Source organism: Shewanella litorisediminis, assembly GCF_016834455.1.
GTDB lineage: Bacteria > Pseudomonadota > Gammaproteobacteria > Enterobacterales > Shewanellaceae > Shewanella > Shewanella litorisediminis.
Map to the genome: position 1 here is coordinate 602,261 of NZ_CP069213.1, position 922,746 is coordinate 1,525,006.

Annotated in this window: 785 protein-coding genes, 16 tRNA genes, 1 other RNA gene, 6 pseudogenes, 4 riboswitches and 1 other annotated feature (1 of these 813 running past the window's edge); of the genes and pseudogenes, 486 read left to right on the forward strand and 322 right to left on the reverse strand. The window is 54.0% G+C overall.

What is annotated here, in order from left to right; translation table 11 throughout:
- The 6 genes from JQC75_RS02680 to JQC75_RS02705 form a co-directional block, all read left to right on the forward strand.
- A protein-coding gene (locus JQC75_RS02680; protein WP_203325964.1) for an ATP-binding protein crosses the window boundary here: on the forward strand, positions 1 to 3,048 show its 3' portion. It extends 1,506 nt beyond the left edge of the window; 3,048 of the gene's 4,554 nt are visible here — the last part of the coding sequence; its start codon lies beyond the left edge, outside the window; its stop codon occupies positions 3,046 to 3,048.
- A 295-nt stretch (positions 3,049 to 3,343) separates the two neighbouring features.
- Positions 3,344 to 4,591 (forward strand): porin family protein, encoded by a 1,248-nt coding sequence (locus tag JQC75_RS02685; RefSeq protein ID WP_203325965.1) that lies wholly within the window; start codon positions 3,344 to 3,346, stop codon positions 4,589 to 4,591.
- A 2-nt stretch (positions 4,592 to 4,593) separates the two neighbouring features.
- The gene (locus JQC75_RS02690) at positions 4,594 to 5,022 is read left to right on the forward strand and encodes a type 2 periplasmic-binding domain-containing protein (protein ID WP_203325966.1); all 429 of its coding nucleotides are present in this window, start codon (positions 4,594 to 4,596) and stop codon (positions 5,020 to 5,022) included.
- Complete coding sequence (locus JQC75_RS02695; RefSeq protein ID WP_203325967.1) at positions 5,012 to 6,610, forward strand: diguanylate cyclase domain-containing protein; 1,599 nt, start codon at positions 5,012 to 5,014, stop codon at positions 6,608 to 6,610. The genes JQC75_RS02690 and JQC75_RS02695 overlap by 11 nt, the downstream gene beginning before the upstream one ends.
- Positions 6,611 to 6,888: 278 nt before the next feature.
- Positions 6,889 to 8,979, forward strand: a complete 2,091-nt coding sequence (gene fusA / locus JQC75_RS02700) for an elongation factor G (RefSeq protein ID WP_203325968.1) — start codon at positions 6,889 to 6,891, stop codon at positions 8,977 to 8,979.
- Positions 8,980 to 9,111: 132 nt separating this feature from the next.
- Positions 9,112 to 9,993: a universal stress protein gene (locus tag JQC75_RS02705; RefSeq protein ID WP_203325969.1), complete on the forward strand. Its 882-nt coding sequence runs from the start codon at positions 9,112 to 9,114 to the stop codon at positions 9,991 to 9,993.
- On the opposite strand, the gene JQC75_RS02710 is transcribed toward JQC75_RS02705, so the two are convergent.
- Positions 9,947 to 10,855: a LysR family transcriptional regulator gene (locus JQC75_RS02710; RefSeq protein WP_203325970.1), complete on the reverse strand. Its 909-nt coding sequence runs from the start codon at positions 10,853 to 10,855 to the stop codon at positions 9,947 to 9,949. The two genes, JQC75_RS02705 and JQC75_RS02710, sit on opposite strands and share 47 nt — an antisense overlap.
- A 94-nt stretch (positions 10,856 to 10,949) precedes the next feature.
- Between JQC75_RS02710 and JQC75_RS18980 the strand changes: the two genes are divergently transcribed.
- A complete protein-coding gene (locus JQC75_RS18980; RefSeq protein ID WP_275403204.1) occupies positions 10,950 to 11,081 on the forward strand; it encodes a hypothetical protein in 132 nt (43 codons plus the stop codon).
- 98 nt (positions 11,082 to 11,179) lie between these two features.
- Here JQC75_RS18980 and JQC75_RS02715 read toward each other — a convergent pair whose 3' ends face one another.
- The 4 genes from JQC75_RS02715 to JQC75_RS02730 all read right to left on the reverse strand — a co-directional run bounded on the left by JQC75_RS02715 (position 11,180) and on the right by JQC75_RS02730 (position 16,112).
- Positions 11,180 to 11,938, reverse strand: coding sequence for a PepSY-associated TM helix domain-containing protein (locus JQC75_RS02715; RefSeq protein WP_203325971.1), 759 nt, complete (start codon positions 11,936 to 11,938; stop codon positions 11,180 to 11,182).
- Positions 11,939 to 11,941: 3 nt separating this feature from the next.
- Positions 11,942 to 12,451, reverse strand: coding sequence for an FMN-binding protein (locus JQC75_RS02720; protein ID WP_203325972.1), 510 nt, complete (start codon positions 12,449 to 12,451; stop codon positions 11,942 to 11,944).
- Between the two features lie 54 nt (positions 12,452 to 12,505).
- The gene (locus JQC75_RS02725) at positions 12,506 to 13,678 is read right to left on the reverse strand and encodes a porin (RefSeq protein ID WP_203325973.1); all 1,173 of its coding nucleotides are present in this window, start codon (positions 13,676 to 13,678) and stop codon (positions 12,506 to 12,508) included.
- A 259-nt stretch (positions 13,679 to 13,937) separates the two neighbouring features.
- Positions 13,938 to 16,112 carry a TonB-dependent receptor family protein gene (locus JQC75_RS02730; protein WP_203325974.1) on the reverse strand — a complete coding sequence of 725 codons (2,175 nt, stop codon included), beginning with the start codon at positions 16,110 to 16,112 and terminating at the stop codon, positions 13,938 to 13,940.
- A gap of 259 nt (positions 16,113 to 16,371) precedes the next feature.
- Between JQC75_RS02730 and JQC75_RS02735 the strand changes: the two genes are divergently transcribed.
- The 5 genes from JQC75_RS02735 to JQC75_RS02755 all read left to right on the forward strand — a co-directional run bounded on the left by JQC75_RS02735 (position 16,372) and on the right by JQC75_RS02755 (position 24,526).
- Complete coding sequence (locus JQC75_RS02735) at positions 16,372 to 17,073, forward strand: DUF3581 domain-containing protein (RefSeq protein ID WP_203325975.1); 702 nt, start codon at positions 16,372 to 16,374, stop codon at positions 17,071 to 17,073.
- A 233-nt stretch (positions 17,074 to 17,306) separates the two neighbouring features.
- Positions 17,307 to 20,987: an ATP-binding protein gene (locus JQC75_RS02740; protein WP_203325976.1), complete on the forward strand. Its 3,681-nt coding sequence runs from the start codon at positions 17,307 to 17,309 to the stop codon at positions 20,985 to 20,987.
- Positions 20,987 to 21,658 (forward strand): hypothetical protein, encoded by a 672-nt coding sequence (locus JQC75_RS02745; protein WP_203325977.1) that lies wholly within the window; start codon positions 20,987 to 20,989, stop codon positions 21,656 to 21,658. Before JQC75_RS02740 ends, JQC75_RS02745 begins: the two co-directional genes overlap by 1 nt.
- Positions 21,655 to 22,875, forward strand: a complete 1,221-nt coding sequence (locus JQC75_RS02750; RefSeq protein ID WP_203325978.1) for a phosphoenolpyruvate carboxylase — start codon at positions 21,655 to 21,657, stop codon at positions 22,873 to 22,875. The genes JQC75_RS02745 and JQC75_RS02750 overlap by 4 nt, the downstream gene beginning before the upstream one ends.
- Before the next feature lie 406 nt (positions 22,876 to 23,281).
- On the forward strand, positions 23,282 to 24,526 hold the full coding sequence (locus tag JQC75_RS02755) for a dicarboxylate/amino acid:cation symporter (RefSeq protein ID WP_203325979.1): 1,245 nt from the start codon (positions 23,282 to 23,284) through the stop codon (positions 24,524 to 24,526).
- Positions 24,527 to 24,989: 463 nt separating this feature from the next.
- On the opposite strand, the gene JQC75_RS02760 is transcribed toward JQC75_RS02755, so the two are convergent.
- The 3 genes from JQC75_RS02760 to JQC75_RS02770 all read right to left on the reverse strand — a co-directional run bounded on the left by JQC75_RS02760 (position 24,990) and on the right by JQC75_RS02770 (position 27,268).
- A complete protein-coding gene (locus JQC75_RS02760) occupies positions 24,990 to 25,421 on the reverse strand; it encodes a hypothetical protein (RefSeq protein ID WP_203325980.1) in 432 nt (143 codons plus the stop codon).
- 227 nt (positions 25,422 to 25,648) lie between these two features.
- Entirely contained in the window at positions 25,649 to 26,182 is a 534-nt protein-coding gene (gene ppa / locus JQC75_RS02765) for an inorganic diphosphatase (RefSeq protein WP_203325981.1), read from the reverse strand.
- Positions 26,183 to 26,299: 117 nt separating this feature from the next.
- Positions 26,300 to 27,268, reverse strand: coding sequence for a class 1 fructose-bisphosphatase (locus JQC75_RS02770; protein ID WP_203325982.1), 969 nt, complete (start codon positions 27,266 to 27,268; stop codon positions 26,300 to 26,302).
- Positions 27,269 to 27,773: 505 nt separating this feature from the next.
- Here JQC75_RS02770 and JQC75_RS02775 point away from each other — a divergent pair.
- On the forward strand, positions 27,774 to 29,981 hold the full coding sequence (locus tag JQC75_RS02775) for a S9 family peptidase (protein ID WP_239002128.1): 2,208 nt from the start codon (positions 27,774 to 27,776) through the stop codon (positions 29,979 to 29,981).
- Between the two features lie 183 nt (positions 29,982 to 30,164).
- Here the strand turns inward: JQC75_RS02775 and arcA are convergent, their stop codons facing one another.
- The gene (gene arcA, locus JQC75_RS02780) at positions 30,165 to 30,881 is read right to left on the reverse strand and encodes a two-component system response regulator ArcA (protein ID WP_203325984.1); all 717 of its coding nucleotides are present in this window, start codon (positions 30,879 to 30,881) and stop codon (positions 30,165 to 30,167) included.
- Positions 30,882 to 31,452: 571 nt separating this feature from the next.
- On the opposite strand from arcA, the gene JQC75_RS02785 reads away from it, so the two are divergent.
- The 3 genes from JQC75_RS02785 to JQC75_RS02795 all read left to right on the forward strand — a co-directional run bounded on the left by JQC75_RS02785 (position 31,453) and on the right by JQC75_RS02795 (position 34,782).
- Positions 31,453 to 31,929, forward strand: coding sequence for a DUF3293 domain-containing protein (locus tag JQC75_RS02785; protein WP_203325985.1), 477 nt, complete (start codon positions 31,453 to 31,455; stop codon positions 31,927 to 31,929).
- A gap of 83 nt (positions 31,930 to 32,012) precedes the next feature.
- A riboswitch (Lysine riboswitch) is annotated at positions 32,013 to 32,188 on the forward strand.
- 132 nt (positions 32,189 to 32,320) lie between these two features.
- The gene (lysC, locus tag JQC75_RS02790) at positions 32,321 to 33,679 is read left to right on the forward strand and encodes a lysine-sensitive aspartokinase 3 (protein ID WP_203325986.1); all 1,359 of its coding nucleotides are present in this window, start codon (positions 32,321 to 32,323) and stop codon (positions 33,677 to 33,679) included.
- Entirely contained in the window at positions 33,679 to 34,782 is a 1,104-nt protein-coding gene (locus tag JQC75_RS02795; protein ID WP_203325987.1) for a succinylglutamate desuccinylase/aspartoacylase family protein, read from the forward strand. The genes lysC and JQC75_RS02795 overlap by 1 nt, the downstream gene beginning before the upstream one ends.
- A gap of 65 nt (positions 34,783 to 34,847) precedes the next feature.
- Here JQC75_RS02795 and asnC read toward each other — a convergent pair whose 3' ends face one another.
- Together asnC and rluA are read right to left on the reverse strand one after the other, a co-directional pair.
- Complete coding sequence (asnC, locus tag JQC75_RS02800) at positions 34,848 to 35,309, reverse strand: transcriptional regulator AsnC (RefSeq protein ID WP_011758723.1); 462 nt, start codon at positions 35,307 to 35,309, stop codon at positions 34,848 to 34,850.
- A 78-nt stretch (positions 35,310 to 35,387) separates the two neighbouring features.
- On the reverse strand, positions 35,388 to 36,062 hold the full coding sequence (gene rluA, locus JQC75_RS02805; RefSeq protein WP_203327101.1) for a bifunctional tRNA pseudouridine(32) synthase/23S rRNA pseudouridine(746) synthase RluA: 675 nt from the start codon (positions 36,060 to 36,062) through the stop codon (positions 35,388 to 35,390).
- Positions 36,063 to 36,319: 257 nt separating this feature from the next.
- Between rluA and JQC75_RS02810 the strand changes: the two genes are divergently transcribed.
- Positions 36,320 to 38,389 (forward strand): winged helix-turn-helix domain-containing protein, encoded by a 2,070-nt coding sequence (locus JQC75_RS02810; protein ID WP_239002129.1) that lies wholly within the window; start codon positions 36,320 to 36,322, stop codon positions 38,387 to 38,389.
- A 231-nt stretch (positions 38,390 to 38,620) separates the two neighbouring features.
- Positions 38,621 to 38,902 carry a hypothetical protein gene (locus JQC75_RS02815; protein WP_203325989.1) on the forward strand — a complete coding sequence of 94 codons (282 nt, stop codon included), beginning with the start codon at positions 38,621 to 38,623 and terminating at the stop codon, positions 38,900 to 38,902.
- 276 nt (positions 38,903 to 39,178) lie between these two features.
- Here JQC75_RS02815 and JQC75_RS02820 read toward each other — a convergent pair whose 3' ends face one another.
- From JQC75_RS02820 to JQC75_RS02830, 3 genes are read right to left on the reverse strand one after another with little or no spacing between them, the layout of a single operon-like run.
- On the reverse strand, positions 39,179 to 39,466 hold the full coding sequence (locus JQC75_RS02820; protein WP_203325990.1) for a hypothetical protein: 288 nt from the start codon (positions 39,464 to 39,466) through the stop codon (positions 39,179 to 39,181).
- 2 nt (positions 39,467 to 39,468) lie between these two features.
- Positions 39,469 to 39,939 carry a class I SAM-dependent methyltransferase gene (locus JQC75_RS02825; protein ID WP_239002069.1) on the reverse strand — a complete coding sequence of 157 codons (471 nt, stop codon included), beginning with the start codon at positions 39,937 to 39,939 and terminating at the stop codon, positions 39,469 to 39,471.
- A 50-nt stretch (positions 39,940 to 39,989) separates the two neighbouring features.
- Positions 39,990 to 40,400, reverse strand: a complete 411-nt coding sequence (locus tag JQC75_RS02830) for a hypothetical protein (protein ID WP_203325992.1) — start codon at positions 40,398 to 40,400, stop codon at positions 39,990 to 39,992.
- Between the two features lie 362 nt (positions 40,401 to 40,762).
- On the opposite strand from JQC75_RS02830, the gene fccA reads away from it, so the two are divergent.
- The 3 genes from fccA (at position 40,763) to JQC75_RS02845 (ending at position 44,506) form a co-directional block, all read left to right on the forward strand.
- Positions 40,763 to 42,544 carry a fumarate reductase flavoprotein subunit FccA gene (gene fccA / locus JQC75_RS02835; protein ID WP_203325993.1) on the forward strand — a complete coding sequence of 594 codons (1,782 nt, stop codon included), beginning with the start codon at positions 40,763 to 40,765 and terminating at the stop codon, positions 42,542 to 42,544.
- A gap of 170 nt (positions 42,545 to 42,714) precedes the next feature.
- Positions 42,715 to 43,704 (forward strand): 2-hydroxyacid dehydrogenase, encoded by a 990-nt coding sequence (locus JQC75_RS02840; RefSeq protein ID WP_203325994.1) that lies wholly within the window; start codon positions 42,715 to 42,717, stop codon positions 43,702 to 43,704.
- Between the two features lie 67 nt (positions 43,705 to 43,771).
- Positions 43,772 to 44,506, forward strand: coding sequence for a dienelactone hydrolase family protein (locus tag JQC75_RS02845; RefSeq protein WP_203325995.1), 735 nt, complete (start codon positions 43,772 to 43,774; stop codon positions 44,504 to 44,506).
- 70 nt (positions 44,507 to 44,576) lie between these two features.
- Here JQC75_RS02845 and JQC75_RS02850 read toward each other — a convergent pair whose 3' ends face one another.
- A complete protein-coding gene (locus JQC75_RS02850) occupies positions 44,577 to 45,200 on the reverse strand; it encodes a mechanosensitive ion channel family protein (protein ID WP_203325996.1) in 624 nt (207 codons plus the stop codon).
- 91 nt (positions 45,201 to 45,291) lie between these two features.
- Here JQC75_RS02850 and JQC75_RS02855 point away from each other — a divergent pair, with 91 nt between their 5' ends.
- The 8 genes from JQC75_RS02855 to JQC75_RS02890 all read left to right on the forward strand — a co-directional run bounded on the left by JQC75_RS02855 (position 45,292) and on the right by JQC75_RS02890 (position 54,657).
- Entirely contained in the window at positions 45,292 to 46,038 is a 747-nt protein-coding gene (locus JQC75_RS02855) for a spermidine synthase (RefSeq protein ID WP_203325997.1), read from the forward strand.
- 120 nt (positions 46,039 to 46,158) lie between these two features.
- On the forward strand, positions 46,159 to 47,685 hold the full coding sequence (locus JQC75_RS02860; protein WP_203325998.1) for a leucyl aminopeptidase: 1,527 nt from the start codon (positions 46,159 to 46,161) through the stop codon (positions 47,683 to 47,685).
- Between the two features lie 204 nt (positions 47,686 to 47,889).
- Positions 47,890 to 48,459: an alkyl hydroperoxide reductase subunit C gene (ahpC, locus tag JQC75_RS02865; RefSeq protein ID WP_011758735.1), complete on the forward strand. Its 570-nt coding sequence runs from the start codon at positions 47,890 to 47,892 to the stop codon at positions 48,457 to 48,459.
- A 96-nt stretch (positions 48,460 to 48,555) separates the two neighbouring features.
- Positions 48,556 to 50,118 (forward strand): alkyl hydroperoxide reductase subunit F, encoded by a 1,563-nt coding sequence (ahpF, locus tag JQC75_RS02870; RefSeq protein WP_203325999.1) that lies wholly within the window; start codon positions 48,556 to 48,558, stop codon positions 50,116 to 50,118.
- Positions 50,119 to 50,246: 128 nt separating this feature from the next.
- Positions 50,247 to 51,371 carry a GGDEF domain-containing protein gene (locus JQC75_RS02875; RefSeq protein WP_203326000.1) on the forward strand — a complete coding sequence of 375 codons (1,125 nt, stop codon included), beginning with the start codon at positions 50,247 to 50,249 and terminating at the stop codon, positions 51,369 to 51,371.
- 118 nt (positions 51,372 to 51,489) lie between these two features.
- Entirely contained in the window at positions 51,490 to 52,575 is a 1,086-nt protein-coding gene (locus tag JQC75_RS02880; RefSeq protein WP_203326001.1) for a porin, read from the forward strand.
- A gap of 9 nt (positions 52,576 to 52,584) precedes the next feature.
- Positions 52,585 to 52,992 carry a type 2 periplasmic-binding domain-containing protein gene (locus JQC75_RS02885; RefSeq protein WP_203326002.1) on the forward strand — a complete coding sequence of 136 codons (408 nt, stop codon included), beginning with the start codon at positions 52,585 to 52,587 and terminating at the stop codon, positions 52,990 to 52,992.
- A gap of 45 nt (positions 52,993 to 53,037) precedes the next feature.
- On the forward strand, positions 53,038 to 54,657 hold the full coding sequence (locus JQC75_RS02890) for a methyl-accepting chemotaxis protein (RefSeq protein WP_203326003.1): 1,620 nt from the start codon (positions 53,038 to 53,040) through the stop codon (positions 54,655 to 54,657).
- A gap of 445 nt (positions 54,658 to 55,102) precedes the next feature.
- Here JQC75_RS02890 and JQC75_RS02895 read toward each other — a convergent pair whose 3' ends face one another.
- The 3 genes from JQC75_RS02895 to JQC75_RS02905 form a co-directional block, all read right to left on the reverse strand.
- Entirely contained in the window at positions 55,103 to 55,291 is a 189-nt protein-coding gene (locus tag JQC75_RS02895) for a hypothetical protein (protein WP_011758743.1), read from the reverse strand.
- 137 nt (positions 55,292 to 55,428) lie between these two features.
- Complete coding sequence (locus JQC75_RS02900; protein WP_203326004.1) at positions 55,429 to 56,811, reverse strand: TlpA family protein disulfide reductase; 1,383 nt, start codon at positions 56,809 to 56,811, stop codon at positions 55,429 to 55,431.
- Between the two features lie 169 nt (positions 56,812 to 56,980).
- On the reverse strand, positions 56,981 to 57,427 hold the full coding sequence (locus JQC75_RS02905; RefSeq protein WP_203326005.1) for an OmpA family protein: 447 nt from the start codon (positions 57,425 to 57,427) through the stop codon (positions 56,981 to 56,983).
- A 303-nt stretch (positions 57,428 to 57,730) separates the two neighbouring features.
- On the opposite strand from JQC75_RS02905, the gene ohrR reads away from it, so the two are divergent.
- Genes ohrR through rlmC form a run of 3 tightly spaced genes read left to right on the forward strand, consistent with a single transcriptional unit; the run spans position 57,731 to position 60,570 of the window.
- Positions 57,731 to 58,171 (forward strand): transcriptional regulator OhrR, encoded by a 441-nt coding sequence (gene ohrR, locus JQC75_RS02910; RefSeq protein ID WP_203326006.1) that lies wholly within the window; start codon positions 57,731 to 57,733, stop codon positions 58,169 to 58,171.
- On the forward strand, positions 58,168 to 59,382 hold the full coding sequence (locus JQC75_RS02915; RefSeq protein ID WP_203326007.1) for a glycerol-3-phosphate dehydrogenase/oxidase: 1,215 nt from the start codon (positions 58,168 to 58,170) through the stop codon (positions 59,380 to 59,382). The genes ohrR and JQC75_RS02915 overlap by 4 nt, the downstream gene beginning before the upstream one ends.
- Positions 59,383 to 59,400: 18 nt before the next feature.
- Entirely contained in the window at positions 59,401 to 60,570 is a 1,170-nt protein-coding gene (rlmC, locus tag JQC75_RS02920; protein ID WP_203327102.1) for a 23S rRNA (uracil(747)-C(5))-methyltransferase RlmC, read from the forward strand.
- On the opposite strand, the gene JQC75_RS02925 is transcribed toward rlmC, so the two are convergent.
- Genes JQC75_RS02925 through JQC75_RS02940 form a run of 4 tightly spaced genes read right to left on the reverse strand, consistent with a single transcriptional unit; the run spans position 60,539 to position 63,652 of the window.
- Positions 60,539 to 61,735: an ATP-binding protein gene (locus JQC75_RS02925; RefSeq protein WP_203326008.1), complete on the reverse strand. Its 1,197-nt coding sequence runs from the start codon at positions 61,733 to 61,735 to the stop codon at positions 60,539 to 60,541. The two genes, rlmC and JQC75_RS02925, sit on opposite strands and share 32 nt — an antisense overlap.
- Positions 61,732 to 62,439 carry a response regulator transcription factor gene (locus tag JQC75_RS02930; RefSeq protein ID WP_203326009.1) on the reverse strand — a complete coding sequence of 236 codons (708 nt, stop codon included), beginning with the start codon at positions 62,437 to 62,439 and terminating at the stop codon, positions 61,732 to 61,734. Before JQC75_RS02930 ends, JQC75_RS02925 begins: the two co-directional genes overlap by 4 nt.
- The gene (locus JQC75_RS02935) at positions 62,424 to 62,807 is read right to left on the reverse strand and encodes a DUF3019 domain-containing protein (protein ID WP_203326010.1); all 384 of its coding nucleotides are present in this window, start codon (positions 62,805 to 62,807) and stop codon (positions 62,424 to 62,426) included. Before JQC75_RS02935 ends, JQC75_RS02930 begins: the two co-directional genes overlap by 16 nt.
- Before the next feature lie 8 nt (positions 62,808 to 62,815).
- Positions 62,816 to 63,652, reverse strand: coding sequence for a MipA/OmpV family protein (locus JQC75_RS02940; protein ID WP_203326011.1), 837 nt, complete (start codon positions 63,650 to 63,652; stop codon positions 62,816 to 62,818).
- 286 nt (positions 63,653 to 63,938) lie between these two features.
- Between JQC75_RS02940 and JQC75_RS02945 the strand changes: the two genes are divergently transcribed.
- Positions 63,939 to 69,050 carry a S8 family serine peptidase gene (locus JQC75_RS02945; protein WP_203326012.1) on the forward strand — a complete coding sequence of 1,704 codons (5,112 nt, stop codon included), beginning with the start codon at positions 63,939 to 63,941 and terminating at the stop codon, positions 69,048 to 69,050.
- Positions 69,051 to 69,224: 174 nt separating this feature from the next.
- The gene (chrA, locus tag JQC75_RS02950) at positions 69,225 to 70,370 is read left to right on the forward strand and encodes a chromate efflux transporter (RefSeq protein ID WP_203326013.1); all 1,146 of its coding nucleotides are present in this window, start codon (positions 69,225 to 69,227) and stop codon (positions 70,368 to 70,370) included.
- 82 nt (positions 70,371 to 70,452) lie between these two features.
- On the opposite strand, the gene lpoB is transcribed toward chrA, so the two are convergent.
- The 5 genes from lpoB to JQC75_RS02975 are packed head-to-tail and all read right to left on the reverse strand — an operon-like array spanning position 70,453 to position 74,181.
- Positions 70,453 to 71,046: a penicillin-binding protein activator LpoB gene (lpoB, locus tag JQC75_RS02955; RefSeq protein WP_198134298.1), complete on the reverse strand. Its 594-nt coding sequence runs from the start codon at positions 71,044 to 71,046 to the stop codon at positions 70,453 to 70,455.
- A gap of 2 nt (positions 71,047 to 71,048) precedes the next feature.
- The gene (locus JQC75_RS02960; RefSeq protein ID WP_239002130.1) at positions 71,049 to 72,374 is read right to left on the reverse strand and encodes a COG3014 family protein; all 1,326 of its coding nucleotides are present in this window, start codon (positions 72,372 to 72,374) and stop codon (positions 71,049 to 71,051) included.
- 50 nt (positions 72,375 to 72,424) lie between these two features.
- Positions 72,425 to 72,949 carry a peptide deformylase gene (def, locus tag JQC75_RS02965; RefSeq protein ID WP_203326015.1) on the reverse strand — a complete coding sequence of 175 codons (525 nt, stop codon included), beginning with the start codon at positions 72,947 to 72,949 and terminating at the stop codon, positions 72,425 to 72,427.
- A 27-nt stretch (positions 72,950 to 72,976) separates the two neighbouring features.
- Positions 72,977 to 73,189 (reverse strand): SlyX family protein, encoded by a 213-nt coding sequence (locus JQC75_RS02970; protein ID WP_203327103.1) that lies wholly within the window; start codon positions 73,187 to 73,189, stop codon positions 72,977 to 72,979.
- Between the two features lie 14 nt (positions 73,190 to 73,203).
- The gene (locus tag JQC75_RS02975) at positions 73,204 to 74,181 is read right to left on the reverse strand and encodes a WD40 repeat domain-containing protein (protein WP_203326016.1); all 978 of its coding nucleotides are present in this window, start codon (positions 74,179 to 74,181) and stop codon (positions 73,204 to 73,206) included.
- 145 nt (positions 74,182 to 74,326) lie between these two features.
- On the opposite strand from JQC75_RS02975, the gene fkpA reads away from it, so the two are divergent.
- Both fkpA and JQC75_RS02985 read left to right on the forward strand, forming a co-directional pair.
- The gene (gene fkpA, locus JQC75_RS02980; protein WP_203326017.1) at positions 74,327 to 75,091 is read left to right on the forward strand and encodes an FKBP-type peptidyl-prolyl cis-trans isomerase; all 765 of its coding nucleotides are present in this window, start codon (positions 74,327 to 74,329) and stop codon (positions 75,089 to 75,091) included.
- 141 nt (positions 75,092 to 75,232) lie between these two features.
- Positions 75,233 to 76,669 carry a methyl-accepting chemotaxis protein gene (locus tag JQC75_RS02985; protein WP_203326018.1) on the forward strand — a complete coding sequence of 479 codons (1,437 nt, stop codon included), beginning with the start codon at positions 75,233 to 75,235 and terminating at the stop codon, positions 76,667 to 76,669.
- A 70-nt stretch (positions 76,670 to 76,739) separates the two neighbouring features.
- On the opposite strand, the gene JQC75_RS02990 is transcribed toward JQC75_RS02985, so the two are convergent.
- On the reverse strand, positions 76,740 to 77,705 hold the full coding sequence (locus JQC75_RS02990; RefSeq protein WP_203326019.1) for a zinc transporter ZntB: 966 nt from the start codon (positions 77,703 to 77,705) through the stop codon (positions 76,740 to 76,742).
- A gap of 150 nt (positions 77,706 to 77,855) precedes the next feature.
- Between JQC75_RS02990 and JQC75_RS02995 the strand changes: the two genes are divergently transcribed.
- A complete protein-coding gene (locus JQC75_RS02995; RefSeq protein ID WP_203326020.1) occupies positions 77,856 to 78,230 on the forward strand; it encodes a YacL family protein in 375 nt (124 codons plus the stop codon).
- 44 nt (positions 78,231 to 78,274) lie between these two features.
- Here JQC75_RS02995 and JQC75_RS03000 read toward each other — a convergent pair whose 3' ends face one another.
- A complete protein-coding gene (locus JQC75_RS03000) occupies positions 78,275 to 78,904 on the reverse strand; it encodes a response regulator (protein ID WP_203326021.1) in 630 nt (209 codons plus the stop codon).
- Positions 78,897 to 80,609, reverse strand: a complete 1,713-nt coding sequence (narQ, locus tag JQC75_RS03005; protein ID WP_203326022.1) for a nitrate/nitrite two-component system sensor histidine kinase NarQ — start codon at positions 80,607 to 80,609, stop codon at positions 78,897 to 78,899. The genes JQC75_RS03000 and narQ overlap by 8 nt, the downstream gene beginning before the upstream one ends.
- 245 nt (positions 80,610 to 80,854) lie before the next feature.
- Here narQ and nrfA point away from each other — a divergent pair, with 245 nt between their 5' ends.
- Complete coding sequence (gene nrfA / locus JQC75_RS03010) at positions 80,855 to 82,258, forward strand: ammonia-forming nitrite reductase cytochrome c552 subunit (protein WP_203326023.1); 1,404 nt, start codon at positions 80,855 to 80,857, stop codon at positions 82,256 to 82,258.
- Between the two features lie 79 nt (positions 82,259 to 82,337).
- Here the strand turns inward: nrfA and JQC75_RS03015 are convergent, their stop codons facing one another.
- Entirely contained in the window at positions 82,338 to 82,877 is a 540-nt protein-coding gene (locus JQC75_RS03015) for a hydrolase (protein WP_203326024.1), read from the reverse strand.
- 240 nt (positions 82,878 to 83,117) lie between these two features.
- Here JQC75_RS03015 and JQC75_RS03020 point away from each other — a divergent pair, with 240 nt between their 5' ends.
- The 7 genes and pseudogenes from JQC75_RS03020 to JQC75_RS19040 all read left to right on the forward strand — a co-directional run.
- Entirely contained in the window at positions 83,118 to 83,456 is a 339-nt protein-coding gene (locus JQC75_RS03020; RefSeq protein ID WP_011758768.1) for a P-II family nitrogen regulator, read from the forward strand.
- Between the two features lie 11 nt (positions 83,457 to 83,467).
- Positions 83,468 to 84,718 (forward strand): ammonium transporter, encoded by a 1,251-nt coding sequence (locus tag JQC75_RS03025; protein ID WP_203326025.1) that lies wholly within the window; start codon positions 83,468 to 83,470, stop codon positions 84,716 to 84,718.
- Between the two features lie 159 nt (positions 84,719 to 84,877).
- Entirely contained in the window at positions 84,878 to 85,213 is a 336-nt protein-coding gene (locus tag JQC75_RS03030; protein ID WP_203326026.1) for a hypothetical protein, read from the forward strand.
- Between the two features lie 95 nt (positions 85,214 to 85,308).
- Entirely contained in the window at positions 85,309 to 86,469 is a 1,161-nt protein-coding gene (locus tag JQC75_RS03035) for a tetratricopeptide repeat protein (RefSeq protein WP_203326027.1), read from the forward strand.
- A gap of 365 nt (positions 86,470 to 86,834) precedes the next feature.
- The gene (locus JQC75_RS19070) at positions 86,835 to 86,942 is read left to right on the forward strand and encodes a PAS domain-containing protein (RefSeq protein ID WP_476707506.1); all 108 of its coding nucleotides are present in this window, start codon (positions 86,835 to 86,837) and stop codon (positions 86,940 to 86,942) included.
- 12 nt (positions 86,943 to 86,954) lie between these two features.
- Positions 86,955 to 87,533: pseudogene (locus tag JQC75_RS19035) on the forward strand (PAS domain-containing protein); the annotation flags it as partial.
- A gap of 99 nt (positions 87,534 to 87,632) precedes the next feature.
- Positions 87,633 to 88,073: pseudogene (locus JQC75_RS19040) on the forward strand (methyl-accepting chemotaxis protein); the annotation flags it as partial.
- A gap of 89 nt (positions 88,074 to 88,162) precedes the next feature.
- On the opposite strand, the gene JQC75_RS03045 reads toward JQC75_RS19040, so the two are convergent.
- Both JQC75_RS03045 and JQC75_RS03050 read right to left on the reverse strand, forming a co-directional pair.
- Entirely contained in the window at positions 88,163 to 89,419 is a 1,257-nt protein-coding gene (locus JQC75_RS03045; protein ID WP_203326029.1) for a DUF4785 domain-containing protein, read from the reverse strand.
- Between the two features lie 10 nt (positions 89,420 to 89,429).
- Positions 89,430 to 90,287: a hypothetical protein gene (locus JQC75_RS03050; RefSeq protein ID WP_203326030.1), complete on the reverse strand. Its 858-nt coding sequence runs from the start codon at positions 90,285 to 90,287 to the stop codon at positions 89,430 to 89,432.
- 523 nt (positions 90,288 to 90,810) lie between these two features.
- Here JQC75_RS03050 and aroG point away from each other — a divergent pair.
- Positions 90,811 to 91,869: a 3-deoxy-7-phosphoheptulonate synthase AroG gene (gene aroG / locus JQC75_RS03055; protein WP_203326031.1), complete on the forward strand. Its 1,059-nt coding sequence runs from the start codon at positions 90,811 to 90,813 to the stop codon at positions 91,867 to 91,869.
- Between the two features lie 44 nt (positions 91,870 to 91,913).
- On the opposite strand, the gene JQC75_RS03060 is transcribed toward aroG, so the two are convergent.
- Entirely contained in the window at positions 91,914 to 92,090 is a 177-nt protein-coding gene (locus JQC75_RS03060) for a hypothetical protein (protein ID WP_011758776.1), read from the reverse strand.
- A gap of 387 nt (positions 92,091 to 92,477) precedes the next feature.
- On the opposite strand from JQC75_RS03060, the gene JQC75_RS03065 reads away from it, so the two are divergent.
- The 5 genes from JQC75_RS03065 to JQC75_RS03085 all read left to right on the forward strand — a co-directional run bounded on the left by JQC75_RS03065 (position 92,478) and on the right by JQC75_RS03085 (position 97,081).
- Positions 92,478 to 94,262, forward strand: coding sequence for an ABCB family ABC transporter ATP-binding protein/permease (locus tag JQC75_RS03065; protein WP_203326032.1), 1,785 nt, complete (start codon positions 92,478 to 92,480; stop codon positions 94,260 to 94,262).
- Between the two features lie 68 nt (positions 94,263 to 94,330).
- Positions 94,331 to 94,591, forward strand: a complete 261-nt coding sequence (locus JQC75_RS03070) for a hypothetical protein (RefSeq protein ID WP_203326033.1) — start codon at positions 94,331 to 94,333, stop codon at positions 94,589 to 94,591.
- Between the two features lie 434 nt (positions 94,592 to 95,025).
- Entirely contained in the window at positions 95,026 to 95,634 is a 609-nt protein-coding gene (locus JQC75_RS03075) for a DUF5610 domain-containing protein (RefSeq protein ID WP_203326034.1), read from the forward strand.
- A gap of 79 nt (positions 95,635 to 95,713) precedes the next feature.
- On the forward strand, positions 95,714 to 96,460 hold the full coding sequence (locus JQC75_RS03080; RefSeq protein WP_203326035.1) for a ferredoxin--NADP reductase: 747 nt from the start codon (positions 95,714 to 95,716) through the stop codon (positions 96,458 to 96,460).
- Between the two features lie 18 nt (positions 96,461 to 96,478).
- Positions 96,479 to 97,081, forward strand: a complete 603-nt coding sequence (locus JQC75_RS03085; protein WP_203326036.1) for a glutathione S-transferase — start codon at positions 96,479 to 96,481, stop codon at positions 97,079 to 97,081.
- On the opposite strand, the gene JQC75_RS03090 is transcribed toward JQC75_RS03085, so the two are convergent.
- Positions 97,078 to 97,581 (reverse strand): hypothetical protein, encoded by a 504-nt coding sequence (locus tag JQC75_RS03090; protein WP_203326037.1) that lies wholly within the window; start codon positions 97,579 to 97,581, stop codon positions 97,078 to 97,080. The two genes, JQC75_RS03085 and JQC75_RS03090, sit on opposite strands and share 4 nt — an antisense overlap.
- A 239-nt stretch (positions 97,582 to 97,820) precedes the next feature.
- Between JQC75_RS03090 and JQC75_RS03095 the strand changes: the two genes are divergently transcribed.
- The 5 genes from JQC75_RS03095 (at position 97,821) to JQC75_RS03115 (ending at position 104,346) form a co-directional block, all read left to right on the forward strand.
- Positions 97,821 to 98,828 (forward strand): Fe(3+) ABC transporter substrate-binding protein, encoded by a 1,008-nt coding sequence (locus JQC75_RS03095; RefSeq protein WP_203326038.1) that lies wholly within the window; start codon positions 97,821 to 97,823, stop codon positions 98,826 to 98,828.
- 59 nt (positions 98,829 to 98,887) lie between these two features.
- Positions 98,888 to 100,516, forward strand: a complete 1,629-nt coding sequence (locus tag JQC75_RS03100) for an ABC transporter permease (RefSeq protein WP_203326039.1) — start codon at positions 98,888 to 98,890, stop codon at positions 100,514 to 100,516.
- A 1-nt stretch (position 100,517) separates the two neighbouring features.
- Positions 100,518 to 101,543, forward strand: a complete 1,026-nt coding sequence (locus JQC75_RS03105; protein WP_203326040.1) for an ABC transporter ATP-binding protein — start codon at positions 100,518 to 100,520, stop codon at positions 101,541 to 101,543.
- Positions 101,544 to 101,596: 53 nt separating this feature from the next.
- A complete protein-coding gene (gene ggt, locus JQC75_RS03110) occupies positions 101,597 to 103,303 on the forward strand; it encodes a gamma-glutamyltransferase (protein ID WP_203326041.1) in 1,707 nt (568 codons plus the stop codon).
- 107 nt (positions 103,304 to 103,410) lie between these two features.
- Positions 103,411 to 104,346, forward strand: a complete 936-nt coding sequence (locus JQC75_RS03115; protein ID WP_203326042.1) for a Dyp-type peroxidase — start codon at positions 103,411 to 103,413, stop codon at positions 104,344 to 104,346.
- A gap of 63 nt (positions 104,347 to 104,409) precedes the next feature.
- Here JQC75_RS03115 and argR read toward each other — a convergent pair whose 3' ends face one another.
- A complete protein-coding gene (argR, locus tag JQC75_RS03120; RefSeq protein ID WP_011758789.1) occupies positions 104,410 to 104,874 on the reverse strand; it encodes a transcriptional regulator ArgR in 465 nt (154 codons plus the stop codon).
- A gap of 286 nt (positions 104,875 to 105,160) precedes the next feature.
- On the opposite strand from argR, the gene mdh reads away from it, so the two are divergent.
- The 8 genes from mdh to JQC75_RS03160 all read left to right on the forward strand — a co-directional run bounded on the left by mdh (position 105,161) and on the right by JQC75_RS03160 (position 118,145).
- Positions 105,161 to 106,096: a malate dehydrogenase gene (gene mdh, locus JQC75_RS03125; RefSeq protein WP_203326043.1), complete on the forward strand. Its 936-nt coding sequence runs from the start codon at positions 105,161 to 105,163 to the stop codon at positions 106,094 to 106,096.
- A gap of 188 nt (positions 106,097 to 106,284) precedes the next feature.
- Positions 106,285 to 107,349, forward strand: a complete 1,065-nt coding sequence (locus tag JQC75_RS03130; protein ID WP_203326044.1) for an efflux RND transporter periplasmic adaptor subunit — start codon at positions 106,285 to 106,287, stop codon at positions 107,347 to 107,349.
- A complete protein-coding gene (locus JQC75_RS03135; protein ID WP_203326045.1) occupies positions 107,349 to 108,431 on the forward strand; it encodes an efflux RND transporter periplasmic adaptor subunit in 1,083 nt (360 codons plus the stop codon). Before JQC75_RS03130 ends, JQC75_RS03135 begins: the two co-directional genes overlap by 1 nt.
- A 9-nt stretch (positions 108,432 to 108,440) precedes the next feature.
- Positions 108,441 to 111,527 (forward strand): efflux RND transporter permease subunit, encoded by a 3,087-nt coding sequence (locus JQC75_RS03140; RefSeq protein WP_203326046.1) that lies wholly within the window; start codon positions 108,441 to 108,443, stop codon positions 111,525 to 111,527.
- Between the two features lie 327 nt (positions 111,528 to 111,854).
- Entirely contained in the window at positions 111,855 to 112,190 is a 336-nt protein-coding gene (locus JQC75_RS03145; protein WP_203326047.1) for a cupin domain-containing protein, read from the forward strand.
- A gap of 112 nt (positions 112,191 to 112,302) precedes the next feature.
- On the forward strand, positions 112,303 to 114,222 hold the full coding sequence (locus JQC75_RS03150) for a peptidase U32 family protein (protein WP_239002070.1): 1,920 nt from the start codon (positions 112,303 to 112,305) through the stop codon (positions 114,220 to 114,222).
- Positions 114,223 to 114,362: 140 nt separating this feature from the next.
- Entirely contained in the window at positions 114,363 to 114,740 is a 378-nt protein-coding gene (locus JQC75_RS03155; protein WP_203326048.1) for a PH domain-containing protein, read from the forward strand.
- Positions 114,741 to 115,115: 375 nt separating this feature from the next.
- Positions 115,116 to 118,145 (forward strand): TonB-dependent receptor plug domain-containing protein, encoded by a 3,030-nt coding sequence (locus JQC75_RS03160; protein WP_203326049.1) that lies wholly within the window; start codon positions 115,116 to 115,118, stop codon positions 118,143 to 118,145.
- Positions 118,146 to 118,214: 69 nt separating this feature from the next.
- Here the strand turns inward: JQC75_RS03160 and JQC75_RS03165 are convergent, their stop codons facing one another.
- Complete coding sequence (locus JQC75_RS03165) at positions 118,215 to 119,390, reverse strand: AAA family ATPase (RefSeq protein ID WP_203327105.1); 1,176 nt, start codon at positions 119,388 to 119,390, stop codon at positions 118,215 to 118,217.
- 60 nt (positions 119,391 to 119,450) lie between these two features.
- Positions 119,451 to 120,971, reverse strand: a complete 1,521-nt coding sequence (locus tag JQC75_RS03170) for a DUF3612 domain-containing protein (protein ID WP_203326050.1) — start codon at positions 120,969 to 120,971, stop codon at positions 119,451 to 119,453.
- A gap of 157 nt (positions 120,972 to 121,128) precedes the next feature.
- Here JQC75_RS03170 and JQC75_RS03175 point away from each other — a divergent pair, with 157 nt between their 5' ends.
- Positions 121,129 to 121,701, forward strand: coding sequence for an aldolase/citrate lyase/malate synthase family protein (locus tag JQC75_RS03175; RefSeq protein ID WP_203326051.1), 573 nt, complete (start codon positions 121,129 to 121,131; stop codon positions 121,699 to 121,701).
- A gap of 126 nt (positions 121,702 to 121,827) precedes the next feature.
- On the opposite strand, the gene JQC75_RS03180 is transcribed toward JQC75_RS03175, so the two are convergent.
- From JQC75_RS03180 to JQC75_RS03190, 3 genes are all read right to left on the reverse strand, one after another.
- Positions 121,828 to 122,502 carry a glutathione S-transferase family protein gene (locus tag JQC75_RS03180; protein WP_203326052.1) on the reverse strand — a complete coding sequence of 225 codons (675 nt, stop codon included), beginning with the start codon at positions 122,500 to 122,502 and terminating at the stop codon, positions 121,828 to 121,830.
- A gap of 56 nt (positions 122,503 to 122,558) precedes the next feature.
- On the reverse strand, positions 122,559 to 122,849 hold the full coding sequence (locus JQC75_RS03185; RefSeq protein WP_203326053.1) for an antibiotic biosynthesis monooxygenase family protein: 291 nt from the start codon (positions 122,847 to 122,849) through the stop codon (positions 122,559 to 122,561).
- 83 nt (positions 122,850 to 122,932) lie between these two features.
- Positions 122,933 to 124,732 carry an aminopeptidase P family protein gene (locus JQC75_RS03190; RefSeq protein WP_203326054.1) on the reverse strand — a complete coding sequence of 600 codons (1,800 nt, stop codon included), beginning with the start codon at positions 124,730 to 124,732 and terminating at the stop codon, positions 122,933 to 122,935.
- Between the two features lie 361 nt (positions 124,733 to 125,093).
- Here JQC75_RS03190 and JQC75_RS03195 point away from each other — a divergent pair, with 361 nt between their 5' ends.
- Together JQC75_RS03195 and JQC75_RS03200 are read left to right on the forward strand one after the other, a co-directional pair.
- Positions 125,094 to 126,275, forward strand: a complete 1,182-nt coding sequence (locus JQC75_RS03195; RefSeq protein ID WP_338055092.1) for an MFS transporter — start codon at positions 125,094 to 125,096, stop codon at positions 126,273 to 126,275.
- An 86-nt stretch (positions 126,276 to 126,361) separates the two neighbouring features.
- A complete protein-coding gene (locus JQC75_RS03200; RefSeq protein ID WP_203326055.1) occupies positions 126,362 to 127,138 on the forward strand; it encodes an ROK family protein in 777 nt (258 codons plus the stop codon).
- A 68-nt stretch (positions 127,139 to 127,206) separates the two neighbouring features.
- Here JQC75_RS03200 and JQC75_RS03205 read toward each other — a convergent pair whose 3' ends face one another.
- The gene (locus JQC75_RS03205; protein ID WP_203326056.1) at positions 127,207 to 129,948 is read right to left on the reverse strand and encodes an ankyrin repeat domain-containing protein; all 2,742 of its coding nucleotides are present in this window, start codon (positions 129,946 to 129,948) and stop codon (positions 127,207 to 127,209) included.
- 471 nt (positions 129,949 to 130,419) lie between these two features.
- Between JQC75_RS03205 and JQC75_RS03210 the strand changes: the two genes are divergently transcribed.
- Together JQC75_RS03210 and JQC75_RS03215 are read left to right on the forward strand one after the other, a co-directional pair.
- Positions 130,420 to 131,637, forward strand: coding sequence for a M24 family metallopeptidase (locus JQC75_RS03210; RefSeq protein WP_203326057.1), 1,218 nt, complete (start codon positions 130,420 to 130,422; stop codon positions 131,635 to 131,637).
- A gap of 219 nt (positions 131,638 to 131,856) precedes the next feature.
- Positions 131,857 to 131,953: riboswitch (cyclic di-GMP riboswitch) on the forward strand.
- A gap of 118 nt (positions 131,954 to 132,071) precedes the next feature.
- Positions 132,072 to 134,675: a glycosyl hydrolase family 18 protein gene (locus JQC75_RS03215; protein ID WP_203326058.1), complete on the forward strand. Its 2,604-nt coding sequence runs from the start codon at positions 132,072 to 132,074 to the stop codon at positions 134,673 to 134,675.
- Positions 134,676 to 134,777: 102 nt separating this feature from the next.
- On the opposite strand, the gene JQC75_RS03220 is transcribed toward JQC75_RS03215, so the two are convergent.
- The 4 genes from JQC75_RS03220 to JQC75_RS03235 all read right to left on the reverse strand — a co-directional run bounded on the left by JQC75_RS03220 (position 134,778) and on the right by JQC75_RS03235 (position 137,895).
- A complete protein-coding gene (locus JQC75_RS03220) occupies positions 134,778 to 135,248 on the reverse strand; it encodes a BamJ family beta-barrel-assembly machinery protein (RefSeq protein WP_203326059.1) in 471 nt (156 codons plus the stop codon).
- Between the two features lie 112 nt (positions 135,249 to 135,360).
- Positions 135,361 to 135,714: a DUF1294 domain-containing protein gene (locus tag JQC75_RS03225; RefSeq protein WP_203326060.1), complete on the reverse strand. Its 354-nt coding sequence runs from the start codon at positions 135,712 to 135,714 to the stop codon at positions 135,361 to 135,363.
- The gene (locus JQC75_RS03230; RefSeq protein ID WP_203326061.1) at positions 135,711 to 136,856 is read right to left on the reverse strand and encodes a DUF418 domain-containing protein; all 1,146 of its coding nucleotides are present in this window, start codon (positions 136,854 to 136,856) and stop codon (positions 135,711 to 135,713) included. The genes JQC75_RS03225 and JQC75_RS03230 overlap by 4 nt, the downstream gene beginning before the upstream one ends.
- A gap of 94 nt (positions 136,857 to 136,950) precedes the next feature.
- The gene (locus JQC75_RS03235) at positions 136,951 to 137,895 is read right to left on the reverse strand and encodes a sodium-dependent bicarbonate transport family permease (RefSeq protein ID WP_203326062.1); all 945 of its coding nucleotides are present in this window, start codon (positions 137,893 to 137,895) and stop codon (positions 136,951 to 136,953) included.
- Positions 137,896 to 138,047: 152 nt separating this feature from the next.
- Between JQC75_RS03235 and JQC75_RS03240 the strand changes: the two genes are divergently transcribed.
- The 3 genes from JQC75_RS03240 (at position 138,048) to JQC75_RS03250 (ending at position 140,833) form a co-directional block, all read left to right on the forward strand.
- Positions 138,048 to 139,025 carry a LysR family transcriptional regulator gene (locus tag JQC75_RS03240; protein ID WP_203326063.1) on the forward strand — a complete coding sequence of 326 codons (978 nt, stop codon included), beginning with the start codon at positions 138,048 to 138,050 and terminating at the stop codon, positions 139,023 to 139,025.
- Positions 139,026 to 139,267: 242 nt separating this feature from the next.
- The gene (locus JQC75_RS03245) at positions 139,268 to 139,819 is read left to right on the forward strand and encodes a hypothetical protein (RefSeq protein WP_203326064.1); all 552 of its coding nucleotides are present in this window, start codon (positions 139,268 to 139,270) and stop codon (positions 139,817 to 139,819) included.
- 411 nt (positions 139,820 to 140,230) lie between these two features.
- Positions 140,231 to 140,833 carry an acetate uptake transporter gene (locus JQC75_RS03250; RefSeq protein WP_203326065.1) on the forward strand — a complete coding sequence of 201 codons (603 nt, stop codon included), beginning with the start codon at positions 140,231 to 140,233 and terminating at the stop codon, positions 140,831 to 140,833.
- An 86-nt stretch (positions 140,834 to 140,919) separates the two neighbouring features.
- Here the strand turns inward: JQC75_RS03250 and JQC75_RS03255 are convergent, their stop codons facing one another.
- From JQC75_RS03255 to JQC75_RS03270, 4 genes are all read right to left on the reverse strand, one after another.
- Complete coding sequence (locus tag JQC75_RS03255; RefSeq protein ID WP_203326066.1) at positions 140,920 to 141,210, reverse strand: hypothetical protein; 291 nt, start codon at positions 141,208 to 141,210, stop codon at positions 140,920 to 140,922.
- Between the two features lie 146 nt (positions 141,211 to 141,356).
- On the reverse strand, positions 141,357 to 141,530 hold the full coding sequence (locus JQC75_RS03260; protein ID WP_203326067.1) for a DUF4124 domain-containing protein: 174 nt from the start codon (positions 141,528 to 141,530) through the stop codon (positions 141,357 to 141,359).
- A gap of 89 nt (positions 141,531 to 141,619) precedes the next feature.
- Complete coding sequence (locus JQC75_RS03265; RefSeq protein WP_203326068.1) at positions 141,620 to 143,074, reverse strand: OmpA family protein; 1,455 nt, start codon at positions 143,072 to 143,074, stop codon at positions 141,620 to 141,622.
- Positions 143,075 to 143,191: 117 nt separating this feature from the next.
- Positions 143,192 to 143,494, reverse strand: a complete 303-nt coding sequence (locus JQC75_RS03270) for a hypothetical protein (protein WP_203326069.1) — start codon at positions 143,492 to 143,494, stop codon at positions 143,192 to 143,194.
- Positions 143,495 to 143,997: 503 nt separating this feature from the next.
- Between JQC75_RS03270 and JQC75_RS03275 the strand changes: the two genes are divergently transcribed.
- From JQC75_RS03275 to JQC75_RS03300, 6 genes are all read left to right on the forward strand, one after another.
- Positions 143,998 to 144,480, forward strand: a complete 483-nt coding sequence (locus JQC75_RS03275) for a hypothetical protein (protein ID WP_203326070.1) — start codon at positions 143,998 to 144,000, stop codon at positions 144,478 to 144,480.
- 106 nt (positions 144,481 to 144,586) lie between these two features.
- On the forward strand, positions 144,587 to 144,772 hold the full coding sequence (locus tag JQC75_RS03280; RefSeq protein ID WP_203326071.1) for a hypothetical protein: 186 nt from the start codon (positions 144,587 to 144,589) through the stop codon (positions 144,770 to 144,772).
- 392 nt (positions 144,773 to 145,164) lie between these two features.
- Positions 145,165 to 146,571: a hypothetical protein gene (locus JQC75_RS03285; protein WP_203326072.1), complete on the forward strand. Its 1,407-nt coding sequence runs from the start codon at positions 145,165 to 145,167 to the stop codon at positions 146,569 to 146,571.
- Positions 146,572 to 146,574: 3 nt separating this feature from the next.
- Positions 146,575 to 147,348 carry a hypothetical protein gene (locus tag JQC75_RS03290; RefSeq protein WP_203326073.1) on the forward strand — a complete coding sequence of 258 codons (774 nt, stop codon included), beginning with the start codon at positions 146,575 to 146,577 and terminating at the stop codon, positions 147,346 to 147,348.
- Between the two features lie 19 nt (positions 147,349 to 147,367).
- Entirely contained in the window at positions 147,368 to 147,823 is a 456-nt protein-coding gene (locus JQC75_RS03295; protein WP_203326074.1) for a hypothetical protein, read from the forward strand.
- A 120-nt stretch (positions 147,824 to 147,943) separates the two neighbouring features.
- Complete coding sequence (locus tag JQC75_RS03300; protein ID WP_203326075.1) at positions 147,944 to 148,789, forward strand: bactofilin family protein; 846 nt, start codon at positions 147,944 to 147,946, stop codon at positions 148,787 to 148,789.
- Between the two features lie 164 nt (positions 148,790 to 148,953).
- Here JQC75_RS03300 and JQC75_RS03305 read toward each other — a convergent pair whose 3' ends face one another.
- The 3 genes from JQC75_RS03305 to JQC75_RS03315 all read right to left on the reverse strand — a co-directional run bounded on the left by JQC75_RS03305 (position 148,954) and on the right by JQC75_RS03315 (position 152,958).
- Entirely contained in the window at positions 148,954 to 149,838 is an 885-nt protein-coding gene (locus tag JQC75_RS03305; protein ID WP_203326076.1) for a universal stress protein, read from the reverse strand.
- A 202-nt stretch (positions 149,839 to 150,040) separates the two neighbouring features.
- The gene (locus tag JQC75_RS03310; RefSeq protein ID WP_203326077.1) at positions 150,041 to 151,531 is read right to left on the reverse strand and encodes an insulinase family protein; all 1,491 of its coding nucleotides are present in this window, start codon (positions 151,529 to 151,531) and stop codon (positions 150,041 to 150,043) included.
- On the reverse strand, positions 151,528 to 152,958 hold the full coding sequence (locus tag JQC75_RS03315) for a M16 family metallopeptidase (RefSeq protein WP_203326078.1): 1,431 nt from the start codon (positions 152,956 to 152,958) through the stop codon (positions 151,528 to 151,530). The genes JQC75_RS03310 and JQC75_RS03315 overlap by 4 nt, the downstream gene beginning before the upstream one ends.
- 104 nt (positions 152,959 to 153,062) lie before the next feature.
- On the opposite strand from JQC75_RS03315, the gene JQC75_RS03320 reads away from it, so the two are divergent.
- Positions 153,063 to 153,887, forward strand: a complete 825-nt coding sequence (locus JQC75_RS03320; protein ID WP_203326079.1) for an N-acetyl-ornithine deacetylase — start codon at positions 153,063 to 153,065, stop codon at positions 153,885 to 153,887.
- Between the two features lie 157 nt (positions 153,888 to 154,044).
- Here the strand turns inward: JQC75_RS03320 and JQC75_RS03325 are convergent, their stop codons facing one another.
- From JQC75_RS03325 to JQC75_RS03335, 3 genes are all read right to left on the reverse strand, one after another.
- A complete protein-coding gene (locus JQC75_RS03325) occupies positions 154,045 to 154,962 on the reverse strand; it encodes a L,D-transpeptidase family protein (RefSeq protein ID WP_203326080.1) in 918 nt (305 codons plus the stop codon).
- A gap of 128 nt (positions 154,963 to 155,090) precedes the next feature.
- The gene (gene norR, locus JQC75_RS03330) at positions 155,091 to 156,611 is read right to left on the reverse strand and encodes a nitric oxide reductase transcriptional regulator NorR (RefSeq protein WP_203326081.1); all 1,521 of its coding nucleotides are present in this window, start codon (positions 156,609 to 156,611) and stop codon (positions 155,091 to 155,093) included.
- A gap of 100 nt (positions 156,612 to 156,711) precedes the next feature.
- Positions 156,712 to 158,988, reverse strand: coding sequence for a nitric-oxide reductase large subunit (locus JQC75_RS03335; protein ID WP_203326082.1), 2,277 nt, complete (start codon positions 158,986 to 158,988; stop codon positions 156,712 to 156,714).
- A 371-nt stretch (positions 158,989 to 159,359) separates the two neighbouring features.
- Between JQC75_RS03335 and JQC75_RS03340 the strand changes: the two genes are divergently transcribed.
- Positions 159,360 to 161,078 (forward strand): potassium/proton antiporter, encoded by a 1,719-nt coding sequence (locus JQC75_RS03340; protein WP_203326083.1) that lies wholly within the window; start codon positions 159,360 to 159,362, stop codon positions 161,076 to 161,078.
- Positions 161,079 to 161,111: 33 nt separating this feature from the next.
- Here the strand turns inward: JQC75_RS03340 and JQC75_RS03345 are convergent, their stop codons facing one another.
- On the reverse strand, positions 161,112 to 162,038 hold the full coding sequence (locus JQC75_RS03345) for an LpxL/LpxP family Kdo(2)-lipid IV(A) lauroyl/palmitoleoyl acyltransferase (protein ID WP_203326084.1): 927 nt from the start codon (positions 162,036 to 162,038) through the stop codon (positions 161,112 to 161,114).
- A gap of 115 nt (positions 162,039 to 162,153) precedes the next feature.
- Here JQC75_RS03345 and hldE point away from each other — a divergent pair, with 115 nt between their 5' ends.
- From hldE to JQC75_RS03365, 4 genes are all read left to right on the forward strand, one after another.
- Positions 162,154 to 163,584 (forward strand): bifunctional D-glycero-beta-D-manno-heptose-7-phosphate kinase/D-glycero-beta-D-manno-heptose 1-phosphate adenylyltransferase HldE, encoded by a 1,431-nt coding sequence (gene hldE / locus JQC75_RS03350; RefSeq protein ID WP_203326085.1) that lies wholly within the window; start codon positions 162,154 to 162,156, stop codon positions 163,582 to 163,584.
- Positions 163,584 to 164,465: a hypothetical protein gene (locus JQC75_RS03355; RefSeq protein ID WP_203326086.1), complete on the forward strand. Its 882-nt coding sequence runs from the start codon at positions 163,584 to 163,586 to the stop codon at positions 164,463 to 164,465. Before hldE ends, JQC75_RS03355 begins: the two co-directional genes overlap by 1 nt.
- 144 nt (positions 164,466 to 164,609) lie before the next feature.
- Positions 164,610 to 165,098 carry a TetR family transcriptional regulator gene (locus JQC75_RS03360; protein WP_203326087.1) on the forward strand — a complete coding sequence of 163 codons (489 nt, stop codon included), beginning with the start codon at positions 164,610 to 164,612 and terminating at the stop codon, positions 165,096 to 165,098.
- Positions 165,099 to 165,726: 628 nt separating this feature from the next.
- Positions 165,727 to 165,882 carry a hypothetical protein gene (locus JQC75_RS03365; RefSeq protein WP_203326088.1) on the forward strand — a complete coding sequence of 52 codons (156 nt, stop codon included), beginning with the start codon at positions 165,727 to 165,729 and terminating at the stop codon, positions 165,880 to 165,882.
- Between the two features lie 141 nt (positions 165,883 to 166,023).
- Here the strand turns inward: JQC75_RS03365 and JQC75_RS03370 are convergent, their stop codons facing one another.
- Positions 166,024 to 167,340 carry an alpha/beta hydrolase-fold protein gene (locus JQC75_RS03370; RefSeq protein ID WP_203326089.1) on the reverse strand — a complete coding sequence of 439 codons (1,317 nt, stop codon included), beginning with the start codon at positions 167,338 to 167,340 and terminating at the stop codon, positions 166,024 to 166,026.
- Between the two features lie 153 nt (positions 167,341 to 167,493).
- Between JQC75_RS03370 and trxC the strand changes: the two genes are divergently transcribed.
- The 3 genes from trxC to mtgA all read left to right on the forward strand — a co-directional run bounded on the left by trxC (position 167,494) and on the right by mtgA (position 169,725).
- Complete coding sequence (trxC, locus tag JQC75_RS03375) at positions 167,494 to 167,919, forward strand: thioredoxin TrxC (protein WP_203326090.1); 426 nt, start codon at positions 167,494 to 167,496, stop codon at positions 167,917 to 167,919.
- A 72-nt stretch (positions 167,920 to 167,991) separates the two neighbouring features.
- Entirely contained in the window at positions 167,992 to 168,867 is an 876-nt protein-coding gene (locus JQC75_RS03380) for a hypothetical protein (protein WP_203326091.1), read from the forward strand.
- A 120-nt stretch (positions 168,868 to 168,987) separates the two neighbouring features.
- Positions 168,988 to 169,725, forward strand: coding sequence for a monofunctional biosynthetic peptidoglycan transglycosylase (gene mtgA, locus JQC75_RS03385; RefSeq protein WP_203326092.1), 738 nt, complete (start codon positions 168,988 to 168,990; stop codon positions 169,723 to 169,725).
- A gap of 76 nt (positions 169,726 to 169,801) precedes the next feature.
- Here the strand turns inward: mtgA and JQC75_RS03390 are convergent, their stop codons facing one another.
- Positions 169,802 to 170,272 carry an Hcp family type VI secretion system effector gene (locus JQC75_RS03390; protein WP_203326093.1) on the reverse strand — a complete coding sequence of 157 codons (471 nt, stop codon included), beginning with the start codon at positions 170,270 to 170,272 and terminating at the stop codon, positions 169,802 to 169,804.
- Positions 170,273 to 170,560: 288 nt separating this feature from the next.
- Here JQC75_RS03390 and JQC75_RS03395 point away from each other — a divergent pair, with 288 nt between their 5' ends.
- The gene (locus tag JQC75_RS03395; RefSeq protein ID WP_203326094.1) at positions 170,561 to 170,902 is read left to right on the forward strand and encodes a hypothetical protein; all 342 of its coding nucleotides are present in this window, start codon (positions 170,561 to 170,563) and stop codon (positions 170,900 to 170,902) included.
- Positions 170,903 to 171,013: 111 nt separating this feature from the next.
- Positions 171,014 to 171,430, forward strand: a complete 417-nt coding sequence (locus JQC75_RS03400) for a GFA family protein (RefSeq protein WP_203326095.1) — start codon at positions 171,014 to 171,016, stop codon at positions 171,428 to 171,430.
- Positions 171,431 to 171,580: 150 nt separating this feature from the next.
- Here the strand turns inward: JQC75_RS03400 and JQC75_RS03405 are convergent, their stop codons facing one another.
- The gene (locus JQC75_RS03405) at positions 171,581 to 173,938 is read right to left on the reverse strand and encodes an Ig-like domain-containing protein (protein ID WP_239002071.1); all 2,358 of its coding nucleotides are present in this window, start codon (positions 173,936 to 173,938) and stop codon (positions 171,581 to 171,583) included.
- 117 nt (positions 173,939 to 174,055) lie between these two features.
- Between JQC75_RS03405 and JQC75_RS03410 the strand changes: the two genes are divergently transcribed.
- Positions 174,056 to 175,150 carry an ISAs1 family transposase gene (locus JQC75_RS03410; RefSeq protein ID WP_203324635.1) on the forward strand — a complete coding sequence of 365 codons (1,095 nt, stop codon included), beginning with the start codon at positions 174,056 to 174,058 and terminating at the stop codon, positions 175,148 to 175,150.
- On the opposite strand, the gene JQC75_RS03415 is transcribed toward JQC75_RS03410, so the two are convergent.
- Positions 175,130 to 176,968: a S8 family serine peptidase gene (locus JQC75_RS03415; protein ID WP_203327107.1), complete on the reverse strand. Its 1,839-nt coding sequence runs from the start codon at positions 176,966 to 176,968 to the stop codon at positions 175,130 to 175,132. The two genes, JQC75_RS03410 and JQC75_RS03415, sit on opposite strands and share 21 nt — an antisense overlap.
- Before the next feature lie 30 nt (positions 176,969 to 176,998).
- Positions 176,999 to 177,973 carry a protease inhibitor I9 family protein gene (locus tag JQC75_RS03420; RefSeq protein ID WP_203326096.1) on the reverse strand — a complete coding sequence of 325 codons (975 nt, stop codon included), beginning with the start codon at positions 177,971 to 177,973 and terminating at the stop codon, positions 176,999 to 177,001.
- Positions 177,974 to 178,199: 226 nt separating this feature from the next.
- Between JQC75_RS03420 and JQC75_RS03425 the strand changes: the two genes are divergently transcribed.
- The 4 genes from JQC75_RS03425 to JQC75_RS03440 all read left to right on the forward strand — a co-directional run bounded on the left by JQC75_RS03425 (position 178,200) and on the right by JQC75_RS03440 (position 184,466).
- Positions 178,200 to 178,661 carry a hypothetical protein gene (locus JQC75_RS03425; protein ID WP_203326097.1) on the forward strand — a complete coding sequence of 154 codons (462 nt, stop codon included), beginning with the start codon at positions 178,200 to 178,202 and terminating at the stop codon, positions 178,659 to 178,661.
- Positions 178,658 to 179,551: a DMT family transporter gene (locus JQC75_RS03430; protein WP_239002072.1), complete on the forward strand. Its 894-nt coding sequence runs from the start codon at positions 178,658 to 178,660 to the stop codon at positions 179,549 to 179,551. Before JQC75_RS03425 ends, JQC75_RS03430 begins: the two co-directional genes overlap by 4 nt.
- Before the next feature lie 113 nt (positions 179,552 to 179,664).
- On the forward strand, positions 179,665 to 183,531 hold the full coding sequence (locus JQC75_RS03435) for a response regulator (RefSeq protein WP_203326098.1): 3,867 nt from the start codon (positions 179,665 to 179,667) through the stop codon (positions 183,529 to 183,531).
- Entirely contained in the window at positions 183,528 to 184,466 is a 939-nt protein-coding gene (locus JQC75_RS03440; protein ID WP_203326099.1) for a GGDEF domain-containing response regulator, read from the forward strand. Before JQC75_RS03435 ends, JQC75_RS03440 begins: the two co-directional genes overlap by 4 nt.
- A gap of 82 nt (positions 184,467 to 184,548) precedes the next feature.
- Here the strand turns inward: JQC75_RS03440 and JQC75_RS03445 are convergent, their stop codons facing one another.
- Positions 184,549 to 184,812, reverse strand: a complete 264-nt coding sequence (locus JQC75_RS03445) for a DUF2999 family protein (RefSeq protein WP_203326100.1) — start codon at positions 184,810 to 184,812, stop codon at positions 184,549 to 184,551.
- A 160-nt stretch (positions 184,813 to 184,972) separates the two neighbouring features.
- Positions 184,973 to 185,971 carry a catalase family peroxidase gene (locus JQC75_RS03450; protein ID WP_203327109.1) on the reverse strand — a complete coding sequence of 333 codons (999 nt, stop codon included), beginning with the start codon at positions 185,969 to 185,971 and terminating at the stop codon, positions 184,973 to 184,975.
- Between the two features lie 349 nt (positions 185,972 to 186,320).
- Here JQC75_RS03450 and hflX point away from each other — a divergent pair, with 349 nt between their 5' ends.
- A complete protein-coding gene (gene hflX, locus JQC75_RS03455; protein ID WP_203326101.1) occupies positions 186,321 to 187,652 on the forward strand; it encodes a GTPase HflX in 1,332 nt (443 codons plus the stop codon).
- Between the two features lie 125 nt (positions 187,653 to 187,777).
- On the opposite strand, the gene dbpA is transcribed toward hflX, so the two are convergent.
- On the reverse strand, positions 187,778 to 189,181 hold the full coding sequence (dbpA, locus tag JQC75_RS03460; protein WP_203326102.1) for an ATP-dependent RNA helicase DbpA: 1,404 nt from the start codon (positions 189,179 to 189,181) through the stop codon (positions 187,778 to 187,780).
- Between the two features lie 297 nt (positions 189,182 to 189,478).
- Here dbpA and JQC75_RS03465 point away from each other — a divergent pair, with 297 nt between their 5' ends.
- Positions 189,479 to 190,573: an ISAs1 family transposase gene (locus tag JQC75_RS03465; protein ID WP_203324635.1), complete on the forward strand. Its 1,095-nt coding sequence runs from the start codon at positions 189,479 to 189,481 to the stop codon at positions 190,571 to 190,573.
- Between the two features lie 340 nt (positions 190,574 to 190,913).
- Here JQC75_RS03465 and JQC75_RS03470 read toward each other — a convergent pair whose 3' ends face one another.
- The 7 genes from JQC75_RS03470 to JQC75_RS18990 all read right to left on the reverse strand — a co-directional run bounded on the left by JQC75_RS03470 (position 190,914) and on the right by JQC75_RS18990 (position 199,564).
- Positions 190,914 to 191,123: a hypothetical protein gene (locus tag JQC75_RS03470; protein ID WP_203326103.1), complete on the reverse strand. Its 210-nt coding sequence runs from the start codon at positions 191,121 to 191,123 to the stop codon at positions 190,914 to 190,916.
- Between the two features lie 433 nt (positions 191,124 to 191,556).
- A complete protein-coding gene (gene cspE, locus JQC75_RS03475; RefSeq protein WP_203326104.1) occupies positions 191,557 to 191,769 on the reverse strand; it encodes a transcription antiterminator/RNA stability regulator CspE in 213 nt (70 codons plus the stop codon).
- A gap of 839 nt (positions 191,770 to 192,608) precedes the next feature.
- Positions 192,609 to 194,336 (reverse strand): SulP family inorganic anion transporter, encoded by a 1,728-nt coding sequence (locus JQC75_RS03480; protein WP_203326105.1) that lies wholly within the window; start codon positions 194,334 to 194,336, stop codon positions 192,609 to 192,611.
- Between the two features lie 182 nt (positions 194,337 to 194,518).
- Positions 194,519 to 196,615, reverse strand: a complete 2,097-nt coding sequence (locus JQC75_RS03485; RefSeq protein ID WP_203326106.1) for a S9 family peptidase — start codon at positions 196,613 to 196,615, stop codon at positions 194,519 to 194,521.
- A 346-nt stretch (positions 196,616 to 196,961) separates the two neighbouring features.
- Positions 196,962 to 197,921 carry a hypothetical protein gene (locus tag JQC75_RS03490; RefSeq protein ID WP_203326107.1) on the reverse strand — a complete coding sequence of 320 codons (960 nt, stop codon included), beginning with the start codon at positions 197,919 to 197,921 and terminating at the stop codon, positions 196,962 to 196,964.
- 533 nt (positions 197,922 to 198,454) lie between these two features.
- Positions 198,455 to 198,973, reverse strand: coding sequence for a malonic semialdehyde reductase (locus tag JQC75_RS03495; RefSeq protein ID WP_239002073.1), 519 nt, complete (start codon positions 198,971 to 198,973; stop codon positions 198,455 to 198,457).
- A gap of 468 nt (positions 198,974 to 199,441) precedes the next feature.
- Positions 199,442 to 199,564 carry a hypothetical protein gene (locus JQC75_RS18990; RefSeq protein WP_275403205.1) on the reverse strand — a complete coding sequence of 41 codons (123 nt, stop codon included), beginning with the start codon at positions 199,562 to 199,564 and terminating at the stop codon, positions 199,442 to 199,444.
- 199 nt (positions 199,565 to 199,763) lie between these two features.
- Here JQC75_RS18990 and JQC75_RS03500 point away from each other — a divergent pair, with 199 nt between their 5' ends.
- The 6 genes from JQC75_RS03500 (at position 199,764) to JQC75_RS03525 (ending at position 206,884) form a co-directional block, all read left to right on the forward strand.
- Complete coding sequence (locus JQC75_RS03500) at positions 199,764 to 200,744, forward strand: IS5 family transposase (RefSeq protein ID WP_203326108.1); 981 nt, start codon at positions 199,764 to 199,766, stop codon at positions 200,742 to 200,744.
- Positions 200,745 to 200,982: 238 nt separating this feature from the next.
- Complete coding sequence (locus JQC75_RS03505; protein ID WP_203324635.1) at positions 200,983 to 202,077, forward strand: ISAs1 family transposase; 1,095 nt, start codon at positions 200,983 to 200,985, stop codon at positions 202,075 to 202,077.
- Between the two features lie 403 nt (positions 202,078 to 202,480).
- Positions 202,481 to 203,521, forward strand: coding sequence for an IS481 family transposase (locus tag JQC75_RS03510; protein ID WP_203324101.1), 1,041 nt, complete (start codon positions 202,481 to 202,483; stop codon positions 203,519 to 203,521).
- Positions 203,522 to 203,578: 57 nt separating this feature from the next.
- Positions 203,579 to 204,157 (forward strand): hypothetical protein, encoded by a 579-nt coding sequence (locus JQC75_RS03515; protein ID WP_203326109.1) that lies wholly within the window; start codon positions 203,579 to 203,581, stop codon positions 204,155 to 204,157.
- A gap of 250 nt (positions 204,158 to 204,407) precedes the next feature.
- A complete protein-coding gene (locus JQC75_RS03520) occupies positions 204,408 to 205,370 on the forward strand; it encodes a hypothetical protein (protein WP_203326110.1) in 963 nt (320 codons plus the stop codon).
- 419 nt (positions 205,371 to 205,789) lie between these two features.
- A complete protein-coding gene (locus JQC75_RS03525; protein ID WP_203324635.1) occupies positions 205,790 to 206,884 on the forward strand; it encodes an ISAs1 family transposase in 1,095 nt (364 codons plus the stop codon).
- On the opposite strand, the gene JQC75_RS03530 is transcribed toward JQC75_RS03525, so the two are convergent.
- Positions 206,881 to 207,534, reverse strand: a complete 654-nt coding sequence (locus tag JQC75_RS03530) for a hypothetical protein (protein ID WP_203326111.1) — start codon at positions 207,532 to 207,534, stop codon at positions 206,881 to 206,883. The genes JQC75_RS03525 and JQC75_RS03530 overlap by 4 nt on opposite strands.
- Positions 207,535 to 207,548: 14 nt before the next feature.
- Between JQC75_RS03530 and JQC75_RS03535 the strand changes: the two genes are divergently transcribed.
- Both JQC75_RS03535 and JQC75_RS03540 read left to right on the forward strand, forming a co-directional pair.
- Positions 207,549 to 208,529, forward strand: a complete 981-nt coding sequence (locus tag JQC75_RS03535) for an IS5 family transposase (protein WP_203326108.1) — start codon at positions 207,549 to 207,551, stop codon at positions 208,527 to 208,529.
- 290 nt (positions 208,530 to 208,819) lie between these two features.
- Entirely contained in the window at positions 208,820 to 209,860 is a 1,041-nt protein-coding gene (locus tag JQC75_RS03540) for an IS481 family transposase (RefSeq protein WP_203324101.1), read from the forward strand.
- A 168-nt stretch (positions 209,861 to 210,028) separates the two neighbouring features.
- On the opposite strand, the gene JQC75_RS03545 is transcribed toward JQC75_RS03540, so the two are convergent.
- Positions 210,029 to 210,316, reverse strand: coding sequence for a hypothetical protein (locus JQC75_RS03545; protein WP_203326112.1), 288 nt, complete (start codon positions 210,314 to 210,316; stop codon positions 210,029 to 210,031).
- 6 nt (positions 210,317 to 210,322) lie between these two features.
- A complete protein-coding gene (locus JQC75_RS03550; RefSeq protein WP_203326113.1) occupies positions 210,323 to 211,243 on the reverse strand; it encodes a hypothetical protein in 921 nt (306 codons plus the stop codon).
- A gap of 173 nt (positions 211,244 to 211,416) precedes the next feature.
- Between JQC75_RS03550 and JQC75_RS03555 the strand changes: the two genes are divergently transcribed.
- Positions 211,417 to 211,842 (forward strand): hypothetical protein, encoded by a 426-nt coding sequence (locus JQC75_RS03555; protein WP_203326114.1) that lies wholly within the window; start codon positions 211,417 to 211,419, stop codon positions 211,840 to 211,842.
- Positions 211,843 to 212,082: 240 nt separating this feature from the next.
- Here JQC75_RS03555 and metH read toward each other — a convergent pair whose 3' ends face one another.
- A complete protein-coding gene (gene metH / locus JQC75_RS03560; protein WP_203326115.1) occupies positions 212,083 to 215,823 on the reverse strand; it encodes a methionine synthase in 3,741 nt (1,246 codons plus the stop codon).
- Between the two features lie 246 nt (positions 215,824 to 216,069).
- Here metH and JQC75_RS03565 point away from each other — a divergent pair, with 246 nt between their 5' ends.
- The 10 genes from JQC75_RS03565 to JQC75_RS03610 all read left to right on the forward strand — a co-directional run bounded on the left by JQC75_RS03565 (position 216,070) and on the right by JQC75_RS03610 (position 225,831).
- A complete protein-coding gene (locus tag JQC75_RS03565) occupies positions 216,070 to 216,744 on the forward strand; it encodes a histidine phosphatase family protein (RefSeq protein WP_203326116.1) in 675 nt (224 codons plus the stop codon).
- Positions 216,745 to 216,825: 81 nt separating this feature from the next.
- Positions 216,826 to 216,978: riboswitch (cobalamin riboswitch) on the forward strand.
- Between the two features lie 99 nt (positions 216,979 to 217,077).
- Entirely contained in the window at positions 217,078 to 217,893 is an 816-nt protein-coding gene (locus JQC75_RS03570) for an ABC transporter ATP-binding protein (protein WP_203326117.1), read from the forward strand.
- Positions 217,894 to 217,937: 44 nt separating this feature from the next.
- The gene (locus JQC75_RS03575; protein ID WP_283165434.1) at positions 217,938 to 218,933 is read left to right on the forward strand and encodes a FecCD family ABC transporter permease; all 996 of its coding nucleotides are present in this window, start codon (positions 217,938 to 217,940) and stop codon (positions 218,931 to 218,933) included.
- Positions 218,934 to 218,942: 9 nt separating this feature from the next.
- On the forward strand, positions 218,943 to 219,977 hold the full coding sequence (gene cobT, locus JQC75_RS03580; protein WP_203326119.1) for a nicotinate-nucleotide--dimethylbenzimidazole phosphoribosyltransferase: 1,035 nt from the start codon (positions 218,943 to 218,945) through the stop codon (positions 219,975 to 219,977).
- Positions 219,978 to 219,990: 13 nt separating this feature from the next.
- Positions 219,991 to 220,773 carry an adenosylcobinamide-GDP ribazoletransferase gene (locus JQC75_RS03585; RefSeq protein WP_203326120.1) on the forward strand — a complete coding sequence of 261 codons (783 nt, stop codon included), beginning with the start codon at positions 219,991 to 219,993 and terminating at the stop codon, positions 220,771 to 220,773.
- Entirely contained in the window at positions 220,770 to 221,102 is a 333-nt protein-coding gene (locus JQC75_RS03590; protein ID WP_203326121.1) for a hypothetical protein, read from the forward strand. Before JQC75_RS03585 ends, JQC75_RS03590 begins: the two co-directional genes overlap by 4 nt.
- Positions 221,099 to 221,644 carry a bifunctional adenosylcobinamide kinase/adenosylcobinamide-phosphate guanylyltransferase gene (gene cobU / locus JQC75_RS03595; protein WP_203326122.1) on the forward strand — a complete coding sequence of 182 codons (546 nt, stop codon included), beginning with the start codon at positions 221,099 to 221,101 and terminating at the stop codon, positions 221,642 to 221,644. Before JQC75_RS03590 ends, cobU begins: the two co-directional genes overlap by 4 nt.
- 3 nt (positions 221,645 to 221,647) lie before the next feature.
- Complete coding sequence (locus JQC75_RS03600) at positions 221,648 to 223,159, forward strand: cobyric acid synthase (RefSeq protein WP_203326123.1); 1,512 nt, start codon at positions 221,648 to 221,650, stop codon at positions 223,157 to 223,159.
- Positions 223,160 to 223,177: 18 nt separating this feature from the next.
- Positions 223,178 to 223,777 carry a cob(I)yrinic acid a,c-diamide adenosyltransferase gene (gene cobO / locus JQC75_RS03605; protein WP_203326124.1) on the forward strand — a complete coding sequence of 200 codons (600 nt, stop codon included), beginning with the start codon at positions 223,178 to 223,180 and terminating at the stop codon, positions 223,775 to 223,777.
- Positions 223,778 to 224,190: 413 nt separating this feature from the next.
- The gene (locus JQC75_RS03610; protein ID WP_203326125.1) at positions 224,191 to 225,831 is read left to right on the forward strand and encodes a methyl-accepting chemotaxis protein; all 1,641 of its coding nucleotides are present in this window, start codon (positions 224,191 to 224,193) and stop codon (positions 225,829 to 225,831) included.
- 62 nt (positions 225,832 to 225,893) lie between these two features.
- Here JQC75_RS03610 and JQC75_RS03615 read toward each other — a convergent pair whose 3' ends face one another.
- Positions 225,894 to 226,550 (reverse strand): hypothetical protein, encoded by a 657-nt coding sequence (locus JQC75_RS03615; protein ID WP_380798340.1) that lies wholly within the window; start codon positions 226,548 to 226,550, stop codon positions 225,894 to 225,896.
- Positions 226,551 to 226,724: 174 nt separating this feature from the next.
- Here JQC75_RS03615 and mpl point away from each other — a divergent pair, with 174 nt between their 5' ends.
- The 5 genes from mpl to JQC75_RS03640 all read left to right on the forward strand — a co-directional run bounded on the left by mpl (position 226,725) and on the right by JQC75_RS03640 (position 231,139).
- Positions 226,725 to 228,092 carry a UDP-N-acetylmuramate:L-alanyl-gamma-D-glutamyl-meso-diaminopimelate ligase gene (gene mpl, locus JQC75_RS03620; RefSeq protein ID WP_203326126.1) on the forward strand — a complete coding sequence of 456 codons (1,368 nt, stop codon included), beginning with the start codon at positions 226,725 to 226,727 and terminating at the stop codon, positions 228,090 to 228,092.
- Positions 228,093 to 228,114: 22 nt separating this feature from the next.
- Entirely contained in the window at positions 228,115 to 228,777 is a 663-nt protein-coding gene (locus JQC75_RS03625) for a flavin prenyltransferase UbiX (protein ID WP_275403206.1), read from the forward strand.
- 7 nt (positions 228,778 to 228,784) lie between these two features.
- Entirely contained in the window at positions 228,785 to 229,315 is a 531-nt protein-coding gene (hpt, locus tag JQC75_RS03630; RefSeq protein ID WP_203326127.1) for a hypoxanthine phosphoribosyltransferase, read from the forward strand.
- A 92-nt stretch (positions 229,316 to 229,407) separates the two neighbouring features.
- Complete coding sequence (locus JQC75_RS03635) at positions 229,408 to 230,367, forward strand: ABC transporter ATP-binding protein (protein WP_203326128.1); 960 nt, start codon at positions 229,408 to 229,410, stop codon at positions 230,365 to 230,367.
- A 1-nt stretch (position 230,368) separates the two neighbouring features.
- On the forward strand, positions 230,369 to 231,139 hold the full coding sequence (locus JQC75_RS03640) for an ABC transporter permease (RefSeq protein WP_203326129.1): 771 nt from the start codon (positions 230,369 to 230,371) through the stop codon (positions 231,137 to 231,139).
- A gap of 24 nt (positions 231,140 to 231,163) precedes the next feature.
- Here JQC75_RS03640 and JQC75_RS03645 read toward each other — a convergent pair whose 3' ends face one another.
- The 8 genes from JQC75_RS03645 to sfsA all read right to left on the reverse strand — a co-directional run bounded on the left by JQC75_RS03645 (position 231,164) and on the right by sfsA (position 237,848).
- Positions 231,164 to 231,664, reverse strand: coding sequence for a DUF4124 domain-containing protein (locus tag JQC75_RS03645; protein WP_203326130.1), 501 nt, complete (start codon positions 231,662 to 231,664; stop codon positions 231,164 to 231,166).
- 192 nt (positions 231,665 to 231,856) lie between these two features.
- Positions 231,857 to 232,702: a pantoate--beta-alanine ligase gene (gene panC / locus JQC75_RS03650; RefSeq protein ID WP_203326131.1), complete on the reverse strand. Its 846-nt coding sequence runs from the start codon at positions 232,700 to 232,702 to the stop codon at positions 231,857 to 231,859.
- Positions 232,703 to 232,709: 7 nt separating this feature from the next.
- Positions 232,710 to 233,504, reverse strand: coding sequence for a 3-methyl-2-oxobutanoate hydroxymethyltransferase (gene panB, locus JQC75_RS03655; protein WP_203326132.1), 795 nt, complete (start codon positions 233,502 to 233,504; stop codon positions 232,710 to 232,712).
- 58 nt (positions 233,505 to 233,562) lie between these two features.
- Complete coding sequence (folK, locus tag JQC75_RS03660) at positions 233,563 to 234,051, reverse strand: 2-amino-4-hydroxy-6-hydroxymethyldihydropteridine diphosphokinase (protein WP_203326133.1); 489 nt, start codon at positions 234,049 to 234,051, stop codon at positions 233,563 to 233,565.
- A gap of 2 nt (positions 234,052 to 234,053) precedes the next feature.
- Positions 234,054 to 235,328 carry a polynucleotide adenylyltransferase PcnB gene (pcnB, locus tag JQC75_RS03665; protein WP_338055097.1) on the reverse strand — a complete coding sequence of 425 codons (1,275 nt, stop codon included), beginning with the start codon at positions 235,326 to 235,328 and terminating at the stop codon, positions 234,054 to 234,056.
- A gap of 260 nt (positions 235,329 to 235,588) precedes the next feature.
- On the reverse strand, positions 235,589 to 236,461 hold the full coding sequence (gene gluQRS, locus JQC75_RS03670; protein ID WP_203326134.1) for a tRNA glutamyl-Q(34) synthetase GluQRS: 873 nt from the start codon (positions 236,459 to 236,461) through the stop codon (positions 235,589 to 235,591).
- 71 nt (positions 236,462 to 236,532) lie between these two features.
- Positions 236,533 to 236,976, reverse strand: a complete 444-nt coding sequence (dksA, locus tag JQC75_RS03675) for an RNA polymerase-binding protein DksA (protein ID WP_203326135.1) — start codon at positions 236,974 to 236,976, stop codon at positions 236,533 to 236,535.
- A 158-nt stretch (positions 236,977 to 237,134) separates the two neighbouring features.
- Complete coding sequence (gene sfsA, locus JQC75_RS03680) at positions 237,135 to 237,848, reverse strand: DNA/RNA nuclease SfsA (RefSeq protein ID WP_203327113.1); 714 nt, start codon at positions 237,846 to 237,848, stop codon at positions 237,135 to 237,137.
- Between the two features lie 300 nt (positions 237,849 to 238,148).
- Here sfsA and pepB point away from each other — a divergent pair, with 300 nt between their 5' ends.
- The gene (gene pepB, locus JQC75_RS03685; RefSeq protein ID WP_203326136.1) at positions 238,149 to 239,432 is read left to right on the forward strand and encodes an aminopeptidase PepB; all 1,284 of its coding nucleotides are present in this window, start codon (positions 238,149 to 238,151) and stop codon (positions 239,430 to 239,432) included.
- 111 nt (positions 239,433 to 239,543) lie between these two features.
- Here the strand turns inward: pepB and JQC75_RS18885 are convergent, their stop codons facing one another.
- The 6 genes from JQC75_RS18885 to JQC75_RS03715 all read right to left on the reverse strand — a co-directional run bounded on the left by JQC75_RS18885 (position 239,544) and on the right by JQC75_RS03715 (position 245,213).
- Positions 239,544 to 240,665, reverse strand: coding sequence for a GGDEF domain-containing protein (locus JQC75_RS18885; RefSeq protein ID WP_239002074.1), 1,122 nt, complete (start codon positions 240,663 to 240,665; stop codon positions 239,544 to 239,546).
- 640 nt (positions 240,666 to 241,305) lie between these two features.
- Positions 241,306 to 241,545 carry a hypothetical protein gene (locus tag JQC75_RS03695; protein ID WP_203326138.1) on the reverse strand — a complete coding sequence of 80 codons (240 nt, stop codon included), beginning with the start codon at positions 241,543 to 241,545 and terminating at the stop codon, positions 241,306 to 241,308.
- A gap of 16 nt (positions 241,546 to 241,561) precedes the next feature.
- Positions 241,562 to 242,401 carry an SAM-dependent methyltransferase gene (locus JQC75_RS03700; protein ID WP_203326139.1) on the reverse strand — a complete coding sequence of 280 codons (840 nt, stop codon included), beginning with the start codon at positions 242,399 to 242,401 and terminating at the stop codon, positions 241,562 to 241,564.
- A 68-nt stretch (positions 242,402 to 242,469) separates the two neighbouring features.
- Positions 242,470 to 242,979, reverse strand: a complete 510-nt coding sequence (locus tag JQC75_RS03705) for a GNAT family N-acetyltransferase (RefSeq protein ID WP_203326140.1) — start codon at positions 242,977 to 242,979, stop codon at positions 242,470 to 242,472.
- A gap of 63 nt (positions 242,980 to 243,042) precedes the next feature.
- On the reverse strand, positions 243,043 to 244,311 hold the full coding sequence (locus JQC75_RS03710) for a pepsin-like aspartic protease (RefSeq protein ID WP_203326141.1): 1,269 nt from the start codon (positions 244,309 to 244,311) through the stop codon (positions 243,043 to 243,045).
- 89 nt (positions 244,312 to 244,400) lie between these two features.
- Entirely contained in the window at positions 244,401 to 245,213 is an 813-nt protein-coding gene (locus tag JQC75_RS03715; protein WP_011758905.1) for a helix-turn-helix domain-containing protein, read from the reverse strand.
- A 257-nt stretch (positions 245,214 to 245,470) separates the two neighbouring features.
- Here JQC75_RS03715 and JQC75_RS03720 point away from each other — a divergent pair, with 257 nt between their 5' ends.
- Entirely contained in the window at positions 245,471 to 246,892 is a 1,422-nt protein-coding gene (locus tag JQC75_RS03720) for an aspartate ammonia-lyase (protein ID WP_203326142.1), read from the forward strand.
- A 122-nt stretch (positions 246,893 to 247,014) separates the two neighbouring features.
- On the opposite strand, the gene JQC75_RS03725 is transcribed toward JQC75_RS03720, so the two are convergent.
- Together JQC75_RS03725 and JQC75_RS03730 are read right to left on the reverse strand one after the other, a co-directional pair.
- Positions 247,015 to 249,930 carry a valine--tRNA ligase gene (locus tag JQC75_RS03725; protein WP_203326143.1) on the reverse strand — a complete coding sequence of 972 codons (2,916 nt, stop codon included), beginning with the start codon at positions 249,928 to 249,930 and terminating at the stop codon, positions 247,015 to 247,017.
- Between the two features lie 15 nt (positions 249,931 to 249,945).
- Complete coding sequence (locus tag JQC75_RS03730; protein WP_203326144.1) at positions 249,946 to 250,401, reverse strand: DNA polymerase III subunit chi; 456 nt, start codon at positions 250,399 to 250,401, stop codon at positions 249,946 to 249,948.
- A 638-nt stretch (positions 250,402 to 251,039) separates the two neighbouring features.
- On the opposite strand from JQC75_RS03730, the gene JQC75_RS03735 reads away from it, so the two are divergent.
- A complete protein-coding gene (locus JQC75_RS03735) occupies positions 251,040 to 251,792 on the forward strand; it encodes a gamma-glutamyl-gamma-aminobutyrate hydrolase family protein (protein ID WP_239002075.1) in 753 nt (250 codons plus the stop codon).
- 76 nt (positions 251,793 to 251,868) lie between these two features.
- On the opposite strand, the gene pepA is transcribed toward JQC75_RS03735, so the two are convergent.
- Positions 251,869 to 253,377 (reverse strand): leucyl aminopeptidase, encoded by a 1,509-nt coding sequence (gene pepA, locus JQC75_RS03740; protein ID WP_203326146.1) that lies wholly within the window; start codon positions 253,375 to 253,377, stop codon positions 251,869 to 251,871.
- A 222-nt stretch (positions 253,378 to 253,599) separates the two neighbouring features.
- Here pepA and lptF point away from each other — a divergent pair, with 222 nt between their 5' ends.
- Together lptF and lptG are read left to right on the forward strand one after the other, a co-directional pair.
- Positions 253,600 to 254,709 (forward strand): LPS export ABC transporter permease LptF, encoded by a 1,110-nt coding sequence (lptF, locus tag JQC75_RS03745; protein WP_203326147.1) that lies wholly within the window; start codon positions 253,600 to 253,602, stop codon positions 254,707 to 254,709.
- Positions 254,706 to 255,764 (forward strand): LPS export ABC transporter permease LptG, encoded by a 1,059-nt coding sequence (lptG, locus tag JQC75_RS03750; RefSeq protein ID WP_203326148.1) that lies wholly within the window; start codon positions 254,706 to 254,708, stop codon positions 255,762 to 255,764. The genes lptF and lptG overlap by 4 nt, the downstream gene beginning before the upstream one ends.
- 123 nt (positions 255,765 to 255,887) lie before the next feature.
- On the opposite strand, the gene JQC75_RS03755 is transcribed toward lptG, so the two are convergent.
- The 5 genes from JQC75_RS03755 to JQC75_RS03775 all read right to left on the reverse strand — a co-directional run bounded on the left by JQC75_RS03755 (position 255,888) and on the right by JQC75_RS03775 (position 259,058).
- A complete protein-coding gene (locus tag JQC75_RS03755) occupies positions 255,888 to 256,400 on the reverse strand; it encodes an RDD family protein (RefSeq protein ID WP_203326149.1) in 513 nt (170 codons plus the stop codon).
- A 3-nt stretch (positions 256,401 to 256,403) separates the two neighbouring features.
- Positions 256,404 to 256,655, reverse strand: coding sequence for a DUF2960 domain-containing protein (locus JQC75_RS03760; protein ID WP_011758916.1), 252 nt, complete (start codon positions 256,653 to 256,655; stop codon positions 256,404 to 256,406).
- 21 nt (positions 256,656 to 256,676) lie between these two features.
- On the reverse strand, positions 256,677 to 257,027 hold the full coding sequence (locus JQC75_RS03765) for a DMT family protein (protein WP_011758917.1): 351 nt from the start codon (positions 257,025 to 257,027) through the stop codon (positions 256,677 to 256,679).
- Between the two features lie 7 nt (positions 257,028 to 257,034).
- Complete coding sequence (locus tag JQC75_RS03770; RefSeq protein ID WP_203326150.1) at positions 257,035 to 257,514, reverse strand: GNAT family N-acetyltransferase; 480 nt, start codon at positions 257,512 to 257,514, stop codon at positions 257,035 to 257,037.
- 62 nt (positions 257,515 to 257,576) lie between these two features.
- Entirely contained in the window at positions 257,577 to 259,058 is a 1,482-nt protein-coding gene (locus JQC75_RS03775) for a carboxypeptidase M32 (protein ID WP_203326151.1), read from the reverse strand.
- 153 nt (positions 259,059 to 259,211) lie between these two features.
- Between JQC75_RS03775 and JQC75_RS03780 the strand changes: the two genes are divergently transcribed.
- Both JQC75_RS03780 and JQC75_RS03785 read left to right on the forward strand, forming a co-directional pair.
- Positions 259,212 to 259,847, forward strand: coding sequence for a YqiJ family protein (locus JQC75_RS03780; RefSeq protein ID WP_203326152.1), 636 nt, complete (start codon positions 259,212 to 259,214; stop codon positions 259,845 to 259,847).
- 26 nt (positions 259,848 to 259,873) lie between these two features.
- Entirely contained in the window at positions 259,874 to 261,631 is a 1,758-nt protein-coding gene (locus tag JQC75_RS03785) for a flotillin family protein (protein WP_203326153.1), read from the forward strand.
- Between the two features lie 109 nt (positions 261,632 to 261,740).
- Here JQC75_RS03785 and JQC75_RS03790 read toward each other — a convergent pair whose 3' ends face one another.
- The 4 genes from JQC75_RS03790 to JQC75_RS03805 form a co-directional block, all read right to left on the reverse strand.
- Positions 261,741 to 262,490 (reverse strand): transporter substrate-binding domain-containing protein, encoded by a 750-nt coding sequence (locus JQC75_RS03790; protein ID WP_203326154.1) that lies wholly within the window; start codon positions 262,488 to 262,490, stop codon positions 261,741 to 261,743.
- Positions 262,491 to 262,531: 41 nt separating this feature from the next.
- Positions 262,532 to 263,167 carry a DUF2913 family protein gene (locus JQC75_RS03795; protein ID WP_203326155.1) on the reverse strand — a complete coding sequence of 212 codons (636 nt, stop codon included), beginning with the start codon at positions 263,165 to 263,167 and terminating at the stop codon, positions 262,532 to 262,534.
- A gap of 64 nt (positions 263,168 to 263,231) precedes the next feature.
- A complete protein-coding gene (locus JQC75_RS03800) occupies positions 263,232 to 263,915 on the reverse strand; it encodes a peroxiredoxin-like family protein (protein WP_203326156.1) in 684 nt (227 codons plus the stop codon).
- Between the two features lie 132 nt (positions 263,916 to 264,047).
- Positions 264,048 to 265,346: a DEAD/DEAH box helicase gene (locus JQC75_RS03805; RefSeq protein WP_203326157.1), complete on the reverse strand. Its 1,299-nt coding sequence runs from the start codon at positions 265,344 to 265,346 to the stop codon at positions 264,048 to 264,050.
- A 285-nt stretch (positions 265,347 to 265,631) separates the two neighbouring features.
- Here JQC75_RS03805 and JQC75_RS03810 point away from each other — a divergent pair, with 285 nt between their 5' ends.
- The 11 genes from JQC75_RS03810 (at position 265,632) to JQC75_RS03860 (ending at position 275,896) form a co-directional block, all read left to right on the forward strand.
- Positions 265,632 to 266,834, forward strand: a complete 1,203-nt coding sequence (locus tag JQC75_RS03810) for an EAL domain-containing response regulator (RefSeq protein ID WP_203326158.1) — start codon at positions 265,632 to 265,634, stop codon at positions 266,832 to 266,834.
- A 428-nt stretch (positions 266,835 to 267,262) separates the two neighbouring features.
- A complete protein-coding gene (locus tag JQC75_RS03815; RefSeq protein ID WP_203326159.1) occupies positions 267,263 to 268,216 on the forward strand; it encodes a YbgA family protein in 954 nt (317 codons plus the stop codon).
- 27 nt (positions 268,217 to 268,243) lie between these two features.
- Positions 268,244 to 269,674 carry a deoxyribodipyrimidine photo-lyase gene (phrB, locus tag JQC75_RS03820; RefSeq protein ID WP_203326160.1) on the forward strand — a complete coding sequence of 477 codons (1,431 nt, stop codon included), beginning with the start codon at positions 268,244 to 268,246 and terminating at the stop codon, positions 269,672 to 269,674.
- A gap of 3 nt (positions 269,675 to 269,677) precedes the next feature.
- Complete coding sequence (locus tag JQC75_RS03825; protein ID WP_239002076.1) at positions 269,678 to 270,199, forward strand: nuclear transport factor 2 family protein; 522 nt, start codon at positions 269,678 to 269,680, stop codon at positions 270,197 to 270,199.
- Positions 270,196 to 270,957 carry an SDR family NAD(P)-dependent oxidoreductase gene (locus JQC75_RS03830; RefSeq protein WP_203326161.1) on the forward strand — a complete coding sequence of 254 codons (762 nt, stop codon included), beginning with the start codon at positions 270,196 to 270,198 and terminating at the stop codon, positions 270,955 to 270,957. The genes JQC75_RS03825 and JQC75_RS03830 overlap by 4 nt, the downstream gene beginning before the upstream one ends.
- A gap of 69 nt (positions 270,958 to 271,026) precedes the next feature.
- A complete protein-coding gene (locus tag JQC75_RS03835) occupies positions 271,027 to 272,289 on the forward strand; it encodes an NAD(P)/FAD-dependent oxidoreductase (protein ID WP_203326162.1) in 1,263 nt (420 codons plus the stop codon).
- Positions 272,286 to 273,080, forward strand: coding sequence for a DUF1365 domain-containing protein (locus JQC75_RS03840; RefSeq protein WP_203326163.1), 795 nt, complete (start codon positions 272,286 to 272,288; stop codon positions 273,078 to 273,080). Before JQC75_RS03835 ends, JQC75_RS03840 begins: the two co-directional genes overlap by 4 nt.
- A gap of 2 nt (positions 273,081 to 273,082) precedes the next feature.
- Complete coding sequence (locus JQC75_RS03845; RefSeq protein WP_203326164.1) at positions 273,083 to 274,312, forward strand: SAM-dependent methyltransferase; 1,230 nt, start codon at positions 273,083 to 273,085, stop codon at positions 274,310 to 274,312.
- 23 nt (positions 274,313 to 274,335) lie between these two features.
- Positions 274,336 to 274,845 (forward strand): DUF2878 domain-containing protein, encoded by a 510-nt coding sequence (locus JQC75_RS03850; RefSeq protein ID WP_203326165.1) that lies wholly within the window; start codon positions 274,336 to 274,338, stop codon positions 274,843 to 274,845.
- On the forward strand, positions 274,836 to 275,387 hold the full coding sequence (locus JQC75_RS03855; RefSeq protein WP_203326166.1) for a chalcone isomerase family protein: 552 nt from the start codon (positions 274,836 to 274,838) through the stop codon (positions 275,385 to 275,387). Before JQC75_RS03850 ends, JQC75_RS03855 begins: the two co-directional genes overlap by 10 nt.
- Entirely contained in the window at positions 275,375 to 275,896 is a 522-nt protein-coding gene (locus JQC75_RS03860; protein WP_203326167.1) for a DUF3833 domain-containing protein, read from the forward strand. The genes JQC75_RS03855 and JQC75_RS03860 overlap by 13 nt, the downstream gene beginning before the upstream one ends.
- Before the next feature lie 88 nt (positions 275,897 to 275,984).
- Here JQC75_RS03860 and JQC75_RS03865 read toward each other — a convergent pair whose 3' ends face one another.
- Complete coding sequence (locus JQC75_RS03865) at positions 275,985 to 276,761, reverse strand: DUF4097 family beta strand repeat-containing protein (RefSeq protein WP_203326168.1); 777 nt, start codon at positions 276,759 to 276,761, stop codon at positions 275,985 to 275,987.
- Positions 276,762 to 277,009: 248 nt separating this feature from the next.
- Here JQC75_RS03865 and JQC75_RS03870 point away from each other — a divergent pair, with 248 nt between their 5' ends.
- Positions 277,010 to 277,348: an FKBP-type peptidyl-prolyl cis-trans isomerase gene (locus tag JQC75_RS03870; RefSeq protein ID WP_203326169.1), complete on the forward strand. Its 339-nt coding sequence runs from the start codon at positions 277,010 to 277,012 to the stop codon at positions 277,346 to 277,348.
- Positions 277,349 to 277,546: 198 nt separating this feature from the next.
- Entirely contained in the window at positions 277,547 to 278,917 is a 1,371-nt protein-coding gene (locus tag JQC75_RS03875) for a class II fumarate hydratase (RefSeq protein WP_203326170.1), read from the forward strand.
- 58 nt (positions 278,918 to 278,975) lie between these two features.
- Here JQC75_RS03875 and JQC75_RS03880 read toward each other — a convergent pair.
- The 5 genes from JQC75_RS03880 to rpsU all read right to left on the reverse strand — a co-directional run bounded on the left by JQC75_RS03880 (position 278,976) and on the right by rpsU (position 283,700).
- Positions 278,976 to 279,052, reverse strand: a tRNA-Ile gene (locus JQC75_RS03880).
- Positions 279,053 to 279,242: 190 nt separating this feature from the next.
- A complete protein-coding gene (gene rpoD / locus JQC75_RS03885) occupies positions 279,243 to 281,096 on the reverse strand; it encodes an RNA polymerase sigma factor RpoD (protein WP_203326171.1) in 1,854 nt (617 codons plus the stop codon).
- A gap of 126 nt (positions 281,097 to 281,222) precedes the next feature.
- On the reverse strand, positions 281,223 to 282,953 hold the full coding sequence (gene dnaG / locus JQC75_RS03890; protein WP_203326172.1) for a DNA primase: 1,731 nt from the start codon (positions 282,951 to 282,953) through the stop codon (positions 281,223 to 281,225).
- An 81-nt stretch (positions 282,954 to 283,034) separates the two neighbouring features.
- On the reverse strand, positions 283,035 to 283,478 hold the full coding sequence (locus tag JQC75_RS03895; RefSeq protein WP_203326173.1) for a GatB/YqeY domain-containing protein: 444 nt from the start codon (positions 283,476 to 283,478) through the stop codon (positions 283,035 to 283,037).
- A 6-nt stretch (positions 283,479 to 283,484) separates the two neighbouring features.
- A complete protein-coding gene (gene rpsU, locus JQC75_RS03900) occupies positions 283,485 to 283,700 on the reverse strand; it encodes a 30S ribosomal protein S21 (protein WP_011758943.1) in 216 nt (71 codons plus the stop codon).
- Positions 283,701 to 283,933: 233 nt separating this feature from the next.
- On the opposite strand from rpsU, the gene tsaD reads away from it, so the two are divergent.
- Complete coding sequence (gene tsaD / locus JQC75_RS03905) at positions 283,934 to 284,947, forward strand: tRNA (adenosine(37)-N6)-threonylcarbamoyltransferase complex transferase subunit TsaD (RefSeq protein WP_203326174.1); 1,014 nt, start codon at positions 283,934 to 283,936, stop codon at positions 284,945 to 284,947.
- 75 nt (positions 284,948 to 285,022) lie between these two features.
- Here the strand turns inward: tsaD and plsY are convergent, their stop codons facing one another.
- Positions 285,023 to 285,610, reverse strand: coding sequence for a glycerol-3-phosphate 1-O-acyltransferase PlsY (plsY, locus tag JQC75_RS03910; protein ID WP_203327115.1), 588 nt, complete (start codon positions 285,608 to 285,610; stop codon positions 285,023 to 285,025).
- A gap of 266 nt (positions 285,611 to 285,876) precedes the next feature.
- Between plsY and folB the strand changes: the two genes are divergently transcribed.
- From folB to JQC75_RS03930, 4 genes are all read left to right on the forward strand, one after another.
- Positions 285,877 to 286,236 (forward strand): dihydroneopterin aldolase, encoded by a 360-nt coding sequence (folB, locus tag JQC75_RS03915; RefSeq protein ID WP_203326175.1) that lies wholly within the window; start codon positions 285,877 to 285,879, stop codon positions 286,234 to 286,236.
- Positions 286,237 to 286,238: 2 nt separating this feature from the next.
- Entirely contained in the window at positions 286,239 to 286,745 is a 507-nt protein-coding gene (gene folK, locus JQC75_RS03920; protein ID WP_203326176.1) for a 2-amino-4-hydroxy-6-hydroxymethyldihydropteridine diphosphokinase, read from the forward strand.
- Between the two features lie 9 nt (positions 286,746 to 286,754).
- Positions 286,755 to 287,555 (forward strand): undecaprenyl-diphosphate phosphatase, encoded by an 801-nt coding sequence (locus tag JQC75_RS03925; RefSeq protein ID WP_203326177.1) that lies wholly within the window; start codon positions 286,755 to 286,757, stop codon positions 287,553 to 287,555.
- Positions 287,556 to 287,620: 65 nt separating this feature from the next.
- Positions 287,621 to 288,436 carry a putative RNA methyltransferase gene (locus tag JQC75_RS03930; protein ID WP_203326178.1) on the forward strand — a complete coding sequence of 272 codons (816 nt, stop codon included), beginning with the start codon at positions 287,621 to 287,623 and terminating at the stop codon, positions 288,434 to 288,436.
- Positions 288,437 to 288,519: 83 nt separating this feature from the next.
- Here JQC75_RS03930 and JQC75_RS03935 read toward each other — a convergent pair whose 3' ends face one another.
- Positions 288,520 to 288,783 (reverse strand): Lpp/OprI family alanine-zipper lipoprotein, encoded by a 264-nt coding sequence (locus JQC75_RS03935; RefSeq protein WP_011758950.1) that lies wholly within the window; start codon positions 288,781 to 288,783, stop codon positions 288,520 to 288,522.
- Positions 288,784 to 288,965: 182 nt separating this feature from the next.
- The gene (locus tag JQC75_RS03940) at positions 288,966 to 290,237 is read right to left on the reverse strand and encodes a multifunctional CCA addition/repair protein (protein ID WP_203326179.1); all 1,272 of its coding nucleotides are present in this window, start codon (positions 290,235 to 290,237) and stop codon (positions 288,966 to 288,968) included.
- 254 nt (positions 290,238 to 290,491) lie between these two features.
- Between JQC75_RS03940 and JQC75_RS03945 the strand changes: the two genes are divergently transcribed.
- Together JQC75_RS03945 and JQC75_RS03950 are read left to right on the forward strand one after the other, a co-directional pair.
- The gene (locus JQC75_RS03945) at positions 290,492 to 292,306 is read left to right on the forward strand and encodes an ExeA family protein (protein WP_203326180.1); all 1,815 of its coding nucleotides are present in this window, start codon (positions 290,492 to 290,494) and stop codon (positions 292,304 to 292,306) included.
- Positions 292,306 to 293,403, forward strand: a complete 1,098-nt coding sequence (locus JQC75_RS03950) for a general secretion pathway protein GspB (RefSeq protein ID WP_203326181.1) — start codon at positions 292,306 to 292,308, stop codon at positions 293,401 to 293,403. Before JQC75_RS03945 ends, JQC75_RS03950 begins: the two co-directional genes overlap by 1 nt.
- Before the next feature lie 80 nt (positions 293,404 to 293,483).
- On the opposite strand, the gene nhaD is transcribed toward JQC75_RS03950, so the two are convergent.
- Positions 293,484 to 294,731 carry a sodium:proton antiporter NhaD gene (gene nhaD / locus JQC75_RS03955; protein WP_203326182.1) on the reverse strand — a complete coding sequence of 416 codons (1,248 nt, stop codon included), beginning with the start codon at positions 294,729 to 294,731 and terminating at the stop codon, positions 293,484 to 293,486.
- Between the two features lie 519 nt (positions 294,732 to 295,250).
- Between nhaD and JQC75_RS03960 the strand changes: the two genes are divergently transcribed.
- Positions 295,251 to 295,436 carry a hypothetical protein gene (locus JQC75_RS03960; protein ID WP_203326183.1) on the forward strand — a complete coding sequence of 62 codons (186 nt, stop codon included), beginning with the start codon at positions 295,251 to 295,253 and terminating at the stop codon, positions 295,434 to 295,436.
- A 163-nt stretch (positions 295,437 to 295,599) separates the two neighbouring features.
- On the opposite strand, the gene hemL is transcribed toward JQC75_RS03960, so the two are convergent.
- The 3 genes from hemL to JQC75_RS03975 all read right to left on the reverse strand — a co-directional run bounded on the left by hemL (position 295,600) and on the right by JQC75_RS03975 (position 299,789).
- Complete coding sequence (hemL, locus tag JQC75_RS03965; protein ID WP_203326184.1) at positions 295,600 to 296,883, reverse strand: glutamate-1-semialdehyde 2,1-aminomutase; 1,284 nt, start codon at positions 296,881 to 296,883, stop codon at positions 295,600 to 295,602.
- Positions 296,884 to 296,913: 30 nt separating this feature from the next.
- Positions 296,914 to 297,933 carry an aspartate carbamoyltransferase gene (locus JQC75_RS03970; RefSeq protein ID WP_203326185.1) on the reverse strand — a complete coding sequence of 340 codons (1,020 nt, stop codon included), beginning with the start codon at positions 297,931 to 297,933 and terminating at the stop codon, positions 296,914 to 296,916.
- 140 nt (positions 297,934 to 298,073) lie between these two features.
- Positions 298,074 to 299,789, reverse strand: a complete 1,716-nt coding sequence (locus JQC75_RS03975) for a chloride channel protein (RefSeq protein ID WP_203326186.1) — start codon at positions 299,787 to 299,789, stop codon at positions 298,074 to 298,076.
- 107 nt (positions 299,790 to 299,896) lie between these two features.
- Between JQC75_RS03975 and JQC75_RS03980 the strand changes: the two genes are divergently transcribed.
- Together JQC75_RS03980 and erpA are read left to right on the forward strand one after the other, a co-directional pair.
- Complete coding sequence (locus JQC75_RS03980) at positions 299,897 to 300,700, forward strand: DUF6776 family protein (RefSeq protein ID WP_203326187.1); 804 nt, start codon at positions 299,897 to 299,899, stop codon at positions 300,698 to 300,700.
- A complete protein-coding gene (gene erpA, locus JQC75_RS03985; protein ID WP_203326188.1) occupies positions 300,693 to 301,043 on the forward strand; it encodes an iron-sulfur cluster insertion protein ErpA in 351 nt (116 codons plus the stop codon). The genes JQC75_RS03980 and erpA overlap by 8 nt, the downstream gene beginning before the upstream one ends.
- Positions 301,044 to 301,132: 89 nt before the next feature.
- Here the strand turns inward: erpA and JQC75_RS03990 are convergent, their stop codons facing one another.
- From JQC75_RS03990 to JQC75_RS04000, 3 genes are all read right to left on the reverse strand, one after another.
- On the reverse strand, positions 301,133 to 301,555 hold the full coding sequence (locus JQC75_RS03990; RefSeq protein WP_203326189.1) for a hypothetical protein: 423 nt from the start codon (positions 301,553 to 301,555) through the stop codon (positions 301,133 to 301,135).
- 12 nt (positions 301,556 to 301,567) lie between these two features.
- A complete protein-coding gene (locus JQC75_RS03995) occupies positions 301,568 to 301,942 on the reverse strand; it encodes a DUF2750 domain-containing protein (protein WP_203326190.1) in 375 nt (124 codons plus the stop codon).
- 140 nt (positions 301,943 to 302,082) lie between these two features.
- Positions 302,083 to 304,614 carry a S9 family peptidase gene (locus JQC75_RS04000; protein ID WP_203326191.1) on the reverse strand — a complete coding sequence of 844 codons (2,532 nt, stop codon included), beginning with the start codon at positions 304,612 to 304,614 and terminating at the stop codon, positions 302,083 to 302,085.
- Positions 304,615 to 304,833: 219 nt separating this feature from the next.
- On the opposite strand from JQC75_RS04000, the gene JQC75_RS04005 reads away from it, so the two are divergent.
- Entirely contained in the window at positions 304,834 to 306,936 is a 2,103-nt protein-coding gene (locus tag JQC75_RS04005) for a winged helix-turn-helix domain-containing protein (RefSeq protein ID WP_203326192.1), read from the forward strand.
- Positions 306,937 to 306,990: 54 nt separating this feature from the next.
- Here the strand turns inward: JQC75_RS04005 and JQC75_RS04010 are convergent, their stop codons facing one another.
- On the reverse strand, positions 306,991 to 308,100 hold the full coding sequence (locus tag JQC75_RS04010; RefSeq protein ID WP_203326193.1) for an anhydro-N-acetylmuramic acid kinase: 1,110 nt from the start codon (positions 308,098 to 308,100) through the stop codon (positions 306,991 to 306,993).
- Positions 308,097 to 309,485, reverse strand: a complete 1,389-nt coding sequence (locus JQC75_RS04015) for a peptidoglycan DD-metalloendopeptidase family protein (RefSeq protein ID WP_203326194.1) — start codon at positions 309,483 to 309,485, stop codon at positions 308,097 to 308,099. The genes JQC75_RS04010 and JQC75_RS04015 overlap by 4 nt, the downstream gene beginning before the upstream one ends.
- Before the next feature lie 128 nt (positions 309,486 to 309,613).
- Between JQC75_RS04015 and tyrS the strand changes: the two genes are divergently transcribed.
- Positions 309,614 to 310,813 carry a tyrosine--tRNA ligase gene (tyrS, locus tag JQC75_RS04020; RefSeq protein WP_203326195.1) on the forward strand — a complete coding sequence of 400 codons (1,200 nt, stop codon included), beginning with the start codon at positions 309,614 to 309,616 and terminating at the stop codon, positions 310,811 to 310,813.
- An 82-nt stretch (positions 310,814 to 310,895) separates the two neighbouring features.
- Here tyrS and JQC75_RS04025 read toward each other — a convergent pair whose 3' ends face one another.
- The 7 genes from JQC75_RS04025 to gltB all read right to left on the reverse strand — a co-directional run bounded on the left by JQC75_RS04025 (position 310,896) and on the right by gltB (position 320,154).
- Complete coding sequence (locus JQC75_RS04025; RefSeq protein WP_239002135.1) at positions 310,896 to 311,306, reverse strand: nuclear transport factor 2 family protein; 411 nt, start codon at positions 311,304 to 311,306, stop codon at positions 310,896 to 310,898.
- A 66-nt stretch (positions 311,307 to 311,372) separates the two neighbouring features.
- Complete coding sequence (locus JQC75_RS04030) at positions 311,373 to 311,996, reverse strand: trimeric intracellular cation channel family protein (protein WP_203326197.1); 624 nt, start codon at positions 311,994 to 311,996, stop codon at positions 311,373 to 311,375.
- Positions 311,993 to 312,370: a DUF2721 domain-containing protein gene (locus JQC75_RS04035; RefSeq protein WP_203327116.1), complete on the reverse strand. Its 378-nt coding sequence runs from the start codon at positions 312,368 to 312,370 to the stop codon at positions 311,993 to 311,995. The genes JQC75_RS04030 and JQC75_RS04035 overlap by 4 nt, the downstream gene beginning before the upstream one ends.
- Before the next feature lie 82 nt (positions 312,371 to 312,452).
- A complete protein-coding gene (locus JQC75_RS04040; protein WP_203326198.1) occupies positions 312,453 to 313,442 on the reverse strand; it encodes a cobalamin biosynthesis protein CobD/CbiB in 990 nt (329 codons plus the stop codon).
- Positions 313,443 to 314,135 (reverse strand): 5'-methylthioadenosine/S-adenosylhomocysteine nucleosidase, encoded by a 693-nt coding sequence (gene mtnN / locus JQC75_RS04045; RefSeq protein ID WP_203326199.1) that lies wholly within the window; start codon positions 314,133 to 314,135, stop codon positions 313,443 to 313,445.
- A 144-nt stretch (positions 314,136 to 314,279) separates the two neighbouring features.
- Positions 314,280 to 315,698 (reverse strand): FAD-dependent oxidoreductase, encoded by a 1,419-nt coding sequence (locus JQC75_RS04050; RefSeq protein ID WP_203326200.1) that lies wholly within the window; start codon positions 315,696 to 315,698, stop codon positions 314,280 to 314,282.
- Positions 315,699 to 315,705: 7 nt separating this feature from the next.
- Positions 315,706 to 320,154, reverse strand: coding sequence for a glutamate synthase large subunit (gene gltB / locus JQC75_RS04055; RefSeq protein WP_203326201.1), 4,449 nt, complete (start codon positions 320,152 to 320,154; stop codon positions 315,706 to 315,708).
- Between the two features lie 505 nt (positions 320,155 to 320,659).
- Between gltB and mnmL the strand changes: the two genes are divergently transcribed.
- The 3 genes from mnmL (at position 320,660) to oxyR (ending at position 323,481) form a co-directional block, all read left to right on the forward strand.
- Entirely contained in the window at positions 320,660 to 321,649 is a 990-nt protein-coding gene (mnmL, locus tag JQC75_RS04060) for a tRNA modification radical SAM protein MnmL/YtqA (RefSeq protein WP_239002077.1), read from the forward strand.
- A 142-nt stretch (positions 321,650 to 321,791) separates the two neighbouring features.
- Positions 321,792 to 322,157 carry an Hpt domain-containing protein gene (locus tag JQC75_RS04065; protein ID WP_203326203.1) on the forward strand — a complete coding sequence of 122 codons (366 nt, stop codon included), beginning with the start codon at positions 321,792 to 321,794 and terminating at the stop codon, positions 322,155 to 322,157.
- Between the two features lie 406 nt (positions 322,158 to 322,563).
- Complete coding sequence (oxyR, locus tag JQC75_RS04070; protein ID WP_203326204.1) at positions 322,564 to 323,481, forward strand: hydrogen peroxide-inducible genes transcriptional activator OxyR; 918 nt, start codon at positions 322,564 to 322,566, stop codon at positions 323,479 to 323,481.
- A 29-nt stretch (positions 323,482 to 323,510) separates the two neighbouring features.
- On the opposite strand, the gene JQC75_RS04075 is transcribed toward oxyR, so the two are convergent.
- Positions 323,511 to 324,587, reverse strand: a complete 1,077-nt coding sequence (locus tag JQC75_RS04075) for an adenylate/guanylate cyclase domain-containing protein (protein WP_203326205.1) — start codon at positions 324,585 to 324,587, stop codon at positions 323,511 to 323,513.
- 121 nt (positions 324,588 to 324,708) lie between these two features.
- A complete protein-coding gene (gene mutH, locus JQC75_RS04080) occupies positions 324,709 to 325,383 on the reverse strand; it encodes a DNA mismatch repair endonuclease MutH (protein ID WP_203326206.1) in 675 nt (224 codons plus the stop codon).
- A 695-nt stretch (positions 325,384 to 326,078) separates the two neighbouring features.
- Here mutH and rppH point away from each other — a divergent pair.
- From rppH to JQC75_RS04130, 10 genes are all read left to right on the forward strand, one after another.
- Positions 326,079 to 326,597: an RNA pyrophosphohydrolase gene (gene rppH, locus JQC75_RS04085; protein WP_203326207.1), complete on the forward strand. Its 519-nt coding sequence runs from the start codon at positions 326,079 to 326,081 to the stop codon at positions 326,595 to 326,597.
- A gap of 39 nt (positions 326,598 to 326,636) precedes the next feature.
- The gene (gene ptsP / locus JQC75_RS04090; RefSeq protein WP_203326208.1) at positions 326,637 to 328,871 is read left to right on the forward strand and encodes a phosphoenolpyruvate--protein phosphotransferase; all 2,235 of its coding nucleotides are present in this window, start codon (positions 326,637 to 326,639) and stop codon (positions 328,869 to 328,871) included.
- Positions 328,872 to 328,936: 65 nt separating this feature from the next.
- Positions 328,937 to 329,737, forward strand: coding sequence for a sulfite exporter TauE/SafE family protein (locus tag JQC75_RS04095; protein ID WP_203326209.1), 801 nt, complete (start codon positions 328,937 to 328,939; stop codon positions 329,735 to 329,737).
- Between the two features lie 43 nt (positions 329,738 to 329,780).
- A complete protein-coding gene (gene lgt / locus JQC75_RS04100) occupies positions 329,781 to 330,587 on the forward strand; it encodes a prolipoprotein diacylglyceryl transferase (RefSeq protein WP_203326210.1) in 807 nt (268 codons plus the stop codon).
- The gene (thyA, locus tag JQC75_RS04105) at positions 330,587 to 331,381 is read left to right on the forward strand and encodes a thymidylate synthase (protein ID WP_203326211.1); all 795 of its coding nucleotides are present in this window, start codon (positions 330,587 to 330,589) and stop codon (positions 331,379 to 331,381) included. The genes lgt and thyA overlap by 1 nt, the downstream gene beginning before the upstream one ends.
- A gap of 122 nt (positions 331,382 to 331,503) precedes the next feature.
- Entirely contained in the window at positions 331,504 to 332,679 is a 1,176-nt protein-coding gene (gene nhaA / locus JQC75_RS04110) for a Na+/H+ antiporter NhaA (RefSeq protein WP_203326212.1), read from the forward strand.
- Positions 332,676 to 333,059, forward strand: coding sequence for a hypothetical protein (locus JQC75_RS04115; RefSeq protein WP_203326213.1), 384 nt, complete (start codon positions 332,676 to 332,678; stop codon positions 333,057 to 333,059). Before nhaA (JQC75_RS04110) ends, JQC75_RS04115 begins: the two co-directional genes overlap by 4 nt.
- A complete protein-coding gene (gene nhaR, locus JQC75_RS04120; RefSeq protein WP_203326214.1) occupies positions 333,059 to 333,967 on the forward strand; it encodes a transcriptional activator NhaR in 909 nt (302 codons plus the stop codon). The genes JQC75_RS04115 and nhaR overlap by 1 nt, the downstream gene beginning before the upstream one ends.
- 108 nt (positions 333,968 to 334,075) lie before the next feature.
- A complete protein-coding gene (locus JQC75_RS04125) occupies positions 334,076 to 334,315 on the forward strand; it encodes an FAD assembly factor SdhE (RefSeq protein WP_203327117.1) in 240 nt (79 codons plus the stop codon).
- Positions 334,296 to 334,721, forward strand: coding sequence for a protein YgfX (locus JQC75_RS04130; RefSeq protein ID WP_203326215.1), 426 nt, complete (start codon positions 334,296 to 334,298; stop codon positions 334,719 to 334,721). Before JQC75_RS04125 ends, JQC75_RS04130 begins: the two co-directional genes overlap by 20 nt.
- On the opposite strand, the gene nadB is transcribed toward JQC75_RS04130, so the two are convergent.
- Positions 334,696 to 336,303, reverse strand: a complete 1,608-nt coding sequence (nadB, locus tag JQC75_RS04135; RefSeq protein WP_203326216.1) for an L-aspartate oxidase — start codon at positions 336,301 to 336,303, stop codon at positions 334,696 to 334,698. The two genes, JQC75_RS04130 and nadB, sit on opposite strands and share 26 nt — an antisense overlap.
- Positions 336,304 to 336,490: 187 nt before the next feature.
- Here nadB and rpoE point away from each other — a divergent pair, with 187 nt between their 5' ends.
- The 12 genes from rpoE to JQC75_RS04195 all read left to right on the forward strand — a co-directional run bounded on the left by rpoE (position 336,491) and on the right by JQC75_RS04195 (position 346,407).
- The gene (gene rpoE, locus JQC75_RS04140; RefSeq protein ID WP_011758991.1) at positions 336,491 to 337,069 is read left to right on the forward strand and encodes an RNA polymerase sigma factor RpoE; all 579 of its coding nucleotides are present in this window, start codon (positions 336,491 to 336,493) and stop codon (positions 337,067 to 337,069) included.
- Positions 337,070 to 337,123: 54 nt separating this feature from the next.
- Positions 337,124 to 337,723: a sigma-E factor negative regulatory protein gene (locus tag JQC75_RS04145; RefSeq protein WP_203326217.1), complete on the forward strand. Its 600-nt coding sequence runs from the start codon at positions 337,124 to 337,126 to the stop codon at positions 337,721 to 337,723.
- Positions 337,724 to 337,733: 10 nt separating this feature from the next.
- Positions 337,734 to 338,672 carry a MucB/RseB C-terminal domain-containing protein gene (locus tag JQC75_RS04150; protein WP_203326218.1) on the forward strand — a complete coding sequence of 313 codons (939 nt, stop codon included), beginning with the start codon at positions 337,734 to 337,736 and terminating at the stop codon, positions 338,670 to 338,672.
- Positions 338,669 to 339,148: a SoxR reducing system RseC family protein gene (locus tag JQC75_RS04155; protein ID WP_203326219.1), complete on the forward strand. Its 480-nt coding sequence runs from the start codon at positions 338,669 to 338,671 to the stop codon at positions 339,146 to 339,148. The genes JQC75_RS04150 and JQC75_RS04155 overlap by 4 nt, the downstream gene beginning before the upstream one ends.
- Before the next feature lie 96 nt (positions 339,149 to 339,244).
- A complete protein-coding gene (lepA, locus tag JQC75_RS04160; RefSeq protein ID WP_203326220.1) occupies positions 339,245 to 341,035 on the forward strand; it encodes a translation elongation factor 4 in 1,791 nt (596 codons plus the stop codon).
- 184 nt (positions 341,036 to 341,219) lie between these two features.
- Positions 341,220 to 342,137: a signal peptidase I gene (gene lepB, locus JQC75_RS04165; protein WP_203326221.1), complete on the forward strand. Its 918-nt coding sequence runs from the start codon at positions 341,220 to 341,222 to the stop codon at positions 342,135 to 342,137.
- Between the two features lie 5 nt (positions 342,138 to 342,142).
- Positions 342,143 to 342,823: a ribonuclease III gene (rnc, locus tag JQC75_RS04170; RefSeq protein ID WP_203326222.1), complete on the forward strand. Its 681-nt coding sequence runs from the start codon at positions 342,143 to 342,145 to the stop codon at positions 342,821 to 342,823.
- On the forward strand, positions 342,820 to 343,818 hold the full coding sequence (gene era, locus JQC75_RS04175; RefSeq protein ID WP_203326223.1) for a GTPase Era: 999 nt from the start codon (positions 342,820 to 342,822) through the stop codon (positions 343,816 to 343,818). The genes rnc and era overlap by 4 nt, the downstream gene beginning before the upstream one ends.
- Before the next feature lie 13 nt (positions 343,819 to 343,831).
- Positions 343,832 to 344,506 carry a DNA repair protein RecO gene (gene recO, locus JQC75_RS04180; RefSeq protein WP_203326224.1) on the forward strand — a complete coding sequence of 225 codons (675 nt, stop codon included), beginning with the start codon at positions 343,832 to 343,834 and terminating at the stop codon, positions 344,504 to 344,506.
- A 114-nt stretch (positions 344,507 to 344,620) separates the two neighbouring features.
- On the forward strand, positions 344,621 to 345,358 hold the full coding sequence (gene pdxJ, locus JQC75_RS04185; RefSeq protein ID WP_203326225.1) for a pyridoxine 5'-phosphate synthase: 738 nt from the start codon (positions 344,621 to 344,623) through the stop codon (positions 345,356 to 345,358).
- Entirely contained in the window at positions 345,358 to 345,741 is a 384-nt protein-coding gene (acpS, locus tag JQC75_RS04190) for a holo-ACP synthase (protein WP_203326226.1), read from the forward strand. Before pdxJ ends, acpS begins: the two co-directional genes overlap by 1 nt.
- 138 nt (positions 345,742 to 345,879) lie before the next feature.
- Entirely contained in the window at positions 345,880 to 346,407 is a 528-nt protein-coding gene (locus JQC75_RS04195) for an Mpo1 family 2-hydroxy fatty acid dioxygenase (RefSeq protein ID WP_203326227.1), read from the forward strand.
- 30 nt (positions 346,408 to 346,437) lie between these two features.
- On the opposite strand, the gene JQC75_RS04200 is transcribed toward JQC75_RS04195, so the two are convergent.
- Complete coding sequence (locus tag JQC75_RS04200) at positions 346,438 to 347,727, reverse strand: HlyC/CorC family transporter (RefSeq protein ID WP_203326228.1); 1,290 nt, start codon at positions 347,725 to 347,727, stop codon at positions 346,438 to 346,440.
- A 95-nt stretch (positions 347,728 to 347,822) separates the two neighbouring features.
- Complete coding sequence (locus JQC75_RS04205) at positions 347,823 to 348,611, reverse strand: cytochrome C assembly family protein (protein ID WP_203326229.1); 789 nt, start codon at positions 348,609 to 348,611, stop codon at positions 347,823 to 347,825.
- Positions 348,612 to 348,863: 252 nt separating this feature from the next.
- Here JQC75_RS04205 and ffh point away from each other — a divergent pair, with 252 nt between their 5' ends.
- From ffh to JQC75_RS04255, 10 genes are all read left to right on the forward strand, one after another.
- On the forward strand, positions 348,864 to 350,237 hold the full coding sequence (gene ffh, locus JQC75_RS04210) for a signal recognition particle protein (RefSeq protein WP_203326230.1): 1,374 nt from the start codon (positions 348,864 to 348,866) through the stop codon (positions 350,235 to 350,237).
- Positions 350,238 to 350,394: 157 nt separating this feature from the next.
- Positions 350,395 to 350,646, forward strand: a complete 252-nt coding sequence (gene rpsP / locus JQC75_RS04215; RefSeq protein ID WP_011759006.1) for a 30S ribosomal protein S16 — start codon at positions 350,395 to 350,397, stop codon at positions 350,644 to 350,646.
- A 20-nt stretch (positions 350,647 to 350,666) separates the two neighbouring features.
- Positions 350,667 to 351,197: a ribosome maturation factor RimM gene (rimM, locus tag JQC75_RS04220; RefSeq protein ID WP_203326231.1), complete on the forward strand. Its 531-nt coding sequence runs from the start codon at positions 350,667 to 350,669 to the stop codon at positions 351,195 to 351,197.
- A gap of 15 nt (positions 351,198 to 351,212) precedes the next feature.
- Positions 351,213 to 351,965 (forward strand): tRNA (guanosine(37)-N1)-methyltransferase TrmD, encoded by a 753-nt coding sequence (gene trmD / locus JQC75_RS04225; protein ID WP_203326232.1) that lies wholly within the window; start codon positions 351,213 to 351,215, stop codon positions 351,963 to 351,965.
- A gap of 27 nt (positions 351,966 to 351,992) precedes the next feature.
- Positions 351,993 to 352,346 carry a 50S ribosomal protein L19 gene (gene rplS / locus JQC75_RS04230; RefSeq protein WP_011759009.1) on the forward strand — a complete coding sequence of 118 codons (354 nt, stop codon included), beginning with the start codon at positions 351,993 to 351,995 and terminating at the stop codon, positions 352,344 to 352,346.
- A gap of 296 nt (positions 352,347 to 352,642) precedes the next feature.
- Positions 352,643 to 353,734, forward strand: a complete 1,092-nt coding sequence (locus JQC75_RS04235) for a 3-deoxy-7-phosphoheptulonate synthase (protein ID WP_203326233.1) — start codon at positions 352,643 to 352,645, stop codon at positions 353,732 to 353,734.
- 13 nt (positions 353,735 to 353,747) lie between these two features.
- Positions 353,748 to 354,887: a bifunctional chorismate mutase/prephenate dehydrogenase gene (tyrA, locus tag JQC75_RS04240; RefSeq protein ID WP_203326234.1), complete on the forward strand. Its 1,140-nt coding sequence runs from the start codon at positions 353,748 to 353,750 to the stop codon at positions 354,885 to 354,887.
- A 178-nt stretch (positions 354,888 to 355,065) separates the two neighbouring features.
- Positions 355,066 to 356,730, forward strand: a complete 1,665-nt coding sequence (gene hcp, locus JQC75_RS04245; protein WP_203326235.1) for a hydroxylamine reductase — start codon at positions 355,066 to 355,068, stop codon at positions 356,728 to 356,730.
- A gap of 57 nt (positions 356,731 to 356,787) precedes the next feature.
- Complete coding sequence (locus JQC75_RS04250; protein WP_203326236.1) at positions 356,788 to 357,858, forward strand: FAD-binding oxidoreductase; 1,071 nt, start codon at positions 356,788 to 356,790, stop codon at positions 357,856 to 357,858.
- Positions 357,859 to 358,005: 147 nt separating this feature from the next.
- The gene (locus JQC75_RS04255) at positions 358,006 to 358,380 is read left to right on the forward strand and encodes a hypothetical protein (RefSeq protein WP_203326237.1); all 375 of its coding nucleotides are present in this window, start codon (positions 358,006 to 358,008) and stop codon (positions 358,378 to 358,380) included.
- Positions 358,381 to 358,450: 70 nt separating this feature from the next.
- Here the strand turns inward: JQC75_RS04255 and JQC75_RS04260 are convergent, their stop codons facing one another.
- Both JQC75_RS04260 and hpf read right to left on the reverse strand, forming a co-directional pair.
- Complete coding sequence (locus tag JQC75_RS04260) at positions 358,451 to 360,430, reverse strand: chorismate mutase (RefSeq protein WP_203326238.1); 1,980 nt, start codon at positions 360,428 to 360,430, stop codon at positions 358,451 to 358,453.
- A gap of 35 nt (positions 360,431 to 360,465) precedes the next feature.
- Positions 360,466 to 360,591, reverse strand: a sequence feature (Phe leader region).
- Between the two features lie 107 nt (positions 360,592 to 360,698).
- On the reverse strand, positions 360,699 to 361,055 hold the full coding sequence (hpf, locus tag JQC75_RS04265; protein WP_203326239.1) for a ribosome hibernation-promoting factor, HPF/YfiA family: 357 nt from the start codon (positions 361,053 to 361,055) through the stop codon (positions 360,699 to 360,701).
- A 290-nt stretch (positions 361,056 to 361,345) separates the two neighbouring features.
- Between hpf and JQC75_RS04270 the strand changes: the two genes are divergently transcribed.
- Positions 361,346 to 362,014 (forward strand): cytochrome b/b6 domain-containing protein, encoded by a 669-nt coding sequence (locus JQC75_RS04270; RefSeq protein WP_203326240.1) that lies wholly within the window; start codon positions 361,346 to 361,348, stop codon positions 362,012 to 362,014.
- Between the two features lie 64 nt (positions 362,015 to 362,078).
- Here JQC75_RS04270 and JQC75_RS04275 read toward each other — a convergent pair whose 3' ends face one another.
- Positions 362,079 to 362,522: a c-type cytochrome gene (locus JQC75_RS04275; RefSeq protein WP_203326241.1), complete on the reverse strand. Its 444-nt coding sequence runs from the start codon at positions 362,520 to 362,522 to the stop codon at positions 362,079 to 362,081.
- A 185-nt stretch (positions 362,523 to 362,707) separates the two neighbouring features.
- Between JQC75_RS04275 and trpR the strand changes: the two genes are divergently transcribed.
- Positions 362,708 to 363,004 carry a trp operon repressor gene (gene trpR, locus JQC75_RS04280; RefSeq protein ID WP_203326242.1) on the forward strand — a complete coding sequence of 99 codons (297 nt, stop codon included), beginning with the start codon at positions 362,708 to 362,710 and terminating at the stop codon, positions 363,002 to 363,004.
- Here trpR and JQC75_RS04285 read toward each other — a convergent pair whose 3' ends face one another.
- Together JQC75_RS04285 and slyD are read right to left on the reverse strand one after the other, a co-directional pair.
- Entirely contained in the window at positions 363,005 to 363,382 is a 378-nt protein-coding gene (locus JQC75_RS04285) for a hypothetical protein (RefSeq protein WP_203326243.1), read from the reverse strand.
- A gap of 117 nt (positions 363,383 to 363,499) precedes the next feature.
- On the reverse strand, positions 363,500 to 364,111 hold the full coding sequence (gene slyD, locus JQC75_RS04290) for a peptidylprolyl isomerase (RefSeq protein ID WP_203326244.1): 612 nt from the start codon (positions 364,109 to 364,111) through the stop codon (positions 363,500 to 363,502).
- A 587-nt stretch (positions 364,112 to 364,698) separates the two neighbouring features.
- Between slyD and thrA the strand changes: the two genes are divergently transcribed.
- The 6 genes from thrA to JQC75_RS04320 all read left to right on the forward strand — a co-directional run bounded on the left by thrA (position 364,699) and on the right by JQC75_RS04320 (position 373,333).
- Entirely contained in the window at positions 364,699 to 367,164 is a 2,466-nt protein-coding gene (thrA, locus tag JQC75_RS04295) for a bifunctional aspartate kinase/homoserine dehydrogenase I (protein WP_203326245.1), read from the forward strand.
- A complete protein-coding gene (thrB, locus tag JQC75_RS04300) occupies positions 367,161 to 368,105 on the forward strand; it encodes a homoserine kinase (protein WP_203326246.1) in 945 nt (314 codons plus the stop codon). Before thrA ends, thrB begins: the two co-directional genes overlap by 4 nt.
- A 9-nt stretch (positions 368,106 to 368,114) precedes the next feature.
- Entirely contained in the window at positions 368,115 to 369,401 is a 1,287-nt protein-coding gene (gene thrC, locus JQC75_RS04305) for a threonine synthase (protein WP_203326247.1), read from the forward strand.
- A gap of 136 nt (positions 369,402 to 369,537) precedes the next feature.
- The gene (locus JQC75_RS04310; protein ID WP_203326248.1) at positions 369,538 to 371,580 is read left to right on the forward strand and encodes a hybrid sensor histidine kinase/response regulator; all 2,043 of its coding nucleotides are present in this window, start codon (positions 369,538 to 369,540) and stop codon (positions 371,578 to 371,580) included.
- A 4-nt stretch (positions 371,581 to 371,584) separates the two neighbouring features.
- Entirely contained in the window at positions 371,585 to 372,679 is a 1,095-nt protein-coding gene (locus tag JQC75_RS04315; protein ID WP_203326249.1) for a response regulator transcription factor, read from the forward strand.
- A 114-nt stretch (positions 372,680 to 372,793) separates the two neighbouring features.
- Positions 372,794 to 373,333 carry a hemerythrin domain-containing protein gene (locus JQC75_RS04320; RefSeq protein WP_203326250.1) on the forward strand — a complete coding sequence of 180 codons (540 nt, stop codon included), beginning with the start codon at positions 372,794 to 372,796 and terminating at the stop codon, positions 373,331 to 373,333.
- A 58-nt stretch (positions 373,334 to 373,391) separates the two neighbouring features.
- Here JQC75_RS04320 and JQC75_RS04325 read toward each other — a convergent pair whose 3' ends face one another.
- From JQC75_RS04325 to tal, 3 genes are all read right to left on the reverse strand, one after another.
- The gene (locus JQC75_RS04325) at positions 373,392 to 373,577 is read right to left on the reverse strand and encodes a DUF3545 family protein (RefSeq protein ID WP_203326251.1); all 186 of its coding nucleotides are present in this window, start codon (positions 373,575 to 373,577) and stop codon (positions 373,392 to 373,394) included.
- 197 nt (positions 373,578 to 373,774) lie between these two features.
- Positions 373,775 to 375,412, reverse strand: a complete 1,638-nt coding sequence (pgi, locus tag JQC75_RS04330) for a glucose-6-phosphate isomerase (protein ID WP_203326252.1) — start codon at positions 375,410 to 375,412, stop codon at positions 373,775 to 373,777.
- A gap of 19 nt (positions 375,413 to 375,431) precedes the next feature.
- Positions 375,432 to 376,385: a transaldolase gene (tal, locus tag JQC75_RS04335; protein WP_203326253.1), complete on the reverse strand. Its 954-nt coding sequence runs from the start codon at positions 376,383 to 376,385 to the stop codon at positions 375,432 to 375,434.
- Here tal and JQC75_RS04340 point away from each other — a divergent pair.
- Positions 376,384 to 376,584, forward strand: coding sequence for a hypothetical protein (locus JQC75_RS04340; RefSeq protein ID WP_203326254.1), 201 nt, complete (start codon positions 376,384 to 376,386; stop codon positions 376,582 to 376,584). The genes tal and JQC75_RS04340 overlap by 2 nt on opposite strands.
- Before the next feature lie 11 nt (positions 376,585 to 376,595).
- Here the strand turns inward: JQC75_RS04340 and JQC75_RS04345 are convergent, their stop codons facing one another.
- Together JQC75_RS04345 and JQC75_RS04350 are read right to left on the reverse strand one after the other, a co-directional pair.
- The gene (locus JQC75_RS04345; RefSeq protein WP_203326255.1) at positions 376,596 to 377,699 is read right to left on the reverse strand and encodes an OmpA family protein; all 1,104 of its coding nucleotides are present in this window, start codon (positions 377,697 to 377,699) and stop codon (positions 376,596 to 376,598) included.
- A gap of 216 nt (positions 377,700 to 377,915) precedes the next feature.
- Positions 377,916 to 380,282 carry a phosphoketolase family protein gene (locus JQC75_RS04350; protein WP_203326256.1) on the reverse strand — a complete coding sequence of 789 codons (2,367 nt, stop codon included), beginning with the start codon at positions 380,280 to 380,282 and terminating at the stop codon, positions 377,916 to 377,918.
- Positions 380,283 to 380,724: 442 nt separating this feature from the next.
- Between JQC75_RS04350 and JQC75_RS04355 the strand changes: the two genes are divergently transcribed.
- Positions 380,725 to 382,167 (forward strand): alanine/glycine:cation symporter family protein, encoded by a 1,443-nt coding sequence (locus JQC75_RS04355; protein WP_203326257.1) that lies wholly within the window; start codon positions 380,725 to 380,727, stop codon positions 382,165 to 382,167.
- Between the two features lie 97 nt (positions 382,168 to 382,264).
- Positions 382,265 to 383,038 (forward strand): peroxide stress protein YaaA, encoded by a 774-nt coding sequence (gene yaaA, locus JQC75_RS04360; RefSeq protein ID WP_203326258.1) that lies wholly within the window; start codon positions 382,265 to 382,267, stop codon positions 383,036 to 383,038.
- A 64-nt stretch (positions 383,039 to 383,102) separates the two neighbouring features.
- On the opposite strand, the gene JQC75_RS04365 is transcribed toward yaaA, so the two are convergent.
- Positions 383,103 to 384,506, reverse strand: coding sequence for a M28 family metallopeptidase (locus JQC75_RS04365; protein ID WP_203326259.1), 1,404 nt, complete (start codon positions 384,504 to 384,506; stop codon positions 383,103 to 383,105).
- A 135-nt stretch (positions 384,507 to 384,641) separates the two neighbouring features.
- Here JQC75_RS04365 and JQC75_RS04370 point away from each other — a divergent pair, with 135 nt between their 5' ends.
- Positions 384,642 to 384,938, forward strand: coding sequence for an ArsR/SmtB family transcription factor (locus JQC75_RS04370; protein WP_203326260.1), 297 nt, complete (start codon positions 384,642 to 384,644; stop codon positions 384,936 to 384,938).
- A 54-nt stretch (positions 384,939 to 384,992) separates the two neighbouring features.
- Here JQC75_RS04370 and rpsT read toward each other — a convergent pair whose 3' ends face one another.
- Positions 384,993 to 385,259, reverse strand: coding sequence for a 30S ribosomal protein S20 (gene rpsT / locus JQC75_RS04375; protein ID WP_011759037.1), 267 nt, complete (start codon positions 385,257 to 385,259; stop codon positions 384,993 to 384,995).
- A gap of 253 nt (positions 385,260 to 385,512) precedes the next feature.
- Here rpsT and murJ point away from each other — a divergent pair, with 253 nt between their 5' ends.
- From murJ to JQC75_RS04435, 12 genes are all read left to right on the forward strand, one after another.
- A complete protein-coding gene (gene murJ, locus JQC75_RS04380; RefSeq protein WP_203326261.1) occupies positions 385,513 to 387,078 on the forward strand; it encodes a murein biosynthesis integral membrane protein MurJ in 1,566 nt (521 codons plus the stop codon).
- Positions 387,079 to 387,136: 58 nt separating this feature from the next.
- Entirely contained in the window at positions 387,137 to 388,072 is a 936-nt protein-coding gene (gene ribF / locus JQC75_RS04385; RefSeq protein WP_203326262.1) for a bifunctional riboflavin kinase/FAD synthetase, read from the forward strand.
- Positions 388,073 to 388,114: 42 nt separating this feature from the next.
- Positions 388,115 to 390,937, forward strand: a complete 2,823-nt coding sequence (gene ileS, locus JQC75_RS04390; RefSeq protein ID WP_203326263.1) for an isoleucine--tRNA ligase — start codon at positions 388,115 to 388,117, stop codon at positions 390,935 to 390,937.
- An 8-nt stretch (positions 390,938 to 390,945) separates the two neighbouring features.
- Complete coding sequence (gene lspA, locus JQC75_RS04395; protein ID WP_203326264.1) at positions 390,946 to 391,452, forward strand: signal peptidase II; 507 nt, start codon at positions 390,946 to 390,948, stop codon at positions 391,450 to 391,452.
- 3 nt (positions 391,453 to 391,455) lie between these two features.
- A complete protein-coding gene (fkpB, locus tag JQC75_RS04400; protein ID WP_203326265.1) occupies positions 391,456 to 391,875 on the forward strand; it encodes an FKBP-type peptidyl-prolyl cis-trans isomerase in 420 nt (139 codons plus the stop codon).
- Positions 391,876 to 391,886: 11 nt separating this feature from the next.
- A complete protein-coding gene (gene ispH, locus JQC75_RS04405; protein WP_203327118.1) occupies positions 391,887 to 392,816 on the forward strand; it encodes a 4-hydroxy-3-methylbut-2-enyl diphosphate reductase in 930 nt (309 codons plus the stop codon).
- A 228-nt stretch (positions 392,817 to 393,044) separates the two neighbouring features.
- Entirely contained in the window at positions 393,045 to 393,563 is a 519-nt protein-coding gene (gene pilV, locus JQC75_RS04410) for a type IV pilus modification protein PilV (RefSeq protein WP_203327119.1), read from the forward strand.
- A gap of 20 nt (positions 393,564 to 393,583) precedes the next feature.
- Positions 393,584 to 394,543, forward strand: coding sequence for a PilW family protein (locus JQC75_RS04415; protein ID WP_239002078.1), 960 nt, complete (start codon positions 393,584 to 393,586; stop codon positions 394,541 to 394,543).
- 12 nt (positions 394,544 to 394,555) lie between these two features.
- The gene (locus tag JQC75_RS04420; protein WP_203326267.1) at positions 394,556 to 395,026 is read left to right on the forward strand and encodes a pilus assembly PilX family protein; all 471 of its coding nucleotides are present in this window, start codon (positions 394,556 to 394,558) and stop codon (positions 395,024 to 395,026) included.
- Positions 395,023 to 398,631 (forward strand): pilus assembly protein, encoded by a 3,609-nt coding sequence (locus JQC75_RS04425; protein WP_203326268.1) that lies wholly within the window; start codon positions 395,023 to 395,025, stop codon positions 398,629 to 398,631. The genes JQC75_RS04420 and JQC75_RS04425 overlap by 4 nt, the downstream gene beginning before the upstream one ends.
- A 7-nt stretch (positions 398,632 to 398,638) precedes the next feature.
- A complete protein-coding gene (locus JQC75_RS04430; protein WP_203326269.1) occupies positions 398,639 to 399,037 on the forward strand; it encodes a type IV pilin protein in 399 nt (132 codons plus the stop codon).
- Complete coding sequence (locus JQC75_RS04435) at positions 399,034 to 399,336, forward strand: TapY2 family type IVa secretion system protein (RefSeq protein ID WP_203326270.1); 303 nt, start codon at positions 399,034 to 399,036, stop codon at positions 399,334 to 399,336. The genes JQC75_RS04430 and JQC75_RS04435 overlap by 4 nt, the downstream gene beginning before the upstream one ends.
- Positions 399,337 to 399,404: 68 nt before the next feature.
- On the opposite strand, the gene JQC75_RS04440 is transcribed toward JQC75_RS04435, so the two are convergent.
- Both JQC75_RS04440 and JQC75_RS04445 read right to left on the reverse strand, forming a co-directional pair.
- Positions 399,405 to 399,896, reverse strand: a complete 492-nt coding sequence (locus tag JQC75_RS04440; RefSeq protein ID WP_203326271.1) for a GspH/FimT family pseudopilin — start codon at positions 399,894 to 399,896, stop codon at positions 399,405 to 399,407.
- A gap of 117 nt (positions 399,897 to 400,013) precedes the next feature.
- Positions 400,014 to 400,526, reverse strand: a complete 513-nt coding sequence (locus JQC75_RS04445; protein WP_203326272.1) for a GspH/FimT family pseudopilin — start codon at positions 400,524 to 400,526, stop codon at positions 400,014 to 400,016.
- Between the two features lie 219 nt (positions 400,527 to 400,745).
- Between JQC75_RS04445 and glnB the strand changes: the two genes are divergently transcribed.
- Both glnB and JQC75_RS04455 read left to right on the forward strand, forming a co-directional pair.
- Positions 400,746 to 401,084, forward strand: a complete 339-nt coding sequence (gene glnB, locus JQC75_RS04450) for a nitrogen regulatory protein P-II (protein ID WP_011759051.1) — start codon at positions 400,746 to 400,748, stop codon at positions 401,082 to 401,084.
- Between the two features lie 219 nt (positions 401,085 to 401,303).
- A complete protein-coding gene (locus JQC75_RS04455) occupies positions 401,304 to 402,593 on the forward strand; it encodes an NAD(P)/FAD-dependent oxidoreductase (RefSeq protein ID WP_203326273.1) in 1,290 nt (429 codons plus the stop codon).
- 10 nt (positions 402,594 to 402,603) lie between these two features.
- Here JQC75_RS04455 and JQC75_RS04460 read toward each other — a convergent pair whose 3' ends face one another.
- Positions 402,604 to 403,617, reverse strand: a complete 1,014-nt coding sequence (locus JQC75_RS04460; protein ID WP_203326274.1) for a LacI family DNA-binding transcriptional regulator — start codon at positions 403,615 to 403,617, stop codon at positions 402,604 to 402,606.
- A gap of 416 nt (positions 403,618 to 404,033) precedes the next feature.
- Between JQC75_RS04460 and JQC75_RS04465 the strand changes: the two genes are divergently transcribed.
- Both JQC75_RS04465 and JQC75_RS04470 read left to right on the forward strand, forming a co-directional pair.
- The gene (locus JQC75_RS04465) at positions 404,034 to 406,679 is read left to right on the forward strand and encodes a TonB-dependent receptor (protein ID WP_203326275.1); all 2,646 of its coding nucleotides are present in this window, start codon (positions 404,034 to 404,036) and stop codon (positions 406,677 to 406,679) included.
- 63 nt (positions 406,680 to 406,742) lie between these two features.
- The gene (locus JQC75_RS04470; protein WP_203326276.1) at positions 406,743 to 408,266 is read left to right on the forward strand and encodes a tryptophan halogenase family protein; all 1,524 of its coding nucleotides are present in this window, start codon (positions 406,743 to 406,745) and stop codon (positions 408,264 to 408,266) included.
- Positions 408,267 to 408,343: 77 nt separating this feature from the next.
- Here JQC75_RS04470 and JQC75_RS04475 read toward each other — a convergent pair whose 3' ends face one another.
- Entirely contained in the window at positions 408,344 to 409,036 is a 693-nt protein-coding gene (locus JQC75_RS04475; protein WP_203326277.1) for a SapC family protein, read from the reverse strand.
- A 1,097-nt stretch (positions 409,037 to 410,133) separates the two neighbouring features.
- Between JQC75_RS04475 and JQC75_RS04480 the strand changes: the two genes are divergently transcribed.
- The 8 genes from JQC75_RS04480 to nagP all read left to right on the forward strand — a co-directional run bounded on the left by JQC75_RS04480 (position 410,134) and on the right by nagP (position 421,217).
- A complete protein-coding gene (locus tag JQC75_RS04480; RefSeq protein ID WP_239002136.1) occupies positions 410,134 to 410,940 on the forward strand; it encodes a substrate-binding periplasmic protein in 807 nt (268 codons plus the stop codon).
- A complete protein-coding gene (locus tag JQC75_RS04485; RefSeq protein ID WP_203326279.1) occupies positions 410,937 to 412,424 on the forward strand; it encodes a methyl-accepting chemotaxis protein in 1,488 nt (495 codons plus the stop codon). The genes JQC75_RS04480 and JQC75_RS04485 overlap by 4 nt, the downstream gene beginning before the upstream one ends.
- 30 nt (positions 412,425 to 412,454) lie before the next feature.
- A complete protein-coding gene (locus JQC75_RS04490; RefSeq protein ID WP_203326280.1) occupies positions 412,455 to 415,109 on the forward strand; it encodes a family 20 glycosylhydrolase in 2,655 nt (884 codons plus the stop codon).
- Positions 415,110 to 415,327: 218 nt separating this feature from the next.
- Positions 415,328 to 416,233 carry an N-acetylglucosamine kinase gene (gene nagK / locus JQC75_RS04495; RefSeq protein ID WP_203326281.1) on the forward strand — a complete coding sequence of 302 codons (906 nt, stop codon included), beginning with the start codon at positions 415,328 to 415,330 and terminating at the stop codon, positions 416,231 to 416,233.
- 44 nt (positions 416,234 to 416,277) lie between these two features.
- On the forward strand, positions 416,278 to 417,276 hold the full coding sequence (gene nagB-II / locus JQC75_RS04500; RefSeq protein ID WP_203326282.1) for a glucosamine-6-phosphate deaminase NagB-II: 999 nt from the start codon (positions 416,278 to 416,280) through the stop codon (positions 417,274 to 417,276).
- A gap of 19 nt (positions 417,277 to 417,295) precedes the next feature.
- Positions 417,296 to 418,429: an N-acetylglucosamine-6-phosphate deacetylase gene (nagA, locus tag JQC75_RS04505; RefSeq protein ID WP_203326283.1), complete on the forward strand. Its 1,134-nt coding sequence runs from the start codon at positions 417,296 to 417,298 to the stop codon at positions 418,427 to 418,429.
- A 108-nt stretch (positions 418,430 to 418,537) separates the two neighbouring features.
- Complete coding sequence (gene nagX / locus JQC75_RS04510; RefSeq protein ID WP_203326284.1) at positions 418,538 to 419,674, forward strand: transmembrane glucosamine N-acetyltransferase NagX; 1,137 nt, start codon at positions 418,538 to 418,540, stop codon at positions 419,672 to 419,674.
- A gap of 235 nt (positions 419,675 to 419,909) precedes the next feature.
- Complete coding sequence (gene nagP / locus JQC75_RS04515; RefSeq protein ID WP_203326285.1) at positions 419,910 to 421,217, forward strand: N-acetylglucosamine MFS transporter NagP; 1,308 nt, start codon at positions 419,910 to 419,912, stop codon at positions 421,215 to 421,217.
- Between the two features lie 161 nt (positions 421,218 to 421,378).
- On the opposite strand, the gene JQC75_RS04520 is transcribed toward nagP, so the two are convergent.
- Positions 421,379 to 421,454 (reverse strand) — tRNA-Thr (locus JQC75_RS04520).
- An 8-nt stretch (positions 421,455 to 421,462) separates the two neighbouring features.
- A tRNA-Phe gene (locus tag JQC75_RS04525) sits at positions 421,463 to 421,538 on the reverse strand.
- A gap of 356 nt (positions 421,539 to 421,894) precedes the next feature.
- Between JQC75_RS04525 and JQC75_RS04530 the strand changes: the two genes are divergently transcribed.
- The 3 genes from JQC75_RS04530 (at position 421,895) to greA (ending at position 423,661) form a co-directional block, all read left to right on the forward strand.
- Positions 421,895 to 422,440, forward strand: a complete 546-nt coding sequence (locus JQC75_RS04530; RefSeq protein WP_203326286.1) for a cytochrome b — start codon at positions 421,895 to 421,897, stop codon at positions 422,438 to 422,440.
- Positions 422,441 to 422,442: 2 nt separating this feature from the next.
- Complete coding sequence (locus tag JQC75_RS04535) at positions 422,443 to 423,015, forward strand: YceI family protein (protein WP_203326287.1); 573 nt, start codon at positions 422,443 to 422,445, stop codon at positions 423,013 to 423,015.
- A gap of 169 nt (positions 423,016 to 423,184) precedes the next feature.
- Positions 423,185 to 423,661: a transcription elongation factor GreA gene (greA, locus tag JQC75_RS04540; RefSeq protein WP_203326288.1), complete on the forward strand. Its 477-nt coding sequence runs from the start codon at positions 423,185 to 423,187 to the stop codon at positions 423,659 to 423,661.
- A gap of 81 nt (positions 423,662 to 423,742) precedes the next feature.
- Here greA and yhbY read toward each other — a convergent pair whose 3' ends face one another.
- Positions 423,743 to 424,042 carry a ribosome assembly RNA-binding protein YhbY gene (yhbY, locus tag JQC75_RS04545; RefSeq protein ID WP_011759068.1) on the reverse strand — a complete coding sequence of 100 codons (300 nt, stop codon included), beginning with the start codon at positions 424,040 to 424,042 and terminating at the stop codon, positions 423,743 to 423,745.
- Between the two features lie 89 nt (positions 424,043 to 424,131).
- Here yhbY and rlmE point away from each other — a divergent pair, with 89 nt between their 5' ends.
- The 14 genes from rlmE (at position 424,132) to rpsO (ending at position 437,222) form a co-directional block, all read left to right on the forward strand.
- A complete protein-coding gene (gene rlmE / locus JQC75_RS04550) occupies positions 424,132 to 424,761 on the forward strand; it encodes a 23S rRNA (uridine(2552)-2'-O)-methyltransferase RlmE (RefSeq protein WP_203326289.1) in 630 nt (209 codons plus the stop codon).
- 45 nt (positions 424,762 to 424,806) lie between these two features.
- Entirely contained in the window at positions 424,807 to 426,759 is a 1,953-nt protein-coding gene (gene ftsH / locus JQC75_RS04555; protein ID WP_203326290.1) for an ATP-dependent zinc metalloprotease FtsH, read from the forward strand.
- A 67-nt stretch (positions 426,760 to 426,826) separates the two neighbouring features.
- Entirely contained in the window at positions 426,827 to 427,666 is an 840-nt protein-coding gene (folP, locus tag JQC75_RS04560) for a dihydropteroate synthase (RefSeq protein ID WP_203326291.1), read from the forward strand.
- Positions 427,667 to 427,729: 63 nt separating this feature from the next.
- Positions 427,730 to 429,067: a phosphoglucosamine mutase gene (gene glmM / locus JQC75_RS04565; protein WP_203326292.1), complete on the forward strand. Its 1,338-nt coding sequence runs from the start codon at positions 427,730 to 427,732 to the stop codon at positions 429,065 to 429,067.
- A 169-nt stretch (positions 429,068 to 429,236) separates the two neighbouring features.
- The gene (tpiA, locus tag JQC75_RS04570) at positions 429,237 to 430,019 is read left to right on the forward strand and encodes a triose-phosphate isomerase (RefSeq protein WP_203326293.1); all 783 of its coding nucleotides are present in this window, start codon (positions 429,237 to 429,239) and stop codon (positions 430,017 to 430,019) included.
- Position 430,020: 1 nt separating this feature from the next.
- Positions 430,021 to 430,347 (forward strand): preprotein translocase subunit SecG, encoded by a 327-nt coding sequence (gene secG / locus JQC75_RS04575; RefSeq protein ID WP_011759074.1) that lies wholly within the window; start codon positions 430,021 to 430,023, stop codon positions 430,345 to 430,347.
- A 12-nt stretch (positions 430,348 to 430,359) separates the two neighbouring features.
- Positions 430,360 to 430,446, forward strand: a tRNA-Leu gene (locus JQC75_RS04580).
- Between the two features lie 80 nt (positions 430,447 to 430,526).
- A tRNA-Met gene (locus JQC75_RS04585) sits at positions 430,527 to 430,603 on the forward strand.
- Positions 430,604 to 430,773: 170 nt separating this feature from the next.
- Positions 430,774 to 431,229 (forward strand): ribosome maturation factor RimP, encoded by a 456-nt coding sequence (gene rimP, locus JQC75_RS04590; protein WP_203326294.1) that lies wholly within the window; start codon positions 430,774 to 430,776, stop codon positions 431,227 to 431,229.
- A gap of 27 nt (positions 431,230 to 431,256) precedes the next feature.
- Positions 431,257 to 432,756 carry a transcription termination factor NusA gene (gene nusA, locus JQC75_RS04595; protein WP_203326295.1) on the forward strand — a complete coding sequence of 500 codons (1,500 nt, stop codon included), beginning with the start codon at positions 431,257 to 431,259 and terminating at the stop codon, positions 432,754 to 432,756.
- 24 nt (positions 432,757 to 432,780) lie between these two features.
- A complete protein-coding gene (infB, locus tag JQC75_RS04600; RefSeq protein WP_203326296.1) occupies positions 432,781 to 435,441 on the forward strand; it encodes a translation initiation factor IF-2 in 2,661 nt (886 codons plus the stop codon).
- Positions 435,442 to 435,493: 52 nt separating this feature from the next.
- Positions 435,494 to 435,907, forward strand: coding sequence for a 30S ribosome-binding factor RbfA (rbfA, locus tag JQC75_RS04605; protein WP_203326297.1), 414 nt, complete (start codon positions 435,494 to 435,496; stop codon positions 435,905 to 435,907).
- A complete protein-coding gene (gene truB / locus JQC75_RS04610; RefSeq protein WP_203326298.1) occupies positions 435,907 to 436,854 on the forward strand; it encodes a tRNA pseudouridine(55) synthase TruB in 948 nt (315 codons plus the stop codon). Before rbfA ends, truB begins: the two co-directional genes overlap by 1 nt.
- A 98-nt stretch (positions 436,855 to 436,952) precedes the next feature.
- Positions 436,953 to 437,222, forward strand: coding sequence for a 30S ribosomal protein S15 (gene rpsO / locus JQC75_RS04615; protein WP_011759080.1), 270 nt, complete (start codon positions 436,953 to 436,955; stop codon positions 437,220 to 437,222).
- A 62-nt stretch (positions 437,223 to 437,284) separates the two neighbouring features.
- On the opposite strand, the gene JQC75_RS04620 is transcribed toward rpsO, so the two are convergent.
- The gene (locus JQC75_RS04620; protein ID WP_203326299.1) at positions 437,285 to 439,327 is read right to left on the reverse strand and encodes a putative bifunctional diguanylate cyclase/phosphodiesterase; all 2,043 of its coding nucleotides are present in this window, start codon (positions 439,325 to 439,327) and stop codon (positions 437,285 to 437,287) included.
- Positions 439,328 to 439,514: 187 nt separating this feature from the next.
- Here JQC75_RS04620 and pnp point away from each other — a divergent pair, with 187 nt between their 5' ends.
- The 10 genes from pnp to deoD all read left to right on the forward strand — a co-directional run bounded on the left by pnp (position 439,515) and on the right by deoD (position 452,706).
- A complete protein-coding gene (pnp, locus tag JQC75_RS04625) occupies positions 439,515 to 441,614 on the forward strand; it encodes a polyribonucleotide nucleotidyltransferase (RefSeq protein ID WP_203326300.1) in 2,100 nt (699 codons plus the stop codon).
- Between the two features lie 176 nt (positions 441,615 to 441,790).
- The gene (gene nlpI, locus JQC75_RS04630) at positions 441,791 to 442,696 is read left to right on the forward strand and encodes a lipoprotein NlpI (protein ID WP_203326301.1); all 906 of its coding nucleotides are present in this window, start codon (positions 441,791 to 441,793) and stop codon (positions 442,694 to 442,696) included.
- A 106-nt stretch (positions 442,697 to 442,802) separates the two neighbouring features.
- Positions 442,803 to 444,389: a peptide chain release factor 3 gene (prfC, locus tag JQC75_RS04635; RefSeq protein WP_203326302.1), complete on the forward strand. Its 1,587-nt coding sequence runs from the start codon at positions 442,803 to 442,805 to the stop codon at positions 444,387 to 444,389.
- A gap of 371 nt (positions 444,390 to 444,760) precedes the next feature.
- A complete protein-coding gene (locus JQC75_RS04640; RefSeq protein WP_203326303.1) occupies positions 444,761 to 445,543 on the forward strand; it encodes a TatD family hydrolase in 783 nt (260 codons plus the stop codon).
- A gap of 176 nt (positions 445,544 to 445,719) precedes the next feature.
- Positions 445,720 to 446,979, forward strand: coding sequence for a NupC/NupG family nucleoside CNT transporter (locus JQC75_RS04645; RefSeq protein ID WP_203326304.1), 1,260 nt, complete (start codon positions 445,720 to 445,722; stop codon positions 446,977 to 446,979).
- 288 nt (positions 446,980 to 447,267) lie between these two features.
- The gene (locus JQC75_RS04650; protein ID WP_203326305.1) at positions 447,268 to 448,071 is read left to right on the forward strand and encodes an outer membrane protein OmpK; all 804 of its coding nucleotides are present in this window, start codon (positions 447,268 to 447,270) and stop codon (positions 448,069 to 448,071) included.
- Between the two features lie 345 nt (positions 448,072 to 448,416).
- A complete protein-coding gene (gene deoC / locus JQC75_RS04655) occupies positions 448,417 to 449,190 on the forward strand; it encodes a deoxyribose-phosphate aldolase (RefSeq protein ID WP_203326306.1) in 774 nt (257 codons plus the stop codon).
- A gap of 146 nt (positions 449,191 to 449,336) precedes the next feature.
- Positions 449,337 to 450,668 carry a thymidine phosphorylase gene (gene deoA / locus JQC75_RS04660; RefSeq protein WP_203326307.1) on the forward strand — a complete coding sequence of 444 codons (1,332 nt, stop codon included), beginning with the start codon at positions 449,337 to 449,339 and terminating at the stop codon, positions 450,666 to 450,668.
- Positions 450,669 to 450,679: 11 nt separating this feature from the next.
- Positions 450,680 to 451,903, forward strand: a complete 1,224-nt coding sequence (locus JQC75_RS04665) for a phosphopentomutase (RefSeq protein WP_203326308.1) — start codon at positions 450,680 to 450,682, stop codon at positions 451,901 to 451,903.
- Positions 451,904 to 451,995: 92 nt separating this feature from the next.
- Positions 451,996 to 452,706, forward strand: coding sequence for a purine-nucleoside phosphorylase (deoD, locus tag JQC75_RS04670; RefSeq protein ID WP_011759092.1), 711 nt, complete (start codon positions 451,996 to 451,998; stop codon positions 452,704 to 452,706).
- 127 nt (positions 452,707 to 452,833) lie between these two features.
- On the opposite strand, the gene JQC75_RS04675 is transcribed toward deoD, so the two are convergent.
- Positions 452,834 to 453,628, reverse strand: a complete 795-nt coding sequence (locus JQC75_RS04675) for an AhpA/YtjB family protein (RefSeq protein ID WP_203326309.1) — start codon at positions 453,626 to 453,628, stop codon at positions 452,834 to 452,836.
- 78 nt (positions 453,629 to 453,706) lie between these two features.
- Between JQC75_RS04675 and serB the strand changes: the two genes are divergently transcribed.
- Positions 453,707 to 454,657 carry a phosphoserine phosphatase SerB gene (gene serB, locus JQC75_RS04680; RefSeq protein ID WP_203326310.1) on the forward strand — a complete coding sequence of 317 codons (951 nt, stop codon included), beginning with the start codon at positions 453,707 to 453,709 and terminating at the stop codon, positions 454,655 to 454,657.
- A gap of 92 nt (positions 454,658 to 454,749) precedes the next feature.
- Positions 454,750 to 455,727 carry an alpha/beta fold hydrolase gene (locus tag JQC75_RS04685; protein WP_203327120.1) on the forward strand — a complete coding sequence of 326 codons (978 nt, stop codon included), beginning with the start codon at positions 454,750 to 454,752 and terminating at the stop codon, positions 455,725 to 455,727.
- 26 nt (positions 455,728 to 455,753) lie between these two features.
- Here JQC75_RS04685 and JQC75_RS04690 read toward each other — a convergent pair whose 3' ends face one another.
- Entirely contained in the window at positions 455,754 to 458,132 is a 2,379-nt protein-coding gene (locus tag JQC75_RS04690) for a PilZ domain-containing protein (RefSeq protein ID WP_203326311.1), read from the reverse strand.
- A 104-nt stretch (positions 458,133 to 458,236) separates the two neighbouring features.
- On the opposite strand from JQC75_RS04690, the gene radA reads away from it, so the two are divergent.
- A complete protein-coding gene (radA, locus tag JQC75_RS04695; protein WP_203326312.1) occupies positions 458,237 to 459,601 on the forward strand; it encodes a DNA repair protein RadA in 1,365 nt (454 codons plus the stop codon).
- 32 nt (positions 459,602 to 459,633) lie between these two features.
- On the opposite strand, the gene JQC75_RS04700 is transcribed toward radA, so the two are convergent.
- The gene (locus JQC75_RS04700; RefSeq protein ID WP_203326313.1) at positions 459,634 to 460,005 is read right to left on the reverse strand and encodes a PilZ domain-containing protein; all 372 of its coding nucleotides are present in this window, start codon (positions 460,003 to 460,005) and stop codon (positions 459,634 to 459,636) included.
- A gap of 203 nt (positions 460,006 to 460,208) precedes the next feature.
- On the opposite strand from JQC75_RS04700, the gene torR reads away from it, so the two are divergent.
- Complete coding sequence (gene torR, locus JQC75_RS04705; RefSeq protein WP_203326314.1) at positions 460,209 to 460,919, forward strand: two-component system response regulator TorR; 711 nt, start codon at positions 460,209 to 460,211, stop codon at positions 460,917 to 460,919.
- Here torR and torT read toward each other — a convergent pair.
- Positions 460,909 to 461,946, reverse strand: coding sequence for a TMAO reductase system periplasmic protein TorT (torT, locus tag JQC75_RS04710; protein ID WP_239002080.1), 1,038 nt, complete (start codon positions 461,944 to 461,946; stop codon positions 460,909 to 460,911). The two genes, torR and torT, sit on opposite strands and share 11 nt — an antisense overlap.
- 55 nt (positions 461,947 to 462,001) lie before the next feature.
- Between torT and torS the strand changes: the two genes are divergently transcribed.
- Complete coding sequence (gene torS / locus JQC75_RS04715) at positions 462,002 to 464,926, forward strand: TMAO reductase system sensor histidine kinase/response regulator TorS (RefSeq protein WP_203326315.1); 2,925 nt, start codon at positions 462,002 to 462,004, stop codon at positions 464,924 to 464,926.
- A gap of 140 nt (positions 464,927 to 465,066) precedes the next feature.
- Here the strand turns inward: torS and torD are convergent, their stop codons facing one another.
- The 10 genes from torD to JQC75_RS04765 all read right to left on the reverse strand — a co-directional run bounded on the left by torD (position 465,067) and on the right by JQC75_RS04765 (position 480,137).
- On the reverse strand, positions 465,067 to 465,759 hold the full coding sequence (gene torD / locus JQC75_RS04720) for a molecular chaperone TorD (RefSeq protein WP_203326316.1): 693 nt from the start codon (positions 465,757 to 465,759) through the stop codon (positions 465,067 to 465,069).
- 68 nt (positions 465,760 to 465,827) lie between these two features.
- On the reverse strand, positions 465,828 to 468,317 hold the full coding sequence (gene torA / locus JQC75_RS04725; RefSeq protein ID WP_203326317.1) for a trimethylamine-N-oxide reductase TorA: 2,490 nt from the start codon (positions 468,315 to 468,317) through the stop codon (positions 465,828 to 465,830).
- A 14-nt stretch (positions 468,318 to 468,331) separates the two neighbouring features.
- On the reverse strand, positions 468,332 to 469,507 hold the full coding sequence (gene torC / locus JQC75_RS04730) for a pentaheme c-type cytochrome TorC (RefSeq protein ID WP_203326318.1): 1,176 nt from the start codon (positions 469,505 to 469,507) through the stop codon (positions 468,332 to 468,334).
- 18 nt (positions 469,508 to 469,525) lie between these two features.
- On the reverse strand, positions 469,526 to 469,690 hold the full coding sequence (locus tag JQC75_RS04735) for a periplasmic nitrate reductase, NapE protein (RefSeq protein ID WP_203326319.1): 165 nt from the start codon (positions 469,688 to 469,690) through the stop codon (positions 469,526 to 469,528).
- Between the two features lie 111 nt (positions 469,691 to 469,801).
- Positions 469,802 to 470,224 (reverse strand): CBS domain-containing protein, encoded by a 423-nt coding sequence (locus tag JQC75_RS04740; protein WP_203326320.1) that lies wholly within the window; start codon positions 470,222 to 470,224, stop codon positions 469,802 to 469,804.
- A 36-nt stretch (positions 470,225 to 470,260) separates the two neighbouring features.
- Complete coding sequence (gene olsF / locus JQC75_RS04745) at positions 470,261 to 472,021, reverse strand: bifunctional ornithine lipid synthase OlsF (RefSeq protein WP_203326321.1); 1,761 nt, start codon at positions 472,019 to 472,021, stop codon at positions 470,261 to 470,263.
- A gap of 13 nt (positions 472,022 to 472,034) precedes the next feature.
- Positions 472,035 to 472,883 carry a UDP-2,3-diacylglucosamine diphosphatase gene (locus JQC75_RS04750; RefSeq protein ID WP_203326322.1) on the reverse strand — a complete coding sequence of 283 codons (849 nt, stop codon included), beginning with the start codon at positions 472,881 to 472,883 and terminating at the stop codon, positions 472,035 to 472,037.
- Between the two features lie 85 nt (positions 472,884 to 472,968).
- Positions 472,969 to 476,727: a two-component regulator propeller domain-containing protein gene (locus tag JQC75_RS04755; protein WP_203326323.1), complete on the reverse strand. Its 3,759-nt coding sequence runs from the start codon at positions 476,725 to 476,727 to the stop codon at positions 472,969 to 472,971.
- A 116-nt stretch (positions 476,728 to 476,843) separates the two neighbouring features.
- Positions 476,844 to 478,202, reverse strand: coding sequence for a YjiH family protein (locus JQC75_RS04760; RefSeq protein ID WP_203326324.1), 1,359 nt, complete (start codon positions 478,200 to 478,202; stop codon positions 476,844 to 476,846).
- Between the two features lie 381 nt (positions 478,203 to 478,583).
- On the reverse strand, positions 478,584 to 480,137 hold the full coding sequence (locus JQC75_RS04765; protein ID WP_203326325.1) for a methyl-accepting chemotaxis protein: 1,554 nt from the start codon (positions 480,135 to 480,137) through the stop codon (positions 478,584 to 478,586).
- 316 nt (positions 480,138 to 480,453) lie between these two features.
- Here JQC75_RS04765 and JQC75_RS04770 point away from each other — a divergent pair, with 316 nt between their 5' ends.
- The gene (locus JQC75_RS04770; RefSeq protein WP_203326326.1) at positions 480,454 to 481,158 is read left to right on the forward strand and encodes a DUF998 domain-containing protein; all 705 of its coding nucleotides are present in this window, start codon (positions 480,454 to 480,456) and stop codon (positions 481,156 to 481,158) included.
- On the opposite strand, the gene JQC75_RS04775 is transcribed toward JQC75_RS04770, so the two are convergent.
- Positions 481,142 to 481,978, reverse strand: coding sequence for a U32 family peptidase (locus JQC75_RS04775; protein ID WP_203326327.1), 837 nt, complete (start codon positions 481,976 to 481,978; stop codon positions 481,142 to 481,144). The genes JQC75_RS04770 and JQC75_RS04775 overlap by 17 nt on opposite strands.
- Before the next feature lie 11 nt (positions 481,979 to 481,989).
- Complete coding sequence (gene ubiU / locus JQC75_RS04780) at positions 481,990 to 482,991, reverse strand: ubiquinone anaerobic biosynthesis protein UbiU (protein ID WP_203326328.1); 1,002 nt, start codon at positions 482,989 to 482,991, stop codon at positions 481,990 to 481,992.
- Positions 482,992 to 483,133: 142 nt separating this feature from the next.
- On the opposite strand from ubiU, the gene ubiT reads away from it, so the two are divergent.
- The 3 genes from ubiT to JQC75_RS04795 all read left to right on the forward strand — a co-directional run bounded on the left by ubiT (position 483,134) and on the right by JQC75_RS04795 (position 486,021).
- A complete protein-coding gene (gene ubiT, locus JQC75_RS04785) occupies positions 483,134 to 483,646 on the forward strand; it encodes a ubiquinone anaerobic biosynthesis accessory factor UbiT (protein ID WP_203326329.1) in 513 nt (170 codons plus the stop codon).
- A gap of 209 nt (positions 483,647 to 483,855) precedes the next feature.
- The gene (locus tag JQC75_RS04790) at positions 483,856 to 484,920 is read left to right on the forward strand and encodes an HlyD family secretion protein (protein ID WP_203326330.1); all 1,065 of its coding nucleotides are present in this window, start codon (positions 483,856 to 483,858) and stop codon (positions 484,918 to 484,920) included.
- A gap of 36 nt (positions 484,921 to 484,956) precedes the next feature.
- Complete coding sequence (locus tag JQC75_RS04795) at positions 484,957 to 486,021, forward strand: DUF2955 domain-containing protein (RefSeq protein ID WP_203326331.1); 1,065 nt, start codon at positions 484,957 to 484,959, stop codon at positions 486,019 to 486,021.
- A 147-nt stretch (positions 486,022 to 486,168) separates the two neighbouring features.
- Here the strand turns inward: JQC75_RS04795 and JQC75_RS04800 are convergent, their stop codons facing one another.
- Complete coding sequence (locus tag JQC75_RS04800; protein ID WP_203326332.1) at positions 486,169 to 486,420, reverse strand: YfhL family 4Fe-4S dicluster ferredoxin; 252 nt, start codon at positions 486,418 to 486,420, stop codon at positions 486,169 to 486,171.
- A 542-nt stretch (positions 486,421 to 486,962) separates the two neighbouring features.
- Between JQC75_RS04800 and JQC75_RS04805 the strand changes: the two genes are divergently transcribed.
- Complete coding sequence (locus tag JQC75_RS04805) at positions 486,963 to 487,706, forward strand: Crp/Fnr family transcriptional regulator (RefSeq protein ID WP_203326333.1); 744 nt, start codon at positions 486,963 to 486,965, stop codon at positions 487,704 to 487,706.
- 98 nt (positions 487,707 to 487,804) lie between these two features.
- On the opposite strand, the gene JQC75_RS04810 is transcribed toward JQC75_RS04805, so the two are convergent.
- Positions 487,805 to 488,224, reverse strand: coding sequence for a PRC-barrel domain-containing protein (locus JQC75_RS04810; RefSeq protein ID WP_203326334.1), 420 nt, complete (start codon positions 488,222 to 488,224; stop codon positions 487,805 to 487,807).
- A gap of 757 nt (positions 488,225 to 488,981) precedes the next feature.
- On the opposite strand from JQC75_RS04810, the gene JQC75_RS04815 reads away from it, so the two are divergent.
- From JQC75_RS04815 to JQC75_RS04825, 3 genes are all read left to right on the forward strand, one after another.
- Positions 488,982 to 489,248: a hypothetical protein gene (locus tag JQC75_RS04815; RefSeq protein WP_203326335.1), complete on the forward strand. Its 267-nt coding sequence runs from the start codon at positions 488,982 to 488,984 to the stop codon at positions 489,246 to 489,248.
- A gap of 355 nt (positions 489,249 to 489,603) precedes the next feature.
- Entirely contained in the window at positions 489,604 to 490,941 is a 1,338-nt protein-coding gene (gene nhaA, locus JQC75_RS04820; RefSeq protein WP_203326336.1) for a Na+/H+ antiporter NhaA, read from the forward strand.
- A gap of 614 nt (positions 490,942 to 491,555) precedes the next feature.
- Positions 491,556 to 491,798, forward strand: a complete 243-nt coding sequence (locus tag JQC75_RS04825) for a hypothetical protein (protein ID WP_203326337.1) — start codon at positions 491,556 to 491,558, stop codon at positions 491,796 to 491,798.
- A 127-nt stretch (positions 491,799 to 491,925) separates the two neighbouring features.
- Here JQC75_RS04825 and trhP read toward each other — a convergent pair whose 3' ends face one another.
- Complete coding sequence (trhP, locus tag JQC75_RS04830; protein ID WP_203326338.1) at positions 491,926 to 493,323, reverse strand: prephenate-dependent tRNA uridine(34) hydroxylase TrhP; 1,398 nt, start codon at positions 493,321 to 493,323, stop codon at positions 491,926 to 491,928.
- 224 nt (positions 493,324 to 493,547) lie between these two features.
- On the opposite strand from trhP, the gene JQC75_RS04835 reads away from it, so the two are divergent.
- Together JQC75_RS04835 and JQC75_RS04840 are read left to right on the forward strand one after the other, a co-directional pair.
- Positions 493,548 to 494,390, forward strand: a complete 843-nt coding sequence (locus JQC75_RS04835) for an HDOD domain-containing protein (RefSeq protein WP_203326339.1) — start codon at positions 493,548 to 493,550, stop codon at positions 494,388 to 494,390.
- Positions 494,391 to 494,477: 87 nt separating this feature from the next.
- Entirely contained in the window at positions 494,478 to 495,962 is a 1,485-nt protein-coding gene (locus JQC75_RS04840; RefSeq protein WP_203326340.1) for a putative bifunctional diguanylate cyclase/phosphodiesterase, read from the forward strand.
- A 1-nt stretch (position 495,963) separates the two neighbouring features.
- Here JQC75_RS04840 and JQC75_RS04845 read toward each other — a convergent pair whose 3' ends face one another.
- On the reverse strand, positions 495,964 to 496,386 hold the full coding sequence (locus tag JQC75_RS04845; RefSeq protein ID WP_203326341.1) for a thioesterase family protein: 423 nt from the start codon (positions 496,384 to 496,386) through the stop codon (positions 495,964 to 495,966).
- Positions 496,387 to 496,413: 27 nt separating this feature from the next.
- Positions 496,414 to 497,193, reverse strand: coding sequence for a substrate-binding periplasmic protein (locus JQC75_RS04850; protein ID WP_203326342.1), 780 nt, complete (start codon positions 497,191 to 497,193; stop codon positions 496,414 to 496,416).
- Positions 497,194 to 497,595: 402 nt separating this feature from the next.
- On the opposite strand from JQC75_RS04850, the gene JQC75_RS04855 reads away from it, so the two are divergent.
- Positions 497,596 to 501,144, forward strand: coding sequence for a pilus assembly protein (locus JQC75_RS04855; RefSeq protein ID WP_239002081.1), 3,549 nt, complete (start codon positions 497,596 to 497,598; stop codon positions 501,142 to 501,144).
- Positions 501,134 to 501,466 (forward strand): TapY2 family type IVa secretion system protein, encoded by a 333-nt coding sequence (locus JQC75_RS04860; RefSeq protein ID WP_203326343.1) that lies wholly within the window; start codon positions 501,134 to 501,136, stop codon positions 501,464 to 501,466. The genes JQC75_RS04855 and JQC75_RS04860 overlap by 11 nt, the downstream gene beginning before the upstream one ends.
- Before the next feature lie 17 nt (positions 501,467 to 501,483).
- On the opposite strand, the gene JQC75_RS04865 is transcribed toward JQC75_RS04860, so the two are convergent.
- The 3 genes from JQC75_RS04865 to ettA all read right to left on the reverse strand — a co-directional run bounded on the left by JQC75_RS04865 (position 501,484) and on the right by ettA (position 505,406).
- Complete coding sequence (locus tag JQC75_RS04865) at positions 501,484 to 502,230, reverse strand: substrate-binding periplasmic protein (RefSeq protein ID WP_203326344.1); 747 nt, start codon at positions 502,228 to 502,230, stop codon at positions 501,484 to 501,486.
- 105 nt (positions 502,231 to 502,335) lie between these two features.
- Positions 502,336 to 503,487: a metallophosphoesterase gene (locus JQC75_RS04870; protein ID WP_380798566.1), complete on the reverse strand. Its 1,152-nt coding sequence runs from the start codon at positions 503,485 to 503,487 to the stop codon at positions 502,336 to 502,338.
- A gap of 251 nt (positions 503,488 to 503,738) precedes the next feature.
- Positions 503,739 to 505,406 carry an energy-dependent translational throttle protein EttA gene (gene ettA / locus JQC75_RS04875; protein WP_203326346.1) on the reverse strand — a complete coding sequence of 556 codons (1,668 nt, stop codon included), beginning with the start codon at positions 505,404 to 505,406 and terminating at the stop codon, positions 503,739 to 503,741.
- Positions 505,407 to 505,649: 243 nt separating this feature from the next.
- Here ettA and glyA point away from each other — a divergent pair, with 243 nt between their 5' ends.
- The 11 genes from glyA to JQC75_RS04930 all read left to right on the forward strand — a co-directional run bounded on the left by glyA (position 505,650) and on the right by JQC75_RS04930 (position 515,696).
- Positions 505,650 to 506,903: a serine hydroxymethyltransferase gene (gene glyA / locus JQC75_RS04880; RefSeq protein ID WP_203326347.1), complete on the forward strand. Its 1,254-nt coding sequence runs from the start codon at positions 505,650 to 505,652 to the stop codon at positions 506,901 to 506,903.
- Positions 506,904 to 507,007: 104 nt separating this feature from the next.
- Positions 507,008 to 507,457 carry a transcriptional regulator NrdR gene (nrdR, locus tag JQC75_RS04885; RefSeq protein WP_203326348.1) on the forward strand — a complete coding sequence of 150 codons (450 nt, stop codon included), beginning with the start codon at positions 507,008 to 507,010 and terminating at the stop codon, positions 507,455 to 507,457.
- A gap of 111 nt (positions 507,458 to 507,568) precedes the next feature.
- Positions 507,569 to 508,711 (forward strand): bifunctional diaminohydroxyphosphoribosylaminopyrimidine deaminase/5-amino-6-(5-phosphoribosylamino)uracil reductase RibD, encoded by a 1,143-nt coding sequence (gene ribD, locus JQC75_RS04890; protein ID WP_203326349.1) that lies wholly within the window; start codon positions 507,569 to 507,571, stop codon positions 508,709 to 508,711.
- Positions 508,712 to 508,748: 37 nt separating this feature from the next.
- Positions 508,749 to 509,402: a riboflavin synthase gene (locus JQC75_RS04895; protein WP_203326350.1), complete on the forward strand. Its 654-nt coding sequence runs from the start codon at positions 508,749 to 508,751 to the stop codon at positions 509,400 to 509,402.
- Between the two features lie 110 nt (positions 509,403 to 509,512).
- Positions 509,513 to 510,619, forward strand: a complete 1,107-nt coding sequence (ribBA, locus tag JQC75_RS04900) for a bifunctional 3,4-dihydroxy-2-butanone-4-phosphate synthase/GTP cyclohydrolase II (RefSeq protein ID WP_203326351.1) — start codon at positions 509,513 to 509,515, stop codon at positions 510,617 to 510,619.
- A 133-nt stretch (positions 510,620 to 510,752) separates the two neighbouring features.
- On the forward strand, positions 510,753 to 511,229 hold the full coding sequence (gene ribH, locus JQC75_RS04905) for a 6,7-dimethyl-8-ribityllumazine synthase (RefSeq protein ID WP_011759135.1): 477 nt from the start codon (positions 510,753 to 510,755) through the stop codon (positions 511,227 to 511,229).
- A gap of 15 nt (positions 511,230 to 511,244) precedes the next feature.
- Positions 511,245 to 511,649 carry a transcription antitermination factor NusB gene (gene nusB / locus JQC75_RS04910; RefSeq protein ID WP_011759136.1) on the forward strand — a complete coding sequence of 135 codons (405 nt, stop codon included), beginning with the start codon at positions 511,245 to 511,247 and terminating at the stop codon, positions 511,647 to 511,649.
- Positions 511,650 to 511,745: 96 nt separating this feature from the next.
- Complete coding sequence (gene thiL / locus JQC75_RS04915) at positions 511,746 to 512,705, forward strand: thiamine-phosphate kinase (RefSeq protein ID WP_203327123.1); 960 nt, start codon at positions 511,746 to 511,748, stop codon at positions 512,703 to 512,705.
- Positions 512,705 to 513,202 carry a phosphatidylglycerophosphatase A family protein gene (locus tag JQC75_RS04920; protein ID WP_203326352.1) on the forward strand — a complete coding sequence of 166 codons (498 nt, stop codon included), beginning with the start codon at positions 512,705 to 512,707 and terminating at the stop codon, positions 513,200 to 513,202. The genes thiL and JQC75_RS04920 overlap by 1 nt, the downstream gene beginning before the upstream one ends.
- 393 nt (positions 513,203 to 513,595) lie before the next feature.
- Entirely contained in the window at positions 513,596 to 514,921 is a 1,326-nt protein-coding gene (locus JQC75_RS04925; RefSeq protein WP_239002082.1) for an NfeD family protein, read from the forward strand.
- The gene (locus JQC75_RS04930; RefSeq protein WP_203326354.1) at positions 514,914 to 515,696 is read left to right on the forward strand and encodes a slipin family protein; all 783 of its coding nucleotides are present in this window, start codon (positions 514,914 to 514,916) and stop codon (positions 515,694 to 515,696) included. Before JQC75_RS04925 ends, JQC75_RS04930 begins: the two co-directional genes overlap by 8 nt.
- A 13-nt stretch (positions 515,697 to 515,709) precedes the next feature.
- Here JQC75_RS04930 and JQC75_RS04935 read toward each other — a convergent pair whose 3' ends face one another.
- From JQC75_RS04935 to JQC75_RS04945, 3 genes are all read right to left on the reverse strand, one after another.
- Positions 515,710 to 517,521, reverse strand: coding sequence for a thiamine pyrophosphate-binding protein (locus JQC75_RS04935; protein ID WP_203326355.1), 1,812 nt, complete (start codon positions 517,519 to 517,521; stop codon positions 515,710 to 515,712).
- Positions 517,522 to 517,718: 197 nt separating this feature from the next.
- A complete protein-coding gene (recN, locus tag JQC75_RS04940; RefSeq protein ID WP_203326356.1) occupies positions 517,719 to 519,383 on the reverse strand; it encodes a DNA repair protein RecN in 1,665 nt (554 codons plus the stop codon).
- 108 nt (positions 519,384 to 519,491) lie between these two features.
- Complete coding sequence (locus JQC75_RS04945; RefSeq protein WP_203326357.1) at positions 519,492 to 520,439, reverse strand: AEC family transporter; 948 nt, start codon at positions 520,437 to 520,439, stop codon at positions 519,492 to 519,494.
- Between the two features lie 135 nt (positions 520,440 to 520,574).
- On the opposite strand from JQC75_RS04945, the gene JQC75_RS04950 reads away from it, so the two are divergent.
- Positions 520,575 to 521,477 carry a LysR family transcriptional regulator gene (locus JQC75_RS04950; RefSeq protein WP_203326358.1) on the forward strand — a complete coding sequence of 301 codons (903 nt, stop codon included), beginning with the start codon at positions 520,575 to 520,577 and terminating at the stop codon, positions 521,475 to 521,477.
- Here the strand turns inward: JQC75_RS04950 and JQC75_RS04955 are convergent.
- From JQC75_RS04955 to barA, 3 genes are read right to left on the reverse strand one after another with little or no spacing between them, the layout of a single operon-like run.
- Positions 521,474 to 521,716 carry a DUF3319 domain-containing protein gene (locus JQC75_RS04955; protein WP_203327276.1) on the reverse strand — a complete coding sequence of 81 codons (243 nt, stop codon included), beginning with the start codon at positions 521,714 to 521,716 and terminating at the stop codon, positions 521,474 to 521,476. The two genes, JQC75_RS04950 and JQC75_RS04955, sit on opposite strands and share 4 nt — an antisense overlap.
- A 23-nt stretch (positions 521,717 to 521,739) precedes the next feature.
- A complete protein-coding gene (locus JQC75_RS04960; protein ID WP_203326359.1) occupies positions 521,740 to 522,345 on the reverse strand; it encodes a YjaG family protein in 606 nt (201 codons plus the stop codon).
- Positions 522,335 to 525,142, reverse strand: coding sequence for a two-component sensor histidine kinase BarA (barA, locus tag JQC75_RS04965; protein WP_428985247.1), 2,808 nt, complete (start codon positions 525,140 to 525,142; stop codon positions 522,335 to 522,337). Before barA ends, JQC75_RS04960 begins: the two co-directional genes overlap by 11 nt.
- A 112-nt stretch (positions 525,143 to 525,254) precedes the next feature.
- Here barA and rlmD point away from each other — a divergent pair, with 112 nt between their 5' ends.
- The 13 genes from rlmD to rpoS all read left to right on the forward strand — a co-directional run bounded on the left by rlmD (position 525,255) and on the right by rpoS (position 539,316).
- A complete protein-coding gene (gene rlmD / locus JQC75_RS04970; RefSeq protein ID WP_203326361.1) occupies positions 525,255 to 526,586 on the forward strand; it encodes a 23S rRNA (uracil(1939)-C(5))-methyltransferase RlmD in 1,332 nt (443 codons plus the stop codon).
- Positions 526,587 to 526,718: 132 nt separating this feature from the next.
- Positions 526,719 to 528,923, forward strand: coding sequence for a GTP diphosphokinase (gene relA, locus JQC75_RS04975; RefSeq protein WP_203326362.1), 2,205 nt, complete (start codon positions 526,719 to 526,721; stop codon positions 528,921 to 528,923).
- A gap of 116 nt (positions 528,924 to 529,039) precedes the next feature.
- Positions 529,040 to 529,849 (forward strand): nucleoside triphosphate pyrophosphohydrolase, encoded by an 810-nt coding sequence (gene mazG, locus JQC75_RS04980; protein WP_203326363.1) that lies wholly within the window; start codon positions 529,040 to 529,042, stop codon positions 529,847 to 529,849.
- Between the two features lie 97 nt (positions 529,850 to 529,946).
- On the forward strand, positions 529,947 to 531,584 hold the full coding sequence (locus JQC75_RS04985; RefSeq protein WP_203326364.1) for a CTP synthase: 1,638 nt from the start codon (positions 529,947 to 529,949) through the stop codon (positions 531,582 to 531,584).
- 218 nt (positions 531,585 to 531,802) lie between these two features.
- Positions 531,803 to 533,098, forward strand: a complete 1,296-nt coding sequence (eno, locus tag JQC75_RS04990) for a phosphopyruvate hydratase (protein ID WP_203326365.1) — start codon at positions 531,803 to 531,805, stop codon at positions 533,096 to 533,098.
- A 261-nt stretch (positions 533,099 to 533,359) separates the two neighbouring features.
- Complete coding sequence (gene ftsB, locus JQC75_RS04995) at positions 533,360 to 533,677, forward strand: cell division protein FtsB (RefSeq protein WP_203326366.1); 318 nt, start codon at positions 533,360 to 533,362, stop codon at positions 533,675 to 533,677.
- Positions 533,674 to 534,390, forward strand: a complete 717-nt coding sequence (gene ispD, locus JQC75_RS05000) for a 2-C-methyl-D-erythritol 4-phosphate cytidylyltransferase (protein WP_203326367.1) — start codon at positions 533,674 to 533,676, stop codon at positions 534,388 to 534,390. Before ftsB ends, ispD begins: the two co-directional genes overlap by 4 nt.
- 9 nt (positions 534,391 to 534,399) lie before the next feature.
- The gene (gene ispF / locus JQC75_RS05005; RefSeq protein WP_203326368.1) at positions 534,400 to 534,882 is read left to right on the forward strand and encodes a 2-C-methyl-D-erythritol 2,4-cyclodiphosphate synthase; all 483 of its coding nucleotides are present in this window, start codon (positions 534,400 to 534,402) and stop codon (positions 534,880 to 534,882) included.
- Positions 534,879 to 535,970: a tRNA pseudouridine(13) synthase TruD gene (gene truD, locus JQC75_RS05010; RefSeq protein ID WP_203326369.1), complete on the forward strand. Its 1,092-nt coding sequence runs from the start codon at positions 534,879 to 534,881 to the stop codon at positions 535,968 to 535,970. Before ispF ends, truD begins: the two co-directional genes overlap by 4 nt.
- Positions 535,951 to 536,697 (forward strand): 5'/3'-nucleotidase SurE, encoded by a 747-nt coding sequence (gene surE, locus JQC75_RS05015; protein WP_203326370.1) that lies wholly within the window; start codon positions 535,951 to 535,953, stop codon positions 536,695 to 536,697. The genes truD and surE overlap by 20 nt, the downstream gene beginning before the upstream one ends.
- On the forward strand, positions 536,694 to 537,329 hold the full coding sequence (locus JQC75_RS05020) for a protein-L-isoaspartate(D-aspartate) O-methyltransferase (protein ID WP_203326371.1): 636 nt from the start codon (positions 536,694 to 536,696) through the stop codon (positions 537,327 to 537,329). Before surE ends, JQC75_RS05020 begins: the two co-directional genes overlap by 4 nt.
- Before the next feature lie 29 nt (positions 537,330 to 537,358).
- Positions 537,359 to 538,249 carry a peptidoglycan DD-metalloendopeptidase family protein gene (locus JQC75_RS05025; RefSeq protein WP_203326372.1) on the forward strand — a complete coding sequence of 297 codons (891 nt, stop codon included), beginning with the start codon at positions 537,359 to 537,361 and terminating at the stop codon, positions 538,247 to 538,249.
- Positions 538,250 to 538,332: 83 nt separating this feature from the next.
- Positions 538,333 to 539,316: an RNA polymerase sigma factor RpoS gene (rpoS, locus tag JQC75_RS05030; protein ID WP_203326373.1), complete on the forward strand. Its 984-nt coding sequence runs from the start codon at positions 538,333 to 538,335 to the stop codon at positions 539,314 to 539,316.
- A 109-nt stretch (positions 539,317 to 539,425) separates the two neighbouring features.
- On the opposite strand, the gene mutS is transcribed toward rpoS, so the two are convergent.
- Positions 539,426 to 541,990, reverse strand: a complete 2,565-nt coding sequence (gene mutS / locus JQC75_RS05035) for a DNA mismatch repair protein MutS (protein WP_203326374.1) — start codon at positions 541,988 to 541,990, stop codon at positions 539,426 to 539,428.
- 287 nt (positions 541,991 to 542,277) lie between these two features.
- On the opposite strand from mutS, the gene recA reads away from it, so the two are divergent.
- The 16 genes from recA (at position 542,278) to JQC75_RS05115 (ending at position 552,870) form a co-directional block, all read left to right on the forward strand.
- Complete coding sequence (gene recA / locus JQC75_RS05040) at positions 542,278 to 543,345, forward strand: recombinase RecA (RefSeq protein WP_203326375.1); 1,068 nt, start codon at positions 542,278 to 542,280, stop codon at positions 543,343 to 543,345.
- A gap of 11 nt (positions 543,346 to 543,356) precedes the next feature.
- On the forward strand, positions 543,357 to 543,794 hold the full coding sequence (locus JQC75_RS05045; RefSeq protein WP_203326376.1) for a regulatory protein RecX: 438 nt from the start codon (positions 543,357 to 543,359) through the stop codon (positions 543,792 to 543,794).
- Between the two features lie 227 nt (positions 543,795 to 544,021).
- The gene (gene alaS / locus JQC75_RS05050; RefSeq protein WP_203327124.1) at positions 544,022 to 546,643 is read left to right on the forward strand and encodes an alanine--tRNA ligase; all 2,622 of its coding nucleotides are present in this window, start codon (positions 544,022 to 544,024) and stop codon (positions 546,641 to 546,643) included.
- Between the two features lie 33 nt (positions 546,644 to 546,676).
- Positions 546,677 to 547,888 (forward strand): aspartate kinase, encoded by a 1,212-nt coding sequence (locus tag JQC75_RS05055; RefSeq protein WP_203326377.1) that lies wholly within the window; start codon positions 546,677 to 546,679, stop codon positions 547,886 to 547,888.
- A gap of 113 nt (positions 547,889 to 548,001) precedes the next feature.
- A complete protein-coding gene (gene csrA / locus JQC75_RS05060; protein WP_011759166.1) occupies positions 548,002 to 548,196 on the forward strand; it encodes a carbon storage regulator CsrA in 195 nt (64 codons plus the stop codon).
- A 230-nt stretch (positions 548,197 to 548,426) separates the two neighbouring features.
- Positions 548,427 to 548,518: transfer RNA gene (locus JQC75_RS05065), tRNA-Ser, on the forward strand.
- Between the two features lie 23 nt (positions 548,519 to 548,541).
- Positions 548,542 to 548,618: transfer RNA gene (locus JQC75_RS05070), tRNA-Arg, on the forward strand.
- Between the two features lie 35 nt (positions 548,619 to 548,653).
- Positions 548,654 to 548,730 (forward strand) — tRNA-Arg (locus tag JQC75_RS05075).
- Between the two features lie 32 nt (positions 548,731 to 548,762).
- A tRNA-Arg gene (locus JQC75_RS05080) sits at positions 548,763 to 548,839 on the forward strand.
- Positions 548,840 to 548,880: 41 nt separating this feature from the next.
- A tRNA-Arg gene (locus JQC75_RS05085) sits at positions 548,881 to 548,957 on the forward strand.
- A 29-nt stretch (positions 548,958 to 548,986) separates the two neighbouring features.
- Positions 548,987 to 549,063: transfer RNA gene (locus JQC75_RS05090), tRNA-Arg, on the forward strand.
- 7 nt (positions 549,064 to 549,070) lie between these two features.
- Positions 549,071 to 549,162: transfer RNA gene (locus tag JQC75_RS05095), tRNA-Ser, on the forward strand.
- 46 nt (positions 549,163 to 549,208) lie between these two features.
- A tRNA-Arg gene (locus JQC75_RS05100) sits at positions 549,209 to 549,285 on the forward strand.
- A gap of 403 nt (positions 549,286 to 549,688) precedes the next feature.
- Positions 549,689 to 549,946: an OadG family protein gene (locus tag JQC75_RS05105; protein WP_203326378.1), complete on the forward strand. Its 258-nt coding sequence runs from the start codon at positions 549,689 to 549,691 to the stop codon at positions 549,944 to 549,946.
- Complete coding sequence (gene oadA, locus JQC75_RS05110; protein ID WP_203326379.1) at positions 549,943 to 551,730, forward strand: sodium-extruding oxaloacetate decarboxylase subunit alpha; 1,788 nt, start codon at positions 549,943 to 549,945, stop codon at positions 551,728 to 551,730. The genes JQC75_RS05105 and oadA overlap by 4 nt, the downstream gene beginning before the upstream one ends.
- A 9-nt stretch (positions 551,731 to 551,739) precedes the next feature.
- The gene (locus JQC75_RS05115) at positions 551,740 to 552,870 is read left to right on the forward strand and encodes a sodium ion-translocating decarboxylase subunit beta (RefSeq protein ID WP_203326380.1); all 1,131 of its coding nucleotides are present in this window, start codon (positions 551,740 to 551,742) and stop codon (positions 552,868 to 552,870) included.
- A 50-nt stretch (positions 552,871 to 552,920) separates the two neighbouring features.
- Here JQC75_RS05115 and JQC75_RS05120 read toward each other — a convergent pair whose 3' ends face one another.
- Together JQC75_RS05120 and JQC75_RS05125 are read right to left on the reverse strand one after the other, a co-directional pair.
- Positions 552,921 to 553,094 carry a hypothetical protein gene (locus JQC75_RS05120; RefSeq protein ID WP_203326381.1) on the reverse strand — a complete coding sequence of 58 codons (174 nt, stop codon included), beginning with the start codon at positions 553,092 to 553,094 and terminating at the stop codon, positions 552,921 to 552,923.
- A 211-nt stretch (positions 553,095 to 553,305) separates the two neighbouring features.
- Positions 553,306 to 554,559 carry a dicarboxylate/amino acid:cation symporter gene (locus JQC75_RS05125; protein WP_203326382.1) on the reverse strand — a complete coding sequence of 418 codons (1,254 nt, stop codon included), beginning with the start codon at positions 554,557 to 554,559 and terminating at the stop codon, positions 553,306 to 553,308.
- 247 nt (positions 554,560 to 554,806) lie between these two features.
- Here JQC75_RS05125 and JQC75_RS05130 point away from each other — a divergent pair, with 247 nt between their 5' ends.
- From JQC75_RS05130 to JQC75_RS05150, 5 genes are all read left to right on the forward strand, one after another.
- Complete coding sequence (locus tag JQC75_RS05130; protein WP_203326383.1) at positions 554,807 to 555,223, forward strand: YqaA family protein; 417 nt, start codon at positions 554,807 to 554,809, stop codon at positions 555,221 to 555,223.
- 111 nt (positions 555,224 to 555,334) lie between these two features.
- Positions 555,335 to 558,172, forward strand: coding sequence for a M16 family metallopeptidase (locus JQC75_RS05135; protein WP_203326384.1), 2,838 nt, complete (start codon positions 555,335 to 555,337; stop codon positions 558,170 to 558,172).
- Positions 558,173 to 558,357: 185 nt separating this feature from the next.
- A complete protein-coding gene (gene gshA, locus JQC75_RS05140; RefSeq protein WP_203326385.1) occupies positions 558,358 to 559,938 on the forward strand; it encodes a glutamate--cysteine ligase in 1,581 nt (526 codons plus the stop codon).
- Complete coding sequence (locus tag JQC75_RS05145; RefSeq protein WP_203326386.1) at positions 559,923 to 560,339, forward strand: hypothetical protein; 417 nt, start codon at positions 559,923 to 559,925, stop codon at positions 560,337 to 560,339. The genes gshA and JQC75_RS05145 overlap by 16 nt, the downstream gene beginning before the upstream one ends.
- A 106-nt stretch (positions 560,340 to 560,445) precedes the next feature.
- Complete coding sequence (locus JQC75_RS05150; RefSeq protein WP_203326387.1) at positions 560,446 to 561,057, forward strand: transglycosylase SLT domain-containing protein; 612 nt, start codon at positions 560,446 to 560,448, stop codon at positions 561,055 to 561,057.
- A 169-nt stretch (positions 561,058 to 561,226) separates the two neighbouring features.
- Here JQC75_RS05150 and JQC75_RS05155 read toward each other — a convergent pair whose 3' ends face one another.
- The 6 genes from JQC75_RS05155 to dauA form a co-directional block, all read right to left on the reverse strand.
- Positions 561,227 to 562,441: a sensor domain-containing diguanylate cyclase gene (locus JQC75_RS05155; RefSeq protein ID WP_203326388.1), complete on the reverse strand. Its 1,215-nt coding sequence runs from the start codon at positions 562,439 to 562,441 to the stop codon at positions 561,227 to 561,229.
- A gap of 141 nt (positions 562,442 to 562,582) precedes the next feature.
- A complete protein-coding gene (purK, locus tag JQC75_RS05160; RefSeq protein WP_203326389.1) occupies positions 562,583 to 563,668 on the reverse strand; it encodes a 5-(carboxyamino)imidazole ribonucleotide synthase in 1,086 nt (361 codons plus the stop codon).
- Between the two features lie 2 nt (positions 563,669 to 563,670).
- Entirely contained in the window at positions 563,671 to 564,162 is a 492-nt protein-coding gene (gene purE, locus JQC75_RS05165; RefSeq protein ID WP_011759180.1) for a 5-(carboxyamino)imidazole ribonucleotide mutase, read from the reverse strand.
- 151 nt (positions 564,163 to 564,313) lie between these two features.
- Entirely contained in the window at positions 564,314 to 565,489 is a 1,176-nt protein-coding gene (locus tag JQC75_RS05170; RefSeq protein ID WP_239002083.1) for a PQQ-dependent sugar dehydrogenase, read from the reverse strand.
- A 128-nt stretch (positions 565,490 to 565,617) separates the two neighbouring features.
- On the reverse strand, positions 565,618 to 567,000 hold the full coding sequence (locus JQC75_RS05175; RefSeq protein ID WP_203326390.1) for an SPFH domain-containing protein: 1,383 nt from the start codon (positions 566,998 to 567,000) through the stop codon (positions 565,618 to 565,620).
- A 123-nt stretch (positions 567,001 to 567,123) separates the two neighbouring features.
- Positions 567,124 to 568,842, reverse strand: a complete 1,719-nt coding sequence (gene dauA / locus JQC75_RS05180) for a C4-dicarboxylic acid transporter DauA (RefSeq protein ID WP_203326391.1) — start codon at positions 568,840 to 568,842, stop codon at positions 567,124 to 567,126.
- Positions 568,843 to 569,094: 252 nt separating this feature from the next.
- On the opposite strand from dauA, the gene JQC75_RS05185 reads away from it, so the two are divergent.
- The 3 genes from JQC75_RS05185 to JQC75_RS05195 are packed head-to-tail and all read left to right on the forward strand — an operon-like array spanning position 569,095 to position 571,230.
- Positions 569,095 to 569,691: a sigma-70 family RNA polymerase sigma factor gene (locus JQC75_RS05185; protein WP_203326392.1), complete on the forward strand. Its 597-nt coding sequence runs from the start codon at positions 569,095 to 569,097 to the stop codon at positions 569,689 to 569,691.
- Positions 569,681 to 570,349, forward strand: a complete 669-nt coding sequence (locus tag JQC75_RS05190) for a hypothetical protein (protein WP_203326393.1) — start codon at positions 569,681 to 569,683, stop codon at positions 570,347 to 570,349. The genes JQC75_RS05185 and JQC75_RS05190 overlap by 11 nt, the downstream gene beginning before the upstream one ends.
- Before the next feature lie 38 nt (positions 570,350 to 570,387).
- Entirely contained in the window at positions 570,388 to 571,230 is an 843-nt protein-coding gene (locus tag JQC75_RS05195; protein WP_203326394.1) for a substrate-binding periplasmic protein, read from the forward strand.
- 29 nt (positions 571,231 to 571,259) lie between these two features.
- On the opposite strand, the gene JQC75_RS05200 is transcribed toward JQC75_RS05195, so the two are convergent.
- Positions 571,260 to 572,444 carry an HD-GYP domain-containing protein gene (locus tag JQC75_RS05200; RefSeq protein WP_203326395.1) on the reverse strand — a complete coding sequence of 395 codons (1,185 nt, stop codon included), beginning with the start codon at positions 572,442 to 572,444 and terminating at the stop codon, positions 571,260 to 571,262.
- A gap of 464 nt (positions 572,445 to 572,908) precedes the next feature.
- Positions 572,909 to 573,820 (reverse strand): recombination-associated protein RdgC, encoded by a 912-nt coding sequence (gene rdgC, locus JQC75_RS05205; RefSeq protein ID WP_203326396.1) that lies wholly within the window; start codon positions 573,818 to 573,820, stop codon positions 572,909 to 572,911.
- Between the two features lie 293 nt (positions 573,821 to 574,113).
- Here rdgC and JQC75_RS05210 point away from each other — a divergent pair, with 293 nt between their 5' ends.
- The 4 genes from JQC75_RS05210 to JQC75_RS05225 all read left to right on the forward strand — a co-directional run bounded on the left by JQC75_RS05210 (position 574,114) and on the right by JQC75_RS05225 (position 578,449).
- Positions 574,114 to 575,040, forward strand: a complete 927-nt coding sequence (locus JQC75_RS05210; RefSeq protein ID WP_203326397.1) for a porin — start codon at positions 574,114 to 574,116, stop codon at positions 575,038 to 575,040.
- Between the two features lie 186 nt (positions 575,041 to 575,226).
- Entirely contained in the window at positions 575,227 to 575,916 is a 690-nt protein-coding gene (phoB, locus tag JQC75_RS05215; protein ID WP_011759190.1) for a phosphate regulon transcriptional regulator PhoB, read from the forward strand.
- Between the two features lie 71 nt (positions 575,917 to 575,987).
- Complete coding sequence (gene phoR / locus JQC75_RS05220; RefSeq protein ID WP_203326398.1) at positions 575,988 to 577,292, forward strand: phosphate regulon sensor histidine kinase PhoR; 1,305 nt, start codon at positions 575,988 to 575,990, stop codon at positions 577,290 to 577,292.
- A gap of 185 nt (positions 577,293 to 577,477) precedes the next feature.
- On the forward strand, positions 577,478 to 578,449 hold the full coding sequence (locus JQC75_RS05225; RefSeq protein ID WP_203326399.1) for a PstS family phosphate ABC transporter substrate-binding protein: 972 nt from the start codon (positions 577,478 to 577,480) through the stop codon (positions 578,447 to 578,449).
- Positions 578,450 to 578,636: 187 nt separating this feature from the next.
- Here the strand turns inward: JQC75_RS05225 and JQC75_RS05230 are convergent, their stop codons facing one another.
- A complete protein-coding gene (locus JQC75_RS05230) occupies positions 578,637 to 579,539 on the reverse strand; it encodes a collagenase (RefSeq protein WP_203326400.1) in 903 nt (300 codons plus the stop codon).
- A 140-nt stretch (positions 579,540 to 579,679) separates the two neighbouring features.
- On the opposite strand from JQC75_RS05230, the gene JQC75_RS05235 reads away from it, so the two are divergent.
- Positions 579,680 to 581,464, forward strand: a complete 1,785-nt coding sequence (locus JQC75_RS05235) for a M1 family metallopeptidase (RefSeq protein ID WP_239002084.1) — start codon at positions 579,680 to 579,682, stop codon at positions 581,462 to 581,464.
- A gap of 631 nt (positions 581,465 to 582,095) precedes the next feature.
- Here JQC75_RS05235 and JQC75_RS05240 read toward each other — a convergent pair.
- Positions 582,096 to 582,590, reverse strand: a complete 495-nt coding sequence (locus JQC75_RS05240; protein WP_203326402.1) for a glutathione peroxidase — start codon at positions 582,588 to 582,590, stop codon at positions 582,096 to 582,098.
- Positions 582,591 to 582,739: 149 nt separating this feature from the next.
- On the opposite strand from JQC75_RS05240, the gene JQC75_RS05245 reads away from it, so the two are divergent.
- Positions 582,740 to 584,116 carry a magnesium transporter gene (locus JQC75_RS05245; RefSeq protein ID WP_203326403.1) on the forward strand — a complete coding sequence of 459 codons (1,377 nt, stop codon included), beginning with the start codon at positions 582,740 to 582,742 and terminating at the stop codon, positions 584,114 to 584,116.
- The gene (locus JQC75_RS05250) at positions 584,113 to 584,625 is read left to right on the forward strand and encodes a GNAT family N-acetyltransferase (protein WP_203326404.1); all 513 of its coding nucleotides are present in this window, start codon (positions 584,113 to 584,115) and stop codon (positions 584,623 to 584,625) included. The genes JQC75_RS05245 and JQC75_RS05250 overlap by 4 nt, the downstream gene beginning before the upstream one ends.
- On the opposite strand, the gene JQC75_RS05255 is transcribed toward JQC75_RS05250, so the two are convergent.
- Positions 584,609 to 585,469, reverse strand: a complete 861-nt coding sequence (locus JQC75_RS05255; protein WP_203326405.1) for a DMT family transporter — start codon at positions 585,467 to 585,469, stop codon at positions 584,609 to 584,611. The two genes, JQC75_RS05250 and JQC75_RS05255, sit on opposite strands and share 17 nt — an antisense overlap.
- Before the next feature lie 219 nt (positions 585,470 to 585,688).
- Here JQC75_RS05255 and JQC75_RS05260 point away from each other — a divergent pair, with 219 nt between their 5' ends.
- Positions 585,689 to 587,338, forward strand: a complete 1,650-nt coding sequence (locus tag JQC75_RS05260; RefSeq protein ID WP_203326406.1) for a diguanylate cyclase — start codon at positions 585,689 to 585,691, stop codon at positions 587,336 to 587,338.
- 278 nt (positions 587,339 to 587,616) lie between these two features.
- On the opposite strand, the gene JQC75_RS05265 is transcribed toward JQC75_RS05260, so the two are convergent.
- From JQC75_RS05265 to JQC75_RS05280, 4 genes are all read right to left on the reverse strand, one after another.
- On the reverse strand, positions 587,617 to 587,778 hold the full coding sequence (locus JQC75_RS05265; RefSeq protein WP_011759201.1) for a hypothetical protein: 162 nt from the start codon (positions 587,776 to 587,778) through the stop codon (positions 587,617 to 587,619).
- A 251-nt stretch (positions 587,779 to 588,029) separates the two neighbouring features.
- Entirely contained in the window at positions 588,030 to 589,406 is a 1,377-nt protein-coding gene (locus JQC75_RS05270; RefSeq protein WP_203326407.1) for an RsmB/NOP family class I SAM-dependent RNA methyltransferase, read from the reverse strand.
- A 96-nt stretch (positions 589,407 to 589,502) separates the two neighbouring features.
- The gene (locus JQC75_RS05275) at positions 589,503 to 590,171 is read right to left on the reverse strand and encodes a glutathione S-transferase family protein (RefSeq protein ID WP_203326408.1); all 669 of its coding nucleotides are present in this window, start codon (positions 590,169 to 590,171) and stop codon (positions 589,503 to 589,505) included.
- A gap of 11 nt (positions 590,172 to 590,182) precedes the next feature.
- Entirely contained in the window at positions 590,183 to 590,812 is a 630-nt protein-coding gene (locus tag JQC75_RS05280) for a glutathione S-transferase family protein (protein WP_203326409.1), read from the reverse strand.
- 162 nt (positions 590,813 to 590,974) lie between these two features.
- Here JQC75_RS05280 and JQC75_RS05285 point away from each other — a divergent pair, with 162 nt between their 5' ends.
- Positions 590,975 to 591,499 (forward strand): TetR/AcrR family transcriptional regulator, encoded by a 525-nt coding sequence (locus JQC75_RS05285; RefSeq protein WP_338055109.1) that lies wholly within the window; start codon positions 590,975 to 590,977, stop codon positions 591,497 to 591,499.
- Positions 591,500 to 591,530: 31 nt separating this feature from the next.
- Here the strand turns inward: JQC75_RS05285 and JQC75_RS05290 are convergent, their stop codons facing one another.
- Positions 591,531 to 592,202 (reverse strand): DUF2461 domain-containing protein, encoded by a 672-nt coding sequence (locus JQC75_RS05290; RefSeq protein WP_203326411.1) that lies wholly within the window; start codon positions 592,200 to 592,202, stop codon positions 591,531 to 591,533.
- Between the two features lie 100 nt (positions 592,203 to 592,302).
- Between JQC75_RS05290 and JQC75_RS05295 the strand changes: the two genes are divergently transcribed.
- The 4 genes from JQC75_RS05295 to JQC75_RS05310 all read left to right on the forward strand — a co-directional run bounded on the left by JQC75_RS05295 (position 592,303) and on the right by JQC75_RS05310 (position 595,586).
- Positions 592,303 to 592,869, forward strand: coding sequence for a PhnA domain-containing protein (locus JQC75_RS05295; RefSeq protein WP_203326412.1), 567 nt, complete (start codon positions 592,303 to 592,305; stop codon positions 592,867 to 592,869).
- A gap of 260 nt (positions 592,870 to 593,129) precedes the next feature.
- Entirely contained in the window at positions 593,130 to 594,143 is a 1,014-nt protein-coding gene (locus JQC75_RS05300) for a succinylglutamate desuccinylase/aspartoacylase family protein (RefSeq protein ID WP_203326413.1), read from the forward strand.
- Positions 594,144 to 594,152: 9 nt separating this feature from the next.
- Positions 594,153 to 594,761: a fumarylacetoacetate hydrolase family protein gene (locus JQC75_RS05305; RefSeq protein WP_203326414.1), complete on the forward strand. Its 609-nt coding sequence runs from the start codon at positions 594,153 to 594,155 to the stop codon at positions 594,759 to 594,761.
- A 228-nt stretch (positions 594,762 to 594,989) separates the two neighbouring features.
- Entirely contained in the window at positions 594,990 to 595,586 is a 597-nt protein-coding gene (locus JQC75_RS05310) for a substrate-binding periplasmic protein (protein WP_203326415.1), read from the forward strand.
- A gap of 2 nt (positions 595,587 to 595,588) precedes the next feature.
- Here the strand turns inward: JQC75_RS05310 and JQC75_RS05315 are convergent, their stop codons facing one another.
- On the reverse strand, positions 595,589 to 596,131 hold the full coding sequence (locus JQC75_RS05315; RefSeq protein ID WP_203326416.1) for a DUF333 domain-containing protein: 543 nt from the start codon (positions 596,129 to 596,131) through the stop codon (positions 595,589 to 595,591).
- 251 nt (positions 596,132 to 596,382) lie between these two features.
- On the opposite strand from JQC75_RS05315, the gene JQC75_RS05320 reads away from it, so the two are divergent.
- Positions 596,383 to 596,991, forward strand: coding sequence for a hypothetical protein (locus tag JQC75_RS05320; protein ID WP_203326417.1), 609 nt, complete (start codon positions 596,383 to 596,385; stop codon positions 596,989 to 596,991).
- 3 nt (positions 596,992 to 596,994) lie between these two features.
- Here the strand turns inward: JQC75_RS05320 and JQC75_RS05325 are convergent, their stop codons facing one another.
- Entirely contained in the window at positions 596,995 to 597,279 is a 285-nt protein-coding gene (locus JQC75_RS05325) for a hypothetical protein (RefSeq protein ID WP_239002085.1), read from the reverse strand.
- Positions 597,280 to 597,383: 104 nt separating this feature from the next.
- Between JQC75_RS05325 and JQC75_RS05330 the strand changes: the two genes are divergently transcribed.
- The 3 genes from JQC75_RS05330 (at position 597,384) to JQC75_RS05340 (ending at position 599,455) form a co-directional block, all read left to right on the forward strand.
- The gene (locus tag JQC75_RS05330) at positions 597,384 to 598,061 is read left to right on the forward strand and encodes a hypothetical protein (protein WP_203326418.1); all 678 of its coding nucleotides are present in this window, start codon (positions 597,384 to 597,386) and stop codon (positions 598,059 to 598,061) included.
- A 93-nt stretch (positions 598,062 to 598,154) separates the two neighbouring features.
- Complete coding sequence (locus JQC75_RS05335; protein WP_203326419.1) at positions 598,155 to 599,045, forward strand: DMT family transporter; 891 nt, start codon at positions 598,155 to 598,157, stop codon at positions 599,043 to 599,045.
- Positions 599,045 to 599,455 (forward strand): GNAT family N-acetyltransferase, encoded by a 411-nt coding sequence (locus tag JQC75_RS05340; protein ID WP_203326420.1) that lies wholly within the window; start codon positions 599,045 to 599,047, stop codon positions 599,453 to 599,455. Before JQC75_RS05335 ends, JQC75_RS05340 begins: the two co-directional genes overlap by 1 nt.
- A gap of 65 nt (positions 599,456 to 599,520) precedes the next feature.
- Here JQC75_RS05340 and JQC75_RS05345 read toward each other — a convergent pair whose 3' ends face one another.
- On the reverse strand, positions 599,521 to 600,705 hold the full coding sequence (locus tag JQC75_RS05345) for an alginate export family protein (RefSeq protein ID WP_203326421.1): 1,185 nt from the start codon (positions 600,703 to 600,705) through the stop codon (positions 599,521 to 599,523).
- 318 nt (positions 600,706 to 601,023) lie between these two features.
- On the opposite strand from JQC75_RS05345, the gene JQC75_RS05350 reads away from it, so the two are divergent.
- Entirely contained in the window at positions 601,024 to 602,613 is a 1,590-nt protein-coding gene (locus JQC75_RS05350) for a M28 family metallopeptidase (protein ID WP_203326422.1), read from the forward strand.
- A gap of 62 nt (positions 602,614 to 602,675) precedes the next feature.
- Here JQC75_RS05350 and JQC75_RS05355 read toward each other — a convergent pair whose 3' ends face one another.
- Positions 602,676 to 603,131, reverse strand: a complete 456-nt coding sequence (locus JQC75_RS05355; RefSeq protein ID WP_203326423.1) for a GNAT family N-acetyltransferase — start codon at positions 603,129 to 603,131, stop codon at positions 602,676 to 602,678.
- A gap of 348 nt (positions 603,132 to 603,479) precedes the next feature.
- Between JQC75_RS05355 and JQC75_RS05360 the strand changes: the two genes are divergently transcribed.
- Together JQC75_RS05360 and JQC75_RS05365 are read left to right on the forward strand one after the other, a co-directional pair.
- A complete protein-coding gene (locus JQC75_RS05360; protein ID WP_203326424.1) occupies positions 603,480 to 604,115 on the forward strand; it encodes a histidine phosphatase family protein in 636 nt (211 codons plus the stop codon).
- A 275-nt stretch (positions 604,116 to 604,390) separates the two neighbouring features.
- Positions 604,391 to 604,945 (forward strand): YfaZ family outer membrane protein, encoded by a 555-nt coding sequence (locus JQC75_RS05365; protein ID WP_203326425.1) that lies wholly within the window; start codon positions 604,391 to 604,393, stop codon positions 604,943 to 604,945.
- A 143-nt stretch (positions 604,946 to 605,088) separates the two neighbouring features.
- Here JQC75_RS05365 and JQC75_RS05370 read toward each other — a convergent pair whose 3' ends face one another.
- The 5 genes from JQC75_RS05370 to JQC75_RS05390 all read right to left on the reverse strand — a co-directional run bounded on the left by JQC75_RS05370 (position 605,089) and on the right by JQC75_RS05390 (position 614,898).
- Positions 605,089 to 607,119, reverse strand: coding sequence for a glycoside hydrolase family 97 protein (locus JQC75_RS05370; RefSeq protein ID WP_203326426.1), 2,031 nt, complete (start codon positions 607,117 to 607,119; stop codon positions 605,089 to 605,091).
- Positions 607,120 to 607,494: 375 nt separating this feature from the next.
- Positions 607,495 to 609,246 carry an EAL domain-containing protein gene (locus tag JQC75_RS05375; protein WP_203326427.1) on the reverse strand — a complete coding sequence of 584 codons (1,752 nt, stop codon included), beginning with the start codon at positions 609,244 to 609,246 and terminating at the stop codon, positions 607,495 to 607,497.
- Positions 609,243 to 612,860, reverse strand: coding sequence for an ATP-binding protein (locus JQC75_RS05380; protein WP_203326428.1), 3,618 nt, complete (start codon positions 612,858 to 612,860; stop codon positions 609,243 to 609,245). The genes JQC75_RS05375 and JQC75_RS05380 overlap by 4 nt, the downstream gene beginning before the upstream one ends.
- Before the next feature lie 78 nt (positions 612,861 to 612,938).
- Entirely contained in the window at positions 612,939 to 614,552 is a 1,614-nt protein-coding gene (locus JQC75_RS05385) for a response regulator (RefSeq protein WP_203326429.1), read from the reverse strand.
- 19 nt (positions 614,553 to 614,571) lie between these two features.
- The gene (locus tag JQC75_RS05390) at positions 614,572 to 614,898 is read right to left on the reverse strand and encodes an Hpt domain-containing protein (RefSeq protein ID WP_203326430.1); all 327 of its coding nucleotides are present in this window, start codon (positions 614,896 to 614,898) and stop codon (positions 614,572 to 614,574) included.
- A 1,003-nt stretch (positions 614,899 to 615,901) separates the two neighbouring features.
- Between JQC75_RS05390 and JQC75_RS05395 the strand changes: the two genes are divergently transcribed.
- Positions 615,902 to 616,819 (forward strand): IS5 family transposase, encoded by a 918-nt coding sequence (locus JQC75_RS05395; protein WP_203323908.1) that lies wholly within the window; start codon positions 615,902 to 615,904, stop codon positions 616,817 to 616,819.
- A gap of 210 nt (positions 616,820 to 617,029) precedes the next feature.
- On the opposite strand, the gene JQC75_RS05400 is transcribed toward JQC75_RS05395, so the two are convergent.
- A complete protein-coding gene (locus JQC75_RS05400; protein ID WP_203326431.1) occupies positions 617,030 to 617,182 on the reverse strand; it encodes a hypothetical protein in 153 nt (50 codons plus the stop codon).
- Between the two features lie 461 nt (positions 617,183 to 617,643).
- Between JQC75_RS05400 and JQC75_RS05405 the strand changes: the two genes are divergently transcribed.
- Positions 617,644 to 618,012 carry a hypothetical protein gene (locus JQC75_RS05405; protein ID WP_239002086.1) on the forward strand — a complete coding sequence of 123 codons (369 nt, stop codon included), beginning with the start codon at positions 617,644 to 617,646 and terminating at the stop codon, positions 618,010 to 618,012.
- 187 nt (positions 618,013 to 618,199) lie between these two features.
- On the opposite strand, the gene JQC75_RS05410 is transcribed toward JQC75_RS05405, so the two are convergent.
- On the reverse strand, positions 618,200 to 618,571 hold the full coding sequence (locus JQC75_RS05410; RefSeq protein WP_203326432.1) for a VOC family protein: 372 nt from the start codon (positions 618,569 to 618,571) through the stop codon (positions 618,200 to 618,202).
- Positions 618,572 to 619,363: 792 nt separating this feature from the next.
- On the reverse strand, positions 619,364 to 620,749 hold the full coding sequence (locus tag JQC75_RS05415) for an FAD-binding oxidoreductase (RefSeq protein WP_203326433.1): 1,386 nt from the start codon (positions 620,747 to 620,749) through the stop codon (positions 619,364 to 619,366).
- A 460-nt stretch (positions 620,750 to 621,209) separates the two neighbouring features.
- Here JQC75_RS05415 and JQC75_RS05420 point away from each other — a divergent pair, with 460 nt between their 5' ends.
- Positions 621,210 to 621,578 carry a hypothetical protein gene (locus JQC75_RS05420; protein WP_239002087.1) on the forward strand — a complete coding sequence of 123 codons (369 nt, stop codon included), beginning with the start codon at positions 621,210 to 621,212 and terminating at the stop codon, positions 621,576 to 621,578.
- A gap of 288 nt (positions 621,579 to 621,866) precedes the next feature.
- On the opposite strand, the gene JQC75_RS05425 is transcribed toward JQC75_RS05420, so the two are convergent.
- On the reverse strand, positions 621,867 to 622,238 hold the full coding sequence (locus JQC75_RS05425) for a VOC family protein (RefSeq protein WP_203326434.1): 372 nt from the start codon (positions 622,236 to 622,238) through the stop codon (positions 621,867 to 621,869).
- Between the two features lie 721 nt (positions 622,239 to 622,959).
- On the opposite strand from JQC75_RS05425, the gene JQC75_RS05430 reads away from it, so the two are divergent.
- A complete protein-coding gene (locus JQC75_RS05430) occupies positions 622,960 to 624,216 on the forward strand; it encodes a P-loop NTPase fold protein (RefSeq protein ID WP_203326435.1) in 1,257 nt (418 codons plus the stop codon).
- A gap of 446 nt (positions 624,217 to 624,662) precedes the next feature.
- Here JQC75_RS05430 and JQC75_RS05435 read toward each other — a convergent pair.
- The 6 genes and pseudogenes from JQC75_RS05435 to JQC75_RS05455 form a co-directional block, all read right to left on the reverse strand.
- Positions 624,663 to 626,045 (reverse strand): annotated as a pseudogene (locus JQC75_RS05435) (PfaD family polyunsaturated fatty acid/polyketide biosynthesis protein); the annotation flags it as partial.
- A gap of 75 nt (positions 626,046 to 626,120) precedes the next feature.
- A pseudogene (locus JQC75_RS19050) lies at positions 626,121 to 626,261 on the reverse strand (hypothetical protein); the annotation flags it as partial.
- A gap of 123 nt (positions 626,262 to 626,384) precedes the next feature.
- Positions 626,385 to 632,216: a hotdog fold thioesterase gene (locus JQC75_RS05440; RefSeq protein ID WP_203327129.1), complete on the reverse strand. Its 5,832-nt coding sequence runs from the start codon at positions 632,214 to 632,216 to the stop codon at positions 626,385 to 626,387.
- Between the two features lie 77 nt (positions 632,217 to 632,293).
- The gene (locus JQC75_RS05445) at positions 632,294 to 634,417 is read right to left on the reverse strand and encodes a PfaB family protein (RefSeq protein WP_203326437.1); all 2,124 of its coding nucleotides are present in this window, start codon (positions 634,415 to 634,417) and stop codon (positions 632,294 to 632,296) included.
- On the reverse strand, positions 634,417 to 642,150 hold the full coding sequence (locus JQC75_RS05450) for a type I polyketide synthase (RefSeq protein WP_203326438.1): 7,734 nt from the start codon (positions 642,148 to 642,150) through the stop codon (positions 634,417 to 634,419). Before JQC75_RS05450 ends, JQC75_RS05445 begins: the two co-directional genes overlap by 1 nt.
- Complete coding sequence (locus JQC75_RS05455; RefSeq protein WP_203326439.1) at positions 642,147 to 642,965, reverse strand: transcriptional regulator; 819 nt, start codon at positions 642,963 to 642,965, stop codon at positions 642,147 to 642,149. Before JQC75_RS05455 ends, JQC75_RS05450 begins: the two co-directional genes overlap by 4 nt.
- A 350-nt stretch (positions 642,966 to 643,315) precedes the next feature.
- Between JQC75_RS05455 and JQC75_RS05460 the strand changes: the two genes are divergently transcribed.
- The 3 genes from JQC75_RS05460 to JQC75_RS05470 all read left to right on the forward strand — a co-directional run bounded on the left by JQC75_RS05460 (position 643,316) and on the right by JQC75_RS05470 (position 646,807).
- Positions 643,316 to 643,519, forward strand: a complete 204-nt coding sequence (locus JQC75_RS05460) for a hypothetical protein (RefSeq protein WP_203326440.1) — start codon at positions 643,316 to 643,318, stop codon at positions 643,517 to 643,519.
- 137 nt (positions 643,520 to 643,656) lie between these two features.
- Positions 643,657 to 645,705, forward strand: coding sequence for an elongation factor G (gene fusA / locus JQC75_RS05465; RefSeq protein ID WP_203326441.1), 2,049 nt, complete (start codon positions 643,657 to 643,659; stop codon positions 645,703 to 645,705).
- Between the two features lie 262 nt (positions 645,706 to 645,967).
- Positions 645,968 to 646,807, forward strand: a complete 840-nt coding sequence (locus tag JQC75_RS05470; protein ID WP_203326442.1) for a 4'-phosphopantetheinyl transferase family protein — start codon at positions 645,968 to 645,970, stop codon at positions 646,805 to 646,807.
- Between the two features lie 65 nt (positions 646,808 to 646,872).
- On the opposite strand, the gene queF is transcribed toward JQC75_RS05470, so the two are convergent.
- A complete protein-coding gene (gene queF, locus JQC75_RS05475; protein WP_203326443.1) occupies positions 646,873 to 647,730 on the reverse strand; it encodes an NADPH-dependent 7-cyano-7-deazaguanine reductase QueF in 858 nt (285 codons plus the stop codon).
- Between the two features lie 59 nt (positions 647,731 to 647,789).
- Between queF and syd the strand changes: the two genes are divergently transcribed.
- Complete coding sequence (syd, locus tag JQC75_RS05480; RefSeq protein WP_203326444.1) at positions 647,790 to 648,437, forward strand: SecY-interacting protein; 648 nt, start codon at positions 647,790 to 647,792, stop codon at positions 648,435 to 648,437.
- Between the two features lie 83 nt (positions 648,438 to 648,520).
- On the opposite strand, the gene JQC75_RS05485 is transcribed toward syd, so the two are convergent.
- Positions 648,521 to 649,294: a Zn-ribbon-containing protein gene (locus JQC75_RS05485; protein ID WP_203326445.1), complete on the reverse strand. Its 774-nt coding sequence runs from the start codon at positions 649,292 to 649,294 to the stop codon at positions 648,521 to 648,523.
- Positions 649,294 to 649,602, reverse strand: a complete 309-nt coding sequence (locus JQC75_RS05490; RefSeq protein ID WP_203326446.1) for a hypothetical protein — start codon at positions 649,600 to 649,602, stop codon at positions 649,294 to 649,296. The genes JQC75_RS05485 and JQC75_RS05490 overlap by 1 nt, the downstream gene beginning before the upstream one ends.
- Positions 649,603 to 649,746: 144 nt before the next feature.
- Here JQC75_RS05490 and JQC75_RS05495 point away from each other — a divergent pair, with 144 nt between their 5' ends.
- Positions 649,747 to 650,103 (forward strand): DUF3192 domain-containing protein, encoded by a 357-nt coding sequence (locus JQC75_RS05495; RefSeq protein WP_203326447.1) that lies wholly within the window; start codon positions 649,747 to 649,749, stop codon positions 650,101 to 650,103.
- A gap of 1 nt (position 650,104) precedes the next feature.
- Here the strand turns inward: JQC75_RS05495 and JQC75_RS05500 are convergent, their stop codons facing one another.
- Positions 650,105 to 650,335, reverse strand: coding sequence for a DUF2789 domain-containing protein (locus JQC75_RS05500; RefSeq protein WP_203326448.1), 231 nt, complete (start codon positions 650,333 to 650,335; stop codon positions 650,105 to 650,107).
- 134 nt (positions 650,336 to 650,469) lie between these two features.
- Here JQC75_RS05500 and JQC75_RS05505 point away from each other — a divergent pair, with 134 nt between their 5' ends.
- Both JQC75_RS05505 and JQC75_RS05510 read left to right on the forward strand, forming a co-directional pair.
- Entirely contained in the window at positions 650,470 to 651,111 is a 642-nt protein-coding gene (locus JQC75_RS05505) for a GNAT family N-acetyltransferase (RefSeq protein WP_203326449.1), read from the forward strand.
- Positions 651,101 to 651,412 carry an Mpo1-like protein gene (locus JQC75_RS05510; protein WP_203326450.1) on the forward strand — a complete coding sequence of 104 codons (312 nt, stop codon included), beginning with the start codon at positions 651,101 to 651,103 and terminating at the stop codon, positions 651,410 to 651,412. The genes JQC75_RS05505 and JQC75_RS05510 overlap by 11 nt, the downstream gene beginning before the upstream one ends.
- 102 nt (positions 651,413 to 651,514) lie before the next feature.
- Here JQC75_RS05510 and JQC75_RS05515 read toward each other — a convergent pair whose 3' ends face one another.
- The 3 genes from JQC75_RS05515 to JQC75_RS05525 all read right to left on the reverse strand — a co-directional run bounded on the left by JQC75_RS05515 (position 651,515) and on the right by JQC75_RS05525 (position 654,562).
- Positions 651,515 to 651,685, reverse strand: coding sequence for a hypothetical protein (locus JQC75_RS05515; RefSeq protein WP_203326451.1), 171 nt, complete (start codon positions 651,683 to 651,685; stop codon positions 651,515 to 651,517).
- A 1,477-nt stretch (positions 651,686 to 653,162) separates the two neighbouring features.
- A complete protein-coding gene (locus tag JQC75_RS05520) occupies positions 653,163 to 653,552 on the reverse strand; it encodes a DUF3301 domain-containing protein (protein ID WP_203326452.1) in 390 nt (129 codons plus the stop codon).
- Entirely contained in the window at positions 653,549 to 654,562 is a 1,014-nt protein-coding gene (locus JQC75_RS05525) for a DUF3549 family protein (protein WP_203326453.1), read from the reverse strand. Before JQC75_RS05525 ends, JQC75_RS05520 begins: the two co-directional genes overlap by 4 nt.
- 99 nt (positions 654,563 to 654,661) lie before the next feature.
- Between JQC75_RS05525 and JQC75_RS05530 the strand changes: the two genes are divergently transcribed.
- The 6 genes from JQC75_RS05530 (at position 654,662) to purU (ending at position 659,067) form a co-directional block, all read left to right on the forward strand.
- The gene (locus JQC75_RS05530; protein ID WP_239002088.1) at positions 654,662 to 655,000 is read left to right on the forward strand and encodes a YqcC family protein; all 339 of its coding nucleotides are present in this window, start codon (positions 654,662 to 654,664) and stop codon (positions 654,998 to 655,000) included.
- Positions 654,990 to 655,802: a tRNA pseudouridine(65) synthase TruC gene (gene truC / locus JQC75_RS05535; protein WP_239002089.1), complete on the forward strand. Its 813-nt coding sequence runs from the start codon at positions 654,990 to 654,992 to the stop codon at positions 655,800 to 655,802. The genes JQC75_RS05530 and truC overlap by 11 nt, the downstream gene beginning before the upstream one ends.
- Positions 655,803 to 655,811: 9 nt before the next feature.
- Positions 655,812 to 656,129: a hypothetical protein gene (locus JQC75_RS05540; protein ID WP_203326454.1), complete on the forward strand. Its 318-nt coding sequence runs from the start codon at positions 655,812 to 655,814 to the stop codon at positions 656,127 to 656,129.
- Positions 656,130 to 656,176: 47 nt separating this feature from the next.
- On the forward strand, positions 656,177 to 656,641 hold the full coding sequence (locus JQC75_RS05545; RefSeq protein ID WP_203326455.1) for a flavodoxin: 465 nt from the start codon (positions 656,177 to 656,179) through the stop codon (positions 656,639 to 656,641).
- Positions 656,605 to 658,062, forward strand: a complete 1,458-nt coding sequence (locus JQC75_RS05550) for a PTS transporter subunit EIIC (protein ID WP_203326456.1) — start codon at positions 656,605 to 656,607, stop codon at positions 658,060 to 658,062. The genes JQC75_RS05545 and JQC75_RS05550 overlap by 37 nt, the downstream gene beginning before the upstream one ends.
- Positions 658,063 to 658,221: 159 nt before the next feature.
- A complete protein-coding gene (gene purU, locus JQC75_RS05555) occupies positions 658,222 to 659,067 on the forward strand; it encodes a formyltetrahydrofolate deformylase (RefSeq protein WP_203326457.1) in 846 nt (281 codons plus the stop codon).
- A 40-nt stretch (positions 659,068 to 659,107) separates the two neighbouring features.
- On the opposite strand, the gene JQC75_RS05560 is transcribed toward purU, so the two are convergent.
- The 4 genes from JQC75_RS05560 to map form a co-directional block, all read right to left on the reverse strand.
- Entirely contained in the window at positions 659,108 to 659,455 is a 348-nt protein-coding gene (locus tag JQC75_RS05560; protein ID WP_203326458.1) for a DUF3718 domain-containing protein, read from the reverse strand.
- 264 nt (positions 659,456 to 659,719) lie between these two features.
- Positions 659,720 to 660,544 carry a 2,3,4,5-tetrahydropyridine-2,6-dicarboxylate N-succinyltransferase gene (gene dapD / locus JQC75_RS05565; RefSeq protein WP_203326459.1) on the reverse strand — a complete coding sequence of 275 codons (825 nt, stop codon included), beginning with the start codon at positions 660,542 to 660,544 and terminating at the stop codon, positions 659,720 to 659,722.
- Positions 660,545 to 660,570: 26 nt separating this feature from the next.
- On the reverse strand, positions 660,571 to 663,141 hold the full coding sequence (gene glnD, locus JQC75_RS05570) for a bifunctional uridylyltransferase/uridylyl-removing protein GlnD (protein WP_203326460.1): 2,571 nt from the start codon (positions 663,139 to 663,141) through the stop codon (positions 660,571 to 660,573).
- 8 nt (positions 663,142 to 663,149) lie between these two features.
- Entirely contained in the window at positions 663,150 to 663,950 is an 801-nt protein-coding gene (map, locus tag JQC75_RS05575) for a type I methionyl aminopeptidase (protein ID WP_203326461.1), read from the reverse strand.
- A 312-nt stretch (positions 663,951 to 664,262) separates the two neighbouring features.
- On the opposite strand from map, the gene rpsB reads away from it, so the two are divergent.
- From rpsB to rnhB, 15 genes are all read left to right on the forward strand, one after another.
- A complete protein-coding gene (rpsB, locus tag JQC75_RS05580) occupies positions 664,263 to 664,991 on the forward strand; it encodes a 30S ribosomal protein S2 (protein WP_041410171.1) in 729 nt (242 codons plus the stop codon).
- 127 nt (positions 664,992 to 665,118) lie between these two features.
- The gene (gene tsf, locus JQC75_RS05585; protein ID WP_203326462.1) at positions 665,119 to 665,970 is read left to right on the forward strand and encodes a translation elongation factor Ts; all 852 of its coding nucleotides are present in this window, start codon (positions 665,119 to 665,121) and stop codon (positions 665,968 to 665,970) included.
- Positions 665,971 to 666,038: 68 nt separating this feature from the next.
- Positions 666,039 to 666,764 carry a UMP kinase gene (gene pyrH, locus JQC75_RS05590; RefSeq protein WP_203326463.1) on the forward strand — a complete coding sequence of 242 codons (726 nt, stop codon included), beginning with the start codon at positions 666,039 to 666,041 and terminating at the stop codon, positions 666,762 to 666,764.
- Between the two features lie 43 nt (positions 666,765 to 666,807).
- Positions 666,808 to 667,365 carry a ribosome recycling factor gene (frr, locus tag JQC75_RS05595; RefSeq protein ID WP_203326464.1) on the forward strand — a complete coding sequence of 186 codons (558 nt, stop codon included), beginning with the start codon at positions 666,808 to 666,810 and terminating at the stop codon, positions 667,363 to 667,365.
- An 82-nt stretch (positions 667,366 to 667,447) separates the two neighbouring features.
- Positions 667,448 to 668,248 (forward strand): isoprenyl transferase, encoded by an 801-nt coding sequence (locus JQC75_RS05600; RefSeq protein WP_203326465.1) that lies wholly within the window; start codon positions 667,448 to 667,450, stop codon positions 668,246 to 668,248.
- A 24-nt stretch (positions 668,249 to 668,272) separates the two neighbouring features.
- Complete coding sequence (locus JQC75_RS05605) at positions 668,273 to 669,130, forward strand: phosphatidate cytidylyltransferase (protein WP_203326466.1); 858 nt, start codon at positions 668,273 to 668,275, stop codon at positions 669,128 to 669,130.
- A gap of 2 nt (positions 669,131 to 669,132) precedes the next feature.
- Complete coding sequence (ispC, locus tag JQC75_RS05610) at positions 669,133 to 670,323, forward strand: 1-deoxy-D-xylulose-5-phosphate reductoisomerase (RefSeq protein ID WP_203326467.1); 1,191 nt, start codon at positions 669,133 to 669,135, stop codon at positions 670,321 to 670,323.
- 21 nt (positions 670,324 to 670,344) lie between these two features.
- Positions 670,345 to 671,715, forward strand: coding sequence for a sigma E protease regulator RseP (gene rseP, locus JQC75_RS05615; protein ID WP_203326468.1), 1,371 nt, complete (start codon positions 670,345 to 670,347; stop codon positions 671,713 to 671,715).
- Positions 671,716 to 671,746: 31 nt separating this feature from the next.
- Positions 671,747 to 674,230 carry an outer membrane protein assembly factor BamA gene (gene bamA / locus JQC75_RS05620; RefSeq protein ID WP_203326469.1) on the forward strand — a complete coding sequence of 828 codons (2,484 nt, stop codon included), beginning with the start codon at positions 671,747 to 671,749 and terminating at the stop codon, positions 674,228 to 674,230.
- A 62-nt stretch (positions 674,231 to 674,292) separates the two neighbouring features.
- The gene (locus JQC75_RS05625; RefSeq protein WP_203327132.1) at positions 674,293 to 674,790 is read left to right on the forward strand and encodes an OmpH/Skp family outer membrane protein; all 498 of its coding nucleotides are present in this window, start codon (positions 674,293 to 674,295) and stop codon (positions 674,788 to 674,790) included.
- Between the two features lie 3 nt (positions 674,791 to 674,793).
- Positions 674,794 to 675,819, forward strand: coding sequence for a UDP-3-O-(3-hydroxymyristoyl)glucosamine N-acyltransferase (lpxD, locus tag JQC75_RS05630; protein WP_203326470.1), 1,026 nt, complete (start codon positions 674,794 to 674,796; stop codon positions 675,817 to 675,819).
- Positions 675,820 to 675,863: 44 nt separating this feature from the next.
- Positions 675,864 to 676,325: a 3-hydroxyacyl-ACP dehydratase FabZ gene (gene fabZ / locus JQC75_RS05635; protein WP_203326471.1), complete on the forward strand. Its 462-nt coding sequence runs from the start codon at positions 675,864 to 675,866 to the stop codon at positions 676,323 to 676,325.
- Positions 676,322 to 677,092: an acyl-ACP--UDP-N-acetylglucosamine O-acyltransferase gene (lpxA, locus tag JQC75_RS05640; RefSeq protein ID WP_203326472.1), complete on the forward strand. Its 771-nt coding sequence runs from the start codon at positions 676,322 to 676,324 to the stop codon at positions 677,090 to 677,092. Before fabZ ends, lpxA begins: the two co-directional genes overlap by 4 nt.
- 26 nt (positions 677,093 to 677,118) lie before the next feature.
- Positions 677,119 to 678,297, forward strand: coding sequence for a lipid-A-disaccharide synthase (gene lpxB / locus JQC75_RS05645; protein ID WP_203326473.1), 1,179 nt, complete (start codon positions 677,119 to 677,121; stop codon positions 678,295 to 678,297).
- Positions 678,297 to 678,917 (forward strand): ribonuclease HII, encoded by a 621-nt coding sequence (gene rnhB / locus JQC75_RS05650; protein ID WP_203326474.1) that lies wholly within the window; start codon positions 678,297 to 678,299, stop codon positions 678,915 to 678,917. Before lpxB ends, rnhB begins: the two co-directional genes overlap by 1 nt.
- Positions 678,918 to 679,027: 110 nt before the next feature.
- Here the strand turns inward: rnhB and JQC75_RS05655 are convergent, their stop codons facing one another.
- Positions 679,028 to 679,540 carry a DUF1993 domain-containing protein gene (locus JQC75_RS05655; protein WP_203326475.1) on the reverse strand — a complete coding sequence of 171 codons (513 nt, stop codon included), beginning with the start codon at positions 679,538 to 679,540 and terminating at the stop codon, positions 679,028 to 679,030.
- Positions 679,541 to 679,794: 254 nt separating this feature from the next.
- Here JQC75_RS05655 and dnaE point away from each other — a divergent pair, with 254 nt between their 5' ends.
- Positions 679,795 to 683,268, forward strand: a complete 3,474-nt coding sequence (dnaE, locus tag JQC75_RS05660; protein WP_203326476.1) for a DNA polymerase III subunit alpha — start codon at positions 679,795 to 679,797, stop codon at positions 683,266 to 683,268.
- Between the two features lie 10 nt (positions 683,269 to 683,278).
- Entirely contained in the window at positions 683,279 to 684,799 is a 1,521-nt protein-coding gene (gene tilS / locus JQC75_RS05665) for a tRNA lysidine(34) synthetase TilS (protein ID WP_203326477.1), read from the forward strand.
- Positions 684,800 to 684,858: 59 nt separating this feature from the next.
- Here the strand turns inward: tilS and JQC75_RS05670 are convergent, their stop codons facing one another.
- Entirely contained in the window at positions 684,859 to 685,956 is a 1,098-nt protein-coding gene (locus JQC75_RS05670; protein WP_239002090.1) for a GNAT family N-acetyltransferase/peptidase C39 family protein, read from the reverse strand.
- Positions 685,957 to 686,023: 67 nt separating this feature from the next.
- Between JQC75_RS05670 and JQC75_RS05675 the strand changes: the two genes are divergently transcribed.
- Entirely contained in the window at positions 686,024 to 687,475 is a 1,452-nt protein-coding gene (locus tag JQC75_RS05675; protein WP_203326478.1) for a RimK family protein, read from the forward strand.
- A gap of 53 nt (positions 687,476 to 687,528) precedes the next feature.
- On the opposite strand, the gene dgcS is transcribed toward JQC75_RS05675, so the two are convergent.
- Entirely contained in the window at positions 687,529 to 688,440 is a 912-nt protein-coding gene (gene dgcS / locus JQC75_RS05680; protein ID WP_203326479.1) for a diguanylate cyclase DgcS, read from the reverse strand.
- A 157-nt stretch (positions 688,441 to 688,597) separates the two neighbouring features.
- Here dgcS and JQC75_RS05685 point away from each other — a divergent pair, with 157 nt between their 5' ends.
- Positions 688,598 to 690,547 (forward strand): monovalent cation:proton antiporter family protein, encoded by a 1,950-nt coding sequence (locus tag JQC75_RS05685; RefSeq protein WP_203326480.1) that lies wholly within the window; start codon positions 688,598 to 688,600, stop codon positions 690,545 to 690,547.
- A gap of 66 nt (positions 690,548 to 690,613) precedes the next feature.
- Here the strand turns inward: JQC75_RS05685 and JQC75_RS05690 are convergent, their stop codons facing one another.
- The 9 genes from JQC75_RS05690 to JQC75_RS05730 form a co-directional block, all read right to left on the reverse strand.
- A complete protein-coding gene (locus JQC75_RS05690) occupies positions 690,614 to 691,738 on the reverse strand; it encodes a patatin-like phospholipase family protein (RefSeq protein ID WP_203326481.1) in 1,125 nt (374 codons plus the stop codon).
- Positions 691,739 to 691,868: 130 nt separating this feature from the next.
- Positions 691,869 to 693,587, reverse strand: a complete 1,719-nt coding sequence (locus JQC75_RS05695; protein ID WP_203326482.1) for a proline--tRNA ligase — start codon at positions 693,585 to 693,587, stop codon at positions 691,869 to 691,871.
- Between the two features lie 115 nt (positions 693,588 to 693,702).
- Positions 693,703 to 695,016 (reverse strand): GGDEF domain-containing protein, encoded by a 1,314-nt coding sequence (locus tag JQC75_RS05700; RefSeq protein WP_203326483.1) that lies wholly within the window; start codon positions 695,014 to 695,016, stop codon positions 693,703 to 693,705.
- Between the two features lie 19 nt (positions 695,017 to 695,035).
- Positions 695,036 to 695,650, reverse strand: coding sequence for an acyltransferase (locus tag JQC75_RS05705; RefSeq protein ID WP_203326484.1), 615 nt, complete (start codon positions 695,648 to 695,650; stop codon positions 695,036 to 695,038).
- The gene (gene tsaA / locus JQC75_RS05710; protein WP_203326485.1) at positions 695,640 to 696,377 is read right to left on the reverse strand and encodes a tRNA (N6-threonylcarbamoyladenosine(37)-N6)-methyltransferase TrmO; all 738 of its coding nucleotides are present in this window, start codon (positions 696,375 to 696,377) and stop codon (positions 695,640 to 695,642) included. The genes JQC75_RS05705 and tsaA overlap by 11 nt, the downstream gene beginning before the upstream one ends.
- Before the next feature lie 3 nt (positions 696,378 to 696,380).
- A complete protein-coding gene (gene rcsF / locus JQC75_RS05715) occupies positions 696,381 to 696,779 on the reverse strand; it encodes an Rcs stress response system protein RcsF (protein ID WP_380797291.1) in 399 nt (132 codons plus the stop codon).
- Between the two features lie 60 nt (positions 696,780 to 696,839).
- Positions 696,840 to 698,099, reverse strand: coding sequence for an amidohydrolase family protein (locus JQC75_RS05720; RefSeq protein WP_203326486.1), 1,260 nt, complete (start codon positions 698,097 to 698,099; stop codon positions 696,840 to 696,842).
- Positions 698,099 to 701,149 carry an amidohydrolase family protein gene (locus JQC75_RS05725; RefSeq protein WP_203326487.1) on the reverse strand — a complete coding sequence of 1,017 codons (3,051 nt, stop codon included), beginning with the start codon at positions 701,147 to 701,149 and terminating at the stop codon, positions 698,099 to 698,101. The genes JQC75_RS05720 and JQC75_RS05725 overlap by 1 nt, the downstream gene beginning before the upstream one ends.
- A gap of 144 nt (positions 701,150 to 701,293) precedes the next feature.
- Positions 701,294 to 701,686, reverse strand: coding sequence for an H-NS histone family protein (locus JQC75_RS05730; protein ID WP_203326488.1), 393 nt, complete (start codon positions 701,684 to 701,686; stop codon positions 701,294 to 701,296).
- Positions 701,687 to 702,437: 751 nt separating this feature from the next.
- Here JQC75_RS05730 and JQC75_RS05735 point away from each other — a divergent pair.
- The 3 genes from JQC75_RS05735 to JQC75_RS05745 all read left to right on the forward strand — a co-directional run bounded on the left by JQC75_RS05735 (position 702,438) and on the right by JQC75_RS05745 (position 706,038).
- Entirely contained in the window at positions 702,438 to 703,187 is a 750-nt protein-coding gene (locus tag JQC75_RS05735; protein WP_203326489.1) for an electron transfer flavoprotein subunit beta/FixA family protein, read from the forward strand.
- A gap of 1 nt (position 703,188) precedes the next feature.
- The gene (locus JQC75_RS05740; RefSeq protein ID WP_203326490.1) at positions 703,189 to 704,112 is read left to right on the forward strand and encodes an electron transfer flavoprotein subunit alpha/FixB family protein; all 924 of its coding nucleotides are present in this window, start codon (positions 703,189 to 703,191) and stop codon (positions 704,110 to 704,112) included.
- Between the two features lie 87 nt (positions 704,113 to 704,199).
- A riboswitch (Lysine riboswitch) is annotated at positions 704,200 to 704,399 on the forward strand.
- Between the two features lie 76 nt (positions 704,400 to 704,475).
- Entirely contained in the window at positions 704,476 to 706,038 is a 1,563-nt protein-coding gene (locus JQC75_RS05745) for a Na+/H+ antiporter NhaC family protein (RefSeq protein ID WP_203326491.1), read from the forward strand.
- Between the two features lie 166 nt (positions 706,039 to 706,204).
- Here JQC75_RS05745 and JQC75_RS05750 read toward each other — a convergent pair whose 3' ends face one another.
- Positions 706,205 to 708,361, reverse strand: coding sequence for a M3 family metallopeptidase (locus JQC75_RS05750; RefSeq protein WP_203326492.1), 2,157 nt, complete (start codon positions 708,359 to 708,361; stop codon positions 706,205 to 706,207).
- Positions 708,362 to 708,513: 152 nt separating this feature from the next.
- On the opposite strand from JQC75_RS05750, the gene JQC75_RS05755 reads away from it, so the two are divergent.
- On the forward strand, positions 708,514 to 709,092 hold the full coding sequence (locus JQC75_RS05755; protein ID WP_203326493.1) for a thymidine kinase: 579 nt from the start codon (positions 708,514 to 708,516) through the stop codon (positions 709,090 to 709,092).
- Between the two features lie 63 nt (positions 709,093 to 709,155).
- Here JQC75_RS05755 and JQC75_RS05760 read toward each other — a convergent pair whose 3' ends face one another.
- Positions 709,156 to 710,523, reverse strand: coding sequence for a glutamine synthetase family protein (locus tag JQC75_RS05760; protein ID WP_203326494.1), 1,368 nt, complete (start codon positions 710,521 to 710,523; stop codon positions 709,156 to 709,158).
- A gap of 353 nt (positions 710,524 to 710,876) precedes the next feature.
- Here JQC75_RS05760 and JQC75_RS05765 point away from each other — a divergent pair, with 353 nt between their 5' ends.
- The 4 genes from JQC75_RS05765 to bla all read left to right on the forward strand — a co-directional run bounded on the left by JQC75_RS05765 (position 710,877) and on the right by bla (position 715,769).
- The gene (locus JQC75_RS05765) at positions 710,877 to 712,853 is read left to right on the forward strand and encodes a BCCT family transporter (RefSeq protein WP_203326495.1); all 1,977 of its coding nucleotides are present in this window, start codon (positions 710,877 to 710,879) and stop codon (positions 712,851 to 712,853) included.
- Positions 712,854 to 712,921: 68 nt separating this feature from the next.
- On the forward strand, positions 712,922 to 713,278 hold the full coding sequence (locus tag JQC75_RS05770) for a YajD family HNH nuclease (RefSeq protein WP_203326496.1): 357 nt from the start codon (positions 712,922 to 712,924) through the stop codon (positions 713,276 to 713,278).
- A 162-nt stretch (positions 713,279 to 713,440) separates the two neighbouring features.
- Positions 713,441 to 714,946 (forward strand): peptide MFS transporter, encoded by a 1,506-nt coding sequence (locus tag JQC75_RS05775; protein WP_203326497.1) that lies wholly within the window; start codon positions 713,441 to 713,443, stop codon positions 714,944 to 714,946.
- A 106-nt stretch (positions 714,947 to 715,052) separates the two neighbouring features.
- Complete coding sequence (bla, locus tag JQC75_RS05780; RefSeq protein WP_203326498.1) at positions 715,053 to 715,769, forward strand: subclass B1 metallo-beta-lactamase; 717 nt, start codon at positions 715,053 to 715,055, stop codon at positions 715,767 to 715,769.
- A 23-nt stretch (positions 715,770 to 715,792) separates the two neighbouring features.
- On the opposite strand, the gene JQC75_RS05785 is transcribed toward bla, so the two are convergent.
- Complete coding sequence (locus JQC75_RS05785) at positions 715,793 to 716,020, reverse strand: DUF1289 domain-containing protein (protein ID WP_203327135.1); 228 nt, start codon at positions 716,018 to 716,020, stop codon at positions 715,793 to 715,795.
- Between the two features lie 194 nt (positions 716,021 to 716,214).
- Here JQC75_RS05785 and JQC75_RS05790 point away from each other — a divergent pair, with 194 nt between their 5' ends.
- The 5 genes from JQC75_RS05790 to oleD all read left to right on the forward strand — a co-directional run bounded on the left by JQC75_RS05790 (position 716,215) and on the right by oleD (position 722,599).
- On the forward strand, positions 716,215 to 717,597 hold the full coding sequence (locus tag JQC75_RS05790; RefSeq protein ID WP_203326499.1) for a class I SAM-dependent methyltransferase: 1,383 nt from the start codon (positions 716,215 to 716,217) through the stop codon (positions 717,595 to 717,597).
- 277 nt (positions 717,598 to 717,874) lie between these two features.
- Entirely contained in the window at positions 717,875 to 718,924 is a 1,050-nt protein-coding gene (locus JQC75_RS05795) for a 3-oxoacyl-ACP synthase III (protein ID WP_203326500.1), read from the forward strand.
- 14 nt (positions 718,925 to 718,938) lie between these two features.
- Positions 718,939 to 719,856 (forward strand): alpha/beta fold hydrolase, encoded by a 918-nt coding sequence (locus tag JQC75_RS05800; protein WP_203327136.1) that lies wholly within the window; start codon positions 718,939 to 718,941, stop codon positions 719,854 to 719,856.
- Positions 719,853 to 721,547 carry an olefin beta-lactone synthetase gene (oleC, locus tag JQC75_RS05805; RefSeq protein WP_203326501.1) on the forward strand — a complete coding sequence of 565 codons (1,695 nt, stop codon included), beginning with the start codon at positions 719,853 to 719,855 and terminating at the stop codon, positions 721,545 to 721,547. Before JQC75_RS05800 ends, oleC begins: the two co-directional genes overlap by 4 nt.
- Positions 721,544 to 722,599 (forward strand): 2-alkyl-3-oxoalkanoate reductase, encoded by a 1,056-nt coding sequence (gene oleD / locus JQC75_RS05810; RefSeq protein WP_203326502.1) that lies wholly within the window; start codon positions 721,544 to 721,546, stop codon positions 722,597 to 722,599. Before oleC ends, oleD begins: the two co-directional genes overlap by 4 nt.
- Before the next feature lie 152 nt (positions 722,600 to 722,751).
- Here the strand turns inward: oleD and JQC75_RS05815 are convergent, their stop codons facing one another.
- Positions 722,752 to 723,942 carry a transglycosylase SLT domain-containing protein gene (locus JQC75_RS05815; protein WP_203326503.1) on the reverse strand — a complete coding sequence of 397 codons (1,191 nt, stop codon included), beginning with the start codon at positions 723,940 to 723,942 and terminating at the stop codon, positions 722,752 to 722,754.
- Between the two features lie 289 nt (positions 723,943 to 724,231).
- Here JQC75_RS05815 and JQC75_RS05820 point away from each other — a divergent pair, with 289 nt between their 5' ends.
- The 5 genes from JQC75_RS05820 (at position 724,232) to JQC75_RS05840 (ending at position 732,068) form a co-directional block, all read left to right on the forward strand.
- Positions 724,232 to 725,113 carry an ABC transporter ATP-binding protein gene (locus JQC75_RS05820; RefSeq protein WP_203326504.1) on the forward strand — a complete coding sequence of 294 codons (882 nt, stop codon included), beginning with the start codon at positions 724,232 to 724,234 and terminating at the stop codon, positions 725,111 to 725,113.
- A gap of 11 nt (positions 725,114 to 725,124) precedes the next feature.
- Positions 725,125 to 728,685, forward strand: coding sequence for an ABC transporter permease/M1 family aminopeptidase (locus tag JQC75_RS05825; protein WP_203326505.1), 3,561 nt, complete (start codon positions 725,125 to 725,127; stop codon positions 728,683 to 728,685).
- 276 nt (positions 728,686 to 728,961) lie between these two features.
- Entirely contained in the window at positions 728,962 to 730,719 is a 1,758-nt protein-coding gene (locus tag JQC75_RS05830) for a phospho-sugar mutase (protein WP_203326506.1), read from the forward strand.
- A 146-nt stretch (positions 730,720 to 730,865) separates the two neighbouring features.
- Positions 730,866 to 731,249, forward strand: a complete 384-nt coding sequence (locus tag JQC75_RS05835) for a VOC family protein (protein WP_203326507.1) — start codon at positions 730,866 to 730,868, stop codon at positions 731,247 to 731,249.
- 102 nt (positions 731,250 to 731,351) lie between these two features.
- Positions 731,352 to 732,068 (forward strand): helix-turn-helix transcriptional regulator, encoded by a 717-nt coding sequence (locus tag JQC75_RS05840; RefSeq protein ID WP_203326508.1) that lies wholly within the window; start codon positions 731,352 to 731,354, stop codon positions 732,066 to 732,068.
- Positions 732,069 to 732,107: 39 nt separating this feature from the next.
- On the opposite strand, the gene JQC75_RS05845 is transcribed toward JQC75_RS05840, so the two are convergent.
- Positions 732,108 to 734,954, reverse strand: a complete 2,847-nt coding sequence (locus JQC75_RS05845; protein WP_203326509.1) for a TonB-dependent receptor — start codon at positions 734,952 to 734,954, stop codon at positions 732,108 to 732,110.
- Positions 734,955 to 735,282: 328 nt separating this feature from the next.
- On the opposite strand from JQC75_RS05845, the gene agaR reads away from it, so the two are divergent.
- From agaR to JQC75_RS05880, 7 genes are read left to right on the forward strand one after another with little or no spacing between them, the layout of a single operon-like run.
- Positions 735,283 to 736,065, forward strand: a complete 783-nt coding sequence (gene agaR, locus JQC75_RS05850; RefSeq protein ID WP_203326510.1) for a transcriptional repressor AgaR — start codon at positions 735,283 to 735,285, stop codon at positions 736,063 to 736,065.
- 18 nt (positions 736,066 to 736,083) lie between these two features.
- Positions 736,084 to 737,451 (forward strand): Gfo/Idh/MocA family protein, encoded by a 1,368-nt coding sequence (locus tag JQC75_RS05855; RefSeq protein WP_203326511.1) that lies wholly within the window; start codon positions 736,084 to 736,086, stop codon positions 737,449 to 737,451.
- A 4-nt stretch (positions 737,452 to 737,455) separates the two neighbouring features.
- On the forward strand, positions 737,456 to 738,724 hold the full coding sequence (locus tag JQC75_RS05860) for a class II D-tagatose-bisphosphate aldolase, non-catalytic subunit (protein WP_203326512.1): 1,269 nt from the start codon (positions 737,456 to 737,458) through the stop codon (positions 738,722 to 738,724).
- Between the two features lie 5 nt (positions 738,725 to 738,729).
- Positions 738,730 to 739,923, forward strand: a complete 1,194-nt coding sequence (locus JQC75_RS05865; protein WP_203326513.1) for an SIS domain-containing protein — start codon at positions 738,730 to 738,732, stop codon at positions 739,921 to 739,923.
- A 3-nt stretch (positions 739,924 to 739,926) separates the two neighbouring features.
- Positions 739,927 to 740,940 (forward strand): ROK family protein, encoded by a 1,014-nt coding sequence (locus tag JQC75_RS05870; RefSeq protein WP_203326514.1) that lies wholly within the window; start codon positions 739,927 to 739,929, stop codon positions 740,938 to 740,940.
- Entirely contained in the window at positions 740,912 to 742,183 is a 1,272-nt protein-coding gene (nagA, locus tag JQC75_RS05875; RefSeq protein ID WP_239002091.1) for an N-acetylglucosamine-6-phosphate deacetylase, read from the forward strand. Before JQC75_RS05870 ends, nagA (JQC75_RS05875) begins: the two co-directional genes overlap by 29 nt.
- A 50-nt stretch (positions 742,184 to 742,233) precedes the next feature.
- A complete protein-coding gene (locus tag JQC75_RS05880) occupies positions 742,234 to 743,550 on the forward strand; it encodes a sugar MFS transporter (RefSeq protein ID WP_203326515.1) in 1,317 nt (438 codons plus the stop codon).
- Positions 743,551 to 743,654: 104 nt separating this feature from the next.
- Here the strand turns inward: JQC75_RS05880 and panP are convergent, their stop codons facing one another.
- On the reverse strand, positions 743,655 to 745,298 hold the full coding sequence (gene panP, locus JQC75_RS05885) for a pyridoxal-dependent aspartate 1-decarboxylase PanP (RefSeq protein WP_203326516.1): 1,644 nt from the start codon (positions 745,296 to 745,298) through the stop codon (positions 743,655 to 743,657).
- A gap of 87 nt (positions 745,299 to 745,385) precedes the next feature.
- Entirely contained in the window at positions 745,386 to 746,567 is a 1,182-nt protein-coding gene (locus JQC75_RS05890) for a glycerate kinase (RefSeq protein ID WP_203326517.1), read from the reverse strand.
- A gap of 328 nt (positions 746,568 to 746,895) precedes the next feature.
- Here JQC75_RS05890 and JQC75_RS05895 point away from each other — a divergent pair.
- Positions 746,896 to 748,254 (forward strand): annotated as a pseudogene (locus JQC75_RS05895) (M4 family metallopeptidase); the annotation flags it as partial.
- Between the two features lie 48 nt (positions 748,255 to 748,302).
- Here the strand turns inward: JQC75_RS05895 and JQC75_RS05900 are convergent.
- The 13 genes from JQC75_RS05900 to JQC75_RS05960 all read right to left on the reverse strand — a co-directional run bounded on the left by JQC75_RS05900 (position 748,303) and on the right by JQC75_RS05960 (position 770,087).
- Positions 748,303 to 749,277, reverse strand: a complete 975-nt coding sequence (locus JQC75_RS05900) for a GGDEF domain-containing protein (protein ID WP_203326519.1) — start codon at positions 749,275 to 749,277, stop codon at positions 748,303 to 748,305.
- A 35-nt stretch (positions 749,278 to 749,312) separates the two neighbouring features.
- On the reverse strand, positions 749,313 to 749,906 hold the full coding sequence (locus JQC75_RS05905; RefSeq protein WP_203326520.1) for a uracil-DNA glycosylase family protein: 594 nt from the start codon (positions 749,904 to 749,906) through the stop codon (positions 749,313 to 749,315).
- Entirely contained in the window at positions 749,906 to 750,460 is a 555-nt protein-coding gene (locus JQC75_RS05910) for a hypothetical protein (RefSeq protein WP_203326521.1), read from the reverse strand. The genes JQC75_RS05905 and JQC75_RS05910 overlap by 1 nt, the downstream gene beginning before the upstream one ends.
- A gap of 206 nt (positions 750,461 to 750,666) precedes the next feature.
- On the reverse strand, positions 750,667 to 751,755 hold the full coding sequence (locus JQC75_RS05915) for a M35 family metalloendopeptidase (protein ID WP_203326522.1): 1,089 nt from the start codon (positions 751,753 to 751,755) through the stop codon (positions 750,667 to 750,669).
- A 319-nt stretch (positions 751,756 to 752,074) separates the two neighbouring features.
- Positions 752,075 to 754,156 (reverse strand): MtrB/PioB family decaheme-associated outer membrane protein, encoded by a 2,082-nt coding sequence (locus JQC75_RS05920; protein WP_203326523.1) that lies wholly within the window; start codon positions 754,154 to 754,156, stop codon positions 752,075 to 752,077.
- A gap of 12 nt (positions 754,157 to 754,168) precedes the next feature.
- Entirely contained in the window at positions 754,169 to 755,095 is a 927-nt protein-coding gene (locus JQC75_RS05925) for a DmsE family decaheme c-type cytochrome (RefSeq protein WP_239002138.1), read from the reverse strand.
- 122 nt (positions 755,096 to 755,217) lie between these two features.
- Positions 755,218 to 757,215, reverse strand: coding sequence for an OmcA/MtrC family decaheme c-type cytochrome (locus tag JQC75_RS05930; protein ID WP_203326525.1), 1,998 nt, complete (start codon positions 757,213 to 757,215; stop codon positions 755,218 to 755,220).
- 307 nt (positions 757,216 to 757,522) lie between these two features.
- Entirely contained in the window at positions 757,523 to 759,712 is a 2,190-nt protein-coding gene (locus tag JQC75_RS05935; RefSeq protein ID WP_203326526.1) for an OmcA/MtrC family decaheme c-type cytochrome, read from the reverse strand.
- Positions 759,713 to 759,987: 275 nt separating this feature from the next.
- Positions 759,988 to 762,414 (reverse strand): OmcA/MtrC family decaheme c-type cytochrome, encoded by a 2,427-nt coding sequence (locus tag JQC75_RS05940; protein ID WP_203326527.1) that lies wholly within the window; start codon positions 762,412 to 762,414, stop codon positions 759,988 to 759,990.
- A 455-nt stretch (positions 762,415 to 762,869) separates the two neighbouring features.
- Complete coding sequence (locus JQC75_RS05945; protein ID WP_203326528.1) at positions 762,870 to 765,023, reverse strand: OmcA/MtrC family decaheme c-type cytochrome; 2,154 nt, start codon at positions 765,021 to 765,023, stop codon at positions 762,870 to 762,872.
- Positions 765,024 to 765,077: 54 nt separating this feature from the next.
- Positions 765,078 to 766,997, reverse strand: a complete 1,920-nt coding sequence (locus JQC75_RS05950; RefSeq protein ID WP_239002093.1) for an OmcA/MtrC family decaheme c-type cytochrome — start codon at positions 766,995 to 766,997, stop codon at positions 765,078 to 765,080.
- A 26-nt stretch (positions 766,998 to 767,023) separates the two neighbouring features.
- Complete coding sequence (locus JQC75_RS05955) at positions 767,024 to 769,120, reverse strand: MtrB/PioB family decaheme-associated outer membrane protein (RefSeq protein ID WP_203326529.1); 2,097 nt, start codon at positions 769,118 to 769,120, stop codon at positions 767,024 to 767,026.
- A gap of 10 nt (positions 769,121 to 769,130) precedes the next feature.
- The gene (locus JQC75_RS05960) at positions 769,131 to 770,087 is read right to left on the reverse strand and encodes a DmsE family decaheme c-type cytochrome (RefSeq protein ID WP_203326530.1); all 957 of its coding nucleotides are present in this window, start codon (positions 770,085 to 770,087) and stop codon (positions 769,131 to 769,133) included.
- A 395-nt stretch (positions 770,088 to 770,482) separates the two neighbouring features.
- Between JQC75_RS05960 and JQC75_RS05965 the strand changes: the two genes are divergently transcribed.
- The 3 genes from JQC75_RS05965 to glnS all read left to right on the forward strand — a co-directional run bounded on the left by JQC75_RS05965 (position 770,483) and on the right by glnS (position 774,845).
- The gene (locus tag JQC75_RS05965) at positions 770,483 to 770,737 is read left to right on the forward strand and encodes a FeoA family protein (RefSeq protein WP_203326531.1); all 255 of its coding nucleotides are present in this window, start codon (positions 770,483 to 770,485) and stop codon (positions 770,735 to 770,737) included.
- Entirely contained in the window at positions 770,730 to 773,024 is a 2,295-nt protein-coding gene (gene feoB, locus JQC75_RS05970) for a Fe(2+) transporter permease subunit FeoB (protein ID WP_203326532.1), read from the forward strand. Before JQC75_RS05965 ends, feoB begins: the two co-directional genes overlap by 8 nt.
- Positions 773,025 to 773,177: 153 nt before the next feature.
- Positions 773,178 to 774,845, forward strand: coding sequence for a glutamine--tRNA ligase (gene glnS / locus JQC75_RS05975; protein ID WP_203326533.1), 1,668 nt, complete (start codon positions 773,178 to 773,180; stop codon positions 774,843 to 774,845).
- 85 nt (positions 774,846 to 774,930) lie between these two features.
- Here the strand turns inward: glnS and JQC75_RS05980 are convergent, their stop codons facing one another.
- Positions 774,931 to 775,527: a Yip1 family protein gene (locus JQC75_RS05980; RefSeq protein ID WP_203326534.1), complete on the reverse strand. Its 597-nt coding sequence runs from the start codon at positions 775,525 to 775,527 to the stop codon at positions 774,931 to 774,933.
- Positions 775,528 to 775,710: 183 nt separating this feature from the next.
- Here JQC75_RS05980 and miaE point away from each other — a divergent pair, with 183 nt between their 5' ends.
- Entirely contained in the window at positions 775,711 to 776,478 is a 768-nt protein-coding gene (gene miaE, locus JQC75_RS05985) for a tRNA isopentenyl-2-thiomethyl-A-37 hydroxylase MiaE (RefSeq protein WP_203327139.1), read from the forward strand.
- Between the two features lie 6 nt (positions 776,479 to 776,484).
- Here miaE and JQC75_RS05990 read toward each other — a convergent pair whose 3' ends face one another.
- Together JQC75_RS05990 and JQC75_RS05995 are read right to left on the reverse strand one after the other, a co-directional pair.
- Complete coding sequence (locus tag JQC75_RS05990) at positions 776,485 to 777,201, reverse strand: UDP-2,3-diacylglucosamine diphosphatase (protein WP_203326535.1); 717 nt, start codon at positions 777,199 to 777,201, stop codon at positions 776,485 to 776,487.
- 10 nt (positions 777,202 to 777,211) lie between these two features.
- Positions 777,212 to 777,706, reverse strand: a complete 495-nt coding sequence (locus JQC75_RS05995; RefSeq protein WP_041409708.1) for a peptidylprolyl isomerase — start codon at positions 777,704 to 777,706, stop codon at positions 777,212 to 777,214.
- Positions 777,707 to 777,847: 141 nt separating this feature from the next.
- On the opposite strand from JQC75_RS05995, the gene cysS reads away from it, so the two are divergent.
- Positions 777,848 to 779,227, forward strand: a complete 1,380-nt coding sequence (gene cysS / locus JQC75_RS06000; protein ID WP_203326536.1) for a cysteine--tRNA ligase — start codon at positions 777,848 to 777,850, stop codon at positions 779,225 to 779,227.
- A gap of 109 nt (positions 779,228 to 779,336) precedes the next feature.
- Here cysS and folD read toward each other — a convergent pair whose 3' ends face one another.
- Positions 779,337 to 780,191 carry a bifunctional methylenetetrahydrofolate dehydrogenase/methenyltetrahydrofolate cyclohydrolase FolD gene (folD, locus tag JQC75_RS06005; protein WP_203326537.1) on the reverse strand — a complete coding sequence of 285 codons (855 nt, stop codon included), beginning with the start codon at positions 780,189 to 780,191 and terminating at the stop codon, positions 779,337 to 779,339.
- A 237-nt stretch (positions 780,192 to 780,428) separates the two neighbouring features.
- Here folD and JQC75_RS06010 point away from each other — a divergent pair.
- The 9 genes from JQC75_RS06010 to JQC75_RS06050 all read left to right on the forward strand — a co-directional run bounded on the left by JQC75_RS06010 (position 780,429) and on the right by JQC75_RS06050 (position 789,417).
- A tRNA-Pro gene (locus tag JQC75_RS06010) sits at positions 780,429 to 780,505 on the forward strand.
- Between the two features lie 64 nt (positions 780,506 to 780,569).
- Positions 780,570 to 780,646 (forward strand) — tRNA-Arg (locus JQC75_RS06015).
- Between the two features lie 12 nt (positions 780,647 to 780,658).
- Positions 780,659 to 780,734, forward strand: a tRNA-His gene (locus JQC75_RS06020).
- A 252-nt stretch (positions 780,735 to 780,986) separates the two neighbouring features.
- Positions 780,987 to 782,291, forward strand: coding sequence for a trigger factor (gene tig / locus JQC75_RS06025; protein WP_203326538.1), 1,305 nt, complete (start codon positions 780,987 to 780,989; stop codon positions 782,289 to 782,291).
- Between the two features lie 89 nt (positions 782,292 to 782,380).
- Complete coding sequence (gene clpP, locus JQC75_RS06030) at positions 782,381 to 782,989, forward strand: ATP-dependent Clp endopeptidase proteolytic subunit ClpP (protein ID WP_011759340.1); 609 nt, start codon at positions 782,381 to 782,383, stop codon at positions 782,987 to 782,989.
- An 85-nt stretch (positions 782,990 to 783,074) separates the two neighbouring features.
- A complete protein-coding gene (gene clpX / locus JQC75_RS06035; RefSeq protein ID WP_203326539.1) occupies positions 783,075 to 784,352 on the forward strand; it encodes an ATP-dependent protease ATP-binding subunit ClpX in 1,278 nt (425 codons plus the stop codon).
- A 128-nt stretch (positions 784,353 to 784,480) separates the two neighbouring features.
- On the forward strand, positions 784,481 to 786,838 hold the full coding sequence (gene lon / locus JQC75_RS06040) for an endopeptidase La (RefSeq protein WP_203326540.1): 2,358 nt from the start codon (positions 784,481 to 784,483) through the stop codon (positions 786,836 to 786,838).
- 258 nt (positions 786,839 to 787,096) lie between these two features.
- Positions 787,097 to 787,369 (forward strand): nucleoid-associated protein HU-beta, encoded by a 273-nt coding sequence (gene hupB / locus JQC75_RS06045; protein WP_011759343.1) that lies wholly within the window; start codon positions 787,097 to 787,099, stop codon positions 787,367 to 787,369.
- A 200-nt stretch (positions 787,370 to 787,569) separates the two neighbouring features.
- Entirely contained in the window at positions 787,570 to 789,417 is a 1,848-nt protein-coding gene (locus tag JQC75_RS06050; RefSeq protein ID WP_203326541.1) for a SurA N-terminal domain-containing protein, read from the forward strand.
- A 102-nt stretch (positions 789,418 to 789,519) separates the two neighbouring features.
- Here JQC75_RS06050 and ung read toward each other — a convergent pair whose 3' ends face one another.
- The 8 genes from ung to pspF all read right to left on the reverse strand — a co-directional run bounded on the left by ung (position 789,520) and on the right by pspF (position 798,019).
- Entirely contained in the window at positions 789,520 to 790,176 is a 657-nt protein-coding gene (ung, locus tag JQC75_RS06055) for a uracil-DNA glycosylase (protein WP_203326542.1), read from the reverse strand.
- Positions 790,177 to 790,269: 93 nt separating this feature from the next.
- The gene (fabV, locus tag JQC75_RS06060) at positions 790,270 to 791,472 is read right to left on the reverse strand and encodes an enoyl-ACP reductase FabV (protein WP_203326543.1); all 1,203 of its coding nucleotides are present in this window, start codon (positions 791,470 to 791,472) and stop codon (positions 790,270 to 790,272) included.
- Positions 791,473 to 791,568: 96 nt separating this feature from the next.
- Entirely contained in the window at positions 791,569 to 792,354 is a 786-nt protein-coding gene (locus JQC75_RS06065) for a peptide ABC transporter ATP-binding protein (protein ID WP_203326544.1), read from the reverse strand.
- Positions 792,335 to 793,342, reverse strand: coding sequence for a peptide ABC transporter ATP-binding protein (locus JQC75_RS06070; protein WP_203326545.1), 1,008 nt, complete (start codon positions 793,340 to 793,342; stop codon positions 792,335 to 792,337). Before JQC75_RS06070 ends, JQC75_RS06065 begins: the two co-directional genes overlap by 20 nt.
- Positions 793,343 to 793,344: 2 nt before the next feature.
- Positions 793,345 to 794,235 (reverse strand): ABC transporter permease subunit, encoded by an 891-nt coding sequence (locus JQC75_RS06075; protein WP_203326546.1) that lies wholly within the window; start codon positions 794,233 to 794,235, stop codon positions 793,345 to 793,347.
- On the reverse strand, positions 794,222 to 795,253 hold the full coding sequence (locus JQC75_RS06080) for an ABC transporter permease (protein ID WP_203326547.1): 1,032 nt from the start codon (positions 795,251 to 795,253) through the stop codon (positions 794,222 to 794,224). Before JQC75_RS06080 ends, JQC75_RS06075 begins: the two co-directional genes overlap by 14 nt.
- Positions 795,253 to 796,881, reverse strand: coding sequence for an ABC transporter substrate-binding protein (locus tag JQC75_RS06085; protein ID WP_203326548.1), 1,629 nt, complete (start codon positions 796,879 to 796,881; stop codon positions 795,253 to 795,255). The genes JQC75_RS06080 and JQC75_RS06085 overlap by 1 nt, the downstream gene beginning before the upstream one ends.
- Positions 796,882 to 796,951: 70 nt before the next feature.
- Entirely contained in the window at positions 796,952 to 798,019 is a 1,068-nt protein-coding gene (pspF, locus tag JQC75_RS06090; RefSeq protein WP_203326549.1) for a phage shock protein operon transcriptional activator, read from the reverse strand.
- Positions 798,020 to 798,194: 175 nt separating this feature from the next.
- On the opposite strand from pspF, the gene pspA reads away from it, so the two are divergent.
- The 8 genes from pspA to ffs all read left to right on the forward strand — a co-directional run bounded on the left by pspA (position 798,195) and on the right by ffs (position 804,094).
- Positions 798,195 to 798,878, forward strand: coding sequence for a phage shock protein PspA (pspA, locus tag JQC75_RS06095; RefSeq protein ID WP_203326550.1), 684 nt, complete (start codon positions 798,195 to 798,197; stop codon positions 798,876 to 798,878).
- A 24-nt stretch (positions 798,879 to 798,902) separates the two neighbouring features.
- Positions 798,903 to 799,142: an envelope stress response membrane protein PspB gene (gene pspB, locus JQC75_RS06100; RefSeq protein ID WP_203326551.1), complete on the forward strand. Its 240-nt coding sequence runs from the start codon at positions 798,903 to 798,905 to the stop codon at positions 799,140 to 799,142.
- The gene (gene pspC / locus JQC75_RS06105) at positions 799,129 to 799,524 is read left to right on the forward strand and encodes an envelope stress response membrane protein PspC (protein ID WP_203326552.1); all 396 of its coding nucleotides are present in this window, start codon (positions 799,129 to 799,131) and stop codon (positions 799,522 to 799,524) included. Before pspB ends, pspC begins: the two co-directional genes overlap by 14 nt.
- Positions 799,525 to 799,612: 88 nt before the next feature.
- On the forward strand, positions 799,613 to 801,034 hold the full coding sequence (locus JQC75_RS06110; protein WP_203326553.1) for a YcjX family GTP-binding protein: 1,422 nt from the start codon (positions 799,613 to 799,615) through the stop codon (positions 801,032 to 801,034).
- 36 nt (positions 801,035 to 801,070) lie between these two features.
- A complete protein-coding gene (locus JQC75_RS06115; RefSeq protein ID WP_239002094.1) occupies positions 801,071 to 802,147 on the forward strand; it encodes a TIGR01620 family protein in 1,077 nt (358 codons plus the stop codon).
- Between the two features lie 112 nt (positions 802,148 to 802,259).
- Positions 802,260 to 803,438, forward strand: a complete 1,179-nt coding sequence (locus tag JQC75_RS06120) for a trans-sulfuration enzyme family protein (protein WP_203326555.1) — start codon at positions 802,260 to 802,262, stop codon at positions 803,436 to 803,438.
- A 96-nt stretch (positions 803,439 to 803,534) separates the two neighbouring features.
- A complete protein-coding gene (locus JQC75_RS06125) occupies positions 803,535 to 803,846 on the forward strand; it encodes a ComEA family DNA-binding protein (protein WP_203326556.1) in 312 nt (103 codons plus the stop codon).
- 151 nt (positions 803,847 to 803,997) lie between these two features.
- Positions 803,998 to 804,094: signal recognition particle sRNA small type (gene ffs, locus JQC75_RS06130), an RNA gene on the forward strand.
- A 10-nt stretch (positions 804,095 to 804,104) separates the two neighbouring features.
- On the opposite strand, the gene JQC75_RS06135 is transcribed toward ffs, so the two are convergent.
- The 6 genes from JQC75_RS06135 to dinG are packed head-to-tail and all read right to left on the reverse strand — an operon-like array spanning position 804,105 to position 809,571.
- Positions 804,105 to 804,389 (reverse strand): late competence development ComFB family protein, encoded by a 285-nt coding sequence (locus JQC75_RS06135; protein WP_203326557.1) that lies wholly within the window; start codon positions 804,387 to 804,389, stop codon positions 804,105 to 804,107.
- Between the two features lie 13 nt (positions 804,390 to 804,402).
- A complete protein-coding gene (locus tag JQC75_RS06140; protein ID WP_203326558.1) occupies positions 804,403 to 805,320 on the reverse strand; it encodes a histone deacetylase family protein in 918 nt (305 codons plus the stop codon).
- Between the two features lies 1 nt (position 805,321).
- Complete coding sequence (locus JQC75_RS06145) at positions 805,322 to 806,044, reverse strand: DUF2057 domain-containing protein (RefSeq protein WP_203326559.1); 723 nt, start codon at positions 806,042 to 806,044, stop codon at positions 805,322 to 805,324.
- A 9-nt stretch (positions 806,045 to 806,053) separates the two neighbouring features.
- Entirely contained in the window at positions 806,054 to 806,716 is a 663-nt protein-coding gene (locus tag JQC75_RS06150; protein WP_203326560.1) for a primosomal replication protein, read from the reverse strand.
- On the reverse strand, positions 806,713 to 807,486 hold the full coding sequence (locus JQC75_RS06155) for a sulfite exporter TauE/SafE family protein (RefSeq protein WP_203326561.1): 774 nt from the start codon (positions 807,484 to 807,486) through the stop codon (positions 806,713 to 806,715). Before JQC75_RS06155 ends, JQC75_RS06150 begins: the two co-directional genes overlap by 4 nt.
- Positions 807,487 to 807,495: 9 nt before the next feature.
- Positions 807,496 to 809,571 (reverse strand): ATP-dependent DNA helicase DinG, encoded by a 2,076-nt coding sequence (dinG, locus tag JQC75_RS06160; protein ID WP_203326562.1) that lies wholly within the window; start codon positions 809,569 to 809,571, stop codon positions 807,496 to 807,498.
- Positions 809,572 to 809,714: 143 nt separating this feature from the next.
- Between dinG and JQC75_RS06165 the strand changes: the two genes are divergently transcribed.
- From JQC75_RS06165 to JQC75_RS06205, 9 genes are all read left to right on the forward strand, one after another.
- Positions 809,715 to 812,078, forward strand: a complete 2,364-nt coding sequence (locus JQC75_RS06165; protein ID WP_239002095.1) for a DNA polymerase II — start codon at positions 809,715 to 809,717, stop codon at positions 812,076 to 812,078.
- Positions 812,079 to 812,296: 218 nt separating this feature from the next.
- Positions 812,297 to 813,505, forward strand: coding sequence for a porin (locus JQC75_RS06170; protein WP_203326564.1), 1,209 nt, complete (start codon positions 812,297 to 812,299; stop codon positions 813,503 to 813,505).
- A gap of 344 nt (positions 813,506 to 813,849) precedes the next feature.
- Positions 813,850 to 816,804, forward strand: a complete 2,955-nt coding sequence (locus JQC75_RS06175) for a TonB-dependent receptor domain-containing protein (protein ID WP_203326565.1) — start codon at positions 813,850 to 813,852, stop codon at positions 816,802 to 816,804.
- A 452-nt stretch (positions 816,805 to 817,256) separates the two neighbouring features.
- Positions 817,257 to 818,039 carry a DUF3450 domain-containing protein gene (locus tag JQC75_RS06180; RefSeq protein ID WP_203326566.1) on the forward strand — a complete coding sequence of 261 codons (783 nt, stop codon included), beginning with the start codon at positions 817,257 to 817,259 and terminating at the stop codon, positions 818,037 to 818,039.
- The gene (locus tag JQC75_RS06185) at positions 818,039 to 819,394 is read left to right on the forward strand and encodes a MotA/TolQ/ExbB proton channel family protein (protein WP_203326567.1); all 1,356 of its coding nucleotides are present in this window, start codon (positions 818,039 to 818,041) and stop codon (positions 819,392 to 819,394) included. Before JQC75_RS06180 ends, JQC75_RS06185 begins: the two co-directional genes overlap by 1 nt.
- The gene (locus JQC75_RS06190; protein WP_011759372.1) at positions 819,394 to 819,921 is read left to right on the forward strand and encodes a MotA/TolQ/ExbB proton channel family protein; all 528 of its coding nucleotides are present in this window, start codon (positions 819,394 to 819,396) and stop codon (positions 819,919 to 819,921) included. Before JQC75_RS06185 ends, JQC75_RS06190 begins: the two co-directional genes overlap by 1 nt.
- 13 nt (positions 819,922 to 819,934) lie before the next feature.
- Positions 819,935 to 820,339 carry an ExbD/TolR family protein gene (locus JQC75_RS06195; RefSeq protein ID WP_011759373.1) on the forward strand — a complete coding sequence of 135 codons (405 nt, stop codon included), beginning with the start codon at positions 819,935 to 819,937 and terminating at the stop codon, positions 820,337 to 820,339.
- A gap of 2 nt (positions 820,340 to 820,341) precedes the next feature.
- Positions 820,342 to 820,962: an energy transducer TonB gene (locus JQC75_RS06200; RefSeq protein WP_203326568.1), complete on the forward strand. Its 621-nt coding sequence runs from the start codon at positions 820,342 to 820,344 to the stop codon at positions 820,960 to 820,962.
- Positions 820,963 to 820,964: 2 nt separating this feature from the next.
- Positions 820,965 to 822,215, forward strand: coding sequence for a tetratricopeptide repeat protein (locus JQC75_RS06205; RefSeq protein WP_203326569.1), 1,251 nt, complete (start codon positions 820,965 to 820,967; stop codon positions 822,213 to 822,215).
- A 44-nt stretch (positions 822,216 to 822,259) separates the two neighbouring features.
- Here JQC75_RS06205 and JQC75_RS06210 read toward each other — a convergent pair whose 3' ends face one another.
- Positions 822,260 to 822,769 (reverse strand): GGDEF domain-containing protein, encoded by a 510-nt coding sequence (locus JQC75_RS06210; RefSeq protein ID WP_203326570.1) that lies wholly within the window; start codon positions 822,767 to 822,769, stop codon positions 822,260 to 822,262.
- 78 nt (positions 822,770 to 822,847) lie between these two features.
- On the opposite strand from JQC75_RS06210, the gene JQC75_RS06215 reads away from it, so the two are divergent.
- The 9 genes from JQC75_RS06215 (at position 822,848) to JQC75_RS06255 (ending at position 833,251) form a co-directional block, all read left to right on the forward strand.
- Positions 822,848 to 824,677: a DUF885 domain-containing protein gene (locus tag JQC75_RS06215; RefSeq protein ID WP_203326571.1), complete on the forward strand. Its 1,830-nt coding sequence runs from the start codon at positions 822,848 to 822,850 to the stop codon at positions 824,675 to 824,677.
- Positions 824,678 to 824,800: 123 nt separating this feature from the next.
- Positions 824,801 to 825,079 carry a peptidylprolyl isomerase gene (locus JQC75_RS06220; protein WP_203326572.1) on the forward strand — a complete coding sequence of 93 codons (279 nt, stop codon included), beginning with the start codon at positions 824,801 to 824,803 and terminating at the stop codon, positions 825,077 to 825,079.
- Between the two features lie 144 nt (positions 825,080 to 825,223).
- Positions 825,224 to 825,694: a GNAT family N-acetyltransferase gene (locus JQC75_RS06225; RefSeq protein WP_239002096.1), complete on the forward strand. Its 471-nt coding sequence runs from the start codon at positions 825,224 to 825,226 to the stop codon at positions 825,692 to 825,694.
- Between the two features lie 69 nt (positions 825,695 to 825,763).
- Complete coding sequence (locus JQC75_RS06230; RefSeq protein ID WP_011759380.1) at positions 825,764 to 825,994, forward strand: RNA-binding S4 domain-containing protein; 231 nt, start codon at positions 825,764 to 825,766, stop codon at positions 825,992 to 825,994.
- Positions 825,995 to 826,005: 11 nt separating this feature from the next.
- Positions 826,006 to 826,407, forward strand: coding sequence for a ribonuclease E inhibitor RraB (locus JQC75_RS06235; RefSeq protein ID WP_203326574.1), 402 nt, complete (start codon positions 826,006 to 826,008; stop codon positions 826,405 to 826,407).
- Positions 826,408 to 826,660: 253 nt separating this feature from the next.
- Entirely contained in the window at positions 826,661 to 827,431 is a 771-nt protein-coding gene (locus tag JQC75_RS06240; RefSeq protein ID WP_203326575.1) for a TSUP family transporter, read from the forward strand.
- Positions 827,432 to 827,530: 99 nt separating this feature from the next.
- Positions 827,531 to 828,676 carry an exonuclease SbcCD subunit D gene (locus tag JQC75_RS06245; RefSeq protein WP_203326576.1) on the forward strand — a complete coding sequence of 382 codons (1,146 nt, stop codon included), beginning with the start codon at positions 827,531 to 827,533 and terminating at the stop codon, positions 828,674 to 828,676.
- Positions 828,673 to 831,735, forward strand: coding sequence for an AAA family ATPase (locus tag JQC75_RS06250; protein ID WP_203326577.1), 3,063 nt, complete (start codon positions 828,673 to 828,675; stop codon positions 831,733 to 831,735). The genes JQC75_RS06245 and JQC75_RS06250 overlap by 4 nt, the downstream gene beginning before the upstream one ends.
- 256 nt (positions 831,736 to 831,991) lie before the next feature.
- A complete protein-coding gene (locus tag JQC75_RS06255; RefSeq protein ID WP_203326578.1) occupies positions 831,992 to 833,251 on the forward strand; it encodes a peptidoglycan DD-metalloendopeptidase family protein in 1,260 nt (419 codons plus the stop codon).
- A 114-nt stretch (positions 833,252 to 833,365) separates the two neighbouring features.
- On the opposite strand, the gene JQC75_RS06260 is transcribed toward JQC75_RS06255, so the two are convergent.
- From JQC75_RS06260 to JQC75_RS06275, 4 genes are all read right to left on the reverse strand, one after another.
- On the reverse strand, positions 833,366 to 833,794 hold the full coding sequence (locus JQC75_RS06260; protein WP_203326579.1) for a hypothetical protein: 429 nt from the start codon (positions 833,792 to 833,794) through the stop codon (positions 833,366 to 833,368).
- Positions 833,795 to 834,087: 293 nt separating this feature from the next.
- Positions 834,088 to 834,585 (reverse strand): M48 metallopeptidase family protein, encoded by a 498-nt coding sequence (locus JQC75_RS06265; RefSeq protein ID WP_203326580.1) that lies wholly within the window; start codon positions 834,583 to 834,585, stop codon positions 834,088 to 834,090.
- Positions 834,582 to 835,019 carry a DUF3010 family protein gene (locus JQC75_RS06270; protein ID WP_203326581.1) on the reverse strand — a complete coding sequence of 146 codons (438 nt, stop codon included), beginning with the start codon at positions 835,017 to 835,019 and terminating at the stop codon, positions 834,582 to 834,584. Before JQC75_RS06270 ends, JQC75_RS06265 begins: the two co-directional genes overlap by 4 nt.
- Before the next feature lie 87 nt (positions 835,020 to 835,106).
- Positions 835,107 to 836,477: a DEAD/DEAH box helicase gene (locus JQC75_RS06275; protein ID WP_203326582.1), complete on the reverse strand. Its 1,371-nt coding sequence runs from the start codon at positions 836,475 to 836,477 to the stop codon at positions 835,107 to 835,109.
- A 235-nt stretch (positions 836,478 to 836,712) separates the two neighbouring features.
- On the opposite strand from JQC75_RS06275, the gene JQC75_RS06280 reads away from it, so the two are divergent.
- The 6 genes from JQC75_RS06280 to JQC75_RS06305 all read left to right on the forward strand — a co-directional run bounded on the left by JQC75_RS06280 (position 836,713) and on the right by JQC75_RS06305 (position 842,595).
- Positions 836,713 to 836,886: a hypothetical protein gene (locus JQC75_RS06280; protein WP_203326583.1), complete on the forward strand. Its 174-nt coding sequence runs from the start codon at positions 836,713 to 836,715 to the stop codon at positions 836,884 to 836,886.
- A gap of 94 nt (positions 836,887 to 836,980) precedes the next feature.
- Positions 836,981 to 837,916 (forward strand): patatin-like phospholipase RssA, encoded by a 936-nt coding sequence (rssA, locus tag JQC75_RS06285; RefSeq protein ID WP_203326584.1) that lies wholly within the window; start codon positions 836,981 to 836,983, stop codon positions 837,914 to 837,916.
- Positions 837,917 to 838,190: 274 nt separating this feature from the next.
- Entirely contained in the window at positions 838,191 to 840,308 is a 2,118-nt protein-coding gene (gene nrdD, locus JQC75_RS06290) for an anaerobic ribonucleoside-triphosphate reductase (RefSeq protein WP_203326585.1), read from the forward strand.
- 40 nt (positions 840,309 to 840,348) lie between these two features.
- Complete coding sequence (gene nrdG / locus JQC75_RS06295; protein WP_203326586.1) at positions 840,349 to 840,846, forward strand: anaerobic ribonucleoside-triphosphate reductase-activating protein; 498 nt, start codon at positions 840,349 to 840,351, stop codon at positions 840,844 to 840,846.
- Between the two features lie 253 nt (positions 840,847 to 841,099).
- Complete coding sequence (gene ribA, locus JQC75_RS06300; protein ID WP_203326587.1) at positions 841,100 to 841,717, forward strand: GTP cyclohydrolase II; 618 nt, start codon at positions 841,100 to 841,102, stop codon at positions 841,715 to 841,717.
- 53 nt (positions 841,718 to 841,770) lie between these two features.
- Positions 841,771 to 842,595: a hypothetical protein gene (locus tag JQC75_RS06305; protein ID WP_203326588.1), complete on the forward strand. Its 825-nt coding sequence runs from the start codon at positions 841,771 to 841,773 to the stop codon at positions 842,593 to 842,595.
- A gap of 33 nt (positions 842,596 to 842,628) precedes the next feature.
- Here the strand turns inward: JQC75_RS06305 and JQC75_RS19055 are convergent, their stop codons facing one another.
- The 4 genes from JQC75_RS19055 to JQC75_RS06325 form a co-directional block, all read right to left on the reverse strand.
- Complete coding sequence (locus tag JQC75_RS19055) at positions 842,629 to 843,252, reverse strand: VF530 family protein (protein ID WP_203326589.1); 624 nt, start codon at positions 843,250 to 843,252, stop codon at positions 842,629 to 842,631.
- 121 nt (positions 843,253 to 843,373) lie between these two features.
- Positions 843,374 to 844,807 (reverse strand): carbon starvation CstA family protein, encoded by a 1,434-nt coding sequence (locus JQC75_RS06315; RefSeq protein ID WP_203326590.1) that lies wholly within the window; start codon positions 844,805 to 844,807, stop codon positions 843,374 to 843,376.
- Positions 844,808 to 844,927: 120 nt separating this feature from the next.
- On the reverse strand, positions 844,928 to 845,638 hold the full coding sequence (gene btsR, locus JQC75_RS06320; RefSeq protein WP_203326591.1) for a two-component system response regulator BtsR: 711 nt from the start codon (positions 845,636 to 845,638) through the stop codon (positions 844,928 to 844,930).
- Positions 845,635 to 847,344, reverse strand: coding sequence for a sensor histidine kinase (locus JQC75_RS06325; RefSeq protein WP_203326592.1), 1,710 nt, complete (start codon positions 847,342 to 847,344; stop codon positions 845,635 to 845,637). The genes btsR and JQC75_RS06325 overlap by 4 nt, the downstream gene beginning before the upstream one ends.
- Positions 847,345 to 847,472: 128 nt before the next feature.
- Between JQC75_RS06325 and JQC75_RS06330 the strand changes: the two genes are divergently transcribed.
- Positions 847,473 to 847,715, forward strand: a complete 243-nt coding sequence (locus tag JQC75_RS06330) for a YecH family metal-binding protein (protein ID WP_203326593.1) — start codon at positions 847,473 to 847,475, stop codon at positions 847,713 to 847,715.
- Here JQC75_RS06330 and JQC75_RS06335 read toward each other — a convergent pair.
- The 6 genes from JQC75_RS06335 to suhB all read right to left on the reverse strand — a co-directional run bounded on the left by JQC75_RS06335 (position 847,712) and on the right by suhB (position 851,831).
- A complete protein-coding gene (locus JQC75_RS06335) occupies positions 847,712 to 848,059 on the reverse strand; it encodes a ribbon-helix-helix protein, CopG family (RefSeq protein WP_203326594.1) in 348 nt (115 codons plus the stop codon). The genes JQC75_RS06330 and JQC75_RS06335 overlap by 4 nt on opposite strands.
- Positions 848,046 to 848,714, reverse strand: a complete 669-nt coding sequence (locus tag JQC75_RS06340) for a division plane positioning ATPase MipZ (protein WP_203326595.1) — start codon at positions 848,712 to 848,714, stop codon at positions 848,046 to 848,048. Before JQC75_RS06340 ends, JQC75_RS06335 begins: the two co-directional genes overlap by 14 nt.
- Before the next feature lie 75 nt (positions 848,715 to 848,789).
- Positions 848,790 to 849,092 (reverse strand): PilZ domain-containing protein, encoded by a 303-nt coding sequence (locus tag JQC75_RS06345; RefSeq protein ID WP_203326596.1) that lies wholly within the window; start codon positions 849,090 to 849,092, stop codon positions 848,790 to 848,792.
- 132 nt (positions 849,093 to 849,224) lie between these two features.
- Positions 849,225 to 849,629, reverse strand: a complete 405-nt coding sequence (locus JQC75_RS06350) for a phosphate-starvation-inducible protein PsiE (RefSeq protein WP_203326597.1) — start codon at positions 849,627 to 849,629, stop codon at positions 849,225 to 849,227.
- Positions 849,630 to 849,728: 99 nt separating this feature from the next.
- Positions 849,729 to 850,898: an NnrS family protein gene (locus tag JQC75_RS06355; protein ID WP_203326598.1), complete on the reverse strand. Its 1,170-nt coding sequence runs from the start codon at positions 850,896 to 850,898 to the stop codon at positions 849,729 to 849,731.
- Positions 850,899 to 851,027: 129 nt separating this feature from the next.
- Positions 851,028 to 851,831, reverse strand: a complete 804-nt coding sequence (gene suhB, locus JQC75_RS06360; RefSeq protein WP_203326599.1) for an inositol-1-monophosphatase — start codon at positions 851,829 to 851,831, stop codon at positions 851,028 to 851,030.
- Between the two features lie 155 nt (positions 851,832 to 851,986).
- Here suhB and trmJ point away from each other — a divergent pair, with 155 nt between their 5' ends.
- The 12 genes from trmJ to ndk all read left to right on the forward strand — a co-directional run bounded on the left by trmJ (position 851,987) and on the right by ndk (position 861,012).
- Positions 851,987 to 852,709 carry a tRNA (cytosine(32)/uridine(32)-2'-O)-methyltransferase TrmJ gene (trmJ, locus tag JQC75_RS06365; RefSeq protein ID WP_203326600.1) on the forward strand — a complete coding sequence of 241 codons (723 nt, stop codon included), beginning with the start codon at positions 851,987 to 851,989 and terminating at the stop codon, positions 852,707 to 852,709.
- Between the two features lie 32 nt (positions 852,710 to 852,741).
- On the forward strand, positions 852,742 to 853,563 hold the full coding sequence (cysE, locus tag JQC75_RS06370; RefSeq protein WP_203326601.1) for a serine O-acetyltransferase: 822 nt from the start codon (positions 852,742 to 852,744) through the stop codon (positions 853,561 to 853,563).
- A 192-nt stretch (positions 853,564 to 853,755) separates the two neighbouring features.
- Positions 853,756 to 854,217 (forward strand): Fe-S cluster assembly transcriptional regulator IscR, encoded by a 462-nt coding sequence (gene iscR / locus JQC75_RS06375; protein WP_011759408.1) that lies wholly within the window; start codon positions 853,756 to 853,758, stop codon positions 854,215 to 854,217.
- 77 nt (positions 854,218 to 854,294) lie between these two features.
- A complete protein-coding gene (locus JQC75_RS06380) occupies positions 854,295 to 855,509 on the forward strand; it encodes an IscS subfamily cysteine desulfurase (protein WP_203326602.1) in 1,215 nt (404 codons plus the stop codon).
- Between the two features lie 30 nt (positions 855,510 to 855,539).
- Positions 855,540 to 855,923, forward strand: a complete 384-nt coding sequence (gene iscU, locus JQC75_RS06385; protein WP_011759410.1) for a Fe-S cluster assembly scaffold IscU — start codon at positions 855,540 to 855,542, stop codon at positions 855,921 to 855,923.
- A gap of 12 nt (positions 855,924 to 855,935) precedes the next feature.
- Entirely contained in the window at positions 855,936 to 856,259 is a 324-nt protein-coding gene (gene iscA, locus JQC75_RS06390; RefSeq protein WP_011759411.1) for an iron-sulfur cluster assembly protein IscA, read from the forward strand.
- 9 nt (positions 856,260 to 856,268) lie between these two features.
- Positions 856,269 to 856,793, forward strand: a complete 525-nt coding sequence (hscB, locus tag JQC75_RS06395; RefSeq protein ID WP_203326603.1) for a co-chaperone HscB — start codon at positions 856,269 to 856,271, stop codon at positions 856,791 to 856,793.
- Between the two features lie 54 nt (positions 856,794 to 856,847).
- Positions 856,848 to 858,707 (forward strand): Fe-S protein assembly chaperone HscA, encoded by a 1,860-nt coding sequence (hscA, locus tag JQC75_RS06400; protein WP_203326604.1) that lies wholly within the window; start codon positions 856,848 to 856,850, stop codon positions 858,705 to 858,707.
- A gap of 8 nt (positions 858,708 to 858,715) precedes the next feature.
- Positions 858,716 to 859,051, forward strand: a complete 336-nt coding sequence (gene fdx, locus JQC75_RS06405; RefSeq protein ID WP_011759414.1) for an ISC system 2Fe-2S type ferredoxin — start codon at positions 858,716 to 858,718, stop codon at positions 859,049 to 859,051.
- Positions 859,052 to 859,208: 157 nt separating this feature from the next.
- Positions 859,209 to 860,114 (forward strand): 30S ribosomal protein S6--L-glutamate ligase, encoded by a 906-nt coding sequence (rimK, locus tag JQC75_RS06410; RefSeq protein WP_203326605.1) that lies wholly within the window; start codon positions 859,209 to 859,211, stop codon positions 860,112 to 860,114.
- 154 nt (positions 860,115 to 860,268) lie between these two features.
- Positions 860,269 to 860,430, forward strand: coding sequence for a hypothetical protein (locus tag JQC75_RS06415; protein WP_203326606.1), 162 nt, complete (start codon positions 860,269 to 860,271; stop codon positions 860,428 to 860,430).
- Positions 860,431 to 860,580: 150 nt separating this feature from the next.
- Complete coding sequence (gene ndk / locus JQC75_RS06420; RefSeq protein WP_011759417.1) at positions 860,581 to 861,012, forward strand: nucleoside-diphosphate kinase; 432 nt, start codon at positions 860,581 to 860,583, stop codon at positions 861,010 to 861,012.
- A 133-nt stretch (positions 861,013 to 861,145) separates the two neighbouring features.
- Here the strand turns inward: ndk and JQC75_RS06425 are convergent, their stop codons facing one another.
- Complete coding sequence (locus tag JQC75_RS06425) at positions 861,146 to 861,499, reverse strand: TraR/DksA C4-type zinc finger protein (protein ID WP_203326607.1); 354 nt, start codon at positions 861,497 to 861,499, stop codon at positions 861,146 to 861,148.
- 195 nt (positions 861,500 to 861,694) lie between these two features.
- Positions 861,695 to 862,639: a tRNA dihydrouridine(16) synthase DusC gene (gene dusC, locus JQC75_RS06430; RefSeq protein ID WP_203326608.1), complete on the reverse strand. Its 945-nt coding sequence runs from the start codon at positions 862,637 to 862,639 to the stop codon at positions 861,695 to 861,697.
- 280 nt (positions 862,640 to 862,919) lie between these two features.
- On the opposite strand from dusC, the gene JQC75_RS06435 reads away from it, so the two are divergent.
- The 13 genes from JQC75_RS06435 (at position 862,920) to JQC75_RS06495 (ending at position 876,905) form a co-directional block, all read left to right on the forward strand.
- Positions 862,920 to 863,363, forward strand: a complete 444-nt coding sequence (locus JQC75_RS06435; RefSeq protein ID WP_203326609.1) for an HvfA family oxazolone/thioamide-modified RiPP metallophore — start codon at positions 862,920 to 862,922, stop codon at positions 863,361 to 863,363.
- A gap of 60 nt (positions 863,364 to 863,423) precedes the next feature.
- Positions 863,424 to 864,260 carry an HvfB family MNIO-type RiPP peptide maturase gene (locus tag JQC75_RS06440; protein ID WP_203326610.1) on the forward strand — a complete coding sequence of 279 codons (837 nt, stop codon included), beginning with the start codon at positions 863,424 to 863,426 and terminating at the stop codon, positions 864,258 to 864,260.
- Positions 864,257 to 865,015: an HvfC family RiPP maturation protein gene (locus JQC75_RS06445; RefSeq protein WP_203326611.1), complete on the forward strand. Its 759-nt coding sequence runs from the start codon at positions 864,257 to 864,259 to the stop codon at positions 865,013 to 865,015. Before JQC75_RS06440 ends, JQC75_RS06445 begins: the two co-directional genes overlap by 4 nt.
- 312 nt (positions 865,016 to 865,327) lie before the next feature.
- A complete protein-coding gene (locus tag JQC75_RS06450) occupies positions 865,328 to 865,699 on the forward strand; it encodes a YbaN family protein (protein ID WP_203326612.1) in 372 nt (123 codons plus the stop codon).
- Between the two features lie 164 nt (positions 865,700 to 865,863).
- Complete coding sequence (gene apt, locus JQC75_RS06455) at positions 865,864 to 866,409, forward strand: adenine phosphoribosyltransferase (RefSeq protein ID WP_203326613.1); 546 nt, start codon at positions 865,864 to 865,866, stop codon at positions 866,407 to 866,409.
- 125 nt (positions 866,410 to 866,534) lie between these two features.
- On the forward strand, positions 866,535 to 869,336 hold the full coding sequence (dnaX, locus tag JQC75_RS06460) for a DNA polymerase III subunit gamma/tau (protein ID WP_203326614.1): 2,802 nt from the start codon (positions 866,535 to 866,537) through the stop codon (positions 869,334 to 869,336).
- A gap of 141 nt (positions 869,337 to 869,477) precedes the next feature.
- Positions 869,478 to 869,807, forward strand: coding sequence for a YbaB/EbfC family nucleoid-associated protein (locus JQC75_RS06465; protein ID WP_203326615.1), 330 nt, complete (start codon positions 869,478 to 869,480; stop codon positions 869,805 to 869,807).
- 13 nt (positions 869,808 to 869,820) lie between these two features.
- Positions 869,821 to 870,420, forward strand: coding sequence for a recombination mediator RecR (recR, locus tag JQC75_RS06470; protein ID WP_203326616.1), 600 nt, complete (start codon positions 869,821 to 869,823; stop codon positions 870,418 to 870,420).
- Positions 870,421 to 870,600: 180 nt separating this feature from the next.
- A complete protein-coding gene (htpG, locus tag JQC75_RS06475; RefSeq protein ID WP_203326617.1) occupies positions 870,601 to 872,514 on the forward strand; it encodes a molecular chaperone HtpG in 1,914 nt (637 codons plus the stop codon).
- 71 nt (positions 872,515 to 872,585) lie between these two features.
- The gene (locus JQC75_RS06480) at positions 872,586 to 873,461 is read left to right on the forward strand and encodes a tetratricopeptide repeat protein (RefSeq protein WP_380797200.1); all 876 of its coding nucleotides are present in this window, start codon (positions 872,586 to 872,588) and stop codon (positions 873,459 to 873,461) included.
- A gap of 141 nt (positions 873,462 to 873,602) precedes the next feature.
- A complete protein-coding gene (gene adk / locus JQC75_RS06485) occupies positions 873,603 to 874,247 on the forward strand; it encodes an adenylate kinase (protein WP_203326618.1) in 645 nt (214 codons plus the stop codon).
- Between the two features lie 119 nt (positions 874,248 to 874,366).
- Positions 874,367 to 875,350, forward strand: coding sequence for a ferrochelatase (hemH, locus tag JQC75_RS06490; RefSeq protein ID WP_203326619.1), 984 nt, complete (start codon positions 874,367 to 874,369; stop codon positions 875,348 to 875,350).
- A 250-nt stretch (positions 875,351 to 875,600) separates the two neighbouring features.
- Positions 875,601 to 876,905, forward strand: a complete 1,305-nt coding sequence (locus JQC75_RS06495; RefSeq protein ID WP_203326620.1) for an inosine/guanosine kinase — start codon at positions 875,601 to 875,603, stop codon at positions 876,903 to 876,905.
- A 171-nt stretch (positions 876,906 to 877,076) separates the two neighbouring features.
- On the opposite strand, the gene JQC75_RS06500 is transcribed toward JQC75_RS06495, so the two are convergent.
- Positions 877,077 to 878,390, reverse strand: a complete 1,314-nt coding sequence (locus JQC75_RS06500; RefSeq protein ID WP_203326621.1) for a dicarboxylate/amino acid:cation symporter — start codon at positions 878,388 to 878,390, stop codon at positions 877,077 to 877,079.
- A 221-nt stretch (positions 878,391 to 878,611) separates the two neighbouring features.
- On the opposite strand from JQC75_RS06500, the gene JQC75_RS06505 reads away from it, so the two are divergent.
- Positions 878,612 to 881,077: an Ig-like domain-containing protein gene (locus JQC75_RS06505; RefSeq protein WP_203326622.1), complete on the forward strand. Its 2,466-nt coding sequence runs from the start codon at positions 878,612 to 878,614 to the stop codon at positions 881,075 to 881,077.
- Between the two features lie 252 nt (positions 881,078 to 881,329).
- On the opposite strand, the gene astB is transcribed toward JQC75_RS06505, so the two are convergent.
- Positions 881,330 to 882,664 (reverse strand): N-succinylarginine dihydrolase, encoded by a 1,335-nt coding sequence (astB, locus tag JQC75_RS06510; protein ID WP_203326623.1) that lies wholly within the window; start codon positions 882,662 to 882,664, stop codon positions 881,330 to 881,332.
- A gap of 334 nt (positions 882,665 to 882,998) precedes the next feature.
- Here astB and topA point away from each other — a divergent pair, with 334 nt between their 5' ends.
- Positions 882,999 to 885,617 (forward strand): type I DNA topoisomerase, encoded by a 2,619-nt coding sequence (gene topA / locus JQC75_RS06515; protein WP_203326624.1) that lies wholly within the window; start codon positions 882,999 to 883,001, stop codon positions 885,615 to 885,617.
- A gap of 92 nt (positions 885,618 to 885,709) precedes the next feature.
- Here the strand turns inward: topA and JQC75_RS06520 are convergent, their stop codons facing one another.
- Positions 885,710 to 886,483, reverse strand: a complete 774-nt coding sequence (locus JQC75_RS06520) for a hypothetical protein (RefSeq protein ID WP_203326625.1) — start codon at positions 886,481 to 886,483, stop codon at positions 885,710 to 885,712.
- Positions 886,484 to 886,701: 218 nt separating this feature from the next.
- Between JQC75_RS06520 and cysB the strand changes: the two genes are divergently transcribed.
- A complete protein-coding gene (gene cysB, locus JQC75_RS06525; RefSeq protein WP_011759439.1) occupies positions 886,702 to 887,676 on the forward strand; it encodes an HTH-type transcriptional regulator CysB in 975 nt (324 codons plus the stop codon).
- A gap of 57 nt (positions 887,677 to 887,733) precedes the next feature.
- Here the strand turns inward: cysB and JQC75_RS06530 are convergent, their stop codons facing one another.
- A complete protein-coding gene (locus JQC75_RS06530; protein WP_203326626.1) occupies positions 887,734 to 889,110 on the reverse strand; it encodes an L-serine ammonia-lyase in 1,377 nt (458 codons plus the stop codon).
- A 340-nt stretch (positions 889,111 to 889,450) separates the two neighbouring features.
- Here JQC75_RS06530 and nagZ point away from each other — a divergent pair, with 340 nt between their 5' ends.
- The 3 genes from nagZ to JQC75_RS06545 all read left to right on the forward strand — a co-directional run bounded on the left by nagZ (position 889,451) and on the right by JQC75_RS06545 (position 891,863).
- The gene (gene nagZ, locus JQC75_RS06535; protein ID WP_203326627.1) at positions 889,451 to 890,476 is read left to right on the forward strand and encodes a beta-N-acetylhexosaminidase; all 1,026 of its coding nucleotides are present in this window, start codon (positions 889,451 to 889,453) and stop codon (positions 890,474 to 890,476) included.
- Positions 890,477 to 890,584: 108 nt separating this feature from the next.
- Positions 890,585 to 891,127 carry an alpha/beta hydrolase YcfP gene (ycfP, locus tag JQC75_RS06540; RefSeq protein WP_203326628.1) on the forward strand — a complete coding sequence of 181 codons (543 nt, stop codon included), beginning with the start codon at positions 890,585 to 890,587 and terminating at the stop codon, positions 891,125 to 891,127.
- Between the two features lie 460 nt (positions 891,128 to 891,587).
- Complete coding sequence (locus JQC75_RS06545; RefSeq protein ID WP_011759443.1) at positions 891,588 to 891,863, forward strand: acylphosphatase; 276 nt, start codon at positions 891,588 to 891,590, stop codon at positions 891,861 to 891,863.
- On the opposite strand, the gene JQC75_RS06550 is transcribed toward JQC75_RS06545, so the two are convergent.
- From JQC75_RS06550 to JQC75_RS06560, 3 genes are all read right to left on the reverse strand, one after another.
- Entirely contained in the window at positions 891,854 to 893,020 is a 1,167-nt protein-coding gene (locus JQC75_RS06550) for a peptidoglycan binding protein CsiV (RefSeq protein ID WP_203326629.1), read from the reverse strand. The genes JQC75_RS06545 and JQC75_RS06550 overlap by 10 nt on opposite strands.
- On the reverse strand, positions 893,020 to 896,487 hold the full coding sequence (mfd, locus tag JQC75_RS06555) for a transcription-repair coupling factor (RefSeq protein ID WP_203326630.1): 3,468 nt from the start codon (positions 896,485 to 896,487) through the stop codon (positions 893,020 to 893,022). Before mfd ends, JQC75_RS06550 begins: the two co-directional genes overlap by 1 nt.
- A 67-nt stretch (positions 896,488 to 896,554) precedes the next feature.
- The gene (locus JQC75_RS06560; protein WP_203327141.1) at positions 896,555 to 897,130 is read right to left on the reverse strand and encodes a hypothetical protein; all 576 of its coding nucleotides are present in this window, start codon (positions 897,128 to 897,130) and stop codon (positions 896,555 to 896,557) included.
- A gap of 91 nt (positions 897,131 to 897,221) precedes the next feature.
- Here JQC75_RS06560 and JQC75_RS06565 point away from each other — a divergent pair, with 91 nt between their 5' ends.
- From JQC75_RS06565 to lolE, 3 genes are all read left to right on the forward strand, one after another.
- Positions 897,222 to 898,457, forward strand: a complete 1,236-nt coding sequence (locus JQC75_RS06565; RefSeq protein WP_203326631.1) for a lipoprotein-releasing ABC transporter permease subunit — start codon at positions 897,222 to 897,224, stop codon at positions 898,455 to 898,457.
- 64 nt (positions 898,458 to 898,521) lie between these two features.
- On the forward strand, positions 898,522 to 899,211 hold the full coding sequence (gene lolD / locus JQC75_RS06570) for a lipoprotein-releasing ABC transporter ATP-binding protein LolD (RefSeq protein WP_203326632.1): 690 nt from the start codon (positions 898,522 to 898,524) through the stop codon (positions 899,209 to 899,211).
- Entirely contained in the window at positions 899,208 to 900,470 is a 1,263-nt protein-coding gene (gene lolE, locus JQC75_RS06575) for a lipoprotein-releasing ABC transporter permease subunit LolE (RefSeq protein ID WP_203326633.1), read from the forward strand. The genes lolD and lolE overlap by 4 nt, the downstream gene beginning before the upstream one ends.
- Positions 900,471 to 900,677: 207 nt before the next feature.
- On the opposite strand, the gene JQC75_RS06580 is transcribed toward lolE, so the two are convergent.
- Positions 900,678 to 901,187: a DUF2062 domain-containing protein gene (locus JQC75_RS06580; RefSeq protein WP_203326634.1), complete on the reverse strand. Its 510-nt coding sequence runs from the start codon at positions 901,185 to 901,187 to the stop codon at positions 900,678 to 900,680.
- Positions 901,188 to 901,217: 30 nt separating this feature from the next.
- Between JQC75_RS06580 and JQC75_RS06585 the strand changes: the two genes are divergently transcribed.
- The 5 genes from JQC75_RS06585 to JQC75_RS06605 all read left to right on the forward strand — a co-directional run bounded on the left by JQC75_RS06585 (position 901,218) and on the right by JQC75_RS06605 (position 907,653).
- Positions 901,218 to 903,515 (forward strand): DNA internalization-related competence protein ComEC/Rec2, encoded by a 2,298-nt coding sequence (locus JQC75_RS06585; RefSeq protein WP_203326635.1) that lies wholly within the window; start codon positions 901,218 to 901,220, stop codon positions 903,513 to 903,515.
- Positions 903,516 to 903,548: 33 nt separating this feature from the next.
- Positions 903,549 to 905,348: a lipid A export permease/ATP-binding protein MsbA gene (msbA, locus tag JQC75_RS06590; protein WP_203326636.1), complete on the forward strand. Its 1,800-nt coding sequence runs from the start codon at positions 903,549 to 903,551 to the stop codon at positions 905,346 to 905,348.
- 2 nt (positions 905,349 to 905,350) lie between these two features.
- Positions 905,351 to 906,394: a tetraacyldisaccharide 4'-kinase gene (gene lpxK / locus JQC75_RS06595; RefSeq protein WP_203326637.1), complete on the forward strand. Its 1,044-nt coding sequence runs from the start codon at positions 905,351 to 905,353 to the stop codon at positions 906,392 to 906,394.
- Complete coding sequence (locus tag JQC75_RS06600; protein WP_203326638.1) at positions 906,384 to 906,569, forward strand: Trm112 family protein; 186 nt, start codon at positions 906,384 to 906,386, stop codon at positions 906,567 to 906,569. The genes lpxK and JQC75_RS06600 overlap by 11 nt, the downstream gene beginning before the upstream one ends.
- A gap of 334 nt (positions 906,570 to 906,903) precedes the next feature.
- The gene (locus JQC75_RS06605; RefSeq protein ID WP_203326639.1) at positions 906,904 to 907,653 is read left to right on the forward strand and encodes a BUD32 family EKC/KEOPS complex subunit; all 750 of its coding nucleotides are present in this window, start codon (positions 906,904 to 906,906) and stop codon (positions 907,651 to 907,653) included.
- On the opposite strand, the gene JQC75_RS06610 is transcribed toward JQC75_RS06605, so the two are convergent.
- Positions 907,654 to 908,124 (reverse strand): carboxymuconolactone decarboxylase family protein, encoded by a 471-nt coding sequence (locus tag JQC75_RS06610; protein WP_203326640.1) that lies wholly within the window; start codon positions 908,122 to 908,124, stop codon positions 907,654 to 907,656.
- Between the two features lie 130 nt (positions 908,125 to 908,254).
- On the opposite strand from JQC75_RS06610, the gene JQC75_RS06615 reads away from it, so the two are divergent.
- Positions 908,255 to 908,488, forward strand: a complete 234-nt coding sequence (locus JQC75_RS06615; protein WP_203326641.1) for a hypothetical protein — start codon at positions 908,255 to 908,257, stop codon at positions 908,486 to 908,488.
- A 390-nt stretch (positions 908,489 to 908,878) separates the two neighbouring features.
- On the opposite strand, the gene JQC75_RS06620 is transcribed toward JQC75_RS06615, so the two are convergent.
- From JQC75_RS06620 to JQC75_RS06645, 6 genes are all read right to left on the reverse strand, one after another.
- Complete coding sequence (locus JQC75_RS06620) at positions 908,879 to 909,100, reverse strand: hypothetical protein (protein WP_203326642.1); 222 nt, start codon at positions 909,098 to 909,100, stop codon at positions 908,879 to 908,881.
- Positions 909,101 to 909,159: 59 nt separating this feature from the next.
- Positions 909,160 to 909,918 carry an FRG domain-containing protein gene (locus JQC75_RS06625; RefSeq protein ID WP_239002097.1) on the reverse strand — a complete coding sequence of 253 codons (759 nt, stop codon included), beginning with the start codon at positions 909,916 to 909,918 and terminating at the stop codon, positions 909,160 to 909,162.
- Positions 909,896 to 910,582, reverse strand: a complete 687-nt coding sequence (locus tag JQC75_RS06630) for a hypothetical protein (RefSeq protein ID WP_203326643.1) — start codon at positions 910,580 to 910,582, stop codon at positions 909,896 to 909,898. Before JQC75_RS06630 ends, JQC75_RS06625 begins: the two co-directional genes overlap by 23 nt.
- Positions 910,583 to 910,745: 163 nt before the next feature.
- Positions 910,746 to 911,090 carry a hypothetical protein gene (locus JQC75_RS06635; protein WP_032471989.1) on the reverse strand — a complete coding sequence of 115 codons (345 nt, stop codon included), beginning with the start codon at positions 911,088 to 911,090 and terminating at the stop codon, positions 910,746 to 910,748.
- A 162-nt stretch (positions 911,091 to 911,252) separates the two neighbouring features.
- The gene (locus JQC75_RS06640) at positions 911,253 to 911,606 is read right to left on the reverse strand and encodes a DUF4156 domain-containing protein (RefSeq protein WP_203326644.1); all 354 of its coding nucleotides are present in this window, start codon (positions 911,604 to 911,606) and stop codon (positions 911,253 to 911,255) included.
- A 189-nt stretch (positions 911,607 to 911,795) separates the two neighbouring features.
- A complete protein-coding gene (locus JQC75_RS06645; RefSeq protein ID WP_203326645.1) occupies positions 911,796 to 911,993 on the reverse strand; it encodes a hypothetical protein in 198 nt (65 codons plus the stop codon).
- 337 nt (positions 911,994 to 912,330) lie between these two features.
- On the opposite strand from JQC75_RS06645, the pseudogene JQC75_RS06650 reads away from it, so the two are divergent.
- Positions 912,331 to 913,363, forward strand: a pseudogene (locus tag JQC75_RS06650) (integron integrase).
- A 410-nt stretch (positions 913,364 to 913,773) separates the two neighbouring features.
- Here the strand turns inward: JQC75_RS06650 and JQC75_RS06655 are convergent.
- The 8 genes from JQC75_RS06655 to JQC75_RS06690 form a co-directional block, all read right to left on the reverse strand.
- Complete coding sequence (locus JQC75_RS06655) at positions 913,774 to 914,430, reverse strand: CoA transferase subunit B (RefSeq protein ID WP_203326646.1); 657 nt, start codon at positions 914,428 to 914,430, stop codon at positions 913,774 to 913,776.
- An 11-nt stretch (positions 914,431 to 914,441) separates the two neighbouring features.
- Entirely contained in the window at positions 914,442 to 915,143 is a 702-nt protein-coding gene (locus JQC75_RS06660; RefSeq protein WP_203326647.1) for a CoA transferase subunit A, read from the reverse strand.
- A 260-nt stretch (positions 915,144 to 915,403) separates the two neighbouring features.
- A complete protein-coding gene (locus JQC75_RS06665; RefSeq protein ID WP_203326648.1) occupies positions 915,404 to 916,297 on the reverse strand; it encodes a hydroxymethylglutaryl-CoA lyase in 894 nt (297 codons plus the stop codon).
- 1 nt (position 916,298) lies between these two features.
- Positions 916,299 to 918,320: an acetyl/propionyl/methylcrotonyl-CoA carboxylase subunit alpha gene (locus JQC75_RS06670; protein WP_203326649.1), complete on the reverse strand. Its 2,022-nt coding sequence runs from the start codon at positions 918,318 to 918,320 to the stop codon at positions 916,299 to 916,301.
- Positions 918,321 to 918,330: 10 nt separating this feature from the next.
- Complete coding sequence (locus JQC75_RS06675; RefSeq protein WP_380797324.1) at positions 918,331 to 919,152, reverse strand: enoyl-CoA hydratase-related protein; 822 nt, start codon at positions 919,150 to 919,152, stop codon at positions 918,331 to 918,333.
- Between the two features lie 19 nt (positions 919,153 to 919,171).
- Positions 919,172 to 920,779, reverse strand: a complete 1,608-nt coding sequence (locus JQC75_RS06680; RefSeq protein WP_203326651.1) for a carboxyl transferase domain-containing protein — start codon at positions 920,777 to 920,779, stop codon at positions 919,172 to 919,174.
- Between the two features lie 131 nt (positions 920,780 to 920,910).
- A complete protein-coding gene (locus tag JQC75_RS06685) occupies positions 920,911 to 922,080 on the reverse strand; it encodes an isovaleryl-CoA dehydrogenase (protein ID WP_203326652.1) in 1,170 nt (389 codons plus the stop codon).
- An 85-nt stretch (positions 922,081 to 922,165) separates the two neighbouring features.
- On the reverse strand, positions 922,166 to 922,570 hold the full coding sequence (locus JQC75_RS06690; protein ID WP_203326653.1) for a MerR family transcriptional regulator: 405 nt from the start codon (positions 922,568 to 922,570) through the stop codon (positions 922,166 to 922,168).
- Positions 922,571 to 922,746: the final 176 nt, after the last annotated feature.

Below are 922,746 nucleotides of genomic sequence, written 5' to 3' on the forward strand. Positions count from 1 at the left end.
GTGGTGAACAAAGAACTGCGCGAAGACTTTATTTGGCAGTGCTACAACATTCTCATTTTCAATGCCCTGTACGACAACGTGGTTGGCAGCCTGGCCTCTATCGCCAAAGAAGCCATGATGAGCAAGAGCCTGTCCCGGGCCTCGGTTGACAGCCTGCTGCACAAGGCCATTGACCGTGCCCTGTCGACTCAGGACATCGCCAACGACAAGAGCAAGTTCTACAAGTGGCTGAAGTACTTCATGTCTCAGTCAAACCGTGCCGAACTGCTGACCAAGACTGAGCAGTGGAAGAGCGTGGGTTTCCCACAGCTGAACGACTCGCTGTTCGTTATCCTCACTTACTTCTTCGAACGTCTGCTGCCCGAATACTTCGACAGTGAAGACGACACCGGCAAGTACACCGGCGCCATCAACCCTGTGCGTATCGGTCGTCGTAAAGACTTCTGGAACCGCCTGACTATGGGTTACCAGGATCTGCTGATCCAGAAGGTGCTCCGCGACGAGAAGAAAGCCGGCAAGATGACCTGGGAAAACGTCATCAATAAGTTCTTCACCAATTTTGATGAACTGAACGGCGACAAGATGACCGCCAACCTGCTTAACTTCCCCGGCTTCCGTCTGTCGATTGAAGACGCGCTGGACAAGGGCATACGTCCTTGCGGCCTTATTACAGGTACGGCTGACTTTGAGCACAAGGGTGCTTCACTCAAGGTGGGTATCGCCGTTTCCAACACCGCCTTCCAGGCCGGTGCTTTCGATATGGCTTCCGCCGAGAAGTTCTCTGCGCTGCTTATCGAGTGCGCCAAGCGCCATATGCCGGTTATCTGCTTTATCTCTTCCGGTGGTATGCAGACTAAAGAAGGCGCCGCAGCCCTGTTCTCCATGGCCGTGGTAAACGATCGTATCACCCGCTTTATCCGTGACAACGAACTGCCGGTACTGATGTTCGGTTTCGGTGACTGTACCGGTGGTGCCCAGGCATCCTTCGTGACTCACCCACTGGTGCAGACCTACTACCTGTCAGGCACCAACATGCCGTTCGCCGGTCAGATGGTGGTTCCTGCCTATCTGCCGTCCACCTCAACCCTGTCGAATTATCTGTCGAAGGTGCCGGGTGCCATGAATGGTCTGGTATATAACCCCTTCAGCGATACTCTGGACTCCCAGCTGGCCAGCATCGACCCTCTGATGCCAATGCCAACCCAGAAGATCGAAGAAGTCATCAAGGGTGCTCTGTCTACTCTGGTGCCTGAGGCTCAGGTAGTGGATGAAGAAATCCGTCAGGATGACCCCCGTGCCCTGATGAAGCCAATCGACAAGGTACTGGTACATGCCCGTGGCTGTACTGCGGTGAAGCTTATCCGTAAGGCTCACGACAACAACATCAACGTGGTGTTGGTTGCGTCCGACCCGGATATGACAGCCGTTCCGGCCGATATGTTGAAGGAAAACGACAAGCTGGTGTGTCTGGGTGGTAACACCTCAGACGAATCCTACCTGAACGCATACTCTGTGCTGAAAGTGGCTGAATACGAAAACGTAGACGCCCTGCACCCAGGTATCGGCTTCCTGTCTGAGAGTCCACAGTTTGCTGCCCTGTGCGTAAACAATGGCGTTAACTTCGTCGGTCCAAGCGTGCACTCAATGACCACCATGGGTAACAAGTCCAACGCAATCAAGACCTCTCAGGCGCAGAACGTCCCTGTGGTACCGGGTTCACACGGTATTCTGTCCAACGCCGAGCAGGCGGTGAACGTGGCCAGTGAAATCGGTTACCCAGTGCTGCTCAAAGCGGTACAAGGCGGCGGTGGTAAGGGTATCCAGGTGGTAAAACGCCCAGAGGATATGATCCCACTGTTTATGAAGACCTCTACCGAAGCGGCTGCCGCATTCGGTAACGGTGACCTGTACCTCGAGAAGTATGTGACCTCACTGCGTCACATCGAAGTGCAGCTGCTGCGCGACAAGTTTGGTAACGCCAAGGTATTGGGTCTGCGTGACTGCTCGGTACAGCGTAACAACCAGAAGGTAATTGAAGAGTCTGGTTCTACCATGCTGCCCCCTGAGCTGAAGCAGCAGGTGATGGCTTACACCAAGGCGCTGGGTGATGCCGTGGACTACATGGGCGCAGGTACAGTGGAGTTTATCTACAACCTGGATGCCAATGAAGTGTACTTCATGGAAATGAACACCCGTCTGCAGGTAGAACACCCTGTGACTGAGGCTACCTCGGGTATCGACATCGTTTCTGCCCAGTTTGACATTGCCGCGGGTCGTTCCATCGAAGATCTGGAGCCTCAGGAAATCGGTTACGCCATGGAAGTGCGTGTGACTGCCGAGAAGGCCGCTCTGGACAGCAACGGCGTGCTGCAACTGGTACCAAACCCTGGCAAGATCACCGAGTGCGTGATGCCAGAGCGTGACGATGTGGAAATTATCTCCATCGCCGCCGAAGGTAAGGAAGTATCGCCATACTACGACAGCCTGATTGCCCAGATCATCATCCGTGGTGAGTCACGTGAAGACGTGGTCACCAAGATGTACGACTACCTGGACAGCGTAGTGATTAAAGGTATTGCGACCAACATTCCGCTGCTTAAGCGAATCCTCAAGGATGCCACCTTCAACGAAGGTGTGTACGACACCAACTACCTGCCTCGTCTGATGGCGGAGCTGGATATCCCTGAGCTGATTGCCGAGATGGAAGCCGCTGCCGAAACCCAGGGTGTGGATACCGAGTCTCTGCGAGTGGGTGACTCCAACGAGCTGAAAGTACTGGCCCAGGGTGCTGGTATCTTCTATAGCTCGCCTGCTCCGGGTGAACCTGAGTTTGTCCGTGAAGGTGACATTGTGACCACCGACACCACTCTGGCGCTGACCGAAGCGATGAAGATGTTCTCCCAGGTCACTCTGGCGAGCTTCAACCGCAAGGGCGCTGTGCTCTATCCGGAAGATAAGAAGTACCGCATCGAGCGTATTCTGAATACCAACGGTCAACAGGTATCTCAGGGCGATCTGCTGTTTGTGGTCTCTCCGGTAGAAGACTGATAGCAATAATGCTGATACAGCATAGCCAGGATACGGGTACTTAAAGCCCGCCGAAAACCCGCCCCAGTGGCGGGTTTTTTATTTGTCTCCAACAAATAATGGTCACTGGCATGGTGAATACAGAACCCTGTTTCTAGGAATGTGTTACAAGGGTTTTTAATTATGGTTAAATTGGCTTTGGGGCAGGTCTTTCTTCCATCAAACCTGCCACTTTCAATAGGGCAATGATCATAAAAAGATTCTAAGCTGTTGGTAACGCGATAGATAAAACGCGCTATGGCTGGGGAGAGTAATTTTGCACAAATTCGTAACAGCAGGCCTTATCGGGCTGATGTTTGCGGGATGGGCACACGCGGAAACGGGAGTCAGGTTCAGTGGGTTTGGCAGCCTTGGCGCCATCTACAACGACAGTGACAATCTTGGCTTTCACCGCGATTACACTATGGATGCCGTGGGACAAGGTTGGTCCACCGCTGGTGATACCCTGCTTGGGTTACAGCTTAATGCCGAAATGTCGGGCAGCTTTGATGCTGTGGCTCAAATGGTCTTTAAAGACAGAGTCAGCAATAGGGTTTCGGATAACCTTGAGTGGTTGTTCCTGCGTTATCGCCCCAACAACAATTGGGCATTCAGGGCTGGCCGGTTAGGGCTCGATCTGTACATGCTCACCGAGTACAGGGATGTAGGCTATGCCTACTCCTGGGTTCGTCCCATTCCTGAGTTCTATAATCTCATCTCCTCTATCAGTCGCTATGAAGGTGCCGATGTGACATATCGGCGAGATATTGGCGAGCTTAATTTTGAGGCCAAAGCCGCCTTCGGTGAAACCGATATGGATCTGCAGGGGCCAGAACAAGGAGGCCTGTTCGCCCTGGACAATATTATGGCTCTGACACTGTCGCTGTCGGGTAACGACTGGTTGGTGAGGGCTGCTGCTGCGCAGGCTGATACGTCGGGAACCAATGCCGACACTGACATGCTGCTGGATGCCCTGCGCGCTGTACCCACAGCGGTTTGGCCTCAGGCCGGATTGCTGGCCCAGGACATCGCCTTTGACGACAAGCTTTCGCGGTACTACGCCCTTGGTTTCCAATACGATGATGGCCAGTGGATTGTGAAATCAGAGCTGGGTTACACCGAATCCGAATGGCGGTTATTGCAGCCCTATGCGTCGGGGTATCTCAGCATCGGGCGTCGATTCGACGACCTCACTCTTTACGGAGTATTTGCCCGGGTCGAAAACACCAAAGAAGCGCCCAGGATTGAGTTGCCTGAGTCACTTCCCTACTTGCCGGAGCCGGAAAAGGCCGCCTTGTTGGCACTGCATCAGGCTGCTCAATACAGCTATGAGGTATCAACACTGGCACAAAGCACTTATTCGTTGGGCCTTCGCTGGGATTTTTACGAAGACATGGCGTTAAAGCTGCAGTGGGATCACTCTGAGATAGACCCCAAGGGGTCGAGTCTTTGGGTGCGAAGCCATCCCATGGGCCACGACGACAGGGTCAATCTGTTTTCGGTTAACCTGAGCTTTACCTTCTGACTATGAAATTACTGATAATCAGTCTGATAGCTTGGTTACTTGCACACTCTCCAGTCAGAGCGGATGATGCTCTGTACGTGGTGGTGAATGCAACAAACGGCATTGAACGATTAAGTCATCATGAAGTCGTGGATATCTTCATGGGGCGTGACAGTACATTTCCAGATGGTAAAGATGTCACCGTCTTTGATAACAGCAGCGATATTGACACCAGAGCATTGTTTTACCGGCAGCTGGTCAATCGCAGTCTGGCACAGGTAAGCAGTTATTGGGCGCGGCTGCAGTTTTCTGCAAGGGTCACTCAGCCCAGAAAAATCGACCAGAGCTCTACCTTGCTTGAGTTGATGAACCGAACCCCTTCGGGCATTACCTTTGTCAGAAGCGCAGATCTGGATCCGGCATTAAAGGTGGTATACAAATTTGATCCCTAATCGCCAGAATCTATACGTCAAAGTTGCAGTTGCAATCGGGGGCGGCGCTTTTCTCGCAGCGGTCCTTGCCTGCCTGTATTTTTTTTGGGATGCCCGTGAAACCAAGCTCAAGGAAGTGACCAATCAACTTGGGCAAATCGCCTTAACGGTGCAAAAGACCGCGTCGGTGGCGCTGTACGTTAAGGACGTGGAGCTGGGCAAAGAAATCGTTGAAGGGCTTGAGGTCAATGATCTGGTGGCCGGCGCCTTGCTCACAGCAGACAGCGGTGACTGGGTCAGTTCCAGCGGGTATGCCGCTGATGACGTGCTCCAGGTGCTGGAGTTTGACATTCCCCATCCTTTCTTCGCGGGTGAAGTCCTGGGCAAGCTGAAGCTGCTGCCAAACACCCAATACATCCAATCAAGGGCAACCGAAGTCGCACTCAAACAAGCATGGATGCTGGCGCTGCAATCGGCACTTATCGCGCTGCTTGTTTCCCTGTTGGTACATAAAACCCTTACAGCCCCCTTGAATCGCCTGACCTCAAATTTTGAGAATATCAAGCCCGGTGACAATAACCCGCTCAGCGTACCCAAATACCATGCCCAGGATGAGATAGGCAGCCTGGTGCGGGGTATTAATCAACTGGTGGCCAACCTGAATCAGTCCATCGAAAAAGAGCGCAACCTGCGGCAGAAGACAGAATTGCTGGAGCGTAAATTCAGGCTCATTTTTGAGAGAGCAACAGCGGGTATTTGCCTGATTGATAAACAGAATCACGTTTTGGTGGTTAACGAAGCCTTCGAGCGCCTTTGTGGTACAGACTCCATTGATAATCAAACCTCCCTATGCCAGTGGTTTGAAGAAGAAGCTGAGTTGGATCGCTTCTTTAATGAACTGCGGGGCAATCTCAATCTCAATCATGTGGAGATGGAGCTGCAACTGCGAAGTCAGCAAACCGAGCAGTTAAAATGGGTTCATTGTCTGTTTTCCAAAGTGGAAGACAATGTCGGCGCCAGCAGCGAGATGCTTATTGAAGTGATGATGTATGACATCACTGAGCGAACTTATCGGGAGCGGATGATACGGTTTGAGGCTGAGCATGACCCCTTGACGCAGCTTAAAAATCGCCGCGCAGGTGAGCGCCTGTTACTGGAAATGATGCGAAAAACCGATCAAACCCGGGCGCTGATGGGGGTGTTGCTGATTGATCTGGATAAATTCAAACCTGTGAATGACATCTATGGCCACGAAGCCGGGGATGCGGTGCTGAAATCTGTGGCCGAACGTCTGATGAAGCTGGCTGGAAACGGCATTGTCATCCGGTGGGGCGGCGATGAGTTTCTGATTGGCATTTCCAATGTTGATAAGGATTACAACAAGCTGCGTGAACTTGCCCAGGAATTATTGATCCAGATAGCCAGGCCGGTAGCCATTCGCGGCAATCTTTCCTGTCAGGTCGGCGCCAGTGTGGGGATTGCCATTTACCCCCATCACGGCCATACCCTGGAGGCACTGCTGGAGGCGGCAGACGTGGCTATGTACGAGGTTAAAGATCAGGGGCAGGGGAGTTTTCGCTTTGGCAAGATTTCTTCCGGTGCGGCCTGAGTAAAAAAACCACCATAGCAACGGCAGCTTATGCCAGTGCCCGCGCAAAAAAACAGCGAATTTATTTAGCGAAGGCAAAGCGCTTTGAGGTTGATTTTTAACCGTTTTTGGTTGTGGTCACTCTGTAGCTGCTGTTTTGTCAGCTAAAAAATGTCTAAGCAGTTTGCGCCGGGCGCCCTTCCCAATTACAATATGCGCCTCAAATCCTGATGTGTGGTCTGCTGCTTTTTTGTGGCATACTCCGTCTACTTTTATAAACCAAGCAAAAAAGTTGAATCATGACCGATTTATCAAAATACAGAAACATTGGTATTTTCGCTCACGTTGACGCGGGTAAAACCACGACCACCGAGCGTATCCTCAAGCTGACCGGTAAAATCCACAAACTGGGCGAAGTTCACGATGGCGCTTCTACCATGGACTTCATGGATCAGGAAGCAGAGCGTGGTATTACCATTCAGTCTGCTGCCACCACCTGTTTCTGGAAAGGTCACCGCTTTAACGTAATCGACACCCCCGGTCACGTTGACTTCACAGTTGAAGTTTATCGTTCTCTGAAGGTTCTGGACGGCGGTATCGGTGTATTCTGCGGTAGCGGCGGTGTAGAACCACAATCAGAAACCAACTGGCGTTATGCCAACGAGTCTGAAGTAGCTCGTATCATCTTCGTAAACAAGCTGGACCGTATCGGTGCTGACTTCCTGCGCGTTGTTGGCCAGGTTAAGAAAGTTCTGGCTGCCAACCCGCTGGTTATGACTCTGCCTATCGGCCGTGAAGACGAGTTCACTGGTGTTGTAGACGTACTGAACCGTCAAGCTTTCGTGTGGGACGATTCTGGTCTGCCAGAAAACTACACCGTGACCGACGTTCCTGCTGACATGGTTGACCTGGTTGAAGAATACCGTGAAATGCTGGTTGAGACTGCCGTTGAGCAGGACGACGACCTGATGGAAGCTTACATGGAAGGTGAAGAGCCTTCTATCGAAGACCTGAAGCGTTGTATCCGTAAGGGTACCATCAACCTGTCTTTCTTCCCCACCTTCTGCGGCTCTGCGTTCAAGAACAAAGGTATGCAGCTGGTACTGGATGCAGTAGTTGACTACCTGCCTTCTCCAACTGAAGTTGAGCCACAGCCTCTGACTGACCCAGAAACTGGTGAAGACACTGGTAAGGTTGCTACCGTTTCTGTAGACGAGCCTTTCCGTGCTCTGGCGTTCAAGATCATGGATGACCGTTTCGGCGCCCTGACCTTCGTTCGTATCTACTCAGGTAAGCTGAAGAAGGGTGACACCATCCTGAACTCTGCTACCGGTAAAACTGAACGTATCGGCCGTATGGTTGAAATGCACGCCAACGATCGTAACGAAATCGACTCTGCCCAGGCTGGCGACATCATTGCCGTTGTAGGTATGAAGAACGTTCAGACCGGTCACACCCTGTGTGATCCTAAGCACGAGTGTACTCTCGAGCCTATGATCTTCCCAACGCCTGTAATCTCTATCGCCGTGACTCCTAAGGACAAAGGCGCTTCTGAGAAGCTGGGTGTTGCTCTGGGTAAGATGGTTGCTGAAGATCCATCATTCCAGGTTGAAACCGACCAGGAAACCGGTGACACCATCCTGAAAGGTATGGGTGAACTGCACCTGGACATCAAGGTAGACATCCTGAAGCGTACTTTCGGCGTTGAGCTGACTGTAGGTGCTCCACAGGTGGCCTACCGTGAAACCATCACTGCCGCCATCGAAGACAGCTACACTCACAAGAAGCAGTCTGGTGGTTCTGGTCAGTACGGTAAGATTGACTACCGCATCCGTCCTGGTGAGCCAGGTACCGGCTTCACCTTCAAGTCTGCCGTAGTAGGTGGTAACGTTCCTCGTGAATTCTGGCCCGCCGTTGAGTCTGGCTTCGAAGAAATGATGAGCCAAGGTCCTCTGGCTGGCTTCCCAGTACTGGACGTTGAAGTTGAGCTGTTCGACGGTGCTTACCACGCAGTTGACTCCTCTGCCATCGCGTTCGAAATCGCCGCTAAAGGTGCATTCCGTCAGTCTATGCCTAAGGCCAAGCCACAGCTGCTCGAGCCTATCATGAAGGTTGACGTGTTCACTCCAGACGATCACGTAGGTGACGTAATCGGTGACCTGAACCGTCGTCGCGGCATGATCAAGGATCAGGAAGCTGGTCTGACTGGTGTACGCGTTAAGGCAGATGTACCGCTGGCCGAAATGTTCGGTTACATCGGTCACCTGCGTACCATGACCTCTGGTCGTGGTCAGTTCTCCATGGAGTTCTCTCACTACAACCCATGTCCAGCCAACGTAGCTGAGACTGTGATTGCAGAGACCAAGGCCAAGAACGCTGCCAAGAAGTAATTAATACTTCGGTCCATAAAAACCCGCCCAAATGGCGGGTTTTTTTATGCCTGTAATTTGGGTTATTCAGTTTGAATCAAGCATGGCGGCCTAAACTGGTATCTAAAGACCCTATTTAAAGGAGGGATTTCTATGAGCAAGGTCTTTGTGATTGCCGGACAGGACGGCCAATCATCCACTACATTGCAAACGGCGCTGGAAATCGCCGATGCATTGGCGCTTACACCCAAGGTATACGCCTATGGGCATGCCTATTTTTCCGGTGCCGAATACTACAATCCCCGCCTTGCAGGCGCTGCGAGACAAAAGATACTCGCTTGTCTCAACGATGAACTGACCGCAATCCTCTCTGAACTGCAAAGGCCGGATGTGGCCCATGAGGCCGTGTGGAGTAAGCGTTTGCATGAGCATGCGCTTCCCTGCGCTGCCAGCGAAGGCTATTCGATGATGATAAAGGGTATAGAAGGCGCCGAATCACCTGAGCCCGAAGATTGGCAGCTTATAAGGCATACCAAGGTGCCGCTGATGCTGCTCACCGCCAATCCCCTTGCGCGGGGGCGGCTGGTACTGATGGCCGTGGACCTGGATGCGACCAGTGAGGATAAGAAGCTCCTTAACCGGCTGGTGCTGGAGCGAGGACGGCATCTTGCCAATGCGCTGAATCTGCCATTACACCTGGCTTGCGTTGTACGGGTGCCCCAAGTTCTGCGGGAGCTCGACATTACTACCCCCCACGAAATCCTCATTGCTGCCCATGAAAAGCATCGGGATACCCTGTCGCAATTTGATCTGCCAACCGAACAGATCCATTTGGTTACGGGAGACCCTGCCCAGTGCCTCTATCAGCTCAGCAGCAGCTTAAAAGCCAAGTACCTTGTGATAGGGGCGCGGCAACGGGAGGGCATATTCGGCGCCACTATTGGCAGCACCGCAGAGCAGCTGATCCATAAGGTAAGGTGCAATTTGCTTATTTTGCCGCCGGATCCCCAGTGGCTTGGCCCCTGTCACGACTGAGAGCCAAAAAAGCGGCCGCAGCGGGGGTAAGATGCAGATGGCTGCGCCATATGAGCGCCAGATCCCAGGTGTGGCCGCCACTCAATGGCCTGAAACACAATACTTTATCAGTTAACTTTTCACAGATGGGGGCGGGCAATATGGCCAGCCCCATATTGGCTTCCACCATGCTCGCCAAAAAATCCCACTGGCCACTGCGATAGGCCACATTCAGCTCTACTCCGGCGTTTCTTGCCAGGCTGTCGAGCAGCTTTGCCAGCGCAAAATCCTGGTTGTACATGATAAAGGGATGGGAGCCAAAGTCGCGCCAGTCGAGGGCGGCTTTTTCTGCCAGCTTGTGGCCTGCCGGCAGGCATGCCAGCAGCGGATAAGCGGTCAGCGGCTGGGCGGTTAACTCATCGGCGTGGGTTGCGGGCAGAGCGGTAAAGGCAATATCCAGATTGTTTGCCAGCAGTGCCTTTTCACAGCCGAAGCCGCCGTATTCGAACATCTCCAATCTGACTCCGGGATACCTGGCACGAAAGGCGGTAAGGAGTTCAATCACCAGGCTGCTCATCATGGGGCACACACCAAGGCGTAAGTATCCCCGTTGTACCCCGCGAAGGTTTGCTAAATCTTCTTCCAGCAGATGCCATTGCCCGAGGATTTCTCTCGCGTGTTCAAGCAAGAGTTCGCCCGCTTGGGTCAGCGACAGCTTTTGATTGTTGCGGATGATAAGCTGCTGCTGCCAATGGTCTTCCAGTCGTTGCAGCATCTTGCTCAGTGTGGGTTGAGTCAGGTGCAGTTTTTCGGCAGCGCGGGTAAAACTGCCGGTCTCGGCAAGGGTTACAAAACAGTGCAAGTTCTTGATTGGAATGTTCATGCCAATATGGAATGGAAGTGATGGAATAGATTCATTTTACTTATTTATGGCCGGGAGATACCTTGAGCGGCATCTCAGCTTTGGAGGAATTTTGATGAAAGCCTATCGCAGTATGTGGGTCAGCAGTATGTGGATGACAGCAACGCCTGCCCCTGATACGCAGGAAGCCGTTAAGCCTTCACTGTGGCGTCGCTGGTTTGCGCGTCCGGCAAAGGTTGCATCCTGACCCCTCAACCCCATTTCATTGCCTCAATTGGGTTACCGTGCTTTAGCCCAGTTGCTTTACCCGGCTTATGCCGGGTCTTTTTTTATCTGCGGCGGGATTTATTTGCGTTTGGGTTGCTGGCTTATCCAGATGTAGAGGCCGCTCAAAGACAAAAATACAAAGCCAAGGGCGAGCAGATCCCAAAGCCAGACACCCCACTGGCCGAATATCCGGCCGGCATGCAAATCGAGCAATACCCGTTCCCAGTGCAGGTGTGCGCTGCGGGCATCCTCGAGCAATTGGCGCTCAGCGGCCTTGCCTTCAAGCCAATGCAATGGTGCAAATGACGTCGTACTTTGCCATTCAATCAGGTCTTCATCCGCAAGATATTGGCCATTCTGGCCACTCAGCCACAGCTGAGATTCGCCTTCGATGGCCATGGCCTTGAGCGGTACCGGTAGCCCCGTGGCTTTATTCTGGGTTTCTATCAGCTGGCCATCACCATTCAGGAGATACAGGTTTTCGGCATCAATGGCGATGGTTTGATTGCGCCATTGGGTGGCGGCGATGAGGGGGTGCTTGGCCTCCAGCACCATGGTGCCTTGGTGCCACAGCAAATTATCTGTGATGCCATAGTCACCAAATTGGCCACTGTGGGAGGGAAGCGGGATACCGTAATAGTCCAACAGCCAGGGGAGTCGAACCCTGGCTTGGGTAAGCCCTGTGTCGGCTGCGTGATTTATCAGTATGCCGGTGACTGTCAGCAGTAACAGAAACAGGCCACCAACAATACCTATGCGTCTGTGCCAGGGGCGGATTTGTTTACGCAGCCGGTGGCCGAGCTGTTTACCGGCAGTATTCGAAAGGCGTCGAGTCATCCGTTATGGGGTCTTTTGCACGGCAGCATCCAGATACAGGGCTATCCGGGACAACTTGGTCAGGGCTCTCACCGACAGGGTTGCCCCTGTAATGCCATCGATGCTGCGATCCAGTTCAAGGGAGGGCGTCAGTGTCGCCGATTTGAATTGGTTGGTAAAGAAATCATGCCTGACCTCATCACCGCGACTTTCCCGGTATACCAGTACCTTGGTTTTGACTATCTGTTGGTTGGCGATGTGGATACCGACTGTGATGGGAGATTCTTTACCAATTTCATCCAGGATCCACACTGTCTGCGCCCCATCGCGCCAGTAGCGCACCCTGAGTTTGTTGTAAGCATGGGCAAGAATGGATTCGATGTTGGCCTTTTGGACATCATCCAGCCATAACACGCTGGCTTTGGGCACGGCACCCAGCGCATCGGCGATAAAGCCTTCATTACTCTGAAAGCTGGTTTCGGCATGTCCCATCAAGGGCCAACAGGCCAGCAGGGCCAGCAGGTATTTCTTCATGGTTGTCTGTTCACTCAGGTAAAAGGGGGCTAACGCCCCCTCTATCTACTTGCATTAGAACTGGTAGCCAACACCGAGGTTGAAGCCATCGGCATCCAGGGAACCGCTCTGCTTCTCGTAGTCGGCCTTGAATACCACATTCTCATGCAACCAGTAGTTAACCCCAACACTGGTCAGCTTCTTGGTGGTATCGGCATCGTTACCGGCTTCGTTATCCCACTCGTTGTAACGGGCGAAAACACCAAAGCTGTCGTTGAAACGGTAAGACGGCTCTACGTACCAACCTTTTTGGCTATCGCGGCCAAGCAGTTCGGCTTCGATGCCATCAATGTTCCACTGAGCATAAAGCGCCTTGATGGTAAAACCGCCGATGCTGTAGATACCATGGGCTTCGAGCAGGGTAGCAGAGGCTTCGTCTACGCCGTCTTTACCCTGGGTCAGGTCACTTTGGTACTGGGCGCTGGCGGCCAGTTCCAGTCCGGCAATGCCGGTGTATTTCACGCGGCCGGTGTAAGCCAGGGCGTCAGCATTGGCGTTGGACACTTTTTGACGACCACTGCGGATGTTGTAATCATCTTTAACCTTGAGGCCGGAAGTGATAGCAGCATCAAATGCCAGTCCGGGGGCGGCTTTCAGATTGACTGCCAGCCCGCCTTCCCACCAGGTGCTTGGTACAATGTTGGACTCAACAGGGTTACGCTCAACGCCATAGAAGGTGTTGGGTTCGTGGGTTTCGTTGATGATGCCAACTGGCATCAGGAACAAGCCGGCCTTACCTGTGATGGCGTCGGTAAAGTCGTGCTCAATGTAAGCCTGTTCCAGCTCAACTTCGCCTTTTTTACCTTCGCCTGCCAGAGAGTGTTCCAGTTCCAGCTCAGAGAAGAAGCGGGTCTTGTTGGTGAACTCATGGCCAAAGAACAGCACGAAACGGTGGAAGTCCATTTCGGTTTTGTCTTTGCTGTGGTCTAAGTTGTTGTCGATGTTGTTGTAGTGCAGTTCACCGTAGCCGCCGATGGTGGTGGCGCTCTTGGCGCTGGCGTTGGCTTCTGCGGCATCGGCAGTCTGCTCAACACGCTTCTCGGTTTCTTCCAGGCGTTTTTCCAGATCTTTCAGAACCTGCTGTTGCTGTTCAATCACTTTACGCAGTTCGGCGGTTTCGTCAGAAGCAATGGCACCGTGGCTGGCGAACAACCCCAGCAGAGCGCTGGCGATCAGAGTCTTTTTCATCATTTCCCTTTCCCGTTTTATTATCTGAGGGTTAGTAATTGGAGCGGATTCTAACAATTGATTTAATAAATGCAAACGATTCGTATTGGGATTAATGATCCAGATCAAAAAACGTAAAGCTAAAGTAAAGTGGCTTGATTTATAATGATTTTTGTCTTGCCCGCGATTAATAATCAATTAATTGATTTTTAAGGTTTAATTTAGAGGCATGAAAAAGGCGGCCTAATTAAAGCCGCCTTTAGAATATCAAAGAATATATTTAGAACTTATAAGAATATCCTACCGTAATGCTTCTGGGTTTGCCAGAAAACACCGAGCCATGGGCGCGGGTTGTCATATAGGTTTCATCCAGCAGGTTATCCAGGGTCAGGTACACTTCCTGTTGCTTATCAATAAAGTAGCGGCCTGACAGATCAACCAGCGTCCTGGCTGCAATCAGGTCGTCGTCGGCAATCTCGCCCTGACCTGCGGTGGCGCGCATATCAGAGGTGTAGCGGCCAGCCAGTGTCAGCTCCCAATTTTCAGCGTTGATACCAGCGCTCAGGTACAGCTGATGCTTGGGGGTGTAGCTGAACTCATCACCCACCTGCACCGCGCCCCAGGTCTCAAACTCAGATTCGAAGCTGTTTTGGAATTCGGTGCTGGTGTAGGTGTAGGCCAGTTTTACCGGGAAGCTCAGAGAGCCTTCGGTGTTGAACTGGTGGCCAGCTGACAATTCCAGCCCTTTCACAACTACTTCGCCGGCGTTGTACTGATTGTCCAGTTTATCTTCATCACAGCCCTGGGCGGCAGTGCAGTTGCCGTGCATGTTGCTGTAATCGCCGTAAAAAGCGATGGCCTCGGCGTTGAAGTTGCCATTCACAAAGCGCGCGCCTGCCTCGTAGTTCCAGCTTTCTTCTTCCTGGCCTTCGGTGTTACCCGGAGCGGCGGGGGCAAAGCCCTTTTGCACGCCGGCCAGCAGCAGGGTGTTATCGGTCAGCTGCCAGGTGGCAGACAAGGACGGCAGCAGGGCAGAGAAGCTGTTTTCCTTGAAGGCTCCCGCACCATTACGGCCCGGGTTGGTCTTGCCCCAGTCTTCACGCTCTACGGTGACATCTTCATAGCGCACACCGGCGGTGAGGGTGAAGGCGCCAAGAGTTAACCTGTCCTGGATGTATGCTGACAGGGCTTTTGCACTGTCGATACGGTTGGAGTCAGTCCCCGGTACACCGGCCTTGGTCAGGCTCATCTGCTGATTGACATCCAGGCTGTAGGTGTCGGCCCACTGGAATCTGTCCATCTCGTCCTGATGCAGGCGCACACCGATATCCAGCTGGTGATCGCCAAGTAGCAAACCCAGCTCGGTCTGGATTCCCTGCGACAGATAACCACGGTTATTGGCCTTCACACTGACATCAATCGCTCCTGCCGGGTTGGCGTCGAAGGCACTGGCGGCGTCAATGCCACCCTTGGACAGGCTCTTGCCATCCACCTTGTCTGCCTTGTACCAGTTACGTTTAAAGTCATTGTAATAGGCCGTGGTGGCGAGGCTCACCGAACCGCTGAAGTCGATGATATGACTCAGTTGCAGCTGCTTGTGCTCTGTGGTCATTTCATCTTTTTGAGACGCAGAATAACGGCTGAATGGCTTGGCAGCGTAGTCGGCATCGGTCAGACCCATATAGGTCTCGTCAGAGACTTCATCGGCATACTTGAGTTTGAGCTCCAGACGCTGGGCGTATTTGGCATCTTTGGCGCTGTCGATGGCGACCTTGGCCAGCACATCATTTTTCACAAAGCCGGTATCACCGCCCACGCCGTTGATGTCGCGAAAGCCATCGGCCTGATAGCGATAAACCTCGGTAACGGCACCAATGCGCTCACCCTGACCACCGGCGTGGGCGTGTAGCTTGCCATAGCCGTCCTGACCCAGGGCAACGTCCAGGCCGCCTGCTAGCTCTGCATCAGGAATTTGGCGGGACACCATGTTTATCACGCCGCCTGTGGTGCGTGGGCCGTATTTCACGGTAGAAGAGCCTTTGAGTACTTCAATCTGCTGCATGCGGCCCGAGGTCGGGAAGTAATAGGCCGCCGGTGACGCATAGGGCGCCGGTGCTGCCAGCACACCATCTTCCATCACGGTGATTTTTTCTGAGCGGTTCTGACCCGTGCCACGCATACCCAGATTAGGGCGCAGACCATAGCCTTCTTCTTCCTGAATATAGACACCGGGCACCGACGCCAGGGTGCGCATAATGTCGGAATACTTGAAGGTATCCAGCTCTTCCTGACTCAGCTGATGGGCGCTGCCCGGCACCGTGTTAATGGGATTCTTTTTACCGAAGATGCTGATTTGCTCGATGTCGGCATTGGCGGTTGCAGTGGCGGCGAAGCTTGCCAGCAGGGCGCTGGACAGCAGGCTCAGCCTGATGGCTGGTTTGGCGATGGTGGTCATGGTTTCTCCCTGTTGTCGATAATGACAATGGTTATCATTTGCGTCGAGAGGTTAGGGGAAAGTGCTTAAGGCTAACTTAATTTCCATTGTCTTTACTTTTGTAATAAAAAGGTTAATCCGCACGGGCGGAGTGCTTTGGTCATGGCCGTAGGACGCTTATTTTATCGACGCAAGTCATCGGGTGAGTTATTTCAACGATTTGATGTAGACTTCTTGGCCTAAAAAACGACATCACAAGAATTCAGGTTAATTACTGCCTATGTTTCTCGAGCAATTTTTTAATCAAGCAGATGAAACTGTAACGATTTCTCCTTTTCAGGCCAGCGAGTTTGCCAAGCGGGTCGCGGAGGACTTCAACCCCATTCACGACGAAGGTGCCAAGCGTTTTTGTGTACCCGGCGATCTCTTGTTTGCGTTGGTACTCAGTCACTACGGCCTGAGCCAGAAGATGCAGTTCAAGTTCGAGGGCATGGTGGGGGAGGGCGTGAGCCTGAACTTCCCGACCGAGGTGGGCGACAACTTCCCTATCTGCGACAGCCGCGACAAGACCTATCTCAGCGTCAGCCGTCAGGGCGAGGTGAGTCGCTGTGAAACCCAAATCGAGTCCTTCGTGCGCAGCTACGTGTCTTTCTCCGGGCTTAACTTCATCCATGTGCTGGTGCCCATGATGCTTGAGCATGGGGTGATGATTAACCCGGATCGCCCGCTGGTGATTTACGAGAGCATGGCATTCGATTTAACCACCCTCAAGTTTGAAAAAGTCTCGCTGGAACTCAGCGATGCCCGTCTCAGTGTGGATGGCAAGCGCGGTGATGTCACCCTGGAATTTGCCCTTATCAGCGAAGGCAAGCAGGTAGGAACCGGGGTGAAGACCCTGGTAATGAGTGGCCTGCGTGAGCTCGATGAAACAGCCCTCAGTGGCATGGCTCACTTCTATGAAGAGCGCCGCGCAACACTTTAATGTGCCGCTTGGCTCAAATTCCCGCCAAACAGTGCGCAAAGCCTGATATGGCGGCGCTTCAAGGCCCCGTGTGATTGCCATCCACGGGGCTTTCCTTTACCTTAATAATCCTTTCCCATGCGTTTGCTTGGCTCAGGTTTTTACCGCTAACGGCGCGTAATTCATCCATGGGCCCTGGCCGTCATTTCGGCCTCTTGCTGCCAACCGACGGTCGCTTTGCTTTAAGGATAAAGATGTCTAGCTTGCAACGAATCGTGCTTATCGACACCCACCTGCCCGGGGTGGTTGAGCTGGCCCTCGACGGCCATACCAATATCTGTGGTACCAATGCCTCTGGCAAGACCACGCTGCAACGCTTGGTGCCGGTGTTTTACGGCGAATACCCAAGCCGGGTGGTACCTTCCACCCGCGACAGTTTTGAGCGCTGGTACCTGCCCCACGACAGCAGCTTTATCATTTACGAATACCGCCGTGGCGATGGTCTCCTCTATCAGGCGGTATTAAGTTCCAACGGCGATGGCAAAGGTATCAGCTACCGCTTTATCGCCAAGGGCTTCGAGCTTGAAGATTATGTCAAGGCCCGCAACGGTGATACGCTCATTTGCCACACCGCCGCCGAGTTTGGCCGCGAAATGAAGCGTGCCGGCATTGCCCACACCAATCTGCTCAATACCCGCGAATATCGCGCCATTATTCAAAACGATCGCACCTTGCTGTCCAGTGGCACCAACAGGGTTGAGCTCAGAAGCTATGCCCGCCAGTTTGCCCTGTGCGATGCCGAGCACACCTTAAGGCACATCGAAAAACTCGCCAAGGCAGTGCACTCCAAAGAAGGCAAGATGGAAACCGTGAAGTCCATGATTGCCGCTATCCTGGAAGAAGACGGTGTAAATCCGCCTACCTCGCGCATCAATCCACAGCAGGTGGAAAACTGGATCCGTGAGTGTCAACTCATTGCCGGATTTGAAGAAATTCGCCCCGAGTTTGATAAGCTGGAGCAGGAGTTCAATCAATTGCTCTCCGCCGAGCTGCGTCTGGCCGGGCTGCACAAGGGCTACAAGGATGACGAAGTGCTGGAGGCCGAGCGTCTTGAGCGCAGTCAGACCGCCTCCAGGGAATACAATTTCCGCCTGCGTCAGCTCGATGACGAATGGAAGGAAAAGCGCGATGAGCTGAATCAGGAAATCTCTGCCGCCCGTGGCGATGTCAGCAAGTTCGAGCACGAGCTTGAGGTGATTGAAGATCAGCACGGCGCCTTCCTCGATGCCGATATCGAAACCGCTAAGGGCGACCTCGAGCAGCTGCCGCTGTGGCGCACCGACCTTGAAAACCTCACCGAGCGCCATAAGCTTCTCACCGACAAACATCAGGATGTGGAAGCGGCTTATAATGCCCGCCGTTCCAGGATTGTTGAGCAGCTAAACCGCGACCTTGAGGTGCTGGATCAGGAGCTGGATAAGCAGCGCGACGCCCGTGAGCGTCAGGCCGCGGCTGCCCGCAGCGATCTTGAAAAACTCGAGCAGTTCTGGCGCGATCAGCTGGAAGCGGGCAAGAACCGTTTCCGCGAAGAAGAATATGAGCTCAAGCTCGCCGCCTCTGAAGAAAAGCTGCGTCAGGACGCAGTGACCTACACCGAAGAGGAAAAGCTCAATCTGGCAGTGTTCGATGAGCGTATCGAACGTGCCGACGAAGAGCAGGAAGCCAGCAACGCCAACGTGGAGCGTCTGGCGCTGGAAGAGCGTCGTCTGCGCTCCCGCCGCGATCAGGCCAGCGAAGCCCTGCGCCTCGCCAGTATCCGTGTCAGCGAGCGCCAGAATGCCCTGGACGAGCTCAAGACCATGCTCTTTCCTCAGTCGCACACCCTGCTGGAATTTCTGCGTAAAGAAGCCCCCGGCTGGGAAGAGCACCTGGGGAAGGTGATTGCCCCCGAGCTGTTGCACCGCACCGATCTGCATCCTTTTAACGCTAACAGCGGCGCCGATGGCAATAGCCTGTTCGGCATAGGGCTGGACTTAAAGGCGCTGGATATTCCCGAGTATGCCCAGAGTGAGCAGGAGCTAAGAAGCCGTCTTGCCAAGGCCGAAGAAGCCCTCGGCAGTGCCCGCGAAGTGCAGGAGGCCGCCGAAGAGCAGCTGGTGACAATCAACGGAGAGTTGGAAAAGCTCTCCCGCGAACTCACTTTTGCCCGCACCGCCTTTAAAAACGCCCGTGAAGACCTGCGCCGTTTGTTCGATGAAAAACGCGCCGAGCAGGACAGGGTCAACAAGGCACTGGCCGAGCGTAAGCAGTTGGCCGGTAAGCGTTTGGTGAGTATTGAGCATCAGCTTAAACAGCTTGGCCGCGACCATCAGGACTGGCTGGAGGAGACCAAAGAAGAGTCCCTCGAAGCGCGGATGGAAAAGAATGCCTACTGGCAGGAAGTGGTGGGCGCACTGGATGCCCAGATTGCTTCGGTCAAGACGGGTATCGAGAGCCGCCGCGCCAACGCCAAGGCCGAAACCAAGGCCTGTGAACAGTGGTACAAAAACGAGCTTAAGTCCCGCGGTGTGGATGAAGACAAGATTGTGGGCCTCAAGGCCGATATCCGTACCCTCGAGCGCAGGATTGCCGATGCCGAAGGCCGCCGCGCCGACGTACTTCGCTACGAAGACTGGTATCAGCACACCTGGCTTAGCCGCAAGCCACGGCTCGCCGAAGAGCTGGCCAAGGTGCGCCGCGCCCAGTCGGAGCTGGAGCAGCAGCTCGCCCGTTTCTCAAGCGAGGTGAAAACCCAGCGCAGCGAACTGGAGTCGGGCCGCAAGGCCTCCGATGCCGCCCAGGTGGAAGCCTCGGAAAACCTCACCAAGCTGCGCTCATTGCTGCGTAAACTGGCCGACCTTAAGCTTTCGCCCACCGACGATGAGGCCCAGGGCAGCATTGGCGAGCGTTTGCGTCAGGGCGAAGAGTTACTGCTTAAACGCGACTATCTGGTGGGCTCGGTGAAGCAGTATGTAGAGCACTTCGATACCGTGATTGCCGCCAAGTCGGGCTCTGGCCTCGCCGAAACCTGGGAGCGTGCCCGGGAAGAGGCCACCTCCATCAACGACAAGGGCATCCGAATTCTGGATTACCGCAAGCTGGTGCCAAGCCTTGAGCAGCTTTTGAACGTGATGGTGCCCCAGTCGATTATGGCGCTGCGGGAGCAGGGGCGTATTTTCGGGGTGGATCTTACCGCCTTCTACGACGTGCTGGCCGACATCGACCGCCGTATCGCATCCCAGAGTGCCCGCATTACCCGCGAGGTGGGCGAGGAGCTGTTCCTGGATGGGGTGTCTGAATCTGCAGTACGTATTCGCTCGCGCATCAGCGAGCTTGAATTCTGGCCGGAGCTGGAAGTGTTCGTGGCCGCCTTCCGCCGCTGGAAGAGCGATGGCTTCGCTGGTCTGCCGGACGAGCATTACACCAACAGCATGCGCCGGGCGCTGGATATCATCGGCAAGGCGGCGCTCAGCGGCGGTATTTCCAAGCTGCTGGAAATCGAGCTGCGTCTGCGTGAAGGCAACTCGGATCTGATTATCCGCACCGACCGTCAGCTTAATGAATCTTCGAGCCACGGTATGGCGTATCTCATCCTGTGTAAGTTCCTGCTGGCCTTTACCCGCCTGCTGCGTGGCTCGGCACAGGTGACCGTGCACTGGCCCATCGACGAGCTGGGCACCTTGCACCACAACAACGTGAAAAAGATTTTTGATGCCTGCGAGAACAACAATATCTCGGTGCTGGGGGCTTTCCCGAACCCCGAGTCTGAGGTACTGAGCCTGTTTAAGAACCGCTATATCATCAACAAGCAAACCCGCAAGCTGCAGGTGGTGAAGCCCAAGAGCAATCCCATCGCCGATAAGCTGGCCAGCCGTATTTCCAGGGAGGCGGTGTAATGTCTGACGCAAACTTTTCAGGAACTGGTACAGGCACAGGCTTAGTGGGCCATGGTGCCCTGATTGAGCGATTGCTGCGGGGCGAGTTTATCTGCCGCGTCACTGACGAAGACGGCTGGCGTGCGCTTAAGTCGCCTGCCGTGCGTGAGCGTATCGAAACCTACCTCAATCAAATCAACCGCACTGTCGCCAGCGCTGGTGAGGGCGAGGTGTTTTTCTGCGGCTATGCCCAGCTCGGCGAGGCCGAGCGCAAGGTCATTTCCAGCCAGTTTAAGGACATCTGTCAGGCGCTCATTCCGCTGGTGGAGTGGCTGGTGTTGGTGCAGGAGGCCTCAGGCCAGGATGCGCCCCTTACCGAAGGTGCGCCCGTGCGCTTGACCGAACTCCAGGGCCGCATCGAAGAGACCCCGGCGTTTCGCGAGCAGCTTGGTAAACTCAGCCAGTACCGGCTGTTCGGTTCTACCTCAAGTAATGTCGATGCCCAGCTTAAGTTGGTATTCAAGCGTCTGGTGGAGCTTGGCTTCCTGACCCGTCCCAATGTGGAAAAACAAATCTACATCGCCACGGGTAAGCTTGATTATCTCTATGAAGTGATTCGCTTTATTGATGAAACCGAAGGGTTGAACCTGGAAGCGCAGGCCGAAACGGCTACCCAGAGGGAGCTGATATGAGTAGCAACCTGCACCAGTCAGGAGTGCGGCTGCTGAGGATGCTTGGCCGCCACGCCGAGACAGTGATGGATGTGTACCTGAGCGGCGCCGTGGACGAGGCCAACGCCGATGCCGGTGTGCTGAAAAAGCTCACCGAGGCAGGCATCCTGTGGCGCCCCGAGGAAGACGGGGGCTTGAGGCTTACCCGCAGCGTGCGGGCGCTGCTGGAAGAAGGCCTTAAAGATGAGCGCAATCGCCAGATTAACGCCAACGTAGGCTCGGCGCTTGCCACCATCAAGACCCTGGCCGACCACTACAAGGAGGCGCGCAGTCACTCGGACTACAGCGCCGCCGAGGCGTATTTGGCCGACCTCAGTGAGCATGTGTACGCCTTTACCGAAAACCTGCGTTATTCCATTCGTGTGCTCTGGGGGCGGATTAACAACGAGTTCGGTTATGTCGGTACCATCAGCGCCAAAATCCGCGAGAACGAACTGGCCCAGAGCCAGGTGTCTGAGCTCTTAAATGGCCTGGAGCTGTTTCAGTTCAGCGAACTTGGGGAAATCGCCTCAGATATCCGTGAGCTTCGAAAACTGCTGGTGACCACGTTGCAGGAGACCCTGAGTGACTGTACTCAGGAGCTCAGCGTGGTGCAGGCAAGGCTCCTTGAACTGCTTGGCCGCTTCCGGCAAATTCAGGGCCGTACCAGGCTGCTTAAGGGCTGGCTCTTGTACACCGACATGCACCCTGACTACGAGCCCATGGATCATGTGGCTCACCGCAAGGTGCCGATGCTCTTTAACCGCGCCGAGGCCATGCTGGCCGATGCCCATGTGGACGTGCATAACCAGAGCCAGGAGCAGGAGCTCATGGAGATGGTGGCACGCATCAAGTCCATCAGTCGCCTCGACGTTAAGCCTGCGGCCAAGGCGGCAGAAACAAGCGTGGTGCTGAGTGCAGCGGAAGACTTCGATATTCCGGAAAACCCGCTCAAGCAGGATGTGGAAGACTACTTTGTGGCGGTAATAGATTCAGGCAAGCGCCAGTCTGCGCTGGAATACCTGCAGGAAAAAGCCTTGCCCTGGGATTCAGAGAGCTGGATTTATCAGGTGATTGGCGGCTTTGAGGGCTTGAGCGAAGAGCATAAATCCTTCTTCGAACTGGAGCCTTTGGGTGAGCCTCATCCTGTGTATACCGGCAACTTTATTATCCGCGACGTGGAGCTGTGGCTCAGCTAGCCCCCTTGTTTTGCCAAGGCCACCTCAGGGTGGCCTTTTTACTGGCTGTAACATGGCGTGCTGGGCTGGCTGTGGCGGTGGATGCAGATAATTACTTAGTCAGGCAGGCTTCACCTGGCGTGATTAACTGTTTAATTCAGTATTCCTGGTTTTATTCACTGCCTGTTTTTAAGTGGTTGTTTTGGAAGTGTTTGCCTTTGGTAAAATTGGCTGCATCTGTGTAAAGGCGGAAATTTCTGCCTTTGAGTGTTAGCTGTTAAATATCAGTTGGTTATATTCTGCTTGTTACAGGGTTGCAGGATTGTGTCCATACATTTTCGTTGAAATTGCGGCTGGCATGTTTCACTATCCGGGAGCGCACGGGGCAGCAGACCCCAGACACAATAACAACACAGGCATTCAATCTATGTTCAAATCTCTGTCGGCCAGGATTTTCCTCGGCCTCGCTATCGGACTCCTGTCCGGCACTCTGGTGCAGTATGTGCTGCACGATATCGCTTTCTTCTCCGGCACCCTGGTTGAAATCGCCTCAGGCCTTGGCACCATGTTCGTCAATATGATCATGATGCTGGTGGTGCCGCTGGTGTTTGTCAGCATTGTTTGCGGTGTCTGTGAGCTTAAAGATCTCTCGAGTTTCGGCCGTCTCGGTGGCAAGACCTTCGGCTTTTACATCATCAATACCCTGGTCGCGATTTTTGCCGCGCTGACGGTTGCCCTGCTGCTGCAGCCCGGCAAGGGCGTGGACATGACCGGCGGCGGAGAGCTTGCCATTACCGCCACGGAACTACCGAGCCTGATGGCGCTGGTGGTGGACATAGTGCCCCGCAATCCGGTGGCGGCCTTTACGTCCGGCAATATGCTGCAGGTTATCTTTATGGCGCTACTGCTTGGCGGCGTCATCAAGTCGTTGGGTGAGCATGTGGCCGGCGCCGTATCGGCGTTCCAAACCGCCAATAAAATCATGATGAAGCTGATTTCGGTGGTGATGCATCTGGCGCCTATCGGTGTTGGTGCCCTGATGTTCAAACTGGGCGCTACCCTGGAAGCCGGGGTGTTCCTCAGTGTGATGGAATATCTGGTGCTTATTCTTGGCTTGCTGCTGCTGTGGATTTTCGTGGTCTACCCTTATGCGGTGCAGCTGTTCACTCCGGTGAAGGCCAGCGTGTTTCGCGAAAAAACCCAGGAGCAAATCCTGTTTTCTCTCTCTACCGCCAGCTCCAATGCCACCATTCCGGTGACCATGCGCACCCTCACCGAAAAACTCAAGGTGAACCGCGCCGTGGCCGGTTTTGGCGTGCCGCTGGGCGCCACCATGAACATGGGCGGTGTGTCCATTTACATCACAGTGGCGATTTTCTTTATCGCCAACGCCTTTGGCATGCCCATTACCATGGAGCAGTTGCCGGCGCTGGTATTCAGTATCTTCCTGCTTTCTGTTGGCGCCGGTGGCGTGCCCGGCGGCGGTATGGTGATGATTGGCGTGCTTATCCACCAGATGGGCCTGCCGGTGGAAGCCTTTGCGTTGGTGGCCGCGCTGGACCGTCTTATCGATATGGTGCTGACTTCCTGTAACGTGGTGGGCGACACCGCCGTGCTGACGATAGTGGATCAGACTGAGCGCCCCCATCAGGTCGCCAGCGATAATGACTGAGCTTTGCTTTAAGCGATGAGCCGACGTTAAGTCGGCTTTTGGCTCTTCATGCTATTGATCATTGTTAAGGCTGTGATAGCGCTGTTTGGTGTTTAAAATCGGGATTGCTAGCTTATCGCAACCGTCTGTTCACCGCTGTAGTATTAAATCCTGATGATTAATTATCGCTGATAACTAAATCAGCTGTTTCTTATTTCGCCACTCTGACAGGGGCTGAATACCAATAGCAGTTTAAAGCTAATTAAGCAGGCTCACTGCTTAATTAGCTTTTTGGGTTTACGATGAAGTGATTATTCAGTGATGTATGTTAATTGTTTTATTTTAAGCCGATCGCAGTGAAAGGAACCGGCTTATATTAACAATTGATTGGCGTAAATAATAAGTCGCGTTTTATTCATGCGCCCTTATTGCTTAAAGTCGATAGAAAATATACCAACAAAATGCATCAATGAACTGGCGTTGGTTAGAGTTTACAGCTTGCTGAAAAAGCAGTGAGATTGCTCTTGTGCTTATCAAGATTCAATTGTGAGATAGCCGTATTCCCAGTACGAAAAGAAATGGCTTCAAGGGTCAACTCAGCGTGCTCTTGGTTTGTAATTGATTGAATCCAGTCGACATTTGTTTCACTGGTGAATTTCCGAATGCTTGATTCACCGTAGAGTTTCGCCACAACATGTTTCTTATCCTGAATGATAAGACTGCTCTTGTCCTGTGATAGAGCAAATACCTTAGGCAGGGTGAGAGCGACAGATAAAGCTTGAGTTGACTTTATACAGCTCAATTCAAGCTCGAGATCGGTTTGTACCAATCTAATACTGTTGTCCGCAGCAAATACCAGTTGGATTGGCAGAATTACGCCTGCTAGAGCACTGAAACGTCGCAGCACTTGGTACATCCTTATTACCTGATGAAGGGATATTGGCTAAACCTAAGTAGAGGATTTAGTCTAACAGGCGTATTTTATTGATTTTTTGACAGCAGTCAAAAGTTTGACATCGGATTATTGAAAAATGATGCTCGATATTGTGCGGTTTATTTGAATTTCAATTTAATAGTTGATTTCGTGCACAAAAAAAAGCCGATCCCGGAATGCCGGGGTCGGCTTTTTCACAAACAGGCAGATTAGGCTTGCTTGTTGTAGCGCTCGGCGCTGGTGAGGATTTCTTCGCGGGCAGCGGCGGCGTCTTCCCAGCTCTCAACCTTCACCCACTTGCCGGTTTCCAGATCCTTGTAGTGTTCGAAGAACTGCTTAATCTGGGCCTTCAGCAGGGCTGGCAGGTCGTTCACGTCCTGAATGTGGCCGTATTCTTTGGACACTTTCTCGTGCGGAACAGCAACCACTTTGGCGTCTTCACCTGACTCGTCGGTCATTTTCAGCACGCCAACAGGGCGACAACGGATCACGCTGCCAGGCTGCAGTGGGTACTGGGTAGGTACCAGCACGTCAACGGGGTCACCGTCCAGGCTCAGAGTCTGGTTCACATAACCGTAGTTGCAAGGATAGAACATAGGAGCAGTCATGATGCGGTCAACAAACAGGGCGCCGCTGTCCTTGTCCACTTCGTACTTGATAGGATCGTGGTTCTGTGGGATCTCGATGATTACATAGATATCATCTGGCAGGGATTTGCCCGCTGGCACTGCATTCAAGCTCATTTTCATATCCTTTAACGGTATTGAAATCAGATTTCAGAAAATCGGTTGGCGCGTATTATAGCGCGATTTGGCGGCTTGCCAATCAAAGGCCGCCGCCATCGGACTAAAGGCTAAGCCTCATGCCCCGGCGTGGTAACCCAGACAGACGTCCACCTCGTTGGCCGAGCCCAAAATTACCGCCACACGTTGGTGAATTTCGCTTGGTGTTATGTCCAGAATGGTCTCATAGCCGGTGCTGGCTTTGCCGCCCGCCTGTTCAACCAAAAACGCCATAGGGTTGGCTTCGTACATCAGGCGCAGCTTGAATGGCTTTTTGGGATCCTTGGTGTCTGTGGGGTAGGTGAACAGGCCACCGCGGCACAGCACCCGGTGCACATCGCCCACCATGGCTGCAATCCAGCGCATGTTGAAGTTCTTGCCACGTGGTCCTTCTTTGCCCTTGAGCAAATCGGCAATGTAGGCCTGCATGCCCGGCTCCCAGAAGCGCTGGTTGGACATATTGATGGCGAACTCGCCGGTGTCTTTACTTATTTGTACGCCGTCTACGGTCAGCAGATAGTCTCCACTTACCGGGTCGAGGGTAAAGAGCTGCACGCCCTGACCTGTGGTCAGTGCCAACATGGTGGATGGGCCGTAGAGCACGTAACCTGCCGCCAGCTGCTTGCGACCGGATTGCAGGAAGCTTTGCTCTCTCACCTCACCGCTTGGTGCTGGCAGGACCGAGAAAATGGTGCCCACCAGGGAATTGATGTCGATGTTGGATGAACCGTCCAGTGGGTCGAAGCACACCAGAAACTGACCGTCCTGGGCCAGTGGCACTATCTCATCTTCTTCTTCAGAGGCCAGCGCCTTCACCGAGCCCTGGGCAGCCAGTGCGTCTTTCAGCATGTCGTTGGTGATAACGTCGAGCTTTTTCTGATCTTCACCCTGCACGTTTTCGGTGCCGGCCACGCCCAGCACGCCGGCAAGGGCGCCACGGCGCACGGCCTGGCTGATGTCTTTGGAGGTGTTTGCCAACACGGTTAGCAGGCTGGCGAGTTCCTTACTGATAGCGCTTTGTTCGAGGGATTGGGACAGGGTCTGCATCTTGTGTCCTTCTGGTTAGACAAATTTGGGGAGGTCTTTGGAATAATTCTGGCGCTAATGATACCCGAGATTGGTGACATTTTCAGTGGCCTTTGCCATTGGCTATTACTTTGGCAGGGACAAAGTTTTCGGGCAGAATGGTTGGCTTATCTAAGGAAGGTGCGAATAAGTCCCGTGCTTGCTCTGCGTGTGCTTAGAGTGGATAGATGCAAGGCACAGTTCGCAGCGAATGGCCCTAGTCCTTCGCAAGAACTGTAACGCAGCAGATACCTCTGTAAGTCATGCCCTGCGGGGCTTTGATAGCAACACCATTTCGGCGTTATTCAACTTCAGCAGGCCTCGGCATGCCCTCAGTTGAATGCCTTGAACTGTCGCTGCTATCAAAGCCAGAGCTGTGCGACGACTTGTTCGCACCTTCCCTAAACAGCCGACAGCTGTTTAGAAATACACACCTCACGAACCACACATGGAACAAACAATGATTAAAAAAATCGTGGCTTCATTGATGCTGGCGGGCGTGGCCGTCTCCATTCAGGCGGCGCCGGCCTTCCCGGGCGCAGGCACTGAGCCTCTGGCAATCGAACGCATGTATGCATCCCCGGCGCTGGCGGGCAGTAGCCCACGTGGTCTGGCCCTGTCTCCCGATGGCAGCAAGGTTACCTTTTTGAAGGGCCGCGCCGACAATCAGCACTTTTACGATCTCTGGCAGATGGACGTGGCGAGCGGCAAGGTAAGCCTGCTGCTGGATGCCGACAAACTGGCAGGTGGCGAGCTTTCCGATGAAGAAAAGGCTCGCCGCGAGCGTCAGCGCATTTATGGCCAGGGCATTATGGAATACTTCTGGGCCAAAGACGGTGAGGCGCTGCTGATCCCGGCCGCTGGGCAGCTGTATTACTTCACACCCAATAGCGGCGATGTGCGCCTGCTCGCCACCGGCGAAGGCTTTGCCACCGACGCCAAGCTGTCACCCAAGGGCAAGTATGTCTCCTTTATTAAGGAGCAAAACCTCTATGTGTATGAATTGGCGAGCAATAAGCTTACTCAGCTGACCAAGGACGGTGGCGGCGCCATCAAAAACGGCATGGCTGAGTTTGTGGCCCAGGAAGAAATGGACCGCATGACCGGCTACTGGTGGGCGCCTGACGAAGCGCGCATCGCCTTTACCCGTATCGACGAGTCGCCGGTGGAGCTGGTGACCCGCAATGAAATCTATGCCGATGGCATTAAGCTCACCGAGCAGCGCTACCCCTATGCCGGTAAGGCCAACGTGGAAATCGCCCTGGGGATTGTCACCCTGGATGGCGGCAACACCAACTGGGTAGACCTTGGCAAAGAGAAAGACATTTACCTGCCGCGGGTGAAGTGGCTGCCAAACAGCACTGAGCTCAGCTTCCAATGGCAGAGCCGTGACCAGCAGACCCTGGAGCTTCGTAAAGTGGCGGTGGACAAACCCGGCAAGAGTCAGCTGCTGGTGAAGGAAACCAGCAAGGCCTGGGTAAACCTCAATAACGACCTGCGCTTTTTAAAAGAGAGCGGCGATTTTCTTTGGGCCTCAGAACGCGATGGTTACAACCATATTTACCTGTTCGATGCCAAGGGTAAGGTGAAACGTCAGCTTACCAAGGGTGACTGGACCGTAGATGAAATTGCTTACGTTGATGAAACAGCCGGTATTGTTTACTTCAGTGGTCGCAAGGACAAGGTCACCGAGCGTCATCTGTACCGGGTGAGCCTCAAGGGCGGCGAGATTGAACGGCTCTCAACTGCGGCCGGTATGCACGGCACCGTATTTGCCGAAAACAGCCCAGTGTATTTGGATTACTTCAACAGCCTGTCGCAACCGCCGCAGGTGAGTTTGCATGATGCGGCCGGTAAGTATCTGGCCTGGGTAGAAGAAAACGCCGTGAAGGACGGCCATCCACTGTATCCCTTTGCTGGCCTGTGGCAGCTGCCCGAGTTTGGCACGCTGAAGGCTGACGATGGTCAGGCGCTGCATTACCGTTTGTTCAAGCCGGTAAACTTTGATGCCAGCAAAAAATATCCCGTGGTGGTGCGGGTTTACGGTGGTCCCCATGCTCAGCTGGTGACCAACAGCTGGAGCGAGCAGGATTACTTTACCCAATATTTGCTGCAAAACGATTATCTGGTATTTCAGCTGGATAACCGCGGCTCGGCCCATCGCGGTACTAAGTTCGAGTATGTGATCTATCAGAATCTTGGTGATGCTGAGGTGCGTGACCAGATGGCGGGAGTGGATTACCTGCGCACGCTTCCCTTTGTTGCTGGCGACAAAGTGGCGATTTATGGCCACAGCTACGGCGGTTATATGGCGTTGATGAGTCTCTTTAAGGCGCCAGGTCACTTTAAAGCGGCCATTTCCGGTGCCCCTGTAACAGATTGGCGCCTTTACGATACCCATTACACCGAGCGCTACATGGGTCATCCGGAACGCAATAACGAAGGCTACGACAAGGCGAGCGTGTTTCCCCATGTTGGCGGTTATCAGGGCGGGCTCTTGATGTATCACGGTATGGCCGATGATAACGTGCTGTTTGAAAACTCGACCCGGGTTTACAAGGCGCTGCAGGACGAAGGAAAGCTGTTCCGTATGGTGGATTACCCCGGCTCCAAGCATTCGATGCGTGGCGAGAAGGTACGCACCCACCTGTATCGCACCCTGGCGGACTTCCTGGATACTGAGCTCAAGCGTTAACCTGGCTGCAGCTTAAGCACTTAGTTTAGCCCACTGAAAAGGCCTGTCGATGACAGGCCTTTTTTTGATGCTTGTTGGTACTACTCGAGTAAGCTTGTCGCGCTTCAGCCAATGACCGCTTGATAAAATTCAGCCAATAAAAAAGCCAATCCGAAGATTGGCTTTTTTGTTCAGGGTTAACCCTTACTCGTCCAGGTTACCGCAGAAGCGATAGCCTTCACCGTGGATAGTGGCAATGATTTCCGGCGTGTCCGGCTGGCTTTCGAAGTGCTTGCGGATACGACGGATAGTCACGTCTACGGTACGGTCATGTGGTTTGAGTTCACGGCCGGTCATCTTCATCAAAAGATCGGCGCGGCTCAGGATCTTGCCTGGGTTTTCAACGAAGTGCAGCATTGCACGGAATTCGCTGCGTGGCAGTTTATAAGACTCACCGGATGGGCTGACCAGAGAGCGGCTGTTGATTTCCAGGCTCCAGTCATTGAAACGATAAACCTCGACCGCGGCTCTTTCTTCGACTTCGGCGCCAGCGCTATTGACGCGAGTCAGAAGGTTACGGGCACGAATGGTCAGCTCACGTGGGTTGAACGGCTTGGTAATATAATCGTCCGCGCCAATTTCAAGACCCAGGATCTTGTCCACTTCGTTATCACGGCCAGTCAGGAAGATCAGGCCAATGTTGTTGATTTCACGCAGTTCGCGCGCCAACAACAGACCGTTTTTACCCGGCAGGTTGATATCCATCACCACCAGGTTGATCTTGTTTTCCTGCAAGGCTTTATGCATTTCTGCGCCATCGTTGGCCTCAGTCACCACATATCCCTCGGCCTCAAAAATACTTCTTAATGTATTACGGGTAACGGCTTCGTCTTCTACGATCAGAATGTGCGGATTTTGCATAATCAAGTACCTAAATTTAAAACAAATCTGTGCTAATCGGGTGTGTCGGCTGGCTGTCAGCCAGGCCCTGCTTTTTTATTCCGGCAAGACCCAAATAACCTGAGGAGGTAAAGAGACAACGCCTTAGAGGCACACTCTACGACTAGTTCAATAATCTTTCCGCAGGGGAAAGTGCGAACTGTACCCACTTCGATAAAAAACAACTTGCTGAAGTTCCCAAGTCGTTATTTTTTTTCAAAGTATAAATGTTAAATTGAATATGGATCACATTTTGTACAGTTGTTTAGCCAAGTTACTGACATCAGCGGAAAATCTGTAACAGCCTGTATCAAATGAACGGCTGGATGATTTGGATGGCTAACGCTGTCAATTGTACTCGTTTTAGGCATTTGTTAACAATTGAAATGTTAACAAATCCATTGTGGCAGCCGATTAATTATCATTAATATTAATTATGTTTTTGAAAAATATATGAATATACGCTTATTGAAATGAGATCCAGCTCACAAGGCTAGGCAGCGTAACAGAGTCTGCTAAACTAGCTCAGGTTCTTTTGCATGATTATCACGACATGGAAAATCATTCTCACACGCTCTGGAACATCTATCAGTCGGCAAGTTTCTTGTTGACTCAACACCTTTCTCCACACGCACACTTTGCCATTATCACTGCCTACAACCCCTTGGGTGAACTTCTGGATGCCTGCCAAAACCGTTTGCTTGACCGGCAACTGTTAAGGGATATAGAAGCGTTGGGCGTGCCTTATCGCGCCCTTATTGGCACCAATGATCAGCTGTCCCACATGGAAAAAAGCTGGGCTGTGTTTTTGGAGCAAGAGGACAGTATCCGTTTGGCCCATAAATACCGGCAAAATGCGCTCTACTATGTGATGCAGGACGAGCTGATGTTGCTTCCTTGCCGGATGGGCAGCGCACCGCAGACATTGGGGTCGTTCCGCTCCCGGGTGAGACTGGTGCATGAGCTGCCTGAGTTGGTGCCAACCGACGGGGCAGAAGGTCAGGCATCATTGGGATTCCAGTTTCTGTGAACACAGCATTTTTTCAACTTGCATAATTTCGCATTGACTTGAATACCGCTTTATTGCTACTTTTTTCGTCCCTTCCCCGCGGAAGGCACAGAAGAGGAGCGCCAACTAGGTAGCAGGTTTGAGGAGCAATCACTCCAAAGACGGCCTGTGAGGGAGATTGGCGCCGAGGCGAAACCGCTTGCTTGAGTGCGTTTTGTCGGTCGTTCAGGCTGAATCCTGACGATTGTCACCTGTTAATTGGTGGAGAGCTTCTGGTGACGATCGCTTTTCCCTCCTTTTGGGGTGCCGTATCTTTGCACCAGGCTCTTCGAACGAAGTCAGTTCGGAGATTACTCATGAAAACCCGTTTTACCTTGAATGTCGCTGTCTTCCACTCGATGGAGGTGTGCTGATGTCTCTGGTTGTAGCCAAGTTCGGTGGCACCTCGGTCGCCGATTTCAATGCCATGTCACGCTGCGCCGCCATAGTGTTGGCCAATCCTGCTACCCGTTTGGTGGTGGTCAGTGCATCCAGCGGTGTGACCAATCTGCTGGTGGAACTGACCCAGGCCACAGTCACCGATGAGCGTCGGCTGCAGCTGCTAAAGCAGATTGCCCAAATTCAATACGCCATCCTCGATAAGCTGGAGCGCCCTCAGGATGTGGCAGCCGCCCTCGATGCCCTGTTGTCGCGCATTGCCAGCTTGAGCGAGTCATTGGTGCTCAATCGCAGCAAAGCCATCATGGATGAGCTCTTGTCCATGGGAGAGCAATGTTCCGCGCTGCTGTTTTCGGCGGTACTGAGGCAGCAAGGTGCCAAGAGCAGCAGTTTCGATGTGCGTCAGGTTATGCGAACCGACAGCCACTTCGGCCGCGCCGAGCCGCAGATTGAAGACATAGCGATGCTGGCCAGGGATTTCCTGCAGCCATTGCTCGAACGGGACATAGTGGTGACACAGGGCTTTATCGGTGCCGATGCCGAAGGCCGCACTACTACCCTGGGCCGTGGTGGCAGCGATTATTCCGCTGCGCTGTTGGCAGAAGCTCTGCGTGCGGACGCGGTAGAGATTTGGACCGATGTGGCGGGTATTTACACCACAGATCCCCGTTTGGCCCCCAACGCCAGACCCATTGCCGAAATCAGTTTTAACGAAGCGGCCGAAATGGCTACTTTCGGTGCCAAGGTATTGCACCCTGCCACCATTTTGCCGGCCGTACGTCAGCAAATTCAGGTGTTTGTAGGTTCAAGCCGCGAACCTGAAAAGGGCGGCACCTGGATCCGCCATCAGGTGGAGAATCCCCCAATTTACCGCGCCGTGGCCGTGCGCCGCGACCAGACGCTGCTGAACCTGCACAGCCTGCAAATGCTCCATGCCCGTGGTTTTTTGGCTGAGACCTTTGCAACCCTGGCACGTCATAAAATCTCGGTTGACCTTATCACCACCTCAGAAGTAAACGTGTCACTGACGCTGGATAAAACCGGCTCGGACTCCACTGGCAGCGGTTTACTCAGTGAAGCCTTACTGCAGGAACTGTCCCAACATTGCCGGGTGCGGGTTGAGGACAACCTCGCGCTGGTGGCCATTATCGGTAACCGTATCGCCAGCACGCCGGGGATTTGTCGACAGGTGTTTACCGTGCTCGAAAACCATAATGTGCGGATGATTTGCCAGGGCGCGAGCCCCCATAACCTGTGCGTGCTGGTGGCCGAGAGTGAAGCGGCACAGGTCGTGAAGGCACTGCACGAGAATCTGTTTGAAGGTCAGGCATAATGCGGGTCGATAAACACGACGTTCGGGTGGGTGAGCTGGCTGCGGGTCAGCCACTGTCTTTGCCTGTGTATCGCTTTAAAGGCAAGGGTGCAGGACCCAGTGTCTATATTCAGGCCAACGTCCATGGCGCCGAGGTGCAGGGCAATGCGGTGATCTATCAGCTGATGAAACTCCTTGAGCACTATGAGCTTTTTGGGGATATCAGTCTGGTGCCGCTGGCAAACCCACTGGGTATTAACCAAAAAAGCGGCGAGTTTACCCTTGGCCGTTTCGACCCTATTACCGGGGTGAACTGGAACCGCGAGTATCTGGACCATGGGTTTAATATTGAGGTCTGGTATCAGGAGCACGCCCATCTGGATGACGGGTCGCTTATCACTGCGTTTCGCGCCACCCTGGTCGAAGAGTGTGCCCGCAGACTGAATAATCCCTGGGGTGTGACCACAGGGCACAGGCTTGCGGTAACCCTGCAATCCATGGCCCACAAGGCCGACATAGTGCTCGACCTGCATACCGGCCCCAAGTCATGTAAACATCTGTATTGCCCGGAATATGAGCGCAGTGCTGCTCAGTATTTCTCAATCCCCTACACCTTGCTCATACCCAACAGCTTTGGCGGCGCCATGGATGAAGCGGCTTTTGTTCCCTGGTGGACACTGGCTGAGGTGGCCTCCATCCATGGTCGTGAACTGGGGGTTAAGGTCTCGGCGTTAACCCTGGAGCTTGGCAGTCAGGAGCGTATTGACCTCGACGATGCGCTGGAAGACGCAGAAGGTATTCTGGCTTACCTCAGTCATCGCGGTGTTATAGCCGAAACTGTGCCGCCCAAGCCCATGAAACGCTATGGCTGTTTCCTGAAAAACTACCGCAAGTTTCATGCTCCCAAGGCGGGCATGGTGGAATACCTTGGCAAGGTGGGCGTGCCGATGAAGGCCAGTGAACCTCTGGTGAACCTGTTAAGACTGGATCTTTACGGGACAGGTGAAGAGCTGACTGTGCTGCGTCTACCGGAAGATGGGGTCCCCATACTGCATTTTGCCTCGGCTTCGGTGCATCAGGGGACAGAGCTTTATAAGGTGATGACCAAGGTCTTTGAGCTGTAAGCAGATGGTTGGCGATAAAAAAACACCGGACTTAAGTCCGGTGTTTTTTTATCGTGCCATTTCAATCAGGGTTTTACCGCCCGCACTATGGGGTTTTGCAGACTTATCAGGGTCTCAGTGGACTGAATTTCGGCGATGGACTGGATGCGATTAATCAGCACATGTTGCAGGCTGTCGATGGACTGGCACATGACTTTCACGAAGATGCTGTAGTTGCCCGTGGTGTAGTAGGCCTCTACCACTTCTTCCAACGCGTTGAGTTTGGAAATGGCGGCAGGGTAGTCACCGGCACTTTTAAGGTTGATACCAATAAAACAGCAAACGTCGTAACCCAGGGCTTTGGGATTTACAGTGATTTGGGCGCCGGTAATGATGCCGGCCTGCTTCATCTTTTCTACCCGCACATGGATGGTGCCGGCGCTGACCCCAAAGCGCTTTGCCAACTCCGCAAAGGGAGTGCGGGCATCGGCCATCAGGGCCTCGAGGATCTGATTGTCCAACTGATCGCGCTGAAATGATGTATCCACTGCTAACTGCTCTAACTACCGAATGATTGAACAATAATTTACGGGCTTCAGTGTTTTTTTTCCAGTGAAAAGGTGGCTTTACTGGTTAGCCGTTGCTTCAGCGAAGGGAACTTCGGCATTGAAGGTCAGTGCCTCGCCGCTGTAAGGATGGGTGAAGCTTAAACTGGCGGCATGAAGCAGTAAGCGATCGGCAAGTGACTTCGCCAGTGGGTCGGCATAAAAGCCGTCACCGAGAATGGCATGCCCCAAGGCCATCATGTGTACCCTGAGTTGATGACTGCGGCCGGTAACGGGTGTCAGCCTTACCAGAGTCGAGCGTTTACCATAGCTGATGACTTCAACATGGGTGAGGGAGGGTTTACCAATCTCATGGTCCACTTTCTGCTTGGGTCTGTTGGGCCAATCACAAATCAGCGGCAAATCAACGCTGCAATTGGCTTTCACATGGCCTGCCACCCGGGCAAAGTAAATTTTATGGGTTTCGCGGTCGCGAAATTGGCGTTTGAGCTCAACCTCAGCACTCTTTCGCAGGGCATAAACCATGACGCCGGAGGTCGCCATATCGAGGCGGTGAACCACCTGGCTATTGGGATGTTCGGCCTTAATCCGACTCCAGGCGCTGTCATGGTGGATGGGATCCCGGCCGGGTACCGACAATAAGCCGCTGGGCTTATTGATCACTATGATGTCCTTGTCCTGATGCAATATATCCAGCCAGGGGGTGGTGGGTGGATTGTAGCTGAAATCGTCCATCATGGTTCTCGGTACGGCCTTAGGGGCGCTTAAGATACCCAAGGGGGCAAAGGGCGGCAAGCATAAAGCAGGCTTTCTTGGTTCTTTGCTTCCACTCCTTCGCCGATATTGATTAAATAACACAAAAATAAAGACTGAGTAACAAAGCGAACAGCATGTTTAATAATAAAAAATACCGCCTCGGCCCCTACATGGTTATCCCTGAGCGGTGTGTAATAACCAACAATGGTTCCGACACCAAACTCGAATTTCGGGTCATGCAGGTATTGGTGTGCCTGCTTGAGCGAGCCGGTCGCCCCGTCACTCGGGATGAGCTGATTAAGGAAGTGTGGCGCGGTGGCCAGGTGTCAGACAACGCCATCAACAGGATTGTCGCTCAGCTGAGAAATGCGTTGGGCGATGATGCCCGTACCCAGCAAGTCATTCAAACTGTCCCCAAGGTCGGTTATTTGCTGATAGCGGAGGTGGAACCACTCGAGAGTCAACCTGTAACGCTGCCGGTCGCGACACTCCTTCCTGAACCCCACCATGTAAAGGCTCCCGAGGCAGCGATAGAAGCTGAGGGCAGTAAGCAGCTGAATTCGCCGAACACATCGGACAATAAGCCGGTCACTGGTCAGTCAAAGCATAGCTATCTTGTTCTGGCGGCCTATGCGATGGCGGGTGTACTCCTGTCGCTGTTGGCATTTGTGGTCTGGGATAGCGTGAGTCAAAGCCGCGAGGCGAAGTCCGAACCTGTGCAAGACAGCATTGCTTCTTTACTGCCTTTAACTTCACTTGAAGGGCAGGAGGTAGATCCTGTGTTGTCACCTGATGGCAACAAGCTGGCATTCGCCTTTCGGGATCTCAGTGCCAGTGAGTGGCGAATTCTGGTGCAGGATCTTACCACAGGGCAAGTTTCGCTGGCAGACAACGCCCCCACCGCAAATAACCAGCGCCACCCAGCCTGGAGCGATGATGGCGGCCATCTGGCGTACTTGAATTTCGATGGAAAAGGGCGTTGTGAACTCGTGCTGTTGGACTTGCTGACCCGACACGCGAAAGTCGTTTCCGAATGCGATAAAGCGACCCAATCCAGTGCGCTGGCGATAAGAGGGCAGGAGCTGTACTTTGTGGACTCTGATGGCGTTGGCGATTTTAAAAAGATCTATCAGGTTAACCTCAACACCCTCAAGAAAGAGCAGCTAAGCCGTCCCCACAGCATTGGCCGTGGCGATTATGGTCTGAGCTTATCTCCGGATAAGTCTCAAATGGCGGTGCTGAGAAACTTAAGCTGGTTTGATACCCAGTTGATGGTGTTTAACTTCAGCACCGGTGAGTGGCGTCAGGTGCTCAAGGTGGGCTACCCCTTGAAGAGCGTAGCCTGGTCGCAAGATGGTAAGGGACTCATTTATCGCGCCGAAGAAGGGCAGCTGCACCGTTACGATTTGGACACGGGAGAGCGTGTTCGCCTGACCAAGATACTGCAGGAAATCAACTCACCCCGCTCTAACAGCAAGGGCCAAACGGCTGCCGTCGTAGGCGAGCTGATGGAGGAGGAGCTGTGGCATTGGTCAGTACCGGGCAATACCAAACCCGAACCATGGGTGTCATCCAGTCGACGTGATTATCGCGGCGCCATGAGTCCCGATGGGGCATTAACTGCCTTCGTGTCTAATAGAACCGGCCTGCCACAAATATGGCTAAGGCGGATAAATGGTGAAGAAATAAAGCTTACCCATTTCGACAGGTTTTCATTTATAGACGAGTTGACTTTTTCCCCTAACGGTAAATTATTGGCAGGCACCATTAATGGTGCTGCCTTTACTTTGGAACTCGCCAAATCCGAGATTCATTTTATTCCGGGAAGAACATCTGTCAGAAATATTTCATTTGGGATGAGTGCAGATGAATTGGTTATGTTTTCATCAGAGGCCGGTAAGCGGCAAATTCAGCTGGTGGATATGAATACTGGAAAGATGCTGAATCTATTGGCAGAAAATGGTTTTTCCGGAAAGTTCGATAGAGTCTCCGGCGAGTTTTATTATTCGAAAATGAACAGTTCAGGTATATGGAAGTTAACCCAAGGCGTGGAGACGCAAGTAACCGATAAGGTAACCCCACTTTTTTCCGGTGGTTGGCATGTGGCCGATGGCAGAATCTGGTATCTGAAGAGTGAGGAAGGATTAACCAAACTAATAGAGCTGGACGTCAATCATGCCAGGGAGAACGCGCATCCGATACCAATTGCCAATGTGTCTATGAACACATTATCAATGACAAACAATAACCAAGTGCTTTTATCCGTGCTGGCCAATGCCAATACGGATATTTTTATTGTGAAATAAATCAATGGCATATCTGTTAGTCACTTTTTCGTAACCTTTTCCTTGTCGCCAAATCTGAACGCCCGGGCCTACTGTTGAACCCATCAACTGGCCCGGTTGCGCACAACAAAGACGCCTTACCCTGAGTCGCTTTGATTTGCTATTCCGCTGGTCGCAAAAAGCAATGGCGCATCCCCGTGGCCGGGTCGGTTGATAATTAATGTATTAACTGTGGGATATGTGAGTCTCCCCATGTCGTTTATCGATTGGAAAGTGACTCTCGGTATTCTGCAGCCATTTATCAGCCTTGTTTCATTAAGCCCTTTTTTGGCGTGGAGAGTTTTGGTCATGAAAAAGTATATCACTATGTTATCAGCTGCAGCCCTTTCAACTGTCTTTGCTGTGCCATTTTACATGTCGCATGTAGAAAACAAGCAGCAGGAAGAAACTCCCAAGCTTGCTATTTGTGAGCCATTTCCAGATTGCATTATTTATCGTGTAGATGACAACGGCGAATTGACACAAGAGCGTTAATTAAGTTGGCAAACACCGGTTGTGATTTATTCCCTATTTTAATTAGCGAAGTATGTCGTTAATTGAATACCTGCGAAATAAAAGAAGGTAGCTTATGTGGTCTATCAGTCTATATATCGTGGGGGCACTGAGTGGATTATTTATAATCTATTACGTGTTCATCAATGTGGTTCTTGCGTCCGAGGAATCATGTTTGCTCGACCAAAAGGACGACTAAATCTCCCTTTCCGCCAAAGCCGGCACCTTGAGTATTCTTGGTGCCGCTTTTTATTTGGGCTAGAGACCGGCATCTCTTAAGTGCATGATGGCAAAGGTCCACACCACAAATGCCAGGGTGCAGTGTACCAGCGCATAAAATCCCTGGTCGAGACGCCGCATTCCCCGGGAATGCCAAATAAGCCAGCCGTGGGCAATCAGGATGAGAGGGTACATCGCCAGTAAAGGATAATAAAAGATGGGGTTACCCAGCCCTGCGATGGCGCGCCCCAACAGAGCCCACAGCACAATGAAGCCTGTCATCAGGGGCGGGATGGCATTTCGGTATTGATCCGGGTACGGAAACATAGTCAATCCAGAGGTTTGCGGCAGATGATTGTGGCTTTATAGGCGCCGCTGCCACCGGGTGTCTCGGGTGTGTCCTCACCATAATACAGTTGCTCCCAGTCAGTAAAGCGCTCTGTGAGTTCGTTAGTGCCCAGCAGGAATGCCGGATTTCTGGGTCTGCCGATACTGGCCTGTGCTTCGGTGAAGGTTTCATAAACCAGTATTCCACCTGGCAATACAGAATCCCGAATCCATGGCCAGAGCGGCCGGTGCAGGTAATTGAATACCAAAACCACGTCGAACTGTCCCAGAGAAGCTGTGACTCCTTGCTCAAGGTCGAACTGCTGTATGTCGGCTCTGGGATTCTCTTGTATCTGGGACGGAAGCGAGGCGGTTATCCGATCGACAAAACTGACACTGTGTCCACGCTCCAGAAACCACATACCGTTGCGGCCTGTACCACAGGCCAAATCCAGCACACGCAATGGTTGCATCGGAGCAAACCATTGAGGGAATGCATCGAAAAGTGCTGAGGGGGCAAGGGTCATCCTTTGATTTCCTTGCGGCTTTCTATACGGCGTCTGTGCCAGATGGAGTAATGCCTGAGTCCAGCGGGGCCATGGGACACCAGCACAGAAAGCAGCAAAATGACCACAAACAGCAGAGCTTTATGCTCTGGAAAAGGCACGAACAGGCACAGCAGCCCCAGCTTGGCCAGGGTGAGCACCCCTTTCAGTTGGATAAGCCAGCGCCAGTCACGCAGAATTTCCCAGCCCATCAAGAGGCTGCCACTTACAACGGCTAATAGCCAAAAGTCTTGCCACTCGGTCTTGGCAAGATGGAACAGCACGCCACCACCCACACCACAAACCCCGAGCAAGTGCAGTGCCCTGAGGCTGGTTTTACCTATACGCTGGATCCAAAAACTGGATTCGGAGAGCTCTTTGTTGGCCATTTGCTGTATCTGCTGACATTGATAATGGCAGCATACCAGCTGTGTGCATACCGTGGGAGTTCTGCGGCAATAAACCAACAAATCTGATGTCTTTTTATTGATAAAGTGTTGCCCCGTCGACATTTTTACCGTGGCGCCTGTGATCGGCTTCAATCATTGACGGAAAAGCTTGCCTGCACCGGCAATTAGCAATTTGCAAAGGATTTTTGGTGGAAAGACTGTGACTCACCCGAAAAAATACCCCTTTAGATAGTGCTACTATTTTTACGGTGGTTAGTGTTTTGCTCCGAATATTAAGAGTAATTAAGCGTAAAACACGCCATTTAAATACCTCTTTATAAGTAGTTTTTGGAGGAACACTTATGTTCACGGGAGCGATGAAAAAAACGGTACTGGCGGCACTGATCTCCGGGATCATGGCGGGCACTGCATGGGCGGGTGCCGATAACCTGGCCGATTTCCACGGTGACAACGGTTGCGACAGCTGTCACCAAAGCGACAAAGGACCCAGCAACGACAACCTGACCTTTGAAAACGGCCAATGCGTCAGTTGCCATGGCAGCCTTACTGAAGTAGCCGAAGGAGAGCGCGAAGGCATTGTCTCTCCCCACAAATCACACCTGATTGGCGATATTGCCTGTACCAGCTGCCACAAAGGCCACGAAAAGTCTGTTACTTACTGCGATGCTTGCCATAACTTCGGTTATGAGATCCCCTTCGCCGGTAAGTGGGAGCGCAAGTTTGTGCCTGTGGATGCAGATAAAGCCGCCCAGGATAAGGCCATTGCCGCCGGTCCCCGTGAAACCACCGATGTGGTCATCATAGGTTCGGGTGGTGCTGGGCTTGCGGCCGCCGTATCGGCCCGCGATGCCGGGGCCAAGGTCGTGGTACTCGAGAAAGAACCTGTACCGGGTGGTAACACCAAGCTTGCAGCAGGTGGTATGAACGCCGCCGAAACCAAACCTCAGGCCAAGCTGGGCATTGTTGATAAAAAGCAGATCATGATTGACGACACCATGAAAGGTGGTCGCAATATCAACAATCCTGAGCTGGTAAAAGTGCTGGCCAATAACTCTTCCGACTCCATTGATTGGCTGACTGCCCTGGGCGCAGACATGAATGACGTTGGCCGTATGGGTGGTGCAAGCGTTAACCGCAGCCACCGCCCAACCGGTGGTGCCGGTGTGGGCGCGCACGTGGCGCAGGCACTGTGGGATGCCGCAGTTGCACGTGAAGCTGATATTCGCCTCAACAGCCGTGTGGTGCGCATTCTGGAAGACGGCGCCGGTCAGGTTACCGGTGTGCTGGTGCAGGGTGCCTATACAGGTTATTACGTGATCAAGGCCGATGCTGTGGTGGTTGCCACCGGTGGCTTTGCCAAAAACAACGATCGCGTTGCCAAGTACGATGCCAAACTTAAAGGCTTTAAAGCCACCAACCACCCCGGTGCCACAGGTGACGGTTTGGATGTAGCCACCCAGGCCGGTGCTGACACAGTGGATCTGGAATACGTTCAGGCGCACCCAACTTACAGCCCTGTGGGCGGTGTGATGGTGACTGAAGCGGTGCGCGGTAATGGTGCTATTCTGGTTAACCGCGAAGGCAAGCGCTTCGTGAACGAAATCACTACCCGGGATAAGGCGTCTGCTGCGATTTTGGCCCAGAAAGGTGAGAGTGCATATCTGCTGTTTGATGACTCAGTACGTAAGAGCCTGAGCAAAATCGAGGGCTACGTGCACCTTAAGATTGTGAACGAAGGCAAAACCGTAAAAGAACTGGCCGACAAGTTAGGTATGCCAGCGGCCGAGCTCGAAAAGACCATAGGTACCTACAATGGCTTTGTGAAGAGCGGCAAAGACGAGCAGTTTGAACGGGCCGACATGCCACGGGAGCTGGCGAGCGCACCTTACTATGCCATCGAAGTGGCTCCGGCCGTGCACCACACCATGGGCGGTGTGAAGATTGACACCAAGGCCGAGGTTGTAAGCAAAGAAGGCAAGCTCATCAAGGGCATGTATGCCGCCGGTGAAGTGACTGGTGGTGTGCACGGTGCCAACCGTCTGGGCGGTAACGCCATCTCCGATATCGTGACCTTTGGTCGTATCGCAGGTGCCGAAGCGGCCAAGTTTGCGAAAGACAACTGATCTTCCTTAGCACGGAGTGGGCACCTGGGTGCCCAGCCTCAGGCGGCCCTTTGGGCCGCTTTTTTATTGGCCTTGCTCAGCAAAGGTGATCTGCTTCACCTTTCTGGCGACGACAGCCATGCAGAATTGGCTTACACTGCGGCCATTCACGCAATTCTCAGGACATTCCCATGAAAATCGGATTCTTCAGCGCCAAACACTACGATATGCAGCACTTTGACCGTACCAATGCCGGGTTCGGCGCTCATATCGAATACTTCGATTCCAGATTGTGCATGCAAACCGTCAAGCTTGCTTACGGCTTTGAAGTGATTTGTGCCTTTGTGAACGACGAACTATCGGCCGAAGTCCTGAATGAGCTCCATGGCAATGGTACCCGGGTAATCGCCATGCGCTGCGCCGGCTTCAACAATGTGGATCTGGAAGAGGCCAAACGCCTGGGTATGACGGTGGTGAACGTACCCGCTTATTCCCCCGAGTCAGTGGCAGAGCACACGGTTGCCCTGATGCTGACCCTGAACCGCAAAATTCACAAAGCTTATCAGCGTACCCGTGATGCCAATTTCTCACTTGAAGGCTTGGTGGGATTCAACATGCATGGCAAAACCGTTGGCGTGATAGGCACGGGGAAAATTGGTCTGGCGACCATTCGCATCCTGCTGGGTTTTGGTTGCAAGGTAGTGGCCTTTGACCCCTTCCCGAGTCAGGCAGTGGAAGCCCTCGGGGTGCCTTATCTGGGGTTGGATGAATTGCTGCAGCAATGCGACGTGGTGAGCCTGCATTGTCCGCTGACCAAGGAAAACCATCACCTGCTGCGGGCCGAAACCTTCGCCAAAATGAAACCGGGTGTCATGGTCATCAACACCAGTCGTGGTGGTCTGCTCAACGCCTTTGATGCCATGGAGGCCCTGAAGGTCGGTCAAATTGGCGCACTCGGGCTCGATGTGTACGAAAACGAAAAAGAGCTCTTTTTCGAAGACAAGTCCAACGAGGTCATTCAGGACGATGTGTTCCGCCGTCTGTCGGCTTGTCATAACGTGGTCTTCACCGGCCACCAGGCGTTTTTGACCGAAGAGGCCCTGGGCGCCATTGCCACCACTACCCTGACCAATGTGCAAAAGGCCCTTGCAGGTGAGCGCTGTGGCAACGAACTTTTCTGATGATCGGCGCTGACAGCGGCGACGGGGCTTGCTAGATTGAGTGCACTGTTAATTCCAGGAGGTCCCGATGCGCGTCTGTGCAGAACACCATGTTATCAATACCGCTACCGGCCCCATGGGCACCCGGGTTTATCGCCCAGCAGCACCGGGCAGTTTTCCGGCTATTTTGTTTTATTCTGAAATTTTTCAGGAGACAGCGCCCATCAGCCGCATGGCCACAGTGCTTGCCGGGCACGGATTCGTGGTCTTGGTGCCGGAAATCTTTCACGAGCTGAACCCCGCCGGTACTGTGCTCGGATACGATGATGTGGGTAAAGACAAGGGCAACAGTGACAAGGCCACCAAACCCCTTGAAAGCCACGACAGCGATACCGCCGCCATGGTGGACTTTGTGCGCCGTCAGCCCTGGTGCCAGGGCAAAATAGGCGCCATGGGTGTTTGTATCGGCGGCCATCTGGCTTATCGCGCTGCGGTTAACCCGGATGTGGCGGCGGCTTTTTGCCTGTATGCCACCGACATCCACTCGGGTACTATTCCCAGTCAGCTGGGTAACGACTCCCTCAGTCGCACCCGCGACATCCGAGGCGAACTCTATATGGTGTTTGGCAAGCAAGATCCCCATGTGTCAGGTGAGGGGCGCAGGCTTATCCAGCAAAATTTGGAACACCACGGCGTGAATCACAGCTGGCTCGAAGTCAATGCCGAGCATGCCTTTATGCGGGATGGCGATGCCCGCCATGACCCAGCCCTGGCGCTGGAGATGTACCAAAGCGCCATCGCCTTGTTTCAGCGAACCTTATAAGAAAAAGCGGCCTCAGGGCCGCTTTTTCGTTCTGTTCTTTTGTCCGCAGTTTTTGCTTTTTCGTCCGGCGTTACTGCGCCTTGGACGGTGATTTTTGTTCGGCGGCGTCTCTTGGCGCTTCTTCGGTTTTGGCAGGCTCAGGTGTTTTGGTCTCAGGGGCTTTGGCGTCCAGAGTCTTGGCTTCGAGGGCCTTGTTGTCGTAGACCTCGGGATTGAGCAGTTTGATCACCGACTTTTGCAGGATCTGGCTGTTGGGATAGGTGATAAGATTGCCGTCATCACGCTGAATAAGCACATGAAAAAGGGCAATTTCCTGAATAACCCCCCGGATATCTTCGTCCTTGTCCACCACCTTGATGCGATCGCCAATGCGGTACGGAAACACAAAAAATATCAACACGCCCGCAGTCAGGTTACTGAGAATGGACCATTGGGCGACCAGGGCAACCCCGAGCACGGCAAAGGCGGATGAGACAAAGAGTGCGACATCGTGGTAGCCCAGCCCAACCGATACGGCGATTAAAGACAGGGTGATAAAAAACAACACCGCCGTTAAAAAACGGCTGACGAGACTGGTTCTCGCGGCGCTGACCTGCTTCTTTTCGGCGAGGGCATTTATCACCCGCTTGAGATTGCGCTGAATAATGTAGAAAGCCAGCAAATAAAAACAGGCAAGCAGTATTTGGTTTGTCATAATAGCCCTTTGAAAACACCCCGGCAGAGGTCCTATTGTAAAGGGCCACACCGGGACCAGTGAAGGGCCATTCTGCGGCCAGGATGTAAATTTGTCTGATTTTTCGGTTATCTATCAAACTTCCGATGCCCTTGGCCCTATCCGGGTACTCGATAATGGCGAGTCGCGTATTCTCGCGTTTGGCGACAACGATGAGCAAAGCAAGCTCAACAAAAAAACACCCCATGTGCCCAAACACTCCTATGTGCAGGTGATGTTGGAGTCGCTGATGTTTTCCAGCCCCAAGAGTGCCATAGTGCTGGGGTTGGGGGGCGGCGCTCTGGTACATGCCCTGCGACGCTTTGATGGCGCGCTTAAGTTAACCGCCGTTGAGCTTAGAGGTGAGGTGATTGATATTGCGAAGAAATATTTTTATCTCCCCATAGGTAAAAAGCTCAATCTGGTTGAAGCGGATGCCGCTGTCTTTGTGAGTGACGCCGACCATAAAAAGGTCGACATCATTTTTGCCGATCTTTACGGCGCCGAAGGGGTGGACGCTAAGCAACTCACCGACAGCTTTATTCAGGGCTGTGTGAGATTGCTTAAACCCGGCGGTATGTTGGTACTCAATTGCTGGAAAGAACACCGCCAAAGAACCGATGTTCGTGACCAGTTACAACAACACTTTTGTGATGTGTACGCTAGCCTCAGCAGCGGTGGCAACTGGGTGATATTTGCCGCCCTGACCCCGGGTGTGCTCAAAGAAGAAGGATTGAAACAAGCCAGGGCCGAGTTATCGACCAGGTTGGAGTTTAATGTCGGCAAGGCCTCGCTCGGGTTCGGACCCTGGGCTGACTGATAAGGCGGTTAAGCGGACGTTGAAAATTGTAAGCCTCTGTTAACCCGGCGTAAGGTTGGGTTACCCCCCGAATACTCCTTTGTTATTCTTGCCAGTCCCATAATAACAAGGTGTGTTCTCATGCTGAAAACCTCTAAATCCACTCTTGCTGTGCTGTTTGCCTCTTTGCTTTCATTACCCGCAGTGGCCGACAAGGTGCACTTTTCATCTGAACTGACTGCCAGTGGTGAAACCCTGGTGCTGTTTAAAGTACAAAATACCGACTTCCCCGGCGCCCGTGTGCTGAGTGATGGCAGCCTGACTCACCTTGAGCGGGCCATGCAGGTCAATCAATTCGATGGTGGCGAAGGTGAAATGCTGGAGGTGCTGGCGCCTGCCGGCAGTCAGCTTAACCGGATCCTGGTGATGGGGCTGGGTGATGGCAAGCTGACCGACGGCGAACTCAATAACCTGGGGGGCAAGCTGGCCGACAAGCTCTCGGCCCATAAAGATACCCGCATCACCCTGATTGCCGAAGGCACTCCCGATGCAGCCAATCTGGCGGCAGAAGTTGCCCATGGCTTTGATTTGAAGCGCTATCAGTTTGGTCGTTACACCAACAAGTCGCAGGATGAACGTGAACTCAGTTTCGCCCTGTCTGACGCCAAAGCCGCGGCTGCCGAATATGCCCGCCTCGCTGCCGTGGATGCGGGGGTGGTGCTGGCCAGGGATTTGGTGAATACCCCCGCCGGGGATATGACCCCGGAAGACTTTGCCGCCGAGGCCCGTAAGCTCAAGAGTCTGGGCGTCAAGGTGACAGTACTCGATGCCAAAGGCATTGAAAAATTGGGTATGGGCGCCCTGAGCGGGGTCGGTAAGGGCAGCGAGAGCGGCCCGCGTCTTGTGGTTGCGCACTGGGAAGGCACCAAGGGGGCGCCCATCGCCATGGTCGGCAAGGGGATAACCTTTGACTCTGGCGGTTACAACATCAAGGCTTCCGGAGATTCCATCTCCCACATGAAATCGGATATGGCTGGCGCCGCTGCCATTTTGGGTACCGTAAAAGCCATGGCGATGCAAAAGGCCAAAGTGAATCTGGTGGCCGTGTTGCCGCTGGCAGAGAACATGGTTTCCGGTGATGCACTGCGCCCCGGAGATGTGCTGCGGACTGCAGAAGGTCTGACGGTGGAAGTGATGAATACCGATGCCGAGGGCAGGCTCATCCTGGCCGACGGCATGTGGTATGCCAGAACTCACTATCAGCCAAAGGTGCTGATTGATGTGGCAACCCTCACCGGCTCCAAGGTTCGTGCGCTGGGGCGTGAGTATGCGGGTATTTTCAGTGATGAAGAGGCGCTGGTATCCGGCTTGACCGCCTCCGGCGCTGCCATGGGCGAGAAACTCTGGCGTTTGCCGCTGGACAAGGCCTATGGGGATGAACTCAAGTCAAATATCGCCGATTTGAAAAATACCGGTGCCGAAGGCAGCGCAGGCGCTTCCTCTGCGGCCATGTTCCTCAAACGCTTCTCCGGTGATGTGCCCTGGGTACACCTGGATATCGCCGGTAATGCCTTGTCTTCATCGGAAAAACCGCTGAGCCCCGCCGGTGCCACCGGTTTTGGTGTGCGTTTACTGAGCCATTGGCTGACCGAGCAAGGCAGCAACTAAGCCTGCCATGAGTCAAGACGAAAAGGGAAAACGGCGGTTTTCCCTTTTTTTGATTAGTTCAAATAAAAAATCGATTAAGGTGATAGTTTTTATCCGTTATCAATGATTGATGTCCTTAGCTAATATGCTCTCCATCGGCGGGGCATACAGCCACTGCCCTGATAAATTCACTGAACCAAGCGTTTGTTTATTAAGGAGCAAAACATGACTCAATCCATCATCAACAGCACCATCAAGCCATTTAAAGCCACTGCTTTCCACAAGGGCGAATTCGTGCCTGTGACCGAGCAGGATCTGCTGGGCAAGTGGTCTGTGGTGTTCTTCTATCCAGCCGACTTCACCTTCGTATGTCCAACGGAGCTGGGCGACATGGCTGACCACTATGCCAAGCTGCAGTCCATGGGCGTGGAAGTGTACTCAGTGTCTACCGACACCCACTTCACCCACAAGGCGTGGCACGACACTTCTGACACCATCAACAAGATTGAATTCCCGATGGTGGCTGACCCAACCGGTATCATCAGCCGTAACTTTGGCGTGATGATCGAAGAAGAAGGCCTGGCCCTGCGTGGTACCTTCGTTATCAACCCAGAAGGTCAGGTAAAAGTAGCCGAAATCCACGATCTGGGTATTGGTCGCAGCGCCAGCGAGCTGGTTCGTAAAATTCAGGCCGCTCAGTACGTTGCTACTCACGATGGCGAAGTATGTCCAGCCAAGTGGCAGCCAGGTGACGAAACTCTGGCGCCTTCTCTGGACCTGGTTGGCAAAATCTAAGTTTTAGACTGCATCACCCCTTGCTCCGGGCCTCCCCCTGATTTGGCCCGGAGCCTTTCTCAGCGTTATTTATCTTTGCTTGCATCTGGAGCCACCATGTTAAACGCGGATTTGAAACAGCAACTTAAGACCTATCTGCAAAATCTACGGCAAGACGTCAGACTCGTGGTGTCTGCCGATGACAGCAAAAAATCTCAGGAATTGCTCGACCTGGCCAATGACATCTCCTCCTTGTCTCCGTTGGTTTCAGTGACCCAGGCCAGGCTCGAGCGCACCCCTGAGATGCAGGTGACCAATGCGCAGGGCACCGACATTCGCTTTGCCGGCTTACCCATGGGCCACGAATTCACGTCCCTGGTGTTGGCACTGCTGCACACTGGCGGACATCCACTCAAGCTGGACCTGTCTGTCATTGAACAAATCAAGGCGCTGCCACAGACGCTGAAGTTTGAAACCTTCATTTCTCTGAGCTGCCAAAACTGTCCCGATGTGGTGCAGGCTCTGAACATGATGGCTGCGCTGAACCCGAACATCAGCAGCACCATGATTGATGGTGCCCTGTTCCAGGACGAGGTGGAATCAAGGCAGATCATGGCTGTGCCCTCGGTATTCCTCAATGGTGAACTCTTTTCCCAGGGGCGTATCAGCCTCAAGGAAATCCTCGCCAGGGTGGATACCCAGGCCGCGGCGCGAGAAGCCGATGCCCTGAGCGAGAAGGACCCCTACGAGGTGCTTATCGTGGGTGCAGGCCCCGCCGGTGCCTCGGCGGCCATTTATTCGGCCCGTAAAGGCCTGCGCACGGGCCTGGTTGCCGACCGCTTTGGTGGACAGGTGACTGAAACCGTGGGCATTGAGAACTTTATTTCGGTGAAAGCCACCGAAGGCCCCAAGCTGGTGGCAAATCTGGAAGCCCACGTTCGCGATTACGAAGTGGATGTGATGGAAAACCAGAAGGCACTCAAGCTGACCAAAGACGGCCTCTATCAGGTGGAGCTGGCAAATGGTGCCGTGCTGTCCGGGAAGACCGTGCTGATCGCCACCGGTGCCCGCTGGCGTGAAATGAACGTACCCGGTGAGAAAGAATACCGTGGCCGTGGTGTGGCTTATTGTCCTCACTGTGATGGCCCGCTGTTCAAGGGTAAGCGTGTTGCTGTGATTGGTGGTGGTAATTCCGGCATTGAAGCCGCCATCGATTTGGCCAATATCGTGGAACACGTGACTGTGCTTGAGTTTGACAGCAAGCTGCGCGCCGACGAGGTGCTGGTTCGCAAGGCGCGCTCCATGGGGAATATCCATATTATTACCCAGGCACAAACCACCGAGGTGGTGGGCGATGGCAACAAGGTGACCGGGCTTGTGTACACAGACCGCGCCACAGGCGATGTCCACCGTGTTGAGCTTGCCGGTATTTTTGTTCAGATTGGTCTGGTGCCCAATACTGAATGGCTCAAGGGCACCCTGGAGTTGACTCCTCGCGGAGAGATAGTCGTGGATGAGCGCGGCCAAACCTCGCTGCCCGGTGTATTTGCAGCAGGTGATGTGACCAACTCGGCCTACAAGCAAATCATTATTGCCATGGGCAGTGGTGCGGCGGCGAGCCTTGGGGCCTTTGATTACCTTATCCGTCACAGCGAGGCCGATACCTCAGCAGCAGCCTGATAACAACCAACTCAAAAGCCGGCATCTTGCCGGCTTTTTTGTCGCTGCTTGATACGGGTGTACACCTAGAATGGTGCGCAGCACATGCTATAGTCATCCAATCATCTTCGTAAGTATCGGAAATCTTAGTGGATAAAGAATCACTGTCGTTTGATGAAGCGCTCAAGTACGAATCGCGCCAATACCTGTTGGTCAGCTTTCAATGGTTGAGCTTTATCAGCCTGGTGCTGCTGAGCGCCGTCGGTCTTAATATCGCGCTGGATCCCAACCTCGGCTTGGGGCGGGATGCCGTCTTTACCCTGATGCTGCTACCCGGCACCCTCTGCCTGGCGCATTTGGGGCTGAGGTTTGCCAAGGTTTCCTGGTCGAGGAGCCTCGGTTGGAATCTTTTCTTTTTGGCGGCGCTGGTCATCAGTTGGCTGGTGTCTATGTCGTTGCTGCGAGGCATGGGGCTTTTGGTGTTGCCGGGTATAGAGTCCCTCAGTGATGTGCTCAGCCTTGCCATGGCTGTTGCACTCTTTCCCAGCATGAAACTGACTGCCGCAGCGGTGGCGCCTTTTTTACTCTATTCGGCCTTTTATCGCTACGAAGTCTATCCAGAAAGCATTTACTTCAGTGTCATGCGCGCCCTGTTTATGTTTTTGATCATCATGAGTGCCCAGCGGGTGATCTTTAAATGGTTTCAAAAAGCTGTGCGCCGCAATGTGGAAAAGCAGCGGCTGGTAAAGCATTTTCGCCGTATGGCCCTGCTGGATGGCCTCACAGGTCTGAGTAACAGGCGTCATTTTGATGAAATTCTGAATCAGGAAATACGGGCCGCGTCCCGAACCGGGCATCCATTAAGTCTGATACTACTGGATATCGACTTTTTCAAACGGCTCAATGACTCGCTTGGACACCAGGCCGGAGATGATTGTTTGCGGCAGCTTGGGCAGCTCCTATCCGATGTGGCAGCAAGACCAAGGGATCTGGCCGTGCGTTATGGCGGTGAAGAGTTTGCAGTGCTGTTGCCTGAAACCACGGTAACAGGCGCGGCGGAGGTTGCCGATCGCATCGCCAGATTGTTGGCCAAGGCCGCCATGCCGCACCCGGACTCTCAGGTTGCTGCCCATATTACTGTGTCCCAGGGATTGGTGCAGTGGCAGCGGGGAATGGATGCCGCAGCCTTGTTGGAGGCAAGCGATGCGGCCCTTTACCGGGCCAAAGAAGACGGCCGTAACCGCTATGTACAATCAGCATCGCCAGGGGAGTAGATGGCGGTTTAGACCGGCTTTTCTTGATTTTGTTCATTAAAGTTAGTTAAAAAGTTGTCAATTTGTTGCTCGCGCCTAAGCTTAAAGTCGGATACACCTGACAAATAAAGGGTTTTGTATGAAGCACAAATTGGCTGTCTGCCTCGGCTCGCTGCTGCTCTCTGCGCCTGCGTTGGCTGAGATTAATATATCCGGGTTTGCCTCTGTTGTCGGTGGCAAGGTGTTGGAAGGCAGTGGGGTTGAAGAGTTTGGGCTCGAACCTACCTTCCTGGCCGATTATCCACTGGTGGGTGCCTACACGGAGGAGTTCAGCTTTGAACCAGACACCCTGTTTGGCCTGCAAATTTCTGCTGACCTTCTGGACGGACTTTCCGCTACGGCGCAAATCGTCTCCCGGGGCGCAGACGACTTTTCTGCCAACTTTGAGTGGGCTTATTTGTCCTATGAGCTTAACGAACACTGGACATTACAAGCCGGTAAAAAGCGCCTACCGCTTTACTACTACAGCGATTTCTTTGATGTGGGTTACGCCTATCCCTGGATTAGGCCACCCGCAGACAATTACACCTGGCAGATTTTTAACTACACAGGCGTGAGTGCCCTTTATAACTACCTAATAGGGGACTGGACGCTGACAGGTCAGGTGTATTTTGGCCGCGAAGATGATGAACCCAACAAGCTGTTGTCGGAATTCTTTTTTGGCGAGTCCACCCGGGAAATCTGGAAAGACATTGGCGGCGTGGTGGTGCAGCTTAACTATGAATGGCTGGATATACGTCTCACCCATATGCAGTACACCAACGAGCGCTACATTGGTGGTGAACAGGTGGAGTGGGACGGCGAAACCGAACGTGATGGAAAATTTTATGGTTTGTCGGTCAACATCGATTGGAACAATCTGGTGGTGCTGACTGAAATCAATCGCTTGACCCTTCAAGACTCAGATCTCGATACCTATTTGGTGACTCTGGGTTATCGCATTAAAGACTTCATGCCTTTTGTCTCTTATTCCGACTTTGATGATGGCAGTGAAATCCACAACACCACTTCTGTGGGGCTTCGCTGGGATTTCCACCCATCGGCCGCCTTTAAAATTCAATATGACGATGTAAAAGACGACGGAACCGGGGCCGGTACCGACGACTCCTGGCGGGTTGCCGGGGACTCCAAGTCAATCAGCCTGGGTATAGACCTGGTATTTTAGGAGAGAGCCATGAAAACCGTGATTTCTGCCATCCTTTTATGCCTGAGTGCCATGCAGGCCTGGGCCGGGGTAGCCGTGATAGTGCATCCAGGTAATGGCGACACTATTGATAAAAAGGCGATTGAGAATATTTATCTGGGCAAAACAAAGTCCTTCCCCGGCGGCAGTCAGGCCGTGCCGGTGAACATAGAGTCCGGGCCTGTTAGGGAAGCCTTCGATACCAATGTACTGGGTAAGTCATCCAGTCAACTCAAGTCATACTGGTCACAGAAGGTCTTTACAGGAAAGGGCACTCCTCCCAAGGAAGTGGCTACTGCCGAAGAGGTACTGGGGCTGGTGTCCTCCAATCCCAATATTATTGGCTATATTGATAGTAGTCAGGTAAATGGCTCGGTAAAGGTGGTTGCCGAGTTCTAACTGGCGGTGCCGACTCAGGTCGGCACCCCTTTTAAGGGGCTGTCTATGACATGGTTTAATAACCTTCCCATCTTTAAAAAAGTCGGTGTCATCTTCATCATTTCTGTGATCATCTTTGCGGTGAATCTCGCCATTAGCCTGGTCTCTATCAATAAAAATCGTGAAACCCTGGGATTTATGGAAGAGAAGATTTACCAGCGGGTTGAGCTGGCGAACCAAAATCTGATGTTGGTGCAGCGGCTCGAGGAGGTATACACCCAGGCGGTGTCATTTGCCGATGAAGACCTGTTGGAGCAAGCAGGCGGCCTGCATGAAAACCTGGCGGCCAACCTTACGCTGTTGCAGAGCTCAGACACAAAAGAGACCGACACGCTTCGACAGATGCAGTCGCAGCTTGCCAATTACAACCAGATAACCTCTGGCTTGGCAAAGAGCATGTTGGATGGTTCTGCAGATATGGCCAACATAGGTGCCATCAGTCAGAAAAAGTCCGCTGTGTATGAAGCCCTGCTGGGTCATGTGCAGCAATACAAGCAGGCTAAGGTACTGGAATTCAAAAACTCCATCAAAGAAGCTGCAGACAGATCGCAAAACAGTCTCTGGTTGACCATGGTGGTGGGGGTGGTGCTGCTGTTGTTTATGGCCATAGTGACTATGTCTATTGCTCGGGCCATCAGTGCCAGTGCCAAAGGTGTGGCCCATTCTCTTGGTGAGTTGGCCAATGGCAAGGGGGATTTGCGCCACCAGTTGCCCGCCAGTAGTCGCGATGAGCTGGGGCAGGTGTCCGGTAACTTCAATCGCTTCCTAGGGCTCTTGGCGGACTCCATCCAAAGGGTGGTGAATGTGACGGCACCGCTGCTCAACAACGCCCATGATTTGAAAGACAAGATGGAGACGGCAACAGGGGCTACCCAGCGTCAGAGCCACGATGCTCAAACTGTGCAGGCGTCTATGGAAGAGATGCGATTGTCGGTAATTGATATCTCCCATAATGCCAGCCAGGCCGCAGATGCCGCGCAAATAGCCGAGCGGGAGGCCACTGACGGGATGGCCGTGGTACAGCGCACCATGGACATTTCCCTTGAGCTGAATCGCGAAATTGAGCATGCGGCGACCGCTATCAATGAGTTGGCAAGGGATACCGAAAGCGTCAGTTCGATTCTGAATGTTATCACCTCCATCGCTGAGCAAACTAACCTATTGGCACTGAATGCTGCCATTGAGGCGGCCAGGGCTGGAGAGCAGGGGCGCGGTTTTGCGGTGGTCGCAGATGAAGTACGCGCGCTGGCATCTAAAACTGCCGATGCCACCAAGGAAATTCGTGAGGTACTGTCGCGGCTAAAGGGCGCTGCCGAATCGTCGGTAAGCACCATGACTGTGGCTATGTCCAAGTCGAGTGAAAACGAGGAGCATGCACAAAAGACGGGAATGGCACTCAAGACCATTCAGGAGCAAATTGTCAGTATCAATGCAATGAACACCCACATTGCCAGGTCAACCGATGAGCAGTCTCAGGTGGCCTCCAGGGTGGTGGATAATGTGGTTGATATGAATGCGTCCTTCGAACAAACCCTGAATATTCTGGATCAAGTGCATCAGGTTTCGTCTGAGCTATCTGAGTTTGCCGAAGAGCTACAAAGCGCGACGTCCCAATTCAAGCTTTAATGTTGAACCGCAGAAACTCAGGGGGGAGGTGTGCTTTTTAATACTAAGCGTACCCCACCCTCTGTCCTATCAGCCCCTATCTGTGTGTAGGGACAATCCTTGTATCGGTACCTGCTGAGTCTTTCTATGTTTCAGTCCTTCTCTGGTCCAAAGTAATCAAGCCGGAGTTAAGGCCATGAACAAAATGCTGAGCTTGGGAATGCCTTCAAGGGGCGCTGGTCGTTAAACTTAGCAAGACCTTGGGGCAGTTGCTATCCGCGCAATGATTTGATCAACAACGCCCACTGACACTGATCCTTATGACCCCGAGAGTGACAGGCGCCAGTGTGAGGCGCAGGTGGAGCAGTATATGGATGAAAAAGCGGCAGAAAAACAAAAGCGCCTGGCTCGAGAGCAGCAGGCGCTGTTGGATGAGGCCATTGCCTCCCGCATCGAACGTTGAAGGTCAGGCGGTAGTGTCTATATTGTGGCCAATGTTGCCAACGGGTTCGGCTTTTGGCGCTGGCGCAGTGGCGGCAGCAATCAGGTCAACGGCGATTTGCCCTTCCACTTTTTGCTGATCTTTTGCCAATTGTGCCACCTTCACGCCGATAGCGCCGTGGCTCAGATTGGGTTCAATGCTGTTGATGCTCATCGACGGAAGACTCCTCCTGACTGCATGTGGTCGATAACTGTTTATCGGCCACCATGCAGTAAACTTTAGCGCCACAGCCGCTCATTGCAAGGGCTCATTGCAAGGGCTCATTGCAACGGAGCATGGCGCCTTTGGCATTAGCTTTGACGGGCGGTCAGTAACTTTCGCCCAATAATCAACACGCTGGTAATGCCGATAGACCCCAGGATCAGCGCCACCGCCAGCACCACATTTTGCAGTGATGTGGGATCCAGTACCAGCATGCCGCCCAAGCCGACCATCATGATGCCTGACATCAGCTTGAGGGTTTGACCTTCCTTCTCGCTCAGTTTGCGCTTACCCAGTGTCAGGGCAAACACCAGCACTATCAATGCCAGTGGGATCACGTAGACGACGTTGTACATCACCAGATAAAAATAGCGCTCTGTCGCGGGCAGCTCGTGCATGGCCAGCACACTGGTATAAATCATCGGGAAGCCGGCGGTACAGAGCAGCTCGTAGGCGTTGGCGAGAATAGCCAGCACTGTGGTGCCCAATATCATGGCGGTCATGGAGCTGGCACTGGATAACTTGCCCATGCGTTTAATCAGCCCGGTGCGTTTTTCGGCCGACATGGACAGACTGACGTCGCCCTTTTCAAAGAAAAATTCCTTGATGTTGATTGTACCCGCCACCAGCGCCAACAAGCCTGCGGCGAAAATGATGCTGCCGCCATCGCCATCGGCTCCCAGCAGTTCAAACATGTTGAGCCATGCGGTCATAAACAGGAAGTAAATAAAGCCTGAGAAGAACACGAAAATGCCACCCACAATCAGCATGCGACTGCGGCTCTTGGCGTTGACCATGATGGACAGTAAGAACAGGAGGACGAAAAAGGCGCAGGGATTAAAGGCGTCGACTCCGGCCAGCACCAGGGTCAGCAGCGGCAAAGATAGCTGGTCCGGTGTAACAACACCGATAAAGGGTAACTCAACCGGTTGCACATCTGAACTGGCGGCCTCCTCACCGAGATCGCAGGTTCCGGCTTCACCGGCGGAGCTGCAGGTGCCAAACAGTGGCTGCTCTCCTGTGCTGGCCGCGTGTATCACTGACGCATCATCGCCGACCACGCCACCCAGGCTGCGATAGCACTCCTTGAGCCGTCCGAGCAGGTATTGCCCGGTCACATCCGCACTGCTGTATCCCACGCTGGCTTTACCGCAAATGGCGAAATAGGGCACTGAGCGGGCCTCTGTGCCGGTAGCCTTGGCGACGGCCTGCCATTTTTCCCGGGCACCGGGCGCCGTGATCATATAAGACTCGAGGGAAATCCACGGATACTGCTCTGGCAATGCATCGATAAAGGGATGTGCCTCGGCGCAGTGTGGGCAGGTTTTGGACCAGAAAAAGTAGAGTTTTACTACGGGTTTACCGTCGGCATCCACCTGGTGCCAAACCGGCGATGTGGAGAGATCTTCTGTGGCAGAAAACGCCGGAACTGACAGGAGCATCAGCAATGAAAGCAAGAGTGCGCGGACCATATGGCCTCCAGACCCACCTGTGGTGGGAAGCAAAGACAAAACCTCTGACTCTACTTTACTGAAATCCCCATGGCGGGCTAAATCATGCTTTCAAAACTGTAAAACACATCAGAAAAATACCGGAATTGAGATCAAGATGCCCTTCATTCCACTGAAAAAAATCGTGATTTCAAAGGCGATGTACTGCTACTGACGCGTCTGCCAACATTTGGCCTTGCTCTTCATCGGTGGCTTTACACCATTTCAGGGCCAGGGCGCGGCTCTCTGTGTCTACCGCCGTGCGAATACGGCTCACCATGACGGCACCAAAGCCCGCATTGGTTAGATAGCTTTTAACCCGCTCAATGCGGCGCTCGGCGAGCCACATATTGTACTTTTGCAGCGCATCGTCACCGGCATTGCGGTTGAACTCAAATTCAAGCAACAGATACCCATTGCCAGTGTCGGCACTGGTTTGCTGAGTTTCAAGCAGTTGTTTCAGGGTAGCAGTGCCCGTGGCGTCGAAGTAGGAGCTGTTTTTGTCGAAATTCACAGCGCCGAGCTCTGTACTGCCTTCACAGCTGGCGTTGGCGCCAAATACTGCAAGGCCTATCATGATAGTTATATATTTCAGCATCCTTCACCTTTAAAGAACAAAATCCTGTAAAATCTGGGTTCTTTAGGCCTGTCACTGTAAGGGAAAGCCTACCGGAATTCAATTTGTATACAGAGGCAAACACGGTGGTTTTTTACGTGTAAAAAACGTCAGAAAACCAACGCCGCGACCTGGCTGTCTCTGTCTCTCTTTTCGGTGTTTGGGTGTCAGTAATTTGGCTGGGGTAAATTGTCATTTTTCACTGAAATTGGCTCGCCATATGGCCGTTTTTTTTGCTATAACACAACTAATTTGTGTGCAATGTAAATCGATGTGAGGCTTCAGGTGCAAGATACTCTGGCTTTGGACCGACAGGTCTGCTTTTCGCTCTATCGGGCGAGTAATGCGATGATCCGCGCCTATCGTCCCGTTCTGGATGGGCTTGGACTGACGTATCCCCAATATTTGGTGATGTTGGTGCTCTGGGAAGAAGAAGGCCTCAGTGTGAAGTCGCTGGGAGAGCGGTTGCATTTGGATTCGGGCACCTTAACGCCATTGCTTAAGCGCCTGGAGCAAAAAGGCCTGGTTACCCGTGGCCGATCTGCTCAGGATGAAAGGGTCAGGGTGTTGCATTTAACTGACGACGGCAGGCTCCTCAAGCGCGGCGCCCGGGATATTCCCGACAGAATGCGCTGCATGGTGGGGACCGGACTCGATGAACTGGCCGAGCTGAAAAGGTTGTGTGACAAAGCGGCCAAATTGTTGGAGCGGGAATCCATAGGATGAAGCGAGTGGACGTGCTGGTGGTGGGCGGCGGTATTGCCGGCGTGGGCATCGCGCAGTTTGCTGCGGCGGCCGGGTATTCTGTCGCCTTGATTGAACGGCAGCGGATAGGCGAAGCGACTTCCGGCAATTCCAGCAAGCTCATCCATGGAGGGCTGAGATACCTTGAGACGATGCAGGTGGACCTGGTGCGCAAGTCGCTGAAAGAGCGCCGTGCGCTCCTCAGGCTGGCGCCGTCTCTGGTGAAGGCAGTCCCCTTTTATTTTCCCGTATATCGCAATAGTCGCCGTGGCGCACTCACCATCAGGGCCGGTTTGTCCCTTTACGGCTTGCTGAGTGAATTCGATGCCCTCGGACGCTTTAAAACCCTGACCAGGGCTCAGTGGTCCAGGTTGCAGGGGCTAAACGATTGCGGGCTTGAGACAGTGTTCCAATATTGGGATGCGCAAACCGACGACAGGCTCCTGTGTGAAGCGGTGGCGCACAGTGCAACCCTGCTCGGGACTGATGTGTTTGAACAGGCTGAAGTTGGGCATATCCTTCATCGCGGTGAGGGCTGTCAGGTAAGTTTTACCCAGCAGGGGCAGCAACATGAAATACAGGCTGGCGTGGTCATCAACGCCTGCGGCCCCTGGGTGAACCAGTTGCTGGCGCGGGTGACGCCAGCGGTATCGGCGCTGGAGATTGACTGGGTTCAGGGCGCGCATCTTTTGCTGGATATTCCGCCGGTAGAAGGGGTCTTGTATCTGGAATCCCCCATCGACCAACGGGTGGTGTTTGTCATGCCCTGGTATGGTAAAACCCTGGTCGGCACCACTGAGACCCGCTTAACTCAGCTGGATAACAAACCTGCCGTGACCGAAGCTGAAAGGCGCTACCTGTTGGCGCTCTATGCCCACTATTTCCCCAGGGCTGGAGGCGTTGATGAGCTTGATAAAAAAGTGGCAGACACCTTTTGTGGGGTGAGGGTGTTACCCCGCAGCGGCGGTGATGCTTTTCACGCGCCGCGGGACACCCTGATGCACACTTGCCGCTCTCACCCCAGACTGCTCAGCCTCTACGGCGGTAAGCTGACCACCTTTCGCAGCAGTTCTGCAGAGGTGCTTGACTGGGTAAGGGAACAGCTAGGGGAGAGAACCGCGATTGCCGATGTCGATAAATTGCCGCTCAGCTGTCCGGTGAACCGGGATGATTTTATGGCGCAAACAGGCTAAAGTGTGCGCCGTTTTTCGATGTGGGAGCCGAACGTGAGCTGTGACTATTTCAACCGGGGACTTTGTCAGTCTTGCCGTCTGATGCCCAAGCCTGTCAGTGAGCAGTTGCTTGATAAAGAGGCCAGGCTTACCCGACTGCTTGGCAGTCTGGCGGTGGACGAGCGGCTGGCACCGGTATCCGGTCCTGAGTTTGGCTTTCGTAACAAGGCAAAAATGGTGGTCATGGGTGCTGCCCATGCTCCGGTACTGGGGATCCCGGGGCCCGATGGTCAACCCGTCGACCTCAGCCATTGCCCCCTGTATCCACAAGACATGCAGGCCCTGTTGGTTGAGCTGACGGCCTTTGTCCGCCGCGCGGGTATTCCTCCCTATAGAGTCGATAAGGCCAAGGGCGAACTTAAGTTTATTTTGCTGACCCGCAGTGCAGTGCGCGGTGAGTTTATGCTGCGATTTGTGCTCAGAAGCAAGGATGCCATTCCCCGTATCGAGCGAGAATTGCCGAAATTGATGGCGGACTTCCCGGCCATCAAGGTGGTCTCGGTGAACCTGCAGCCTGTGCACATGGCAAGGCTCGAAGGCGAAGAGGAAATCTTTCTTACCCAAGCCACGCGCCTCGATGAAGTCTTTAACGGGGTGCCACTCTTTATCCGCCCCAAAAGCTTTTTTCAAACCAATCCCGAGGTGGCATCGAGCCTTTATGCCACGGCTGCCCGGTGGGTCGATGAGCTAAAGCCTAAAAGCCTGTGGGATCTGTTCTGCGGTGTGGGTGGCTTTGGTTTGCACTGCGCCAGCCATGAGCTGCCGGTGACAGGAATTGAAATTGAAGCCGAAGCCATCGACTGCGCCAAAACCTCGGCAGCGGCTATGGGGCTGGATAATTTGTCGTTTGCGGCACTGGATTCCACCGGCTTTGCCATGGGGCAAGAGGCGCAAGACGTGCCCGAGGTCATCATAGTGAACCCACCGCGCCGGGGGACTGGCAAGGAACTCTGTGAGCGTTTGTCGGCCTTTGGCCCAAAAGCCATCATTTATTCCAGTTGCAACCCAGAGACGCTGGCAGAAGACCTGGCCCTGATTTCAGGCTATCGCATCGCCCGGGTGCAGCTGTTTGATATGTTCCCCCACAGCGACCACTTTGAGGTGCTGTGTCTGCTTATCAAGGAAGTGGCCTGCGCCAACGCAGACTGATGGACGCGCCGCCAAGCTCGGCCGAGTTTTCCACCATCAGTTTGCCCTGATGCCAGATGGCAATTTTACGCACGATATAGAGGCCTAAGCCAAACCCGGCACTCTGCTGCTTACTGCCGCGCTGAAATGCCTGGCGCAAGTCTTTGCCCGGCTCCTGAATACCCGGGCCATCATCTTCTACGGTCAGCCGCCAATGGCGGGTTTCGGCAATCAGCGTCAGCTTGATAGTGCCGCTGGCGAATCGCAATGCGTTGGCAATCAGGTTTTGGCCAGCCAAGTCCATGCTCAGAGGATCCAGCAGCACCTTGTCACCACTTGCAGTGCAGTCCACGTGGCAGTGCACTGTGTATTTGGGGGCATAGACGGCAAAGTTATCTGCCATGGCTTTGATAAACTCAGCGGCATTGACCCACTGGCGATGTTGACTGGGCTGCTGGTGCTCAACCCGCGCAAACGACAGGTAGCTCTTGGTCAGGGCCTCGATTTGATTGATGTCTTCTTCCAGCCGCGCGCTGTGTTTCTCAGACAGTTGCGCCCGGGCCAGCTCGAGTACAAACCGCATCCGTGATAAGGGCGTGCGTATCTCGTGGGACATAATCCGCGACAGATCCCGGTGCAGCTCCAGAAAGTCGACGATTTGCCCTGTCATGGTTTCAAAGCTCTTGGCGAGGGGATAAATTGCAGAGCGGTGCCCTATGCCGGTTTTGATACGCTTGGGGTGCGCACCAAAACTCAGCGCCTGTGACTGAAGCAGGCTTAAATCTTTGAAAACCCTTCCGATCAGCAAAAGTATTGCCAGCGCTAATGAGGCGTAAAGCAGGGGAATGAGGGCGTTGAGCTGGCTATGCTGCGCCTGGGGATTGATGGGGCCCATTTCCCGGATGTGGCCACTATCGAGGCGCAGATAATAAAATTCCTTGCCATCCTGATGGGTGAGGGAAATGACTTCGCCGCTGTCGAGCCGGGTTTGCAGCTCGGGAGCAAAGGCGATGCTGCCCGGTTGCAGCTCCCGAAAACCAAGGCGTCCCTGTTTCAGCAGGGCATCGGCATCCAGGCTGTAACTATAGGCTTCATCGGACGCGCTGTAGATAAGGTTAAAGGACCAAACGATAAAGGCGCAGGAGGCGATGATAAGAACAAACAGCCGGATAAGCTGGGGTTTCATATCTCGGCAGTCGCAAAGCTCAGCAGGTAACCCCGGCCGTGGACGGTGCGAATGGCCAGACCCTGGATACCTATGTTTTCCAGTTTGCGTCTCAGTCGGGAAATTTTTAGATCCATCGCCCTGTCGAGGCCATCGTATTCGCGGCCAATAATTTGCTCGAACAGGTATTCACGGCTCAGCACCTGTTCCAAATGGTGCACAAAGACCCACATCAGCTCTGTTTCCTGGGTCGTTAACGGATAATTCATGTCGGCAAAGCACAGTTGCTGATGTGCCTTGTGCAGAATAAGGCCGTCCTGTTCCCAAATCTGGCTGTTACTTGGGGTCGATGGCGGACGATTGAGCCGGGCGCGGATGCGGGCAAGCAGCAGATTGGGGACGACGGGCTTGCTGATATAGTCTGCAGCGCCAAGCTCCAGGCCAAAGATTTCGTCTTCCGGTGCGGCCAGTGCCGTCATAAAAATAATGGGGGCAGCTACCTTTTTGGACAAGGTTGGAAAGGCGCTGAAGCCATCCTGCCCGGGTAGCATCACGTCACAGAGCACCAGCTCTATTTTCTTCCCCATGCTTTGGGTAAAGGCATCTTCGATGGACTCGGCGTGAATGACACTGAACTCCTCGGCCTCGAGAAAATCCACAATGAGTTCTGCCAGGGGCAAATCATCTTCAATCAGCAACAGTGTGTGTTTTACAGCAGATCCCAATTCAGCCCCCTGCGTTTACGTTTTTGTGGTGGTTGAAACAAGACCACCGACACCTGGGTTGAAAGCAATACGCGGGAATTCATGTCCCGGATTTCGATGGTGGCATCTTTCTCCAGTGCCAACGAGAGTTCTTCACTGAGCTCTTTCATCCCCGTGTAGCAGCGACGGGGTTGTGCTTCATGCTTAAGCCATAGACACAGATTCTGCTCTGTATCTGTTTGGTAATGTACCGAAATATTGAAACGACAGGGAAGTGCTTCGCTGCTGGTGGCACAGGCTTTGGGGGCGACATTCAACTGATCCGCCATGGCCAGTGGAACTATGCTTAGCTGTGACAGCAAGAACAACAGCGAGATAACCTTTCCCATACCCGCTCCTAGAAACTGTAGCTGACGCCGGCAAAACCCGAGAACAGGTCGTCTCTTTCTATCAGAGCGCTCTCTCGTATGGCTTTACCCAGGCGGGTGTGATTGACGGTGAGAACAAAGTTCAGACTGTCGCTCAGGGGAATATTCAGCACGCCTTTAACGTGCCAGTTGGTAGCCGCTTCCAGCGGCGCGGGTGGGCGTCTGGCGCCGGACTCGGCTTGAGTCACGTTATAGTAGTAGTCCACCAAATCGGCATTTTTGTATACGCCGCCAATTTCAATGCCGGCAGCGCCCCAGGACCAGGCGAAGGATTTTCTGGCACTGAGTTGCCACTCATAGCCGTTGTGTACCCCGGTCACATCGTAAAACACCCCTGTGGTCAGGTCGAACACCGGCGTATACCAGGTTGCGCTGAGGCCGCCAAGATATGACAGTTTGCGCTCTACAGGCTCAAGCTTGGGAGGCTCAACCCCCGGACGAACGATGGGGCCATTATTGGGTTTGTAGCCGAGGATATCGGACAGCAATAACTTGCCAAACCCATCGTACTCAAAATAGATACCGTCATCGTTTAACTGCCCCTGTACATCAACACTCAACCAGTCGGTTTCGTAGAGGCTGTAACCCAGGGTGAAATTTTCAACGTAAAAATCTTCGCCGTAGTAATACCAGCTTGGCAGTACATAGGTGGTGATGTCTTCGGTTTTCTTACGGGGGTTTTCCAGTATGCCATAGCCAAGGGCCAGCGAGACTTGCCAGTCTCCCGGTGTCACTGTTTGCAACTCTTCGGCTTTCAGCGGAAAAGCCAGAGACAGCATCAGCATAAACAGTATCAGGGGTTTCATGGGTTCTTTTTGTTAGCGCTTTATAAAGAAGTTTGTGTGTTTTTCGGGCTTTTAACCAGAGATTATCACGATAATCTGTGCTCTCCAGCAAATACTGAGAAAGACTACAAAATGCTACATTCGACCGGAATGTTTTGATTTTGTATCAAATGTGAATTTTGTCTACAAAATGCTACATCAAAGTGTTGAGGTTCTTCCTTTAGACGGTGCTTAGATGATGCCCTCCTGACCGGTTTTTCACCGGCGGACGAGTAAGCAATCCAATAACAACATCGGAGATAGCGTCTTGAAACTGAACCTCGTAACCAGTGCTGTGGTAGCGACCCTTTATGGGGCTGGCAGCATGTATGCGGCGGCCAGCTTGAACGTCAACGAGCAGCACAAACTCGAACCCCTGAAGCTGACTACTGAACAAATCGCCCAATTGCAAAGCCCTTCACCCGTTACCGAGGATAGCCTTGGTCAGGGTGAAGGTCTTAACATCCAGATCACGCCGCAGTCCCGTCGCTTCGAGTTCGAAGAAGGCCTCAGCGGTGAACATGTTTACATTGTTACCCTGCGCGACAAAGCGCTGGCCAACTCCGGTGTTGCTATTCAGGCTCGCAGCGCGAAAGGTGGCAAAGGCAAACTCTTTGTTGCCGGTAAGCCTGCATCAAGAGAAGTGGCCGCTTATCGCTCACAACTGCTGAGCAAACAAAACGAGGTATTGGCAGCGGCTTCTTCGGTGGTGGGCCATCGCGAAGTGCGTGCCCAGTTTACCAATGCGGTAAACGGTTTCTCCATGGCCATGACTCAAGACGAAGCCAAGCGCATGTCAGAGGTTGCCGGTGTTGCCACAGTGCGCCGCGCCAAGACCTATGAGCTGCTGTCTGATACGGGCCCTGAGTTAATCCAGGCCAACAAGATATGGGATGGCAGCGTTACTCAATCCATGCCTTACAAGGGTGAAAAGGTTATTGTCGGTATCGTGGATACCGGTGTGAACACCGACCATGCCTCTTTTGCTGATATCGGTGGTGACGGTTACGATCACACCAACCCATGGGGCGCCGGTAACTACGTGGGTGACTGTGCCAAAGAAGGCTTCGAGAACCTGTGTAACGACAAGCTGATTGGTGTACGTTCTTATCCTGTTATCACCGACAACTTCACCAGTGGTGTATTCGGAGATACCCGTCCAGCCGTGGGTGAAGACTATCAGGGCCATGGCACACACGTGGCTTCGACCGCTGCCGGTAACGTGCTTTACGATGTACCTTTCTCTTCGCCAACGCCCGATGCCGTATCTGACGGCGCCATCATCAAGGAAGGCCTGTTTCCCCGTATCAGTGGCGTAGCACCACACGCCAACATAGTGTCCTATCAGGTTTGTCATCCGTCCAACGATGTGGCTGAGTTCCGTGGTTGCCCGGGTGAAGCGCTGATCGCCGGTATCGAAGATGCCATCAGCGACGGTGTGGATGTGATTAACTTCTCCATCGGTGGTCAGGATTCTCACCCCTGGAGCGATGATGTGGAGCTGGCATTCCTGGCGGCCCGTGAGGCCGGCATTTCTGTTGCCGCCGCAGCCGGTAACTCCGGTCAACCCGTTGGCTATAAAGAATACTTTGGCGCCATCGACCATGCGTCTCCCTGGCTGATGAACGTAGCGGCCACCACCCACGATCGCGAAGTGGTTGTCGAAACCAAGCTGACTGACCCCATGGGTGGCAGCGAAGCGCCACGCTGGAGCGAAATCGTCGGCGGTGCTATCAACGATGCCCCGGTAACCGGTATGGTGGTGCAGGCCAAAAACTTCGGCGACGAATACTGCGGCACCCCCTTCCCTGAAGGGACTTTCGATCTGCAGGACAGCAGTGGCAATCCGGTCGACGTCATTGTGGTCTGTAAGCGCAACAGCCTGACCGACCCCAATGGTATTGCCCGTACTGCCAAGGCCGATAACATCAAGGCCGGTGGCGCCGATGGCATGATCATGTACAACTACGCCAACAACGACCCACTGGTTGCCCTGGCCAAGTATTCTGTGCCATCAATCCATATCACCAAAGAAGAGTGGGATGGCCGTTATGACAACGGCATGAGCGGCTATGGTCTGAGCGATTGGCTGGCCAAGGGTACAGATCATATGCTGACCATTGGCAACACCCGTATTGAGCGTGAGCTGAATCCGGAAAATGCCGATTGGCTGGCGCCTTTCTCTTCCCGCGGCCCAAGCCCATCAACCCCGGAAGCGCTGATCCCAGCGGTTGCCGCCCCCGGCGTTGATATCTACGCCGCCTTCGCCGATGAGCATCCGTTCACCGCAGCCCCAGGCTCAGGTGACTACGCCTTCCTGAGCGGTACCTCCATGGCTTCACCCCATGTGGCCGGTGCCATGGCGCTGCTCAAGCAGGCGCAGCCTTCCTGGAGTGCCACTGAAATCCAGTCTGCGCTGGCCATGACGGCCGAAAACAAGGTCCAGTATCGTCGTCTCAACGAAGCGACCGGTGACATCGAACTTGCGTCCACTTACCGTGCCGGTACTGGCCGTATCAACGTTGCCAATGCCGTGCAGGCGGGCCTCATCATGGATGAAACTGCCGATAACTTCCGCGCGGCCGATCCATTGAATGGCGGCACAGTACACAAGCTGAACATCCCACAGCTGGTAAACTTCAGCTGTAAGCCAAAGTGTCAGTGGATCCGTACTGTAAAAGCGACCAAAGACGGCAGCTGGTCTGTGACCCACGATGACGTGGTGAACTGGGCCTACGACTCCCGCTCTCAGTTCTCTCAGAACGGCGTTAACATCAAGGTCAGCCCAAGTGAGTTCACCCTGGCGGCCGGTGAGACCCAGACCATCATAATTGAGGCGTCCATCATGGACACCCAGGACTGGTTCTCGAATGCCGAAGTGGAACTGCACTCCAATCTTATCTTCACGGAAAGCAGCGGCAAGTCGCCTGAAGCTCACTGGCCCGTAGTGTTCAAGTACGACATGAACGAGATGCCTGCTCGTTTGGCTGCCACCGCGCACCGTAATGAAGGCAACGCCATGCTTAAGGGCATTAATCTGCCCGAGGGTGACAGCATCCATAGCCGCATCTTTACCCCGGTTAAAGCCGATGTGCAGACTCTGGTATTGCCCAAGGACAATGATGGCTTTTTCCCCTGGACCGCGGGTGGCGAAAATGCCGCGCCCATGGAAGAGCGTCTGGACGAAGCCACGGCAACAGTGACGATAGATGTACCTGCCAATGCCCGTCGCCTGATTGTCGAGTCTCTGGGTACCACTGAGTCTCCGCTGGATGGCACCCTGGATAAGGCGAACCTGTTGGTGTATGTGGGTAAGGACTATAACGGTAACGGCCAGGCCGATCCGTTCGAAGAACTGCTGTGCGTCTCCAACCACATCGCTTACAACAACTTCTGTAACATTAACGAGCCGGAAGAGGGCCAGTACTGGGCTGTGTTCTATAACCCCCGCAAGGGCAGTGCACAGAACAATTACCATGATTTCCCTGAGGAAACCTTCCAGTATGCCGCTGTCGTTGTCACCGATGACGTGGCTGGTAACATGAGTGTTGATGTGCCTGCCAGCAATGGTAAGGAGCCGGTAGACATTCAGGTGAACTGGAACATCCCTGAGATGCAGGAAGGGGATCTGTACTACTCCCTGATTGACTTCGGTACCTCCGCAGTCAATGCCGGCAACATAGGTAAAACCGCGTTCAAGCTCAGCCGTGGCAAAGACGACGTCAGCCTGGAAGTACCTCAGACTGCGGCCAAGGAAGGGGATGTGGTTCCGTTTACCTTCACAGTGCTGCCCAACGACTCGGGTGCTGACCGTGCCTTTACCATCAGCGCCGATGTGCCGGCTGAACTGAGCCTGAGCGCCGAAGACGTGTTGGCTTCTTCCAGCGCCATGGTGACCGACATCAGCCTGGAAAATGGCAAGCTGACCATCAGCGGTGTTCAGCCTGACACAAGCGATCTGGCGCCATCTTACAAGATCAGCACCAACATTGAAGATGCCATGTGCCGTACGCCGAACTTTGGCAACAGCAACCCCGGTGGTTACGTGAACCTGGAAGAGTTCCGTCTCTATCCTCAGTTCGGTGGTTTTGCGCCGGTGGAATACGATGCCAATGGCAATGCGATCAGAAACAAGGACAACCAGCTTCTGTACCGCAATGGTATTGAGTTGCCAATGGATGTGATATTCCGTGGCGCTTACGATGCCTTCCACCTGTACAACAACAGTGACAACCTGAACACAGGGCGTGAGAACTACCTGGACATCCGTGCCCATGGCTTTGTGTCTCTGTGGGGTGGACAGCCGCTGTTTTACCCATGGCATGACATCTTCCCATACCAGAGCTTCCCCTATGAAAGTATAGGTATGCTGTGGCGTGGATTTGGATTGGGTGCCGGTGCGACCCAGGCCATCATGGCCGCGCCGTTGGTGAATAGCATCAATGAGCGCTCGGGTATGACCATCGCCAGTACCAACACCGGTTGGGCGATTCTGGAGTACGACAATGCCCGTTCCTACAAGTCAGCCGGCCGTGACGCCAAGCGCGTTTACCAATGGGAGGAGCAGGATGACAGATTCGATTTCGAGCTGATCTTCAACGCCAATACCCGTTTCGGTGACGGTGAGTACGAGATGATGATGGCCTACGACAACATCGACTTCGGTAGTCAGGATGCCCGTGGCTCCATCGGTGTGCAGGGCTTCCGTGGTGGTCTTTATGCCTACGGTCCACTTGAGTCTTACCTGGGCGAGCAATATGCCTTCAACGACCTGGATGAAAAACTCAAGAATGGTCTGGTGATCTGTTACGACTATCAGGGCCCTGAGTCATCTCAGTTTGAAGTGACTGCCTGGACCAAGGTGAAGCCAAGTGCCGCAGGCAAGACCCTGGCCTTCAACGCCGTGAGCCAGGTTGAAGGTATGGCCGATATCGAGATCAACCACGAGCTTAAAGTGCCTGGCAACATCAGCATGGGGGCGATTGCCGACCAGAGTGTGGCCGAAAACACCACCCTGGAAGGTATCGAAGTGCTCTATGCCGACGAGCAGAACAGCGTCAACCAGATTACCGTGACCGGTGAGCACATCACCGCCACAGTATCCGGTAACCGCTCTGGCAGCACCATCAGCATCACCCCGGAAAAAGATTTCCACGGTGAAGTGGAAGTGACTGTGACTGTGAGCGATGTGGAAAACCCAAGCGATGCCGCGTCTACCAGCTTTATGCTGACCGTGGTATCCGATGGTGTTGAGCCTCAGCCACCAGTGACGACTCAGCCTGAAACCCCTGCCAGCACCTCTGGTGGTGGCAGCACAGGTCCTCTGGCACTGATGATGTTGCTTGCTCTGGGTCTGCGCCGTCGCTTCCTGTCCAAGTAATTGGCAATGAAAGACGTCAACTGCCCATAATGCAGTCAAGGTCCGGGATGTGAAAATCATGCCCGGGCCAGCAAAACGAAAAACCACCGCCGCTGCGGTGGTTTTTTTATGTCAACTTGGGGTCACAAAGATGTCATACTCTGATGCCATTGCAATCGGAGAAAACTCAAGGCTATGTGGCAGATTTTCGTGCGTTTTTTCATGTTGGGATTGACCAGCTTCGGTGGGCCGGCAGCCCATATAGGTTATTTCAGACAGACATTCGTCAATGAGCTCAATTGGGTCGATGAAAAGCGTTTTGGCGCCCTGGTGGCCCTGTCGCAGTTTTTGCCGGGGCCAGGTTCCAGCCAGCTGGGATTTGCCATCGGACTCACCCGTGGTGGGCTGGGCGGCGCACTCGCGGCCTTTGTAGGCTTTACCCTGCCATCGGCCGTGCTGATGTATCTGCTGGCCGTCACCAGTGCCAATCTGCTGGGACAGTCCTGGTTCGACGGCCTCATTCATGGGCTCAAACTGCTTGCCGTGGTGGTGGTGATGGATGCCTGCCTGGGTATGTTCCGTCAGTTTTGCCAGCACAGGGCAGCAAGACTGATTATGGCGGCCAGCACCATAGCACTGCTGCTGTTTGGCCTTAGCTGGGTACAGTTTGTGGTACTGGCCCTGGCGGCCGTGGTCGGTGTGGCCTATTTAACGCCCGCGGGCGAGGCTGGGGGCAAGCTTGCCGGTATTGGTTGGGGCTGGCTGCTGGCCTTTACGCTGCTGCTTGGCGGTGCTTTTTACGGCGTTGAATCCTTCAGTGGCGGCAGCGGGGCCTGGTTGGGGGCAGTGAACTTTCAGGCCGGTTCGCTGGTGTTTGGAGGCGGCCATGTGGTGCTGCCTCTGCTGGAAGGGCACTTCGGTGAGCTGATGTCACCAGACAGGTTTTTAACGGGCTATGCGGCCGCCCAGGCTATTCCCGGCCCCATGTTTACCCTGTCGACCTTTTTAGGCGCCGATGTAGCGACCGGGGATGCTGTGCTTGGTGCGCTGATTGCGACCCTGACTATCTTCCTGCCGGGCTTTTTATTGCTGCTGGCGTTTCTTCCTGCATGGGAGGGGCTCAGCCAGCGCCCCAGGGTGGCCGGTGCCGTCGCGGGCGTGAATGCTGCCGTAGTGGGGCTGCTGCTCAGTGCGCTCTATCAGCCGATTTGGCTCTCTGCTGTGGTGGGCCCCATGGACATGGCGCTGGTGGTTGCCGGTTTTGCGGCGCTGAAGGTCCTCAGATTGCCCATTCTGGCGCTGGTGGCAGGCTTTGCCCTGATTGGCGCCCTTTTGCTGTAACGGATGGAGTCATCACAATAAAAAAACCAGCGCCAAAGCGCTGGTTTTTTATTGTCAGATTTTTTTATTACCAGACAGGCAATTACATGCCGAGGAATGACTTGGACTTGGTCTTGCGGATCTCTTTTTCATCGGACCATTCGATAAGGCCGGTTTCCAGATCCATCAGACGCATGGTCATCTTGTAGTAGACATCCTTGGTACTGCCTTCCTGCTTGACTATGCTCGACAGGTTGCCATAGAGCATGTACTGAGCACCGATTTGGCGGCCAAAGCGGATAGCCGTTGATGGGTCAACCATGCCTGAGTTGTTTTGGTAATCCAGCTGCTTACGAACGGCGTCCACCTTGGTCATGTCGATAAAGCGGAACTTGCCGGAGCGCAGCAGCTTGTTGCTGATGGAGTCGGTGACAGACTCGGTATCTATGTGCTCTGAGGTTTTGTTTTTGATTTTGTCCACGAAGATGATGGGGCGCTGTTTGGCTGTCATGGCCACCACAGGCGGGAAGGTCAGCATGCTGTCCACCATCTTGGCGGTAATGGCCTGCAGATCGGTGGAACCGAAGTTCTCATTCACCGTTTCCACTTCGGTGGCGTCTCCGTACTCAACCCTGGATTGACAGGCGCCAAGGCCAAGGGACGCTGCCAGGATGAAAATCAGTTTGAAATGTTTCATAGTCAGTTCCATTTACTTTTGATGTTGATTGAATAAAAGCGGATGTTGCTGCCCGTGTCAATTGCCCATATGAGGGTGGTCTGTCCGGGACGTATCTCTATGTTCTTGCTGACATTGCCAAGGGTAACACTGTAATGGCCCTGTGGCACAAAGCGGCGGCCAATCTGGGCCTGTTTTGGCAAGGTCAGCCAGCTGCGCAAATCGGCCTGTTCGCTTAATACATTGAAAATCTGCATGGCCACGGCGGCGCCGTCAAACTCGTCCCGGCGCTTTTTGCTTTGGCTTTCCACGCTGCGGGTCAGCTCTGATTTGGCATAGACCCGGGCCGCCTGGCGAATGAGCAGCGCGGGCAAGTATTCTTTGAGCGCATTGATGGCAAGGGCATCCAGGTTGGCGATGGTTGCCGGTTGCAAGGGCGTATCCAGCCCGGCCAGGCTCTTTGTTCCACTTGGCGGGCCGCTGTTGCCATAGGTTGGTAAAGACACAGTCTGCCAATTGCCGTTGATGGTAAAGGGAACGGTGAGCGGCTGCTTGGCCAACACGAAATCCCGCTCCAGCAGCAGTATCAGCTGGCCGTCGTCTTTGCCGGGCAGCTTGGCTTCGCCGAATCTGTCTTTGAATTCCTGATACTGGGGCATGGCCAGCTTTTTGGCCAAACGCACCAGATCCTGCTCCAGGTACGGATTGCCGGGGAAGATTTGCGCAGCCTTGCGATAATCGATAAAGGCATCGTTTTCTTCGCCAAGCAGCTCATGGATAAGACCGGTTGTGTAATAGCTGTAGGCGTTCAAAAAAGAGCTGGTGACACTGCCTGCCTGCTGGCCGAGGCGGTTTATTTCACCATCCACGGTGCCATTGGCCATGGCCTTGACCGACTCTTTGGATTTTTCATAGCGCTTTTGTTCCAGCGCCTGCAACTCGTTGGCCCGGCGCACCTCCACCAAAGCCCCTTCAAAATCGTTCTGCATCAGGTAATTGAGCGCCTGATACTGGTGAACCATCACCCGTTCAAATCCGGGGCCCCGGTAGGGGATGACATTGTCATTCAATACCAGACTGCCGGCGTTGGCCCCAAGATTACTCAGGCTGACGGTGGCCTGGTCGTCGAATCTGGCATAGGCCGCAATGGCGCTGCGGTAATAATCCTGGCTTGCCTTAAAGTCGCCGCCCACCTGTGCAACCCTGCCTGCCTCCTGGGCGTACAGCAGCGCATCCTTGCCATTCAGTTCGGTTTCCAGTTGAGTCAGGGGCGTCAGGGGGGCCGGGCCAGAGAGCGCTTGTTTCACCTGTGCAATCTGCGCCGGGTAACTCATGAATAAGCCGCCCATGGCACAGCCGCCAAGGAAGAGGGTTATCACAAGTACCGCAGCCCGCTGACTCACAGTGGTGTCTCTCCCGCAGCCATTGCGTGCTCCTGTGAAGCCATGGTGATGCGCTCGATCAGGGTGATGCCATCGAGATGATCCAGCTCATGCTGAAAAATCCGTGCGACAAAGCCATGCAGGCGACCGGAGTGGGTATTGCCCTGTAAGTCCTGCCACTGGGCATCGATCCACAGGTGACGCGCGATGGAAAGCCGCTTTCCCGGCACCGACAGACAGCCTTCTTCACCCAGCTCCCATTCTGACGAACCCGACAGCAGCACAGGATTGACCATCACCATGGGCTCCATCAGGGGCGCATCGGGATAACGCTCATTGGGGCGGGATGCGACGATGAAAAGCCGCTGACTCACGCCAATCTGCGGCGCAGCAATGCCCACACCCCTGGCCTGTAACATGGTGGCCATCAGGGTTTGTGTAAGATTGTGCAGGGCGACATCAAACGCAATGACAGGTGCTGCTTTTTGGTAAAGCACCGGATCACCTGTGATGGCGATGGGGGCGGTTTGGATGCTGGCCATGAAATTCCCTGTTCCTGTGGCGAATACTCAGTAGTGGGGCGGCGGTGTTTCTTCCGCCTGAGTCGCTATATTGCTCGGCTCCATCGCCTTGAGCTTACTCACCAGCATTTGAATCGCGTGAGTTTGCTTGGCAACAATGTCGTTGAGCTTAATGACTTCCTGATTCAGCTCTTCCACCGTCATCTCGGTGAAGGCGAGCTTGGTTTGCAGCTCTTCGATTTGCTGTTGCATTGCCTGTATATCTGTTTGCATTGTTACCTCGTTGACCAGTATTCCACTCTGCCACTGCTGCTGATACTGGCAACAGGTGTTTGTGGCAGGCCGGTTTCGGCCACTGAGTATACAACGGCACCTTTGATTTGCGGCCGATTGGAGAGGCTCACCTGCCAGCGACCGGTTACTTTTCCATCTTTTGTCTGCCAGCGCAGCACTTCCCGAAAGGGCGAGCCCGTGAGCAAGGCGGCGTTGTTGTTGACGAAGCGGGCGGCTGAAAAGGTCATGCTGCGCTGCTTTATCTGTAATTCGCTGATGATATGGCCGGTTTGGCTGGCAAAAATCCTCGCATCGGCCTTGGCGTCGGCGGCAAAGCCGAGCTCACCGTTGGAGGACAGCGCCACCGCCAGCACCCGGGCGTCAAAATGCAGGGTCTGCAATGGCTGGCCGGTGTTGGCTTGCCAAAGAATGGCCTGATAGTCGTTGCCGCCGCTGAGCGCCAGCTTGCCATCGGCCGACAGCGCCACGCTGTTAACCTTTTCGCTGTGTCCAAGGAAGCGGATAAGTTTGCTTTGCCCGGCGACGAGCGACATCACAGTGCCATCGGCAAGCCCTACCAGGAGCCCACCTCCGTCGGAGAGCGCCAGCGCTTGTCCCGCTGAGGGCAGCGACCACAGCCCCACCTGTGAGCCGTCATCTATCCTCCACAGTGCAACTGAATCCCGGCTTAATGACGCGGCGAAAACGGCATTGTCGGATAGCGCCAGGGCAATCGATTCGTTGCTGGTCTGGCCGTGTTGCCATCTGTGTTTGAGGGTCTTGGGAGAGAGTTGCCACAGCTCGACACCACCGGACTCGGTACTGATGAGGGCCAGGCTGGCATCCTGGCTCAGGGTTGCGCCATAGCTTGGGGCGTCACTGAGCACCAACACCCCGTCGGCTTCCCTGGGGGAGCAGCCCGACAAGAGTACAAAAACCAGTGCCAGCCACAGGTAACTTCCATTGAACTTATTCCACATGCCCAAGTCTCATTGCTGTCTGTATTTTCGGACAGCCCCCGCTTGGTGCTGCCCATGGCATAAGCTTAGTAACTAGTATAAAGTGAGGCGGTTTGATGAATAACAAAGGTTATTGTAACCACTTGAGGACGCTAAGGAAGCTTCAATGAAATCTATTTATAAATACTCACTGGTCGCCCTGGCCGTAGTAGGTTTAACTGCCTGTAATAAAGAAGAAAAAGCAGCAGAAGTTGCACCAGCTGTTTCCCTGACCACTGAGGCCCAGAAAGAAGCATACAGTGTTGGCGCATCCATCGGCAGCTACATGTCAGGCCACATCAAGGAGCAGGAAGCCCTCGGCCTGCCAGCGGATCGCACCCTGATTGTTGAAGGTTTTGCCAATGGCCTGAACGGTGCCCTGAAGCTGACCGAAGAAGAAATGCAGACAGTGCTGCAGAATCTGGATAAGAAGCTTAACGATAAGCGCGTGGCGCAGGCTGAAGCCATGGCTGCCAAAAATCTGGAAGACGGTAAGAAGTACCAGGAAACCAACAAAGCCAAAGAAGGTGTTACCACGACCGAGTCTGGTCTCCAGTACGAAGTCTTGGTTGCCGCTGAAGGCGATAAGCCAGCCGCTGAAGATGTGGTTGAAGTGCACTATGCCGGTACCCTGATCGATGGCACGCCATTTGACAGCTCATACGACCGTGGCCAGACTGCCAAGTTCCCGCTGAACCGTGTAATCGCCGGTTGGACCGAAGGTGTGCAACTGATGTCTGTGGGTTCCAAGTACCGCTTCGTGATCCCGGCTGAGCTGGCCTACGGTGAGCGTGACAATGGCACTATCCCAGCCAACTCTACCCTGGTATTTGAAGTGGAGCTGGTCTCTATCGAAAAAGCCAATACCGAACAGGCCGCCTCAGCACAATAAGCGGGAAAGCCTTGGTAAAAAAGACGCCTCAGGGCGTCTTTTTTTTGCGCAACTCTGCACAAAATATCAGTAAAGTGGCTGAGCAAGATTTTGAATTTGGTGCAATAATAACAACTCGCCGAATCGCGTTCTGGAGTACCAATGAAGCAGGTCGATTTTCGAACTATCGATAAAATTTTCATCCGCATGTCCATCAACGACAAAATGTGGGTCGTGTTTTTGCTGTTTGTATTGGCGCTGGGAACCACGGCCGGTTTGCGCTATTCCCAGAGTATCGATGCCATAGAGGCAAGCTCGCTCAAAGCCGCAGAAGCGCGATTGGTCGGTATGCTGGACACGCTTAATGCCACGGGCCAGTTTGAGAAAGCCGCCAGCCTCGGATTGACTTCGGGCAGCAACAGGAATCGCCACAACGGGGACTCAGTGACCGTCAGCGCCATCGCGGCCAATGGTCAGAGCTATTCCCTGAGTCAGGATGTGCGCAGTCAGGAGAGCAAGGCTCGCTCTGCTGCCAGTGCCAGCCTGCTTTGGACTGGGGTTTGGTTGGTTCCCTTCGGGATATTTTTGTACTGGGTTGCCACCTTCATTGGCGGTGCCCTGTGGGTGCTTTACACCACCACCGAGAAAATCGGCTCAGGGGATTTGACCTCTCGCCTTGGTTTCCACCCCGGCCGTGATGAGTTTGGCACCATCGGCTGTGCGCTTGATAAAGCCATGGATACCCTGACCGAGTTGGTCAAGGTGGTGAAGGCTAATGCGGATACCCTGAGCGATACGTCTGAGTCCTTCGAGCGGGAAATGAAGCAGAGTCTGCAGCAGATTAATCGCCAGTATGTGTCGCTCGACTCGGTTGCCACCGCCATGGAGGAAATGACGGCATCGGCGCAGGAAGTATCCAATATTTCCCGTCAGGCTACCGAAAAAACCGAGCAGGATGCCACTCAGGTGGAAAGCAGTTTCCAACGGGTGCAAAAGGCCATTTCAGACATTGAGCAGCTGTCCGGGCTGATTGAACAGGCTTCAAGTTCGGTGGCGACGCTCAATGTGAACACCACCCAAATCAACGAAGTGATCACCACCATTAATGCGATTTCTGAGCAAACCAACCTGCTCGCACTCAACGCAGCTATCGAGGCGGCCCGGGCCGGCGAACAGGGCAGGGGCTTTGCTGTGGTGGCAGATGAAGTACGTACCCTGGCAAGCCGCACCCAGGCGGCAACCGTGGAAATTCAGGCCATGATTGAAAAGCTGCAGGGCGAGAGCCGTAATATTGCTGCCATCACCGAAAAAACCGTGAGCCAGGCGCAGTCCAGCAGTGGTGTGATTGCCAATATAGGCGCGGATGTGAGGGGAATTGCCGACTCATCCCGCGCCATTACCGACATGAGTATTCAGATATCCACTTCCGCCGAAGAGCAAAGCAGCGTGGCAAACAGCATCGCCGCGGAGCTGAGTGATATCCGTAACCAGTCCAACACCATACGCACAGTGGCAGAACAGTCATCAGAAGGGGTCGCCAGACTCGCCGATGCATCTCGCTCTCTTGGCAAGGTGTTGGCCCGTTATCGCACCAATTGAGGTAGCCTGAGCGACTACCGGTCGCTCAAAGGCTGAGAAATAAAAAAGGACGCAATAGCGTCCTTTTTTGTTACAGCCAGCGTTTGCGATAAAACAGCAACAGCTGCAATACCACCAGAAGCACCAAAATAGCGCAAAAGAGTGCGAAGGCCCAGGGCGTATCCGCGCCGGGGATACCGCCGATATTGACGCCAAGCAGCCCGGTAAGAAAGCCGAGCGGCAGGAAGACAGCGGTCACCAGAGACAGAAAATACAGCCGCTGGTTAAGCTCTTCTGACTGGCGGCTCATCAACTCTTCCTGGGTAACACTGGCCCTGTCCCTCAGGGCATCCAAATCTTCAATGGCGCGGGTGAGGCGGTCACGAATTTCCCGCATCTTAAGCTGCTCGCTCTTTTTAAACAGCTGGCCCGTTTCGGTTTGCAGTATGGTAAAAGCCTCCCGCTGTGGCGCCAGATAGCGGCGCACCATCACAGTTTGCCGTCTTAAATCGGCAATGTCGTTGCGAAGGTCCTTACTTTTACTGCCAACCACCTGTTCCTCAAGCTCATCGAGTTTCTCTTCAAGCTCATGGATAAAGTCGGTTTTTCGGGTGGTTAATTTGTCGCACAGAGACAGAATAAACTCAGCAGGAGTGGTCGGGCCCGTTTTGGCTTCGATGTGAGCGGCCAGCTCTTCGACAGATTGCAGGCTGCGACGACAGGTACTCATGACCCTGTGCTTATCGGCAAAAAGCCGCAGCGCCACCATGTCTTCCGGTGCCTCGTCAGGGTTTAAATTGACCCCGCGCAGCGCCAGCAGCAGGCCACTCTCTGCGGCAATCGCTCTGGGCCTGGTATCCCGTGACAGCAAGGCATCGATTTCAATTTTGGGCAAGTCGGTTCGATGCAGCCATTCCCGCGCCGCCTGGGAGTGATAATTGAGGTGTACCCAGATGTTCCCCTGTTCAGGTGTCCAGGCGTTCAGGGTCTCCTCATCGAGAAGATGTCCGGCCAGCTCGCCGCTCAGCCAGTAGCTGTAGATGAATCCCTGTGACATGTTTGATTCCTTTTCAAAGCTTTTCATGACACTAGCCCAGAGCAGGGAGAGGATTCAAGTACCGCTTTGTCGAGGCGAAGAGGCAATAGCCGTATTGATAGGATAAAATCTCAGTATCGATAACGATGTTTGAATGGCAGTGGATAGACTATGGAGTACGAATTTCGCCGCAACGGCCTGGATGGTTCCGTCATGGCTCGTTTCAGCATGGAACATGAGGTGATGGGGCGCTGGTTTGGCGAAGAGCTGGGAGATAAACCCGCTGCTGCGGCTGAGGTGTTGTCGGCAATTACTGCGATTCAGACCGGCGAACTGCGTGAGTGGCGCCTGACTGGGCGGGAGTTCAGCCTCGAGCTTGATGAAGAGCAGGCCCGGGTTTATGCCAATGTGCTGGGATATGACAACCAGGATGAGCTGGACGATGGTATGTCCCTTTACGATGCCGAACTTGAGGCCAGCTGTGGCCTTGAGGATTTGGAGGCTGCCCTGAAAAGCTGGCAGGCGTTTTTAGTGGAAACCCGCTGAAAGACGCGAATTGAAAAAGGCAGCCCAGGCTGCCTTTTTTGTGCTTAGCGGTTCAGGTATCTCACCGCCATCTCGGTGCGGGATTTGGCGTTGGCCTTTCGCAGCAGGTTTTTCACATGCACTTTCACCGTGCCTTCGCTGATGTGCAGCTGCTCTGAAATCAGTCGGTTGCTCATCCCTTCGGCCAGGTGTTCCAGAATTTGCAGCTCCCGTGGTGTCAGGGCATCTATCCACTCATTTTCATCGGTGGCATTCTTCAGCTCAAACAGGTATTCCTCCACCGCTTCGCTGATCACCCTGTGCCCCAACATGGCGTGCTTGAGCTTTTCAAGCAGCAGATCCGGCTCTGTATCTTTGAGCAGGTAACCGTCGGCACCGGCACGCAGCAGGCGGATCACATCCTGTTTGGCATCGGAAACTGTCAGGATAACGATGCGGGAGGTCACGCCTTCCTGGCGCAGTCCGTTGAGGGTATCGAGGCCCGTCATGCCCTTCATGTTCAGATCCAGCAGTATGATGTCGGGTTCATCATTGGCCACCGCACTCAGGGCATCCAAACCGCTGCCTGCTTCGCCAAACAGTGTGAAATCCTTATCCGATCCAATGAGCTGACAGATACCGCGGCGCAGCAGAGGATGGTCGTCGACCACCAGAACTGAATAGGGTTTACCCATGTTGACTAGGCTCCTGATGTGGGGGAAGCGTGAGTGTAACCGTTGTACCACCTGCTTCATTACTGGAAAAGTGCAGTTGACCATCGAGCTTGCTGGCTCGCTCGTGCATGATGCCAATGCCGAAATGCTGATCCCGCTCTTTGAGGTGTTCAATACCAACACCATCATCGCTGATGCTGATATTTATCATACCTTGGTTATTCTTAGCGCATTGAATCACAATTTCACCGGCGTTGGCATGTTTTATGGCATTTAAGGTGGCTTCGCGGGTCAATTGCAGTATGTGTATATGCTGGTTGGCGCCGAGCAGCTGCTCGCGAATGCCGTAATCCAGCGTGAGTTTGGTTTGAGTTTGGCTGCGAAGCTGTTCCAGCATGGCCTCGAGCGCGTGCTTGAGGTTGGGCTCTTTGATGGTCAGGCGGAAGGTTGAAAGCAGTTCCCTGAGCTGCACATAGGCGGTGCTCACGCCTTCATTGATTTCATTGAGCTGTTGCTCAACTTCCGGGTTGCGGCAGCTGTCGTCCAGGCCTTTTCTGAGCAGAGAGATTTGGATCTTAAGGAACGACAACACCTGTCCCAGCGAGTCGTGCAGCTCGCGGGCAATCACCCCCCGCTCTTCCATCAGGGCCAGTTGCTGACGCTGCTCGGCAGATTGATGGATAAGGATAGAGCGGGCCAGCATGATGGCGAAGTTTTCAAAAAGGGGGCGATTGGGCGCCTTGCCTGACACCATTTCCAGGTAGCCCAAATCCGTTTGTTCAAAGGTGAGCGGGAAGCGGCATGAGGCTTCAAGCGCTGCCGGCCAGCCGCCTTCGGCTTCGATGGCTTCTTCGGTATCCCCTTCGTCCTGAATTATCAGGCGCAAATAATCCAGCTGCTCATATTGTTTGAGCTGATCCAGTGCGGCTTTCAGCGCCCTGTAGTCGAGGGTTTTGCCATGGAGCATCACCAGGTTGTCGTACAAAAAATTGAGTTCCTGATTGGCGCGGGTCAGCGCCAGGGTTTTTTCCTGCACCTGTGACTCGAGATCGCCATAGAGCGCCGATAACTCCTTGGCGGTGGAGTCGAGTGCATCGGCCAGCGCCTGCAATTCAATATATTCACTCTGGGGCATGTCCACATCGAAATTGCCCTTGGAGATGGTGTTGGCGGAAAGCATCAGCTGGTTCAGCGGCTCCACCACCTTGCGCTTGGTGTAGCGTACCGCCACCAGGGCGATGGCAAGCATCATACCCAGGCCAAGCAACTGGCTGGCTGCAAGGAGTTTTAATTTAAAGGCGGCGTGATGTTCTGTCTCCAGCACGAACAGGTCGATGGTATCGACAAAGTCTTTTAACGAAGAGGCATAGAGGCGGGAGTTTTCCTCTTCTATGAAGTACTTCATCACCTTCCACTTATCAATAACCAGCAGATATTGATCTTTAAGGCGTTGTGGGGTGCTCCAGTCGAGGGAGTTTTTGAGTGCCGGTGAATAGAGCGTGGCTTCAAACTCACGGATTTTATCTTCGGCTTCATCACTACCGGAATTGGCGTAGAACATCAGCCGGTAACTCTGCATCCGCAGCGAGCCTGAGGCATTGATGGCACGGGCATCGCCGAGGCTGTATGACAGGTTAGCAAGGGCGAAGATAGATAGCCCACTGGAGAGCAGGATGAGCATCATCATCAGTCCGAGAATTTTGGAGGTGAGACTGCCACGTTTCATGAAAAGTCCTGTCGACAAGGGCGCTGGCGTTTGCAACTAAAGCCTATGTTCTACATTAGCTTTTTCTTTACCACATCTGCGCTCATGCAAAAGTGTGAACAATGACACATCCAGAGTTTGATCTTGTGCAAACTTTAGCTCCGATACCACTTAATAGGTATGTAAAAGGAGGGTTAACAGGACTACTTTTGACCCTGGAGATGTCGTGGGTATTTCAGAAACACAAAAACTAACACGGAGATGAGATGGTGAAAAAGCTAACCGGAAAATCCTTTGCGCTTAGCGCTTTGGTCGCCGCCAGCTTTGTAGCTGCCGGTGCGATGGCCAGTGATAAAACCGAGCCACGCAATGACGTATACAAAGACAAATTCAGCAAACAATATAACACTTGGCATGCGACTGGCGAGAGTGAAGCCATCACAGATGCACTGGAGCAGGATCCTGCACTGGTGATTTTGTGGGCAGGCTACGGTTTTGCAAAAGACTACAACGCTCCACGTGGTCACATGTATGCCCTGACTGACGTGCGCAACACCCTGCGTACCGGTGCCCCAACCTCAGCCGAAGATGGCCCAATGCCTATGGCCTGCTGGAGCTGTAAGAGCCCTGACGTCCCCCGTCTGATTGAAGAACAGGGGGAATCCGGCTATTTCAGCGGTAAGTGGGCTAAGGGCGGTGCGGAAGTTGCCAACACCATTGGTTGCAGTGACTGTCACGAAAAAGGCTCGCCAAAACTGCGCCTGTCACGTCCTTTTGCTGACCGTGCCATGGAAGCCATTGGTACCCCATTCGACAAGGCTTCCAAGCAGGATAAAGAATCCATGGTGTGCGCCCAGTGCCACGTGGAGTACTACTTCGAGAAGACTGACGATCGTAAAGGTTTCGTGAAGTTCCCATGGGACGGCGGTACCACAGTGGAAAATATGGAAGTCTATTATGACGCCATCCAGTTTGCCGACTGGACCCACGCTGTGTCCAAAACCCCTATGCTGAAAGCACAGCACCCAGGTTATGAAACCTGGAAACTGGGTACTCACGGTCAGAACAACGTGTCCTGTGTTGACTGTCACATGCCGAAAGTCACCAACGAACAGGGTAAGAAGTTTACCGATCACAAAGTGGGCAACCCCTTCGATCGTTTCGAAGAAACTTGCGGAACCTGTCACAGCCAGGACAAAGATCACATGTTGACTGTCTACAAGGACAACAAGTCAAAAGTGATGGAACTGAAAGGCAAGGCTGAAACTCAGCTGGTTGCTGCTCACTTCGAGGCCGGTGCCGCCTGGAAAGCCGGTGCTACCGAAGAAGAAATGAAGCCAATCCTGACCAATATCCGTCACGCTCAGTGGCGCTGGGACTACGCCATTGCTTCTCACGGTGTGTCTGCACACGCTCCAGCTGAAGCACTGCGCGTACTGGGTACTGCCGTGGACAAGGCTGCCAATGCTCGCGTTCAACTGGCTCAGTTGCTGGCCACCAAAGGTGTGAAGCAGCCAATCGAGCTGCCGGACATCTCTACCAAGGCCAAGGCTCAGGCTGCTCTGGGTATGGACATGGACAAGATGAACGCCGATAAGGCCAAGTTCAAGCAAGAAATGCTGCCCAAGTGGGAAGCAGAAGCCAAGGCCCGCGAAGCCACTTACAAGTAAGCAGCAAACCCCAAGCCTGCATACACAAAGCCCCCGCATTGCGGGGGCTTTTCTTTGTTTGAGGTGGCAGTAAGCCGGCTTATTTGATGAGTTTCAGCAGTGCCCTGAAACTGTCGCCTACGGCATGGTGTTGCAGTTCAAACAGCAGCGACTCCACGTTGGTGAGTGAGGCGCCGGCCTGCTGCATCATTTGCAGTCCCAATGCTTTATTGTCGGCGGTGCGGGAGCCCATGGCATCGGCCACCAAATGCACATCAAAGCCATTGTCCAGCATGTCACGGCAGCTTTGATACACACAAATATGGGTTTCTATGCCGCACAGCAATACTTGTTTACGTCCTGTGGCCAGCAGCGCTTCCCGAAAGGCATCACAGAACCAGCCACTGAAATGTTCCTTGGCAATAGGGTTTAAACCTTCAAGCACCAGTCTGAGTTCTTCAGAGGTCGGCCCCAGCTTGTCCGGTAATTGCTCCAGCCAGAGAATGGGAATATCAAAAATTCTGGCCCCGCTTATCAGGGTGATCAGTTGCTGGTGCATGGCTTCTGAGTTGTCCATCAGTCGGGCCAGTTTGCCCTGAACATCCACGACTACAAGCACAGTTTCACTTGGCTTAAGCATGTCTAGCCTCCTTGGTTTTACCCAGTTAACCCCTTTTTGATGCCGCTGCCAATACGCCGAAAGTCAAATGCACCACCTTGGTGCGTTGTCTGCATAAGTGCACTTTTTTTGTGCGAATTTATGCGCTCAATTTGTGCGTTAAATGTAATAAATATATTAAAAACATTGGGTTGAAACTTTGGCGCGATGCTTGAAATGTCTTTATCAGGCAAGACATACAACAATCAGCGGAGGCCGGGAATGAAACTGGTGAGTGCAATCATCAAACCCTTCAAACTCGACGATGTGCGTGAAGCCATCGCCGGCATGGGTATCGAAGGTATGACAGTAACCGAGGTCAAAGGTTTTGGCCGTCAGAAGGGGCACACCGAGCTGTATCGGGGCGCCGAATATCAGGTGGATTTTCTGCCCAAGATAAAGCTGGATATCGCTACCAAGGCTGAAAATGTCGAGCTGCTGTTGGAGGCCATAGTGAAAGCGGCCCATACCGGCAAAATCGGTGACGGCAAAATCTTTGTCACCGATTTAGAGCAAGCGGTCCGGATCCGTACCGGCGAAACTGACGACGAAGCACTGTAAGGGGAAGCGAGATGGAAGAAATCAGCAAACTGGGCCTGACGGTGGCCGAACTCAGATTCGCACTGGATACCTTTTACTTTTTGATCTCCGGGGCCTTGGTGATGTGGATGGCGGCAGGTTTCGCCATGTTGGAAGCGGGCCTGGTTCGTTCCAAAAACACCACTGAGATCCTCACCAAAAACGTGTGTCTCTATTCCATTGCCTGTATCACTTACCTGATTGTTGGCTACAACATCATGTATGTGGACAACCCCGAAGGGGGTTGGTTGCCAAGCTTTGGTACCCTGATTGGTTCTCAGGCTGCCGATGCCGACCATTCGCTGGAATCAGACTTCTTCTTCCAGGTGGTGTTTGTGGCAACTTCCATGTCGATTGTGTCCGGCGCCGTGGCTGAACGCATGAAACTCTGGGCCTTCCTGGCATTCTCTGTGGTGATGACTGCGGTTATCTATCCGGTAGAAGGCTTCTGGACCTGGGGTGGCGGTTTTGTCAGCGCGGCCGGATTCGTGGACTTTGCCGGCAGCGGTATTGTGCACATGGCCGGTGCCGCCGCAGCCCTGTCGGGCGTGATTTTACTGGGTGCCCGTAAAGGCAAATATGGTCCATCGGGTCAGGTAAACCCCATCCCCGGCTCCAACCTGCCGATGGCGACTCTTGGTATGTTTATCCTGTGGATGGGCTGGTTTGGCTTCAATGGCGGCTCACAGTTGATGGTGTCCGATGCCGCCAACGCGGCTGCGGTTGGCAAAATCTTTGTTAACACCAACTCCGCCGCTGCCTTCGGTGCGATTTCTGCCCTGATTGTGTGCAAAATGATTTGGGGTAAAGCAGATCTGACCATGATTTTAAACGGCGCGCTGGCGGGCCTGGTGGCCATTACCGCCGACCCACTGTCGCCTTCGCTTGGGTTTGCCGCGGCCATTGGCTTGCTGGCCGGAGCTCTGGTGGTGTTCTCCATCGTGGGCTTTGATCGCATCAAGATTGACGATCCTGTTGGTGCCATTTCGGTACACGGTGTGGCCGGGGTGCTTGGTCTGCTGCTGGTCCCTGTTTCCAACGCCGATGCGACCCTGGGTGCGCAGCTGTTTGGTATCTGTGCCATCTTCGCCTGGACTTTCGGAGCCTCCTTCCTGGTGTGGTTTGTCCTCAAGGTGACCATGGGGATCCGTGTCAGCGAGGAAGAAGAGTACAACGGTATGGATGCCTCAGACTGCGGTATCGATGCCTACCCAGAGTTTGTCACTGTAAAAACGGCCGGATAACGGCAATCAAACTCAGACAAACAGCAGGCTCAGGCCTGCTGTTTTTGTTTTGCTTGTCTTCGGCGAAGAAGGGGAGGGATACTGACCAAAGACGCCAATCCAGGCCTGGGTAATAAATTGGGCTTGGCGGCTGATTTGACGTTTCACGGAGGGATCGGGATGCGATTACAATCTTTGCTCGCGGTAATGGTGCTGACAAGTCTGGGAGCCTCTGCCGGACAGGTGGTGGTGCGAAAGAGTGATGAGGCCTTCGACGCTTTCGCCGTTCGCGACCAACTGGCACGGGAACATCAGTGGCAGGAGGCTTTACGGGCACAGCAACAACTGGAAATCCTGCAATCACTGCCCCTTGGCTGCGTGTTGGTGCCATCCCCTTACCGGCATTTCAGCTGCAAAGGCTTCTTTTACAGGCCTTATCCCTGGCAGGGGCGGGAACTGTACATTTCTGTCCCCAATCCTGAGGCCGAACCACAGCCAGTCAACAAGCCAAAATAGGGAAAAGCGCATTAAACTTTTGTTACTTATTGTGTGGGCTTTTCGCGACAAATTGACGTAGTCTCAAATGAGGCCAATCGATTTTGGGGGCGCCGATGTCTGCAAGAATACTCTGTTGCCTGTTGCTTCCTTTGCTGGTGTCCTGTGCATCCACTTCTGAGCGGGTGAATCAAACCAGTGTCAGCAGCCTATTTCACGATGAAATTTTTAATCCTGTCAGTGGTTTGCCTTCTTCCCAAGAGGTCTTTTCTTTGCCACCCGGCGTGGCGCAGGAATTAAAGCGCGCCTATGACCGCCAACGCACCCTGCCTGGCGGCGACAATGAGCTGGCTCACAGTTGGCTCTCCTCCCAGCTTGCTGCAGCCGATGGTGGTTTCAGTTATCAGGACAACAATACCCGCATCGCAGCCGACACCTATTACGACAGGGCAGGTAACTGCATGTCGCTGGTGGTTTTGGCGACGGCCATGGCTGATGCGCTGGGAGTTGCCGTGGATTTTCAGGACGTGCTGGTACAGCCGGTGTGGGACAGGCAAGGGGATTTCTATCTGGTTAATGGTCACGTGAATCTGCGCCTGTTACCGCCTTCAGAAGCGAATGTGGTGCACTTGCGTGGTCCTATACTGGTGGACTTTCTGCCCGAGCGTGCAGTCCGCGGCTATGACAGGGTTCGCATCAACCGAAGCATGTTATTGGCCATGTTTTACAATAATCTGGCCGCCGAGGCACTGATCGATGGTGACCATGACAAAGCCTACGGCTTAATCCGCCTGTCGTTGGCGCAAAGCAACACCTTTGTTCCCGCCCTGAATACCCTTGCCATTCTGTATCGCTACCATCAGAGGGAAGATCTTGCCGAGGAGGTGTATCGGGAGGCGCTGAAACAAGAGCCGGAAAACATGACAACCCTGTACAACCTGGCGCTGATTCTCTCAGCCCAGGACCGGCTGGATGAGTGGGCCGAGGTGCACAAGGTGCTGGAGCTGGCCCGGATCCGCAACCCCTACTACTACTACGATATGGCCGAGCAGGCGTTGTCTGAGCATGAATACCAGCAGGCAGTGAACTGGTTTTTGCAGGCCGTGGAAAAGGCGGACTACCGTCATGAGTTTTACTTTGGACTGTCCCAGGCCTACTGGGCATCCGGCAATCCCAAGAAAGCCCGCCAAAGTATGGAAAAAGCCCTGGCGCTCAGTGGCGATGATGGAGATAAGCGGCGTTATCAGGCCAAGCTAAACGCCATGGCAAACCGCTGAGTTCGTTTTCTGAGTCATGCACCAAGGTATTTTATCCGGCCTGAGCTTGACCTTGGGCCGGTTTGTTTTGACCTTCCCCTGTGCTTCCTGACGCACGTGATTTTATCTCACGCCTTTAATGAGTGTGCTGGGGTTTCAGCCCGGCCCCGGTGATGTGCCTGACACACTTATTTCCTGCTATCTGAACCGATTAGCTCCTTATGTCGTACACTTTGTGTTGAGCCTGACAAGCGCTGTGATGCGCCGCCTCAGGTGCGTCGCTGATATGGGTTATTGCGGAGAAGCAGATGTTTAATAACAAATTAAAGCAATAATTGGCCTCTTATCGGTCTGAAATACAAAGGTACCAGGCGCGGGCCGCGGCCGTGAGTGCTTCAACGGCGATGATTGAGTTTTTACCGGATGGCACCATAGTCACTGCAAATGAAAACTTTTTGTCTCTTGTGGGTTACCGCCTCGAAGACATCAAGTGAAAGCATCACAGTATCTTTTGTACCTCTGAGTACGCCAAAAGCCATGAGTACAAAGGGTTTTGGCGAAGCCTAGCTGAGGGGAAACACGCCAGTGGCCGCTTTTTAAGGCTTGGCCGGGATGGCAAAAATCTTTGGCTTGGAGCCTCTTACAACCCCATCCGCAACGAAGAAGGCAAGGTGGTCAGCGTCTTGAAGCTGGCTGCGGATGTGACTGACATAGTAGAAATTGAAAACGAACAGCAAAGCATGATGAATGCCATTGACCGTTCGATGGCGGTCATTGAATTTACCACTGGTGGCGAGGTGATCCGGGCCAATGAAAATTTTCTGGCAGTAACGGGTTATCGCCTGGATGAAATCAAGGGTAAACACCACAGGCTTTTTTGTGCGCCAGAGTATGCGGCCTCACAGGAATATAAGCACTTCTGGTCGCGCTTGAATCAGGGGGAGTTTTTTACCGGCCGCTTTCAGCGTCAGGATAAGTTGGGACGGACAATTTGGCTCAGTGCCACCTATAACCCAGTGTACAACGCGCGCGGTGAGCTCTATAAAATCGTGAAGTTTGCCAATGATATTACCGAGCGGGTGAACCAGCAGCAGGCCGAGTCGGCCGCTGCCGTGTTGGCGTACGATATTGCCCTTAATACCGATGCCAATGCACGCAGCGGTGCTCAGGTGGTGCAATCCACCGTGGAGGTGGTGCGAGGCATAGCCGAAGAAATCAATCTGGCTGCCAGGGGCATTGAGGATGTGAGCAACCAGTCGGAGAAGATAGGCAATATAGTGCAAACCATTCGCAGCATCGCCGATCAAACCAACCTGTTGGCGCTCAATGCCGCCATTGAGGCGGCGCGTGCCGGTGAGCAGGGGCGTGGTTTTGCGGTAGTCGCCGATGAGGTTCGCAGCCTGGCGGCTCGAACCGCCAATGCCACCGTCGAAATCGTCGATGTGGTGCGCCAGAATCAGGTGTTATCTCAGGCGGCCGTAGCCAACATGGAACAAAGCAAACATAAGGTCGAGCAAGGTGTTGCTCTGGCCGTGGAAGCCGGCGAAGCCATAGAGCAAATCCGCGAAGGCGCAAAGCAGGTAGTGGCAGCGGTGCAGGAATTTAAATTGCAGCTGGATAAATAGGTCAACCCGTTAACAGCTGAAGTCACTGCCGATATGGCATCAAGCATAAAAGAAAAAGGCTCCCAACGGAGCCTTTTTGGTTTTGAATACTACAATCGTAGAGCCTTATCCTGAAACGACAGTATTGCCATCTGTCCCTGATCTTTAAGCTCCAGCTCCCGTATCTGGAAAGGCGCTTCCAGCCCGGATGCCTCAATCAAATCTCTGGACAGAAGCAGTGTCAGGCTGCCGCTTTCATCGAACCAGCGTGCTGCCGCACTGCTGTGAATTGCCACTTCTCTGCCACTGCTGTCGGTTCCGGTGAGGACGGCCGAGAGAGCAAACCTGCCTGCCTCTGCCAGTTCCAGATTAAAGGTAACAGCCACCGGCGTCTTGCCTTGCCAATGCACCTGGGTCTCGGGCAACACACGGCCGCTGGGGACAAAGTGTTTGAACGCCGTTTTAATGGTGCGCTTTACATTCACCCCATCGACTTGGCTGTGAACATCTATCAGCAATTCACTGAGCTCTGCGGCAGACTCAGGCATAAAGCCATCGGGCATGGCGGCGCTGAATGAGCCATTTTCCAGCGTCAGTTCAAGTGGTAATTCCTTTGCTCCCTGTCTGAGCCGGGCGTTGGCGGCGTTTAACTGGCCCAGCCCATCCAATGCAAGTGAACCTGCCAGGGATTGCCCCAGGCTCAGGCCCATGGGGGCCGAGAGATGCAACAGCAGCGGGCTGCCTTTTTCCTTCACATTCACCAGATACTGACTGCGGGGATCAACGGCAGTTCGCGCCTTAAGGCGGTATTCACCGGCAGGGGCCGCGCTGGACAGCAAGAGCGCACTCGAATCGTCATTCATCCCCGCCGATGCCAGTGCGTCGGCATTGGCCATGGAGCGCATCAGATCAGGCACCTGCGCGCCTTTGGGGGCTGAGAGCTCCAGTGAATTCGGTTCAATGGCCGGGGCATGGAACAAGGCGCCCGAGCTCATGTCAGCCCTCGGCGCCAGGCGAATGACAGCGCCGCCCTGGCTGATGGTCAGGGGAATGCCCTGATTCAGTGCATCGCCCGAGACAGTAAACCAATATTCGTTACTGGCCACCGATTGGGTCTGTTGCAGTTGGCGGGGGTGGTATTCCCCGGACATTGGGGAGACAAATTGGATGTCATCCCGGCTGGTGTTAAGCCCCTGAGTAACAGGCCCCTGAACCTGGCTAAAGCCCATGTCACCTGCGGACAGCGGCGACACTTGCGCCACCTGTACACCCATGGCTTCGGCATTGTCTGAGCTGCTCTCTCCCTGACAGGCACTCAGCATCAATGACATCAATACCGCGGCGGCCAGTTTGTTGTGAGTCATCATGGTCGCGCTCCTAAATACGATTACGGATAAAGACGTCGAGACCGAAACAGGCCCGTCGACTCTGCTGATGGCTTAATGGCTCGCTACCCCAGGTTTTTTGCTTATCCCTGAACCAAACGGTACCCGCGGCACTTTGGGAGCTGCACTCCAGAAAACCGTCTGAGCAATCGTCCAGCCAGTTTTGGGTGGTTTCGAGGGCAACCTGATTTTGGTAACCGCCGCAATAGCTGTCACTGTCCCAAATGGCAGAGTCCACATCTGATCCCACCACCACCTCAAAGGGTTTGCCGAGGGTTGGGCGTCCTGTGGTGCCCTTGAGCCAGTTGGCGTTGTAGTAAGACATCCAACTGACCTGCTGCTGTTTTACGGCATCGCTGCCATAGCCCAGCAGCCAGCCGAGGGTGGTTTCAAATACATTCCCCTCGGTTACGGCGTCGGCCAGCGGTGTTCCGCCGCTGGAGGGCGCCAGCGCGATGACTCGGGTGGTTACGTTGATGACCTTGGGGTAGCGGGCATCCCAGGTGGGATTGGACAATATCCAACGCACAACGTTGCCACCGTTGGAGTGGGTGAGCAGTACCAAATCGTTGATATTTTTACTGTCGATGAAACTGCCCAGCTGGCTGGAAAGGCAGCCGGCGGCGGCCTCATCCCACATATACTGGTCAAAATCGCAGTTGATGACTGCGTAGTTCGCGCTGCTTGGCAGACCCTGGCGGACGGAATTGACAAATTCACTGGTCCAGTAGTCGTTAAGCGCATCGGTTTGATGACCTGTGCCATGAATAAAAGCTATTCCTGACGCGGCCAAACTCAGGGGGCTGACTGCAAACAGACCCAGAAGCATTAGCGTTTTGGCTGTCTTCATTTGTCTGATGTAATTATATGGTCTTGTTGAAACAGGTAGGACGTCCGACCTGCGCAATTAACCTATCGCTAACATTTTTTGGCTTGCAAGTCTTTTAAACGGTACGTCAGTACAGTTTAGGGTAATGGCTCGATACACTGGTTTGGTGCTTTTGCTCTACATTGTTATCATTATGAAAAATAAGAATATCTATTCGGGTTGCTATTCTGCCCTGTTTTAAACTGTTCATAATAAAAACGGAATTTCTTTCAGTATGAAATGCTGTATCTGTGGAGTGGTGCCAGGGAGGGGATGTCGGTGTTTGGTGCCATCATAACGAGGTGAGTCAGGCACGCATTCATCGGCGAGTTCAGTTAATTATGATTTTTTACTTCATAAATTTTTAATAAATTCATACTGATAAGCTTGAATTTATTAAAAAAGTATATCTTGATTGCCACGGGTCCGTTTAGTCGCTAAATTGACAGGGTCATAACAGATAGAGAGACACGTGATTTAACCCTTTCCGGAGCTTGCAAAACCTATGTATTACCAAAATGATGACGTTCGTATTAATGAAGTAAAAGAATTGCTGCCACCTATCGCCATTCTCGAGCGATTTCCTGCAACAGAGAACGCATCTGCCACGGTTTTTAATGCCCGGAGTAATATTCACAACTTGCTGGCAAAAAAAGACGATCGTCTGCTGGTGGTGATTGGCCCCTGTTCTATCCACGATCCGCAAGCGGCCCTGGAATACGGTCAGCGTTTGCTTGCCCTGAGAGAGCAATACCGCGACCAGCTGGAAGTGGTGATGCGCGTGTATTTTGAAAAACCCAGAACCACGGTTGGTTGGAAAGGTCTTATCAACGATCCCTACATGGACAACAGCTTTAAGCTGAATGACGGCCTGCGCACGGCCCGTAAGCTGTTACTGGAACTTAACCATATGGGCATGCCTACTGCGGGTGAGTTTCTCGATATGATCACGCCCCAGTATGTTGCCGATCTGATGTGTTGGGGCGCTATTGGAGCCCGTACCACAGAGTCTCAGGTACATCGCGAGCTGGCATCAGGTCTTTCTTGCCCGGTAGGGTTTAAAAACGGTACCGACGGTACTATCAAAATAGCCATCGATGCCATTGGCGCTGCGGCTGCGCCCCATCATTTTCTGTCAGTAACCAAGTTTGGACATTCGGCTATCGTGTCCACCAAAGGTAATCCGGACTGCCACATTATTCTTCGCGGTGGGCGTGAACCCAATTACAGCAGTGAGCATGTGGCCAGGATCCAGACGCAGTTGTTAAGTGCAGGATTGCCGGACAATGTGATGATTGACTTCAGCCATGCCAACAGCAGCAAAGAGTTTACCCGACAAATGGTGGTGGCCGATGATGTTGCCAGTCAGCTTGCCGAGGGTAACAAAGGGATTTTTGGCGTGATGGTTGAGAGTCATCTGAATGAAGGTCGTCAGGATCATGTGCCCGGCGTGCCGCTGGAATATGGCAAAAGCGTGACTGATGCCTGCCTCGGCTGGGATGATAGCGCTAAACTGCTGGCCACCCTTAATCATGCAGTATTGGCAAGGCGAAATCGCAGCTGATTTAGCGGATATCAAAAAGGCGCCTGAGGCGCCTTTTCTTTTACTTACTTTTTCAGGTTTTGCGCCAAGTACTCATTGGCCTTGGCCAGGCTGCCAAAAGAATTTATCAGATTTCGACGTCCCTTTTCCTGAAGCTCCGGATTGCCTGATTCCATCATCATCCATACCCAGGTTTGGATCAAAGTGAGCGGTGGGTATTGAACTTGTGCAGAATCTAACATAAATCGCCCTTAAGTTATTGTATTTTACAGAAATGAATTCTGAACACTCATGGCCGGCCAAGTAGAACATGCCAGGTCGGACAGTAAGGTGGTCACAGATTAGCAAATTCTTTTTTCTTGTATAACCTCGTAGACGCTTTCAGGCGAAAAAAATCGACTTCGTTAGTAATAAAGCGCTATCAAAATGATATTTTGGTAAGTCTAAAGACTGAGTTAAATGTAGCTTTAATGGAATGAAGTACTATTATTTTGCCATTGTAGATGCAGCCAAAGATGTCGCCTGTCAGCCCTCTGCTCAAGAATTATGGTGAGTTTGCCAACAACAAGACGTTCAAACCCGTTTGGGGATGATAGAATCCCTCTCAAACTCTCACTCGTCTTATTCCTATGCGCCCAACAGCCTATTTTGAAGGCCCCATCGAAAAGCTGAACTGGAAAGTACTTGGCCTTCTATGGCCTTATTTGCTTGAGTTTAAAGGACGTATTTTACTTGCGCTGCTCTGCTTGCTGATTGCCAAGCTGGCGAGCGTAGGCATGCCCTTTTTGTTGAAGGGGTTGGTTGATGGGTTGGATGCAGGCAGGAACCAGGCCTTGGTTGCCGTGCCATTGGGGTTGGTGCTGGCGTACGGTGGAGCCCGATTGCTGATGTCCATCACCGGGGAAATCCGCGACACCCTGTTTGGTCGTGTCACCGAGCGGGCTATCCGGCGATTGGGACTGGCGGTGTTTGATCATTTGCACCGCCTTGATCTGGACTTTCACCTCGAGCGGCGTACCGGCGGCCTGTCCAGAGACATTGAGAGGGGCACCAGTGGCGTCAGTTTTCTGATGCGTTTTATGGTGTTCAACATAGTGCCGACCCTGCTGGAAATCGCCTTGGTGGTGGGCATCTTTTTCGTTAAGTACGGCTGGCAGTTCGCCGGTATCACGCTGGTTTCTGTCATCCTCTATATTGGCTTCAGCGTGGTAGCCACCGAGTGGCGTACCGAATATGTGCGCCAGGCCGCCAAAGCCGATTCAATTTCCAATACCCGCGCCATCGACAGCCTGCTGAACTACGAAACTGTGAAGTATTTTAACAACGAACGCTTCGAGTCGGCTCACTACGATAAGGCGTTGGAGGCATGGGAAACGGCGAAGCGGAATAACCGCCTGTCACTGTTTGCCCTCAACGGGGGGCAGGCATTGATTATTGCCGTTGCCATGACCGCCATGATGGCTCTCGCGGCCAAGCATGTGACTGAAAGCCAGATGACACTGGGCGATTTCGTTTTGATCAATGCCTTTATGATGCAGCTGTTTATGCCGCTGAACTTCTTGGGTTTTGTTTACCGGGAGATCCGCGGCGCACTGGCTAATATCGAGCGGATGTTTGGGCTGCTGGACAAAACCCCGCGCATCGAAGACAAGGCTGATGCCGTGAATTTTGACTGCCAGCGGGGGGAAATCCGTTTTGAGCAGGTTAACTTCAGCTACGATGAGCGCACTATTTTATCGGATGTCAGCTTCACAGTGGCTCCCGGTGAAAAGGTGGCTGTTGTGGGTGACAGCGGTGCCGGCAAATCCACCCTGATAAAGCTGTTGTTTAGGTTTTATGACGTCGATTCAGGGCGGATCTGCATCGATGATACAGACCTTCGGGACATGACCCAGGACAGCCTGAGAAAAGCCATTGCGATAGTGCCCCAGGATACAGTGCTGTTTAACGATTCCTTGCTGGAAAATATCCGCTACGGCCGCCCGGATGCCAGTGATGAAGAAGTGCGCGCTGTCATCCGTCATGCGCATCTTGCAGATTTTGTGGCGGCGCTGCCATCCGGTTGGGACACCAAGGTGGGGGAGCGTGGGCTTAAACTTTCCGGTGGAGAAAAGCAGCGGGTCGCCATTGCCAGAGCCATGCTCAAAGGCTCTCCTATCCTGGTGTTTGATGAAGCAACCTCATCACTGGACAGCCGTGCCGAAAAGGCCATATTGGATGCCCTGAAAGAAGTGGCAACCGGACACACCAGTTTGGTCGTCGCCCATCGGCTTTCGACCATAGTGGATGCCGACCGCATTTTGGTGCTCAGTCATGGGCGCATTGCCGAGCAGGGCACCCACCAACAATTGCTTGCAATGGACGGCCTTTACGCCAGGCTTTGGCACATTCAGCATGAGCAAAAGATGAAGTGAAGTTCAGGTGTGATTCAGCAAAGCGCTCGCATAATCCTAAAAACGATAAAAATTGTCACGGAGTCGCTATGAAAAACATCGCTTTGCTGGTCAATTTGGAAGGTATGAACGAAAAAGTCACCACCGACTGGAACGCAGTTTCGGCGACCTTGAAAAAGCGTCAGGTGACTCATGAAGCGCTGGTGGATATCTATGCGCAGCTCTGTGCGGGGCTTAAGGTGTCGACACGGGGATTGACACTGGCCAAGCTGAACACGGATATGGTGTTGGACAATGTGATCCGCAGCGCCAACGCTGGTAACCAGCCTTCGGCAGGCTTTTACGGTTAGGGCTACTTACTTTGAGGATGGAGGTTTACGCCATCCCTCACACAGCAACGGCAAATGCTTTTCCCCGTCGGCAGGCGCCAATCGAATGATGCGTCCATCCCTGAAACAGAGTTGTTCTCCTTCAATCTCGGTCAATCTGTCGCAGTTCTGACAACTGGTACTGCGAGGTTTGGCCTCGGGTATGTTTGGCTTATTCACTATCCGGATCCTGAGCTTTAAATGGTTGATCCAGTCCCCACTTTACTCCTTAAGTGTTAACTGAATCAATATTTGGGCGGCCATTATACTCAAGGCTGGTTAAGTTTAAATTAAAACTTAAGTCGAGTGTGTACCCCGTTGCTTTCTCGCAACACCAGGGCGACTTTTTATTAAAGTTGTACAAAAATTATCCGATACAGAGGTTAAGTAGGCTTGTGCCAGTATCGAGGTAACCCATGGAAATTCGCCCATCCCAACCCAATCACGGCGCCACAGTGTCTCAAGTGGCAAAAGACAAGAGCCCTGGAACCGGCAAAAATCATGGTGAGAGTGTTGCCGTGGTTGCCAGCCAAAAGACAGCAGCACACTCCAGCCGTGCCTTGATGAACGCAGCGATACTCTCTGCGCAGCAGGAGGTTAACTTAAGTGCTGCCAACGAACCCATGGTGTTACTTTATCGCGCCGCGATTGAGGCTATCAATGAACAGCTGGCGCCTACACAGGGCGAGCAGGCCATTGAGCGCCTCGCCGAGGAAGGCGTTGATACTTCTCCGGAAGCCACAGCGGGCAGAATAGTCGATTTTGCGACCCAGTTCTTCAGCGTCTATCAATCACAAAATAGCAGTCAGTCTTTCGAGCAGCAGTTGGAAGGTTTTATGGGAGTGATAGGCGGTGCTATCGACCAGGGCTTTAAAGAGGCCAGAGATATACTGGATGGCCTGAAGGTTCTGGAAGGCGATATCGCCGCCGGAGTTGATAAGACCTACGACCTGGTACAGCAAGGGTTGAAGGATTTTGCCGAGAGAATGAATCCACAACATCATGAAGAGAGCACAGCAGGATAAACGTCTCCATTAAAAAGGGTTTTTATTTTCTCCTCCCTTGCTTATGCTGGAACTGCAGCCACAAAGTAGGGGAGGCGACATGTGGGTTGAAGGCCGGGTGTTGCAAAGAAGGGATTGGACCGACAAGCTGTTCAGTCTCAAGATTGATGCCAAAATAGCGCCCTTTATCGCGGGCCAGTTTATCAAACTCAGTTTACCCAGCGAGGACAAGCGCATAGCAAGGGCTTACTCGCTGGTTAACCCTCCCGGAACAGACTATATCGAGGTGCTGGCCGTTGCCGTTGAAGAAGGCGAGTTGTCCCCAAGGTTGCAGGACTTAAGCCCTGGTGATGTGCTTCAAGTTTCTGCCAGTGCGACCGGCTTTTTAACCCTGAGTGAATTACCCGACTCTCCCGTCGAAGGGCGTCAGCTGTGGATGCTGGCCACAGGTACCGCCGTCGGCCCCTTTATTTCCATGCTGGGCACAGCAGAGCCTTGGGAAAGGTTCGAACATCTGGTGCTCGTTTATGGAGTTCGCCGGGCTGAGGATTTGGCCTATCTCGATGAGTTGCAAGCCCTGGCAGCGAGCAGGCCAAGGCTTCAGCTTATCTTATCCGTTACCCGCGAAACAGTACCCGGTGCCTTGCACAAAAGGATCCCCGATGCGCTGGCGTCCGGTGAGCTGGAGGCCGTGAGCGGCCTTACATTGTCTGCAGAGCATTCTCAGGTAATGATTTGTGGTAATCCTGAGATGGTTGCAGGTACGCAGGCGTTATTACTCGAACGCGGTCTTTGTAAAAACCTTCGCCGGACGCCAGGGCAAATCACCGTTGAAAAATATTGGTAAATACACAAGGAATTCCCCATGAAGCTTTTATGTTCTGCACCTTCGCCTTATTCCCGCATGGTTCGAATCCTGGTGCGCTATCTGGAATTGGATGTCGAAGAGCTGAACACAAATCCATTGGAAAATGGCGATACCTTGCTTAGTGCCAATCCGTTGGGACAGATCCCCTGCCTGTTTCTGAACGATGGTTCTGCCTTGTACGACAGTGAAGTGATCTGTCGCTACCTTGATGCGACCTATGCCAGGAGCCAGCTGTTTGGTGAGTCCGGTTTGGATTGGCATGCCCAGTGCCAGTTTTCCCTGTTAAAAGGCCTTATCGACAGTGCCGTAAAGCTGCGGCAGGAACAGATGCGGGAAGAAGAGGGGGTGCGCTCTGCGTTTTGGACGTCCCGTTTCGAGCAGGCGTTGCTGAGGGGAATTCGTGAGCTGGAACGTCAGGGAGCCGGGAGTTCAGATCGTATCAATGCCCGGAGTATAGCGTTGGTGTGTTTACTGGATTATATGGATTACCGGCATCCGGCACTGGAGTGGCGCAATCTTGCTCCGGCGCTGGCACTTTGGTTTGAAGAGGTGCGTGAACTGCCAATATTCCGTGAAACCCGCCCGGATAAAGCCTGTTAAACATCGGTAATGCGCCGTCCCCTTGGGAGTTGGCGCTTATTTTTTTCGCCAAAATGACCATACAGTTCTTCAGTCAGTCCATATCTTGCCCGCCTGTCTGAGTGCGGCATCCGGCGATCTTCAAAGTGCTGGTAGTGGCAATGGCACGCCTCAGCGTTACAACCCTTCAGCGGAATTGCCGGGGCTTCACCTGAGAGAAATCTTTGTCCATCAATTGCCTGTCGGGCATCGCAGTCATTCTGGCCTGCAACCACACTGACACAGTGAAATGGATGCAGTCCCTGTGGTCTTGTACCATTAATTCTGGCTTGATGCTCAACCTCTTCGAGTGACTCATACACGCCAAATTCTTTGGGGATTTCCAGCTCATGGGGCACAACAGGATGCTTTTTGTGTCTGCAATGGCGGTGACGTTGATGCCAGTGATCCGATTGATACTTGCTGTAAAGAAACCAGCCAACTGAAACTATCAGAGCCAGCAACAGCAAAAACAAGTCCATAATGCTCGCTCCTTTGCCGGTAAACAATTAAGTTTCAGTTTAGTTTAGTTTGAGATAATCCGCGGTTTTGCTTCTGGCGCAAGTATCTAACATGCTGAACAGTATCGATAAATTTTATTGACTCAGCTAACAATTTGACGAGTTTAAGTTGTCAGCCGCGACCCCTTGGATTACCCTGTTTGAAGTGATAATAATTATCATTAGTTTGTTTTGGTTTAAGCAAATTCTGGGAGTTCGAGATGAAATTGTCCAAAGGGGTATTGTTCGCAGGCCTGGCCTGTTTGACCGGCTCTTCCATGGCGGCTGACAAGCTGACCGTCTATTCCTACCGGCAGGCGTTTTTGATCGAGCCCATACTGGCCGAATTCACCAAAGAAACCGGTATTCAAACCCAATTGGTGTTTGCCAAAGATGGTATTGCAGAGCGTCTGCAACGAGAGGGTCGTCTGTCTCCGGCGGATTTGGTATTGACCTCTGAGTTCTCCAAACTGATGGAACTGGTTGATAAAGATTTGGTGGACAAGGTGCAAAGCCCTGTACTCGAGAGCAACATTCCAGCGCAGTTGCGCTCCGCCGACGGTGACTGGTATGCCCTGACGGTGCGCACCCGCAGCCTTTATTCTTCCAAAGAGAGACTGGGTAAGCTGGATATCGACTACGAAGATCTGGCTGATCCCAAGTACAAGGGTAAAATCTGTACCCGCAGTGGTAAGCATCCGTACAACATTTCGCTGGTGGCCTCGATGATTGCCAATAAAGGCGAGGCCGAAACAAAAGTCTGGCTTGAAGGTTTGAAAGCCAACCTGGCACGTAAACCTCAGGGGAACGACAGGGCACAGGTCAAAGCCGTAAAGGAAGGCTTGTGTGACATTGCCATTGGCAACAGCTATTACTTTGGCGCCATGATGCAGGATCCGGAGCAGAAGAGCTGGGCCGATGCCGTGTACATCAATTTCCCCAATCAGTCTAACCGTGGCACCCATATCAACGTATCCGGCATGGCCATGCCCAAATATGCGCCAAATAAAGAAAAGGCTGTGAAGCTGATGGAGTTCTTGGCATCGGATAAGGCACAACATGCCTATGCGGAAGTCAACATGGAGTATCCGGTTAAAGTTGATGTGAAACCGTCGGACGTGGTGGCGTCATGGGGCGAGTTTAAGGCCGATACTCTGGCCATAGAAAAGCTTGCTGAATATCACGGTGCAGCCGTAAAACTGCTTGATGAAGTGAAATTCGACCTCTGACGATAGCATTCGCCTAAATCGCGCGGCGCCATCGGAGGGCGCCGCCACTGGAATACACTATGGTAGTTGGATTGCCCAGGCGCTGGTCGTTTTTGGGTTTTTTTATTGCATTCTTGTTTTTAACGCCGCTGCTGGCGCTGCTGGCCACCGCCGCCCTGCCCGATGGTGAGGTGTTTGCACATCTGGCCGAGACAGTGCTGCCCACCTATATCCTCAATACCCTGCTGCTGATGCTCGGCGTCAGCCTGTTATCGGCATTGCTGGCGATTCCCGCTGCCTGGTTGGTGGCTCGCTGTCATATGCCGGGTAAGCGCTTTTTTCAATGGGCCTTGTTGCTGCCACTGGCGATGCCTGCCTATGTCGTGGCCTATGTTTACACGGATTTGCTGGACTACCCCGGGCCAATTCAGCGGGCCCTGAGGGCACTGCTTGGCGTTAACAGCGTCAACGATTACTGGTTTCCCGATATCCGCAGCCTCGGCGGCGCCACGCTGATTCTGGCCTTGGTGCTCTTCCCCTATATCTTTTTGCTGGCCCGAACGGCCTTTATGGAACAGTCACTGAGTTTGCTGCAGGCATCCCGACTGATGGGGGCCAGTGAGCGGGAAAGCTTTTGGCGCTTGGCGCTGCCCATGGCAAGACCCGCCATTGCCGCCGGTGTGGCGCTGGTTGCCATGGAAACCGCCGCCGACTTCGCCACCGTCAGTTATTTTGCTGTGCCTACTCTGACCACGGCCGTATACGACACCTGGCTTGGCTATGGCAGTTTAGCCTCGGCTTCCAAGCTATCGATGATCATTCTGGTGGCCGTATTTTTACTTATCTGGCTTGAGCGATTTGCCAGGCGCCGACAGCAGCTGTTTCAGCGTCAGGCGCTCACGGGACAAATCCCCCGCCTGACACTGGGACGCTGGCGCTGGGTGGGCCTGGGTTATTGTACCTTGCTGCTGTTTGCCTCTTTTTTGCTGCCACTTGGCATCTTGCTGGGTTATGCGGTGCGCTACTTCGACCTGAGTTGGCAGGGCGAGTTTTGGCGTTACAGTTGGAACAGCTTTTCACTGTCGGCCATTGCGGCCGTGCTCTGTGTTGTGTTTGCGCTGGCGCTGCTCTTTATCGCCCGAATAAGCCCAAGAGCGCAGGATGCCATGCCCGCGCGGCTCGCTTCAACGGGCTATGCCTTACCGGGTACAGTGCTGGCAATCGGTGTACTTGGCCCCCTGACCTGGCTCGATTTCGGCCTTAATGATTTTTGTACCTGGCTGGGGATTGATGGCCCCGGGTTACTGTTCACCGGCAGCACCCTCGCACTGATTTTTGCCTTTTGCGTGCGTTTTATTGCCATTGCCATAGGTGGTATCGAAAACAGCTGGCGCAGGCTGTCTCCGTCGCTGGACATGGCGGCTTTGTCGATGGGCAAGGGGCCTGTGGCCTTGTTCTTCAGAGTGCATTTACCGCTGCTTCGCACCGGGATATTGGCCTCACTGCTGCTGGTCTTTATTGAGGCCATGAAAGAGTTGCCGGCTGCGCTGCTGTTAAGACCCATTGGGTTTGAAAACCTTGCGACCAAGGTGTTCGAGTATGTGTCGGATGAGCGGCTGGAGCAGGGCGCTCTGGGTGCCATCGTGATTGTGTTGGTGGGATTGGTACCGCTGGTGTTTTTAAACCGTTCCATCGAGAAGGAGAGCTGATATGTCGACCTTAAGCATTCAGGGACTTCACAGCGATTATCGAGGTGAGCAGGTGCTGCGTGGACTCAACCTGACCCTGACTCAGGGCGAAATCACCGCGCTGCTTGGCCCCAGTGGCTGTGGTAAAACCACCTTGCTCAGAACCATTGCCGGGCTTCAGGACATTTCTGCCGGCAGCATTGCCATTAACGGGAAAACCGTCAGCGCTGATGGCTGCTTCGTTGCACCGGAAAAACGCAGCATCGGCATGATATTTCAGGACTATGCCCTGTTTCCTCATCTCACCGTTGCCGACAATATCCTGTTTGGTGTTCGTCAGTTGGATAAGCAAAGCCGCAATGCCAGGCTTGAGGAAATGCTGAGTCTGGTCAAACTGGAAGGCCTGGGAAAACGCTATCCCCACGAGTTGTCGGGTGGCCAGCAGCAACGGGTGTCTATCGCCAGAGCCTTGGCCTATGAGCCGGATCTTCTGCTTCTGGATGAACCTTTTTCCAATATCGATGCCCAGGTGCGCCGGGCTTTGATGCTGGAAATTCGTGCCATTCTCAAGGCTCGCAATGTCAGCGCGGTGTTTGTGACCCACAGCAAGGACGAGGCCTTTGCCTTTGCCGATACCCTGGCGCTGTTTGAAGAGGGCCGCATAGTGCAGCACGGCATTCCGGAAACCTTGTATCAAAGTCCCAATACGCCCTATGTGGCCGACTTTCTCGGCGCCAGCAATTATCTGGATGTGAAGCTTGAAGGCGGGCAACTCATCAGCACCCTGGGGGCTTTCCCTTTGCCACACGACTTTAAGGCTGCGTCAGACGCTGGACGTTGGCTGCTGCGCCCAGAGCAGTTGTTGATTGAAGCCAGGGACGATGGTGCCGGGGAAATTCTTGAGCGCCGCTTTCTCGGAAACGGTTGCCATTATCTGGTACGCCTTGGAGAGCAGGTGCTGGATATTCACAGCCACCTGGGACACCTCGCCTGTGGCAGTCGTGTCAGCTTGTCAGCTACGGCCGATACACCGGTTATCTTTGCTTAAACAGGTGATTATTGAGGTAAACCTGTGTAGTTTGTGTTCTGGGAGGACTCAGCATGAACAGGTTTACAATCACCATTTTTGCCCTGGCCGTTATCGGACTGGGCCGCAGCGAAGGAGTGTTGGCCATGGACAGGATCACAGGTAAGGCGTTTGCCAGTCGTTCGGAGGTCTATGCCACCCAGGGGATGGCGGCGACCAGCCAGCCGCTGGCCACTCAAGTCGCCCTGGATGTATTGAAAGCCGGAGGCAGCGCAGTGGACGCGGCCATTGCCGCCAACGCCATGCTCGGGCTGGTAGAGCCCACAGGCTCTGGCGTGGGTGGTGATCTTTTTGCCATTGTCTGGAGCGCCAGGGACAAGCGCCTTTATGGCTTAAACGCCTCGGGCCGCAGCCCCAAGTCACTCACGCTGGAGATGCTTAAGGCACAGGGGCTTGAGTTTTTGCCACCCTTTGGCCCGCTGCCGGTATCTGTGCCGGGCGCCGTGGATGGCTGGTTCGAGCTGCATGACCGCTTCGGCAAACTGCCGATGTCGCAAATTCTAAATCCGTCCATCGAATACGCCCGTAAGGGCTTCCCCGTTTCCGAACTTATCGCGTTTTATCTGGAAGGCAGCGCCAGACGCCTCGCCAAGTACCCGGGTTTCAGCGAGACCTATATGCCCAATGGCAAAATGCCCGCCAGGGGCGAGATCATGAAAAATCCGGCTTTGGCCAATACCTACGAGCAAATTGCCAAAGGTGGCCGGGATGCCTTCTATAAGGGTGATATTGCCCGCAGTATCGACAGTTACATGAAGGCCAATGGCGGCTACTTAAGTTATGAGGATCTCGCGAGCCACACCAGCGAATGGATAGAGCCGGTGTCAGTCAACTACCGTGGCTATGATGTGTGGGAACTGCCGCCGAATGGTCAGGGTATCGCAGCGCTGCAAATTCTAAAAACCCTCGAACCTTTTGATTTAAAAGCCATGGGGCACGACAGTGTCGACTACGTGCACCATTTTGTTGAAGCGAAAAAGCTCGCCTTCGCTGACAGGGCGCGTTTTTACGCCGACATGGCCTTTGCCGACGTGCCAGTGAGTGAGCTTATCTCAGAGCGCTATAATCGCGAGCGCGCAAAGCTCATTGGTCCAAGAGCCGCCAAGTCGGTGGAGCCGGGTAACCCCAATCTGCAGCAGGGCGATACCGTGTATCTCACCACCGCAGACAGCGAAGGTAACATGGTGTCGCTGATCCAAAGCAATTTCCGCGGTATGGGGTCGGGAATGACACCGCCGGACTTGGGCTTTGTGCTGCAGGATAGGGGGCAGCTGTTTGATTTAACCCCCGGACGCCCCAATTCCTATGCGCCTGGCAAGCGGCCCTTCCACACCATTATCCCTGCGTTTGTGACCAAAGACGGTAAACCCTGGCTCAGTTTTGGGGTGATGGGCGGTGCCACCCAGCCGCAGATGCATGCGCAAATCATGATAAACCTGATTGATTTTGGGATGAATCTGCAAGAAGCGGGCGATGCGCCGCGTATTCTGCACTCTGGGTCGAGCGAGCCAACCGGCGAGGTGATGACGGATGGCGGTTATGTGAGCCTGGAGTCAGGATTCTCCATGGAAACCCGTCGTGAGCTGGTGAAAAAGGGCCATGTTCTGCGGGATGCCCTGGGGGAGTTTGGCGGATATCAGGCCATTGGCATCAATGTGGAAACAGGCGTATATCGCGGAGCCTCCGAGAGCCGAAAAGATGGCCAGGCTGCAGGCTATTAGCGCCAATAACAACCAATCTCGTGTAATGTGCGTCGGTCGGTGATAATTTTTCCTAAAGAACGGGATAATATGACCGACAATGACATACTCAGTAAGGTCTTAATTATATGGATAATCAGGTTATGCCACGTGAACAGTTGGGCGTATGCGCCGAAGGCAATCTTCACGCAGTCTATCTGATGTTTAACGCCAATGAAGGTGTTGAACAGTCGCTGCGTGCGAGCCTGGCCAGTGTTGCCCAGTACCTTTATGACCTCACGGACCAATACGCCGACAGCGCCTTTAATGGTTTTGTGGCTGTGGGTGCCAACTATTGGGACAGCCTGTTTGGTCAGGAGCGCCCTGCAAAGCTGAAGCCTTTTCCGGCGATGCACGAAGGCAACCGGGAGGCGCCGGCGCTGGAGTACGATTTATTTGTGCATCTGCGTTGTGATCGCCTGGACATTCTGCATCTGGTGGCCAATGAGGTAAATCAGATGCTCGACGAGCTGGTGGAGCTGGTGGATGAAGAACGTGGTTTCCGCTTTATGGATAACCGTGATCTGACCGGATTTGTGGACGGCACTGAAAATCCGCGTGGTCGACACCGTCAGGAGGTTGCGCTGGTGGGGGATGAAGATCCTGCGTTCCGGGGCGGGGCCTATGTGCACGTGCAAAAGTTTGCCCACAACCTATCGAAGTGGCACCGCTTGCCGGTGAAAAAGCAGGAAGACATCATCGGCCGTACCAAGGTGGACAATATCGAATATGAGTCTGCCGATAAGCCGCTGACCAGCCACATCAAACGGGTCAACCTGAAAGATGAGCAGGGCAACTCGATGGAGATTTTGCGCCAGAGTATGCCCTATGGTTCGGTGAAAGAGCAGGGGCTGATGTTTATCTCTGTCTGTCGCACCCCGTCGCATTTTGAAAAGATGCTCCACTCTATGGTTCACGGCGATGGCGAAGGGAATCACGACCACCTGATGCATTTCACCCGTGCGTTGACTGGCTCGTCGTTTTTTGCGCCGTCATTGGATTATCTAATCCAGGGGCAGGATTGAAAAAAGCGCCCCTCGGGGCGCTTTTTTAGTTTGAATTATGTGCTTGTCCCAATGTGTGTTAGGTTACTCGCTGTAATTAAACAGGGACTTAACCGTTTCCAGCGTGTCTTCGATGGTCTTGATGCTGGAAGGGCAGATAAAGATGGTATCGTCGCCGGCGATGGTGCCAAGGATCCCTTCGGGTTTACCGATGGAGTCCAGCAGGCGGGCTATTAACTGGGCGGCCCCCGGGCTGGTACGTACTACAATCATGGCCTGGTTATGGTCCACATCCAGCACCAGATTCTTCAGCGGGCTGCCAGCAGTGGGTACGCCGAGTTCGGCAGGCAGACAGTACACCATCTCCTGTTTGGCATTTCGGGTACGCACCGCGCCAAACTTGCTCAGCATGCGGGAGACTTTGGACTGGTTGATATTGCTGAAGCCTTCGGCCTGCAGCGCATTAACTATCTCGCTCTGGGAACCGAAACGCTCTTCCTTTAACAGCGCTTTGAAGGTTTTTACGAGGTCATCCTGATTTTTTTGCATAGTGGGCTGCTTTGTTGTTATTCAAAAATCTAGCGCATTTTGCATATTTTAAAGCCAAAAGTCAACAAATCCCCGCTTGTTGTGAATAAAAATGCATGTCACGGCGGCCGTCCGGACGGCTGGTCAAACACCTGTTTCAATTTGCTGACAATCACAGTGGAAAATGCCGTCAAACCTTGGCCGCAGCCGACTAAGGGATAATTGAAATTTGTGTGACGATGCTTTAATGTGGCGCCATCATTTGAGGATCCACCTCACAAATTCCGAGATATAACGGAGAATACCTATGAAAGTTGCTGTTCTTGGTGCCGCCGGTGGTATCGGCCAAGCCCTCGCCCTACTCCTGAAAACCCAACTGCCTGCTGGTTCTAAACTGTCTCTGTATGACATTGCCCCTGTAACACCAGGTGTTGCGGTGGATCTGAGCCACATCCCAACTGCCGTTGAGGTGAAAGGTTTCTCCGGTGAAGACCCAACGCCTGCGCTGGAAGGTGCCGATGTGGTGCTGATTTCCGCTGGCGTGGCCCGTAAGCCAGGTATGGATCGCTCTGATCTGTTCAACATCAACGCAGGTATCGTTCGTAACCTGATTGAAAAAGTGGCAGTGACCTGTCCAAAAGCTTTGGTTGGTATCATCACCAACCCGGTAAACACCACTGTGGCCATTGCCGCTGAAGTGCTGAAGAAAGCCGGTGTTTACGACAAGAACCGTCTGTTCGGTGTAACCACTCTGGACGTTATCCGCGCCGAGACCTTCGTTGCCGAAGCCAAGGGCGTTGACGTAAGCAGCGTGAAAGTAAATGTGATTGGTGGCCACAGCGGCGTGACCATTCTGCCTCTGCTGTCGCAAATCGAAGGCGTAAGCTTCTCTGATGAAGAAGTTGCTGCCCTGACCAAGCGTATCCAGAACGCCGGTACCGAAGTGGTTGAAGCCAAGGCCGGTGGCGGCAGTGCGACCCTGTCTATGGGGCAGGCAGCTTTCCGCTTTGGTATGTCTCTTATCCGTGGTCTGCAAGGCGAAGCCAACGTGGTTGAATGTGCCTATGTTGACGGCGGCAGCGAACATGCAGTGTTCTTCGCTCAGCCAGTGCTGCTGGGTAAAAACGGCGTAGAAAAAGTACTGCCTTACGGCGAAGTGAGCGCGTTCGAAGCCAACGCCCGCGATGCCATGCTGGATACCCTCAAGGGCGATATCCAGCTGGGTGTGGACTTTGTAAAGTAAGCATTCCGCAATCACAAAAAAACGGAGCCTGGTGCTCCGTTTTTTTATGCCTTAAATCTGTCCTTGATCTGTGACATGGATTTGCCATTAACCCTTGCATTTATGTGGAAAATTATTGATTTTGTTGTCAAACTGTTATCCTCTTAGTGGTTCTTTTTAATACTGTTGCACCTTTACAGGAGTTTCCCATGAGCAAGCTCAGGCCGTTTCCCGGGATAGGTATTGCCGCAGTGCTGGGAGCCCTTTGGTTCCCATCTGCCTCGCAGGCCATGACCGGCGAGGCCCCCCGACCGGTTAAGGTCAGTCAAATTACATTGGCAGACGGCATGAATCAGAGGTTGCTGCCGGCAGAAGTCAGGGCGTCGGAGCGCGCTGGCCTCTCATTTCGGGTTAGCGGTGAGATTCAGCAAATCAATGTCAGACCCGGTGAAGAGGTCAAGGCCGGTCAGGTTTTGGCGCTGCTGGATCCTGCGCTCTATGAGCAGCATCTGGAGGTCGCTAGGGCGCAATACGAGTTGGCCAAGGTGCTGTATGAACGCAACCTCAGCCTGGTGGAACAGGGGGTGGTGTCGCGCAATGACTTTGACAAGTCCAAGAGCAATTTTGATGTGGCCGAGGCTGCCTTTGATAAAGCGCAAGTGGAGTTGGCCTATACCCGCCTTTTGGCACCTTATGATGGCGTGATTTCCAAACGCAACAAACGGCAGTTCGAGTTTGTCAGAGCCCAGGAAACCGTATTGGGCATTCGTACGGAAAATCAGATCGATGTGAGTTTTCAGTTGCCTGAACAGTTTATTGGCGCTATTCAGCGTTATCAGGGAGATACGACAAAGATACTGCCGCCGGAAGTTCGCTTTGATAGCCGCGATGCCTGGTTTACCGCAAAGCTGAAAGAAATGAGCACAGTTGCTGACAGTGCAACCGGCAGTTATACCGTGATATTGACCCTGGCAATGCCGGTGGATTTGAATGTGTTGCCGGGTATGTCTGCATTGGTGAGGGTATCGCTGCCGGCAAAGGAGCTTGATGTTGGTTTTGACGTACCTGAAGGTGCTCTGGTGACAGAAGCCGGGCAGACGTTCGTGTTTCGCTGGTTGGCCGAGGCTGACAAAGTCGAGAAAGTCCCAGTGAGCATCAAAGACGGCAAGTTGGTGTCTGGCCTGAATGACGGTGACTTTTTGGTGATAGCCGGTGCTGATGAACTTAAGGATGGTCAGGCTGCGGTGCGTTGGGTCAAGGAGCGGGGGCTGTAATGAAAAGGTCATTGATCATTATTCTGGTATTGGTGCCTGCACTGTGGTTGTTGGGCTGCCGTCAGGCACCGGAAATTGCAGATAAGCCAGTCAGGGTGTCGGTATATACCATTCCCGCACTCGACCATCAGGTCAACCGTGTTTTTAATGGTGTGGCTCGGGCGCAGGATTTGACGGCGCTGGCCTTTCGAGTCGAGGGCCGCATCGCCCGGATCATGGTGACCAAGGGGCAAGCTGTAAAGGCCGGAGATGTGCTGGCAATTCTGGAGAAAAAGGACTTTCAAATTGTGCTCAATGATCGTAGAGCGCGGTTGGACGTTACCCGTAAACAAGCTGAGCGCTCGAAGGTTCTGGTGGATAAAAAGTTGATGGCGCAAGCCGAATACGACCAAATGAATGCCGAGTATCTGGTCGCGCGTGCTGAGGCACGCCAAGCCGAACTGATGCTGGACTATGCAGAGCTCAGGGCGCCCTTTAACGGGGTGATTGGCGATGTGTTCCTGGAGTCGTTTGAAAACGTACAACCCGGCACGGCTGTGATGAGTATTCATCGAACCGCACAAATCGAAGTGGATGTGCAAGTGCCTGATTTGTTAATTGCGGTTTCTCGAAAAGCCGATCCCAAGCAGCAAAAGCAATCTTTCGATGTTGCTTTTGAAGCCTTTCCGAACGAAACCTTTGTCGGTCGCTTGCTGGAAGTGAGCACTGAAAAAGACCCTGTCTCCCAAACCTACGTAGCAACCATTGCCGTGGACTTACCCCCTGGTGTCAAAGTGCTCGAAGGCATGCCTGCTAAGGTCACGGTGGACTTGGGTAAGGTCACTTATACCTACAGCCGAGAATACCTGATCCCGACGGGCGCGGTCGTGATGCGTGATGGCAGTGATATTGACAAGCAGGATGCAGGGGTGTGGCTATATGAGCCACAGACTGGAACCGTGACATTCAAAAACGTGACCTTGGGCGTGATTGTCGGTCAGCGAATAGAAGTCAGGGCAGGTCTTGCCGATGGCCAGCAAGTGGTAGTGCAGGGGCAGTCACGCTTGGTGGATGGCCAGAAAGTTGAACTAGTTCAGGGATAAGGACAGACCATGAGTGTTGCAGGCTATTTTGTCAAAAACTCTGTCATCAGCTGGATGTTTACCCTTATCCTGCTGGTTGGCGGTAGCTTCGCCTTCTTGGGGTTGGGGCAGCTCGAAGACCCGCCCTTCACCATCAAGGATGCGGTAATTGTAACCCTGTACCCGGGTGCGACCTCCACGGAAGTAGAGGAAGAAGTCACCTATCCGGTGGAAAAAGCCATTCAGGCACTGCCTTATATTGATAAAATCAAGTCTCTGAGTACCTCGGGACTGTCGCAAATCACAGTGACCATGAAGAACAATTATGGTCCTGATGAGTTGCCGCAGATCTGGGATGAGCTCAGACGCAAGGTTAATGATATGGCGGCAAGCCTGCCGCCTGGCGCCCAGCATCCCATGGTTAACGATGACTTTGGCGATGTATATGGCATTATGCTGATGATCTCCGGTAAGGATTATAGTTACCGAGATCTCAAAGACTATGTGGATTACGTCAAGCGTGAACTGGAATTGGTGCCTGGGGTTGGCAAGGTATCCTTGGCCGGTGAGCAAAAAGAGCAAATCTTCGTCGAGATGTCGCTTAATAAGGCAGCCAGTTCCAACCTGGATCCGAACCTTATCTCCGATCTGCTTAATTCGCAGAACATGGTGTCCGATGCCGGTAATATTCAGGTAGCCGGAGATAACCTGCGTATTCGGACCAGTGGTGGTACCCGATCGGTAGAGGAATTGCAGGAACTCATTATCCCCGGTACCGCGGGTGATAAGCTTATTTACCTTAAAGATGTGGCTACGGTGCGCCGTGGCTATCAGGAAATCCCCACCAATGTGCTCAGTTATAACCGAGAGCGTGCCATCAGTCTGGGGATCTCGTTTTCATCGGGCGTCAATGTGGTGGCAGTAGGTAAGGCCGTCGACGACAAATTGGCTCAAATCGACTCAGCCCGTCCTGCAGGCATCAAAATAGAGACCATGTATAACCAGCCGGTGGAGGTGGACAAATCCGTCGGCAGCTTTGTGTGGAATCTGATTGCTGCCGTAGTGATAGTGATAGGTGTGCTGCTGTTCTTTATGGGTGTGAAAAGCGGCATCCTGATTGGCCTTATCCTGTTTTTAACCTGTTTGGGCACCTTTGTGCTGATGTTGCAGGCTGAAATTGAACTGCAGCGTATTTCCCTGGGGGCACTTATCATTGCTTTGGGGATGCTGGTGGATAACGCCATTGTGGTGGTAGAAGGCATTCTGATTGGCCGCCAGCAGGGCAAGAGCACCCTCGAAGCCTCCGAAGCTATCGTGAAGCAAACCATGTGGCCACTGCTTGGCGCCACTGTGATTGCCATTACCGCCTTTGCCCCTATAGGCCTGTCGCCGGACGCTACCGGTGAGTTTGCTGGCTCGCTGTTTTGGGTGCTCTTGTTCTCCCTGTTCCTTTCCTGGATTACGGCTATTACCATCACACCGTTTTTTGCCAGTCTCTTCTTTGGCGAAAAAGGAGAAGCGCAGCTTGAAGGCCAAACCAAAGACCCTTATGCCGGCGCCTTTTTCACGTTTTATAGGGTCATGCTGGATATATGCATGCGCTATCGCTATGTGAGCGTGCTGGCTGTGGTATTGGCTTTCGTAGCGTCTGTGGTCGGGTTTGGCTATGTGAAGCAGTCGTTTTTCCCCCCCTCAACAACCCCCATCTTCCTGGTGGATGTGTGGCTGCCTGAAGGGACAGATATCCGCGAAACCCAGCGCATAGTCACAGCCATGGAAGACAAGGCTGCGCAGCTGGCCGATGTGGAGTTTGTAGCCTCCACCGTAGGCAAGGGTTTCCCCCGATTTATGCTGACCTATGCCCCTGAAAAGAATTATGCCTCTTACGGCCAGATAGCCATTCGCACCAGCGCGTTCGATACCCTCGAGGGGGTTATGACCTTGTTCCGCCGCGAAATGGAGATTGGGTTCCCGCAAACTCAGCTCAAGTTCAAACGGCTTGAGGTTGGTCCCTCGACCGATGCCAAGATTGAGGCCCGGATCTCCGGCCCGGATCCGGATGTGCTCAGAACCCTGGGGGCAAAGGTTCAGGCGGTATTTGCGGCTACGCCGGGCACGGTCAATGTGCGCCATGACTGGCGTGAGCGGGTGAAATACATAGCACCCAAGTTCAATGAAACCCAGGCCCGGCGATTGGGAGTTGTCAAAAGCCAGGTAGATAGGGCACTGAAGTTTTCTTTTGCCGGCACTCAAATTGGGGTGTATCGCGAAGGTACCAATCTGCTGCCGATAGTGGGTCGTTTGCCCGATGATGAGCGGGTCGATATCGAGTCACTGGAGAGTATTCGCATCTGGAGTCCGGTGCTGAAAACCTTGGTACCACTGCAGCAGGTCGTGGATGGCTTTGAGGTGAAATTTGAAGACCCCATTATTCAGCGACGTGACCGCAAGCGCACCCTGACGGTGTTTGCCGATGCCGACTTTGAATACGATATTTTGCCCGCAGAGCTGTTTGCCCAAATGCGTTCCAAAGTCGAGGCCATCGAAATGCCGCCCGGTTATGAACTCGTATGGGGCGGTGAGTTTGAATCGTCACAGGATGCGCAGGAATCGCTGTTTGCCACCTTGCCGATGGGCTTCCTGTTTATGTTTTTGGTGACGGTATTTTTGTTCAATTCTGTTCGTAAGCCCCTGGTGATTTGGGCCTGCGTTCCTCTGGCCATTATCGGTATAACTCTGGGTCTGTTGGTGCTCGATAAACCCTTCAGCTTTATGGCCTTGCTGGGGATGCTGAGCCTCTCTGGGATGCTGCTGAAAAATGGTATTGTGCTGCTGGACCAAATCAACCTGGAAATCAACGAGGGTAAGGAGCCTTTCCAAGCGGTGTTTGAGTCCACCGTTAGCCGCGTCAGACCCGTGTGTATGGCTGCCGTCACCACCATTCTGGGGATGCTGCCCCTGATCACAGACGCCTTCTTTGAGTCCATGGCGGCGGTGGTGATGTTTGGTCTTGGGGTCGCGACAGTGCTCACCTTGCTGATTGTGCCGGTGTTTTACATCATCTTCTTCAAGATACCCTATCGCTCTTTCAGCGAGTTCCAAAAGTCTGCCCAATAATAAAAGGCTTTTTCAACCCTCCTTAAAGCGGCCCATTCGGGTCGCTTTGCTATGTTTGTTCAGGCTTGCTGAGTGCTGTGGGGGTTGCGATTTATCAGCAGCGATGAGCTTGTAAGCTTTGGTTGAAAATTGAGCAGGATTTGGCCCCGTGATAGATTTGGCCACCTATACACCTCAGATGTTGTCGAAGGACGATGGCAAACAACAAACTTTCTCAGGAAGACATGGAAAGCTTCAGAGAGCCTTTTTCTCTGGCGCCGGGGGAGGACTTACCCCTCACGAGGGGATTGATGGCGACTTATACCAAACGCTGGAGTAAAGCTGACCATGGCTAACCTTCTAACTGAGCTTCCAGAAAACCTCTGTGAGGAAGTATTCGAAACCCTGATAAGGTCTCCGTTTTGCCGAATCGAGCGCATTGTCTCCTTTGGTCACAGCACGGCAGAGGGCCAATGGTACGATCAGGATGAAGATGAATGGGTAGTGCTGCTCAGTGGCAGCGCCGTGCTGGCCTATGATGATGGCAGTCGCCTTGCGCTGGCGCCCGGCGACTATGTGAACATTCCCGCCCGTGTGCGTCACAGAGTCGAGGCGACCGACCCTGCCATCCCCAGCGTGTGGTTGGCGGTGTTTTACGGTGCATCCGCCCAGGTTGATGGCTGATTATTTTTTGTTCGCCGCCTCATAAGTCTTTTCTGAAAGATTGGCTCTGCTATACTCTGCGTCCGATTTTTCTACCGGGCTATTCAGTCAGGCCAGCAGACGAGTTTGATTCATGAGTACAGAAGGCGTTGAGATTTTTATTCCCGGCAAACCTCAGGCCCAGGTGACCCCTGAGCCGGTGAAGCTTGCCGATAATAAGCTGGAGTTGTTGGCTCCCGCTAAAAACGCCGATTACGGAATTGAAGCCATTCGCCATGGCGCCGATGCGGTTTACATTGGTGCGCCCGCCTTTGGCGCCCGCCATACCGCCGGTAACAGCATTGCCGATATTGCCCGTCTGTGTGAATTTGCCCACCGCTACCATGCGCAGGTGTTTGTTACAGTAAACACGATTTTATTTGACTCTGAGCTGGAAGACGCCCGCAAACTGATTTGGGATGTGTACGAAGCCGGTGCCGACGCCATTATCGTGCAGGATCTGGGCCTGCTGGAGTTGGACTTGCCGCCGATTGCGCTGCATGCCAGTACCCAGATGGATAATCGGGTGCCGGAAAAGGTGGCCTTTTTGGAGCACGTCGGCTTTTCCCAGGCGGTGCTGGCCCGTGAACTGAGCCTGAGTCAAATCCGCGCCGTGGCCGCCGAAACCAACATGCGGCTCGAGTTTTTTATCCACGGTGCCCTGTGCGTGGCCTTCAGTGGCCAGTGCTACATCAGTGAAGCCTATACCGATAACCGCAGTGCTAACCGTGGTGAGTGCTCACAGCAGTGCCGTATGCCGGGGAATCTCAGCACCCGTAAGGGAGAGGTGATTGCCACCAATGAGCACATGTTATCGCTCAAGGACAATAACCAGACCGAAAACCTCGAAGCCCTGATTGATGCCGGCATTCGCTCATTCAAGATTGAAGGGCGCCTGAAAGACTTAAGTTACGTAAAAAACGTCACTGCCCACTATCGTCAGCAGCTCGATGCCATCATGGCCCGCCGCCCCGAGTTTGAGCCATCATCCCACGGCCGCTGCAGCTACAGCTTTGTGCCGGACCCTGACAAAAGCTTTAACCGCGGCAAGACAGATTATTTCGTGCACGACCGCAAGCCGGGCATTGCCGACTTCCGTACTCCCAAGTATCTCGGGATTGACGTGGGTAAGGTCAGCAAAATCGCCAAAGACCACATAGTGGTGGATTCCAATGCAGAGTTTAATAACGGTGATGGTTTGGGCTTTTTTGCCAAAAACTACGAAAAAGCCCGTTTGTCAGACGACAAACTCACCGGTTTCCGGGTAAACCGTGCCGAGGGCAATGTACTCTATCTCAAGACGGTGCCGGAAGACTTGCGGGTCGATGTCACCCTTTACCGTAACCACGATCAGGCCTTTGAGATGTTGCTGGCCAAAGAGTCGGCCGAGCGTCTGGTGACGATTAACTTTGCCCTGGCCGAGCGGGAACAGGGGCTGGCATTGACTGCCTTTGATAACCATGGCCATTCGGTGACAGTGACCGCTGACTTCGATAAGCAGCAGGCCAATGACATAGCGCGTAATTGCGAAGGGCTGAAAAAGAATCTGGGTAAATTGGGCAATACAGATTTCAGCCTCGGCGAGATTGATCTGGGTGATGCGGCAGGGGTTTTCGCGCCTGCGTCGGTCATTAATAATCTGCGCCGCGACGCGGTGGAGGCGCTGAGTCAGGCCCGTATCCAGGGTTATCAGAGGCCGACTCCCTGGGAGCGGGATGACAGCGTGCGTTACCCCCAGCGCAGCATGACTTACCTCAGTAACGTCTCTAATCAAAAGGCCAAAGACTTTTATACCCGCCATGGCGTGGTTTCTATCCGCGATGCCTACGAAGTGCGTCCGGTGAAGGGCGATGCCCCTTTGATGATCACCAAGCACTGTATCCGCTACAGCTACAACATGTGCCCCAAGGAAGTGCCGGGGATTAAGGCCGACCCGCTGCAGATGGAACTGGGTGGCAAGGAGTTCAAGCTGGTGTTTGACTGCCACAAGTGTGAAATGCTGGTGGTGGGCTAAGCCCCTGTACCATAAAAACGGCGACCCTGGGTCGCCGTTTTTCTTTCTGCGCTTTTTCTTTCGGCGCTTTGTATTTCAGGCGATGGGCCAATGCGTTAATCTTGCATGACCACAAACCGGTAACATAACAGGAGGTATTAATGGGATTTTTGGATGCCCTGATGGGCAACGCCAGTGAGGTGGACCTGGGCAAGTTAACCGCCGAACTCTCGCCTATCCTTGGCGACAATGAAGAGTTGCAACTGGCCTATAAAATGGTGCGTGACTTGTTTGTCTTTACCAGTAAGCGATTGATCTTGATAGATAAGCAAGGGGTAACGGGCAAAAAAGTGAGTTATCACTCCATTCCCTATAAGGCCATAGTGCATTTTCAGGTGGAAACCGCCGGTACCTTCGACATGGATGCCGAGCTGAAGCTGTGGATCTCGGGTCAGCACGAGCCGCTGGTAAAAGAACTCAAGCGTGGCACCGACGTGGTGGGTATTCAGAAGACCATCGCCCGTTACGCACTGGGTTAACTCTTATTCCTCCGCTTAAGGCCACCCTGAGTGGCTTTTTTTGTTGTTATGTGGCCCATCCATCAGCACCCAAATACGCCTCTATTTAATCTCTATCCCCTCAATCCCTCACCATGTGGCACAAGCTTAAATGTATTTAACTATATGAAAAATAGATAATAGATTTTAAATAGAGATAAAAGGGGGATAGAAACGACACCCGCTGAATTGCCCGGACTCCGCTGGCACCGTAAAACCTCAATTGCCGTTAGCGCTTTGTTAACAAGGTTAATAAAGATTGCGGAAGGGAGGGGGCTTTGGCAACTGACCAGAGTCTTTGCGCGTAATAAAAAAGTTCAGCAAAACACTGCAAGAATGCAGGGAAGGGTGAGAAGCATGAAAAAGACCATTCTGACATTGGCCATTCAGGCTGCGGTTTTGGGCGGCATGTCCATGACTGCACTGGCGGCCGACGAGGTTGAAGTTTCCCAGGTTAAGGGAAATCAGCCCCAGCAAAGCGCTGAAACCGAACAGCAAACCATTGAAAAAATTTCCGTCACTGGTTCACGCATCAAGCGTGACAGTTTTTCCGTTGCCACACCTCTGGCAACCCTGGACAAGGGCGCCATTGAAGATGCCGGTATTGGCTCTCTGGCGGCCATTCTGGTGGATGAGCTGCCACAGGTAGCAGAGGGCGTCAGCAACGCCAACTCCCAATCCAGCGTGCAAAACACGGGTCTGTCAACCATCGACCTGCGTAATCTGGGCACCAACCGTACCCTGACTCTCATCGATGGCCGCCGGGTGGTATCAAACAGCTATTCAGGCAACTACGTCAGCCTTTCCACCATTCCCAGCACCTTTGTCGATAAGGTTGAAATTATCACCGGTGGTGCCTCGGCGACCTATGGTTCTGACGCCGTGGCCGGTGTGGTAAACATTATTACCCAGCAAGATCAACAAGGTGCTAAGTTCAACGTCCGTGGCGGCACCACCGAAAAAGGTGGTGAAGAGATGAGCGTCGATGGTGACTTTGGCACCCTGTACGCGGATGGTAAGGGTTATCTGTTTATGGCCGCTTCTTACACCAAGGAGTTCGGTCTGGACTACTGGGACAGAAATCGTGCCCAACAGCAGGAATCCTGGTCTTATGATGACAAACGCATGTGCAACACCATGCTGACCGAGACCTACGATACTGCGCTGAAAACCAACGCCCAGTGTATGCGGGATATCACCCAGGCAGATTGGCGCGATTTGAACGACTCGATTCCCGGTGGCGTATTCAACGAAGCCAGCAGCCTGCGCCCAGATGCCGGCTTCTGGTATGACGGCCAGACCCTCCGTGATGACTGGCACGAAGAAAAGTACGGTATCCACTTTGCACAGTATGATTGGCTGAAAGTACCTGAAGACACGGTCGCAGCGGCAGTGAAAACCGAGTATGACTTCGATTCCGGTGTTCAGGCGTATTTCCAGCTGCAATATAGCCGCAACCACTCAGAAAACCCCAAGTCGCCAGAAAGCTCTGATGAGAATGAATTTGCGCTGGTCCGTAACCCTGCCACCGGTGAGTTTGTTGAAGAGTACGTGGGCCGTATTCCGAAAAATAACCCCTTTGTACCCGAGGCCATTTTTGAAGGCGCCAGCTCCCGTGGTATCACCTGGGACAGAAACTTCGCCGAAGTGGGTGCCATCGTTAACGAAAACACCCGTACCACCTATCGCAGCTGGGCCGGCCTCAGGGGCTTTGTGTGGGATAACTGGGAATGGGATCTGTCGGTGGGCTACGGCAAGTTCAAGCAGGAGCAGGAGCGCCAGAACGAAATCAATGTGCTGAAACTGCGTAATGCGTTGCAGGCCGAGAAACTCGCCGATGGCACCATTCAGTGTATCGATGCCGATGCCCGTGCCGACGGCTGTGTGCCCGTAAACCTGTTCGGTGAAGGCTCAATCAGTGCCGAGGCCGCAGACTATATCCGCGCCAACCCAACCATCACCACTGATATCAGCATGACCAACGTGCTGGGTTATGTCACTGGCGATCTGTTTGAACTGCCTGCGGGCCCGGTGGCATCTGCGTTTGGTTTTGAATATCGCCGCGACACCCAAAGTGTCGACACCAACGTGCCAAACGGTGGTGTAACCTTCAACTATGTCCCTACCTTTGAAGGTGATGTGGATGTCTATGAAGCCTTCGGGGAAGTGTCGCTGCCGCTGCTGCGTGACATGACCGCGGTACGCAATCTGTCGATGGATTTGTCCCTGAGGGTTGCAGATTACAGCTGGTCTACGACCGATCTGATGAAGAGCTACAAGGCCGGTATCGTGTACGAGCCCGCAGAGGGGTATATGGTTCGCGCCAACTGGGCAACAGCCCAGCGTGCCCCCACCATCACCGAACTGCTGTCGCCTCCACGGGGTGACTACGATGGCTTCGATGACATCTGTGATGGCGTAACTGCCACTTCTACCGGCCCGGGCCACGACAATTGCCGCCTTGAGCCTGGCATTGCTGCCGCCATTGCCGCCGATGGCTCCTTCAAGGATGAAAACAACGGTTATTCACCCAACGTTGGTAACCCTGATCTGCAGGAAGAGTCGGCTGAAACCTTCACCGTCGGTGTGTCCATGGCACCTTCTTTCATCGAAGGGCTGCGTGTTGCCATCGACTACTATGACATCTCGATTGAAGATGCCATGACCAGTCTGGGCAATGAAGACATCATCGGCTTCTGTTACGCCTCGTCCTTGCCCTATGGTGGTGACAACCCCTTCTGTAATGATGTGAAGCGCGACGGTGAAGGGCAGATCATTGAGGTGCAGCAGCGGGTTATCAACGCCGATGAAACCAATACCAGTGGCTACGATTTGGCGCTGGATTACCGCTACGATATGGATGGCTGGGGCTCGCTGAAGCTGAAACTCGACTGGAGCCATGTACTGGATTACAGCATCACGGCAACCGGCCCCGATGGCCAGTTTACCGACAGCTACGTGGGCCTGCTGTCTTCTGGCATCTTCGAAGACAAGGCCTCAGCATCCCTGAGCTGGTATCTGGAAGACCTGCGTATTCGCTGGAGCGTCAAGTACAAGAGCAGTGTGCGTCGCAGCCAGTCTGCCCATGAAGATTGGGAAAAAGACATCGCGGCCAATGCGGAGAACTGTGCTTCCGGCAGCGCCAGCTGTGTAGAGAACCCAGAGCCACTGTGGGGTAACGAACTGCCATCGGTAACCACCCATAACCTCTCGGCCTCTTACAGCTTTGACGTGGGGCAGGACACCGAGATCCGTCTGTCAGGTGGCGTCAACAACCTGTTTGACGAAAAAGGACCGTTCGTGATTGGTGGCAGCGGTAACTACGACAGCCTCTACGGCGGTGGCGTGGGCCGTTACTACTACCTGGGTGCCGAGCTGAAGTTTTAAGGTTGGCGATACCCTGGTGATTGCCTGAAGGCAAGGCCGCTTCCCACATCTCCCGGGAGGCGGCCTTTTTTATCTGCTGTCCAGGCGCCAGTTCCAGCCGGGAGTCGTAAGTAAATCCTGGCCGTACAGCGTTGTTTCCCCGAGCGTCTTTTCCAGCATCAAAATCTGGCAGTTTTCATCTTCTGAGAGCGCATTAATCAGCCGCTGGGCATGGGAAACCACCCACAGCTGACTTTTACCCGAGGCGTGGCGAATCAGCCGTGCCAGTGCGGGCAGCAGATCCGGGTGCAGGCTGGTCTCCGGCTCGTTCAGTACCATTAGGGCGGGTGGTCTGGGGGTCAGCAGTGCTGCAGTAAGCAGCAAATACCTTAAGGTGCCGTCGGAGAGCTCGGCGGCTCTCAGAGGCCTTAGCAGCCCCTGCTGATGAAAACGCAGTTCCAGCATGCCACCTTCCAGCGCTGCGATGCTCACCCGGGCGCCGGGAAAGGCGTCGTCCACCGCCCGGTGCAGGGTTTCACCCTGGCCAATCTCAAAAATGGTCTGGATGGCGCTGGCCAAATCGCTGCCATCGTGGGCCAGTACCGGAGTGCGGGTGCCCAGCTGCACTTGGCGGGCTGGCGCCGCAGCATCGGTGCGAAAGTGATCGTAAAAGCGCCAGGCGCGGATATCGTCCCTCAGGCACAACAGCTCAGGTGCCTTATGCGGATCGGCAAGTTCAGTAAAGATGCTGTCGCTCAGGGGCAGGTGCTGACTGAGCACTTCCCAGCGCCCTTGAGCATCGCGACTTTTTACAACATGACCACGACGTTCAATTAAGGCGCTGGAGGGACGGTACTTGGCGCCGTGCCAAATGGCTTCGCGCTTGATTTGTGGGTCGAGGCCAAATAGGGTGGTGCCGTCAGGCTTTGGTAACCCAAGCTCAATTAGATAGCTGTAATCTGTTCCTGCAAAGCCGAGGCGAACCCGTTTGCTGTTTTGCCGCACGGTCGCTTCTATGGGGTATTCCCCTTGCTTTACCGCGCGGCTGAAATGTTCAGGCCCTGCCCAAAAACAGGAGTCTATGCCGCCTTCACGCGCCAGTGCCGAGGTCACGCCGCCCTGTGCGGTCAGAGCAAGTAGTCGTAATGCCTTGTATAGATTGGATTTACCGCTACCGTTTGGACCTGTAACTAAGGTGAGTCTCCCAAGAGGCATTACCAGGTCCCGCAGGCTGCGGTAATGTTGAATGGCTAAGGTGGTCAGCATAAAGGTACCGGCACGGTGAAGAGGGCTCCAGTGTGCCAGAGGTGCCACGCAGGCACCAGTCTACCTGCCCTGACATTGGCCACCATAACAGCTGGGTTTGCGTGGGCACACATTCCCCCGGGAGCAGATCAATCTGGCACCCTTGTCGATACCACGCTCCACCCAATTGATGTTGAGAATCCGGGCAATGCTCATCAGCTGACGTTTGATGGCAGTGGGAATTTCCCCCTGACCGCCAGAGGCCACACAGTGGTCCTTCAGTGCCTCGGCGAGACTTAAGGCATCTGTGCCCTGGGCATCGATGGCAGGGTTCAAATCTATTCCCGCGCAGAGCACATGGTGGTTCCCGGCAAGGTCCACCACCTTGGTGGATTCACAGCAGTAAATGCGTGGGCTGCCACCCACATCCAGAATCGAAATTTGCGCCGAGCTGCCATCGGATGGCTCGCTTATCATGCGAAACACCGCCCAGTGCTGGCAGGGATCCGGCACCTGACGCATATTGCCCCAGGGCAGGGGAATGCCGTTACCCCGGTAAACCGCTTTGAGCTTGCCCGGGGCATAGGCATCGAAGTAATGCCAGTGGGGATAGGGCGATACCACAGTCATACGCCGCATGGCCACCGAGGCAGACACACCGATTTTTTTATGGGTATCAATTTCATAGCCACCCCGCTCCAGTAGCTGACGGAAAGGCACCTTGGGGCAAAGCAGCGCACCGGCAAAGAAGCTGGATTCAAAGTCGCGCCAGGCACTCAAGATATCCTGGGCATTCACGGTGGAGGATATATCTGCATCCTGCTCGCTGGTTCCTATGCCGCGTCCTACTGCCAGCACATTTTTCAGTCCGTCCTTGTTGTGGAGCACACAGTGGCCTATGTGCACCGCCAAATCGTATTTGAGGCGCTCGGGATTTTTCTTCAGGGCCTCATTGATAAAGATGGTGGAGGGCGGCTCGAAAAAAGACGTCACCAACTGATGGGTGGACACACCGTTATCATCAATCTGATCCTGCGGCGGCTCTTTGAAAAAGCGAATCTTCATGCCCATGTGTTTGCAGATGGCAGTCAGGTCGTCGCCACTGAGATTCAGGCGCTTGTCCCCCACTTCTTCTGCGGCACGTTCCAGGTCGGGGAAATGATTCTGGTGATGCTCCTGATGGGCACGGATCAGCAAATGGGCAAACTGACGACCGCTGATCCCGGTCTGCGACAGCATTTCGGGGATAGCAATCTGCAAAATATCCTTTGAAAACAAAAAACCAGGCTCCAGTGCCATGCCAAGGACCCCACCTCTGCGGCCCTTGTTCGGAGTGATGGCATCCTCTTCGGGTGCATCATCCAAAAACCAGTCGGGTGATTTTTCAAATACCTTGGCAATCACCGCCAGCATGGCGGCGCTGGGCACCCGTTTTCCCCGCTCTATCATCGACAAGTAAGACACAGATGGCGCCGACTCAGGATCCACACGTACACACCGTGACGAGAGGTCTTCCATGGTTAAGTGGTTGCGCTTCCTTAAGTTTCTGATCTTAGTGCCTAAGAAGTGGGACTGGCGTATCAGGCTTTTTTCACTGGTCATTTTGTAAAATTCACATTGTAAAATTTTTATTGTGAAATTGTAGTAAAAAATAACATAGACTAAAAATCAAGCGAAATTAACCGGCCGCCCAACACATTCAACCGGCACAGTTTTGCAGTAAAGCCCAGAAGACAGCTAAGTGACCGAGGATAAGGCAATGAACATGACCATGATGAATACTCAAAATCAGCAGCAACTGCATCACTTCATCGGGGAAGCCATTGCCGCTGTGGTGAATGGCGCCAAACGGGGCGTAAGCCTCGAGAGTGCAACCGAGTTTCTTGACCAGCGTTTTCCGCTGGCGCGGGGCAGTCACAAGATGGTGAAGAGCTATGTGGTTTACTACCAGCACCTGCTGGCCTTCTTTGAAGATGGCAGCCACAGTGGTCTGGAAACGCCTTCTCAGTTTGTCGCCCTGTGCGGTCATAAAGAAGAGCCCTGTGCCATCCTGCTCAAGTCAGGTGGTATCCATGTGGAGTTGACCCTGGATAAAAATGGTCGCATGGGCAGTGCCAATCCGGCCCATATCGAGGATATCCAGGTTGAGTCGCCCGGCTTTTGCCTGCGGGACAGTGAAGGCTGCGCCACCGAGGCCATCAGTCAGTGCCGCAATTGGCTGAGCCTGCTGCATTCTGCCCCCTGTGATGAGGATTGCCGTCAGCGCACCGAGCGTCGCTTTACTGCAAAAGATGGTGGAGAGTATCGGTTGGTGTCACTGGGACTCTTTTAACAAAGGTCATGGTGTCGACAAATCCAAAGGCCCGGATTAACCGGGCCTTTGTGTTTGAGTGGGCGGGAGTTGTAAGACCGCGCCTGGTACTGGCCTCGGAGAAGGGTCAGCCGTAACAGGTATCTATCATTGGTCCAGACGCAAATCAGACACTATTTCTCCTGCATCACGCACCTCCTGTTCATGGGCCTCATCACGCCAGGGCTCGGCCAGTGCCGCCTGATACCAGCTCTGCATGCCCGGCAGGGCCAGCAGGGTGGCAACATAAGCTTCAGAGGCCGTCGACAGCTTTGGCCCATAACTCTGCGCCCTGAAGGCAACCGGAGCAAAAAAAGCATCCACGGCACTGAAGTTCTTTCCGCCAAGGAAGGGGCCGCCGAAGCGGGTTAAGCCCTGTTGCCACAGCTCATCCATACGGGCCCATTCGCGCTCGAGTGCATCCGTCACCGCGTGCAGCTTAACCCTGATGCCACAGTTCATGGTGCAGACGGAGCGAATGGTGCCAAATCCTGAGTGCATCTCTGCCGCCGCACAGCGCGCATAGGCGCGAGCCTGTTTGTTCTCGGGCCAGACACCGGCGTGGCTTTCGGCCAGATATTCGAGAATCGCCAGCGAATCCCACACCGGCTCGCCATTGTCCAGCAGGCAGGGCACCTTGGCAGTGGGGGAGAAGTGTTTGAAGTCGCTGTCGCCAAAGGGCACCAGTTTTTCTTCGAAGGGAATGCCCAGCTCGGTCAGCAGCAGCCAGGGGCGCAGCGACCAGGATGAATAGTTTTTATTGGCGATATACAGCGTCAGCATGATGAACTCCTTGTCAAAAAGACTGTTAAGTCATTGGGATATACATAGGGGCTGGTTTAGCCTGCGCGGTAGCTGCGTTTCAGCTCCAGCACTTCCACCTGATAACTTTGATACCAGCGTTTGGCGCCAGTTTGCTGGGCTACCCGATGCAGGGCGTCCTGTTTCCAGGCGAGAATGTCGGCTTCGCTGTCCCAGTAAGAGATGGCGATTTCCTGCGCCCCTTCGGTCACGGCAATAAAGTCGCGGCAGCCATATTTCTCGAAGGCGAGCTGCCTGAGTTCGGCGGCCATGGCGCTGTATTGATTATCGCGCTTGCTGACGGTGGCTTTAAAGATGACGGCGTACATGTTGCTCCTGCTCTGTGTTGGTGACTCAACCCTGCTCGGGACGGATCAGAGGACAATAAAAAAGCGCCCGCAGGCGCTTTTTATCAGATAGCTTGGGTGGCCTTCGTCAGCCAGACCAGCTCGTCACCGGACATCAGGGGCGACAAGGTGCTGTATACCTTGCTGTGGTAACAATTGAGCCAATTCACCTCGGCCTCGGTCAGCAGCGCCTTGTCGATAAGACGGGTGTCGATGGGGATAAGGGTGAGGGCTTCAAACTCATAGGTTTCGCGCTCGGCGCCTTTGAGGGCCTCGCAGTGGCGCACCACAATCAGGTTTTCGATACGAATACCAAAGCCATCGGCGCGGTAATAGCCGGGCTCGTTGGACACCACCATACCGGGCAGCAGCGCCACGGCATTGCTGTTTTTGGCGATACGCTGTGGCCCCTCGTGCACACTCAGGAAGTGGCCAACACCATGGCCTGTACCATGGTCGTAATCAAAGCCGTGTTGCCACAGGTACTGGCGGGCAAAGGCATCCAGCTGTTGGCCCGTGGTGCCCTTGGGGAAACGGGCGCAGTCCAGCGCGATATGGCCCTTGAGTACCAGGGTGACCATTTTCTTTTGCTCGTCGGTGACCTCGCCTATGGCCAGGGTGCGGGTGACATCTGTGGTGCCATCCAGATACTGGGCGCCCGAGTCCACCAGATAGATGCTGTTCATGGTCAGTTTGGCCGGGGTGCCATTGTTGTGGTTGTAATGGCACATGGCGGCGTTGGCGCCGGCAGCGGAGATGGTGTCAAAGCTTGGCTCGCGGTAGCGTGGGTCTTCCAGGCGGAAGCTCTCGAGCTTTTCTGCCAGTTCGGCTTCATCGTACAGACGACCGGCTGCCACTTCAGCATCGAGCCAGGCGAGGAAGCGGCTCACGGCCACGCCGTCGCGCACATGGCATTCACGCATGCCCTTGAGCTCAGATGCATTTTTGGCGGCCTTGGGCAGGGCAACCACGTCCATGGCTGCAACGAGTTTGGCACCGCCTTCGCGGGCGGTGAGCTGGCTTGCTGCATTGGCACTGTTGGGGTCGGCCAGCAGCTTCTTGCCGGCAAGACTCTTAAGCGCCGTATTGAGCTCAGATTCAGCGTGCACTGTTACGCCATCGCCCACGTGGGCGGCGAAACTGTCAGGAACTTTGGCTGTATCCACAAAAAGCTGCATGCGGCCATCCTGCCACAGCAGTGCAGAGCCCAGTACCACAGGCAATCTGGGCACATCAAAACCGCGGATATTGAGCAGCCAGCAGAAGGAGTCCAGCGCCGTGATAAGTGCCACATCACCCCCGGCTTTTTTCACCAGGAGGCCGGTTTCGGCACGTTTTTGCGCACTGGTTTTACCGGCGTCGGCATCACTGAACAGGTGCAGGGGCTTTATCTCGGGCACAGGTCGGTCATGCCAGTGCTTATCAATGGGGTTTTCGCCCACGGCAACGAGCTCGATGCCGGCTTTATCCAGCACCGCCTTGGCTTGTTCAAACCAGGCCAGAGTATGCATACGGGCATCGAATCCCACCCGGGCGCCTTCGCTCAAATTGTCGGCGAGATACTGGGGCTGAGGGGTATCGGTGAGGCTTTCATAGGCATACAGGCGCTCGTCTACCTGATCGCGCACCTGCACCGTGTAGCGGCCATCAACAAAGATGGCGGCGGTCTCTTTCATCACAATCGCCATACCGGCGGAGCCGGTAAAGCCGGTGGCCCAGTGAAGGCGCTCATTATGCTCGGGCACATATTCCCCAAGATATTCGTCGGCGCGGGGGATGATGAAGGCATCGAGTTCATTGGCGGCCATTTCAACGCGAATGGCATCGAGGCGCTTGGAGATTTCACTGCTGGCGACTGCTGACATGGGTGACCTTTTCCTGACGTTTTGCTTGTGAGTGGGTACTTGTTCTGAGTACTTTTGATGCGCCCGGGTAGTGTCCCGTGGCTTATAAATATGCGCCGATTATCGCAACCCACACACGCAGCTGCAAGGCAAGGCAAGATGAAAATGCTTTGAGGCCCCGGAAAGCCCGGGCACAGGTTACTGCTGCGGTTACCCTGTCATCGTCTCTGGGGCATGCCTTGACGCCGGACGTCGGGCAGGGGATATTCGTAGCTTCTTTTTTTATCGGCTTCATTTTGGCAGAAATATCATGGCGTTTTCGGCTTGGTTTCGCACAACTCCCCTTATGCTGATGGGGAAACTACAAGGATGGCCGCGCAATGTGTGGTTATTGACGCTGGCCCAGGCCCTGTCCATGAGTGCAACCCCCATCATGGTGCTGCTCGGTGGTTTGGTGGGCGCAAAGATAGCGCCCTCGGCGCAGCTCGCCACCGCGCCCATCGCTGTGATGATCCTTGGCCTCGCTGCCGCCGTGGTGCCCGTTGGTCTGCTTGGCCGCAAGTATGGCAGGCGCAGGGTGTTTTTATTGGGCAGTATGCTCGGCACCCTGGCAGGATTAACGGCGGCCCTTGGGGTATATCAGAACGACTTTGTGATTTTCTGTGTGGGGGCGCTGCTGCTTGGGGCCGCAGGCGCTGTGGTGCAGCAATACCGCTTTGCAGCCATGGAAGCCGTTGACCCCATCAAGGCGCCAAGGGCCGCCTCCCGGGTGCTGCTGGGCGGTCTGGTGGCGGCCTTGCTCGGCCCTGAACTTGCGGTGCTGGGCAGTGCGCTGATTGATGGCAGCTATGCCGGTGCTTTTTTGCTGCTGTCGGCCATTGCCCTGTGCGGCGGTTTGGTACTCCTGGGATACCGCAATGAGTCCCAATGGCAGGGTGATGCCACCACCATAGAGCCTCAGACCGAGCGCCCCCTGGGTGAGCTTTTGTCCCAGAGCAAACTCTGGGTGGCCATTGGCGGTGCCGCCATCGGCTACGGCATGATGAGCCTGATTATGACGGCGACGCCGCTGCACATGCACCACATGGAACACCACTCACTTGCCGACACCAAGTGGGTTATTCAGAGCCATATCATCGCCATGTATTTGCCTTCATTTGTCAGCGGTGCTTTGGTGGCCCGTTTCGGCCATGGCGCCATGATGATGGCGGGCCTTGGCGCCTATGCTGCGACCATCATTATGGCGCTGTCCGGCAGCGAGCTGTTGAACTACTGGACGGCGCTGGTGCTGCTCGGCGTAGGCTGGAATTTCCTTTTTGTGGCAGGGACTTCGCTCTTGCCTTCCTGCTATCGCGGTGCCGAGAAGTTCCGGATACAGACCTTCAATGACTTTGCGGTATTTGGCTTTCAGGCCATGGCGTCGCTGGGGGCTGGCGCCCTGCTTACCAGCCTTGGCTGGCAGGTATTGCTGGTGGCCTGCTTACCCTTTATCGGAGTGCAGCTGATGCTGCTGGCATGGTGGAAGTTGAGCAAAAGCAGGGTGTTACAAGGTGGCAACAATTGATTTATTCAATTACCAGTTGATGACACTATGATAAACTTCACTATCCCTGCTCGGGGTCAGAGCAGGGCGTATCAGTGGAGTAAATGATGCAAACATTGACACTTGATGTGGGGGGAACCAACGGCCTGTTTGAACTCAGGCACGAAGGTCATACAGAACAATATAAATTCCCCACCGGTGATGGTTTCTCTATCCGGGATTTGAACGAACAGATCCAGGCCTTTGAACAGGACTTTGCGCTGGAGCATTACCGGCTGGCCATTGGCGTTCCGGGCCTGGTGCGGGATAACCGTTTGGTTACCTGCAAATCGCTGCCGGGACTGACGGGGTTGCACCCTTCTCAAATCCACTGCAGCGGCGAACTCGCCTTTATCGTAAACGACATGGATGCAGGCATTCAGGCCATTGCCGAGCCGCGCCATGATTGCGAGGTATTGGTGATGTGCGGTGCCGGCCTTGGTATGGCGATTGCCATGAATGGCCAGGTGTTCAGCGGCGCCAGCGGCTTTGCCGGTGAGTTGGGGCATTGCCGTATCATGACCGAGGGTGGTGAGTTCAGTCTGGAGCAATTGGCCTCAGCCGAAGCACTGCGTGGTCGTAAACAGGTGGTGGGTGACGATCTGAATCGGGCGGGAAGGCATCTGGGGATGGGACTGGCGTGGGTGGTTAACCTTTTCAATCCCAATCGTATTTATCTGGCAGGCAGCATGATGAACAGCGCCGATTTTTACAAGGGCTGTATTGGCGCTCTCAAAAACATGGCATTGGGTGCGCCCATGGCCAACTGTCAGGTGCACAGGGTCGATGACATGGAAACATTGGTGTGCCGCGGGCTGGCCACCATGTTGGATAAAAAGCGCTGATCCAATCTGAGAGTCACATCCTGAGATAAAAAAACGCCGCAACAGCGGCGTTTTTTTATTGGCTGGTTTTATGCTCTTAGCCGGGGCGGTGCCAGCGGGATATCCATGGCTTCATCATCCCAGCTCGCCATAAAGCGCATTTCATCTTCCGCCCGGCTGACATTGCCCTGGGGGGTGAGCAGCTGGGGCAGCGACTCCAGGCTATCCCGGCGCTGCTTAACACTGATAACCAACGCCAGTGCCCACCATGCCGCTATGCCAATGCCCAGCGCCGGTAACCAGTCCCTGGCAAAAGACCAAACCAGCCCCAGCGCCAATGCCGAGGGCAGCAGATACCACATGGTTACCCGGCCCAGTCCCAGGGTGAGCTTGTGCAGCCGATACCAAAAACCACCCGGTTTGAGGGCCGTGAGGTCCAGTCCGGGAGCCGGTATGCCAAGGGCGTGGAAATAGTCGAAGGCGCTCTTGCCTTTTTTATTCAGCACTTCGGCGCTGGCGCCCGCCTTAAGCAATATGGCTGCGCTCTTGTGACTGAGCATGAGAATGGCGCCCATCAGCGGCGTTTGCCCGTGCAGGTTTTGGCTGTCGAGCACACTGCCTGCGGCAATTAATTGCGAGCACAAATCTTCATCGTGCATGGCGCCCATACGCGCGGCCAAATGCAGTGGCGTATCGCCGTCGGCATCGTTGCCATCCTCAAGGGATAACCCAGCCTGCAGCAGGCTGGGGATGAGACGGCCGTGGCCTCGGTAACAGGCGATGTGCAGCAGCGACTCGCCCTTAAACCATTCCTGGGCATCGGCGCCCTGCGCCAGCAAATACTCTGTCAGTTGTCTGTGACCATTGGCGACGGCGAAATACAGCGCGCTACAGCCCTCACGGTCACTGGCTGGCAGGGTTGCGCCCCTTTCCAGCAGCAACTGCGCCATGGCCAGATCACCAAGATAGGCGGCATAGCACAGCAGCGGCGCACGCCCATGGGGAAGCAGGGGTTCACGCAGTGCTTCGGCCTCCTGACGCAGTCGGCTTAAGGTGCCCAAAAGCACTTCGAGGCTGCGATGGCTTGCCCGAGCAGAGCGGCTGGGGATTTTCAGGGTGTCATTGGCTTTGGCGCCAGCATCCAGCAAGCGGCGGGCGATATCCAAATGCCCCCTGGATACTGCAATGGCCAGCGCAGTATTGCCATCATGGTCTTTGTGGTCGAGGGGCTGCTCCCTGTCCAGCAAAAAGGCGACTATGTCGCGGGCACCATGGCGACAGGCGTGCAGCAGCAGGGTGTCGCCCTGATGGTTTTCCGGCTGTTTGTTTCGAAGCCGCAGCCAGGCCTGCTCAAATCCCTGGGTATCCCGGTAGGCAATCAACAACCAGATGTATTCGTTGACCGGCAAGTCGAACAGCGCCCTGTGGAATACCTGATGCAGCGCCACCTCATTGGGTCTTTGGTGCAATAGGGCTTCAAACACCGTTTCGCCATCAACGTTGGTTTCGGCGGGATTCTCACCCGCATCCAGCAGCATACGTGCGGATTCGGGGCTCAAATCCTCCAGATAATCGTGTAGCAGGGGGCTACGATAACGGGTTGGCTTATTAGCCTTTAAAAGTATTTCTAAATTTTTCAGTGCTTTGTGGTGGATTGCCGTGCCAATGGCGCGATTGTGGTCGAATAGCCGTATACGATTGGCCAGAATGGCAATGAGTCTTTGGGCCCGGTCGTCGGCCACCAGATATTCCACCAGATCGGCCACGCAATCATCTATGTCCAGCATCAGGGCTTCGGCCTTGAGCAGCAGATAGGCCACCAGGCGAAAGGCACCGCTGGAAGCGGCACCCTGCAGGAGTTCCACCATATCATCGCTGTTATCTTCAAGCTTCAGTCCCCGGCTTTCCAGTAACTTAAAGCCCAGCAGATTGTCGACCTGGGTACAAAGCCCCGCCAGCACCATCAATTGATCGTAATTGAGGTTTAAGCCCGAGAGCAGCCGTTGCAACACAGGTTGGTCCTGATGGCGGATGGCGACTTTTATGTGCTGCTCAGTGCTTCCCGAGTTGTAAATCCCATGGGGGCGAAGGAAGGGAAACCCCTGACGGTGAAGTCTGGCGGCCAGTTCATAGTCCAGCGCAAACGCATGCCACAAAATGGAGCCACCATCCGGCAACCTGTGGTGGGATGGCCAGCCCTGTTGCAGCAATACCTCAATAAAGGGAGCCAGGCGTTTGTCATTTTCGGCGAACAGGCGCGTCATCAGGTCTTGCCCGTTGCTGTCGATTTCCTCCGGGTTGGCGCCCTGTTCAAGGAGCAGGGTAAACATCGACAGGCTGCGATAATGTACGCTGGCATAGATAAGTGGCTCATCGCCAAGGGGCGCATTGGGGTCCAGGCCGGTACTGAGAAGCCTCGTGAGTTCGGCCACATCCTGGTTTCGCACAAGGGTATCCAGCGTATCTTCGGGCAGGAAACGCGCCAGCAGGCTGTCGAGCTCACCGGGAGTGGGTCTGACACCGCGATAAAAGCAGCTGTCAAAACTGGCATCCAAGGCGCCGCAGCGGGCATGCACCTTGATAAATTCAACGCCGAGGGCTTTGCTGGCACGCATCAGCCGATAATTGATACCGCTGTCGCTGTGGATGTCCAGTCGCAGGTGATTACTGAAGAGTTTGAGGGACGAGATGTGTTCACCAGGGGTTAAACACCCGGAAAGCCCGAGGGATTCAAGCGCCTGCTCCGGTGGCAGGGTCGCCATGGTCTGCCGGATGCGTTCGCTGTCGTTGCTCGACACGCACAGGCAGTACCTGAACCAATTTGCCGACATGGCGCCTTCTGACACTTTGTTCCCCCAGTGACGGTTGCCCTTGGCCCGGCAGAATCTGCGGCCTGTGCAACATTGGCGTCACAATACTCACAAGTGCCCTGAATGGCAACCGAATTTGCCTCTCAAATGCCATGAATACAGCCCTTTTGGGCCCTTGCCTGTGGTGTCTGACACACGCCTCTGACCTGGGCTTTTGCTTGGGAGTAAGGCAGAGTGACGGCGTGGTCCGGATTATCGCCGCTGGGTGTTATGGCAGGCAAACCCTCACTTTTTAAAGCATGACGGCACCGCATTCAACGTCACCGACACCAACAAGATCCGCCAGCCGATAGCCTAAAGCTGACCTCTGTATTCTCAGATTCTCCGCCCTTGAGCAGAATGAGGGTTCATTATTTGTATACTTTATGCTAAAAATGCGCATCTGAACGGGACCCTATTGGCCCGAGGCAACAAATGACGCAAAGGTGAAGTATGACCATAGGTGTAGGTGGGCTCTCGGCCGAAGAGGCCCTGGCCAAGCTCAGTGATATGACAGCCGGTACAGGCCCCATAGAAGTGAGTGAGTTTCAACGGCGTATCCATAAGGCGCAGACATTGATGAAGTCACTGGGTCTGGATGCGGTTTACCTCAACGCCGGCACCAATCTTTACTACTTCACCGGCACCCGCTGGTATGCCAGCGAACGCATGGTGGGGGCCATTCTGCCCGCCGAAGGACAGCTGGAGTATATAGCGCCGGCGTTTGAACTCGACACCCTCAAAGGCTATATGGCCATCGTGGGGGAGGTGAACACCTGGCATGAAGACGAGAGCCCCTATCAGCTGTTTGGCGCTGTGCTTACTCGCCTTGGCCTGGGGCAGGGTCGGGTAGGTATGGATGAATCGGCCGCCTTTTTTATCAGTGAAGGTATTCGTGATGCCAATCCCGAACTTAGGGTGGTGAGCGCCAGGGCCGTGACTGCCGGTTGCCGGATGCAAAAATCTGCCGCCGAACTTGCGTTGATGCAGCGCGCTAAAGATATGACCCTGGAAGTGCACAAGGCCGCTGCCGCCATGCTGCGCCCGGGCATTACCGTCTCTGAGGTGGAGGCTTTTATCGATTCTGCCCATCGCAGAGTGGGGGCGCCAGCCGGTTCCTATTTCTGTATCGTGCTCTTTGGTGAAGATACCGCGTACCCCCACGGCGTGAAAAATCCCAAGGCGCTGGAAGAGGGGGATACGGTGCTGATTGATACCGGTTGTCAGCTTTATGGTTACAACTCAGACATCACCCGTACCTATGTATACGGCACCCCAAGTGCGCGCCAGCGTGAGCTGTGGAACCTGGAAAAGCAGGCGCAGGCAGCGGCTTTTGAGGCAGCAAGATTGGGCGAGCCCTGTGGCAGCGTCGATAAAGCGGCGCGCAGTGTGCTGGAGGCCGCAGGCTTTGGCCCCGGCTATGCTGTGCCCGGTCTGCCGCACCGCACCGGCCATGGCATTGGACTGGATATTCACGAGTGGCCTTATCTGGTTGCGAATGACACCACGCCGCTGGCGCCGGGCATGTGTTTTTCCAACGAGCCCATGCTCTGTGTACCCGGTGAATTTGGGGTGCGCTTGGAAGATCACTTTTACATGACGGCGTCGGGGCCAAAGTGGTTTACCCAGCCTTCTTACTCCATTGATGACCCGTTCGGACTTGAGGTCTGATCAGATATTCAGTGCGGCGCCAATCGGCGCCGTTTGTTTTTAACTTAATGAATAAAATAGATATTGTTTAATTCTTTCACTCCAGCCTATATCCATTTCCCGCTGAATTTCATCAAAACAGATAGCGTTATGTAAATAAGTTGTTGCCGCCTTAAAAATAATTAGCCTATGCTGAATCATGAATGACAACGTTGTCATTTGGTTCTGCCAAATAGTCATTTGTGAAAAAGGCAAACCGGTCGAAAGGCCGGGGCGCAAAGCCACCGGTCTAAGGGCGCTCTGTAAAGACAGAGGCTACGACAGCGGGGATACCACAGGATGATGTCTTAAGCGGGTGTTTGGTCGCACCCCATGCTTGTTGTCGGCATCTGCCGTTCCTGAAGGCGCTTTGCCTTGCCTTATTGAAAAGAATAAAAACCAATAAGGACAAAGACATGTTTTTAACCAAACCCTCAGTAACCGCGCTCGTGGTGGCGTCGGCGCTGGCCGCGCCTGCCATGGCCGCCAAACCTGGAAAACCGGCTCTTGCATGGGGCGAAACCAAGTTTTCCATCATCGAAATCAATCAGGCGGCCACCGCCTACAATCAGCTGGTCACGGTCAAGGATGCCGCCAATGTGTCGGTAAGCTGGAACCTGTGGAGCGGCGATGTGGGGGATACCGCCAAGGTGCTGCTGGACGGCGTGGAATACTGGAGTGGCCCATCGGGCGCGTCCGGTACCGCAACCTTTCCTGTCAGCCAGGGTGGCCGCTATCAGCTCACCGTGGCCCTTTGTAATGCCGATGGCTGCACCGCCAGTGATGCCCGTGAAATTCTGGTTGCCGATACCGATGGCAGCCATCTGGCGCCACTGACTGCGCCGCTCAAAGAAAATAACAAACCCTACGCCAATAAGTCCGGCAAGGTGGTGGGCGCCTACTACGTGGAGTGGGGCGTCTATGGCCGCAAGTTCACCGTGGACGATATTCCGGCGCAAAACCTGACTCACCTGCTGTACGGCTTTACGCCAATCTGTGGCGGCAATGGCATCAACGACAGCCTCAAAGAAATCGAAGGCAGCTTTGAAGCGCTGCAGCGCGCCTGTTCCGGCCGTGAAGATTTCAAAGTGGCGATTCACGACCCCTGGGCGGCAGTGCAGATGCCACAGGGGGATTTGTCGGCCCATGACGAACCCTACAAGGGCAACTTTGGCAACCTGATGGCGCTGAAGCAGGCCTATCCAGACCTGAAAATTCTGCCATCTGTAGGTGGCTGGACCCTGTCCGATCCTTTCTATTTCCTCGGTGACAAGACCAAGCGCGACACCTTTGTCGCCTCGGTGAAGGAGTTCCTGCAAACCTTGAAATTCTTCGACGGCGTGGATATCGACTGGGAATTCCCCGGCGGTCTGGGGGCTAACCCCAACCTTGGCAGCCCCGAAGATGGCGCCACCTACGTGACCCTGATGAAAGAGTTGCGCGCCATGCTCGATGAGCTGGAAGCCGAAACCGGCCGCGAGTTCCAACTGACCTCGGCCATCAGCGCCGGTGACGATAAGATTGCCAAGGTCGATTATGTGCAGGCACAGCAGTACATGGACCACATCTTCGTGATGAGCTATGACTTCAACGGCGCCTGGAGCAACACCGAGCTTGGCCATCAGACCGCGCTTTACGATGCCTCCTGGGATCCCAACACCCGTTACACCACCGACAAGGGCGTGCAGGCGCTGCTGGCCCAGGGGGTGACTCCGGGCAAACTGGTGGTGGGCGCCGCCATGTATGGCCGTGGCTGGACCGGCGTGAGCAACTACAGCAACGACACCCCCTTCACCGGCACCGCCAGCGGACCGGTAAAAGGTACCTGGGAAAATGGCGTGGTGGATTACCGCGACTTAGTCAACAACCGCATGGGCAGTGGTTGGCAGCAAGGTTATGACGAAGCGGCCGAGGCGCCATGGCTGTTTAATCCATCCAGTGGCGACCTTATCACCTTCGATAACGAGCGCTCAGTCAAGGCCAAGGGCCAGTATGTGCTTGCCAATCAGCTGGGTGGTCTGTTTGCCTGGGAAATTGATGCCGATAATGGCGATATCCTCAATGCCATGCACGAAGGACTGGGTCACGGCGGAGGCACCAATCCGCCCGCCAACAAGGCGCCCATTGCCAATGCCGGCGCTGACGTCAGCGTCACCGGCCCTGCCGATGTCACGTTGAATGGTTCAGCATCCCGCGACCCTGAAGGCGGTGCGCTGAGCTACGCCTGGAGCCAAACCTCTGGCCCGGCCGTTGCCATCAGCGGCAGCGCCAGTGCCAATGCCAGTATTTCCCTAGGCTCAACCGAGGCGGACGTCAGCCATGTCTTCAGCCTGACCGTGACAGACCCACAGGGGCTTGCCAGCACTGACTCTGTGACTGTCACCAACAAGGCCGAAACGCCAAACCGTGCCCCTGAAGTGACTGTGGATGCAGCATTCAGCGCCGAGTCCGGCGCCGCCGTGAGCATAGTTGCCAGCGCTTCTGATGCCGATGGCGATGCGCTGACTTATCAGTGGACAGTGCCTGCGGGCCTCGGTGTGTCCGGCCAAAACAGTGCCACCCTGGTGGTGACTGCGCCTGAGGTGACTGCCGATACCCAGTACAACATCAGCGTGCTGGTGTCGGATGGGGCGCTCGATGCCAGTGCAGCCACCTTGCTGACCGTAAAACCCAAGTCCGGCGGTGGCGACAACGGCGGCTGCAATGCCACCGATCCCAATGCCGGTAACTATCCTGCCTGGTCAGCAAGTACCATCTACAACGGCGGTGACAAGGTGAGCCACAGCCAACTGGTATGGCGCGCCAAACACTGGGTACAGAGTGTCGAACCAAGCCGCAGTGCCGATGCCTGGGCACTGGAAAGTGACGTCATGCTCGGTTGGGATGCAGCTGTTGCCTATAGCGGCGGCGCTGTGACTTCCCACAATGGCCGCAACTGGAAGGCGTCCTGGTGGACCAAGGGTGAAGAGCCGGGGGTTGCCAGCGTTTGGGTCGATGTGGGCCCAGCCAGCTGCAACTGAGGCAATCACCTTGAGTGAATCCGCTTAGCTGAAGGCGTCATTTGACAGACGTTAAGCGGCGATAAAAAACGGAGGCCAGAGCCTCCGTTTTTTATGTGGTCATCACTCGATGGCTATCAGTTCCACATCAAAAACCAGCACCGAGCCGCCGGGGATTTTGCCTACGCTGCGGCTGCCATAGCCCAGACTCGCCGGGATAAAAAAGCGCATCTTGTCGCCTTCTTTCATCAGCTGTACCCCTTCGGTCCACCCCTTGATTACCCGGTTCAGTGGGAAGGCGATGGTTTCGCCGCGCTCAACGGATGAGTCGAATACAGTGCCATCGGTCAGGGTGCCGTGGTAATGCACGCGCACAGTGTCGTTGGCACTGGGGCGGCGCTCGCCGCTGCCGGCAATCAGGAGCTCATATTGCAGGCCCGATGCTGTGGTGGTTACGCCGTCGCGCTTGGCGTTTTCGGCGAGGAATACAGCGCCTTTCTCTTCATTGAGTTTGGCGGCCTTTTGGTTATTCATGGTGGTGAAAAAGTAAAAAATGACGCAGGCAATCACAATAACAGCGAGGGCAACTCTCATGGGATGGATTCCGTAATGGCTGACTTTTGACTATCGTATGGAACTCAATATCTTATGGTTAAGCCGCCGCTGGGTAAAGCCGCGTGTATTGGTGAGCTGCCAATCCTGATGCTTATCCCGGGACAGCTGTACCTGTGCTGAAGTAATACAAGGCCCCTCCGGCCAGCAGCAAATGCAGCACGGTAGCCGTGTAAAAAGGCCATAAAAATCCACGCTTACTGGTTTTATGGCGAAACAGTCCCATGGCCAACATGGCGCCGCCGAAACCGCCAATCAGTGCCAGCATCCACAGTTTGAGTTCGGCGGTTCTGGGGTTGTCTTTGACAGCGGCGCGCTTATCAAGGCCAAAGACCACAAAGGCAACCAGCCCAAGCACGCCATAGCCGATAAGCAGCCACAAGGGCAGCCAGTTCAGCGCCACCGCAATAGCCAACACCAAATAAAACACCAGGGCGAAAATAATCATGACTTTACCTCTTGGGCATTGCTTGCACTCTGGGTGCGGCCAAAAGCGAGATAGCGCCACAGTTTTTCCAGTGGCCCCTGTTTGAAATACCTCAAATACCCGCTGGCCAGCAGCAGCTGGCAGCCCGCCCAGGTTAGCGCCGCTATCAGATAATGGATGCGATCAAAACTTTGCAGCCAGTCGGGGAACAGGTAACGGAAGCAGGCAATCCCCAAGAGCGACTGCAAAATGTACAGGGACAATGCCAGCTTGCCCACGTTTTGCAGTGGTTTCAGCAAGGTCTCGCTACCCCGGCATAGCCGGATAATCAGGTCGGCATAGAGCACAGACACAGGAATAGCACTGAAGATTACCGTGATTTCGGCAAGATTAACCAGGACGCGGGAGGCACTGAAATACAGGGTTAAGTCTACTGTGCCCAGCAACAGCGCCAGCAGCAGTAACCTGATGCGGCCTGCTTTGCTGAGCCCCTCACTGAAAAAGTGACTGCGATAGAGGTAGATGCCGAGCAGCATCATGCCAAGGATGTACCACAGCAGCGCGATGGGCAGCATGACCAGTGTCATCATCAGCATCATCGCCAAATGTTGAAACAGCTGACCCAGATAACCGCCAATCCAGGGCGCAAGGGATGCCTGATACTCGGGACTTAACCGCGAAGGCAAGGGGGCTGTGGGCAGGGCAAGGGTCAGGAGCAGCATCACTATGGCCGAAAAGCCAAGAAACTGCAGGGCTCTTTTGTGGATGTGGGTGAGCGGTACATCCAGATAGCGTATGGCAACCATGGCAGAGAGGCCGTAGCTGAGCAGCACATCACCGGGCCAGATAAAGAGACCGTGCAGCACGCCAAACAGCATCAGCACCTTGAGGCGGCGTTTGATGGGGGCCTGTTGGCCAAACCTTTGGTATTGAATCACCAGCCCCACACCAAACAGCATGGTAAAGAGGCCGATAAAGCGTCCTTCCAGAAACAGCCTTGAGAAAACCTCCAGGGGGACATCAGATCCCGCCGCCGGGATTGTGGGGACATACCCTTCGAGGCTGTTGCCCATAAAGAGGATGTTGATAAAAAAGATCCCAAGCACCGCGAGGCCGCGGACGCTGTCGATATTGGGATTACGCATCTGTGAGCTGGCTGACATCCGTTGTCTTCCATCATCTTGTTATCAAAGGTGTTCAGCCTAACACGAAAACAAAAAAGCGGGCCATAGGCCCGCGTGATCCTGTGCGCATTTGTTATGTCATCAGGCCGGCAATCCAGTGCTTGTAGAGTGGCAAACCTATGAGCACGTTCATGGGGAAGGTGATCCCGAGGGATGCCAGCATCGCGAGACCGATATTGGCGTCAGGGATGGCGGCGCGGATAGCAGCCGGGGCCGCTATGTAGGATGCGCTGGCGGTGAGGCCAGCCAGCACCAGCACTGTGCCTGCGGGTAGCCCCAGTGCGATACCTGTGCCTATGCCGACCCAGGCCAGTACAAAGGGGGCGATGGCGGCGAATGCCAGCAAGCGCCATTGCTTCAGCGGCAGTGGAATACATACCTTGGCGGTGACCAGCCCCATTTCCAGCAGGAACAGCGCAAGCAGGGTTTTAAAACCACTGAGCAACATGGGGGCCAGGGGCTCAAGGCCTTGTGGCCCATAAAGCCAACCGATGATGACACCACCCAGCAACAGGACTACGCCCCGGCTGGTCAGGGCCTCATGGAGGATATTGCCGCCGCTGCTTTGGGGCTGGACACCTTGGCTCAAGCGGCGATGCAGCCACAGCATGATCACGATGGCGGGCAGTTCCAGCATGACCAGATACAGGGTGGTTTCAGGTCTCAGCTCCCAGCCGGCGGTTTCGGCCATGGCCATCACCACAGCAAAGGTTCCTGCACTCACCGAACCATAGTGAGCGGCGATGCTGGCCGCATCTGAGGTTGAGAGCCGCACCAGCAGTCGCAGCACCGGAAACAGCGCCAGTGGAATGATAAAACCAAGCCCGACTACGGTCAGCAGCTCCATGGGTTGCAGACTGTCAGTTTGCCCATGGAGGGACATGCCGCCTTTGAGGCCCAGTGTCAGCATCAGCAAAATCGACAGGGTCTCGTAGATGGACTCGGGCACCCTGAGATCCGATTTGATTACTCCGGCCAGCAGGCCCAGGGCAAAAAAGGTAATCACAATATCCGGCATAGTTGACTCCAGCAGCCCGGTTCTCACCGGGGATAAGGCAAGTTTGACGGCTGGAGATTGTGCCAATCATTGGTTATATTGAAAAATAAATTTTATCAGCAACAGATATAGATAATTATCTATGCTCTGGCTTGTTGTCGGAAAGTCGATTGATGGATAACCCCAGACTTAAACAACTTAGCATAAGGCTGCTGCAGGTATTTATTACCGTGGTGCGCCTTGGCAATGTATCGGCCGCCGCCCGGCAACTGCACCTCACCCAGCCCACGGTTTCTCTGCAATTGAAAAAGATTGCTGAGCTGGTGGGGGAGACACTGCTGGAGAGCCGTGATGGCGCCATGAGACCAACCGATGTGGGGGAGGAGGTGTACCGGGCGGCCTGCGACATACTCTCGCGCCTTGACGATTTGGACGACTTTCTCGGCGGTATAAGGGAAGGGGAGAGCGGTCATATTCGCATCGGTCTGGTAACCACGGCCAAGTACGTGATGCCCCGTATACTGGGGCCCTTCTATCGCCGTTTTCCCAGGGTACAGGTGACCCTCAGCATAGGTAACCGCGCCCATGTGCTCAATCGCTTTGCCCATCAGGAAGACGACCTCTATCTTTTCAGCCACCCTCCCGCAGGTGAGTCTGCGCTGGCTTCGCGGATTATCGCCAATCCGCTCAAGCTGATTGCACCGGCCGATCATTGGGCGGTGGGGCAAAAAGGGCTGGCTTTTGATGCGCTCAAGGGCGAGCGTTTTATTATGCGTGAACCCGGCTCGGCCACCCGGATGATGTTTGAGAGCTGGCTCAGTGCCCGTGGTATCGAGCTCAGTGACACCATGCAAATCGAGAGTAACGAAGCTATTCGCCTCAGCGTGGCTTCCGGGCTGGGGTTATCGGTGATTTCCGCCCATACCCTCAGTGAGGGGGATATGGGGCCGGAAAAACCGGCGGTGCTTGAGGTGGCAGACTTTCCCCTTCGCAGTAACTGGTATCTGGTGGCACGGCGAGATAAACGTCTCCCCCAAAGCGCACTGCAGCTTATTCGCTTTATGGCGGAGCACCTGGGGGATTGTATCGATGCCCGTTATGTGGCCGACAACATAGAGGCGCTGCACCGCGTTTTTACTGCGCCCCGTTAACCGCGTCCATCTTTGGTTTTACCCAGTCACGGCAACTATACTTAATGATGAAGTATCCGGGTATGCAGCCGGGCCGCCTTGTCTGTAAAACACAAGCCGACTAACCGATTTGCCTTCGACCTTCATGTCGCCGTTATTTCATGTAACAACACCGGAAAACAGTTACCGGAAGTAGGTATTCTGAGGCAGGGGTTGCCAGGGGCTCATATCCAAGGACGTTTCACTCATCAGAGGATAGTGTTATGACCAAAAAGAACCCCTTGCTGAGGGCCATGCCCTGTGCCCTGGGACTGGCGGTGGCCGGTGCAGTGGCACCGCTTTATGCCTCAGATACCCAGGCTTTGCTGGATGATGCGCTCAGTGCCGCCCCTCCCACATTAAGGGACAAGGTGACAGTCATGGACTGGCAACACAATGTGCTGCAACAGGGCAGCAGTAACTATACCTGTTTCCCCACACCTCCCAGTCTGCAAGGTAAGGCGCCCATGTGCATGGACGGGCCCTGGATGATGTGGGCTGATGCCTGGTCCAATAAAAAGCCGTTTCAGGTCAAGTCGATAGGTATTTCTTATATGTTGGCAGGCGATGGTGGCGCCAGTAATACCGACCCCTTCGCCGAAGGCAAGACAGACGATAATCAGTGGATAGTCGAGGGCCCTCACCTGATGATTATTACGCCCGATGCCGCCCTGTTGGATAGCCTGCCCACCGACCCCTATGAGGGCGGGCCCTATGTGATGTGGAAAGGCACGCCTTACGCCCACATCATGGTGCCGGTGGGCCCGCGAAAGTAATCAGCCAAACGCCCGTTCCGGGCGTTTTTTATGAACAAACCGCCTATTTGGGTGGTTCTTATTGGCCTCTCGTCCATGCCTTTTCACCAACAGAGAATCCAGCTTCATACTGTCAGGCTTGTCAGCTGGGGTCTCTATTTTTAACCCTGATGCAGGCTGTTTGGAAATGTGTGCGATTGATGCCAGGTCAATGATTTTAAAACCATTAACAAGAATGTGTCTAACTTGTTGAATTTGTGTATCTTGCTGTGGCTCACAGCCTGAGATTTATGCCATTGAGTTTTCGAGGTGGCTCCACTAGAATGCGCCGCCCTCACTGATGACCCGGGTGCTTATCCGGTCACGAAGGGCGCAGTATATCCCGGTCGTTGGCACTTGGGCGCCGACGGTTTTACCTTTCAGGAGTTTACTATGTCCACCCCTCTGGCCAACCCCGCCCCACTCGGGCTGATGGGTTTTGGCATGACCACCATTTTGCTCAACATCCATAACGCCGGTTTCTTTCCCATCGATGCCATGATCCTGGCCATGGGGATTTTTTACGGCGGTTTGGGGCAGGTGATAGTCGGTATCATGTGTTTTATGCGCGGCGATACTTTTGGCACCACGGCCTTTACCTCATATGGCCTGTTCTGGCTGACCCTGGTGGGGCTGATTTTGATGCCAAACGCCGGTGTGGCAGCAAGTCCGGCATCCTTTATGGGCTGGTATCTGGCGCTGTGGGGCGTGTTCACCGGCTTTATGTTTATTGGTTCGCTGCGCTACGCCCGCATCAAGCAGTTTATTTTCGGCTCCCTGACGCTGCTGTTTTTCCTGCTGGCGGCACGGGATTTCACCGGCAGTGAGCTCATTGGTACCATCGCTGCCTGGGAGGGCATTATCTGCGGTGCATCCGCCATTTACTTTGCCATGGCGCAGGTGATTAACAATGAATATGGCCGCACTGTGTTGCCCGTTGGTGAGCGCAAGCTCAAGGCGCCAGTAGTTGCCGTGACAGAAGCCAAGGCTGCCTGAAACCTCTAGGCTCATCCGTTGAGAACAACTAAAAATGCCCTGTGATACAGGGCATTTTTGTTTTCCTGGCGAGAGAATCATGTGGCTCAGCCGCCCACTCTTTTATAGGTAAACTCGAGTTCGCCGCCCTTGGTATTGCGCAGCAGCGTCATTTCATTGCCGGAGATGCTGATAAGCTGGCTTCTATTCAGCCGTACATCGGCCTCGGTTTTGGACTGGCCGTTGGGCAGCGACATCGACTTGGTCTTTATCTGTACCTGAAGCTGATTGCCGACCAGCTTCCAGCTGCCGTTGAGGGTTAATTTGGAGCCGAAAAGATTCGCGTCGCGGGTATAGCTGCCATCGGGGGCGTAGGTATCAAAGGCGTCGTTAAGCATGTCGTCCTGCCAGCGCCCCAGCAGCTGCTTGGCGCTGAAAGTGGCTGGGGACTTCTTTGCCCCGGAATCTGCTGTCAGCCTGGCGTCCGGGCCGTCTTCATCGATATCGGCATCTTCATCCTCGTCGTCATAGTGGCTGGACGGGCTTAGGGGAGCTGACTTGTCGGTAACCCTAAGCTCCTGGGCTTCATCCGACGGGGGGGGTCACCGAAATGAACCTTGCCGTCTTTATCCACCCACTTGTAGACGTTGTCTGCCAGCGCGGGCTGGACGAGGCTCAGGCCAACCAGCATCCCGAGCGGGGTAATGTGCAATTTCATGGCATATTTCCTTATATTTCCAGGCGCGCCATCTTCGCTGGTGATGGCGCGCGGGGCAATCACCTGCTGAATGTGGTTTCCCTTAGCTGCTACTTTTTATCTGACCTTAGCACCAACTCTACCCGGCGGTTTTGGCTCTGACCGGCCTCGTTTGCGTTGCTGGCAACAGGGCTGAATTCTCCCATACCGTGGGCTTCAAGCTGCGCCGGTTTGATGTGATAATCCGCTCCCAACGCCCTGACCACGGCTGCGGCGCGGCGCTCAGACAGGCTGAGGTTGTAGGCTTTGTCGCCCTGATCATCCGTATGGCCAACCACGTAAAAATGAAGTGCCGGGTTTTGCTTCAGGTAGCTTGCCAGTACCTCCAGTACCGGTTTCGACTCAGGCAACATGCGGTCGCTGTCGTAGTCGAACAGCAGGCCGTCCAGTGTGGCTTTGCCTGTTTGCGTGATGGCGTCTGTGAGGGTGGTGAGATCGATGCCAACCCGGTTATCGTTCAGGCCGGTTGCCTCTATTATCTTAAGCTCGTTCCACAGTGCGCCCGAGTAGCCCAGGGTGTAGCTCGATACTGTGATGTCGCCCTCGGGGCGGCTTAGTCGGTACAGGCTATAGAACTGGCTTTCATCGTTGCCGTTGGACACTGTGGGCGTGAGGGCATAATAGATGGCATCCTTGCTGATACAACCCTTGGCCTCGCAGCTGAAAACCTCCTGAAATCCCAGCTTTTTCAGGGCTGTTACATAGTTGGCGTTCACTTCATATTCGGAGTAGCTTCGCGGCAGGCTGTAGGCGATTTGTGTGAGTTTACCCTCTTCGATGGCAGTGACTGCTTTTTTACCTGATATGCCAGTCAACACAGGAGATTTTGCATACCCCTGCTGGCTGTACTTGGCAATGAATGCGCCGGGCAGGCGCTGCATCAGCGGATGGTCGGCGCTGCCTCGGGCATCTTTGGAGCTGTTGTCCGTCACCTTGATGTCGGTGGGTTGCGCGGTGAGCAGGGCTGCATTGATCTTGACCAGATCCAGAGGTTCGGGGGTGGCTTCAAGCAAATCCAGTTGCAGATTGGTGCCCCTGTGCCAATTGGCGCTGTACAGGCTGATGTAGATATCACCGCTGGCCCTTGAGAGTTTGGCGGTCAGCATCGATGGCTCACGCTTACTCACGCTGGATAAGGGCGAAACCTGATTGTAGAGCTTTTCTTCGTTACCACAGTCGCTGCCGTGGCATTCAAATAATATGCTTGCCCCTTGCTGCAGCAATTGTGCCTTGTGGTTATTGATGATGTGTTCAGGGGTATAGCTCACAGGCAGTTTGTAATTGACCCGACTGAGTACACCACCCACGTCAGTCATGGCATAGGCGTTAGCGTCCATTCCCGTGATTAAGGGGTAGGGAATATAGTGCCGCTGCTCTTGTTTCTCTTTTTTGGCTTCGGGAAAGACAGAAAAAAGCGTGGGGAAATCGGCCGCAATTGTTTGCGTTGGCAGCAATGAGGCCGGAAGATACATTGCCATGGCACAGGTGAAAATACGTCTTTTCATACTGCTGTAAATCCTTGTCCGTTTAAGTCTTTGATGCTGAGCAAAAAAGCCGGTTAGTCCTTGTCCGAACGCAGCACCAATTCCACTCTGCGGTTGAGTGCCTGTCCTGTCTCGTTTTCATTGCTTGTCACCGAACACTTCGGCATTCAATTTTTTAAATTGAGCCAGATAGTTATTCATCACCAGAGCCAGCGTATAGCTGTCCGGAAGCTCAAATGTGTTGCGGGTCAGTCGCCCTGAAACGATCTGAAGCGTGACGTCTTTGTCATTGGCGGCCGTGATGATGCTGAAAGGCGTGAAATGGATGCATTTTTCTTCGGGATACTTTGCATCAGGGAATGGACCGAACAGCGTATTGGCTTTGACCATAACGGCAGTCGCAGATAAGCATATCGCGAAAGGTAAAGTATAGCGTCCCATAAAATTCCTTTTCTGTGGGTCTTTAATATTTATCGAAATCGTTGTGCTTAAGTTTGAAGTCCGCTAAGGCAATATCAAAAAAATAATGCCAATAGATAGTGCTTATCAAGTGTGTATTTTAGATAGGTTAAACTTGTTGATGCAATAACTGCATATGGATAATTCAGGTTTGGTCTTTTTGAGGGTTGTCTTTCAATATTTAAATTCATATTGATTTCTGATGATATTCAATTGTTTTATTTATATTAAGTGTCAATTCAGAATTTGGCTGAAGTGTTCGGTTATCATTCTTCAGTATTAATTGTTTTGCCATCATTGACGTGCGTGTGGATTTGGTGTTGCTAATCGAGTGATTGCCAATGATTCCTTTGGTGTTATTTTTTCGATTGTTGAGAGGGGGCGTTTTTTATAATAGCCTAGGTGGTTGAACCTGGCCTTGTCATTAATAATACTTTTTTGTCGAGTATTCTGCCTACTTGAACTGGAACATGGAAGTTTGCTAAATGAAATTACGTTTCTCTGGGGGGATATCTTGCCTCCTGTTTATCTCATGGTTTTTTGCAATCCCTACCTCTCTGGCCAGCACCTTCGAATTTCCCGCGCTGCGGGAAAACTGCAAAAAGGCAGTCGACATAGTCACCAACAAAGATCTGGCGCTGATGAAAGAACTCTTTTTGCCCCTGGATATGCCCGACAGCATGTACATGGCGCACATCGAAAAGATCCACCACTGGGCCTTTGTGAAGCCCTATACCGGCATCAACAACTTCAGCATTGATGGGGTGCGTTGGTTTGAAAACTCCCGGCAATCTGAAAACGAGACAGTACAGGGCGAAGCCGTCGAACGGGGGCTTGAGGAGGTGGTGTGGGTCACCTACAGCTTTGACTCCACAGACAGTCGCAGCGGTAAGCCTACCGTCCGTACCAGCCATTGTCAGTTCGGTCTGAAAGAGGGCAAATGGTACATGTACAACCTGCTCAAATAATTCTTTTGACTCGTAAATGGCTGATTATTTGGAGATGAAATGGGCTTTGTCCCAAACAGGAAGTTGCTGAAAATGAAAGTGAAGTATCTTTTGGGTCTACGCATTAGTGGGGCTTGCTACCTGCTCTTCCACCGAACCGCCACGGGCAGCACAGGACAAAAAAGTCGCCGATGAAGGTGTTGAGCTCATCTTCAGTACCATTGCCGGTGTCATCAAACCCTTCAAAAACAGCACCGCACACAAGTGTGAATTGCTGGTGGATGGCAAGTTGGTTGAACAGCGGTATTTCTGATTTGTATAGATAACCACAGTTGAGCGGTTGTGCTGGCGTGGCCGACAGTTGACTCCGTAAGGATACCATCGGTTGCGGCTGGGCGGAGCGAGAAAGCGTTCAAAGCGATGAGATCGCTCTGGCGATGCAATGATAAGAGTGACTCGTGTTAATAAGAGTGCGCTTGAGTATGGCGCTCTGTCTTTTCTGGGAAGCCGTTTTATAGCGGCGTATCTTGACGTGATGACAGGGATTTTGACGATGTTTTTGAAATCATGCCAGAGAGATTGCTAACGCTACTCCTGAGCCTTGGGATGAGAAGGTCTTCTCGGCAACAACGCTTTAAATCCTTCAATTTGCAACGTATCCTGTAAGCTCATGGACGCACATCAGCAAATAACAGGGACGAGATTATGCTCAAGCGCGCTTTTTTTCACGCCCATATTTCCCAGACACATTATCCCCGGCAGGCGTCTTCGCTCCCGGCCGTTTCTTACGCCCTGATGGGACTTATCGCCCTGTCTGCACTCGCTGTTCATCCGGCACTGGCAGCGGACAGAGACAGCCTTATCGCCGAATTTGAAGCCCAAACCAAGCCGCTCCTGCGTAAGGGACGTACCAAAAGCCATGGCTGGGACGATGAGGCATTCCGAAATGGTCTGGAACGGCACAATGGGGATGCCCGGGCGCTGCTCGGCGAAGGCTGGCCCGCGCGATTTTTAGCCGATGCAAAAGGCCAGCGTCTCCTCGCTGGCCAGTACCGTGCAGCCCTGGCAAAACTTATCGGCGATATGCCGGCCAAGAGCCATTGCAAAGACCCGGCACCTCTGGCGCGGGTGGATGAGGCCCTTGAAGAGACTGATGCTTACATCGAGCGCCTAAAGGGCTATGGCGCCATTGCCGACCAGGGCGCGGCTTATCAGGCCGTGATGGACATGAGCATCAGCCACGGCCGGGTGTTATCTGTCATGGAGCTGGGGGAAACCTTCCGCACCTGTGTGCTGGCAGATGATGTGCCGGCAATGTCTCAGGGATTATCCGGTGACAATGGCAATGCCCTTGCCATGGCCCTGATGGCGGCACTGGCCGGTGAAGATGCCGATGCTGATCTGGATACGGATACGACGCTGAATGAAGATCTGAGTGGCATGCACGAAAGCCAGTCGGGCGAGGCTGCTTCAGCCGAAATGGACTCAATCCGGCACGACTCACAGCATGGAGACTCACAGCATGGAGACTCACAGCATGGAGACTCACAGCATGATTACTCACAGCAAGATGAGGCACAGCCACCGGCGAGTCGGCCCATCTCGACTTTGCAGTTTACCGACCCCGTGATAGGCGAGTGTATCAAGGCCGCCGCAAAGCGTTTTGGAGTCAGTCTTACAAACGAGCTTGAACTGCTTTCCTGCCCGCTCAAGGGGGCGAGCGTGAGCCTTGATGACCTCCACTTTTTCAGTCAGCTTGGCACGCTGTCGCTGGAAAATGGCAGCATCACCCACATCAGCACCGGCCTGCCACTGCAGCTCCATTCATTGTTGCTGAGTGAGGTGCAACTGCAGAGTTTTGCAGGCCTGTCGGCGGTGAAAATGCTCCAGCTGAGCCAGGTGTCGGTGGCAGATTGGTCGGCTATCGGTGCACTCAAAAACGCCACCTTGCAGCTGGAGCGCATCGACTGCACCGGGCTTCAATCCCAGGTGGATGCCGGGGCCGTGGTGGTGATATCCAGGGGGCTCTCTCCCACTTTGCAGGCAGAGAAATTTGCCCTGGCCGAACGCACAGGTACGCCCCTTGCCATCACAGATTGCCCGGCAGGCTGATAAATGATGAAACAAGCTCCATCCGATGTGATTGAACCACACACACCAGCCCATGGGCTGGACCCTCGCCAATTGGGGCGGGGCGCGCGCATGCACCTTCACAAAGATGCCCAGGGGCATTGGTATTTTCGCAGCGAGCGCCAAAGCCAGCGGGTGATATACGGCGCCATTGCACTGGTGCCCATGGGGGCGTCGCTGTTTATGTCTTTGGTGCTTAAAGGCAATGAGGCTGTGATTTATGGGGTGTTTGCCGCGCTGTTACTGCCCCTTGCCCTGGTACTGCTTGGATACCGGGAGCATCTGGTGTTTGTGCCCGGCAATCTGATAAGAAGACGCAGCTTTTGGGGGCGCGGCGAGCGAGACGTTGAGCGCTGGCCTGCAGGCTCTGTCTCGCTGGTGGCCGAGCCCCTGGTGCAGCTCGATAAGGGTTGCTGGCTGTCGCTGGAGGCTGGGATTCGTCTGTCCCGTTACAGCATAGGTGAGGAGGCCGAAACCCTGGCGTTGGCACAGCTTCTTGCTGCGCAAACCGGTGCCATGGCCTGTGAGCGGATAAGCGAGTATCCAAAGGTTCGGCCGATACAAGCTGCGGGTGCCTTTGATGGCGAAGTGGCGCCGGACAGACACCCAGGCTCGGCCTTGGGGGCCGATGGCAAAGCAGATTCAAAACCTGCAGTGCAGGCGGCCTTCGCTAGGGTGCGCGGCTCATTTTGGCGTGCCTTACTGCCACTGCCGGTGTTTATCGCACTGGGGACGCTGCTGTTATGGCTGGGCTACTGATGCGGGGGCGACTGAACCGATGAAATGGATCAAGGAGAGCGACGGCCGTGGCAGCCTGGTGCTGGGGAACCGGGTTGCGCTGGTGATTCTGGGGATAATTCCGCTTATCCCCACGCTGATATTTTCGGGCATTGGCTTTAACGGCAATGGCAGGCACATGTTGCTCTGGGCGCTCACGGCCAGTTTCAGCTGGCATTGCCTGTTTGCCAACCACAGGGTGACCATCGACAAGGGACGGGGGCTTCTCAGGCGCCGGATAAGCAGCCTCTATACCCTGCTGCAGGTGCAAATCAAACTTGAGGATATCCAGGCCTTTGTGGTCACCCGCCGTGGCGGCGACCGGAACAAGTACCAGCTGCTGGTCCTGGGTAAACAGGGGCAACGGGAGCGATTGTTGGTGGGCTTTAACAGCCAGATGATGGAGGCGGGTAAACATCTGGCCGATTTCAGTGGCAAGCCACTTGTGGAAGATTAGTTGGTTTCCACCTCCCAAAGTGGCGTTTTATTCTTTGCCCTGACAACAAATTCTGTTTAACATTTGCGCCACATTTTTACCTGGCAGGATAACGCCCCGTCGAGGCTGGAGACAGAACCCATGAGCAAGGAACAAGGGATCACATTTATTGGCGCCGGTACCCGGCTTGAAGGCGAGATGATGCTGGAAAGCGCAGCCCTGGTGTCAGGCCAGTTACACGGTCGGGTGAGCTCCAAAGGCCAAATCAAGATAGAGCAGGGTGGCCTTATCGAGGGGGAGCTGACCTGTCATGAGCTGAATGTCTGCGGCACCTTCAGGGGGAAACTCAGCTGCCAAAAATTAACCATCATCGATGGTGGCGTCGTGGAAGGAGAAGTCGCCAGTAATCAGATGGAAATCTTCGATGGCGGCCAGTTTATCGGCAGTCGAAAGCGTGGCCCCGAGCCTGTAGTGTTGCCGGCGGGCACACAGGCGAGCCTGCCGTCAGAAGGCCGTAAGGGGCATTTAACGCTGGTGCTCGGTATCGCTGCGGCGCTTGGGCTTGGGTATCTTGTTACCCAAACCGGCTTTATTCAGGGGATTAAAGATGGTTATCAGGCTGGCAGTGCAGCGAGCGCAGAGATTAAGACCGATCAGCCCTTGCCTGTGCACCAGAGTCAGGCACTGATGGCGTCAGCGCCTGACGACGGTGTATCAGCCGATCCGTCTGAGCATATCAATGGTCAGATTGGTGACTACTTTGCTGAAGACACAGAGGCCATGGATGCTGGCAATGCCATGCTGCTTGAGAATGGCTTTGGTGGTGAAGGCTCAGAATCCGGTGCAGATGCCGGTGTGGACGACGCTCAGACAGAGGCTGTGGAGCCGGGCGCGCCAAGCCAATCCCTGATCCCCGACAATGGCGCCAGTGCGCTCAGTACTCAGGGGGCGTCAGACCTGCCTGCAACGCCGGTCAATCGTATGTAATTCAATAAAAGACGCGGCTTGGCCGCGTTTTTTATTGCCGTTTGCCCCTTGGCCAAGGCAAGCCTTTGACCTGCAGCGGGCGCCTCGTCGGGCGCCTTTAAGCGTTGTGCATGTTGGTGAGATGATGGCGACGTGATTTGCTATGTCGCGTTAATCAGACATGGTTAATGGAGTTGTAAGTTTTGGGGCTTAAGTGCCAGCACATCGCATTTCAGCTGATTGAGCAGCTGCTCCGATGCCCGGCCTTTCAAGGCGCTCAGCATGCTGGTGTGCTCGCTGGCACCCATCACAACCAGGTTGCTGTGCCACTGGCGCGCGGCTTCCGGGACCATATCATCGGGTAATCCCGCTGCCAGATGCAGGCGTTTGTCTTCCAGTGCCAGGGGTTCGGCAGTTTGGCGCAGGCGCCGCCACTGTTCTGCCACCCAGGTGTGGTGATTCAAGTCTCTGTTATCAAAAGACACACTCATATCGTGAGCCTGATAGCAGGTCAGCAAATGCAGTTCCATTCTCAGCAAGCGTGCCAGCTCATCTGAGACGTCCAACAGTTGCCGGTTAAATTGACGATGGCTTTCGCCTTCATCATCTACTTCCAGCGCTGTCAGCAGTTTACCGTCGTTTTCCCAGGGCTCGTTACTGACAAAAAGCACCGGAATAGGCACCTGCTGCAACAGCTGCCAATCTTCGGTATGGCCAAACTCGCAGCGAAGGGCCGAATACTCATGATGCTCAAGGATCAGCAGATCGTAATCACGCTGGCTGAGCTCATCGAGCACGGCATTGGCGAGTGTTGGGGCATGACAATGTTTGAGCACCAGACGAATGTCTTTGTCTGGGTAGCTGGGGTGTCTTTGGCGTTGATGGCTGATGTTTGGGGCCGTCAGTAACTGCTGTAACCACTGACTAAGCCCTGCCTGCTTTGGGAGCTGAACCCTTAACATGGTGAGATCTGCATGGCTTTGATTCGCTAAGTGAACCGCCTTTCGCAATGCAGGCTTGGCATGTAGCCCATCGTCGGTAGCGACGAGGACCCGTGAAAAATGACCCATGGTACTTTCCTCTGTGGTGGCTGGTACTAAAACTCCCTTTCAAAAAATTTTAGTGTTCAGCTGTCTGGAGGACTAAATACCCTTTTGGACTTGAAACCCTTGCCAATAGCGGCTTTTAATCTGTTTGTCACGGGTGTTTTGGTGCATTTTTTGCCGTCGATGACTCTGTGTTTTAAACGCGGCGGCGTAAATGGATGGAATGTCAGGGTAGTTTATCCAGACGTTGTATCACCCAGTCGGGGAGTTTTTGCTGCAGGTCAGGTAAGAGTAATCTGGCGTCTCCCTTGATAACGACCCAGGGCGAGCTGCGTAAATACTGAGCCGGGAAGTCGCCCATGTCTGCCGCCCGTACCAAGGGGGAAGGCAGGTACTCCGGCAGGCCAGTGTCACCGCCACTTATACGGGCGTGTTCGAGCATAGTGAGCCATTCTCCCAGGGCAGCCCCCTCGGTGTCCGCTTTGACCTTGTGCTGACCGATAAGGTAACTGTCGAGTGCCTGCAATTCGGCCGCGTTTGGCGCTGCGCTGCCAAGTAAACTCAGATGATCCAGTATGCCGCGCACAAAGGCGCCGGTACTTTCGGTGGCGCTTGAACCGTAGAATTTCAGGGTGCGGCTCAGGGGATTATCGATGCAGCTGCCATACACGCCGTAGGTCAGGCCTCGTTGACTGCGCAGATCGTAAAAAAGGCGCCCTGCCTGAGTGCGACCAAGCAGTGCTGCCGTGGCTTTGCAGGGGGTGCTGCTGCCAACGGGGGGGAGTGAGTAGCCAACCCTGACCTGTGATTGCACTTGTCCGGGAGCATCCAGCAGATACAGTATTTTCCCGCTGTTTTGATGCCGCTCAGGCAATGCCTCAATGGCCCCAGAGTTAACCGCAGTGAAAGAAGGCTCGGCTGTGCTCATCAAAGACTCGGGCGCCCTGGCCGCGATTAGGTGCCAGCGCCCCTGGCTTGCCAATCTGCCCACTTCAGCTGAAATGGCCTGTTGCCCTGCTTCAGCGTCATTATAAAGTGATAAATAAGGGTGTGCTTTGCCCAGTACAACCTGAGCCCAGAGCCTGTCGATATCCCGGCCGCTGAACGCCTCTATGTGTTTTGCGAGCCGACTTTCCCGCATCACCCTGTCGCTGTTGTCCTTATTCAGGGTGCCAAAGCCCTCGAACAGGCTTCTTACCCGCATCAGCAGTGCCTCTGGCCCATCGCAGCGACTGGAAAACACCAGGCTGTGCGGCCTTGCGCTGACGCTCAGGGTCTCGGCGCAGCGCTCCCCCGCCAGGGCATCCAGGCGCAGCTGCGCCTGCATTTGCCTCGCTATCATGGGGCCTGAACTGAGAAGGCCTGCCGCAGTGATGACAAGGTGTGTGGCCTCAAGCCGTTCGTCAGGGTGAAAACTCAGTCTGCCATTTTCATCTGCCAGGGAAATACCCTGCGCCGGGCGTGGTGGATTGACGGCAGGCTGCAGCACAGGAAAGGGAATCCCCTGGTGTGGCTCAATGCCAGTCGCAGAGGCATTGTCGCTGGTGACACTATTATCGGAAGCATCACTGGCAAGGGGCACGGTGAGCAGCGCAGGCGTGCTGAAGTCGGCAAGGACCGGCGCCGCAATGGGCTCATATTCAAGCGCCTTATGCTGGCAGCCAGCCAGTATGCCTGCGACAGGCAAGGCCAGCAGCAGGCGTCTTGCGAGGCTCATAATGCAAGCTCCTCAAGGCCTTCGGCCCAGCTTTCGGGGAGCCATTCCAGCAGACCTTTGCCAAGCCGGGTGTGCCATGCCGGTTTCAGGTCGAGCCTGACGCTGTGGCCTGCAAAATAGCGCTGCGCCACCCGCATCAGGTCATGTTCGCTGACATCCCGTACCCTTAGCCAGGGGTTTAGCAGAGGCTGTGCATGGTCAGTGGCAGGGCTTGCGGCGAGCCATTGTGCCAGGGTTTCATCGCTGCTGAGCTGCTCTTGGTAGTCGGCGAGCCAGAGCTGCTTGAGTTGGCAAAGTTCGGTACCTTTCATGGGCTCACTGGCGGCCTGGTTTACCATAGTGTCGATGCCCGCTGCCAGGGTATCCAGGCTCACATTGGCCCGGGGCACCAGTACAAGATTGGTCATGCCGTGCAGCTCCATCTCCAGCGGCAGGGAATAGTGCAGCAGGCTCTGCTTGCCACTGATGCCGGCGCGCTCCAGGCCGCTGGCGATACGCTGAAACAGTGCCAGTTCCAAAAGCTTGATGGCGGCGGCATCCGGGTGATTGCGCCCCACAGTATGCCAGGCCATCAGCAGTCCGGGCCATGGCGCTCTTTCGTCTGTGACTTCCCCGTGCACCGGGGCGCGGGGCTTAACTTCTTGCCGGGTAACGTCAGCTTCATCGGGCTGCGCTGTTTCCCGTGACTGTGCCGGTGCGGGGGCTTGCCAGCCACCAAAATGCGCGTTGAGCCGGGTTTCAATATCTGCCGGCAGGGCGCCGGTGAGCGCCATGCTTAAACGCGTTGGCCGGTAAAAACGCTGATGGAAGGCCTTAAGGCTGCCCGCATCGGCCCCGAGAATGTCGGCGCGACTGCCGATAATGGCGTGACGGTAGGGGGTATCAGTCGCCTGACTCAGCAAAAAGGTCATCGCCGCACGAAAGTAGGGTTGGTTATCTATGGTTTGTGCCATTTCGGCCAGCACGGTTTTTTGCTGATTGGCAATGGCCTCAGCGGCAAACTGCGGATGCTCAAAGCGGTCCCGTTCCAGCGCCAAAGTAAAGTCCAGTCCTTCTGCGGGGATGCGGCTGTAGTAGCGGGTGTCATCGAACAGGGTGCTGGCATTAAAGCTGGCCCCCATGGCGTTCATCAGCTGGCTGTAGCCGTCGCCCGGGGCAAGGCGGCTGCCTTTGAACAGCAGATGCTCAAACAAATGGGCCCAGCCGGTTTGTCCCGGCGCCTCGTGGCGAGAGCCGACGGCAAACCGGCTCGCCAGTGTGATGCTTTGTTTGTTGGCCTTGGGGAGCCAAAACAGGCGGATACCGTTATCAAGCTGCCTTGTCTCAACGGCCTCGTCCAGATGCCTCAGGGGGTTGTCATCGAACTGGCATTCGGACAGGGGCGCGAGTGTCATCATCGACAGGCCAAGTACTGCCAGCAATCCCATGAATATCTTCCCCAAGCCTTTGGAATGGCATTCAGTTTTTCATCATTGCTGATATGATGGCAAGAGCTTTCCACCCTCTTGTTTTTAAGCCAAGGATGCCTGTTATGAGTCGTTCACCCTTCCAAACCTTTGTCTGGCGCAGTGAGATATTTGAATGTCAAAGCACCGACATCCAACGTTTTTACAGTCTGCTTGCCATTGAGACAGAGCGCCTTGGACTTGGCAGCAAAACCCTGGGACAGGCCGGGCACCACCCACTGTATTTGTTGCAATCACCCGGGCAGAAAGCCGGTTTGCCCAATTTGCTCATCAGCGCCGGGTTTCACGGTGAAGAGTCCGCCGGTCCCTGGGGGCTGCTGCACTTTTTATCGCAGCTGGATGGCGAGCTGTTCAAGCGGGTGAACCTGAGCGTGTTGCCGCTGGTTAACCCTACCGGGTTTGCCAAAGGGCACAGGTTCAATGAGTTGGGTGAAAACCCCAATCGCGGCTTTTTTATTGAAAATGGCAAAGCCAAGTCCGGCGACGATACCGCGGCAGAAGGGCGCATACTGCTGGAGCATGCTCACCTGCTGCAGGTGGCAAGTCGCGATGGCATCCTCACCTGCCATGAAGATGTGCTGATGACAGACACCTATGTGTATACCTTTGAGCCCAGTCAGGCTCCCGGCCGTTTCAGCCATGCCCTGAGGGATGCGCTGGGGCAGTACTTCCCCATTGCTGCCGATGGCGATGTTGATGACTGCCCGGTACGCAGTGGCGTGATTTTCAACCACTTCGATACCTCGTTCGAATCCTTTTTGGTACGCAGCGGTGCCCGCGTGGGTTGCTGCAGCGAAACCCCCGGCAAGCAGCCGCTGGATAAACGCATACTGGCCAATGCCGCCGCCATGAGCACCTTTGTGAACATGCTGGCCCCGGAATTGAGCTAAACGCCGAGGGTAAGTTCGCCAAGGGAATGAGAGTGAACGTGCCTGCTCACTGCTGTGATGCAGCATCTCAACGGGCAATCAGGCACTGGGAAGTTTCAGAGCAGAAATAAAAACAGCCACGCAATGTGGCTGTTTTTATTTATCAGGGTATCCCAACTCAGGGATTGATGCGTGTTGGCATGCCCGTGCGGCTTTCCAGCAAACGCTTCAGTACGAAGGAGTCGGTTTCGGCATGGGCCACAAAGCGGCTGATGGCCGTGGGCAGCGTCAGCGGTACCGGCTCGGCAGAGTCAAACTCGGCCTGTGTGCGTGACAGCGGCTGATGGACTTCGAGGTAGCGTGCGCCATCGGGCTCTTCGGTGGCCTTGATGGGCTGATTTACAAACTGCACCCGGGTGCCCACAGGCACACTGTTAAACAGGTGCTCGATGTCGTTGTCACGCAGGCGCACACAGCCCTGGCTGACCCGCAAACCAATACCAAAGGTGGCGTTGGTGCCGTGAATGGCGTAGAGGTTACCGATATAGAGGGCAAAGAGACCCATGGGGTTGTCGGGGCCGGCCGGCCACACGGGTGGCAGGGTTACACCCTTGGCGGCATATTCCTTACGGATACGGGGGGTCGGGGTCCAGGTTGGATTGGCGCGTTTACGCTGCACCGTGGTGACCCAGTTTTCAGGCGTGTCACGTCCTACCTGGCCGATACCTATGGGCAGTACTTCAACGATTTTTTTACCCTTGGGGTAATAATAGAGGCGCATCTCGGCGATGTTGATCACTATGCCTTCCCGCGGCGCATCGGGCAGGATCAGCTGGTGAGGAATGATAAGGGTACTGCCGGGCTTGGGCAGAAAGGGGTCGACCCCCGGATTGGCTTCCATCAGGTTTGACAGACCCAATTGAAACTGTGTGGCTATGTCTTCGAGTGTACGCTTATCGTCCGGCACAACATAATACTGGTTTTCCCCCACCAAACGGCTGTCTTTGGGCGGCAGGGGATAGATCACCGCCAGTGCCGATTGGCAAAAGCTGATGAGGCTGAAAAATAATATGGCGAGGCTAAAAACAGGTTTCATCTGACTCTATTGACTCTCACTGGTGCGGCACTTTCCTGAGCCTGTGGGATACCTTGATGTCTGGCTCCATGGCAGAGCAGGCATCCTCATCGAATTCGCGCAGAATTTCAACTGCTATTTGACAATAATTATTTCAACCCGAGGCGTTTGGCGAGCCGGTGCAGGTTACCGGGATCCAGTCCCAGGGCTCTGGCGGTGGAGGCCCAGTTGCCGCGATTGGCGCTGAGAACCTGGCTTATGTAGGCCGCCTGAAAAGCATCTGTGGCCTCCTTCAGGTTTTTGCCTTCCACCTGCGCAACCGCCGCCGGGCTTTGCACAGGTACAGATGCACTCTGGCCGCCGATGGCGAGCATCTGGGGTTCTATCATCACGGCGCCGTCGTCGCTGGCGGCTCTGGCCAGGGTGGCGGCTCTCTTTATCACATGTTCAAGCTCGCGCACGTTGCCCGGCCAGTCGTGGTTTTTCAGGCGGCTCAGGGCATCGGGCCTTATCCTGAGCACAGACAGTCCGAGGGACTTGCGGCTCTGCTCAAGAAAATGACCGCACAGGGGACCAAGATCCTCCGGCCGCTCCCTAAGTGTCGGCACGTGGAGCGGAAAAACGCTCAGGCGGTGGTACAGGTCGGCCCGGAAGCGGCCGGCCAGCACTTCCTGTTTCAGATCCTTGTTGGTGGCGGCAATGATGCGCACATCCACCTTGAGGCTGCGGTCATCGCCGATACGCTGCACATCGCCGTATTGCAATACCCGAAGCAGCTTCGCCTGCAGTCCCAGCGGCAGTTCGCCGATTTCATCCAAAAACAGGGTGCCCTTGTCGGCAGTCTCAAATTTGCCGCTGCGGTGGCTGATAGCGCCGGTAAAGGCCCCTTTTACGTGGCCAAAGAGTTCGCTCTCGGCCACAGACTCCGGCAGGGCGGCGCAGTTGAGGTACACCAGCGCTTTTCCTGCCCGTGGGCTGGCCTGGTGTACAGCGCGGGCGACCAGTTCTTTGCCTGTGCCGGTTTCCCCAAGGATGAGCACATTCAGGTCAGTGCCTGCGACCGCAAGGATCTCCTGGCGCAGGCTCTCCATCACAGGCGCATTGCCGACCATGGGGGGAGAATCGTTGTTTGCTTCGCGGCTGCCCTGGCCGAGCAGCGACACCCGCTCAAGCTTGTCCAGCAACAGGGCATTTTTCAGGGATGCTGCACTTAAGGCGCCAAGCGCTCTCAGTTCCATGGTGCCCAGATTGTCGAATCGCTGTGGGTCGAAGGCATCCAGGGTCAGTGCGCCAATCAGCTTTTCGTCGTCAAACAGTGGCAGACCAATGCAGGCATGCACGTGGAGCCTGTCTTCCTGATTGGGAATAAGGCCATCATAGGGGTCCGGCAGGGCGCTGTCGGCGGGAAAACGTACCAGATCGCCCGCTCTGGCGATGGCTTCAAGGCGTGGGTGGCTGTCGATGGCAAAGTGGCGTCCGGCCACGTCCTCGGCCAGCCCTGCGGTGGCAAGGGGCACAAAGTGGCGGTCACGGAACTCAAGCAGTGCGGCGGCGTCACAGCCCAGATTGGCTTTGACTGTGTCCACCAGCCTGGCAAAGCGGTCGCGGTGCGACAGGCCGGAGGTGATATCCAGTGCGATGCGGGTGAGCAGGGTTTGGCTGAGTGGCATTGGAGTAAGCTGCCCCGAAATTAATGGCGTCGGGGTCAGCATACTCTGGTTGGGTGAGATTGTCATTTTGACATGGGGGCGCACAGCGCCCCCGTTCAGGTTAGATAGTTGATGTTTGGATAGCGGCCACAGTGCGGCGTGACAGTGCCTTGCGAACCACATCCACCAGGAACATGGCCAGCAGCAGACCGCCGACGCTGAAGATAATGTCGCCGAATACCCGCATCCAAACCAGGGTTTCAACCGTGGACGAGTGGATAACCGCCGGTGAGCGGGCAAACCAGTAGCCGTTTTCAATCACGGCAAAGAACTGGGTGATGCCCATGGGCAGCAGCGACATGAATACCATGGCCGCCAGGCCCAGGTTGAGACTCCAGAACGCGCCCTTGAGCAGCTTCTCATTCCAGGGCATTTCCAGGGTCAGACCGCGCAGACAGGAGAGCATCAAACCTATGCCCAGCATGCCGTACACGCCCATGAAGGCCGCGTGACCATGGGTAGCTGTGGTGTTCAGACCCTGAACAAAGTAGAGCGAGATTGGGGGGTTAATCAGGAAGCCAAGAACCCCGGCGCCCACCAGGTTCCAGAAGGCGGTGGCGACGAAGAACATGATGGCCCAGTGGTAGCGCTGCATCCAGGGCGCGGCGTGGCGCAGACGGTAACTTTCAACGGCTTCAAAGCCAATCAGTGCCAGTGGAACCACTTCCAGTGCCGAGAAGATAGAGCCCCAGGCAATGATGGAGTTGGTGGTACCGGTAAAGTACAGGTGGTGCAGGGTGCCGATAAGGCCACCGGTGAGGAAGATAACGGTGGCAAAAAGCACGGCACCGTTGGCGTTGCGGGCGCGGATAAGGCCAAGGCGAACCAGCAGCAGTGCGATAACTGAGGTCGCGAAGGTTTCAAAGAAGCCTTCTACCCACAGGTGCACCACCCACCAGCGCCAGTATTCGGCCATCGCCAGGTTGGTGTGTTTGCCCATAAAGAGGCCGGCACCGTAGAACAGGCCAATGGCGACACAGGAGGCGTAGAGCACCCAAATGACCGGACGCATTTCACCCTGCTGCTTCAGGGCCGGGCGAATGGCGGCTGTGACCAGCGCCAGCCAGATCATGAGTCCCGCAAGCAGCAGAATTTGCCACACCCGCCCCAGATCCACATATTCATAGCCCTGATGGCCAAAGAGGAAGTTGTTGTCGAGGCTGAAATACTGCTGAACCCCCAGCCATTCACCGGCCATGGAACCCAGTACCACCACAACCAGGGCGGCCCAGAGCACATTCACGCCAAGGCGTTGATATTTGGGTTCATAGCCAGACAGCGCGGGCGCTATATAAAGCCCCGTGCCGAGCCAGGCGGTGGCAATCCAGAACACGGCCAGCTGGGTGTGCCAGGTTCGGGTGACTGAGTAGGGCAGGATCTCGGCCAGTGGCAGACCATAAAACTGCTGACCTTCCACCGCGTAGTGGGCTGTGATGCCCCCCAGCACTATCTGCAGCAGGAACAGGCCAATAGCGGTGATGAAATACTTACCCACGGCCTTTTGTGATGGCGTAGGCTTGAAGCGGAACAGGGGGTCTTCTTTTGCTGGTTCTGGCAGCGGATGGGCTTTACCGGCGGCGTGATACCACACCAGACCGCCAATCCCGGCTATCAGGGTGACGATACTCAAAATCGACCAGACGATATTATCTGAGGTGGGGGTATTGCCAAGCTGGGGATCGTAGGGCCAGTTGGCGGTGTAGGTGTAAGTTTCACCCGGACGCTCGGTAATGGCCGCCCAGGCACTCCAGAACACGAAGGCGTTGAGCTGCTGACGGTTTGCCAGGTCAGGAATGGTGCCCTCTTTCATGGCATACTGCTCACGCAGTGTTTGCATGGAGGCATCGTCACCGAAGAGCGCCACATAGTGCTCAACCACCTGGCCAATGGCCTCAATGCGCGTTGCGCTCAGTGGAACTTCCAGTTTATCGCCGTTATTGAACAGGGTGTTGCGGCGCATATCGTCACGCAGTGACTGTTCAAGTGCGGCCTGCTGCGACTTGTCCAGGTCGGCAAAGGCTTTGCCATACTGGTTGTGGGCGCTGATATTCAGCCAGGCTTCGGCCTCACGGTGTAACCAGTCGGCTGACCAGTCTGGCGCCACATAGGAACCATGGCCCCAGATGGAGCCCAGCTGATGCCCACCCATGGAGCGCCAAACCAGTTGGCCGCGAAGGATGTCGTTTTTGCTGAAAAGCGTTTGACCGCTTTCACTGGTGAAGGCGTCCGGAATGGGAGGCATCTCCCGATAGATTTCACTGCCAAGGCTCAGCAGTACGGTAAAGGAGGCAATCAGCACTATTAGCAGTGCAATTGCCGTTTTGCGAAGTGAACTCATTGTGGCCTCTCTAGCGCTTGTTCTAATGTTATCACTATAAGGCAGAATGCGTGCCACCTTTAAATGTTTAGTAATTACAATTATTTATAATAATTTTGTTTTATTGAATTGTTTATATGACAGTGCGTGAAGGTGTCATAAAGACATTGCAATTGTTTAAATGACATTATTTAGTGTTGATGAATATTGCCAGGATCCTGATTGAAGCTGTCTACCCGGAAGAGTGGGTGGGCTAAACGAATGTTAAGTTGTAAAAACCAATATAAAACAGTAGTTTTACTTTTGGGTTTTCGACATTAAATTTGCTTTAAAATGCCATTTTGTCATGTTTTATCTGTATAATTTTTGTGATTTTTTGATAGGGAGGCGCAATGATTGCAGAAAACATGAATTTGTTGTTTTTAGTCGGCGCCTTGCTGGTGGGGCTCAGTGTGGTGTTAAGCCCCCTGTCTTCACGTCTGGGTGTACCCATATTGTTGGTATTCCTGGGAGTGGGGATCCTCGCCGGTGAAGATGGCCCCGGCGGCATACAATTCAACGATTATTCGACGGCGTATCTGGTGAGTAACCTCGCCCTTGCCGTTATCCTGCTTGACGGCGGCCTCAGAACCAAGATGAGCAGTTTTCGGCTGGCGCTCTGGCCTTCGCTGTCGCTGGCAACGATGGGCGTGGCGGTGACCACCTTGCTCACCGGGCTGCTGGCTGCCTGGCTGTTTGATCTTAATCTTTTGGCGGGATTATTGATTGGCGCCATTGTTGGCAGTACCGATGCGGCCGCGGTGTTTTCGCTGCTCAAGGGCAGGGCGCTTAACGAGCGCGTGGGCTCGACCCTCGAGATTGAGTCAGGCAGTAACGATCCCATGGCCGTGTTTCTCACTGTCAGCCTCATAGCCATGATTGCCGCCGGTGGCGAGTTTGATGCCCCCGGACTGATGCGCGATCTGCTGCTTCAGGCCGGTGTGGGTCTGGCTGCTGGCTTTGGCGGTGGCTACCTGATGTGGCACCTAATCAATCGCAGCGTGCTGGCAGATGGGTTGTATCCCATTCTGGTGCTGGCGGGTGGCCTGCTGCTGTTTGCCCTGTCCAGTTTGCTCGGTGGCAGCGGCATCCTGTCTATCTATCTCTATGGCCTGTTCCTCGGCAATCGCGGCATGCGTGGTAAGCACAGTACGCTCGCAGTGATGGATGGCCTGACCTGGCTGGCACAGATTGGCATGTTCCTGGTGCTGGGACTGCTGCTGACGCCTTCGTCGCTGCTTGATGTCTTGGTACCCGGGTTGGTGCTGGCGCTGGGGATGATAGTTATTGCCCGGCCACTGGCGGTGTGGATAAGCCTGGCACCCTTTAAGCGTTTCGTGGCTCGTGAGCGCTGGTTTATCAGTTGGGTGGGACTCAGGGGCGCTGTGCCCATTATTCTGGCGGTCTTCCCCATGATGGCCGGCCTGCCCAATGCCGAGCTCTACTTCAATCTGGCCTTTTGTGTGGTGCTGGTGTCTTTGCTGTTACAGGGATCCACCTTGCCCTTGGCGATGAAGCTCGCCAGAGTCAGCTTGCCGCCCAAGCCTGAGCCCATCAGCCGCGCGGGCGTCGACATCTTTCCGGGCAGTGAATGGGAAATTTTTGTCTATCGTCTCAAGCCCAATAAGTGGTGTGTGGGCGAGCCGTTGAGGCGCTTGTCGATGCCGGAAGGGACCCGCATTGCCGCGCTGTTCCGGGGACACAATCTGCTGCACCCCTCCGGCAGCACTGAGCTTGCTGCAGATGACGTGCTGTGTGTGCTCGGGCAGGCCAAAGACTTACCCGCTCTCAGCCAGCTCTTCAGTGAAGCGCCGGAAAACCCCGCCATGGCAGGCTTTTTTGGTGACTTTATGCTGGCCACGTCGGTACGCCTTGCCGATTTGGCGCCGCTCTACGGTTTTAACCTGCGTGAAGACGAGGTTGGGCTGACCCTGGAAGACCTGATGCACCAACAGCTTGGCCGTAATCCCGTGGAGGGCGACAGCTTTGAGTGGCAGGGCTGTGATTGGGTGGTTCGCAACATGGAAGGGGATTGTCCAACCTGCCTTGGTTTGAAGCTCAAGGCAGGCTGAGGTGCTGGTACGAGGCGCGAATACGCCTCGCGGTTACTTGTAGAGCGAAGGCGCGTCCGGATCCGGGCGCGTTTTGAAGCGGCGGTGTAGCCACATGTACTGCGGCAGATTGCGGGAAATAAGCGATTCCACTACCTGATTGCCCCGGATGGCATCGGCGGTTTCATCTTCACCGGGAAAGTCCTCCAGAGGCGGCATAATCTCAATGCTGTAGCCCTTGTCGTCAGCATCCCGCTCAACAAAAAACGGCAGCACCCTGGCTTTGCCCAGCTTGGCCAGGGTAGTGGCACCTGTGATGGTGGCAGCATCCGGCACGGCAAAGAGGGGGATAAAGACCGCAGAAGAGCGGCCAAAATCCTGATCGGCCGTGTACCAAATCACATCCGCATTTCTCAGGCAACGCACCATCTGACGCAAGTCGCGCTTGGGGACCAGTCCCTTGTTGGAGCGCAGGCGTCCATTCACTTGCAGGTATTCCATCACCGCATTGTTATGGGGGCGATAAACGCCGACGCCCGGTTGAAACTGACCGAAAATACGCGCGCCCATTTCCAGCGGCAAACAATGCACCGCAAACAGGATGACCCCCTGACCACCTGCGATGGTTTGCTCAACATACTCTGTGCCCTTGATGTGCATATGTTGCTGTACACGCTCATCGCTCCACCACCAGGCACAAATGGTATCGAACACGGCTTTGCCGGTTTCTTCGAAGTTGCGTTTGAACAGGGTATCGCGCTCGGCATCACTCATGTCAGGAAAGCAGAGTTCCAGATTGCGTCTGGCGGTATTACTGCGACTGCCAGCCAATACCCTGACCAGCCGGCCAAGTCCCTTGCCGAGGGACATCTGCCAGTGCAGGGGCAGCAGCGACAAGGCGCGCATCAATCCCACGCCCAGCCAAAGAAGCCAGTACTTGGGGTGATACAGGTGATTGGAAAATTGGGCACTTTCTACCACTTGGGGCTCGCTCTGTTGCAAAAATTCGTGCTTATTCTAACGCAAAACACGCGCAACAGAGGGAGAAAATTGGGTACAATCCGCTTTTAGTTTCGGCAAATTCAATGTGAGTACTATGAAGGTTACGCTGCCAGCTTTTGAGAAGGCCCGGGTTCTGGTTGTAGGGGATGTGATGTTGGACCGCTATTGGGTGGGACCGACGGGACGTATCTCCCCCGAAGCCCCTGTGCCCGTGGTGCGCATCAATCAGATTGAAGACAGACCCGGCGGTGCCGCCAACGTGGCGCTGAACATTGCTGCCCTGGGGGGGCGGGTACAACTGTCCGGCCTGGTGGGGCAGGATGATACCGCAGATGCCCTGACCCGCGGCGTGCAGGCCCTGGGGGTAGAACCCCATTGGCTGGTGGTGGCGGATAAACCCACCATTACCAAACTCAGGGTGCTGTCCCGTAATCAGCAGCTTATCCGACTCGACTTTGAAGAAGCCTTTGACAAGCACAGCAGTGACGAGCTGCTGGCTCGGGCAGAGGCACGCCTCGATGATGTGGATGTGGTTATCCTGTCGGACTATGCCAAGGGCGCCGTGGGTGAGCCGGCCGACTTTATTGCCAGGGCCCGCGCCAAGGGGGTGAAGGTGTTGGTGGACCCCAAGGGCAGCGACTTTGCCCGTTACCGCGGTGCTACCCTGCTGACGCCCAACATGAGCGAATTTGAGGCTGTGGTGGGGACTGTGACCAGCGAAGCGGATTTGGTTGAAAAGGCCCAGAAGCTGCTTCAGGACCTGGCATTGGATGCGCTTTTGGTGACCCGCTCCGAAAAGGGCATGACCCTGATTACGCCCAACGCCCCTGAGCTGCATATTCCCACCGTGGCCCGTGAGGTATACGACGTGACCGGTGCTGGCGATACCGTGATTTCGGCGCTGGCCACGGCCCTTGCTGCCGGTGCTGAGCTGCCGCAGGCCTGTGCCATCGCCAATACCGCTGCCGGCGTGGTGGTGGGCAAGCTGGGCACATCCACGGTAAGCCGTATCGAACTGATTGAAGCCTTGAAATCCCATCAGGGCGAGTCTGGCATTGGCGTCGTGAGTGAAGATCAGCTGGTGTATGCCCTCGAGCAGGCCAAGCTTCGCGGCGAGCGGGTGGTAATGACCAACGGCTGCTTTGACATTTTGCACGCAGGCCATGTGAGTTATCTCGCCCAGGCCAAGGCGCTGGGCGATCGCCTGATTGTGGCGGTGAACGACGATGACTCGGTGCGCCGTTTGAAAGGTGATGGCCGCCCGGTTAACTCCGTCGATAGACGCATGGCCGTGCTCGCCGGGCTGGCCTCGGTGGACTGGGTGGTGCCCTTCAGTGAAGACACCCCACAGCGGGTTATTGCCAGGCTGCTGCCGGACCTTCTGGTGAAGGGCGGCGACTATAAGGTGGAAGACATTGCCGGTGGCGCCGAAGTGATTGCCAACGGCGGTCAGGTCAAGGTGCTGGGGTTTGAAGATGGGGTGTCTACCACGGCTATCATTCAGAACATCATGAGCCGCCACTGATGACGTGGCGACTGGCACTGAATCTGCTGCTGTTGATGGCCTGTTGTGGCCTTAATGCGGCGCAGTTCAGTGGCAGTTTGCATGACCATCCCCCTGTGGTGGTGGCGGGTAAAGAGGTCATCCTCTGTGAGCTTGCCGGGTTAACCCCTTGCCTGACCAGGGTGCCTGAAGGCGTAAAGGCGCAATTGCCTGCGGATATTCCCACGCTGCTGGGGTATCGCGCCGCGCTGGTAACCCCAGTGTCCCATCCCGAGATTGCCGGGGTGATAGTGATGGCCCCGGAGCGAACACAAAGTCGCGAGAGCGCCATCATTGCAGGTTCTCTGCTGGAACTGCCTTTGGCCGAGCAGTTCACCTTAACCCTGTGGCACGAAATTGGGCATCTGGAGGTCAGGGCTTTACAAGGCTCAGTGCTGCCGGATATCCTCAGTGTGCGCGAGCAGGAATGGCTGGCCGATGCATATCTTTACTGGCGAATTGCCAAAGAGAAGGGCAGTCTCACGTTGGCCTGGCAACAGTTCCATCGCCGGAATTTACAGGCTATCAATGACGTCAACCAGCTGTCCCATTGGAGTTCCCTGTATTTACTCCCTTTGCTTAACAGGTATGACGCCAAAGAACTGGCGTTATTCGCTGAATTTGGTGCCTTTTGCCAGGATTTCTACCCAAACATTCCCCAATGGTCTGACGAAGAACTGCGGGAGTTTGCCAGTCTTTTGCATAATCTTTTTCAATCCGGTAACACCCGGATCATGCCCGATTTTATGTACTGGCGAAAACCGCAATTACGTCCTGTTTTGGCGCCCACCCTTGATTTGCTGATGGGGTCAGACAACGCTCAACAGTGGCTCAGCAGACAGCACATGTTAATCAAAGGTTAGCGCTTTGGCATGGCGTTCTGTTTTTAGCTGAACACTGGCTGAACAAAAGTCAGATACTCTTATGAATGCCATTTTTCTGGCAGTAATCCCTCTAATGCTTTGGTAAGCTCTGCGCAACAAATATAACAACGGGGGATACATTTCATGGCGAAACGTTCCAAGGTGCAGACTGAGCAGACCATTAACCAGATCATGGATGAGGCGCTCAAGCAAATCCTCAGTATTGGTTTCGACGCTATGTCATACACGACGCTGTCAGAAGCAACCGGGATAAGCCGGACTGGTATCAGCCACCACTTCCCTAAGAAAACGGATTTTCTGGTACGCCTGGATGCGCGTATTGGCCGCCTGTTTATGGCAGCCCTGGATTTTTCCAGCGTTGAAGCGCTGGAGCGTAGCTGGATGCAAGCGATGCGCGAGTCCCATTATCGGGCAGTGCTGAAGCTCTTCTTCAGTCTTTGCGGTTCTGCAGAGCGTGATGTGACACTGTTCCGCGCCATCAGTGGCGCCCGCGAAAGCGCGATGCTGGAGCTGGGCACTCAGGGCGAGCGGACCATCAATCAACTGCTGGGGCGTGCGGCGGTAATGCTGATTGCTGAATCTGATGCCGGTGTGGCAAGCCAGGCGGCTTGAAAGGTCAATGACCGATAGCAGTATAAGAAAAGGAGCCTCAGGGCTCCTTTTTCGCTATTGACGCAGTCGTATGTCGGGGGCGAAGTCGATATCGCCCCAACTGTTAATGGTTGCAAGTCTCCCATCCTGGCGTGTGATGGCCAAAGGCTGGCTCTGTTGTCCGCGGACAAAGAGTAACTGGTAGCCAAGTTTCGCCAGGGTATAAAATGCAAACCTCTGTGCGGTAGTGAGTTTGTTCCAGTGGTCGAGGTTAGTGGAACTTATCTGCCGCCGGTCCGTTTTCTCCCTGTGGCCTCTATGGTGGGTGCTTTCACGGGTCATTTCACGCCTCCAACGTGTGCCTTTACTGCCTGAGCAGTACTTTAGTTATACGCCAACGCCGGATAATCACAATAGTAGGATTTTCGCATTTATGCATTTTGTGCGTCGTTAATGAGTATGGCATGGCAGCGAAGACGCGGGGGCAAAACAACCGGGGCAGGCGGAATTGTTTGTATTCGACACCGATTTCAGCGCGCCTTGGTGAGTACCCTTGTACTTTTGTGAGTTGGGGTTGAATAGCTTAAGACATTGAAGGATTGGGAGCGCCTTGATATGGATTTTAAAAATCAGCACCCGGCTCGTCGCAATGTTTAGGGTAGGCCAGCCCGACCTTTATGTTGGTGGTGTTTCAAAAGAAACCCTCTTTCCGGATGATTTAGCCACGGGGCTGAGATTCGATATTCTCGGCCGTTATATGGCGGGAGAGGGCCTGTTTTTGAGCCCACATCAGCAGCGTAAATGATAAGGCTTTCTGGTTGCTGGTTGATGTATACCCGGTTGATGGCAGAAAACCCCATGCCGGTACTGAGGAATTCTTCCTGGTTCAGGTAGCGTTAAATCATAAAAAGGCGCCTGCTTTGCGACTCTTTGTGGTTGCCCAATATCAGAAGCGTCTTGGATTGAGCTCCCAATATTCCCAGCTTTCCAAGCCTTGGGCGTCGGCCAGTGCCATGGCACGGCTGTGCAGGGCCTGCGCTTCTGCTATGGCGCCCATGGCCTTTTTGGCTTCACTCATTTGCGCCAGCCAGTCGGCGCTTTGCTCGCCTTCTTTTTCCGCCCGCATCAGCACTTTTAGCGCTTCCTGTGGCTGCTGCTTATTCAAATAGGCTTTGGCCATGGCAACGCACAGTTCTGTGTTGGATTCGGGGAAGCGTTTTTGGGCTTCATCAAGGAAAGTGCTTACTTTATCTTGCTGTTTGGTAATGAAAAAATACTTGGCGAGGTAGTAGGACTGTAACCACTCGAAGCGAAATCCGGCCCATTGGCTGCGCTTGGCCTCGAAGTGGTTTAACACATCTTTGTAGTTATCCATGGGCACCAGCACGTCAAGGTCGGTGTAGTAGGCCGGTGCCAGATACTCCAGGGCATCCAGCAGAGCAGGCATGGCGGTAGTATAGTGGGTTTCATCCGGGTAGCGTTTGAACACTACCCCGGAGTTTGGCAGCGCTTTTTCAATCAGTTCATACAGCGGTTGCACCCCCATACCTTCTTCGTTGGCGACCGATAAAAACAGCGGTGGCAGTACCTTATTCTTTTTGATGTAAGCCGCCACGCGGCCGTTGATGCCGTAATCGTCGTACCAGGTGCTGGGGCTCATGGCCAAAAAGGCAGAAAAGGGCGTGCCATCGACCATCATCGACTCGAGGGTAAAGAGACCTCCGAGAGAATAGCCCGCTATTGCGTTCTTACCACTGGTCCGAAATCTGGCATCAATCAGGGGCACCAGCTCATCTTTCAGGTACGCCATCAGGGTGTCTGCGCCGCCAAACTCATCACCTTCCCGCTCGGAAGCCCAGGTAGTGGATTTGATATAGTCAGCCTGCCCCTGAGTGGCAACCCCCACCACTATCATGGGGGGGATCTTACCCATGCGGGTGAGGTTGTTCACTGCCGCCGATACATGGCGAAACTGAAAGTCGCCATCAATGACATAGATTACTGGATAGTGGCGTTCGTTGGCTTGATAGCGCTCAGGCAGCGCTACCATGTAGCGTCTGTCCTCACCAAAATGGTGGGAAGGAGCCTGATAAGCGGCACCGTAGGTCAGCGCAATGGCGGTGGAAACAGTGTGTGAGGGGGTATCTCCAGTGGCAGTCTGCGAGTGTGCTGACTCTAATGGGGCGGCCATCGCAATTAGCAGGCCAAGGAGCAAGCTGCGAGGCCGACTCTGCTGAAAGCGTGTTTGAATTCCTGATTTCATCTGAAGTCCTTGTTAATTTTGATATCGCTTTTCCGGTGTTTTACCCTGACAGAATTGACAACAAAAGTGAAGAATGCTGGTTTTTTCGCCTTGTAATGGGTGTGCCGTGTCCCCATGTTTGTTTCGTCCAGCCTTTACTTTGGAGCCATTGTTATGATCCTTGCCTGCCCCCAATGCCACGGCCTGAGCCGGGTGCCCGACGACAGACTCAGCGACGCCCCCAGTTGCGGTCGCTGTAAATCGCCCTTGTTTACCGGTGAGCCGATTGAACTGACCGCTGCCAACTTCGAGGCCCATGCTGCCAAGGCGGATTTGCCGCTGGTGGTGGATTTTTGGGCCGGCTGGTGTGGCCCCTGCCAAAGCTTTGCCCCTGTGTTCAGCGCGGCGGCAGCGGAGCTTGAGCCCGGATTCCGCTTCGGCAAGTTGGATACCGAAAACCAGCAGGCCCTGGCGGCGCGGTTTGCTATTCGCTCCATCCCCACTGTGATGGTGATTAAGGGGGGTAAGATACTGGGGCAACAGGCCGGTGCCATGCCCAAACAGGCCTTCGCCCAGTGGCTGAAACAGTTTTCCCCATAAATCAGTCGCTTTGGCTTGCCATTATGCTCCGATAGCCGGAGGATAAACCCGGGTAGGCAAAGGAGTTGAACTATGCTGGATGTGCGCTGCGAAGAGCCGGGCCAAACGCCCCGGGTCTTTTCTGTTTACGGTTTTGCCAAACTGGATGAGGTTACTCAGGAGCAGCTCAGACAATCGCTCTTTTGCCTGGGTTGCGGCGCGCGGGCCTATTTTCGCCGTGCGTCCAGCGATGGCAAGGCTGCCTGCTTTGGCTCCCTCTATCACAGTGATGATTGCCCCGAATATCGCCCGTCCAGTTCCAGCAAGGAGCATGAAGCCGACATCGCAGCTGTGCGCGAGGCCATTGCACATGAAGACGGCCTTAGCATTGATTTTGACGCGCCGGTCAAACTCGGCCGCAGCCTGGCCAGACCCGCTGCAGACTCCTCTATTGGTGAACCACAAACCGCCTATCGCGCCAGCTCACGCCCCAAGCCACAATCTGACTCCGATGCGGCTGAGGAGAAAGAGACAGCGCTGCAGGCCCCAAAACTGGGGCTTAAAAAGCTGCTGCTGAGTTTATTGCGGGGCAGTGAGCTTGCTGGCTCGGACCTTTGGGTCTACACCGATGAGGTACACCGCTGGCGCGCGAAAAACCTGTTTGTGAATTTTGCCGATGCTATTCCTACGGAAAAAGGGGCACCGCGCATGTATTGGGGCACCTTGTCCCATGCTGACAAAGACATGAATTGGCTTAACCCCACCGACAGTCGCGAAGTGGGCATCGCCATCTCCGACATTCGCGATGCCCTGCTGAAGCGATTTGGCATTAAAGAGCGCGGTGACTTTGAGGGGGCGGGCATTATTCTCTTTGGCAAATGCTTCTATACCAAGGATAAACAGCGCAAAATCATTAAACCCTGGAGCCGGGACCCCAAGTGGGTTTATCTGCTGCCCGGGGAGGAGTAGCCTCACAACCCCTGGGTAAAAATCAAGGATAAAGGCGATATACGGAAATGAGTCAGAGTGTTGAAATGAGTCCCCACCAGGTTACCTCAGTATCTCATCTTGCCCACAGGAGTCCTGGCCATGTCTGAATCGGCGCTGGCCGGCGGGAAAAAGCCGGGATTGCTTGCCCGTTGCTGGCGTGCCCTCTGGCGCTGGAGTTTTCGCCTGCTGCTGACATTTCTGATTCTGTCGCTGACGTTGGTGGCGACGGTGAGCTTTATCAATCCCCCCACCTGGGCTTGGCGAATCGACAGGGCACTGTTTCCACCCAAAGACAATATTCAGGTGCGCCACCAGTGGGTGCCATTGGAAAAGATTGCGGCCAATATGCAATTGGCGGTCATTGCCTCTGAAGATCAACGCTTCACCCAGCACTATGGCGTCGATTTTGCGGCCATTAAAACGGCCATCGAAGACAGAGATCCGGGAGAGCCCCTTCGCGGCGCCAGTACCTTAACCCAGCAAACCGCCAAAAACCTGTTTCTCTGGTCATCCCGCAGTTTGGTGCGTAAAGGGCTCGAGGCCTGGTTCGCCCTGCTGCTGGATACTCTCAGCGGTAAGCGCCGTACTCTGGAGCTTTACCTCAATATCGTTGAATTCGGTCCGGGCATTTATGGGGTGGAAGCGGCGTCCCGCTATTACTTCAACAAGGGGGCGGGTCACCTCAGTTCAAGAGAAGCCGCCCTGCTGGCCGCTTTGCTTCCCAACCCCTGGGCATATCGCATCAATCCCCCCACCGCCTACATGAATCAGCGTGCCGATTGGATTGGCCGTCAAATGCGCCAATTGGGGATGGCGACTCTGAAAGCACTCGACTAGCCCAGCGATTTTTGTCGGTGATGGAGGAGGCGACAGGACCAGAGGGCACATCCGTGGATGGACCCACTGTCAGAACTCAGTGGCACTTGTGGCTGCTTGAGCTGATACGGGTTAGCTCGGGGGCGCCGGGTTTGCCATCCGGGCCGGGGCGACGATACTCTATGGTGGCTTCATCGAAGTGCAGACTCACGCTTTCCGACATCCGTTGATCGCCACTGCCGCCTGTTTGATAACTGGACACACTGACATTGCGCATGCGCAGTGTAAAGTAGTCCTCAGCCTGTTCGGTGCCGCTGAGCGTCATGGAAATTTCGGCATCAGGGTACTGGGTGCCCATCATTTGCCCCATTAAAATATCCACGGTGGCGCTGTCGGTATATTTGGCCAGAGACACATCCATAACACAAAGGCTGCCTGAGCCATTCATGCTGTTGCTCGTGCCCCAACTCCATGCGAGCAGCTCGATTTCCTCCAAGTGACCTTCGTCCTGGCTTTCGCCTTTGATATCACCCAGTTTTAAATAGGCTGCCCCTTGAGCTGATCCCATCGTCATTCCCAGGGCCAGGGCCGATACCACACCTAGTCGCTTCCAGTGACTGACTCTCATCAGATTCTCTCCTTAAGATGGTTACTGACTGTGCCGCCCATGCAGGCACAGGACTAAAGTGTAGGTCTCGGCGCTTATTCCTGCTTAGAGGGATAAATCTCATTCCAAGGATTGATGTGCGGCCAATGACGTTTCTTTAAGGTGTGCACAGGCCCATTGGCATAGTGCGGCCATGACAGCAAGGCCAACTCCGGCACTGATATTTACCCGAGTAAAAGGAACTTACCCATGAGACATCCACTGATAATGACGTTGCTGCTTGGCACCTTGCTCCCCCATGTTGTTCATGCCTCGCAAGAGCCTGAGCTATCCGCCGACATGTTTGAACAGGGGGTACAACTGACGCTCCAAACCATGCGCGGCAACGGCGTGTTCGAAGCTGTGTCGGCGTGTGTCGGCATGAGTCAAACTGCCCTGGAGCAGGCGGTGGTCAGCCGACTAAGGCACTGCCACAGCGAATACACCCGAAATCATGATTACGAGGCGCTCGATGTGTGTCTTTCCGCCACCATGGAAAAGGCATCAGGCAAATCAGAAGCCGAGCTGGAAGCCTGTATGATGAGCCAGTAAGACCCAGCATCCTGGGCGCGGGATTAAAGTCCCGGGTTGGCACTGGACAGCCAGCCTGTGGTTGCCAACAATGGAGACATCCTTTTTTGTGCCAGCCCGGGTGAATACGCCATGGATACGCTCCAACACGCCTGCGGCGCTTGCCTGTGCGGCGCCATTCATGTGGAAATTGACTTGCCGCCCAAGTGGGTGGCCCATTGCCACTGCAGCCAGTGTCAGCGTGCCCATGGGGCGGCTTTTGTGACCTGGCTTGGTGTGAATGAACTGGCCGCGCGCATCAGCGACCCGGAGCAACAACTGCAATGGTTTGCCTCATCACAGGCGGCCCGGCGGGGCTTTTGTCGCCGCTGTGGCAGCAGTTTGTTTTTTACCTCCAGCCGCTGGCCTGGAGAGCTGCACATAGTTCGCGCCTGTTTTGGCGATCCCATAGCGCAGTTGCCCATGGCCCATGTGTTCTTCGACACCCACGTGGATTGGTTTGAGGTGCGCGATAGTCTGCCCAAAAAAGCCGCCCCGGAAGTCGATTGACGCCCAGTTTATGCGCCATGGCGCAGCCATGAGGCTTCGTCACAAACGCCCTTAACAATAAAAAGACCGATGGCGTGGCCATCGGTCTTTGGTGTTCACTTCGTTTGGGGAGGGAATGGCGGCCAGACAGCGTCAGGCCGCCGGAGGGGATTAATGGCGACGGCGCAGCGCACCGGCTGCCATCAGCAGCAAGGCCATCCAACCCAGGCTACCGCCCGAGCTGTTGTTGGCAGGAGGAGTGGTTTCTGTCACCGGGGCCGCGGCCACCTTGACTACGACCTCTGCCTCGGCTTCATCCATGCCATCAGACACTGTCACCGTGAAGCTGTGCTCGCCCACTGACAGGCCGGTCACAGTGGTCACGGCTGCACTGTCATCACTGATGGTGCCCGGGCCATCCCAGCTGAATGTCAGGTTGTCACCGTCCATGTCCACTGAGCTGCTGGCATCCAGGGTAATGGTTTGCCCCTCGGTGATGGCAATCTCAGCCTGGGCGGTTTTGGCAACAGGTGCATCCTGCTCTGGCGTAACTGTCAGCATAAAGCTGACGCTTGCCTGATCGCTGGCGTGCTCGTTGTCCTGTACCGTCACTGTCACCAGGGTTTCACCAAAGAAGTCGGCATCGGGCTTCAGGCTGAAGCTGCTGCCATTGATCTCGGCCTGCACGTGCTCACCGGTCACAATCAAATGGTTGCCCACTTTATTGGCGTCCAGATAGAAGACTTCGATGCCACTCAGTTCACCGTCTTCGGCTACCTGCATATCGGGCAGGGCGGCCACTTTCAGATCGCTGTTGACCACCAGAGTGCGGCTGGTGGTTTTTTCCATCTGCCCCTCTACGCTCTGGGTCAGTTGGATCTCCAGCGTCTTGCCAACGGCTTCTGGCTGAACAACGGCCTTCACCTTCATGTCGATGGCACCCTGCTCAGGGCCCTGATAGTCGAAACACATCACCATGTTGTCTTCGAGCACCTCATCCAGGTTGTCAAAGCCAACCATGGTATAGAGATAGCCGTCTTTCGGACCGACATTGGATGAGTAGGGGCTGTCAAAACCTTCCACGTAGATGGTGCCTTTTGCCAGGTTTGCACCCAGATTATCGTAGGCAAAGATCATCTCGAAGCGGTTGTCACGGAAGTCCAGGTTGGGGCGCAATATCACTTCATAGTCGTATTGGTCACCGGTTTGGGTATCAGTAACGTTATCGAACTCCATAAACAGCAGGTCACCCAGATCAGGACGGTCAGCATCGTACTGAGCCGCGATGGTCAAACCCCATGGGTCATCGGGATGACGGCGGTTTTTGGCTTCGAAACTGCCACGCCAGAAGGGATTGACTGACTCATACAGGAAGCCGGGACCACGCACATAGTTCATCATCCAGTAGGCGGTGTTGAACTGCATGGCACCCACGGCGTGCATACGTATAAAACCACCGTTGTCCTGGTTGTAGAGCTTGAACTGCTCCTGGTTCATGCCCCAGAAGAGCCAGTTCATTGGCACATCGTTATAGGCGCGATAGTCACCCACATGCCAGCTCTGGTCGGGCTGTATACCAAACTCACGCAGATCGATGTAGCCACCATCCGAGTACTCATCAATCATCGGAGTACGGCACTGGGCCGACGTCAGGCTGTTGGTCACCACATATTCGCGCTGAATGTTACGGGTGCTTGGCTGGTTGCCGCTCAGACTGAAGCCCTTCTCATCCATTTCCAGGTTGGTCAGCGCCTTATCATTAAGGGTCTTCAGGGTTTCCGGCGCCAGACGCATGCCCTCAGGCAGGGTCAGCTTAAAGCTGAAGTCCCTGTCACGGGATTCCATGTTGGGCAGCATGGCCAGGTCAATCTCAACCACGTCCATATTGCGCGCCTTATCCTGGCTGAGGTTAAAGGACACATTGTCCTTGCCGCGTCTCAGGGTGAGGGAGGTAAAGCCCAGGGCGCCTTCTTCGCCCGGCATGTTACCCATGTCGAAACCACCGTAGAACACGTCCCCTTCCACAGCCTCCGGCAGATCCCAGTTCAGGGTCAGCTCATAGTTGCCGTTACCGTCATGGGATGCCGGTCCTTCAAGGTGGAAGTTGCCAACTGCGCTGTCATTACCCACCAAAGCAACGGCGGTGGTCACATTGTACTTTTGCTCGCCGCGGCCGACATTGGTCAGGGCTATCCAGTAAGTCCCGGGGACCGGGTCCACCAGATCGCAATAGTTCATGGCAGCGCTGGAGGATGACTGACACTCAAGCTCAGCATGGAACTCGCTGGTCAGTGCGCTTGTGTTTTCCGCCATTTCCTCTTCGCTGGGGATGAAGCTGTCGTTGCCGTTGGCATCGCGGCCGATACTCAGGATTGGGATTTGTTTGAAGTAGCGTGGGTTGTCGTTGTTGTCATGGCCGATAAACTCGGAAGACAATACTTCCACCATCAGACGCTTGGTGCCCTCAGGCACCACCACCTTGCTGAGACCCCATTTTTCGACGTTGGCCAGGCTGATAAGAGGGCTCACCAGTCCCAGCTCATGCTGTTCCAGTTGGGGTTTTACCCAGGGCAGGATCCCACTTTGAGTTGAACTTTTACACAGCCTTATGATCAGATCAGCATTAGTCATAACCAGCTGACAGACATGAATCTTTTGGAACACCTTGAAACACTGCCCGATCCTCGTAAGGAAATCAATCTTAAACACAACTTGGTTGACGTAGTCTTCCTGACACTCTCTGCCGTACTCAGCGGTGCAACCGGCTGGAAGTCGATCCAGGAGTTCGGTGAAGAACAACTCGACTGGTTACGGCAGTACCGCCAGTTTGAGTATGGTATCCCCAGACGACACTGTATCGCCAACATTATCAAAGCCTTGGATAGTGAGCTTCTGCTGCAAACGGTGTTCAGCTGGATCAACGAGAAACGGCAGAGCGAAGGTAAGTCGGTCATCGCTCTTGACGGTAAAACGATGCGCGGTGCGTGGAGTGACGACGTTAAAAATGCACTTCATGTCGTCAGTGCGTTCGATGTCAGCAACGGTGTCACGCTTTATCAGGACAGTTCGAATACCAAAGGCAAAGAAGCCGAGATTGCCCGAAACGTGATTGATGCCTTGGCACTGGATAACGCAATTGTCACGCTCGACGCGTTGCACTGCCAGGTCGCCACCATGAGCACAATTACACAGCGCAAAGGCGATTTCGTGATCCAGGTGAAGTCCAATCAAAAAGCGCTGCTTGAGGAAGTGCAGGCGTCATTCCGTAACCTTTATGACTCAAAGGAACTGGAAACGTATGAACAGTCCAACACCGGTCATGGCCGCAAGGAGTGCAGGACCGTGATGCAAACTGAAGCCGAGTTGTCACCAGACCTGAAAAAGAAATGGCCCCATATAAAGTCACTGATAGAGGTCGCCAGCGAGCGGACTGTTAATGGTAGCACATCATGTTCGTCACGTTGGTACGTCAGCTCCCTGCCAGTGGACGCTGAGGAAGCAGCTCGCACAATCCGCGACCACTGGGCCGTTGAGAACCAACTGCACTGGGTGCTGGACGTTGTTTTTCGCGAGGATGCTTTGAAAGTGTCAGATCCAGAGGGTGCTAAACATTTGGCCCTATTCAACCGTGCGGCACTAAGTGCAATAAAACAGCACAATGGCAAGAAAGACAGCCTTGCAGGTAAGCGCCGGCGTGCAGCTTGGAGCCCTGTATTTCGTTCAGAGCTGCTCTTTGGCTAAATTATGCACAAAGTGGAATCCCGCCCTGGGTTTTACCAGACCATAGTATCTGGGGGTGAACTGGCTGTAGTTGTCGGTATTCACGACAAAGGTTTCAGCACCCTGCTCGCGGTTGAACTCGATTTGCTTGGCGAAGGGCAGTTGGTCGTAGTTGGACAGGGCCACCACAGGCATATGCAGCTCAGGTGAGCTGCCCGTGCTCTCAGTCAGCATCAACTGACCATTAAAGAGCGCATAGTTGTTATTGCCGTCCCAGGGTGAGTCGCCGTCGTCAGGGTCAACCGCATAGCTGGTGACGCTGGGCACTGTCATCTTCACCATGATGGTCTGGGTTTCCCCGGCCTTCAGGCTGAACTGGCTGGGGGTGGCAACCAGGGTGGCACCGTCTTCCTTCACCTCAGTGCTGACTGTCCAGCTTCCATCTTTGGTCGCCTTCACAGTGCGCATCCAGCTGCACTCTTTCTCACAGTTCATATCAACCATGGAAGGCAGGTTCAGCCAGTTAACGATACCGCCGTTATTGGGATTGGCCGCCATATAGCCATCGATGGTTTCATCCATGATAAGCCCGGTGGCGTCGGCTTTGGCAACATCAATGGCACCGGCACCGGCCATGAAGTTGTAAGGCAGCGTTGTTGGTGCTGAGCCGGCATAAGGCTGGAACTTCACTTCGTTGGCAGTCAGCATCAGGGCCGATTGGATCTCTGCCGGTGTCCAGTCTGGGTGCAGCTGGGTTAGCAGTGTCATGGCGCCGGCCACATGGGGCGATGCCATGGAGGTACCGCTCATCATGGTCCAGTCGCTGGCCGATGGATTGTTGGTAAAGGGTTGATCGTCGGAATTGGCGGCATAGATGTTGACGCCGGGAGCCGTGACATCGGGCACCAGATTGTCGATATAGCGACTTGGTCCCATGGAGCTGAAATAGGCCAGCAGGTTGCCTTTTTCTTCATCCAGCAGATAGTCGTTCACATGGGCTGTGATGGTGCCACGGGCCGTGCCGTTACTGCGGTTGATCCAGTTTTTCAGGCTAAAACCCACACTGGAGGATACGTTGATGCCGGGAATGACAAAACGGTCAGCCACTAATGGGTCGTTAAAGTTGACGTTTTGCAGTACCAAACCGCCGGCGCCACCGGCCTGTACGTTGATTGCCTTGTCTACACGGGGAATATCGCCTCGCTCACAAACCACGATTTGGTCTGCGGTGAAGGTGCCGACAGGGAAGGGCGCGTTACAGGTTTTGGCTGCATAGCCATCATTGGGGTTAGGATCGGGATAGTGTTCAGCCAGCACAAACTGACCGGAAATTTCATCGGTAAAGCCTTTACCCACGATGTCATTTTTCGGGATGGTGAAGGCAGGCCCGGTCGACTCGAAGGCGGTGATACGGGTTTTGCCCGCATCCAGGGTTCTGTCGTGGGTGGAGGCGCCTACGGTAGTGACCCAGGGCGAGGTGTGGTCAGCACTGTAAAAATAGGGGCCAGAGTTTCCGGCCGCCGCAGCCACTGAGATACCGGCTTCACGGGCAGACAGGAATGCCAGTTCCATGGGGTCTTCCCAGGGGAAGTTTTCACCGCCACCGATGGAGAAGTTAATCACGTCCACGCCATCGCGAATGGCATCTTCAAAGGCGGCGAGAATGGCTTCTTCGGGACAACCGGCATAAGGGTCGCCACCGTTGCCTGGCCAGCACACCTGATACGAGATGATGTGAGCACGGGGAGCAACACCTGAGGTATGGTCAAAATTAAATGGCAGGTCTACGCCGTCGCTGACCTTGTCGCCGTTGGCGGCCTGGAGGGGCGTATTTTCAATGCGGTTACCGGCGGCTGTGCTGGCGGTGTGCTAGCCGTGGCCGTTGTAGTCTTCACCATTGCGGGGACGGATAAGCTTGGTCTGCCAGGCATAATCCTGAAACTCAGGGGCATTGTAGACCTCGGTAATCACATCGTAAGAATAAACGCCAATCAGCTTATCGTTACAAAGGCTGGCATCTGCCTGACAGTCACCCAGATACTGGCCGCCCATTTTTTCATGGCTGGCGGTAAAGGCGGCATCCGAGGCAAATGCCGGATGATCGGTATTTATCCCGGTGTCGATGATACCCACTACCATGCCTTCACCCTGCGCCTTCAGGCCAGAGCTGGTATTGCCGTTCCAGGCGGCATCGGCATGGATAAATTCCGGACCGCGATCGGTACGTAATTTGAATACCCGGGTTGGGGTAATCTTTTTCACGCCGGGCACCTGCGCCATACGCGCGGCGTCTTCCTGGGTCATGCGAACCGTGGCGGCGTTATTGGCCAGGGTAAACTGGTTTTTCAGCTCGAAGCGGGCGCCATGGGCACTGGCCTTGCTCAGCACACTCTGCTGCTTGCTCTTGAGCATGGACTGGTAGTTTACTACCTCAGACGCCTGAGCCTGGCCTGGGTTCATCCCTCCGGACTTCTGCATCATCAACGGCTTGGTAGGGGCGTAACCAGATACCCCCCCTTCATAGGTGGCCACCGGCTTGTCGTCGAACTGTACGATAAAGGTGTGTTCACCCTTGATGGAATCGTCGAATTCGAACACTTTTTGCTGGCGTCGGTTCAGTACGTGATTCACTTTCCCGGGGGCGAGGAGGAGGTCTCCGGCTTGGTTTTCTTTACGCGAAGTATTGAACTCCTTGATATCTTCGCTGGTAAAGGTGGGTACATAGAAGCCGCCCTTGTCGGCTTTCGTCATGCCAATCTCTGCTGCGGCATAGCCCGACATCCCCAGATACAGGACACCGAACACAGCAACTGCGCTGGCTTTCATTGGATGTTTCACTGTCATTAATGACTCCGTTCTTGTCGTTATTATGTTTCCATCCACAATTGTCGGTACCGCTATGCCCTGCCGGTTATCAGGAAGTACCGCATCCCCGCTGCAATACTTTCAATAGGTTATGTATGCCAAACCGGGTGGGCAAAACCCACAATTTGCGGACCTGATCGCAAATAAAGCGCTCTTTTATATCACTGTGAAGTAACGGAAACTGTACGAGTTTGTAGCAAGCTTGTTGCTGCATGGTTTGCTTTTTGAGCGTGATTTTGAGGAGCAAACAGCCGGTTTATTGGTCAGGCCAACCCGGCAGAAGGTGCAGAAAAATTGCGGTCACGGCGCGAAAAAAGCCGTGCACACTCCCCGATTGCGCAGGGCGGTGTGCGCTGCCTTGATGGATACCTGCCAGTGTATAGCCCAGACAATGGCGCCTGATTTAATCGGCAAAGTAGATGCTGCTATTCAGTTTTTCCTAAGGCAGCTATTTCCAAATCGGTACAACTTGAGATTACCGGGCAGGGGCGGCTTGAACACTGACTGGTTCCCCTTCGATACCAGTAATCTGCGTTGCAGCAATACTGATGGTTTGTGCCAAACTGAACCATGGCCGACCGGGCTTGAGAAAGTATGTAATAGATTGTTTTTTATTAAATATGAACTGAGCTGTCCGCGGCGTGAAAACAAGATGGAAATAGGATGACCAATACCCCAAAAACCATGTCTCAGCATTCGAACGTGCGGTTGTGGTGTTTGACCGCGCTGACCATGTCAGCCTTTGCCGCCAACTCTCTGCTCTGCCGTGAGGCGCTGGCCTCAGGCAGCATAGATGCCGCCAGTTTTACCCTGGTGCGTATGGTCAGTGGGGCCGTGGTGTTGGCGACCCTGGTCTTATGGCAGTCCGGGAATAAGCCTTTGCCGGGCAATTGGCGTTCAGCTCTGGCCTTGCTGGGCTATGCGGCGGCTTTTTCGTTTGCCTATCAGAGCCTGAGTGCTGCCACCGGGGCCTTGCTGCTGTTTGGGGCTGTGCAGGGTTCCATGATTGCTTATGGATTTTGGGCCGGAGAGAGATTACGCCCGCTTCAGGTATTTGGTGTCGTGCTTGCCATGGTGGGGCTGGGATGGTTTTTACTCCCGGGTGTCGCTGCGCCGGATCCGCTTGGTGCGGTCTTGATGTTGCTCGCAGGGTGTTGTTGGGGAGTCTATTCACTTTTGGGAAGAGGTGTGGCATCGCCTTTGGCGGCAACGGCGGGAAACTTTGTTCGTGCAGTGCCTCTGGCGCTGCTGCTGTATGTGTTGTTGGTGTTGAGTGGTATGGCAGGCGGCGTAGAGCCGGGATTCACCCTCTCCGGTATTGGCGTGCTGTATGGCATGACCTCGGGCGCCTTGGCGTCGGGGCTTGGCTATGCACTCTGGTACTGGGTATTGCCAAAACTTGAAGCCACCACAGCCGCCACAGTGCAGCTCAGTGTGCCCATCATTGCTGCTTTCGGTGGCTGGCTGCTCCTTGGTGAGGCCATGAGTTTGCGACTGGTTATCAGTGCCTGTGCTGTCCTCGGAGGCATCGCCATGGTGGTCATGCTCAGGCGCTAAGTCACCGAGTACAAAGGGAAAAAAGAGTATGCGGCCGTTAGCATAGTGGTCTATTATTTAAGCCACACCTTTTTTCAGCGCGTTATACACGACCTCATTGAACAGAGGGACTCATGCCGGGGACTCATTTGCTGAAGCCGTCTTTATCACGTCAGTCGTTATTTTCACTCTGGGTGCCAGCGCTGATTTTAGTCCTGGGTTACGTGGTTGGTGCCCAGCTGGCCGAGCGGCAACGCCTTGAAAATGATCAGCGTATTAAAGAGGTCATGGGGCAAAGGTTGGAGCAAATAAGTACCGGTGTGACGGAAAAGGTATCCCTCTACCAATATGGACTCAGGGGATTTCGGGGAGCCATGCTCACCTATGGTGTGGATAGTTTTGACTATAGCCGCATGCAGGTATACACCCAAAGCCGTGATTACGGCCACGAGTTCCCCGGCGCCAGGGGCTTTGGTTTCATTCAGTATGTGCCGGTTCAGGCTTTGGACACGTTTCTGGAAGCCAGTGCCAGAGAGCGGCCGGATGGACGTTTTGCACTTCGACAGCTCAATCCCCATACAGACGATCTCTTTATTATCCGTTTTGTTGAGCCAGAAGCCCATAATAAACAGGCGATTGGCCTGGACATAGGCTCAGAGAACAACCGTCGTCAGGCGGCCCTGAGATCGGCAAGGGAAAACAGCGTTACCCTGACGGGCCCTATTACTCTGGTGCAGGCCAGTCAGAAAAGTTTGCAGGGTTTTTTGATTCTGATGCCGGTGTATCGCACCGCTGACACTGAAGCCATCTCCGGGTCTGGCATGGCTAACCTGGTTGGCTGGAGCTACGCGCCAATCCTCATTGACGAGGTGCTGAGCACCATTTCTGGTCTTGAAGAACATTTGGCACTGTCTATTTATGATGTGACCGATGGCACGGCGCAGCTGTTTTTTCAGCGGGGCGCCCATGAGGTTGCTCAAACCGACTATCAGGTAGACGCCCATATCGGCCTTTACGGCCGGGACTGGCGCTTGAGCCTGTCACCGGACCCCACGTTCATCCAGCGGATGGCCTTGCCGGAACCCACGTCAGTGCTGCTCGATGCCTGGCTCACCAGCCTGTTGATCGCCGTGCTGGTGTACAGTGGCCAACTTGTTTGGATGCGCCGTGCAGTGGTATTGCAACATCGCCGCGAGCTGGCCAGTGCCGAAGAAAAAGCCTTGCTCAGTGCCAAGGCCAAACTTGAGCAACTGGTGCAGGAGCGAACCTCACAGCTTGAAAAAATGGGCACCTTGCAGCGGACCATTCTGAATGCGGCCTCCTACGCCATTATTGCCACCGATCCCAACGGCATTATCACTGTGTTTAATCCGTCGGCCGAACGGCTGCTGGGCTACAGCGCCAGGGAGATGATAGGACTCCAGACGCCTGCCGTTTTTCATCTGGAAGACGAAGTGGTGCGCCGGGCTGCGCAGCTGACTGATGAACTGGGTACGCCAGTTGAGCCCGGGTTCGACGTCTTTGTTGCCAAGGCGAGACTCAGCGAAACAGACACCAATAATTGGACCTATATCAGTAAAACAGGGGCCCGCGTTACGGTAAAACTCAGTGTGACCACCCTCTATGGTGAAGATAAAGACATCATGGGGTATTTGGGGATTGCCTATGACCTGACCGAGCAGTTAAAGCGTGAGCAAGAGCTGGCCGATGCCCGCGAACAAGCGCTGCAGGCAAGCCGAACCAAGTCTGACTTTCTGGCCAATATGAGTCACGAAATCCGCACCCCCATGAATGCGGTTCTCGGGCTTTTGCAAATGACATTACAGACCGAACTGCCACCCCGCCCAAGAGACTATTTGCAAAAGACCCAGCAAGCGGCCAAATCTCTGCTGGCGCTGTTGAATGACATTCTGGACTTTTCCAAAATTGAAGCGGGCCGGATTGAGCTTGAGCAGCAAGACTTTTCGCTGCAACAACTTCTGGGGGAAATGGGCAGTATTCTTTCTTCACAGGTGCAGCAAAAAAACATCGAGCTGGTATACCAGGTTGCGCCTTCTGTGCCGGATCAGCTGATTGGCGACAGTCTCAGGCTGAGGCAAATTCTGCTGAACGTGTTAAGCAACGCCATCAAGTTTACCGAGGCAGGTAATATCATCACCCGTATCGATGCCGACCTGGGAGACAAAGGTGTCTGTCAGTTGCATATTGAAATCCAGGACTCAGGTATCGGCATGACGGATGCCCAGCAAGCAATTATATTCAAAGGTTTTTCACAGGCAGATTCCTCAATTTCACGCCGCTATGGCGGCACGGGGCTTGGCCTTGCCATTACCCGTGAGCTGGTGCACCTGATGCAGGGTGACATCCGCGTTACCAGCAGCCCCGGGGTGGGTAGTACGTTCATCATCGATGTTCAGCTGGGATTTGATGCCGCTAAAAATAGCTTGGGTACCCGCTTCAGTGGCGTGAAGGTATTGCTGGTGGAAGATAACCAGACCTCCCGCCTGGTGTTCAGCGAACTGCTGCGGGATCTGGGGTGTGAGGTCACATCGCTCGATAATGGCCTGACAGCCCTGAAGACGATAGAAACCATGGCGCCTGATTCCTTCGATGTGCTGCTGGCGGATTGGCAGCTACCGGGGCTGGACGGGCTTGAGCTGGCTTCGCGGGTGCGCCATCTTGAGTCCCTCACCAGGCAGCCCGGTATCGTTATTGTCACCGCCTTCAGTCAGGCGATGCTCGAGGCGCAGCTTAAGCACAGGGAAGAGGAATTTGACGCCACTCTGATTAAGCCTGTGACCCGTGACATGTTGAGGCGCTGCCTGCAAAGGGTGTTGGACCGCCACAGCGACGATAGCCTGAACAAGTTGTTTCATCTGCCATCGGCCCCCATTCTGGTCGGCAGGCGACTCCTGCTGGTGGAAGACAATGCCATCAATCGCCTGATTGCCACCAGTCTGTTGGGCCAGCTTGGTGCAGAGGTTACCGAGGCCGTGGATGGATTTCAGGCATTGGAGATTCTCACCCGTCAGCAGTTTGATTTGGTGTTAATGGATATCCAGATGCCGGGGATGGACGGTTACCAAACCACCCGTAAAATTCGCAACGAGCTTATGCTCGCCGATTTGCCCATTATTGCCATGACCGCCAACGCCATGCCGGAAGATAAGCTGGCTTGTCGGGATGCGGGCATGAACGACCACATAGCAAAGCCATTTGAGATAGATGAAGTCGCGGAAAAGTTGCTTCAGCACCTGAGTATGCCTGAGTACGAGAGCATGCCCGGCGTTGCCGCCGCTGATGAAGTTCCCTTCGGTGCGGACTCCTTTACAGGCGCGCCTGTTGAGGCCATATCCGATACGTTATCGCTGCCCATGGATGCCCTGCCAGAGTCGGTCAGACAGTTTTCTCAGGCCAATGGTCTTGATCTGGAGCAAGCCTGCAAACGTTTGGGGGACCGTGAGCTCTATACCAGTGTTATCGATCAGTTTTTGCTGGATGTACGCCAGGCACAAACGGGTCTGTCTGTGCCTGAACTTGCGATGAAAGAAGCGAGAATTCAGTACCATAGCCTTAAAAGTGGCGCAGCCAGTTGCGGCTTTGGTGAGCTGGCACAGCTTCTGAAACAAGCAGAAGCCAGCTGCCGAGAGGAAAGTGAAGCGAATGTCGTCCCCGATGAGAATGTGGTCAGGTTGCTGCCTGAGGCCATTTCGCAGCTTGAGCAGTTACAAACGCTGCTATCGCCACAAGTGCAAAAGTCCGCTGCCACTTCACAAACAGCCCTGTCGCACGCAGAGCTGGCGGCACAACTAACGACACTGCAGCAGCTCCTTGGCAAGTCAGATATGGCGGCGTTGGATTTGCTTACAAGCCTGCGCGAGCCTTTGGCGGAGCAGGATGCCGTGCTCACCGGAAAGTTACTGGAAGCCGCAAATAACTTGGATTTTAATCAATCACTTGTTCTACTATCGGCTTTTCAGGGATTCGAGAAGATAGGATGATAAATCAGGAACCACCATTCACGGGCAGCGAAGATGCCCCGCCCAAGGTGCTGATAGTTGACGATAACCCAGCCAATATTCAGATGGTTTATCACATCATAAAAGGCCAGTATCAGGTGCTGATGGCCACCTCGGGCCGCAGTGCCATTGAAATATGCCTGGAGATGTTGCCGGATCTGGTGTTGATGGATGTGATGATGCCTGACCTCAGTGGCCTGGATACCTGCAAACTGATGAAGCAGCATCCTGAGCTTGCCAATATCCCAGTGATTTTTGTGACAGGCCTGCACAGTCAGGACGATGAAAACGCCTGCTGGGATGCCGGTGGCGTGGATTTTATCCCCAAACCCTTCAACGCCACCACCCTGAAGAATCGCATCAAGGTCCATTTGATGCTTAAGCGCCAGAGTGATTTATTGCGGCGGCTCGCGTTTCTGGATGGCCTGACCGGGGTGAAAAATCGTCATTTCTTCGATCAATATCTTGAGACTCAACTGATGTTGGCCAGGCGCCAGTCCCAGGCGATTTGTGTGCTGATGGTGGATATCGACTATTTCAAGCAGTACAACGACAGCTTTGGGCATCAGATGGGGGACGAGGCGCTGCGCTCTGTGGCAAAGGCGCTGGGGGGAAGTTGCCGCAGACCGGCGGATTTGGTGGCGCGCTATGGCGGCGAAGAGTTTGTAATAGTGCTGCCCAACACACCTCAGACCGGGGTAGAACGGGTTGTCGAACGCATTCAGGCGGCCATAGCCGGGCTTGTTATCGCCCATCCGGCATCGGCAACTGGCTTTCTGACCGTGAGCATTGGAGGCATGATTTGGCTCGCAGGCTACCAAAGCACAGAGGCCCTGCTCGGTGAGGCCGATAAAAGGCTCTACCGTGCCAAAAGCCTGGGGCGGAACCAGGCCTGTCTTGACGTGAATATGGTCTGAGCGCCAATAAAAACGGCAGAACTGGATTCTGCCGTTTGTTCAAGCACGCAAGGCCAGTCTGATTGACCGGCAAATTAAGCGCCTATTGGGCTTTACTCTCATCAAACCGGGCCTTGGCAGCCTCGACTTTGGCAAAATCCAGCCCCAGCTCATCCACCGCCTCTTTGATAAGCCCTGGATTTTGCATCACCAGCATCATCATGCCCTGGAGTTTTTCAGGTGCAATACCAAGCTGGCCCAGCACGCCCATGGCCATCAGCGGGTTTTCGGTCAGGGTTTGGAACAGGCTTTTTACCTGCTCATCACTCACATTGTGCTCTTTGAGCAGCGCAATAATGGGGTTCATCGCGTTTCCTTTAACCTCAGTCAAACATCAGGATGGGCGGATTCTAGCAGACTTGAATGCGGAAGTTGATGCCGTCTCAATACCTGTAGTGTTCAGGGCAAGCGCGTGAGCGGTAATCTGCCCGGCCGGCATGGGAGCCGGGCATTTATCGGGCGCATGCTTATCTGCGACGAATAAAGGACTCAATGTAGGCCGGTGTGCGGGCATTGAGTATCGGGTCGGCAGAAGGGGTAATGCCCTTTGGCAGCAGCACGGGATTGAAGATACCTTCACCGCATTGGGTAACGTCGGGGGCGTTGTCTCTTTGTCCGTCGATGACCAGCTTGCCCGCCAATAACCGGGTACGTGAGTCCGGCCAGGTGACGGTGGGATCGTTGATGATATCGCCTTCTTCTGCCAGCTGAATGTAGAGCTCCCATTGGGCCGGTTGTGTCTGAATACGCGCCAGCAACTCTGGTTTCAGGAAGTTGTCATCCATTGTGGCAAGCTCGTCTTTACTGAGGGCCGCGGTGCCTGCCAGTGGCTCAAAAATCCATTTACCGGCAATGGGCTCTGCTGTTTTGCCCGATTGAGACTGACGGAAATAAAAGCTGTTTACACCAAAGTAGCGGCTGCTCGCGAAGCTGGGGCTCGGTGGCAGCTGCGCCACATAATCGAGAAAGCGTTTGGCATCGGGCTTATTGTCCACAAGCCATTGCTTGCCTTCGGGCCCCTCTTTGATTTTGGTTTGGAAGCTGTAAAAGTCGTCCAGATTACTGGCAAAGAAGATGGGCACATTGGTGGTAACAAAGTTAAGGCTTTCTTTGTCGCCATCGATCTTCAGCGACATAAAGCGTCCCGGGGTTTTATCGGACAGTTTCGCATTGGTGCCACCTAACGAAAAGCGTGCCGTGACCTTGATAGGGCCCTGATTGAAGAAAGGAATGTCCAGATGTTGCTGCAATTCAGGCGCAGGGATAAAGCTGCCCGAGGTACAAAAGCCTTTGGCATGATTTCTGAGTTTAACTTTTTTGCCCGCCTCACGGCTGGCGTCGTCCAGGGTGCCATTAACGGCATCCACCAATTCGGCAATACTTTTGTCGCTCGCCATGGCTGCAGATGAAATAAGACTCAGGCTGGTGATAAGGCAGACTTTGGCGAGGGTTCTGTGTTTTTCCATGTTCACGGCAACTCCATTTGGTAGTTGAAGAATATGTTGTGATGTATCAATAGACACGGCAGCCGGTAAAAATCTTTCAGCCACCGGCAAAAATCAGGGTGTGGCGTTCAAGGCGCGCTATTGCAATAGGGGCCTTTCACCGGAGCAGGCATTACTTTTGCCCCGTCTATGGGCAGCAAAAAATCTGCTATTTCAGTGGCCAAAGTCCGGCAAAAAAATATTTTATCAGGGTGGGCTCCTGAGCTGGATTGTTGCGCCTATCTCTCGTATAAAGGCGGCATCACAGCCTGAGTATTGTGCTGTGAAGCCCCCGTGCCTGAATTCAGGTCTGCCGCTGCTGTGAGCCTCTATGCCAGATATCCAAGAACAAATCGCCCCCCGAGCCCTGCTCATTTCCATCCACACCCCCAACATAGGTGCCCGAGAGGTAGAAAGTTCTCTTGCGGAGCTGGCCCGTTTGGTGAGCACCCTGGGGTTTGCCGTGCATGGGACACAGACCCAAAGGCAACAGTCCACCAAGCGCCTGTCGGTACTGGGCAGCGGCAAGCTGGAGCAGCTCGCCCGGATGACCGGCGCCTTGGATGAGGCCGATGACTCCCTGGCCAACATTGATGAAGCCGGTTTGGAGGCTTTTTTGGCGGGCAGTCAGCGCCAGCATGCCAATGTGGTGGTGTTCGACTGCGACTTAAGCCCGATGCAGCTTAGAAACCTTGAAGATGCGCTCGGCGTCGAGGTGTTTGACCGCACCGGTATCATCATCGAGATTTTCAGCCGCCATGCCAGCAGTAAAACGGCGCGCTTGCAGGTGGAACTGGCGCGGCTCAACTATTTAACTCCCAGAGTACGCCGTGAACACAGCGGTGATAGACAGCGCATCGGGGGCCGCAGTGTGGGGGAGAGTGCTCTGGAGCTTGAACGCCGTGCTATCCGTGACAAGCAGGCCGAGTTGAGGCGCGACCTCAAAAAGGTGCAGGAGGTGATGCAGGAGCAAAAAAGCAGTCGTGCAGATATCCCGGTGGCGGCGCTGGTGGGCTATACCAACGCGGGTAAGTCCTCTCTGATGCGCGCGCTTACCGGCTCAGATGTGCTGGTGGAAAACAAGCTGTTTGCGACCCTGGATACGACGGTAAGAGCACTCTCGCCTCAGACCCAGCCGCGGATTCTGGTTTCTGATACGGTGGGCTTTATCAATAAGTTGCCCCACGATCTTGTGCCTGCGTTCCACTCCACCCTGGAAGAAGCCAGGGACGCCAGCCTGCTTTTGTATGTGGTGGATGCGAGTGACCGGGATTTTCGCACCCAGCTTGAGGTGGTGCGCTCGGTACTGTCGCAAATCAGCTTGGGTGGAAAAGACAAGTTGCTGTTTTTGAACAAGGTTGACTGCTTAAGCTCCGATGAGCGGGCCGCGCTGGCACAGGAGTTCCCCGATGCATTGCAAATCAGTGCCTTGGATCCTGAGGATGTGGCCCGGGTACATCAGGCCATAGTCGATGCCATTGCCAATCAGATGCACAGTGCTTGCTTTAATATCCCCTACGCCGCCAGCGCACTGATGGGGGACATTCACGGCAAGATGCAGGTCATCGACGAGGAATATCACGAGTCGGGTATGCGCATCACGGTGCGTGGCCGCAGCATGGATCTGGACAGGCTCAACAAGCGCCTGCTGACCGGCTACTGACAATGAACCGCATTACAGCCAGCTGAACCTTGCTCTGACTATGCCGCTGAATAACAATCAGGGCCGCATCCAGCGCAATAAAAAAGGGCCGCTACTGCAGCCCTTTTTTACCTTGGATACCCGGTTTACTTCATCAGCCAGGCGCGGTAAGACTTGCCTTTAATGCGGCCAGAGGTGATTTTACCGAGGGCCTTTTTAGCCACCTTACGGTTAACCGCCACATAGGCGCGGTAGTCGGTCACCAGAATCTTGCCCACCTGGGCACCTTCGATGCCGTTGTCGCCGGTGAGGGCTCCCAGGATATCGCCGGGACGCAGCTTATCCTTTTTACCGCCATCAATTTGCAAGGTGATCATGGCAGGCGCCTGGGGCGTGTTGCCAAGCAGGCTTGCTGAAGGCAGCGGCTCGCTTTGAATCTCGCGCGCCAGGTACTCTTCCAGCAGGGCTATCTTGTAGCCATCTTTGTCGTTATAGAAGGTAAAGGCGGCGCCCTTACTGCCCGCGCGGCCGGTGCGGCCAATGCGGTGAATATGCACTTCGGTATCGTGGGCCACATGGTAGTTGAATACCGCATCGAGGGCATCGATATCCAAACCCCGGGCGGCCACGTCGGTGGCCACCAGAACGCAGGCGCTCTTGTTGGCAAACTGCAGCAGGGTCTCGTCCCGGTCGCGCTGCTCCAAATCGCCGTGCAGCGCCAGCACGCTGAACCCCGCATTGGTGAGCTCATCAGCCACCTTTTGGGTTTCTCGCTTGGTGTTACAGAACACCACAGCACTTTCTGGCTTATGTTCAAGCAGCAACAATTGCAGCGCCTGCATGCGGGCTGCATCGTCGTCCAAATGGAAGAAGTGCTGGGCAATGGTGCTTTTTTCGTGGGTTGTGGCCACTTTCACCATCACGGGGTTATACATCACCTGCTGGGCAATGGATTGAATTTCTTCGGGGAAGGTGGCGCTGAACAGCAGGGTCTGACGCTCACGGGGGGCTCTTGCGATAATCGCATCCAGCTGTGGCTGAAAGCCCATTTCAAGCATGCGGTCGGCTTCATCGAGCACCAACATGTTGAGGTTACTTAAATCGAGGCGGTCGCGCTCAAGATGGTCCACAATTCGCCCCGGCGTGCCTACGATAATGTGGGCGCCATGCTCCAGCGAGCCTACCTGTGGCCCCATGGGCACGCCACCACAGAGGGTGAGTACCTTTACGTTGTGGATACCCCGGGCGAGGGTGCGGATTTCCTGGGCCACCTGATCGGCCAGCTCCCGGGTGGGGCACAGCACCAGGGTCTGAATACGAAAACGCTTCACATCCAGCTTGTTCAGTAACCCCAAACCAAAGGCCGCGGTTTTACCCGAGCCTGTCTTGCCCTGACCAATCACATCCTCACCCGCCAGAATAGCTGGCAAACTCTGGGCCTGAATGGGCGTCATCTCGTGGTAGCCCATGGAGGACAGGTTCTCAAGCAGTTCTGTTTTAAGCTTAAGGGTTGAGAATGCCAGTGAAGGCTGGGTATCTGAATTGCTCAAGGAAGGTATCCTGTGGTGGGTAACCAGGCTTAGGCCGGGTCACTGAAATGGCGTTATCACTGTGGTTTTACGAGTTGTCTGACGAGTGGCTCAAAAGCGTTGCGAATCGTCTGTCTGGTACTTCAGGGAGGGACAGATGCCGACTCCGCCCAAAAGCGAGCCTATTGTAGCAATAAAGCGCCGTCTTTGCCTCAAGACCTGAATAAAGGGGCAAACCCAGGGCAGGATCCCACTTTGAGTTGAACTTTTACACAGCCTTATGATCAGATCAGCATTAGTCATAACCAGCTGACAGACATGAATCTTTTGGAACACCTTGAAACACTGCCCGATCCTCGTAAGGAAATCAATCTTAAACACAACTTGGTTGACGTAGTCTTCCTGACACTCTCTGCCGTACTCAGCGGTGCAACCGGCTGGAAGTCGATCCAGGAGTTCGGTGAAGAACAACTCGACTGGTTACGGCAGTACCGCCAGTTTGAGTATGGTATCCCCAGACGACACTGTATCGCCAACATTATCAAAGCCTTGGATAGTGAGCTTCTGCTGCAAACGGTGTTCAGCTGGATCAACGAGAAACGGCAGAGCGAAGGTAAGTCGGTCATCGCTCTTGACGGTAAAACGATGCGCGGTGCGTGGAGTGACGACGTTAAAAATGCACTTCATGTCGTCAGTGCGTTCGATGTCAGCAACGGTGTCACGCTTTATCAGGACAGTTCGAATACCAAAGGCAAAGAAGCCGAGATTGCCCGAAACGTGATTGATGCCTTGGCACTGGATAACGCAATTGTCACGCTCGACGCGTTGCACTGCCAGGTCGCCACCATGAGCACAATTACACAGCGCAAAGGCGATTTCGTGATCCAGGTGAAGTCCAATCAAAAAGCGCTGCTTGAGGAAGTGCAGGCGTCATTCCGTAACCTTTATGACTCAAAGGAACTGGAAACGTATGAACAGTCCAACACCGGTCATGGCCGCAAGGAGTGCAGGACCGTGATGCAAACTGAAGCCGAGTTGTCACCAGACCTGAAAAAGAAATGGCCCCATATAAAGTCACTGATAGAGGTCGCCAGCGAGCGGACTGTTAATGGTAGCACATCATGTTCGTCACGTTGGTACGTCAGCTCCCTGCCAGTGGACGCTGAGGAAGCAGCTCGCACAATCCGCGACCACTGGGCCGTTGAGAACCAACTGCACTGGGTGCTGGACGTTGTTTTTCGCGAGGATGCTTTGAAAGTGTCAGATCCAGAGGGTGCTAAACATTTGGCCCTATTCAACCGTGCGGCACTAAGTGCAATAAAACAGCACAATGGCAAGAAAGACAGCCTTGCAGGTAAGCGCCGGCGTGCAGCTTGGAGCCCTGTATTTCGTTCAGAGCTGCTCTTTGGCTAAATTATGCACAAAGTGGAATCCCGCCCTGGGGGCAAACCAGACGTGGATGAATACAAAAAGCATGGTGTTTTTGCTTCGCGCTGCAAGTCTGCGTGAACAGGTTGAAGCCGAAGTCATGCCATCGCATACTAAACACGCGTCCACCGCAGTGATTCACCAATTGGCAGAAATGTATGGGCGATTAACAAGGAGTGGGTATCTATCCATTGTCTGCGAACCGAGGTCTGAAAGATCTCGAATGGTTTCGCACTGCTGATTTGAAGGCTGGTTCAGGGGCTTAATCAAAAAATTTGGCTGTTCTGACTTTGTCCCTTTGCCTGGCGCAGCTGGGATTTGCAGCTTACTTTTGCCGACTGTGGAAGAAGCGCTCGGCGTTGGCAAAAAGCATATCGCATTGCTTTTTCTGTTGGCCATATTCAACACTATCTTCTTCCAATGTATCAAGAACCGCTTTGGCAGTTTGATACTCACCGACCAGATGCTCGAACTTTTCGTCAAAATTATCTTTACGCACTTTTTTAGCGATTTTACGGTTAGATGGTTTACGCATAGTGTGCTCCTGTTACAATTCCAGCTTCTTTTTATCTTCACGAGCGATAAGAATATCTTCTATTCGCTTTCTGACGTGATGGCTGTTATTCGGCGTTTTGGGTTTTGAATTGTCACTCAGAGGTTTTTTGCCAGGCTTTTTAGTGCTCAAGGTGTGTTTCCTTTTCTGGTTGAATGTCAAAAGCTCCCAGGATTAAATCATGAGAGTTGCCAATTGCGCCTGTGCCTATAGACTCACCAATAGTTTTATTGATTTGTCATGTAATAGCAGGAATCAGTGATGAGTAAATAACGTGTTCTGTTGATATTATCGGTATTGATAACATGTGATGGTGATATTTGCTCTGCGGGGTTGTTGATTCAGCTTTGCAAATATTCAAGTTGTGTAGGTGCCTGCGTTGCCGTGGCAGCAGGCACCTCAGAAGTGCAAGCAGTTACGCCAGGGTGACGTTAGCGGCCTGTGGGCCTTTGCTGCCTTGCTCTACGTTGAACTGAACTTGCTGGCCTTCGGCTAATGTCTTAAAGCCATCTACGGCAATTGCTCTGAAGTGAACAAATACATCAGCACCACCGTTATCAGGGGTGATAAATCCAAAGCCTTTTGTTTCGTTGAACCATTTTACTAAACCAGTTGTTTTAATAGACATAAATATCTCGATATAAATTAAATTGAAGCTACAAATTGGAAATAAAGAAAAAGGAATCGCAGGATAAATATGACAAACTGATTCGTTTGAAACTGAGAAATACTTGAACTAAATATATCAATAGTAACTGTGCTCGTTGAGCTGCGATAACTATACACTTTGTCAGCAGAATAGATAGTTATTTCTCATTTTATTTTCTTGTTGAGCGATTTTTTTCTTGGCATTTTTAAAAGGGAGCGGGCGATAAAACCTTTTAAATCATACTGCTGGGTAGAAAATTTTAACCGTTCAATCTGTCTTTAAACGGTTCAGGCAAGTTGCAGAAAATTGGCGTCTCGAGTGCTCTTTTATGATGAACAGCTAAAATAAGTCGCCGTTAAACAGGGTTCCAACTCAGTCTGGCTCGGTGAAAAACAGGTTGGATTTAATGCAGGGTGAAAGCAGGCAGAAAAATGTGGCTGTTTTTATCTGCACCACGCCAACCTGAGCCTTGAACATCGCATGATGAAGCCACAAGACGGCTCTTTGGGGGCTGAGCCGTTTGGCGCAGTCGGCTGCAGGGGCGGTCAGGGATATTGCGCGCTAGGCTTTGCCACGACACCTTCTGTCTTTCACAGACACCCTCTGTCTGCCTCCATAGGTTCAGTCTCTATACGATTTGTCAGCAGATGGTGGCTTTATGGCGCGCATCGCATCCCAGCAGCAACAGATACCGCTGTATTGACGGGAAAATCCCTAGCGGGGCCAATCCTGGCGTCGTCAATCATGCCGGGCTTCGTGGGTGAGGGTGGGCATCAATCCACTGGCGCAGCCAGCCTCAAAGGAGGATATCCAGCGCCTCAGACTGAGGCACTGCCCGATGTCGTCTTGCCCGCTGACCCACTGCCTGACTTGGAGCTTGCGGCCTTGGCGTTAAGCTCGTCCACTTCAATCCCCAGGGACGCCGCAAGGTTTGAGAGCGCGTCGGCGCGGCTGTGGAAGATGGGCAGGTCGCTGTGGTGGTCAACGAAGTTGGCTTCCCACTTGTATTTGCGCGGCACCACCAGATACACATTACAGCCACAGTCTTTGGCATCCAGCAGCACGTTTTCGATGGCAAGGCCCGTGGTGGAGTCCATGTAGGGCACGCGGCACAAATCCAGCACCAGGGTTTCGGCAGACTTCACCGCAATGGATTCGCGCTGCAAGGTCTTGGCGACGCCGAAAATCATAGGTCCGCTCAGGCTCAAAAGCAGGGTGTTGGATTTCTCGTTGATGGCATCCAGCAGACGCTTTTCGTTGGGGCGCATGTCGGACGCTTCCCCCGAGTCGTTGATGGCGTTGATGTTGCGCTCCTGCAGCTGCGACAGGCGGTCGATGGTGATGAGGTTGGCGATAAACATGCCCACACCCACGGCCACAATCAAATCCACAAACACGGTCAGCACCATCACCACGTACATGGTCATGGCCGCCGAGTGCGACAATTGATGGGCGCGCTTTACAAAGGCCCAGTCGAGGATGTTAAGACCAACCTTGAAGGCAATGGCCGCCAGCACCGCCATCGGGATGTATTCCACTATGCCTGCGGCGAGGGAAAACACGATAAGCAAAGTCAGCACCCGCACCACACCCGCAAAGGCACTGCTGGCACCGGCCTGAATATTGACCACAGTACCCATGGTGGAGCCGGCGCCGGGCAGGCCACCGCACAGGCCCGATGCGATATTGCCAAGGCCCTGACCAATCAGTTCTTTGTTGGAGTCGTGCTCGACCCGGGTGAGGCGATCGGCAATCACCGCTGTGATCAGCGAATCGATACAGCCAAGGGCGCCCAGCATCACGGCGCTGACGAGCATGTGGGTCAGCTCGCCGTAGGTGAAGGTGGGAATGACCAGCGATGGCAGACCGATGTTGATTTCACCGATGCGGCGCACATCCTCTATGTCCAGCAGCAATACCGAGGCGAGGGTACAAAACACCAGCGCCAGCAGCTGGGGTGGCAAGCGCATCTTGATGAGTTTTGGCACAATTTGCATCAGCGCCAGTGCCGAGAGTGCCAGTGCCAGCTCCTGCCATTTGATATTGCTGATCAGTGTGGGCAGGGCTTCTATCACCCCCACGGCGCCGCCGCTGATGCCGGCAACCCCCACCAGATTGGGCAGCTGCAATATGATGAGCAGCACGCCGATGCCCGACATAAAACCCGAGATCACGCTGTAAGGCATCAGGGTGATGTAGCGACCAAATTTGAGCGCGCCGAGGATAATCTGCACCAGCCCCGCCAGCATCACCACGGTAAAGGCCATGGCGAGCCCCTTGTCGGGGTGGGTGGCGGTAAAGCTGGCAATCACGGCCGTGGTGACCACAGTCATGGGGCCTGTGGGTTCGGAAATCAGGGTGCGGGTGCCGCCAAAGAGGGCGGCAAACAGGCCCACCAGCAGGGCACCGTAAATACCGGCCTGGGCGCCGGCGCCGGAGGCCACACCGAAGGCCAGTGCCAGGGGCAGCGACACTATGGCGGCGGTCACTCCGCCCATGATATCGCTGGTGCGGGATTTGCTGTCAAAGGCGTTGAATATCGGCACGCTGGCTGTCCTTCAAAATGCGGCTGTGATCTTGGTCACGGAGTTTATAGGGATAGTCGGGCTTAGCCAAGGCGCAATCTTGCTGGTCGTACTAGGTTGAAAGAACAATCAAATCGCTCAGTCGAACACTCGAAGACCAGCTAAAAAACTGCCCCGCGATGCGGGGCAGTTGGCGGGGATGATCAGCGTGCGCCTGGCTCGGCGAAGCGGGTCATCCAGTCTTTGACCTCGTTGTACCAATAAATGGAATTATTGGGCTTGAGGATCCAGTGGTTCTCGTCGGGGAAGTAAATCATCCGCGATTCGATACCCTTGGTTTGCAGGGTGCGGAACAGCTCAAAGCCCTGGCCCACAGGTACGCGGTAGTCCAGCTGACCGTGAATAACCAGGGTCGGGGTCTTGAACTTGTCGGCGTGATAGTGGGGCGAGATAGTTTTGTAGATCTCGGGGTTTTCCCAAAAGCCGCCGAAGCGGGTGCTGTGCACGGCAAAGTCGGCTGCCATTTGCGAATACATGTTATACACGGCGGCGTGAATGAGCAGCGCCTTGAACGGATGCTCGGTGCCCAACAGTACCGAGGTCAGGTAGCCGCCGTAGCTCGCGCCACCGGCCACCATGCGTTCGGTATCAATCCAGGGCTGGGCTTCAAAGTATTTGGTGGCGGCCTGAATATCCGCCAGCGGCTTGGTGCGCCAGTCCGGGTTGATGGCATCGGCAAATTCCTGGCCAAAACCGCTGGAGCCGTGGAAGTTTGGCCAGGCGGTGACATAACCCCATGAGGAGAAGGTCTGGGCGTTCCAGCGGTAGCTGAACGAGTCGCCAATGGCATTGTGCGGCCCGCCGTGAATAAGCAGAAACAGCGGGTATTTCTTGCTCTTGTCAAAGCCCGGTGGATAGTGCACCCACATCTGGATGTCTTTGCCGTCTGCGCCCTTATAGGTCACGGACTCATAGTGGCCAAGGTCGGTTTGCCTCAGGAGCTCATCGTTGAACGTGTCCAGACGGGTGGTTTTGCCGTTCTTTACATCCACAGTCACCAGGCGAGGGGGATAGAGGAAGCTCTCGTTGGTGGCAACCAGGGTGTTTTTGTCGGCAACGGCCGGGGCGCCAAAGCTGGTGGCCTTGGTGATAGCCCTTGGTTTACCGGTTTTGGCATCGATTTGATACAGGCGCTGGGTGGCGGCGTCATCGATGTTGCTGAACAGGCTCTTGCCATCCTGGCTCCACACGAAACTGCCCAGGGAGCGATCCCAGCCATCGGTAAGGGATTTAAGCTTCTTGCTGTCCATGTCGTACAGCATCAGCCGCGCCGTATCGGCATAAAAGCCCTGAATATGCTGGCGACTGAAGGCGAGGGTATCGCCATCGGGGCTGAAGCTTGGGCTGTCATCCGGCGCCTTGTTGTCCGGCGTCAGGTTCTCGGCCTTGTTGCCGCCGATGCGGGCGAGGAAGAGGTCAATATTGGGGTCAACCTGGTTGTCCCAGCCGTTGGAGGTGAAGGCGATGTACTGCTCGTTGGCATCGATATCGTAGTCACCTGAACTTTGGCTTGAGCGTGGCAGCTCGCGGCCAAGGGGCTGGGTGATGGCTTCGACAGCGCCGCCACTTGCGGCAATGCGGAACACATGGGCCTGACGGTCTTCATCTATCCAGTGGTCGAATTGGGAATAGGGCAGGGCATTCCACTGACGGGCAGACAGCTTCTTGTCTTTGTCGGCCTTGATTTGCTCGGCCATCTCATCCCAGTTCTTTTGCGGCCACACATTGGCAATAAAGTAGAGGTGCTTGCCGACCCACTTGATGCCATACACACCTGTGGGTACCTCGGTCAGACGCTGGGCTTCGCCCGGGCCTGTCATCGGCAGCAGGTAAATCTGACCGGCGTCGTCTTTATCGCGCTTGCTGACAAAGGCGAGGGTGCTGCTGTCGGGGGAGAATACGGGCTCACTGGCACCCAGGCCTTCGGCGGTGATGGGGCGCTGCTTGTTGCCGTCGCGGTCAAACAGCCACAGACGGGTGTACCCCTTGTCTTCTTTGACATCGAAGCGGGTGACCGGCGCTATGATGTACTTGCCGTTGGGTGACACCACAGGCGAGCCGACTCGCTCGAGCTGCCACAGACGCTCGACGCTGAGCAGCCGATCGGATGGGCTAGGCTCACTGTTAGTTGCCTGTACGTTACTTGCCGTGGCGTTGGTTGCTGCTTTGCTTGGGTCGTCAGCCGCGTTTGACAGCAGCGGAAACAGACAAAGCGCTGTTATTAAATGGATCTTGTTCATGCAATGGGCTCCAGGATTGCGCTATCCACAGTCGTTGGGAATTCACCTCCTGCGGAGGTTTTCCTCTCAATGCCCTGCTGTGGCGATATTCCTTGGTGCCACAGAAAGGCATACCTCTTTTATTCGCTACCGGTGTAAGCCGGATAAGAATCAAGGCGATATCAGCTTACGACATCAACCTTTAACTTTCATTAATCCGGCATATGTGCAGCTATTCACAGAAAGCGGCCGGTGGCTCAATGTCTGAGGCGTTTTGGCGGTATTGTGTTTTCCAGTGGGGCAGAACATAAGTGAACAGCAGCTGTTACTCACGTTCTGCCTGATGTTGAGTGGCCCGCGCTATGGCTTAGGGGGTTTTGTTCCATTCTGCGCGGCGCCCACTTGGGGTATTGAGCAGCTGGATTATCTGCTGCTGATTGCTTATCACTGTTTCCAGCATGCCTTTTTGTTCATCAAGCTTTGCGTGGATACGATCTATCTCATTGTTAAGCAATTCAAGCTCATACTTAATGTCACTGTCGTGGTCTGAAAGCTGTGAGAGATGGCCTGCAAGCACGGCATTGACATGGTTTAACCCATCCCAGGTACCCTCTATTTCGGCAGAGTCCACGCCGCTGTCACAGAACTCAAAGTGCTCTACTACCCCTTCGGCTGCACCCACTACCAGTTCGGCTGCAAAAAGCACCACGTCAGCAGGAATGCATGCAAGGGAGGTGTTACCACCGGCTCCGGCAACGACTGCGGTTTGATCGCACGCTCTGGAGAGTCCGGACCAGATGACCTTCGCTGATTCCAGTGCAATTCTGCCCGCCTGAATCGCATCGACTGCAATTTGCAGCGCCAGATCATCGGAACGCTCCGGGCTATAGGGACAGTAGTCAGCGTTGGGATAATCGAGGTCGTCCGGGAAGGCGCCGGCTACCATGGGTTGCACCTGTGCATCCATCTGGGGCACAGCTTGAAAGGCAGCCCGGTTGTCCATGTACTTCTGGACCGACAGATTGCTGTTCAGACTATCAACCACCTCCACCGCCTGCTGAATATCTTTGAGCGTCGATATCATGTTATCGAGTGTTTGCTGTTGATAGATACGCTCCAGATCCTGATCGGACAGGGCGCGGATGGATGCGCGGATTTGCTCTGCTTCAGTTTGTCTGCCCTGAGCAGCGATGAGTTCGGCGATGGTTTGCCAACTCTGTCTCAGCTCATAAGCATTTTGTGCCACTGCATTGGATAGGGGTGCTAATGCCAACAGCATAACCAACATCAACATACGGGTGAGAATCACAGCTCCGTGTTTCAACATAAAAACCTCCTGTTTACTACAACCACTGCCCATGGCTTGTCCATTCAGCCGAGAAAAGCCAAAGGCTTACATAGATGGGCGTTGGCCATTCATCTCTATTCACGGGGTGGGTCTCTGACTACGCGGGTAGGTAACAGCGGTAAATGGCCGTGGTTAAGTGTAGTCTCGCAGTGCATTAGTCATATTTTTTGTATGGTTAATTGGTACTGCCCTTGGTGTCCCGGCGTCTTGACAGCATGGTGAGTTTCTTCTCGTATTAATGTCCGGGTTTTGATGGGGTTAGCCAGTATTTAGCGTCTGAATTTGTTGATTATTATTGCCTGATGGTACGCATCGGTCAGACATTGACCGGCATCAGCCCAACACAAAGCCCCCTCCAGCCACTAGGGTGAATGACACGGGCAAGGGAATAACTGACTTAACAATGAGGGCATCGACCAACTGGTGAAGTGCTGTGATTATGGAAGAGCAAGGCGGCAGGTGACGTAAAGGCTGGCCACATTACCTGCGGCCAGCCTGTCTCCAGAGCGGAATTAAAGTAGCTGACAGGCCTCGTCGAAACTCAGCCTCGGGGCCCTGGGATGCAGCTTGTTGCTGTCGCCATAGCCAAGGTTGCAAAGGAAGTTGCTGCGAGTGCAGCCAGCGGTGAAAAACTCCTGCTCATCGGGGTAGGCCTGCTGACCGGCCGCGAAGAATTCCTGATCCACCTTGGCATTGTCGAAGCCGGACATGGGACCGCAGTCCAGCCCCAGGGCGCGGGCTGCGAGGATGAAATACGCCCCCTGCAGCGAGCTGTTGCGCCGGGCGGTAACCTCGGCAAGCTCAGGCGCCTTGATAAACATCTCTTTCATCGCCGGATTGTGGGGCGCAAGCTTGGGTAAGCGTTCGTAGAAGCGCAGGTCGTAGCCTATGATGGCAGTCACCGGCGCCGCCATGGTCTTTTCTACATTGCCCGAGGCCAGCGCCGGCAGCAGCCGCTGTTTGGCGGCCTCGCTGCGCAGAAAGAGTATCCGCGCCGGGCTGCCATTGACACTGGTGGGCGCCCATTTCATCAGCTAATAAATTTGCTTCAATGTGTTATCGGAAACGGGCTTATCCAGCCAGTGGCCGTGGGTGCGGGCCGTGCGGAACAGGGTGTCCAGGGCTTCATCGGTTAACGGCGTGTTCATCGGGTCCTCCTGCGTGCCGCCTGTGTATGCCCTTAAGGTATAAACCGCGACACAGCCCCTTGCCACGAACGCCAGGCGAATGAAGCACCTGTTTACTGAAACCCACATGATTGCGCTGTGGCGACCCAATCAGTTCCACCTAGAGTTCTTTGGCGGACCACGTGGCTTCGGATTCCCCCCGGTACCCCCCGTCTTCGGCGGTATCGCACTGGTCGTACTCAACTGTTCGGGGAAATAGCCCTTCTGCACAAGCTCAAGTTGGGGGAAAAGCAAGGCTATGCCTGTCTTTTGTTCTGGGGCGCCAGCTTTTACACAAAGTGCACGGTCAAGCCCGACCTTTCTGTTTAAACATCAGGTCAGAGCAACGCCACTTAAGTCAGTCATCAGCAAAAGCACAGACAGGGTCACAGGCAAGGCGTACAGCGGATGACTATCCGAGGGATAAAAGCACCTTGCGTTCAGCGGAGCGTCCATATATGTCCGTTTTCTTCTGCTGGAACTGGCGTACCCGCTTCGGCTTGCTTGACGATCGCCATAATTTGGCTATCGGTTAATTTACGGGGTGATTACAATTTGACAAATATTTAACTTTAACGTTCAATTAAGGAAGGTGCGAATAAGTTCGAGACGTGAGATCTTGGTGTCGTGACCTGAACCATGGATGAGTAACCGGATGAGCCAGCAGCTGACTTTTGCCGACAGTGAGTTTTCCAGTAAACGCCGCCAGACCCGCAAAGAAGTCTTCCTTGGCAGAATGGATGACTTGCTTCCCTGGGACAAATTACTTGGCGTTATTGAGCCTGTGTATCCCAAGGCCGGTAATGGTCGCAGGCCCTATCCACTGGAAACCATGCTGCGCATTCACTGTATGCAGCAATGGTACAACCTGAGCGATGAGGCCATGGAAGATGCGCTCTATGAAATCGCCTCCATGCGCCAATTTGCCCGCCTGTCACTGGATAAAGCCATTCCAGACCGCACCACTATCATGAATTTCAGGCATTTGCTGGAGCAGCATAAACTGGCCCGCAAAATCTTCAGTACCGTTAATCAATGGCTGGCAGAGTGTGGCGTTCTGATGACCCAGGGAACCCTGGTGGATGCCACGATAATTCAAGCCCCCAGTTCCACCAAAAACAAAGACAGCAGCCGCGACGAAGACATGCACCAAGCCAAGAAAGGTAACCAGTGGTACTTCGGCATGAAAGCGCACATCGGGGTGGACGCCAAAAGTGGCCTGACCCACAGCTTGGTGACCACGGCGGCTAACGAGCACGACCTCAATCAGGTTGGTAAGTTACTGCATGGCGATGAAGAATTTATCTCAGCAGATGCTGGCTATCAGGGTGCCGAAAAGCGCGATGAGCTTTGCCATGTCAGCGCGGACTGGCTTATCGCCGAGCGTCCCGGCAAGGTGAATGCATTAAAGAAACACCCGCGCAAGAACAAGCTGACCATACGGTATGAATACCTGAAAGCGAGTATCCGAGCCAAGGTTGAGCATCCATTTCGGATAGTTAAATGTCAGTTTGGTTTCGTCAAAGCCAAGTACAAGGGGCTGGCTAAAAACGACAGTCAGCTGGCGATGTTATTCACCCTGGCGAACCTGGTTCGAGTGGACCAATTGATACGGGCACAGGCGAGATCTACCTAAAATGGGAAAATTGGCCTGAAACAGGGCCAAAATCAGCAACGAAGAGACGATTTTTGGCTGAAAATTGGAAAATTGAGCCACTGGACGTTGATAACGATGAGTTGGGGCGTCATGTAGGGAGAAGCTGACTACTTAATCGCAGCTTCCCTAACGAAGGGCAGGGCAGGATCCCACTTTGAGTTGAACTTTTACACAGCCTTATGATCAGATCAGCATTAGTCATAACCAGCTGACAGACATGAATCTTTTGGAACACCTTGAAACACTGCCCGATCCTCGTAAGGAAATCAATCTTAAACACAACTTGGTTGACGTAGTCTTCCTGACACTCTCTGCCGTACTCAGCGGTGCAACCGGCTGGAAGTCGATCCAGGAGTTCGGTGAAGAACAACTCGACTGGTTACGGCAGTACCGCCAGTTTGAGTATGGTATCCCCAGACGACACTGTATCGCCAACATTATCAAAGCCTTGGATAGTGAGCTTCTGCTGCAAACGGTGTTCAGCTGGATCAACGAGAAACGGCAGAGCGAAGGTAAGTCGGTCATCGCTCTTGACGGTAAAACGATGCGCGGTGCGTGGAGTGACGACGTTAAAAATGCACTTCATGTCGTCAGTGCGTTCGATGTCAGCAACGGTGTCACGCTTTATCAGGACAGTTCGAATACCAAAGGCAAAGAAGCCGAGATTGCCCGAAACGTGATTGATGCCTTGGCACTGGATAACGCAATTGTCACGCTCGACGCGTTGCACTGCCAGGTCGCCACCATGAGCACAATTACACAGCGCAAAGGCGATTTCGTGATCCAGGTGAAGTCCAATCAAAAAGCGCTGCTTGAGGAAGTGCAGGCGTCATTCCGTAACCTTTATGACTCAAAGGAACTGGAAACGTATGAACAGTCCAACACCGGTCATGGCCGCAAGGAGTGCAGGACCGTGATGCAAACTGAAGCCGAGTTGTCACCAGACCTGAAAAAGAAATGGCCCCATATAAAGTCACTGATAGAGGTCGCCAGCGAGCGGACTGTTAATGGTAGCACATCATGTTCGTCACGTTGGTACGTCAGCTCCCTGCCAGTGGACGCTGAGGAAGCAGCTCGCACAATCCGCGACCACTGGGCCGTTGAGAACCAACTGCACTGGGTGCTGGACGTTGTTTTTCGCGAGGATGCTTTGAAAGTGTCAGATCCAGAGGGTGCTAAACATTTGGCCCTATTCAACCGTGCGGCACTAAGTGCAATAAAACAGCACAATGGCAAGAAAGACAGCCTTGCAGGTAAGCGCCGGCGTGCAGCTTGGAGCCCTGTATTTCGTTCAGAGCTGCTCTTTGGCTAAATTATGCACAAAGTGGAATCCCGCCCTGTAACGAAGGGAGGTATCAGGGACGTGCGAACTTAGAGATTTACAGATGGTATGTCTGTGGGAAGAAGGTGAGTTGCAACATTCAGCGCGAAAAAACAGCGCCATTAACGTCAACAAAGTAGTCGCAGCTGGAGTTTTTACCTCAAAATCAATACTCAGCGTTATTAATTCCAAGGCAGGTCTAAATGTACACAGTGCTAAATATCCAGTACCAAGGGTTCAAAAAAAGTGAGTTTGACGACGGATATTCGATACTGAAACTTGGGTTGAAATGTATTAGTCGCGACTTGATCTGACACATCATCTTGAAAAGGTGAGAGTTACCCGTTTTGATAAAGGTGTCGAATCTTCAATCAAAACAAAAGAGGTAACTCTCATGCTGCATACTAACAACCCCATCATTAAACACAAAGCAGGTTTGCTGAATCTCGCTGAGGAGCTCGGCAACGTTTCCAAAGCCTGCAAGGTTATGGGCGTGTCCCGTGACACCTTCTATCGCTATCGTGAACTGGTTGAGGATGGCGGCATTGATGCGCTTATCAACCGCTCCAGACGCACGCCCAATCTGAAAAATCGTGTTGATGACCATATAGAGCAAGCTGTCATTGATTACGCCATTGAGTTTCCCGCCTATGGTCAAACCCGAACCAGCAACGAACTGCGCAAGCAGGGCGTCTTTGTTTCCGGCAGCGGCGTACGTTCAATTTGGCTCAGGCACGGGCTGGAAAACCTCAAGAAGCGCCTGGTCGCATTGGAAGCAAAGATGGAGCGCGATGGCATCATTCTGACAGAAGCGCAGGTGGCAGCCCTGGAAAAGAAAGCCCAGGACGATGAGGCCTGCGGTGAAATTGAAACCCATCATCCTGGCTATCTGGGCTCACAGGACACCTTTTACGTCGGCAACCTCAAAGGTGTGGGGCGGATATACCAGCAGACCTTCGTCGATACCTACAGTAAGGTCGCCTTTGCCAAGCTCTACACCACCAAAACCCCAATCACCTCTGCCGACCTGTTGAACGACAGAGTATTGCCGTTTTTCGAAGCTCAGGCGCTGCCGATGCTGCGTATTCTCACTGACCGGGGCACCGAGTACTGCGGTAAGGTTGAGCAGCACGATTATCAGCTGTATCTGGCCATCAATGATATCGACCACACGAAAACCAAAGCCAGACATCCACAGACAAACGGTATCTGCGAGCGTTTCCACAAGACCATTCTGAATGAGTTCTATCAGGTCACGTTCCGCAAAAAGCTGTATAGCACACTGGAGGAGCTGCAAAAAGACTTGGACGAATGGCTGGCGCTGTACAACAATGAGCGCACCCATCAGGGCAAAATGTGCTGCGGTCGCACACCGATGGCGACATTAATTGATGGAAAACGGGTTTGGGCTGAAAAGAATTTAGCCCAAATCTAATCTGACAACGGCACCCCAAAATCGGGTAACTGTCAGATCAGGTCTGAGCTATTACAGTTGAAAACATACTTACTTATGCTCTGCCTATTTTCGTGCTTAGCGCAAGCGCAAACGAGCCTCGATGATGAAAACCCTCCCGAAAAGGACGAGCTATGGCATCAACTGGCATCCAGCATCGTCAATGCACTCGATGATACACCAACCGGCTTGAGTGTTTCAGCTACCCGAGAAACCCATTTGAAGTTGTTCCCTCTCAAAGAGCCAAAATTGTTTGAAAAGCTATTCGCAAATGCGCAAGGAATGGATGGTTTTTTCATTGAAGAATTCGAATTGCCTGTTGGTCGAGTGATAAATTTAATTTACGATGAATCAACCTGGCGCCGATTTGGGGTCGGGTTGCTTTATCAACAGGGTACTTGGCATCGATTTTATCTTGCGGGCGTCTCCAGCAAAAGTTTTACCCCAATGTTCGATGTAACACAAGTTGGCACGAATACCATTGACGCCGTGGTTTGCATTAAAGACTGCAGCTGGTGGGGTAAAAATATCAGAGTGAGAGTTGATCTTGAACTGCGCAAAGTTCACTTTGTAGAAGAAGCCGAGACGGACTATCTGTCTTGGGTAACGGAACAATAAGTTAATGAATTGGCACGGGCTGAGTGCCAAGTTAGCTAGCGTATGGAACATTTTTGAAAGCTGGCTTGCGACGGTGATCTCCAAAGGGGAGGATGCTCAGCTCACACGTCTTCAAAGGTGAAAAATAAATAGGAAATCACTTCATCAATGGACAACCAATTCTCGAATGGCTGACTCACGTTGAGTTATACTTTGGCGCCGATGCATACGCAAGCGCAGACAATCGGTAGGGAAGAATAAGGAGTCGATCATGGGCAATAGTCAACTGAAAATCATTGCGTTAGCAGTATTGAGTGTATGTTCAAACGTCGCCAAAGCGAATGACACTGTACAACCCACAGAACAAGCCGCTGAAAATGCAAATGTTCCTGTCGCTTCAGATGCTCGCTTTTACGAGGAAAATGGGTTGACTTATTCCTCAGATTTGACAGAACTCAAAAAAGTTGACCGTCGGAAAAAGAAATCTAAATCCTCCCCAGCCTATTTAGATGCGGTCGGCCACATCATTGTCTACCATAATGATGGGCAAAAAAACACCTGCTCAGGAACCCTTATCTCTACCATCCCAGGGCAATCCAGCCGAACCATTCAATCCGCCGGCCATTGTTTTGGTGATACCGAAACAAATAAGAAAAGTGATATAAAAAAAATCACTTGGAATGTCACGACTAAGTCAGGACAGAAAATCAGCAAAACATTGCGGATTGAATATCTGAATCTTAGGGCTGATGATGCCATCCTATCATTTGAAGGAAAAATTCCATTTTCAACGATTCAACCTGCACTTGTAGACGCAGAAGTTGTATTGGAAGTAGGTGATATGCTGCTTTACAACAACGATGCCAATATCGTAGTCGCAGGCCATAGTGCCAATGACTACAAGGGTGATAGGGGATTGACCTTGACCTATGATGATTCGATTCAATTGAGGAATTATCATTATCGACCAGACCTTTTCTTGATTGATTCTTTAGAAACCGTTGTTTTCAGTGGCGCCAGCGGTGGCGCAGTATTGGTCAATACGGACCTATCAGAGGAGGGTGTTCAAAATCCTTATGGGCAGATGTTATACGCCGGGACTATTTTGTCTCTTGCGGGCCACCACGTACTCTATAGGGAGTCAAATGTTAGTAGTACTACAGGTGGCAAATATATGAATTTTCGCAGTTACGAGATGATAGACATTGAGTTGGTCAATAGGCTCAATCAATGATGTTAACCCAAACGCAAACAGCTGTGGATCGATTTGGCGAATGTCAGCTGAGATAATCCTCGCTTTTGGGCAGAAGAATATCGGAAAGATGATTTTTACCTCCATTTCCTCTGGTGTGCCATTATATGGTGAGTACTATTGAAAATATGTGTTTTGATGTAAAACACTTTCAATGAGTGGCCATGCACGGCTATACCGCCACGGCTCTTCCCACCAAGCGCATGTGTCTGAAAGATGTGACGCCAGTGTTTCACAAAAAAGTTGTTTTGCATTTAACGAGCCTGCAGGGATTAAACTTTGATAATAGGGCTCGTTAAATAGGTCTATCAGTGCTTCGTTCAGGGCAGGATCCCACTTTGAGTTGAACTTTTACACAGCCTTATGATCAGATCAGCATTAGTCATAACCAGCTGACAGACATGAATCTTTTGGAACACCTTGAAACACTGCCCGATCCTCGTAAGGAAATCAATCTTAAACACAACTTGGTTGACGTAGTCTTCCTGACACTCTCTGCCGTACTCAGCGGTGCAACCGGCTGGAAGTCGATCCAGGAGTTCGGTGAAGAACAACTCGACTGGTTACGGCAGTACCGCCAGTTTGAGTATGGTATCCCCAGACGACACTGTATCGCCAACATTATCAAAGCCTTGGATAGTGAGCTTCTGCTGCAAACGGTGTTCAGCTGGATCAACGAGAAACGGCAGAGCGAAGGTAAGTCGGTCATCGCTCTTGACGGTAAAACGATGCGCGGTGCGTGGAGTGACGACGTTAAAAATGCACTTCATGTCGTCAGTGCGTTCGATGTCAGCAACGGTGTCACGCTTTATCAGGACAGTTCGAATACCAAAGGCAAAGAAGCCGAGATTGCCCGAAACGTGATTGATGCCTTGGCACTGGATAACGCAATTGTCACGCTCGACGCGTTGCACTGCCAGGTCGCCACCATGAGCACAATTACACAGCGCAAAGGCGATTTCGTGATCCAGGTGAAGTCCAATCAAAAAGCGCTGCTTGAGGAAGTGCAGGCGTCATTCCGTAACCTTTATGACTCAAAGGAACTGGAAACGTATGAACAGTCCAACACCGGTCATGGCCGCAAGGAGTGCAGGACCGTGATGCAAACTGAAGCCGAGTTGTCACCAGACCTGAAAAAGAAATGGCCCCATATAAAGTCACTGATAGAGGTCGCCAGCGAGCGGACTGTTAATGGTAGCACATCATGTTCGTCACGTTGGTACGTCAGCTCCCTGCCAGTGGACGCTGAGGAAGCAGCTCGCACAATCCGCGACCACTGGGCCGTTGAGAACCAACTGCACTGGGTGCTGGACGTTGTTTTTCGCGAGGATGCTTTGAAAGTGTCAGATCCAGAGGGTGCTAAACATTTGGCCCTATTCAACCGTGCGGCACTAAGTGCAATAAAACAGCACAATGGCAAGAAAGACAGCCTTGCAGGTAAGCGCCGGCGTGCAGCTTGGAGCCCTGTATTTCGTTCAGAGCTGCTCTTTGGCTAAATTATGCACAAAGTGGAATCCCGCCCTGGTGCTTCGTTTAGCTCATTATTTTTAACTACTTCATCATTATCGCTTAAAGCAAGCAAAATAATATTATTTAGCTGCTGACGAATTACTTGAGGTGGCAAGCCATCATCAAGCATAGGTGTATTGTAAAATTTATCATCAGGTTGACTCATAGACTGTATTAAAAAACTTGCTTGAACTATCCACTCGTTTATATCGAGCAATATAAAGCAGGCATTCTTAGCTATGTCGATGCGTTTAAAACCAATAGCTAGAGTCGTGTTGTTAGCGTGCAGGGCCAGGCAGCGGGGGCTGCCAAATTCAATAGTTTCTATTATCTCGTCATTTAGCCAATATTTGAGTGAGCCAGTTGCATCCAAGCTCAACCATCCTTTATTTTCTGCAAGATGGCTAATAGCAACAATGCTTAAATTTTGTGTTTTTTTTAAAGTAGATTTTTTACTTGTAGCGCGAAAGATATCACTAGATTCTATCTTATGATAACTCCACTTATCTTGCTTATTCCAGCGGTGAAGTTGACCACTTTTATCCCCGGATATAAAACTACTGGAGTAAGGCTGCTGGTCTAAGGAAGGTGCGAATAAGTTCGAGACGTGAGATCTTGGTGTCGTGACCTGAACCATGGATGAGTAACCGGATGAGCCAGCAGCTGACTTTTGCCGACAGTGAGTTTTCCAGTAAACGCCGCCAGACCCGCAAAGAAGTCTTCCTTGGCAGAATGGATGACTTGCTTCCCTGGGACAAATTACTTGGCGTTATTGAGCCTGTGTATCCCAAGGCCGGTAATGGTCGCAGGCCCTATCCACTGGAAACCATGCTGCGCATTCACTGTATGCAGCAATGGTACAACCTGAGCGATGAGGCCATGGAAGATGCGCTCTATGAAATCGCCTCCATGCGCCAATTTGCCCGCCTGTCACTGGATAAAGCCATTCCAGACCGCACCACTATCATGAATTTCAGGCATTTGCTGGAGCAGCATAAACTGGCCCGCAAAATCTTCAGTACCGTTAATCAATGGCTGGCAGAGTGTGGCGTTCTGATGACCCAGGGAACCCTGGTGGATGCCACGATAATTCAAGCCCCCAGTTCCACCAAAAACAAAGACAGCAGCCGCGACGAAGACATGCACCAAGCCAAGAAAGGTAACCAGTGGTACTTCGGCATGAAAGCGCACATCGGGGTGGACGCCAAAAGTGGCCTGACCCACAGCTTGGTGACCACGGCGGCTAACGAGCACGACCTCAATCAGGTTGGTAAGTTACTGCATGGCGATGAAGAATTTATCTCAGCAGATGCTGGCTATCAGGGTGCCGAAAAGCGCGATGAGCTTTGCCATGTCAGCGCGGACTGGCTTATCGCCGAGCGTCCCGGCAAGGTGAATGCATTAAAGAAACACCCGCGCAAGAACAAGCTGACCATACGGTATGAATACCTGAAAGCGAGTATCCGAGCCAAGGTTGAGCATCCATTTCGGATAGTTAAATGTCAGTTTGGTTTCGTCAAAGCCAAGTACAAGGGGCTGGCTAAAAACGACAGTCAGCTGGCGATGTTATTCACCCTGGCGAACCTGGTTCGAGTGGACCAATTGATACGGGCACAGGCGAGATCTACCTAAAATGGGAAAATTGGCCTGAAACAGGGCCAAAATCAGCAACGAAGAGACGATTTTTGGCTGAAAATTGGAAAATTGAGCCACTGGACGTTGATAACGATGAGTTGGGGCGTCATGTAGGGAGAAGCTGACTACTTAATCGCAGCTTCCTTAGGACAAATGTCATCGTATTTTCCCCCTTGCTTCATGTGTATTAGTCGCGACTTGATCTGACACATCATCTTGAAAAGGTGAGAGTTACCCGTTTTGATAAAGGTGTCGAATCTTCAATCAAAACAAAAGAGGTAACTCTCATGCTGCATACTAACAACCCCATCATTAAACACAAAGCAGGTTTGCTGAATCTCGCTGAGGAGCTCGGCAACGTTTCCAAAGCCTGCAAGGTTATGGGCGTGTCCCGTGACACCTTCTATCGCTATCGTGAACTGGTTGAGGATGGCGGCATTGATGCGCTTATCAACCGCTCCAGACGCACGCCCAATCTGAAAAATCGTGTTGATGACCATATAGAGCAAGCTGTCATTGATTACGCCATTGAGTTTCCCGCCTATGGTCAAACCCGAACCAGCAACGAACTGCGCAAGCAGGGCGTCTTTGTTTCCGGCAGCGGCGTACGTTCAATTTGGCTCAGGCACGGGCTGGAAAACCTCAAGAAGCGCCTGGTCGCATTGGAAGCAAAGATGGAGCGCGATGGCATCATTCTGACAGAAGCGCAGGTGGCAGCCCTGGAAAAGAAAGCCCAGGACGATGAGGCCTGCGGTGAAATTGAAACCCATCATCCTGGCTATCTGGGCTCACAGGACACCTTTTACGTCGGCAACCTCAAAGGTGTGGGGCGGATATACCAGCAGACCTTCGTCGATACCTACAGTAAGGTCGCCTTTGCCAAGCTCTACACCACCAAAACCCCAATCACCTCTGCCGACCTGTTGAACGACAGAGTATTGCCGTTTTTCGAAGCTCAGGCGCTGCCGATGCTGCGTATTCTCACTGACCGGGGCACCGAGTACTGCGGTAAGGTTGAGCAGCACGATTATCAGCTGTATCTGGCCATCAATGATATCGACCACACGAAAACCAAAGCCAGACATCCACAGACAAACGGTATCTGCGAGCGTTTCCACAAGACCATTCTGAATGAGTTCTATCAGGTCACGTTCCGCAAAAAGCTGTATAGCACACTGGAGGAGCTGCAAAAAGACTTGGACGAATGGCTGGCGCTGTACAACAATGAGCGCACCCATCAGGGCAAAATGTGCTGCGGTCGCACACCGATGGCGACATTAATTGATGGAAAACGGGTTTGGGCTGAAAAGAATTTAGCCCAAATCTAATCTGACAACGGCACCCCAAAATCGGGTAACTGTCAGATCAGGTCTGAGCTATTACACTTCATGATACTGGGATCGCTTTAATGATTTGTTCTTCGGTGTGACGTTTCTTCATGTTGAAATTTCCATCGGCAAACGTTCATCCATCCACTTTTAAATCGATTATTTAATTCAGTAGTCTTCCCTAACTGATAAAATTTCCAGGGGATTACAGCTCCCCTGAACTAATCGTTTCCCTCTAATGCTAATTTTTTGTCCAACCTGCGGCGGTTGTGCAAACCAGTGCATGGCAAGCGGGGGCATAATGCGTCCTTCGAATTGAACTTGTTCTTCTTGAATCTTAGCAATCTGAAAGCTGTCTTCAAACTCTTGGTAAACACAGGGACCACCATCTTTTTGACAACCCGAGAGCACGCTCGATAGAGCCAAAGGCAGTAGGGCGCAGCGTAATAGATTCATATTGGATTACCCTTCAGTACAGGGAAGGTTTTCTTGAAAGTTCACCAGCAAAGTTGCCACATAATTGGCGAGTGGGCCAGGTTCCAAATCCTGGGCCCAAGCACAAAATTCTTTCGGATAATTTTGCTGATAAACAAAGTTTTCCAGCATTGCCAACACTTGATAACCCAATTCAGGCTCGGTGGTCTCAGCCATTTCATCTTCGTTCTCAATCGGTTTTGGAGTATCTAATGTCACGAACGGCAGTACATATAAGCTGGCAAAGTCGCCTTGGCTCAAGAGCTGTTGAATTAACGAAATAGCTTCTTGTTCCCGCCCGTCGCGAGCCATTGCAAAGGCAAGCAAACGCTGGTCTTCAACAGCAGGTGAGTCCAACAGGATTCTATCCATATGCTGGTAAAGTAATTGCCAAACTTCACCCACATGAGGAGCGGGGGCTGATGCCATCAGTCTTGCCGTGATATATGGATGTTTTGCAAATGCTCGATGAAGGAAGCTGATCTCTTTCGGATTTTTAGGGTGAATCCATTCTCCCATTAAAGAGTAAGTTCCTTGTTGGATTAAGCGATAAGCTTCCAGTATCCATTGTTCATCTGTGCTGGAAAATAGTTCAGCTGGCAATTGGATAGGCGGTCTTCGGTCTGAAAAGTCAAAAACATTGTCATCACCGCAGCGATACGATTGTTCTGACCACAGAGACTCAGGGGGGGAAAACATAATCAACAGACTTGCCCTGCGATCAAGCTTTTGTGAGCAGGCATAGGTGAGTAATTCGCTTAATGCATCATGGTCGATAATATTGCTGAGTTGATGGCTGGTCGAGGTTTCACTGGGGACAGCACATGCCATAAGGCTTTGAGTGAAAAGTAATAAAATCATGAGTTTTACGGAAACCCATCTCTTTGACATGCTCAAACATGTTTCCATAGAACACTCCTTGCTCTATTGTTAACTATCGGTAAGTTAGCCAGAAATAGTAGTTATCACAAACATATTCGGCTGGGGATGAGGGAAAGTTCGTCGAAATGAATTGAATTGTAGATGAGGCTGACTAAACCGGGAGCGTAATTCTACGCTCGGACCGGCAACAAAAGAGGGCGATGATGGACCAGCTTGCGCTGACATGGGAACTGGAAGAGACCAAACACCGGCAAAAGAGTAAACCCAGGCTCGGTGTGATGATCAATGGCGTTCGGTTAACTGAGATTATTTCTCAATTTGAGCAGCAACAAGGCATTGGCGAGTTTAACGACGTTTTTTTGCATGAATCCGATGTACAAGAATATTCGTTGTTCAACTGGCTTAAGAGTCTCGAAGAAGGGGATGTTCGGATCATTCTTCTTGGCTGTAGTTGTGGGCAAGTCGAATGTTCATTCTTTTATGCCAATGTTTGCAACCGTGATGGTTGGGTATATTGGCAGTTTGATGGTTGGCCTAAACGCGATTATTCTGAATTTCCTTCCTTTTGGTTTAACGCGTCAGAGTATCAGCAGGTTATTGAGGATGCGCTTCTGCACCATCAGTAAATCGTGTAATAAAAGAGTCTGGACACCCAAAATACTTTTGCTGGAGAATATGCCCATCCTGCTCTGAGCGGCCGAGGGCATGGAAGCCGGGGCAGCATCAGTCTAATCAGTCGAGACTGTCGCGCAGCGACTGGCTCACAACCGAGAGCCTGGGATGGCGGAACTGGCCGTTGTGCATGGATGCATTTGCCCCACGACCTTTGCCAAGCGCTGCTTGGTTGCTTCAAAGAGTGCTCTCGATCACTCTGGATCGTAATCAAGCACTGGTGCCAACCACTTCTCCGCCTCGGCCACCGTCATCCCTTTGCGGCGGGCGTAGTCTTCTACCTGATCCTTGCCGATGTTGGTCACGCCAAAGTAACGCGCCTGTGGGTGGGCGAAGTACCAGCCACTTACAGCTGCTGTGGGGTACATGGCGAAGCTTTCGGTGATATTAAGGTCAATGCACTCGTTGGGTTTCAGCAAGTCCCACAACAGCCCCTTCTCTGTGTGATCCGGGCAGGCGGGGTAGCCGGGGGCGGGGCGGATGCCGCGGTATTTCTCGCGGATAAGCGCCTCGTTATCGAGGTTTTCGTCGCTGGCATAACCCCAAAACTCTTTACGCACCCGCTCGTGCATGCGCTCGGCGAAGGCTTCGGCCAGACGGTCTGCCAGCACCTTGAGCATGATGGCGTTGTAGTCGTCGTGGTTGGCTTCAAAACGTGCCAGATGCTCATCGATACCGTGGCCTGCGCATACCGCAAAGCCGCCGGTGTAGTCGGCCACACCGCTGTCTTTGGGGGCAACAAAGTCCGACAGACAGAAGTTATCGTTACCCACCCGCTCGATTTGCATCCGCAAATGATGGGTGGTCATCAGCACTTGGGTGCGGCTCTCGTCGGTGTAAAGCTCGATATCGTCATGGTTCACGGTATTGGCCGGGAACAGGCCAATCACCCCTTTGGCGGTGAGCCACTTTTCATCGATGATGGTTTGCAGCATGGCTTTGGCGTCGGCATACAGCTTACGGGCCTCTTCGCCCACCACCTCATCGTCGAGAATGCGCGGGAAGTGGCCGTGCAGTTCCCAGGCGCGGAAAAACGGCGTCCAGTCGATGCGATCGACCAAATCATCCAGTGGGTAGTCTTCAAACACCTGAATACCAAGCTTGTTCGGCACTTTTGGCTGGTAGTTGGCCCAGTCGAGCTGGCAGCGGTTTTCCCGCGCCTTCTCGATGGAGACAATCTCCTTGCGCTTGGCCTGTGACAGGCGCTTTTCGCGCATCACATCGTATTCATCGTAGGTGGCCTTGATGGTGGCATCGCGGGTCTCGTTGTTGATGAGTTTGCTCACCATGGGCACGGCGCGGGACGCATCCGGAATATAGATGGCGCCGTGGGGGTAGTGGGGCGCAATCTTGACCGCAGTATGGATTTTCGAGCAGGTGGCGCCGCCGATGATGGCGGGAATGGTGAGCCCTTCACGCTCGAAGGTCTTCACGTTATGCACCATTTCATCAAGGCTTGGGGTAATGAGCCCCGACATGCCGATGATATCGACCTGCTCTTTTTTGGCGACTTCGACGATTTTCTCCACCGGTACCATCACGCCTAAGTCAATCACCTCATAGCCGTTACAGGCGAGCACCACGCCAACGATATTCTTGCCGATATCGTGCACGTCGCCTTTTACCGTGACCATCAGCACCTTGCCGTTGCTTTGGCCGGCGACCTTTTCGGCCTCAATAAAGGGGTTTAAGTAGGCCACGGCTTTTTTCATCACCCGGGCGGATTTAACCACCTGGGGCAGGAACATCTTGCCCTCGCCAAAGAGATCGCCCACCACGTTCATGCCGTCCATCAGCGGGCCTTCAATCACATCCAGCGGACGGGTGGCCTGCTGACGGGCCTCTTCGGTGTCGGCATCGATAAATTCGGTAATGCCCTTTACCAGCGCGTGTTCGAGGCGCTTGTTCACCGGCAGGCTGCGCCATTCCAAATCTTCTTTCTTACCTGCACCGCCGCCAGCGCCGCCGCGATACTTCTCGGCGATTTCCAAGAGCTGCTCAGTGTTGCTTGAGTCGGCCACCGGGCAGGGCAGGTTAAGCACCACCGCCTCGACCCGCTCTTTCAGCTCGGCGGGAATATCGTCGTAAATCGCCAGCTGCCCCGCGTTCACAATGCCCATGTCCATGCCTTCTTTAATGGCATGGTAGAGGAAGACGGCGTGGATGGCCTCGCGCACCGGGTTGTTGCCGCGGAACGAGAAGGACACGTTGGACACACCGCCGGAAATCATCGCATGGGGCAGGGTGGCCTTGATGTCGCGCACCGCCTCGATAAAGTCCACCGCGTAGTTGTCGTGCTCTTCGATGCCGGTGGCCACGGCAAAAATATTGGGGTCGAAGATGATGTCTTGTGGCGGGAAGCCGACTTTGTCCACCAGAATGCGATAGGCGCGGGTACAGATTTCAATTTTGCGGGCGCGGGTGTCGGCCTGGCCGGTTTCATCAAAGGCCATGATGATGGCGGCGGCGCCGTAGCGCTTCACCAATGTCGCCTGCTCGATAAACTTGGCTTCGCCTTCTTTGAGGGAGATGGAGTTGACGATGCACTTGCCCTGCACGCACTTAAGGCCCGCCTCGATGACTTCCCACTTGGAGGAGTCAATCATGATGGGCACCTTGCTGATTTCAGGCTCAGAAGCCACCAGATTGAGGAAGGTGGTCATCACCTCTTCGCCGTCCAGCATGCCCTCATCCATGTTGATATCGATGATCTGGGCGCCGTTTTCAACCTGATCCCGGGCTACCTCCAGCGCGGTCTCGTATTGGCCTTCTTTAATCAGCTTCAAAAACTTGGCTGAGCCTGTAACGTTGGTGCGCTCGCCCACGTTCACAAACAGGCTGTCGGCGCTGATGGTGAGCGGTTCAAGCCCGGCCAGACGGCAGGCAACCGGGATCTCCGGCAGTTTGCGTGGGGCATGTTTTTCAACGGCTTCGCGGATAACGCGGATATGATCCGGGGTAGTACCGCAGCAGCCGCCGACTATGTTGAGCATGCCTTCGATGGCCCACTGCACTATGATGTCGGCCATCTCCTGTGGTGTTTCATCATAGCCACCGAACTCGTTCGGCAGGCCCGCGTTGGGATGGGCTGACACATAGCATTCGCTGATGCGGGAAAGTTCCTCGACGTAAGGGCGCAGCTCTTTTGGCCCCAGGGCACAGTTAAGCCCCATGCTGATGGGCTTGATATGGCGCAGCGAGTTATAAAAGGCTTCGGTGGTCTGGCCGGTAAGGGTACGGCCGGAGGCATCGGTAATGGTGCCGGAAATCATCACCGGCAGGCGAAGGCCAATGTCGTCGAAGACGGATTCGATGGCAAACAGCGCCGCCTTGGCGTTGAGGGTATCGAAAATGGTTTCCACCATGATGATATCGGCGCCGCCTTCAATCAGGGCGGCGGTGGACTCGCTGTAGGCGGTCACCAAATCATCGAAGTGGATATTACGGTAGCCGGGGTCATTTACATCCGGGCTGATGGAGCAGGTACGGTTGGTTGGGCCAAGCACCCCGGCCACATAGCGGGGGATGCCGGTCTGGGCTTCCACTTCATCGGCCACTTCGCGGGCGATGCGGGCGCCAACGAGGTTAATCTCGGCCGAGAGCGTTTGCATCTCATAGTCGGCCATGGCCACCGTGGTGGCGTTAAAGGTGTTGGTTTCGATAATGTCGGCACCGGCCAGCAGATACTCGCGGTGGATGCCCTTGATTATCTCAGGCTGAGTGAGCACCAAGAGGTCGTTATTGCCTTTCACGTCGCAGTGCCAGTTAGCAAAACGCTCGCCGCGGTAGTGCTCTTCCTCCAGCTTGTGTCCCTGGATCATGGTTCCCATGGCGCCATCGAGGATAAGAATGCGGTTGGAGAGATCCTCGTTCAGTCGCTGTTGACGGCTCTGGGCAAGCGCCCTGGTCGCTTGGGATAACACTGGAGTTGCCATAAAAAAACACCTGCAAAGTACAAAAAAGTGACTGTCCTGTGTAGCCTAAGCCGGGTTGATGCCGCTGAAAAGGTAAAACCGGTACGGCACCCGCTTAATTTGATTTGGACATTTATACGTATAGACGTCCATAATACGCGAAACTTGGCTTTAGGGGCAAGCAGGGGTTCAGGGGCAAACCAGGGCTCAGGGGCAAGCGAGGTACCCGTCGGCATTGATGTAAAACCGGAATGAGGATAACGCGGTATGCACAGGCAAGCTGACCAGCCGAATGAACGGGAAAAGGACGTGGCGATTTTGCCCCGTGACATTATTTTCTGGCGCCATGGCCAGTGTGAAGATGGCGCTGTGCTGCGGGGCCGGAGTGATGCCCTGCCCAGTGAAAGTGCCCTGAGTGCCATTGCCGGCAAGGCCCGTGACATGGCAGTACCTGCCAAAATCATCTCATCACCCTTGCTGCGCTGCGCGCGGCTTGCGAATGCCTTGCAGGCAGAAATAACAGCCGCTCACCCCGAGGGCAATCCACCAGACATACTTATCGAGCCGCAGCTGACCGAGATGGACTTTGGCGTCTGGGATGGGCAGCCCATAGCACAGCTTTGGCAAACCGCTCCCATGGAGGCCTGGTGGCAAGACCCCTGGGCGATAACGCCCGAGGGCGGCGAGCCCATGGCTGCTTTTGAGGTCAGGGTGGCAGAGGCACTGCAAAGGCTGCTGTCGCACGCACCGCTTAATGATGGCAGGCCACTGTGGGTGGTTACCCACGGCGGTGTTATCCGTTGTCTGATGGCTGCTATTTTGGGGGCAGAAAGGGTCGCCGGCTTTTATCGGGCGCTGGAGCTGGATTACGGCGCCCGGGTTCACACCCGCTGGTACTGGACCGACAGCGGCTGGCAGGGGCGTTTACTTTGGGGGAGCTGAAGGCTTTGCTTACCACCAAGTCCCTTGCCCCTTTACCAAGTAGGTGAAAGGTCTGATAATCTGCGAGCCGGAGTCGTTTCTCCGGCCATTTACGCCAGGGGTGTCGGGGGCCATGCCAACCCGACATGAAAAGGGAACCGGGGACATACCATAAGGTATCAGCCCGGACTGTGCCCGCAACTGTGTGGGGGAATGCCCCCGAGTCAGGATACCTGCCCCTGTGCCTCTTTTATTTTCCCTGTCCGGGCGGGTTACCCGGTGGAGTGATATGAGCCAAATTGCCATGCCCGTTCCCCAGAGGGAACCCGGGCACTTGTTGTATGGGGTAGCACCATGACCCCGGCCATCGACGTCAGCAACCTCTGTTGGCGGGTTGGGGAGCGGCCGCTGCTGGACAGCGTAAGCTTTGCCCTGTCCGGAAACGGCATGTACGGGGTGATTGGCCCCAACGGAGCCGGCAAGTCATCCTTGCTACGTTGTCTGTACCGTTTTATTCGCCCCGACAGCGGCACCATACTGCTCAATGGTCAGGACATTCATCTCTATTCCAGACGCAGCTTTGCCCGCGCGGTGGCCGTGGTGCCCCAGGAATTACCCCCCCTGTTCGATCTCTCCACCGAGGCCGTAGTCGCCATGGGGCTTATCCCCTACAAGGGCTGGCTCGCTGCCGACAGCGCCGCCGACAAGGCCAGCATTGCAGCGGCTCTGGCGGAAGTGGGGCTCGACGGATATGGCCGCCAACCCTTTGGCAAACTGTCCGGCGGCGAAAAGCAGCGGGCACTCATTGCCCGGGCGCTGGTTCAAAAGCCGCAGTTTCTGATCCTGGATGAACCCACAAGCCACCTGGACGTACGCTTCCAGATTGAAGTGCTGGAACTCTTAAAGCGCCTGGATATCTGCGTGATTTGCACCATACACGACCTGAATCTGGCCAGTGCTCTGTGCGATGAGCTGCTGCTGATATCCCGTGGCCGCCTTGAGGCTTCGGGCACGCCCGCTGAGGTGCTTACCGAGGCCATGCTCGCTTCTGTGTTTGGGGTGTGCACTACGGTAGAGCCTCACCCTCAGCATGGTCGTCCCCTCATACATTACTACTACGGTTATGGCGGCCGAACGGCGTCTCAAGGTCCGAAAGAGGTGAGCCTGTGACTGCCATCAGAGCCCTGCTAACCCCCCTTGGACGCCGCGAGCTGATGGTGCTGGCGCTTATTCTGGCCTGTCTGTTGTCGCCTGTGTTTGCCAGCATTTTTGGCGCCGTGGATATAGGTTTTCGCGAGGCCATGTCGGTGTACCTGCATGCGCTGATTGGCGAGCGCCCGGTGGATGTCGCGTATCTCGACAGCCGCATTTTGCTGGAGCTGAGGTTGCCGCGCATACTGCTGGCCTTTGTGTGCGGCGCCGGGCTTGCGCTTTCCGGCTGGGCGCTGCAACTGGTGACCCGCAACCCACTGGCCGACCCTTATCTTTTTGGGATCAGCGCCGGTGCCAGCCTGGGGGCGATTGTGGTGCTGAGTCTTGGCATAACCCATGGGGTATTGCTCGCCATCGGCTTGCCGCTTGGGGCCTTTATCGGTGCCAGTGCCTCGGTATTGGTGGTACTCACCCTCAGTGGCTTTGGGCTGCAAAGTCAGGTGGAGCGCATGCTGCTTTCCGGGGTCGCCACCTCGTTTTTATTCGGCGCCCTCGGCAGTTTGCTTCTATATTTTTCAAGCCCCCAGGTAACGGCATCGGTGATATTCTGGAGCCTTGGCAGTTTTGCCCGTGCGGCCTGGGATATGCTCTGGTTGCCCTGGCTGGTGTTTGGCGCCTTTGTGGGCTTTTTGCTGCTGGTCACGCGACAGCTGTTTGCCCTCAGTGCCGGTGATGAAACCGCCCACGCCCTTGGGGTATCCGTGGCCAAACTGCGCATTATCAGTTTGCTGATGTGCTCTTTGATGACAGCCGTGCTGGTGGCCAGCTGCGGCGGCATTGGCTTTGTGGGACTGATGATCCCCCACATCGCCAGATTGCTGTTTCCCGGCAGTCAGTCGCTGCTGATTGTGGCCATGCTGGGTGGACTCTTTATGGTGTGGGTCGATGTGATGACCCGCAGTTTACTGCCGCCACAGGAGTTGCCTGTGGGGGTAATTACTGCCGTGGTTGGCAGTGTGTTTTTCCTGACGCTGCTCTTTAGCCGCAGGAGTGAATAAGGATATTGGATGTTTGATATAGCTCCCGTCAGCCGCGAGCGGGATGAGCAAATCCAGGCGCGCATCGACGATAAAACCAAGCCACGAGGGGCCCTTGGGGCGCTCGAACCCCTGGCGGCACACCTGGCGCGGCTGCTCGGCGAGTCGCCGGAAATCAAGCGCCCTGCCATGTTGGTGTTTGCCGCCGACCACGGCATAGCCAGTGCCGGTGTATCAATTGCACCGCCTGAGGTGACCGCCCAGATGGTGGCCAACTTTGCCGCCGGGGGCGCGGCCATCAATGTGTTTTGCCGCCAGCTCGGTTGGCAGCTGGAGATTATCGATGCCGGCATGCTCAGCGCGCCGCCAAGGGATATGGGCGTGACCGATTGTCGCCTCGGCGCCGGTACCGGCCCCATTTACAAGCGGGCTGCCATGACACTTGGCCAGGTGGAGCATGGCCTGAATTTTGGCCGTGAGCGGGTGCGCTCTCACCACGCCAAAGGCGCCAATCTCATCGGCCTGGGGGAGATGGGCATTGGCAATACCTCCAGCGCCGCAGCCGTGATGGCTGCACTGATGGGGCTTGAGGCCAAAGACTGTGTCGGCCGGGGAACCGGTGTGGATGCAGCCACCCTCAAGCGCAAGCAGATGCTGGTGGAGCAGGCGCTCTTGCTGCATCTGGATATGCTCACCAGCCCCGAGTCTATCCTTGCCTGTGTGGGCGGCTTTGAAATCGTCGAGATGACCGGCGCCATTTTGGGCGCTGCCGAGCTGGGGATCCCCGTGTTGGTGGACGGTTTTATTGCCACCGTGGCCGCACTTGCTGCCGTGAAGATGTTCCCCCAAAGCCGTGAATACCTTATCTTTGCTCATCGCTCGGCAGAGCGTGCCCATGGGCTGATGCTGGCGCATCTTGAGGCCGAGCCGCTGCTGAACCTTGATATGCGTCTCGGTGAAGGTACAGGGGCGGCATTGGCCCTGCCACTGGTGCAGGCCGCGGCTAATTTTTATCGTGAAATGGCGAGCTTCAGCGACGCCGGAATTACAGATGTAACGCCTTAGGGCGGGAGCAGTTATGTCGACCTTTAAGCGTGAACTTGAGTTGTTTTTGTTGGCGCTCACCTTTTTTACCCGCATTCCTGTGCCGGTAAAGCTAGATTACAGCGGCGAAGGATTAAACCGCGCCAGTCGTTACTTTGGTCTGGTGGGCACCCTGGTGGGGCTCATCGCCGCTCTGGTGTTTTACCTGACCCAGTTTATCTTTCCTGCCTCCGTTGCCGTGGTGCTGGCCATGATTGCCACTGTGCTGCTCACCGGCGGCTTCCACGAAGATGGCCTTGCCGATACCGCCGATGGTTTTGGCGGCGCCTTCGAGCGGGAACGCAAGCTGGAGATCATGAAAGACAGCCGGGTCGGATCCTATGGATCCCTTGCGCTGATGCTGGCACTGCTTTTGAAGTTTCAGCTGTTAAGCGAACTGGCGCTCTATTCGGTTTCCAGCGTTGTTGGCGGCCTGGTACTTGGGCATACCTTAAGCCGCGCCATTGCTGCCAGTATCATTTTTAACCATACCTATGTGCGCGAAGACGCCGAGAGCAAAGCCAAGCCCCTGGCTCAATCGATGCACTGGGATGAAGTACTGTTTTTGCTCATCAGTGCCGGAGTGATTTGTTTGCTGCTTACCGGCGTGGGGGCGACTTTGGTGATACTCGCCACCCTCTTTGTGGCCCGCAGCCTGCTGGCCCGTTGGCAGTCACGCCACATAGGCGGTTATACGGGAGATACTTTGGGCGCTTGCCAGCAAATACTGGAACTGGTGGTCTATTTGGTGCTCTTGCTGCTGTGGAGTCAGTCGTGAGTGAGCCTGTGCTCTCCCGGCCACGTGCTGTTGTGGGCTATTCACTGGGCGTCAAACTCTCCGGGCGGCTACCCATGCCAAGGTGCCTGCCAGCCAATCCCCGAGCTGGTGGTCTGCTTGGTGCCCTTGCTGCTGTGGAGTCAGTCGTGAGTGAGCCCGTGCTCTCCCGGCTACACGCTGTTGTGGGCTATTCACTGGGCATCAACTCTCCGGGCATCAAGTCTCCGGGCATCAACTCTCCGGGCGGCTACTCATACAAAGGTGCCTGCCAGCCAATCCCCGGGCCGGTGGCCTGCTTGGTGCCCTTGCTGCTGTGGAGCCCGTTATGATCCATCTGGTTCTCGGTGGTGCCCGAAGCGGCAAGAGTCGCTTTGCCGAGAACGAACTTGCCCGGGTGTCGCCCCGTGGGATCTATCTGGCCACGGCCACGGCGGGGGATGATGAGATGGCGGCGCGTATCGCCCGCCATCAGCAGGATAGACTGAATGCACCCTGCCAGTGGCAGCTTATCGAAGCGCCGCTGGATTTGGCCGCACACCTCAGGGCCTTGTCCGGCGAGGCGCGGCCGGTACTGGTGGACTGCCTGACGTTATGGCTGACCAATCGCCTGATGGCTGAGCCTCAGAAGATGGCCGAGGCACGCCAGGAGCTCCTCAATGCCATAGGGGATTTTCATGGGCAGCTGTGGCTTGTCAGTAACGAAGTGGGCTCAGGCATAGTGCCCCTCGGGGTGCTCAGTCGCCAGTTTGTGGACGAAGCAGGTTGGCTCAATCAGGCCATTGCCGCCCTTGCAGACAGGGTGACCCTGGTGGTGGCCGGATTGCCGCTTGCTCTGAAGGGCACTGCCGCCAACGCTGAAATGGGAGGATAACCCATGGGCTCTTCTACGCTGATGATCCAGGGCACCGCCTCGGATGCCGGTAAAACCACCCTGGTCGCGGGGCTCTGTCGCCTGCTGGCCAGACAGGGCCTGAAGGTGGCGCCCTTCAAGCCCCAGAATATGGCTCTCAACAGCGCCGTGACCGACGATGGCGGTGAGATAGGCCGCGCCCAGGCGCTGCAGGCCGCTGCCTGTGGACTTAAACCCCATACCGATTTTAATCCCATACTGCTCAAGCCAGGCTCAGACACCCGGGCGCAGGTCATAGTTCACGGCAAGGCGCTCACGTCACTTGAGGCATCGGCCTTTTTCGGCCCCGAGGGCAAGGGATACAAGGCCATGGCCATGGATGCCGTGCTGGCGTCTTTCAATCGTCTCGAGGCGTCCTTCGATTACCTGCTGGTGGAAGGCGCCGGCAGCCCCGCCGAAATCAACCTGCGGGAAAACGATATTGCCAACATGGGCTTTGCAGAGGCGGTGGACTGTCCGGTGATTTTAGTGGCCGACATCGACAAGGGCGGCGTCTTTGCCCAGCTGGTGGGCACCCTGGCGCTGCTGTCTGAATCAGAGCAGGCGCGCATCAAGGGCTTCGTGATTAACCGTTTTCGCGGTGATATCAGCCTGCTGCAGCCGGGGCTGGATTGGCTCGAAGCCCATACCGGCAAACCCGTGCTGGGCGTGGTGCCTTATATGCACAACCTGTTGCTGGACGCCGAAGATGCGCTGGTACCCTATCAGCAAGTCGGCACCGATACCGAGGCCAGGTTTCGGGTGAGGGTGCTGGTGTACCCCCGCACCAGCAATCACACCGACTTTGACCCACTGCGGCTGCATCCGGGGGTGGATTTTGATTATCTGGATATTCAGAGTGCCAGCCCGGATGCGCTTCAGGGGGCTGACCTTATCATTCTCCCCGGTAGCAAGAATGTGCGTGCTGACCTTGAATGCCTTAAGGTCAATGGCTTTGGCAGCGCCCTGCGAAAGCATTTGAGGTACGGTGGCAAGCTGATAGGCATTTGCGGCGGATATCAGATGTTGGGGCTGGAAATCGATGATCCCGACGGCATCGAAGATGTCCCCGGCAGCATTGAGGGGCTGGAGCTATTACCCCTTATCACTGAGCTGGAAGGCACCAAGGTGCTGGCCAATGTCTCGGGTGAGCTTAGCCTCGGTGAGGGATCGGTTGCGGTCAGAGGCTATGAAATTCACTGTGGCCGTACCACAGTGCTTGGCCAGCATATCAGGCCGCTGTTTTTAGTGGATGAGCAGGGCAGCCCCGCCAGTGACAGAGGCTGCATCAGCGACGATGGTGCCATCTTTGGCAGTTATCTTCATGGCATATTCGATACCCCGGCGGCGCTGGATGCGGTGCTTGCCTGGGCAGGTTATCGTGGCGATGCCCGGGGCATGTCGCTGGAGGCTCACAGAGACCAGCAGTTGAATCGTTTGGCCGATACTTTGGCAGAGCACCTGGACATGGCCAGGCTTAATTCTTTCTTTTTATGACGCTATCAGGACATTGGGATGACTGACATCAAGGCCGAGCGCCACAAGGCACGGCAACAAAAGGTAAAGGAAGCCGTGGACGCCAAGGTTGCCGCCGCAACCATAGAGCGCGGCGTACTCATGGTGATAACGGGTAATGGCAAGGGCAAGAGTACCGCCGGTTTTGGCACAGTCACCCGCGCCGTTGGCCATGGCAAAAAGGCGGCAGTGGTGCAGTTTATCAAGGGCGGCTGGGACTGCGGTGAGCGCAATCTGCTCGAAGGGGTTGGCGTGCCCTTTGAAGTCATGGCCACCGGCTTTACCTGGGAAACCCAAAACCGTGAAACCGATACCGCTGCCGCCGAAAAAGCCTGGGCCGTAGCCGAAACCTGGCTAAAGGATGAAAGCCTGGACCTTATCCTGCTGGATGAGCTCACCTATATGCTGAGCTATCACTATCTGGATCTGGAGCGGGTGTTAACGGCCCTGAAAAACCGGCCGCCCCACCAACACGTGATAGTCACCGGGCGTAACTGCCACCGGCAGTTGCTGGAGCTTGCCGACACCGTGAGTGAGATTGAGTGTGTGAGGCATGCGTTTGAGGCGGGAGTCAAAGCCCAGCCCGGCTTCGACTTCTGATTTCAGCTTACTGATTGGCGTTTTGGCGGCATAGCCGTCACAGCGCCATCCCATCACGTAGCGCTGCTACGCTCAGGGCTGTCGCCGTTAGGCGGCTTTGCCAAAAGCACCAATCACTGTGCTGAATGTTTCCCGTTGATCCTGGCCGTGGCGGTTTGGTCAAATCACCCACCACAGTGATGAATCTTTCCTGTGCTCACTACTGAGGCAGCTTGGTCACTGTCGCCATAGCGCCGTCCCGGCAATCGGCTCTGCGTAGCGCGCCGCGCTATCTTATCAAGGCATTAGTGTCAGTTTTGAAGCTGCCGCTTTTTTCTGCTGTGCTACATTTTTGTGAGGGCATTCTGTTCCTGCATGCACAAAGCCTATTCGCTTTTGCAGCCACCTGAGACATCAGCAAAGGAAGATTAACTATGCATCTCAACGAGTTGACTATCAGAACCAAGTTTTCGATTCCGCTGGTTGTCATTGTGATCATGACGGTTGTTATCGCCACAGTCAGTATTATCAACGCCAAGCGGCTGTCGTCAGATGCCCAGAATCTGGCGACCACGTTTCTTGCCGCCGTGGATGCCGGGTTGAATGCCGACCGGGATCTGTATCAGGCGCTCACTGCCAGTCAAAGCTATGTGCAGCGCGGTTTACTGGGCGAGTCCGGTGGAGAGAAATTCCGTCAGGACTTTGATGAAAATGCCAAACAGGCGCTGGACAGGATGGCGCTGGTGATGAGCCTGCTCAAAGATTACCCTGAAGTGCAAGGCAACAAGGCCCAATTCCAGCGCGAATATGATGCCTGGCTGAATGCGGCCACGCAGGTGTTTACCATGGCAGACAAGCAGAGCCCCGTGGCGGCAGCCAATTACAGCAACGAGGTGGTGATGCCGCTCTTTAAGGCATTGCGAGGGCATTACGATAAAACCGGTGAGTGGGTAAAAAACAAAGCGGATGAGGTCACAACTCAGGCGCTTAATGCCAGCCAGAACGAAGTCAATTTAATGTTTTTTATCATTACCTTGGTGGTGCTGGTCAGCATCCTGAGTGTGGTGTTTGGCCCAAGATTGGTCACCTCCCGGGTAGAAGAGCTCGACACCATGATTGCCGCCATCAGTGAAGGAGAAGGGGATCTTCGCGGCAGACTGGATGACAGCGGCCGTGACGAATTGTCGCTGCTGGCCAGAACCTTCAACGGCCTGATGATGAAACTGCAACAGTTGATTTCAACCATCAAAAGTGATGCGGTTTCGCTGGATGCCCGGGTCGTAGGCCTCAATCACTCAGCCAAAGAGAGTGAAAAAATATCCTCTGAACAAAATGCCAACCTCGAACAGATAGCCACGGCGGTGCATCAACTCAGCCATGCAGTGCATGAGGTGGCCGCCAGTTCTCAAAATGCCCTCAGCGATACCGAGCATGCCAACGGCCTTATCAAGGAATCCACTGCCGTGGTGGGCCAATCGGTTGAGCGGGTGCAGCAGCTGGCAGGTGTGGTGTCCCACGCCAGCGAGGTGATTCAGCATCTCGCATCCGAGTCCAAGCAAATCGTCACAGTGCTGGATGTCATTCGCGGTATTGCCGAGCAAACCAACCTGCTGGCACTGAATGCTGCCATTGAAGCCGCGAGGGCCGGTGAGCAGGGACGGGGCTTTGCCGTGGTAGCGGACGAAGTCAGAACCCTGGCAAGCCGTACCCAGCAATCCACCGAGGATATTCAGCGCATGGTGGCCGGACTGGAAGCCGGCGTCAGTGAGGCGGTATCGGCGATAGACTCAGGTACCCGTCAGGTGGATTCTGTGGTTGAGGCGTCGGGCAGCATTACCCGGGCCCTGGCTGGTGTGGATGAGGCGGTGTCCCGTACCAAGGATCTGATTTACCTGATTGCCACCGCCACAGAGGAGCAGAGCAAGGTGGTGGATGAGGTGAATCAGAATATCAGCTCACTGAATCTTCTCTCTCAAGAGAGTATTGGTGTTGTCAGGCGTACCCGGGAAGCGGCTGATGAAATCGCCCAGATTGGCACTGGCCTGTCGGGTAATGTTGGGCGCTTTTTGGTGTAACGCCTGTTTAAGGTGACAGTCAGAATTGGGCCCTCCTGTGAGGGCCCTTTTACTGTTGGCGCTCAGCGCTCAGTTTGAGGAACCTGAATTGCCGTGTCCGCAAGTGGCACAGGCATCACTTTCAGGGCTTCTTTTCCTGCGTCATTCAGGTTCTGGTTCAGTGATGCGGCGCCTTGTGCAAAGGGTTCAAGGGCTGTGGGCCAGGTGGGAACGGCCGAAGCCAGACTGCCCTGCACGGCTTGCTGCAGCGGCTCGGCAAACACCTGGGTCACATCACCCTTTATCAGCATCACCGCCATTTGGTTGGTATCGCTGTTCCAGACGAATCCGGCCTTTTCAGCCATCTCGGGTACCGGTGTGTAGCGGGAGACCAGATAAAACAGCGGGCCTTCCTGCTGCAGTTCATTGGCGGTTTGCAGCAGGCTCACTGCAGTGCCGTAATGCTCACCGAGCAAGGGTTCGAGGCGGCTTTTTATCACGGGCTGCTGAAGCAGGTTTACCTCATTGGGATCCAGTCCCACCAAGGGTTTCATCAGCGCCCACAGCAGTTGGCTCTGGGGCGACAGCAGTAGCATGGGGGCAACACAGGCCTGCAAAAACAGCGTGCACAACAGGGCCGTAGCCCAGGGGCGAAGCGAGACAGACAACATGGAGTAAGGATTCCGATAGGGGTTGGTGGGCTTGGGGCTGCACACCTCGGGTGGCGAGCCGGCGAGCATTCTAGCCTTGCCCGTAAGGCCCCGCTATGGGGGCAAGCGGCGAAATTTTTTTGTACTGAGGGTCAAGGCCACTGACCGACCCAAGCTCGCCTTTGGGGGGAGGCGAAGGTACAATGGCCGCTGATTTTTCAATTCTTTTGGGTATGGTTTTCGTACCTGAATTGGCAGGAGCCTATGCACGTACACATTCTCGGGATTTGCGGCACCTTTATGGGTGGTCTGGCGCTCTTGGCGCGGGCCATGGGACACAAGGTTACAGGATCGGATGCCAACGTGTATCCGCCCATGAGCACTCAGCTCGAAGAGCAGGGCATTGAATTAATCCAGGGCTTTGACCCAGTGCAGCTTGAAAGCGAGCCCGACCTGGTGGTGATTGGCAACGCCATGAGCCGGGGCAACCCCTGTGTGGAAGCTGTACTCAATAAAGGCATGGCCTACACCTCCGGGCCACAATTTTTGCGCGACCATATATTGCCCGGCCGCTGGGTGCTGGCGGTGGCCGGTACCCACGGTAAAACGTCCACTTCCAGCATGCTGGCCTGGGTATTGGAACATTGCGGCTATGAGCCGGGTTTCCTGATAGGCGGCGTGCCGCAAAACTTTGGCGTATCGGCCCGTCTGGGGAACTCCCCCTTCTTTGTGGTCGAGGCCGACGAGTACGACAGTGCCTTTTTCGACAAGCGCTCCAAGTTTATTCACTATCAGCCAAAAACGTTGGTTATCAATAACCTCGAGTTCGATCACGCCGATATCTTTGACTCGCTGGCCGACATTCAGCGCCAGTTTAGCCATGTCATCCGTACAGTGCCCGGCTGCGGTAAGGTGATTTGGCCCAAAGACAGCAAAGCGGTGGCCGAGGTTATCGACAAGGGGTTGTGGAGTGAGCAGGAAACCTTCAGTCATCAGCAGGGGGCCGATTGGTCGGTAAGGCCGCTGGCGGCCGATGGGCATCAATTTGAAGTGCTGTTTGGCGGTGAAGTGCAGGGCGTGCTCGACTGGCAGCTTATCGGCAGCCACAACATGGAAAACGCGGTCATGGCCATTGCCGCTGCACGCCATGTGGGCGTTGCCCCGGCGGCGGCCATCGAGGCCCTCAGCGGCTTTATGCCGCCCAAGCGCAGGCTGGAACTGATTGGTGAGGTTGGCGGTGTCAGCCTCTACGACGACTTTGCCCACCATCCAACGGCCATCGAAACCACCCTTAAGGGGCTCAGGGCCAAGGTGGGGAATGCCCGTATCTTTGTGGTGCTGGAACCTCGCTCAAACACCATGAAGCGCGGTGTTCACAAGGATACCCTGGCCTTGTCCATGGCGCTGGCCGACGAGGCCTTCCTCTATCAGGCCGATAATATCGGCTGGGATATCCGTGATGCCATGGCCCAGGCGCCGCTGCCGGTGGATGTGGACTATGATATCGACAGCATAGTGGCCAAGGTGGCTGCCAGGGTACAGAGCGGTGACCAACTGGTGGTGATGAGCAACGGCGGCTTTGGTGGTATCCATGGCAAGCTGAAGGCGGCCATTGCCGCCAAGCTGGCTTGAGCCGCGCAGAGAAGTGAATCAGATGAATGAACATCAACCCATGACGCCAAAGGTCAACAGCATCAGTCTTGCCTGGACGGGCGCCTCCGGGGCGCCCTATGGCCTTAAGCTACTCCAATGCCTGCTTGAAGCCGATTACCGGGTGTTTTTAATGATTTCCAGCGCTGCCCGGGTGGTGTTTGCCACCGAAGAGGGCCTTAAGCTGTCGGCCGATGGCGCCAAAGCCGAAGCCCAAATCCGTGGCTTTATTGGCTGCGAAGCCGGTGAGCTGGTGGTGCTGGGTAAAGATGAGTGGTTTTCGCCGCCGGCATCAGGCTCGGCCGCGCCAAAACAGATGGTCATTTGCCCCTGTTCCACCGGCACCCTGGCAGCGGTTGCCACCGGCATGAGCAACAATCTACTGGAGCGCGCCGCCGATGTGGTGCTCAAGGAGCGCGGCCAACTTATTCTGGTGCCAAGGGAAACCCCTTTTAATGCCATCCACCTGGAGCATATGCTCAAGCTGACTCAGCTTGGCGCGGTGATAATGCCTGCGGCGCCGGGCTTTTATCACCATCCCAAATCGGTACAGGATCTGGTAGACTTCTTGGTCGCACGAATTCTTGACCATTTGGGCGTAGCCCACAGCCTGACCAGGCGCTGGGGTTATGGTGGCGAAGGCGCCACACAAGCTTCTGATAATTGAGAGTATTATGAAACACACCATCGAAGAGATGATCTCGGCCGCCGAGATTGACCAAAAACTCAATGAACTGGCCGAGCGTATCAACGCCCACTATGAAAACAGCGAACGCCTGCTGATGGTAGGCCTGCTCAAGGGATCTGCGGTCTTTATGGCTGACCTGTGTCGCCGTATCAAGGGCCACGTGGAAATCGACTTTATGTGCGTTTCCAGTTACGGCAATGCCATGTCCAGCTCCCGCGATGTGAAGATCCTCAAAGACGTGCAGTCAGATATCGCCGATCGTGATGTGCTTATCGTTGAAGATCTCATCGACTCGGGCAATACCCTGTCCAAGGTGCGTGAACTCCTGTTGGTGCGTGAGCCAAAGAGTCTGGCCCTGTGTACCCTGCTGGATAAGCCAGAGCGCCGAGAGGTGAATGTACACGTGGATTTCGTTGGCTTTACCATTCCCGACGAGTTTATCGTTGGCTACGGTATCGACTATGCCGAGAAGTATCGTAACCTGCCTTACATCGCCAAGGTGATCCCGCTGGAATAAGCGGGGCCTGAGCTTAAATCGGGGGCTGTGGCCCCCGCTTTTGTTTAAGGCAGGACAGTCAGGTTGTTAATCAGGTTCAGCGAGGGGGAGCAATGACAGAGGCTGCAACTGGGGTAGCACTCAAGATAGAAGGGCTTAAGAAAACCTACAAAGGCGGTGTTGAGGCGGTTAAGGGCATCAGCCTTGAAGTCGCCCGGGGAGACTTTTTTGCCCTGCTCGGCCCCAATGGTGCCGGTAAGTCCACCACCATAGGCATTATCAGTTCGCTGGTGCAAAAGAGCGGCGGCAAGGTGGAAGTCTTTGGCCATGATATCGACAGGCAGCTGGAAGCCGCCAAGCTGTGTATCGGTCTGGTGCCCCAGGAATTCAACTTCAACCAGTTTGAAACCGTACTGCAAATCGTGGTCAATCAGGCCGGTTACTATGGTGTGCCGCGTTCAGAGGCGTTGCAGCGAGCCGAGAAATACCTCACAGCGCTGGACCTTTGGGATAAGCGCAACAGCCCGTCCCGTCAGCTGTCCGGCGGTATGAAGCGCCGTCTGATGATTGCCCGTGCCCTGATGCACGAACCCAAGCTGCTTATTCTGGATGAACCCACGGCCGGGGTGGACATTGAGCTGCGCCGCTCCATGTGGAGTTTTTTAACCGAGCTTAACCGTCAGGGCGTCACCATTATTCTCACCACCCACTACCTCGAAGAAGCCGAAATGCTGTGCCGCAATATCGGCATCATCGACAAAGGGGAACTGGTGGAGTGTACCAGCATGAAAAAGCTGCTGGCCAAGCTCAATATGGAAACCTTTATCCTGGATCTGAAGAGCGATGTGGCCTCACTGCCAACCCTGGACGGTATTCAGTGCCGTCTGGTAGACAATCACACCCTTGAGGTGGATATCGCCAAAGAGCACAGCCTCAATCAACTCTTTGCCCAACTGTCGGAGCAGGGGATAGAGGTGCTGTCGATGCGCAACAAAGCCAACCGTCTGGAAGAGCTATTTGTGGCGCTGGTGGAAGGGGCCAAACAGGCCAAAGCAACGGGGAGCCACAACTGATATGAAGGCCTTGTACCTGACCGCATTCAAAAGCATTCTGATTAAAGAAATCACCCGTTTCACCCGTATCTGGGTGCAAACCCTGGTGCCACCTGCTATTACCATGACCTTGTATTTTATGATTTTTGGTAATTTGGTGGGCGGCCGTATCGGCGAAATGGGCGGCGTCAGTTATATGGAGTTTATTGCCCCCGGTCTCATCATGATGTCGGTTATCACCAACTCCTACTCCAACGTGGCTTCCAGTTTTTTCAGCGCCAAGTTTCAGCGTAACCTCGAAGAGCTTATCGTGGCGCCCGTGCCCCATTACGTGATGATTGCCGGTTACGTGGGCGGCGGCGTGGCCCGGGGGCTCTGTGTGGGTCTGATAGTAACCCTGGTGGCACTGAGCTTTGTGGATCTCAGCATCCATCATCTGGGGCTGGTGGCCGTGACCGTGTTTATCACCTCGGTGCTCTTTTCACTGGGCGGGCTTATCAATGCGGTGTTTGCCAAGAGCTTCGATGACATCAGCATCATCCCGACCTTCGTGCTGACGCCACTGACCTATCTGGGCGGGGTGTTTTATTCGCTCTCCTTGCTGCCCGACTTCTGGCATGCGGTATCCACCTTAAACCCCGTGGTTTATATGATAAACCTGTTCCGCTACGGCTTTCTTGGTGTGGCAGACTTAAGTCTGGGCGTGTCCTTTGCTGTAATGCTGAGCCTGTGTGTGGGGCTGTGGTATCTGGCGTATTACCTGATTTCACGGGGTATTGGGCTTCGCAGCTGATACCGGCCGGGGTGGCCGTCCAGCCTAGTGGGCATTGGCGGCGGCCACTGTGTCACGCCGTGCCTTAAGGGACGAAATGGAGGCGTCGTTGGCGCCTTTCATTTCATCAAATCTCTGATTCATCACCGCCACTTCTTTTAAAAACTCCGGATCGGTTTCCGGGGCGCCGCGCCAAAAGCGTTTTCGATCCAGCTTTTGCATCTCGCTGGCCCGCATCACCTCTATATAGCTGTTTTCCTGATTCAGGCGATAGATTTCACTGTCGATAAGGGAGAGCATTTTTTCGCTGGAAATGGCTTTGCCGCTGAGCAATTCAGTCAGGGGATCGTTGGGATCTGTGTGTTTATCCGAGTCCACTTCCCGGGTCAGGCCAAACTCAAACGCCATCTCCCTTTGGCTGTATTCGCCGGGGCAATTGGTTTGAGAGTACACCACCCTGTCACCCTTGATGCATTTGTAAATGGTGTCGGCGCCGCTCGCCATCGGCGGCAACAGACAAAGCAGCAAAGGAGCAAGGGCTCGCATGGGTGGCACATCCTTTTGATTCTGTGTTAAAAACCTAGCTCCCAAGACCGTCGCGGTCTTCGGGTGCGACTGCCATTAATATGGCGCACGTCAATAAAAAACACCAGTTAAAATATGTACTTGGTAATGAATTTACCGTCTTTGAGACAATAAAAAAGGGAGCCTCGGCTCCCTTCGTGTGTTTGTTTAACCTTAGCGGCTGAACACCAGATTATCAATCAGGCGGGCCTTGCCAAGGTATGCGGCGGCGAGCACCACCAGCTCCTTGTCGGCATCCGTGGGCAGGGCCAGAGTGGCAGCGCTGCGTACTTCCAGGTAATCCGGGCGGAAACCGGCATCCACCAGGGCCGCATTGGCCTCAGTGATGGCGGCAGCTATGGCGGTGCCTGTGCCGATTTGTGTGGCAAGGGCATCCAGGGCGGCCTTGAGCGCGGCGGCGCGGGCCTTTTCATCGGCGGTCAGGTAACCGTTGCGGGAGCTCATGGCAAGGCCACTGGCTTCACGCACAGTTTCTACGCCCACGATTTCCAGCGGCAGTGACAGGTCTTCCACCATGGTGCGAATAACTAAAAGCTGCTGAAAATCCTTGCGGCCAAAGAGGGCCACATCGGGCTGCACTATGTTAAACAGCTTCAGCACTATGGTGGCTACGCCACGGAAATGGCCCGGGCGGCTGGCACCACACAGCTCATCGGAAATGCCCGGCACTTCCACAAAGGTCTGGGCATCCAATCCCTTGGGATAGATTATCTCAGGCGTTGGAGTAAACAGCAGCTCACAACCGGCGGCAGTCAGCGCGGCCTGATCTTCTGCCAGGGTACGAGGATAGGCGTCCAGATCCTCGTTTTTACCAAACTGCATGGGATTGACAAAAATCGAGGCTACCACGTGGTCGGCACGTTGTTTGGCTTCTTTTACCAGGGTAATGTGCCCGGCATGGAGGTTACCCATGGTGGGCACAAAGGCCACGGTCTCGCCATTGGCGCGCCACTGGCGCACCTGACGTCTGATTTCATCGATTACAGCGGTTGTGTACATCTGTGTCTCAATTAAAGGTATGTTCTGGGCCAGGGAAGCTGCCATCGGCCACTTCGTCGATAAAGGCGCGTACCGCAGCGCGGATTTCACCGGTCTGCTTTAAGTAGTTCTTTGAAAAACGTGGAATATAACCACTGGAGATGCCAAGAACATCGTGCATCACCAAAATCTGGCCATCGGTGTCTTTACCGGCGCCGATGCCAATCACGGGAATGGTCAGGGCCTCGGTAATGGCCTTTGCCAGCGACGCCGGAATACATTCAATCACCAGCAGCTGGGCACCTGCGGCTTCCAGTGCCTTGGCTTCATTCAGAATACGCTGGGCGTTGTCAGCATCACGGCCCTGTACCTTAAAGCCACCGAAAACGTGTACCGACTGAGGCGTCAGGCCGATGTGGGCACACACGGGCACGCCACGCTCGGTGAGTTTTTTCACGCTTTCCAGCAGCCACTCACCGCCTTCCAGCTTCACCATGTTGGCACCGGCCTGCATCAGGGCAGTGGCCGTGGTCATGGTCTGCTCCACGGTGGCGTAACTCATAAAGGGCAGGTCGGCTATCAGCAGCGCGCGGGAAATACCGCGACGCACACAGCGGGTGTGGTAGGCAATGTCTTGCACAGTAACCGGCAAGGTATCCTCGTGCCCCTGCAGTACCATGCCCAGCGAGTCGCCCACCAGCAGGACATCAACGCCCTCACTGTCAAAAGCGGCGGCAAAACTGGCATCATAAGCGGTCAGCGCGGTGAACTTTTTCCCTTCCTGTTTAAACTTCATCAGGGTTGAGGTGGTGACTTTGGACATAATGCGTTTCTCTACCAGCGAGTGTGAAGTGGAGTTATAAGCCAACTGAGGCCTGACTTCAATCGCAGGGCGTCAGTTGGTGAAGCTCGTCCCGCATTGCCTGGGTGATAAGGCTCTGGACCGGGGTGCCACAGGGCAACATCAGCCCGGGTGTCAGGCTTTCCAGCGGAATAAGCACAAAACTGCGGTCTTTCATGCCGTAGTGGGGCACTGTGAGTCTGTCGCTGCAAATCACTTGGTTGCCATACAGCAACAAATCCAAATCCAGGGTACGGGGGCCCCAGCGCACCAGGCGCTCACGGCCCTGGTCAAGCTCAATGGCTTGCAGGGCATCCAGCAGCGCCAGAGGCTCAAGTTCGGTATCAAAGCAGGCGACGGCATTGACGTAATCGGGCTGTGCTACCTCACCCATGGGACGACTGCCATAGTAGGGCGATACCCTGAAACTGCCTGGGGCTGCCAAGGACAACAGGGCCTCGCAGGCCCTGTTAAGTTGGCTGATGGGCTCGGCGAGATTGGCGCCGAGAGCCACATAAACCCGGGTCATATTCAGCTGTCGCTGCCGGTGTGAGCCCTGGCACCTTCACCGCTGCCGCCTTCACTGCGTGGGCGACGACGCACCCGGCGCTTGCGGTTACGGGGTGCATCGCTCTTGGCACCGCCACGGGCGATATTGCCACGTTCTTCTTCCGGCGCTTCCACAAAGGACTGCCACCAGTTGGCGGTCTTTTGCAGATTGCCACCCTCAATTTCGGCGCGCATCAGCAGCAAATCGTAACCGGCGCGGAACTTGGGGTTTTCCATCAGTTTAAAGGCTCGGGTGCCCTGGCTGCGCTCGAATCTGAGCTGCATTTGCCAGATATCCCGGGCCGGCACGCTGAAGCGCTTGGGCAACGAAATGGTCTGGCATTGCTGCTCGAGCACATCGCCCATGGCGGCAAAATAGGCATCGTACAGGCTCAGGCCACTCTCGTTGGCAATTTCTTCAGCGCGGCTTTTCAGCGGATACCACAGCAGGGCCGCATAGAAGAAGGCCGGTGTGACTGGCTTGTCTTCCATTACCCGGATGTCGGTATTGCGCATCACCAGATTCACCATGCGGGCACAGTGACCTTTTGGCGATTCGGCGATGGTGTCGGCCAGGAGCGGGAAAATCGGCGCAAACAGCTGATAATCCTGCATCATCTGATAGTTTGCCTGGCCCTTGCCCGCAAAAAACAGCTTGAGCACTTCTTCGTACATACGGGCGGCCGGAATATCGCGCAGCAGCGGCGCCAGCTTGCGGATTGGTGCGGCTGTTACCTCTTCGATACGCATCCCCAGCTTGGTGGCAAAGCGCACGGCGCGGATCATGCGAACCGGGTCTTCACGGTAGCGGGTCTCGGGATCGCCAATCAGGCGCAGTACGCCGTCGTTGAGATCTTCCATGCCGCCGCCATAGCTGCGGATAGAGTAATCGCTGATGTCGTAGTAAAGGGCGTTTACGGTAAAGTCGCGGCGTTCGGCGTCTTCATCGATAGAGCCGTACACGTTATCGCGCAGCAGGCGTCCCTCGGCATTGGCCTTGGAAATCTTGTCGCCGTCATCATTGCCGTGATGGCCACGGAAAGTAGCCACTTCAATCACGTCACGGCCAAATACGATGTGGGCCAAACGGAAACGGCGGCCGACCAAACGGCAGTTGCGGAACAACTTTTTGATGTCTTCCGGCGTGGCGTTGGTCACCACGTCAAAGTCTTTTGGCTCCAGGCCCAGCAGCAGATCGCGTACACCGCCACCCACCAAAAAGGCCTCATAACCCGCCTTGTTCAGGCGATAAAGCACCTTGAGCGCATTTTCACTGATGTTCTTGCGCGAGATGGTGTGGGCATTTCGGGGCGTGATGCTCAGACTCAGGCCCTGTGCATTGTCGGCACCCTGCTGAATCGATTCTGTCGTTGGATGCTGCTCGCCTTCGGCGAACAGTTGCTTACAGAACTGAGTGATACGGCGAAAAATGGTACACCTCTTGAGCTTAACTAGGGGTTAAAAATCTGGCGGCTATGATAACCCCAAACGGGGTGAATTGACAGTGTGCAGGCGCCTTAGGCACCACTGTCAATCAGGATTTCCCGCCGCCTTGGAATGCAGTCCACAGAAAAGTCCGCGACTGCCTGTGCCAGCAGGCTTTCGACGCTGTGCGCATTGGGTATTGGTTGGCCCAAAAACGCCAATGCGGCCTTGAGTGCAGGCAGGGGATTGCCCTTGTCCACCGGCGTGGCATGGTTTTGCTTCGACAGCTTGAATCCCACCTCGGTGCAGGCCAGTGGCAGGTGCATCCAGGCCGGCGCCTGATAGCCGAATTGATTGAACAGACTCAGTTGGCGGCAGCTTGCCTCAATCAGATCGGCGCCGCGCACCACCTCGGTAATGCCGGTTTCGGCATCGTCCATCACCACTGCCAACTGATAGGCATAGAGGCCATCGCTGCGTTTGATGATAAAGTCTTCCGCGGCAAAGCTGTCAGGCATCTTTACCTCACCCATCAGGCCATCGTGAAAATGATTCACCCGGGCACGATTGACGATGCGTATGGCACCGCTTTGATGGCCGAGCTGGCGACAGCGTCCATCGTAAACCCCGCCCATGGTCTGAATTTGCTTGCGACTGCACTGGCAAAAGTAGGCTTCACCGCTTGCCAGCAACGCATCGATTTTGGCCTGATAGGCTTCGGTGCGCTGGCTTTGGTACATCAGCTTGCCATCCCAGTGCAATCCAAAGGCGTCCAGGGTACGCAATATGTCGTCGGCGGCGCGGGGTACTTCCCGTGGCGGGTCTATGTCCTCGATGCGCACCAGCCACTGTCCGTCCTGACTGCGGGCGCGCAGGTAGCTGCCCAGCGCGGCAATCAGCGAGCCAAAGTGCAGAGAGCCAGAGGGAGAGGGGGCAAAACGGCCAATGTAGGGAGGATAAGACATGGCGCTGTTAACAGGTTCCTGAAATGCCAAGCGGGGCCTGAGCCCCGCTTTCGAATTGCAGTGGATGGGGATTACCCGGCCATCTGCCTTTCTTTGATCTCTGCCAGCGTTTTACAGTCGATGCAGAGATCGGCCGTTGGGCGGGCTTCGAGACGGCGAATGCCAATTTCCACGCCGCAAGAGTCGCAGAAACCGAAGTCATCATCTTCGATTCTCTGCAGCGTCTTTTCAATCTTCTTGATGAGTTTACGTTCTCTGTCGCGGGCACGCAGCTCCAGACTGAACTCCTCTTCCTGAGCAGCTCTGTCGACTGGATCGGGGAAATTGGCGGCTTCGTCCTGCATATGCGAAAGGGTGCGATCGACTTCTTCACGCAGCTGGTTGCGCCAGGCTTCAAGTATCTTCTTGAAATGGCCCAACTGCTTGTCGTTCATATACTCCTCACCAGGTTGCTCCTGGTAAGGCGCTACACCTGCGATAGCGAGTACGCCAAGTTTTTTAGTGCCTTCAGGCATAACGCATCTCCTGTATTCTTTGCGTTGTTCGGGCGTCACTTAGAACGGCCGCTATCTATATCAAAATAAAACAAGTGAGGCAAACATTTTACATGAGCGCCTGTTAATTCTTTGATGATGTCCGCTAATCGGCCGATTTTCAAATTTTAAGCGCCGATTTACCCAGCGCACGGGTGGAAAGGTATCGGTATGTTTAACTGCAAGCCGTTGTTATTCATCATACATCCATAAGCCAGCACTTCAACACCCGCCGCCATGGCTTCCCGGAGCAGCGCGGCATATTTGGGGTCTATCGCCTCGGCTGGGGCCACCCTGTGGATCCCCTGATGTTGCACTACAAACAGCAGCACCGCCCGGTAGCCCTGACGTTTCATTTCCATCAGTTCCCGCAGGTGCTTTTGCCCACGGGTGGATACCGCATCGGGAAAGAGCCCCCAGTCCTTATCCAGCAGGGTGCAACTTTTGACTTCTATATAGCAGTCGGGCGTTGGCCCGCCGCTGAGCAGCAGGTCGATACGGCTGTTCTCATTGCCATACTTCACTTCGCGGCGGATTAGCGGGTAGCCCTGAAGCTCAGTTATCTGCCCCAGCCCAATGGCTTCTTCGGCAAGCTGATTGGCCCGCGCCGTGTTAATGCCAATCAGATTGCCCCGGTCATCTTCGGCCAGCTCCCAGGTGAGGGCGTACTTGCGCTTGGGGTTATCCGAGGTGGAAAACCACACCCGCTTGCCCGGATACAGGCAGTTTTTCATCGAGCCGGTATTGGGGCAGTGCAGGGTTATCTGGCTGCCATCATCCAGGGTCACATCGGCTAAAAACCGTTTATAGCGGGTGATGAGCACAGCGCTGGACAGGGGGGCTGCGTATTCCATGGCATCTCCTTTGGCCGGGCAGTGGCTGCTGTAACTGGCGGCACCGTTACGGGCGACACTGCCACAGGCACCGATTGGGGCGCAAAAGCTGGCAGTGTACTGTAAAAGCAACGTCATGTCCCTGTATCGGCGTGCAGAGTCCCGGCACCGTTTTTTACAGCCCGCCGTGTCGAAACCCCGGGGCCACTTTAAGCGCCTTGGCCTTCTGGGGTACACTCGTGGCATATCGCCTGCTTCAAGCGCAATGCTTCGGGCACAGTGTTTCTAGCCGGCGCCAATAACACAGAAAAAGGAAGCAAGATGACACAAGCCATGCGTGTAACCCTCACCCAGGAAGCCCCGGCAGCCCATTGGGGCAAGGCCGACATCACATTCGAAGGCAATCTGGCCCGCATCCATCTGCAGGGCGCCGATGCCCTGCGTCAAATCCAGATGGCCGCCCGCAAACTGCGCAGTCAGGGCATTGCCAGCGCCGCGCTGGAAGGCGAGGGCTGGGATCTTAATCGCCAGTGGGTGTTTGCTCAGGGCTTTGTGACCGCCAAAGCGGGTTGGGACATCAGCTGGACCGGCGATGAGGCCACCCAGAGCGAACTGGCTTCGCGCATGGAAGCTGCCCGCTTTGTGCGCCAGCTCACCAACGAGACCCCGGAAAACCTGTCACCGGTGAAACTGGCCACCCAGGCCGGTCACTGGATTAAAGAACTCGGTGGCGACAAGGTGAGCTTTCGCATCATCGAAGGCGAGCAACTGCTGGAAGAGCAGTGGATTGGTATCCATGCCGTTGGCCGTGGCAGCGAGCGTCCACCGGCGATGCTGGAGCTGGACTATAACCCGCTGGGCGCCGATGCCCCTGTGTCTGTGGCATTGGTTGGCAAGGGCATTACCTTCGACTCAGGCGGCTACAGCCTCAAGGCCAGCGAAGGCATGCTCAATATGAAGTGCGATATGGGCGGCGCTGCCACCATCACCGGCGCGCTGGGGCTGGCCATCAAAAATGGCCTGAGCAAGCGGGTGAAGCTGTTCCTGTGCTGCGCCGAAAACCTGGTCAGCGGCCGTGCCTATAAGCTTGGCGATATCCTCACCTACAAAAACGGCGTGACCGTGGAAGTGGTCAACACAGACGCCGAAGGCCGCCTGGTGCTGGCCGACGGCCTGCAGGCCGCCTCTGCCACAGGCGCACCCCTGATTATCGATGCCGCCACCCTCACAGGCGCCGCCGTGATGGCCGTGGGCGGTAACTACAACGCCATCTTCTCGCCCGACGAAGCCGTGATTGCGCTGACCCGTGAAAAGGCCCGCAGCGTGGCCGAGCGGGTATGGCCACTGCCGCTGGACCCATGGCACAAAGACATGTGCCCATCGGCCTATGCCGATACCGCCAACAGCCGTCCGGTGAAGGGCGGCGGCGCCGGTGGTGCCTCCAATGCTGCGGGCTTCCTGTGGCGCTTTGTACGCGACGATGCCAAGTGGCTGCACATGGACCTTGCCGGCTCCTTTGAAGACAGCGCAGGAGCGCTGTGGGCCGCCGGTGCCACCACCCACGGTGTGCTCACCCTGGCCGCGCTGATTAAAGACGCCGACTAACGGCGGATTTGGCGGTTAAACGCCCACCAAAAAGGCCGCTATGCGGCCTTTTTGCTTGACTCACGTACAGGAGCTGGACGCTCAGGTCGTTTCCTGCGGCCTTGCCGTTACTTATACCGTTTCCTGCGGCGTTGACGGCACGGATTGGCTGGTAGAGTAGCACTGTACCTGATTGCGGCCCTGCTGTTTGGCGCTGTACATGGCCTTGTCGGCCTGGGCCATCAGCTTGTCGAGGGAATAGCCCGCCCTGGTGTTGTCGGTTACCCCAAAGCTGGCGGTCAGCACAAAGGCGTGTCCCGAAGCCGAGGTATCCACGCCTCTCAGAGCCTGACACATGGCATTGGCCAGTTCGGTGGCATGCTTGAGGTCGCACTCGGGCAGCAGCAGGCAAAACTCTTCGCCGCCAATACGGCCAAAAATCTCATATTCCCGCACCTGCTGCTTGCAGATCCTGGCCACTTCTTTCAGTGCCCAGTCGCCGGTGGCATGGCCGAGGCTGTCGTTAATCTGCTTGAATTTGTCCACATCCAGCAGAATACAGCTGATGGGGGCTTTGAGGGTTTTGGCGTATTCCACCGCGCTTAGGGACACCTGGGTAAAGTGGCCACGGCTGAACAGCCCGGTAAGATTGTCAAATTCGGCCAGTTGCCTGAGGCGCTTTTGGCTCTGCCAGGAATGCCAGCCCCAGGTGCCGAGCCCCAGGGCAATACAAAAGAGCACGGCAATCAGCAGGCGGTTATTGAAGGCCTGCGCCTGATCCAGCTGCTGCTGCACTTTCAGGAGTTTATTCTGCTCATCCAGCAGACTTATCTTGTTTTGCTGTTCCAGGCTCTGGTGCTGGGCCAACTGAAACGCCAGTGTCTTGGTCTTCACCTCGTCCAGATAGGCCTTGTCGGCCTCGGCGTACTTGATATAGGCCTCCAGCGCCGCCTCACTGTTGCCGCGGCTACTGTGGTAGTCAAACAGCACCTTGTTGGCACGAATAAGGGCTTCCAGCGCATTGGCCGCCGCCGGGGATTGGCTCACCGCCAATGCCTGTTGATAGGCTTGTTCCTGCTGCCCCAGCTCCCAGTTGGCCCTGGCCTGCAGGCTCTGATAAATGGTTATTACAGGAGCATATTTGGCGGACATTACCAAAGCTTCGTTTTCATCCAACAATGCCTTAGCGGCCAAGGGTTGGTTATCGGTTTCGAGCAAGAATTGGGCGTAAAGGCGGATGATAACGGCCTGCATAACTTTTTCACCGGCAGCTTCACAGGTAGATATCCCTTTCTCAAAAAGTCGCTTTAATACATCAAGACTACTGCCCAAATGAACCAAAGATTCAAATTCCAGTTGTTCTGCAAAGCACTGATTACGAGGTTCTTTATAGCCATTTCGTAATTTTGTACTGTATTCCAAGCCTAAGGAATACTGACCCAATTGATTATAAAATATTGCTGGAATTACAGTAGCACTGAGCTGTATATCGTAATTTTCAATTGATGGAGCCAGCGTCAATACGGAATTAAGTACTTGTAATCCATCATTCCAGCGTCGTTGGATTGCATAGGCATTGATAAGTGTGAGCAATGCGCGGAACTGAATTTCTTGGTTAACAGCGTTTTTGGACAATCTTTCTTGTGTTTCAAGAGCTGTGGGAAAATCACCTTTAAACATGAGCTCATAGGCTTGGAGATATTCCAAATAGTCCAGCTCAGCCTGATTTAACTCTTTTCTATGTAGTTCTAAATTGCTTAATTTCAAACTGAAAGCTTCTGGATCACTGGAACGTATCTGATCTGCAGTTTTAAGCTCAGCTTTCCAGTCCTCGGCACAAGCGAAATTGCAGATTGCCTGGATAAACCAGGCAACTACCAGCAAGCGGTACTTTTTAAGCACAGGCAGAGATTTCTTCTTTGGCTGGGGCGTCGTCCTGCTCATTTTCACTCTGATCGTTGTCATCTTCTGCCGGAAACAATGCACACACAATCTTGGGAGCCACATCAAGCTCGTCCTTCAGGGCTTCGATGTCTTTGGCCTCGAACATGGCGGCGATGTGGGCTGGCAGGGCATCGAGCGAAACGGCAGTGTTGGTGCCAATTTTTGCCAGAATTTCAACAGCTTGATTCATCTTTTCTTCCTTATGGTTATTTCGCTTTTTTGCGTGAAAAAGGCAGCACGGTGGCGCCCTGTTGGGTTCCTTGCGTTTGTGTGTCTGCCAGTGCTTGCAGGCGGGCACGCATCTGGCTGTTGGGCGTGAGCGGCCGGCTTGGGGGCAGCACCAGGGTGGTGTGCAGCTCCAGTTTGGCCTGGGGCAGGGCACTTAATGGCAGGCGCTCGATACGGGTACGGTGCAGCGCAGTGGTGGCGGCCTCGTAGAGGATGCACTGGTGATCAAGCGGGTAGTCCTGGCTTAAGAGTTCAACCAAGAGCTCGCGCTCGGCGCTGCCGGTGGGGCGAATGCCCAGGGTCAGGTCACCGGCCAGTGCAGGTTGCCACAGCACCAGGAGTGCGCCTGGGTCGATTCGGCGCTGATACAGCATCAGCTGGGTGGTTTCAAAGTGTTGGCAGCCGGTCTTGCCGGGGTCCAGCCCTAAATCGGCATAGAGGCAATCTTCGGCAGAAATGCCGGGGATCATCCGCGCATCGAAGCCTTCGGCGCGGGCGGTGGCAATGGCCTCGTGGGGCGCCTTGGCGAAAATACCGGGGTGACCATAAAAGGCGCCTACCACCTTTTTACCCAAACGCACCTCAGTGAGCATGGCATCGACCATCTCCTTGTAGGTGAGGTTGCGGGATTTACCATCGGCGTAGTGCTGTTGCAGGCTGCGGGTATCCTTGGCGAGCCCCTCAATCCAGAGTTCGGTAAAGCCGTCTGACATGCCGCTGAATACCACATCGGCCTGTTCAATCAGGTTTTGGGCGAGGGGGCTTAGGTGTCCGCCCAGCAAGATACCGGTGCCGACACAAACGAGACTTCCGGGCATGGTCACTTTAGTTCGGTGTTCTTAGCGGGCTAAGTTAACAGGATGTGTCTGAATTGGAAACTCCTGATTTACCGAGTTTTGCGTCTGGTGCACTCAAGATAACCGGGAAAATCAGCCGAGGGTTGTGGCTTGCTGAAGTGGGTTTTGCGGGTAATACGCAAGGATGCCTGATGTTCGGCCTGGAACTTTGCGTATATGCCTTTGATTTCGTCACGCTCCAGAGCATCAGCGCAGACGAGCTCCATGGCTTCGGGGATATATCCCTTGCCGTAAAATGCAGGCAGGCTGAGGGCACCGATTTCCAGCCATCCCTGATATTCCCCTTTCATGCGGGTCAGGGATATCACCCCCACAGCGGTTGCCTGCGCCGCCGTGGTGATTTTCCAGCAGTACATTTTCGGCGGCTGCGCCTGGGTTTGACGCAGTATGATATCGAATATCCGGTTGGCCGCCTCGACAGACTGGGGCTCGGCGACAAAGGTCATTACCTGTGCATCGGTATTGAGCGCCACCACAAGCGCTCTGTCGCTGGTGTCTATGGGGATCAGGGTGAGCCTTTCACTCATCAGTTGTTTCATGGCGTTGCTTTACTTTGGTTAATGGGGTTTTGGTTAAGAGGGCTTTGGCTAACAGGGCTTTGGCTAAGAGGGGTGGGGAATAAAACGGATAATACCCTGCTCGCCAAGGTCGCGGCGAAATACTACCCGGTAGGGGTTGAACAGCGGCAAGCCGAGGATGCTCTGGGCGGGCCAATGGGGCAGTTGCCCCATGAGTTTAAATACCGCCTTACTGTGGGCCGGCGCGTTGACCTGCCAGTAGTGGTGGGCATCCACGCCAAGGCAGACGTCTTCGCCATTTTCGGCCTCAAATACCAATTCAAGCCTTGGCCAGCTGTCGAGCTTGAGCTGGCTGCTGTCGATGCCCTGTTTTTGCGCTGCAATTATCTGGCTGATATCGCCCATAAAAGGCGCAGTCAGCTGCTTGCTGTCTGGTAACAGTGCCCACAGCCGCTGCATTAGTGGGGTAAAGGCAATGGCAGGCAGACTGATCAGCGAAGCCCCCGAGTCGACAATGGCATTGCTGGAGCCCCGGCAGAGGTGGGCTGCCTGCGCCGTTGGCAGCGCAATATCAATATCGTTTTGCCAGCGCACCGCCTTTAGATTGACGTTGTAATAGCGGTCGTGCACCACCTTGAGGTCGACCGCGCTGCCATGGTTGGGCGCGGTATCTTCTTCATGGCTGCCCAAAATCAGCAGTCCCTGATTGAGGGGATCGGCAGCGAGGGATTTGGCGCAGGCATCCGGTGCTGTGACGTGGATACTGGAGCGGCGGGTTATCAGGGTAAAGCGGTTGGCGCACAGGCCACGCTCCTCCATCAGGGTAAAGCAGGTGGCCACGTCTTCTTCGGGCAGTTGGGGGATCAGTGCCTTAAAGTCATCCAGCTGCTGTTTAACCAGCGGATGCGCCTCATCGGGAAAGGGCCAGGGGAAGGTGCTGGCCGGGTCTATGCCGTGGCTTGTGAGGTACGTGGTCAGATCGTAGCCGCGATTGAGGGGATGATAGGCCATGCCCCAGATACCATCGGCATCCAAAAAGGTGTGCTCGGCCTCGGCATGGACCAGTGCCAGCGGGGTGTCGGCCATGGCAAGCTCCCCGGCATGTATGCGGGTGTGCACCACGGCGCCAAGCCAGCCGCCGAGGCCGTAATTTACTTCCTGCGCCAGAGTGGTGGCTTTAAGCTCAGTGTCCTTCGCCGCCTGATAGCCGCTTTCGTGCACCACCAGGGTCGAGCTGCCGGTATCTATGATGAGGTTAACGGACTGGGCTTCGCTGCCAAGCCGCAGGCTGGCGGTGTAGCCGCCTTCGGCCAGCAGATTGGTGAGTGTTAGCTCGATGATTCGCTTTGACATTCAAGGCTTTGGTTGCAGGTGACTAGCCAGAAGTGTGCCCTGTGCTCACCGCACAGGTCAAGCGGACTGCGGTGGGGTAGCACTAGGGCTTAAAAGCTGTGGCGGGCGCGAAAGTGACGCTCGCCCGGCGCCATATCGTTCTGAATCGCTTCCAGGATCCGTGGGCTTATCTGGCCGCTGTCGGGGTCTAAGGTGGTGCAAAGTTTAAGGGTTTTGCGGATATCCACCTGATGCCCCAGATACTCGAACACCACCCGGGTGCAGCTGGGGATACGCTCGCCGCTGGCCGAGGCGCCAAGGCGCAGACCGCTTAAGCGGCCGACCCGGCTCTTGAAGGTGGGGATAAGGATGGTCTGCGTCAGCTGGTTGCCGGTAAGTGACTCATAATCCATCAAAAAGATACGGTCGGCCAAGAGGTGCGCCATACCGAAATACTTGCTGTGGTACACCTTTTCACCGGGTGCCTGCTGCAACCGCTCGGTGCGTTGGTAGTAAACCTTGCCGCCTTGTTTCTCCAGGCACACCAGGTTTCGCAAAATCTTGCCGGGGAAGGCCATCGACAGGTGGTATTCGAAGTAATAGCCAAGGTATTTGTCGAGCCCCTGACTCAAGCTTTGCAGCCTTGCCAGATGCTCAAGCTCCGGTGCCTCGCTCACAGGCTCGCTGGGGCGCGGCCGCACCTGAATAAGCAGTTGAAACTGGCTGTGGGGCATGAGGATTTCATGCTCTTCCACCCCGAAGAAGTCACACAGGCGCCGCAGACTGTGGGCCGAGGGGCGATATTTGCCACTTAAATAGCGATTGAACTGCGGCCGGTTGATATCGAGGCGACGACAGACCTCGGCCACCGATCGGTAGTAGCTGCAAAGGAGGCGAAGATTTTTGGCAAATTCCTGATGCATGGCAGACCTGTGATTATTCCCGGCGGCAATTGGTGTTTATACCGGGCGAAACTATCTGCCCAGTGTACCTAAAAGCGGCAAAGTGCGACAGACTGCGCCAGATGCTGATTGTCGCCAAAACCGCGCCAATCAGCGCCAATTTGCATCAGTGCGTCAACTCCCTTATTGCAGTGCAGGCTGCTGTAATAGCGCGAAATAATCAGGCTTGGCCTTAAAACAAGCCCAGCTCAAACAGCGTCCGGGAGCGCACCATAAAGATGGATACACGTATTGAACACGACCTGCTGGGGGATGCCCCGGTTCCTGCCCACGCCTGGTATGGCATTCAAACCCAAAGGGCGCTGGAAAACTTCAGCCTGAGCGGCACTCCCATCAGCGCCTTCCCAGAGCTTATCCGCGCGCTCGCCAGGGTAAAGGCCGCTGCCGCCCGCGCCAACCATGGCTTGGGGCTGCTGTCAGACACCAAGGCCAGCGCCATTGCCGCCGCCTGCGATGACATTATCCAGGGCGCGCTGCACGACCAGTTTGTGGTGGACCTGATTCAGGGCGGCGCCGGTACCTCCACCAACATGAATGCCAACGAAGTGATTGCCAACCTGGCCCTTGCCAAGCTTGGCCACGGCAAGGGCGAGTATCGCCATCTGCACCCCAACAACGATGTGAACTGCTCCCAGTCCACCAACGATGCCTACCCCACGGCGGCGCGTCTGGCCATGGCTGAAGCGGTAGAGCCACTCAAGGCCGCTATTGAGGCCATTTGCTTGAGCCTCGAAGCCAAGGGCCGCGAGTTTGGCCATATCCTCAAGATGGGCCGCACCCAGCTGCAGGATGCGGTGCCCATGACCCTGGGGCAGGAATTTGATGCCTTTGCCGCAAGCCTTAAATCGGACATCGCCCGCATCGATGATGCCTGTAAGGAGCTTTGCGTGGTGAACCTTGGCGGCACGGCGATTGGCACCGGCATTAACACCCATCCAGCCTATGGCGTGCTGGCGGTGAAGGCCCTTGCCGATATCACGGGTCTGCCGGTGACTCAGGCTGACAACCTTATTGATGCCACCACCGACATGGGCGCCTTTGTGACCCTGTCATCTGTGCTTAAGCGCCTGGCGGTGAAGCTGTCGAAGCTCAGTAATGACCTGCGTTTGCTCTCCAGCGGTCCGCGCACCGGCCTTGGGGAAATCCGTTTGCCTGCGATGCAGCCGGGTTCCTCCATCATGCCGGGCAAGGTAAACCCGGTTATTCCGGAGGCGGTGAATCAGGTGGCGTTTCAGGTGATTGGTACCGACATGACCATCACCATGGCCGCCGAGGCCGCGCAGCTGCAGTTGAACGCCATGGAGCCGGTGATTGTTTATAACCTTTTGAATAACTGCGCTTTGCTGACCCGCGCCATCGCCATGCTCGACAGCCGCTGTATTCAGGGTATCGAAGCCAACGAGGCCAAATGCGAGCAGCACCTGAACACCAGCATCGGCATAGTCACGGCGCTGGTGCCGCACATCGGCTATGAGAACGCTAGCCGTATCGCCGGTGAAGCCCTGCTGAGCGGCGCCGGTGTCGCTGAGCTGGTGCGCCGGGATGGGCTATTGAGCGACGACGCCTTAAGCCAAATCTTAAGCCCGGCCGCCATGGTCACGCCGGTGGAGCTGACCGGCCTTGGTGCCAAGGCGCATTGATTGAGCGGTGCACTGATTGACACTTGGGTAATTAATTCAAAAATTTACCGATAAAAAAAGCAGCCTGATGGCTGCTTTTTTACTTTCTTATCTGTAAGTCAGAGGCTTGGCTTTAAGCCGTCTCAGGCTTCCAGCTTGGCAAGCTCGGCTTTCTGCTCGGTCAGCTTGTCCATGTCGCGTTTGATGTCGGCGGCCTTGGCGCGCTCTTTCTCAATCACTTCGGCAGGGGCCTTGGCCACAAAGCCTTCGTTGGACAGCTTGCCTTCGATGCGGGCCACTTCGCCGGTCAGCTTCTCCAGCTGCTTGTCGATACGGGCCATTTCTGCGGCAACGTCAATCAGACCTGCTAGTGGGACATACAGCTCAGTGTCTTTAACTAGTTTCAGTACTGACAGAGGTACGCTGTCAGTACTCGAAAGCATTGTAACTTTTGAAAGATTACAGATTGCTTCGAATTGACCCGAAAAGGTTTCAAGAGTCATTGCATCAAGAGTCCCGCGACGGATCATGACTTCTAGCTGCTTTGACGGTGCAATGTTTTTCTCAGCTCTTACATTACGGATCGCAATAACAGCTTCTTTCAGCACTTCAACCGACTTAAGAGCCTCTTCATCAACTTTTTCTGCATTGAATTCAGGGAATCTACAGTTCATCAGACTGTCTTTTCCATCGTACAAATCTTCAACTGTTGTGCCGTGAATAGTTGCACGAATAGACTTAATGTTCTTCCAAAGCTCCTCGGTAATAAATGGGATCATTGGATGACTCAAGTGCAGTATCCCGTCCAGTACATCCAGCAGCGTACGGAGGGTGGAATAAGTTTGTAGTTTCGCGTCTGCAGAGTTTTCGGTGCTAATTTTGTGCTTGGATAACTCGATATACCAATCACAGAATTCATTCCAAACAAACTCATAGATTACGCCCGACGCAATATCAAATCGATAACTTTCAATTGCTTGGGTGAAATCTTTAACGGCTAGCTCAAACTTAGAGCGGATCCATTGATTGATGTCATCACCGGAGTCGCTGTTTGAATAAACTTCTGCCAGCTGACGAAGATCTACGTCCTCGCACTTCATCAGTACGTAGCGGGAGGCGTTCCACAGCTTGTTGCAAAAGCTGCGGTAGCCGTCGAGGCGCTTCATGTCCCAGTTGATGTCACGGCCAGTAGAGGCCATGGCCGCCAGGGTAAAGCGCAGCGCGTCTGTGCCGTGTGGCTCGATGCCGTTTTCGAACTCCTTGCGGGTGCTCTTTTCAATCTTGGCGGCAAGCTGTGGCTGCATCATGTTGCCGGTACGCTTCTGAACCAGCGACTCAAGGTCGATACCGTCAATCATATCCAAAGGATCGAGGACGTTACCCTTGGACTTGGACATCTTGTTGCCCTGTTCGTCGCGGATAAGACCGGTCACGTAAACTGTCTTGAACGGTACCTGCGGCTTGCCGTCTTCGTCTTTAACGAAGTACATGGTCATCATGATCATCCGGGCAACCCAGAAGAAGATGATGTCAAAGCCGGTCACCAGCACGTCGGTGGGGTGGAAGGTCTTGAGCTCTGGGGTTTCTTCCGGCCAACCCAGGGTGGAGAAGGTCCACAGGGCAGAGGAGAACCAGGTATCGAGCACGTCGTCGTCCTGACGCAGTTTTACGTCGGCGCCGAGGTTATGGTTCTGGCGCACTTCCTCTTCGCTGCGGCCAACGTACACCTTACCGGCTTCGTCGTACCACGCAGGAATGCGGTGACCCCACCACAGCTGGCGGGAGATACACCAGTCCTGAATGTCGCGCATCCAGGAGAAGTACATGTTTTCGTACTGCTGCGGCACAAACTTGATGTCGCCGTTTTCCACCGCTTCGATGGCTGGCTGAGCGAGTTTCTGCACCGCAACGTACCACTGGTCAGTGAGCAGCGGCTCAATGACGACGCCGGAGCGGTCGCCATAAGGCACCTTGAGGGCGTGTGGCTCGATTTTTTCCAGGAGGCCCAGAGTCTCAAACTCAGCAACAATGGCGTCGCGGGCCTTGAAGCGGTCGAGACCGGCATAGCGCTCGGGCAGGCTGGCATCCAGCTCGCTGTTGTGGCTGCCATCGGTGTTCAGTACCTCGGCCAGGGCGCGGATGGTGGCATCCTGGGTGAGGATGTTGAACATCGGCAGGCTGTGGCGCTTGCCCACTTCGTAGTCGTTGAAGTCGTGGGCCGGGGTGATTTTCACGCAGCCGGTACCGAAGTCTTTATCCACGTATTCATCGGCGATGATGGGGATGCGGCGGTTCACGATAGGCAGAATGATTTCTTTGCCAATGAGTGACGCATAACGCTCATCTTCGGGGTGTACCGCAACCGCGCTGTCGCCCAGCATGGTTTCAGGACGGGTGGTGGCTACTACCAGGTAGTCTTTGCCATCGGCGGTCAGCTCGGTGCCGGCCAGCGGATAGCGGAAGTGCCACATATGGCCCGCTTTTTCTTTGTTTTCCACTTCCAGATCGGAAATGGCGGTGTGCAGCTTGGGATCCCAGTTTACCAGGCGCTTGCCGCGATAAATCAGTTTGTCGTCGTACAGGCGCACGAACACTTCCTGCACCGCGTTGGACAGGCCTTCATCCATGGTGAAGCGCTCACGGTCCCAATCCACAGAGGCGCCCATGCGGCGCAGCTGGCTGGTGATGGTGCCGCCGGACTGGGCTTTCCACTCCCAAACCTTTTCCATAAAGGCATCGCGGCCAAGGTCATGGCGGCTCTTGCCCTGTTCGGCTTCCAGCTTGCGCTCAACCAGCATCTGGGTGGCGATACCAGCGTGGTCGGTACCCACTTGCCACAGGGTGTTTTTGCCCTTCATGCGCTGATAGCGGATGAGGGTATCCATGATGGTGTCCTGGAAGGCGTGACCCATGTGCAGGCTGCCGGTGACGTTCGGCGGCGGGATCATGATGCAATAGTTGCCCTGGCTGGCATCACCGTGTGGCTTGAAGTAACCCTTTTCTTCCCAAACGCGGTAGAGGGCCTGTTCGATGGACTGTGGATTGTATGTCTTTTCCATGGGGATCAGATTTTCTCAAACTAGATTAAGGGGTTGTGTCGCCAAATCCTGAGTGGATGGCCCGATGCCAAGGCCGCGAAGCTCGCGAAAGCGCAGCCGTGCCAGTGCCTTGGTGGCCTCGTCACCGGCGACAAAGTCGATAAAGTGGCCAAAGTGTACCGCAAAAGGCGGTACTTTTTCTGCAAGATTTATCAGAATGCCCCGGTTTTTTGACGGCCCGAGGCGATCGTGGCCGATTTCCACCGGCGCGCCGCCCTGAGGCCCTTCGCCCTTGAGGTTGTGGGGCACAAAATCGTTGGGGTCAAATTGCCAGAGCTGCTCGTCGATGGCGAAGCTTTGGGATTCATCGTTGCAGTGAATATACACCCAGGCGCCGCGGCGGTAATGGAACGCCGCCAGACGGCAGGCCAGCAGCTCGGCAGCATCCCTCATTTGGGACGGCGGAAGTACGTAAAAAAGTGCCTGGGTCATGGTGGGCCTGTGCGTAAACAATAAGTCCGGATTCTAACTTAGTTGGGCGCCCGACATAAAGCCGGACCGGCAAATTGGCTTGCTGTTTAAGCATTGGTGTTGAAAACAGAGGGAGTAAGCAACAGACACAGTTGCTTGAGAGTTTGAGCTCGAGAAAAGGCTGGGGGATGAGCGCTCTAGATAACTGCCGCCTTTGATGCTGCGCATCAGGATTTTCAGAAGCAGCCCATACGCGGACAGAGCGCTGCTTTTTATTGGGTGGCGGCAAATCATCTGTTGGGTATCTGGAGGCGTTAGGCCTCGAAGGTCAATCGCTGTTCCCCTCAGTTGGATGCTGCAGTTTGCTTATTCTGTTTCGTTATACCGTCACCGGTTGTAAATAATAAGTTTTCATCTGTTTGACATATCGAACGCCTTTGGGCATGCTGATGCTGTGATTGCCGTCCTGAAAAGGACGTAGCAGGTACGGGTTTTGGGCATGTCCTGAGCTGTTTAAACCAACGCATCATTCTGATTAGCGTCAGGTTTCAACCACACCAGGCTATGCCCAAAGCGCGAACTAAACGCGTTTGAATATCAGGTGATCTATGCCCTTACAACAAGAATCAGCAAGACAAGAACGAAAACCGGTAATTTTGATGTCCATGGGTCAACAAGACAGAAATGGCCACGCCTATCAGGTCATGACCCACAAATATATGCAGCCCGTGGTAGACATTTCCGACTGCATTCCGCTACTTATCCCTACCTGCTTTGGTGTGGCAGATATTGAACAATATCTGGACATGGCAGACGGCGTTTACCTTTCCGGTGCCGCCTCCAATATCGACCCCAGCCTCTATGGTCAGGAAAACCTCACTCCGGAGAAAAAACAGGATTTGGCGCGGGACTTGGTAGATATTGCCATTATCAAGGGCGCCGTTAAGCGGGACTTGCCGATACTGGGCATCTGCCGTGGCATGCAAGAGATGAATATCGCCTTTGGCGGCGATCTCTATCAGAAGGTGCATGATGAGGAACATCTGAACGATCACCGTGAAGATCCGGAAACACCGCCCGAGGTGCAGTATGGTGCCAGTCATTCAATCACCATGGTGAAGGGCTCCTGGCTGCATAAGTTGCTGGGGGACACCATAGACGTTAACTCGCTCCATGGTCAGGGCATTAAAACTCTGGGTAAGGGACTGGAGGCGCTGGCGTTTGCTGAAGATGGCCTGGTGGAAGCTCTGCATGCGCCCTATCTGCCTCAATTCACCCTTGGGGTGCAGTGGCATCCTGAGTGGAAGGCGCTTGAAAATCCTGACTCCATCAAGATTTTCAAAGCATTTGGTGAGGCTTGCCGTCGCCGTGCAGGTTGTGGGCAGGACCTGCGTATCGACAAGGCGTCCTGAAGCTAACGGATTGTGAGCAACAAAAAAGCGAAGCCTGGGCTTCGCTTTTTTTATGTGCTTTAAACAGCAGTTTGGCTTATTCGCCCTGTTCTACACCGGCACGGTTTATCAGGAACTGGGTCAACAGAGGCACCGGACGACCGGTAGAGCCCTTGTTGGCACCGCTGTTCCAGGCGGTACCTGCTACGTCCAGGTGTGCCCAGTTGTATTTCTTGGCAAAGCGCGACAGGAAACAGGCTGCAGTGATGGAGCCCGCCGGACGACCACCGAGGTTGGTCATGTCGGCAAAAGGACTGTCCAGCATGTCCTGATACTCATCCCACAATGGCATGCGCCAGGCGCGGTCACCACTTTGCTCACCGGCGCTCAGCAGCTCGTGTGCCAGCGGGTTGTGAGAAGAGAAGAGGCCTGAAGCATGCTTGCCCAGCGCAATCACACAGGCACCGGTGAGGGTGGCCGTGTCGACAACCAGTTCAGGGTCGAAACGCTCAACGTAGGTCAGCACGTCGCACAGTACCAGACGGCCTTCGGCATCAGTGTTCAGCACTTCCACGGTTTGACCGCTCATGGTGGTGAGTATGTCACCGGGACGGTACGCATTGCCGGAGGGCATGTTTTCACAGCCTGCCAGAATACCCACTACGTTCAGCGGCAGCTTCATCTCACAGATGGCCTTCATGGTGCCGATAACACCGGCGGCGCCACCCATGTCGTATTTCATCTCATCCATGGCTTCGCCCGGCTTGAGTGAGATACCGCCTGAATCAAAGGTCAGTCCTTTACCTATCAATACGATAGGCTTGGCGGTGCTGTCCACGGCGCCCTTATACTCCATCACAGTCATGATGGATTCGTTGGCACTGCCACGGCCCACGGCGAGGTAAGAGTTCATGCCCAGCTTGGCCATTTGCTCTTCACCCACGGTAGACACCTGCAGGTTTTCGTGTACTTCGGCCAACTGGCGAGCCTGAGAGGCAAGGTAAGCTGGATTACAGATATTCGGTGGCATGTTGGCCACGTCGCGGCACAGGTGCATACCCGAGGCAACGGCAACACCGTGCTCGATGGCGCGCTCGCCAACGGTCAGTTCACGGCGTGTAGGCACGTTGAACACCAGTTTGCGCAGCGGACGGCGGGTCTCGCCCTTGCGGCTTTTCAGGGTATCGAAGCTGTAGAGGCTGTTTTGGGTGGTTTCTACGGCCTGACGCACTTTCCAATAGGTATCGCGACCTTTCACGTGCAGTTCGGTCAGGAAACACACGGCTTCCATGGAACCTGTTTCGTTCAGGGTGTTGATGGTCTTGGCGATGATTTGCTTATATTGACGCTCGTCCAGCTCGCGCTCTTTACCGCAACCGACCAAGAGAACGCGCTCACTGAGCACATTGGGCACGTGGTGCAACAGCAGCATCTGGCCTGGTTTACCTTCCAAATCACCACGACGCAGCAGATTGCTGATGTAACCTTCGCTGATTTTGTCCAGTTGCTCTGCGATGCCGGACAAACGGCGGGGTTCATATACACCCACAACAATGCACGCTGAGCGTTGTTTTTCCGGGCTGCCGCTCTTTACGCTAAACTCCATGAGCACTCCTAGATTCTTAAAGACAAATTTTTATATTTATTGGATAATGCCTGCTTGTGCCCGAAATCGGGCCTAAGTTTCTGCGCCAAGGCCTGTTACTCAGCGCTTGATGCCGTGGCGCCTTGTGATGGTATTGGTCAGAAAACTATCAAAAGTAGACAGTTTACATGAATGTTAGGCTGATACCAGCAAAATGATAAGTTTTGATACCGGATCCTGCCTGTGATTGTATTTAGATATCTTTTCAAAGAAGTTTTCAAGGCACAAATCGCGGTACTTTTGGTGCTGTTGACTGTTTTTATCAGCCAGCATTTTGTCCGTGTACTTGCCGACGCGTCGGACGGTGAGTTTCCTGCCTCTTTAGTCGTTACCTTGCTTGGGTTGAACCTACCCTATCTTGCCGTGCTCGTGCTGCCCCTGAGCTTGTTTCTTGGCATTTTGATGGCCCATGGGCGCATGTACTCCGAAAACGAGATGGTGGTGTTTCACGGGGTTGGGGTGAGTGAATGGTATGTCACCCGGGTTACCCTGCTGCTCGCTGCGCTCAATATGCTGTTTACCGGCTATTTGTCTCTGTTTGTGACGCCCTGGGCGGAAGAGCGCCAAAATCAGGTGCTGGAAAAAGCCCAGTCTGAAGCGGGGCTTGCTGCCCTGGTGCAGGGCCGTTTTCAAACCAGTCCCGATGGCCGCGCTGTACTCTTTGTGGAAAAAATCGGTAAAGACAATGAGCTGGAAAAGGTGTTCGTGGCCCAGCTACCGGATCCCGATGATGAGCATGGCCAGATAAATCTGGTTTCTGCTGCCGGCGGTAAGGTGGTGGAGGATGCCAGTGGCGCTCAGCAGCTCAAGCTGAACGACGGCGTGCGCTATCAGGGTTCGCCCAAGGGCCTGGACTATCAGGTGCTGGAATTTGGCGGCTACGGCATGCAAATCAAAGAGCAGGCAGTGGATCAGCGCAGACGTAAGATGTCGGCTCTGCCCCTGAATCAGTTAATGCAGCAGGGCACACCCGAAGCCGTGGCCGAGCTGCACTGGCGTATTGCTATCCCCTTGGCTATCCCCCTGATGACCCTAATTGCCGTTCCCATGGCACGGGTTAATGTGCGTCAGGGCAAGTTTGCCAAAATGCTGCCGGCAATCCTCTTGTACCTTGGTTATTTCGGTTTGATGGTGGCCGGGCGCAAGGCGCTGGAGGATGAAGTGGTTCCCGCGTTTCTGGGGATGTGGTGGATACATCTGTCGGCCCTGGTGATGGGTATTATGCTGCTTGGCAAGGAGCGGCCACTGGGCGCAAAACTCAGTGGAAGGTTCAAACGGAGGGCCGCAGTATGAGCATTCTGGACTGGTATATTGCCCGGGTGCTTATCAGCACCTCATCCCTGTGTTTGCTGGTACTGACCGGCCTGTCCGGCATTATCAAGTGGGTCGATCAGCTGCGCGTGGTGGGTCGTGGCAGCTACACCATGATGGATGCCGGTGTGTATGTGCTGTTTCTTATCCCCCGTGATATCGAGATGTTTTTCCCCATGGCGGTGCTGCTGGGCGCCCTGATTGGCCTTGGCATGATGGCCGCCAACTCTGAGTTGGTGGTGATGCAGGCCTCGGGTCAGTCGCGGCTGCAAATTACCGTATCGGCCATGAAAACCGCGGTACCGCTGATGCTGCTGGTGATGGCGCTTGGTGAGTGGGTTGCACCCGCCGCAGAGCAGCGCGCCAACGAGCTGAAGGCCACCATGATTTCCGGCGGCAGTCTGATTAAGTCCCACAGGGGGATTTGGGCCAAAGACGGCGACCTCTTTGTGAACATCGGCGAAGTCTCGGACATCAATACGCTTGGCAATATCACCCTGTACGAGTTTGACCAGAATGAGCGTCTGAACCATGTGGTCAATGCGCGCCGGGCGATCTTTGATGGTAAGGCCTGGCAGATGCAGGACGTGAGTAAGACCCATATCACCGAAGAAGCCATCGTCAGGGAAGAAGTCGACAGCGAGATTTGGCAGTCGAGCCTGACGCCGGACAAACTCAGTGTGGTATCTGTGAAACCTGAATCCCTGTCTATCCAGGGGCTGATGGGGTATCTGGATTATCTGCGCATTAACAGCCAGGACCCCAGCCGTTACGAGTTAGCCTTGTGGCGTAAGCTGATGCAGCCGGTGACAGTCGCCGTGATGATGCTGGTGGCCCTGTCCTTCGTCTTCGGTCCGCTTCGCAGCGTAACCATGGGCGCCAGGGTACTTTTGGGTGTGGTGGCCGGTTTCAGCTTCTATATCTGCAACGAAATCTTCGGCCCAATGACCATGGTTTATCAGCTGCCGGCCTTTATTGGGGCGGGCGCACCGGCGCTCTTGTTCGCCAGTGCGGCGGTGTTCTATATCCGGCGCTGACCGTGACATAGGAAAGTAAAAAGGGCACCCAGGGTGCCCTTTTTATTTGCTCGTTGTGTGTCAGCGGCTCTGTGGCCTTTGGCTATCACAAAGGGTGACTGCACTAGCGGTACGGCATTAGCCTTACTGCATACCGTGCCAGTTTTTCATCTGGTTGGCTTCCGCCGACAGTACCACCACTTCGGAGCGGGTCATCTTATCCTGCAGCGCCAGCTTGTCGGGATTGATAAGGATAAAAAGATTCCCTAAACCGAACAGTGACCATACCAGACGGGCGGCTGCGGCAATAAAGCTCAAGTTTTGGCCGTTGGGGTGCTGCACCTTCAAACGCCAGGCACGCATGCCGAGGGTTTGGCCACCACGGCTCCAAAACACCACATAAAACATCGCCACACACAGCAGTATCCAGGCAAAGTTTAAATTGCGATACAGGGAGTTGGCATTCATCACATCAATGACATGCTCGTGGCCGCCGCGGTCAATCAGGCCCACATTCACCAGCACGGCAAAGAGGGCAAAGCTGACCACGCCCGCGAGGATCCACACCGCGGCTGCCAGCATAAGGTCGTACACCATGGCCCCCAGGCGGCGGAAAAAACCCGCGCGGGGAAAGTTGGCATGTTCTTGATTTATCATAATTCAGACCTGTTCATCGTCCCGCAGCATACGAATGTCTTTAAAACCCATGCGGGCAAATTCGTTCAAACGGTAGCTTTTGAGGGCGCCCTTGCCTTTGGCGGTCATGGCAACCTGTTGTTCCATTGCCAGAAAACGGGTGAGGTCCACCCCTTCGGCAGCGGCTGCGGCCTCGTACATATCGTGGTACTTGTCGTAGGCAAAGTTAATCACTTTTGCCTGGCCTTTGTAGGTGTATGCAACCTGACGTGCCATGGTAAAACCCTTTCGTTGTTTTTAGCTGAATTCGCTGCGGAAAATAAAGTACACCGCCCCGAGAATGCACAGACCCGCCCAGAGGTAGTCGAGTTTCAATGGCTCTTTGAGATAGAAATAGGCAAAGGGCACAAACAGACTCAGTGTAATCACTTCCTGCAAAATTTTAAGCTGGCCCACGTTCATCACCGTGTAGCCGATGCGATTGGCCGGGACCTGCAACAGATACTCGAACAGGGCGATGCCCCAGCTGACCAACGCCGCAATTATCCATGGTTTATGGTTAAGCGACTTAAGATGCCCATACCAGGCAAATGTCATAAAGATATTCGACAGGCAGAGCAGGGCAACCGTGGTCAGTGCTGGGTGCATTATTGCCTCACAGGGGCAGTATCATATAGCTGGCATCGTCACTGTAGCTGCCAAGGCATTTTAGGCTTTGGCTGTCGGCGAAGCCCTGACGGCGCCAGTAGCTGTCGGCGCCCTGAACCGCCACAAGAGACAGAGAGTTCAGTGACCAGCGCTCGGCCAGTTGCTTGAGTTTGGACAGCGCCTTGCCACCGGCACCCAGGCCCTGGGCACCGGCAGAAATGGCCATGTCGTGCAGATACAGGGTATTGGGCGTGGGCAGTTCGGTCAGGGCGTGATACAGGGGAGGCGGCGTGGTTTCCACCCAGGGGTGTGCCAAACAATACCCCAGCACCTGGCCGTCTTTTTCCATAACAAAACACGAGTCTGGTGAGACTTCCCACTTGCTTTTCAGCACGTGTAACGGCTCTGGTTCCACTGCGTTGTAGCATTCGTCCTGAATGTTGAGAATTGCCGGCCAATCGTTGGCCTGAATCGCCCTGAGTTGCATGGTACGCCCTTTGTTTACTGCCTGTTCAAATCACAAAGGGCGCAATTATACCCGAGACTGGGTTATTCGCCCAGATAGCGCTGACGCAGGTGCTGCTCCAGATAGCGGAAGTTGAGTGCCTCGCCGGTGGCGGCCTTGACGAGGCTGTCGGTATCCATGAGTGAACCCTGTGACCAGATATGCTGCTCAAGCCAGGCAAAAACCTCGGAAAGGCGCCCCTGGCCTATGGCAAGCTCCAGCGGTCCCAATGTTTTTTCCATGGCAAAGCGCAGCTGTGCGGCGTACATGGCACCCAGGGTATAACTTGGGAAATACCCCAGTTCCCCCAGGGTCCAGTGGATGTCCTGCATGCAGCCGTTTCGATAATCGCCATCTGTGTTAATCCCCAGCAGTGCCTGCATGCCCGCTGACCAGAAGTCCGGCAAGTCGGCCACGGCCAGTGAGCCGTCCATCAGTGCCTTTTCGGCATCGAATCGCAGCAGAATATGGCAGGGGTAAGTGACTTCGTCGGCATCGACCCGGATGAGGCCCGGCTTGACCCGGGTATAGAGGTTGACCAGGGTATCCGGGCTGAAATCACGCCCCAGATGACGGTTGATGATGGGGGTGATGAGCTCGATAAAGGGTTTGCTGGCAGCCAGCTGCATTTCAAAAAACAGACTCTGGCTCTCGTGGATACCCATGGAGCGCGCAAGCCCGGCCGGTTGGCCCCGAAGCGCCAACGGCAGGCCCTGCTCATAGCGGGCGTGGCCGGTTTCGTGGATGATGCCAAGCAGGGCGCCGGTAAAGTCATCTTCCCGGTAGCGGGTGGTGAGGCGCACATCCCCCGGCACGCCGCCGCAGAAGGGGTGGCTTGAGACATCAAGTCGCCCCTGATTGAAGTCAAACCCCAGCAGCGCCATGAGTTCACGGCCTATCTTCTCCTGAGCGCCTATGTCGAAAGGCCCATCAAGCTGGATAACCGGATCGCTGGCCTGTTTGTCGAGGATCTGCTGGATAAGGCCTGGAAGCGTGCTGCGAAGCCCGGCAAAGGTGGTTTCAAGGGTGGCGGCTCTCATGCCGGGTTCAAACTTATCCAGCAAGGTATCGTAGGGAGAAAGCCCTGTGACTGCCGCCCGGTGGCCGGCCTCTTCCCGTACCAGTGCCATCACGTTTTCGAGATTGGGTTTAAAGCCAAGCCAGTCATTGTGTTTACGCTGCTCGCGCCAGGCGTTTTCGCACTGATACGCGGCCTTGGTCTTGGCTTCAACCAGCGCCTGGGGTACTGCGATGGCCTGCTGGCACTGGTATTTCATCTCCCGCAGGTTGGCCTGCTCATCAGCTGTAAGGGGCTCAGACTCGGCGTTATTGATTTCGTCCAGTAACCAGGGCGCGGTGCGAAGCCCATGGATATGGCCTGCCAGCGTTGCCATGGCATCGCTGCGGCCTTCGCTGCCGCCCATGGGCATCATGGTGGCCTGATCCCAGTCGCCCAGGGCGCTGAAGTGTTCAAAGTGGGAAATCTGGGCAAAATGGCCCTTGAGCTTAAGGTAACTTGTCGTCATGGGATCGAGAGCTTAATGGGTTTGCGCCTATCTTAGCGGATAAGCCCCGAGAGCGGGTAAAAATGCTTGGCAAAGACTCACGCTTTGATATGCTCGGATTTCTTGCACCAAAAGTCGCAGCCACGGAATAGCATTCTGTACAAGGAGTTGATAATGCTTGGCTTTCTATTTGCTGATGCAAACTTTCCATTCAGTATCGTATTAACTGTCATTCTGCTGCTGGGGATAATCGAAGCCCTGGCACTGGTCACCGGCCTGAGCCTGATGGGGCTGCTCAAAGACTGGGATTTGGCCGATGTCGATATGGACGCAGACATCGCAGGAGGCGGCCTCACCGGTTTGATTGGCTGGCTGTGTCTGAACCGCTTGCCCCTGCTGATTTGGCTGGTGCTGGCCATGACCTGCTTTGTGATTGCCGGCTACAGCCTCAATTTCCTCTTTATTAGCTTACTCGGTCAGCCGCTGGTGCAGTGGATGTCTGTGCCTTTGGCCATTGCGGGCGCGGCGCTGGGTTGTCGTTTCCTCGGCGCGCCGCTGGCTGACATGCTGCCCAAAAATGAAAGCAGTGCCCTGTCCATTGATGAACTCAGTGGCTGCGTGGCAACCATCACCCTTGGCCGGGCGGTAAAGGGCAACCCGTCAGAGGCGCTGGTAAAAGACCAGTTTCAACAAAAACACTATGTGTTGGTGGAGCCCGAAACGGCCGGGGATGAATTTATTCAGGGCACTCAGGTAGTGCTTATTCGCAGGGTGGGCCGGGTGTGGTCCGCCAGTCAATTTACTCAATAAACTGTTGTAGATAACAAGGAAGCTAGATGGACAACTCACAGATTTTTACCGATAGCGGCACCTTTATGCTGATGATAGCCGGCGTGGCGGTATTGGGACTTTTGGTAATCGGGCTGATTTTCGCCAAGCTCTATCGCCGCGCCACCAAAGAAACCGCCTTTGTGCGGACCGGTTTTGGTGGTGAAAAGGTGGTCAAGGATGGGGGCGCCATCGTGCTGCCGGTACTGCATGAAACCATCCACGTGAACATGAACACCCTGCGCATTGAAGTGGAAAAAACCCAGAAAGACGCCCTTATCACCAAAGACCGCATGCGGGTGGACGTGAAAGCGGACTTCTACCTGAGAGTCGCGCCCCACGCCGAGGGCATTTCCATGGCGGCGCAAACCCTGGGTACCCGTACCACCCGGGTGGAAGAGCTGAAAAAGTTGATGGAGTCCAAGTTTGTTGACGTGTTGCGTGCCGTGGCCGCCGAAATGACCATGACCGAAATGCACGAGCAGCGCGCCGATTTCGTGCAGCGGGTACAAAACAACGTGGCCAACGATCTTGAGAAAAACGGTTTGGAGCTGGAGTCTGTGTCTCTGACCGGCTTTGACCAGACCGAACTTGATTTTTTCAATGAAAATAATGCGTTTGACGCGGAAGGTCGCGCGCGTCTGGCCAAAATCATCGAAGAAAAGCGTAAAGAAACCAACGATATCCAGCAGGAAAACCGCATCAAGATAGAGATGCGTAACCTGGAAGCCGAAAAAGAGTCACTGGAAATCAAAAAGTCGGAAGAAGAAGCGCGTCTGGTGCAGCAGCAGGCGCTGGAATTCAAGCGCGCCGAGCAGAAAGCGGAAATTATCAAGCAGCGGGAGCAGAAGGCCCGTGAAGAGCGTGAGGCGGAAATCGCCAAGGAGCGCGCCATCGAAGCGGCCGAAATTGAAAAGACCCGGGAAATCGAAACCCGCGAAATCGAAAAACGCAAAACCATCGAGCAGGCCCGTATTCAGCAGCAGCGTGACATCGAAGTCTCCGAGCAGGAAAAGCAAATTGCCGTTGCCGCCAAGTCGGAAGAAGAGTCGGCCGCCCGTGCCCGTGCCGCCGAAGCTGAAAAGCTGAAAGTGGAGAAAGAAGAAGCGGTTATCACAGTGCGTCAGGTGGCCGAAGCCAATCGTCGTAAAGAGATTGAAGTGATTGATGCCCGTAAAGAAGCCGAACGAGAGGCTGTGGGCGTCACTGTGCAGGCCGAAGCGGAAAAACGCGCAGCAGAAGACCGCTCATCCGCCATCCTCACCGAAGCCCGTGCCAATGCCGATGCCAAGAAGCTCAAGGCCGAAGCCGATGAGAAGGTGTATGCGGTGGAAGCGGCCGGTAAGCAGGCCCTGTACGAGGCCGAAAACGTGCTCCGTGACGAACAGATTGAGCTGCAAAAATCCCTGGCCATTCTGCGCGCCCTGCCGGAGATTGTCGCCAATGCGGTTAAGCCGCTGGAAAACATCGAAGGCATTAAGATTTTGCAGGGTTATGGTGCAAGCGGTGCCACGTTGGCGACGGGTGAAGGCGCCGCGAATGGCGGGATTGCCGAGCAGGTGACCCAGGCGGCGCTCAACTACCGCGCCAACGCCCCGGTGGTGGATGCCATGCTCCGTGAACTCGGGCTGGTGGACAAAGACAAAGGCGGCCTCAATGACCTCCTCAACGGCAACAATGCGCTTACCACCCAGGCGATGAAGGTAGTGGAGCAGGCCAATGTGAAACTGAACGGTTATAGCGTGGGGGAGCAGAGAGCCGACTGAGCGGCAATCTGAACTCCTTATCCTGAAAGCGCCTGCGGGCGCTTTTTTACTGGCTAATTTGTAAGAGTTTAAAGGGGATAGGTAGGCTTGAATGAGCTGTTATCCACTGTCACTGGGTTGTTTCAATGGAGTGGGTGTACTTGTCTATCAGCGCATCTATGGTGCCGTCGGCCTTTAAGGCGGCAATGGCACGATTGATGGCCGGCAGCAGGGCTGCGCGCTCTTTACGTAATCGGAACACCAGGTCGCCCGATGAGTGCTCGGCCGCCAGAGCGATGGGCAAGTCCAACTTGGATGACCAGTAAAGGGCTGTGTAATCACCACTGATAGCGGCACTTATTCTCTGGCGATGCAGGGCTTTTATCAGCTCCTGTTCTGACTTGAAATCGGCGCGGATGAACTCGTGGTCATCATGGTACAGATACCCCATTACGGTACCGATTTCCTTGCCCTTGATACTGCTGATGTCGGCCCATCTTTCCTGATTCTGCGGCAGGGTGATGATGTGCTCGGTGATTTGCATTATGGGGTCGGATTTCACAAACAGGGGACCAAAATCCCCGTGCTCAAACCAGCTGGGGCTGACAATGTCAAAATCCAGGGTGCCTTTTTCCAGCGCCTGATTGGTGCGGTTGGGTGGCAAGGGCACGTTCTGCCCCTGGACGCCGGCGCGTTCCAACAGCAGCGGCAGCAGCTCAGACATGAGTCCGGGCGCCTGCGGACTGTCGGGGATGTAATAGGGGTACCAACTGCTGGACCCGGTGATGCAATACTTGAGCGTGGGAGAATTGGGCGTGCTTTCTGCCGCAGCTATCATTGAAAACAACATCAGAGCAAACAGGGCAACACGTCGCATCATCGGGGCTCCATCTGTGGGTTCCCCCTCACTGTACGCTTTTGTTAATGAAATGTCAGCAGGGCCAAAGAAGGCAGATTGTTTTTGGGAAACAATCTATAGCTCTTGTGATGTTTGATAAGTGACGATTTTTTATCGCCTTGTGTCAGCATGAGTCCATGACTGAATGCAAGGTTGGCAAGGTACTTTTCGTCAGCACGAACAAACAGGCTGATGGGCTTGATGAGCTCGCCATCCTGAATGTGCTGCTGATATTCATCGGCGCAAACGATGATGGACGACTGGCCATCGGCATCGAGCTTAAGCTTGGTTTTGATAGGGGTGTCAGTGTAGACAATGATGTCCTGCTGCCGGGCTTCTTCCAGCATGGCAGCAAGGGCGCTGCCGAGTCCGCTGGTGTGCTCAGCCAGCGTGGAATACTGATGACGAATGGTTTGCAGCAATCGCTTGAGCTGGGCCGATGCACCCAGGCTGCGTCCCTGACGCACCCAGAGGGTGAGTTCTCCGGCAATGGCTTTATCGTAGTGTTTGTCTTTTAATGCCTGAGCCATCCAGTTACACAGGAAGTGGCTTTGCTGCGCTTCGGTGGCGTGGGCCGCTCCGGCATGGGATGCATCCAGAGCGTTCAGGGCGGCGGTGGCCATGGCCAGCAGAGAAGCGTTGTAATTCGGCGTCGACATAAGCATATCCATCATTGAAAGGCTGCTTATTGTAAGGACGCCGAATTGGCGCTGTAAAGCGGCTTTATCCCTGCTGGCGGGCAAGCTCAGCCGCCGTCAGGATAAGCCTGGGGGCAGGCCTGACCCGGAAATTGGGGTTGACGTACTGAAAGTGAATGAGGCCCTGGGTATCCGTGATGTATACAGCGGGAACCGGCAACACCAAACGCTCATCGCCTTCAGGGGTTTTGAACAGCGGGTTTTCAAGTTTCATTCGGCTCAGGTAGGTTTGGGTGGTTTTTTCGCTGGTGAAAAACGCCAGACCAAAGGCCTTGGCTGCTTCCATGTTGGCATCGGACAACAACAGGTATTCGAGCTTACGTTCTCCCGCCGCGGCGGCGAGCTTTTCGGGGCTGTCAGGGCTTATTCCCACCAGCTGATAGCCAAGTTCAATCAACCTGGGTTCAATTTCTTTCAACTGTCCCATCTGGTTGTTGCAAAAGGGGCACCAGCCGCCACGGTAGAAAAAGAACACTGTGGGTTTTTCCGCACTCAGCGCCTTCAGGCTGACCGATTGGCCTTTGCTGTCGGTGAGCTGGATATCGGGAATGGTTTCGCCATTCAGCAGCGGCGCAACAGACACTTCGTCTGCGGCAATGGGATTGGCCAGACCGGGCTGAATAAGACCCAAAGACAGGATACAGGCCAGTAAACTGAATGTAAGCCGGGCAGATAAGAGTTGATGTAAAAACAGGGGGATGGATTTCATGACAAACCTTTGGTGACTGGAGGTATCTCCAAAGACCGGCGGCAGTGGCAATGTCTTACAGGTGAGTGTGTAAAAGGAAAAATAAAAGCGGCCTCACAGCCGCTTTTATGTTGAATCAATGGCACCGGGTGCTTATTTGATTTTTTTGGTGTTTCCGGTTGAGCCGACTTTCACTTTAACGCGACGTCCGGCCATGCTCTTTTCGGCAGCAACCTGGGCGATGGCGTCACTCTCAACCCGGGTCTTTTTGGCGAAGCTGCGACGCTTTTGCAGCTGTTTTAACAGCAGGTCGCGGTTGGATACTTCATAGCCCGGCATTACGATGCGCTTAAGACGCTGACCAATGAGTTTTTCGATGTCGGCGAGGGTACGCTCTTCTTCGCGGCTGACAAAGCTGATGGCAACGCCACTCTTACCGGCACGGCCGGTGCGGCCAACCCGGTGCACATAGTCTTCCGGCAGGAAGGGCAGGTCAAAGTTAACCACATACTCAAGGTCGGGAATGTCCAGCCCCCGGGCAGCCACTTCTGTGGATACCAGCACCCGAATTTTGCCTTCGGTAAAGTCTTTCAGTGCTCTTCTGCGGGTGCCCTGGGCCTTTTCGCTGTGGATCACCGCGCTTGGGATGCCGTCGAGGTTCAGCTCTTCGGTGAGCTTCTCGCAGTCTTCGCGGGTTGCCGAGAACACCAGCACCCGTTGCCAGTTTTTGCGGCCAATAAGTTCAGACAGCAGCTCGCGCTTGCGGCGCTGTTCCACCGGATACACCACCTGGCTCACAGTCGTGGCGGCGGTATTGTGTCTGTCGGCGGTCAGCACAGTGTGCTTTTTCATGATCTCATCGGCAAGCTTGCGCACACCACCGGAGAAGGTGGCAGAGAACATCAGGGTCTGGCGTTCTTTATTGCAGGCCTGGATGAGCTTTTGGATGTCGGCGATAAAGCCCATATCCAGCATACGGTCGGCTTCATCCAACACTAAAAATTCAACGGCGGCCAACGACAGGTTGCCCGCCAGCAAATGCTCGAGCAAGCGTCCCGGTGTGGCCACTATGATATCTGTGCCTTTACGCAGCTTTTGCGCCTGAACATCGGTTTTACCACCACCGAATACCGTGGTGACGGCCATATCAAGATGCTTGGCATAGGCCTTGATATTGTTGGCAATCTGCTCTGTCAGTTCGCGGGTAGGGGCAAGGATCAGCGCGCGGGTCTTGGTCGCTTCCCTGGCCTTGGGCGTGTCCAGCAGCTTTTGCAGGATTGGCAATGCGAAAGCCGCAGTTTTCCCGGTTCCCGTTTGGGCAGAAGCCAATACGTCCTGACCGCGACGGACAGGGGGAATGGCCAGCCGCTGAATGGGTGTCATGGTTTCATAACCACATTCGGCGAGGGCTTGCAGTATTTCGGGGGCAAAACTGTAGGATTCGAATTTCATGATGATTCCTGGCGTAAATAGACGATTCACAAGGGCTTTTTGTAAGTGAGGCACCTTGGTCGGAATATGCCTTTTCACAAAGGGGCGCGAAGTATAGCAGATTTTTTGCCCGTAGCCTCCACTTTTGTCTAACGCCCCGGGGTTTGACTTGGGTCATCGCTGAACTAGGCTTGGAACATAACGTGGGCGTTAGGGCGTTACCCAAAAACTGAATGTCCATCATGGGTTTCACGGATGAAACTGCTCTTCTCGTGGCCCGGGACCCACTCTGTCCGGAGTCATGCCATGTCTTTGAATGTGCTCATCATTGACGATTCACTCAGTTACTGCCAGCTATTGTCGAAATATTTCAGCGAACTGAATGTGACCAGCGTGGACTACTGTCATGATGGCACTGAGGCATTACAGCGCCTTCGGGAGCACAGAAACAGAAACAGATATCAGATTCTGGTGGTTGACCTGCATATGCCGGGTATGGACGGCATTGAGCTGTTGTCACGGTTATCGGGTCTTGAATATCGGGGCGGCGTCATCATCGCCTCTGGCATGGAGAGCCGCATCATAGAAGCAGCCTCTCAGATAGTTTTGGGAGCCCATTTACGGCTGCTGGGTGCCCTGATGAAGCCTGTGTGTCAAGCCCAGCTGCAGATCTGTATCGAGCGCTTGCTTTTGATGGCGCCGGAGCTGAAAACCTCTAGACCTGCCATGACGTTGCAATCGCTGCGGGAGTCCATCATGCAGCGTAAAGTGGTGCCTTACTACCAACCCCAGGTGGAAGTGGGCACAGGCCGCATCGAAGGCTTTGAGGTGCTTTGCCGCATGCAACAGGGGGCGCACTTGCAGCTGATGACGCCGGAAAGCCTTATGGCGGTGGCCGAGCGCCACAACCTGCTAAACGCGGTGTCTGAACAGCTGATTGGGTTCGCCCTGAAGCAGTGGGCAGAAATAAGCCGTCAGCCAGAATGCAGTCACGCCCGTTTGTCTATTAATCTTACTCCAGCCCAGCTTGGACAGAGTTATTGGCCTGGTCGCCTGCTGAGCTTTTGCCACAAATGGCAGGTGGATATCAGCAGGGTGACGGAAGAAATTACTGAAAATCAAGCGCTTGATAAACAGTCACAACATTCAGGTATCTCACGGTTGCGGCTGCACAATTTTGGTGTGGCCATCGATGATTTTGGCACCGGCTATACCAACTTGAGTCAGATATGCCGGCTGCCCATCAGTGAGCTTAAGTTGGATATGAGTCTGGTGCGGGGAATTCACATGGACCCATTGGCGCAGACCATTCTGAAGTCACTTTTGGAAATAGGCCGGCAATTGGGGGTATCTGTGGTCGCCGAAGGCGTGGAAGATCCCAGAGACTATCACTATCTTCAATCGATCCCCAACCTGATAGTTCAGGGCTTTTTGGTATGCCGGCCCAAACCCCTTGGTGAATTGGTTCGTTGGTTGAAAGCTCGTCAACGGGTAGCGTTTGAGGCCTAGGGGCTATTGGCAGACGCGACTGACAGCCGGGTAATAATGGATGAATGCCATGGGATGAAGCAGCGAATGGCATGTCTCTGGTTCAGTGCGCTGGCGCTGCATCCGTTGATCTGAGCCTGCTGGTCGATTCAACCTGTTGGTCTACTCGATGTCTCAACATCGATGATACCTGCCAGAGCGTAAGCTTCGTTAAGTCCGGGACACTTGATGTCCAAGCTACTTTTTGTCCATGTCAGCTGGTGATTGGGTGATTGGGTGATTGGGTGATTGGGGCGTGCAATGATGAGAGGCCACCCGCTGAACCCCAAACGTGTTGGTGCATAGCGATAAAAGCATTGCTCCGGCGCGTTTCAGTGATCTCTTTTTCTTCTTGCCACGTATCTTGAACAAGGCATTGTAAAACCATCAAAACTTTCGGGAGACGCACTATGCACAAATTCAATCCTGACCGGATACAAATTGGGATCAGCGCTTGCTTGCTGGGGGAAAAAGTGCGCTTTGATGGCGGCCACAAAAACTCTGCTTACTGCCAGCAGGAGCTGAAGCCACATTTCGATTTTGTACCCGTGTGCCCCGAGATGGCCATTGGCATGGGCGCGCCGCGCAAAAGCATCCGTCAGGTGCGTATCGACGGGGAAATCCGGGTTCGAAGTGCCGATGGCAGTTTGGATGTCACTGAGCCGCTGCAGGCCTTTTGCGATCAGAAAGCCGATGGACTTGGTTTCCTCAGCGGCTACCTCTTTTGTGCCAAGTCGCCGACCTGCGGGATGGAGCGGGTGCCTGTATACAAGGCAGACGGCAGCGGCGGCTTTAAGGAAGGCGTTGGCGTATTCGCGGCGGCGCTGATGAAGCGTTTCCCCCATTTACCGGTGGAAGAAGAAGGCCGGTTGCATGACCTTGTCATACGGGAAAACTTTTTCACCCGGGTCTATGCCTATCATGATTGGCATTGCATGCGGTTAAAGGGCCTCAGTCGCAAGGCGTTGACCGACTTTCACGCCCGTTACAAGTATCTGCTGTTATCCCACAGCCCTGCTATCTACCGCACCCTTGGCCCCCTGCTTGCTGGTGAGGGGGAGCTCGAGGCCGTGGCCGAGGCTTACTTTAATGGTTTTATGTCGGCGCTTGAGCAAAAGGCGAGCCGTCGCAACCACACCAGTGCGCTGCAGCACATTCAGGGCTATTTCAAAAAGTTTCTCTCCGGCAGCCAGAAAGCAGAGCTCAGCGATGCCATTCTTGCGTATCGCCAGGGGGTACAACCGCTATTGGTGCCTATTACCCTTATCCGTCATTACCTGCGGGAGCACCCCAATGACTACATTGCCTCACAGGTGTACCTGAATCCGCATCCGGATTCCCTGCGGTTGCGATATGCTTACTGACAAGATACTGAAAAACGGTGAAAAAGAATGAATACACTTGTCTGGTTCCGGCAGGACCTGCGCACCATCGATAACCAGGCACTGACGCTGGCGTGTGAGGATGCCAAGGCTCGTGGCGGAAAGCTGTATGCGCTCTTTATTGCCAGCCCGTGTCAGTGGCAATTACACGATATGGGAGTGCGCCAGCAGCGTTTTTTGCTGGCGAACCTGAATGTGCTGGGGAAGGAGCTGGGGCTTCTCGGCATTCAACTCTCCCTGTTGAAGGTAGACTTTTTTAATCAAACTGCCGCCGCCCTCAAGGCCTTTTGTAAAGAAAACAGCATCTCCAGTATCTTTGCCGGGGCTCAAATCGAGATTGATGAGCGCAGGCGCGATCAGGCGCTTCTGGATAAAGGCTTCCCGCTGCATCTGACAGATGAGCACTGCATCTTGCCCCCGGGCAGCGTGGTCACTCAAGCGCAGCGTGACCAGGGCGGCGCCATGTACCGGGTATTTACGCCCTTTGCCCGCCGCTGGCGTGAAATCGCCGCCTCCCGTCCGCTGTGGCCCATTCCTGCGCCCACGTCTGTGGCCGAGCCATTGGAGTTTGCCCCCTTCGACTTTTGGGGGGCCACAACACAGGATGACCCGGCTCTTGATAAATGGCCTGCCGGCCAGGATGCGGCCCTGGAAAAGCTGTCTCGCTTTCGGGAGCTTGCCATGGCCCGCTACGGTGAGAAACGCGACTTTCCCGCCATCGATGGTACCAGCAGTTTATCCCCTTTTCTGGCGCTCGGCGTGATATCACCCCGTCAATGTCTGGCGGCGATTTTGGAAGACTTTCCCGACGTTTTTGTGAATGAATCTTCACCGGCACGCACTTGGCTTAACGAGTTGGTGTGGCGCGAATTCTACCGTCACCTGCTGGTGGCCTTCCCAAGCCTCAGTATGGCAAGGAATTTTAATCCTCTGGGTGACGGCATTCGCTGGCGCAATGATGAAAAAGAGTTCGAGGCATGGAAGAGCGGCCGCACCGGCTATCCGCTGGTGGATGCAGCCATGCGGCAACTGCACCAAACCGGCTGGATGCACAATCGTCTGAGAATGGTAGTTGCCAGCTTTCTGACCAAGCATCTGCTTATCGATTGGCGCTGGGGTGAGCGTTATTTTCGCGATCAGCTAATCGATGGCTGCCTTGCGGCCAACAACGGTGGCTGGCAGTGGGCCGCGGGTACAGGCTGTGATGCCCAGCCTTACTTTCGGATCTTTAACCCTATGAGTCAGTCGGAAAAATTTGATCCCGACGCTCGCTTTATCCGTAAATACTTACCAGAAATCGCGCAGTGGCCAACCAAGTCGCTGCATCAGGCAAGTGGGCCGGGGCTGTTTGATAACAGTGGCTATCCGTCTCCGATAGTTGAGCACAGCAGTGCCCGTTCAAGGGCGCTGGATGTGATGGCCGTGATGAAGAAGGGTTAGGGAATGAATGCAGGTGTGCGCAGTTCGGTTGATAAGGGTTCGTTGGACGAGAGTCTGTTTGATATGCGTAAGCATGAGCAAAGCAGTCTCGCTGAACCGTTGTCGGAGCCCGTTGAAAAGCTGATGGCCCTTTATCAAAAGCTGGGTGCCCATAACCTTGCGCTGCTCGACGAGGTTTACAGCGACGCAGTGGTGTTTTGCGACCCCATGCATCGTATCGAAGGGCTTTCGCTCCTCAAGGGGTATTTTGCCAATCTGTATCAAAACCTCAGCAGCATAGACTTTGTTTTTCATCACGTGATGGATGATGGCGCGCAGGCCACACTGGTGTGGACCATGACCTTTGCCCACCCCAAACTGGCAGGTGGTAAACCCATCAGCGTGGAGGGGGTAAGCCAGATTGGTTACAGCGACAAGGTAGACTTCCACCGCGACTATTTTGATATGGGCGCTATGCTCTATGAACATATTCCCGGCCTTGGCGCTTTGGTGCGGCTGGTTAAAAACAGGGCGGGCAGGTCATGAACATGCTGAGCGGTCGTGTACTGATCACGGGGGCCAGCTCAGGCATAGGGAAGGCGCTGGCGCTGGAATACCTTAAATCAGGATGGCAGGTGGTTGCCTGTGGCCGTGATAAGGCGCGCCTGGATGCGATTCTTGAGGCCCACCCGCGATTTGCCTGTCAACTTTCTACGCTGACCTTTAACGTGTCTGACAGGCTTGCCTGCCTTGAGGCCGCTTCGTCTCTGGATGGCGAACTTGACCTCATTATCCTGAATGCAGGCAGTTGCGAGTACATAGATAACCCCAAGGTCTTCGACGGCAAACTCTTCGCCAGAGTGATAGAAACCAATCTGATTTCAGTGGGGTTCTGCCTGGAGGCCTTCTTGCCTGCATTGGCTGCCAAGGGCAGGCTGGCACTGATGGGCTCAAGTGCAGCGCTCTTGCCGCTGCCCCGGGCCGAAGCGTACGGCGCCTCCAAGGCGGCGCTGGCGTATCTGGCAAGCACGTTACGATTGCATCTGGCACCCGATGATATTGGCGTGTCCCTGATTGAGCCAGGCTTCGTGCGTACGCCTCTGACCGACAAAAACGATTTCCCCATGCCGGGGAGGATTGAAGTGGAAGATGCGGCGCGGCGCATTGTTCATGGGCTTTCCCGCGGTAAAGACCGGATCCAGTTCCCGCGCAGGTTGTTGTGGCCTATGCGGCTGCTTGCCTTGCTGCCGGGTGCTGTGTGGGGCCTTATTGCCAAAAGCAACATCAGGCGCCAGTCCGCCTGACGTGAGGCGGGCAGTATTAATCGATTTAAGTCCTTTTGCGCTTTTTATAAATCACCACTGGAAGATGAGATGAAAAGAATTGCCGTTATCGGCTCGGGAATTTCCGGCCTCACCACAGCCCATTTGCTCTCCGGTCAGCATGAGGTGAGTCTGTTTGAGGCCAATGATTACCTCGGTGGCCACACGGCTACCGTGGATGTCACTGTCGATGGAAAAGACTATGCGATAGACACAGGCTTTATCGTCTTCAACGACAGAACGTATCCCAACTTTCAGAAGCTGTTGTCACGGCTGTCGGTGACAAGCATTCCCACCGAAATGAGTTTTTCGGTTCACAACCTCGACAGTGGCCTTGAGTATAACGGCCATACGCTGGCTACCTTGTTTGCTCAAAAGCGTAACTTGTTCAGCCCAAAATTTTGGGGATTTCTGAAGGAAATCATCAGGTTTAATAAGCTTGGTAAAGCCTGTATTGAGTCCGGGCAATACCCCTGTAATACCCTAGGGGAATTGTTGGCGAAAGAGCAATTTTCAGACTTTTTTGCACGGCACTACATATTGCCCATGGGCGCAGCCATCTGGTCATCGAGCCTGGATGATATGGCGGCCTTCGAGCTTAAGTTTTTCCTGCGCTTTTTCCACAACCACGGCCTGCTGAATGTCAGCGACCGCCCTCAGTGGTATGTGCTCAAGGGCGGCTCACGCAGCTACATTCCGGCGCTGGTGGCACCTTTTGCCGAGCGTATTCATCTCTCTACTCCAGTGACCGCGGTAAAGCGCCATGCTGAAGGGGTGTCCATTCAGACAAACGGCCAGGATTGGCATGAATTTGATGAGCTGGTGCTTGCCTGTCACAGCGATCAGGCGCTGAAGCTGCTCACCGATGCCTCAGATGCCGAGCGGGCGGTGCTTGGCGCCTTGCCCTACAGACGCAACGACGTGGTACTGCACACAGACACAGGGCTGTTACCAAAACGCAAAGCCGCCTGGGCCAGCTGGAACTATCGCCTCGATGAAGATAATCAGCGCCCCGCAGCCGTGACCTATCATATGAACACCCTGCAAAGGCTGCCGGCGGGCTCTCCTGACTTTATGGTGACCCTCAATCAGACCGAGGCCATCGCCAAAGACAAAATTCTGCGCCAGTTCAGTTATGCACATCCGGTATTTTCCTCGGCCGCCATGGCCGCACAGGCACGCAGGATGGATATCTGCGGACAGCAGCATACCCATTTTGCGGGTGCTTACTGGTACAACGGCTTCCATGAAGATGGCGTAAGAAGCGCCCTGGATGTTTGCCAGCGCTTTGGTGTCAGCCTGGAGAGCGCATGAACAGCGGCATCTTTTTTGGCCATGTGAGTCATCAGCGGCTGGGGGCGGTGCGCCACAGCTTCAGTTACCCCATGGCGATGCTGGTGATGGATCTGGACGAGCTGCCAAGACTTGCCAGATTGAGTGCTGTGTTTGGCCTGTCATGGTTTCGGCCGCTGCGATTTCGCGCAGGCGATTATCTGATTTCAAAGGCACCGGCTGCTTTGCAACGGGGCAAAGAAGAAAGCGCCGAACAGGCCGTGCAGTCATTAAAACAGCGGGCGCTCATAAAAGCCCGGGAGCTTGGCGCTGAAGGTGAGCTTAATCGGGTGGTGTTTGCCGGGCAGGTGCGCCACTTTGGTTTTTATTTCAGCCCGGTGAACTTCTTCTTTTTGTGCAGTGGCGATGAGCAGCGTTACCTGCTCGCGGAAGTGAGTAACACCCCCTGGAACGAGCGCCATTGTTATCTGGTTGATGTAACCGAGGCACACGACAAGGGCCAGGCGGTAAACGACAAGGTGTTTCATGTCTCGCCCTTTATGAGCCTGGATATGCGTTACCGCTGGCAGGTCGACGCCAACAATGAACGCTTTCGGCTGCAAATTGATAACGAGCGAGAAGGGGGCGAGCGGCTCTTTCGTGCCGGGTTACAGCTCCGTGGGCAGGCCTTTGATAAGGCAGGTCTAAAACTTTTTATTAAACGTTTTCCTATACTTACAGCTTATATCCTGTATGGCATTTATCGGCAGGCCCTGAGCCTGTTTCGAAAAGGTGTGACTTTTGTGGCCCACCCCGGGCCGGTGGAGAAATAATCATGGACAATACCGCAGTTGCCAATAAGAGCACTTCATCGACGCTGGAATCGTTGGCCCAACGCATTTTGCTGACCGCCCTGAAAGGCTTGTCTTACGGTGGCCTCCGACTGATTTGTGATGGCGAAACCCTGGTATTTGGCAGTCATCAGGGACCACAGGCGGTTATCCACGTGAAGTCGCCCCGATTTTTTCGCGAAGTTTTGCTGTCAGGCTCTGTGGGGGCGGGGGAGTCCTTCATTGATGGCCACTGGGACAGCCCGGATTTGACCGAGGTGGTGCGTCTCTTTGCCGCCAATCTGCCGCTGCTCGACCGTCTCGAGAAACGCTTTGCCTTCCTGTCGGGTGTCACCAATCGCATCAGCCATCTGCTCAGTCGCAACAGCATTGAAGGTTCAAAACGCAACATTCTGGCCCATTATGATTTGGGCAACGCCCTGTATGAATGTTTTCTCGACAAATCCATGCTCTATTCGTCGGCCATCTATCCGGATGTGAACGCAACCCTGGAGGCGGCTCAGCAGCATAAGCTCGCCACGATTTGTGAGCGCTTGAAGCTTGCTCCGGGTATGGAACTCCTGGAGATCGGTACCGGCTGGGGAGCCCTTGCCATCTACGCAGCAACCCATTATGGGGCCAAGGTCACCACGACCACCATCTCCGATGCCCAGCATGACTACGCCCTCGCACGCATTCGCGAGGCTGGGCTTGAGGGGCAAATAACCCTGCTTAAAAAGGACTATCGCCTGCTTGAGGGTAAATACGACCGTCTGGTATCCATTGAGATGATTGAAGCCGTGGGCCATGAATACCTGCCGGGCTTCTTTACCAAGCTCGAGAGCCTGCTCAAAGACGATGGTTTGATGCTGCTGCAGGCCATCACCATTGCCGACCAAAGGTATGAGAGCTACCGCAAAGGCTGTGACTTTATTCAAAAATACATCTTCCCCGGCGGCTGTTTACCTTCTGTAAGCCGCATGGCAAACCTGATTGCCCAGCGCACCGACATGGTGATGCTGAGCCTGGATGATATTGGCGAAGATTACGCCCGTACCCTGAAGCACTGGCACGAGAATGTTGACCAAGAGCTGCCGCAGATTCGTGCTCTGGGTTACGACGAGCGATTTATCCGCTTGTGGAAGTTTTACCTGAGCTACTGCGAGGGTGGCTTTTGGGAGCGTACCACCAGTGCTGTGCATCTGGTGGCTGCAAGACCGGGCTGGCGCCCCTAGGTCACCGACATACTGGAGCCCCTATGTCACAGCGATGGTTTTTGCTCGTCAGCGCAGCCATTTACACCGCAGCCTGGTGGCTTGCGGTTCTTGAACGCGGTCAGGGACTTATTTGGCTGTGTCTGTTGCTGATGGTGCACTTTGTGTTAAGTCCCACAAGACTTAAGGACTTTCAGCTGCTGCCCCTAGCGCTGATTGGCATGACCATGGACACCCTGCTGATGTACGCAGGTGTGTATGAGTTCAGCGCCATGCCAGTGTGGCTGATGCTGCTGTGGCTGCATTTTTTACTGGCCATGGGCCATTGTCTCGCCTGGCTTGGCAAGCAGCCCATGTGGGTGCAGGTGTTTACCGGTGTGTTCGGCGGTGCAGGCAGCTATATTGCCGGGGCTGAGCTTGGCGCCGTGGTGATGCCCCTTGGCAATCTGCTTACCTTCCTGCTCATTGCGCCCCTTTGGGGGGCGATTATTCCCGGATTCTTTTGGCTGCAGCAAAGGCTGCCAGGCAACGGAGACTACCTATCATGGCGATAACATCAGCGAGCAAAGCATTTAAAAGGTTATCAGGTGCGCTACTGCTGGTCGCGCTCAGTTCCTTTTCGGGCGCCTCCGTCAGTGCGGATAACCCCCTTGATGGCATGAGCCGTGTTGGCAAAGGCAAAATGACCTGGCTTTGGCTTGAGCTTTACCATGCCAGCCTCTATTCAGTCGATGGTCGCTATCAGGCTGGCCGTTATCCGCTGGCACTTGAAATCCAATACTCGCGGGAGATAGAGGCGAAAGATTTGCTGGAAGCCACAGGTAGCGAGTGGCAAAAGCAGGGCATGAGCGAGGCTCAGGTGAAGGCGTTTTTGGCTAAACTCGCGCCCCTGTGGGTGGATGTACGGCCCGGTGACACCCTGCTGCTTGTGGCCAGTGACGCGAGCCATGGCGAATTTTTCCATAACGGCCAATCCCTTGGCAGCGTGAATGATAACGGACTCATGCAGGCCTTTTTGGGTATTTGGCTTCGTGACGACACCAGTGAGCCCACGTTAAGGGCACAGCTTTTGGGAGAAACCTCATGCGATTGCTAGCCTTGCTGTTATCGGCCACCTTGCTTTTGGGCTGCGAGAGCGCCGATATCGACGATTATCGCACCATGAACAATGAGCTTAAACTGGACACCTTTTTTGTGGGTGAGCTGGATGCCCATGGCATGGTGCAGGATATGAGTGGCAAGGTGACGCGACGCTTTGTGGTTACCATGCTGGGGCGACTTGAGGGTAATCGCATTATCCTCGAAGAAGACTTTGTGTTTGATGATGGTGAAAAGCAGCGACGGGTGTGGCAGCTCGAACCCCTGGGCGGGGGCCGCTGGCTTGGACGTGCCGATGATATTCTTGGAACTGCCGAAGGGCAGTTAGAAGGCTTTGCCCTGCGCTGGCGTTACGATATGCGCCTCACTGTGGATGGCAGTGAGGTCGATGTTGCCTTCGATGACTGGCTCTATCTGATTGATGAAAACACGCTGCTTAACAAAAGCGATATCAATAAGTTTGGCATCACTGTCGGCGAGGTTACCCTGGTTATCCGCAAGCGCTGAATACATTGAAAGTTGAGGGTGGGCCGAAACGGCCAAGGCAAGCCCTGGACCGCTTCAGCGCCGGGAAGACGATACTGCAAAACGGAGCTTAGCGAAGGATTACATCCCCTTGAATATTGGCGGTATTAACGCTGCCTGAGCCATCTGAGTGGATAATCAGGCCACCGGCGTTTTTGACGTTGATATTGCCCGAGCCGTCGGTGATTTCGACCTTGCCTTTGGTTTGATCAACGAAGATATTGCCAGAACCATCCTGGATTTTGGCATTCCCCATGACTCCCGTTACCCTGATATCTCCGGAACCATCATTGATATCGGCGCTGCCTGAAATGTCGGAGACAGTGATATTGCCAGAGCCATCGTTGATATCGACACCACCAGCGCTGTTGGTGAGGGTAAGATCCCCTGAGCCGTCATTGATGGATACCTGATTGCCTCCCTCGATAACGAGATTGCCAGAGCCATCGTTCACCCGGATATCACTTGTCAGGCCACGGATGTCGATGTCGCCGGAGCCATCTTTGATGTCCAGCATCATGGATTGGGGCACAGTCACAGTGACATTGATGTAGGGTGATTTGCCTGAAAATGAGTAGGACTCGGGAAATTTAGCCACCAGATAAGCGGTTGAACCCCGCACTTCAAGGGTAAATTCGGGCTTTTCACCTTTGGGATGGTAGATGTCGGCTACAGCCAGTACTTCGCTGGTGTCGCTACCGGTGAGCTTAAAACTGCCAGCGCCCGCTTCTACATTAAGGCTTGTCAGCCCATTGGCCGATACCGACAGCTGTTGGCGTTCATCGGCCAGGGCGGCGGCTGAAGCGAATACCAGGGATAAAGCAGTGAGAGACGCGATGATTTTCATGTGAATTCCTTGTTCTTTTATCTACTGTGAACTGAGCGTTATTTTGTTAATTAGCAGGTAACGTGCCAGTTTTTAAGTTATTGATATGATGAGTATTTGATTTTTCGTTCGTGGATGTTTGTCCGGCCGGACACTATCAGTTGGTCGAATTCACCACTTTCGGACACCTTGAGTGTCCGCTGAGGGCTGAGTGTCCGTTATCTGCTGTGGTACACTCAGGCTTTGTTTGCTGTTAAAGAAGAGTCTTTATGTCTGAACTCCTGATAGAAGATGTGATTGAGGGCGAGGGTAAGGCGGCGGTAAAGGGCGCGCTTATTACCACCCATTATCGGGGCTGGCTCGCCGATGGCACCCAGTTTGATTCCTCCCATGACAGAGGCCAGGCGTTTCAGTGTGTGATAGGCACTGGCAGGGTTATCAAGGGATGGGATCAGGGCATCATGGGCATGAAGGTTGGTGGTAAACGTCGGCTACAGGTGCCATCGCATTTGGCCTATGGCGAGCGCCAGATTGGCAACATGATCCCGCCAAACTCGGATTTGACCTTCGAGATTGAACTGCTGGAAGTATTGACCCGGGATGACTGAACCGTCTCACACTATAGAAGCCCATGTTCCCATGGGCTTTTTTGTATCTGCGAATGGGGCGGCCAGGCTCCGGTCCTTGGCGTACACTGATATAACAACGATGTTTTTGTTATCAGCTTGGCAGGATAGTTCTCTGGCCATGTCTTGAGCCTTGCGGTCAGGTAACTGGCACAAGCCCTTCGCAAACAGGACGTTATTATGGATAGCCGGATTGAAAAAGACAGCATGGGCGAGGTTTCGGTACCCGCCGAGGCACTCTATGGCGCCCAAACTCAACGGGCGCTGAACAACTTTGCCATTGGTGGCCAGCCGATGCCAAAGGCGTTTATCGACGCGCTATTGCTGATAAAGGCCGCTGCTGCCCGAGCCAACAGCCAATTGGACGTGCTTGAGGGCGATAGTGGCCTGGCCATCTCTGAGGCGGCCTTATCTTTACGCCAGGATAAATCGCTGATGCAGCACTTCCCTGTGGATGTGTTTCAAACCGGCTCAGGTACCAGCAGCAACATGAATGCCAATGAGGTACTGGCCCGCCTTGCCTCAGAGCGTCTCGGTCGACTTGTCAGCGCCAATGACGAGGTAAACCTTGGGCAGAGCAGCAACGATGTCATTCCAAGCTGTATTCAGGTGGCGTCGGCAAGCTTATTGACCAAGGCCCTGTTGCCAGCCTTGGTGCATCTGAAAGCATGCATCAGAACCAAGGCGGCCAGCGTGCAAGGCATAGTGAAAACCGGGCGTACCCATCTGATGGATGCCATGCCGGTGCGCTTGAGCCAGAGCCTCGAAACCTGGGCGAGCCAGTTGGATGCCAGGGAGCTGCAATTGCAGTCGCAGCTCATTTCACTCTGGCAGCTGCCCCAGGGCGGCACTGCTGTGGGGACGGGCGTTAACGCCGCGCCGGGTTTTCCCCAGGCGTTTTGCCATGAGCTGAATCTGCTCACGGGGCTGGCATTTCAGCCCGCGCCCCATCTTTTTACTGCCATCGCCAGCCAGGATACGGCGGTGGCTCTATCCGGTGAGCTTAAGGCGCTCGCTGTCACATTAATGAAGATAGCCAATGATTTACGGTGGATGAACTCGGGGCCGCTTGCAGGTCTTGGTGAGATTCGTTTACCTGCGCTGCAGCCCGGCTCATCGATTATGCCCGGTAAGGTTAACCCCGTTATCCCGGAAGCCGTTGCCATGGCCGCAGCGCAGGTAATCGGCAATGATGCCTGTATTACCGTGGCGGGGCAGTCGGGTAACTTTGAGCTCAATGTGATGTTGCCAGTGATTGCGCAAAATCTACTCTCATCGCTTGCGCTTTTGACCCATGCAATGACGGATCTCGCTGACAAGGCCATCAATGGGTTTGAGGTGTGCGAAACGCGCATGGCAAAGGAGCTTGGCCGAAACCCGATTTTGGTGACGGCGCTGAATCCCATCGTGGGATATGCCAGTGCGGCCGAAATTGCCAAGAGAGCCTACGCTGAAGGTCGGCCCATATTGGAGGTGGCGCTGGAAATGACCGACATAGACGCTGAAGAGCTGGCGAGGTTGCTTGACCCGGTACGACTGACCGGAGAATGATAAAGGTATGAACCCAAAACAAAAACGCCTGCTGTCGCAGGCGTTTTTGTTTTGAATTTGGTGGCCCCTCACGGACTTGAACCGTGGACCTAACGATTATGAGTCGTGTGCTCTAACCAACTGAGCTAAGGGGCCGGATATTGCCGGGTGGAACCCAAGGCGGCTTGCAGTATACGAACTTTGCTTTGCCTTGTCACGGGGCAAATGGCGCAAAATTCCAGCTTGGTGTTCAATTGGTTATTGGGTAATCAACATCGGCAGCCGGACTAAAAATACCGAGAAAAAACAAAGCCACCCGAGGGTGGCTTTATGGCGTCAGACCGGATTAGTCATCCAGGAATGATTTGAGGATTTCCGAGCGGCTTGGGTGGCGCAATTTGCGCAGTGCCTTGGCCTCAATCTGACGGATACGCTCACGGGTAACATCGAACTGCTTGCCCACTTCCTCGAGGGTGTGGTCGGTGTTCATGTCGATACCGAAACGCATGCGCAGTACCTTGGCTTCACGGGCAGTCAAACCGGCCAGCACCTCATGGGTAGCCTGCTTGAGGCTTTCGCTGGTAGCACTGTCCAGTGGCAACTCGAGGGTGGTGTCCTCGATGAAATCCCCCAGATGCGAATCTTCATCGTCACCGATTGGGGTTTCCATGGAGATAGGCTCTTTGGCGATTTTCAGTACCTTACGGATCTTATCCTCAGGCATGGCCATACGCTCTGCCAGTTCTTCAGGCGACGGTTCACGGCCCATTTCCTGCAGCATCTGGCGACTGATACGGTTGAGCTTGTTGATAGTCTCAATCATATGCACAGGAATACGGATGGTACGGGCCTGATCCGCGATAGAGCGGGTGATCGCCTGACGGATCCACCAGGTCGCATAGGTGGAGAACTTGTAACCACGACGGTATTCAAACTTGTCTACCGCCTTCATCAGGCCGATGTTACCTTCCTGAATGAGGTCAAGGAACTGCAGGCCTCGGTTGGTGTACTTCTTGGCGATAGAAATTACCAGACGCAGGTTGGCCTCAACCATTTCCTTCTTGGCGCGGCGAGCCTTGGCTTCACCAATGCTCATGCGGCGGTTGATATCCTTGATGGATTCAATGGACAAACCGGTTTCCACTTCAATGGCTTCCAGTTTGGCGCGGCAACGCTGAACATCTTCTTCCACCGACTTGAGATCGGCAGAGTAGGGGCGTCCGGCTTCAATTTCCTTGTTGAACCAGGTCAGATCGGTTTCGTTGCCGGTGAAGAGTTTAACGAAATTCTTCTTTGGCATTTTGGCCTGTTCAACGCACAGCTTCATGATCAGACGTTCCTGAACACGAACCTTGTCCATCATCTCGCGCATGCTCTTGACCAGGCGGTCAAACTGCTTGGGCACCAGACGGAATTCTTTGAAGATTTCGCCCAGCTCAAACAGCGCACGGGTAGACTCAGGGTGGGCACGACCTTTAACGTCAATGACTTTCAGGGCGTTGTCATAGGCTGCGCGCAGGGCTGCAAAGCGCTCACGGGCTACTTCAGGGTCCGGGCCTTTGGCGCCGTCGTCATCGCTGCTGTCGCCGTCTTCGTCTTCATCTTCGTCTTCATCAATATCGTCTTCGTCTTCCAGTTCTTCTTCTGAAAGTTCAGAGCCGATATGGGTCGCGGTGGGACCAACGTCTTCTTCGTTGGGATCCACAAAGCCGGAAATGATGTCAGACAGGCGAATGGCGTCTGCTTCGAATTGGTCGAATTGCTCCAGGATCATGGAGATAGCTTGTGGGTATTCGGCCACAGAGCTTTGAACGGTGTTGATGCCTTCTTCGATACGTTTGGCGATAACGATTTCGCCTTCACGGGTAAGCAGCTCAACGGTACCCATTTCACGCATGTACATGCGCACTGGGTCAGTGGTGCGGCCAAGCTCGCTTTCTACTGTGGCCAGCGCAGCCGCGGCTTCTTCGGCGGCATCTTCGTCCGTGTTGTCTTCGGACATCATCATGTCATCGGCATCTGGCGCTTCTTCGAAAACGCGGATACCCATGTCATTGATCATCTGGATAATATCTTCGATCTGGTCAGAGTCGACCATATCTGCAGGCAAGTGATCGTTCACTTCTGCATAGGTTAAGTAACCTTGCTCTTTACCTTTGGCGAGCAACATCTTTAGTTGCGACTGCGGAGTATGATCCATAGATATCATCCAATTTGGGTAAGTGTTACAACGAGCGCACCCGTGGCCGGACCACAAAGTCGCGCAAATCGTCAATTATAGCCATCTGCCTATGGCTGTGCCAGAGGGAAGGGGCGGTTTTTTGCCCTACTTCATGCCCTTCATCACAACGATAAGCTTTTGGAGTTGCAGCTTTTCTTCCCGGGTAAGATCGGGTTTGATGCTGAGCTCCTGGTAGCGCTGCTCTATGTATTGATTATTAAGCCATACCAGCGCTTTGCGAAATTCCTGGGCCACATTATCTTCGGCAATTTGGTGTTCCCATTGGGCCAGCTTGGTCAACGGGCTCCAATGCTCGGTTTCACGATAGGACTCGAGCAGTTGGGCGGTTGACAGCACCTGTCCCCGGGTGAGCTCCAATAATTGGATCAGCAGCTCAATTCCCGCCATGCGAATGTGACCCAAAGCCGGCTGTACCGGCAGCTTGTGTCCCAGTTCGGGGTGTTGCACCAGCAGTGAAATGGCCAGTCGCAGCGGTGTACCCCGTCCTTTGAGTCCCTTTTGCGCCAGCGCCTTGGGACCTGTGGACATACTAGTTAGACCGAGTTTTTTCCTGAGATCTTCACTGGAGTTCATCCCGAGTTTGTGGGCGAGGTTTTCCAGCAGCAGATTGGCAAGAACTGTGTCTTTAATTTTTTCAATCAGAGCAATGGCTTGTTTGGCCAGATTGCCTTTGTCTGTGCCGTATTTCTGTGACAAGGTGTCAAACAGATAATCGGCCAGCGGCAGCGCATTATCGATGCGCGCTTCGAAGGCTTCTTTGCCTTCTTTACGGACTTGCGAGTCCGGATCTTCTCCCTGAGGGAGGAACAAAAATGTTACTTTGTCGCCGGGTTTTAGCAGTGGCAGGGCAGTTTCCATTGCTCTCCAAGCCGCTTCATAACCCGCTCTGTCACCGTCGTAACAACAGATGACTTCTTTGGCACTGCGCAGCAGCAATTGAAATTGCTCTGCGGTTGTAGAGGTACCCAGTGAGGCTACCGCGTAGTCGATGCCAAATTGTGCCAGTGCCACCACATCCATGTAGCCTTCCACAATCATGACCCGCTCCGGGTCGCGATGTTTTTGCTTCAGTTCATAGAGGCCGTAGAGTTCCTGACCTTTATGAAATATGGGCGTTTCCGGCGAATTCAAATATTTTGGTGTTCCGTCACCCAGCACCCGGCCGCCGAAGCCGATTACCCGGCCGCGCCGGTCGCGGATCGGGAACATCAAACGATCGCGGAAGCGGTCATATCGCTTGCCACCATCGTTTTCTATCAGCATACCGCCGGTGAGCAGTTTGTCCTGGGCATCCGGATTGGTCCGATAACGGCCCAGCAAACCATCCCAGCCATCGGGGGCGAAACCGATACCGAAGTCTTCAACGACTTCGTTGCTCAGCCCACGCAGTGCCAGGTACTCGTCGACTTTTTGTTTGTCGGCGTGCTGGCGCAGTTGTGTCTGATAATGCCTTGCGGCCTCTTCCATCAGTTGGTAAAGATCACGGGCCAGCCCTTCGTCACGTCGAGGTCCGGTTCCTTGTTCCCGTGGGACTTCCAACCCCAGCTGTCCAGCCAAGTCTTCAATGGCGTCGACAAAGTTAAGCCGGTCGTACTCCATGACGAAGTCGATGGCATTACCATGGGCGCCACAACCGAAACAGTGATAAAACTGCTTGTCTCTGCTGACGGTAAATGAAGGTGATTTTTCGCTGTGGAAGGGACAACAGGCAGAATAGTTCTTACCTGCTTTTTTGAGCGGCACTTTACGGTCGATAAGCTCGACTATGTCCGTTCTGGCTATCAGATCATTGATGAAATCACGAGGTATCGCCACGTTGCTTACTTCAATTTCCTAAAAGCTCAGTTAAACAAACAAGCCGCGCAATTGCACGGCTTGTTCATACACAAAAGTCGATTATTGCAGTTTGGCGCGGATCTGTTGGCCTATGGCACCCAGATCGGCACGTCCCTGAACTTTCGGCTTCAGTGCTCCCATTACTTTACCCATATCCGCAATGGAGGCAGCACCTACTTCAGCAATGGTGGCCTCAATGAGGGCAGCTATTTCAGCTTCACTCAGTTGGGCCGGCAGGAAAGTTTCGATGACCGAAATTTCTGCGGCTTCTGCGTCGGCAAGTTCGTTGCGACCCGCTGCCTCATACTGGGCAATGGAATCGCGACGTTGCTTCACCATTTTGGTCAGGACAGCAAGCACTTGCTCATCATTCAGCGTCTCGCGTGTGTCCACTTCGATCTGCTTGATGGCGGCCAGAGCAAGACGAATAGTACCAAGGCGAACCTTGTCTTTGGCGACAAGGGCCTTTTTCATTTCGTCTTTAAGCTGTTCTGTCAGGCTCATAAGGAATTAGTATAAACGTACGCGACGTGCGTTTTCGCGAGAAAGCTTCTTGGCCAGACGCTTAACCGCAGCGGCCTTGGCGCGCTTACGGGCAGTAGTTGGCTTCTCGTAGAATTCACGAGCACGCACATCGGCCAGGATACCTGCTTTTTCGCAAGAGCGCTTGAAACGACGCAGAGCTACGTCGAATGGTTCATTTTCACGTACTTTAACGATTGGCATACGCCATCACCCCTTAGGTGTAGATTGTATTGGTTCAGATATGACCCCGCGGCCACACCCTCACCAAGAAGGATTAAAAATGGTGCGGAATTTTAAACCGAACCCGCAATTAATGTAAAGCCCCAGTCCGGTTAAAAAGGATCGTCGGGGGATCTGAGGCGTAGCTTTACTGGAGTAATAGTAGCTTAACGGGTAGAATTGGCCGCCCTTTTAAAGCGGAGTAACGACACAAAATGCGGGTTTTGGGAATAGAAACGTCCTGTGATGAAACAGGCATTGCCATCTATGACGAAGAGAAAGGCCTGATGGCCCACACTCTGTACAGTCAGGTCAAACTGCACGCCGATTATGGCGGCGTTGTGCCTGAGCTGGCCTCCCGTGACCATGTGCGTAAAATCATTCCGCTTATCCGTGAAGCCCTGAAAAATGCCGATACCCGTATCGAAGATCTGGATGGGATCTGCTACACCAAGGGACCCGGCCTGATTGGTGCGCTGCTGGTGGGGGCGTGTGTGGGGCGGTCATTGGCATTTTCCTGGAACCTGCCTGCCGTGGGTGTGCATCATATGGAAGGCCATTTGCTGGCGCCCATGCTGGAAGACGAAGTGCCCGAGTTTCCCTTTGTGGCGCTTTTGGTCTCAGGTGGTCACTCCATGCTGGTGAAGGTAGACGGCATTGGCCAGTATCAAGTATTGGGCGAGTCCATCGACGATGCCGCCGGTGAGGCTTTTGATAAAACAGCCAAACTGATGGGGCTCGATTATCCCGGTGGCCCCCGTCTCGCCAAACTGGCGGCATCGGGTCAGCCGGCCAACTACAAGTTTCCGCGCCCCATGACCGACAGACCCGGACTGGACTTCAGCTTCTCAGGCCTGAAAACCTTTGTGGCCAATACCATAGCCGCGGAGCCTGATGATGAGCAGACCCGCGCCAATATCGCCCGCGCCTTTGAAGAGGCGGTGGTGGATACCCTGTCCATCAAGTGTCGCCGTGCGCTGGAGCAAACCGGCTATAAGCGCCTGGTGATTGCCGGTGGGGTGAGCGCGAACACGCGCCTGCGCGCAGGTCTTGCCGAGCTGATGGAAAAACTGGGGGGTAAGGTGTACTACCCCCGCGGGGAATTCTGTACCGACAACGGCGCCATGATTGCCTATGCCGGCTTGCAGCGCCTGAAGGCCGGACAGATTGAAGATCTGGCGGTAAAAGGTCAGCCACGCTGGCCGCTGGATACCTTGCTACCTGTGTGAGTCACTCAGACTCATCCATAAACACTTCATCTAAAAAATGGCGCCCGGTGCGCCATTTTTTATGGAGATAAGAGGTCAGTCCTGGGATTGTTGGCGCCGTTTGCGCGATACCTTGGACTCTTCGCCCCTCAATAGCCTTTTAATGTTGTCTTTATGACGGATAAGGATAAGGGTGGAGAGCATGGTCACCGGAAGGGTAAATCTGTCGTCCAGCCACCAGGTGTAGACAGGGGCGAGCAGGGCGGTCGCCAGGGCTGCCACAGAGGAGTAGCGGGTGACAAGCAGGGTCACAATCCAGGTGGCTATCAACAAGAGGGTGAGATAGCCGTCGATAGGGGCGATGGCACCGTAGGCCGTGGCAACCCCTTTGCCGCCTTTGAAGCCGAAAAACACCGGGAAGATATGGCCAAGACAGGCCGCGATGGCTATCACGCCGAGCCAAACAGCATCGATGCCGAGTTTGTAGGAAATATAGGCGGGGATTGCACCCTTGAGCATGTCAAACAGCAGCACCATGGCCGCAGCACTGGCACCACCGATACGCAGCACGTTGGTGGCGCCCGGATTACCCGAGCCTTGAGTGCGTGGGTCAGGCAAGCCTCTTAGCTTGCAAACAAGCACAGCACTGGACACCGAACCTGCCAGATAGGCGCAAAGGATCATTACCGCCGTCAGTGCTATTTCGCTGGTCAACTTGGTTTCCTTTCACTTCTTAAGGTATTATCGCCGCCAATCCCGTGACGGCACTCAGTCGCCCATCGTGGGACTCGATTCATTTTTGGGCACGCTTGCCGGTAAATGTTGATTCTTAAGGTGTTATCCTAACGCCCTTGGCGCCAATGAGAAAGCGCAATCCATCGATTGTTGCTATCGGCGAGCGGATTATACCGACAAAGCGGGCCAAAGCTTGTCAGACCTCAGGAACTGCCATGGATAAAGTACTGATCCGTGCCCTGCGTATCGACACCGTGATAGGTGTTTACGACTGGGAAAAAGCCATTCAGCAATCGCTGTTTCTCGATTTGGATATGGCGTGGGATATCAAACCCGCCGCCGCCACCGATGATTACAGCCATGCCCTGTGCTACGAGACTGTCTCTAATCGTCTGACAGCCCTTATCACTGAAAAGCCCATTGAGCTGATTGAAACCGTGGCCGAAATGGCCGCCCGCTGCGTGATGGACGAATTCAAGGTGTCCTGGGTGCGGGTCAAGGTGATGAAGCCCGGCGCTGTAAAAGCGGCCGAGGCCGTGGGCGTTGAAATTGAGCGCCGTGCCGGGGATTGCTGAGCATGACACGGATTTATATCAGTGTGGGCAGTAACATAGAGCCGGAAAAATACTTAAGAAACGCCCGCTCAGCCCTCGCGGCACATCTTGGTGAGTTGCATCTTTCGCCCGTTTACCAGTCCGAGGCCGTTGGGTTTGAAGGGGAGCATTTCCTCAATATGGTGATTGGCGCAGAAACCGAGCTGGATATCGCGGCTCTGGTGGCCTTGTTCAAGCAAATCGAGCTGGACAATGGCCGCAAGCCCGGCGCCAGGAAATTCAGTGCCCGTACCCTGGATTTGGATTTATTGCTGTTTGGTGATGCAGTTTGTCAGGCGCCCATTGAACTGCCCCGGGCAGAAATTCTGCATAACGCCTTTGTGCTATGGCCATTGGCGGATATCGCACCGCAATTGGTGCATCCGCTGTCCGGGCAAAATTATGCAGCGCTTTGGGATCAATTCGATAAACAAAGCCAACGCCTTTGGCCGGTGGCATTTTCCTGGGACAACGCCCCCCTCTTTCAATAAAGGAATATTATGGATACCTTGCAGGTCATTATTCTTGCCCTTATTCAGGGCCTGACCGAATTTTTGCCCATTTCCAGTTCGGCACATTTGATTTTGCCGGCGCAGCTACTTGGCTGGGAAGATCAGGGCCTGTCCTTCGATGTGGCGGTGCATATGGGCTCGCTGGCGGCCGTGGTGATTTATTTTCGCAACGAAATAGTCGCGATGCTTAAGGCCTGGCTTGCCAGTATCTTCAAGGGGCAGCAGAGCGATGACAGCAAGCTCGCCTGGTGGATTATCCTGGCTACCATTCCCGCCATCGGCGTTGGTTTTGCCGCCAAAGACCTGGTGGAAACCCATTTGCGCGGCCCCGGAGTGATTGCCATCACCACGGTTATCTTTGGCTTGTTGCTGTGGTTTGCCGACCGTATCGCCAAAGATGAAATGACGGAGTACCAAACCGGCTGGCGTAAGGCGCTGTTGATTGGTATTGCACAGGCGCTGGCGCTGATTCCGGGAACCTCCCGAAGTGGTATCACCATTACCGCGGCCCTGATGCTGGGACTGAAACGGGAAGCTGCTGCCCGCTTCTCATTTTTGATGTCCATTCCGGTGATTTTGGGCGCCGCCCTGCTGATGACCAAAGACATCATTACAGAAAATCATGTGGTGGACTGGCATGCGATGGCACTGGGGTCGATACTGTCATTTATTGCGGCTTATGCCTGTATTTACTTTTTCCTGAAAATTATCAGTCGCATGGGGATGACTCCCTTCGTAATTTATCGACTCGCGTTGGGGGTATTCCTCTGCGGGTTTATTTATTTGTAATACTGGAGCAATTCAGATTGACCAAAGGGGCGGCATTGGCCGCCTCTTTGATTTAAGGAGTTTTCATGGAGTTTCAGTGTCCACTTTGTCGCCAACCGCTGCACTTTCACGAAGAGTCACGTGGATGGCATTGCGATGGTAAGCACCACTTCGATAGAAAGGAAATCGGTTATTGGGATTTTTACAGGGGTAATAAACCCCGCAATGCCGAAAGCCGTCAGGAACTGCGTGCCAGACAATTTCTGTTGACCTCGGGCTTGTATCAAACGGCAGTCGAAGCCATGGATAAGGTGGTTCAGAACGAGGGGCTCAATACCGAACTCAATTGCGTCAATCTGGGGCCTGGACATGCTTGGATTGGAAAATTGCTGGCGCAGTCTCTGTCTGAACATCAGCTGCAGCTGAAGCTATTCAGCCCTCTGGAGTCGGAAAACGAAGCCTTTGCGGCGGCCAAGGCCGGAATGGAAGCTGTGTGCCTGACACCGCTTAAATCCTTGCCCTTTGCCGATGCTTCTGCCGATATGGTGTGGCTCCTGGATATTCCTGCCAAAGGAAAGGAATGGCAACGAATACTCAAACCCGGTGGATTTTTATTGATGTTGGCTCCCGGGCCAAGGCACCTTTGGCAAATTAAAGAATTTGTCTATGAAGGATTAACCGAAAAGCCGTTTGTATTGGAGCTTTCCAGCCAATTTGAGGTGGTCAGCGAAACCCCTGTTTCCTGGACCCATTCCCTCAGTGTGGCAGACGCCAAAGTATTAATGGGTATGGCGCCTTGGGCCTGGCGGGTAAAAGAAGCCAGTTTAAAGGCAATGGAGAAGGGCGATTTTTCCGGATTGGAAATGGACTATCGGATCATTCTTGCTAAAAAGCGTGAATAACTCGCCAAAAAGTGGGAATAACGCGAAAAACAGGTAAAAAAATACCGGCAACGCCTGAAAGCATTGCCGGTACCAACGTAACATTACTTCTTGTAAGAAGAGGCTACGTTGTCCAGACGGTCGTTAGCACGCTTGGCTTCTGCTTGAGCGTCCATAGCAGCAGCTTTTGCAGCCTTGGCGTCAGCAGCGATCTGGCCTTGCTCAGACTTCAGAGCACTCACGTCAGCAGACAGTTGGTCTACTTTGTTGCTCAGGTTAGCAACGCTTTCTTCCAGAGCGGTAGTGTTGGCACAGCCACCCAGCAGAGCAGTCATGGCAACACCGGCGATCAGCAGTACTTTTTTCATGAAAACATCCCTTAACATAGGTTGGATTTGACATTTCAGCTGCCAGGCAACTGAAGCCGGCTAATTATGTCATAGCCAAAAATTTTTGCTACGAATATCCATCAATTCGCTCAATAACCATATCTAAAATTCAGTGAATTGCAAGTTTCAAGTAGAGAATCCACAAGTTTTAAGCAGAAATTTCACGCTTCTAGGTCAGTTTTTTTCACCGATGAAGCTTTTGATTGATTTTGGGCTGAGTTTTTTATCAATCCTATTTCCGACAGCCGCCGTTTCGCCAATTCATTTTTGATTTCAACCCCGGTAAAACCGGCGTCAATTATTTCCCGAATGTCAATTTTTTGGGTTGCCTGATAACAGTCCAATAAATATTTTTTCTGCGGATACGTTTTATTTTCGAAACCCGTTCGACCTTTAATGTCGGCCTCGCAGGCATCCAACACCAGGGGCAATCGTCCTGGCTTGCGCCAGAGATCCAATTTATCAAACAGCCTGAGAATGGTGTCGGCTCTGAGCTCAAAGGCATTATGAATGTTCTGATGCTCGTCGCTGACCCAAAGTGCCAGCTCTTTATAGTCTCCTGGCACCCGAAATCTGTCACAGAGTGCTTTGATGAGTGGCAATCCCTTTTGCCCGTGGCCATGATGTTTTGGCCAGAGTGCCTTTGGCGTTACCCCTTTGCCAAGGTCATGCACCAGCGCCGCAAACCTGACCTGCTTATTGCTTGTCAGCTTGGCCGCCTGTTCCAGCACCATCAGGGTATGGATCCCGGTATCAATTTCGGGATGCCATTGTTCGGGCTGAGGCACGCCAAACAGCGCGTGTATTTCCGGAAACAGCACCTCCAGAGCACCACATTGCCCGAGCACCTCAAAAAAGACTTGGGGGTGGTCGCAGCCGAGGACTTTTTCAAGTTCCTGCCACACACGCTCAGCAGTGAGATGCAAAAGCTCGCCACTGTGACTCAGCTGACGCATCAATTCCATGGTTTCGGGGGCAACAGTAAACCCCTGAGGCGCGAAACGGGCGGCAAAGCGGGCGACACGAAGCACCCTGAGCGGGTCTTCCACAAAGGCCTCGGACACATGCCGTAACTGACGGGCTTCGATATCTGCCACGCCACCCCAGGGGTCGTGCAGGCTTCCATCTTCCGCCATGGCGATGGCGTTGATGGTCAGATCCCGGCGCTTGAGGTCTTCTTCGAGGGTGACATCGGGGCTCGCATGACAAACAAAGCCGCCATAACCTGTGCCGCTCTTTCGTTCGGTGCGGGCAAGGGCATATTCTTCCTGGGTTTTAGGGTGCAAAAATACCGGGAAGTCTTTACCGACCTGACGATACCCCGCCGCCAGCATCTCCTCCACGGTTGCGCCAACCACCATATAATCCCGGTCTTTTACGTCAAGACCGAGAAGTGAATCCCGAACCGCGCCGCCTACCAGATATGTTTTCAATGTGTTATCCATCAAGCTGTCATACAGTTAGCTTAACACGAGCGCAGGTATAACCGTGACTGGGAGTGGGCAATACCCATATCGGGTTTTTAGCACTGTATAAACTGAACGAGTGGTAAAACCCCGCTCCATGCCTCAAGCCCGGGGAGACTTTTTGACATTGACCGCCACTGGCATTACCTTGGCTCCACTCGCTGTATTCAGGTCGCCAGGGCTGTGCGCAGTTGGCTGTTCCCAAGAAGGATAGATAAGGCATGTACAAGGCGTTTTATGGGTTAAAGGACAACCCATTTTCCATTGCTCCCAATCCAACGTATTTGTTCCTCAGTGACAGACACAGGGAGGCGCTTGCCCACCTGACCTATGGGCTGGGTGAAACCGGAGGCTTTGTGCTGCTGACCGGCGAGGTGGGCACAGGCAAAACCACGGTTTCCCGTTGTTTGCTGCGCCAATTGCCCGATACTACAGACACCGCCTTTATCCTCAACCCGGCCCTGACTGAACTTGAGCTGCTCGCCACCCTCTGTGATGAACTCAAGATCCCCTATGGTGAAGCCCCCAGCCTTAAGATGCTGACAGATCTTATCAGCGGCTTTTTGCTTAAAAATCACAATGCCGGTCGTAATACTGTGCTGATTATCGATGAGGCGCAGCACCTGAAGGCTGAAGTGCTGGAGCAGCTCAGACTGCTCACCAACCTCGAAACAGATACCAAAAAGCTGCTGCAGGTTATTTTGATTGGCCAGCCTGAACTTCAGCAGCTGCTTAAGCGTCAGGAGCTCAGACAGCTCGCTCAGCGCATTACTGCCCGTTATCACCTGTTACCCCTTACCGCAGAAGAAGTCGGCCTCTACGTCCAGCACAGGCTGCAGGTCGCGGGGCGGTTTGAGCCGCTGTTCAACGCCGGTGCCATCAAGGCGCTGCACAAGGCCAGTGGCGGTATTCCCAGAATCATTAATTTGCTGTGCGAAAGGGCGTTGATGGCAGGCTTTGCCCAAAGCCGGGTGCCTATCAATAAACAGATGGTGCGTCAGGCTGCCGTTGAAGTGTTGGGGCTGGAACCCCAAACACCATCCTGGTACGAGCGTCCCCTTCCGTTGACACTGGCCACCGCCCTGACGTTTGGCGTGGCGCTTTATGGCTTTAATTACCTGAATCAGCCCGTGACGGCGGCCACCTCGCTCACGTCTCCAACCGCTGATGTCCCCGTGCTGGTAATGCCATCTGCGCCGCAGCAAAGTGTGTCAGTGAATCAAAACGTGGCTGAACCCTTGCCGCCGGAGCCTATTGAGAGCGCGACCGTTGCACAATCCGATACCGATATGCTGAGTTCGGCGGCCATTGCCCCGGATAACAATTTACAATCTCAGACCTCGGCTGAGGTCACGCCCATCAGCCGGCTCACAGATGCCGGAGCAGAACTTGCCGAGCTTGAAGCCCGCCAGGCAAAAGTGCGTGAGCGGGTGCTGACGGACGCAGTGTCCCAGAGCCGCAGTTTGGATACCGCCTATGCGGCGCTCTTTGGCGCCTGGGGGCTGGCACCGATAAAAGACCTCAGCCCCTGCGAGTCGGCCCGTGAGCAGGGGCTTTCCTGCTTCCAGCAGCAGGGAACCTGGTTTAACCTGGTTAAACTCAACTATCCTGCCGTGGCCTATATGATGGATGACACCGGTGGCGAGTTCTTCGTCACCGTCATTGAGCGGGATGGTGACGAACTCCTGGTGCAACTTGCCGAGCAGCAACTTTGGGTCAATCGGGATTGGTTTAACCGCCACTTCACCGGCACCTTTGAGCTCTTCTGGCAGGCACCCGTCTACAGCCCACGGGAAATCGGCATTGCGTCACCCCAGCCTGAGGTACAGTGGTTGGAAAACGGTTTGGCCAAGGTTGACAAAATCACCCCAAGATTAGTGAATGAATTTGATACAGAGCTTGAGAATCGACTCAAGTTATTCCAGCGTCAGCATGGCCTCAAGGCCGATGGTATCGCCGGCAGCCAAACTCTTCAGCAACTTAACCTCTACCTGAGCAATGATGGTCCGCGCCTGGTTCAGGGAGGACTGTACTGATGTCTATCCTGCTCGATGCCGTAACCCGCAGCAAGCAACAGGAAAACGGCTTTGATCCTGTATCCAGCCCTCGTCCGCAATATCGCCCTGATAAGGCACCAATCAGACCCGGAAAGCTGCTGTTATTGCCCGCGGCGCTATCGCTGGCTGTGGCCGCAGCCTGGGGGGTAAACCAGTGGTGGTTGCAGCCTGCACCGCAAAGCAGCATGCATCTGCCTGTTCAGGCCGGGGCGGCCAGCGCCGCAAACGTGGTTTCAAACCCGGCTCAAACAATTGTACCCAATAAGACTTCCCTGGTTCAGATGCCTGTTACCCAATCCCCGTCCGAGCCGGTTATTTCCACCAACAGTGACACGGGCAATGGCGTGCGTCTTGCGGGCAAGGCGGCGCTGCCAGCTCCGGTAAACCTCAATACTGACTATGGTGTTGTCAATCCGCCCCCCGTTGCCGTTGGCGACCCCAATTCAGATCTCAGCTTTGAGGTGGCAGAAGAAACCGCCGAGGCAAGGGCTGCACGACTGGAGGCTCTGATGGCTGCCGGTGTTACCGATGACCAGCGCCGGGCCTTCGATGAAGTGATGCAAACCGAAGAGTCTCGCCCAAGGCAGGTACTGACGCAAAGCCAGAGCGCCAGAGCCCCGAGCACCCAGGGCATGGCTGCCCTGCAAGCCGAAGTGGATAAAGCGGCAGCCGAATTTGGCTTACAGCGCACTGAACCCAAGCCCGTCTCCCGCAGTGACAGCAATACCCTCAGTGGTGATGCGCTGGTGCAGGCCTTTGAAGCAGCGCTCAAAGAAGTGGAGTTTACCGAGTCGGCAAACCGGGATGTCACACCAGCACCCGTATCGACCATTCCACAAACCTCTGACTACCCCAGATACGGTGATTTACCCGCCGGATTGCAGTTGCAGGTGCCTGAATTCACTATCATGGCCCATGTGTACTCCAATGATCCCAGTCAGCGCTGGCTGAATGTGGATGGTGCTGAGTTGCAGGAGGGCGATAGCATCAAAGGGTCGCTGAGCATTGTTGAAATCCGTCCACGGGACGTGGTGCTCTCCATCGATGGCACGGCCTTTAAAGTGCCGGCTATCTGATGCCGGCGGGCTTGGTGTAAATAGAACCCAATAAAAAAGGCGCCCAAGGCGCCTTTTTTATATCTGCTTACCGGCTGCCATCAGCCATAAAACTGGTAGGCAATCAGCAGTGTCAGACCATAGCCCACCACGTAAGAGAGCAGCAGAGAAGGCACGTACTTAAGGTAGGTGACGAAGGTCAGTTCCTTCACCTTGCTCATGGCGATGATACCGGCAGCTGAACCAATCACCAGCAGCGAACCACCCACACCCACGGCATAGGTAAGGCCCAGCCATTCAGGTGTTGACAGCACTGGCTCTGCTTTGAGCAATGCAGCCGTCAGCGGCACGTTATCGAGAACCGCCGAACCCATGCCCGTCACGAAGTTGGAGATATTGGGGTCATACATGGCGTAAACCTGAGTCAGCAGCTCAAGGGTTCCGATCTCTTTAAGCATGCCAACCAAGAGCAGGATCCCGAGGAAGAACAGCAGGGTGTCGTATTCCACCTGGCGGATGTATTCGAGGATCTTGATTTCTTCTTTGTCGGAGCGAATGGTATGCCCCACGAGGAACATCACCGACAGACCGGTCAGGAACGTCAGCACAGGTGGGATGCCAAAGAGTACGTTCAGCGCCATGGTCATGATGATGGTGATAAAGAAAATTACCGCAATGGCAATGTCCACCGGCTGATACGACCGGTTGATAGGGGTCGTGCTCACTTCACCCTTGGCATTCATGGAGAACAGGATTGCCAGCAGGAACACGCTCACCGCTGCAGGGATAAAGAGGATAAGCAGTTCAGAGATGTGTACGTGGCCGGAGAGGAAGATCATCAGGGTGGTCACGTCACCCGTGATAAGGGCCACACCGCCTGAGTTCACCGCAAAGATAATGAGCACCGCCATCCGGCGGCGCATTTGTTTATCGAGTTTAAAGGTGGTCAGCAGGCCAAGGGATACCAGGGTGGCAGTCACGTTATCACAGAAGGCCGACAGGATAAGGGCGAACAGCGCCACCTGGATCATCAGCATCCGCACAGATACCCGCTGCGGGAATACTTTCTGTACCATTATCTGGATCATGCCCTTGGCGTTGAGGTAGGCCACAAAAGTCATGGTCGACATCAAAAAAAGCCAGAGGGTGGCGATTTCAAGCAGGTTTTCATTGAGCTCATGGGCAACCAGCTGCGAGTGTTCACCACCACCTGAGGCGATAAACAGGGTTACCCAGGAAATACAGCCAAGAAACAGGGTGGTTTTGGCTTTATTGAGGTGAGTCACCTCTTCGAAGATGATACTGAGCAAGGCCAGTATCGCCAAAATGATCAGAAAGGTATGGAGCATAAAGGCACGTCCTACTGCTGACTCGGGATCCGTATCGCCTGTATAAACAGGCCTGAATAACGAGCTGAATCAAGGATTGATTAAGCTGGTTATGGTATCGCCGCCACGGGCGTGCGGATCAGACCATAACCGCCACAAGAACGCAACTGTTAACCACTAGGCAATTTGTCTAAGAATCGTGAACTCTGTCACGTGAAATCGGTGGTTGTCCAGAGTTTATTGCTGGGGTTTGATAATCAATTAGCTGTTCCTGCTGCATCCTGTGTTGCCTCGACTTGATGAGTGGGCAGATATACTGGTTGTTCTTAACTCTAATGCACTGAATGTTATTTTGTTGTAACGGATAAAGCGCTGGTTGATACGGAGGCTCGTACGTTAAAAGCCTTGGCTAATGCTGACATCTATTGCACTTTCAAGTGATTGCAAATTGACCCCGTCTGATATTTGATTGTTGGCTTTTTAAGCTGTACCTTGCGCGCCCATAGAAAGATTGAGGTCATTGATGGGGTGTCGCCGGGAATGCAATTTCTGCTGAAGAGCGTTTTGTTGCTGGGGTCTTTGGCGTGGCTGGCGGTTTGCGCCAAGACGTTGCTGAGTCTTGGCGTGATGGATAACCCTTCGATAGTGAAAGAACACCTTTTTCTGGTGGCGCAAGTCGTGGTGGCACTCGTGATACTGCGCAGCGTCTCTGGCAAACGCAGCTAGCCTGTTACTTCAAACACTTTGCCTGCGACGTTTTGCTCAGGGCCCTCCCGGGTAGCTGAGCATTCATGCCTGAATAGAAAGGCAAGCCCAAATAAAAAAGGACGCCGATGGCGTCCTTTTGTTTTGCAGTGCCGTAATAGAGGCGCGCGTCAGGGCGTCGCTGTTACTTCATGCGGGCCAGCACGCGGTCAGCGGCGGCCAGGGTTTCTTCGATTTCTTTGTCACCGTGGGCCATGGACAGGAAGCCTGCCTCATAGGCACTTGGCGCCAGATACACACCCTCGTCCAGCATGCCGTGATAGAAGGCGCGGAAGTGGTCCATGTTGCAACGGGTCACCTGATCGAAGCGGGTGATGTGCTGCTCGTCGGTGAAGAAGAAGCCGAACATGCCGCCAACGTAGTTGATGGCCATCGGGATCCCATGCTTGTCGGCAGCGGCCTTGAAGCCTTCGGCGATGCGCTTGGTCTTGGCGGCGAGTTCTTCATACAGGCCATCGGCGCACAGGGCGTCGAGCTGAGCCAGGCCCGCAGTCATGGCAATAGGATTACCGGACAGGGTGCCGGCCTGATACACAGGGCCCGCCGGTGCCAAATACTGCATCACGTCTTTCTTGCCGCCAAAGGCGCCAACAGGCATACCGCCGCCAATCACCTTGCCCAGAGTGGTGAGGTCCGGGGTCACGCCATAGTGGCCCTGGGCACCGCTTCTGGATACACGGAAGCCAGTCATCACTTCATCGATGATAAAGAGGGCACCGTACTTGTCACAGATGGCGCGCAGGCCTTCCAGGAAGCCGGGAACCGGTGGAATACAGTTCATGTTGCCGGCAACCGGCTCGATGATGATACAGGCGATATCTTCAGGATACTGGTCGAAGAAAGACTGCACTGACTCCAGGTCGTTATACACGGCGGTCAGGGTGTGCTTGGCGAAGTCTTCCGGGATACCGGGTGAGCTTGGCTGACCCAGGGTCAGGGCGCCTGAGCCTGCTTTTACCAGCAGACAGTCGGCGTGGCCGTGGTAGCAGCCTTCAAACTTAAGGATTTTGTCACGCTTGGTGTAGCCACGGGCCAGACGGATGGCGCTCATGGTGGCTTCAGTGCCTGAACTCACCATACGCACCTGATCCATGGAAGGCACCATTTCGATGACCTTCTCGGCCATGATGACTTCAAGCTCGGTGGGGGCGCCGAAAGACAACCCATTGTGAACGGCTTTGAGTACGGCTTCGCGGATGCTTGGGTGGTTGTGGCCCAGGATCATCGGGCCCCAGGAGCCCACGTAATCGATATAGGCCTTGCCGTCGGCATCATAGATGTATGCGCCATCGGCCTTTTCGATAAAGCGAGGGGTACCGCCCACGCCATTGAAGGCGCGCACCGGTGAGTTAACCCCACCGGGAATGGTTTTTTTAGCCTGTTCAAACAAGGTTTCGGAACGGGTCATGTATCAATCCTTTAAGTCAGTGGCCGACCCTTAGAAGTCAGCCTTACGTGAATACCAGTTAACCGGACACTCGTACTTTTCCAGCTGCTCGTCCACGCCCAAAGTCAGGGCAAACAGTGCCATGCGAATAAGCAGCCCGTTATCGGCCTGGCGGAAGATGGCCAGGTTCGGATGGCTGTTCAAATCGTTGTCCAGCTCGTTGGCCTGGGCACGTGAGTCCCGGGGGAGCGGATGCATGATCACCGTATTGGACTTACAGTGCTGGGTGTAAATGCTGCGGTTGAGACGGAACTTGCCGCGATACTTGTTGGCTTCATCCTGTGAGGGGAATCGCTCTTCCTGAATTCGGGTCAGGTACAGGATGTCGGCCTTGTCCAGATTGCCTTCCAGCTGATCGGTTATTGTGACCTTATGGCCGGCATTTTCAATGTCGGCAATCACATAATCGGGCATTGCCAGCTCTTTGGGAGAAATCAGGGTAAAGCTGACATTCTTGTACAGGCACAGCAGGCGCGACAGCGAGTGTACCGTGCGGCCAAATTTGAGGTCGCCCACCATGGCGATGTGCATGCCATCAATGCTCATACCGGCGTGGCTCAGTTCCTTCTGGATGGTGAACAAATCCAGCAGAGCCTGAGTCGGATGTTCGTTGGGGCCGTCGCCACCGTTTATCACCGGCACCCGGCTACCCTCGGCGAATTCGCGCACCGAGTAAGCATCGGGATGACGCATGGCAATCACATCTGAGTAAGTCGAGAGCACACGGGCTGTGTCGTACAGCGATTCACCCTTGGACAGTGAAGATGAAGCCATGCCCACGGTTTCGGCCACGCGGCCGCCCAGCAGGTTAAAGGCACAGCCAAAGCTCACCCGGGTACGGGTGCTGGGTTCAAAGAACAGGTTCCCCAATATGGCACCATCCAACACCCGGGTACGTTTTTCCCGTAACGCATAGGGCGCCATACGCTCGGCAACATTGAAAATAGTGTGAATGGAGTCCAGATTGAACTGGTTTACGGAGAGGATGTGAGATCCTTTGAACTGAGTCATCAGCCGGCTTTCCAAATGCTGTGGGAGGGAGTGGCGACAAGGCCTTTCCGCCCCTGGTTTATGTAGGGTTTGGCTGAGGCGCAACTATAGCAGAAGGGGCAGCGCTTTGAAATGGCAGCAGCTAAATTACCTGCTGCCCATCACACCTGGCCTGAGCGAATTTCCTGCTGCAACTTACTCCAGCCGATAACGCCCACGAGGTTATCTTTATCTCCCTGATAAATATAAACTTCGCCAGTGCGCTTTGGTGAGAGGATCTCATAGGCTTCGTTCAGGGTAGCGGTATCGGGCAGCCCCTGCATAGGCTGGCGTGACAGTGTTGTGCTGTCTTCAAAGGACTGCATTTCCAGTCGCAGCATCTGGACTTCACCTTCGGCGCTTCGCACCATCACAGGGCGTCCCTCGGCACGCTTCATCACTTCAAGCAGCAACTCATCATCGTTTTTCACCACCACAAAACGCCTGTCCATCAGTGCGCGCACGCCGGTTTTCTGCAGGCCCTGATTCAGCGGGGGCACCTTGTAACCCAGACCCATGATGTCCAGCTGCCGTAAAAATACCGACTCGGTTTGAAACCACTGATAAGCCACCAGGAAGGCAGGAATGGTCACGAACATGGCGGGCAGAATAATGGAGGCGTCATTGGTGAGTTCCAGAAGTGCCACCAGGGCCGCCAGCGGGGCGCTCAGGCACACCCCCATCATGGCTGTCATACCTATGACGGTATAAAGCCCCACGTAGGGTGCAATGGAGGGGAACAGCATGGCGCTGATAAGCGCCAGAATGCCACCCAGCAGGGCGCCAATCCCGTAAAGAGGGCCGATAAGACCTCCGGGGATACCGAGGCCTATGGCGGCAATGGTGGCAATCATTTTGCCAATCAGCACAGCTATCAGTAACAAGAGACCGGGGTTGTCGGCGATTACGGCATTGATGGCCAAATCCCCCGACCCCAGAGCCTGGGGCAGGGCAATGCCGACAACCGTGGTGATGCTGCCAGCCAATAGCAGCCGGACTATCAAGGGCCAGTGCTGGCCAGTGGCCGTTACCTTGAGAAGGGTCCAGTTAAAGGCGGCGGCAGCGCAGCCAAGACCCAGGCCACCCAGGGCCAGTAAGGGATAATGATCCAGTGGGATATGAAACACCTCAATGGCGTCGTATTCGTGGACATTGCCAAATACCAGTTGGCTTGAAAGCGCGCCGCAGATGGCCGAAATCATGATGGGAAAGAAATAGTGAATCTTGTATTCCCGCACCACCACTTCAAACACAAACACCACAGCCGCGAGTGGGGCATTAAAGGTGGCCGCAATCCCGGCGGCGATGCCACTGGCACACATAATCCGGACGCTGTTGTCAGGCAGCTTGAATTTTTCGGCCAGCACACTGGCGCTCACAGCACCCAGGTGAATGGCCGGGCCTTCGCGGCCGACGGAAAAGTTGGTGGCGAGGGCTATCAGGGCCTGAAAGAACTGCCCGGGAGCCGATTGCAGTGGAATTTTGCCATAGTGCAGCTTGAAGCGGTGCAGTACATAGGCGATACCCATGCGCCGGTAACGTTTGGAGCCCAGGGTCGCCACGAGCCAAATCAGCAGTGCACCGAAAAGCGGCAGCAGCGCACGCCAGTCGTACACCAGGGCCTCCATGTCCATACGTTCGATACCGGAGTAATGGTTGGCACCCTCCAGCAGCAAGCGAAACAAGATAATGACCAGCGAGGCGATAAGCGCAAAACACAATGCCAGGCCACACAGCTGCAGACTGATCCGCGCTTCGGACAGCTTGTCTCTGAGTTCGGTGTGAAAATATCTGAGAGCGAGTCGACGCATCGCCTCGAGCCGGGTTTTAATCTTCATGCCTGCCCTGTGCACAGGCCCGGGTGCTGGCCTTTGCCATGCTTATGCTGTTATTCTGCCCCGTCGAAGGTCCGGCGGACCGAAAGTTACTAAGAGGCTGTTATTCAATGGCGAATTATCAACGTTGGCTCGATAGGCTGCAAGTGATGGAGCGCAAATTCCGCCCTTCGAGCTGGTATTTGTTTTTGTTGATGCTGGTCGCGTTTTTACTGGGTGCCCTTAGCTACCATTTAACCCTGTCCATGGAGCAACCCGTGTTGAACCTTGGTGGCGGCAGGGCAAAGCTGTTGGCTGAGGAGCTGAAAACCCAAAATCAGCTGCTGGCGAGTCGCAATTTGGAGCTGGCCGTTGAGAAAGAAGCCAATGTCCAGATGCAGGCCATGTTTACCGAGCAGGCCGCCAAACAGCGGGAGCTTGAACGGGAGCTGGCGTTTTACCGCGCTGTGATGGCGCCCAATGAAAACGCTGAAGGTGTCACCATCCATGGGATGGAGCTCACGGCATCTCCGGTTGAGGGGCAACAAAGGCTCAAGGTGGTACTGACCCAGTTGCAAAAGCGGCGGCAGAATATCAAAGGAAGCCTGGAGCTGACGCTGGTGGGCCTGGTGGATAACAAGCTGACCAGCCTGCAACTGAAAGACGTGGGCGCCAAGCTCGATAATTTCGACTTCCGTTATTTTCAGGTGCTTGAAACCCCTGTGACATTCCCGGCAGAGTTTCAACTGACGACCATTAAGGCCAAGATCCGGGTCACCAAGGGGCGTTATAATCAGGCCGCCCTGGCAGAGCAGGAATTCAGCCTGCCGATGCTGACGGGAGAGACAAAAGAGCCCGGTATAATACTTGAACAAAATAGTCAGGTAACGGATAATTCCGGGCAGCAATCTGAAGTTCGAGGTAGTAATGACTGAACAAGCTGACGTAGCCATGCCCATTTCTTTTACCGATGCGGCCGCTGCCAAAGTTAAGGCTCTGCTTGATGAAGAGCAGAATGATGCACTCAAGCTGCGTGTCTATGTGACCGGCGGTGGCTGTTCTGGATTCCAGTACGGTTTCACCTTCGATGAAAAGGTGAACGACGGCGATTTCACCGTGGAAAAGCAGGGTGTTCAGCTGGTGGTCGACCCAATGAGTCTGCAATATCTGATGGGCGGTGAAGTGGATTACACCTCAGGCCTGGAAGGTTCACGCTTCTTTGTGAAAAACCCCAATGCCACCACCACCTGTGGCTGTGGCGCCAGCTTCTCTGTATAAGCTGTTTTTGCGTTGACACCAAAAAGCCGCCCCAGGGCGGCTTTTTTCATTGGCGATACGGCGTGGTTAAGCCGTCTCAGGCTTGTGTCTCAGCTCATCAGATTGAAGTTTTGGGCGCGATTGAAAAAACGGCCCACCTTTGGCGTAAACACCAGCCAGACCTGCACCATACAGAAAGCAATCAGGGCTGCAAAAATGGCGTAATCCGATGCCTCGAAAGGCATCCCGGCAAGGTTCAGGGTATTGGGACCTGTGGCCACATCATCCCCTTGATCCAGAATGAGAGGCAGCAGACTGACCATGGCCAGTTGCAGCAGGGTATAGCCACGGAGGAACCACAACCCGGCCCGTTGGCGCGCAAATACCCCGAGCACCATCAGCAGGGTTAACAGGCAAAAGAGCACGCCCTGCTTGGCGACAATACCGCTTACGGCCGCTGCAATATAGAGTAACATCAATGCTATCAATCGCTTGGGCATGGGAGCTGGCTTGGGAATACTCTGCTCTGTCATGGCTGCCTCTTATCAGTGGCGTGGCTTGGGCTGAAGGCGGCTTTCGAGCTCCCAAGGTGGAACCACGACACCCAAATCCTCCTGAACAGGGAATACGGCGACCTGCAGATCGTCATCCTGCATGCCTGCCACCCAGCGCTCCAGCCACTCGTTGAGCGGAATAGACAGTGGCTCGCAATCCTGCCACTCGTCCACAGCCCACAGTGCAGCAGCCTCTTCGGAGGGCCACATGGGGATGCAGTCATCCTCATCCGTGGTCAGCATTACGCAACCATCCTGATCCTGCAGCGTCCAGATTTCCTTATGTTCTTTAACTTCGGCAACCAGGTAGTCGTAACGGGCTTCGGGTGTCATGGCGGTGATTTGCGCCAGTGTTTTCTTGGTCATGGGTAGCACTCTCTCGGTGGGGCAAATAGCGTGCAAAAGGCACGGCCCGATTGTGGCCGCATGGTAACATTTGTTCACCCGGGGAAAAAGAGTGCTGTGGCTTGCCCTTCCCCGGGGAACCTGGAGTGTCGGCTCCTTAACTACAGAGGCTGAGTCGACTGCGTGGCCGATGCCTCCTTGGGAGAGAGATGGCTTCGAAGCCATTTCTCCTGTTCCCACAGGACATGAAGCTGAGACTCACGGGCGCGGTAGCTGTGGCCCTCAAAGGGCAGGGTCACCAAGCGGGCCTGACCGCCGAGGGTCGAAACTGCATCAAACAAGCGGCTCGATTGCATGGGGTAGGTGCCGGAATTGGCATCCGCTTCGCCGTGGATAAGCAGCAGGGGCTCGTTAATTTTGTCGGCGACGTTAAAGGGCGACATTTGCTGATACAGCGCCTGGGCCTCCCAATAGTTGCGCCGCTCGTTTTGGAACCCAAAAGGCGTGAGGCTACGATTATAGGCGCCGCTGCGGGCGATACCGGCGGCGAAAAGGTCTGTGTGTGCCAGTAAGTTGGCCACCATAAAGGCGCCATAGGAGTGGCCTCCCACGGCGATGCGACCTGGCTCGGCGATACCTCTGTCGGTAAGCACCCTGACAGCTGCCTCGGCATTGGCAATCAGTTGCTCAAGAAAGGTATCGTTGGGCTTGTTTTTGCCTGCGCAGATAATGGGCATGGATACCTTATCGAACACCGCAAACCCGGCAGCCACCATGGCCGGGGCGCTGAGCGGACTCAGCCAGGGGTAAGACAGTGGGTTAAAGTCCACCTGGGCCGCCACCTCGGCGTTTTTATACTCCCTCGGATAGGCCCAAATGAGCACCGGCAGGGGACCATCACCGCGTTGGTAATTGGCCGGGAGATAGAGGGTGCCGGACAAGGGTTGGCCGTCGGCGCGGGTAAATTGGATATGCTCCTTCTGTATGCCTTCGATGGCAGCTTGCCTTTTTGCCAGTGGCATCAAGGCTTCGCGTTTTCCGTTGTCAGGCCAAACCCGGTAGAGCTGTGGTGGCTGTGTCGGCGATTCGTGGCTTATCAGCAGCCGAAGTGGCGACACAGACTCCAGCGCCACAACACGTTCAAACGCCGATGACGCACTTTGCCACAAGAGGCTTCTGGCTTCTCCTGCCTTGCTGGTGGCCAGAAAGGGGCGCATTCCCTCCTCTGAATGGCCATCGCCATAGTGAAACATGGCGCCGTTCTGGGTCATGACCAACTGAGTCACAGGGTGTCGCACCAGCGTGCCCGGGTCCTGATATTTGTCTTTGCTGCTTATCTGATACCAGTCCTCCCAACACGCCGGCGCACCTTCGCAGGCCGGGGTCAGCAGGCTTACCTTTATGAGTTGCTTACTTCGCCTGCTTTGGCTTACCAGAGCCTTTCCATCATCGCGCCAACTGACAGCGCTGATGGGCCAATGGGTTTGGCCAAGCTCTGTGGGAGGCTGGTCAAAGGGCGGGCTCAGGGTGTACAGGAAATCCCTGAATTTGGGTTCGGCTTGTTGATCATCGTCGCTTTCTTGTTGGGATAGCGCTTTTAACGATGCCTCCGGCTCATGAGTCTTTGACTCTCGCTCTTTGGTGTCGGCCAGCTTTCCCTGGGCCCATATCAGATTTGCGCCCCCTTGCCAGTGGAAGAGTCTTGGCGCTGGGCCAGGGGTATCGGCATCATCCCGCTCAGAGTCCCGGCCTGGAACCTGAAGACTGTAGAGCGTCTCACCGGTTTGCAGGCGCTGAATATCATAGCGTTTGCTAAAGCCGCGATAGGGCACTCTGTTGGAGAAGGGCTCTGTCAGCTGTTCAATCAGCACATACCGGCCATCGGGGGAGGCTTCGGCATCCAGCAGATAACCGGGGCTCCCCAAAAGGCGAAGTGGGCCGTTTCTTGGCTGCAATGCCAGCTGACTCTTCACCTGCCCGGCGAAGGTTTTATGGTCTGCCGGGGTTATCAGCAAGTTTCTGTGGGTGCGTTTGGCAACCTGATTGGGCTGGCTCTCTTTGATGCCGGGCATGCTTTGAGAAGCGCTTTGAGTCGACAGTGAGGCACCTTGCTCGCTCACAACCAGAGGAAGCAGCAGGGCACTGCTGTCCGGCAGCCAGCGGTAATTCACCCCCAAACTGAAGTTGAGCCTTAAGTCGTACTCCAGAGTCTTTCCAGATGACACATCAATCACCCAGAGTCTCGGTTGCTTTTTTGCCAGGCTTATCAACGCCAGGGTTTTGCCATCGGGGGAAAATTTGGGTGCCATCAGCGGCATTAATGCGCTGAGGCCATGGATGGATTGCGGCTGCATGTCACCGGCGCGACGCAGGCTCAGCTTGTCATAGAGGGTGGGCAGTTTGCCAGGCAGGTGATTGAGGCTGTCAATTTCCGTGCCCCCCAATCGCATAATGGGCTCGGCAAGCTGGCTGATGGCTGGTGCTCCCTGAGGACTCAGGCTTAAAAGCCACTGACCATCGGGGGAGAGCAGCACCTTGTCCGGTCTTGATTGGTCCACCAGATCTGTCAGTGGTGATGATGGCAGCCGGTAGCCCGCCTGATAATCGGTAGCTAAAACTGGTTTGACATGGCCTGCACTTAACACGAGCAGACAGCTTATTACGAGGGCCGGTATCGGGCGGCGAAGTTTCATGGAGGATCCCACTGACGGATTGATTAACGGGTTGTAAAAAAAGTTGAGTGAAGCGGCAATCAGGGTTGCCTCGATTATTGCTTGTTTCTATCTCTATTTTTTATCTATTCAATTTAAATACAATCGCTTGGATAAATTTGCATGAGGTGTTTTCGCTTGTCTTGCTGACGGGGCACTTTTAATATGGGCATTACCCCTAAAAGACCCTGATGGCCTGTGATGCTTGAGACCAAACAGAGCGTATTTTACCTCGGCAGTTGCCGCATTGATGTCAGCGACAACAGTCTGCTATTCCCCGCGACCGCAGAGCGCGCGCAAGAACGCATCACCCTGCAGCCGAAGTTTGTCGAAGTGCTCGCTTACCTCGCCCACCAATTTCCCCGGGTGGTGACCCGGGAAGCCCTGATCACCGACATCTGGGAAGGGAACACGTACGTGGGTGAGAAGGCGCTCACCAACGCCATATGGCATCTCCGGCAGCAGCTTGGGCCTCTGGGCGCGGGCGAGGTGATAGAAACCGTTCGTAAGACGGGATACCGGCTCTGTATCGAGCCCAGATTTGAGCTTGCCGCCGAAGACGGACACTTGCGGCTCGAGCGTAAAAGTCGCCTCCTTGGCCGCGCGTTGCTGGGGTGTTCTATTGTGCTGGCGTTAGTCTTGGTGGCTGCGGGCCATCATTGGTATGAGGATACCTTGCACCGTCCTTTCGGGGTTGACAGACTCACGAGCGATGGTGGCTCAGAGCGGTTCCCCGGTGTGTCACCGGATGGCCGCTTTTTGGTGTACGGCGGTCAGCAACCCGGTAAAAACGGCAGCCTGTTTCAGCTGGATTTGGACCATCCCGACGCCAGCCCCAGGCAGCTCACCCCGGACAGTTCGGATGAGCTGCGCGCTGTTTGGTCAAACGATGGCAAGTCGCTGTATTTTCCCAGTGTTTCCGCCGGTAGTTGCAAGATAACCCGCTTGGACTTGAAAGACGGTCAGCTCACGCCTCTTGCCGACTGCAACAGCGTGACCTCGGCCATTGAGCTCAGCGCCGATGGTAATACCCTGGCGTTTATTACCACCAATGCCCCGCAGCGGAATGCGGGCATTTACCTGCTGGATTTATCACAGGAAAATGCGTTGCCGGTGCGGTTGTCCTGCGATACCGACTGCCCCCACCGTGACCGTGATTTCGCCTTCAGTCCCGATGGGCAAACCCTGGCCATTGCCAGACGCTTTGGGGATATCTCGGAAGATATTTTTTTACGCCAACTTGCTGATGGCAGTGAGCGGCGTTTGACCCAGGGTATTGAAGATATCCGCGGCCTTTCCTGGCACAGGGATGGGCGACGGCTGGTGTACAGCACCGAAGAAGCGGGGAACCGTGGCGGCTACCTTATCGACACAGAAAGCGGCGATATCACGGCGCTGGATTTGGAAGGTTTGAGTTACCCCCGCTTTGTACCCGACTCCGACGAGTTGGTGTTCTATCACTACAATAATCATCGCCAGTTGGTGTCCATGCATCCCTTTGCCGAGGTGCCCCAGGCGCCTTTTCCAATGATTTACGGCAACTTCAGCCAGCGTTATGCGGATTATTCGCCGCAGGCCGGCAGGCTGGTATTTGTGTCCAATGAGTCGGGGCACAATGAAATCTGGACCTCGGATGTGGATGGGCAAAGGCGACAAATGCACACATCCCTTAAACGTCAGGCCACCTCGCCCGCCTGGTCACACGATGGCAGTCGCATAGCCTTTGTGGCTGCCGATACCAATCATGAGGGTAACAAGCTGCATATTCTGGACATTCGCGACAACAGTATCCGGATTGTGGCCTCACCCTATATCAACCACGGCCGCCCGGAATGGAGCGGTGATGACAGCTTTTTGCTTGCCAGCACTGTGGATGGTTTGACCCGGTTTCATCTGGACAACAAGCCCCCTGTTCTGGTGTCTCCTATAATGGTCAGGCGGCTACAGGTAGTGGGGGACTGGCTTTACTTCAGTTACAGCACCGGGCCACGCGGGCTTTGGCGCATGCCATGGCAAGGGGGGGAGTCAGAGCTGGTGCTTGGGGGTAAGTTGATGAGTGACGGTTACAACTGGACTCTGGCAGAACGCGGGGTATTTTTCCGGCAGCGCCACAGCAGCTCAGCGCTGCTCAGCTACTATGACTTTGCCCAGGCGCAGGTCAGGCCCCTGATTGAGCTGCCGCCCAACAGTATCAGCCGTCAGGAGAATATGGTGTGGGTCGAGAATGAGCAAAAGTTGGTGCTGGTGTCCTGGAACTATCCAAGGCGCGACGTGATGCGATTAAGGCATCCCGCGCTGCAATGAGTGCACAGCCAGAGACATAAAAAAACGGCCGCCTGGCCGTTTTTTAATGGCTTATTAGGCCGCAGGGAAACGGGCGCCGAGCACGGCTTCCCGTCTTGCTCCAGTTACAGCAGGCAGGTTGGCTGGCAGCCCCTGATGATGCCGCAGGGCAAGCCAGGCAAAAGCAATGGCTTCAACCCATTTGGGGTCGACACCAAGCGCTGAGGTGGTGGTCAGTGTGAATCCGGGTAACAGGGCCTGCAGGCGGTTCATCAGCTCAGTATTGAGGGCGCCACCACCGCAAACAAACAGCTCACCACTGTTAGACAGCTTGAGTATGTCCGCCGCGATACTGTGGCAGCTCAGGTCAAGCAAGGTTGACTGAATGTCGGCCTCATCGAGATAGCCAAACTTTTCCAGTTGCTGTTCCAGCCAGGCGTGATTGAAGAGCTCCCGGCCAGTGCTTTTGGGGTATTGCAGGGCAAAATAAGGATGTGACAACAACTGGGCCAAGAGCGCATTGTCCGTTTTACCACTGGCGGCGAAGGCGCCATCCTGATCGTAAGCCTGCTGCCTGACCTGTTGTATCCAGCCATCTATCAGGGTGTTGCCAGGCCCGGTGTCAAATCCCAGCACCGCTTCGGCATTGCCCGGCAGCCAGGTGATATTGGCGATACCGCCGATATTGAGGATCACCCGGCGCTTGTCTGCTTTTGCAAAAATCTGCTGGTGGAATGCCGGCACCAGCGGTGCACCCTGTCCACCAAGGGCTATATCTTTTCGGCGAAAATCCGCAATCACATCGATACCCGTTTCGGCGGCGATGGTGTTGGGGTCGCCAATCTGCAGGGTAAAGCCAACTTCGAGGTTGGGCATGTGGCGCACGGTTTGGCCGTGGCTGCCGATGGCCACAACCTGGGATTTATCTACACCACTGATGGCAAGCAGGTTGTTGACGGCTTTGGCAAAGAGGCTGCCAACGCTGCGATCGAGCCGCCCAAGCCGGTTCACTTCATCCTGTCCGGGCTGACACAAACGCTGCAGCCCTTTGAACAGGTGTTCCGGTATGGCCTCTGTGTGGGTGGCGATAAGTTTGGGGGATGGAGTGTCGAAATCCACCAGGACGGCGTCCACACCGTCCATACTGGTGCCGGACATGAGTCCGATAAACAGAGATTGGCTCATGGAGTCTGCTTGCCCTCTGGCGCCATGGCCAGTTGCTGTTGCTTGTTAAAGGAAATTTTAGCCATCAAACCCTTGCTGATGCGGCTGAATTTAGCCAACTCTTTTTTACTGATGGACTCTGCTTTTGGCAGGTCAACGGTGCGGGGATTTCTGTGTACGCCGTTGACGATAAATTCGTAATGCAGGTGAGCCCCGGTTACCCTGCCGGTTTTGCCGAGCGTTCCGATAATTTGGCCCTGTTTTACCGAGTCGCCCTTCTTCACCCTGCGTTTGTTCAGGTGCAAATACTTGGTGGTATAGGTGCCGTTATGGCGAATAAAGACGTAGTTGCCGTTGTACTGATTGTAGCCTGCCTCTATCACCTTGCCCGCACCGGCGGCTTTTATCGGTGTGCCAATGGCGGCCACATAGTCCACGCCCCTGTGGGCCTTTACCTGACCTGTTACCGGATGCAGGCGCTTGGGGTTGAAATTGGAGCTGACGTAATTGAAGTCCACCGGCGATCGCAAAAAGGCTTTGCGCATGCTCTGGCCGGATTCGGAATAGTAATTACCGTCTTCATAGCGCACTGCGGTGTAGCGTTTGCCATCGTTGATAAATTCTGCAGCCAGAATGGCGCCATTTCGAACAAACTCGCCGTCGGCATAGTGTTTTTCGTAGAGCAGGGCGAAGGTATCGCCTTTTTGCAAATCCTGGGCAAAGTCGATGTCCCAGCCAAACACGGTGGCCAAATCCATGATCTGGCCGCTGTTAAGGCCCGCATCCACGGCTGCTGTCCAAAAATTGCTGAAAATTTTGCCCTGGGCAAAATCGGTACGGGTTGTCAGCTGTTTGACATCGATGCGCTCACTGTACCCCGACTCGGTGCGCTGCACCGTGAGGGTCGAAATGCCGTCGATACGGTAACTGAGCTCAGCAAACTCACCCTTGTCATCCTTCATGATGACAATTTCTTCCCCGGGCAGGATTTTCAGCAGGTTGCTTTTGGCCTCCGGCAGGCGAGTGATTTCGTAGACATCGCGGCTGGAAAGCCCGGCGCGCTGAAACAGGGCCGCCAGTGTATCGCCCCTGGATACCTCAAAATGCTCTACTTCACGGTTGGAGGGCACAGCGCTTGATTTTGCGCTGGGCAAGGCTTCCTGCTCGCTTTCACCATTTGGGGCGGCAATGTTGATATCGGAGGCCTGGCCCAGCGGTGGCGTGGGGGTGCGCTGCGACAGCGGCAGGGTAAAGTCGATATTGTCGTTGGCTAGCGGAGATTGCCGTGAGGCTTCGGCATCCTCAGAGGGGAAAAACAGGGTGACTGTGGTTAACAATAAAAGAATGCTCAGAATGACCTGATGCTTTTTGGGGAGCAGCTTGAGAAGCGTAATAACCTTTGTCATTTGACCCGGGTACCAAATCCCTATTTCCTGTCGAATGGGCCTAGTGTACACACTTTCATTTGCCCAGGCTAACAAGTAACATAGGTCTCTTTGATTGAAATCGGATAACCACAGAGGTAGCTGCCAACATGGCTGATTTGGACCAGGTATTAGCAGAAATTAAACGGGGCACAGACGAGATCCTGCTTGAAGCAGATCTGATTGAAAAACTGAAAGAGGGCCGTCCACTGCGGGTGAAACTGGGTGCCGATCCTACCGCTCCCGATATCCATCTGGGCCACACGGTTATTTTGAACAAACTGCGCCTGTTCCAGGAGCTGGGACACGAAGTTATCTTCCTTATCGGTGACTTCACCGGCATGGTGGGTGACCCAAGTGGTAAAAACAGCACCCGTCCGCCACTGACCCGCGAGCAGGTATTGGCCAACGCCGAAACCTACAAGGAGCAGGTGTACAAAATCCTCGATCCGGCCAAGACCCGCATCGAATTCAACTCAAGCTGGCTCGAACAGCTTGGCGCCGCCGGGATGATCCGTTTGGCTTCCCACCAAACCGTGGCCCGTATGCTGGAACGTGATGATTTTAAAAAGCGTTATAGCAGCGGTCAGCCCATCGCCATCCATGAGTTTATGTACCCGCTGCTGCAGGGCTGGGACTCGGTTGCATTGAAGGCCGACATCGAACTGGGCGGTACCGATCAGAAGTTCAACCTGCTGATGGGCCGTGAGCTGCAAAAGGCCGAAGGCCAGAAGCCGCAAACCGTGATCATGATGCCGTTGCTGGAAGGCCTCGATGGCGTGAAGAAGATGTCCAAGTCCGCCCACAACTACATAGGTGTGAGCGAAGCGCCGGATGAAATGTTCGGTAAGCTGATGTCTATTTCCGATGATCTGATGTGGCGCTATTTCGACCTGTTGTCGTTCCGCCCACTGGCAGAAGTTGAGCAATTCAAGGCCGATGTGGAAGCCGGAGCCAACCCAAGAGATATCAAGATTGCGCTGGCCAAGGAAATTATCGCCCGTTTCCACGATCAGGCTGCTGCAGATGCCGCTCACCAGAACTTTATCGATCGCTTCCAGAAGGGTGCCATCCCCGATGACATCGAAGAAGTGACCCTGAGTGCCGGTGCTGAAGGCGTGGCCGTTGCCAACCTGCTTAAAGAAGCTGGCCTCGTGGGCTCGACTTCCGATGCCATGCGAATGATTAAGCAGGGCGCGGTGAAGATGGACGGTGAAAAGCTGGAAGATGCCAAGCAGGTATTCAGTGCCGGTCTGACCGCCGTATTCCAGGTGGGCAAGCGCAAGTTTGCCAAGGTGACTCTGAGCTAATCCAGCTCTCACCGAGTCAACAAAACGGGCGCCTTAGGCGCCCGTTTTGTTTTGAAGTAATTGCTGTTGTTCAAGCAGGCGCCTATTGCATGGATAACTGGTCGGCCATGGTCTGATAGTCGATAAGGTCCGTATGCTCAGTCACCCTTTGATTGCGCATATCCAGTCTCAGCGTGGTGACCGCAGGCACTGCCACATCAATGATTTTGCCTGGCTTACCGAACTGTTCACCCGGCCCCTTAAAGCGGTAGTTGCCTATCATGACCACCAGAGAGCCTGCGTTGTACATGTGCTCAATGCTGAAGTTGTATTCCAGCACGCCTGCATGGGCGCGCTCGAAAAATTCGATAATAAAACGCCCACCCTTGTATTTACGCCCGGCGGTCCTGTCCTGAAAAACGCTGTCGCGATTGTAGTATCTGGCGAGGGCAGCATAGTCATGCTCGGTCAGCGCCTGAATGTAGTTTACTGCCATTTGCTGCTCTTCAGGCATCTCACCGCTGCTGGCGGTCGCCCAGGAAGTCAGAAAATAAAGCAGTAACACCAGATATCGCAAAAGTCAGTCTCTCCGGGTTTTCAGGTCGAAGGCCGGCAACGAAAGATGCCAGCGAATGGCCGCGAGCCTCAAGATCAGCGCACTGAGCATGGACAGCCAGAGTGCGGTTTGGCTGTTCATGCCTAATTGCAGGCTGAGGGTATAGGCAATGCCACCCAGAATGGAGGCGGTTGCATAGATTTCGGTTCTGAGCACCATGGGAATTTGGCGACAGAGCACATCCCGGATAATGCCGCCACCCACGCCGGTAATCAAGCCCATGATCACAGCAGACATGCCATTAAGGCCAAGGCTGAGTGCTTTTTGGGCACCTATCACGGTAAAGAGTGCCAATCCCAGCGCATCGGCGATGGGCAAGGTGTACTGGGGCACCTTACGGGGGCGCCGGATAAAAATCAGGGTAAATCCGACTGTCGCAAGGATGACAATCAGGTAATTGGGGTCGCGCAGCCAAAAGACCGGGGTAGCACCGATAATGGCATCCCGAATGGTACCGCCACCCACGGCTGTTACGGCGGCCAGTACGGAGACGCCAAAAGGATCCATTCTGTGCCTGCCGGCCGCGAGGGCACCGGTGAGGGCAAACACGGCGGTACCGCACAGGTCAAAAAAATACAGCCAGCTCATCTGCTCATCTCTTTCAGGTGAATGTTGAGTGCATCCACAGAGATGCGGATTTCAATGACCGAGAGGATGAGCGAATACAGCAGCAACAGCAGGCTACCACCAAAGATGAGTGAGCCGGTTTTGTTCATGCCGACGTAGATAAAAATCATGCACAGTACACACAGGGCAAAGCTGCTGACACCGGCCTCCTGCATGCGCCGGATAATCACAATTCGCTTTTTCAGATTGGTGATTTGGTTCTGATGCACCGGCTCCTTGCCACTGGAGAGGCTTCGTATCAGGGCAGCCAGTGAAAAGAATCGGTTGGTGTAGGCCAGCAGCAGTAATGAAATGGCCGGAAACAGCAGCGCCGGTGTTGTCAGCGATAAGTGCAGTTTTTCTAACACGTTGAGTGCCCGTTATGGAAAGTGGAGAGGTTCCCCTGAGGCGAGCCATTATAGTGTGTCGCTTTACAAATTACAGCGTCTGACTGTATCTGAGCAGGGTCCAGGCGAGGGGCAACAACAGCAGAAAGGCCAACCAGGTAAAGCAGGCGCGGTTGGAAAGTGTAATGGCTTCCCCGATTTTGGCGGCATCGGGTAAGGAGCCTTTGCCTATCTTATCGACAGCAACCCTGTTGCCGCGGTATTTGTGTGGCCCGCCAAGCTCAGTGTGCAGCACGGTCGCGGCAACGAACGCCGCCCGCATGGCGTTCGACAGGGGCTGCCAGCGTCTGGGGGTTAGCAGAGCCTTAAAACCACTGGGTCCGCCAACGATTGCCAGGGTCAGGCTCCAGAGCCAGGCTGGCACATAAAGGAGGGCTGAAACCAACTGATTTACCGGCGCGACAAAGGCACGGAAATCCGGTGACATGGGAGGCCAGACCAACTCCAGCTGCTTAAGCATACGCACCAGCAGCACCATGGGCGCACCGGCCAGGGCATAGAAAAATACCACCCCTGCGGTGCCATAAATGGGTGCCGTGACCAACTTTTCGATGGTGGCCTTGGCAAGTCCGGCTTCAGACAGCTCGGCGGTATCCCGAGACAGATATTGACTCAGCAGCTTTCTGGCCCTGTCTTTATCGCCATGGCTCAGCGCCCGCTGCACCTCTTCGGCGACCTGAGCAAAACTGGCATCCGACAGGCAAAGGTAAAGAATTAAAAACTCAAAAAACCAGGGGAAAGCGGCCAAATCCAGCAGAAAGGCGACAATGAGCCAAAAGGGCAGCACCAGAAGCACTGTGGCCATGATGCCCGCGATAAGCTGCTGACGGGGTCCCCGCGACGGGTGATTCACTTTGCGGGCAAGCTCTCTTGCCAGCACGCCAAACCACACCAGTGGCTGCATTTCCCTCGGCAGGGGGGCCAGTCGTGCCAGAGGCAGCGCGCACAGGATGATAAGGAAGCCCTCAAACAGGGCTCCATCCAGGGCAATCAGCTGGCTGACAAACTGGCTTTCGGTCATTTACAGGCCTTCAATCAGCGCCATTACCATCAAGGCTGAGTGGTGACCGGCTTTCACCAGATATGACTCAAAGTCGACGGGGCTGTCGTTGTTGGCGTTATCAGACAGTGAGCGGATCACCACGAACGGGGTGGCAAACTGGTGACAGACCTGACCGATGGCGGCGCCTTCCATTTCACAGGCGGCCATGGTGGGGAAGTCGGCCTGCATTTTGGCGGTGCGTACCGGGTCGCAAATAAAGCTGTCACCGGTACAGATGAGGCCTTCTACAGTTTTCACTTCACCCAGTTTGGCGACGGCGGCCTTGGCGGCATCTACCAGGCGGGCATCACACAGGAAGGCGGCGGGCTGCTGGGCCATTTGTCCGATTTCATAGCCAAAGGCGGTAACGTCCACATCGTGGTAACGCACTTCACTGCCGATAACCACGTCGCCAATGGTCAGGCTATCAACAAAGCCACCGGCAGAGCCGGTATTAATCACGTAATCGGGGGCAAACTTATCGATAAGCAGGGTGGTGGCGAGTGCCGCAGCGACCTTGCCAATGCCTGAACGGGTCACTATGACCTGCTTGCCATTGAGTTCACCCTGGGTGAATTCGATGCCGGCTATCTGGCTGATGACAGGGGTTTCCAGAGAAGCAATAAGGTGAGCAACTTCCGGCTCCATGGCGCCGATAATACCAATTTTCATAAACTTGCCTTTGAACTGCTTTAGAGAATGGCAGCCAATATACCACAGTCGACGAAGTGGCATACAGGCAAGCTGCAGAGATAAAAAAGCGCATCCTCAGGCAAGCCTTTGGATGCGCAAGACACAAGCAACTTGTTGTTGGGATCAGGCCTTGGCTGACTCCAGATAGTTGAGGATCCCCATGGCCGCATCGCGCCCTTCGGCGATGGCGGTTACCACCAGATCTGAGCCCCTGACCATGTCACCACCGGCAAATACCTTGGGATTGCTGGTTTGGAATGGATTGTCATCGGTTTTGCTGGCCTTGACTCTGCCCTTGTCATCCAGGGCGATATCAAAGTCGGCAAACCAGGGGGCCGGACTTGGCTGAAAGCCAAAGGCGATGATGATGGCGTCGGCTTCGAGGAGCTGCTCACTGCCGGGCACAGGCTCCGCCGAGCGGCGTCCATTGGCATCGGGCTCGCCCATGCGGGTCTCGATACACTCAATTCCCACCACGGCGCCATTTTCGGTCTTGATGGCCACTGGCTGGCGGTTGAACAGGAAGTTCACCCCTTCTTCACGGGCATTTTGCACCTCTCGGCGGGAGCCGGGCATGTTGGCTTCATCGCGGCGATAGGCGCAGGTCACTTCGCTGGCGCCCTGACGCACTGCGGTGCGCACACAGTCCATGGCGGTGTCTCCGCCCCCCAGTACCACTACCTTTTTACCCGCCAGGTCGATATAGGGGTTCTGTTCGCTTTGCTGACCCAGCAACGACATGGTGTTGCCAATCAGATAGGGTAATGCCTGCAGTACACCTTCGGCGTCTTCACCGGGCAGTCCGGCCTTCATGGCACTGTAGGTGCCCATGCCGAGGAATACAGCATCGTAGTCTTTGAGCAGGTCGGCGAAGGCGATGTCCTTGCCAACAGTCACACCGAGACGAAACTCTATTCCCATGCCTTCCAGCACGGTACGGCGGGTTTGCATCACCGACTTATCCAGTTTGAAAGAAGGAATACCGTAGGTGAGCAGGCCACCGATTTGTGGATACTTGTCGAAGACCACTGCCTTGATGCCGTTGCGGGCAAGGATATCGGCGCAGCCAAGACCCGCAGGACCTGCGCCCACAATGGCAACCCGCTCTTTACGGGGCGTGACTTTGCTCATGTCAGGGCGCCATCCCTGGGCGAGCGCCGTATCTGTGATGTATTTCTCGACGTTACCTATGGTCACGGCGCCAAAATCATCATTCAGGGTACAGGCGCCTTCACAGAGCCTGTCCTGGGGGCAAACACGGCCGCAGATCTCCGGCAGGGTGTTGGTCTCGTGCACCAGATCCGCCGCTTCCATGATGCGTCCCTGTTTGGCAAGCTTCAGCCAGTTTGGGATGTAATTGTGCAGCGGGCACTTCCATTCGCAGTATGGATTGCCGCAGTCCAGGCAGCGGTCTGCCTGCTCATTGACCTGTGGCTGAGTAAAAGGCTGATAAATTTCAATAAACTGTGTTGCACGCAGCTTAATGGGCTGCTTGGTCGGATCTTTGCGGCCCACCTGGATAAACTGAAAGTCGTTACTCATCTTGCTGTTACCCCGCCTTTACTGCCAGTTCAGGGCTTGGCTGCTCGAGCTTGAGCAGATCGGCCACCGCTACATTCTTCGGCTTGACCAGCACAAAGCAGTCGAGCCAGTTATCAAAGTCACTCAAAATTGCCCGGGCGTGTTCACTGCCTGTCTCTTTGACGTGTGTCTCAATCAGGCCTTTGAGGTGTTTCTGGTGAATGGCTGACTCGACCTTTTGGGTGTCGACCATTTCGGTGTTAACCCTGCGGCCGAAGCGGCCGAACTGGTCGAACACATAGGCAAAGCCACCTGTCATACCGGCACCAAAGTTCACCCCGGTTTTCCCCAGTACCACCACAATGCCACCGGTCATATATTCGCAGCCGTTATCGCCAAGGCCTTCCACCACGGCCACGGCGCCTGAGTTACGCACGCCAAAGCGCTCACCCGCCTGACCTGCGGCAAAGAACTGACCTCCGGTTGCACCGTAGAGACAGGTATTACCTACAATGGCGGTACGTTCGCTCTGGAAGGCGCTGCCGATTGGTGGATAGATGGACAGCTTGCCGCCGGACATCCCCTTGCCCACGTAGTCGTTGGCATCACCGCACAGGCTCATCTCCAGACCGGGCGCGTTCCACACACCAAAGCTCTGGCCCGCGGTACCGTTAAACGACAGGCTGACCGGTGCCTTGGTGCCCTTAAGACCACAGGTGGCAGCAATGAGGCCACTGAGGGCGGCGCCCACAGAGCGATCGGTGTTATTGATGCTGTAGGCGGCGCTGAAGCCTTCGCCGCGGCTGATGGCATCGGCGGCATCTTTCAGCAGACGCTGGTTCAGTTCACCGGTATCCGTTGGCGGGTTTATCTCTTTCCAGGTTCTGGATGAGCCGGCCCGTACCTGTGGCTGATACAGGATGGGGGACAGGTCCAGACCATGTTGTTTCTCGGTTTGACCTGCCAGTGCGTACAGCCAGTCGCTGCGACCCACCAGATCTTCAAACTTTGCAACACCCAGCTTTGCCATCCACTCGCGCACTTCTTCGGCAACAAATTCGAAGTAAGTCATCACCCGCTCAGGCAAGCCGTGGAAATGCTTGTCACGCAGATTTTTATCCTGGGTTGCCACGCCGGTGGCGCAGTTGTTCAGGTGACAGATCCGCAGATACTTGCAGCCCAGCGCAATCATGGGCACGGTGCCGAAGCCAAAGCTCTCGGCGCCAAGGAGAGCTGCCTTGATAACGTCGGTACCGGTTTTAAGGCCGCCATCCACCTGGAGGCGGATTTTGTGGCGCAGGCCGTTGTCCACCAGAGCCTGATGCACCTCGGCCAGACCCAGCTCCCAGGGAGAGCCGGCATATTTGACCGAGGTGAGGGGGCTTGCCCCTGTACCACCGTCATAGCCGGACACGGTAATCATGTCGGCATAGGCCTTGGCAACGCCGGTGGCTATGGTGCCGATGCCCGGCTCAGATACCAGTTTCACGCTGATAAGGGCCTTGGGATTGATTTGTTTCAAATCGAAAATCAGCTGCGCCAAATCTTCAATGGAATAGATATCGTGGTGCGGCGGCGGTGAAATCAGGGTCACGCCCGGACGGGCATAACGCAGCCCGGCAATTTCCACACTCACCTTATGGCCGGGCAGCTGACCGCCTTCACCGGGTTTGGCACCCTGAGCCACTTTTATCTGCAGTACTTCGGCATTGATAAGGTAATGGGCTGTCACACCAAAGCGGCCAGAAGCAATTTGCTTGATGGCGGAATTCTTTTCCGTACCGAAACGGCGTGGATCTTCACCGCCTTCCCCCGAGTTGGATCGGCCGCCGAGGCGGTTCATGGCGATGGCCAGCGCCTCGTGGGCTTCGGGACTTAAGGCGCCGATACTCATGGCGGCGCTGTCGAAGCGTGGATACAGGCTTGCTGCGGCCTCAACACGCTCTGCAGGGATGGCATCGAGGGTGCCTTTTACGCCCAACAGATCCCGCAGCATTGCCACGGGACGCTCATCGACGTGTTTGGCAAAGACTTTGTACTTGCTGTAGTCACGGCTGATGAGTGAGGCCTGCAGTGTATTGACAACATCGGGGTTGAAGGCATGGTATTCGCCACCTTCGACGTATTTGAGCAAACCACCCTGTGGCAAGGGCACATGGGGACGGAAAGCTGCCTGATGCAGTTTGTGTTGATCTTTGGCGAGGTGCTCAAAGCTCACCCCTTCGATACGGCTCACAACGCCTTTAAAGCAGAGGTCAATCACATCGCGTGCAAGACCTATGGCTTCGAATTGTTGGCTGCAGCGGTAAGAGGCCACAGTGCTGATGCCCATTTTGGACATGATTTTGCGCAGGCCCTTTTCGATGCCGTAACGGAAGTTCAGCATCAATGCCACCATGTCGTCGGCGTTGTTGCGCTTGGCAAGCTCTGCGATGGACTCGTATACCAGATAGGGATAGATGGCGGTGGCACCAAATCCGAGCAACACCGCAAAGTGGTGCGGGTCCCGGGCAGAGGCGGTTTCCACGATAATGTTGGTGTCGCAGCGCAGACTCTTGGACACCAGCATTTGCTGCACTGCGCCCACAGCCATGGCGGCGGGGATCACCTGGCGATTTTTGGCCACGGCGCGGTCAGACAGCACCAGCAGGGTTGTTCCGGTGCGGGCCAGGCGCTCGGCATCATCTGTGATGCGACGAATGGCGCCTTCGAGCCCTTCTGCCGGGTCGTAGTTGAGATCAACGATATTGGCGCGGTAATAGGCCTTATCGAGGGACATCAGCTGATTGAAATCGCTGAACAGCAGGATAGGCGAGTTAAACATTACCCGATAGGCGTGCCCCGTGGTCTCGTTAAAGAGATTCTGCTCACGGCCTACACAGGTCGCCAGGGACATCACGTGTTTCTCACGCAGTGGGTCGATGGGCGGGTTGGTCACCTGGGCGAATTTCTGGCGGAAATAGTCGTACAGGGAGCGCTGTTTATTGGACAGCACTGCCATAGGGGTATCGTCACCCATGGAACCCACGGCTTCTTCACCCTGACTTGCCAATACCCAAATGACCTGCTCAAGCTCCTCGCGGCTGTAGCCAAAGAGCTTTTGGTATTGCAGCAGGGTGTCGCGGCTGAATTCGCTGGCGCCGTGCTGCTCGTTGCTCATCTCTTCAGCGCTCTTGAGGGTGCGGCTGTTTTTCGCCATCCACTCCTTGTAGGGGTGGCGGCGTTTGAGATCGTTATCAATCTCGAATGACTGATACAGACGGCCGTTGAGGGTATCGAGCACCAACAGCTCGCCCGGGCCCACGCGACCCTTTTCCACCACTTCGTCGGGCTGGTAATCCCAGATCCCCACTTCAGAAGCCAGGGTCAGGATGCGGTCTTTGGTAATCACATAACGGGATGGGCGCAGGCCATTACGGTCCACGGCGCAGGCGGCGTGGCGGCCGTTGGTCATCACTATGCCCGCCGGGCCATCCCAGGGCTCCATGTGCATGGAGTTGAAGTCGTAGAAGGCTTTGAGCTCTTCGTCCATTTCAGGGTTACTTTGCCATGCGGGCGGAATAAGCAGTCGCATGGCACGGTACAGGTCCATACCACCGGATAGCAGCATTTCCAGCATGTTATCCAAAGAGGATGAGTCAGAGCCGGTTTCGTTTACGAAGGGTGCGGCTTGCTGCAAATCGGGCAACAGCGGCGAGTTGAACTTGTACGCCCGGGCGCGGGCCCACTGGCGATTGCCGGTAATGGTGTTGATTTCACCATTGTGTGCCAGGTAGCGGAATGGCTGAGCCAGTGGCCACTTGGGCGAGGTATTGGTTGAAAAGCGCTGGTGGAATAAACAGATAGCGCTTTCCAGGCGCAGATCGGCCAGATCGGGGTAAAAAGCGGGCAGATCGGCAGGCATCATCAGGCCTTTATAAACAATCACCTGACCGGAAAGGCTTGCTACGTAAAAGTCAGGATCTGCCGTCATTTGCTGCTCGAGGCGGCGGCGGGCCATATAGAGGCGTCGCTCGAGGTCTTTTTCACGCCAGCCGATGGGCGCGTTGATCAGTACCTGAACGATACGGGGCAGACTGGCCTTGCCGATTTCACCCAGCACATCGGGATTAACCGGCACCTCGCGCCAACCGGCGATGCAGAGAGTTTCTTTTTCAAGCTCGCGCTCAAGCACAAAGCGGACGGCGGCGACTTTTTCTTCGTCCTGGCTTAAAAAGAACATGCCGACGGCAAACTTGCGCGACAGGTGCCAGTCATTTTCGGCGGCAATCGACTCGAAAAACTTGATGGGCAATTGCATCAGGAGGCCGCAGCCGTCACCTGTGCGACCGTCTGCGGCAATGCCGCCGCGGTGCTTCATGCGATCCAGTCCGGTAATGGCGGTACGCACAATACGGTGACTGGCTTCGCCGTCCATCTGGGCAATCAGACCAAATCCACAATTGTCCCGCTCAAAACTGGGATGATACAAGCTCATACTAATTCCCCACCTGAAAACCTGTGACTGATACTGCTCGGGGAATCACGCAAATGACAATGATAGATATGCACCCGAATCTCCCAAATTATCCTGAGAATTTACAAAGGTCAAACTTAAAGATTGCATAAAACATGGGTAAAAAATCATGTTTCATACAGTTTTGATAATTGGGTTACGTTAACGTCAACTGGTGAAAGTGTTGTATAACATTATGAATTATAGCAATTTTAAAATTGCGTTATTTTTTGGTTTACGATTGTGTAACAGGAGTGGCGATTGTTTGGTGTTTGCAAATAGTGATTTTTTTTGCAGGCACAGTTGTTTGTTTTCAAAGAAATGCCATTGATTAACTATTCAAAAACTGTGATTAACCCCCTGTTTTGTTCGGTGCAAAAATGACTGGTGTTGCAAAATGGGGAAAAAGGCCGTCGTTTTGACCTGGATCCGGGCGCGGCTGAGCCCACAAGTCCATACTGGCGCTTTCTTTCTTATGGAGGCGACTGTGTCTCAATCGGTTAGCATCACCCCCACATTGGATGCGCTGGTGAATACCTTTGGCAATGACTGCCGTTTGCGATTTGGCAAGCGTGTGCGAAAGCTGACGCTGGATGCGCATTTTACCTGCCCCAACCGCGATGGCAGCCTCGGCGTTGGCGGTTGTACCTTCTGCCATGTGCCTTCTTTCAATGCCGATGATGGACAGCAGTTTGATATTGCATCGCAGCTTAAACGGCAGATGGCTGGGCGCAGTGATGCGCTTTACTTCATTTATTTTCAGGCCTACACCAGCACCTACGATGAGGTTGCCGTACTGAAGCGCAGATACGATGAGGCCCTGTCGATTGGGAATGTGGCTGGACTTTTTGTGGGAACGCGCCCTGACTGTGTGCCCGATGCTGTGCTGCAATTATTGGCCGACTATCAACAGCAGGGGATTGATGTGTGGCTGGATTTGGGGCTGCAGACTGCCCGGGATGACACCCTGAAACGAATCAATCGAGGCCATGATTTTGCCGTGTATGCCGATGCCGTCACCCGGGCCAGAAGGCTGGGCATCAAGGTGTGTACCCACCTTATTCTGGGTCTGCCGGGGGAGAGGCCGGAGGATTTTGTCGCATCACACCGGCAGGTATTGGCACTTGGGGTTGATGGCCTCAAGTTGCACCCACTGCATATAGTGGAGGGCAGTATCATGGCACGGCAGTGGCGGGCAGGAAGGTTGGATACCTTGAGTTTGGATGATTATGTGAACGCCGCTGTCCAGCTTATTCAACGTACCCCGGCTGACATTATTTTCCACCGGGTTACGGCCCATGCCAGGCCTCCACTGCTATTGGCCCCCGAGTGGTGTGGCCATAAATGGCTGGCGATGGGCGCCATTTGCAGTAGTCTGGCACAAACCGGTGGGCAGGGCAGTCTAACGGAATATCCCTATCTCACTGACAAAAAGAGCAAAGTTTCAGAACCCTATCCAACGGCGATAGGTGGTTAATTATTTGTTAAAATTAGAAAATATCCACATGGCTGAAACGCCATACGGTTGCACCGTGGGGCAGAGAAGGTATTATGTGCAATAGTATTGTCGGCAATTGACTGCCGATGTGGACAATTTTATGACTGTTAAGGGGGCCTTGATGGCAACTGCTGCACTGGACGAGATTTTGGATCTGAACACTCTTGAACAATATTGCAGTGCGATTGGGGCCGGAACTCTGCTCAAGAGTGTGGTGCTGTTTGAGCAGCTGATGCCCGAATACGTTGGCAACCTGGTCAAGGCGCAGGAAGCCGGTGACAAGGACACCCTGTGCTCTGAAGCACATAAGTTTAAAGGGGCGGCGGGCAGCGTTGGTCTGAAGCGCATCCAACAATATGCCCAATTGCTGCAACACGGCAATGACGAAGGTTGGGAAGCCGGCCATGTCGAGTGGCTTGATGTTATTGCCACCCATGCCTTTGACGATCTCGCTGCGCTTAAGTCTTTCCTGCAGGCCAAAGCCTGATTTGTGCTGAAACCGGCGTGGGACATGCTTAGCCTGCGCCGGTACTGTCTACCCGCTATTTCTCTCGTTTTTCCGCGTTATTCTCCCTGTGGTTTGCCAACTTTGGTTTTGTGAAGCCGGATGTGTGAAGCTGGTTTTCTGAGGCAGAATCTCTCACTCGGCGTGACTTGTCTTGCCAGTATGTATCCCCGATGTTGAGGCATGCTTGTTTCATCGGCAGCGCTTCAAGTTAAACCCTGTTTCCCGCGCTTGAAGAAAGCCCCTCCGACTTACCATCGCCCAGTGAGTACTCCACTTGTGCAGATATTGCTCACATATCCGCGTGAGGACCTTATGAACTCAGGTAAAGCCTGTGTTAAAGTGCAACGTGTCCTATCAATCCATCCAAGCGCCGGTAATCGATAAAATGAAACATCTTCCCAGCCTTAAAAATCTCTATTATCTGGTGAATCTTTATCAGGAACAGAATTTTAATCGCGCCGCCAAGGTATGTAATGTCAGCCAGTCGACCCTCTCCAGTGGTATTCAAAACCTGGAGGAGCAATTGGGGCATCAACTGATAGAGCGCGATCACAAGTCATTTATGTTTACGGCCATCGGCGAAGAAGTGGTTGGCCGTTGCCGCAAAATTCTGACCGATGTGGATGACTTGGTGGAGCTGGTGCGCAATCAGGGCGAACCCATGACAGGGGAAATCCGTTTGGGCTGTATTCCAACGATAGCGCCTTTTTTGCTCAGCAGAGTCGTGCGTCACTGTCAGCAGCACTATCCCAAGATGGTGTTACTGCTGAAGGAAGACACCACCGAGCGCCTGCTCGATGCCCTTGGTAAAGGTGAACTGGACTTACTGCTGCTGGCCTTGCCTGTGGATACCTCGGGATTTCTCAGCATGAAAGTGGGGGTCGATCCCTTCAAAATGGTGATGCACAAAGACTTGTCCCATGAAGTGCATCAGCCGGTGGATTATCAGGCATTGCCGGACGAAAGCATCTTTCTGCTGCAGAATGAGCACTGCATCACCGGCCACGCCATCAGCGCCTGTCAGTTGGGTGACTCCAATAAAATCAACCCCTTTGCTGCAACCAGTCTGCACACCCTGGTACAAATGGTGAACAGTAAGCTGGGCACAACCTTCCTGCCACAAATGGCGATTGATGCAGGCATTCTGAAAGACACTGAGTTGGCGGTTATGGATCCCCCGGGCAGTGCCCCATACCGCGACATAGGCTTGGTTTGGCGCCAAACGACCAGCCGGATCCGGACTTTCAGAACGCTCGGATTGGAAATTGAAAAGCTGCTCGGTGGTGAGCCCAAGCAGGGCTGAGCAGTCAGACAGGATGATGGGGCGAAACCTCAGTCGCCCCGCTTTGGTGTTACCCCAAAGACTTCAATGGAATGTTGTTTCCCCTTGAGTTTAACCGGCCCGAGGGAGCTCAGTTGGTAATCACTGTCTTCATTATCGAGCCGGGCCGCCACAGCACCGGAGATCAGCATCCGCTGTCCCAATGGATTGCATTGATCCTGTAGTCTCGCCAGGGTATTGAGTACATCGCTGAAGAAGCTGATTTCCTGCTTTTGCACTCCGACAACGGCCGCCACGACCTGACCGCAATGCGCCGCTGCCTTGAATTTGGGCACAAAGCCGTAGTGCTCTTCAAAATACTGCCGCTGCCAATTGAGCTGCTGACTGAATTCCCAATAGATGTTCATGCAGCGGTCTTTTTGGATACCTTCATTAAGGGGCCAGTGGATCAGCACTGCATCTCCCATATAGCGGTAAATCTCGGCTTCGTTATTGGCCACTGTGTCTGACAGCAGGCTGAAGCTGTCCTGAATGAGGCGGCTGAAGCGATAGTCTCCAAGGGATTCTGCGTGTGTGGTGCTGGCTACCATATCCAGATAGAGGAATAAGCGCTGCTCGTATCTGGGCTTGTGGTATTTACCGAGGCCAATATTGAACAGCACTCTGGGGCCAACCAGGAGTGCCATCTGCTCAATAAAGGCCAGCCCCATGCGAACCACCACCAGATAGACAATCAATGCCTGAAAGGAAGGGCTGTAGAGCACATGGACAGTCAGCATCTGCCTGAGGGTTGTCATGTGGTTTTCGATGGCCCACATATTCAGAAACTGGGTGATATAGGCGAGGGTCGTGGCTCCAAGGAGCAGAAAAAGCCCCTTGAACAGGACAGAAAACAAATAAGGTAAGCGATTAATGGCACTGAAGTCGGCAATGAGATTGGACATCCAGTGCAGGCTGCCGAAGATGATCCCCATATAAATGGCGAGCGTTGCGAGATCGGCAGAACCTACCGCCCATTGGGGCAGATCTTGCGTTTGCGCATAACGAAAGAAGACAAAAGCGGCCATGGCGATGCCCCAGGCCAGGATGGCAAACAACAGCTTTTTTGCCTGACGAATCGCTCTCACTGCAGCTTCAAAACCCGAAAAATTAGCTTTTACGAAGAAGGAGCTAGTGTATAGAAAACCTATGCCTCATTACCAGCCCTTAACGTGATCTGAATCAATTCAGGTGTCGATTCGGTGACGACTAGTAGTCAAAAGCTTGGCGCAGTATTGCCTGAGTGAAAGGGATCTTCAGGTAAAAGCCCCGGGGATTGGTCAGTCCTACTGTGCCATCCTCCATTATGCAGTCGGTTTTGGCGGCGGCATTGGCGGCTTTGGGGCGAAGCTGTAACACTTCACCGTGCCTTGCACTGAGGCGGTGCACCTTGCCCAGGGCGATAAACTCCATGATTTCTTCCCAGTCCTGGCGCAGGGAGGCACTCTGTTGTGGCGTGGGTTGCCACAAAATGGCGGTGCCTATGCGTCTGTCGGCCAGAGGAATGTCTCTTTCGCCCTCCACCGGTACCCAAAGTACCCGTTCGAGTTTGTGCTTTACCAGACTCTGCTCCCAACGTAGTCCTCGGGTATCCATTAATGGCGCCACACAAACATAGGTGGTTTCCAAAGGTTTACCGCTACGGTCGATGGGAATTGTCTTGAGCTCAACCCCCAAATGCAAAAAGTCCTGCTCGGGTCTTGAGCCCGCGGTGGCGCCGAGCTCCTGCTCTATCAGTTGGCCTATCCAGCCCTTGTCCCGTTTCAGATTGGGGGGGACTGGCCAGCCAAGTCCGGCTGCGAGTTGCCCAAGCGAAAGGCCAGCCATCATTTTGGCCCTGGTCAGCAACTCGTCGAGGCTTTGTGGGGGGAGGGGAGCATTCATGGTGCGAATTTTACCCTCTTTGGGGATAAGATCAATATTGATGCTTTTTTGAACGCCTGATTGGCTTGGATAAGTTTTTTAGCAATTGCTTTGCGTAAGTGCATGTATTAAATATTTTTTTTATAAATGAAAATCGATTGCTCGCAACGCTCTTAAAGTTACTCGCGTATTTCCCCATTATTCCCCACACATTTATCCACAGATTTGTGGGATAAGTGTCAAATAAACTCGCCAATACTGGAGAAAAACCTTCGAGTCAACGGAAAATATCGCGAGTTTTACCGATTATTTTCCATCGCCCCTATAGAGGCATGTGCATAAAACTGAGCATTAGTAACTGCCAAAGTCTGTTGCCCGACACTTGGTTTATTTTTGTGCGATCCTATGAGGATAGTGGTCTGTTAATCAGTGATTGATATTTAAATTCAATTAAAACAACAATATAAAATGAGGCTGTTGATTGTTTGATCCGACTCGATCTGAACTATTATTGAACATTTCCAAGGATTCCCATTACTTGCCTACAGAGATATCCACAGTTTTTGTGGATAGAATCGGGTTTGATAGTCAGGGTCTGTTGATAAGGGGTCTTGTCTTGGGAAATTATCCAAAGAAGTCCCTTAAATAGGGGTTTGCTGCGGGCTTGGCTTTGTGAAACAATCCTTCTATTACGATTTGTGTATTTTGGAGTCCATGTGATTGATAGCGACGGCTTTCGCGCAAATGTGGGCATCATCATCTGTAACGCTTATGGCCAGGTCATGTGGGCCAGACGATTTGGACAACATTCATGGCAATTCCCCCAAGGGGGCCTGGATGACGGCGAAACTGCCGAAGATGCCATGTACCGTGAATTATATGAGGAAGTAGGTCTGAGGCCTGAGCATGTACAAATCCTCACGTCGACACGGTCCTGGCTCAGGTATCGTTTGCCAAAACGTTTGGTTCGGCAAGACAGCAAGCCTGTTTGTATTGGGCAAAAACAGAAATGGTTTTTGTTGATGCTCAAAAGTCAGGAAAGTGCCATTAACCTGAACTCTTCCGGTCATCCTGAATTTGATGATTGGCGTTGGGTTAGTTATTGGTATCCTGTACGGCAAGTAGTGTCGTTCAAGCGGGATGTTTACCGAAAGGTGATGAAAGAGTTTGCCCCGGTGGCGTTAGCGCTTCAGGCGCGTGAAATACCAAGGGGTAAACGAAACAGAGGGCGGTAACCTTAACAGCGTGTCTGAAAATCGGGGGAGATAAAGGCAGTGCTCAATACGCTCAGGGATATCACACAATCGGTGGCGTCGGCCCATACCCTGGAGCTGGCGCTGGAGTCCTTGGTCAGTCAGACCAAGGCCGCCATGGAAACAGAGTGTTGTTCCATCTATATCCTCGAGCAACAACAATTGGTGTTATCCGCCACCGATGGGCTCGAAAAAGCCGCTGTGGGTCGGGTTAAGATGCCGCTCAGCGAAGGCCTGGTTGGCCTGGTCGCCCAGCGTGAAGAAGCCATTAACCTTGCCGATGCCCATCTGCACCCCAGATTCAAGCTCTTCCCTGAGGCCAACGAAGACGAATACCGGGCGTTTTTGGCCGCCCCCATCATTTATCAAAAGCAATTGCTTGGCGTCATAGTTGTACAGCAGGCAAAGGCTCGTCAGTTCAACGAGGGCGAAGAAGCTTTCCTGATGACGCTGGCCGCGCAGCTCGCCATGGCGATTCGTGGCCTTAAACGCCGCGCCGAAGTGCATTCGCTGGATCATCAGGTGCTGTTCACTGGCACCAGTGCTTCCACTGGTGTCGCCATTGCCCATGCCCTGGTTATCGGCGGAGAAATCTCCCTCGAACAACCTGAAGCCTGTGCCACCGATCTGGACTTCGAGGTCAATCGTTTACGCCAGGCCATGGCCCGCAGTCGCGATGCCTTGAGCACATTGGCGCAAAAGTTTGAAAATGACCATGACGATGAGCTGAGTTCCATCTTCACCTCGCTGCAGTCTTTGCTGGAAGATGCCAGTCTGGGGGGCGAATATCAGCGGGAGGTCCTCTCAGGTTGGAGCGCTGAAACCGCCGTCAGCAGAGTATCCCTTCGCTATGTGGCTCAATTTGAGACCATGGAAGATACATACCTGCGTGAGCGGGCAAGCGATATCCGGGATTTGGGGCAGAGAGTACTGCGCCAATTGATAGAGCCCGGCCGTATGATGCTGGACCCCGATAAGCCCGTTATCCTTGTGACCCGTGAAGCCGATACCAGCATGCTGGCGGAGTTTCCAAGACAAAAGCTTGCGGGGATAGTGACAGAGGCAGGAGGCGTTAACTCCCACGCGGCGATATTGGCAAGAGCACTTGGGGTACCCGCCATCATGGGGGTTGAGCAGGTGCTGCAGGCCAATCTGGATAAGCAGCTTTTGGTACTTAACGCCAGCCGTGGCATGTTGATGGTATCGCCATCACCCACAGTGGTGGATGAATACCGCAATCTTATCAGCGCCCAAAAGGCGTTGGATCGCCAGTATGCTGAGGAACTCAAAGAGCCGGCAGTCACCCTGGATGGTCATCGCATCCATCTGTACCTCAACGCGGGGCTCATGAGTGGCGTGGCCACTGAAATTGCCGATGGCGCCGATGGGATTGGACTTTACCGCACCGAAATCCCCTTTATGTTGCAGCAGCGTTTCCCCAGCGAGTCTGAGCAGATAAAGGTTTACCGCAGCGTCTTGCAGTCGGCGGCGGGGCGACCCGTAGTCATGCGGACACTGGATGTGGGCGGGGATAAGCCGCTGCCGTATTTTCCTATTTCAGAAGAAAATCCCTTCCTGGGCTGGCGAGGCATTCGTCTGTCACTGGATCATCCCGAGTTGTTTCTGGTGCAGCTCAGAGCCATGTTGCAAGCCGCTGGTGACACCGACAATCTGAAAATTTTGCTGCCCATGGTGAGCAGCCTCGATGAAATTGACGAGGCGCTTTTATATCTGGATCAGGCGTTCAGCGAGCTGCGGGCCGACGTTAACCCATCGCTTGCGCGCCCCCCCGTGGGGGTGATGTTGGAAGTCCCGGCGCTGCTGTATCAGCTCAGAGAGGTCTCTCAGCGGGTCGAGTTTGTCTCTGTAGGCAGTAATGACCTGACCCAATATTTGTTGGCGGTTGACAGAAACAACCCCAGAGTCAGCAGCCTGTACGATTCCTATCACCCGGGCGTGCTGCGGGCATTGCGTCAGGCCTTGCAGGAATGCCGCCAGTACAAGCTGGATGTGAGTGTTTGTGGCGAGCTTGCCGGTGAACCCATGGGGGCGCTGTTGCTGGTGGCTATGGGCTATGACGAGCTTTCCATGAACCAGGGCAGTCTTGCCAAAATAAACTATCTTCTGCGGCGCGTTGAGCGCAGTGAGCTTGAGCAATTGCTCGCATTGGTAATGCAAATGTCCAACGGCCAGGACGTGCGTGAGCTGGTGCGTGAATATCTCGATACGCGGGAGTTGAGCTCAATCCTTGGATAAGGTCGCGTCCCGGGCACGATTGTTTTAAGCTATTGGCCCATCATGGAAATCAGCAAGGTTTAAGTGTGGAACAAATACTTTGGGTGATTGGCTGTTGCGTCGTGCTGGGGGCTTTTGTTGGCTTTATGGCGGGTTTGCTGGGGATTGGCGGTGGGCTCATGATAGTGCCGGCACTGCTTTACTTGCTGCCAGCCATTGGTTTTTCTTCCGAATATCTGCCTCATGTTGCTATTGCGACTTCCCTGTCTGCCATCATTCTGACGTCCATATCCTCGGCCCGTGCACACCATGGCCGAGGGAATATTGATTTTCAACTGCTGAGGATATTGGCTCCTGCCGTATTGGTGGGTGCACTGGTATCGGGTTTTGTCTCTGAGCAAATACCAGCCGAGCAGCTCAGGCAAGCCTTTGCCATCTTTGTGATCCTGATGGCAGTGCAAATGGCGTTTCCCTTCAAAGCGGCGGCCGCCAAGCCTATGCCGCCGACTGTGCTGATTTTTATCGCTGTCTTTTTTGTCGCCTTACTTGCCGGATTAATGGGCATTGGCGGTGGTGTGCTGCTGGTGCCCATGATGATGTATTTTGGGGTGGCCATGCGCAATGCAGTGGGCGTTTCGGCGGCGACGGGCCTGCTTATTGCCGTCTCCGGCAGTGTCAGTTATGTCGTTGCCGGTTGGAACACCCAGGGCATGCCCGAATTTACGTTGGGCTATGTGTATCTCCCGGCCTTGCTCGGTATTGTCTCTACTTCAATGCTGACAGCGCCGCTTGGGGCCAAAGCGGCCAGCACCTGGCCGACAGCCGTACTTAAAAAGATTTTTGCTGTGCTGTTAACCCTGATTGGCCTGCGTCTGGTGATGGGGTGAGTCCCTTCACCGAACCCAATCCCAGTTAATTACCGGAATCAATATGCCGATAAACTTTCCCGACATAGACCCTGTTATCGCCAGGTTCGGGCCTTTCGAGGTGTTTGGCCAGACCTTTGAGCCCGCCCTGCGCTGGTATGGCATGATGTACCTCGTGGGATTTTTGGCTGCCCTGTGGCTGTTAAATCGCAAGGCTGACCAATCGAACGGCGTGTGGAGCCGTGAGCAGGTATCGGATTTATTGTTTTATGGCTTTCTCGGCGTGGTGCTGGGGGGACGCCTCGGTTATGTGCTCTTCTATCACTTCGATCTCTTTCTTACTGATCCCCTCTATCTGTTTCGGATCTCAGAAGGTGGCATGTCATTCCACGGTGGCCTCATTGGGGTGATTACCGCGATGGCTTACATTGCCTGGCGCCAAGAAAGGCGGTTTTTCGCGGTAGCCGATATGGTGGCCCCTGTGGTGCCCATCGGTTTAGGGGCCGGCCGCATTGGTAACTTTATTAACGGCGAGCTGTGGGGGCGGGTATCCGATGTGCCCTGGGCCATGGTATTTCCCACCGGCGGGCCAGAGCCCAGACATCCGTCCCAGCTGTATCAGTTTGCGCTTGAAGGGGTTGCCCTGTATCTGTTGCTCTGGTGGTTTGCCAAACGCACCACCAAGGTAGGCGCCGTATCCGGCATGTTTCTTTTGGGGTATGGCAGCTTCCGGATAATCGTTGAAACTGTGCGCCAGCCCGATGCGCACTTGGGATTTTACTTGGGTTTTATTACCATGGGCCAAATTCTTTCTCTGCCGATGATCCTCTTCGGTCTCTATTTGATTTTGCGTAAACAGGAAACGCGCTGATGAAGCAGTATCTCGATTTAATGCAGCATATCCTCGACAAGGGGACAGATAAAAGCGACAGAACCGGCACAGGTACCCGGTCTGTATTTGGTTACCAGATGCGCTTCGACCTCAACGAGGGCTTTCCGCTGGTGACCACCAAGAAGTGCCATCTGAGATCTATCATCCATGAGCTGCTTTGGTTCCTGAAAGGCGAAACCAATGTGGCCTACCTGCACGAAAACAAGGTATCAATTTGGGATGAGTGGGCCGACGAAGAAGGCAACCTGGGGCCGGTTTATGGCGCTCAGTGGCGCAGCTGGCCAACCCCGGATGGACGCCATATAGACCAGATTTCTCAGGTAATTGAACAGATTAAATCCACCCCTGACTCTCGCCGGTTAATCGTATCGGCCTGGAACGTCGGAGAGCTGGATAAGATGGCGCTGGCTCCCTGCCATGCGTTTTTCCAGTTTTATGTGGCCGATGGCAAACTGAGCTGCCAGCTCTATCAGCGTTCCTGTGACGTCTTCCTTGGTTTACCGTTTAACATTGCCAGCTACGCCTTGCTGACCATGATGGTAGCCCAGCAGTGTAATCTCGGTTTAGGGGATTTTGTCTGGACAGGTGGGGATACTCATCTGTACAGCAACCATATGGAGCAGACACAGTTGCAGCTTTCTCGTGAGCCCCGTCCTCTGCCGACAATGAAGATCCTTCGCCACCCCGAGTCGATATTTGATTACCGCTTTGAGGACTTTGAACTCAGCGGTTATGACCCTCATCCCCACATCAAAGCCCCCGTTGCCATCTAATAATGAGTAAACTTTCGCCTGAAACCTCGGAAATTTCGAGGTTTCAGGGAGAAACTTACGATTATGTTTGGTAATCTGGTTTCGCTACACTCAATGCATTCGCTTTATTTGGGGGTAACGAAATGGAAAAAGCTATTCGTAATTTTTTGAGCCAGGAGTCTGCCGGTGGCATCTTGCTGTTGGTGGCCGTTGCACTGGCCATGTTGCTCGCCAACTCACCTCTTTCCGGCCTATATCAAGGTTTTCTCAATACCGGGATGCAGGTTCGTTTTGGGGCACTGGACATCAACAAGCCTCTGTTGCTGTGGATTAACGATGGCCTGATGGCGCTGTTTTTCCTGTTGATCGGTCTGGAGGTCAAACGAGAGCTGCTGGAGGGGGCGTTGTCGAGCCCATCCAAGGCCTCTTTGCCAACGTTTGCTGCCATAGGCGGTATGTTGGTGCCTGCGGCCATTTATCTGTTTTTCAACTTTGACGATCCTGTTACCAAGGTCGGCTGGGCCATTCCCGCTGCCACAGATATCGCCTTTGCCCTGGGTATTATGGCGCTCTTGGGTAACCGGGTGCCTGTGGCGCTGAAAGTGTTTTTGTTGGCCCTCGCCATTATCGACGATCTCGGCGTGATTGTGATTATCGCGCTCTTTTACAGCACCGATTTGTCTATGCTGAGCCTGGTGATTGCGGCGATTGCCGTTACAGGGTTGGTGGCGCTTAATCGTAAGGGCGTTACGTCACTCGCGCCTTATGGGGTGCTCGGCATCATATTGTGGATAGCCGTGCTCAAGTCCGGGGTTCATGCCACCCTCGCCGGCGTGGTCATCGCCTTCTGTATTCCCCTGAGAGCCAAAGATGGCAGCTCCCCATCAGAGCATTTGGAGCACAGCCTCCACCCCTGGAGCAACTTCCTCATACTGCCGGTGTTTGCCTTTGCCAATGCCGGTGTGCCGCTGGGGAATGTGGGCTTTGACAGCATACTGTCACCCGTGCCCGTGGGTATTGCGCTGGGCCTGCTGCTGGGTAAACCCATAGGTGTGCTGCTGTTCAGTTATCTTGCGGTGAAACTGCGTCTGGCCGAGCTGCCCAAAGGGATTGGCTGGCACCAGATTGCGCCAGTGGCCGTAATGTGTGGTATCGGTTTCACCATGTCGATGTTTATTGCTTCTCTGGCCTTTGAGCATGGCGCAGAACTCTATGGCGATTTGGCCCGTATTGGCATCTTGCTGGGTTCGCTGTTTGCTGCGGTAATTGGCTATTTTTGGTTGTCAAAGGTGTTGCCTAACGCAGGAGAAAAAATATGAGACTCAATATTGTATCTGTCCTGGGGTTGTCTTTGTTGCCGCTGTTTGCCACAGCTTCCGGACTTAAAACCTGTGCCGACGACAGTCGTGCCCCCGCATGTCAGCAGTATCTCGAAGGCGTGGTCGATGGGGCATTGATGTATAAAACCAGTGCTTTGGGGGCCCGGCCTGAATCAGACGGGTTTGAAAGCCGGGCGCTTAAGTATCGCAGCGGCAGCCGTTTCCAGGATGCTAACCGCCGCTATTGCGTGGACAGAATTCCCGACCGCAATGTACTGGTGGAAGGGCTGACCGAAGCTGTGAGCTCCGGTGAAGTGAAGGATCAGGAAAGCCTGGCCCAGGCCATGTACAGCCTGCTCGATTGTCAGCGTCTCAAGTAATGCAGCATCTGAACTACAACCATCTTTATTATTTCTGGATGGTCCAGAGCAAGGGCTCGGTGGTAAAAGCCGCCGAGGCCCTGTGCCTCACGCCGCAAACAGTGACCGGGCAAATCCGCGCACTGGAAGACAGGCTCGGTGGCGCGCTGTTTAAACGGGTGGGTCGACAGCTGGAGCCCACAGATCTGGGTGAATTGGTCTTTCGGTACGCTGACAAGATGTTCAACTTAAGCTATGAGCTTTTGGATATTTTGAACTATCGAAAAGACGCGGCGATGTTGTTTGAGGTTGGCATTGCCGATGCCTTGTCCAAGGCGTTGTCGAGCCGGGTGCTGCTGTCCGTGTTACCCACTGATGGCAGCATGCGTCTGGCCTGCTATGAGGCAACTCACGAAAGCCTGATGACCCGATTACGGGAGCACAAACTGGATATGATCCTGTCAGATTGTGCCGGTGAGTCGCTTAAATACCCGGAGATCTTATCCAAGAAATTGGGTGAATGCGGTGTCAGTTTTTTTTCTTCCAAAACCTACAGCAAATCTTTCCCGGCCTGCCTTGAGCAAGACAAGCTGCTGATCCCGGGTAAGCGAACCAGTCTTGGGCAGCAGCTTCATCGCTGGTTTGCCGAAAAGAATCTCGAAGTGCGTATTCTTGGGGAGTTCGACGACGCTGCCATGATGAAAGCCTTCGGTTATTTCGGGCAAGGCATTTTTGTGGCGCCATCGATTTACAAGCAGGACATATTGGGACATGGCATGCAGGTGCTGGGGGAAACCCTGGACGTACGCGAGGAATATCATGTGATGTTCGCCGAGCGCATGATCCAGCATCCCGCAGTGAAAAGGCTGCTTGAGACACGTTTTGATGACTTGTTTTCAGGGCTCGACAGCCAGGTACAGAGCTTTTAAACAAGCCGCCCCTGTCTTAAATGGCGCCAGGGTGCCCAGTTGCCAAATTCCTGTTAAACTTGGCCGCAAATTTTCAGAGGCTTAAGGAAGCAACAAGTGACTGAGTTGATGAGTATTGCCCGCGTTCGCTGGGCCTGTCGCCGTGGCATGCTGGAGCTGGATGTGTTGTTCCAGCCTTTTGTGGAAAACCATTATGAGGCGTTGAGCGACGAGCAGAAGGCTGTGTTTGTAAGACTGCTGGCCTGTGAAGACCCTGAACTCTTTGCCTGGTTCATGGGGCACGAACAATGCCCTGATCCTGAACTTGCTGACATGGTAGTCACAGTTCGTGGACGTCCGGCGCCTTAATTTTTCTCTCTCTGCATCAAAGGATCAGTACTTCTCGGTGGTGATCCTTTGGGCGCTCTTCCTTACCTCTTTTCTCGCGTGGCCTGCCAATCTGCCCATCCCTGTTTTTGCCTTTCAATTACTGACAGCAGGCGCAGTGAGCGGATTCTTTATCTACTCGCTGTGGCGGCTTAAGGGCTGGCGTTGGCAATTTGGATTATGTGACAACGGTGATTTGGACGACAGCGAAGGCCGCCACCGGGTGCGGCGGGCATGGGTGATGCCACTTGCTTGTGTCCTGCTGATAAAAAAAGAAAGCGGCCAGGGCCGCCTTCTTTTTGTTTTTGCCGATATGCTCGAAGATGGGTCTTATCGGGATTTGTGTCGTTTGCTGCTGTCGATTAACGCTCGGGACTTAGAATCGTAGGACCCGATACCGGCAGTTTCTCGGGATGGTCGAGGTTGCAGTGCAGACCGCGGCTTTCTTTACGTGCCATGGCGCAGCGAATGATAAGCTCGGCCACCTGCACCAGATTACGCAGTTCCAGCAGGTTATTGCTGACCCGGAAGTTGGAGTAATACTCCTGAATTTCCTGTTGCAGCATGGTCACTCTTCGCAGCGCCCGCTCGAGGCGTTTGTCGGTGCGTACAATACCCACGTAGTCCCACATAAAGAGGCGCAGCTCGTGCCAGTTGTGGGCAATGACTACCTCTTCATCTGAGTTGCTTACCCGGCTTTCATCCCAGGCGGGCAGTTGACCCGGCATGGCGATTTTGCCCAACAAACTCTCAATGTCCTGCGCCGCAGCGCGGGCAAACACCAGGCACTCCAGCAGCGAGTTGCTGGCAAGGCGATTGGCGCCATGGAGACCCGTGTAGGCCACTTCACCTATGGCATAGAGACCGTTGAGATCCGTCTGGCCATGCAAATCTGTCATCACACCGCCACAGGTGTAGTGGGCGGCGGGCACTATTGGGATGGGTTCTTTGGTTATGTCCAGGCCCAATTCCAGACAGCGGCTGTGGATGGTGGGGAAGTGCTTTACGATAAAGTCTGCGGGTTTGTGGCTGATGTCCAGATACATGCAGTCCACCCCCAGGCGCTTCATTTCATAGTCGATGGCGCGGGCCACAATATCCCGGGGCGCGAGTTCGGCACGCTCATCGAAGTCAGGCATAAAGCGGCTGCCATCGGGGCGGCGCAAATAGGCGCCTTCACCCCGCAGCGCTTCGGTGAGCAAAAAGTTACGTGCCTCTGCATGGTACAGACAGGTCGGGTGGAATTGGTTGAATTCCATATTGGCCACCCGGCAGCCAGCACGCCATGCCATGGCGATGCCATCGCCGCTGGCCACATCAGGGTTGGATGTGTACTGATACACCTTGGAGCTGCCGCCGGTGGCGAGCGCCACAAAGCGGGCCTTTACTGTCTCCACCTGCTCCAAGCTTCGGTTCCACACGTAGGCGCCGAGCACCCGATTGCCGGTGCGGCCCAGTTTGCGGGTGGTGATAAGGTCGATGGCGTTGTAGCGTTCCAGCACCTGAATATTGGGGTGGTTTGCTGCCAGCTCCTGCAAGGTTGTCTGCACCGCTTTACCGGTGGCGTCTGCGGCGTGCAGAATTCGCCTATGGCTGTGTCCGCCTTCCCGGGTCAGGTGGTAAGGCTGGGCTTCGTTGGTGATGTGCTCTTCTTTATCGAAGGGCACGCCACAGCTGATTAGCCACTGCATGGCCGCCTTGGCATTGGCTGCGGTGTAGGTGACCACTGCCTCATCGCAGATACCCGCCCCGGCCACCAGGGTGTCCTCGACGTGGGACTCAATGGTGTCGCCCTCGTCAAACACTGAGGCGATGCCTCCCTGGGCGTACAGGGTAGACCCCTCACTGAGCGGCCCTTTGGAAATCAGAATTACCTTTGCTTTTTCAGCAAGATGGAGTGCCAAAGTCAGGCCAGCAGCACCGCTGCCGATGACCAGAATGTCTGACTGGTGTTCAACTGCTTGTTTCATCGGGTATCATGACGTATTCAAATGTCCCGCTATGATAAACCTTGTTGGGAATTTAGGGTACTTGCCCCATCCGGGGTTTTTTTAATAAAAATCGCAGAACTTTTTCAATATACGCTGGTCTACATAGGTAGTTATGATTCGAGCGACTGAAAAATCAGTGTGTTAGATTTGGGAGAAGTCGGCTCGAATGAGTGGACAAAAAAGCGATCAAGAGCTCGTAGAGCTGGTGCAGCAGGGAGATAAAAACGCATTCAACCTTCTGGTGCTCCGTTACCAGAGTAGGGTGATTAACCTGATTTCCCGTTACGTGCGCAATCAGGCCGATGTGGCCGATGTGGCACAGGAAGCCTTTATCAAGGCATATCGGGCACTGGCTAATTTCCGAGGCGAAAGTGCGTTTTACACCTGGCTGTACCGCATCGCGGTCAACACGGCAAAAAATTATCTGGTTTCTCAGGGCCGCCGAGCGCCGGCCAACGATGTGGATGCCGATGATGCCGAGTATTATGACGGCAGTGATGCATTAAAAGAGTTTGCCTCGCCGGAGCGGCTGATGTTGTCTGACGAAATCAAGCGTGTGGTGTTTGAAACGTTGGAAGAGTTGCCCGAAGAGTTAAAGATGGCCATTTCCCTGCGTGAGCTGGATGGTATGAGCTACGAGGATATCGCCAACGTGATGGAATGCCCTGTGGGCACAGTACGTTCGCGAATTTTCAGAGCGCGGGAAGTGATAGACAGGAAGCTGCAGCCGCTGCTGGAGTCCTGAGAACCCTCAGGGTACGTCAGCCATGTTTTTGCACCCTTAAGAGAGACTTGAGTAATGGAAAAGACAGGACAGGAATGGGTATCTGCGAGTGTTGATGGCGAAACCGATCGTCAGACTCTTGCCGAGCTTGCCGCAGATACGGATTCTCATGCCAAGTGGCAGCGTTATCACCTGATGGGTGATGCCATGCGCGATGAGTTGCCTCAGGCAATGCCACTCGATTTGTCTGCCCGCATTGCGGCCGCACTCGAGGATGAACCTACTATCCTGGCACCCAAGGTTGAGCGCGAAGCACCTACACAGGCACCTTCCCGTGCTGTGGTTGTGCCCTTCATGCGCCAGCTCGGGCAGTACGGTATAGCCGCAGCCGTTGCGCTGATGGCGGTAGTCGGGGTTCAGAATTATCAGAGTACACAGGATGATGCGCCACTGCCTGTGCTCAACACCCGTCCTTTGGTGGGCACAGCGACGCCTGTTAGCTTGCAAACCGGACCGGTTGCCAATCAAAATCAGGGCAATGCCAACGATCAGTTGCTGGAGCAGCGCCGCCGTATCAATGCGTATCTGCAAGATCATATGTTGCAGCAGAGATTGAACACAGGTGCGGTTGTGGACGACAATAGCGAGGTTACCCCAATTCCAGTCAATCGCTGAAGGAGTTAGCTTGCGATCCATTCTTCTGGCCCTCGTGGTCATGGTCCTGCCGGTATCTGCCCAGGACCTGTCTGCCAAGGCCTGGCTTGAGGAAATGAGCCGGGCTCTCAATCAAGAACAGTTCAAAATGTCGGTCATTCATCTTCAGGCCGACCATATACGTCCTCTGGTTTACCTCCATGGCAAGGTCAATGGTCAGGAGGTCGCTTTCCTTGAGCATCTTAATGGGCCAATTAAAAACGCTGTCCGTATTGATAACAGGGTGACCTTTATCGAGCACGACCAGCCGGCGTTTACGGTAAATGCCGACAGAATTCAGGGGCTGTGGCCAGCGGTGTTCGCCAGTGCGCCCTCCGCCATCGAGGCGGGTTACCAGTTTGTTCTTGGGGGACGCAGTCGCATTGCCGGGCGTCCGGGGCAATTGGTGCGCTTCATTCCCAACGACCCCCACCGTTATCCACTGCAGGTTTGGGTGGATATGGAAACCTATTTGCCACTGCGCTACGAGCTTTTGACCGACGAGAAAGATCTGTTGGAGCAGATCATGGTGGTGGAGCTGTTGGTGCTCGAAGAGCCTGCTCCCCTCCTGGTGGAAGCCGCCAAACAGGACTGGCCACCGGTGATTAATCAACTGGACAGGCACGATGGCCAAAATTGGACTTTCACCTGGTTGCCGGAAGGCTTCAAGGTGGTGGCAAGGGATCATCACAGATTGATGGGCTCACAGGAGCCGGTGGAGTATGTCGCCATCACCGACGGCATCGCCAATATCTCTGTCTATGTTGGCCGCGCCGGTAATGTGCCCATGCCAGACGAGCTCATGACCCGCAACGGCCTTGGGCTTGTCAGCGAAAAAGTGGGTAATGCCGAGGTGGTCGCGGTAGGGCGTGTGCCAATGGCCACCTTAAGCCGTATTATCCGCAGCCTGGCGCTGGATAAATCATCATGATGGAAGAGCTGGCCCGTGTCGTGCGGGTCGAATCCTCAGGCTGGGTGACGGTCGAAGTCGAGGTTAAGACTGCCTGTGGACACTGCGCAGCCAGCGAAAGCTGCGGCACGGGTGCCATCGCCAGCGCCTTTGCCGGTAAGACCCAGCAGTTCTCAATCAAAAGCACTGAGGCGTTTGAAGAGGGTGAGCTTATTCGCCTCGGTCTGCCTGAATCTGCGCTGCTCAAAGCGGCGGCGCTGGTCTACCTGCTGCCACTTGTCGGTTTGCTCCTGGGAGCCTTTGGCGGCAAGATGGCAGGCTCAGCGTTAAGCTTCGGCAGTGAAACTGCCAGTCTGGTGTTTTCGCTGCTGGGGGCCATAGTGGCCTGGCTCTGGGGAAAGCGGCTTGCCAAAAACCTAGAGCGTCAAACTCAACCTGTCATCCTCGCCCGCCTGGGCAAAGCGGTGGAACCCTCTTGCCTGACTAAAGCAGTCTGACTTTCCTGCGGATCAGATTGGTATTACCCCCGTAATCGGGTACAATTTCGCACCTTTGATTTTGTCTTCCATTTTTAGTTTGGTCATTACCGAAGAATGAAACACATTAGAAACTTCTCCATCATTGCCCACATCGACCACGGCAAGTCCACTCTGTCTGATCGCCTTATTCAGGTGTGTGGTGGTCTAACGGACCGTGAGATGGCCGAACAGGTCCTGGACTCCATGGATCTTGAGCGCGAGCGTGGCATTACCATTAAAGCCCAAAGCGTGACCCTGGACTACACCGCCAAAAATGGTGAGACCTATCAGCTGAACTTTATTGATACCCCCGGCCACGTGGACTTCTCCTATGAAGTATCCCGTTCACTCGCTGCCTGTGAAGGCGCACTCCTGGTGGTGGATGCCGGTCAGGGCGTAGAAGCCCAGACATTGGCCAACTGCTATACCGCGCTGGAAATGGATCTGGAAGTGGTACCGGTACTGAACAAAATCGACCTGCCCCAGGCCGAGCCTGAGCGTGTGGCTACCGAGATTGAAGACATCGTTGGCATCGAAGCCCAGAATGCGGTGCGCTGCTCTGCCAAGACCGGTGTCGGCATCGATGAAGTGCTTGAAACCATAGTCGCGCAGATCCCTTCCCCAGAAGGCGACCCTGAGGCGCCGCTGCAGGCACTTATCATCGACTCCTGGTTCGACAGCTACCTCGGCGTGGTGTCACTGGTGCGTATCAAGAACGGCGTGCTCAAGAAGGGTGAAAAGTTCAAGGTGATGAGCACTGGCCAGGCTTACAACGCTGACCGCGTCGGTATCTTCACGCCGAAGATGAAAGACCAGGCTGAGCTGAAAACCGGTCAGGTTGGCTATGTTATCGCCGGTATCAAGGAAATTCACGGCGCGCCCGTGGGTGATACCCTGACCCTGGCCAAGCACGGTGCCGACAAGCCGCTGCCGGGCTTTAAGAAGGCTAAGCCTCAGGTATACGCCGGTGTGTTTACCATTTCCACCGACGACTATGAAAGCTTCCGTGATGCGCTGAATAAGCTCAGCCTGAACGATGCTTCTTTGCAGTTTGAGCCTGAAACCTCTTCGGCACTGGGCTTTGGTTTCCGTATCGGTTACCTCGGCCTGCTGCACATGGAAATCATCCAGGAGCGTCTGGAGCGTGAATACGATCTGGACCTCATCACCACGGCGCCTACCGTGGAATACGAAGTGTTGATGACCAACGGCGAAACCGTGTACGTGGATAACCCGTCCGACCTGCCGGCTATCAACCACATCGAAGAGATGCGTGAGCCTATCGTTCAGGCCAACATCCTGGTGCCAAAAGATTACCTGGGTAACGTGATTACCCTGTGTATCGAGAAGCGTGGCGTACAGAAGAACATGGTTTACCACGGTAACCAGGTGGCACTGACTTACGATATTCCCGCCGCCGAAGTGGTGATGGACTTCTTCGACCGCCTCAAGTCGACCAGCCGTGGTTATGCCTCGCTGGAATATAACTTCATTCGCTTCGAGCCCGCTGACATGGTGCGTCTGGACGTGCTCATCAACGGTGACCGGGTAGACGCGCTGGCGATGATCATTCACCGCTCCAACATCCGTCACAAGGGTATTGCCCTGGTGGAGAAGATGAAAGAGCTGATCCCAAGGCAGATGTTTGATATCGCGATTCAGGCCGCCGTGGGTAACCAGGTTGTTGCCCGTTCTACCGTGAAGGCCTTGCGTAAGGACGTAACGGCCAAGTGTTACGGTGGTGACGTGTCCCGTAAGAAGAAACTGTTGCAGAAGCAGAAAGAAGGTAAGAAGCGGATGAAGCAACTGGGTAACGTGGAAGTACCTCAGGAAGCCTTCCTCGCAGTGCTCAAGCTTAACGAATGATCACACTCTTTTACTTGCTTCCCTAAGCCTTGCTTAGGTAAAACAACGATAAAGGCGCCGCAGTATGCGGCGCTTTGGTTAGCAGATCCTCTGGGTGTGCTCACCAAAGCGACTGGCTCTGAGTCAATTTTCTTTGCCACAGAGTTAAGCCAATCACTTTTAACGCCAAGGAGTTACCCCGTTAATGGCTGCGTATTTTTCACAAATTCTGGTGATAGTTACCCTGGTGTCAGGGTTGATTTGGCTGTTTGATGTGCTGTTTCAGGCCCCCAAGCGCAAGGCGGCCCTGGCAGTGGCCCAGTCGGGCGATGCCAATCTCTCAGACGAAGCCGTCGAGGCCATCACTAAAGAGCCTTACATTGTTGAAACGGCCCACTCTGTGTTTCCGGTCATCGCCTTTGTGCTGGTGCTGCGATCTTTCCTGTATGAGCCATTTCAAATTCCGTCAGGTTCCATGATGCCAACCCTGCTGGTGGGAGACTTTATCCTGGTAGAAAAGTTCAGCTATGGCATTAAAGAACCCATGTGGCGTAAAGAAATTATCGCCACGGGTAAGCCGGAGCGCGGCGACGTGGTGGTCTTCAAATACCCGGAAGAACCCAGAATTGACTATATTAAGCGTGTGGTAGGCCTGCCGGGAGACCGCGTGTTTTATCAAAACAAAGAACTGTACATACAGCGCGCCTGCGTCGAAGGCGAGGTCTGCCAGAGCGTCCCCGCCAAGGTGGACCGCATCCCCCTTGGCGACAGCGAGTTTGTGCAGGATGGTGTCCGCCTCAAGCACTATAAAGAGCAGCTTGGCGAGGTGGAACATGAGATTTTGATCAATCCATCCCGACCAGACATGCGCGGCATGTTCTACCGCAAAGGCACAGTGGCAGCCGGTGAGTTTGTGGTGCCTGAAGGCCAGTACTTTGTGATGGGGGATAACCGTGACAACAGTACCGACAGCCGTTTCTGGGGCTTTGTGCCCGAAGAAAATCTGGTGGGTAAAGCCGTGGCCATTTGGATAAGCTTTGAGTTTGACCGCAAGCCTTCTGATGTGCTGCCAACCTGGGTGCCTACAGGGGTACGTTTTGAGCGTGTGGGCGGTATCCAGTGAGCATGATGGAACCTATTAAAAATCTGCCCAGACTCTGTCGGACTCTGGGTTATGAGTTCAGCGATATCCGCTTGCTTGAGCAGGCCCTGACCCATAGAAGTGCCTCGAATCTGCATAATGAGCGGCTGGAGTTTTTAGGCGACTCCATCCTCTCTATCGTCATTTCCGACGCGCTGTTTCATCAGTTTCCCAAAGCCACCGAAGGTGACTTGAGCCGTATGCGCGCCACCCTGGTGCGCGGCGATACCCTGGCGGTGATTGCCAAGGAGTTCAAGCTGGGGGACTACCTCAATCTGGGGCCCGGTGAACTCAAAAGCGGCGGGTTCAGACGAGAGTCTATCCTTGCTGACGCAGTTGAAGCCATCATAGGCGCTGTGTATTTGGATGCAGACCTGGAAACCTGCCGCAGCTTATTGCTGGGCTGGTATGAAAAGCGGCTTGCCGACATCAAGCCCGGGATTGGCCAAAAGGATGCCAAGACCCTGCTGCAGGAATATTTGCAGGGCATTAAAAAGCCCCTGCCTGAATATCAGGTAACCCAGGTAGAAGGTGAGGCTCACGATCAGACCTTTACCGTGGAATGCCGGGTGACCGACCTTGCCGACGCCGTCGTGGGTGTGGGCAGTTCTCGCCGTAAAGCCGAACAAATGGCGGCGGCACAAGTTTTGGAATTATTGAATCAATGAGCAAGAAACCCGAACCAGGTGTACCGGAAAACGAACCGAGCCTGGAAGATCTGCTGGCACGCATGAACAGCCAGAATCAGCCCGAAGAGCACTACGATGTGACCTATTGCGGTATGGTGGCCATCGTTGGTCGTCCCAACGTAGGTAAATCCACCTTGCTCAACAAGTTGCTAAAGCAAAAAATCAGTATTACTTCCCGTAAGCCGCAGACCACCCGTCACCGCATTATGGGTATTCATACCGAAGGGCCGAATCAAATCGTTTTTATTGATACCCCCGGTCTGCACATCGAAGAAAAGCGTGCCATCAACCGCCTGATGAACCGTGCTGCTGCCAGTTCTCTGGCCGATGTGTCCATGGTGATCTTTGTGGTAGATGGCATGGAATGGACTGCCGACGATGAAATGGTACTCAACAAGCTGCGCCGCGGCGGTGAGCATCGCAAGACGGTGCTTGCCATCAACAAGGTTGATGGTATCAAGGAAAAAGAAGAGCTGTTCCCGTACCTTATCGAAGTATCCAAAAAATACCCCTTCGATGACATAGTGCCGGTATCTGCAAAGCAGGGCACCAACGTGGAGCGACTGTTGGACCTGGCCCGTGAATCGCTGCCCGAGTCTGTGTTCTTCTTCCCCGAAGACTATGTAACTGACCGCAGCCAGCGCTTTATGGCCTCTGAGATTGTCCGTGAAAAGCTGATGCGCTTCCTCGGTGATGAACTGCCCTACGATGCCACCGTGGAAATCGAACAGTTCAAAATGATGGAAAACGGCGTTTACCAAATCAATGCCCTGGTGCTGGTCGAGCGTGATGGCCAGAAGCGTATGGTGATTGGTAAAAAGGGCGAACGTATTCGCACCATCGCCACCGAGGCCCGTAAAGACATGGAGCGCCTGTTTGATAACAAGGTGTTCCTTGAAGTGTGGGTGAAGGTGAAATCCGGCTGGGCCGACGACGAGCGGGCACTTCGCAGCCTGGGTTACGGCGAAGATTAATCCCGGGGCCGCGATGGAAAGGGGTTACCTGCTGCATTCGCGTCCCTATCGGGAAAACAGCGCCATCGTGAACCTGTTGGTGGATGGCGCAGGTCGGGTCGACGCCATTGCGCGGCTCGGCAGCGGCAAGCGCTCAAGCCGGGCGCTGCTGCAACCCTTCCAGCCCTTACTGTTTTCACTGTCGGGCAAGGGGGAGCTCAGAACCCTTATCCAGCCCGAAGCCTATGCCCCCGCCATTCCGCTGCAGGGCGATGCCCTCTACGCCGCCATGTATCTCAATGAGCTCCTGATGCGTTGCCTCAGCCACAGCCACGCCGGTGAAGGGCTGTTTTTCAACTATCACCAGACCTTGATGTCCATGGCCAAGGGCTTTTGTCAAAGCCAGCTGAGATACTTTGAGTTGTCACTGCTTGAAGAACTCGGTGCCTGTCCATCGCTCTCGGATGATACCCTGGGCGCGGCCATCAGTGCCGAATGTGCCTATCGTCCTTGCCCCGAGGGGGGGCTTGCCCCCAGCACTCTTGAGAAAGCCATTTCAGGTCGGGCGATTCTTGCTTTGGCACAGAAGGAACTCTCAGAAGCCGATTTTGCCGCGGCCCGGCAGTTGCTGCGATTTTTGCTGGCGCCCTTTGTGGGCAGTAAGCCCTTGGTCAGCCGTCAACTCTTTGCCAACCGAAACAAAAGCTGAGTTCACACAAGCGCTTGCTTTCAGTGGCAAATGCTTACCCGGCTATATCAAGGCGAAGGGGGATTCAGTACAATGCCAATCAATATTGCCAAGACAATTCTGAAGGAGTACCCGATGAGCCGCATTCTTCTGGGCGTGAACATCGACCACATCGCCACCCTGCGTCAGGCCCGTGGCACCAACTACCCCGATCCCGTGCACGCCGCCGCCGTGGCTGAGCATGCAGGTGCCGATGGCATCACCATTCACCTGCGTGAAGACAGGCGCCATATCATAGACCGCGATGTTTACCTGCTGGCCAAAACCCTGAAGACCCGGATGAACTTCGAGTGTGCCGTTACCGAAGAGATGCTCAATATCGCCTGTGAGGTAAAACCCACTTATGTGTGTTTGGTGCCAGAGAAGCGTGAAGAGCTGACCACGGAAGGTGGCCTGGACGTCGCGGGTCAGAAAGATAAAATCCGCGCAGCCGTGGAGCGTTTGGCTGCCCAGGGGATTCTGGTGTCTCTCTTTATCGATGCCGACAAGACTCAAATCGACGCCGCCCACGAAGTTGGCGCGCCTTATATAGAGATCCACACCGGCTGTTACGCCGATGCCCACACCGAGGCCGAAGCAGAAACCGAGCTTAAGCGTATCGCTTCCATGGCCAAATATGCCCATGGCTTGGGAATTACCGTGAATGCCGGCCACGGCCTGCACTACCATAACGTAAAGCCCATCGCTGCCATTCCTGAGCTGTATGAGCTCAACATCGGTCACGCCATTGTTGCCCGTGCCGCTATCGATGGTCTGGAAAAGGCCGTACGTGACATGAAGCAGCTGATGCTTGAAGGTCGTCGGGGCGAATAATGTCAGTGCTGGGGCTGGGGACTGACATAGTTGAGATTGAGCGTATTCGCAGCCAACTTGAACGTGGCGGCGATCGCCTCGCCAAGCGGGTGCTGACTGAATCCGAGCTGGCGATTTTTGTCGGCAGCGGTCAGCGCGAGCTGTATCTGGCCAAGCGTTTTGCCGCCAAGGAGGCGGTAGCAAAGGCATTGGGTACCGGCATAGGTCGCGGCGTGTCATTTCAACATATCGAAACCTACAGCGATGAGTTTGGCGCTCCCTGTGTGCGCCTTACCGACGGCGCCCTCGACAGGATGCATCAGCTTGGTGCGGATCAGATTAGGCTGTCTATCGCCGACGAGCGACATTATGCAGTGGCAACAGCCATCTTATGTAAAAACTGAAGGGAGCCTGGCTCCCTTTTTTGTGGCTTGTTAAAGGCCAGGTTCTTTGTTTTACTGGTACACACGTACCACTTTGTGCGCCGAGTCTGCGGACAAGACACTAACGCCACAACAATCATCCATGCCAAGGAGAGCAATATGAAGACCGCCGCCGAGCAGCTTGCGCGCTACAAGAGTGTGCACCTGAATCCCACCAATATGAAAACCCACTTTGTCGGTATACCGCTGATAATCTGGTCAGCCTTTGTGTGGCTCGGGCTTATTCGGTTTGAGCTTGGCAGCTTGGGCGAGGCCAGCGCAGCCATGGTGTTTACCCTGATAGTGCTCGCTTACTACGTTAAATTGCATGTACGCCTTGCCGCGGGCATGCTGGTGTTTATCCTGCCGGTGCTGTACACCTCAGACATGATGGCTGCAATGCCACAAGCCACATGGATAGCTGCCGTGGTGTTTGTTATTGGCTGGGTGTTTCAACTCATTGGCCATAAGTACGAAAAGGCAAAACCGGCGTTTGTGGATGATATGAATCAGCTGTTGATAGGGCCTTTCTTTTTGATGGCCGAAGTGTACTTTGCCCTGGGACTTGAAAAGGCGCTTGAGCGAGAGATAACCCCCCAGGCCATAGCCCTGCGCAAGGCCCTTGAAGCGAGTCGCAAGACAGCTTGAGTCGTTGACTCGGGAAAAGAAAAAAGACGCTCAGGGCGTCTTTTTTGCGTTATCGGGGGCCTGATACAGGTCGGGCATTACCCTTACGGTCTTCACCATATTTTCGGCCACCTCCATGACTTCAATCGGATAGCCTTCAAGGCGCAAGCTGGTGTTGGGGGAGGGGATGTCCTCCAGATATTCCAGGATAAGGCCGTTCAGCGTCTTGGGGCCATCGATGGGTAAGTCCCACTTCATCTCTTTGTTCAGCTCACGGATGTTGATACTGGCATCAATAAGCAGGCTGCCATCTTCCTGAGGATGGATTTCCTCGCTGGCGGTGGGCACCATGGAGGTGGTGAAGTCACCCACAATCTCCTCAAGAATGTCTTCAAGCGTTACCAGACCCTGAATATCACCGTATTCATCCACCACCAGACCGATACGTTCCTTGTTTTGCTGGAAGTTGGCCAGCTGCACGTTAAGGGGAGTGCCTTCGGGGATAAAGTAGAGCTCTTTCACTGCCCTGAGCAGGGTCGCTTTGCTGAATTCTTCTTTGGACTGCAGGCGCAGGGCATCCCTTAAGTGAATAAAGCCCACAGCATCGTCTATGGTATCGCGGTATACCAATACCCGGGTGTGTGGACTGGTAACCACCTGGCGATTGATCTGCTTAAAATCATCGTTAACGTTGATGGCGTAGATTTCGGCGCGGGTGATCATAATGTCTTCCACTGTCACCTTCTCGAGGTCGAGGATAGACAGCAGCATGTCCTGGTGGCGTTGGGGAATAAGAGCACCTGCCTCGTGCACCACGGTGCGCAGTTCTTCCTGGCTCAGGGCATCATTGGTCGCTACGTTGCGAATACCGATAAGCCGCAAAATGCCTGATGTGATGATGTTCATCAACTTCACCAGAGGCTGCAATATGACCAGCAACCATCTAAGCAGCAAACTCGAGGGGTAAGCGATACGCTCAGGGTGCAGGGCCGCCACCGTCTTGGGGGTGACTTCAGCAAATACCAACACCACCACAGTGAGTAACCCGGTTGCTATGGCTACACCCACATCCCCCCAAATCCGCATACCAATGATGGTGGCAATGGCTGAAGCAAGAATATTGACCAGGTTGTTACCAATCAGGATAAGGCCTATCAAACGGTCGGGGCGGTCGAGCAGCTTCAGCGCCCGTTTGGCACCCTTGTGACCACTGCCGGCAAGGTGTCTGAGCCGATAGCGGTTCAGTGACATCATGGCAGTTTCAGAGCCAGAGAAATAGGCAGAAATCAGGATTAACACTAACAGGGACAGCAGGAGTGTTCCGGTCGATATCGCGTCCAAGCAAAGGCTCCACTATGGCCAGGAGATGTAAGTAAATACTGGCATTTTAAAGGGGTGTCAAGTTAGCCAAGGGGCTAAGCCCCTTGGCCGGGAACTTAATTGAGTATGAGTTCCTTGACGATTCGGGCGCCAAAATAGGCGAGCGACAACAGGGTGGCGCCGGTCAGGGTGTAGGCTATGGCAGTACGGATGCGGCAACCGACAGAATATTGTTGCCACAGCATGGCGATGTAAACAAACCAGGCCATGATGGAGAGTATGGCTTTATGGCCTTTGCCCTCGGCAAACATGTCATCGAGGAAGATAAAGCCGGTGGCCAGACCAAGGCTCAGCAGAATCATACCGATGATCACCAAGTGATACAGCTGCTTTTCCACCGTCATCAGTGGCGGCATGGCAGGGCTTAACATCAGCTGCTTTTTCTTAAGCTTGTTTTGGATCATCGCCAGCTGAATGGCGTACAGGGCTGCTATCATCAGCGCACTGTAGGCCATGAGTGACAGCACAACGTGGGCCAGCACCTCAGGATTATGTTCGAAGTGGGTTATGTACTTGGGGGGCACCAGCCACAAGAGTGCCACAGATAACACCGAGCAGGCATACACCACAGGCACAACCACTATCACTTTCAAGCGGAAAATAAGAATGCTGAAGGTAAAAGCGATAATCCAGTTCACCAGTGAAATCACATTGGTGAGGCTGAAATTCTGGCCTTCGTCGGTGAAAATGGCTTGCTGCAGGGCGGCGGCGTGCAATACCACAGCGATGGAGGCCACGGCGGCCACGGCACGACGGTTGGGGCCTTCGGCGTGAAACAGTCGACTGGTCACCAGTATCAGGGCGATACAGTAGAAGAACATGGCTGACGCAGAGAAAAGAACCATGGGTTACAACCTGCTTTTAGTTACTCTAGTGCTTCGCGTTGCGAGAGCGGGATTGGCGATTTGGAAATTAGAATAACACGACCCTTTAGCAAATGGGCAGTGATGTGAGTTGCAAATTTTAGCCAATTCTGATTGTTAGCCGCACTATTCCTTATCTGCCATCCATACAGGCAAGCGGACAGGTAGCATAAACCGCAGGCATCGCTATAATACAAGCCCACATTTGACATTATTAAAGGTTTGCACAGGACGATGTTTGAGAACCTGACCGACAGACTGTCGCGTACGCTGAAGACTATCAGTGGTCGCGGTCGCTTAACGGAAGACAACATTAAAGACACCCTGCGGGAAGTCCGTATGGCGCTCCTGGAGGCCGATGTGGCCTTGCCGGTTGTCCGTGAATTTGTGAATGCCGTTAAAGAGCGCGCGGTAGGCCAGGAAGTGGCCAAGAGCCTGACGCCAGGTCAGGTGTTTGTCAAAATCGTTCAAAGTGAGCTTGAAAAGGCGATGGGTGAGGCCAACGAGGCCCTGAATCTCGCCGCCCAGCCTCCTGCGGTGATCATGATGGCGGGTCTGCAGGGGGCGGGTAAAACCACCTCTGTGGCCAAGCTTTCCAAGTTCCTGCGTACCCGCCATAAAAAATCGGTGTTGGTGGTCAGCGCCGACGTTTACCGTCCTGCAGCGATTAAACAGCTCGAAACCCTGGCCAAAGAAGTGGAAGTGGAATTCTTCCCCTCCGATGTCAGCCAAAAGCCCATCGACATTGCCAATGCCGCGATTTCCCATGCTAAGCTGAAATTCATCGATGTAGTCATCCTCGATACTGCGGGTCGCCTGCACGTCGATGAAGCCATGATGGATGAGATCAAGGCGCTGCATGCCGCGGTCAAGCCCATTGAAACCTTGTTCGTGGTAGACGCCATGACGGGTCAGGATGCTGCCAACACGGCCAAGGCCTTTAATGAGGCGCTGCCGCTCACCGGCGTGGTACTGACCAAGGTGGACGGTGATGCCCGCGGTGGTGCGGCGCTGTCTATCCGCCACATCACAGGCAAGCCCATTAAGTTCCTCGGTGTCGGCGAAAAGACCGATGCCCTTGAGCCATTCCACCCCGACCGTGTTGCCTCGCGTATTCTCGGTATGGGTGACGTACTCTCCCTGATTGAGCAGGTTGAGCGCGGCGTCGATAAAGAAAAAGCCATGAAGTTGGCCTCCAAGGTCAAATCGGGTGGTAATTTCGACCTCGAAGACTTCCGCGAGCAGCTGCAGCAGATGAAAAACATGGGCGGCATGATGGGCCTGCTGGAAAAATTGCCCGGCGTTGGTCAGCTGCCACCGGAAGCCATGGCACAAATCCAGGATGGTAAAATGACCCGCCAAATGGAGGCTATTATTAACTCCATGACCCCGGGTGAGCGCCAGAATCCGGATATCATCAAGGGCTCTCGCAAGCGCCGTATCGCTGCGGGTAGTGGCACACAAATTCAAGACGTTAACCGTCTACTTAAACAATTCACCCAGATGCAGAAGATGATGAAGAAGATGTCTTCCAAGGGTGGTATGCAGAAAATGATGCGCGCCATGGGCGGTATGATGCCCGGCGGCATGAAGCTTCCCGGGCGTTAAGCCCGGACGCAGTGCAGCCGTAAAATTGGCCAGTTTCGGTTGCATTCGCCTGAAACTCAGGTAAAATTCTCCGGCTTTCTTGCTGGGACTCTTCTGCGAACACGGGGTTCCAGTTTTTATTTTTGCTTCTGGCAAATCATTAGAGGAAAAAAAACGCATGGTTACCATTCGTTTAGCTCGCGGCGGCGCTAAAAAGCGTCCTTTCTACAACATCGTAGTAACTGACTCTCGTAACGCCCGTGACGGCCGTTTCATCGAGCGCGTTGGTTTCTTCAACCCACTGGCCAAAGGTCAGGAAGAAACTCTGCGTCTGGATCTGGACCGTGTTGATCACTGGGTTGGCAACGGTGCTTCTACTACCGATCGCGTAGCCAAGCTGATCAAAGACGCCCGTAAAGCTGCTGCTTAATGGCGTGAAGGTATAGATTGATGAGCAGTAATCAACAACCTGTAGTAGTAGGCAAAATCGGCTCTACTTACGGCGTAAAGGGTTGGATGAAGATCACCGCCTATACCGATTCCGTTGAAGGTATTTTCGACTATTCACCATGGCTTCTTAAAGAACATGGCGAATGGCGCGAGGTGAAGGTGTCCCAGTGGCGCTTCCACGGCAAGGCGGTTGTCGCCGAGCTGGAGGGAGTCAGCAACCGGGAGCAGGCTCAAATGCTCACCAACTGTGAGATTGGGATCCTGGCCGAACAAATGCCTGAGTTGCCCGAAGACGAGTTCTATTGGCGCGATCTCATTGGCTGTGAGGTACTGAACACCAAGGGTTACAACCTGGGTAAAGTTGATCAGATCCTGGAAACAGGCTCCAACGACGTGCTCATGGTTAAGGCCAACGCCAAAGATGCTTTCGGCAAAACGGAACGTATGATTCCGTATCTGCCTGACCAGTTTGTACTTGAAGTCAAACTGTCAGAAAAACAGATCATTGTGGATTGGGATCCTGACTTCTAAATCGAGGTACCAAACATGTGGTTAGGGGTAGTTACCCTGTTTCCCGAAATGTTTCGTGCCATCACTGATTTTGGGGTCACGGGTCGGGCCATCAAAAATGGCCTGCTGGAGTTGCACACGTGGAATCCCCGTGATTTCACCCATGACAGACACAGAACCGTGGACGACAGGCCTTATGGCGGCGGCCCGGGAATGTTGATGATGGTGCAACCACTGAAGGACGCCATCCAGGCTGCCAGAACGGCGGCGGGTGACGGAGCCAAGGTGATATATCTGTCGCCACAGGGGCGCAAGCTGACACAGCGAGGCGCAACTGAGCTGGCAGAAACGCAGAAGCTGATTCTGGTGTGTGGTCGCTACGAAGGTATCGATGAGCGCATCATTCAGACTGAAGTGGACGAGGAGTGGTCAATCGGTGATTACGTGCTTTCGGGCGGTGAATTACCGGCAATGACCCTGATTGATGCAGTCTCCCGTCTGGTACCCGGCGTGCTGGGTAAACAGGCGTCGGCGGAGCAGGATTCCTTCTCCGATGGCTTGCTCGATTGTCCTCACTACACCCGGCCCGAATCTTTGGATGGACTGGACGTACCGGCAGTGCTGCTCGGTGGCAACCACGAAGACATTAGACGCTGGCGTCTTAAACAAAGTCTCGGAAGAACTTTTTTAAGAAGGCCGGAATTATTTGAAAATCTAGCTCTGACTGACGAACAAACCCGCCTGCTGGCGCAGTTTGTCGACGAAATGGACAGTCCACAGAAGTCGTAGCTCAGTTAATTCTAGTATGGAGTTTACATGAACAACATCATCAAGATGCTCAACGATGAGCAAATGAAAAAAGACGTTCCTGATTTTGGCCCAGGTGATACCGTAGTGGTTCAGGTACGTGTTAAAGAAGGTGACAAAGAGCGTCTGCAGGCGTTCGAAGGCGTTGTAATCGCCAAGCGTAACCGTGGTCTGCACTCTGCTTTCACCGTTCGTAAGATCTCTAACGGTGAAGGTGTGGAACGTGCTTTCCAAACTCACAGCCCTCTGATTTCCAGCATCGAAGTTAAGCGTCGTGGCCGCGTTCGTCGCGCCAAGCTGTACTATCTGCGTGAGCGTTCAGGTAAGTCTGCACGTATCCGTGAGAAGCTGGCGACCAAGTAATCGCCCAAAAAAGACGCAAGTGTTCGCACAGAAAACCGCCCTCGTGGCGGTTTTTTGTTTGTGCTGACAACACAATTTCTCCACCGAAAAGCCTTTCCACTCGCCTCTTGGTGCCATCTTCGCGAATTTTGAGTGAATTTTTATCAACTGCGCTTGCAGGGCGTCGAGTAAACAGGCACACTGTGCTTTCTGTTGTAATGGTGTAGCATTACAAAAATACATTTTTGAATATATAAATCTCAGCTGAGGTTGTCGATGGGGCAGCGCCAGCGCCGTTAAACACAGAAGGTGATCCCATGCAGCAAGATACCATCAACAATGTGCACATTAGCGCCGAGAAGGTGCTTATCACGCCACAGGAGCTGAAACGCGAACTGCCATTGTCTGAGCATGGTTACCAGTATATTTTGCGCTCCCGCCGCACTGTGGCGAACATAGTACACAAGCGCGACCCACGTCTGCTGGTGGTGGCCGGGCCTTGCTCTATCCACGACATTGCCGCGGCCAAGGAATACGCCCTTAAGCTTAAAAAGCTCCATGATGAACTCAAAGATGAGTTCTTTATTCTGATGCGGGTCTACTTCGAAAAGCCACGCACCACAGTGGGCTGGAAAGGGATGATTAACGACCCGGACATGGATGAGTCATTCGATGTGGAAAAGGGATTACGTCTGGCTCGCGAGTTGATGATTTTCCTGGCTGAGCTTGAGCTGCCAGTGGCCACAGAGGCGCTCGACCCCATAAGTCCTCAGTACATTTCTGAGCTTGTCACCTGGTCTGCCATTGGCGCCCGCACCACTGAATCCCAGACCCACAGGGAAATGGCCTCGGGCCTTTCCATGCCGGTGGGCTTTAAAAATGGTACCGACGGTAAGTTGGATGTGGCCATCAATGCAATGAAGTCGGCCGCCAGCGGTCACCGCTTTATGGGCATTAATCAGGAAGGGCAGGTGGCGCTTTTGCAAACCAACGGTAACCCCGATGGCCACATCATACTGCGTGGTGGCAGCAAGCCTAACTATGATGCCGACAGCGTGGCCGAGTGTGAGGCGCAGGTACGCTGGGCCGGGCTCGATCCCAAATTGGTCATAGATTGCAGTCACGGCAACTCCTCAAAAGATCACAACCGTCAGGACCCCGTGTGCCGCGATGTATTTGCCCAGGTTGCCGCCGGCAGTGATGCCATTATCGGCGTGATGCTGGAAAGTCACCTCAATGCCGGTAACCAGCCCTGTGATAAACCCCTGTCAGAGCTCAGGTATGGCGTTTCTGTTACCGATGCCTGTATTGATTGGCAGACGACTGAAACCTTGCTCCGTGAAGGTGCTGAGAGCCTTTCGTCGGTGATCCCTTCAAGATTTGTTATGCTGAAGGCTGCCAATGGCTGACAGGATATTTGATATGACCGAAAAGACCACCGCCGAGCTGGAAAACCTACGGGGCCTGATTGATGGTGTCGACAGCCAGTTGCTGTCACTGCTTCGAAAGCGTCTCGATTTGGTGGCCCAGGTTGGCACAGTCAAGCATGCGGCGGGTCTGCCAATTTATGCGCCCTCCCGGGAGGCGGCCATGCTGGGTAAACGCCGTGCCGAAGCCGAAGCCATGGGTGTAAGCCCGCAGCTGATTGAAGACGTTCTCAGACGCCTGATGCGCGAATCCTACATGAGCGAAAAAGACGTGGGTTTCAAGCAGGTGAACCCGGAACTGGGCCATGTTGTCATTATAGGGGGACTGGGTCAGCTTGGCCGGTTGTTTGCGCAGATGTTTGCCCTGTCCGGCTATGAGGTGAGACTCCTTGACAAGGACGATTGGGATCACGCCGGCGAGCTTTTTAACGGTGCGGGTTTGGTGCTGGTGACGGTGCCCATTGCCGCTACTTGCTCGCTCATTCGCGAGCGCCTCGGCAACTTACCAGAGCACTGTGTGCTTGCCGATCTCACCTCCATCAAGGGGGCTCCGCTTAATGCCATGCTTGAGACCCACAAGGGCCCTGTGGTGGGCTTGCACCCCATGTTCGGCCCGGACGTGGGCAGTCTTGCCAAGCAGGTGGTGGTAGTGTGCCATGGTCGTGGCAGCGAGAAGTATCAGTGGCTGATGGAGCAGATTGGTATTTGGGGAGCGAGACTGGTGGAGGCCGATGCGGGTCGCCACGATAAGGCGATGCAACTGGTGCAGGCCATGCGTCACTTCTCGTCGTTTGTGTACGGCCTGAACCTTTGCCGAGAACAGGCAGATATCGACACACTGCTGGAGTTCAGCTCGCCCATCTACCGTTTGGAACTTGCGATGGTGGGGCGCCTTTTTGCCCAGAGCGGTGAGCTGTACGCTGACATTATCTTTGCTCAGGAAGAGAGCCTGACGGCGATTTCAGACTTCCTCGATAATTACCGCGATGCGCTGGAACTCCTGAAAGCCGGAGACCGCGCTGGCTTTATCGCACGCTTTAATGAGGTGTCAACCTGGTTTGGTAATTACTCACAGCAGTTTCTTACCGAGAGCCGCGCCATGCTGCAATCCGTTAATGATATGCGCTCTGTTTAACTCGCTGTTCCTCATGAAAAAAGCGTCCTTTAAGGCGCTTTTTTCTTTGTAAATCAGTAATGCCTTAAGATGATCTGCTTCAAGGAACCGAGCTTTGCTGCTTTTTAAATGCAGCAATATCCGTATCCTTCGCTCCTAACATGCATAAATAAAGCATGAAATATTAAGGAGCCATGTCGTGTTTTGTATTCAGTGTGAACAGACCATTCGTACCCCTGCCGGCAACGGTTGCAGCTATGCCCAGGGCATGTGCGGCAAGCTGGCGGCAACCTCAGACCTGCAAGATCTGCTGATTTATATGCTTAAAGGCGTTTCTGCCTGGGCAGTGAAAGCCCGTGAGCTTGGCTTGGCTCCGACTGAGGCAGATACCTTTGTCCCCAAAGCTTTTTTCGCAACCCTGACTAACGTGAACTTCGACGATGAGCGCATCATAGACTATGCACGAAAAGCCGAGAGTCTGCGCAACGAACTCAAAACCCAAAGCATTGAGGCCGCTCAAAAGGCTGGTATTCGACTTGATACCTTGCCGGACAGTGCCTCCCTGCTGCTTGGCACCTCCAAGCCAGAGCTTCTGGAGCAGGCCAAGCTGGCACTGCCGAACCTGGGTAAAGAGGCGATACACGAGGATGTGATGGCCTTAAGGCTCTTGTGCCTCTATGGTCTAAAGGGCGCTGCGGCCTATATCGAACATGCACGCGTGCTTGAACAGCAATCAGCGGACATCGCCGCTGAATTTCATCGCATCATGGCTTTCCTTGGCACCGACAGTGCAGATGCCGATGCACTCTTTACCGCCGCCATGGACATAGGCCAGCTTAACTTCAAGGTGATGGCCATGCTCGATGAGGGTGAAACCGCCGCCTTCGGCCACCCTGAACCGACTCAAGTGAATACCAAGCCGGTAAAGGGCAAGGCGATTCTGGTGTCGGGCCATGACATGAAGGACCTTGAGCTGATCCTTCAGCAAACCCAGGGCAAGGGGATAAATGTTTACACCCATGGTGAAATGCTGCCGGCGCTGGCCTATCCCGAGCTGAAAAAATATCCGCATCTGGTGGGTAACTACGGTAGCGCATGGCAAAACCAGCAGAAGGAGTTTGCCAACTTCCCCGGCGCCGTGGTGATGACCTCAAACTGCATTATTGATCCCAACGTTGGTCAATACGCCGACCGTATCTTTACCCGCAGCATTGTGGGCTGGCCGGGCGTAGTGCACCTTGAAGGTGATGACTTTTCTGCCGTGATTGAGAAAGCTCTATCGCTGGAAGGTTTCCAATACGATGAGATCCCTCACGAAATCACTATTGGCTTCGCCCGTAATGCCCTGATGGCTGCGGCCCCGGCTGTGGTCGAAAATGTGAAAAATGGCAGTATCCGCCACTTCTTCCTGGTGGGGGGGTGTGATGGTGACAAGGCCGAACGCAGCTATTTTACCGATTTCGCCAAGGCAACACCGAAAGACAGCCTGATCCTGACACTGGGCTGCGGCAAGTACAAGTTCAACAAGTTGGAGTTTGGTGATATCAACGGTATTCCAAGGCTGCTCGACATTGGCCAGTGCAACGATGCCTACTCAGCTATTCAGCTTGCTATTGCCCTGTCTGAGGTGTTTGAGTGCGATATCAACGCGCTGCCCCTGAGTCTGGTGCTTTCCTGGTTTGAGCAAAAGGCAATCGTGATTTTGCTGACCCTGCTATCCCTTGGGGTGAAGAACATTCGCACCGGTCCTACACCGCCGGCGTTCCTGACTCCAAACCTGCTCAAGGTCCTGGAAGACAAGTTTGGTCTTAAAAATACCACCACGGTCGAGGCCGACTTGAATGCGATTCTGAATGTCGCCTGAGTTAATGCAAGACGGCGCCAAGCGCCGTCTTTTACATTGTTTTGGGGATAACGAGTTATGAGTCAACACCGGGACGCTGCCCTGCTGGCAGCCAAACCCTGGCAGGATTTACCACCAGGCACGCCTTTTCGCCTTTGTTGCATGGAACGGATTGATGAAACCCACGATGTGGTAACGTTTCGATTCGAAGCCGCAGGGCAAGCTGTGCGTTTCAACTATAAGCCGGGCCAGTTTATCAGCCTGTTGCTGGAGATTGCCGGTGAGCCCCACAGCCGGGCCTATACGCTGTCTTCTTCACCGTCCAGGCCCTACAGCATCAGCATCACAGTTAAGCGGGTCGAGGGCGGCCTTGTCTCCAATTATCTGATTGATAATTTAAGACCCGGCCATGCCCTGGATGCGATGGGGCCATCCGGCAGCTTTAATCTGGTGGATATTCCCGCCGACAGGTATTTGTTTTTAAGCGCAGGTTGCGGCATTACGCCTATGTTCAGTATGAGCCGTTGGCTGACCGATACCCGTGTCGGTGCCGATATTGCTTTTGTTCACAGTGCCAAGAGCGCGAATGACCTGATATTTGCCCGTAAGCTTGAGTCCATGGCCAATAACCACAGCGGCTTTCGCCTCGGATACGTTATCGAACAGGGGGATAGCTCGGATCTGCCCTGTGCCCCAGTGCGGCCGGGGCGCTTGACGGTATCAGGGCTGGACACTCTGGTCAGCGACTGGCGCGAGAGAACCTTATTTGTTTGCGGCCCCGAGGCCTATATGGCAGCAGTTGAGGCCATGGTAAGGGAGGCCGGGTTTGCCATGTCGCGTTTTCATCAGGAAAGCTTTGGAAAGCCGGGCGCACCAACCCAAAGTGTGGGACAGGGCTTTATGCTGAAGGTGGGGGAAAAGGCACATCCCCTTGGTGAATCTGGTCTGCTGCTTGAGGGGATAGAGGCGCTTAAGTTACCCATCATCGCAGCCTGTCGCAGTGGTGTGTGTGGTGCGTGCAAGTGTCAGGTGCTGGAGGGGGACATCGAGAGGCTGTCAGAGATGACCCTGACCGAAGAAGAAAAAGCCAATGGTATGGTGCTGGCTTGTTCTACACGGGCGCTCTCGCATATCAGCCTTAAGCTTTAAGTCAGTGTTGCACACTATACTGGGGCTGTTTTTTGGGGCCATGGTTGCGCTTTTGCCGATGGGAAAGTAAGGTTAAATCAGGGCCGTGATCACAGTTTTGAAATCGGTTCGATTTACCGTTTCTCCTCAGCCTTATCGGAGCGCACTATGGCCCAACTGAGCTTGCCCAACGCCACCGCCCAGGACACCAGCCTTATTCATTTGCAATATGGCCTGATGAGTGCCTTCCCCCTGCTGCTGCCTGTGCTCTTCGCCCTGGCGCTGAATCTGTCGCTGCGTAAGAGCGACAGTTGCAGCATTTGTGTGACTCATCTTAAATGGCAACGTAACTCGATGTTCGGCCTGGCCTTGGGTTCTGCTGCCTGGTATTGGCTGCCTGCGGGCTGGATGGCTGCAACGGCGCTGGTGCTGGTGCTTGGCTGGTTTGTACTGCGGGTTGTAAAAGGGTGGGTCAGCCTGATTGATGGGGTTGCCATTCAGCCTGCGCCGCACCGCAAAGAGGCTGCCGGCACCTTTGAATAAGCGTAATTCCGATACCCGAATAACGAAAAGGGGCCTTGTTGGCCCCTTTTGCATTTTTACGCTTTACCGGTCAGACGAAAAACTGCCGTAAAGTTTCACCCAAATGGCTGTCAGCGATGGCGGCATCCAGAGATACCGCCAGCACCAATCCGTCGGCACCGAGGTTTTTAACTGCCTTAGCCTGACGTGGACAGGCTTCTGGCGTCACGGCATAGCTTGGATTGACCAACACAGGAAGGTGGCTTCGTGCTTTCAGCTCCACCAGACCTGCCAAATCCAGGGTGGCCAGTGTGCTGCTCTTAAAGCTGCTGACCCCTGACTCACACAGCATCAGTTGCTGATTGCCTTCGGCCAGAATGGTATCGGCAGCGGCCAAGAGCTCATCGACGTCTGCCATGGTATTGCGCTCCAGAACCACTGGCAGGTGCAGCTTGCCGACCCGCTCCAGCAGGGGCTGATTGAACATCTGTTTGCCCTTTATCAGGATAAGCTCGACCCGGGAGATGGCATGATCCAGTTCTTCTTCTCTGTCTACTGCCGCCGCCGTAATAAGGCCAAACTTTTCTGCAGCCTTGGCACAGGCATCCAGCGCCTTGGCTGGGTAGGGACGCTCTGACAGATTATCCAGCACCAGACCGGCGAAACCAGCGGCTTTAAGTTGCTTGAGGAATGGTTCAAACCCTTCCAGGGTATCCGGCAGTGAAAGCTGGGCGAGGGCACCTGTATGACTATTGCCAATCAGTAAGGCGCCTGCCTGCACTTCGCTGACCGTTTCTTTATATCCTAGACTGTGGCGGGCTGGGGCCAGTTCGCCGTGCTGTACCTGTCGTTTTATAGGACCTGACGCATCGGCACGAAAATGCTCAGGCTCAATCAGCAGCTGGGCATTGGACAGCTGGGTTGGTGCCACGGTCTCGCACGGATAGCAGCCAAGCACCTTGATAAAGCGAGTGATGCGCTCAAGCTCTTTCAGTGCCAGCTGCATGGGAACACTGGCCAGGTTGGCATCGATATCGAGATAAAACATTTCCTCCCAAGGGGTGCCGGGAATCGGCCGGCTCTCCAGCTTACTCATATTGAGGTTATTGGCCTTGAGTACCAGCAAGGCTTCTACCAGTGCGCCGGGCTTTTGGCCTGTTGCCATAATGAGTGTGCACTTGGCGGGCAACTGTTCCGGCACGGCCACGGCTTTACGGGCCACCACGATAAAGCGGCTCTGATTGACCTTTTGATTGGCAAGGCCCTTTTCGATGGCTTCAAGCTGGTAGAGGGCACCACCTTCGGCGCTGCCGATGGCGGCAACCTCACAGCCTTCTGCGGCCTGTACTTTTTCCATGGCCTCCGCGCTGGAGGCGCAATACTCCAGCCTTACCCCGGGATGGCGGGCAAGGTAGCGGCTACATTGGCTTATGGGCTGTGGATGGGCATACAGGGTCTTGATGTCCGAGGCCTTGGTGCCGGGCTTCGCCAGCAGGCAATGTCCCACTTCAATGGTGGTTTCACCCACAATGGCCAGGCTGGTGTGCTGAAGCACGTCGTAGACTTCGTTAATTGAGCCGGAGGAGGTGTTCTCTATTGGCAGGAAACCATAATCGGCATGACCGGATTCCACTGCATGAACGATTTCATCGAAGCTCTGGCAGCCCAAGTCCACCATGTCCACCTGACGGCGCTGACAGTATCGGTTGGCGGCAAGGTATGAATAGGAACCGCGGGCGCCCAGATAAGCAATGCAATACTGCTGTTTTTGGGTTTCCGGGTTGGCGCGGCCATGGAGATAAGCCTGTTGGTTCAGCACCGAGTCCTCGATGATGCTCTGATATAGCTGCATCACAAAGTGCGGGTCCAGCCCTTGCTCGCGCCCTTTTTGCACCAGTCGCGACAACAGTTCGCGCTCGCGCTGGGTATCGCGCACGGGGCGCACATCCACTTCTTTACTGCGAGCCACTTCGAGGCTGAGCTCCCGACGCCGCGCCAGCAATTGCAGCACTGTGTTGTCGATGTCGGTGATCTGCTCCCGGGTTTCACTCAGGGGCTGTGGTTTCTCCATGCTGACCTCTGTTTGTATTAACTGCTTCGCCTGCGAACAAAAAAGCCTCCCGGGGGTGGGAGGCTTTGAATTTTCACTTTCGTTTTTACACAGAAAATCCGCCTCCTCAGGGGAAGTGAATAAAAAAGAAAGTAAAAAATGCGTTCACTGTAGATTTCATGGCATTAAAACTAAAGACTGCGCCCTTGGGTGTCAATCAAAAAATCTGCATATGTTGTACAAAATAAAGCGCACCCGGAGGTGCGCTTTATCATGCTATTAAACGGGGTCAAGCTGCGTATTCCTCCTTATAGTCGTATTCGAAGTCAACTTCTTCGGCGGCTACCCCTTGGGTATCAGCCCGTTTGGCTTCGGGTTTGTGGGTCAGGCGATTGAGCTGTTTCTCCAGCTTTTGTCCCATGGCCGTAATGGCTGCATACAGGTTTTCACTTTTCGCCTGGGCAAATAAGTCTCCTTGTGGCACCCCTACAGAGGCTTCGATTTTAAAGAGGGCTTTCTCCTGGCTGATAATGATATGTGGGTTAATCAGCGGAACATCGTGACGAGCGAGCTTTTCAAAGCGGCTTTCAACACGTTCACGGATAGGAGTAGTGACTTCGAACTGTTTACTGGTGATTTTCAACATATTGTCGAACCTCTTTTTTATTTCCGTGACTTCAGACTACCAAGCTGAATTCTGAAAGTCGTGAGTAAAATCACGTTTTATCAAGGCTAAAATATCGTTCGCTTCTTATTTGAACGCTTGAATCAAAAAGCCCAAAAAAGCCACCGATTTGCTTGAATGTGCCCCAAAAGAGGCGCATATTCGAATGGATAACTCATCCCTGCTTACACTGATTTCCTTCTCTTTCTCCCCCGATTTGATTACCATCCCGATACTTTTTCAGGCTATTTCCTGTGTATGCGGAGGATGTAATGACGCACGCCAAGGTGTGGGATTTGCCCGTCAGGCTTTTTCATTGGTTGATGGTGTCTTTGCTCGGATTGCTCTGGTGGAGCGCCGAGGTGGGCGAGATGCAATGGCATCAGGTATTTGCCTATAGCCTGATGGCGCTGCTGCTGTTCCGGGTCTTGTGGGGCTTTGTTGGCAGTGATACCGCTCGCTTTGCGCACTTTCTGCATCATCCGCTCACCGTAGTGGAATACGCCAAAACGACCGTAAGCAAAGGCGTGAAAGGTCATCATGGCCACAATCCTCTCGGCGGCTACATGGTGTTGGTGCTGCTGTTGTGTTTGGCCCTGCAGTTGATTTCAGGCCTCTTTGCGACCGATGAGGTATTTACCGAGGGACCCTTGGTCAGCATGGTGAGCAGCGATACCGCCTCATGGTTAACCTGGCTGCACAAGCGAAATTTCGACTTGTTGTTAATCCTTGCCGGGGTACATGTGCTCGCCGTGGTGTGGCATCTACTCAAAGGCGATAAATTGCTGGGGGCCATGGTGACGGGTCGGAGGCGCCGAGATGATATCGAGGTAAAATCGGATATCCGCTTTGCTCCACTGTGGAAAGCGGCCATTTTGTTGGTACTGGTAGCCTTACCCGTTGGCTATCTATTGCTGTGGCCTGCTATTCAGGCACTCTAACGGGTGATGCTGACTTAATAAAAAAGCCTGCAGATGCAGGCTTTTTTATCAGACAACCAAGAGCTTAGTCTTTTTTGTAGTTGTCGTGGCAGCCTTTACAGCTCTTGCCGGTATTCATGAATGCTGCCTTGATGGCATCTTTGTCGGTGCCTTTGGCTGCAATTGCCAGCTTGGCCGCGTTTTCCCGGAATTCGCCCATGCGGCTGTCAAAGTCCGCCTGGTTTTCCCAGATTTTCGCCAGGGCTTCGGTGTTGCCTTTATCAGAGCCAGCGATAAAGCCTTCGGCAGGTAACTTGGCGAGGGCTGCTACATTTTCGGCGCGCTGGGCAAACACGTCGGCATTGAATTCTTTCTTACCTTTGAGCATGGCGCTCATGTCACCAAACTGATAAGCAATCAAACCGAATGCAGACTGGCGATAGTGAATGGCGTCATCGGCAGATTCAAAGTTGTTGGCGCTGGCACTAAAAGCCAGCAGGGCGCTCAGGCAAAGCAATGTCTTTTTCATTTTTGTTCTTCCTTGTGGAGTGAATGGGATAGCCTCAAAGGCTGTCATTGTAACCGGAACTTGCACAAACTAAATGACGCATTTTGTTAAATTTTGTTTGGCTAACGCCCCTATGGGCGTTTGTAGAGCAGGCAGGGGCTTGCTACACTGCCGCACATCAATAGATCCCCGGCCGAGAGGATATTATGCGGGCATCCTGGAATTTGGTACTGGACAAAATTCTCGCTCATCCCGAACGGGATGAGCTTATCACCCTGTTTCAGTTACTGCTGACGGAGGAAGAGCGCAGTGCCATCGCCGGGCGTTTGAAGGTGTTTCAACTGTTGCTCGCCGGTGAGCTAAGTCAGCGTCAAATTGCTGCTGAATACCAAATCAGTATCGCCACCATCACCCGCTGCTCCAATTATCTCAAGCATATGAATGAGAGTGAGCGTGCCGTGATAGCCAAACTGATAGTCACAGATCCCGCCGATATTCGCTGATTAAAACCGGCCCTGGGTTGGCAATTGGTGATGTCGATAACTGGAGCGGCTCGCCAGAATATAGAGTCCATACACCAGCAGAATTAATGCTGGAAAGATAAGCCAGGCGTTGCCGGGCTCTGCGAGCAGTAAAACGCTCAGGGCCAGGCAGGCAAATGGCAAGAGCTCATACAGCCCCTTGGGCAACCCGCCTTTTTTTCGCTTGCGCGCCGGATCGGTACGGCGATAGTCAGAGCGAAGGATGTACACCCGCGCCCCCACAAAAAACAGCAGCAGTCCCGCCGCCAGCGATAGCGTGCTTTGTTGCCAGAGCAAGGTGGCTGTTGCGCACAACATGCACAGGTAGGGAAGGCTTTCGTAGAGTGGCTGTTTGAGCATCTAAAGGTCCTTTTCAAATTCCGGCAGTCCTTGCCGAGCTCTATATTAGGCCAAAAGAAAACGCCGACTCAAAAGAGATCGGCGTTTTGCATCAATTTAATAAGAAAGCGTTACAGCTTAGCCGCGACAGCCACAGCCACCGTTACCGTCACAACCGGGTTTGGCTTCTTTCTCTGGGTCCTGTTCGCAGTGACCATGGTCATGATCGTGGCCGCCACAGCATCCACCTTCATCATGATGGTGATGACCACCACCACAGCCACCGTGGGCATGAATATGGCCATGGGCAACTTCTTCGTCGGTTGCCAGACGCACATCTTTCACTTCAACAAAAAAGGTCAGTGACTGGCCTGCCAGCGGGTGGTTACCATCAACCACAACGGTGTTTTCCAGCACTTCAGTTACCTGAACAGGGCGTTGGCCCATTTCGGTTTCTGCAATAAAGCGCATACCGGGCACTATGTCCTGAATATCGCCAAAGGCTTCCAGTGGCACTTCCTGACGCAGGCCATCGTGGTAAGGACCATAGGCTTGTTCACAGTCTACAGTGACTTCGAGGGTATCACCGGCCAGTTTACCTTCCAGGGCATTCTCAAGCCCCGGGATCAGGTTCTCTGCACCGTGCAGGTACACCATGGGATCGGCCTCGAAGGAACTTTCAATCAGCTGGCCCTGGCTGTCGTTCAGGCGATAGTGGATGGTTACCGCACTGTTCTTGGTGATTTTCATACTGCCTCCATATTCGCAATGTGCGCGCATAATACTCTGCTTTTTATGCTCAGGCGATGATTTACATCAGTGATTGTTAACTTAGGCTACTTTTTTCAATCTGGTCCGGATAACGCTGATTAGCCCGTGTAGGGATACGTTTAAATCGAAAGAGACTTAACTAGCTGGAAATTTATGGTAAGTGTTTTTAAATCAATTGATTAGATGGTGATTGGCAAGTTTGACTTACCTTTACGTTAAGTGGTGAAAATTAAGGGGCTAACGGATTTCTATTAGGGTATTTTCATTAACTGGCATCATTGATTGCAGTATCTGAAATATTGTTGCCAATCTGTAAAAAATACTTGATTTTGGGGGTTGACAAGGATTGCCAAAACAAGCAATTCTGTGGGCTCAGTTAAATCAGGAAGTGGATTTTTCCATGCATCAGTCAGGCGCAGTAGTAACCACTATTATTACTACCACCACCATTACCGGAGTGGGGGCGGGCTGATTTTACCCTGAAAAGAATGAACACTAAGGCCCGCTCCCCCAAAAGGAGCGGGTTTTTTGTTTCTGGGGGCGAGCGAGGTAAACGGAGTAGCAAAATGAAAGTCATGAAGTTTGGGGGAACCTCGCTGGCCAACTGGCAGCGATTTGATATGGCGGCGGCCATAGTGGCCAAGGCGGCAAAAACATCGCAAGTCGCAGCTGTGCTTTCTGCACCAGCCACCGTGACCAACGGGTTGTTGGAAATGGTGGATGTCGCCGTAGCAGGTGGTGATTACCATGCCGTGCTTGGCCGAGTTGTCGGTGTGTTTGAGGCGTTGTTTGATGATGCGTGTCATCACCAGGTGCCCCATTGCCGTGAAAACCTCTTTGCCGCGTTGTCCGGCCAGAAGCAGGCTTGGCAAACACGTCTTGAAGGCGTGGCTTTGCTGGGTGAATGCCCCGACGGCGTGCGTGCCGAAATTGTGGTGGCCGGCGAGCGTCTGTCCACCGAGTTGATGGTTGCCTTGATGAGCGCCCACGGGCTAAGCGCCGATAAACTTGACCCCCGGGCGCTGTTTTTAGCCCACGGAACGCCGCTTGAGTCCGTGGTTGACATAGGTGTCAGTAAACCCAGATTCAAACAGCTGCCGCTGGACAGCAAAAGAGTGTGGGTGATGCCGGGCTTTACCGCAGCCGATGACCGGGGCCGTACTGTGACCCTTGGTCGCAACGGCTCGGATTATTCGGCAGCCGTGTTGGCGGCGTGTCTTGACGCCAGTAGCTGTGAGATCTGGACCGATGTGGATGGCGTTTACAATACCGACCCACGGGTGGTGGCCGATGCCAAGTTGCTTTCGCAGTTGTCGTATCAGGAGGCTATGGAACTGTCTTATTTTGGTGCCAAGGTTCTGCACCCGAAGACCATAGCGCCCATCGCCCAGTTTCACATTCCCTGCTACATCAAAAACAGTTTCAATCCCGAGGCGCCGGGTACTTTGGTGTCCAACGCGGCCGATGAAACCGGTCTGCAGGTAAAAGCCATCTCCAGCCTCGACAATCAGACCATGTTTGATGTATCAGGTCCGGGCATGAAAGGCATGGTAGGCATGGCAAGCCGCACCCTGGGAGCCATCGCCCGCGCCGGTGTGTCTGTGTCCCTCATCACCCAGAGCTCCTGCGAATATTCCATCAGCTTTTGCGTTGCAGGCAAAGATGCTTCCAAGGTGCAGTTGGCGCTGGAGCAGGAGTTTGAGCTGGAACTCAAGAGCGAGTTGCTGGAGCCGCTGGAAATGCAATCCGGGCTGGCAATAGTGTCCCTGATTGGCGATGGCATGCGTACCCACAAGGGCGTCGCAGCCAAGTTTTTCTCGGCGCTGGCACAGGCCAGTGTGAATATCCGGGCCATAGCTCAGGGTTCTTCGGAGCGTTCTATCTCCGCCGTGGTGGAGCAGCGCAAGGTGCAAAATGCCATCGGCGCCTGCCATCAGCGCTTCTTCGATGTGCAGCAATATCTGGATGTGTTCCTGATTGGCGCGGGTAACGTGGGGGCAGGGCTGCTTGCCCAGGTGAGAGATCAGGCCGAAGCACTCAAAGAGCAGCACATCAGCATCCGCGTTTGCGGTATCGCCAACTCCCGCAAAATGCTGCTCGATGAACGCGGCATAGACCTGGCCAACTGGCAGGGGCTGCTTAATGACAGCGAAACTGGCTGCGACCTTGGCGCCATGCTGGGCTGGGCTAAAGAAAAGCAGCTGCTTAATCCCGTGCTGGTGGACTGCACCTCGTCGGCAGCCGTTGCCGACCGTTATCTCGAGGTGATGGAAGCCGGTATGCACGTAGTGACCCCAAACAAGAAAGCCAACACCCGCGACCTTGGTTACTACCGTGCCCTGCGTGAGTCTGCCTTGAGGCACAGACGTCAGTTCCTGTACGAGACCAACGTGGGTGCGGGCCTGCCGGTTATCGATAACCTGAAAAAACTGCTGTGTGCCGGTGATAAACTCCATAAGTTCAATGGCATACTCTCAGGCTCTCTGTCGTTTATCTTCGGCAAACTGGATGAGGGTATGAGTCTGTCGGATGCGACCGCCATCGCCCGCGATAAGTGCTTCACTGAACCGGATCCGCGGGATGACCTGTCCGGCATGGACGTGGCCCGCAAGGTGCTGATCCTTGCCCGTGAAGTGGGCATGGAGCTTGAGCTTGACGATGTGGTGGTGGACTCTGTGCTGCCGGCCTCTTTCGACGCCAGTGGCGATGTGAACACCTTTATGGCCAATCTGCCCAAGGCGGATGCTGAGATTGCCGCCATGGTGGAAAACGCCCGCCGTGAGGGCAAGGTGCTGCGCTACGTGGGCCAGATTGATGAGTCTGGCTGCCGGGTGAGTATTCAGGCCGTGGGACCGGATGATCCACTCTTCAGCGTGAAAGGCGGCGAGAACGCGCTTGCCTTCTATAGCCGTTACTATCAGCCTATTCCGTTTGTACTGCGGGGATATGGTGCGGGTACTGATGTGACTGCGGCCGGCGCCTTCGCCGACTTGCTGCGTACCCTGAACTGGACCCGTGAGGTAAGTTTATGAGTTTGACCGTGTATGCCCCGGCTTCCATGGGAAATGTGGGGGTAGGATTCGATTTGCTCGGTGCGGCGCTCGCGCCTGTGGATGGCAGCTTGCTGGGTGACAGAGTCATGATTGCCCCGGCGGACAAGGGCTTAAGTCTCGAAACCACAGGCGTCTGGGCCCACAAGCTGCCTGCCAATCCGGAGGAGAACATCGTTTGGCAGTGTGCCGAGTTCTTTTTGCAGCGTTTGGGCAAGGAAGGGCTGGGCATAGCGTTGACGTTGGAGAAAAACCTGCCGGTGGGCAGTGGCCTTGGCTCCAGTGCCAGTTCCGTTGTTGCCGCGCTTTATGCCCTTAACGAGTATTTCGATAAGCCTTATGAGCAGCAGCCTCTGCTGGCGCTGATGGGCGAATTCGAGGGTAAGATCAGTGGCTCGGTGCATTACGATAACGTGGCGCCCTGTTACCTTGGCGGTATGCAACTGATGCTGGACCTGCCCGGGCGTATCTGTGAGGCCATTCCCAGCTTTGAGCACTGGTATTGGGTCGTGGCCTATCCGGGGATTTCTCTGTCCACCGCCAAGATGCGGGCGCTGATGCCGGATAGTTACGATAAGTCAGTGGTCATCGATTTTGGCCGTCATCTGTCGGCTTTTGTGCACGCATCTTACCGTCAGGATGAAGCCCTGGCGCTTGCGGTGCTCAAAGATGTGCTGGCCGAGCCTTACCGGGCGTCAGCCATTCCCGGTTATCTTGAGGCCCGTGAGGCGCTGGCCAAACTTGATATGCTGACCAGCGGCATCTCTGGCAGTGGCCCCACACTTTTTTCAGTCACCTCCAGCCTCGAGACCGCCGAGTCGGCCAAGGCCTGGCTGGAAGCCAATTATCTCTCAGAGGGCGGATTTGCCCACGTGTGCCGCCTGGATATGCAAGGCACCCGAGTCGTAGCGAGCGAACGTTAAGGATAAGCAATGGAACTATACAATCTTAAGCACCCCGACGAGCGGGTGAGTTTTTCCCAGGCGGTAAAGTTGGGGCTGGGCAAAGACCGGGGGCTGTTTTTCCCCACCCGTATTCCGCTGCTCGACGACGTAGAAGCCTTGCTGGCACTGCCCTTTGGCGAACGCAGCAAACGTGTGCTGGGTGCCTGGCTTGCCGATGAGCTTGGGCAAGAGGTAGTGGATGCACTTGTCGACAAGGCCTTTACCTTCCCGGTCCCACTTGTGAAAGTGGACGATAAGCGTTATTGCCTGGAGCTTTTCCACGGCCCGACCCTGGCATTCAAAGACTTTGGCGCCCGCTTTATGGCCCAGTGCCTGAATGTGCTGGCCGGTGATGAGCGGCTGACCATTCTTACTGCTACCTCTGGCGACACGGGGGCTGCGGTGGCTGATGCCTTCTATGGATTGGAAAAGGTACAGGTGTGTGTGCTCTATCCCAAAGGCAAAATCAGTCTGCTGCAGGAAAAGATGTTTACCACTCTGGGCAACAACATCCATACCGTTGCGGTTGAATCCGACTTCGATGCCTGCCAGGCACTGGTGAAGCAGGCCTTTGATGATGCCGAAGTGCGTGACGGTTTGCACTTGAACTCGGCTAATTCCATCAATATCAGCCGTTTGCTGGCGCAGATTTGCTATTACTTCGAGGCCGTGGCCCAGTATCGCAAGGATCACGTAGATGCGCCTGTTATTGCCGTGCCCAGTGGTAACTTCGGTAACCTCACGGCGGGATTCTTTGCCAAGGCCATGGGGCTGCCGGTGAAACGTTTTGTGGCCGCGACCAACAGCAATGATACGGTACCGCGCTATCTGGCGAGTTCAAGTTGGCAGGTGAATCCCACCGTGGCCACCATGTCCAACGCCATGGATGTGGCGGACCCCAGTAATTGGCCAAGGGTCGAGACAATCGCCAGGGTCATGAACTGGTCCCTCACAGAGATTGATGGCGTGGCAATGGATGAATACCAAACCCGTGACGCTTTGCTGGCACTGCAAGCCGATGGCTACTTATCCGAGCCCCACGCCGCGATTGCGGCTGAGGCCCTAAGCGTCAGGCTTGGGAAAGACGAGCGGGGCATTTTTCTCGGCACGGCTCATCCTGCGAAATTCAAAGATGTGGTAGACCGTGAACTGTCGTTGAACTTGCCTTTGCCTCCCGAGCTTGCGGCCGTTGCCGATAAATCTGTGTTGTCGGCCACGCTGGCACAGGACTTTGCCGCACTGAAGGCCCATCTGTTTGCAACCTTACGCGACTGAGCTGGATGTCATTTATAAAGGAGGCCAAAGGCCTCCTTTTTTATGAAATAAGAACCATCCGCTCATTTATCTGCAGCAATTCGGTAAAGCTTGACTAAGCTTTAGGTAAATTGCTGAAGTTACAGGATTGACTGGAATGGAATCTGGTTCCGCGAACATGCTTTTCGATGCCCGTCACGCCTTGTTGGATCCACTCTTTCTTGCCGAACTGGGTAAGCTTCAGGCTCGCTTTATTCGCGGGGAGGATGTGATATTGCCTCTGTGCCGCATATTGGCTGAACAGAGTGGGGCACAGGCTGTATTGGTGATAGATGCTTCCTCGAGCAATGCACAGGAAATGCCTGAGTCTGCCGCATGCTGGTGCCGCGACCCAGTGCGTTACCTCACCCTCTGGAAAGACGTTCGTGACTGGCCTTTCTCACATCAGGATCCCTTGGTGCATTACTGGCATAAGTTTGTGGTTTGGCCGGTCAAGCACACCGACTTGCTGGTGTTTTTCCATACCCCCAAAGATGCCTGGTTAGGCTTTTTGCAGAGTTTCAGTGAGTTGCTTGCCGATATCTTGATGGGAATATTGACGCTGCACACTGAGCATTGGCGTGAGCGTGGGGGCAGGGAGGAAATTGGCGACATAGAGAACATCATGTTCCGCTCCATTGTCAGAAACAGCGATGATTTCATCATGGTGGTTAAGCAGTTCCACGACGGAAACAGTGAGATTGTGTACGCCAACGCCGCGGTTACTTGCATCAGTCTGTACCCACGCAGCGAACTCAAAGGCATGTCTCTGGGTAAACTCTTTCCAAAAGGCGTCCAGGCATCTGGTAACGACGTGGACCTTTACGACATTCTCTGCTCGGGCAAAGACTTTAACGGTGAGGTCTACTGCACCAAGGCCAATGGGGAATTGGCGATTTTACATTTACACGTAGTCGCACTGGAGCAGGACAGTAAAGGGGGACTGTATGCACTTATCGGCCGCGATTACACCGAATTCAAAGCCATGGAAAAAACAGTCAGCCGGGCGCAGAAAATGCAGGCCATAGGCCAGCTGGTGGGAGGGATTGCCCATGACTTCAACAATATTTTGGGGGTTTTGAAAGGTAATCTCGAGCTGATGCAGCTAAAAAATAAAGACGAACGGCTGGATAACTACCTCGCTACAGCGCTTAAATCCTGCCAACGGGGCACCGAACTCACCCGTCGGCTGTTACAGTTTTCCCGGCAAGAGCAATTTAACGCACAGCATTGTCAGGTAAATGAAGTGATAGAGGGATTAAGAGATCTCTTTGCCAAATCCCTGACCAGCCAGGTGACGTTGAATGTGCAGGCTGCCCCCTTTACCCGGGATGTCATGGTCGATAAGGGAGACCTGGAAGATGCGCTGCTGAATCTGGTGATTAATGCCAGGGATGCCATGAATGGAGAGGGAGCCTTAACCATTGCGACCGGTGAGTCAGAGCTTGCAGGTTATCTGCCTGGGGTCGGCGAGCGGGTACTGGTAGAGCCTGCCTGTTATGTGTGGATTTCTGTCACTGATTCTGGCCACGGCATTCCGGCGCAGCTGCTTGATAAAATCTTCGAGCCCTTTTTTACCACCAAAGACAAGAGTAAGGGAACCGGTCTTGGACTCTCCATGGTCTATGGTTTTGTAAAGCGCTCTCGTGGCTACATGAATGTGCTCAGTACAGGACCTCAAGGTACTGAAATACGGCTTTGGTTTCCGGCAACGGCAATTAAAAGCGCGGCCTCGGCCAAGGCGTTGGTCACGGAAGCTACTGTTCCCAAGGTGAAAGGCCCGCTCAAAGCATTGCTGGTTGACGATGAACCAGAGCTTCTCAAGGTGCTGCGGGATTATTGTGAGCTCATGGGCATGGAGGTTGAAACCTTCAGTGACGGTGTCACTTTTCGAAAGAGCTTTCAAAGTAAGCCCTGTGATGCCGGGCTACTCATTACCGATGTGCTGATGCCGGGCGGCATTAACGGGTATGAGTTGGCCAGCGAAACAATAGCAAAGCATCCCATGTCTGTGCTTTTGGTGTCGGGATTTATTGAAGATATCGGCGTGAACCGATATGAAGAAATGCCGTTCAAAGTGCTACACAAGCCTTTTGATTTACACGCATTTGCCAATGCGCTGGCTGAAGTGGGCGTCAGTTTCAAGGATACGGAGAGTTAATCAGATGGAACAACTGAAAGTGTGGATTGTGGACGATGACAATGACTACTGCCATTTGATGCGGGAGGTATTGCAGGAGGACTATGACGTCCGTCTGTTTCTGGATGCTGACTCTTACTCAAAAGCCATGGGGGCAGAAACGCCGGACATCGTCCTGATGGACATCAATTTACCCGATGTGTCGGGAATCGAATTATGCAAGTCGCTGCATACCCGGGGCATAGACAGCGCAGTTATTTTTGTGTCGGGAATGAATACGCTGGAAGAACGCCTTAAAGCCTATGAGGCCGGGGGAGTGGACTTCATCGCCAAACCTTTTGAACTCAAAGAGCTGATGGCGAAAACCAATGCGGTGGCCAACTATCAACACAAAAAAAGGGCGCTCGCAGAGGCTGAAAGCTTCTCGCGAAACATGGCATTCCAGTCGATGAATGAGTCGTCCCAGTATGGAGCCGTATTGCAGTTTTTCCGGCAGTGCTTTTTATGTCAGGACTATCAGGCGTTGGCGGATGCCTTCTTTGGCTTGATGATGCAGCTCGATTTAAAAACTTGTCTTGAAATCCGGGTCGATGAAACCCTGTACTTTGTGCCTGAGCACACGGCAATCAGCCCCATTGAAGCCAATATTTTTGAACTGCTTGATCACCAAGGGCGGTTGTTCGACTTTGGATCCAGAACTATCTGTAACGACAACCATGTGTCATTTCTAATCAAGAACATGCCGCTTCATGATGAGGTGTTGTATGGCCGCTTGAGGGACGTCATCGCGGTCGTTGTTGAGGGGCTTGAGGCTCGAATCATCGATATTCAGCGCCAGCAAACCTTGCAACGTGCAGTGACAGATATCAGGCGTTTGTTGGCCGGGTTATCCGACAGCATCCATGAAAGTGATGAACAGTTTTGCCATGCGCTGTCCAATATCACCACAGAAATTCGGGCAAGCTTTCATGTGCTGGACATGACTGAGGATCAGGAGAACTTTTTCACCGGGTTGGTTGAGCGAAACCTGCGAGAAGCCAACTCGGCGAGCAACTCCTTTTTACGTTTGCAAACCTCCTTAAAGTCTGTTGTTGCTGTATTGGAGCGCAGTACTGCATGAGCTAAAAGCTTGATCTCTATCACGTTGGTCTTTTAAGGCCCTTTGTTATAGTGGTTAAGCGTCTGACGCTTTACTAGTATTGAATAAGGCAGGCACTGGCGAGGGGAGAGGGTTATGCTCAACCGATTGATGAGGGATCACAAGCATATTGCGATATTGCTGAAGATCCTCAATAAAAAACGCATCTTACTGGAAAACGGTGAGAGCGTTAATTTTAATCTGGTTCGTGACATTGTGGAGTACATGCAAAGCTATGCCGAGCACAGTCATCATCCGCTGGAGGATGTGATTTACGAGTATTGTCTCGATAAATACCCTGATTTGCCGCGCTTGGACAGATTGAATGAAGAGCATCAGGAGTTGGTGGCGTCGTCAGCCTCATTAATGTCGACGTTGAATCTTATTCTTAACGATGTTGTGGTGGCTAAAGAAAAACTGATTGGCGATCTTTCCGGTTACGTCAGCGCACAGGAAGCGCATATGCTGTTTGAAGAGCGTGAGCTTTTTCCTATATTAGCTAAAGATCTCAAGGATGCAGACTGGCATGAAATCAACGAACGTTGTTTGAATAAACTGATGGATGACCCACTCTTCAGTGACGATGATAATCAACTGTTTGATGAACTCCGAAATTACCTCGCCCTGTCAGATTGACCGTGATAACAGGACCATAAAAAAGAGCGCTTAAGCGCTCTTTTTTACAACAGGGGGATTAATCCATCAGAGAATCAATGTCGTAAGCGAAGTTGGAGTCGATATCCTGCAATTCCTTCAGCAGGCGATGCTTATCCTTCAGCGCCTCGATTTCCCTCCATTTGCGTTTTTTGTTGGAGCCTTTAGAGCGACCTGGTCTTTCTACGACTTCATCTAGCGCACTACCATAATCTAAACGATCCATGGCAACCTCCTGTTGTTGTATGTTTTCTCAGCAACTAAATACCACACATCGCAAACAGGGTGCAAGAATAATGTTTCAATTGTGTTAAGCAAAAATGAAACTTGGATGATCTTCGTAGAGGATTAAATAACTGACTGAATTTAAATAAAAAGGCCGATAATTTATCGGCCTTTGATTATTAAGGAGAAAACGTCTGGTTAAATTTGCCCTTTGCGGAACAAATTAATGAGCGCGTTACTGGAGGAGTCCAGTGCACTGGCATCTTCATCGGCGGTCAGGCGCGCCAGCACATCATTGCCCAGAGTCTTGCCAAGCTCCACGCCCCACTGGTCGAAAGAGTTAATATCCCAAATAACACCCTGAACAAAGGTTCTGTGCTCGTACAGTGCAATCAGGGCGCCCAGTGTGGAAGGCGTCAGTTTGTCCATCAACAGGGTGTTGCTGGGCTTATTGCCTTCCATCACTTTATGACGGGCTATCAGGGTCTTTTCATCATCACTGAGGTTGCTTGCAGCCAGTTCAGCCAGGGCTTCTTCGAAGGTGCGCCCCTGCATCAATGCCTGGGTTTGTCCAAAGCAGTTGGAGGCCAGCTGCACGTGGTGTTCACCCAGCGGATTATGGCTTTGAAGTGGCATGATGAAATCGGCTGGGATGAGGGCCGTGCCCTGATGTAGCAGTTGGTGGTAAGCATGCTGACCGTTGGTGCCTTCGCCGCCCCAAATAACAGGGCCTGTGCTGAAATCCACGGTCTCGCCATCCATCATCACAGACTTGCCGTTACTTTCCATATCGAGCTGTTGGAAGTACGCCGGCAGACCGCGAAGGTAATGATCGTAGGTCAGTACTACATGCGATTGGGCGTTGAAGAAGTTGCCATACCACACCGACAGCAGACCCATAATGACCGGCATGTTCTCGGCCAGCGGCGCTGAGGTGAAGTGCTCATCCATGCTGCGGGCGCCGGCGAGCAGTGCGCGGTAGTTATCCATGCCAACCATCAGGGCAATGGGCAGACCGATTGCTGACCAGAGTGAGTAACGGCCGCCAACCCAGTCCCACATTGGGAAGATATTGGCTTCATCGATGCCAAAATCTGTCGCCTTGGCTACGTTTGAGGTCACAGCGGCAAAGTGTTTGGCTACATCAGCCTGCGTAGCACCGCTTTTAAGGAACCAGTCCCTGGCGCTCAGGGTATTGGTCAGGGTTTCCTGGGTGCCAAACGATTTGGATGACATCAGGAACAGGGTGGTTTCCGGGTCAACCAGCTTGAGTTTCTCTACCAGTGAGGTGGCGTCAACATTGGCAACGAAGTGACAGTTCAGTTTGCCAGTCCAGTATGGACGCAGCGCCTGGGTGACAATTTTGGGACCGAGGAAGGAGCCGCCAATACCTATGCTGACGATATCTGTGATTGCTTTGCCGGTGTAGCCGCGCCATTCGCCGGAGGTAACAGAGGCAACGAAGGATTCGATTTTATCCAGAGTGGTATGAACTTCCGGCACTACGTTGACGCCATCCACCCCCACCGCAACGCCCTTGGGAGCACGCAGCGCGGTGTGGAGCACAGCACGCTTTTCAGTGGTGTTGATTATCTCACCATTGAACATGGCCTTGATACGCGCTTCAAGCTGAGCTTGCTGCGCCAGACCAAAGAGGGCACTGAGCACGGCATCGTTGACGCGGTTTTTGGAGTAATCCAGAAACAGGCCGCAGGCTTTCAGCGACATCTTATTGAAACGTGCGCTGTCAGTCGCAAAAAGTTCACGCATATGGGGCAGTTTGTTGGAATATTCCTTCAGTTTCTGCCACTCAGGAGTGTTGGTAACTCGACTCATTCGTTGCTTCCCCGCATTATCAGGCCAGTTTGGCCTTAAGCATCTCTTCCAGTTTGCCTTGATCGATGGCGAAATTACGGATCCCTTCGGCCAGCTTCTCAACCGCCATGGCGTCCTCGTTCATCTCCCAGCGGAACTCGGCTTCGCTCATCACAGGGCCCGGAGCAACCGTTTCTGTCGCAGGCATCAACTTACGGACCACAGGAGTGTTGCTGGCAGCCATCTCTTCGAGCAGTGACGGACCGATGGTCAGGCGGTCACAGCCGGCCAGTTCAATGATTTCGCCGGTGTTGCGAAAGCTCGCGCCCATCACCACAGTCTTGTAGCCATGGCGCTTATAGTAGTTGTAGATGTCAGTCACAGACACCACGCCCGGGTCTTCACTGGCGCTGTAATCCTTGCCGGTAGACTTCTTGTACCAGTCTAGAATGCGGCCAACGAAGGGTGAAATCAGAAACACACCGGCTTCGGCACAGGCGCGTGCCTGGGCAAAGCTGAACAGCAGCGTGAGATTACAGTTGATACCTTCTGCTTCCAGCTCCTTGGCGGCGCAGATGCCTTCCCAGGTAGAAGCAAGCTTGATAAGAATGCGGCTCTTGTCGATGCCGGCTTCCTCATACAGACGGATAAGCTTGTGGGCCTTGGCGATAGAAGCGGCTTTGTCGAAAGACAGACGGGCATCCACCTCGGTGGAGATACGGCCGGGTACCAGTTTGAGGATTTCCAGGCCGATGTTGACAGCCAGTTTATCGGCGGCATCTTCAATTTGGGTGTTAAGGTCGTCGCTCTGGGTCTTGGCCCAGGCAATAGCATTGTCGATAATACCTGAATATTCGGGAATTTGTGCCGCTTTAAGGATCAATGAAGGATTGGTGGTAGCATCTTCAGGCTGAGAGCGTTTGATGGCTTCGATATCGCCGGTATCAGCGACTATGGTAGTAAAGGATTTGAGTTGCTCTAAGGTATTGGCCATGGATCTTGTCCTTTTCGAAATGCTGCCGGAGCACCGGGGTTATAGACTCAATATTAGAAGCGATTTTGCGCTTTTTTCCAACCGCGGCATGAAAAAAAATTACAAAACAGACTTAAAATTTCCAAATAACGCCAGCTGGGTCTTTAAATCGCATCAGGCAAAGAAAAAAGCCACTGCTGGGCAGTGGCTTTATAAGTGACAACTCACAGATTACTTGAGTACTGGTACCTTTTCAGTACCGGTCACAACGGCTTCTACACGGCGGTTGGCAGCGTGAGCTTCAGCGGTGTTGCCATCCATTACCGGACGGGTAATACCATAACCCTTGGCAGTCACGCGCTCAGCGCTGATGCCGTACTTTTCAACCAGCAGTTTGGCAGCGGCATGGGCGCGCTTTTCAGACAGCGTCATGTTGTAGTCAGGGTTACCCACGTTGGAAGCATGACCACCGATTTCAACGGTAGAACCTGGGTGCTGGTTCATGTAGTTTGCCAGTTTCTCAACAGACCCATAGGAAGCTTTATGGATAACAGAAGAGTTGTTGGCAAAGCGCAGTGAACCCAGGTTATGGGTGGTCACATCGTCTTTGTAAACGGTACAACCGTAGGCATCAACCTTGTGATCCGCTGGAGTGGCTGGGCACTTGTCCAGATCATCGTTTACACCGTCATTATCTGAATCAACAGCGGCTACTACGACTGGAGCTAATACCGGAGCGGCCTTACTGCCGAAACGATAGCTTAGCTCAAGACCCCAGTAGTTGCTTTCCATCTCGAGGGTATTCCAAATCTCTTCATCGAGATTTTCGTAGCGACGATATTTGGCAGACAGCTTCAGGTTGTCGGTGAAGTTGTAACCGATACCGGCACCCACAAATGGCGCAATACCGCTGTCACTATAATAGTTGGAGCCCCAACGTTTGTTGTTATAAACCAGATAGTTCATAGCACCGGCTTCAGCAGAAAGACTCCATTTGCTCGCGAATGGCCAGAAAGCAACCAGACCCAGGGTGGTGCCCTTGGCGCCTACGTCATTCAGGTTATTGGAGTAGTCGGTCCACTCGGCTCGGCCCAGGTCACGGTAACCCAGCTCGACACCGAAGTAGTCGTTGAACAGATAGCCGGCAAATACGTCCCAAGCATAAGGACTGTCTTCACCACAGGAACGCATGGTTTTTTGATCGCAGGCTGGCTCATAGTTGTTGATACCAACACCGCCACCCACATACCAAGGGCTCATGCCCTCATCAGACGCCATAACGCCAAATGGCAGCGCCGATGCGAGCAGTGCAATTTTCAATGAGTTTTTCATCATAATTCTCCAAGTCCATTATTTGATTTTCCACCATGATGCTCATTAGGAAGTTGGAGCATAGCTTGCGCTTCGCGTGGTGATCCCTTTGTATTTTAGCAAGCCATCCATATTATCGGTGCTAAATTGTTGAATTTCTAGAGTACAAAGTTCCTTTTAATTGAAAAATTAAAAGGCACCCGCGTGGGGTGCCTTTTAATTCAATGGATTATTACACTTTTAACGAGTCCATACCCAATTTTCAATGTGAGCGGGATCTACGCCATTGGCTTTAATATAATTTTTGTGGTCAACCAAACGTTGTAGCATATCAGTGGTAATAGCCACATGTTGGGTTTCATCGATAATACCCTGCTGGAACAATTTGTAGGCCATATCGATTACCAGGTGATAGCGAGAAGTGCCATTTCGCACGCCCATATCGAATGGGGTGGTGGTTGAACCTTCCTCTTCATAGCCCTTGATACGGAATCTATGGCTGCCTTTGTAATCGAATACCAGCTTCTTGATGGTGTTTGGATAACCGTGGTAATTGAATACTACGCCTTTATCTTTGGTAAAGATTTCATCCATCATCCAGGGCTTCTGCTGGAACTTGCGACTACCCAGACCATTGGAGTTAAGCTCTGACACGCTCACGAAGCGTACTCTGACCCTTGGAAGCAACTCACGGATCAGCACCAGTGATGCCATACACTCCTGAGTGGCGTAGTCGCCACAACCGGCCAGTACCACGTCAGGGTTATCATCCGAGGCGAAATCCCAAATCATCAAACCATCTTTGGCCTGACGGCGGGCTTCATCGAGCGTCAGCCACTGAGGCAGCTCCTTCTTACCTGCAACAATGATGTTGAGCTTGTCGCGGTCGGCATAGGCGCGCTCGGTATAAACCAGAGTGCTGTTGGCATCAGCTGGCAGATAGGCAGAAATGATTTCTGGGTGCTTTTCCAGCATGGCGCCGAGGAAGCTCGGATTCTGGTGCGAATAGCCGTTGTGGTCCTGGCGCTCAAGCAGCGAAGACAGTACCACGTTGCAAGATGGCAAGGGCTTACGGAAATGCACGCCCTGGCTTGCGTAAACGTATTTACAGTATTGGTCCGCCATGGAAGACACCACCTGTGAGAAGGCCTCATAGGTAGGGAACATGCCGTGACGACCCGTTACAGTGTAACCGTGCATCATGCCGAACAGCAGGTTTTCGGACAGCAGCTCCAGCACACGACCGTCGCGGCTCATGTCTTGATCCCAACTCTCGATAGGCCACTGCCAGGCGCGGTCTGTTTCTTCAAACACGGCTTGCAGCTGGTTGGAGTAAGTTTCATCCGGGCTGAAGATACGGAGGTTGCGCTGATCGCGGTTGAGCTTAAAGGCTTCACGCATCCACTCGCCCATCTTATTCATGGAGTAACCGCGGTGACCCCTTGGTACTTCTGCGCCGTACGCCAATTTGGTCAGATCTGGATTGGTCAGGGCGCGGACAACCTCGCCGCCGTAGGACAGACGTTGACGACCACAGCTCAGCTCTTTGGGCGGGATCAATGATTTGATGTCGGCGTCGAACTCCAGCTCACCCTTGTCGGTTACGCTGCAAAGCTCAGCAAACCCATAGCTTGCCAGCCAATTATCCAGGGCTTCGAGGTGACCTTTATCAGTGGCGCATTTGTTAACGATAACCTGGTGCGACTCGCAGTTGCCCTCAAGTTTCTTACCCTTGTCTTCGGCAACACCAGTCCAACCTTTTGCAGTGCGCATCAGGATCACCGGCCAGCGTGGTTTACAAACGTCTTCGCCATTACGGGCACGGGTTTGGATGTCGTTAATCATCTCATAGGAAAGGTCCATGGCTTTGACCATCTGCTCATAGACATCTTCTTCCTGTTGGTCATCCACAATAATCGGGTGATACCCCAAACCACGGAATTCAAGATCCAGTTCTTCATGACTCATGCGACCCATGCGGGTCGGGCCTGAGATTTTATAGCCGTTAATGTGCACAATCGGCAGTACGGCACCGCAAGTTGCAGGGTTCACCAGTCGGTTGGCGTACCAGGATGCAGCCAATGGGCCGGTTTCGGATTCACCATCACCCACGAGAACTGTGGCAATCAAATCCGGATTGTCCAGTACGGCACCAAAACCCACAGACAAGGAATAACCCAGCTCACCACCTTCGAGGATCTGACCTGGTGCTTCTGGGTTTGCATGTGAAGGATAACCATAAGCAGCTGAAAATTTCTTACAGATATCTTCGATGCCGGTTTCATTGTAGGGGATGGTTTCGGGGTAGAAGTGGCTCAGAGAGCCTTCGATAAACAGGTTGGCCTGAACAGCGGGGAAACCATGGCCGGGACCAACCAAATAAAGAAACGGACGCTTGTGTTTTACGATGAGACGGTTGACGTTAGCATACACAAAGTTGATGCCGGGACAGGTACCCCAGTGACCCAGCAGCCTTGGCTTGATGTCGGTATGAACCAGTGGGCGTTTGTGTAACACATTCTGCTTGAGATAAATCTGCGAGGTAGCCAGAAAGTTGGTGGCACGCACAAATTTTTTCAGTGCGGTGATTTCTTGCTGTTGAGTCATCATAAGCCTCTCGATGCTTAAAATGGTTAAGTGGAAACTGTTTTCTTGGGAGTTACTATATTTGTAATTTTTTTACAAAAATGTGCCCCACATCCAAATTCACAAAGTTGATCTCACTAATGTTCACATCTTGTATAGCTATGTATTGTTTGTTAATCGAGTTTTAACAGTATCTTATACTCGTATTTCTGCCGTGATTCGCATGTCGTATAAATGCTCAACCGTGAGCTTGATCACGAGTTTTTTTTGAAATACTGTGCTACTTTGCCGCGTCCAATGGGCATCCGATTGTTGTAAGTGGCTCTGAAATTGAGCCACATTTAGGGAATTATTTAAAAAATTTACAGCTATTCATGGGCTTAAGCCGAAGCTTAAGCACTGTTGCAGCAGCGGCGAAAGAAAGGGAAGCATCGCCACTGCAGGAAGGAAGACGAACAAGACTATGTTAGAAACTATTGTTAATTTTCTTAACGCCCTGCTGTGGGGCAAGCTGCTGGTTTACGGACTGGTAGGCGCAGGGCTTTACTTCACGGTTCGCCTGGCCTTTATTCAACTGACTCACTTTAAACATGGCATCAAGGTGATGACCATCAGTCGTCAGGGAGGAGACGGTGGCTTGTCTTCTTTCCAGGTATTCTGTACCAGCATGGCCGCGCGTGTCGGCGCAGGCAATATGGCCGGTGTTGCCGTTGCCATTGGTACAGCAGGACCCGGCGCCGTCTTCTGGATGTGGGCCATAGCGGTGCTCGGCATGGCAACGGCCATGATTGAATCGACCCTGGCACAGGTTTACAAGGTTAAAGATGAAGACGGGCAGTTCCGTGGTGGCCCAGCCTATTATATGGAGAAGGGACTGGGGCAACGCTGGATGGGGGCGCTGTTCTCCATCTTCCTGATCTTGGCGTTTGGTTTGGTATTCAACGCTGTGCAGGCCAATACCATTACCGGTGCCCTTGAGAGGGTGTTTGGTTTTGAACCTCTCTATGTAGGCCTTGGCATTGTGGTGGCCAGCGGATTCGTCATTATGGGCGGTCTTCGCAAAGTGGCGCGGGTATCTGAAATCGTTGTGCCCTTTATGGCGCTGGTCTATCTGCTCATAGCCTCAGTGGTTGTGGTGGTTAACCTCGACAAGCTGCCAGAAGTATTCAGCCTGATAATCAATAGTGCCTTTGGTTGGCAAGAAGCCGTTGCCGGTGGTGTTGCCTACAGCGTGGCACAGGCGATGCAGGCCGGTATTGCCCGTGGCCTTTTCTCCAACGAAGCCGGTATGGGCAGTGCAGCCAACGTGGCGGCCAGTGCAACGCCCAATCCAAATCATCCAGCGTCCCAGGGATTTGTGCAAATGATGGGGGTGTTTGTAGACACTCTGGTGATCTGTACTGCCACTGCGGCCATCATTTTGCTGGCCGGTGACATGGGGGCAGAAAGCGATGGCATTAAACTCACCATCGATGCCCTGACCAGCCATGTTGGTGATTGGGGTGGTGCCTTTATCGCGTTTGCCATTTTTCTGTTCTGCTTTACTTCCATTATTGCCAACTATTCCTATGCCGAAACCAACGTGATGTTTCTGTCCGGCAACCGTAAAACGGCATTGCCGCTGTTCAGGTTACTGGTGCTGGGCATGGTGATGTTTGGCGCCATGGCAAAGATCAGCCTGGTGTGGGATCTTGCAGACGTTTCCATGGGCTTGATGGCCATAGTGAATATCATTGCACTGGTGCTGCTGTCCGGTCTTGCTATCAGGGTTATCGATGATTATCGGGAGCAGCTGAAAAAAGGCGATATGCCGGTATTCGACAGAAGTAAGTTTCCCGAACTCGATGGACAGGTGGAAACCGATATCTGGCCCGAGAATACCAAAGCCAAGCCTACCGAAGCCTGAGCCGGTTAGCCCAATCTAAAAAACCACGCCACTGCGGCGTGGTTTTTTTATGTCTCTTGGGTATCATAAGGCTTAACTGAACTGATGCGAGAGACCCATGCTGGTTGTAATTTCCCCTGCCAAAACATTGGATTATGAAAATCCCGCGCTCGTAAAACAGTACACGTTACCGGAGCTGGTGAGCCACAGCGCTGAGCTGATAGAAGTGTGCAAGCGCTTAACACCGGCAGACATAGCATCTTTGATGTCTGTGAGTGACAAGATTGCCGGGCTGAATGCCGCCAGATTTGCTTCCTGGACGCCGTCCTTTTCATTGGAAAACGCCAAGCAGGCACTGTTTGCTTTTCGTGGAGATGTCTACACCGGATTGGATGCAGACACCCTGAGCAACGAAGAGCTTGACTATGCCCAGTCACATCTGCGGATGCTTTCAGGTTTGTATGGCGTGCTTAAACCGCTGGACTTGATGCAGGCCTATCGTCTCGAAATGGGCACAGCCCTTGGCAATGGCCGTGGTAAAAATCTGTATGAATTTTGGGACAATATCATTACGGATAAACTGAACGAGGCGCTTGCGGCCCAGGGCGATGATATTTTGGTTAACCTTGCGTCCAATGAATACTTCAAGGCGGTGAAAGCCAAAGGAATTCAAGGAACCTTGGTCACCCCTGTGTTTAAGGATGCCAAAAACGGTCAGTACAAGATCATCAGTTTTTACGCCAAGAAGGCCCGCGGTATGATGGCGCGCTTTATCCTGGCCACCCGGCCAAAGACCCTGGAAGATTTGAAAGGGTTTGATTACGATGGATATTATTACAGCCCAGAGCAGTCAACTCCCAACGCGCCTGTGTTTTTGCGGGAAGAGCGCTGAAGTGGCGAGGAGGAAGTAAAAACGCGGCCTCAGGCCGCGTTTTTCATGAACTAAAACCTCAGAATTATTCCTTGGGGGGCAAGGGTCTCAGTTCTACATCGCTGTTGGCCACCATCCAGGCGAACTGTGCATATACGGCGACGTTTTGTGCCAGCGCCTCAGGGTTAATCTTGTCCAGTGTATCGTTAGGGGTGTGGTGATAGTCGAAGTAGTCAGTGCCGTCTTGACGAAGTGATGCCACAGGTACCCCGAGAGCGGGCAGCATGGATACATCGGGGCCACCAGAGGCCTTGTTATTACCCGCTGCTACGCCGAGTGTGCCTGCAACCTTCATCGCGCTGACCAAGGGCATATGAGCCGCATCGGCAACCCGCCAGTCTATTTGGTAGATAGGGCCAGCGCCAAAGTCTGATTCGGCCGCGATATAGTGTTTCTCAAGCTCGGCTTCGTGGGCCTTGGCATAGGTTTTTCCGCCCAACAATCCCAGCTCTTCTGCGGCATAAAGTACTACGCGAATGGTACGGGCCGGCTTTTGTTGCAGGTCGAGAATGTGTTTGGCTGCGGCTGTCACTATGGCTACGCCGGCGCCGTCATCGATGGCGCCTGTCCCCTCGTCCCAGGAATCAAGGTGTGCACCAATCAAGACAATCTCATCGGCCTTGGTGCTGCCTTTGACTTCGGCTATCACATTGTAAGACGTGGTTTCACCGCGGCGCTCTGAGCCCAACTCCAAAGAAATCACGACTTCCCTATCGCGCTTAAGCATGGCATTAATCAAGTCGGCATCCGGGTTGGAGATGGCTGCGGCCGGAATGGCGGTAACGCCTTCCTTGTAACGCATCATACCTGTGTGGGCCATGCGGTCGTGATCTGTGCCGATGGAGCGAATGATGATACCAACGGCCCCTTTTTCTGCCGCTGCAATGGCTCCACTGCTACGGCCCGAAGCGGTTTGGCCATAGCCATTTCCATCTCGATGTCTTTCTGTTTTGGCATCAATAAAGGCGATTTTGCCTTCAAGGATACCAGCCTCAGCTTTTTGTAAGTCTTTCAGGTTGTCAAAACGCACTATGGCAGCGTTCAGTCCTTCAGGGGGCGTGGCAACACTGCCGCCCAGAGCAGTCAATACCATGGGTTGAGGGAAGGGACTCACAATACTGGCTTTGGCGATACCCCTGTGCCACACCGGGACAGTTACAGGCTCCTTGTAAACTCTGTCAAATCCTAGGCTCTGCAGCTTTGCGATGGCCCAATCTACAGCGACCTTATCCTGAACGCTGCCCGCAAGTCTGGGGCCCACTTCAACTGTCAAAGATTCCACGATGTCATAACCAAGGGGAGAAGACAGGGCTTTTTGTGCCAGTTGTTCTGCAACTTTCTGATTTATATCGTCCGATGAAAATGCGCCCCAAGGGGCTGTGATAGCAATCAGGCCGAGTCCAGCCAGAAGCTTAGGTAGGGTTTTCATGTGTTTCCTCTATTTTTATTAGGTACGTCTCATTTTTGAAAACAATCTAACAAAAAGTGTGGGCTGTGTCCCGACGAAGTCTGTAAGCCAAGGCTATATTAGGCTCGGGGTTTGTATTAGGAGAATATGCTCGTAATGAATATTGAATTAATGCAGGAGCGAGCTGATCATGCGGTAGTGCTGTTAAAGGCGCTGGCCAATGAGCGTCGGTTGTTCATCCTGTGCCATCTGCTCAACGAAGGCGAGATGTGCGTTGGAGAAATGAACAAAAAACTTGGGTTAAGTCAGTCGGCACTGTCGCAGCACCTGGCTTGGCTCAGGAAGGATAATCTGGTCTCGACCCGTAAGGAAGCTCAGACGGTATTCTACTCGTTGAAAAGTGACGAGGTGAAAGAAATGATCAAGCTGCTCAATAACATTTATTGCCATTGAACAGACATAAAAAAACCGGCCTGAGCCGGTTTTTTTATGTCTTGCTGGCAGCGATTAAGCAGCCAGAGCCTTGATACGGGCGTTCAGACGAGCCTTTTGACGGGCAGCCTTGTTCTTGTGGATCAGGCCTTTGGTAGCCATACGGTCAACGATAGGCTGAGCAACGGCGAAGGCTTCAGTAGCAGCTTTGTGATCACCGGTTTTGATGGCGGCGATAACTTTCTTCACGTAGGTACGCAGCATTGAGCGACGGCTGGCGTTGTGCTGACGACGCTTTTCAGATTGAATAGCGCGTTTCTTTGCAGTCTTGCTGTTAGCCAAGGTGCAACTCCTAAAAACTTGGGATTAATACTTTTAAAGGCCGAGGAATATGCCCGTATTTTGCCACTTTGTCAATGGCAATGGTGGAATATCCGCCATTAAGGCAAATAAATCCAACCCGACTTGGCTATCTTCAACCCAACTCGTGTAAAATGTGGCGCAATTCTACCAGCAAATACTGTCGTATGACAGAGCCGGAAGCGTTTTTTTCCAAGATATCACCCGCATTTTCCGGTCCTTCCCAGGGGGCAAATTGAGTAAAAAATTACTGAAGTCGGGGTTGGTCGTTAGTGCCATGACCTTAATCTCCCGCGTATTGGGCCTTGTCAGGGATATGGTGGTTGCCAACCTGATGGGAGCAGGGGCCAGTGCGGATGTGTTCTTTTTTGCCAATAAAATCCCGAATTTTTTGCGCCGTTTGTTTGCCGAAGGGGCCTTTGCTCAGGCGTTTGTCCCGGTATTAACGGAATATCAGGAAAAGCGCAGCAGTGAAGAAACCCGTGAGCTCCTGTCTAAAGTGGCGGGTACCCTGGGGGGATTGGTCACCATAGTTACCCTGCTTGGTGTGATTGGCTCCCCCATTCTGGCTGCTCTCTTTGGCGGCGGCTGGTTTCTGGATTGGCTCGAAGGTGGTGAAAATGGTGCCAAGTTTGAACTTGCGGCCCTGATGTTGAAGATCACCTTTCCTTATTTATGGTTTATCACCTTTACTGCGCTGGCGGGCTCTATCCTAAACACCCGCGGTCGCTTCGCCGTGTCTGCCTTTACGCCGGTCTTCCTGAATATCGCCATTATCGCCTTTGCCCTGTGGCTGTCGCCCCGGCTTGAACAGCCTGAAATCGGGCTTGCATGGGGCGTATTTGCCGGCGGCCTTATCCAGTTCCTGTTCCAAATTCCGTTCTTGTACCGCGAGCGTGCCTTGGTTAGGCCTTCCTGGGGCTGGCATCACCCGGGGGTCACTAAGATCCGTACCCTGATGATTCCGGCGTTGTTTGGCGTCTCTGTGTCGCAGATTAATCTGTTGTTCGACACCTTTATTGCCAGCTTTTTGATGACAGGCTCCATCAGCTGGCTTTACTACTCCGACCGTTTGCTTGAGTTCCCCCTGGGGCTCTTTGGCATTGCTATCGCCACTGTGGTGTTGCCTGCGCTGTCGAAAAAACATGTGAACGCTGAAGGCGATGGTTTTGCCTCGACCATGGATTGGGGCGTGCGCGCGATAGTGCTCTTGGGCATGCCTGCCATGATTGGTCTGATTGTGCTTGCCAAACCCATGTTGATGGTGCTCTTTATGCGCGGCGCCTTTGATATTTCCGATGTGGAAATGGCGTCTTACAGCTTGATGGCCTATGGTGCTGGTCTGCTTAACTTTATGTTGATTAAGGTGTTGGCCCCCGGTTATTACTCCCGTCAGGACACCAAAACACCGGTTCGATATGGCATAGTGGCCATGGTCAGCAATATGGTGTTCAACATCATTTTTGCAGTGCCCTTTGGTTATGTGGGGCTGGCCATTGCCACCTCGCTGTCGGCGCTGCTCAATGCCGTACTGCTTTATCGTGGGCTGCATAAGGCCGGCGTATATAAGGTGGCGAAGACTACAATGGTGTTTTTTGCCAAGGTGGCGGTATCTACCCTCGCTATGGGGGCGCTTCTGTGGTATCTGTTGCCCACTCAGGGCGTGTGGCTCGAGTGGCATATTGGTGAGCGCGCCGGTGCTCTTGCGGGCTATATAGGTCTGGGAGCTATGGTCTATGGGGTATCGCTTATTCTGCTGGGGATTAAGCCCTGGCAGATGAAACGCGCCCGCAAGGGCTGATTCTCTGCGTCAGCTGAGATATAATCCGCCAATTTACGCACGCCAGTTGTCAGGTCACATGGAATTAATCCGCGGAATTCACAATATCTTGCCCGCCCATCGGGGATGTGTGCTAACCATCGGCAATTTTGACGGTGTCCATCGTGGGCACGCTAAAGTCATTGCCAGTCTGGTTGAGCGGGCGACGCATTTTGGATTGCCGGCGACTCTGATGACCTTTGAGCCCCAGCCGCAGGAATTGTTCCGCGGTGACGATGCGCCAGCCAGGCTCAGTTTACTGCGCGATAAAATCGCCCTGCTGGGTGAGCTTGGCATCGACCGCTTGCTGTGCGTTAACTTCAACCGCCATTTTGCCTCCATGGATCCTGAGTTTTTTATCGAAGATCTGCTGGTACGCAGGCTTGGCGTGAAATATCTGGTGGTCGGCGATGACTTTTGTTTTGGCAAAAGCCGCGCCGGTAACTTTGACATGCTGAAAAAAGCCGGCGAGCGCTTTGGCTTTGCCGTGGTGAACACCCATTCGTTTACGGTGGGCGATTTACGGGTGAGTTCTACCGCCGTGCGGGAGCAGCTCGCCAAGGGCAATCTGGAGCAGGCAAGACGGCTGCTTGGCCATCCTTTTACCCTCTGTGGTCGGGTGGCCCACGGGCAAAAGATTGGCCGTACAATTGGCTTTCCCACCGCCAATATTGCACTTAAGCGGAAAGTGGTGCCGGTGCGCGGTGTATTCGCCGTAAAGCTGTGGTGGGACGGCAGTGATATATATGAAGGGGTTGCCAATGTGGGCTTCAGGCCCACAGTGAACGGACAGGTGTGCCAGCTTGAGGTGCATCTGTTTGACTTTGAAGGCGACCTCTATGGCAAGCGGGTGGAAGTGGAGCTGGTGGCGAAAATTCGCGACGAGCAGCCCTTTGAATCACTCGAGGCCCTCAAAAAACAGATTTGGAACGACGCCGACAGAGCCAAGGCTCTGCTTGGTGACGATGCAGGTTAAGCAAAACGCTAAAACTATTTGGCAATTAACGGTATAGGATCGATGAGCGACTATAAATCTACTTTGAATTTGCCGGAAACTGAGTTTCCGATGCGTGGGAATCTGGCTAATCGCGAGCCCGCAATGCTTGAGCGCTGGAACAAGGACAAGCTGTATCAGCAGATCCGTGACAGCCGCATTGGCCGCATGCCATTTATCCTGCACGATGGCCCCCCGTACGCCAACGGCAGCATTCACATTGGTCACTCTGTAAACAAGATCCTCAAAGACATCATTATCAAGTCCAAAACCATGGCGGGCTTCGACGCTCCTTATGTGCCGGGTTGGGACTGTCACGGCCTGCCAATCGAGCTCAAAGTAGAACAGAAAGTAGGCAAGCCTGGTCAGAAGATCTCTGCCGCCGAATTCCGTGAAGAGTGCCGCAAGTATGCAGCCGCTCAGGTTGATGGTCAGCGCGAAGACTTTATCCGTCTGGGCGTGCTGGGTGACTGGGACAAACCATACCTGACCATGGACTTTGCCACTGAAGCCAACATCGTACGCTCACTGGCAAAAGTTATCTCCAATGGTCACCTGCAAAAAGGTGTGAAGCCGGTGCACTGGTGTACCGACTGTGGCTCAGCGCTGGCGGAAGCCGAAGTGGAGTACGAAGACAAGACCTCTCCAGCCATCGACGTAGGTTTCAACGTGGTTGATAAGTCTGCGCTGCTGGCCAAGTTTGGCGTAGCCCAGTACGGCCACGACATCGCCATGGTGATCTGGACTACCACCCCGTGGACACTGCCTGCCAACCGCGCGCTGGCTGTCTCTGCTGACCTTGACTATGTGCTGGTGTCTTTCACCAAAGAAGACGTTACCCGCGCCATTGTGGTGGCCGATGTACTGCACGAAGACTGCGTGAAGCGTTTTGGCGCCGAGTCATTCGACGTGCTGGGCCGCCTAAAAGGCAGCGAGCTTGAGCTGATGCGCTTTGCTCACCCATTCCTCGATTTCGACGTGCCTGTGATTTTGGGCGACCACGTGACCACTGATGCCGGTACTGGCGTGGTTCATACAGCACCTGGCCATGGTCAGGATGACTTTGTGGTGGGTCAGAAGTATGGTCTGGAAGTGGCCAACCCTGTGGGCGACAACGGCGTGTATAAGGCCGATACCCCTTTCTTTGCCGGTCAGCATGTATTTAAAGCCAACGACAACGTGGTTGCGCTTTTGAAAGAAAAAGGCGCGCTGCTCAACCACGTGGCTTACCGTCACAGCTACCCACATTGCTGGCGCCACAAGACCCCAATCATTTTCCGTGCTACCCCGCAGTGGTTTATCTCCATGGATAATCAGGGTCTGCGCAGCACAGCATTGGGCGAAATCCAAAACACCCAGTGGATCCCAGACTGGGGTCAGAGCCGCATCGAAACCATGGTGGCCAACCGTCCTGACTGGTGTATCTCCCGTCAGCGTACCTGGGGCGTGCCTATTACCTTGTTTGTAAATAAGGAAACCGACGAGCTGCACCCTGATTCAGTCTCCCTGATGGAGCGCGTGGCGCACCGCATCGAGCAGCAGGGCATTCAGGCCTGGTGGGATCTGGACGCTGCCGAGCTGTTGGGTGATGAAGCCGACCAGTATCGCAAAGTGACCGATACGCTGGACGTCTGGTATGACTCAGGTTCGACCTTCGAAACCGTGGTAGCTGCCCGTCCTGAGTTCCAGGGCCATGGCGTGGATCTGTACCTGGAAGGCTCGGATCAGCACCGCGGCTGGTTTATGTCGTCGCTGATGCTATCTACCGCCATGCATGCCAAGGCGCCTTACAAACAGGTGCTGACCCACGGCTTTACCGTGGATGGCAAGGGGCGCAAGATGTCCAAGTCCATAGGCAACGTGATTGCACCCCAGGAAGTGACCAACAAGCTAGGCGCCGATATTCTGCGTCTGTGGGTGGCTGCCACCGATTACAGCGGTGAGATGAGCGTGTCGGACGAAATTCTTAACCGCGCCGCCGATTCTTATCGCCGTATCCGCAACACAGGTCGTTTCCTGCTGGCCAACATCAATGGCTTCAATCCCGAAACCGACATGGTTGACGTGGCCGACATGGTAGCGCTGGATCGCTGGATGGTGCGTCGTGCTGCCAAGGTGCAAAGCGAAATCATCGCCGCTTACGAGCAGTACAACTTCCATATGGTTACCCATAAGCTGATGCAGTTCTGTTCGGTAGAGCTCGGCAGCTTCTATCTGGACATTATCAAGGACCGTCAGTACACCGCCAAGCGTGAAAGCCATGCCCGTCGCAGTTGTCAGTCTGCGCTGTTCCACATTGCCGAAGCCATGGTGCGCTGGATTGCTCCGGTGCTGAGCTTCACTGCTGATGAAATCTGGCAGTTGCTGCCCGGCAAGCGTGACGCCTATGTGTTCACCCAGGAATGGTATGACGGCCTGGCGTCGGTAACCCTGGAAAGCGACCTGGCCGACAGCCACTGGGAACTGCTGCTGTCTGTTCGCAACGAAGTGAACAAAGAGATAGAGCAGGCTCGCCGTGACAAGGTGCTGGGTGGTTCGTTGGAAGCAACTGTTACTCTCTATGCCGATGCAGAGCTTGCCGCAAAGGTTGCCGTGCTCGGTGATGAGCTGCGCTTTGTGCTGCTGACGTCAGATGCCAAGGTGCTGCCAATCGATGCTGCGCCTGAATCGGCCGTTGCCACAGAGCTTGCCGGTCTTAAGGTGCTGGTGGCCAAGACTGACGCTGCCAAGTGTGAGCGCTGCTGGCATCACCGTGAGGATGTGGGTTCAGTTGAAGCCCATCCAAGCCTGTGCGGCCGCTGTGTGACCAACATCGAGGGTGAGGGCGAAGCCCGCGCCTTTGCATAAGGATGGCCATGCAACTGAATTGGAAAGAAAGTGGCCTGCGCTGGTATTGGGTAGTGGTGGTGGTGTTTTTGGCCGACCAGCTGTCCAAACAATGGGTGCTGGCCAACTTTGACCTGTATGAGTCGGTCAATCTGCTGCCGTTTTTTAACTTCACCTACGTGCGTAATTACGGCGCGGCATTCAGCTTCCTGCATGATGCAGGGGGCTGGCAGCGCTGGCTGTTTACGTCGGTGGCCGTGGGGTTCAGCGTACTCTTAACCGTCTGGCTGCGCCAGCAGTCGGCAAATATGGTGCGGCTGAATCTGGCTTATACCCTGGTGATAGGCGGAGCGCTCGGTAACCTCGTTGACCGACTGCTTCACGGTTTTGTGGTGGATTTCCTCGATTTCTATTGGAACACTGCCCATTACCCAGCGTTCAATATTGCCGATTCCGCCATCTTTATCGGTGCCGTGCTGATTATTATCGACAGCTTTAAAGCGTCCAGCTCGGATGACAAGGCCATCAAGGAGTAACCCATGAGCCAAAAGTCGTTGCTGTGCCATATGAATATTCTCTTGTCTGACGGTTCTACCGCTGACAGCACCAAGGCGTCGGGTAAGCCTGCTCGCCTGAATGTTGGTGATGGTAGCCTGAGTCCGGCGTTTGAAGCCGAGCTTGGTGCACTTAAGGCAGGTGATGCTCACAAGTTCACCCTGCAGCCACAGGATGCCTTTGGTGATGTGAATCCGGATGCCATTCATCACCTTGACCGCAGCCGCTTCCCCGCTGATATGCAACTCGAAACCGGTGTGATAGTGAGTTTCGCAGGCCCAGGCGGCAGTGAAATCCCCGGTATCATCCGCGATGTGGCTGGCGATTCAGTGACAGTAGATCTTAACCATCCACTGGCCGGACAGGCCGTGACCTTCGAGCTGGAAGTGCTGGAGGAGCTTTGATGACTGGACAGATGAACATTCTGCTCGCCAATCCGCGTGGCTTTTGTGCCGGGGTAGATCGTGCCATCAGCATCGTTGAGCGTGCCCTTGAGCTGTTTTCGCCACCTATCTATGTGCGTCACGAAGTGGTGCATAACCGTTATGTGGTGCAAAACCTTAAAGACCGTGGCGCCATCTTCGTTGAAGAGTTGGATCAGGTGCCCGATAACAGCATAGTGATCTTCTCTGCCCATGGTGTATCGCAGGCCGTTCGCGCCGAGGCCAAAAAACGTGGTCTTAAGGTGTTTGATGCCACCTGCCCACTGGTAACCAAGGTGCATCTGCAGGTAACCCGCGCCAGCCGCAAAGGGGTTGAATGTATCCTGATCGGCCATGAAGGCCATCCGGAAGTGGAAGGCACCATGGGTCAGTACGATAACCCCGAAGGTGGCGTTTATCTGATTGAATCGGTGGAAGACGTCGAAGCGCTTCAGGTGAAAGACCCGGATAACCTGTGCTTCGTGACCCAAACCACGCTGTCGGTTGATGATACCCTGGACATCATTGCGGCGCTGCAGTCGAAGTTCCCGTCTATTGAGGGCCCGCGTAAAGACGATATCTGTTACGCGACCCAGAATCGCCAGGATGCGGTGCGCAGTCTGGCAACTCAGGCCAGGCTCTTTATCGTGGTGGGCTCGAAAAACAGCTCCAACTCCAATCGTCTGCGCGAGCTCGCCGAAAAGTCGGGTGCGCAAGCCTATCTTGTCGACAGTGCCGCTGATGTCAAGGCGGAATGGTTTGCAGGAGTAGATAAAGTGGCTGTGACTGCTGGCGCATCTGCACCGGAAGTGTTGGTGAAGCAGGTTATCGATGCAATTACCCATCTCGCGCCCAGTGTGGTAACTGAGGTAGAGGGTCGGAAGGAAGACGTAGTTTTCGCCGTTCCAGTTGAACTCAGGTGATTGTTTGCTAAGTTAATGTTAAAAAGAGGCCTAAGCCTCTTTTTTTATTGCCAGAAAGTTCTAGGTATAATGTTGTAGCTTTTTAGATGCTATTGTTACTGGCAGCAAACAATCGACTCAACTATGATTAACCAGTATAGTAAACTTTTGGCTTAAGGCTAAGATTTTAAAGGGTTAATTTTAGGTTTGAAAGTCAATAAAATGTCGAATTCCGGAGATTTGACACCAATGAAAAAGTATGGGAAAGGATTTTCCTTAATCGAAGTGATGGTCGCACTGGTAATACTGGTGATCGGCCTTATTGGCATTTTTAATCTACATATTGTTTCCAAGCGCGGTAGCTTCGAATCTTTTCAGCAGACTCAGGCGTCATACTACGCCAACGATATTATCAATCGAATGAAGCTGAACCCGACACAAATAGCTAACTATGCCGGAACCTATAGCGGGACGCCAAGCTCGGTCAGTAAACAGTGTCAGGGTGCTGCTATCTGTTCATCTTCGGAGATGGTTGCTTGGGATTTATATGAATGGCAAACACAATTCAATGGCGCTGCTGAAACCGTTGGAACTCAGAATGTCGGTGGGCTGGATACGCCAACGGCATGTATTGTGATAAATGGGAATAATGTTTCCGTCACTATTGCGTGGAAAGGAATTCGAGAAACGTCAATTGATTCAGCAGTTTCTGATTGTGGTTCAACAACCGCTAATCGACGACTCTATTCACTCCAAACGGTGATTTAATCGGGATGAAGGTTCTAATTATGCGCACTCAGTCAGGGATGTCTCTCGTTGAGTTGATGATAGCACTGGTGATTAGCTTGTTTTTGTCTGCTGGCATTTTCACTATGTTCAGCATGTCAGCTTCGAATGTGACGACCACAAGTCAGTTTAATCAATTGCAAGAAAACGGTCGCATCGCCTTGGCAATTATGGAAAGGGATCTCAGTCAGTTGGCTTTTATGGGTGATATGACAGGAACAGATTTTATTGTAGGGAGTAATACAACCATATCATCTGCTGCTGTGCCAAATGACTGTATTGGTGGTGGAGTAAACAACGCAACGCTTCCCAATGGCACCACATCACATTTTAGGCGGATTTGGGGCTACGAAGCTGGCGTCAGCGGCGATGTTTTCGCGTGCCTTTCTGGGGTAAAAGAAAAAACGGATGTACTGCAGATTAAGCGTTTGGTTGGGCCAAACACACTAGCGCCCAATGTCGCATCTAATCACTACGTTGCAACCACATCAAGCGAAGCTATTTTTTTTACAGGCAACCAGCCCACCCCAACACTGACTAACAGTCGATTTTGGGAGTATCAGCACCATATCTACTATGTAAAAGATGATGGCACTGTTCCCGTTTTAAGAAGAAGAACGTTAACGGTTGCAAATGGAATGAACAACGAAGAGCAACTCGTAGAAGGTATTGAGAATCTGCGAGTTTTATATGGTGTCGATGATGATGGTGATGATATTCCCAATCGATATGTGCCCGTGGGTAGTGTAGATACTGTGATGTGGGATAACCAATCGTTTCAACGGATTGTGGCGCTAAAGCTGTTTTTGCTTGTCCGTGCGGTTGAGAAAGATCCTAGCTATAAAAATGAGACCCAGTATCAGTTGGGTGATAAGACTATTGAAGCGCCGCAAGACAATTATAGACGTAAGGTCATGTCAACCACTGTGATGCTTGAAAATCCTGTGTTGATTAGGAGTTAAACGAGTATGCAGATGAAAAAGCAGAAAGGAATCGTACTATTTTTTGCATTAATCGTTTTGATCATTATGACGGTTATTGGTGTCGCACTGGCTGTAAATTCTACTCAGTCTCTGAGAATGGCAGGGGCTGGTGCCGAGCGCATAGAGGCCAAAGCACTAGCGGATGGTGGAGTTGCGGCGGTACTTCTAAATAAGACACCGGCTTTTTTGGCCACCATGACTGCAATTGATAGTGCAAACTCGTATTCAGGTGGGGCGCAAGTGCTAACACCTCTGCCTTTGGTGGATGATGGCGCAGGCAACTTGGTGGTTCAACCTAAAAATGTGTCATGTCAAAGAAGTGCTGCTGCCAGTGGCACGGACTTGTTTAAATGCCGCCGCATTGAAATCTCGAGCCAAGTAGATTTTGGCCGGGATAATCTAGGTCAGGTTATCGTTGTAACAGGTATTGAGCAGGAAGTGCTCAGCGGGAGCGGATCATGAAGTTCAATCAAATTCTATTTGCTGGCCTGGTTACAGCGTCGGTTTTGCCAGCGCAATCTTTTGCGGATGACACGGATCTCTATCTCAATCCCGCAGCAAACAATGTGCGTCCCCAGGTGCTTATTATTTTTGATAACTCTGGGAGTATGGATACCATAGAAGACGGTGTTCCTGGTGGATACGACCCTGATTATAAACAAGTGGATGGAACTCCTGGATACCCTGCAGTAGGAAGCTCCAATTCCTATCAGGGAAGAATGATTTATTTTACCGTCGGAACCGGAATGGATGAGTCGTCGTTGCCGATTCCGGACAGCCCATCAGAATCAAGGCGCTTTAATGATTTTCTGAATGGCTGCAAAGCGGCTAGAGATGCGCTGAATCAGTATGGCCGTTTCACGGGGTACATCAGAGAGTTTATAACAAGTGGTAAGGGTAAGGGTACTTGGCAGCCTATTAAGGAAAACAGCGGCGCAGAAAGAAATAATCCCATAGATTGTTGGGAGGATATTGAGTTAGGTTACGACAGCAACAATAAAGATGGAAGTGCCTATGATACAGGTTATCCTCTGGGTTACCCGCAAGATAAGGATGTGAACTCTCCATGGAATAACGCTTCCGATGCTCAGAAAACAGCAAAAGAATTAGGGTGGAATAATGGCGAGTTGGTGACGCTCTATACAGATAATTACTTGCGCTGGTATACCCTCTATAAAAATGATTTGTTGCCAATACCGCCTGATGGAGAAGGATTTACGCGTTTAGAAATTGCGAAATCTGCGATATCTGGTGTGATTAGCTCTATTCCCTCCGTAGATTTCGGTTTAGCTGTTTATAACCTTAACTTCCCCGATGAGGGAGATAGTGATGGTGGTCGTATTGTCGCTGGTATTCGAGAGAGAACCGCTGCTGAGAAAGACGCAATGCTTAACACCATCAGTAATTTACCTGCACAAACCAATACGCCGCTTTGTGAAACCTTATTTGAAGCATATCAATACTTTTCTGGTGGTCCAATTACCTTTGGACATGCCGACGCTGACTACAATGGAAAAGATATAAAATATTCTTCAAATAGTCCGATGTACGACACGAGTATAGAAAATGGCGATAGCTATATTTCCCCCTTATCAGAGTGTAATAAAGTCGCTCACATTATTTACATTACAGATGGCGCGCCGGTTTTAGATGAAAGTGCAAATGATTTTATTGAGAAGTTGGGCGGAAAACCGTTTGAGTATAAATCTGCAAGTGGAGATCAGGCTGCCAAAGTAAGTTATTTACCTGCATTGGCTGAATATATGTTTTCCAATGATTTATTGCCAAACGTAGAAAACAAACAGCGTGTTGTGACTCACACCATTGGATTTAGTTTGGGTGAAGACTCTGAAGCTGAACCTTTATTGGTGGAAACGGCCTCTCGCTCTTATTTAATGACTTCTGAAGGTAAGAAAGTTTTTGGGACCTATAGAAGTGCCGATGATGTTGCAGGACTTCAAGAAGCGATTAGTAATATTATCGATTCCATTCCCCAGACTGGCCAGCGATTTTCTGCACCTGGTGTTGCCTTCAGTAATGCTGACCCCACCAGAACTCTGGATTCAGCTTACTATGCGCTCTTCCGCCCTCAGCAAAGTCCGAAGTGGGCCGGTAATTTGAAAAAACTGAAAGTTAATTCATCTGGAACCTTGGTTGATTCTACAGGTAAACCGGCAATTGACAGCTCTGGTGGTATTGCAGAAAGCTCTTGCAGTTTGTGGAGTAACTGTACGGGTGGTAATGATGGGAATGACGTCGTCTTGGGTGGTGCTGCTAGGACGATAGATCCGGATAGCAGAACAATTTTAAGTGATATCGGTTCCGGCGGAGTATTCAGTGAGCTAACACGCTCAAATGCTTCTATTTATGCGGGTGGGGATGAGGCTCTAGCGACCTTTCTCGGATTACCTAAACTAGACGTTGATTCCGAGTTGGTTGCAACATTCGAGTGGATCAAGGGTAAAAATGTTGATAGAGATTCTGAAGGAGCATTGACCTCTGAAGATTTCGCCGGTGTAAGAGGCGATATCATGGGTGATCCGCTTCACTCCCAACCTTTGGCTATCGATTACGGTGGAGATGGTTCGAATGTTCGCATTTTTGTCGGTACAAACCACGGAGCATTGCACGCTTTTAGAGACTCTGGCTCTTCAGTCAGCGAGAGCTGGGCTTTTATGCCTTATCAGCTTCTTCCTAACCTGGCAACCATACGTCGTGACAGCTATTTGGCTGGCCATAGTGTTTATGGCATTGATGGTTCACCTGTAGCTCATATTGAGCGTAATGCTTCTGGCCTGATAACGAAAGCCTGGTTGTTTGTCGGAATGCGTCGGGGAGGGCAAACGTATTATGCGATTAATATTACCAACCCTGACAATCCAGTGTTGATGTGGCAGGTATCCAACAGCTCAACAGGCTTTAATGAGTTGGGGCAGACTTGGTCGACCCCTGTGATTACCAAAATACCTGGCTCAGAAAAACCCGTGGTGATTTTTGGTGGTGGGTATAATCAGGGTTATGATTCCGGTAACGGATCTAATTCTGTTGGTCGTTTAGTTTACCTTGTCGATGCAGAAACAGGTAACTTGATCCATAGCTTTGGTGCCAATGGTAATACCTCACTTACAGGCATTGAAGACTCTATCGTAGGCTCTATAGCTACCTTGGATAGTAATAGTGATGGTTACACAGATCGGCTCTATGCAGCTGATTTGGGCGGCAACGTGTGGCGAATGGATTTGCCTTCTGCGGATAAGAGCTCCTGGAGTGGATTTAAGTTTGCAGAGTTAGGAGGAAGCCTGCCCTCGACCGATCGCAGGTTCTTCTACGAGCCAAGCGTAGCGCAAACGTATTTCACCAATACCACCGAAGTAACTGTGACTGACGAGTCAGGCACTACAACTACGGTAGCGTATCAAAATGTTCCTTATGATGCGGTTACATTGGGATCAGGAAATCGTGCGGATCCTTTGAGTTTAAACGCTGAGGATATGTTTTTTGTATTGCAGGATAGATACGTAGTGTCTCAACAGTTTGGTGATGGTGCTACTGCGATCCCATCTCCAATAACCTTTGGCAATCTTTATGACGTTAGTTCAGCTGCACCCTCAACGGAGGCTGAAAACATTACATTTGGGACAAAGCTAGGCTGGTATTATAATTTCGCGGTTACTGGTGAAAAAAGCTTATCTCCGTCTGTGATTATAAAAGGAAAAGTATACTTTACTTCCTTTATCCCGACCCAACCAGCGGCAGGTCAGAATGTGTGCAGTGTGTCTTCAGTTGGACGTCTTTATACGCTGGATTTACATAAAGGAGCACGTTATACAGAGGGCTATATTATAGACGTATGCGATAACTGTATTCCGCAGCCTCCCAAAATCATTACTCCACCTGCATGTGACTCCAGTGACGAATGTACTCCTGAAGATCTACTAAATCCACCACCACCTGTGCTGATTATAGGCAAAGGTAAATGTGATGAAAATGGTGAGAATTGTACAGGAACAGTGGATCTAGAGTCAGGGCTGACAACTAATAAGATTTATTACCACATTGATGAGTAGCATTGGTATGAATAGTAAGAAAAAATTTGGTTTTACGTTAATAGAGTTGATGATAGTGGTTGCTATTGTCTCTATATTGGCGGCAATAGCTTATCCGTCGTATGTTAACTATGTGACTAAAAGCGCGCGCTCAGAAGGTGTCGCAGCAGTTATGCGTGTAGCGAATTTGCAGGAGCAGTATTATTTGGATAATAGAGCTTACACCACTGATATGACAAAGCTTGGATTAGATGCGAATCCGTTTATTACTAAAAATGGCTATTATGAAATTTCTTCTGACGGAGCGAGCTCATTTACGATTACTGCCAAAGCGATTGGTTCTCAGGCTAATAGAGATTCTGAATGTGCCAACATTACGTTGACATCGTCCGGCGACACGGGATCTTCTGCGGAGTGTTGGAAATGAACAAGACTATTGCTTATCTTTTATTTGCCTTTTCGTTATCATCGGTCGCTCAAGTTGCACACGCTGCAAAACAGGATTACAAATGTTTTGTTGATAGTCTGCCGAAAGGTGAGCGGGTCGTATTCTACCGCTGGGATGAGAATGAGGTGCAGCTGAAAATAGCTCGCTTACCCGGCACCCAATTACAAGACAGTAATGGTAAAAGAGTATACATTAAGAGTGTTGAAGAGTGTGTGCCATTAAATACAACTTTTTCAAGTCCAAAGGCGCAGAGCGTGGATAAGCAAACGTTAAGATAAATTTTCAGTTTAAATAGGTATAAAAAAGCCCCAAAATATGGGGCTTTTTACGTGGCTGCATAAATATGCTAACAAGCGTTGCCGTTGGCACCATAAGACACCAGTCCACTAGTGCTTATTAGAACTGTCTGTGATTCGCTAGCTTTGCCATTCGGGCAATATGTTACTGTGCCTCCAGACGCCAGCCCGTCAGCGGAAAAAGTCATTGAAACTGCAGATGCCTTAACTTTGTCCAGGCCATTAAAACTGTCTATAGCTCTTAGTTCGTGATCAGTGTTAGCTGCATCGGTAACATAGACTCTTATACCGCCACTCCAGTCTGCTGTTGTCCCACAGGAAGTTGCTGAAGCAAAAGAGCATATCTTGACTGTTGCTCCATAACTCACAGCTTGATTGCGTGCGAAAGCAAACAGGTCATGAATCTTCTTAACATTGTTGTCTACCCTCACTTGCTCATATACAGAAGTTAAAGAGGGTACGCCAATAGCTAAGAGTATTGCAGCTACTGCAATGGTGACCATGAGTTCAACTAAGGTAAATCCTTGCTTTGTTCTATGCATCTAAAACTCCTCACTGATACTGTTTGAAAGTATAAGCGAGAAGTTGCCCAATTTCAGTAGAAAAGAGCTCTACCAGCTCAGTGTTGATTTAACAGTTATGCTGGCTTAGGTATAGCATTATTGAGTGCAATCGATATTTTTCTCTGTCGAGATGCGTACTCTGCCTGCCTGATTAATTATCACTGCTTTGGAATAAGGGCTGTCTGCCGAACCTGGGCAGTACTTGAATGTTCCGTTGCTGCCCGATGCGAGTCCATCAGGTTGAAAGCGAGCCGCTGCGCGGTTGTAGAACATAAAGTCACTGCTATCAAAAGAGCCTGTTTGCATCAGTAATTTGTCACTTCCATCTATCTGATTACTAATGCCTGAGTCGGTGAAGACCGCTAGACCCAGGTGCCAGTCATTCGTGCATTGATTGTCTTTTAGTGGGCAAACTGTCACACGAAGTCCATAGCTGATGGCTGTGTTTCTGGCGTATTGCAAGGTTTGTTGAATGACTTTTATCGCGGAATCTGCCCTGTAAGCTTGATGTAATTCAGTAAGTTGAGGGACTCCGATAGTAAGCAATATGGTTACTATCGCGATTGTTATCATTAGCTCAATAAGCGTAAAGCCGTTTTGATGTTTCATAGCAAATCCTTGCTGTTTGTCGTCAATGCGTCCTGCAATGACCTAAACTCGGTTACGACCGAATTAATTGAGTATAGAAGAATTGGTTCAGATTGAGTGGATTCGTATATGTTGTTCTGCTCTAAGAATATTGAATCATTTTACCTCTTCTTCTAATCATTGTAGTGGTAAGCTATTAGCTAACAGACTTTGGGTTAGTGTAAATTTAGGGAGCAGTTGATGAAAAAAGTCGAAGCCATAATCAAGCCTTTTAAGCTGGATGATGTGCGAGAAGCACTGGCTGAAATTGGCATAACCGGTATGACAGTCTCTGAAGTGAAAGGCTTTGGTCGTCAGAAAGGGCACACCGAGTTATACCGTGGTGCGGAGTACATGGTCGACTTTCTGCCCAAGGTAAAGATTGAGCTGGTTATTCAGGATGAGCTTTTGGATCAGGCGTTGGATGTGATAGTGGATACAGCTCGCACTGGCAAGATTGGCGACGGTAAGATTTTTGTTACTGACGTTGAACGGGTCATCCGGATCCGTACTGGCGAAGAAAACGAAGAAGCAGTGTAAAAAAGGGCCGCAAGGCCCTTTTTAGTGTGTTCGGCTGGCACGATTGGTGTTGTAATCGTTCTGTGGTTGATATTTCTTTTTGTTTTGGTGTTTTTGGTTTTATATCCTGGTGTTTTAGTCTTTCTTGAAGTAGCCCTTGTTATTTGAACCTGGCGCCAGCTTGTTTCGCTGTATCGCTGTGATATAAAAGCAAAAAGGAATGTACTGCGGAGAAAAGCTGTGGGCACAAAGCGAATAGTCATTGTAGGCGGTGGGGCAGGGGGGCTCGCATTGGCCTCAAAGTTAGGGCGAAAGCTGGGGCTGAAAAGCAAAGCCGACATCTTGCTCATCGACAGAAGCCCAATTCATATATGGAAGCCGAAGCTGCACGAAGTGGCCGTCGGGGCTATTGATCAATCGATAGAGGGGCTGCTTTATCGCGACCACGGCCTGAAAAATGGTTATCGCTATCAGCGAGGCTCTCTTGAGGCTCTGGACCCGGATGCAAAAACGATACAACTTTCAGCTCTTTACAATGAGCAGCAAGAACTGTTGATGGGCCCCCGCACCATTGAGTATGACTATCTGGTACTGGCGCTTGGCGGTGTTTCCAACAGTTTCAATACGCCCGGCGCCGAGTCTCACTGCATATTTCTCGATAGCCTGCAAAATGCAGAACAATTTCACCGACAATTGCTCGATGGTCTTATGCTCCTTGATGAAACCCAGTCACGCTTGAGCATAGGTATCGTAGGTGCCGGAGCGACTGGTGTTGAGCTCGCCGCTGAACTTCATCATGTTGTCGAATCCGTCAGAGAATTTGGCTATCAGAATATTTCCAAGCAGCACCTGGACATCCATCTTATCGAAGCCGCTCCCAAAATTTTGCCGCAGCTACCCGACAGGGTCAGTGGGCGTGCTCAGGCTGTCCTCGATAAAATAGGTATTCACTTACATCTTGGCGTTCAGGTAAAGGAAGTCACCAAAGAAGGTTTCACCACCCGGGATGGCAACCTTATCAAGGCGGATATCAAGGTGTGGGCCGCAGGGGTTAAAGGCCCGAATGTGTTTTCAGACCTCAGTAAGTTACCTATCACCCCAAGAAATCAGGTTGAAGTGGATGCCTGTATGCGTGTGAAAGGGCACACCGATATTTACGCTTTGGGGGATTGCGCTCAGCTTATCCTGGCGAATGGGAAGGCTGTACCGCCCAGGGCCCAGGCGGCTGCACAAATGGCTGACACCTTATACCACAATATCCTCAGCCGCCTTGCAGGGCAGGCTGAAGTCCCCTTTGAATACCGCGATTACGGCTCTCTGGTGTCGCTCAGTCGATTCTCGGCGGTAGGGAATTTGATGGGGAATTTAAGGCGAGGTGACTTTTTTATCGAGGGGCACGTAGCCCGCTTTATGTACCTCTCCCTATATCACCGTCACCTGTCCAGCTTATTTGGTTGGTTTTCGGCGTTGGTCTATCGATTGGCGCAAAAGCTACTCAGATGGCAGCGGCCCAAGCTGAAGTTGCATTGAGCCGGATATCTTAAAGCGGATGGCTGCTGGAGTCCCGGACTACAGGCTCCGGCGTAAAGACCCTGGCACTGTCGAGGCGCTGCTCTTTACGGTTCGCTATCAGAAGCTCGGTGGCGACCTGCGCAATCTTTTGGTTGGGTTGGTGAACCGTTGTCAGCTTTGGCCAGGTTTGACGTGAAAACGGGCTGTCTTCGAAGCCAACAATTGAGATATCGCGAGGAATATCAACTCCCTGCAAACGCGCGACAAACAAGGCACCAGCCGCTATTTCATCGTTACAGGCCACGATTGCCGTTGGCCTTGGTGTCATTGCCAGCAGTCGTTTAGCGCCTTCAACACCCGACTCAAACGAGTACTGCCCTTCTACAACAAACCCGGGATTCAGAGTTATCTTGTTAAGCGAGAGTGCATCGCAAAAGCCGGCAAACCGCTCTTTGGTCGATTCGTGCTGCTCGTCACCGCTGATAAAAGCGATATCTTTATGACCTAAATCAATCAGATGCTGGGTAATAGACACAGCGCCGTGTCTGTCGTTGACCAATACCGTTAAGCCGCAACTTTCTTTGTTTCTGTCTCCGGCAATGATGCGCACGTAGTGGGCATCAATATCGTCGAGTGCCGCCAGAATCTTGGGATCTTCCGAAAGGGGAGGCGTGAGAACCAATCCAGCCAGTCTGGCGTGCTTTACCAAAGCCGTTAACTCTTCGCAGATGGTGTCGGCAGTGGCATCGCAGGGATGGATAAGAAGTTCGTAACCCTTATCGCGACATGCTGACAAAATACCGTTTTGCATATCGATGATGTAGTAGGCGTTGGGGTTGTCGTAGATAAAGCCAATCACATAGGACTTGGTACCGGCGAGGTTTCGCGCAGCCAGGTTGGGCTGGTAATTGAGGGCCTTGATGGCTTCATTTACCTTATCTATGGTTGCCTGCTTTACCGAGGGTTCATTGTTGGTGACCCGGGAAACAGTCTTGATAGACACACCGGCATATTTGGCAACGTCGTTTATGGTGACTTTCATCTAAACACTCAGTAATTCAATCTATTGTTGGCACTATTTGGCTGGAAACTGGCAGAAGACTGGCGTTGGGATTACCAAATATTGCACTTGCATTGGTTGAGAATATTTCACGTATAGTGCGGATTTTTCCCCGGATTGGCAATCGCCTTTTCCCTGAAGGAGTTAACTGAAGCGCTGGCTGACACGGGCAGGCCACACGCCCACCTGAAATAACATGCTGTTAACAAAAGATCTTTTGTTTTACGAACGCTCTGCAGGCTCGATTGAGACGCACTTTTTTTCAACGCACAGTTATTTTGTTGTGGTAACGCTGTTAATTATTGTGTAATGTTTGCGCTAGACATGACAGCGTTGTCATTCCTTCGGGAATGGTTATGGATGCAAAAACATAAAAAATAATATGGAAGGGAAACGAGATGCGACCATCTACCTTTAAAAAGAGTGTCCTCGCTACCAATATCGCAATCCTCCTCGGTGGTGCGGTATCAGTAGGTGCAGTGGCTGCCGAAGCTCCGGTTGACACTGCAAATATTGAAAAGATTGAAGTGCGCGGTATCCGCGCGTCCAACAAAGCTAACATCAACGAAAAGCGTTTTTCCAACGCTGTCGTTGATGCTGTGACTGCCGAAGATATTGGTAAACTCCCTGATTCCGATGTAGGTCAAGCACTTGGCCGTGTACCCGGTGTGACCGTAGGTCGTACTTTCGGTCAGGGCAGTTCAGTGTCTATCCGCGGTACAGATCCTCTGATGACGCTCACCACCCTGAATGGTCAAAACGTGGCCTCGACCGGTTGGTACGATCAGATGAACATCGACCGTTCATTCAACTACTCTATGCTGCCCGCTGAACTGATTGGTGGTATGGAAGTGTACAAGACTACCCAGGCCAACCTCGTTGAAGGTGGTATCGGTGGTACTGTAATCGTTAAAACCCGCAAGCCGCTGGATATGGACGCCAACTCCATTTTTGGCTCTGTAAAAGGTGAATACGGTTCAATCAATGAAGAGTGGGCCCCCGAAGTTTCAGGCCTCTATAGCTGGAAGAACGAAGCTGAAACCTTCGGTATTCTGGTTTCCGGTGCGTACGTAGACAGAGAGTATCTGCGTGTTGGTACCGAGGCTGACCTTGACTGGGGTGGTCGTTCGTCAATTCAGCCATCAAGCTTCCTGCAAAGCCAGGAGCGCACCGCGCTGGATGCCACTTTGCAATATCGTCCTACCGATAACCTGGAATTCGGTGCTCACATCCTGTCGCTGAAACTGGGCGCGGACAGCATCGGCGCCAACATGTACATCAACACCGATACCAACTGGGGCGCAGGTGAATCACACTGCAAGCAGTTTAACGATGCCGGTGTGTGTACATACAGCGATACACCAGAGAGCGACCCATCAGACGTGTTCTTCCAGAACTGGGCGCGTAAGGGTGAGATGACTTCTGACACCTTCGAACTGAACATGGAGTACGATGGCGATGGTTATGCGGTCGCTGCCGTAGCCGGTAAGACCAAGGCCGAAGGTGGTACTCAGATGAGTGCAAACTTTGGTTATGGCTGGTGGGGCGACAAATTCAAAGATATCAAGTGGGCAGGTGTGGTTGATGCCACCGGTAAGCAAATTGATATCAATGGCCGCGACATGAGCTTCGGTATCGACAATCTGGACACCACAGTGGGCACTTCCCAGTGGACCGGTATCCAGGGCCCGAACACAGATGAAGAGTCTTACGTACAGGTAGATCTGGACTTTGACCTGGATCTGGGTGCTATCAACAAGTTTGAAACCGGTATTCGCTATACCGAGCACACCTTCGAGAAGAAAGAGTACCGTGCTGTGTATGGCAGTTTGCCAAACGTATTCAACAGCACCGATCTGTACAGCGGCACCATGAAGCTGGGCTATGACGAATGGACCATTCCAAAGGCCAATCTGGACGCCATGATAGACGCAACCGTTTCTCTGGTTGATGAGTTTGTCTACAGCCGTCCTGCCTATGGCAAAATCGATGAAGAAAACCTGTCTTTGTACGGTATGTTCTCCTTCGAGGGTGAGGGTTTCCGCGGTAACTTCGGTCTGCGTTATATCCAAACCGATGTGACTTCAAGCGGCCACGTTATCGATAACTCTCCCGCAGACAACCTGGGCATCAACGCCGGTTGGAGCGAAGAAGTTCACAGCGTAAGCGACAGCTATCACGATGTGCTGCCAAGTGTAAACGTGGCTTTCGATCTGGCTGATGACCTTATCCTGCGTTTGGCGGCCGGTCAGGCCATCACCCGCCCCAACTACGACAACCTGTTCCTGTCTACTTCGTCAGGTTATCCGGATGACCGTCGTGGCAACGAGCAGATCACCTACGGTAACCCAGGTCTGGAGCCCATGAAGTCGTCTCAGGCTGATGTCAGCATCGAGTACTACTATGGTGATGGCAACCTGTTTGCTGCAACCTACTTCATAAAGGATATCAGCAACTTTATCGTGGCAACTGCTCCGGAAACCAAGGCGATTGGTGTAATCAACCAAGACCTTGACCCGCCTGCAGACAGCTGGATTGTAGACAGCTACATGAACGCCGGTGGCGGCTCCATCGACGGTATTGAACTGCAGTTGAACCACGCCTGGGAAAATGGCTTTGGTATTAATGCCAACTACACCTTTACCGAGGGTACTGCGCCTGCAGAAGTGTACACCGATAACATCGGCGTATTCACCGAAGCATCCAAGCACACCACCAACCTCGTAGGCTACTGGGAAAATGATACCTTCTCAGCCCGTGCTGCCTACAACTGGCGTAGCGAGTACATGGTGCGTGAATACGGTAAATACTACGGTAACCGCATGCACGATGACTTCGGTACTCTGGACGTGACTCTGGGTTGGAATGTAACTGAGAACATCGCGCTGCGTCTCGAACTCATCAACCTGACTGCAGAAGATGACGTTCAGTACGGTGCTGCCGGTGTGGGTACCGCCGTTAAGCCTGCCCTGCAGGATGGCTACCCAACCTGGTCATTCAAAGGCGAAACCACTTACAAGCTGGGCGCAAGCTTCAACTTCTAAGATAAATGTGTAATAAAAAACCCAGTCTCGACTGGGTTTTTTTATTGAAGGACAGGTCTGCAAATGAAAATAACCAAAATTGCTATCCTGGGTGGCGGCACTGCCGGCTGGTTGGCCGCCAATCATTTGGGGGCTGAGCTGTGCGCCGATAAAGAGGTTGAAATCACCCTTATCGAATCGCCGGACATCCCGACCATTGGTGTGGGTGAGGGCACTGTGCCCTACATCATGAAAGGGCTGAAACGCTTTGGCATTTCTGAAGCCGAGCTGCTGGCTACCTGTGATACCACCTTCAAACAGGGGATTAAGTTTGTTAATTGGCTAGACCCCGTGCGCCATGGGGAAAACCACTATTACCATCCCTTCGACTCTCCCTATCCGGGGGGGATGGACATCAGTAACTATTGGCTGACCCAAAGGGATGAGCGTCCCTTTGATGATGTTGGCATACAGGCCCGGGTTTGTGAAAAACATCTGGCCCCCAAGCGCATCAGTGCTCCCGAGTATCAGGGTGAGCTGTCTTACGCCTATCATTTCAATGCCCAGAAGTTTGCCTCGCTGATGGCGAATAATGCCAAGGGCCGCTTTGGTGTAAAGTATCTAAGTGCCACAGTGACAGGGGCGACACTGGATGACGAGGGCGCCATTGCCAGTCTCACCACCAAAGAGGCCGGCAATCTGGCGTTCGATTTCTATGTCGATTGCAGTGGCTTTCATTCGGTGCTCCTGGACAAAGTATTAAAGATACCCTTTGTCGATAAAGGCAAAGAGCTACTGACCGACTCGGTGATAGTACAGCAGGTGCCACTCAGGCCGGGTGAGCCGCTGTCACCATACACCAAGGCGACCGCGCACAGGGCGGGCTGGATTTGGGACATTCCCCTTACCACCCGCCGGGGTACCGGCTTTGTGTATTGCAGTCAGTACATGAGTGATGAAGAAGCCGTTGCAACCTTTGCCCAATACCTTGGTATGGACGAGAGCGAGATATCGCCAAGAAAGATCCCGATGAAAATTGGTTATCGGGAAAAGTTTTGGGCCAAAAATTGCGCCACCCTGGGGCTTGCACAGGGGTTTGTCGAACCACTGGAAGCTACCTCGATATTGGTGACGGATTTTTCTGCAGAACTGCTGGCCAAAAACTTCCCCAGAGAGGTCTCGGATATTGAGGCCCTGAGCCCTTACTACAATGACGTGATCACCTACGTTTGGGAAAGGGTCATCGATTTTATCAAGCTGCATTACTGTCTGTCAGACAGGGACGATACCGGCTTTTGGGCAGCCAACCGCGATCCGGCCACCTGGTCTGAAACCCTCAAATCACGATTGGCGAAATTTGCCCTGAGACCACCCCAGCAATCGGACTTTTTCACCCGCTTTGATTTGTTCGATGATAAAAACTTCCTCTATGTACTCTATGGCATGGGCTTTTCAAGCCGTATCAAGGCGCTTGACCCGCGGGAGATAGAGCAAAGCAGGCAGCTGTTAGAGAGCAACGACGCGCTGGCAGCAAAGGCAGAGGAGTTTTTGTTGGATCACGGCAAATGGCTCGCTGGGCTGAAGGCGGCCATGGCAAGGGCATCCTGACTGCGGCTAAGTCCACTGCAGGCAAAGGGCACAAATAAAAAAAGCCGGGATAACCCGGCTCTTTTATGCTTTCACGCTTACTCGCCCATGACCAAATCGATTTGATTCAGTGATGCGAGGTGCGCGTAAATGGCAGACAGTGCGCCCTTGTTGAACAGCTCAAGCTTGGCTTCATCGCTCAGCTCGTGCAGTTTCTTCTCATCAACCATGTAAATGCCGTCATAATTGGCTTTCTCGCCATCTTTACCGTTTACAGTCAGTGTTTTTGGCTGCAGCAAGTCATGGTCAGTCAGGGTCTTTACAAACTGCTTGGTCAGTTCACGGAAGTCGAAAAGCTGGCCAATAAATTTCACGCGGTCCTGCAGGAACTCAGTCTGTTCACCGTTTTCATTAAACAGTGCCACGCCTTCTTCTTCGCTCAGCAGGGTGCTGTTTTGATTGATACCAATCAGCAGTTTCTCCTGAGTTTCATCAGGGCCGGCAATGAAAGGTGCCACACGCAGCTGCATAGGTACGTAGCGCTGGGTCCATTTTCCGTCTTTGATAAATTTGTTGCTCTCTGGCTTCAGAGAGGTAACAGCCACTGGCTGATATTCGCCGCTGTCGGTGTTTTTGGCGAAAATGATGGGGAAACTGGTGGCTGCGGGCATAAATTCCTGAACAACCAAGGGCAGCATGTGATGCTTTTCAAATTCAGCAAGTTCAAGGGCTTGCTTAACTTTCAGGTTTTTGTGAGCGGTATTATTGAGAGGAACGTACTGCGCAGTCATTTGTTATTATCCTTTATGTATAAATCTAGGGTCCTGGCCATGTCTGTACATCACAGAGGGGCCGTCCAAGCTGACGGAACCGGACACCGAAGGCCCGATGTTATCAATGGTTTTGCTATATGTCACCACATGGTTAATGTCGGCAAGCGGTTGCATTATCCCGGTTGTGGCGCATTCACATGTGTACTGTAATAAGCGACCGGCTAACCTCTTATTACCAATAGCGTTCTTGGCAAAGAGCATCAGGTACCGGCAGGTGTCATGGCATCTTTCACACTTTGCCCGGGTTAAACGCAGATGAGAGATCCGTGTCAGGTACAGGGGCCAAACGCCTTGCCTTGGCAACTCACCACAAGGGTCATACAGACATCAGCACCAATCACCGCTTTTAAAGACATGGGGGCTGTTAATCGACAGTTCAATGGTTCAGTTGCCAAAAATTGGCCAACTCACGCAAAAGGGCGTTTCAGTGAGTGGAGCAACAGGGCCGCCTGCAACGGCATTAACAGGACCCTGGAAGGCTCTGACGCACCACGCATGAGTCATCGCGTGTACTCATCAGCCAATTACCGGCGCATGCTCTTAAGGCCTTTGCCCGCCATGGCGTATTGCCGACATCGACCAGATGTCAATTGCGCTCTCTTTTTCTCAGTAACTCTTAACTCACCCAAAAGCATCCCTGGTAATAACCAAGAGTATCGACGCCGAAAAAATGTCAAAAAATTGTAGAAATCCTGAGCCGCATTGTGTAATGTAATTAATGACAGCGTTGTCATTTGCTTGTGTGGCTTTGTTGTCTTGTAAGGTCTGCATGAAAGGGATGAGGTCTCCTGTTTCATGTTTATTGGCAAGCGTGTAACTGTCGGGCGGTTATACGCTTGTATTTAATCTTAAATAGTCTCTCCCCAGAAACTATGGTTGGCTGGGTGCTGTACGCAGTGCCCAGCTTTTTTTTGGGTGATTGAGTGCAAAGCCCGGGTATTGGCGGTACTAAAACAACGACAACCCCCATGGCGTTCGCCATAAAAGAGGGCTGCACAATGCAAACAAGGTCTTGGTTTTACGCACTGTTTTTTTCGGCTTCCCTTGCCGGCGCTATGCCGTGCCAAGCCGCCGGTGCATCCCTTGTCACTACCATTCCCAATAGTTGGCAGTTCACCCTGCTTACCGAGGCGCTGAAGCGCTCGGGCACCCACTACCATATTTCCCAATTAAGCTCAGAGATGAACCAAAAGCGCAAAGTTGAAGAAGTGCTTGAGGGGAATATCGATGTTTTTTGGAGCATGACCTCGGCCGAACTCGAACGCACTGTATTACCCATCAGGGTGCCATTATTCAAAGGGCTTTTGGGTAACCGGCTGCTTATCATCCGTGATGCGGATCAGGGCCGATTTGCCAACGTCAAAAACAAGCGGGATTTCAGCGCTTTTCGGGCAGGTCAAAACCGTTACTGGCCAGACGCCACCATCATCGAATCCAATGGCTTGCCGCTGGTCACCAGCTATAAGTACAAGAACCTTTACCCCATGCTTGAAGGTGGCCGCTTCGATTATCTGGCACTCGGCGCTCAGGAAATCTGGGATGAGCTTGCCAAGCATCCCGACCCGGCCCTGAAAGTCGATAGCCGCATCTTGCTGCAATACCGCAGTCCTGCGTACTTCTTTGTTTCCCCCAAACGTCAGGCGCTCGCCGAGGATTTAAACCGTGGCCTTGAGGCCATGATTGCCGATGGCAGTTTCGACCGCATGTTCAATAAAGCGCTCAATATCGACGAGCTCTATCGCATCGCCAAATTCAATGAACGGGTCATCATTCGGTTGAATACACCGGATTTGAGCCCACAGACGCCGGTTAACCGGCCTGAGTTATGGCTCGATCTGTTCAGTATGGAGGGGGTGAAATGAATAATAATCTGGCTTTCAAGGTGCAGATTGGCCTGGCGGTGGCGCTGTCGGGCTTGATGGTGCTGCTATTTGGCGCAACCTTTTTGTTTGAAAAGCAAAAGCTTGAACAGGCCTTTACCGAATACGAAAAAGACACTCTGGCCAGTCTTGCGGTGACCATGGCCCAGCCGGTGTTTACCTACGATTTCGAGCAGATCGAAGCCATTTTGTCAGTCACGCTGGAGCAGGAGCAAATCGCGGCGCTCAGGGTGGTCGACCATCGCGGTAAGCCCATGGCCAGTGTCGGCAGTCATGCCGACGGAGATGCGGCTCTCGAGCAAAAGAGCATCAGTTTCAGTGACAACGGCAAACCCACCGGCAAGATGGACGTGACCTTTACCCGGGCGCCCATGGAGGCGCGGCTTCGCGCCTTACTGTTGGGGCTATTGGCCCAGGGCGCCCTGATTTTGCTGCTGTCCATGGTGGTCATCGTCATCATTCTCAAAAAGCTGGTGATTACGCCGCTGGCCCATGTGGTGTCGGCCATGGAGGATGTTGCCAGCGGTGATGGTGACCTTACCCGGCGGCTGCCGGTGGAAAGTCAGGATGAGATTGGCCGTCTGGCATCCGCTTTTAATGCCTTTATAGAACAAATTCATGCCACAGTAACCAAGGTGCAGGAAACCGCCACCCAGCTGATTGAAGGGGCGGGCACCCTGGGAAGCCTGAGCGGCGCCAATAATTTGAGGGTGCAGGAGCAGCGTCAGGAGACCGAAGCCGCAGTAACCGCAGTCTGTCAGCTGTCTGCCAGCGCCGCCGAGGTGGCCGGCAATGCCCTGCGCACCTCAGAAGCTGCGGCCGAGGCCGATGCGCAGGTGGATGAGAGTCAGCGCCGCTTCGACCAGAGTCTCGCACTGACCCGTCAGCTGGTAGATGAGCTTGGCCGCTGCGCAGTATCGGTGCAGCAGCTGCAGCAGGAAACGCAAAAGATTGATGAAGTGGTGGTGGTGATTAACAGCATTGCCGAGCAGACCAATCTGCTGGCGCTGAATGCCGCCATTGAAGCCGCCCGTGCGGGAGAGCAGGGCAGGGGCTTTGCAGTGGTGGCCGACGAAGTGCGCACCCTTGCAAGCCGTACCCAGCAAGCCACCGGCGAAATTCAAAAGATGATCCAGCAGGTGCAAACCCGGGTGAATGATACGGTTACCGTGATGGACGCCAGTCAGCAGCTGTCGGATAAGTCGTTGTTTCAGGCAGAGGAAATCAAATCCATGCTTGCCAGCGTTACCCGTCTGGTTTCCAATATCAATGCCATGAATACCCAGGTGGCCCATGCTGCATCCGAGCAAACCAGCGTCACCGAAAATATCTCCAGAAGTTTGAACGATCTCGCCGGCATCTCAGGTTCGGCCTCAGCAGACAGTGCCTTTTTGGCGCAGTCCGGTGAGCGCCTGTTCCAACAGGGGGAAAGATTGCGGGCACTTGTAAACTCATTCAGGTTGTAGCCCTGAGAAACAGGAAAAATGAGGACAACAATGAAATTTTCCTTAGCCGCATCTGCGATTCTTCTCGCCCTCGGCGTCAGTGGGTGCTCACAAGCACCGGTCGAGCCTGCTGCCGTTGCCGCCGGGGCTTCGGTATTAAGCCAGGCCAGTTTGCAGGCCTTTGCCGACGGGCTTGACGTCAAATACCGGGTGATCACCAACAGACCCGATGACAACTGCATCAAGGACGTGGCCGAAGGGCGCTGCTTCCAGGCTGAAATTGTGCTGACATCAGCCATTGATTTCGACGGTCGCGATTTTGAAATCTATTACAGCCAGATGCGCCCTGTGCAGTCGGTGCAAAGCACAGACTTTGTGATTGAACACGTAAAAGGCGATTTGCATCGTATCAAGCCGACCGAGCGTTTCGGTGGATTCAAGGCCAATAAGAGCCAGACACTGGCGTTTCGCGGTGAGCTGTGGCAGCTGTCTGAAACCGATGCCATGCCCAATTACTACATCACATCGCCGGGGCTTAAGCCGGTGGTAATTGCCAGCACCAGGCTGGCGGTTGAGGCCGAAACCGGCCTTGAGCAGCGTCCTTACGTTGAAGCCTTTAGCGATGCCGATAAGCAGTATCGTCGCACCGACAACGACAAGCTGCCATGGGCGACAGCGGCTGTGCTGTTTGAAGGTAATGAATCGCTGGTGGCCGACCCCGCCGCTGCGGCCCAGCGCATCATCCCTGCGCCTTTGTCTCAAACCTTGGAAGCCGAGCTTGGCACGCTGGACTTGTCCGGCGGTATTGCGATTGAACTGCCCCAGGGACTGGATAAAGTTGCCATAGATGCTGCGCTGGCGCGTCTTGCCCGCCTCGGGATTGAGGAAGCCGCCACCGGTGCCAAGCTTAAGCTGGTAAGTGATGACTCACTCGATGAGGAAGCCTATCATCTCCTTATCCGCCCCGAGGGCGCCGAGATCAAAGCTGCCACCGAAGCAGGCTTTGCCTATGGTCTGTCATCGCTGGCCGCGCTTATTCAGCCCGGCAAACCGGTTATCACGGCCCAAAAAATCTCAGATGCGCCAAGATATGGCTTTCGCGGCATGCATGTTGATGTATCCCGTAACTTCCATTCCAAGGAGTTTATGCTGAGTCTCCTCGACCAGATGGCGGCCTATAAGCTCAACAAATTGCACCTGCATATGGGCGATGACGAGGGTTGGCGTCTCGAGATTGACGGCCTGCCGGAGCTCACCGAAATTGGCAGCAAACGTTGTCATGACCTTACCGAAGACACCTGCCTCCTGCCGCAGCTCGGCAGTGGTCCCGATGCCGATGTAAAGGTGAATGGCTTCTACACCAAGGCTGACTATATTGAGATCCTCAAATACGCCTCAGCCAGACAAATCCAGGTTATCCCGTCCATGGATATGCCCGGCCACAGCCGCGCTGCGGTAAAAGCCATGGAAGCCAGGTATCGTCGTCTCGCCGAAGCGGGCGATATCAAGGGCGCTGAAGAGTATCGCCTTATCGATCCGCAAGATAAGACGGTCTATAGCTCGGTCCAGTATTACGACGACAACACCCTGAACGTGTGCATCGAGTCCACCTATCACTTTGTCGATAAGGTAATTGATGAAATCGCCAAGCTCCATAGAGAGGCCGGACAGCCGCTGACCCGTTATCACATTGGCGCCGATGAAACCGCCGGTGCCTGGCTTGAGTCGCCCAAGTGCGAAGCCTTTATCGCCAACAACGACAAGGGGGTGGCCGATAAGAGTGAGCTGGGCGCTTACTTTATCGAGCGGGTGGCCAATATGCTGCACGACAAGGGCATCGAGCCTGCCGGTTGGAGTGATGGCATGAGCCATACCCGTCCGGAAAAAATGCCCGCCATGAACCAGAGCAATATCTGGGATGTGGTGGCCTACAAAGGCCATCAGCGTGCCCACAAGCAGGCCAATATGGGCTGGGAAGTGGTGTTGTCCAATCCCGAAGTCTTGTACTTCGATTTTCCCTACGAGGCAGACCCCAAGGAACATGGCTACTACTGGGCGAGCCGCGCCACCAATAGCCAGAAGGTTTTCGGCTTTATGCCCGGCAATCTGCCGGCCAATGCCGAGCAGTGGCTGGATATCGAGAACAACCCATTCGAGGCCGACGACAGAAAGGTTCTCGATGAGAAGGGACAGGTCATCAGTGAGCCCATGGGGGCTGGTCAGGCCTTTTACGGTATCCAGGGGCAGCTGTGGAGCGAAACCATTCGCAGTGATGAGCAGGCCGAGTACATGATTTTCCCCCGTCTGTTGATGCTGGCAGAGCGTGCCTGGCATAAACCCGGTTGGGAAGTGCCTTACAACCATGAGGGCATGCTCTATAACCAGAGCAGTGGCACCTTTACCACGGAGGCCCGAGCCCAGCAGGCCGCCGATTGGCAGCAGATGGCCAACACCCTTGGCCATAAAGAGCTCGCCAAGCTGGATCTGGCCGGTATTCATTATCGTGTGCCCACCGTTGGCGCCCGTATTGAGGATGGCAAGCTGTCGGCCAATATCGCCTTTCCGGGGCTTGGCATTGAATACCGTGAGGCCGGTGGCAATTGGCAGCCTTATCAGGGACCGGTTGCGGTAACCAAGTTGCCGGTTGAAGTGCGTGGTGTGGCGGCAGACGGTACTCGCAAGGGCCGTGCCCTCGAAGTGAAGTAACCAGGGTGTAACAACGGAGGTCTGATTTTTATTATGAAAATCAGACCTCTTTTTATGCGAATACATCAGTGTTTTTGGGTGTGAACGCTGATTTTTGTTCCCGTTGAAAATTTAAATGACAACGCTGTCATTTTTGCTGTAACATGGGATTAACTTGAAAATGCATAGGTCGTGGGCAAGGGTTCCAGGCCAAATCCATATGTGCAAAGAGGAAAGTCATGGCATTTGACCAGACCTTGGAAGGGCAGTTGTACCTGGGTATTGATGGTGGTGGCAGTAAGTGCCGGGCAACCCTGTACAACCACAAACTCGATGTGCTGGGCACCGGTGTAGCCGGGCGCGCCAACCCTTTGTTTGGGCTGGAGCAAACCTTCGAGTCCATTCTGACATCAACAGAGCTGGCGCTCAGGGATGCGGGTTTGAGCCTCAGTGATGCAGGTTCGCTGGTGGCTGGCCTCGGGCTTGCGGGGGTGAATGTGCCAAGGCTGCTTGCGGATGTACAGGGTTGGCAGCATCCCTTTAAGGCCATGTATGTGACCTCCGATTTACATACCGCCTGCATAGGTGCCCATCAGGGCGGAGACGGCGCCGTGATCATCACAGGAACGGGCTCCTGCGGTTATGTGCACGTTGGTGAGCAGAGTCTGTGCCTGGGCGGCCATGGTTTTGCCTTGGGTGATAAAGGCAGTGGAGCCTGGCTTGGGCTCAGGGCGGCTCAACATGTGCTGCTTCACCTCGATGGTTTTGCCGGGCCAACAGCTCTGACCGAGCGCCTCTTTGCCAATCTCGGTGTAGTTGATGCTTTGGGCATTGTTGAGAATCTGGCTGGCCGCTCTTCAAGCTGCTATGCCACCCTTGCCCGCGAGGTGCTGGCTGCTGCCGATGAAGGCGATAGGGTGGCAGAGGCCATACTGCGTGAGGGCGCGGCCTACATCAGTGAGATGGCCCGTAAGCTCTTTACCCTTGGCCCCGAGCGCTTCTCCATGATTGGTGGGCTGGCCGAGCCACTTGAAAAATGGCTCGATGCCGACGTAGTTGCGCGGTTGGAGCCTTCCCTGGCGGCGCCAGAAACCGGCGCAGTGCTATTCGCCATTCAGCAACATAACAAACAGTCAGCGGCCTGAGGCGGCTGGCTTTACCCACGATTTCCAGACTTAAGGTGACACAGATGACCAACACCATCATGGAGCAGGAAGCCCGCACGGCCCCTGCCAAAATCGCGGCCCAACTGGCTGCCAACGCTCAGATCACCGCCGAGCTCGGCGCCAAGCTGAGGGAACTCAATCCCCGCTTCGTGATGATTGTGGGTCGTGGCAGCTCAGATCACGCCGGTGTATTTGGCAAGTATCTTTTTGAAATCGAAACAGGTGTACCGACCTTTGCCGCCGCTCCTTCGGTGGCCAGCGTGTATGGCAAGTCGCTGAAACTCGAAGGCGCCCTGGTCATTGTGATCTCCCAGTCCGGTCGCAGCCCTGATATCCTTGCCCAGGCCCGTATGGCAAAAAACGCCGGTGCCTTCTGTGTGGCCTTGGTGAACGATGAATCTGCGCCCATCAAAGACATTGTGGATGTTGTACTGCCGCTGCGTGCCGGTGAAGAAAAGGCCGTTGCCGCCACCAAGAGCTACCTGTGTACCCTGTCTGCGCTTATCCAACTGGCTGCAGCATGGACCCAGAGCGAGTCGCTGGCCAAGGCCGTTGACACCATGCCTGCCGCGCTGGAAGCCGCTGTGAGCGCTGAGCCTCAGCTCACTGCCGAAGGCATCGGCGCCGTGCGTAACCTGGTGGTACTGGGCCGTGGCCTTGGTTATGCCGTCTCCAAAGAGATTGCCCTTAAGCTTAAAGAAGTGTGCTCTATTCACGCTGAAGCCTTCTCCAGTGCTGAATTCCTCCACGGTCCTGTGACCTTGGTTGAGAAGAAGCTGACCATTGTGGATGTGTGTGTGGGCGATGAGTCCTATGCCAGCCACATCGAGCAGATTGAGAACGTCAGCAGTCGCGGTGCCGATTTGGTTCACCTGAACCAAACCTCCACCGACATCCACCCACGGGTGGCGCCACTTGCTTTGCTGCAGCGCTTCTACATTGATGTGGCAGCCGTTGCCGTTGCCCGAGGCATTGACCCGGATTCACCGGCGGGCCTGAAAAAGGTTACCCAGACCCTGTAATTGATTGCCCGGAGCGCGCATGAAAACGACCCTTATCGCCGAGCGCCTGTTTGATGGCGAGCAGTTTCACCACAATGTGCCTGTGACGGTGGAAGATGGCCATGTACTGGCCCTCGACACTGCAGCGGGTGCTGCCGAGGTGAGATTGCAGGGCACCCTGGTGCCTGGTTTTATCGATGTGCAGGTCAATGGTGGTGGTGGTGTGCTCTTTAACGACACCCCAACCGTGGCCGCCATCGAGGCCATTGGCGCTGCCCATGCCCGCTTTGGTACCACAGGTTATTTGCCGACGCTTATTACCGATGGGGTTGAGACCATGGCACGTGCAGCCGATGCTGCTGCGGCGGCTATCGCCAAAGGCTCCCCCGGTGTGCTTGGGCTGCACTTTGAGGGGCCACATCTGTCGGTGCCCAAAAAAGGTGTGCATCCTGAGTCGCATATTCGCCGCATTGGCGATCGGGAGCTGGAGATTTTTGCCCGCCAGGACCTGGGGCTGAAGGTTGTGACTCTGGCACCTGAGAATGTGTCTCCCGAGGTGATCCGCGCCCTGGTGGATGCCGGAGTGAAGGTGTGCCTTGGGCACTCCAATGCCGATTACGCGACCACGATGGCAGCGCTCGACGCGGGTGCCACCGGTTTTACCCACCTCTATAATGCCATGTCGGCATTGACCTCCCGTGAGCCCGGTGTAGTGGGCGCAGCCATCGACAGCGATAAAGCCTGGTGCGGTTTGATTGTTGATGGCCACCATGTGCACTCGGCGGCGGCCCGTATCGCCATTAAGGCCAAGCCCCGCGGCAAGGTGATGTTGGTGACCGACGCCATGCCCCCAGTAGGCATGGATGATAATGCCAGTTTTGAGCTGTTTGGCATTGAAGTGGTGCGTCAGGGCGACAAGCTCAATGCCCTGACCGGAGAGCTCGCTGGTTGTGTGCTGGATATGGCCGGTGCGGTGCAAAATACTGTCGACATGCTGGGACTGCCGCAGGCCGAAGCCATTCGCATGGCGTCACTTTATCCTGCCGCTTTCCTTGGCATAGACAATCGGGTGGGGACGCTTGCGTTCGGTAAGCAAGCGGATTTGGTGCTGCTGGATGGCAACGGCCGTTGCCGAGGTACCTGGATTGGTGGCAAGCAGGTGTTTGGCCTGTGAGCCAAGAGTATTACACACCGGCCCTGGTGGAGTTAGCTCCTCCGGGGCCTGTTTTTATCGGTAAAAAACTGAAAGACTGAAAGCATAACAACAATAAAGGATAGAACGATGGGAGCAACGCAGACCAAGGCCGACAAGCCGAGGCTGATGTCACTGGACGCCCTGAGGGGCTTTGACATGTTCTGGATCTTGGGCGGTGAGAAGTTGTTTATTGCGCTCTTTGCCCTGACGGGATGGTCCTTCTGGCAAGCCGCCGATGCCCAGATGCATCACAGCCAGTGGCATGGTTTTGCTTTTTACGATTTGATCTTCCCACTCTTTATCTTCCTCTCCGGTGTAGCCCTGGGGCTGTCACCCAAGCGGCTCGATAAACTGCCGTCTGCCGAGCGCAATCCCATTTATCGCCACGCGGTAAAGCGCTTGTTTTTGCTGTTAGCCCTGGGCGTGCTCTATAACCACGGCTGGGGCGCTGGCATTCCGGCTCATCCAGAAGAGGTGCGTTACGCCAGTGTGCTGGGCCGCATTGCCTTTGCCTGGTTCTTTGCCGCCCTGCTGGTTTGGCATACCAGCCTGCGCACTCAGATAGTGGCCGCCGTGGTGATTTTACTCGGGTACGCAGCGATTCAGCTGTGGCTGCCGGTGCCCGGAGGGCAGGCCGGTGTGCTGACGCCCGCCGGATCCATCAATGCCTGGGTAGATACCCATTTCTTGCCGGGGAGCACCTATCAACATCGCCCTTACGATCCTGAAGGCATTCTCTCGACCCTGCCTGCAATAGTGAATGCGCTGATGGGCGTATTCGTTGGCCGCTTTATTGTGACCCCCCATGCCAAGGGAGATTGGGCAAAGGCGGGCTTATTGGCTGGGGCAGGGATGTTGGCACTGGTGCTTGGCTGGGGCCTTGATGGCGTGCTGCCGGTCAACAAAGATTTGTGGACCTCAAGCTTTGTACTGGTGACCACAGGTTGGAATCTGCTGTTCCTCGCGCTCTTTTATGTGGTGGTGGATTTGCTGGGTGCCAAGCGCCTGGCATTTCCCTTTGTGGTGATTGGAGTGAACTCCATTATTATTTATCTCGCCTCGAGCCTGATGAATTGGGACTACTTCAGCAAGAGTCTTTTTGGTGGATTCATCAATGCCTTACCCATGCCAGCTCAGGCGCTGGCGGCAGCCATTGGATTTTTGCTGGTGCAGTGGGCGCTGCTTTACTGGATGTACCGCAAAGGCATATTCATCCGGATTTAAGTCAATGCTGTTAAGGTGCCTGTGCTGGCAGTTGCCACCATGGCTGAGTCATGCGTGTTTTAATGAAATGACAGCGTTGTCTTTTTGGGCTTTGTGTTTTAACATCGGTGAAACATGGATGGGATGAGTCCGGTTTTTCATAGCTTCTCACCCTATGGAGCGAGTTAAACTTATGAGTTAGCCGATGTCAGCCAGCCTGATATCAGAACATTAATTACTATAAGAAAACAGGCTTATGGAAATGACACTTAAAAGTGAAAGTAAACGTAGCAGCGTTATCCCGATGGCGATTGTCGCGGGACTCTTTTTCATTCTTGGGTTTGCCACCTGGTTAAATGGCTCATTGATGCCTTACCTTAAGCAGATCCTTCAGCTCACCCCGCTTCAAGCTTCACTCATCCTCTTCTCTTTTTACATTGCCGTGACCTTTACCGCACTGCCCTCTGCCTGGGTTATTCGTAAGGTAGGTTATAAATCCGGTATGGCGATGGGGATGGGGATCATGATGATCGCCGGGCTGTTGTTTATCCCTGCGGCGAAGACCCAAATTTTTGCGCTGTTTTTGTTTGCTCAGCTGGTGATGGGCGCGGGGCAAACCTTACTGCAAACTGCCGTGAACCCCTATGTGGTGCGGATTGGCCCTGAAGAGTCAGCTGCAGCACGTGTCAGTGTCATGGGCATCTTGAATAAGGGCGCCGGTGTCATTGCACCTTTGGTATTCACGGCTCTGATCCTGGATTCGTTTAAAGACCGCGTGGGTACAGAGCTTACAGCTGCTCAAATCGATGAAATGGCAAATGGTTTGGTGATCCCCTATCTGGGTATGGCCTTGTTTATCGGTTTCCTCGCCATCTTAGTGAAGAAATCACCACTCCCTGAGTTAGAGAGTGAAGAGCAGGACGAGCAGCACAATACTAAAGGTCAGATTGGTGAAGCACTTTCACATCCGAATCTTGCCCTGGGTGTGGTTGCGCTGTTTTTCTATGTTGCGGTAGAGGTGATTGCCGGTGATACCATAGGTACCTTTGCCCTTTCTTTAGGGGTCGAAAATTACGGTGTGATGACCTCGTATACCATGATCTGTATGGTGGCGGGTTACACCTTAGGTATCTTAACCATCCCTCGATTTATCTCTCAGCCAACGGCACTCATGATCTCTGCCATTCTGGGTGTGCTGCTGACGTTGGGGATCCTGTTTGGCGATAATGAGTCCTATGCTATCGCCAACGCGGTATTGGTTCCCTTTGGCGGTGCAATGCTACCAGATACGCTTTTGATGATCGCATTTCTGGGTTTGGCAAATGCCATCGTATGGCCAGCAGTATGGCCTCTGGCACTGTCAGGTATGGGCAAGCTGACCAGTACCGGTTCAGCGCTGTTGGTGATGGGCATTGCTGGTGGTGCGTTTGGCCCACTGTTTTGGGGTCTTACCAGTCAAGCGTCGTCGCTGGGCCAGCAAGGTGGCTATATGGTGATGTTGCCCTGTTATCTGTTTATCCTGTTCTATGCCGTAAAAGGGCACAAGATGCGTAGCTGGAAGTAACAAGCTACCTGACTGAAGACAGGTAAATGCATTCAAAGGAGGCTCAGGCCTCCTTTTTCATTCCAGAAAATCACGAGGGACCAAAAAGGTGGTACAGGAGGAGTAGATATAAAAGTGGATAAATGAAAAAAGCCACTCAAAGAGTGGCTTTAAACTTTATATGGTGCCGGCACCAAGAGTCGAACTCGGGACCTACTGATTACAAGTCAGTTGCTCTACCAACTGAGCTATGCCGGCCTGAAAGGTGGTGCCCGAACCCGGAATCGAACCAGGGACACGCGGATTTTCAATCCGCTGCTCTACCAACTGAGCTATTCGGGCAACTAAACTGAGCGTTAGTCGTCTACTTCAGACCGGGTTGTTGTGCCCGTCTCGTCTGGAGTGCGCGTATAATATAGCGGTGATTTTTTTCCTGCAAGCGCTTTTTCCTGTGTTTTTGCGCGTCTGGACAGATAATCGCCAAGGCTCACTCAGATGCTGCACCATTGCCGAATTAACCAACAAAATGACGGTGTTGTCACTCTAAAGTTGGCTGGCTTCCCCATTTCGGACACTCAGATACCCAATCCCCTCATATTTCTAAAAAATCGAACCTAATGGGCGATTTTTAGCGATTTTATTATTTGGGGTACCGCTTAAGATGATAACCATTCTCGTTAAATAGTGTGTTGAAGATTATGTGGCGAAATCGTACGTCGGGCTATGGCTGGTTCGCTATTGGAATTCACTGGACGATGGCGGTGCTTATCCTTGGGCTATTTGGGTTGGGGCTTTGGATGGTGGAGCTTAACTATTACAGCCAGTGGTATCGCATCGCGCCGTTTTGGCACAAAGGCTTCGGCGGCGTAGTGTTTGTTTTATTACTTTTGAGGCTGATGATTCGTTTAAGGGATCCGCAGCCACGCGCCTTGGGGGCGGGAGCCGAAGTCAAGTTGGCCAAAGCGGTGCATCTGATGCTTTACCTGCTGCCGTTGGCATTGGTGATAAGTGGTTACCTCATTTCAACAGCCGATGGACGGGCACTGGCGCTTTTTGACCTGATAGTGATTCCTGCCCTTGTGTCTTTCCCGGGACAGGAAGATCTGGCAGGGCAAATCCACAGTGTACTTGCCTGGCTGCTGATAGCCTTGGTGACGGCCCATGCCCTGGCTGCAATTAAACACCATGTTATTGATAAAAATGCCACCTTAATACGTATCCTAAAACCTCAAAAGGAACTCTGAATATGAAAAAGACCCTGCTTTCTGCGCTGTTTGTTTCATCATTGGCTGCTGTTCCAGCATTTGCTGCGGACTATGTGATTGATACTCAGGGCGCGCACGCGTCTATCAATTTTAAAGTGAACCACCTGGGCTATAGTTTTGTGGTGGGGCGTTTTAACGACTTCGGCGGCGAGTTCAGTTTCGATGCCAAGTCACCGGAAACGGCCAACGTAAAGGTAACGGTCAACACCCAAAGCCTCGACTCCAATCACGCCGAGCGTGATAAACATTTAAAGAGTGCCGACTTTATTAATGCAGGTAAGTATCCCGAGGCCGTATTTGAGTCTACCTCTGTAAAGGCGGGTAGCGATGGCACTCTGGTTATCGAGGGCAACTTTACCCTTAACGGTGTGACCAAGCCTCTGACTATAGATGCCGTTGCCATCGGCGAAGGCAGCGATCCCTGGGGCGGCTACCGTGCCGGCTTTACCGGCAGTACCAGCTTTGCCCTCAAGGATTACAACATCAACTACGACCTGGGCCCAGCCTCTACCCATGTGACCCTGGACTTAGTGGTTGAAGGCATTCGTAAATAAATCGCTGAATGCCTTTTAAGACGCCCCGCAAGGGGCGTTTTTCATGGGGAATTGTCGTGCATCGGCCACGGATTTCAGGGTACACTAGCGCCAATTTCACGCATCGTTTTCCTGTGCTGGTAGTTTACCGGCATCAGGTTGCTTTTGTTTTAAGGAGACGAAAGACACTATGAATAAGGTGCCTATGACGGTGGTTGGAGCCGAGCAGCTCCGCAAAGAACTGGATATTTTGAAGTTTGACCGCCGCCCTAAAATCACTGAAGCCATCGCTGCGGCAAGAGAACTTGGCGACCTGAAAGAAAATGCCGAGTATCACGCTGCCCGTGAAGAGCAGGGGATCTGCGAAGCCCGTATCCGTGATATTGAAGGCAAGCTGTCCAATGCCCAAATCATTGATGTCACCAAGATGACCAACAATGGCCGTATCATTTTTGGTGCCACAGTCACTATTCTGAATCTGGACACTGATGCCGAAGTGACCTATCGCATCGTGGGTGACGATGAAGCCAACATCAAAGAAAACCTGATTTCGGTGAACTCACCCATTGCCCGTGGTCTGGTGGGTAAAAACCTCGGGGACGAAGTGAATATCACCACCCCTGCAGGTGTAACCGCTTATGAAGTGGTGGAAGTGCAATATATCTAATAGCTTCCGTTGCCGAACAAACAAAAAAGCCGCTGTTAAGCGGCTTTTTTGTTGATGCTCTTTGTAAGAACGAGCGAAAGATTATCGCGCCTTTGGCAGGGCAATCTTTTGTTCTTCGGACTGGCGATACAGCACCAGCACGTGACCGATAAGCTGGACCTTGGCGGCTTGGGTTTCACGTACAATGGCGTCAACGATGGCGTTTTTCATTTCACGATCGCTGCTGGCCACTTTCACCTTGATAAGTTCATGGTGACTCAGGGCTCCGTCGATTTCAGCCAGCACTCCCTCGGTAAGGCCGTTGGCCCCGAGCAGCACCACCGGCTTTAAATCGTGCGCCAGTCCTTTGAGATGCTGTTTTTGTTTGGTGGTCAGATTCATTTGTACCAACTTTTGCTGAGTTACTGTTGAAAGTTGGGTATTCTACCCTTATATAGCCCTTGTGTAACTCTCATTGTCGCGGATTTTTAATGACAGCTAAAAAACGTTCTGCCAGCTCCACCCGCTGGATGCAGGAGCATTTTGATGATCACTATGTGAAATTGGCACAAAAACGGGGCTTACGCTCCCGTGCCGCCTTCAAGCTCGAAGAATTGCAGGAAAAGGATCATCTGATAAAGCCCGGCATGACGGTGGTGGATTTGGGAGCAGCCCCGGGTGGCTGGTCTCAGGTCGCGGTCAAACTCGTGGGTGATAGGGGTAAGGTGATTGCCTGTGATATCCTGCCCATGGATCCCATAGTTGGCGTGGATTTTCTACAGGGCGACTTCCGGGAAGAAGCTGTGCTCAATGCATTGCTCGACCGGGTGGGCGACGAGAAGGTAGATGTGGTGCTGTCTGATATGGCACCCAATATGAGTGGTTCTGATGGGGTAGATCAGCCCCGAGCCATGTATCTGGTGGAATTAGCACTGGATATGTGTCATCAGGTATTGGCGCCCAATGGCAGCTTTGCCGTAAAAGTCTTTCAGGGGGAGGGCTTTGACGAGTACATGAAAGCGGTCAGAGAGGCGTTTAAGGTCGTTAAGACCCGTAAACCGGACTCATCACGGGCGCGTTCCCGTGAGGTCTATCTGGTGGCGACCGGGTATAAGTTGTAGTACCCTAACGCTTAGCTTCGACAGACTTTAAAGAGGTCTATTAATTTGAGTGATATGGCAAAAAATCTCATTCTCTGGGTCGTCATCGCCGTTGTGCTGATGTCGGTATTCCAGGGTTACTCCCCCTCTTCTTCCTCATCGCAGAAGATGGAATACTCCACGTTCCTCGAAGAAAACAAAGCCGATCAGATCCTGTCGGTTGAATTCAAGAGCGACCAACGCACCATCGAAGGGCAAAAGCGCAGTGGTGAAAAATTTACCACCATCATGCCCATGTACGACCAGGACCTGATCAATGACCTGGTGCGTAAAGGTGTTGTCATCAAAGGGGAAGAAGCGCAGGAATCCAGTTTCCTGACGCAAATCTTCATCTCCTGGTTCCCCATGCTGCTGCTTATCGGCGTGTGGATTTTCTTTATGCGTCAGATGCAGGGCGGCGGCGGAAAAGGCGCTATGTCCTTTGGCAAGAGCAAAGCCAAGCTGATGAGTGAAGATCAGATTAAAACCACCTTCGCCGATGTGGCTGGCTGTGATGAAGCCAAAGAAGAAGTGAAGGAAATGGTGGACTATCTGCGTGACCCTACCAAGTTCCAGAAACTCGGCGGCCGTATTCCAACGGGCGTTCTCATGGTGGGCCCTCCAGGTACGGGTAAGACACTGCTGGCCAAAGCCATTGCCGGTGAAGCCAAGGTGCCTTTCTTTACCATTTCCGGCTCTGACTTCGTGGAAATGTTCGTGGGTGTGGGTGCATCCCGCGTACGCGACATGTTTGACCAGGCAAAGAAATCAGCACCTTGTATCATCTTTATCGACGAAATCGATGCCGTGGGCCGTCAGCGTGGTGCTGGCCTCGGTGGTGGTCACGATGAACGTGAGCAAACCCTGAACCAGATGCTGGTGGAGATGGATGGTTTTGAAGGTAACGAAGGTATTATCGTTATTGCTGCCACCAACCGTCCTGACGTGCTCGATGCTGCGCTCTTGCGTCCCGGTCGTTTTGACCGTCAGGTCGTAGTGGGTCTGCCCGATGTTCGCGGTCGTGAGCAAATCCTCAAAGTGCATATGCGCAAAGTGCCATTGGCCGAAGATGTAAAAGCCAGTGTGATTGCCCGTGGTACGCCGGGTTTCTCCGGTGCTGACCTTGCCAACCTGGTAAACGAAGCCGCCCTCTTTGCCGCCCGTGGTAACCGCCGCGTGGTCAGTATGGAAGAGTTTGAGCGCGCCAAAGACAAGATCATGATGGGCGCCGAGCGCCGCTCCATGGTGATGTCGGAAGCCGAAAAGGAAATGACCGCCTATCACGAAGCCGGCCATGCCATTGTGGGTTATCTGGTTCCCGAGCACGACCCTGTGCACAAGGTCACCATTATTCCCCGTGGCCGAGCCTTGGGTGTGACTTTCTTCCTGCCTGAGGCCGATGCCATTAGTCAGAGTCGTCGTAAGCTTGAGAGTAAAATCTCGGTTGCCTATGGCGGTCGTCTTGCTGAAGAGCTGATTTATGGTAGCGAGCAGGTATCGACCGGTGCTTCCCAGGACATCAAGTATGCGACCTCCATTGCCCGTAACATGGTGACCCAATGGGGCTTCTCTGAGAAGCTTGGTCCGCTGCTTTATGCCGATGAAGAAGGCGAAGTGTTCCTGGGTCGCTCCATGGCCAAGGCCAAGCATATGTCAGAAGAAACCGCAGCACTGATTGATGCCGAAGTGAAGGTTATCATTGACCGTAACTACGAGCGCGCCAATCAATTGCTGGTGGATAACATGGACATATTGCATGCCATGAAAGACGCGCTGATGAAGTACGAAACCATCGACTCACGTCAGATTGAAGATTTGATGGAGCGCCGTGAAGTTCGTCTGCCTGCCGATTGGCAAAAGGATGAACAAAATGGTGATAAAGGTGACAAGGGTAATAAGGGTGTAGAAGCTGCAGCAGATGAAGCTGACCCTGCAGAGCCAACCGACCTGAACCCCGACGAACCTGTCACCAAGCATTGATAGCGCATCGCGAGTGATGTTACAGAGAAGACCCCGAATCCGGGGTTTTCTTGTTTAAGGAGTGCCTGTGTTTACACTGACTGCCAGAGATAAAACCCTCGACCTTAGTCGCCCTGTGGTGATGGGGATTTTGAATGTGACCCCGGATTCGTTTTCCGACGGAGGCAGATTTGCCGCGTTGGAGAGCGCCTGTGAACACGCCGACCAACTGGTCACAGAAGGTGCTGCCATCATTGATATAGGTGGTGAGTCTACCCGTCCGGGCGCGGCCGAGGTGTCGCTGGATGAAGAGTTAAACCGCGTCATCCCACTGGTGGAGTATGTGAGCAAGACCCATGACGTGTGGGTCTCTGTGGATACCAGTAAAGCCGGTGTTATGCGCGAAGCAGCAAAGGCTGGTGCCCATATCATTAATGACGTGCGTGCTCTGCAGGAGCCGGGAGCGCTCGACGTTGCTGCTGAAACCGGGTTACCTGTGTGTTTGATGCATATGCAGGGACAGCCCCGCACCATGCAGCAAAGTCCACTGTATGACAATTTGATGGATGATGTGTGTACGTTTTTTGAACATCGAATTGCGGCTTGTGTTGACGCGGGGATCCCACAGGCGCAGATTATCCTTGATCCCGGTTTTGGATTCGGTAAAACGCTGTCGCACAATTATGAGCTGCTCGCCCGATTTGCAGAGTTTGAGCGATTTGGTTTACCGCTGCTGGCAGGCTTGTCCCGAAAGAGCATGTTTGGCAATTTACTCGGTCGCGATGCGACCTCTCGCCTCGCTGGCAGCCTTGCGGGCGCCTTATTGTCGGCGCAGCAGGGCGCAAACATTATCAGGATGCATGATGTCGCACAGACGATAGATGTCCTCAAGGTACTTGAGGCCACCCGGGAATACAAACACCTGTAATGGTATTGATACAGGGACCTATAGACGCCCCTTTGGGGAGCGTGGAAGTGAATGGGGTAGAGAGTGTCACAACGTAAATTTTTTGGAACTGATGGGATCCGCGGTAAAGTGGGTGCGGATCAAATGACGCCCGAACTGGCATTGAAGCTGGGTTGGGCCGCAGGCCGCGTACTGGCAAGAACCGGTACCAAAAAAGTCATCATCGGCAAAGATACCCGTATCTCGGGGTATATGTTTGAGTCTGCTTTGGAGGCGGGCTTTTCTTCCGCGGGGCTTAATGTGCTGTTAATGGGGCCCATGCCAACGCCCGCGGTGGCTTATCTTACCCGTACTTTCCGCGCTGAGGCTGGTGTCGTTATCAGCGCCTCCCATAATCCGTATTACGACAACGGCATCAAATTCTTTTCCAGTGATGGCAGTAAGCTGGATGATGACATCGAGCTTGCCATTGAAGCGGAACTGGAAAAGCCACTCATCTGCGCCGAGTCCCAGTTCCTCGGCAAAGTATCCCGCATCGACGATGCCCGGGGTCGTTATATCGAATACTGCAAAGGAAACTTCCCGGCAGACCAAACCTTGAGTGGTCTCAAAATCGTGGTTGATTGTGCCCATGGTGCAACTTACCACATTGCCCCTGCCGTATTCCGAGAGCTGGGGGCAGAGGTTGTTGCAATAGGCATTGAGCCCAACGGCATGAACATCAACGATAAGTGTGGCGCCACCTCCATGGCGGCCATTCGTGATAAGGTGCTGGAAGTTAAGGCTGACTTGGGTATTGCCCTGGATGGCGACGGCGACCGCATCATGATGGTAACCCGCGATGGTGACATTGTTGATGGCGACCAGATCCTTTATGTACTGGCGTTGGATGCCAAAGAGCGAGGCGTGCTAAAGGGCGGTGTTGTTGGCACACAAATGGCTAATCTCGGCCTTGAATTGGCTTTAAAGGAAGAAGGTATTCCCTTTGCCCGTTCCAAGGTGGGCGACCGTTATGTGATGGAGCTTCTTAAGGAGCTGGGATGGCGCATAGGTGGGGAAAATTCCGGCCATATTCTCAATCTTGATCACGGTACTACAGGTGATGGCATCGTCGCCGGTATTCTTGTGCTTGCGGCGATGCGCCGAAGCGGTAAAGACCTCAAAGAGATGATTGCCAATCTCAAGATGTTCCCGCAGATCCTTGTGAATGTCCGCTTTGAAGGCGATAGAAATCCGCTGGAGGCGGAAAGCGTCACCGCCAAGGTGGAAGAAGTTGAGGGTGAGCTCGGTGAGCGTGGCCGGGTTTTGCTGCGTAAATCCGGCACAGAGCCGCTGCTGCGGGTGATGGTTGAGGGCGAAGATAAAGAGACGGTGACCCGTCTCGCCACTGCGATTGCCGATGCGGTAAAAGCGGCGTCTTGAAAGCGTTAATGTATAAATTTTAGTAAGTTAGCGCGCATTTTAAGCGAAAACAGGCTCGCTGGAATAAAAAAGCAACAGTCGGGCCTGTTTTTGCCAAAAAGTCGAAAATAGGTGTTGTAACTTAAAACGCGGTTCGCTATTATTCGCTCCGCTTTCAGAGGAGATGGAGATGGCACTCAGACGTCCAATGGTAGCAGGCAACTGGAAGATGAATGGCAGCTCAGCGCTGGCACAGGAACTCTTCAAAAAGTTTGCCGTTAAGCTCCAAAACGATTCAGCGGAAGTGGTCTTGTGTCCGCCGGCAATTTACCTCGAGAGCGTCAGGCAGTTGCTCGAAGCGAATAAAGAAGCCCTAAACGGTTGCTTGGTTCGTATGGGGGCTCAAAATTTGAGTCAACATGACTTCGGTGCTTACACCGGTGAAATTTCCGGGCAGATGCTAAAAGATTCCGGATGCCGATATGTGATTGTCGGACATTCAGAGCGGCGAAGAATGTATGGTGAAACCAGCGACATAGTCGCAGAAAAGTTTGCCGCCGCCCAAAAGCACGGTTTGACCCCAATACTCTGTGTTGGTGAGTCAGGTCCCGCTCGTGAAGCTAGAAGAACCTTTGAGGTGATAGCTGAAGAGTTGGATGTGGTTATCGAAAAGAACGGTACCATGGCTTTTGATAACGCCATTATCGCCTACGAGCCGCTTTGGGCAGTAGGGACAGGTAAAAGCGCTACACCAGAGCAAGCCCAGGAAGTTCATGCGTTTATTCGCAGAAGGCTCTCTGAAGTTTCCCCCTTTATCGGGGAGAATGTCAGGATTCTGTATGGCGGAAGTGTAACGCCAAGCAATGCGGCAGATTTATTTGCCCAACCTGATGTTGACGGTGGACTGATTGGCGGAGCCAGTTTAAACTCGACCGAGTTTTTAACTCTGTGTTCCATAGCAATGAGCGCATAATATGTACGAAGTACTGATAGTTATCTACTTGTTGGTTGCTCTGGGTCTGATTGGCCTGGTTCTCATCCAGCAAGGTAAAGGGGCCGACATGGGAGCGTCATTTGGCGCAGGCGCATCAGGCACCCTGTTTGGTTCAAGTGGTTCAGGCAACTTCCTGACCCGCTCCACTGCAATCCTGGCTGTGGCGTTTTTCACTCTGAGCCTGATCATTGGCAACCTGAGTGCAAACCACATCAAACAGGAAGATAAGTGGAACAATATCGGTTCTGAGCCTACTGCAGAGGAAGTTCAGCAAACCGAAAAGTCAGAGACCAAAATTCCTGACTAAGAAGCAAGATTAGCCGAGGTGGTGAAATTGGTAGACGCGCAGCCTTGAGGTGGCTGTGTCCTAACGGACGTGCGGGTTCAAGTCCCGCTCTCGGCACCAATTAAAATGATTGAAACCAGGTTAAACCGGTAGCAGTCATTGCAAGTAAGTTGCTAAGTCAATATACTTGCAGCAGTTGACGCGGGGTGGAGCAGCATGGTAGCTCGTCGGGCTCATAACCCGAAGGTCGTCGGTTCAAATCCGGCCCCCGCAACCAGCTCCCAGTTTCGAATTTAAGGAAGAATTCGCTACTGTAAACAGGTTCTTATAAGCAATGGCCTCGTTATTACGGGGTTTTTTGTTATATGGACTTTCAGATCCACCGCAGCTCTTTGCGGTACAGTTACTGGGGCTTTATAGCCCTTTTTTGTTTTTTCGGGGGTCACTTTGGCGACATTGGAAACCAGACTGGCAGAAATGCTGACACCGGCTGTCGAAGCCGCTGGCTATGTGGTGTGGGGCATTGAGTACGTGCAGGCAGGAAAACATTCCATCCTGCGTGTTTATATCGACAGCGAGCAGGGTATTTCCGTTGACGACTGTGCAGAAGCCAGTCGCCAGATCAGTGCAATCCTCGATGTGGAAGACCCAATTTCCAACGAATACACTCTCGAAGTGTCTTCACCCGGGCTGGACAGACCGCTGTTCAATGCAGCCCAATACGCCCGATACGTGGGCGAAGATGTAAAAGTACAACTGACCATGCCTGTTGAAGGCAGTCGGAACTTGAAAGGTGTTATCGACAAGGTTGAAGGCCAGATGCTGACCATCAAAGTCGATGGCAAGACATTGGTCGTTGCCCTGGACAATATCCGCAAAGGCAACATTATTGCGAAGTTTTGATGGTTTCAAGGTGAACGAGGCAAGACGATGAATAAAGAGATTCTGCTGGTCGCTGAAGCGGTTTCAAACGAGAAAGCCGTTCCGCGTGAAAAGATTTTCGAGGCGCTGGAGACAGCTCTGGCCACGGCAACCAAGAAAAAGTACGAAGGTGATATCGACGTTCGTGTGGCCATCGATCGCAAGACCGGTGACTACGAAACGTTCCGCCGCTGGATGGTGGTAGAGGATAACGGCGAAGCGCTGGAAAACCCCTACCGCGAGATCACGCTCGAAGCTGCCCAATATGAAAATCCTGAAATTCAGGTGGGTGAGTTTATCGAGGATGAGATCGAGTCAGTGGTATTTGACCGTATCACTACCCAAACAGCCAAGCAGGTTATCGTGCAAAAAGTGCGCGAGGCCGAACGAGCTCAGGTAGTTGAACAGTTTTACGATAAAGAAGGCGAAATCATCACTGGTGTGGTGAAGAAGAGCAATCGTGACAGTGTGATTGTTGACCTTGGCAATAACGCCGATGGCGTGTTGTACAAAGAAGACCTGATTGCCCGCGAATCTTTCCGTCCAGGCGACCGAGTTCGTGCACTGCTGTACGCAGTACGTCCAGAGGCCCGTGGTGCTCAGCTGTATCTGACCCGCACCAAGCCTGAAATGTTGATTGAGCTCTTCCGCGTTGAAGTGCCTGAAATCGCAGACGAGATGATCCAGGTAATGGGCGCTGCACGCGATCCCGGCAGCCGTGCCAAGATTGCAGTGAAGTCCAACGACCGCCGCATCGATCCTATCGGTGCCTGTGTGGGTATGCGTGGTGCACGTGTTCAGGCCGTATCTAACGAGCTCGGTGGCGAGCGTGTGGATATCGTGCTGTGGGACGATAATCCGGCGCAGTTTGTAATCAACGCAATGGCACCTGCTGATGTGGCTTCTATCATCGTGGATGAAGATAACCACTCAATGGATATCGCCGTTGAAGCCGATTCTCTGGCCCAGGCCATTGGCCGTAATGGCCAGAACGTTCGTTTGGCTACTCAGCTGACTGGTTGGGAGCTGAACGTAATGACAGTGGCAGACATGAATGCCAAGCACCAGGCCGAAAGTGCCAAAGTGGTTGCGCTGTTTATGGCGTCACTGGATGTAGATGAAGATTTTGCTCAGGTGCTGGCCGATGAAGGCTTCACCTCACTGGAAGAAGTGGCTTATGTGCCGGTTGCTGAATTGTTGGCAATCGATGGCTTTGACGAGGACATCGTTGAAGCCTTGCGTGAGCGCGCCAAAGCGGCCATTTCTACCCGTGCGTTGGCGTCTGAAGAGGCGCTTGACGGTGCAGAGCCGAGTGAAGAATTGCTGAATCTTGACGGAATGGAGCGCCACCTCGCGTTTGTGCTTGCAAGCCGTGGTGTAGTGACGCTGGAAGATTTGGCCGAACAAGGCATTGATGATTTGATCGAAATAGAAGAATTGACAGAAGAGAAAGCCGGTGCGCTGATCATGGCTGCCCGTAACATCTGTTGGTTTGGCGAAGAGTCTTAAGTCGATCAACAGGGGAGGTAACCTATGACGGAAATTACGGTAGAGAAACTAGCCACAGAAGTCGGTAAAACTGTTGATAGACTGATAGAACAGTTTGGCCAGGCCGGTATCAAAAAGGCTAAAGCTGACACTGTGTCTGAATCTGAAAAGCAGCAACTGCTGGACTTTTTGAAGAAACAGCACGGCGGTGATGCTCAGCCAACCAAGATGACACTGCAGCGTAAGACAGTGTCTACACTGAGCGTGTCCAGCGGTGGCGGCCAGTCTAAAGATGTAAAAGTTGAAGTGCGTAAAAAGCGTACTTTTGTGAAGCGTGACGGCAACGAAGCTGCCCTGAAGGCTGAAGAAGAAGCCCGTGCTCAGGCAGAAGCCGAAGCTAAGGCCAAAGCCGAAGCAGAAGCCAAGGCTAGAGCGGAAGCCGAAGCCAAGGCCAAAGCTGAAGCTGAAGCCAAAGCCAAAGCAAAAGCCAAGGCGGAAGCCGAAGCCAAAGCAAAAGCCAGCGCAAGTGCCGCCAAAGAGCAGCCAAAGCCAGTTGAGTCTGAAGAGGCCAAGGCTGAAGCTGCCCGCCTGAAGGCTCAGCAGGAAGAAGCTGCCAAGAGCAAGGCTGCTCAGGAAGAAGCCGCTGCCAAAGAAAAAGCGCGTTTGCTGGCTGAAGAGAATGCGGCTCGTTGGGCTGAAGAAGAGCGTCGTCGTCTTGAGGCCGAGCGTTACGGCGATCACCATGTGACTACGTCCAAGGTAGCCCGTGCTGCCGAAGACAGCGCCGACCTGGACGATGAAAAACGCGGCCGTCGCAACCGCAACAAGACTCAGACCAAGAGCAAGCGTGGTGGTAAAGACGCACGCGAAGGTCGTGAGAAGCACATGAAGTACAAGAGCACTCCCGAGTCCATGGCTCACGGCTTTAACAAGCCTGTGGCAGCTGTGACCCGTGACGTGCGTATCGGTGAGACTGTGACTGTGGCCGAACTGGCACAGAAGATGGCAGTCAAAGCCACCGAGATCATCAAAGCGATGATGAAGATGGGCTCCATGGTGACCATCAACCAGGTACTGGATCAGGAAACTGCCCAGCTGGTTGCCGAGGAAATGGGCCACAAGGTTGTACTGCTGCGTGAAAACGAGCTGGAGCATCAGGTTCTGGCAGATCGTGATGACGAAAGCACCACCAAGCTTGAGCCTCGTGCACCTGTTGTTACCATCATGGGTCACGTTGACCACGGTAAGACCTCGCTGCTGGACTACATCCGTCGCACCAAGGTAGCGGCCGGTGAAGCCGGTGGTATTACCCAGCACATCGGTGCCTACCACGTAGAAACCGATAACGGCATGATCACCTTCCTGGATACCCCAGGTCACGCGGCCTTTACCGCCATGCGTGCCCGTGGTGCCAAGGCAACTGACATCGTTATTCTGGTAGTGGCCGCCGACGACGGCGTAATGCCACAGACCATCGAAGCTATCCAGCACGCCAAGGCCGGTAACGTGCCTTTGATTGTGGCTGTGAACAAGATGGACAAGCCAGAAGCCGATATCGACCGCGTGAAGAACGAACTGTCTCAGCATGGCGTTATGTCAGAAGACTGGGGCGGCGAGAACATGTTCTGTTACGTGTCTGCCAAGACTGGTCAGGGCGTTGATGAACTGCTGGAAGCTATCCTGCTTCAGGCTGAAGTTCTGGAACTCAAAGCCGTGCGTGATGGTATGGCTGCCGGTGTGGTTATCGAATCCCAGCTCGACAAGGGCCGTGGACCGGTAGCGACTGTACTGGTTCAGGAAGGTACTCTGCGTCAGGGCGACATCGTTCTGTGTGGTCTTGAGTACGGTAAAATCCGTGCCATGAAAGACGAAAATGGTCGACCTATTCTGGAAGCCGGCCCGTCTATTCCTGTGGAGATCCTCGGTCTGTCAGGCGTGCCTTCAGCCGGTGACGAAGCGACAGTGGTTCGCGACGAGCGTAAAGCCCGTGAAGTGGCCCTGTACCGTCAAGGCAAGTTCCGTGATGTGAAACTGGCGCGTCAGCAGAAGTCCAAGCTCGAGAACATGTTCGCCAACATGACTGAAGGCGAAGTACAAGAGCTGAACATTGTCCTCAAGGCCGACGTTCAGGGTTCTCTGGAAGCGATTTCCGACTCGCTGCGTAAGCTGTCTACTGATGAAGTGAAGGTGAACATCATCGCTTCTGGTGTAGGTGCGCTGACCGAAACCGACGCCACTCTGGCAGCGGCTTCCAACGCCATCATGGTTGGCTTTAACGTGCGTGCCGATGCTCAGGCCCGTAAGACTATCGAATCTGAAGCCGTTGATCTGCGCTACTACAGCGTGATCTACGACCTGATTGACGAAGTGAAGTCTGCCATGAGCGGTATGCTGTCACCTGAGTTCAAGCAGCAGATCATCGGTCTGGCTGAAGTACGTGACGTGTTCAAGTCGCCTAAGCTTGGCGCTATCGCCGGCTGTATGGTGATTGAAGGTATCGTGAAGCGCAGCGCGCCAATCCGTGTACTGCGTGACAACGTGGTAATCTACGAAGGTGAGCTGGAGTCTCTGCGCCGCTTCAAGGACGACGTGAACGAAGTCCGCAACGGCATGGAGTGTGGTATCGGCGTTAAGAACTACAATGATGTTCGCGTAGGCGATCAAATTGAAGTGTTCGAAACTATCGAAGTCGCACGGACACTCTAACAACCAAAAAGGGCGGCTCAGGCCGCCCTTGTTGATTTTATGGTAAGTAATCATGGCAAGAGAATTTAGTCGTACCCGCCGTATCGGTCAGCAGCTGCAACAGGAGCTGGCTTTCGTACTGCAGCGGGACATGAAAGATCCTCGCATCGGCATGGTAACCGTCAATGATGTGGATGTATCCCGCGATCTGAGCCACGCCAAAGTGTATGTGACCTTTTTCGAGGAAGACCCTCAGGTTATTGAAGCCAAGCTGGCAGCCCTCAACACCGCAGCACCTTATGCCCGCACCCTGGTGGCTGGCCGTATGAAGCTTCGGGTGATGCCTGAGCTGCGCTTTATCTACGATGCCTCTCTGGTTGAAGGGATGCGGATGTCGAACCTGGTAAGCAAGGTCATTCGTGACGATGAGGCCAAGAAAGGCCACAGCGACGATGAACCCCAGGAAGGACAGCGCGAGGAAGACTGATGGCAAGACGCACCAAAGGGCGCAATATCGACGGTATCGTCCTGCTGGATAAACCCACGGGCATGAGTTCCAACCATGCCCTGCAGCGGGTTAAGCGCATTTACAATGCGTCTAAAGCCGGACATACGGGGGCGCTCGATCCCTTGGCAACCGGCATGCTGCCGGTGTGTTTGGGTGAAGCAACCAAGTTTTCCCAGCACCTGCTGGATGCGGACAAGCGCTATCTGGTTACCGCCAAACTTGGCCAGCGTACCGACACCAGTGATTCTGACGGTGACGTGGTCAGCGAAAGACCCATGAATTTCACCCCGGAGCAACTGGATGTCGCCCTGGACAGTTTCCGGGGAGATACCCTGCAGGTACCTTCTATGTTTTCGGCGCTCAAGTATCAGGGCCAACCCCTGTACAAGTACGCCCGTGAAGGCAAAGAAGTACCCCGCGAAGCCCGGCCCATCACAGTGTTTGAGCTGAACTTTATCAAGCTTGAAGGCGATGAGCTGACACTGGATATCCACTGCTCCAAGGGCACTTACATCCGTACCATCATTGATGATTTGGGTGAAAAGCTGGGTTGTGGTGCCCACGTGATTATGCTCAGACGCACAGCCGTCGCAGGTTATCCCTACGAGCGTATGGTGACCATAGAAGCACTGGAAGCCTTGTTGGCTCAGGCAGAGCAAGAGGGCGTCGAGCCAAAAACCTTGCTCGACCCGCTGCTGCTGCCCATGGATACCGCTGTGGCCGATTTTCCGGAAGTGAATATTCCGGATGCGGTTGCTCCGTATCTGATGAACGGTAACCCTGTGCGCGTCGCAGGTGTGTCCAGCGACAGCCTGATGCGCATTACCCTTGGGGAAGCGCGACGGTTCGTTGGTGTGGGTGCCATCAATGACGATGGCCTGCTGGCGCCCAAACGCCTGGTTGTCTTTTATGATGATGAAGCCTAAAGCGGTTGCTACGGCAGTCGAATGTGGCTAAAATATCGCGTCTTCTTGGCTGAGTTAGTGATCGGCTGAGACAATTTACTGATATTTTGGAGATATTCATGTCACTAAGTACTGAAGCTAAAGCAAAAATCCTGGCTGAGTTTGGCCGTGGTGAAAACGACACTGGTTCAACTGAAGTTCAGGTAGCTCTGCTGACTGCTCAGATCAACCACCTGCAGGATCACTTCAAGACTCATATTCACGATCACCACTCACGTCGTGGTCTGCTGCGTATGGTTAGCTCTCGTCGTAAGCTGCTGTCTTACCTGCAGCGCACCGAGAATGAGCGTTACAACGCTCTGATCCAGAAGCTGGGTCTGCGTCGCTAATCCAGCGAAGCAAGAAAAAAGGAGGCATTTGCCTCCTTTTTTCGTTTCTGAAATCCACTCTTTTAACCGTGCAGGTTTTGTATCTCAGCCGTTTGTGAACGTATGTACTTGTCTTCAAACTCTTCCAGCGGCAAAGGTGGGCTGAAGTAAAAGCCCTGACCAATACCGCAACCTGCGGTTTTAAGCCACTGCAGCTGCTGCTCGTTCTCAATACCCTCAGCAACAATACGTAAATCCAGCTGTTTACCCAGCATCAGGATGGTCGACGCTATGGCACTGTCGTTGGGCAAATCGGTAACGAAACAGCGGTCAATTTTCATGGTGGTAATGGGCAGATGTCGAAGGTAAGACAGCGACGAATAGCCGGTACCAAAGTCATCCACAGCTATACCAAAACCGGCATTTTTAAGCTGTTCCAGCTTGCTGATGGCCGTTTCTACGTCGCTCATCAAAGAAGTTTCGGTGATTTCGACTTCCAATAAATCCGGCGATATCTGATAGCGCAGCGCCATTTGTTTAATATCCGGCACCAGGCTGGCATCGGCAAATTGCTGGGATGCCACATTAACCGCGATGGGAATGGCAAAGTTGTACTGTTTTTGCCAATGGCGCAGCGTCTTGCAGCTTTGCTCCAGCACCCAACGGCCAATGGGCACTATGATGCCGGTTTCTTCGGCGACAGGGATAAAGGACATGGGGCTTATCAGGCGGCCATCTTTTTGCCAACGGATCAGCGCCTCACAGCCCATGATTTTGCCGGTGGTCAAATCCAGCTTGGGCTGAAAGTGCAGCACAAACTCTTCGTTCTTCAGCGCATCGTGTAAAGAGGCTTCGGTTCTTAAGCGCACGGCGGCGCGCTCTGTCATTTGCTGTTTAAAGAAGGCCCACTGGTTTGAACCCGATGCCTTGGCGCTGTACATGGCGATATCGGCATGGCGGATAAGGTCTTCGGCGCTGTTACCATCTTCAGGATAAAGGGATATCCCGACAGATGCTGCGGGGTGAATGGAATGATCCCCGAGCTGAATAGGGTTGTTGAGCTGTACCAGCAATTTATCGACAAAGTCTGCGGCCATGTCAGCGCAGTGAATTTCATCCGCCAATATTACAAATTCATCGCCACCGAGTCGTGCTACTGTCCCTTTATCGCCCACCACACGTTCAAGCAGGCGCGCTATACGCGCCAAAAACTGATCGCCCAGCGCATGACCCAGTGAGTCGTTAACATTTTTAAAACGGTCCAGGTCGATAAAAAGCAGGGTAAATGCCCGTTTGTGTACCCGGGCACGCTGAATGGTCACTGCAATGGTTTCGAGCAATAAGGTACGGTTTGGCAGACCGGTGAGCGGGTCTCTGGTGGCCATCTTACGCAGCTTGCTCTGGGTCTGGCCAAATTGCAGCAGGATTTGATTGAGCTTGGTGGTTACCAGACCCAGCTCGTCATCTTTGTGGGCATCGGCGATGGGCAGCAGGTTTTCATCCGGTGACTCGGGCTCAATTTTGTCGATGGCTTCGCTTATTCGGGCAATTGGCTGGGTAAGAAAGCGGTGAAATACGATGGAAAGTACCAGGGTCAAGAATAAAGCCCGGGCCAGGGTAGCTAAAAAACCAACCTTCAGCTGACCAAAGAGGGTATTGGCCAGTTCCTGGGTATCGTAAAAGATGGTCAGGGTACCGATAAGCTGTTGTTGCCTTGAGCCTTCAAAATAGAAAGGGCGATAAAGCGGGCGGGAAATTTCCCGTAAATCCCCGAAGAGTTCTTCACTTAAACTATTGAAAAAATTTGAGTAGATGCTTTTGTCGTTGGTAACGGAGACAAACAGCGAACCATCATCCAATTCGATAACAGAGGCACCCACATGCTCCACTTTAAGCACCCCATCGAGGGTTTGGCGGGCGAGGTTATCGTCTAAGGCCCAAACGGCATTGGCCGCTGGCTGTTCCACGGAATCAAGCAGTTCCTGCTGACTGGAGGTTAAGGCTTCCCGGGTGGACATCACCATCAGGGCGAGTTCGATGATGAAAATTGCAACAGCAAAGAACAGCGCTGTGAAGACAACGAGATTGGTTTGTTTCCAGGTGAGAGATTTGAACCGAATCGCCATCAATCAGTTTCCGGGCTATTAAAAGCGTTAGGGCAGGTCCGTTCTGGGACGGATTTCGCCAGTCCGATAAAAGCCACTGTAGTGAAAAGTTAAAGATTTGTCACCAGATTCCACTCTTTAACTATCTAGTTGACTTGCAGTATACTTACGCGCGTAATTCAAGGTCATTAATTAAGGAATGGGTCACGTGAATCCTATCGTAAAAAGTTTTGAGTATGGTCAGCATACAGTCACCCTGGAAACAGGCGTAATCGCTCGTCAAGCCGATGGTGCCGTAATGGCAAGCATGGGCGACACAACTGTACTGGTTACGGTTGTGGGCAAAAAGGAAGCAGACCCAGGACGTGACTTCTTTCCACTTACCGTAAACTATCAGGAAAAGACTTACGCAGCTGGTAAGATCCCCGGTGGCTTCTTTAAGCGTGAAGGCCGTCCATCTGAAGACGAAACTCTGATTGCCCGATTGATCGATCGTCCAATCCGCCCCCTGTTCCCAGATGACTTTACCAACGAAGTGCAGGTCATCATCACAGTGGTATCGGTAGACCCTCAGATTGAGCCGGACATTGTTTCTATGATCGGTACTTCTGCTGCCCTGGCGATTTCAGGTATTCCATTCAACGGTCCATTGGGCGCTGCCCGCGTGGGTTATGTGAATGGCGAATACGTGCTGAACCCAGGTGCCGCTGAACTGGCTGGCAGCGAGCTGGATCTGGTGGTTGCCGGTACCCAGGGCGCCGTATTGATGGTGGAGTCTGAAGCTAAATCTCTGCCGGAAGAAGTGATGCTGGGCGCCGTGGTTTACGGCCACGACCAGCAGCAGGTTGTTATCAATGCCATCAAGGAGTTTGCCGCCGAAGCCGGTAAGCCACGTTGGGATTGGACTGCACCTGTTAAGAACGAAACTCTGGTTGCTCAAATCAAAGAGCTGGCCGAAGAAGGTTTGACGGCTGCTTACCAGATCATGGCCAAGCAAGAGCGTTACGAAGCCGTTGGTGAAGTGAAGAAAGCCACCATCGCCAAGCTGCAGGAAGCCAATCCTGACGTAAACGTACGCGAAGCCGCCGAACTGCTGGGCAGTCTCGAGAAGAACGTTGTTCGCAGCCGCATCATCGCCGGCATGCCACGTATCGATGGCCGTGAGCCAGACATGATCCGTGCCCTGTCTGTTATGGCCGGTGTACTGCCACGTACCCACGGTTCTGCGCTGTTCACCCGCGGTGAAACTCAGGCGCTGGTAACCTGTACACTGGGTACCGAGCGTGATGCACAGAAGATTGATTCCATCATGGGCGAGCGCACCAACCGCTTCATGCTGCACTACAACTTCCCTCCATACTCTGTGGGTGAAACCGGTATGGTTGGCTCGCCAAAACGCCGCGAAATCGGTCACGGCAAGCTGGCATGGCGTGGTATCAACGCGGTAATGCCGTCTGCCGAAGAGTTCCCATACTCTGTACGTGTGGTATCTGAGATCACCGAGTCCAACGGTTCTTCTTCCATGGCCTCTGTGTGCGGTACCTCTCTGGCGCTGATGGATGCCGGTGTACCTATCAAGACTTCTGTGGCCGGTATTGCCATGGGTCTGGTGAAAGAAGGCGACAACTTCGTGGTTCTGTCTGACATCCTGGGTGACGAAGACCACCTGGGCGACATGGACTTCAAAGTAGCCGGTACCCGTGATGGTGTAACTGCACTGCAGATGGACATCAAAATCGAAGGTATCACCAAAGAAATCATGGAAATCGCTCTGCAGCAGGCTTACGGCGCCCGCGTTCACATCCTGAACGTGATGGACCAGGCCATCGGCAGCGCCCGTCCAGATATCTCTGACTTTGCGCCACGTATCACCACCATCAAGATCAACCCAGAGAAGATCCGTGATGTTATCGGTAAAGGCGGCGCCGTGATTCGTGCGCTGACTGAAGAAACCGGTACCACCATCGAGCTGGAAGATGACGGTACTGTGAAGATTGCCTCCAACAATGGTGACGCGACTCGCGAAGCTATCCGCCGCATCGAGGAAATCACCTCTGAAGTGGAAGTGGGCCGTCTGTACACCGGTAAGGTTATCCGTATCGTTGACTTCGGTGCCTTCGTTAACATCCTGCCTGGCAAGGATGGTCTGGTTCACATCTCGCAAATCAGCGACGAGCGTGTGGCCAACGTATCTGACCATCTGCAACTGAACCAGGAAGTTAACGTGAAGGTGATGGAAGTGGATCGTCAGGGCCGTGTGCGTCTGTCTATCAAAGAAGCTCAGGTTAAAGAGCCTGCTGCCGAATAATAGCTACATCACGTGATAAAAGGAGACCTCAGGGTCTCCTTTTTTATTGAACAGTGAAAACTCGAAAGACAATTTATAATAAATATCAATGGCTGATGGCGGCTGACAGTATGGATTGCTATGATGGAGCGACACAGGGCCCATTAGGGTTTCGTAGGTCGAAAGGTGAGAGTTGGATGGAGCTAAAACTCAGAACATTGTTGGTGTCGGCCCTGATTGGGGTGGGTATGATGTCAGGCGGCTGCACGTCGACCAATGGCACAGCCTCACTCAATGATGCAGATGGTCGCTTGGTTGTGGCACCGCTGTTGCCGGATTACAAGCACGAGGTCAGCCTTGCGCGGCTGAACGAAGTGCTCTCCACCATGGATCTCAACGAAGAGCAATTGGCGCGTGTTTATTATGAACGCGGCGTGCTTTATGACACCCTGGGACTTCGGTTGATGGCGCGACTCGATTTCCATCAAGCGCTGAAAATTCTGCCTAATATCGCCGATGCTTATAATTTTCTGGGCATTTATTACACCCAGGAAGGCGACTTCGATAATGCTTACGAGGCCTTTGATGCCGTCCTTGAGCTTGAACCCAATTATGACTATGCCTATCTGAACCGTGGTATCGCCCTCTACTATGGCGAGCGCAGCGATTTGGCAGTCAGTGATATGGACATGTTCTTGAGACGCGATCCCTCAGATGGTTATCGGGCGCTTTGGTATTATTTAATCGATGCAGAGCTTGATCGGCAGAATGCATTGAAGAATCTGGCCGAACACCGGCAACTGCTGAAAAATGACTGGGCCGCTGCCATTGCCGATTTTTATCTGGGTAATGTCAGCAAAAAAGCCCTGTTTGAAAAGGCGAAACTGGGCCTCAACCATCCGCGTGAATACGCTGAGAGATTGTGTGAAGCCTACTTCTATGTTGCCAAGGCGGAAGAGTCGCTGGGTAACAAAGATGCTGCTGCCAATTACTTCCGTCTGGCGCTTGCCACTAACATCTATGACTTTGTCGAACACAGGTACGCCAGGGTCGAACTTGCCCGTATGGCAGAGCAAGCTCAGGCAGCAATTGACAAGCCTTAAGCGCTGTCGTTGTACTCAAGGCCAATTTAGGCGAAAATACCCCCCAATTTAGTGCCATTCGAGTCGCCGCCTTCGGGCGGCGACGCTACTTGAAAGAAAGCTATCCATGTCAAATACATTGCTTGCCGAAGTGGCTTCACGCCGCACCTTCGCCATTATTTCTCACCCGGACGCCGGTAAAACCACCATTACCGAAAAGGTGCTGTTGCACGGCCGCGCCATTCAAAGCGCCGGTACTGTAAAGGGGCGGGGCAGCGGTCAGCATGCCAAGTCTGACTGGATGGAGATGGAAAAAGAGCGTGGTATTTCGGTAACCACCTCTGTGATGCAGTTTCCCTACAACAACTGTCTGGTAAACCTGCTCGACACGCCAGGTCACGAAGACTTCTCGGAAGACACCTACCGCACGCTGACGGCGGTGGACTCCTGTTTGATGGTGATTGATGCCGCAAAGGGTGTGGAAGATCGTACCCGCAAGCTGATGGAAGTCACCCGTCTGCGTGACACGCCCATCGTCACTTTTATGAACAAGCTCGACCGTGACATTCGTGACCCGATGGAGCTGCTCGATGAGGTGGAGACAGAACTGAATATTCTCTGTGCCCCCATCACCTGGCCCATTGGCTGTGGCAAACTGTTCAAAGGGGTGTATCACCTGCATCGTGATGAAACCATCCTGTATCAAACAGGTCATGGCCACACCATTCAGGAGCTTCGGATTGTTAAAGGCCTGGATAACCCAGAGCTGGACGCGGCCGTGGGCAGTGACTTTGCCGAGCAGCTTCGTGAAGAGCTGGAGTTGGTGCGTGGTGCGTCCAATGAATTCGACAAAGACTTATTTTTGAGCGGTGAGCTCACACCGGTTTACTTCGGTACCGCACTGGGCAATTTTGGTGTTGACCATATGCTCGATGGCTTGACCGAGTGGGCGCCAGCGCCAATGCCGCGCGAAACCAGCGAGCGCAAAGTGGAAGCGGGCGAGGAGAAGTTCTCCGGTTTCGTGTTTAAAATTCAGGCCAACATGGATCCCAAGCACCGTGACCGCATTGCCTTTATGCGTATTGTGTCGGGCAAATACACCCAGGGCATGAAGATGAAGCACGTGCGCATTGGCAAAACCGTGAACATCTCCGACGCCGTGACCTTTATGGCCGGCGACCGTGAGCGTGCGGAAGAAGCCTTTGCCGGCGATATCATAGGTCTGCACAACCACGGCACAATCCAGATTGGTGATACCTTTACCCAGGGCGAAGATCTCAAGTTCACCGGGATCCCCAACTTCGCTCCCGAAATGTTCCGTCGTATTCGCCTGAAAGACCCACTTAAGCAAAAGCAACTGCTTAAGGGGCTGGTACAGCTTTCAGAAGAAGGCGCCGTGCAGGTATTCCGTCCACTGGACACGAACGACCTTATCGTAGGCGCGGTGGGTGTGCTGCAGTTTGAGGTGGTAGTTGCCCGTCTCAAGTCCGAATACAACGTTGAAGCCATCTATGAGGCAGTCAACGTGGCCACAGCACGTTGGGTCTATTGTGAAGATGGACGTAAACTGGAAGAATTCAAACGTAAGTGTTCCACCAACCTGGCGCTGGACGGTGGTGACAATCTCACTTACATCGCCCCCACCATGGTCAACCTGAACCTGTCGATGGAGCGCTATCCCGACATTCAGTTTGCCAAGACCCGCGAGCATTAATTGCTGCGGAGCCAAAGGCGGGGAAACCCGCCTTTTTTATTGCCTGCTATCTGGAGGTAACACATGTTTTCCTGGATAAAACGAGGCTGGAAAGCGTATACCGATTGGTGTGACCGCATGGGACTTACACCTGAAAATCGTCGCTGCTGTGCCCCTCGGCTCGAAGAGCCTGAACTGGATGCGAAGCGCGAAGTGCAATCCTGTGCCAAACCAACCGGGCAAGACCACATCAGCGTATCTTCTGACGACTGCTTTACAAAAAATGCCACGCCAGGCGATGGAAACAAAGGATGATGCCCCAGCGGACTGATTGCCTTTGTTTGCCCAGACCATAACCACAAGCTGAACCATGAGTAACGGAGGAAAAGCCTGTGACTGCATCCCTGAGGCTCATTGACAGCCATGCACATCTGGATTTCCCGGAATTTGACCACGACAGAGATGCGCTGTTTGCAGCCATGGCCAAGGCCAATATAACGACCTGCATTATTCCCGGTGTCTCGCCTGTCCACTGGGATAGACAGCTTCAGGTTGCCCACCAATATGCCTGTCCCTATGGGCTTGGTCTTCACCCCTGGTATGTTGACGCACACTGGCCGAAGGCCATAGATGCATTATCCGAACGACTGGACAACTGCAGTGGGGATAAGAAACTGGTTGCAGTCGGTGAATGTGGTCTCGACAAGATGCACGGTGAAAACTGGCACTGGCAGCTGCCGGCGCTGGAAGCCCAGTTGTTGCTTGCCAGCAAACATCAATTGCCCGTTATTCTCCACAGCGTTAAATCCCACGATCCGCTCATATCCATGCTTTCCAGTCATTCGTTACCCCGCCGGGGCGTTATACATGGTTTTTATGGCAGCGTTGAAATTGCCAAACGCTATATTGAGCTGGGGTATCTTCTGGGTGTTGGTGGGCTCCTGTTGAATGAAGATGCGAAAAAATTGCATAAAGTTGTTGAAACATTACCGATAGAAAGTTTCATTTGCGAGACAGATTCCCCCGCAATGACACCCAAAAGTGCTAAGGGAAGTCGTAATTCCCCTCTTTTGATTGGTCAAATTGTCACCAAAATGGCCCATTTGCAAAAAAAATCCAATGTTCTAATATCAGAACGACTGTTAAGCAATGTGTTGCAACTGTTTGAGCTATAGGTTTTTTCACTTAAACAGGTGTTTGTCGCAATGTTTTTTGTTGCTAAGCAGTTGAAATTTAAGTTCAAAAATTTGATCAAAACGACGATTTTCAGCAAGGGCTAAGGTATAATCTTGCTCGGAAATAGGTTGGTTAACAACATAACTAAAAAGTGTTAACAAAAGGGTGATGGTTAATGAGTATATTAATGAGCTTGGTAGGCGTTGCAGTCCTACTTGGAATAGGTTTCCTCCTTTCCAATAACAAAAAGGCGATCAGCGTACGTGCCGTTGGTGGTGCGCTGGCTATTCAGGCTGCCTTCGGTGGCTTCGTTCTGTATGTACCTTGGGGTAAAGATATCCTGAAGACTGTGTCCGACGGTGTATCTGCCGTTATCGGTTACGGCCAGAACGGTATTAACTTCCTGTTCGGTGATCTGGCTCAGTTCAAAGTTGGCTTCATTTTCGCCATCAACGTACTGCCAGTAATCATTTTCTTCTCTTCTCTGATTGCCGTGCTGTACTACCTGGGCATCATGCAGTGGGTCATCCGTATCATCGGTGGCGGTCTGCAAAAAGCCCTGGGCACCAGCCGTACCGAGTCTATGTCTGCCACTGCGAACATCTTCGTAGGTCAGACCGAGGCTCCGCTGGTTGTACGTCCATTCATCCCAACCATGACCCAGTCTGAACTGTTCGCCATCATGGTGGGTGGTCTGGCTTCTATCGCGGGTTCTGTACTGGCCGGTTACGCCTCTATGGGCGTTAAGATTGAGTATCTGGTAGCTGCGTCTTTCATGGCGGCACCAGGTGGTCTGCTCATGGCCAAACTGATGCACCCAGAAACTGAAAACACCAAGAACGAAATGGACGAGCTGCCAGAAGATCCTGACAAGCCAGCCAACGTTCTGGACGCTGCTGCTGCCGGCGCTTCATCTGGTATGCACCTGGCCCTGAACGTAGGCGCGATGCTGATTGCCTTCGTGGGTCTGATTGCCATGATCAACGGCATCATCGGTGGCGTAGGTGGCTGGTTCGGTATTGAAGGCCTGACCCTCGAGCTGATCCTCGGTTATATCTTCATGCCTCTGGCGTTCCTCATCGGTGTGCCTTGGAACGAAGCTCTGGTTGCCGGTTCTTTCATCGGTCAGAAGATCGTTGTGAACGAATTCGTAGCCTACCTGAACTTTGCTCCTTACCTGAAAGACATCGCTGACGGCGGTATCGTAGTGGCTGAGACTGGTGCTGTTATGTCTGACCGCACCAAGGCTATCGTGTCCTTCGCATTGTGTGGATTCGCTAACCTGTCTTCTATCGCCATTCTGCTGGGTGGTCTGGGTGCCATGGCACCTAACCGTCGCCACGATCTGGCTAAGCTGGGTATCCGTGCCGTTATCGCCGGTTCTCTGGCTAACCTGATGAGTGCGACTCTGGCAGGTCTGTTCCTGGCGATTTAATCGCGCAGAGGGGCCCTGACGGGCCCCTGTTAATGCAACCATTTTCCAACGAACCGTCTGAAACTTATCCATCCTGTTAAACACAGTGATGGGACTCGATGTAAGCCAATTGTAAAAATGGTTAATTGAGTTAAGGGGTCGTTTCACGACTTTGTTCACAAATAAGAATTTTGTGTTCGGGTTTTTATGCCAAAGCCATTGTGCTTTAGCACCGGCAAGGTAGAATACGCGGGCAAAAACAAAAACGCTGCCAAAGGCAGTAAAACACCAAGATAAATGGGGTTGATGATGAAAAACGTTAAAATGATGGCCGTTGCTGCCGCTACTCTCGCTGCTGTTTCTGCTGGTACCGCTCAGGCCGAACAGTTCTACGGTTTCTCTAACATTTCCGTGAACTACCTGGACTGGACTGCCAAGGCTGAAGACCGTTCTAACAACGGTTACGGTGGCGCCAAAGAAGACTTTATCTACCTGGAGCTGGAAGGTGGCGCTGGTTACTCTTGGGGTGACGTATACGGCTTCATCGATCTGGAAAACCCAGAAAACATTAACCACGATACCGGCGCTGATGGTCGTACTACCAATTCATTCCGTATCGCTGCCAAAGGCTCTATCGCTGCCAACATCGGTAGCAGCAACTGGAACGTATACTCTCACCTGTACAGCCTGACTGTTGCAGAAGACGGCTTCTTTGACCAGAACCTGGTTGTGGGTGTCAGCTACGACGTGTTCACCGATTCTGGTTTCTGGATCAAGCCTTTCCTGGGCGTACACTACGAAAACCAAACCTATGCCGGTTCAGGCTTCAACGGCTACATGGCTGGTTGGGTTCTGGGTTACAACTTCGAACTGGGTGGCCAGAAGTTCATGGTTACCAACTGGCACGAAACTGAATTCGCCCGTGAAGAGCAGTTCCGTAATAACGGTACCGACTACAAGCTGAAGTCTACCGGTCAGAACGGTGCAGTATCTCTGTGGTGGAATGCCACTCAAGAGCTGACCTTCGGTCTGCAGTATCGCTACGCTGATCACAAGCTGGGCACTGCTGCTTACCACGACGCAGCTATCTTCACTGCCAAGTACAACTTCTAATTGTACTGTGGAGCCGTGCTTTGCACGGCTCCATACTTAATGCTTAGGTCTTAATCTTTACTCAAGCATGGTTTTATCCCAAAGAGCATGCTTAATTAAGGTTTGTGACCTCTCGCGTTAAAAGGGATTTTTCGCGGAAAGCAGAAACGCTCTGTTTCCCCTTTCCGGTCTTCAAGGATTCAAGTCGTGGTAAACATTATCGACACTGAATACCTGTAGCTATGTCGTCATGACATCTGGCATCGCCTGAAGGCCCGGCCATAATTATTCCAACAACCTGCCACCTCACGGCGTTGCCCAGGACAAGATTTCTGTTTCATTTGAATTACGTCTCGGAGAACAACTATGAGCGATCTTAAAAAAGCAGCCCAGCGTGCCATTGAGTTGATGGACCTCACTACGCTGAACGACCATGATACCGCCGAAAAAGTAATTGAACTTTGCAAAAAAGCGGTTACTCCCGCCGGTCATACCGCCGCTATCTGCATTTATCCCCGTTTTATTCCCATCGCACGCAAAACTCTGATTGAACTCGATGCTGAAGACATCCAGATCGCCACTGTAACCAACTTCCCCCACGGTAACGACGATATCGCTATTGCCGTGCTCGAAACCCGCGCCGCAGTGGCTTATGGTGCCGACGAAGTGGACGTGGTATTCCCATATCGCGCGCTGATGGACGGTGATGAAACCGTGGGCTTTGAGCTGGTGAAAGCCTGTAAAGAAGCCTGTGGTGACGACGTGCTCCTTAAAGTCATCATCGAGTCCGGTGAACTGAAAGACCCAGCCCTTATCCGCAAAGCTTCTGAAATCTCTATCGATGCCGGCGCTGATTTCATCAAAACCTCCACCGGTAAAGTACCAGTTAACGCTACGCTCGAAGCTGCCGAAATCATGCTTTCCGTGATTGCCGAAAAGAACCGCGCTGTGGGCTTCAAGCCTGCCGGTGGTGTACGTGATGCCGCTGCTGCAGCCGAGTTCCTGGGAACTGCCGCTCGTATCCTCGGTGAAGACTGGGTGACGCCGCGCACTTTCCGTTTTGGTGCTTCCAGTCTGCTGTCCAGCTTGTTGCACACACTGGAACTGGCAGATGCACCTAAAGGTGCCCAGGGCTACTGAGCCCGGGTCTGATTTGTGATCCGCGTCGAAACGAAGCGATTTAACTTTGGCTAATATGAGCCTGTAATATTTTTACAGTTTCGGCGTTCCAGAGGACGAATTGTCGGTAGAAACTGAAATCTACCGACATTCTTGGAGACAGCAGTATGTTTCTGGCACAAGAGATTATTCGCAAAAAACGCAACGCAGAGGCCCTCAGCAAAGAAGAAATTCAATTCTTCGTGAAGGGGATTACCGACAACAGCGTATCCGAAGGACAGATTGCCGCGCTGGGTATGGCGGTATATTTCAACGACATGACCATGGACGAGCGTATCGCGCTGACCACGGCCATGCGTGATTCAGGCACAGTGCTCAACTGGGATAGCCTGGGTTTGAATGGCCCTGTTATCGACAAGCACAGCACTGGTGGTGTGGGCGATGTGATTTCGCTGATGCTCGGCCCCATGGCCGCCGCCTGTGGTGGCTATGTACCCATGATTTCAGGCCGTGGCCTTGGTCATACCGGTGGCACCCTGGATAAGTTTGATGCCATCCCCGGTTATCAAACCGAGCCGTCCAGCGAACTGTTCCGCAAAGTGGTAAAAGAAGCCGGTGTAGCCATCATAGGCCAAACCGGCGATCTGGTACCTGCCGATAAGCGTTTCTATTCCATTCGTGACAACACGGCCACTGTGGAGTCCATTTCCCTGATTACCGCATCGATTCTGTCGAAGAAGCTGGCAGCTGGCCTGGATGCGCTCGCGATGGACGTCAAGGTAGGCAGTGGCGCCTTTATGCCGACCTACGAAGCCTCACTGGAACTGGCTCGCTCCATTACCGCCGTGGCCAATGGTGCCGGCACCAAGACCACAGCACTGCTCACCGACATGAACCAGGTACTGGCGTCCTGTGCCGGTAACGCGCTGGAAGTGAAAGAAGCGGTGGATTTCCTGACCGGTAAGTACCGCAATCCTCGCCTCTATGAAGTCACCATGGGCCTGTGCGCTGAGATGTTGGTGCTTGGCGGCCTGGCGGCCAATGAAGTTGAGGCCCGTACCAAACTCAATGCTGTGCTCGATAACGGCCGTGCCGCGGAGATTTTCGGCAAGATGGTATCGGGTTTGGGTGGTCCTGCTGACTTTGTTGAAAGCTACGATAAATACCTGCCCAAGGCTTCCATTGTGCGCCCCGTGTACGCAGAACGTGACGGCTTTGCCTATAGTATGGTGACCCGAGAGCTGGGCCTTGCCGTAGTGACATTGGGCGGTGGTCGTCGTAAGCCCGGTGATGCGCTGGATTACAGCGTGGGCTTATCCAATGTGTGCGCACTGGGTCAGACCATCAACCAAGACACGCCGCTTGCCGTAATCCACGCACAGTCGGAGGCCGCGTTCGAAGAAGCTGCCAAGGCAGTACGTGGCGCGATCACGATAAGCGATAAGCAACCTGAGAAAACACCTGAGATCTACCAGTACGTACGTGCTGAAGATCTGTAAGGGGAAGAGTTATGAAACGTACCATTATTCTGATGCTGGATTCCTTCGGCATCGGTGCTGCTGATGATGCAGACAAATTCGGCGACGTGGGTTCAGATACCTTTGGTCACATTGCACAAATGTGTGCCGATGGTAAGGCCAACAATGGCCGTGAAGGCGAACTCAAGCTGCCAAACCTGAGCCGTTTGGGCCTGGCCCATGCAGCCAAAGAGGCTACCGGCGCGTTTGCTCCGGGGTTCGGCGATAACGTCGATATCATTGGTGCTTACGGTCACTGCCAGGAGCTGAGCTCAGGTAAAGACACGCCCAGTGGTCACTGGGAAATGGCCGGTGTGCCTGTGCTGTTCGACTGGGGCTACTTCAGCGAGCATCAAAACTCCTTCCCGAAAGAACTGACCGATAAAATTCTTGAGCGTGCAGGCTTAACCGAGTTCCTGGGCAACTGCCACGCCTCGGGTACCACCATTTTGGAAGAGCTCGGCGAAGAGCACATGAAAACCGGTAAGCCGATTTTCTACACCTCCGCTGACAGTGTGTTCCAGATTGCCTGTCACGAAGAAACCTTCGGACTGGAGAATCTCTACCGCCTGTGTGAAATCGCCCGTGAAGAGCTTGAGCCTTACAACATCGGCCGTGTGATTGCCCGTCCATTCGTAGGCACAGGCCCAAGTGACTTTGCCCGTACCGGTAACCGTCGTGACTATGCGGTTGAGCCACCATCAAAGACAGTGCTGGATAAGCTTAAAGAAGCCGGCGGTGACGTGGTGAGTGTGGGTAAGATTTCCGATATTTACGCCCACTGCGGTATCACCAAGAAGGTCAAGGCATCAGGCCTGGAAGACCTGTTCGATGCCACCCTTGAGCAAATCAAGCAGGCCGGTGACAACACTATCGTGTTCACCAACTTTGTGGATTTTGACTCCCACTACGGCCATCGCCGCGATGTATCCGGCTATGCCAAGGCACTGGAATACTTCGATGCCCGTTTACCTGAACTGATGGCACTGCTGGAAGAAGGCGATCTGCTGCTGCTGACCGCCGACCACGGCTGTGACCCAACCTGGCAGGGCACTGACCATACCCGTGAATTTGTGCCTGTGCTGGCCTATGGCGCCGGTTTGAAGGCCGGTTCCCTTGGTAAGCGCGGTAGCTTTGCCGACATAGGTCAGTCTATTGCCAGCTACTTCGGTTTGGCGGCAATGGAATACGGTGAGTCATTCATGCCAGCCCGTTAACGGGGGCTGAAAAAGTTTCGTTTTGGCGACTTCCTTTGAGTCGCCTATTATCAAAGACTTAAGTCTTAAACAAAAATACAGGGGTTATACAGATGGCTACACCACACATTAATGCTGTAGAAGGTGCATTTGCTGAAACCGTACTTTTCCCGGGCGATCCGCTGCGTGCCAAGTACATTGCCGAAACCTTCCTGGAAAACGTCGAACAGGTTACCGATGTACGTAACATGCTGGGCTTCACCGGTACTTACAAGGGCAAGCGCATCTCTGTGATGGGCTCTGGCATGGGTATCCCAAGCTGCTCTATCTACGCCACTGAGCTCATCAAAGACTACGGCGTGAAGAACCTCATCCGTGTGGGTACCTGCGGTGCCATCAGCACCGACGTTAAGGTTCGTGACGTGATTATCGGCATGGGCGCCTGTACCGATTCTCAGGTTAACCGTCTGCGCTTCAAGGGCCAGGACTTTGCTGCCATTGCCGACTACAGCCTGCTGAGCGCCGTGGTTGAGTCTGCCAAGACTCATGGCATCCAAACCCGCGTAGGTAACGTATTCTCTGCCGACCTTTTCTACACCCCAGATCCAGAAATGTTCGACGTGATGGAGAAAATGGGCGTGCTCGGCGTAGAGATGGAAGCTGCCGGTCTGTACGGTGTTGCCCATGAGTTTGGTGCCCGTGCTCTGTGTGTGGTAACCGTTTCTGACCACATCCGCACCGGTGAAAAGACGACTTCTGATGAGCGTCAGACCACCTTCAATGACATGATCATCATGACGCTGGATGCAGCCATCAACCTCTGATGCTGAATCTGTGACAGGCTAAGGCCTGTCGTACACGAAAAAGGCTCCCTCGGGAGCCTTTTTGTTTTATGGTTTTGCTTCAGTCCGGATTGCACCATCAATACGTTTCCGGCGTTGGCGGCTATTCTCAGCGCCCTTTACCCGTATCATCCGCTTTATCGGCATCGGTATTAATCACGTTGCTGATTTCTGAATCCGCCATCGCAGCCGAGTCCGTGGACTGACACGCTTTATCTGTCTCTGACTCACCTTGTTCCGGCTGCGTCTCCACCGGGCGAATCACTTCTTGCGGTTTTTCACCCGTCATGGTGGCCAGCAGCCGTTTGGCTTTGAACTTGCGCCTGTCAAAGTGGGCACGCTTAAACGACATGGAACGCGACAACAGCATGCCAATTAAGCCTGCCACCAACAGCATAATTTGCTGTTGTTCCATATTGAGTTTGTGGGCTTCTTCAATCTCGGCCAAAAACAATTTGGGTTCAAGGCGTACCTCAACGTAGCCAAGGTTTCTGTCCCCCTGCATCACGGGTTCAACATAGGGTGGGAAGGGGGCGAGCAAGGACTTGAGCTCCTCGGAGTCGGGTTCAAGCCATTCGGACGAGACACTCTGGGCGAAGGAAAGGCGGGTGCCCTGTTCACCATAGATGGCCGCCGCCATTACCTTGGGATCCTCTACCAGCGCGGTGGCAAGCCACTGCAATTGCTCATCGTTCTGTAACAGCAACGCCGGTGCAGCGCCATAGGCCGTCTGTTGTACCAACAATCTGGCCATCTTTTCGGTTTGGGACTTCAGAAGCTGCTGGCCTTGTAGTAGGCTTGACTGCCACAGCTGGACAAGCCCCGCCAGCAGTGCCAGTGCAATGGCAATCTGCAGCAGTCGGCTGATTTTCTGGCTTTTCTTTAGTCCTTTAAGATACAACACCTTGACCCTTAAAAATTGACGCTTTGAGCTAATCATAAAGGATAAGGCATCAAGCGGATAGCCGGAGAACTCTCGCCCATGGAAAACACCCCTGAGTATGTGCTGCAAACCCGTCTTCACGCTTTGGCGGCTTCCCGTCAGGGCAAGTTGAGGCTGTATGAAGAAGGGCAAGCGCCACAAGGAGAGCGGGTGAGGTTGGTGTGGGAAACCAAAGCAACTGAGGAGCTGATTTTTGCTCGCCTGACAGAGCTTAACTGCGCGATAGCCCCCCTGGTGCGAGCCAATGCGCTCAGAGGACTGGAACTGGTATCGGCTACACCGGATACGCTGCCGGCTGCTTTTCACGGCATAGCCGGCCTTGAAGTTTTCCCTGTGACAGGCTCCCTGCCGTCACTGAGCCGTCCCGGGCTGCTGGTAATGGACATGGACTCTACAGCCATCAAGATTGAATGTATTGATGAGCTTGCTGCCATGGCCGGTGTTGGCGAGGCCGTCGCCGAGGTGACTGAGCGGGCCATGCAGGGTGAGCTTGATTTCGAGCAGAGCCTGCGTCAACGGGTGGCTAAACTCGCCGGTGCCGATGCCGGGATTATCGACAGCCTTTGCGGTCGTTTGCCTTTGATGGATGGGCTGACAGACATGCTGGCCGAGCTGAAGGGCCATGACTGGAAGCTGGTGGTGGCCTCCGGTGGTTTTACGCCCTTTGTAGGGCACCTTAAAGCTTCTCTGGGGCTGGACGCCGCCTTTGCCAACGAACTGGTGATAGTGGATGGTAAGCTCGCCGGAGAGGTCACAGGTACTGTGGTGGATGCCAACTTCAAGGCCGATGTGGTCAGTCGACTCGGTGATGAATACGGTATTGAACGCGGCCAACGCCTCGCCATTGGCGATGGTGCCAACGATATTCCCATGGTGCAGCGAGCCGACTTCGGTATCGCCTTTCATGCCAAACCCAAACTGGCTGCGGCAGCCGATGCCCATATTCAAACCCTGGATTTGCGGGTGCTTCCCTTCTTGCTGCAAGCCTGAAACCCTGAGGGATTGAGTAATTGCTCTTGAGTTTTGTCTGTGCTCTGGTTTAGCCTGATTGAATATAGGCCCAGGCACAGACCTTGATAACAATGACAGCGCTTTTGACCCAACCCTCATCCAGCCCCTTGAAAAAAGACGCTATTTGTCAGCAATCGTTGTTTTTGCCCTACGACGGCGGACAGTTACACCTCAGGCATATCAGCCCGACTTTTCCTTCTGCAGCGCGCTCACCCATACTGATGCTTCACGGTGCCATGTCCAATGGCCGGGTGTTTTACAGTGACTCCGGGCGGGGGCTGGCGGGCTTTTTGGCCCGGCAGGGGTTTGAGGTGTATGTACTCGATACGGCAGGGCGGGGCCTCAGCACTCCCAAGCTGGCAAAGGGCGTTGACCCAGGGCAGGGCAAGGTGATCCGCGAGCAGTTACCCCTGGTGCAGGCATTCATTCTTGAGCGCCATCCAGGCTCGCTGGGAGTCCATTGGTGTGGGCACTCCTGGGGTGGGGTACTGATGGCAAGCAGCCTGGTAAGATTCCCAGAGATGGCTACCGGGGTGCGGTCTTTGCTGACCTTTGGCAGTAAAAGAACCATCCGGACTCGCTCACTTAAAAAATGGTGGATGGTGGATATGTTCTGGAATCGGCTCGCGCCCGCCATTGCCACCCAGCGAGGTTATTTACCGGCCGATAGCCTTAAGCTCGGCATGGATAACGAGAGTATCAGCTCCCTCAGCGAGAGCATCGACTGGGTCCGTGGTGACTGGATAGATCACGATGATGGCTTTGACTACGCCGCGGCTGCCAGGGCCAATGGCTTGCCCCCCGCCTGGTTTATTGCAGGTGCCCGGGATACAGTGCTGGGGAACCCCTGTGATGTGAAAGACATGATGGCAGAATGCTGCGCTGCCGATGCGCGCTTTACCTTGCTGTCACGGGAAAATGGGTTTCGCCACGACTATGACCATGCAGGTATGCTGACACATATGGATGCGCCATCTGATCATTTTGTGGCGGTCGCCGACTGGTTGCTTGGCTTCGATGTCACTGCGCTTAAAGACCGGGATTATTGAGCCGAACGGTTAACGGATACCGTTTTCTACTGAGCAAGTGCCTGGAAGCGCAGCACAACTTCATCTGTGACATCCAATAACTCACCCACACCTACGATGCGCCACAACTGCTCTTCAAGTTGCTTGGCTTTGTGCTGCGCATGTACATGGATATATTCGAGTTCCCGTCGAATGCAGCTGTTGTCTGGTTTACCCGTGGCGCCGCGGTAAAGGCGAATAGCCATAAATTTACCCACCTGATTACTCTGGTTGATAAAGCTCAGTTGTGCCTCTGCTGCCCCCAGCTCTACCGATGGCACAAACTTAAGCAGTATGCCGCCTCTGGACTGACGTATAACCTGCACAAACAGCTCCACATAGCTCATTTCATCGTTTGGCCGCAGAGTCCGAATGGGGTCGAGAACCGCCTGTTTAAGCATGCCATTCCCAAGCAGTGGTGCCAGATTGTAATGCTGCGGCTCGCTGCTCAATGCGGCAAACATGTCGGTGATGTCATGCCCTTGCACACTGGTGCCGAGGAAGCTGACCACCTGGGTTTTGGCGGTTTTTTCAATAAAGAAAGGCACGCCGTAAAGCTTTCGCATCACCAGATTTTTCAGGCCATCTGAGAGCTCTTTGATGTCACTGTTGTTTTCGCTGAGCTGGGTCAGCTTTTCCCGATTGTGAACAATCAGCTTGTTCAGGAATTCGACCCCGGCATGTACCTCATGGCCTATGATGGCGGTCAGGTGCAGCACCATGCCATCTTTACGGGATTTCACCAAACGATAGGGCAGGCCGGTTAAGCGGCTTTTACCGGCAATGGCCTGCAGCTTTGGCAGTGAGAGGGTCACGGGTTTGCCTTCTTCAAAGGCACTGGCGTTATCCAGCACCACCTGCAGACCACGACTGGAAATGTCGTTGCTCAGTCCCTGTACCTTCACTCCTCCCTGTTGAATTTCCACCAGGGTTTTAAAGGCAAACCTGGCCTCCCGGCGTCGCTCGCTGAATTCCAGTGAGACCTGTTTGATGCTGCTTTGGGGGGCTTTCTTCTGGCCATAGACCTTGAGCGCATTGGCGTTGCCGTTGTTGTACCAGCCCTGATACTGCAGCCTGGCCGGTTCGTGGGTCAGGTCCATCAGCTGCATCACGTGGCTGAAGCTTGCAAGCTGCTGCTCGGTCAGGGCGGAATAGTTTTCCGCATCCCCCGGGATCACAGAGCTCTTGTATCGCTTTCCGTGGTCAATGGTGTCCATGGTTAACTTAAACACCCGCCAGCTGGGTTTACCCGCACCGAAACCGAAAAACAGCTCCCGTTCTTTACGGTGCTTGAGTTCGGCCAGGGTTGCCGAGTAGAAAAACAGTTTGCCGTTGGCATTGTGGGTGAAGCAAAAAAAGGTGCGGTGATCGGCATCATCAACATAGCGCAGTGCCATGGCAAGCCGGCCCGGGGTTAACATGCCTTCCAATTGGCTGACGTCGTTTTCATCCTGGAAGTAATGCACAATCGCCTGATTATCAGGACTTAACAGTAAATGGCTTAACCTAGGTTTGTCACCACGGCAGTCAAGAAACAGTGGTAAATGGGGCAGGTGAGGCAGGTAGTGGCGCTCAAACCCAAGGCCTGTGGCCGTGACCAATACATCGTTGATGTCGACCTTGTAGCGAAACTTATAGCCACGGATCAGGTTGGCAAGCATCTCAGAAAGCCCTTCTGAGCCCCCAAGGCGCTTGAGCCGCATCCAGGTAAATTCGCCATTCCCCTCTGCACTGACTATCTGATAATCAACCCCTTGCTGAAGGTCTTCGTAATAAAATTCCTGGCTGAGCTCAACCAGTTTTACCTTCAACGGAATATCGAGGGAAAAAGGGTGTCTCGATGGCAGCCGAATGCGGGCGCCGCCCACCGAAAGGTCGGCAGTGATCCCGGGGAGCTCTCCACGACCCGGCTGCGACACCAGAATTTTCATGCTGTAATTCATCCGCTCTTCGGTGCGGCTGAAATAGTTGCCAAGCACTATGCCGGGTACCGTAAAGGGCTGAGACTCCGCCGGGGAAACGGCTGAAGGATTGTCCTGGGATTTTTGCCGACGTTTGCGATGGGCATTCATCACCGCTTCATACACGCCCAGGGTGTACTTCCCCTGATAGAGCGCAATAGTCTGCTGGAAAATCTGCTTGGCAGGCTCATCGAGGAAATGGGTTTGACGCCCCACACGCAGTTCTTCACAGGGCAGTTCAGATTTGTCACGCAAATCAATCAGGCGGGTGCACTCCGCGCCGAGGCGGTTCAATTCCATCTTCAGCAAAAAGCGGGTCGAGTTGGACTCTCCCGCGGTTAACTGCTCAAATACCTGCGGGAAGTTGGGTTCCAACATCAGGGGTTTGAGCTGTTCTATCAGTGCTGAATGTTCGGTCAGGCTCATGGGTATTTGTCTTTTTGCCGTGCCAATGGGGAGAGGAATTGCTAGTCTATTATCGGCAGCTTTTCAGAGTTCTATACTCAATTTTATACAGAATTTAGGCAGTTATGGCAAAAAATAAAACCGCGTACGTTTGCAATGAGTGTGGTCAGGATTTTCCCCGCTGGCAGGGACAGTGCAGCGCTTGCCTGGAATGGAATTCCATCACCGAAGTGAGGTTGGGTGCCGCCACGCCTGCGCGCACTGGCCGCTTCAGCGGATATGCCGGTGCAGGGGCGTCTGAGGTCAAGACCCTCGACCAAATCGATTTGAATGAGCTGCCGCGGATCCCGAGTTCCTTTACCGAATTTGACCGGGTCCTGGGTGGCGGCATTGTGCCCGGCAGTGCCATTCTCATTGGTGGCCATCCCGGCGCCGGCAAGAGTACGCTGTTGCTGCAAACCTTGTGTCAGCTGGCCGAGGTGATGCCCGCGCTTTACGTTACAGGTGAAGAGTCGCTGCAACAGGTGGCCATGCGCGCCCACCGCCTGGGGCTGCCGACTTCGAAGCTGAAAATGCTATCGGAAACCAGCGTCGAAACCCTTTGCGACATTGCCCTTAAAGAGCAGCCCAAACTGATAGTGGTGGACTCGATTCAGGTGATGCACATGAGTGATGTGCAGTCCTCGCCGGGCAGTGTGGCCCAGGTGCGCGAATCGGCTTCTTTTCTCACCCGCTTTGCCAAGCAAAACGGTATCGCCGTGATAATGGTCGGGCACGTCACCAAAGACGGCAGTCTCGCCGGCCCCAAGGTGCTTGAGCACTGTATTGACTGCTCAGTGATGTTTGAAGGCGACTCCGACAGCCGATACCGCACCCTGCGCTCCCATAAAAATCGCTTCGGTGCCATCAACGAGCTCGGGGTGTTTGCCATGACAGAGCGGGGCCTTAAAGAAGTCGCCAACCCATCGGCTATCTTCCTCTCCCGCGGTGAAGAGGCCTCCAGTGGCTCCCTGGTGATGGTGGTGTGGGAAGGCACACGGCCTTTGCTGGTGGAGCTGCAGGTGCTGGTGGACAACTCGGCGCTCTCCAATCCACGGCGGGTGGCGGTGGGGATGGATGCCAACCGGCTTGCCATGTTACTGGCAGTGATGCATCGCCATGGCGGTTTGCAGATGTCGGATCAGGATGTGTTTGTGAACGTGGTGGGCGGCGTGAAGGTGACTGAAACCAGTGCTGACCTGACCCTGCTGCTGGCCATGGTATCCAGTTTCCGCGGTGAGGTGTTGGCGCGGGATCTGGTGGCGTTCGGTGAAGTCGGGCTCTCAGGCGAGATACGCCCCGTGCCCAACGGTCAGGAGCGATTGGTGGAAGCGGCCAAACATGGCTTCAAACGTGCGATAGTGCCTAAGGCCAACATGCCGAAAAAGCCCCCGGAGGGCATGGAAGTGATAGGGGTGTCCAAGCTTGCTGAGGCGCTGGCGGCCCTCTGAGACAATCTGAAGCCTGAATGAAAAAGGGAACCTCAGTTCCCTTTTTCATGGCTTTCGATAAAGTGTTCCAGCTCCCGGTTAAGCAAGGAGGCATCCCCCAGATTCAGCTCCACCATACGCCTTAGGTGGCTGATACTCTCTACATCGATGTGTTCGCATGTAAGACCAATCATGCCGGGCTTTTGATGGGCAATGAGGGTCTGCATCTGCACTTCCACATCTGACTCAGGCAGGGAAAAGGCCAGTGAAAGACTGCCACCCGGAGGGGAAAAATTGTCGGGGGACACCACCAGAGCGCCGTTGAGGCTCAAATCCAGAATGCGGGTTTCCCAGACCTGGGAATCGGTAAACAGGCGGGCCTTGGTATCAAACAGAATTCGGGAGAACTTGCGCCTCTCGTCCATAGTGGGTCCTTTTTGCCGGACGCTGAAACTTGTTTAAGCATAAAACATGCGGTAGTTGCTGTAAAAGTGCAAGCTCACTTTTTCGCATGATATCCGTTATTTCAGTACAGGGCTTGCAAGCGGGATCTCAGTTCTGCGCACCAGATGTGAAATATGAAAAATTGTGAATATACTGGTGCCATCAAAGTTCCCGGAGATAACCCATGGCCTACACAGTTCTGGTCGTAGATGACGAAGCAGTTATACGCACCCGCCTGAAAGGCTATTTCAGCAAGGAAGCTTATCGTGTGCTGGAAGCGGCCAATGGCGATGACATGTGGCAGCAGCTGGCGCTGAATCACGTGGACCTTATCATGTTGGATATCAATCTGCCGGGAACCGATGGTCTGTCACTGACCCGGGAACTGAGAAGCCGCTCCGAAGTGGGCATCATATTGGTGAGCGGCCGTGATGAAACCGTCGATAGGATAGTTGGCCTCGAAATGGGCGCCGACGACTATGTCACCAAGCCCTTTGAACTGCGCGAACTTCTGGTGCGGGTGAAAAACCTGCTGTGGCGTATCTCCCTGGTGGCCAAAGCAAAACAGCAAGCAATGGATGCCATGGACGAGGGCGATGACAGAATCGAGTTCGGGGATTATGTGCTTGAGCTTGGCAGCCGCAAGTTGTCCCGGGGTGAGGAGGTTATCAAGCTCACCAAGGCGGAATTTGAGCTGTTGGTAGCCTTTGCGCTGCATCCAAGGCAGGTGCTGTCGCGGGAGCGTTTGATGCAACAAACCAGTCATCGCAGTGAAGATGCCAACGACCGCACCATCGACGTCATTATTCGCCGCTTACGCGGCAAGCTTAACCCTGAGCTGTTTGTAACCGTTCACGGCGAAGGATATCTCTTTGCCGCCAGCGTCAGGGATTAAAGTGATAAACGGGGTAAAACTCTGCCGGCGGCAATGAGTTTGTCAGCGCCGCAGCATCACTGTTACCGGGGGTTCTGACCACAATTGCTGGCCCGATATCGCCAAATGCCCCGGCGCCTTGCAATTGCCTTACGGCCAAATCCACCGCAACCATACCCTGCAACACCACCTTGTCGTCACAGGCCGCGGCGATTTTGCCACGTTGCAAGGCGCGGGCAATGGCCGGGGAGAAGTAACTGGCGCCCAGCACTATGGGATGGGAAGGTGGCGTCTGGCCAAACTGATTGACCGCCACTTCAATGGCCACTGCGCTGCCCACAATGGCGTCGGGACGGCTTGATTCAAGGAGTTGTTGCAGCTGTTCCCGCTGCAGATGACGGTTGTTATCGGCATGGCGAATGGCGCCAATTTTGAGCTTGCTGCCGCTAAGGCTTTGGCCGATGCCCTGCTCAACAAGGTCTGTGCCGCCCACCGACTCAGGCCCGGCCAGCAGCGCCAGGGTCGCTTCCGATTTGAATTGCCCTTTAATGGCATTGCCGATAAGGCGGCCCATTTGATGCCAGTTCACCCCGATGTGGGTGCCCACCCTGTCATCATCCAGCTTGTTCACCAGTGCCAGAACCGGCTTGCCCAGCTCGCCGGGCAAGTCTTTCAGTAAGTGGGGGGTGACGGCGCCCAGCAGCACGGCATCGAAATCACCCTGTAAACAATGCGCCAGTTGGGTCAATTGGCGTTTGTTATTGGGATAGCCGCCGGCTTCAAACATCTCGAAGCTGACGCCGAGAGTCTTCGCCTGAGTCATGAGGCCATAGTTAATGCCAATCCAGTAGGCATCCTTTAAGTGCGGCACCAGCACACACAGCTTCCAGGGCTTTTGGGCGCGGCCAAGGGGGATCAGGCCAAGAGCCTTGCTTTCCTGGTCAATGGCGTTGAAGGGCGTGCGCTGCTCAAGCTGCCAGGGGGCGGCCTGAACGCTGGAAATACCCAACGCCATCAACAGCAAAAGGATTATGGGGCTTATGTTCACGGCAAGAGTTCCGTAAGATGGTCACAGCCGAAGTGTATCAGCTATAGGTGAGCCTGTGACCCCTCCTTCATTGTCCTTCTCCAGTCTGTCCGGACGCCTCATTCTGGCCTTTGTGCTGCTCTGCGCCTTGTTGCTGTTGCTGGTGAGTTTGGGCTCTGTAAGCCTGCAATGGGTCAGGCAGGCCGATCACATGCTTTACGAGCGCTCTTTACCTGCCTCTGATGCGGCACGGGAGCTGGTGCAGTCTGCTGCGGCGCTCACTGAAAACACCCAGCTGCTTGCCAGGGTCAGTGAGGAAAATCAGCGGGAGCTGATTGGCCGCAAGCTTTCCATCGAAACCGCGAATCTGCTCAGCGCCGCCGAAAAGCTGCGAAGCCTCGGGGTGGATGCTGCTGGAGTGGAGGCTTCCAATTCTTTGGGACGTGACTCAGCTGAAATAGTTTCGGCCCTTGCTGAGCTTGGCAATCGGGTAGGGCGCAAGCTGTCGCTTTTGAATACGCTGAGCGAACAGGCCAGCAGCCTTGCCATTGCCAGCGCCAACGCCCGGGAACTGGTGCAGGCCGAGCTTGCGGTAGTGGACGCTGCCATTCTGGCAAAACTCAGTCAGGCCTATCCGCAGCAGGCAGGGCAAGCGCGCAGCGCCCGCTTACTGGATGACATCATAGAAACTGATCTCGACATTCAAAGTCAGCTGCAGCGTGCCTTATCCCTTATTAATCGCATAGCGCTGGTGGCGGAGCTTGCCGATGAAGGCTCTGAGTCGGGCCTGCCCCTTGGCGATATTCTGGGTGAGGGGGCAACTGATGGCGCGGTGGAAAACGGCCTCTGGCCACTTAAGCGGGTAAGCCAGCTGGTGCGCGACCCGGTGCGCCGCGCCTCTTTGGAGGAAGAATCCCGCCGCCTGCTGGGCGTGGGTGAGATGCTGAAACTCAGAGCTGATTTTTTAACGGCCAGCCGCGCGTCTAACTCATTGCAACAACTGCTGCAGGATAAGCTGTTTGGTCTAAGTCAGCGGCTTGACCGGGCGCTGCAAACCCAGGGTGCCAAGGCGCTCGAAGCCCGTAAAGACTATCTGCGTCAGCTCTCCTGGGCGGGGGTGGGACTTTGGGGCACTGGCTTTGCCATGTTACTGATTATCCTGCTTGTATCTTACCGGGTGATTTACAAGGGCATCGCGGTGCGCCTTGGTGAAGCCACCGCCGCCATGCATAGCCTGGCGAGGGGCAATACCGACATCAGCCTCGACTCCCATGGCGATGATGAACTCACCGCCATGGCAGAAGCCATCGAGGCCTTTAAAGCCAAAACTATCCGTAATCAGGAGCTTTCCGACGAGCTCAAACAGAGTGCCCGTGAACTTGCCAGTCACAAGGCGGCGCTGGAAGTCAAAGTGATAGAGCGTACCGCCGAGCTTGCCAGTGCGCGTGAAACAGCAGAAAACGCAAACCAGGCCAAGAGCCGATTCCTGGCCACCATGAGCCATGAAATTCGCACTCCGCTCAATGGCTTGATGGGTACATTGGAGCTGCTGGACAAGGATAAAAACCTCAGTGAAGCGCAGCATCAGTTGTTGGGGTTGTCGCGCTACAGTGCCGTGCTGTTGCAAACCCTGCTGTCGGATATTCTTGATTTCTCACGGCTCGAAAAAGGTCAGCTCAAGGCCCAGCCTGCGCCGGTGGATTTGCCACGGCTGCTGGATGAGGTGATGAGCCTGATGTTGGCCGGCGCCAGTCTTGCCGGGCTCAGGCTCGAGCTGCTGGCGCCTGACGTGCCGCAATATGTGAGTCTCGATGGCCCAAAACTCAGGCAAGTGCTGCTCAATCTGCTTGGCAATGCCATCAAATTCACCCAGCGCGGCTCTGTGGTGTTGGAGGTCGGCGCACAGGGGGCGAGACTTCATTTCAGTGTGACCGATACCGGCGTTGGCATGGATGAGGCGACCCGGCAGCGGCTCTTTATCCCTTATGAAACCGGTGATGTGCAGGGGAGGGCCCGAGGCACAGGGCTTGGGCTTGCCATCAGCCGCGAACTGGTGTGCCTGATGGATGCTGCTGACGAAGCGTGTGGCACTTGGGACGAGGGCGGTATTCGGGTGGAAAGCCAGCAAGGCGTTGGCAGTTGCTTCAGTTTCAGTCTGCCAGTGGTTCACTGCAATGCCCCGGCCGAGGCGGCGGTGCAGTCCTTTGTCGCCGCGCCGCCCAGGCGGGTGCTGCTGGTGGAAGACAATCAGGTCAATGCGCTGGTGGCCCGTGGGTATCTCGCCACCCTTGGCCACGATGCCTCCTGGGCGAGGGACTTGGCCGAGGCGCAGCATCTGCTTGCATCAGAGCAATTCGATGCCCTGATGCTGGATATGCAGCTCCCCGACGGTGATGGTCAGAGCCTGTTGCCCTTGCTGCCCGCCGGTATACTGCTCGCGGCCTTTACCGCTCAGGTGGATTCCGATGCGGTGGCAGGCTATCAGGAGGCAGGCATAGAGACTGTGCTTGCCAAGCCCCTGAGCCTGGCGGCCCTCGGCCATTGGCTGGGAGATGCCTCGCTGCCCCAAGCGCCACTGATGCAAGCGCCACTGACACAAGCGCCACCCATCAGCACGGCACATACCTCGGGGCGTGCTTTTGAGGCATTCAGCTGCGACTTATTGAATACCGAGCAGCTTAAGCTCGATTTGGATATTCTCGGGCGCGAAACCCTGGATGAGATGGCGCAGCAGTTTCGCTCTTCAAGTGAAGAGCAATTTGCGGCCTTTGAACGGGACGTGACCTTGGATGTGTGCCAAACACGCCTGCACAGCTTAAAGGGTGCCAGTGCCAGCATGGGATTGGCTGCGCTGGCCACCGCGGCGGCCGAATTGGAAAGGGCGCTGCAGCGCGGTGAGATAACGGAAAGTGAGTGGCAACAAAAACGCCTGCCAGAGCTCAGGGAGCTGTGGCAGGCGTCGTTGTCGGCGCTGGCGGATTGGTTCAACGCCAATGATTGATTAAGCCCAATGATTGAATAAGCCCAATGATTGATTAAGCCCAATTGATGAGCTGGCTCAATGCTAATGGGCTGACTTGGTAAGAGGCTGACTTGGTAAGCGGGTCAGCCCTCTTGTCACCTCTCTGCCGCTCCTTTCTGTTAGGCCAGTAAAAGCTCAGCATCCAGCCTTGCCCAGGCGAGGGTAAAGTCGCCAAGGGCACTGTAGAGTGGGCTTACAAGCTTAAGCTTGCCAAGCCTTGCGTTAAACTCAGGCAGCCAGCTTAAAATGGCGCTTTCAAGAAACGCCCGCTGGCTATCAAGGCTTGCTGAGGCGCACAGGTGCGCCATCAGCGCAAGGATCACCGCCAGGTGATCGCTTGGCTCGCGAAAATCATCCGCAAGCCCAAGGCCCGCCGAGCGCAGATAATCACTCATCAGCTGATGCTTTTCGCCGTAGAGGCTGCGCTCGGTTTTATCTTTGGCGGCTTTATCCTGGGTGGCTATCTCATTCCCCGCTGCTTCGCCAGCATCACCAAGATACAGGCTCGCGTAAGGCGCGGCGCAGTGCTCGGCATTTTGCAAAAAGGCGCTGCAAAAATCGGCGGCAAGCTCGAAACGGGCGGCCGCCCTGACTTGTGGGCCGCCTGCTCTTGCATCATGTTGAGCGGCGGCAATCAAGGCAGCCCGGATTTGTGCGGCCGCCGCCTGAAGCTCGGCTTCCCCGGCAAATGCCTGCCACAGTTCGGCGGCGGCAAGCTCCTTGATGCGCTCAGCGCTTAACTCTTTGGCAAAGAGTGAGCTTAGAAGCTGCCACACCGAGGCGCGGACGGCATTCATGTCGCGAGCGGCCATAACGTCGCCTGTTTCTGCAAAAGAAGTTTCTGCAATCGACGTTTCTGCAATCGGAGAGTGAGACGTTGTCATGACAGAGTTACCTCCACAGGGCCTGTGAATGAGCTGACCTCGGGCACCTTGCCCTCAAACTTCTCAAAGTCCACCAGACAGGTGTAGGCCGCACAGGCCTGTGCCAGTTTGGAAGTGCCAATGTCCATGGTCAGGGTGTTTGGGTCACCGTAGGAGCACAATGCGCCGATTTCGCTGCCGCCTTCTTTGCTGCCATCCTTGCCCACGGGGCCATACCAGGCGCCTTCGTGGATACGGATAACGCCTTTGGGGAAGCGTTTGGAAATCACCGCACCGGCGAGCAGCTGCCCGCGGTCGTTGAATACCCGCACTATATCGCCGTCTTTTACGCCGCGGGCTTTGGCATCCTCGGGGCTGATGTACACGGGCTCACGGCCCTTGACTGTGTAAGTGGCGCGGTACTCTTCGCTTTCGCACATCTGTGAGTGCAGGCGCTGATCCGGGTGGCAGGATTGCAGCCACAGCGGGTGCTTGTCGCTGCCGGGGCCACCGTGGCTGCGCTCCTTTTTCTCCATCCACATGGGGTGGCCGGGGCAGTCATCGTAGTTAAAGGCGGCAATCTTGCGGCTGAAAATTTCAATCAGGCCCGATGGGGTGCCCAGCGGATTGATTTCCGGGTCGGCACGGAAATCCGCATGGCGGGTCCACTCTTCACCTTCACCGAAGTGCACATAACCTTCTTTCCAGAAGGTAGCGAAATCCGGCATCGGGTACTTGGCCTTGTTGGCCTCACGGCACTCGTTGTACAGGTGCTCAATCCACTGCATTTCGTTCATGCCGCGGGTGTATTCCTGCTCGCGGCCAAGGATGGCGGCAAAACGGGTGAAGATTTCAAAATCAGACAAACTGTCGAACAGTGGCTCCACCATCTTATGCATCGCCAGAATGCCGCGGTTGGCGTAGCTGCCGTATACGTCGATATCGTTTCGCTCAAGGGTGGTGCAGGCGGGCAGCACTATATCGCTGAAGCGGGCGGTGGCGGTCCAGTTCACATCGATGGTGACCACGGCTTCCAGTTTCTGGAAGGCCTGCTTCATGCGGTTTCTGTCCTGGTGGTGGTTCCAGGGGTTGTTGCCGGAGAACACCATCATCTTGATGTCGGGGTAAGTCACCCGGCTGCCGTTGGCGTCGATGGTTTTGCCGGGCTCGAGAATAGCATCCACCCAGCGTGCCACCGGAATGGTGCTGCTGGCGCCCTTGAAGTCGTTGCTGTCAAAGAGCGGCTTTTTGCCTTCATCGAGGTTACGGGGGAAGGCGCCGGGAGCCGCCGCCGAGGTGGCGGGCACGCCGATGCTGGAGTAGTGGTGACCATAGCTGATGCCGCCGCCGGGCAGGCCAATCTGCCCAATCATGGTGGCCAGCACCGCCGCCATCCAGTAAGGCTGCTCGCCGTGCTGCTGACGCTGGATACACCAGCCCATCATGATTTGGGTGCGGTCTTTCACCATCACCCTGGCGAGGTCTCGAATGGTCGTGGCGCTCACACCGCAGATGGCCTCGGCCCACTCCGGCGTTTTGGGGGTGTTGTCGGCTTTGCCAAGCAGATAAGGCAAAAAGTCTTCAAAGCCCAGGCTGTAGCTCTTCACAAACTCGGCATCGTACAGCTTTTGCTGATACAGCTCATAGGCGATGGCGAGCATCATGGCGACGTCGGTCTGGGGGTTGATGTACAGGCGCTCGCAGCCAAGGTAAGCCTGGGTCTTGGTTTCAACAGGGTCGATGCTGATGACCCTGATTTCCCCCTTGGCCACTTTCGCTTTGAGCTCGGCAAGATACGCATAAGACTCGTGGGTCTCGGCGTTCCAGCCCACCTGCAGGTTTTTCACCGGATCGTTTGACCACAAAATCAGGGTCTTGGTGTTTTTAAGGATAAGCGGCCAGGAGGTACCCTGGGCATACACCTCGGTGGAACCCAGCACATAGGGCAGAATGGTTTGGCCCGCGCCGGTGGAATAGTCGCCCACCTTTTTGACGAAGTTGCCGTGCATACTCACCGCGCGCTGCATATGGCTGGTGGAGGAGTGCAGCTGGCCTGTTGCACGCCAGCCGGTTTGGCCGGCATGCAGGCCGCTTGGACCATACTTGGTCTGGATTTCGTCCAGCGACGCTTTAAAGAGCTGAAGCGCTTCATCCCAGGTCACCCGCACAAAGCGGAAGTCGCCCCGCTCGGCGGTATTGCTCTTGTGGCCGTTCTTGTAAAAGTCGAGCCTGACCATGGGGTAGCGAATACGGGATGGGTTGTACACCAGCCCCTTGATGCCCTTAATCATATCCGTTGGATACTGGTCGAGCTCGAAGGGTTTGACCTCGGCAATCACGCCATTTTTGCGGCGAATTTTAAAGGCGCCAAAGTGACTGCCGGTGGTGAGCCACTCGTCACGGCCGCGGGGGGCGGCCAGTGCGCTTAATGGGCTAAGCAGGCTGGTGCCACCGATGGCCATGCAGGAGGCTGACATCAGGCCTTTCAAAAAATCACGTCTTTTCATCTGATTGTCTCCCCTTAGTGGGCATCTTTGTTAAAGGTGGCTGAGTGTTCCTGCAGGTACTTCTGTACCAGCGCCTGGGTGTCCTGATCCATGTTGACGAAGGCCAACATGCCCTGGAACATGCCCGGCCAGGTGTTGGCATCGAAGTGCGCTTCCTCAGGCTGGGTGTGGCATACGCTGCAGCTGCTGCTGTAGGTGGTTTTGGCGTAGCTCCACAGCGGGGCAATGTCGCCAAGCAGGTAATCGGCATCGGTCCAGATGTCGGCTTCAATCCGCTCCCACATGAGGCCCGTCATGGGGTCCTGTTTTTCTTCGAAGGTGCGGATAAGGTCCGGGGTTTTGGCGGCATCCAGCGACAGTTGGGCCGAGAGGATGTTGACCCCGAAGTTGAAGTAAATCACCCGGCCTGCACCCACGCGCTTACGCCAGCCTTCGATGGCCACCTTGACGCGCTTGCCGCTCGTTTCCAGTACCTTGACCTTGGTGGCTACGTTCAGGGTGCCGGCTTCTTCGGCGGTGGTGGCATCGAGATACAAGGGCTTGGTCAGGGCGCTGAAGTAACTTTCGCCCACGCTTGGGGTTACGCCGCTGCCGACTTCGGCAATCAGCTCAGGGGCGCGGGCGGTGCCCATGTCCGGCAACTTGTGGGCAATGCCCTTGTGGCAATCGATACAGGACTGGTCGATTTCGGCGGCGCGTTTCATCTGCTTTTGCGCCAGTGGTGACATGGTGTCCCACTTCATCGAGTTGTAATCGTGACAGTTTTTGCAGGCGAGGCTGTTATCGCGATCGAAGCGTTTCCACTCGCGGCTCGCCATCTCGAGACGCTTTGCCTCAAACTTTTCGTCGGTGTTGACGGTCTGGAACAGCCAGCCCCATACATCATGGGAGGCTTCCATCTTACGGGCGATTTTACGGCTCCAGTCGTGGGGCACGTGGCAGTCGGGACAGGTGGCACGCACGCCGGAGTGATTTGACCAATGCACAGTCTGTTGCAGCTCCTGATAGGGCTTGCTTTCCATACTGTGGCAGCTGATACAAAACTCTTCGGTGTTGGTGGCTTCCAGCGCCGTGTTAAAGCCGCCCCAGAAAATAATGCCCATCACAAAGGCGCTGATGGCAATAAAGCCCAGACTCAGGCTGAGTGCGGGCTTACCGAGGGTTTGCCAGAGAGAAGAGAACCATTTCATATGCAATATCCTCGAAAATCAGTGGGGTGCAACGCCGGTGACGGCCTGGTAAACCCAGAGCGCCAAACCGTAGAGGCTGATAAAGGTGACGGTAAGTGCTGGAAAAAGCAGAAAAACAATAAAGCCTAAGCCCTTAAGCTCCCGGCTTCTGTTCTCCTTGGGGGATTGAGTGGGGTGTGACATGGACGCATCTCCGTTTTTTTGATGCGTCCACTATAAAAAAAGGTTGTGAATGGCCTTGCGGGCGGGCGTGAATGGCTTTTGATAAATTATGTAAAAATATGAACAGAAGCGTCAGGGGCGGTGGCCAAGGTGGCTGTAGGCCCTGAGCAAGTCCTTCCAGGTGATGATGCCTACAAGCTTGCCGTCTTCCAGCACCGGCAGCGATCCTATGCCGTACTCGAGCATCAGATAACTGGCGTCATCCAATGATTTATGGGGCGCTATGGTCACAGGTTCGCGGGTCATCACCTGATGCACACGCTTGAGCAGCGTTTCCTGATCGCGATTGGTCTCACCGATGGCGCCAATGTGGGGGCTGATGGCGCGCAGCAGATCCCGCTCCGACAACATGCCGCTGAGGCTGCCATCTTCATCCACTACAGGCAGGTGATGAAAACTCGCCTGATCAAAGATTTCCTTCACCAGTTGCAGCCTGTCATCCATTTCTACCGTGACCACCCGGGTGATCATGATATCGGCAATCAAGAGTTCCATTTTCTGCCCCAGAGAAACTGTGTTTCTCTATGTATATCAGACTCCTTCGTCCTCTGCGAGCACCGGCTGGGCATTTTCTGGCCTATGCACGCCCAAATATCGCTCGCGTTTTTTGTCTTTGAGATGGGTCAGATCCACTGTCACCAGCCCATCGACGCAGTGGCCGAACTCCGGGTCAACGCTGAATGCAGCAAAGGAGACGCCGCCTTCATGGCACAGCTCCGTGTACTGCTTGTAGAGCGTTGGCACAGCTACGCCCATGCCAGACAGCGTGTGTTTAAGGCGTTTAAAGGCGTCCTCCATGGAAAGCCCCAGATACAGCGCGTCCAGCTCGCGCCGGCGCTCATCAGACAATCTGAATGCCTGTTTCGGGGCCGCCAGCGGTGCTTTGGTGCCGTAATAACGGCCGTAAAAATCCACCAACATCTCTCTGGCTGCCAGGGGGAGCTGGCCGCTGATGGAAACCGGGCCAAACAGATAGCGATACTGGGGATTGCGGGCGAGGAAGGCGCCAATACCAAACCAGAGATAATCCAGACTGCGTTTGCCCCAGTATCTTGGCTGCACGAAACTGCGGCCAAGCTCCAGTCCTTCGGCAAAGCAGGGGGCGAAGGCGTCGGCATAATCAAACAGGCTTTGGCTGTAAAGACTGTTGGCGCCAAGCTCCTGATGCAGCTTGCTGGCACTGGCAAAGCGGTAAGCCCCCACCACCTCCAGTGCTTCCCTGTCCCAAAGCACCAGATGCAGGTAGTGGCTGTCGAAGGCATCTATATCACGGCGCTTACCTGTACCTTCGCCCACGGCCCGGAAGGCCTGCTCCCGCAAACGGCCAATCTCGCGCATGATGGGGTTGGAGCCCTGATGCCGGTAAAGGTAAATGGCTTTGCCGTCCTGGGTATCCCCCAGATGTTCGCAGGCGCCCAGGGCCACTTTCAGCTCTGCGCGGCACTCTGGCCGGGCAATGGGGCTCTGGGTCTTGAACAGCGGCGGGCGGTTCTTGCCGATGCGATACAGGTGGTTTTTCAGCAGGGTGACCTTGGTTTTGAGGTCAAAGTCCTTTGCCTTGAGGGCGTCCAGGGCGATGAGTTCACCAATGCGTATGGGCATGGTTCGCTGTTTCTGACGGAACATTTCCTTCACCAGCAGCAGGGTTGAGAGGGGTTTGTAGATCATGGAGGTGCCGTAGAAGGTGGCCGAGTTGCGGGCGTCGGCAAACATGGGCAGCAGCGGTGCATCACAGGCCTGGGCGATTTTCAGAAAACCGGTTTGCCACTGGGTGTCCCTGACGCCATTGGGGCGAAGCCGGGACACTTCTCCTGCCGGGAAGATAAGCAGGGCGCCGTCGTTTTGCAGATGGCGATGAATGGCTTCCAGATGCTGTTTGGGTGTGCCACCGCCCATGTTGCGCACCGGCAACAGAATGGAATGGAGGGGCTCGATGGCCATCAGGATTTCGTTGGCCACCACCTTGATGTCGGGGCGAATTTCACCAACAAGCTTTATCATCGCCAGCGCATCCAACGAGCCGATGGGATGATTGGCAAAAATCACCACCCGGCCTTTGGCCGGAATATTATCCAGGTCGCTGTCGGGAACCGTAAAGCTGAAGTTGAGGGTTTCCAGCACAGCGCCGGCAAAATCGACGCCCTGCAGAAAGGCGAATTCGGCGGCAATGCGGTTACATTCTTCTTCGTGGAGTAAAAAACGCAGGGCAGCCGACACAGGGCGTTTCAGCCAGCGGCTTGCCGAGATCCCGGGCAGGCGGGTGTCTATCAGGTTATCTACGGTAAAAATCATCTTGTATCCTGTCTCAGGCAACCCTGATTTGGGCCTTGCGTGTGTTGTTGAGCAGCACTTCCTGCTCCAGCTCCAGCCGGTGCTCGGCGTGGTTCCACCTGAGCAGCTGGAAGTTTCCCTGGGGTGTCTCGGCAATCAGGGTGGTGTTTTCTACCCAGTCGCCCGTGTTGGCATAAATCAATGAATCCTGCTCTATGAGTGCAGGCTGGTGGATATGGCCACAGACAAGCATGTCTGCCCCCTGGCGGGCACAGTGTTTGAGGGCTACCTCACGGTACTTGCTGATGGCGGCCTGTGCCTTGCTGACCCTGGCCTTGATGTAACCGGCCAGCGACCAGTAGGGATAGCCCAGCACTTTCCGGCAGCGGTGCAGTGCCCGGTTGAGCCACAGCAGCAGGTCATAGAGGTTGTCGCCCAGGCGCACATGGAAACGACCGATGGCAATTTCGGGGTCAAAGTCGTCACCGTGAATGGTCAGTACGTCGAGTCCGGTGCGGCTGTGGTGCCTGTGGCTGCGCTCTATATGTATGCCGCGGAAACTGATGCCGTGAAAACGGCGAAACCACTCATCGTGATTCCCGGGCACATAGACTATGTCGGTACCTTGCTCTGCCAGCGACAGCAGCAGCTCCAGCAGTTGCCTGTGGCTTTGGGGCCAGTAACTGCGGCGCTTGAGGGCCCAGAGATCGACGATATCGCCGGCGAGTATCAGTTTGTCGTAATGGTAGGATGAAAGCAGGCTCTGAAGGGGACCTGCCTGGCAATCCGGCGTACCCAGATGTACATCCGAAATCCACAGGCAACGAAAGTGTCCCAGTGCGCCACGGCGCTGCGCGGAAGAAGCGGCTTTATTGGTGTCCATATCGGCTCCAAACCCTTGGGATGACTACAGCCTAAGGAAGGGGTTTGACCGATAAATGACAGCCCTGTGACTTTCTGATGACAGCTCAGTGGGGAAGTGGCAGTTCCATACTTTTGGGCAGGCGAATGATGAAATGGGCCCCCTGATTGGGAGCCGTAATCAGCTCAATATCGCCTTCCAGCACCTGATGCACCAGGTTATAAACGATATTCATACCAAGGCCGCTGCCGCCCTTGCCACGCTTGGTGGTGAAAAAAGGCGTGAAGATATTGTCCTGGATCTCCTGACTCATGCCACAGCCATCGTCACGGTAGTCCAGCACTATGCCCTCTGGGGTGCGCTTGATGGTGAGCTGTAGGGTGCCGCTGCGGCCATCCGGGTAGGCGTGAATAATGGAGTTATTAAACAAGTTGCTGATAATCTGGTAAAAAATGCCGGGGTTGCTGTTAATCAATAGCTTGGGGTCGCACTCGTAGCTGTATTTGTGGGGAGTGCGCGACAGCAAGGGATTAAGTGAGAGAAAAATCTCATCCACGTATTGGCTTAAGTCGAACTCCCGCAGCTCTTCGTGGGACTGGTCAACCGACACCTTTTTGAAGCTGCTGATGAGTTTGGCCGCCCGTTCAAGGTTGGTCAGCATCAACTTGCAGCAGTCGTTCACTTCGCTTTGGTACAGCACAAAGTCATCTTCGTCCACTTCGCCTTTTTCAAAGGCGGCGGTAAATCCTTTCACCCTGTCCTGAAGGTGAGAGGCTGCGGTCACCGAAATCCCGATGGGGGTGTTTACTTCGTGGGTGATACTGGCCACCAAGCCGCCGAGGGTGGCCATTTTTTCTTTATCCAGTAACTCGTCACGGGTCTGGCGAAGCTCCTCGAGCAGGGTATTGAGTTCTTCATTTTTGGCCTGCAGCTCCTGAGTCCTCACTGTGACCCTTTGCTCCAGCTCGGCATTGAGCTGTCGCAGGGCTTCTTCGGCTTCTTTGAGGCGCTGAATGTTTTTGATGGTACCCATGATGCGCTCTGGGCGGCCGGTTGCATCCCGGGAAATGACCTTGCCATGGTTCAGCACCCACAGCCACTGGTCTGCACCTGTGCGGCCGCGGTAGCTCACCTCAAACTCGTCCGCGCCTTGGTAGAGACAATCATCCATCACCTCTCTGGCTTTTGCGACATCATCGGGGTGAATGACTGCCAGCAGGGTATTGGCCAGATTTTGTTCCTGGGCTGGGTAGCTCAGATAGGTATTGGAGCGGGTAAGACGTTGGGCAGCAATTTCCCAGTCCCAGAACTCATCACCACTGCTGTAGAGCGCCTGCTGTAAACGCTGTTCACTGAGGGCAATCTTGTCCATAAGAGCCATTTTGGCGCGGTATTTGGACAACTTCATGTACAGCAACAGCCCCAAAATACCCGTGGCCATGAGTAAATACAGGCCATAGGCCCACCAGGTTTGCCATGGCGCGGCTTCGATATGGATACGCATGGCGGTGATGGGACTCTGGGCGCCGTCGATGTTCCTGGCCCTGACTTCAAACTGGTACAGTCCTGGACTGAGGCCGGTAAAGGTGGCCTGTTGCAGATTGCTGTCATTAAACCAGTTGTCATCCAACCCAAGCATGCGGTACTCGTAGCTCAGTTGGTGGGCATCTGTGAGGGCCGCCGATTGATAGCCAAGGGCAAACAGGCTATCTGTGTGACTGATGCTCAGCGAGGTCCGCTCGCCCGTGTTGACTGAGGAGGGGGGGAGTTTGGCCGGCTGGTTCATTAGCATCAGGCTCTGAATTGTCGGCGCCCGCGGTGGGGTTCGCCTTGGCAGGTCCTCCGGATGTATATGGTTGAAGCCGTTAATTCCGCCAAGAAACAGGCTGTTGTCCCGGTCAAGAAAGGCGGCGCCAAAGTTAAATTCGTTATCCTGCAGGCCATCCTCTTTGGTAAAGCTGCGAATGTTGCCGGTGCGGGTATCAATTACACTCAGTCCGCTTGCGGTACCGGCCCAAAGCCTGTGGTTATTATCCAGTATCATCAGATAGACCACATCGCCTATCAAACCTCTGGATTTGTCGATTCTGTCTACGGCCATGGTTTGGGTATTAAGGGAAAATACCCCGTTGTCCGATGCCAGCCATAGCTTGCCATCGTCCTCCATATAGATGGAAAACAAGTGGTTACTGGGTAAAGCAGGGGTTGAATCCGTATTAAAGTGCCGGTATTGGCCCTGGGTATCGAGCATGGCGAGGCCGCCGCCATACGTGGCAATCCACAGGGTACCGTCTTTGCTTTGGGCCATACCGGTCACCTGATCTTCCGGCAGGATATTGGTGTTGCTCCTGTCGATGGCGCTAAACCGACCAGTATCCATCTCCATGCGTGCCACGCCGCCGTCCAGGGTGGTTATCCAAAATTGCCGGTCAGCATCGCGAAACAGGCTGTACAGGGTATTGCTTGGCAGGCTGGCGCTGTTGCCGGGCTCATGACGAAATTGCCGGAAACTCTGCCTGTCCTCACTGACTATCACCAGGCCAAGGCCGCGGGTGCCAATCCACAGCCTGCCCCCGTCATCTTCGCTGATAAAGCTGATAAAGGCGTGCGTCAGCTCAGGCAGCGGCAAGGCATGGGGGAGAAAGCCCTGTATTTCACCCTCGGCAGACTCATTTGCCCGAAGCAGACCGCCGGTTGAACCCACCCAAAGTTGCCCCTGACTGTCGCGGAAAAAACTGCGGATGTCGGTGTTTTGCAGATTAGCTTTATCAAAGCTCTGGCCATGAATGTGCCTTAATTGCCTTGATGGCAACGACAAACGGGCAATACCGGCACTGCGGGTGCCAATCCACAATTGCTGCTCCTCATCCAACCAAAGCCGGGTGAGGGTTTGGTTACTCAGGCTGCGATAATCGCTGGGGGAATGCTCATAGCGCAGCAGTCGCCCTGTGCCTGTCTCCAGCTCAGCGAGGCCAGCGCCTGCGGTGGAAATCCACAGGTGCCCCAGATCCTCTGGCGCGGCAGAAGCCGTGGTGCTTGCCAGTGCGGCGCCGTGACGATGATCGCTGTGACTGCGGACATCGAACAGGAGGTCGGCAATGGCGACCCGGGTGATGTCCGCTGGAAAGAGACTGCTGTAATCCTCAAGCAAATCTTCTTGCGGCCGGTAACGCAAGAGCGCCATGTCGTCGGTGCCAAGCCAGAGGTTCCCCGCGGGGTCGGTTGCCATGGCGGAAACCGATAATCCCCTGAGCCTATCCGGACTTGTGGACACTCCATCCTTCGTCAGGTGAGAGACGCCGCCAAGCATGGCCAGCCAAAATCCACCCCGGCCATCGGCCGTAATACCCAGCACATTGCTGCGGCCCTGGATGCTGTGTGTCTTAACCACCCGGCCTGCGCTTGGCGAAAACTCCAGCACCCCCTGTTTGTCCGTTGCCAGCCAAAGATTGCCCGATGGGTCTTCGCTGATGCCGGTGAAACGGACATTGGGGATCCCGGCCTCGGTGCCAAACACGGTAAACGTGTCTGTGAGAGGGGCATAAAGATTCACCCCGGCATTTTCGGTTAAAAGCCAAAGTTCGCCTTTGGCAGAGAGATGTAAAAAGGAAATGTCGTTTGCAGAAGGCCCGTTCGGTGCATCGCTCTGGGTATAAATCTTAAAGTGTTTTCCGTCGTATCTGTTGAGCCCGGCTTGGGTGGCTATCCACAGATACCCCCGGGAGTCTGTGACCAAATCATTGACGGTATTCATGGATAAGCCGTGCTCGGCTTCGAGGGTTTGAAAGGCGGGTTTATAGCCGAATGCACCGGCGCAAAGCAGTGAACCACAGAGGAGAATCAGAGAGGAAAGAATCAGCTTCACTTACAAAACCCTTTGATTAAGTAGTTAAAGTGTAGAAGCTGAAGACAAAGTTGCGAGCCGGAAAATAAAAACCGGCGCCAGGCGCCGGTTTGTCATGTTCATGTTCAGGTTCAGGCTCAGAATATCAGGTGAGCCACACCGGCGATAACCGGCAGGGTGACCAGGGTACGCAGAACAAAAATCACGAAAAGCTCCGGCAGATTGACCGGAATACGTGAACCAATCAGCAGTGCTCCGACTTCGCTCATGTAAATCAGCTGGGTAACAGACAGGGCCGCAATGACAAAGCGGGTCATATCCGATTCGATGCTGGCTGCCAGAATCGATGGGATAAACATGTCGGCAAAACCCACGACGATGGTCTTGGAGGCGGCGGTGGCTTCCGGAATTTGCAGCAGCTCAAGCAGTGGAATAAAAGGCATGCCGAGGTAGTCGAAAATCGGTGTGTATTCGGCAATCATCAGTGCCACTGTGCCTATGGCCATCACGACAGGCAAAATCCCCAGTACCATGTCGGCGACGTTTTTCAGGCCTTCGGTGATGGTTTCTTTAACACCGCCGCTGGCGGCTGCCTTGGCGAGCGCCATGTCGTAGCCCCAGGAAAACACACTGTGACCGGCGGGCACCACTTCATCGTCCGGATGTCTTGGGGTGCCATCGATGTAGTTGTCTTTTTTCCAGCAAAGCGGTGGCAGTTTCGGCACCACAATGGCGGCCACAATACCGGCCAGACACACGGTCAGGTAGAAGGGCACAAACAGGGCCTCAAGCTTCACCTGGGAGATCACCACCAGAGAAAAGGTAATGGATACCGCCGAGAAGGTAGTGCCAATCACCGCCGCTTCGCGGGCAGTATAAAAACGGCCTTCGTACTGTTTGCTGGTGAGCAGAATACCCACACTGCCGTCACCCAGCCAGGAGGCCATACAATCGATGGCACAGCGACCGGGCAGATTGAACACAGGGCGCATAATTTTGGTCAGCAGGGCACCAAAGAGTTCCAGCAAACCAAAATTCAGCAGCAGTGGCAGCAGCATACCGGCAAAAATAAACACGCTGAGCAGTACCGGCAGCAGGTCATTCAGCACCAGGCCGCCTGTGTTACCTGACGTAATGGCTTCAGGACCCACACCGGCAAAGGTCATCAGAATAAAGGCCGCGCCAAGTATACGGATGAAAAACCACATGGGGCTGACATTAAACAGCACATTCAAAAAGCCGTTTTCGGTAATGAATTTGGGCTTTGCCACCTTGGTGATGAGAGACACCAGGGTGGTCAGAACCACCACTGCCGTCACTATGGCCGTCGCCATATCACTCAGTGCATGTTGCAGTGCTTTTGAAATGATAGCGATGGGGATGGTGATGGCATCCTGATAACTGACGGGCGTCATAAACAGCAGAAGCCCTATCAGGGAGGGGACGATAAAGGTCAGTATCGTCTTGATGTTGTGATTTTGTTTTTCTGAAGCCACTGTCTTGGCACCTTAAGCTGTTGCGAATAAAACTCTGTTCCCCACATTCCGTGGTCGAGTCGCAGTTTAACTGTTGTGTGGCCAGTGCATGTCCATGCAGGCCGGAATTCGGCGAGGGGCAAGATTACTCTCTAAGACCTGCGCTGTAAAACGATTCACCGCCGATATTGTTCAAGTTTGAGCTTGAGCATAGTTATTGAGGGCGAATGACTGGATATAGCTTACTCTGGAGTATTGGAAACATCACGCACTAAATCGATAATAATCAGCGTGTTGTAAATGTGTTGGCGAAGTGTTTATTGTGGGTTTCACAAAAAAGAGCAGACGGGTTGCGTCTGCTCTTGGGAGGCAGGATGAGCCACAAGTGCTGTGGCTCATGCCTTAGTGACCAAAGGTTTGGCGAAGGCTGCTGGCCTTATCGGCACTGGATTGCAGCTCCAGTGTTGCCTTGCCCACCAGGGCCATGGCGGCGAGGTTTTCATTGGCGCCGTGGGCGATTCGTTGCAGGTTTTTATTCATATCTGCCACCACAGAGCCCTGCTGGGCCGAGGCCACCGCATTTTGTTCCGCAAAGTCGTGGATTTGGCTTATCTGCACATGAATATCCTGAATATCATCAACGCTTTCGGCAATGGCTGCAGCACAGGCTTCGGCTTCTGCCTGGCTGCGTGCCATCTCCTCGGCCCAGTTCCCCAGCATGTTGAACATCTGCTCAACACTGCGTGAAATGCTCATGGTCGATTGCTGGGTGCGGGAAGACAAGGCCCGCACTTCATCGGCGACGACCGCAAAACCGCGGCCCTGTTCACCGGCTCTGGCCGCCTCAATGGCCGCATTCAGTGCGAGTAAATTGGTTTGCTCGGCGATGGCATCGATTTCAGACATGGCACTGGCGACCTTTTCGGCTTCACGATTCAAGCGCTCGGCATTGCTGGCCGCCTCTGCCACGGCATCGGCGAGGCTTGCGATCCGGACGCGCTTTTCCGACATGGCATCGGCATTGCGTTGGCAAAGCTGCTGTGCATCGCGAATTTTTTCTGAGGTCTGGCGACTGTTGAGGGCCACTTCACCTATGGTGGCGGTCATTTCTTCCATGGCACAGGCCAATTGTTCAAGTTGCTTTTGCTGCATATCGAGGCTGGCCTCGGTTTGACCGCTGGCGACCACCAGGTTTTCGGCGATGTGCTGCAGTTGCAGCGCCTGATCCTGACTGCGGCCAAGCACGCCCTGCATGCGGGCCTGTTGCAGCAATAATTGAAAGTCCAGAATCGATGAGGTGTCATAGCCGCAGTACACGTGGCGGCTGACTGAGTCGAACTCCTGTTGCAGTGCCATCAGGCGGGCAGGGATGCGAAAGGCCTCATCGTAGAAAATGGCAAGATTAATCCCCATCAGCAGTGCGCCGGCCACCATCACGCCGGGGCCCCACAGCAATCCACACATACCTAAGCCCGTGGTGGCAACCAGGGCGGAAATAATGCGTTTTTGCCCGAGGGAAAGCTGGCGGGGCAGGCCCTTTCCCTGTTGCAGCCTCTGGTAGAGACGGGTAGCGCGACTGACCCATGTGGCTTGTGGCATGCGGCGCACCGATTGATAGCCGACGATTTTGCCCGCTTCAAAGATGGGTGACACAAAGGCATCCACCCAATAAAAGCTGCCATCTTTGGCGCGGTTTTTCACCAGTCCCCGCCAGGACTGCCCGGCTTTGAGTTTGCTCCAGAGTTCGGCAAAGGCGTCTGCCGGCATATCCGGGTGGCGCACAATATTGTGGGAGTGGCCCACGAGTTCCTGATCGGTGTAACCGCTTATCTGAACAAAGCGGGGATTGACGTAGGTGATGACACCACGCAAATCCGTGGTGGAAATCAGCTCGTCATCCTGTCTGAGGCGAACTTCACGTTGGTTGATGGGGCGATGTTTTGACATATTCGACATAGGTACGGCCGTCGGCTTTGGAGGTTATTATGGTTTGGTAAAAGGCGACCAATGTAACATAAGTAACCCATAATTTGATCAGGGTTTTACTCCGATTTAGCTATAAGTATTAGTCACTTGTTGTTGCTTGATGTCGGCGCCTTGGCTGGCATGAAACTGGACGCAGGAGGATGTGTTTCACGTTCTCCTGACATGCAGACTGAAACACCGATGTGAGATAGCTAAAAAAATGTCATACGGTTAGCTGTAAAGGCCGGTTTTTATCTGTATGGTAAACAAAGTGATTTTTACATTATGACCAGGGATTGGAGACAAGGTGCCCGAGAGTTTTACCGATACCCCGAGGGGATCAGGCAGCAAGTGTCATAAGATTTTCCGGCTCGCCAGGCAGATGTTTGCCGTTGGGGGGCTGGTGCTGTGCGCTTGTTTGCTCGGGGGCGCGTTGGGGTTCAGTTCGGCAGATAATCCGCGGATGTTCAGCCCCTTCAATCATAACCTTTCAGAGCTTGGCACCTATGGGCTGTCACCCCTGGCGGTGCTTGCCAATGGCGGTGTCTTCTTTGGCGGCTTGCTGCTGAGTCTGGGCTGTTTGCAAGGCATGCGCACCCAGACCGGGGGGAGCGTACTGGTATGGCTGTTGTTGGCGCTCACCTGGTTGTCTCTGGCCATGACGGGACTCTTTCCATCGAACGTGTACCATCTGCATACCCTGGCCCTGAAGTGGTTTTTCATCCTGGGTCTGGCTGCTTGTCTGGGTTATTGCCTCTACCTTGCGCTGCGTCAGGCGCCGGTAAGAGGGCTTTGGTCTCTGGGGATTTGTTTGCTGGCGCTGCTGGCAAACAGCGCTTTCTTGCTGTTGCCTAGCCTGACGCTGGAGAGCCTGCCTATCAGCAGGCCCTTTTATGAAGAAGTCTATTCACCCTATCCACGGCCGACGCTGTGGTGGCCTGCCACACTGCAATGGTTAAGCTTGCTGACCATGCTGCTGTGGCAAGCCGAGCTCTTCAGACGGCCTGATTAAAACCCGCTTCCCCGAACCAGTAACCGTTGCACTCAGTACCAGAGAGTGACGCTGTGGTATCCAGTGTTGGCAATGACATGCTGCTTGGGGAAATCCTGAACCAATCCACGCCCATCGCGGCCATATTGTGCCATTCGCTGGCCAGATTCACGCAGGCTGCAGATTGGGTTTGGATGCCGTTGAGCCTCAGCAGTGGCTGAGACTCCTGGGTTTGCACCAGGAGCCCCTTGCTGTGGCTCTTGCAGATTATCTGACAGCCATCTTTGGCAAGCCCATGGTGACGTGCGGTAAAGCAGCGCGCCGAGTGGGCAAGCGGTATATGGCCATGGCCCAGCACTTCCACCTCGGGCCGCGATGGACCCAGCTGGCGCAATACCTCGGCCAGCCAATCCCGGGAAAGCTCCACCGGCATGACGAAACGCTGCATTCCCCACTCGGCCAGTTTGCGGATGCTGGCGGCGTTATAGAGGTTGATATGGGGGCCACAGACGAAAGGCACAGAGGCCTCGCGGGCATGGTGCACCGCGGCCATGTCGTTGGCTTCAATGATAAACTCACCGTTGCTGACCAGCTTTTTCAGCTCGGTCAATTCACCAGCGGCTTCAATCAATGCCAGGCTGGTGAGAACCACCTCTTTACCGGCATGGCGAAGTTCGCGCGCCAATTCCAGATAGTCGCCGGTTTTCAGCTCGCGCCTGCGACTGCAGACGGCCTCACCCAGATACACCAACTCGATATCGCTTTGGGCTACTGCCCGGTAAAACTCAAATACCCTGGCTTTTTCCCAGCAGTAGAGCAGGGGACCCAGACTGGTTTTCATGTGCTTGCTCCTTACTGCCAGCGGCGCTCGTAGGCGCCAAGGGTGGTGATTTGGCCTTCCGATAACTTACCCAATGCCCTGTCCCAATCGGCCTGAACCTGATACTGGCCGGGATTGCGCTTAAAGGTATCGATGGCGGCGCGCCACACCCGGGTGACCTGCTCCACATAGGCCGGACTGCGTTGGCGTCCTTCGATTTTGAGTGATACCACGCCGGCGCGTGCCAGTTCCGGTAACAGACTCAGGGTATTGAGGCTGGTGGGAGATTCCAGAAGATAGTCGGGAGTATCGCTGTCTTCGGCGATAAAGCGCCCCTTGCACACTACCGGATAGCCCATCTGCTCGTGTTGGGAGGCCTTATCAATCAGGACTTCATTGAGGCGTGTCAGGCTCTGATTGCCCTCTTGCTGCCAGCGAACGTGTTTGGCAGGCGAGCAGGAGCCGCCGGTATTGGGCGACTGACCCGTGACATAAGACGACAGATGGCAGCGTCCTTCGGCCATGATACACAGGCTGCCAAAGGCAAAGACTTCCAAATCCACCGGCGTGTCAGCGGCCAGATCCCGCACCTGTTTCATCGACAACACCCGAGGCAGTACCACACGTTCGATATTAAAGGCATCTTTATAGAGGGTAAGCGTCCCCAGATTAGTGGCGCTGGCCTGTACCGACAGATGCAGTGGCAGTTCGGGATAGCGGCTGTGGGCATAATCCAGCAGCGAAATATCGGCCACAATCAGCGCATCGGCCTTCAGGCGTGCCGCCAAATCCACCGCCTGATACCAACGCTGTTCTTCGCCCGGTTTGGGAAAGGTATTCAGGGTGAGGTAGAGCTTTTTCCCAGCCGCTGCGGTGAGCCGTCTGGCCTCGGTTAATTGTTCAGGGGTAAAGTTCAGCCCGGCGAAGGAGCGGGCATTGGTATCATCTTTCAGCCCCAGGTAAATCGCATCGGCCCCGGCATTGAGGGCGACCTTGAGCGCGGCCAGATTGCCGGCCGGACACAACAACTCCATAGTGTGACACTCTTCAAATATCCAAAAACGCCCGCAGTGTACCCATGTTTGTCCGCCCGGGACTTGATGTAAGACAAGAGGCTGAAACTAAAAGCCCCTTAAAATGCCCTGAACTCGTTTGGCCTGAAATAGAGGACCCTTCATGCCCTATCCGTTTGCTGCACGCCTTGCCAAAGACATGCTGGAAACCGCGCCTGCCCTGGTGCGTTTGCCCCTGTCCAAGGTGCCCTTTGCGGCCAAAGCCGCCCTGATTAAGCCCATGTTGTCATTGTTGCTGGCCGACGAAGCCAAGGCCGGAGAGCTGGATTTTCTGACCGGACAGTGGGTGGGAATTGAGGTCAAAGATTTGGGGTTGTGCTTTGAAGTGAGCTTCGATGGCGCCATTAAAATACAAGCGCCAGCCAGACCTCAGGTGCAGTTCAGTGCCAACTCCCGGGAGCTTTTACTGATAGCAGCCGGCAAAGAAGACCCGGACACCCTGTTTTTTCAGCGCAGGCTCACCATTGAAGGCGATACTGAATTGGGGCTGATGGTGAAAAATATGCTGCTTGCCATCGACCTCGGTCGTTTGCCCGCGCCGGTAAAGACCAGTTTGAATCAGCTTGCCAATGCCCTGGCGGCCTTGGAGCAAAGGGCCGAGCCAGCCTGGGCCTGATGGTATTAAACTTTTTACTTTGCGGTCTTCTGCTGCCTTTCTGATGCGCTGTGTTTTGCCTTGCAGGGGCTTGGCTCAATCCCTGGCCACAAACGCAGGGAGGTTGGGTTTGGGCAAATGCTTGTTGCTTCACAACGTGTTTAGATTATGGTGGCCAACCTCAATCCGCTCCGCTAGCATAGAGCCATTATGGATCAGGGAGATACCCCATGACTGAGTCTGCAAAGACCTCAAAAAAAATCAGTAGTTATTTGTTTCTCGCGGTTCTGTTGATTTGGCTATATAGCCTCTGGGCCGATCGGGTGACCCCCATGACCACTGAGGCCTATGTGCATGCCTATCTGGTGCGCATTACCCCCGAGGTGGCAGGCAGCATTACCCGGGTGGAGGTGAAAAACGATCAGGTGGTGGACGCCGGCGATCTTTTGTTTGAAATCGACAGCCGCCAATACGATATTGCCCTTGCCAAGGCGCGGGCCGATTTGGAGCGGGTAGGTCAAAGCCTTGGCGCCAATACTGCGGCGGTGGAAGTTGCTCAGGCCAAGGTGGGTGATGCCAGAGCAGCCTTTGCCAATGCCTCGGCTCAGGCCAAGCGGGTGGCGGCACTGGCCAGTCGCGGCGTCTTGAGTCAGGCCGAACTGGATAATTCCCGTGAAGCGGAAGACCGCGCCAAGGCTGCATTGGCTGCGGCCGAGGCGTCGCTCATTCAGGCGCAGCAGAACCTGGGACCTGTAGGCGAAAATAATCCAGAGCTGAAAGCTGCCATGGCGGCGCTCGACAAGGCCGAGCTCGATCTCAAGCGCACCCGGATCACAGCGCCTTCCCGCGGACTGGTAACCAATGTGCAGCTCACCACAGGGCAATATATGGCGCCGGGTCAGGCCGCGCTTACCTTTATCGACCCCCGTGAAGTGTGGATTTCGGCCATGGTAAGGGAAAACTCCCTTGAACACATTCAACATGGCGGCAAGGTGGCCATTGTGTTTGATGGGCTGCCGGGAAGGGTGTTTGAAGGTGAGGTGGAAAGCATCGGTTGGGGCAGTGGCGGCGCAAACAATATCGATCAGACCACCGGCTTTGAGGCCACCCAATCCGGCAGGCAGCAATCGCGCCGCTTCCCGGTGCATATTCGCTTTGATACCAGGGAGGCAGGCAGCGAGCTCAGGTTTGGCTCTCAGGCCACTGTGGCTTTTTATACCGGCGAGAGCAGCCTCGGAGAAATGCTGGCTACGGTGTGGATGTGGTGCTGGAGCAAGCTGACCTATGTATCCTGATTTGTTCAGCCATATACCGCAGATGGGAGCTTAGCCATGGGCGAGCAAGGGCACACAGTACCGGAAAAAGCCTGCATGCAGCAGCGTCCGTCTCTGGCCGCCGCCAATCCGCTTCTCAGGGTTGCGGTGGGCACGCTGGTGCCGCTCTTTGTGCTGCAATACTTCGAAGTGCCGCTACCCATGTTGGTGTCGGTGTTCACCGTGGTCATGCTCACGCTGATGCCCGGCAAGCCCTCGGTGTCACTGCTGCTTCAGCTTACCGCCGTGGTGGTGGTGGCTGCGCTGGTGCAAAGCAGTGCAGGCACTCTGCTTGGCGGCACGGGCACAGGCACCTGGCTGTTTCTGTTCGCCGTGCTTTTTTACAGCTTGTCCCGTATTCACTTAAACCCTAAAGACGTGGTCGGGACCATGATGATGATCCTGGGGATAATGGTTTCAGTGCTGCAGTTTCAATACGCCATGACGCTGACCAATCTGCCCTGGCTGCTGGCGCTGGCCTTTATCAGTGCCATTGTCATTATCTATCTGATGTTTTGGCTGTTTCCGGGTGGTGAACTGGAAGTGAGTACCGATATCAGCTGGGAGGTCACCCCCAGTCATTGGCTCAAGGTGTTGGCCAAGGCGCTGTTTATCATGCTGATTATCTTCCTCTTGATGAGCGTCGACAGCAGCCATGCGCTACTGATAGTTATCACCCTCGCCAGCTTAATAAAGGATCCCAATCCCCTTGCCGGCAGCCACAATGCACGCCAGCGGCTCTGGACCACCTGGCTTGCGGTGGTGTACAGCCTGCCGCTGTTGATAGCCTTTTGGTTGGACATGCACTGGTGGCTGCAAATGATACTGGCGATTGCTTTGGCGCTTTGGCTTGGTGCGGCGGCGACGGCGCAAAAGGTATCGATGGCAGAATTCCAGCTGCTGATGAGTGGCTTTGTGATGTTGGTGTATCAGGTGACAAGCCATCAGGGGGCCGCGTCACTCACCTCATCGCTGATGCGCCTTGGCTCAGTATTGGTGGCGGTACTGCTGGGGATGTTGCTGTTGTCTTTGTTATCTGATCTGGGTTCGCAAAAATCAATCGACAAGGTCAAAAGCACCTGAGCGAGTATGCGGTTTGGCAAATAAGAAAAGAACCCAACAGGCCATGAACCAAACAAAGCAAAGGTGACGACCTGCCATCTGAAAATTGGCCAGGAAAAAGGCGCTGAAGTCAGCGCCTTTTCTATATTTGGCAATGGCCTTGTGAGTTTACAGTTTGCCGGTAAGCCGGGCGTATTTAATAAGCAGCTCGTCCTGCGTCTCTGGGTGAGCGGGGTCCGGGTCGATGCAGTTAATGGGGCAAACGGACACACAGGTGGGCTTATCGTAATGGCCCACACACTCGGTACAGCGGTCAGGATCGATTTCATAGATCTCAGCGCCCATGGCAATCGCCTGATTTGGGCACTCGGGCTCGCACATGTCGCAGTTGATGCATGAGTCATCGATGATAAGTGCCATTGGGTATGTTTTCCAAAATAAATGATTATTTAACAGATGGTTGCGTTTTTATTGCTAAGCAAATTCACCAGCATCCGCTGGGTTTAAGCGGGATGAAAGACGTAGATTTTACCACACAAGTAACACACAGGGTAACACGTCGGTTTCTTACATAAGGTTTACGCAGATGCAGTTTTGGCAGGGCACAATGGTCTGTGATTTTCATGTTGCCGACATGGACGTGTCGACATCGGATTTTCACCAATACACATAAAGTTGAGTTGAATGAGCCTACAGCAGTGGGGGGCTGCTGGCAGTTTTTACACCAGTGGGCAAGTTGGCCAATCTGGCCTGGGACCACCCCCTTCAGCGAGAGTGCAATTGGTGCAAAGTACTTAGCATTCGTTTCATATCAGGCTAAGCTGAGCCTCAGTGGGTACTCATATCCCGTCCCACTCAATCGATTCCGCCGGCAATCAATCCTCAATTAGGTCGTTTCCCCAACAGATTGTCACGGCTCAAACGCCTTACCCGATATATTCTCAACAGGTTAAGGAAAGAACATGCAAGTAACTCATCATCCAAAGGACAATCTGCTGTTAGCGGCACTATCTGAAGATGCGCAGCAGGTACTTTTCCCAGGCCTGAAATTGGTGGAATTACCCTTGGGTAAGGTCGTATACGAATCGGGACAACAGTTGAAACAGGTGTATTTTCCTGTCGATTGTATTGTTTCATTACTTTATGTGATGGAAAACGGTGCTTCAGCCGAGATTTCAGTGGTAGGTCGTGAGGGCATTGTCGGGGTGGCGGTATTTATGGGGGGGGACAGCACACCCAGCCAGGCGATTGTACAAAGTGGTGGTTGGGCTTTTCAGATGTCCGCAGCGGAGCTTCGCCGGGATTTTAACGCCATTCCGGAGTTAAGAATGTTGATGCTGCGCTATACCCAGTCATTGATCACCCAAATGGCGCAAACCGCCGTTTGCAACAGGCATCACAGTATCGACCAACAGCTCTGCCGCTGGCTGCTGCTGTCGTTGGATCGCCTCCCCGGCAACAAGCTTGAGATGACTCAGGAGTTGATTGCCAACATGCTGGGAGTCAGACGGGAGGGGGTAACTGAGGCCGCTGGCAAGCTGCAAAAGGCAGGGGTAATCAAATATAGCCGCGGCCACATCACTGTGGTTGACCGACCCCGTTTGGAGGCGCTGAGTTGTGAGTGCTACCAAGTGGTCAAAACAGAAACCGACCGGCTTGAGTCTTATGCCAATCTCACTTCACATAGGTCTGCAAAGAGCCATTAGCCTGGCTGATGATTGCCCAACCCTGTTTTCGCCGCCATGTTTCAGGAGACGGGCTCATGAGCGTTAGCATGTATCTTCTTTGACGCTGACGAGTCGGGTTAGTTGTTTCGGATGACCTGCCCCAATCCAAAATACCTGTTCATTTCTCGCCTCCATTGCACATCGTTCATGTCTGGCCAGTTGTGGTAATCAAATGATGGCGCCAGCTTTAACCGTTCCAATGATAAAGGCAGAACGAAGCACTTTCTCTCCTTGTCCAGGGTTAATGTATGCCAGGGAATGGCAAGTAGCCGCTCACCAACCCCCAGAAATCCACCGTTTGACATGATGGCGAATAGCACTGTCCCTGAGGGCAGTGAAATCATCAAATCTTGTAATTTCCCCAGCTTTTCATCCTTATGGTTGTAGATTTGGTTGTGGCACAGCGTTCTGCCACTTAACTGAAAGAACTCAAACAGTGCACGATCGTTTCCGATTGCCGTTTGAGTTTGCCTGGTTTCGACTGTGATTTCGTTCATGTGATGTATCCCATACGTGATATATGCACTGCGACAGTTTGATATTAAGTCTTTGTTTTATTTTTGGTAATGGCGAGCCTGGAGGTGTTGTCGGCTCATCTTTGAGACTTTTCGGTGGGCAACCCGGAATGTTTAACGGGTATATTTTGCACCGGTATCTTGCACCATTCTCAGTCTGCAATCGCTCTCTGAGCAGCCTCTTACCGTGGGAAGCGGCTCATATCAGGGTATTACTGACCGTTAAGCGCAGAGTATCTCAGTGTGCTCTTATCATTCGGGGAGTTCAGTTCGGTAGGCCACATAGGTGCTGGACTTACAGGTTTGTGAAGCCTGAACTTCGGCAACGTCACGAGAGGAATACAGGGCTATGTGTGTCAGCGAACGGAAGTTGCATTGCTGCACTGTTAAGGTGGTTACCTCAGCCGCTGGCAATCAGGTTGGCGATGAGAAAGACAGAGGTACTTATGCGACAGTCTAACCCCAATAAAGATACCAAACCCAGCGATGTTAGAAGGAAGCCCTGGCAGGAGCAAAGGCGTGCGTCAGGTAAAGGTTCTTTGCGCCGGCCCTTACCAAAAGATTTTGAGGAGCCTCAGGAAGAGAATCGGTAGGGAGGAATCCTGATTTGGATCTCCCTGTGAATGGTAAGAAGTCACGTTTTCATGGGCCTTGAAGAATCATCTGAATTTACGCCGGGATCCCAAGGTTATCTGCGGGATCTTTACGAATGTATATCGATGCATTCTAAGGAATTAATATGAGCTTCACCCCAGACAATGAATCCACTGAGACCGCAAAAAAAGGTTCTGATACACCTAAGATGAGTACCTCAAATTGGTGGTGCTCCGTGTTTAAAAATCTGCTGACCGGAAAGGGATTCAGCGGGAAAATTTTTATCCTGCTGTTATTGCTGTTCCTCCTCACATTTGCAGGCTCGCTGCTCACTTCAAAACATGATTCCGTTGCTATTGCCCAAGGTTTTGGGCACTTCTCACAAGTGACCCTAATGCCAAGGCAGAGGTAGTGGTAGCGAAGCGTTACGGCGGATGAAAGGCTTGCCGGGCAACTAATGTATCTCTTTTGCCTCCAGTTGAACTATACAGGAATTGGACAATGTATTTAGGCGTTGTCGCTGGCTGGAAACCGTCACTGAATTTTCATTTGTCTCTTGTGCCAAGAGAGCCGGGTTTAGCGGCTGGACAGGGGATTGAGCTTTCGTTGCAACAGCCAAACTGTGGCATAGGTGTGTTTGTTAACCCAGGATCGCGCGGTAAACATCGGCCAACTCACGGGCTCCCGCTGCGCTGGTGGACGGGATACCACCGTTGGACAAAGGGACGCAAAGACTAACCCTGTTGCGTATGGGGCCAGGGGAATTCATGGTTGGAAACGATAACGAAAGTAAAGACGATAAATTCCAGGCTATGCCTGATGAACTCATCGACTGGTTGAGTAAACCGCTGGGCCGGTTCCTGCACATAGAAACGGCAGCAGCCGGTGTTTTATTGATTGCTACCTTGCTGGCGATGCTATTGGCTAATTCGCCCTGGTCCGCTCAGTATTTTGCCGTGTGGCAGACAGAGTTTGGCATTGCTCTGGGACAAGTTGAATTTCGGATGACCCTGGGTGAATGGATTAATGATGCCGTCATGACGCTCTTTTTTTTCCTGGTGTCATTGGAATTGAAGCGTGAACTCGTGTTGGGCGAGCTGAGTCACCCCCGTGAGGCGATGCTTTCTGTGAGTGCGGCTATCGGTGGAATGCTCGTGCCGGCTGCCATTTATCTGTTGTTGACTGCGGGCGAACCTGCAGCCCATGGCTGGGGAATGGTGATGGCAACCGACACGGCTTTTGTGATTGGTTGTTTGGCCTTAATGGGAAAACACATTCCTCAACAATTACGGATTTTCTTACTTTCATTGGCCATCGTTGATGATATAGGCGCCATTTTGGTGGTGGCCATTGGTTATGGGGATGCGCTTAACTATCAGGCATTGCTGGCTGCGCTCATTGCCCTTATTGCTGTTCGGGCGATGACACTCCTTGGGATCCGGAATTTGATGCTCTACTTTATGGTGGGCACCATGGCCTGGTTCGCCGTTGAACACTCGGGGATCCACCCAACAGTAACAGGCGTGATATTGGGTCTGATGACGCCAACAACAAAATGGGTGAATGAAGAACGTCTCTTTAAGATATTCAAACACGTGGTCACTCATCCCCATGGGCAGGACTGGAGTGGTGATATCCAGGCCAGAATGGCACTGAGCACTGCTGAGGCGGCCGCGAGAGAGGCTCTGTCGCCGGTAGAACGTTTGGAAATTTTACTTCACCCCTGGGTCGGATTTGCTGTTATGCCATTGTTTGCATTTGCCAACGCGGGAATCCCCCTTGACGGTTTGACGGTCTTTGCCCCATTGACGGGAGTAATAGTAATCAGCCTGGCGGTTGGCAAACCGTTGGGTATTTATCTATTTAGCTGGCTGGCGATACGTTTACATATAGGCTTACGTCCGAAAGAGCTAACCTGGCCTCTGCTGCTGGCTGGTGGCTGCTTATGCGGAATAGGATTCACCATGTCTCTGTTTATCGCCGGACTGGCGTTTTCACCTGCTCATATCGATGAGGCAAAGGTCGGTATCCTGGTTGCGTCGGTAATTTCCGCGGTGATTGGCTTGTTTCTTATCAAACTGACTCTTGTATATCGGGGCAAATAATCTGGTCCCGATGTTCACTGACCTCCACTTACCTCCACTTACCCGCAGTGTTAAATCCGGCTGGGTGATATCGCCCTTTGTAATAATCGGGTTTAAGCATATAAAAAAATAATAAAACTTTTGCGGCATCAAATAACTAAGTCGATGTGTTGTCGCTGGCTTTGCGGGCTATGACACAGAAAAAAAAGATTAATTTGCTGCCAACGGCGGAGTCACTCAAGGTCAATGGCCTGAGGCCAGGCCCGATACTTTGAGCCTGAGTATCTTTGAGCCTGAGTATCTCGTCATCATTTAAGTCAAGATGCATAGCGTGGAGGCGGCATTCCGCCCCCAGCCGTGACAATATCCAAAACGCACTCAGGCACTTAATGCGAAAGCTGGGCCTGGCTGATATTGCGGCCGGGTTTAAGGGGTTCCATTGGCTTTGATATCAGCGCAAATATCCGCATCAGTGAAAGTTGCATACAAAGTGTCATGGCGTTGTGCTACTTTTTTATACAGCAGCTTGCCAGGGGCTCGGCCCAGTGCCTTTTGCCAGGAGCTGCGGCAATACCCGGTGAGCGTAAACGATTTCTGGATGCAGCAGATTTGCTGGCAGGCAAAGGAGAGATGCCATGGTACTTGAATGGATAGCCACGGATAAGGGAAATCAGGTGCTTGAAAGCCTTAAAGCAGAGGGGTGGCGGGTAAAAGACCAGTACAGCCCCTTCGCCTTTGATAAGGGCATAGACTACGACAGCTACGAGCTGGTGCGGGCCGGGGATACCCTGAAGCTTGAGTGGGATAACTGGCTCGAGTGGCGCATGTCGGGCTCGGAACCCTTGCTGCAATCCCTGAAGCACAGATTCGCGCTCTGACGGCCAAGCGCGAATGGGTGCGTCGCTGAGCCCCCAGTTGGCGCGGCATAGCCATCCCAAAGTTTTAAATAAAAAGGCTGCACCCTGTGCAGCCTTTTTATGGATGTTGTGGGTATCCCCGACGAGATTACTCGGCTTTGGTGGGGATCACTTCCGCTTCGCCGTGTGGGTTGCGGGTGTTGTTGCCGTTTGGCAGGTTGCGCAGCAGCACGCCCATGTTCACATCCACCTCGGCTGGTACCGGCAGGTACACCATGTGGCCTGAACCCAGACCGGCCTCAACGGCTTCGCCCTTGCGGTTGTAGAGGGTATCAACAGTCAGATTGATGTTGCCCTGAGGTGTCATCAGCTCAACGCTGTCACCGACGATGAATTTGTTTTTCACATCGATTTCGGCGAGGCCCGCTTCGTTGCGCTTACCGGTAAACTCGCCCACAAACTGCTGGCTGTCGCTGATGGAGTAGCCATAGTCGTAGTTCTGGTACTCATCGTGCACGTGACGACGCAGGAAGCCTTCGGTGTAACCGCGGTGGGCCAGACCTTCGAGGCGGGTCATCAGGTGAGGGTCGAAACCACGACCGGCCACGGCATCTTCAATGGCCTGACGGTACAGCTGAGCAGTACGGGCCACGTAGTAGAAGGACTTGGTACGGCCTTCAATTTTCAATGAATCCACGCCGATTTTGGCCAGACGTTCCACGTGCTGAATGGCACGCAGATCTTTGGAGTTCATGATGTAGGTGCCGTGCTCATCTTCAAAGGCTGGCATGTATTCGCCGGGACGGTTTTCTTCCTGCAGCAGGAAGATTTTGTCGGTGGCAGGACCATTACCCAGCGTTGGGGTTTCCAGCTGCACAGCGCTCTCTGGCGTGTGGATGGCTACCACGTCACCGGCTTCGTTTTCGGTGGCTTCGTGGGCGTCATACTTCCAGCGGCAGGCGTTGGTGCAGGTGCCCTGGTTGGGGTCGCGCTTGTTGATGTAGCCAGACAGCAGGCAGCGGCCAGAGTAGGCCATGCACAGGGCGCCGTGCACGAACACTTCGAGCTCGATGTCCGGGCAGCGCTGACGGATTTCTTCAATTTCATCCAGCGACAGTTCGCGGGACAGAATAACCCGTTTGATACCCACAGACTGCCAGAATTTGACCGAGGCCCAGTTGATGGCGTTGGCCTGTACCGACAGGTGGACAACCTGGTCAGGGAAGGCTTCGCGTACCATCATGATAAGACCCGGGTCCGACATGATGAGGGCGTCCGGGTTCATGGCAACCACAGGGGCCATGTCGTCGAGGTAAGTCTTCAGCTTGGCGTTGTGAGGCGCAATGTTGCTCACCACATACAATTTTTTGCCAAGGCTGTGGGCTTCTTCGATACCTGTCTTCAGGTTTTCCAGTTTAAAGTCGTTGTTGCGCACGCGCAGACTGTATCTGGGCTGACCCGCATACACGGCATCTGCGCCATAGGCAAAGGCGTAGCGCATATTTTTCAGTGTGCCTGCCGGCGACAGAAGCTCAGGTTTAAACATATTCATTCCCGAAGAAAGTAAAAGTGGACGCGACTCGCGGGGGCGGCATTTTACTCAATCATAGCCCCTCAGTGCAAATCTGAGTGCACAGGTCGGATATTCCGGGCGGGTTAGACTAAAATGTTGCAGGTTTGTCGTCGTATGATGCTATTTTGCACTTCGCCTGATAGTTTGGGCTGGTATACTGCACCAATAAATAGAATAACCTTTTGATGGGAGCCAAGATGTCGAACGAGCACCAGCTTTTGGTCGGATTGCTGAAAAAGCTGAAGGACGATGCCCTGATTTTGCCAACCCTGCCTGAAGTCGCCATGAGAGTTCAGGAAGTGGTGGGAAGGCCCGATTCCAGTCTTAAACAGGTTGCAGAGATTATTGGCCAGGATGCTGCCATTTCTGCCCGTATCATTAAAGTGGCCAACAGTGCCCTTTACAGTCGTGGTGTACCGGCGGAAAACATCAATTCTGCTGTAACGCGCATAGGACTGACCCAGATAAAAGCCATTGCGACGTCTGTAGCCATGGAGCAATTGTTTATCTCTACCAATGAAATGGTGTGGGAAGTGATGGACGAAGTGTGGCGTACCTCCATCGATGTAACCGCTGCCGCCTGTTCGCTGCTGCAGATTTACAACAAAAAACACCCTGGCAGTGGTCTTAACTACGATACCCTGACGCTGGCGGGACTGGTGCACAACATTGGCGCTCTGCCGGTGCTGACCGAGGCCGAAGCCCATCCGGAGATGTTTACCACCATAGAGCACCTGCGCTCGCTGGTGCGCAAGATGCAGGGTCCCATAGGCCGTGCGGTTCTCAAAAGTTGGGACTTTGCACCTGAGGTGATGGAAGTGGTTGAGCGCTGGGCGGATTTGCCTTATCTGGGCGATCATGTCAGCTATCTGGATTTTATCCGCGCTGCCGCCTTCTATACGGGTGAACTCAGGGCGGGCAACGAGCTTGAACAGCGTTTGGATGTGTTTGTCAAACGTGGCCTGCCGGTGAGTCCGGACGATCTGGGTAGCGACGCATTCCTTGACAGCTATCACTCCATCAAGGAAAGTTACGAGTAATCAAGGTCCAGGGCAGGGGTAACCCTGCCATGGAAAAGGACCCGTTCTTTTCTCAAGCGAAGGAGGCTCAGTGTTAAGGTTTAACCTATGGTTTATCTGATAGCTTTCCTGGCTGCCTGTTTATTCTCGCTGGTCTGGCTCTGGTATCGCCATTCACGACGTACAGAATTATTTCTTCATCGCCTGACGCAGGAGTTGCTCAGTAAAGGAGAGCAGCGCCAGCCCCTGATGCTGACCGATATCCCCGAGTCTTTTTCAGCCCTGGTTCAGGCGATTCAGCATGTATTGCTGCATACACCGTTGCACACCACCAAAGACAAGCTTACCGGCTTGCCCAACCGGGTTGGATTCAAGCGGGCCATCACCCACTCCATGCCGCTCACATCTGGCACCCTGGTATTAATCGACCTCTATCGTTTCCGCTATGTGAACGACCTTTTCGGTTTCGCCTTTGGCGATACCCTGCTGCAATTATTCGCCGACCGATTACGCCTGATGCCGAAAAAGCCCCGTCAGATGGCGCGTATGAATGGCGACGAATTTTTGCTCTATTTCGATACCTGCCTGGATGACAAGGGGCTGCTTGAAATCAAACAACTGTTGCAGCAGCCCTTCAGCATTCAGGACACGCCGGTGTCCGTCAGGTTACAAATAGGCTATGTGCAGCTGGCAGAGCATCATGCCGATGTCAGTCAAATGCTCAGGCGTGCCGATTTGGCGCTCAAACGGGCCCGCAGCGATAAAGATATGATAGCGGCGTATCAGCAGGATGATGACATCAGTCAGCGCCGTGAGCTTTTTATTATCAATAGCTTGCCAAAGGCATTGGCGCACAATCAGCTGTATCTGGTATACCAGCCCAAAGAGTCGCTGCACCATGGCGGCTGTGATCAGGTTGAGGCCCTTATCCGTTGGGAACACCCTGAGCTGGGGCTGATTTCTCCCGGTGAGTTTATTCCCCTGGCCGAATATGCAGGGATGATAGATTTGGTCAGTGCCTGGGCACTGGAGCAGGTGCTGATGCAGCAGGTGCGCTGGCGCGCCGAAGGCATACATATTCGGGTGGCGGTGAACCTGTCGGTAGAGGATATGCAGGAAGGCAATCTACCGTCGATGGTTGAGGCTGCACTGGCGCGTTATCATCTCCCCGGTGAGGTGCTGGCGCTGGAGATCACTGAAAGCACTCTGATGTCCAATCTGGCCCGCGCTACAGACAATATCGTCAAACTCAGGGACATGGGCGTAAAAGTTGCCATCGACGATTTTGGTACGGGTCACTCTTCACTGGCGTACCTGAAAGATTTGCCCGCCGATGAGGTGAAAATCGATCGGGCATTCCTCGATGGCATCATGGAACAGGAACGTGCGCGCAATATCATGACCACCAGTATCCAGCTGGCCAAGCGCCTCGGTTTTGAGGTGACTGTGGAGGGCGTGGAGTCCGACGCCCTTCGCAAGATGTTGGCGGCTATGGGCGCTGACAACATTCAGGGGCAATATTTTGCCAGACCGATGCGGGCGCTTGAGCTGGAAATGGATTTGCGGCGTCTGGGCATCGCCAGACGCGCCTGATTCAGGCTTCCAGTAAGGCTGCCATCAGGTGGGCCGGCATGGGAGTCAGCTGGCGCTGTTGGTTCAGACACACCATTTCGATGTAGCCGCTGACCGCCGGGCGCGTACCGCCTTCGCGCCAGATCTCCTGCTGCCACAGGGTGCGGAACTTGCTTTCAATCAGCACCCGGCTTCTGACTTCGACGATGTCGGCGAATTCAACCCCTTCGTTGCACACCATGTCGCAGCGGTACACGGCAAAGCCCAATCCCTGCTCCAGCCAAAGTCGGCGCAGTTCATTTGCACCTATGACTTGCTCCCTGGCCCGCTCGAAGTACTTGATGAAATTGGCATGGTACACCACGCCCGAGAAGTCGGTATCTTCGTAAAAAATCTGCACCGGATAACTGTGGCATCTGGCATGGCTGAAATCTGGTTGTGGCATGAAGGGCTCGCAGTGTTAAAGTCCGGCTCAGTTTACCCCGCCGGCAGTTTTTCTCAATCCCCGTGAGGCAGTTGCGATACCGGCAATCAGGCTGTGGTACTCGCCGCTGGCCTTAAGTTGTCTTAGGCCCTTATCCAGAGCGCCAGCGAGCGCTGGAGAGCTTGGGTTTTTTCTGTCAAATGCCAGAAACAGCTCGCTGCTGTGATTGGCAATCACGGCGCGCACTTCCCCCTGAACTCCCATGGTCCCTAAAAACTGGGCTGCAACCCGGTCATACATCACCACCGCATCCACTTTGTCGGTCAGCAGCAGATTAATCAACTGATACTGGTTGTCGACGATTTTAAGCACCATGTTGGGCAGCTTCTCGAATTCATCGCCATATTCGTAGCCCCGAACTATGCCCACCCGGGTTCCCTTGGGCAGCGACCATTTATCTGCAGCCAGGGGCGCTTTGCGGCGTAGCTGATAGAAAGACGCGGTGGCAACAAACAGGGGCTCTTGACCGAACAGAAAGCGCTCGCGGGTATTGTGTTGCATGGCCACGTTAAACACGGCATTGACCTTGCCTTGTTCCGTCAGGATCAAGCCCCGATTGTATGGCACCACCAAAGTGTCAAATGCGATGTTTTCGAGGGCGAAGGCTTTGGCTATCAGTCGGTGGGATAACCCTTCACCGGCGGCGTCGGCGAAGGGGGGCCAACTGTCTTCGGCAGCGAGTCTGATACTGGTTTCGTTGCTGCTTGCCATGGTGGAGAACAGCAACAATACGCTGAAAATTGCTGAACATAGATGCGGCCGGTTCATTCGCTTCCCTCTGATGGAACTCCCTGTTTTGCCAGCTATTGTACGTTATGTGATGACAAAGCAACAGTCAGACTGGTTGTGAAGGTTTTGCCGTTTACCGTACTGAAAAGAGTTGTTTTCAGTTATTTGGGTCGTATTTTGGATGTTGTTCGATAAAACCGTTTTTCAATCAAGTCAAATAATTGAAATTAAATAATAAAATAAATTCAAATATTAAAAATTTTACCTGAGTCAGCTTATGTTGGACACTCTACTTTGTACTGCTTTCTTGGTCAAAAATCATTTGACCACCTTGTGGGTTGGTGCAGTCTTTCAAAAATAATTACCGCCTCCCGCGATGAATGCTGACATCTGACCTCTGCGAAGTTAGAGGCGGCTTGATAATTTTATCCTGGATTGACTATGAGTAACGAACTTCCTCCATCAACCATGGCGGCCAGCCTCAGGGCTTGCGCTCGCTTTACGCCATCGACCCGGCATATAAAGGCGGGTCTGATAAGTCTGATAGCTTACCTCTCTTCGGCGCCCCTGTGGGCCGATGATACTTCTTTGTACGTCTATGAGTCCTCCAGCCGTTCAGACGAGCGGCCCCAGGTGCTGGTCATATTTGACAACTCTGGCAGCATGGACACCACCGTATATGGCGTGAATCCGTCGTTTTCCAATGCAGGCGGGGACGTATCAGAAGGCGAACAGATTTATTACAGCCTCGATGCGGCAGAGACGCCCCCAAACCCCGGCAACCCAGCGGAAAAGCGTTTCTTTACCTTTAATCGCAATGCATGCGCCAGCTCTTATGAGTTCCTTGAGAAGCAGGGCGTTTTCACGGGTTTTATGCGCCACTATGTGTACAGTGGTCAAACCGGCAGCTGGGAAGAGTTCCCCCGCAGCGACGGCGCCAGCATTCGCATGGTGGAGTGCTTTGAAGATATTCAGGATAAGAATTACGACAATGGCAGCGTGGCCAAAGATGGCCTTCCGGTAGACGGCGAAGGTCGCCGGGGTAGCCCTTTACCCTTTTATCGCGTCTCCAGTGGCAGCAAAGAGGCGGTCAAAGAGCTGGCGATGTCCAAGGCAAAAAATACCGGGTTCGGTACCGGCCGAATCGTCACCCTGTACACAAAGACCTACCTCAACTGGTATCACGGCGAGAAAAAGAAGGTTAATCGCACCCGCATCGACATTGCCAAAGAGGCGGTGGCCAATGTGCTTCTAACCACACCCGGTGTGGATTTCGGTTTGGCGATTTTTAACAGCAACGTTTACGAGGGCTATGACGACGGTGGACGTATTATCGCTGGCATTAAACCTGCCACCGCAAGCAATAAAAAGGATTTGATTGAAGCCGTCGATTTACTGAAAGGAACGACCTGGACGCCACTGTGTGAAACCCTCTATGAGGCGTATCGCTATTTTTCCGGTGGTGAAGTCTGGTTTGGTGATGACGACCCCACCCTCAAGCCCTATCGCGATAAAGACGCTATTGATGCAAATAACCGCTATAAGTCGCCATTCAAGACATGCCAGAACCGCGCCTATATCGTTTATGTCACCGACGGTGAACCTACCCGCGACAGTAATGCCAACAAGCTGGTGTACGACTTAACCGGTGGCGTGGATGCCTATACCTCAAGCCCGGCCAGTTATTTAAGCTCGCTCTCGTCCTGGATGAACACCCACGACGTTAACCCCAATATGGTCGGCGACCAGAGCGTGTCTACTTACACTATTGGTTTCAGTCAGGGGGCGGCTTCGGCGGCAGGACTGCTGCGTCATACCGCCGAAAAGGGTGGGGGTAAGTATTATGACGCCACCAACGTGGACGACTTGCAGAAATCACTGATGCAGGTGTTTAAAAACATTCTGGAAAAGAATGCCAGCTTTACTGCGCCCTCGGTTGCCAGCAACAACTTCAACCGTATTCAGACCTTTGATTCTGTCTACTACTCGATGTTTTTGCCAAACCGGGGGCCCCGTTGGAGCGGAAACCTGAAAAAATTCAAGGTCACTGAGAGTGGCGACATCATCGATGTCAATAAGGCCGGGGTCATTGACAGTGATGGCAATATCGCCAAAAGCGCCTGTTCCCATTGGAGCAGCAGCGCCGATTGCAGTGCAGGGGATGGCAACGATGTGCGCCGTGGCGGCGCTGCCGGTATGCTGCAGCGCATGCAGGCCAAGGATCGTAATCTGTTGTCGGACGTGGGCGGGCTTAAGCCGCTCACCCTGAGCGCCGCCAGCACCAAGGCTGGTGGAAATGGTGCCCTTGCCACCTTCCTCGGGGTTGATGAGTCTGAGGTGGCCAACCTGATTGATTGGGCCCGTGGTGTTGACGTGGACGACGACAATGACAACGGCAATCGCACCGAAATGCGTGCCGATATTATGGGCGACCCCCTGCACTCCAAACCGCTCGCCATCAACTTCGGCAGTGAGAGCTCGCCAGACATTCGGGTGATGGTGGGCACCAACCACGGTGTGTTGCACATGTTTAAAGACGCAGGCAACAGTGTGTCTGAATCCTGGGCCTATCTGCCATGGGAAATGCTGCCAAAGCAGGCCACACTGCGGGAAAACCTGCCCTCAGGTCGCCACTCGGTTTACGGTATCGATGGCTCACCCGTGGCTTGGGTGAAAAGCGGCGCTTCCGGCATTCAAAAAGCCTGGCTGTTTTTCGGTCTTCGCCGTGGTGGCGATGCCTACTATGCCCTGGATATTACCAACCCGGATACGCCACGCTTTATGTGGCGCATTGATGGCAGCAGCCCGGGGATGGATTTGCTCGGCCAAAGCTGGTCCAAGCCTGTGGTGACCTTTATCCCGGGCAGAGAGTCGAGCCCTGTGCTGATTTTTGGCGGTGGCTACAGCCCGTCAAACAAAGATATTCCCGGTGTGGGTACGCCGGATAATCTGGGTACGGCGGTGTTTATTGTTGATGCCGCCACCGGCAATTTGGTGCACAGTTTTGGCCCCAACAATGCCGGTAACATGACAGTGATGCCCGGCATCAAAGACAGCATTCCCAATGAAGTCGCGGTACTCGATGCCAATAATGATGGACTCATAGACCGCATCTACGCCACAGATACCGGCGGCAATGTGTGGCGCATGGATTTACCGGGGGCAGCGCCCAAGGATGCCAACAGGCGTTGGTCTGCCTTTAAGTTCGCCTCCCTTGGCGGTATGACAACTGGCTCCGACAGGCGATTTTTTGCAGGTCCTGTGGTGGCTCAAACGGCATTGAACAGCACTCTGGAATACACCAGTCGCGAGAACGGCCGCACCAGTACTGTCACCACGGTACAAACCATTCCCTATGATGCCGTGGTGGTGGGCAGTGGAATTCGCCCGGCCCCTCAGGACGACCAGCGGGAAGATATGTTCTTCACCCTGCAGGACCGCAATATCGGCATACGTTCCTTCGATGGCAGCAACAAGGACAGATTGCCTCCGTCTGCTCTGACGTTGGCGGATCTTTATGATGTCACCAGCGCACCTCCAACCACCAAAGAGGAAGAGGTGCGTTTTGGTAAGCTGCGTGGCTGGTATTACAACTTCACCCGTAAAGGCGAAAAGAGCCTGTCTGCGGGCTCCATCATCCGGGGGCGGGTGTTTTTCACCTCCTACGTGCCCGGCAGCGCCGCAGCGCCCGGTACCAATCAGTGCCTTATTCCCGGAAAGGGCTATCTCTATGGCTTTGATTTGCACAGGGGGACTCGCTCTTACAGCAAAACCTATCTGGAAATGGGGGAAAGTGTACCCGATACGCCCCAGCTGGTGGTGCCAAGCAGTAAAACTATGTACTTGATTGGTATAGGTAAGTCGCCTGAATTGATGGTGAAAACTCGCTGTGAGGATAACAACGAACACTGTGATGGTTGTCCGCCGGGGGACGAGAAATGTATCGGCGGCGGCATGAATACCAGGAAGATTTATTACTATGCAAACTGACATCCGCGTTGCCGCCATACTCGTGGCACTGAGTCTCTCTCCCACGGTGTTGGCCGCGACTGACACGCAGAACCCTGGCGAGCGCGAGTCGTTCAAGTGCTTTATCAGCACCAATGTGGGCGATGGGGTATACGACTTCAGTTGGTACGCCGCCGATACCGCGCGCAATATGGCGCAGCTTGCTGGGCAGAGGCTGGCCAACTCTGCCATGGCCGCCAAGGGTATCCGGGTTTACGCCAGTGAAGTCCATGAGTGTGTCCCATTGAATCGGGATTTCGCGGCGCAAAAGGCACGGGCACTGGATGAGGCCATGGCACGCTGAACGGATGTGCTGCGCTGTCAGTTCAGTGATGTACTCAAAGGGGAGAGGATGGTGGCCATGCTGCCATCTTCTTCCATGCTCTGGATTGCCAGATTGAAATCTTCAAGCAACTGGAGGCTTCCCGCCCGCGTTTTCGACACGCCCAGATGAAATACCTCTTTTGCCAGGGGCTCACCGACAAACTCGAATTGTCCCTGATATTCCGCCGGGCCGTGGGCGATAAGATACTGTGCCACATTGCGGCTTATGACGATTAAATCCACCCTGCCTAACTGCAGCTTGCGAAGGTTGGTCTCATCGGAATCGGCTTCTTCCGTGTGCAATTTGCTGCCGGCAATGGCTGCCGGGTTGGCATACCCGCGGCTTATACCAATCCGTTTATCTTTGAGTTCTGACAGTTGCTGATAGCCAATCCTGTCCTGCTTTCTGGCCAGAAAGGCGATTTCCGTACCCTGCAGAGGCCGCGAATAATAGGCCCAGTTTTCCCTTTCTGTCCGATACCAGAGGCCAATAATGGCATCCGCTTTGCCGGCCTTAATGAGGGCAGTCGCGCGAATAAAGGGATAGAACTTAAGCTCAACCTGATAGCCCCGGCGCTGCAGCGCCTCTTGTACCAGAACCGCCACGGGTCCGAAACTGTCCAGTGACTCAGCATAAAAGGGGGGAAGGTCGGTTGCCACCAGTGTCAGGGTTTTGGGCTCCTGCGCTGTCACCCACAGCGGCAGTAGCAGAAAGATCAGCAAGGTTAAGCGCTTCGGCGACATAAAGCGGGTTCCAGCGGCGGGAAGAGCGGCGTTTTTTTGAGTATAGTACGCCGCCTTTCTCCTGCCTCTGGCTGCTTCTGAGAAACAGATTGGAAAGGTTATGGATTAATCACTGATAAGCGGTGACTTGCTGCCATCGTATTTGCCCCGAAGCAGCGTATCCCCTTCAACCCAAAGCAGTTCACCGGCATTACCCAGTTTGATGGATGAATCGATGGCGATGATGCGGTTGTCGTAAAGACCCAGCACCCGGGTTTGTGAGGTATGGCCAACCACTATGTGGTTGACACCAAAGTGTTTGAGCAGGGCATCGATTTGCGATGCATCCAGCTCTGACTTGAAGTAGCCCCGATACCAGGTTGGGCCACCTTTATAAAACAAAAAGTTAAGTAACGTGTTAGCCTTGATGTCGGCCTTGTCGTCGTCGATGTGTTTTCGGTACAGGTCGTTGGCCTGGCCGATGGAGAGGCCACGTTCCAGCCACTCGGGGCTTATGCCGCCGTGCATAAACAGCATATCGTTTATCTTTACCAGGGTGTTTTTGCTTCTGAGCCACTGGCCGATTTCGGTGTCACTGTCATAGAGGGCATCGTAGGGGCGACCGATGAGGTCGCTGCTGACGTGGTAGCGATCGTTCACGTAGCGCAAATCCCCCTGAAGCACCATTTGCTCGTGATTGCCCATCAAGAGGTGCACCATGCCGCCGGCGGCGCGTGCAGCGCGGTCGAGTTCGTACATGAACCAGAGGACCTCGTTGACCTCAGGCCCCCGGTCAAATATGTCGCCGGTCATCACCAGATGGCCTTCACCCAGTGCCCAGTGGTTGTGTTCGTCGATCACCCTGTGGGCGCGAAGCAGGCTTATCAGCACCTGATACTGGCCGTGAACGTCACTGAGGGCGACCAGTGTCTTCACACCGCTGAAGTGGTCGTTATCGATTGCATAGGGGCCAAACAGAGTGGGCTGGGGCAGGGCGCCGCAATGTTCGGGGCGCTGCAGCGTGGTGCCGACCTCTGTCGTTATCAGACGGCGGTGACAAATCCAGTGGGCCTGCTTTTGGCGCGCATCATTGAGGATGACATAGGGGCCATCATGAAAGTCTGTTGCGGCCTCTGAGCCAGAGCCCGACTCAGCTTGCGTAATCTCAGGCATCCCGGCCGGCTCCTTTGACATAACAGGCAAAGGGAAAAACGCCAACGCCATCAAGGTAACGCCTATCAAGCCAGCGCTCATACCCGTGGCGTTTAATGCGTTCATGCTCTTGGGGTTTGCAAACAGGGGTAACACGAACTTCACTCGACACCTCTGGATTAGGTTGAAGCGATACAGGGCTTGCATCGTCTTTGCTGCTGTTGCGCTGCAGTATAACCCTGGCGAAGGCAACACCGGAGTGAATAGAGAAAGAAACGAGCTAAAAACGACAAGGGCTATATTTGTTCAAGATTTTGATATTTAAGGGAAATAAAAAAAGGAGACCTTCAGGTCTCCTTTGTTTTCTATGGCAACGCTTACTTGGTCATGCGCTTGTACTTGAGACGATGCGGCTCAACCACGTCGGTGCCGTAGGTGTTCTTCAGCCAGGTAGAGTACTCGGTGTAGTTACCTTCGTAGAAGTTCACCTGACCCTCATCACGGTAGTCGAGGATGTGAGTACAGATACGGTCGAGGAACCAACGGTCGTGGGAAATCACCATGGCGCAGCCGGGGAATTCCAGCAGGGCTTCTTCCAGGGCTCGCAGGGTTTCCACGTCCAGATCGTTGGTGGGTTCGTCGAGCAGCAGCACGTTGCCGCCGGCCTGCAGCAGCTTGGCCAGGTGCACCCGGTTACGCTCACCACCGGAGAGGGTGCCGATGATCTTTTGCTGATCCGCGCCACGGAAGTTAAAGCGGCCCACGTAGGCGCGGCTTGGAATTTCCATGTTGTTGATGCGCATGATGTCCTGACCGCCGGAAATTTCTTCCCAGATGGTGGCCTTGTTGTTCATGGAGTCACGGAACTGCTCGACCGAGGCGATTTTCACGGTTTCCCCGATTTCAATCTCGCCGCTGTCTGGCTGCTCGGCGCCGCTCAGCATACGGAACAGGGTCGATTTACCGGCACCGTTGGCACCGATAATGCCCACGATGGCGCCCTTGGGCACGGTGAACGACAGGTTATCGATAAGCACGCGATCGCCGTAGCTCTTGGTGAGGTTGCGCACCTCAATCACCTTGTCACCGAGACGGGGTCCGGGCGGAATAAAGAGCTCGTTGGTCTCGTTGCGGCGCTGATAATCGGAGCTGTTGAGCTCTTCGAAGCGGTTCATACGCGCCTTGCCCTTGGACTGGCGGCCTTTGGCTCCCTGACGCACCCACTCCAGTTCCTTGGCGATGGTCTTCTGGCGGGCGCTTTCGGAGGCGGCTTCCTGCTTCAGACGGGCGTCCTTTTGCTCCAGCCAGCTGGAGTAGTTGCCCTGCCACGGGATACCTTCGCCGCGGTCGAGTTCCAGAATCCAGCCGGCGGCATTGTCGAGGAAGTAACGGTCGTGGGTAATGGCCACGACTGTACCTGAGTATTCCTGCAGGAAGTGCTCAAGCCAGGCCACAGACTCGGCGTCCAGGTGGTTGGTGGGTTCGTCCAGCAGCAGCATCTCGGGCTTTTCCAAGAGCAGACGGCAGATGGCCACACGGCGGCGCTCACCACCTGACAGCACTTCAATCTTGGCATCCCACTCCGGCAGACGCAGGGCGTTGGCGGCGCGCTCGAGGATGTTGTCCAGGTTATGGGCATCCTGAGCCTGAATGATGGCTTCCAGCTCACCTTGCTCTTTGGCAAGGGCGTCGAAGTCGGCGTCCGGGTCGGCATAGGCGGCGTACACTTCATCGAGGCGGGTCAGGGCGCGCTTGGCCTCGCCAACGGCTTCTTCGATGGCTTCACGCACTGTCTGGTTCGGGTCAAGCTGTGGCTCCTGGGGCAGGTAGCCAATCTTGAGGCCGGGCATGGGGCGGGCTTCACCTTCGATTTCGGTGTCGATACCGGCCATGATGCGCAGCAATGTGGATTTACCCGAGCCGTTCAGACCCAGAACACCAATCTTGGCGCCGGGGAAGAAGCTTAAGGAGATGTCTTTAAGGATTTGCTTCTTGGGCGGCACGATTTTGCCAACCCGCAGCATGCTGTAAACAAACTGAGCCATGTCGTCTCTCTGCGATTTACAAATAGAATTAAGCGCTGAAAATTGGCCGAAGTTTACCAAGTCGGGGCACTATTCTCCAGATGGCGATGTGAAATCCCATTCATCAGGCAGGTTGTTTTGATGATGAAACACAGTCATCGGCACAGAGAGGGATTTTCATCATATTGCGGCTGGGATTGTGATCGATTGCAGAGTAGAATACCGCGCAACCCTACCTATAAGATTTGCCAGCTGGAGTGACCAATGCTGAAGAAGACCATGAATATTGCCGACTATGATCCCGAGCTGTTCAAGGCGATTGAAGACGAAACCCTTCGCCAGGAAGAGCATATCGAGCTGATTGCCTCCGAGAACTACACTTCTCCCCGCGTGATGCAGGCTCAGGGTTCACAGCTGACCAACAAGTACGCCGAAGGTTATCCTGGGAAGCGTTACTATGGTGGCTGTGAGTACGTCGACATCGTGGAAACCCTGGCCATTGAGCGCGCCAAAGAACTCTTCGGTGCCACTTTCGCCAACGTACAGCCACACTCCGGTTCTCAGGCCAACAGCGCCGTGTACATGACCCTGCTCAAGCCAGGTGACACTGTACTGGGTATGAACCTGGCCCACGGTGGTCACCTGACTCATGGCTCACCGGTTAACTTTTCTGGCAAACTGTACAACATCATTCCTTACGGCATCGATGAAACCGGCAAGATTGACTACGACGAAATGGAGCGTCTGGCCGTTGAGCACAAGCCAAAGATGATGATTGGCGGTTTCTCTGCCTACTCTGGCATCGTTGACTGGGCCCGCATGCGTGAAATCGCCGACAAGATTGGCGCTTACCTGTTTGTGGACATGGCCCACGTGGCCGGTCTCGTGGCCGCCGGTGTGTATCCAAACCCGGTTCCACACGCTCACGTAGTGACCTCTACCACTCACAAGACCCTGGCCGGTCCCCGTGGCGGTATCATTCTGTCTGCTGCCAACGACGAAGACCTGTACAAGAAGCTGAACTCAGCGGTATTCCCGGGTGGTCAGGGCGGCCCGCTGATGCACGTTATCGCCGGTAAAGCGGTCGCCTTCAAAGAAGCGCTGGAGCCTGAGTTCAAGGTGTATCAGCAGCAGGTAGTTGCCAACGCCAAGGCCATGGTGGAAGTGTTCCTTGAGCGCGGTTACAAGATAGTCTCCGGCGGTACCGACAACCACCTGATGCTGGTGGACCTGATTGGCCGCGACCTGACCGGTAAAGAAGCCGACGCGGCTCTGGGCGCTGCCAACATCACCGTGAACAAAAACTCAGTGCCAAACGACCCACGTTCTCCTTTCATCACTTCCGGTATCCGTATCGGTACCCCAGCCATCACCCGCCGCGGTTTCAAAGAAGCCGAAGCACGTGAGCTGACTCACTGGATCTGTGATGTACTGGACAATGCCAAAGACGAGAGTGTGATTGCACGCGTAAAAGGTCAGGTACTGGAACTGTGCGCTCGTTTCCCTGTTTACGGTTAACCTTTTAACCTGAATAGGATACACTCATGGCCGCTGCGATAGCGGCCATTTTTATTTGTATTGCGGTTCCATTTCGCCCTTCATTCAGCACGCCAGGAGGCCCCATGCACTGTCCATTTTGCAACGCAACCGACACCAAGGTGATCGACTCCCGTCTGGTGGGGGAAGGGCATCAGGTAAGGCGTCGGCGGGAGTGCACCGAGTGCCACGAGCGCTTTACCACCTTTGAAGGTGCCGAGCTGGTGATGCCGAGGGTCATCAAGCGTGATGGCACCCGTCAGCCGTTCGACGATGAAAAGCTGCGCAGCGGCATGTTAAAAGCCGTGGAAAAGCGCCCTGTGTCCATCGATCAGATTGACCAGGCGATGAACAAGATTAAGTCGACCCTGCGCGCCACCGGCGAGCGGGAAATCCCCTCTGAGATGATTGGCAACCTGATGATGGACAGCCTGATAGAGCTGGATAAAGTGGCCTATATCCGCTTCGCCTCTGTCTATCGCGCCTTTGAAGACGTCTCCGAGTTTGGTGAGGCTATAGCGAAGCTACAGAAATAGTTGAAGCTACAGAAATAGTTGAAGCTACAGAAATAGTTGAAGCTACAGAAATAGTTGAAGCTCCAGAATTAGCAGAACCTTTTGACATTACAGCAGCGACAGAACCAAGCCATGAGCCACTCTGCCAACCGCCCATTTTCAGCCCAGGACCATGCCATGATGGCCCGCGCCATCATGCTGGCCAAGCGTGGCCAGTACACCACCCGCCCCAATCCCAATGTGGGCTGCGTGATAGTGAATGACGCAGGCGATATCGTAGGTGAAGGTTGGCATATCCGCGCAGGTGGCCCCCACGCCGAAGTGCATGCCCTCAAGGCGGCAGGAGTCAAGGCCCGCGGCGCCACTGCCTATGTCACTCTCGAGCCCTGCAGCCATTATGGCCGCACCCCGCCCTGTGCCAGGGCACTGATTGATAATGGTTTAAAGCGCGTTGTGGTGGCCATGACCGACCCCAACCCACAGGTGGCGGGCAAGGGGCTTAAGCTGCTGCAGGATGCCGGTATCGAGGTGGCCCATGGCCTGATGGAAGCCGAAGCGCGCGCGCTCAACCCGGGCTTTTTGTCACGAATGGAGCGTGCCCGCCCGTTCGTGACCGTCAAAGTGGGGGCGAGTCTCGACGGTAAAACCGCGCTTTCCAGCGGTGAGTCCAAGTGGATCACAGGGCCCGAGGCCCGCCGCGACGTGCAAAGGCTGCGCGCAAAGTCCTGCGCCCTGATTACCGGTATCGATACGGTACTGCTGGATGACCCCAGTCTCAATGTCCGCCATGGTGAGCTTGGCAGCCTGGGCGCAAGCCTCTCGGAGGCTGAGCTTATCCAGCCCATTCGGGTGGTGCTCGACAGTCAGCGCCGCATGAGCGCCGATGCCAAACTCTTTGGTATTACCGGCCCCATACTGCTGGTATCCGCTGAGCCATACGATGCACATTTTTTGCATTCCATCCCGGATTTTGTCACCTGTTTGACCTTGCCGGGCGTTGATGGCCGTATTGACCTTGCCGCGCTGCTTACTCACCTCGGTGAAAACTGTAACCGGGTGCTGGTGGAAGCAGGCGGCACCCTGGCGGGCGCCTTTATCGCCGCAGGGCTTTGTGATGAGCTGGTGCTGTATCAGGCGCCCAAGCTCCTTGGCAGCCATGGCCGCGATATGCTGCAGCTGCCCGATTATCAGACCATGGCCGAGGTGCCGGGTCTTAAGCTTATTGACGAGCGCAAAGTGGGCCAGGATTGGCGCTTTACCTTCACCGTGGCCTGAAAATCAGCATCCGCTGAATCGAGCCTAAAGAGGATTTATGTTTACCGGGATCATTGAAGCCGTAGGCCATTTAAGACGAACCGATCGCAAAGGCGATGATATTCGCCTGACGGTAGCCAGCGGCAAGCTGGATTTATCCGATGTGCGCCTTGGCGACAGTATTGCCACCAATGGTGTGTGTCTGACCGTGGTGGAATGCCTTGCCGATGGTTATGTGGCCGATGTTTCAGCCGAAACGGTGAAGCTCACCGGTTTTGGCGAGTATCGCCCCGGTCAGGCGGTGAACCTGGAAAAGGCTGTGACCCCAAGCACCCGCCTGGGTGGACATCTGGTGAGCGGCCACGTGGATGGCCGTGCGGTTGTCGTCAGTCGCAGCCACCTGGGCAAAGCCATCGAGTTTTGGCTGGAGGCCCCCGCCGAGCTTGCCCGCTATATCGCCCACAAGGGATCCATCACCATCGATGGGGTGAGCCTCACCGTCAACGAGGTGGATGGCAGCCGTTTTCGCCTGACCATAGTGCCCCACACAGCCGGTGAAACCACCCTGATTGATTTGGCGGTGGGCGACAAGGTGAATCTCGAAGTCGACCAGATTGCCCGCTATCTCGAGCGGTTGATGCAACGCGGCGAAGACTCCCAATCCGGCGGTGTGACTCTGGATTTGCTTGCCCGCAGCGGATTTATGCGCTGAGCGCGCTCAGCGCCGGTCAGCCAAAGCACCGCTTTGTGCGCCCGGCCCTGTTTTTTGGCCCGCAGGCCGCTAAAATTCACAACACTCTAAAAGAAAATAAAGGTCTTACAATGGCGCTACACAGTATCGAAGAAATCATCGAAGACATTCGTCAGGGTAAAATGGTTATTCTGATGGACGATGAAGACAGGGAAAACGAAGGCGACCTTATCATGGCTGCCGAGCTTGTCACCCCGGAAGCCATTAACTTTATGGCCACCTATGGCCGTGGCCTGATTTGTCAGACCATGACCCGCGCCCGTTGCCAGCAGCTCAATCTGCCGCTGATGGTAAGCAACAACAACGCCCAGTTCACCACCAACTTTACCGTGTCCATCGAGGCCGCTAAAGGCGTAACCACGGGGATCAGCGCCCATGACCGCGCCGTGACCATCCAGGCAGCGGTTGCCAAAGAGGCCAAGGCCTCTGATCTGGTGCAGCCCGGCCACATTTTTCCGCTGATGGCCCAGGAAGGTGGGGTGCTGACACGTGCCGGCCATACCGAGGCCGGCTGTGACCTTGCGCGTTTGGCGGGTCTTGAGCCTTCCGGCGTGATTGTGGAAATCCTCAATGAAGACGGCACCATGGCCCGTCGCCCGGATCTGGAAAAATTCTCTGAGAAGCACGGCATCAAGATTGGCACCATCGCCGACTTGATTGAATACCGTAACAACACCGAAACCACAGTGGTGCGTGAAGCCAGCTGCAAACTGCCAACCCGTTTTGGCGAGTTTATGATGCACACCTTCCGCGACACCATCGACAATCAGCTGCACTACGCGCTGGTAAAAGGTGAAGTGAATGATAATGTGCTGGTTCGGGTGCACCTGACCAACACCTTCAACGATATCCTCCATTCAGAGCGGGATCAGGAGCGTTCCTGGCCGCTCGAAAAGGCCATGGCCCGTATCGGCAGCGAAGGCGGTGTGCTGGTTATCCTCGGCAACCGTGAGCACGACAGCGATATTCTGGCCAAGGTGAAAGCCTTCGAAGCCGAAGATCAGGGCCAGGCCGCAGCACCCGCCAAATGGCAGGGCACGTCCCGCCGTGTGGGTGTGGGCTCTCAGATTCTGGCCTCCCTCGGTGTGCACAAGATGCGCCTGCTGAGTTCGCCCAAGAAGTACCACTCACTGTCGGGCTTTGGTCTGGAAGTGACCGAGTATGTCGCGGGCGAGTAAGTAATTCACGATTTCAGTTAAATAGCATAGGGATTGGGGCAAAAGCCTGTGGTATGATATCGCCACTTTTTGTCCCGGTCCGTCCGGGCGGATTGCACCAAGCCGGGTGCCTTAAGTTAAACCAGGTGAGAGAATGCACATAGTAGAAGGTCATATCGAAGCCAAATCAGCCAAGGTGGCGATTGTGGTATCACGTTTCAACAGTTTTGTGGTTGAGAGTCTGCTGTCAGGCGCCATCGATACGCTCAAGCGTTTTGGTCAGGTCAGCGAAGACAACATCACTGTAGTGCGCGTACCGGGCGCCTTCGAATTGCCGCTGGCTGCCAAGAAAGTTGCTGCATCAGGCAAGTTTGACGGCATCATTGCGCTGGGCGCCGTGATCCGTGGCGGTACTCCTCACTTTGATTTTGTTGCCGGTGAGTGCAACAAGGGACTGGCCCAGGTTTCTCTGGAGTTCAACACTCCAGTATCTTTCGGTGTATTGACCACAGATACCATTGAGCAAGCCATTGAGCGCTCAGGTACCAAGGCCGGCAACAAAGGCGGCGAAGCTGCTCTGGGACTGCTGGAAATGGTCAATGTACTTAATGCTATTGATAAAGAGCTGTAATTAGTAGGAAAAATCATGAAGCCTTCAGAGCGCCGTAAGGCCCGTCGCCTGGCGGTCCAAGCCATCTATTCCTGGCAACTCAGTGGTAACAATGTTGCTGATGTCGAGCACGAGTTCCTGACCGAACAAGAGCTGGACGGTGTGGACGTTGCCTACTTCCGGGAATTGTTTGCGGGCGCTGCAACCAAAACTGCTCAGCTTGATGAAAAGCTGAAACCCCTGCTCGATCGTCCTCTCGAGGAAGTGTCGCCAGTAGAAAAAGCCATTTTGAGATTGGCCGTCTACGAGCTGACTTTCCGCAAGGACGTACCTTACAAGGTGGTGATTAACGAAGCCATCGAGCTGGCCAAGTCCTTCGGTGCCGAAGACGGACACAAGTTCGTTAACGGTATTCTGGATAAGCTGGTTGCACGCAACTAAATGACAGACGGTGCCCGAGGGTGCCGTTTTTCATTTTCGGGTGTTCATTTTTCAATGGGCCGGCGGGCCGACATCAAGGCCGACGCCGGAATGACAGTGAAAGAATTCCAACTTATCGATCAGTATTTCTGTGGCCGTGGCCCGGTGCGTCGGGACGTAAAACACGGTATTGGCGATGATTGTGCCCTGGTTCAACCGGCGGAGCACAAGCAGATAGCTATCTCCTGCGACACCCTCATCGAAGGGGTGCATTTCTTCAACGATATGCCTGCCTGGGCGCTGGGTTACAAGGCCCTTGCCGTGAATCTTTCGGACTTGGCCGCCATGGGGGCAGAGCCTGCGTGGTTTACTCTGGGGCTCAGTTTACCCTCAGTGGATGAAAGCTGGCTTGCCGCCTTCAGCGAAGGCCTGTTTGAAGCCGCCGAATACTATGGCATTGCGCTGATTGGTGGTGATACCACCCAAAGTCCGGTGAAGGTCATTGCTGTGACCATCAACGGCCAGGTGCCCGAAGGCAAGGCGCTGACCCGTTATGGTGCCCGCAGCGGCGATTGGATCTATGTGACTGGCTCCCTGGGTGATTCGGCGCTGGGACTGGATATACTCAGAGGGCGTCAGCAGAGCCGTCCCGAATACAGTGAATATCTGATAGAGCGTCATTACCGGCCAACACCCAGGGTGCTGGCAGGCCAGTCGCTGCGTGGTCTGGCATCCAGTGCCATTGACCTGTCTGACGGCTTGGTGTCTGACCTCGGCCACGTACTCAAGGCGTCCAATGTGGGTGCCTACATTGAGGTGGAAAAACTGCCTCTGTCACAGGCGATGAAGGACTCTGTGCCACTTGAGCAGGCGCTGGGTTATGCACTCACAGGTGGGGAAGACTATGAACTTCTCTTCACCGTGCCCGAGGCGCAGCGCGGCGCGCTGGAAATCGCGCTTGCCAATGCAGGGGTGAAGTTTTTCCGAATCGGCCAGATCACTGCGGGCAGCAATCTCAAGCTGACCCATAACGGTGAGCCCTTTACGCCGATGAATAAAGGGTTTGAGCATTTCTGATGTGTTGGCGCAGTCAAGATGAGGCGTTGTCACGCCTGTCGTTAAAGAATCCATGGCATTTTCTTGCCCTTGGTTTTGGCAGTGGTTTGGCCAAAAAAGCCCCCGGTACTTTTGGCACCCTGGCTGCTATTCCGCTCTACCTTTTGTTAAGTCCGCTGCCGCTGGCTTGGTATCTGCTCGCCACTGCGATAGCCGTCGTGGCCGGTGTTTACATCTGTGACAGGGCTTCCAAAGACATGGGCGTGCATGACCATGGCGCCATTGTGTGGGACGAAGTAGCAGGTCTTCTTATCACCATGATTGCCGCACCTACCGGCGTTGTCTGGCTGGTGGCAGGTTTTGTGCTGTTTCGGATATTCGACATCCTGAAACCCTGGCCCATTCGGGTACTGGATGCCAGGGTGCACGGCGGTTTGGGGATCATGGCGGATGATGTGCTGGCCGGCGTATTTGCGCTTGGCTGCCTGCAGGGACTGGCCTACTGGTTTGCGGGTTAAGCGCATTCTGACGCCGGTTCACCGGCGTCTTTCTCTCTTTTTATGCCATAAGGGCTATGCTTAAAGAACACTGGTTTTTAAAGACAGTGGACAAACAGGCTCAGGTTCTTTTAAAGGACTGACATTGTAAGCACTCCAGAGACTGAGCCTGGGGAGTCGCTTATGTTCAATAGGTTGTTCTGCCCCGCGGTTGTCCGGTTTCTGGCCTCGATAATCGGGCTGTTTGTATTATTACTCCCCCCGCTGTTCGGCGGTTTGAGCTCTGCTGTGGCGGTAAGCCCTCCTGCTGCTTTTTCCTCCGGATTTATCTTAAGCGACGCCAACATTGCAAACACCACGGCTCTATCAGACCGCGCCATTGGCTCAAACCATTCTGCTGACTCAGCCGCTCAAGTGACTTCACACCAAAACGTGGGTGCCCGGGACATCGATGGTGATGTGGCGCCTGTGTGGCGCCTTGAGGTAAAAGGGGCCATAGGGCCCGGGGTAGCAGACTATCTTATCCGCACCCTGAGTAAGGCACAGACTCAGGTCATGCCTCCCCAACTGCTCTTGCTGACGCTGGATACCCCAGGAGGCTTGGTGGCGAGCCTGAGGGACATCAATCAAGCCATCCTTGCCTCAGATATCCCGGTGGCCTGCCTGGTGTATCCCGCCGGTGCCCGCGCCGCCAGTGCCGGAACCTATATGCTCTATGCCTGTCATCTGGCAGCAATGGCGCCTGCTACCAGCTTGGGGGCTGCAACGCCGGTGCAACTCGGACCGCCAACGGGGGGCGAGCAGAAGGATAAGGAAGGTGAACCGCAGGGGGCGTCGGATATGGAGCGTAAGGTCCTTAACGATGCCGTGGCCTATATCAAGACGCTGGCAGAGCTTCGGGGGCGGAATGCCGAATGGGGCGAGCAGGCAGTGCGCGAAGCCGCCACTGCCACCGCCACTGAGGCACTGGCGTTGGGGGTTATAGATCTGATTGCCGCCGATCCCAGAGCATTGCTTGAGGCCATTGATGGTCGCAGGTTTGAGATTAATGGAACCATCCACGTCTTGAATACCAGGACTGCACAGGTGTTGGATGCTGGACCCGACTGGCGCGCGACTTTTCTAAGCACCATCACCAACCCCAATGTGGCTTATGTCCTCATGATGCTGGGTATCTATGGCTTGCTGTTGGAGTTCTACAGCCCGGGTATTGGGGTTTCCGGCGTGGTGGGGGCTATCAGTTTACTCGTGGCCATGTTTGCACTGCAAATGTTGCCAATTAACTACGCGGGTGCGGGTCTCTTGCTTTTGGGGATTGGGTTGCTGGTGGCTGAATCATTGGTGCCGAGCTTCGGCATACTCGGTTTCGGTGGGGTAGTGGCCTTTGTGTTGGGTTCCCTCTTTCTTATCGACAGTGAGTTGGATGCTTTTCGCATAGCCTGGCCACTGATTCTGGCGCTGGCGCTGGCGAGCCTGCTGTTTTTTGTCTTGCTGCTATCCATGTTGCTTAAACAGCGCCGAAGAGCGCCTGTCAGTGGTACTGAGGCCATGGTGGGCGGCAGGGCACGGGTGCTCCATGGTTTTCCCGGTAAAGGTGAGGTGCTTTTTATGGGAGAGCACTGGCAGGGCCACTGTGAACATGCCTTGCGGCCGGGAACCTTAGTCAGGGTTGAGGCGATTAAGGGGCTCTTGCTGGAGCTTGGCCCGCTCGACGAATCAAAGGAGAACCAAGATGGGTGACTATATCTTAGATCTACAGGTTTCTTTCAGTGTGTTGATGTTGCTGTTGCTGCTGTTAATTATCTCGATGTTCCGCATCATGCGAGAGTATGAACGGGCAGTCGTCTTTATGTTGGGGCGTTTTTATCGGGTCAAGGGACCTGGGCTCATTATCGTTGTCCCCATTATTCAGCAAATGGTGCGGGTTGATTTACGCACTGTGGTGATGGATGTGCCATCTCAGGATGTTATTAGCCGCGACAATGTGTCAGTGAGGGTGAATGCGGTGCTCTACTTTCGGGTAGTCGATCCCCAGAAGGCCATCATCAACGTGGAAGACTTTTTAAACGCAACCAGTCAGCTTGCCCAGACCACGCTGAGATCTGTGTTGGGGCAGCACGAGCTGGATGAGATGCTGGCCAACCGCGACATGCTCAATGCCGATATCCAGAGGATATTGGACGCGCACACAGATATTTGGGGAATAAAGGTCGCCAATGTGGAAATCAAACATGTCGACCTTAACGAGACCATGATCAGGGCCATTGCCCGCCAGGCTGAGGCTGAGCGGGAGCGGCGTGCCAAGGTTATCCATGCCTTGGGTGAGTTTGAGGCCTCGGCGCAATTGGTGGCTGCAGCGGCAAAACTGTCTGAGGAGCCCAATGCCTTGCTGCTGCGCTACCTGCAAACCCTGACCGATGTCGCCGGAGAAAATAATTCCACCATTCTTTTCCCCTTGCCGATTGAGCTGCTCAGTCATCTCAGCGGTTTAGCATCCACCAAGAAGCCCCAGTAGTTAAGTTAACAGGCTATTGTGGTTGCGGGGGGCGGCTGCTGCAAAGCCTGTCCCAAGCAACCATTGCCTCGGGGCTGCCATTTTTGGCACTGATATAAGTATTCAGTTTGATGGCGATGGGGCTTTGCTGTTCAGGCGCCGTGGAGGTGGGCACTTCTATCAGATGCAATCCGCCCTTAACTCCCTGTTCCAGCGCCGCATACAAACCCGTGACCGATTGGCATAAGTGGTACTGGCCGCCGTAGGCGGCAATCAATTTCGCCACATCAAATCGTTCATCGTTACAGGCGTAAATGGGGGCATCACCACATTTGCCGAGATGGAAAATGTTGTTACGCATGTACAGAATGATGAGGTTGGCGTTCTGCTTTTGCAGATTAATTAGTTCATTCGATTGAAAATTAAAGCCGCCATCTCCAGTTATCAGCAGTATCGGCTGTGGGCTTCCTATGGCATTGAGTTCATCAGCGATGGCTCTGGCGTAGGGCAGGCTGGTACCCATGGCGGCATACCAGGGATTGGCCAGGAAACTTCGGCCAACACTCGAGGCTCTGGCCTCCAGGGCAAACGCGGCGAAGAGTGCATTGCCCACTTCCGGCACCAAAATAAAGTCTTGCCCGTTCCCGCGCTGAAACTGATTAATGGCCCCGGCAAGATTGGCATATCCCACAGATGCGGTTTCTTCGGGTGTGTCAGAAAGAGCGGCATCACGCTGGCCGGCTGGGGACAGATTGCGTACCGGTAAGTTGGCCTTGTCCAGTGCATCCATTACCGCCTGTAAATCCAGCTCCCAGCGGGCGGTCCCTTTCAGCAGGGTCTTGTTCGTGTGCTTGTCGATGGCGTGGGTGCCGCTGCCGAAGGCGTTGTTGGTGTCTGAGTCATAGATGGCAGTACCGAATTCAAGCACATAGTCCGCTTTTTCTTCTATGTAACCTTGCCCGCGGCATTGGCTGAACACGCCATTGTATGCTCCCTGGCATAGGGGATGAGATTCATCGACCATGCCCTTGGCAAACCAACTGGTGGCATAGGGCAGCCCCAGGCGCTGGCAAAAGTGCACAATACGCTGAAGCAAAGCCCCGTTCATTCGCAGGCGCTCCCCCAGGTACACCAGAGGATATTTGGCCCGCACCAAACGACTGCAAATGTCATCGGCGATAAGTCCTGCACCTTCAAGATCCAGTCGGGTCATGGCGTTAAGCTCTGCCAGATTAGCCGGAAGTCGCAGGCTCTGTGTTGGCTGTTTGACCAGATCTCTGGGCACTTCGATATACACGGGTTGGCGGGTTTGAACAGCTTCGCACACCAGCTCAAAAAAACGCGCCGCTGCCACATTGGGTTGCCCCTGATGGCGCTGCCCCTGCAATCGTTCAGCTTTTATCCCCAGCGCTTTGAAGGCGTTGAGCGCCGCATTAAGGTCGGTATGCCAACCCGAGGCGGGATGGACCATGTGGTGCAGGGCATGGCCGTGTATTTCCTGCTCTCCTGGGGCACCGGATAAGAAAATCACCGGCAAGCCTTCGGTGCGGGCAAGGGCGGCGGCGCTGACACAGGGTAGGCTCCCCACGGTATAGGTAGTAAGGCAGGCGCCAAGGCCGGTTAGCTCTGCCTGTGCACAGGCGCTGAATCCGGCGTGCATTTCGTTGCTGGAGGGTAATACCTGTAAAGGGCCATCAAGGGCGTTGATAAGGTTAGCCACAAAATCGCCCCCGACACCGTAGAGCCGTTTCAAGCCAAAAAAGCCCAGGATGTCGCAAAGGCTTTGGCCCAGACTGGGGAGCTGCTCACTGTAAGCCGAGCCGAGATTTTGAGAGATAGAAGTCATAAGTTATCCGCCGCAACGGGGCAAAGGCGTTGCCCCACAAATGCCCGAAGCTTAAGACTGACACGGCCTGCGGATGTTGATGTGGATCATGTGTGACCCATCTGCCCGGATAACGTGCTGTCATCCGGGCGTGACACTATGGTGAGATTGAAGGTTATCTTATTGATTATTTATAGCTATTTCTTGGAAAGTCTGGCTTACGTTCCTTGCAGCAGCTCGCGGGCATTGGCGAGGGTATTTTCGGTAATGGTGTCACCGCCCAACAAACGGGCCAGTTCCTGTATCCGGGCCTCTTTGTCCAGCGGCTTCATCGAGGTTTCGGTTTGGCCACCCTTACTGGATTTGTTCACAAACATATGTTGGTGGCCATTACCGGCAACCTGGGGCAAGTGGGTGACACAAAACACCTGCGTCGCTTCACCGAGGGAGCGGAGCATACGGCCAACCACGGCTGCGGTGGGGCCCGAGATACCCACATCCACTTCGTCAAAAATCAGTGTGGGGGTCGAGACCTTTTTCGCGGTAATCACCTGAATGCCCAGTCCAATGCGGCTCAGTTCACCGCCCGAGGCAACCTTGGCCAATGGCGACAGGGGCTGACCGGGGTTGGTGGTCACCAAAAACTCCACACTGTCACTGCCGTTTGCACTCATTACCTTGTCGTTAAAGTTCACTTCAATGGTGAACTTCCCCTTGGGCATATTGAGTTCCTGAATGGAGGCGGTGACCTGTTTATCCAGCTCTTTGGCATAGCGAAGACGGCTTTGGCTGAGCTTCTGCGCATGATTGAAATAGGCTTCTCTGCTGGTTTGTACCTGCTGTTTAAGCTCATCCAGCTGGGCTTCATCGGAGTCCAATCCGGCAAGCTCCCTGGCAAGCTCTTGATGATGTGCAGCCAGTTTGTTGGCGGCGACATGGTGTTTTCGAGCCAGGGTCATGGCTTTGGAGAGTCGTTCCTCGAGGGCGGCAAAATGCTCGGGATCCAGCTCAAGGTTGGACAGATAGCGGCCAAGCTCACTGCTGCTTTCCTGCACCTGAATAAGGGCGTCATTGAGCATGTTCCCGATGGGGGCCAGGGTAGGGTCAAGCGACTCCAGGGTTGCGGCGAGGGATAAGGCTCGGTTGAGTAGCGACTCAATATTGCCTTCGTCGGATTCGCTGAGCAGCGATAAGGTGTGCTGGCAGTCTTCAATCAGGGCGGTGCCGTTGGCAAGGCGTTTGTGCTCAGCCTCGATTTGTTCGAACTCCCCTTCAGCGAGCGCAAATTCATCCAGTTCTTCAACCTGATATTGCAGCAGCTGTTTGCGGGAGATTCGTTCCTGCTGGCTTTGTTCAAGCTGTCTTAATTCAGCTTCGACCTGACGGCAGCGCTGGTAGGCGCTGGCCACAGACTCCTGCAGCATGCGGTGATTGGCGTAGCTGTCCAGCAGTGACAGCTGGTGTTCGTTTTTTAAGAGTGCATGGTGTGCGTGTTGGCCGTGTACTCCTACCAGGTATTGCCCAAGGGATTTGAGCTGCGACAGGGGCACAGGGTTGCCATTGATGTAGGCCCGTGAACGGCCATCAGAAGTGATGGTTCGCCTGAGAATACATTCGTCGTCCAGCTCAAGATCGTTGTCCTCCAGCCAGCGCCGAGCCAGGGGCACATCATCCAGAGAGAAGCGGGCGCTGACCTCGGTTTTGCTGGCACCGGGACGCACGGCGGCTGCATCGGCGCGATTACCCAGGCACAACCCCAGGGCATCGATGGCGATAGACTTACCGGCACCGGTTTCGCCGGTAATACTGGTCATACCCGGACGGAAGTCCAATTCCAGAAAGCGAACAATGGCAAAGTTATTGATGCTGAGCTGACAAAGCATGACGGCAATCCTGTGTGATTAGTCATCAAAGTACTGTATTGATAAACAGTATATACTGATTTTTTGTACAGTAAATCGTCCCAGGGGCCCGGCGTAAAAATTTTTTGGCTACCGGCTTACCCAGTTTAATCCCATCGTCAGTAGCGGCAATGTGAACAGTGTCAGCAGGGTGCCTGCCACTATGCCCCGGGCGATTTGCTTTTCCAGGGTTTTATCCTGATAGGCCAGCAGGTAAACGCTGGCGGCCGTGGGCATGGCGGCAAGAAGTACCCCCATCGCGGTCAGTTGTGGGCCAACGCCTATCAAGGCGAAGAGCAGCCATACCAGAAACGGCTGCAATGCCAGTTTAGCCAGATTCACATGCCAGAAGGGCACGCCCGTCTCAGGGTGTTCAGGCTCTCGCATGGAGCGGGCCAGTGCTATGCCAATGGCAAAGAGTGCGCAGGGGCTGGAGCTTTTACCTATCCATGTCACAAGGGAATCCAGTATCGGAGGCAGTGAAAACTGCATTGCCGAGGCCAATACCCCGAGCGCACAGCCGATGACCACAGGATTCCTGCTCACCACCCGCAGCGCAAGGCTTATACGAGCCACGCCGGTCAGCGGTTGGGTCGCGAGTCTTAATTGCACCACGGTAACGGCAAACATCAAGACTGATAAAAGGCTTGCCAGCGCGGCAGCCATCAGCGCCCGCGGATTATCCGGAAACAGCATCGCCAGCACAGGAATGCCGATAAAGGCTGTGTTGCCGAAGGTTGCCGAGAGGGCGCGTAAGCTCGCCGGACGGGTTTGTCCCTGCTCATGTTTCAGTGACCACAGCTGCACCAATACATAGGTCACCACCATGGCAAGCAGATAACCCAGCACAAATCTGGCATTGAGAATTTCTTCAATGGGAGTGTCGGCCAGGCTCACATAAAGGATGGCCGGAAATGCCAGGTAGTACACGTATTGATTGAGAAAACGTTCGAGCCAAGAGGGAAGGAGCCTCGAACTGGCCGCGCCCGCAATCATCACGGCAACAACAGCGAGCAGCGGAATGATGAGGTTGAACATGAAAGATGATGCCTCGGCAGATCACAATTTCCCCGTATTGCTGGGGGCATGGCAGGCAAATTAGCATATCATGATGCGAGCTGACCATTGGTCCTTGGTCGCAGGCATATCCATGATTAACGACAGGAAACGGGCATGAGAGAGCATCCGGGCAGCGAACTTGAACTGATTTACCTCTTTGTGCAGTTGGTGGATGCGGGCAGCCTTTCTGCGGTGGCAGACCGATTGTCCATGCCCGTGGCAACCGTCAGTCGCAAACTGTCCCGCCTGGAAGAAAACCGCGGCCGTCAGCTATTGATGCGAAGCACCCGCAAAATTCGCCTTACCGAAGAAGGTATGGCGCTTTACGAGCGCTACAAATCCCTTGTGAGTGCTGTGGATGCCCTTTACGGTGATGGCGAAGACCCGCTCGAAGGCACGCTGCGTATTGCTGCCCCCATCTCCATCATCTCGATGATTTTTATGAAGACCATCAACGAGTTTCGTCGCGAATATCCCGGGATCAGGCTGCATATCACCCAAAAAAATGAGGTGGTCGACCTTATAGACAAGGGCATAGATATCGCCATCGTGGGCGGTATTCAGCCGGATTCGTCCTGGATTGCGGTGCCGCTTGGGACACTTGATTACCGCCTGGTGGCATCGCCGGGGTATCTGCAGCGCCGGGGCATGCCCGGGCACCCAAGTAACCTCGCAGCCCACGATATTATTAAGGTTTGGCCCTTATATAATTGGTCGCTGAGGCATCCTCAGGGCGAGGCCTTCTATTATGACGGCCCCGCAAGCCTGACGCTGACCGACTTACAGGGAGCAATCAGTGCCTGTGTCGATGATGGTGGCATTTTGTATGGGCCGGAGCTCTTCTTTAAGCAGGAGCTGCAACGCGGCCTGCTGTTGCCTGTTTTGCCACAGTGGCGGGGAGAAACGCGGCGGATTTCGATTTTGTGTCACCAACGGCAGCAACAACCCGCCAAGGTGAAGGCCTTTATCGATTTTATGAAGGCGCGGGCGCCGGGGTTATTTGCCATGGACGCTTAACCCAACTGCTTTTTACGTCCTTTGGGGGCATGGCCGGGTTTGCGCTTGGGGGCGGTGGCAGGGGGAGCCGGATAGTCCTTCACCGGAGGAAGGACGCCCAGCTCCTGATAAAACGCCACCTGGCGACGAAGTTCAAACAAAGAGCCGATGCGTACTTCATCGGCTATGGTTAGACGCCAGCTGTCGGTTTTTCCTTCGAGGTTGGTGAGTATAAAACCATGATATAGCAAGGTTCTCACGCGTTATCCCCCGAATATCCGTTTCAGGCTTCCTGCAGGCTGATACCAATATTGGACACGCCGCTGGACACCAGTTCTTTGCGCAGAGCCTTGATAAAATCCGCCGACATATCCGGATTGTCTTCAATCAGCTCCAATAAGGAGCCTTGCAGTTCACGCTCAGCAACCATGGCTTCGTGGGCAAAGACAAAGTCATCCAGCGCCTCGTCTTCCAATTCGACGTCACTGATGGCTTCAATGTAGTTGGCCACGGTGGCGGAAGACAGCTTACTGATATTGGTGATGTCTTCTTCGATTTTGCTCTCGATGCCGCTCAGCAGGCTTATCAGGGCGACTACGGCATCCATGGCAGGGTACACGCCGTAAACGTCAAAGTTTTCCGGCTCCGGGATCACCTCTTCGAGTCTGTTGGTGTGCAGCTCCAGGTTTAATTTGAGCTTTCTGTCGTAAAGCGACTGCCACAGCAGGTTCAATACGGTGTCCAGCACCTTGGGGTCGCCAAATTCGCAGACTTCGGAAAACAGCTGATAGTTGGGATACATGCGCTGGCACAGGGCAACGGCAAATAATTGCTTTTGCAGCAAAGACAGCGCTTTGAGACGCTTGAAAAATCCGGGTTTAGAACTCATTGGGTACTTCCGCTGACATCTGGGAAATGACTTGGGTTGCCGCCGATTCTACCTTAGTCAGCTCATCAAGTAACTCAAGGATTTCCGGTTCAACATCTGCCACCTCGGCGCCCCGCTTAAGCGCGGACTCGATTTGCTGACAGAGTTTTTGGGTGGTGGGCACGCCGCAGTAGCAACTGGCCCCGTGGAGTTTGTGCACCGTATACAGCATAGACTCATTGTCGCTGCGGGCCATGGCAAGCTCGATATCGTTTACCGTGCCGGGCAGGGATTCCAGCATCATCTTCAACATGTCGATGGCCAGATCTTCTTTGTGATTGGCCTGGCTCAGACACAGTTCCCAGTTGAGGGTGTTGCTGTCGAAATGGGTAAACTTGGGCCGGGTGAGCCAGCGCGAAATCACCCCCTTAAGGGCGGCTTCATCGATGGGCTTGGGCAGATAACCGTCCATGCCGCTTGCCTGAATCCGCTCACGTTCTTCGTTAATGGCATGGGCTGTGACTGCGATAATTGGCGTGTTGCGGTTCAGCGAGTCCTGACGAATGAGGCGGGTTGCGGTCACCCCGTCCGTTCCCGGCATCTGAATATCCATGAATATCAGGTCAAATGAGCGACTCTTGGCCAGGGCTACTGCCTGATCGCCACTGCTGACTGCCACCACGTTGGCCACCAACTCCTTGAGCAGGGTGTCGATAAGCTTGAGGTTGGCCAGGTTATCGTCCACCGCCAATACATTGAGGGGATGGCGGGTGCTGGGTTTGCTCGGCAGCGCAGGTTTGGGCGGTGTGTTTTTCTTCACCGGCGGGAAAATCAGGTTTTGCGCCAGTTTCAGCTCACTCACCGGCAGCTGCAACACCAGATCCACGAAGGGTTCTATCTCCTGGGTGTACACCTCAGGGTCGAGACAATCGTTGAGCAGCAGCAGAGACCCGGTATGGTCTTTCACCCGCGACAGGTGCCGCTGCAAATCCTCGCATGACTCACAGCTTTGGCCAGACAAGAGGATGGCGTCGTAATGCCTGTCATCCAGATGCCGCTCAAGCTCGTCTTCATCACACGCCAGAGTGACCATCATGTGCCAGTCTTTGAGCTTACGGGCAATGGACTCGCGGGTGAGCTTGCGGGGCTCAAACAAGAGCACCGAGTGGCCAATGAGTTTTTCCAGGGGCAGGGTATCGTGTACCGGGAAGGGGCTTAGCTGCAAAGGCACGGTAAACCAGAAGCTGGAGCCTTTTCCAACCTCGGAATGAAAGCCTATGCGGCCGCCCATCATCTGCACCACCAAACGTTTGGTGATAACCAGCCCAAGACCCGTACCGCCGTAGCGGCGGGAAATGGAGGAGTCGGCCTGACCAAAGGCCTGGAACAAGAGTTCCTGCTGCTCGGGGTCAATGCCTATGCCTGTGTCAGTCACTTCACAGCGCAGGGTCAGATTGTTGTCTTCCAGGCTGGCAAGACTGATTTTCAGATGAACACTGCCTTGCTCGGTAAATTTGATGGCATTGCCCAGGAGGTTGGTCATCACCTGCCCCAGGCGCATCACATCGCCGCTCAGGTTTTCCGGCACGTTGGCATCCACATCCACCACAAACTCGAGCCCTTTGGCGTGGGCGCTGCCTGCCAGCAGGTTGATGGTGTCCTCCAGTGAGGCGCGCAGGCCAAAGGGCATGGTTTCGAGCACCATCTTGTTGGCTTCAAGTTTGGAGAAGTCGAGGATGTCGTTGATTATCTGGAGCAAACTGGTGGCACTGCGCTCGATGGTTTTGATGTATTCCATTTGGCTGGAATGCAGCGGGGTTTTCAGCAGCTGTCGGGCAAAACCAATCACCCCGTTAAGGGGCGTTCTGAGTTCGTGGGACATGTTGGCCAAAAACTCAGACTTGATGCGGCTTGCTTCCTGGGCGTCTTTCTTGGCGCGATCCAGTGCTATGTTTTGGATTTCAATCTGCTCCAGGGTTTCACGAAGATCGGATGTAGCCTGGTCGATGTTTTGCTGCATCTCATCATGGTATTCCGACAAGGACGCCGCCATGGCGTTAATACCCCGATTGAGCAGGTCCAGCTCACCGATGAGATTGCCTTCAAGCCGTGCATCCAGCTTGCCCTCACGAATTTTGCCCACCAGTTTCACCATGTCGGTGATGGGCTGGGTCACGTTTTTCACCAGGCGGAAGGTAAACAGCAGGTTTAACTGCACGCCAATCAGCACAATGATAAAGGCGGCCACGGCGGCCCTGTGCTGCTCAAGCAGCGCCTTTTCCTTGTTCAGCATCATGGAGACATAGCCAAGCAGCGCGGCATTGGAGTTATCCGGCATCACCACGGCTTCACTGAAGCGGCCATTGCCTTCATCGCTGCTGTCACCCATGGGTTGCTTGTTGCTGATGGCAAAGATGGGGGTGCGAACAATCAGGGTGTCGCCCTCATGCTCGAATTGGGTTTCTTTCAGGGTTTCCAGCGCTTCTTTGTAGCGCATCACCTCAAAGTCTTTGTGATAGTGGGAGGTGACAAATAGCTGGTTGTTAATGTCAAAAATGGCGATGGATTTGACCAGTGTCGATTTGTTCAGCTGGGCACGTGCCAGCAGGATTTTGGTGATTTCGCGGTTGTTGGTCGAGAGGCTCTGCTCGGCAGAAATGGCCAGAGGTTCTATGATGTTACTGCCCATTTCCTTGAGCGTGTCTTCAAGATCATAGAAGCGGTTTATGGTAAAGTAACTGCCCAAAAGGATACCAACGAGGATAGTGGGCGCGAGCGCCAACACCAATACCCAGGACCGCAGACTGTATTTTGTCATGTTGTGCGCGGTATTCATGTGCTGGGTTGTCCCTGATTTCCTTTGAGTTTGAATGTACTAAGACTGCCAGAAAGCCGGCTGTCTTAACAGATTTTTCTTGTGTGAGGCCACAATGGCGCAGTTTTTCAAAGCGAAACCCAATCAAGCGAAAAAGCTCTCCCAAAAGATAGCACTCAAGGTGCAAAGACTCGATCATTTGGGTGCCGGCATTGCCGAACATCAGGGTAAGGTCGTGTTTATTCCCGGCGGCCTGCCGGGCGAAAGCGTCGAAGTGCAGCTCACTGAGCAAAAGAAAAACTATGCCCATGCTAAATTGCTGCGGGTATCCGAGGCGAGCCCCGACCGGCAAACACCGCCTTGCCCGTGGTATGGCAAATGCGGTGGCTGCGACTTACAGCATCTGTCGCTGCCACGTCAGCGTGAATACAAGCGCCAGGCATTGGGGGATATTGTCAGCCGCGCGGTAGCCCAGCCAGTGACTGTGAACTGCGATGATCTGAGCGGTGACAGCTGGCATTACCGTCGCCGGGCCAGGTTGGCCACACTGCTGGATAAAGACACCAACAAGCTCGCGCTGGGCTTTCGCGAAGAGGGCAGTAAATCGGTAGTGGGTATCGACAGCTGCGCTGTGCTCGCCAAGCTCCTCTCTGACCTTATATCGCCTTTTGCCACTCTCCTTAACCGTCTCAAGGGCAAGCAGCGGTTGGGGCATCTTGAGCTGACGGAGGCTACCAACGGGCTGTTTGCCGTGCTGAGGGTTACGGCTCCATTGGCCCAGAGCGATAAAAAACTGCTTTCGGCCTTCGCCGATGAGCGGCAAATTGCCTTCTTGCTGCAGGGCAATGAAGGGGAGCTTGAGTTTCTCTCCAGCGGCCATGAGTTGCCTTATTACCAATTGGATGGGCTTAAGCTTGCTTTCGCCCCGGGCAACTTTATTCAGGTCAATGGCGAGGTTAACCAGGCGATGGTCGCACAGGCTATGAACTGGCTCGACGTGCAGGCCGGTGAGCGCGTGCTCGACCTCTTTTGCGGCGTGGGGAACTTCAGTTTGCCACTTGCACAGCAGGGCGCTGAGGTGATTGGCGTTGAAGGTGTGCCGGAAATGGTGGAGCAGGCGAAGAAAAACGCCGCCACCAATGGCCTGGATAACCTCAGTTTTTACTGCGCCGACCTCAGTGAGGATTTGGCCGCGGAACCCTGGCTTGGCAAAATCGATAAGCTGCTGCTGGATCCTGCCCGCGCTGGTGCATACGAGAGCCTGAAGTGGCTTAAAAAGATGAAGCCCGCCAGAGTGCTTTATGTTTCCTGTAACCCGGCGAGTCTTGCCCGTGATTCTGTGCTGCTGTTTGAGGCCGGATATCAGCTCACCCGCCTTGGTCTGGTGGACATGTTCCCCCAGACCCATCACAGCGAAGGTATGGCACTGTTCGAATTGGTCAATTAACGAATGAATTTTGCTGGATGTAGCAAAATTAATGGACAATCGGCTCGCTTGGGTTTGACAAGCGCGCGCCAATCCTGAAGATAAAGTCTTTAACTTGTTTGGCCCAGAGTGGGAAAAGGGATCCTTAAGCCTATGGTGTCTGTCCGCGAAGCACATTTCAACGATGTCGATTTCAATCTGGAAGACTGGGTGGTTCGTTATGTGGACGACGCCGAGGACGCCCGGGTGCTGCTTGAACTGCTGCGTACCGTTCAGGCGATGCCGGTAAAGGACGCCAAGGCCCACGATGACCTGATGTCCCGCGCCAGAGAGATGATTGAAATTCTGGCGCCACTGAATATGGATCTGGAAACTCTGCAGGCGGCGGTGCTGTTTTCGGTGCAGGAAGCGGGGCTCTTGCCTCAGGAAAAACTCATCGAAAAGTTTGGTGACAAGCTGGGCAATCTGGTGGCCAGTGTAGTCACCATGAATGCCATCGGCAGCCTGAAACTGAGTGAACAGTCGCGCTCGGCCGAAATGCAAATCGACAACATCCGTAAGATGCTGCTGGCCATGGTGGAAGATGTGCGCGCCGTGGTGATTAAGCTTGCCGAGCGGGTGTGTTTGCTACGGGCAGTAAAAAATGCCGACGAAGAAACCCGTGTGCTGCTGGCCCGTGAAATCGCCGATATTTATGCGCCATTGGCAAACCGTTTGGGCATAGGTCAGCTCAAGTGGGAGCTTGAAGACATCTCCTTCCGCTATTTGCATCCAGAAACCTACAAAGAAATCGCCAAGCAGCTCGACGGTAAACGCATCGACCGCGAAACCTACATAGAGCAGTTTGTGAATGACCTGCAGGCCAAGCTCGACGAAGAGCATATTCGCGCCAAGGTCTATGGCCGCCCCAAACACATCTACTCCATCTGGCGCAAGATGAAGGGCAAACACCTCAAGTTTGATGAGCTGTTTGATGTGCGCGCCGTGCGTATCGTCACCGACCGTTTACAGGACTGCTACGGCGCCCTGGGTGTGGTGCACACCCTCTATCATCATATTCCCCGGGAATTTGACGACTATGTCGCCAACCCCAAACCCAACGGCTATCAATCTATCCACACAGTAGTGGTGGGGCCCGAGGGCAAAACCGTTGAAATTCAAATTCGTACCGAAGCCATGCATCAGGACGCCGAGCTTGGTGTCGCCGCCCACTGGAAATACAAAGAGGGTCATGCCGGCAAGCAGAGCGGTTACGAAGAGAAAATCAATTGGCTGCGTAAAATTCTGCAGTGGCAGGAAGACGTGGTGGAAAGCGGTAACCTGGTGGAAGAAATTCGCAGCCAGGTGTTCGAGGACAGGGTGTATGTATTCACCCCGTCCGGTGAGGTGGTGGACCTGCCCGCCGGTAGTACCGTGCTCGACTTTGCCTATTACATCCACTCTCAGGTGGGACACAAGTGTATTGGCGCCAAGGTGGATGGCCGCATAGTGCCCTTCACCTATCAGGTGGAAACCGGTGAGCGGATTGAAATCATCACCTCCAAGCACCCCAATCCCAAACGGGACTGGCTCAATCCAAACCTGGGCTACATCAAAACCTCCCGCGCCCGCAGCAAAATCCAGCATTGGTTCAAGCAGCAGGACAGAGACAAAAACCTGGTTGCCGGCCGTGAGATGCTGGAGGTCGAACTTGGCCGTGTGGGCCTGACGTTAAAAGACGCAGCCAGCGCCATAGAACGCTTTAACATGACCAACATGGACGACCTGCTCGCGGCCATAGGTGGTGGTGATGTACGCCTCAATCAGGTGGTGAACCACATCCAGAGCCGGATGCGGGTGCATGAGATTTCTGACGAAGAGGCGGTGGATGAGCTGGTCAAGAAAGGCCACCACAAACCCATTGCCAAGACCCGGGATCAGATTGAAGTCAATGGCGTGGGTAATCTCTTAAGCCATATTGCCCAGTGCTGTCGCCCGGTGCCCGGTGATGAAATTTTTGGTTTTATCACCAAGGGCCGCGGTATTTCGGTGCACCGCGCCGACTGTGAGCAGGTAAAAGAGTTGATGCGCGCCCATCCCGAGCGGGTGGTGGACGTGGTCTGGGGAGAAAACTACTCAGGTGGCTACAAAATTCGCCTGCGGGTACTCGCCAACGACAGAACCGGTTTACTGCGGGATTTAACCTCTGTGCTGGCGGCCGAGAAATCCAACGTGCTGGCCATGAGCAGCTCTTCGGATATCAAAAACCAGACCGCCGCCATTGAGCTTGAGCTCGAGCTTTACAACGTGGACGGCCTCTCCAGGGTACTGTCCAAGCTCGGTCAGGTCGATGGCGTGATAGAGGCGAGACGCCTTTAACGCAAATACACCCCTCTGGTAAACACAGGCTGCGATGCAGCCTTTGTTTTTAAGCCGCTTTTTTAAACAGCGCCGGCAAATTGTAAGAATCAACAGCAAAGCAAAAAGGAAAGCACATGGGCGCAGAATTCAATGCCGATATCAATCCGCTGCTGGCCATCATGGCCAAACTGCGCGACCCGGAGCATGGTTGTCCCTGGGATAAGGCGCAGCGCTTCGAGACCATAGTGCCCTTCACCCTGGAAGAGGCCTACGAAGTGGCCGACACCATAGAGCGCATGGATTTGGAGGAGCTGCCGGATGAACTGGGTGACCTCCTGTTTCAGGTGGTGTTTTACTGCCAGCTTGGCAAGGAGCAGGGCCTGTTTGATTTCGATGAAGTGGTCAGACGTATCTGCGCCAAGCTCACCTCCCGCCACCCACATGTGTTTGGCGATATCGAGGTCAGTTCCAGTCAAGAGGTCAAAGACAACTGGGAAGCCATCAAGGTCGCGGAGCGCAAGGCTAAAGACAAGCACTCGGTGCTCGATGATGTGCCGGTTGGGCTGCCAGCCTTAAGCCGCGCCGCCAAAATCCAGAAGCGGGTTGCCCGGGTGGGCTTTGACTGGGGCGAGCTGCCGCCGGTGGTGGCCAAGGTGGAAGAAGAAATTGCCGAGGTACTGGCCGAAGTGCAGGTGGATAAACCCGACCCTGAGCGGGTTGCCAGCGAGATGGGAGACCTCTTGTTTGCGGTGGTGAACATGGCGCGCCATCTCGGCGTTGAGCCCGAACAGGCACTGCGCCAGGCGAATCAAAAGTTTGAGCGGCGTTTTCGCGGCGTGGAGGACCTTGCATCCCAGGACGGCAAACAATTGACTGATTATTCCCTTGCCGAGCTCGATGGCTTCTGGGATCAGGTAAAAGAGCAGGAAAAATCTCCCCGTTGAGGTTTGTCGAAAGCACAGGGCTTTGATATACTGTCGCCCCGTCCTGGTGCTTTCTTACAAGCACATATTTTCACACTCATATTTTCTCAGGTTCAGCATGACGACAAGGTATATCTTCGTGACTGGCGGCGTGGTTTCGTCGCTGGGCAAAGGCATTGCAGCAGCATCATTGGCAGCCATTCTCGAGGCACGGGGCCTCAACGTGACCATCATGAAGCTGGATCCTTACATCAACGTTGATCCAGGTACCATGAGCCCGACACAACACGGTGAAGTGTTCGTAACTGAGGACGGCGCAGAGACGGATCTGGACCTGGGTCACTATGAGCGTTTCATCCGTACCAAGATGAACCGCCGTAATAACTTCACCACCGGTCGTATTTACGAAGAAGTTTTGCGTAAAGAGCGCCGCGGTGACTATCTGGGTGCCACCATTCAGGTTATTCCGCACATCACCAACGCCATTAAGGCCAAGGTGCTGGAAGGCGGTGAAGGCCATGACGTAGCCATCGTGGAAATCGGTGGTACCGTGGGCGATATCGAATCCCTGCCGTTCCTCGAGTCTATCCGTCAGCTTGGCGTTGAACTGGGCCGTGACCGCTCCATGTTCATGCACCTGACTTTGGTGCCATTCCTTGGCGCGGCCGGCGAAGTGAAAACCAAGCCTACCCAGCACTCGGTAAAAGAGCTGCGTTCCATCGGTATTGCACCTGATATTCTGGTTTGCCGCGGTGACCGCGCCATTCCTGCCAACGAGCGTGCCAAGATTTCCCTGTTCTGTAACGTGGAAGAGCGCGCCGTTATCTCTCTGAAAGACGTTGACTCCATCTACAAGATCCCGGCGCTGCTGACCTCTCAGGGGCTGGACGACCTGGTTTGCAAGCGTTTCCATTTGGAATGCAAAGAAGCCGACCTGTCTGAATGGGAAAACGTGATTTATCAGGAAGCCAACCCCAACGGTGAAATCACCATTGGTATGGTGGGCAAGTACATTGAGCTGCCTGACGCATACAAATCTGTAAACGAAGCGCTCAAGCACGCGGGTCTGAAAAACCGCGTTACCGTTAACATCAAGTACATCGATTCACAAAGCGTTGAAGCCAAAGGCGACGAAGCTCTGGCTGGCCTCGATGGCATCCTGGTACCGGGCGGCTTCGGTGAGCGTGGTGTTGAAGGTAAAATCCTGGCAGCCAAGTATGCCCGTGAAAACGAATTGCCTTACTTTGGTATCTGCCTCGGTATGCAGGTCGCCCTCATCGAGTTCGCCCGCAATGTGGCAGGTCTCACAGATGCGCACTCCACCGAGTTCAACAAGCAAACTCCGCATCCGGTTGTGGGTCTGATCACAGAATGGATTGACGAAGAAGGTAATATTGAGCAGCGTGACGAAGCGTCCGATTTGGGCGGCACCATGCGCCTTGGCGCCCAGCTGTGCCACCTGAAAGCTGGTACCAAGGCTGCTATTGCTTATGGTTCTGAAAGCTGTATCGAACGTCATCGTCACCGTTACGAAGTAAACAATCACTACGTGAAGCAGCTTGAGAAAGCCGGTTTGGTATTCAGCGGCCTGTCTTCTGACCGTAAGTTGGTGGAAATGATCGAATTGCCAAACCACCCATGGTTTGTGGCTGGTCAGTTCCATCCGGAGTTTACTTCTACACCCCGTGATGGACATCCGCTGTTCGAAGGTTTTGTGGCTGCAGCCAGAGCGCACCAGAAGCGCAACCTGAGTTAATGCCAAAAGGCCGGTACCGCGATGGCAGTACCGGCCTTTTTGTTCCTTGCGGTCATTTATTCGTCACAGTTAAATTAGCTGCGGCACAAAAACACAGAAAAATCAGATACCCATATCAGGGTGCATTCAAATTGGTTCATGAGCTCATGTAGCGCTGAGATGGGTATGGGTTTTTCTTTTTAACTTAACCTTTAATTCAAGACTAAATCGAGGACATTATGGCTAAGATTATCAAAGTGATCGGTCGTGAAATCATGGATTCACGCGGCAATCCAACTGTGGAAGCCGAAGTTCACCTGGAAGGTGGCTTTGTGGGTATGGCAGCTGCGCCATCCGGTGCTTCTACCGGTAGCCGCGAAGCGCTGGAACTCCGTGACGGCGACAAAGCCCGTTACCTGGGTAAAGGTGTTCTGAAGGCCGTTGACAACGTAAACGGTCCTATCCGTGAAGCCCTGCTGGGTAAAGACGCCACCGCTCAGGCCGAGCTGGACGGCATCATGATCGCTCTGGACGGTACTGAGAACAAAGACAAGCTGGGCGCCAACGCCATTCTGGCTGTGTCTCTGGCCGCTGCTAAAGCCGCTGCCGCCGCTAAAGGTATCCCACTGTACGCCCACATTGCTGAGCTGAACGGCACTCCAGGTCAGTACAGCATGCCTGTACCTATGATGAACATCCTTAACGGTGGTGAGCACGCTGATAACAACGTGGACATCCAGGAGTTCATGGTACAGCCAGTGAGCGCCAAGAGCTTCCGTGAAGCCCTGCGTATGGGCGCCGAAATCTTCCACAACCTGAAGAAAGTGCTCAAGGCCAAGGGCCTGAACACTGCCGTGGGTGATGAAGGTGGTTTTGCACCAAACCTGGCATCAAACGCCGACGCGCTGGCTGTTATCAAAGAAGCCGTTGAAGCTGCCGGTTATAAGCTGGGCACCGACGTGACTCTGGCACTGGACTGCGCTGCCTCTGAGTTCTACAAAGACGGTCAGTATGACCTGTCTGGCGAAGGCAAAGTATTCAGCTCAAACGGTTTCTCTGACTTCCTCAAGTCACTGACCGAGCAGTACCCAATCGTGTCTATCGAAGACGGTCTGGACGAGTCTGACTGGGAAGGCTGGGCATACCAGACTCAAATTCTCGGTGACAAGGTGCAGCTGGTAGGTGATGACCTGTTCGTAACCAACACCAAGATCCTGAGCCGTGGTATTGAGCAGGGCATTGCCAACTCAATCCTCATCAAGTTCAACCAGATTGGTTCTCTGACCGAGACTCTGGCCGCTATCCGCATGGCCAAAGAAGCCGGTTACACCGCCGTTATCTCTCACCGCTCCGGTGAAACAGAAGATGCGACCATTGCCGATCTGGCTGTAGGCACTGCTGCCGGCCAAATCAAGACAGGTTCTCTGTGCCGCTCTGACCGCGTTGCCAAGTACAACCAGCTGCTGCGTATCGAAGAGCAACTGGGTGAGAAGGCGCCTTACCGTGGCCTGAAAGAAATCAACGCCAAGGGCTAATCGCCTGATATTGGTCAATTGAATTTACAGAAGGCGACTTACAATGCTGTGGCCTGAAAGAAATCAACGCCAAGGGCTAATCGCCTGATATTGGTCAATTGAGTTTACAGAAGGCGACTTACAATGCTGTGGCCTGAAAGAAATCAGTGCCAAGGGCTAATCGCCTGATAAAATTTGATTGAATGAGTAAAAGGCCACCCCCAAGGTGGCCTTTTTTGTTGTAATATCTCCCCAAATTCACCCAATCACCGCAATTCTTCCATGAAGCCATTCGTTCTGGTTCTCTTTGCCTTGCTGGCGCTGCTCCAGTACCGGCTGTGGTTTGGCGAAAACAGCCTAACCGAGTACTTCACCCTGAAAGACAGGATAAGCCATCAACAGTTGGGTAATGCCGGGTTGCTGGAGCGCAATGAGGTGCTGAAAGAAGAAATTCAGGATCTCAAAAGCGGTACCGAAGCGCTGGAAGAGCGGGCCCGCAATGAACTTGGCTTGATTGAGCAGGGTGAAACCTTTTTCCGGGTGGTGGGTAACGATAGTCGCGGCACCCGCTCTGAGGAACAGTCACAGGACAGTCAATGAATTCTGAAGCAACCTCCCGCGGCAGTATTGTTGCCATAGTTCCCGCCGCCGGTATTGGCAGTCGCATGGGGGCCACTATCCCCAAGCAATACCTGCCGTTATTGGATAAACCTATCCTGGCCCATACGCTGCAAAGGCTGCTGTCGCATCCGGCCATTGATAAGGTCATAGTCGCCGTATCGGCAGATGACTGCTGGTTTGACAGTCTGGATGAGGCCCATCATCCCAAGCTCACCCGGGTTTTGGGCGGCAAAGAGCGGGCGGATTCGGTATTGGCGGCACTTTCTGCCTTGCCGGATAACAGCGATGCCTGGGCGCTGGTGCATGATGCTGCACGGCCCTGTCTAACCCATGGCGATATAGATGCACTGCTCTCAAGTCGTGACACTTATCCCCAGGGGGCGATACTCGCCATGCCGGTGCGGGACACCATGAAGCGGGCCGCAAAAGATGGCAGCATAGAGACCACAGTGTGTCGCGAAGCCCTGTGGCATGCATTAACGCCGCAGCTGTTTCCCGCAGCGAGCCTTAAACTGAATCTAAAGCAGGCACTGGACGCCGGCGTTGCCGTGACAGACGAAGCGTCGGCGATGGAGTGGGCCGGAGTGCATCCGGGACTGGTCAGTGGCAGGGCCGACAATATCAAGGTCACCCACCCGGACGATTTACAGCTGGCGGGGCTTTTTCTTCTGTCCCAGCAGCAACACACTTAAGGAAATTCCATGAAAATCAGGATTGGCCACGGTTTTGATGTGCACAAGTTTGGTGCCAACCGTCCACTCATTCTCTGCGGCATAGAAGTGCCTTATGAGACCGGACTTATTGCCCACTCCGATGGCGATGTGGTGCTGCATGCCATCAGCGATGCCATCCTGGGTGCCATGGCGCTTGGTGACATCGGCAAGCACTTTCCCGACACCGATGCCGCCTATGAAGGCGCCGACAGCCGTGTGCTGTTACGCCACTGCTTTAAGCTTGCCCGTGAGCGCGGCTTTGCCATCGGTAATCTCGATGTAACCATTATTGCCCAGGCGCCGAAAATGTTGCCTCACATCGAGGCCATGCGTGCGGTGTTGGCGGACGATCTGCAAACAGAGCTTGATAATATCAACGTAAAAGCGACCACCACCGAGAAGCTTGGCTTCACCGGTCGCAAAGAAGGCATCGCCGTGGAAGCTGTGGTGTTGATGGAGAATGTGAAATGACTGAGCTGACTTATCTCTACGGCAAGCCGGCTGTAACCGCCGATATCCGCACCCATAACAGCGATTTTCAGGTGAAGGAAATCCTGCCGTTCCTGCCCGATGGTGAGGGCGAGCACCACCTGCTGCATATCCGCAAAGACGGCCTGAACACGGCTCAGGTGGCGGAGATGATTTCCAAATTTGCCAAAGTGCATCCCAAGGAAGTGACCTTTGCCGGTCAAAAAGACAAAAACGCCATCACCGAGCAGTGGTTTGGCGTGCGTATTCCCGGCAAGGAAACCCCGGATTGGAGCGCCATGAGCAATGAGCAGATGCAGGTGTTGTCGTTTGCCCGCCATGGTAAAAAACTGCGCACCGGCGCGCTTTCCGGCAATCGCTTTACCCTGGTACTGCGCAACGTTTCTGACCCACAGGCGTTGGTTGCACGGCTTGAGCAGGTGCGTGATGGTGGCGTGCCCAACTATTTTGGTGAGCAACGTTTTGGCCACGATGGTGGCAATCTGATTAAGGCGCGGCAGATGTTCGAAGGCCGCAAGGTCAAAGACAGAAACAAGCGCAGCCTGTACCTCTCGGCTGTGCGCTCAGAGCTCTTTAATCAGGTGGTCAGCGCCCGCTTGTCAAAGCAGGATGACTCCGGTTTGGGTCTGCTCGAAGGTGACTGTGTGATGCTCTCTGGCAGTCGCAGCTTCTTTGTGGCCGAAAGCTGGGATGACACTTTAAGAGGCCGTCTGGCCGAGCAGGACATTCAGCTGTCCGCACCCTTATGGGGCCGGGGGGAACCGCTTGCCAAGGGCGAAGCCGCGGAGTTTGAAGCTTCCGTGCTGGCTTCCTATGAGCTTGAGCGTAATGGCCTTGAAAAAGAAGGCCTGACCCAGGAGCGCCGCGCGCTGCTGCTGCGCCCTGAGCAGATGAGCTTCAAACTGGATGACGACACCCTGACCCTGGATTTCTGCCTGCCGGCCGGCGCTTTTGCCACCAGTGTGCTCAGAGAGCTTTGTGAGTACACAGACGTGAAAGAGTTGGAGTGGCGCCGTGCGGTAGCCGAGCGTCAGGCACAGGAGGCGGTCGATGCGCCTGCTGGTGAGTAATGATGACGGGGTGCATGCCCCGGGTATCAAGGCGCTCGCCGAGGCCTTAAAGGCCATAGCCCATGTGGATGTGGTGGCACCTGATCGCAACTGCTCTGCCGCAAGTAACTCGTTGACCTTGACTAATCCATTGAGAATTAATAGGTTAGACAACGGCTATATCGCGGTTAACGGTACGCCATCGGATTGTGTACACATCGCCATTCGTGAGATTTGCACCGAAGAGCCTGAGCTTGTCGTTTCGGGGATTAATGCCGGGGCCAACATGGGCGATGACACCCTGTATTCCGGCACTGTGGCAGCGGCCATGGAAGGACGGTTTCAGGGGCTGCCGGCCATTGCCGTGTCTTTGTCTGCCCGAAACCCGGTGCATTATGATGTTGCGGCGCAAATTACGCTGCGCATTGTTGAGGGACTGAAGGCGCATCCTCTGCCTGCGGATCAAATTCTCAATGTGAATGTGCCCGATTTGCCCCTTGAGCAAATCAAGGGCATCAAGGTGACTCGGCTTGGTGCAAGACACAGGGCTGAGGGCGTGGTGCGGACAACCGATCCGGCCGGGAGAGAAATTTTCTGGCTTGGCCCTCCGGGTGAGGAGCTGGATGCCAGCGAAGGCACCGACTTTGGCGCCATTGCTGAAGGCTATGTTTCCATCACGCCGTTAACCGTCGACCTAACCGCACACAGTCAACTTAACGCACTGGCAAACTGGATAGAAAAGATATGAACCAGACCGGCTCGACGGTGGCTATCAATCTCGCAAAAAAGTTGTATGACGCGGGGATCCGCGACAGCCTCGTTTTGCAGGCCATCGCCAACACGCCCCGGGAAATGTTTCTGGATGCGGCTCTGGCGCACAAAGCCTATGAGAACACCGCGCTGCCTATAGGTCAGGGGCAGACTATTTCACAGCCTTATATCGTTGCCCGCATGACAGAGCTGGTGATGCAAAATCGGCCACAAAGGGTACTGGAAGTTGGCACAGGATCAGGCTATCAGGCGGCCATTTTGGCGCAGCTGGTGCCGGAGCTTTGTACCATTGAGCGGATTAAGGCACTGCAAATTCAGGCAAGACAGCGGCTTAAGCGCCTTGATTTGCACAATGTGTCTTTTAAATACGGCGATGGCTGGCAGGGTTGGTCCAACCGAGGTCCCTTCGATGCCATCATGGTCACCGCCGCGGCGGCCACCGTACCGGCAGCCTTACTTGAGCAGTTGTCTGAAGGCGGGAGGCTGGTGATCCCAGTCGGAGAGGATGCCCAGCAATTGTTGGCTATTACCCGCAGAGGTAAGGAGTATTCCTCTGAAACGATAGAGTCGGTAAAATTTGTGCCTTTGGTCAATGGAAACCTTGCTTAGGTCATGGTGACTTCGGGAGCTGCACATCTATGGTGAGATTGACCTCTTTTTGTCTCTGTCTGCTCCTGCTGGCGGGCTGCAGTATGCAGGCCCACACTCCTGCACCAGTCGAAAGCCTGAATTCCAAAAAAAAACCTGCGCACCCCAAAGGAAGTCTGACCAGTGCCACTTATAAAGTGAAAAAAGGGGACACCCTTTATTCCATCGCGTGGGGAGCAGGTACGGATTACCACGAATTAGCCAAGATTAATCAACTAAATAAACCGTATACCATCTTTCCCGGGCAGGTTCTTAGGCTGTCTTCCACCGCCAAAAACACCCAGCCAACAAAGAAAACCACAACGGCTTCTTCGAAACGAGAACCCAAGTCGGCAAACTCAAAAAATGATAAAAAACAAAGTGCTAGTCAGGTTGGCGTCAGCAATCAGACGTCCGTAGTAGCACAGAAAAAAACACTTGATCCAAAAAATAAAGCTGATTACGCTGTAACAAGTTCACAACAAGACGATAGCCTGGTAGCGGCTGCCACTGAAGGTTTACCAAGTGAAGTAGCTCGCTGGTTATGGCCAGCAAAAGGACGCTTGATTGGGACATTCTCTGCCAGAGAGCAGGGGAGCAAAGGGATCAAGATAGCGGGACGACGAGGGGATCCGGTCAGAGCTGCCGCCGAAGGGCGAGTAGTTTATTCTGGCAACGCACTGCGAGGCTACGGCAACCTGGTCATTATCAAGCACAGTGAGGATTTTCTCAGTGCTTATGCCCATCTGGACAAGATCCTGGTGACAGAAAAGCAACGGGTCAGTGCAGGACAGACAGTTGCAACCATGGGGAATACTGACGCCGAACACGTGATGCTCCACTTTGAGATCCGTGATCATGGTGTATCAGTTAATCCGCTTAAGTATTTGCCGAAGAAATAATTTACGGCGGCCAATTTTGGCATTTGGAGGATAAAAAAGTGATTTAAAGTCATTCACATATTTTGGGTTTGGGAGACAATGTTATGAGCTTGAAAAACAATACGCTTGTTGCTGAAAAGCTTGTAGATTTTTCCGGAAAAGAGTCAGATAGCGACACCAGCTTGGAAGGTGAAGAAGTCAGTCTGGTTCAAGACCTGGAGCTGGAACAGCAGGTTCAGGACGATTTGCAACGTAACCTTGATGCCACTCAGCTCTATTTGAGTGAAATCGGTTTTTCCCCTCTGCTCACGGCAGAAGAAGAAGTTTATTATTCCCGCAAAGCATTGCGCGGCTGTGAGAAGTCACGTAATCGCATGATAGAAAGTAACCTGCGTCTTGTAGTGAAAATAGCGCGTCGCTACAACAATCGCGGACTTGCCCTGCTTGACCTTATTGAAGAAGGTAACCTTGGCCTTATTCGGGCCGTTGAAAAGTTTGATCCAGAACGCGGATTCCGTTTCTCGACATATGCCACCTGGTGGATTCGCCAGACCATTGAACGGGCCATCATGAATCAAACCCGCACCATTCGTTTGCCCATTCATGTTGTAAAAGAGCTCAATGTGTATCTGAGAACTGCCCGTGAACTGGCGCACAAACTCGACCACGAGCCTACTGCTGAAGAAATTGCGGCAAAACTGAACCTCCCCAGCGTTGAAGTGAGCCGTATGCTCAAGCTCAACGAAAAGATTACTTCTGTGGATGTGCCCCTGGGCGGCGATAACGATAAAGCCCTGCTGGACGTATTACCCGATGATGACTCTGTTGGCCCTGACTATAAGGTGCAGGACGAAGACATTTCTAACTCTGTGGTTAACTGGCTCAACGAGCTCAACACCAAGCAGCGGGAAGTGCTGGCGCGTCGTTTCGGTCTGCTCGGTTATGAGCCTTCCACGCTTGAAGATGTTGGCGCGGAAATCGGTTTGACCCGCGAACGGGTGAGACAAATTCAGGTAGAAGCCCTCAAACGCTTAAGAGACATCTTGAGTGCTCAGGGACTGTCTGTTGAAGCTTTGTTCAGAACTTAACTGATACCGACCATAAAAAACGCCTCAGAGACTGAGGCGTTTTTTTATGGTTTTTCCATCCTGATTATCGTCGGTCGATATGGGCGGGCGATGCTGGCCAACGCTTTTATCAAATCAAACGCTTTAACTCGAAAAGAAGTTCCAGCGCCTGACGCGGACTCAATTCGTTGGGATCTATCGCCTGCAAACGCAACTCGGCGGCGGAAGGCTCTGGCGTTACGGTCAATGGTAAAGCGTGCTGCTTACTCACATCTGTATTGTGATCTCGACTTTCCAGCTGATGCAGTTTTTGCTTGGCGGCCTTGATAACACTTGCCGGAACCCCGGCAAGCGCGGCCACCTGCAAACCATAACTCTTGCTGGCCGCGCCTTCCTGAACGGCGTGCATAAAGGCGATGGTATCTCCGTGCTCAATGGCATCCAGATGCACATTGTGAACCCCGGGGAGCATCTCAGGCAGCACCGTCAGCTCAAAATAGTGGGTTGCAAACAAGGTCATGGCGCCAAGCTTTTGCGCCAGATACTCAGCGGCCGACCAGGCGAGCGACATACCGTCGTAGGTGGAAGTACCGCGGCCAATCTCGTCCATCAACACCAGGCTGTTGGCGGTAGCGTTGTGGAGGATATTGGCGGTTTCTGTCATCTCAACCATGAACGTCGAGCGGCCGGAGGCGAGGTCATCACTGGCACCGATACGGGTGAAAATTCTGTCCACGGGACCAATCAGGGCGCGCTCAGCTGGTACAAAACTGCCGATATGCGCCATCAGGGTAATGAGCGCTACCTGACGCATATAGGTCGATTTACCGCCCATATTCGGGCCGGTGACAATCAACATACGGCGTTGATTTGAAAGCTCCACCGGATTGGGGATAAAGGGGCTTTGACTGACCCGCTCAACTACAGGGTGACGGCCGGCTTCAATCAAAATACCGGCAGTGTTGCTAAGCTCAGGGCAATGGTAGTTAAAGAGGTCGGCCCGGTCGGCGAAGTTTGTCAGCACGTCAAGCTCAGAAGCGGCGCGGGCAAAGTCCTGCAATTCCTGAAGCTTGGGCAATACCAAATCGAACAGCTCTTCCCACAGCTGCTTTTCCAGCGCCAGCGCCTTGCCCTGGCTCGAAAGAACCTTCTCTTCGTACTCTTTCAGCTCCGGAGTGATGTAGCGTTCAGTGTTTTTCAGGGTCTGACGGCGCTGATAGGCGATGGGCACCAAGGCCGATTGGGCTCGGCTGACTTCGATGTAGTAGCCATGCACCCGGTTAAAGCCGACTTTGAGCGTGGCGATGCCGGTGCGTTCTTTTTCGCGCTGCTCCATCTGCTCTAAATAGTCGATGCCGCCATCGCTGAGCTTGCGCCATTCATCCAGTTCATTGTGATAGCCTTCGCGAATGACGCCGCCATCACGAATAAGTACCGGCGGATTATCCACTATGGCGCGGCTTAAGAGCGCGTGCTCGTCCGGAAAGTCCCCAAGGAGAATATTCAGTGACTTCAGATGGCGTGCTTCACAGCCCTGAAGACGTGCGCGGATAAGCGGCAAAATGCCGAGGGCATCTCTTAGTCTGGCAAAGTCTCTTGGGCGGGCGCTTCGAAGCGCAAGACGCGCCAGGATACGCTCGATATCGCCAAGGGCTTTAAGTTCTGTGCGAAGGTCTTCGTAGAGGCCGGTTTCCAGTAATTCCTGTACGGCATGCTGGCGACCGCGAATGGTATCGTGACAGCGCAGTGGTTGATGGATCCACCGCTGCAGCATACGGCTGCCCATGGCGGTGACGGTATTATCGAGCACGCTGGCCAGGGTGTTTTCGCGGGAACCAGACAGGCTGACAGTAAGCTCCAGGTTGCGGCGGGTGGCGGCATCCAGAATGATGCTGTCGCCCTGATTAAAGCGAACAATGGAATTGATATGGGGCAGGGCGGTACGCTGGGTATCCTTCACATACTGCATCAGGCAGCCAGCTGCCTGCAGTGACAGACGCGCATCGGCAATGCCAAAACCACGCAGATCGCGGGTACCAAACTGTTCAAGCAAAAGCTTGATACAGGTATCGTAGTCAAATTCCCATTCGGGGCGCCGGCGCTTACCCTTGATATGGTTAATCAGTCCCATATCACCAAAGTCTTCGCTGTATAAAAGCTCGGCAGGGCTGGTGCGCTGCAGTTCTGCTTCAAGGGCTTCGCGGCTTGGCAGTTCGGCGATAACAAAACGACCTGACGCTACATCGAGCGTTGCAAAACCATAACCTACTTTGCCCTGATAAACGGCTGCAAGCAGGTTATCCTGGCGCTCCTGCAGCAGGGCTTCATCGGTAAGGGTGCCTGGAGTTACCACTCGAACGACTTTACGCTCCACCGGGCCCTTTGAAGTAGCCGGGTCGCCAATCTGCTCACAAATGGCTACTGATTGGCCCAACTGCACCAGTTTGGCGAGGTAACCTTCCACCGCGTGATAGGGGATACCCGCCATGGGAATAGGGTCGCCACCACTCTTTCCCCGGGCTGTCAGGGAGATGGCAAGCATCTCAGAGGCTCGCTTGGCGTCATCGTAAAAGAGTTCATAAAAATCGCCCATGCGATAAAACAGCAGCATATCCGGGTGCGCTGCCTTCATGGTCAGATACTGACGCATCATGGGGGTGTGTTTTTCGAGATCAAGCAGGTCTGTGCTGTTCATTGCCACTCTGTTATTGCGATGGGAATTGTCAGGTCAAAGCCTGTGCAGAACCGAGGTAAAGCCTATGGGCGCCAAGTCTACCAAGTTTTTTGACAAAGTGATCCTTTTCAATTCAAGGCGATGAAAGGGGGCATTTCATGGTGGCTGGAAAATTATTTCATACAGGGGTTGATACTGTATGATTGTACAGTATACTAGCTTTCAATATGTACAAATACACAGGGCTTTTGCCTGAACCGCATTAACCGTTGCGTCTTCACAGCGCTTGCTGTGTGTGAGAGGGAACAATGAAAATAGATCCAAACAAAGAGAAAGCACTGGCCGCCGTCCTTGGTCAAATCGAAAAGCAATTTGGCAAAGGCTCCATCATGAAGCTGGGTGAAGACCGCTCCATGGATGTGGAAACCATCTCCACCGGCTCGCTGGCTCTGGACGTGGCTCTTGGCGCAGGTGGCCTGCCAATGGGCCGTATTGTGGAAATCTATGGTCCTGAATCATCAGGTAAAACCACCCTGACTCTCGAAGTGATTGCTGCGGCTCAGCGCCAGGGTAAAGTGTGCGCCTTTATCGATGCCGAACATGCCCTCGACCCTGTATATGCCCGTAAGCTGGGTGTAGATATTGATAACTTGCTGTGTTCTCAGCCCGATACCGGTGAGCAGGCGTTGGAAATCTGTGACGCGCTGACCCGCAGTGGCGCCGTTGACGTAATTATCGTCGACTCAGTCGCAGCCTTGGTTCCCAAGGCCGAAATCGAAGGCGAAATCGGTGATTCTCACGTAGGTCTTGCGGCCCGTATGATGAGCCAGGCCATGCGTAAGCTTGCCGGTAACCTCAAGCAGTCCAACACCCTGCTGATCTTCATCAACCAAATCCGTATGAAGATTGGTGTGATGTTCGGCAACCCTGAAACCACCACAGGTGGTAACGCGCTGAAGTTTTATGCTTCTGTACGTCTGGATATTCGCCGCACCGGCGCCATCAAAGAGGGCGACGAAGTAGTTGGTAACGAAACCCGTGTGAAAGTGGTGAAAAACAAGATTGCCGCACCTTTCCGTCAGGCAGACTTCCAGATTCTCTATGGTCAGGGCATTAACCGCACCGGTGAGCTGGTTGACCTTGGCGTGCTGCACAAGCTGATTGAAAAGTCAGGCGCCTGGTACAGCTACAAGGGCGACAAGATTGGACAGGGCCGTGCAAATGCCACCAAATTCCTGACCGAGAATACAGAGCTTGCCGCAGAAATCGAAAAGACATTGCGTGAAATGCTGCTGTCCCACAGCTCATCATCAGCAAGTGCCGACCAAGTAGAAGGCGATGAAAACATTGATTTCGAAACCGGAGAAGTGTTCTGAGCCAGGAACTGATGAATCACGCCTTGGCATCTCTCGCCAGGCGTGATCACAGCCGCAACGAACTTAAGCTTAAGTTGCTCGCCAAGGGGCATGATGCCCTTGAAATTGAGCGAGTACTGGATGAGTGTGAAGCCAAAGGTTATTTGAACGATAGCCGCTATGGGGCATCTGTTGTTCGCTCATCGGTACTGAAAGGCCACGGCGCCGCCAGAGCACGCCAGGCCATGATAGCCAAGGGGTTGGATAAAGAAGTTATCCAAAGTAATCTCGAAGGCTGCGAAGTGGATTGGTACGCCCAGGCCCGGGCCAAAGCGCTGAAAAAATTTGGCGCAACCAAACCTGTCGATGCCAAAGACAGGGCAAAGCGGATACGCTATCTGACTGGACAAGGGTTCAGTTTTGATGAGATAGCCCATGCCCTGGATTTTGACCCCTACGATATGGATTGAAGACCGCACACAGATGCGGTCTTTTTGTTTTTGTTTTCCTGCTCTCTCTGGCGGTTTTATTCGCCTTTTTTAGCATCACCCTATCCCTTCTTTGCCTCGGATTTCGCGGCCTGTGCGCTATCTTATTCGAAAGTCTTGAGGTTATAATGACCCCCAAATTTTTGTCGGCAGCCCGTGGACGTGGCTGCGGCTTGTCGTATCAGGCTTATCCAACTCAGGACGTTTTCATGTATCAAACCACAGCCGCGCTTCGCAGTGCTTTTCTCGAGTATTTCAGGCAGCAGGGTCACCAGGTAGTAGACAGCAGCTCTCTGGTTCCCGGTAATGATCCAACACTGCTGTTCACCAATGCCGGTATGAACCAGTTTAAAGACTGTTTCCTTGGTATGGAGAAGCGCAGCTACGTTCGCGCCGCGACAGCCCAGCGCTGCGTTCGCGCAGGTGGTAAGCACAACGACCTGGACAACGTGGGTTATACCGCCCGTCACCACACTTTCTTTGAAATGCTGGGTAACTTCAGCTTTGGTGATTACTTCAAAGAAGATGCTATCCGCTTTGCCTGGGAATTCCTGACCGGCACCCTGAAACTGCCCAAAGAGAAGCTGTGCGTCACTGTGTATCACACCGATGATGAAGCCTTTGAGATCTGGAATAAGCAAATTGGCGTTCCGGCCGAAAACATCATCCGCATCGGTGATAACAAGGGCGCACCATTCGCATCAGACAACTTCTGGCAGATGGGTGATACAGGTCCTTGCGGCCCTTGTACCGAGATCTTCTACGATCACGGCGACCATATTTGGGGTGGCCGTCCCGGCAGCCCAGAAGAAGACGGTGACCGCTTTATCGAGATTTGGAACATCGTATTCATGCAGTACAACCGTCAGTCTGACGGCACCCTGGATCCGCTGCCCAAGCCCGCTGTGGATACCGGTATGGGCATTGAGCGTATTTCTGCCATCATGCAGGGTGTTCACTCAAACTACGAAATCGATATTTTCCAGAAGCTGATTGCTAAAGCCGCCGACATCATCGGTGTGACTGACCTGGAAAACAAATCCCTGCGCGTAATCGCCGACCACATTCGGTCCTGCGCCTTCCTGGTTGCCGATGGCGTGATGCCATCCAACGAAGGCCGTGGTTATGTGCTGCGCCGTATTATCCGCCGTGCAGTGCGCCACGGTAACAAACTGGGCGCAACAGACACCTTCTTTTACAAGTTGGTGCCAACATTGATTGAGGCAATGGGGGATGCAGCCAAGGAACTCAAGGCCACCCAGACCATAGTGGAAAAGGCTCTCAAAGCAGAAGAAGAGCAGTTTGCCCGTACTCTGGAGCGTGGCCTTGGCATGCTCGACGCTGCGCTGGCCGATCTTAAGGGCGACACCCTGGACGGCGATACCGTATTTAAACTCTATGACACCTACGGCTTCCCGGTGGATTTGACTGCCGACGTATGCCGCGAGCGTAACCTCAAGGTGGATGAAGAAGGCTTTAACGCCGCCATGGCCGAGCAGCGCAGCCGCGCCCAGGCCGCAGGTCAATTCAGTGCCGACTATAACGCAGCTCTGAAAATTGATACTGCCACCGATTTTTGTGGTTACACCGATCTTGCCGCTGAGAGCAAGGTGGTTGCCCTGTACCGTGATGGCGAATCTGTCGATGCCGCAAAAGCGGGCGACGAGCTGGTTGTGGTGCTGGATAACACCCCATTCTATGCTGAGTCCGGTGGTCAGGTGGGTGACAAAGGTCAGCTGTTGGCTGAAGGCGTTGAATTCACAGTGGCCGATACTCAAAAGTTCGGCCAGGGCATTGGTCATAAGGGCCAGCTCGCCAGTGGCAGCATCAAGGTTGGTGACAGCCTCAAAGCCATGGTGGATAAGAAGCTGCGTCATCGCACCGAACTTAACCACTCAGTAACTCACCTGCTGCATGCGGCGCTGCGTCAGGTGCTGGGCACCCACGTGACCCAGAAAGGCTCTCTGGTTGACCCTGAGCGTCTGCGTTTCGACTTCTCCCACTTCGAAGGCGTTAAGCGTGAAGAGCTTAAAGCGGTTGAAGATCTGGTTAACACCCAAATTCGTCGTAACCACGAACTGAATTTCGCCGAGATGGATATCGAAGAAGCCAAGGCTAAAGGCGCCATGGCCCTCTTTGGTGAAAAGTACGATTCCAAGGTGCGCGTTGTGACCATGGGCGACTTCTCCATCGAGCTTTGTGGTGGTACCCACGTTGGCCGTACCGGTGACATTGGTCTCTTTAAGATCACTTCCGAAGGCGGTATCGCCGCAGGTATTCGTCGTATCGAAGCCGTAACCGGCGCCGCTGCCATGGCCTATGTTGCCGTGCAGCAGGCCGAGCTTGAAGAAGCCGCCGCGCTGCTTAAAGGCGACGTTGCCTCTGTGGTCGCCAAGCTCAAGGCCCAACTCGACAAAGCCCGTCAACTTGAAAAAGAAAATGCTCAGCTTAAAGACAAACTGGCCGCTGCTGCCAGTGCTGACCTTGCCGGCGATGCTCAGGAAATCAATGGCGTTAAGGTTCTGGTGAAGCGTCTCGAAGGTGTGGAGGCCGGAGCCCTTCGTGGTTTGCAGGACGAACTCAAGCAGAAGCTCAAGTCAGGGATTGTCGTGCTTGCTATTGGCAGTGGCGACAAGGTGAACCTGATTGCCGGTGTGACTCAGGACTTGATTGGCAAAGTCAAAGCCGGCGAGCTGGTAGCCATGGTGGCTGCTCAGGTGGGCGGTAAGGGCGGCGGTCGCCCCGATATGGCCCAGGCTGGTGGCAGCGAACCTGCCAAGCTCGACGGTGCCCTGGCCAGTGTAGTGCCTTGGCTTAATGAGCGTCTGTAACAACGGACGGGTCTGAGTAGTAGCAGGCTGTTTGTGACAAAAATTTATGTAAAGAAGTTCGGGGGTACCTCTGTAGGGACCTTCGAACGCATTGATGCGGTGGCTGATGCCATCGCCAAAGCGCATTTTGAAGGTGAAAAGCAAGTGTTGGTGCTCTCGGCTATGGCAGGAGAAACCAACAGGCTTTACGCCATGGCTGCCAACATAGACCCTCTGGCCCCGGCCCGGGAACTGGATATGCTGGTGAGTGCCGGTGAGCAGGTCAGCATAGCCCTGATGGCAATCGCCCTTGCAAGACGCGGTGTCAACGCCAGGTCTTTGCTGGGTAGTCAGGTCAAGGTGCGCACCAACAGCCAGTTTGGCAGAGCCAGTATTGAATCTGTGGACACCGGGCTGTTAATGCAACTGCTTGACGAGGGCACTGTGCCCGTTATCGCCGGATTTCAAGGGATTAACGAGCAAGGTGATGTGACAACTTTGGGGCGGGGTGGCTCTGATACCACAGCTGTCGCTGTCGCTGCCGCGCTTGAGGCGACAGAGTGTCAAATCTTTACCGATGTGACAGGCGTTTTTACCACAGATCCCAACATAGATCCTGATGCCCAGAAGCTCGATAGCATCAGTTTCGAAGCCATGTATGAAATGGCGCGTCAGGGTGCCAAGGTATTGCATCCTGACAGCGTGGCCTGTGCTCGCCGCCATGGCGTAGTGCTTAGGGTGTTGTCGAGTTTTGAGGATGGCAGCGGCACGCTTATCCGTTTCGATGAGCCTGAGCACTCAGGCTCTGGCATCGTGGGCATTGCGGTCACCCGGGGGCAAGGTATGGTTTCAGTCGCTGGGCTGGTTGACCATCCGCAGGCTGAAGTGGCGCTGTTTCAGGCGCTGGCCAATGCTTCTGTGGATACCGATTTGGTGGTGCAGCTGGCCGACGAAAAAGCGCTGGCATTTACCCTGGCACAAGGCGCGCTCGATAAGGTGCTTACCCTGATAGACAGATTGGCACCGGAGCAACCGCTCTGTGACGTGCGCCACGAGGCGCAGCTTGCCAAGGTTTCGCTCGTCAGTACCGGTAAAGCTGTCATGGCTGAGGTGGGGGCGCGGGTCACCGAGCTTTTGGAAGCACAAAACATTCGTGTTAAGTTACTTTCGACATCAGAAATTAAATTGTCGGTGGTAATTGATGAGGTGCATCTGCAACATGCCGTCAGAAGTTTGCACAGAGCGTTCGACCTCAATAAAGTATGAATATCCAAGCGTTTTGGTATTCAATACTATAATTTGTACTAAGCTGACTTTATAATAATGTGACGTCCAGGTGTCTGTCCTGGCGTATGGAATGGGACTAAAGGAGCAAGCGAATGCTGATTTTGACACGTCGTGTTGGCGAAACACTGATGATCGGTGACGAAGTCACGGTGACAGTGCTGGGTGTAAAGGGAAATCAGGTGCGCATCGGTGTGAATGCACCTAAAGAAGTGTCTGTTCACCGCGAAGAGATCTACCAGCGTATTCAATCTGAAAAAACAGGTTCGCCCGAGGGCGGTAACTACTGAGCCTGTTTTACGGCTCCTGTGGGGGCGTCCAGGACGGACAGTAGAAGAGTCAGCCAAGGGCTGGCTTTTTTATTGCCTGCGACTTAGGAATGGCAACTTGTGAGGGCGCGCAAAGGCTGATTGTGCTTGGCTTTCAAGCATGTGATTAAAAACAGGGCAATCAGATCTGCTTTGGGAAAAAGGGTTTGACTTATTTTCTTCAAACAGTAATATGTGCGCCAAGAAAACGTGGAGAGGTGGCCGAGTGGCCGAAGGCGCTCCCCTGCTAAGGGAGTATGGGCTTTAACTCCCATCGAGGGTTCGAATCCCTCCTTCTCCGCCATTTTCTTAAAGCGATAAAAGTGTGCGCATGTAGCTCAGCTGGATAGAGTACCTGGCTACGAACCAGGCGGTCGGAGGTTCGACTCCTTCCATGCGCGCCAGCTTTTATCGTTTTTAGCAGTAAAGAAAACAATTCGCGCATGTAGCTCAGCTGGATAGAGTACCTGGCTACGAACCAGGCGGTCGGAGGTTCGACTCCTTCCATGCGCGCCACTTCTTTCTTCTGTTTACCTGATAGTTTTAACGCGCATGTAGCTCAGCTGGATAGAGTACCTGGCTACGAACCAGGCGGTCGGAGGTTCGACTCCTTCCATGCGCGCCACTTTCAGATATTCAGGAATACTGCAGCAGACTTTTTGAAACGCGCATGTAGCTCAGCTGGATAGAGTACCTGGCTACGAACCAGGCGGTCGGAGGTTCGACTCCTTCCATGCGCGCCAAAAGTCTTTAAAGATTGAACGAATTCAATGCGCATGTAGCTCAGCTGGATAGAGTACCTGGCTACGAACCAGGCGGTCGGAGGTTCGACTCCTTCCATGCGCGCCAAATTCGCGGAGAGGTGGCCGAGTGGCCGAAGGCGCTCCCCTGCTAAGGGAGTATGGGCTTTAACTCCCATCGAGGGTTCGAATCCCTCCTTCTCCGCCATTCTTTACTATACTCTTCAAGCTAGCCCTTAAGAGTCACAAAATTTGCGCATGTAGCTCAGCTGGATAGAGTACCTGGCTACGAACCAGGCGGTCGGAGGTTCGACTCCTTCCATGCGCGCCATATTAAAAGCCCCTGATAATTCAGGGGCTTTTTCTTTTTCTACATCTTTCCTGCATAGCATACTGCATAGATTCCCCAAGCATTGGAAATGGACGGGTACATTGTCCCGGACCATGAAAGCAGTGTCTGCCCTATCGTCTGTCAATTTTACTTATTCGATTTCAGCGCTTTCAGATTCTCCTTCCTGTAGTTTCAAGGCTATATTTTTGAGAATTATTCAGTTCAATCAATGAACATTGGTAAGACCAATTTACAAGTCGTTGCCTTTGTCGTTAATAAAAGGTTATCTTTCTGGGTGCCATTTTTGGCGCCTGTTACATTCCGGAGTCAGCGTTGCTGAATGGAGTGTATAAATCTGCGCATTTTTATGCGTTGCGAGCCAATTAACCTTTGAGGGGAAGTCATGACATCAGTTATGGATCAATTGGGCGAGGCCCTGTGGATCATGGTGCTGGGCATGGTGCTGGTGTACTCGTTTCTGGGGATCTTGATCCTTGGGCTCAAGTTAATTGCCAATCGTTATGCACCCAGGATTGAAGACACTGAGACTCAACCAGTAACTCCCGGTGTTTCAGCTCAGCCAAAGGGGCTGGATCCGCGTCTGGTCGCCGCCATCACCTCTGCCATACAACAATACCGAGCCCAGGAGGGACGTTCATGACCAAAGCCTTGGCCCTTACCGATGTGGTGCTGCGCGACGCACACCAATCTCTGCTTGCCACCCGTTTGCGTGTCGAAGATATGCTGCCCATCGCCGCCAAACTCGACCAGGTGGGCTACTGGTCGCTGGAGACCTGGGGCGGCGCCACCTTCGATGCCTGTATTCGCTATTTGGGGGAAGATCCCTGGGAGCGCCTGAGATTACTTAAGCAGGCCATGCCCAATACGCCGATGCAGATGCTGCTGCGCGGGCAGAACCTGCTTGGCTACCGCCACTACGCCGACGATCTGGTGCACAGATTCGTTGAGCGAGCCCATGATAATGGTATGGACGTGTTTCGTGTGTTCGATGCCATGAACGATGTGCGCAATCTGCAAGAGGCCGTGCGTGCCGTTAAGCAGGTAGGCGCTCACGCCCAGGGCACCATTTCCTACACCACCAGCCCTGTGCACAACCTGGATACCTGGGTGGACATGGCCAAGCGCCTTGAGGATCTGGGCTGTGATTCGCTGTGTATCAAGGATATGGCCGGTCTGCTTCGCCCCATGGAAGCCTTTGAACTGGTGAGCAGGCTTAAGTCACAAACCGGGCTGATGGTGGCCATGCACAGCCATGCCACCACAGGGCTTTCTACTGCGACATATCAGAAGGCGATTGAGGCCGGTATTGATGTGCTGGATACCGCCATTTCGTCCATGAGCCAAACCTATGGCCACAGTGCCACCGAGACGCTGGTGGCCATGGTGGAAGGCACAGAGCGCAGTACCGGCCTGGATATGACACTGCTGGAGGAAATCGCAGCTTATTTCCGCGAGGTACGTAAAAAATACGCCAAATTTGAAGGGGCACTGCAGGGCATCGACTCCCGCATTCTGCGTGCCCAGGTGCCGGGCGGCATGCTCACCAATATGGAAAGTCAGCTCAAAGAGCAGGGCGCCGGCGACAAACTCGACCTGGTGCTCGATGAAATCCCCCGGGTTCGGGAAGATTTGGGCTTCCTGCCGCTGGTGACCCCGACTTCGCAAATCGTTGGCACCCAGGCGGTTATCAATGTGCTCACCGGCGAGCGTTACAAGTCGCTCACCAAGGAAACCGAAGGGGTGCTCAAGGGCGAGTACGGTGCCACCCCAGCCCCAGTGAACAGCGAATTGCAGCAGCGGGTGCTCAAGGGGGCAGAGCCCGTAACCTGTCGCCCCGCCGACTTGCTGAAGCCCGAAATGGAGCGACTTCGCACTGAGTTGGTCGATAAAGCTGCTGCCGAGGGCATCAGTCTTTGTGAACAATTGGATGATGATGTGCTCACCTATGCGTTGTTCCCGCAAATAGGCCTTCAGTTCCTCAAAAACCGCGGTAACGCAGATGCCTTTGAGCCCGCACCAGTGGCGGTTACGCCAGTGTCTGCCCCGGCCAGGGCCGCCTCCGGGCCTGAAACCTACACCGTCAGGGTGGATGGTCAAACTTATGTGGTTGAGGTCTCTGCAGGTGGCGAAATCAGTCAGATACAGCCCCAGAGCAATGTCGTAAACAGTGCAGCCCCCGCAGCCACTCCGGCTCCGGTTAGCACCGATATCAGGATAGAGATGAATGCACCTTTGTCGGGCAACATCTTTAAGGTTCATGTCGCGCCTGGTGATTTGGTAAAAGCCGGTGATGTGGTGATCATTCTTGAGGCCATGAAGATGGAAACCGAAATTCGCGCCCAGGCCGACGGGGTAATTGCCCGTCTGTGGGTAAAAGAAGGCGACTCGGTTACCGTTGGCGCTCAGCTGTTGTCGTTGGCCTAGGGAGGCATAATGGAAGGATTGATGGCCTTTTGGGCCGAAACGGGCATTGCTCACTTTACGCTGGGGCAGTTGTTGATGATGGCGGTGGGCCTGGTACTTTTGTATCTGGCCATAGCCAAGGGGTTTGAGCCGCTGCTGCTTCTGCCCATTGGTTTTGGTGCCGTGCTCGCCAACATTCCCAATGCCGGCTTTACCGACGAAGGGGGCTTACTTTATTACCTCTATCATGTGGGGCTGGAGACCGGTATTTTCCCACTGCTGATTTTCCTTGGTGTCGGCGCGCTGACCGACTTTGGTGCCCTGATAGCTAACCCCAAAACATTGCTTTTGGGGGCGGCTGCCCAGTTTGGTATTTTCGCCACCCTGCTTGGGGCGATTGCGCTCAATCTGGTGCCGGGGTTTGAGTTTTCCATGAAGGATGCGGCTGCCATTGCCATTATTGGCGGTGCCGACGGCCCCACGGCCATCTTCCTCTCAACCAAGCTGGCACCTGAGCTTCTGGGCGCCATTGCGGTGGCGGCATATTCCTACATGGCGCTGGTGCCCATTATCCAGCCGCCCATCATGCGGGCGCTCACTACCAAGGAAGAGCGCGCCATCAAGATGGAGCAGCTGCGGGAAGTGAGCAAAAAAGAGAAGGTGCTGTTTCCATTAATGGTGCTGGGGCTGACGATTCTGTTTTTACCCGCGGCGACACCGCTGGTAGGCATGTTCTGCCTTGGTAACCTGATGCGCGAGTCCGGGGTGGTAGACCGCCTCTCCAACACGGCACAGAACGAGCTCATCAACATAGTCACCATTTTCCTGGGGCTGGCGGTGGGCTCCAAGCTCTCGGCCGAACAATTCCTGCGGGTAGAAACCTTAGGTATTCTGGTGCTGGGCGCCGTCGCCTTCTCCATTGGAACCGCAGCCGGTGTGCTGATGGCAAAGGTTCTGTGCAAATTGAGTGGTGGCAAGGTCAATCCGCTGATTGGTGCCGCAGGGGTATCTGCCGTGCCCATGGCGGCACGGGTGGCCAATAAAGTGGGGCTCGAGGCGAATCCGCACAATTATCTTTTGATGCATGCCATGGGCCCTAACGTGGCTGGCGTACTTGGCAGCGCCGTGGCCGCCGGTATCTTGCTGGCGGTTTTGGGGTAGTGGTTAAAACAATAAAAAAGCGCCGTAAGGCGCTTTTTTATTGCTGGCGATTACTGGACCCGGGTCAGCCACAACAGCAGCGTCATCAGGACAATCAGGGTGCCGCTGATGGCGATGATATAGATATAACCTGTTTTGCCTTTGGTGAGTGGAATGCCATTCACGCGTAAAAAAATCGTCCACAGCAGACAAAGGATGATGGGAAACAGAAAAAGCTTGGTCATGGCAAGGGCTTGTTATTATTGATAACACTATTGGCAGTGTAGGTGCTTTGCCTATCAAGGTAAACAAATAGCCGGGTAAACCAGTAACAAGGGATACAAACAGCACCCTAATGACGAAGCCGGGGCATGTAGCAGTTGAGGTAAATAAAAAGGCCATTCCGCTTGGAATGGCCTTTGGATAAAAGTGGTCTGTCAATTCCCGCCAGAAGACTCAGGCGTTATCGGCGATGACTTTATCTTCTTCTGTGTTGTAAAAACGCTCGCGATCCAGCTCGCCTTCGGAGTTACCCACTACCACGGCGGTCATCATATCGCCGGTGACGTTGGTACAGGTGCGTATCATATCAATCACACGGTCGATGGCGGCGATAAAGGCAATACCTTCCAGGGGCAAACCCACCACGCCCAGGGTCACAGTCAGCATCACCATGGCGCTGCCGGGTACACCGGCGGTGCCAACAGAAGCGACGGTGGCAGTCACTGCAATCAGCATATAGTCGGTCATATCCAGCGGAATGCCGTAGATTTGGGCAATGAAAATGGCGGCAATGGCCGGATAGATACCACCGCAGCCATCCATGTTCATGGTCGCGCCCATGGGCAGCACAAAGGCACTGTAGCGCTTGGAAACCCCCATTGACTCAGCACATTTGGTGGTCACCGGCAGGGTGCCGAAGCTTGATGCGGTGCTGAAGGCTACCAGCTGCGCCGGCATGGCTTTACGGAAAAACTGCACCGGGCTTAAGCGGGCGGCAAATTTCACCAAACCGCCATACACAAACACAATGTGGATCAGGGCTGCCACGTAAATGGCGATAATAAACTTGCCCAGTGGCAGCAAGGTGGAGAGGCCATATTCGCCAACCACCCATGCCATCAGACCAAACACACCGATAGGAGTCAGCTTGAGTACCATGCGGGTCAGTTGGAACATGACCTCTGCACCGGCATCGAATACTTTTTTCAGTGGCTCTGCTTTTTCGCCAACCGCATTGATGGCGATCCCCACCAAGGCCGCAAACACGATGATTTGCAGCACTTTACCGTTGGTGAGTGAGGCAAAGGGATTCACCGGGATCATATCCAGCAACACCTGCGCAAAGCCCGGCACGACCCGCTCACGTACTTCGGTGCTGGCAAGCTGCATGGTGCCACCCATATCAAAGCTGCTGCCAACCGCCAAACCAATCAAAGAGGCGAGGGTACCGGTCAACATAAAGAGCGCCAGCGTCTTGAAACTCAGGCGTTTGAGGTTGGATGAGCTGCCAAGGGAGGTGATACTGACCACAATGGCGCACAGTACCAAGGGCGCAACCAGCATCTTGATGGCGGCAATAAAGAGATCGCCAAGGGGCTTGAGCACGGTGGCCGACTCGCCCAGTACCACACCTGTGAGTATCCCCAGTGCAAAACCTGCCAGCACTTTTTGCCAGAAGGGAATTTTACTTAATGTTTGAATTATCATGGAGTTTCCGAATCTACTAAATCAGTGGCCCACAGCTAAGCTACCTTGCCCAAAAAAGACGACGGGGCAAAACCGCGGTAGCCCGTGCATGACAACAGTGTGGGAAAATACAGCCGAAAAGGCATTGTATAGACACATTGAGATGCAAAACAAACCGTTTTTGATATAACTTATTGTGATATCAGAACTTGTTTTTATAGCGTTAAAGTTATCTATTTTTATTAACCTGGCTTTTGGGAGTCAAACGATGGAGCCTCTGTGGCTGATGTTTTCCGGCGCCTTTCTGGCGGCCACTCTGCTGCCGGGCGGCTCTGAGGTGCTCTTGCTGGCGCTGGTCAACTCCAGCCCTGAGCTGTGGTTCTCCCTGTTTGTAGTGGCAACCCTGGGAAATACCCTTGGGGCGCTGACGAGCCTGGGGCTCGGGCGTCTTGGCCGGGTCGCCTGGGAGCCTGAGCAGTTGTCCCGCTCCCAGCGCCGTGCCCTTGCCTTGGTGGAGAAGTATGGTGTCTGGAGTCTGCTGCTGTCCTGGGCCCCCGTCATCGGTGACATTCTTTGTGTGCTGGCGGGCTGGCTCCGACTGCCGTTAGTGATGTCTATTATTCTGATTTTAATTGGAAAAGGTGCCCGCTATGGTTTGCTGCTATTGATGATGCAGGCCTTTTGACATTTTTTATTACAACACCGTTGGCAAAAGCCTGCGGGGCCTTTTTGGGAGTCTGATATAGTCGGGCGTTGTTGTTGGTTAACTAACTACAAGTAAAACAAGGGATAGCTAATGAAAAAGTGGATTCTGGCTGCCGCCATTTCGGCAGCGCTCGCGGGCTGCGCCCAGCATTCTTCCGACTCTCTGGCGTTGCCGGAAGGAGTCACCCTGATTGAAACCGTTGCCGTGGACAGTACCGGCGTCGGTATTCCTTACAAGAAGTTCCAATTGGCCAATGGCCTGACAGTGATTTTGCATCAGGACAGCTCAGATCCTCTGGTGCACGTGGACGTGACTTATCATGTGGGCTCAGGTCGTGAATTGCCCGGCCGCAGCGGTTTTGCCCACCTGTTCGAGCACATGATGTTCCAGGGCTCTGAAAACGTCGCCGATGAACAGCACTTTAAAGTGGTTACAGAGTCAGGCGGTACCCTGAACGGCACCACCAATACCGATCGCACCAACTATTTTGAGACTGTGCCGAGCAACCAGCTGGAAAAAATGCTGTGGCTTGAGTCAGACCGCATGGGCTTTTTCCTGCCTGCGCTTACCGAAGAAAAATTTGAAGTGCAGCGCGAAACCGTAAAGAACGAGCGTGCACAGCGTATCGATAACCAGCCCTATGGCCGTATGTATGAGCGCTTCAGCCAGGCCATGTATCCTGCCGGTCACCCATACTCCTGGCCCGTAATTGGCTGGCCGGAGGATTTGAACCGCGCAGAGCTTGCCGATGTGAAGCAATTCTTCCAGCGCTGGTATGGCCCAAACAATGCGACCCTGACCATTGGCGGCGATTTTGACGAGCTGCAGACCCTGGCCTGGGTGAACAAATATTTCGGTGATATCCCACGTGGACCGGAAGTCGAGGCGCTGCCCAAAACTCAGGTCACCCTGGATAACGACAGATACCTGTCCATGGAAGACAAAGTGCATCTGCCTTTGATCCGTATGGCGCTGCCGACCGTGTATGCCAGCCATCAGGATGAAGCCGCACTGGATTTGCTCGCCAACATTCTGGGTGGTGGCAAAACCTCGCTGGTTTACAAAAATCTGGTGAAAGAAGGCTATGCGGTGCAGGCCAGTGCCAGCCACCCTTGCCGCGAGCTGTCCTGTGAAATGTCGTTTTTTGCCCTGGCAAACCCCGCCAAGGGCGGCAGCCTCAAAGAGCTTGAGACCAAACTTCGTGCATCCATTGCCGAGTTCGAGCGCCGCGGCGTGACCGATGAAGACCTTGAAAAAGTGAAGGTGCAATTCGAGGCCGATACCATCTTTGGTCTGCAGAGTGTTCGCGGCAAGGTATCGGCGCTCGCCGCAAACGAGACCTTCTATGGCAACCCCAACATGATTGCCAAAGATTTGCAGCGCTACGCCAGCGTCACCAAAGAAGATGTCATCCGCGTATTTAATCAGTACGTGAAAGACAAGCCCATGGTCATCATGAGCGTGGTGCCTGAAGGTGCCAAGGCACTGGTGGCTGCCGCTGATAACTTTACCGCACCGGCGCCCCTGGTGGCGGCCAACGCGGTGGCGGGCGAGCTAAAAGTGAATGAAGCCAAATCGTCTTTCGATCGCAGTGTCATGCCACAAAGCGGTAAAGCGCCGGTACTCAAGGTGCCAACCCTGTGGCGTGACCGTCTTGGCAATGGTATTGAGGTGCTCGGTACCCAGAGCGCCGAGACACCCACCACGGAAATCGTGATATACCTTGCCGGAGGCCATCGTCTGGCCGATGTGAGCAAGGCCGGCGTGGCTCAGCTTACTGCCGCCCTGCTCAATGAGTCCACAAGCCAACGCTCCAGTGAGGAGCTGACCCAGGCTCTCGAACTGCTGGGGGCATCGGTGCAGTTTTCTGCCAGCGACTATCAGAGCGAAATCAAGCTGTCGGCACTCACCGAAAAGCTGGATGACACTCTCGCAGTGCTGAAAGAAAAGCTGCTGATGCCGGGCTTTAAGGTGGAAGACTTTGAACGGGTGAAGCAGCAAACCCTGCAGGGGCTCAAACATTCCCAGTCCAACCCCAACTACCTGGCTAACACTGGTTTTGCCAAGCTGCTGTACGGCGATAAGAATGCCCTGGGTGTGGATGCCAGCGGCACAGTAGACACGGTTGCCGCCCTGACGCTGGACGACATCAAAGCCTTCTATCAGGCCCAATACAAAGCCGGTAACGCCCAGGTTGTTGCCGTGTCCAGCGCCCCCAAGGCGTCCTTGCTCTCTTCACTGAAGACCCTCGACAGCTGGCAGGGGGAGGCGACCGCCATGCCTGCGCTTGGACAACTGCCAGAATTGAGTGGTGGCACCATATATGTGCTGGACAAACCCGGCGCGGCCCAGTCGGTGATTTCCATCGGTAAGCTTGCGCTGCCCTTTGATGCCACCGGTGAGTACTTTAAAGCCGGGCTGATGAACTACCCTCTGGGCGGTGCTTTCAACAGCCGCATCAACCTGAATCTGCGTGAAGACAAGGGATACACCTATGGTGCCCGCAGTCGTTTCAGTGGCGGCGCCGAAGTAGGGCAGTTCCTGGCCACCGCCAGTGTGCGCAGCGATGTGACGGCTCCCGCGGTATCTGAGTTCATCAAGGAAATTACCACTTATAACGCCACAGGTATCCGTGACGATGAGCTGGCCTTTATGCGTAACTCCATCTCCCAGGGGCAGGCACTGGATTATGAAACCCCATACCAGAAAGCCGGCTTTATGCGGATGATCCAGCGTTATAATCTCAATGATGGCTTTACTGCCGAGCAGGATAAAATTATCGCGGGTATTCAAAAGGATGAAATCGACGCGCTTGCCAAGAAACATCTGAATATCAATGAGATGGTTATCTTTGTGGTGGGAGATAAGGCCAGCATATTGCCTGAACTCAAGGCGCTGGGATATCCGGTGAAAGACTTGGTATTGTAAAATCGCCGGTCAATCCCCATATCCTTGACCAGCAAGGGTGGCGACTGTGCCACCCTTTTATCTTTCTCCCTTGCCGCCATATGCAAATGGCATTATTTTGGACAAAAGCCGAAAGACCCAAGGGTCGCCACAGGTCTTGCTGTGTACGGCGGCGCAGCGCGCCATAGCAACCAGAGAAGAATCAATTGACAGCATTCAATGACAGACTCGGGGCTCTCTCCGATGCACAAGGACGCAAGGCGCTGGCCGGGCTGCGACGGGGTTTGGAGCGTGAGGCTTTACGTATCACCAGCTGTTGCCAGCTGGCAATGGATCCCCATCCCAAAGCGCTGGGTTCGGCGCTGACTCACTCAAGGATCACCACAGATTACAGTGAGGCCTTGCTGGAGTTTATTACGCCGGTCAGTGGCAACATTGAAGACTTGCTGGAAGGCCTGACCGAAACCCACGCTTATACCCTTAAGCATTTGGATGGTCAGAAGCTGTGGCCGGTGAGCATGCCCTGTTATGTGGGCGATGTGAAAGATATTCCCATTGCCCAATATGGCAGCTCAAATACCGGCAGAATGAAGACCCTTTACCGCAAGGGGCTGACCTACAGATACGGCGCCCTGATGCAGATTATTTCCGGGGTGCATTTTAACTTTTCACTCTCCAGTGAACTCTGGCCAAGACTGCATGCACTCTCGGGCAGCAGCCTGACGCTGGATGAGTTTATCTCCGAATCTTACTTTGGCCTTATTCGCAATTACCGCCGTCTGGTATGGGTACTGCCTTATCTCTTTGGTGCGTCGCCAGCCATTTGTGGCTCTTTCCTTAAAGGTCAGAAAACCAGCCTCGAATTTGAAAAAACATCGGGCGGTACCCTGTATCTGCCTTACGCCACCTCGTTGCGGATGAGCGACCTTGGCTACACCAACAAAGAGCAGGCCAGTCTCAATATCAGTTACGACTCCCTGAATGAATATTTGCAGGGGATCCGCGAGGCGATTTGCTTGCCATCGGCGAAGTTTGCCGAAATTGGCGTGAAAGTCGACGGCGAATATCGCCAGCTCAACGCCAATGTGCTGCAAATTGAAAACGAGTTTTATGCGCCCATCCGCGCCAAGCGCGTTACCCGTAAAGGCGAGAAGCCCTCAGAGGCGCTGGCAAGAGCAGGCGTTGAGTACATTGAAGTGCGCGCGCTGGATGTGAATCCCTTCAGCCCCGTTGGGGTTGAGGCCTCCCAGCTGCGCTTCCTCGACCTGTTCCTGCTTTATTGCCTGCTGTCCGATTCGCCCAAGAGCGATGAAAGCAGTGAAGCCGAAATCACCGCCAACCTCAGAGCGGTTATCCATGAAGGGCGTAAACCCGGACTGGAGCTTAGCCGCAAGGGCGAGCCTGTGGCATTGAAGATCTGGCTGCTGGAACTCTTCGATGAGCTTGATAAGCTCGCCAGCCTCCTGGACATAGACGACAGCAAATATGCACAGGCCCTGGCCCATTGGCGTCTTGCGGTTGAAGACCCCGCCCTGACACTTTCCGGCAGGGTACACGCCGCTGTGGTGGAGCAGGGCATCAACCATGGCGATTTTGTGATGGGGCTGGCTGCCAAATATCAGGACTTTTTCCTGTCTTACCCGCTGTCTCCCGGTGTGGAAGCCGGTTACCAGGCCGAGGCCGCGTCTTCCCTTGCCGCACAGGCCGAGATAGAAGCCAGTGATGAAGAAAGCTTTGATGAGTTTCTCAAAGGCTACTTCAAAGGTGTGCCATGCGCGCTCTCCTGACCCTGGCTATCAGCGCCGGACTGGCCGCTTGTGCCAGCAGCGTGGATGACGCCAATCAGTGTGGTTGGGTCTCTGGCTACCAGGACCCACCGGAGGCAGAGCGCCTCTACCGTGCCGTTGTCACCCATGTCGATGGCACGCCTGTGATTTCCCGCCCCAACTATCAGCTCGCGCCCGGGCGGTATGAGTTCTCGCTGGTGGAGCTGATTGACGCCCCGGATCTGAAAGTGTCGCCGGAGGCGCATCAGAAAAAAACGCTGACCATAGAGGTTGCCGCCGGGATGCGCTATCACTTTGCCGCCCGTTACAAAGATGACAGACGCTACTTCGGTAATAATCCCGACTTTTGGGAGCCTGTTATCTGGCAAAGCGAAGCGGCCGAATGCGCCATTGCCAACTAACGCCGTTACCCGACAAAGACGACAGTCATTACCCTTAGCCTTGTGCGAATTGCATCTTAATCAATGACATGGGAAACTCGGTTCACAGGTTGTTGTTGGAGTTGATATGTACAAGGCCCTGACGCCACTCCTTATACTGGCACTGCTTGGTGGCTGTGCCAGCGCCCCGCCCAAAGACCCAGATAATATCTGCGCCATTTTCAGGGAGCACCGCGACTGGTATGAGGCCGCGCTCGATACCCAGGAGAAATGGGGTGTCCCCGTGCATGTGCCCCTGGCGATGATGTACCAGGAAAGCTCATTCAAGCATGACGCGGCGCCGCCCATGGAATATTTTCTGGGCTTTATCCCCATAGGTCGTGCCAGCGATGCCTATGGTTATGCCCAGGCCAAAACCATGACCTGGGATGATTATGTCAGGGAAACCGGCAACAGCTGGTCCAGTCGCAGCGATTTTGATGATGCCATGGACTTTATGGGCTGGTTTATCACCAAGACCCACAAGATCAATGGGGTATCCAAGTGGGATGCCCGCGCCCAATACCTGAATTACCATGAAGGTTGGGGGGGCTATCGCCGCGGAACCCATAAATCCAAAAAATGGCTTATCAAGGTAGCAGCCAGGGTGGATGAGCGCTCCCGTCGCTATGCCGTACAGTACAAGGGCTGTAAAGAAGAGCTGGACTCTTCCTGGCTATACCGTCTCTTCTTTGGCTGACGTCTCTTTTGCGGGCACTGGAGAACGTTGGCGCAATTCCTGGGGCTTGAACTGGTGGTTAAACAGGCTCGTGATTGGCGGTTAAACAAAAAGGGCATTCAAGTGAATGCCCTTTTCAATTCAGCAGTGTATCAGGCTGGCTGTTAGCCCGTGCGATGTTCGTTTTTCATCAGCTTGCCTTTTGTCTGCTGCGCTTTTGCGCATACATACGTTCGTCGGCGAGCTTGAAGCTGGCGGCAAAATCGCCGCTGAATGGCGCCGCGCCGGCACTGAAGAGCACAGGCGCCTCAGCGCTCGCCATGGTGTGTTTCAGTTGCGTCAATCGCTCCAGCAACTGCTCTTCGCTGCCCTGGGCGAGGAGGACAAACTCATCGCCACCGAAGCGACTGATAAGGCTGTTTTGCGGCCAGATCATTTTAAGGGCGCCTGCCAGTGTCGCCAGTGCCTTGTCACCGGCCTGATGACCTTGGGTATCGTTGAGAACCTTGAGGTTGTCCAGATCCAGTACCACCAGGTAACTGCCAATACGGCTTTTAGGCCATTGGCTTATTTGTGATTCAAAATACTGCCGGTTATAGAGGCCTGTGAGGGTGTCAAAATTGGCCAGACGCTGAATTTCCCGTGACTTTTGATAAAGCGCAATGGCGCTGGCGGCTTCGTGGGTCAAAATCGCCACCAGATTACGGTCATAATCGCTGAAAGCACTCAAATGACTGCTGTCGAGGTTCAGCATGGCGTAGAGTTTGCCGTCGATATGAATAGGGCTCGACAGGGTAGAGCGTATGGGCTGTTTGGCGGCGGTCAGTAAAATGTGCTGCTCGGCCGGGGTGAGGGTGCTTTCGGCGTTGATATGCTGCATATCATCAATTACCACCACCTTGTCACAGCGTCCCTTGGTCATCCGATATTCAAATGATTGCTCCAGCGAAAAATCGATGGTTCTGAGCCGGGACAGGTCGAGCCCAACGGCAGATTCGAACCTCAGTTTGTGGGTATCGGGATCCACCCGGATAATGCTGCCCATTTCGGCGCCGTTGATGACCGAAACTGCCTTGTTAAGCAGGGCGTCCAAAAAGGCATGTTCGTTTTGATATTGGCTGGACAGATGAATGAGTTCCATACTGGCGTCGTTGATGGACACCACCTGCTCCAGGTGATCCCACAAGCGTTGCAGGCGGCCCTGGTGCAGGTAATAGCTGAGGCTGTATCCCATCAGATACACCAGACACACCAGCAATAAAATCATCCACGGCAGGGAGCCAGCGGGGGAGAAAAGGTAAAAAATCCCGACAAACACTGACAGGGGCGTCAGCAATAATATGAGGTGGTAACGCAGGCCGAGGGTATCAATTCGCTTGTGTTTGAGACTGTCCCGTTGCTTCACTGAAAATATCCATATCGAATCTCTGGCCCGACCATTATACGGGTGAAATCCGGTACTTGCACTGGCTAAAAGCGCGACAAATGCCATAAAAAAGCCCCGACATTTCGGGGCTTTGATTCTGATATCCCTTGGAACTATCCCTTAGAAGGCGGCGTTATCCAGGATCCACTGGAGTGGCGCCTGATACTGCGCCGGCATCCAGGCTTTAAGCTGGCTGATGCTGCCTTCGAGCATGGCCGGGCTGTGTACCGACAGGTTCAGGTGACCCACCTTGCGGCCCGGGCGCACCTCTTTGGCATACCAGAAAAGCTCGGCATTGGGCAGGCTCAGCCAGCGGTCGTCCTTATCGATGCCGATAAGGTTAACCATCACACAGGGGAAGTTCACCTGGGGCTGCTGGATAGGCAGGTTGCACAGGGCTCGCAGGTGCAACTGGAACTGATCCATGTGGGTGCCTGCCTGGGTCCAGTGACCCGAGTTATGTACCCGCGGTGCCAGCTCGTTCACCAGCAGGTGGTCACCCACCCGGAAACACTCCATCGCCATCACGCCCACATATTCGAGGCCTTTCATGATGGTGCCCAGCATGGCTTCGGCTTCGGCCTGCAGCGGCGCCAGGCGTGGCAGTGGCGAAATAGACGCCATCAGGATGCCATCCTGATGCAGGTTCAAGGTCAGCGGATAGAAGAAGCATTCACCGCTGTGGGTGCGTACGCCAACCACAGACACTTCTTCATCAAAATTAATGGCTTGCTCGGCAATGGCTTCACCGCGCCAGTCGGCTGGGATCTGGCCATTCTCGGCCTGCTTGAGCCAATGCTGACCCTTGCCATCGTAACCACCGGTACGGCGCTTCATCAGCACCCGCTCGCCGTAACTGGCATAGAGGGCATTGACGTCGGTACTTTCATCCACCAGCTCCCAGGGAGCGGTGGCAACATTCAGCTCATCCAGAAGGGATTTCTGGGTGTAGCGGTCGGCCAGGCGGCCAAACACAGGACCGTTGATAAAATTCTTGTGGGTGGAGAGTTGCAGGCTCAGGCTCGACTCAGGCCACTGCTCCCGCTCGGCGGTGATGATGTCATCGTCCGCCAGTGGCAGCTTTTCATCGCTGGGGGCCATGATATCCACCGGCAGCACTTCAATGGCCAATGGCTGACCGGCGTGGGACAGCATGGCACCGAGCTGACCATTGCCCAGTACCCAAACGCGTTGTTGATTCGCCATGATTACGCGTCCCTCGGGTCCGGATTTTCCAGTACGCTCTGGGTTTGCTCGGCGCGGAAGGCTTCAAGGCGCTCGGCGAGGGCAGCGTCGTTGTTGGCGAGGATTTGGCAAGCCAGCAGACCTGCGTTAAAGGCACCGGCAGTACCTATGGCGAGGGTGCCCACGGCAATGCCCTTTGGCATTTGCACGATAGAGAGCAAGGAGTCCATGCCGTTCAGGGCCTTACTCTGCACGGGTACGCCGAGTACCGGCAGACGGGTCTTGGAAGCCAGCATGCCCGGCAGGTGGGCGGCACCACCGGCACCGCCGATGATCACCTGAAAGCCTTTGTCAGCTGCTGTGGCGGCGAAGTCCATTAACTTGTCCGGGGTTCTGTGGGCGGAAACCACCTCAACATGGTAAGGCACCTGCAGTTTATCCATGATCTCTGCGGCGGCTTCCATGGTGGGCCAATCACTCTTGGAACCCATTACGACAGCAACGAGGGCGTGCATGATAACTCCTTAACGACTGATTTTAATTATATTTGCCTGTTTTCAGGCGAGGGTACTTTGCGCCCTGGCGGCGGGGGAGTCCCCTCGGTAGTCGTTGCCAGGGCGAGATGGGGCGCAATGATAGCATGATGGACGTGGTTTCGCTGCCTTTTCAGTTGCCTTTATCAGCGCCCGCCCGGCCTGTGTAACGGATGCGATAAAGCCGGTCCCGGCCATCGTCGCTGACCAGCAAGCTGCCGTCCGGCAGCATCATCACATCGGCGGGGCGGCCATGGACCTCGTCGCCCTGCAACCAGCCTTCAGCAAAGGTTTCCAGGTACTCTACTTCCTTGCCGTTAAGCTTGGCAAAACGTACCCGGTAACCCACTTTTTCACTTCGGTTCCAGGAGCCATGCTCTGCGATAAAGATGCCGCCCTGATACTTTTGTGGAAACTGTTTTCCGGTATAGAAGGTCATGCCGAGACTGGCCACATGGGCACCCAGATTCGCCTTGGGAGGCTCATAGTCTTCGACACGTTTGCCTGCGCCAAACTCGGGATCCAGGGTGTCACCCTGATGCACATAGGGGTAACCGAAGTGCTGGCCCGGGCTTCTGAGCAGATTCAACTCATCGGAGGGCATATCATCCCCCATCATGTCGCGGCCATTGTCGGTAAACCACAGCTCGCCGGTGGTGGGGGCAAAGTCGAAGCCGACGCTGTTACGTACGCCGAGGGCTTCGTCCCTGGTGGTCAGGGTTTCCAGGTCCAGGCTAATGATTTTGCTGTACTCTTTGCCCGCATCGCAGATGTTGCAAGGGGCGCCGATGGGGATGTAGAGGCGGCCATTGGGGCCAAATTTAAGGTACTTCCAACCGTGGTGTAAATCCTTGGGCAGCTTGTCGTAAATAAGGGTCGGCGCGGCCTTGCCGGGGCTTTGGGCCTCATCCACACGGTAGAGGTTACCCACATCGGCGATATAGAGTTTGCCGTCCCGGTAAGCAATGCCCGATGGCATGGTGAATTTCATCGCAAGCTGCCCGGCGCGCACTCCGGCCTTTTCAGCGTCAGAGCCCGGCAGCGGCAGATAATGCACCTTGCCTTCTTTACGTGAGCCCACATACAAAAGACCCGACTCAGTCACGGCCATCTGTCGATAGTTTTTAAAGCCATGGTGCAGCACCTCAATCTCAAAACCTGTGGGCAGCTTGATAAGGTCGAGCACCGCCTGATTTTCGGCGCCGCTGTAGGCGGCTGCCTGCCAGGGCATGAAGAGTGCGGCGGCTAAGGCGGTCGTCAGTGCTGGCGAGAGGTATGGGGTGGCATGTCCTTTTTTGGCCAATGTCATGGCATTCTCCTGTGGCGCGCTTTCGTAGGGGGTCCCAAGCATGCCAAAGAGAAATGAAAAAAAACAGCGCCTGACGGCGCTGCTTTCTGTTTGGCTCTGGGCGGATGGCCCGGTATAGGAGTCTTGGGTTATTGCTTGGCGTTATTGCCAGGGGCCTGACTTTTTTCCATCAGCCCCAATGCGGAGAAACCCGTTATCACATCCAGATTCGAGGTCATGCCCCCATTGCCACCGATGTAGTTTTGCGGCATTTCCACCTTGAACTTGGGCAGATTCTGATACAGCACCTTGGCCACATCGCGATTCATCTCGGCGGTATAAATTTTCTCGTAGGTACCCAGGGCCTTGTATTTGGCCGCCAGAACTTCGGCTTCGGCGATACCCGTTTCCCGGATAGCCCTGGCTTCAAAGGAGGCTGCGGCCGCGTTGGCTTTTTGAATTTCCAGGTTGGCCTGCGCCATTTCCAGCTCTTTGGCCTTGGACAGTGCGGCAATTTCTTTCTTCTTGCGCTCTTCCACCAGCTCACGCTCGGCAATCTGGCGGGCAATTTCCACTTCCTTTTGCTCGGAGATTACCGCCAGCTCCTTGGCGCGCTGGGCATCCTGCACTTCGCGGGTACGCTGGATTTCTTTACGCAGCTGCTCTGTCTTGGCCTGGGCTTTGGAGGTTTCCTGCTCCTGAATGGTACGGATGCGCTCGGCCACCAGTTTCTTTTTGTCTGTCAGCAATTTATCCAGTTGATCTTCAGGTGATGGGTCGCCAATGGTCACCTGGGTAACGGTCACTCCATACTGGCTCAGTGGATTGTCCTGACGTATTGGCTGGCCGCTCTTATCGGTGACGGGAATGGTTTTCCACACCAGCTGCTTGGTGGACTGAAGCTTGTTCGAATCGTCCTGGTCGAAGCCGACGGGCACCAAATCGACCTGTTCCACTTCTACCTGACGGCGCTCTGTGGTGTAGATCCCGTTGCTGAGCTGATCCGCCAGCTGGGCCTTGAACTGGTTTAACCCACCCTGGAAAAACTCTTCACCCGTGTACTGGGTGGCGGTTATCACAGTCACGTTGCGGGCGTTTTTAATCAGCATGGTTTCAATCAGGTTGTCGTTGGAGCGAAACTCCCTGTGCATCTGGATAATTTGCTCGGGGGCGTGTGACAACTTAAAACGGAACGTGGCCGGTACCTGACCCGTGTAGGTGTCGGCAAAGCGCACCTGCAGCGACGGCAGGCGCTGATAAAAGGCCTCGCCCTGATTGTTGCCAAAAGAAACGGTAATCACCTGATCGTAACGGGTTATCTTGGACAAAAACGGCATACGCACATGGATACCCGGCTCGGTAAACACATCCAGTGCCCCGGTGATGTTGTTTTGATGCACATAGGTGTAACCGGCATCCGTCATCAATATCGAGCTTTTCAGTACGGCCAGGGCACCTATGGCACCGAGGGTGATTAAAATACCTTTGGGGGAGACGGCTTTGCGTGCGCGGGAAATTGTGGACTCTTCCATGGTGCTTCCTTGTCTTGTCCTTGTATTCGAAAGGAGATTTGGCGTAAGGCGGCACATATTACAGGGAAGTTCAGTTTGGGTCATGCATTTTGACAAGACCCAAACCTTAAAACTATCAAGGTGTTAAACCGTATTGCTGACAGTATCCTTCAAGGCGGTCGACATGTCCGGGTAGAAGGAGAGTACGCCGGGTTTCTCCTGGACTCCGGCCTTGACCAGGGTTCTCAGCGCCTGAAAAGGCACTGAGACGATGCGGATTTCATGCCCCTGCTTTTGCGCCCAGGCTACGGTTCGCTCGAGCGCACTGACGCCTCCCGCGTCCAAAAGCGACACATTCTGCCAGTCGAGCACCAGGATGGGCGCGCCATTCTGTCGGTGCATCAGTTCACTGAAGAGGTTATCGGCGGCGGCAAAAAACAGCGGGCCATCGATACGGAAGGCTTCAACACTGGGGCTATCAGTATTACCGCTGCTTTCCAGCGCGACCAGACGGGTAGACGCCGCAAGCTGTCCCATCAGCAGCAACGACGCCAACACTATGCCAACGCCGATGGCAATCACCATATCGAAGGCAACCGTGAGCATCAGGCAGGTCAGCAGCACAGCCACATCCGACACATGGGCTCTGCGGATAAGGTGAAGACTCTTTTTGGCCTCGCTCATGTGCCAGGCCACCACTAACAGCAAGGCGGCCATGGTTGCCATGGGGATGTATGCCAATATGGGGGCCAATAATACCAGCGCCAGCAGCACAGTGACTGCATGGAACACCGCAGCCAAGGGACTTTTGGCGCCGGCGCGCACGTTGGCGGCGCTGCGTGCAATGGCGGCGGTTGCCGGTATGGCACCGAAAAAGGGCGCAATAAGGTTGCCAAGCCCCTGGCCAAAGAGCTCGCTGTTGGCGCTGTGGCGATTACCTGTCATGCCATCCACCACCACGGCGCAGAGCAAGGATTCAATGGCGCCCAGCATGGCGATGGCCATGGCAGCAGGCAGCAGATTCTGGATGAGTTGCCAGTTGAGCGTCAGCGGCTCTCCCCCCATTCCCGGCATTTCCCATGGCAATAGAAAGGATGGCAGTACCGAAGGGAACCCCGCCACCAGGGTGCCATCATTCAGGGTAAAGGAGAAACGGGAGCCTATGGTCTCTACGTCGAATCCAAAGCCGGCAAGCGCCAGGGCGCAGAGTGTGCCCGCCAGTATGGCAGGCAGGTGTGGCGGCATTTTTTGGGTGAATCTGGGCCAGAACACCAATACCGACAGTGTGATAGCAGCGACCAGAATACTGGGCCACTGGGATTGGGGCATGGCTTGGGTCAGGGTGGTGAGCTTGTGCCAGAAATCCTCGGGAAGCGTCGCAATGGGCAGGGCAAAAATATCCTTTATCTGCAACATAGCGATGACAATGGCAATGCCGCCGGTAAAACCGAGTGTCACAGGCTCGGGGATGTATTGAATAAGCCTGCCAAGGCGCATCAGGGACATCAGCAATAAGATGACGCCGGACATCACGGTCGCCAGCAGTAAGCCACCGAGACCATACTGGGCAGAAATGGGGGCGAGCAGCACCACAAAGGCGGCGGTCGGCCCTGATACGGACAGCTTTGAGCCGCCACTGATGGCGATGATGATACCGGCGACAATGGCCGTGTAGAGACCATATTGGGGGGCGACACCACTGGCGATGGCGAGCGCCATGGCAAGAGGAATCGCAATAACACCCACTGTGATACCAGCGAGTAAATCAGCCAATAAATCGGCACGGGAATAGCGTTCTCCCAGCAGACTCTGGCGCAGGGCAAATGCCGGAATAAGCGAAGTCAGGTGATGGCGATGTGGCATGCTGGAGTCCTGCCGCATGGGCGGCCAAAGCTGGGTATTTTAGTGAGCGCTCAGACACCAATGTGTGAGCTTTGGCAAATTTTTGCAAGCCCTGACCCTTTTGGCTTTTTTCTCCGTTTATAGGGATATAGGGTCAGATGGGGACGGAATATGGACTTTGCAGCGGTGGCTGTGCACACTGAATACAGGTGCAATCAAGGTTGGGAAATACAGGGTGAGCACCGCTGGTTAATCTCAACCATCAGGGCAATCATGACAGCAACTCAATCCATTTCATTGGTGGGGTCAGAGGATGACGAACTGCTGATGCAGCGTTATGCCGCCGGGGACATTCAGGCCTTCGAGACCCTCTATCGTCGACACAAGGGCGGGTTGTACCGCTATTTTTTACGCCAGATTGGTGACAGCCAATTGGCCGAAGATCTCTATCAGGAAACCTGGGGAAGGGTGATTAAGGCTGCGCCCGCCTATGAAATCAGCGCCAAGTTTACCACCTGGTTATACCGTATCGCCCATAACCTGCTTATCGACCATGTGCGCGCCGTTAAACCTCTGAACGACGCTGATTCACTGGATGAAGACGGAATGGTGCTCGCAGACACCCAGACTCCAGTGCGAAACCATGAGCATGAACTCAGGGTACAGGCCCTGAAACACTGTGTAGGCCTCTTGCCACAGGTGCAAAAAGAAGCTTTTTTGCTCTCCAGTGAAATGGGGTTTACTGCGCTGATGATAAGTGAAATTGCCTCTGTGTCCTTGGAAGCGACCAAAAGCCGTATTCGTTACGCCTATCAGAGCCTCAAAACCTGCATTGCCAAGCGATTGGGGGAGGATAGCGATGAAAGATAGCCAACTGGTGGAAACGGAACTCAAGCAGACGCTGGATGTCCTTTATCGTGAGGGTGCCAATGAAGAGCCGCCCGAAGCCCTGGATGCGGAAATTCTGGCGCTGGCCAGCGCGCATCTTGCCAGCCCCAAACCTGAGATTGCAGTCCGTCGTGGGATTAGACGTTTCCCTTATGCCATCTCCAGTGCCGCTTCCCTGCTGCTGTTGGTGGGCCTGGTTCTGACGAATCCGCAGCAGGTATTTTTCAATACCGATACCGTGTTGCCTGAGGCGGATATGCTGATGGTGCCAGTGGCAGAAGAGGGTATGGTCAGAACTGAGATGAATGCCAACGCCCGCACTGGCGTGAGCTCAGCGCCTGAAGTGTTTTCTGCTTCGCCAACGACCACGGACGCAACCGCTGCGGCGCAAGCGGAAACAACTGCCATACTCAAATCATCGGCGATGAAATCAGTAATGGAGCCGCTGGCATTGAGACCGGACGGTCTGGCGGATACAGACGATATAGATCTGCTGCTTGCCTCTTTGGAGGACACGCTCGCCGGGGGAGGCAGGCAACAAACCCTGCAATTAATCGAGGCGTTTATTGCACGGGATTATGAGTTAACCGCGCAGCAGCAAGTAAGGTTTGAGCTGCTTCAATCCCAGTTGGCTGACTGAGCCGCAGTCATAGCCATGGTCACAGTGAGGGGGCAAGTATGCAGGCAGTGAGAGTCGGACTGTTGCTGTTGCTGTTTTCCTGGCCCCCGCTGTCGGCCCTGGCACAGACTTGCCAAACGCCACTGCACGTGGCCTATAACGATTGGCCTCCTTATTCCTGGTCCGATGAAGGCGGTGAGCCTCTGGGGCTGGATATTGATCTCTTGAAGGCCTTTGCCCGCCGCGCCGGTTGCATGCTGGAATTTGATAAAATGCCGGCCCGCCGCTCCCATCAACTGATGCACCTGGGGAAGGTGGATATTATGATGGGTGCCAGTAAGACGGTCGAGCGGGAGGAATATGCCCACTTTTCCGTGCCTTATCGATTGGAGCAAGTAGGGCTTTTCAGCATAGATAATGGCGCCGTTTCACCGCTTGTCAGCTGGCAGCAGGTGCTCGACAGTGACCTCAAGCTGCTGGTGCCCCAGGCGGGGTGGTACGGTGAAGCCTATGAGAGTTCAAAACGCAGTCTGGCGATGCGCAATCAGCTGGTTGAAAGCCCTGATCTGCTAAAGAGTGTTCAAATGCTGTCACGGGGCCGTGCTGAGCTTGCCATTGGTGATGCACTGGCGTTGCCCTTTATTGCCAGCCAGCAAGAGAAAGTCCATCTGTTTCGCCATCCCCTTAGGCTCACTGAAAGCGACATCCACTTGATGTTCAGCCGCTTCACCTTTGATGAAGCCAGGGTCAGGGCCTTCGATGATGCCATTCGCGGTGCGGCCCAGGATGGTGAGATCGCCGCCCTGCTCCTGAAATGGGAGCAAATTTCTTTAAGCCGTATCGAAGGCGTTTCACAACAGCTTAAAGGCTCGGATGACTCTATCTGGATCCTGGCTGACTGAGCCTTGGGGTTTGCCTGTACATCAGTTTGTCAGTGCCATATTTCGCGCATCGCCGGTTCGGTCAGAAACGTGTCAACCAGCAGCGGGTCGAGAATACTGCCCTTGAGTCCTTTAATGTGGGTGAGAGCCTGTTCATAGGTCATTCTGAATCTGGGGTCAGGATGGCAGAGTAAGTCATCCACCGTATCTATCAGTGCGACGACCCGGGCTGCAAGGGGAATGGATTTACCCTTGAGTTTACCGGGGAAACCTTCTCCATCCCAACGCTCATGGTGGTAGGCTGCTATGTCTCTTGCCATCGCAAGCAGCACGCAGTCAGGGGCTTCACGCAACAGCTCCCCAAGCAATCGGTCACCGATAAGCGTGTGTTTATAGCGTTCGGTTTCCATGGCCGGTGTCATGGTGAGCTGCTTGCTTTGCAGGCTGTCGGCCACCCCTATCATGCCTATGTCATGCAAGGTGGCGCTGAGGCCAATATTCTCCGCGAATTCCGGGGTTAATTCGTCTGGTCGATGGGGCGATCTCAGCAGTGCCTGGGTTAACAGCTCACTGGCTCTGGCGATACGATTCAGATGCCTGGCCGAGTCTGAATCCTTGAAGCCGGAAAGCCGTGCCAGGCCAAGTACTGTTGCCCGGCGCGATGCATGGGTCCGCTCAAGGGAATCAGATAGTTTGTCGGTAAGAAATCCTGTGGCCAGGCATAACATCACGTTGATAGTCAAAAAGTTAAGCACCACCACCAGATATATTTCCAGACTGTAGTCGGGCAATTCTGGCCAGGGTAGCCACCCGGCCGTAAAACCCAGACCCATGGCGGTCAGTGTGAGGGCGGTTAACATCAGACAATAAATGCCGATTCGTCGCCCAAGCAGCAGGGTCCCAATCAGCGGGAACATAAATAGCCAAAAAAAGCCCGCACCTGTGGGGCCAATGGACCAGATAAAGGCGACCCCTATCCCGTAACAAAGCAGGCTGCCCATCAGATAACGCTGCTTATCTTCCAGTTCGGGAAACAGCAGCAGTGCAATCAGTGTCAGGTACGCGAGGGTGTCTACCACGACCATGGACCACAGACCCTGTTTCACACACAGATACACGCTGGTGATATAAACAGGAACACAAATGATGGCCATGGCACCGAACAGGCGACGGAAGATAATCTGACGCCAATGGGCGAGGTCCGTTGGATATTCATCCCTTGAAAGTTTGGACATGCAGTCTCAACCTGTGCCTTCGAGGCTATTTGTATAACAGGAAAAGGTTAATATCCTTGTTTTTAGCATAGTTGCAAGTGATTTCAACCTTTGTTCCAGCCCCAAATCCCCTGTGAACTTCGTAAAAATAATCAATGATGCTTCTTACGATAAATCGATACTCACCATGGATTTGAGCTAAGAGAGCACCAGCCATCCAAGGCGCGCCCACATCAGCACAAAGAGTATGGCGCAGACCGACAACATGGCAAAGGTCATACCCGGCGCGTTCTGGGTAACGCCTCATCGGCGCGTATTTGCCGGGCAAAAGAAGAGTAAAAACCTCAGCGCATAAAGCCCAGCAGAAAGGTGCTCCTATTACCTGTAGCCTTGCCGACCAGCATGACTCTCTATTTTGTCTTGGGTTAAGGGGAGGGCGGATAAAAAAACAGGGCGCCATGGCGCCCTGTTTTGAGAGTGCGGAATTACTCGTCTTTGGGCAGGCCGCCCAATGCCTCAACCAGCGCATGCATCAGTGCGACCAGCTCGCTGCCCATGAGGGCGAAATCGGCATCGAGACGGGCCATGGGGTCATCGTTGCCCAGGTCGTCATTGCCGGCGCGGAACTCCTCTGAGAACTTAAGACGCTTGAGGCTGGCATCGGATTGCAGCAAGAGGGCGATGGACTGGCCGAAATGCAGTGCCAACTTGTGGACTTCTTTACCGGTTTCCAGGTGAGCCAGCACCTCATCTTCGGTTAACACCTGCTGCTTGAAGCGCACAATGCCACCTTCTTCGGCAGCCGATTTAAGCTCTGCCTCATCCTGCATGATAAAGGGCGCAGTAGCTTCACCGGCCTTGAGCCACTCGGTCATGGTGTGCTCAACCGGTACGTTGAACGACACAGGGATCACTGGCAGCGAGCCCATGGCCTTACGCAGCAACGCCAGCAGCTCTTCAGCCTTGGTGGCACTGGAGCTGTCCACCAGGATCATGTCGATTTCAGGCAAAATCAGCGCATGGATTTGACTGCGACGGGAAAACGCCCGTGGCAGCAAGCTGGTGGTGATTTCGTCTTTTAATGCATCTTTTTCTTTCTTGGTCAGCTTGCGGTTTTCTTCATCCTCAAGCTGCCCCACTTTTTCTTCCAGGGCTTCTTTGATGACCTGACCGGGCAGAATCTTTTCTTCTTTGGTGGCACAGATCAGATGACGGTTGTTGGCGCTGTGCACCAAAGCGCTGCCGTGTTTACCAAGCGCTTTTGAAAACCCGAACTTACTCACGTCCTGGCTGGAGCAAGGGCTGAAGGTAAAGTCTGCCAGGGCCTTTTCCAGCGACTCGGCGTCGATGTTGATTGGCTTGTTAAAACGATACAGGGTGAGATTTTTAAACCACATAATTGCACTCGGCCACGAAACGAAAGCCCGAGTGTAAGCCATCGCCCGTGGCGGGTAAACCGGAAATCGAGATGACAGTCAGATGGCAGTAAAGCAAATTCACAAAAGTGTCATTAAAAGATGTTTTGTAGTTAAGTTTTTGAAAAATAAAGATTGTCAACCTTGCCTGTAACGCGTTTGCTGGAGATGTAACCACTTGAGCAAAAACTGAAATAAAACTGAAACACTCAGATTGCAAACTTGCGCTCGTTCCAAACCAATAACCAGACGCACTGAACGTCGCAAAGGATTAAATGATGAACGCTTTTAACAAAACTCTGCTTGTTTCCGCGCTGACCGCTGCTTCTTTGGCTTCTGCCCAAGCGGCTGAACCTGTAACTGTTTACGGCAAACTGAACGTAACAGTGCAGTCTAACGACGAAGCCGGTGATTCCGAAACTGTGGTACAGAGCAACGCCTCTCGTCTGGGTGTTAAAGGTGCTTTCGAACTGAGCTCTTCGCTCGAAGCCTTCTACACCATCGAGTATGAAGTGGATACCGGCAATGATGCCAAGGAAAACTTCCTGGCCCGTAACCAGTTTGTGGGTCTGAAAGGTAATTTCGGTGCGCTGTCTGTGGGTCGTAACGACACCATGCTGAAAATCGCCCAGGGTAAAGTTGACCAGTTCAACGACCTGTCAGGCGACCTTAAGAGCCTGTTCAAAGGTGAAAACCGTATCGAGCAGACTGTGACTTACCTGTCACCGGAGTTCGGTGGTTTCAAAGTGGGTGCTACCTACGCCGCTGAAGGTGCCAAGTCTCAGGCCGGTGAAGACGGTTTCTCTCTGGCCGCCATGTACGGTGATGCCAGCCTGAAGAAAACTGCTTTTTACGCTTCTGTGGCCTATGACAGCGAAGTAAAAGGTTACGACATCCTGCGTGCCACTGTTCAAGCCAAGCTGGCTGGCCTGGTATTGGGTGGTATGTACCAGCAGGAAGAGAAGTCTGTTGACGGTGACAGCAAGACAGGTTACCTGGTGAGCGCCGCTTACAACATCGCTGATGTGACCCTGAAAGGTCAGTTCCAGGACATGGAAGATAAAGGTGACTCCTGGTCTATCGGTGCTGACTACAAGCTGGGCAAGCCAACCAAGGTATTTGCCTTCTACACCAGCCGTGACATGGAGTCTGCCGATGACACCGACAACTACATCGGTGTGGGTATCGAACACAAGTTCTAATCGGACTTTGAAACAGTAAAAAAGGAGGCTTGGCCTCCTTTTTTCATTTTTATAAACAGCTAGTTAATTCGTCTGATTATGACAATTTCTGCTGAAATATGTCATCATTTACCCCGGCGATCATAAATTTGTCACAAAACTGACCAATAATGGCCATCGTGGACATTCACTGATAGAAAACCGCTTATGACTGCAAGGATTTTGATTGTTGAAGATGAGTTGGCCATCCGCGAGATGCTGACATTCGTGATGGAACAACACGGTTTCACGACCTCGGTTGCCGAAGATTTTGATTCGGCATTGGGACAGCTTCAGGAACCCTATCCGGACCTTATCCTGTTGGACTGGATGTTTCCGGGGGGCAGTGGTATCCAGCTCGCCAAACGCCTCAAGCAGGACGAGTTTACCCGCCAGATCCCTGTCATCATGCTCACCGCACGAGGTGAGGAAGAAGACAAGGTCAAGGGCCTGGAAGTGGGTGCCGACGACTATATCACCAAGCCCTTCTCACCCAAGGAGCTGGTGGCCCGCATCAAGGCTGTATTGCGCCGCGCTGCGCCAACCCGCCTTGAAGAAACCATCGACGTACAGGGATTGACCCTGGATCCTGTCAGCCATCGCGTCACAGCCGGTGACACTGTGCTGGACATGGGCCCCACCGAGTTTCGTCTGCTGCACTTCTTTATGACTCACCCAGAGCGTGTCTACAGCCGTGAACAGCTGCTGGACAATGTCTGGGGTACCAATGTGTATGTGGAAGACAGAACCGTAGACGTGCACATTCGCCGTTTGCGCAAGGCCGTTGAGCCTTCGGGGCACGACCGCCTTATTCAAACCGTCCGCGGTGCAGGATACCGTTTTTCCACTCGGGTTTAGTTCGGGATAGGCACAGTTAGCCGGATAGGTTATCTTGTGCCCCCAGACACTACCCTCAGCTGGATATAGCTATGTTTGACTCCTATTCAGGGTATCGCCTGGCCTCCAGGCTGATGATTTACCTGCTTGTCACCCTGGCTCTCGGTTTGCTCATTGGTGAGCTTAGTCTGACGCTGTTGGCCGGTTGTGTGGTGCTGCTGTTTTGGCACTATCGCCAAATCGGCAGGCTTACCCACTGGCTGTGGCATGACAGACGTCTGACACCGCCACAGGGCAGCGGCAGTTGGGAAGGTATTTTCAATGGTATCTACCGCCTCCAGGGAAAAAATCGCCGCCGGGTGTCACAGCTCGCCGGTTTGCTGGGCCGTTTCCGTCAGGGGGCTGAGGCGCTGCCCGATGCGGCTGTGGTACTGGATTCTGATAAAAATATCCTCTGGTGTAACAAGCTCGCTCAGCTGATGCTGGGGCTGGTTTGGCCACAGGACAATGGCCAGCGAATAGATAACCTTATTCGTCATCCGGATTTTTCGGCCTACCTGAAAACCCACGATTTCAATGAGCCGCTGGAGCTGCCTTCGCCGGTTTCTGACAAACGCCTGCTTGAACTGAGACTGATGAAATATGGCGACAGGCAAATGCTGCTCATTGCCCGTGATATCACCCGTATCCGTCAGCTGGAAGGCATGCGCAAAGAGTTTGTTGCCAACGTTTCCCATGAACTCAAGACCCCACTGACGGTACTGCAGGGGTATCTGGAAATGATGCAGGGGATGACGGAGCCGGACGACATGAACGCCAAGCCGCTGGCACTGATGCAGCAGCAGACACGGCGTATGCAGTCCATGGTGGAGCAGCTGCTCACCCTGTCGCGTATTGAAGATGCCGCCGATGTGGATCTGGAAAAAACCGTCAACATGGCGCTTTTGATGGCTGCCATTAAAGACGAGGCTGAAGCCCTGGCGCAGGGCGAATACACCTTGCAGTTTGATATTCAGTCCGGGCTGAATGCCCATGGTAATGAGGTGCTGCTAAGAAGCGCCTGCAGTAATCTGGTGTCCAATGCCATTCGCTATACGCCGCCCGGTGGGATCATTAAAGTCAGTTGGCGCCAGATTGCCACCGGTGGCCGCTTTCAGGTGGAAGACACAGGCGAGGGCATAGCGCCACAGCATATCGGCCGCCTGACCGAACGCTTTTACCGGGTCGACAGCGCCCGTTCACGGGCGACGGGAGGCAGTGGTTTGGGACTGGCGATAGTGAAGCATGCCTTGGCCCATCACCACACTGAGCTGTATGTCAGCAGCCAGCTGGGTAAGGGCAGTATCTTTGGCTTTGTGATCCCGTCACATCTTCTTGAGCCCCAAAAGGGCCCATAAGCGCATTCTTGACTGATAAAGGCAGGCTTAGGCCTGTCTTTTCTTTTTGATAAATATTGTGTTTTAGCTTTTTTCGAAAAAAATGGGTCATGTCATCTAAGTGTCACATCAGAGTCATAGACTTGTCATTGTGGCAGTTGATACTGGCTGCGTCTTAAGAAAAATGGTTCAACACTGGAGCAATTATGAAACTGAAACAGCTTGTCGGCGCCATGACCCTGACCGCCGCCGGTTTATTCACCGCCGCCGCCTCGGCTGCACTGGACCCAGCCCTGCACACCTACGAAAAAACCAGCGGTGTGTCTGGTAACCTGTCGTCTGTAGGCTCTGATACCCTGGCCAACATGATGACTCTGTGGGCTGAAGAGTTCAAAACCATCTACCCTAACGTGAACATTCAAATTCAGGCTGCCGGTTCTTCTACTGCGCCACCAGCCCTGACTGAAGGCACTTCTCAGTTCGGCCCCATGAGCCGCAAGATGAAGCCAAACGAAGTGGAAGCCTTCGAAAAGCACTATGGTTACAAGCCAACTGAAATCCGTGTAGCCATCGACGCCCTGGCGGTGTTTGTGCACAAGGACAACCCAATCAAGGGCCTGACCATCGAGCAGCTGGACGGCATCTTCTCTTCTACCCACAAGTGTGGTGGCACCGACGTAGTACGTTGGGGCGACCTGGGTCTGGAAAGCAGCTGGTCTGCCAAAGATATCCAGCTGTACGGCCGTAACTCAGTATCCGGTACCTACGGTTACTTCAAAGAGAAAGGCCTGTGTAAGGGTGACTTCAAGGCCAACGTGAACGAGCAGCCCGGCTCTGCCTCTGTGGTGCAGTCTGTGTCTCAGTCACTTAATGCCATCGGTTACTCAGGTATTGGTTACAAGACCGCCGGTGTGAAAGCCGTTGCTCTGGCCAAGAAAGGGAACGAGTTTGTTGACGCCAGCATCGAAAACGCGGCCAACGGCACTTACCCACTGTCACGTTACCTCTATGTTTACGTGAACAAGCATCCAAACAAGGATCTGGCCCCAATGGAGCGTGAGTTCATCCGCTACGTGCTGTCCAAGCAAGGTCAGATGGTTGTTGAGAAAGACGGCTACATTCCGCTGCCTGCCAGCGTAATCGCCAAGGACCTGGAAAAGGCCGGTATCCGCCTGTAACAGTCCTCGCCAATCAAAACGCCTCCCCCGGGAGGCGTTTTTGTTTTTAAGCGAGAATGGCTTATTCGAAACAGGCAAAAAAAACGGCTCCCAATGGGAGCCGAACAAGTGTCTTTCCAAACTAAGGATGGTCGCGCTAGAAACCATCAAAAAAGGGAGGATGATGAACGATGAACAACTCGGTTCATTAATTCAGACCGGGCGTTTTTGGATTGGTTCCCGCCACTGGCAAATTTTTTGACATTTTTTTCAACCACAGCGAAAACTCATCATCCATACTGGTATGCCACTCCCGTACCAGCGCCTGATAGCGGGGATAGTCACCCTTTCGGGTAAAGCTGAGCATCTGTTCCAATTTGTCTTTGTGGTGCTCCAGCATAAAGCGCACCGCCAGATAGCCCCAGCGGTAAACCCGCTCGCTGCCACCGTTTTGCTCGTAGCTGGTGTCGAAAATCTCACTGAGGCGGTAACTGCCTTTTGCAGCCAGTTCAATGGCGGCAGGATTGTTATCCCCCCAGGCCAGATATTCCGCGAGCCCCTCAGACCACCACACCAGATGGGGCAGTAAAGGTGCCGGCTTGGGGCAATACTCAGGGGCACTGTGGGAGTCGTGCAATGACGCGCAAAAGTCGCCATAGAGGTTAAAGCGGCCATCGAGATAGTGCACGTACTCATGGCGCAGATTCCAGATTTTGCCCTGTTTTTGATAGGCCACAAATTCGGCCTGATTACCGGGTCGCTCCGGATGTCCTTCCAGATACATACCGCCATTGTCGCTTGGCACATCGAAATGGGCGGTCACATAGGTTCGGTAGGCCTCTGCGTCGGCATAGATGTTGGCTCTCATGGCCACATTGTTGTCGTCCCGTACCGGCCTGCCATGGGTCTTCAAGAGCGCATGAAATCTTTGTTCCTGGTCGCCCATGAGCATGCAGGCCTCATGGATTTGTTCTGCGGTCAGGGCCTGGGCGCGGATAATCAGCGTTGGGCTGCACTGGTGAGTTATCTTTAGTATGGCGTCCACGGAGGGCAGATTTTGAGCCGAGCCCATGGACGATAGTAAGCTTAAGGACAGGAGTAACAGACGCATTCAATTTCTTAGTATTTGTGAATATTGTATGCAATATTGAGCAATTTACAGGCATTGTCAATCTTTCAGGGCTTAGCCTCTTGGTAGCAACGGCCGGTAACTGCATACTTAAGTGTAGATTTTTCAATATGGATTTCGTTATGCACCAGTGGGACAATCGGCACGACTATCACTCTTTCGCCAATACCGACAGTATCAGGGTGACACACCTGTCACTCGACCTCGCCATCGATTTTGACGCCAGATGCTTGCAGGGCAGCGTGCGCCTGGATTTTGTCAGAAACGAGGGAGACGCTGCCGATGTGCTGGTGCTGGATACCCGGGCGCTGGCCATTGAGTCCATTAGCGATCTCCATGGGCAGCCGCTGGACTGGGGACTGGGGCAGGCCAGTGAGATCCTTGGGCAGGCGCTCGAAATTATGCTGCCAGCCGGGATTACCAGTGTGCTGGTGCATTACCACACCACAGAGGATGCTGAAGGTTTGCAGTGGCTCGATGGCCCTCAAACCCAAAGTGGCAAGCCCTATCTGTTTTCGCAATCGCAACCCGTCAATGCCCGCAGCTGGATCCCACTTCAGGATACCCCCAAGGCCAGGGTGACTTTTGATGCCAGAGTCCGTGCCAGCCAGCCCTGCAGGGTAGTGATGAGCGCCCTCAATCAGGCCGATATGCCTGCAAATGGTGTGTTTGAGTTTGTAATGGATAAACCCATGCCGACCCATTTGCTTGCCATTGCTGCCGGTCAGATTGACCGGGTACCTGTGAGTGAGCGCAGCGCCGTATTCGCCGAGCCTGCCATGGCAGCGCTTGCCGCCAGAGAATTTGAAGATATCGAAGCCATGATGCAGATGGCCGAGTCGATTCTCGGCCCCTATGCCTGGGAGCGTTATGACATGTTAATTCTGCCGCCCAGCTTTCCATTCGGCGGCATGGAAAACCCCTGTCTGGCCTTTTTGACCCCCACCCTTATCGCCGGCGACAAGAGTCTGGTATCCACAGTGGCCCATGAGCTTGCCCATTCCTGGACAGGTAATCTGGTGAGTAACGCCACCTGGCGCGATCTCTGGCTCAACGAAGGTTTCACCACCTACTTTACCAATCGGATTGTGGAAGCCGTGTACGGCAGGGAGCAGGCTCAGCTTGAACTCATGTTGGAGTACGGCAGGCTGAAAGAAGAAATGGCGGGTATGCCGCTGCCACGCCAAACCCTGCCGGCCAATTTACAGCAGGAAGACCCCAACGCCGCCTTTAACCGCTTTACCTACGATAAGGCGTCGATGTTTGTACACTTCCTCGAGGCTCGCCTGGGCCGAACTGACTTTGATGCCTTTTTGCGGGCCTACATCGAGCGATATGCCTTTGTGGCTATCACCACGGAAGACTTTGTCGAGTATGCCAAAGGCACCTTGCTGCAAACCCATGGGGATAAGGTCACCGAGGCAGAGCTCAGGGAATGGATTTATGGTGAAGGCTTGCCCGCAACCTTTATGCCGCCCATGTCGGAGAGTTTGGGGTGGGTGGTCGAGTCTATGACAGAGTGGTTGGAAGGGCAGCCTCTGACGCCTGAGCGTCTGTTTGGCTGGCGAGTGCAGCATTGGCAGTTCTTTTTGAATAACCTGCCCGAGCAGCTATCCCAGGAGCAGCTGCTTGAGCTGGATGAGCGTTTTGCCCTCGGTTCATCCGGTAATGCCGAAATTGCCTGCGATTGGTTCAGGGTAGCCATCCGTAACCACTATGACCCGGTATTGGAGCAGGTCGAGGCATTTCTGTGCCGTATTGGTCGGGCCAAGTTTGTCCGCCCGCTGTTTTTGGAGTTGCAGATAGCCGGTTATCGAAGCGAGCTTGAGAGCATCTACCACAAAGCCCGTGAGAGCTATCATCCCTCACTGAGGGTACAACTGGACAGGATACTGTTTAACGAGTAACAGCGGCTGTCTGCCTTGGCTGAGTGTTCGAAAAGGGCGTCTCGATAAAGACGCCCTTTTTCGTTGGCACTGTATCGTCACGCTGGTGGCAAAGCCCTGATACGCCCGGAAAGTGGAGGGGGCGAGGGGGCAAAATTTGAATAAAAAAAAGGCAACCAATGGTTGCCCGAGATGTTCAAGTCAGTCACAAGAGCCTGTTCAATGCGCCAGCAACAAGCCTATGCTGAAAGGGAGAATGATGATGAACGTTACCCATGCAGCTGTCGACTCATGTCGACTGCAAAAATTCGGTTCACTTATTCAGACAGGGCCTTTTTCAAGAAGTTCATCTGCAGTTGAAAAAAATTAAAAAAATTTTATTGGTCAGGCAAAAGCCAACGGCGCTGATGGCGGAAATTGCTTGTTGCCGGGCTTTTGAAGCATAAAAAAAGGCAACCTGGGGAGGTTGCCATGTGATCCTTCATTGGACCAAGGGGACTGCGCTAGTAAGTCCCAGGGAGAATGATGAACACGAAAACCCTTTTCAATGTTCACTATGTTTGAGTCATGCGTTCGGTAAAAAGTTCCACGCCGAGGCGCAAAAAATAGCGAAAACCGCTGATTTTTTACTATCTCCCTGATCCAATGCTGATTATTCTGCTGCTTCGTTAAGCAGTGCCTCGATATCCTTTTCCAGTTTTTGGGGATCTGTGGTGGGGGCGAACCTGTCTCTCACCTTGCCGTCACGGCCGACCAAAAATTTGGTGAAATTCCACTTGATGGCCTTGCTGCCCAGGAGGCCCGGCGCCTCCTGCTTAAGATGAGTAAACAGCGGGTGGGCCTGTTCGCCATTCACATCAATCTTGGCAAACAGCGGGAAAGTCACTCCAAAATTGAGTTCACAGAAACTTTGGATTTCTGCCTCATTTCCTTGCTCCTGGGCACCAAACTGGTTGCAGGGAAAGCCCAGTATTTCCAGGCCTTGGTCGTGATATTTGCGATAGAGGCTTTCCAGCCCCTGATATTGCGGGGTAAAGCCACATTTGCTGGCGGTATTAACTATCAATAAGACCTTACCGCGATAGTTGGCCAATGGCTGCTGCTCGCCCTTGATGGTGGTGGCGGCAAATTGATACAGATCCGTCATAACAATGCTCCGGGTAGAAAATGAACAAACACATTCTAGATGTATTTACTTGGGTGTGCAATTAAATTGTGCGCAATATAATTGCTCGGTTGATATGACACAGGAATCTCAATATAGTCAGCCACAAGATGTAACCAACGGACGCCGCCGTGACAGAAAATTTGCCAGAACAGGAACCTAACCTGGCCCCACAGAATGAAGTGGGCCTAGTCGTACAACAGTTAACCGGCGCTGAGGGCCAGGCACAGGCCGAGGTGTTCTCAGAGATTTTGGAAGAAGCAGAGTCTGGCACTGTGGCGCTGCTGCTGGAAGCCTTGCCGCTGGATGAGCGTTATGAGCGATGGCAGCAGGTGGAGTTCGCTGACAGGGTAGAAGTGCTCAGCCTGATGCGTGCAGACCCACGCATGGGCATCTTGCGGCGCATGCCAGACGACGAAGTCGACCTCTTGTTTGCCCAGTTAAGCCCTGAAGATTTGATTGAGTGGAGTGATTACCTCCCCGAGAGCTTTACCGACAGGGCGCTGGCGCAAATGGGCGAGCGCCAGCGTCAGCACTTCGAGCTCTATAACCAGTATTCCGAAAACGAAATAGGCCGTTATGCCGACCATCAGATGCTGGTGCTGTCAACCAAGGCAACCATAGGACAGGCACAGCGTTTTTTCCGCCGTATCGAACTCGACTGTAATGACTCCCTGTTTTTGGTGGATGAAGAAGACCACTTTCGCGGTGCCGTCAGCCGTTACGAGGTGTTCAGAAGTAATCCCGATGAGCCACTGCTGAGTCTGATGGACGAAGACAGTCGTGCCATCAGCGCCGATGCTACCCTAATGGAAGCGGCTGAACTGCTCGAACACAGCCGCGATGTGGAACTGCCGGTGGTGGACGATGAAGGCGGGCTGATTGGCCGGGTGACCTTGAGAACCGCCACCGAGTTGGTGCGGGAGCATTACGAAGCCCAGCTGATGGCAAGCGCCGGTATGAATGAAACCGACGACTTGTTCGCCCCCATTATGAAAGGCGCACGGCGCCGTGCCGTGTGGCTGGGCATTAACCTGCTGACGGCCTTTCTGGCGTCGGCCACCATTGGCCTGTTTGAAAATGTGCTGTCTCAGGTGGTAGCCCTTGCGGTGTTGATGCCCATCGTTGCCTCCATGGGCGGCATTGCCGGCAGCCAGTCGCTGACGCTGATGATCCGGGGTATGGCCATGGGGCAGATTTCGGCCGGTAACCTCTGGTCGCTGATGAAAAATGAGCTGGGCATAGGGGCCGTAAACGGTGTGCTTTGGGCTATCGTCATTGGCGCAGTGTCTGGCTGGTGGTTCAGCAATGAAATTATCGGAGTAGCCATTGGCTGTGCCATTCTTATCAATATGCTGGTAGCAGCCGGTGCCGGGGTATTGGTGCCCATGGTGCTGCAGAAAATGGATCAGGACCCGGCACTGTCAGGCTCAGTGATCCTGACCACGGTGACAGATGTGATTGGGTTTCTCAGTTTCCTCGGCCTTGCAACCATCCTCTTTCTATGACGCCAACACTCACCATTAGCCCAGCCTGCTGCGACGCTGATATTGCCCAAGCCGCAGAGCTGATTGACAGCCGGGATGATAATCATCATCCCCTCGACAGGGCGGCGCTCGCCAAAGCCAGACTCTTGCTGCTCGCCAGGCTGGACGGCACCCTGGTGGGTTGCGGCGCCATCAAAGCGGGCGACGGTGAGGTGGCAGAGCTTGGTTATCTGGTGGTGGCCTCGGGGTTTCGCCGCCTCGGCATTGGTGCCAGGCTCACAAAGGCCCGGATTGACTGGGCCAGAGGGCAGGGTATAAAGCTTCTGTGGGCGACGGTGAGAGCGGAGAACCAGGCCAGCCGTGACAACTTGCTCAAGGCCGGTTGGCAATTTTACGGGGATTACCTCAGTATCCGCGGCACAGGAAACACCATAGGCTGGTATGTGTTGCCGCTGCAGCAAGGGCTCGACATTCAGGCCTTAATGGCCGGCCCCATCGGCAATCGAACTCCCGTCAGTCCGCCCGGCTGAACCGTCTTCGCCACAGCCCCTGGAGCTGCGGGTAAACCGGCAACACCGCCGAGCACATCACCAAAGCAATTCCCATCAGGCTCAACCAGTTGGGCACCTCACCCAAAAACCACAGACCGAGCAAGGTCGCGAACACCAGCCCCGTGTACTCTGCCGGGGCCAGCTGGCTGGCATCGGCGCGTCGATAGGCGTGGATCACCAGATAGGTCATACCCAGATAAAAGAGCGCCAGCAGCATGCCCACGATGGAGGCATCCCAAGCCAATGGTGCACCCTCGAAAGCGGCCGCGGGGATCAAAAACACCATGGCAAAGGCATTGGACCAGAACAGGGTACTGAAAGGATGCTCGGCGGCGGCATAGCGCTTCAAAATGAGGTTGTTACTGGCGCTGATAAGGGCACCCAGCACTGCCAGCAGCAGGTAGGGATTGAGGCTGCTTGGCTGACTTATCATCAAAATACCGCCAAAACCGATAATGCCTGCCACACTGCGCCTGTAACCTATGGTTTCTTTTAAAAAGACAGCAGACATCACCAGCAGCATCAGCGGCGACAGGTAAAGCACCGCAGTCACTGAGGCCAGTGGCAGGTTCATGATGGCGATGAAAAACAGCCCGTTGCCAAGGCCAATCAAGAGCGCACGCACCATGTGTACCCGGTACAGGGGACTGATGCGCAGCCCCCCCTGAAGCCGCCAGACAAAGGGCAGCACCAGCAGGGTGGCAAACAGCTGGCGATAGAGCACCAGTTGAAATACCCCCGTATTCGGGTCGAGAAGTTTGATTAACAGGCTGCCGGTGGCAATCAGCCACTGGGCCAGCAGTATCATCAGCAGCGCTTGCATTGAAACCCACACAGAACAGACCAAGCCGCCTAAAATACCACCGTACACATAAGCCGTCTTGCTGAAAATTAGCAGCTACAATTGAAAAAATGTGTTTGTAGCAATAAAGTTGCAGCCTGCTGCCTAACCAGACCCACAGGTTTCCCCTGTTATCCGGGAACAAAAACATATGGGCCTCTGGCAGCCCCGTCTGAGCAACCGAGAATCTCAACAGAAACCATGGCTCGAATACTCGCAGCGATACTGGGCATTGCCTTGCTTCTTCCCCTGATATGGTCAGTCAAGGTCAATGCGGCGGTGGCTCTGGATGATCCCTACCAATTCGTGGCCCCGGCCGATGATGTGCTGCCAACGTCCTTTGAAGATGTGCCCGACTGGCTTGATAAACACAAAGACATCAAAAGACTCCCCTTAAGCGGCGGCCGCTACTATCTGGTGGTGCCCTTTATGGTGAATGAAAACCGCAGCGATTGGGTGGTCAACCTGCATAACTCCATCGCCGAAAAAGTGGATTATCTGGTGCTGGGGCGCGATGGCAGTCGTCAGCTGGCGAGCAGTGGCTATTATGCGCCCTACCAGTATCTTTTCGATTACGGCCGTAATGTCACCCTGAGATACGGGGTGGAATATTGGCTGCTGGTAAGGGTTGAATCCCGCTATTTCTCCTCCTTTCCCAAGCTCGAAATCAACCCGGTTACCGAGCATCGGCAACTGACCGACAGGCTGGCGGTGGCCGTGCTGCTCTGCCTGGGAGGATTGCTGTTTATTGCCTTCTACAATTTGCTGATTTACGGCTCCACCAAAGACAAGGCATTTCTGTACTACGGGCTTTACGTCATTGTGTATCTGCTTGGCTGGGCCTTTACCTTCCATATCCCTGCCCAGCTTCTGGATATTCATCTGATTGGCTTGCATCACGTGTTTTTTATCGGACTACCGATTTTCAATATTCTGTTCTACAAACACTTTTTACAGCTCCCCAGCTACTCACCCCGCTTGTGGCGTCTCAGTCAGTACCTGCTTTGGGCCTGTGTACTTGCCCTGCCCACCAGTTGGCTGTTGATTTCCCATACTGCCATCATAGCGTCTGTCTTGATTGGTGCCTGGATAGTGCTGGCAATCGTGGCGGGTAATGTGTGCCTGATGAAGGGCTTCTCACCGGCACGCTATTTCATCATGGCCTTCAGTTGCCTGTTACTGCCGGCGATGCTGATTTTGCCCGGGAACATGGGGCTGACCGCAGATATCTTTGAATACGCTGAGTTTGCCACCCTGGCGGGTGGCACAGCCGATGCACTGCTGCTTTCTTTGGCGCTGGCCAACAAACTCAAGCTGCTCTCTGAAGAGCGTAAGGCCTATATCGAAGAGCTGAGCTCCGCCTGGGAGAAGGCCCGGGTCGACAGCCTTACGCAAATCGGTAACCGTTATGCCTTCGATGAATATCTGCAAACCTGTAATGGGTTTGGTGAGACGGTAACAAAACCCACCGCCTTGGTGTTGCTGGATGTGGATGGCATTAAAAAAGTGAACGATACCCAGGGCCATCAGGTCGGTGACGAATTGCTCAGGACCCTGGTGCAGGAGCTTAAGTCCCTGGACATCCCCAAACTCAAACTCTTTCGGGTTGGGGGTGATGAGTTTGCGCTCTTTTTGGATGGGTCATTCTTGTCTCTGGTCACCGACAAACTGGAGAACATAGAAACCCTCTTTGCCCGGCAGGGCTTTACCGATGCGGGGGTGAGCTTTGGTTATGCCCTCGACAGCGAGGTGCAAAAATCCCACGAATGGTTAAGGGCGGCTGACACCAGCATGTACACCCTCAAATCGGGTAAAAGGCGCGAGCTGGCCGTCGATGCCATGGAGGCGTAAGGCCCTGGTTGTGGCGACAGCCTGCTGTTGAACATCTGCTTTGAGTACCCCCATACGATAAAAAATGCGGCCAGAAGGCCGCATTTTTTATCGCTTGCAAAGAGGCTTGGAAGTCTCTTTCGTTCTGGGAACCCCGGGAGTACCGCAAATCGCTTTTGCGCGGTGCATGCCCGCCACGGTCGCGGCTTTCATCCTGGTTTGATAACCACTACTACCGGGCGGCGGGCAAGAAAAAGGCAAGCCAATCGGCTTGCCTGAGAAGATTCGGTTTGGGAGCTTCAGCGCCACTTGCTTTGGAGATATTCCACCTCGGCATTTTCGTCAAAGTAGCGACGCTTGGTATCGCGTCTGCGTTGTTTGACCCGCTTGTTCTTTTGCTTCCCTTTGACGTTATCGCCCCATGGCGAGTCTTCGTCTTCAAATTCGTAGGAGTGTGACATGACCTTTTCCAGCTGAACACATGTGCCACTCTGGCACAGGATCTTTTTACCCAATGGTCATGACAAGCTAAAGCGAAAAATTTATTGCTTGAGGGTGAAAATATTTGCCCGTAACCCATTTGGTTGAACAGGCTTAATTGAGGCTTAAAACTTTGGTGGGATTGAGGCCAGCAGAACCCTGTAATCCCTGATGCACAAGGCAATCCGCATCAGGGAAACCGGCCAGTGGCAAGGGTTCATCAAAAACGTGACTAACGGCGCTTGAACCGCGCCACAAACATGCCGTCAGCATTGGCCTGTTGAGGCCACAGGGTCAACATGGCGCTCTTTGCAGCAGCGCTGTGTTCTCCGCTGAAAGGATGTCTGACGGCATCGGGTTCAAAATCAGGATGTGCGGCCAAAAAATCCTCTGCCACGGCATCGTTCTCGGCGCGGGCCAGAGAGCAGGTGGCATATATCAGTACGCCGCCGCTGCGTACCGCGGCACTGGCGCGGCGCAAAATATCCAGCTGCAGTGCAGGTTTATCCATAATGGCAGCAGCATCATCAATCCAGCGCATATCTGGATTACGGCGCCAGGTGCCGGTGCAGGAGCAGGGCGCATCCACGAGCACCCCATCAAAATAGTCCGCCTTCACCGGCAGCTTGTCACTGCGCCAGGGGCTGATTTGAATCGGCGAAAACCCCGCTTTATCGGCGCGGCGCAGCAGCTCTTCCAGCGCTTTGGGGCGAATATCCGAGGCCACGAGTTCACCCACGCCGCCACGCTTTTGCATCAGCGAAAAGAGCTGCAGGCTCTTACCACCTGCGCCAGCGCAGGCATCCCACCAACGCTCACCTGCCTTGGGGGCGGCGACTTCGCCAATGGCCTGTGAGGCCAAATCCTGCACCTCCAGCTTGCCTGACTTGTAGGCAGTTATCCCATCGAGGTTGATGCTTTGACTGGCAAGCTCGATGGCATCATCAAACCTGTCACTTGGGATGGCGGCAATCTCATCGGCCTGAAGCTGTTTTAATACCTGATCGCGGGTCTCGCCCTGGGCGCGGGTCCACAAGGGCGGGCGGCGGCACAGGGCATCGATAAAGGCGAGCTTCTCCGCTTCTGGCACTATGATGTGCTCCCAGGCCCAATCGGGCACCAGGTTCGACGGAGTAAATTCACCGCCTGCAAACTGGCTCTTGAGTGCGGCGCAAATGGCGTTCAGGCTTTCAGGCGTATCGCCAAAGGCGGGAATATCCAACTGAGTAAGGCCTGACTGTGTGAGCCAGCCACCGCGAATATCCTGCCAGGGGTGGTTCTCAATGGCTGCCACCAGGCTTAATTGAGTAAACCAGTGCTGGCTCTGCACTCCGCCCAGGCCAGAGGAAAAGCCCAAGCCGCTCACATGGACGCCATCGGCTGCTGGCAGGTTTTTCAGCCAGCCCCACCATCGGAACAGGCCAAACAGAGTTTCGCGGATAAGCTTTCTGTCTTTGGAGCCGTGCTTTTTATGTTCGCGGAAATAGTTGGCCAGCACCCGATCGGCGCCTTCGCGCTTGTCAAAAATATGCGAAACCAGCTGATGCAAAGTGTTGGCATAACTGATGGCGCGGCGCTCGGCCGACGAGAGAGGTGCTGGATGTGACATGGGCTTGCCTGCATAAAAAAACCGGCGCCGATTGTAGCAGATGCGCCGCGAGGGCGCATCTGGGAAGGCTGAAACCCAACTGCCGGGATTGGCCTCTCAGCGGGTGACCATCCTGGCGATGTCTTTGGCGCGCTCTTCTGACGATTTCTCGCTTGGTGGCGGCACCGCAAGGCCTTTGGCCACGGCTGGCCGGGCGGCGATACGCTCAAGCCAGTGTTGCAGCGCTTCCAAACCGCTGATGTCGATGCCGCTCCAGTCATAAATCCGCACCCAAGGGAAGGTGGCGATATCGGCAATGCTGTACTCGTCACCGGCTAGATACGCGTGCTTTTCAAGCTGGGTATTCATCACCTCAAACAGGCGGCGACCTTCCTTTTGGTAACGCTCAATGGCGGCCGGGATCTTTTCCGGAAAATAGCGATAAAACACGTTCGCCTGACCCATCATGGGGCCGACGCCGCCCATCTGGAACATCAGCCACTGGATAACCTGCGATCGCGCCTTGGGCTCGGTCGGCAGCAGCTTGCCGGTTTTCTCGGCCAGATACAGCAGAATGGCGCCCGACTCAAACACCGCAAAGTCATCGTTATCGGTATCCACAATCGCCGGAATACGGCCGTTGGTATTGATGGCCAGAAACTCAGGCTTTTTTTGCTCAAGGGTCATGAGATCGAGGGCATGCACCCGATACTCAAGCCCCAGCTCTTCAAGGGCGATGGAAATTTTATGGCCGTTGGGGGTGGCGGCAGTATAAAGCTCAATCATGGTGTGCTCCTTTATTGCTGGCTTGCCAGCAGGGCGGCCACGGCGGGGCGCGCGGCAATGGCGGCGTGCCAGCGGCGGATGTTGGGCATGGCGTCGGTCAGTTCAATCTCAAGGCGCGGCAAAAAGCCTATCAGCACAAAACCTGTGATATCGGCGATGCTGAAGCGGTCGATGGCAACAAAGTCTCGCCCTTGAAGGCGTGCTTCCAGGGTGGGCAGAAATTCGATTAACCGTTCACGGGACTCAGCGCCCCAGGCTTCGACAAAGCGCTCTCGGTCTTTGAAAAAGCCGGTGAGATTACGAAATGCCTGAAACGCGACCATCAGGCCGTTCAGTTCCAGCACCCGGTTCCACATTTCCACCTGCGCCTGCTCCAGCGGGCTGTTGCCAAACAGGCTCTGATCCCTTGGGTGCAGGGCATCGAAGTAGCGGCAAATGGCGACAGACTCACAGATGTGGGTACCGTCATCGAGTTCCAGCACTGGAATACGGCCATTGACACTTTTACGTTTGAATTCAGGTGTCAGGTTGTCGCCGCCACGTAAGTCCAGCTGCTCTCTTGGCACCTCAATGCCGAGTTCTGCCAGGAAAATGCCCACACGGCGGGCGCTGGGGGTGGGGGCAAGCTCGAGGATTCTCATAAGGTCTCTCTTTATCTGAACGATCGGTTAGGATAGAATCTACTGCATAACTGAACGAACGGTCAATAATTAGATCCCAAGTTCATATTCACTTTTGCGACGAGATATTCCCCGATGGCGAGAAGCTGTAATTTTTGCAAGGAGGAGAAGCTGGAGCAGGCCATGAACCTGTTCTGGCAAAAAGGCTATGAGGGGACCTCGGTGGCCGATCTGGTCAAGCACCTGGGGATTAACCGCTTCAGCCTTTACAACAGCTTTGGCGATAAGCTGACCCTGTATCGCGATGCGCTGCGTCGTTACCTCTACACCCGCGGCCTGACCGGACTGGGGCCTCTGCAAGCCGATGATGCCGATATGGACGCGTTGGTAAATCTGGTTGAGGAGTTTGCCGCCAAGCAAAAAGATCAGCAGTTTGGCTGTTTTATGCAAAACGCGCTGCTGGAGCGCTGTGTGGAAGACGAAGAGGTGAAGCGTCTGGGCAACGAACTTTTTCAGGGGCTGGAGCAGGCGTTTTGCAAGGTGATAGCACGTTATCAGTCAAAGGAGCGTGCCGCCGGGTTGGCGGCCTTTCTGGTGATGCAGCTTCAGGGCATTCGGGTGCTGGGTAAGTCCGGACAGTTTGAAATGCTTGATGCCGCCATGGTGGTGCTCAGGGGCGAAATTCAGCGCTGGAAAACGCCCGTCTGATGTGGCCATATTCGGCTTAATCGGCAGTGCTTCAGTAATCCAACTCCAGTGCAAAGCACAGGTAGCGCATCAGCTGCTGGCAGTGTTCAAACCCGGCCGTGAGTCTTGAGGCAAAGTCGGGCCGCAGTATTTCTTCATTGGTTAAGGGTTTGACTGCTATAAAGTCTTTGCGCTTGAGTTCGTCAATTAATGGATGGCCCTTGTCAAACCCCCGTGGCGGTCGCGACAGACTGCCTCCATCCATGGCAAAGCCGCCGTCAGTCAGCGCCTTGAGCGCTTTTTGATAGGCGGCTGGGTTTTCGTCGATACAGCTTCGAATGGCATTGAGCGTCTTGGGCTCGGGGTGCCAAATACCGGCGCCCACAAAACAGCCGTCGTTCGCGATATGCAGATAAAGCCCCGGCGCATGCACATCTTTCCCCTGAAAATGCCGAAACTGAATGCCCACATTGGTCTTGTAAGGGCGTTTATCGTGGCCAAAACGGGTATCACGCTGGGGGCGCATCAGGCTGCCACCCACCTTCCTGGCTACTGCCGTGAGCCTGGGCGACAGGGCTGCTATGCCCGGTGCGGCGGCTTCGATTAACTTAAGGGCGGGGGAGCGCACCTGATCTTCATAGGTTTGCTGATTGGCCTTGAACCAGTAGCGCTCGTTATGGGCTTCGAGGGCAGCAAGAAAGTCAAAGGTCGCTTGGCTGAACATGATTTCCTCCATGAACCTGGCACGCTTTGTGGGGAAGAACACTGACGGCGAGTAAGGTTTTTGATAGAATCCGTGGTTTTGGTAAAAGTGACAGATCAAGATGACCTATGCAATCAGCCGTGCCTGCGGCAAATGTGAACTCTGCAGCGCAGAGACAGAACTTTCTCTCTTTGAAGTGCCTGCCAGTGGCGACCGCACTGACAACGATATCGCCCTATGCGGTATCTGTCAGGCACAAATCGCCGACACTGCCTCGCTGGATGTTAACCACTGGCGTTGCCTGAACGAAAGCATGTGGAGCACTGTGCCTGCCGTGCAGGTGATGGCCGCCCGTATGCTCAAAGAACTTTCCAGCGAAACCTGGGCTCAGGATCTGCTGGATATGATGTATCTGGATGAAGACACCCAGGCCTGGGTCGACGCCGCCAACGCCGAAGCTGCGCTGGATGCCGATGCCGCCCCCACACTGGACAGCAACGGCGCTCAGCTCGCCGCCGGCGATACCGTGGTGATCATCAAAGATCTTAACGTCAAGGGCACCAGTTTTGTGGCCAAGCGTGGCACCGCCGTGCGTAACATCGCGCTCACCAACAATCCCGAGCATATCGAAGGCCGGGTAAATGGTACCCGCATCGTTATCTTAAGCTGCTACGTGAAAAAGTCCTGATATCAGGAGCCACATTCATTTTGCATAAGAAAAGGCTGCCACAGGGCGGCCTTTTTTATGGTGAATACCGGGTAAATCATGCTGTTGTTTTCTGAAATTCAGTGAGGGGTGCCGCTGCCTGGGGCAGGTCGCAATCCATCACTCAAAGCACCCCTTGTTATCCAAACCATTCACACAGGGGGAAGAGCCATTGGGTTCGCCCTGCTTCCTTTGCTAATTGCCTGAGTTACAATGGCTAAAAATGCCAGCAGGAAGCTATGATGGCCAAAAAACGTGAACCCTTCGAACTCGGCGGCACTCTGGTGACCGCCGGAACCCAAGCCACGGTGCGTCTGCCGGTGGCACGACTCTACAACGATACGCCGGTCGACCTTCAGGTCGAGGTGTTTCATGGCAACAAGGCAGGCCCCGAGCTCTTGGTCTGTGCCGCTATCCATGGTGATGAGCTCAACGGCATAGAAATTTGTCGCCGTCTGCAGGGGCGTATCAATCCCAAGGCTCTCAGCGGTACCGTGCTCATGGTGCCCGTGGTCAACGTGTTTGGTTTTATTCAAAAGTCCCGTTATTTGCCCGACAGGCGCGATCTTAACCGCTGTTTCCCCGGCTCAGAGAAGGGGGCGCTCACCAGTCGTCTGGCTCACCTGGTCACCCGGGAACTGGTTTCCCGTGCAACCCATATTCTTGATTTGCACACAGGTGCCATTCACCGGGATAACCTGCCGCAAATCCGCTGCAATACCGATGATGAGGTGCTGATGGGCATGGCAAGGGCTTTTGGTGCGCCCCTGATTATGCACAGCGATGCCAAGGGCAACTCGCTGCGTGGATATGCCGCAAAAGCCGGTGTGCCCTGTATTTTGTACGAAGCAGGAGAAGCGCTGCGATTCTCTGATGCGGCCATTCGTACGGGTCTTAAGGGGGCTGTTAACCTCCTGCGCCACCTGGGCATGCAAAAGGGCAGGTTATCCCGTGGGGGTACCGATGTGGCGGCGGCCCGCAGTTACTGGATACGCTCCGAGGCCGATGGTCTGGTGCTGCAAAAAGTAAAATTGGGGCAGCGGGTCAACAAGGGCAATATTCTGGCCTACCTTGCCAGCCCCCACAGTCAGGACACCTTGCCCATCCGCTCCCCCAGCGACGGCATAGTGATTGGCATCACCAATATCCCGGTCACCAATGAAGGTGAAGGGCTCTACCACATAGCCCAGTTTGCCGGCGACGAAATTGAAATCGTTAACGAGCAACTGGATGAATTTTTGATGGAATACGCCTAAGGAGCGAAGATGAAGCAGGTGTTTTTATCGGGCCGGGCCGTGTCGCCGTCCAAGGTGGTTTGTATTGGCCGCAACTACGTTGCCCATGCAGAAGAGCTCGACAACGAAGTACCCACCGAGCCCGTTGTCTTTGTTAAGCCCGCCAGCGCCATAGGCAATGTGCTGCACAGTACACAGGGTGAGGTGCTCCACTATGAAGCTGAGATTTGCTTTATGGTGGCCGGTGGTCAATTGGTGGCGGCCGGTGTGGGCCTGGATTTAACCAAAAGGGCGACCCAAAACCGCCTCAAAGCCAAAGGTTTGCCCTGGGAGCGAGCCAAAGCCTTCGATGGCTCGGCGCTGTTTGGCGAGTTTGTGCCTTGCTCGAGCAGTGAGGGCCTGAGCCTGGTGTTCAGCTGCGACGGTGTTGTGCTTCAGCAGGGAGGCTGCGAGTTGATGTTGTTTTCACCGGAACAGCTGATTGAAGAGGTGGAGTCTTTTATGACGCTGGAAGATGGCGACATCCTGATGACGGGAACCCCGGCAGGTGTTGGACCATTACAGGCGGGCGGACACTACCGCGCCGAGCTTCGCCGGGGGGATGTGCTGCTGACCAGTGTGAGTTGGACGGCCCACTGAGCCCACATCCTGCAAGCTGTCAGTCAATTGCGACTTGGGCCGCGCCCTAAAATACGTAATACTTTCGATTAGGTTACTCTTTGGGGCTGCCATGGCCAGGATTATTCTGTTACTGACATCATTCGTGTACGCCGCCTGCGCCTCGGCGGGGCAGTTGCGCGCCTGTGTCGATGAATTCCGCCTTATCAAAGCCTTACTCCCGAGCCTCATGGCGATAACATTGCCGCCTTGAGGCTGCTGGCCAAGCTTATCAACCATGAGCTGGTGTTCTTGCCCAGTCCCAACTTTGCCCGTTGCCAACGTATGTTGGATACCGGGGATGCCGATATCGTGGCCGGGGTTATTGCCAGCCCAGAGCGGCAGCAGCGATGGATCCTGCTGCCTTACCGCCAGGACAGCCGCTATCTCTTTTTAACCAGGCCCGGCGGCGTGAGTGTGGCCCGCTATGAAGATTTGCTGGGGCACAGTATCGCGGTAAGTCGTAACACCATGTATTTTGATGACTTTGATAATGACAGCCGCTTGAAAAAAGAAGTGGTCGGCGACCTGGTTACCGGGGTGAGAATGTTGCTGGCAGACAGGGTTGACGTGGTGATAGCCCCCGAAAATGCCCTGCCATCCCTCGCCCGGGAATTTTCAAATTTTGCCCAGGCCGTGCAGGTATCCGAGTATGGTTATCAGGAAGATAGGGTGATCCAGTTTGCCTTAAGCCGCTTCCATCGCCTGGATATCGATGAGCAAAGGTTGCGGCGGGTGATAGTCGAGGCCTTTGAGCAATCTTTGTTTGAGTCGGCGCTGCAGGCGATGCCCTCCAGCGCCCAGTAAGATCACTGTGCCTTGTGGTGGGTCCGAAACAAATCCCAGGCGTTCATTGTGGTGCCATCGGCAAGCTGACACATTCCCGCCTCGCCACCGTCTTGCGGCTCGATAAAGTATTTACCACCGATCTTTTCGCAATATTCAGCAGCGGGGTTGGGCATGGACAGTGGCTCTGTAATGACAGGGCTTCCGGAGTCGGCATTGGCTGAGTCTGACACGGCTTTCGCGTGGGCGCGGTATAAGGCCCAGGCATCCACTACCTTGCCGTTAGCCAGATGACATTCACTTTTCTCTCCATCGCTTTCGGTCGCGAGCATGTAGCGTCCGCCCATGTTTACGCAAAATTCAGCCGCCGGATTGGCAAGGGCGACGGCATCTGCCTCTTTGACCTCGGATGACTCGTCTGCGGCAGCCTTGGTATTTTCTGAAGCCTTTGGGGCATTCTTGCTGACTGCAGCCTCATCGCCTGGCTTTACCTGGGCATTATCACAGCCCACCATGGCGGCACTACAGATTAACAGGGCAAGCAGGCTGGTGTAGGGCTTTGGCATCTTAACTCCTTGATGAAATTTACTTATGGTTGCAACTGCTGAAGGTAAACTCTAACCAGAATAGGGGGCCTTGCGATGCTATGCCAGTCACAGAGCGACTGATTTACGCGGGAATTTGGACTGTATCCCCGGGGCGGCTTCCCGGAAGAGGGCGTTTCACAAAACCCTGACACCGGATAGGTATTCGCCGGGCGCTCATGCTATGGTATCTAATAATCTCAAACACTTGCTTAACTTATTGGAGATATGCAATGAGACTCGTCTTCAGCGCGCTGCTGACCGCAGCCCTCTCCATCGGCCTTCTGGGCTGTCAGAGTACAGAGCCCCCAAAAGACATCAGCCCGGAGCAGGCCGATCCTGTGATGTTAAGGCTCTTTTCCATTAAAACCCTGGCAGGTTTTACGCTGAAGGTGCCCGAGAGCGAGGCCAGCGCCCGGCTCTCCACCTTCATTGAAGCACCTCTCCCCTGGGTGACGGGTGATTACACCGACGGCCCGGTACGCGGGCAGGTATTGCTTGGATACCGGGATTTGCAAATGACCAATGCCAGACTGGCAGGTGCACAGCTGATGTTGGCGCCCTTTGTGGTAACAAACCAGGGGTCAGGCAGTTTTTGGTATTTGGGATTGTTCGGACTCAAGGCCGAAAGTGGCACAGTGTCGCACCTCAGTTCGGTGTTCCTCGGTGACAGAATCGAGCTTCGGGGGATAAGTGTGTCGGCTGGCCAATATCTGCCCCTGACGGTGACCACCGAGCTTCTGGTACGGGATGCCAATCAGGCAATGGCCGAGACCCCCGGTTTATTGGATCTGCGCCGGTTTGAGATAAGCCCTCAGGGGCAATTGGTATCGCTGGACTGAGGACTACTCCACCTCAAGCTCAATATCGGTACAGCCTTTGGGGCAGCGGATATGGCCCAGGAGGTGAGTTTCCCCGGCACCCGGCAAGCTGGCAACAAGGGGCTTGCCGCAGTGGCGGCAGGGGACAGTTTTACCGGCGAACAAGTCTTTGATGAGTCGCTTCTGGGCGTTAAAAGATTGGCTGCTGGACTTATTGATAGTGCTGAAATCGGTCATGGCATACAGGTTGTGTTTGTACTGCCGGCCATTATAGCCACAAGGGCATGGCTGTGACAGTCTGTTGGCCAAAACCCGGGGCCTTGAAGTTGTGACAGGCAACAGACGCTCGCACGGCCGCTAATGGCTGATCACTTGGTCAAGTGCCGCTAATTCAAAATATCAGGGAGGAATTGATGATGAAACACATCACCGGACCCGCTTATTCAACCGTTGTTATGGGAACTGCTCTTGGCCTGCTGCTGACAATCGGCTCCCTGGCATCCGCCATGTCAGACACTTCCATGCCGGAACCGACAGTAGTTCCAGAAACCGCCATCAGCACCCAGGTGCAAACCTCCGTGGCTCCACAAGAAGCGGTTTTGCCTCAAGAAGATGTACAACCCACTGACCCCCAGAGCCTTCAGGGCTTAAGCGATACAGCCAAAAGCGCTGAAACCACAGGCGATGATATCAAGGCCAGCGATGCTCAATCAGGTGACGTTCAATCAGATGACGCTCAGGCGCTGATTGGCAGCTGGGAGCTGGTTTCCGGCCGCTATCTGGATGGGGAGGGGCGCTGGGTGTCCTATAACACACTCGGGCTGGTTGCCATCAAGGTCATTTCTGCCAGCCACTTCAGTTTTACCACCATGAAAACGGTCAAAAACAAACAGGAATTTTGGGCGGCCGGCGCGGGCGAGTATCGCCTTAACGGGCAAAGCTACACCGAATACCCGAGTCTGAATTCCTTTCAGGTGCCCCATGGTCAAGGCTTTAGCTTTGACTATGAATTGAAAGGAAATCAGTGGCATACCAAAAGATTTGAAGAGGGAGTCCTCAAAGAAGAAGAGGTTTGGCAGAGGCTCGACTGAAACGGCTTCTTCCCGTCATCCCCCGGACCATCCCTTTACAGTATTTCAGCCCCCCCCTAAACTGGCTGCGCATTCGTTGGGGGAGAATCCATCATGTCCTTGGGGGCTTGGTTAAAACTGTTGTTGCTGTCTGCTATTTGGGGCGCGTCATTTTTATTTATCCGCATTGGTGTGACTGAGCTTGGGCCCGCCTGGCTGATGTTTTTACGGGTCACCTTTGCCGCCTTGTTTTTGCTCGGCGGCGCCATCTATCTGAAAAAAGCGCTCATCGGCAGCGCGCCACTCAAACACTTCATCATATTGGGCGGTATCAATACGGCACTGCCCTTTTTGCTCTACGGGTTTGCTGCCACCGAACTTGCGGCTTCTCTGATGTCGGTGCTCAATGCCACCGCGCCCTTGTGGAGTTCCCTGCTGCTTGCCATCTGGTACAGAACCATGCCCAGAGGCGCCGCCTTGGTTGGGCTTATCACAGGTTTTTGTGGTGTGGTGCTGCTGGCAGGGGTGGAGAGTTTGTCGCTTTCCACCGAGGGGCTCTGGGCGTTGGCCGCGGGGCTTGGCGCCGCTGTCTGTTACGCCTTTGCCAGTATCTACACCAAGGCATCCAATCATGGCAATGCCTACAGCAATGCTCACGGCTGCATGTGGGCCGCCAGCGCCTGGTTACTGCCTGCCTTGCTGTTTACGGCGCCGCCTGCGGCCATGCCGTCCTGGAACGTATTGTCGGCAGTGGTGACCCTGGGGGTACTGTGCAGCGGCGTCGCTTATCTTCTGTATTTCAGATTGATAGATGAAGTAGGCGCCACCTCGGCATTAACCGTCACCTTCCTTATTCCGGTATTCGGCATTTTGTGGGGGGCCCTGTTCCTGGGCGAACATATTGGCTGGCACACCCTTGTTGGTACCGGCATCATATTGCTTGGCACCGCTATCAGCACAGGCAGTTTACCGCGGCTGCGCCGCTTTGCCGGGGAGCGGGTCTGATGTCATTTATCGCAGATGAAACACCGGCCTTTGCCGAGGCCGTAAAAAATAAGATTGCCGCCTTCAATGCCGGGCACTGGGATGCCAGCCAGCGTCGGCCCATTGGCTTTAAGCAGTTGCACGCCAATTGTGAGCTTGCCGCCGGTATCGCCGGGCGCACCTTTGGTAATTGGTGCCTGATTGATAACTTTTGGGTGTGCGACAGCCTGCGTGGGCAAGGCATTGGCAGCGCCATGCTGAAAACCGCTGAGGATGAAGCCCGCGCACGTGGCTGCCGCTGGCTGTTGCTGGATACCCTGGAGTTTCAGGCGCCGGCGTTTTATCGCGGCCGTGGTTACCGTGAGGTGTGGTGCCAGCAGGATTACCCCTTTGATGGTGGCAAGCGCTGGTATCTGGTCAAAACGCTGTGACAGCTTAGCCTGTCCTCAAAAAGAAAGCCGCCCGAGGGCGGCTTTGTGTTATGCAAGCTTAAGCATCAATACTTGGCTTCGAAGGTCAGCCACAGCTTGTCGGCGTCGCTGCTGAAGGCATAGCCTGCATCGGCACCGGAGAAGCTGGCATACTTGGCGCCTACGCTGTAGTGCTTGGCGAAGGGGTAGGTCACGCTCACGCCCCATTCGTCGCCCATATCTATGCTGCCTGCATCAGACTCGAACTGATGGTAAACCGCCAGCAGTTTCACACCGGCAACGGCGCCGCCGACGCTGAAGTACAGGTCCTGGATACCCTTATCCCAGTTACCGGCACCGCCGAACAGGAACTTATCGGTCCAGCCCTGGAAGGCGTGCAGGGTGGCCAGTGGGGTGATAAAGCCGGCATTGCCATTGTCTGAACCCAGCACTTCGTAGCCGAGTTTGAAGTCAACACCGCTGAAACCCAGAGAGGCTTCGGCCAGCTGGTAGTCGGCATCGTAAGAAACCGTATTGTTGCCGCCATCACTCTGCTTGGCATATTCCAGCGCGTAACCCAGCTTCAGGCTGCCCACATCGCCCTTACCGGCCAGGCGAACGCCATAGGTGTCCGTGGAGAAGCGGGCCAGATTCTGGTTGTCGATAAGATAGGCATAACCCGAGATATCGGCCCAGTTGTTGGCCTTGTAGTTGAGGTTCAGCAGGTGGGTTTCGTTCTTGTGATCAGCCTTGCCGGAGGCTTCGCTGAAAATACGGTTTACATTGTTGATGTAAGCGTAGAAGGCGGTCAGGTTAGTCACGGCCTTGGTTTGCACCGAGAAGGCATCATAGGTCTGCTCGTTCTGGCGGAAGCCTACGCCACCCACAAAACGCTGGTTATCCAAAATGATGCGCTGGCGGCCATATTTGAGCACTGTGTCGCCCGGGGCCTTGTAGCCGATAAATGCCTGGTTGATTTCGGTGTATTCATAATCGGAAATCCAGGGTTCTTCGTCGGTAGCGCGCACATCATCCACTTCGGCCAGGGCAAAGAAATTGGACAGAGCGCCGGTTTCATAAGTCAGGCGGGTACGCAGAGAGGTTAAATCCTGGGTATCGGAAAGTTGGTCGACTTGTTCAAAACGGGCACGGAACTGAAGATTCACCTTGGCGTCTTCAACCAAAGCCTTGCTAACCGGATCGGCAGCGGCAACGTTGGACAGGCTGAGCAGGGCAGTGGAAACGGCTAACGCGGCTGTGCTGAATTTCATGATGTCATCCTCGGGACTTTGATTGTTATCATTTGGGTGTTTCCTGTATGCGCGCATGTTATTGGCTTGTTCGGTGTGCGGTTTTTGATCTGGCACAAGTTTTCCCTGAAGTTAGGCTTTGTTGACTAAAAGTGTGAATTAGATCAATGGGTTATACCTATATAGTCGTACCTCTAAATGGGTATTTTGGCGGTGTCATTCGATAAGCTTTGGCATGTCCGTGCGAGGGTTTTGAGTACGGTATGCGGCAATAAGCGCGTTGCAATGTCCCGGGTGCGTCTTACAATGGCTGCTTGCAGTCAATAAGAAGGATACCCCGTGAACCTGACCTTCCGCCTGTTTTTGGGCCTTGGGCTGTGCCTGTCTGCCCAGGCCTTTGCCGCCCCCCTCACCTTTGATGAAAACGCGTTTCGCGAAGATGTGAAAACCCTTGCCAGCGACCCCTTTGGCGGCCGTGCGCCCCTATCAGAAGGCGAGCAAAAGACCCTCGATTACCTCACACAGGCCTTTAAGTCGATGGGCCTTAAAGGGGCATTCAATGGGGAATATCTGCAGCCTGTGCCCATGGCGAAAATCACTGCCGATCAGAGCATGGTGCTTAAGGTTGGCGAGCTCAGCTTTACCCCGGGCGAGGATTTCACCGCCCGTACCCAGAGGGTAGTACCCAGGGTCGAGCTCAGTGGCAGCGACATGGTGTTCGTGGGGTATGGCATCAATGCCCCCGAATACGGCTGGAATGATTACGCCGGCGTGGAGGTGCGCGGCAAAACCGTGGTGCTTTTGGTAAACGACCCGGGCTTTGCCACCCAGGACCCCAGGGTCTTTAAAGGCAACGCCATGACCTACTATGGCCGCTGGACCTACAAGTATGAAGAAGCGGCCCGTCAGGGCGCCGAAGCCGTGTTTATCGTTCACGAAGATGCCCCGGCCGCCTATGGTTGGGGGGTGGTGAAAAACTCCAACACCAATACCAAGTTCACCCTGGTCGATGACAACAATAACCAAAGTCAGGTGGGGGTAATGGGCTGGCTGCAATATGCGGCGGCCAAACAGATCCTTGCCGCCTCGGGTCAGGATATTGAAGCGCTGAAAGCGGCCGCCATGGCGCCGGGCTTTAAAGCCGTGCCTTTGACCGTGAAGGCCGATTTAACCCTGAATAACCATATCGAGCGCGCCGAGTCCCATAACGTGGCTGCCATACTGCCCGGCAACAAGAATGCCGATGAAGCCGTGGTAATGCACGCCCATTGGGATCACCTTGGCCAAATCGAGGAAGAGGGCAAAACCATTATCCTCAATGGCGCCGTGGATAACGCCACCGGCGTGGCCGGGGTGCTGGCGCTGGCAAGGCACTACGCTGCCTTGCCAGAGGATAAAAAGCCCGGCCGCAGCATTATTTTCTCGGCCTTTACCGCCGAAGAAACCGGGCTGATTGGCGCCCAGTATTTTGCCGAAAATCCGCCGCTGCCCACCGCCAAGCTGGTGGCCTTTTTGAACATTGATGGCATGAATGTGGGTGAGGGCGTGGATTACATACTGCGCTACGGCGAAGGGGTATCTGAGCTGGAAGCCATGCTGCAGGACGCCGCCAAGGCCCAGGGCAGGCAGGTGAAGCCTGACCCCCGTCCGCAAAACGGCCTGATGTTCCGCTCAGACCACTTTGCCCTTGCCAAGGAGGGCGTGCCTGGGCTCTTGTTTATGAGCCTTGGCGATACCGACCCTGACTACATTGCCCACAAGTACCACAAGGGTGCCGACGATTACTCCCCCGACTGGCCACTGGGTGGCGTGAAGCAGGACCTTGTGCTGATGGAACACATCCTCTCGCGCCTTGCCAACGGCAACGACTGGCCCAAGTGGCTGGAAGCGTCTGATTTCAAAAAACGCCGCGCCAAAGATGGCCGCTAGGCTGATTGAACTTACTTAACCATGAAAAAGCCCGCCAGCGCGGGCTTTTTTCTATCTGAGATTCACAGCGCCTTGGTCATAAACAGGCTGTGGGGATCTTCGCGGTAATGGCCAAAGGGGGCGCACTGCTCAAAGCCGTGGGCCAGGTACAGGCGCTGGGCCGGCAGAAAGTAATCGGCGGTGCCGGTTTCCAGATACAGGCGTTTAAAGCCGAGGCGGCGACTCTCGTTTTCCAGATGCATCAGCATGGCGTGGCCAAAGCCGCGACCGCGCAGTGCTCGGGTGGCTCGCATGGATTTGATTTCGCCGCTGTGAAAATCCACCTGCTTCACGGCGCCGCAGGCGGCGAGGGTATTGCCCTGCCACAGGGTATAAAAACGGATATCACGTTGCTTGAGACGGGCCAGATCCAGCGCGTGTACGCTGTCTGCGGGGGAGTTGTCGTACATGTCTTCCAGATGCTCGAGCAGCAATCTGGCGACCGCCGGGTGGCTTAAATCATCAAGCTTGATATTCATCCCTAATACTCCTGAATAATGACATCCGCTTAGGCAAAGCAAAGCCCATGCCTGAATTCAGTAGTTTGATATGCATGGCTTTTTTGGTTTAAGGTCGCGCGGATAAGCACCGCTAACGGGAGTCATGCCTCTTTTTGGTGCAGCACGCCTGCTTCCTTCTGGCGTCTGCCCGGGTGTATAGGGTGCTGCGTTTCATCTTTGCACCGTCTGTGCGCCAACTTTGCTCAGGGCCTCACCCTGGCCGACGGCATTGGCCCTGTGGGGACAGAAATGACCCAAAATCCGGTTTTTGTTCCGCTGGACCGATTCGGTTAACTTTTGCAGCAGTTGATGCAGCAGGAGCCGACCATGAGCAGACGATTTTTTGTATTAAGGCACGGGGAAACCCATTTTAACGTCGAGCAGAAATTGCAGGGCCACTGTAACTCGCCGCTGACGCCAAAGGGCAGGGCCCAGGCTCAGGCGGTGGGCGCTGCGCTGAAAACCTATCTGGGGCCAGAGTTTCATCTCTATGCCAGCTCCCTTGGCCGCGCGGTGCAAACCGCCGAGATTGTGTGCCGGGCGCTGGGTAACGCCGATATCCCCATAGTCAAAGAGCCCCGCTTGATGGAGTTCTCCCTGGGACTGTGGGAGCAAAGAACCGTGCCCAGCATCAGGAGTCAGCACCCCGAGCTTGACGGGGCAGGGGACTGGTACCTGCACGCCCCCGAGGCCGAAAGCTTTGATGAGGTGAGGAATCGGCTTGCCAGTTGGCTGGAGCAGTTGCCGCCACAGGGTGACATAGTGGTGGTCAGCCATGCCCTTACCGGCATAGTGCTGCGGGGCATGCTGCTGGATTTAAGCTACGAAGACTGCTGGCGTCAGGACCTGCCCCAGGATGCCTTTTTTATCATTGAAGATGGCAAGGTGACCCGCATCGACTGCACAGTTGATGTTGAGCAGGTTGCTGAGCGGAATGCTGAGCAGGATGTGGCCGTGGCCTGATCTTCAGGGACACAGTTTTAGGGGCACAGTTTTAGGGGCACAGTTTCAGGGGCACAGTTTTCGGGGGCCGCGCCTCCGGCTGCGGGGATGCCCATTTTGCGAACGCCCTGTTAACTCCGGGGTTAATTAGCTGAATTTGAAATGTAATATCTTGTTTATAAAAGATTAAATAGGGCATTCATTCATCTTTTGTTAAGGATGTCGCCGCCACACTTGGGCCAAACCCGTCGCGCCATGGCTGCGCCCGGGTATTTCCCAAGGCAAAGGAGACATCCATGACCCTGAAACGTACTTTTTCAATCGCCACCCCTTTATTGCTGAGCCTCGGCGTGCTTTCCAGCGCCGCCCACGCCATCGATATGGGTGTGGAGCTGAATGACGATCGCGCCTCTGTATCCTTTGGCGGTCAGCTTACCCCCAGCGCCAGACTCGAAGGCGAATACCTGTATGTGGACGGTGATAATCACCTGCTGCAGAGTGCGCTGCTGTTCAGCCACAGCGCCGGTCCGCACCGGTTTGAATTTGGCCCCATGGCCTCGCGGGTATGGCTGGATAACAGCCCCAATGGCAGCATGCTGTCCCTGGGGGGCAAGTATCAACTCGCCCTGGGCAATGGCCTGTCACTCAAGGCCACCGGCTTTGTCAGCCCCTCGGTGCTGAGCTTTTCCGGTGTCGATGGCCACTATCAGTGGAGCACCGCGGTGGGTTACGAGCTGAACCCGAACCTCGGCTTTGAGGCGGGCTATCGCCAAATCCGTATCCAGTACGATGACCACAGAAACCGTGACCTGGAAGACGGCTTTTATGTGGGGGCGAGCTTCCGCTTTTAATGGCGGACTTAACACTTTAATAAAAAACGCCGCAGGGATTGCCTGTGGCGTTTTTGTTTTGAGCTAACCGCCCTTTGCTAGCTAACCGACCTTGGCTAACTAACAGCCCGTCGCTTTAAAGGCCCGGGCTTGGTGCAAATGGCTCACAGCGCTTTTAAGCGTACCGCTGCGCCGCCACCTTCGGCCAGTCGCAGGGTGAGGGTATCGCCCTTACGTACCTTGAGCTTTTTGATGTCAATCTCGTAGGGGCGCCATTTCCATTCGGCGTCTTTGCCGTCCTGATAAATTTGCGCCTCAAAGGTTTTGCCGGGCTCGAGGAAATCCAGCTTCACGGTCACATCCCGAGCCTCCTCGTCGGTCACGGCGCCCAGGTACCAGTCGTTGCCGCTGTACTGGCGCGCCTTGCGCTCTTTACGGGCCATCACCACAAAGTCGCCCACCTCACCATCGAGGGCAACGCTCTGCTCCCAGTCGGTGGGTACGTCCTTGATAAACTGAAAGGCGTCGGGGCGCTTTAAGTAATTTTCCGGCAGGTCGGCCGCCATCTGAATAGGGCTGTAGAGCACCACATACAGGGCCAGCTGCTTGGCGAGGGTGCTTTGGGGGCGGTTGGTGTTGTCACCAAGGCCGTTAAAGCCCATGTCGAAGATGCCCGGGGTAAAGTCCATGGGGCCTGCCAGCATGCGGGTGAACGACAGCATGGCTACGTGCTCGGGAGGGTTTGGCGGATTGCCCCAGGCATTGTATTCCTGACCACGGGCACCCTCCCGGGCGAGCCAGTTGGGGTAGGTGCGGCGCAGCCCCGTGTCCTTGATGGGCTCGTGGGTATTAATGCTTATCTGGTATTTGGCGGCGGTTTTCACGTTATCCAGGTATTCGCCCACCATAAATTGGCCATCGTGCCACTCGAAGCGCTCGAGGCCGTTTTCATCGATGCGCTTGATGTTACCGCCATCGGCCACGTAGCCGGTTTTTACCTGGGCAACGCCCATCTTCTGGTACAGGCCGAAGGCGCCATCCCACTGTTTGCGGTAGTTGCTCACGCTGCCGGAGGTTTCGTGGTGGCCTATGAGTCTGGCGCCCACCTCGCGGCCATAATCGGCAATGGCCTTGATATCAAAATCGGCAAAGGGCTCAGTAAAGCTGAACAGATCGCCATTGTGGAACCAGTCGCCGTCCCAGCCGATATTCCAGCCTTCTACCAGCACCCCATCAAAGCCATTGTCGGCGGCAAAGCGCAGGTATTTTTTGGTTTCATCTGTGGTGGCGCCATGCTTGCTGCCGCTGCCCCAGGTGTTTTGGTTAATGTGCATGCCCCACCAAATACCCACGTATTTACCGGGCTCGACCCAGGAGACATCCCCAAGCTGGTTGGGCTCGTTGAGATTGAGAATAAGGTGGGAGTTAATCAGCCCTGTGGCATTGGGCGCGATTTGCAGCGTGCGCCAGGGGGTGTTGAATATGCCGTTGGTTTTAACTGCCACCCCATCTGACCAGGGGGTCAGCTCAGAGACAAAGGTGCCGGGGCGGCGCTGATTCAGGGTCATGGCGGCGTAATCCACCAGGGCCGCCTCGTGGATGGCAATGTGCACCCCATCCTTGTTTTTAAAGGTAAAAGGCGTTTGCACCAGGGCGGCATCGGTAAGCTTACTGTGCTGATATAGATACTCGTAGCGGTTCCAGCCACGGCCGGGGATCCACCAGGCTTCGGCCTTGTCGGCCTTCTCAACGGCAAATTCGGTGAGCTCGCGGCCGATGTTCAGTGGTGTATCCGCATTCACCTCGTAGCGAAAGCCCACGCCGTCGTTAAAGGCGCGAAAGCGTACCTTGTAGCCTTGTTTGCTGTCTGGGTGGGTAAAGCTCACCACAAGCTCGTTGTGCTTATCTTCAATGATGCGGGCCTCGCCCCAGGGCTGCTCCCAGCTGCTGTCCACCGTGGCCCTTTGGCTGTCTGTGATATCAAAACCGCCGCGGAAGTTGGCGGCATTGGTGAAGTCAAACCCCAGTTTGGATGCGCCAATCACAGGCTTACCCTGAAACAGCACGGCATAGTGGGGGGCGTTATCGTCGCTGACCTTAACTTCAATCTCGCCATTGGGGGACTTGAGGCTTAAGGTTTTGGCCTGCAATGGCAGGCTGGCGGCCATGGCCAACAGCAGCAGTGAATAGCGCATTCATCATTCCTTGTAAGGTGTCTTTTTTATTTGTGACCACCTTAGCGAAGGCTTGCGCCGGGGGACATAAGCTGCATACGTATTCAGGGGGGCAAGCGGGCGTGCGCTTGTTCTTATTCACAATTCAGGCGTTAACGTGGCATATGCAACCCTTGGCCGTCAGCTGTTCAGAAGTGTTAAAACAGGTCAAATCCCCGAGAAAATTTTTATCTCGTCATGAATTTCGGGGGGAATATCAGAGTAGATTCGGGCAAAGATTTGCAACCAAACGTCTTTCAATCAAAAATATACCCTTGATGTGATACCACTGCTAAGTTATCTAAATAGAAAGATAATTTTTTACCCCTTGGTACCCCTTCTTGAATAAGCCAAATGTCAATTATAAAAGTTGACCAATTCCACAGTGGAAACAATGCCGAGTTTTGAGAATATTCTTGATTTATATGTGCTTACAGTTTTTTGATTAATATTGAGTTCGTTGGCAATGGCTTTGTTTCCTAATCCTTTTTTGAGGTATTGAGCTACTTTGTATTCTTGTTCTGAGAGTATTTTATGCAAATTCTGTTTTAAACCAGACGTGTCCTGACCTTTTGTGAGTATTTCGATAATGGTTTCTGCAGTGTCATTCAAAAGTTCGGCTTTGATCAGTGTACGTAGTTCACAATCTTCAAATATTTGATTTGTCAAAGGATTGGTCAAGGTAATTAGCATTCCTTGATATAGCTCCTTTATACTGATTGCCAGATTTTTTTGTTCCAAAGCATTGCCAGAGCATGCGTCTATCACTACCAAGTCGTAAGGATTGTGCCGGATAGAAGAGAGTGCATCCTCATTAATAACTGTGATATGGGATTTAATGTAGCTCGCTTGCTTTTCAAGTAAGCGCTTTAAGGCTAAAGCACTAAGTTCGTGGGTGTCTATCAATAGAACATTAACATCGTCATCTCCATCTGAAGCGACAAGTTCATGTTCTCTATTTCTTTGGTAAAAATCCTGCAGCGCACTAATGCTAAGCGGAGGAGAGGTGTAATACCCCTGACAGGTTTCCGCTCCCATGGGCTTTAAATACTCCCATGTTTCCGCATCTTCAACCCCTTCAATGACGCAATGCATACCCAAAGACTGTGCAAGTGACAGGGACATCTTGGTTAATTGTTGATGTTTGTAATTGTAAATAATATCAGAAACGAATGATCGATCGACCTTCAGTTCTGTAAAGGGTAACTTGCTCAATTGATTGAGCGAGGCATATCCAGTACCAAAGTCATCGATAGACAAACCAATACCATGCATCCGCAGACGCGCCAGATTCGCCAGGGAAGTAATTGAATTGTTGTAGACATCACTTTCGGTTAGCTCAAGGGTTAAGCGACTGGTTGAAAAATGATATTTTTTACAGATATCAATGACTCTGTCTGCAATTTGATGTTGAAGATTACTTTGGCAAATATTGACCGATAAGTTGAGGGTTGGGCTAAGCTTCGCTATGGCCTTCACCGCCTTGTCAAGCACAGTTTCAAATAAGTCATTCATTAACCCGGATGCGTTGACTTGATCAAGAAACTGGTCAGGGCTCAAGCGGCCATAATCAGGATGATCCATCCTAACCAATGCTTCTACTCCGGTCATCAGGCCTGTTTTAAAATCAAACTGTGGTTGATAGTAATTAAATATTCTTCCCTGTGAGAAACACTCTAATATTGTCTCTTTAGACAGGCTTGTCGGTAAGGTTTTGTCAGCCTTGTTGACTGTAATTTCATCAGCATCTGACATCAGTTGTCTGAGTTGGAGAAAAGAATAGGGCTTTGACATCACAGCAACATAGGGAAAGCCTGCGAGGTGGCACATGTTTTCTGTAATTTCCAGAACGGCATCGTCTGCAGCACTTAAGATGACAACACCTGCCGTTGGCTGCTCTGTGCATAATGTTGACAACAGCGTGACCCCGTCCATTTGTGGCATGTGGATATCGCAGAATATCAAAGAAAAGTCGCGCTCTTTGAAAATTTGCAGAGCAGAAACACCATCTCGGGCCATGTAAATGTTGTGCTCACCCAGTTCAGCTAATTTTAGCCTTAAACTGGTTGCTTGAATTACATCATCTTCGACGATAAGTATGTTCATCATGTCCCCGATTCAGTGAGGGGTTGCAAATACTCTGAGGTCGAATCAATCAGGTTTTTGATTGATTTGATCAAAGCGTCCCTGGCTTGTTGCACATTACCGGATGGCCAGGCCTTTTCAGCTTGTTCGGCAATCGTACGCAACTCTGTTAAGCCCAAAGCACCAGCTGAGCCCTTGATTCTGTGCGCCAAAGCCGCTAAATCTGTCGATTCGAGCTGCAATAGTTTTATATCGTCAGACATAGCCCCCAGCACAACCGTCGCCATATCGATGCGATCTTCATCACGATACTCCATCAGCCACTGGGGAGGCGGAGTCTTTTGGGTTTGCTGAGGTAAAAACTGCTTCAGCATTTGGTACAACTGCTCAAGAGAATAGGGTTTGTACAGCATAGCATCAATGCCAACATCAGCAGCCTTTGCGGCAGCTATCTTGGACGACTCCGCAGTACAGCCTATGATTGGAATGTCTTTATAGTCAGGAAGTTCGCTTCTGACTTTCGCCACCAAGGTAAAGCCGTCCATACCAGGCATATGGCAGTCTGTTAACAGCAATTGGTAAGTAGCATCAGGCGAGGTTAGCATCTTGAAAGCCTCATGACCGTCTTTTGCAAAGTTGGCTGTAAGTCCCAGTGAGCTTAATTGGCGATTCAACAACAAGCGATTGATGGGGGCGTCTTCTGCAACCAGTATGTTCCCCTCGAGCGACGGTTGCATCGGCGCGTCATTGGCTCTTTTATTAGTATTTTGCTTCAGGGTCGACTGCCACTGATCCACCAATAAATCAGGATAGAGGTTAGGCGTGGATGCAGACGAAGATGAAGTATCGATTGGTGCCTCCGATTTTGCAGAAACTTCAGTTGGACTGTGGTCAACGTCAAATGCTCTAAGCCAGGGGTACCATCTTGGGTCGCTTACAGTCAGGTGTGCCAGCGGGCTTGCCAATTCGATTGACTGTAAAGGCATTGGTATCGACACAGTCACTATGGTGCCGAGATCTTTTTGGCTTGATATGTGAATTTCGCCTTCCATCAATTTTACCAAATTCTGTACAATTGACATTCCCAAGCCAGTTCCACCAAAGCGACGGCTAATAGTGTTGTCCGCTTGAACAAAAGGTAAGAAAACGGTTTTTTGTTGTTCCAGGGTCATGCCACAGCCCGAATCACTTACCTGAAAAGAAAAATGATCATCAGCCAGACGTAAAGTGACTATTATCCCCCCGGATTCGGTAAATTTGATGGCATTAGACAACAGATTTGACAATATCTGTTTAAGGCGCAGCACATCAACTCTGGCCTCCAGTTTTGCAGACGCTTTCCAATCGACGCTGAAGTGTAGCCCTTTTATATTTGCAGATGCTTCAAAACTTCTCAATAAGGGGCCTAGCTCGCGATCTATACGATACCAAGAAGGGTCAAGCTGTAACTGAGCTGCCTCCATTTTGGAAAAGTCTAGAATATCGTTAACCTGATATTTAAGTTGATCTGCAGAACTAACAGCATTTTCGATTAATAATCGACTTTCATCATCTATTTGACGCTTAGACAATAACTCGAGCAAGCCCAACATGGCTGCTATAGGTGTACGAAGCTCATGGCTGATCACAGCCAAAAAGTGATTGCGAGCCGAAATTGCGTCCATTGCTCTTTCATTTGCAGTTACCAAATCGAGCTCTTTGCGCTTTAAGTCAGTTACATCATTGTAGACTTTCATAATGTATGGAGAGTTTTTAAGCGGATGCTGGATCTGATACTGACTGATATCAAAATAGCTTTCCCACCGTTGGCATAACTCAATTGTGCTAATCACAGAGATGTCGGAACTATCTGGCTTGTCAACACTGGATTTGAGCTGGCATGTTTTGGATAATCCACAGTTTCTACAGGAGCTGAAATGGGTTTGATAACTGTTATTTGCAAGGATGGTTTTTCCATGCAAGTTTTTGATAACAATCGCGTTAGGGATATTGTTAAGGATTGTGTTAAGCCAGTCTGTTTCTGACTTGGACAATTCAGCATTTCTTTCTAATGTATTTAGTTGCTTTCCTATTATATGTCGCCAAACAATAAAGGCGATTGCTAACAGAAGAGCCAAGCTTGTACAAGCAACAACCCATTTAAGAACGGTTTCTTCATTTACCCCAAATTGAATTGTAACCTTTGAATAGGCGTTCTGTAGTGCTTCTATCTGCTCAGGAGATATATTTTTGAGCGTCAGTTGTAAAAGCTCATAGAGCATTGGAGAATCATGCCTGACGACCATTGACAGTCTAACATTCACTTGCAAGTCAGATGGTGTATCAATGGGCTTAAAGCTGTCATCTTGTCCTTCCGTGACTAAACGGCTCAATAAATCGTTATTAATCAGCGCATGACTAATAATCCCTTCGTCCAGATCGTGCAATAAACTGGATAGCTCCTGATATACTTTAATATCTCTATATTTATCATTTACTTTTATCTCACGGTAGTAATTTCCGGTACGGTCTAAAATAGCATACTTTTTATGTGCAAAATCACGTGTTGACTCAACCAAACCAAACGTAATGGTAGCGTAACCTGTGGTTCTGTAAAAATCACGTAAGTCCACCCCTTCTGAATTTCGAGCAGGCAGTAAATCCACTTCTCCGTTTCGAAGCATGTGCAGCACGTCCTTACCATTTGCTGGCACATATACAAATTCGAGAACAGTCTTATTTTCAATCAGACTTAACAAGTCATGTATATAGCCCTTCATTGACACGGTATGAGGGTCATAATACGAAAGTGGAAAACTATCATCGTCCAATGTATATCTAATCGTGGTTTTCTCTAAGTCACTATGTATGATATTATTGTTGGCCTGAATGTTTTTATAATCAATATCATGTTGAATCTCATGAATGAAACGCTCTTTTAGATTATTTCCTTCGATAATTTTATTTATAATACTAAGTAATTCAGGTTGGGATGATGCAACAATAGCAAAGGCATCTTGAGGGCTGACTTCTGTATCATAAAACACCTTTCCATGTTGTTGCAGTCCATTGCTTATCATTTTGTTGATTAAAAAAGAATCTGTGATAACAGCATCCACATCGCTGTTGGTGAAAAGTGATGTTAATTCAGTAATACTCGACGCATTGGTTATTTTCTTTACTTTTTGCAGTTGCAATATTTCGCAAAAGAAAGATGTGGATAAGCAGCCGAAATGCAGGTTTTGCATAGGCTCGCTCATATATTTTTTATCACTGAATAGTATTGCAGGGAGAATCTCGTAAATAGGAAGCGAAATAAGATGCTGTTGGCGTGTATCGCTGGAGGGAATTAGACCAGGAATAGCATCAATATAGCCATTATCGAGGCCAAACTTCAAGTCTGTGACAGAGTCATAATAGACATGTTCAATCTTTAATGAGGTTTCATCTGAGATCAATGTAAAAAACTCTTCAACAAATCCGCCTTGAGCCTGCATTCCACCCCAATACGGCATGAAGCGTCCCTTGAGTACGCCAAATTTGACAGATTTTTTACTTGCGATGTAATTATTTTCCTCTTCACTCAATTTGATGTCAGCAAACACACCAGTGCTGAATATTAATGTGATAAGGAAAATGATTTTTAACGTGAGTTTCATGTATTGCTCCACGGGGAAAAAATTGTGGTGGTCGATTTAAAACGATTTAACTGAAATTTATTCATGGTAATCAGTTGATTACATGATTTTTTTCAGCGCCATTTGATATTTTTCCCTTATCTTTTTTAACCGATTAGGCTGATTTGATAAAAGCTCGGATAAAATTAAGAAGCTATTTTGCAGCATCTTTAATATATGGATTTTGTCTTTATGTGTTTTATTGACATTAGCCAATATATGGATGATCGCGCTGCATACCTTGATGCAGAAAGGCTGTAACCTTTGCAATTCAAACAAGGTTTCAAAAAAATCATCACTGCTCTTAAGGCGATGGTTTTCTATGTCTTTCTGAAGCAGTGTGACTTTTTCTATGTTACGTTCGAACCTATTTTTAAGCTGTTTCAGTAGGTAATCATTGGTGATAGAAACTTCATTTTTTTCAGTTACTATTGATTTTTTACAACTGTGTAAAACATATTTTGTCTGGTTATCTAGTGAAAGCATTGATAGGATGAATGCAAAAAAATACAGGTCGTAAAAATCCAAATTGGAAAATATAGACTCAGTTGAAATGATTCTTTCAATCTTATCATGCAAATTTATAAGGTTGCCAGAAAGGATATTTAATCCAACTTGAATAACTTCAACTTGTGGCAACAACTCTAGGTTTAATTTTATTGCAGACAGTTCCCTATCTATTTCAAAGGCACAATGGCTTTGTTCATTGTTATTCAATAAATAAATAAGGTAATAACGCACATAGATCAACCTTGTTTTATTAGTTGAGCGGTATGTGTATTTGTTTTGGTCATGATACTTTTTTGCATATAAATATGCATTTTCATATTCACCCATTGCAAGAAATAAATTTGAAATTACTAAATCCCGTTCTTGGCCACCATCCAAAAGCAACTCAGCTGACTTCAGATGATGAATAGCATTGGGTAAATCATTGTTGAGTAAGCTTATAGAAGACATGTTATCATGATAATAAGGGCTGGTTTCTTTATCTTTTAATTTTTCCAGTATCAATTTTGCTTGTTCAATTTTATTAGCTTTTATTGATAGGTTTGCCAAGGAGATTTTAATCCAGTCATAGTCGTAATCTTCGAGCATTGATTCGTATTCTGATTTTGCCTGCGAGATTTGCCCAAGCTCTAAGTGGGCCTCTGACTTTATCTTTCTTATCAGTGGTTGGTGCTCATTATTGAGTACTAAATGTTGTTCGCATTCAGTAATAACACGATGGTAGTTTCTCTCGGCTATCGCAGCGTAAATCTGGATTAATTCGCGTTTTCTAGAAATTGAGGCCCTAAGCCGCTTCACCAATATTTCTTTAGTAAATGGCTTGAGTATGTAGTCATCAGGTTCTGCATCAAGAATGCTTCTAACTACCCTTGAGTTGTTTTCACCTGTGAGAAAAATAAAGACACTACGAGGATCATAAGCGCGCGAATTCTTAATCTCTGAAAACAGTTGATTACCATTAAGGTTTGAATTGAAGTTGTAATCACAAATGATGACGTCAAACTTAATTTCATTGCACTTTGCAATAAGTTCGGCAGGCTTGTAGGCTAAATGGATGTTTCCTTGGTTGAAGCCCATGTTACGTAATATAGAAGATAGGGAGGTGCAAACCAACTTTGAATCATCCGCAATGATAACAGTGTATGAATAGTAGTTTTTTTGCATTTCTTTCTCCCAAGTGAAATTAACTTGCAAGCTTTAACTTAGTCAAGCAGTTTAGGCTGTACTGTAGCTCACTTATCAAAATATTTAATTGGTCTTTATAAGAAGCATGTTGATTCCTGCCTGAAATGAGCGCGGATTCAACCAAGTCATGCATGTAGTTAAAACCAATAACTGACAATCCCCCTTTAAGACGATGTAACACATTCAGTGTCAAATCCGTATCGGGTACTCTCATGCTATGATTGATCAGTTCGAGATCTTCAGTAACAGACTCTATATAGACCTGTATGAATTCCTCTGCGTCTTCTTCTACGTTGTTCAACCAGCTTACATAGATTTCACTCATCTTTTATTTTCCTTTTTATTCGCTACCCGGTGATGAACGTTTATCTGTCGGCGATTAACTTAGTCAATTTGTATAATATTCGAGAACATAGGCATTAACTCGTTTATTATCGAGTGTAATTTGATTGCTCAGTTTAAATATTGCTTATTCCTTACAGACATCTTTTACTGTTTGAAGGAGTTAATCACATTGCGCTTTGTTTTTTGTTGACTGGAGGGCAGTGATTGAGTGCGCCAGCTGATGCTGGATAAAAATGATGTCAGTTACAGCAAGCCTTAATACAAAAAAATACCAGTGTTAATATTAGTTTTGTTATGTTTCTGTTTTGTTAATTTACGTGTGTCCAATAGCGACATTGAGCATTCTATTAATTTTTTACGCCGAACTCGAACGGTAACCTAATTGATTCAGCCTCTTGCAGGCACTCAACTCTCTACTGGATATATTGCATTACTTTACTACAGTGGCGCTTTTTTATTGCATAATTAGCATGCTCTTAATGGATTAAACTCATGATCTTAATGAAAATAACGTTATTTTTCGCAATCCCCATAACCATAGTGAAGATGCCTGTTTGTTCAAAATATGTGCATAGTTTACTTCGCCGCTAATTTAGTTCAAGTAGGATTATTCCTACATGATTTACATCGCATTCGATTTGGCTAAGCATGGCATGGTGAATGCGTTAGCTGTTTAAGCTATCGAGTGAGTGACTTGGGAATGTGTGAACAAGCTGTCGTTCAGTGTCGGCTTCGATAATGGGACTGTTCATGATATTCAACTAACGGTAAGACGGGACATGGTCAATAACGTCAAATTATTATTGCTATCCGAGCCTCGCAGTTGGAGTCATGTTGCATTGCGATACTTGCATTTACTCGATGGTTGCTGACGAGCCACCTGCCAATTACTTATCTTAATGGGCGTTGTTGATTAAATCTTTTTGAACCATTTCAGGCGCCGGTGATCAGATCTTTCAGCACAGACTGACAGAGTCATCATCATGGGTAAAGCCAAGCACAAAATCATTAACTGGCCTGAGTACAACCAGAGTTTGCGCAATCGCGGTTCATTGACCTTTTGGATGGATGACGCAGCCATTAAGGGCTGGTTATGCCATCAGCATCATGGTGGTCGGGGGCGCGGTTTTCAGTTTACTGACCATGCGATTGAAGTCGCTCTGATGCTGAAAAGCGTTTTTGGCTTGTCGTTGCGCGCCACAGAGGGGTTCATTAATTCCTTGTTTAAGCTGATGGATGTTCCCTTGACCTCACCGGACTATAGCTGCCTCAGCAAGCGAGCTAAAACCGTGAAAATTGCCTACCGATCGCCGAGTCATGGCGCGATTGCCCATGTCGTTATCGATGCCACAGGCTTGAAAATCTTTGGCGAAGGCGAATGGAAAATCCGTAAGCATGGCAAAGAAAAGCGCCGCGTTTGGCGCAAGCTGCATTTGGCCGTCGATGCCCAAACACATGCCATTATTGCGGCGGAAGTCAGTCTTGATAGCGTCGGCGACAATGAAGTGCTGGGCACCTTACTCAAGCCGCTGCGTCGTCGCATAGAGCAAGTCTCTGCCGATGGCGCATATGACACCAAAGCCTGCCACAAGCTACTTAAAAATAAAGGGATAAAAGCAGTGATACCGCCGAGGTCGAATGCGGGCTACTGGTCCAAAGACCATATTCGCAATGAGGCCGTGGATGCACTTAAAGCAGGTAGCTTATCTGACTGGAAGCAGCAACATCACTACGGTAAAAGGTCGCTGGCGGAAACCGCAATGTACCGATACAAACAGCTGATAAGCCCGACCCTGACGCTGCGAGACTACAACGCCCAGGTTGGCGAAGCCTTAGCTGGAGTTAAGGCCATGAACAAAATGCTGAGCTTGGGAATGCCTTCAAGGGGCGCTGGTCGTTAAACCAAGCAAGACCTTGGGGCAGTTGCTATCCGCGCAATGATTTGATCAACAACGCCATCTTAATGCCGTAAAGGGCACAGCACCTGATAGCGGTCATGCCTTGGATGACCAGTTTCAGTCATTTCAAAAGCCAAGGCGCCTGTGAAGGGGATTGGCGTAACCAGGCGCATGGGTGTTTGGCCTCGAAAACCTTGTGGGTGTCCTCACTCCTTATTGGCAGCGGACTATCAACGCGGGTTTTCTGTCTATCATGGCGTTCCAGATTTCCCGTACCTCGTCATAGTCGGGGTCGTCCGGCAGCACCAGTTGGCCTTGCAGCTTACTTTTGAGCGTGTTCAGGGTCTCGGAAGAGAGGGATGACATGGGTAGTTCCTTAGCCGTGCTCCTGGCAACGGCGGGTAAGGTAAAGTGCCCGAACGACCAGGCGCAGCGGGCGGTTTGATGAGTCAAGTTCTGATAATCGAAAGTGGTAAGCGCAGCCTGAAATCCAACCCCTGAGGAGCACCCTTAAACACGCTCTTTTATGCTCGCGGTTGTCAGTGCCTTGTGTAAGCATAGTCCCTGACACCAACTTAGGGACATGGCGAAGGTTCATGGGTCGGCCCAAGAGGGCCTGGGCAGCAGTATCCCAAGGCAGGCCACAGGGCGAACATGGGGAAAGGCGGCATCGCGATAATCGAAATGCGCTCAAATACAGAGCCTTGGCTTACTGACTGATGAGGGCGTCAGTCAAAAGTTGTTTTTACGCTTCATTATTGGCACAGATACACCTTTGAGGGAGGCTTGCTGTATAACGGGGAAACCCAGGCAACAAGGAGGCCGCCATGTCGCAGTCGAAGACGATGAATACACAAGAGACGCAAACCCTGTCAGCATCGGGAGTGCCACACTCGCACGCCCCTAAGCCCACCAAATCGGCCACCGCCGCGGTGCAGCGCGGTGTGGCCCGCGCCGATGGCAAGCTCAGCCTGGCTGACTCAACGCTGACCTTTACCCCCTACAACAGCCAGTTTGGTTTGGGCCCCTATCAGCTGGCGGTTACGGATATCGCCAGGGTGGAAAAGTGCCTCGGCAAGGGCGGCGGCTTGTTGCCCGTGACCCGGGATGCGCTGCGCATCACCTTAAGCGGAGGCGACAGCTATGAATTTATCCTGGCCAATCCCGACGACTGGATAGCCGCGCTCGGCGCCTGAGTTCAGAGAAAGGCGGCGAGCCTTGCGGTAATCTCAGCCAAAGGCTCGCCCTGATGTGCTTTCTGGTCATTCCTGACCCTTGCTGAGGCTTCAACCTTCAGCCTTCAACCTTCAGCCTTCAGCCTTCAGCCTTCAGCCTTCAACTTTCAACCTTCAACCTTCAGCCTTCAGCATTCAACCACTGTGCTTAGCCATTGGCCGAGCAGAACCAGAATTTATTGCCTTCGCTGTCAAGAAAACTGCCCACCAGATAGCCTTCTTCCACCACAGTGACGGGGTCAGCTATGGTCACGCTCCTCGCCCGTAAATAGGCCTCGGTGTCCGGCGCATGGTCACATTCTATGGTGATGCGCGGATTGGGTTCGCTGGTGGGGGTGCCATACCACTCGTCCTTTAACATCAGCACCAGCTCCCCGAGGCGATAGCCCCTCAGCTGGCCTTTTTCCATTGCCGGTTCCAGCGCCAGCACCTCGCTGTAGAAATGGGTTGCCCGTGCCATGTCGTTCACGGCGATGGCGATAACTTTAACGGCCCGCAGGCCATGGGATGAGGTGTTCATTTTGCTGTGCTCCTACAGCCGCCGATACCATAGGTAAGTATAGTCCTCACAGTCTTTTCCGATGGCTCGTCCGCCAAGGATTGCCACCTACGATTGTATGCTGTACATTTGAGCAAATTGGCTTTTAACCAAGTAAAAACAATGGTTAAGGCATAACTGATTTAATGCTTATGAACGCCGTGCCAGTGGATTGGTGGCAGCAATGGATTGCAGACTCTTCTCCTTCCTCTACTCCCACCGAATGCGCTTTCCAAGGCGCTGCCTTGAACCAGTTTTGGTTTGTGATTGCTCGGGTTTCAGGTTTAACCCTGCGGGTTGATTGCTTTGACTAATCAGTGTGATTAGTCGCTTTGCAAGCGACTTGAAAGCGAAGCCTTCCAGGCTTCACCCGGGCAGAAGGCTTTGCGCGCCCAAAGCCCTCTGCACACCAAAGGGCGCCCCCACGAAGCCGAGCACTTTGGGCTTATGGGCTGAAAACGACCACCGAAACCGACTCGCGAATTTACATCCCTATAAATTCATCCCAGCTCGGCTTTCCTTGCCTCGCGCTCATAAGCTTGTCGCTTCGCGACATTCACCCCTTCTCGACGGTTTCTGCCTCGATATCCCTATCTCGGCTTACCCGTTTCTCTCAGCCCAACTCCCAAAGCGGCTTCGAAGGGGGGGGAATGGTTCATTCCGCTGCTTTTGAGGTTGTCCAGATTCTTGGCTTTACTGCAGATGATATGAAGTGCGTGAAGGGCAGCCCCAAGCGCAGTGCACCTGGGTCTGCCGGGGAGGCGGAAGTCCTGCTTACGCCGGTTTGATGTTCTGGTTCATCCGCAGGAGATTATGGGGGTCGTACTTGCCCTTGATTTTGGCGAGGCGCTGGTAGGTTTCGCCGTAGGCAAATTCCACCCGGCCCGCTTCTTCTTCGGTGAGGAAGTTGATATAGGCACCGGCGCTTGCAAAGGGTTTGGACTTGGCAAAAAACTCCCTTGCCCAGCCGATACAGCGCTGGTCATCATCGGCGCTGTCCCAGCGGCCGTGCACATTCATTACATAGTTGGCATCGCGGCTGGAGTAGGCCATGGCATCGGCCGCCACCCGGCCGGTTTGGGCGCCAATCACGCCGATAAAGATTTCACACTGGGGGGAGGGCAGGCAGGCGGCGTATTCCAGAATGCAGTCGATGGCACCTTCGGCCAGCGAGGTAAAGTTGTGGGACTTCCAGTAGTTACGGGCGCCCGGGGTCAGCAAGGGGTCGAACGCCTGCTGCCAGGCCTGGAAGGGCTGCACCCCAATGTGCTCGCCTAGCATGGGGGCAAACTCCCGCAGCGGGGCTATCAATCGCTCGCCTTCGGCGGGATCGCCGCAGTAACACATGGCCAGTGCCACCATTTCTTTACCGTGGGCGGACTCGGGCAAAAACGGCAGCGGCGGCGCCTTGCGGGTCACCATCCACACACTTAGCTCGTCGGGCATGGTTTGGGTAAAGGCGGCAAAGCGGGTCAGCACGGTTTTGGCGTGCTCGAAGGGGAACACCATCAGGCCGCTCAGCAAGTCCGGCCCCACCGGGTGCAGGCGAAACTCAAAGCGGGTGACTATGCCAAAATTGCCGCCACCGCCCCTGAGGCCCCAAAAGAGATCGGCGTTTTCCGTTTCGCTTGCCCGTACCAGGCGGCCATCGGCCAAGAGCACCTCGGCCGCCAGCAGATTATCCACTGTCATGCCGTACTTGCGGCTAAGCCAGCCAAAGCCGCCGCCCAGGGTTAGCCCCGCCACCCCCGTGGTGGAATTAATGCCAAGGGGCGTGGCCAGGCCGTATTTTTGCGCCTCGGCATCAAAGTCGCCCAGGGTGCAGCCCGGCCCCACGTGGGCAATGCGCTTGGCGGTATCTATCACAATGTCTTTCATCAGCGACAGGTCAATCATCATGCCGCCATCGCACACCGCATTACCGGCAATATTGTGGCCGCCGCCGCGAATGGAGATGAGCATATTGTTGTCCCGGCCTACCGCCAGGGCCTCGGCGGCATCCTGACTGCTTTGGCAGCGGACTATCAATGCGGGCTTTCTGTCTATCATGGCGTTCCAGATTTCCCGTACCTCGTCATAGTCGGGGGCGTCCGGTAGTACCAGTTGGCCTTGCAGCTTACTTTTGAGCGTGTTCAGGGTCTCGGAAGAGAGGGATGACATGGGTAGTTCCTTAGCCGTGCTCCTGGCAACGGCGGGTAAGGTAAAGTGCCCGAACGACAGGCGCAGCGGGCGGTTTGATGAGTCAAGTTCTGATAATCGAAAGTGGTAAGCGCAGCCTGAAATCCAACCCCTGAGGAGCACCCTTAAACACGCTCTTTTATGCACGCGGTTGTCAGTGCCTTGTGTAAGTATAGTCCCTGACACCAACTTAGGGGCATGGCGAAGGTTCATGGGGCGGCCCAAGAAGGCCTGGGCAGCAGTATCCCAAGGCAGGCCACAGGGCGAACATGGTGAAAGGCGGCATCGCGATAATCGAAATGCGCTCAAATACAGAGCCTTGGCTTACTGACTGATGAGGGCGTCAGTCAAAAGTTGTTTTTACAGATCATTATTGGCACAGATACGCCTTTGAGGGAGGCTTGCTGTATAACGGGGAAACCCAGGCAACAAGGAGGCCGCCATGTCGCAGTCGAAGACGATGAATACACAAGAGACGCAAACCCTGTCAGCATCGGGAGTTCAACACTCGCACGCCCCTAAGCCCACCAAATCGGCCACCGCCGCGGTGCAGCGCGGTGTGGCACGCGCCGATGGCAAGCTCAGCCTGGCTGACTCAACGCTGACCTTTACCCCCTACAACAGCCAGTTTGGCTTGGGCCCCTATCAGCTGGCGGTTACGGATATCGCCAAGGTGGAAAAGTGCCTCGGCAAGGGCGGCGGCATTTTGCCCGTGACCCGGGATGCGCTGCGCATCACCTTAAGCGGCGGCGACAGCTATGAATTTATCCTGGCCAATCCCGACGACTGGATAGCCGCGCTCGGCGCCTGAATTTATAGCCGCGCTCGGCGCCCGAGGTTGGCGCCAGAGTATAGAGAAAGGCGGCGAGCCTTGGGGTCATCTCAGCCAAAGGCTCGCCCTGATGTGCTTTCTGGTCATTCCTGACCCTTGCTGAGGCTTCAACCTTCAGCCTTCAACCTTCAACCTTCAACCTTCAACCTTCAGCCTTCAGCCTTCAGCCTTCAACCTTCAACCTTCAGCCTTCAACCTTCAACCTTCAACCTTCAACCTTCAACCTTCAACCTTCAACCTTCAACCTTCAACCTTCAACCACTGTGCTTAGCCATTGGCCGAGCAGAACCAGAATTTATTGCCTTCGCTGTCAAGAAAACTGCCCACCAGATAGCCTTCTTCCACCACAGTGACCGGGTCGGAAATGGTCACGCTCCTCGTCCGTAAATAGGCCTCGGTGTCCGGCGCATGGTCACACTCTATGGTGATGCGCGGATTGGGTTCACTGGTGGGGGTGCCATACCACTCGTCCTTTAACATCAATACCAGCTCCCCGAGGCGATAGCCCCTCAGCTGGCCCTTTTCCATTGCCGGTTCCAGCGCCAGCACCTCGCTGTAGAAATGGGTTGCCCGTGCCATGTCGTTCACGGCGATGGCGATCACTTTAACGGCCCGCAGGCCATGGGATGAGGTGTTCATTTTGCTGTGCTCCTACAGCCGCCGATACCATAGGTAAGTATAGTCCTCACAGTCTTTTCCGATGGCTCGTCCGCCAAGGATTGCCACCTACGATTGTATGCTGTACATTTGAGCAAATTGGCATTTAACCAAGTAAAAACAATGGTTAAGGCATAACTGATTTAATGCTTTTTTAACGCCGTACCAGTGGATTGGTGGCAGCAATGGATTGCAGACTCTTCTCCTTCCTCTACTCCCACCGAATGCGCTTTCCAAGGCGCTGCCTTGAACCAGTTTTGGTTTGTGATTGCTCGGGTTTCAGGTTTAACCCTGCGGGTTGATTGCTTTGACTAATCAGTGTGGTTTGTCGCTTTGCAAGCGACGGGAAGTCGTGGGTCTCCAACCCACACCCGGGGAAAGGGGGCCGTTTCGACTGGCCCCCTTGTCCAATCCCCCAGCGACCCGCAACGAAGCGGACAACTCCGTCGGGCTTATGGTGAAAATTGGCTGGCGCGACCGATTCGCTCCAAGCTCAACGGTCGCTGCTTCGGCATCCATGCCTCGCCACGCCATTTTCATCAACGCCCTTGGCCACTTCGAGCGGGATTGGTGTTAACCGCAGCCGCAGAGTTGTGGTTGGTAGAAACGAGTATCTTGCAAGGTAGGACAAGCTTACAAGCTTGGATAACCTTACAAGGTCGTATGAATAAAATGTTACATTTATCAAAGGAAATGAGGCCAGATGGCAAAAATAAACCCCTTCAAGCCAAACAGTCCAGTCCCTCCTGGAATGTTTGCAGGTCGAATTGAAGAGATTGAATCTCTGGAAAAAGGGCTTAATCAAACTAAGCATGGAAACAGTTCAAATTTTCTAATAACTGGTGAAAGAGGGATAGGAAAGTCCTCTCTCATTGGTTACATCAAGCCTACCGCTCAGGGTTTAATAAAGAGCTCTGATTACGATAAGTTTAACTTTGTTGTTGTAAATACTGTTATCTCTAATAAATCAACGCTGATTAGCTTTATTAAGTTATTGGAGCGAAATTTAAAGAGAGAAATTGAAAAAATAGGAAAAGCAGAAAAAGTTAGAGCGTTCTTTGAAGATACGTGGTCTTTCGTACAACGACTTAAAATCATGGATTCGGGAATCGATAAAGCTCAAGTAAACGAAGAACTCGATCTCATCATTGATGATTTTTCATACTCCCTTGCAGAAACGTGTAAAAGAATAATAAACCCAGAAAATGGTGAGTCCGCAAAGGACGGCATCATGATTATTGTTGATGAAGCTGATAACGCATGTCCTGATCTTCATATCGGCTATTTCTTCAAAGTTGTAACGGAATTACTTCAGCAAAATGGCTGCGAAAACGTTATGTTCATTGTTGCAGGGTTGCCAGATGTCGTCGAAAAGCTGGTTGCCTCTCATGAATCTTCGATGCGTATTTTTTCTCAGTTGGTAGTAAAAGAGTTGAACCCCGATGATCGGCGGTATGTGGTAAATCGTGGTTTGGAAGTAGGTAACGAACAGAACGAAGAGCAGACAACTATTACTGCAAATGCAAGAAATATGATATCAACCCTTTCTGAAGGATACCCACACTTTATACAGCAATTTTCCTATTCCGCGTTTGAAGCGAATACGGATGGTGAAATAAGCGAGGATGATGTGGGTAACGGTGCTTTTAAGAATGGCGGCGCGCTTGACGCGATAGGAACAAGATACTATCAAAGCTTGTATAACGAGCAAATTAAGTCTGATGAATATCGCGAAGTTCTTGAAATAATGGCCGAGAATATGAATTCTTGGATCAAAAAGAGTGATATTCGAGAAAAATTCTCAGGCAATGATCACACTGTTAGTGACGCATTAAAAGCTCTGACTGCGAGGAAAATTATTCTAAAAAATCCTTCAAAGTTAGGGGAATACCGATTACAGCATAAAGGGTTTGCTCTTTGGATTAAGTTGTTTGGGCGTAGGAAAAATGCAACAAGTTAAAGCACGCGGACGCAGTAAACTGCGCCGGTGTTAATTCGATAAAGGGGTCGGAGTGAATTAAATACTCATTCGCTTTACCAAGCCAAGGTCGCCAGCGTTTGAGATGACCAAGTTTTCGATTGGAAAGAAAGAGCGGACAGGCAAAACGCTTGACTTTCAGATTGCACCCGCTTTTGAACCCCTTCGGTGCCGCTGAGGGTGTTGCTGAAAATGGCGTAGCGAGGCATGGATACCGAAGCAACGTCAGTCGAATCAGGGATGAGCGTCTGGCGCGTTAGCCAATTTTCAGCATAAACCCGAAGGGGCTTTCGGCACCGTCAGGGGTGTCCTTGGGGTTGCAAGGGGTGTTGGACAAGCAACACCCCTTGCCCGGAGGCGGGCTGGAAGGCCGCGACTTTAGGTCGCTTGCAAAGCGACATCCTTTGCAAAAGCGTCTGGCTTACGCATTAAGCCAACGGCTCCAACGGTCGATACCGTGCCACCGAAGCAGGCAACACCACTCCTTGAGACTTCAAGGCATTCACCCGATGTAAATACGCCGCACCAGTCAACAGGTGCAACGCCAAATCCACCGCCCGGCGCTCGCGATAATCATCCAGATACGTCCCCTTCGACCAGCCGTTAAAGGCGCCGAGTGCGGGTCCTGCCCAGATTTGATAATCCATCTCACGGCCAGCCTCGCCGGTATTCGACCAGCGGCTTGAAAGCCCCAGATACCAGCGGAAAATCAGCGCCATCTTGCGCTTGGGGTTACCCTGGGCGCGTTCAATCTGGCTGGGGTCGCGGGCCATAAAGTGCGCCACCGTGCCTTGCCAGATGTCATCGAGGCTGGCGCGAAACACCTGGGCTTCGAGCTTGGCGCGCTCGTCCGCCGGAATGGCGTCGATGCTGTCGTAGCGGCTGTAAATCTCGTACAGCTTGTTGGCGCGCATGGGGAACAGGGTGCCGCGCTTTACCACCTGTAGCTTTACACCCATCTCGAACATGTCGGCGGCAGGAGCCATGGTCACATCGGCCATTTCGGTGGTGGCCAGCAGCTTACGGGTGTGCTCGCTGGCACCGGCCTCGATACAGGCCTGATTGATGGAGCCGGTCACGATAAAGTCGGCGCCCATGTTGAAGGCGGCCAGCGCCGCATCCGGGGTGCCTATGCCGCCGCCTGCGCCCACGCGGATGGGGGTGGCAAAGGCGTGCTGGGCTTGCAGCTCGTCTCTGAGCGCAAGAATGGTGGGCAGCAGAGTCACCAGCGGGCGGTTGTCGGTGTGGCCGCCGGAGTCGGCTTCGGCGGTGATGTCATCGGCCATGGGCACCAGCAAGGCAAGCTCGGCCTGTTCGCTGCTGATATGGCCATCGGCGACCAGGGCATCGAGCATCTTTTTCGGCGCACTCTTCATAAAGTGGCTCGCGACCTCGGTGCGGCTGATTTTGGCAATGACCTTGTTTTTGATGACGATATTGCCATCTTTATCGCGGCTTAAACCGGCGGCGCGGTAACGGACTATGTGGGGGGTGAGCGCCAAAAAGGCCGAGGCCTCCACCGTGTGTACGCCGTGCTTTAAATAGAGCTCCACCGCCCCTTGCTCAAGCGCAGGCTCACTGGGGCTGTGGATGAGGTTAAAGGCGTAGGGGCCCTGGGGCAGCTCGGCCTGAATGCGCTTGATGGCGGCTTCGACCCGCGCGGGCACGAGACCTGCGGCGCCAAAGGAGCAGAGGATACCTGCTTTACCCAGGGCAATCACCAGCTCTTCCGAGGCGATGCCGTTTGCCATGGCGCCGGCGTAGTAGGCGTATTTTACCCCGTGGCAGCGGCGGAATTCCGCACTGCCAAGTTCAAAGGCGGCAAAGGGCGCGGCAAAGGCGGCGACCTCAAGGGAGCCTGTTTTGCCTTGGTCTGCTGCCTCGTGGCTGACGCCAAGCTCACTGCCGGGCAGACGCGCCATGTACACAGGCTTATCCAGTGCAAGCAGCGCCGCCTTGATGTTTGCATCGCCGCTCACGCTGAGGGCCGGGTCTATGGCCCAGGGCCACTTGAAAGGTGTGCTCATCTGTATTCTCTGTTTGGGCGGTTTATACCGCTGGTCATTCTTGTTTTGTTGGCGGCCGTGGCCGCGCGGAAAGCGTTTAGGTTCTAGATTCTAGATTCTAGGGCCCGGCGTATTCATCGCCGCTCAGGCCTCTTCTATCGCCAGGGCCAGATCGCTGATTTCGTATATGCGCAGGCCATCTTTGGCAAGCCAGGCGTCGGCCTTGAGGGTGACGCGGCCTGTTTCCCTTTCAATGGCGGTGATGTGCAGCTCCAGCGACATCTGCCTGTTTAAAGGGCTGATTTGGCCACGGTATTTCCACTTCACACGGCTTAAGCAGTGATTAAAGCGCGGATTGGCAAACTCATTTCCAAGGCCTGCGTCCAGGGCGAAGCTTGAAAGCAGCTCGATAATGGCCTCAACCCCCAAAGAGCCCGGCATCACCGGGTCCTGATGGAAGTGGAAGCGGAAGAACCAGTCGCTTGGGTCAATGGTGCGCTCGCCGTACACATAGCCAAGGCCTGCCTTGCCGCCGGCGCGGACAATGTCCACCCTGTCGACAAAGTTAAGGCGACCGCCGGGCAGGCGCAGATGGGGCTTGCCGGGGGCGGCCTGATACAGGGCGCAGGCGCTGTCGCGCAGGTTATAGCTGATGTCGGGGCTCAGGTGCTCAGCCTCAATCCAGGGCGTGGTGACCTTGCCGTTATCCAGCCCCAACTGGTGGGTGAGCGCCTCGGCCTTGAAGTAACCAAACACCGCCTTGCCCTCATAGAAGGGCTCACCGTCTGCCGCCAGCGCAAAGCTGAAGGTCTGGATGATATTGGTGCCGGACATGACAGTGCTTAATAGGCACGAGTCGTTGCTGATGGTCTTGCCCCGAAGGTCAATGTCTTTAATCAGGGTGCCTTCGCCGTCGAGATTGCGGAAAAAGAGCTCAAGCCCGGGGAAGCCCAAGGTGGTGCCCATGTAGCCCGAGATAAAGCCGTTTGGCTGCAGGGCGATTTCCATCAAAATGGAGTAGGGCATGCGCGCCGGATGGCTGTTTTCGGCAAAATACCAGGCCTTTGGCGGCACTTCGTATTCGCCGATGCAGGATGCGGGGGATTTGAAATCGCCGCGCTTGCCCTTAACCTCCACCACCCGGGTGGTGAGCTGCAAGTCACCGCAGGGGGTGCGCGGCGGAATAAGGCCACGGTACACCGCGAACTCGGGGCCGAAGCAGTTTTCGATATTGCCGGTGGCAAACTCGAACAGGTGCCAGGGGGTAAAAGGCACAGAATCCGGGATGCGATTTGCCGATTTTGGAGAATAGTCTTTCGTCACCGGCGCTTCGATATGTTTCACCGGCACTACACCCTTGATGGGGGTGGCATTCAGGTCGGGCTCGTGGGTCATCAGCGGCGCATGGATGGACGCCTGACGGCCTTCCAGCAGTGCCTTGTTGTCGCTGATGGCAGCTGTTTGGTTGTCATTGCCATAGCGATGACAATCCTCATCTTCCTTGAGCATCACGCCGGTATTGTGAGAGGGGAAATCCACCCTGCTGTTGTCTGCGCCATAGCGATGACAATCCTCATCCTCTTTGAGCATCACCCCGGCATTGTGAGAGGGGAAATCCACCCTGCTGTTGTCTGCGCCATAGCGATGACAATCCTCATCCTCTTTGAGCATCACCCCCAGGTTTTGAAAATCCACCACGACTTTTCCGTCGAGGATAATTTCGATATTGGCCTTGGCCCAGGGTGAGGGGGTGAGACCTATGTCGGTGACTTCCATGCGGTAGCTTAGGCGGTTCGACTGGGGCAGTACCTGACCACGGCAGCGCACCTTTTGCGGCGCATCCTTCAATGGTTGGAAGCGGCCGTTTTTGGTGAGCTTGTGCAGCCCCAGATGCAGCATGTAAAACTGCAGCAGCTGACCACAGCCCTCGGCCATCAGCGAGCCTGCCATCACCTGATCGTCTTTGAAATGACAGGGGAAATACCAGTGGTCCGGCTCAAGCTGCTTATGGCCTTCGATAAGCCCCAGGCCCCAGGCGCCGCCTTTGACATCCACCTTGCTCACTTCTTCAATCATCAAAAACTTTTCAGAAGCAAAACAAAGCGATGGCTGGTGGAAACCCAGATCGTGACTTGGGCCAAAGCAGCCCGCCACATCGGCGGCGAGCAGGCGCGAGACCTTATCGTAGCCAAAGGCGGTTGTATCGCAGGCAATCAGCGGCGTGAAGCTACGTGGATTTGCCATGGCGGCACTGCGCTGTTTTATTTCATCCTCGGTGCGAATAACCCCTTTGCCATCGGCAAGCTCGGCGTCGGTGAAGAAACCGGCGCAGCCGCCGTCCATCTTGAGGATAAGCCTATCGCCCACGAAGCACTCGTAGGAGAAGAAAAACAGCAGGGTGTCGCCGTTGCGGGCGTAGTTGTTAATGGAGATATCGTACCTTAGGGTATCGCCGCCTCGGGGCAGGTCACCGAGGAAGGTGAGGGTGCAATCCAGCAGGCGATAGACCCGCTCGCCCTTGTTCTCAAGGTCGATGCCGAGGAAGGAGATGAGCATGAGATCGCACTGGCCCGACTCCACCGCCACCGCCCAGGGAATTTGCCCGTCCACCAGATAGGGGGCGTCCACCGGGATATCGTATTCGGTGGTCATGGTGCTTGGCTTGTACTCGCCAAGTTTTGCATCAAGCTTGGTGACCCGGGACACCAGCAGATAGTCTGTGGTGGGCAGGCGCACCCGGCGCTTGTAGCTGTCGATAATGGCGTAATCGGGGCCAAATACGGGGGCGATATCGCCCTCGGCGTACTCAACCAAATCGGCGTAATCCCAGATGCAGTCTTTTACCGCCTGGCTAAGCGGCGTTTGTTCAACTGCGGCTGGTGTTGCCAGCTCTGGCTTGGGCAGGCTGAGCTCTGCCTTGGACTGACTGCGCTGCACCTCGGGAAGGCTGATTTCCACCTTGGGTAAGGTGACTTGCAGGGGTTTATTCTCGCTCACCGCCGCGGCGATGGCGGCATTGCTGATACCGGCTGCGTCGCCGGTGATATCGGCCATCAGGGCGCGGGCAAGCTTGAGCCCGGCTTCGCGGCTTTGCAAGAATGCCTGATGGGCCTCCATGGCCGCCAGACGATTCTGGACCACAGGTCCGGTCTGGCTGATGTTGATACTGGAGCCGCTATTGGCGCTGATGCCGGCGCTGATGCCGGGGCTCGATGGCTGATAGCCGGGCGACTGGGGCGTTTTATTTTGTGTCATTGGTACTTCAGTATTTTTCTGCGAAGGCGGCTGTTCAGTGGCGTTGGATGCCGTGCTTTCCAGGGCATTGCTTGTAAGCGCAGTGTTTTGTGCCAGCTTGGCGCGGATAGAGCCTTCACAGGGCAGTTCGCCGCTGAGTATGTGGCCGCGAATATCTCTGCCGCCAAGCTGTATGCGCTGCAGCAGCTGCTTGCCTGCGGGGGCGTGCAGCCCTTCTGTGAGGCGCTGACTGAGGGCAGCTTGTTGTGCCTTGGTTTGGCGAAGCTCGACCCGGGCGCTGTGCATGGCGCCATCCAGCAGTACCGCTGCTTTCGACTCTGCCCCATGGCCTTTCAGTGTCAAAGACAGGAGCGAATGTTGCAGGCTCGCCATATTGGCGGCGGCAAAGCAGTGGCCCAGGCGGGCACTGGCGCTGTGGCCACTGACGTTAAGCATGCGGCCAAGCTTGCAGCTGGGGCTGTGCTCTGTGATGTCCTCTACATTGGCCTGGTCGGGGCGGCTGAACGTTGGCGGCGTGAGCGCGCCATAACGGCCTTTGCTGCCTGCCTTCAATACCAGGGCGCCTGCCCCTTCACCGGGGGGGAGACCCATGGCGCCAAGGGCGCTGCCATAGTGCCATACTTTCTCGGCGCTGGCGGCCAAGTCCACCGCGGCCACTACCACGGCGTCCAGCTGCTGGGTGGCGCAGAGGTTGTCGGCCACCTCCAGCGCGCGGGCAACCGAGAGTTCGCCCGCCGACAGGGTAAAGGCCGGGCCGCTGAAGTCCCACTGGGAGGCCACCCGGGAGGCCATGATATTGCCTATGTAGCTGGTGTACTGATTCAGGCTTGCCGAGGGCAGCACCGCATCCATGGCAAGTTGCTCCAGCGCCTGATATTCATCGTCGCTGAGCACTATGCCGGCCCGTGCCAGACTGTCGGCAATCTGGGTGTGCAGGTTAACCCGGCCGCGGAACTGATGCAGCTCAAGCTCGGTTTCCATGGCAACCAGCACCGCCACCTTGCTGCCGGGCTTGAGATCCGCATCGCGGATGGCCTCGTCGGCCACCTTCATCAGCAAAAGCTGCTGGGCAACCAGTCTGTCGCCGGGGTGGGGCGGCAGCCTGAAGCGCAAAAAGTCCAGCTCGAATCCGTCTATAAAACCGCCAACATGCTGTATCGCAGAGTCATGGGACCCGGCGCTCAGGTGCTCGAGACCTTTCCAGCGCCCCTCGGGCAGCGGCACAAGGGCGTGTTTGTTGTCTGTTATCAGGGTCGCGAGCTCGCCCACATGGGTTGCCGCGCCGAAGTGTCCGGCGAGGCCTTCGATGCCAAAGCTGTCGCTGGCTGAGTGGCTGACGTCAGGACTGCTCAATGCTTGAAGCGCTTCTGCTCCATCGGGGGATTCCAGCACCAGGTGGGCGTTGCAGCCACCAAAGCCGAATACCGATAATCCGGCCATGGCGGCATTATTTTGCGGTTTTGCAGGCCAGGGGCGGGCTGCGGTGACCATCTGGTCGTCGCCAAAGAGCCCCTTGGGGGAGCTGATTGGGCTGGTTAGGCGCACCGTGGGCGGCAGAAGTTTATGCTTCATCGCCAGCATCAACTTGATGATGCCGGGCATACCTGCGGCGGTGAGAAGATGGGTCAGGTTGGACTTTACCGAGCCGATAAGGGGCGGCGCACTGCCATCGAGGCGCGACTCAAAAAAGCTTTCCAGTGAGCTCAGCTCCACCTTGTCGCCAAGGGGCGTACCTGTGGCGTGGCATTCCACCACTTCCACGGCGCCGGGGGCTATGCCTGCGTCTTCGTAGGCGCGCTCGAAGGCCTTGATTTGCCCCTTGCTGGCTGGGCTTAACACAAACTGGCCGCGACCATCGTTGGACAGCCCAACACCCCGGATAATGCCGTGGATGGTGTCGCCATCGCGTTTGGCGTCATCCAGGCGTTTGAGCACCAGTACCCCGGCGCCTTCACCGGCGTACAGGCCGCCGGAGTGCTTATCGAGGGGGGCGCTCAGGCCATGCTCCGGGAAGGCATGGAAGATGGAAAAGCCCATGCTGATGAAAAAGGGATCGGCGCCGCTCACCGCACCGGCCAGCATGACATCGGCCTTGCCGGTGGCCAGATAGTCGCAGGCAAGCTTGATGGCGTAGACGGAGCTGGCGCAGGCCGCATCCAGGCTCAGGCTCACGCCCTCAAGCCCCAGGCAGTCGCTGATAAGGGCCGAGGCATCGGCGGCCGTGTCCTGTAACCAGGGCTGTGACCCAAGGGTGCTTTGCCCATCGAAGGGCTGCAGCGGCGGGAAGCCGGGCAAACGGGCCTTGAGGCCATTTTCCACCGCCTTGTGGTACAGGGGCAAAAAGGCGCGGTTGGAGGCTTTGGTGGGAAACGACAGGGTACCCATCACCACGCCGCAGCGGCGTTTATCCATCCCGGAGTTAAGGCTCTGCAGTGCCATTCTCGCCACATCCAGGGCCCACAGCTGATGCTCGTCCACTTGGGAGGCCAGGGTGGCCATGGCATCGGCTGGCTTGGCGTAACCCTCGGGTGAAAAACGAAAGTCTCTCAGGTAGCCGCCCTTGTCGCAGTAAAAGCGGTCGCTCTTACCCTGCTCCCCAAGATAGGCCGCCACAGGCGCGCCGAGTTTGTCCCGGCAAATTGGGCTGTGGGCATCTTTGCCCTCGGTTATCAGCGACCAGAAGGCATCCAGGTCGTCAGCACCGGGAAAACGCCCCGCCATGGAGACGATGGCAATGGGGCTGGCACCTTTGCTGGCTTGTGCGTGCTTGGTTTTGGCGTGTTTTTTTGTATTTGGGCTCAAGGCGTTGTCTCTTGGGCGGTGCGCGGCGCGTCTGCCGTGGCAGGGCGCAGGCGGGATAAATTCATGGGAATACTGTGGGCAATCAGCCGAGCCAGGGTCTTTTGCAGCGCCTTGCCATCCTGTCCATCGCAGGGGTGGGCACTGAGGCGCATCAGGCGGGCGTCGGCAATGGCCTGAATGATGCCACTGGTTTGCCGCCCGGCACCCACCTCCACAAAGAGTCTGGCACCGGCCTTGGCGGCGCGAAGCACCAGGGCGGTGAAGTCCAGCGGCTCGCTGAAAGTGGTGGCAACGGCTTCGGCAATGGCCCTGGAGACAGCATCGGAGACAGCATCGGAGACTGCCTCGGAGACTGTATCGGTCTGGGGCTTATCAGCAAACAGCAGCGGCGCATCGGCGCCTGCGCTCAGCATCACGGGCAACGCTGCCCTGGCCTCGCCGGACAGTGCCGCCAGTGGGCGCAGATAAAATGCCTGCAGCTGCGACTTGATGGCCGCTGCGGCCGGGGTATGCATGGCGGTAACCAGCCCTGTGGTGAGCGGCCGCTTGCCAAGGGTCTTACACAGGCGCTTAAGCTCGGTTTCGTCTCCGGCAAGCACAGTGCTGGGCCCCTGGGCGATGGCGATGCTGACCCGGGGGAAGTCTGCCAGATGGGGGCGTATTTCCTCGGCGCTGAGCCTGACCACGGCACTTTGCCACTTGAGCGCGCTGCTTGCTGCGGCTTTTTTGCGGGAGCGGGATTTGGTGGCCTTGGGGGCCGGGTTGTCGTCCACTGTCTCCTCATCCAGCTGCCACAGGGCGCGCACGGCCTTGAGCTCCCCTGAGATTTGCTCATTGAAGAGCTCGCTGCTGAGGGTGTCCTGCGCCATGGCAAAGGGGTCTTGCCACAGACCATGGCTCGCCACCATGGCGGCTTCGCCCATGGAATAGCCAAGGGCGAGGGCGGGCTTGATACCAAGCTCTGTCATCAGCACCCTTGCCATCAGGTAGCTGGCGCCCACGCCGGCCACGGCCTGTTCGGCGAGGCTGGGGTTATCTTCCAGCTCTCTTGGCTGCAGCAGGGCATTGAGGCCATCGAGCCCGTGCTCGCGGCTTTCCTGATCCAGGGCATCAAAACTGTCGGCAAAGCGCAGGTGCAGGCTTGAGAGCATGGACGCAGAGGCCACGCCCACACCGGGGTAAACGAAGGCGAGCCCGTCCGCCGTGGCCGGGCTTGGGGCAAACACACTGCCTGCGGGGGTGACCAGTTCAATGTCGTCCCGCAGGCTTTCGGCTATCCGCCACGACAGGGCGGCAGCCTCGGCGGCCAGGGCCTTGGCACTGTCGCCAACCAGCACCAGCGCCCGGCAACCCGGGGTCATTTCATCGAAGGCATCGGCAATGAGTTTGGCCAGCGCCGCCCGGCCTTTGACCGAGTCATCCTTGAGGGCATTGAGACTTGCCTGTACCTGGGTGAGCCGCCGTTGAATATGGGACCAGTCGGCACTGGGCAGCGCCAGTGGCAGCAGCCAGGGCAGCGCATTTTGTCCTTGTGTGTTGGGGCTGGTGGGGGCGGATTCAGGGCCATTGAGACCCAGTGTCAGCCGCGCCGAGCCCTGGGTGAGTACCAGGGTTTCGCCGCCGGCCATCTTGCTGCTTGTTTCGTCTGCATTGGACTGGTCGTTACTGGGCTGTTCGTTACTGGACTGAGCAGGGGTGTTCACCAGCGCCACCACCCGCGCCTGATAGCGTGGGTGGCTCCAATAGCTGCCGTATACGGGATGGGTGCGGCTGGCCAGTTGCTCCGCGTGGCGGATAACGCACTCCAGCGTGATTTGTTCAAAGAGGATTTCTGCATCCGCCGGGGCGCGCCCGGCCTGGGCGAGGGCAGTGTGAATGGCATTTTTGCCCGAACCCAGCGCCTGCAGCAGTGCCAGCGGATGCAGGCGCTGTTTGGCGGCCTCAAGTGCCGGCAGCATCAGCAGGGTGCCGTCTTTACCCAGTGCGATTGTTGCTCCCTTTTGCGCCTTATCAATCAGGGCGTGCCAATCGGGTTCGTTGGCGGTAACCCTCAAGGCATCGGCCGGGCAGCGTTGCACCCGGCACAGCGCCAATCTCAGGGGGGGCGTCTTCACTGACATCATATCTCCTGGCCCTTGGCCGACAAAAATGCCTGATTCAGGCTTTTGCTGATAGTGACCTTAACCCCTTCCATCGCTGAGGCGAGCTGCCCCTGCGCATTATAGAGGGCGACATCGGCACAGAGCTGGCGCGATGAGTGGCTCTTCACCCACAGGCGAAGCTGGCCCTGCTCACCGGGGGCAAGCTCGAGGTGTTGCACCGCGCGCCCAAGGCTCGCCGGCAGGCTGGCGGCATCGTATTTAAGCCGCGCCCACACCAGCAGCGCCTGCAGCAAGGCATCCTGCTGGACAATGGCTGCCTGCCCCGGTTCGGCATTTGTTGACAGGGTATTGGCAGGCAGCGTCACTGAGCATGCCAGCCCGTTCTCATCAAACCAGCTCACATCCCCCATCATCTGCAGTGCAGGCCCATGAAACAGGGCGCCATCCAGATAGAGCTGCTCACCTGTGGCAACGGGCTTCTCCGCCGACTGCCCGATATCAGCAGCAAGGGCTTCGGCTGGCAATGAGAGTGGACTGGGGGCTTCAAGCCTTGCCTCGTATTGGGGGCGACCATCGCAGCTGATAAGCGCAGACAGGCCTGTGTCTGTCACCGACAGCACCATGGTCAGGGCTTTTTCATCGCTGTCGAATACCACGCCCTTGAGCAGTCGGTAATCATGGGGCTGCCACTGCCCGCCAAAGTGGCGCGTTGCAGCGGCTTGCATCCATTCCAGGGCACAGACGGTAGGCAGCACAGCGTTACCGCCAATCTGATGATCCTCAAGGATCGCCAGCTGTTGGCGGCGCAGGGTGCGACCGAGGGTAATTCCGCTGTGCCCATCAGGCTTTTTTAGGTCGGCGCCTGCCTGGTTTGCATTGCCCTGCATGCTGGAGCCCACCAAAATCTGGGATTCGGCGCGGCCAAGCACGGCTTCGGCAAAGAGGGCAGCACCCAGTGGCCGGGGGATGACATACACGCCCCGCTCCTGGAACATTTTTTTCAGGCTGTCGGTCACCATGCCGCCATCCCATGGCCCCCAATCGAAGGCCACCACGCGGCAATCCGGCCTGGCGTGGGCCAAACGGTGGGCGGCCTTGTTGAGGATTTCATTGGCCATGGCGTAGTCGCTCTGGCCCTTGTTGCCATAAAAACCCGCGGCGGAGGAAAAGAGCGCCACCAGTTTGAGCTCATCAAGGTTTGCCAGAAGGCCCTTAATACCCTCGACCTTGGTGCCTGCCACCCGCTTGAGCTCATCCAGGGTCTTGTCCTGAATAAACTTGTCGGCGAGTACGCCTGCGCCGTGGATAAGGCCTGTAACAGGCGCCAGTGCCTGTATGGGGCCAAGCGCTTTGGCGATGGACTCGGCCGATGACACGTCCATGGACAGGTATTCGGCGCTGGCACCGAGGTCGCTGAAGGCTTGCAGTGCCTGCTGGATTTCCAGGGCGCTGGCAAGGGGGGCAATCAGGGCATCCACTTCCCTGGGCGTGGGGCGTTTGCCACCGGCCAGCAGCTCCTGAATGGCAGCTTGCTTAAGCTCAGTCGCCGCAACCCCTCTTGCCCAAACCGGGAACTCATTGAGGCAGAGCGCCTTGCTGCGTCCGGCCAGAATAAAGTGGGCCTGGGTACGCGCGGCCAGTGCCAGGGCGCAGTCGAGGGTTACCCCTTTTGCACCACCGGTCACCAGTATTTTATCTGTGCTGTTTAGCGTTGTTGCTGAAATTTGCTGCGCATCGGTTGCCAAAGCACCGAAGCGACCATCCGCAGCTATACCCCATTCAAGCAGGTCATCGGCGCCATAGAGGGCGTCAATGACCGCATCGGCCAGAGCGGTGGCATCCAACTGGACCGCGACATCCAGTGCCCGGCAGTGGGCATGGGGCCATTCCTGGGCCAGGGTTTTGGTGAGGCCAAAGAGGGCGCCCTGATTCAGCTCCACATCGGCGCCAGACAGCCCCAGTTTGCCGTCCATGCGCGCCGCTGTGATAAAGGCGCGTCTGTGGGCGCCGTTCGCGGCAAAGTCCGCGGCCAGATGCTTGGCGAACAAAAACGCCAGTGATACCTGAGAAAACGCCTCGTCACTGAAACGGGCAACCGCGTTACCGCTGGCAGCGCCTTCATCTGCGGCCATGACAGGCTGCAGATGAATAAAGGCCGACACCGGCTCAAGCTCCTTGAGCAGCGACTGGATTTCGGTGTCCATGTCGCCCTGTTGGGAAAGCGTGCGGGCATCTATGCTGGCATCCAATACCGACTGGTGGCCCAGACTGTCGCTGCGAACGACAGTGACCGCCAGCCCTTTGGCATCGAGGCGGCCAGCCAGTACACCGGCATTGTGACCATCATCGAGGATGATGACACGACCATTGGCGGCAAATAGCGCTGCGGCCGATGCGGCCTCGAGTCTATCTGCCGCCGGCAGCTTTTTTAGGGCAACCCCCGCGTGAGGCGCAAGCTCGGTATCTGCACTGGCATCTGTGCCCACAAATTGGTTTGGCAGGGAGAAGCTTTCGACGATTTGCCCCAGGGTGCGGCATTCGGCGAGGGTGGCTGCATCCACTTCGGCCAGACCCGGCAGGCGCTCCTGCACCGTGCCTAAAATCTCTACCCGTTTGATGGAGTCGATACCCAGATCGGCTTCCATGTCCATGGCCAGGTCCAGCATTTCTACCGGATAACCGGTTTTCTCGGCCACCACAGTGAGCATGGTGTCCAGCACTTGTTGTGGCGTTGGGGCCGGCAGTGTTGCCGGAGCCGCGGCGGCGTGAACGGCAGGTGCTGCATCGGATGCGATGGCAGATGCGGTTACAGCTATCTCCTGGGCAGCCGCCAGTGCGGAGACGGCGATGTCTACTTCCACTTCAGTACCCGTGTCCGCATCAGCCGCTGTTTGCTGGGCTTCTGCCTTGCTGTCGAGGCTGGTTTCCTTTGCGCCGTCCTGTGAATAGCAGGCAATGATATCGCCCAGGGTGCGGCATTCGGCCAGGGTGCTGGGGTCAATTTCCGGCAGGTCTGGCAGCGCATCCTGCACTGTGCCGAGGATTTCCACCCGCTTGATGGAGTCGATACCCAGATCCGCTTCCATGTCCATGGCAAGTTCCAGCATCTCGGCGGGATAACCTGTCTTGTCGGCCACCACCTTCAGCATCACGGCGGTGATATCGCGACTGCTATGGGCGGTCTGGTTTGACCCTTGCGCAGGCGCCTGAGACACAGGGGCTTGGGCGGCGCCTGTCATGCTGTGCATGTAGGCGACTATGTCGGCGAGGGTTCTGCATTCGGCGAGGGTTGCGGCATCCAGTTCGGGCAGCGAGGGCAGCTCATCCTGCACAGTGCCGAGGATTTCCACACGCTTGATGGAGTCGATACCGAGATCGGCTTCCATGTCCATGGCCAAATCCAGCATCTCGGCGGGATACCCCGTCTTGTCGGCCACTACTTTAAGCATCACGGCGGTGATATCGCTGCCTGCTACTTCAGTTGCGGCTGGCGCAGCTTGCACTGCGGGAGCAGTTTGTGCTGCAGGGCCTGATGTGCCAGCCACGCTTTGCATGTAGGCGACTATGTCTTCGAGGGTGCGGCACTCGGCAAGCGTTGCGGCATCCAGCTCCGGCAGCGAGGGCAATTCATCCTGCACAGTGCCGAGGATTTCCACCCGCTTGATGGAGTCGATACCGAGATCCGCTTCCATATCCATGGACAAATCCAGCATCTCAGTGGGGTAGCCGGTCTTGGCGGCCACCACCTGCAGCATCACGGCGGTGATATCGCTGCCTGCTACTTCAGTTGCGGCTGCGGTGACGGCTGGCGCAGCTTGCACTGCGGGAGCGGTTTCTGCTGCAGGGCCTGATGTGCCCGCCACGCTGTGCGCATTCGCCACTGCATGCATGTACGCAACTATGTCGGCGAGGGTGCGGCATTCGGCAAGCGTCGCGGCATCCAGCTCCGGCAGCGTGGGCAGTTCATCCTGCACAGTGCCGAGGATTTCCACCCGCTTGATGGAGTCGATACCCAGATCCGCTTCCATATCCATGGACAAATCCAGCATCTCAGTGGGGTAGCCGGTCTTGGCGGCCACCACCTGCAGCATGATGTCCTGAATTTGTGAAGCCGCAGTCGACGCCGCAGTGGCAGCTGAGGCAGTAGCCGCTGTCGTTGCGGGTTTGGCTGCCACAGCTTGTGCTGCCGGGGCCGATGCTGCAGGGGCTACAGGTGCAGGCGTCACAGGTGCAGGAATAACAGTTGCGGCCGTTACAGGCGCAGCGGCAGTGACAGGTGCGGCAAGGGAAGCTGAATACACAGGTGCAGCCGGCTGAGTGACGGTGGCCGCAGGCGTCTGGCTCACCAGAGTTTGCCCCGAGAGGGCGCTCAGCATCTGCTCACTGCCGATGGCCTGAGCCCGCATAAAGTCGCTGTGGATCTTCAGGGTGTCCGCCTGATGCTGGTGGAAAAGCTCCAGTGCGCGCTCAGTGGCGGCAGGGACCGGCAGACCGGCGCTGGCGAGTTCCAGCTGCTTTTGCATCAGCGCCTGCACCCCTTCGCCGTATTGGGCTGGAATAGTCAGAAACTGCTGATGCAGGGCCGCCAGTTGCTGCTGGGCGGCAAACAGTGCTTCCAGAGTGCCTGTTGCTGTAACCGGAGCGTCTGCAACCTGTGTGGGGGCAACCGGGGAGGCTGCACCCTGGGCAGGGTGGCTTGCATTGCTTGCCTGCGCAGCGGCAGTGGGCTGAACGGGATTGGCCTGGGGAATGTATTGGGTCTTTTCCACGATTTTCTCGACAATCTGGGTTTGTTTGCTGACTTGGCCGTCCTTGAGGGAGGCCTGCATGCGCGCGGCAGTGGCCGGACTCAGGTAGTTGCTGGCGCTGAGTTTTACCGTAAGCGGCGACTTCGGCATGGCCTTGTGGGACAGATGCTCGCGGTACGGGTCCGGGTTGCTGATGGCAAATCCTGCGGTGGCCAATTCAACCGCCGCCAGCTTGAGCTTGCTGTCGGCGCGGCCCTGACTGAGAGCAGCCTGGGCATCCAGCGACAGAATGAGGCACTCTTTGGCCCGCTCGCCGAGGATGGCATCCACCAGGCGGCTTAAGGTGTTCTTGGGGCCAAATTCAATAAAGACCCGCACACCATCACGGTAGAGGCTTTCGATTTGCGACTCAAACTGCACCTGCTCAAGCATCTGGGCCTTGAGGCTCTGCTTGAGGCTTTTGCCATCGGAGGGACGTTTGTCGCCGGAGGCATTGGCATAGAGTACGGCACTGGCGTCGCTGAAGGTTTCTTTGTCGATGGCCTTGGCAAAGGGGGCGTGGGCATGGCCAACCAAAGGGGTATGGAAGGCGCCTGACACCGGCAGCGCGATGGCGCGAATGCCCTTATCGGCAAGTGCCTCCACCAGCTGCTTAACCGCGTCTGTGGGGCCTGCCAACACCAGCTGGGTGGGGCTGTTGTGATTGGCAATCACCACGGACCCGTGCTGCGCAAGCAATGTGTCCAGGGTGCTTCTGTGGCTGGCATCCGGCAGGATGACGGCAGCCATGGTGCCTGCGTCCTTGCCTTCTGGCACCGAAGCCATGGCATCGCCTCTGGCAAAGGCAAGGCGATAGTAACTGGCCTGGTCAATCACACCGGCGGCGCGCAGGGCAGAGAGCTCACCAAAGCTGTGTCCTGCCACCGCATCCGGGGTTAACCCGGCGGCCTTGAGGATTTCAAACTGGCCCATGCTGACAACGCCAATGGCGCTTTGGGCGATGCGGGTATTGGTGAGCGCCGCTTCGTCCTGCTTGCGTGCGCCCGCATCGAACTTGGGAATGGGGAACACGTGGCTTGAAAGCTCGCCAGTGCCATGACGGCCCGGGTATCCGCGCTGATGGAAAACCTCGTCGGCGGCAATAAATTCGGCGCGCATCTCGGGGTAGAGCATGGCAAGCTCGCCCCCCATTCCGAGATACTGGCTGCCCTGACCGGCAAAGAGGGCCGCGACCTTGGCCTTTTTCGCCATGGCCCGGGCGCGGAAACTCATGTCCGGGGTGTGCCAGTCATCTGATGGGGTGGCAAGCCTGGTGATGGCATCTTCCAAACAGGCTTTCAGGGCCTTTGCATCGGCGGCCACAATTCCCAGACGTGGCCATTCGGCCTTGGGGGCTTCGCCCTTGAGGATGAAAGGGGCTGTCAGGGTTTCGAAGGTTTCTTCGCTGGTTGAAAGGCGCTCACAGAGAGCCTTGAGCTCATTGGAGAGCGCCTCGCGGGTGGCGGCGGCAAACAGCAGCGGCACCTGGGTGGCACGCAAGCGATAGGGCTTGCGGTCGTGGTCGCGCTGATATTCTTCCATCACCAGATGGAAGTTGGTGCCACCAAAGCCAAAGGAGCTTACCGCGGCGCGGCGCGGCGTACCGTCGGGGCGCGGCAACCACGGGCGGGTCTCGGTGGACAGATAAAAGGGTGAGGCTTCGATATTGAGCTTGGGATTGGGCTTGTTCACATTGATGGTGGGCGGCAACACCTTGTGGTGCAGTGCCAGTGCGGCCTTGATAAGCCCGGCGGTGCCCGCCGTTGACTTGGTGTGGCCCACCTGCGATTTGATGGAGCCCAGGGCAATGTGCTGGGTTTCATCGCTGCTTTCGCCCATGACGAGACTCAGGCCGGAAAACTCGGCCACATCCCCGGCGGCCGTGCCTGTGCCGTGTGCCTCCATCAGACCCAGGGTATGGGCCGGGAATCCGGCATCATCGTAAGCACGGCGCAGCGCCTTGGCCTGACCCTCGGGCCGCGGGGCATAAATACTCTTGAACTTGCCGTCGCTGGAGGCGCCAACCCCTTTGATGACGGCATAAATTTTATCGCCGTCGCGCTCGGCATCGTCGAGGCGCTTTAAGGCCACCATGCCAATGCCTTCGCCAATCATCATGCCCTTGGAGTCGGCGTCGAAGGGCTTGATTTGCTCATCCACGGTGAAGGCCGGGGTTTTGGAGAAGCTCATGTACATGTAAGCGGAGTTATCGGTACAGGCGCCGCCGGTGAGCATCATGTCGGCGCGGCCCTCGGTCAGCTCGGTGAGGGCCATACGGATGGCAGCGAGGGAGCCGGCGCAGGCCGCATCCACTACGCAATTCATGCCGCCCAAATCGAAACGGTTGGCGATGCGCCCGGCAATCACGTTGCCCAGGCTTCCCGGGAAGGAGTTTTCTTCCCAGTGAATGTATTGGTCCTGGAACTTGCGAATAAGCATCTCGCTGTCGGCATCGCTGATGCCACTCTCGCGAAAGACTTTTTTCAGCACAGGATATTGCAGGCGGGCATTGAGACTCTGGCTGATCTTCTGGCCGCCGCCAATGCCCAGGGTAATGCCGATTTTATCGCGATTGTGGGCCGAGGTTTCACTGACGCCTGCGTCTTCCAGTACTTCTTTGGCCACAATCAGCGAAAGCAGCTGGGCGCTGTCGGTGAGTTCCAGAATATTGGGGGGCAGGCCAAACTCCATGGGGTTGAAGTCGACCTGTGGGATAAAGCCGCCGCGTTTGCAGTAGCTCTTGTCCGGTGAGCGTTTATCGGCGTCGAAGTAGTCATCAATCTGCCAGCGATCGGCGGGTACCTCTGTGATGGCGTCGATTTTGTCGCAGATAAGATCCCAAAAGTCGTTCAGATAACGACTGTTGGCAAAGAGACTCGCCATGCCGACGATGGCAATGGGGGTGTCCTTGAGACGCTTGTTAAGGCGCAGATCCTGCGCGTCCTGAGTCTTGGACTCGCTCATTGGGCAACTCCTGTTGGCGCCGGGCGTTCCGGCGTCTTTTTGCGGGTCTTGGCGCCGCGGACATCGGGAAAGCGCGCCAGGAAGGTTTGATAATTGCGGGCGAGCAGCTTTTTCAGCTGGAATGGCCCCTGATTGAGCACATGGCTCATGTAGCGTTCGGCCGCCTTGAAATCGGCATCGGCCTCTGTGTCCGGATAGATATCCACGTACACCCAGTCATGGGCGGTGGCCATACCAATGAGCACCGAAAATGAGCCGTCCTGCTCGATGGGCACATGCATGGCTTCTACCTGCACCACTGTGTGTTCATCTTCTGCCGGCAGTGCCAGGGTTTGGGCCAGGGTGTGGCTGTTCAGGGCATAGTTTTCGGTGCCGCTGTCGCGGACCACGGGTAACAGGGCAAAGTGCTTGTCTGGCAGGGCATCGACGGGGGTGATATCACCCAGGCGTGATACGCCGTGGCGCTTGAGGCAGCGGGCAAGACCCGAGCGGGACACCCCGGGGTTGATATGCTGCTGGGTGACTTCGAGCAGCTTATCCAGTGTGAGCTTGAGCTGGTACCGTAGCCCCACCACCACGTATTCCTGCACCGGGGTCAGGGTGGTGTTGAGATGATGGGGAAGGTTGGAGCTGTCTGCGACCGTAGCGCGATTTTTCCATTTGCGTACCGTGGCCGGGGTGATATTGAGCAAACGGGCGAGCTCGGCCACCGGCAGCGGCGACCCCTGAATAAAACGGCGCATCTCCACCGTGGTGGTGGCATTGCGATGTCTTGCGCCTGCCTTTTGGGGAGGCGCTGATTTATCCGCACTCATGCGGCTGTGTTTCCCATGGTGTTCTTCACTGTCCCTGGATAGCGTTTATCTGCCTGCTGACGGTAACGGGGGATTGCCGTTCAGTGCACAATCAGCCGGAACCGAAAAGAGGGCGTGCCCGGTGTGCTGATTTGGCGATTGGCGTAAACCCCGCCAGTGCGGCTGGCGCAGTTCAATGGTGAAGCAGATTACCTGAGGACGGGAAAAGATACAATCAGGCGGGACTCATTGTGAGGGTATAAGTCGAATTGTTTCTAATTGTGTGACTCGTTGAAATTGAAGATGACATGTGCTCCTATTGTTGCCCCAAAATGAATTTGGGTGAACAGTTTTAATTAATGGAGAGAGAGATGTCTGTATTCAAAGGGAGTTTTGCGACAGTTTTGGGACTTTGCCTGACCATGTTTTTGGCTGGCTGTGCCAATACCAATATGACCGGTTCTGATAGTTCCGGTGAGGCTGGTGTCGAGCAGGAAAAAACGGTAACCGGCAGTAACTCCGATTGCCGCGCCGTAAAAACAACGGGTTCTCGTTTACCCTCAAAACGTTGCTGAAAAAACTGAATACATAAAGCCTTATCAAGACCAACAGATTTTACTGGTTGGTCTTGTGACCTCAGTCAAATCCTGTGTCTATTCTCAGAACTATACTGCTTCTGTAGCCAAGTAGAATGTGACACAAGGAGGCCGTTATGGCTGAGTACCAAACCGCGAGGATCCGCAACTTTGCCTTGCTTGGGCATACCGGAGCGGGTAAGTCCTCGCTGCTAGAGGCACTGCTTTATGGTGCCAAGGTCATAAACCAGCGGGGCAGGGTGGATAAGGGCACAAATCATGCCGATTTCACTGCCCAGGAAAAAGCCCACCAACACAGTCTCGAACCATCCTTTCTTAATCTCGACTTCGACGAACATCACATCAACCTTATCGATACCCCCGGATTACCCGACTTCTTTGGACGCTCCCTGCTGCCGTTGCCAGCCGTTGAATCTGTGCTGTTGGTGGTGAATGCTGCCACAGGGATAGAGCCGGTAACCGCCCGGGCATTCGAAGCCGCCCGGGCACAGGGCAAGGTGGTGTGTATTTGCGTGAACCACATAGATGGGCATTTGGATAAGTTGCCCGCCATTATCGAAGAGCTGCAAACCACCTTCGGCCCCCGCTGTCTGCCGGTGAACTTGCCTTCTGCCGACGGCAACGATGTGGTGGATTGCTATTTGCACTGCGAAGACACTCGCCCCACGCTCTTTTCACAGGCCGCCTCGGCACGGGACGAGCTGGTGGACACAGTGCTGGAAGAAGACGAAGCCCTGATGACCCTGTATTTGGAGCAGGGTGAAATGCTCAGTGCTGAACAGCTCCACGAGCCTTTGGAGACGGCGCTAAGAATGGGGCATCTGGTACCCATTTGTTTTACCAGTGCAGAGCTTGATATCGGTATCAGCTCCTTGCTTGAAATCATGGTTAAGCTGATGCCAAGCCCGCTGGAAGCCAACCCGCCACAGTTTATCAAAGGTTTCGGCGACAAGGCTGAACCCGTTGATGTGACCCAAAGCCCGGATGACCATGTGCTGGCACAGGTGTTCAGGGTGGGCATAGACCCCTATTTTGGCCGGGTTGCTGTGTTCCGCTTGTATCAGGGCACGATGGAAAGTGGCATGCGGCTCTTTATTGGTGCCGATCGCAAACCGGTGAAAGTGGCTCACCTTATTAAGCTCCAGGGCGCCGAAACCACAGAGGTAGAGACCGCCATCCCCGGTGATATCTGCGCTCTGTGTAAAATCGATGAGCTGGAAGTGGGCTCTGTGCTGCACGATAGCCACGATGAAGACGAGTTCCATCTGCGGGAGCTTAAAATGCCCCAGCCGATTTTCGGTCTGGCAGTGTCGCCCAAGCGTCGTGGGGACGAGCAAAAAATTGCCGAGGTGCTGGCCAAACTGATTGCAGAAGACCCCAGCCTTGCGGTGTCGCAAAACGATGCAGAAGGGCAAACGGTGCTGAGTGGCCTTGGGGATTTGCATTTGCAGATTGCACTGGAAAAGGCCCAAAGCGTATTCCGAGTCGACATGGAGACCTGCAAGCCGGCGGTGGCTTACCGGGAAACCGTGTGCAAGGCAGCAACGGCACGCTATCGCCATAAAAAGCAGTCCGGTGGTGCCGGGCAGTTTGGTGAGGTGGAACTGACCGTTGAGCCACTGCCAAGGGGGCAAGGGTTCGAGTTTGTCTCCAAGGTGGTTGGCGGCGCCGTGCCTACCCAGTTTATCCCTGCGGTGGAAAAAGGCGTACGTGAAGCGCTTAAGGTGGGGCGTCTCGGCGGCTATCCGGTGGAGGATGTGCGGGTGACCGTGCTTGACGGTAAGCACCACAGCGTCGATTCCAAGGAAATAGCCTTCGTGATGGCCGGTAAAAAAGCCTTCTATGACGCCTTTTTGCAGGCAAATCCGGTGATTTTGGAGCCTCTGGTGTCCATGGAAATTGTGGTGGGCGCCGACGATGTGGGCGACATTACCGGGCACCTCAGCTCCAGTCGCGCCATGGTTTGCGGCACAGAAGCCCGCCGTGATGGCAAGGTAAAGGTATTGGCCGAAGCGCCCCTGTCCACAGTGGATGATTATGCCACCCGGCTTAAGTCCATGACCTCAGGGGAAGGTGAGTTTACCTTAAGCTTTGCCCGCTACGAGATAGTTCCCCCGGCGGTGCAGCAAGGCCTGCTGCGTACCATAGAGGATAAAGACGACTGAACCAGCTGTTTGCCAGCAGCAGTTTACAGGCATCTCTCCCAAACCATTGCGGCGCTTTGTGGATCTCCTTCCCGGCGCCGCTTTTTTATGTCTTCGGTTTGCGCGCCACGGATGGGGACAGGACATCCCGAGTGGTGTGAGATGGCGAGCATCTGTATGGGCACAAGGGCACTCGCTACAGGCGATAGGGCTCCGAAACCCGGGTGGTGTCGGTTATACTCTGTCAGCCGTTTTATGTCTTTTTCAGTCACGCGAGTAACCAATGCCCAATTCGATTACCAACCGCGGTTTAACCCTGACCTTAACCCTGGTGAAATTGCCGGCGCTCAAGGATGTGGGAGAAGAGATTGAGCAGTTGGCGCATCGCTGCAGTCATTGGCTCAGCGACGATGAGCTCGCCCGCATTGGCCGGGCTACCTTACCCGGTTTGTCAATGCGACAACGCTTGGTGAGGCTTTGTCTCAGAGCCGAGCTTGCGCGCCAGACGCAGATGGCTCCCGAGGCGTTTCGATTTGATTATGGCACTCAGGGCAAGCCAGAATTGCGCCGGCAACAAGGCGGACCCTTTGCCTTTAATCTTAGCCACAGCGGAGACCTGTTGCTGGTGGGTGTTATCCGGGCCGAAGATGATGGCACAGGCAAACATAACAGGGGCTTGTATCTTGGTGTGGATATAGAGCGTAAACGCACCAATACCGACATCAATGCCATTTATCGTCACTATTTTTCGGCTCCGGAGCAGGCTTATCTGGCGTCACTGGATAACTCCCTTAAACGGGATGCTTTTTTTGATTTATGGGCATTGAAAGAGTCTTACATCAAGGCAACCGGCAGGGGGCTGGCTGAGGGGCTGCAAAGCTTCGCCTTCGATCTTAACCTTGCGAGCTTAAGACAGAAGGAAGGCTTTACACAATTTTATCAAGGGCTTGAACCTAAAATGCTTGCTCGGGAGCCGAACTGCACTCAGTGGCAATCCTGGCTTGGACACATAGACAGTGATTATCGTCTCGCAGTTACCCTGGGGGCTGAAGATAAGGTCAGCGTTGAGGTGATGCTGAATCAGCGGCCATTACAAAGTTTACTGGGCGAGTATCAGTCTTAACTCTTTATCAAAAAATAAAGCAGCCTGATGGCTGCTTTTATCGAACGCGTCTAATCGCTTTGGCACTATTGGCGAGCCAAACGATTGTTTTCCGGCAGGTGCTCGAAATCACTGCGAAACGGGTTGATATCCAGTCCACCACGGCGGGTGTAACGGGCGAATACCGTCAGCTTGCTGCAACCACAGTAGTGTTTGAGATCGGTAAAGATACGCTCAACACATTGCTCGTGGAACTCGTTATGCTGGCGGAACGAGATGAGATAGCGCAGCAATTTCTCTCTGTCTATCTTGGGCCCCTGGTAACGGATCATCACACTGCCCCAATCCGGTTGTGAGGTGATAAGACAGTTTGACTTAAGCAGGTTGGAATTGAGCGTCTCTGCCACCAACTGTTTGTCGTCGGTGCTGTTTTCAAGGTAGTCGGGATTAAAGTCGTAGTTGTCGACTTCAATGTCCAGATCATCGATACAGGTACCGGGCAGCTCTACAATACGGGCCAGGCCGAAGTGCTTGGGCTCGATAACCTTCACTTTGACCTCGCCTTTGGCGCACTGGGCCAAGTCCTTTTCCAGGGTGTGGCTGACGTCTTCAACTGAGCCAAAGCGGGTCTGGTTGAAGCTGTTGAGGTACAGCTTAAAGGATTTGGACTCGATCAGGTTTTCACTGTTCACATCCAACTGAACATCCAGAATGGCCACCATGGGCTTACCCTTGGCGTTCAGCCAGGACAGCTCATAGCCGGTCCAGAGGTCGGTTCCGTGAAAAGGCAAAGTGCCTGTAAGGGCGATGGCATCCCGATTGAGTTTTCTGGGAACCCCTTGCAGCAGTGATGGCGCATACTCAGCCTGGTACTCAGTGGCCTGACCCAGGGTCAGCCCCTCAAGCTCGGCGGCACCACTATAGGGATCGTGATTTCGTGTCATCAAACATCTTTCCGTGTCAAAATAGGGGCACATTATAACCTAGTTTGGACGGTTCTTAAGTGTCTTGTCTGGCAGCACTGACAAAATTTCACGAAATCTACAAGGCGGCCTTTGTTGAGCGATTGGGTGAACTTCCCCGTTGCTTTACCCATGGCAGGATGTCACCTTGCCTGGCTGATGGCGCAATTGCCGACAGCGAGGCGCCACAGCCATGGCAGATGGTGCCAAGGCACGAAGCGGCGGTATTCGATAATGTATCCCATGCCATGGGTATTGAATTACACAGTGATATCAACGGCTTTTATGGCCATCTCTTCGCCGGTCCACTTCAGTTTGACTCGCCCTGGGGAGAAGGGGAACTGATCCAGATTTGGAACGAAGAGGATTTTGTACTGTTGCAGCAAAACATACTCGGTCACCTGATGATGAAAAAGCAGCTGAAGCAGCCCCAGACCTGGTTTATTGGCTTGATTGGCGACGTGGATGAAATGATTTCTGTGAATAATGCCGATGGCAGTGTTTGGCGAGAGGTCGCAGGCCAGGAGCCCCATGAACAGTTGGCAGACAGTCTGGAAGCCTTTTTGCAGCAGCTGAACCCGCGGGTGGCACCCCCTCAGCGCCATGAAGAGTATGCGGTTGCCGCAACGCCCCATCCCGGCATATTTGCCAGTCTCAAGCGAATGTGGCACAACCTGACGGGTCGCTAAATGTCAGTATCAAGAATCTAAAAGGCGCCCAAGGGCGCTTTTTTGTTGGCTCGATTCGCTCGATTCGTTGGAGCCGGTCTGTGTTATTGATAGTCCCAGGACAGATTGGACACGATACGGCAGGGCTCACAGCGGAAATGAAACATATCGAGCAGGGGTTCGTCCAAACGCCAGCTCGCGCTGCCACAACGGGGACAGGGGCGTGCCTGCTCATCCTGTAGACTGGTGCCTCCTACCCGATACAGGTAGTAATAGGTTGGGATTTTGGTGAGGTATTCGATGCGTCCCCTGAGATCCCAGCCACGGCGAAACAGATCGCTTCCGACATTACAGAGCTCATCCAATGCAGCAAATTCCGCCTTGGTCGCCGACGCCATCTGTAACTCGTCGCAGGCCTGCCATTCGGTTTGCCAGCGGATCAACTGCTTGTGATCGCCATTGAAGGTCGCCGGCAACTTGTAAAGCGGGATTGGCAACAGGTTATCGCCACTGCGCACTGGAGAACACATGTGCACATAGCTGGTGTAAAGCAACTGCCACTCAGGTGTTTGTGTCGCGCTTTCATTGGCATTGATGTCCTGCCCAAGCAGTTTTTCCCGTGGCGGAAGCAGCTTGGCATCCGTGAGTCCTTTCAGTGCGGCTTTGGCCCAAGGACTGTTGTGACGGTTGGCCAGACTATCCTGTGCCGGCAGCATCAGGCGGGCTCTAAATTCACCGTCATTAAAGCTGACGGCAAACTCGCGACCGAGAATTTGTCCGTTGGCGCGCCACGCCTCGAGCAGGTGATTAATGGCATGCTGGGCCGCGCTGATGGTGGTGTCTGCAAAACACTCAAATCGTACTTCGCAAACAAACATCAGTGTTTGCCCTCTTCAAGTGTCTTAATGCGTTCATTCAACTGCTGACACAGGGTTTCAAGCATGGCAACCCGCTGCTGCAGCGCATCAAGCTCTGAGGCTGGTGCGTCTTCTGTTGCTTCGGGGATGGATGTTGTCAGTTTTACCTTGTCGGCATGACTGAGTTGCTTGAACTGGGTCAGCCCCTTGATGATGACAGGCATGGGGACGGACTTTGCCAGATTGGCCTTAATGAGGGCAACGCTGGGCTCCAGTCCTTTCAGTTCTAAAGAACGGGCCACTGCCAGCACCTGCTCAATTTGACTCATAGTTGGTGAAATTCCTTAATAAATGCACAAGCTGAAAACATAAGTCTATTTAAAACAATGGATTATATTTTGGCTTGTTTCTTGCTGACCTTTGGCCGCTATGGCTGTGAGTTTATCACAGCGGTCATCATAAGGAGAAAAGGAATGAAATCAGTTTATTTGGGTTTGATGTTGGCGGGGAGTTTGGCGCTCGGTGGTTGTGTTGTTAATGTAGGTGAGAGTGTCAGCGGTTATCAGGATTGGGAAAAAAAGCAGCTTGAGAACAGAGAGCATCTGACTCAACTTAGTCTTGGAATGGACAAGTCCCAGGTACTGGCGTTGATGGGCAATGCCGATTTTTATGAAGCCTGGCAAGCGGATGGTAAAGACGTTCAGGTGTTTTTCTATCGCACACACAGATTGCACGGCGACGGCAGTACCACCAAAGAAGAATGCACTCCTGTGATACTGCACAACAATCGCTTGGTTGGCTGGGGCGAAACGGCCTATCGCAAGGGCTGATTTATTTGCGTAGCCGGGTGTCCAACAGGTCAATCAATTCTGACCAGTTGGCATCCACTTCCAGTGACTCTCTTAAAAATCCGGCCTGTGCCGGTGTCCAGAAGTCGGCCTGCCAAATGGCCAGGTCGGCGCCTATTGTGTGTTTATCAATAAACTGGCTGATGGCCTTATCGCTGCTCTCCAGTCCCAACTGTTCAAATAAATGGCTGAGATCCACGGGGGTCGTATCCATAGTATTCCTCCGACTGACACCATGGGTTAATAATTGATTGCTCGTGCTAAAAAGGCAAACTCGATTAATAATTGCACTTTTTGTAGGGCTTGTTACATTGGTTTGAGTGTGATCTGGATCAAGGAATAGCAAGAGTGGAACACCAGACTCAGGAAAGGTTTCGCGCTGTTTATCTTACGGCGGAGGATTTGAGGGTCGCTGCCTCAATTCTGTATAACGCATACCATGATGACCCCTTTTTTATGCAAACCCTTGGTTACGATGACAAGGTATCCTATGAGCAAAAGCTCCGGGCAGCCATTCGCGAAGAACTCAACGAATTATGGCAACAGGAGCAAACACTGGTTGGCTGGTTTGATGAAGACCGCCTCATTGGTATTGCCTGTGTGGTCACTCAGCATGCTCCTCTGGGCGATGCTAAAAATTGGCACTGGCGCCTCAAAATGCTGCTGGGAACAGGTTGGCAGTCAACCCAGATGATATTGAAGAAAGAGGCCCAGATCCTGGAACATCTCCCAGGCAAGGCCTGTGGTATTTTGCAATTTATCGCGCTGGCGCCCACCGAGCAGGGTAAAGGTCATGGACAGCAACTGCTCAAAGCGGTGCAGTCCTGGTGTGACGATCAGCCTGAATTGGATGGCATTGGCGTATTTGTCAGCCAAGCCTCACAAAAACATCTGTTCCAATCCAATGGCTTTGAAAGCATTGGGCCTATTCATTTTGATAAGGTGGAAGGCGAACTCATGTTTTATCGCAGGCAGTCCAATGAAGCCTAGATTCAGCAGTTTCAGCGAGTTTTATCCCTATTACCTGAGCGAGCATTCCCATCCGCTTTGCCGGGGGCTCCATTACCTGGGTTCTTCACTGGTGCTTATACTGTTATTGGTTTTATTTATCTCGGGTCAGTGGCAGTGGGCCTGGTTGTTGCCTGTAGTGGGGTATGGATTTGCGTGGATAGGTCACTTTTTTATTGAGAAAAATCGCCCTGCGACATTTCGTCATCCCTGGTACAGTTTTTTGGGGGATTGGGTAATGTTGTGGGATTTTATCTCCGGTAGACAACGCCAAAATACCTAATGAGATATATCTCTATAGGTTGTGTGAGATATATCTCACACGCAGCGTAGGATAATACGGCTAGATTCACTCGAAGTTCGCCGTGATTTTTTCATTTTACTATTAATAATCAGCTGGTTGTCTTTGTTTCTTTCCCGATGCGTTAATAACGCCGACTGCAGTCAACGCGCCTTGCATCACGTTTTCTCTTTCTGTTTGATAAACTTCAATTGCAGTCAGGGAATGGCTTGCACCACGAAACGAATAAGGATGTTCCTTTTCCATCGGTGCCATTGAAGGTGCCGCACCCGGCAGGACGCGCAGGGACAAACGCCAGCTATGGACGCATTGGCGGTAAGGACAGGCAGGACGCCTCAGTCAGGAAGACAGCAGGATATTCTGGACAGGTTCAGGACGAACAGCACCGTTAAGGATTAGCGGTTGATGGAGTCAGTACTGAAAGGATCAGTACGCAGGACGCGATACGGATAGCGCTCAGGGATGCAGCAGGAACGGTTACCAGGAAGCGACCGGTCAAGGGATTGAGTACGTAAGTACATGGACATGGCTTGTATGCCAGGAATACGCTGGATGCGACTAGACGCATGGATGGTGCAGGGAGCACAACTTAGCGGGATAGCTAACAAGGTAAAAATGGGGCGCGCCTTTAAGACGCGCCCTTTTTCTTTGTGTCACCTTTTCATTTGGCTGTCGGGCCGTCGAAGCTACGCTTGGGGCAAAAGACAAACTGACTGCATGCAGTGTGAGATATTTCTCACACCTTATGTGAGAGATGCGGGGCTGTGCATAGAATGAATTTCCCAAGTGGAAGCAAATTGTATTTAAAAACAGCTAATTACACCGTGTTTCTCAATGTGACATATTTTGGTCAATGATCACATTCGTGTAAACCCCACCCTATATTCGCAGCAATCAGTAAAATTCAAATTGTCGAGGGAATGATGCTGGCAATGGATGCCATATCAGGAAGATGACAGGAACGTCTCCAGGAGCGGAGAACCGATGCAGGATGTGTCGGACAAGGAAGTAGACCACAGGATGTGCCAACAGGATGTTGGAATAGTGGCAAAGGACGCCAGAGCTCTCCAGGAAGGAAAGTTTGAGTGCCCCGGACGGCGCAAAACATGGACGGTTGAGTATGGACACTCATCAAGGATGAAATCAGGACACGCTCATGGACGGAGCAGGCTCGGTCAAGGGATAACCGAGTGAGATGGAAAGTACGCAAGTACATGGACAAGCAAAGGAAAGCCAGGGACGACGCAGGAAGCAACGCATACGCATGGATGGTGCAGGGAGCACAACAATAGCTGGATGGCTTAACAGGGAAACAGATGGGTGCGGTTCGAAAGAACCGCACCCTTTCTTATTTTTAAACTTGTGCGTTTAGACGGTGCAGTCTTAATCAGCCGGGTTGGTGACTGCTCATCATTGGCTTAATGCTGCTGTTACTCTGACTTTTTTCTCAAGTCGTGTAATGGGCATTACTAAATGATGGCGGTACTAAGCGCCGTGTAACTAACGCGCTCTTGCAGGCACTCGATTGTTGCCATGCGGTTGCCGGTTTTCCAACCGCTGATGTTAAGTCCAAAAATAAAGCGGGCCAGTGCCCGCTTTCCAACTCAACTGCAGTGTGCCGCTTTACATTGCAAATGAACTCGTGATTGAGGTTACAACAGCGGTTGTATTTGCCCCGGGAGTTTCGGCTTTCATATAACTGACGCCTATCATTAGCGGCAGCGGACAAAGCTCAGCGACAGCTACCAGAGCTGCAACTGCTTTTGCTCCCGCAGCCTCCCCCCAACGAGCCCCTTGCTGTCGGGGCCTGGTGCCATTCTGGCTCGGGAAAAATCGGCCACTCAATTTTTTGAATTTTTTTACCCAACATATGGATGTGGCCACGATATTGATTAATGCCATCGGTTGAAAATTCAAAAAGATAGCTTGCTTTCCAACCAATGCCTGTACTGGCGCCCAGCGTGGGTTTTGCGCTGAGCTGAGCGATTGCCAGCAATTGTACATTTTGGCGCTTGGCTTCTTTTTCGGCGAACATTCGGGCAATTTCGGCCATTTGTCTCAATTGCCAAAAAAACGCTGCAATTAAAGCAACGCCAAGGAGTAACAGCAGGTCGGTCATCATGATTTGGTCGCCTTGAACAGTCCGCCGATGGCCAGAGACAGGGCATCGATGCGATTTGGATCCCGGATGGCCATCAGCATGGAAGTGCGCAGTGCCGGTATAGCCACAATATCAGCAAAGACTTGATTGAAAAAGTCTTGCGGCATCAGCGCCAGGGCTTCAAGGAAGCTTTTGCGACATATGTCATCCCGCAGAGCCAGCCAATTCCGACCGGCGATGCAAATCAGCACTTCTTCGGTGAGCAATCGTTTTTCGGCCAATGACGCTATGGCCTGCACCGAGGCATCAGGCTGGCTGCCAAGGGCCCTTAAAAAATAGATGAGGCGTGCATCCCTGTGCTCTTCCAGCCCTGCGAGCAGCGCGTCTTTCACGGCTTCCGGTACCAGCACATGCTCCAGACACTGGCATAGCGCTATTTGAACTTCCATCGGGGCGAACTCAAGAGCACGGGCCACCATGGCGGCATGATCCAGTTCACCCAGCCTCACACTGATGTCGGCCAAGCCCTGAAACCCCACGTTAGGCCAGGTGTCCTGTGGCAGTTGGCCCGATAAATACTGAGCGGCAAATTCATACTGGCTGGAGGCCGAACGCCCGAGATGACGGCGCACCAAGGCATTAAATACCGCGAGTTTCTCCTGCGTGGGCTTGAAGCTGAATGGATGATTGGCCATTTTTTGTTGCTCATCTTCGCTCAACGTCCGGGTTAAGTCCTGTCCAAGAGCCTCAAGAATCATGTGAATGAACTGACTGCGCGGCGCAGGGCTCAGCAGACCCCGCTCATCCAGTGGCAAGCTGATAAACCACACAAAGTGCTGTTCGCTGGCATCCCAAAATACCAGTGCCATTTTGGCGTGTCCCTGAATGGGATAGGGATAAGGAGCCTGCAACGCTTCAATTTGGGCAAAGGCCATGGCGTCGATATGTTGCACCCGGCGCCCCAGATCGTACACCTGAAACTGGGTCTTGGCGGTGGAAAGAAATTGACTGATGCTGGTGATTTCTGCCATCTGACTGCGGCCTGTAAAAGAGAGTGTTCCGATGGGGCGCCATTATAGGGTTAAGTGGCGCAAGATGGTACAATTGGCCTTTTTAGGAGAGTCTTTCCTGTGTCCGCTGCCCCCTTGTCTGTGTCTGATGCCCAGTTATTATCACTGCTCGATGAGTTGGAATACGCGCTCAAGTCGGCCGCACTGTGGCGGGATAAAATGCCATCGACTGAGGCATTGGCGAGTCAGGCGCCATTTGGTTGTGACTTAATGGCTTTTGATGAGTGGTTGCAGTTTATCTTTCTGCCAAGATTTCGTGCACTGCTTGAAGCGAAACAACCCCTTCCGTCAGCCATGTGTTTACTGCCCATGGCCCAGCATGTTTGGGGCGCTGACACCGACAAAGAATCTCTGCTGACTGCGATAGCAAACCTGGATGATGCCGTTAATGGAAAATGAACCAGTACAGGCCGGTACTTTTGAGTTGGCATTTGCTGACACGGCACCGGCCATTGAGATCCTCTACGAAGATGAGGCTATGGTGGCTATTCATAAGCCCGCGGGGCTGCTCGTGCATCGCACTTATCTTGCGCGAAAAGAACATTGGTTTGCGATGCAGCTGACCCGCGACCTAGTGGGTTGTCATGTGTTTCCGGTTCACCGCCTTGACCGGCCCACATCGGGCGTGTTGCTCTTTGCCAAATCCAGCGAGGTGGCCAATATCCTTTGCGGTCAGTTTGCCAACCACAGTATTCGCAAACACTACCTGGCTCTGGTGCGTGGCAACATGTTTGAGGCGGGTGTGCTTGATTACGCTCTTAAAGAAGAGTTGGATGAACTTGCCGATAAAGATGTTGACCCCGATAAGCCTGCCCAGGAAGCCATCACGGCCTATCGGCCACTGCTGAACAGTGAGATTCCCTATTCATCGGGGCGTTATCCAAGCAGCCGTTTTGCCCTGATGCATCTGCAGCCACAAACGGGGCGCAAACATCAGCTGCGCAGGCATATGGCTCATCTGCGCCATCCTATCGTGGGTGATACAACCCATGGTGATGGTAAACAAAATCGCTTTTTCCGGGAGCACTTTGGAATTAATCGTCTGTGGTTGATTGCGAAACGACTGGAGCTGACACACCCACTGACGGGGGCTCCGCTGGCCATTGAGACTGAGTTGGAGTCTGAATGGCTTGGGGTGTTTTCCGGGCTTGGATGGGATGAGGCGACGCTGGCGTTATCGCCATCCATGCTTATTGCCTGATCAGCCTGCTTGTTTCAGCCTTGCTTTGATCTCGGCAAGGCTGACAAAACCGGCAACTTGGGTATGGGGAACATCGGGCCAGATTTTTTGACTTTGAAAGTAACGGCTTCGCCTGTTTTGACAGGCCTTGTGCTGTTTCTTGCGGCAGCTCGGTTGCATGGCGTGCTTCCCGTTGATGAGCATCCGTCCGTGGTTATCTGTGCTTCAAATGTGTCCTTTCCCGAAAAGGGGTTGAAGCAGAACCTCTATCAAGGTAGCACGAATAGCGGAAAAACCGCCAATGAATATGACGACTTGCCTGTGGTCGCTGCTTTCGCGTATGTTTGAGCCCATATTACTGATTATTTTATATTAAACCGTGAGACTTATTCCGAATGAAACACGTCGACCTGGTATTCGGTACCGTTTATGGCAGTGCGCAGTTTGTGGCTGAAACCCTGGCGGATGAACTCGCTGGTTTGGGATATGGCGTGCGGCTGTGGCAATCCCATGAGTTGAACGACTTTACTCCCAGTAACGAGGGATTATTGATTCTGGTGTCATCCACCACTGGCAGTGGTGATTTACCGGAAGACATCCAGTCTTGGTACTACCGCATCCAATCCACTGCCCCTTACTTGCCTAGCCTCCATTACAGTGTGGTTGGCTTGGGGGATTCCAGTTACAGCGAGTATTGCGGTGCCGGCGAAAAACTGGATGCACTCTTTACAGAGCTTGGAGCCAAGCAGGTTTTGCCGCTGCTGCGAATCGATGCAATGGACACTATGGAACCTGAATTAGAGGCCAAAACGTGGCTGACGCAATGGCACCAGCAAGTTCAGCTCGGCCTGAACGACTAACCCGCCTGAACCGCCACTGGTTCAGGTTTGCCCAGCGTTTGTCGCAAACGCTGCTCATTCCCATTGCCATATTACCGGCTGCGGGGGTCATGATAGGGATTGCCACCAATCCCTTGCCCTTTATTCCTGACGTGTTCAATGTGTTGATGTTGAGTGTGGGCAAGCTCATTTTCGACATCATGCCCATGCTGTTCGCCATTGCGGTGGCCATCGGCTTTTGCCGCGATCAGGGGATTGCGGCCTTCTCAGCCGCCTTCGGCTACGGCGTGCTGCTCTCTACACTGGCAGCGGCAGCCAAGGTCTATCAGTTGCCATCCCACATAGTGTGGGGAACCCCCACCATAGATACCGGCATTGCCGGAGGCATGTTGGTGGGGGGGATCACCTGTGTTGCGGTGCGACTCAGTGAAAAACTCAGGCTACCCGCGGTATTTTCGTTTTTCGAAGGCAGACGCAGCGCCCCGCTGATTATGATCCCCCTGGTCATGTTACTGGCCGTGATGCTGGCCTTTATCTGGCCGCCCCTGGCATTATCTATTGAGCGTTTATCTGACTGGGCTGTGTATCAGGAGCCTGCCATTGCCTTTGGATTCTACGGCATGGTTGAGCGGTTATTGCTGCCGCTGGGGCTGCATCATATTTGGAATGCGCCTTTTTATTTGGAAGTGGGGCAATATGCCCATGATGGCGACATTGTGCGGGGGGAGATGGCAAGATATTTTGCTGGCGATCCTTCTGCGGGTAACCTTGCCGGTGGTTACCTGATTAAAATGTGGGGTTTGCCTGCGGCCGCACTGGCGATATGGCGCTGCGCCGACAGAAATCAACGCAACCGGGTTGCCGGAGTCATGTTATCGGCCGCGACCGCCAGCTGGCTGACAGGGGTCACAGAGCCCATAGAATTCGCTTTCCTGTTTGTGGCGCCGCTCTTGTATCTGTGTCACGCCCTGCTGACAGGCCTCGCTTACAGCATCGCCATTTTGCTTGATATTCACCACAGCGTAGTGTTTTCCCATGGTCTGGTGGATTTTGTACTGCTGTTTCCCCAATCGAGTAATACCCATTGGATTTGGTTCCTGGGGCCGCTGACATTTGTTATTTACTACATTCTTTTCCGGGCCTGTATTCTGGCGTTTAACCTTAAAACCCCCGGTCGCTTTGAAGCCGATACCGGCCAGCAGCGCAATTTAATTGCCATCGTCTCTGCGCTGGGAGGCGGTGGAAATATTGCTGATTTATCTGCTTGCCTTACTCGTCTTCGGATCAGTGTGTCAGACCCCACTCTGGTAGACCGACAGCGATTGATGTCATTGGGAGCCAAGGGCGTAATTGTGGTTGGCAGTGGCGTTCAACTGGTATTTGGCACCAAGGCTGAAACCTTAAGAAAGCTGCTGCAGCGGTATCTTGATACCCGCACCTGATAAGTTGGTTATTGAATTCCCAAATTTACTGCCGGTTTTTTACGTTATTTTTTGCAGGCGTCGGTATATTTCGCTGTTACCCGATAAAAATCAGCGTAATTCGCTATTGCTGCAACGCCTGTGGCATGCTGCCCAAAATACAACAAAGAGGGGAAGTGTGTGTCACAACCATCAGATCGCCGGGTACTCATTACCGATTGTGCCGATGCCAAGGGTCTTATTGCCAAAATCACGGGCGTGTGTTTTGAAAATGGCCTCAACATCATCAAAAACGACGAATTTGTCGACAATACCGAGGGGCGATTTTTTATGCGCACTGAGCTTGAAGGCCTTGTGGATGAAGCCAGTTTACTCGGCGCCCTGGATGAGGTGCTGCCAGCGCATCATCACACCAGCCTCAAACCTGCGGGACGCAAAAGAGTGGTGGTGTTGGTGACCAAGGAAGCCCACTGCCTCGGGGATTTGATGATGAAGGCCTATTATGGCGCGTTGGACGTGGAGATAGCCGCAGTCGTCGGTAACTATGACAAGCTCAGGCCGCTCACGGAAAAGTTTGATATTCCCTTTCATCATGTCTGCCATGAAGGTCTGGACAGACACCAGCATGAAGCGGCACTGGCCGAAGTGATTGCACCCTATGCGCCGGATTATTTGGTGCTGGCCAAGTTTATGCGCATTCTGACGCCGGAATTTGTTGGGCGTTATCCCAATCGCATTATCAATATTCACCACTCTTTTTTGCCGGCGTTTATTGGAGCTAACCCCTATCGGCAGGCTTGGGAGCGTGGTGTGAAGATAATCGGAGCCACTGCCCACTTTGTGAATAATTGTCTGGATGAAGGCCCCATCATCAAACAGGACGTGATCCATGTGGATCACAATTACAGTGCACTGGAAATGGCAAGGGCTGGACGGGATGTGGAAAAGTCGGTGTTGAGCCGGGCGCTGGGTTTGGTATTGGCCGATAAGGTTGTGGTCTACGGTAATAAAACCGTGGTGTTTTAACACAGCACCCACCAAAAAGGCGCCTCGGCGCCTTTTTGTGCTATTTGTCGAACTCTACATAAAGCATTTCATCGGCATGGTTCATGGCCAAATCTTTAATGGTTACCTTGCCGGGCAGATAGCGGGCAATGCGCTCAGCTGTGCGGTTTGACCCGTTGGATACGGCGAAGTCATAGAAGGTTTCACCATTGCATACCAAGCGAGGGAACACCCGGGTTTCGTTGATGCGATGTTCTTTCATGGTTGAGTGGAATCGGATTTGACTGTCACTCAATCCGGCTTTGCATACCGCAATCAGTTTGTTTTCAACCTCAGGGCTCATGGCGGCTGTTGCACCAAGGCTCAGACATCCCAAAGTCAGTGCGGCAAAGGCGTGTTGCATCTTCATTTGTACTCTCCTGGTTGTACGGACACCCCTAGATTACAGTCCTGTCCTTACACAAAAGCGATACATAAAGTATGTCATTCTGTATGGAATTGTGACTGTCCACCGTGCTGTATGTCCCGTGGGGCCTGGCGGGGGATAGTTTTGCATGCATGCAGCCAAGTGTTTGAATGTTGTTTGATGTAATGCACCGCCATTACGTTGCGGTGGATAAGTTCAGGCAATAAAAAAGCAGACCTGAGTCTGCTTTTTTATATTGTGTACTATTTAATCTACGATACGCAGCAGTTCGTTGATCCCTACTTTGCCACGGGTCTTTTCATCTACCTTTTTCACGATGATGGCGGCATACAGGTTGTACTTGCCACAGGAAGACGGCAGGGTGCCTGACACTACCACAGAGCCTGCTGGAACGCGGCCGTAGTGGATTTCACCTGTCTCACGGTCGTAAATTCGGGTGCTCTGGCCAATGTAAACGCCCATGGATATCACCGAGCCTTCTTCAACGATTACACCTTCCACAATTTCAGAGCGGGCACCGATGAAGCAGTTGTCTTCAATGATGGTAGGACCGGCCTGCAGCGGTTCGAGCACGCCACCGATGCCGACACCACCTGACAGGTGTACATTTTTACCAATTTGCGCACAGGAGCCCACGGTGGCCCAGGTGTCAACCATGGTGCCTTCGTCAACATAAGCGCCGAGGTTTACGTAAGACGGCATCAGTACGGTGTTTTTGCCGATAAAAGAGCCTTTACGAACAGCGGCAGGGGGCACAACGCGAATGGCTTCGGCGCGAAAACGTGCTTCGTCGTAGTCAGCAAATTTCATTGGTACTTTATCGAAGTACTTGGTTTCAGCACCTTCAATAACGCCGTTGTCGAAGATGCGGAACGACAGCAGAACGGCTTTTTTCAGCCATTGGTTAACATGCCACTGGCCATCGATTTTCTCGGCCACGCGTACTTCGCCCTTGTCGAGCATGTTGATGACTGTTTCAACATCGGCGCGGACGCTTGGCTCGACACTGCCTGGGGTGATAGTTGCGCGAGCTTCAAAAGCCGCCTCAATACGCTGGCGTAAAGCCTCCATGTGGGTTCTCCCGTTTTGATAAGGTATTAAAAATTTGTCTGGGACAGGGCACTGATAAGTGCCTCTTTAAGCCGTCGCTGTTCCTCTTCACTCAGGGCGTGACCGTCATTGGTTTGCAGTACGAAAAAGTCTTCAGCCCTCTCACCGATGGTGGTGATTTTCGCTGCCAGCAAGGTTATCTCACAGCGGTAGAAGATGTCACCCACTCTTGCGAGCAGGCCGGGCATATCCAGAGCGATAAGTTCCATCATACTTGTACCATGACGGCTACCCGGCAGAAAACTGACCTGTGTAGGTACGTTAAAAGGTTTCATCTTGCGGGAAAGTTTACGGAACTTCGGCGGTCTGGGGTTTTCACTGGCGAGCGCCTTTTCAAGCCCCTTGCGAATGCTCTGAATACGGGACAGTTGCATCAGGGGTTCGCCGTCCTGCTCAAGAATAACAAAGCTGTCGAGGGCATAGTTGTCCTTGGATGTCATCACAGTGGCGTCGTGGACATTGATGTTTTTGTTGTCCAGCACTGCCATGACGGTGGCAAACAGCTTGGGCTTATCCTGACAGTAAACAAAAAGCTCTGTGCCGCCTCGGGTGGTGTGCTTGGAAATCAGCACCAATGGCTCATCCTGGCGGTGTTTGAGAATGCCCTCGGCATGCCAGGCGATTTGATTGGGCTGGTGGCGCAGGAAGTAATCGGCTTTGAACCTGGCCCAGAGCGCATCGAGTTCTTTCTCTTTCACGCCACGGCGCAAGAGCTCCTTTTTAGCCTTGGCCTGGTATTCCCGCACCCGGGCACGGATGTCCACCGGTTTTTCTTTACCGCGAGCCAGTACCCGCTGGGTCGAAAAGTACAGATCCCGCAGCAGTGAGCCTTTCCAGTTGTTCCAGGTTTTTTCGTTGGTGGCGCAGATATCCGCCACCGTGAGGCAATAGAGATAACTTAAGTGCACGGCATCGCGCACCTTGCCGGCAAAGTCAGCCACCACATCGGGGTCTGAAATATCCCGCCTTTGGGCGGTTACTGACATTACCAGATGGTTTTCCACCAGCCAGCTTACGAGCCGGCCATCATGATCGTTCAGGCCATGGGTCTTACAAAATGCCAACGCATCCACGGCGCCAAGTTTACTGTGATCGCCGCCCCGACCCTTGGCAATATCATGGAAGATAGCCGCCAGCACCAGCAGACCTTTCTTCGGTAACTGGTTAATCAGCACGGATCCCAGGGGGAATTCGTCTTTTTGCTCGGGCTGAGAAAAACGCTCGATATTGAGCAGCAGCCTGTGGGTATGTTCATCCACCGTGTAAGCGTGAAAGAGGTCGAACTGCATCTGGCCTTCGATGGCGCGCCAGGCTGGCAGATAGGCCGACAGAATACCGTGTTTATGCATCAGGGAAAACGCTGAGATCCCCCGCGGGTGGCGCAGGATCTCCATAAATACCTGACGGCACTCGGCGTATTCCATCAGTGGTTGGGTGAGCGCTTTACGGGCCTGACGCATGGAGCGCAGCGTCGGGGCGTAAATACCCCGGATATTGGAGTTACGGGCAATCAGCAGGAAGAGCCCCATGATGTCTTCCGGCTTGACGAACGGATTGGCCGAAAGAGCCTCAATAAAGCTGCCTCGACGCTGAAAGCTATCGTTTATCGGCACGATTTCCAACGCCTTGGTGTGGCCGAGGGTCGCGCGTTTAAAGAGCTGCAGCAACATCTCATTGAGCTCCATCACCCGCCGAACCGTGCGGTAATAGAGCTTCATCATCTGTTCGACGGCGAGCTGAGTCTTGTCTTCGTACCCCATGAGCTCAGCGACCTGGCGCTGCAGGTCAAAGAGCAGGCGGTTTTCGTCCCGTCCGGAAGCAATGTGCAGTGCAAAGCGGATTTGCCACAAAAAGTGCTGACACTCCAATAATTCCTCAAGCTCTATGGGCTCGAGAAAATCGTGGCCAACCAACTCCTCGAGGCGTGAGGCATTGAAATGACGCATGGCAACCCAGGCAACGGTTTGGATGTCGCGAAGGCCGCCCGGGCAACTCTTGACGTTGGGCTCCAAATCGAATGCACTGGCCTTGGTGTGACGGGCTTGCTGCTCATCCCGCTTGGCCACGAAAAAATCGCTCGATGGCCAAAAGTCCCAGGTGCGGATGGCGTCGTAAAGCTCATCAAACAGCGACTCTTTGCCAGCAAGGAGGCGCGCCTCCAACAAATTGGTGGCGATGGTGATATCTTCCCGGCCCAAGGTGAGGGTGTCTTTGATGGTGCGAACGCTGTGGCCAATCTCAAGGCCCGCATCCCACAAAAACGCAATAAAGTAACCCAGCACAAACTCGGCTTCTTTGGGGAGCTTTTCATCCACCAACATCAGCAAATCTATGTCAGAGTGAGGGTGCAGCTCGCCGCGCCCATATCCCCCCACCGCAACCAGGGCGATGGGGAAATTTCCCAGGCCATGATGGCTCCAGGCGGTTTGCAGTAATTCATCGACGACCCGGCATCGGCGCCTGACCAGTTCGACTACATCCTCACGGGCCGCGAAGGCCAGCGCCAGTTCCTGATTCAGCGCCTGCAAAGAGGCTTTGGCCTGCTGAGCCGTCGTCATGGATTACCTTATTTATGATTGATAATGCGGGGGAAATCTTCTTCGCTGCGCAGGGTGAGTACTTCCACACCCGTCTCTGTCACCAGCAGTGTGTGTTCGTACTGGGCGGAGTTTTTGCCATCGATGGTGGTCACAGTCCAACCATCGTCTTTGTCGAGCACTGTTTGGTGACGACCTGCGTTGATCATGGGCTCAATGGTAAAGCACATGCCGGGCCGCAGTAGGGTGTTGTCGGTGTTTTTGTAGTGCACGACCTGAGGCTCTTCGTGGAAAGTGGCACCAATGCCGTGACCACAGTAATCACGGACAATGCTGTACTTCTCCAGACCGGTTTTGGCTCCCTTTACCACTTTCTCGATGGTGGCACCGATTTCACCCAGTTTCATGCCGGGGCGCACCTTGCGGATAGCGGCATAGAGGCTTTCCTGGGCTATGCGGCACAGACGTTTGTCTTTGGGAGACACATCGCCAATGAAAAACATCTTGGAGGTGTCGCCGTGGTAGCCGTCTTTGATGACTGTGATATCGATATTGAGGATGTCACCGTCTTTCAGTGGCTGGTCAGAAGGAATGCCGTGGCAGATGACTTCATTGACCGAGGTACAGATAGACTTGGGGAACCCGTGATAGTTAAGCGGCGCTGAAATGGCACCCTGTTCTTCGGTGTATTTGGCGCAAATATCGTTGAGTTCATTGGTGGTGACGCCGGCCTTAACGAAGGGGGCAATCATTTCAAGAACATCTGCGGCCAGCTTACCTGCGGCGCGCATTTTTTCTATCTCATCGGCGGTCTTGATGACTATACTCATGCAGTTGTTTTCTCACCTAGTATCACAGGGAATTGGGGCGCTGACGTGCCATAAATCAGCCCGCAAAAATTTGTGTTGCAGGCTGATTTATGGTATAAAGCGCGCCGTTATGTTTGACTCTCAAAAACACCGCGTAGGGGACACCCGGGCAGTGGTGAGTGAAATATGGCGGCCATTATACATGGCTAATCTGTAAATACTAAATCGCACACGTGTCGGCACATGCCTCGGGGTGCTTCTGGCCAAAGGCCGGGAGTCGAGGTCATGGGACGCGTGGAGGTCAAACCCCTTTTACTTTTTAAGGTATTCAAAATGACTACAGTTTCAATGCGCGACATGCTCCAGGCCGGTGTTCACTTCGGTCACCAGACCCGTTACTGGAACCCAAAGATGAAGCCATTCATCTTCGGTGCCCGCAACGGTGTACACATCATCAACCTCGAGCACACAGTACCAATGTTCAACGAAGCTCTGGCTTTCATCAGCAACGTAGCTTCCAAGAAAGGTAAAATTCTGTTTGTTGGTACCAAGCGCGCTGCCAGCGAAGCTATCAAAGAAGCTGCTGTTTCTTGTGACCAGTACTATGTTGATCACCGCTGGCTCGGCGGTATGCTGACCAACTGGAAAACCGTTCGTCAGTCTATCAAGCGTCTGAAAGAGCTGGAAACCCAGTCTGTTGACGGTACTTTCGACAAGCTGACCAAGAAAGAAGCCCTGATGCGCACTCGCGAGCTGGAAAAGCTCGAGAAGTCTCTGGGTGGTATCAAGAACATGGGCGGTCTGCCTGATGCGCTGTTCGTGATCGGTGCCGACCACGAGCACATCGCCATCAAAGAAGCCAACAACCTGGGTATCCCAGTAGTTGCTGTGGTTGATACCAACGCTTCTCCAGACGGCGTGAACTACATCGTTCCTGGTAACGACGACGCTATGCGTGCTATCCGCCTGTACACCGAAGCTGCTGCTACTGCTGCCAAAGCTGGCCGTGGTCAGGATCTGGCTGTACAAGCTGAGCAAGACGGTTTCGTTGAAGCCGAATAATAAGGTTGATGAGCTTCATCTCCCTTATTAACCAAGATCAATGATTGGTTAACAGGGGCCCGTGGGCCCCTGTTTTATACCTGCTTACTCGGCAAATGATTGCCGAAACTCAAAGAGGAATTTAACAATGGCAATTTCTGCTGCCCTGGTTAAAGAACTGCGTGAGCGCACTGGCGCCGGCATGATGGATTGTAAAAAGGCTCTGGAAGAGACTAACGGTGATATCGAACTTGCTATCGATAACATGCGTAAGAGTGGCGCTGCCAAAGCTGCCAAGAAAGCCGGTAACATCGCTGCTGAAGGTACCATCCTGATCAAGCAAGGTGCTGGTTTCACTGCTCTGCTGGAAGTTAACTGTCAGACTGACTTCGTAGCCAAAGATTCTAACTTCCTGGCTTTCGCTAACCAGGTTCTGGAAGTGGCTGCTGCCGGTAAAGTATCCGTTGAAGACCTGAAAGCACAGTTTGAAGAAGCTCGTGTTGCTCTGGTTGCCAAAATCGGTGAAAACATCAACGTACGTCGCGTTGAGTACATCGACGGTGAAAACGTTGCTGCTTACCGCCACGGCGACCGTATCGGTGTAGTGGTTACCGGTACTGCTGACGAAGAAACTCTGAAGCACCTGGCCATGCACGTTGCGGCTTCCAAGCCTGAGTACGTAAACCCAGAAGACGTACCTGCTGAAGTGGTTGCCAAAGAGCGTGAAGTTCAGGTTGAAATCGCCATCAACGAAGGCAAGCCAAAAGAAATCGCCGAGAAGATGGTTGAAGGCCGTATGAAGAAGTTCACCGGTGAGGTTTCTCTGACCGGTCAGCCATTCATCATGGAGCCCAAGAAGACAGTTGGCGAATTCCTGAAAGAGAAAGGCGCTTCTGTAACTAACTTCATCCGTCTTGAAGTGGGTGAAGGTATCGAGAAGAAAGAAGAAGATTTCGCGGCCGAAGTGGCCAAGCAAATCGCTGCTTCTCAAAAGGCCTAATCGCCGCTAGGTAAGTACTCCAAGACCGCAGCAGCCGCTGCGGTCTTGTTATAACCAGGATAAAAATCATGAGCACCAATCCAAAACCAGCATTTCGACGCATTCTTCTTAAGTTAAGTGGTGAAGCCCTGATGGGGTCCGAGGGCTTCGGTATTGATCCCAGCGTGCTGGATCGTATGGCTCAGGAAATCAAAGAACTGGTAGAACTGGGCATCCAGGTCGGGGTAGTGATTGGTGGTGGTAACCTGTTCCGTGGAGAAGGTCTTGCCAAGGCAGGTATGAACCGCGTGGTGGGTGACCACATGGGTATGCTGGCGACCGTGATGAATGGTCTGGCAATGCGCGATGCCTTGCACCGTGCCTATGTGAATGCCCGTCTGATGTCAGCGATTCCGCTCAATGGTGTGTGTGACCGTTACAACTGGGCCGAGGCTATCAGCCTGCTCAAGTCCGGACGCGTGGTGATTTTTGCCGCCGGTACCGGTAATCCTTTCTGCACCACCGACTCAGCCGCCTGTTTGCGTGGCATTGAAATTGAAGCCGATGTCGTGTTAAAAGGCACCAAAGTTGATGGCGTATACTCTGCCGATCCTATGAAAGATCCTGAAGCCATCAAATACGATGAACTCTCCTATGCCGATGTTCTCGAAAGAGAACTGAAAGTGATGGATTTATCTGCCTTTACCATGGCGCGTGACCATGATATGCCTATTTTGGTATTCAACATGAACAAGCCCGGAGCCCTGCGCCGTGTTATCATGGGTGAAGGTGAAGGCACCATCATCAAGAAATAAGCGACAAGTTTGCGAACATTAATGACCGAAAAGGACATTTAACGTGATTGAAGATATCAAGAAAGATGCTCAGGATCGCATGGGCAAGTGTGTAGAGGCCACTAAGGCCCAGATGGCCAAGGTACGTACTGGCCGTGCCCACCCAAGTCTGCTGGATACCATTCAGGTAAACTACTACGGTTCCATGACGCCCCTGAAGCAAGTGGGTAACGTGACCATTGAAGACTCTCGTACCCTGGCGGTAAACGTGTTTGACCGCAGCGCCATCCAGGCGGTAGAGAAAGCCATCATGATGTCTGATCTGGGTCTGAACCCCATGTCAGCCGGTGCGACTATCCGTATTCCGCTGCCGCCACTGACCGAAGAGCGTCGTCGTGACCTGGTTAAAGTGGTTCGCGCCGAAGCCGAGCAGGGTCGTGTTGCCATTCGTAACGTACGCCGTGATGCCAACTCCAGCTTCAAGCAATTGGAGAAAGAGAAAGAGTGCACCGAGGACGATGTACGTCGCTCTGAAGAAGAAGTTCAGAAAATCACCGATCTGCACATTAAGAAGATCGATGAGCTCTTGGCTGCCAAAGAAGCGGAGTTGATGGAGGTCTAACCCTCAGGTCAGCAAGCTAGAGTTAAGACGCCGTGTAGGGGTATACTACACGGCGTTTGTTTATTTATAGGGTTGTATATCGATGTCTTCCAATAGGGAAATTGCCGCTGATTTGGCGTTGGATGCTCAACTCGGAGATGTCTCAGGGTTGGTCAACCAGTCTCTGCCCCAGCATGTGGCCATCATTATGGATGGCAACGGCCGTTGGGCTCAGGCGCAGGGCAAGCCCAGGGTAATGGGGCATAAGGCGGGCGTTAAGGCCGTGCGCCGTGCAGTGAGTACTGCGCGCCAGTTGGGCATCAAGTCGTTAACCCTGTTTGCCTTTTCCAGTGAAAACTGGCGTCGTCCCGATACTGAAGTGAACTTGTTGATGGAGCTGTTTTTCACCGTGCTGAAACGGGAAATCAAGCTGCTCAGTAAAAATGGGGTCAGGCTGAATATTATTGGTGATACCAGCCGGTTTTCTGAACGATTGCAAAAGCAAATTCGCGACGCAGAAGAAAAAACGGCGGACAACACTGGCCTTATTCTCAATGTGGCAGCCAACTACGGTGGTCGCTGGGACATACTCCAGGCGGCCGAGCAATTGGCACAAAAGCTCGCATCTGGTGAAATCGACAGCAGTCAGTTTACTGAAGAGGCCTTAAGTCAGCATTTATGCATGCAAAGTCAGGGCGAAGTTGATTTAATGATCCGTACTGGTGGCGATTACCGCATCAGTAATTTTGTGCTTTGGCAGGCGGCCTATGCTGAGTTGGTGTTTACTGACACCCTGTGGCCGGACTTCGACGAGCAATGTTTCAAAGAGGCTATCGCCCTGTTTGCGAGCCGCCAGCGCCGTTTTGGTTTGACTGGAAGTCAAATCGAAGCCTTGCGTGCTTAAGTCATCTTTTACGAGGGACGTTTTTTGCTAAAACAACGAATAATAACAGCAATCTGGCTTATCCCACTGGTATTTGGCGCCATCTTCTATTTGCCTCCATCCCTATTTGCCTGGGCGTTGGTGGGCGTATTTTTAATTGCCGCAAAAGAGTGGGGACGTATTATTGATGCCGGTTGTCAGATGACCCAATGGAGCTTTACGCTCACCCTGGGCATTTTGCTGGTGGCACTGAATATGTTAGTGCCAGCATCGGACGTGTGGCACTCCGGGCAGCTGCATCCTATCTTTCTTGCCGTGACCATACTCGGTGGTCTGTGGTGGGTCATCGCCATGGCATTGGTGGTGTCTTACCCCAAAAGCGCTCGCCTGTGGCAACGCAGTCATATGCTGAAATCCATGTTCGGTCAGTTGACGCTGCTGCCATGTTTTGTGGCCCTGATTGCCCTCAAGTCTCTGAGCACTGAGGCTTCGCCTTACTTAGGTGGAGTCATGGTATTTTTGGTGATGTTGGTGGTGTGGGCCGCCGATTCCGGCGCTTATTTTGTTGGCAAGGCACTGGGGCGCACCAAGCTCGCCCCCAATGTCAGCCCCGCCAAAACCGTGGAAGGCCTGGTGGGCGGCTTGCTGACCACCATGATAGTGGTCGCCATTGTGATGAGCCTCTCTCCTCAGCAGGAGCTGGGACTGGTGATCGCCGTGACCCTCTTTACCGCGCTGGCGTCTGCGCTCGGTGATTTAACCGAGAGCATGTTCAAGCGGGTTGCCAACATTAAAGATTCAGGCACCATTTTGCCCGGTCACGGTGGGGTCCTCGACCGCATCGATAGCCTGACTGCGGCGCTGCCGGTCTTTACCCTTATCTACATCGCCTTCTGGATGTAAACATGCAAAATCTGGTGATCCTCGGGGCCACGGGCTCTATCGGTAAAAGTACCTTGGATGTCATCAAACGTAACCCTGAGCGTTACCGGGCGTTTGCGTTGGTGGCTGCCACCAGCGTGGAGCGGATGCGGGAACTGTGCATCGAGCATCGCCCTCGTTACGCCCACATGGTGGATGAGTCGGCGGCGAAGCAGCTTGCCGAGGTGTTGCCGGCGTCCCTGGGTATAGACGTTTCCAGCGGCGATGAAGCGCTGCTCGGGCTGGTGACGGCCGCCGAGGTAGATACTGTCATGGCCGCCATTGTGGGCGCCGCGGGACTTCTGCCTACGCTTGCTGCGGTGCGTGCCGGTAAACGGGTGCTGCTGGCCAATAAAGAAGCCTTGGTGATGTCCGGTGAGCTTTTTATTGAGGAAACCAAGAAAAGCGGCGCTCAACTGCTGCCGGTGGACAGCGAACACAATGCCATATTTCAGTGCCTGCCAGAACAGGCGCAGCGAGAGATAGGTCACTGTGATTTATCCGCAGCCGGTATTTCACACATTTTGCTGACCGGCTCCGGTGGCCCCTTTTTAAATGCGCCACTGGATTCTCTCGCTGCCATGACGCCCGCCCAGGCCTGTAAACATCCCAATTGGTCCATGGGCCCCAAAATCTCCGTCGACTCAGCCACCATGATGAACAAGGGGCTTGAGTTTATTGAGGCCCGTTGGCTGTTCAACACCGGCAAGGACGAACTCAAGGTGATTATCCATCCCCAGAGCGTTATCCACTCCATGGTGCAGTACCTGGATGGCAGCGTGCTGGCACAAATGGGGAACCCGGATATGCGCACACCCATTGCCCATGCCATGGCCTATCCACAGCGAATTTCAGCCGGAGTGGAACCTTTGGACTTTTTCAAAGTCGGACACTTAAGCTTTTGTGAGCCGGATTACAATCGTTTCCCCTGTCTTAAACTCGCCATGGATGCTTGCCATCAGGGGCAGGAGGCGACCACTGTGCTCAATGCCGCCAATGAAGTCGCCGTGGCAGCCTTTCTCGAGGGGCGCATTGGATTTACCGATATCGCTGTGATTAATGGCGAATGTCTGGGTAAGATAGCCAAGACCCATCTGGACTCACTGGATGCCATTCTTGCGCTGGATTTGGAAGCGCGCCGAATGGCAAACCAATTAATCAACCGGGCTCAATAGGAATTTACTCGAAGGAGAGACATGTACGACATCCTCTGGAATGCCGCATCCTTTATCGTGGCGCTGGGTTTACTTATCACAGCGCACGAATACGGACACTTTTATATTGCCCGTCGCTGCGGCGTGAAGGTGGAGCGTTTCTCCGTTGGTTTTGGCAAGCCTATCTGGCGTCGTGTCGGCCAGGATGGTACCGAGTATGTTATCGCCATGATCCCCCTGGGGGGTTATGTCAAAATGCTGGACGAACGTGTGGACGATGTGCCCGCTGCGCTCCAGTCTCAGGCGTTTAATCGCAAAAATGTATGGCAACGAATCGCCATAGTGGCGGCGGGCCCGGTGGCAAACTTTATCTTTGCCGTGTTTGCGCTCTACATCATGTACCTGATTGGCGTGCCCTCATTAAAGCCGGTGATCAACGCCACCCACGAAAATTCTGCTGCATCAGTCATCACAGTTACGGAACCCATGCAAATCCTTGCGGTCTCAGGACAGAAGGTACGTAACTGGGAAGAGGTTAACCTTGCATTGGTTGGCCACATAGGTGACGACAGTCTGAGCCTGACGCTGGCGCCTTTGGCGCGTCTGGAAGGGCAGAGTGGTGGTGAACGCACCTACACCCTGGATACCCGCAACTGGCGTTTTGACCCGGAAAAAGAGTCTCCCATCAGTACCCTTGGACTGGGGATGCTCAGACCCCAGGTATTGCCTCTGGTCGGTGCCGTGACTCCCGGCAGCGCTGCGGATGAAGCGGGCATTAAAGCCGGTGATGAGATTGTTGGCATTGACGGTGTCAGATACGGAGGGTGGGAATGGTTCGTGACCACTATCCAGTCGTCAGCGAACAAACCGCTGCAAGTCACCATTAAACGTGGTGGTGAGCAAAAACAACTGACCGCCACTCCGAAACTCGGAAAAGATGCTCATGGTAAAGACGTCGGCTTGATAGGCATTACACCTCAGGCCAGTGAATTGCCTGAAACCATGCGTATTCAGTTGAAATATGGCGTGTTAGACTCACTGGCTGTTGCTGCCGACAAGACTTGGCAGTTGTCCGTAGTGAGTGTGAAGATGATTGGTAAACTCTTTACCGGAGATGTGTCGGTAAAGAATCTGAGCGGTCCAATTTCTATCGCTCAGGGCGCCGGGAATAGCGCCAACTACGGCTTGGTGTACTTTTTGGGATTTTTGGCTCTTATCAGCGTAAACCTGGGCATCATTAACCTGTTGCCTTTGCCCGTGCTCGATGGGGGCCATTTGCTGTATTACTTTGTGGAAGTGATCACCGGGAAGCCTGTACCCGAAAAGGTGCAGGAAATAGGATTCAGATTTGGGGCAGCCTTGCTGCTAATGTTGATGAGTATCGCCCTTTTCAATGATTTTGCCCGACTCTGAGCAAGGACAGACAAATAATCAGAAGTGCTCTATGAGATTGAATAAGCTTTTTGCCTCTATGATGCTGCTAGGCGCATCATATTCAGGGACAGGTCTGGCTGAGACCTTTGCGCCATTCACAGTCACCGACATTCAAGTAGAAGGTTTGCAACGTGTTGCACTGGGTGCTGCTTTGCTCAGCCTGCCAATCAAGGTAGGTGATACCGTTGACCAGCTGAAACTTCAGCAGGCCATCAAGAGCCTTTACGCCACAACCAACTTCGATACCGTCTCGGTTGCCAATGATGACGGTGTCCTCGTGGTGACCGTCAAAGAGCGCCCCACCATCAGTGAGGTGACTTTTGAAGGTAACAAGGACATCAAAGACGAGCAGCTTCAGGAAAGCCTCGACAACAGTGGAGTGAAAGTGGGTGAAGCCCTCGACCGCACCATGTTGTCCGGCATCGAAAAAGGCCTGCAGGACTTCTATTACGGTGTGGGTAAATACGGCGCCAAGGTTGAGGCTCAGGTCATTAACCTGCCCCGTAACCGGGTTGAACTGAAGTTCAAATTTACCGAAGGTCTGGCGGCGGAAATTCGCCAGATCAACATCGTGGGCAACAACAAGTTCTCCGATGCCGAGTTGATTGGCATGCTGGAGCTTAAAGACTATGTGGCCTGGTGGGATCTTTTCGGTGAGCGCCGCTATCAAAAGCAAAAGCTGCAGGCTGACCTCGAAACCATCAAAACCCACTACCACAACAATGGCTATATCCGCTTTGAGGTAACCTCCACCCAGGTGGCCATGACCCCTGACCGCAAGGGCCTTTACATCACCATTAATGTGGATGAAGGTGAGCAGTACAAGGTCAAGGAAGTGAACCTCACCGGCGACCTGATGGGCCGCGAAGAGCTGATGCGCGCCATTCTGCCAATCAAGGCAGGCGATCAGTACAACGGTGCTGACGTGACCTTTACCGAAGAGATGTACTCCAAGTATCTGGGCCGTTTCGGTTATGCCTACCCGGAGGTGAAAACCTTCCCTGAAATCGACGACGAAAACAAAGAGGTGACCCTCAATGTGAACGTACGTCCGGGTAAGCGCGTGTATGTTCGCTCCATCAACTTCACCGGTAACACAGTGACCAAGGATGAAGTGCTGCGCCGCGAGCTGCGTCAGATGGAAGGCGCCTGGCTGAACTCGGCCAACGTTGAGCTGTCGAAAAACCGCTTGAACCGTTTGGGCTTCTTCGAAACCGTCGACACAGAAACCGTACAGGTACCCGGCACAGACGACTTGGTGGACGTGGCCTTTAAGGTGAAAGAGCAGCCATCGGGCTCCTTTAACGCCGGTATTGGTTATGGTACCGAGTCAGGTATCAGCCTGCAGTTTGGCGTACAGCAGAGTAACTTCCTCGGCACGGGTAATCAGGCCGGTATCAACATCAATACCAACAAGTACTCCAAGAACGTGAGTCTGTCGTACTCTGACCCTTATTTCACCAAAGATGGAGTGAGTTTGGGGGGGAACATTTACTGGAACGAATTTGATGCCAACGAGGCGAACCTTGAGCGCTATAAAAACAGCTCTTACGGTGTGGCCCTGAGCAGTGGTTTCCCGGTGAATGAATACAACCGCCTCAACTTTGGTATTGGCTTCCGCCATAACACCATTTCTGAAATCTCGGCGTACGAGCAGGCACTGCGTTTCTATAACATCTACCGCGACAATGATGATCCCAACTCCGACTTAAGCTTCAATAACTTTGAGCTGAATGCCGGTTGGTACAGAAGTACCTTAAACCGCGGCACCTTCCCAACAGACGGCTCCAGTCAGCGTTTGTCGGGCAAGATGTCGACTCCGGGCTCGGATTTGCAGTACTTCAAGGCTGACTTGGATACCAACTTCTACGTGCCGTTGACCCGTAGCCACAGCTTTGTGCTGCTGACCCGTGCCCGCTTAGGCTACGGCAATGGTTATGGAGACTTCAACGATAACGACCAGATCCTGCCATTCTGGGAAAACTACTACTCGGGTGGTTCGAGCAGTCTGCGCGGCTTTAAGTCCAACTCAGTGGGGCCTCGTTCCTTCTACGTGGTACGTGGCAGTGAGCCCTGCTCCCCTGACCCAAGTGGGGATGGTTGTGGCTTGCCGGGCGATCCTAACCAAATTCAGGTCAGTCAGGGCCGCTCCATCGGTGGTAACGCCGTGGCCACAGCCAGCCTTGAGCTGATTGTGCCAACGCCGTTCCTGGATGAGGCCTACACCAACTCAGTGCGTACCAGCTTCTTCGTCGATGCCGGTAACGTATGGGATACCGAGTTTGATTACGACAAGTATCGCTCTTTGCCTGCTGAGGAATTTGCCAAGCTGGAAGACTACAGTGACCCAAGCCGTTTGCGGGCTTCATGGGGTATGAGCGTACAGTGGTTGTCACCCATGGGACCCATGGTATTCAGCCTGGCGTGGCCAATTAAAGAGTACGAAGACGACGAGACCGAGATCTTCTCCTTCAATATTGGCAAAACTTTCTAAAACACATACACTCGGCGACGATTGTGACAAAACACCACAACAAGGAGTTTATTTTGAACAAGATGCTTAACCGTGCACTCGTGACTCTGATGCTGATTGGCGCGCCATTGGCTGCCAACGCTGAGAAAATTGCTGTCGTTGATATGGGTGCCGTGTTTGAACAGCTGCCTCAGCGTGAAGCGATTGGCAAGGCACTGGAAAAAGAGTTCGGCGACCGTGAAGCCGAAGTGAAAAAGCTGCAGGGCGAGCTGCGCAGCCTGATGGAGAAAAACCAGCGTGATGCCGCGCTGATGAGCGAAACTCAGAAGACCGAAGCCCTGCGCAAGATGGAAGCGCTGCAGGCCGATCTGCAGCTTAAGGGCAAAGCCTTGCAGGAAGACGTACGTCGTCGCCAGGCCGAAGAGCAGAACAAGATCCTGGTCAAGGTTCAGCAAGTCATCAAAGACATCGCCGAAAAGGAAAAAATCGATGTCGTGATGCAAAGCGGTGCCGTGGTGTTTGCCAAACCTCAGCTTGATATCTCCAGCAAGGTAGTAGAAGCGCTGGGCAAGGCCAAGTAATAGATGAAGCAAGTGACTCTGGGCCAATTGGCCGAACATTTGGGAGCACAACTCAAGGGCGATGGCAGTGTACTGATCTCATCAGTGGCCACCCTTGAAGATGCAGGTGCCGGACAAATCAGCTTTTTGGCCAACAGTAAATACCGTGCTCAGCTGGAAGGAACCACAGCGAGCGCTGTACTCTTGTCCGCGAAAGATGCTGACACCTATGAAGGCAACGCCCTCATTCTCAAAGACCCCTACGTCGGCTTTGCCCGGGTCGCACAATTGCTTGATACAACCCCGAATGCCGCTGAAGGCATACACCCATCGGCTGTGATTGATCCCAGCGCCCGTTTGGGGAAGGGGGTCAGCATTGGTGCCAATGCTGTTATTGGTGCCAATGTCATTTTAGGTGACAAGGTTCAGATAGGTCCCGGCACTGTGGTGACGCAAGATGCCATCATCGGCAGCGGTACCAGGCTTTGGGCCAATGTCACCATCTATCATGATGTCCATTTAGGCATGGACTGCATCGTTCATTCAGGTGCCGTCATTGGCTCAGATGGCTTTGGCTACGCCAATGAACGGGGCAACTGGGTTAAGATCCCGCAAACTGGCGGCGTGCGCATTGGTAACAATGTGGAAATTGGCGCCAGCACCACCATTGACCGGGGGGCCCTGTCCCATACTGAGATCCATGATGGGGTGATTATCGATAACCAGGTGCAAATCGCGCACAACGATGTTATCGGTGCCCATACTGCCATTGCTGGCAACTCCACCATCGCCGGCAGTGTGACTATCGGTAAATACTGTATAATTGGTGGCAACTGCGCTGTCGCTGGCCACCTGAGTCTCGTTGATGGCACCCATGTCAGCGGCGCCACCAACGTAACCAGTGTCATCCGTGAGCCAGGTGTGTATTCTTCTGCCACTATCGCCATGGAAAACAAAGTCTGGCGCCGCAATACTGTGCGCTTCAGACAACTGGATGAGCTGTTCCAGCGCGTAAAGGCACTGGAAGGCAAACAGAAAAAAGAAAAGTAACGCACAGCCCCTTGCGCGCCAGTGCATCCTGAGGAACAAAATTCGTGTCTAATCAAAAGAACGCCATGGATATCAAAGAGATACTCAAGTATCTGCCCCACAGATATCCGTTTCTGCTCATTGACCGTGTGCTGGACTTCACCCCGGGTGAATCCCTGCACGCCATCAAAAACGTCACCATCAACGAGCCATTCTTTGTGGGGCATTTCCCCGTCGCTCCCGTGATGCCTGGTGTATTGATCCTTGAAGCCATGGCCCAGGCAACAGGCCTTCTGGCATTCAAGACCATGAGCAGCGAGCCATCACCTGATGTGCTTTATTATTTTGCCGGTATCGACAATGCCCGTTTTAAACGGGTTGTTGAGCCGGGCGACCAGCTGCACTTTGAAGTGAAAATGATTAAGGAACGCCGCGGGATTGGTGTGTTCTATGGTGAGGCCAAAGTGGATGGTGAGCTGGTTTGCAGCGCAGAAATCATGTGTGCCCGCAGAGAGATTAGCAAGTGATAAGTGAATTAGCCTTCGTCCATCCCGACGCGAAAATTGGCAACAACGTGACCATCGGACCCTGGAGCTATATTGGCCCCGGGGTTGAAATCGGTGACGACAATATCATTCATTCCCATGTGGTGATTAAAGGCCCGACAGTGATTGGCAAAGGCAACCGGATTTTCCAGTTTGCCTCGGTCGGTGAAGACTGTCAGGACAAGAAATACGCCGGAGAGCCCACCCGGCTCATCATTGGCGACAACAACATCATCCGTGAAAACGTGACCATTCACCGTGGCACTATTCAGGACAACAGCGAAACCCGCATCGGCTCCAATAACCTGTTCATGGCCTATGTTCACATTGCCCACGACTGTGTGGTGGGCAACAACGTCATCATGGCCAACAATGCGTCCATCGCCGGCCATGTGCACGTGGGTGACTGGGTAATTCTTGGCGGCATGACCGGTGTGCATCAGTTTGTACACATAGGCGCCCATGCCTTTACGGCGGGGTGCTCGCTGCTGTTGCAGGACGTACCTCCTTTCGTGATGGCCGCAGGCCAGCCCGCCATTCCACGCGGTCTGAACAGTGAAGGTCTGAAGCGTCGCGGTTTCTCCAAGGAGGCGCAGCTTGCCGTGCGCCGCGCATACAAAACCTTGTATCGCAGTAGCCTGACGGTGGAAGAAGCCACTGCCGCCCTGGCCGATGAAATCGCCACAGTGCCGGAAGTGAAGCAGATGATGGACTTCGTTGCCTGCTCCGGTCGCGGCATTATCCGTTAACGGAACATGGGTCGTTAAGAGAAAACATGAGCCAATCCAAGCCACTTGTATTTGCCATGGTTGCCGGAGAACTCTCCGGCGATATTTTAGGTGCCGGCTTAGTTAAAGCACTCAAGGCCAGACATCCCAACGCCCGCTTTGTCGGTATCGGTGGTCCCCGCATGGAAGCCCTTGGCTTCGAGTCCCTGTTTGCCATGGAAGAACTGGCTGTGATGGGGATAGTTGAGGTGCTTTCACGGCTGCCAAGACTTCTGAAGGTACGCTCCTCGCTGGTCTCTCAGCTCCTTGCACTTAAGCCCGATTGCTTTATTGGCATAGATGCGCCCGATTTCAACATCGGCCTTGAGCAGAAGCTTAAGCAAAAGGGCATTAAAACCGTGCATTACGTCAGCCCCTCTGTGTGGGCCTGGCGACCAAAGCGCATCTTCAAAATCGCCAAGGCCACCAACATGGTGCTGTCTTTGTTGCCGTTTGAAAAAGCCTTTTACGATAAGCATCAGGTGCCGTGCACCTTCGTGGGCCACACCCTGGCCGACGATATTCCCCTTGAGCTGAATAAATACGATGCCCGAGAAACCCTGGGGCTCGAAAGGGACGCCGAGTATCTTGCGATACTGCCCGGCAGTCGCGGCGGTGAGCTTAAGATGCTCAGCGAGCCTTTTATCAAGGCCGCCGTTGCCATTAAAGAGGCGTTGCCCGATGTGCGTTTTATCACGCCTCTGGTGAATGAGAAGCGTCGCGAGCAATTCCTTGCAGCAATCGAGGCCCATGCTCCCGAGCTGGAAATTCAGCTTTTTGATGGTCATAGCCGCGAGATCATGGCGGCCAGTGATGGCATCTTACTGGCTTCTGGCACTGCTACCCTGGAAGCCATGTTGGTCAAGCGCCCCATGGTGGTTGCCTATCGGGTGGCGCCGCTGACTTACAGCATTGCCAGTCGCATGATGTTGATTAAGCGCTATTCGCTGCCAAATCTCTTGTCCGGTAAAGAATTGGTCCCCGAACTGATTCAGGCCGATTGCACGCCACAGAAGATTGCCTCTGAGGTGGTTGCCATGATGAACCGGGATAACCGGGCACTGATTGCCGAATTTACCGAGATGCACCATAGCCTCAGACAAAATGCCAGTGAGCGCGCTGCCGATGCGGTCGATGCGCTGATTGGTACCAAAGCGCCACGTGGCAGCACTTCAGAGGTGCTCTGATGGCAGTTTATAAAAACCTGAGTGATGAGCAGGCATTGCTGCTGCAACAGGGACGGGTCGCCGGCGTCGATGAGGTTGGCCGTGGTCCGCTGGTGGGGGATGTGGTAACGGCCGCCGTGATCCTGGACCCGGGTAAGCCCATTGCGGGGCTGAATGACTCCAAGAAGCTGTCTGAAAAAAAACGCGATGCCCTTTATCTTGAGATTATGGATAAGGCGCTGGCGGTCTCGGTAGGCCGCGCCAGCCCTGCCGAAATCGACGAGCTTAATATTCTCCACGCCACCATGCTCGCCATGCAGCGCGCTGTGGCCGGGCTTACCATAGTGCCCGAGTCCGTATTGGTGGATGGCAACCGTACTCCGGATTTCGGCTTGCCTGCCCATGCGGTGGTAAAAGGAGATGGCCTGATAGCCGCTATCAGTGCGGCCTCTGTCATTGCCAAGGTCACCCGTGACCGTGAAATGGAAGATCTCGATGCCCGATATCCCCAGTACGGCTTTGCCGGGCACAAGGGGTACCCGACCAAGGCACACTTTGAAGCGCTCAGCGCCCATGGTGTGCTGCCAGAACACAGACGCAGTTTTCGCCCTGTACGCGAATGGCTTGAGGCTAATCGCTGAGTTGGTTTAAATGATAAAAAAGCAGCCTTGGCTGCTTTTTTGTTATTGCGGAATGAATCCGGTTTGACGCTTAGCTGCGCGACTCCCTGGCTGTCAGGTTCCAGAAAGCATCACGCTTGTCTCACATGGGGCAGTATAAACGCCATATAGTCCGCTTTGCCCAGTGGCACCCCAAGGTGCCTGAAGATGGCGTAACTGGTGGTGATGTGAAAGTAGAAGTTGGGCATTAGATATTCACTCACATAGTCCCGCCCCGGCAATTCGCAGTAACGACCGGGCCCCAGCCCGATACGCTTGATTTCGTCCAGCTTGGCATCCTGCTCCTGGATTTGATCCACCATGGCGGCCGTCTCCGCAATCAGTTGCTTGAGCTCAGCCGGGCTGTACTCTCCTGCCGGCAGATTCTCGACCGCCAATCCCTGGCACCACTGTGAAAATCCCCTTGGCTGATTGCAGGCAAAGATTACCTGCACTGCCAATGGATGCATGTCCGGCGCCAGTCGCTCTTTCACAGCATCATCTAAGGATCCAAGGTGTTTTTCTGCCACGTTCAAGATGTGTGAAAGCACCTGCAGGCGGCTGATAAAAAGCTGCTTTAATTTGTTGATTTCTTTGTTGGCCATGGCGTTTCCTTACGTTTTGGCGCTAATGGTGTGTCTGGATAAAAGCGTTTGCTTCAGAAAACTAGCCTGCCATTTATCACCTTGTCCAGCAGCCCTTACATAGAGTTAAAATCAATCAAGCTCGCGCATCCTGCCGAATGTGGCGGCAGATAGGATGTCTCACGCCCCAAACCAGCAGTTAAGCCTTTTGCTGACCTTAACTGCCATGTTATCTTTCCCTATTGATTTCAGAGCAAACCCAAAGCCCAATATTCATGTCACAACCCCGTTTTGTTCATCTGCGCGTTCACTCAGATTTTTCCATGACCGATGGTCTGGCAAAGGTTAAGCCCATTCTTGGCAAGGCCGAGGCCGAAGGCATGGCGGCAATCGCGCTGACGGATCAGAATAACCTCTGTGGTCTGGTGAAGTTTTACAGTACCTGCCACGACAAAGGCATTAAGCCCATTATTGGTGCCGACTTCTGGATGCTGGTGCCCGGGTTTGAAGACGAGTTTTGTGCCGTCACTGTGCTTGCAATGGACAACGAGGGTTACCAAAACCTGACTCAGCTTATCAGTCAGGCGTATTTGCGGGGCCAGGTGCAGGGCAGGGTGGCAATCGATCAGGAATGGCTGCTGACTTACAACAGTGGCATTTTGCTGCTCTCCGGCGCCAAAGAAGGGGACCTGGGTAAGGCGCTGATCAAGGGCAATGCCGCGCAGGCGGCGAGTCTGACGGAGTTTTACCAGACCCATTTCCCCGACCGTTATTTTATCGAGCTTATCCGCACCGGCCGAGCCGACGAAGAAACCTATCTGCATATGGCGGTGAAGCACGCCGCAGAAGTTGGGCTGCCCGTGGTAGCCACCAATCAGGTGGTGTTTTTGAGTCCGGAAGACTTTGAGGCCCACGAGATCCGGGTGGCCATTCACGATGGTTTTACCCTGGCTGACAATCGCCGCCCCAAAAAATACAGTGAGCAGCAGTATCTTCGCAGTGAAGACGAAATGTGCGAGCTGTTTGCCGATATTCCCGAGGCCATTGAGAACACGGTGGAGATAGCCAAGCGCTGTAACGTGACTGTGCGTCTTGGTGAATACTTCCTGCCCAACTTCCCCACCGGCGATTTAAGTACCGAAGACTTTTTGGTGGAGCGCTCCAAAGAGGGCCTTGAAGAGCGGTTGGAGTTTCTGTTCCCCGACCCTGAGGTCAGAGCCGAGAAGCGCAAGGAGTACGATGAGCGCCTCGATATCGAGCTTCAGGTAATCAACCAGATGGGATTTCCCGGTTACTTTCTTATCGTGATGGAGTTTATCCAGTGGGGTAAGGATAACGGCATTCCGGTGGGGCCGGGCCGGGGCTCGGGTGCCGGCTCTTTGGTGGCCTATGCCCTGAAAATTACCGACCTTGATCCGCTGGAATTCGACCTGCTGTTCGAGCGTTTTTTGAATCCGGAGCGGGTTTCCATGCCCGACTTCGACGTTGACTTCTGCATGGACAGACGCGACGAGGTGATTGACCACGTGGCCGAGCTTTACGGCCGCGAGGCGGTGTCGCAGATCATTACTTTCGGTACCATGGCCGCCAAGGCGGTGGTGCGTGACGTAGGCCGGGTGCTGGGGCACTCCTACGGCTTTGTTGACCGTATCTCCAAGATGATCCCGCCCGAGCCGGGCATGACCCTGGCCAAGGCCTTTGAGGTGGAACCCGGTCTTCAGGAGGCCTACGACGCCGATGAGGAAGTGAAAGACCTTATCGACATGGCGCGTAAGCTTGAAGGTGTCACCCGAAATGCAGGTAAACACGCCGGTGGCGTGGTAATTGCGCCCACTAAAATCACCGACTTCTCGCCGCTTTATTGCGACGCCGAGGGCAAAAACCCGGTAACCCAGTTCGATAAGAACGATGTGGAATACGCCGGACTGGTGAAGTTTGACTTTTTGGGTCTCAGAACCCTCACCATTATCGATTGGGCGCTGGGGATGATTAACCCCAGACTGGCCAAACTTGGCAAGCCGCCGGTGGATATTGCCGCCATTCCGCTCGATGACAGCAAGTCATTTGGCGTGCTCAAACGCTATGAGACCACAGCCGTATTCCAGCTCGAATCCCGCGGCATGAAAGACCTTATCAAGCGTCTGCAACCCGACTGTTTCGAAGACATGATTGCACTGGTGGCCCTGTTCCGTCCGGGCCCATTGCAGTCGGGCATGGTAGATAACTTTATCGACCGTAAGCACGGCCACGAAGAGATTTCTTACCCGGATGCCACCTGGCAGCACGAGAGCCTCAAACCCATCCTCGAACCCACATACGGCATCATCCTTTATCAGGAACAGGTGATGCAGATTGCCCAAACGCTGGCCGGCTACACCCTGGGTGGTGCTGACATGCTGCGCCGGGCCATGGGTAAGAAAAAGCCAGAAGAAATGGCCAAGCAGCGGGCAGGCTTTGAAGCCGGCTCGGTGAAAAATGGCGTGGATGGCGAGCTTGCCATGAAGATCTTCGACCTGGTGGAGAAATTCGCAGGGTACGGCTTCAACAAATCGCACTCGGCCGCCTACGCCCTGGTGTCTTATCAGACGTTGTGGCTCAAGACCCACTTCCCGTCGGAGTTTATGGCGGCGGTAATGTCGGCGGATATGGACAACACCGACAAGATTGTGACCCTGGTGGATGAATGCGATCGCATGGGGCTTAAAATCATTCCGCCGGATGTGAACAAGGGCCTATTCAAGTTTACCGTGGATGAAGACCTTAATATCGTCTACGGCATCGGCGCCATCAAGGGCGTGGGTGAGGGGCCGGTTGAGACCATTCTCGAGGCCAGAAAAGATGGGCCCTTCACCGACCTGTTCGACTTTTGTGCCCGTGTCGATTTGAAAAAGCTCAATCGCCGGGTGATTGAAAAACTGATTTACTCAGGTGCGCTGGATAGCCTGGGGCCACACCGTGCCTCCATGATGGCAACCCTGCCAGAGGCCATGCAGGCGGCGGATCAACACGCCAAGGCCCAGGCCACCGGCCAGCACGATATGTTTGGTCTCCTGAACGACCATCAGGAAGACGCCAAGCAGCAATTTGTGGAATGCACCCCCTGGCCGGACAAAATCTGGCTCGAAGGTGAGCGGGAAACCTTGGGGCTGTATCTCACCGGTCACCCCATCAATCAGTATCTGAAAGAGCTGAAAAACTACACCTCGGGCAGGCTGAAAGATATTCACCCCACCGAGCGGGGTAAAACCGTCAAGGCCGCCGGTTTGGTGGTGGCAAGCCGGGTGATGCTCACCAAACGGGGCTCCAAAATGGGGCTTCTGACCCTGGATGACAAGAGCGCCCGCCTTGAGGTGATGCTCTTTACTGAAGCCTTTGAAAAATTTGGTCATCTGCTCGAAAAAGACCGCATTCTTATCTGCGAAGGGGAAGTGAGCTTCGATGATTTCTCCGGCGGCAACCGCATGACCGTCCGCAATATTATCGATATCAGCGAGGCCCGCAGCCATTTTGCCAAGGCGCTTGAGGTCGATTTGGCGTCACAGCAGGCCACAGAGCCAATGCTGGACAAGTTCTTTGAAGTGCTCACGCCCTGGAAGGGCGGCGCCGTGCCCCTGATTGTGAACTTCAGCCGCGCCGATGCCAGCGGCCGCTTGCAACTCAGTGATGAGTGGCGGGTTAACCCGTCCGATGACCTGGTGCTGGCACTGCAAACCCTGATAGGCCCGGATAAAATTCGGATCCAGTTCTAGGATGAAGGGCATGCAAAGCTCGTCAGTGGCACTTGCAAAGCTTGATTCGCTCGTCTCATTAATCGAGGCGGCGCTTGCCGCCCTGAGTCCTTCCAAACTGGTGCTGGGGTACAGTGGCGGGCTGGACTCAGAGCTTTTGGCCTGCGCCCTTTCCCATTACGCGAAAACCCATCCTGGCACCCACTGTCTGCTGGTGCATGTGCATCATGGCTTAAGCCCGAATGCCGATGTCTGGGCGCGTCACTGCGAGAGCAGTGCAGCCCACTATGGACTGGACTTTGTGCAGGAAAAGGTCAGGGTAAAGCGAGGCGCCCGTTTGAGTCTGGAGGCCGAGGCCCGCAGCGCCAGATATGCTGCCTTAATGGCCCATTTGGGCGAAGGCGACGTTCTCCTTACCGCCCATCATCAGGATGACCAGCTGGAAACCGTGCTGCTGGCTCTTACCCGGGGCCTCGGGCCCAAGGGGCTTGCGGCCATGGGGCAACAGCAGCCCCTCGAAGGCGGCGCATTTCAGGTAAGGCCTTTTTTGGGCTTGTCCCGCGAATCTCTCGAAGAGGCTGTATCTGTGCTCGGACTCAACCACATCGAAGATGAAAGCAATCAGGATACCCGTTTCGACCGCAATTTTTTGCGAGCCGACATTATTCCGCGACTGAAATCCCGCTGGGGAGCCATAGGCGCCACCGTGAGTCGCAGCGCCGAGCTGTGCGCCCAAACCCAAATGCTCCTGGATGAAGAGGTCAGTGAGCGTCTGACACCGCTTATCAGCCATTGCCCTTTAAGTGGTGTTTACAGGTTGGCATTGGAGCCAGTCGCTGCCTGCTCAACAGCATGGCAGGCTCAGCTGGTCAGGGGCTTTCTGGAGGCTGCCAGTCTTGCTCCCCCTTCAAAAGTTCAGCTCGAAGAAGCATTGGATCAGCTCTTTGCCGCCAAAGCGGATGCCGCGGTCTCCCTGCGGTTTGGCAATACCCGCTTAAGACGATTTCAGGGCTGGCTTTACGCCGAAACTGAGTCTGATAATGCCAGTCATTCACCATCCTCTGCCACTCAAATACCTGCCACTCAAATACCTGCCACTCAAATACCTGCCACCCAAACGCCTGCCACCCAAACGCCTGCCACCCAAATGTCTGCCACACAAATCCCAGTCACGCAGCAGAGTTTGGTTGAGGGGATTGCGACGCCTTTGGGTAAGCTGCAACTGCTGCCAACAGGCGCAGAGGATGAAGGGCTGGACGGATGTTGTTGGCAAGCCAGAGTGCCTCAAGGCGCACTCACAGGCGACCTGACCCTGGTATATGGTTTACCCGGCAGTACCAAGGCCTGGCCCATGGGGCGCGGCAAGCGGCGGGAATTAAAGAAGCTCTGGCAGGAGTTTGACGTGCCGCCCTGGCTCAGAACATCCATCCCCATGCTCTGCTGCGACCAATCTCTGGTGGCCGCTGTCGGGGTATGGATTGAAAATTCGGCCCTCGGAACGCCGCCAGAAGGCCGTGAATCGTGGATGACCATCAGGCTTTCCCGTGACTGACATTGCCAGGTACGGCTGACGTCTCCTGTTTGAAACCTCAGGTCTGATTCGAACCGCTGTCAGTGATGCTTGTCGGGATAAAGCACCACACAGGCGGTTTGTTTTTTGCGGCCAAATCCCATCACTTTCGCCAGCTCTGCCCGGCTGACGGGCACATAGGCGGCGGACACCGCATCCTTTTGATGCTCGACAAAGGGATCGTGAAAGAAAAAGTACTCAGGGTTGCAGCCACTGAGCGCAATCCAGTGCGGCCCTTTTTCACCGTTGAAACGGTAGGTACTGATAAGCAGAAGCACAGCGGCACCACACTGTAAATAGCCCTCAAGCTCTTCCAGGGTTGGCGCACGGGGCAAGGCGTTCACGCCTTTCTGCGCCAGCTGTCCAACAAAATCCTCATGCACCAGGCTGATAATGGCCTTTTTATTCTCATCCCTGACACTGTCGATAAAGGGGATGGTATGAGACTGACTGAAGAGTGTCACAGCAAAGCCCCGATTCACCGCCGCCAGAGCCAGTCCTTCTGCGCTGCAGCCCCCATGGCCGCTGGTCATATAGATGGTGGTGGCCTCGCGCCAGAGCTGCAGCTCCATGAGCCTGCTGGGCTGGAAAGAAGGTCTCAGCGCGGCAAACGCCATTTGCAGACAAGCGGGTCCACAGCTGAAGGGGGTGGTTTGCACATAAAGTGGCATTGGCAGGGTAGTGCTGGGCCCCGGCGGCTCCAATCGTTTGTGCATTCTGACGCCATCGGCGAGATCGTCGTAATAATGCACCAAGGATTTCAGCACCTTATAGCCCATTTTTTGATACAGATTGCGGGCGGCCAGATTGTCATTTCGCACCTCCAGGCGTAAGGTGATATAGCCTTTTTCCACCGTGATTTGCTCGACCCGGGTCAGAAGCTCCCTTGATAATCCCCTGCCGCGATAATCGGGGCTGACCGCAAGCGAGTAGAGCCTGGCAAGGTGGGTGCCACGATGAAACAGTACCAGCGCATAGGCCGCCACTGTGTCGCCATCGAGGGCCAACATCAGGCAGGCATGGGGCGATTGCACAAACCGGCGCATTTGCCTTGGCGAAATTCGGTCTCCTTCGAAGGCGCTGTTTTCGAGGGCATTAAGGGCGTCGAGTTGGGCAAGGGTCGCGAGGCGATATTCCATGGTGATGGCCATCCACAATAGGATAGGCTCATTAAATCCAGTTCAGTGACAGGAGGCAAGTTCAATTATGGCGCAGCTGTTGATAGTGACGGACAACAAAGAGGACTGGCGCCCCTATCTGCCCAGCGAGCAGATGGTGACAGTGAACGAGTATCTGGCTATGGGGGCCTGGGGCAACAGCAAGAATGTACAGGTGCTGAACCTGTGCCGCAACTACGACTATCTCTCCAACGGCTATTATTGCTCGCTGCTGGCCGAAGCCCGTGGCCACAGGGTCTTGCCCAGGGTCATGACCATCAACGACTTGTCTCAGGACCGTTTTTTCAGCTTGCCTCAGGGGGGGCTTGAAAAACTGAGTGCCGACCTGACCGAACTCAGCTTCAAGCTGTTTTTCGGCTACTGCGATATTCCTGCCCTCGAACGCATTGGCCGCAAGATCTTTGAACGTTTTACCGTGCCTGTGCTGGAAGTGAAACTGGTGAAGCTACAGAATAAGTGGCAGGTCGACAGTATTCAGCCATTTCCCTATCAGGCTTTGAATGATGCTGAGCAAGATGCTTTTGCCAACTCACTGGAGGTGTTTTCACAGAAGGTGTGGCGTAAGCCAAGGCGTTCACGCAAGTTTCGCTACGAGATGGCAATGCTGGTGGATGAGCGGGAAAAAATGCCGCCATCCAACAAGGGGGCACTGAACCGCTTTATCAAGGCCGCCAACAGGCTGGGGATGGAGCTTGAGCTGATTGGGCCGCATGAACTCACCAGGCTCGGGGAATTTGACGGCCTCTTTATTCGCTCTACTACGAACATCAGCAACTTCACCTATCGTTTTGCCAAAAGCGCCGAGCAGCTGGGGCTCATTGTGATGGATGACCCCGAGTCCATTATGAAGTGCACCAACAAGGTGTTTTTATCTGAACTCCTGGCAAGCCACAAGGTACCTGCACCCAAGAGCATGATTTTTAAAGCATCCGATGAAGGCTGGCAGGATGCGCTCATCGCCGAAATCGGTTTGCCTGCGGTGCTTAAGGTGCCCGATGGCGCCTTTTCCCTCGGTGTCGTCAAGGTGAAAGAGCGGGCACAGCTGGAAGCAGAAGCGATGCGTATCTTCCAGCACAGCAGCCTCATCCTGGCTCAGGAGTACCTGCCGACCGAGTTTGATTGGCGCATTGGGGTGCTTAATCGTCAGCCCATTTATGCCTGCCGTTACTATATGAGCCGTGGTCACTGGCAAATATACCAGCACCATAAGAGTGGACGGGTGAGCAGTGGCGGCTTTGATGCCCTGGACATGAAATCTGTCCCCAGCCAGGTGGTGGATGCCGCCGTTAAGGCCGCCAATTTAATTGGCAGTGGTTTTTACGGTGTCGACCTGAAAGAGGTGAATGGCAAGGCCTATGTAATTGAAGTGAATGATAATCCCAGTGTGGATCATGGTGTGGAAGATAAATACCTGGGGGATTTGCTGTACGACAGGGTGATGACCGAATTCCTGCGACGCATTCAATTGCGGGGTTTTTAATCGCGAGGCGTGAGAGGCTGGCCCATCCCTGGGCGACCACAGTCAATTTTTTGTCAGCTTTTGACTGGGTGTTGAAGGCTGAGACGATAGCAATTGCGGCCGGCGGCCTTGGCTTGGTACAAGGCCTTGTCGGCCCGTTCGTAGAGATTGTCCTGATTTTCTCCCGCCTGAATTTCTGCGGCGCCAAGGCTGGTGTGAATACGGTTGCGGCAAAAGAAACTGCCTTTGGCCAGTTTGCTTAAGATGCGCTCACACAGCAAAGTTGCCGAGTCCAGCTCGCCCCGTACCAACACCACAAACTCATCGCCGCCGATGCGAAAGGCCTGATCGGTATTGCGGATGGCGGACTTGACCAGTGCGCCAAACTGCCGCAGCACGGCATCTCCAAACTGATGGCCGTGGGTGTCGTTGAGCTGTTTGAAGTTGTCCAGATCCAGAATGATCAGGGATAACTTGTCCTGATGACGCCCGGCCCTTGCAACCGCATGCTTGATGGCCTGGCCATAAAAGTTACGGTTTCCAAGGCCCGTCAGGGGATCAAACATGGCCTGCTCGGACATCTTTTGATATTGAATGGCATTGAGCAGCGGTTGGATCAGCATGGATTCCAGCGTTTGCAGGATACGGATTTGCGCCGGAGTCAGGGGCGTATCGAGACGGTAGTCCAGCACGGCACCCCGGCAGGCCTCGGCATTGAGGTGCCGCTTTAAACTTACCCCAACGCGCTTGCCCCAGCTGAGCTGTATCTCGGCAAACTGGGCCTGAACTCCGACAAGCGGCAAATACTGGCCCAGGACTTTGCCAAAGCAGGCAAAAACGGTCCGGGGATCCAGGCTGGCATGGAGCTGCTGAACTATGGTAACCAGTGCAAGCTGATCGGGGCCATCATGGATGTCGGCCACGCTGGCTTTAAGGCCAAAGTGGTAATCATCGGGATATATTTGTGCGGCAATACCAAAGTCCATATTTATTACTCCGGCGGGTCAGGACTCATCTGGCTTGAATTAAGCAAAATACGTGCCGTAAAAGCCGCTAAATAAATTTGTCTTTGTATGTCACTCAGTTAATCTTTGTTATGGCAGTGCAAAATTTCCCGTGCCGGTAATTTGACAAGGAAACTTCATGGAACAGGGCATACTTCTCAAGATCTTGCTGATGCTGCTTATCGCCATCGCAGCCATCGCGCTCTTGAGACGTTTGGGGTTGCCCGCCATACTCGCTTATCTGCTTACCGGTGTGGTGGCCGGCCCCGGTGGATTTGATTGGTTCAGTCAGCATCAGATGCATTCGGTGGCGGAACTTGGGGTCGTGCTGCTGATGTTTACCCTGGGGCTGGAATTTTCGGTTCCAAAACTCTGGGCCATGAGACGCACCGTATTTGGTCTTGGCAGTGCTCAGGTGCTGGTCACCACCCTACTCACCATGCTGATTGCCATGGCCCTTGGCCAGCAGTCGGTTCAGGCATTGGTCATTGGCTCAACCATTGCGCTTTCTTCCACAGCAATCGTACTCAAACTCCTGAATGAACAGGGCTGGTTGCGTCGCCGTCACGGCGAATTATCTGTAAGCGTGCTGCTGTTTCAGGATTTGGCCGTGGTGCCTCTGCTGATTTTGCTGCCCTTGCTTGGCGAGGCAGATGGCACCCTTGCGCTTCACAATGTGCTGTTTGCCTTGCTCAAAGGCACGGTGGCCTTTATTGCATTGATGGCGTTCGGTAAATGGGCGCTGCCCAAGGTGTTTGATGAGGTGGCGCGCTCCCGCTCCAATGAACTCTTTGTCCTGTCTGCCCTGGTGGTAGCGCTGCTCACAGGTGCCTTTACCCAATGGCTTGGGCTTTCTATGGCGCTGGGTGCCTTTATGGCAGGCATGCTGCTCGGGGAGAGTCAGTACCGGCGCCAGCTGGAGGCCGATATCAGGCCGTTCCGGGATCTCCTGATGGGGCTCTTTTTTATCTCCATCGGCATGCTGCTGGATTTCCAGTTAGTGATGGCTTACTGGTGGCAAATCCTGCTGGTGTTGCTCGCTGTTATCAGTGGTAAAGCGCTGGTGGTGCATGGACTCCTGAAGCTCGCCGGTGAGCCCTTCCGTATCTCTTCCGTGTCGGCCCTTATTTTGGCGCAGGTGGGGGAGTTTTCCTTTGTGGTGTTGGCACTGGCGGTGAATTATCAATTGCTGGAGCCCGAGGTTAGCACAGTGCTGGTGATGGTTGCCGTGATCTCCATGGCGTTGGCGCCGACTCTGGTGCGCCATGCCGTGAATATCAGCAAATGGCTTCAGGGGCTTAAACCCTCGGTGAAAGACGACCCTCAACTCCCCAGGGTAGAGGAAGGGACTGAACTGGTGCTTATTCTGGGCTATGGCCGTGTTGGCCAAACCATCGCCCGGTTTTTAAAGGCCGAAGCTGTGCCATTTTTGGCGCTGGACCTTGACCCCACCCGGGTGCAGGAAGCCAAACGCGCCGGCGAGCCTGTGTATTTTGGCGATGCCTGCAAGCGTGCCATTCTCAAGCAAGCCGGTATCACTCATGCCAAAATGATAGTGCTCACTTTCTGTGAAAGCCGCGCGGTTGATGAGGTGATACACCTGTGCCGGACATTGGCACCTACTGCTAAGATTCTGGTTCGCACCCGGGATGACAGGGAGCTTAAGCTGCTTGAGCAAGCCGGTGCCAGCCAGGTCATTCCCGAGACCCTTGAGGGCAGCCTGATGCTGGTCAGCCAGGTGCTGTATCAGTGCGGTGTACCCTTGACCCGTATTTTGAAACGGCTCGAATTTGAGCGGCGCAATCATTATCAATACCTGCACGGTTTTTTCTCCGGCACAGAAACCGACTTTACTCTGGAACTTTTGCATGCGGTGGCACTGCCCAGGGGGGCGAACGCGGTGGGGCAGCGGCTTGGTGATATTCCCTGGGCCAAACTCAGGGTCGAGCTCAGGGCCATTCGTCGCGGGGGGGAAGAATTCGACAATCCCAGTGAAGATTGGCAGCTGCGTGCCGGCGACGTGTTGATTTTGCTGGGTAAACCCAGAAGGGTGGAAAAAGCCGAGGCGCTGTTGCTTCAAGGCTCATGATTTCTTTGTCTCATCAACCTTTTTTGAACACATGCTTACCGCTTGCGAGTCCTGCCTCGATGGAGGTCAGGTAATATTAAAAAATGCCCTTATTTCATCTATTTGACACATAGCATCCTGGTAGCCGAGATCTATCAGGGCACTGGTGTAGGCCTTTTCAAACAGCAGATAGGACACAATACTGGAATCTGAGTCTTCGTTGATGCCGATAAGCCCGAGTAAGGTTCTGATAGCGAAAGGCATTTCACGATAATAACGGGCAGCGAGTACAGTGAGATCTTCACTGGGCTTGATAACCAGCGTGTTTATGGGTTTGAGCTGTAATCTGTCCCGACTTTCGGCCGGAATCAGTTTCAGGGTGTTATTAATTCGTTCAAGGCGCTCGAGGTCGCTGTTGAGCGTGTCCGAAAAGATGGTGTCGAGCAGATGGCCTGCGATGGTGGCGGTTTTCGGATGATGCTCAAGCTCGCGGGTGTCTTGCTTATGGGGGCTGTCGAGGTTTATCACCAGAATACGTTCGGCCCCCAGGTGTATGGGGCTTGCCAGCGGCGCCAATTGGTGCACCGAGCCGTCGCCGTAATAATTTTGCTTGAGCTTGATGGACGGGAACACCATGGGAATGGCGGCGCTTGCGAGCAGGTGCTCGGTGTTTAGCCGGGTGCGCTCGCCGCTGCGTCTGGCACGATACCAATTGTCTATGTCTCTGGATGCCTGAAAAAAGGTCACAGAGCGGGAGTTGTTGTAGCAGGAGGTGTCTATCGACAGGGCTGTCAGCGCCCCCGAGCGGATGTTCCTGTCAATGCGTCCAAAATCGATAAGCTCATTTAAAAGGCGCCTTAAGGGTTCATTGTCCAAGAGACTGCCCGCGTCGGTATTGACCTTGTCGTGTTGCAGGCCCTTTAGCGTCATGCGGCCCAGATGCTTCATCACTCCCGGGATTGAGCTGGTATAGACTTTGGACGTTTCAAAGTGGCGCCAGACCCATTCGAGCTTTCTGACGCCCAAATGAAAACAGGACGCATGGGTGGCAATGGAGGTGCCATTGATTGCGCCCGCCGACGTGCCGCAGACAATACGAAAGGGGATGCCGTGATTTCGGGGGTAAAACTGTACGATAGCCTTGAGCACCCCCACCTGATATGCGGCGCGGGCACCACCTCCCCCTAAAACCAGCGCAGTCGATGACGGCAAGGCATTCTCCAATATCTTGATAGTTAACTCTTTCCCTAGGCTAATTAAAGCCGTTTGCCGCCGCTGTTGGCAATGCTACGGGCAAAAAAAAAAGCACCCCGAAGGGTGCCTTTATTGCATGTTTCAAGCCTTAGCCTTGCTGAAACTGGGCTTTGAGGAAGCTCACCAATTCTGCAAATGGCACTTCGCTCTTTTCACCGGTACGGCGGTTTTTATACTCATAGACACCCGTGTCTATATTGCGATCGCCGATGACCACAGTGTGAGGTATGCCCAGCAGCTCCATATCGGCAAACATCACGCCGGGACGCTCTTTACGGTCGTCAAACAGCACTTCGAAACCGGCCTCTGTCAGCTCCTTGTACAGGGCTTCGGCGGTGTCGGTTACCCGGTGAGATTTGTGCATGTTCATCGGCAGAATGCCCACGGTGAAAGGCGCAATAGCCTCGGGCCATACAATGCCGCGGTCGTCATTGTTCTGCTCGATGGCAGCAGCCACGATGCGGCTTACGCCCACACCATAGCAACCCATCAGCATGATCTGTGACTTGCCATTTTCGTCCAGCACAGTGGCGTTCATGGCTTCTGAGTACTTGTTACCCAGCTGGAAGATGTGACCCACTTCGATACCACGGGCGAAGGCATAAACACCCTTGCCATCAGGCGTGGCTTCGCCTTCTACCACATTACGGATATCAGCGCCCTGAACCAGCGGCAGATCGCGTTCCCAGTTGATGCCGAAGAAGTGCTTGCCATCTTCGTTGGCACCGGCGGCGAAGTCGCTCATCACCAATACGCTGTGGTCAGCAATGATGGGCATCTTAAGATTAACAGGACCAATCGAGCCTGTTCCAGCACCCACGGCGGCGCGGATTTCGGCTTCACCGGCAAATTCCAGAGGTGATGCAACCAGCTCCAGTTTGTCGGCCTTGACTTCGTTCAGTTCGTGGTCGCCACGTACCAGAAGGGCAACCAGTGGCGCTTCTTCGGTGGCACCTTTGACAATCAATGTCTTGATAGTCTTTTCAATGGCCACGCCAAATTGCTCGACCAGCTCGGCAATGGTCTTGGCATTGGGGGTGTCCACGGTGCGCAGGGCCTCAGTGGCGGCGGCGCGGGGCTCGGTTGGCAGCGGGGCTTCGGCCTTCTCGATGTTGGCGGCGTAATCGCTGCCGGTGGAGTAGGCAATCAGGTCTTCACCGCTCTGGGCCAGCACGTGGAATTCGTGGGACACGCTGCCACCGATGGAGCCTGTATCGGCCAGCACGGGGCGGAATGCCAGTCCCATGCGACTGAAAATGTTGCTGTAGGCGGTGTACATGGCCTGATAAGTTTCGTCCAGGGTTTCCTGAGTCAGGTGGAAGGAGTAGGCATCCTTCATCAGGAACTCACGTGAGCGCATCACGCCGAAACGTGGGCGTACTTCGTCACGGAACTTGGTCTGGATTTGGTACAGGTTCAGTGGCAGCTGCTTGTACGAGCTCACTTCCTTGCGAATAAGGTCGGTGATGACTTCTTCGTGGGTCGGGCCGAGCACGAAGTCGCGGTTGTGGCGATCGGTAAAGCGCAAAAGCTCAGGACCAAACTGGTCCCAACGACCTGTTTCGACCCACAAGTCACCCGGTTGCACCATGGGCATCAGGATCTCAATGGCGCCGGCCTTGTTCATTTCTTCGCGAACAATGGCTTCTACTTTGCGCAGTACCCGCAAACCTGTGGGCAGGTAGCTGTATAAGCCTGACGCATTGCGGCGGATCATGCCCGCCCGCAGCATGAGTTGATGACTGACTACCTCGGCATTGGCTGGGGTTTCTTTCTGTGTCGATAGCAGGTATTTGCTGACTCGCATTCCCGGTGTCCATAGTTGAAAAGAATGGCCTGCATTGTATCACCTGCATCCGTGATGTCACGCTCAGCATGCAGCAAAAACCCTGACCAGACGTGAGTTTGACGCAGGTGTGGCCTCAATAAATTGCCGCGGTGGCCAGCCAGCTGCTGTCGGGTAAAAGACAGGGTGCAACCATGGCCTGATTTCCCCCCTGAGCCCTTGCCTGCAGCAGCGCTTCCTCCGCTTCCTGCAGCAGTATATCCCAGCCGTGTGTGCTGCGGGGGATGCGGGAGGCGACGCCCACTGACACAGTGACCCAGGGATGGGTGGCCAGCATGGGCGTCGCTATATGTGCCTGATGGACGCGGTAGCAGAGCTGGTGGGCCAGCTTAATGGCCTGCTCAAGGTCGGTGCAGGACAGCACTATGGCGAGTTTATTGCCGTCATAGTGAGCCAAATAGTCCTGCGCCCGGGCAGTGTGTTCGACCGCGATATTGACCAGCTGCGTCAGGCTGGTGTGTGGCAGCTCAGCCAGCCCATGGTCATGTTGCAGCATCACGGGATCGGCACTTAACAGCAACAGCGACACGGGCTCGTTGCGTCTTAAGCCCCGTAACCATTCCTGCTGTAAATGATGATTCAGCGCGCTGCGTGAGGCGAGGCCTGTGGTCTGGTCCACATTGGGGTTATGTTGCTGATGTTGCAGCTGACGATGGATATGGCGCAGGTTTTCTGAGATGTCCTTCACTTCCTGATTGGCCGGCTCCACTATGGTTGTGCTGTCTTTGCGATGGGCAGAGAGATTATCGACCTGCCTGCCAAGTTCTATCAGAGGGCGGATAAAATGCCTGCCCAGCAGATGCCACGCCAGAAACTGGGTGAGCAGGATACACAGCAGCGATAAAAACATCACCGTCATGGTCAGTTGCCAGCGACGCTTTTCGATGTCCGTCAGCAGTTGCTGCGCCTTGCCGACATCCAGAGAGCTGACCCTGATGGCTAAATCCCGGCTGAGTTCAGCGAGTCCCCCGATAACAGGGATGTTTTGCCCCTCAGGTTGCAGGCTCGTGAGCCCTTGCATCACCCGAATGGCCATGTCGCGCTCAGTACCGGGTGTGTTAGCCAGGGCGCTGACCAGTCCCTGCTGCCGGGCGCGCATTTCGCCAAGTAATTGCGACCTCGAGGTGGGAGGCAGGGTGTGCCAGTCACGGCCAAGGCTTTCCAGCCCCAACTGCTGCAGTAAGGCATCGCGTATAAGGTAACGTGACTCAGCCTGACTGAGCTGGCTTTGGGTAAACTCGCTGGCCTGTTGATGGATTGCGCCTAAGGCAACTATCCCCGTGAGGATGCCAAGCAGGGCAATACACATAAAGCTTTGCCACAAACGCCTGCGCATGGCCGGCAAGGGTTTGGAGGAGGGGATTTGGGCAAGCTTTTCATCCTTGTTCACTGCATCATCCTTGATTGGTTTACTTCTTGTCGCGCCTGTCGCCAATCGGCCGCGCTGGATTACCTGCAACTATGCTGTAAGGCGCAACGTCCCTTGTCACTATAGCACCCATACCCACCACGGCATGATTGCCAATGGTCACGCCATCCACAATGCCTGCCTGGGCGCCAATCCACACATCTTCACCTATCACAATGCCTTTGGAGCTGACCTTTTGGGTATAGATGGGCTCACCGGGTAGCATGCCATGATTAAAGGCATAGATGGTAACGTTATTGGCGATGCGGGTTCTGTTGCCAATTTTGATGCCCACACGGCCGCCATCAAGTGAGCTCCCGTGATTGATGGCCACTTCGTCGCCCATATCAACCGGACCGTGGATAAACACCCCCGCCGCTATCATACACTGGTCTCCCATGCGGATATCGCGGCCGGGCTCGGCGAAGAGCTCGGCCTCCGGCGCCACAAAACAGCGGTTGCCAATGTGTACGGTTTCCAGTTGCATCAGCCTGGACTGGATATCGGCCTGCCATGGCAGAGCCCAGGCTTTATGTTTGTCTTTCAATGAAAAATACAGCCAGGGCATCCAGGAGAGCCGCTTTTTGTGTTGCTCTCGAAAATCATCAGCCTTCATGGGGCACGCCAACCTTGGTGGGTTTGAGCTCGAGCACATGGGCCTTGCCGTCCTGAATGCACCAGAAGATGTCCAGGTCGTACAGGGCGACCTGATACAACTTGGGATCCTCTTTGGCTTTTTTATAGGCCGGACGCGGGTCCTGGGCCAGCACTCCGTCAATCAGCGCCGCCAGATCCGGCCGCGTATCCCCCTGGCTGAGGGTGGCAATCTGCGCCGTGGCAAGCTCGCTGTAGCTCACGTCAATCAGTACCGGGGCGTCCTGTGCTATGCCGCCTTCGGCATCCACAATGGCATCGGAGAAGGGAATGTAGGGCTTGATATCTATAATGGGAGTGCCATCAAGTAAATCCATACCGCTGATTTCAAGACACAATTTACCTTTACGTTTGACTATGCCATGCAGGCGCACCACCGACTGGCCTATGCCATTGGGGCGAAAGGTGGAGCGGGTGGCAAAGACGCCCAGTTTTTCATTGCCGCCAAGGCGCGGTGGCCGCACGGTATTTTTCCAGCCCTGGGCCAGGTTTTCATGGAAGCAAAACAGCAGCCACAGGTGGGAGTATTGCTCTAGCCCGCGCACTGTGTCGGGGTCGTTAAAGGGGGGTAACAGCTCCACAAACCCGTGGGCATTTACCAGCCCGGGCTGTCGTGGGATGCCGAATTTTTGCCGGTAAGGTGTATGGCAAACAGCCACGGCCTGAATGGTATTTTCAAAGGCTTTCATGGCTTAGTTTGCGGGCACAGCCTGACGAATGGCCTGTCCTACACAAAGACTGCGGGTTTCGCAGCCACCACCGGCCTCGGTGATGAGGGTGCAGTTTTTGATGATAAGACCGTTGGCGCCCTTATCGGCAGCCTTGCGTCTGGCATCGGTGCGGGCATCTGCCAGGGTTGCAGGTACGTCCTGTGGTGTTGCCTGGCAGGCTTCACCATCCACCAGACCCAGGATTTCATAACGTCCTGTGGGTTGGTTTTCGCCTTCAAAAAGCGTCACTTCACCGGCCTTGAAATACTCATTAAAGGCTTTGGGGTCTAAGTTGCTGGAAAACTGGTAATCAGAAGCACAGGCAGACATTAACAGGGCGACCGCCAAGGCTGTGGCGGTTTTCAACGGGCGTGGGTTCATGATGGGATCCTTTCGGGAGCGGGGCGGGGACATTCCTGCCCCGCCTTGAATGGCAAAATTCTATCGCTTCAGATACTTTTGATAAAGCTGATCGGCGCGGGTTTTCAGGGTTATCTCACGGCCATCGATAAATACCCGCTCAATACGGCTGCTGAGGGGGTCGAGAATATCACCGGCCGACAGCACCAGATTGGCTCTGTAACCCACTTCGATGGCGCCCATATCGGAGACCCCAAGAATACGGGCGGCGTTGAGGGTTACCGCTTTGAGCGCGGCCTCTTTCGACAAGCCATGGGCGGCGGCGTAGCCGGCGGCATAGGGCAGGTTGCGTGCATCCCAATCGCCGCTGTAGCCAATGGCAAAATCGATACCTGCATTCGCCAGGCGGGCCGGAATGCTGAAGGCTTCGTCGATATTGTCATCCCGGTATCTGGGCAGACTGAATACCGAAGGGTACACCACGGCAACGCCTGCGGCCTTAATGGCATCGCCGTGGTGCCAGGCCTCATAACCACCCACCAACACGGCTTTGAGTCGATACTTTTCGATAAAGGCGAGCACTTCGCCGATGGCGCCTGCGGTATTGGCATGGAGGAACAGCTTTGCTTCGCCGCTGAAAAGCGGTGCCATGGCCTCAAAGCGCCTGTGGGTGAGGCCGGGCTCAGCGGCTTTGCGCGCGACAAAGGCGCGGGCCTGGGTGAAGAGGGTATCGATTTGCGCCAGGGCTTCGCTGTGGCTGGTAAGCGCCTTGGTGCGCTCCTCTTCTTTCACCGGCAGATTACCCAGCTCCGGCCAGTAAAGGTGCAGTGCTTTGGGCGTATTGACCAAGGCATCTTCCACTGTCCAGCTGTCGAGATTCACCAGGGCGCTTTGCCCGGCAAGCAGCTCACCACGGGGCACGATTTGCGCGTGTGTGATGCCGTTTTTGCGCAGGGTAGGAATTATCTCGGAGTCAGGATTAAACACCGCCGAAGCCTTAAGCTCGGCATTGTTCAGCCCCACGTCATAGGTGTCCACAGTGGGGCGCACCATCTCAATCTCTACCATACCCACCTGGGTATCCAGGGCAATCAGTCCGGGATAGAGGTGTTTGCCGGTGGCGTCTATCACTCTGGCATCGGCTGCCTGAACTTGCTCGCCCATGGCCTTGATGCGGCCGTTCTCCACCAACACGTTGGTGTTTTCAAGCACCCCATTCGATGCGGTATGCACTGTGGCGTGGGTAAACAGGATGGCTTGCTGCTGCGCCGTGCCCGGCACCATATCGTGGGCCAGGGTGCAGAAGCTTGTCAGGAGCAGGGATAGGGTCAGGATTCTCATTAGTGTGCTCCTTGATGCTGATGTTGGGCACCCTGATAAGTGGCGCGGGTACCAAAGGCGATATAGTGGCTATCGCAATGCCATAAAGGCTCTTGTTTTTGTTCTGGCTGTTCACCGGCCTTTTCAGATTCATCCAGTGACAGAATTTTTGCCACCAGCGCCTCGCGTTCGCTCGCCTGGGCTGCCTGCATTTGTTTGTCGGTTTCCCTGTCGTAGAAGCGCTTGCCATCAATCCACACGGCTTCTGTGCGGGCGTAGACAGACAGCGGATTGGTGTCCCAGAGTACCAGATCGGCCACCTTGCCCTCCTTGAGTGACCCGGTATCTTTATCAATACCCAGTTGCCTGGCGGGGTTAATGGTGATCATCTTCCAGGCATCTTCGGCAGACATGTCGCAGTACATCATCGACTTGGCCGCTTCCTGATTGAGACGGCGCTGCATCTCAAAGCTGTCGGAATTGAGGCTGGTCAGTACCCCGGCCTGATGCATCAGACAGGCGTTCTGCACTATGGCGTCGTACACCTCAAACTTATAGGCCCACCAATCGGAGAAGGTGGAAGCGCCGGCGCCATGGGCGGCGAGTTCTTTGGCCACCTTGTACCCTTCGAGCACATGGGTAAAGGCCTTCACCTTAAAGCCGTAGGTTTCGGCGAGCCGAAGGAACATCAGGATCTCTGACTGTACGTAGGAGTGAATATGGACGTCGCGCTCTTTGTCCAGCACCTCTGCCACCGCCTCGAGTCTGAGATTGGGTCGGGGGCTGACACGCTCGGCCCGGCGGCGTTTATCCAGGGCATTGTAGGCCTTGATATCGCGCTGGTATTCACGGGCGGCATCGAAGGCATCGGCCATCACAGACTCAACGCCCATACGACTTTGGGGGAAACGTATGGTGAAGTCATCTCCCCAGTTGCTCTGTTTGACGTTTTCACCGAGGGCGAACTTGATGCTGGCCGGGGCTCCCTGATACTTAAGGCCTTCGGCATTCACCCCCCAACGCAGTTTAATCAACTGACTCTGACCCCCAATGGGATTGGCGCTGCCGTGAAGGAGCTGAGCAGTAGTCACGCCCCCTGCGAGGGAGCGGTAAAGCGACACGTCTTCAGGGTCAAGGACATCGCCGATACGGACTTCTGAGGTGACCGCATCTGTGCCTTCGTTGGTGCCGCCATTGAGGGCAATATGCGAGTGCTCATCCACGATACCGGCTGTCACATGTTTGCCTGTGCCGTCGATGCGCTGGTAGCCTGGGGGCGTCATCAAGTCAGTGCCGATGGAAAGGATTTTGCCCTTGCTGATGATGATATCGGCGTTTTCAAGCACGCCCTGTGACTCAGAGGTCCAGACTGTTGCCCCCTGAATATGTACCTTGTCTTGCTCGGGTAAAGACTCTCGGCCAAAGGCCACGTTGGGGGAGGTGAGTTTACCCACGTAGCTAATGGACTCGGATGCTGCTGGCGTGTTGTCGGCGCGACTTTCGTTATCTACTTTTTTCAGCGTCAACGGGGTCTGGGTGCCATCGCCGCTATAGGCAACAGCCTTCAGCGCAGGTAAATCCAGAGTGAGTCTGGGCTTGCCTTCAAATCCGGGCAGTTCGATGCGGGTATTGAGCTCAGTTCCGGTGCCTGTTAATGGCGCGGACTTGTCCTCGACCTTGAGTTTCAGCCCTTGCTCATAGGTGACCTCGAGCGGCACCGCTTGGTCGTTGATGGTCACTGTGTAACTGCCGGTAACGGCGAGCTGCTCCCGCGGGATGATGACTTTTTCCTGCCCCTGCAAAAACACGCTCACCAGCTTTCCGTCGCTGAAGGGATTGCCCTGATAAATGGCAAGATCTGCCACAAAACCCGGGCTCAGCTTACCGGCTGTGTCGGCGACACCGGCAATGGTGGCTGCCTGGGTGGTAAGTGCCGCCAGTGCGGTTTGTTCACTCAGACCGGCTTTAATGGCTTTTTGCAATCGTGGCCAGAAATCTTTTTTGTCTTCGATACCATGAAGGGTCAGCGCAAAGCCAATACCGGCTTGCTCCAGGGCCTGGCCGTTACCGGCGGCTCTTTCCCAGTGGCGTAAATCTGCCAGTTTAAGCTGATATTCTGTTCCGGGCTGGCTGACATCCGGTGCTGCCGGAAAGTTGAGTGGCAATATCAGCGGGTAACCTTTTGCTTTTATTTCATCAATCCGGGCATATTCACGGCCATTTCCCAATAAAGCGCCTTTTAACTTGAATTCACTCATTAAACCCGATGCGCGCTGCTGATTATTCAGATCGGGCGTATCAAAAACGAAATAATGCTCCTGGGTATTGCCAAGCCCCTGCAGGGCTGCGTTGAATTCCAGCTGACCCGGGGTGGCCGCAGCTGAGAGTTTACTGCGATTTTCACTATACCAGGCCGCATCCATCAGGGTTTGGCGGATAAGCGCGATGGCGCCCATCAGTGAGCTTGGATAATCCTGAGTAGAGCTGCCTTTATCGAACGAGAGATAATGGTTGGCCTGGGCGCGATACACCAGGTCGTTGGCAATTTTATCGGCCAGAGAAACATGGACGCCCTGGCCACGGAAAATCCCGTCTAATTTGGCCGACTGCACGCTGGTAAAGCCATTATTTATCCAGCTTGATGCGGCATCCTTATCGGGGGCGAAAAAGTGGGCCCATTGTTTCTCAGCGTGCACTGCACCATTGGCAGCATTCCCCCCAATACGTTTTATTTCGTATACCGGTGTACTTTTGGTTTCGGTGGGATACTCAAAGCTAATGCCATATTGGGTAAAGGGGTCGATAAATCCGGGATAGATATCCAAGCCGGCCATTTCTACAATCCGTGCTCCAGCAGGAATGTCGTTTCCGGTCAGTACCCCTTTAATACGGTTGCCTTCAATCAGCAATGTACCCTTTTCCAGGGTTTGCCCCGGCGCCAGGTGTAATTTGGCGCCCTGCAGTGCAATCAGCGGAGTTGGGTCTGAGGTGAGTAATGTTTTTGCGTGGCTGCCAATGGGGAAAAGCGTCAAACCTATCAGCAGCATTGCCAAATTATTGTTATTTATCATTATGAAAGCGTCGCAGTTATTTTGGGCAAAAGTAACTGAGAGGTTAGCGGAATTCGTGGCAGAATGGCAGAACAGAAATGTAAAAAGGTTTTAGACAGAAATAAAAAAGGCCGATGTGTATCGGCCTTTTTATTTGATGACGGCTTAGATAAGGAAGTCATCCATAGAAGCGCCACCTTCAATGGCGTTCTTGAATACGGTTGGCATACGGCCCTGACCGGTCCAGGTGATTTCTTCACCCTCTACCACAATCTTATATTTGGCAGGACGAGGAGCGCGCTTTTTGGCGGCAGGTTTGGCTGCAGTCACACCCAAATCTTCAACAGACAGACCAATTTCAGCCATCTGCTTGCGGATTTCTTCAATTTTGGCGATACGTTCTGCGTTGGCTTTCAATTCTTCTTCGGCTTCAGCTTCGCGCTCGACAATGATTTTTTCGAGTTTGGCGCCAAGATCACGCAGTTCATCCAAAGACAAATCTTTAACAGCTGCTTTCAGACGACGACCGTGGGTCAAAATTTCGAGGAATTCGCTCATGGTAAACTCGCTTCCCAATTTAAATAACAAGGTAATTTTTACATCGAAGGAAATAATAGAAATAAATAATTCGATCTGCAATTAAAAAACCAAAATTATTAAGTGATAACTGTCAAAAGGATTATTTTTTGCTGCAAAATGCGTCTTTGGTCAATCCGCAGCACGGTTTCACTTTGAAAACGGTCAGTTCGGGAACTCAGCTGACATCATGGTCCAACCAATATACTTATGGGTTATGAAGACGCTTTTATCAGAAAAGATAAGCTCCGATAACCCTAAAGTCGTATTGCACCAAAGCATGCGGGATAGTTGCCCAGTCAGAGGTTATTTCTCTTTTGTATTCATTACTCGACGTTTCACTGCACCATTGTCATAAAATTCAATTCCTCCCGGCATATTGTCCTATCTCAGTACTGCAGGCAGGACTCTGTGTGAGACCGAGCTATTGGGCACATCACCTTTTGTTATATGGTTCGCACAACAGACGGTTGCCTCTCGCTTCAGTATCGGGCTGTCAAAGGTCCACGCCATGGACATTGTGGTTGATGCGACAGTAAGCAGAGTAGCGGCAGACATTCGGCATGTTCATAAATCTGGCCAGTGACAAGCCAATGAAACTCGCAAACGCTCGTTTGAGACAGGTTGACGTTTACGTTAACAGCACTTAAAGTTGCGCTATTGTGTGATGCTTACCTGTAAACAGTGGCAAGCGTCACTTCCCCAACTAAAGAAGGTGCAGGAAGGAAACCCTATGAAGATACTGGTGCCTGTAAAGCGCGTTGTCGATGCCAACGTGAAGGTGAGGGTGAAGGCCGATAACACAGACGTGGACACGGCTAACCTCAAGATGGCGATTAACCCTTTTTGTGAAATTGCCGTTGAAGAAGCAGTTCGCCTCAAAGAAGCGGGCCATGCCAGCGAAATCGTGGTGGTGAGTGTGGGCAGCAAGGCAGTGCAGGAGCAAATGCGCACCGCCATGGCCCTGGGCGCCGACCGCGGCATTCACGTCGAGGCCGACGACAACCTGCCTGCCATTTCCATTGCCAAAATTCTTAAAGCCGTTCAGGACAAAGAGCAGGCACAGCTTGTGCTGCTGGGTAAACAGTCCATCGACGGTGACAATAACCAAACCGGTCAGATGCTGGCCGCGCTGATGGATGCACCTCAGGCTACCTTTGCCTCCAAGGTGGTAGTGGAAGGTGGTGAACTGCTGGTCACCCGCGAAGTGGATGGTGGTCTGCAAACTGTGCGCCTGCCAATGCCTGCCATTGTGACCTCGGATCTGCGCCTCAATGAGCCACGCTATGCCAAGCTGCCCGATATCATGAAAGCCAAGCGCAAACCCCTCGACACCCTGAGCCCTGCTGATCTGGGTGTCACCCTGAAACAGCATCAAAAGCTGCTCAGTGTGGCGGCGCCTGCAACCCGTCAGGCCGGTATCAAGGTGTCTTCTGTTGAAGAGCTGGTGGAAAAACTGAAAAACGAAGCAAAGGTGATCTGATATGAGCATTCTCGTCCTTGCAGAACATGATAACGCCAGCCTGAAACTGGATACCGCCAAGGTTGTGAGTGCCGCCAAGGCCATCGGTGGTGATATTCACCTGCTGGTTGCCGGTCACAACTGTGGTGCTGTGGCAGATGCTGCTGCCGCCATCGATGGTGTTTCCAAGGTGTTGGTTGCCGACAATGCCGCTTATGCTGCACATCTGGGTGAAAACCTGGCCGCGCTGATGCTGGATTTGGCCGCCGGTTACAGTCACATTCTGGCCGCCGCCAGCTCAATGGGTAAAGATGCGCTGCCACGTGTAGCGGCGCTGCTCGATGTGGCTCAGCTGTCTGAAGTGGTAAAAGTGGTTGATGCCAATACCTTTGTGCGCCCCATCTATGCCGGTAACGCCATGGCAACCGTGGAGAGCCTGGATGACAAGAAGGTGATGACCGTTCGTCCAAGCGCCTTCGATGCCGCCGCCAACGGTGGCAGCGCCCCGGTGGAAGCGCTGGACAAAGTCTTTACCGCAAAGAGCGCCTTTGTATCTCAGGAGCTGACTGTCTCTGAGCGCCCTGAACTCGGTAATGCCGGTATTATCGTCTCCGGTGGCCGTGGTATGGGCAGTGGTGAAAACTTCGCGCTGCTGGAAAAGCTGGCCGACAAACTCGGCGCCGCCGTGGGTGCATCCCGCGCTGCGGTTGACGCAGGCTTTGTGCCCAACGATCTGCAGGTAGGTCAAACCGGTAAGATTGTGGCGCCACAGCTGTATATTGCCGTGGGCATTTCCGGTGCCATCCAGCATCTGGCGGGTATGAAAGACTCCAAGGTGATTGTTGCCATCAACAAAGACCCTGAAGCACCTATCTTCCAGGTGGCGGATTATGCCCTGGAAGCTGACCTGTTTGAGGCAGTGCCAAAGCTGATAGACTTGCTTTAATTTGTGATCTTGGTCACGATATGCGGCCTGGGGGTAGCTTCCCCCGGGCCGCTTGTGTTTTTATGTGCCGCACGCCTGCACACAGGCGTCCTGAGTAGAGGTGCGCCAAGCATCAGTAACAGTCAACAGGGTGATGCCGTTGACGGGCTGTGAAAGGGCATTGGCGCCGAAGTGGATGTGTGTATCACCGCCTTCCGCTGGGGCCGTTTTCGAAAGAAACGGCACTGCCATAGTATTTTCTGTCGGGATGACAGAGGTAGTAATTACTATGGAGCGCTACTGATAGGACAGGTGTTTTTGGGTATCTTTGCCGTTTCCCACCAGTTCAGTCGCCCTCCATTCGTTTAAAGCGAAGATATTTCAATGACATTGATAAGTTATGCCGACTCGGCGCTCTCCCTGTTGCCGCCGGTGGTGGCTATTGTGCTGGCGGTGTTAACCCGTAAGGTACTCTTGTCCCTTGGCCTGGGTATTCTGGTTGGCACCCTGCTGCTGAATGATTTTGCCCCCCTCGCCAGCGCCGAATTTCTGGCCCACCGGGTCACCAATCTGGTGTGGAGTGATGGCGCCCTTAACAGCTGGAACCTCTATATTCTCGGCTTTTTGTTGCTGCTGGGGATGATTACCGCGCTCATAACCGTCTCCGGCGCGGCCCGTGCCTTTGCCGACTGGGCCAGACAAAGGATCCGCTGTAAGCGCGACGCCAAGCTGCTGACCATGTTTTTGGGCTGTGTGGTCTTTATCGACGACTACTTCAACAGTCTGGTGGTGGGCTCCATTTCCCGCCCCTTAACCGACCGTTACTATATTTCCCGCGCCAAGCTCGCCTATCTGCTGGACTCCACCGCCGCGCCCGTGTGCGTGATTTCGCCGGTTTCCAGCTGGGGCGCCTACATCATTGCGCTGATTGGCGGCATCCTCGCCACCCATGGTATGAGTGAGGCGGGGCATCTGTCGGTGTTTATCCAGATGATCCCGATGAACTTCTACGCCATCTTCGCGCTCTTGCTGCTGCTGTGTGTGGCCTTTATGGGGCTGGATGTGGGGCCCATGAAGGCCCATGAGCAAAACGCCATGCGAGGCAACCTGTATGACGAGTCCAAGGGCACGCCGCCGGGCGCCAGCGCCGACCTGCCTGAGGCCGACAGCGGCCGTATTGCCGGCCTCTTTGTGCCCATCGGCACCCTGGTGTTTGCTACCTTATTTTTTATGATCCAAAGCGGCGCATCTGCCCTTGCCGATGAACAGCTGCCGTTTTCGCTGATTGGCGCCTTTGAGAAAACCGATGTGGGCGGCTCGCTGTTCTTCGGTGCGCTGGTGGGCCTGGGGGTAACGCTGGTGCAGGCCATGATGCAAAAGGTCGAAAGCAAGCTGATTATCACCGCACTCACCCAGGGCGCCCGCTCCATGGTGCCTGCGATTTACATACTGCTGTTTGCCTGGACCATTGCCGGCATTATCGGTGAGCTGGAAACCGGCAAGTTTATGGCAAGCCTTGCCAGCGGCAATATTCCCTTCGCGCTGCTGCCCGCAGCAATGTTTATCCTTGCGGGGCTTACGGCCTTTGCCACCGGCACCAGCTGGGGCACCTTCGGTATCATGCTGCCGATTGCCGCTGATATGGCCATGGGCAGTCACACGGCCATGATGCTGCCGATGCTGGCCGCTGTGCTGGCCGGCGCCGTATTTGGCGACCATTGCTCACCAATTTCGGACACCACCATTTTGTCGTCCACCGGCGCCAGCTGTCATCACATCGACCATGTGGTCACCCAGCTGCCTTATGCGCTCATTGTGGCCGTTATCAGCCTGGTGGGTTACACAGTAATGGGCTTTACCGAGTCAGTGTGGGCCGGATTTGGCGCCACCTCGGTGTTGTTTGTGCTGGCGGTGATAGGTCTTAGAATCAAGGCCGGTAAAGGCTGAATGTCAGTGACTTAACAAGACTTTTAACAATAGAAAAGCCGCTCAGTTGAGCGGCTTTTTTTGTGGCACCGTTTGCGCTGTTTTCAGTGAAGCCGCAGCTTTTTGCAGCAACGGCTTATTTCAGGCCACGGCTTATTTCAGGCCAAGGCTTATTTCAGGCCACGGCTTATTTCAGGCCGCGGCGCTCCAGCAGACCGTCGGTGGTCGGCTCCTGACCGCGGAAGTTGATATAGGCTTCCATCGGCGGCACGCTGTTACCCACTTCACGGATGGCCTTGCGATACTTCATACCAATCTCACGGTTCAGACCGCCCTGGGTTTGCACATAGGCGTAGGCGTCGGCTGCCAGAATTTCAGACCACATATAGGCGTAGTAGCTGGCGCTGTACCCGCCCGGAAAGGCGTGGGCGAAGTAGGTTGAGCGGTAACGTGGCGGTACGGCTTCAATGTCCACGCCGTGCCTTTTCAGCGCGGCGGCTTCGAAGGTGGCAACGTCTTTCAGGCTGTCACCGGCTTTCAGTGAGTGCCATTCCAAATCCACCAGGGCGGCTGACATGTACTCCAGGGTGTCGAAGCCCTGGTTGAAGCTGCGTGACTTGAGCAGCTTGTCCAGCAGTGGCTTTGGCAGTGGCTCACCGGTCTGGTAGTGACGGGCGTAGTTGGCCAGCACCTTGGGATGGGCAGCCCAGTCTTCTTCGAAGGTGGATGGGAACTCAACGAAGTCGCGGGAAACCTTGGTGCCCGCCAGTGTTGGGTATTTCACCCTGGACAACATGCCGTGGGTGCCGTGGCCCATTTCGTGGAACATGGTGGTCACTTCATCGTAGCTGACAAAGGTTGGCTCGCCGTCCGGTGCCTTCTTGATGTTCATCACGTTCACCACCACTGGTTTGTTACCCAGCAGGCCGGATTGGTCCACGAAAGAGCTCTTCCAGGCACCGCCACGCTTGCCGTCACGGGCAAAGTAGTCGGCGTAGAAGATGGCCAGGCTGGTGCCGTCTTCATCGAACATTTCATAGGCCTTTACGTCCGGGTGATACACCGGCAGATCAGGGCGTGGTTTCATGGTCAGGCCGTAGAGTTCCTTGATGGTGTAGAACACACCGTCTTCCAGCACACGGTTGAACTCGAAGTAAGGCTTGAGGCTCTCTTCATCCAGGGCGTACTTTTCCTGACGCACTTTCTCGGCGTAGAAGGCCCAGTCCCATGGCTTGAGCTCGAAGTTGCCACCGGTTTTATTGATCATCGCCTGAATGTCGGCGGCTTCTTTGCGGGTGTTGGCCACGACTTTTGGCACCATGGTGCCAAAGAGCTCGTACACGGCTTCCGGGCTGCCGGCCATTTGTGGCGCCAGGCGGTAGCTGGCCCAGTTGTCAAAACCCAGCAGGGCAGCGCGCTCGGCGCGAAGCTGTGCCAGACGGGCAACCAGCGAGGCGGTTTCGTTCTCGCCTTCCAGGCCTCGGTTGGCAGAGGCTTCGAACACGCGCTTACGCAGCTCACGGTTTTCAAGCTGTGCCAGCACTGGCTGACGGGTGGTGTTGGTGATAGACAGCAGGAACTTGCCTTCATGGCCTGCGGCCTTGGCATCGGCGGCCGCCATACGAATCGCGCTGTCAGACAGACCGGCCAATTCGGCTTCGCTGTCTACCACCACGGCGACTTCCTTGGTCAGGCGGCGCAGGCGCTGCTGGAATTCATCAGTGAGCTTGGAGTGCTCTTCGTTCAGGGCACGGATCTGGGTCTTTTGCGCGTCGGTGAGCTTGGCGCCTGCCATCACAAAGCGCTGGTGGTACACCTCAATCAGGCGCACTTCTTCTTTGGTCAGCCCCAGTTCATTGCGCTGGTTATACAGGCTCTCGATGCGGGCAAACAGGGCGGGGTTTAAGTTGATGTCATCAGAGTGAGCTGACATCAGCGGCGCCATCTTGGCCTGGAGTGCTTGCAGGGTAGGGTTGGAGTCGGTGCCGGCCAGGTTATAAAACACCTTGGAGGTGCGGGTCAGCAGGGCGCCGCTTGTTTCCATGGCAACCAGGGTGTTTTCGAAGTTGGCTGGCTCTGGATTGTTGGCAATGGCCAGGATCTCGGCCTTGTGCTCGGCAATACCCTGCAAGAGCGCGGGCTCAAAGTGGCTGTCCTTGATGGCAGTAAAGTCCGGCGCCTGATATTGCAGCGCGCTTGGTGCGAAGAAGGGGTTGTCAGCACCTATGGTCTGGACAGCGGTGGCTACATCGCCACTGTTAACGCCGCTCTGGGATGGACCAAGGGCGCAGCCGCCCAAAAAGAGAGCGCCGCCTACGGCAAGGGCGATAAGGCTTTTATGCATGGTGTCTTCCTGCTCGTTGTTGTGATTGTGATTTTTGATGACTGGCTAGGCTAGCGAGGCGGCCTTAAATAAGGCTGAATTGTTGTGGGAACTGGCACTGGGGCTGGGGCTGCGTTAAGATAACCCGGCATTTTTATCAGGGGATCTTCGCGTTGGCTCAGCTCTATTTCTACTACTCGGCAATGAATGCCGGCAAATCCACCTCGCTGCTTCAGTCATCATACAACTACCGTGAGCGGGGCATGAATACTTTGGTGCTGACCGCCGCCATTGATGACAGATATGGGGTGGGCAAGGTTGCATCACGTATTGGTATTCAGGCCGATGCCACCGTATTTGGCAGTGAAGATAACCTGATGGACTTGATTGCCACCCACCACAGCCAGCAGCGGTTGCATTGTGTCTTGGTGGATGAGAGCCAGTTTTTGTCCAAGACTCAGGTCCGTCAGCTCACCGATGTAGTGGATAAGCTCGATATCCCCGTGCTTTGTTATGGCCTGCGGAGCGATTTTCGCGGTGAACTCTTTATCGGCAGCCATTATCTGCTGGCCTGGGCCGATAAGCTGGTGGAGCTTAAAACCATCTGTTTTTGCGGCCGCAAGGCCAATATGGTGGTGCGCCGTGATGGTGCCGGTAATCCGGTGCGCGATGGCGCCCAGGTGGCTATTGGCGGCAATGAGAGCTATGAGTCCATGTGCCGTAAGCACTTCAGCGAGCTGGTGTGGGACTGATTATTTCCTGCATCAAAAAAGCGCCCAAGGGCGCTTTTTTGTTGTTCAACGTTTATCGCCAAATCAGGCGTGGGTCAGATACCACTGCCAGTCCTGATGGCCGACTTCAGCCATAAATTGCTGATATTCTGCGCGTTTGATTCTGCCGTAAATGCGGTGGAAATCCTCGCCGAGTACGGTTTTCATCCACTCTGAACGTTCAAAGTTACAGAGCGCCGACAGCCAATCGGTTGGCAGAGTTTGATGTTTGCCTTCATAGCCATTGCCCACTATGGCTGGTCCGGGCGACAACTGATTGCGGATACCATGGTGGCAAGCCGCCAAAATTGCCGCAGCGGCCAGGTAAGGGTTGGCATCCGCGCCGCAGATCCTGTGCTCCACATGGCGGCTTGGCGCAGGTCCACCGGGTACCCGGAAGGACACGGTGCGATTGTTCACACCCCAGGTCTTGGCGATGGGGGCGTAGCTCGCGCTCTGAAAACGGCGGAAGGAGTTGGCATTGGGGCAAAACAGCAGCTGGGCGTCTTCCAGGGTGGCCATCATGCCGGCAATGGATTGGGTTAACCCCGGTGTGCCTTCGGGGTTGTCGCTGGCAAACAGGTTATTGCCATCGGCATCGGCAAGACTGACGTGCATATGCATGCCGCTGCCTGCCAGCTCGCCAAAGGGTTTGGCCATAAAACAGGCCTGCATGCCGTGTTTGGCCGCGACACCCTTGACCAATCTCTTGTAACGCACCGCTTCATCCATGGCCTTGAGTGCATCGAATCTGTGCTCAAGGGTGATTTCTACCTGACCGGGCGCATATTCTGAAATAGCGGTGCGGGCCGGAATGCCCTGCACCTCACAGGCGTGGTAAAGGTCATCCAGGAAGGGTTGCAGTCGCTCCAACTCCAAAATGCCATATACCTGGGTTTGGGTTGGTCTATGGCCATCGCATTGCATCGCAGGCTGGGGTCTGCCATTGGCATCGAAGCGCTGATCCAGCAGGAAAAACTCCAATTCGGCCGCCATTACAGGGTAAAAGCCATCGGCTTGCAGGGAGTCTATTACCCTGGCCAGTACCAGACGGGGGTCGGCCACGGCCGCCGGCTGTCCGGCCTCGGGATGCATGGCAAGATGCACCTGGGCGGTGGGCTGGTTGCGCCATGGCTGCATAAGCAGGCCACCTTCGATGGGAAATGCCATGCAGTCGGCGTCGCCCACTTCCCAAACCAGCCCGGTATCTTCGACATCGTCTCCCTGAACCGTCAGCCCCAGAATGGTGCTCGGCAAAGGGCGACCGTGACGATACATGGACAGGACTTCCTCGCGGTGCAAAAGCTTGCCCCGGGGAATGCCATTGGGATCAATGATAAATACTTCGACGTGTTGAACCTGGGGATGTTTATCCAGAAAGTCTATCGCTTCCTGTGGTTTGGCAAAGGGCATAGCGGCCTCGAGTTAAGCAATCGCAGCTTGGGATACCACAGAACTCCGACAAACTTGGATTGATATTGAACATGTTGTTTTATTTATTTGACAGTATTTCTTGCCTTACCCCTGAAAGTCAATGGGGGACAACAGGCAAAAATCAGCCGGACACGCCACCTTATTCCTTGATGGGCTGAGCGTTATCCATACGCTGGATCAGCGTTAAAAGTGGGGTGTTGCCGTCATTTAAGGTGCTTTTGTGTTATCCTCCTTTGCCTCTCCAGCAATCTGTGCAGGACTTACCCCTAAATCTCAGCTGTTTCTATCAGTGTTGCCGGGGACGAGGTTCTGCCTTAGCCAAGGGAGTTACAATGGCGCTCAAATACAGTATCAATCAGCCGGTTTTCTTCGGCTCTCTCTTTCTTATCACCCTGTTGGTGGCCCTCGGTGCCATCTGGCCTGAACAGGCCCAGCAATGGTTTGGCACAGTGCAACACTGGCTCGAAGTCAAAGCGGGCTGGCTATATGTGCTCGGGGTGGCCGTCTTTCTGGTTTTTATCGTCTTTGTGATGGTGAGCCGTTTTGGCGATATCAAGCTTGGCCCCGATCATGCCGAGCCCGACTACAGCTATAAGAGCTGGATTGCCATGCTGTTTTCGGCGGGCATGGGTATTGGGCTGATGTTTTTTGGCGTGGCAGAGCCTGTCATGCACCTGATTGCCCCCCCGGACGCGGCGCCTGAGTCTATCGAGGCGGCGAGACAGGCGATGAAGATCACCTTCTTCCACTGGGGAATTCATGCCTGGGCCATTTATGCGGTGGTGGCCTTGAGTCTGGCTTACTTTGCCTATCGTCATAAGCTGCCGCTGCTGCCAAGAAGTGCGCTTTATCCCTTGATTGGCGAGCGTATTTACGGGCCTATCGGTGATGCCGTGGATTCCTTTGCGGTGCTGGGCACCATGTTCGGGGTGGCTACCTCCCTGGGCTTTGGGGTGTTGCAGGTGAACGCCGGACTGAATTTTCTCTTCGGTGATAGCGTGCCCATCGACACCCGCTTGCAGGTCGGGCTGATTGTGGTGATTACCCTGATTGCCACCGTCTCTGTGTTTTCCGGGCTCGATAAAGGGGTTAAGCGGCTCAGCGAACTGAATCTCTTCTTGGCGGTGTTGCTGATGTTGGTGGTACTGCTGGTGGGGCCAACGGTTGCACTACTGCAGGCATTTGTGCAAAACACCGGCGCTTACTTGTCTGATATCGTTGGGAAAACATTTAATCTTTATGCCTATCAGCAGAAAAATGACTGGCTGGGTGGCTGGACCTTGCTCTATTGGGGGTGGTGGATTTCCTGGTCGCCTTTTGTGGGCACCTTTATCGCCCGGGTATCCCGTGGCCGCACCATTCGTGAGTTTTTGCTGGGGGTACTCTTTGTGCCCAGTGGCTTTACCTTTTTGTGGATGACGGTGTTTGGGAATTCCGCCATCGACCAGATTATGCATCAGGGAAATACAGTACTGGCCGATGCGGTTTCCAGTGATGTGTCGGTGGCGTTGTTTGTGTTCTTCCAGCAACTGCCGCTCACGTCTCTGCTGTCGGCCGTCGCCCTGTGTCTGGTGGTGACCTTTTTCGTTACATCCTCGGATTCAGGCAGTCTGGTGATTGATAACCTCACCTCCGGCGGTGATATGTCGGCTCCTGTGTGGCAGCGGATTTTCTGGGCGCTGATGCAGGGGGTAGTGGCCTCGGTGCTCTTGCTGGCCGGTGGATTGCAGGCTTTGCAAACGGCGGCCATTGCCAGCGCCATGCCGTTTTTGTTGGTGATGCTGCTGATTTGCCTTGGGCTCTTTAAGGCGCTCCAGGATGACTGGCTTAAGCTCTCCAGCGTGCAGCTGCACCACACCAGCGTGCAGTACGCCAGCACCAACGTCGAATGGCGGGAGCGACTGAAAGTGCTGGTGAATCAGCCTTCGGCCAAGGATGCCCGCGCCTTTATTCGCGGTCCGGCGCGCCAGGCACTCAAGCAAGTAGCTTCCGCCTTTGTGAACGAAGGAATAGACGCCCGTGTGGTGCAGCAGGAAGACAGGGTCAGGTTGCTGATTGCCAGCGACAACCACCCCGACTTTGTGTATGGTCTGCGGCTTAGGCAGTACTCCAAAGTGCCGGTCCATGGCGTTGAAGAGACGGACGAAGATTTCTATCGGGTGGAAGTGTTTTTGGAGCACGGTGGTCAACACTATGACGTGCTCGGCTACACGGTAGAGCAGTTACAGGCCGATGCGGTGACTCAATATGAAAAGTATCTGCATTACCTGCATTTGTCGGTGAGTGAAGCGGTTAATCCGGGCAGCTGATGCTCATCGATTGCGCCCGGTTGATTGGCGCGTTATGCTGCGCCAATCAGAGGCTGTAATCTACTTTTATGACGCAAAGTAAACTCGATAAGGTATTGGCGGCAGAGCGCGAATACCGTGAAAAACGTGAAGGTGGCTATCGCGAAAAGGCGCTGAAGCTCTATCCCTGGGTGTGTGGCCGCTGCGCGCGTGAATTTTCCCATAAAAACCTGTCGGAACTGACTGTGCATCACAGGGACCACAATCACGACAACAACCCGCCAGACGGTTCCAACTGGGAGCTGCTGTGCCTTTACTGCCACGACAATGAGCACTCGCGCTTTGAAGAGCTTATTCGCTATGGCAGCACCCAGGAAGCCAAACAAGAGGCGGCAACTTACAATCCCTTTGCCGATCTTAAATCCCTGATGTCGAATAAGAAGTAATCACATCTTTAAATGAAAAAGGCGCCTTGCAGGCGCTTTTTTTGTTTTTGTCATTGGTCACTTTGGTCTGCCGTAAAACCGCTCAAAATCTGATTGGTTTGCCGCCTTGCTGCCCCTATACTCGGGCGGGATCACAATGATAATCAAGATGGGAATCTGACTATGACAACAGGGAATACACAGGTCTCCAAGACCCGTTCCTTTATGACGGTGTCGCTGATTGAACTGTGGGAGCGTTTTGGCTTCTACGGTATGCAGGCACTGATTGTTTACTTTATGGTGCAGCGACTTGGGTTTGCCGATGAGCGCGCCAATCTGGTGTGGAGCGCCTGCGCTGCCCTCATTTATGTGGCGCCCGCCATCGGCGGCTGGGTTGGAGACAAGGTGCTTGGCACCAAGCGCACCATGCTGCTGGGGGCGGGAATTCTCACCCTGGGTTATGCCCTGATGGCCGTGCCGACCGACAACACCTGGTTTTTGTTTTCTGCCCTTGGGGTTATCGTGGTGGGTAACGGCCTGTTTAAGCCCAATGCCGGTAATCTGGTGCGCAAGATTTACGAGGGTGACGACTCCAAAATCGACAGTGCCTTCACCATTTATTACATGGCGGTCAACGTAGGCTCGACCTTCTCCATGCTGCTCACCCCCTGGATTAAAGACTACGTAAACGCCAACTATGGCGACGGTTTTGGCTGGCACGCCGCCTTTGCCGTGTGTTTTGTCGGCCTGATTGTGGGCATTGGCAACTACATGATGATGCGCCACACCCTGGATGATTACGGCTCTGAGCCCGACCTGCGGCCAGTGGACAAAAGCAAGCTTGCGGCAGTCCTGGGCGCCTCTTTGCTGGCGGTGGTTGTGTCGGCAGTTATCCTCGAGTTTGAAGATATCGCCCGGGTATTTGTGTATGGCGCGGGCCTTGTTGTGCTGGGTATCTTCATCCACCTTATCCGCACCAGTGAAGAGAGCGAGCGGGCAGGGCTCCTGGCAGCGCTGGTACTGACGCTGCAATCTGTGTTCTTTTTTATCTTTTATCAGCAGATGTCCACCTCGCTGGCGCTCTTTGCGCTGCGAAACGTCGACTGGGACTTTGTGGTGATGGGGCAACATCTGTGGACCTGGTCACCGGCGCAGTTTCAGGCGCTTAACCCCATCTGGATCATGGTGTTAAGCCCAATTCTTGCCTGGGCCTATGCCTGGGGTGGCAAGCACAATCGGGATATCTCCATTGCGGCCAAGTTCGCCCTCGGGTTTGCCGTGGTGGCCGCGGGCTTCTTTATCTACAGCGTGGCCGGTGAATTTGCCGTGAACGGCAAAACCTCCAGCTGGGTGATGATCTGGGGCTATGGCGCTTACTCGCTGGGCGAACTGTTGGTGAGTGGTTTGGGGCTTGCCATGATTGCCCGCTATGTGCCCGTGCGCATGGGCGGCTTTATGATGGGGGCCTACTTTGTGGCGACCGGGATAAGCCAGTATCTGGGCGGTGTGGTGGCCAACTTTGCCAGTGTGCCCCAGGGGATTACTGACCCGCTGGAAACTCTAACCATCTACACCAGCCTGTTTAACAAGCTGGGTTTTGCGGCTCTGGGTTGTACCCTGATTGCACTGGCCGTGCTGCCGCTGATGCGCCGGTTAACCCAGACACACCATAGCCATAATGGCAGTTAGCCCGTCGAGGCCTGATAAGGCGTTTTGAGCGGATAGGGCTTGTTGACCCAGTGATGTTTGAATAGCGCCGCCTCGTGCGGCGCTTTTTTCTGATAAAGGAGTGCCCATGAGAATTGCAATAAGCTGGTGTGCTGCGTTGATGATAGGGGCCATTGCCAATGCCCAGGCATTGGAAATCACGGCCCTGTCCGAGCGGCTTTACCTGCACCAAAGTGAGAAAGAGGTGGAAGGCTTTGGCAAGGTCTCCGCCAATGGTCTGGTGCTTGTGGACGGTGATGAGGCCTTTGTGGTGGATACCCCCTGGACGGATGCCGACGCTGAGGCGTTGCTGGCGTGGGCAACGGCTAAAGGCTTAACCGTAAAAGCCGTGCTTGCCACCCACTGGCACGAAGACAGAGCCGGCAGCTTTGGCGTATTTGAAAAAGCCGGGATTGCGACCCTGAGTTCAGATGCAACTCAGACCCTGTTAAAAGCACATCAAAAGACGCCTGCGACCGAGACCTTCAGTGGCGACCACACACGGTATTTTGGCAACAAGGTCGAGGTGTTTTACCCGGGGGCGGGCCATGCGATGGATAATCTGGTGGTTTACCTGCCGGGCGAACAACTGCTCTTTGGCGGCTGCCTGGTGCGGGAGGCGTCAAGCCGGTCTATGGGGTTTTATGGTGACGGCTCCTTGCCTCACTGGCCTGAGTCCATGTCGCGGGTGATAGCGAAGTTTCCTGAGGTGAACACTGTGGTGCCGGGGCACGGTGCGTGGGGCGGCAGGGAACTGCTTGAACATACCAGGATGCTGGCAGAAGCTGCCCTCAAGGCGCAGTGATTGACGTGAGATCTCCCAGAGGGTTAATCGAGCCCCAGTCTCGCTTCTGACTCCAGCCACTTGGCCCTGCTGAGTGGCTGATTATTTTCACCTTCGAGGGCTTTTCTGCGGGCGGGCAGACTGGCCAGGATCTCCAGTTTTCGCTCCTCACTTGCCTGAGACCAACCGACGATTTCATCGATATGACGAAGACAACCCATGCAGTAGTCATCATCATTCAAGCCGCAGCGGGCAACGCAGGGCGACTGTATCATAGGGTTTCTCCAAACTGGCAGCGGGTGTCGGCGAGGCCAGAGTTTACCACCGCAAAGACAGGATTCCTACATCAGCCAGGGCAGCAAAGGGCGTTGCCCTGGCCCACACTGTCAAGGGCCGGGGCCTGAGGGTATAATGATGCCCTGTTTAATTGGGTCACCGCCATGGTGAGGCCCCGTATGAGTTATCCATGTCCCCAGTAGAAAGCGCGCCAAACAATACCCATGTCAGTGAGCCTGCAAAAGATGCTCATGAAGCCTTAGCACATTCGTTCGATGATGCAAAAGGCGGTGTATCCCTGGCGCCCCTGAATCCGGCCTTTGAGCTTCAGTTGCTCAAGGTAGGCCACACCCTGAGCGAGCTTGCCGCTTTACTTATCGATGGCCGCGCGCTGTGGGATATACGCACTTTCAATTGCCAAGACCTGCCGTGGGCGGCGTCTTTTCCGGCCCTGGCATCCTGCGTATTGGCACTGGAAGATGAGGCTCTGGAGGCGCTTGATGCGAGTCAGGATACGTTATACGAGACCTTAAGACCGGCGCTGGAAACTGACCTCAGGCAGGCAGGACTCAGCTGGAACAGCGCGTTGTTTACATGGCGGCTGACAGAGCTGAACGGCACACAGCAGCTTTCTGCCGCCTTACTGCCAGAGCGGCAGCTAAGCCGTTTTGCCGCAGGCATCAAGGGGCGCAAGTGGGAGCAAATCAGCCGGTTCGCAGCGGCGCTCTCACAATCACCCACACCTTACCCGGTCCTGGAGTGGTGTGCCGGTAAGGGCCATCTTGGGAGACTCGTCGGGGCGGTAAGCCACAAGCCGGTGCTGAGCCTCGAGTGGCAGGCTCAGTTGTGTCAGGACGGTGAAAAGGAGGCCCAAAAGCGCGGTGTAAACCAACGCTTTGTGTGTGCCGATGCCTTTTCAGGCGAGGCAGAGTTACTTCAGGGTGAACAGCACGCGTTGGCGCTGCACGCCTGCGGTGAGCTGCATCTGGTTTTGCTGAGACGGGCCGCGGCGGCTCAAACAAGTGCCATCAGCCTGTCGCCCTGTTGTTACCATCTTATCCAGGGGGAGCAGTACGCTGGGCTCAGCGCCAGCGCCAGGGCAACCGGATTGGTGATGGACAAACATGGTCTGCAGCTCCCCCTCAATCACTCGGTCGTCGCCAGTGCCAAAGAAAACCAGGACCGGCTGAAGGAAGTTCAGTGGCGCCTGGGGTTTGACAGTTTGCAGCGTCATCTGCGCGGTGAAGACACTTATCTTCCTTTGCCTTCGCTGCGCCAAAGTCAGCTCTCCGGCAGTTTTGATGCCTTTTGCCGCTGGGCATGTGAGCTTAAAGGAGTGCCACTGCCTGAAGATTTTGGCGGGGAACCATGGTTGGCACTGGGACGCCAGCGCCAGCGACTGACCCGGCGACTGGATTTGGTGGCGCACCTTTTCAGACCAGTGATTGAGCAGTATCTCTTACTCGACAGAGCCGCCTATCTGTTGGAAGCGGGATACCGTGTGAGTCTCAGTGCTTTTTGCCCCGCAGAGGTGACTCCCCGTAATGCCCTGATTGACGCCCGGCGTCCCTGAACCTGAATCTTTACGCCTGCGGCAAAGGCTTTTTCGCTGATTGAAACTTGTCGAAAAGCCGGCGTATTCTCAGGCTCAGTTCAGCAAGGGCTGTTTGAATAGGGGCCCGATTGCGACTCAAGCACCAAGCCAAGGGGTCGGATGAGCCGACTTCAAGGGCGTAAACTTGAGTATTTTGGTTGGCTACAGTGGCATTTCTCTGGATAATGGCCCTTTATTATCGGGCCTTACCGGCATACGGCCGAGCGTGCTTTGCATCCTAGATAACAAGAACTGAATGAAATATTCCCGTGTTTTTATCAACAGCATGGCCTATGAATTGGCCCCTGTTGTGGTATCAAGCTCAGAGCTTGAACAACGTCTCGCCCCCCTGTATCAGAAGTTCCGTATACCCATGGGGCAATTGGCTGCCCTCACAGGTATCCGTGAGCGCCGCTGGTGGCCGCTGGGACATCAATTGTCCGATGGGGCCATTGCCGCCGCCAATAAGGCTTTGAATGAGACAGGCCTGAAGGCGACCGATTTGGGCGCCGTGGTGTACACAGGGGTGTGCCGCGACCAACATGAGCCTGCAACGGCCTGCCGCATTGCAGCCGCACTGGGCGTTGGCCGCGACAGCGCCATCTATGATATTTCCAACGCCTGTCTGGGTGTACTGTCAGGTATTCTGGACATTGCCAACCGCATCGAGCTTGGCCAAATACGTGCCGGGTTGGTGGTGTCCTGTGAGTCGGCCCGTGACATAGTGGATGCCACCATAGAGCGGATGCTGGAAGAGCCCACCATGCAGAATTTTGCTCAGTCGCTGGCGACCCTGACCGGCGGCTCTGGCGCCGTTGCGGTATTGCTCACCGACGGCAGCTTTAACCTTGCTACCGCGCGCAACCATCAATTGCTCGGCGCAAGCCAGCTGGCAGCGCCCGAGCATCATCAGCTGTGCCAGTGGGGGCTTCAGGAAGCCGGTAACCGCCTGTACCGTGAGTTTATGCGTACCGATGCTGTGGCGCTGCTCAAAGAAGGGGTCGAGCTTGCCAAACAAACCTGGCAGCATTTCCTCGGTCAGCGCGAATGGCTGGCAAGCCAGGTGGACAAGGTGATTTGCCACCAGGTGGGCGCAGCCAACCGCAAACAGGTGCTCTCGGCACTGCAAATTCCTGAAGAAAAAGAATTTCCCACCTTTGCCGAACTTGGCAATATGGGCACAGTGTCTTTGCCGGTATCGGCAGCCATTGCCCACGACCAGGGCTTTTTACGCCCGGGAGATCAGGTCAGTTTCCTCGGCATAGGTTCTGGGCTTAACTGCATGATGTTGGGGCTTCGCTGGTAATGGATAATCATAAAATGCTGGACAGCCTGCTGCCTTTCAGTCGCCGTTTTTTCAATCACGGCGGCCACAATATTCACTTTATCGATGAGGGCCCACAGGGCGACGTGGCGCCAAAAGGCACAGTCGTCATGGTGCACGGTAACCCGAGCTGGACCCTGTATTACCGAAACCTGATTGGCGCCCTCAAAGGCGAATATCGCTGCATTGCCATGGATAACGTGGGTTGCGGCTTGTCGGATAAACCCGATGACAGCCGTTACCATTACACCCTGACCAGCCGGATTGGCGATCTCGAAGCCTTGCTCGCTCACCTCAATGTGACCGAAAAAGTCACCCTGGTGGTGCACGACTGGGGTGGAATGATTGGCATGGGCTGGGCAACAAGATACCCTGAAGCCATTGAAAGGCTGGTGATTTTAAACACGGCAGCCTTCCATCTACCCGCCAGCAAACCCTTGCCGCTGAGGCTTAAAATCTGCCGTGATACCTGGCTTGGAACCTTGCTGGTACGGGGCTTTAACGCCTTTGCTGGGCTTGCCTCCGTGATTGGCTGCAAGCGCAATCCTATGAATACTGAGATGCGCCGTGCCTATGTCGCCCCCTTTAACAGTTGGGCCAACCGTATTTCTACCCTGCGTTTTGTGCAGGATATTCCCTTGAAGCCCGGCGACACCGCCTGGGATGAAGTGAGCCGAATAGAGCAAAGTCTGGCGCAATTTACCCGTGTGCCAACACTCATTTGCTGGGGACTCAAGGACTTTGTGTTCGACAGGCATTTCCTCACCGTGTGGCAAGAAAAGCTGCCCCAGGCCGAGGTGCACGCCTTCGAAGACTGTGGTCACTACATCCTTGAAGATGCCAGCGACGAAGTGATAGCCCATATTCAGCACTTTGTGGCTGCCTCAGTACCCGCCGAGGCCCTCGCATCATGAGTGCCAACCTGTGCCGCCATTTGGTTTCGGCCGCGAAAGCCCAGCCCCAGGGCCTGGCGGTCGCGGTGCAAAGGCACAGATTCGGCAAGCCGCCGCGGGGAATTGGTGAGCTTTGCTACGATGAGCTGACCCTGAGTGAGCTTGATAGCCGCAGTGACGCCATTGCCCACGGGCTGAATGCCATAGGTCTGACTGCCGGTGACAAGGCCGTGCTCATGGTGACACCGGGGCTGGATTTTTTCGCCCTGACCTTTGCGCTTTTCAAAGCCGGGATCATTCCCGTGATGGTTGACCCAGGCATGGGCATTAAGAACCTCGGCCAGTGCTTCGATGAGGCGGCCCCCGATGCCTTTATCGGCATTCCCAAGGCCCATGTGGCGCGGATGCTGTTTGGTTGGGGTAAAAAGACAGTTACTCAGCTGGTGACCGTTGGCCGGGGACTTAAACTCTGGGGCGGCAATACCCTGGCGCAGATTGAAAAACGCGGCCAGGATATGGGGGCCTATCCCATGGCACTGTTGGATGAGCAGGCCCTCTGCGCCATCCTGTTCACCAGCGGCAGCACAGGTGTGCCCAAGGGCGTTGAGTACAGCCACCAGATGTTTGAAGCGCAAATTCAGGCGCTTAAACAGGATTATGGTATTCGCCACGGTGAGCGGGACCTGTCAACTTTCCCCCTGTTTGCCCTCTTTGGCCCTGCGCTGGGCATGGCCTCTATCGTGCCCTGTATGGATGCCAGTCGCCCCATTAAGGCAAAACCCGAATATCTCTTTAAAGCCATCGCCGACTACCAGTGCTCCAATCTGTTTTTGAATCCGGCACTGCTGGATAAGCTCGGTCGTTACGGCGAGGCGAATGCCCTGACGCTGAATGGCGTCAAGCGTGTTATCTCTGCCGGCGCTCCGGCCTCCATTGACGCCATCAGCCGCTTTCGGCAGATACTGCCGCCGGATGCACCCGTGCTGAATTCCTATGGCGCCACCGAAGGTTTGCCGCTGTGCTTTGTTGCCAGTGATGAGCTCCTTGCCAGCGGTGAGGTGACGGCCAAGGGCGGCGGCATCCTGGTGGGTAAGCCCGTGCAGGGTGTGGCGCTTGAAATCATCGCCATCGATGAGGCGCCAATTGCCCAGTGGCAGGACGAGCTTAAACTGCAACCCTATGAAATCGGTGAAATAGTGGTAAAGGGCCCCATGGTGAGCCGCGCCTACTATCACAGAGATGAAGCCACCAGTGTGGCCAAAATTGCCGATGGCGATGGGATATGGCATCGCATGGGGGATCTGGGGTATCTGGACGATCAAGGGCGCCTGTGGATGTGTGGCCGCAAGGCCCATCGGGTGGATGCCACCGAAGGCGGCGCCTTCAAGAAACGGTATTTCTCCATTCCCTGTGAGCGGATTTTCAATACCCACTCGCTGGTGGCCCGCTCGGCGCTGGTTGGGGTACATCGACATGGGGATAAGATCCCGCTGGTTTGCCTTGAGCTCGAACGTTCCCAGGCGTGCAACAATGCCAGCAGCCTCTACCGTGAGCTGCGTGAAATCGCCGAGGCCCACGAGATCACCCAGGGGATAGATTTCTTCCTTATCCATGAGTCCTTCCCCATGGATGTTCGCCACAACGCCAAGATTTTCAGGGAGAAACTGGCGTTGTGGGCCGAAAAACAACTGTTAGGTGGTCTGAATAAATGACCGAGGCTTTCCCCTTACATCCGGCGCAGCTGGATGCCGCCAAACGACTCAAAAACCACGTCAGCCGCGTACTGGTGACAGGCGCAGGTGGCTTTTTGGGCGAGGCCCTTTGCAGGCAGCTGCTGAGTGCCGGTATTGAGGTCGTCGGTATTGCCCGCTCGGCCTATCCAGCCCTCGAAACCATGGGTGTAGAGATGCACCGTGGCGATATCACGGACCCTGAGGGCTTATCTTCTGCCATGGCTGGATGTGAGCTGGTGTTTCATGTGGCCTCCAAGGCCGGGGTATGGGGCAGTCGTGAAAGTTACTATGGCCCCAATGTCACAGGGGCGGCCAATGTCGTGCAGGCGGCCCGTGATCTTGCCATCAAAGCCATTGTTTACACCAGCACCCCCAGTGTGACCTTCGATGGCAAAGATGAATCGGGTATCGATGAGTCTGCGCCCTATGCGGCGCACTTTTTGAATCATTATGGCGCGTCGAAGGCCGAGGCCGAGGCCATGATGCTGATGGCGAACTCGCCGTCACTGGCGACTACCGCCCTGCGGCCCCATCTCATTTGGGGGCCAAACGATCCCCATCTGGTGCCCAGGGTGCTGGAGCGTGGCCGCGCCGGTCGCCTGCGTCTTCTGGGGGCGGAAGATAAGCTGGTGGATACCATTTATGTGGACAACGCCGCCCATGCCCATGTGCTGGCGGCGCTTGCTTTGCTCGAAAAGCCCGGCGAATGTGGCGGCAGGGCATTTTTCCTCAGCAACGGCGAGCCTGTGACCATGGCGAGCATGTTGTCAAAGATTCTCGCCTGTGCCGGTTTGCCCGGCGTTACGCGCCGGGTACCCGTGTGGCTCGCCTACGGCATGGGCGCGCTTATGGAGGGTGTTTACGGCCTTCTTGGCAAGCAGGAAGAACCCCTGATGACCCGCTTTGTGGCAAGACAGCTCTCTTGTAGCCACTACTACGATATCAGTGCCGCGCGGGAGATTTTAGGCTACGAGCCGCTGATTTCTCTGGATGAGGGCATGGCGCGTCTCAAGGCGTCACTTCCTCAATAAACCCTAAAAACAAATCCCAAAAGCGATCACCAAAAAATAAGCCCCAAGAGGATTTGTCCCGGGGCTTGTGCCGTTGCCGTTCAAACTACCCTCAAACCGACTTAAGGCCAGATGAGGCGCAAAGCTGGCATATGCCAGCCCCCGCACCATCTTCATTCCAGTCGCAGCTGTTGCCCGGGTTTGATAATACTCTTCATATGGAGTCCATTCAGAGACAACAGCTTGTCCAGGGACAATCCATGGCGTTTGGCGATGCCACTCAGGGTATCGCCTGATTTCACCTGATAGCTGCCACCCTTGCCGGGGGTAGATGGCGTTAAGTTCACCAATGCCGCGTTCAGGGCGGCCAGCTGGGGCTTTGGCAGGTTGATTTGATATTTGCCACTGAAGGGCACAATGCCATCCCTGAAGGCCGGGTTCAGTCTGGAGAGTTCCCTGGCAGACATGCCCACAGCCTGGGCTATATTGGACAGGGCAACCCCATTGGGCACAGCTTCCCTTGCCATTACGGGCGTGTTGGCTATGGGCGGGAAGCTGGCAGACTGGGTTTGTGGGTCCCGTAAAACCGCCAGTGCCGCCAACCACTTGTACAGGGTGGGCGCCTGATTGCGGCTTAGCCCCAACGCCAGAAAGTCTTCGGCCTTGCCCTTGCGGCGATTGCGCTCGATGGCCGTTTTCAGCTTGCCTTCACCCATGTTGTAGGCCGCCACGGCCGACAGCCAGTCGTTATCGAACATTTCATACAGGTACAGAAGGTAATCCAGAGCCGCGCGGGTCGCTGGGGTCGGATCCAATCTGCCGTCATAGCTTTGGTTGACCCTGAGATGGTGATTGCGACCTGTCTGGGCGGAGAGTTGCCACAATCCGGCGCCCCCCAATCCCTTGATGCCTGGGTGGTAGCCGCTTTCAATCAGCGGCAGCAGGGCAAGCTCAAGGGGCATATCCCGTGCTTCAAGCTCAGTGATAATGTCGTACAGCCAGGGCTCAGCCGCCGCGGGCGCATTGATGGGGAAGAGGCCGTTATTGCGGTGAAGCCCCAGAAAATAGGCCACTTCGCTGTGGGTTGGCACGCTGATGGTCTGGGCATCGGCGACTTTTTGCCACAGATTCTGCTGGGGTTTGGCTTCAGGTGTGTCGGGCTCGGGGGGGGCTGGTTCTTCTTTGACAATGGGGGAGATAACCTCGGGCTCAGGTTTGGCTTCTGCGTCCCAAGGGGCATCGGATGTCTGGGTGTTTACCTGACAACCAGCCAGGATAGACAGGGTCAGCAGCAGGACGAACCAGCCTTTTTTGCGGACAGGCCTGCTGGCAGGCAGAGCATTAAAAATGATTGTTTTTCCCATGATAATTTCCCCTCCCTGTTTGCCCTGCGGCGCGAAAAGCGCTAAATCATACGCCTGTTGTTACCCCTTGGCATCGGGGGGATGAATAAATATTTTCCCAAAGGGACATTGCCACCGAAAAATTCGCATTACGCCGTCAGTATGACTTCAAATAAACAACAATGTTGCAAATATGTAGAATGGTGTGCTGTAAATTATTGAAAAATTATTACAATTATTAGGGTGACGTTAAGGTTCATTCTGGTATGTTCGGGTCGGATTAGCGAACTTGAATAAGCGGAAAGGACCCATGCTAAGCATTAAAAACCTCACCAAGACCTACGATAACGGGGTGAAAGCCCTGAACAATGTCAATCTGGAGATCCCCAAGGGCATGTTTGGCCTGCTGGGTCCCAACGGGGCCGGGAAATCCAGCCTGATGCGGACCATTGCAACCCTGCAATCGGCCGACAGTGGCAGCATTCATTTCGATGGTATCGATGTGATGGCCGATCCCATGAAGCTGCGGACCATGCTGGGCTACTTGCCCCAGGACTTTAATGTGTATCCCCGTGTGACCGCGTTGGATTTGCTGGATCATCTGGCGGTGCTTAAAGGTATTGGCAATGCCAAAGAGCGCAAGGAAATCGTTGAAGGCCTGCTGGCTCACACCAACCTCTATCAACACAGATTCAAGTCTGTCAGCGGTTACTCCGGCGGGATGCGCCAGCGCTTTGGTATTGCCCAGGCCTTGCTGGGCGACCCCAAGCTGCTGATTGTGGATGAGCCCACAGCAGGCCTTGACCCAGAAGAGCGCAACCGTTTCCACAACTTGCTCGTTAGCCTGGGTGAGGAGCGGGTAGTCATTCTCTCGACCCACATAGTGGAAGATGTGGCCGAATTGTGCCCACAGATGGCAGTACTGGCATCGGGCAGCATACTGCTTGAAGGCAACCCACAACAGCTGGTGGACTCGCTGAATGGCAGAATATGGCGCCGTACCGTGTCCCAGCAGGAAGCTGCAGAGCTTGAAGCCCGCCTGCCGGTGATTTCCAAGCGTCTTTTCGCCGGTCGTACCGTGCTGAATGTGATGTCCGATGCCTGTCCCGAAGGTTTTGAAGGCACAGATGCCGGGCTTGAGGATTTGTATTTCTCAACCCTGCACAGCCACAGAAGCCATCAGGCCGCATAGGAGAGGGCAGCATGTTTTTACACACACTCTCCTTTGAATGGCGCTACTATTTGCGTCAGCCGTCCTTTTATGTGGTTGGGATGTTGTTGTTTCTGGTGTGCTTTTTTGCCACTGCAACCGATAACGTCCAAATTGGCAGTGGCGGCGAAGTCTTAAAAAACAGTCCATTCGCCATCGGCCAGACCCTGCTCATCACGGGGGTAATCGCCATGTTTGCTGTGGTGAACTTCGTTGGCAGCACGGCGGTACGTAACCAGCAATGCCTGATGGAAGAGCTGCTTTATGTTAAGCCGCTGTCGCCCATTGGCTATCAGCTCGGCCGCTTTGCCGGCAGCGCGCTGGTGGTGATGACCCTCTTCACCCTGGCGCCCCTTGGGCATCTGCTGGGTTCTCTGATGCCCTGGGTGGATTCCAGTCGCTTTGGGGACATCTCCCTCTGGTTTTACCTCAAGCCCATGTTACTGCTGGTGATGCCAAGTCTGCTGTTTTTGTCGGCGCTCTTTTATGCCATGGCGCAGAAGTTCCGCTCCATGATGGCCCTGTATCTTACAGCGGTGGCGGTGTTTATTCTCTATGGTTTGGCAGGACAGCTGGCAAGCCAGCCACAGTACCGTGAGATTGCGGCCTTGCTCGACCCTTTCGCGCTTCGTACCTACAGCCAGGTGGCGCGCTACTGGACCATTGCCGAGAAAAACACCATCAGCATGGGGCTTGAGGGCCTGATGCTGCAAAACCGGATTCTCTGGCTCAGTATTACCGCTTTTATTCTGGCTATCAGTGGCTTGCACCGTCAGCCATCCCTGACCCGTCGCACAGAAGGGAAAAAGCAGCGTGTCTACAAGGTACCTGTAATGCCACCCTTGGCGGCGCTGGTGCGTAAACCCAATATCAGTGGCAGCGCCCAGTTCTGGACCCGGGTCAGCTTTGAGGTGAAGCAGGTACTCTTTACTGCACCTTTCTATATTCTTGGTGCCCTGAGTATCTTTAACCTGCTGGGGCCCATGATTGCCGGGGACCTGAACTGGTATGGCACCAGCAACTGGCCTCTGACCCAGGACATGGTTGACCTGATTGTGGGTTCCACCGGCCTTCTGATGGTCATCATCCTGGTGTTTTACTGCGGTGAAATCGTCTGGCGTGAGCGCAGTACAGGCATGGGCGACATCATCGACAGCCTGCCGGTATCCAATCGGGTGTTCCTGAGCTCCAAGTTCGTGGCGTTGTCGCTGGTGATGGTAATTTTGTACCTGATTGCCATGCTGACCACCATCTGCTTTCAGCTTATCAAGGGGCAGATGAACCTTGAGCTGTCGCAATACGCCATCCGCTTGGGCTTTATGATTTTGTTGCCCCTGATGATGTCGGCGGTACTGGCATTTTTCTTCCAGGTGTTGGCACCCAACAAGTATGCCGGTATGGGTCTGTACGTGGGCTATTACGTCCTCAGTCTGATCCTGGCGAGCTGGGGGTTTGGCCACAGCCTGAATAACTTTGCCAGCTCACCCACCTTGCCATACTCCGACATGAATGGTTACGGCTGGTCGTTGCAAAGCCATGCCCTGTATATGCTGTACTGGGGCGCCTTCTCGGTGCTGCTGTTCCTGCTGGCGTTCGGCTTATATCGTCGCGGCCCTGAAGTGGGGCTCAAGCATCGTTTTGGGCTTTTGAAATATCAGCTTGGCAGCGGCGGCCGTGTGCTGGCCTTTGCCTCTGTGGCGGTATTTGCGGGCATGGGCGCTTATCTCTTTTACCAAACCACAGTGGTCAATGAGTATCGTATTCCCGATGAGATGACCGACAGTCAGGCCGATTACGAAAAGCGTTACAGCCAGTACGCCGATGCGCCCGTGCTGTCGCCTGTGAGCGTGAAAGGTCACTTCGATATTTACCCAGGCGAGCGCCGCCTTAAGGCCCGGGTTGAGATGCGTTGGCAAAACCGCAGCGGTGAGCCTATCTCCCGCATGCTGGTAAGCCTGCCGGAGCATACCGACAGGGCGTCGCTGAAGTTCGATATTCCCGGTGCCCGTTTGACCGATGAGGATGACTCCCTGCCGGTGGCCTGGCTGGTGTTTGATACCCCCATTGCCGATGGCGCCGAGGTCGCAGGTGAGATAAGCCTGGTGCGGGAAAGCAAGGGCATTGCAGAGAACAACTTTGATCTTATGCTGGTAGAGAACGGCACCTTTATCAATAACTTTGAATTGTTGCCTGTGTTTGGCTACCAGAGCGATGCCGAGCTGCTCGACAGACACGAGCGTGAAAAACGTGGGCTGTCACCCAAGGACAGGGCCAACAAACTCGAAGATGAGCGTTTCCACAAGGTCAACTTCTTTGGTCCCCAGGGCAGCTTTATTGACTTTGAAGCCACAGTGTCCACGGCTGGGGATCAAACGGCGCTGGTGCCCGGTTACCTGACCAAGTCCTGGCAGGAAAATGGCCGCAACTTTTTCCATTACAAAATGGACAGTCCCATGGTGAATTTCTTCTCCATAGTGTCTGGCCGTTACGCGGTGAAAAAGGAAGTGTATCAGGGCATTAGTATCGAGGTTTACTATCATCCGGATCACCCCTGGAACGTTGACCGTATGATGGAATCGGTGCGTGACTCCGTCGATTACTTCACTGCGGCCTTTGGCCCTTATCAGCATCGTCAGCTGCGGATAATGGAGTTTCCGGGTTACCGCTCCTTTGCCCAGAGCTTTGCCAACACTGTGCCTTACTCTGAGCGCATTGGCTTTATTACCGACCTTAGAGATCCCGACAAGATTGACCCTGTGTACTATGTGACCGCCCACGAGGTGGCCCACCAGTGGTGGGGCCATCAGGTGGGGGCGGCCGATGTGCAGGGCAGTGCGGTGATTTCCGAGAGCCTGTCGCAGTATGCTGCGCTGATGGTGATGGAGAAGAAATACGGCGGCCATATGCTCAGGAAGTTCCTGCGCTACGAGCTTGACCGTTACCTGCGCGGCCGTGGTGGTGAGCGTATTGGCGAGATGCCGCTGCTTCGCAGCGAAAATCAGCAGTACATCCATTACCAGAAAGGGTCTGTGGTGATGATGGCCATCAAGGACATGGTGGGTGAAGAGAAGCTCAACGCCAATCTCGCCGCCTTCCTCGAGCGTTATCGTTATCGCACTGACCCCTTCCCAACCACCCTGGATTTGCTTTCGTACCTGAAGCAAGGCCTCGATGACGAAGAGCTGGCCTTTGTGGACAGTGCCTTCAGAGACATCAAGCTCTACGACCTGCGCCTGACCAATGCCAAGGTTACCGAGCTTGATAACGGCAAGGTGCGGGTGGATTTGGATATCCATGCCGGGCTGCTCAAGGCCGATAATGAAGGCAAGGAGCAGGAAGAGGCCTTCAACGAGCGGGTGGATATTGGGCTCTTTGCTGCCGATCCTGACAGCATTGACTCTGAAGAGCAGGTGCTTTTGCTGGAAAAACACCCACTCAAATCCGGTGACAATCAGTTGTCCTTTGAGCTGGATAAAGCCCCAAGCTACGTGGGTGTTGACCCCTTCGTGAAACTGGTGGACAGAGACAGTAAAGACAACATCTTCAAGCTGTAACTGTTTGATATTAAAAACGCGGACTCTCAATGAGGCCGCGTTTTTTTATGCCTGATGCAGTACAGATAAATGCAAATTTGCTTGAGTGCTCAAGGCCGAGTGCCTATTGTGGTTTGAGGTAACCTGCGCTCCCGTGAGCATGGGCGCTTCTGTCCCCCGGCTGGGGCAGGACGCTTTACGCATCCAGCCGGATTGCGGTTTTTCGCCGTTTATGCGGCTGTTCCCTGGCACAGGTTAAGGTGACGGCAAGGTCACAAAGTCGCACAAGGAGAGGTTATGGATACCTATCTCGCATTCAAGGTAAAACACTGGTTGGCACGGGATCCCGACGCCAAAAGCCGCGCCGCACTGGACGCTTTGGTGGCGGCAGGGGATGACAGGGCACTCGAAGCCGCCTTCGATGGCAGACTGGCCTTTGGTACCGCCGGTATTCGCGGCATTGTCGGCCCGGGCCCCATGGGCATGAATCGCCTGCTGGTGCGCGAAACCAGTGCCGGTCTTGGCGCTTATCTCGAGGCACAAATCAAGGATGCCAAGCGTCGGGGGCTGGTAATTGGTTTTGATGGCCGCCATGACTCACGGGTATTTGCCCACGATGCGGCCTGCGTGCTCAGCGCCATGGGCTTTAAAGTCCGGCTGACCAGCCATGTTGCCCCCACACCGCTGGTGGCCTTTGGGGTAAAACATTTTGAGGCCGCCGCCGGTATTGTGGTTACCGCCAGCCATAATCCGCCCAAATACAATGGCTATAAGGTGTATTGGGAAAACGGCGCGCAGATTATCCCGCCCCACGACGCCGGCATCGCCGCCTGCATCGACCGGGCAGCCAATCTTGAACTGCCCTGGATGCCGGAGCCCGAAGCGGTTAAACAGGGGCGGCTTTCCTTTTTGCAGGATGATTTTTTCGAGCGCTATCGCCGCGCCATTTTACATTCGCCACTGCTGCACCCGGCCGGTGAAAGTCAGGCGGGGCGCGCCAGTCTGGGGATTGCCTATACCGCGATGCACGGGGTGGGTGCCCCCATGGCCGAGCGGGTGCTCAGGGATGCGGGTTTCAGCCAGGTATACAGCGTGGCGGCCCAGCGTGAGCCCGATGGCAATTTCCCCACGGTGAACTTTCCCAATCCCGAGGAGCCCGGTGCCATGGATATGGTTATCAATGAGGCCAGTGACAAGGGCGCCATGCTGGCCTGTGCCAACGATCCGGACGCCGACCGCTTTGCGCTGGCGGCCCGCCAGCGCAATGGCGGGTATCGGATGCTGTCAGGGGATCAGACCGGCGCCTTATTGTGTGATTATCTGCTGTCCCATTGGCAAGGTGCAGGCGTGCCCTTGGTGGGCAACACCATAGTCTCGTCGGCGCTCCTGCACGCCATTGCCGCCCATTATGGTGCCCGCAGCTACACCACGCTCACCGGCTTTAAGTGGCTGATGAACACCGCGCAGCAGTTGGAAACCCCGCAGCAGCCGTTTCTCTTTGCCTACGAAGAGGCCCTGGGGTACACGGTGGGCAATCTGGTGTGGGATAAAGACGGCATCAGCGCCCAGCTGTGTTTTGCCAATCTGGCGGCCGAGCTTCTGGCCGAAGGCAAGGATGTGTGGGCGGCGCTGGAGCGGCTCTATCGCCGCCATGGGCTCTATGTGAACCGGCAGGTGAGCATTGCCCTCGGGGAAGGGACGCCGGATATAGGTGCCTGGCTCAGGGATAATCCGCCAACCGAGATAGACAAGCGGCCTGTGACCGCCCTCGAAGACTTAAAGCACCTGCGTAAAGTGTACGCCGATGGCCGGGAAGAGGTGATTGCTCTGCCTGCCAGCGATGTACTCATTTACCATTTGGGCGCCTCGGCCGCCACGCCGGGCTCCACCGCCCGGGTGATAGTCAGGCCATCGGGCACTGAACCCAAGATAAAATGCTACTACGAGCTGGTATTGCCCATGGCAGACGGGATTGCCATGGCCGATGCCCAGCGCGAAGGGGATGCCCTCATGGCCGCGCTGGTGGATGGTCATCAGGCGAGTCTGCCCCGCTGAAACCGAAAAAATCCGACTCCTGACAAACCCTGCTGACACCATGTTGTCAGCAGGGGGGGATTAAGCTGACTCTATCGATGAGACGCGAAGTAATATCTACTTCAACGCATTGATATATATAGTTTACTCAACAAGGAGATATGGATATGCAAGCAACTCAACCTCTGGTGTGGGGCGAAATCGCGGTCGGTGACATGGCAAGAGCCATCGCCTTCTACCAAACCCAGTTTGGCGTGAGTTTTCGCCGGGAAGACATGGATGAAGTGGAATACGCCATCCTCGAATGCAGCGACGAGAAAGCGGCCACCATCGGCCTGATGAAACACCCCGAGTTCAAGCCTGGTCAGGGGGGCGCCTGTCTGTACCTGCATCTGGCAGATAACCTTGGCCCGCTGGTGGGCAAACTGGAGCAGAACCAGGTACAAATCGTCATGCCCCCCATGGGCATCAAGGGCGGCGAGTGTGGCTACATAGCCCTGTTTGTGGACAGTGAAGGCAACACAGTCGGCCTGTGGAGCCCCACGCTCTGAAGATGTTGGGCATAAAGACATGGGTATTTTGGTACTGAGCCAGCAATAACAGAAGACCTTGGGCCGGGCGCATTGGCGTTCCGGCCCTTGCATGGATAGGGTATGCGCCGCGCAGACAGACTGTTTCAAATTGTGCAAATCTTAAGGCACAGACGCCTGACCACGGCGGCGCAGCTCGCCGAGCGCCTGGCGGTGTCGCCAAGAACCATCTACCGGGATATTCAGGACCTGTGTCTCTCGGGTATTCCCATCGAAGGGGAGGCCGGTGTTGGCTACCTGCTGCGCCAGGAAGTGAATGTGCCGCCGCTGATGTTCAACGAGGTGGAGCTGGAGGCGATTCAGGTGGGTATTCGCATGGTGCAAACCTGGGGTGGCAAGGCCCTTGGGCAAGCCGCGGCTCAGGCGCTGATTAAGGTTGAAGCCGTGCTGCCAAACCGCCTCAAAGACATGCAGTCACTCATGTTTTCACCGGACTTTTATCTCGATGACGCCGAGTTTCAATTTCTGGATCCGCTCAGGATTGCCGCCAAAGAACGCCGGTATTGCCAGATTTGCTATCGGGATGCCAAGGATGACGTGACAGAGCGGCGCCTCAGGCCGTTGGCGATTTATTTCTGGCGTGGCACCTGGACTCTGCTGGGCTGGTGCGAGCTTCGGGGGGATTTTCGAAGCTTTCGTGCCGACCGTATTGTGAGCCTCGAGTGTGAAACCGCGCAGTTTGCCCATACACCGGGGCAAGAGCTGGCGGATTTTGTGGCGCGGATGGATGAGGCGAGCCGCGAGTACGAAAAGGCACAGACGACCGATTGCAGCGCATAAAAAATGGCGGCCGGGGCCGCCATTTTTACGCTGTGTGGATTAGAAGCTGCCCCTGACACCGAAAGCAATCTGGGTGCCGAAGCGCTCCAGGTAGTTCACCTGATCCGGGCGCTTGATGTAGCCAGAGTAACGGTCGTTGCCGAGGTTGGAGGCTTCAGCAAACACGGTCAGGTTTTCCAGCAGCGCGTAGCTTAAGCTGGCATCCAGCTGGCCGTAGGCGTTTATCCAGGCAGGACCGCCCCAGGCATCAGGATCCACCAGGAACTTGCTGCGCCAGTTGTAGGCAACACGACCCTGCAAACCGTATTTCTCGTAGTAGAGCACCGCGTTATAGGAGTTTTCAGACATACCGGCGAAGGGCAGGTTCTGCTCTTTGCGTGCCGGGTCGTCATATTCGCTGTCCACATAGGTGTAGTTCAGCTGCACGCCAAAACCATCCAGGGGTGAAGGCAGCCATTGTTCCAGCGACTGCTGCCAGGCCACTTCGTAACCTGTGATCAGGGCACCATACTCGCCTGACTCAGGCTGGTTGACCATATAGCGGTTGCCTTCCACGTCCATGGCGTTTTCATCGTTTTCGATAAAGGATTGAATATCCTTCACAAACAAACCGGCCGCCAGTGAGCTGCTGTCACCGTAGTACCACTCCAGCGTCACATCGCCCTGATAGGCCTCTTCTGCACTCACGCCGGGATTACCACGGCTCAGGGTCGGCAATCCTTCCTTGCGATTGACGAAGTCGGGGTTGGCCCAGGTACGCAGGGCATACAGGGATGGGCGGCTCAGGGTTTGGGCGGCAGAGACGCGCAGCAGCAAATCGTCCTGCAGGTTCAGGCGGAAGTTCAGGCTCGGCAGCACGTTGTTGTAACTGCCTTCATGTTCCACCGGCAACACTGCGCGCCAGTCGTTATTGCTGGGGTTGCCGGCGCCGTCGAGTACCACTTTGGACAGGTCGTAACCAAAGCCACTGGAGTCCACCTGGGTGTGGCTGGCACGCAGGCCGAGGTTCAGCATGTAAGGCAGTTCCCACAGCTCATCTTCCAGGGTGACCTGCACGAAGGCAGAGGTCACGGCTTCAGACACCTCGTAGCTGCCGGACTTGCTCTGGGTCGCGACTATGCTTGCATCGGCGGCATCGGCGTTGATGGAGCGGTAGAAGGCCAGCAGGGCATCATAGTCAAAGCTTGGCCAGGGCTCCGGAGATACGCTGTTTTCCCCGTCGAGGAAGTTATCGAAGTTGGCGGGCACAAATACGTTTTCCGGAATGCGGAACAGCTCAAATTCGCCCTGGGTAAATACCTGACCCGGGGCAAAGTCGTATCCGTCGCGGGCCAGGTAAAAACCGCCACGGCTGAACTGGCTGGGGTTACGTGAGCCAAAGGCGTTCTGGCTCTTGGACTGTTTGACATAGTTCACACCAAAGTGGACCTTACTCACCAGGCTGTCTTCGGGTTCATAGATGGCTTCGAGTTTGAGGTCATTAACCTTGTCTTTTACCCCGGTACCGCTGTTGTAGCTGTAGTGAGCACCGTAGGTTTGGTCAGAGGTGAGTGCCGGGCTTATCACCACATCCGGCAGGGTATTGCCGGTGCTGTAGTCGATGCCGATGCTGTCCACAAAGCCCCGTGCCACGATGAAGCGGTTGTCACCCTTGTTTTTGTTTTCGGCCTGGGAATAGGCCGCGTCTGCGTATACAGACCATTGGTCAGTGGGGTGCCACTGGGCGTTCAGGCCCACCTGCCAGGTATCGGTCTGGCGCGGGGTTGAAATGTTCAGCAGCTCCACCATGGTGTTATCACCGGTCTGCTTCATTTTGACCACCCGGCCCAAATCGTCGAACTCGGCATCGGTAAACAGCGGGGTGCCCGGTGTCCAGGATTCGTCATAGTTCACAAAACCAATCTGATAGCGGTTACCGTCGGTGTTGTAGCGGGAAAAGAGGCCATCGAGGCTCAGGGTTAAATCATCCGTTGGGCGCCACTGCAGGGCGAGGGTAGAGCCGACGCGCTCACGGACGTCCTGGGCGTTGGCAAAGTACATGTAGCTGGGGATCTTGGAGGCGAAAATTTCCCCTTCATCAATGGCGCCATTGTTGTTGGCATCCACGGGCACCCCGGCACTGTCCACACCCCAACCTTCGTCTTCATCGAAGAAACCGTCGGCGGAATAGGTATCTGCCCTCAGGGTCTTTTTCGAATACACGGCGGAGAAGAGTGCGCCCAGGCTGCCGTCATCATTCTGATCGCCAATGATGAAAGAGGCATGGGGATGGATATCGCCGGTGCGAGACTCGTGAATGCCCTTGGCCGACGCCTGCAGGGTAAAGCCATCCAAATCCAGCGGTTTGCGGGTTTGAATGTCTACGATTGCCCCTATGCCACCTTCGGTGAGACGGGCTTCGGGTGACTTGTACACCGCCAGCACATTCACCAGCTCAGAGGCGATGGTATCAAAGTTGAAGTCACGGCCAGCATATTCTGACGCCAGTTTACGGCCGTTAAGGGTGGTGACGTTATAACCGGCGCCCAGACCGCGCACCAGAATGTTTTGTCCTTCACCGCCGTTACGGGTGATGGTGATCCCGGGAATACGCTGCAGCGCTTCGGCCAGGTTTTCATCGGGAAACTTGCCAATGTCATCGGCCACCACCAAATCCACCACGCTGGTGGCGTTTTGCTTGAGGTACATCGACTCCTTGATACTGGAGCGGATACCGTAAACCGCAATACGCTCAACATCCTCTTCCTTGGCTTCTTCGGCTTGCTTGGCTTTTTCCTCGGTACTTTTGCTTGTTTGTTCGGCTTCGGCCGCGCACACAGGTGTTATCCAGAGTGCGGTGCTGACCGCCAGCGCCAGAGTGGCGACTTGGGTACGTAAAGAAGACATGCTCTCCCCTCCATTCAGATGCTTTTGTGACTCGTTCTTATGGCTTATTCGAAAATAACAAAAGGCTAGTTCGGCTTTCGAATGCTTACATATAATGTTAAAAAAGTGTTTTGATCAACAAAAAAATGTGAAATCGCTTTTATTTTCTTTCGAATGGAGGCATATTGATTGATATCGAAAGCCGGTGAGGTCACGAAGGTTAAACTTAAGTCGCTGAATTTCAATGATTGGGTGCATTAATAAGCCGCTTTGATTGATATCGAAACCTATTGAAAGTTTATCCGCTGTGATACATTGAGGCTTTCGAGCAAATGATGGGATAACCGAAATGAACATTCTCAACACCATAGAGAGACAACAGGAAATCGTGCGCCTGACCCAACAGCAGGGGAAGGTGTCGGTGAGCGATCTGTCGGCACGCTTCGGGGTGTCAGAGGTCACCATTCGCAGTGACCTGGCAACCCTGGATCAAAAGCAGTTGCTGGTGCGCTCCCGTGGCGGCGCCATCGTCAATACTGAGCTCAGCCGCGAGTTGTCTCTTAAGGAAAAGGGCAATTGCTACTCGGCTCTGAAACGGGAATTGGGCGCGGCGGCGGCAAGCCTGGTGCAAAACGGTGACCGGCTGCTTTTGGACTCGGGCACCACCACAGAGCAGGTCGCCCATCACCTGATGCAGCACGATGACCTTATCGTGATGACCAATGGGCTGAACATTGCCTCTGTGCTGTCCAAGTCCGAGTCGGTGGACGTGATGCTCACCGGTGGTCTGCTGCGCAAAAAATCCATGTCCTTTTACGGCAGCGCCGCCGAGAAGAGCCTGGGTGACTACAACTTCAACAAACTTATTCTCGGTGTGGACGGTTTCGACTTGAAGGCCGGACTGACCACCCATTTTGAAAAAGAAGCCTGCCTGAACCGGATGATGGTGGACATTGCCACCGAGGTGATAGTCGTGACGGATTCATCCAAGTTTGATCAGCAGGCCTTTCACGTGATCTGTCCTTTGCTTCGCATACACAGGCTGGTCACAGACACTGGCATTCCTGAGCGTTACGCCCAGGCACTCGAAAAACAAGGGGTGCAATTGCACCTGGTAGAACGCACTCAATAGCGATTTAAGGGGAGAACAATGGCGGGAATCGATCGTCGTGGATTTTTGAAGGCCTCTATGGCATCTGTGGCTGCAGCGGCGCTGGCGGGTTGTGCCAGTCAGCAGGGCGGCAGCGTAACACCCAAGGCAGCGGGCAAGTCCGTGATGGGCCTGGTGGTGCCAAAGATGGCCGAAGTGAGAGTGGGCCTCATAGGTGTGGGTGAGCGTGGTGTGGGTTTTATCCATCACTTCAATAACATCGAAGGCGCACGCATTACCGCTATCTGCGATACCGACCCTCTGGTTATCTCCCGTGCCCAAAAAATCATGGCCGATTATGGCCGCAGCCAGCCTGCCTATTACAGCAAGGGGCAGCAGGCCTATCTTGATTTGGTGGCCCGCGAAGATGTGGACATAGTGGTCATTGCCACGCCCTGGGCGCTGCATCACCCCATGGCCAAAGCTGCCATGCTGGCCGGCAAGCACGCCTTTGTGGAAGTGCCCATGGGCATGACCATCGAAGAGCTGTGGGATCTGGTGGACACCGCCGAGCTGACTCAGCGCAACTGCATGATGATGGAAAACGTCTGCTACGGCCGCGACGAACTGATGGTACTGAATATGGTGCGTCAGGGCCTCTTCGGTGAGCTGCTCCACGGTGAAGCGGCATACATACATGAACTTCGCTGGCAGATGAAAGAGTTGGACCGCAAGACCGGTTCCTGGCGTACCGGTTACCATGCCCAAATCAATGGTAACCTGTATCCCACCCACGGCCTTGGCCCGGTTGCCCAGTACATGAATATCAACCGGGGCGATCGCTTCGACTACCTCTCCTCCATGAGCTCACCGGCCCTTGGCCGCGCTGCCTATGCCCAGCGCGAGTTTCCAAAAGATCATCAGCGCAACCAGCTCAACTACATTTGCGGCGACATGAACACCAGCCTTATCAAAACCGTTAAGGGCCGGACCATCATGGTGCAGCACGATACCACCACGCCGCGCCCCTACAGCCGCCATAACCTGATCCAGGGCACCAATGGCGTCTTTGCCGGATTCCCCAACCGTATCGCCCTGGAAAACAACGGCCGTGGCAGTTTCCACGAGTGGGATCAGGACATGGAACACTGGTACGGTAAATACGATCACCCGCTGTGGACCCGCATGGGCCGCGAAGCCGAGCAGAACGGCGGCCATGGTGGCATGGACTTCCTGATGTGCTGGCGCATGATCTACTGCCTGCGTAATGGCGAGCCTTTGGATCAGGACGTATACGACGGTGCGGCCTGGTCAGCTGTGCAGCCTCTGTCTGCCCAATCGGTGGCCGACCGTGGTAATTCCCGCGACTTCCCCGACTTTACCCGTGGCGTATGGCAGAGTGCCAAGCCTCTGGGCATCGTGGGGTAAGCCGATGTCGGTACTCAAATCCATTATTGAGGCCAACAAGCGTGGCGAGCAGCGGGGCATCTTTGCCGTCTGCTCGGCACAGCCGCTGGTCCTGCGAGCCGCTTTGCGCCACGGCGTGGAGACAGGCTCTCCGGTGCTGATTGAGGCCACGGCCAATCAGGTGAATCAATTTGGCGGCTACACCGGCATGATGCCCGCCGACTTTATCCGCTTTGTCGAATGCCTCGCCGAGGCCGAAGGCCTGCCCCGTGAGCGCCTGCTCTTTGGCGGCGACCATTTGGGCCCTGTGGCTTGGAAACATCTGCCTGCCGATGAGGCCATGGATAATGCCGAGGCCATGGTGCGTGCTTTTGTTGAAGCGGGTTTTGAGAAGATCCATCTCGATGCCAGCATGGGCTGCCAGGGTGAAGTGGAGCCATTGGGCGACAGCCTGATTGCCGCGCGGGCTGCCCGCCTTTGCAAGGCGGCGGAGGAGGCGGCCTGCGGGCGGCCACTTTGCTACGTGATTGGCACCGAAGTGCCGCCTCCCGGAGGTGTCGCCAGCCTGCATGCGCTGGAAGTGACCCCGGTGCCGGCCATCGAGCAAACCGTGGCGGCCCACAGAATGGCCTTTGACGCGGCCGGGCTCAGTGATGCGGTGTGGCAGCGGGTGATTGCCCTGGTGGTTCAGCCCGGGGTGGAGTTCGGCCACAGCGACATACATCAGTACAACAGCAGCCTGCTCGATGCGCAGCGCCGTTTTATCCGCCGCCAACCCGGGCTGGTGTACGAAGCGCACTCCACCGATTACCAGTTGCCTGAACACTATAAGTCGCTGGTGGCAGACCATTTTGCCATTCTCAAGGTTGGGCCGGAGCTGACCTTTGCCCTGCGCGAAGCGCTGTTTGCCCTTGACCATATCGAGGCGTTGTTGGTGCCACAGGCGAAGCGCGCGGGACTCAGAGCCCTGTGTGAAGACAAGATGCAGGCGGATCCCAAATTCTGGCAGCACTTTTATACCGACCCGCAGGCGCGGGACTGGCAACTGGGATTCAGCTACAGCGACCGTATTCGCTATTACTGGCCGGAACTGTCTCAGGCCATAGATACCCTGCTGTTTAATCTCAAAGACCCCATACCTTTGCCACTCATCAGCCAATACCTGCCGCTGCAATACTCCAAAGTATTGCGTCAGGACCTGCCGGCGACGGCCCTGTCGCTGGTGCTCGACCATATCAGTCTGGTGCTTGAACGCTACGAAGACGCCTGCCAGTTGAGCGCAATTAAAGGATAATATTTATGCAAGTCAACGACCTATCAAAGACCAAGATCTGCCTGGAATTCGGTGAAGATGCGCTGCGTCAGCCACCTAAGGGCAGCCACTGGACGGCAGAGGAAATTTGTCAGCAGCCCGGATTGTGGCGGGAAATGGCGGAGCAGTTTGTGCAGGAGAAGGGCCGGTTGCACGACTTTGCCGCGCCGCTGCTGGCCATGCCTGACTTGCGGGTTATCCTCACAGGTGCGGGGACGTCGGCGTATATCGGCGAAGCGCTGGCTCCCTTTCTGGCGACCCAGATGCCGCTGGTGGGGCAAACGGTGGAGGCCATTGCCACCACGGATCTGGTGTCACATCCCCATCTCTACCTGCACCCGGCCAGGCCGACTCTGGTGATATCTTTCGGACGCTCCGGCAGCAGTCCCGAATCCATGGCCGCCATTGAACTGTGTGATGCCCTCTTGCCAGCGTGCTACCACCTGCTGCTGACCTGTAATCCACAGGGCTGCATGGCAAGGTACGGTGAGCAAAAGGCAGACCGTGCCTGCCTCTGGCTGATGCCGGAAGGCAGCCATGACAGAAGCTTTGCCATGACCAGCAGCTTTACCTGCATGTATCTCGGGGTGCTCCTGCTGTTTGCTGCCAACTACAGCGCCCTTGCAAGGGCGGTTACCCTGGCAGAGCGCCTGCTCACCGAGAGGGTGGATGAGATTGCCCGGCTTGCCGCATCACCGCTATCCCGGGTGGTATTTTTGGGCGGTGGCGCCCTGCAGGGTATCGCCCGGGAAGCCGCGCTCAAGCTACTGGAACTCAGTGCCGGCGCTGTGATGGGAGTGCATGAGAGTCCACTTGGTTTCCGCCATGGTCCCAAGTCCCTTATCGATAAGGATTCTTTGGTGGTGGTACTTTGCTCATCCGAGCCCTATGCACGCGCCTATGACATGGACATGGCCGCCGAGCTTGAGCGGGATGGTGCAGCCAGTGCCGTGGTGCGTCTTTGCGAAGAAAATATCGGTGCAGATGGTCAGACCTTACTCGAGGATGTCTGGCTAACCTTCCCCTATATCCTGTATTGTCAACTTTTTGCTTATTTCAAGGCCCTCAATCTTGGGATCAGCGCCGACAACCCTTGCCCCGGTGGCCAGGTGAATCGCGTGGTCCAGGGGGTCAAAATCCATCCCCTCAGCCAATATAGGTTGCCGGGAACCGGGGTATAACAGATGTATTACGGACTGGATATCGGCGGCACCAAGATTGCGCTCGCCTTATTTGATGACAGCATGGCCTGCGTGGCACGCTGGCAGATCCCGACCCCAGTAGCGGATTATGGCCAGTTTTTGGACGAGGTCTGCGCCCAGATAGAGCGGGCCGATGAACTGGCGCAGCAACACTCATCTGAAGTGGCTCTTGTGAAGCCTGCCGCGCTGCCCAAGGGCTCGGTGGGCATTGCGCTGCCCGGGGTTATCCTCAGCGACGGCACCGTGCTATCAAGCAATGTGCCTTGCCTCAATGGTCGCATGGTGGCTCAGGAGCTCACAGCCCGTCTTGGCAGACCGGTCGCCCTTGGGAATGATTGTCGCTGCTTTGCTCTGTCGGAAGTCATGCTTGGTGCTGGCGTGGGGTTTGAGAGAGTGCTTGGGGTTATCCTCGGCACAGGTCTTGGCGGCGGAGTCTGTATCAGTAAGAAACTGATTTTAGGCGCCCATTGCCTTGCCGGCGAGTTTGGCCATATTGGTCTGCCGGCCTCTGTCATCATCAAACATCAACTTCCGCTGTTCGAATGTGGCTGCGGCTTAAGCGGCTGCGCCGAAACCTATGTCTCGGGTACTGGCCTTGGCCGCCTGTACCAGCATTTTGGCGGTGCTGCCGATACCTATACCTGGCTTGCGGACTACCGGGCAGGAAAGGCCGCGGCCATTACCACTTTTGAAGCCTATATGGATGCCCTTGGCAGCGTGCTAGCGGGGCAAATCCTGAGTCTCGACCCCGACTGCCTGGTGTTCGGTGGCGGTATTTCCGAGGTCAATGAAATCATAGCCGCCCTGCCAGATGCGACCGCAAGGCACCTCTTTGCCAGCGCCAAATTGCCGGAATTTCGTGTCGCCGAGTTCGGCGCCGCCAGCGGAGTGCGCGGCGCGGCGCTGCTGGGTAAGGCGCTCGGCGAAGATTGCCTTGCCGGCGCGAGCAGCGAAGAGACGGATGCTGATGAGATACAAAGGAGGCACCATGGCTGATGTTGGCAGTAACAACTTGCCCAAAAGCCTTAATGATTGCTTGCTTTGTCCGGAGTTTGCACTCCTTGGTGCAGGCAAAGAGTCTGAGCCAGGTTCAAGCGACGATGACATTGCGGCTTTGGTATCTGCAGCTTTGGTACCGGGGCTGTGGCTTAAAATACGCCAAGGCCGTATCGAGACCATAGCACGCGAACCGGATGCCGATTTACCCCATTACCGGCTACCGGGCATTTTGGCCCCCGCACTGATAGATACCCAGGTCAATGGCGGCGGTGGGGTGCTTATCAATCATCAGCCCACCGCGGCGGGCATCAATACGCTTACCCAAACCCACGGACTCTATGGTACCGGCGCACTCTTGCCCACGGTGATAAGCGATAACCTTGCCGTGATGAGCCAGGCGCTTGAGGGCGCCATTGCCGCAAGACAAGGGGGCGATGACGCTGTGGTCGGCATTCATTTTGAGGGGCCGCATCTGTCCCTTGCCAAAAAAGGCTGCCACAGCCCGGCGCTTATCCGTCCCATCGGTGAGGCCGAATTTGCGCTTTACGCCGAGGCCGTCTCCTCCCTCGGGTGCTGTATGGTTACCCTGGCACCGGAAGCGGTGTCGCCTAACGATGTTGCGCGTTTGGTCGCGCTCGGCGTCAGGGTCAGCCTTGGCCATTCCAACGCCGATGTTGCCACGGTCGAGGCAAGCCTTGCAGCGGGTGCCAGCGGATTTACCCACCTCTTTAATGGCATGTCGGGCCTGCAGGGCCGGGAGCCGGGGATGGTGGGTGCGGCGCTGGCCAGCCCGGATGCATATTGCGGCATTATTCTGGATGGTGAGCATGTGCACGCCACCTCCGCTAACCTGGCCTGGCGCCTCAAAGGCACTCGGCGACTCATGCTGGTCACAGACGCCATGTCGCCCACGGGCACCCGGGAAGTGAGTTTTGAGTTTTTCGGCGGCAGGGTGCACAGGGATGGCATGGTGCTCAGGGACGAACATGGGTCGCTGGCAGGCTCTGTGCTGACCATGACCGCGGCCGTGCGCCAGGCCTGCGCCATGCTCGGGGTGAGCGCGGCCGAGGCTTTGTGGATGGCAACGGCCACACCGGCGGCGTTTTTGGGGCTAAAGGACAGAGGCCGATTGGCGCCGAACTGCCGCGCCGATTTTGTGCTCCTGGATGATGCCCTTTATCAACTGGGGCGCTGGCAAGCCGGTCAACTGGTGGCAGGCAAAGAACCCATATTGGAATAAAAGAGCCCGGATTAAACGAAACTGGAATGGACTAGAAGCTGGATAACCCTATGGAAAATATAATGAAAACAACAAAGACCTCTTCGACGCTGCTACCCATGGTACTGATAGGCATCCTGTTTTTTGTGTTTGGGTTTGTCACCTGGCTCAATGGCGCCCTGATCCCATTTTTAAAAATTGCCTGCGAACTCAATGAGCTGCAGGCCTATATGGTCACCTTTGTGTTTTACATCGCCTATTTTGTGATGGCGTTGCCCATGTCCGGGCTGCTCAGCCGTTTTGGCTACCGCGCCGGGCTGCAAATTGGATTGGGGGTGATGGCGCTGGGTGCCTTGCTGTTTATTCCTGCGGCCTTCAGCCACACCTTCGGGCTGTTTTTGATGGCGCTCTTTGTGCTCGGCACCGGGCTCACCATACTGCAAACCGCCGCCAACCCTTACATAGTGGTGATAGGCCCCAGCGAGAGCGCTGCCATGCGCATCAGCTGTATGGGTGTGGTCAACAAGGGCGCGGGTATTCTGGTGCCCCTAATCTTCAGTGCCTGGGTGCTGACCGGGATGGAGGCCTACACAGAAACCGCGCTGGCCGCCCTGTCTGAAGCCGATAAAGCTGAGGCCTTGCAGGCCCTGTCAGCAAGGCTGGTGGAACCTTACCTTGCCATGGCGGCAGTGCTGACAGCGCTGCTGTTTTATGTGCGCTTTTCGCCCCTGCCCGAGCCGAATATCAGCTCTGACAAGCCATCGCAACAGCATCACTGGCGTGAGCTGCTCAAGTATCCGCAGGTGATGCTGGGGGCTCTGACACTGTTTTTGTATGTGGGCGCCGAAGTCATTGCCGGTGACAGTATTGGTCTCTATGGACAACATCTGGGGCTGAGCAACTTTGGAGTGCTGACCTCTTACACCATGGCCTTTATGGTGCTGGGTTATCTGGTGGGAATAGCCACTATTCCCCGTTTTATCAGCCAGAAAACAGCGCTGGCGTGCTCGGCGGTTGCGGGCTTGGTGTTTACCCTTGGGATCATGTTTGGGGATGAGCAGGGCACCACGCTTGCCACCTGGCTGCTGCAACCCTTTGGCATAGCCGCTGTGCCCGATACCGTGCTGTGTCTGGCGCTGCTTGGGTTTGCCAATGCGCTGGTGTGGCCAGCGGTGTGGCCGTTGGCGTTGCACGGTCTTGGCCGCCTGACGGCAACCGCGTCGGCGTTGCTGATTATGGGCATTGCCGGTGGCGCTCTGCTGCCTCTGGCCTATGGCGCCCTGGTGCAGTCGGGCCTCAGTCATCAGCTGGGCTATGCTTTGCTGCTTCCCTGCTATGGGATGATTTTCTTCTATGCCGTCAAGGGCCACAGCCTGCGCCCGGCCTGACAGTTCCTTTTGCCTAAGCCTGAATAACAAAGCCCGGCATTGCTGCCGGGCTTTGTTGTCTGTTTTATTCCCTCATTCGGGCGCTGTGCCTGTGTATGTGAATCTCAGCACAGGGCGTCGAGGGCTCGCAGTATGTCGGATTCGCCACTCGCCAGCGCTCTTTGCTCCTCCAGCACGGTTGCCAGTATGGCTTCGGTGGTGAGGGGGTTGGCAAGCACGACCCGAAACACAGTACGCTTGTCATTACCGTAGACCTTGGGCGTGATACGGGTGCGTGAGACAAAAGATTTACCCTGCTCGCGCTGGGTTTTCTGGATGGCGCGGGTAAGGTCATCCAGGAGACTGCCGATAGCCGCGAGCTTTTCGGTGTCATTATTGGCCACGGCCTTTGCCAGCGCCTGACGCACTTTGACGGGCACGTATCTGTAGGTCAGCAGGCACAGCTCCGGCTCGCTGATAAGCTCAAAATCCGCCTGGGCTTGAATGAGCGCCGCAAAGAATCTGGCGCGCTCCAGCGAGCCATTGATAAGGATTTCATAGCCTTCGCGGCCGATGATGTTCAAACAGGCATGGACCAGCATGGCCATTCCCGGGCGCGAACCTTCGAGGGTCTGGCTGCCCAGATCCTTGGAGCCCTGACGCAGGATGTACTCGGCATGGTGCTCGATGGCAGAGGCGAAGCTCGGATCTTTAAAAAGCACCATGCCTGCGCCCATGGGCACATACATTTGCTTATGGGCATCGATGGTGACCGAATCGGCAAGCTCAATACCGCCGAGCAGGTGTCGATACTTTTCAGACAACAGCGTTGCGCCGCCCCAGGCCGCATCCACATGGAAATGACAGTCTATCTCTTTGGCAAGGGCCGCCATCTCAGCAAGGGGATCCACATTGCCGGTTTCTGTGGTGCCGGCCACCCCGACTATGGCCATTACCCGGATATTGCGCGCCTGCAGTTCGGCAGCCGCCATACGCATGGCCTCGACATCCACCTTATTGTGGGCATCCACGGCCACACTGATGATGTTGTCCCGGCCGATGCCGAGCAGATCGGCGGCCTTGCCCAGCGAATAGTGACCACGCTCAGACACCAGTATGGCGAGGTCGTCCCAGCCATAGTGTTTGAGCGCCTTGTGCAGGCCTTCGCGGGTCACGCCCCTGAAGTTGCCGCTGGCTTTCAGCAGCTGGTTGCGTGCAATCCAGAGTGCGGTGATGTTGGCAACGGTTCCGCCGGAGCAAAAAGCCCCCAGTGCATGGCTGGCGCTGTGAAGAAAGCCCTGATAGAAGTTGGTGTCCCGACCATAAATCAGGTGGTGCATCATGCCCAGTACCTGACGCTCCATGGGGGTAAAGGCCTTGGAGGTTTCTATTTTCACCAGATTCTGATTGAGTCCCACCATGAGTTTGGACAGGGGCAACAGAAAATAGGGCAGGGCAGACGTCATGTGGCCGATGAAAGACGGGGCGGCAGTGTGTACCGACTGCGCCACCAAATGGGACATGATGTCTTCCACGTAATCGGAGACAAATTGGGGCTGTGGTGGCACTTCGACACGGCAGAAGTGATTCTCAATGTCTGACAGAGGTTGTTCCAGCGCGGCGATATTGTCCTGCAAAAATCCGGCAAGATCGGCAGACAGCTGGCGCTCGATACGGCCAAGGGTAGAGTCTGCCGCCTCCGGCACGGTAAAGATCCGTATCAGGTTATCTTCAGAGGCTGTGGCCTTGCGCAGGTGTTTTTCTGTCATCTCATCACGTCTGGCTGTCTTGTACACCGCCGGAGGAATGCCTGGCGGCGAAAAGGGAGCTCACTTTACTGCAAGGTCTGGTTTGCATCAAGGGTATGCAACACCGGGTTGCGGATAGCTGCCCAAAAGCGGCTTGCCCTGCTGTAAGGCTCTGCCGAGCCATTGGGCGGCAGCGAGTAGATTTTGCTCCGCCCCGGCGAGAGCCTGCGCCTTGGGATAATCGGCCGCAACCGTGCCTATCAGGGCAGTGAAGCCCGCGTCCAGCAGCGCCTGATGCCCCGCTCCCAAGCGGCCTGCGAGGCCTATCACGATTTTTTGATGACGTTTGGCAAGCCGCAATACCTCAAAAGGCGCTTTACCGTTCAGGGTTTGGCCATCAAGGCAGCCCTCACCGGTAATCACTACATCGGCTGCCATCACGGCTTGCTCCAGTCCGAGGGTGCTTGCCACCAATTGTGCACCCGGTGTCATTTGGGCCCTAAGTAACGCCATGGCCGCAAAGCCTGTACCGCCGGCCGCGCCAGCGCCAGGCGCCTGTCTGAACGCGTTACCTGTGAGCTGTTCGACCAGATTTGCCCAGTGGCTGAGGCCAGCTTCCAGCTGAATGAGTGCTTTGGCATCGGCCCCTTTTTGCGGTGCAAACACGGCCACCGCGCCGGTTGGGCCCAGCAAAGGGTTCTCTACATCGCAGGCCACCTGAATTTGGCAGTCTTGCAATCTGGTATCCAGGCTATCGTTACAGAGCACCTCGATATCAGCCAGGTTGCCCCCTCTTGGCGTGAGGCGCTGGCCACGACTGTCAAGCATGCTTAGCCCCAATGCGGCCAGCATGCCGGCACCACCATCATTGGTGGCGCTGCCGCCGAGGGTAAGGATAAGCTGCCTTGCCCCCAGTGCCAGCGCTTCTTTAATCAGCTCCCCAAAGCCGTAGGTGCTGGTGCTCAGTGGATTTCGTCTCTCGGGTGGAATAAGCATCAGTCCGCTGGCCTGAGCCATCTCTATGATGGCTGTCCGGCGCGCAGGTACCCAGCCTAGGATAGCGGTAACAGGTTCTCCGTCGGGGCCTGTGACACGGAATTGCCTGAGTTCGCCGCCAAGGGCCTGGGTCAGGATCTCACAGGTCCCTTCGCCGCCATCGGCCAGTGGACGCTGCACTATTTTTGCGTCCCCAAGCTGAGCCGACAGACCAAGACGCACAGTGTCTGCGACTTGGGCCGCGCTCAGACTTTCTTTAAAAGCGTCGGGTGCAATCAAAATATTGAGGGCCATATTTATTCCATAATTATCAGATATTTGGAATGCCGTTCTGTAAGCTGGTTATTGGCTGTTCTGGCAAAACCCGTGCGAATTCGCACACTTGTATCATTATGTAACCAATATGTTACACGATGGTAAATTTAATTTTGGTTTAAGGTTTTGGCGATTCTTGAGCCCCTGATTGATTTGTGACAGTTTGTTCCGACCAAGGTGAAACACTTGGATAAAACAACTACAAAAGGATCAGGACATGAAAGCATACACTTTAATCCCTGCAACGCTGGCTCTGTGTGTTTCCGGCGCACTGCAGGCTGGCAATACCCTGGAACACCGCATGGGCCTGGCCCATGGCAACAGCTTTGCCGCCGGTAAGTCATTCACCACCGCCGCCGGACATCAAAAAGTAAAACAGCAGCAAATGTTCAACGGCGTAAAGGTGTACGGCCACCATCTGGTGGTGTCCTCTGCTGGTGATATTTTTGGTCAGGCAGCTGCTATCGATGCCGACTTTAACGTCACCCCAGCCTTGACCCGTGGTCAGGCAATTGCCGCGCTGAATAAAGTGTATCCCGGCGCCGTGGCATCTGGCCATAAAGACGTGGAGCTGGTTATTCTGGCCGAAGGGGATGCGCCACGTCTGGCTTACCGCGTGTCTTTCCTCAGTGAAGGGGTAAACGGGATTTCCCGTCCGGCAGGTTTGGTGGATGCCATGAGCGGTGAAGTGGTGCGTCACTGGAACGAGTTGATGACTGCCAAAAACAGCGCCGGTAAGCCAGGCAATGGCGGCGGCACGACTCCGGGCATCGCATTTGATGCCACAGGCCCCGGCGGTAATGCCAAGACTGGCCAGTACTACTATGGCAGTGATTTTGGTGCGCTGAAGGTGGAAGAGGCCAACGGCGTATGTACCATGAACAACGCCAATGTAAAGACAGTGGATATGGCCAACAGCACCCGCCGTGGCGCCGTGTACTCTTTCACCTGTCCTGAGAACACCTACCGTGCCATCAATGGCGCATACTCTCCGCTGAACGATGCCCATTACTTCGGCGGCGTGATTTTCAACATGTACAAAGACTGGTACAACACAGCCCCGCTGACCTTCCAGCTGGAAATGCGTGTTCATTATGGCCGCAACTATGAAAACGCCTTCTGGGATGGCCGTGCCATGTCCTTCGGTGATGGCGCCAGCTATTTCTATCCCCTGGTGAGCCTGGATGTATCGGCCCACGAAGTCAGCCACGGCTTCACCGAGCAAAATTCCGGTCTGGAATACAGCGCTCAGTCCGGTGGTATGAACGAAGCCTTCTCAGATATGGCCGGTGAAGCCGCCGAGTTCTTTATGCGTGGCAGCAACGACTGGATGGTGGGGCATGACATCTTCAAGGGTAATGGTGCCCTGCGTTATATGGACGACCCGACCAGGGATGGCCGCTCCATTGGTCATGCCTCTGATTACACCAGTGGTATGGACGTGCACTACTCTTCCGGTGTGTACAACAAGGCCTTCTATCTGCTCGCCAGGAAAAATGGCTGGGATACCCGCAAAGCCTTCGAGGTGTTTATACTTGCAAACCAGCATTACTGGACGGCAACCAGCAACTACAACCAGGGCGCCTGCGGCGTTCAAGCGGCTGCTGCGGATAAGGGGTACTCGGTTTCTGATGTGAGCTCTGCCTTTGCCTCGGTTGGCGTAAGCTGCCAGTAAGTCAACGTGCACGAAAAAGCCCGGTGATGCCGGGCTTTTTTATTGGCGTGGTTTTGCCTGTTTGGTGCGCTTATGGTGGTACATGCGGGCATCGACGCTGGGCAGTAAGCTGTCGAGTTCGTAACGGGTGGCGGCGTCCAGTTGCAGCATGCCTACCGAATAGTCAAATTTGGGCAGCTGAGTTTGATTGGCAAGATGCTCATCGAGCCTAGTCAGCACCGAGTTTTCAAGTTGCTCGGTTTCTGAGTGGGCCAACACCAGAAACTCATCGCCCCCCCAGCGGGCGACCAGATCGCTGCCCCGGCAACTGGATTTCAGACTGGTCGCGAAAAAAGCCAGTATTTTGTCTCCGGTAATGTGGCCGTAATTATCGTTAATGGGTTTGAACCCATCCAAATCAAAACTGAGTAACACCATTTTGCGGCCCAGACGCAGCGCCAGTTGCTGATTTTTCTTAAAGAGCTCTTCAAAGCCACGGCGGTTGTAAACTTTGGTCAGAGGGTCGAGATAGCTTTGATTAATCAATTGGTTTTCCCGGTACATGTGAGCCAAATCGGCATTGATCACGTCTCGGATAACCGTCAGCACTTTTAAGTAGGTGGCGGGATACTGGGTCACCACATCGGACAAGACGCACAGGGTGCCAAAGGCATCGCCGTCGGGCCAGATAATGGGCAAACCCAGGTAAGACACATAATGATCGTCCTGAAATTCCGGGTTGTTATGCCAACGGGGTTCCAGGCTGGCATCCGGTACATACAGCAGCTGATTTTTCTGCACCACATAGTGGCTGTACACATTTTGGTCTATGGTGGCGATATGGCCCGGGGAATACCGCGTCGTGGGGAGCTCTGAGGCAATCAGCACCTCAATGCCCTTGGTATTGGCTTGATTAATAAAGGCCGCCGGCGCGTGGAACATCTCTGCCACTGTGTCGACAAGCCGCTGCCACCTCAGCCAGTCGATTTCGTTGACCTGTATGTCACGAAATGAATGATATCCGTAGGCCTTCATCGGTGACCTCCGTGTGTCTATCCCAAGTATTAAGTTTAGTTCACCGAGAGCAGGGCTGAGATACGCTGTTGTAGCCGTGGGATGATGTCGGCTTCGAATTCCGGGTGACGTTTGAGCCAAAGCCCATTGCGGGGGCTGGGATGGGGCAGCACCAATAGCCTTGGCCAATGGGTTTGCCAATCGGTAGCTTCGACAGTGAGGCCCCGGTGCTGTGGCAGGTGCCAGTCCAGCGCATAGGTGCCGAGCACCAGAGTTAGCTCGATATTGGGAAGATGAGAGAGCAAGCGTTCGCGCCAGGCTACCGCACACTCGGCTCTTGGAGGCTTATCCCCCTGACGTCGTCCCTGCCTGATGATGGTTCCTGGAAAGCAGAACCCCATCGGTAGAATGGCAAAATGCCCGGGGTTGTAGAAAGATGCCCTATCTACACCAAGCCAATGTCGAAGTCTGTCACCGCTGACATCATCGAAAGGTCGGCCACTGTCATGGGTTTTGGCCCCGGGGGCCTGGCCGGCAATCAGGATTTTTGCGCCCCTTGCTGCCTGCAATATGGGTTTGGGCCCAAGAGGTAAGTCATCGCATAAATGGCAGCCTCGCACTTCATCAAGAAGCGCTGCCAGTGTTTGCATCAGAGCTTGCCCGCCAGTTGAAACAGGTAATAGCCCAGCAGCGGGTACCCAAGACAGAGCACCAGTACGCACAGATATTTGCCAATGGGCGTTTGCCTTGGCCGGGCGGCATGGGCAGTGGCCAGCGCAAAGGCAGTAATGGGGGCGATAAAACAGCCCATGGCTAATAAGATAACCGGTAAGACTGCTGCAATCAGTGGCCTTGGGATCACGGATTTTTCGGCCAGGAGCCAGGGTAGCAGTGCAAAAGCGAGTGATACCAGCAAGAGGCCGCTATTCATCACTAGGTCGGCGGTGCCGCGATTGTCCCAGAGTGTCAGCAAGGCGCCTGCTGCTACCGGCAGTAAAGACAGCAGCACGTGCTTTCTGGCAAATCCCGGCTGGCGATAAAAACCGGCGATGAAAAATGTCAGCTGAGACAGCAAATTCAGCGCCGTAAATCCGCCGAGGCCCAACAGCAAAAATGCTGTGGCTCGTGTTCCTGAAGGGTCAAAGGCATACGCGGGCAGTGCGGTCAGCAAAAAGGGTAATAACAGGAGTATTCTCAATGGCATGACATCAAACTCCAGAGATAAGTTTGGTTAACCTTCTCCTAAAGTGGCCCTTCATGCAACGGCATTGATGGTAATTTTGACGGCTTTTGGGTGTTTCTCACGCTTTACCGCTAAAAGGTAAAAAAAAGGGCAGATCCTCTGCCCAAAATTCACAAGGTAACTGGTCGTTCCCAAAGGGAGTGCCGGCCCCGGGGCCGGCGGGTAAATCAGTTTTGGAACGGTGTGTTCTCGGCAAAGTATTCGTGGCTGTCTGCATTCTGAATCGCCTGATCCGGATTGCTCTGGGCCAGACTCTTGGCACCACTTTGTCCGTAAACGACATCGTCGGTACCGGCGACCACATCAAAGTGGCTCATCTCATGGACAATAGTTCCGCCCTTGGAGTCGGTACCTGTAACCGGTGCGCTCCAGAAGGCGCTGCACAGGTAAATCTTGTAGGGCTGAGTTGGATACACGTAGGCGTAGTAGCTCTTCTTACAGCTGCAATCGAAAGTCAGCGGCTGGGTGTTCAGGGCCGAATCGATGGCGCTGAAATTGTTACTGACGGTGTTCCAGCGGCTGCTGTTGTAGCTGCCAAACCAGGTGTTGTAGCGCACTGAACTGGCGGGGCTGTTGTGATTGGCCAGGTATCCCTTGGCATCGGCGGCCATGGATTTTGCTGCGGCAAGACCTGCCAGCGTATCGCTTATCTGGCTGTTGGAGCAGCGACCGCTGAAGCTGACGCCTTCAGTGGGGGTGCCACCATCACCGCCACCGGGTCTGCCCTTGTTGGCGCCGCTCTTGGCTTCAATCCCTTCGTGGAAGAAGCTCACTGCGTCTGATTGAATACCCTCGATACCCAGGCGCGCCAGCTTGTTTTGCTGGCCCGGATTCGGGGCAAAGAGTTGCAGCGAGCTGACTTGATAAGCTATCTCATAGTTGCCCTGTTCGGTCATGTCGTACAGGGAAGACAGTTCAACGTCGTAGCTCACGCTCTCACCGGCCTTGAGCTTTATGTAGTCGTTGCTTTGGGGAGCAGGGCGTTTGAAATGCGCGCCAAGGTAATGTTTTTCTTCGCCATTAACCGACACTTTAAAGAGCGACTCTTCCACACCGTCTGCTGCTGTGTACCACTTGAGGACCTTTACCGGCACCTTTTCATCGTTGGTCAGGGTGACACGTACGGTCACATCTTCGTTGGCAGTGTAGTTTTGCTTGCTCATTTCGAGGCTGGCACGGATCCCATCCGCCAGCGCTGAAGTGGAAAACAGCATTCCTCCCAGCAGGGCGCCGGTGAGCACAGTAGAGTGTTTCATGTTTGCGAGTCCTTTAGCTTGTTATCAGGTTTGTAACTTTGATTGTTATATATGTTATAAAAATGTAGCAATCGCAGTGTAAGACTTTTGTCTTTGAGGATGCAACAGGTATTTTTGTCTTTTTGCCTGCTAGTGGCGTAATTCGCTGTCAAAGCGTTGTTTTTATGGGTTGTCATTCTGTAATGACTGCATCAAAACTGACAGTAACCGGGGTGAAATGAGATTTCCCCCGCCGCAGTTCGGCTGGGATGGGACTGAGATAAAGGCGGCGCTGAAAAAGAAAAAAGCCCGCAAAAGCGGGCTTTTCAGGCGTTACTCGTTAGAGACGATAGCTCATGCTCAACATGACCAGGTGGGCATTGTAGTCATGATTCATGGGGCCAAAACTTACCAGATTCCAGATGCCATCCACGGCAATATCCCGGGCTTCATCATTATCACGGTAATTTTCCATGCGGTAGTCGAGGCGCACGGCCATGCGCTCACTTGCCTGGAACTGGGCGTACAGGTTCAGATTGTGCACCTTGGCAAAATAGTCGCCGTAATCGCCGGTTATTCCCTGACGTACCTGAGTTGAACTCTCTGAATCCGAGAAGCTGTAATCGGCGCCGAGTTTCAGCCTGCCATCCATCAATTGGTTGTAGGCCAGACCCAGACCATATACATCCACCTTGTCTTCGATGTCGGAGAACCAGTTGGCAGTGGCAAAGTTACTGCTGCCTGCCTGGGCCGAATCTATGGTTTGATGGGTGTAAAAGCCGCTCAGCAACAGGCGCTCGGTGAGCTGCCAACTGAGGCTGGCATCGTAGCCCAGATCTTTGGACTCGGTCAGGCCTATCTCGGTGGCATCGTAATCATCGAGGGCATAGCGTATCCCTACATCGATACTCAGGGTATCCAGCGGGGTATGGGACACGCGCATTTCGGCCTGGGTGCGATTGCGATCGGCCAGATAGTACTTGCGCAGCAGGGCATTGTTTTCAGATGAGGTCCATTCATTCGCCTGATATTCACTGCCGCCGCGGCTGCCGTAGCTGCCTTTCAGCGAGATATCCCAGTGCTCGAAGTTGCCAAGGCGCAGCCTTGCCCAGCCAGTGGTATCTTCGGTGGTTTCCCTGTCCTGATAGTTGCGCTCATCGACCCTGTAATCCACTCCGCCATCCAGTTTGATGCCGCGGCTGATGCGGTAGTCGGCACCCGCCTTGAGTCTGTGGCTGGTATGGTCGTAAGGGGTGTTGTAAGCCACCTTGCCGGACACATTGTTAATGCTGATTTGGGTCCACTCTTCGACTTGGGTCTTGTTGTCACGGTCGTTGTAATCGTAACTGCCGGACAGGCGCAGATCCTTGTTGACCCGGCTGGAGGCTTTGAGGCTCATGCCGATGATATCGACTTTGGCATCGAGGGCTTCTACCGGCAGGGCATAACCGTAACCTGTAGTGACCAAAGGCTCATCCTGGCTCATCTGGCCTGCCATCATGCGGCCGGTGAGCTGGCTCCTGCCATCGTTGTAAAGTCCCAGCAGGGATACGGTATGGGCCTGGTTGTCAGGGTCCAGTGCCATGGCACCACTTCTGGCCGCACCAAAGGTGGGATGGAAGGGGTTATCAAAACTCAGCTCACTGTAACCATTGGAGAAACGGCTGCCGTTGTATACCAGTGCCAGGAAGCCATTGTCGCCCTTGAGCTTAACACCGGCTTCCACTGTGTCTGTGGTGTAATCCACAGGCTCGGGCAGCATGATGGACTGGTTGAAGAAACTGCCGGAGGCGGTTTTCAAACCGGTTTTTTCTTCCCGTTGATAATGCACATAGGTGGCAAAGGCTGACTCGCTCTCATAGGCAAAGCCCAGGCCCGCCCGCTCGCGCTTGAGGGACATCTCAAAGGGGCTGGCCGAGGCAAGGCCGCTCATTCCGTCACTGGAGCCTGAGTACACCCAGTCACCGGGCAGAGTGAGATTAGCTGAGCCTATGCCCTCAAATGGGCTGACCAGGGTATCAGACTCGTAGGTTTTGATGCTGCGATAGTCCAGACTCACGTTGTAACTGCCGGGGCGACCGGTTTTCAGGCTGGCGTTGCCGTTGTCCATGCCAAGGTTCTCGGCATTGAATTCGGTACGATAGCCTGACTCAGTCACGTGGCGCACGTCGGCATCGAGTTTGTAAGGCACTTCTTCGTCGCTGCCAAAGCTGTTGGCCGAACGAACATCATCTGTGTCCTGATAACCCACGCCCACACCTACAGTACCCTGAGTGCCGGTTTCCAGCGCGCAGCCCTTACAGGTCCAGGCGTCGAACTTTACTTTTTCGGTGTTGGCATTGTGCAGGCTGTAACCACCGGCCAGTGCCGGGGCGGAGGCCGCAAGCAGCGCCAGAGTGATCATATTGAGTTGAAATCTCATGATGGCGCCTCCTTAACGTTGCAGCAACTTGCCGGATGGATGATTGGAACCATGCACCTGGCCGTGACAATTCAGGCAGCTTCTGCCACCGCTGAAGGCATTATCACCCACTTCGCTGCCAAAGCCTGTGTTGCCCAGATTGGCACGACTGGCGTGGCCATCGCTGGCGTGACATTCCTGACACAGCATGGGGGCTCGGGCTTTGAGCATGGCGTCATTCACACTGCCATGGGGATTGTGGCAAGCGGCACAATTCTCAGTGACGGGCGCATGCTCCCACAATTTTGGGCCCCGCTTCTCCGTGTGGCAGGCATAGCAGGTTTCGTTTACCGAAGGCTTAACCAGCGCGGCATCGCTCAGGCTGCCATGGGGGTTGTGACAGTCGCTGCACACCATCTGAGCCCATTTGAGCGGATGGCTGGAACGTTTGTTCAGATCAGTCTTTTGCTTGGTGTGACAGCTGGTACAAACCTCCATCTCGGTGCTCTTTGACAGCACGGGATCTTTGGCTGTGTGCACACTGTGGCACGAGGCGCAGGCCACATCGGCGTTATCGTGGTGACCACCGTTCCAGGCCATGCGTTTGTCATCCTGGTGACAGGACATACACACGCTGTTTTGCTTCTCGGCACTCAAGGTGGAATCCTTGCCGAAGGTAATCATCGGCTCGTTGCCACCCTTGTTGTGGTTGCCCATGGGACCGTGGCAGGACTCGCACTGCAGCCCGGCCATGGGGCTCTTGCTGGAGTCGGTTGCGCCATGGACACCCTTAAAGAGATCCATGACTTTTTCAGACTTTTTGTGGCACATCAAACAGGAATCGGCCCCTTTGGGTGAGTAGTTGCCTTCGGCAAACTTCTTGTCCAGTGTGGCCTCAACTTCGTCTGGGGTCATCTTGGCGTCCCATTTGGCGGCCTGTGCGGGGCTGTGCATCAGCATCCCCGTGACAAGCAGCGAGCCAAGGATGGCGCTGAGGGTTCGTGTTTTCATCATCTCGTTTCCTTATTTGACCGGTCTCCGGAGGGGAAGGGGAGAGCGGGCTCTCCCCGGGATAAGGTCAATTACATTTTCACCACAGTGTGGTCGGTCACGGTTGGCTTGTGACAGAAGAAACAGGTTTCCTGCTGCGCTGCCTGATTGGCTTCCACGTAGTCACCATCGACGATGGCACCCATGTTGGTCAGACCGTGGCCAATGCTCTCTGTGCTGTGGCAAGAGGTACAGGTGGCCGTGATGGGCGTAGTGTACTTGCTCACTTTAGTCTCAGGAGTCACCTGCTCGACTGAAGTTGCCAGCGCACCCTTAACCTTGAAGGCATCCAGGTTGAAGTCGTTGTGACACTGACGGCAGTCGTTGAAGACACCTTCCTGGCCATGTACCACGTGCAGCTTCATCTCGAACGCGCCCTTGTTGGCGCCGTTGCCGTAGGTGCCATCCGGGGTGTGACAGGTCACACAGGCATCAACACCCACGGTGAGCTTGCCGTTGACCTCGCGGCCAAGCTGTTCGCTCATGATAAAGCCGGTGTGGTAGCCCTTGTGAATGTCGAAGGTTTCACCGTGACAGCCCTGACAGGTGGCAAAGTTCACTGAATCGATATGACGGAAGTTTGCTGTTTCACCGGCCTTGGTGCCGTGGGCCAGCTGAGCCTTCATGGACTGGGTGGCAACACCGTCACCACAATCAACAAACTCGGTACCACTGACACACATTTCCAGGCCGATAAAGGTAAAGGCTGTGTTGGCATCGCCGGCGCCGAAAGGCAGTACAGGCGTGGTGTACACCAGCTTGCCATCAACCAGGGTCACGTCAGCCTGCAGAGCGCCGGACTTCACCAGATCCTTGACCACTTTCTTCTGACCATTTCCCGGGCTTCGGTTGTAGCCCATGATGGGGAAGTTGGGGCCCACGTTGGTGATGGTTTCAACACGCTGGATTTTGGACATCAGACCGGTGGCATCCACTGCGTTACCGGCGGTATCGGTGATAGCCAGAGTCAGCGTGGCGGTATTGTCTTCGTTACCTACCAGTGTGGTGCTCATGCCCAGCTTGGCGACCACTTCTTTTGCTGCCTTGCTCTGAGCCGTGTGCAGTTCTGCAGTCCAGTCACTGTTGTGACAGGCAACGCAGTTGCTGTTATCGGCCTGCATGGAGTGGCCTTTACCGGCGGCAAAGTCGATGTTGGTGTGGCAACTGCCACAGCTTTGGGCGGTAGGGATGCGGCTCCAGTTGGCCCAGTCAGGTGCGGCTTCTTTTTCAACGTGACAGCTCTGGCAGTTTTCCAGTGCCGCAACGCCGAAGGCGGGCTTAATCTTATTGTCGGTGTCATCCAGGGTGAAGTGGATGTCGTGGATAAAGACGTTGAATTCTTTACCGTCACTTACACGGCCTGGGGTGTGGCAGCTGGCGCAGAAGTTGACATCACCTGTCATGTGGCCGGCTTCCTGTACGTCACCGTGACAGGCATTACAGCTATCGGTGGCAACGATTTTACGGCTGTAGAAAGCCTCGGCTCCCGAGTCGCCCATAAAGTCGGTCAGGGCTGTGGTGCCGGGTACTGTGGTGCCATCTGGCAGGGGGACGTTGTAGTTGCGGATCACCAGGCGTTGTGCCAGCTGAGCCTTGTATTCGGAGCGGGTTGAGTCGGCCAGGTTGGTACCGAAGGTATAGCTGTAGCGACCATTTTTGTGATCCACGAAAGTGCCCGGGCACTTGCCCGCTGGCAAGTCGCAGGTTTCGTCCAGCAGGTATTCCCACTGTGAGCTGTTGCCGGCACCTGTTGCGCCTTCCGGCAGCAGCTGCTCGGCATAGAAGCGCATTTTTTGCAGACCAATAACGGGTTTGTCTTCTTCGTTGGTGACGGTGAATTCGACGTTGGTGATACCGTCGTTAATCCTTGTGTTGTCGAAAGTGAAGTGAAGCTCGGCAATGGCACCTGCGGGCTCACCGCCTGGGTTGCCTGGATTGCCGTCGCTGCCATCACTGCCGCCACAGGCGGTCAAGCCAATGGCGCTGGCTGCCATCAGCAGTGCGATTTTGGTTTTTTGTGTGTTCATCATGGTGTTCCCTGCATAGGTTGACATTGCTCTGAGACCGGGCGGCTTACCATTTGGGGTGCCGTCTAGTGGGTTGGCCATCTAAGTCAATGTTGGAAATAGCATTCCCCAAGGAAAAGTTACCTCATAGGGGGTAGAAAATCTGTCTTGGCGTGTCCAATGTGTGAACTGGATCTGGCTATTTCAAAAGGGGTATTGGTACTGGGGGAGGAAAGCTGTTTCAGATCAAAAAATACGTGATTTTATTGCACAATTTGCATCAAGAAGGGGGAGCAAATGCTCCCCCTTCTTTTGACGTTAAGGCCTGGCCTTATTTGTTGTGCAGTCCACGGATCTGATCTGCTGTGTGGCAGGTAGAGCAGCTTTCTTTGGCACGGGTGCGCACATCCTCAGCACTGGTACCGTCGACGACACCGCCGTTGGTTTCAATGTGAGACTTGGCCGCGTCGCCCATGTACTTCTGGTGACAGCTCATGCAGGCACCGGCATCGGAGGATACCCAGATATCCACGCCGCTGTTGTCTTTGTCGCCAAAGCGCCATACGCGATCAGGTGCACGGCCCAGGGTAATACCCTTGTCGGTATGACAGGTGCTGCAGTCAGACTTCAGCACTGTGCCTGTCTGGGCACCGGCATACTTGAGGTAGTGACCTTCGGCGCCGTGGGCCTTGTAGGCGAAGCTGGTTGGCTTCTTACCGCCTGGATAGGTGGTATCACTCTTTGTGGTCTTGTCAGAAGTGTGGCAGGTCTGACAGTTCACGCCGTTGTCGTAGTGATACACCTGCTGGTTGTGACAACCCTGACACTTGGCCGAGTCGATGATTTCGCGGCGCATGGCAGGTGTGGCAGCATCGTCTACGCCACCGTCTTTCCAGACGAAGTGCAGTGCATCATCTTTGACTTCAATCTTACGTACACCCTCGGTAGCACAGGCAGTCATCACCACTTCAGGACGGCCGTAACCACCGTTGTTGAAGCATACCTTGAGCGCTGACCACAGCTCGAAGGTCTTGCCGTTGGCATCCGCTGGTAAGGTAACGTCCTTTGCTGTCAAGGTGTAACTCTTGTCGGTGGCGTCGTAAGTGCCGTCTTTCAGGGCAATGCGACGGTTACCGTACGAGGCTTCGTAGTAACCGGGGAAGTCCTTATTGCTGTCCCAGGCCATCACCACTCGGCTGCTGGTATCGAGGAACTCGGTGCCAACGGCGTTGCCGTCTTTATCCAGTACCTGCACCTTGAAGGTGAACTTGCCGTCTGCGTTAACGCCTATGTTGCTGAACTTAACCGACATCTCTTTGGTGACGTCAAAGGCTTTAAGCACATCACCGTGGGCCTCGGCGCCGCTGCGGGCATAGCCGTCTTCAGCGTGACAGCCCATGCAGTTGGTGCCTGAGTTGTACTTGTAGTGGGTATCGGATGGCAGCTCTGTGTGACAGGCGATACAGGCGTTGTTGGACAAGTCAGCCTTGAACAGGTCGGCATTTGCCGGTGCGCCGTTGCCTTCTTTGTGACAGGCTGCGCAGTCAGCGGCAGGTCCCTGTGGGTACATCACCTTGCTGTAGTCATGCACGCCACCGCCATAGCCAATCACCTTGTAGGGCTCCGGAACCATTTTCTCCTCAGTGGGCGAGTAGGTCAGGCGGTGTTCACCCTTGTGGATGGCGTGGATCATGTAGGTGAAATCAACGCTGTTGCCGGTTTCCGGATCGCCGGATGTGTTGGTGTGGCAAGAGGCGCAGTTTTCAATGTCGATACGACGGCCGCCGTGGAGCTTGAGGCTCTCGGGCTGGTGACAGGTGTAACAGGTCTCAATGCTGACCACATCACGGGTTTGAATGCCATCGGTCTTGCCGGAAGCAGGTTGCCAGTCATAGTGGGCGTTGGCAGTGACCTGGGGCAGTTCGAGCTCCAGCGTAGCTCTGTGAGTATTATCCGGGTCGAAGGGGACGGCAATAGGCTCAGTGACCCCGGCGATGTTGGTTTGGAAGGTGTAGGTGTAAGTACCGTCGCCGTGATCAACCAGGCAGGCATCACACTTGTTGGCGGCTTCTACGTTGGCCTGGAACTGGGCGGAAGGATTGATATCGGTATCGCCCTCTGGAATCCAGGCAGGATTGGGATCTTTTTTACTGTTGATATAGGCTTGCCACTGGAAGCCGCGATTGGCTTCGATGGCTTCTTCACCTTCACCTATGGTTTCTGTGACTTCGGACAGCTGGGCGATGCCAAAACGCAGGTCGTGATTTTTGGTCAGCCCCAACACGGCCACGCCATTGGCGTTTTCCAAACTGAAGTCGACGCTCAGTACACCGGCATCGATACTGGCATTGGTAAAGGTGGCTTTGAGGGTGGATGTCTTGTCAATACTGACGCCTATGACACCATCTTTGCCGTCTTCACCATCTTTGCCGTCGCTGCCGCAACCGACGAGCGTTAAAGACAGTAATCCGGCACCCAATATCGCTTTTGTTGCGGCATTGAAGTTGAACCGTTTCATCATAATATTTCCCTGCAAGTGTATTTGTCATCGCCATTAACTAGCGGTTAATAAAAACAAATCTCATTAACCATAGAGAATGGGTGGATTTATGTTTCCATGGTTAAGGCTAACCAAGTGATGCAGAATAATCAGTCTCTTTCGCCGGGTTATGTGATTGAGATCGGACTATTTCTTTAGGGGTATTTAATTCATGAGGCCATTCACCTTCAAATGATTGTGAAGATTGATTTGGGTCAAAAAGTCGGTATCGACAGATGCCAATACCGACAGTTGGTTTAGAAACTTACCGGATGAACCTTGTCAAAACCGAAGGTCTTGCGCGCACTGTGACAGGCTGCGCAGGATTCACCGCCGGTATAGCTGCCCTGAGTACCCTGATATACACCGCCATTTTGCAGGAAGTGATTCACGGCGGCTTCGTTGCCTGCCAGCGTTGGGGCGTGGCAGGAAGCACAGGCGGCAACCGTGGGCGAATATTCACCGTCGGCGGCCAGGAAGGCCTTTTTGATTGCAAGGCTGTCGAGCTTAATCTGCCCCTTGTCGTGACAGACGGCGCAGTCGGCCACATTGCCCGGGAAGCTGATGTCGGTGGTGTAATTACCGAACCGGCCGGAGCGGGTGTTGGCGTGGATCTGGTGTGCCATTACCTTGAAGTCGAAGCCGCGGCTAAAGGCCTTGGCGCGGCTGGCACTGTGTCCCGAACTGTTGCCGGCAGTCAGACTGTCGTTGTGGCAACTGACACAGCTACCGTCATCCAGGTGCACCGCGGTGTTAGGCTCAGAGGTATGGCAGCTTGAGCAGCCTGCATCCGGGCTACCGGTGGCGCGGGTGCGGGAGTGGGCCTTGGAGAAGTCAGCCTGGGTATCGTGGCAGTCGGCACACTTGTCGGCAGATACCACGGCAACGGGGCCGTCAATGGCATCGCCACTCAAGGAGAAGCTGGCACGCTTGGGGGCAATCACAACCTCGGTGATGTCGGTCTGCTCATCATCACAGGCAACGGCAACGCCGCTGGCCTTATCGGCACACACATACAGCTTGGCAGACAGGGTACCCTGCTGAATGGCGTTGATGTTGGCATGACTCAGGCCGCTTATCCGGTACTGGATCTGGCTGCCATTGCCGCTCTTTTCGATGGTCGCATTGATATATTTAGTGTAGTTGGCCAAATCGACACTGAAGCGACCGGGATGACTGCCAAAGCTGGAGCTGCCATAGCCAATCTGGTAGTTGCCATCAAAAGCCGCTGCCACCAGCCACAGGCTCTTCACCGCCGCATCGGTATCCGGCGCCTGCTCGCCCGGCCAGTTGAGGGTTACCGTCAGGCTGCCTTTGCCGTCAAGCATGGCAAACTGACCATTGTCCAGACTGAAGGCGTAGCTGTCGCGAATGCTGGTTTTGGCATTGTCCACTGAGGTGTGGAAGATGGCCGAGCCCAGCGGGTTGGAGGTATCGGCGTGACAACCTGCGCAGTTACCGGCGTCGAATACGGCGCGCACATCGGCGCCCTTGATGCCGTCAGTTTCCGGGGTGGCGTAGTAGTGGAAGTAGTTACCCACGAAGCCACGGTCTTTTTGGCCGTCTGGCGGCGTTAACCAGGCGGCCTGATCGACTACGTTGAACTCGCCCATGTGGCAGGAGGCGCAGGCTTCCTGACGATGGAAACCGAAGTGACTGGCCTGAGCCGGGGCATCTTCACCCTGGATGTGGCAGCTTTGGCAGCTTTCGCCACCGGGGAAGGTGACCTTGCTGTAGTCATGGATACTGCCGCCATAACCGACCATCTTGTAAGTACCCTGGTGAATGCGGTGCAGCATGGCGCCAAAGTCGAGGGTAGCGAAAGTTTCAGGATCGCCGGCGTAGCTGGTGTGGCACACCACGCAATTTTCGATGTTGGTACGCTTAGCGCCGTGCATCAACAGCTTGGGCGCGCTGGCGGTTTCATAGTCATCGTTGTGACAGCGGATGCAGGACTCTTGCAGCGCCACCAGCTCACGGCTAGCTTCGGCCTCGGCCGCCATGCCCGTTGCCGGAATAAAGTCATAGTGACTGTTCACCAGAGTCGCATTACTCACCACCGAGGTTGGCTTTAACTCCAGAGTGATCCTGTGGGTCAGCTCAGGGTTGAATTCTGTATTCAGACCATCGATTTGCGGATAATCGGCGAGGGCCTTGGGGAAGGTGAAACGGTACAGGCCCGAATCCAGTACTTCGATACAGTCTACTTTACAACTGCTTTCAATACCCGGCTGGATCTGTGGTCGTGCCAGCGCTTCAAAGCCTGCCGGTACGTGGGCAGGGTTGGGATCTTTGAGGTTATTGATGTAGCTGGTCCACTGGCTGGGCTTGGTGCCTTTACGGCTGGACTTGGCGTCGCCGCCCTTAAGGTCACGCTTCTGAAGCGCATCCAGTTTGGCGATACCAAAACCCAGGGTGTTGATTTCATCGAAGGATTCCAGGCCGTAAACGGCAACGCCATTGGCGTTTTCCAGACTGAAGTCGACACTCACCCGGCCATCTTCAATTCGGGCATCGATAATTTTGGCGCTCAGACTGGTGGCGGACTTGATATGCACGCCTGTGCCACCATCCGGGCCATCACTGCCGTCTTTGCCATCGCTGCCACAGCCACCCAGCATTGCTGCCAGCAAAGCTGTGCTCAGCGCGGTGCGAAGCAGATTGCTTTTATTATGGTTTTTCATCATTTTCCCCTGCGAATATCACCGGTGCCCCGGTGTGGGTTTGGTGTTCAGCATGATTTACCCATAAAGGGATAGGTGTTCCCAAATGCATATTCGGTCGATGTGAACTGACTCAAATTCAGTGTTTTTAAAATGTTAAATATCAGAAACGCTATTTAAAACATGCGCTTATTTCATTTTCTTTCAGGTGGGGGCTTAGGTTGGCATTGAACGCTGATGCTTTTCTGAATAGTTGCTGACTGAAATGCTGAAAGATGAGTCGTTTTCTTGCTCTGAATCAAGGGATTAATGCCGATTTATGGGGCTGTTTTCACCGTTTTCAGGCGGGTTTTAACCTTTAACGCCCCCGCATTACCCAAGCGTTAACAGGTGTTACTGGCTGTAACTGGCGCTCTGTATACACCGCGGGAAAAACAAAAGGCGGCCTGGGCCGCCTTTTGCATTAGTACCGGAGGCTATTTGTAACGAACCGGGTGAATTATATCGACTCCGGCCGCTTTGCCCTCGCCGTGGCAGACGGCGCAGGTTTCACTGCCCGGCTGATAACTGCCTCTCGGATCCGATGCTACACCGCCATTGGCGCGCACGTGGGCCAACAACGAGTCCTTTGGTCCATGGCAACTGATACAGGCAGAAGCGATAGGGGAGAACTCGACTTCATTACCATTGCCATCGGTTGCCGGTGTGGCCGGCACCTTGGCAAGGCCGCTCAGACTCAGGCTGCCTTTTTCGTGACAACTGGCGCAATTGCCATAGTGTTCAGGGAAGGTAATGGGATCTTCACCCGTTCGCTTTCCGGCGTGGTGGGCGTGAATACGCACCTTGAAGTCGATGTGATTTTGGATCTCCTTGCGGCCCGCATTATTGTACGACGGGTTATGGCAGGTCTGGCACTCGCCTTCGAAGTTACTGCGACGGCCACTATGGGCCATTTTGCTTTCGAATTTAGCCAGGTACTTATTGTCGTGGCAATTGTCGCAGGTACTGTTTTTCACCACACTGCGGCGTGCGCCCAGTCCGCTATCGCCCTGAAGGTTAAAGACTACCGCAGGTCCCGGGATCACCGATGGGTTTATCGCTTCATCGGTGCCACTGCCACAGGCCACACCAGCTAGGGTGTCTCTATCAACACACATATTGGTGGTGATGAAGGCCGAAGACGGCAGCCCTGGGTCTACCGTCAGGCTGAAGGCGTTTTCGTATTGGAATACTCCGTCGCTGCCTGAGACCGGGGTGAGGTTTAACAGGTTCACGTTGGTGTGGCCAGCGGTGAAGTCCTGCTCGTTGCCAAAACCTAAGTACAGGGTGCTGTACTTGATTCTGGGGTCGGCATTCGGGCTTGGCTGGGCTGTACCCTTGCTGTCTTTGAAGCTGACCGCAAACTTAAGCATGCCGCCTTCCAGACTCACTGAGTCGGCCACCAGTGCGGCACGATAATCCAGACGCATATTGTCCTTGGCAATGGCGTCGGTGAAGTGATGTCCGGCGCCTTCCATGCCCTGGTCTGCGTGACAGGTACTGCAGGCGTGGTCTGGCTGATACTTGGCATGCATTTCGGCCTTAATGGTGGCCGGATCTGTGCTGTCCACGTGGCAGGAGCCGCAGGCAAGCGCCCTGTGATGACGGAAGTTACCCGCATCCAATGGCCGGTTATCGCCTTCCTGGTGGCAGACGCGGCAATCGTAGGCATCGGCGGGGAAGGTGACCTCAGAGAAATCATGTACGCTGCCACGGTATCCCACCATGAAATACTTGCCCCTGTGGATTTGGTGCAGCATGTAGCCAAAGTCCAGCGGTGCGCCCGTCTCGGGATCGGCGGCGTAACTGGTGTGGCATACCTGACAATTGGGGGTATCGAAGCGGCGACTGCCATGGAAAATCAGTTTGGGCGCCCAGGCGTGTCCATAGTCACTGCTGTGGCAGCGCAAGCAGGATTCCTGCAGATTTTCCACCAAACGGGTTTCATCCGGGCTCGCGGCCTGGCCGGTCGCCGGGACGAAATCGTAGTGGGTGTTTACCAGTTTACCTGTGTTGCTATCGATGCGGAGTTCGAGGCTTATCCTGTGAGTGAGGCTGGCATCGTAGCCCAGATCCAAGCCGTCGATGGGGTCCAGTGAGCCGATATTTTGGCTGAAGGTATAGCTGTAGCTGCCATTGCCGGTTTTTTCGATACAGTCCTGACGGCAACTGCTCTCGATGCTGGCTTGAATTTGAGGCCCTGCCTTATCCTCGAAACCCGCCGGAATGTGCTCGGCCACCGGTTCCACTACCCGGTTGATGTAGCTGACCCATTGGGGCGTTTTAAAACCTTTGCCGCTTTGTGGCACTAACTTGGCAATTCCCACTCCCAGAGTATCGACCCCTGCGTAGGTATCCAAGTCGGTAATAGCTACTCCGTTTTTATTGGTCAGGCTGAAATTCACCACCACCTTGCCGGCATCGATAGTTACTAGATCTATCTTCACGGCTATGTCTTTGGTATCAGCGAGGGATAAGCCCACTTCACCGGGGGCGCCATCTTCCCCATCTTTGCCATCACTTCCGCAGCCAGACAGCAGCAAGGCGCCAAGAAGCGGTGTCATCCAAATCCTGTGTTTGTAATGCTTCATAGTCGTTACCTGATCCTGTTAAAGGTCTGGGCCGGGTGTCCGGCCCTTTTCGGATTACTTGATAGGGTGCACTTTAAGTACATCGACTACACCACCTTGGCTGTGACAGGTATTACAGCTTTCGGTACCGGCGGTGGCATCGGCCTTGGTACCGGCAAAGACGCCACCCTGCTGGGTCATGTGGTTTCTGGCACTGTCTGACTCGTGGCAGTTACTGCATATGGCGGCAGTGGCGCTGGTAAAGCTGCCATCGCTGAGTGCCATGGGTTGCACCGCACTGGATAATGGCAGGGCAACGCTCAGTACACCGTCGGCGTTGTTGGTGTGACACTGGGCACAATTACCTATGTTGCCGGGGTAATTGAGGGTTTCAAAGCCGGCAAACTTGCCTCTGTGCAGCGCATGAATGAGCTGCTTGAAGTCCGCTGTCGCATGGGCAGGATTAGCCGCTGTGGCATCTGCCTGCATATTGTGGTTGTGGCACAGTTGGCATTGGCCTTCCAAATCGTTGCGGGCGCCATGGAAGTTAAGCTTCTGATCGCTATGGCAATTACCACAGGTTTCGTTGGTCACCACTGTGCGTCTTCCTGCTGTTGTCAGTGCTGAAGCATCAAAGAAACGGTGTGATGACTTGATAACGAGCACATCAACGCCATCACCACAGGCCACCAGTTTGCCATCGGCAGCGCAAACGCGTCCCTGCACTGCAAGCGTGCCTGTGTCCGCTTCAGTGCCGGCTGGCACAGTCAATCCGGTGATTTGATAGCTGTTCACCCCGTTTTCAGAGGACACAGCCGCAGTGCTTTGCAGTCGTATTGAGCGGGCGCTGCGGGTGGTGTAATCCATGCTGCCGCCCCAGTTGGCGTAGAGACGCAAATCCGACACGAAATCGAGACTGTCGGCGGCGCCATAGACTTCACCACTTTGCGGATTGACGAGTTTCACACCCACGGTGACAGTGCCAGCTGCCATGCTGGCAGATGTCAGCTGTACCTCAAAGGCGGCCAGTGCATCGTCGGCTGCTTTATCGGAATGCACCTCGGCAGTCCAGTCCGCATTATGGCAGGCCACACAATTGGCATTGGTGGGCTGGGCGGGGTGGCCTTCACCTGCGGGGAAGTTAATGTTGGTATGGCAGCTGCCACAGGCTTCCATGGTGGGGATTTTGTGCCAATTCTGATTGTCGGCGAGCGCCGCATCGGGCTTATGGCAGGTCTCACAATCGGCCAGGGGCTGGGGGAAGCCTGCCAGGTGTTTGCTGTGCACCATGGGCGCGAACACATTGGCCGGATTGGACACCCGGGTAGCGTTATGACAGGTGACACAGGTTTCTACCTGATTGTATCTGCTGCCATGGAAAGCCAGATTACTGTGACAGCTGTTACAGGTGTCGATACTGACAATGTCACGGGTGTAAGCGGGCTCGCCAGCGCTTTGCCAGTCCTTGTGGGCATTGGTGATGGGCAGCGGTGTACCATCGGGAAGGCTGTCGCCCCCAAGCTTAATCACCAGACGTTGAGTGGCGCCCTCTATCAGAGTTTGGCCATTCATGCCATCGAAGGGGGCGGCAAAGCTGTAGGTGTAGATACCGGTTTTCAGGTCGGTATAGGTGCCGGGGCAGGTGGCGGCACAGTTTTCAGAGCCGAAGTATTGCCAGGTGCTGGCATTGCCTGCGCCGGTATAGCCTTCAGGTACCAATTGGGCTGCAATAAAGGTGGCGGATGGAATGCCCACCACCACCTCATCGTCCTGATTGGTTACCCGATATTTAACCGAGGCGATACCATCGGTGAAGCCGACATCCATAAACTCCACGTGCAGGCTTTCAATCGTCATGGCCGGTTCGCCGCCGGGATCGCCGGGCTTCCCGGGTTCGCCATCACTGCCGCCACAGGCGGTCAGTGCCAGCAGTGTTGCTCCCGCCAGTGGCAGGCGGCAAAGGCGTTTGATGCTTATTCTTTTGCTGATACTCATGGTTGCGTTCCTTCCTTGCGTGCCTGTTACCACTGATAACTGAAACTGAATCCGAGATAGTGCGCCTGATAATCGTGGCCCAGTGAGCCAAGTAAGATCAGGTTGGGTATGCTGGCCGGTGTGAGGCCTTCATTGCCCCAATCCATATCGCTGTAGTCTTCATAAAGCCAATCGAGACGAAGCGACATGGCATCGCTGACCTGGTAGTTGGCATAAGCACTGATGTTGTGACGGGTTGCGCTGTAGGGGCCGTAAATGTTTGACAGACCCAGGCTGACTTCACTGTCACTGCTGCCGTCGCTGTAGCCATAGTCGAGCCCGAGGCTGAGTTTGTTGTCCATCAGGTTTTGCCACTTCAGTCCAAGGCTGGCGGATCTGTGCTCATCACGGCTTTCACCCATCCAGCGACTCACGCCAGAGTTGCTGCCAAACTGGGTGGTATCACGCCAGTCCATACCCAAAAATCCATTGAGGAGGAGAGAGTCTGTTAGCGGATAGCCTGCATTCACACCAAAGCCTGTGTATTGCACTTCGCCAAGACCTAGCTCGCTCTCGCTGTAATCTTCGTTGCCCGAGTGGACGTTGAACTGCAAAGATAAGTCTGCGAAATAATGGTCTGTCATCAAGCGGATTTCGCGCTTATCTCTGTCGGCCAGGAAGTACTGGCGCATGGCGCTCTGATTCTGCGCCTGTGTGTTGCTGCTGGCTTGATAGCTGTCGCCCCGACGGGCGCTGACTTCACCTTTAAGGCTAACGCGCCAGCCCGCCATAATTTGCCCACGGAGCGTGGCTTCAACGTGGTTCTCGAATACCGAGTCCCGGCTCAATTCGCTGTAGCTGTTATGGTCGTAGCGGTAAAGGGTGTCCAAATCCCATTGGCGGCTGAAGCGGTATTTGGCCCCCAGTTTCAGTAGTTGGCGGGTTCTGTCGTATCCCTTGTTGTAGTACTCCCCGCGATAGATGCTGTCGGTTGTGACAAGCGGGTACAGATACTCCGGGGTTTTATTGTCGCGGTCGCGAAAATCGTATGAGGCACGCACCGAGAACTCCCGGCTAAGCCTGTTGCTGTAGGCAAGCCCGAGCTCCATGAGGTCCACCTGAGTATCCGGGCTCATGACAGGCAATGCCGGCGATGGTCCGGTTACTGTGGCATTCAGCAGCGGCTCATCCTGGGTCAGGCGGCTGAAGCGCGCCCGCATAATGGCCTGCTGCGCCCCTTCAAAAAACTGCAGGTCGGTTCCCAGGCTAAAGGCCTGATTATCCGGGTCAACCGCCATTTGCCCGTTATAGGCTGCGCCGAAGGTGGGATAAAAGGCATTGTCGAATGCAAGACGTTGATGGTCGTTGCTGTATTTGCTGAACTGCCCGTTGAGGCCACCCAAAAACCTGTCGCCACGCCAATATACTTTGGCATCAAGCGTGTCTGTGCTGTCGTCGATGGGTTTGGCAACCATGGCAGCATTGGTCAGCAGGTTAACGCTGCTTCGCTGTGCGCCTTCCCGGGTTTCATGGCGAAAGTTGAGTTCACTGGTAAAACTGTCACCGGTAACGGCGCCGCCAAGTTCAAAGCGCTGGCGCTTTTTCTCCAGTTTCACCGCTGTCGCATCTTGCAGCCCCGTCATACCAGCAGTGGTGCCGGCGGTTTGCCAGTTATCCGGTAATACCAGTTGATCGCCCTGGGCGCTGTAAGGCGTTACCCCTTGATTGGTGTCGTACCGGGCAAGCGCCCGATAGTCGAGATAAAGCTTATAGTGGCCGGGCTTTGCGATGGCGAGCCTTGCGCTGGATGCATCAAATCCCAGTTTGTCGGCCTGAAAGTCCAGTCGGTAATCCTTGTCGCCGCGGTGTTGAATATCGGCGCTGACAAAGCCGGTTGCGCCATCGGCGTCTGTGCCTGTGGTGTTGGCGAAATGACGGTCTTCGCCATCCTGCCAAGCGACCCCGGCGGTAATGGCTGAGGCCGATTCAGACTTACTTTCACAACCTTTGCAAACCCAGGCTTCTTTTTTCACTGTGCTGCGGTTGGCGTCTTTCAAGCCGTAACCTGCCATGGCGTGCCCGGATAGGCCCAGAAGTATGGCGGAAGCAATCAGACTCAGCGTTGGGGAGAAATGGGATTTCATTTGAGTCTCCTTAGCGCTGCAGCAGCTTGCCGGATGGGTGATTGGAGCCATGGATCTGGCTATGGCAGTTCATGCAGCTCTGCCCGGCGGTAAAGGCACTGGGCGCTGTACCGAACTGGGCATTGGAAGTATGGCCAACACTGGCATGGCATTGCTGGCAAAGCTGCGGTGCCTTGGTGGTGAGCATGGCTTCGTTAACACTGCCGTGAACCTGGTGACAACTGGCACAGTTGTCTGTTACCGGGGCGTGCTCCCAGAGTTTGGGGCCGCGCTTTTCGGCGTGGCAGGCATAACAGTTTTCATTGATGCTCATTTGCTTGAGGCTGGACTCACCCAGGCTGCCATGGGGATTGTGGCAGTCGCTGCAGACCATCTGACCATTTTCGACGGGGTGGCTGGAGCGCTTGTGGATATCGGCTTTCTGCTCGAGGTGGCACGTAGTACACACCTCAACTTCGGTGGTTCTTTGCTGAACCGGGTCTTTGGCGGCATGGATCAGGTGGCAGCTCGCACAGGGGATATCAGCACTGTTGTGATGGCTGCCTTCCCAGGCCATACGCTTGTCGTCCTGGTGGCAGGACAGGCACACGCTGTTTTGTTTTTCGGCGGCAACGGGGGCATCTTTACCGAAGGTGATCATCGGCTCTTTGCCACCCTTGTTGTGATTGCCCATAGGGCCGTGGCAGGCCTCGCACTGGAGATCGGCCATGGGAGACGCGCTGGAGTGGGTGCTCCCGTGGACATTATCGAACAGCGCCATCACGGTTGCGCTCTTCTTGTGGCACATCAGGCAGGTGTCAGCGCCTTTTGGGGAGTACTTGCCCTCAGCAAATTTTTTGTCGAGCGTTGCCTCAACCTCTGAGGGCGGCATGTCTTTCCAGGGGGTGGCAGCTGCCTGAAACGAAAACAGCAGGCACAGCAGACACAGGGTCAGCATCCTGCATTGCAGGGGGATTTCCATCTTCATTCTCACACTTCCTGAGGCGCGTTCGGGTTTATAGTTATTTGCGATTCGCTAATTGAGTAATTGGGCGAAACACTAATGCAAAAGTGTAGTTCAAATTTGCGACAAGTCATTAACACCACAGTATCCAGGTATTACTAATTAGTTTGATTTTTCAAGGAATATGGTGGAACTGTGACAGGGGTCACATCGGGGTTTGGCAGATCGTCTAGGCGGGACACCGAATTAGTTCAAAACAGCCATTTATTCTGCGTATCTTTTGCCGCATAATTGGCGACTAATTGAAAATTATTATCGTTACCAGTCAGAAAGTTGATCCAGGTACGATTATCGGCTGACGGGCTTGGTTAAAATGTCAGTCAGTTGATGATTGAGATTAAGCAGGGTGGACCTTGTTAATGAAATTGAGTGACCTTCGCCCAGGCGATAAAGCAGTTATCGCCGAAGTAGGGCAATTGGACCTGCCTCAAACAGTAAAACGCAAACTGCTGTCGATGGGCATTACTCCCAACACTCGTTTGACGTTTATCCGTAAGGCGCCGCTGGGAAGTGGCATAGAACTCGATATTCGCGGCAGCAAGCTTTGTATGCGTCTGGAATTGGCTCAGATCATTGAGGTCAATCCGATTGAGGCAGGAGTCGTTCATGGCTAAGCAATTTCACTGTGTCACCGTTGGCAATCCCAATGCCGGCAAATCCACCCTCTTTAATGCCCTAACCGGTGCCAACCAGCAGGTAGGTAACTGGTCAGGGGTCACGGTAGAGAAAAAGACCGGCCACTTCAGCCTGAGCGGCGCTGATGTATACCTCACTGACTTACCCGGCATTTACGATATCTTGCCAGCGGGCAAGAGCTGCGATTGCTCCCTTGATGAGCAGATTGCCCAGCAGTACCTGGCCGAGCAGCACATGGATGGCATTATCAACCTGGTGGATGCCACCAACATTGAGCGCCATCTGTATCTCACTGTGCAGCTGCGTGAACTCGGCATTCCCATGGTGGTGGTGGTCAATAAAATCGACATCGCCCTCAAACGTGGCGTCCATGTCGATATCCAAAAAATGTCTCAGGAGTTGGGATGCCCCGTGATTGCGGTGTGCGCACGCGACGCCAACGACGTTATCAAGGTGCAGGAACAGGTCGTTGCCCTTCTGGAAGGTAAGGTTTCTGAAGCCCCTTTGATGCTCGATTACGAGGGCGCTATTGAACATGCCGTCACCGAGCTTTTGGTAAAAGACCATGGCCTTAGCCGTGGCCGTGCCCTTGCCATGCTGGGTAATGGATTGGGCTGCGGTCAGTGTAAAAACAGCGAATTCGAATCGGAAGTAAGTCGCTGCGCCGATGGCCTTAAGGCCAAGGGACTGGATATTGAGCTGATGGTGGCCACCACCCGCTTTAACTTTGTAGAGCGGGTTTACCGGGCCGCCGTTGCCAATGATGATGCGCCAACACTAAGTGACCGTCTCGATGGACTGGTCCTGCATCCGGTGTTGGGTGTGCCGGTGTTCCTGCTGGTGATGTATCTGATGTTCATGTTCGCCATTAACGTGGGCAGTGCTTTTATCGATTTCTTCGACATTACCGCCGGTGCCTTGTTTGTAGACCATTTCGGCGCCCTGCTTGGCAATTGGGGGGCGCCCGAGTGGCTGGTTACCCTGCTGGCAGGCGGTATAGGTCAGGGCATTCAAACCGTTGCCACCTTTATTCCGGTGATCATGGCGCTGTTTTTGGCCTTGTCGGTGCTGGAAAGCTCGGGCTATATGTCCCGTGCCGCCTTTGTGGTTGATGGCCTGATGCGCCGCATCGGTCTGCCCGGCAAGGCGTTTGTGCCCATGATTGTAGGTTTTGGCTGCTCGGTGCCGGCAATTATGGCTACCCGCACCCTTGGCAGTGAGCGCGAGCGCATTGTGACCGGCATGATGGCGCCCTTCATGTCCTGCGGTGCCCGTCTGCCGGTGTATGCCCTGTTTGCCGCTGCATTCTTCCCGAACTCAGGTCAGAATCTGGTGTTCCTGCTTTATATCATAGGTATTATCGCCGCCATCGGCACCGGGCTCTTGCTGCGAAGCACCCTGCTGCCGGGCGTGAGCAGCGCCGTGGTGATGGAATTGCCAAACTACGAGATGCCCAAGTTCAAGGCGGTGGTGTCCCGCACCGGCAAACGCACCAAGAGCTTTATTCTCGGCGCCGGTAAAACCATCGTGCTGGTGGTGACCTTGTTGAACTTTATCAATGCCGTTGGTGTGGATGGGACCTTTGGCCATGAAGACAGCAGCGAGTCAGTGCTCAGCGTGGTGAGCCAGAAGGTAACACCCATTTTCTCACCCATGGGGATTGAAGAAAGTAACTGGCCTGCCACCGTGGGTATCATCACAGGTATTTTCGCTAAAGAAGCCGTAGTGGGCACCCTGAACAGCCTCTATAGCACGCCTGGCGCCGACGACGAAGGCCTGACGCCACTGTCAGAGTCATTCAACGAAGCGCTGGCTACCATTCCTGCGAACCTGCTCGGCATTGCTCCTGAAGATCCTATGTCCATGTCAGTGGGTGATGTATCCAGTGTGGATACTGCCGCAGAAGAACAGGGTGTTGACCGCTCAACCTTTAGTGCGCTGCAGTCAGGTTTCAGTGGTCAACTGGCTGCCTTCTCTTACCTGGTGTTTGTGCTCCTGTATACGCCTTGTGTCGCAGCGATGGGTGCTCTGGTAAACGAGTTTGGCAAGGGCTGGGCGGTCTTTGCCGCCACCTGGACCTTTGGACTGGCCTATGGCACCGCCACTTTGGTTTATCAGTGGGGCAATGTGGCTGCGCATCCGCTGCAAACCGTGCTCTGGACCACTGTGATTGCAGGTGCCCTGATAGCCTTCTTTATTTACCTGAAGCAGAAAGGCCGCAAGACGCAGCAGATTATTCCCGGGATACGCATCATCACCGAGTGATAGCTTCCGACAAAAAGCAGCCTGCGGGCTGCTTTTTTTATGGCAAGGCCCTGAACCGGGCAGTTTTTTAAGTGCGGGCATTGTCAGCGGCAGTTTTCTGTAGGATTATGCAGGTTTTGAAAAATTTGCCACTGTTTGCAAAAGAGGAACTCCATGAGTCACGTGGACAACGAAGTACGTCCCAGTAACTTCATTCGCAACATCATAGATGAAGATTTGGCCAGCGGTAAGCACACCAGTGTGCACACACGTTTTCCGCCGGAGCCAAACGGCTATCTGCACATCGGCCACGCCAAGTCTATCTGCCTGAACTTCGGTATAGCGGAAGATTACAAGGGCCAGTGCAACCTGCGTTTTGATGATACCAACCCTGAAAAAGAAGACATCGATTATGTGAATTCGATTCAGGAAGACGTTAAGTGGCTCGGATTCCAGTGGGATGGCGAGGTTCGCTACTCATCCAACTATTTCGATGAGCTTTACGGCTATGCGGTTGAGCTCATCAACAAGGGCTTGGCCTATGTGTGTTTCCTCAACGCCGAAGAAACCCGCGAATACCGTGGCACGCTGAAAGAACCGGGCCGTAACAGCCCATATCGTGACACCTCACCCGAAGAAAACCTGGCGCTGTTCGAAAAGATGCGCGATGGTGGCTTTAAAGAAGGTGAGTGTGTGCTGCGTGCCAAAATCGATATGGCATCGCCCTTCATGTGCATGCGCGACCCTGTGATTTACCGCGTGAAATTTGCCCATCACCATCAGACCGGTGACAAGTGGTGCATCTATCCGATGTACGACTTTACCCACTGTATCTCAGACGCGCTGGAAAACATCACTCACTCCCTGTGTACGCTGGAGTTCCAGGACAACCGTCGTCTGTACGACTGGGTGTTGGATAATCTCAATGACTTCCAGGCGCCAAACCGTACCCGTCAGTACGAGTTTTCACGTCTGAATCTTGAATACACCCTGATGTCCAAGCGCAAGCTGAACGATTTGGTGGTACGTGGTCTGGTGTCCGGTTGGGATGACCCACGTATGCCAACCATTGCCGGTCTGCGTCGCCGTGGTTACACCCCGGCCTCTATCCGCGAGTTTTGTCAGCGCATTGGTGTGACCAAGCAGGACAACCTGGTGGAAGTGGGCATGCTGGAGGCCTGTATTCGTGAAGATCTCAACGAAAACGCCCCACGTGCCATGGCGGTTATTCGCCCCATCAAGGTGATCATCGAGAACTTCACCGCCCCTGAACTTGAGTATGTGAAGGCACCTGTGCACCCCAACCTTGAAGAGATGGGTGAGCGTGAGTTGGCTTTCGGCCGTGAGATTTATATCGACGCCGCCGACTTCCGGGAAGAAGCCAACAAGCAGTACAAGCGCTTGGTGCTGGGTAAGGAAGTGCGTCTGCGTAATGCCTATGTAATCAAGGCTGAGCGCTGCGAAAAAGACGCCGAAGGCAATGTCACCACTGTGTACTGCACTTACGATCCCGAGACCCTGGGCCAAAACCCAAGTGACGGTCGTAAGGTAAAAGGTGTTATTCACTGGGTGGAAGCCACAACCGCACTGCCTGCTGAGTTCCGCCTGTATGACCGACTGTTCAATGACGCCAATCCGGCCGCGGCCGATACCGTGGATGAAGTGCTGAATCCGGGTTCTCTGGAAGTGGTTCATGGCTTTGCCGAAGCGCCACTGGCCAATGCCAAGGCCTCACAGGCGTATCAGTTTGAGCGTGAAGGTTACTTCTGTGCTGACAGTAAAGACTCCGCACCGGGTAAACTGGTTTTCAACCTGACCGTCGCTCTGCGCGAATCTTTCTGATTGGGTAGATAACTGAAAAAGGCGCCATTGGCGCCTTTTTATTGAAGAAAAACTCTCTGCTGCTTTGAATTACTCAAACCTTAAATTATTGAAGCATTGGGCCAAAACCCAGACTCCATAAAATCACGCTGCCTGCCATCAGAGCAACGAGTAACACAAGACCTGCTGTTACCACAGAGCTCGCATAAATAAAGCCTTTTTCTTCTGGAATATTCATGATGATGGGCACCCCGGTGTAGAGCAGGTAAACCGAGTAGGCGAGCCCAATGAGGCCAATCACCATCATAAACCAGAGCACAGGATACAGCGCCGACAGGCCCACCATAAAGAGTGGCGTGGCTGTGTAGGTGGCAAGCTCAAGTGCCTGGGTAAAGTCAGGCTTTGCATCGAAGGTAATGGCCATCCAATGTGCCAGGTAGGCAAGACCAAACACACCGGCTATCAAACCGAAATACATACCCACAGACATGTAGATGGCACTTTGACTGGTCAGGAATAAGGGCTCTCCTGCGCCCGGATTCCAGCCGATATGGGCCATGGCAAAGTAACTGCAAATAGGTGGAATAAGTGCAATGAGCAATAGATGACTCATGCTGCTTTTCAGTGCTTCGTGATTCTTTTCAATTGTCTGCCACTCTTCTTTTGGATGAGTGTATAACCCCAATAAGTGATTCAGTACCATTATAATTATCCTTGTTCAGCAGTGATCCCCGAGCTCGCCAAACTGCAGACGAGCCTGTTACAGCTCTGAGATTATTTATTGAACAAAAATTGACATCCGTCAAGGTGGGTCAGACTTGCTACTGTTAACGCGCGAGCTAACTCAGTAGAATGGCGGGCTTTAATAAATGAGGGAAATTGTGTGATAGAGCAGTTGTTGGCGCCAGTCAGGGCATTTCTTGCCTGCGAAACCCCGGATACCTGGATTGAAAAAGCCAAAGACCCCAGTGTGTTACAGTCCATTTTGGTTGACCATTGCAACTGTGAGCTCAAAGCTGCACAAATGGCCCTGTTCTTGATCCGTAAATATGCGGTGGATCCTGACTGCAGCCCCGCGCTGCTTGCCTGGGCCAAACCTTATGAAGAGTTTGTCTATCACAAAGACAGGGATATGGCGGCCTTTCTGGCCCGAACAGGGAAAAAGAACGAACTGGCGACAGAGCTTAAACCCAAGTCAGGCTTTGCGTTTGGCGACGAACTGATTGCCAGAATGGTGCGGCTGATTAAAGAAGAGTTTCATCATTTCGAGCAGGTGCTTGAAATCATGCATGCCAGAGATATTCCCTATACCAACATCAACGCCGGACGTTATGCCAAGGGGATGATGAGCCACGTGCGTACCAGTGAGCCCGCAACCCTGGTTGATAAGCTTATCGTAGGTGCCTTTATCGAGGCCCGCTCCTGTGAGCGTTTTGCCAAGCTGGCGCCTTTTATGGATGAAGAACTGGAGCGCTTTTACGTGTCGCTTTTACGTTCAGAAGCCCGGCATTATCAGGACTATTTGACCCTCGCCGAGATGATTGCAGGGGAGAACATCGACCAGCGAATCGCTTACTTTGCCAAGGTGGAGGCAGCGCTGATTGAAGGCGCCGATGAAGAGTTTCGCTTTCACAGCGGTGTGCCGCAAAGCTGATAGCCTTTAATCCGCGATAAGTGGCTTCGCCTGAAGGTTTGGCCCTGCTAAAGTCATTTCCAAAACACTGCTTTGGCTGTACCAGTCTCCCACCACAATACGGGTACCGGCACTTTCATGGTGTATGGCAGGTCTGTGGGTATGGCCATGGATCATCTGCCTGCAGCCGTGCTTTTGCAAAAGGTTGGCAACGGCGTGGGGTTCGGCATCCATGATGTACTGACTCTTCAGCTGATTGCCTGCCTTGCTTTTGGCTCTGAGATTAGCGGCGATGCTCAATCGCTTGCTTTGGGATAGCTTGCTGTATATCCACTTCACCCAGGGCTGGTTTCTGAACCAGCGAAAGCGCTGGTAGCCCTTGTCGAGGGTACAGAGACTGTCGCCGTGCAGCAGCAGGGTGGGAATGCCGTAAAGCTCAATACGGTGAACTTCATCGAGAAGCTGCATTTTACTGATGGCAGCAAACTGCTTGCCAATCAAAAAGTCACGATTTCCGTGAATAAAGTAAATCGGGATTTTGCGACTGAGCGCGGCGATATCGGCTGCTATGTCCAACGCAAAGGGTTCGGCAATATCATCGCCCACCCATACTTCAAACAGATCCCCGAGAATGTACAGTGCATCCACATCATCGAATGACTGGGAGAGGAACCGGCGAAACGCGGCGGTAATATCGGGGCGATCTGCACTCAAATGCAGATCGCCGATAAAAAGGGTGCGCATCTGACCTGAATTAGCCTTCGATGCTGACCTTTTGGATAACAACGGCTTCCAGCGGCACGTCCTGGTGCATACCACGGTTGCCGGTGTTTACGCCCTTGATGGCATTCACTACGTCCATGCCTTCAACCACTTCACCGAACACGCAGTAACCCCAGCCCTGCATGGACTCAGATTTGAAGTCCAGGAAGGTGTTGTCGTTCACGTTAATGAAAAACTGGGCAGTGGCAGAGTGTGGGTCAGAGGTGCGGGCCATGGCAATGGTGCCCACCTTGTTGGACAGACCGTTGTTGGCTTCGTTTTTCACAGGCTCATGGGTGCGCTTTTGCACCATATCTTCGGTAAAACCGCCGCCCTGGATCATAAAGCCATCGATAACACGGTGGAAAATAGTGCCATCGAAGAATCCCTCGCTGGCATAGCGCTGGAAGTTTTCGGCAGTGACCGGTGCTTTTTCGTGGTTCAGGGCGATTTTGATATCGCCAAAGTTGGTGTGCAATGTGATCATCGTTGCGGTACTCATTTGAAAGTGTCGGCGGATTCTAACTTATCTGGAACGGCCCTGAAAGTGCAGTATTCAAGGGCTTTTGAGCATGATAGACTCACAAGCCTGATTTTACACCCAATGCTTAGCGGAAAGAGAGCAAGAATGTTGAAGATATACAATAGTATCAGTCGTCAAAAAGAGGAGTTTAAACCCATACAGCCAGGCAAAATTGGCATGTATGTTTGTGGTGTGACGATCTATGACCTGTGCCACATTGGCCATGGTCGTACTTTTGTGTGTTTCGATATGATTGTGCGTTATCTGCGTTACCGTGGTTACGAGGTGAATTATCAGCGCAATATCACCGACGTGGACGACAAAATCATTAAGCGCGCCAATGAAAACGGCGAAAGCTGCGATAGCCTCACCGAGCGTTTGATTGGTGAAATGCATGCCGATTTCGATGCACTGAATATGGTGCGTCCAAGTTTTGAGCCCCGCGCGACCCTCCACATCGACGAAATCATCGACATGGTGACCCGTCTGCTCGACCGTGGACATGCCTACGTTGCTGCCGATGGCGACGTGCTGTTTGACGTGTCGTCCTATGCCGCGTACGGCCGCCTGTCTGGGCAGGACCTCGAGCAACTTCAAGCCGGTGCCCGTGTTGAAGTGGATGAGAACAAACGTAATCCAATGGATTTCGTACTGTGGAAAATGTCCAAGCCCGGCGAACCGACCTGGGAATCCCCATGGGGCCCGGGTCGCCCAGGCTGGCACATCGAATGTTCGGCCATGAACAGCAAGCACCTCGGTTTGCATTTTGATATCCATGGCGGCGGCAGCGACTTGCAGTTTCCACACCATGAAAATGAAATTGCCCAGTCTTGCTGCGCCCACGACACGCCTTATGTGAACACCTGGATGCACACAGGTATGGTGATGGTTGACCGTGAGAAAATGTCCAAGTCCCTTGGCAACTTCTTTACCATCCGTGATGTATTGGGACACTACGATGCCCAGACAGTGCGTTACTTCCTGCTGTCCGGTCACTATCGCAGTCAGCTGAACTACAGTGAAGACAACCTGAAGCAGGCTCGCGCTTCCCTCGAGCGTATGTATACCGCACTGAAAGGTCTGGACCTGAGCGTTGAAGCTGCCGGTGCTGACGAGTTCGTCAGCCGTTTTGTTGCTGCCATGGACGATGATTTCAACACCCCAGAGGCCTATTCGGTCCTCTTTGATATGGTGCGCGAAATCAACCGTCTGAAAACCACAGATATGGCAGCCGCATCTCAATTGGGTGTGGCACTCAAAGACCTTGCCGCAGTTCTCGGTATTTTGTCTTCCACCCCAGAGGCTTTCCTCCAGGGCGATGGCAATGCCGACGAAGTGGCGGAAATTGAAGCCCTGATTGTTGAGCGCAACCGTGCCCGCGCCGAAAAAGACTGGCCAGCGGCCGATGTAGCCCGCGACCGATTGAACGCCCTTGGGGTTGTGCTTGAAGACGGTCCTGAAGGCACCACCTGGCGCAAGAAGTAAAGCGCTGCTTGCCAATAAAAAACGCCTGCAATCGCAGGCGTTTTTTATTGGGGCATCTATATGTTGCCGCCTTTACTCTGACACCTTTTGCCAGAGTAAAGGCATCCACTCAGTCGTGATAGTTTTCCGCGGCGTAGAGGGTGTTCTCCAACAGACTCGCAATGGTCATTGGGCCCACACCACCGGGAACCGGGGTAATAAAGGCAGCGCGCTTCGCGGCCACATCAAATTCCACGTCGCCTACCAAACGGCCGTCATCGAGACGGTTGATACCCACGTCAATCACAATGGCGCCTGGCTTGATCCAGTCGCCGGGAATAAAGTTGGGTTTGCCCACGGCCACAACCAGCAAATCTGCCTGACGCACCTTATCTTCAAGGTTCTTGGTAAAGCGATGGCAGGTGGTTGTGGTGCAACCTGCAAGCAGCAGTTCCAGTGTCATGGGGCGGCCAACAATGTTAGAGGCGCCAACCACAACGGCATCCAGACCATAGGTATCCACGCCGGTGGAGCGGATAAGGGTCATGATGCCCATGGGGGTGCAGGAACGCAGTACAGGAATGCGCTGTGCCAATCGGCCCACATTATAAGGGTGGAAACCGTCGACATCCTTATCGGGACGAATACGCTCAATCACCTTGGAAGAGTCGATGTGCGCTGGCAGCGGCAATTGCACCAGAATACCATCGATGGCCGGGTCTTCATTGCAGCGGTCAATCAGCGCAAGCAGCGCTTCTTCGCTGGTGGTGTCGGGCAGGTCAAAGGACTGGGATAAAAATCCGACCTCTTCGCAGGCCTTGCGCTTGGAGCCAACATAGACCTGAGAGGCGGGATCCAACCCCACCAGGATTACGGCAAGACCCGGAATGCGCTGGCCGGCCTCTTTACGGGCTTTTACCTTGTCGCTGAGGGTAGTGCGAATGGCACGGGCAATGGCCTTGCCATCGATATTTTGGGCTGTCATGGGTGTAGGGCTTCCTGTATTCGACTGTGTTAAAACAGCCTGAAGTTTTTAGCGCGCACATTCTACCAGCCAAGGGCCACAGTGTCATTGTCCCCATTGGCGACAAATCCCGATAACTCTGTATTGTTCTATAATTCGCCAGGCAGATTTTAGCCTTAAAAAAATCGTTGACGGGTGTCAGGTGAGGGGATAAGATGCGCTCCGTTCTGACGTAAGGCGTCAATAACAGAACGATTTCGGTGATTAGCGCAGTCCGGTAGCGCATCTGCTTTGGGAGCAGAGGGTCAGAGGTTCGAATCCTCTATCACCGACCAAATTATAAGTCGATGCAGGTATGCGTCGATTCCCCGGATAGGCTTCAACGTTTGTTGATACCTTGCGCCCGTAGCTCAGTTGGATAGAGCATCCGCCTTCTAAGCGGATGGTCGCAGGTTCGAATCCTGCCGGGCGTGCCATAAAATTCAGTGGTGACTGTAGCTCAGTTGGTAGAGTCCCGGATTGTGATTCCGGTTGTCGTGGGTTCGAGCCCCATCAGTCACCCCACTTCTTCAGAAGGTTAAAAAGCGGCCAATGGCCGCTTTTTTTCTGGCTGTATTCGCCGGTTTCAGGCTCGACTCAAGCAATATCGGTGGCTATAATGTCGCGTCTTGATAACTGTCAACCATGAGCGACCAGTGCCGACGCGCCCGTCGTGACAGGCATTAAAGTCAATTTAAAAGATCAAGAAACGAACACCTTAATAGTTGAACACTCGGCTATTTACAAAGGACGTTAGACATATTTCGAGGTAAAACAATGCAAGTTTCTGTTGAAACAACTCAAGGCTTAGAGCGTCGCCTGACCATCTCTGTACCTGCCGAGCAGATCGAAAAACTGGTTAACGAGAGCCTGAAGCGCGAAGCCAAGCGTGCCCGTATCCCTGGTTTCCGTCCTGGTAAAGTACCTATGAGCGTTGTCAGCAAGCGCTACGGCGCCGCTATCCGTCAGGATGTCACTGGCGAGATCATGCAGCGCAATTTTGTTGAAGCCATTATTGCTGAGAAGCTGAACCCAGCCGGTGCCCCTACCTTCATGCCAGGTGCAAGCGATGCCGACAAGTTCGAATTCGTTGCCACGTTCGAAGTGTATCCAGAAGTAGAACTCAAAGGTCTGGACGCCATCGAAGTTGAACAGCCAAAAGCTGACGTGACTGATGCTGACGTAGACAGCATGATCGAAACCCTGCGCAAGCAACACGCTACCTTCGACGCCGTTGAGCGTGCCGCTGAAGAAGGCGACAAAGTAGTTATCAACTTTGTTGGCAGCGTAGACGGTGAAGAGTTCCAGGGTGGCAAGGCCGAAGGCTTTGAGCTGCAACTGGGCAGCGGCCGTATGATCCCTGGCTTCGAAGAAGGCATCAAAGGCCACAAAGCCGGCGAAGAATTCGAAATCGACGTGACCTTCCCTGAGGAATACCACGCTGAAAACCTGAAGGGCAAAGCGGCCAAGTTCGCTATCACCCTGACTGAGGTGAAAGCGGCTAACCTGCCAGAAGTGAGTGACGAGTTTGCCAAGCTGTTCGGTATCACCGATGGCGGCGTTGAGGCCCTGAAAGCCGAAATCCGCAAGAACATGAGCCGTGAACTGGAACAGGCTCTGAAGGCCAACGTGAAAGAGCAGGTGATTAACGGTCTGCTGGCTGCCAACGACATCGAGCTGCCAAAAGCCCTGATCGACGGCGAAATCAACGTACTGCGTCGTCAAGCCGTTCAGCGTTTTGGTGGCAATGCAGCCAACATGCCTGAGCTGCCAGCTGAGTTGTTTGCTGAGCAAGCCGAGCGCCGCGTAAAAGTAGGTCTGCTGCTGGGCGAAGTTATCAAGTCTACCGAGCTGAAAGTAGAAGAAGATCGCGTTCAGGCGCTGATTGCTTCCATGGCTTCTGCCTATGAAGATCCAGCCGAAGTGATTGAATACTACAATGGCAACAAAGAGCTGATGCAGAACATGCGCAACGTGGCTCTGGAAGAGCAAGCCGTTGAAGCGCTGCTGAAATCTGCAAAAGTGACCGAGAAGGAAGTTGCTTTTGAAGAATTTATGAACAAGGCTACCGGCCGCGCATAACAGCAGCTTGACTTGATTGGCGTTAAGCCATTTATAATGGCTCGTATGAGGCTCCTCATGCGGGCCATTTTTATTTAGGGAAGGGATAAATGCATAACGCACCGGAATCAGTATTCAATGCGCTCGTGCCTATGGTGGTGGAACAAACTGCAAAGGGTGAGCGTTCCTACGATATCTATTCACGTCTGCTGAAAGAGCGAGTCATCTTCCTGGTCGGCCAGGTTGAAGAACACATGGCTAATCTTATCGTAGCGCAGTTGCTGTTTCTGGAATCCGAAAACCCTGATAAAGAGATCTATCTTTATATCAATTCACCGGGTGGCAGCGTAACTGCGGGTATGGCGATTTACGATACCATGCAGTTTATCAAACCCAAGGTCAGCACTGTATGTATTGGCCAGGCCTGCAGCATGGGCGCGTTTCTGCTTGCTGGCGGTGAGAAAGGCATGCGTCATTGTTTGCCAAATTCCAGGGTAATGATCCACCAGCCATTGGGTGGTTTCCAGGGACAGGCATCGGATATCGCCATCCATGCTCAGGAAATTTTGGGTATCAAACACAAGCTCAACCAGATGTTGTCGCACCATACAGGCCAGCCGATGGAAGTCATTGAGCGTGACACTGACCGCGACAATTTCATGAGTGCAACCCAGGCAGTCGAGTACGGTCTGATTGATTCAGTGCTGACCAGTCGCTGATTTTTGCATCGCTCTGGGCTAAGCTCAGATTGAAAGGTTGAGATAGAGAGAGAAGCGACTGACAGGTCGCAAACGGGGTAAACTAATGGGTGATAACAAGACTGGTGATGGCGGCAAGCTGCTGTATTGCTCTTTCTGCGGAAAGAGCCAGCACGAAGTGCGAAAGCTGATCGCCGGACCATCCGTGTACGTCTGCGACGAGTGTGTTGAGCTTTGCAACGACATCATTCGCGAAGAGATTAAAGAGATTTCGCCAAAGCGGGATCAGGACAAGCTGCCGACGCCTCATGAATTGAGAGCACACCTTGATGACTACGTCATTGGCCAGGAAAAGGCCAAGAAGGTGCTGTCGGTGGCTGTATATAACCACTACAAGCGTTTGCGTAATGCCGGTCCCAAAGATGGGGTTGAGCTGGGTAAGAGTAATATCCTGCTGATAGGCCCCACTGGTAGCGGTAAGACCCTGCTGGCTGAAACCCTGGCGCGTTTTCTCAATGTGCCTTTCACCATGGCCGATGCCACTACCCTGACCGAAGCCGGTTATGTGGGTGAAGACGTTGAGAACATCATTCAAAAACTGCTGCAAAAATGCGATTACGATGTGGAAAAGGCCCAGCGTGGCATCGTCTATATCGATGAAATCGATAAAATCAGCCGCAAGTCCGACAACCCGTCCATCACCCGTGATGTGAGTGGTGAAGGGGTGCAGCAAGCCCTGTTGAAACTGATTGAAGGCACAGTCGCGGCTGTGCCACCTCAGGGCGGCCGTAAGCATCCGCAGCAGGAGTTCTTGCAGGTTGATACCTCCAAGATCCTCTTTATCTGTGGTGGCGCCTTCGCAGGCCTTGAGAAGGTGATTGAGCAACGTACCCATACCGGTAGCGGTATCGGTTTCGGCGCTCAGGTGAAGGGTAAGGAAGAAAAAGAGAGCATGTCTGACATTCTCTCGCAGGTGGAGCCGGAAGATTTGGTCAAATATGGCCTTATCCCAGAGTTCATCGGTCGTCTGCCCGTAGTTGCGACCTTGGCCGAACTGGATGAAGAGGCGTTGATTCAAATCCTGTCTGAGCCCAAGAACGCCCTCACCAAGCAATATGCCGCTTTGTTTGAGATGGAAAATGTTGAGCTTGAATTCCGTGAAGATGCCTTAAAGGCGATTGCCCGGAAGGCCATGTCACGCAAGACCGGTGCACGTGGTTTGCGCTCGATTGTAGAAGGTATTCTGCTGGATACCATGTATGACCTGCCTTCTCAGCAGGGAGTCAGCAAAGCCGTGGTAGATGAGTCAGTGGTCAAGGGCGAGTCTGCACCGATTCTGATTTATGAGCAGACTGAGTCTCAGGCGGCCAGCGGCGACCAATAATTGCCCATCCGCATTGAAAACACGAATAAAGGAGTCCAATTGGGCTCCTTTTTTACATTTATGCCATTGAAAGGGCCAAAACAGCCCCAATATACTCGGATATAGTCCATCTGATACGGAATCGAATTATGTCCCAAGAGCGTGAAGCGCATTTCGAATTGCCGGTATTGCCATTGCGAGATGTGGTGGTGTACCCCCATATGGTCATTCCGTTATTTGTGGGTCGTGAAAAGTCTATTCGCTGCCTTGAAACGGCCATGGCCCAGGATAAGCAGATCATGCTTGTCGCACAGCGAGATGCCGATCTGGATGAGCCCGGTGCTGACGATATTTTTGAGGTGGGGACCATCGCCTCCATTCTCCAGCTGCTCAAACTGCCTGACGGCACAGTCAAAGTACTGGTTGAAGGCGGTCGCCGCGCCCGTGTTGCCCGTTATACCCAGGAAGAGCCTTTCTTCATCGGCCGCATAGAAGAGTTGCATTCGGCGCCTTTGGAAGACAAGGAAGAAGAGGTGCTGGTACGCAGTGCCATCGCCCAGTTTGAAGGCTACATCAAGCTCAATAAAAAAATCCCGCCCGAAGTGCTGACCTCCATGTCCGGCATTGATGAGGCCGCACGTCTTGCCGATACCATGGCAGCCCATATGCCGCTCAAGCTTGAAGACAAGCAGTCGGTGCTCGAAATGGTAAACGTGGGTGAGCGTCTTGAGTACCTGATGGCCATGATGGAAGGCGAAATCGATTTGCTGCAGGTGGAGAAGCGCATCCGCTCCCGCGTGAAAAAGCAAATGGAGAAGAGCCAGCGCGAGTACTATCTGAATGAGCAAATGAAAGCCATTCAGAAGGAACTGGGTGATCTTGACGAAGGCCATGACGAATTTGAAACCCTCAATCGCAAGATTGAGGAGGCCAAGATGCCGGCCGATGCCAAAGACAAGGCTCAGGCAGAGCTGAATAAGCTGCGTATGATGTCACCCATGTCCGCAGAAGCAACTGTGGTGCGCTCTTATGTTGATTGGATGACCTCAGTGCCCTGGTTCGAGCGTTCTAAAATCAAGCGCGACCTCTCCAAGGCCGAGCAGGTGCTCAACGCCGACCACTACGGTCTTGAAAAGGTTAAAGAGCGTATCCTCGAATACTTGGCAGTACAGACACGGGTGAAGCAGCTCAAAGGCCCTATCCTGTGCTTGGTTGGTCCACCGGGTGTGGGTAAAACCTCCCTTGGTCAGTCCATCGCCAAGGCGACCGGACGTAAGTATGTGCGCGTGGCCCTGGGTGGTGTGCGTGACGAAGCCGAAATTCGTGGTCATCGCCGTACCTACATTGGCTCTATGCCAGGCAAGATTATCCAGAAGATGGCCAAGGTTGGAGTGAAGAACCCACTGTTCCTGCTGGATGAAATTGATAAGATGAGCTCCGACATGCGCGGCGACCCGGCTTCAGCCCTGCTGGAAGTATTGGATCCCGAGCAAAACGCCACCTTCAATGATCACTATCTGGAGGTCGATTATGACCTGTCCGATGTGATGTTTGTGGCCACCAGTAACTCCATGGATATTCCAGGCCCCTTGCTGGATCGTATGGAAGTCATTCGTCTGTCGGGTTATACCGAAGATGAAAAGCTCAACATCGCCAAGCAGCACCTGTTGCCAAAGCAGGTTGAGCGCAACGGCCTTAAGCCTAATGAAATCAGTGTCGACGACGGCGCTATTCTGGGCATTATCCGTTACTACACCCGTGAGGCAGGTGTGCGCGCCCTTGAGCGTGAACTGTCGAAGATTTGCCGTAAAGTCGTGAAGCAAATCCTGCTGGATAAAGCGGTGAAACACGTGGATGTGACCGGTGAAAACCTTAAGTCGTTCCTGGGTGTTCAGCGCCACGACTACGGCAAGGCCGAGTCCAACAATCAGGTAGGGCAGGTAACAGGGCTTGCCTGGACTCAGGTGGGTGGCGACCTGCTGACCATTGAAGCGACTTCGGTGGCGGGTAAGGGCAAGCTCACATACACGGGCTCTCTGGGTGACGTGATGCAGGAATCGATTCAGGCTGCCATGACAGTGGTGCGTGCCCGTGCGGAGCAACTGGGTATCAACCCTGACTTCTATGAGAAGCGGGATATTCATGTGCACGTGCCTGAAGGTGCGACGCCCAAGGATGGTCCATCAGCCGGTGCCGCCATGTGTACCGCACTGGTTTCAACCCTCACTGGTAACCCGGTGCGTGCCGATGTGGCCATGACAGGTGAGATTACCCTGCGCGGCGAAGTGCTGCCCATTGGTGGTCTCAAGGAAAAACTGCTGGCCGCTCATCGTGGTGGTATCAAGCATGTACTTATTCCCAAAGAAAACGAACGTGACCTTGAAGAAATCCCAGCTAACGTGGTGGCAGATCTGCAAATTCACCCGGTGCGTTGGGTGGACGAAGTGCTGAAACTGGCACTGGAGCGCCCGATTGAGGGGTTCGAAGTGGTCAAAAATGCCGGATAAGGCAAAAAAGTGCGCTACAGGCTTAAAAAAAGTGAAAAAAGGGGCTTAACAAACCCTTGACCTGTGGTAGCCTAGGTTCGTGGAGAGCCAGTACCTCCCAAACCCTTGGCAGGGCTGGCTTTGAGCTGTATCCAACTTTAATTCTTTGCTTTTTCGTTGACGCTTGAACTTTAGTTTCAAGCTTGTTATAAAAGCCTCCGCAGACCGCTCTAGAGAAGGATTTGGTTGCGGCGCAAAAATTACATTCAAGGGGATGACATGAATAAATCTGAACTGATCGAGAAAATTGCTTCTGGTGCCGACATTTCCAAGGCCGCTGCCGGTCGCGCATTGGACTCTTTCATCGCTGCTGTGACCGAAGGTCTGAAGGACGGCGGTAAAATTTCCCTGGTTGGTTTTGGTACTTTTGAAGTTCGTGAGCGTGCTGAGCGTACCGGCCGTAACCCACAGTCTGGCAAAGAGATCAAAATCCCTGCTGCCAAGATCCCAGCATTCAAAGCTGGTAAAGCTCTGAAAGACGCAGTCAACTGATACTGACTCGCCTTTGTAGGCTTTCGTTCTTCAAGCACTGCCAATGCAGTGCTTTTTACGAATTGAAGGGGCCGCGCAAACTAGCCCGGCACCGGAGTGACGAAGCATTCAAGGTCATTCCTGAAAAGTTACATAAAGGCGCATCCTCCAAAAGATGCGCTTTTTTATTTCAATCACAAGAGTAACAAGCGGGACGTCTGATGTTAGAAAAGATCCGTGAAGGTGCCCAGGGTACCATTGCCAAGAGCATTCTGGTGCTGGTCATACTTTCTTTTGCCTTTACCGGTGTGAGCAGCTATCTGGGCTCCTCGACCGAACCTGCGGCTGCCACAGTGAATGGCGAGGAAATCCCCGTCTCAGCGCTGGAGCAAGCCTATCAAAACGAAAAGGCACGTATGGAGCAGCAACTGGGCGAAATGTTCCAGACCCTGGCCGCCGATGATAACTATCTGCGTTCCATCAGACAGGGTGTGCTTGAGCGCATGATTGCCGACAAGTTGCTGGACCAAACCGCCATCGAGTTGGGTTTGCGCATATCCGATGAGCAAATCAAGCAAGCCATCATGGAAGAGCCCGCATTCCAGACAGAAGGTAAGTTCGACAACGAGCGTTATCTGGCTATCCTGCGTCAGCTGGGTTACCAAACCAACAGCTTCCGCGACATGATGCGTGTCGACATGACCCGTCGTCAGCTGGTGAATGCTCTGATAGCCAGTGAGTTTGTGCTGCCATCTGAGGGCAAGGCTGTTGCCGAGCTTCAGGGCCAGACCCGCGATCTGCGCTACCTTGTAGTTGAGTCTCAGCCATTCGAAGCCGGTGTAACCGTGACCGACGATGAGGCCAAGAGCTTCTACGAAGCCAATCCTGATCAGTTTATTAACCCTGAGCAGGTGAGCCTCGAGTACCTGACTCTGTCGGCCAAGTCGCTGGCCGATGATGTTACTGTGACCGACGAGCAGGCCAAAGCCTACTACGACGAACACATGAGCCAATACAAGACACCAGAAAAACGCCTGGCAGCCCACATCCTGGTGAACCTGGGTGATGACGAAGCGGCAGCTCAAGCCAAGGCTGAAGCTATCTATGCCAAGTTGCAGGGCGGCGCCGATTTCGCTGAACTGGCCAAAACCGACTCTGAAGATACCTTCAGTGGTGAACTGGGTGGTCAGCTGGACTGGTTTGAACAGGGGGTTATGGATCCTGCGTTTGACGAAGCCCTGTTTGGTCTCGAAAAAGGTCAGTATTCTGCCGTGGTGAAAACCGACTATGGTTTCCACATCATCAAGTTGCTTGACCTGCAAGGCGGCGACCAGGCCAGTTTCGATGAAGTTAAAGATCGTATTTTCGCCCAGATCAAAGAAAAAGACGCGCTGGACAAGTTCTACAGTCTGCAGCAAAAACTGGCCGACACCAGTTACGAAGTGCCAGACAGCCTGACCGACGCCGCCAAAGCCACCGGGCTCGAAGTGAAAACCACTGGTCTATTCTCCCGTGAAATGCCACCGGTTGAAATCAGCAACCCCGCGCTTATCAAGGCCGCTTTCTCTGAGCAGGTACTGCTGAGCGGCATGAACAGCGATGTGATTGATCTGGGTGATAACAATGTGGCCGTGGTGCGTGTAAAAGAGCACAAGCAAGCCGGAACCTTGCCATTTGACGAGGTAAAGGCCGGTATCGTGGCTCGTCTGACCCAGGACAAGGCCAATGACGCAGCCAAACTGCAGGCGCAGGAGCTGCTGGCCAAGTTCAAGGCCGGAGAAACATTGGAATTGACTGCCAAGACCAAGGTTGCCCGTTTTGATCGCGAACTGGACCCATCCATAGTGAACAAAGGCTTCCAATTGGCTGTAGGCGGCGCTGATACCATCAATATGGCCTCGGGTTATGCCCTGGTAGTGCTGGATAAGGTTAATGCCGCAGAAGGCGTTGAAGACGCGCTGGTGCAGGCACTGTCTCAGCGTCTGAACAACCAGTACACTGAGCTTGCTTATCGTGGTGTTATCGACTCGCTGAAGGCAAAAGCTGAAATCAGCTACGCTGCCGAATAACGGAAAGTTTCAGCGTTAAAAAGCCAGCCCAGGGGCTGGCTTTTTTGTATTTGGGTTTCTTGTCACTTTACCGATGTAGCCAATGACAAATAGCAGCGGATTTCACAGGCGCCAGTCTATCGCGGTTTTCCCCTGACGTTGCAACACGTCATTGGTCTGGGCAAAGTGATTACAACCGAAAAAACCTCTGTGCGCCGAGAGTGGTGACGGATGAGGCGCTCGCAGCACCCTGTGCCTGTTGCTGTCAATCAGGCCTGATTTTTTACCCGCATGGCTACCCCAGAGTAAAAATATGACACCCTGGCAATGTGTGCTGATGCCGCGGATCACCGCATCGGTAAATTGCTCCCAGCCGAGATGGGCGTGGGAATGTGCCTGACCCCGCTCCACCGTCAATACGGTGTTGAGCAGCAGTACTCCCTGATATGCCCAATGGCTTAAGTCTCCGTGGGAAGGCGTGATAAAACCGGGGATGGAGCTTGCCAGCTCCCTAAAGATGTTCTGTAGTGAGGGTGGCGGAGGACAGGGCGATTTTACTGAGAAACACAGGCCGTGCGCCTGATTGGGGCTGTGATAAGGGTCTTGCCCCAATATGACCACCTTGACCTGTTCCAGGGGCGTAAAGCGAAAGGCATTAAAGACTTCGGCCTTGGGAGGATACACGGTAACGCCCGCGCGTATACGCTCATCGACGTACTTGAGGGTGTCCTGAAAGTAGGGCGCCCTTTTTTCATCACCAAGAAGTTGCTGCCAGTCCACTTTGCTTCCTTATTGTTGAATCAAGGCATCTATTATGCTGATTTCCGGCCATAAAAAAACGCCGCAGTGCGGCGTTTTTCAAAGCGTTTGTGCTTACAGCTCAATCACATCGAACTGAACTTCTGGATTGACGTCGGCGTCGTAGTCGATGCCTTCAATGCCAAAACCAAACAGCTTGATAAACTCAGCCTTGTACTCGAAGTAGTCAGTCAGTTCAGGCAGGTTTTCGGTGGTGATCTGTGGCCACAGGTCGCGGCAATGCTGCTGAATGTCTTCACGCAGTTCCCAGTCATCCAGACGCAGGCGATTGTCTTCGTCCACCTCTGGTGCGCTGCCATCAGCCTTGTACAGGCGTTCAGAGAACATACGCAGGATTTGTTCCATACAGCCCTCATGCAGGCCTTCGGCACGCATCTTCTTGAATACCATGGCGATGTACAGCGGCATCACAGGAATGGCTGAAGAGGCCTGAGTCACCACGCTTTTGAGCACAGCCACGTTGGCGCTGCCACCCTTGGCTGCCAGCTTGTCGTTCAGGGCGTGAGCGGCGCGGTCGAGATCCATTTTGGCCTTACCGAGAGCGCCGTGCCAGTAAATAGGCCAGGTCAGCTCGGTGCCAATGTAGGAGTAAGCCACTGTCTTGCAGCCATCAGCCAGTACTCCGGCTTCATCCAGGGCGTTGAGCCACAGTTCCCAATCCTGACCACCCATTACGGTCACAGTGTCGGCAATTTCCTGCTCGGTGGCGGGTTCAACACTGGCTTCGATGATGGTGTCTTTGTTGGTGTCCACCGCGGTAGAGCTGTATGGCTGGCCGATAGGTTTCAGTGAAGAGCGCACCAGCTCACCGCTGTCAGGGAGTTTACGCACAGGCGAGGCCAGTGAGTACACCACCATGTCGATTTGACCCAGGTCGGCTTTAATCAGCTCAATCACTTTAGCCTTGGCTTCATGGCTGAAGGCATCGCCGTTCAGGCTCTTGCTGTAGAGACCTTCAGCTTTGGCAAACTTGTCGAATGCGGCTGAGTTGTACCAGCCGGCAGTACCGGGCTTGGACTCGGTACCGGGTTTTTCAAAGAATACGCCTATGGTGGCTGCACCGCTGCCAAAGGCTGCCGCGATGCGGGAAGACAGACCGTAACCACTGGAGGAGCCGACAACCAGCACGCGCTTGGGACCATTCACGATTGGGCCACGGGCCTTGGTCAGATTGATCTGTTCCAGCACATTGGCTTCACAGCCTACCGGATGAGTGGTGGTACAAATAAATCCACGAATTTTTGGTTTGATAATCATGTTTATGCTTCTTCAGTCAACACTGGCAATAGAATAATGACTTGAGCGGCCGAAGGCAGCTCCTTTTTTACAATTCACCCCGGTGGTTGGATGAGTTCAGCGCTTTCGCACCTGACGGGTTTGCTCTGCAATCAGTCTGGCGGTGTACTCATGCTCCGGGCTTTCAAATACTTTTTGTACTGGTCCCTTCTCAATCAGCTGCCCCTTGTGCAGTACCATGATTTTATCGCTCACATGGCGCACCAGATTAAGGTTGTGGGATACGAAGATGTACGACAGGCCCATTTCCTTTTGCAGGTGTAGAAGCAGATTAAGAATCTGCGATCGTACCGAGAGGTCAAGAGCGGTCAGGGCTTCGTCGGCAATAATCACCTTGGGGCTGAGCATCAGCGCCCGTGCCACGGCCACCCGCTGCTTTTGCCCTTCAGAAATCATGTGCGGGTAAAAGTCTGAATGCTCGGGTAAGAGCCCAACTTTGCGCAAGGTTTCGGTAACGAGCACGCTGCGCTCCAGGGCGGACATCCCGGTATTGAATCTTAACGGCTCTTCGAGCAGCTCACCGATAGTGAGACGAGGGTTAAGCGACGTGTTGGGATCCTGAAAAATCATGCGGATAAGCCGGCATCGCTGCTTTAAATTACGGCTCTCCAGTGACGCACCTTCGAATTGGATATCACCGCTGGAGCGCTGCTCCGCGCCTACCAAAATTCGCGCCAGGGTACTCTTTCCTGAGCCCGCTTCGCCAACAATCGCCAGGGTCTCGCCGCGGCCAAGCTCGAAGGAAATGGGCGCCAGGGCCTCGTTATACTGACGTTTGAAACGCCGATAACCGGTAAAATAGCGTTTTGACAGGCCTGTTACCTTAAGCAGCGGTGTCGTCATTGTTCGTCTCCGTGCGATAGGGGAAGTGGCAGGCATAGTATCTGTCTTTCTGGTGTTGCAACTGAGGCTGATGGACACATTCCCGTCTGGCCTCGGGGCAACGTGGACCCAGGCGGCAGCCTATTGGTAAATGCTGCAGTGCAGGCGCTGAGCCCGGCAGCACTGGCATCAGACTCTTATGGGGCAAACTGCCACGATAATCGGGCAGATGGTCCATCAGGGCCTTGGTATAGGGATGCAGCGGTTCACGGATGAGCTCGTCAATGGGGCCGGATTCCATCACCTGACCACAGTAGAGCACCGTCAGGTTGTTGCACCAGTCGGCCAATGTCTCCAGCTCATGGCTAATCATCAAAATGGTTACGCCCTGCAGCTGATTTAGCTGGGCCAGCAGGCGGAATATCTGCGCCTGGGTGCTGGGCTCCATGGAGTTGGTGGGCTCGTCGGCAATCAGCAGCCTTGGCTGATTGGCAAGGGCCATGGCAATCATTACCTTTTGGCATTCGCCTTCTGATGTTTCCCAGGGATAAGAGGCCATTACCCGCTTGGGGTCTTTGATGCCCACCTTGTGCAACCATTTTTGTGCGGTCAGGCGCCGCTCACGGCCACGTCGCCAAAAGGGCGTATTCCTGTCGGTGGGCATGGCTTCAATCAGCTGGGTACCTATGGTAATTACAGGGTCAAGGCTGCCTGATGGGTCCTGAAAGATCATCGCCATGTCTTTGCCCATGAGATTGCGACGTTCCACATCGCTCATTTCCATGAGATTGCTGCCATCCCACATCATGCGGTCGGCGGTAATGGTCCAGTTAGGACCCGGAATACCCAAAACGGCCCGGGCAAGCAGACTGCGCCCTGAGCCCGACTCGCCCACCAAGCCATGAATTTCACCGGCATGGAGCATCAGGCTGACTTTTTCCAGCGCCTTGACCCGCCCGTGTGGGGTATCGAGTTCGATGGTGAGATTTCGAATATCCAATAGCGGCATAATCAGTTCTTTATCGGCGCAAGGGCCGAGCGTAATCCATCACCCACCAGGTTAACGGCAAGGACGGTAAAGAGTATCGCGAGCCCGGGGATTGTCATGGTCCAGGGCGCGGTAAGCAGGTTGTCCAGCCCCTGAAACACCATGGCTCCCCATTCGGGGCTCGGCGCCTGAGCACCCAGATTCAAAAAGCCCAGCGCGGCGATATCCAGAATCGCCGTGGAAATGGCGAGGGTGGTTTGAATAATCACCACCTCCCAGACATTGGGCATGATCACATACCAAAAGATTTGTGCACTGTTGGCGCCATCGAGACGAGCGGCAGTCACATACTCTTTTTGCAACTCTTCGTGGATGGCCTGATGAATGGCGCGCACAAACTGCGGGGTGAGGGCAATACCCACAGCCCAAAACACGTTGCCAAGCCCAGGCCCAAGTACTGCTACCACCAGAATGGCCATCAAAAGTGAGGGAATGGACAAGAGCGCATCCAGGAGGTGGCCAAGAATACTGGATTTAATGCCTTTCATCATGCCTGAGATGGCACCTATGACAAAGCCAAGCAGCAGTGCTGTGATGACCACAGCCAGGGACATGCCGAACGTCAGCTGTACCCCATGAAGGATACGACTGAAAATATCCCGGCCCAAATCGTCCGTACCCAAAAAGTGCTCCACAGTGCCGGCGGGATCCCACGATGGGGGCAGCAGCAAGGCTTTGGGGTTTTGGGCCTCTGGACTGAAGGGGGCAAGCCAGGGGCCAAACAGGGTAAAAAACAGAAGGCCTACAATGACCCAAAGCCCGGCAAGCGCAAAGGGATTGGATGCAAACGTCTGCCAGAGCCGCCTCATGGGAGACGGGATGTCGTCTTCCTGATAAATTTTAATTTGAGGCATAAAGTTCTTTCCTGCTCAGCGGGTTAGAAGCTGTGTGTATCACTTCTATCAAAATACTCAGGAAGATAATCAGCAGCGCAACGGCCAAAATCCCGCCTTGAATAACCGTATAATCACGCTGATAAATGCCCGATACCAGCCAGGAGCCCACGCCAGGCCAGGAGAAAATAACCTCTACCACAATCGCGTAGCTGGCGAATGCGCCGAGCATCAGGCCCAGATGTTTCAGCAATGGGATAAGGGCATTGGGCAGCGCGTGGCGCAAAATGATGGTGCTGGTATGCAGGCCCCTTGCTTCGGCCGCGCGTATATAGGTTTGATTCATCACATTGACCATGGCAGCACGGGTAATGCGCACCACCACAGTGAAAGGCAGCACCGCCAGTGTCGCTGCCGGCAGCACTATGTGTGCCAGGGCATCTTTGAACGCCGAGATGCGGTAGCTCGAGTCCGACAACAGGGTGTCAATCAGCATAAACCCGGTGACGGGTTTGATTTCGTAAAGCAGGTTAATCTGGCCCGAAATAGGCAACCAGCCAAGACGTACACCAAACCACAGCGACAAGGATAAACCGAGCCAAAATACCGGGATTGAATAGCCTGTCAGGGTAATGGCCATAATCGCATGCTGGGTCAGCTTATGCTGGTTAAGGGATGCCAGCACCCCAAGTGGGATCCCAAGAAGCAGTGCCAGTAAGCCTGAAAAACACGCCAGTTCAAAGGAGGCCGGTAGCACAGTGGCCAGCTCTTTGGCGACGCTCTGCTGGGACGTGGTGGAAATCCCCAGGTTGCCGGTAAGCCGCTGCTGAATGTAGGCGATATACTGGCGAAATTCTGACTTATCCAGCTGATAATCATCGATAATTTGCAGTGCTTGCTCGCCTGAGGGGTTATCGATGCCAGTCAGGGCGAAGACCCTGTCTGTGGGGAAATGGCTCGTCGCTATAAATAGAATGCTTACCATCAACAGTGACGTGGCAATAAAGAGGTTAAGCCTGCGGATAAGATAAATACCCATCAGTTCTCCTCCCCGGTTGCCGGCTGAATGTCGGCGAAGGCGATACCGCCAAAAGGCGTCACCGGCATATGGCGGATATTGGTGCGATGCACCAGTGAGCGTTTGGCGTGGGCAAAGGCAAAGAGGGGCAGTTCTTTGGCGACAGTGGCCTGTGCCTCCTGATAGAGCGCGGTTCGCTCCAATCTGTCGGTGGTCGAACGGGCCCTCGACAATAGCTGGTCAAAAGCCGGGTTGCACCAACGTGAGCGGTTACTTCCCGACGCCATGGAGGCGCAGCTCAGCAGCGGGCTGAAAAAGTTGTCCGGGTCGCTGTTATCGGCATTCCAACCGATAAGCACAGAGTCATAGTTGCTCTGATTCAGTTTTTGGGTAAATACCGACCAGTCGTAACTGATGATATTGGCCTTGACACCAATATTGGCTAAATCCGCCTGAATCAGCTCTGCCGTTTTCAGCGCATTGGGGTTGTATGCCCTGGCAACCGGCATGGCCCAGATATCAATACTGAGGTTGCGAATACCGGCATCGGCAAGCAGGGTCATGGCTCTGGAAGGGGAATAATCAATATCAAGCTCATAATCCCTGGCGTACGCCCAGGAGGAGGGCGGCAGCAGGCTCTGGGCCTCAACGGCGGTATCCTGATAAACGGCTGCAAGAATATTGCGCTTATCGATGGCCAGTGAGAGGGCTTTTCGTACCCGCACATCATTGAAGGGGGCTTTTTGGGTATTGAATGCCCAGAAGGCCACGTTAAGGCCCGGCTTGGACTCGAGGCTGAGATCCGGATGGGCTTCAATCAAATCAAGTTCGCCCGCCTTGGGCAGTGCCGACACACTGCAATCTCCGGTGATGAGCTTTGATAAGCGCACTGTGCTCTTGGAGGTAATGTCATACACCAGCATCTCAATTTCAGGGGCTTTTCCCCAATAATCGTCGTGGCGGCGGTAGCGAATATATTCGTTCTTTACATATTCCACCAAACGGAATGGCCCAGTGCCTATGGCCTGAGAGTCCAGCTGTTCTGGCGTGCCAGCCCGGAGTTGCTGCGCGGCGTATTCGGCTGACAGTATGACGGCAAAATCGGTGGCAAGATTCGATAAAAACGACGCATCTGTGTGATTGAGTTTAAATACCACCTCATGATCACCGGCCTTGGTGACCGACGCGACCTGATTGGCAAAATCGATGCTTTGGAAAAACGGATATCCACTGCGGGAAACCCAGTGGAAAGGATGATCATCATCGAGAATGCGATGAAATGAAAACAGCACATCATCAGCATTGAGTGGGCGACTGGGGGCAAATTTGGCTGAGTGATGGAACTGTACGCCCTGGCGTAATACAAAACGATATTCAAGGCCATCGTCGCTGATGCTCCAACGCTCGGCCAGCGCAGGGACTATTTTGCCTTCTTCGGCGTCGTAATCCACCAAACGGCTGTATATCTGGTGTGATGTGGCATCAATGGTGGTGCCGGAAGTCACCGTCTGGGGATTGAATGATTCAGGGTTGCCTTCGGAACAGTAAACCACCCCGGGGGGCAATTGCTGATGGCCACAGGCCGCGAGCCAACCACCGAGAAGGGGCAGCAATGCAAACCGATAGAGCCGGGTTGTCAGCGCATTCATTAAAGAATCGTTATTGATGTAAGCGGTAATGATTGATTCTAACAGCCGCCCGCGGCCCCCGGCAATCCACTTATGCCTTATCCAGTAAATTGTATTTCTTCAGGATCCCGCGCAGCTGGTGATAGCTAAGCCCCAGCATGTCGGCCGATTTCTTTTGATTGAATTGGCTTGTTGCCAACGCGTGCTGGATGAGGTCTTTCTCCACGGCTTCCAGATATTCTTTCAAGTCCAGTGGGAAGCCTGGCATTGGCGCGTTTGCAGCGGCTTCAACATGGGAGGCTATCACAGGCTCTGTTTTGGGCTCAGGCGCCGGTTGTACCTGCCGCTCCCGGGTTTTGACCCGACCTTTGGGCCGCCAGGGGGAATCAAAAGGGTCAAGCACTATGTGTTCGATAGGCTCGCCCTCGGCGCCGCTGCGATACACAGAGCGTTCAATGACGTTTTTGAGTTCACGGATGTTGCCGGGCCATTGATGAGCCAGCAGTTGCTCAATAGCGTGTGGTGCAAAGCCAGGAAAATATTCGAGTTTCAGCTGCCTTGCCATGCCGACGCCGAAATATTCCGCCAGCGGCATGATATCTTCTTTACGGCTTCTCAGGGGCGGCAGGGTAATCACGTCAAAGGCGAGGCGGTCGAGCAAGTCGGCGCGAAACTCACCGGCTTCAGCCAGCGATGGCAGATCTTCGTTAGCGGCGCAAATCAGGCGCACATCGGCTTGAAGTGTTTTACTGCCGCCCACCCGCTCGTACTCGCCATATTCGATGACCCTGAGGAGCTTTTCCTGGATAAGGCCGGACGTGTTGGCCAGTTCATCCAAAAACAGGGTGCCGCCATCGGCGCGCTCGAAGCGGCCTTCATGGCGACCCTTTGCGCCGGTAAAGGCGCCGGACTCATGGCCAAAGAGTTCGCTTTCGAGTAGATTTTCGCTCAAAGAAGAACAGTTTAGTTTAAGAAAACTCTGATCCCAGCGTTGGGACAGATAGTGCAGACGCTCGGCTATCAGTTCCTTGCCGGTACCTCGTTCTCCAATAATCAGCACAGGCTTGGAGAGGGGAGCGATGCGCGAGACATGTTCAAGCACTTCCAGTAGTGCATTGGACTGTCCGATGAGGTTATCCTGTTTAAATGCGTTGGGCACTTTTTGTTGGTCTTATTCGCTAACAAGTGGTGAAATTCATAATAGGTGTCTGCACTTATAAAATAAAGCGAATCTTAAAATATCGTCTTTGTTGTTGAAAAATATATAAAAAGCAAAGTTGGCACACTCTGTGTATTACTCATTGTGAAAACCAACTACATCTGAGGATTGAATTATGGGTATTTTCTCTCGTTTCGCGGACATCATTAACTCCAACATCAGCTCCCTGCTCGACAAGGCTGAAGATCCGGAAAAAATGGTTCGCCTGATCATTCAGGAAATGGAAGACACTCTGGTGGAAGTGCGTTCCACCTCAGCCAAGGTTCTGGCCGAGAAGAAAGACATTCTTCGCCGCATCGCCCGCGTTGATGCCCAGGTTCAGGATTGGGAAGAGAAAGCTGAACTGGCTATCTCCAAAGAGCGTGAAGACCTGGCCCGCGCCGCCCTGGCAGAAAAGCAAAAAGCCTCTGCTCTGGCCGACACCCTGCAGCGCGAGCTGGAGGTGGTGGAAGACCATATCCTGCGTCTGAAAGAAGAAGTGACTCAGCTGCAGGAAAAACTGGCCGACGCCAAGGCGCGCCAAAAGACCATCATCATGCGCAAGCAGACTGCTTCCAGCCGTCTTGAGGTAAAAAAGCAGCTGGACTCCAGCAAAATCGACAATGCCATGCTGAAATTCGAGCAGTATGAGGCCCGTGTCGAAAGTCTGGAAGCGCAGGTTGAATCTTATGATCTGGCAAGCAAATCCAGCCTGAACGACGAATTTGCCGCCCTGCAGGCCGAAGATTCAGTGAATGCCGAGCTGGAAGCCCTGAAGGCTAAAATGAAGGGCAAGACCAAAGAAAAAGCGGGCAAGTAACGAATTTATCGGGGGAGGTGAGTTATGGATATGGATGTATTGATGGCGCCCATTATTATTTTCATGGTGATAGTGGCACCCATATGGCTGGTTCTGCATTACCGCAGCAAGCGGCAGGTGAGCCAGGGACTTACCGACGAAGAGTTCAAACAGCTTAACGAACTCATCGCCCTGGCTGACAAGATGGATCAGCGTATCGAGACTCTGGAAGCGATTTTGGACGCCGAGTCTCCAGAGTGGAGGAACAAGCATGAGCACGCGTGATGGCAGGACCCTCTATCGCATTCCCAAGCAAGGCAAGATTGCCGGGGTCTGCGCCGGAGTCGCCGATTACTTCGGCTTCGAGACCTGGTTGGTGCGAGTGGTGGCAGTGTCCATCTTCCTCCTCGGCGGTTCAGGGATTATCTTCATTCTTTATGTGGCCCTGTGGATGATTTTGGATGTAAAGCCGGTATCCACAAAGGTTCACGATGACATCAGTGACATTGAGGTCAAACGCAAGGTCTGGCAGGCCGGAGAACCCGCCAAGCAGGCACTGGCCGATGTGAACCGTCAGTTTCGCTCCCTGGAATCCAGACTCCAGTCCCTTGAGCGCTACGTGACATCAGACAACTACGACTTAAAGCGGCAAATCAACAACCTTTAAGTTAACTATGGGCGACTCGGTCGCCCTTTGTCTTTGTTGACATGTTAAAAAACAAAGACGCGGTATAAGGGATGATTCAGGAGAGACAATGGCGAGCAGCCCGGTGGATAAACTCACGCAAAAAGCACGCGACTTGTTGGCAAGGAGCACTGACCGGCATTTAAGACTGGCGGTAACCGGCCTCTCGGGAGCGGGGAAAACGGCCTTTATTACAGGCCTTGTACATCAGCTCCTGAGTGCCACCGCTGCAAACGATAAAAACCTGCCGCTGTGGCAGGTGAGCCGCGATGAAAGACTGGTGGGTGTTCGCCGCACAAGCCAACCCGATTTGAATATCGCAAGCTTCGACCTTCAGGGGGCGCTTACAGCTTTATCACAGACACCGCCGAGTTGGCCCGCGTCTACCCGTAACTTGTCTGAGCTCAGGCTCGAAATCCGCCATCGCCCGAAAGGTGGCTTATTATCGAAACTCTCTGATGTATCCACCCTGTATCTCGATTTGGTGGACTACCCCGGTGAGTGGCTGCTGGACTTGCCCATGCTGCGTCAGGACTATGCCAGTTGGAGCCAGAGCGTGTTTGCCGCCATCAATAAACGAGCCCCGTCTGAGTCTCTCAAGGCCTTTATCGAGGCGGCAAGCCGGGTTCGCCTCGATGAGCCCTTAAGCGATGAAGAGTTTGAGCGTATCGCAGGCCTGTATCGTGCCTACCTCGAAGAGTCGGTCCATGGTCAGGGGTATTATTTTGCCCAGCCCGGACGCATGTTGCTGCCAGGAGAGCTTGAAGGCGCGCCGCTTTTGGCGTTCTTTCCACTGCCGCTGGATGACGCGTCCCACAAGCTGGCCGCCGGGGCGGGCAAGGACAGCGCCTATGGCCAGCTCTGTCGCCGTTATCGTGAATATGTGGATGCGGTGGTCGAGCCCTTCTTTAAACGTCACTTTGCCCGTTTTGACCGGCAATTGGTGCTGGTTGACTGCTTCAGCGCCCTGAATCGTGGCCGGGCCCAGTTTGAAGATATGAGCCTGGCGCTCGATGGCATTCTCGAAAGCTTCAGGTTCGGTCAATCCAGCCTGATTAGAAGACTGTTTTCCCCTCGCATCGATAAGCTTCTGTTTGCGGCAAGTAAAATCGACCATGTGACCCGGGATCAGCAGGGCCGGGTGCTCGGGCTGCTTAAACAAATGCTCGGGCGAAGTGAGCACTTCGCCCGTTTCGAAGGCTGCCAGGTTGAGGCGATGGCCATCAGTGCCATTCGCGCTACCCGGCCGGGGATGGTCAATACCGAAAAAGGCGAGGTGGAAGTGGTCACAGGCACCGAGCTTGCTACCGGCAAGCCCATTACGCTGTTTCCCGGCGAAGTGCCCCAAAGCTTACCCAAGCCGGATTTCTGGCAAAATCAGGGCTTTGAATTTGTGCAGTTTGCGCCCATGGCCAGAAATGGCGAGAGCCCCATGGCCCATATTCGCCTCGATCATCTGCTGGAATACCTGCTCGGCGATAAGCTTGCCTGAGTGGGAACCAGTTAGTAGCAGGAGATGACTGAAATCATGAAAGACGAGACGCCGCTGGCGCCCGCACGACGCTTTGAATCAGAGCAGCCAACCGACGATGCTCTCGCAGGCACTCAGCGTTTTGCCGTTGAGACCGAGGTGCGCACCCTCGATGAAACCGAGCTTGAACAGGCGCTGTCACCCCTCGATGCCCATATTACCCTCCAAGGGCTTGAAGGCCGCCGCTGGTCGCCCCTGGCGAAGTGGGCACTAACAGGCCTGGGTGTACTTGTGGCCACTGAAACCATGCTGGGATTGATGGATGCGTATCGCCAGAGCCCCTGGCTCTTTGGTCTCTATGGCGTGGTGCTTGGGTTGGTGCTCACCTGGGGGCTTGGTGCAGCCTGGCGCGAATACCGGCTGCTTAAACGCCTTAAAGCCACAGATGATGCCAGAGAGCAGGGAACACGAATTCGTGAGAGTGTACAAATCGGCGAGGCCGACGCGTTTATTGACGGCCTCAGTGCCAAGGCGCCGCAAGATGCTTTCAACAAGTTCAAGGGTTTGGTGCGGGATGACCATAACGACGCGGAAAAGCTGACTCTCTATGAGGAGTGTGTACTCACAGCCCAGGATGAAGCAGCCAAGCGCAAGGTAAGCCGTTATGCGATGGAATCGGCCGCGCTGCTGGCGGCAAGCCCACTGGCTGTGCTCGACATGGGCGTCATCCTGTGGCGTAACCAGAAGATGATCCGTGAAGTAGCCGACTGCTATGGTGTTGAGTTGGGCTACTGGAGCCGCATCCGGCTTATCCGCGCCATTCTGGTGAACATCTTTTATGCGGGCACCACAGAGCTTGTGACCGACCTTGGCAGCCAGCTGTTATCGGTGGAGATGACCGGTAAGCTTTCTGCTCGCTTGGCCCAGGGGCTCGGCGGTGGGCTACTGACTGCCCGGCTCGGGTATCAGGCCATGGCCCTTTGCCGGCCGTTAACCTTCAAGGCGGCGCAAAAACCCAAACTTTCCCGTATCCATCAGCAATTGCTTGTTGAACTTAAGTCTTTGTTTAGTAGCGCTCTGAATGGCCAGGCGGATAGCCGTCTGCGTCGTAACAAAGATTTTACAAATAGCTGACGCTTAATTCTACTGTGGCCCTTGGCGTTTGCGTTCGGGGCCGTCATGTTAGTGCCCACACCACCGCCACAACCTATAATTTCTTAAGGTGGTGCTTTTTGGGAGAGCTGTTATGCAGGAGAAAAGCAAGTTAGCCACCCTCGTCGTTCATGGGGGCCACGAGCGTGATGCCATGGGGGCGCTGGTGAGTCCCCTCTATCAGAGTGCGACCTTTGTATTCGACAACGCCCGTCAGGGTGGTGCCCGTTTTGCCGGTGACGAAGCCGGTTACATCTATACCCGCCTGGGAAATCCCACCACAGCAGAGCTTGAGCGCAAGCTCGCCATTCTCGAAGGTGCCGAGGCTGCAGCGGCCACGGCCTCTGGTATGGGGGCGGTGTCTGCTGCGCTGCTGGCCAATCTGAGTCAGGGCGAGCATCTGGTGGCCAGCCGCGCTGTTTATGGTTGTACCTTTGCCCTGATGACCGAGCTAATGGCCCGTTTCGGTATTGAAGTGACCCGGGTGGATTTTAAAGAGCCTGCCGCCATCGAAGGTGCCATCCGTGACAACACCAGGGTGATTTTCTGTGAAACCCCGGTGAATCCCCATCTGGACGTTTTCGACCTCGACGCCATTGCCGCCATCGGCAAGCGTCATGGCTTGCTTACCATAGTCGATAACACCTTCATGACCCCGCTGCTGCAGCGTCCCCTGGAGCACGGTATCGATATGGTCATTCACAGTGCCACCAAATACCTCAATGGTCATGGCGACGTGATAGCCGGCATGGTGGCCGGCAGCAAGGAGCAGATTGATAAGGTTAAATACCAGATCATTAAGGATATAGGTGCCGTGATGTCGCCCCACGATGCCTGGCTCATTCTGCGGGGCATGAAAACACTGGACGTGCGGGTTCAGCGTCACTGTGATAATGCGGAAAAAATTGCCGATTTTCTTGAGGCCCATCCCAAGGTGGTGCGTGTTTATTACCCCGGGCTAAGGAGCCATCAGGGTAATCAATTCCTCGGTAAGCAGATGCGCCGCGCCGGGGGCGTTATTGCCTTTGAACTTAAGTCAGATATCGAAGGTTCCATCAATTTTGTCGACAGTCTTAAGGTATTCACCATCGCCGTGAGCCTGGGTGATGCCGAGTCCCTCATTCAGCACCCGGCATCCATGACGCACTCGCCTTACACGCCGGAAGCACGGCTTGATGCAGGTATTACCGATACCTTGCTGAGGATTTCGGTGGGACTTGAGGATGTAGATGATTTGATTGCGGATTTATCTCAGGCTTTGGCAAAGCTTTAATGGGAAATTTGCACTTTTACAAAGGGTAACTAGAGTTATTTGTGTGGCAAGGAAAGGGAGCCCCGGCCACGTTAAACAACTCAATGGAGTGAACCTATGAACAAAGTACTTGTTACCCTTTTGCTTGGCGCCGCCGTGTTTCATTTACCGCTGGTGGCCGAAGAAGCGCCAAAAACAGACAAAGTCCCCAAGGCTGAGGTACAAATGCCTCAGACCAGCAAAATCAACATCAACACCGCGACAGAAACTGAGCTGCAATTGCTCAAAGGTATTGGTCAGGCGAAAGCCAAAGCGATAGTCGAGTATCGCAATCAGTATGGCCGTTTCGCGAGTTTAGAAGACCTGACCAAGGTGGCGGGGGTAGGGCAGAAGGTGCTGGACGACAATAAGGACCTCTTGGGTCTGTAACTGACAAAAGGCCTGCAAAGCAGGCCTTTTGTTTATCTATTGTGCTGTTGTTCAGGGTAAAGACGCTAATTTCCGGTTTTGACTTGATTTGCCGCTTGGCAATGGGGGATAATCGGCGCCGTTCCATCACTGATGGAAATCTATGGCGGACCCAGGGTCCCCCCGCAATGATAACCTGTGAACTCGGCCAGGTCCGGAAGGAAGCAACCGCAGCAGGCGACTCGTGTGCCGGGGTGTGGCTCTGGGTACGTCACCAATCTAGTCATTTTCGCGTTCGCGAAGCCGCTCCAGATTACGTTTTTTCAAAAATGCCCGGGACCTTTCCAGTGCCGCTTGTATCTCATTGCGCATTTGTTGCAACTCCTGATAGTCCTCAAAAAAATAGGTATCTACCAGGTGGCGGATGTAACGCACGGGAAGCTGATTGAGGGTAATACAGGACAGATCGGCCAGATAATCTTCGGGAAGCTCATCCATCAGGCCTTCATCGGACAAAATTTCCAAGAGCAGCACTTCATAGTAGTTCCGGATTTCGAGTTGCATAGAATGCTCCGCGTTATTCATTATCCCCTTGCCATACCTGATTGGCGGCAATAAATAATTGACTGTGTCTTTCGCTCAAGTGTAGTGGATTTACGCAGTATCCGCCGCCGACAACCGCAGCAACCGGTAACCCGGCCGCCTTGGCCATGGTTAACACCAGTTTGTCTCTGCGAAGGATCCCTGGGGTGCTGACACAAAGATGCCCCAGCCTGTCATCATGATGAACATCGACTCCTGCATCATAGAGAATGACATCCGGCTTTTCCAGACGCAGAAGGTATTGAAATACTTGCGCCAATGCGTCGAGATAGCCATCGTCTTTTAGCCCTTTTGGCAGGGGAACATCATAGTCGGAAGCGGGCTTGCGGCTGGGAAAGTTGCTTTCGCAGTGCAGGGAAACACTGATGATATCCTCCATGTCCGCGCACAGGGTCGCAGTACCATCGCCCTGATGTACGTCGCAGTCAAGGATCATCACGCGGCTTGCGTGTCCTTCATCGATGAGGTGCCTTGCCGTCAATACCAGATCGTTGAACACACAATAACCACTGCCAAAATGCCGGTGGGCATGGTGGTAGCCGCCGGCAAGGTGCAGCGCAATGCCGTGGGTCATGGCAAGCTGCGCCGTGAGCCTTGTGCCGCCAAGAGAATGCAGAGTGCGTTCAACCAGGTTTTTGCTCCAGGGAAATCCCAGCCTGCGAATGGCTTGTGGTGACAGATTGCCACTGAGAAAGGCATCTACGTAGTTTGAGTCGTGAACGCGTTTGATAAAGGCTGCGTCCACCGGCTCAGGTATGGCAAATTGCGCTTCTGAAGCATGCCCATGCTCCAGCAAATGCTGCCGGAGATGGGCGTACTTGGTGATGGGGAATTGATGCTTTGGGGGCAACACCAGCCGGGAATAGCTGGTGTGATAGACCAGAGGGATCATCTCAGAGCTGTTTGATAGCCCAGCTCATAAATTCCTTGCGGGTTTTCTCATCGGCTTGCAGCCACCAGTATTGCAGCATTTGCTGGGCATGGGCGCCGCCAACGGCTGGCGGAACCGGGCTGGTTGCTGCCGGTACGTTACTGTCAACCAATACCGGAGCTGATGGGCTTACAGGGGCTGCTGGGCTCACAGGGGCTGAGGGAACAGTACTCGCTACCGCGACTGTACCTGCAGCAGTGGCAGCGGCGGCGGCTTCGTCTATATCCACGCCCTTGGAACCACCAAAGAGACGGCCGACAAAGCTGTCTTCTTTGTAGTCTGTTTGAACGACTTTGTAGCTCACTTCACCCTTGTCGGCACGGCTCACCACAACCTGAGGAGACTTGGCGAATTGTTTTGGCTGCTTAATCTGATCGCCATTGGCAGGCTTGAGGAAGTAATCATAATCACCATCTACCCTCAGCGTCAGAATAAAGGGAGCCGATTTAATAAAGGTCTGGCTGTCGCTGAACTCATCGTCCACCATGTCGTGATAACGGATGGCGATTTTGTGGGTGCCGGGGGACAGGTCCAGCTCGGCTTTATGGGTAAAGCTGTTGGTAGAAATTTCCTGGCCGTCCAGTGCCAGATACTCGAAAGACATTGGGATGGTGAGACTGCCGGCAAACACCGAGGATGAAGCGGCCAGCGCGAGCAGAGCGCCGACAGGCAAAACTGATTTCATTGTTGCTCCTTAACGATTGTGACTTTGATACGGCCGCTCGAATGCCTGGATACGATCTTCAATGTAGCTGATTGCCTGGCGACACTTTCCGAGCCTGCGGTGCATCAAAAGGATCTCATTTTGCGTCTTGATTTTGTCAGTACCATGACAATTTTCAAGTATTGTTTCCAGTTGCTCGATCTTTGACTCGATTTTTCTGGCCCAGTTCAAATGTTTATTCAACTCGTCATAGAGTTGATGGCTGTTTTGCATCACGCCCGCGGCAATCCAGGCGAAGCCGCTGTTGTCGTGACGTCGCTCCTGGCTTGCCAGCATCCGCTTTCTGGCACTGTCCTTAGCCTGTGCTGCTGCCTTTACGCCAATCCCTGTGGTGGCAAGGGCACGTTTAACGGCACTGAATCTGTCATTAATCCGTTCGCAGGCGGCGATGATGGTGGAGGCGTTTAAATTAAGCTGTAGCCGCTGCTCAAGCTGTTTGATGTCCTTTTCAATCTGGCCGATGCAGGGGTAGAGCTGGGCGCCGTGCTGAACAAACAGCTCATCGTTAAACCTTTCGGTGTCCTGCATCAATTTACGGCTATGGGGCGGCAGCGCCGCATCGTGCTGAAGTACCTCCCGCTCCAGCGTTTTCAGTTGGCTGCGCAGGCGTGAAAGCAGTCCGTCGTATTTCAAAACCAGGCTCTCCAGGCGAGTTGGGTGGATGCAGCAAACACAATCAGAATAAACACTGGCCGAATAAAAGGAAGCCCAAAATGAATGGCGCTGCGGGCACCAAGGTAGGCTCCGGCCATCATGGACGCGCCCAAAAACAGACCAATTGCAACATCGACCTGGCCAAAAAACATAAACACAGTCAGAGCTGTAATGTTACTTATCAGGGTCATTGCACGGGCAAGAGCGCAATTTTGCAGTACGGGCAGGCGATAAAGACGGCTGGAACTCAAGGTCCAGAAGGCGCCAATGCCGGGGCCGGCATAGCCGTCGTAAAATCCCAGTGGCAGACCCTGCAGCCACTGGTGTTTGTGGCTGGCCGGCGCCTGAGGCTCCTGGGCCTTGGGATGTTCAATAGCGCTGGGCTTAACCAGGGTGTAGAGGGCGATAGCCATGATGACCAGCGGCAGCAGTTTTTGTAAAACGTCGGCATCTGTCAGGTATACGGCCACTGTGCCAAGCAGTGCTCCCATCAGGGTTGCCATGGCACTGTGGTGCCAAAAGGCCGGGGTTAACAGCTGTTGCCGATAATAGGTCCAGGCCGAGGTGGCCGAGCCAAAACAGGCTGACAGTTTATTGGTGCCGAGCGCCTGATGGGGAGGGAGTCCGAATGACAGCAGCGCCGGAATAGATAAGAGGCCGCCGCCACCCACTACTGCGTCAATAAAGCCGGCAATCAGGCCGACCAACGCCAACAATAACAGGCTGGCGGGGTCTTGCAGTAATTCCACAGGCGGTTCCTATTCAATGACCCTTCGGTAGGGAGGCAGGGCGTCAAGCAGTGACTTGCCATATCTTTTACTGACAAGGCGTCTGTCCAGAATGGTGATCCTGCCATAGTCCTGCTCTTTACGCAGTAAACGGCCACAGCTTTGAATGAGCTTGCGCGAGGCGTCCGGAATGGTCAACTGCAAAAAGGGATTACCGCCTTTTTCCTTGATGTACTCGGCATGGGCTTGCTCTACCGGTGATGTGGGAACGGCAAAAGGCAGCTTGGTGACAATCAGGTTGGTAAGGTACTCACCGGGCAAGTCCAGACCCTCTGAAAAACTGCCGGTGCCAAAGAGCAGGGAAGGCTTGCCTTCATCACACCGCTTTTTATGACTTTCCAGCAGCAGCTGTCGCGGCGAGTTACCTTGGATAAGCAAGGGGATTTTCAGTTTGGGGCCAAGAATATCTGCAACCTTTTCCATTTGCCAATACGAGGCAAACAGCACCAGACTGGCCATTTCATGTTCTGTGAGTTTTAAAATGAGCTCTGCCAATTCATCGGTATAGTTGTCGTCGGTGGGCTCAGTGCGCATTTTGGGTAAATACAGGGTGGCATTGTTTTCGAAGTTGAAGGGGGACTGCAGCGCCAGATAGCGACTGCCATCGTGCAGTGAAAGCCCCACCTGATGGGCAAAATAGTCAAATTGATTCAGAGCCCGCAAGGTTGCGCTGCAAAGTACCACGCCGGCAGCCTTTTCCCACAGCATGGACTCCAGCATAAAGCCAACTTCGATAGGCGAAGCGCAAAGCAGATAGTCCACTTGCTTATTGGCCGGCAAGAGCTCTATCCAACGCGCGGTGGGTGCGCCTTTTTTATTGTCCTCTTTGGCCATCATTTTCCAGAGCTTGTGCAGGTTCTCAAGTCGCTGCAGCATAAAGCCGGTCTCGGTTTGCAGCGTATCGGCCTGATGACGCGGAATATCGCCATCTTTAATGGCTTCTCCAAGCAGCAGCTGCATTTTATTGAACTGCTTCAAGGCGCCACTGGTGGCAGTAGCCAGGTTTTCCGCGTGGCGTTTAAGTACCTCGGGCAGAGCGCCATGGGTGAAACGCAAGCGGTTTTCCGGGTTATCGAAGCGGGCTTTTTCGCCGTCACAATAATGGGCCACCTGATTGAGCATACCTGCGATGTCAGCGACATGGTCTTGCATGGCCTGGGATGGCGCTATGATGTTGTTGCTCTTGATCTGATTTTGCAATTTGGCGGCGGTTTTGCCAATTTTCTCCAGCCAATCGGCAGCGCCTCTCAGTGTCGCCTGCGCACTGGAAAAGTCTCTGGCAACCACAGGCAGGTGGTGGGCTTCGTCAATCACGTAAAACATTTCTTCGGGATCGGGCAGTATCACCCCGCCGCCGAGCTCGAGATCGGCGAACAGCAAACTGTGGTTGGCAATCAACACATCCCAGGTATCCACATCTTCCCGCGCCTTGTGAAACGGGCATTGGCGGTGGCTGGCATTTTGCCGGTGACAGGAATGCTTATCGCAGGCAATTTGCTGCCAAAGGTGATCGGGAATGGGCGTTTCGAGGGTGTCTATTTCGCCGTTCCAGAGGCCCTTATGAAAATCGCTGTGCAGTTTCTGCAGCATTTCAACCTGCGCCGTATCAGGCTTGGTCTGCCACATGGCCATTTGAGTGCCGTTGTTGTCGCCGATGAGCATCTCGAGTTTGGCGAGGCACACATATCTTTGTCTGCCTTTTACCAGCCCAAAACGAAAGTTCAGTCCGGAGTGTGCCAAAAAAAATGGCAGATCCTTGTGCAGCAGTTGCTCCTGCAAAGCAACGGTTGCAGTGGCGATACAGACTTTCTTTTTTTGGGCCAATGCCAGGGGAATGGTGCCCAGAATGTAAGACAGTGACTTACCAATACCAGTGCCAGCCTCTACGACTATGATGCGTCTGTGCTTGTCATACTCCCCTGCCAGTGTCTTGGAGATCTCCGCGACCATGAAGTTTTGCTCGCGGCGGGACCGGAAGTTTGGCAATGCGGCGGCAATATCTTTATAGATGGCACGGATCTGAGTTTTGACTTTGTCTGGCAGCATGGTGCTCTCGGCAGCTCAATTATGCTGTACATAATAACAGTGATTGCTTAGGCTAAGAACCCTGCAATGATTGCTAATGTGTGTTTTTTGACCCTCTGCCCATGGAATTGTCATCCGTTTGCTGCCCAGGCTCTAATGAATCAATGGCTCCAACGCTACTTAAGGGGCGGGTGCTCACGCGCGCCAGTGTGCAGCGCGGCGGTGACACAGTGCTCGAATACCTGATTAAAACCACCAATGGGCCCGTGAAGGTGGAAGTACACAATCAAAGGCCGATGGCCTTTTGCCACAGTGATGAAGTAGAGCGAATACTCACCGGGGTTGCTCAGACCGAAGCCTGGGCTCAGCCCCTTACGCTGCAGAGTTTCAGCAGGCAACCTGTACACGCTGTCTACTGCCGTACCGGAGTGATGCTCAAGCGACTGGTCAGCCGGGCTCAGGAGCTGGATGTTGCGCTTTACGAGGCCGATATCAAGCCCGAGCAGCGGTTCCTGATTGAGCGCTTTGTGGCGCTGGATGCGGAATTTTACGGTTACTTCGATGCAAGTGACCCAAGCAGGTTTGTTGCCAGTCGGGTAAGAGCCGCCAGTGAAGACATATCCCTGAAAGCAGTCTCTCTCGATATCGAGTGCAGTATGTCGGGGGAGCTTTATTCTGTGGGCGTGTTTGGCGACTGCGAGCCCAAAGTTATTATGGTTGGCGAAGGGGACGGTGTGCTCACATGCCATCGCGATGGTTTGGATCACAGGGTTGCTGTGGAGTGGGCAGCGGATGAAGTGTCGCTGCTTTTGTCGCTTCAACGCTGGTTTTTGGAGGTTGACCCCGACATCTTGTTGGGCTGGTCTGTGGTGACATTTGATTTGTCACTCCTGTGGCGGCGGGCGAAACACCATGGCATGCGGCTTTGCATCGGGCGATTTGGTAAGCCGCTCAATTGGAAAGTAGAGGATAAACACAGGCCGGAGACGCTGGACTTGCCGGGCCGTGTGGTACTGGATGGTATCGACTGGTTAAAAGCGGCATTCTATCAGTTCGACAGTTTCGCACTCGACAGGGTGGCGGGTGAACTTCTGGGTGAGGGCAAGGCTATTCATAATCCGGATGACCGGGGGGAGGAAATCACCCGGTTGTTTCGCGAAGACAAAGCGGCACTGGCCTTTTATAACCTAACCGACTGCCGCTTGGTGTGGGATATTTTTCAAAAGACGGATCTGATTCATTTCGCCCTCGAAAGGGCGCGCCTTACCGGATTGGAGTTTGGCCGGGTGGGGGCCAGTGTCGCAGCCTTTAATCATCTCTATCTGCCCCATTTGCACCGCGCCGGTTTTGTCGCGCCTGCCATGCAAAAAATCCCAGGGCCTGACAGCCCGGGGGGCTATGTGATGGATTCGTTTCCGGGCCTGTATCGCAACGTACTGGTACTGGATTACAAGAGTCTCTACCCCTCTATTATCCGAACCTTTTTAATTGACCCAAAGGGACTGGTGCTCGGTCTGACTGAGCCGGAGGCAATGTCGGTTGAAGGATTTCGCGGGGCACGATTCAGTCGCAAATCGCCCATTTTGCCCAAGCTCGTAGAGACCCTGGCCAGTAGAAGAGAAGAGGCGAAGGCAAACCAGAACGGCCCCATGTCTCAGGCGGTGAAAATCATCATGAACTCGCTCTACGGGGTGCTGGGTTCCAGGGGCTGCGTATTTCACGACTATCGCCTGGCGAGTTCCATTACCCTGCGGGGCCATGAGATCATGCGTACTACCAAGGCCTGGATTGAGGCTGAAGGGTTTCAGGTGATTTATGGTGATACGGATTCGACTTTTGTTTGGCTGGGAAATGATGCGCAGAATGCCAGGGCCACAGGATGCGCCTTGGTGGAGATGGTGAATCGGCGCTGGCAACAGCAACTGCATGATGACAAGGGATTGGAATGCTTTTTAGAGCTTGAGTTTGAGCGTCACTTTGAGCAATTTTTTATGCCCACCCTCAGGCATTCCACTGAAGGCAGTAAAAAGCGCTATGTCGGACGGTACGATAATGGTGATGAAAAGGTACTGGTGTTTAAAGGAATGGAGCAGGTTAGAAGCGATTGGAGCCCGCTGGCGCGCAGGGTGCAGTATGAGCTGTACCGCCGGTTGTTCCAGCAGGAAGACCTGCTCGAGTATGTGAGTGATGTGGAAAAGGCGCTTTTTGCCGGAGAGTATGACAATGAGCTGGTGTTCCAAAAGCGGCTTAAGCGCGATATCAGCCAGTACACGGCAAAGTCAGCCCCCCACGTGAAAGCCGCCGCAGCGCTTGTCAGTGCAACCGGTGATAGCAGCCGTGGCAAGCGTGGTGCTTCTATATCTTATCTCTTTACCAAGGCCGGGGCAGAGCCTCTGGGTTATCTGTCTCAGCCCATCGATTATGACTACTACTTTGACCGCCAGCTAATGCCTATCCTGGAACCCATACTCGCCGTTTTGAAAGTTAATTACCAAAAGGCGGGCGCAGAGCAATTATTGTTAATCTAGTTTAAGGTCGTGTGACTTTGAGTTATTTGGGTTAATAGTCGGTTAAATATCCTTTGGTTAGTGGTTTATCTTAATGCGTGGTGTGATTTTTAACACGTTTGCTGCATTTTTTCTTTGTCGAGTGCTTCGGGGTTTGCTAATCTTCGTCGGTTCCAGGATGGAAATAAAATTACGGAAAATATCCTGCGACTCGATCTCCATAAAGAAGGTTAGGCACCATGAACAAGACTCTCATCGCCGGCGCTATATTGGCCTCGCTGGTGGCTCCCACCGTTTCTGCCATCGAAATATACAAAGACGATAAAAACGCCGTCTCTATCGGTGGTTTTATCGACGCCCGCGCAATCCATACCCAGGACACCACAGAAGTGGTAAACGGTGCCTCACGTATTAATTTTGGCTTTGAGCGTGTCCTCAGCCACGACTGGAAGGCCTTTGCCCTGCTCGAATGGGGGATAAATCCCTTTGGCAGCAGTGAAATCGTGTATAACAACAAGTTTGAAACCGTACAGGATGAGTTCTTTTACAACCGTCTTGGCTATGCCGGACTGAGCCACGACACCTGGGGTACCCTCACCATAGGTAAGCAGTGGGGCGCTTGGTATGACGTGGTATATGGCACCAACTATGGCTTTGTATGGGACGGAAACGCCGCAGGTGTTTACACCTATAACAAGGATGATGGCGCCGTAAACGGCACCGGCCGTGGTGATAAGGTTATTCAATATCGTAACAGCGTGGGTGATTTCAGCTATGCCGTTCAGGCTCAGCTAAAAAACAGCACCTTCTTCACCTGTGACTTTGACGACATTACTCAGGCTGATTGCGAAGCTTTGTGGCAGCAGGGAAAACGCGAAGCTCAGCAGGTTGAATATAACTACACCTACGGCGGTGCTTTTACCTGGAAGGCGACTGACAAACTGGCTCTGTCGGTTGGCGTTAACCGCGGTGAATTTGATGTTACCTACGGTAATGGCGAACAAATCACCGCTGTGGATCTTATCTATGGTGTGGGCGCGACCTGGGGTGATTTTGACGCCGACGGTTTTTATGCCTCGGTTAACTATAACTACAACGAAAACCACGATACAGACAACATCGGCCGCCTGATTAAAGAAGCCTATGGTATTGAGTCACTGTTCTCATACAAATTTGAAAACGGTTTCCGTGCATTTGTTTCTTATAACTTACTGGATGCCGGCAGTGATTACGTTATCCAGCCAAACTTCAATGCCGATCCCAACGACGTATTTAAACGTCAATTCGTGGTAGCAGGCTTACATTATGTTTGGGATAAAGACACAGTGCTTTATGTTGAAGGACGTAAAGATTTCAGTGATTTCAGCAGTGCCGATGTCGAACAGGAAGCCAGAATGGCACTTTCGGAAGATGATGGTATTGCAATAGGTATTCGTTACACATTGTAATAATAAGAAAGTACGCTAAATAAAGCCCGGCATTGCCGGGCTTTTTGTTTCTATGCTCTATAAGCCCACGCCCTTACTTCTTATTTATTCCGTGTTCTAAATGCGTAAACGCACATTCACAACCTGCGTCAGGCGTAGCTCTTAAGTACCCGGCATTCGTCAGACTGCTGAATCTTTAAGCAGGCATGAAGTGTCACTTGTATTTCATTTGTTCATTCGTGTTGAAAAAATGTTTTTTGTGTGTTTCTATTCACAGTTGAAAGTGACATGGTGATTACTTGTGTAACACCAGCAACACAAGCCTCAGGGCAAATTATAAAAACTGTAATCCAGGGAGATCGACGATGCTTAAGAACAGCATGTTATCCAAGTCTGTGCGTCTGGCACTGATTTATGGCGCTGCTTGTTCTTCGGTAGCCGCAACAGCGGCTTATGCTGAAGAAGAAGCGACTGAAAAAGCAGAAAAGATTGAAAAGATTGAAGTAACAGGTTCAAGACTGCGCGGAACAGATCTGCAAGGCTTCTCACCTGTTCAAACAATCGATGCCAGCGACATTGATACCAGCAGTGTGGCCAACATTCAGGAACTGCTCCTGAAGAACCCTGCATTTGGTACCCCTGCCATCAGCCGTACCAACTCAAACTTCTCTACAGCCAGTGCCGGTGTAGCTACCGTTGATTTGAGAAACTTGGGTACTGCCCGTACATTGGTTCTCGTTAATGGTCGCCGCTTCGTTGCCGGTGTTCCTGGCTCTACCGCCGTTGACCTCAACTCTATCCCTACTCAGTTCATCGAACGTGTAGAAGTGATGACCGGTGGTGCGTCGGCTGTTTACGGTTCTGACGCTGTAGCTGGTGTTGTTAACATCATTTACAAGAAGGAATTCGAAGGTATCGAGTTTGAAGCTCAGACCGGCCAGAGCTCAGAAGGCGATTCAGAAGAAACTCAGGTGCAGTTCACCATGGGTACTTCTTCCGCTGATGGTAAAGGCAATGTGATGATCCACGGTGCCTACACTGATCAAGGTGCTGTATTCTCTCGCGACCGTGAGCGTTCTGCTGTTGACCAAGCATCTCTGGGTGCTTATTTCACCGGCTTGCCGGAAGACATGTTCACCCCATCACGTCCATTCTATTCTAGCTATGCTCCTCAAGGACGTTTCTTCGCTGGTGACTCTCAGTTTACCTTTGATAAAAACGGTAATTTGAAAGCAGGTTGGTCTACCAACGGTTCTGACACCGTAGATGCTGATGGTTTCAACCGTAGCCACTATCGTACAATTGCAATTCCAACAGAACGTTATCTGCTGGCAACCAACGGCAAGTATGAATTTGCTGATGGTTGGAGCGCCTTCATGGAAGGTACCTATGCAGGTACTCAAACCAAGACAGAACTTGAGCCTTTCCCTCTGAGCTCAGAAGACATCTATGGTTCAACCGGTGGCCAGGTGCCAATTGAGTTCGAAGCCATGATGAATGGTCAGATGACTACTGTGCGCAATCCGTTCGTACCGGATGCTATCTATGATGCCGCTACTGACGAAGACGGTGATGGTTTCAAAGATATTGGCTTTACACGTCGTATGGCGGACATCGGTAACCGCGGTAACGTAGCTGATCGTGATACTTTCCGTTTGGTTGCCGGTATTGAAGGCGAAATCACCGACGGTTGGTATCTGGATGCCTTCTACGGATACGGTGCTACCAAGGAATCTCAGGTGTCAAGCGGACAGGTTAACGTACTTAACTTCCGCAACGCACTCGAAGCCTATACAGATGAAAACGGTAACATCATCTGTAAAGATGCAAACGCCCGTGATCAAGGTTGTGTGCCTGTAAATGTGTTCGGTAACGGCTCTATCAGTCCTGAAGCTGCTAAATACATCAATGCACCAGGTCTGCTGTCTACTTTCACTTCTCAGAAGCTCGCTGGTCTGAACATCAGTGGTGACCTGTTTGAATTGCCAGCAGGTTTTGTAGGCTTAGCCGCAGGTGTTGAATATCGTGAAGAATATTCACGCAGCGAGTTCGATGCGCTTCAACAAGCGGGTCTGAATGCTGGTAACGCAATTCCACGTACTGAAGGTAAGTTCGATGTAATCGAATACTACACAGAAGTTAACGTGCCACTGCTGTCTGATGTATTCATGGCTGAGCAGTTGAATCTGCGTGGTGCTGTTCGTTTCTCTGATTATTCTACCGTGGGTAATACTGAGAGCTGGAACGTGGCTCTGGACTGGGCTCCAATTGATTCAGTGCGTTTCCGCGCTATCCGTGCACAATCTACTCGCGCACCTAACATCAATGAACTGTATTCACCACCAAGCCAGACATTCCCAACTGGTCTGACTGATCCATGTTTGGATGTGACCCTGACCACTGCAGGTGCTCAGGCTGAAGCCTGTCGCGCTGACGCAGCGGTATTGGCCAATATTCAAGCAAATGGCAAGTTCACCCTGACACAGGGTGATTTGCAGGGTATCAGTGGTTTTGACCGTGGTAACCCAGAACTTGCCGAAGAAATGGGTAAGTCTTGGACTTTCGGTGTAACTGTTTCCCCTGAAGGTATTGCAGTACTCGAAGACTTCGATTTCAGCGTCGACTATTTTGATATCGAAATCGAAGACGCTATCGTAAGCACTCCACGTCAGTTCATTCTTGACCAGTGCTACGGTGGCGACAGCAGCCTGTGTTCCTTCATTACACGTCGCGATAAAGGCACCGGTGCCAACAGTATCGGTTCTTTGGAATTCATTGACTCTGGTTCTACCAACAGCGGTGGCTATGCGACTGAAGGTGTGGATCTGGTTGTTACTTATGCCAAAGACTTTGAAGATTACGGACTGACAGGTCAGGTGAATGCCCGTTTGGCATACACTCACTTACTCGATGGTTACGCGATTCCGCTGCCAGGTTCTGAAAAAGATCCTTTCATCGGTGAGATCGGATCTCCAGAAGATAAGTTCTATCTGTCTCTGGGCTACACCTGGGAAGACCTGACTGTTGCGTGGAATACCACCTTCATCGGCAAGTCTTATCTGGATGATGGCTTCCTGTCTGGCTACGATTTGGCACCTGAGTCTGTGGGCGTTGGTTCTGAAACCTACCATGATTTCAACATTGCTTATCGTCCATTTGACTCCACAGAGATTTATGTTGGTGTGAACAACGTGTTCGATAACGATCCACCACCAATCATCACTGGTCTGCCAGGTAACGTTACTGGCGCAGAAACTGATGCTGGTACCTACGATGCGATTGGTCGCCGTTACTACGCAGGTGTTCGTCTGAAGTTCTAATCTTTAGACTCTCCAAAAACCCAGCCATGAGTGCTGGGTTTTTTTTTGCGGACAAGCAAGACCAGAATTTCAAATACATAGGCTCTGCACGGCTTAAAGCCTCATCGAACCCCCTTTGGCACATGTATAAAAAGTTTGCTTTTTGTTTGTTTGATTGCAGTCTTGGATTGAGTGTCTGACGCACTCACAGTTGAAATTAGCTCTTATGGCCGCGACGACTCAAGACCGAACAATTAGCGCTATTTCGGGCTTGGTGTCGTGTTGACACAGGTCAACATTTTGTGAAATGATGCGAGCGGGTCTATGCCCTGCGGGGCATAGGAAAGGGAAGAAAACTCTAACAATCACAAGAGAAAGACCAACTTATGTGTGACAAACGGGCGTTTGACACCTCAAATTGCCTAAGTTACCTGTAAGTTAAACCTTTATTCACTTCAAATTGGTTGGGAACTATGTCCAAGGTAAGCAATAGAACCAAAATCGCTACTGCACTCGTTGGCGCGTTGGCTCTGGCCGGCAGCAACCTGGTGGTTGCAGATCCTCTGAAAGAGGTTCAAAACGCCGACGCCCAGATCCACGCCGATGCTGCTGCATCTCAGAAGAAAGTAGACAGCTACTTTGATCAAGCTCAGGACATGCTGTTTGAATACGGCTCTGTCGCTGATGAGCGTGAGGCTCTGAAAGCCTACAATGACTATCTGGCGTCTCTGGTTGCAGACCAGGAAAAGACCATGAAGTCTATTCAAGATGATATTAACGGTGTTGATAAACTGCGTCAGGGCGTAGTGCCTTTGATGTTCAAGATGGTAGAGTCACTGGAACAGTTCGTTGCTCTGGACCTGCCATTCAACACTGAAGTTCGCAAAGAGCGTGTTGAAAATCTGAAGAATCTGCTCAGCACTGCTGAAGTTACCTTGGCCGAAAAATATCGTCTTATCCTGGATGCGTACAGCATCGAGCGTGAGTACGGTACTTTCGTAGCAGTTACTACTGGTAAGCTGAACCTCGATGGTAAGGAAGTTCTGGTTGACTTCTTCAACCTGGGTCGTGTTGCTCTGTACGCTCAGAGCCTGGACCAGAAAACCGGTTGGATGTACAACTCAGAAACCAAAGGTTGGGACAAGCTGGAAGACAGCCACCTGCGTGAGCTGACCAAAGGCATTCGTATCGCCCGTAAACAAGGCGCTCTTGACCTCTTTGCGTTACCAATCCCAGCTGCGGAGACTGCACAATAATGAAGAAGTTAATTTCTACAGCCGTTGTTGCGGCCAGTCTGTCACTCACTGCCGGTATGGTTAGTGCTGCCGACGCGCCAAAGACTATCGACCAACTGCTTCAGCAAGTTAAAACTGAACGCGTTGCCGAAGGTAAAGTGAATGCCAAGCGCGAAGCTGAGTTCAAAGCTGAGCGTGGTGACAAAGCTTCTCTGCTGCAGCGTGAAAAATCTGCACTGGCTGCTGAAAAGCAGCGTGGCCAAGACCTGAACCAGGCCTTTATCGACAACGAGCGTAAAATTGCTCAGCTCGAAGAAGATCTGAAAACTGCTCAGGGTGACCTGGGTGAAATGTTCGGTGTGGTTAAAGGCGAAGCCGGTGATTTCGCTGGTAAGCTGGTAGGCTCAAACGTATCTGCTCAGTATCCTAAGCGTGACGTGTTTATCGCTGATCTGGGTTCTCGCAAGCAGCTGCCAAAAATCGAAGAACTGGAAAAGTTCTGGCAGGAACAGCTGTTCGAAATGGCTGAGTCTGGCAAAGTGGTTAAGTTTGAAGCTGCTGTAACCGATATCGACGGTAACGTAGTAAACACCACTGTTCACCGTATCGGTTCTTTCAACCTGACTGCTGATGGCAAGTATGTGGTATACAACCCTGAACTGGGGCTGATCCAGCAGCTGTCTGCTCAGCCAGAAGGTTACCAGGTTGCGCCAATCGCTAAGTGGGAAGCCACTACCAGCGGCGCTGCCAAACTGTACATCGACCCTGCTCGCGGTACTCTGCTGAACATCTTCACTCAGAAAGCGTCTTTCCAAGATCGCATCGAAGCCGGTGGCGTGATTGGTTACATCATTATCGGTCTGCTGGCCCTGGGTCTGCTGATTGGTCTTGAGCGTCTGCTGACTCTGTTCGTGATTGGCTCTAAGGTTAAGTCTCAGGCCAAGAACGTTGCTAACCCAGGCAACAACGCGCTGGGCCGTATCCTGAAAGTGTATCAGGACAACAAAGATGCAGACGTTGAAACTCTGGAACTGAAACTGGATGAAGCCATCCTGAAAGAAACTCCAGCTATCGAGACTCGTATCTCTATCATCAAAGTACTGGCAGCTATCGCTCCTATGATGGGTCTGCTGGGTACCGTAACCGGTATGATTGCAACCTTCCAGAGCATCCAGCTGTTCGGTACTGGCGATCCAAAACTGATGGCCGGTGGTATCTCTATGGCACTGGTAACAACCGTTCAAGGTCTGGTTGCTGCTCTGCCTCTGATGCTGGTTCACGCTATCGTTGTGGCTCGCAGCAAGACCATCGTTCAAACTCTGGAAGAACAGAGTGCAGGTATCATTGCTGAACACGCTGAGAAGAGGGCTAACTAATGATGCTATTCCTGATGGATGTATGGGATTCCGTCAGGGGCTTCATGGCCACCGGAGGCGACGTCCTCTGGCTTGTAGCGGTAGTGTTGTTTCTCATGTGGGTGTTGATGTTGGAGCGCTTTTGGTACCTTAACTGGATTGCACCAAAGCAGCATCTGGCGATCATCGCCTCATGGGAAGCCAGGGAAGAAACCACTTCCTGGTATGCACACCGTATCCGTGAAGCTTGGGTATCCCAAGCGAAGCAAGATATGAACGCACGTATGCTGATGATCAAGACCCTCGTGGCACTTTGTCCCATGATCGGTCTGCTCGGTACCGTAACAGGTATGATCACAGTGTTCGATGTGATGGCAGTACAGGGCACCAGTAACGCTCGTATGATGGCGGCTGGTATTTCTCAGGCCACCATGCCAACGATGGCAGGGATGGTTGCGGCACTGTCCGGGGTATTCTTCAGTACCCGTCTGGATGCCAAGATGAGAATTAGCCTTGAGCGACTGAAAGACAGTCTGCCTCACCACTAAAGAGAGATTTAACATGGCTCGTAAAAAGCATTCCAGCGTAGACGAGGAAGCTCAAATCGACATGACCCCGATGCTCGACATCGTGTTCATCATGCTGATCTTCTTCATCGTAACTACTTCGTTCGTGAAGCCATCTGGTTTGGATTACAACAAGCCTCCGGCAGCACAAGCGACCAAAAAGCCTTCAGCAAACATCTTTATTGGTGTGAGCAAGACTGGCGTCATCATGATGGAAAACCGTCAGGTTGACATCGAGCGTGTGACTGCAAACGTAGAGCGTATGTTGGCAGAAGCACCAGAAGCCTCTGTTCTGATCCAGGCTGACAAAGAAGCCCAACACGGCATCGTTGTTAAAGTTCTGGACCAGGTGAAGGCTGCCGGTATAGACAAGATCGCGGTATCTGCGGGGAACGACTAATTATGTTGAGAGCACTAGTATCTATCATTATTGGTGCTTTGGTGACATTTGGTTTGTTCTGGTTCATGGCTGCCTTGGTGGGGGGCGGCGCACAGCGCGCCGACAACTCATCCGAAACCCCGGTGATAGAAATCACCATGGACAGGCAGGATGCGAAAGCGCAGAACAAACCAAGGGTGGTGCCAAAGCCGCCCCCACCACCAGAGCAACCGCCTAAGCCGGATACAACTCCACCGGACACATCGAGTAATATCGATACAGGCCTGACCTTTAACATGGGTGGGCTTGAGTCAGGTGGCGCCAGCACCGGACTTAAGTTGGGCAATATGATGACACGCGATGGTGATGCAACACCTATCGTGCGTATCGAACCTCAGTACCCCATTGCTGCGGCACGTGACGGTAAGGAAGGTTGGGTACAGCTGCGCTTCACCATTAACGAAATTGGTGGTGTAGATGACGTAGAAGTTATCGCTGCAGAGCCCAAGCGTGTATTTGATAAAGAAGCGATCCGTGCACTGAAAAAGTGGAAGTACAAGCCAAAGGTTGTGGATGGCGTTGCACAGAAACAACCAGGCATGACGGTTCAATTGGACTTTAAACTGGATAAAGGAGGCAAATAAGGATGCGTCAAGTTAAACTTGCCAGCGCTCTGCTGCTGTCCTTTGCTGCCGGAGCCCTGGTGATGCCAGTGGCCCAGGCCGCCGAAAAATGTCCGATGGAAAAGCGTCAGGCTCGAGCGGTTGGTGAGACTGTGGGTAAAAAGGTACAGAAATCCTTTGAAGCCTACACGAATGGCCAATTGGACGAAGCTATCGCTATTTTGCTTGAGGCCAATGCCAAGGGCGATTTCGACAAGGCGTATGTCGCGCGCATGTTGGGTAACTTCTATGCCGAGAAAGGCAAGATGGAAACCGCTATTAAGTACATGAAGCAGGCAGTTGATGCCGATGTACTGGGTGGTACCGATCATGCAGCTTCCATGAAGTTGTACGCAGATCTGCTTATCCAGGAGAAGAAGTGGAAAGAGGCGATTGCCGTTTACTATAAGTGGATGGATTTTGCCTGTAAGACTGACGATCCTGTGGTTTACCGTCGTATCGGTATTGCCTACAGCGAATTGAAGCAGTGGGACAAGGTATTGGAAGTGGCCGACAAAGGTCTGTCACACGCCAAGGAACCTGACAAAAACCTTTACCAGATGAAGCTGACTGCTTACTTTGAGAAGAAGCAGTACAAGAATGCTGTCAAGGTACTGGAGACCATGGTTCCCCTGTTCCAGGACGATAAGCGTTTGTGGATCCAGCTGGCACAGTTCTACTTGCTGACCGAGGATTTTTCTCGTTCGCTTCAGACATATGATCTGTGTTTCCGCAATGGCTTCCTGAAGGAAGATGCGGGTAGTCTGGTTCGTTATGCTCAGTTGTTGGCTAACCAAGGTTCACCTTATCGTGCTGCCACCGTCATGGAAAAATACATGAAGGCAGGCGTTATTGAGTCCAATGCCAAGAACCACGAGCAGATAGCAGGCTTCTTTCAGAATGCCAAAGAGATAGAAAAAGCGGCTGAATACTACGGTAAAGCGGCAGAAGAGAAGAATGATGGCAAGCTGTTCCTCAAGCAGGGACGCATGTTGGCACTGGCTCAGAAATATTCTGCAGCCGTTCCAGCCCTGGAGAAATCCTTGAATGCCGGTATTCCCAGCCCAGGTGAAGCTCACTTCGAACTGGCGCTGATTCATCTGCAGCTGAAACAGTACAAGTCTGCTTACTCTCGGGCAAAGCTTGCCGCACAGGACAAGAAAACTGAGCGCAGCGCCAAGAGCTATATTTCTTATATTCAAGAGAAAGCACGTATCAACAACGTGACGCTCTAGTCCCAGTTAGCGATTAAAAAAGCCACCTCAGGGTGGCTTTTTTTTCACTGAAGATTCTCCATCACGCTGTGTTTGTCTTTTTCCTGCACCAACATTTTTGCCATGGTTTCGGTGTTTACAAATAGTTTTTCTATGCGTTTATCTCTATTGGGGGCGCAGATACAGGCGGCGAGTTTGTAGTTCATCTGGATACTGGGATCTTTATCGAATCGCTTAATAAACCCCCTGATGTTTTCTTCAATGCGGTTTGCCACTACGGCGGTACCCTCAGTATCGATATTGAAAAGTCCAAGGGCAAAGCATTCGTTATTCATACGGGCAATCATATCGCTCGAGCGGAGCAAGGCCTTCTCCAACTCCTTGCTGAGCATCTCCATTAGACCCGGATGTTTTCTTGTTTCACGAATGTGGGGGTATAGATACAATAGGGCCAGACTTTGGTTGTCACGGATATGTCTGTGCCATTCCCGATTAAAGACTTCCATAAAGTAGGTTTGATTGTAGACGCCCGTTTCTGGATCCCTGAATCCGGAATTTCTAAATGAATAAATCATAAGGCGAACTCCTGCGATAATTTAATTATGAGTATAGAAAACATCGCAGGGTACATCGTCATAGGGAGATGAAAGACTATGCAAAAAACCTTGTTGGCAATAGTGGTGGCTTCGGCATTCGCCCTGTCTGGCTGTTCACAGGAAAAATCGGCAGCGTCACCTGGAGCGAACGTCGAAGCACAGGGCACTGCCGCTCCAGCGTCGGAGCAAACCGCTCAGAGCCGCTATCTGGCCATGGTAGACAACTACTTCAAGGACTATCTCAAGCTCGAGCCGATTTACGCCACATTTTTTGGGGTAAACGATTATAACGCCGAGTTTGGCGGCGACCTTTCTGATGAATACCTCAAAGCCCGCCATGATTTTAATACCCACTATCTGGCACAGGCCAGAAAGATAGACAAGTCTGCTCTGCCTGCGGATTTACAGCTCTCTTATGACCTGTTTGTGTATGACCGCAACATGGCGTTGGTCGATGAGACCTTTCCGGCACGCTTCCTGCCCATGAATCAGTTTTACAGCACTGTCATCACCATGATCCAGCTGGGCAGCGGTGAGGCCGCCCAGCCATTTGTGACGAAACAGGATTACCTGAACTGGGAGTCACGGGTGGATGGCTTTATCGCCTGGCTCGACAGAGCCCAGGCGCGCATGAATGAAGGCATGGCCAGCAAGGTGGTACTGCCAAGAATACTGGTCGAGCGGATGATTCCGCAGTTCACCGCCCAGCAGGTTGTTGACGCCAAAGACAGTATTTTTTATGCGCCGGTGAAATCGCTGCCCGAGTCCTTCAGTGAACAGGACAAGGTTGAAATCGAAGCGCGTTATCAGGCTATGATTGCTCAGCGCCTGTTGCCGGCATTGGCGAAGATGGAGACCTTCCTGAAAGACACTTATCTGCCTGCAGCCCGTGCGACCGACGGTTGGTCAGGGTTGCCCAACGGCAAGGCCTGGTATCAACACCTGGCCAATCTGCATACCACTACCGATAAGTCAGTCGACGAAATCCATGAGACTGGTCTCAATGAAGTCGCCCGCATTTTGTCAGAAATGGACAAGGTACGGCAGCAAGTGGGGTTTGAAGGTGACCTTAAAGCCTTCTTTGCTTCCCTCTCCAGCGAGCCGCAATACTTCTTTACGGAGCGTCAGGGATTGATTGATGGCTATATGGTGCTCAAAGAGAGTATTAATCAGGTGTTGCCTCAATACTTTAACGTCATGCCCAAGGCAGATTACGTAGTTAAACCCGTTGAATCCTTCCGGGAGCAATCGGCAGCGGGGGCCTCCTATGAATCACCGGCGGTGGATGGCAGTCGTCCCGGGGTGTTCTACATCAACACCTATAACCTCAAGGCGCAGCCAAAGTGGGGCATGACGACACTGTCGCTTCACGAAGCGGCACCCGGCCACCACTTCCAGATTGCCATCAAGCAAGAGCTGACCGGTGTGCCTGAGTTCCAGCGCTTCAGCGGTTATACCGCCTTCGAAGAGGGCTGGGCTCTGTATGCCGAGTATTTGGGTATCGAGATGGGTCTTTTCAGCGATCCTTACCAATACTTCGGCAAGCTTTCCGATGAGATGCTTCGTGCAATGCGGTTGGTTGTGGATACAGGTTTGCATGCCAAGGGCTGGAGCCGCGAGCAGGCCATTCAGTACATGAAGGATAACTCGCCCATGGCCGAGTCTGACATCATCGCTGAAGTAGAGCGTTACATGGCCATTCCCGGCCAGGCTCTGTCCTATAAGGTGGGCCAGCTTAAGATCCTTGAATTGAGAGCCGATGCCGAGAAGCGCCTGGGTGATAAGTTCAGCCTGCCGGCTTTCCACGATCAGATCCTGACATCCGGCTCGCTGCCAATGGCGGTCATGGAGCAAAAGGTCGATCGTTGGGTAAAAAGCCAGTTGTAACGAAAATTCAGAGCCGGCTGTTAATTCGTACGTAAGTCCCTATACTGGAATGCCTGCCGAGGTTTGCAGGCCATAGGTTGAAAAAACGCCGGGCTTTGCCCCGATAATCACAAGGAGCACTTTATGGTTCGTGCAACCGCCAGACATCTACTGGTTAGCTCGCAAGAACAATGCGAAGTACTGAAAAAGCTTATCGAAGGTGGTGCTGATTTTGCTGATATCGCCCGAGAGCATTCCGCCTGTCCTTCAGGAAACCAAGGCGGAGAGTTGGGGTCTTTTGGCCCGGGAATGATGGTGCGAGAGTTTGATGAGGTGGTCTTTTCAGCCCCTCTGCATGTGGTGCAGGGGCCGGTAAAAACCCAGTTTGGCTATCACCTTGTGGAAGTCACCAGTCGGGGATGATAGATTGAAAAGCGGCTGCCAAGGCAGCCGTTTTCTTTTGCCGAATGGCCAGGATAGGCCCGGGAGCCCTAAGTGCAGATTGAGCTTTTCAGTGATCGTTTACGACTAAGAAACATCAGGCCAGAGGACAAGGCACATTTTGTGATGATGCTGACCTCACCTGAGGTTAACCAATTTGTCCGCGAATGTGAGCCGCTGGATGTTATCGAGACCAAGTTTCAACAGCGGCTGGCCCCCTGGCGATACGAATCCGGTGACTGGCTCACCCTGGTTATAGAGACTCTGGACGGAGAGTTTGTCGGCTATACCGGTTTTCACATGGATGATGAGCTTTGTCGCCGTGCCGAAGTGGGTTATCTTCTGACACCTGTCATGCAGGGCCGTGGATACGCCACCGAGGCCACCCGTGCCGTGATTGACTGGGGCGCACTCAGTTTCAACATTCATAAATTTATTGCCTGCTGCAGCGAAGCCAATCTTGGCTCACGTAAGGTGTTGGAGCGAATCGGCTTCAAGCTGGAAGGTATACTCAGGGACCAAACCCGCATCAAAGACAGTTGGCATAATGACTGTGTGTATGGTTTGCTCACTCACGAGCGTCCCGAGGTAAATTAACCGCAACTTCACGCTAAGCGCAGCGGTTATGTGTATAATGCAGCGGTTTATAATCAGTGGAGAGCGGCATTGAGCGGTTCAGCATCCAGCCTCACCCTGCATGCGGGTGAAGACTACATCGAGCTTTATAAAGTACTTAAGGTAGAGGGCATGACCGGGGACGGCGCCGAAGCCAAGCGCGTAATTGCCGAAGGCATGGTATTGGTGAATGGTGAAGTGGAAACCCGCAAGCGTAAGAAACTGGTTGCCGGTGACTCGGTCACCTTCAATGGCGAAACCGTCCAGATCCTGGCGGGCTAAGGAGACAGATAATGCATTTTCCAGAAGATGATAACGGCCAGATGCTCAAAGCGATGCACGAATCCGGGATTGATTTAACCAAGCCTTTGGATGTGGACTTTTTCCTGGTGTTTGACGACAGACGCGATGCCGAGTCAGCTCTTGAAGATTTGACCGCCCAGGAAGCCGAAGGCGAAGTAGAGCTCAACTTTAATGAAGAGCTCGACAAGTGGGAGCTGATTGTCTGTATCAACATGCTGCCCGAGTATGACGCCTTGGTGGCCAGGGAAGTTGAGCTTAATGCCTTTGCCGGCCAGTTTGATGGCCAAAGCGATGGCTGGGGCGTTATGCAGCACCAGGAAGGCGACGATGAGTTTATGGACGACGAAGATGATGACCATGAGCATCATTGTGGGCCGGGTTGTAATCACTGATATTCAGTCGTTTCTCATTAAAACCACCGCAAGCGGTGGTTTTTTATTACTTAAACTGCCAACAGGACACTGTGGTCATTCTGGAAGAGGGCATAGCAAGCCCTTATTGGGGCCGTTCAGTATTGCGATAATGGCGGGTATGAACTTTCGCTGAGCCTTTGCCTTTTGTTGCCAAAAGGCGTTAAATGCCACAGCCCCGTCTGATCCGATGGGGCAATTTTTATCGCCTGTGATTTTGCCAATGGATGTATTGATGGACTTTTCCTTCTCGATTGAACTTGCCGCGCTGCTGTTCTTTGTGGCCATGCTGGCCGGATTTATTGATGCTATTGCCGGAGGCGGTGGCCTGCTTACCATACCCGCGCTGATGTGGGCCGGCCTTTCACCCGCTGCGGCGCTGGCAACGAATAAGCTGCAGGCCTGTGGCGGCAGTTTTTTTGCCAGCCTCTATTTTGTGCGCAAAAAAATGGTGGATTTGGCCAGCATCAAGCTCGATATTTTCTGTGCCTTTGTTGGCGCGGCGCTCGGCACTATCGCTGTGCAGCTGATAGATGCCAGCATGTTAAAAACCCTGCTGCCCTTTTTGATGCTCGCTATTGGCGGGTATTTTCTGTTTTCCAAAAAAGTCAGTGAAGACGACAGGCACAGGGTGTTAACCCCCACCTTGTTTGCTTTCACCGCGGCGCTGGGCATTGGTTTTTATGACGGTTTCTTTGGCCCGGGCACTGGCAGTTTCTTTGCGCTGGCTTTTGTCAGCCTTGCGGGATTTGGGCTCGCCAAAGCCACTGCCCACGCCAAGGTGCTTAACTTTGCCACCAACATTTCGTCACTGATCTTCTTTGCCCTTGGGGGTAAGGTGGTGTGGATGCTGGGCGGTCTGATGTTACTTGGCCAGGCCATGGGGGCAACGTTGGGATCGCGGCTCGTGGTCACCAAAGGAACCGCGATCATCAAGCCTTTGGTGGTACTGATGTCGGTGGTGATGAGCACCAAGCTTCTTGGCGATCAGTTTCAGTGGTGGTGATTGGCTGAGCGCACGGTGCTGTGAAGTCGCTCTGCGCCTTCACAGCGTCTTTGATATCCCCTAGTATGAGTCTCAATTTTAAAGCAAAAAGGCTTTTGCATGAGATTCATCCATACCTCAGATTGGCATTTGGGCCGCACACTGCACAATCAGTCATTGCTGGACGAGCAGGCGCAGATGTTGGAGACCCTGCTGGCACTCATTGAGACCCACGAGGTGGATGCCCTGGTGATAGCCGGCGATATCTTTGACCGCTCTGTGCCTCCTGCCGCCGCAGTAAGTCTTCTGGATGCGTTTCTCGACAAGGTTATTCAGCAACTTAAGGTAAGCGTTATTGCCATCGGTGGTAACCACGATGGCCAGGAGCGATTGGCCTTTGGTGCACGGCAGATGGCCAGAGCCGGCCTTTATATTCAGGGGCCGGTCAGTGCCAGCATCAGTCCCGTGCGGGTCGATGGCAAGCACGGGGCTGCATTTTTCTATCCTATCCCTTACGCAGAGCCTGCCTTGGTTCGTCATCTTCTTGAGGATGAGAGCATCCAAAGCCATCAGGACGCCATGGCAGCTTTGCTTTCAAAGGTTCAGGCTCATAACAGTAATGGATTGCCGAAGATTGTGGTCAGCCATTGCTTTTTGGACGGCGGCAGCGAGTCTGACTCAGAACGGCCCTTGTCCATTGGCGGTGCAGATAAGATAACTCCGGCGCTGTTTACGCCATTTGACTATGCTGCACTCGGCCATCTCCATGGCCCGCAATACAAGGGCGCAGAGCATGTGCGCTACAGCGGCTCTCCCTTGAAGTACTCATTCAGCGAGCAGCATCAAAACAAATCAGTCACCCTGGTGGACATGGTGCCCGCAAAGGCGCCTGATATCCGCCTGTTGCCCATTAAGCCCCAGCGGGACGTACGGATTATCGAAGGGCATCTGGACACTCTCCTGGCGCAAGGCGCCAAAGACCCTGGTCGTGACGATTACCTGATGGTGAGATTGCTCGATACCCATGCCATTTTAGAGCCCATGGCCAAGCTTCGGGCCGTGTACCCGAATGTACTTCATCTTGAGCGCACCGGGCTCATGCAGGAGCGTTCGATGGAAGGCCCGGGCCGCGAGCGCATGCAAAAAAGTGAGTTAACCATGTTTGAGGATTTCTTCAATCAGGTACAGGGAGAATCCCTGAGTGGGCCGCAAAAAGCGCTGATGTCGGATTTGATAGCGTCGCTGCACAGGGAGGCTGGTCAATGAAGCCCTTAACTCTCACTATTACCGCCTTTGGCCCCTTCGTGGACACCCAAACCCTGGACTTTCGAGCCCTTGGGGAGTGGCCATTATTCCTGATAAATGGGCCTACCGGTGCGGGTAAAACCACGATTCTCGATGCGATTTGTTTTGCGCTCTATGGCAAGACCACCGGAAACGAGCGCGAAGGTACCCAGATGCGCTGCGATGCAGCCCCGGATGATGTGCTGACGGAAGTGAGCTTTGAATTTGGTTTGGGCGACAAGGTCTACCGGGTGAAGCGGGTGCCTGAGCAGCAAAGGGCCAAAAAGAGCGGCGAGGGCTTTACGCTGCAAAAGAGTGATGCCCTGCTTGAGCGTATTGAAGGAGAAAGAGCCACTCCGCTCGCGGCTGGCAAAGTCACTGAAGTCACCGCACAGATTGAAGATTTGTTGGGGCTTGAAGTGGAGCAGTTTCGCCAGGTCATGGTGTTGCCCCAGGGGCAGTTTCGAAAGCTGCTGCTGGCGGACTCCAAAGAGCGTGAGGCCATTTTTGGCCAGCTGTTTCAAACCGGCATTTACAAGCGCATTGAAGACAGTCTCAAGCAAAAGGCGTTGGAGCTTAAGGCCAAAGCCAAAGAGCTGGAGGCCAGGCGAGCGGGGATCCTCGAAACCGCCGGCGTGGAAAATCTCGATGCCCTTGACGCTCAAGTGGCCGAGCTCACACCTGCACTTGAGGCTGCCGTCAGCGCAAGACAAGAGGCCGAAGGAGCACTTGCTGCGGCGCGCGCCCAGCGACAAGCGGCCGAGGTGAGGCTGAAGGAATTCAGCGCCCTTGCTGATACCAAGGCTCGCCTGGAGGCTGAAACGGCCCGTGGCCCAGAAATAGCAGCCCTTAATGAGCGGCTTGAACGGGCGCAGCTTGCCGATTCCCTTGCCGGCTCGTGGCAAGCCTGGGATGAGCGCGAAAAAGAACGTCAAAGCGCTGAAAGTGCTGCCGCAGTGGCCGCAGAAGATGCAAGGCAAGCCGAAGCGAGTTTAAGCGATGCAAAAGAGGCTGCTTCTTCAATCCCTGAATTGGACGCCAGGCGACATCAGTTGAAAAACGATGCAGAGCGACTGGCCGAGTGGCGTCCGCGGATGCACAGGCTGTCGGCCCTGAACGAGGTTATTGCCGGGCTTGGACAGGCGCTTAAAACGTTTGATGTAAATCTTGCCAGTGTTCGCAGCCAGCTTGCTGATACGCAGGATCGCATGGCAAGGCTCACCCGGCAGCGGCGAGAATTGTCGGCGCTGGCGAGCACCGCCGGTAGCCTTGAGGCGGCCCTGGTGCAGCAAACCCAGGCGTTTGAGCGTCAGCAGCAATTTATTGAAAAGGAGCGTCAGGCGCAGCTCTTGGGTTCTGAGCTTTCACGGCTCGAAGCCGAAGGCCGTCAGGCCAAGGCCAACCAGGAAAATCTCACCCGCGCCCGCGAGCTGCTGGAACTTGCCTGGCATCAGGGGCAGGCAGCGATATTGGCCGCTAGGCTCTTACCCGGCGACCCATGCCCTGTGTGCGGCAGCGCGGAGCACCCCAGTCCAGCCCATCATGATGGGGCGCTGCCAGGGGATGATGAACTTGCCGCAGCAAGAGACGCCGAGCATGAGGCCCGGGAAGTTCTGAGTCGTGCCCGCTCTGAATATAAGGCGCAAAAGCAGCGTTTCGAGGCCTTGCAGCAGGAGCTCGCCAATGAAGCCGCGGCTCTGGGGGAGACGCTTGCCACCAGTCTTGAGCAAAAACAGTATGCACTTGGCCAAAGCCGTGAGGCCTGCCAAAACGCGAAAGCCGCCCAACAGTCGCTGCAAGCGCTGGAGCATGAGCTTGAGCATCTGGACAACACACAAAAACAGCTACTGGCAGACATCGATGGGCTGCAGCGTCAGCGTGAACAGCAGTCTGGAGAGCTTCAAAAAGCCTGTGGTGAGAAAGAAAGCCTCGCCGGTGCCATGCCGGAATTCTGCCAGCGCCTTGGCAGCGAGCAGGCGTTTGATGCGCACCTTGCCGGCCTCTCCCGGGATATCGATGCCCTGAGTGCGCAAATGGAGAGCTTGCAGACCCAGCTTAAGGGCGCAGAAACCCGTCAAACCCAATGCAATGAGCGCAGAAATGCGCTGCAGCAAACCTTGAGCGAGGCTGGCAGCCGGGCCACAGCAGCGAAAACGCGCTTTGATGCCGAGCTTGCTGCCAAGGGCTTTAAAGATGTGGCGAGCTTTAATCAGGCGCGTTTAAGCGCCGATGAAATGAGTGCTGCTAAAAGCCGCATTGCCTCTTGGCAGCAGCAGTTGGCTGGGCTTAAAGAGCGCCTGGCGGCACAGCAAGAGGCTCTGGGCGATACATTGCCACCGGACATGACGCAGCTGGCAGCGCTTGAGGCCGCTGCACAGGAAGCGTTTCACCAATGCAACTACAACTGGCAGGCACTGAACGATACCCTGGTGATGTACAGCCGCGCCAGGGCGCAGCTGGGCACCGAGGCATTGGCGGGTGCCAGACTTGATGAGGAATATGCACTGGTGGGCACCTTGTCGGATGCGGCCAGTGGCATGACAGGAGCCAGGATCAGCCTGCAACGGTTTGTGCTGGGGGTGCTCCTGGACGATGTGCTTATCGAGGCGAGTGAACGCCTGCATCGCATGAGTAAGGGGCGTTATCGTTTGCTTCGCAAGGAAGACAAGGCCAAGGGCAATCGCGCATCCGGTTTGGATCTGGAAGTGGAAGATGCCTACACAGGCAAGCTGCGCCCAGTGGCGACCTTAAGCGGTGGCGAGAGTTTTATGGCGGCCTTGTCTCTGGCCTTGGGGTTGTCGGATGTGGTTCAGGCCTATGCGGGGGGCATTAAGCTTGACACCCTGTTTATCGATGAAGGGTTTGGCAGCCTGGATCAGGACTCACTGGAGCTTGCGGTACGTACCCTGGTGGATTTGCAGTCCTCAGGACGCATGATTGGGGTGATTTCCCACGTGACCGAGATGAAAGAGCAGATTCAGACCCGGGTCGATATCCATAAGGACACAGTGGGCAGTAAAATTTGCCTGACTTTGGTTTGAATAGCGTTTGATTAGGGAATGATTTTTCCTGAAAAGCAGATGACAGCTCACATTTTTCGATGCTGTCTTTTGCTAATGTCCGGATGTTTGAAGCCCATTGCAGGGCGCAGTATCGCCTGAAAAGGCTTGTGTCCTGCGGCTTTTTTGGTATAAAAGAAACCAATCCCTGCAAAATGACAGGGAAATATACCAATAATAACGACTGGCATTAAGGGAAACTTCAGGGTTGCTTAATCAAATATATAACAAAAACAATATGTTTTTTTCGCATATTGCCAGTTTGCCCAGCTTTCATAAGCGTCTGTTGCTGGTGGGTGGTTTACTGGTCGGTGTCTCCTTTATGTGGCCCACGGCGCAGCAGCCGGTTGTCGGCCGTATTCCCATTGCACTGGATATTGAATCTTTACTGCCACAGATTTCCGAGGCACCTCTGCCGTTGGCGGCCAGTGAGTCGGTGGCGGATTTCGATCATTTAATCGTGTCTGGCGATACCCTCAGTGGCCTGTTTTCCCGCGCCGGGGTGGACCAGCAAACCATGTACCGCGTGCTGGAAGCGGATATGAACATTCTGGCGCTGGATACCCTGATGCCGGATAACCGCATCAAATTCTGGCTTGATGACAAAGGCGATTTACAAAAGCTCGAGCTCTATTTCAGTCCAGCCCGTCAGGTGGTGTTCAACCGTTTTGAAGATGGCAGTTTTAACGTTGACGAAATTGTCGTCGATGGCCTCTGGCAAAATCGCATTGCCAGTGGCGAAATCCGTGGCTCATTTTATGTTTCGGCCCAGCGTGTTGGCCTTTCTGCCGCTGAAATCACCAAAATCGAATCCCTACTGAAAGAAAAAATGAACTTCGCCCGCGATTTGCGCGCCGGAGATACCTTTTCAGTATTGGTGAACGATCAGTATGTTGAAGGCCTGGCCACGGGCACCAGTCAGATCCTCGGCATTCAGATAAAAAGTGGCAAGCGCGAAATCACCGCTTTCCAGCACAGCGACGGCAACTTTTATGATGCCAAGGGCCATAACCTTGCCCGGGCGTTCCAGCGGGTGCCACTGGATAAATCGTTCCGCATGACCTCCCGCTTCAATCCGGTGCGCAAGCATCCGGTAACGGGTCGTGTGTCGCCTCATAATGGCACCGATTTCGCCACGCCAATCGGCACCAAGGTGGTGGCGCCCGGCGACGGTGTGGTGACCATGGTGACCGACCATAAGTTTGCCGGAAAATACATAGTGATTGAGCATGGCAACAAGTTCCGTACCCGATACCTGCACCTGTCCAAGTCTTTGGTCAGAAAAGGTGACAGAGTCAGCCGTGGTCAGGTCATTGCGCTCTCCGGTAACACGGGGCGTTCCACCGGCCCTCATTTGCACTATGAATTCCATGTCAATGGCCGTCCGGTTGACCCCATGAAGGTGCCGCTGCCTACATCGACCCAGCTGAACGCGGCAGAGTTGTCGGAATTTACTTCTCTGGTGAGAAGCCGTCAGATGCTGATGGATTTGGGCTGAGACAGAATCCGTGAGCCGGAGACGGCAAAATAAAAAAGCGACCCTGGGTCGCTTTTTTATTGCTTCAACACCGGATAATCGTGCGCTTTGCTTGAGCCAGAGGGGAGGGCAGTATTAACCCGCTTTACGCTTGGCGAGCTTCAGCGCACAGGCACAAAGACCACCGCGTTTGGCGGGGCAGCCGCCACAGGGGTTACGCTTAAGGGGCGTGAGGGCAAAGGCCATGCTGCCAACGGCGGGACGAAGGTTACGTACTTGCGCTAACTGGTCGTCATTGGCACCGCTGCGGCGGCCAATTTTGGAAAGGGTCAAACGCTTAAGCTGTTTTGACACGGTTTTCTTATCAAACTTACCTGCGTCGGCCGAAGCCTTGCTGAGGTTCGACAATTTGCTGTCGACCAACAGCTGTTGCTTCAGTCTGGTGGCAAAGACCTTTACATCAGACTTGTTTGCCTTGTCTCTCATGGCGTCTTTGCTCAGCCCAAGGGCCTTGCGTGCCGCTTTACGGCAAAGTTTGTTGAGCTTTTTATCGACCTTGGCCATAGGAGTAATCCAACCGGACTGTAGCTTTGGTTGTGATTTTAAATGAAAACTATTCTCAGTCAAGCATCGTGACCGTTAACTGTGATGCCAATCCTTTGATGGCATGCTCAGGCACATTCGGCGTTAAAAGAGGAGGCTCTAAAGTGATTTAGCAGAGTGTCCGGTCCGTGAGGTCTGCCTGACTGTGGCGCGACAGTGGCAGGGCTTCCATGTTGGCGGAGGTATGCGCCATGGCGCAAACTCAGGCGGGATTACTGCACAGACGTGTGCGGCATGTACATTCCGGATGAATGTCAGAAGGGGGACTGGCCTGCGTCTATCGCAGTCAGCAGCAGTCGCAAATCGAATTCCAACTGATGATAGTCGCCTTCCATATGGCAACAGAGCTGATAAAAGGCTTTGTTGTGGTCACGTTCTTTTAAATGCGCCAATTCGTGTACCACCACCATCCGCAGCAAGGGCTCTGGCACCTGCTTTAGCATAGAGGCGATACGGATTTCGCGTTTGGCCTTGAGTTTATTGCCCTGAACCCGAGAAATGGCGGTATGCAGCCCGAGGGCTTGCTGACGCAAACTGATTTTGTCGTCAAAGCATACCTTGGATAACGGGTCGCTGCGCTTGAGGAAGCGGTTTTTCAGCGCCATGGTGTAATCAAACAGCGCCTTGTCGGAGCGGATATCGTGCTGGGCCTGGTAGCGACGTGCGAGCACATCGCCCAGGGTGCCAGCCTCAAGCAGGGCGTCCACCTTGGCACGCACCTGCTCGGGGTAATGGGCCAGGTATTGGCTCACAGCTTGCCGTAGATGCGGGCGTTCAGGAAGGCGTAGCCCGCTTCAAAGGCTTGCAGCTGGAAACGCTTGAGTCCGAGCACCTCGTAATCAACCTGAGGAGGGTTGCGTTTGCATTGCTCGCGGATGGCAGTGGGCTTAAGCAGGGTTACCGGCAATTCGCCAAGCTGGATAGCGGCTTCCAGTTTAAAGCCGATAGCGCTGCCGGCCAGCTTGCCTTTTTGCTCCCGCTCGACGATGACAATGTGCTCCACCTTGTAGTCGGCCATCAGCTTGGCAAAGGCGAAGTGGAATTCACGAATGGCTTCCTGATTATCCGCATCGTTCACCACAAACGAGTGCTTGCGACACTCAGGTACATTGAAGGCTTCTTTATCGTAGCCCACGAGGCTGATAATGGCCTCGGCACCTTTCAGCTCTACGCCACATACTCTCATTTTTTTCCCTTATCTTTTTCTGTCACTTAATTGGTTCGGTGTTTTTGCTCAGGCAAAAACGTGCGGCTTGATGTTGGCCTGAGGAACTCAGTCTTCGCCCAGCTCATCAGCGTCATCGTCCTCGGGCACAATCGGTGCCGGGAGGGGCTTCTTACGGATCATTGGCGCATCGCCCACATCCACGCCGGTAAGGAAGCGTTTATCGCGGCTGCGCTTTTCACCCTTTGGCGCATCGGCAGCCTGTCTCTTGCTGTTGCCGGTCGTCTTGGTCTGAGTGCCAGGTGCTTTACGCTCACGCTTGGGCGCCAGTCCCTTGAATTTGGCTTCCAGTCCTTCGAGCACGCTGAAGTCAAAGGTCTTTTGCAGCAGGAGCTGAACCTTGAGGAAGTTGTCCCAGTCTTTCGGTCCCACCAGCGAAATGGCGGTGCCCTTGTTACCGGCGCGGCCGGTACGACCAATCCGGTGCACGTATTCCTCGGCAAACTTTGGCATATCGAAGTTCACCACCAAAGACACGTTGGAGATATCCAGACCGCGTGAAGCCACGTCTGTGGTCACCAGGATGCGGTGGTGCTCACGGCTGAAGCTATCCATGATTTGATTACGCTGTGCCTGTCGCAGCTCGCCGGATAGGGCGGCTGTGTTGAAGCCTTTCTCGGCCAGCAGGGTGGCCAGGCGCTCTGTGTCCTGGCGTGTGGCAGTAAAAATCATCACCTGACGGAAGTTATTGCCACTGAGCAGGCGTTCGAGCAGGGCTTCCTTGTGCTCCAGATGGTCGGCCAGCAGAATTTGTTGCTCGATGTCGCCGTGGCCCAGGTGCACGGCATCGATGGCGACATGCTCAGGCTCTTTCAGAAGCTCAGCCGCCAGCTCGTGCACTTCACCGTGCTCCAGGGTGGCCGAGAACATCAGGGTTTGCCTGCGACGGTGATCGGCAGCTGCATTGATGGCTTTCAGCTGAGGAGCAAATCCCAGATCCAGCATGCGGTCGGCTTCGTCGAGGATGAGCAGCTCAAGCCCGTTTAAAAACAGGTGGCGCTGCTGCAGGTGGTCGGCAATGCGTCCGGGGGTGGCCACAATAAAATGGGGTTCCCTGGCGAGGGCCTTGGCCTGGTCATTAAAGTTTTCACCGCCCAGCACACTGATGGCACGGTATTGGGTATTGGCCACCAACAGACGGAGCTGAGCATACACTTGCTGCGCCAGCTCTCGGGTGGGCAGCAGAATAAGCACCCGCGGGTCTTTTTTTGACAGCGCCTTGCTGGAAATCACCCTTTGCATGGCAGGCAGCAAAAATGCCAGCGTCTTTCCCGAGCCCGTCTTGGACGAGGCCATCAGATCCTTGCCGGCAAGGGCAACAGGAATGGCCTGACTCTGGATGGGGGTAGGCGTCTCTATGCCCATGTGCTTCAGGCTTTGCATGAGGCGCTTATCGAGGGAAAAATCAGAAAATTGCAAAGGATGGTCTCCGGAAAAATTCAAGCCGGGAATTATAGCGCCATCGGCCGCTTGGCGCCATGACAAGTGTGCTTCTGCCTGCTTAACACTGGGCTTCCTATCGAACTTGTGCGTCAATATCTGTGACAACCGTCAAAAATCCGTTGTTGGCGCTTTCTTCAGCGAAATAATTGCCTTATGTTTGAGCGATTGAAAAATTAACACGCACAACGACCCTGCCGCCCCGGAGGCGTAAATGGACTTTTGGATTGCACTCGCCATTGTCATTTTCGGTTGGATGATCCCCGTTTTACACATCGGATTGTCTGACGTGGTGACCGCCCGCCAAAAAAGCTGGTGGATACTGGCTGTGACTCTGGGTTCCTGGTTTGGCTGGCTCGGTTATCTCTTCAAAGGCCGAAGCCGATAGATTTTTCTCTTTCTTCCCAAGCGCTGGCACCTGCCGGCGCTTGTCGTTTATAGTCAGAGTCATTCTTGCTTTCATCTTTGCAAAGGAGTCGTAGATGAGCCAACCCCGTATTGGTATTGCCCTGGGCAGTGGTGCCGCCAAAGGCTGGGCCCACATAGGGGTGTTCAACGCCCTTGATGAGCTGGGCATAAAGCCGGAGCGGGTCGCGGGCTGCTCCATTGGTGCCTTGGTGGGCGCCGCCTATGTCAACGGGCGTCTTGGCGATTTGGAGTCATGGGTCAGAAGTTTTTCCAGTTGGGACGTTCTTGGGCTTATGGACTTAAGCTGGCGCCGCGGCGGGCTCATTCGCGGGGAAAAGGTGTTTGATGTGATGCAAAGTCGTATCGGCAGTATGGACATTGAATCCATGTCCATGCCCTTTATTGCGGTTGCCACCGACTTGTACAGCGGCCAGGAAATTTGGTTTCGCCAGGGGGATCTGCGCCACGCCGTGCGGGCGTCCTGCTCCATGCCCGGTATTTTGCCGCCGGTGCGCCAGGGCCATCGATGGTTGGTAGACGGCGCTGTGGTCAATCCTGTACCCGTGTCGGCTTGCCGTGCGCTGGATGTGGATGTGGTGATTGCCGTTGACCTGGATGGTCAGCGCCGCAGCCGCATTCAGGCCGTGCCTGTGACCCTTCGCAGTGAAGCCATCACTCCGCAGGAAGAAACGCGGGCCTTGGCCGAGCAGGAGGGCGGGTTTATGGACCTTTTTGCCCGCGGCCGCGACTATATCGCCAGTTTGTCGGATAAGTTTGCCCTTGGCACCCGTGATGACCCGGGGATGCTGGCAGTCATGAACCAGTCCATGGAGATAGTGCAGCAGCGACACAAAAGGGCGCGCCTGATGGGCGACCCGCCCGATGTGTGCCTGGTACCCAAGGTAGCCGACATTGGCACCATGGAGTTCCATCGCGCCGCAGAGGCCATCGATGCGGGTTACAGTGCAGTGATGGCCCAGGCCCATCTGCTGGAAGCTGCACTCGGTTAACCTCCGAAGCGTTGACCAAATAACCGCCACTCTATCTCTGAGTCCGGCGGTTTTTTTGTGCCTGCCTAATGGCGAATTTATCCCGGGTCAAGGGGGATAAGTGTGAAAAAGTTACCTGCCACAGGTTTTCAAAAAGGGGAAATTTATCTTTTTCCCAAACATGATCCATATCAAGGTATCGGTCTGGTATTTGTCGCCTAATACACTACATTTTGTATCTGGATAAAAAATAAGCTCAACATATAGTGCTTGGGTGAACAAAGAGGACCTGACTATGCCAGTGGTTATCAAACGGGATGGTTGCCGCGCAGCCTTTGATGAAACCCGGTTGCGGGATGCTGTGATTGCAGCGCAGGGGGCAGCCGGTGTTGAGGACAAAGACTATGCGGCCACGGTGGCGTCTGTGGTGGCGGCCGAGGTGGCACAGCGCGACGAAGTCGCCATCCACGAGCTGCAGGATGCGGTGGAAAATTGCCTGATGTCCGGTCCTTATAAAGAAGTTGCCCGCCACTATATCGAGTATCGCCACGACAGAGACGTGTGCCGTGAAGCGACCAGCAGACTGAATCTGGAAATTCGCTCGTTGGTGGAGCAAACCAATGCCGCACTGCTGCACGAAAATGCCAATAAAGACTCCAAGGTAATCCCGACCCAGCGCGATTTGCTTGCCGGCATTGTGGCGCGTCACTACGCCAAGCGTCACATCCTGCCCAAGGCGGTGGTGGCAGCCCATGAGGCGGGAGAAATCCATTATCACGATCTGGATTACTCGCCCTTTTTCCCCATGTTCAACTGTATGCTGATTGACCTTTCCGGCATGTTGACCAAGGGCTTTAAGATGGGCAATGCCGAAATCGAAACGCCAAAGTCCATTTCCACGGCCACTGCGGTGACTGCACAGATCATCGCCCAGGTGGCCAGCCACATTTACGGCGGTACCACCATCAATCGCATCGATGAAGTGCTGTCCCCCTATGTGGCCAAGAGCTATGACAAACACTATCAAACGGCGCTGCATTGGGGCATTACCGATGCGGTGGCTTATGCCAGGGCCCTGACAGAAAAAGAATGCCACGACGCCTTCCAGTCGCTGGAATACGAGGTAAACACCCTGCATACAGCCAACGGACAGACCCCCTTTGTCACCTTTGGCTTTGGGCTTGGCACCAGTTGGGAGTCGCGGCTTATTCAGCAGTCCATTCTCAAGGTGCGTATGGCGGGTCTGGGTAAAAACCGCAAGACAGCGGTATTCCCCAAGCTGGTGTTTGCCATCCGTGATGGCATCAACCACAAAGCAGGCGACTGCAATTACGACATTAAGCGTCTGGCACTCAAGTGCGCCACAGAGCGGATGTATCCGGACATTCTCAACTATGAGCAAGTGGTTCGCGTCACAGGCTCTTTCAAAACCCCCATGGGGTGTCGAAGCTTCCTGGGTGTGTACGAAAAAGACGGGGAAATGGAACACGAAGGCCGCAACAACCTCGGGGTAGTGAGCCTTAACCTGCCGCGCATCGCCATTGAAGCCGGTGGCGACGAAAACCACTTTTACGCACTGCTGGAGGAGCGGCTGCAGGTTGCCCGCCAGGCCCTTGATAGCCGCATCGAACGCTTGAAGGGGGTTAAGGCCAGAGTCGCGCCCATTCTGTACATGGAAGGGGCATGCGGTGTACGCCTTCGCCCTGACGATGATATTGAGCCTATTTTCAAAAATGGCCGCGCGTCCATTTCCCTCGGCTATATCGGTCTTCACGAAACCGTGAATGCCCTTTATGGCACGAAGGAGCATGTGTACGACTCAGAGCGACTTCGGCAAAAGGCCGTTGCCATTGTGGCGCGCCTCAAGCAGGCCACGGATCAGTGGAAGCGGGAAACCGGCTATGGCTTCAGCCTCTACAGTACTCCGAGCGAGAGTCTGTGCAGTCGCTTTGCCAAGCTCGATATCAAGGCTTTCGGCCTGATAGAAGGGGTGACCGACAAGGGCTACTACACCAATAGCTTCCACCTGGATGTGGAAAAGAAAGTCTCGCCCTTCGATAAAATCGACTTTGAGATGCCTTACCCTGAGCTCGCCAGTGGTGGCTTTATCTGTTACGGCGAATATCCCAACATGCAGCATAATATTGACGCGCTTGAGGACGTGTGGGACTACAGCTACACCCGTGTACCCTACTATGGCACCAACACTCCCATTGATGAGTGCTATGACTGCGGTTTTACCGGCGAGTTTGACTGTACCAGCAAGGGCTTTGTTTGCCCGGTTTGCGGTAATCACGAGCCCAGCCGGGTGTCTGTGACCCGCAGGGTATGTGGCTATCTTGGCAGCCCTGATGCGCGCCCCTTTAACCATGGCAAACAGGAAGAGGTCAAACGCCGGGTCAAGCATCTGTAATAGCAATGCTTTTTAATGGAAGCGCACGGAGCATCATCTTGTGAACTACCACCAGTACTATCCGCTGGATGTGCTCAACGGGCCGGGCACCAGGGCAACGCTCTTTGTGTCCGGCTGCGAGCACCAATGTCGTGGCTGCTACAACCAATCCACCTGGGATGTGCGAAGCGGTCACCTCTTCGATGAGGCGATGCTGAACCGGATAATCGACGACCTCAATGACACCCGGGTTCGCCGACGGGGGCTTAGCCTCTCCGGTGGTGACCCCTTGCTGCCTGCAAATCTTGCCGGTATCAGTGAGCTGGTGGCACGGGTGCGTTCGCAATGCCCGGGCAAGGATATCTGGCTGTGGACGGGCTATCGTCTGGATGCATTGAGCGAGGCGCAGCTGGCGGTGGTGTCCCGTGTGGACGTAATCGTTGATGGCCCCTTTGAACAGGGGCTTGCCGACAGACGGCTCAAGTTTCGGGGCAGCAGCAATCAGCGTATCTTTTGTCGCAGTGGCGATGCGTTTGTGCCCTGGTGTGACCAAGACTGACCGGCCCGGTGGACTGCTATCTCAGTACGACTCACTGGAATAACCAGACGCAGGTCTGCTTTTGTTGGCGGACCCTGGCGTTGAATTCTTCACCTTATCCCGACTCTGATACCCCAGTCAGTCACTTGGGTATTCCTGCGGGCGACAAAAGCGCATAGAATAGGCCACCCGGTGAGTTTATCTTACCAAGGTTATTGAGCTGTCAGGGAAAGTGCTGGACTCAGGGATTGAGCGTAGTCGTTAGGAAAATTTCATGTCGATAAAGTATGTCGCCACCTCCAAGTTGCCAACGCCCTGGGGCGTTTTTGCCATCCACGGTTTTGAAGATAGCGAAACCGGTAAGGAGCATGTGGCACTGACCTTTGGCGATCTCAGTGGTGACTCCCCTGTGCTGGGGCGGATCCATTCTGAATGTTTGACCGGTGATGCCCTGTTCAGCCTGCGCTGTGACTGTGGTTTTCAGCTGCAAACAGCCATGCAGCGGATCGCTGAAACCGGCCGTGGTTTTATCTTGTATCTGCGTCAGGAAGGGCGCGGTATTGGGCTGTTAAACAAAATCCGCGCCTATGAGCTGCAGGATAAAGGGGCCAATACCGTTGAGGCCAACGAGCAACTCGGTTTCGCTGCCGATATGCGTAAGTACGATATGATTGCCCCCATGTTGGCACATCTGGGGATCTCCCGGGTCAAGCTGATGACCAATAATCCCCGTAAAGTCAAAGCCATGAAAGACGTAGGTATGGATGTGGTCGAGCGGGTGCCGCTGCAGGTGGGTAAAAATCGTTATAACGAAGCCTATCTCAAAACTAAGTCAGATGAGCTTGGGCACATGATGTCTGAAGAGCACTTCAAGGCACACCACCAGGACTGATAGCGCAAACTGGTGTTTGCTGGGGAAACCTTTTATAGTCGGGGCATTCATTGATGGATGCCCCGACTGCTTTGAAGCCTGCCAGAATTCTCGCCATCCTGCTTTTTTCTTCCCCCTGTGTGGCGCAACAAGCCCCCGATGTCAGCCATTATGCCTTTGCCAACTATCTGGGCAGCGGCATTTACAGTTCGGCCGGTGAAAGCGCCGCCGTGGTGAATATTCCCTTATCCTTCGACATCGAATCCTCATCAGAGCACAGTTTGATGCTGCGCTTGCCTCTGTCGTTGGGCTTTTTCAACTACAACTGGGATGAGTTGCCGGAAGGTGACTTTCCAGACGCGGTGGGAACCGTCACAGTAACGCCCGGCATCGAGTACCACTGGCAAGTCAATCCAAATTTGAAGATGGAGACTTATCTTGATATCGGATTTGGGCATAACTTTTCCGACAGCAGCAATGTGGGCATCCTGTCCGCCGGGATCTCAACCCTCTATGCCTTTGGCAGCGAAGAATACCAACCTTTGTGGGTTAGCCGATTTTACTCCGCCGGATATCGCAGCATACAGAGCGGCAGTGAAGAGCATTACTCGGCACTGACATCCGGGGTGGAGTCGGGCCTGGGGTGGGGCTTTACCGCATGGGAGCGGCAGATGGAGCCCAGGCTTTTTGCCGCCATGCATTGGTATTTTGGCCGGGGACAGCTGGCGGATGAGTTTGTTGGCGCGCTCTTTGGTGAGAGTACACTGGAATTGGGGCTGAGCCTGGTATTCGATAAGCCGTTGGGTCTTGAAGCGATAACGATAGAGCGGGTGGGGTTCAGCTACAGTAACGCCGGCGGTGAAGATGTGTGGCGGGTGTTCTTCAGCCACCCGCTTTAACATTTCGCCCTGAGCCGGGCGTTATGGGCAACGTTATTTTTTGCCCCAAATGTCGGCGTTCGTGTTGGTAGAAACTGGGCTTGCCGACGGGCTATCAGCGGCACTGTCGTTGCTTTTGCGCTTGAGGCTCAGCGTGGGCTGACGTTTGGCCGTTTGGGTGCCCATGTCTGCATTTGTTCCTGCCTGATGGGCTCTTGCTTCCCCGCGATGTTTGTTTTCCGTCGAGGCCTTGTTGCTAAAGGCGGGTTTCTTGCCTTTATTGACAGCCGGGCCTTTGGCACTCTTGCCATAGGGGGAAGGCTTGTCACCGCCGGTGTGCCTGTTACGGCCCTCAGGTTTAGCTGTCTTGGGCTTAGCCGAGCCTTTCGTCGATGGTCTGTCCGAATCGCCTTCCTTGGGCTGTCGCACAGGGCGCTCTGGCACCGGAAAACCCATATGGCTTAAGTACAGGTCTTCGACTTTGGCCCGAGCCCAGGAGGTTCGGCGCAAAAATTTCAGGCTGGAATCCAGACTGGGATCAACGGCAAAACAGCGGATGCGAATTTGGTCGGCGAGTTTTGTCCAACCCAGCTCTTCCACCAGGTGTTCGAGCATGGCTTTCAGTGTCATGCCATGGAGTGGATTGTTGGCCTGTGTTGGTGGAGTTTGTTGGGACATAGTAGCTCGTCAGAATGGCAATCTTGGAGATTGGGAACGGCATTGTAACCTGTCGGATGGATAAAAAACAAAGGCCGGCGAGCGCCGGCCTTTTTGTGTGTACCTTTACTGGGGTACGGGATCAGGCTTCTTCAGCCAGCTCCACGGATTTACCTTTGATTTTAATCACCAGCAGCGTAGCAACTGCAAAGGCGACCAGTACACCCACCACGGTAGAGATGGTCATCGGCAAGCCCGCACCCAGGGTGGCAGAGTTCAGCAGGAAGGTCACCACCACTGAGGTCATGAACATGGCCGGAATGGTACAAATCCAGTGCAGCTTGTTGTGGCGCAGCAGGTAGGCAGAAGCCGTCCACAGCATCAGCACGGCGGTGGCTTGGTTAGCCACGCCAAAGTAACGCCAGATGACACCGAAATCCACCTGAGTCAGGATAGCGCCGATTACAAACAGCGGGATGGCCAGCATCAAACGCTTCGGCAGCTGGGTTTGTGGCATGTTGAAGAATTCAGCCAGGATAAGGCGTGCAGAGCGGAACGCTGTGTCACCCGAGGTGATGGGCAGAATAATCACCCCAAGCACCGCCATGAAGCCACCCACAGCTCCCAACAGACCGGTAGAGGCTTCATACACCACGTTGGCAGGGTTACCGGCCATACCGGTTGCCAGACCTTCAACGCCACCGAAGAACGACAGGGCAATGGCACACCAGATAAGGGCGATGATGCCTTCACCAATCATGGCACCGTAAAACACAAAGCGGCCATTGGTTTCGTTTTCCATGCAGCGTGCCATCAGGGGAGACTGAGTGGCGTGGAAGCCGGAGACGGCGCCGCAGGCGATGGTGATAAAGAGGGCCGGCCACAGTGGCATGTCATTGGGGTTGAGGTTGGTCAAGAAGTCAGAGGCTTCAAAACCGGGCAGCAGGCTGTGCTCGGAAGAGACGATGAGAGCCACGGTCAGACCCACAGACATAAACAGCAGCAAGGCGCCGAAGAAGGGGTACAGACGGCCGATGATCTTGTCTACCGGTACAATGGTGGCAATCAGGTAGTACACGAAGATGATGCCAACAAACAGGCTGACGCTGAGGCCAGTCAGTTTACCGAGCAGGCCCGCCGGAGCAGAAATAAACACCACGCCCACGAGCAGCAGCAGTATGGTGGCAAAGACGTTCATAAAGTGTTTTGCACTCTTGCCCAGGTATTTACCGGCAAGGTTAGGCACGGACTGGCCGCCGTTTCTCACCGACAGCATGCCCGAGAAGTAGTCGTGCACCGCACCGGCAAAAATACAGCCAATCACAATCCACAGCATGGCGGCGGGGCCGTACAGGGCACCCAGGATCGGGCCGAAGATGGGGCCAACACCGGCGATGTTCAGCAGTTGGATCAGGTAGACTTTACCTTTGGACATGGGCACATAGTCCACACCATCGGTTTGGGCAAATGCCGGGGTTTGCCGTTTGGCGTTAATTCCAAACACCTTCTCGACGAAGGCACCGTAGACAAAGTAGCCGACCAGAAGCAGGCCGACGCAGAGTAAAAACCAGGTCATGTTGAGGATCTCCCCTTTTTTGAGTAATGCCAGTCTACGTAAGGGGATGTCCAGCGTCTCAGCCTTTTGGGTGAGTGGTCGATTTGGCTGGTTAAACGGTTGTTATCAGGCTTAAGCGGTTTATTGGAAGCCGAAGTGGGATTTCAGCTCCTTCAGATAACGGCGCGATACGGGCACTCTGGCGCCGCTGCGGGTGACCACCTCCGCGCCGCCATCGAGCAGCACGATTTCGGCGATGGCCGCCGGGGCTATCAGATACTGACGATGGCAATAAATCAGCGGGGTCTTTTCTTCCAGCAGCTTAAGTGTCATTTGCGTGTGGGCCCTGCCATTGGCAGTCGATACGTGAATACCACCGACATCGCTGAACACAAATTCAACCTCCTCTATGGGGACTACCTTCAGGCGATTGCCGCTGAAACAGGGCAGGTGAGCTAGGCGCTCAGGCGCTAAAAAAGACACATCCCGGGGCCGCAGGTCCTTTCTGACTCTGCCCAATGTGCTTGCCAGCCGGGCTTCATCAATGGGTTTGAGCAGGTAATCAAAGGCGTGGTGTTCAAATGCCTTGATGGCATATTCATCGAAGGCGGTGACAAACACCACCCGTGGCATATTGTCTTTGTCGAGCATTGCCAAGAGTTCCATACCGCTTATGCGTGGCATCTGAATATCCAGAAACAACAGCGCCGGTTTATGCTGGTTTATCGCCTGTATGGCTTCGATGGCATTGCTGGCTTGCGCCACTATGTTCACATCGGGATGATGGGCCAGAAGCTCGGCAAGGGCTTCCCTGGCAAAGGGTTCATCATCTACCAGAATGCATGAGATCATCTCGGCATATCTCCCGGATTGTCGGTTTCAATAAGCGTATCGGCGTTGATGGGCAGGCAAATACTGACCTTGGTGAGTGTATCTGGCTCACACACCACACTTACGCCGTATTGTTCACCAAACTGGTTTTGAATGCGTTTATGCACCAGATTCATCCCCAGGCCTTCGCTGTTGGGATTGGGGCGGTATAACCCCGCATTGTCGGTGACTTCCAACACCAGCATGTCTTCGTGCTGCCTGCCGCTGACTTCAATTAATCCAGGCGACAACAGCTGTGACGTGCCGTGTTTTACCGCATTTTCGATAATCGGCTGCAGGGTAAAGGCGGGCAGCTTCTGGTGCATCAGTTCGGGTGGAATGGCGATATTTACACTGAGGCGATCGATAAAGCGGGCTTTTTCGATGCCAAGATAGGCGTCGATATGCTCAAGCTCGTCAGCGAGCGTGACCATTTCCGGGCTGCGTTTCAGATTAATGCGCAAAAACTGAGACAGTTTTTGCAGCAGCCCCCGGGCCATATCCGGGTCGCGGCGAATGATGGCGCCTATGGTATTGAGGGCATTGAACAGGAAGTGGGGGTTTACCTGGGCCTGTAACAGTTTGAGTTCGGTTTGGGTGAGCAGGTTCTTTTGTTGTTCCACCCGACCATAGAGGATTTGGTTGGACAAGAGCTTGGCAATGCCTTCCCCGAGAGTACGGTTGATGTTTAAAAACAGTTTGTTTTTAGGTTCGTAGAGCTTAATGGTGCCAATCACCTCTGTATCACTGCGAAGGGGGATAACCAGGCTTGAGCCCAAGCGGCATTGGGATGAAATAGAGCAGGCATAGGGCGCTTCCACCCCATCGGCAAACATCACCTTATTGTCGCGGATGGCTTCGAGTGTAATCGCGGAGGCAATGGGTGTACCCGGTATATGGTGATCGGCGCCAATCCCAATAAAGGCCAGCAGTTTGTCACGGTCGGTAATGGCCACGGCTCCAACATTGGTTTCTTCGATAACGATACGGGCAACCTGGGCACTGGTTTTTTCGTTGAATCCCTGGGACAGGAGTCCAACACTGCGTTCGGCTATCTTCAGTGCCTTGGTGGAAAAGGCGGAAGAAAGCTTATCGAACATGGTTTTCTGATCTTTAAGCATGCTCATAAAGAGTGCCGACCCCATGGAGTTTACCAGCAGCATGGGCGGCGCGATTTGCCTCACCAGTGCCCAGGCTTCGTCATAGGGTTTGGCAACCAGCAAGATAATGAGCATCTGCATGACTTCGGCATAGAAGGTCACAAAGCCTGCCACCAGCGGGTGGAAAATCAGTTCTGTCTTGCCGGCGCGGCGCAGTGTCAGGCTGATAAGTCCCGCCGATAACCCTTCGAGGGTTGTCGAGAGTGCGCAGGCAACATCGGTAAAGCCCCCCATGCTATACCTGTGCAGGCCACCGGTGAGGCCGACGAAGAATCCGGTAACAGGTCCGCCCAGGAGGCCTCCGAGCACGGCACCCATGGCACGGGTGTTGGCAATGGCGCCGTGGGTTTGTTCGCCAAAATAGGTGGCCATGATGCAAAAGGCCGAAAAAATAAGATAGATGATGACCTTGTGCGGCAATCTGGGGGCGTTTTCGGTGAGCACCTTAAACAAAGGCGTTTTACTGGCGAGGTAGACAAACACCAAATAAAGACACATTTGCTGGGTCAGCAGCAGAATAAGCGACATTGAGACTCCTGTGAGGCCTGTAATACCTGAACTTTGCGCTGGCGCAGGGAAACGCTGGAGACAACGGGTTATAAGATGCCAATGATTTGCCTTATATCCCACATGTACCTGAAACAGCGGAGTTCCCAATGACCCAATCAGTTCACGGCCATCAAGTGATGGCTTTGATGTTAGCCCACGGTAAACCCCTGACTCAAGATGCACTTGTTGCCTTGATTGCTCAAACCTTTGGTGATGACGCCAGGTTTCATACCTGCAGTGCACAGGGGTTAACGTCGGAGGAATTAGTCACATTGCTCAAGCGGAAGGGGAAATTCATAGATACAGCACAGGGCCTGGTGACAGAACAAGCCCTGATTTGTGAGCACTAGTTATCTTCTTCACCGCGGCTGAGTATGTGGTCTTGCTCACCCGCACTCTTGTCGTGGAATTCTTTAATAAGGATACGAAGCAACTTGGATTTGGCGATGCCTGATTGCTTAGCCAACTCATCGAGTTGCTTAATCGCTTTGGTGGTCAGGCTGAAGGTGGCGTGTCGGTAGACCTTGGCAGTGGATTTATCCAGCCCCAACTTAACACGTGCGGCTTTATGCTCCTCGTCGAGAAGGGTAGGCCGTCCGTGTGCATAGTTGTTGGCATCATCGATGAAATCTTCCACCGAAATTTTACCGCGGTCCTGTTTGGGCTTTTTACGCTTTAAGTCAGTTAAGCTCATAGGAATTTTCTGGTGGTATGGCCAAGAGTTCATCGGCAATGGCGCGAATTTCTTCGGCGGCTTTGCCATCGGGCTCGATTTCGATGACCGAGGATCCTTTTTCCTCACTGTCATCATAGATGTTGCGGCTGAAGGTGACAGAATCCAGCACCCGCAATCCAAAGGATGTGACAACTTCCTTGGCTTCAATAATGCGTTTGGCCTGGGTTGGCAAAGCAGGACACTGGGTCAGTACCACTGTGGCAACCATCTTGGGGTTCACCATTTTACAGGTGCTGAGCATATCTTCCATGTGCGGCAGCGTCTTGAGATCGCGCCGTTTTGGCCTCAGCGGCACAACCACATAGGTTGCCACCGACATGGCGGCACGCATGGCGAGGTTATCCTGACCACCACAGTCGACAATCACGTAGTCGAAACGCTCATTCAGACTCAAGAGATCGTTACGGATTTTGCCGTACAACTGGATGCAATTTATCTGCGGCAGACTGGGATCGTTATTACGGGCCTGGATCCAATCAGAGGTTGTTCGCTGGGGGTCACAGTCCACCATGAGCACGTTGGCATCGAATTTTTGGGTGATATGCACTGCAATATTCTGCGCCAGGCAACTCTTGCCACTGCCGCCTTTTTCACCACCAACCAGCAAAATCATAATGGACGCTCCGTAAAAGCCAATCTTTTCACATCAGTATAGAACAGTGTGTCAGAAGCGATAGAAAAGCATCGCTTAAATCAATTGCATAGCAATATGATAACTCTGTGCTTTGCTCTCTTTGCAGCGGCAAATCTGCCCCTGAACGCTATTCTGTTTATCTGTACCGTAATTGAAGGTCACTTCAACCAGCTCACCCAACGCAAAAGGCTGACGATACTCAAATAACAGGCCTCGTCTTGACAGGTCAATACAGATGCCATCATCGGTTCGCTCAATACCGTCTTTGTCTACCCAGCTCAGCAGCACCCGTTCGGCTTCCAAATCTACCCTGAGTGATCTGCGTCTTTCTTCGTAATCTTTTGGATTGTCATCCATCACGGCCTTCTCCTCTGGCACATTACAAGCGCTTAAAAATCAGCATAATTCCTTTTACTTAAGAATACCAATGCTCCATGAATGTGAATGAAAAAAAGCCGGCAATTGACCGGCTTAAAGGAAGATACAGGTTCAGTTGTCGTATTCCTGATTCTTGGGGTAAGGCATTTTCAGCTGCCCCCAGCGGATGACTATCACGGTTGCTGCCAGTACCACAGTGGAGAGGGAGATCGCCAAAATCCGCCAGTCATCCATGCTCTTCATATCGAGGATGAGGTAACGCGCCAGCGCGACTATGGCGATATAAAGTGGCATACGTACTGGCAATTTGCCTGATTCGGCGTAGTTGGCCACCATGGCCAGCACTTCCAGATAAATGAACAACAGCAGCAAGTCTGCCAATTGTACTTTCCCCATTTCGAGGATGTGTGCGATTTCCTGCCCAATGGCCGCAACCGTGGCGACAGCTATGATAATCAGCACCAGATTTTCGGTGAATTTCAAAAGCTTTGAACCATATTGGCGGTACAGATTCATCTCTATCTCCCTAGCATTGTTTAGCAAGATAGTAACAGCCTTTGGCCATCACGGTGCGTCAGACACCGTGATTGGCTTCACAATTGAGAAAGGATGGGCTTAACCCGGGCGTCCATCAGCTCTGGGGGCGGTCAGCATAGGGCCGTATTTGACGATAAAAATACCAAATGCCAATCCCCAGGCGAGAGCTGAGGCGACCAGCAGCGGCAGATAGGCCATTGGAAGGAGCCCGGCCATCACCCTGAGTACAACCGCGAGCAGGACCATCACAAAACCAATCACCATGGCCTTGGGTGGTTCGAGTAACCTGCCGGTATGGCCTAAAGAGACACGTGCCATCATGGCTAAAATCATTCCTCCCATGCCACCGGCGGCCAGTGCATGAAATCCGGCGGAAAAGGGCAGGCCAAGGGCTATGATGCCAAGCCCCACTGGAATACACAGGTAACTGAGATGCAGTGACCACAGCAGTGGTACTGAAAAGGTGTGGCGCCAGCCCCAGCGATGCCAGCGAATTAAAATGATGATGGCTGCAACTGCGGCGGTGGGTCGCTGGAGCGCTGTTAGATCCAATACCAGGGCTGCAATCAGCATTAATAGCGAGACGAAGGTACCGGCATCGAGGTACCAAAGGTTGGCCTTACGCTGATAGCTGCTGGCACGCTCAGTGAAAAAGGGGATAACCCTGCCACCAAGGAGCGCCACTATCATGATCACCACCAGAGCCGCACCTTGAAGCGCCTTTTGCGCCAACAGGGGATTGCCTTCGGTGAGCGCCAGATAGGAAAGGGCATTGAGACAGGCCATTAACAGCATCATGGGTACAAACACCAGATTACGCCACTGTCTGACCTTGGCAACACTGTGGCCCAATGCAATGGCAACGGCAGGCAAAAAGGCAAGATCCAATGCCATCACCAGCTCAAGCGGCAGCGCTGTGATGGGCAGTGTGAGCCTGGGTGCAAGCCACAACAACACCAAAGCCAACAACTTATTTCCGCTGAGTCCGGGCACACCGGTCCAATTTTGGACTGCGGTCAATAAAAAGCCGGCAATAATCGCAGTTGCAAAGCCAAAGAGCATTTCATGGCCGTGCCACCAATAAGCACCGCCATGGGGCTGAAAGGCGATAACCCCCGATAGTGCCAACACCCAGAGGACAACGCCCAGGATGCTGAGTGTGGCACCGAACAAAAAGAAGGGGCGAAAGCCCAGTCTGAGCAGTGGTGGGGTGGATTCGGTCTTACGGGGATCATGAATATTGAGCATGGTGCACCTAAACCTGAGTAAATTTGTTGGTTATTATAAGATGCTTAAAATATGCATGTAAATTGACGTGGCGCACAAAAACAAAAACCGCCGTGAGGCGGTTCTTGTTTTGGCAAGCTTTTCTGAATCTTAGCGCTTAAGGGCTTCGTTCAAAAGAGGGCGCATGGTTTTTACCAAGGCTGTAGTTGCCTTGGGTGAGCCAGCTACGATATTGCCAGACATCAGGTAGTTATGACCACCGTTAAAGTCGGTCACTGTACCACCGGCTTCACGCACGATAAGGTCACCTGCGGCGATGTCCCATGGCTTGAGGCCCAGCTCGAAATAACCATCCATACGACCGGCGGCAACATAGGCCAGGTCCAGAGATGCGGCACCTGCGCGGCGAAGGTCAGCGCACTGGGCAAAGACTTCGTTAAGCACGTTCATGTACGTTTGGGTGTGCTGGCGTGACTTGAACGGGAAACCAGTGGCAATGATGGTGCCGTTGAGATCCTGAACATTGCTAACGCGAACGCGGAAATCGTTTACCTTGGCACCCTGGCCGCGGACAGCGCTGAACAGCTCGTCACGCACGGGGTCGTAAACCACGGCAACTTCAGTTTTGCCTTTATATTGCAGGGCGATGGAGACGGCGAAATGGGGGATACCACGCATAAAGTTGGTGGTGCCATCCAAGGGGTCAACGATCCAGATATAATCTTTGTTGGTTCCGCGATTTTCACCCTGCTCTTCACCAACGATGGTGTGGTCGGGATAAGACTTGCGGATCTGGTAAACGATAGCTGCTTCGGCTTCCTTGTCTACGCTGGTAACAAAATCATTGATACCTTTGGTACTCACCTCGACGCGTTCGAGATCAGTATAAGCACGCATAATGGTTTGGCCGGCGGCGCGAGCGGCGCGCACAGCGATGGTCAGCATCGGATGCATTGCAATCCCCTGGATGTTAAAGAACGAAAAATGAGCGGCGCGCATTATACCGCATCTGCCGGGTATATCAATTACAGATTTTCATATAAGGATTTAAGCGTCGCTGTGGTAGACTGCTTCGCTCAGGATTTTTATCAATTAAATTAAGTCTTTTCATGCTCAGTAATATCCGCGTCGTCTTGGTAGGCACTTCCCATCCCGGTAACATAGGCTCTGTAGCTCGGGCTATGAAAACCATGGGTTTATCAAATCTTTATCTGGCAGAGCCACGCTGCGAACCCGATGGCCAGTCGGTGGCATTGGCTGCCGGTGCCTGCGATATTCTGAAAAACCTTACCCGGGTAGACTCGTTGCGCGAGGCCATCAAGGATTGTGCTTTGGTCATCGGTACCTCGGCCCGCAGCCGCACCCTGGACTGGCCGCTGCTCGATCCCCGTCAGGCGGGTGGCAAACTGGCCGCCGAAGCCGTGAGTGGCCCAGTTGCTATTGTGTTTGGCCGCGAAAACCACGGCCTTTACAACGAGGAGCTGCAGGCCTGTAACTATCACGTATTTATTCCGGCCAATCCCGAATACATGTCGCTCAATCTGGCGCAAGCGGTTCAAATCATCTGCTATGAGACCCGCATCGCCCATCTGGCGTTGGAAAGTCAAACCGCAGAAGTCGTCGAATACCCCCTGATGGAAGAGAACGAGCGATTCTTTGAGCATCTCGAAAGAACTCTCACCGGAACCGGGTTTATTATCAAGAATCATCCGGGGCAGGTGATGACCAAGCTCAGAAGGCTGTTTACCCGTGCCCGGATAGAAAGCCATGAGATGAATATTTTGCGTGGCATCCTGACTTCCATCGAAAAGGCAGTCGGCAGCAAGAAGTAACAGAGCCCCGGGCTCAACGACAAGGAAACGACATGGGTGTGATATCCAGGCTGAAAGAAGACATTGCCTCCATTTACCACCGGGATCCTGCAGCACGCAGTGCCATCGAAATCCTGCTGAATTATCCCGGTATGCACGCCATTTGGCTGCACAGGATAAGTCATAAGCTGTGGAAGCGGGATTGGCGTTTTCTGGCCCGATGTTTGTCGACGTTTTCCCGCTGGCTGACCGGAGTCGAAATTCACCCCGGAGCGACCATTGGTCGTCGATTCTTTATCGACCACGGCATGGGCATTGTTATCGGCGAAACCGCTGAAATTGGGGATGATTGCACCTTATACCACGGTGTGACTCTCGGGGGGACAAGCTGGAATGCCGGCAAGCGTCACCCAACCCTTGAAAACAATGTGGTCGTGGGTGCCGGTGCCAAAATTCTGGGGCCTATCACCATGAAAGAGGGCAGCCGCGTGGGCTCCAACTCTGTGGTGGTAAAAGATGTGCCTGAACATACCACTGTGGTGGGTATCCCAGGCCGTGCGGTGGCGCAGCCATCGAGCCAGACGAAAGAAACCACAGAGCGTCGCAGTGCCATGGCCAAAAAGTACGGCTTTGATGCCTATGCGGTATCCCCCGATAATCCCGACCCCGTCGCCAACGCCATCGGCCAGATGCTCGATCATATGCATCTGATGGACTCCAAGGTGCAGGACCTTTGCCAGGAGCTTCAGCGTCTCGGTGGTAATGTGTGCACCGAGCGTCTGCCCGAGCTCGATGTTGGCGAGTTCAGCGAGGCTGAAGCCGCCGCAGCAGAGAAACGCCAGAACGCGCTGGATGAGTTTGATCCCAGTATCTGATCCCAAGACCGCAAAACAGGCCTTTTTACATTGATAAAAAGACCGAAAAAAGGTTAAATACCCCAGCTTTGTGCGGGGGTATTCTGTGGCACAACAACCCAATACTTGAGTAAATTGGTTGGTTTTATAGTTGACTAAATTACTCGGGTATGGTGAAATTGCTCCCAGAATTACAGGGGAACCACGGTTGCTATGAAACTGACATCAAAAGGCCGCTACGCCGTAACTGCCATGCTGGATGTGGCGATTCATTCCGCCCAAGGGCCTGTGCCGCTGGCTGATATTTCCGAGCGCCAGGGGATTTCGCTCTCTTACCTCGAGCAACTTTTTGCCAAGCTGCGCAAGCATGGATTGGTCGCCAGTGTTCGCGGTCCGGGTGGTGGTTATCGCCTCGGGCTCGAAGCCGACGATATCTCGGTCGGTATGGTTGTTCATGCTGTAGACGAATCCGTAGATGCCACCCGCTGTCAGGGTGCAGGCAACTGCCAGAGTGGCAGTCGATGCCTGACCCACTCTCTGTGGGGCGATCTCAGTAAACAAATTTCTGACTTTTTGAACGGTATCAGCCTCGCTGCACTTATGCAGAAACGGGATGTTCAGTACATCTCTGTGCAGCAGGATCAGATACAAAAAGGGCACAGGGCATCGGCTTAAGTCCTTGTGAATCCATAATAATTAAGCGTGTACGTTGTAAGTAGCCTCGGTTGAGACTGCGAAGTACGGAGTGTGTGATGAAGCTTCCTATCTATTTCGATTACGCCGCAACGACCCCGGTTGACCCGCGCGTTGCTCAAAAAATGATGCAGTACATGACGATGGACGGCATCTTTGGTAACCCGGCTTCCCGTTCCCACCGCTATGGTTGGCAGGCTGAAGAAGCGGTCGATGTCGCCCGTGCTCAGGTGGCCGATCTGATTAACGCCGATCACCGCGAAATCGTGTTTACCTCTGGTGCCACTGAGTCCAATAACCTGGCTATTAAGGGTGTGGCTCACTTCTATCAGAAGAAAGGCAAGCACATCATCACCAGCAAAACCGAACATAAGGCCGTGTTGGACACCTGTCGCCAGCTGGAGCGTGAAGGTTTTGAAGTGACTTACCTTGAGCCAGGTGTAAACGGCATTATCCCCATGGAGCGCCTCGAGGCGGCAATGCGCGACGACACCATTCTGCTGAGCCTGATGCACGTAAATAACGAAATTGGTGTGGTACATGACATCGATGCCATCGGCGAACTGTGTCGCAGCAAGGGCATTATCTTCCACGTGGATGCCGCCCAGAGCGCCGGTAAATTACCCATCGACGTGCAAAATACCAAGGTCGACCTGATATCGATTTCCGGTCACAAAATGTACGGCCCTAAAGGTATCGGTGCTCTGTATGTGCGACGCAAGCCACGTATCCGTCTGGAAAGCCAGATGCACGGTGGTGGCCATGAGCGCGGTATGCGCAGCGGCACCCTCGCAACTCACCAGATTGTTGGCCTCGGTGAAGCGGCAGCTATCGCCAAAGCGGACATGGAAAGCGATAACGCCCGTATCCATGCACTGCGCGATCGCCTGTGGAATGGCATCAAAGACATCGAAGAAACCTATGTTAACGGTGACTTCGAGCAGCGCTACTGCGGTAACCTGAACGTCAGCTTTAATTTTGTTGAAGGTGAGTCGTTGATGATGGCCCTGAAAGATTTGGCCGTATCCTCTGGCTCTGCCTGTACGTCTGCCAGCCTTGAGCCGAGCTATGTGCTCCGTGCCCTGGGGCTGAGCGATGAAATGGCCCACAGCTCAATCCGTTTTTCCATCGGTCGTTTTACCACCGAGGAAGAAGTGGATTACGCCATTGGCATTATCCAGGGCTCTATCGGCAAGCTGAGAGAAATGTCCCCACTTTGGGAGATGTTCAAAGATGGCGTCGATTTGAGCAAGGTTGAGTGGGTGCACCACTGATTGGTGGTTTGAGAGATTTGGAGCAGTATCATGGCATACAGTGAAAAAGTAATAGATCATTACGAGAATCCCCGTAACGTGGGTTCTTTTGACAAGAACGATCCCAGCGTGGTTACCGGAATGGTGGGTGCACCTGCCTGCGGTGACGTGATGAAACTTCAACTGAAGATCAATGACGCAGGTATCATCGAAGACGCCAAATTCAAAACCTACGGCTGTGGCAGCGCCATCGCTTCAAGCTCTTTGGTCACCGAATGGGTGAAAGGTAAGAGCATCGAAGAAGCGGCCGCTATCAAGAACACGGATATCGCCGAAGAGCTGGCTCTGCCACCGGTGAAGATCCACTGTTCTATTCTGGCCGAGGATGCCATCAAGGCAGCTCTGGAAGAGTACAAGCACAAGCAAGCCAAGTAATTCGGAGTACGTATGGCGATTTCTATGACACCCGCAGCCAATGAGCGAGTCAAAGCCTTCCTTGCCAATCGTGGCAAGGGCGTAGGTCTTCGTCTCGGTCTCAAGACGTCTGGCTGCTCGGGTATGGCCTACGTGCTGGAGTTTGTTGACGATCTCAACGATGACGACGAAGTCTACGAAATAGATGGCGTCAATATCATCATTGACGCCAAGAGCTTCATCTACCTGCAGGGTATCGAGCTCGATTTCGTCAAGGAAGGCCTCAATGAGGGCTTCAAATTCAATAACCCCAATGCCAAGGGAGAATGCGGCTGCGGCGAGAGCTTCACCGTATAATCCGGTTTTATGAATTACTTCGAGCTGTTTAACCTTCCGGTTGCTTTCGATATCAATGCCAGTGAGCTCGCGGACACGTACCGCGAGCTTCAGCGTACCGTGCATCCCGATAAGTTTGCCGCCGCCAGTGAGCAGGAAAAACTGCTCGCAGTCAGTCGCACCGCCATGGTGAACGATGGTTTCCAGACGCTGAAAGACCCCATTCGCCGTGCCGAGCATATGCTTGCGCTCAAAGGGGTCGATATCCGCCATGAAACCCAAACCGTGCGCGACACCGCATTCCTGATGCAGCAAATGGAGTGGCGCGAGGCATTGGAAGAGATTGCCCATGCAAACGACCCCCATGCACTGATTGCCGACCTTTACCAGTCTTTCGGTGACTTCCAAAAGCAGGTCACTGCCAAGCTCAAGCCGTTGCTGATCAGTGAAGATACCAATGACTGGCAATCTGCGGCCGATCAGGTTCGCAAGTTGAAGTTCATGGCAAAATTGCATCTGGAACTTGAGCGGGCCGAAGACGCCCTCTTGGACTGACATATCCCTTTTTAAGCCGGCGCCGGTCGCCGGCGTAAGTTAAGTTGGACACCTATGGCCTTATTGCAAATCGCCGAGCCCGGCCAAAGCGCCGCGCCCCACCAACACAGACTCGCCGTCGGTATCGATCTTGGCACCACCAACTCTCTGGTGGCCGCAGTGCGAAGCGGTGAAGCCAAAACCCTGGCCGATGCCCATGGCCGTCATTCTCTGCCTTCCATCGTGCGCTATGCAAAGGACGGTATTTCCGTTGGGCAGGATGCCGAAGTGCACAGTGCCACCGATGCTGCCAATACCATAGTCTCTGTTAAGCGCTTTATGGGCCGCAGTCTGGCGGATATTGAGGCTGGCAGTCAGCGTTTTCCTTACCAGTTCAGCGCCAGTGAAAACGGCCTGCCGCTGTTTAATACTCCCCAGGGGCAGGTGAATCCGGTGCAGGTCTCTGCTGAAATTCTGCGCCCGCTTATTGCCCGCGCCGAAGACACCCTGGGCGGCAGCCTGGAAGGTGTGGTCATTACGGTTCCTGCCTATTTTGATGACGCTCAGCGTCAGGGCACCAAGGATGCGGCGCAGCTTCTGGGTGTGAAAGTACTGCGTCTGCTTAACGAGCCCACTGCTGCCGCTATCGCCTATGGTCTGGACTCAGGCCAGGAGGGCGTGATTGCCGTGTATGATCTCGGCGGTGGTACCTTTGATATTTCTATTTTGCGTCTTAACCGCGGTGTGTTTGAAGTACTGGCCACCGGCGGTGACTCAGCCCTTGGCGGTGACGATTTCGATCATTTGCTCAGCTCACACCTGGCCCAGCATTGGGGATTGGATGTGGCCGACACGGCTCTTGGGCGTAAGCTGATGATTGAAGCGCGTCGGGTAAAAGAAGCCCTGACGGACTCAGACACAGTCACTGCGACGCTCGAGCATCAGGGACAGGCTTATCGTCTCGATATCGACCGCGGGACCTTCGATAACCTGATTGCCGCCTTGGCGAAAAAGACCATTGCTGCCTGTCGCCGTGCCCTGCGTGATGCGGGTATCGACGCCGATGACGTGCTGGAAACAGTGATGGTAGGCGGTTCAACCCGGGTGCCTTTGGTGCGCACCGAAGTTGAAGCCTTTTTTGGCAAGGCGCCGCTGACCAGTATCGACCCTGACCGCGTGGTTGCCATTGGCGCTGCCATTCAGGCAGATATTCTGGTGGGCAACAAGCCCGAGTCTGATTTGCTGCTGCTGGATGTGATCCCGCTGTCGCTGGGTATCGAGACCATGGGTGGACTGGTAGAAAAAATCGTTTCCCGAAACACCACCATCCCGGTTGCCCGCGCGCAGGAATTTACCACCTTTAAGGACGGTCAAACCGCGATGGCTTTCCACGTGGTGCAGGGCGAGCGTGAACTGGTGCAGGATTGCCGCTCGCTGGCGCGCTTTACCCTCAAGGGGATCCCGCCCCTTGCTGCCGGCGCAGCTCACATCCGGGTTACTTTCCAGGTGGATGCCGATGGATTGCTCAGCGTTACCGCGATGGAAAAGTCCACCGGAGTGAAGTCCAGCATTCAGGTGAAACCATCCTTTGGGCTTTCCGACACCGAAATCGCCACCATGCTCAAGGATTCCATGAAGCACGCCAAGGACGACATCAGCCGTCGTATGCTGGCCGAACAGCAGGTAGAGGCGGCCCGGGTGCTGGAATCTTTACATTCGGCGCTTGCCAAAGACAAGGCGCTGCTGTCCGAAGCGGAACTTAATCAGATCACCTCGGCCATGGCCGAACTTGCCGAGACGGCCAAGGGCGACGATGCCGATGCTATTCAAGGGGCAATAGAGCGACTGGATGCACAAACCCAGGAGTTTGCCGCCAAACGTATGGACAATTCTATCCGCAACGCCCTCAAGGGCCAGTCGGTCGACACTATATAGGTAACAACATGCCGCAAATCGTATTTTTGCCTCACGAAGAACTCTGTCCGGATGGTGCCGTGGTCGAGGCCAAGGTGGGTGAGTCCATTTTGGATGTGGCCTTAAGAAACGGAATTCACATTGAGCACGCCTGCGAAAAATCCTGCGCCTGTACCACCTGTCATGTGGTGGTGCGCGAAGGTTTTGATGAGCTTGAGCCATCGGATGAGCTGGAAGACGATATGCTCGACAAAGCCTGGGGGCTGGAACCAGAAAGCCGCCTCTCCTGTCAGGCTAAAGTGGTGGATTGCGACCTGGTGGTGGATATCCCCAAGTACACCATTAACATGGTTAGCGAAGGCTAACGAGCGTCTTCATACAATCAAAGCCAGTCTTATGACTGGCTTTTTTTTCTGCCATCTCGCTATAGTTATTGGCACCGGCCACAGTGGGAATTGGCCGAGATTGCTTTTATGCAAAAGGCGCGTATGATGCGCGGGTTTTTCATTATTGGAGTTATGAATGCGGATCGCTGTTTTATCTCAGGGGCCAGAACTCTATTCGACCCGTCGCCTGGTGGAGGCTGCCACCGAGCGGGGGCATGAGGTCAGGGTGATTAATCCCCTTGAGTGCTATATGAACATCAATATGCGGGCGTCCAGCATTCATATTGCCGGGGAAGAACTGCCTGTTTTCGATGCAGTGATCCCCCGAATCGGCTCGGCCATCACCTTTTATGGCTGTGCAGTGCTCAGGCAGTTTGAAATGATGGGGGTGTACACCCTCAATGAGTCGGTTGCCGTGACCCGCTCCCGTGACAAGCTGCGCTCTATGCAACTGATGTCGCGCAGAGGTATTGGATTGCCCATCACCGGATTCGCCAACAAGCCGTCGGACATTCCTGATTTGATTGAAATGGTGGGCGGTGCCCCGCTGGTGATTAAACTGCTGGAAGGCACCCAGGGGATAGGCGTGGTCTTGGCCGAAACCCGTAAAGCGGCCGAGAGTGTGATTGAAGCCTTTATGGGGCTTAAGGCCAACATCATGGTGCAGGAGTATATCCGTGAGGCCAATGGCGCCGATATTCGCTGCTTTGTGCTGGGTGACAAGGTGGTGGCGGCCATGAAGCGTCAGGCGGCGCCCGGTGAGTTTCGCTCCAATCTGCATCGCGGCGGCAGTGCCACCCTGGTGAAGCTGACGCCGGAAGAGCGCTCAGTCGCCATTCGTGCCGCCAAGACCATGGGGCTGAATGTGGCCGGGGTGGATTTGCTGCGTTCAAACCACGGTCCGCTGGTGATGGAGGTCAACTCATCCCCCGGACTAGAAGGCATTGAAGGCGCTACCGGTAAGGATGTAGCCGGGGCCATCATTGCCTTTATCGAAAAAGCCGCCCACAAGAAACCCAAGCAAACGGGTGCCCGTGGCTAGAGCCATTTTGTGATCCAGGATGGATTTTCAGGTTAAGTCTTTGTAAGCCCATGTGAACTTTGATCGCCGTCAAACTCGTCATTGTCCATGGGCGTAAGCTTGTCACATGGCCGCCCGGTGCGGCATTCATGCTTATAAATAAAAGGACGCTGCCATGAAATCTGTATTGCCTCTGCTCCTGCTGGTTCCTGCCGCTGCCATGGCCCATGAGGGGCACGGTGGAGTAGGGCTCTTCCACCATCTGATGGATCTGCTGCCCGCCATTGCGCTGGTGGCCATTGCCGGTACCTGGTGGTGGGCCAAAGGTCGCAAATAAGCCCCTTAATTTTCCAGTAACAAACCTTGCAGAGCGTCTGCTTTGCAGGGTTTGGCTGTGCCTGTCTTTGTGATAAAGATAGGCTTTGTGAAATAAATCCCGTATAATCCGCGCGAATTTTACAAACTTGCTCATCAAAGGAAGCTAGTTATGGCGATCGAACGCACTTTTTCTATCATCAAGCCTGATGCTGTTGCCAAGAACCACATCGGCGCTATCTACAACCGTTTTGAATCTGCTGGCCTGAAAATCATCGCTGCAAAAATGGTTCACCTGACCAAAGAGCAGGCTGAAGGTTTCTACGCTGAGCACAGCGAGCGTCCTTTCTTCGGCGCCCTGGTATCTTTCATGACTTCTGGTCCTATCATGGTTCAGGTTCTGGAAGGTGAGAACGCCGTTCTGGCCAACCGTGAAATCATGGGTGCCACCAATCCAGCTCAAGCTGCCCGCGGTACTCTGCGTGCTGACTACGCTGCCAGCATCGATGAGAACGCTGTACACGGTTCTGACGCTCTGGCTTCTGCCGAGCGCGAAATCGCTTACTTCTTCGCTGCTGACGAGCTGTGCCCACGCACTCGCTAATCAGTTGCTGATAATAAAAAAGGAGCCGAATGGCTCCTTTTTTATTTCCGTTTTCCTGAGCTTCGCCAGTATCACATGCCGATTTCTGCAGATGATGCCCGGCCAGAACATGGGTTCCAGTGTGAACTCTCGCTCAGTGGTTGAGTCGCAGTTCGTGTCTGTGCTCGTGGCGATAATGGTCGTCACAGGCCAGGCAGCGCTGCTCGGTGGGATCCCGAATGAGCCGCTCCTGCTCTATTTCGGATTCACAATCGGCGCACAGACCATACAGTCCGAGATCGAGCTGGCACTGTGCTGCATCCAGACGGGTTAACCTGTCATAGATGGGGTCATCGGCCAAATGCAGTCCGGTGAGTGTATCAATCAGCTCGCTCAGCGAGGCTGTCATGGTCGAGCGTTGTAGCTCGGGAAAGGGGAGTGCCGCTATTTCTTCCCTGAGTATGGCTTCAAGCTGCGATAAAGCTTGTCTTGTATTGGCTATGGTCACGGTTATCCCCTGTCGTTACAGAAGTCCAATTCAACATGGATTGGATTTCAGTCTAGTAGCCCCGGTGCGCGGGACTATGACAAGGATCAAAACACCGTTCGATTTTTCGTTTCAGCTGGGTGGAAAGCCTTTTGAGATCAAAGATTGCGACATAAGGAAATCGACGGCTCCGTTTAAGTGCCGTCAATGGTCAGTTTATGGGGCGAGGTTGGATGCCGCGAGTTTGAGGCCATTCAGTATGTCATCGGTGGTTTTGTGAATACGGATCTCCCTGAACAGGTCGTCTGCTTCCGGGTATTGCCTGCTCAGGTAGCTGAACCACTGCTTGATGCGTGCAGGGTAATAGGTGGCCTTGAGTCCTGAGGTTTCCAGTTCTGAGTAATGGATCATTAATCTCAGCGTTGTAGCCCAATCATAGGGCGTGTCACCCTTGATGCTGGCGGCAAGGTTTGGCAGCGACAAGGCTCCACGCCCAATCATGATGCTGTCGCAGCCTGTCACTTCCATACAGCGCAGGGCATCGTCACGGTTCCAGATTTCGCCGTTGGCAATGACAGGAATTGGCAGGCGCTCCCGCACCTCGGTGATGTATTCCCAATAGGCAGGGGGCTTGTAACCGTCTACCTTGCTGCGGGCATGAATGGCAAGCTCGGTGGCGCCTGCCTCATACACGGCCAGGGCGTTTTCCATGAACAGGGATTTTTCTTCGTAACCCAGGCGAATTTTGGCGGTGACAGGTTGCTCGCTTGGCACGGCCTCGCGCATGGCTTTAACAATATCGTGAATTAATTCGGGATACTGCAGCAACACGGCGCCGCCCTTGCTGCGGTTAACCATTTTCGCCGGGCAGCCAAAGTTTGCATCCACCCCCCGGGAGCCCAGGGTCACCGCTCGAAGGGCGTTTTCAGCCATCCAACCGGGTTCTTGCCCCAGTATCTGTACCCGCACCGGTGTGCCGCTCTTGGTCAGACCGTTGTTTTTCAGCTCGGGGCAGAGGCGGTAATAGACCTTTTCCGGCAGTAGCTGATCCACCACCCGCACAAACTCGGTAACCAGGAGATCGTATGGGTTGATGGATGAGAGCAGTTCTCTCATCAAGTGGTCCAATACGCCCTCCATAGGGGCCAAAATAATTCGCAAGCTGATATCCCGTATCCTTTAAAAATAAGCGCGGCATTTTACCGCGAGCCCGCAGTTTCACCAAGCACGGAACTCGGTATGCGGAACACTCGTGTCAACAACTTGATACCCATGATAAAAGTGACTAGTTTAAAGGCACTGCCTTGCACTCCTGATAAAAAAAATCTGTGAGTGCGTGCAAAATTTGAAATAAAAACAGGTCGTCATGGGTCTGGTTAATCAGACTGGCAGCTAAAGGCGGCCGTCATAACTCACTGAAACACACAGAAGGAAGAAGACTATGAATACCATCAAGAAAACCGCCGCCGCAGTTGCACTGGGAAGCGTTGTTGTTGGCGCAGCGTTTGCGGCCGAGGCTCAGGCTAACCCCTTTGGTTTTAATGAAATGCAGGCAGGTTACCAGCTGGTGGGTGATGAAGGTAAATGCGGCGAAGGCAAATGTGGCGAAGGCAAAAAGGCCCAAGAAGGTAAATGTGGTGAGGGCAAGTGCGGCGAAGGCATGAAGGCCAAAGAAGGTAAATGCGGTGAAGGCAAGTGTGGTGAAGGCATGAAAAAAGGCCATGAAACTGCCGAAAAAGCCAAAGAGGGCAAGTGTGGTGAAGGCAAATGTGGCGAAGGCATGAAAAAAGGCCATGAAGCTGCCGAAAAAGCCAAAGAAGGTAAGTGTGGTGAAGCCAAAGGCACTGAAAAAGCCAAAGAAGGCAAGTGCGGCGGCGCCCACTGATAATACCCAGCCACGCAGGGGAGACCCTGCGTGGTTTTACTCTCATACAGAGGTGATCACATGGCAGTATCCTCGCTGACCGGGCTGGGGCTTCGTCGCGAAATGTTGGCTGAATTCAGTCAATCGGTACCGGCGCAAATCGATTTTTTTGAAGTCGCCCCGGAAAACTGGATGGCACTTGGTGGCAAATACGGTAAGCAGTTCCGTGCCTTAACCGAGCGTCATGCATTTTTCTGTCACGGCTTGTCCCTGTCGATTGGCAGCAGTGCGCCGCTGGACATTGATTTTATTAAGGGTATCAAGGCCTTTCTCGATATACACGGGATTGAAGTGTATTCCGAGCATCTGAGTTACTGCTCAGGTGCCGGGCACCTGTACGACTTGATGCCCATGCCCTTCACCCAAGAAGCCGTGCACCATATCGCCGGGCGGGTGAAGCAGGTGGAAAACATCATTGAGCGGCCATTAATCCTGGAAAATATCTCATTTTATGCTGCCCCCGGCGCAGAAATGACCGAGCAGGAGTTTGTGCTGGCAGTACTCGACGAAGCCGACTGTCAGCTACTGCTCGACGTGAACAACATCTATGTGAATTCAGTCAATCACAATTACGATGCGGCTGAGTATCTTGCCGCCATGCCCACAAAGCGCATTCGTTACCTGCATGTGGCCGGGCATTATGTGGAAGCTCCTGATCTGATTGTGGATACCCACGGCGCGGACATTGTTGACCAGGTATGGCAACTGTTGGCCGACTGTTACGCACTTCACGGGCCATTACCCACTTTGCTGGAAAGGGATTTCAATATTCCACCGAGCGGAGTCTTGCTGCAGGAAATTGATCGCATCCGGGATTATCAGGCGGCAGCAATTTGTACCCGCAGGAGGGCCGGATGAGTTTTAAGGATATCCAGGCCGATTTTATCGAGGCGATCCGCAGACCGGATCTGCCTTGTCCCCATGGCATTGCTCCCCAGAGGATGGGAGTCTATCGCGAACTCTTTTTCAATAATGTCAGTGGTTTTGTTAATAGTGGCTTTCCTGTGCTCAAGAGCCTCTTTGGGGAAGCGCAGTGGCAGACGATCCTGCGGCAGTTCTTTACCGAACATGACTGCCAAAACCCGCTGTTTATCGGCATTGCCGGCGAATTCCTTGCCTTCTTGAGTACCCGTGAGCCCGAGGCCAACGAGCCACCGTTTCTGCTGGAACTGGCCCATTACGAGTGGCTGGAATTGGTGGTCGCCACAGCAATGGAACAGGGTGATGAAGCCGCTTTCGATGAAACGGCTCTGACGCGACAAGCGTACCTTCATGCCAGACTGGGGTTGGCATCCCACGCCCGGGTCGCACAGTACCACTTCGAGGTAGAGAAGATTTCCCCCCAATATCAACCGGATTCCCCCCTGCCATCGCCTTGCTATTTTTGTCTCTATCGGGATGGTGATGATGAGGTGAGCTTTTTGAAGTTAAACCCAATGACGGCGCAGCTGTTGGCGATTTTGGAGGCCAACTCCGGCATTGATTATGTGGGGCTGCTGCAAAAAGTGCAGGCACTATATCCTGACTTTGCCGGGCAACAACTCCGGGATGGCATCAGTCAGGTGCTTGGCCAACTGGCCGCCCGGGGTGTGGTAGTGCGAAAGTTGCAATAACCCTACAGTTAGTTGGTTTTATCGTTCAGGACAAACCGCTAGAATGGCGCCCATTTTGTGAGCTGCATCACGGCAGTGGTCGTACATTTTGTAGAGGAGTCCTCATGGACGCTAATTTCAAAGAGCCCTTCAACGTTTGGTATCTTATTGGTTTTCTGTTGGTTCTTCTTGTTCCAACCCTGCCTGCCAGCCTGTCATGGCTCAAACTTGCCGGCTTAATCTAAGTCCGCAACAAGGGTATACTTGGCCACTCAATTGAGTGGCCTTTGTTTTTGGGCCAGTATGAAGGGATAAACCCATGGGGGCGAGGGCGTGATAAAACGCAGTCTGTTGCTGGTGATTGGTTTAATAAGCCTGGTACTGGGTGTGGCGGGCGTGTTTTTACCCCTGTTGCCCACAGTGCCTTTTGTGCTGCTGGCAGCCTTCTGTTTTGCCCGCTCCAGTGAGCGTTTGCACCGCTGGTTGATGGCACATCCCTGGTTTGCCGATGCTTTGAGCAACTGGGAACAAAAAAAGGCCATCAGAAGGGGGCTAAAACGCAAAGCCATGGTGCTCTCGAGCCTCAGCTTCGCCATCAGCATTGCCATAGTGCCGCTGCTCTGGGTCAAAGTGATGCTGTTGTCGTTACTGGTAGCTCTGCTGGCTTTCCTCCATTCAGTGCCTGAGCTGGAGGATACTCCCTGAGTGCCGATTTTGTGACCGCCAACACTGGCAGCCCTGTGTGTCGGCGGTTGCATCCACCGGCAAAGGAGCTTAAGCTTTAGCCGGATTAAATTTGAAGTCCACATTTGGTGGACTTTTTTGTTGTCAAAGCCCGGCGAAGCCGGCAAATATAACGTGAATGTCCTATGAACACAGACAGCTTAGCGCTTATCAAGCAAAGCATTAAAACCATTCCTGATTACCCCAAAGTCGGCATTATGTTCCGTGATGTTACCAGCCTGCTTGAGGATCACACCGCTTACCAAACAGCCATGAAGCTGCTCGTTGAACGCTACAAGGATGCCGGCTTCACTAAAGTCGTGGGAACAGAGTCCCGCGGTTTCCTGTTCGGTGCGCCGCTGGCGCTGGAGCTGGGTTTGGGTTTTGTGCCTGTGCGTAAGCCTGGCAAATTGCCCCGGGAAACCATCAGCGAAAGCTATGAACTGGAATACGGGCACGACACCCTGGAAATCCATGTGGATGCTATCAAGGCCGGTGACAAGGTGTTGGTGATAGACGATCTGCTGGCCACCGGCGGTACTATCGAAGCCACGGTTAAACTCATTCGTCGTCTGGGCGGTGATGTAGCCCATGCGGCCTTTATCATTTCCCTGCCGGATCTGGGTGGTGAAAAGCGTCTTCAGGCAATGGGCCTGGAAATTTGTAAATTGTGTGAGTTTGAAGGCGATTAATCCAACGCTTGAACCCTTACACTTCCTGCCCCGTCATGGCGTTATGGCATCGACCCCCTCAGCGTGGTATGTTTGCCCCATGACGGGACACAGGCTCCCGACCGATTTTGTAAGTGGGGAGTGACATGTCCTATCAGGTGTTGGCCAGAAAATGGCGCCCTGCCAATTTTGCCGAGGTCGTGGGCCAGTCCCATGTGCTTCATGCCTTGACCAATGCCCTCGGTCAGCAAAGATTACACCATGCTTACCTCTTTACCGGCACCCGCGGTGTGGGCAAGACCAGTTTGGCCAGGCTGTTCGCCAAGGGGCTGAATTGCGAGCAGGGGATCACTGCCACACCCTGCGGTCAATGCAGTGCCTGCCGCGAGATTGCCGAAGGCCGTTTTGTCGACCTAATCGAAGTGGATGCTGCATCGCGCACCAAGGTGGATGACACCCGCGAAATCCTCGATAACGTGCAATATCGCCCCAGTCGCGGCCGATTTAAGGTGTACCTCATCGATGAGGTGCACATGCTCTCTAAAAGCTCGTTCAATGCGCTGCTCAAAACCCTTGAAGAACCGCCTGAGCACGTAAAATTCCTGCTCGCCACCACAGATCCGCAAAAGCTGCCGGTGACAGTGCTGTCCCGCTGTTTGCAATTCAATCTCAAAGCCCTGACTCAGCCGCAAATACAGGCGCAGTTGGCCGCAGTGCTGAGTGGCGAGGGGCTGGGTTTCGATGAGGACGCCTTGTCGCTGCTTGCCAAGGCGGCGGCCGGCAGTATGCGTGATGCCCTGAGCCTCACCGACCAGGCGATAGCCTTTGGCGGTGGAGAAGTGCGTCTTGCCCAGGTGCAAACCATGCTCGGGGCCATCGATAAAGGCCAAATACTGAATTTATTTGATGCCCTTTGTCAGGGCGACATCGAAACCCTGCTTACCACTGCCCGCACCGCGCTGGGTTTTGGCGCTGATGCCGATGAGGTGTTGAGGGCGTTACTGGAGCTGCTGCATCAGATAAGCCTTGCCCAATTTGCCCCCGCTACTGCCAGTATCAGCGACAATGAGGCTGCTGTACTGGGGTGGGCCAAGGCGTTGAGACCTGAGCAGGTGCAGCTTTATTACCAAATATTACTCAGTGGCCGTAAAGATTTGCCCTATGCTCCCGACCCGGCCTCCGGGCTGGAGATGAGTTTACTCCGTGCTGTGGGATTTGTGCCGGAAAAGCCGGTAAACAACTGGCAGTCAGGAGAGGGCGTCTCAGCTTCAGAGGCATTACAGACTGAGTCGACATCGGCTGAGGTGCAGCGTGCATCTAAAGCGGGCACCTCGCAGAAGCAAGCGGCTAAACCACTGACGCCTTTAGCTGCTGTTTCGGGTGCCGCTCTTGAATCTGCCCAAACGACAGGCACTGACGTTGATGTTGACGCTGGCGCAGTCAAGGCACCTGACTCTGCCAAGGCTTTGAACTCTTTAGCCGGGAATAACGCCGAGACAGCGCTGAGTTCAGATGAGGATACGCAGGAAGCTGGGGCTGCCGCCCTGTTTGCAGAGCAAAACCTGCTGATTTCCCAGGCCGAGAGTCAGGGGTTCAGCCCTGAACATGGCTTTCAACGCGATAGTGAAGGCGACTTCTCTTTGCATGATGGCCCGCCATTATTTGATGAGATGGCGTATGCCGACTACCCACAGAGTTATTCGGCCGAGGTTGCTGATACTCACCTAAGCCGCCCGCCAGAGGCCGAAGCAAACTCAGTCACTCGCACTGACAGTAGCGCCGACCGTGGCGCCGAAAGTCGCGATGATCCCAAAGCTGGCACTCAGGCCGAGGGCGAGGCCATGGGAGCTGCCTCAAAGGTCGCCGCAGAAGCTGTGCCCCTGGGCTCGCAGGCAGCAGCTTTTGGTGATGATTTGCTCGATGCCGTGTTGGCTGCCAGAGAAGATTTGCTCAGCGGCATCACCTCGGAGGCGAAAGAGGATGAGGCAAAAAAGCCGGTATCCAGTTTCGAGCGTCGCCGAATGGCGGCGCAGGAAAATGATGCCGTTTCGGTAGCTGAAGCGCCGGCTGTAGAGGAAGCACAGGAAAATGATGTCGTTCCGGTAACCGGAGCACCGGATTATGCTGCCGTTTCGATAACCCGGGCGCCGACTGTAAAGGGAGCGGGCGACACCGCGTCAGATGCGACGCCTGCCAATACACAACCCACAGCGGCGTCTGACTCTCAGGTCCCTGCCATAGCATCGGGTCAAGGTGTGGCAGCCGACTATGACAGGCCGCCCTGGGAAGACGCCGTCACAGCGGATGACAGGGTTAAAGCGCCCGTATCGTCAATGGCTGAGGCCTCAAACTCAGACCTGGCAGTGGTTGAGACCAAAGCGGGACATGCCCCCCAATCTCAAACCGCGGCACAGGTTCAATCACAAACGGGCATTGCATCAAAGCCAGATGCGCCACAGGTCACCCATCACGATGTTGCCAATAGCATCAGCGGAGATGAAACAGACCTGCGCTGGTACAAGCTCATGGGCGCGCTGGAAATTGGCGGCCGGGTGCGGCAGTTGGCCGTCAACTCGGTGTGTCTTGAATGGTGCAATCCCATCCCCCTGGTGCTGAAGCAGGACCAAAAGCATTTGGCGGCGCCGGTGGCCATTGCCCAGCTTAATGAGGCGCTTTCCAATGCCCTCGGCCATGAGGCTGAAATCGCATTGGAAGTGGGTGAGGTGACGGGCCGCGAAACACCGCTGGATATCCGTGCCCGTTTTCATCGCGAGCTTTTGGCCTGTGCCCGAGGGGCGCTCAATACCGATCCTGCTGTGCAACGACTGATGCAGCAGGCCGGTGCCTGGTTTGATGATGACAGCATTGGCTATCCGCCTGAACTGCTCGCTCAGCGGGGCAGAGCCTTACCGGCGCCACCGGCACTGGCTCAGGAGCCTGTGGTCTGAGTGGGATTTAATGGCATTCCCGTGACAGGGATAATTGCCAATGCCTCAGATTTCAGTAAGATTAGCCAACTTCATTTTTCACCGTTTACAACTTCATTTTGCCCGCACGGCTGCGGGCCTCAACCGAAAGAGATTAAGCGTATGTTTGGAAAAGGCGGAATGGGCAACCTGATGAAGCAAGCCCAGATGATGCAGGAAAAAATGGCCAGAATGCAGGAAGAAATTGCCCGCATGGAAGTGACAGGTGAGTCTGGTGCCGGTCTGGTGAAAGTTACCATGACAGGTACTCATAACGTACGCAAAGTGGAAATCGACCCAAGCCTGCTGGAAGACGATAAAGAACTGCTGGAAGATCTGGTGGCTGCGGCCTGCAATGATGCGGCCCGCCGGGTTGAAGAAAATCAAAAAGCCAAGATGGCCGAAGTGACCGGCGGCATGCAACTGCCACCCGGCATGAAGATGCCATTCTGAGGAAAGGCCGGCGATGAAATTCAGTCCGCTGGTGGATGAGCTTATCCAGAGCCTGCGTTGCCTGCCCGGCGTGGGGCCCAAATCGGCCCAGCGCATGGCCTTTGCCCTGCTCGAAAGCGATCGCAGAGCGGGCATACGTTTGGCCGACACCCTGTCGCGAGCCATGAGTGAGGTGGGTCACTGCCAGAAGTGCCGTACTTTCACCGAAGAGCCTTTGTGCCCGATTTGCTCGAGTAGCAGACGCGGAGAAGCCGACACCCTGTGTGTGGTGGAAACCCCGGCGGACGTGCTGGCTATCGAGTCCGGCGGTCATTTTCAGGGGCGCTACTTTGTGCTGCAGGGGCATTTGTCACCCCTGGATGGCATTGGACCCGAGGAGCTGGGGCTGTCGTTGCTTGAAGGCCAATTGGGTGGCGGAGGTATCAGCGAGCTGATTTTGGCTACCAATCCCACAGTGGAAGGGGATGCCACGGCCCATTACATAGCCGACATTGCCCGTCGTGCAGGTGTTGCCGTCAGCCGGATTGCCCACGGCGTACCAGTGGGCGGAGAGCTCGAATACGTAGACAGCACCACCCTGGCACTGAGCTTTAACGGCCGTTTGCCCCTCTGACTCTGATTTTTATAAAGGCCCCGCTTTGTCGGGGCTTTTTTGTTGTTTTTTTATCCGCTTGAGCCTCTCTGGTTCAGTGCCCCTTGAAAAGAGTTTCAACGCCCCCATTTCAGTTCTATCCGGGCGATGAGCCCCACATACCTGAATGTTTTTGTAACACTGAAAGAAAAGGGAACTGAGATGTCGCATCAAGAAACCCATGGTTTTCAAACAGAAGTCAAACAGCTTTTGCATTTGATGATCCACTCTTTGTACTCCAACAAAGAAATCTTTTTGCGTGAATTGGTCTCCAATGCCGCCGACGCCGCCGACAAGCTGCGTTACCTGGCGCTGACCAACGACAGCCTGTACGAAGGTGACGGCGAGCTGCGGGTGCGCGTGAGCGCCGACAAAGACAAGGGCACTGTGACCATTGAAGACAATGGCATAGGTATGACCCGCGACGGCGTTATCGAGCATCTCGGTACCATCGCCAAGTCGGGTACCGCCGAGTTCTTTAAAACCCTTTCCGGCGACAGCGCCAAAGACTCGCAGCTCATTGGCCAGTTCGGGGTCGGTTTCTACTCGGCCTTTATCGTCGCCAAGCGCGTTGAAGTGTTCACCCGCGCCGCAGGCCACAACGCCGACGAAGGCGTGAAGTGGGAGTCGGAAGGTGAAGGTAACTTCAGCGTGGAAACCATCACCAAGGCAGACCGCGGTACCAAAATCGTGCTGCATCTGCGTGACGAAGAAAAAGAGTTTGCCGATGACTGGCGTCTTCGTTCCATCATCACCAAGTACTCAGACCATATCTCCATTCCGGTAGAGATGTACCAGGAAGGCACCCCTGAGCGCGATGGTCCAGATGGCGAGAAAATTCTTGCCACTGAAGGTCAGTGGAAAGCGATGAACAAGGCTACCGCACTGTGGACCCGCAGTAAGTCAGAGGTGAGCGACGACGAATACAAAGAGTTTTACAAGCATATCTCCCACGACTATGCCGACCCGCTTGACTGGAGTCATAACAAGGTTGAAGGGAATCAGGAATATACCAGCCTGCTGTATATCCCGGCCAAAGCGCCCTGGGATCTGTGGAACCGTGACCGCAAGCATGGTCTCAAGCTCTTCGTGCAGCGGGTGTTCATCATGGATGACGCCGAGCAGTTTATGCCATCTTACCTGCGTTTCGTACAGGGCCTGATTGACTCCAACGATTTGCCGTTGAACGTGAGCCGCGAAATCCTGCAGGACAACAAGGTCACCCGCAACTTGCGTCAGGCCCTGACCAAGCGCGTGCTGTCTATGTTGGAAAAGCTGGCCAAGGACGACGCGGACAAGTATCAGCAGTTCTGGGCCGAGTTCGGTACCGTGCTCAAAGAAGGTCCGGCGGAAGATTTTGCCAACCGCGAGCGTATCGCCGGATTGCTGCGTTTCGCTTCGACTCACACTGGCGATGCCACACCTTCAGTGTCGCTGGATGATTACATTGGCCGTATGAAGGAAGGGCAGGAAAAGATTTACTACATAGTGGCCGACAGCCATGAGGCCGCAGCCAACAGCCCTCACCTGGAGCTTTTGAAGAAGAAGGGCATCGAGGTGCTGCTGCTGTCTGAGCGCATTGATGAGTGGCTGATTAGCCATCTGCACGACTACAAAGAGAAGGCTCTGCACTCAGTGACCCGTGGCGATCTGGATCTCGGCGCACTGGAAGACGAGGCTGAAAAGGCCGCGCAGGAAAAACTGGCTCAGGAGTCTGAGCCGCTGGTGGAGCGATTCAAGTCTGCCCTTGGGAACAAGGTCAGCGACGTGAAAATTACCACCCGTCTGACCGATACGCCCGCCTGTGTGGTAACAGGCGAAGGCGAGATGTCGAGCCAGATGATCAAACTGATGCAGGCGGCAGGCCAGCCAGTGCCTGAAACCAAGCCAACGCTTGAGCTCAACCCAACTCATCCGCTGGTGGCCCGTTTGGATAAAGAGCAGGATGAAGCGGCGTTTGCCCAGTGGGCGGAGATGCTGCTGGCGCAGGCTACCCTGTCTGAGCGTGGCAGCCTGGCCGACCCGTCGGCTTTCATCAAGCTGGTGAACCAGATGCTGCTTAAATCTGTCGGCTAAACTGATTGCGGGGGCGAATGCCCCCGTTTGTCTTTTTGATAATAGCTTTTTTACATTCAGGGGAAGCACCTATGACTCAAGGGATACCTCAACAGGCAGATGCTGCCATGGCTGGCGTGGCGCTGACCCGGGACAATATCCAGTCAGTGCTGGAAAAATCGCTCGAAGCGCCCATTGTGTTGAGTTTCTTCGCGCCGTCACACCCGGACAGCGTGGCTATGAATGCCCGTTTGGCTCAGCTCATCAACGGCCGCGGTGTGTTGGCCACAGTGAACTGTGAAACCGAGATGGAAATAGCGTCCTATTTTCGCATTCAGGCGCTGCCAACCGTGTTGGTGATTAGCCAGGGCCAGCCGGTTGACGGCTTTGCCGGGGATAAAACCGATGCGGAGCTCGATGCCTTGCTGGCTCAGCATTTACCTCAGGCCTGGAAACAAGTATTGCAGCAGGCAAGGCAAGCGCTGGCCGATGGCAAAGGGGCCGATGCCTTAGCGCTTCTTAAAAGCATCGAAATGGATTCCACAGCTATAGGCGCCGAGTGGGCGCTGCTGATGGCAGAAGCGGAAATTGTGCAAGGCGAGCTCAGCAACGCCGAGCAGCGTCTGGCGTTGGTGGGTCTTGCCGATCAGGATGCGTATTTTCAAAGCCTCAAGGCAAAACTGGCGCTGGCCAGGGAAGCGGCAGACACCCCGGAAGTCAGGGAGCTGCAGAGCCGATTCGCCGACTCGCCTGACAATCATCCGCTTCGCATTGAACTTGCCAAGGCGTTGGCCCAGGCCAAGCGTGAAGAAGAAGCACTTGAGCTGCTTTATGACGTGCTTAAACGGGATTTAGGGGCCGAAGGCGGTGAAATAAAACAAGCGTTTATGGGCATTTTAACGGCGATGGGGCAGGGCAGCAGTATTGCCAACAGCTTCAGACGTAAGCTTTACAGCCTGCTTTATTGAATAAAAGTCTGCGCCGACTTTGGCACTTTTTTGTGCCAACTGAGGCTAAAGTCGAAAGCGCAGGCCTTCTAAAGCGCGGGTTTATGTGCGAAGATCGCCGCCCTAAGAAGAATATCGATGCGAATTTAAGAGGACTCCCCGATGCGCATTATCCTATTGGGCGCCCCAGGTGCCGGTAAAGGTACCCAGGCTCAGTTCATCATGGAACACTACGGAATCCCCCAGATTTCTACCGGCGACATGCTTCGCGCCGCAGTGAAAGCCGGCACGCCGCTGGGGCTGGAAGCCAAGAAAGTGATGGACGCAGGTCAGCTGGTTTCTGATGAGCTGATCATAGGTCTGGTGAAAGAGCGCATTGCTCAGGACGACTGTGCCAAAGGTTTCCTGCTGGACGGTTTTCCACGCACCATTCCTCAGGCCGATGCCATGGCTGCCAATGGCATCAGCATCGATCACGTGATTGAAATTGATGTGCCTGATGAAGAAATTGTGAACCGCATGAGCGGTCGCCGCGTACATCCAGGCTCAGGCCGTGTGTATCACGTTGTGTTCAATCCACCCAAGGTGGAAGGCAAGGACGACGTGACCGGTGAAGATCTGGTTATCCGTCCGGATGACGAAGAGAGCACAGTGCGTAAGCGTCTGGGGATTTACCATGAGCAAACCAAGCCATTGGTTGACTATTATGGCAAGGTGGCTGCTGAAGGTAACACCAAGTACATCAAGTTCGACGGTACCCAGAGCGTGGCCGAGGTCAGTAAGTTGATCCAGGCAGCCCTGAGCTGATAGCCAGAGATCGCACTTTGTAGAAAAGCCTGTGAAAACAGGCTTTTTTGTTTTTTAGCCTATGGTAGGCTAAGCCAAAGTTTGCCAATTTGAGGTGAGATGTGAGCCAGGAACAGCCAATGTTTGGAGTACTCCTTGTCAATCTGGGCACCCCAGATGCCCCCGACGCCCCTTCCGTGCGCCGTTTTTTAAAGCAGTTTTTAAGCGATCCCAGGGTCGTGGATTTGTCTCCCTGGATCTGGAAGCCAATCCTGAATGGCATCATTCTCAACACCCGTCCCGCCAAAGTCGCCAAACTGTACCAGAGCATCTGGTGGGATGAGGGCTCGCCTCTGATGGTGATAAGTCAGCGTCAGCGAGAGAAGCTTGCCGCCGAACTGAGCAGCCTCTATGGCCATGAGGTTCCTGTTGCGCTGGGGATGAGTTATGGCTCACCGTCGCTGAGCCAGGGGCTGGAAAGCCTGAAGGCACAGGGCATAGACCGTGTGGTGGTGTTGCCGCTGTATCCTCAGTACTCCTGCTCGACGGTAGCCAGTGTGTTCGACGGAGTTGCCGGGGTGCTCAAGTCATGGCGACGTCTGCCGGACTGGCGCATGGTACGCGAGTATTATCGTCATCCGCTGTATATCCGGGCCTTGGCTGACTCTGTTCGTCGCCTGTGGGAGGCTGACGGCAAAGCTGAACTCTTACTGATGTCGTTCCACGGTGTGCCGCTCAGATACATAACCGAAGGTGACCCCTATCAGGCCCAGTGCCAGGAAACCGCAAGACTCGTTGCCAAAGAGCTTGGCCTTGGCAACGACGAATGGCAGGTCTGTTTCCAGTCCCGCTTTGGCAAAGAAGAGTGGCTGACTCCCTATACCGACGAGTTGCTCGAGAGCCTGCCGGGCAAGGGGGTTAAGAAGGTGGACATTATGTGTCCTGCTTTTTCGGCAGATTGTCTCGAAACACTCGAAGAGATTGCCGAAGGGGGGAAAGAGTCCTTTATCCATGCCGGTGGCGAGCAATACAGGGTTATTCCCTGCCTGAACGACGACGATGGCCATATCCGATTGCTGGCGGAACTGGTCAGGGAACAGAGCCTCGGCTGGCAAGTTGGCTGATGCGGCTTTGCTCATCACTGGTCAGCGTCTTAAAATATGATAGAATCTGCCGCCTTTGAGCCGGGCGGCGGTATTTGCAGCTCTCTTTTGCGTGGATCTCCCAGCCTTTTGGCGATGAATATCACTCCGGCCTAAAATCAATTTTACTTGTTTAAGTCTGGTGCCAGGCAGGGCTCCGGGTCTGATGTGCATGGATGCGGCAAGTGCAACTCTGCCATAGTGCAAATAGGCAAAGAACAGAGATCCCGTTATGAAGTTTCCTGGCCAGCGCAAGTCAAAACATTACTTCCCCGTCAATACCCGAGATCCGCTGCTTGAGCAGTTGACTCAGCAACCTCAGCCAACGCAGACCTATATCAGCGGCATCGATCAAACCCTGGTGGACATTGAAGCCAAGGTCGCTGAAGACTTGTTGGTGCGCTATCAGTTACCCAAAGGTAATTCCACCCTGATTGATGATGCAACCGCCCATGCGCTCTACGAGGAGCTCAAGCGCGATAATCTTATCAGTGACGAGTTTGCCGGTGGCACCATTGGTAACACTGTGCACAACTACTCCATTTTGGCTGATGATAGATCAGTGCTTTTTGGGGTGATGAGTAAGTCCATTGAGGTGGGCAGCTACGCCTATCGCTACCTGTGCCACACCTCATCCAAGGTCGACCTGAATCACCTGCAACCGGTAGATGGCCCTATTGGTCGCTGTTTCACTCTGATTTCAGATTGCGGCGAGCGTACCTTTGCCATCAGCAAGGGGGCCATGGACAAGCTCTCTCCAGACTTTATCGATAAGGATGTGGTGCAGGGCAGTGCCGCGCTGGTGTTGACTGCCTATCTGATGCGTGCCGCCGAGGGCGATGGCATGAGCCAGGCAGCGCTCAAGGCCATTGAATACGCCAAAGCAGCCGATGTGCCCGTGGTCCTGACTCTGGGTACCCGTTTCCTCATTCAGGAAGATCCGGTCTGGTGGCAGGCCTTTATTCGCGATAACGTCACTATCCTGGCGATGAACGAAGACGAGGGCGAGGCCCTGACGGGGTTTGCCGACCCACTGCTTGCCAGTGAGGCGGCGCTGGAATGGTGTGATATGGTGCTGACCACGGCGGGCCCCATTGGTCTTTACACTGCAGGTTATACCGAAGACAGCGACAAGCGCGAAACCAGCCACACTCTGCTGCCAGGTGCCATTCCCGAGTTCAACCGCTTTGAGTTCTCCCGCCCGATGCGAAAGCGTGATTGCCGCGAACCTATCAAGGTGTATGCGCACATTTCGCCCTATATGGGAGGTCCTGAGCAAATCCGTAATACCAATGGTGCCGGTGATGGTGCGCTCTCGGCGCTGCTCCATGACCTGGCGGCGAATAATTTCCACAAGGTCAATGTCCCCGGCTCCAGCAAGCACAGAAACGAAGGGCTCTGCTATTCGTCATTCTCGCAGATCTGCAAATATGCAAACCGTGTAGCCTATGAAGTGCTGGCCCAGCACAGTCCAAGACTCTCCAGAGCATTGCCGGAAAGGGAAGACAGCCTGGAAGAATCATACTGGGAGCGTTAACCCCGGTGAGCCCCATCTAACTGAACGTTATGGGGCTTTAAGCAGGCAAGAAAACAGATATGAAAAAGGCGCCCATGGCGCCTTTTTTTATACTTCATGTTTTAACGAAGATCTTATTAACCAAGCGGTGTGGGGATATTTCACCCCGCAACACATTTTCCCAACAGGCGTTTATTCGCCGCGATGGACCTCTGCTTCAAAGCTACCCGCTGTTTTACCTGCCTTGGGGTCGTTGAAGACGGCTTCATTGAGGGCGCCTTCGGACTTGGCAATCACCACTGTGGCCACAGTATCACCCGTAACGTTTACTGCGGTACGCACCATATCGAGCATACGGTCCACACCCAAAATGAGGGCAATGCCTTCCACGGGCAAACCAACCTGATTGAGCACCATGGCAAGCATCACCAGGCCTACGCCAGGCACGCCTGCTGTACCGATTGAGGCCAGTGTGGCTGTCATCACGACCATGGCATAGTCGGTAATGGTCAGGTCGATACCAAACACCTGGGCAATAAACACAGTTGCTACGCCCTGCATAATGGCAGTGCCATCCATGTTGATGGTAGCGCCCAGAGGCAGGGTGAAAGATGCCACCTTGTTATCGGCGCCCAGACGATGCTCAGAGGCTTCCATGGTCACAGGCAGTGTGGCGTTAGAACTGGCTGTGCTGAAGGCAAACAGCTGCACGTCACGCATTTTACGGATGAACATCAGTGGGCTGAGACCCGAGAAGAGCTTAAGCAAGGTCGGATACACCACGAACCCGTGGAACAGCAATACCACCAACACCAGCATGAAGTATTTAATCACGCTCTCGAGGGTTTCCATGCCAAGGGTCAGTGCCAGTTTCCCCATCAGGGCAAACACACCGTAGGGAGCCAGCTGCATGATCAGGGTAACCACGCGCATGATGACTTCGTTGAGGTCATCAAACAGGGCTGCGACACGGCGACCACGTTCACCAATATGTGAAATCGCGAATCCGAAAATTACCGCAAAAATAATGATTTGCAGCATATTTCCTTCGCTCAGTGCTTTCATCGGGTTTGATGGCACTATGTTGATCAGCACATCCGCCAGACTGGGAGCTTCTTTGGCGGAATACTGCATACTTTCGGATGCAAGCGAGGCATTTCCGGGCTGGACAATGACGGCGGCAGAGATGGCCACTACCAGTGCGATGGCCGTGGTAAACAGATAAAAAGCGAGTGTTTTACCGCCTAATCTGCCTAATTTGGAAGGTTCACTCAGAGAGCAGGTCCCGCAGACCAGGGAAATAAATACCAGAGGCACAACCAACATCTTGAGACTGTTGATAAATATAGTGCCTATCACATGGAAAAAACCCTCGGTGATATAGTCCTGAACCCACTCACTGCCACCGAAAAAATTACGAAGGAGCAAACCTATTAAAATACCGGCACCCATGCCGATTAAGATCTTGCCTGTCAGGCCAATTTTACTGGATTGTGCAGCAGCCATAGATTTTCCTGTTTATTTTTTGTGCTTTTGTGTTTTGGCGCACAAAAGCCTAGCAAGAAAGCGGTGCCGAGGAAACGGGCAATTAACTAAAGTTTTCTGGTAAAACCACGAAATAAAAGAATCGGGTAATAGAAAAGTTACATGAAAATTGTGTATTGTTAGCCTATAAGTAAGAAGCGGAATGCTTGAGTATTTTAACTAGAGTAACAGGGAGTCTGACAATGAAGTCAGCGTTTAAGTTATGGTTGGCCACCTTCCTCTCGTTTTTATTAATTGCCTGCGGGGGCGGTGGTTCGATTTCAGATACAGGGGGAGGAACACCCACGCCGCCTCCAACAGACACAATTACGGTGACAGCAGCTATAACATTTAGCTCTTCCAACAGCACAATTGGCATTGATACACCCGCCACAGTGACAGCAAATGTTAAAGGATCGATTTCTGGTGCAAAAGCTGGAAAATTAGTCACCTTTAAACTGAATGACGCAACGTTAGGCACCTTTACCCCATCCACAGGCACTGCTCTGACCGATGCCGACGGCAACGCCACTATTACACTGAGTACGGCAGATATCGCCGGTGCAGGTACAGTCACTGCGAGTGTCGATACTGGTGAGGCCAGCGAGCCAGTTGGCTTTACCATGAAGGGGGATGGTGGAAGCTCCACCGGTGGCGAGGCTCAGGTCAGCTTGACGCTTACCGATGCTGATGGAGCCCCAACCGATACCATTTCGAGCACCAAGCCTGGTAAGTTGGTTGCCACTGTTTCCGGTATTTCCAAGACAGTTATTGTTACATTCAACTCATCTCTTGGCGATCTGCCGATTAAAACTGCTATTACGGATGCGAACGGCAAGGCGAGTGTCGATATTTATGCCGGCAGCCAGCCAGGTGCAGCCGAAGCAACTGCTACGCTGTCCACCGGTGAAAGCGGACAGAAAGTGTTTGTTATTGGTGCCAGTAATGTGCTGATGGGAACCGCAGAAGGAGACTTTGTTGCGGGTAAGGCCTCGGTGAGTGCCAGCGCTATTTCTGCCGGTGGTACCGCGACCGTATCCATTAAGCTCCAGGACGATCAGGACATTCTCTTTACCGAGCCTGTCAGTGTCAGCTTCTCTTCAACCTGTGCTACCAAGGGACAGGCTGAGCTCAGTAGTCCAGTTACGGCAGTTGGTGGTATTGCGACCAGTACCTACTTGGCCAAAGGTTGCGTGGGTGATGACAACATCAGTGTTTCTGCCGATGTTGGCGGCAAGAACCTGTCAGCCACAGGTACATTGAATGTGCTGGCAGCTGACGCCGGTAGTATCGTATTTGTAGGCGCAAGTCCTGAAAATATCAGTATCAAGGGCACAGGTGGTGATGAATCATCCACTGTCAAATTTAAAGTACTGGATACCAACGGCAACCCGGTAGCCAACAAGGCGGTGTCTTTCGCGTTGAACACTTCTGTGGGTGGTTTGACCCTCAGCCCTGCAACAGCGACGACCAATAGTCTGGGTATTGCCCAAACAGTCGTCACTTCGGGCGCCGTGGCGACCACTGTGCGCGTTACCGCATCGATTGATGGCACTAATCCTGTTATTTCGAGCCAATCCAGCGTACTGGTTATCTCTACCGGCAAACCTGATCAGGACAGCTTCTCCCTGTCTGCCGAAATCCTGAATGCCGAAGGCTGGGAGGTTGATGGCACTGAAGTGAAGGTGACCGCGCGTCTGGCCGATGCCTTTAACAACCCTGTTCCAGATGGTACGGCGGTATATTTTACAACGGAAGGTGGTTCCATCGACCCATCCTGTACCACTGCCAATGGTGGCTGTACTGTGGTGTGGCGCAGTCAGAATGCCAGACCAGACGGCGTGAAGCTTATCGACGGTTCAGGTGCTATGGTTCGCAACCCAACGCCTGTCTTGGTTGAAGATGGAGGCCGCTATTATGGCTTCTATGGACAGAAGTTCGGTGGCCGTGCAACCATCACTGCTACTGCTGTGGGGGAAGAGTCCTTCCCAGATACCAACGGTAATGGCCGCTTTGATGCTGCTGAAATGACCGCCTTCCTGACAGGTACAGATGTCAGCGGTGACGGTTATGATTTGGCCGATGCTTTTGTCGATCATAACGAGGATGGCGTTTTCAACCCTCAGCAAGCCGGTGGTCAATCCGGTGGCGCAAATGAAGAGCTCGTTGACTTTGACGTAGACGGTCAATTCGATGCCGCAGATGGCAAGTACAATGGCGTGCTTTGCTCAGTGCCTGCCCATGCGGGCTGTGCAAGCAGCGATGCCCAGTCGCTGTTTGTAAGACGCAGTCTGGTACTGGTGATGTCAGGCAGTGAGGCTTTTGCCACTGCTGCTGATGATGTGGTAATTGACGACCGTGATGGTGTATCAACCGGTGGCAGCATCGACATCAATGGTAAATCAACCGCATCAGTTGTGTTTGCCATTTCTGATTTGCACAATCAGCAGATGCCTGCCGGAACCATTGTTCAATTCACTACTTCAGCCGGTTCTATCGCCAGTACCGCCAACTACACCTGGCCAAGCAGCAACTACAATGGCGCAAGACAATTCTCAGTTACTGTTAAGGGCGCAGACCAACCCGAGAGTGGCGTCTTCTCTGTGACTGTGACTACTCCAGGCAATACGGTTACAGAAGTGCTGACAGTTCCTGTAAATATCTATTAAGCGACAGTTTAACAGCCATAAAAATACCAAAAGGCCACTCTGACGAGTGGCCTTTCTTTTTGTTGAATCAACAAAGGCTCCTGACGGCACTGAGGGTTCTTTATTTTTTTTGGGGGGGGGGTAAATCTACATCAGCGATGCTGAAGGTTCTGATGTTTTATGGGCTGTGAGAGTCCAGATATGTGAAAAATAACTGATAAAAAGCCGCTACTCAAGCGGCTTTTTCTTTGAATCGTTTTAACCGACTTAGTATCAACGCTGGAATTGATATACGCTGCCAAGGTTCATGATTTGAGTCAACTCGTCCAGTGCGGTGCGCGATTCAATCAATAGCTGCGGGTCTGCCAGGTCCTGGGTACTCAGGCGGTCGCGATAGTGTTTATCTACCCATTGGTTCAGGCGGGCAAAGAGGGCATCATTCATCATTACCTGTGGATTGACCGCTGCCAGTTCAGTATCGTTCATCGCAACCCGCAGGCGCAGGCAGGCAGGGCCTCCACCATTTTGCATGCTTTGCTTCACATCGAAGTAGTGTACTGCCTTGATGGGGGTATTCAGGGTGACCAGCTCATTCAAATAGGCGTGTACAGCCGCGTTTTCCTGGCAATCGGTGGGGGCAATGATGGCCATGCTGCCATCTTTCAGGGTTACTATCTGAGTATTGAAGAGATAGCTCTTAACCGCATCCTGCACGCCCACCTTGGCAGTGGGTACTTCGATAAAATGCATGTTGCCACGCATTTTTTTATCGATTTCAGCGAGTTTGGCCTGGGTCTCCAAAAAAGCCTGCTCGTGGTAAAAGAGCACATTTTGGTTACCTACGGCAATCACATCGTTATGGAAGACGCCCTGGTCAATCACATCGGGATTTTGCTGTATGTACACAGTGCGGTCATCACTGAGCTGATGTAATCTGGCGACAGCTTGCGAGGCTTCCAGCGTTTGCCTTGCTGGATATTTTACCGGTGCGGGACGGGACAGGTCGGCAACACTGCGACCATAGACAAAGACTTCGACGCCGGCTTGGCCATAATCATGGCACAGGCGGGTATGGTTGGCTGCACCTTCATCACCAAAATGTGGATGCTCTGGTAAATGTTGGTGGTGAGCAAAATAACGCTCATCGCTGAATATGGCTTTCAATATATTGCCAGTGGTTGCAGGTTCTATGCTGCGGTGCAGCTTGTCGACGAGGTTTGCTGGCGTAAAGTGGAGCTTTCCGTCCGCACTGTCAGCACTTGGGGAAACTGTCGCTGCGTTTGCGGTCCACATGCTGGAGGCGCTGGCACAGGCTTGCAGCAGCACCGGAGAGGCTTTTGCTGCCTGAGAAAGCACATCAGCATCCGAGCCCGAGAAACCTACCCGGCGCAGCGTGTGAAGATCCGGGCGCTCTTGAGGTGCCAGCACACCCTGTACCAAGCCCATATCAGCCAGTGCTTTGGCTTTTTTCAGCCCTTGCTTGGCTGCGTCCTTGGGGTTTGAAATCTGGGCGGCATTGCTTTGGGAGGCGACATTACCAAAAGACAGACCGGCATAGTTGTGAGTAGGGCCAACCAGTCCATCAAAGTTTGCTTCGAAGTGCTTCATTGCTTGTCCTCTGTGGGGCTCGAGCTTGGTTTTTGTATAGATATTATGTGATGAAGGCCTCAGTATACTGGGACAATCCTGCTTCACAAGTTGCCTAAAGACAGCAAAAGTCGTGACAATTGCCAGATTTGCATAACTATTGCTTGCTTGCTGGCGGAATATGAAATATTAGTTTTTAATTACGCAAAGTTATTTTTAAACATTTTTTTCATTATTGATTAAAAAGTGACTCGCTGGTCCAGATATCTGAGGGAAGCGCTTGAAACTGCGGTTTCAACCCTCTATATATGGTGCCAATTTCTACCTTCTCGAGACTTTTGGCGCAAATTAAGCTATGGGTAAATCGCTCGTTATTGTCGAATCGCCGGCGAAAGCCAAGACCATCAACAAGTATCTTGGTAAAGAATTTATTGTGAAATCGAGTGTTGGCCACATTCGTGATCTGCCAACCTCGTCTGCCGCCGAAGGCAAAGCCAGCACCAAGTCAGCTGCCGAAGTTCGCAAAATGAATCCTGAGGAAAAGGCCAAATACAAGGCGCAAAAGGATAAACAATCCTTGGTTGCCCGTATGGGTGTTGATCCCGAACATGGATGGCAAGCCAACTATCAGGTACTGCCCGGTAAAGAGAAGGTGGTCAAAGAACTTCAATCTCTTGCCAGCAGCGCTGACCAAATCTATCTCGCAACCGACTTGGATAGAGAAGGGGAGGCCATTGCCTGGCACTTGCAGGAAGTGATAGGTGGCGACGAATCCAGATATAAGCGTGTGGTATTCAACGAAATTACCAAAAGCGCTATTCAGGAGGCCTTCAGCCGCCCCACTGATTTGAACACCAATATGGTTAACGCCCAGCAAGCCAGGCGGTTCCTGGACCGTGTAGTGGGCTTTATGGTGTCGCCTTTGCTGTGGAAAAAGGTCGCACGGGGGTTATCCGCTGGCCGCGTCCAGTCGGTTGCCGTGCGGTTGGTGGTTGAGCGTGAAGCCGAAATCAAGGCTTTCGTCCCCGAAGAGTTTTGGGATGTCCACGCCACATTGAGCACGCCAGCAGCGGCTGAGTTGGTGATGGACGTCAGCCGTTATCGTGACAGCGCCTTTGAACCTGTCAATCAGTCTCAAGCCATGACGGCAGTCAGTGCGCTTGAGGGAGCCACCTTCAAGGTCATAGACCGTGAAGACAAGGCAACCTCCAGTAAGCCAAGCGCCCCCTTTATTACCTCCACCTTGCAACAGGCGGCGAGTACCCGGTTGGGCTTTGGGGTGAAAAAGACCATGATGCTTGCCCAAAGGCTCTATGAGGCGGGGCACATCACCTATATGCGTACTGACTCAACCAACTTGAGTCAGGAAGCGCTTGAGAATGTACGCGCGCACATAGAAAAAGAATTTGGCAGCAAGTACCTGCCTGAGTCTCCCCTTCGTTATGGCAGTAAAGAAGGTGCACAGGAGGCTCACGAAGCCATACGCCCCTCAAACGTTAAGGTGGAGTCTGCCAGCCTGACAGACATGGAAAGAGACGCACAGCGCCTCTATGAGCTGATTTGGCGGCAATTTGTGGCATGCCAGATGACTCCTGCCGTTTACGATGCGACCCGATTAACGGTCAAAGCGGGCGATTATGAGCTCAAGGCCAGCGGCCGCATTCTCAAATTTGATGGTTGGACCCGTGTACAGCCTGCACTGAAGAAAAAGAACGAAGAAGACAACACCCTGCCGGATGTTCAGGTGGGCGATACGCTCTCTCTAAAGGCACTGGATCCCAAGCAGCACTTTACCAAGCCTCCTGCACGCTACAGCGAAGCTTCTTTGGTAAAGGAGCTCGAAAAGCGTGGCATTGGCCGTCCGTCAACTTACGCAGCCATCATCTCGACCATTCAGGACCGAGGCTACGTGAAGGTGGAAAACCGTCGTTTCTACGCCGAAAAGATGGGTGAGATTGTCACCGAGCGTTTGGTCGAAAGCTTCAGCGAGCTGATGAACTACGACTTTACTGCGGGTATGGAACAGACCCTGGACGATGTTGCCAAGGGCGACAAAGACTGGAAGGGCGTGCTGGACGGTTTTTACAGCGGCTTTACCGCCAAGCTGGAGAAAGCCGAGGCCGAACCCGATGCAGGCGGCATGCGTCCCAATCAAATGGTGCTGACGGATATTCCCTGTCCCACCTGTTGCCGTCAAATGGGTATACGTACCGGCACTACCGGGGTGTTCCTTGGCTGCTCGGGTTATGCCTTGCCGCCCAAAGAGCGTTGCAAGACGACTCTGAATCTGACACCCGGTGAAGAAGCCATCAGCGATAGCAGTGAAGATGCCGAGACTGACGCGCTAAGAGCCATGCACCGCTGTGGTAAGTGCGGCACTGCCATGGACTCTTATCTGCTCGATGAAACCCGTAAGCTTCATGTATGTGGTAATAACCCGGAGTGCGACGGCTACGAAGTCGAGAAGGGGGCGTTTAAGCTCAAGGGCTATGAAGGCCCAGTCATTGAGTGCGACCGCTGTGGCAGCAATATGGAGCTCAAAAACGGCCGCTTTGGCAAGTATTTTGGCTGTACCAACGAGAGCTGTAAAAACACCCGTAAGCTCCTTAAAAATGGCGAAGCTGCGCCACCGAAGGAAGACCCTATTCATCTTCCTGAGCTGAAATGCACCAAGTCTGACGCCTATTTTGTGCTCAGGGACGGCGCGGCCGGGATCTTCCTGGCGGCCAGTACCTTCCCGCGCTCACGGGAAACACGCGCGCCTTTGGTTGAAGAGCTTAAGAAGTACCGTGAAGCCCTGTGGCCCAAGTATCAGTATCTGGCGGATGCGCCTGTCGCTGATGCGGAAGGCAATAAGGCGCTGGTGAAATTCAGCCGTAAGACCAAGGAGCAATATGTGGCCACCGAGGTTAATGGTAAAGCCACTGGTTGGAGCGCTCACTACAAAGATGGCAAATGGGTTGAATCCAAATAAGCCGCTTTACCGGGCAACCCAAAGGTTGCCTGAATAAAAAAATCCCCGCATTGCGGGGATTTTTTATGGCTTAGACGTAATGAGTGACAGGGCTACCACTTCTTCTTGGGCTGGAACAGCATATCCAAATCGTCGCCTTCTTTGCGGGAGCTTGGAGCACTTGGCTGCGACAGCTTCTGTGCTCCCATGATCTCATCCAGCAACTGCTTGGCCTCATCAACCTTACGGCCAATAAAAGGATCGTTCGGGGTCTGCGCCTTAATGGCGTGCAGGGTTGAAAGCGCCTTGGTCACCATCTGCTTGGCAGAGCCATATTGCTTCATATAACAGGCGGCTCTGGCACGGGAAATCATGGATTCGACGTTAATACGCAATTGCAGACTGTCTACCCGTGCCTCTTCATCGGCAAATATCATAGGGTCCACTTTGCCTTTATTGTGCTCTGCTCTGAGTATGGCTTTAAGCTTTTTCAGGGTTTGCACAATCACCAGAATTTGCTTGTCGTTATCCGGTAAGCGAAAGCTTTCCACGGGCGGCACATTCACCGCACCTTTCATGCCTTCGATTTGGCTTTGAACATCAATCAATCGACGTTGGTAATCGGATTTGGGTTGTCCCGAACTCAGATCGACAGCAACCGCCAGCGCTTCCTGAATGCGTCGATAAAGCACCATCACTACATGGGTGCTGCAGGGAAACATACCTGTGTTGGAAAGTACGCCTTCGGTCTCATCGATAATTGCCCGTTGCCGTGCAACTTCTGTACGCCGCTCGGCCTCTGCGCGTTCCTTTTGCTGCTGAACGACGTTGACTCCAATAATGAGCAGCAACAAGGCCCCACATGCGAGCAGGATCATTAATAACATAGGTCGTCCATTATTGTTACAATTCAGCCAATGCTACAATAAATCAATAAACTAGCATAGATATCTTAGCGCAGCTTGGGGGACATGTCGCTCAAATTGGACGAATGGGTTTTGTTATTCCTGTTTGATTTAATTTATTCGGTGTACTATAACCCATGATTATAGATAGCCTGCTTAAGATTGGCCTCCCGCCCCTTGGGAGTGGCTAAGGAAGCGAGATGAAACTTCAACAACTCAGATATATTGCCGAAGTGGTTAACCACAACCTGAACGTGTCCGCCACGGCAGAAAACCTCTACACCTCACAGCCGGGGATCAGTAAACAGGTTCGCATGCTCGAAGATGAGCTGGGGATCCAGATTTTCGGGCGCAGTGGCAAGCATTTAACCCATGTTACACCGGCTGGTGAGCAGGTTATTGCGATTGCCAACGATATTCTGGGCAAAGTTGAAAGTATTAAAAAGGTCGCCGAAGAGTATACCAAGCCAGATCAGGGTGAGTTGAACATCGCCACGACTGATACCCAGGCAAGATACGCGTTGCCACACATCATAAAGGGCTTTATCAAACGCTATCCCAAGGTGAATTTGCACATGCATCAGGGCACGCCCACTCAAATAAGTGAGTTGGCAGCCCGTGGCGAAGCAGACTTTGCCATTGCCACTGAAGCCATGCATCTTTATTCAGATCTAATCATGCTGCCGTGCTATCACTGGAATCGCTCCATTGTGGTGACCCGGGATCATCCACTCGCTGGACGCAGCCAAATCAGCATTGAAGAGTTGGCGCGCTATCCATTGGTGACCTATGTGTTCGGTTTTGACCGGGCCTCAGAAATTGAGCGGGCATTCAATCGCGCCGGACTTGAGCCAAGACTGGTGTTTTCTGCCACCAGTGCCGATGTGCTCAAGACCTATGTTCGCTTGGGCCTTGGTGTGGGGGTGCTGGCATCCATGGCGATTGACCCCAATATTGACAGGGATTTGGTGGCCATCGACGCTAGCCATTTGTTTGCCCATTCCACCACCAAAATCGGGTTTCGCAAGGGCAGTTTCCTTAGAAGCTACATGTATGACTTTATTGAGCTTTTTGCGCCGCATCTCACCCGTGATGTGGTTGAAAAAGCCGTGGCCTTGCGTGACCCCATACTCATCGAAGAGATGTTTGCCGACAGAGAACTGCCTATTCGCTGAGTTGGTTTACGCCCATAAAAAATCCCGCACGAAGCGGGATTTTTTATGGAGTGAGAATTAACACTCTACAATATTCACTGCCAGGCCACCCTTGGCGGTTTCCTTGTATTTACTGCGCATATCCCGGCCGGTGTCCATCATGGTTTTAATCACCTTATCAAGGGATACCTTGTGATTACCATCGCCACGCAGTGCCAGACGAGAGGCGTTGATAGCCTTTACCGCGCCCATGGCATTTCGCTCGATACAAGGCACCTGTACCAGGCCACCTACCGGGTCGCAGGTGAGGCCCAGGTTATGCTCCATCCCAATTTCGGCGGCATTTTCAACATGCTCAACCGTGCCACCCATGATTTCAGTCAGCGCGGCGGCGGCCATGGAGCAGGCGACGCCCACTTCGCCCTGGCAACCTACTTCGGCTCCTGAGATAGAGGCGTTTTTCTTGTAAAGAATGCCAATCGCGGCGGCAGTCAGGAGGTAGCGGGCGCAGATGTCCATATCCACCTGCTGTACGAAGGTATCAAAGTAACAGAGCACTGCAGGAATAATCCCGGCGGCACCATTGGTTGGCGCGGTCACTACGCGATCGCCAGCCGCATTTTGCTCGTTAACTGACAGCGCAAACAGGTCTACCCAGTCCATGGCATTGAGTGGGTCGACGTTGTTGCGACCTTCAGCCTGCAGGCGACGATAGAGTCCAGGGGCACGGCGACGCAGTTTGAGACCGCCCGGAAGCATACCTTCCTTTTTATAACCCTTTTCAATACAGGTTTTCATGGTCTGCCAGATATGCCACAGCCGTTCCTTGACGTCCTCTTCGCTGGCCAGTGTCAGCTCGTTTTGCATCATCAGGGATGAAATCGACAATCCATTATCTGTACACATCTCCAGCAACTGTTGGGCACTGTTGAAGTCGTAAGGTGCCGCCTTGATTGGGGTGGCGGGTGAGGGGTCTTTGCGCTCGATTTGGTCTTCATCCAGCACAAAGCCACCACCCACAGAATAGTAGGTACGCTGATACAGGCACTCACCGCCGGCAAAGGCATAGAGGGTCATGGCGTTGGCGTGGGCTGGCAGGGTCTTGCGTCTGTGGTAAATGATGCCGTCTTCACGGGTAAATTTGACGGTTTTCCCCTGGGCCAGAGTCAGGGTTTCCTGACTCGATACCTGGGCCAGAATGCCATCAATGGCGTCGGTATCAACGGTTTCAGGATCTTCACCCATGAGGCCCAGAATAACGGCTTTACCGGTGCCGTGGCCTTTACCGGTTTGGCCCAAAGAGCCAAACAGCTCGGCACGCAGTTCATCGACTTGCGCCAGCATGCCCATGTTTTCGACACGGGCAACAAATTCTTTGCCAGCCTTCATGGGGCCGACGGTATGTGAACTGGAAGGACCTATTCCAATTTTAAAAATGTCAAATACACTGATCATAGCTTGGGCCCTGTTAGGATGTAGTTGTTATTTTAGTCGTCTGTCCGATGCTTGCTCGCTCACCGGAGTGCTTTGCGGTAACCTCGGCTGGTCCCCTCAGTACTGAGGGCAGCGTCATTCGGGACAATCCGGCTCCGCAGCCAATAAGTATCCCACAATCCTGAGAGATAGTTTCATTAGTTATTTTTATGCAATCAGGTTCGGATTAATCTGACTAACGTCTGATGTTCACGCTGGATTTGGCGTTAAGATAGCGTTATCGCAGAATGGATTTTTACTAATTGTTGATAGGCGTTGTTCAACTGGCCTGATATGTGATGAATTTTTATAGGGAGAATCTATGGGCTTTTTGATGCTTGATATAGCAGGCACCCAACTTGAGCGTGACGAAGAGGCCTTATTGGCTTCCCCCATGACGGGCGGTCTTATTTTGTTCAGCCGCAACTTTGAAAATCGCGCCCAGTTAAATGCCCTGATAGCGTCTGTCAGACGGGTACGCCCCGACCTCCTTATTGCCGTCGACCACGAAGGCGGCAGGGTTCAGCGTTTTCGCGAGGGATTCACCCAAATCCCCGCCATGGGAGACATATTACCGGCCGCAGGCCAGGATCTGGCGCTGGCAAAACGCTGGGCCACTGAGCTGGGCTTTCTGATGGCGGTGGAGCTCCTTGCCAGTGATATCGATTTAAGCTTTGCCCCCGTATTGGATGTTAATGGCGTCAGTGACGTGATTGGCAGGCGCGCATTCAGCAGCAATCCAGACGAGATTACCGAGCTTGCTGATGCCTTTATCCGCGGGATGGAAAGCGCCGGCATGAAGGCGGTGGGCAAACATTTCCCCGGACACGGCAGCGTTAAGGCCGACTCCCACGTGGCCATGCCTGTGGATAGCCGCGAGGCAAGTGAGATCCTCAACCTTGATATGCAGCCGTTCAAACAGCTGATTGGTGCCCAGCGCCTCGATGGTGTGATGCCAGCCCACGTGGTGTATGACAAACTGTGCCCCAATCCTGCTGGATTTTCGTCTTTCTGGTTACAGGAGAAACTGAGAGGCGAACTGGGTTTTGACGGCGTGATTTTTTCGGACGATTTGGGCATGGAAGGTGCCGCCTTTGCCGGAGACTATCCCGCCAGAGCCCATGCAGCGCTGTCGGCAGGTTGTGACATGATTTTGGTCTGTAATAACCGTGAAGGCGCCTTGGCGGTATTGGCAGCTCATGCGTCACTGAATGAGAATGATGGCAGGGCGCGTCGTAATGCGGCAGCGCTGAGGCCTGACCCAATCAAAGCCATTAAGGCGTTGGATAACCAAGAACGTTGGGAAAAAGCCCGTGAGCTTGCCCTGTCCATAGGCTATCAGCCTTAATTCTGTCCGTCTAAGTTCGCAAAGTTTGCGCATTATTTGATGATGCGCAAGCTTTTCTGCCCCTTGCCCTGTTAGGGTTTAGCTATCACAGCACAGTGGGCTTTTCTGATGATCCTCTATTTCCACGGTTTTGACTCCACCAGTCCCGGCAACCACGAAAAAATGCGCCAGTTGCGATTTATCGATACTGATGTGCGCCTGATTAGCTATTCCACCGAGCATCCCAGATACGACATGCAGCAGATGCTGAATGATGTTGCCCGTGAACTGGCTGACGTAGATAAGCAACAGGTCATCGCCCTGGGTGTTGGGTTGGGGGCGTTTTGGGCCGAACGTATTGGCTTTTTGAACGGCATCCGTGCGGTGCTGATTAATCCCAACCTTACGCCTGAGCACAACATGGTGGGGCGCATCGACAGACCAGAGGAATATGCCGATATCGCGGCCAAGTGTGTTACTGAGTTTCGTAAGAAGAATCAGGGGCGCTGCCTGTGTATTCTTTCACGCCGTGACGAAGTGCTCGACAGCAAGGTGGCGTCTGCCACCTTGTCTCCCTTTTATCCCATCGTTTGGGATGATGAACAGCCCCATAAATTCCCGGAGCTTGGCAGCCACCTGCCGACCATAAAAGCCTTTATGACTGCGCCTTGATCCCGGGCCTCGCTCTTAAATTCGTTTTCGCGACATCTCAGGTCTCTGGCTGAGTATCGGCCGATTTCAGGGGCGCAGCACCTGAGCCTGAAATGCATGGCTTAAATAGAACTTCCGTACCATATCACGCAGCCAAAATACAGTACGCGGTCTTGATAAAAGCGCTTTCATTTGTGATGTGCGTCACAAGTTAAAGCATTTTTATCGTTGAGGGGGATCCTGGCATTGAAAATTCACGGTCAGGCGGTAGAGTGTCGGCCTTTCCTGATGCGGTTGTAACAATTCGTATCAATGAAAGCACTTTGGTCCCAAGGGACCAACCGATTGCGTATGTCGCCCGATGCAGCTAACAGCCGTTTTGTTAGCTGTTTTTTTTGCTCCTCATAAAATTCCGCTTCAATTTTCCTTGTTCCAATTGATGTCGTATGCTCATTACACAATCACTTAGGTGGAGGTCCACATGAGGCGTGTGCTGATTCGGGTGAAAGGCAAGGTGCAGGGCGTATGTTTCAGGCGGTTTGCCCTGGAGCGGGCGAGGGAGCTGGGAGTCACAGGATATGTGACCAATATGGATGATGGCTCAGTACAAATTCTGGCTCAGGGAAGTGCGCCTTTGGTGGAGAAACTCATCGATTGGTGCTGGGAAGGTTCGCCTGCCGCCAGCGTCAACGCAGTCGAAGTCAATGAAGACGAGGCAGATGAAATCTACCTCGACTTCTCAATCACTCAATCCTGAGTCTGCTGATTTATCACGTCTGCCTCGGGGGTATCATCCCCCTCGGGTTCTGCTGCTGGCTCTTCCACATCCACGGCGCCAGTGGGCTGCGCCATCTTGCGGATTTGGATAACCATACCAAGTTTGGGATGGTCGAAGTAATGCACCTGTCCGCTACGGACCCGTCGGTTCTGGGTCAGCGGGATTGCAAACAGGAAAGGCTGCTCTTCAAATGCTATTTGCTGGCCGCTCTTTGTGGCCGAAGCACCTGCTGCCAGGGTGTCGCTTTGGCTCGAAGCCAGCAGTTCTTGCTCAACCGCTACCTTACGGGTTCCCGGGGTTCTTAACACCAAATCGGACTCAATATAGAGATAGTGACTCAGATAAATATTGATCAGGCCGTCCAGTTGCCACACCGGATCTGGTGTTTTGTGCCGAAATACCGTACCGCTGGACAGGCCATTATCAGTCTGCAGCTGGCCGTATGTCCCACCTGAGGCATCAGATGCAATCAGGGCCTGAGAATCGCCGCTGTTTGACCCGGCAGTGTCTTGCGTCATGTCGGACGTAATCGTCAGCCCAAAGGCATTGCTGCTTTCTCCGGCTTCCATCACAGGGTCCTGCGCGGGCCTCAATGTGCCCATGGCGGTAAAACGGTCGGCAAAGTTCTCTCCACCGAACAGGCGAATCGGTGTGGAGGCGTGTCTGGGTTGCATCGCCTGCTGCCAGCTCATATGGAGCAGTGGCGTGATACCGGATTCCCGGGAGAGCTGACGCACAGCATCATTGAATTGCAGTTTGGTGCTATCCATCAGAAGGGCACCGGCACCGGGTTCAGCCGCCCGCTGAGATGGTGCCACTACCTTTACCGGCATTGGGCTTGGGTAACTTGGCGTAACACTGGTTATCTGCATATCCATGGCATCGCAACGCAGGCTGTCGACGATACGCTCTTCCTCTGAACAGGGCACCAAAGATGCATCCCTTGGCACCAGCACAGGGCTGATAAGATCCCGTCCCTTGGCGAAGGCTGGCAGCCGGGTTTGCTCTGGCCACTCCTCGGCGCTGGGCTGATTGCGCTCGAACAGGAACACTTCGACCTCAAACCAGGACTCGGCCATGGCCTGACTCAGGGGCAGCAAACAAAAAGCTGCGCTCATCGCAAGTTTGCGGATCATTATTTTCCTTCTCCAACGCTGTGTTGTTCGAGCTGCTCCAGCAGCAGTTCCAGTAGGTCCAACCGTTCCTTGGCGGTTTCGCAAGGCAGGGTGAACCTGAGTTTATTGGGGCCGTCCATACGATAGACTTGGGGCTGTGACGAAAGCAAGCCGATGATAAAGCCGGGGTCGACCCTGTGCTCTTCACCAAACTCGATACTGCCGCCGCGGGCGTGCATCTCAATTTTACTGGCGCCCAGTCGGGTGGCCCTGTGCTTTTGTACTGTCATGGTTAACAGGTTGCGCGTGGCGTCAGGCAATAATCCGAAGCGGTCGATAAGTTCAACCTTCATTTCGTCCACGGCTTTTTCAGTGTCGCAGCCCGCTATCCGCTTATAGAGCGACAGTCGCATATTCACATCGCTTACGTAATCGTCGGGCAGAAGGGCCGGGATCCGCAAGTCGATTTCACACTGAGCGCCCAGCATTTGCCTCAGCGACGGCTCTTTGCCCTGCTTGAGTGCCTTTACCGCCCCTTCCAGCATTTCCATATAGAGACTGAAACCTATCTTGGAAATGTGGCCGCTTTGTTCATCACCCAGGAGTTCTCCGGCGCCGCGGATTTCCAGATCCTGGGTGGCGAGCATAAAACCTGCGCCCAAATCTTCCAACGCATCAATGGCCTCGAGCCGTTTGCGGGCATCCACCGTCATCAGTTTGGGATGGGGCGTCATCAAATAGGCATAGGCCTGGTGATGGGAGCGCCCAACACGGCCCCGCAACTGGTGCAGCTGCGCCAGGCCAAAGTGGTCGGCCCTGTCTATCAAGATGGTATTGGCACTGGGGACGTCGATGCCCGTTTCTATGATGGTGGTACACACCAGCACGTTAAAGCGCTGGTGGTAAAAGTCCGACATCACCCGTTCCAGCTCGCGCTCGCGCATCTGTCCGTGGGCGGTGACGACCCGCGCCTCGGGCAGCAGTTCTCGAATATCCTGAGCAGCCTTTTCGATGGTTTCGACCTGATTGTGCAGATAATACACCTGACCACCGCGCAGAATTTCCCGCAGTATCGCCTCGCGCACCGTGGCCTTGTCGTATTCCCTCACAAAGGTTTTCACCGCCAGACGCTTGGCCGGTGGGGTGGCGATAATAGACAGGTCACGCATGCCTGACATGGCCATGTTCAGGGTACGGGGAATGGGTGTGGCGGTCAGGGTCAGAATATCCACATTGGCGCGCATGGCCTTGATACGTTCTTTCTGGCGGACCCCAAACCTGTGCTCTTCGTCGATGATAAGCAGACCGAGAGATTCAAAGTTCAGCTCGGTATTCAAAAGCTTGTGCGTGCCAATTACGATATCGACCTTGCCTTCACCCATGGCCGACAGTACCGCCTGCTGCTCTTTGGCAGTTCTGAAGCGCGACATCACTTCAATGCGCACTGGCCAATCGGCGAAGCGGTCTTTAAAGTTTTCAAAATGCTGCTGCGCCAACAGTGTCGTGGGAACCAATACCACCACCTGCTTTCCGCTGGATACCGCAAGGAAGGCCGCACGCATGGCCACTTCGGTTTTACCAAAGCCCACATCACCACACACCAGTCGGTCCATGGCCTTGGGCTGGCACATATCGTCGATAACCGCCTTGATGGCAGTTTCCTGATCCACGGTTTCCTCAAAGGGGAAGCCCTGGGCAAACTGCGCGTATTCGGCTTCATCCAGGGTGCAGGGCTCCCCGGGACGGGCCTCGCGGCGGGCATAAACGTCCAAAAGCTCTGCCGCCACATCGCGGATTTTTTCGATGGCCTTGCGCTTGGCCTTGCTCCAGCTTTCGTTACCGAGGCGATTGAGCGGCGCACTGTCATCGTTGCCCACCGCAAAACGGCTGATAAGGTGCAGTGCCGATACAGGCACATAAAGCTTGTCGCCGCCGGCATACTCGAGTTTGAGGTACTCGGCTACCAGGCCTCCCGTGTCGAGGGTTTCCAATCCCTGATACAGGCCCACACCGTGTTCAAGGTGTACCACCGGCTGGCCAACCTTGAGCTCGGCCAGGTTTTTGATGAGCACATCCTGACTGAGCTGGCGCTGTTTGTCCCGGCGTCTCTCCTGTGAAACCCGCTCACCGAAAAGCTCGGTTTCGCAGACCACGGCTACCTGGGATTTACCGATTTTCAGCTGACAGCCCATGGACAGCGGTGCCACTATCAGGCCGTGGTGGCTGTCTGATGCGAGAAACTCATCCAGATGGCTGAAAAGCTTTGGCTTCAGGCTGGCTTTGCCCAGGAGATCCAGCAGTGCTTCCCGGCGGCCTTCCGATTCGGCAACAAAGGCGATGCGCTGGCCCGCCTGCGCCCAATGCGCAAGGGATTCAAGCGGCTGCTTGAGTTTGTGATTGGCCCGGATGTCGGGCAGGGGGGCGGCATCCAGGGATTTATCGCCTTCGTCGCCGGACAAATCAATTCTCGGATACTGTTTGAAGCGGGCAAACAGCTCTTCCGTTGTCTGGTACAGCGTCTTGGGCGGCAACAAGGGCCGCAGCGGGTCAACCCGCCGGTCTTCATAGCGGCTGTGGATTTCACTCAGGTGATGTTCCGCCGCCTGATGCAGGGCGCCTGTGGTGATGATTTGCAGCTCGTCCGGCAGATAATCGAACAGGGTCGCGGTGTCATCAAAAAACAGCGGCAGGTAGTTTTCAATGCCCGCGGGCATCAGATTGCGGCTGACCAACTGGTATACAGACTCGGCCGCGTTGGTCACTGTCTCAAAGGTGCGGCGGTATCGCTGGCGAAACCCTTCGATGGCCTGGCTGTCGGTGGGAAACTCCCTTGCCGGCAGCATGCGGATACTGTCAACTTCGCCGCTGGAGCGCTGAGTCTCAGGGTCGAAATGGCGAATCGACTCCACTTCATCGTCGAAGAGCTCAATTCGCAGTGGCTCCCGGGCGCCGCTGGGGAAAATATCGAGAATCGAGCCACGGATGGCAAACTCACCGTGCTCATAAACCTGCTCAACCAGGTGATAGCCGGTGTCTGTCAGATGCTGACGCATCTGCTGCAGCTGATAACGGTCACCTTTTTTAAGAATAAGTACATTGGCCGCCAAAAACGCTTTGGGAGGCAAACGCACCATCAGAGTTGTCAGGGGCACTATCACTAAACGCCCCTGGCCCCGCTCCAGATTGGAGAGGGTTTCGAGCCGCTGGGAAATCAGGTCCTGGTGGGGCGAAAAGCTGTCGTAGGGCAGTGTTTCCCTGTCGGGAAACAGGCAAATGTCGATACCACGGGGCTTAAGCAAGTAACCTAGCTCTGCCTCCAGCACCAGGGCTGTGGGGGTATCGCTGGTGACTATCAGGGTGGTACCCGCGTAACTGCAGGTCATTTCGGCCAGTGTCAGGGCGCGGGCAACGCCGCCAGGCAGCCTGACAGCAGACACCCGGCCTTTGGCCGGAGTCTTGGGAAGACGGTCTACCGTAAATGAGCTCATTCGGATTGGATTGCCGGTTTTTTGCGAAAAATCAGGCGCTCATTGTAGAGGCAAGCACTAAGACTTGTCACCTTTCCGGGGGGCGTGGTGCTTGCTGTTTGCGCGCCTTTAACTGCTTTTGTTGTACGCTGAGGCTGGCTTTGACCAGATGCTCCACGTCGGCTTCGAGTATGGCCTCATAAACGAGCTCGGTAAGCTCACGGCCTTCTTCGTGGCTGACCGAGGCAACCCGGGCAATACACACCAGAGCAATCAGCTCATCTCGAATGTAAACCGTGGTCTTGTAAAGATCGCCGGGGCGCAGCTCCCCCTGGGATTCAACCAGGATATTGCTGCCACCAAAACTCAAGCCCTGATGGCGTTTGCCATCGCGCTGCTCATTTTCAAGCACATAGTGCAGCACCATGTCTACTTTGCGCGACTGTAATTTTAAAAAGTCCACCACGGCTTTGGCTTCGTTATCGAGTTGCCTTAATTGCAACAGGCATCCGGCCTCCAGGGTCTTTACGTCACTGAGAAGCTGCAAGCCCACGCTGCGCATGCCAAGCAGCTCGGCATCATTCGGCATTGGGCCGTCAAACGGCTGTAAATAGGCATTGAAATCGTGCGTCACGCTGAAATAGGCGTTGGGATCGGCTAACAAGGACATGCCTCTTTATTTATAGGTGAGATACCCCTATTATCGTGCCCACTCAAATAAATACGCAAGCACAGCCAAGGCATCAGCAGCGCACATGTTTTCATCCTCTGCCTTTCTTATCGGATATCGCTACTGGCGGGCGCGCAAGGCCAATGCCTTCGCTTCCTTTATTACCCTGTTTGCCGTGAGTGGCATTTTCCTCGGTGTCGCCGCCCTGATTGTGGTCAGCTCAGTGATGAACGGCCTGGAAGGGCAGCTCAAAACGCGCATTCTTGGCGCCGTACCTCAGGTGGTTATCGACAAGCCTGATGGCTTTGCCGACTGGCGCCAAACAGCCGACCAGCTGCAAGCAAAGTTGCCGGACATCGTGGGCGTAAGCCCATCCACAGGTACCCAGGCCATGTTGCAATCGAGCAGCAACATCAGTGCCGTGCAGCTTTCCGGCATCCTGCCCGAAGTGGAGGCGAGGCTGGCCACCCAAACCACCACCGTCTATTCCCCCGCCTTCGACAGCCTTGTCAGCGGTGAATACCGTATAATCCTCGGCGTGCAGCTGGCGTCGGAGCTGGATGTGGCGGTAGGCGACACCATCCGGGTGCTGAGCGGTGAAGGTGTGGTCTTTTCACCTTTGGGACCCGTGCCCAGCCAACGTAAATTTATCGTCTCGGGCCTGTTTCAGATGGGATCTCAGGTGGATGCCCAGCTTGCCTTTATTCACTACGACGATGCCCGTCGCTTGATGCGAAAGTCCCCTGACAGGGTGGATGCTGTCAGGTTGTATCTGGACGATCCCTTCAAGGCCGAAACCATAGGACAATCAGTGCCGGAGATATTGGCGGGCGACGACAAGCCGCTCAACGTCCACGACTGGCGCGACAGCTATGGCCATCTGTTCGGCGCAGTGAAAATGGAAAAAAACATGACGTCGCTGATGCTCAGTCTGATTGTGGCGGTGGCAGCCTTCAACATCGTATCTGCGCTGGTGATGATGGTGGTGGATAAAACCACCGACGTGGCGGTGCTGATGACTCAGGGGCTGACCCGCAGCGCCGTGATGGGCGTTTTTGTGACCCAGGGTTCCCTGAATGCCCTGCTGGGGCTGGTGCTTGGGCTGATTGCCGGCCTGTTACTGACGCTGAACCTGAATCCGCTGCTAAGCAGCCTCGGCATTGCCGTACTGGGCGCCGGACAGCCACTGCCGGTGATTATTTCAGCGGAGCAGCTGTGGCTGATAGTGCTGGGCACCGTGGTCATCACCTTGCTGGCCACCCTGTACCCGGCGCTCAGGGCCTCCCGGGTGGAGCCTGCGTCGGCGCTCAGATACGAATAATTCAGATACGAATAATTTATGCCCAAGGCATTCAGGCGCGTGGCGCCGGTGAGAGAGAATACAGATGCAAGACATATTGCTTAAAGTCGAAAACGTCAGCAAGACCTACCGGGAAGGCAAATTGGAAACCCAGGTCTTGTGCGGGGTGGACCTTTCGGTATACCGCGGCGAGCAATTGGCGATTGTGGGCGGTTCAGGCTCGGGTAAAAGTACGCTCTTGCACATCATGGGCTCGCTAGATAAACCCACCAGTGGCAAGGTGCTGTTGGAAGGCGAAGACCTTTACCGTTTGAGCGCGGCTCGCCAGGCGCAAATCCGTAACGCCAGCCTCGGTTTTATCTATCAGTTTCATCATCTGCTCCCTGAATTCAGCGCACTCGAGAACGTGGCCATGCCGGCTCGCATAGCCGGGGTGGATAAAAAGACTGCCTTTGGCCGCGCCGAAGCCCTGCTGGAGCGGGTGGGCCTGAGTCACAGGTTGTCCCATGCGCCCTCTGAGCTATCTGGTGGCGAGCGTCAGCGGGTCGCCATTGCCAGGGCCCTTATCAATCAACCCAAGTTGGTGCTGGCTGACGAACCCACCGGTAACCTGGATGCCGCCAGTGGCGAAGCCGTGTATGCCCTTATTCGTGAACTGGCCGCTCAGCTGGGCACCGCATTTGTGGTGGTTACCCACGACAATGCGCTGGCCGCCCGTATGGACAGACAGCTGTCGATGAAAAGTGGCAAATTAACCGCCGGAGCGCGCCAATGAGTTCCAGAGCTGGCAGTGCATTGCCGCTGTGGCTGGGGTTTCGTTTCTACCGCGCCCGCCAGTCGAACAGCTTTATCAGCTTCATCTCCTTTGCCTCCACCGCGGGTATCGCCCTTGGGGTGGCGGTACTGATTATTGTCCTGTCTGCCATGAACGGCTTTGAGCGTGAACTCAGGGAGCGGTTTTTGGACGTGGTGCCCCATGCCGAGCTGGTCGGCGTGAATGAGCCTGTGCACAGCTGGCAGACTATGGTGGCCGATGCATCGAAAATCCCCGGTATTCGTGGCGCCGCGCCTTTTATCCGCTTACAGGGACTGGCCCAGCGCCAGGGTGGTTTTCAGGGGCTGAGCCTGGTGGGTATAGACACGTCTCTGGAAGGGCAGGTCTCGGGGATTGAGCATTATATGCCCGCAGATGCCTGGCAAGCCCTTGGTCAGGATGAAAACGCCATAGTGCTCGGTCAGTCGCTGATGGACAAGCTTGGCCTGAATGAAGGCGATGCCCTGGTACTCTTTGTGCCGGATTTGAGTGGTCGCCAGAGCGGCAAACTGGGTGCTACCCGCAGCCACCGATTTGTGGTGCGTGGCAGCTACCAGCTGGGCGGCGAGCTTGAGCTGGTTACAGCCTATGCCTCCATGGCGCATCTGGCGCGGGTGCTGGAAATGGGAGAGGATGTCAGCGGGGTACGCATTGCCGTGGACGATGTGTTCAGGGCGCCCAAACTCATCCGCGAGCTGGGTTTTACCCAGACTCAATACCTTTACATGAGTGACTGGACCCGTACCCAGGGGCACCTGTACCAGGACATACAACTGGTGCGTACCCTGATGTATCTGGTACTGGCACTGGTGATAGCGGTGGCCTGCTTTAACATCGTCTCTACCCTGGTGATGGCCGTGCGGGACAAAACCTCGGAAATTGCCATCCTGATGACCATGGGGCTCAGACGCAGTGCCATAGTGCTGGTGTTTATGGTGCATGGCGCCATCAGCGGACTCCTTGGCACCCTGCTTGGCGTCAGTGCCGGCGTGCTGGTGGCGCTGAATCTGTCCGGATTGGCCAGGGCGGCCGAAAGCGCTTTGGGTATTCAGCTGCTGTCATCCGACGTTTACTTTATCGACTTCCTGCCGTCAGAACTTCATGGGCAGGATGTGGCTGTGGTTGCTGTGATGGCTCTGGTGATGAGTCTTCTGGCGACGCTTTATCCAGCCTATAAGGCGAGCCTTACTGAGCCGGCACCGGCACTTGCCGGCCGCTAGCATTATCAAAACAAAAAAACGCGCCCCGGGGCGCGTTTTTTTATGGCTGACATGTGAGTTGGCGCCTGTAGCAGAGCTGCATAATGGCTCGCTACTTGGCTACTTGGCTACTTAACTACTTGTTGGCTACTTGGCTGCAGCCAATTGAGCTGTGTGGCTGATGCGGTGGGAATAATGGAACCTCTGCCAAGCCAGCCTGATGACGCCTCAGCGCGCGGTGCGGTTTTTCCACTTAAAGAGCACCGAATACTTCCATAGATTGCTAATCACAAAGAAGCCGATGATGGCGCTTATCAATCCCAGCACCAGACAACCGAGCAGGAAAGGGGGGCCAATGGTAGCCAGGGAGGACTCCAGCCATTGCCAGCTGGCCTCAAAGACGAAGGGCTGCGGCGCATGGCCAAGCAGCTTGGCCCCCATCTGATAGGCGATATAAAACAGAAAAGGCATGGTCACTGGATTGGTTATCCATACCAACGCCACAGACACCGGCAGATTCACGTTGAAGAAAATGGCCATGGCGGCGGCTGCCACCATTTGAAAAGGTATGGGCATCCAGGCCATAAAAAGCCCAACGGCAAACGCACCTGGCGCCGAACGGCGATTCAGGTGCCACAGATTGGGTTTATGCAACAGGGTGCCAAACATTTTCAGATGCTTGTGATCTTTCAGTGCATCCGGGTGCGGCATAAACCTTTTGATGAGCTTTTTTGGCATAGGCGGATAATGCTGTCTTAACTTACTGCTGTGAAGAACCCATTTCTGCTGGGCTTTTGTGCCCTTGTCATCTCATCGCTGCTCTGGCCAGTGCTTCCGCCCTGGCCGGCCTGCCTGCTTTTGCTTGTGGCATTGGGGTGTTACCGCAAGTTGCCTGTGCTCAGTGGAGCCCTGACTGCCGTGGCGTGGGTTGCTGTTTACACCCATATGCTGTTCGATTACAGCCATCTGCAAAAAGCCGGTGATTCCTGGGTGCGTGGCGAGATAATAGCACCTGTGTCTGACAGCGGCGACTGGCAGAGTATAGATATACGCCTTGTTAAACCAAAATTAATCTGGCCTGTTGAGGGCAAAATTCGACTCAACTGGCGAACAACTGAACAAATCCGTCCGGGGCAGCTGTGGGAATTCCGTCTGGCGCCCCGTTCCATCACTTCGCCCCTTAACGAAGGTACCTTTAACGGCCAGCGTTACCTGTTGTCGCGTCATGTCGGGATTAAAGCCAGGGTGCTGGACGCAAGAAAGGTCTCAGAGGCGGCGGGCCCCCGGGGATACTTGCTTGAGCGCATCGGACAGGCCATTTCGGATAAACCCCGGCAGGCGCTCCTCTATCCGCTGCTGACGGGGGAGCAGCAAGGCATAGATGCAGACACCTGGCAGCGGCTCAGGCAGACGGGGACTGGGCACCTGATGGCCATTTCGGGTTTGCACATGTCGGTGCTTGGCGCCTGGCTATTACTGCTTTGCAGAGGATTCCTGACCTCGGTGGCACCCCGTCAGGACAGGCGAAACCTGGTGATCGCCATGGTGGTAGCCACCTTCGGCTGCTTGCTCTATGGTCTGCTGGCGGGGATGGGTATCCCCACTCGCCGTGCCTTTATCATGCTGGCGTTGGTGGTGCTGCTTACCCTCAGCCGCCGCTTTGCTTCGCCCTGGGAGCGGTTGTTGTATGCCCTGGCAGCAGTGCTGTTTCTGGATCCCTTATCACCCTTATCTGCGGGCTTTTGGCTGTCTTTTGGGGCCATTGTCATCATGTTGATGATATTGACCAGGCCGCCAGCGCCCATTGACGGGCTCCCAGGCCGGTTAAAACACTATCTGTGGTCACTGGTGAGGCTGCAGCTGGCGCTCAGTATCGGACTGGGGGGGCTGCAGCTGGTGCTCTTTGGCGGCGTGAGCGTCCACAGCCTGTGGATCAATCTGCTGATGGTGCCCTGGTTTTCGCTGGTGGCCATTCCACTGGCGCTGGCCGGGCTGTTATTTTTTATTTTGCTGTTGCCCTTTGGGATCTCGGCTGACTGGGCGTTTACGCCGGCTCTCGCGGCGCTGCTCCCACTCGACGGGCTTCTTCAGCTGAGTGATCGCTTACCCGGTGCCTGGGTGAGCGTACCAGAGCAGCTGATAGCGCCCCTGTGTTTTGCCACTGCAGGCGCTGTCTTACTGTTTTCGCCTGTTGGACGGGCTGTTAAGTGGGTGAGTGCCTCCTTACTGTTGCCGCTCTTGCTGGCAGTGAGTTTGAAAGGGACGCCCCAATGGCAGGTACATTTACTCGATGTGGGGCAGGGGCTGGCAGTGGTGGTTTTCAGTCAGGATAAAACCCTGGTGTATGACACAGGTTTGGCCTTTGGTGAGAGCTTCTCCCATGGTGAGCGCACCCTGTTACCGTTTTTGCGTACCAAGGGACGGGAGCAAATCGATATGTTGGTGTTAAGTCATGAGGATAAGGACCATGCAGGGGGCGCCGCTGCGCTTGCCAAAACGATGCCAATTACCTTGCTGATAAGTGATACCCGGGCAGGCGAATCGATTGCAGCTAAGCAGCGCATGCCCTGCAGACCCCGGGTGTTTGCCTTTGGTCAGCTGTTGGTGGAAGTCCTGTCACCCACAGCAGCGCCTTCCGGCCGGGTTGGCAATAATGCCTCCTGTGTGATTGCCGTGGGCGATGGTCGTTCGCGGCTTTTGTTGCCCGGCGATATCGAAGCCTCCGCAGAGGCCTTGCTGCTCAGCAGTGGCGCATCGCTGGCGGCCAATGTGTTGGTTGCGCCTCACCATGGCAGTCTTACGTCATCCACGCCGGCATTTATCGCGCGGGTGGCACCGGCCATCACTCTGTTTGCGGCGGGTGCCAACAACCGATATGGCTTTCCCAAAGACGCTGTGCTGCAACGATACCTGTCCCAGGGCAGTCAGGCATTGACTGTTGCCGACACCGGCCAGATAAGCCTCTACCTGAACGATGAAATCACAGTGAAAACTTATCGTGGCTCTCTGGCGCCTTTTTGGTATAACCGGGTCTTTGGAGTTGGTCACAGGCCGATTACAGAGTAGAATGCGGACTTTGTCATACGCTCAGATGAATCAATGACTACAGCTCATAATCAGGAAGTTTGGACGGTGTTCAAGCGTCTCATGGGGTACCTCAAACCCATGAAGTCCATCTTTATCGTCTCTGTTCTGGCGCTTTTGCTCTATGGCGCAGTGGACGCCAGCTTTATTGCTTTTATCCAACCCTTTATTGATAAAGGCTTTTCCGGCGTTGGTATGTCGGGAAGTGTCGACATGGGCAACTCATCCGGCTTTGACTCCAACAACAGCGTGCTGTTTTGGGCACCCTTTGTTGTAGTGGGGCTTTTTACCCTGAGGGGCCTGGCCAACTTTGTGTCTACCTATGGCATTTCCTATATGAGCGCCAAGCTCATCATGGACATGCGCCAGCAGGTGTTTGAGCATTATCTGACCCTGCCGGTGAGCTACATCGACAAGGAAAACTCGGGCAACCTGATTTCCCGCGTTACCTTCGATACCGAACAAATCGCCAGGGCCTCCGGCAGCGCGCTTATCTCCATCGTCCGTGATGGTGTGACCGTGATGGGCATGTTGGCACTGATGTTTTACAACTCCTGGAAATTGTCCCTCTGTATCCTGATTGTCGGCCCCATCATAGGATTGGTCATCGCCACTGTGAGCCGCCGCTTCCGCAAAATTTCACGGCAAATTCAAAGCGCCATGGGCGGTGTCACCGCCGTGACAGAGCAGATGATCAAGGGCCATAAAAACGTGTTGGCCTTTGGCGGACAGGAAACCGAGTCCGAGCGTTTTGCCAGGGTGAACGATCAGAATCGCCATCAGAACATGAAGCTTGCCGTGGCCCAGGCCATCAGCCAGCCCACCATCATGATTATCGGCTCCTTCGCACTGGCCTTTGTGCTCTGGGCCGCCAGCTTCGACGCCCTGAAGAGTGAGCTTACCGCGGGCACCTTCGCCACCGTACTGGCTGCCATGATGGCAACGCTGCAGCCCATCAAGAACCTGACCCGCGTCAATGCCGAGTTTCAGCGCGGTATTGCCGCCTGTACCACGGTATTTGAGCTGCTGGATACTCCTTCCGAGGCCGACAAGGGACGCTTTGAAACCGACAGGGTCAAAGGCCATGTACGTTTTGACCAGGTGGCGTTTCGTTACGAAGGCCAGGAAAACCGTGCGCTCGATGGCATCAGTTTTGATGTGCCACCGGGCAAGACGTTGGCGCTGGTGGGGCGCTCGGGGTCAGGCAAGTCGACCATTGCCAGCCTGATTAATCGCTTCTATGGCGGACTCGAGCAGGGCGCCATTGAGCTCGATGGCGTGAATGTTGAGGAATATCGTCTCAAAAACCTGCGCAGCCAGGTGGCGCTGGTCAGTCAGCAGGTCACCCTGTTTAACGACACCATCGCCAACAATATCGCCTATGCCTGCCCCTGGGAAGTGACCCGTGAGCAGATAGAGCAAGCGGCCACGCTGGCCCATGCCATGGAATTTATCAGCAAACTGCCCAATGGCCTGGATACCCAGGTGGGCGAAAACGGCGTGCTGCTTTCCGGTGGTCAGCGTCAGCGTATCGCCATCGCCCGTGCCATGTTGCGTAATGCACCTGTTCTCATCCTCGATGAGGCTACCTCGGCACTGGATACCGAATCAGAAAAGGCCATTCAGGAAGGGCTGGAGAACCTGCGTCAGAATCGCACCTCTATCGTGATTGCTCACCGCCTGTCGACCATCGAAAGTGCCGATGAAATTCTGGTGATAGAGCAGGGGCGCATTGTGGAGCGAGGCTGCCACAAGTCACTGTTGGCTCAGGATGGTATGTACGCCAAACTCTACCAAATGCAGTTTACCGGCTGATTATGCAAAGTTTTGTGCACAAAATCTGGTATCAGGGACACCCGGCGGCCTGGCTGCTGCTGCCCCTGTCGCTGCTGTTTTGGCTTATCAGCAGTCTGCGACGTTGGGCCTTTCGACTGGGGCTTAAGCGCAGCCAGCGCTTGCCTGTGCCCGTGGTGGTGGTGGGTAACATCACCGCCGGTGGCAGCGGCAAAACCCCCACTGTTCTCTATCTCATTGACATGCTGCGCCGCGAAGGCTGGCGTCCCGGTGTGATAAGCCGTGGCTATGGTGCCTCCTTCGAAGGAGAGCGTGAGGTTGTGGCGGGTATGTCTCCTGCCGAGGTGGGGGATGAGCCTGCCATGATAGCCATGCGTACCGGCGTTCCTATGGTGGTGGGGCGTAACCGCATCAAGGCGGCCCACAAGCTGCTGCAATGCCACGACGTGAATGTGATTTTATGCGACGATGGCTTGCAGCATTACGCCCTCGCGCGGGATGTTGAAATTCTGGTGATTGATGGTGAGCGCCGCTTTGGCAATGGCTGGCTCTTGCCCGCAGGGCCACTGCGGGAGGGCCGCTGGCGCAAAGACACAGTGAATTTTGTGCTCTGTAATGGCGCCAGTGCCGAAGCGGACGAATACGCCATGACCCTTGAGCCAACTGGCTTGCTCCCTGTTGCTGCAATCCATGGCAAGGCCAAAGACAGCAACACCAATGAGCAGGATAGTTCGGCGCCACGCCCCGGCGACGTTGTTAATGCCATGGCCGGCATTGGCAATCCTGAGCGTTTTTTCTCGACCTTGAGAGCCCAGGGCTTTGTGCTTAAAAAGACCCATGAGTTTGCTGATCACATGGCCTTCAGCGCCGCGGATATTGCCGCTGTCGACGATGGTCGCCCACTGCTGATGACCGAAAAAGATTCGGTTAAATGTCGCGAATTTGCCAAACAACACTGGTGGTATCTCGCCGTTGATGCGAATCTACCGCCAACATTTTCACCCAGGCTGCTCGATGCCCTGAACCGGGCGGCCACTGCCAAGCAAGGAAACACCCATGGCCTTTGATAAAAAACTCCTGGAAATCGTTGCTTGCCCCGTGTGCAAGGGCAAGCTGGAATACGACAAAGCGGCGGATCAATTGATCTGTAAATTCGACCGTTTGGCCTATCCCATCACCGAGGGTATCCCGGTACTGCTGGAAAACCGCGCCACGCCATGGCATGAGCATGCTGCCGAGTGAGCTTGATGCCACTTAAAAAAGCCTCCCACAGGGAGGTTTTTTTATGCACATTGTTTCATGCAAACTACTTAAATTCTTGCTGGCTTAAGCCCCAGTCACTCCTTATACCCGCTTGGGGCGCTTGGGGCGCTTGGGGCGCTTGGGGCGCTTGGGGCGCTTGGGGCGCTTGGGGGTTGGGCTCCCTAATGCCCTAATGCCTTATTGCCGCGTGGCGTTTTTACCCTGTTGCAGGCTGTCTGAATGCTGAACCGACGGCTATAACATACTCAGGTTTCATTGAAATTACACAAGGGCGCAGGGATAATGCCGCCGCAAACTTTGAGTTGGGATACGAATGGAACAAGAGATCAGCACGCCTGAAACCTCAGCCGCCTTCAAGGCCATGGTTGCAGAGATATTGGCGACACATCAGGGCCACAGAGTGGTTCCCTTCGACTTTGAGGGACGCCGCTATTGGTTGAAACAGCCCGAGCGCCTGGAAGGCGCCATGAAATTTCTCAAAGACAATCCGGGCAAGGCGCTGCAAACCGAAATTCGCGCGCTGCAAACCCTCAATAAAAAACGCGCACCTGTGCCCAATGTGGTGCTGGCCGGTGAGGGGTACTTCGTTATCGAGGATGCCGGTAAAACCGTGAGCGATTGGTGGCACCTGTCTCATCAGGATGGCAGTGTTCCCTTTGATGATATTTTGAGTGACAGCGCGGCCGCACTGGCTGAGCTGCACTCGCTGGAGATCGCCCACGGACGCCCTGCGCTCAGAGACATCGGCTGGCAGGGCGGTGCGGTAAAGTTTATCGACTTTGAAGCCCATCAGCGCCAGCAAGATATGGCATCCCAGCAGCGGCGCGATTTGCTGGTATATCTGCACAGCCTCTATCGCTATCTGGGGCCCGAGCACGAGCCCATCACCCGGGCAATGCAGGCCTACCGAGAGGCAGGGGGAGAACCCATCTGGCAGGCCGCGAAACGAAAGCTCGCGCCCTGGCAGTGGCTTCGCCCCTTACTGAAACCCTTCCGTCGCATCGGTGGCCGGGATCTCAAGCCCTTGTATTGGGTGCTGTGGCATTTTCACAACCACCGGTGATTAGGCTTGGGCCGCGGGCCTGAAGCTGCCCACCTCGGGTTTAAAGGTCTTGGCGATACGGTTCCAGCTGTTGATGGCGTTAATGGCGATGGTTAAATCCACCAGTCCTTGCTCGCCAAAGGCCTCCACTACCTGAGCGTACTTCTCATCGTTAACCGGCAGCCCTTGAGTCAGGTGTTCCGCCCAGTCGAGCGCCATCATCTCTGTATCGCTGTAAAACGGCATATCGCGCCATGCGCTTAAGCCGATAATGCGCTCCTGGCTTTCTCCCTGTTGCAGCGTTGCCTTGCTGTGCATATCCACACAAAAAGCACACTGATTGATTTGTGATACCCGAAGCTTGACCAATTCCCACAGGGGCAGCGACAGCCGAGCTGACGTGCTGAACTGTTGCTGTAAATAGTTCTCCTGATTCATCAGAATTTGCATGCCTTTTGCGGCCAATCCAAAGTAATTTGCGCGTAATGCCATTTGCTCTCTCCATGGTTTGATGATGAGACCAGCTTAGCGTTCCGAAACAGCACAAAATTGTATGAATTCGACATGCGCCAAACATTGGCGTTTAGCGGGTATAAACAAGGTTGGAGACGGGTGATGCCTGATGGCACAGGCTTGGGTGTCACGGGAGCTGGAGAGTCGTCAGCAAGACCATTCGATACCATTGCAAACCCGGTCCAGGGAAGTCCAGCAACGCTTGTGTCGGCGTTTCCATGCCCTGAAAGCCCGGGGCAAGGAATACAACAAGGTGGTGACCGCCGTGGCACGCGAGCTGACAGGTTACATTTGGGACATAGCCCAAAGCTTTGATGCAGACATACCACGAAAAGCGTGCTGAATCAGAGTTAACTTCACTCTGGCAGTAAAGGCGGCGGCAGCGGTGCGAGCAACCCTCGAGGGCGTTAAGCGGTCACATCCGCGCTTCTAGACTGAGGCAAGGCTCCAGCGGCGAACACAAGTAATGCGAATAAACAAACTCGCGGCCTCACTATCAACAAGAGTGCAAGGTCAACCGCCGACACTTACTCGCCAAAGCCCGTCTGCCAGAGTGTCCTTACCGGAGATTTTTTGGGTCTCCGGTAAGGACACTATTATCCATTTGACAGAGGGAATCATATCAACGCCCGCATTTGGGGCCGTAGTGAAGCGAAGCGGAACGGAGGTCCAAGCCCCGCAGGGGCGAACAACATGCGCTTGTTAAGCGCACTGCCGATTATTAATTTAAACATTAGAGAAATACCGTAATGCCTAAGGTAATTAGGAATGCCCAAAAAACCAACCCTACAATAACAACCAACACACCATCAGGATCGGGAGCTGATTTACTGAAAGGTTTTACGAGTAAATATCCTGGGCCTTTGATCATAATCTCGAAAATGATCTCAACAAAGACCTCGACAATAAACCGAGCCACGACTTTGAAAGCACTTCCTATTACTTCATCTAACATCGATTTCTTTCCTAGCGCTTAACGCTTAAATCAGCCGACGCGTTAGCGGTCGGCTGAATTTACTTGTTAGCAGTTTCACCTGACAACTCCCTCATGAATTCATCATGATCAGCCCAGTATCGTCTGTTCTCGAGAGTCCAGCACATATGTGAAGATAGACCATCCAAATCACCCATTAATGTCAACTTATTAATTCCATAATGATTTAACTCGAACAGCATTTGACGCTTATATGCAGCCTTGATGATATGAACTTCAAGCTTGTCTTTTGCAGTTAAACCTTTTGATAACTCCACTTCGGGTTTGGGGTGCGCCGTAAACAAGCCACTTTGACGGCCTATTCTAGAGGCGACCATAGTAGGTTTATATTTTGCGATATTTTTATGGTTACCAGGCTTAGCGTTTTCCGGGACAATGTTCAAATTGGGAAGCAAGCAATATATTGCTGCGTCCTTTTCAGGCTCTGAGAGCGATGCGAAAAAAGCGGCAACTAGTGGGTTATAAGTCCAATCCAATAATCTCGTAGGTAATCCATGGTGCTGGGCTATTGCCATCCATTCCCATTCATTTTCAGGTTTAATTTGGATGTATTCAGATGCTTTTCGTTTCCAGCTTGCGAAGTAATCTAGATCACTTCTTTCTGAATAGGGCGCTCTACCTGCTTTCGGTATAACAGCCCAATCTGAGTTCGCTTGACCGCGAAACATCCATCGATTGTCCTTTCGATAGGCGGAAAAAGCTTCATGAAAATCTGAAAAAGAGTTTATGTCCATATCACTGCCTTTTGCTATCGCTTTAAGAGCTGCTGCTTGAAGCATCCGAGTTACTTGACTTGTTAGCTTCACACTCTCCGTCATTTGAAGAAATAATCCCTCGAGAGTGCTTTGAAACAAACAAAGAATACTCATTACTAATTGAATATTTACTATTTAAGGCGCTAATCTGGTCAATTAGAGCTTTTCCTCGGTAATACCTATTGGTGTAATCTTTATCACACCAATCCGGTTTTCTAATATTGACTCCTAAAGCAGAAAACTCATTCATAGCTTTCAATATTAATTCTTCAGCCTTCGCTTTCAGGGCTTTTTCAGAATAATATGAATGGAGCTCGTTAATTTCTTTAACTTTTTTCTGGTATTGTTCAATTAAAATATTAAGATCATTTTCTTTAACTTTAATCGCGTCGCTTGTTATGGAAAGCTCAAACTCTTTTTCTTTCAACTCTGACTGTGATATCGACTTTTCTTTCTCCAGCTTAAATTCTGCGTCCTTCAGTTCCAATTGCAGATGCGACTTTTCTTTTTCTAATTTTATCTGTGCATCTTTCAGACTTAGTAACTGTGTTGATACAGCATCTTTATCGGCCTGCACTGCTTTGTACTCATTCCACAAAAAAGCGCTTGCAACTGCAAAGAAAATAACAAAAGTTAAAAATCCTGCTAAGTAGGATTTAATTGCATCAAAAGTGTCTTTAAAATTCAAAGCTTATCCTTAATGTGCGCATGATTTGGTATTACGGCTAACGCCCGCCTAAGGGGCTGGCAACGCATAACACTAAACTCAAACGCAACAACTGCAACCACCGCGGCTCAATGGGACTGGAAACGCCACGCGTTGACAGTCCCTCTTGAGGCGTTTGTTAGCTTTATGTGATCGAATAGACAGCAATTGCTAAACCTATATTCACAAATAATGTTAAAGCACTTAGAAGATAATTCAGACCTGGTATTTGGAGAATGCCTGATGCAAATGCACCAGCAATAACCGCCAAAACAAAGTAAAGACCTTCAAGAAACCCATTACCGTAATCAGAACCGACAAAATATGCTGCAGGGATTATACAAAACCACCCACCTAGTCCACCTAAACTGGATAAAAGACCCATTACCTGATTTGAATATCCGTAACCAACAAAACGTCGAACCTGTTTTTCGACAAGGGCATTGGTACCAACAAAATACCCCATCAAAGCACCTATAAAATACTCCATTTATTTCCCCAATTTTTAATAAATAAAGCTAACGCCGCATTAAGTGGTGAGCGACGCTAAACACCTATGCTTCGACAAACCACTTAAAACGCAAAAACTGAATTTACACTAAAAACACCAAGCGTTGTGAATCTATCTTAAATGCTTTGTTATGTGATTGGGTTAATATTCACACTTAAACGCTTTGCCAATGGCAGTTGTGTTGGTAGTGCCTAGTGAACCCCAAGCATTTGTGTTTGCCATACCTTCCACGTAAACAACATTAGCACCTAGTTGAAAGGCTTTATTTTTGAGCTCATTTCGAGCTCCAATAATCAAATCTTCATTTGAAGTGAAATCACCAGTTACCCAATTACCTTGGCTACCTACAACTTCACCTAAATACTCACAGTGAGCTCTGTCCGGGCGCTCTGTGGTCAGCTCTACTTTTTCGGCTCCTTCAATAATCGGTTTCGCGGCACACCCAGAAAGGATAGCGATAAATAGTAACCCGACCGATAACTTAAACTTTTTCATTAGAACAAACTCCCTACATAAAAAAGGCACATCATACCATGTGGATTACGAATAATCACATAACGTCCGCGGTAATGGGGTGGCCTGTAGCATAGTGAGGAACGAACGACGCGGTAGGCCACTCCCAATTAACCGCGCTTGTTAGGCAGGTTTTGTAAAATTAAAACTCCGTTGCCAGAAATTCAAAGGTTATGTTTTTGTGTTTGCAAACTGTGATACTAGTTTCAAATCCATAATCGAGTCCTGCCCTATTAGTCTTGTTGTGCCATCCTCTCTTTCTACTCGATATGACTTTGGAGTTTTTTTGATGCACTTCACACCTTTCTCATATTCAATATCGTAGCGGCCAGCCATGAAAGCCACATCATAGAATTTACCTATTTCCATATCATTTTCCGTGCATATTTATTACTAAATAAAATGATGCCTAACATTTGTATAGTGCGCATGCGCATAATCTCACATCTGACCACTTGGTGAAATCTCACGCAACACGCTGTTTTTAAATTCGATTTTTAACTTAGCAAAAATCATCCTGGGTGGAAAGTGCGCATGCGCATGATTTGCGCTCGCTTTGTTTCGCGCACCATTTTTAAGTCTATGAATTTACTAAAGCTATAAAAAGTGTTTCAGAAATAGTGCGCACATTTTTTGTCGTTTGAGCTGGCAAAATCATCCATTTTAAAATAATACTGTATGTACGTACAGTTTCGGGGCTTTCGACATGGCCTATCAAAGTCCGTTTCTGCAGGGCATTCGCGAAGAGATGCGGATGCGTGGTTACAGTATCCGTACAGAAAAGACATATCTGTATTGGATAAAGGCCTTTATCCGTTTTCACCATAAAAGGCACCCGGCAGAGATGGGACAACCGGAGGTCGCACAGTTTCTGACCTTTATCGCCAATCAACGCAATGTGGCAATAAACACCCAAAAGACGGCGTTAAATGCGCTGGTCTACCTTTATCATAAGCACTTGCATCAGGAACTTGGCAGCCTTGGTTTTCATTACGCCAGCAAACAGCGATTCCTGCCTGTGGTACTGACCGTTGATGAAGTAAAGCGCATTCTGAATTGTCTGGAAGGACGTAGCCGCCTGATTGTCGAAATGCTTTACGGTAGTGGCCTGCGGATCTCTGAATGCCTCAGACTCAGGATCCAGGATGTCGATCTTGAGCATCTGTCTTTAACAGTGCGGGACGGTAAAGGCCGCAAAGATCGCAAAACAATGCTCAGCCAACATTGTGCGACGGCATTGCAATCATACATAACCACCGCCATAGCCCTTCAGCAGAAAGATAACCTACAAGGCCTGGGGCCATCGCTGCCCTATGCACTTGGGCGCAAATATCCCAACGCGTTCAGAAAATCTATCTGGATGTTTGTCTTCCCATCACATGCAATCTGCCATCATCCCATTACGGGGGTGTTATGTCGGCATCATCTGCATCAGAGTGTTGTGCGTAAAGCGCTGGCGGTCGCCGTTGCTAAATCTGGGGTCAACAAGCGGGTGACTTGCCATACTTTTCGTCACTCATTTATAAAATACTTCCCTGTATTTTCCCCTTCGGGCCAGCGGAGCTGTTCAAATTCAGTCCCGCTGAATTTGTGCCACTCATCTTTTGCAGGCCGGTTACGATATCCGCACCGTGCAGGAGTTGCTTGGTCACAACGATGTGAAAACGACGCAAATTTATACCCATGTACTGGGTCAACACTATGCCGGGACTGTAAGCCCACTGGATAGACTGACATAAGCGGTCTGCTTGATATCGATGTGGCTGTGAAAGTCATAGCTACCGCAGGACGCCATTGGAGTTCAATCGCATCTAATGCTGTGGGTGCTGGCGGCAAGCAGCGTAAATAACAGTGGGGGAAGTGTAAGGATGACCTTTGCGCTGTGCTTTTTGCGCTTCCCTGCTGCTATGGTGCTGGTGAGTGTTGAAACGCATCGCCCACTGGTTGAATGTCGATTGCGTTCAGGCGGTTGCTCACCCGCAATACTATTTGCACAGTGTCGAAGATACCCAAATCGCCGGGGCTTAACAAGCTTGTTATGCCCGTTATCAGCAGAGTAAAAAACTTTGCTATCTGAATGACTTGATTCAAATAAAAACACCCGCAGCTGCGGGTGTTTTTGTAGGCTGGCCTGAAAGCGCAGGCCCTGTTAAAACTGCATCTCAGGCACGTGCTCGGGCACGATAAGCTTGCCGGCAGTCTTCTCAACGATTTCTTCAACGGTCACGCCCGGGGCGCGCTCCAGCAGGTGGAAGGCGCCGTCTTTGATTTCGATAAAGGCCAGATCGGTGAGAACGCGCTTGATGCAACCAAAACCGGTGAGCGGCAGCTCGCACTTGGGCAGCAGCTTGGAGTTGCCGTATTTATCGGCGTGCATCATGGTGACGATGATATTGTCGGCACCGGCCACCAAATCCATGGCGCCGCCCATGCCTTTTACCAGCTTGCCGGGGATCATCCAGGAGGCGATAGAGCCTTCCACGTCCACTTCGAAGGCGCCAAGGACGGTTAAGTCCACATGGCCGCCGCGGATCATGGCAAAGCTCTCGGCGCTGGAGAAAAACGACGCGCCTTTTACCGCGGTCACGGTTTGTTTACCGGCGTTAATCAGATCCGGGTCAATGGTCTCTTCGGTGGGAAATTCGCCCATGCCGAGCAGGCCATTTTCCGACTGCAGCATGACCTGCATGCCTGCGGGGATGTAGTTTGCTACCAGCGTTGGAATGCCAATACCCAAGTTTACGTAATAGCCGTCTTTCAGCTCTTTGGCGACGCGCTGGGCCAGTTGTTCTCTTGAAAGTGCCATGGCGTGTCTCCTTATGCCTTTTTCACGGTGCGCTGTTCAATGCGCTTCTCAAAGCTGCCTTTGATGATGCGATCCACATAAATCCCCGGGGTGTGGATGTGGTCCGGGTCAAGCTCGCCCGGCTCAACAATTTCTTCCACTTCCACCACGGTGATTTTACCGGCGGTGGCCATCATGGGGTTGAAGTTGGCGGCGGTTTTACGGAACACCAGGTTACCCATGGTATCGGCCTTCCAGGCGCGGATAAGGGCGAAATCGGCGGTCAGGGACTCTTCCAGCACATAGTGGCGGCCCTTGATTTTGCGGGTTTCTTTACCCTCGGCAACCGGGGTGCCGTAGCCGGTGGCGGTAAAAAACGCCGGAATACCGGCGCCGCCGGCACGGATTTTTTCGGCCAGGGTGCCCTGTGGGGTGAGAATAACATTCAGCTCACCGCTTAGCATCTGACGCTCGAAGGTCGCGTTTTCACCCACGTAGGAGGCTATCATGGTGCTTATCTGCTTGTTTTGCAGCAAAAGCCCCAGACCAAAGTCATCAACGCCAGCGTTGTTGGAGATGGCGGTGAGCCCCTTGGTGCCAAGCTTTACCATCTGATTAATCAGGCCTTCCGGAATACCGCACAGGCCAAAACCGCCCACCATGATGGTCATATTGTCGTTAAGGCCCGCCAGGGCCTGGTCGTAACTGTCGACGACCTTGTAGAGTCCAGCCATCTTGTCTTCCTTTTGTTCTTAACCTGCTGTGTTCAGGTTTACTGTATTCTGTCGAATGCGTCCTGCCTTGGGTGAGGCAGGAAGATAGTTATTGTTATCTTTTACCTGGGTTAGCTTGAGCTTCTGTCCAGTGCATCTTGCCTGAGTCGCTCAAGCTTGCGGCCCACAAACAAGGCGCGGCCGACGCTGTGGAATCCTTACACCCTCAATCCCTCAATCCCTCAACTAAATCCCTAAAAATCCCTTAATCCTTAAAACCCTTACACCGAAAGCGCCCGCGCTACCTTGGAGCCATTTTGTCTGCCAAGGGCGGCGCTGATACGGTTACCGGCCTCAATCAGTTTGCCAAGGTCGATACCTGTGTCTATGCCCATACCGTGGAGCATATACACCAGATCTTCGCTGGCCAGATTGCCCGACGCACCCTTGGCATAGGGGCAGCCACCAAGGCCTGCCACCGAGGTATCCACGGTGCGGATGCCGGTCTCAAGGCAGGCGAGGATATTGGCAAGCGCCTGGCCGTAGGTGTCGTGGAAGTGCAGCGCGAGCTTATCTGCCGGCACTTTAGCCGCCACGGCTTCCACCATTTTACGGGCCTTTGCGGGCGTGCCAACGCCGATGGTGTCACCCAAAGAAATTTCATAGCAGCCGAGTTTGTACAGAATTTCAGACACCCGCGCCACTTCGCTTGCGGCTATCTCGCCATCGTAGGGGCATCCGAGCACGCAGGACACATAACCGCGCACCGGTAAATTGTGCTCTTTCGCTTTTTCCATCAATGGGATAAACCGCTCAATCGACTCTTCAATCGAGCAGTTGATATTCTTCTGACTGAAGCCCTCGGAGGCGGCGGCAAATACCGCAACTTCTGAGGCATTGGCGTCAAGGGCGAGTTCCAGGCCCTTGAGATTGGGGGTAAGGGCGCTGTAACGCACGCCTGCCACACGGGAAATCCCCTTAAGTACCTCGCCTGAGTCGGCCATTTGTGGCACCCACTTGGGGGAGACGAAACTTGCCGCCTCGATGCGGTTAACGCCTGCGCTGGCAAGGTTCTCAACCAGCAGAATTTTATCGGCTGTAGTCACCTGCTTTTCGTTTTGCAGGCCATCACGGGGGCCGACTTCAAACAGGCTGATGTGTGAGGGCAATGCCATCTTAGGCCTCCGCTTCTTTGCTGTTGGCTGCAGCATCGGCTGGCTCAAGCGACAGCAGCAGGGTGCCGTCGGACACCAGCTCACCCGGGGCGAAGAAGAACTCGCTCACCACCCCATCGAAAGGCGCTTCGATGGTGTATTCCATCTTCATGGCTTCCATTACCAGCAAACCCTGTCCGGCAGTGACCGTGTCGCCAACCGCAACCAGATGAGTCACCACAGTGCCGTTCATCGGTGCCTTGAGCTTGTCTTCGGAGCTTGCGGTTTCTTCCAATACCTGGCCGAGCACTTCGCGGAAATGGTAGCTGCCGCGCGCGAGGAATACGGTCAGGCCGCCTTCTTCGAGGGATACCGTCACCTTCATCTTGTGGCCGTTGATTTCGCACTTAAGCTCAGAGGCGTCAATGCTGCCACTGAGCTCAATCAGCTTGTCGTTAAGGCTTAGCTGGTAGCAGCCGCCCATCTCTGTCAGTTCGGCGCTGCGGCTCTGATGCGCGTCATCCAGCAGGGTTACGCTGTGGCGTTTTGGGCTGCTTAAGCGAAAGCCCTTGAGGCTCGACCAGGGGCTGAAAGGGTCGTGCCCGGCAGCTTGATGAATATCGGCTTCACGGAGAATAAGCTGGGTCAGCACCGCCAGTACAAAGGCGGTGTCGGCATCATCACGACTGTCGCCAATCAGGGCATCGCCATAGCGGCCAATAAAGTCGGTGGAGAAGTTGGCGCCTGCAAACGCCGGATGCTCGGCGATGTTCGCCAGAAACTCGATATTGTGCTTAAGGCCGCCCACACGGTAATCGCCAAGAGCGCGGGTAAGACGGGCCAGCGCGCGGGGGCGCGACTCATCCCACACGATGAGTTTGGCAATCATCGGGTCGTAATAGTTTGAAATCACATCGTTTTCACGTACCCCTGAGTCGATGCGCACATGGCGGCTTGGCTCAGGCTCACGCAAAAAGGTGAGTTTGCCGCTGGCGGGCAGGAACTCATTATTGGGGTCTTCGGCGTAAATCCTTGCTTCGAACGAGTGACCGTGGATTTGAATTTCGTGCTGCTCCAGCGGCAATACTGATCCCGACGCCACCAACAGCTGCCATTTCACCAGGTCCTGACCTGTGACCATTTCGGTGACAGGGTGCTCTACCTGCAGACGGGTGTTCATCTCCATAAAGAAGAAGCTCATATCCAAATCAAGCAGGAACTCCACGGTACCGGCACCGCGATAATCGATGGCCTTGGCGGCGGCCACGGCGGCTTCACCCATTTGCCTGCGCAGGCTGTCGGGCAGGCCCGGGGCAGGGGCTTCTTCCACCACCTTTTGGTGGCGGCGCTGGATGGAGCAGTCACGATCAGACAGATACACGCAGTTGCCGTGTGAATCGGCAAACACCTGCACTTCCACGTGGCGCGGCTGACGCAGATAGCGCTCCATGAGCAGTTTATCGTTACCGAAGCTGGAGGCGGCCTCGCGGCGAGCCGAGTCGATAGCAGCTTTAAGCTCGCTCTCACCCTCGACAATACGCATGCCCTTGCCACCGCCACCGTAGGCGGCTTTGATAAGGAGCGGATAACCAATCTTTTTTGCCTCGGCAAGCAGGGTGGCATCAGTTTGATCGTCGCCGTGGTAGCCGGGCACCAAGGGCACACCTGCTTTTTCCATGATGAGCTTGGCGGCGCTTTTGCTGCCCATCGCATCGATGGCATCAGAGCCCGGGCCGACAAAGGCGATGCCGTTCGCCTCACAGGCGCGGGCAAATTCGGCGTTTTCAGAAAGGAATCCGTAGCCGGGGTGAATGGCCTCGGCGCCGCACTTTTTGGCGATGTCGATAATCAGCTCACCGCGCAGGTACGAGCTTGCCGGGGCGCTTTCCCCCAGGTAAAAGGACTCATCCGCCAGCGCCACATGGCGGGCGTCGCGGTCGGCGTCGGAATACACGGCCACGGTTTTAATGCCCATATCGCGGGCGGTGCGGATAACGCGGCAGGCGATTTCACCGCGGTTAGCAATTAAGAGTTTGTTAAACATGGAAAATCCCTTAGTCCTTGCTGCCGGTATCATTAACCCAGGCTGGGCTTCGCTTATCGAAAAAGGCGTTGAGGCCTTCCTGTCCTTCGCCAGACACCCGAATGCGGGCGATGCGCTCGCTGGTGTAGTCGCGGGTGTGCTCATCAATCACGCCGCTTTGCAGCCGGGCGATGAGCGACTTGCACCAACCGAGGGCCTGGGGGCTGCCGCTGAGCAGGTTTTGAATGATGGGGGCAGCCGCGGCATCTAAATCGTCAGCAATTTCATGCACTACGCCTAAGGCCAGCGCCATGCTGGCATCGAAGCGCTCAGCCGTGAGCATATAGCGGCGGCTCTGGCGTGGCCCCATGGCGCGCACCACGTAGGGGCTGATGACCGCAGGAATAAGCCCCAGTTTGACCTCAGACAGGCAGAAACTGGCTTTGTGGCTCGAAATCGCGATATCGCAGCAGCAAATCAGCCCCAGGGCGCCGCCGTAGGCTGCGCCGTTAACCAATACGATAGATGGCTTGGGGAAGCGGTCCAGGGTATCCATCAGGTTGGCAAGCTCGCGGGCATCTTTGAGGTTGGCGTCAAAGTCCATGGCGGCTTGCTTGCGCATCCAGTTCAAATCGGCGCCGGCAGAGAAATGCTTGCCGTCGCTTTTAAGCACCATCAAAGCGCAGTCGCTCTCATGGGCGAAGGCATTGATGGCCTGGGTCATTTCGCTGATCATCACCTCATCGAAGGCGTTGTGCACCTCGGGGCGATTCAAGATGAGATAACCCACCTTGCCCTTAAGCTCACAGCGCACGGCACTGAAGGAGGCAGACAGCTCGGCAATGGAAGTCATGGTTGTCATCTGCTTCTCCTTACATGCGGAACACGCCGAAGCGGGTCTCTTCGATGGGGGCGTTGAGGGCGGCGGAAATGGCCAGCCCCAGTACGTCACGGGTTTGCGCCGGGTCGATAATGCCGTCGTCCCACAGGCGGGCGCTGGCATGGTACGGATGACCCTCTTTGTCGTACTGGGCGATGATGGGGGCCTTGAATTTGGCTTCTTCTTCGGCGCTCATGGTTTCGCCTTTACGGGCGAGGCCATCTTTACGCACAGTGGCCAGCACGCCAGCGGCCTGCTCGCCGCCCATCACCGAAATGCGGGCATTGGGCCACATCCACATCAGGGTAGGCTCAAAGGCGCGGCCGCACATGCCGTAGTTACCGGCGCCGTAGCTGCCGCCAATCAGCACGGTGAACTTGGGCACAGTGGCGCAGGACACCGCGGTCACCATCTTGGCGCCGTGCTTGGCAATGCCTTCGTGTTCGTATTTTTTACCCACCATAAAGCCGGTGATGTTTTGCAAAAACACCAGTGGAATCTTGCGCTGGCAGCACAGCTCAATGAAGTGGGCGCCTTTCTGGGCCGACTCTGAGAACAGAATGCCGTTGTTGGCCACTATGCCCACCGGATAGCCGTGGATACGGGCAAAGCCGCACACCAGGGTGGCGCCGTAGTTGGCCTTGAACTCGTCAAAGTCGGAGTCATCCACGATACGGGCAATCACTTCTTTCACATCGAAGGGCTTTTTCAGGTCGGTACCGACGATGCCGTAAAGTTCGTTGATGTCGTACTTGGGCGGTTTGACTTTCGCGAGTTGCAGCTCAACCTGCTTTTGACGGTTAAGGCGGGATACCGCCTTGCGGGCGAGCTCCAGCGCATGTTCATCGTTTTGCGCCAGGTGGTCGGCTACGCCGCTGATTTTGGTGTGCACGTCGCCGCCGCCAAGCTCCTCGGCGCTGACTTCTTCGCCGGTGGCAGCTTTCACCAGTGGTGGGCCTGCCAAAAAGATGGTGCCCTGCTCACGCACGATAATGGATTCGTCCGCCATGGCAGGCACGTAGGCGCCGCCTGCGGTACACAGGCCCATCACCACCGCGATTTGCGGAATGCCCTTGGCGGACATGCGTGCCTGATTGAAAAAGATGCGGCCGAAGTGGTCGCGGTCGGGGAACACTTCATCCTGACGGGGCAGGTTGGCGCCGCCCGAGTCCACCAGATAGATGCAGGGCAGGTGGCAGCGCTCGGCAATGGCCTGGGCGCGCAGGTGCTTTTTCACCGTGATCGGGTAGTAGGTGCCGCCCTTTACCGTGGCATCGTTGGCGATAATCATGCACTCGACGCCGCTGACCCGGCCGATACCGGCAATGATGCCCGCCGCCGGTACGTCTTCATCGTACACCTCGAAGGCCGCAAACTGGCTCAGCTCCAGAAAGGGCGAGCCGGGGTCCAGCAGTTTTTCCACCCGGGCGCGGGGGGCGAGCTTGCCACGGGATAAGTGGCGCTCCATGGCAACCGGGCCGCCGCCTTGCTCGATATGGGCGAGCTTGTCTTTGAGGTCAGCCACCAGGGCCGCCATGGCATCGTGTTTTTGTTTGAATTCGTCGCTGCGTGGATTCACGCGGGAGGTAAGTTGAGTCACGTCTTGTGTCCTCCAAGGGGCAGGCCTGTTGCCTGCCGCTGTGTCCTTATACCCCGGCACTTCGCCGGGGAATGGGATGTGAAGAGTTGGGCTTATCTACTTGGCTTAGCGGCCTGATTTATAAGACAGAGTTATTTAGTCTCGTTAAAGAGCTCGCGGCCAATCAGCATGCGGCGGATTTCCGATGTGCCGGCGCCGATTTCATACAGTTTGGCGTCCCGCAGCAGGCGGCCGGTGGCGTATTCATTCACGTAGCCGTTACCACCGAGGAGCTGAATCGCATCCAGCGCCATCTTGGTGGCCAATTCGGCGGCATAGAGGATGACACCGGCGGCATCTTTACGGGTGGTTTCGCCGCGGTCGCAGGCGCGGGCCACGTTGTACACGTAGGATTTGGCCGCGTTCATGCCGGTGTACATGTCGGCAAGCTTGCCCTGAACCAGTTGGAACTCACCAATGGATTTACCGAACTGCACCCGCTCGTGGATGTAGGGTACGACGATATCCATACAGGCGGTCATGATCCCAAGTGGGCCGCCGGAGAGCACCACGCGCTCGTAATCCAGACCACTCATCAGCACCTTCACGCCGTTGTTGAGGCCGCCCAGGATGTTTTCTTCGGGTACTTCACAGTCTTCAAATACCAGCTCACAGGTGTTGGAGCCGCGCATGCCGAGCTTATCGAGCTTCTGCGCCTGGGAGAAACCCTTGAAGCCGCGCTCAACGATAAAGGCGGTGATGCCGTGTGGGCCCTTGTCGAGGTCTGTTTTGGCGTAAATCACATAGGTGTGGGCGTCGGGGCCATTGGTGATCCACATCTTGTTGCCATTGAGGATATAGCGGTCGCCTTCCTTGCGGGCATGCAGCTTCATGGACACCACGTCGGAGCCGGCGTTGGGCTCGCTCATGGCCAGGGCGCCTATGTGCTCACCACTGACGAGCTTGGGCAGGTATTTGGCGCGCTGAGCCTCGTTGCCGTTGCGATAGATTTGGTTGACGCACAGGTTGGAATGGGCGCCGTAGGAGAGGCCAATGGAGGCCGAGGCGCGGCTGATTTCTTCCATGGCTACCACGTGGGCGAGGTAACCCATGTTCACGCCGCCGTATTCTTCGGCCACGGTGACGCCCAGCAGGCCCATGTCGCCGAATTTTGCCCACAGCTCGTTGGGGAAAGCGTTGTCGCGGTCAACCTTTTCGGCCAGCGGCGCAATTTCACCCTTGGCAAATTCGTATACTGCGTCCCGCAGCATATCCACGTCTTCACCGAGTCCGAAGTTGAGAGTAGAGTACAGGTGGCTCATGTGCTTGTGTCCTTAAATCTGCTTGTTGTCTTGTTATCTTTATTATTGTGTCGGTCTTTATTCAGTCTGGGCGCTGGCGTAATCTTCAGGAACTCTTGGATTGACCTTCGAGTGCACCACGGCACTGGGCCTCGGCGCTGGTGAGTTCCATCAATACCACCTTGATGTCGTCCATCTGCTGTTGCAGCGCGGCTTTTTTCTCTTCAATCAGCGCCAGCATGGTATTGAGCTGGGTTACGCTGGTTTTGTCGGCATCGTAAAGCTCAAACAAACGGCGGGTTTCCGCCAACGAAAACCCGAGGCGCTTGCCACGCAGGATAAGCTTTAAGCGAACCCTGTCTTTCAGGCTGTAGATACGTGTCTGGCCACGCCGCTTGGGCTTGAGCAGCCCCTGATCCTCATAGAAGCGGATAGAGCGGGTGGTAATGTCGAATTCTTTCGACAAGTCACTGATTGAATAGCTGGTTTGCGCACTGTTGGTTGAACTCATCTCGACACCGGATTTTTCTTGTTTCAATTGGATGCAAGATATATGAAGTTTACGTAAAGGTAAAGTTGGAGTGCGCGTGGCAAAGGCATTTTCATGGTGACCAGTGTCAGGCTTAGCTTACAGCCCTGCCGGGTGGTGTTTTCAAGGGACTCGCGTGTTCTTCAGGGCCGGGGCAT

Excerpts from the sequence above, each read along its gene's own strand:
- nusA (WP_203326295.1), top strand. The coding sequence starts at position 431,257 with ATGAATAAAGAGATTCTGCTGGTCGCTGAAGCGGTTTCAAACGAGAAA.
- JQC75_RS05300 (WP_203326413.1), top strand. The coding sequence starts at position 593,130 with ATGGCCAAAAAACGTGAACCCTTCGAACTCGGCGGCACTCTGGTGACC.
- JQC75_RS04010 (WP_203326193.1), bottom strand. The coding sequence starts at position 308,100 with ATGAGCCAATCTCTGTTTATCGGACTCATGTCCGGCACCAGTATGGAC.
- JQC75_RS03325 (WP_203326080.1), bottom strand. The coding sequence starts at position 154,962 with ATGAAACCTGTTTTTAGCCTCGCCATATTATTTTTCAGCCTCATCAGC.
- JQC75_RS05905 (WP_203326520.1), bottom strand. The coding sequence starts at position 749,906 with ATGCAAACACTGGCAGCGCTTCTTGATGAAGTGCGAGGCTGCCATTTA.
- JQC75_RS05980 (WP_203326534.1), bottom strand. The coding sequence starts at position 775,527 with ATGGTACTGAATCACTTATTGGGGTTATACACTCATCCAAAAGAAGAG.
- JQC75_RS03800 (WP_203326156.1), bottom strand. The coding sequence starts at position 263,915 with ATGAAATCCATCCCCCTGTTTTTACATCAACTCTTATCTGCCCGGCTT.
- lpxK (WP_203326637.1), top strand. The coding sequence starts at position 905,351 with ATGCAAAGTTTTGTGCACAAAATCTGGTATCAGGGACACCCGGCGGCC.
- JQC75_RS05745 (WP_203326491.1), top strand. The coding sequence starts at position 704,476 with ATGACATTGATAAGTTATGCCGACTCGGCGCTCTCCCTGTTGCCGCCG.
- JQC75_RS06185 (WP_203326567.1), top strand. The coding sequence starts at position 818,039 with ATGAAGAAGTTAATTTCTACAGCCGTTGTTGCGGCCAGTCTGTCACTC.
- JQC75_RS04490 (WP_203326280.1), top strand. The coding sequence starts at position 412,455 with ATGAAATTTTCCTTAGCCGCATCTGCGATTCTTCTCGCCCTCGGCGTC.
- JQC75_RS03420 (WP_203326096.1), bottom strand. The coding sequence starts at position 177,973 with ATGACAGTGAAACATCCAATGAAAGCCAGCGCAGTTGCTGTGTTCGGT.
- JQC75_RS03140 (WP_203326046.1), top strand. The coding sequence starts at position 108,441 with ATGAGTGTTGCAGGCTATTTTGTCAAAAACTCTGTCATCAGCTGGATG.
- fkpB (WP_203326265.1), top strand. The coding sequence starts at position 391,456 with ATGAGCCAAAAGTCGTTGCTGTGCCATATGAATATTCTCTTGTCTGAC.
- JQC75_RS03130 (WP_203326044.1), top strand. The coding sequence starts at position 106,285 with ATGAGCAAGCTCAGGCCGTTTCCCGGGATAGGTATTGCCGCAGTGCTG.
- JQC75_RS03830 (WP_203326161.1), top strand. The coding sequence starts at position 270,196 with ATGAACATGCTGAGCGGTCGTGTACTGATCACGGGGGCCAGCTCAGGC.
- rpsP (WP_011759006.1), top strand. The coding sequence starts at position 350,395 with ATGGTTACCATTCGTTTAGCTCGCGGCGGCGCTAAAAAGCGTCCTTTC.
- cysS (WP_203326536.1), top strand. The coding sequence starts at position 777,848 with ATGTTGAAGATATACAATAGTATCAGTCGTCAAAAAGAGGAGTTTAAA.
- pilV (WP_203327119.1), top strand. The coding sequence starts at position 393,045 with ATGAAAAAGTATGGGAAAGGATTTTCCTTAATCGAAGTGATGGTCGCA.
- JQC75_RS05370 (WP_203326426.1), bottom strand. The coding sequence starts at position 607,119 with ATGCGCTATTCACTGCTGCTGTTGGCCATGGCCGCCAGCCTGCCATTG.
- JQC75_RS05890 (WP_203326517.1), bottom strand. The coding sequence starts at position 746,567 with ATGGCCCTCAATATTTTGATTGCACCCGACGCTTTTAAAGAAAGTCTG.
- JQC75_RS06615 (WP_203326641.1), top strand. The coding sequence starts at position 908,255 with ATGGCACAGGCTTGGGTGTCACGGGAGCTGGAGAGTCGTCAGCAAGAC.
- JQC75_RS03075 (WP_203326034.1), top strand. The coding sequence starts at position 95,026 with ATGGAAATTCGCCCATCCCAACCCAATCACGGCGCCACAGTGTCTCAA.
- JQC75_RS05330 (WP_203326418.1), top strand. The coding sequence starts at position 597,384 with ATGATGAAACACATCACCGGACCCGCTTATTCAACCGTTGTTATGGGA.
- JQC75_RS02820 (WP_203325990.1), bottom strand. The coding sequence starts at position 39,466 with ATGTTTCCGTACCCGGATCAATACCGAAATGCCATCCCGCCCCTGATG.
- JQC75_RS05940 (WP_203326527.1), bottom strand. The coding sequence starts at position 762,414 with ATGAAAAACCATAATAAAAGCAATCTGCTTCGCACCGCGCTGAGCACA.
- JQC75_RS05260 (WP_203326406.1), top strand. The coding sequence starts at position 585,689 with ATGGCTCGAATACTCGCAGCGATACTGGGCATTGCCTTGCTTCTTCCC.
- JQC75_RS02940 (WP_203326011.1), bottom strand. The coding sequence starts at position 63,652 with ATGAAACCCCTGATACTGTTTATGCTGATGCTGTCTCTGGCTTTTCCG.
- ftsB (WP_203326366.1), top strand. The coding sequence starts at position 533,360 with ATGAAGCCATTCGTTCTGGTTCTCTTTGCCTTGCTGGCGCTGCTCCAG.
- JQC75_RS03975 (WP_203326186.1), bottom strand. The coding sequence starts at position 299,789 with ATGAAGATTAAAACCCGGCTCGAGGCGATGCGTCGACTCGCTCTCAGA.
- JQC75_RS03530 (WP_203326111.1), bottom strand. The coding sequence starts at position 207,534 with ATGGTTCAGGTCACGACACCAAGATCTCACGTCTCGAACTTATTCGCA.
- JQC75_RS03695 (WP_203326138.1), bottom strand. The coding sequence starts at position 241,545 with ATGAATCAAGCTGTTGAAATTCTGGCAAAAATTGGCACCAACACTGCC.
- lysC (WP_203325986.1), top strand. The coding sequence starts at position 32,321 with ATGTCTCTGGTTGTAGCCAAGTTCGGTGGCACCTCGGTCGCCGATTTC.
- JQC75_RS03180 (WP_203326052.1), bottom strand. The coding sequence starts at position 122,502 with ATGCTGACGCTGTATATCGCCAATAAAAACTATTCATCCTGGTCGCTG.
- iscR (WP_011759408.1), top strand. The coding sequence starts at position 853,756 with ATGAAACTGACATCAAAAGGCCGCTACGCCGTAACTGCCATGCTGGAT.
- ribD (WP_203326349.1), top strand. The coding sequence starts at position 507,569 with ATGAGCCACTCTGCCAACCGCCCATTTTCAGCCCAGGACCATGCCATG.
- clpP (WP_011759340.1), top strand. The coding sequence starts at position 782,381 with ATGCATAACGCACCGGAATCAGTATTCAATGCGCTCGTGCCTATGGTG.
- JQC75_RS03035 (WP_203326027.1), top strand. The coding sequence starts at position 85,309 with ATGTCTGCAAGAATACTCTGTTGCCTGTTGCTTCCTTTGCTGGTGTCC.
- JQC75_RS06190 (WP_011759372.1), top strand. The coding sequence starts at position 819,394 with ATGATGCTATTCCTGATGGATGTATGGGATTCCGTCAGGGGCTTCATG.
- JQC75_RS03570 (WP_203326117.1), top strand. The coding sequence starts at position 217,078 with ATGACCCCGGCCATCGACGTCAGCAACCTCTGTTGGCGGGTTGGGGAG.
- JQC75_RS05675 (WP_203326478.1), top strand. The coding sequence starts at position 686,024 with ATGGCGCAGCTGTTGATAGTGACGGACAACAAAGAGGACTGGCGCCCC.
- JQC75_RS03780 (WP_203326152.1), top strand. The coding sequence starts at position 259,212 with ATGCTTGGCTTTCTATTTGCTGATGCAAACTTTCCATTCAGTATCGTA.
- rpoS (WP_203326373.1), top strand. The coding sequence starts at position 538,333 with ATGAGCTTGAAAAACAATACGCTTGTTGCTGAAAAGCTTGTAGATTTT.
- rlmC (WP_203327102.1), top strand. The coding sequence starts at position 59,401 with ATGTGGGAGCCGAACGTGAGCTGTGACTATTTCAACCGGGGACTTTGT.
- JQC75_RS03960 (WP_203326183.1), top strand. The coding sequence starts at position 295,251 with ATGCAATTTCTGCTGAAGAGCGTTTTGTTGCTGGGGTCTTTGGCGTGG.
- JQC75_RS05275 (WP_203326408.1), bottom strand. The coding sequence starts at position 590,171 with ATGATTGAGCTTTATACTGCCGCCACCCCCAACGGCCATAAAATTTCC.
- JQC75_RS03925 (WP_203326177.1), top strand. The coding sequence starts at position 286,755 with ATGGATACCTTGCAGGTCATTATTCTTGCCCTTATTCAGGGCCTGACC.
- JQC75_RS03225 (WP_203326060.1), bottom strand. The coding sequence starts at position 135,714 with ATGATTATTTTCGCCCTGGTGTTTTATTTGGTGTTGGCTATTGCGGTG.
- pepB (WP_203326136.1), top strand. The coding sequence starts at position 238,149 with ATGACACAAGCCATGCGTGTAACCCTCACCCAGGAAGCCCCGGCAGCC.
- JQC75_RS05405 (WP_239002086.1), top strand. The coding sequence starts at position 617,644 with ATGTCGCAGTCGAAGACGATGAATACACAAGAGACGCAAACCCTGTCA.
- JQC75_RS03775 (WP_203326151.1), bottom strand. The coding sequence starts at position 259,058 with ATGACGACAAGTTACCTTAAGCTCAAGGGCCATTTTGCCCAGATTTCC.
- JQC75_RS03275 (WP_203326070.1), top strand. The coding sequence starts at position 143,998 with ATGAAATTACGTTTCTCTGGGGGGATATCTTGCCTCCTGTTTATCTCA.
- ribA (WP_203326587.1), top strand. The coding sequence starts at position 841,100 with ATGTCGATAAAGTATGTCGCCACCTCCAAGTTGCCAACGCCCTGGGGC.
- JQC75_RS04480 (WP_239002136.1), top strand. The coding sequence starts at position 410,134 with ATGCCGTGCCAAGCCGCCGGTGCATCCCTTGTCACTACCATTCCCAAT.
- dgcS (WP_203326479.1), bottom strand. The coding sequence starts at position 688,440 with ATGGACTTTGGTATTGCCGCACAAATATATCCCGATGATTACCACTTT.
- JQC75_RS18990 (WP_275403205.1), bottom strand. The coding sequence starts at position 199,564 with ATGGACGCTCCGCTGAACGCAAGGTGCTTTTATCCCTCGGATAGTCAT.
- cysB (WP_011759439.1), top strand. The coding sequence starts at position 886,702 with ATGAAACTTCAACAACTCAGATATATTGCCGAAGTGGTTAACCACAAC.
- JQC75_RS03250 (WP_203326065.1), top strand. The coding sequence starts at position 140,231 with ATGTCCACCCCTCTGGCCAACCCCGCCCCACTCGGGCTGATGGGTTTT.
- JQC75_RS03645 (WP_203326130.1), bottom strand. The coding sequence starts at position 231,664 with ATGCGAGCCCTTGCTCCTTTGCTGCTTTGTCTGTTGCCGCCGATGGCG.
- JQC75_RS02720 (WP_203325972.1), bottom strand. The coding sequence starts at position 12,451 with ATGAAGAAATACCTGCTGGCCCTGCTGGCCTGTTGGCCCTTGATGGGA.
- cspE (WP_203326104.1), bottom strand. The coding sequence starts at position 191,769 with ATGTCTATTAAAACAACTGGTTTAGTAAAATGGTTCAACGAAACAAAA.
- dauA (WP_203326391.1), bottom strand. The coding sequence starts at position 568,842 with ATGCCACATCGCCATCACCTGACTTCGCTTATTCCGGCATTTGCCCTG.
- JQC75_RS03625 (WP_275403206.1), top strand. The coding sequence starts at position 228,115 with ATGAATGAACATCAACCCATGACGCCAAAGGTCAACAGCATCAGTCTT.
- cobU (WP_203326122.1), top strand. The coding sequence starts at position 221,099 with ATGATCCATCTGGTTCTCGGTGGTGCCCGAAGCGGCAAGAGTCGCTTT.
- JQC75_RS03155 (WP_203326048.1), top strand. The coding sequence starts at position 114,363 with ATGGGATTTTTGGATGCCCTGATGGGCAACGCCAGTGAGGTGGACCTG.
- JQC75_RS05320 (WP_203326417.1), top strand. The coding sequence starts at position 596,383 with ATGAGACTCGTCTTCAGCGCGCTGCTGACCGCAGCCCTCTCCATCGGC.
- JQC75_RS03500 (WP_203326108.1), top strand. The coding sequence starts at position 199,764 with ATGAGCCAGCAGCTGACTTTTGCCGACAGTGAGTTTTCCAGTAAACGC.
- JQC75_RS03065 (WP_203326032.1), top strand. The coding sequence starts at position 92,478 with ATGCGCCCAACAGCCTATTTTGAAGGCCCCATCGAAAAGCTGAACTGG.
- JQC75_RS03105 (WP_203326040.1), top strand. The coding sequence starts at position 100,518 with ATGTCGACCTTAAGCATTCAGGGACTTCACAGCGATTATCGAGGTGAG.
- JQC75_RS03315 (WP_203326078.1), bottom strand. The coding sequence starts at position 152,958 with ATGGGATTGCTGGCAGTACTTGGCCTGTCGATGATGACACTCGCGCCC.
- hupB (WP_011759343.1), top strand. The coding sequence starts at position 787,097 with ATGAATAAATCTGAACTGATCGAGAAAATTGCTTCTGGTGCCGACATT.
- JQC75_RS04315 (WP_203326249.1), top strand. The coding sequence starts at position 371,585 with ATGGAACAACTGAAAGTGTGGATTGTGGACGATGACAATGACTACTGC.
- hemH (WP_203326619.1), top strand. The coding sequence starts at position 874,367 with ATGTTTGGAGTACTCCTTGTCAATCTGGGCACCCCAGATGCCCCCGAC.
- JQC75_RS04475 (WP_203326277.1), bottom strand. The coding sequence starts at position 409,036 with ATGACTGCGCAGTACGTTCCTCTCAATAATACCGCTCACAAAAACCTG.
- phoR (WP_203326398.1), top strand. The coding sequence starts at position 575,988 with ATGTTTGACTCCTATTCAGGGTATCGCCTGGCCTCCAGGCTGATGATT.
- acpS (WP_203326226.1), top strand. The coding sequence starts at position 345,358 with ATGTCAGTGCTGGGGCTGGGGACTGACATAGTTGAGATTGAGCGTATT.
- JQC75_RS03020 (WP_011758768.1), top strand. The coding sequence starts at position 83,118 with ATGAAACTGGTGAGTGCAATCATCAAACCCTTCAAACTCGACGATGTG.
- JQC75_RS04445 (WP_203326272.1), bottom strand. The coding sequence starts at position 400,526 with ATGAAACATCAAAACGGCTTTACGCTTATTGAGCTAATGATAACAATC.
- pepA (WP_203326146.1), bottom strand. The coding sequence starts at position 253,377 with ATGGAGTTTAGCGTAAAGAGCGGCAGCCCGGAAAAACAACGCTCAGCG.
- JQC75_RS06640 (WP_203326644.1), bottom strand. The coding sequence starts at position 911,606 with ATGAAAAAGTTTAAGTTATCGGTCGGGTTACTATTTATCGCTATCCTT.
- JQC75_RS06140 (WP_203326558.1), bottom strand. The coding sequence starts at position 805,320 with ATGATCCCTCTGGTCTATCACACCAGCTATTCCCGGCTGGTGTTGCCC.
- JQC75_RS04325 (WP_203326251.1), bottom strand. The coding sequence starts at position 373,577 with ATGGATCGTTTAGATTATGGTAGTGCGCTAGATGAAGTCGTAGAAAGA.
- JQC75_RS03790 (WP_203326154.1), bottom strand. The coding sequence starts at position 262,490 with ATGATGCGACGTGTTGCCCTGTTTGCTCTGATGTTGTTTTCAATGATA.
- JQC75_RS06500 (WP_203326621.1), bottom strand. The coding sequence starts at position 878,390 with ATGGCTGCTGCACAATCCAGTAAAATTGGCCTGACAGGCAAGATCTTA.
- thrC (WP_203326247.1), top strand. The coding sequence starts at position 368,115 with ATGGAACTATACAATCTTAAGCACCCCGACGAGCGGGTGAGTTTTTCC.
- trmJ (WP_203326600.1), top strand. The coding sequence starts at position 851,987 with ATGCTCAGTAATATCCGCGTCGTCTTGGTAGGCACTTCCCATCCCGGT.
- JQC75_RS03805 (WP_203326157.1), bottom strand. The coding sequence starts at position 265,346 with ATGAAATTCGAATCCTACAGTTTTGCCCCCGAAATACTGCAAGCCCTC.
- nrdD (WP_203326585.1), top strand. The coding sequence starts at position 838,191 with ATGCCAGTGGTTATCAAACGGGATGGTTGCCGCGCAGCCTTTGATGAA.
- JQC75_RS06115 (WP_239002094.1), top strand. The coding sequence starts at position 801,071 with ATGAAAGACGAGACGCCGCTGGCGCCCGCACGACGCTTTGAATCAGAG.
- JQC75_RS02915 (WP_203326007.1), top strand. The coding sequence starts at position 58,168 with ATGAAGCGAGTGGACGTGCTGGTGGTGGGCGGCGGTATTGCCGGCGTG.
- JQC75_RS04065 (WP_203326203.1), top strand. The coding sequence starts at position 321,792 with ATGGCAACTGCTGCACTGGACGAGATTTTGGATCTGAACACTCTTGAA.
- JQC75_RS05525 (WP_203326453.1), bottom strand. The coding sequence starts at position 654,562 with ATGGCAGAAATCACCAGCATCAGTCAATTTCTTTCCACCGCCAAGACC.
- JQC75_RS05365 (WP_203326425.1), top strand. The coding sequence starts at position 604,391 with ATGACCCTGAAACGTACTTTTTCAATCGCCACCCCTTTATTGCTGAGC.
- chrA (WP_203326013.1), top strand. The coding sequence starts at position 69,225 with ATGTGGCAGATTTTCGTGCGTTTTTTCATGTTGGGATTGACCAGCTTC.
- JQC75_RS05340 (WP_203326420.1), top strand. The coding sequence starts at position 599,045 with ATGTCATTTATCGCAGATGAAACACCGGCCTTTGCCGAGGCCGTAAAA.
- JQC75_RS03610 (WP_203326125.1), top strand. The coding sequence starts at position 224,191 with ATGCATCTCAACGAGTTGACTATCAGAACCAAGTTTTCGATTCCGCTG.
- JQC75_RS06415 (WP_203326606.1), top strand. The coding sequence starts at position 860,269 with ATGAAATCTGTATTGCCTCTGCTCCTGCTGGTTCCTGCCGCTGCCATG.
- JQC75_RS04845 (WP_203326341.1), bottom strand. The coding sequence starts at position 496,386 with ATGCCACAACCAGATTTCAGCCATGCCAGATGCCACAGTTATCCGGTG.
- JQC75_RS06505 (WP_203326622.1), top strand. The coding sequence starts at position 878,612 with ATGAAGTCAGCGTTTAAGTTATGGTTGGCCACCTTCCTCTCGTTTTTA.
- radA (WP_203326312.1), top strand. The coding sequence starts at position 458,237 with ATGGCAAAAAATAAAACCGCGTACGTTTGCAATGAGTGTGGTCAGGAT.
- JQC75_RS04750 (WP_203326322.1), bottom strand. The coding sequence starts at position 472,883 with ATGGACACCAATAAAGCCGCTTCTTCCGCGCAGCGCCGTGGCGCACTG.
- rpoE (WP_011758991.1), top strand. The coding sequence starts at position 336,491 with ATGAGTGGACAAAAAAGCGATCAAGAGCTCGTAGAGCTGGTGCAGCAG.
- JQC75_RS03490 (WP_203326107.1), bottom strand. The coding sequence starts at position 197,921 with ATGTTGAAACACGGAGCTGTGATTCTCACCCGTATGTTGATGTTGGTT.
- nadB (WP_203326216.1), bottom strand. The coding sequence starts at position 336,303 with ATGAAACAAGCAGTTGAACACCAGTCAGACATTCTGGTCATCGGCAGC.
- ileS (WP_203326263.1), top strand. The coding sequence starts at position 388,115 with ATGAGCGACTATAAATCTACTTTGAATTTGCCGGAAACTGAGTTTCCG.
- JQC75_RS03320 (WP_203326079.1), top strand. The coding sequence starts at position 153,063 with ATGAGTCGTTCACCCTTCCAAACCTTTGTCTGGCGCAGTGAGATATTT.
- JQC75_RS04855 (WP_239002081.1), top strand. The coding sequence starts at position 497,596 with ATGAGTAACGAACTTCCTCCATCAACCATGGCGGCCAGCCTCAGGGCT.
- JQC75_RS04345 (WP_203326255.1), bottom strand. The coding sequence starts at position 377,699 with ATGATGAAAAACTCATTGAAAATTGCACTGCTCGCATCGGCGCTGCCA.
- JQC75_RS06235 (WP_203326574.1), top strand. The coding sequence starts at position 826,006 with ATGCATTTTCCAGAAGATGATAACGGCCAGATGCTCAAAGCGATGCAC.
- JQC75_RS03365 (WP_203326088.1), top strand. The coding sequence starts at position 165,727 with ATGTTTAGGGTAGGCCAGCCCGACCTTTATGTTGGTGGTGTTTCAAAA.
- JQC75_RS03860 (WP_203326167.1), top strand. The coding sequence starts at position 275,375 with ATGCGATTGCTAGCCTTGCTGTTATCGGCCACCTTGCTTTTGGGCTGC.
- JQC75_RS04435 (WP_203326270.1), top strand. The coding sequence starts at position 399,034 with ATGAACAAGACTATTGCTTATCTTTTATTTGCCTTTTCGTTATCATCG.
- phoB (WP_011759190.1), top strand. The coding sequence starts at position 575,227 with ATGACTGCAAGGATTTTGATTGTTGAAGATGAGTTGGCCATCCGCGAG.
- pspB (WP_203326551.1), top strand. The coding sequence starts at position 798,903 with ATGGATATGGATGTATTGATGGCGCCCATTATTATTTTCATGGTGATA.
- JQC75_RS04805 (WP_203326333.1), top strand. The coding sequence starts at position 486,963 with ATGCAAGTAACTCATCATCCAAAGGACAATCTGCTGTTAGCGGCACTA.
- JQC75_RS06530 (WP_203326626.1), bottom strand. The coding sequence starts at position 889,110 with ATGATCAGTGTATTTGACATTTTTAAAATTGGAATAGGTCCTTCCAGT.
- JQC75_RS03935 (WP_011758950.1), bottom strand. The coding sequence starts at position 288,783 with ATGAAAAAAGTACTGCTGATCGCCGGTGTTGCCATGACTGCTCTGCTG.
- JQC75_RS05395 (WP_203323908.1), top strand. The coding sequence starts at position 615,902 with ATGGGTAAAGCCAAGCACAAAATCATTAACTGGCCTGAGTACAACCAG.
- JQC75_RS05935 (WP_203326526.1), bottom strand. The coding sequence starts at position 759,712 with ATGATGAAACGGTTCAACTTCAATGCCGCAACAAAAGCGATATTGGGT.
- gluQRS (WP_203326134.1), bottom strand. The coding sequence starts at position 236,461 with ATGTCTTATCCTCCCTACATTGGCCGTTTTGCCCCCTCTCCCTCTGGC.
- rcsF (WP_380797291.1), bottom strand. The coding sequence starts at position 696,779 with ATGAACCCACGCCCGTTGAAAACCGCCACAGCCTTGGCGGTCGCCCTG.
- JQC75_RS04620 (WP_203326299.1), bottom strand. The coding sequence starts at position 439,327 with ATGGCGATTCGGTTCAAATCTCTCACCTGGAAACAAACCAATCTCGTT.
- tig (WP_203326538.1), top strand. The coding sequence starts at position 780,987 with ATGCAAGTTTCTGTTGAAACAACTCAAGGCTTAGAGCGTCGCCTGACC.
- JQC75_RS06220 (WP_203326572.1), top strand. The coding sequence starts at position 824,801 with ATGGTTCGTGCAACCGCCAGACATCTACTGGTTAGCTCGCAAGAACAA.
- JQC75_RS03160 (WP_203326049.1), top strand. The coding sequence starts at position 115,116 with ATGAAAAAGACCATTCTGACATTGGCCATTCAGGCTGCGGTTTTGGGC.
- nagK (WP_203326281.1), top strand. The coding sequence starts at position 415,328 with ATGGCATTTGACCAGACCTTGGAAGGGCAGTTGTACCTGGGTATTGAT.
- tyrA (WP_203326234.1), top strand. The coding sequence starts at position 353,748 with ATGACCGAAAAGACCACCGCCGAGCTGGAAAACCTACGGGGCCTGATT.
- JQC75_RS04765 (WP_203326325.1), bottom strand. The coding sequence starts at position 480,137 with ATGTCGAATATGTCAAAACATCGCCCCATCAACCAACGTGAAGTTCGC.
- JQC75_RS05025 (WP_203326372.1), top strand. The coding sequence starts at position 537,359 with ATGGTGAGATTGACCTCTTTTTGTCTCTGTCTGCTCCTGCTGGCGGGC.
- JQC75_RS05190 (WP_203326393.1), top strand. The coding sequence starts at position 569,681 with ATGAAAGATAGCCAACTGGTGGAAACGGAACTCAAGCAGACGCTGGAT.
- rpsO (WP_011759080.1), top strand. The coding sequence starts at position 436,953 with ATGTCACTAAGTACTGAAGCTAAAGCAAAAATCCTGGCTGAGTTTGGC.
- JQC75_RS03300 (WP_203326075.1), top strand. The coding sequence starts at position 147,944 with ATGAGCAAGGAACAAGGGATCACATTTATTGGCGCCGGTACCCGGCTT.
- JQC75_RS03310 (WP_203326077.1), bottom strand. The coding sequence starts at position 151,531 with ATGAGCCTCGCAAGACGCCTGCTGCTGGCCTTGCCTGTCGCAGGCATA.
- JQC75_RS03835 (WP_203326162.1), top strand. The coding sequence starts at position 271,027 with ATGAAAAGAATTGCCGTTATCGGCTCGGGAATTTCCGGCCTCACCACA.
- JQC75_RS02890 (WP_203326003.1), top strand. The coding sequence starts at position 53,038 with ATGACATGGTTTAATAACCTTCCCATCTTTAAAAAAGTCGGTGTCATC.
- JQC75_RS03930 (WP_203326178.1), top strand. The coding sequence starts at position 287,621 with ATGGAGTTTCAGTGTCCACTTTGTCGCCAACCGCTGCACTTTCACGAA.
- JQC75_RS05860 (WP_203326512.1), top strand. The coding sequence starts at position 737,456 with ATGTCGGTACTCAAATCCATTATTGAGGCCAACAAGCGTGGCGAGCAG.
- oxyR (WP_203326204.1), top strand. The coding sequence starts at position 322,564 with ATGAAACATCTTCCCAGCCTTAAAAATCTCTATTATCTGGTGAATCTT.
- def (WP_203326015.1), bottom strand. The coding sequence starts at position 72,949 with ATGGCCAGCATCCAAACCGCCCCCATCGCCATCACAGGTGATCCGGTG.
- JQC75_RS05880 (WP_203326515.1), top strand. The coding sequence starts at position 742,234 with ATGGAAAATATAATGAAAACAACAAAGACCTCTTCGACGCTGCTACCC.
- JQC75_RS04935 (WP_203326355.1), bottom strand. The coding sequence starts at position 517,521 with ATGACTTCTATCTCTCAAAATCTCGGCTCGGCTTACAGTGAGCAGCTC.
- JQC75_RS05685 (WP_203326480.1), top strand. The coding sequence starts at position 688,598 with ATGGAACAGGGCATACTTCTCAAGATCTTGCTGATGCTGCTTATCGCC.
- JQC75_RS04425 (WP_203326268.1), top strand. The coding sequence starts at position 395,023 with ATGAAGTTCAATCAAATTCTATTTGCTGGCCTGGTTACAGCGTCGGTT.
- JQC75_RS05490 (WP_203326446.1), bottom strand. The coding sequence starts at position 649,602 with ATGAGTCAAATTGAGCAGGTGCTGGCAGTGGCCCGTTCTTTAGAACTG.
- adk (WP_203326618.1), top strand. The coding sequence starts at position 873,603 with ATGCGCATTATCCTATTGGGCGCCCCAGGTGCCGGTAAAGGTACCCAG.
- JQC75_RS05600 (WP_203326465.1), top strand. The coding sequence starts at position 667,448 with ATGTCTTCCAATAGGGAAATTGCCGCTGATTTGGCGTTGGATGCTCAA.
- JQC75_RS05840 (WP_203326508.1), top strand. The coding sequence starts at position 731,352 with ATGCGCCGCGCAGACAGACTGTTTCAAATTGTGCAAATCTTAAGGCAC.
- JQC75_RS06280 (WP_203326583.1), top strand. The coding sequence starts at position 836,713 with ATGGACTTTTGGATTGCACTCGCCATTGTCATTTTCGGTTGGATGATC.
- JQC75_RS05900 (WP_203326519.1), bottom strand. The coding sequence starts at position 749,277 with ATGAAGGCCTACGGATATCATTCATTTCGTGACATACAGGTCAACGAA.
- JQC75_RS03735 (WP_239002075.1), top strand. The coding sequence starts at position 251,040 with ATGTCCATGGGTCAACAAGACAGAAATGGCCACGCCTATCAGGTCATG.
- panP (WP_203326516.1), bottom strand. The coding sequence starts at position 745,298 with ATGACAGAAAAACACCTGCGCAAGGCCACAGCCTCTGAAGATAACCTG.
- JQC75_RS05990 (WP_203326535.1), bottom strand. The coding sequence starts at position 777,201 with ATGCGCACCCTTTTTATCGGCGATCTGCATTTGAGTGCAGATCGCCCC.
- JQC75_RS03710 (WP_203326141.1), bottom strand. The coding sequence starts at position 244,311 with ATGTCAAAGCGAATCATCGAGCTAACACTCACCAATCTGCTGGCCGAA.
- JQC75_RS04735 (WP_203326319.1), bottom strand. The coding sequence starts at position 469,690 with ATGTCACACCCCACTCAATCCCCCAAGGAGAACAGAAGCCGGGAGCTT.
- JQC75_RS06050 (WP_203326541.1), top strand. The coding sequence starts at position 787,570 with ATGTTAGAAAAGATCCGTGAAGGTGCCCAGGGTACCATTGCCAAGAGC.
- JQC75_RS05910 (WP_203326521.1), bottom strand. The coding sequence starts at position 750,460 with ATGCCATTGAGAATACTCCTGTTATTACCCTTTTTGCTGACCGCACTG.
- JQC75_RS05545 (WP_203326455.1), top strand. The coding sequence starts at position 656,177 with ATGAAACACGTCGACCTGGTATTCGGTACCGTTTATGGCAGTGCGCAG.
- JQC75_RS05305 (WP_203326414.1), top strand. The coding sequence starts at position 594,153 with ATGAAGCAGGTGTTTTTATCGGGCCGGGCCGTGTCGCCGTCCAAGGTG.
- JQC75_RS05925 (WP_239002138.1), bottom strand. The coding sequence starts at position 755,095 with ATGCTGATGCACAGCCCCGCACAGGCCGCCAAATGGGACGCCAAGATG.
- JQC75_RS03995 (WP_203326190.1), bottom strand. The coding sequence starts at position 301,942 with ATGACCAAGAAAACACTGGCGCAAATCACCGCCATGACACCCGAAGCC.
- lpxD (WP_203326470.1), top strand. The coding sequence starts at position 674,794 with ATGAAGCAAGTGACTCTGGGCCAATTGGCCGAACATTTGGGAGCACAA.
- JQC75_RS03355 (WP_203326086.1), top strand. The coding sequence starts at position 163,584 with ATGACGTGGCGACTGGCACTGAATCTGCTGCTGTTGATGGCCTGTTGT.
- ubiU (WP_203326328.1), bottom strand. The coding sequence starts at position 482,991 with ATGGAGTTGTTGTGTCCGGCCGGCAATCTGGCCGCGCTCAAGGTCGCC.
- rseP (WP_203326468.1), top strand. The coding sequence starts at position 670,345 with ATGTACGACATCCTCTGGAATGCCGCATCCTTTATCGTGGCGCTGGGT.
- JQC75_RS05150 (WP_203326387.1), top strand. The coding sequence starts at position 560,446 with ATGTACAAGGCCCTGACGCCACTCCTTATACTGGCACTGCTTGGTGGC.
- JQC75_RS05200 (WP_203326395.1), bottom strand. The coding sequence starts at position 572,444 with ATGTCCAAACTTTCAAGGGATGAATATCCAACGGACCTCGCCCATTGG.
- truC (WP_239002089.1), top strand. The coding sequence starts at position 654,990 with ATGGAAAATGAACCAGTACAGGCCGGTACTTTTGAGTTGGCATTTGCT.
- hpt (WP_203326127.1), top strand. The coding sequence starts at position 228,785 with ATGAAACACACCATCGAAGAGATGATCTCGGCCGCCGAGATTGACCAA.
- JQC75_RS04535 (WP_203326287.1), top strand. The coding sequence starts at position 422,443 with ATGAAAAAGACCCTGCTTTCTGCGCTGTTTGTTTCATCATTGGCTGCT.
- JQC75_RS02825 (WP_239002069.1), bottom strand. The coding sequence starts at position 39,939 with ATGCAACCATTGCGTGTGCTGGATTTGGCCTGTGGTACAGGCCGCAAC.
- trhP (WP_203326338.1), bottom strand. The coding sequence starts at position 493,323 with ATGTTTAAACCTGAGCTTCTGTCGCCGGCAGGCACACTGAAAAATATG.
- JQC75_RS04690 (WP_203326311.1), bottom strand. The coding sequence starts at position 458,132 with ATGAGCCTGACCGAACATTCAGCACTGATAGAACAGCTCAAACCCCTG.
- narQ (WP_203326022.1), bottom strand. The coding sequence starts at position 80,609 with ATGAAACGTGGCAGTCTCACCTCCAAAATTCTCGGACTGATGATGATG.
- JQC75_RS06565 (WP_203326631.1), top strand. The coding sequence starts at position 897,222 with ATGTTTTCATCCTCTGCCTTTCTTATCGGATATCGCTACTGGCGGGCG.
- era (WP_203326223.1), top strand. The coding sequence starts at position 342,820 with ATGAGCAAGAAACCCGAACCAGGTGTACCGGAAAACGAACCGAGCCTG.
- JQC75_RS05290 (WP_203326411.1), bottom strand. The coding sequence starts at position 592,202 with ATGTTCAGCCAAGCGACCTTTGACTTTCTTGCTGCCCTCGAAGCCCAT.
- JQC75_RS05725 (WP_203326487.1), bottom strand. The coding sequence starts at position 701,149 with ATGATAAATAACAATAATTTGGCAATGCTGCTGATAGGTTTGACGCTT.
- JQC75_RS02860 (WP_203325998.1), top strand. The coding sequence starts at position 46,159 with ATGCTGAAAACCTCTAAATCCACTCTTGCTGTGCTGTTTGCCTCTTTG.
- JQC75_RS04260 (WP_203326238.1), bottom strand. The coding sequence starts at position 360,430 with ATGGAGAAACCACAGCCCCTGAGTGAAACCCGGGAGCAGATCACCGAC.
- JQC75_RS05240 (WP_203326402.1), bottom strand. The coding sequence starts at position 582,590 with ATGACGGATCTGTATCAATTTGCCGCCACCACCATCAAGGGCGAGCAG.
- JQC75_RS05510 (WP_203326450.1), top strand. The coding sequence starts at position 651,101 with ATGAAGCCTAGATTCAGCAGTTTCAGCGAGTTTTATCCCTATTACCTG.
- arcA (WP_203325984.1), bottom strand. The coding sequence starts at position 30,881 with ATGCAAAATCCGCACATTCTGATCGTAGAAGACGAAGCCGTTACCCGT.
- nhaR (WP_203326214.1), top strand. The coding sequence starts at position 333,059 with ATGCAGCATCTGAACTACAACCATCTTTATTATTTCTGGATGGTCCAG.
- JQC75_RS04645 (WP_203326304.1), top strand. The coding sequence starts at position 445,720 with ATGAGTATATTAATGAGCTTGGTAGGCGTTGCAGTCCTACTTGGAATA.
- JQC75_RS03045 (WP_203326029.1), bottom strand. The coding sequence starts at position 89,419 with ATGATGACTCACAACAAACTGGCCGCCGCGGTATTGATGTCATTGATG.
- recO (WP_203326224.1), top strand. The coding sequence starts at position 343,832 with ATGGAAAGGGGTTACCTGCTGCATTCGCGTCCCTATCGGGAAAACAGC.
- JQC75_RS05120 (WP_203326381.1), bottom strand. The coding sequence starts at position 553,094 with ATGACCAAGCTTTTTCTGTTTCCCATCATCCTTTGTCTGCTGTGGACG.
- ispF (WP_203326368.1), top strand. The coding sequence starts at position 534,400 with ATGAAAATCAGGATTGGCCACGGTTTTGATGTGCACAAGTTTGGTGCC.
- relA (WP_203326362.1), top strand. The coding sequence starts at position 526,719 with ATGGTGTCTGTCCGCGAAGCACATTTCAACGATGTCGATTTCAATCTG.
- JQC75_RS05170 (WP_239002083.1), bottom strand. The coding sequence starts at position 565,489 with ATGACATTGGCCAAAAAAGGACATGCCACCCCATACCTCTCGCCAGCA.
- JQC75_RS03525 (WP_203324635.1), top strand. The coding sequence starts at position 205,790 with ATGAATCTTTTGGAACACCTTGAAACACTGCCCGATCCTCGTAAGGAA.
- JQC75_RS05515 (WP_203326451.1), bottom strand. The coding sequence starts at position 651,685 with ATGGCACCGATGGAAAAGGAACATCCTTATTCGTTTCGTGGTGCAAGC.
- hflX (WP_203326101.1), top strand. The coding sequence starts at position 186,321 with ATGCCAGATATCCAAGAACAAATCGCCCCCCGAGCCCTGCTCATTTCC.
- rbfA (WP_203326297.1), top strand. The coding sequence starts at position 435,494 with ATGGCAAGAGAATTTAGTCGTACCCGCCGTATCGGTCAGCAGCTGCAA.
- fabV (WP_203326543.1), bottom strand. The coding sequence starts at position 791,472 with ATGATTATCAAACCAAAAATTCGTGGATTTATTTGTACCACCACTCAT.
- JQC75_RS02735 (WP_203325975.1), top strand. The coding sequence starts at position 16,372 with ATGTTTCTCGAGCAATTTTTTAATCAAGCAGATGAAACTGTAACGATT.
- JQC75_RS03215 (WP_203326058.1), top strand. The coding sequence starts at position 132,072 with ATGTTTTTAACCAAACCCTCAGTAACCGCGCTCGTGGTGGCGTCGGCG.
- JQC75_RS06200 (WP_203326568.1), top strand. The coding sequence starts at position 820,342 with ATGTTGAGAGCACTAGTATCTATCATTATTGGTGCTTTGGTGACATTT.
- gltB (WP_203326201.1), bottom strand. The coding sequence starts at position 320,154 with ATGAGCTTGTATCATCCCAGTTTTGAGCGGGACAATTGTGGATTTGGT.
- JQC75_RS03505 (WP_203324635.1), top strand. The coding sequence starts at position 200,983 with ATGAATCTTTTGGAACACCTTGAAACACTGCCCGATCCTCGTAAGGAA.
- JQC75_RS04460 (WP_203326274.1), bottom strand. The coding sequence starts at position 403,617 with ATGAAAGTCACCATAAACGACGTTGCCAAATATGCCGGTGTGTCTATC.
- JQC75_RS06325 (WP_203326592.1), bottom strand. The coding sequence starts at position 847,344 with ATGTCGCTTATTCTGCTGCTGACCCAGCAAATGTGTCTTTATTTGGTG.
- recN (WP_203326356.1), bottom strand. The coding sequence starts at position 519,383 with ATGCTTTGTCAGCTCAGCATCAATAACTTTGCCATTGTTCGCTTTCTG.
- bamA (WP_203326469.1), top strand. The coding sequence starts at position 671,747 with ATGAGATTGAATAAGCTTTTTGCCTCTATGATGCTGCTAGGCGCATCA.
- JQC75_RS05720 (WP_203326486.1), bottom strand. The coding sequence starts at position 698,099 with ATGAGAATCCTGACCCTATCCCTGCTCCTGACAAGCTTCTGCACCCTG.
- JQC75_RS06120 (WP_203326555.1), top strand. The coding sequence starts at position 802,260 with ATGCAGGAGAAAAGCAAGTTAGCCACCCTCGTCGTTCATGGGGGCCAC.
- JQC75_RS02795 (WP_203325987.1), top strand. The coding sequence starts at position 33,679 with ATGCGGGTCGATAAACACGACGTTCGGGTGGGTGAGCTGGCTGCGGGT.
- JQC75_RS05335 (WP_203326419.1), top strand. The coding sequence starts at position 598,155 with ATGTCCTTGGGGGCTTGGTTAAAACTGTTGTTGCTGTCTGCTATTTGG.
- folD (WP_203326537.1), bottom strand. The coding sequence starts at position 780,191 with ATGACAGCCCAAAATATCGATGGCAAGGCCATTGCCCGTGCCATTCGC.
- JQC75_RS03360 (WP_203326087.1), top strand. The coding sequence starts at position 164,610 with ATGGCGAAACGTTCCAAGGTGCAGACTGAGCAGACCATTAACCAGATC.
- JQC75_RS06315 (WP_203326590.1), bottom strand. The coding sequence starts at position 844,807 with ATGACCTGGTTTTTACTCTGCGTCGGCCTGCTTCTGGTCGGCTACTTT.
- JQC75_RS06215 (WP_203326571.1), top strand. The coding sequence starts at position 822,848 with ATGCAAAAAACCTTGTTGGCAATAGTGGTGGCTTCGGCATTCGCCCTG.
- dksA (WP_203326135.1), bottom strand. The coding sequence starts at position 236,976 with ATGCCTGAAGGCACTAAAAAACTTGGCGTACTCGCTATCGCAGGTGTA.
- ubiT (WP_203326329.1), top strand. The coding sequence starts at position 483,134 with ATGCCCTATCCGTTTGCTGCACGCCTTGCCAAAGACATGCTGGAAACC.
- JQC75_RS06240 (WP_203326575.1), top strand. The coding sequence starts at position 826,661 with ATGGACTTTTCCTTCTCGATTGAACTTGCCGCGCTGCTGTTCTTTGTG.
- JQC75_RS05430 (WP_203326435.1), top strand. The coding sequence starts at position 622,960 with ATGGCAAAAATAAACCCCTTCAAGCCAAACAGTCCAGTCCCTCCTGGA.
- JQC75_RS03285 (WP_203326072.1), top strand. The coding sequence starts at position 145,165 with ATGCTCAAGCGCGCTTTTTTTCACGCCCATATTTCCCAGACACATTAT.
- nagP (WP_203326285.1), top strand. The coding sequence starts at position 419,910 with ATGGAAATGACACTTAAAAGTGAAAGTAAACGTAGCAGCGTTATCCCG.
- ahpF (WP_203325999.1), top strand. The coding sequence starts at position 48,556 with ATGTTAAACGCGGATTTGAAACAGCAACTTAAGACCTATCTGCAAAAT.
- JQC75_RS05270 (WP_203326407.1), bottom strand. The coding sequence starts at position 589,406 with ATGTCACATCCAGCACCTCTCTCGTCGGCCGAGCGCCGCGCCATCAGT.
- JQC75_RS06180 (WP_203326566.1), top strand. The coding sequence starts at position 817,257 with ATGTCCAAGGTAAGCAATAGAACCAAAATCGCTACTGCACTCGTTGGC.
- mfd (WP_203326630.1), bottom strand. The coding sequence starts at position 896,487 with ATGAGCTCATTTACGGTAGACCGTCTTCCCAAGACTCCGGCCAAAGGC.
- JQC75_RS04040 (WP_203326198.1), bottom strand. The coding sequence starts at position 313,442 with ATGACCGAAAGCCAGTTTGTCAGCCAGCTGATTGCCCTGGATGGAGCC.
- JQC75_RS05135 (WP_203326384.1), top strand. The coding sequence starts at position 555,335 with ATGAAAAAGTGGATTCTGGCTGCCGCCATTTCGGCAGCGCTCGCGGGC.
- JQC75_RS03435 (WP_203326098.1), top strand. The coding sequence starts at position 179,665 with ATGCCGGGGACTCATTTGCTGAAGCCGTCTTTATCACGTCAGTCGTTA.
- JQC75_RS04340 (WP_203326254.1), top strand. The coding sequence starts at position 376,384 with ATGGATCTTGTCCTTTTCGAAATGCTGCCGGAGCACCGGGGTTATAGA.
- nlpI (WP_203326301.1), top strand. The coding sequence starts at position 441,791 with ATGGAGCTAAAACTCAGAACATTGTTGGTGTCGGCCCTGATTGGGGTG.
- JQC75_RS05285 (WP_338055109.1), top strand. The coding sequence starts at position 590,975 with ATGAACCTGTTCTGGCAAAAAGGCTATGAGGGGACCTCGGTGGCCGAT.
- JQC75_RS04530 (WP_203326286.1), top strand. The coding sequence starts at position 421,895 with ATGTGGCGAAATCGTACGTCGGGCTATGGCTGGTTCGCTATTGGAATT.
- JQC75_RS03615 (WP_380798340.1), bottom strand. The coding sequence starts at position 226,550 with ATGCTCGCCGGCTCGCCACCCGAGGTGTGCAGCCCCAAGCCCACCAAC.
- sfsA (WP_203327113.1), bottom strand. The coding sequence starts at position 237,848 with ATGGAATACGCAGCCCCCCTGTCCAGCGCTGTGCTCATCACCCGCTAT.
- JQC75_RS05870 (WP_203326514.1), top strand. The coding sequence starts at position 739,927 with ATGTATTACGGACTGGATATCGGCGGCACCAAGATTGCGCTCGCCTTA.
- JQC75_RS03495 (WP_239002073.1), bottom strand. The coding sequence starts at position 198,973 with ATGAAATGGGCGCCCACCAGTGTCAATGGCAGCCCGGCGCGGATACTC.
- nagA (WP_239002091.1), top strand. The coding sequence starts at position 740,912 with ATGAGATACAAAGGAGGCACCATGGCTGATGTTGGCAGTAACAACTTG.
- JQC75_RS03185 (WP_203326053.1), bottom strand. The coding sequence starts at position 122,849 with ATGTACGCCGTCATCTTTAAAGCCACCGTCAGCAAGCGCGATAATCAA.
- JQC75_RS05800 (WP_203327136.1), top strand. The coding sequence starts at position 718,939 with ATGCTGGACAGCCTGCTGCCTTTCAGTCGCCGTTTTTTCAATCACGGC.
- JQC75_RS05235 (WP_239002084.1), top strand. The coding sequence starts at position 579,680 with ATGCACCAGTGGGACAATCGGCACGACTATCACTCTTTCGCCAATACC.
- JQC75_RS02935 (WP_203326010.1), bottom strand. The coding sequence starts at position 62,807 with ATGGGAAAGGTTATCTCGCTGTTGTTCTTGCTGTCACAGCTAAGCATA.
- glnB (WP_011759051.1), top strand. The coding sequence starts at position 400,746 with ATGAAAAAAGTCGAAGCCATAATCAAGCCTTTTAAGCTGGATGATGTG.
- JQC75_RS03205 (WP_203326056.1), bottom strand. The coding sequence starts at position 129,948 with ATGTCGGCAAATTGGTTCAGGTACTGCCTGTGCGTGTCGAGCAACGAC.
- JQC75_RS05145 (WP_203326386.1), top strand. The coding sequence starts at position 559,923 with ATGCGCGCTCTCCTGACCCTGGCTATCAGCGCCGGACTGGCCGCTTGT.
- JQC75_RS03725 (WP_203326143.1), bottom strand. The coding sequence starts at position 249,930 with ATGGAAAAGACATACAATCCACAGTCCATCGAACAGGCCCTCTACCGC.
- JQC75_RS04960 (WP_203326359.1), bottom strand. The coding sequence starts at position 522,345 with ATGAGTTCTAAACCCGGATTTTTCAAGCGTCTCAAAGCGCTGTCTTTG.
- thrA (WP_203326245.1), top strand. The coding sequence starts at position 364,699 with ATGAAAGTCATGAAGTTTGGGGGAACCTCGCTGGCCAACTGGCAGCGA.
- JQC75_RS05965 (WP_203326531.1), top strand. The coding sequence starts at position 770,483 with ATGAAATTGAGTGACCTTCGCCCAGGCGATAAAGCAGTTATCGCCGAA.
- JQC75_RS04815 (WP_203326335.1), top strand. The coding sequence starts at position 488,982 with ATGAGCTTCACCCCAGACAATGAATCCACTGAGACCGCAAAAAAAGGT.
- JQC75_RS04370 (WP_203326260.1), top strand. The coding sequence starts at position 384,642 with ATGAATATTGAATTAATGCAGGAGCGAGCTGATCATGCGGTAGTGCTG.
- JQC75_RS04235 (WP_203326233.1), top strand. The coding sequence starts at position 352,643 with ATGCAGCAAGATACCATCAACAATGTGCACATTAGCGCCGAGAAGGTG.
- hscA (WP_203326604.1), top strand. The coding sequence starts at position 856,848 with ATGGCCTTATTGCAAATCGCCGAGCCCGGCCAAAGCGCCGCGCCCCAC.
- JQC75_RS03200 (WP_203326055.1), top strand. The coding sequence starts at position 126,362 with ATGCAAACATTGACACTTGATGTGGGGGGAACCAACGGCCTGTTTGAA.
- JQC75_RS05385 (WP_203326429.1), bottom strand. The coding sequence starts at position 614,552 with ATGCAAAAAAACTACTATTCATACACTGTTATCATTGCGGATGATTCA.
- JQC75_RS05195 (WP_203326394.1), top strand. The coding sequence starts at position 570,388 with ATGCAGGCAGTGAGAGTCGGACTGTTGCTGTTGCTGTTTTCCTGGCCC.
- JQC75_RS04355 (WP_203326257.1), top strand. The coding sequence starts at position 380,725 with ATGTTAGAAACTATTGTTAATTTTCTTAACGCCCTGCTGTGGGGCAAG.
- iscA (WP_011759411.1), top strand. The coding sequence starts at position 855,936 with ATGGCGATTTCTATGACACCCGCAGCCAATGAGCGAGTCAAAGCCTTC.
- JQC75_RS02905 (WP_203326005.1), bottom strand. The coding sequence starts at position 57,427 with ATGCTGAAATATATAACTATCATGATAGGCCTTGCAGTATTTGGCGCC.
- JQC75_RS04030 (WP_203326197.1), bottom strand. The coding sequence starts at position 311,996 with ATGAGCTGGCTGTATTTTTTTGACCTGTGCGGTACCGCCGTGTTTGCC.
- JQC75_RS03115 (WP_203326042.1), top strand. The coding sequence starts at position 103,411 with ATGGATAATCAGGTTATGCCACGTGAACAGTTGGGCGTATGCGCCGAA.
- rimK (WP_203326605.1), top strand. The coding sequence starts at position 859,209 with ATGCGGATCGCTGTTTTATCTCAGGGGCCAGAACTCTATTCGACCCGT.
- JQC75_RS05230 (WP_203326400.1), bottom strand. The coding sequence starts at position 579,539 with ATGCGTCTGTTACTCCTGTCCTTAAGCTTACTATCGTCCATGGGCTCG.
- apt (WP_203326613.1), top strand. The coding sequence starts at position 865,864 with ATGAACACAGACAGCTTAGCGCTTATCAAGCAAAGCATTAAAACCATT.
- JQC75_RS02705 (WP_203325969.1), top strand. The coding sequence starts at position 9,112 with ATGAGCAAGGTCTTTGTGATTGCCGGACAGGACGGCCAATCATCCACT.
- JQC75_RS05130 (WP_203326383.1), top strand. The coding sequence starts at position 554,807 with ATGGAGCCTCTGTGGCTGATGTTTTCCGGCGCCTTTCTGGCGGCCACT.
- JQC75_RS05375 (WP_203326427.1), bottom strand. The coding sequence starts at position 609,246 with ATGATGAACATACTTATCGTCGAAGATGATGTAATTCAAGCAACCAGT.
- mtnN (WP_203326199.1), bottom strand. The coding sequence starts at position 314,135 with ATGAAAATTGGTATTATCGGCGCCATGGAGCCGGAAGTTGCTCACCTT.
- cysE (WP_203326601.1), top strand. The coding sequence starts at position 852,742 with ATGGGTGTGATATCCAGGCTGAAAGAAGACATTGCCTCCATTTACCAC.
- JQC75_RS05835 (WP_203326507.1), top strand. The coding sequence starts at position 730,866 with ATGCAAGCAACTCAACCTCTGGTGTGGGGCGAAATCGCGGTCGGTGAC.
- JQC75_RS03170 (WP_203326050.1), bottom strand. The coding sequence starts at position 120,971 with ATGACCAGTGAAAAAAGCCTGATACGCCAGTCCCACTTCTTAGGCACT.
- JQC75_RS05225 (WP_203326399.1), top strand. The coding sequence starts at position 577,478 with ATGAAACTGAAACAGCTTGTCGGCGCCATGACCCTGACCGCCGCCGGT.
- JQC75_RS02975 (WP_203326016.1), bottom strand. The coding sequence starts at position 74,181 with ATGTGGAATAAGTTCAATGGAAGTTACCTGTGGCTGGCACTGGTTTTT.
- JQC75_RS05470 (WP_203326442.1), top strand. The coding sequence starts at position 645,968 with ATGCCCAATTCGATTACCAACCGCGGTTTAACCCTGACCTTAACCCTG.
- JQC75_RS03100 (WP_203326039.1), top strand. The coding sequence starts at position 98,888 with ATGGTAGTTGGATTGCCCAGGCGCTGGTCGTTTTTGGGTTTTTTTATT.
- torC (WP_203326318.1), bottom strand. The coding sequence starts at position 469,507 with ATGAAATGGTTCTCTTCTCTCTGGCAAACCCTCGGTAAGCCCGCACTC.
- JQC75_RS03535 (WP_203326108.1), top strand. The coding sequence starts at position 207,549 with ATGAGCCAGCAGCTGACTTTTGCCGACAGTGAGTTTTCCAGTAAACGC.
- JQC75_RS03970 (WP_203326185.1), bottom strand. The coding sequence starts at position 297,933 with ATGACTCAGTTCAAAGGATCTCACATCCTCTCCGTAAACCAGTTCAAT.
- mtgA (WP_203326092.1), top strand. The coding sequence starts at position 168,988 with ATGTCTGAATCGGCGCTGGCCGGCGGGAAAAAGCCGGGATTGCTTGCC.
- trpR (WP_203326242.1), top strand. The coding sequence starts at position 362,708 with ATGCGGGCATCCTGGAATTTGGTACTGGACAAAATTCTCGCTCATCCC.
- rpsU (WP_011758943.1), bottom strand. The coding sequence starts at position 283,700 with ATGCCAATCGTTAAAGTACGTGAAAATGAACCATTCGACGTAGCTCTG.
- pdxJ (WP_203326225.1), top strand. The coding sequence starts at position 344,621 with ATGAGCCGCATTCTTCTGGGCGTGAACATCGACCACATCGCCACCCTG.
- JQC75_RS03090 (WP_203326037.1), bottom strand. The coding sequence starts at position 97,581 with ATGGACTTGTTTTTGCTGTTGCTGGCTCTGATAGTTTCAGTTGGCTGG.
- JQC75_RS04740 (WP_203326320.1), bottom strand. The coding sequence starts at position 470,224 with ATGGAACTCTTGATTGCCGATATCATGATCACCCGGGTGGTCACGGTA.
- JQC75_RS05960 (WP_203326530.1), bottom strand. The coding sequence starts at position 770,087 with ATGAAGATGGAAATCCCCCTGCAATGCAGGATGCTGACCCTGTGTCTG.
- aroG (WP_203326031.1), top strand. The coding sequence starts at position 90,811 with ATGTATTACCAAAATGATGACGTTCGTATTAATGAAGTAAAAGAATTG.
- JQC75_RS04685 (WP_203327120.1), top strand. The coding sequence starts at position 454,750 with ATGACAGCGCTTTTGACCCAACCCTCATCCAGCCCCTTGAAAAAAGAC.
- JQC75_RS04250 (WP_203326236.1), top strand. The coding sequence starts at position 356,788 with ATGAGTCAACACCGGGACGCTGCCCTGCTGGCAGCCAAACCCTGGCAG.
- JQC75_RS05485 (WP_203326445.1), bottom strand. The coding sequence starts at position 649,294 with ATGTTTGTTTGCGAAGTACGATTTGAGTGTTTTGCAGACACCACCATC.
- JQC75_RS04800 (WP_203326332.1), bottom strand. The coding sequence starts at position 486,420 with ATGGCACTTATCATCGATGACTCATGCATCAACTGCGACATGTGCGAG.
- JQC75_RS04125 (WP_203327117.1), top strand. The coding sequence starts at position 334,076 with ATGAGTATTGCCCGCGTTCGCTGGGCCTGTCGCCGTGGCATGCTGGAG.
- rnhB (WP_203326474.1), top strand. The coding sequence starts at position 678,297 with ATGGCAGTTTATAAAAACCTGAGTGATGAGCAGGCATTGCTGCTGCAA.
- rdgC (WP_203326396.1), bottom strand. The coding sequence starts at position 573,820 with ATGTGGTTTAAAAATCTCACCCTGTATCGTTTTAACAAGCCAATCAAC.
- JQC75_RS02745 (WP_203325977.1), top strand. The coding sequence starts at position 20,987 with ATGTCTGACGCAAACTTTTCAGGAACTGGTACAGGCACAGGCTTAGTG.
- JQC75_RS18885 (WP_239002074.1), bottom strand. The coding sequence starts at position 240,665 with ATGCAGGCCGTTATCATCCGCCTTTACGCCCAATTCTTGCTCGAAACC.
- JQC75_RS02740 (WP_203325976.1), top strand. The coding sequence starts at position 17,307 with ATGTCTAGCTTGCAACGAATCGTGCTTATCGACACCCACCTGCCCGGG.
- folK (WP_203326133.1), bottom strand. The coding sequence starts at position 234,051 with ATGACCCGGGTTTATGTGGCTCTCGGCGCCAATCTCGCCGAGCCCATC.
- thyA (WP_203326211.1), top strand. The coding sequence starts at position 330,587 with ATGAAGCAGTATCTCGATTTAATGCAGCATATCCTCGACAAGGGGACA.
- JQC75_RS02990 (WP_203326019.1), bottom strand. The coding sequence starts at position 77,705 with ATGTCACAGGGATTCATCTACAGCTACTGGCTGAGCGGCGAGCTGGCC.
- JQC75_RS05560 (WP_203326458.1), bottom strand. The coding sequence starts at position 659,455 with ATGAAGATGCAACACGCCTTTGCCGCACTGACTTTGGGATGTCTGAGC.
- secG (WP_011759074.1), top strand. The coding sequence starts at position 430,021 with ATGTACGAAGTACTGATAGTTATCTACTTGTTGGTTGCTCTGGGTCTG.
- tal (WP_203326253.1), bottom strand. The coding sequence starts at position 376,385 with ATGGCCAATACCTTAGAGCAACTCAAATCCTTTACTACCATAGTCGCT.
- torR (WP_203326314.1), top strand. The coding sequence starts at position 460,209 with ATGGCCTACACAGTTCTGGTCGTAGATGACGAAGCAGTTATACGCACC.
- JQC75_RS04795 (WP_203326331.1), top strand. The coding sequence starts at position 484,957 with ATGGGCGAGCAAGGGCACACAGTACCGGAAAAAGCCTGCATGCAGCAG.
- JQC75_RS18980 (WP_275403204.1), top strand. The coding sequence starts at position 10,950 with ATGAAAGCCTATCGCAGTATGTGGGTCAGCAGTATGTGGATGACAGCA.
- JQC75_RS03635 (WP_203326128.1), top strand. The coding sequence starts at position 229,408 with ATGACAGAGGCTGCAACTGGGGTAGCACTCAAGATAGAAGGGCTTAAG.
- JQC75_RS04810 (WP_203326334.1), bottom strand. The coding sequence starts at position 488,224 with ATGAACGAAATCACAGTCGAAACCAGGCAAACTCAAACGGCAATCGGA.
- JQC75_RS03545 (WP_203326112.1), bottom strand. The coding sequence starts at position 210,316 with ATGAATCTATTACGCTGCGCCCTACTGCCTTTGGCTCTATCGAGCGTG.
- hemL (WP_203326184.1), bottom strand. The coding sequence starts at position 296,883 with ATGACCCGTTCCGAAACCTTGTTTGAACAGGCTAAAAAAACCATTCCC.
- ahpC (WP_011758735.1), top strand. The coding sequence starts at position 47,890 with ATGACTCAATCCATCATCAACAGCACCATCAAGCCATTTAAAGCCACT.
- JQC75_RS03845 (WP_203326164.1), top strand. The coding sequence starts at position 273,083 with ATGGACAATACCGCAGTTGCCAATAAGAGCACTTCATCGACGCTGGAA.
- JQC75_RS03520 (WP_203326110.1), top strand. The coding sequence starts at position 204,408 with ATGGGCAATAGTCAACTGAAAATCATTGCGTTAGCAGTATTGAGTGTA.
- JQC75_RS03410 (WP_203324635.1), top strand. The coding sequence starts at position 174,056 with ATGAATCTTTTGGAACACCTTGAAACACTGCCCGATCCTCGTAAGGAA.
- JQC75_RS06685 (WP_203326652.1), bottom strand. The coding sequence starts at position 922,080 with ATGAGCCACCTGTACTCTACTCTCAACTTCGGACTCGGTGAAGACGTG.
- JQC75_RS03165 (WP_203327105.1), bottom strand. The coding sequence starts at position 119,390 with ATGCTGACCACCTTAGCCATTCAACATTACCGCAGCCTGCGGGACCTG.
- fusA (WP_203326441.1), top strand. The coding sequence starts at position 643,657 with ATGGCTGAGTACCAAACCGCGAGGATCCGCAACTTTGCCTTGCTTGGG.
- htpG (WP_203326617.1), top strand. The coding sequence starts at position 870,601 with ATGTCGCATCAAGAAACCCATGGTTTTCAAACAGAAGTCAAACAGCTT.
- JQC75_RS05865 (WP_203326513.1), top strand. The coding sequence starts at position 738,730 with ATGCAAGTCAACGACCTATCAAAGACCAAGATCTGCCTGGAATTCGGT.
- nhaA (WP_203326336.1), top strand. The coding sequence starts at position 489,604 with ATGGTTGGAAACGATAACGAAAGTAAAGACGATAAATTCCAGGCTATG.
- JQC75_RS06345 (WP_203326596.1), bottom strand. The coding sequence starts at position 849,092 with ATGGATGACAATCCAAAAGATTACGAAGAAAGACGCAGATCACTCAGG.
- JQC75_RS04285 (WP_203326243.1), bottom strand. The coding sequence starts at position 363,382 with ATGCTCAAACAGCCACTCTACGAAAGCCTTCCCTACCTGTGCATGTTG.
- JQC75_RS06545 (WP_011759443.1), top strand. The coding sequence starts at position 891,588 with ATGAGGCGTGTGCTGATTCGGGTGAAAGGCAAGGTGCAGGGCGTATGT.
- JQC75_RS02730 (WP_203325974.1), bottom strand. The coding sequence starts at position 16,112 with ATGACCACCATCGCCAAACCAGCCATCAGGCTGAGCCTGCTGTCCAGC.
- JQC75_RS06065 (WP_203326544.1), bottom strand. The coding sequence starts at position 792,354 with ATGACGACACCGCTGCTTAAGGTAACAGGCCTGTCAAAACGCTATTTT.
- JQC75_RS05360 (WP_203326424.1), top strand. The coding sequence starts at position 603,480 with ATGAGCAGACGATTTTTTGTATTAAGGCACGGGGAAACCCATTTTAAC.
- barA (WP_428985247.1), bottom strand. The coding sequence starts at position 525,142 with ATGACAAAATACAGTCTGCGGTCCTGGGTATTGGTGTTGGCGCTCGCG.
- lepB (WP_203326221.1), top strand. The coding sequence starts at position 341,220 with ATGGCTGCGTATTTTTCACAAATTCTGGTGATAGTTACCCTGGTGTCA.
- mazG (WP_203326363.1), top strand. The coding sequence starts at position 529,040 with ATGGGCGCAGAATTCAATGCCGATATCAATCCGCTGCTGGCCATCATG.
- JQC75_RS06110 (WP_203326553.1), top strand. The coding sequence starts at position 799,613 with ATGGCGAGCAGCCCGGTGGATAAACTCACGCAAAAAGCACGCGACTTG.
- JQC75_RS03230 (WP_203326061.1), bottom strand. The coding sequence starts at position 136,856 with ATGTCAGCCAGCTCACAGATGCGTAATCCCAATATCGACAGCGTCCGC.
- JQC75_RS03000 (WP_203326021.1), bottom strand. The coding sequence starts at position 78,904 with ATGGGTAAACCCTATTCAGTTCTGGTGGTCGACGACCATCCTCTGCTG.
- yhbY (WP_011759068.1), bottom strand. The coding sequence starts at position 424,042 with ATGAATCTGACCACCAAACAAAAACAGCATCTCAAAGGACTGGCGCAC.
- fusA (WP_203325968.1), top strand. The coding sequence starts at position 6,889 with ATGACCGATTTATCAAAATACAGAAACATTGGTATTTTCGCTCACGTT.
- fccA (WP_203325993.1), top strand. The coding sequence starts at position 40,763 with ATGTTCACGGGAGCGATGAAAAAAACGGTACTGGCGGCACTGATCTCC.
- JQC75_RS02690 (WP_203325966.1), top strand. The coding sequence starts at position 4,594 with ATGAAATTACTGATAATCAGTCTGATAGCTTGGTTACTTGCACACTCT.
- JQC75_RS04310 (WP_203326248.1), top strand. The coding sequence starts at position 369,538 with ATGGAATCTGGTTCCGCGAACATGCTTTTCGATGCCCGTCACGCCTTG.
- JQC75_RS03265 (WP_203326068.1), bottom strand. The coding sequence starts at position 143,074 with ATGAAAAGACGTATTTTCACCTGTGCCATGGCAATGTATCTTCCGGCC.
- JQC75_RS06250 (WP_203326577.1), top strand. The coding sequence starts at position 828,673 with ATGAAGCCCTTAACTCTCACTATTACCGCCTTTGGCCCCTTCGTGGAC.
- JQC75_RS02715 (WP_203325971.1), bottom strand. The coding sequence starts at position 11,938 with ATGACTCGACGCCTTTCGAATACTGCCGGTAAACAGCTCGGCCACCGG.
- JQC75_RS06125 (WP_203326556.1), top strand. The coding sequence starts at position 803,535 with ATGAACAAAGTACTTGTTACCCTTTTGCTTGGCGCCGCCGTGTTTCAT.
- nagX (WP_203326284.1), top strand. The coding sequence starts at position 418,538 with ATGGGAGCAACGCAGACCAAGGCCGACAAGCCGAGGCTGATGTCACTG.
- msbA (WP_203326636.1), top strand. The coding sequence starts at position 903,549 with ATGACTACAGCTCATAATCAGGAAGTTTGGACGGTGTTCAAGCGTCTC.
- torA (WP_203326317.1), bottom strand. The coding sequence starts at position 468,317 with ATGAAAAGACGTGATTTTTTGAAAGGCCTGATGTCAGCCTCCTGCATG.
- JQC75_RS06070 (WP_203326545.1), bottom strand. The coding sequence starts at position 793,342 with ATGCCGCTATTGGATATTCGAAATCTCACCATCGAACTCGATACCCCA.
- lolD (WP_203326632.1), top strand. The coding sequence starts at position 898,522 with ATGCAAGACATATTGCTTAAAGTCGAAAACGTCAGCAAGACCTACCGG.
- JQC75_RS05815 (WP_203326503.1), bottom strand. The coding sequence starts at position 723,942 with ATGGGAAAAACAATCATTTTTAATGCTCTGCCTGCCAGCAGGCCTGTC.
- JQC75_RS06205 (WP_203326569.1), top strand. The coding sequence starts at position 820,965 with ATGCGTCAAGTTAAACTTGCCAGCGCTCTGCTGCTGTCCTTTGCTGCC.
- JQC75_RS03465 (WP_203324635.1), top strand. The coding sequence starts at position 189,479 with ATGAATCTTTTGGAACACCTTGAAACACTGCCCGATCCTCGTAAGGAA.
- JQC75_RS04920 (WP_203326352.1), top strand. The coding sequence starts at position 512,705 with ATGTGTTGGCGCAGTCAAGATGAGGCGTTGTCACGCCTGTCGTTAAAG.
- surE (WP_203326370.1), top strand. The coding sequence starts at position 535,951 with ATGCGCCTGCTGGTGAGTAATGATGACGGGGTGCATGCCCCGGGTATC.
- JQC75_RS02750 (WP_203325978.1), top strand. The coding sequence starts at position 21,655 with ATGAGTAGCAACCTGCACCAGTCAGGAGTGCGGCTGCTGAGGATGCTT.
- JQC75_RS05735 (WP_203326489.1), top strand. The coding sequence starts at position 702,438 with ATGAAGATACTGGTGCCTGTAAAGCGCGTTGTCGATGCCAACGTGAAG.
- JQC75_RS03875 (WP_203326170.1), top strand. The coding sequence starts at position 277,547 with ATGGATAGCCGGATTGAAAAAGACAGCATGGGCGAGGTTTCGGTACCC.
- JQC75_RS05420 (WP_239002087.1), top strand. The coding sequence starts at position 621,210 with ATGTCGCAGTCGAAGACGATGAATACACAAGAGACGCAAACCCTGTCA.
- JQC75_RS04945 (WP_203326357.1), bottom strand. The coding sequence starts at position 520,439 with ATGTTCAACCTCATCATTCCGCTGCTCGCTGTTGTTGCCGTGATGATT.
- JQC75_RS03080 (WP_203326035.1), top strand. The coding sequence starts at position 95,714 with ATGTGGGTTGAAGGCCGGGTGTTGCAAAGAAGGGATTGGACCGACAAG.
- JQC75_RS04350 (WP_203326256.1), bottom strand. The coding sequence starts at position 380,282 with ATGACTCAACAGCAAGAAATCACCGCACTGAAAAAATTTGTGCGTGCC.
- JQC75_RS05280 (WP_203326409.1), bottom strand. The coding sequence starts at position 590,812 with ATGAGAATCCTCGAGCTTGCCCCCACCCCCAGCGCCCGCCGTGTGGGC.
- JQC75_RS06660 (WP_203326647.1), bottom strand. The coding sequence starts at position 915,143 with ATGGCTGGACTCTACAAGGTCGTCGACAGTTACGACCAGGCCCTGGCG.
- JQC75_RS02710 (WP_203325970.1), bottom strand. The coding sequence starts at position 10,855 with ATGAACATTCCAATCAAGAACTTGCACTGTTTTGTAACCCTTGCCGAG.
- JQC75_RS03015 (WP_203326024.1), bottom strand. The coding sequence starts at position 82,877 with ATGCTTAAGCCAAGTGAAACTGTGCTTGTAGTCGTGGATGTTCAGGGC.
- JQC75_RS02815 (WP_203325989.1), top strand. The coding sequence starts at position 38,621 with ATGTCGTTTATCGATTGGAAAGTGACTCTCGGTATTCTGCAGCCATTT.
- JQC75_RS05795 (WP_203326500.1), top strand. The coding sequence starts at position 717,875 with ATGAAATATTCCCGTGTTTTTATCAACAGCATGGCCTATGAATTGGCC.
- JQC75_RS06145 (WP_203326559.1), bottom strand. The coding sequence starts at position 806,044 with ATGAAATCAGTTTTGCCTGTCGGCGCTCTGCTCGCGCTGGCCGCTTCA.
- JQC75_RS06075 (WP_203326546.1), bottom strand. The coding sequence starts at position 794,235 with ATGCCTCAAATTAAAATTTATCAGGAAGACGACATCCCGTCTCCCATG.
- JQC75_RS03335 (WP_203326082.1), bottom strand. The coding sequence starts at position 158,988 with ATGAGTTCACTTCGCAAAACGGCAATTGCACTGCTAATAGTGCTGATT.
- slyD (WP_203326244.1), bottom strand. The coding sequence starts at position 364,111 with ATGAAAATCACCAAGAACAGTGCGGTAACCATCCACTATCGCCTGAAC.
- JQC75_RS05415 (WP_203326433.1), bottom strand. The coding sequence starts at position 620,749 with ATGTCATCCCTCTCTTCCGAGACCCTGAACACGCTCAAAAGTAAGCTG.
- lspA (WP_203326264.1), top strand. The coding sequence starts at position 390,946 with ATGCAACTGAATTGGAAAGAAAGTGGCCTGCGCTGGTATTGGGTAGTG.
- JQC75_RS06380 (WP_203326602.1), top strand. The coding sequence starts at position 854,295 with ATGAAGCTTCCTATCTATTTCGATTACGCCGCAACGACCCCGGTTGAC.
- JQC75_RS06210 (WP_203326570.1), bottom strand. The coding sequence starts at position 822,769 with ATGATTTATTCATTTAGAAATTCCGGATTCAGGGATCCAGAAACGGGC.
- JQC75_RS03430 (WP_239002072.1), top strand. The coding sequence starts at position 178,658 with ATGACCAATACCCCAAAAACCATGTCTCAGCATTCGAACGTGCGGTTG.
- JQC75_RS03190 (WP_203326054.1), bottom strand. The coding sequence starts at position 124,732 with ATGTCAGCAGTCGCCAGCAGTGAAATCTCCAAGCGCCTCGATGCCATT.
- mdh (WP_203326043.1), top strand. The coding sequence starts at position 105,161 with ATGAAAGTTGCTGTTCTTGGTGCCGCCGGTGGTATCGGCCAAGCCCTC.
- JQC75_RS05265 (WP_011759201.1), bottom strand. The coding sequence starts at position 587,778 with ATGTCACACTCCTACGAATTTGAAGACGAAGACTCGCCATGGGGCGAT.
- lpxB (WP_203326473.1), top strand. The coding sequence starts at position 677,119 with ATGAGCCAATCCAAGCCACTTGTATTTGCCATGGTTGCCGGAGAACTC.
- dnaE (WP_203326476.1), top strand. The coding sequence starts at position 679,795 with ATGTCACAACCCCGTTTTGTTCATCTGCGCGTTCACTCAGATTTTTCC.
- JQC75_RS06165 (WP_239002095.1), top strand. The coding sequence starts at position 809,715 with ATGGCTCCAACGCTACTTAAGGGGCGGGTGCTCACGCGCGCCAGTGTG.
- argR (WP_011758789.1), bottom strand. The coding sequence starts at position 104,874 with ATGCAAAAAAATCAGGATGACCTCGTAAAAACCTTCAAAGCGCTGTTA.
- JQC75_RS05460 (WP_203326440.1), top strand. The coding sequence starts at position 643,316 with ATGTCTGTATTCAAAGGGAGTTTTGCGACAGTTTTGGGACTTTGCCTG.
- JQC75_RS03705 (WP_203326140.1), bottom strand. The coding sequence starts at position 242,979 with ATGAAACAACTGATGAGTGAAAGGCTCACCCTGATCCCCATAGACACC.
- ycfP (WP_203326628.1), top strand. The coding sequence starts at position 890,585 with ATGATCCTCTATTTCCACGGTTTTGACTCCACCAGTCCCGGCAACCAC.
- nusB (WP_011759136.1), top strand. The coding sequence starts at position 511,245 with ATGAAGCCTTCAGAGCGCCGTAAGGCCCGTCGCCTGGCGGTCCAAGCC.
- pyrH (WP_203326463.1), top strand. The coding sequence starts at position 666,039 with ATGAGCACCAATCCAAAACCAGCATTTCGACGCATTCTTCTTAAGTTA.
- JQC75_RS05820 (WP_203326504.1), top strand. The coding sequence starts at position 724,232 with ATGCTAAGCATTAAAAACCTCACCAAGACCTACGATAACGGGGTGAAA.
- JQC75_RS03785 (WP_203326153.1), top strand. The coding sequence starts at position 259,874 with ATGGACAACTCACAGATTTTTACCGATAGCGGCACCTTTATGCTGATG.
- JQC75_RS06465 (WP_203326615.1), top strand. The coding sequence starts at position 869,478 with ATGTTTGGAAAAGGCGGAATGGGCAACCTGATGAAGCAAGCCCAGATG.
- map (WP_203326461.1), bottom strand. The coding sequence starts at position 663,950 with ATGAGTATAGTCATCAAGACCGCCGATGAGATAGAAAAAATGCGCGCC.
- JQC75_RS03150 (WP_239002070.1), top strand. The coding sequence starts at position 112,303 with ATGAGTACAGAAGGCGTTGAGATTTTTATTCCCGGCAAACCTCAGGCC.
- JQC75_RS05950 (WP_239002093.1), bottom strand. The coding sequence starts at position 766,997 with ATGAGTATCAGCAAAAGAATAAGCATCAAACGCCTTTGCCGCCTGCCA.
- JQC75_RS03390 (WP_203326093.1), bottom strand. The coding sequence starts at position 170,272 with ATGGGATCAGCTCAAGGGGCAGCCTATTTAAAACTGGGTGATATCAAA.
- JQC75_RS03025 (WP_203326025.1), top strand. The coding sequence starts at position 83,468 with ATGGAAGAAATCAGCAAACTGGGCCTGACGGTGGCCGAACTCAGATTC.
- JQC75_RS06495 (WP_203326620.1), top strand. The coding sequence starts at position 875,601 with ATGAAGTTTCCTGGCCAGCGCAAGTCAAAACATTACTTCCCCGTCAAT.
- JQC75_RS03255 (WP_203326066.1), bottom strand. The coding sequence starts at position 141,210 with ATGCTTAACGACGCCTTTGATACCTACGCCCCCGATGGCAGCTATACC.
- tpiA (WP_203326293.1), top strand. The coding sequence starts at position 429,237 with ATGGCACTCAGACGTCCAATGGTAGCAGGCAACTGGAAGATGAATGGC.
- JQC75_RS04145 (WP_203326217.1), top strand. The coding sequence starts at position 337,124 with ATGGAAAAGACAGGACAGGAATGGGTATCTGCGAGTGTTGATGGCGAA.
- ettA (WP_203326346.1), bottom strand. The coding sequence starts at position 505,406 with ATGGCTCAGTTTGTTTACAGCATGCTGCGGGTTGGCAAAATCGTGCCG.
- JQC75_RS06245 (WP_203326576.1), top strand. The coding sequence starts at position 827,531 with ATGAGATTCATCCATACCTCAGATTGGCATTTGGGCCGCACACTGCAC.
- purE (WP_011759180.1), bottom strand. The coding sequence starts at position 564,162 with ATGCACGCCCTCGTTGCTGTCGTAATGGGTTCCAAGAGTGATTGGCCC.
- JQC75_RS03990 (WP_203326189.1), bottom strand. The coding sequence starts at position 301,555 with ATGACAGAGCAGAGTATTCCCAAGCCAGCTCCCATGCCCAAGCGATTG.
- JQC75_RS06610 (WP_203326640.1), bottom strand. The coding sequence starts at position 908,124 with ATGGCATTACGCGCAAATTACTTTGGATTGGCCGCAAAAGGCATGCAA.
- JQC75_RS04930 (WP_203326354.1), top strand. The coding sequence starts at position 514,914 with ATGGGTGACTATATCTTAGATCTACAGGTTTCTTTCAGTGTGTTGATG.
- JQC75_RS03445 (WP_203326100.1), bottom strand. The coding sequence starts at position 184,812 with ATGAACCCCATTATTGCGCTGCTCAAAGAGCACAATGTGAGTGATGAG.
- JQC75_RS05355 (WP_203326423.1), bottom strand. The coding sequence starts at position 603,131 with ATGAATATCAAGCTTGATGATTTAAGCCACCCGGCGGTCGCCAGATTG.
- tsaA (WP_203326485.1), bottom strand. The coding sequence starts at position 696,377 with ATGAAAGCCTTTGAAAATACCATTCAGGCCGTGGCTGTTTGCCATACA.
- rlmD (WP_203326361.1), top strand. The coding sequence starts at position 525,255 with ATGGCGCAGTTTTTCAAAGCGAAACCCAATCAAGCGAAAAAGCTCTCC.
- JQC75_RS04415 (WP_239002078.1), top strand. The coding sequence starts at position 393,584 with ATGCGCACTCAGTCAGGGATGTCTCTCGTTGAGTTGATGATAGCACTG.
- pspA (WP_203326550.1), top strand. The coding sequence starts at position 798,195 with ATGGGTATTTTCTCTCGTTTCGCGGACATCATTAACTCCAACATCAGC.
- JQC75_RS04365 (WP_203326259.1), bottom strand. The coding sequence starts at position 384,506 with ATGAAAACCCTACCTAAGCTTCTGGCTGGACTCGGCCTGATTGCTATC.
- fkpA (WP_203326017.1), top strand. The coding sequence starts at position 74,327 with ATGAAATCTATTTATAAATACTCACTGGTCGCCCTGGCCGTAGTAGGT.
- JQC75_RS03825 (WP_239002076.1), top strand. The coding sequence starts at position 269,678 with ATGAATGCAGGTGTGCGCAGTTCGGTTGATAAGGGTTCGTTGGACGAG.
- JQC75_RS06605 (WP_203326639.1), top strand. The coding sequence starts at position 906,904 with ATGGAACAAGAGATCAGCACGCCTGAAACCTCAGCCGCCTTCAAGGCC.
- JQC75_RS04050 (WP_203326200.1), bottom strand. The coding sequence starts at position 315,698 with ATGAGTAACGACTTTCAGTTTATCCAGGTGGGCCGCAAAGATCCGACC.
- astB (WP_203326623.1), bottom strand. The coding sequence starts at position 882,664 with ATGAAGCACTTCGAAGCAAACTTTGATGGACTGGTTGGCCCTACTCAC.
- mpl (WP_203326126.1), top strand. The coding sequence starts at position 226,725 with ATGCACGTACACATTCTCGGGATTTGCGGCACCTTTATGGGTGGTCTG.
- JQC75_RS03305 (WP_203326076.1), bottom strand. The coding sequence starts at position 149,838 with ATGGGTCATTTTTCACGGGTCCTCGTCGCTACCGACGATGGGCTACAT.
- deoA (WP_203326307.1), top strand. The coding sequence starts at position 449,337 with ATGTTTCTGGCACAAGAGATTATTCGCAAAAAACGCAACGCAGAGGCC.
- greA (WP_203326288.1), top strand. The coding sequence starts at position 423,185 with ATGAATAAGGTGCCTATGACGGTGGTTGGAGCCGAGCAGCTCCGCAAA.
- JQC75_RS03840 (WP_203326163.1), top strand. The coding sequence starts at position 272,286 with ATGAACAGCGGCATCTTTTTTGGCCATGTGAGTCATCAGCGGCTGGGG.
- JQC75_RS03380 (WP_203326091.1), top strand. The coding sequence starts at position 167,992 with ATGCTGGATGTGCGCTGCGAAGAGCCGGGCCAAACGCCCCGGGTCTTT.
- nhaA (WP_203326212.1), top strand. The coding sequence starts at position 331,504 with ATGGAAAAAGCTATTCGTAATTTTTTGAGCCAGGAGTCTGCCGGTGGC.
- ribBA (WP_203326351.1), top strand. The coding sequence starts at position 509,513 with ATGGCGCTACACAGTATCGAAGAAATCATCGAAGACATTCGTCAGGGT.
- JQC75_RS04000 (WP_203326191.1), bottom strand. The coding sequence starts at position 304,614 with ATGAAACTTCGCCGCCCGATACCGGCCCTCGTAATAAGCTGTCTGCTC.
- ispD (WP_203326367.1), top strand. The coding sequence starts at position 533,674 with ATGAATTCTGAAGCAACCTCCCGCGGCAGTATTGTTGCCATAGTTCCC.
- JQC75_RS05045 (WP_203326376.1), top strand. The coding sequence starts at position 543,357 with ATGAATCACGCCTTGGCATCTCTCGCCAGGCGTGATCACAGCCGCAAC.
- JQC75_RS04015 (WP_203326194.1), bottom strand. The coding sequence starts at position 309,485 with ATGACAAAGGTTATTACGCTTCTCAAGCTGCTCCCCAAAAAGCATCAG.
- JQC75_RS03070 (WP_203326033.1), top strand. The coding sequence starts at position 94,331 with ATGAAAAACATCGCTTTGCTGGTCAATTTGGAAGGTATGAACGAAAAA.
- JQC75_RS04860 (WP_203326343.1), top strand. The coding sequence starts at position 501,134 with ATGCAAACTGACATCCGCGTTGCCGCCATACTCGTGGCACTGAGTCTC.
- JQC75_RS03220 (WP_203326059.1), bottom strand. The coding sequence starts at position 135,248 with ATGAGAGTTGCCCTCGCTGTTATTGTGATTGCCTGCGTCATTTTTTAC.
- rpsB (WP_041410171.1), top strand. The coding sequence starts at position 664,263 with ATGACTACAGTTTCAATGCGCGACATGCTCCAGGCCGGTGTTCACTTC.
- JQC75_RS05845 (WP_203326509.1), bottom strand. The coding sequence starts at position 734,954 with ATGTCTTCTTTACGTACCCAAGTCGCCACTCTGGCGCTGGCGGTCAGC.
- JQC75_RS04440 (WP_203326271.1), bottom strand. The coding sequence starts at position 399,896 with ATGCATAGAACAAAGCAAGGATTTACCTTAGTTGAACTCATGGTCACC.
- JQC75_RS04470 (WP_203326276.1), top strand. The coding sequence starts at position 406,743 with ATGAAAATAACCAAAATTGCTATCCTGGGTGGCGGCACTGCCGGCTGG.
- hpf (WP_203326239.1), bottom strand. The coding sequence starts at position 361,055 with ATGTTGAAAATCACCAGTAAACAGTTCGAAGTCACTACTCCTATCCGT.
- JQC75_RS04700 (WP_203326313.1), bottom strand. The coding sequence starts at position 460,005 with ATGGACGAGAGGCGCAAGTTCTCCCGAATTCTGTTTGATACCAAGGCC.
- JQC75_RS03770 (WP_203326150.1), bottom strand. The coding sequence starts at position 257,514 with ATGCAACTCAGGGCGATTCAGGCCAACGATTGGCCGGCAATTCTCAAC.
- dnaX (WP_203326614.1), top strand. The coding sequence starts at position 866,535 with ATGTCCTATCAGGTGTTGGCCAGAAAATGGCGCCCTGCCAATTTTGCC.
- lgt (WP_203326210.1), top strand. The coding sequence starts at position 329,781 with ATGCCGATAAACTTTCCCGACATAGACCCTGTTATCGCCAGGTTCGGG.
- JQC75_RS04950 (WP_203326358.1), top strand. The coding sequence starts at position 520,575 with ATGAGAGAGCATCCGGGCAGCGAACTTGAACTGATTTACCTCTTTGTG.
- tsf (WP_203326462.1), top strand. The coding sequence starts at position 665,119 with ATGGCAATTTCTGCTGCCCTGGTTAAAGAACTGCGTGAGCGCACTGGC.
- JQC75_RS03485 (WP_203326106.1), bottom strand. The coding sequence starts at position 196,615 with ATGAACAAGATCCATTTAATAACAGCGCTTTGTCTGTTTCCGCTGCTG.
- nagZ (WP_203326627.1), top strand. The coding sequence starts at position 889,451 with ATGGGCTTTTTGATGCTTGATATAGCAGGCACCCAACTTGAGCGTGAC.
- JQC75_RS06175 (WP_203326565.1), top strand. The coding sequence starts at position 813,850 with ATGCTTAAGAACAGCATGTTATCCAAGTCTGTGCGTCTGGCACTGATT.
- rlmE (WP_203326289.1), top strand. The coding sequence starts at position 424,132 with ATGACAGCTAAAAAACGTTCTGCCAGCTCCACCCGCTGGATGCAGGAG.
- JQC75_RS02900 (WP_203326004.1), bottom strand. The coding sequence starts at position 56,811 with ATGGTCCGCGCACTCTTGCTTTCATTGCTGATGCTCCTGTCAGTTCCG.
- JQC75_RS05705 (WP_203326484.1), bottom strand. The coding sequence starts at position 695,650 with ATGAAGGCTGATGATTTTCGAGAGCAACACAAAAAGCGGCTCTCCTGG.
- JQC75_RS06670 (WP_203326649.1), bottom strand. The coding sequence starts at position 918,320 with ATGTTTAACAAACTCTTAATTGCTAACCGCGGTGAAATCGCCTGCCGC.
- JQC75_RS05775 (WP_203326497.1), top strand. The coding sequence starts at position 713,441 with ATGACAACAGGGAATACACAGGTCTCCAAGACCCGTTCCTTTATGACG.
- JQC75_RS05440 (WP_203327129.1), bottom strand. The coding sequence starts at position 632,216 with ATGGCGGGGCGTTTTCCCGGTGCTGACGACCTGGATGCCTTCTGGTCG.
- JQC75_RS03870 (WP_203326169.1), top strand. The coding sequence starts at position 277,010 with ATGTCTGAACTCCTGATAGAAGATGTGATTGAGGGCGAGGGTAAGGCG.
- JQC75_RS03765 (WP_011758917.1), bottom strand. The coding sequence starts at position 257,027 with ATGCACCCAGCACTGACCACGGTTGCCCTGCTCTGCCTGTCGAATATC.
- topA (WP_203326624.1), top strand. The coding sequence starts at position 882,999 with ATGGGTAAATCGCTCGTTATTGTCGAATCGCCGGCGAAAGCCAAGACC.
- erpA (WP_203326188.1), top strand. The coding sequence starts at position 300,693 with ATGACTGAACAAGCTGACGTAGCCATGCCCATTTCTTTTACCGATGCG.
- lepA (WP_203326220.1), top strand. The coding sequence starts at position 339,245 with ATGAAACACATTAGAAACTTCTCCATCATTGCCCACATCGACCACGGC.
- JQC75_RS03145 (WP_203326047.1), top strand. The coding sequence starts at position 111,855 with ATGGCTAACCTTCTAACTGAGCTTCCAGAAAACCTCTGTGAGGAAGTA.
- JQC75_RS04430 (WP_203326269.1), top strand. The coding sequence starts at position 398,639 with ATGAATAGTAAGAAAAAATTTGGTTTTACGTTAATAGAGTTGATGATA.
- JQC75_RS03175 (WP_203326051.1), top strand. The coding sequence starts at position 121,129 with ATGAACATGACCATGATGAATACTCAAAATCAGCAGCAACTGCATCAC.
- JQC75_RS05915 (WP_203326522.1), bottom strand. The coding sequence starts at position 751,755 with ATGAAACACTCTACTGTGCTCACCGGCGCCCTGCTGGGAGGAATGCTG.
- trxC (WP_203326090.1), top strand. The coding sequence starts at position 167,494 with ATGATCCTTGCCTGCCCCCAATGCCACGGCCTGAGCCGGGTGCCCGAC.
- thrB (WP_203326246.1), top strand. The coding sequence starts at position 367,161 with ATGAGTTTGACCGTGTATGCCCCGGCTTCCATGGGAAATGTGGGGGTA.
- panC (WP_203326131.1), bottom strand. The coding sequence starts at position 232,702 with ATGTACACAACCGCTGTAATCGATGAAATCAGACGTCAGGTGCGCCAG.
- JQC75_RS03050 (WP_203326030.1), bottom strand. The coding sequence starts at position 90,287 with ATGAAGACAGCCAAAACGCTAATGCTTCTGGGTCTGTTTGCAGTCAGC.
- JQC75_RS06170 (WP_203326564.1), top strand. The coding sequence starts at position 812,297 with ATGAACAAGACTCTCATCGCCGGCGCTATATTGGCCTCGCTGGTGGCT.
- bla (WP_203326498.1), top strand. The coding sequence starts at position 715,053 with ATGAGAATTGCAATAAGCTGGTGTGCTGCGTTGATGATAGGGGCCATT.
- JQC75_RS02840 (WP_203325994.1), top strand. The coding sequence starts at position 42,715 with ATGAAAATCGGATTCTTCAGCGCCAAACACTACGATATGCAGCACTTT.
- rpoD (WP_203326171.1), bottom strand. The coding sequence starts at position 281,096 with ATGGATCATACTCCGCAGTCGCAACTAAAGATGTTGCTCGCCAAAGGT.
- JQC75_RS03730 (WP_203326144.1), bottom strand. The coding sequence starts at position 250,401 with ATGACCCAGGCACTTTTTTACGTACTTCCGCCGTCCCAAATGAGGGAT.
- nrfA (WP_203326023.1), top strand. The coding sequence starts at position 80,855 with ATGGTGAAAAAGCTAACCGGAAAATCCTTTGCGCTTAGCGCTTTGGTC.
- JQC75_RS06635 (WP_032471989.1), bottom strand. The coding sequence starts at position 911,090 with ATGGAGTATTTTATAGGTGCTTTGATGGGGTATTTTGTTGGTACCAAT.
- JQC75_RS03700 (WP_203326139.1), bottom strand. The coding sequence starts at position 242,401 with ATGCCCGGAAGTCTCGTTTGTGTCGGCACCGGTATCTTGCTGGGCGGA.
- JQC75_RS04870 (WP_380798566.1), bottom strand. The coding sequence starts at position 503,487 with ATGAACGCATTAAACGCCACGGGTATGAGCGCTGGCTTGATAGGCGTT.
- lptG (WP_203326148.1), top strand. The coding sequence starts at position 254,706 with ATGAGCATTCTGGACTGGTATATTGCCCGGGTGCTTATCAGCACCTCA.
- glnD (WP_203326460.1), bottom strand. The coding sequence starts at position 663,141 with ATGACGACGGCTCAGCAGGCCAAAGCCTCTTTGCAGGCGCTGAATCAG.
- JQC75_RS05455 (WP_203326439.1), bottom strand. The coding sequence starts at position 642,965 with ATGAGTGCGGATAAATCAGCGCCTCCCCAAAAGGCAGGCGCAAGACAT.
- JQC75_RS05625 (WP_203327132.1), top strand. The coding sequence starts at position 674,293 with ATGCTTAACCGTGCACTCGTGACTCTGATGCTGATTGGCGCGCCATTG.
- metH (WP_203326115.1), bottom strand. The coding sequence starts at position 215,823 with ATGGCAACTCCAGTGTTATCCCAAGCGACCAGGGCGCTTGCCCAGAGC.
- JQC75_RS03585 (WP_203326120.1), top strand. The coding sequence starts at position 219,991 with ATGTCGACCTTTAAGCGTGAACTTGAGTTGTTTTTGTTGGCGCTCACC.
- JQC75_RS03060 (WP_011758776.1), bottom strand. The coding sequence starts at position 92,090 with ATGTTAGATTCTGCACAAGTTCAATACCCACCGCTCACTTTGATCCAA.
- JQC75_RS02810 (WP_239002129.1), top strand. The coding sequence starts at position 36,320 with ATGCAGGTATTGGTGTGCCTGCTTGAGCGAGCCGGTCGCCCCGTCACT.
- tsaD (WP_203326174.1), top strand. The coding sequence starts at position 283,934 with ATGCGGGTTTTGGGAATAGAAACGTCCTGTGATGAAACAGGCATTGCC.
- JQC75_RS03245 (WP_203326064.1), top strand. The coding sequence starts at position 139,268 with ATGACCAAAAAGAACCCCTTGCTGAGGGCCATGCCCTGTGCCCTGGGA.
- JQC75_RS02830 (WP_203325992.1), bottom strand. The coding sequence starts at position 40,400 with ATGGCCAACAAAGAGCTCTCCGAATCCAGTTTTTGGATCCAGCGTATA.
- ndk (WP_011759417.1), top strand. The coding sequence starts at position 860,581 with ATGGCGATCGAACGCACTTTTTCTATCATCAAGCCTGATGCTGTTGCC.
- JQC75_RS04195 (WP_203326227.1), top strand. The coding sequence starts at position 345,880 with ATGAAGACCGCCGCCGAGCAGCTTGCGCGCTACAAGAGTGTGCACCTG.
- JQC75_RS06580 (WP_203326634.1), bottom strand. The coding sequence starts at position 901,187 with ATGCCAAAAAAGCTCATCAAAAGGTTTATGCCGCACCCGGATGCACTG.
- JQC75_RS05020 (WP_203326371.1), top strand. The coding sequence starts at position 536,694 with ATGAACCAGACCGGCTCGACGGTGGCTATCAATCTCGCAAAAAAGTTG.
- JQC75_RS04825 (WP_203326337.1), top strand. The coding sequence starts at position 491,556 with ATGGTACTTGAATGGATAGCCACGGATAAGGGAAATCAGGTGCTTGAA.
- hldE (WP_203326085.1), top strand. The coding sequence starts at position 162,154 with ATGAAGGTTACGCTGCCAGCTTTTGAGAAGGCCCGGGTTCTGGTTGTA.
- JQC75_RS03135 (WP_203326045.1), top strand. The coding sequence starts at position 107,349 with ATGAAAAGGTCATTGATCATTATTCTGGTATTGGTGCCTGCACTGTGG.
- glnS (WP_203326533.1), top strand. The coding sequence starts at position 773,178 with ATGAGTCACGTGGACAACGAAGTACGTCCCAGTAACTTCATTCGCAAC.
- pgi (WP_203326252.1), bottom strand. The coding sequence starts at position 375,412 with ATGAGTCGAGTTACCAACACTCCTGAGTGGCAGAAACTGAAGGAATAT.
- eno (WP_203326365.1), top strand. The coding sequence starts at position 531,803 with ATGGCTAAGATTATCAAAGTGATCGGTCGTGAAATCATGGATTCACGC.
- JQC75_RS05380 (WP_203326428.1), bottom strand. The coding sequence starts at position 612,860 with ATGAAACTCACGTTAAAAATCATTTTCCTTATCACATTAATATTCAGC.
- JQC75_RS19055 (WP_203326589.1), bottom strand. The coding sequence starts at position 843,252 with ATGTCCCAACAAACTCCACCAACACAGGCCAACAATCCACTCCATGGC.
- cobT (WP_203326119.1), top strand. The coding sequence starts at position 218,943 with ATGTTTGATATAGCTCCCGTCAGCCGCGAGCGGGATGAGCAAATCCAG.
- JQC75_RS05315 (WP_203326416.1), bottom strand. The coding sequence starts at position 596,131 with ATGCCAAAGCCCTACACCAGCCTGCTTGCCCTGTTAATCTGTAGTGCC.
- JQC75_RS03210 (WP_203326057.1), top strand. The coding sequence starts at position 130,420 with ATGACCATAGGTGTAGGTGGGCTCTCGGCCGAAGAGGCCCTGGCCAAG.
- feoB (WP_203326532.1), top strand. The coding sequence starts at position 770,730 with ATGGCTAAGCAATTTCACTGTGTCACCGTTGGCAATCCCAATGCCGGC.
- JQC75_RS03810 (WP_203326158.1), top strand. The coding sequence starts at position 265,632 with ATGTCTTTGAATGTGCTCATCATTGACGATTCACTCAGTTACTGCCAG.
- JQC75_RS06690 (WP_203326653.1), bottom strand. The coding sequence starts at position 922,570 with ATGAGTTCAACCAACAGTGCGCAAACCAGCTATTCAATCAGTGACTTG.
- JQC75_RS06335 (WP_203326594.1), bottom strand. The coding sequence starts at position 848,059 with ATGAGCTTAACTGACTTAAAGCGTAAAAAGCCCAAACAGGACCGCGGT.
- JQC75_RS02995 (WP_203326020.1), top strand. The coding sequence starts at position 77,856 with ATGGAGTACGAATTTCGCCGCAACGGCCTGGATGGTTCCGTCATGGCT.
- folK (WP_203326176.1), top strand. The coding sequence starts at position 286,239 with ATGACACGGATTTATATCAGTGTGGGCAGTAACATAGAGCCGGAAAAA.
- clpX (WP_203326539.1), top strand. The coding sequence starts at position 783,075 with ATGGGTGATAACAAGACTGGTGATGGCGGCAAGCTGCTGTATTGCTCT.
- JQC75_RS05185 (WP_203326392.1), top strand. The coding sequence starts at position 569,095 with ATGACAGCAACTCAATCCATTTCATTGGTGGGGTCAGAGGATGACGAA.
- JQC75_RS06195 (WP_011759373.1), top strand. The coding sequence starts at position 819,935 with ATGGCTCGTAAAAAGCATTCCAGCGTAGACGAGGAAGCTCAAATCGAC.
- JQC75_RS05760 (WP_203326494.1), bottom strand. The coding sequence starts at position 710,523 with ATGCCCTTTGCCAAACCACAGGAAGCGATAGACTTTCTGGATAAACAT.
- JQC75_RS05995 (WP_041409708.1), bottom strand. The coding sequence starts at position 777,706 with ATGATCACATTGCACACCAACTTTGGCGATATCAAAATCGCCCTGAAC.
- JQC75_RS02850 (WP_203325996.1), bottom strand. The coding sequence starts at position 45,200 with ATGACAAACCAAATACTGCTTGCCTGTTTTTATTTGCTGGCTTTCTAC.
- lpoB (WP_198134298.1), bottom strand. The coding sequence starts at position 71,046 with ATGAAACATTTCAAACTGATTTTCATCCTGGCAGCGTCCCTTGGCCTT.
- recR (WP_203326616.1), top strand. The coding sequence starts at position 869,821 with ATGAAATTCAGTCCGCTGGTGGATGAGCTTATCCAGAGCCTGCGTTGC.
- JQC75_RS03980 (WP_203326187.1), top strand. The coding sequence starts at position 299,897 with ATGGCGAATTATCAACGTTGGCTCGATAGGCTGCAAGTGATGGAGCGC.
- JQC75_RS05445 (WP_203326437.1), bottom strand. The coding sequence starts at position 634,417 with ATGTCAGTGAAGACGCCCCCCCTGAGATTGGCGCTGTGCCGGGTGCAA.
- JQC75_RS03030 (WP_203326026.1), top strand. The coding sequence starts at position 84,878 with ATGCGATTACAATCTTTGCTCGCGGTAATGGTGCTGACAAGTCTGGGA.
- ribF (WP_203326262.1), top strand. The coding sequence starts at position 387,137 with ATGGAATTAATCCGCGGAATTCACAATATCTTGCCCGCCCATCGGGGA.
- JQC75_RS03440 (WP_203326099.1), top strand. The coding sequence starts at position 183,528 with ATGATAAATCAGGAACCACCATTCACGGGCAGCGAAGATGCCCCGCCC.
- plsY (WP_203327115.1), bottom strand. The coding sequence starts at position 285,610 with ATGATCCTTTGCGCCTATCTGGCAGGTTCGGTGTCCAGTGCTGTGCTT.
- truD (WP_203326369.1), top strand. The coding sequence starts at position 534,879 with ATGACTGAGCTGACTTATCTCTACGGCAAGCCGGCTGTAACCGCCGAT.
- JQC75_RS02880 (WP_203326001.1), top strand. The coding sequence starts at position 51,490 with ATGAAGCACAAATTGGCTGTCTGCCTCGGCTCGCTGCTGCTCTCTGCG.
- pspC (WP_203326552.1), top strand. The coding sequence starts at position 799,129 with ATGAGCACGCGTGATGGCAGGACCCTCTATCGCATTCCCAAGCAAGGC.
- JQC75_RS05295 (WP_203326412.1), top strand. The coding sequence starts at position 592,303 with ATGACCTATGCAATCAGCCGTGCCTGCGGCAAATGTGAACTCTGCAGC.
- panB (WP_203326132.1), bottom strand. The coding sequence starts at position 233,504 with ATGTCCAAAGTCACCACCTCAACCCTGATGAAGTTTAAACAGGAAGGG.
- JQC75_RS04155 (WP_203326219.1), top strand. The coding sequence starts at position 338,669 with ATGATGGAAGAGCTGGCCCGTGTCGTGCGGGTCGAATCCTCAGGCTGG.
- dapD (WP_203326459.1), bottom strand. The coding sequence starts at position 660,544 with ATGGAGGCTTTACGCCAGCGTATTGAGGCGGCTTTTGAAGCTCGCGCA.
- JQC75_RS03895 (WP_203326173.1), bottom strand. The coding sequence starts at position 283,478 with ATGAGCCTGACAGAACAGCTTAAAGACGAAATGAAAAAGGCCCTTGTC.
- JQC75_RS05500 (WP_203326448.1), bottom strand. The coding sequence starts at position 650,335 with ATGGATACGACCCCCGTGGATCTCAGCCATTTATTTGAACAGTTGGGA.
- alaS (WP_203327124.1), top strand. The coding sequence starts at position 544,022 with ATGTATCAAACCACAGCCGCGCTTCGCAGTGCTTTTCTCGAGTATTTC.
- agaR (WP_203326510.1), top strand. The coding sequence starts at position 735,283 with ATGAACATTCTCAACACCATAGAGAGACAACAGGAAATCGTGCGCCTG.
- JQC75_RS06655 (WP_203326646.1), bottom strand. The coding sequence starts at position 914,430 with ATGGCACTTTCAAGAGAACAACTGGCCCAGCGCGTCGCCAAAGAGCTG.
- prfC (WP_203326302.1), top strand. The coding sequence starts at position 442,803 with ATGTCAAATACATTGCTTGCCGAAGTGGCTTCACGCCGCACCTTCGCC.
- JQC75_RS04270 (WP_203326240.1), top strand. The coding sequence starts at position 361,346 with ATGACGCACGCCAAGGTGTGGGATTTGCCCGTCAGGCTTTTTCATTGG.
- JQC75_RS06330 (WP_203326593.1), top strand. The coding sequence starts at position 847,473 with ATGACCCAATCAGTTCACGGCCATCAAGTGATGGCTTTGATGTTAGCC.
- JQC75_RS03795 (WP_203326155.1), bottom strand. The coding sequence starts at position 263,167 with ATGTCGACGCCGAATTACAACGCTTCTCTGCTGGCCATGGCCACCGCC.
- JQC75_RS05695 (WP_203326482.1), bottom strand. The coding sequence starts at position 693,587 with ATGCGAGTCAGCAAATACCTGCTATCGACACAGAAAGAAACCCCAGCC.
- ppa (WP_203325981.1), bottom strand. The coding sequence starts at position 26,182 with ATGAGCTTGAATGCAGTGCCAGCGGGCAAATCCCTGCCAGATGATATC.
- tilS (WP_203326477.1), top strand. The coding sequence starts at position 683,279 with ATGCAAAGCTCGTCAGTGGCACTTGCAAAGCTTGATTCGCTCGTCTCA.
- ribH (WP_011759135.1), top strand. The coding sequence starts at position 510,753 with ATGCACATAGTAGAAGGTCATATCGAAGCCAAATCAGCCAAGGTGGCG.
- JQC75_RS04115 (WP_203326213.1), top strand. The coding sequence starts at position 332,676 with ATGAGACTCAATATTGTATCTGTCCTGGGGTTGTCTTTGTTGCCGCTG.
- JQC75_RS05520 (WP_203326452.1), bottom strand. The coding sequence starts at position 653,552 with ATGATGACCGACCTGCTGTTACTCCTTGGCGTTGCTTTAATTGCAGCG.
- infB (WP_203326296.1), top strand. The coding sequence starts at position 432,781 with ATGACGGAAATTACGGTAGAGAAACTAGCCACAGAAGTCGGTAAAACT.
- nagA (WP_203326283.1), top strand. The coding sequence starts at position 417,296 with ATGAAAACGACCCTTATCGCCGAGCGCCTGTTTGATGGCGAGCAGTTT.
- JQC75_RS03855 (WP_203326166.1), top strand. The coding sequence starts at position 274,836 with ATGGCGATAACATCAGCGAGCAAAGCATTTAAAAGGTTATCAGGTGCG.
- rimM (WP_203326231.1), top strand. The coding sequence starts at position 350,667 with ATGAGCAGTAATCAACAACCTGTAGTAGTAGGCAAAATCGGCTCTACT.
- JQC75_RS04420 (WP_203326267.1), top strand. The coding sequence starts at position 394,556 with ATGAAAAAGCAGAAAGGAATCGTACTATTTTTTGCATTAATCGTTTTG.
- JQC75_RS03555 (WP_203326114.1), top strand. The coding sequence starts at position 211,417 with ATGATGGACCAGCTTGCGCTGACATGGGAACTGGAAGAGACCAAACAC.
- JQC75_RS03370 (WP_203326089.1), bottom strand. The coding sequence starts at position 167,340 with ATGAAATCAGGAATTCAAACACGCTTTCAGCAGAGTCGGCCTCGCAGC.
- oleC (WP_203326501.1), top strand. The coding sequence starts at position 719,853 with ATGAGTGCCAACCTGTGCCGCCATTTGGTTTCGGCCGCGAAAGCCCAG.
- JQC75_RS04850 (WP_203326342.1), bottom strand. The coding sequence starts at position 497,193 with ATGAACCGGCCGCATCTATGTTCAGCAATTTTCAGCGTATTGTTGCTG.
- JQC75_RS06665 (WP_203326648.1), bottom strand. The coding sequence starts at position 916,297 with ATGGCATTGCCCTCACACATCAGCCTGTTTGAAGTCGGCCCCCGTGAT.
- JQC75_RS03815 (WP_203326159.1), top strand. The coding sequence starts at position 267,263 with ATGCACAAATTCAATCCTGACCGGATACAAATTGGGATCAGCGCTTGC.
- JQC75_RS04985 (WP_203326364.1), top strand. The coding sequence starts at position 529,947 with ATGACGACAAGGTATATCTTCGTGACTGGCGGCGTGGTTTCGTCGCTG.
- JQC75_RS06135 (WP_203326557.1), bottom strand. The coding sequence starts at position 804,389 with ATGCAACTCGAAATCCGGAACTACTATGAAGTGCTGCTCTTGGAAATT.
- JQC75_RS04255 (WP_203326237.1), top strand. The coding sequence starts at position 358,006 with ATGGCCCAACTGAGCTTGCCCAACGCCACCGCCCAGGACACCAGCCTT.
- purK (WP_203326389.1), bottom strand. The coding sequence starts at position 563,668 with ATGGCGAATCAACAACGCGTTTGGGTACTGGGCAATGGTCAGCTCGGT.
- JQC75_RS06350 (WP_203326597.1), bottom strand. The coding sequence starts at position 849,629 with ATGAATCTGTACCGCCAATATGGTTCAAAGCTTTTGAAATTCACCGAA.
- hscB (WP_203326603.1), top strand. The coding sequence starts at position 856,269 with ATGAATTACTTCGAGCTGTTTAACCTTCCGGTTGCTTTCGATATCAAT.
- JQC75_RS03340 (WP_203326083.1), top strand. The coding sequence starts at position 159,360 with ATGATTGCAGAAAACATGAATTTGTTGTTTTTAGTCGGCGCCTTGCTG.
- JQC75_RS05825 (WP_203326505.1), top strand. The coding sequence starts at position 725,125 with ATGTTTTTACACACACTCTCCTTTGAATGGCGCTACTATTTGCGTCAG.
- JQC75_RS06305 (WP_203326588.1), top strand. The coding sequence starts at position 841,771 with ATGGATGCCCCGACTGCTTTGAAGCCTGCCAGAATTCTCGCCATCCTG.
- JQC75_RS03950 (WP_203326181.1), top strand. The coding sequence starts at position 292,306 with ATGTCTATCCTGCTCGATGCCGTAACCCGCAGCAAGCAACAGGAAAAC.
- JQC75_RS06625 (WP_239002097.1), bottom strand. The coding sequence starts at position 909,918 with ATGCTTCAAGCAGCAGCTCTTAAAGCGATAGCAAAAGGCAGTGATATG.
- JQC75_RS05115 (WP_203326380.1), top strand. The coding sequence starts at position 551,740 with ATGGAAGGATTGATGGCCTTTTGGGCCGAAACGGGCATTGCTCACTTT.
- JQC75_RS04775 (WP_203326327.1), bottom strand. The coding sequence starts at position 481,978 with ATGAAAACCAGTCTGGGTCCCCTGCTCTACTGCTGGGAAAAAGCCAGG.
- olsF (WP_203326321.1), bottom strand. The coding sequence starts at position 472,021 with ATGATTTTTACCGTAGATAACCTGATAGACACCCGCCTGCCCGGGATC.
- JQC75_RS02895 (WP_011758743.1), bottom strand. The coding sequence starts at position 55,291 with ATGAGCATCAACAGCATTGAACCCAATCTGAGCCACGGCGCTATCGGC.
- JQC75_RS03270 (WP_203326069.1), bottom strand. The coding sequence starts at position 143,494 with ATGGGACGCTATACTTTACCTTTCGCGATATGCTTATCTGCGACTGCC.
- JQC75_RS03640 (WP_203326129.1), top strand. The coding sequence starts at position 230,369 with ATGAAGGCCTTGTACCTGACCGCATTCAAAAGCATTCTGATTAAAGAA.
- JQC75_RS05105 (WP_203326378.1), top strand. The coding sequence starts at position 549,689 with ATGACATCAGTTATGGATCAATTGGGCGAGGCCCTGTGGATCATGGTG.
- JQC75_RS03400 (WP_203326095.1), top strand. The coding sequence starts at position 171,014 with ATGGATACGCTCCAACACGCCTGCGGCGCTTGCCTGTGCGGCGCCATT.
- JQC75_RS06675 (WP_380797324.1), bottom strand. The coding sequence starts at position 919,152 with ATGACTTCCATTGCCGAGCTGTCTGCCTCCTTCAGTGCCGTGCGCTGT.
- JQC75_RS06440 (WP_203326610.1), top strand. The coding sequence starts at position 863,424 with ATGGCAGTATCCTCGCTGACCGGGCTGGGGCTTCGTCGCGAAATGTTG.
- JQC75_RS06270 (WP_203326581.1), bottom strand. The coding sequence starts at position 835,019 with ATGAGAGTATGTGGCGTAGAGCTGAAAGGTGCCGAGGCCATTATCAGC.
- JQC75_RS06480 (WP_380797200.1), top strand. The coding sequence starts at position 872,586 with ATGACTCAAGGGATACCTCAACAGGCAGATGCTGCCATGGCTGGCGTG.
- lon (WP_203326540.1), top strand. The coding sequence starts at position 784,481 with ATGTCCCAAGAGCGTGAAGCGCATTTCGAATTGCCGGTATTGCCATTG.
- JQC75_RS05670 (WP_239002090.1), bottom strand. The coding sequence starts at position 685,956 with ATGGAATATCGCCTCGCGACCCTTGCCCAACTCGACGCCCTTAATGCC.
- rluA (WP_203327101.1), bottom strand. The coding sequence starts at position 36,062 with ATGGACGATTTCAGCTACAATCCACCCACCACCCCCTGGCTGGATATA.
- torD (WP_203326316.1), bottom strand. The coding sequence starts at position 465,759 with ATGGCCGCTCGCGACATGAATGCCGTCCGCGCCTCGGTGTGGCAGCTT.
- rssA (WP_203326584.1), top strand. The coding sequence starts at position 836,981 with ATGAGCCAACCCCGTATTGGTATTGCCCTGGGCAGTGGTGCCGCCAAA.
- suhB (WP_203326599.1), bottom strand. The coding sequence starts at position 851,831 with ATGCATCCGATGCTGACCATCGCTGTGCGCGCCGCTCGCGCCGCCGGC.
- JQC75_RS04650 (WP_203326305.1), top strand. The coding sequence starts at position 447,268 with ATGAAAAACGTTAAAATGATGGCCGTTGCTGCCGCTACTCTCGCTGCT.
- JQC75_RS04665 (WP_203326308.1), top strand. The coding sequence starts at position 450,680 with ATGAAACGTACCATTATTCTGATGCTGGATTCCTTCGGCATCGGTGCT.
- oadA (WP_203326379.1), top strand. The coding sequence starts at position 549,943 with ATGACCAAAGCCTTGGCCCTTACCGATGTGGTGCTGCGCGACGCACAC.
- JQC75_RS03565 (WP_203326116.1), top strand. The coding sequence starts at position 216,070 with ATGCACAGGCAAGCTGACCAGCCGAATGAACGGGAAAAGGACGTGGCG.
- JQC75_RS05255 (WP_203326405.1), bottom strand. The coding sequence starts at position 585,469 with ATGCAAGCGCTGCTGATGATACTGCTGGCCCAGTGGCTGATTGCCACC.
- JQC75_RS05770 (WP_203326496.1), top strand. The coding sequence starts at position 712,922 with ATGACGCAAAGTAAACTCGATAAGGTATTGGCGGCAGAGCGCGAATAC.
- serB (WP_203326310.1), top strand. The coding sequence starts at position 453,707 with ATGGAAAACACCCCTGAGTATGTGCTGCAAACCCGTCTTCACGCTTTG.
- JQC75_RS05425 (WP_203326434.1), bottom strand. The coding sequence starts at position 622,238 with ATGAACACCTCATCCCATGGCCTGCGGGCCGTTAAAGTGATCGCCATC.
- JQC75_RS03945 (WP_203326180.1), top strand. The coding sequence starts at position 290,492 with ATGTACAAGGCGTTTTATGGGTTAAAGGACAACCCATTTTCCATTGCT.
- JQC75_RS04320 (WP_203326250.1), top strand. The coding sequence starts at position 372,794 with ATGCTCAACCGATTGATGAGGGATCACAAGCATATTGCGATATTGCTG.
- JQC75_RS02925 (WP_203326008.1), bottom strand. The coding sequence starts at position 61,735 with ATGAAACCCCAGCTTATCCGGCTGTTTGTTCTTATCATCGCCTCCTGC.
- JQC75_RS05765 (WP_203326495.1), top strand. The coding sequence starts at position 710,877 with ATGGCGCTCAAATACAGTATCAATCAGCCGGTTTTCTTCGGCTCTCTC.
- JQC75_RS06340 (WP_203326595.1), bottom strand. The coding sequence starts at position 848,714 with ATGATTTTGCTGGTTGGTGGTGAAAAAGGCGGCAGTGGCAAGAGTTGC.
- JQC75_RS05345 (WP_203326421.1), bottom strand. The coding sequence starts at position 600,705 with ATGAAATTCAGCACAGCCGCGTTAGCCGTTTCCACTGCCCTGCTCAGC.
- tyrS (WP_203326195.1), top strand. The coding sequence starts at position 309,614 with ATGGCTGATTTGGACCAGGTATTAGCAGAAATTAAACGGGGCACAGAC.
- JQC75_RS04205 (WP_203326229.1), bottom strand. The coding sequence starts at position 348,611 with ATGGTTCTTTTCTCTGCGTCAGCCATGTTCTTCTACTGTATCGCCCTG.
- fdx (WP_011759414.1), top strand. The coding sequence starts at position 858,716 with ATGCCGCAAATCGTATTTTTGCCTCACGAAGAACTCTGTCCGGATGGT.
- JQC75_RS05175 (WP_203326390.1), bottom strand. The coding sequence starts at position 567,000 with ATGGAAGAGTCCACAATTTCCCGCGCACGCAAAGCCGTCTCCCCCAAA.
- queF (WP_203326443.1), bottom strand. The coding sequence starts at position 647,730 with ATGACACGAAATCACGATCCCTATAGTGGTGCCGCCGAGCTTGAGGGG.
- lolE (WP_203326633.1), top strand. The coding sequence starts at position 899,208 with ATGAGTTCCAGAGCTGGCAGTGCATTGCCGCTGTGGCTGGGGTTTCGT.
- JQC75_RS06645 (WP_203326645.1), bottom strand. The coding sequence starts at position 911,993 with ATGGAAATAGGTAAATTCTATGATGTGGCTTTCATGGCTGGCCGCTAC.
- JQC75_RS03235 (WP_203326062.1), bottom strand. The coding sequence starts at position 137,895 with ATGCCGGATATTGTGATTACCTTTTTTGCCCTGGGCCTGCTGGCCGGA.
- JQC75_RS05730 (WP_203326488.1), bottom strand. The coding sequence starts at position 701,686 with ATGAGCGAATTCCTCGAAATTTTGACCCACGGTCGTCGTCTGAAAGCA.
- JQC75_RS04465 (WP_203326275.1), top strand. The coding sequence starts at position 404,034 with ATGCGACCATCTACCTTTAAAAAGAGTGTCCTCGCTACCAATATCGCA.
- nhaD (WP_203326182.1), bottom strand. The coding sequence starts at position 294,731 with ATGCTCCATACCTTTCTGATCATTTTGGCGATACTGGCCTTGCTCAGT.
- btsR (WP_203326591.1), bottom strand. The coding sequence starts at position 845,638 with ATGATCTCATGCATTCTGGTAGATGATGAACCCTTTGCCAGGGAAGCC.
- JQC75_RS06520 (WP_203326625.1), bottom strand. The coding sequence starts at position 886,483 with ATGTTATTAATGATCCTGCTCGCATGTGGGGCCTTGTTGCTGCTCATT.
- JQC75_RS03715 (WP_011758905.1), bottom strand. The coding sequence starts at position 245,213 with ATGCATCAGGAATTTGCCAAAAATCTTCGCCTCCTTTGCAGCTACTAC.
- nagB-II (WP_203326282.1), top strand. The coding sequence starts at position 416,278 with ATGACCAACACCATCATGGAGCAGGAAGCCCGCACGGCCCCTGCCAAA.
- JQC75_RS06600 (WP_203326638.1), top strand. The coding sequence starts at position 906,384 with ATGGCCTTTGATAAAAAACTCCTGGAAATCGTTGCTTGCCCCGTGTGC.
- JQC75_RS04005 (WP_203326192.1), top strand. The coding sequence starts at position 304,834 with ATGCTTGAGACCAAACAGAGCGTATTTTACCTCGGCAGTTGCCGCATT.
- JQC75_RS05250 (WP_203326404.1), top strand. The coding sequence starts at position 584,113 with ATGACGCCAACACTCACCATTAGCCCAGCCTGCTGCGACGCTGATATT.
- JQC75_RS06435 (WP_203326609.1), top strand. The coding sequence starts at position 862,920 with ATGAATACCATCAAGAAAACCGCCGCCGCAGTTGCACTGGGAAGCGTT.
- JQC75_RS03095 (WP_203326038.1), top strand. The coding sequence starts at position 97,821 with ATGAAATTGTCCAAAGGGGTATTGTTCGCAGGCCTGGCCTGTTTGACC.
- JQC75_RS03720 (WP_203326142.1), top strand. The coding sequence starts at position 245,471 with ATGGATACACGTATTGAACACGACCTGCTGGGGGATGCCCCGGTTCCT.
- JQC75_RS06085 (WP_203326548.1), bottom strand. The coding sequence starts at position 796,881 with ATGAATGCGCTGACAACCCGGCTCTATCGGTTTGCATTGCTGCCCCTT.
- JQC75_RS03260 (WP_203326067.1), bottom strand. The coding sequence starts at position 141,530 with ATGAAATTGCACATTACCCCGCTCGGGATGCTGGTTGGCCTGAGCCTC.
- JQC75_RS03470 (WP_203326103.1), bottom strand. The coding sequence starts at position 191,123 with ATGCGTAAACCATCTAACCGTAAAATCGCTAAAAAAGTGCGTAAAGAT.
- JQC75_RS04835 (WP_203326339.1), top strand. The coding sequence starts at position 493,548 with ATGTCGAACGAGCACCAGCTTTTGGTCGGATTGCTGAAAAAGCTGAAG.
- JQC75_RS02770 (WP_203325982.1), bottom strand. The coding sequence starts at position 27,268 with ATGCAGACCCTGTCCCAATCCCTCGAACAAAGCGCTATCAGTAAGGAA.
- JQC75_RS05750 (WP_203326492.1), bottom strand. The coding sequence starts at position 708,361 with ATGCATAAAAGCCTTATCGCCCTTGCCGTAGGCGGCGCTCTCTTTTTG.
- JQC75_RS05955 (WP_203326529.1), bottom strand. The coding sequence starts at position 769,120 with ATGAAATCCCATTTCTCCCCAACGCTGAGTCTGATTGCTTCCGCCATA.
- JQC75_RS05390 (WP_203326430.1), bottom strand. The coding sequence starts at position 614,898 with ATGAGTGAAATCTATGTAAGCTGGTTGAACAACGTAGAAGAAGACGCA.
- JQC75_RS05930 (WP_203326525.1), bottom strand. The coding sequence starts at position 757,215 with ATGATGAACACACAAAAAACCAAAATCGCACTGCTGATGGCAGCCAGC.
- phrB (WP_203326160.1), top strand. The coding sequence starts at position 268,244 with ATGAATACACTTGTCTGGTTCCGGCAGGACCTGCGCACCATCGATAAC.
- deoC (WP_203326306.1), top strand. The coding sequence starts at position 448,417 with ATGAGCGATCTTAAAAAAGCAGCCCAGCGTGCCATTGAGTTGATGGAC.
- csrA (WP_011759166.1), top strand. The coding sequence starts at position 548,002 with ATGCTGATTTTGACACGTCGTGTTGGCGAAACACTGATGATCGGTGAC.
- JQC75_RS05855 (WP_203326511.1), top strand. The coding sequence starts at position 736,084 with ATGGCGGGAATCGATCGTCGTGGATTTTTGAAGGCCTCTATGGCATCT.
- rplS (WP_011759009.1), top strand. The coding sequence starts at position 351,993 with ATGAACAACATCATCAAGATGCTCAACGATGAGCAAATGAAAAAAGAC.
- JQC75_RS02960 (WP_239002130.1), bottom strand. The coding sequence starts at position 72,374 with ATGGGCGGCTTATTCATGAGTTACCCGGCGCAGATTGCACAGGTGAAA.
- JQC75_RS06620 (WP_203326642.1), bottom strand. The coding sequence starts at position 909,100 with ATGTTAGATGAAGTAATAGGAAGTGCTTTCAAAGTCGTGGCTCGGTTT.
- JQC75_RS03395 (WP_203326094.1), top strand. The coding sequence starts at position 170,561 with ATGAGACATCCACTGATAATGACGTTGCTGCTTGGCACCTTGCTCCCC.
- JQC75_RS05655 (WP_203326475.1), bottom strand. The coding sequence starts at position 679,540 with ATGGCCAACAAAGAAATCAACAAATTAAAGCAGCTTTTTATCAGCCGC.
- JQC75_RS04485 (WP_203326279.1), top strand. The coding sequence starts at position 410,937 with ATGAATAATAATCTGGCTTTCAAGGTGCAGATTGGCCTGGCGGTGGCG.
- JQC75_RS04840 (WP_203326340.1), top strand. The coding sequence starts at position 494,478 with ATGGTTTATCTGATAGCTTTCCTGGCTGCCTGTTTATTCTCGCTGGTC.
- JQC75_RS03760 (WP_011758916.1), bottom strand. The coding sequence starts at position 256,655 with ATGGCACGTCAGGTTGCATACACCTACAAAGGCCAGGCAAAAGTGATT.
- mutH (WP_203326206.1), bottom strand. The coding sequence starts at position 325,383 with ATGAATGCTCCCCTCCCCCCACAAAGCCTCGACGAGTTGCTGACCAGG.
- JQC75_RS05410 (WP_203326432.1), bottom strand. The coding sequence starts at position 618,571 with ATGAACACCTCATCCCATGGCCTGCGGGCCGTTAAAGTTATCGCCATC.
- JQC75_RS03850 (WP_203326165.1), top strand. The coding sequence starts at position 274,336 with ATGTCACAGCGATGGTTTTTGCTCGTCAGCGCAGCCATTTACACCGCA.
- yaaA (WP_203326258.1), top strand. The coding sequence starts at position 382,265 with ATGCTGGTTGTAATTTCCCCTGCCAAAACATTGGATTATGAAAATCCC.
- JQC75_RS05125 (WP_203326382.1), bottom strand. The coding sequence starts at position 554,559 with ATGATAATTCAAACATTAAGTAAAATTCCCTTCTGGCAAAAAGTGCTG.
- folB (WP_203326175.1), top strand. The coding sequence starts at position 285,877 with ATGGATAAAGTACTGATCCGTGCCCTGCGTATCGACACCGTGATAGGT.
- JQC75_RS03290 (WP_203326073.1), top strand. The coding sequence starts at position 146,575 with ATGATGAAACAAGCTCCATCCGATGTGATTGAACCACACACACCAGCC.
- JQC75_RS05210 (WP_203326397.1), top strand. The coding sequence starts at position 574,114 with ATGATGAACGCTTTTAACAAAACTCTGCTTGTTTCCGCGCTGACCGCT.
- JQC75_RS05790 (WP_203326499.1), top strand. The coding sequence starts at position 716,215 with ATGTCCCCAGTAGAAAGCGCGCCAAACAATACCCATGTCAGTGAGCCT.
- JQC75_RS04275 (WP_203326241.1), bottom strand. The coding sequence starts at position 362,522 with ATGAAAAAGACATTGCTTTGCCTGAGCGCCCTGCTGGCTTTTAGTGCC.
- JQC75_RS05920 (WP_203326523.1), bottom strand. The coding sequence starts at position 754,156 with ATGAGATTTCAACTCAATATGATCACTCTGGCGCTGCTTGCGGCCTCC.
- ggt (WP_203326041.1), top strand. The coding sequence starts at position 101,597 with ATGAACAGGTTTACAATCACCATTTTTGCCCTGGCCGTTATCGGACTG.
- JQC75_RS05550 (WP_203326456.1), top strand. The coding sequence starts at position 656,605 with ATGGCACCAGCAAGTTCAGCTCGGCCTGAACGACTAACCCGCCTGAAC.
- JQC75_RS03085 (WP_203326036.1), top strand. The coding sequence starts at position 96,479 with ATGAAGCTTTTATGTTCTGCACCTTCGCCTTATTCCCGCATGGTTCGA.
- recA (WP_203326375.1), top strand. The coding sequence starts at position 542,278 with ATGAAAATAGATCCAAACAAAGAGAAAGCACTGGCCGCCGTCCTTGGT.
- JQC75_RS02885 (WP_203326002.1), top strand. The coding sequence starts at position 52,585 with ATGAAAACCGTGATTTCTGCCATCCTTTTATGCCTGAGTGCCATGCAG.
- JQC75_RS02760 (WP_203325980.1), bottom strand. The coding sequence starts at position 25,421 with ATGTACCAAGTGCTGCGACGTTTCAGTGCTCTAGCAGGCGTAATTCTG.
- JQC75_RS03295 (WP_203326074.1), top strand. The coding sequence starts at position 147,368 with ATGAAATGGATCAAGGAGAGCGACGGCCGTGGCAGCCTGGTGCTGGGG.
- ispH (WP_203327118.1), top strand. The coding sequence starts at position 391,887 with ATGAACATTCTGCTCGCCAATCCGCGTGGCTTTTGTGCCGGGGTAGAT.
- norR (WP_203326081.1), bottom strand. The coding sequence starts at position 156,611 with ATGCCACTCAGCCAAACCCTGCTCACCCGCATCGCACTGGATATCACC.
- JQC75_RS02725 (WP_203325973.1), bottom strand. The coding sequence starts at position 13,678 with ATGAAAAAGACTCTGATCGCCAGCGCTCTGCTGGGGTTGTTCGCCAGC.
- nrdR (WP_203326348.1), top strand. The coding sequence starts at position 507,008 with ATGCACTGTCCATTTTGCAACGCAACCGACACCAAGGTGATCGACTCC.
- JQC75_RS05830 (WP_203326506.1), top strand. The coding sequence starts at position 728,962 with ATGGATACCTATCTCGCATTCAAGGTAAAACACTGGTTGGCACGGGAT.
- JQC75_RS04025 (WP_239002135.1), bottom strand. The coding sequence starts at position 311,306 with ATGCCTGAAGAGCAGCAAATGGCAGTAAACTACATTCAGGCGCTGACC.
- iscU (WP_011759410.1), top strand. The coding sequence starts at position 855,540 with ATGGCATACAGTGAAAAAGTAATAGATCATTACGAGAATCCCCGTAAC.
- JQC75_RS05945 (WP_203326528.1), bottom strand. The coding sequence starts at position 765,023 with ATGAAGCATTACAAACACAGGATTTGGATGACACCGCTTCTTGGCGCC.
- JQC75_RS02775 (WP_239002128.1), top strand. The coding sequence starts at position 27,774 with ATGCTGGCGGGCGTGGCCGTCTCCATTCAGGCGGCGCCGGCCTTCCCG.
- JQC75_RS05400 (WP_203326431.1), bottom strand. The coding sequence starts at position 617,182 with ATGTCATCCCTCTCTTCCGAGACCCTGAACACGCTCAAAAGTAAGCTG.
- JQC75_RS03450 (WP_203327109.1), bottom strand. The coding sequence starts at position 185,971 with ATGGAAAAACACAGAACCCTCGCCAAAGTCTGCCTTATCACCAGCCTG.
- mutS (WP_203326374.1), bottom strand. The coding sequence starts at position 541,990 with ATGAACAGCACAGACCTGCTTGATCTCGAAAAACACACCCCCATGATG.
- JQC75_RS04895 (WP_203326350.1), top strand. The coding sequence starts at position 508,749 with ATGTTTACCGGGATCATTGAAGCCGTAGGCCATTTAAGACGAACCGAT.
- ispC (WP_203326467.1), top strand. The coding sequence starts at position 669,133 with ATGCAAAATCTGGTGATCCTCGGGGCCACGGGCTCTATCGGTAAAAGT.
- JQC75_RS02845 (WP_203325995.1), top strand. The coding sequence starts at position 43,772 with ATGCGCGTCTGTGCAGAACACCATGTTATCAATACCGCTACCGGCCCC.
- oleD (WP_203326502.1), top strand. The coding sequence starts at position 721,544 with ATGACCGAGGCTTTCCCCTTACATCCGGCGCAGCTGGATGCCGCCAAA.
- cobO (WP_203326124.1), top strand. The coding sequence starts at position 223,178 with ATGACTGACATCAAGGCCGAGCGCCACAAGGCACGGCAACAAAAGGTA.
- truB (WP_203326298.1), top strand. The coding sequence starts at position 435,907 with ATGGCAAGACGCACCAAAGGGCGCAATATCGACGGTATCGTCCTGCTG.
- JQC75_RS06355 (WP_203326598.1), bottom strand. The coding sequence starts at position 850,898 with ATGCTCAATATTCATGATCCCCGTAAGACCGAATCCACCCCACCACTG.
- deoD (WP_011759092.1), top strand. The coding sequence starts at position 451,996 with ATGGCTACACCACACATTAATGCTGTAGAAGGTGCATTTGCTGAAACC.
- JQC75_RS06260 (WP_203326579.1), bottom strand. The coding sequence starts at position 833,794 with ATGGCCAAGGTCGATAAAAAGCTCAACAAACTTTGCCGTAAAGCGGCA.
- JQC75_RS03550 (WP_203326113.1), bottom strand. The coding sequence starts at position 211,243 with ATGGAAACATGTTTGAGCATGTCAAAGAGATGGGTTTCCGTAAAACTC.
- JQC75_RS06550 (WP_203326629.1), bottom strand. The coding sequence starts at position 893,020 with ATGATCCGCAAACTTGCGATGAGCGCAGCTTTTTGTTTGCTGCCCCTG.
- JQC75_RS06225 (WP_239002096.1), top strand. The coding sequence starts at position 825,224 with ATGATGCTGACCTCACCTGAGGTTAACCAATTTGTCCGCGAATGTGAG.
- ffh (WP_203326230.1), top strand. The coding sequence starts at position 348,864 with ATGTTTGAGAACCTGACCGACAGACTGTCGCGTACGCTGAAGACTATC.
- JQC75_RS02985 (WP_203326018.1), top strand. The coding sequence starts at position 75,233 with ATGAAGCAGGTCGATTTTCGAACTATCGATAAAATTTTCATCCGCATG.
- rnc (WP_203326222.1), top strand. The coding sequence starts at position 342,143 with ATGGAACCTATTAAAAATCTGCCCAGACTCTGTCGGACTCTGGGTTAT.
- JQC75_RS03540 (WP_203324101.1), top strand. The coding sequence starts at position 208,820 with ATGCTGCATACTAACAACCCCATCATTAAACACAAAGCAGGTTTGCTG.
- JQC75_RS04790 (WP_203326330.1), top strand. The coding sequence starts at position 483,856 with ATGACTGAGTCTGCAAAGACCTCAAAAAAAATCAGTAGTTATTTGTTT.
- JQC75_RS06445 (WP_203326611.1), top strand. The coding sequence starts at position 864,257 with ATGAGTTTTAAGGATATCCAGGCCGATTTTATCGAGGCGATCCGCAGA.
- dinG (WP_203326562.1), bottom strand. The coding sequence starts at position 809,571 with ATGCTGCCAGACAAAGTCAAAACTCAGATCCGTGCCATCTATAAAGAT.
- glyA (WP_203326347.1), top strand. The coding sequence starts at position 505,650 with ATGCTGAAGAAGACCATGAATATTGCCGACTATGATCCCGAGCTGTTC.
- JQC75_RS06255 (WP_203326578.1), top strand. The coding sequence starts at position 831,992 with ATGTTTTTTTCGCATATTGCCAGTTTGCCCAGCTTTCATAAGCGTCTG.
- JQC75_RS02755 (WP_203325979.1), top strand. The coding sequence starts at position 23,282 with ATGTTCAAATCTCTGTCGGCCAGGATTTTCCTCGGCCTCGCTATCGGA.
- JQC75_RS05495 (WP_203326447.1), top strand. The coding sequence starts at position 649,747 with ATGAAATCAGTTTATTTGGGTTTGATGTTGGCGGGGAGTTTGGCGCTC.
- trmD (WP_203326232.1), top strand. The coding sequence starts at position 351,213 with ATGTGGTTAGGGGTAGTTACCCTGTTTCCCGAAATGTTTCGTGCCATC.
- JQC75_RS03755 (WP_203326149.1), bottom strand. The coding sequence starts at position 256,400 with ATGATAAATCAAGAACATGCCAACTTTCCCCGCGCGGGTTTTTTCCGC.
- JQC75_RS05450 (WP_203326438.1), bottom strand. The coding sequence starts at position 642,150 with ATGAGCGAGTCCAAGACTCAGGACGCGCAGGATCTGCGCCTTAACAAG.
- JQC75_RS03865 (WP_203326168.1), bottom strand. The coding sequence starts at position 276,761 with ATGAAAATCATCGCGTCTCTCACTGCTTTATCCCTGGTATTCGCTTCA.
- JQC75_RS06080 (WP_203326547.1), bottom strand. The coding sequence starts at position 795,253 with ATGGGTATTTATCTTATCCGCAGGCTTAACCTCTTTATTGCCACGTCA.
- JQC75_RS03600 (WP_203326123.1), top strand. The coding sequence starts at position 221,648 with ATGGGCTCTTCTACGCTGATGATCCAGGGCACCGCCTCGGATGCCGGT.
- JQC75_RS03510 (WP_203324101.1), top strand. The coding sequence starts at position 202,481 with ATGCTGCATACTAACAACCCCATCATTAAACACAAAGCAGGTTTGCTG.
- JQC75_RS02785 (WP_203325985.1), top strand. The coding sequence starts at position 31,453 with ATGGAAAATCATTCTCACACGCTCTGGAACATCTATCAGTCGGCAAGT.
- JQC75_RS03575 (WP_283165434.1), top strand. The coding sequence starts at position 217,938 with ATGGTGCTGGCGCTTATTCTGGCCTGTCTGTTGTCGCCTGTGTTTGCC.
- JQC75_RS05740 (WP_203326490.1), top strand. The coding sequence starts at position 703,189 with ATGAGCATTCTCGTCCTTGCAGAACATGATAACGCCAGCCTGAAACTG.
- JQC75_RS03240 (WP_203326063.1), top strand. The coding sequence starts at position 138,048 with ATGGATAACCCCAGACTTAAACAACTTAGCATAAGGCTGCTGCAGGTA.
- JQC75_RS04865 (WP_203326344.1), bottom strand. The coding sequence starts at position 502,230 with ATGTCGCCGAAGCGCTTAACCTTGCTGATCTTTCTGCTACTGCCGCTG.